877 protein-coding genes, 11 tRNA genes, 3 pseudogenes and 1 riboswitch (1 of these 892 cut by a window edge) are annotated in these 862915 nt (G+C 61.9%); of the genes and pseudogenes, 441 read left to right on the top strand and 450 right to left on the bottom strand.

Translation table 11 applies throughout. The annotated features are described in order from the left end of the window. Nucleotides 1-1284 carry the 3' portion of a Do family serine endopeptidase gene (locus GRI34_RS08760; RefSeq protein ID WP_160596463.1) on the top strand. The gene continues 267 nt to the left of window position 1, outside the view, so 1284 of the gene's 1551 nt are visible here — the last part of the coding sequence; its start codon lies off the left edge, out of view; it ends in the stop codon at nucleotides 1282-1284. A gap of 79 nt (nucleotides 1285-1363) precedes the next feature. Here the strand turns inward: GRI34_RS08760 and GRI34_RS08765 are convergent, their stop codons facing one another. Both GRI34_RS08765 and msrB (GRI34_RS08770) read right to left on the bottom strand, forming a co-directional pair. Beyond that, nucleotides 1364-3568 (bottom strand): transglycosylase domain-containing protein, encoded by a 2205-nt coding sequence (locus GRI34_RS08765; RefSeq protein ID WP_160595598.1) that lies wholly within the window; start codon nucleotides 3566-3568, stop codon nucleotides 1364-1366. A 107-nt stretch (nucleotides 3569-3675) separates the two neighbouring features. Next, nucleotides 3676-4074, bottom strand: a complete 399-nt coding sequence (gene msrB / locus GRI34_RS08770; RefSeq protein ID WP_160595599.1) for a peptide-methionine (R)-S-oxide reductase MsrB — start codon at nucleotides 4072-4074, stop codon at nucleotides 3676-3678. A gap of 223 nt (nucleotides 4075-4297) precedes the next feature. Here msrB (GRI34_RS08770) and rpsT point away from each other — a divergent pair, with 223 nt between their 5' ends. The 5 genes from rpsT to GRI34_RS08795 all read left to right on the top strand — a co-directional run bounded on the left by rpsT (nucleotide 4298) and on the right by GRI34_RS08795 (nucleotide 9186). Further along, complete coding sequence (rpsT, locus tag GRI34_RS08775; protein WP_090476377.1) at nucleotides 4298-4558, top strand: 30S ribosomal protein S20; 261 nt, start codon at nucleotides 4298-4300, stop codon at nucleotides 4556-4558. Nucleotides 4559-5013: 455 nt separating this feature from the next. Continuing rightward, nucleotides 5014-6471 (top strand): chromosomal replication initiator protein DnaA, encoded by a 1458-nt coding sequence (gene dnaA / locus GRI34_RS08780; protein WP_160595600.1) that lies wholly within the window; start codon nucleotides 5014-5016, stop codon nucleotides 6469-6471. A gap of 112 nt (nucleotides 6472-6583) precedes the next feature. Continuing rightward, the gene (locus GRI34_RS08785; protein WP_160595601.1) at nucleotides 6584-7015 is read left to right on the top strand and encodes a DUF983 domain-containing protein; all 432 of its coding nucleotides are present in this window, start codon (nucleotides 6584-6586) and stop codon (nucleotides 7013-7015) included. Beyond that, nucleotides 7012-7776 (top strand): HesA/MoeB/ThiF family protein, encoded by a 765-nt coding sequence (locus tag GRI34_RS08790; protein ID WP_160595602.1) that lies wholly within the window; start codon nucleotides 7012-7014, stop codon nucleotides 7774-7776. Before GRI34_RS08785 ends, GRI34_RS08790 begins: the two co-directional genes overlap by 4 nt. Nucleotides 7777-7851: 75 nt before the next feature. Next, complete coding sequence (locus tag GRI34_RS08795) at nucleotides 7852-9186, top strand: amidohydrolase family protein (protein WP_160595603.1); 1335 nt, start codon at nucleotides 7852-7854, stop codon at nucleotides 9184-9186. On the opposite strand, the gene GRI34_RS08800 is transcribed toward GRI34_RS08795, so the two are convergent. Next, the gene (locus GRI34_RS08800) at nucleotides 9183-9884 is read right to left on the bottom strand and encodes an NAD-dependent deacylase (RefSeq protein ID WP_160595604.1); all 702 of its coding nucleotides are present in this window, start codon (nucleotides 9882-9884) and stop codon (nucleotides 9183-9185) included. The two genes, GRI34_RS08795 and GRI34_RS08800, sit on opposite strands and share 4 nt — an antisense overlap. Nucleotides 9885-9919: 35 nt before the next feature. Between GRI34_RS08800 and dapB the strand changes: the two genes are divergently transcribed. The 4 genes from dapB to GRI34_RS08820 all read left to right on the top strand — a co-directional run bounded on the left by dapB (nucleotide 9920) and on the right by GRI34_RS08820 (nucleotide 12648). Next, entirely contained in the window at nucleotides 9920-10648 is a 729-nt protein-coding gene (gene dapB, locus GRI34_RS08805; RefSeq protein ID WP_160595605.1) for a 4-hydroxy-tetrahydrodipicolinate reductase, read from the top strand. A gap of 4 nt (nucleotides 10649-10652) precedes the next feature. Continuing rightward, nucleotides 10653-11477 (top strand): ion transporter, encoded by an 825-nt coding sequence (locus GRI34_RS08810; RefSeq protein WP_160595606.1) that lies wholly within the window; start codon nucleotides 10653-10655, stop codon nucleotides 11475-11477. Next, nucleotides 11474-12136: an endonuclease III gene (gene nth / locus GRI34_RS08815; protein ID WP_160595607.1), complete on the top strand. Its 663-nt coding sequence runs from the start codon at nucleotides 11474-11476 to the stop codon at nucleotides 12134-12136. Before GRI34_RS08810 ends, nth begins: the two co-directional genes overlap by 4 nt. Before the next feature lie 68 nt (nucleotides 12137-12204). Next, nucleotides 12205-12648: a hypothetical protein gene (locus GRI34_RS08820; protein WP_160595608.1), complete on the top strand. Its 444-nt coding sequence runs from the start codon at nucleotides 12205-12207 to the stop codon at nucleotides 12646-12648. Between the two features lie 4 nt (nucleotides 12649-12652). Here GRI34_RS08820 and GRI34_RS08825 read toward each other — a convergent pair whose 3' ends face one another. Further along, nucleotides 12653-13891 carry a dicarboxylate/amino acid:cation symporter gene (locus GRI34_RS08825; RefSeq protein WP_160595609.1) on the bottom strand — a complete coding sequence of 413 codons (1239 nt, stop codon included), beginning with the start codon at nucleotides 13889-13891 and terminating at the stop codon, nucleotides 12653-12655. 38 nt (nucleotides 13892-13929) lie between these two features. Beyond that, nucleotides 13930-15063 (bottom strand): succinyl-diaminopimelate desuccinylase, encoded by a 1134-nt coding sequence (dapE, locus tag GRI34_RS08830; protein ID WP_160595610.1) that lies wholly within the window; start codon nucleotides 15061-15063, stop codon nucleotides 13930-13932. A gap of 29 nt (nucleotides 15064-15092) precedes the next feature. Between dapE and GRI34_RS08835 the strand changes: the two genes are divergently transcribed. Beyond that, complete coding sequence (locus GRI34_RS08835; RefSeq protein WP_160595611.1) at nucleotides 15093-15560, top strand: cupin domain-containing protein; 468 nt, start codon at nucleotides 15093-15095, stop codon at nucleotides 15558-15560. On the opposite strand, the gene GRI34_RS08840 is transcribed toward GRI34_RS08835, so the two are convergent. Then, nucleotides 15557-16450, bottom strand: a complete 894-nt coding sequence (locus GRI34_RS08840) for a S1/P1 nuclease (protein WP_160595612.1) — start codon at nucleotides 16448-16450, stop codon at nucleotides 15557-15559. The genes GRI34_RS08835 and GRI34_RS08840 overlap by 4 nt on opposite strands. Next, entirely contained in the window at nucleotides 16417-17076 is a 660-nt protein-coding gene (locus GRI34_RS08845; protein WP_160595613.1) for a glutathione S-transferase family protein, read from the bottom strand. The genes GRI34_RS08840 and GRI34_RS08845 overlap by 34 nt, the downstream gene beginning before the upstream one ends. A gap of 281 nt (nucleotides 17077-17357) precedes the next feature. Here GRI34_RS08845 and GRI34_RS08850 point away from each other — a divergent pair, with 281 nt between their 5' ends. The 3 genes from GRI34_RS08850 (at nucleotide 17358) to GRI34_RS13435 (ending at nucleotide 19848) form a co-directional block, all read left to right on the top strand. Further along, entirely contained in the window at nucleotides 17358-17774 is a 417-nt protein-coding gene (locus GRI34_RS08850; protein ID WP_160595614.1) for a VOC family protein, read from the top strand. Between the two features lie 55 nt (nucleotides 17775-17829). After that, nucleotides 17830-18771: a cupin-like domain-containing protein gene (locus GRI34_RS08855; protein WP_160595615.1), complete on the top strand. Its 942-nt coding sequence runs from the start codon at nucleotides 17830-17832 to the stop codon at nucleotides 18769-18771. 204 nt (nucleotides 18772-18975) lie between these two features. Next, nucleotides 18976-19848 (top strand): helix-turn-helix domain-containing protein, encoded by an 873-nt coding sequence (locus GRI34_RS13435; protein ID WP_160595616.1) that lies wholly within the window; start codon nucleotides 18976-18978, stop codon nucleotides 19846-19848. A 22-nt stretch (nucleotides 19849-19870) separates the two neighbouring features. Here the strand turns inward: GRI34_RS13435 and yihA are convergent, their stop codons facing one another. From yihA to GRI34_RS08890, 6 genes are all read right to left on the bottom strand, one after another. Then, nucleotides 19871-20524 carry a ribosome biogenesis GTP-binding protein YihA/YsxC gene (gene yihA, locus GRI34_RS08865; protein ID WP_160595617.1) on the bottom strand — a complete coding sequence of 218 codons (654 nt, stop codon included), beginning with the start codon at nucleotides 20522-20524 and terminating at the stop codon, nucleotides 19871-19873. Between the two features lie 11 nt (nucleotides 20525-20535). After that, entirely contained in the window at nucleotides 20536-22293 is a 1758-nt protein-coding gene (gene yidC, locus GRI34_RS08870; RefSeq protein WP_160595618.1) for a membrane protein insertase YidC, read from the bottom strand. A gap of 70 nt (nucleotides 22294-22363) precedes the next feature. Next, nucleotides 22364-22573 carry a membrane protein insertion efficiency factor YidD gene (yidD, locus tag GRI34_RS08875; protein ID WP_160595619.1) on the bottom strand — a complete coding sequence of 70 codons (210 nt, stop codon included), beginning with the start codon at nucleotides 22571-22573 and terminating at the stop codon, nucleotides 22364-22366. Then, nucleotides 22570-22953, bottom strand: a complete 384-nt coding sequence (gene rnpA / locus GRI34_RS08880) for a ribonuclease P protein component (protein ID WP_160596464.1) — start codon at nucleotides 22951-22953, stop codon at nucleotides 22570-22572. The genes yidD and rnpA overlap by 4 nt, the downstream gene beginning before the upstream one ends. A 277-nt stretch (nucleotides 22954-23230) precedes the next feature. Then, nucleotides 23231-23365 (bottom strand): 50S ribosomal protein L34, encoded by a 135-nt coding sequence (rpmH, locus tag GRI34_RS08885; RefSeq protein WP_090478272.1) that lies wholly within the window; start codon nucleotides 23363-23365, stop codon nucleotides 23231-23233. Between the two features lie 148 nt (nucleotides 23366-23513). Further along, a complete protein-coding gene (locus tag GRI34_RS08890) occupies nucleotides 23514-24314 on the bottom strand; it encodes an alpha/beta hydrolase (protein ID WP_160595620.1) in 801 nt (266 codons plus the stop codon). 241 nt (nucleotides 24315-24555) lie between these two features. Between GRI34_RS08890 and GRI34_RS08895 the strand changes: the two genes are divergently transcribed. Together GRI34_RS08895 and GRI34_RS08900 are read left to right on the top strand one after the other, a co-directional pair. Further along, nucleotides 24556-26064 carry a YifB family Mg chelatase-like AAA ATPase gene (locus GRI34_RS08895; protein ID WP_160595621.1) on the top strand — a complete coding sequence of 503 codons (1509 nt, stop codon included), beginning with the start codon at nucleotides 24556-24558 and terminating at the stop codon, nucleotides 26062-26064. A 34-nt stretch (nucleotides 26065-26098) separates the two neighbouring features. Further along, nucleotides 26099-27322: a serpin family protein gene (locus GRI34_RS08900; RefSeq protein ID WP_160595622.1), complete on the top strand. Its 1224-nt coding sequence runs from the start codon at nucleotides 26099-26101 to the stop codon at nucleotides 27320-27322. A 3-nt stretch (nucleotides 27323-27325) separates the two neighbouring features. Here the strand turns inward: GRI34_RS08900 and GRI34_RS13290 are convergent, their stop codons facing one another. From GRI34_RS13290 to GRI34_RS08915, 3 genes are all read right to left on the bottom strand, one after another. After that, a complete protein-coding gene (locus GRI34_RS13290) occupies nucleotides 27326-27673 on the bottom strand; it encodes a hypothetical protein (protein ID WP_234028189.1) in 348 nt (115 codons plus the stop codon). Nucleotides 27674-27784: 111 nt separating this feature from the next. Next, the gene (locus GRI34_RS08910) at nucleotides 27785-28045 is read right to left on the bottom strand and encodes a hypothetical protein (RefSeq protein WP_325065206.1); all 261 of its coding nucleotides are present in this window, start codon (nucleotides 28043-28045) and stop codon (nucleotides 27785-27787) included. Between the two features lie 41 nt (nucleotides 28046-28086). Further along, entirely contained in the window at nucleotides 28087-28641 is a 555-nt protein-coding gene (locus tag GRI34_RS08915; protein ID WP_090476423.1) for a winged helix-turn-helix transcriptional regulator, read from the bottom strand. A 187-nt stretch (nucleotides 28642-28828) separates the two neighbouring features. Here GRI34_RS08915 and GRI34_RS08920 point away from each other — a divergent pair, with 187 nt between their 5' ends. Continuing rightward, a complete protein-coding gene (locus GRI34_RS08920) occupies nucleotides 28829-29170 on the top strand; it encodes a CC_3452 family protein (protein WP_160595623.1) in 342 nt (113 codons plus the stop codon). An 84-nt stretch (nucleotides 29171-29254) separates the two neighbouring features. On the opposite strand, the gene GRI34_RS08925 is transcribed toward GRI34_RS08920, so the two are convergent. From GRI34_RS08925 to galE, 3 genes are all read right to left on the bottom strand, one after another. Further along, a complete protein-coding gene (locus tag GRI34_RS08925; protein ID WP_160595624.1) occupies nucleotides 29255-29869 on the bottom strand; it encodes an HAD family hydrolase in 615 nt (204 codons plus the stop codon). Between the two features lie 91 nt (nucleotides 29870-29960). Further along, nucleotides 29961-30086 carry a type B 50S ribosomal protein L36 gene (gene ykgO, locus GRI34_RS08930; protein WP_007165381.1) on the bottom strand — a complete coding sequence of 42 codons (126 nt, stop codon included), beginning with the start codon at nucleotides 30084-30086 and terminating at the stop codon, nucleotides 29961-29963. A 93-nt stretch (nucleotides 30087-30179) separates the two neighbouring features. After that, the gene (galE, locus tag GRI34_RS08935) at nucleotides 30180-31193 is read right to left on the bottom strand and encodes a UDP-glucose 4-epimerase GalE (protein ID WP_160595625.1); all 1014 of its coding nucleotides are present in this window, start codon (nucleotides 31191-31193) and stop codon (nucleotides 30180-30182) included. Between the two features lie 103 nt (nucleotides 31194-31296). Between galE and GRI34_RS08940 the strand changes: the two genes are divergently transcribed. Genes GRI34_RS08940 through GRI34_RS08950 form a run of 3 tightly spaced genes read left to right on the top strand, consistent with a single transcriptional unit; the run spans nucleotide 31297 to nucleotide 33457 of the window. Next, on the top strand, nucleotides 31297-31911 hold the full coding sequence (locus GRI34_RS08940; protein WP_160595626.1) for a DUF4136 domain-containing protein: 615 nt from the start codon (nucleotides 31297-31299) through the stop codon (nucleotides 31909-31911). Next, nucleotides 31912-33051 (top strand): M14 family metallopeptidase, encoded by a 1140-nt coding sequence (locus GRI34_RS08945; protein ID WP_160595627.1) that lies wholly within the window; start codon nucleotides 31912-31914, stop codon nucleotides 33049-33051. Nucleotides 33052-33097: 46 nt separating this feature from the next. Beyond that, nucleotides 33098-33457 carry a hypothetical protein gene (locus GRI34_RS08950; protein ID WP_160595628.1) on the top strand — a complete coding sequence of 120 codons (360 nt, stop codon included), beginning with the start codon at nucleotides 33098-33100 and terminating at the stop codon, nucleotides 33455-33457. Nucleotides 33458-33467: 10 nt separating this feature from the next. On the opposite strand, the gene GRI34_RS08955 is transcribed toward GRI34_RS08950, so the two are convergent. Genes GRI34_RS08955 through GRI34_RS08970 form a run of 4 tightly spaced genes read right to left on the bottom strand, consistent with a single transcriptional unit; the run spans nucleotide 33468 to nucleotide 36099 of the window. Further along, entirely contained in the window at nucleotides 33468-34442 is a 975-nt protein-coding gene (locus tag GRI34_RS08955) for a S66 peptidase family protein (RefSeq protein WP_234028190.1), read from the bottom strand. 17 nt (nucleotides 34443-34459) lie between these two features. Beyond that, nucleotides 34460-34864 carry a cytidine deaminase gene (locus GRI34_RS08960; RefSeq protein WP_160595630.1) on the bottom strand — a complete coding sequence of 135 codons (405 nt, stop codon included), beginning with the start codon at nucleotides 34862-34864 and terminating at the stop codon, nucleotides 34460-34462. A gap of 19 nt (nucleotides 34865-34883) precedes the next feature. Then, nucleotides 34884-35591: a glycoside hydrolase family 25 protein gene (locus GRI34_RS08965; protein WP_160595631.1), complete on the bottom strand. Its 708-nt coding sequence runs from the start codon at nucleotides 35589-35591 to the stop codon at nucleotides 34884-34886. A gap of 4 nt (nucleotides 35592-35595) precedes the next feature. Further along, complete coding sequence (locus tag GRI34_RS08970; protein WP_160595632.1) at nucleotides 35596-36099, bottom strand: UPF0262 family protein; 504 nt, start codon at nucleotides 36097-36099, stop codon at nucleotides 35596-35598. A 140-nt stretch (nucleotides 36100-36239) separates the two neighbouring features. On the opposite strand from GRI34_RS08970, the gene GRI34_RS08975 reads away from it, so the two are divergent. Next, the gene (locus tag GRI34_RS08975) at nucleotides 36240-37763 is read left to right on the top strand and encodes a replicative DNA helicase (protein ID WP_199800140.1); all 1524 of its coding nucleotides are present in this window, start codon (nucleotides 36240-36242) and stop codon (nucleotides 37761-37763) included. 3 nt (nucleotides 37764-37766) lie between these two features. On the opposite strand, the gene GRI34_RS08980 is transcribed toward GRI34_RS08975, so the two are convergent. Then, on the bottom strand, nucleotides 37767-38948 hold the full coding sequence (locus GRI34_RS08980; RefSeq protein WP_160595633.1) for a phospholipase D-like domain-containing protein: 1182 nt from the start codon (nucleotides 38946-38948) through the stop codon (nucleotides 37767-37769). 109 nt (nucleotides 38949-39057) lie between these two features. Here GRI34_RS08980 and rpoZ point away from each other — a divergent pair, with 109 nt between their 5' ends. Both rpoZ and GRI34_RS08990 read left to right on the top strand, forming a co-directional pair. Continuing rightward, the gene (rpoZ, locus tag GRI34_RS08985) at nucleotides 39058-39402 is read left to right on the top strand and encodes a DNA-directed RNA polymerase subunit omega (protein ID WP_100259777.1); all 345 of its coding nucleotides are present in this window, start codon (nucleotides 39058-39060) and stop codon (nucleotides 39400-39402) included. Between the two features lie 108 nt (nucleotides 39403-39510). Beyond that, on the top strand, nucleotides 39511-40662 hold the full coding sequence (locus GRI34_RS08990) for a DUF3667 domain-containing protein (RefSeq protein WP_160595634.1): 1152 nt from the start codon (nucleotides 39511-39513) through the stop codon (nucleotides 40660-40662). A gap of 6 nt (nucleotides 40663-40668) precedes the next feature. On the opposite strand, the gene GRI34_RS08995 is transcribed toward GRI34_RS08990, so the two are convergent. The 4 genes from GRI34_RS08995 to GRI34_RS09010 all read right to left on the bottom strand — a co-directional run bounded on the left by GRI34_RS08995 (nucleotide 40669) and on the right by GRI34_RS09010 (nucleotide 44190). After that, nucleotides 40669-40968, bottom strand: a complete 300-nt coding sequence (locus GRI34_RS08995; RefSeq protein ID WP_160595635.1) for an entericidin EcnAB — start codon at nucleotides 40966-40968, stop codon at nucleotides 40669-40671. Between the two features lie 74 nt (nucleotides 40969-41042). Further along, the gene (locus GRI34_RS09000) at nucleotides 41043-41426 is read right to left on the bottom strand and encodes a hypothetical protein (protein ID WP_160595636.1); all 384 of its coding nucleotides are present in this window, start codon (nucleotides 41424-41426) and stop codon (nucleotides 41043-41045) included. 74 nt (nucleotides 41427-41500) lie between these two features. Then, on the bottom strand, nucleotides 41501-43465 hold the full coding sequence (gene ftsH / locus GRI34_RS09005; RefSeq protein ID WP_160595637.1) for an ATP-dependent zinc metalloprotease FtsH: 1965 nt from the start codon (nucleotides 43463-43465) through the stop codon (nucleotides 41501-41503). Between the two features lie 80 nt (nucleotides 43466-43545). Then, nucleotides 43546-44190 carry a TetR/AcrR family transcriptional regulator gene (locus tag GRI34_RS09010; RefSeq protein ID WP_160595638.1) on the bottom strand — a complete coding sequence of 215 codons (645 nt, stop codon included), beginning with the start codon at nucleotides 44188-44190 and terminating at the stop codon, nucleotides 43546-43548. Nucleotides 44191-44264: 74 nt separating this feature from the next. On the opposite strand from GRI34_RS09010, the gene GRI34_RS09015 reads away from it, so the two are divergent. Genes GRI34_RS09015 through GRI34_RS09030 form a run of 4 tightly spaced genes read left to right on the top strand, consistent with a single transcriptional unit; the run spans nucleotide 44265 to nucleotide 48520 of the window. Beyond that, nucleotides 44265-45398: an ABC transporter permease gene (locus tag GRI34_RS09015; RefSeq protein WP_160595639.1), complete on the top strand. Its 1134-nt coding sequence runs from the start codon at nucleotides 44265-44267 to the stop codon at nucleotides 45396-45398. After that, entirely contained in the window at nucleotides 45395-46102 is a 708-nt protein-coding gene (locus GRI34_RS09020; RefSeq protein ID WP_160595640.1) for an ABC transporter ATP-binding protein, read from the top strand. The genes GRI34_RS09015 and GRI34_RS09020 overlap by 4 nt, the downstream gene beginning before the upstream one ends. A 1-nt stretch (nucleotide 46103) precedes the next feature. Then, complete coding sequence (locus GRI34_RS09025; protein WP_160595641.1) at nucleotides 46104-47096, top strand: efflux RND transporter periplasmic adaptor subunit; 993 nt, start codon at nucleotides 46104-46106, stop codon at nucleotides 47094-47096. Next, nucleotides 47093-48520, top strand: coding sequence for an efflux transporter outer membrane subunit (locus tag GRI34_RS09030; protein WP_160595642.1), 1428 nt, complete (start codon nucleotides 47093-47095; stop codon nucleotides 48518-48520). Before GRI34_RS09025 ends, GRI34_RS09030 begins: the two co-directional genes overlap by 4 nt. On the opposite strand, the gene GRI34_RS09035 is transcribed toward GRI34_RS09030, so the two are convergent. The 9 genes from GRI34_RS09035 to GRI34_RS09075 form a co-directional block, all read right to left on the bottom strand. Continuing rightward, entirely contained in the window at nucleotides 48490-49461 is a 972-nt protein-coding gene (locus GRI34_RS09035; protein WP_160595643.1) for a HupE/UreJ family protein, read from the bottom strand. The two genes, GRI34_RS09030 and GRI34_RS09035, sit on opposite strands and share 31 nt — an antisense overlap. After that, nucleotides 49458-50240 (bottom strand): peptidyl-prolyl cis-trans isomerase, encoded by a 783-nt coding sequence (locus tag GRI34_RS09040; RefSeq protein WP_160595644.1) that lies wholly within the window; start codon nucleotides 50238-50240, stop codon nucleotides 49458-49460. Before GRI34_RS09040 ends, GRI34_RS09035 begins: the two co-directional genes overlap by 4 nt. Further along, entirely contained in the window at nucleotides 50237-52165 is a 1929-nt protein-coding gene (locus GRI34_RS09045) for a DUF3604 domain-containing protein (RefSeq protein WP_160595645.1), read from the bottom strand. Before GRI34_RS09045 ends, GRI34_RS09040 begins: the two co-directional genes overlap by 4 nt. A 50-nt stretch (nucleotides 52166-52215) precedes the next feature. After that, on the bottom strand, nucleotides 52216-52884 hold the full coding sequence (locus tag GRI34_RS09050) for an exopolysaccharide biosynthesis protein (protein WP_160595646.1): 669 nt from the start codon (nucleotides 52882-52884) through the stop codon (nucleotides 52216-52218). A gap of 55 nt (nucleotides 52885-52939) precedes the next feature. Then, nucleotides 52940-53389: a MaoC family dehydratase gene (locus GRI34_RS09055; RefSeq protein WP_090476474.1), complete on the bottom strand. Its 450-nt coding sequence runs from the start codon at nucleotides 53387-53389 to the stop codon at nucleotides 52940-52942. Further along, entirely contained in the window at nucleotides 53389-54810 is a 1422-nt protein-coding gene (locus tag GRI34_RS09060) for an aldehyde dehydrogenase family protein (RefSeq protein WP_160595647.1), read from the bottom strand. The genes GRI34_RS09055 and GRI34_RS09060 overlap by 1 nt, the downstream gene beginning before the upstream one ends. A 28-nt stretch (nucleotides 54811-54838) precedes the next feature. Continuing rightward, nucleotides 54839-55927 carry a CaiB/BaiF CoA transferase family protein gene (locus GRI34_RS09065; RefSeq protein ID WP_160595648.1) on the bottom strand — a complete coding sequence of 363 codons (1089 nt, stop codon included), beginning with the start codon at nucleotides 55925-55927 and terminating at the stop codon, nucleotides 54839-54841. 79 nt (nucleotides 55928-56006) lie between these two features. Beyond that, on the bottom strand, nucleotides 56007-57002 hold the full coding sequence (moaA, locus tag GRI34_RS09070; RefSeq protein ID WP_160595649.1) for a GTP 3',8-cyclase MoaA: 996 nt from the start codon (nucleotides 57000-57002) through the stop codon (nucleotides 56007-56009). A gap of 23 nt (nucleotides 57003-57025) precedes the next feature. Further along, nucleotides 57026-58207, bottom strand: a complete 1182-nt coding sequence (locus tag GRI34_RS09075; protein ID WP_160595650.1) for a molybdopterin molybdotransferase MoeA — start codon at nucleotides 58205-58207, stop codon at nucleotides 57026-57028. Between the two features lie 196 nt (nucleotides 58208-58403). Between GRI34_RS09075 and GRI34_RS09080 the strand changes: the two genes are divergently transcribed. Then, nucleotides 58404-59723 carry a phosphotransferase family protein gene (locus tag GRI34_RS09080; RefSeq protein ID WP_234028191.1) on the top strand — a complete coding sequence of 440 codons (1320 nt, stop codon included), beginning with the start codon at nucleotides 58404-58406 and terminating at the stop codon, nucleotides 59721-59723. Further along, nucleotides 59723-61003, top strand: coding sequence for an acyl-CoA dehydrogenase family protein (locus tag GRI34_RS09085; RefSeq protein ID WP_160595652.1), 1281 nt, complete (start codon nucleotides 59723-59725; stop codon nucleotides 61001-61003). The genes GRI34_RS09080 and GRI34_RS09085 overlap by 1 nt, the downstream gene beginning before the upstream one ends. Before the next feature lie 73 nt (nucleotides 61004-61076). Here GRI34_RS09085 and GRI34_RS09090 read toward each other — a convergent pair whose 3' ends face one another. Next, nucleotides 61077-63734, bottom strand: coding sequence for a TonB-dependent receptor (locus tag GRI34_RS09090; RefSeq protein WP_234028192.1), 2658 nt, complete (start codon nucleotides 63732-63734; stop codon nucleotides 61077-61079). 405 nt (nucleotides 63735-64139) lie between these two features. On the opposite strand from GRI34_RS09090, the gene GRI34_RS09095 reads away from it, so the two are divergent. Next, a complete protein-coding gene (locus GRI34_RS09095) occupies nucleotides 64140-65360 on the top strand; it encodes an FAD-dependent oxidoreductase (protein ID WP_160595653.1) in 1221 nt (406 codons plus the stop codon). Here the strand turns inward: GRI34_RS09095 and GRI34_RS09100 are convergent. The 4 genes from GRI34_RS09100 to GRI34_RS09115 all read right to left on the bottom strand — a co-directional run bounded on the left by GRI34_RS09100 (nucleotide 65357) and on the right by GRI34_RS09115 (nucleotide 72356). Continuing rightward, a complete protein-coding gene (locus GRI34_RS09100) occupies nucleotides 65357-66967 on the bottom strand; it encodes an N-acyl-D-amino-acid deacylase family protein (protein ID WP_160595654.1) in 1611 nt (536 codons plus the stop codon). The two genes, GRI34_RS09095 and GRI34_RS09100, sit on opposite strands and share 4 nt — an antisense overlap. Beyond that, nucleotides 66964-68181, bottom strand: coding sequence for a M14 family metallopeptidase (locus GRI34_RS09105; protein ID WP_160595655.1), 1218 nt, complete (start codon nucleotides 68179-68181; stop codon nucleotides 66964-66966). The genes GRI34_RS09100 and GRI34_RS09105 overlap by 4 nt, the downstream gene beginning before the upstream one ends. Nucleotides 68182-68204: 23 nt before the next feature. Beyond that, on the bottom strand, nucleotides 68205-71336 hold the full coding sequence (locus GRI34_RS09110; protein WP_160595656.1) for a TonB-dependent receptor domain-containing protein: 3132 nt from the start codon (nucleotides 71334-71336) through the stop codon (nucleotides 68205-68207). A gap of 102 nt (nucleotides 71337-71438) precedes the next feature. Beyond that, nucleotides 71439-72356 carry a LysR family transcriptional regulator gene (locus GRI34_RS09115; RefSeq protein ID WP_160595657.1) on the bottom strand — a complete coding sequence of 306 codons (918 nt, stop codon included), beginning with the start codon at nucleotides 72354-72356 and terminating at the stop codon, nucleotides 71439-71441. Between the two features lie 139 nt (nucleotides 72357-72495). Here GRI34_RS09115 and GRI34_RS09120 point away from each other — a divergent pair, with 139 nt between their 5' ends. Both GRI34_RS09120 and GRI34_RS09125 read left to right on the top strand, forming a co-directional pair. Beyond that, nucleotides 72496-73341, top strand: coding sequence for a DUF4886 domain-containing protein (locus GRI34_RS09120; protein ID WP_160595658.1), 846 nt, complete (start codon nucleotides 72496-72498; stop codon nucleotides 73339-73341). Beyond that, entirely contained in the window at nucleotides 73328-74800 is a 1473-nt protein-coding gene (locus GRI34_RS09125) for an SLC13 family permease (RefSeq protein WP_160595659.1), read from the top strand. Before GRI34_RS09120 ends, GRI34_RS09125 begins: the two co-directional genes overlap by 14 nt. Before the next feature lie 19 nt (nucleotides 74801-74819). Here GRI34_RS09125 and GRI34_RS09130 read toward each other — a convergent pair whose 3' ends face one another. Further along, nucleotides 74820-75386 carry a helix-turn-helix domain-containing protein gene (locus GRI34_RS09130; RefSeq protein WP_160595660.1) on the bottom strand — a complete coding sequence of 189 codons (567 nt, stop codon included), beginning with the start codon at nucleotides 75384-75386 and terminating at the stop codon, nucleotides 74820-74822. 74 nt (nucleotides 75387-75460) lie between these two features. Between GRI34_RS09130 and tdh the strand changes: the two genes are divergently transcribed. After that, complete coding sequence (tdh, locus tag GRI34_RS09135) at nucleotides 75461-76489, top strand: L-threonine 3-dehydrogenase (RefSeq protein WP_160595661.1); 1029 nt, start codon at nucleotides 75461-75463, stop codon at nucleotides 76487-76489. Between the two features lie 9 nt (nucleotides 76490-76498). Continuing rightward, nucleotides 76499-77683, top strand: coding sequence for a glycine C-acetyltransferase (locus tag GRI34_RS09140; protein ID WP_160595662.1), 1185 nt, complete (start codon nucleotides 76499-76501; stop codon nucleotides 77681-77683). A 51-nt stretch (nucleotides 77684-77734) separates the two neighbouring features. On the opposite strand, the gene GRI34_RS09145 is transcribed toward GRI34_RS09140, so the two are convergent. From GRI34_RS09145 to GRI34_RS09185, 9 genes are all read right to left on the bottom strand, one after another. Then, nucleotides 77735-77863 carry a DUF2474 domain-containing protein gene (locus GRI34_RS09145; protein ID WP_160595663.1) on the bottom strand — a complete coding sequence of 43 codons (129 nt, stop codon included), beginning with the start codon at nucleotides 77861-77863 and terminating at the stop codon, nucleotides 77735-77737. Continuing rightward, nucleotides 77863-78858 (bottom strand): cytochrome d ubiquinol oxidase subunit II, encoded by a 996-nt coding sequence (gene cydB / locus GRI34_RS09150; protein WP_160595664.1) that lies wholly within the window; start codon nucleotides 78856-78858, stop codon nucleotides 77863-77865. The genes GRI34_RS09145 and cydB overlap by 1 nt, the downstream gene beginning before the upstream one ends. Beyond that, complete coding sequence (locus GRI34_RS09155) at nucleotides 78858-80300, bottom strand: cytochrome ubiquinol oxidase subunit I (protein ID WP_160595665.1); 1443 nt, start codon at nucleotides 80298-80300, stop codon at nucleotides 78858-78860. The genes cydB and GRI34_RS09155 overlap by 1 nt, the downstream gene beginning before the upstream one ends. Before the next feature lie 74 nt (nucleotides 80301-80374). Continuing rightward, the gene (locus tag GRI34_RS09160; protein ID WP_199800142.1) at nucleotides 80375-82132 is read right to left on the bottom strand and encodes a SulP family inorganic anion transporter; all 1758 of its coding nucleotides are present in this window, start codon (nucleotides 82130-82132) and stop codon (nucleotides 80375-80377) included. Between the two features lie 15 nt (nucleotides 82133-82147). Next, entirely contained in the window at nucleotides 82148-83371 is a 1224-nt protein-coding gene (locus GRI34_RS09165; RefSeq protein ID WP_160595666.1) for an NAD(P)/FAD-dependent oxidoreductase, read from the bottom strand. Beyond that, entirely contained in the window at nucleotides 83368-83778 is a 411-nt protein-coding gene (locus GRI34_RS09170) for a TIGR01244 family sulfur transferase (RefSeq protein WP_160595667.1), read from the bottom strand. Before GRI34_RS09170 ends, GRI34_RS09165 begins: the two co-directional genes overlap by 4 nt. After that, nucleotides 83778-84197 carry a DUF6691 family protein gene (locus GRI34_RS09175; protein ID WP_160595668.1) on the bottom strand — a complete coding sequence of 140 codons (420 nt, stop codon included), beginning with the start codon at nucleotides 84195-84197 and terminating at the stop codon, nucleotides 83778-83780. The genes GRI34_RS09170 and GRI34_RS09175 overlap by 1 nt, the downstream gene beginning before the upstream one ends. Then, nucleotides 84194-84655 (bottom strand): YeeE/YedE family protein, encoded by a 462-nt coding sequence (locus GRI34_RS09180; RefSeq protein ID WP_160595669.1) that lies wholly within the window; start codon nucleotides 84653-84655, stop codon nucleotides 84194-84196. The genes GRI34_RS09175 and GRI34_RS09180 overlap by 4 nt, the downstream gene beginning before the upstream one ends. Beyond that, on the bottom strand, nucleotides 84652-85584 hold the full coding sequence (locus tag GRI34_RS09185; protein WP_160595670.1) for an MBL fold metallo-hydrolase: 933 nt from the start codon (nucleotides 85582-85584) through the stop codon (nucleotides 84652-84654). Before GRI34_RS09185 ends, GRI34_RS09180 begins: the two co-directional genes overlap by 4 nt. Nucleotides 85585-85656: 72 nt before the next feature. Here GRI34_RS09185 and GRI34_RS09190 point away from each other — a divergent pair, with 72 nt between their 5' ends. From GRI34_RS09190 to GRI34_RS09205, 4 genes are all read left to right on the top strand, one after another. After that, on the top strand, nucleotides 85657-86313 hold the full coding sequence (locus GRI34_RS09190) for a peroxiredoxin (protein ID WP_160595671.1): 657 nt from the start codon (nucleotides 85657-85659) through the stop codon (nucleotides 86311-86313). Continuing rightward, nucleotides 86310-86648 (top strand): ArsR/SmtB family transcription factor, encoded by a 339-nt coding sequence (locus tag GRI34_RS09195; protein ID WP_160595672.1) that lies wholly within the window; start codon nucleotides 86310-86312, stop codon nucleotides 86646-86648. Before GRI34_RS09190 ends, GRI34_RS09195 begins: the two co-directional genes overlap by 4 nt. A 133-nt stretch (nucleotides 86649-86781) precedes the next feature. Further along, nucleotides 86782-88029, top strand: coding sequence for an alpha/beta fold hydrolase (locus GRI34_RS09200; RefSeq protein ID WP_199800143.1), 1248 nt, complete (start codon nucleotides 86782-86784; stop codon nucleotides 88027-88029). 17 nt (nucleotides 88030-88046) lie between these two features. Then, entirely contained in the window at nucleotides 88047-89585 is a 1539-nt protein-coding gene (locus tag GRI34_RS09205) for an acetyl-CoA acetyltransferase (protein WP_160595673.1), read from the top strand. A 59-nt stretch (nucleotides 89586-89644) separates the two neighbouring features. Here GRI34_RS09205 and GRI34_RS09210 read toward each other — a convergent pair. Next, a tRNA-Leu gene (locus GRI34_RS09210) sits at nucleotides 89645-89731 on the bottom strand. A gap of 172 nt (nucleotides 89732-89903) precedes the next feature. Here GRI34_RS09210 and GRI34_RS09215 point away from each other — a divergent pair. Further along, nucleotides 89904-90854 (top strand): complex I NDUFA9 subunit family protein, encoded by a 951-nt coding sequence (locus tag GRI34_RS09215; protein WP_160595674.1) that lies wholly within the window; start codon nucleotides 89904-89906, stop codon nucleotides 90852-90854. Nucleotide 90855: 1 nt separating this feature from the next. On the opposite strand, the gene GRI34_RS09220 is transcribed toward GRI34_RS09215, so the two are convergent. After that, a complete protein-coding gene (locus GRI34_RS09220; RefSeq protein ID WP_160595675.1) occupies nucleotides 90856-91722 on the bottom strand; it encodes a dienelactone hydrolase family protein in 867 nt (288 codons plus the stop codon). Between the two features lie 129 nt (nucleotides 91723-91851). Here GRI34_RS09220 and GRI34_RS09225 point away from each other — a divergent pair, with 129 nt between their 5' ends. Further along, on the top strand, nucleotides 91852-93999 hold the full coding sequence (locus GRI34_RS09225; RefSeq protein ID WP_234028193.1) for a PQQ-dependent dehydrogenase, methanol/ethanol family: 2148 nt from the start codon (nucleotides 91852-91854) through the stop codon (nucleotides 93997-93999). On the opposite strand, the gene purU is transcribed toward GRI34_RS09225, so the two are convergent. Beyond that, nucleotides 94000-94854: a formyltetrahydrofolate deformylase gene (gene purU / locus GRI34_RS09230; RefSeq protein WP_160595677.1), complete on the bottom strand. Its 855-nt coding sequence runs from the start codon at nucleotides 94852-94854 to the stop codon at nucleotides 94000-94002. 142 nt (nucleotides 94855-94996) lie between these two features. Then, entirely contained in the window at nucleotides 94997-96652 is a 1656-nt protein-coding gene (locus GRI34_RS09235; RefSeq protein ID WP_160595678.1) for a YadA-like family protein, read from the bottom strand. A 175-nt stretch (nucleotides 96653-96827) separates the two neighbouring features. On the opposite strand from GRI34_RS09235, the gene GRI34_RS09240 reads away from it, so the two are divergent. Next, on the top strand, nucleotides 96828-97208 hold the full coding sequence (locus GRI34_RS09240; protein WP_234028194.1) for a MarR family winged helix-turn-helix transcriptional regulator: 381 nt from the start codon (nucleotides 96828-96830) through the stop codon (nucleotides 97206-97208). Nucleotides 97209-97269: 61 nt separating this feature from the next. Here GRI34_RS09240 and GRI34_RS09245 read toward each other — a convergent pair whose 3' ends face one another. The 4 genes from GRI34_RS09245 to GRI34_RS09260 all read right to left on the bottom strand — a co-directional run bounded on the left by GRI34_RS09245 (nucleotide 97270) and on the right by GRI34_RS09260 (nucleotide 101084). Next, a complete protein-coding gene (locus GRI34_RS09245) occupies nucleotides 97270-98286 on the bottom strand; it encodes an NAD(P)H-dependent flavin oxidoreductase (RefSeq protein WP_160595680.1) in 1017 nt (338 codons plus the stop codon). Nucleotides 98287-98351: 65 nt separating this feature from the next. After that, on the bottom strand, nucleotides 98352-99524 hold the full coding sequence (purT, locus tag GRI34_RS09250) for a formate-dependent phosphoribosylglycinamide formyltransferase (protein WP_160595681.1): 1173 nt from the start codon (nucleotides 99522-99524) through the stop codon (nucleotides 98352-98354). A gap of 7 nt (nucleotides 99525-99531) precedes the next feature. After that, nucleotides 99532-99807 carry a hypothetical protein gene (locus tag GRI34_RS09255; protein ID WP_160595682.1) on the bottom strand — a complete coding sequence of 92 codons (276 nt, stop codon included), beginning with the start codon at nucleotides 99805-99807 and terminating at the stop codon, nucleotides 99532-99534. Beyond that, a complete protein-coding gene (locus GRI34_RS09260; RefSeq protein ID WP_160595683.1) occupies nucleotides 99804-101084 on the bottom strand; it encodes an aspartate kinase in 1281 nt (426 codons plus the stop codon). Before GRI34_RS09260 ends, GRI34_RS09255 begins: the two co-directional genes overlap by 4 nt. 53 nt (nucleotides 101085-101137) lie before the next feature. Between GRI34_RS09260 and ubiG the strand changes: the two genes are divergently transcribed. Continuing rightward, nucleotides 101138-101896 carry a bifunctional 2-polyprenyl-6-hydroxyphenol methylase/3-demethylubiquinol 3-O-methyltransferase UbiG gene (ubiG, locus tag GRI34_RS09265; protein ID WP_160595684.1) on the top strand — a complete coding sequence of 253 codons (759 nt, stop codon included), beginning with the start codon at nucleotides 101138-101140 and terminating at the stop codon, nucleotides 101894-101896. 50 nt (nucleotides 101897-101946) lie between these two features. After that, nucleotides 101947-102114 (top strand): hypothetical protein, encoded by a 168-nt coding sequence (locus GRI34_RS09270; RefSeq protein ID WP_160595685.1) that lies wholly within the window; start codon nucleotides 101947-101949, stop codon nucleotides 102112-102114. Here GRI34_RS09270 and GRI34_RS09275 read toward each other — a convergent pair. The 3 genes from GRI34_RS09275 to GRI34_RS09285 all read right to left on the bottom strand — a co-directional run bounded on the left by GRI34_RS09275 (nucleotide 102108) and on the right by GRI34_RS09285 (nucleotide 103911). Continuing rightward, nucleotides 102108-102455 carry an ArsC family reductase gene (locus GRI34_RS09275; protein WP_160595686.1) on the bottom strand — a complete coding sequence of 116 codons (348 nt, stop codon included), beginning with the start codon at nucleotides 102453-102455 and terminating at the stop codon, nucleotides 102108-102110. The genes GRI34_RS09270 and GRI34_RS09275 overlap by 7 nt on opposite strands. A 118-nt stretch (nucleotides 102456-102573) precedes the next feature. After that, the gene (gene ruvC, locus GRI34_RS09280; protein ID WP_160595687.1) at nucleotides 102574-103056 is read right to left on the bottom strand and encodes a crossover junction endodeoxyribonuclease RuvC; all 483 of its coding nucleotides are present in this window, start codon (nucleotides 103054-103056) and stop codon (nucleotides 102574-102576) included. Between the two features lie 108 nt (nucleotides 103057-103164). Next, complete coding sequence (locus tag GRI34_RS09285) at nucleotides 103165-103911, bottom strand: YebC/PmpR family DNA-binding transcriptional regulator (RefSeq protein WP_090476550.1); 747 nt, start codon at nucleotides 103909-103911, stop codon at nucleotides 103165-103167. A gap of 239 nt (nucleotides 103912-104150) precedes the next feature. Between GRI34_RS09285 and GRI34_RS09290 the strand changes: the two genes are divergently transcribed. Next, the gene (locus GRI34_RS09290) at nucleotides 104151-104861 is read left to right on the top strand and encodes a DUF4136 domain-containing protein (RefSeq protein WP_234028195.1); all 711 of its coding nucleotides are present in this window, start codon (nucleotides 104151-104153) and stop codon (nucleotides 104859-104861) included. A 99-nt stretch (nucleotides 104862-104960) separates the two neighbouring features. Here GRI34_RS09290 and dut read toward each other — a convergent pair whose 3' ends face one another. Continuing rightward, nucleotides 104961-105419, bottom strand: coding sequence for a dUTP diphosphatase (gene dut / locus GRI34_RS09295; RefSeq protein WP_160595688.1), 459 nt, complete (start codon nucleotides 105417-105419; stop codon nucleotides 104961-104963). After that, nucleotides 105412-107193 carry a bifunctional phosphopantothenoylcysteine decarboxylase/phosphopantothenate synthase gene (locus GRI34_RS09300; RefSeq protein ID WP_234028196.1) on the bottom strand — a complete coding sequence of 594 codons (1782 nt, stop codon included), beginning with the start codon at nucleotides 107191-107193 and terminating at the stop codon, nucleotides 105412-105414. Before GRI34_RS09300 ends, dut begins: the two co-directional genes overlap by 8 nt. Nucleotides 107194-107322: 129 nt before the next feature. On the opposite strand from GRI34_RS09300, the gene GRI34_RS09305 reads away from it, so the two are divergent. Continuing rightward, entirely contained in the window at nucleotides 107323-107706 is a 384-nt protein-coding gene (locus tag GRI34_RS09305; protein ID WP_160595690.1) for a hypothetical protein, read from the top strand. A gap of 1 nt (nucleotide 107707) precedes the next feature. Here GRI34_RS09305 and ubiB read toward each other — a convergent pair whose 3' ends face one another. Together ubiB and GRI34_RS09315 are read right to left on the bottom strand one after the other, a co-directional pair. After that, a complete protein-coding gene (ubiB, locus tag GRI34_RS09310) occupies nucleotides 107708-109270 on the bottom strand; it encodes a 2-polyprenylphenol 6-hydroxylase (protein ID WP_160595691.1) in 1563 nt (520 codons plus the stop codon). Nucleotides 109271-109272: 2 nt separating this feature from the next. Then, complete coding sequence (locus tag GRI34_RS09315; RefSeq protein WP_160595692.1) at nucleotides 109273-110004, bottom strand: class I SAM-dependent methyltransferase; 732 nt, start codon at nucleotides 110002-110004, stop codon at nucleotides 109273-109275. A gap of 198 nt (nucleotides 110005-110202) precedes the next feature. Here GRI34_RS09315 and mutM point away from each other — a divergent pair, with 198 nt between their 5' ends. From mutM to GRI34_RS09330, 3 genes and pseudogenes are all read left to right on the top strand, one after another. Continuing rightward, on the top strand, nucleotides 110203-111018 hold the full coding sequence (mutM, locus tag GRI34_RS09320; protein WP_160595693.1) for a bifunctional DNA-formamidopyrimidine glycosylase/DNA-(apurinic or apyrimidinic site) lyase: 816 nt from the start codon (nucleotides 110203-110205) through the stop codon (nucleotides 111016-111018). A 5-nt stretch (nucleotides 111019-111023) separates the two neighbouring features. Beyond that, nucleotides 111024-111335: a hypothetical protein gene (locus GRI34_RS09325; RefSeq protein ID WP_160595694.1), complete on the top strand. Its 312-nt coding sequence runs from the start codon at nucleotides 111024-111026 to the stop codon at nucleotides 111333-111335. Between the two features lie 23 nt (nucleotides 111336-111358). Next, nucleotides 111359-111505: pseudogene (locus GRI34_RS09330) on the top strand (zinc finger domain-containing protein); the annotation flags it as partial. 14 nt (nucleotides 111506-111519) lie between these two features. On the opposite strand, the gene GRI34_RS13220 reads toward GRI34_RS09330, so the two are convergent. The 4 genes from GRI34_RS13220 to GRI34_RS09345 form a co-directional block, all read right to left on the bottom strand. Further along, nucleotides 111520-112026 carry a hypothetical protein gene (locus GRI34_RS13220; RefSeq protein WP_199800309.1) on the bottom strand — a complete coding sequence of 169 codons (507 nt, stop codon included), beginning with the start codon at nucleotides 112024-112026 and terminating at the stop codon, nucleotides 111520-111522. A 34-nt stretch (nucleotides 112027-112060) separates the two neighbouring features. Next, on the bottom strand, nucleotides 112061-112732 hold the full coding sequence (locus GRI34_RS09335; RefSeq protein WP_090476564.1) for a glutathione S-transferase family protein: 672 nt from the start codon (nucleotides 112730-112732) through the stop codon (nucleotides 112061-112063). A gap of 74 nt (nucleotides 112733-112806) precedes the next feature. Then, a complete protein-coding gene (locus tag GRI34_RS09340) occupies nucleotides 112807-113253 on the bottom strand; it encodes a hypothetical protein (RefSeq protein WP_160595695.1) in 447 nt (148 codons plus the stop codon). 70 nt (nucleotides 113254-113323) lie between these two features. Then, nucleotides 113324-113728, bottom strand: coding sequence for a hypothetical protein (locus GRI34_RS09345; protein WP_160595696.1), 405 nt, complete (start codon nucleotides 113726-113728; stop codon nucleotides 113324-113326). Between the two features lie 99 nt (nucleotides 113729-113827). Between GRI34_RS09345 and GRI34_RS09350 the strand changes: the two genes are divergently transcribed. The 6 genes from GRI34_RS09350 (at nucleotide 113828) to GRI34_RS09375 (ending at nucleotide 117708) form a co-directional block, all read left to right on the top strand. Continuing rightward, entirely contained in the window at nucleotides 113828-114934 is a 1107-nt protein-coding gene (locus tag GRI34_RS09350) for an S-(hydroxymethyl)glutathione dehydrogenase/class III alcohol dehydrogenase (protein ID WP_160595697.1), read from the top strand. Then, on the top strand, nucleotides 114934-115290 hold the full coding sequence (locus tag GRI34_RS09355) for a cupin domain-containing protein (protein WP_160595698.1): 357 nt from the start codon (nucleotides 114934-114936) through the stop codon (nucleotides 115288-115290). Before GRI34_RS09350 ends, GRI34_RS09355 begins: the two co-directional genes overlap by 1 nt. 61 nt (nucleotides 115291-115351) lie before the next feature. Next, nucleotides 115352-115732, top strand: a complete 381-nt coding sequence (locus tag GRI34_RS09360; protein ID WP_090476571.1) for a VOC family protein — start codon at nucleotides 115352-115354, stop codon at nucleotides 115730-115732. Between the two features lie 28 nt (nucleotides 115733-115760). Further along, on the top strand, nucleotides 115761-116246 hold the full coding sequence (locus tag GRI34_RS09365) for a prolyl-tRNA synthetase associated domain-containing protein (protein ID WP_234028197.1): 486 nt from the start codon (nucleotides 115761-115763) through the stop codon (nucleotides 116244-116246). Beyond that, nucleotides 116243-117088, top strand: coding sequence for an S-formylglutathione hydrolase (gene fghA / locus GRI34_RS09370; RefSeq protein WP_160595700.1), 846 nt, complete (start codon nucleotides 116243-116245; stop codon nucleotides 117086-117088). The genes GRI34_RS09365 and fghA overlap by 4 nt, the downstream gene beginning before the upstream one ends. A 59-nt stretch (nucleotides 117089-117147) precedes the next feature. Further along, nucleotides 117148-117708, top strand: coding sequence for a hypothetical protein (locus tag GRI34_RS09375; protein ID WP_160595701.1), 561 nt, complete (start codon nucleotides 117148-117150; stop codon nucleotides 117706-117708). Nucleotides 117709-117717: 9 nt separating this feature from the next. Here the strand turns inward: GRI34_RS09375 and GRI34_RS09380 are convergent, their stop codons facing one another. After that, nucleotides 117718-118089, bottom strand: coding sequence for a SpoIIAA family protein (locus GRI34_RS09380; protein WP_160595702.1), 372 nt, complete (start codon nucleotides 118087-118089; stop codon nucleotides 117718-117720). Between the two features lie 75 nt (nucleotides 118090-118164). Then, complete coding sequence (locus GRI34_RS09385; protein ID WP_160595703.1) at nucleotides 118165-119397, bottom strand: polyhydroxyalkanoate depolymerase; 1233 nt, start codon at nucleotides 119395-119397, stop codon at nucleotides 118165-118167. A 165-nt stretch (nucleotides 119398-119562) separates the two neighbouring features. On the opposite strand from GRI34_RS09385, the gene GRI34_RS09390 reads away from it, so the two are divergent. The 5 genes from GRI34_RS09390 (at nucleotide 119563) to GRI34_RS09410 (ending at nucleotide 125221) form a co-directional block, all read left to right on the top strand. Beyond that, nucleotides 119563-121395 (top strand): ABC transporter transmembrane domain-containing protein, encoded by a 1833-nt coding sequence (locus tag GRI34_RS09390; RefSeq protein WP_160595704.1) that lies wholly within the window; start codon nucleotides 119563-119565, stop codon nucleotides 121393-121395. A gap of 137 nt (nucleotides 121396-121532) precedes the next feature. Next, a complete protein-coding gene (locus GRI34_RS09395; protein WP_160595705.1) occupies nucleotides 121533-123647 on the top strand; it encodes a M13 family metallopeptidase in 2115 nt (704 codons plus the stop codon). A gap of 95 nt (nucleotides 123648-123742) precedes the next feature. Continuing rightward, nucleotides 123743-124537, top strand: coding sequence for an undecaprenyl-diphosphate phosphatase (locus tag GRI34_RS09400; RefSeq protein ID WP_160595706.1), 795 nt, complete (start codon nucleotides 123743-123745; stop codon nucleotides 124535-124537). Nucleotides 124538-124633: 96 nt separating this feature from the next. Further along, nucleotides 124634-124888 carry a GlsB/YeaQ/YmgE family stress response membrane protein gene (locus tag GRI34_RS09405; protein ID WP_160595707.1) on the top strand — a complete coding sequence of 85 codons (255 nt, stop codon included), beginning with the start codon at nucleotides 124634-124636 and terminating at the stop codon, nucleotides 124886-124888. Between the two features lie 81 nt (nucleotides 124889-124969). Beyond that, nucleotides 124970-125221: a hypothetical protein gene (locus GRI34_RS09410; protein ID WP_090476589.1), complete on the top strand. Its 252-nt coding sequence runs from the start codon at nucleotides 124970-124972 to the stop codon at nucleotides 125219-125221. A gap of 69 nt (nucleotides 125222-125290) precedes the next feature. On the opposite strand, the gene phhA is transcribed toward GRI34_RS09410, so the two are convergent. Then, nucleotides 125291-126232 carry a phenylalanine 4-monooxygenase gene (gene phhA / locus GRI34_RS09415; RefSeq protein WP_160595708.1) on the bottom strand — a complete coding sequence of 314 codons (942 nt, stop codon included), beginning with the start codon at nucleotides 126230-126232 and terminating at the stop codon, nucleotides 125291-125293. A gap of 56 nt (nucleotides 126233-126288) precedes the next feature. On the opposite strand from phhA, the gene ppk2 reads away from it, so the two are divergent. Continuing rightward, complete coding sequence (ppk2, locus tag GRI34_RS09420) at nucleotides 126289-127059, top strand: polyphosphate kinase 2 (protein ID WP_325065207.1); 771 nt, start codon at nucleotides 126289-126291, stop codon at nucleotides 127057-127059. Here ppk2 and GRI34_RS09425 read toward each other — a convergent pair. The 6 genes from GRI34_RS09425 to GRI34_RS09450 form a co-directional block, all read right to left on the bottom strand. After that, a complete protein-coding gene (locus GRI34_RS09425) occupies nucleotides 127056-127910 on the bottom strand; it encodes an FAS1-like dehydratase domain-containing protein (protein WP_160595709.1) in 855 nt (284 codons plus the stop codon). The two genes, ppk2 and GRI34_RS09425, sit on opposite strands and share 4 nt — an antisense overlap. Continuing rightward, the gene (locus GRI34_RS09430; protein WP_160595710.1) at nucleotides 127910-129142 is read right to left on the bottom strand and encodes an acetyl-CoA C-acetyltransferase; all 1233 of its coding nucleotides are present in this window, start codon (nucleotides 129140-129142) and stop codon (nucleotides 127910-127912) included. Before GRI34_RS09430 ends, GRI34_RS09425 begins: the two co-directional genes overlap by 1 nt. Nucleotides 129143-129145: 3 nt before the next feature. Beyond that, complete coding sequence (locus tag GRI34_RS09435) at nucleotides 129146-130372, bottom strand: CoA transferase (RefSeq protein WP_160595711.1); 1227 nt, start codon at nucleotides 130370-130372, stop codon at nucleotides 129146-129148. A 3-nt stretch (nucleotides 130373-130375) separates the two neighbouring features. Beyond that, complete coding sequence (locus GRI34_RS09440) at nucleotides 130376-131557, bottom strand: acyl-CoA dehydrogenase family protein (protein WP_234028198.1); 1182 nt, start codon at nucleotides 131555-131557, stop codon at nucleotides 130376-130378. Between the two features lie 3 nt (nucleotides 131558-131560). After that, a complete protein-coding gene (locus GRI34_RS09445; RefSeq protein ID WP_160595712.1) occupies nucleotides 131561-131761 on the bottom strand; it encodes a hypothetical protein in 201 nt (66 codons plus the stop codon). 103 nt (nucleotides 131762-131864) lie between these two features. Then, nucleotides 131865-132155, bottom strand: a complete 291-nt coding sequence (locus GRI34_RS09450; protein WP_090476605.1) for a hypothetical protein — start codon at nucleotides 132153-132155, stop codon at nucleotides 131865-131867. Between the two features lie 130 nt (nucleotides 132156-132285). Between GRI34_RS09450 and recQ the strand changes: the two genes are divergently transcribed. The 7 genes from recQ to asd all read left to right on the top strand — a co-directional run bounded on the left by recQ (nucleotide 132286) and on the right by asd (nucleotide 137785). After that, a complete protein-coding gene (recQ, locus tag GRI34_RS09455) occupies nucleotides 132286-134070 on the top strand; it encodes a DNA helicase RecQ (protein ID WP_160595713.1) in 1785 nt (594 codons plus the stop codon). 71 nt (nucleotides 134071-134141) lie between these two features. Continuing rightward, nucleotides 134142-135053 (top strand): SPFH domain-containing protein, encoded by a 912-nt coding sequence (locus tag GRI34_RS09460; RefSeq protein WP_234028199.1) that lies wholly within the window; start codon nucleotides 134142-134144, stop codon nucleotides 135051-135053. Nucleotides 135054-135078: 25 nt separating this feature from the next. After that, entirely contained in the window at nucleotides 135079-135282 is a 204-nt protein-coding gene (locus GRI34_RS09465) for a toxin-antitoxin system HicB family antitoxin (RefSeq protein WP_160595714.1), read from the top strand. Nucleotide 135283: 1 nt separating this feature from the next. Then, nucleotides 135284-135541 (top strand): hypothetical protein, encoded by a 258-nt coding sequence (locus GRI34_RS09470; RefSeq protein ID WP_160595715.1) that lies wholly within the window; start codon nucleotides 135284-135286, stop codon nucleotides 135539-135541. Between the two features lie 33 nt (nucleotides 135542-135574). Continuing rightward, entirely contained in the window at nucleotides 135575-136588 is a 1014-nt protein-coding gene (locus GRI34_RS09475) for a right-handed parallel beta-helix repeat-containing protein (RefSeq protein ID WP_325065208.1), read from the top strand. Nucleotides 136589-136634: 46 nt separating this feature from the next. Next, complete coding sequence (locus GRI34_RS09480; protein ID WP_090476616.1) at nucleotides 136635-136898, top strand: DksA/TraR family C4-type zinc finger protein; 264 nt, start codon at nucleotides 136635-136637, stop codon at nucleotides 136896-136898. A gap of 26 nt (nucleotides 136899-136924) precedes the next feature. Continuing rightward, a complete protein-coding gene (asd, locus tag GRI34_RS09485) occupies nucleotides 136925-137785 on the top strand; it encodes an archaetidylserine decarboxylase (RefSeq protein ID WP_160595716.1) in 861 nt (286 codons plus the stop codon). On the opposite strand, the gene GRI34_RS09490 is transcribed toward asd, so the two are convergent. The 8 genes from GRI34_RS09490 to pabB all read right to left on the bottom strand — a co-directional run bounded on the left by GRI34_RS09490 (nucleotide 137764) and on the right by pabB (nucleotide 144307). After that, nucleotides 137764-138264: a GNAT family N-acetyltransferase gene (locus GRI34_RS09490; protein ID WP_160595717.1), complete on the bottom strand. Its 501-nt coding sequence runs from the start codon at nucleotides 138262-138264 to the stop codon at nucleotides 137764-137766. The two genes, asd and GRI34_RS09490, sit on opposite strands and share 22 nt — an antisense overlap. Then, entirely contained in the window at nucleotides 138261-139370 is a 1110-nt protein-coding gene (ribA, locus tag GRI34_RS09495; protein WP_160596475.1) for a GTP cyclohydrolase II, read from the bottom strand. Before ribA ends, GRI34_RS09490 begins: the two co-directional genes overlap by 4 nt. Further along, nucleotides 139319-140116: an exodeoxyribonuclease III gene (xth, locus tag GRI34_RS09500; RefSeq protein ID WP_160595718.1), complete on the bottom strand. Its 798-nt coding sequence runs from the start codon at nucleotides 140114-140116 to the stop codon at nucleotides 139319-139321. The genes ribA and xth (GRI34_RS09500) overlap by 52 nt, the downstream gene beginning before the upstream one ends. Before the next feature lie 264 nt (nucleotides 140117-140380). Next, a complete protein-coding gene (locus GRI34_RS09505; protein ID WP_160595719.1) occupies nucleotides 140381-141043 on the bottom strand; it encodes a LolA family protein in 663 nt (220 codons plus the stop codon). A gap of 77 nt (nucleotides 141044-141120) precedes the next feature. Next, nucleotides 141121-141288, bottom strand: coding sequence for a 50S ribosomal protein L33 (rpmG, locus tag GRI34_RS09510; RefSeq protein ID WP_090476625.1), 168 nt, complete (start codon nucleotides 141286-141288; stop codon nucleotides 141121-141123). 143 nt (nucleotides 141289-141431) lie between these two features. Beyond that, entirely contained in the window at nucleotides 141432-141836 is a 405-nt protein-coding gene (arfB, locus tag GRI34_RS09515; RefSeq protein ID WP_160595720.1) for an alternative ribosome rescue aminoacyl-tRNA hydrolase ArfB, read from the bottom strand. Further along, complete coding sequence (locus GRI34_RS09520) at nucleotides 141836-142498, bottom strand: RluA family pseudouridine synthase (RefSeq protein ID WP_160595721.1); 663 nt, start codon at nucleotides 142496-142498, stop codon at nucleotides 141836-141838. The genes arfB and GRI34_RS09520 overlap by 1 nt, the downstream gene beginning before the upstream one ends. Then, nucleotides 142499-144307 carry an aminodeoxychorismate synthase component I gene (pabB, locus tag GRI34_RS09525; protein ID WP_160595722.1) on the bottom strand — a complete coding sequence of 603 codons (1809 nt, stop codon included), beginning with the start codon at nucleotides 144305-144307 and terminating at the stop codon, nucleotides 142499-142501. A 108-nt stretch (nucleotides 144308-144415) separates the two neighbouring features. Here pabB and GRI34_RS09530 point away from each other — a divergent pair, with 108 nt between their 5' ends. Continuing rightward, complete coding sequence (locus tag GRI34_RS09530; protein WP_160595723.1) at nucleotides 144416-145942, top strand: helicase HerA-like domain-containing protein; 1527 nt, start codon at nucleotides 144416-144418, stop codon at nucleotides 145940-145942. Here the strand turns inward: GRI34_RS09530 and GRI34_RS09535 are convergent. From GRI34_RS09535 to GRI34_RS09560, 6 genes are all read right to left on the bottom strand, one after another. Next, nucleotides 145939-147339 carry a sensor histidine kinase gene (locus GRI34_RS09535; protein WP_160595724.1) on the bottom strand — a complete coding sequence of 467 codons (1401 nt, stop codon included), beginning with the start codon at nucleotides 147337-147339 and terminating at the stop codon, nucleotides 145939-145941. The two genes, GRI34_RS09530 and GRI34_RS09535, sit on opposite strands and share 4 nt — an antisense overlap. Beyond that, entirely contained in the window at nucleotides 147339-148073 is a 735-nt protein-coding gene (locus GRI34_RS09540; RefSeq protein ID WP_160595725.1) for a response regulator, read from the bottom strand. Before GRI34_RS09540 ends, GRI34_RS09535 begins: the two co-directional genes overlap by 1 nt. A gap of 46 nt (nucleotides 148074-148119) precedes the next feature. After that, nucleotides 148120-148725, bottom strand: coding sequence for an EF-hand domain-containing protein (locus GRI34_RS09545; protein WP_160595726.1), 606 nt, complete (start codon nucleotides 148723-148725; stop codon nucleotides 148120-148122). A 182-nt stretch (nucleotides 148726-148907) separates the two neighbouring features. After that, complete coding sequence (locus GRI34_RS09550; RefSeq protein ID WP_160596476.1) at nucleotides 148908-149309, bottom strand: cupin; 402 nt, start codon at nucleotides 149307-149309, stop codon at nucleotides 148908-148910. Next, complete coding sequence (locus tag GRI34_RS09555) at nucleotides 149309-149704, bottom strand: VOC family protein (protein ID WP_090476643.1); 396 nt, start codon at nucleotides 149702-149704, stop codon at nucleotides 149309-149311. Before GRI34_RS09555 ends, GRI34_RS09550 begins: the two co-directional genes overlap by 1 nt. Before the next feature lie 62 nt (nucleotides 149705-149766). After that, nucleotides 149767-151572: an aminopeptidase P family protein gene (locus GRI34_RS09560; protein WP_160595727.1), complete on the bottom strand. Its 1806-nt coding sequence runs from the start codon at nucleotides 151570-151572 to the stop codon at nucleotides 149767-149769. 153 nt (nucleotides 151573-151725) lie between these two features. On the opposite strand from GRI34_RS09560, the gene GRI34_RS09565 reads away from it, so the two are divergent. Both GRI34_RS09565 and GRI34_RS09570 read left to right on the top strand, forming a co-directional pair. Then, entirely contained in the window at nucleotides 151726-153879 is a 2154-nt protein-coding gene (locus GRI34_RS09565; protein WP_160596477.1) for a S9 family peptidase, read from the top strand. After that, a complete protein-coding gene (locus GRI34_RS09570) occupies nucleotides 153876-154280 on the top strand; it encodes an acyl-CoA thioesterase (protein ID WP_160595728.1) in 405 nt (134 codons plus the stop codon). Before GRI34_RS09565 ends, GRI34_RS09570 begins: the two co-directional genes overlap by 4 nt. On the opposite strand, the gene ald is transcribed toward GRI34_RS09570, so the two are convergent. From ald to GRI34_RS09595, 5 genes are all read right to left on the bottom strand, one after another. Further along, on the bottom strand, nucleotides 154277-155392 hold the full coding sequence (gene ald, locus GRI34_RS09575; RefSeq protein ID WP_160595729.1) for an alanine dehydrogenase: 1116 nt from the start codon (nucleotides 155390-155392) through the stop codon (nucleotides 154277-154279). The two genes, GRI34_RS09570 and ald, sit on opposite strands and share 4 nt — an antisense overlap. A 78-nt stretch (nucleotides 155393-155470) precedes the next feature. Then, entirely contained in the window at nucleotides 155471-157024 is a 1554-nt protein-coding gene (locus tag GRI34_RS09580) for a DUF389 domain-containing protein (RefSeq protein WP_160595730.1), read from the bottom strand. A gap of 74 nt (nucleotides 157025-157098) precedes the next feature. After that, nucleotides 157099-157941: a formylglycine-generating enzyme family protein gene (locus GRI34_RS09585; RefSeq protein ID WP_160595731.1), complete on the bottom strand. Its 843-nt coding sequence runs from the start codon at nucleotides 157939-157941 to the stop codon at nucleotides 157099-157101. A 124-nt stretch (nucleotides 157942-158065) separates the two neighbouring features. After that, complete coding sequence (locus GRI34_RS09590) at nucleotides 158066-160405, bottom strand: FtsK/SpoIIIE family DNA translocase (RefSeq protein WP_160595732.1); 2340 nt, start codon at nucleotides 160403-160405, stop codon at nucleotides 158066-158068. A 56-nt stretch (nucleotides 160406-160461) separates the two neighbouring features. Continuing rightward, nucleotides 160462-161013 (bottom strand): thiamine phosphate synthase, encoded by a 552-nt coding sequence (locus GRI34_RS09595; protein WP_160595733.1) that lies wholly within the window; start codon nucleotides 161011-161013, stop codon nucleotides 160462-160464. Between GRI34_RS09595 and GRI34_RS09600 the strand changes: the two genes are divergently transcribed. Next, nucleotides 161012-161674, top strand: a complete 663-nt coding sequence (locus GRI34_RS09600; RefSeq protein WP_160595734.1) for a YggS family pyridoxal phosphate-dependent enzyme — start codon at nucleotides 161012-161014, stop codon at nucleotides 161672-161674. The genes GRI34_RS09595 and GRI34_RS09600 overlap by 2 nt on opposite strands. Nucleotides 161675-161713: 39 nt before the next feature. Here the strand turns inward: GRI34_RS09600 and GRI34_RS09605 are convergent, their stop codons facing one another. The 3 genes from GRI34_RS09605 to GRI34_RS09615 form a co-directional block, all read right to left on the bottom strand. Further along, nucleotides 161714-164068: a TonB-dependent receptor gene (locus GRI34_RS09605; RefSeq protein WP_160595735.1), complete on the bottom strand. Its 2355-nt coding sequence runs from the start codon at nucleotides 164066-164068 to the stop codon at nucleotides 161714-161716. 90 nt (nucleotides 164069-164158) lie between these two features. Then, nucleotides 164159-166918: a [protein-PII] uridylyltransferase gene (locus tag GRI34_RS09610; RefSeq protein ID WP_160595736.1), complete on the bottom strand. Its 2760-nt coding sequence runs from the start codon at nucleotides 166916-166918 to the stop codon at nucleotides 164159-164161. Next, on the bottom strand, nucleotides 166915-168609 hold the full coding sequence (locus tag GRI34_RS09615) for a class I adenylate-forming enzyme family protein (protein ID WP_160595737.1): 1695 nt from the start codon (nucleotides 168607-168609) through the stop codon (nucleotides 166915-166917). Before GRI34_RS09615 ends, GRI34_RS09610 begins: the two co-directional genes overlap by 4 nt. Nucleotides 168610-168785: 176 nt before the next feature. Here GRI34_RS09615 and lgt point away from each other — a divergent pair, with 176 nt between their 5' ends. From lgt to GRI34_RS09630, 3 genes are read left to right on the top strand one after another with little or no spacing between them, the layout of a single operon-like run. After that, nucleotides 168786-169661: a prolipoprotein diacylglyceryl transferase gene (gene lgt, locus GRI34_RS09620; protein WP_160595738.1), complete on the top strand. Its 876-nt coding sequence runs from the start codon at nucleotides 168786-168788 to the stop codon at nucleotides 169659-169661. Next, nucleotides 169658-170713 (top strand): class I SAM-dependent methyltransferase, encoded by a 1056-nt coding sequence (locus GRI34_RS09625; protein ID WP_234028200.1) that lies wholly within the window; start codon nucleotides 169658-169660, stop codon nucleotides 170711-170713. The genes lgt and GRI34_RS09625 overlap by 4 nt, the downstream gene beginning before the upstream one ends. A gap of 55 nt (nucleotides 170714-170768) precedes the next feature. After that, entirely contained in the window at nucleotides 170769-171194 is a 426-nt protein-coding gene (locus GRI34_RS09630) for a DUF2147 domain-containing protein (RefSeq protein WP_160595739.1), read from the top strand. Nucleotide 171195: 1 nt separating this feature from the next. Here the strand turns inward: GRI34_RS09630 and GRI34_RS09635 are convergent, their stop codons facing one another. The 4 genes from GRI34_RS09635 to GRI34_RS09650 are packed head-to-tail and all read right to left on the bottom strand — an operon-like array spanning nucleotide 171196 to nucleotide 175469. Beyond that, nucleotides 171196-172731 (bottom strand): ABC transporter permease/substrate-binding protein, encoded by a 1536-nt coding sequence (locus GRI34_RS09635; protein ID WP_160595740.1) that lies wholly within the window; start codon nucleotides 172729-172731, stop codon nucleotides 171196-171198. Beyond that, nucleotides 172728-173495 carry an ATP-binding cassette domain-containing protein gene (locus tag GRI34_RS09640; protein ID WP_160595741.1) on the bottom strand — a complete coding sequence of 256 codons (768 nt, stop codon included), beginning with the start codon at nucleotides 173493-173495 and terminating at the stop codon, nucleotides 172728-172730. The genes GRI34_RS09635 and GRI34_RS09640 overlap by 4 nt, the downstream gene beginning before the upstream one ends. Beyond that, on the bottom strand, nucleotides 173492-173977 hold the full coding sequence (locus GRI34_RS09645; protein WP_160595742.1) for a hypothetical protein: 486 nt from the start codon (nucleotides 173975-173977) through the stop codon (nucleotides 173492-173494). The genes GRI34_RS09640 and GRI34_RS09645 overlap by 4 nt, the downstream gene beginning before the upstream one ends. A gap of 49 nt (nucleotides 173978-174026) precedes the next feature. Continuing rightward, a complete protein-coding gene (locus GRI34_RS09650; RefSeq protein ID WP_234028201.1) occupies nucleotides 174027-175469 on the bottom strand; it encodes a sensor histidine kinase in 1443 nt (480 codons plus the stop codon). Nucleotides 175470-175701: 232 nt separating this feature from the next. Here GRI34_RS09650 and GRI34_RS09655 point away from each other — a divergent pair, with 232 nt between their 5' ends. The 8 genes from GRI34_RS09655 to GRI34_RS09690 all read left to right on the top strand — a co-directional run bounded on the left by GRI34_RS09655 (nucleotide 175702) and on the right by GRI34_RS09690 (nucleotide 183095). Then, nucleotides 175702-176871: an isovaleryl-CoA dehydrogenase gene (locus GRI34_RS09655; protein ID WP_160595744.1), complete on the top strand. Its 1170-nt coding sequence runs from the start codon at nucleotides 175702-175704 to the stop codon at nucleotides 176869-176871. Continuing rightward, entirely contained in the window at nucleotides 176868-177239 is a 372-nt protein-coding gene (locus tag GRI34_RS09660; protein WP_234028202.1) for a hypothetical protein, read from the top strand. Before GRI34_RS09655 ends, GRI34_RS09660 begins: the two co-directional genes overlap by 4 nt. After that, nucleotides 177236-178846: a carboxyl transferase domain-containing protein gene (locus GRI34_RS09665; RefSeq protein WP_160595746.1), complete on the top strand. Its 1611-nt coding sequence runs from the start codon at nucleotides 177236-177238 to the stop codon at nucleotides 178844-178846. Before GRI34_RS09660 ends, GRI34_RS09665 begins: the two co-directional genes overlap by 4 nt. Nucleotides 178847-178899: 53 nt before the next feature. After that, nucleotides 178900-179670: a hypothetical protein gene (locus tag GRI34_RS09670; protein WP_160595747.1), complete on the top strand. Its 771-nt coding sequence runs from the start codon at nucleotides 178900-178902 to the stop codon at nucleotides 179668-179670. 64 nt (nucleotides 179671-179734) lie between these two features. After that, nucleotides 179735-180364 carry a 1-acyl-sn-glycerol-3-phosphate acyltransferase gene (locus GRI34_RS09675; RefSeq protein WP_160595748.1) on the top strand — a complete coding sequence of 210 codons (630 nt, stop codon included), beginning with the start codon at nucleotides 179735-179737 and terminating at the stop codon, nucleotides 180362-180364. After that, on the top strand, nucleotides 180357-181154 hold the full coding sequence (locus GRI34_RS09680; RefSeq protein ID WP_160595749.1) for a DUF1295 domain-containing protein: 798 nt from the start codon (nucleotides 180357-180359) through the stop codon (nucleotides 181152-181154). The genes GRI34_RS09675 and GRI34_RS09680 overlap by 8 nt, the downstream gene beginning before the upstream one ends. 133 nt (nucleotides 181155-181287) lie before the next feature. Then, nucleotides 181288-181869: a TetR/AcrR family transcriptional regulator gene (locus tag GRI34_RS09685; protein ID WP_234028203.1), complete on the top strand. Its 582-nt coding sequence runs from the start codon at nucleotides 181288-181290 to the stop codon at nucleotides 181867-181869. Nucleotides 181870-181877: 8 nt separating this feature from the next. After that, nucleotides 181878-183095, top strand: a complete 1218-nt coding sequence (locus tag GRI34_RS09690; protein ID WP_160595750.1) for a WcaI family glycosyltransferase — start codon at nucleotides 181878-181880, stop codon at nucleotides 183093-183095. Here the strand turns inward: GRI34_RS09690 and GRI34_RS09695 are convergent. Then, on the bottom strand, nucleotides 183092-184333 hold the full coding sequence (locus GRI34_RS09695) for a glycosyltransferase family 4 protein (RefSeq protein ID WP_160595751.1): 1242 nt from the start codon (nucleotides 184331-184333) through the stop codon (nucleotides 183092-183094). The genes GRI34_RS09690 and GRI34_RS09695 overlap by 4 nt on opposite strands. A gap of 105 nt (nucleotides 184334-184438) precedes the next feature. On the opposite strand from GRI34_RS09695, the gene GRI34_RS09700 reads away from it, so the two are divergent. The 4 genes from GRI34_RS09700 to GRI34_RS09715 all read left to right on the top strand — a co-directional run bounded on the left by GRI34_RS09700 (nucleotide 184439) and on the right by GRI34_RS09715 (nucleotide 188705). Beyond that, nucleotides 184439-184753, top strand: a complete 315-nt coding sequence (locus GRI34_RS09700) for a hypothetical protein (RefSeq protein WP_160595752.1) — start codon at nucleotides 184439-184441, stop codon at nucleotides 184751-184753. A gap of 113 nt (nucleotides 184754-184866) precedes the next feature. Further along, nucleotides 184867-186819 carry a hypothetical protein gene (locus GRI34_RS09705; RefSeq protein WP_160595753.1) on the top strand — a complete coding sequence of 651 codons (1953 nt, stop codon included), beginning with the start codon at nucleotides 184867-184869 and terminating at the stop codon, nucleotides 186817-186819. A 79-nt stretch (nucleotides 186820-186898) separates the two neighbouring features. After that, on the top strand, nucleotides 186899-187453 hold the full coding sequence (gene dcd / locus GRI34_RS09710) for a dCTP deaminase (protein WP_090476695.1): 555 nt from the start codon (nucleotides 186899-186901) through the stop codon (nucleotides 187451-187453). Nucleotides 187454-187529: 76 nt separating this feature from the next. Beyond that, the gene (locus GRI34_RS09715) at nucleotides 187530-188705 is read left to right on the top strand and encodes a saccharopine dehydrogenase family protein (protein ID WP_160595754.1); all 1176 of its coding nucleotides are present in this window, start codon (nucleotides 187530-187532) and stop codon (nucleotides 188703-188705) included. A gap of 8 nt (nucleotides 188706-188713) precedes the next feature. Here the strand turns inward: GRI34_RS09715 and GRI34_RS09720 are convergent, their stop codons facing one another. Continuing rightward, entirely contained in the window at nucleotides 188714-190894 is a 2181-nt protein-coding gene (locus tag GRI34_RS09720; RefSeq protein WP_160595755.1) for a TonB-dependent receptor, read from the bottom strand. A gap of 111 nt (nucleotides 190895-191005) precedes the next feature. Further along, nucleotides 191006-191080, bottom strand: a tRNA-Gly gene (locus GRI34_RS09725). Between the two features lie 197 nt (nucleotides 191081-191277). Between GRI34_RS09725 and GRI34_RS09730 the strand changes: the two genes are divergently transcribed. Further along, on the top strand, nucleotides 191278-192201 hold the full coding sequence (locus GRI34_RS09730) for a tetratricopeptide repeat protein (protein ID WP_160596480.1): 924 nt from the start codon (nucleotides 191278-191280) through the stop codon (nucleotides 192199-192201). 4 nt (nucleotides 192202-192205) lie between these two features. After that, complete coding sequence (locus tag GRI34_RS09735; RefSeq protein ID WP_160595756.1) at nucleotides 192206-192817, top strand: LON peptidase substrate-binding domain-containing protein; 612 nt, start codon at nucleotides 192206-192208, stop codon at nucleotides 192815-192817. A gap of 2 nt (nucleotides 192818-192819) precedes the next feature. Here the strand turns inward: GRI34_RS09735 and GRI34_RS09740 are convergent, their stop codons facing one another. The 6 genes from GRI34_RS09740 to GRI34_RS09765 form a co-directional block, all read right to left on the bottom strand. Then, a complete protein-coding gene (locus GRI34_RS09740) occupies nucleotides 192820-193443 on the bottom strand; it encodes a MarC family protein (protein WP_160595757.1) in 624 nt (207 codons plus the stop codon). Then, the gene (locus GRI34_RS09745) at nucleotides 193440-194120 is read right to left on the bottom strand and encodes a Cif family virulence factor (RefSeq protein ID WP_160595758.1); all 681 of its coding nucleotides are present in this window, start codon (nucleotides 194118-194120) and stop codon (nucleotides 193440-193442) included. The genes GRI34_RS09740 and GRI34_RS09745 overlap by 4 nt, the downstream gene beginning before the upstream one ends. Continuing rightward, complete coding sequence (gene folD / locus GRI34_RS09750) at nucleotides 194117-195010, bottom strand: bifunctional methylenetetrahydrofolate dehydrogenase/methenyltetrahydrofolate cyclohydrolase FolD (protein WP_090476708.1); 894 nt, start codon at nucleotides 195008-195010, stop codon at nucleotides 194117-194119. Before folD ends, GRI34_RS09745 begins: the two co-directional genes overlap by 4 nt. After that, on the bottom strand, nucleotides 195007-195291 hold the full coding sequence (locus GRI34_RS09755) for a YggT family protein (protein WP_325065209.1): 285 nt from the start codon (nucleotides 195289-195291) through the stop codon (nucleotides 195007-195009). Before GRI34_RS09755 ends, folD begins: the two co-directional genes overlap by 4 nt. 77 nt (nucleotides 195292-195368) lie before the next feature. Then, nucleotides 195369-196253: an acetylglutamate kinase gene (gene argB, locus GRI34_RS09760; RefSeq protein ID WP_090478317.1), complete on the bottom strand. Its 885-nt coding sequence runs from the start codon at nucleotides 196251-196253 to the stop codon at nucleotides 195369-195371. 117 nt (nucleotides 196254-196370) lie between these two features. Beyond that, nucleotides 196371-196646: a hypothetical protein gene (locus GRI34_RS09765; protein WP_090476710.1), complete on the bottom strand. Its 276-nt coding sequence runs from the start codon at nucleotides 196644-196646 to the stop codon at nucleotides 196371-196373. Between the two features lie 101 nt (nucleotides 196647-196747). Between GRI34_RS09765 and GRI34_RS09770 the strand changes: the two genes are divergently transcribed. Further along, entirely contained in the window at nucleotides 196748-197383 is a 636-nt protein-coding gene (locus GRI34_RS09770; protein ID WP_160595759.1) for a hypothetical protein, read from the top strand. Nucleotides 197384-197573: 190 nt separating this feature from the next. Here the strand turns inward: GRI34_RS09770 and GRI34_RS09775 are convergent, their stop codons facing one another. Beyond that, nucleotides 197574-197870, bottom strand: a complete 297-nt coding sequence (locus GRI34_RS09775; protein ID WP_160595760.1) for a DUF1294 domain-containing protein — start codon at nucleotides 197868-197870, stop codon at nucleotides 197574-197576. Nucleotides 197871-198129: 259 nt separating this feature from the next. Next, nucleotides 198130-198381 (bottom strand): YdcH family protein, encoded by a 252-nt coding sequence (locus GRI34_RS09780; RefSeq protein ID WP_160595761.1) that lies wholly within the window; start codon nucleotides 198379-198381, stop codon nucleotides 198130-198132. A gap of 316 nt (nucleotides 198382-198697) precedes the next feature. Between GRI34_RS09780 and GRI34_RS09785 the strand changes: the two genes are divergently transcribed. From GRI34_RS09785 to GRI34_RS13295, 3 genes are all read left to right on the top strand, one after another. Continuing rightward, nucleotides 198698-199099 carry a hypothetical protein gene (locus GRI34_RS09785; protein WP_160595762.1) on the top strand — a complete coding sequence of 134 codons (402 nt, stop codon included), beginning with the start codon at nucleotides 198698-198700 and terminating at the stop codon, nucleotides 199097-199099. A gap of 9 nt (nucleotides 199100-199108) precedes the next feature. After that, nucleotides 199109-199324, top strand: a complete 216-nt coding sequence (locus GRI34_RS13460; RefSeq protein ID WP_160595763.1) for an SEC-C metal-binding domain-containing protein — start codon at nucleotides 199109-199111, stop codon at nucleotides 199322-199324. Nucleotides 199325-199446: 122 nt separating this feature from the next. Further along, the gene (locus GRI34_RS13295; RefSeq protein ID WP_160595764.1) at nucleotides 199447-199920 is read left to right on the top strand and encodes a thermonuclease family protein; all 474 of its coding nucleotides are present in this window, start codon (nucleotides 199447-199449) and stop codon (nucleotides 199918-199920) included. A gap of 16 nt (nucleotides 199921-199936) precedes the next feature. Here GRI34_RS13295 and GRI34_RS09800 read toward each other — a convergent pair whose 3' ends face one another. The 3 genes from GRI34_RS09800 to GRI34_RS09810 all read right to left on the bottom strand — a co-directional run bounded on the left by GRI34_RS09800 (nucleotide 199937) and on the right by GRI34_RS09810 (nucleotide 203104). Next, the gene (locus GRI34_RS09800; RefSeq protein WP_160595765.1) at nucleotides 199937-200854 is read right to left on the bottom strand and encodes a sulfotransferase domain-containing protein; all 918 of its coding nucleotides are present in this window, start codon (nucleotides 200852-200854) and stop codon (nucleotides 199937-199939) included. Nucleotides 200855-201386: 532 nt separating this feature from the next. After that, on the bottom strand, nucleotides 201387-201893 hold the full coding sequence (locus GRI34_RS13300) for a DUF4145 domain-containing protein (RefSeq protein ID WP_160595766.1): 507 nt from the start codon (nucleotides 201891-201893) through the stop codon (nucleotides 201387-201389). A 146-nt stretch (nucleotides 201894-202039) separates the two neighbouring features. After that, nucleotides 202040-203104 carry a ribonucleotide-diphosphate reductase subunit beta gene (locus GRI34_RS09810; protein ID WP_160595767.1) on the bottom strand — a complete coding sequence of 355 codons (1065 nt, stop codon included), beginning with the start codon at nucleotides 203102-203104 and terminating at the stop codon, nucleotides 202040-202042. A 195-nt stretch (nucleotides 203105-203299) separates the two neighbouring features. Between GRI34_RS09810 and GRI34_RS09815 the strand changes: the two genes are divergently transcribed. The 3 genes from GRI34_RS09815 (at nucleotide 203300) to GRI34_RS09825 (ending at nucleotide 205456) form a co-directional block, all read left to right on the top strand. Next, entirely contained in the window at nucleotides 203300-203611 is a 312-nt protein-coding gene (locus GRI34_RS09815) for a hypothetical protein (RefSeq protein WP_160595768.1), read from the top strand. A 285-nt stretch (nucleotides 203612-203896) separates the two neighbouring features. Then, nucleotides 203897-204142, top strand: a complete 246-nt coding sequence (locus GRI34_RS09820) for a DUF2171 domain-containing protein (RefSeq protein ID WP_160595769.1) — start codon at nucleotides 203897-203899, stop codon at nucleotides 204140-204142. A gap of 132 nt (nucleotides 204143-204274) precedes the next feature. Beyond that, complete coding sequence (locus GRI34_RS09825) at nucleotides 204275-205456, top strand: GGDEF domain-containing protein (RefSeq protein WP_160595770.1); 1182 nt, start codon at nucleotides 204275-204277, stop codon at nucleotides 205454-205456. Here GRI34_RS09825 and GRI34_RS09830 read toward each other — a convergent pair. From GRI34_RS09830 to GRI34_RS09845, 4 genes are all read right to left on the bottom strand, one after another. Further along, a complete protein-coding gene (locus GRI34_RS09830) occupies nucleotides 205453-206718 on the bottom strand; it encodes a glycosyltransferase family 4 protein (RefSeq protein WP_160595771.1) in 1266 nt (421 codons plus the stop codon). The genes GRI34_RS09825 and GRI34_RS09830 overlap by 4 nt on opposite strands. Before the next feature lie 37 nt (nucleotides 206719-206755). Then, nucleotides 206756-207064, bottom strand: coding sequence for a hypothetical protein (locus tag GRI34_RS09835; protein WP_160595772.1), 309 nt, complete (start codon nucleotides 207062-207064; stop codon nucleotides 206756-206758). An 8-nt stretch (nucleotides 207065-207072) separates the two neighbouring features. Then, nucleotides 207073-209127, bottom strand: a complete 2055-nt coding sequence (locus GRI34_RS09840) for a ribonucleoside-diphosphate reductase subunit alpha (RefSeq protein ID WP_160595773.1) — start codon at nucleotides 209125-209127, stop codon at nucleotides 207073-207075. 582 nt (nucleotides 209128-209709) lie between these two features. Further along, nucleotides 209710-210210, bottom strand: a complete 501-nt coding sequence (locus tag GRI34_RS09845) for an energy transducer TonB (RefSeq protein WP_160595774.1) — start codon at nucleotides 210208-210210, stop codon at nucleotides 209710-209712. Nucleotides 210211-210558: 348 nt separating this feature from the next. Between GRI34_RS09845 and GRI34_RS09850 the strand changes: the two genes are divergently transcribed. The 7 genes from GRI34_RS09850 (at nucleotide 210559) to GRI34_RS09880 (ending at nucleotide 219031) form a co-directional block, all read left to right on the top strand. Next, complete coding sequence (locus tag GRI34_RS09850; protein ID WP_160595775.1) at nucleotides 210559-212115, top strand: class I adenylate-forming enzyme family protein; 1557 nt, start codon at nucleotides 210559-210561, stop codon at nucleotides 212113-212115. A gap of 443 nt (nucleotides 212116-212558) precedes the next feature. Next, on the top strand, nucleotides 212559-214598 hold the full coding sequence (locus GRI34_RS09855; protein ID WP_160595776.1) for a TIR domain-containing protein: 2040 nt from the start codon (nucleotides 212559-212561) through the stop codon (nucleotides 214596-214598). A gap of 15 nt (nucleotides 214599-214613) precedes the next feature. Beyond that, nucleotides 214614-215105, top strand: coding sequence for a hypothetical protein (locus GRI34_RS09860; protein ID WP_160595777.1), 492 nt, complete (start codon nucleotides 214614-214616; stop codon nucleotides 215103-215105). Between the two features lie 88 nt (nucleotides 215106-215193). Continuing rightward, a complete protein-coding gene (gene guaA, locus GRI34_RS09865) occupies nucleotides 215194-216768 on the top strand; it encodes a glutamine-hydrolyzing GMP synthase (RefSeq protein WP_160595778.1) in 1575 nt (524 codons plus the stop codon). A 71-nt stretch (nucleotides 216769-216839) separates the two neighbouring features. Then, nucleotides 216840-217622, top strand: a complete 783-nt coding sequence (locus tag GRI34_RS09870; RefSeq protein WP_160595779.1) for a class I SAM-dependent methyltransferase — start codon at nucleotides 216840-216842, stop codon at nucleotides 217620-217622. Between the two features lie 41 nt (nucleotides 217623-217663). Then, on the top strand, nucleotides 217664-218377 hold the full coding sequence (locus tag GRI34_RS09875; protein ID WP_160595780.1) for an endonuclease III domain-containing protein: 714 nt from the start codon (nucleotides 217664-217666) through the stop codon (nucleotides 218375-218377). Nucleotides 218378-218383: 6 nt separating this feature from the next. Further along, a complete protein-coding gene (locus GRI34_RS09880) occupies nucleotides 218384-219031 on the top strand; it encodes an endonuclease III domain-containing protein (protein ID WP_160595781.1) in 648 nt (215 codons plus the stop codon). Here the strand turns inward: GRI34_RS09880 and GRI34_RS09885 are convergent. From GRI34_RS09885 to GRI34_RS09900, 4 genes are all read right to left on the bottom strand, one after another. Next, entirely contained in the window at nucleotides 219021-219572 is a 552-nt protein-coding gene (locus tag GRI34_RS09885; protein WP_325065210.1) for a DUF924 family protein, read from the bottom strand. The genes GRI34_RS09880 and GRI34_RS09885 overlap by 11 nt on opposite strands. Continuing rightward, nucleotides 219569-219979, bottom strand: a complete 411-nt coding sequence (locus tag GRI34_RS09890; RefSeq protein ID WP_234028204.1) for a hypothetical protein — start codon at nucleotides 219977-219979, stop codon at nucleotides 219569-219571. Before GRI34_RS09890 ends, GRI34_RS09885 begins: the two co-directional genes overlap by 4 nt. Before the next feature lie 63 nt (nucleotides 219980-220042). Further along, a complete protein-coding gene (gene tldD / locus GRI34_RS09895; protein ID WP_160595782.1) occupies nucleotides 220043-221467 on the bottom strand; it encodes a metalloprotease TldD in 1425 nt (474 codons plus the stop codon). A gap of 54 nt (nucleotides 221468-221521) precedes the next feature. Continuing rightward, nucleotides 221522-221782: a zinc-finger domain-containing protein gene (locus GRI34_RS09900; RefSeq protein WP_090476750.1), complete on the bottom strand. Its 261-nt coding sequence runs from the start codon at nucleotides 221780-221782 to the stop codon at nucleotides 221522-221524. Between the two features lie 55 nt (nucleotides 221783-221837). On the opposite strand from GRI34_RS09900, the gene GRI34_RS09905 reads away from it, so the two are divergent. After that, nucleotides 221838-222776, top strand: a complete 939-nt coding sequence (locus tag GRI34_RS09905; protein WP_160595783.1) for an ABC transporter ATP-binding protein — start codon at nucleotides 221838-221840, stop codon at nucleotides 222774-222776. 4 nt (nucleotides 222777-222780) lie between these two features. On the opposite strand, the gene GRI34_RS09910 is transcribed toward GRI34_RS09905, so the two are convergent. Beyond that, nucleotides 222781-222969 carry a hypothetical protein gene (locus tag GRI34_RS09910; RefSeq protein WP_090476753.1) on the bottom strand — a complete coding sequence of 63 codons (189 nt, stop codon included), beginning with the start codon at nucleotides 222967-222969 and terminating at the stop codon, nucleotides 222781-222783. A 128-nt stretch (nucleotides 222970-223097) separates the two neighbouring features. On the opposite strand from GRI34_RS09910, the gene nadB reads away from it, so the two are divergent. Further along, a complete protein-coding gene (gene nadB / locus GRI34_RS09915) occupies nucleotides 223098-224675 on the top strand; it encodes an L-aspartate oxidase (protein ID WP_160595784.1) in 1578 nt (525 codons plus the stop codon). Between the two features lie 9 nt (nucleotides 224676-224684). Here the strand turns inward: nadB and GRI34_RS09920 are convergent, their stop codons facing one another. Further along, nucleotides 224685-225071, bottom strand: coding sequence for a PilZ domain-containing protein (locus GRI34_RS09920; RefSeq protein WP_160595785.1), 387 nt, complete (start codon nucleotides 225069-225071; stop codon nucleotides 224685-224687). A gap of 166 nt (nucleotides 225072-225237) precedes the next feature. On the opposite strand from GRI34_RS09920, the gene GRI34_RS09925 reads away from it, so the two are divergent. Beyond that, nucleotides 225238-226134 carry an alpha/beta fold hydrolase gene (locus GRI34_RS09925; RefSeq protein ID WP_160595786.1) on the top strand — a complete coding sequence of 299 codons (897 nt, stop codon included), beginning with the start codon at nucleotides 225238-225240 and terminating at the stop codon, nucleotides 226132-226134. Between the two features lies 1 nt (nucleotide 226135). Here GRI34_RS09925 and GRI34_RS09930 read toward each other — a convergent pair whose 3' ends face one another. After that, a complete protein-coding gene (locus GRI34_RS09930) occupies nucleotides 226136-227521 on the bottom strand; it encodes an L-serine ammonia-lyase (RefSeq protein WP_160595787.1) in 1386 nt (461 codons plus the stop codon). A gap of 128 nt (nucleotides 227522-227649) precedes the next feature. Here GRI34_RS09930 and gyrB point away from each other — a divergent pair, with 128 nt between their 5' ends. Together gyrB and GRI34_RS09940 are read left to right on the top strand one after the other, a co-directional pair. Continuing rightward, entirely contained in the window at nucleotides 227650-230190 is a 2541-nt protein-coding gene (gene gyrB, locus GRI34_RS09935) for a DNA topoisomerase (ATP-hydrolyzing) subunit B (RefSeq protein WP_160595788.1), read from the top strand. Nucleotides 230191-230209: 19 nt separating this feature from the next. Further along, a complete protein-coding gene (locus tag GRI34_RS09940; RefSeq protein ID WP_160595789.1) occupies nucleotides 230210-231289 on the top strand; it encodes an AI-2E family transporter in 1080 nt (359 codons plus the stop codon). Here GRI34_RS09940 and GRI34_RS09945 read toward each other — a convergent pair. The 4 genes from GRI34_RS09945 to mtnP form a co-directional block, all read right to left on the bottom strand. Continuing rightward, nucleotides 231286-231813, bottom strand: coding sequence for a hypothetical protein (locus GRI34_RS09945; protein ID WP_160595790.1), 528 nt, complete (start codon nucleotides 231811-231813; stop codon nucleotides 231286-231288). The two genes, GRI34_RS09940 and GRI34_RS09945, sit on opposite strands and share 4 nt — an antisense overlap. A gap of 47 nt (nucleotides 231814-231860) precedes the next feature. After that, on the bottom strand, nucleotides 231861-234998 hold the full coding sequence (gene putA, locus GRI34_RS09950) for a bifunctional proline dehydrogenase/L-glutamate gamma-semialdehyde dehydrogenase PutA (protein WP_160595791.1): 3138 nt from the start codon (nucleotides 234996-234998) through the stop codon (nucleotides 231861-231863). An 87-nt stretch (nucleotides 234999-235085) separates the two neighbouring features. Continuing rightward, nucleotides 235086-236573, bottom strand: coding sequence for a glycerol-3-phosphate dehydrogenase (glpD, locus tag GRI34_RS09955; protein ID WP_160595792.1), 1488 nt, complete (start codon nucleotides 236571-236573; stop codon nucleotides 235086-235088). Beyond that, nucleotides 236570-237442, bottom strand: coding sequence for an S-methyl-5'-thioadenosine phosphorylase (mtnP, locus tag GRI34_RS09960; RefSeq protein ID WP_160595793.1), 873 nt, complete (start codon nucleotides 237440-237442; stop codon nucleotides 236570-236572). The genes glpD and mtnP overlap by 4 nt, the downstream gene beginning before the upstream one ends. 267 nt (nucleotides 237443-237709) lie before the next feature. Here mtnP and GRI34_RS09965 point away from each other — a divergent pair, with 267 nt between their 5' ends. Continuing rightward, nucleotides 237710-240475 carry a phosphoenolpyruvate carboxylase gene (locus tag GRI34_RS09965; protein WP_160596484.1) on the top strand — a complete coding sequence of 922 codons (2766 nt, stop codon included), beginning with the start codon at nucleotides 237710-237712 and terminating at the stop codon, nucleotides 240473-240475. Between the two features lie 3 nt (nucleotides 240476-240478). Here the strand turns inward: GRI34_RS09965 and GRI34_RS09970 are convergent, their stop codons facing one another. Then, a complete protein-coding gene (locus tag GRI34_RS09970; protein ID WP_160595794.1) occupies nucleotides 240479-242074 on the bottom strand; it encodes an FAD-binding oxidoreductase in 1596 nt (531 codons plus the stop codon). Nucleotides 242075-242170: 96 nt separating this feature from the next. Between GRI34_RS09970 and GRI34_RS09975 the strand changes: the two genes are divergently transcribed. Together GRI34_RS09975 and GRI34_RS09980 are read left to right on the top strand one after the other, a co-directional pair. Then, nucleotides 242171-243589, top strand: a complete 1419-nt coding sequence (locus GRI34_RS09975) for a patatin-like phospholipase family protein (RefSeq protein ID WP_160595795.1) — start codon at nucleotides 242171-242173, stop codon at nucleotides 243587-243589. 88 nt (nucleotides 243590-243677) lie between these two features. Next, nucleotides 243678-244055: a response regulator gene (locus GRI34_RS09980; RefSeq protein ID WP_160595796.1), complete on the top strand. Its 378-nt coding sequence runs from the start codon at nucleotides 243678-243680 to the stop codon at nucleotides 244053-244055. Here the strand turns inward: GRI34_RS09980 and GRI34_RS09985 are convergent. The 4 genes from GRI34_RS09985 to GRI34_RS10000 form a co-directional block, all read right to left on the bottom strand. Beyond that, nucleotides 244015-247449: a chemotaxis protein CheB gene (locus tag GRI34_RS09985; protein ID WP_325065211.1), complete on the bottom strand. Its 3435-nt coding sequence runs from the start codon at nucleotides 247447-247449 to the stop codon at nucleotides 244015-244017. The genes GRI34_RS09980 and GRI34_RS09985 overlap by 41 nt on opposite strands. After that, nucleotides 247446-248006, bottom strand: a complete 561-nt coding sequence (locus GRI34_RS09990; protein WP_160595797.1) for a PAS domain-containing protein — start codon at nucleotides 248004-248006, stop codon at nucleotides 247446-247448. Before GRI34_RS09990 ends, GRI34_RS09985 begins: the two co-directional genes overlap by 4 nt. 128 nt (nucleotides 248007-248134) lie before the next feature. Then, nucleotides 248135-248221 (bottom strand) — tRNA-Leu (locus GRI34_RS09995). A 114-nt stretch (nucleotides 248222-248335) separates the two neighbouring features. Next, complete coding sequence (locus GRI34_RS10000; RefSeq protein WP_160595798.1) at nucleotides 248336-249187, bottom strand: zinc-ribbon domain-containing protein; 852 nt, start codon at nucleotides 249185-249187, stop codon at nucleotides 248336-248338. A 159-nt stretch (nucleotides 249188-249346) separates the two neighbouring features. Between GRI34_RS10000 and ftsE the strand changes: the two genes are divergently transcribed. The 4 genes from ftsE to GRI34_RS10020 are packed head-to-tail and all read left to right on the top strand — an operon-like array spanning nucleotide 249347 to nucleotide 252222. Continuing rightward, nucleotides 249347-250078 carry a cell division ATP-binding protein FtsE gene (gene ftsE, locus GRI34_RS10005; RefSeq protein ID WP_090478338.1) on the top strand — a complete coding sequence of 244 codons (732 nt, stop codon included), beginning with the start codon at nucleotides 249347-249349 and terminating at the stop codon, nucleotides 250076-250078. After that, complete coding sequence (locus GRI34_RS10010; protein ID WP_160595799.1) at nucleotides 250075-251010, top strand: cell division protein FtsX; 936 nt, start codon at nucleotides 250075-250077, stop codon at nucleotides 251008-251010. The genes ftsE and GRI34_RS10010 overlap by 4 nt, the downstream gene beginning before the upstream one ends. After that, nucleotides 251007-251537, top strand: a complete 531-nt coding sequence (locus GRI34_RS10015; RefSeq protein ID WP_160595800.1) for a YdcF family protein — start codon at nucleotides 251007-251009, stop codon at nucleotides 251535-251537. Before GRI34_RS10010 ends, GRI34_RS10015 begins: the two co-directional genes overlap by 4 nt. A gap of 4 nt (nucleotides 251538-251541) precedes the next feature. Then, entirely contained in the window at nucleotides 251542-252222 is a 681-nt protein-coding gene (locus tag GRI34_RS10020) for a lysophospholipid acyltransferase family protein (RefSeq protein WP_160595801.1), read from the top strand. Here GRI34_RS10020 and GRI34_RS10025 read toward each other — a convergent pair whose 3' ends face one another. Both GRI34_RS10025 and GRI34_RS10030 read right to left on the bottom strand, forming a co-directional pair. Continuing rightward, nucleotides 252223-253128 carry a prephenate/arogenate dehydrogenase family protein gene (locus GRI34_RS10025; RefSeq protein ID WP_160595802.1) on the bottom strand — a complete coding sequence of 302 codons (906 nt, stop codon included), beginning with the start codon at nucleotides 253126-253128 and terminating at the stop codon, nucleotides 252223-252225. Further along, complete coding sequence (locus tag GRI34_RS10030; protein ID WP_160595803.1) at nucleotides 253125-254243, bottom strand: pyridoxal phosphate-dependent aminotransferase; 1119 nt, start codon at nucleotides 254241-254243, stop codon at nucleotides 253125-253127. Before GRI34_RS10030 ends, GRI34_RS10025 begins: the two co-directional genes overlap by 4 nt. 69 nt (nucleotides 254244-254312) lie before the next feature. Here GRI34_RS10030 and metX point away from each other — a divergent pair, with 69 nt between their 5' ends. Together metX and metW are read left to right on the top strand one after the other, a co-directional pair. Then, complete coding sequence (gene metX / locus GRI34_RS10035) at nucleotides 254313-255404, top strand: homoserine O-acetyltransferase MetX (protein WP_160595804.1); 1092 nt, start codon at nucleotides 254313-254315, stop codon at nucleotides 255402-255404. After that, nucleotides 255401-255988 carry a methionine biosynthesis protein MetW gene (gene metW / locus GRI34_RS10040; RefSeq protein WP_160595805.1) on the top strand — a complete coding sequence of 196 codons (588 nt, stop codon included), beginning with the start codon at nucleotides 255401-255403 and terminating at the stop codon, nucleotides 255986-255988. The genes metX and metW overlap by 4 nt, the downstream gene beginning before the upstream one ends. On the opposite strand, the gene GRI34_RS10045 is transcribed toward metW, so the two are convergent. Continuing rightward, nucleotides 255978-256586, bottom strand: coding sequence for a DUF4126 domain-containing protein (locus GRI34_RS10045; RefSeq protein WP_160596486.1), 609 nt, complete (start codon nucleotides 256584-256586; stop codon nucleotides 255978-255980). The two genes, metW and GRI34_RS10045, sit on opposite strands and share 11 nt — an antisense overlap. A 128-nt stretch (nucleotides 256587-256714) precedes the next feature. On the opposite strand from GRI34_RS10045, the gene GRI34_RS10050 reads away from it, so the two are divergent. Further along, nucleotides 256715-257485 (top strand): head GIN domain-containing protein, encoded by a 771-nt coding sequence (locus GRI34_RS10050; protein ID WP_160595806.1) that lies wholly within the window; start codon nucleotides 256715-256717, stop codon nucleotides 257483-257485. A 79-nt stretch (nucleotides 257486-257564) separates the two neighbouring features. Here GRI34_RS10050 and GRI34_RS10055 read toward each other — a convergent pair whose 3' ends face one another. The 4 genes from GRI34_RS10055 to GRI34_RS13225 form a co-directional block, all read right to left on the bottom strand. Next, nucleotides 257565-258743, bottom strand: a complete 1179-nt coding sequence (locus GRI34_RS10055) for an acetyl-CoA C-acyltransferase (RefSeq protein ID WP_090478344.1) — start codon at nucleotides 258741-258743, stop codon at nucleotides 257565-257567. Between the two features lie 61 nt (nucleotides 258744-258804). After that, nucleotides 258805-259254, bottom strand: coding sequence for a MaoC family dehydratase (locus GRI34_RS10060; protein ID WP_090476800.1), 450 nt, complete (start codon nucleotides 259252-259254; stop codon nucleotides 258805-258807). A 159-nt stretch (nucleotides 259255-259413) separates the two neighbouring features. Then, nucleotides 259414-260796: a putative O-glycosylation ligase, exosortase A system-associated gene (locus tag GRI34_RS10065; RefSeq protein WP_160595807.1), complete on the bottom strand. Its 1383-nt coding sequence runs from the start codon at nucleotides 260794-260796 to the stop codon at nucleotides 259414-259416. After that, nucleotides 260789-260962 carry a hypothetical protein gene (locus GRI34_RS13225; protein ID WP_199800310.1) on the bottom strand — a complete coding sequence of 58 codons (174 nt, stop codon included), beginning with the start codon at nucleotides 260960-260962 and terminating at the stop codon, nucleotides 260789-260791. Before GRI34_RS13225 ends, GRI34_RS10065 begins: the two co-directional genes overlap by 8 nt. A gap of 101 nt (nucleotides 260963-261063) precedes the next feature. Between GRI34_RS13225 and GRI34_RS10070 the strand changes: the two genes are divergently transcribed. The 5 genes from GRI34_RS10070 (at nucleotide 261064) to GRI34_RS10090 (ending at nucleotide 270713) form a co-directional block, all read left to right on the top strand. Then, nucleotides 261064-262296 carry a TIGR04063 family PEP-CTERM/XrtA system glycosyltransferase gene (locus tag GRI34_RS10070; protein ID WP_160595808.1) on the top strand — a complete coding sequence of 411 codons (1233 nt, stop codon included), beginning with the start codon at nucleotides 261064-261066 and terminating at the stop codon, nucleotides 262294-262296. Then, entirely contained in the window at nucleotides 262293-263054 is a 762-nt protein-coding gene (locus GRI34_RS10075) for a hypothetical protein (RefSeq protein ID WP_160595809.1), read from the top strand. Before GRI34_RS10070 ends, GRI34_RS10075 begins: the two co-directional genes overlap by 4 nt. 264 nt (nucleotides 263055-263318) lie before the next feature. Beyond that, nucleotides 263319-267980 (top strand): glutamate synthase large subunit, encoded by a 4662-nt coding sequence (gltB, locus tag GRI34_RS10080; RefSeq protein ID WP_160595810.1) that lies wholly within the window; start codon nucleotides 263319-263321, stop codon nucleotides 267978-267980. Further along, nucleotides 267980-269416 carry a glutamate synthase subunit beta gene (locus GRI34_RS10085; protein ID WP_160595811.1) on the top strand — a complete coding sequence of 479 codons (1437 nt, stop codon included), beginning with the start codon at nucleotides 267980-267982 and terminating at the stop codon, nucleotides 269414-269416. The genes gltB and GRI34_RS10085 overlap by 1 nt, the downstream gene beginning before the upstream one ends. A gap of 106 nt (nucleotides 269417-269522) precedes the next feature. Beyond that, complete coding sequence (locus tag GRI34_RS10090; RefSeq protein WP_160595812.1) at nucleotides 269523-270713, top strand: S8 family serine peptidase; 1191 nt, start codon at nucleotides 269523-269525, stop codon at nucleotides 270711-270713. A 9-nt stretch (nucleotides 270714-270722) separates the two neighbouring features. Here the strand turns inward: GRI34_RS10090 and GRI34_RS10095 are convergent, their stop codons facing one another. Together GRI34_RS10095 and GRI34_RS10100 are read right to left on the bottom strand one after the other, a co-directional pair. Next, entirely contained in the window at nucleotides 270723-271046 is a 324-nt protein-coding gene (locus tag GRI34_RS10095) for a TraR/DksA C4-type zinc finger protein (protein ID WP_160595813.1), read from the bottom strand. Between the two features lie 163 nt (nucleotides 271047-271209). Next, entirely contained in the window at nucleotides 271210-271896 is a 687-nt protein-coding gene (locus GRI34_RS10100) for a uracil-DNA glycosylase (protein WP_160596487.1), read from the bottom strand. Nucleotides 271897-271976: 80 nt separating this feature from the next. On the opposite strand from GRI34_RS10100, the gene GRI34_RS10105 reads away from it, so the two are divergent. The 4 genes from GRI34_RS10105 to GRI34_RS10120 are packed head-to-tail and all read left to right on the top strand — an operon-like array spanning nucleotide 271977 to nucleotide 274983. Continuing rightward, the gene (locus GRI34_RS10105) at nucleotides 271977-272594 is read left to right on the top strand and encodes a ribonuclease D (protein ID WP_160595814.1); all 618 of its coding nucleotides are present in this window, start codon (nucleotides 271977-271979) and stop codon (nucleotides 272592-272594) included. 24 nt (nucleotides 272595-272618) lie between these two features. Then, a complete protein-coding gene (gene lptC, locus GRI34_RS10110) occupies nucleotides 272619-273290 on the top strand; it encodes an LPS export ABC transporter periplasmic protein LptC (RefSeq protein WP_160595815.1) in 672 nt (223 codons plus the stop codon). After that, complete coding sequence (locus GRI34_RS10115) at nucleotides 273290-273841, top strand: LptA/OstA family protein (protein WP_160595816.1); 552 nt, start codon at nucleotides 273290-273292, stop codon at nucleotides 273839-273841. The genes lptC and GRI34_RS10115 overlap by 1 nt, the downstream gene beginning before the upstream one ends. Then, nucleotides 273841-274983: a nucleotidyltransferase domain-containing protein gene (locus tag GRI34_RS10120; protein ID WP_160595817.1), complete on the top strand. Its 1143-nt coding sequence runs from the start codon at nucleotides 273841-273843 to the stop codon at nucleotides 274981-274983. The genes GRI34_RS10115 and GRI34_RS10120 overlap by 1 nt, the downstream gene beginning before the upstream one ends. Here GRI34_RS10120 and holA read toward each other — a convergent pair. Genes holA through leuS form a run of 3 tightly spaced genes read right to left on the bottom strand, consistent with a single transcriptional unit; the run spans nucleotide 274980 to nucleotide 279029 of the window. Then, nucleotides 274980-276017: a DNA polymerase III subunit delta gene (gene holA, locus GRI34_RS10125; RefSeq protein ID WP_160595818.1), complete on the bottom strand. Its 1038-nt coding sequence runs from the start codon at nucleotides 276015-276017 to the stop codon at nucleotides 274980-274982. The genes GRI34_RS10120 and holA overlap by 4 nt on opposite strands. Nucleotides 276018-276030: 13 nt before the next feature. Beyond that, nucleotides 276031-276516, bottom strand: a complete 486-nt coding sequence (gene lptE, locus GRI34_RS10130; RefSeq protein ID WP_090476824.1) for an LPS assembly lipoprotein LptE — start codon at nucleotides 276514-276516, stop codon at nucleotides 276031-276033. Beyond that, on the bottom strand, nucleotides 276516-279029 hold the full coding sequence (leuS, locus tag GRI34_RS10135; RefSeq protein ID WP_160595819.1) for a leucine--tRNA ligase: 2514 nt from the start codon (nucleotides 279027-279029) through the stop codon (nucleotides 276516-276518). Before leuS ends, lptE begins: the two co-directional genes overlap by 1 nt. 150 nt (nucleotides 279030-279179) lie before the next feature. Here leuS and GRI34_RS10140 point away from each other — a divergent pair, with 150 nt between their 5' ends. After that, entirely contained in the window at nucleotides 279180-279362 is a 183-nt protein-coding gene (locus GRI34_RS10140) for a hypothetical protein (protein ID WP_160595820.1), read from the top strand. A 10-nt stretch (nucleotides 279363-279372) separates the two neighbouring features. On the opposite strand, the gene GRI34_RS10145 is transcribed toward GRI34_RS10140, so the two are convergent. Next, a complete protein-coding gene (locus tag GRI34_RS10145) occupies nucleotides 279373-279822 on the bottom strand; it encodes a DUF3576 domain-containing protein (RefSeq protein ID WP_160595821.1) in 450 nt (149 codons plus the stop codon). Nucleotides 279823-280134: 312 nt separating this feature from the next. Here GRI34_RS10145 and GRI34_RS10150 point away from each other — a divergent pair, with 312 nt between their 5' ends. From GRI34_RS10150 to GRI34_RS10160, 3 genes are all read left to right on the top strand, one after another. Beyond that, nucleotides 280135-280893 (top strand): hypothetical protein, encoded by a 759-nt coding sequence (locus tag GRI34_RS10150; RefSeq protein WP_160595822.1) that lies wholly within the window; start codon nucleotides 280135-280137, stop codon nucleotides 280891-280893. A 129-nt stretch (nucleotides 280894-281022) separates the two neighbouring features. Continuing rightward, nucleotides 281023-281748 carry an acetoacetyl-CoA reductase gene (gene phbB, locus GRI34_RS10155; RefSeq protein ID WP_160595823.1) on the top strand — a complete coding sequence of 242 codons (726 nt, stop codon included), beginning with the start codon at nucleotides 281023-281025 and terminating at the stop codon, nucleotides 281746-281748. Between the two features lie 30 nt (nucleotides 281749-281778). Next, nucleotides 281779-282132 (top strand): ribbon-helix-helix domain-containing protein, encoded by a 354-nt coding sequence (locus tag GRI34_RS10160; RefSeq protein ID WP_407692131.1) that lies wholly within the window; start codon nucleotides 281779-281781, stop codon nucleotides 282130-282132. Here GRI34_RS10160 and GRI34_RS10165 read toward each other — a convergent pair whose 3' ends face one another. Both GRI34_RS10165 and murA read right to left on the bottom strand, forming a co-directional pair. Beyond that, nucleotides 282133-282360: a hypothetical protein gene (locus tag GRI34_RS10165; protein ID WP_199800146.1), complete on the bottom strand. Its 228-nt coding sequence runs from the start codon at nucleotides 282358-282360 to the stop codon at nucleotides 282133-282135. Nucleotides 282361-282431: 71 nt separating this feature from the next. Then, nucleotides 282432-283715, bottom strand: a complete 1284-nt coding sequence (gene murA / locus GRI34_RS10170; RefSeq protein ID WP_160595824.1) for a UDP-N-acetylglucosamine 1-carboxyvinyltransferase — start codon at nucleotides 283713-283715, stop codon at nucleotides 282432-282434. Nucleotides 283716-283839: 124 nt separating this feature from the next. Here murA and galU point away from each other — a divergent pair, with 124 nt between their 5' ends. Continuing rightward, nucleotides 283840-284718, top strand: a complete 879-nt coding sequence (galU, locus tag GRI34_RS10175) for a UTP--glucose-1-phosphate uridylyltransferase GalU (protein ID WP_160595825.1) — start codon at nucleotides 283840-283842, stop codon at nucleotides 284716-284718. 76 nt (nucleotides 284719-284794) lie between these two features. On the opposite strand, the gene GRI34_RS10180 is transcribed toward galU, so the two are convergent. After that, nucleotides 284795-286483, bottom strand: a complete 1689-nt coding sequence (locus GRI34_RS10180; RefSeq protein WP_160595826.1) for a M28 family metallopeptidase — start codon at nucleotides 286481-286483, stop codon at nucleotides 284795-284797. 101 nt (nucleotides 286484-286584) lie between these two features. On the opposite strand from GRI34_RS10180, the gene glnE reads away from it, so the two are divergent. The 10 genes from glnE to GRI34_RS13375 all read left to right on the top strand — a co-directional run bounded on the left by glnE (nucleotide 286585) and on the right by GRI34_RS13375 (nucleotide 298222). Continuing rightward, entirely contained in the window at nucleotides 286585-289269 is a 2685-nt protein-coding gene (gene glnE, locus GRI34_RS10185; protein WP_160595827.1) for a bifunctional [glutamate--ammonia ligase]-adenylyl-L-tyrosine phosphorylase/[glutamate--ammonia-ligase] adenylyltransferase, read from the top strand. Then, nucleotides 289266-289736, top strand: coding sequence for a peroxiredoxin (locus GRI34_RS10190; protein ID WP_160595828.1), 471 nt, complete (start codon nucleotides 289266-289268; stop codon nucleotides 289734-289736). Before glnE ends, GRI34_RS10190 begins: the two co-directional genes overlap by 4 nt. Further along, complete coding sequence (locus GRI34_RS10195) at nucleotides 289733-290533, top strand: ferritin-like domain-containing protein (protein ID WP_160595829.1); 801 nt, start codon at nucleotides 289733-289735, stop codon at nucleotides 290531-290533. Before GRI34_RS10190 ends, GRI34_RS10195 begins: the two co-directional genes overlap by 4 nt. A 141-nt stretch (nucleotides 290534-290674) precedes the next feature. Then, complete coding sequence (locus tag GRI34_RS10200) at nucleotides 290675-291364, top strand: M23 family metallopeptidase (RefSeq protein ID WP_234028205.1); 690 nt, start codon at nucleotides 290675-290677, stop codon at nucleotides 291362-291364. A gap of 161 nt (nucleotides 291365-291525) precedes the next feature. Next, a complete protein-coding gene (locus GRI34_RS10205) occupies nucleotides 291526-293073 on the top strand; it encodes an acyl-CoA synthetase (protein ID WP_160595830.1) in 1548 nt (515 codons plus the stop codon). Next, entirely contained in the window at nucleotides 293073-294371 is a 1299-nt protein-coding gene (locus GRI34_RS10210) for a cytochrome P450 (RefSeq protein ID WP_160595831.1), read from the top strand. The genes GRI34_RS10205 and GRI34_RS10210 overlap by 1 nt, the downstream gene beginning before the upstream one ends. Before the next feature lie 188 nt (nucleotides 294372-294559). Then, entirely contained in the window at nucleotides 294560-295198 is a 639-nt protein-coding gene (locus GRI34_RS10215) for a YqiJ family protein (RefSeq protein WP_160595832.1), read from the top strand. 39 nt (nucleotides 295199-295237) lie between these two features. Beyond that, complete coding sequence (locus tag GRI34_RS10220; RefSeq protein WP_407692142.1) at nucleotides 295238-296968, top strand: flotillin family protein; 1731 nt, start codon at nucleotides 295238-295240, stop codon at nucleotides 296966-296968. An 86-nt stretch (nucleotides 296969-297054) separates the two neighbouring features. Next, a complete protein-coding gene (locus GRI34_RS10225) occupies nucleotides 297055-298059 on the top strand; it encodes an agmatine deiminase family protein (RefSeq protein ID WP_160595834.1) in 1005 nt (334 codons plus the stop codon). Nucleotides 298060-298093: 34 nt separating this feature from the next. Further along, nucleotides 298094-298222, top strand: a complete 129-nt coding sequence (locus GRI34_RS13375; RefSeq protein ID WP_263617854.1) for a hypothetical protein — start codon at nucleotides 298094-298096, stop codon at nucleotides 298220-298222. On the opposite strand, the gene GRI34_RS10230 is transcribed toward GRI34_RS13375, so the two are convergent. The 4 genes from GRI34_RS10230 to GRI34_RS10245 all read right to left on the bottom strand — a co-directional run bounded on the left by GRI34_RS10230 (nucleotide 298211) and on the right by GRI34_RS10245 (nucleotide 303651). Further along, nucleotides 298211-298951: a sulfite exporter TauE/SafE family protein gene (locus tag GRI34_RS10230; RefSeq protein WP_160595835.1), complete on the bottom strand. Its 741-nt coding sequence runs from the start codon at nucleotides 298949-298951 to the stop codon at nucleotides 298211-298213. The two genes, GRI34_RS13375 and GRI34_RS10230, sit on opposite strands and share 12 nt — an antisense overlap. Then, entirely contained in the window at nucleotides 298952-299698 is a 747-nt protein-coding gene (locus GRI34_RS10235) for a sulfite exporter TauE/SafE family protein (protein ID WP_160595836.1), read from the bottom strand. A gap of 9 nt (nucleotides 299699-299707) precedes the next feature. Then, complete coding sequence (gene thrS, locus GRI34_RS10240; RefSeq protein WP_160595837.1) at nucleotides 299708-301726, bottom strand: threonine--tRNA ligase; 2019 nt, start codon at nucleotides 301724-301726, stop codon at nucleotides 299708-299710. Nucleotides 301727-301986: 260 nt separating this feature from the next. Next, the gene (locus tag GRI34_RS10245; protein ID WP_160595838.1) at nucleotides 301987-303651 is read right to left on the bottom strand and encodes an alkaline phosphatase D family protein; all 1665 of its coding nucleotides are present in this window, start codon (nucleotides 303649-303651) and stop codon (nucleotides 301987-301989) included. A gap of 161 nt (nucleotides 303652-303812) precedes the next feature. Here GRI34_RS10245 and GRI34_RS10250 point away from each other — a divergent pair, with 161 nt between their 5' ends. From GRI34_RS10250 to GRI34_RS10295, 10 genes are all read left to right on the top strand, one after another. Further along, nucleotides 303813-303998 carry a hypothetical protein gene (locus GRI34_RS10250; protein WP_160595839.1) on the top strand — a complete coding sequence of 62 codons (186 nt, stop codon included), beginning with the start codon at nucleotides 303813-303815 and terminating at the stop codon, nucleotides 303996-303998. After that, entirely contained in the window at nucleotides 303995-304573 is a 579-nt protein-coding gene (locus tag GRI34_RS10255; protein ID WP_160595840.1) for a hypothetical protein, read from the top strand. The genes GRI34_RS10250 and GRI34_RS10255 overlap by 4 nt, the downstream gene beginning before the upstream one ends. Next, complete coding sequence (locus GRI34_RS10260; protein ID WP_160595841.1) at nucleotides 304570-304761, top strand: helix-turn-helix transcriptional regulator; 192 nt, start codon at nucleotides 304570-304572, stop codon at nucleotides 304759-304761. Before GRI34_RS10255 ends, GRI34_RS10260 begins: the two co-directional genes overlap by 4 nt. Before the next feature lie 93 nt (nucleotides 304762-304854). Further along, nucleotides 304855-305940 carry a YjgN family protein gene (locus GRI34_RS10265; protein WP_160595842.1) on the top strand — a complete coding sequence of 362 codons (1086 nt, stop codon included), beginning with the start codon at nucleotides 304855-304857 and terminating at the stop codon, nucleotides 305938-305940. Nucleotide 305941: 1 nt separating this feature from the next. Beyond that, entirely contained in the window at nucleotides 305942-307015 is a 1074-nt protein-coding gene (locus GRI34_RS10270; RefSeq protein WP_160595843.1) for a M48 family metallopeptidase, read from the top strand. Between the two features lie 38 nt (nucleotides 307016-307053). Beyond that, nucleotides 307054-307803, top strand: coding sequence for an alpha/beta fold hydrolase (locus tag GRI34_RS10275; protein ID WP_160595844.1), 750 nt, complete (start codon nucleotides 307054-307056; stop codon nucleotides 307801-307803). Next, nucleotides 307800-308636: a tetratricopeptide repeat protein gene (locus GRI34_RS10280; protein ID WP_160595845.1), complete on the top strand. Its 837-nt coding sequence runs from the start codon at nucleotides 307800-307802 to the stop codon at nucleotides 308634-308636. Before GRI34_RS10275 ends, GRI34_RS10280 begins: the two co-directional genes overlap by 4 nt. Beyond that, on the top strand, nucleotides 308633-309607 hold the full coding sequence (locus tag GRI34_RS10285) for an LLM class flavin-dependent oxidoreductase (protein WP_160595846.1): 975 nt from the start codon (nucleotides 308633-308635) through the stop codon (nucleotides 309605-309607). The genes GRI34_RS10280 and GRI34_RS10285 overlap by 4 nt, the downstream gene beginning before the upstream one ends. A gap of 174 nt (nucleotides 309608-309781) precedes the next feature. Continuing rightward, on the top strand, nucleotides 309782-314479 hold the full coding sequence (locus GRI34_RS10290) for an NAD-glutamate dehydrogenase (RefSeq protein ID WP_160595847.1): 4698 nt from the start codon (nucleotides 309782-309784) through the stop codon (nucleotides 314477-314479). 53 nt (nucleotides 314480-314532) lie between these two features. Then, a complete protein-coding gene (locus tag GRI34_RS10295) occupies nucleotides 314533-315759 on the top strand; it encodes an NAD(P)/FAD-dependent oxidoreductase (protein ID WP_160595848.1) in 1227 nt (408 codons plus the stop codon). On the opposite strand, the gene queG is transcribed toward GRI34_RS10295, so the two are convergent. Beyond that, a complete protein-coding gene (gene queG / locus GRI34_RS10300) occupies nucleotides 315743-316786 on the bottom strand; it encodes a tRNA epoxyqueuosine(34) reductase QueG (protein WP_160595849.1) in 1044 nt (347 codons plus the stop codon). The two genes, GRI34_RS10295 and queG, sit on opposite strands and share 17 nt — an antisense overlap. A gap of 62 nt (nucleotides 316787-316848) precedes the next feature. Here queG and GRI34_RS10305 point away from each other — a divergent pair, with 62 nt between their 5' ends. From GRI34_RS10305 to msrB (GRI34_RS10320), 4 genes are all read left to right on the top strand, one after another. Then, entirely contained in the window at nucleotides 316849-317847 is a 999-nt protein-coding gene (locus GRI34_RS10305; protein ID WP_160595850.1) for an ABC transporter ATP-binding protein, read from the top strand. Continuing rightward, nucleotides 317844-319064 (top strand): ABC transporter permease, encoded by a 1221-nt coding sequence (locus GRI34_RS10310; RefSeq protein ID WP_160595851.1) that lies wholly within the window; start codon nucleotides 317844-317846, stop codon nucleotides 319062-319064. The genes GRI34_RS10305 and GRI34_RS10310 overlap by 4 nt, the downstream gene beginning before the upstream one ends. Nucleotides 319065-319214: 150 nt before the next feature. After that, nucleotides 319215-320552, top strand: a complete 1338-nt coding sequence (locus GRI34_RS10315; RefSeq protein ID WP_160595852.1) for a cytochrome P450 — start codon at nucleotides 319215-319217, stop codon at nucleotides 320550-320552. Between the two features lie 96 nt (nucleotides 320553-320648). Further along, on the top strand, nucleotides 320649-321143 hold the full coding sequence (gene msrB, locus GRI34_RS10320) for a peptide-methionine (R)-S-oxide reductase MsrB (protein ID WP_160595853.1): 495 nt from the start codon (nucleotides 320649-320651) through the stop codon (nucleotides 321141-321143). A gap of 3 nt (nucleotides 321144-321146) precedes the next feature. On the opposite strand, the gene GRI34_RS10325 is transcribed toward msrB (GRI34_RS10320), so the two are convergent. The 8 genes from GRI34_RS10325 to GRI34_RS10360 form a co-directional block, all read right to left on the bottom strand. Then, nucleotides 321147-322919 (bottom strand): hypothetical protein, encoded by a 1773-nt coding sequence (locus GRI34_RS10325; protein ID WP_234028206.1) that lies wholly within the window; start codon nucleotides 322917-322919, stop codon nucleotides 321147-321149. Between the two features lie 23 nt (nucleotides 322920-322942). Then, complete coding sequence (locus GRI34_RS10330) at nucleotides 322943-323368, bottom strand: GtrA family protein (protein ID WP_160596491.1); 426 nt, start codon at nucleotides 323366-323368, stop codon at nucleotides 322943-322945. A 103-nt stretch (nucleotides 323369-323471) separates the two neighbouring features. Further along, complete coding sequence (locus tag GRI34_RS10335) at nucleotides 323472-323879, bottom strand: GtrA family protein (RefSeq protein WP_234028207.1); 408 nt, start codon at nucleotides 323877-323879, stop codon at nucleotides 323472-323474. A 7-nt stretch (nucleotides 323880-323886) separates the two neighbouring features. Beyond that, nucleotides 323887-325449: an NAD(P)/FAD-dependent oxidoreductase gene (locus GRI34_RS10340; protein WP_160595856.1), complete on the bottom strand. Its 1563-nt coding sequence runs from the start codon at nucleotides 325447-325449 to the stop codon at nucleotides 323887-323889. A gap of 97 nt (nucleotides 325450-325546) precedes the next feature. Beyond that, nucleotides 325547-326176, bottom strand: a complete 630-nt coding sequence (locus tag GRI34_RS10345) for a PilZ domain-containing protein (protein ID WP_160595857.1) — start codon at nucleotides 326174-326176, stop codon at nucleotides 325547-325549. A gap of 162 nt (nucleotides 326177-326338) precedes the next feature. Beyond that, nucleotides 326339-326423, bottom strand: a tRNA-Leu gene (locus GRI34_RS10350). Nucleotides 326424-326490: 67 nt separating this feature from the next. Then, nucleotides 326491-326772 carry an integration host factor subunit beta gene (locus GRI34_RS10355; protein ID WP_160595858.1) on the bottom strand — a complete coding sequence of 94 codons (282 nt, stop codon included), beginning with the start codon at nucleotides 326770-326772 and terminating at the stop codon, nucleotides 326491-326493. 158 nt (nucleotides 326773-326930) lie between these two features. After that, complete coding sequence (locus tag GRI34_RS10360) at nucleotides 326931-327272, bottom strand: GntR family transcriptional regulator (protein ID WP_160595859.1); 342 nt, start codon at nucleotides 327270-327272, stop codon at nucleotides 326931-326933. Nucleotides 327273-327481: 209 nt separating this feature from the next. Here GRI34_RS10360 and GRI34_RS10365 point away from each other — a divergent pair, with 209 nt between their 5' ends. The 5 genes from GRI34_RS10365 (at nucleotide 327482) to GRI34_RS10385 (ending at nucleotide 333234) form a co-directional block, all read left to right on the top strand. After that, complete coding sequence (locus GRI34_RS10365) at nucleotides 327482-329146, top strand: peptide MFS transporter (protein WP_160595860.1); 1665 nt, start codon at nucleotides 327482-327484, stop codon at nucleotides 329144-329146. A gap of 103 nt (nucleotides 329147-329249) precedes the next feature. Further along, nucleotides 329250-330620, top strand: coding sequence for an amidohydrolase (locus GRI34_RS10370; protein ID WP_160595861.1), 1371 nt, complete (start codon nucleotides 329250-329252; stop codon nucleotides 330618-330620). Then, complete coding sequence (locus GRI34_RS10375; protein WP_160595862.1) at nucleotides 330617-331996, top strand: amidohydrolase family protein; 1380 nt, start codon at nucleotides 330617-330619, stop codon at nucleotides 331994-331996. The genes GRI34_RS10370 and GRI34_RS10375 overlap by 4 nt, the downstream gene beginning before the upstream one ends. Continuing rightward, nucleotides 331993-332502, top strand: a complete 510-nt coding sequence (locus GRI34_RS10380) for an FKBP-type peptidyl-prolyl cis-trans isomerase (protein WP_325065212.1) — start codon at nucleotides 331993-331995, stop codon at nucleotides 332500-332502. Before GRI34_RS10375 ends, GRI34_RS10380 begins: the two co-directional genes overlap by 4 nt. A gap of 54 nt (nucleotides 332503-332556) precedes the next feature. Further along, a complete protein-coding gene (locus GRI34_RS10385; protein WP_160595863.1) occupies nucleotides 332557-333234 on the top strand; it encodes an NnrU family protein in 678 nt (225 codons plus the stop codon). 1 nt (nucleotide 333235) lies between these two features. On the opposite strand, the gene GRI34_RS10390 is transcribed toward GRI34_RS10385, so the two are convergent. The 8 genes from GRI34_RS10390 to rpe form a co-directional block, all read right to left on the bottom strand. Further along, a complete protein-coding gene (locus GRI34_RS10390; RefSeq protein ID WP_160595864.1) occupies nucleotides 333236-334033 on the bottom strand; it encodes a crotonase/enoyl-CoA hydratase family protein in 798 nt (265 codons plus the stop codon). Further along, nucleotides 334030-334848, bottom strand: coding sequence for an alpha/beta hydrolase (locus GRI34_RS10395; protein WP_160595865.1), 819 nt, complete (start codon nucleotides 334846-334848; stop codon nucleotides 334030-334032). Before GRI34_RS10395 ends, GRI34_RS10390 begins: the two co-directional genes overlap by 4 nt. Further along, on the bottom strand, nucleotides 334845-336782 hold the full coding sequence (gene dxs / locus GRI34_RS10400; protein ID WP_160595866.1) for a 1-deoxy-D-xylulose-5-phosphate synthase: 1938 nt from the start codon (nucleotides 336780-336782) through the stop codon (nucleotides 334845-334847). The genes GRI34_RS10395 and dxs overlap by 4 nt, the downstream gene beginning before the upstream one ends. 81 nt (nucleotides 336783-336863) lie before the next feature. Then, a complete protein-coding gene (locus GRI34_RS10405; protein WP_090476914.1) occupies nucleotides 336864-337331 on the bottom strand; it encodes a Fur family transcriptional regulator in 468 nt (155 codons plus the stop codon). A gap of 36 nt (nucleotides 337332-337367) precedes the next feature. Then, a complete protein-coding gene (gene msrA, locus GRI34_RS10410) occupies nucleotides 337368-338048 on the bottom strand; it encodes a peptide-methionine (S)-S-oxide reductase MsrA (protein WP_160595867.1) in 681 nt (226 codons plus the stop codon). A 219-nt stretch (nucleotides 338049-338267) separates the two neighbouring features. Next, nucleotides 338268-339854, bottom strand: coding sequence for a bifunctional phosphoribosylaminoimidazolecarboxamide formyltransferase/IMP cyclohydrolase (gene purH, locus GRI34_RS10415; RefSeq protein WP_160595868.1), 1587 nt, complete (start codon nucleotides 339852-339854; stop codon nucleotides 338268-338270). A gap of 5 nt (nucleotides 339855-339859) precedes the next feature. Continuing rightward, nucleotides 339860-341719 (bottom strand): heparinase II/III family protein, encoded by a 1860-nt coding sequence (locus tag GRI34_RS10420; protein WP_199800148.1) that lies wholly within the window; start codon nucleotides 341717-341719, stop codon nucleotides 339860-339862. After that, a complete protein-coding gene (rpe, locus tag GRI34_RS10425; RefSeq protein ID WP_160595870.1) occupies nucleotides 341719-342381 on the bottom strand; it encodes a ribulose-phosphate 3-epimerase in 663 nt (220 codons plus the stop codon). The genes GRI34_RS10420 and rpe overlap by 1 nt, the downstream gene beginning before the upstream one ends. Before the next feature lie 135 nt (nucleotides 342382-342516). Here rpe and GRI34_RS10430 point away from each other — a divergent pair, with 135 nt between their 5' ends. The 5 genes from GRI34_RS10430 (at nucleotide 342517) to GRI34_RS10445 (ending at nucleotide 347219) form a co-directional block, all read left to right on the top strand. Further along, on the top strand, nucleotides 342517-342786 hold the full coding sequence (locus tag GRI34_RS10430) for a PqqD family protein (RefSeq protein WP_160595871.1): 270 nt from the start codon (nucleotides 342517-342519) through the stop codon (nucleotides 342784-342786). A 60-nt stretch (nucleotides 342787-342846) separates the two neighbouring features. Further along, complete coding sequence (locus GRI34_RS13380; RefSeq protein WP_267903953.1) at nucleotides 342847-342981, top strand: hypothetical protein; 135 nt, start codon at nucleotides 342847-342849, stop codon at nucleotides 342979-342981. 170 nt (nucleotides 342982-343151) lie between these two features. Next, nucleotides 343152-344882, top strand: a complete 1731-nt coding sequence (locus GRI34_RS13385) for an asparagine synthase-related protein (protein ID WP_160595872.1) — start codon at nucleotides 343152-343154, stop codon at nucleotides 344880-344882. A 15-nt stretch (nucleotides 344883-344897) separates the two neighbouring features. Then, the gene (locus tag GRI34_RS10440; RefSeq protein ID WP_160595873.1) at nucleotides 344898-346604 is read left to right on the top strand and encodes an ABC transporter ATP-binding protein; all 1707 of its coding nucleotides are present in this window, start codon (nucleotides 344898-344900) and stop codon (nucleotides 346602-346604) included. 120 nt (nucleotides 346605-346724) lie between these two features. Next, on the top strand, nucleotides 346725-347219 hold the full coding sequence (locus GRI34_RS10445; RefSeq protein ID WP_160595874.1) for a DUF2141 domain-containing protein: 495 nt from the start codon (nucleotides 346725-346727) through the stop codon (nucleotides 347217-347219). Here the strand turns inward: GRI34_RS10445 and GRI34_RS10450 are convergent. The 3 genes from GRI34_RS10450 to GRI34_RS10460 form a co-directional block, all read right to left on the bottom strand. Continuing rightward, nucleotides 347210-348106 (bottom strand): hypothetical protein, encoded by an 897-nt coding sequence (locus GRI34_RS10450; protein WP_160595875.1) that lies wholly within the window; start codon nucleotides 348104-348106, stop codon nucleotides 347210-347212. The genes GRI34_RS10445 and GRI34_RS10450 overlap by 10 nt on opposite strands. Next, entirely contained in the window at nucleotides 348103-349206 is a 1104-nt protein-coding gene (locus GRI34_RS10455; protein WP_160595876.1) for a diacylglycerol/lipid kinase family protein, read from the bottom strand. Before GRI34_RS10455 ends, GRI34_RS10450 begins: the two co-directional genes overlap by 4 nt. A 6-nt stretch (nucleotides 349207-349212) precedes the next feature. After that, a tRNA-Arg gene (locus tag GRI34_RS10460) sits at nucleotides 349213-349289 on the bottom strand. Between the two features lie 127 nt (nucleotides 349290-349416). On the opposite strand from GRI34_RS10460, the gene GRI34_RS10465 reads away from it, so the two are divergent. The 9 genes from GRI34_RS10465 (at nucleotide 349417) to GRI34_RS10505 (ending at nucleotide 357884) form a co-directional block, all read left to right on the top strand. Continuing rightward, nucleotides 349417-349815 carry a hypothetical protein gene (locus GRI34_RS10465; protein ID WP_160595877.1) on the top strand — a complete coding sequence of 133 codons (399 nt, stop codon included), beginning with the start codon at nucleotides 349417-349419 and terminating at the stop codon, nucleotides 349813-349815. A 48-nt stretch (nucleotides 349816-349863) separates the two neighbouring features. Further along, nucleotides 349864-350367 (top strand): MmcB family DNA repair protein, encoded by a 504-nt coding sequence (locus GRI34_RS10470; protein ID WP_160595878.1) that lies wholly within the window; start codon nucleotides 349864-349866, stop codon nucleotides 350365-350367. A 49-nt stretch (nucleotides 350368-350416) separates the two neighbouring features. Then, nucleotides 350417-351133, top strand: a complete 717-nt coding sequence (locus GRI34_RS10475) for a sterol desaturase family protein (protein ID WP_160595879.1) — start codon at nucleotides 350417-350419, stop codon at nucleotides 351131-351133. After that, nucleotides 351130-351585, top strand: a complete 456-nt coding sequence (locus tag GRI34_RS10480) for a DUF2141 domain-containing protein (protein ID WP_160595880.1) — start codon at nucleotides 351130-351132, stop codon at nucleotides 351583-351585. The genes GRI34_RS10475 and GRI34_RS10480 overlap by 4 nt, the downstream gene beginning before the upstream one ends. 104 nt (nucleotides 351586-351689) lie before the next feature. Continuing rightward, the gene (locus GRI34_RS13465) at nucleotides 351690-353705 is read left to right on the top strand and encodes a PAS domain-containing protein (protein ID WP_160595881.1); all 2016 of its coding nucleotides are present in this window, start codon (nucleotides 351690-351692) and stop codon (nucleotides 353703-353705) included. Nucleotides 353706-353761: 56 nt separating this feature from the next. Continuing rightward, nucleotides 353762-354865 (top strand): App1 family protein, encoded by a 1104-nt coding sequence (locus GRI34_RS10490; RefSeq protein ID WP_160595882.1) that lies wholly within the window; start codon nucleotides 353762-353764, stop codon nucleotides 354863-354865. Then, complete coding sequence (locus tag GRI34_RS10495) at nucleotides 354862-355785, top strand: alpha/beta hydrolase (RefSeq protein ID WP_160595883.1); 924 nt, start codon at nucleotides 354862-354864, stop codon at nucleotides 355783-355785. The genes GRI34_RS10490 and GRI34_RS10495 overlap by 4 nt, the downstream gene beginning before the upstream one ends. Before the next feature lie 10 nt (nucleotides 355786-355795). Then, the gene (locus GRI34_RS10500) at nucleotides 355796-357178 is read left to right on the top strand and encodes a M48 family metalloprotease (RefSeq protein ID WP_160595884.1); all 1383 of its coding nucleotides are present in this window, start codon (nucleotides 355796-355798) and stop codon (nucleotides 357176-357178) included. A 25-nt stretch (nucleotides 357179-357203) separates the two neighbouring features. Continuing rightward, complete coding sequence (locus tag GRI34_RS10505; protein WP_160595885.1) at nucleotides 357204-357884, top strand: DsbA family protein; 681 nt, start codon at nucleotides 357204-357206, stop codon at nucleotides 357882-357884. Nucleotides 357885-357887: 3 nt separating this feature from the next. Here the strand turns inward: GRI34_RS10505 and GRI34_RS10510 are convergent, their stop codons facing one another. Next, nucleotides 357888-358496 (bottom strand): HD domain-containing protein, encoded by a 609-nt coding sequence (locus tag GRI34_RS10510; protein WP_090476949.1) that lies wholly within the window; start codon nucleotides 358494-358496, stop codon nucleotides 357888-357890. A gap of 81 nt (nucleotides 358497-358577) precedes the next feature. Between GRI34_RS10510 and GRI34_RS10515 the strand changes: the two genes are divergently transcribed. The 5 genes from GRI34_RS10515 to GRI34_RS10535 all read left to right on the top strand — a co-directional run bounded on the left by GRI34_RS10515 (nucleotide 358578) and on the right by GRI34_RS10535 (nucleotide 362607). Continuing rightward, nucleotides 358578-359795 (top strand): sensor histidine kinase, encoded by a 1218-nt coding sequence (locus GRI34_RS10515; protein WP_160595886.1) that lies wholly within the window; start codon nucleotides 358578-358580, stop codon nucleotides 359793-359795. Next, nucleotides 359792-360586 carry a LytR/AlgR family response regulator transcription factor gene (locus tag GRI34_RS10520; RefSeq protein ID WP_090476953.1) on the top strand — a complete coding sequence of 265 codons (795 nt, stop codon included), beginning with the start codon at nucleotides 359792-359794 and terminating at the stop codon, nucleotides 360584-360586. Before GRI34_RS10515 ends, GRI34_RS10520 begins: the two co-directional genes overlap by 4 nt. After that, a complete protein-coding gene (gene nadC, locus GRI34_RS10525) occupies nucleotides 360586-361446 on the top strand; it encodes a carboxylating nicotinate-nucleotide diphosphorylase (RefSeq protein ID WP_160595887.1) in 861 nt (286 codons plus the stop codon). Before GRI34_RS10520 ends, nadC begins: the two co-directional genes overlap by 1 nt. A gap of 38 nt (nucleotides 361447-361484) precedes the next feature. Then, nucleotides 361485-361907 carry a hypothetical protein gene (locus GRI34_RS10530; protein ID WP_160595888.1) on the top strand — a complete coding sequence of 141 codons (423 nt, stop codon included), beginning with the start codon at nucleotides 361485-361487 and terminating at the stop codon, nucleotides 361905-361907. Between the two features lie 133 nt (nucleotides 361908-362040). Beyond that, nucleotides 362041-362607 (top strand): ribonuclease T2 family protein, encoded by a 567-nt coding sequence (locus GRI34_RS10535; RefSeq protein WP_325065229.1) that lies wholly within the window; start codon nucleotides 362041-362043, stop codon nucleotides 362605-362607. A gap of 22 nt (nucleotides 362608-362629) precedes the next feature. Here GRI34_RS10535 and GRI34_RS10540 read toward each other — a convergent pair whose 3' ends face one another. Next, on the bottom strand, nucleotides 362630-363067 hold the full coding sequence (locus GRI34_RS10540; RefSeq protein ID WP_160595889.1) for a TPM domain-containing protein: 438 nt from the start codon (nucleotides 363065-363067) through the stop codon (nucleotides 362630-362632). 98 nt (nucleotides 363068-363165) lie between these two features. Further along, the gene (locus GRI34_RS10545) at nucleotides 363166-363621 is read right to left on the bottom strand and encodes a nucleoside deaminase (protein WP_160595890.1); all 456 of its coding nucleotides are present in this window, start codon (nucleotides 363619-363621) and stop codon (nucleotides 363166-363168) included. Between the two features lie 157 nt (nucleotides 363622-363778). Between GRI34_RS10545 and rpmB the strand changes: the two genes are divergently transcribed. Then, a complete protein-coding gene (rpmB, locus tag GRI34_RS10550; RefSeq protein ID WP_090476962.1) occupies nucleotides 363779-364069 on the top strand; it encodes a 50S ribosomal protein L28 in 291 nt (96 codons plus the stop codon). Between the two features lie 89 nt (nucleotides 364070-364158). On the opposite strand, the gene GRI34_RS10555 is transcribed toward rpmB, so the two are convergent. The 4 genes from GRI34_RS10555 to xseA are packed head-to-tail and all read right to left on the bottom strand — an operon-like array spanning nucleotide 364159 to nucleotide 367734. Beyond that, nucleotides 364159-365127, bottom strand: a complete 969-nt coding sequence (locus GRI34_RS10555) for an esterase-like activity of phytase family protein (protein ID WP_160595891.1) — start codon at nucleotides 365125-365127, stop codon at nucleotides 364159-364161. A gap of 46 nt (nucleotides 365128-365173) precedes the next feature. Then, nucleotides 365174-366091, bottom strand: a complete 918-nt coding sequence (locus GRI34_RS10560; protein ID WP_160596494.1) for a M23 family metallopeptidase — start codon at nucleotides 366089-366091, stop codon at nucleotides 365174-365176. After that, the gene (locus GRI34_RS10565) at nucleotides 366091-366300 is read right to left on the bottom strand and encodes a DUF2093 domain-containing protein (RefSeq protein WP_160595892.1); all 210 of its coding nucleotides are present in this window, start codon (nucleotides 366298-366300) and stop codon (nucleotides 366091-366093) included. Before GRI34_RS10565 ends, GRI34_RS10560 begins: the two co-directional genes overlap by 1 nt. Nucleotides 366301-366324: 24 nt before the next feature. Further along, nucleotides 366325-367734 (bottom strand): exodeoxyribonuclease VII large subunit, encoded by a 1410-nt coding sequence (xseA, locus tag GRI34_RS10570; RefSeq protein ID WP_160595893.1) that lies wholly within the window; start codon nucleotides 367732-367734, stop codon nucleotides 366325-366327. Between xseA and purD the strand changes: the two genes are divergently transcribed. Genes purD through GRI34_RS10585 form a run of 3 tightly spaced genes read left to right on the top strand, consistent with a single transcriptional unit; the run spans nucleotide 367733 to nucleotide 370391 of the window. Then, complete coding sequence (purD, locus tag GRI34_RS10575) at nucleotides 367733-369007, top strand: phosphoribosylamine--glycine ligase (protein ID WP_160595894.1); 1275 nt, start codon at nucleotides 367733-367735, stop codon at nucleotides 369005-369007. The genes xseA and purD overlap by 2 nt on opposite strands. 9 nt (nucleotides 369008-369016) lie before the next feature. Continuing rightward, nucleotides 369017-369934, top strand: coding sequence for a M23 family metallopeptidase (locus tag GRI34_RS10580; protein WP_160595895.1), 918 nt, complete (start codon nucleotides 369017-369019; stop codon nucleotides 369932-369934). 58 nt (nucleotides 369935-369992) lie between these two features. Next, nucleotides 369993-370391 (top strand): cytochrome c, encoded by a 399-nt coding sequence (locus tag GRI34_RS10585; RefSeq protein ID WP_160595896.1) that lies wholly within the window; start codon nucleotides 369993-369995, stop codon nucleotides 370389-370391. Between the two features lie 7 nt (nucleotides 370392-370398). On the opposite strand, the gene GRI34_RS10590 is transcribed toward GRI34_RS10585, so the two are convergent. Then, a complete protein-coding gene (locus tag GRI34_RS10590) occupies nucleotides 370399-371394 on the bottom strand; it encodes an adenosine kinase (protein ID WP_090476978.1) in 996 nt (331 codons plus the stop codon). Between the two features lie 113 nt (nucleotides 371395-371507). Here GRI34_RS10590 and GRI34_RS10595 point away from each other — a divergent pair, with 113 nt between their 5' ends. From GRI34_RS10595 to GRI34_RS10605, 3 genes are read left to right on the top strand one after another with little or no spacing between them, the layout of a single operon-like run. Then, nucleotides 371508-372191, top strand: coding sequence for an EI24 domain-containing protein (locus tag GRI34_RS10595; protein ID WP_160595897.1), 684 nt, complete (start codon nucleotides 371508-371510; stop codon nucleotides 372189-372191). Further along, a complete protein-coding gene (locus tag GRI34_RS10600) occupies nucleotides 372184-372609 on the top strand; it encodes a hypothetical protein (protein WP_160595898.1) in 426 nt (141 codons plus the stop codon). Before GRI34_RS10595 ends, GRI34_RS10600 begins: the two co-directional genes overlap by 8 nt. A 58-nt stretch (nucleotides 372610-372667) precedes the next feature. Further along, nucleotides 372668-373597 (top strand): hypothetical protein, encoded by a 930-nt coding sequence (locus tag GRI34_RS10605; RefSeq protein ID WP_160595899.1) that lies wholly within the window; start codon nucleotides 372668-372670, stop codon nucleotides 373595-373597. Between the two features lie 24 nt (nucleotides 373598-373621). On the opposite strand, the gene GRI34_RS10610 is transcribed toward GRI34_RS10605, so the two are convergent. From GRI34_RS10610 to GRI34_RS10660, 11 genes are all read right to left on the bottom strand, one after another. After that, nucleotides 373622-373981: a HesB/IscA family protein gene (locus GRI34_RS10610; RefSeq protein WP_160595900.1), complete on the bottom strand. Its 360-nt coding sequence runs from the start codon at nucleotides 373979-373981 to the stop codon at nucleotides 373622-373624. Then, entirely contained in the window at nucleotides 373981-374466 is a 486-nt protein-coding gene (locus GRI34_RS10615) for a GNAT family N-acetyltransferase (protein WP_160595901.1), read from the bottom strand. Before GRI34_RS10615 ends, GRI34_RS10610 begins: the two co-directional genes overlap by 1 nt. Next, on the bottom strand, nucleotides 374466-374969 hold the full coding sequence (locus tag GRI34_RS10620; protein WP_407692132.1) for an SUF system Fe-S cluster assembly protein: 504 nt from the start codon (nucleotides 374967-374969) through the stop codon (nucleotides 374466-374468). The genes GRI34_RS10615 and GRI34_RS10620 overlap by 1 nt, the downstream gene beginning before the upstream one ends. Continuing rightward, complete coding sequence (locus GRI34_RS10625; RefSeq protein WP_160595902.1) at nucleotides 374966-376183, bottom strand: aminotransferase class V-fold PLP-dependent enzyme; 1218 nt, start codon at nucleotides 376181-376183, stop codon at nucleotides 374966-374968. Before GRI34_RS10625 ends, GRI34_RS10620 begins: the two co-directional genes overlap by 4 nt. Further along, on the bottom strand, nucleotides 376180-376950 hold the full coding sequence (locus GRI34_RS10630) for a SufD family Fe-S cluster assembly protein (protein WP_160595903.1): 771 nt from the start codon (nucleotides 376948-376950) through the stop codon (nucleotides 376180-376182). Before GRI34_RS10630 ends, GRI34_RS10625 begins: the two co-directional genes overlap by 4 nt. Next, complete coding sequence (sufC, locus tag GRI34_RS10635) at nucleotides 376947-377699, bottom strand: Fe-S cluster assembly ATPase SufC (protein ID WP_160595904.1); 753 nt, start codon at nucleotides 377697-377699, stop codon at nucleotides 376947-376949. Before sufC ends, GRI34_RS10630 begins: the two co-directional genes overlap by 4 nt. A 22-nt stretch (nucleotides 377700-377721) precedes the next feature. Next, complete coding sequence (locus GRI34_RS10640; RefSeq protein ID WP_160595905.1) at nucleotides 377722-378396, bottom strand: hypothetical protein; 675 nt, start codon at nucleotides 378394-378396, stop codon at nucleotides 377722-377724. Continuing rightward, nucleotides 378393-378878, bottom strand: coding sequence for an endonuclease domain-containing protein (locus GRI34_RS10645; protein ID WP_160595906.1), 486 nt, complete (start codon nucleotides 378876-378878; stop codon nucleotides 378393-378395). The genes GRI34_RS10640 and GRI34_RS10645 overlap by 4 nt, the downstream gene beginning before the upstream one ends. Next, entirely contained in the window at nucleotides 378875-380359 is a 1485-nt protein-coding gene (gene sufB / locus GRI34_RS10650; protein WP_199800288.1) for a Fe-S cluster assembly protein SufB, read from the bottom strand. The genes GRI34_RS10645 and sufB overlap by 4 nt, the downstream gene beginning before the upstream one ends. Nucleotides 380360-380367: 8 nt before the next feature. After that, complete coding sequence (locus GRI34_RS10655; RefSeq protein ID WP_100260061.1) at nucleotides 380368-380778, bottom strand: SUF system Fe-S cluster assembly regulator; 411 nt, start codon at nucleotides 380776-380778, stop codon at nucleotides 380368-380370. Between the two features lie 99 nt (nucleotides 380779-380877). Continuing rightward, the gene (locus tag GRI34_RS10660) at nucleotides 380878-381795 is read right to left on the bottom strand and encodes an AraC family transcriptional regulator (protein ID WP_160595908.1); all 918 of its coding nucleotides are present in this window, start codon (nucleotides 381793-381795) and stop codon (nucleotides 380878-380880) included. A 350-nt stretch (nucleotides 381796-382145) separates the two neighbouring features. Here GRI34_RS10660 and GRI34_RS10665 point away from each other — a divergent pair, with 350 nt between their 5' ends. The 3 genes from GRI34_RS10665 to GRI34_RS10675 all read left to right on the top strand — a co-directional run bounded on the left by GRI34_RS10665 (nucleotide 382146) and on the right by GRI34_RS10675 (nucleotide 386812). Then, nucleotides 382146-383174 (top strand): quinone-dependent dihydroorotate dehydrogenase, encoded by a 1029-nt coding sequence (locus tag GRI34_RS10665; RefSeq protein WP_160595909.1) that lies wholly within the window; start codon nucleotides 382146-382148, stop codon nucleotides 383172-383174. A gap of 11 nt (nucleotides 383175-383185) precedes the next feature. Then, nucleotides 383186-384898, top strand: coding sequence for a gamma-glutamyltransferase (ggt, locus tag GRI34_RS10670; RefSeq protein ID WP_160595910.1), 1713 nt, complete (start codon nucleotides 383186-383188; stop codon nucleotides 384896-384898). Nucleotides 384899-385009: 111 nt separating this feature from the next. Beyond that, on the top strand, nucleotides 385010-386812 hold the full coding sequence (locus tag GRI34_RS10675) for an AMP-dependent synthetase/ligase (protein WP_407692133.1): 1803 nt from the start codon (nucleotides 385010-385012) through the stop codon (nucleotides 386810-386812). Here GRI34_RS10675 and GRI34_RS10680 read toward each other — a convergent pair. From GRI34_RS10680 to GRI34_RS10695, 4 genes are all read right to left on the bottom strand, one after another. Continuing rightward, nucleotides 386809-387315, bottom strand: coding sequence for a hypothetical protein (locus tag GRI34_RS10680; protein WP_160595911.1), 507 nt, complete (start codon nucleotides 387313-387315; stop codon nucleotides 386809-386811). The two genes, GRI34_RS10675 and GRI34_RS10680, sit on opposite strands and share 4 nt — an antisense overlap. A 41-nt stretch (nucleotides 387316-387356) precedes the next feature. Continuing rightward, complete coding sequence (locus GRI34_RS10685; RefSeq protein WP_090478392.1) at nucleotides 387357-387884, bottom strand: hypothetical protein; 528 nt, start codon at nucleotides 387882-387884, stop codon at nucleotides 387357-387359. Nucleotides 387885-387971: 87 nt separating this feature from the next. Further along, nucleotides 387972-388943, bottom strand: coding sequence for a sulfur carrier protein ThiS (thiS, locus tag GRI34_RS10690; protein ID WP_090477008.1), 972 nt, complete (start codon nucleotides 388941-388943; stop codon nucleotides 387972-387974). 9 nt (nucleotides 388944-388952) lie between these two features. Beyond that, a complete protein-coding gene (locus GRI34_RS10695; RefSeq protein ID WP_090477010.1) occupies nucleotides 388953-389357 on the bottom strand; it encodes a MerC domain-containing protein in 405 nt (134 codons plus the stop codon). Nucleotides 389358-389498: 141 nt separating this feature from the next. Here GRI34_RS10695 and GRI34_RS10700 point away from each other — a divergent pair, with 141 nt between their 5' ends. The 5 genes from GRI34_RS10700 (at nucleotide 389499) to rpsI (ending at nucleotide 392721) form a co-directional block, all read left to right on the top strand. Then, on the top strand, nucleotides 389499-390524 hold the full coding sequence (locus GRI34_RS10700) for a COX15/CtaA family protein (protein WP_160595912.1): 1026 nt from the start codon (nucleotides 389499-389501) through the stop codon (nucleotides 390522-390524). Next, complete coding sequence (cutA, locus tag GRI34_RS10705) at nucleotides 390521-390841, top strand: divalent-cation tolerance protein CutA (RefSeq protein ID WP_160595913.1); 321 nt, start codon at nucleotides 390521-390523, stop codon at nucleotides 390839-390841. The genes GRI34_RS10700 and cutA overlap by 4 nt, the downstream gene beginning before the upstream one ends. After that, on the top strand, nucleotides 390834-391550 hold the full coding sequence (locus GRI34_RS10710; RefSeq protein WP_160595914.1) for a hypothetical protein: 717 nt from the start codon (nucleotides 390834-390836) through the stop codon (nucleotides 391548-391550). Before cutA ends, GRI34_RS10710 begins: the two co-directional genes overlap by 8 nt. Nucleotides 391551-391717: 167 nt before the next feature. After that, entirely contained in the window at nucleotides 391718-392197 is a 480-nt protein-coding gene (gene rplM, locus GRI34_RS10715) for a 50S ribosomal protein L13 (protein WP_090477018.1), read from the top strand. Next, nucleotides 392197-392721 carry a 30S ribosomal protein S9 gene (gene rpsI, locus GRI34_RS10720; RefSeq protein ID WP_090477020.1) on the top strand — a complete coding sequence of 175 codons (525 nt, stop codon included), beginning with the start codon at nucleotides 392197-392199 and terminating at the stop codon, nucleotides 392719-392721. Before rplM ends, rpsI begins: the two co-directional genes overlap by 1 nt. Nucleotides 392722-392828: 107 nt before the next feature. On the opposite strand, the gene GRI34_RS10725 is transcribed toward rpsI, so the two are convergent. From GRI34_RS10725 to GRI34_RS10740, 4 genes are all read right to left on the bottom strand, one after another. Further along, nucleotides 392829-393026, bottom strand: coding sequence for a hypothetical protein (locus tag GRI34_RS10725; protein WP_160595915.1), 198 nt, complete (start codon nucleotides 393024-393026; stop codon nucleotides 392829-392831). A 64-nt stretch (nucleotides 393027-393090) separates the two neighbouring features. Next, nucleotides 393091-393951, bottom strand: coding sequence for a metallophosphoesterase family protein (locus tag GRI34_RS10730; protein WP_160595916.1), 861 nt, complete (start codon nucleotides 393949-393951; stop codon nucleotides 393091-393093). Further along, a complete protein-coding gene (locus GRI34_RS10735) occupies nucleotides 393941-394798 on the bottom strand; it encodes a diacylglycerol kinase family protein (RefSeq protein ID WP_160595917.1) in 858 nt (285 codons plus the stop codon). The genes GRI34_RS10730 and GRI34_RS10735 overlap by 11 nt, the downstream gene beginning before the upstream one ends. A 38-nt stretch (nucleotides 394799-394836) precedes the next feature. Beyond that, nucleotides 394837-395103: a hypothetical protein gene (locus GRI34_RS10740; RefSeq protein WP_160595918.1), complete on the bottom strand. Its 267-nt coding sequence runs from the start codon at nucleotides 395101-395103 to the stop codon at nucleotides 394837-394839. A 203-nt stretch (nucleotides 395104-395306) separates the two neighbouring features. Here GRI34_RS10740 and GRI34_RS10745 point away from each other — a divergent pair, with 203 nt between their 5' ends. After that, nucleotides 395307-395612 (top strand): UrcA family protein, encoded by a 306-nt coding sequence (locus tag GRI34_RS10745; RefSeq protein ID WP_160595919.1) that lies wholly within the window; start codon nucleotides 395307-395309, stop codon nucleotides 395610-395612. A gap of 90 nt (nucleotides 395613-395702) precedes the next feature. Here the strand turns inward: GRI34_RS10745 and GRI34_RS10750 are convergent, their stop codons facing one another. From GRI34_RS10750 to GRI34_RS10760, 3 genes are all read right to left on the bottom strand, one after another. Further along, nucleotides 395703-396440: a LytR/AlgR family response regulator transcription factor gene (locus GRI34_RS10750; protein ID WP_160595920.1), complete on the bottom strand. Its 738-nt coding sequence runs from the start codon at nucleotides 396438-396440 to the stop codon at nucleotides 395703-395705. Continuing rightward, complete coding sequence (locus GRI34_RS10755; RefSeq protein WP_090477032.1) at nucleotides 396433-397659, bottom strand: sensor histidine kinase; 1227 nt, start codon at nucleotides 397657-397659, stop codon at nucleotides 396433-396435. Before GRI34_RS10755 ends, GRI34_RS10750 begins: the two co-directional genes overlap by 8 nt. Before the next feature lie 99 nt (nucleotides 397660-397758). Further along, nucleotides 397759-399276, bottom strand: coding sequence for a fumarate hydratase (locus GRI34_RS10760; RefSeq protein ID WP_160596497.1), 1518 nt, complete (start codon nucleotides 399274-399276; stop codon nucleotides 397759-397761). 159 nt (nucleotides 399277-399435) lie between these two features. Here GRI34_RS10760 and GRI34_RS10765 point away from each other — a divergent pair, with 159 nt between their 5' ends. From GRI34_RS10765 to GRI34_RS10785, 5 genes are read left to right on the top strand one after another with little or no spacing between them, the layout of a single operon-like run. After that, nucleotides 399436-400035, top strand: a complete 600-nt coding sequence (locus GRI34_RS10765; RefSeq protein WP_160595921.1) for a protein-L-isoaspartate O-methyltransferase family protein — start codon at nucleotides 399436-399438, stop codon at nucleotides 400033-400035. After that, complete coding sequence (locus GRI34_RS10770) at nucleotides 400036-401538, top strand: TolC family outer membrane protein (protein ID WP_160595922.1); 1503 nt, start codon at nucleotides 400036-400038, stop codon at nucleotides 401536-401538. It begins immediately after the preceding gene. 56 nt (nucleotides 401539-401594) lie between these two features. Beyond that, the gene (locus tag GRI34_RS10775; protein ID WP_160595923.1) at nucleotides 401595-402101 is read left to right on the top strand and encodes a DUF2497 domain-containing protein; all 507 of its coding nucleotides are present in this window, start codon (nucleotides 401595-401597) and stop codon (nucleotides 402099-402101) included. A 42-nt stretch (nucleotides 402102-402143) separates the two neighbouring features. Continuing rightward, nucleotides 402144-404264: a dipeptidyl-peptidase 5 gene (locus tag GRI34_RS10780; protein ID WP_160595924.1), complete on the top strand. Its 2121-nt coding sequence runs from the start codon at nucleotides 402144-402146 to the stop codon at nucleotides 404262-404264. Next, a complete protein-coding gene (locus GRI34_RS10785; RefSeq protein ID WP_407692134.1) occupies nucleotides 404257-404622 on the top strand; it encodes a (2Fe-2S) ferredoxin domain-containing protein in 366 nt (121 codons plus the stop codon). The genes GRI34_RS10780 and GRI34_RS10785 overlap by 8 nt, the downstream gene beginning before the upstream one ends. Nucleotides 404623-404631: 9 nt before the next feature. Here the strand turns inward: GRI34_RS10785 and GRI34_RS10790 are convergent, their stop codons facing one another. Continuing rightward, nucleotides 404632-404931 (bottom strand): hypothetical protein, encoded by a 300-nt coding sequence (locus GRI34_RS10790; RefSeq protein WP_160595925.1) that lies wholly within the window; start codon nucleotides 404929-404931, stop codon nucleotides 404632-404634. 110 nt (nucleotides 404932-405041) lie between these two features. Here GRI34_RS10790 and GRI34_RS10795 point away from each other — a divergent pair, with 110 nt between their 5' ends. From GRI34_RS10795 to xth (GRI34_RS10805), 3 genes are read left to right on the top strand one after another with little or no spacing between them, the layout of a single operon-like run. Continuing rightward, nucleotides 405042-405473 (top strand): CBS domain-containing protein, encoded by a 432-nt coding sequence (locus GRI34_RS10795; RefSeq protein ID WP_160595926.1) that lies wholly within the window; start codon nucleotides 405042-405044, stop codon nucleotides 405471-405473. 31 nt (nucleotides 405474-405504) lie between these two features. Further along, nucleotides 405505-405834 carry a HesB/IscA family protein gene (locus tag GRI34_RS10800; protein ID WP_160595927.1) on the top strand — a complete coding sequence of 110 codons (330 nt, stop codon included), beginning with the start codon at nucleotides 405505-405507 and terminating at the stop codon, nucleotides 405832-405834. Nucleotides 405835-405872: 38 nt separating this feature from the next. Beyond that, nucleotides 405873-406658, top strand: coding sequence for an exodeoxyribonuclease III (gene xth / locus GRI34_RS10805; protein WP_160595928.1), 786 nt, complete (start codon nucleotides 405873-405875; stop codon nucleotides 406656-406658). A gap of 64 nt (nucleotides 406659-406722) precedes the next feature. Here xth (GRI34_RS10805) and GRI34_RS10810 read toward each other — a convergent pair whose 3' ends face one another. From GRI34_RS10810 to GRI34_RS10850, 9 genes are all read right to left on the bottom strand, one after another. Next, the gene (locus GRI34_RS10810; protein ID WP_160595929.1) at nucleotides 406723-407376 is read right to left on the bottom strand and encodes a cell wall hydrolase; all 654 of its coding nucleotides are present in this window, start codon (nucleotides 407374-407376) and stop codon (nucleotides 406723-406725) included. 202 nt (nucleotides 407377-407578) lie between these two features. Beyond that, on the bottom strand, nucleotides 407579-407929 hold the full coding sequence (locus tag GRI34_RS10815; RefSeq protein WP_160595930.1) for a DUF1491 family protein: 351 nt from the start codon (nucleotides 407927-407929) through the stop codon (nucleotides 407579-407581). Then, entirely contained in the window at nucleotides 407926-408384 is a 459-nt protein-coding gene (locus GRI34_RS10820; protein ID WP_090477053.1) for a PaaI family thioesterase, read from the bottom strand. The genes GRI34_RS10815 and GRI34_RS10820 overlap by 4 nt, the downstream gene beginning before the upstream one ends. Nucleotides 408385-408396: 12 nt before the next feature. Continuing rightward, nucleotides 408397-408966: a ribosome hibernation-promoting factor, HPF/YfiA family gene (hpf, locus tag GRI34_RS10825; RefSeq protein ID WP_160595931.1), complete on the bottom strand. Its 570-nt coding sequence runs from the start codon at nucleotides 408964-408966 to the stop codon at nucleotides 408397-408399. Nucleotides 408967-409033: 67 nt separating this feature from the next. Next, entirely contained in the window at nucleotides 409034-409723 is a 690-nt protein-coding gene (dnaQ, locus tag GRI34_RS10830; protein WP_160595932.1) for a DNA polymerase III subunit epsilon, read from the bottom strand. Between the two features lie 41 nt (nucleotides 409724-409764). Next, a complete protein-coding gene (gene coaE / locus GRI34_RS10835; RefSeq protein WP_160595933.1) occupies nucleotides 409765-410367 on the bottom strand; it encodes a dephospho-CoA kinase in 603 nt (200 codons plus the stop codon). Continuing rightward, nucleotides 410364-411215: a shikimate dehydrogenase gene (gene aroE / locus GRI34_RS10840; RefSeq protein ID WP_325065213.1), complete on the bottom strand. Its 852-nt coding sequence runs from the start codon at nucleotides 411213-411215 to the stop codon at nucleotides 410364-410366. The genes coaE and aroE overlap by 4 nt, the downstream gene beginning before the upstream one ends. After that, complete coding sequence (locus GRI34_RS13310) at nucleotides 411212-411808, bottom strand: Maf family protein (protein WP_160595935.1); 597 nt, start codon at nucleotides 411806-411808, stop codon at nucleotides 411212-411214. The genes aroE and GRI34_RS13310 overlap by 4 nt, the downstream gene beginning before the upstream one ends. Beyond that, nucleotides 411805-412695, bottom strand: a complete 891-nt coding sequence (locus tag GRI34_RS10850) for a pyruvate, water dikinase regulatory protein (protein ID WP_407692135.1) — start codon at nucleotides 412693-412695, stop codon at nucleotides 411805-411807. The genes GRI34_RS13310 and GRI34_RS10850 overlap by 4 nt, the downstream gene beginning before the upstream one ends. Nucleotides 412696-412974: 279 nt before the next feature. On the opposite strand from GRI34_RS10850, the gene hemE reads away from it, so the two are divergent. The 3 genes from hemE (at nucleotide 412975) to rho (ending at nucleotide 415904) form a co-directional block, all read left to right on the top strand. Continuing rightward, a complete protein-coding gene (gene hemE, locus GRI34_RS10855; RefSeq protein ID WP_160595936.1) occupies nucleotides 412975-414000 on the top strand; it encodes a uroporphyrinogen decarboxylase in 1026 nt (341 codons plus the stop codon). Nucleotides 414001-414031: 31 nt separating this feature from the next. Continuing rightward, nucleotides 414032-414475 (top strand): CopD family protein, encoded by a 444-nt coding sequence (locus GRI34_RS10860; RefSeq protein ID WP_160595937.1) that lies wholly within the window; start codon nucleotides 414032-414034, stop codon nucleotides 414473-414475. Between the two features lie 163 nt (nucleotides 414476-414638). Further along, nucleotides 414639-415904, top strand: a complete 1266-nt coding sequence (gene rho / locus GRI34_RS10865) for a transcription termination factor Rho (RefSeq protein WP_090477067.1) — start codon at nucleotides 414639-414641, stop codon at nucleotides 415902-415904. A gap of 88 nt (nucleotides 415905-415992) precedes the next feature. Here the strand turns inward: rho and GRI34_RS10870 are convergent, their stop codons facing one another. Next, a complete protein-coding gene (locus tag GRI34_RS10870) occupies nucleotides 415993-416157 on the bottom strand; it encodes a YegP family protein (RefSeq protein WP_160595938.1) in 165 nt (54 codons plus the stop codon). 167 nt (nucleotides 416158-416324) lie between these two features. Between GRI34_RS10870 and GRI34_RS10875 the strand changes: the two genes are divergently transcribed. Then, complete coding sequence (locus GRI34_RS10875) at nucleotides 416325-416792, top strand: MerR family transcriptional regulator (RefSeq protein WP_160595939.1); 468 nt, start codon at nucleotides 416325-416327, stop codon at nucleotides 416790-416792. On the opposite strand, the gene GRI34_RS10880 is transcribed toward GRI34_RS10875, so the two are convergent. From GRI34_RS10880 to GRI34_RS10890, 3 genes are read right to left on the bottom strand one after another with little or no spacing between them, the layout of a single operon-like run. Beyond that, complete coding sequence (locus GRI34_RS10880) at nucleotides 416789-417187, bottom strand: nuclear transport factor 2 family protein (RefSeq protein WP_160595940.1); 399 nt, start codon at nucleotides 417185-417187, stop codon at nucleotides 416789-416791. The genes GRI34_RS10875 and GRI34_RS10880 overlap by 4 nt on opposite strands. Then, complete coding sequence (locus GRI34_RS10885) at nucleotides 417184-418773, bottom strand: FMN-binding glutamate synthase family protein (protein ID WP_199800150.1); 1590 nt, start codon at nucleotides 418771-418773, stop codon at nucleotides 417184-417186. The genes GRI34_RS10880 and GRI34_RS10885 overlap by 4 nt, the downstream gene beginning before the upstream one ends. A gap of 14 nt (nucleotides 418774-418787) precedes the next feature. Next, nucleotides 418788-419483, bottom strand: a complete 696-nt coding sequence (locus GRI34_RS10890; protein WP_160595941.1) for a dienelactone hydrolase family protein — start codon at nucleotides 419481-419483, stop codon at nucleotides 418788-418790. A 110-nt stretch (nucleotides 419484-419593) separates the two neighbouring features. Between GRI34_RS10890 and GRI34_RS10895 the strand changes: the two genes are divergently transcribed. The 6 genes from GRI34_RS10895 to GRI34_RS10920 all read left to right on the top strand — a co-directional run bounded on the left by GRI34_RS10895 (nucleotide 419594) and on the right by GRI34_RS10920 (nucleotide 425420). Then, nucleotides 419594-419857, top strand: coding sequence for a DUF6489 family protein (locus GRI34_RS10895; RefSeq protein WP_090477074.1), 264 nt, complete (start codon nucleotides 419594-419596; stop codon nucleotides 419855-419857). Nucleotides 419858-419871: 14 nt separating this feature from the next. Further along, nucleotides 419872-421146, top strand: coding sequence for a tRNA uridine-5-carboxymethylaminomethyl(34) synthesis GTPase MnmE (gene mnmE, locus GRI34_RS10900; protein WP_160595942.1), 1275 nt, complete (start codon nucleotides 419872-419874; stop codon nucleotides 421144-421146). A gap of 65 nt (nucleotides 421147-421211) precedes the next feature. Next, a complete protein-coding gene (gene mnmG, locus GRI34_RS10905) occupies nucleotides 421212-423068 on the top strand; it encodes a tRNA uridine-5-carboxymethylaminomethyl(34) synthesis enzyme MnmG (RefSeq protein ID WP_160595943.1) in 1857 nt (618 codons plus the stop codon). Continuing rightward, on the top strand, nucleotides 423065-423697 hold the full coding sequence (gene rsmG, locus GRI34_RS10910) for a 16S rRNA (guanine(527)-N(7))-methyltransferase RsmG (RefSeq protein ID WP_160595944.1): 633 nt from the start codon (nucleotides 423065-423067) through the stop codon (nucleotides 423695-423697). Before mnmG ends, rsmG begins: the two co-directional genes overlap by 4 nt. Further along, on the top strand, nucleotides 423694-424485 hold the full coding sequence (locus GRI34_RS10915; RefSeq protein WP_160595945.1) for a ParA family protein: 792 nt from the start codon (nucleotides 423694-423696) through the stop codon (nucleotides 424483-424485). Before rsmG ends, GRI34_RS10915 begins: the two co-directional genes overlap by 4 nt. Continuing rightward, nucleotides 424482-425420 (top strand): ParB/RepB/Spo0J family partition protein, encoded by a 939-nt coding sequence (locus GRI34_RS10920; RefSeq protein ID WP_160595946.1) that lies wholly within the window; start codon nucleotides 424482-424484, stop codon nucleotides 425418-425420. The genes GRI34_RS10915 and GRI34_RS10920 overlap by 4 nt, the downstream gene beginning before the upstream one ends. A gap of 44 nt (nucleotides 425421-425464) precedes the next feature. Here GRI34_RS10920 and GRI34_RS10925 read toward each other — a convergent pair whose 3' ends face one another. After that, nucleotides 425465-425977, bottom strand: coding sequence for a glycine zipper domain-containing protein (locus tag GRI34_RS10925; RefSeq protein ID WP_160595947.1), 513 nt, complete (start codon nucleotides 425975-425977; stop codon nucleotides 425465-425467). A gap of 354 nt (nucleotides 425978-426331) precedes the next feature. Further along, nucleotides 426332-426814, bottom strand: a complete 483-nt coding sequence (locus tag GRI34_RS10930) for a GAF domain-containing protein (RefSeq protein WP_160595948.1) — start codon at nucleotides 426812-426814, stop codon at nucleotides 426332-426334. A gap of 77 nt (nucleotides 426815-426891) precedes the next feature. Here GRI34_RS10930 and GRI34_RS10935 point away from each other — a divergent pair, with 77 nt between their 5' ends. Further along, entirely contained in the window at nucleotides 426892-428343 is a 1452-nt protein-coding gene (locus GRI34_RS10935; protein ID WP_160595949.1) for a PQQ-dependent sugar dehydrogenase, read from the top strand. A gap of 20 nt (nucleotides 428344-428363) precedes the next feature. On the opposite strand, the gene GRI34_RS10940 is transcribed toward GRI34_RS10935, so the two are convergent. Continuing rightward, nucleotides 428364-430103 carry an acyl-CoA dehydrogenase gene (locus tag GRI34_RS10940; protein ID WP_160595950.1) on the bottom strand — a complete coding sequence of 580 codons (1740 nt, stop codon included), beginning with the start codon at nucleotides 430101-430103 and terminating at the stop codon, nucleotides 428364-428366. Nucleotides 430104-430151: 48 nt separating this feature from the next. Between GRI34_RS10940 and GRI34_RS10945 the strand changes: the two genes are divergently transcribed. After that, on the top strand, nucleotides 430152-431087 hold the full coding sequence (locus GRI34_RS10945) for an L-threonylcarbamoyladenylate synthase (RefSeq protein WP_160595951.1): 936 nt from the start codon (nucleotides 430152-430154) through the stop codon (nucleotides 431085-431087). On the opposite strand, the gene GRI34_RS10950 is transcribed toward GRI34_RS10945, so the two are convergent. From GRI34_RS10950 to GRI34_RS10980, 7 genes are all read right to left on the bottom strand, one after another. Then, nucleotides 431084-431413, bottom strand: a complete 330-nt coding sequence (locus tag GRI34_RS10950; protein WP_160595952.1) for a hypothetical protein — start codon at nucleotides 431411-431413, stop codon at nucleotides 431084-431086. The genes GRI34_RS10945 and GRI34_RS10950 overlap by 4 nt on opposite strands. A 53-nt stretch (nucleotides 431414-431466) precedes the next feature. Further along, nucleotides 431467-432246 (bottom strand): head GIN domain-containing protein, encoded by a 780-nt coding sequence (locus GRI34_RS10955; RefSeq protein ID WP_160595953.1) that lies wholly within the window; start codon nucleotides 432244-432246, stop codon nucleotides 431467-431469. A gap of 133 nt (nucleotides 432247-432379) precedes the next feature. After that, entirely contained in the window at nucleotides 432380-432913 is a 534-nt protein-coding gene (locus GRI34_RS10960) for a CarD family transcriptional regulator (protein WP_160595954.1), read from the bottom strand. 184 nt (nucleotides 432914-433097) lie between these two features. Beyond that, nucleotides 433098-433916 carry a YihY/virulence factor BrkB family protein gene (locus GRI34_RS10965; protein ID WP_199800151.1) on the bottom strand — a complete coding sequence of 273 codons (819 nt, stop codon included), beginning with the start codon at nucleotides 433914-433916 and terminating at the stop codon, nucleotides 433098-433100. A 13-nt stretch (nucleotides 433917-433929) separates the two neighbouring features. After that, nucleotides 433930-434268: a ferredoxin FdxA gene (gene fdxA, locus GRI34_RS10970; RefSeq protein ID WP_040964444.1), complete on the bottom strand. Its 339-nt coding sequence runs from the start codon at nucleotides 434266-434268 to the stop codon at nucleotides 433930-433932. After that, nucleotides 434265-434684: an RNA-binding S4 domain-containing protein gene (locus tag GRI34_RS10975; protein WP_199800152.1), complete on the bottom strand. Its 420-nt coding sequence runs from the start codon at nucleotides 434682-434684 to the stop codon at nucleotides 434265-434267. The genes fdxA and GRI34_RS10975 overlap by 4 nt, the downstream gene beginning before the upstream one ends. Continuing rightward, the gene (locus tag GRI34_RS10980; protein WP_160595957.1) at nucleotides 434579-437086 is read right to left on the bottom strand and encodes a helicase-related protein; all 2508 of its coding nucleotides are present in this window, start codon (nucleotides 437084-437086) and stop codon (nucleotides 434579-434581) included. Before GRI34_RS10980 ends, GRI34_RS10975 begins: the two co-directional genes overlap by 106 nt. Before the next feature lie 205 nt (nucleotides 437087-437291). On the opposite strand from GRI34_RS10980, the gene GRI34_RS10985 reads away from it, so the two are divergent. The 7 genes from GRI34_RS10985 to GRI34_RS11015 are packed head-to-tail and all read left to right on the top strand — an operon-like array spanning nucleotide 437292 to nucleotide 443896. Then, nucleotides 437292-438887 (top strand): M23 family metallopeptidase, encoded by a 1596-nt coding sequence (locus tag GRI34_RS10985; RefSeq protein WP_199800153.1) that lies wholly within the window; start codon nucleotides 437292-437294, stop codon nucleotides 438885-438887. Between the two features lie 40 nt (nucleotides 438888-438927). After that, nucleotides 438928-439926, top strand: a complete 999-nt coding sequence (gene hemB, locus GRI34_RS10990) for a porphobilinogen synthase (protein ID WP_160596502.1) — start codon at nucleotides 438928-438930, stop codon at nucleotides 439924-439926. Then, a complete protein-coding gene (locus tag GRI34_RS10995; protein WP_160595958.1) occupies nucleotides 439919-441964 on the top strand; it encodes a spermidine synthase in 2046 nt (681 codons plus the stop codon). Before hemB ends, GRI34_RS10995 begins: the two co-directional genes overlap by 8 nt. After that, the gene (locus GRI34_RS11000; protein WP_160595959.1) at nucleotides 441961-442515 is read left to right on the top strand and encodes a GNAT family N-acetyltransferase; all 555 of its coding nucleotides are present in this window, start codon (nucleotides 441961-441963) and stop codon (nucleotides 442513-442515) included. Before GRI34_RS10995 ends, GRI34_RS11000 begins: the two co-directional genes overlap by 4 nt. Beyond that, the gene (locus GRI34_RS11005; protein WP_160595960.1) at nucleotides 442508-443065 is read left to right on the top strand and encodes a GNAT family N-acetyltransferase; all 558 of its coding nucleotides are present in this window, start codon (nucleotides 442508-442510) and stop codon (nucleotides 443063-443065) included. Before GRI34_RS11000 ends, GRI34_RS11005 begins: the two co-directional genes overlap by 8 nt. Further along, entirely contained in the window at nucleotides 443062-443628 is a 567-nt protein-coding gene (locus tag GRI34_RS11010) for a gamma carbonic anhydrase family protein (protein ID WP_160595961.1), read from the top strand. Before GRI34_RS11005 ends, GRI34_RS11010 begins: the two co-directional genes overlap by 4 nt. Continuing rightward, entirely contained in the window at nucleotides 443609-443896 is a 288-nt protein-coding gene (locus tag GRI34_RS11015; RefSeq protein WP_160595962.1) for a DUF167 domain-containing protein, read from the top strand. Before GRI34_RS11010 ends, GRI34_RS11015 begins: the two co-directional genes overlap by 20 nt. On the opposite strand, the gene GRI34_RS11020 is transcribed toward GRI34_RS11015, so the two are convergent. The 5 genes from GRI34_RS11020 to GRI34_RS11040 all read right to left on the bottom strand — a co-directional run bounded on the left by GRI34_RS11020 (nucleotide 443880) and on the right by GRI34_RS11040 (nucleotide 449839). Further along, nucleotides 443880-444389, bottom strand: coding sequence for a DUF1993 domain-containing protein (locus GRI34_RS11020; RefSeq protein WP_160595963.1), 510 nt, complete (start codon nucleotides 444387-444389; stop codon nucleotides 443880-443882). The genes GRI34_RS11015 and GRI34_RS11020 overlap by 17 nt on opposite strands. A gap of 47 nt (nucleotides 444390-444436) precedes the next feature. Further along, complete coding sequence (locus GRI34_RS11025) at nucleotides 444437-446029, bottom strand: cisplatin damage response ATP-dependent DNA ligase (protein WP_160595964.1); 1593 nt, start codon at nucleotides 446027-446029, stop codon at nucleotides 444437-444439. A gap of 2 nt (nucleotides 446030-446031) precedes the next feature. Continuing rightward, entirely contained in the window at nucleotides 446032-447036 is a 1005-nt protein-coding gene (locus GRI34_RS11030; RefSeq protein WP_160595965.1) for a ligase-associated DNA damage response exonuclease, read from the bottom strand. 69 nt (nucleotides 447037-447105) lie between these two features. After that, complete coding sequence (gene clpA, locus GRI34_RS11035; RefSeq protein ID WP_160595966.1) at nucleotides 447106-449496, bottom strand: ATP-dependent Clp protease ATP-binding subunit ClpA; 2391 nt, start codon at nucleotides 449494-449496, stop codon at nucleotides 447106-447108. A 142-nt stretch (nucleotides 449497-449638) separates the two neighbouring features. Then, complete coding sequence (locus GRI34_RS11040) at nucleotides 449639-449839, bottom strand: DUF1192 domain-containing protein (RefSeq protein WP_090478415.1); 201 nt, start codon at nucleotides 449837-449839, stop codon at nucleotides 449639-449641. A gap of 100 nt (nucleotides 449840-449939) precedes the next feature. Between GRI34_RS11040 and GRI34_RS11045 the strand changes: the two genes are divergently transcribed. From GRI34_RS11045 to GRI34_RS11065, 5 genes are all read left to right on the top strand, one after another. Beyond that, nucleotides 449940-450953 carry an NAD(P)H-quinone oxidoreductase gene (locus GRI34_RS11045; RefSeq protein WP_234028209.1) on the top strand — a complete coding sequence of 338 codons (1014 nt, stop codon included), beginning with the start codon at nucleotides 449940-449942 and terminating at the stop codon, nucleotides 450951-450953. 96 nt (nucleotides 450954-451049) lie between these two features. Then, a complete protein-coding gene (locus tag GRI34_RS11050) occupies nucleotides 451050-451949 on the top strand; it encodes a UDP-2,3-diacylglucosamine diphosphatase (RefSeq protein ID WP_160595967.1) in 900 nt (299 codons plus the stop codon). Next, entirely contained in the window at nucleotides 451946-453037 is a 1092-nt protein-coding gene (locus GRI34_RS11055; protein ID WP_160595968.1) for a glycosyltransferase family 4 protein, read from the top strand. The genes GRI34_RS11050 and GRI34_RS11055 overlap by 4 nt, the downstream gene beginning before the upstream one ends. Before the next feature lie 101 nt (nucleotides 453038-453138). Then, nucleotides 453139-453876 (top strand): DUF1013 domain-containing protein, encoded by a 738-nt coding sequence (locus tag GRI34_RS11060; RefSeq protein WP_160595969.1) that lies wholly within the window; start codon nucleotides 453139-453141, stop codon nucleotides 453874-453876. 97 nt (nucleotides 453877-453973) lie between these two features. Further along, nucleotides 453974-455644, top strand: coding sequence for a long-chain-fatty-acid--CoA ligase (locus GRI34_RS11065; RefSeq protein WP_160595970.1), 1671 nt, complete (start codon nucleotides 453974-453976; stop codon nucleotides 455642-455644). Nucleotides 455645-455731: 87 nt separating this feature from the next. Here the strand turns inward: GRI34_RS11065 and GRI34_RS11070 are convergent, their stop codons facing one another. Both GRI34_RS11070 and GRI34_RS11075 read right to left on the bottom strand, forming a co-directional pair. Further along, nucleotides 455732-456121 (bottom strand): bactofilin family protein, encoded by a 390-nt coding sequence (locus GRI34_RS11070; RefSeq protein WP_160595971.1) that lies wholly within the window; start codon nucleotides 456119-456121, stop codon nucleotides 455732-455734. 19 nt (nucleotides 456122-456140) lie between these two features. Next, on the bottom strand, nucleotides 456141-457226 hold the full coding sequence (locus GRI34_RS11075; protein ID WP_160596504.1) for a M23 family metallopeptidase: 1086 nt from the start codon (nucleotides 457224-457226) through the stop codon (nucleotides 456141-456143). A 315-nt stretch (nucleotides 457227-457541) separates the two neighbouring features. Here GRI34_RS11075 and GRI34_RS11080 point away from each other — a divergent pair, with 315 nt between their 5' ends. The 10 genes from GRI34_RS11080 (at nucleotide 457542) to wecC (ending at nucleotide 466179) form a co-directional block, all read left to right on the top strand. Further along, complete coding sequence (locus GRI34_RS11080) at nucleotides 457542-458213, top strand: nicotinate-nucleotide adenylyltransferase (RefSeq protein ID WP_160595972.1); 672 nt, start codon at nucleotides 457542-457544, stop codon at nucleotides 458211-458213. Between the two features lie 69 nt (nucleotides 458214-458282). Then, entirely contained in the window at nucleotides 458283-458702 is a 420-nt protein-coding gene (gene rsfS / locus GRI34_RS11085) for a ribosome silencing factor (RefSeq protein ID WP_199800155.1), read from the top strand. Between the two features lie 133 nt (nucleotides 458703-458835). Next, a complete protein-coding gene (locus GRI34_RS11090) occupies nucleotides 458836-459258 on the top strand; it encodes a 23S rRNA (pseudouridine(1915)-N(3))-methyltransferase RlmH (protein ID WP_160595973.1) in 423 nt (140 codons plus the stop codon). Nucleotides 459259-459276: 18 nt separating this feature from the next. Next, nucleotides 459277-460512: a murein hydrolase activator EnvC family protein gene (locus tag GRI34_RS11095; RefSeq protein ID WP_160595974.1), complete on the top strand. Its 1236-nt coding sequence runs from the start codon at nucleotides 459277-459279 to the stop codon at nucleotides 460510-460512. A 103-nt stretch (nucleotides 460513-460615) separates the two neighbouring features. Further along, nucleotides 460616-461956, top strand: coding sequence for a S41 family peptidase (locus tag GRI34_RS11100; RefSeq protein WP_160595975.1), 1341 nt, complete (start codon nucleotides 460616-460618; stop codon nucleotides 461954-461956). 18 nt (nucleotides 461957-461974) lie between these two features. Beyond that, nucleotides 461975-462454 (top strand): disulfide bond formation protein B, encoded by a 480-nt coding sequence (locus GRI34_RS11105; protein ID WP_160595976.1) that lies wholly within the window; start codon nucleotides 461975-461977, stop codon nucleotides 462452-462454. Beyond that, a complete protein-coding gene (locus GRI34_RS11110) occupies nucleotides 462451-462978 on the top strand; it encodes a demethoxyubiquinone hydroxylase family protein (RefSeq protein ID WP_160595977.1) in 528 nt (175 codons plus the stop codon). Before GRI34_RS11105 ends, GRI34_RS11110 begins: the two co-directional genes overlap by 4 nt. Before the next feature lie 90 nt (nucleotides 462979-463068). Then, the gene (locus GRI34_RS11115; RefSeq protein ID WP_160595978.1) at nucleotides 463069-463674 is read left to right on the top strand and encodes a hypothetical protein; all 606 of its coding nucleotides are present in this window, start codon (nucleotides 463069-463071) and stop codon (nucleotides 463672-463674) included. 42 nt (nucleotides 463675-463716) lie between these two features. Next, nucleotides 463717-464841 (top strand): non-hydrolyzing UDP-N-acetylglucosamine 2-epimerase, encoded by a 1125-nt coding sequence (gene wecB, locus GRI34_RS11120; RefSeq protein WP_160595979.1) that lies wholly within the window; start codon nucleotides 463717-463719, stop codon nucleotides 464839-464841. Between the two features lie 72 nt (nucleotides 464842-464913). After that, complete coding sequence (wecC, locus tag GRI34_RS11125) at nucleotides 464914-466179, top strand: UDP-N-acetyl-D-mannosamine dehydrogenase (RefSeq protein WP_160595980.1); 1266 nt, start codon at nucleotides 464914-464916, stop codon at nucleotides 466177-466179. 1 nt (nucleotide 466180) lies between these two features. Here wecC and fabI read toward each other — a convergent pair whose 3' ends face one another. The 3 genes from fabI to GRI34_RS11140 form a co-directional block, all read right to left on the bottom strand. Continuing rightward, nucleotides 466181-466987 (bottom strand): enoyl-ACP reductase FabI, encoded by an 807-nt coding sequence (gene fabI / locus GRI34_RS11130; protein ID WP_160595981.1) that lies wholly within the window; start codon nucleotides 466985-466987, stop codon nucleotides 466181-466183. A 23-nt stretch (nucleotides 466988-467010) separates the two neighbouring features. Then, on the bottom strand, nucleotides 467011-467904 hold the full coding sequence (locus GRI34_RS11135; protein ID WP_325065215.1) for a YihY/virulence factor BrkB family protein: 894 nt from the start codon (nucleotides 467902-467904) through the stop codon (nucleotides 467011-467013). A 101-nt stretch (nucleotides 467905-468005) separates the two neighbouring features. Then, on the bottom strand, nucleotides 468006-468953 hold the full coding sequence (locus GRI34_RS11140) for a DnaJ C-terminal domain-containing protein (protein ID WP_160595983.1): 948 nt from the start codon (nucleotides 468951-468953) through the stop codon (nucleotides 468006-468008). Between the two features lie 201 nt (nucleotides 468954-469154). On the opposite strand from GRI34_RS11140, the gene pdxH reads away from it, so the two are divergent. Genes pdxH through GRI34_RS11155 form a run of 3 tightly spaced genes read left to right on the top strand, consistent with a single transcriptional unit; the run spans nucleotide 469155 to nucleotide 471510 of the window. Beyond that, complete coding sequence (gene pdxH / locus GRI34_RS11145; protein ID WP_160595984.1) at nucleotides 469155-469778, top strand: pyridoxamine 5'-phosphate oxidase; 624 nt, start codon at nucleotides 469155-469157, stop codon at nucleotides 469776-469778. Then, a complete protein-coding gene (locus GRI34_RS11150; protein ID WP_160595985.1) occupies nucleotides 469775-470710 on the top strand; it encodes a cation diffusion facilitator family transporter in 936 nt (311 codons plus the stop codon). The genes pdxH and GRI34_RS11150 overlap by 4 nt, the downstream gene beginning before the upstream one ends. Further along, the gene (locus tag GRI34_RS11155; protein WP_160595986.1) at nucleotides 470707-471510 is read left to right on the top strand and encodes a PhzF family phenazine biosynthesis protein; all 804 of its coding nucleotides are present in this window, start codon (nucleotides 470707-470709) and stop codon (nucleotides 471508-471510) included. The genes GRI34_RS11150 and GRI34_RS11155 overlap by 4 nt, the downstream gene beginning before the upstream one ends. Here the strand turns inward: GRI34_RS11155 and GRI34_RS11160 are convergent. Then, a complete protein-coding gene (locus GRI34_RS11160) occupies nucleotides 471489-472622 on the bottom strand; it encodes a serine hydrolase domain-containing protein (protein ID WP_160595987.1) in 1134 nt (377 codons plus the stop codon). The two genes, GRI34_RS11155 and GRI34_RS11160, sit on opposite strands and share 22 nt — an antisense overlap. A 34-nt stretch (nucleotides 472623-472656) precedes the next feature. Between GRI34_RS11160 and GRI34_RS11165 the strand changes: the two genes are divergently transcribed. Beyond that, nucleotides 472657-472995 (top strand): hypothetical protein, encoded by a 339-nt coding sequence (locus GRI34_RS11165; protein ID WP_160595988.1) that lies wholly within the window; start codon nucleotides 472657-472659, stop codon nucleotides 472993-472995. Here the strand turns inward: GRI34_RS11165 and mnmA are convergent, their stop codons facing one another. After that, on the bottom strand, nucleotides 472996-474150 hold the full coding sequence (gene mnmA, locus GRI34_RS11170) for a tRNA 2-thiouridine(34) synthase MnmA (protein WP_160595989.1): 1155 nt from the start codon (nucleotides 474148-474150) through the stop codon (nucleotides 472996-472998). It abuts the gene before it with no gap. 105 nt (nucleotides 474151-474255) lie between these two features. Between mnmA and GRI34_RS11175 the strand changes: the two genes are divergently transcribed. The 6 genes from GRI34_RS11175 (at nucleotide 474256) to GRI34_RS11200 (ending at nucleotide 481433) form a co-directional block, all read left to right on the top strand. Next, entirely contained in the window at nucleotides 474256-474549 is a 294-nt protein-coding gene (locus GRI34_RS11175) for a hypothetical protein (RefSeq protein ID WP_160595990.1), read from the top strand. After that, nucleotides 474550-474849, top strand: coding sequence for a CtrA inhibitor SciP (gene sciP / locus GRI34_RS11180; protein ID WP_090477161.1), 300 nt, complete (start codon nucleotides 474550-474552; stop codon nucleotides 474847-474849). It abuts the gene before it with no gap. A gap of 136 nt (nucleotides 474850-474985) precedes the next feature. Continuing rightward, a complete protein-coding gene (locus GRI34_RS11185; RefSeq protein WP_160595991.1) occupies nucleotides 474986-475252 on the top strand; it encodes a GlsB/YeaQ/YmgE family stress response membrane protein in 267 nt (88 codons plus the stop codon). Nucleotides 475253-475467: 215 nt separating this feature from the next. Further along, on the top strand, nucleotides 475468-476664 hold the full coding sequence (locus tag GRI34_RS11190) for an efflux RND transporter periplasmic adaptor subunit (protein WP_160595992.1): 1197 nt from the start codon (nucleotides 475468-475470) through the stop codon (nucleotides 476662-476664). Nucleotides 476665-476668: 4 nt separating this feature from the next. Then, a complete protein-coding gene (locus GRI34_RS11195; protein ID WP_160595993.1) occupies nucleotides 476669-480139 on the top strand; it encodes an efflux RND transporter permease subunit in 3471 nt (1156 codons plus the stop codon). Between the two features lie 82 nt (nucleotides 480140-480221). After that, the gene (locus tag GRI34_RS11200; RefSeq protein WP_160595994.1) at nucleotides 480222-481433 is read left to right on the top strand and encodes a DUF445 domain-containing protein; all 1212 of its coding nucleotides are present in this window, start codon (nucleotides 480222-480224) and stop codon (nucleotides 481431-481433) included. A gap of 16 nt (nucleotides 481434-481449) precedes the next feature. On the opposite strand, the gene GRI34_RS11205 is transcribed toward GRI34_RS11200, so the two are convergent. The 4 genes from GRI34_RS11205 to GRI34_RS11220 form a co-directional block, all read right to left on the bottom strand. Beyond that, nucleotides 481450-482352: an energy transducer TonB gene (locus GRI34_RS11205; protein WP_325065216.1), complete on the bottom strand. Its 903-nt coding sequence runs from the start codon at nucleotides 482350-482352 to the stop codon at nucleotides 481450-481452. 131 nt (nucleotides 482353-482483) lie between these two features. Next, nucleotides 482484-483320, bottom strand: coding sequence for an energy transducer TonB (locus GRI34_RS11210; RefSeq protein ID WP_160595996.1), 837 nt, complete (start codon nucleotides 483318-483320; stop codon nucleotides 482484-482486). 155 nt (nucleotides 483321-483475) lie between these two features. After that, a complete protein-coding gene (locus GRI34_RS11215) occupies nucleotides 483476-484405 on the bottom strand; it encodes an electron transfer flavoprotein subunit alpha/FixB family protein (RefSeq protein WP_160595997.1) in 930 nt (309 codons plus the stop codon). Between the two features lie 28 nt (nucleotides 484406-484433). Further along, entirely contained in the window at nucleotides 484434-485180 is a 747-nt protein-coding gene (locus tag GRI34_RS11220) for an electron transfer flavoprotein subunit beta/FixA family protein (protein ID WP_160595998.1), read from the bottom strand. Between the two features lie 202 nt (nucleotides 485181-485382). Between GRI34_RS11220 and GRI34_RS11225 the strand changes: the two genes are divergently transcribed. Next, the gene (locus GRI34_RS11225) at nucleotides 485383-485892 is read left to right on the top strand and encodes a DUF6265 family protein (protein WP_160595999.1); all 510 of its coding nucleotides are present in this window, start codon (nucleotides 485383-485385) and stop codon (nucleotides 485890-485892) included. A gap of 12 nt (nucleotides 485893-485904) precedes the next feature. Here GRI34_RS11225 and sucC read toward each other — a convergent pair whose 3' ends face one another. Next, on the bottom strand, nucleotides 485905-487104 hold the full coding sequence (sucC, locus tag GRI34_RS11230; protein ID WP_160596000.1) for an ADP-forming succinate--CoA ligase subunit beta: 1200 nt from the start codon (nucleotides 487102-487104) through the stop codon (nucleotides 485905-485907). A 120-nt stretch (nucleotides 487105-487224) separates the two neighbouring features. On the opposite strand from sucC, the gene GRI34_RS11235 reads away from it, so the two are divergent. Further along, entirely contained in the window at nucleotides 487225-488007 is a 783-nt protein-coding gene (locus tag GRI34_RS11235; protein WP_160596001.1) for a 3'(2'),5'-bisphosphate nucleotidase CysQ, read from the top strand. 69 nt (nucleotides 488008-488076) lie between these two features. Here GRI34_RS11235 and GRI34_RS11240 read toward each other — a convergent pair whose 3' ends face one another. Further along, nucleotides 488077-488769, bottom strand: coding sequence for an OmpA family protein (locus GRI34_RS11240; RefSeq protein WP_090477182.1), 693 nt, complete (start codon nucleotides 488767-488769; stop codon nucleotides 488077-488079). 168 nt (nucleotides 488770-488937) lie between these two features. Between GRI34_RS11240 and GRI34_RS11245 the strand changes: the two genes are divergently transcribed. Then, entirely contained in the window at nucleotides 488938-490263 is a 1326-nt protein-coding gene (locus tag GRI34_RS11245) for a hemolysin family protein (protein WP_160596002.1), read from the top strand. Nucleotides 490264-490287: 24 nt separating this feature from the next. On the opposite strand, the gene GRI34_RS11250 is transcribed toward GRI34_RS11245, so the two are convergent. The 11 genes from GRI34_RS11250 to GRI34_RS13230 are packed head-to-tail and all read right to left on the bottom strand — an operon-like array spanning nucleotide 490288 to nucleotide 500199. Then, nucleotides 490288-490698 (bottom strand): DUF3035 domain-containing protein, encoded by a 411-nt coding sequence (locus GRI34_RS11250; RefSeq protein WP_160596003.1) that lies wholly within the window; start codon nucleotides 490696-490698, stop codon nucleotides 490288-490290. Next, on the bottom strand, nucleotides 490695-491237 hold the full coding sequence (gene lspA / locus GRI34_RS11255) for a signal peptidase II (protein WP_199800156.1): 543 nt from the start codon (nucleotides 491235-491237) through the stop codon (nucleotides 490695-490697). The genes GRI34_RS11250 and lspA overlap by 4 nt, the downstream gene beginning before the upstream one ends. Next, nucleotides 491234-494137, bottom strand: a complete 2904-nt coding sequence (gene ileS, locus GRI34_RS11260) for an isoleucine--tRNA ligase (protein ID WP_160596004.1) — start codon at nucleotides 494135-494137, stop codon at nucleotides 491234-491236. The genes lspA and ileS overlap by 4 nt, the downstream gene beginning before the upstream one ends. A 41-nt stretch (nucleotides 494138-494178) precedes the next feature. Continuing rightward, on the bottom strand, nucleotides 494179-495201 hold the full coding sequence (locus GRI34_RS11265; protein WP_160596005.1) for a glycerophosphodiester phosphodiesterase family protein: 1023 nt from the start codon (nucleotides 495199-495201) through the stop codon (nucleotides 494179-494181). Nucleotides 495202-495230: 29 nt separating this feature from the next. Continuing rightward, a complete protein-coding gene (locus GRI34_RS11270) occupies nucleotides 495231-496157 on the bottom strand; it encodes a bifunctional riboflavin kinase/FAD synthetase (protein ID WP_160596006.1) in 927 nt (308 codons plus the stop codon). Further along, a complete protein-coding gene (locus GRI34_RS11275) occupies nucleotides 496154-497323 on the bottom strand; it encodes a dipeptidase (protein WP_160596007.1) in 1170 nt (389 codons plus the stop codon). The genes GRI34_RS11270 and GRI34_RS11275 overlap by 4 nt, the downstream gene beginning before the upstream one ends. Continuing rightward, on the bottom strand, nucleotides 497320-497796 hold the full coding sequence (locus tag GRI34_RS11280; RefSeq protein ID WP_160596008.1) for a dihydrofolate reductase: 477 nt from the start codon (nucleotides 497794-497796) through the stop codon (nucleotides 497320-497322). The genes GRI34_RS11275 and GRI34_RS11280 overlap by 4 nt, the downstream gene beginning before the upstream one ends. Beyond that, the gene (locus tag GRI34_RS11285; RefSeq protein ID WP_160596009.1) at nucleotides 497793-498851 is read right to left on the bottom strand and encodes a 5-(carboxyamino)imidazole ribonucleotide synthase; all 1059 of its coding nucleotides are present in this window, start codon (nucleotides 498849-498851) and stop codon (nucleotides 497793-497795) included. Before GRI34_RS11285 ends, GRI34_RS11280 begins: the two co-directional genes overlap by 4 nt. Continuing rightward, nucleotides 498851-499333, bottom strand: a complete 483-nt coding sequence (gene purE / locus GRI34_RS11290) for a 5-(carboxyamino)imidazole ribonucleotide mutase (protein WP_160596010.1) — start codon at nucleotides 499331-499333, stop codon at nucleotides 498851-498853. Before purE ends, GRI34_RS11285 begins: the two co-directional genes overlap by 1 nt. 2 nt (nucleotides 499334-499335) lie before the next feature. Next, nucleotides 499336-500022, bottom strand: coding sequence for a 2,3-diphosphoglycerate-dependent phosphoglycerate mutase (gene gpmA / locus GRI34_RS11295; RefSeq protein WP_160596011.1), 687 nt, complete (start codon nucleotides 500020-500022; stop codon nucleotides 499336-499338). A 33-nt stretch (nucleotides 500023-500055) separates the two neighbouring features. Further along, the gene (locus GRI34_RS13230; RefSeq protein WP_199800157.1) at nucleotides 500056-500199 is read right to left on the bottom strand and encodes a hypothetical protein; all 144 of its coding nucleotides are present in this window, start codon (nucleotides 500197-500199) and stop codon (nucleotides 500056-500058) included. Between the two features lie 113 nt (nucleotides 500200-500312). Between GRI34_RS13230 and GRI34_RS11300 the strand changes: the two genes are divergently transcribed. The 4 genes from GRI34_RS11300 to GRI34_RS11315 all read left to right on the top strand — a co-directional run bounded on the left by GRI34_RS11300 (nucleotide 500313) and on the right by GRI34_RS11315 (nucleotide 503762). After that, nucleotides 500313-500387 (top strand) — tRNA-Thr (locus GRI34_RS11300). A 188-nt stretch (nucleotides 500388-500575) separates the two neighbouring features. After that, nucleotides 500576-501745, top strand: a complete 1170-nt coding sequence (locus GRI34_RS11305) for an acyl-CoA dehydrogenase family protein (RefSeq protein WP_160596012.1) — start codon at nucleotides 500576-500578, stop codon at nucleotides 501743-501745. Nucleotides 501746-501777: 32 nt separating this feature from the next. Continuing rightward, nucleotides 501778-502245, top strand: a complete 468-nt coding sequence (locus GRI34_RS11310; RefSeq protein WP_160596013.1) for a PH domain-containing protein — start codon at nucleotides 501778-501780, stop codon at nucleotides 502243-502245. After that, the gene (locus tag GRI34_RS11315; RefSeq protein WP_160596014.1) at nucleotides 502242-503762 is read left to right on the top strand and encodes a PH domain-containing protein; all 1521 of its coding nucleotides are present in this window, start codon (nucleotides 502242-502244) and stop codon (nucleotides 503760-503762) included. The genes GRI34_RS11310 and GRI34_RS11315 overlap by 4 nt, the downstream gene beginning before the upstream one ends. On the opposite strand, the gene GRI34_RS11320 is transcribed toward GRI34_RS11315, so the two are convergent. Continuing rightward, nucleotides 503759-504052, bottom strand: a complete 294-nt coding sequence (locus tag GRI34_RS11320; protein ID WP_325065217.1) for a GNAT family N-acetyltransferase — start codon at nucleotides 504050-504052, stop codon at nucleotides 503759-503761. The genes GRI34_RS11315 and GRI34_RS11320 overlap by 4 nt on opposite strands. Before the next feature lie 52 nt (nucleotides 504053-504104). Between GRI34_RS11320 and GRI34_RS11325 the strand changes: the two genes are divergently transcribed. Then, nucleotides 504105-505112, top strand: a complete 1008-nt coding sequence (locus GRI34_RS11325) for a threonine aldolase family protein (RefSeq protein ID WP_160596015.1) — start codon at nucleotides 504105-504107, stop codon at nucleotides 505110-505112. Continuing rightward, nucleotides 505109-506047, top strand: coding sequence for a DMT family transporter (locus GRI34_RS11330; RefSeq protein ID WP_160596016.1), 939 nt, complete (start codon nucleotides 505109-505111; stop codon nucleotides 506045-506047). Before GRI34_RS11325 ends, GRI34_RS11330 begins: the two co-directional genes overlap by 4 nt. Here GRI34_RS11330 and GRI34_RS11335 read toward each other — a convergent pair. Beyond that, on the bottom strand, nucleotides 506030-506806 hold the full coding sequence (locus tag GRI34_RS11335; protein WP_160596017.1) for a Rossmann-fold NAD(P)-binding domain-containing protein: 777 nt from the start codon (nucleotides 506804-506806) through the stop codon (nucleotides 506030-506032). The genes GRI34_RS11330 and GRI34_RS11335 overlap by 18 nt on opposite strands. A 42-nt stretch (nucleotides 506807-506848) precedes the next feature. On the opposite strand from GRI34_RS11335, the gene pepN reads away from it, so the two are divergent. The 9 genes from pepN to GRI34_RS11380 all read left to right on the top strand — a co-directional run bounded on the left by pepN (nucleotide 506849) and on the right by GRI34_RS11380 (nucleotide 516517). Continuing rightward, complete coding sequence (gene pepN, locus GRI34_RS11340) at nucleotides 506849-509503, top strand: aminopeptidase N (protein WP_160596018.1); 2655 nt, start codon at nucleotides 506849-506851, stop codon at nucleotides 509501-509503. 10 nt (nucleotides 509504-509513) lie between these two features. Further along, on the top strand, nucleotides 509514-510197 hold the full coding sequence (pgeF, locus tag GRI34_RS11345; protein ID WP_160596019.1) for a peptidoglycan editing factor PgeF: 684 nt from the start codon (nucleotides 509514-509516) through the stop codon (nucleotides 510195-510197). Between the two features lie 217 nt (nucleotides 510198-510414). Continuing rightward, nucleotides 510415-510987, top strand: a complete 573-nt coding sequence (petA, locus tag GRI34_RS11350) for a ubiquinol-cytochrome c reductase iron-sulfur subunit (RefSeq protein ID WP_160596020.1) — start codon at nucleotides 510415-510417, stop codon at nucleotides 510985-510987. 23 nt (nucleotides 510988-511010) lie between these two features. Beyond that, nucleotides 511011-512303 carry a cytochrome b gene (locus GRI34_RS11355; RefSeq protein WP_160596021.1) on the top strand — a complete coding sequence of 431 codons (1293 nt, stop codon included), beginning with the start codon at nucleotides 511011-511013 and terminating at the stop codon, nucleotides 512301-512303. A gap of 25 nt (nucleotides 512304-512328) precedes the next feature. Beyond that, nucleotides 512329-513180, top strand: a complete 852-nt coding sequence (locus tag GRI34_RS11360; RefSeq protein ID WP_160596022.1) for a cytochrome c1 — start codon at nucleotides 512329-512331, stop codon at nucleotides 513178-513180. A gap of 94 nt (nucleotides 513181-513274) precedes the next feature. After that, the gene (locus tag GRI34_RS11365) at nucleotides 513275-513811 is read left to right on the top strand and encodes an adenine phosphoribosyltransferase (RefSeq protein ID WP_160596023.1); all 537 of its coding nucleotides are present in this window, start codon (nucleotides 513275-513277) and stop codon (nucleotides 513809-513811) included. Nucleotides 513812-513903: 92 nt separating this feature from the next. Next, nucleotides 513904-515757, top strand: a complete 1854-nt coding sequence (locus GRI34_RS11370; RefSeq protein WP_160596024.1) for a cation:proton antiporter — start codon at nucleotides 513904-513906, stop codon at nucleotides 515755-515757. Continuing rightward, on the top strand, nucleotides 515754-516386 hold the full coding sequence (locus tag GRI34_RS11375; protein ID WP_160596025.1) for an OmpA family protein: 633 nt from the start codon (nucleotides 515754-515756) through the stop codon (nucleotides 516384-516386). Before GRI34_RS11370 ends, GRI34_RS11375 begins: the two co-directional genes overlap by 4 nt. 57 nt (nucleotides 516387-516443) lie before the next feature. Beyond that, nucleotides 516444-516517: transfer RNA gene (locus GRI34_RS11380), tRNA-Gly, on the top strand. Between the two features lie 29 nt (nucleotides 516518-516546). On the opposite strand, the gene panC is transcribed toward GRI34_RS11380, so the two are convergent. Further along, nucleotides 516547-517398: a pantoate--beta-alanine ligase gene (panC, locus tag GRI34_RS11385; protein ID WP_160596508.1), complete on the bottom strand. Its 852-nt coding sequence runs from the start codon at nucleotides 517396-517398 to the stop codon at nucleotides 516547-516549. Nucleotides 517399-517487: 89 nt separating this feature from the next. Here panC and GRI34_RS11390 point away from each other — a divergent pair, with 89 nt between their 5' ends. Genes GRI34_RS11390 through GRI34_RS11410 form a run of 5 tightly spaced genes read left to right on the top strand, consistent with a single transcriptional unit; the run spans nucleotide 517488 to nucleotide 523356 of the window. After that, on the top strand, nucleotides 517488-518300 hold the full coding sequence (locus GRI34_RS11390; RefSeq protein WP_160596026.1) for a division plane positioning ATPase MipZ: 813 nt from the start codon (nucleotides 517488-517490) through the stop codon (nucleotides 518298-518300). Further along, a complete protein-coding gene (locus tag GRI34_RS11395; RefSeq protein WP_160596027.1) occupies nucleotides 518297-518599 on the top strand; it encodes a J domain-containing protein in 303 nt (100 codons plus the stop codon). The genes GRI34_RS11390 and GRI34_RS11395 overlap by 4 nt, the downstream gene beginning before the upstream one ends. Next, on the top strand, nucleotides 518596-519999 hold the full coding sequence (gene pgmG / locus GRI34_RS11400; protein ID WP_160596028.1) for a phosphoglucomutase/phosphomannomutase PgmG: 1404 nt from the start codon (nucleotides 518596-518598) through the stop codon (nucleotides 519997-519999). Before GRI34_RS11395 ends, pgmG begins: the two co-directional genes overlap by 4 nt. A 23-nt stretch (nucleotides 520000-520022) precedes the next feature. Continuing rightward, the gene (locus tag GRI34_RS11405; protein ID WP_160596029.1) at nucleotides 520023-520841 is read left to right on the top strand and encodes a DUF2059 domain-containing protein; all 819 of its coding nucleotides are present in this window, start codon (nucleotides 520023-520025) and stop codon (nucleotides 520839-520841) included. 46 nt (nucleotides 520842-520887) lie between these two features. Beyond that, on the top strand, nucleotides 520888-523356 hold the full coding sequence (locus GRI34_RS11410) for a ligase-associated DNA damage response DEXH box helicase (protein WP_160596030.1): 2469 nt from the start codon (nucleotides 520888-520890) through the stop codon (nucleotides 523354-523356). 3 nt (nucleotides 523357-523359) lie between these two features. Here the strand turns inward: GRI34_RS11410 and GRI34_RS11415 are convergent, their stop codons facing one another. From GRI34_RS11415 to GRI34_RS11435, 5 genes are all read right to left on the bottom strand, one after another. Then, nucleotides 523360-523791, bottom strand: a complete 432-nt coding sequence (locus GRI34_RS11415; protein WP_160596031.1) for an ExbD/TolR family protein — start codon at nucleotides 523789-523791, stop codon at nucleotides 523360-523362. A gap of 140 nt (nucleotides 523792-523931) precedes the next feature. Beyond that, nucleotides 523932-524363: an ExbD/TolR family protein gene (locus GRI34_RS11420; RefSeq protein WP_160596032.1), complete on the bottom strand. Its 432-nt coding sequence runs from the start codon at nucleotides 524361-524363 to the stop codon at nucleotides 523932-523934. 36 nt (nucleotides 524364-524399) lie between these two features. Next, a complete protein-coding gene (locus GRI34_RS11425; RefSeq protein WP_199800161.1) occupies nucleotides 524400-524930 on the bottom strand; it encodes an ExbD/TolR family protein in 531 nt (176 codons plus the stop codon). Nucleotides 524931-525005: 75 nt separating this feature from the next. After that, entirely contained in the window at nucleotides 525006-525794 is a 789-nt protein-coding gene (locus GRI34_RS11430; protein WP_160596033.1) for a MotA/TolQ/ExbB proton channel family protein, read from the bottom strand. Between the two features lie 50 nt (nucleotides 525795-525844). After that, entirely contained in the window at nucleotides 525845-526516 is a 672-nt protein-coding gene (locus GRI34_RS11435; RefSeq protein ID WP_160596034.1) for an energy transducer TonB, read from the bottom strand. Between the two features lie 371 nt (nucleotides 526517-526887). Here GRI34_RS11435 and GRI34_RS11440 point away from each other — a divergent pair, with 371 nt between their 5' ends. The 3 genes from GRI34_RS11440 (at nucleotide 526888) to GRI34_RS11450 (ending at nucleotide 529495) form a co-directional block, all read left to right on the top strand. After that, a complete protein-coding gene (locus GRI34_RS11440) occupies nucleotides 526888-527709 on the top strand; it encodes a hypothetical protein (protein ID WP_160596035.1) in 822 nt (273 codons plus the stop codon). A 69-nt stretch (nucleotides 527710-527778) separates the two neighbouring features. Further along, on the top strand, nucleotides 527779-528195 hold the full coding sequence (locus GRI34_RS11445; RefSeq protein ID WP_160596036.1) for an acyl-CoA thioesterase: 417 nt from the start codon (nucleotides 527779-527781) through the stop codon (nucleotides 528193-528195). After that, nucleotides 528188-529495 (top strand): homoserine dehydrogenase, encoded by a 1308-nt coding sequence (locus GRI34_RS11450; protein ID WP_160596037.1) that lies wholly within the window; start codon nucleotides 528188-528190, stop codon nucleotides 529493-529495. Before GRI34_RS11445 ends, GRI34_RS11450 begins: the two co-directional genes overlap by 8 nt. Here the strand turns inward: GRI34_RS11450 and GRI34_RS13235 are convergent. Then, nucleotides 529449-530081, bottom strand: coding sequence for a hypothetical protein (locus GRI34_RS13235; RefSeq protein ID WP_199800311.1), 633 nt, complete (start codon nucleotides 530079-530081; stop codon nucleotides 529449-529451). The two genes, GRI34_RS11450 and GRI34_RS13235, sit on opposite strands and share 47 nt — an antisense overlap. Nucleotides 530082-530171: 90 nt before the next feature. On the opposite strand from GRI34_RS13235, the gene glpX reads away from it, so the two are divergent. Together glpX and GRI34_RS11460 are read left to right on the top strand one after the other, a co-directional pair. Continuing rightward, complete coding sequence (gene glpX, locus GRI34_RS11455) at nucleotides 530172-531146, top strand: class II fructose-bisphosphatase (protein WP_090477254.1); 975 nt, start codon at nucleotides 530172-530174, stop codon at nucleotides 531144-531146. Between the two features lie 94 nt (nucleotides 531147-531240). After that, complete coding sequence (locus tag GRI34_RS11460; protein ID WP_090477256.1) at nucleotides 531241-532176, top strand: ribose-phosphate pyrophosphokinase; 936 nt, start codon at nucleotides 531241-531243, stop codon at nucleotides 532174-532176. Between the two features lie 3 nt (nucleotides 532177-532179). On the opposite strand, the gene GRI34_RS11465 is transcribed toward GRI34_RS11460, so the two are convergent. Then, complete coding sequence (locus GRI34_RS11465) at nucleotides 532180-533091, bottom strand: helix-turn-helix domain-containing protein (RefSeq protein WP_160596038.1); 912 nt, start codon at nucleotides 533089-533091, stop codon at nucleotides 532180-532182. 183 nt (nucleotides 533092-533274) lie between these two features. Here GRI34_RS11465 and hisN point away from each other — a divergent pair, with 183 nt between their 5' ends. The 9 genes from hisN (at nucleotide 533275) to GRI34_RS11510 (ending at nucleotide 541853) form a co-directional block, all read left to right on the top strand. Then, nucleotides 533275-534057, top strand: a complete 783-nt coding sequence (gene hisN, locus GRI34_RS11470; protein WP_160596039.1) for a histidinol-phosphatase — start codon at nucleotides 533275-533277, stop codon at nucleotides 534055-534057. A 27-nt stretch (nucleotides 534058-534084) separates the two neighbouring features. After that, nucleotides 534085-534834, top strand: a complete 750-nt coding sequence (locus GRI34_RS11475; protein ID WP_160596040.1) for an SDR family oxidoreductase — start codon at nucleotides 534085-534087, stop codon at nucleotides 534832-534834. A 119-nt stretch (nucleotides 534835-534953) separates the two neighbouring features. Further along, nucleotides 534954-535157: a 50S ribosomal protein L35 gene (gene rpmI, locus GRI34_RS11480; protein WP_040964345.1), complete on the top strand. Its 204-nt coding sequence runs from the start codon at nucleotides 534954-534956 to the stop codon at nucleotides 535155-535157. Between the two features lie 25 nt (nucleotides 535158-535182). Then, nucleotides 535183-535542, top strand: a complete 360-nt coding sequence (rplT, locus tag GRI34_RS11485) for a 50S ribosomal protein L20 (RefSeq protein ID WP_090477261.1) — start codon at nucleotides 535183-535185, stop codon at nucleotides 535540-535542. A gap of 114 nt (nucleotides 535543-535656) precedes the next feature. Then, a complete protein-coding gene (locus GRI34_RS11490; protein WP_160596041.1) occupies nucleotides 535657-536589 on the top strand; it encodes a helix-turn-helix transcriptional regulator in 933 nt (310 codons plus the stop codon). Next, nucleotides 536586-537491, top strand: a complete 906-nt coding sequence (locus GRI34_RS11495) for a helix-turn-helix domain-containing protein (protein ID WP_234028210.1) — start codon at nucleotides 536586-536588, stop codon at nucleotides 537489-537491. Before GRI34_RS11490 ends, GRI34_RS11495 begins: the two co-directional genes overlap by 4 nt. Nucleotides 537492-537601: 110 nt before the next feature. Beyond that, nucleotides 537602-538702: a phenylalanine--tRNA ligase subunit alpha gene (pheS, locus tag GRI34_RS11500; protein ID WP_160596042.1), complete on the top strand. Its 1101-nt coding sequence runs from the start codon at nucleotides 537602-537604 to the stop codon at nucleotides 538700-538702. Then, complete coding sequence (gene pheT, locus GRI34_RS11505) at nucleotides 538699-541107, top strand: phenylalanine--tRNA ligase subunit beta (RefSeq protein WP_160596043.1); 2409 nt, start codon at nucleotides 538699-538701, stop codon at nucleotides 541105-541107. The genes pheS and pheT overlap by 4 nt, the downstream gene beginning before the upstream one ends. Continuing rightward, nucleotides 541104-541853: an SDR family NAD(P)-dependent oxidoreductase gene (locus tag GRI34_RS11510; protein WP_160596044.1), complete on the top strand. Its 750-nt coding sequence runs from the start codon at nucleotides 541104-541106 to the stop codon at nucleotides 541851-541853. Before pheT ends, GRI34_RS11510 begins: the two co-directional genes overlap by 4 nt. Before the next feature lie 12 nt (nucleotides 541854-541865). Here GRI34_RS11510 and GRI34_RS11515 read toward each other — a convergent pair whose 3' ends face one another. Next, the gene (locus GRI34_RS11515; RefSeq protein ID WP_160596045.1) at nucleotides 541866-542456 is read right to left on the bottom strand and encodes a hypothetical protein; all 591 of its coding nucleotides are present in this window, start codon (nucleotides 542454-542456) and stop codon (nucleotides 541866-541868) included. Nucleotides 542457-542599: 143 nt separating this feature from the next. On the opposite strand from GRI34_RS11515, the gene GRI34_RS11520 reads away from it, so the two are divergent. The 8 genes from GRI34_RS11520 (at nucleotide 542600) to GRI34_RS11555 (ending at nucleotide 551776) form a co-directional block, all read left to right on the top strand. Next, nucleotides 542600-544144 carry a peptide chain release factor 3 gene (locus GRI34_RS11520; RefSeq protein WP_160596046.1) on the top strand — a complete coding sequence of 515 codons (1545 nt, stop codon included), beginning with the start codon at nucleotides 542600-542602 and terminating at the stop codon, nucleotides 544142-544144. Between the two features lie 37 nt (nucleotides 544145-544181). Then, the gene (locus GRI34_RS11525; protein WP_160596047.1) at nucleotides 544182-545051 is read left to right on the top strand and encodes an alpha/beta fold hydrolase; all 870 of its coding nucleotides are present in this window, start codon (nucleotides 544182-544184) and stop codon (nucleotides 545049-545051) included. Next, the gene (locus tag GRI34_RS11530; protein WP_160596048.1) at nucleotides 545051-545608 is read left to right on the top strand and encodes a pyridoxamine 5'-phosphate oxidase family protein; all 558 of its coding nucleotides are present in this window, start codon (nucleotides 545051-545053) and stop codon (nucleotides 545606-545608) included. The genes GRI34_RS11525 and GRI34_RS11530 overlap by 1 nt, the downstream gene beginning before the upstream one ends. A gap of 7 nt (nucleotides 545609-545615) precedes the next feature. After that, nucleotides 545616-546317 carry an endonuclease/exonuclease/phosphatase family protein gene (locus GRI34_RS11535; RefSeq protein WP_160596049.1) on the top strand — a complete coding sequence of 234 codons (702 nt, stop codon included), beginning with the start codon at nucleotides 545616-545618 and terminating at the stop codon, nucleotides 546315-546317. A gap of 142 nt (nucleotides 546318-546459) precedes the next feature. Next, on the top strand, nucleotides 546460-546798 hold the full coding sequence (locus tag GRI34_RS11540; RefSeq protein WP_090478450.1) for a P-II family nitrogen regulator: 339 nt from the start codon (nucleotides 546460-546462) through the stop codon (nucleotides 546796-546798). Nucleotides 546799-546815: 17 nt separating this feature from the next. After that, nucleotides 546816-548156, top strand: a complete 1341-nt coding sequence (locus tag GRI34_RS11545; RefSeq protein WP_160596050.1) for an ammonium transporter — start codon at nucleotides 546816-546818, stop codon at nucleotides 548154-548156. Between the two features lie 333 nt (nucleotides 548157-548489). Beyond that, nucleotides 548490-551174, top strand: a complete 2685-nt coding sequence (locus GRI34_RS11550) for a TonB-dependent receptor plug domain-containing protein (RefSeq protein WP_160596051.1) — start codon at nucleotides 548490-548492, stop codon at nucleotides 551172-551174. A gap of 68 nt (nucleotides 551175-551242) precedes the next feature. Beyond that, complete coding sequence (locus GRI34_RS11555; RefSeq protein WP_160596052.1) at nucleotides 551243-551776, top strand: GNAT family N-acetyltransferase; 534 nt, start codon at nucleotides 551243-551245, stop codon at nucleotides 551774-551776. Here the strand turns inward: GRI34_RS11555 and GRI34_RS11560 are convergent. The 3 genes from GRI34_RS11560 to GRI34_RS11570 are packed head-to-tail and all read right to left on the bottom strand — an operon-like array spanning nucleotide 551773 to nucleotide 554734. After that, the gene (locus tag GRI34_RS11560) at nucleotides 551773-553359 is read right to left on the bottom strand and encodes a GMC family oxidoreductase (RefSeq protein ID WP_160596053.1); all 1587 of its coding nucleotides are present in this window, start codon (nucleotides 553357-553359) and stop codon (nucleotides 551773-551775) included. The two genes, GRI34_RS11555 and GRI34_RS11560, sit on opposite strands and share 4 nt — an antisense overlap. 58 nt (nucleotides 553360-553417) lie before the next feature. Beyond that, entirely contained in the window at nucleotides 553418-554323 is a 906-nt protein-coding gene (locus tag GRI34_RS11565; RefSeq protein WP_160596054.1) for a sterol desaturase family protein, read from the bottom strand. A gap of 9 nt (nucleotides 554324-554332) precedes the next feature. Continuing rightward, a complete protein-coding gene (locus GRI34_RS11570; protein WP_199800162.1) occupies nucleotides 554333-554734 on the bottom strand; it encodes a hypothetical protein in 402 nt (133 codons plus the stop codon). Nucleotides 554735-554796: 62 nt separating this feature from the next. On the opposite strand from GRI34_RS11570, the gene GRI34_RS11575 reads away from it, so the two are divergent. Further along, a complete protein-coding gene (locus GRI34_RS11575) occupies nucleotides 554797-556215 on the top strand; it encodes an amidohydrolase (protein WP_160596055.1) in 1419 nt (472 codons plus the stop codon). Here the strand turns inward: GRI34_RS11575 and GRI34_RS11580 are convergent, their stop codons facing one another. Both GRI34_RS11580 and GRI34_RS11585 read right to left on the bottom strand, forming a co-directional pair. Further along, nucleotides 556216-556656, bottom strand: coding sequence for a TIGR01244 family sulfur transferase (locus tag GRI34_RS11580; RefSeq protein ID WP_160596056.1), 441 nt, complete (start codon nucleotides 556654-556656; stop codon nucleotides 556216-556218). Next, nucleotides 556653-557471: a TerC family protein gene (locus tag GRI34_RS11585; protein WP_160596057.1), complete on the bottom strand. Its 819-nt coding sequence runs from the start codon at nucleotides 557469-557471 to the stop codon at nucleotides 556653-556655. The genes GRI34_RS11580 and GRI34_RS11585 overlap by 4 nt, the downstream gene beginning before the upstream one ends. A gap of 256 nt (nucleotides 557472-557727) precedes the next feature. Between GRI34_RS11585 and GRI34_RS13440 the strand changes: the two genes are divergently transcribed. The 7 genes from GRI34_RS13440 (at nucleotide 557728) to GRI34_RS11620 (ending at nucleotide 564647) form a co-directional block, all read left to right on the top strand. Further along, entirely contained in the window at nucleotides 557728-558495 is a 768-nt protein-coding gene (locus GRI34_RS13440; protein ID WP_160596058.1) for a cold-shock protein, read from the top strand. A gap of 133 nt (nucleotides 558496-558628) precedes the next feature. Further along, nucleotides 558629-559816, top strand: coding sequence for an aspartate aminotransferase family protein (locus tag GRI34_RS11595; protein WP_160596059.1), 1188 nt, complete (start codon nucleotides 558629-558631; stop codon nucleotides 559814-559816). Nucleotides 559817-559821: 5 nt separating this feature from the next. Next, complete coding sequence (argF, locus tag GRI34_RS11600) at nucleotides 559822-560754, top strand: ornithine carbamoyltransferase (RefSeq protein ID WP_160596060.1); 933 nt, start codon at nucleotides 559822-559824, stop codon at nucleotides 560752-560754. 47 nt (nucleotides 560755-560801) lie between these two features. Further along, the gene (gene hslO, locus GRI34_RS11605; RefSeq protein ID WP_160596061.1) at nucleotides 560802-561707 is read left to right on the top strand and encodes an Hsp33 family molecular chaperone HslO; all 906 of its coding nucleotides are present in this window, start codon (nucleotides 560802-560804) and stop codon (nucleotides 561705-561707) included. 125 nt (nucleotides 561708-561832) lie between these two features. Further along, nucleotides 561833-562243 (top strand): hypothetical protein, encoded by a 411-nt coding sequence (locus GRI34_RS11610; RefSeq protein ID WP_245755740.1) that lies wholly within the window; start codon nucleotides 561833-561835, stop codon nucleotides 562241-562243. Nucleotides 562244-562282: 39 nt separating this feature from the next. Beyond that, nucleotides 562283-562999 carry a 7-cyano-7-deazaguanine synthase QueC gene (gene queC / locus GRI34_RS11615; protein WP_090477303.1) on the top strand — a complete coding sequence of 239 codons (717 nt, stop codon included), beginning with the start codon at nucleotides 562283-562285 and terminating at the stop codon, nucleotides 562997-562999. 4 nt (nucleotides 563000-563003) lie between these two features. Next, a complete protein-coding gene (locus GRI34_RS11620; protein ID WP_199800163.1) occupies nucleotides 563004-564647 on the top strand; it encodes an MFS transporter in 1644 nt (547 codons plus the stop codon). A 10-nt stretch (nucleotides 564648-564657) separates the two neighbouring features. Here the strand turns inward: GRI34_RS11620 and GRI34_RS11625 are convergent, their stop codons facing one another. From GRI34_RS11625 to GRI34_RS11645, 5 genes and pseudogenes are all read right to left on the bottom strand, one after another. Beyond that, complete coding sequence (locus GRI34_RS11625; protein ID WP_160596062.1) at nucleotides 564658-565191, bottom strand: superoxide dismutase family protein; 534 nt, start codon at nucleotides 565189-565191, stop codon at nucleotides 564658-564660. A 95-nt stretch (nucleotides 565192-565286) separates the two neighbouring features. Beyond that, the gene (locus GRI34_RS11630) at nucleotides 565287-566423 is read right to left on the bottom strand and encodes an OmpA family protein (RefSeq protein WP_199800164.1); all 1137 of its coding nucleotides are present in this window, start codon (nucleotides 566421-566423) and stop codon (nucleotides 565287-565289) included. Nucleotides 566424-566620: 197 nt separating this feature from the next. After that, nucleotides 566621-566959, bottom strand: a complete 339-nt coding sequence (locus GRI34_RS11635; protein ID WP_160596063.1) for a DUF2793 domain-containing protein — start codon at nucleotides 566957-566959, stop codon at nucleotides 566621-566623. Between the two features lie 58 nt (nucleotides 566960-567017). After that, a pseudogene (locus tag GRI34_RS11640) lies at nucleotides 567018-567473 on the bottom strand (terminase large subunit domain-containing protein); the annotation flags it as partial. Further along, nucleotides 567470-568099, bottom strand: a complete 630-nt coding sequence (locus tag GRI34_RS11645) for a hypothetical protein (RefSeq protein ID WP_199800165.1) — start codon at nucleotides 568097-568099, stop codon at nucleotides 567470-567472. The pseudogene GRI34_RS11640 and the gene GRI34_RS11645, both read right to left, overlap by 4 nt. Before the next feature lie 213 nt (nucleotides 568100-568312). Here GRI34_RS11645 and GRI34_RS11650 point away from each other — a divergent pair, with 213 nt between their 5' ends. Continuing rightward, nucleotides 568313-568951: a YqaA family protein gene (locus GRI34_RS11650; RefSeq protein ID WP_160596064.1), complete on the top strand. Its 639-nt coding sequence runs from the start codon at nucleotides 568313-568315 to the stop codon at nucleotides 568949-568951. 1 nt (nucleotide 568952) lies between these two features. On the opposite strand, the gene GRI34_RS11655 is transcribed toward GRI34_RS11650, so the two are convergent. Then, entirely contained in the window at nucleotides 568953-569588 is a 636-nt protein-coding gene (locus GRI34_RS11655; RefSeq protein WP_160596065.1) for a Crp/Fnr family transcriptional regulator, read from the bottom strand. A 100-nt stretch (nucleotides 569589-569688) separates the two neighbouring features. Between GRI34_RS11655 and GRI34_RS11660 the strand changes: the two genes are divergently transcribed. Next, nucleotides 569689-570534, top strand: coding sequence for a sterol desaturase family protein (locus GRI34_RS11660; protein ID WP_160596066.1), 846 nt, complete (start codon nucleotides 569689-569691; stop codon nucleotides 570532-570534). Between the two features lie 57 nt (nucleotides 570535-570591). Here GRI34_RS11660 and GRI34_RS11665 read toward each other — a convergent pair whose 3' ends face one another. The 4 genes from GRI34_RS11665 to GRI34_RS11680 all read right to left on the bottom strand — a co-directional run bounded on the left by GRI34_RS11665 (nucleotide 570592) and on the right by GRI34_RS11680 (nucleotide 573067). Further along, nucleotides 570592-571023 (bottom strand): OsmC family protein, encoded by a 432-nt coding sequence (locus GRI34_RS11665; RefSeq protein WP_160596067.1) that lies wholly within the window; start codon nucleotides 571021-571023, stop codon nucleotides 570592-570594. Between the two features lie 58 nt (nucleotides 571024-571081). Continuing rightward, entirely contained in the window at nucleotides 571082-572338 is a 1257-nt protein-coding gene (spt, locus tag GRI34_RS11670) for a serine palmitoyltransferase (RefSeq protein ID WP_160596068.1), read from the bottom strand. After that, on the bottom strand, nucleotides 572338-572580 hold the full coding sequence (locus GRI34_RS11675) for an acyl carrier protein (RefSeq protein WP_160596069.1): 243 nt from the start codon (nucleotides 572578-572580) through the stop codon (nucleotides 572338-572340). Before GRI34_RS11675 ends, spt begins: the two co-directional genes overlap by 1 nt. A gap of 118 nt (nucleotides 572581-572698) precedes the next feature. Beyond that, nucleotides 572699-573067, bottom strand: a complete 369-nt coding sequence (locus GRI34_RS11680) for a response regulator (protein ID WP_090478469.1) — start codon at nucleotides 573065-573067, stop codon at nucleotides 572699-572701. Between the two features lie 131 nt (nucleotides 573068-573198). On the opposite strand from GRI34_RS11680, the gene GRI34_RS11685 reads away from it, so the two are divergent. From GRI34_RS11685 to GRI34_RS11705, 5 genes are read left to right on the top strand one after another with little or no spacing between them, the layout of a single operon-like run. Further along, entirely contained in the window at nucleotides 573199-573405 is a 207-nt protein-coding gene (locus GRI34_RS11685) for a DUF3572 family protein (RefSeq protein WP_407692143.1), read from the top strand. Further along, nucleotides 573402-574031 carry an HAD family hydrolase gene (locus GRI34_RS11690; protein ID WP_160596070.1) on the top strand — a complete coding sequence of 210 codons (630 nt, stop codon included), beginning with the start codon at nucleotides 573402-573404 and terminating at the stop codon, nucleotides 574029-574031. Before GRI34_RS11685 ends, GRI34_RS11690 begins: the two co-directional genes overlap by 4 nt. Continuing rightward, complete coding sequence (locus GRI34_RS11695) at nucleotides 574028-574486, top strand: RidA family protein (protein WP_160596071.1); 459 nt, start codon at nucleotides 574028-574030, stop codon at nucleotides 574484-574486. Before GRI34_RS11690 ends, GRI34_RS11695 begins: the two co-directional genes overlap by 4 nt. Continuing rightward, nucleotides 574464-575231, top strand: coding sequence for a glycerophosphodiester phosphodiesterase family protein (locus GRI34_RS11700; RefSeq protein WP_160596072.1), 768 nt, complete (start codon nucleotides 574464-574466; stop codon nucleotides 575229-575231). The genes GRI34_RS11695 and GRI34_RS11700 overlap by 23 nt, the downstream gene beginning before the upstream one ends. After that, nucleotides 575228-576361, top strand: coding sequence for a GNAT family N-acetyltransferase (locus GRI34_RS11705; protein ID WP_160596073.1), 1134 nt, complete (start codon nucleotides 575228-575230; stop codon nucleotides 576359-576361). The genes GRI34_RS11700 and GRI34_RS11705 overlap by 4 nt, the downstream gene beginning before the upstream one ends. A 6-nt stretch (nucleotides 576362-576367) precedes the next feature. Here GRI34_RS11705 and GRI34_RS11710 read toward each other — a convergent pair whose 3' ends face one another. After that, a complete protein-coding gene (locus tag GRI34_RS11710; protein WP_160596074.1) occupies nucleotides 576368-576700 on the bottom strand; it encodes a sel1 repeat family protein in 333 nt (110 codons plus the stop codon). A gap of 271 nt (nucleotides 576701-576971) precedes the next feature. On the opposite strand from GRI34_RS11710, the gene dksA reads away from it, so the two are divergent. The 7 genes from dksA (at nucleotide 576972) to kynU (ending at nucleotide 582609) form a co-directional block, all read left to right on the top strand. Next, the gene (gene dksA / locus GRI34_RS11715; protein WP_160596075.1) at nucleotides 576972-577430 is read left to right on the top strand and encodes an RNA polymerase-binding protein DksA; all 459 of its coding nucleotides are present in this window, start codon (nucleotides 576972-576974) and stop codon (nucleotides 577428-577430) included. A gap of 119 nt (nucleotides 577431-577549) precedes the next feature. After that, on the top strand, nucleotides 577550-577915 hold the full coding sequence (locus GRI34_RS11720) for a PilZ domain-containing protein (RefSeq protein ID WP_160596076.1): 366 nt from the start codon (nucleotides 577550-577552) through the stop codon (nucleotides 577913-577915). Nucleotides 577916-577954: 39 nt separating this feature from the next. Further along, nucleotides 577955-579415, top strand: a complete 1461-nt coding sequence (locus GRI34_RS11725; RefSeq protein WP_160596077.1) for an ABC transporter substrate-binding protein — start codon at nucleotides 577955-577957, stop codon at nucleotides 579413-579415. Nucleotides 579416-579420: 5 nt separating this feature from the next. Further along, the gene (locus GRI34_RS11730) at nucleotides 579421-579891 is read left to right on the top strand and encodes a DUF4112 domain-containing protein (RefSeq protein ID WP_160596078.1); all 471 of its coding nucleotides are present in this window, start codon (nucleotides 579421-579423) and stop codon (nucleotides 579889-579891) included. 51 nt (nucleotides 579892-579942) lie between these two features. Next, entirely contained in the window at nucleotides 579943-580734 is a 792-nt protein-coding gene (locus GRI34_RS11735; protein WP_160596079.1) for a tryptophan 2,3-dioxygenase, read from the top strand. Further along, the gene (kynB, locus tag GRI34_RS11740) at nucleotides 580731-581378 is read left to right on the top strand and encodes an arylformamidase (protein WP_160596080.1); all 648 of its coding nucleotides are present in this window, start codon (nucleotides 580731-580733) and stop codon (nucleotides 581376-581378) included. The genes GRI34_RS11735 and kynB overlap by 4 nt, the downstream gene beginning before the upstream one ends. Then, nucleotides 581371-582609: a kynureninase gene (gene kynU / locus GRI34_RS11745; RefSeq protein WP_160596081.1), complete on the top strand. Its 1239-nt coding sequence runs from the start codon at nucleotides 581371-581373 to the stop codon at nucleotides 582607-582609. Before kynB ends, kynU begins: the two co-directional genes overlap by 8 nt. A 27-nt stretch (nucleotides 582610-582636) precedes the next feature. On the opposite strand, the gene GRI34_RS11750 is transcribed toward kynU, so the two are convergent. The 3 genes from GRI34_RS11750 to GRI34_RS11760 form a co-directional block, all read right to left on the bottom strand. Then, nucleotides 582637-584190, bottom strand: coding sequence for a phytoene desaturase family protein (locus GRI34_RS11750; RefSeq protein WP_160596082.1), 1554 nt, complete (start codon nucleotides 584188-584190; stop codon nucleotides 582637-582639). Nucleotides 584191-584478: 288 nt separating this feature from the next. Then, nucleotides 584479-585507 (bottom strand): S41 family peptidase, encoded by a 1029-nt coding sequence (locus GRI34_RS11755; protein WP_160596083.1) that lies wholly within the window; start codon nucleotides 585505-585507, stop codon nucleotides 584479-584481. Further along, nucleotides 585504-586112 (bottom strand): HNH endonuclease, encoded by a 609-nt coding sequence (locus tag GRI34_RS11760; RefSeq protein ID WP_090477349.1) that lies wholly within the window; start codon nucleotides 586110-586112, stop codon nucleotides 585504-585506. The genes GRI34_RS11755 and GRI34_RS11760 overlap by 4 nt, the downstream gene beginning before the upstream one ends. A gap of 116 nt (nucleotides 586113-586228) precedes the next feature. On the opposite strand from GRI34_RS11760, the gene gluQRS reads away from it, so the two are divergent. From gluQRS to GRI34_RS11785, 5 genes are all read left to right on the top strand, one after another. Beyond that, entirely contained in the window at nucleotides 586229-587059 is an 831-nt protein-coding gene (gene gluQRS / locus GRI34_RS11765; RefSeq protein ID WP_160596084.1) for a tRNA glutamyl-Q(34) synthetase GluQRS, read from the top strand. A gap of 9 nt (nucleotides 587060-587068) precedes the next feature. Beyond that, nucleotides 587069-587299 carry an HIG1 domain-containing protein gene (locus GRI34_RS11770; RefSeq protein WP_160596085.1) on the top strand — a complete coding sequence of 77 codons (231 nt, stop codon included), beginning with the start codon at nucleotides 587069-587071 and terminating at the stop codon, nucleotides 587297-587299. Between the two features lie 21 nt (nucleotides 587300-587320). Next, the gene (locus GRI34_RS11775) at nucleotides 587321-587899 is read left to right on the top strand and encodes a cob(I)yrinic acid a,c-diamide adenosyltransferase (RefSeq protein ID WP_160596086.1); all 579 of its coding nucleotides are present in this window, start codon (nucleotides 587321-587323) and stop codon (nucleotides 587897-587899) included. Between the two features lie 71 nt (nucleotides 587900-587970). Beyond that, nucleotides 587971-588843: a 3-hydroxyacyl-CoA dehydrogenase NAD-binding domain-containing protein gene (locus GRI34_RS11780; protein ID WP_160596087.1), complete on the top strand. Its 873-nt coding sequence runs from the start codon at nucleotides 587971-587973 to the stop codon at nucleotides 588841-588843. A 47-nt stretch (nucleotides 588844-588890) separates the two neighbouring features. Beyond that, nucleotides 588891-589235: a hypothetical protein gene (locus tag GRI34_RS11785; RefSeq protein WP_160596088.1), complete on the top strand. Its 345-nt coding sequence runs from the start codon at nucleotides 588891-588893 to the stop codon at nucleotides 589233-589235. Here the strand turns inward: GRI34_RS11785 and GRI34_RS11790 are convergent. From GRI34_RS11790 to mutS, 3 genes are read right to left on the bottom strand one after another with little or no spacing between them, the layout of a single operon-like run. Continuing rightward, entirely contained in the window at nucleotides 589232-589642 is a 411-nt protein-coding gene (locus GRI34_RS11790; RefSeq protein ID WP_160596089.1) for a YidH family protein, read from the bottom strand. The genes GRI34_RS11785 and GRI34_RS11790 overlap by 4 nt on opposite strands. A gap of 41 nt (nucleotides 589643-589683) precedes the next feature. Continuing rightward, on the bottom strand, nucleotides 589684-590028 hold the full coding sequence (locus GRI34_RS11795; protein ID WP_160596090.1) for a hypothetical protein: 345 nt from the start codon (nucleotides 590026-590028) through the stop codon (nucleotides 589684-589686). A 26-nt stretch (nucleotides 590029-590054) separates the two neighbouring features. Further along, entirely contained in the window at nucleotides 590055-592679 is a 2625-nt protein-coding gene (gene mutS / locus GRI34_RS11800) for a DNA mismatch repair protein MutS (protein WP_160596091.1), read from the bottom strand. A gap of 117 nt (nucleotides 592680-592796) precedes the next feature. On the opposite strand from mutS, the gene GRI34_RS11805 reads away from it, so the two are divergent. From GRI34_RS11805 to GRI34_RS11815, 3 genes are all read left to right on the top strand, one after another. Then, nucleotides 592797-595061 carry an NADP-dependent malic enzyme gene (locus tag GRI34_RS11805; RefSeq protein WP_160596092.1) on the top strand — a complete coding sequence of 755 codons (2265 nt, stop codon included), beginning with the start codon at nucleotides 592797-592799 and terminating at the stop codon, nucleotides 595059-595061. Between the two features lie 4 nt (nucleotides 595062-595065). Then, a complete protein-coding gene (locus GRI34_RS11810) occupies nucleotides 595066-596202 on the top strand; it encodes an aminotransferase class V-fold PLP-dependent enzyme (RefSeq protein WP_325065218.1) in 1137 nt (378 codons plus the stop codon). 114 nt (nucleotides 596203-596316) lie between these two features. After that, nucleotides 596317-596925 (top strand): outer membrane protein, encoded by a 609-nt coding sequence (locus GRI34_RS11815; RefSeq protein WP_160596093.1) that lies wholly within the window; start codon nucleotides 596317-596319, stop codon nucleotides 596923-596925. A gap of 3 nt (nucleotides 596926-596928) precedes the next feature. Here the strand turns inward: GRI34_RS11815 and GRI34_RS11820 are convergent, their stop codons facing one another. The 3 genes from GRI34_RS11820 to trmB are packed head-to-tail and all read right to left on the bottom strand — an operon-like array spanning nucleotide 596929 to nucleotide 599726. Next, nucleotides 596929-597585, bottom strand: a complete 657-nt coding sequence (locus tag GRI34_RS11820) for an SDR family NAD(P)-dependent oxidoreductase (RefSeq protein ID WP_160596094.1) — start codon at nucleotides 597583-597585, stop codon at nucleotides 596929-596931. 5 nt (nucleotides 597586-597590) lie between these two features. Then, on the bottom strand, nucleotides 597591-598964 hold the full coding sequence (locus tag GRI34_RS11825) for an NAD-dependent succinate-semialdehyde dehydrogenase (RefSeq protein ID WP_160596095.1): 1374 nt from the start codon (nucleotides 598962-598964) through the stop codon (nucleotides 597591-597593). A gap of 60 nt (nucleotides 598965-599024) precedes the next feature. Then, nucleotides 599025-599726, bottom strand: coding sequence for a tRNA (guanine(46)-N(7))-methyltransferase TrmB (gene trmB, locus GRI34_RS11830; protein WP_160596096.1), 702 nt, complete (start codon nucleotides 599724-599726; stop codon nucleotides 599025-599027). A 151-nt stretch (nucleotides 599727-599877) separates the two neighbouring features. Between trmB and GRI34_RS11835 the strand changes: the two genes are divergently transcribed. Beyond that, a complete protein-coding gene (locus tag GRI34_RS11835; protein ID WP_160596097.1) occupies nucleotides 599878-600717 on the top strand; it encodes a glycosyltransferase family 2 protein in 840 nt (279 codons plus the stop codon). A 63-nt stretch (nucleotides 600718-600780) separates the two neighbouring features. Here GRI34_RS11835 and ctrA read toward each other — a convergent pair whose 3' ends face one another. The 3 genes from ctrA to lptB all read right to left on the bottom strand — a co-directional run bounded on the left by ctrA (nucleotide 600781) and on the right by lptB (nucleotide 603867). After that, nucleotides 600781-601476 carry a response regulator transcription factor CtrA gene (gene ctrA / locus GRI34_RS11840; RefSeq protein ID WP_160596098.1) on the bottom strand — a complete coding sequence of 232 codons (696 nt, stop codon included), beginning with the start codon at nucleotides 601474-601476 and terminating at the stop codon, nucleotides 600781-600783. A 139-nt stretch (nucleotides 601477-601615) separates the two neighbouring features. Continuing rightward, entirely contained in the window at nucleotides 601616-603070 is a 1455-nt protein-coding gene (gene rpoN / locus GRI34_RS11845) for an RNA polymerase factor sigma-54 (RefSeq protein WP_160596099.1), read from the bottom strand. A 26-nt stretch (nucleotides 603071-603096) separates the two neighbouring features. Continuing rightward, a complete protein-coding gene (lptB, locus tag GRI34_RS11850; RefSeq protein ID WP_407692144.1) occupies nucleotides 603097-603867 on the bottom strand; it encodes an LPS export ABC transporter ATP-binding protein in 771 nt (256 codons plus the stop codon). Between the two features lie 230 nt (nucleotides 603868-604097). On the opposite strand from lptB, the gene GRI34_RS11855 reads away from it, so the two are divergent. From GRI34_RS11855 to GRI34_RS11865, 3 genes are all read left to right on the top strand, one after another. Beyond that, complete coding sequence (locus tag GRI34_RS11855; RefSeq protein WP_160596100.1) at nucleotides 604098-604472, top strand: hypothetical protein; 375 nt, start codon at nucleotides 604098-604100, stop codon at nucleotides 604470-604472. 64 nt (nucleotides 604473-604536) lie between these two features. Further along, on the top strand, nucleotides 604537-605883 hold the full coding sequence (locus GRI34_RS11860) for a TldD/PmbA family protein (RefSeq protein ID WP_160596101.1): 1347 nt from the start codon (nucleotides 604537-604539) through the stop codon (nucleotides 605881-605883). Further along, nucleotides 605883-607268, top strand: coding sequence for a mechanosensitive ion channel family protein (locus tag GRI34_RS11865; protein WP_160596102.1), 1386 nt, complete (start codon nucleotides 605883-605885; stop codon nucleotides 607266-607268). The genes GRI34_RS11860 and GRI34_RS11865 overlap by 1 nt, the downstream gene beginning before the upstream one ends. A gap of 1 nt (nucleotide 607269) precedes the next feature. Here the strand turns inward: GRI34_RS11865 and ppa are convergent, their stop codons facing one another. After that, nucleotides 607270-607803: an inorganic diphosphatase gene (ppa, locus tag GRI34_RS11870; protein ID WP_090477388.1), complete on the bottom strand. Its 534-nt coding sequence runs from the start codon at nucleotides 607801-607803 to the stop codon at nucleotides 607270-607272. A 114-nt stretch (nucleotides 607804-607917) separates the two neighbouring features. Between ppa and hisS the strand changes: the two genes are divergently transcribed. The 6 genes from hisS to metK all read left to right on the top strand — a co-directional run bounded on the left by hisS (nucleotide 607918) and on the right by metK (nucleotide 614910). Beyond that, nucleotides 607918-609198, top strand: coding sequence for a histidine--tRNA ligase (gene hisS, locus GRI34_RS11875; RefSeq protein ID WP_234028212.1), 1281 nt, complete (start codon nucleotides 607918-607920; stop codon nucleotides 609196-609198). Then, a complete protein-coding gene (prfA, locus tag GRI34_RS11880) occupies nucleotides 609195-610262 on the top strand; it encodes a peptide chain release factor 1 (protein WP_160596103.1) in 1068 nt (355 codons plus the stop codon). The genes hisS and prfA overlap by 4 nt, the downstream gene beginning before the upstream one ends. Before the next feature lie 9 nt (nucleotides 610263-610271). After that, entirely contained in the window at nucleotides 610272-611093 is an 822-nt protein-coding gene (prmC, locus tag GRI34_RS11885) for a peptide chain release factor N(5)-glutamine methyltransferase (protein ID WP_160596104.1), read from the top strand. A gap of 234 nt (nucleotides 611094-611327) precedes the next feature. Then, a complete protein-coding gene (locus tag GRI34_RS11890; RefSeq protein WP_090477396.1) occupies nucleotides 611328-611978 on the top strand; it encodes a DUF4167 domain-containing protein in 651 nt (216 codons plus the stop codon). A gap of 64 nt (nucleotides 611979-612042) precedes the next feature. Beyond that, a complete protein-coding gene (lnt, locus tag GRI34_RS11895) occupies nucleotides 612043-613638 on the top strand; it encodes an apolipoprotein N-acyltransferase (RefSeq protein WP_160596105.1) in 1596 nt (531 codons plus the stop codon). A gap of 33 nt (nucleotides 613639-613671) precedes the next feature. Continuing rightward, the gene (gene metK, locus GRI34_RS11900) at nucleotides 613672-614910 is read left to right on the top strand and encodes a methionine adenosyltransferase (RefSeq protein WP_160596106.1); all 1239 of its coding nucleotides are present in this window, start codon (nucleotides 613672-613674) and stop codon (nucleotides 614908-614910) included. Between the two features lie 60 nt (nucleotides 614911-614970). Here metK and GRI34_RS11905 read toward each other — a convergent pair whose 3' ends face one another. The 7 genes from GRI34_RS11905 to GRI34_RS11935 all read right to left on the bottom strand — a co-directional run bounded on the left by GRI34_RS11905 (nucleotide 614971) and on the right by GRI34_RS11935 (nucleotide 619949). Further along, nucleotides 614971-615378, bottom strand: a complete 408-nt coding sequence (locus GRI34_RS11905) for a hypothetical protein (RefSeq protein ID WP_160596107.1) — start codon at nucleotides 615376-615378, stop codon at nucleotides 614971-614973. 82 nt (nucleotides 615379-615460) lie between these two features. After that, a complete protein-coding gene (locus GRI34_RS11910; RefSeq protein WP_160596517.1) occupies nucleotides 615461-615997 on the bottom strand; it encodes a GbsR/MarR family transcriptional regulator in 537 nt (178 codons plus the stop codon). 87 nt (nucleotides 615998-616084) lie between these two features. Continuing rightward, nucleotides 616085-617227, bottom strand: a complete 1143-nt coding sequence (locus tag GRI34_RS11915; RefSeq protein WP_160596108.1) for a CaiB/BaiF CoA transferase family protein — start codon at nucleotides 617225-617227, stop codon at nucleotides 616085-616087. A gap of 2 nt (nucleotides 617228-617229) precedes the next feature. Further along, nucleotides 617230-617679 carry a hypothetical protein gene (locus tag GRI34_RS11920; RefSeq protein ID WP_160596109.1) on the bottom strand — a complete coding sequence of 150 codons (450 nt, stop codon included), beginning with the start codon at nucleotides 617677-617679 and terminating at the stop codon, nucleotides 617230-617232. Beyond that, a complete protein-coding gene (locus GRI34_RS11925; protein ID WP_199800167.1) occupies nucleotides 617676-618338 on the bottom strand; it encodes a CoA transferase subunit B in 663 nt (220 codons plus the stop codon). Before GRI34_RS11925 ends, GRI34_RS11920 begins: the two co-directional genes overlap by 4 nt. Before the next feature lies 1 nt (nucleotide 618339). Next, complete coding sequence (locus GRI34_RS11930) at nucleotides 618340-619245, bottom strand: 5'-nucleotidase, lipoprotein e(P4) family (RefSeq protein WP_160596110.1); 906 nt, start codon at nucleotides 619243-619245, stop codon at nucleotides 618340-618342. Next, a complete protein-coding gene (locus GRI34_RS11935; RefSeq protein ID WP_160596111.1) occupies nucleotides 619242-619949 on the bottom strand; it encodes a CoA transferase subunit A in 708 nt (235 codons plus the stop codon). The genes GRI34_RS11930 and GRI34_RS11935 overlap by 4 nt, the downstream gene beginning before the upstream one ends. Before the next feature lie 419 nt (nucleotides 619950-620368). Between GRI34_RS11935 and GRI34_RS11940 the strand changes: the two genes are divergently transcribed. Further along, on the top strand, nucleotides 620369-622696 hold the full coding sequence (locus GRI34_RS11940; RefSeq protein ID WP_160596112.1) for a CDC48 family AAA ATPase: 2328 nt from the start codon (nucleotides 620369-620371) through the stop codon (nucleotides 622694-622696). On the opposite strand, the gene GRI34_RS11945 is transcribed toward GRI34_RS11940, so the two are convergent. The 4 genes from GRI34_RS11945 to polA are packed head-to-tail and all read right to left on the bottom strand — an operon-like array spanning nucleotide 622693 to nucleotide 629122. Then, nucleotides 622693-623832, bottom strand: a complete 1140-nt coding sequence (locus tag GRI34_RS11945; protein WP_160596113.1) for an aspartyl protease family protein — start codon at nucleotides 623830-623832, stop codon at nucleotides 622693-622695. The genes GRI34_RS11940 and GRI34_RS11945 overlap by 4 nt on opposite strands. Before the next feature lie 59 nt (nucleotides 623833-623891). Continuing rightward, nucleotides 623892-624968 (bottom strand): mechanosensitive ion channel family protein, encoded by a 1077-nt coding sequence (locus tag GRI34_RS11950; protein ID WP_160596114.1) that lies wholly within the window; start codon nucleotides 624966-624968, stop codon nucleotides 623892-623894. Between the two features lie 12 nt (nucleotides 624969-624980). Then, nucleotides 624981-626291 carry a sensor histidine kinase gene (locus tag GRI34_RS11955; protein WP_160596115.1) on the bottom strand — a complete coding sequence of 437 codons (1311 nt, stop codon included), beginning with the start codon at nucleotides 626289-626291 and terminating at the stop codon, nucleotides 624981-624983. Further along, nucleotides 626288-629122 (bottom strand): DNA polymerase I, encoded by a 2835-nt coding sequence (gene polA, locus GRI34_RS11960; protein WP_160596116.1) that lies wholly within the window; start codon nucleotides 629120-629122, stop codon nucleotides 626288-626290. The genes GRI34_RS11955 and polA overlap by 4 nt, the downstream gene beginning before the upstream one ends. A 243-nt stretch (nucleotides 629123-629365) precedes the next feature. Between polA and GRI34_RS11965 the strand changes: the two genes are divergently transcribed. After that, entirely contained in the window at nucleotides 629366-629617 is a 252-nt protein-coding gene (locus tag GRI34_RS11965) for a hypothetical protein (protein WP_160596117.1), read from the top strand. A 100-nt stretch (nucleotides 629618-629717) separates the two neighbouring features. On the opposite strand, the gene GRI34_RS11970 is transcribed toward GRI34_RS11965, so the two are convergent. Both GRI34_RS11970 and GRI34_RS11975 read right to left on the bottom strand, forming a co-directional pair. Beyond that, a complete protein-coding gene (locus GRI34_RS11970) occupies nucleotides 629718-630734 on the bottom strand; it encodes a serine hydrolase (RefSeq protein WP_407692136.1) in 1017 nt (338 codons plus the stop codon). Between the two features lie 132 nt (nucleotides 630735-630866). Continuing rightward, the gene (locus GRI34_RS11975) at nucleotides 630867-631274 is read right to left on the bottom strand and encodes a baeRF12 domain-containing protein (protein ID WP_160596119.1); all 408 of its coding nucleotides are present in this window, start codon (nucleotides 631272-631274) and stop codon (nucleotides 630867-630869) included. 206 nt (nucleotides 631275-631480) lie between these two features. Between GRI34_RS11975 and GRI34_RS11980 the strand changes: the two genes are divergently transcribed. Further along, complete coding sequence (locus GRI34_RS11980) at nucleotides 631481-633670, top strand: DUF305 domain-containing protein (RefSeq protein ID WP_160596120.1); 2190 nt, start codon at nucleotides 631481-631483, stop codon at nucleotides 633668-633670. Nucleotides 633671-633748: 78 nt separating this feature from the next. Continuing rightward, nucleotides 633749-634774 (top strand): endonuclease/exonuclease/phosphatase family protein, encoded by a 1026-nt coding sequence (locus tag GRI34_RS11985; protein WP_160596121.1) that lies wholly within the window; start codon nucleotides 633749-633751, stop codon nucleotides 634772-634774. 102 nt (nucleotides 634775-634876) lie between these two features. Here the strand turns inward: GRI34_RS11985 and groL are convergent, their stop codons facing one another. From groL to GRI34_RS12005, 4 genes are all read right to left on the bottom strand, one after another. Continuing rightward, on the bottom strand, nucleotides 634877-636526 hold the full coding sequence (gene groL, locus GRI34_RS11990) for a chaperonin GroEL (protein ID WP_160596122.1): 1650 nt from the start codon (nucleotides 636524-636526) through the stop codon (nucleotides 634877-634879). Nucleotides 636527-636579: 53 nt separating this feature from the next. Next, nucleotides 636580-636867, bottom strand: coding sequence for a co-chaperone GroES (gene groES / locus GRI34_RS11995; protein ID WP_090477425.1), 288 nt, complete (start codon nucleotides 636865-636867; stop codon nucleotides 636580-636582). 194 nt (nucleotides 636868-637061) lie between these two features. Further along, nucleotides 637062-638375 (bottom strand): amidohydrolase family protein, encoded by a 1314-nt coding sequence (locus tag GRI34_RS12000; RefSeq protein ID WP_160596123.1) that lies wholly within the window; start codon nucleotides 638373-638375, stop codon nucleotides 637062-637064. A 38-nt stretch (nucleotides 638376-638413) separates the two neighbouring features. Beyond that, nucleotides 638414-639820, bottom strand: coding sequence for an MATE family efflux transporter (locus GRI34_RS12005; RefSeq protein WP_160596124.1), 1407 nt, complete (start codon nucleotides 639818-639820; stop codon nucleotides 638414-638416). Nucleotides 639821-639963: 143 nt separating this feature from the next. On the opposite strand from GRI34_RS12005, the gene GRI34_RS12010 reads away from it, so the two are divergent. Continuing rightward, nucleotides 639964-640653: a helix-turn-helix domain-containing protein gene (locus tag GRI34_RS12010; protein ID WP_160596125.1), complete on the top strand. Its 690-nt coding sequence runs from the start codon at nucleotides 639964-639966 to the stop codon at nucleotides 640651-640653. Between the two features lie 6 nt (nucleotides 640654-640659). Here GRI34_RS12010 and GRI34_RS12015 read toward each other — a convergent pair whose 3' ends face one another. From GRI34_RS12015 to GRI34_RS12080, 14 genes are all read right to left on the bottom strand, one after another. Continuing rightward, nucleotides 640660-641310, bottom strand: a complete 651-nt coding sequence (locus GRI34_RS12015; RefSeq protein WP_160596126.1) for a hypothetical protein — start codon at nucleotides 641308-641310, stop codon at nucleotides 640660-640662. Nucleotides 641311-641312: 2 nt separating this feature from the next. Further along, nucleotides 641313-641777 (bottom strand): A24 family peptidase, encoded by a 465-nt coding sequence (locus GRI34_RS12020; protein ID WP_160596127.1) that lies wholly within the window; start codon nucleotides 641775-641777, stop codon nucleotides 641313-641315. Nucleotides 641778-641786: 9 nt separating this feature from the next. Continuing rightward, nucleotides 641787-642617, bottom strand: coding sequence for a tetratricopeptide repeat protein (locus GRI34_RS12025; protein WP_160596128.1), 831 nt, complete (start codon nucleotides 642615-642617; stop codon nucleotides 641787-641789). A gap of 1 nt (nucleotide 642618) precedes the next feature. Continuing rightward, on the bottom strand, nucleotides 642619-643593 hold the full coding sequence (locus tag GRI34_RS12030) for a type II secretion system F family protein (RefSeq protein WP_160596129.1): 975 nt from the start codon (nucleotides 643591-643593) through the stop codon (nucleotides 642619-642621). Between the two features lies 1 nt (nucleotide 643594). Further along, on the bottom strand, nucleotides 643595-644596 hold the full coding sequence (locus GRI34_RS12035; protein ID WP_160596130.1) for a type II secretion system F family protein: 1002 nt from the start codon (nucleotides 644594-644596) through the stop codon (nucleotides 643595-643597). Further along, nucleotides 644596-645990 carry a CpaF family protein gene (locus tag GRI34_RS12040; protein ID WP_160596131.1) on the bottom strand — a complete coding sequence of 465 codons (1395 nt, stop codon included), beginning with the start codon at nucleotides 645988-645990 and terminating at the stop codon, nucleotides 644596-644598. Before GRI34_RS12040 ends, GRI34_RS12035 begins: the two co-directional genes overlap by 1 nt. Before the next feature lies 1 nt (nucleotide 645991). After that, nucleotides 645992-647173, bottom strand: a complete 1182-nt coding sequence (locus GRI34_RS12045; RefSeq protein WP_160596132.1) for an AAA family ATPase — start codon at nucleotides 647171-647173, stop codon at nucleotides 645992-645994. 7 nt (nucleotides 647174-647180) lie between these two features. Then, nucleotides 647181-647780, bottom strand: a complete 600-nt coding sequence (locus GRI34_RS12050) for a TadE/TadG family type IV pilus assembly protein (protein WP_160596133.1) — start codon at nucleotides 647778-647780, stop codon at nucleotides 647181-647183. Beyond that, a complete protein-coding gene (locus GRI34_RS12055) occupies nucleotides 647777-648301 on the bottom strand; it encodes a TadE/TadG family type IV pilus assembly protein (RefSeq protein ID WP_160596134.1) in 525 nt (174 codons plus the stop codon). The genes GRI34_RS12050 and GRI34_RS12055 overlap by 4 nt, the downstream gene beginning before the upstream one ends. Beyond that, on the bottom strand, nucleotides 648298-649860 hold the full coding sequence (locus tag GRI34_RS12060) for a TadE/TadG family type IV pilus assembly protein (RefSeq protein WP_160596135.1): 1563 nt from the start codon (nucleotides 649858-649860) through the stop codon (nucleotides 648298-648300). Before GRI34_RS12060 ends, GRI34_RS12055 begins: the two co-directional genes overlap by 4 nt. Before the next feature lie 15 nt (nucleotides 649861-649875). After that, a complete protein-coding gene (locus tag GRI34_RS12065) occupies nucleotides 649876-650157 on the bottom strand; it encodes a hypothetical protein (RefSeq protein WP_160596136.1) in 282 nt (93 codons plus the stop codon). Then, nucleotides 650141-651607, bottom strand: coding sequence for a type II and III secretion system protein family protein (locus tag GRI34_RS12070; RefSeq protein WP_325065219.1), 1467 nt, complete (start codon nucleotides 651605-651607; stop codon nucleotides 650141-650143). The genes GRI34_RS12065 and GRI34_RS12070 overlap by 17 nt, the downstream gene beginning before the upstream one ends. Then, a complete protein-coding gene (gene cpaB / locus GRI34_RS12075; protein ID WP_160596138.1) occupies nucleotides 651597-652520 on the bottom strand; it encodes a Flp pilus assembly protein CpaB in 924 nt (307 codons plus the stop codon). The genes GRI34_RS12070 and cpaB overlap by 11 nt, the downstream gene beginning before the upstream one ends. Nucleotides 652521-652590: 70 nt before the next feature. After that, on the bottom strand, nucleotides 652591-652782 hold the full coding sequence (locus GRI34_RS12080; protein ID WP_160596139.1) for a Flp family type IVb pilin: 192 nt from the start codon (nucleotides 652780-652782) through the stop codon (nucleotides 652591-652593). Nucleotides 652783-653257: 475 nt separating this feature from the next. Between GRI34_RS12080 and GRI34_RS13390 the strand changes: the two genes are divergently transcribed. From GRI34_RS13390 to GRI34_RS12115, 7 genes are all read left to right on the top strand, one after another. After that, on the top strand, nucleotides 653258-653995 hold the full coding sequence (locus tag GRI34_RS13390; RefSeq protein WP_325065220.1) for a DUF2569 family protein: 738 nt from the start codon (nucleotides 653258-653260) through the stop codon (nucleotides 653993-653995). Between the two features lie 315 nt (nucleotides 653996-654310). Next, a complete protein-coding gene (locus GRI34_RS12090; protein WP_160596141.1) occupies nucleotides 654311-663193 on the top strand; it encodes an Ig-like domain-containing protein in 8883 nt (2960 codons plus the stop codon). 34 nt (nucleotides 663194-663227) lie between these two features. Beyond that, entirely contained in the window at nucleotides 663228-663938 is a 711-nt protein-coding gene (locus GRI34_RS12095) for an OmpA family protein (protein ID WP_234028214.1), read from the top strand. Between the two features lie 15 nt (nucleotides 663939-663953). Then, nucleotides 663954-665357 (top strand): TolC family protein, encoded by a 1404-nt coding sequence (locus GRI34_RS12100; protein ID WP_234028215.1) that lies wholly within the window; start codon nucleotides 663954-663956, stop codon nucleotides 665355-665357. A gap of 23 nt (nucleotides 665358-665380) precedes the next feature. Beyond that, a complete protein-coding gene (locus tag GRI34_RS12105; RefSeq protein ID WP_160596143.1) occupies nucleotides 665381-667525 on the top strand; it encodes a type I secretion system permease/ATPase in 2145 nt (714 codons plus the stop codon). Further along, nucleotides 667522-668538 (top strand): cell wall hydrolase, encoded by a 1017-nt coding sequence (locus tag GRI34_RS12110; RefSeq protein ID WP_160596144.1) that lies wholly within the window; start codon nucleotides 667522-667524, stop codon nucleotides 668536-668538. Before GRI34_RS12105 ends, GRI34_RS12110 begins: the two co-directional genes overlap by 4 nt. Next, nucleotides 668535-669800, top strand: a complete 1266-nt coding sequence (locus tag GRI34_RS12115) for an HlyD family type I secretion periplasmic adaptor subunit (protein WP_160596145.1) — start codon at nucleotides 668535-668537, stop codon at nucleotides 669798-669800. The genes GRI34_RS12110 and GRI34_RS12115 overlap by 4 nt, the downstream gene beginning before the upstream one ends. Nucleotides 669801-669818: 18 nt before the next feature. Here GRI34_RS12115 and GRI34_RS12120 read toward each other — a convergent pair whose 3' ends face one another. Beyond that, nucleotides 669819-670814, bottom strand: a complete 996-nt coding sequence (locus GRI34_RS12120; RefSeq protein WP_160596146.1) for a transglutaminase-like cysteine peptidase — start codon at nucleotides 670812-670814, stop codon at nucleotides 669819-669821. 138 nt (nucleotides 670815-670952) lie between these two features. Between GRI34_RS12120 and GRI34_RS12125 the strand changes: the two genes are divergently transcribed. Then, entirely contained in the window at nucleotides 670953-671495 is a 543-nt protein-coding gene (locus GRI34_RS12125; protein ID WP_160596147.1) for an acyloxyacyl hydrolase, read from the top strand. Nucleotides 671496-671507: 12 nt separating this feature from the next. Here the strand turns inward: GRI34_RS12125 and GRI34_RS12130 are convergent, their stop codons facing one another. From GRI34_RS12130 to GRI34_RS13395, 6 genes are all read right to left on the bottom strand, one after another. Then, nucleotides 671508-671813 carry a hypothetical protein gene (locus GRI34_RS12130; RefSeq protein ID WP_160596148.1) on the bottom strand — a complete coding sequence of 102 codons (306 nt, stop codon included), beginning with the start codon at nucleotides 671811-671813 and terminating at the stop codon, nucleotides 671508-671510. Between the two features lie 209 nt (nucleotides 671814-672022). After that, nucleotides 672023-672400, bottom strand: coding sequence for a 50S ribosomal protein L7/L12 (rplL, locus tag GRI34_RS12135; RefSeq protein WP_090477479.1), 378 nt, complete (start codon nucleotides 672398-672400; stop codon nucleotides 672023-672025). A 78-nt stretch (nucleotides 672401-672478) separates the two neighbouring features. Then, nucleotides 672479-672994 carry a 50S ribosomal protein L10 gene (rplJ, locus tag GRI34_RS12140; protein WP_090477480.1) on the bottom strand — a complete coding sequence of 172 codons (516 nt, stop codon included), beginning with the start codon at nucleotides 672992-672994 and terminating at the stop codon, nucleotides 672479-672481. Between the two features lie 278 nt (nucleotides 672995-673272). Continuing rightward, nucleotides 673273-673500 (bottom strand): helix-turn-helix domain-containing protein, encoded by a 228-nt coding sequence (locus GRI34_RS12145; protein WP_090477482.1) that lies wholly within the window; start codon nucleotides 673498-673500, stop codon nucleotides 673273-673275. Next, a complete protein-coding gene (locus tag GRI34_RS12150; protein WP_160596149.1) occupies nucleotides 673500-674030 on the bottom strand; it encodes a DUF2975 domain-containing protein in 531 nt (176 codons plus the stop codon). The genes GRI34_RS12145 and GRI34_RS12150 overlap by 1 nt, the downstream gene beginning before the upstream one ends. A gap of 23 nt (nucleotides 674031-674053) precedes the next feature. Beyond that, nucleotides 674054-674182, bottom strand: coding sequence for a hypothetical protein (locus GRI34_RS13395; protein WP_267903956.1), 129 nt, complete (start codon nucleotides 674180-674182; stop codon nucleotides 674054-674056). A 408-nt stretch (nucleotides 674183-674590) separates the two neighbouring features. On the opposite strand from GRI34_RS13395, the gene rpoB reads away from it, so the two are divergent. From rpoB to gltX, 4 genes are all read left to right on the top strand, one after another. Beyond that, nucleotides 674591-678772 (top strand): DNA-directed RNA polymerase subunit beta, encoded by a 4182-nt coding sequence (gene rpoB, locus GRI34_RS12155; RefSeq protein ID WP_160596150.1) that lies wholly within the window; start codon nucleotides 674591-674593, stop codon nucleotides 678770-678772. A 58-nt stretch (nucleotides 678773-678830) separates the two neighbouring features. Further along, on the top strand, nucleotides 678831-683159 hold the full coding sequence (gene rpoC, locus GRI34_RS12160; RefSeq protein ID WP_160596151.1) for a DNA-directed RNA polymerase subunit beta': 4329 nt from the start codon (nucleotides 678831-678833) through the stop codon (nucleotides 683157-683159). A gap of 162 nt (nucleotides 683160-683321) precedes the next feature. Continuing rightward, complete coding sequence (locus GRI34_RS12165) at nucleotides 683322-685664, top strand: putative bifunctional diguanylate cyclase/phosphodiesterase (protein ID WP_160596152.1); 2343 nt, start codon at nucleotides 683322-683324, stop codon at nucleotides 685662-685664. 79 nt (nucleotides 685665-685743) lie between these two features. Continuing rightward, a complete protein-coding gene (gene gltX / locus GRI34_RS12170) occupies nucleotides 685744-687090 on the top strand; it encodes a glutamate--tRNA ligase (RefSeq protein ID WP_160596153.1) in 1347 nt (448 codons plus the stop codon). Here the strand turns inward: gltX and pyk are convergent. Beyond that, entirely contained in the window at nucleotides 687087-688571 is a 1485-nt protein-coding gene (gene pyk, locus GRI34_RS12175; protein ID WP_160596154.1) for a pyruvate kinase, read from the bottom strand. The genes gltX and pyk overlap by 4 nt on opposite strands. 46 nt (nucleotides 688572-688617) lie before the next feature. Between pyk and GRI34_RS12180 the strand changes: the two genes are divergently transcribed. The 3 genes from GRI34_RS12180 to GRI34_RS12190 all read left to right on the top strand — a co-directional run bounded on the left by GRI34_RS12180 (nucleotide 688618) and on the right by GRI34_RS12190 (nucleotide 689657). Further along, entirely contained in the window at nucleotides 688618-688932 is a 315-nt protein-coding gene (locus GRI34_RS12180; protein WP_160596520.1) for a DUF1244 domain-containing protein, read from the top strand. Between the two features lie 83 nt (nucleotides 688933-689015). After that, nucleotides 689016-689252: a DUF2312 domain-containing protein gene (locus GRI34_RS12185; RefSeq protein WP_090477501.1), complete on the top strand. Its 237-nt coding sequence runs from the start codon at nucleotides 689016-689018 to the stop codon at nucleotides 689250-689252. A gap of 57 nt (nucleotides 689253-689309) precedes the next feature. Then, nucleotides 689310-689657, top strand: coding sequence for a heavy metal-binding domain-containing protein (locus GRI34_RS12190; RefSeq protein WP_160596155.1), 348 nt, complete (start codon nucleotides 689310-689312; stop codon nucleotides 689655-689657). A 1-nt stretch (nucleotide 689658) separates the two neighbouring features. Here the strand turns inward: GRI34_RS12190 and GRI34_RS12195 are convergent, their stop codons facing one another. The 4 genes from GRI34_RS12195 to secB all read right to left on the bottom strand — a co-directional run bounded on the left by GRI34_RS12195 (nucleotide 689659) and on the right by secB (nucleotide 693537). Next, entirely contained in the window at nucleotides 689659-690288 is a 630-nt protein-coding gene (locus GRI34_RS12195) for a CPBP family glutamic-type intramembrane protease (RefSeq protein WP_160596156.1), read from the bottom strand. 94 nt (nucleotides 690289-690382) lie between these two features. Then, complete coding sequence (trpS, locus tag GRI34_RS12200; RefSeq protein WP_160596157.1) at nucleotides 690383-691399, bottom strand: tryptophan--tRNA ligase; 1017 nt, start codon at nucleotides 691397-691399, stop codon at nucleotides 690383-690385. Between the two features lie 6 nt (nucleotides 691400-691405). Beyond that, nucleotides 691406-692977, bottom strand: a complete 1572-nt coding sequence (gene murJ, locus GRI34_RS12205) for a murein biosynthesis integral membrane protein MurJ (protein WP_160596158.1) — start codon at nucleotides 692975-692977, stop codon at nucleotides 691406-691408. A 29-nt stretch (nucleotides 692978-693006) separates the two neighbouring features. Further along, nucleotides 693007-693537: a protein-export chaperone SecB gene (gene secB / locus GRI34_RS12210; protein WP_160596159.1), complete on the bottom strand. Its 531-nt coding sequence runs from the start codon at nucleotides 693535-693537 to the stop codon at nucleotides 693007-693009. 270 nt (nucleotides 693538-693807) lie between these two features. Here secB and GRI34_RS12215 point away from each other — a divergent pair, with 270 nt between their 5' ends. From GRI34_RS12215 to GRI34_RS12225, 3 genes are read left to right on the top strand one after another with little or no spacing between them, the layout of a single operon-like run. After that, nucleotides 693808-694482, top strand: a complete 675-nt coding sequence (locus GRI34_RS12215; protein WP_160596160.1) for a Tim44/TimA family putative adaptor protein — start codon at nucleotides 693808-693810, stop codon at nucleotides 694480-694482. Between the two features lie 26 nt (nucleotides 694483-694508). Continuing rightward, entirely contained in the window at nucleotides 694509-695693 is a 1185-nt protein-coding gene (gene mltA / locus GRI34_RS12220; protein WP_234028216.1) for a murein transglycosylase A, read from the top strand. Beyond that, entirely contained in the window at nucleotides 695690-696238 is a 549-nt protein-coding gene (locus GRI34_RS12225; protein WP_160596161.1) for a Smr/MutS family protein, read from the top strand. Before mltA ends, GRI34_RS12225 begins: the two co-directional genes overlap by 4 nt. On the opposite strand, the gene GRI34_RS12230 is transcribed toward GRI34_RS12225, so the two are convergent. From GRI34_RS12230 to ahpC, 4 genes are all read right to left on the bottom strand, one after another. Continuing rightward, a complete protein-coding gene (locus GRI34_RS12230) occupies nucleotides 696222-696836 on the bottom strand; it encodes a Pr6Pr family membrane protein (protein ID WP_160596162.1) in 615 nt (204 codons plus the stop codon). The genes GRI34_RS12225 and GRI34_RS12230 overlap by 17 nt on opposite strands. A 104-nt stretch (nucleotides 696837-696940) precedes the next feature. Further along, a complete protein-coding gene (gene katG / locus GRI34_RS12235) occupies nucleotides 696941-699157 on the bottom strand; it encodes a catalase/peroxidase HPI (RefSeq protein ID WP_160596163.1) in 2217 nt (738 codons plus the stop codon). Nucleotides 699158-699359: 202 nt separating this feature from the next. Beyond that, complete coding sequence (gene ahpF / locus GRI34_RS12240) at nucleotides 699360-700949, bottom strand: alkyl hydroperoxide reductase subunit F (RefSeq protein WP_160596164.1); 1590 nt, start codon at nucleotides 700947-700949, stop codon at nucleotides 699360-699362. A gap of 143 nt (nucleotides 700950-701092) precedes the next feature. Beyond that, nucleotides 701093-701659, bottom strand: a complete 567-nt coding sequence (gene ahpC, locus GRI34_RS12245; RefSeq protein ID WP_160596165.1) for an alkyl hydroperoxide reductase subunit C — start codon at nucleotides 701657-701659, stop codon at nucleotides 701093-701095. Nucleotides 701660-701913: 254 nt separating this feature from the next. Here ahpC and GRI34_RS12250 point away from each other — a divergent pair, with 254 nt between their 5' ends. After that, the gene (locus tag GRI34_RS12250) at nucleotides 701914-702417 is read left to right on the top strand and encodes a helix-hairpin-helix domain-containing protein (protein WP_160596166.1); all 504 of its coding nucleotides are present in this window, start codon (nucleotides 701914-701916) and stop codon (nucleotides 702415-702417) included. On the opposite strand, the gene GRI34_RS12255 is transcribed toward GRI34_RS12250, so the two are convergent. Continuing rightward, entirely contained in the window at nucleotides 702402-702986 is a 585-nt protein-coding gene (locus GRI34_RS12255) for a protein-methionine-sulfoxide reductase heme-binding subunit MsrQ (RefSeq protein ID WP_234028217.1), read from the bottom strand. The genes GRI34_RS12250 and GRI34_RS12255 overlap by 16 nt on opposite strands. Before the next feature lie 28 nt (nucleotides 702987-703014). After that, nucleotides 703015-704082 carry a chorismate synthase gene (aroC, locus tag GRI34_RS12260; protein ID WP_160596167.1) on the bottom strand — a complete coding sequence of 356 codons (1068 nt, stop codon included), beginning with the start codon at nucleotides 704080-704082 and terminating at the stop codon, nucleotides 703015-703017. A 78-nt stretch (nucleotides 704083-704160) separates the two neighbouring features. Here aroC and ruvA point away from each other — a divergent pair, with 78 nt between their 5' ends. From ruvA to ruvB, 4 genes are read left to right on the top strand one after another with little or no spacing between them, the layout of a single operon-like run. Next, complete coding sequence (gene ruvA / locus GRI34_RS12265; protein ID WP_160596168.1) at nucleotides 704161-704766, top strand: Holliday junction branch migration protein RuvA; 606 nt, start codon at nucleotides 704161-704163, stop codon at nucleotides 704764-704766. Then, on the top strand, nucleotides 704763-705158 hold the full coding sequence (locus tag GRI34_RS12270; RefSeq protein ID WP_160596169.1) for a hypothetical protein: 396 nt from the start codon (nucleotides 704763-704765) through the stop codon (nucleotides 705156-705158). The genes ruvA and GRI34_RS12270 overlap by 4 nt, the downstream gene beginning before the upstream one ends. After that, the gene (locus GRI34_RS12275; protein ID WP_160596170.1) at nucleotides 705148-705672 is read left to right on the top strand and encodes a DsrE family protein; all 525 of its coding nucleotides are present in this window, start codon (nucleotides 705148-705150) and stop codon (nucleotides 705670-705672) included. Before GRI34_RS12270 ends, GRI34_RS12275 begins: the two co-directional genes overlap by 11 nt. A gap of 1 nt (nucleotide 705673) precedes the next feature. Then, on the top strand, nucleotides 705674-706702 hold the full coding sequence (gene ruvB / locus GRI34_RS12280; RefSeq protein WP_160596171.1) for a Holliday junction branch migration DNA helicase RuvB: 1029 nt from the start codon (nucleotides 705674-705676) through the stop codon (nucleotides 706700-706702). Nucleotides 706703-707117: 415 nt separating this feature from the next. Here the strand turns inward: ruvB and GRI34_RS12285 are convergent, their stop codons facing one another. The 3 genes from GRI34_RS12285 to acnA all read right to left on the bottom strand — a co-directional run bounded on the left by GRI34_RS12285 (nucleotide 707118) and on the right by acnA (nucleotide 711548). Beyond that, nucleotides 707118-708047, bottom strand: coding sequence for a hypothetical protein (locus tag GRI34_RS12285; RefSeq protein WP_160596172.1), 930 nt, complete (start codon nucleotides 708045-708047; stop codon nucleotides 707118-707120). A gap of 67 nt (nucleotides 708048-708114) precedes the next feature. Continuing rightward, entirely contained in the window at nucleotides 708115-708831 is a 717-nt protein-coding gene (locus tag GRI34_RS12290; RefSeq protein ID WP_160596173.1) for a prolyl hydroxylase family protein, read from the bottom strand. A 41-nt stretch (nucleotides 708832-708872) separates the two neighbouring features. Further along, the gene (gene acnA / locus GRI34_RS12295) at nucleotides 708873-711548 is read right to left on the bottom strand and encodes an aconitate hydratase AcnA (RefSeq protein ID WP_160596174.1); all 2676 of its coding nucleotides are present in this window, start codon (nucleotides 711546-711548) and stop codon (nucleotides 708873-708875) included. 228 nt (nucleotides 711549-711776) lie between these two features. Here acnA and GRI34_RS12300 point away from each other — a divergent pair, with 228 nt between their 5' ends. After that, nucleotides 711777-711944, top strand: coding sequence for a hypothetical protein (locus tag GRI34_RS12300; protein ID WP_160596175.1), 168 nt, complete (start codon nucleotides 711777-711779; stop codon nucleotides 711942-711944). On the opposite strand, the gene GRI34_RS12305 is transcribed toward GRI34_RS12300, so the two are convergent. After that, nucleotides 711941-712870 (bottom strand): DMT family transporter, encoded by a 930-nt coding sequence (locus GRI34_RS12305; protein WP_234028218.1) that lies wholly within the window; start codon nucleotides 712868-712870, stop codon nucleotides 711941-711943. The genes GRI34_RS12300 and GRI34_RS12305 overlap by 4 nt on opposite strands. A gap of 102 nt (nucleotides 712871-712972) precedes the next feature. Between GRI34_RS12305 and GRI34_RS12310 the strand changes: the two genes are divergently transcribed. Continuing rightward, complete coding sequence (locus tag GRI34_RS12310; protein ID WP_160596176.1) at nucleotides 712973-714379, top strand: L,D-transpeptidase family protein; 1407 nt, start codon at nucleotides 712973-712975, stop codon at nucleotides 714377-714379. A 6-nt stretch (nucleotides 714380-714385) separates the two neighbouring features. Here GRI34_RS12310 and GRI34_RS12315 read toward each other — a convergent pair whose 3' ends face one another. From GRI34_RS12315 to ispG, 6 genes are read right to left on the bottom strand one after another with little or no spacing between them, the layout of a single operon-like run. Continuing rightward, nucleotides 714386-715093, bottom strand: a complete 708-nt coding sequence (locus tag GRI34_RS12315; protein WP_160596177.1) for a murein L,D-transpeptidase catalytic domain-containing protein — start codon at nucleotides 715091-715093, stop codon at nucleotides 714386-714388. Continuing rightward, entirely contained in the window at nucleotides 715090-716010 is a 921-nt protein-coding gene (locus GRI34_RS12320; protein WP_199800169.1) for a histone deacetylase family protein, read from the bottom strand. Before GRI34_RS12320 ends, GRI34_RS12315 begins: the two co-directional genes overlap by 4 nt. A gap of 36 nt (nucleotides 716011-716046) precedes the next feature. Further along, the gene (locus tag GRI34_RS12325) at nucleotides 716047-717465 is read right to left on the bottom strand and encodes an NAD(P)-binding protein (protein WP_160596178.1); all 1419 of its coding nucleotides are present in this window, start codon (nucleotides 717463-717465) and stop codon (nucleotides 716047-716049) included. A gap of 22 nt (nucleotides 717466-717487) precedes the next feature. After that, nucleotides 717488-718024: a thioredoxin family protein gene (locus GRI34_RS12330; RefSeq protein ID WP_160596179.1), complete on the bottom strand. Its 537-nt coding sequence runs from the start codon at nucleotides 718022-718024 to the stop codon at nucleotides 717488-717490. A 10-nt stretch (nucleotides 718025-718034) separates the two neighbouring features. Then, nucleotides 718035-718781, bottom strand: coding sequence for an SMI1/KNR4 family protein (locus GRI34_RS12335; RefSeq protein ID WP_160596180.1), 747 nt, complete (start codon nucleotides 718779-718781; stop codon nucleotides 718035-718037). Next, entirely contained in the window at nucleotides 718778-719917 is a 1140-nt protein-coding gene (gene ispG, locus GRI34_RS12340; RefSeq protein WP_160596181.1) for a flavodoxin-dependent (E)-4-hydroxy-3-methylbut-2-enyl-diphosphate synthase, read from the bottom strand. The genes GRI34_RS12335 and ispG overlap by 4 nt, the downstream gene beginning before the upstream one ends. A 70-nt stretch (nucleotides 719918-719987) precedes the next feature. On the opposite strand from ispG, the gene GRI34_RS12345 reads away from it, so the two are divergent. After that, nucleotides 719988-720989, top strand: a complete 1002-nt coding sequence (locus tag GRI34_RS12345; protein WP_160596182.1) for a zinc transporter ZntB — start codon at nucleotides 719988-719990, stop codon at nucleotides 720987-720989. A gap of 149 nt (nucleotides 720990-721138) precedes the next feature. Here the strand turns inward: GRI34_RS12345 and GRI34_RS12350 are convergent, their stop codons facing one another. From GRI34_RS12350 to GRI34_RS12370, 5 genes are all read right to left on the bottom strand, one after another. After that, entirely contained in the window at nucleotides 721139-722920 is a 1782-nt protein-coding gene (locus GRI34_RS12350; RefSeq protein WP_160596183.1) for a DUF885 domain-containing protein, read from the bottom strand. A gap of 74 nt (nucleotides 722921-722994) precedes the next feature. Next, nucleotides 722995-723636, bottom strand: coding sequence for a DUF1109 domain-containing protein (locus tag GRI34_RS12355; RefSeq protein ID WP_160596184.1), 642 nt, complete (start codon nucleotides 723634-723636; stop codon nucleotides 722995-722997). Nucleotides 723637-723638: 2 nt separating this feature from the next. After that, entirely contained in the window at nucleotides 723639-724169 is a 531-nt protein-coding gene (locus GRI34_RS12360; RefSeq protein ID WP_160596185.1) for a sigma-70 family RNA polymerase sigma factor, read from the bottom strand. A 25-nt stretch (nucleotides 724170-724194) separates the two neighbouring features. Then, nucleotides 724195-724653: a DoxX family protein gene (locus GRI34_RS12365; protein WP_160596186.1), complete on the bottom strand. Its 459-nt coding sequence runs from the start codon at nucleotides 724651-724653 to the stop codon at nucleotides 724195-724197. Between the two features lie 47 nt (nucleotides 724654-724700). Continuing rightward, nucleotides 724701-724988: a BufA1 family periplasmic bufferin-type metallophore gene (locus GRI34_RS12370; RefSeq protein WP_160596187.1), complete on the bottom strand. Its 288-nt coding sequence runs from the start codon at nucleotides 724986-724988 to the stop codon at nucleotides 724701-724703. 181 nt (nucleotides 724989-725169) lie between these two features. Between GRI34_RS12370 and bufA2 the strand changes: the two genes are divergently transcribed. The 3 genes from bufA2 (at nucleotide 725170) to GRI34_RS12385 (ending at nucleotide 727170) form a co-directional block, all read left to right on the top strand. Next, nucleotides 725170-725457, top strand: coding sequence for a BufA2 family periplasmic bufferin-type metallophore (bufA2, locus tag GRI34_RS12375; RefSeq protein WP_160596525.1), 288 nt, complete (start codon nucleotides 725170-725172; stop codon nucleotides 725455-725457). Nucleotides 725458-725554: 97 nt separating this feature from the next. Next, on the top strand, nucleotides 725555-726403 hold the full coding sequence (gene bufB, locus GRI34_RS12380) for an MNIO family bufferin maturase (RefSeq protein WP_160596188.1): 849 nt from the start codon (nucleotides 725555-725557) through the stop codon (nucleotides 726401-726403). Then, complete coding sequence (locus GRI34_RS12385; RefSeq protein ID WP_160596189.1) at nucleotides 726400-727170, top strand: HvfC/BufC N-terminal domain-containing protein; 771 nt, start codon at nucleotides 726400-726402, stop codon at nucleotides 727168-727170. The genes bufB and GRI34_RS12385 overlap by 4 nt, the downstream gene beginning before the upstream one ends. Here GRI34_RS12385 and GRI34_RS12390 read toward each other — a convergent pair. Together GRI34_RS12390 and GRI34_RS12395 are read right to left on the bottom strand one after the other, a co-directional pair. Continuing rightward, nucleotides 727167-728129, bottom strand: a complete 963-nt coding sequence (locus tag GRI34_RS12390) for an SDR family NAD(P)-dependent oxidoreductase (RefSeq protein WP_160596190.1) — start codon at nucleotides 728127-728129, stop codon at nucleotides 727167-727169. The two genes, GRI34_RS12385 and GRI34_RS12390, sit on opposite strands and share 4 nt — an antisense overlap. 110 nt (nucleotides 728130-728239) lie before the next feature. Continuing rightward, a complete protein-coding gene (locus GRI34_RS12395; protein ID WP_325065221.1) occupies nucleotides 728240-729487 on the bottom strand; it encodes a mechanosensitive ion channel in 1248 nt (415 codons plus the stop codon). 111 nt (nucleotides 729488-729598) lie between these two features. Here GRI34_RS12395 and GRI34_RS12400 point away from each other — a divergent pair, with 111 nt between their 5' ends. Both GRI34_RS12400 and GRI34_RS12405 read left to right on the top strand, forming a co-directional pair. After that, nucleotides 729599-730702, top strand: coding sequence for an isoaspartyl peptidase/L-asparaginase family protein (locus tag GRI34_RS12400; RefSeq protein WP_160596192.1), 1104 nt, complete (start codon nucleotides 729599-729601; stop codon nucleotides 730700-730702). A gap of 198 nt (nucleotides 730703-730900) precedes the next feature. Then, a complete protein-coding gene (locus GRI34_RS12405) occupies nucleotides 730901-731350 on the top strand; it encodes a hypothetical protein (protein ID WP_160596193.1) in 450 nt (149 codons plus the stop codon). A gap of 57 nt (nucleotides 731351-731407) precedes the next feature. Here the strand turns inward: GRI34_RS12405 and GRI34_RS12410 are convergent, their stop codons facing one another. Further along, nucleotides 731408-732301 (bottom strand): prephenate dehydratase, encoded by an 894-nt coding sequence (locus GRI34_RS12410; protein WP_160596194.1) that lies wholly within the window; start codon nucleotides 732299-732301, stop codon nucleotides 731408-731410. A 133-nt stretch (nucleotides 732302-732434) separates the two neighbouring features. Between GRI34_RS12410 and GRI34_RS12415 the strand changes: the two genes are divergently transcribed. Further along, nucleotides 732435-733139 (top strand): c-type cytochrome, encoded by a 705-nt coding sequence (locus tag GRI34_RS12415; protein ID WP_160596195.1) that lies wholly within the window; start codon nucleotides 732435-732437, stop codon nucleotides 733137-733139. 71 nt (nucleotides 733140-733210) lie between these two features. Here the strand turns inward: GRI34_RS12415 and GRI34_RS12420 are convergent, their stop codons facing one another. Further along, entirely contained in the window at nucleotides 733211-733873 is a 663-nt protein-coding gene (locus GRI34_RS12420; RefSeq protein ID WP_160596196.1) for an RlmE family RNA methyltransferase, read from the bottom strand. After that, entirely contained in the window at nucleotides 733870-735102 is a 1233-nt protein-coding gene (locus GRI34_RS12425; protein ID WP_160596197.1) for a Ppx/GppA phosphatase family protein, read from the bottom strand. Before GRI34_RS12425 ends, GRI34_RS12420 begins: the two co-directional genes overlap by 4 nt. 177 nt (nucleotides 735103-735279) lie before the next feature. On the opposite strand from GRI34_RS12425, the gene GRI34_RS12430 reads away from it, so the two are divergent. After that, nucleotides 735280-735353 (top strand) — tRNA-Gln (locus GRI34_RS12430). Nucleotides 735354-735530: 177 nt separating this feature from the next. Here the strand turns inward: GRI34_RS12430 and GRI34_RS12435 are convergent. The 8 genes from GRI34_RS12435 to GRI34_RS12470 form a co-directional block, all read right to left on the bottom strand. Beyond that, nucleotides 735531-735857: a hypothetical protein gene (locus GRI34_RS12435; protein WP_160596198.1), complete on the bottom strand. Its 327-nt coding sequence runs from the start codon at nucleotides 735855-735857 to the stop codon at nucleotides 735531-735533. After that, a complete protein-coding gene (locus tag GRI34_RS12440; RefSeq protein WP_160596199.1) occupies nucleotides 735850-737313 on the bottom strand; it encodes a type I restriction-modification system subunit M in 1464 nt (487 codons plus the stop codon). The genes GRI34_RS12435 and GRI34_RS12440 overlap by 8 nt, the downstream gene beginning before the upstream one ends. Continuing rightward, nucleotides 737313-738227 (bottom strand): DUF5655 domain-containing protein, encoded by a 915-nt coding sequence (locus GRI34_RS12445; RefSeq protein WP_160596200.1) that lies wholly within the window; start codon nucleotides 738225-738227, stop codon nucleotides 737313-737315. The genes GRI34_RS12440 and GRI34_RS12445 overlap by 1 nt, the downstream gene beginning before the upstream one ends. Further along, nucleotides 738224-738688, bottom strand: a complete 465-nt coding sequence (locus GRI34_RS12450; protein ID WP_160596201.1) for a hypothetical protein — start codon at nucleotides 738686-738688, stop codon at nucleotides 738224-738226. Before GRI34_RS12450 ends, GRI34_RS12445 begins: the two co-directional genes overlap by 4 nt. Then, complete coding sequence (locus GRI34_RS12455) at nucleotides 738685-740115, bottom strand: restriction endonuclease subunit S (RefSeq protein ID WP_160596202.1); 1431 nt, start codon at nucleotides 740113-740115, stop codon at nucleotides 738685-738687. The genes GRI34_RS12450 and GRI34_RS12455 overlap by 4 nt, the downstream gene beginning before the upstream one ends. Further along, on the bottom strand, nucleotides 740115-742871 hold the full coding sequence (locus GRI34_RS12460; protein WP_234028316.1) for a type I restriction endonuclease subunit R: 2757 nt from the start codon (nucleotides 742869-742871) through the stop codon (nucleotides 740115-740117). The genes GRI34_RS12455 and GRI34_RS12460 overlap by 1 nt, the downstream gene beginning before the upstream one ends. A 325-nt stretch (nucleotides 742872-743196) precedes the next feature. After that, nucleotides 743197-743472, bottom strand: a complete 276-nt coding sequence (locus GRI34_RS12465; RefSeq protein ID WP_160596204.1) for a hypothetical protein — start codon at nucleotides 743470-743472, stop codon at nucleotides 743197-743199. A gap of 1437 nt (nucleotides 743473-744909) precedes the next feature. Then, nucleotides 744910-745191 (bottom strand): helix-turn-helix domain-containing protein, encoded by a 282-nt coding sequence (locus GRI34_RS12470; RefSeq protein ID WP_234028219.1) that lies wholly within the window; start codon nucleotides 745189-745191, stop codon nucleotides 744910-744912. 74 nt (nucleotides 745192-745265) lie between these two features. Between GRI34_RS12470 and GRI34_RS12475 the strand changes: the two genes are divergently transcribed. The 9 genes from GRI34_RS12475 to GRI34_RS12515 all read left to right on the top strand — a co-directional run bounded on the left by GRI34_RS12475 (nucleotide 745266) and on the right by GRI34_RS12515 (nucleotide 757084). Next, nucleotides 745266-745913 carry a hypothetical protein gene (locus GRI34_RS12475; protein WP_160596205.1) on the top strand — a complete coding sequence of 216 codons (648 nt, stop codon included), beginning with the start codon at nucleotides 745266-745268 and terminating at the stop codon, nucleotides 745911-745913. Then, nucleotides 745897-747054: a site-specific integrase gene (locus tag GRI34_RS12480; protein ID WP_160596206.1), complete on the top strand. Its 1158-nt coding sequence runs from the start codon at nucleotides 745897-745899 to the stop codon at nucleotides 747052-747054. Before GRI34_RS12475 ends, GRI34_RS12480 begins: the two co-directional genes overlap by 17 nt. Nucleotides 747055-747183: 129 nt before the next feature. Then, a complete protein-coding gene (locus tag GRI34_RS12485) occupies nucleotides 747184-749685 on the top strand; it encodes an N-6 DNA methylase (RefSeq protein ID WP_234028317.1) in 2502 nt (833 codons plus the stop codon). Nucleotides 749686-749689: 4 nt separating this feature from the next. Then, the gene (locus GRI34_RS12490; RefSeq protein WP_160596208.1) at nucleotides 749690-750445 is read left to right on the top strand and encodes a hypothetical protein; all 756 of its coding nucleotides are present in this window, start codon (nucleotides 749690-749692) and stop codon (nucleotides 750443-750445) included. Nucleotides 750446-750759: 314 nt separating this feature from the next. Beyond that, nucleotides 750760-752133 (top strand): MFS transporter, encoded by a 1374-nt coding sequence (locus GRI34_RS12495; RefSeq protein WP_160596209.1) that lies wholly within the window; start codon nucleotides 750760-750762, stop codon nucleotides 752131-752133. 50 nt (nucleotides 752134-752183) lie between these two features. Then, nucleotides 752184-753050, top strand: coding sequence for a helix-turn-helix domain-containing protein (locus tag GRI34_RS12500; protein WP_160596210.1), 867 nt, complete (start codon nucleotides 752184-752186; stop codon nucleotides 753048-753050). 97 nt (nucleotides 753051-753147) lie between these two features. Beyond that, nucleotides 753148-753253, top strand: a riboswitch (TPP riboswitch). 34 nt (nucleotides 753254-753287) lie between these two features. Further along, nucleotides 753288-755204, top strand: coding sequence for a phosphomethylpyrimidine synthase ThiC (gene thiC / locus GRI34_RS12505; protein WP_160596211.1), 1917 nt, complete (start codon nucleotides 753288-753290; stop codon nucleotides 755202-755204). Further along, a complete protein-coding gene (locus GRI34_RS13445) occupies nucleotides 755201-756466 on the top strand; it encodes a HEPN domain-containing protein (protein WP_160596212.1) in 1266 nt (421 codons plus the stop codon). The genes thiC and GRI34_RS13445 overlap by 4 nt, the downstream gene beginning before the upstream one ends. A gap of 408 nt (nucleotides 756467-756874) precedes the next feature. Beyond that, nucleotides 756875-757084 (top strand): cold-shock protein, encoded by a 210-nt coding sequence (locus tag GRI34_RS12515; protein WP_160596213.1) that lies wholly within the window; start codon nucleotides 756875-756877, stop codon nucleotides 757082-757084. A gap of 135 nt (nucleotides 757085-757219) precedes the next feature. Here GRI34_RS12515 and GRI34_RS13405 read toward each other — a convergent pair whose 3' ends face one another. Continuing rightward, nucleotides 757220-757351, bottom strand: coding sequence for a hypothetical protein (locus GRI34_RS13405; RefSeq protein WP_267903957.1), 132 nt, complete (start codon nucleotides 757349-757351; stop codon nucleotides 757220-757222). Between the two features lie 96 nt (nucleotides 757352-757447). Continuing rightward, nucleotides 757448-757588, bottom strand: a complete 141-nt coding sequence (locus GRI34_RS13470) for a hypothetical protein (protein WP_407692138.1) — start codon at nucleotides 757586-757588, stop codon at nucleotides 757448-757450. A gap of 116 nt (nucleotides 757589-757704) precedes the next feature. On the opposite strand from GRI34_RS13470, the gene GRI34_RS12520 reads away from it, so the two are divergent. After that, nucleotides 757705-758421 (top strand): hypothetical protein, encoded by a 717-nt coding sequence (locus GRI34_RS12520; protein ID WP_160596214.1) that lies wholly within the window; start codon nucleotides 757705-757707, stop codon nucleotides 758419-758421. A 222-nt stretch (nucleotides 758422-758643) separates the two neighbouring features. Here GRI34_RS12520 and GRI34_RS12525 read toward each other — a convergent pair whose 3' ends face one another. Next, nucleotides 758644-759105 (bottom strand): YaiI/YqxD family protein, encoded by a 462-nt coding sequence (locus GRI34_RS12525; RefSeq protein ID WP_160596215.1) that lies wholly within the window; start codon nucleotides 759103-759105, stop codon nucleotides 758644-758646. Nucleotides 759106-759186: 81 nt separating this feature from the next. Here GRI34_RS12525 and GRI34_RS12530 point away from each other — a divergent pair, with 81 nt between their 5' ends. Both GRI34_RS12530 and GRI34_RS12535 read left to right on the top strand, forming a co-directional pair. Next, nucleotides 759187-759591 carry a nuclear transport factor 2 family protein gene (locus GRI34_RS12530; protein WP_160596216.1) on the top strand — a complete coding sequence of 135 codons (405 nt, stop codon included), beginning with the start codon at nucleotides 759187-759189 and terminating at the stop codon, nucleotides 759589-759591. Nucleotides 759592-759678: 87 nt separating this feature from the next. Beyond that, nucleotides 759679-761178 carry a serine hydrolase domain-containing protein gene (locus GRI34_RS12535; protein ID WP_160596217.1) on the top strand — a complete coding sequence of 500 codons (1500 nt, stop codon included), beginning with the start codon at nucleotides 759679-759681 and terminating at the stop codon, nucleotides 761176-761178. A gap of 3 nt (nucleotides 761179-761181) precedes the next feature. On the opposite strand, the gene GRI34_RS12540 is transcribed toward GRI34_RS12535, so the two are convergent. After that, nucleotides 761182-761751 (bottom strand): lipocalin family protein, encoded by a 570-nt coding sequence (locus tag GRI34_RS12540; protein ID WP_160596218.1) that lies wholly within the window; start codon nucleotides 761749-761751, stop codon nucleotides 761182-761184. A 56-nt stretch (nucleotides 761752-761807) separates the two neighbouring features. On the opposite strand from GRI34_RS12540, the gene GRI34_RS13240 reads away from it, so the two are divergent. Continuing rightward, entirely contained in the window at nucleotides 761808-761963 is a 156-nt protein-coding gene (locus GRI34_RS13240) for a hypothetical protein (RefSeq protein WP_198507639.1), read from the top strand. A 33-nt stretch (nucleotides 761964-761996) separates the two neighbouring features. Here GRI34_RS13240 and GRI34_RS12545 read toward each other — a convergent pair whose 3' ends face one another. Further along, the gene (locus GRI34_RS12545; protein WP_160596219.1) at nucleotides 761997-762416 is read right to left on the bottom strand and encodes a pyridoxamine 5'-phosphate oxidase family protein; all 420 of its coding nucleotides are present in this window, start codon (nucleotides 762414-762416) and stop codon (nucleotides 761997-761999) included. Between the two features lie 334 nt (nucleotides 762417-762750). Between GRI34_RS12545 and GRI34_RS12550 the strand changes: the two genes are divergently transcribed. From GRI34_RS12550 to GRI34_RS12565, 4 genes are all read left to right on the top strand, one after another. After that, entirely contained in the window at nucleotides 762751-763095 is a 345-nt protein-coding gene (locus GRI34_RS12550) for an HPF/RaiA family ribosome-associated protein (RefSeq protein WP_160596220.1), read from the top strand. A gap of 210 nt (nucleotides 763096-763305) precedes the next feature. Beyond that, a complete protein-coding gene (locus GRI34_RS12555; protein ID WP_160596221.1) occupies nucleotides 763306-763518 on the top strand; it encodes a cold-shock protein in 213 nt (70 codons plus the stop codon). Nucleotides 763519-763604: 86 nt separating this feature from the next. Next, on the top strand, nucleotides 763605-763814 hold the full coding sequence (locus tag GRI34_RS12560) for a hypothetical protein (RefSeq protein WP_160596222.1): 210 nt from the start codon (nucleotides 763605-763607) through the stop codon (nucleotides 763812-763814). Nucleotides 763815-763979: 165 nt separating this feature from the next. Then, the gene (locus tag GRI34_RS12565; protein ID WP_160596223.1) at nucleotides 763980-764558 is read left to right on the top strand and encodes a fasciclin domain-containing protein; all 579 of its coding nucleotides are present in this window, start codon (nucleotides 763980-763982) and stop codon (nucleotides 764556-764558) included. Nucleotides 764559-764637: 79 nt separating this feature from the next. Here GRI34_RS12565 and GRI34_RS12570 read toward each other — a convergent pair whose 3' ends face one another. After that, on the bottom strand, nucleotides 764638-765189 hold the full coding sequence (locus GRI34_RS12570) for a hypothetical protein (protein WP_160596224.1): 552 nt from the start codon (nucleotides 765187-765189) through the stop codon (nucleotides 764638-764640). 193 nt (nucleotides 765190-765382) lie between these two features. On the opposite strand from GRI34_RS12570, the gene GRI34_RS12575 reads away from it, so the two are divergent. From GRI34_RS12575 to GRI34_RS12585, 3 genes are read left to right on the top strand one after another with little or no spacing between them, the layout of a single operon-like run. After that, complete coding sequence (locus tag GRI34_RS12575) at nucleotides 765383-766228, top strand: alpha/beta hydrolase fold domain-containing protein (protein ID WP_234028220.1); 846 nt, start codon at nucleotides 765383-765385, stop codon at nucleotides 766226-766228. After that, the gene (locus GRI34_RS12580) at nucleotides 766225-766644 is read left to right on the top strand and encodes a COG3650 family protein (RefSeq protein WP_160596226.1); all 420 of its coding nucleotides are present in this window, start codon (nucleotides 766225-766227) and stop codon (nucleotides 766642-766644) included. Before GRI34_RS12575 ends, GRI34_RS12580 begins: the two co-directional genes overlap by 4 nt. Nucleotides 766645-766702: 58 nt before the next feature. Next, on the top strand, nucleotides 766703-767155 hold the full coding sequence (locus GRI34_RS12585) for a DUF3429 domain-containing protein (protein ID WP_160596227.1): 453 nt from the start codon (nucleotides 766703-766705) through the stop codon (nucleotides 767153-767155). Nucleotides 767156-767163: 8 nt separating this feature from the next. Here the strand turns inward: GRI34_RS12585 and GRI34_RS12590 are convergent, their stop codons facing one another. Further along, nucleotides 767164-768564, bottom strand: a complete 1401-nt coding sequence (locus GRI34_RS12590) for a S41 family peptidase (RefSeq protein WP_234028221.1) — start codon at nucleotides 768562-768564, stop codon at nucleotides 767164-767166. Nucleotides 768565-768804: 240 nt separating this feature from the next. Here GRI34_RS12590 and GRI34_RS12595 point away from each other — a divergent pair, with 240 nt between their 5' ends. Together GRI34_RS12595 and GRI34_RS12600 are read left to right on the top strand one after the other, a co-directional pair. Next, a complete protein-coding gene (locus GRI34_RS12595) occupies nucleotides 768805-769386 on the top strand; it encodes a YbhB/YbcL family Raf kinase inhibitor-like protein (protein ID WP_160596229.1) in 582 nt (193 codons plus the stop codon). 35 nt (nucleotides 769387-769421) lie between these two features. Next, nucleotides 769422-769673 (top strand): SWIB/MDM2 domain-containing protein, encoded by a 252-nt coding sequence (locus GRI34_RS12600; RefSeq protein ID WP_006833160.1) that lies wholly within the window; start codon nucleotides 769422-769424, stop codon nucleotides 769671-769673. Here GRI34_RS12600 and GRI34_RS12605 read toward each other — a convergent pair whose 3' ends face one another. Continuing rightward, entirely contained in the window at nucleotides 769674-770078 is a 405-nt protein-coding gene (locus tag GRI34_RS12605; protein WP_160596230.1) for a DoxX family protein, read from the bottom strand. Beyond that, nucleotides 770075-770365: a DUF427 domain-containing protein gene (locus tag GRI34_RS12610; RefSeq protein WP_160596231.1), complete on the bottom strand. Its 291-nt coding sequence runs from the start codon at nucleotides 770363-770365 to the stop codon at nucleotides 770075-770077. The genes GRI34_RS12605 and GRI34_RS12610 overlap by 4 nt, the downstream gene beginning before the upstream one ends. Before the next feature lie 78 nt (nucleotides 770366-770443). Between GRI34_RS12610 and GRI34_RS12615 the strand changes: the two genes are divergently transcribed. Further along, complete coding sequence (locus GRI34_RS12615) at nucleotides 770444-771718, top strand: dipeptidase (RefSeq protein ID WP_160596232.1); 1275 nt, start codon at nucleotides 770444-770446, stop codon at nucleotides 771716-771718. Between the two features lie 3 nt (nucleotides 771719-771721). Here the strand turns inward: GRI34_RS12615 and GRI34_RS12620 are convergent, their stop codons facing one another. From GRI34_RS12620 to GRI34_RS12665, 10 genes are all read right to left on the bottom strand, one after another. Then, nucleotides 771722-772051, bottom strand: coding sequence for a DUF3140 domain-containing protein (locus GRI34_RS12620; protein ID WP_160596233.1), 330 nt, complete (start codon nucleotides 772049-772051; stop codon nucleotides 771722-771724). Next, nucleotides 772051-772242 (bottom strand): DUF3008 family protein, encoded by a 192-nt coding sequence (locus tag GRI34_RS12625; RefSeq protein ID WP_090477633.1) that lies wholly within the window; start codon nucleotides 772240-772242, stop codon nucleotides 772051-772053. The genes GRI34_RS12620 and GRI34_RS12625 overlap by 1 nt, the downstream gene beginning before the upstream one ends. 4 nt (nucleotides 772243-772246) lie before the next feature. After that, complete coding sequence (locus GRI34_RS12630) at nucleotides 772247-772474, bottom strand: hypervirulence associated TUDOR domain-containing protein (RefSeq protein WP_090477636.1); 228 nt, start codon at nucleotides 772472-772474, stop codon at nucleotides 772247-772249. 17 nt (nucleotides 772475-772491) lie between these two features. Beyond that, nucleotides 772492-772791: a hypothetical protein gene (locus GRI34_RS12635; RefSeq protein ID WP_199800170.1), complete on the bottom strand. Its 300-nt coding sequence runs from the start codon at nucleotides 772789-772791 to the stop codon at nucleotides 772492-772494. 76 nt (nucleotides 772792-772867) lie between these two features. Continuing rightward, nucleotides 772868-773692, bottom strand: a complete 825-nt coding sequence (dapD, locus tag GRI34_RS12640) for a 2,3,4,5-tetrahydropyridine-2,6-dicarboxylate N-succinyltransferase (protein ID WP_160596234.1) — start codon at nucleotides 773690-773692, stop codon at nucleotides 772868-772870. A 48-nt stretch (nucleotides 773693-773740) separates the two neighbouring features. Further along, nucleotides 773741-774826 (bottom strand): phosphotransferase family protein, encoded by a 1086-nt coding sequence (locus tag GRI34_RS12645; RefSeq protein WP_234028222.1) that lies wholly within the window; start codon nucleotides 774824-774826, stop codon nucleotides 773741-773743. Continuing rightward, nucleotides 774826-775914 carry a Zn-dependent alcohol dehydrogenase gene (locus GRI34_RS12650; protein WP_160596235.1) on the bottom strand — a complete coding sequence of 363 codons (1089 nt, stop codon included), beginning with the start codon at nucleotides 775912-775914 and terminating at the stop codon, nucleotides 774826-774828. The genes GRI34_RS12645 and GRI34_RS12650 overlap by 1 nt, the downstream gene beginning before the upstream one ends. After that, nucleotides 775914-777260, bottom strand: coding sequence for an acyl-CoA dehydrogenase family protein (locus GRI34_RS12655; protein ID WP_160596236.1), 1347 nt, complete (start codon nucleotides 777258-777260; stop codon nucleotides 775914-775916). The genes GRI34_RS12650 and GRI34_RS12655 overlap by 1 nt, the downstream gene beginning before the upstream one ends. A gap of 72 nt (nucleotides 777261-777332) precedes the next feature. After that, nucleotides 777333-778769 (bottom strand): MFS transporter, encoded by a 1437-nt coding sequence (locus GRI34_RS12660; protein WP_160596237.1) that lies wholly within the window; start codon nucleotides 778767-778769, stop codon nucleotides 777333-777335. After that, nucleotides 778769-779629: an SDR family NAD(P)-dependent oxidoreductase gene (locus tag GRI34_RS12665; RefSeq protein WP_160596238.1), complete on the bottom strand. Its 861-nt coding sequence runs from the start codon at nucleotides 779627-779629 to the stop codon at nucleotides 778769-778771. Before GRI34_RS12665 ends, GRI34_RS12660 begins: the two co-directional genes overlap by 1 nt. Before the next feature lie 179 nt (nucleotides 779630-779808). On the opposite strand from GRI34_RS12665, the gene GRI34_RS12670 reads away from it, so the two are divergent. Genes GRI34_RS12670 through GRI34_RS12680 form a run of 3 tightly spaced genes read left to right on the top strand, consistent with a single transcriptional unit; the run spans nucleotide 779809 to nucleotide 782954 of the window. Then, nucleotides 779809-780990 carry an acyl-CoA dehydrogenase family protein gene (locus GRI34_RS12670; protein ID WP_160596239.1) on the top strand — a complete coding sequence of 394 codons (1182 nt, stop codon included), beginning with the start codon at nucleotides 779809-779811 and terminating at the stop codon, nucleotides 780988-780990. A 3-nt stretch (nucleotides 780991-780993) separates the two neighbouring features. Then, a complete protein-coding gene (locus GRI34_RS12675) occupies nucleotides 780994-782133 on the top strand; it encodes an acyl-CoA dehydrogenase family protein (RefSeq protein ID WP_160596240.1) in 1140 nt (379 codons plus the stop codon). A gap of 14 nt (nucleotides 782134-782147) precedes the next feature. Next, nucleotides 782148-782954: an SDR family oxidoreductase gene (locus GRI34_RS12680; RefSeq protein WP_160596241.1), complete on the top strand. Its 807-nt coding sequence runs from the start codon at nucleotides 782148-782150 to the stop codon at nucleotides 782952-782954. Between the two features lie 82 nt (nucleotides 782955-783036). Here the strand turns inward: GRI34_RS12680 and GRI34_RS12685 are convergent, their stop codons facing one another. The 8 genes from GRI34_RS12685 to GRI34_RS12720 all read right to left on the bottom strand — a co-directional run bounded on the left by GRI34_RS12685 (nucleotide 783037) and on the right by GRI34_RS12720 (nucleotide 787521). Further along, on the bottom strand, nucleotides 783037-783621 hold the full coding sequence (locus GRI34_RS12685; RefSeq protein WP_160596242.1) for a JAB domain-containing protein: 585 nt from the start codon (nucleotides 783619-783621) through the stop codon (nucleotides 783037-783039). A gap of 5 nt (nucleotides 783622-783626) precedes the next feature. Then, nucleotides 783627-784058, bottom strand: coding sequence for a hypothetical protein (locus GRI34_RS12690; RefSeq protein WP_160596243.1), 432 nt, complete (start codon nucleotides 784056-784058; stop codon nucleotides 783627-783629). A 35-nt stretch (nucleotides 784059-784093) separates the two neighbouring features. Then, a complete protein-coding gene (locus GRI34_RS12695) occupies nucleotides 784094-784420 on the bottom strand; it encodes a hypothetical protein (RefSeq protein WP_160596244.1) in 327 nt (108 codons plus the stop codon). Between the two features lie 44 nt (nucleotides 784421-784464). Continuing rightward, nucleotides 784465-784971 (bottom strand): response regulator transcription factor, encoded by a 507-nt coding sequence (locus tag GRI34_RS12700; RefSeq protein ID WP_160596245.1) that lies wholly within the window; start codon nucleotides 784969-784971, stop codon nucleotides 784465-784467. A 111-nt stretch (nucleotides 784972-785082) separates the two neighbouring features. After that, on the bottom strand, nucleotides 785083-785841 hold the full coding sequence (locus GRI34_RS12705; RefSeq protein ID WP_160596246.1) for a helix-turn-helix domain-containing protein: 759 nt from the start codon (nucleotides 785839-785841) through the stop codon (nucleotides 785083-785085). A 2-nt stretch (nucleotides 785842-785843) separates the two neighbouring features. Continuing rightward, a complete protein-coding gene (gene gmk / locus GRI34_RS12710; RefSeq protein ID WP_160596247.1) occupies nucleotides 785844-786491 on the bottom strand; it encodes a guanylate kinase in 648 nt (215 codons plus the stop codon). Nucleotides 786492-786542: 51 nt separating this feature from the next. Then, nucleotides 786543-786983, bottom strand: coding sequence for a hypothetical protein (locus GRI34_RS12715; RefSeq protein WP_160596248.1), 441 nt, complete (start codon nucleotides 786981-786983; stop codon nucleotides 786543-786545). A 37-nt stretch (nucleotides 786984-787020) separates the two neighbouring features. Beyond that, nucleotides 787021-787521 carry an SspB family protein gene (locus GRI34_RS12720; RefSeq protein ID WP_160596249.1) on the bottom strand — a complete coding sequence of 167 codons (501 nt, stop codon included), beginning with the start codon at nucleotides 787519-787521 and terminating at the stop codon, nucleotides 787021-787023. A 113-nt stretch (nucleotides 787522-787634) separates the two neighbouring features. Between GRI34_RS12720 and hisB the strand changes: the two genes are divergently transcribed. The 14 genes from hisB to GRI34_RS12790 all read left to right on the top strand — a co-directional run bounded on the left by hisB (nucleotide 787635) and on the right by GRI34_RS12790 (nucleotide 796656). Next, nucleotides 787635-788228, top strand: coding sequence for an imidazoleglycerol-phosphate dehydratase HisB (gene hisB, locus GRI34_RS12725; RefSeq protein WP_090477685.1), 594 nt, complete (start codon nucleotides 787635-787637; stop codon nucleotides 788226-788228). Continuing rightward, nucleotides 788221-788847 carry an imidazole glycerol phosphate synthase subunit HisH gene (hisH, locus tag GRI34_RS12730; protein ID WP_160596250.1) on the top strand — a complete coding sequence of 209 codons (627 nt, stop codon included), beginning with the start codon at nucleotides 788221-788223 and terminating at the stop codon, nucleotides 788845-788847. Before hisB ends, hisH begins: the two co-directional genes overlap by 8 nt. Then, nucleotides 788844-789572: a 1-(5-phosphoribosyl)-5-[(5-phosphoribosylamino)methylideneamino]imidazole-4-carboxamide isomerase gene (hisA, locus tag GRI34_RS12735; protein ID WP_160596251.1), complete on the top strand. Its 729-nt coding sequence runs from the start codon at nucleotides 788844-788846 to the stop codon at nucleotides 789570-789572. The genes hisH and hisA overlap by 4 nt, the downstream gene beginning before the upstream one ends. Continuing rightward, nucleotides 789569-790342: an imidazole glycerol phosphate synthase subunit HisF gene (gene hisF, locus GRI34_RS12740; protein ID WP_160596252.1), complete on the top strand. Its 774-nt coding sequence runs from the start codon at nucleotides 789569-789571 to the stop codon at nucleotides 790340-790342. The genes hisA and hisF overlap by 4 nt, the downstream gene beginning before the upstream one ends. An 18-nt stretch (nucleotides 790343-790360) precedes the next feature. After that, nucleotides 790361-790675, top strand: coding sequence for a phosphoribosyl-ATP diphosphatase (locus GRI34_RS12745; RefSeq protein ID WP_160596253.1), 315 nt, complete (start codon nucleotides 790361-790363; stop codon nucleotides 790673-790675). Next, nucleotides 790675-791052 carry a histidine triad nucleotide-binding protein gene (locus GRI34_RS12750; protein ID WP_160596254.1) on the top strand — a complete coding sequence of 126 codons (378 nt, stop codon included), beginning with the start codon at nucleotides 790675-790677 and terminating at the stop codon, nucleotides 791050-791052. Before GRI34_RS12745 ends, GRI34_RS12750 begins: the two co-directional genes overlap by 1 nt. A 98-nt stretch (nucleotides 791053-791150) precedes the next feature. After that, nucleotides 791151-791606 (top strand): YbgC/FadM family acyl-CoA thioesterase, encoded by a 456-nt coding sequence (locus GRI34_RS12755; protein ID WP_160596255.1) that lies wholly within the window; start codon nucleotides 791151-791153, stop codon nucleotides 791604-791606. After that, nucleotides 791603-792301: a protein TolQ gene (gene tolQ, locus GRI34_RS12760; protein WP_160596256.1), complete on the top strand. Its 699-nt coding sequence runs from the start codon at nucleotides 791603-791605 to the stop codon at nucleotides 792299-792301. The genes GRI34_RS12755 and tolQ overlap by 4 nt, the downstream gene beginning before the upstream one ends. A 1-nt stretch (nucleotide 792302) precedes the next feature. Continuing rightward, nucleotides 792303-792779 (top strand): ExbD/TolR family protein, encoded by a 477-nt coding sequence (locus tag GRI34_RS12765; RefSeq protein ID WP_160596257.1) that lies wholly within the window; start codon nucleotides 792303-792305, stop codon nucleotides 792777-792779. A 9-nt stretch (nucleotides 792780-792788) separates the two neighbouring features. Further along, entirely contained in the window at nucleotides 792789-793601 is an 813-nt protein-coding gene (locus GRI34_RS12770; RefSeq protein ID WP_160596258.1) for an energy transducer TonB, read from the top strand. Then, a complete protein-coding gene (tolB, locus tag GRI34_RS12775) occupies nucleotides 793598-794983 on the top strand; it encodes a Tol-Pal system beta propeller repeat protein TolB (protein WP_160596259.1) in 1386 nt (461 codons plus the stop codon). The genes GRI34_RS12770 and tolB overlap by 4 nt, the downstream gene beginning before the upstream one ends. 81 nt (nucleotides 794984-795064) lie before the next feature. After that, nucleotides 795065-795580, top strand: a complete 516-nt coding sequence (pal, locus tag GRI34_RS12780; RefSeq protein WP_160596260.1) for a peptidoglycan-associated lipoprotein Pal — start codon at nucleotides 795065-795067, stop codon at nucleotides 795578-795580. 165 nt (nucleotides 795581-795745) lie between these two features. Further along, on the top strand, nucleotides 795746-796279 hold the full coding sequence (locus GRI34_RS12785; protein WP_160596261.1) for a J domain-containing protein: 534 nt from the start codon (nucleotides 795746-795748) through the stop codon (nucleotides 796277-796279). 95 nt (nucleotides 796280-796374) lie between these two features. After that, the gene (locus GRI34_RS12790; RefSeq protein ID WP_160596262.1) at nucleotides 796375-796656 is read left to right on the top strand and encodes a PilZ domain-containing protein; all 282 of its coding nucleotides are present in this window, start codon (nucleotides 796375-796377) and stop codon (nucleotides 796654-796656) included. A gap of 8 nt (nucleotides 796657-796664) precedes the next feature. On the opposite strand, the gene GRI34_RS12795 is transcribed toward GRI34_RS12790, so the two are convergent. The 6 genes from GRI34_RS12795 to pdeM all read right to left on the bottom strand — a co-directional run bounded on the left by GRI34_RS12795 (nucleotide 796665) and on the right by pdeM (nucleotide 803243). Next, nucleotides 796665-797555: an ATP-grasp domain-containing protein gene (locus GRI34_RS12795; RefSeq protein WP_234028223.1), complete on the bottom strand. Its 891-nt coding sequence runs from the start codon at nucleotides 797553-797555 to the stop codon at nucleotides 796665-796667. Nucleotide 797556: 1 nt separating this feature from the next. Next, a complete protein-coding gene (locus tag GRI34_RS12800) occupies nucleotides 797557-798870 on the bottom strand; it encodes a cystathionine gamma-synthase family protein (RefSeq protein WP_160596263.1) in 1314 nt (437 codons plus the stop codon). A gap of 145 nt (nucleotides 798871-799015) precedes the next feature. Continuing rightward, entirely contained in the window at nucleotides 799016-800380 is a 1365-nt protein-coding gene (locus tag GRI34_RS12805) for an SLC13 family permease (RefSeq protein WP_160596529.1), read from the bottom strand. Nucleotides 800381-800495: 115 nt separating this feature from the next. Then, nucleotides 800496-801560 carry a DUF547 domain-containing protein gene (locus GRI34_RS12810; protein WP_160596264.1) on the bottom strand — a complete coding sequence of 355 codons (1065 nt, stop codon included), beginning with the start codon at nucleotides 801558-801560 and terminating at the stop codon, nucleotides 800496-800498. A gap of 362 nt (nucleotides 801561-801922) precedes the next feature. Continuing rightward, entirely contained in the window at nucleotides 801923-802441 is a 519-nt protein-coding gene (gene infC / locus GRI34_RS12815) for a translation initiation factor IF-3 (protein ID WP_090477735.1), read from the bottom strand. 100 nt (nucleotides 802442-802541) lie between these two features. Next, on the bottom strand, nucleotides 802542-803243 hold the full coding sequence (pdeM, locus tag GRI34_RS12820; protein ID WP_160596265.1) for a ligase-associated DNA damage response endonuclease PdeM: 702 nt from the start codon (nucleotides 803241-803243) through the stop codon (nucleotides 802542-802544). A 45-nt stretch (nucleotides 803244-803288) separates the two neighbouring features. Between pdeM and hemF the strand changes: the two genes are divergently transcribed. Further along, nucleotides 803289-804146: an oxygen-dependent coproporphyrinogen oxidase gene (hemF, locus tag GRI34_RS12825; protein WP_160596266.1), complete on the top strand. Its 858-nt coding sequence runs from the start codon at nucleotides 803289-803291 to the stop codon at nucleotides 804144-804146. On the opposite strand, the gene GRI34_RS12830 is transcribed toward hemF, so the two are convergent. After that, a complete protein-coding gene (locus tag GRI34_RS12830; protein WP_160596267.1) occupies nucleotides 804147-805046 on the bottom strand; it encodes a glycoside hydrolase family 16 protein in 900 nt (299 codons plus the stop codon). 178 nt (nucleotides 805047-805224) lie between these two features. Here GRI34_RS12830 and GRI34_RS12835 point away from each other — a divergent pair, with 178 nt between their 5' ends. From GRI34_RS12835 to GRI34_RS12850, 4 genes are all read left to right on the top strand, one after another. Beyond that, a complete protein-coding gene (locus GRI34_RS12835) occupies nucleotides 805225-807123 on the top strand; it encodes a M1 family metallopeptidase (RefSeq protein WP_160596268.1) in 1899 nt (632 codons plus the stop codon). 87 nt (nucleotides 807124-807210) lie between these two features. After that, entirely contained in the window at nucleotides 807211-808194 is a 984-nt protein-coding gene (locus GRI34_RS12840) for a hypothetical protein (protein ID WP_160596269.1), read from the top strand. 50 nt (nucleotides 808195-808244) lie between these two features. Next, nucleotides 808245-810338, top strand: coding sequence for a RelA/SpoT family protein (locus GRI34_RS12845; RefSeq protein WP_160596270.1), 2094 nt, complete (start codon nucleotides 808245-808247; stop codon nucleotides 810336-810338). Beyond that, on the top strand, nucleotides 810335-810700 hold the full coding sequence (locus tag GRI34_RS12850; protein WP_090477756.1) for a VOC family protein: 366 nt from the start codon (nucleotides 810335-810337) through the stop codon (nucleotides 810698-810700). The genes GRI34_RS12845 and GRI34_RS12850 overlap by 4 nt, the downstream gene beginning before the upstream one ends. Here the strand turns inward: GRI34_RS12850 and GRI34_RS12855 are convergent. From GRI34_RS12855 to hspQ, 5 genes are all read right to left on the bottom strand, one after another. Then, the gene (locus GRI34_RS12855; protein WP_160596271.1) at nucleotides 810697-811149 is read right to left on the bottom strand and encodes a hypothetical protein; all 453 of its coding nucleotides are present in this window, start codon (nucleotides 811147-811149) and stop codon (nucleotides 810697-810699) included. The two genes, GRI34_RS12850 and GRI34_RS12855, sit on opposite strands and share 4 nt — an antisense overlap. After that, complete coding sequence (locus tag GRI34_RS12860; RefSeq protein ID WP_160596272.1) at nucleotides 811146-811463, bottom strand: DUF1905 domain-containing protein; 318 nt, start codon at nucleotides 811461-811463, stop codon at nucleotides 811146-811148. The genes GRI34_RS12855 and GRI34_RS12860 overlap by 4 nt, the downstream gene beginning before the upstream one ends. After that, nucleotides 811460-812581: a peptidylprolyl isomerase gene (locus tag GRI34_RS12865; RefSeq protein WP_160596273.1), complete on the bottom strand. Its 1122-nt coding sequence runs from the start codon at nucleotides 812579-812581 to the stop codon at nucleotides 811460-811462. Before GRI34_RS12865 ends, GRI34_RS12860 begins: the two co-directional genes overlap by 4 nt. A 200-nt stretch (nucleotides 812582-812781) precedes the next feature. Beyond that, nucleotides 812782-812872, bottom strand: a tRNA-Ser gene (locus GRI34_RS12870). A gap of 124 nt (nucleotides 812873-812996) precedes the next feature. Beyond that, nucleotides 812997-813377 carry a heat shock protein HspQ gene (gene hspQ / locus GRI34_RS12875; protein WP_160596274.1) on the bottom strand — a complete coding sequence of 127 codons (381 nt, stop codon included), beginning with the start codon at nucleotides 813375-813377 and terminating at the stop codon, nucleotides 812997-812999. Nucleotides 813378-813538: 161 nt separating this feature from the next. On the opposite strand from hspQ, the gene GRI34_RS12880 reads away from it, so the two are divergent. Next, nucleotides 813539-813628, top strand: a tRNA-Ser gene (locus GRI34_RS12880). Between the two features lie 400 nt (nucleotides 813629-814028). Here GRI34_RS12880 and GRI34_RS12885 read toward each other — a convergent pair. The 3 genes from GRI34_RS12885 to GRI34_RS12895 are packed head-to-tail and all read right to left on the bottom strand — an operon-like array spanning nucleotide 814029 to nucleotide 816204. Next, nucleotides 814029-815606: a recombinase family protein gene (locus tag GRI34_RS12885; protein WP_160596275.1), complete on the bottom strand. Its 1578-nt coding sequence runs from the start codon at nucleotides 815604-815606 to the stop codon at nucleotides 814029-814031. Then, nucleotides 815606-816010: a DUF2924 domain-containing protein gene (locus GRI34_RS12890; protein WP_160596276.1), complete on the bottom strand. Its 405-nt coding sequence runs from the start codon at nucleotides 816008-816010 to the stop codon at nucleotides 815606-815608. The genes GRI34_RS12885 and GRI34_RS12890 overlap by 1 nt, the downstream gene beginning before the upstream one ends. Continuing rightward, nucleotides 816007-816204, bottom strand: a complete 198-nt coding sequence (locus GRI34_RS12895; protein ID WP_199800173.1) for a DUF3489 domain-containing protein — start codon at nucleotides 816202-816204, stop codon at nucleotides 816007-816009. Before GRI34_RS12895 ends, GRI34_RS12890 begins: the two co-directional genes overlap by 4 nt. Nucleotides 816205-816408: 204 nt before the next feature. Between GRI34_RS12895 and GRI34_RS12900 the strand changes: the two genes are divergently transcribed. Genes GRI34_RS12900 through GRI34_RS12910 form a run of 3 tightly spaced genes read left to right on the top strand, consistent with a single transcriptional unit; the run spans nucleotide 816409 to nucleotide 818785 of the window. After that, a complete protein-coding gene (locus GRI34_RS12900; protein WP_160596278.1) occupies nucleotides 816409-817716 on the top strand; it encodes a site-specific DNA-methyltransferase in 1308 nt (435 codons plus the stop codon). After that, nucleotides 817713-818237 carry a DUF5681 domain-containing protein gene (locus tag GRI34_RS12905; protein ID WP_160596279.1) on the top strand — a complete coding sequence of 175 codons (525 nt, stop codon included), beginning with the start codon at nucleotides 817713-817715 and terminating at the stop codon, nucleotides 818235-818237. Before GRI34_RS12900 ends, GRI34_RS12905 begins: the two co-directional genes overlap by 4 nt. Then, complete coding sequence (locus tag GRI34_RS12910) at nucleotides 818234-818785, top strand: DUF5681 domain-containing protein (RefSeq protein ID WP_160596280.1); 552 nt, start codon at nucleotides 818234-818236, stop codon at nucleotides 818783-818785. The genes GRI34_RS12905 and GRI34_RS12910 overlap by 4 nt, the downstream gene beginning before the upstream one ends. 146 nt (nucleotides 818786-818931) lie before the next feature. Here the strand turns inward: GRI34_RS12910 and GRI34_RS12915 are convergent, their stop codons facing one another. Together GRI34_RS12915 and GRI34_RS12920 are read right to left on the bottom strand one after the other, a co-directional pair. Further along, nucleotides 818932-819972, bottom strand: coding sequence for a LacI family DNA-binding transcriptional regulator (locus tag GRI34_RS12915; RefSeq protein ID WP_199800174.1), 1041 nt, complete (start codon nucleotides 819970-819972; stop codon nucleotides 818932-818934). Between the two features lie 6 nt (nucleotides 819973-819978). Beyond that, entirely contained in the window at nucleotides 819979-821313 is a 1335-nt protein-coding gene (locus tag GRI34_RS12920) for an MFS transporter (RefSeq protein WP_160596281.1), read from the bottom strand. Nucleotides 821314-821475: 162 nt separating this feature from the next. Here GRI34_RS12920 and GRI34_RS12925 point away from each other — a divergent pair, with 162 nt between their 5' ends. The 3 genes from GRI34_RS12925 to GRI34_RS12935 all read left to right on the top strand — a co-directional run bounded on the left by GRI34_RS12925 (nucleotide 821476) and on the right by GRI34_RS12935 (nucleotide 826024). Beyond that, nucleotides 821476-823950, top strand: coding sequence for a TonB-dependent receptor domain-containing protein (locus tag GRI34_RS12925; RefSeq protein WP_160596282.1), 2475 nt, complete (start codon nucleotides 821476-821478; stop codon nucleotides 823948-823950). An 83-nt stretch (nucleotides 823951-824033) separates the two neighbouring features. Next, complete coding sequence (locus tag GRI34_RS12930) at nucleotides 824034-825149, top strand: glycoside hydrolase family 68 protein (protein ID WP_160596283.1); 1116 nt, start codon at nucleotides 824034-824036, stop codon at nucleotides 825147-825149. A gap of 14 nt (nucleotides 825150-825163) precedes the next feature. Continuing rightward, complete coding sequence (locus GRI34_RS12935; RefSeq protein WP_234028225.1) at nucleotides 825164-826024, top strand: ROK family protein; 861 nt, start codon at nucleotides 825164-825166, stop codon at nucleotides 826022-826024. A 307-nt stretch (nucleotides 826025-826331) separates the two neighbouring features. On the opposite strand, the gene GRI34_RS13450 is transcribed toward GRI34_RS12935, so the two are convergent. The 5 genes from GRI34_RS13450 to GRI34_RS12960 form a co-directional block, all read right to left on the bottom strand. Beyond that, nucleotides 826332-827882, bottom strand: a complete 1551-nt coding sequence (locus GRI34_RS13450; RefSeq protein ID WP_160596285.1) for a ricin-type beta-trefoil lectin domain protein — start codon at nucleotides 827880-827882, stop codon at nucleotides 826332-826334. Next, nucleotides 827869-828699, bottom strand: a complete 831-nt coding sequence (locus tag GRI34_RS12945; RefSeq protein WP_160596286.1) for a hypothetical protein — start codon at nucleotides 828697-828699, stop codon at nucleotides 827869-827871. The genes GRI34_RS13450 and GRI34_RS12945 overlap by 14 nt, the downstream gene beginning before the upstream one ends. Nucleotide 828700: 1 nt before the next feature. After that, nucleotides 828701-829240 (bottom strand): hypothetical protein, encoded by a 540-nt coding sequence (locus GRI34_RS12950; protein ID WP_160596287.1) that lies wholly within the window; start codon nucleotides 829238-829240, stop codon nucleotides 828701-828703. Nucleotides 829241-829254: 14 nt separating this feature from the next. Further along, on the bottom strand, nucleotides 829255-830382 hold the full coding sequence (locus GRI34_RS12955) for a hypothetical protein (protein ID WP_160596288.1): 1128 nt from the start codon (nucleotides 830380-830382) through the stop codon (nucleotides 829255-829257). A gap of 251 nt (nucleotides 830383-830633) precedes the next feature. Then, entirely contained in the window at nucleotides 830634-832070 is a 1437-nt protein-coding gene (locus tag GRI34_RS12960; RefSeq protein WP_160596289.1) for an alpha/beta hydrolase, read from the bottom strand. Nucleotides 832071-832547: 477 nt separating this feature from the next. Between GRI34_RS12960 and GRI34_RS12965 the strand changes: the two genes are divergently transcribed. Next, the gene (locus GRI34_RS12965; RefSeq protein ID WP_160596290.1) at nucleotides 832548-833633 is read left to right on the top strand and encodes a sensor histidine kinase; all 1086 of its coding nucleotides are present in this window, start codon (nucleotides 832548-832550) and stop codon (nucleotides 833631-833633) included. A 202-nt stretch (nucleotides 833634-833835) separates the two neighbouring features. On the opposite strand, the gene GRI34_RS12970 is transcribed toward GRI34_RS12965, so the two are convergent. Next, nucleotides 833836-834699, bottom strand: a complete 864-nt coding sequence (locus GRI34_RS12970; RefSeq protein ID WP_160596291.1) for an alpha/beta fold hydrolase — start codon at nucleotides 834697-834699, stop codon at nucleotides 833836-833838. 58 nt (nucleotides 834700-834757) lie between these two features. On the opposite strand from GRI34_RS12970, the gene GRI34_RS12975 reads away from it, so the two are divergent. Beyond that, the gene (locus tag GRI34_RS12975) at nucleotides 834758-835351 is read left to right on the top strand and encodes a TetR/AcrR family transcriptional regulator (protein WP_160596292.1); all 594 of its coding nucleotides are present in this window, start codon (nucleotides 834758-834760) and stop codon (nucleotides 835349-835351) included. 157 nt (nucleotides 835352-835508) lie between these two features. Here GRI34_RS12975 and GRI34_RS12980 read toward each other — a convergent pair whose 3' ends face one another. Then, on the bottom strand, nucleotides 835509-836141 hold the full coding sequence (locus GRI34_RS12980) for a tyrosine-type recombinase/integrase (protein WP_160596293.1): 633 nt from the start codon (nucleotides 836139-836141) through the stop codon (nucleotides 835509-835511). 343 nt (nucleotides 836142-836484) lie between these two features. Beyond that, nucleotides 836485-837834, bottom strand: coding sequence for a Y-family DNA polymerase (locus GRI34_RS12985; protein ID WP_160596294.1), 1350 nt, complete (start codon nucleotides 837832-837834; stop codon nucleotides 836485-836487). Between the two features lie 181 nt (nucleotides 837835-838015). Here GRI34_RS12985 and GRI34_RS12990 point away from each other — a divergent pair, with 181 nt between their 5' ends. The 5 genes from GRI34_RS12990 (at nucleotide 838016) to GRI34_RS13010 (ending at nucleotide 841738) form a co-directional block, all read left to right on the top strand. Next, entirely contained in the window at nucleotides 838016-839470 is a 1455-nt protein-coding gene (locus GRI34_RS12990; protein WP_160596295.1) for an FAD-binding domain-containing protein, read from the top strand. 208 nt (nucleotides 839471-839678) lie between these two features. Next, a complete protein-coding gene (locus tag GRI34_RS12995; protein ID WP_160596296.1) occupies nucleotides 839679-839918 on the top strand; it encodes a hypothetical protein in 240 nt (79 codons plus the stop codon). Further along, the gene (gene gntA, locus GRI34_RS13000; protein ID WP_160596297.1) at nucleotides 839915-840616 is read left to right on the top strand and encodes a guanitoxin biosynthesis heme-dependent pre-guanitoxin N-hydroxylase GntA; all 702 of its coding nucleotides are present in this window, start codon (nucleotides 839915-839917) and stop codon (nucleotides 840614-840616) included. Before GRI34_RS12995 ends, gntA begins: the two co-directional genes overlap by 4 nt. After that, a complete protein-coding gene (locus tag GRI34_RS13005) occupies nucleotides 840613-841191 on the top strand; it encodes a DUF1989 domain-containing protein (protein WP_160596298.1) in 579 nt (192 codons plus the stop codon). Before gntA ends, GRI34_RS13005 begins: the two co-directional genes overlap by 4 nt. A 1-nt stretch (nucleotide 841192) precedes the next feature. Further along, nucleotides 841193-841738, top strand: coding sequence for a DUF421 domain-containing protein (locus GRI34_RS13010; protein ID WP_160596299.1), 546 nt, complete (start codon nucleotides 841193-841195; stop codon nucleotides 841736-841738). Here GRI34_RS13010 and GRI34_RS13015 read toward each other — a convergent pair. Genes GRI34_RS13015 through GRI34_RS13025 form a run of 3 tightly spaced genes read right to left on the bottom strand, consistent with a single transcriptional unit; the run spans nucleotide 841735 to nucleotide 844073 of the window. Beyond that, the gene (locus GRI34_RS13015; protein WP_160596300.1) at nucleotides 841735-842508 is read right to left on the bottom strand and encodes a Crp/Fnr family transcriptional regulator; all 774 of its coding nucleotides are present in this window, start codon (nucleotides 842506-842508) and stop codon (nucleotides 841735-841737) included. The genes GRI34_RS13010 and GRI34_RS13015 overlap by 4 nt on opposite strands. A 33-nt stretch (nucleotides 842509-842541) precedes the next feature. Continuing rightward, the gene (locus tag GRI34_RS13020; protein ID WP_325065222.1) at nucleotides 842542-843357 is read right to left on the bottom strand and encodes a sulfotransferase family protein; all 816 of its coding nucleotides are present in this window, start codon (nucleotides 843355-843357) and stop codon (nucleotides 842542-842544) included. Nucleotides 843358-843383: 26 nt separating this feature from the next. Next, the gene (locus GRI34_RS13025; protein WP_234028226.1) at nucleotides 843384-844073 is read right to left on the bottom strand and encodes a Crp/Fnr family transcriptional regulator; all 690 of its coding nucleotides are present in this window, start codon (nucleotides 844071-844073) and stop codon (nucleotides 843384-843386) included. Here GRI34_RS13025 and GRI34_RS13030 point away from each other — a divergent pair. Further along, nucleotides 844005-845399: a glycosyltransferase gene (locus GRI34_RS13030; RefSeq protein ID WP_234028227.1), complete on the top strand. Its 1395-nt coding sequence runs from the start codon at nucleotides 844005-844007 to the stop codon at nucleotides 845397-845399. The two genes, GRI34_RS13025 and GRI34_RS13030, sit on opposite strands and share 69 nt — an antisense overlap. Here the strand turns inward: GRI34_RS13030 and GRI34_RS13035 are convergent. The 4 genes from GRI34_RS13035 to GRI34_RS13050 form a co-directional block, all read right to left on the bottom strand. After that, nucleotides 845306-846247, bottom strand: coding sequence for a glycosyltransferase family 2 protein (locus GRI34_RS13035; protein WP_160596304.1), 942 nt, complete (start codon nucleotides 846245-846247; stop codon nucleotides 845306-845308). The two genes, GRI34_RS13030 and GRI34_RS13035, sit on opposite strands and share 94 nt — an antisense overlap. After that, nucleotides 846244-847281, bottom strand: a complete 1038-nt coding sequence (locus tag GRI34_RS13040) for a hypothetical protein (protein WP_325065223.1) — start codon at nucleotides 847279-847281, stop codon at nucleotides 846244-846246. The genes GRI34_RS13035 and GRI34_RS13040 overlap by 4 nt, the downstream gene beginning before the upstream one ends. Before the next feature lie 98 nt (nucleotides 847282-847379). After that, the gene (locus GRI34_RS13045) at nucleotides 847380-849446 is read right to left on the bottom strand and encodes an HAD-IIB family hydrolase (RefSeq protein ID WP_160596306.1); all 2067 of its coding nucleotides are present in this window, start codon (nucleotides 849444-849446) and stop codon (nucleotides 847380-847382) included. A gap of 134 nt (nucleotides 849447-849580) precedes the next feature. Further along, nucleotides 849581-849754 carry a hypothetical protein gene (locus GRI34_RS13050; RefSeq protein WP_234028228.1) on the bottom strand — a complete coding sequence of 58 codons (174 nt, stop codon included), beginning with the start codon at nucleotides 849752-849754 and terminating at the stop codon, nucleotides 849581-849583. Nucleotides 849755-850172: 418 nt separating this feature from the next. Here GRI34_RS13050 and GRI34_RS13055 point away from each other — a divergent pair, with 418 nt between their 5' ends. Together GRI34_RS13055 and GRI34_RS13060 are read left to right on the top strand one after the other, a co-directional pair. Further along, entirely contained in the window at nucleotides 850173-850889 is a 717-nt protein-coding gene (locus GRI34_RS13055) for an IS6 family transposase (protein WP_160596308.1), read from the top strand. Nucleotides 850890-850954: 65 nt separating this feature from the next. Continuing rightward, nucleotides 850955-851119: pseudogene (locus GRI34_RS13060) on the top strand (tyrosine-type recombinase/integrase); the annotation flags it as partial. 92 nt (nucleotides 851120-851211) lie between these two features. Here GRI34_RS13060 and GRI34_RS13065 read toward each other — a convergent pair. Both GRI34_RS13065 and GRI34_RS13070 read right to left on the bottom strand, forming a co-directional pair. Then, entirely contained in the window at nucleotides 851212-851529 is a 318-nt protein-coding gene (locus GRI34_RS13065) for a hypothetical protein (RefSeq protein ID WP_160596309.1), read from the bottom strand. 106 nt (nucleotides 851530-851635) lie between these two features. After that, nucleotides 851636-852046: a hypothetical protein gene (locus tag GRI34_RS13070; RefSeq protein WP_234028229.1), complete on the bottom strand. Its 411-nt coding sequence runs from the start codon at nucleotides 852044-852046 to the stop codon at nucleotides 851636-851638. 717 nt (nucleotides 852047-852763) lie between these two features. Between GRI34_RS13070 and GRI34_RS13075 the strand changes: the two genes are divergently transcribed. Continuing rightward, the gene (locus tag GRI34_RS13075) at nucleotides 852764-853240 is read left to right on the top strand and encodes a hypothetical protein (protein WP_160596310.1); all 477 of its coding nucleotides are present in this window, start codon (nucleotides 852764-852766) and stop codon (nucleotides 853238-853240) included. A gap of 119 nt (nucleotides 853241-853359) precedes the next feature. Next, nucleotides 853360-853728, top strand: a complete 369-nt coding sequence (locus GRI34_RS13080) for a hypothetical protein (protein ID WP_160596311.1) — start codon at nucleotides 853360-853362, stop codon at nucleotides 853726-853728. 66 nt (nucleotides 853729-853794) lie between these two features. Here GRI34_RS13080 and GRI34_RS13345 read toward each other — a convergent pair whose 3' ends face one another. The 5 genes from GRI34_RS13345 to GRI34_RS13100 all read right to left on the bottom strand — a co-directional run bounded on the left by GRI34_RS13345 (nucleotide 853795) and on the right by GRI34_RS13100 (nucleotide 855749). Then, complete coding sequence (locus GRI34_RS13345; protein WP_234028230.1) at nucleotides 853795-854115, bottom strand: hypothetical protein; 321 nt, start codon at nucleotides 854113-854115, stop codon at nucleotides 853795-853797. A gap of 153 nt (nucleotides 854116-854268) precedes the next feature. Continuing rightward, a tRNA-OTHER gene (locus GRI34_RS13085) sits at nucleotides 854269-854385 on the bottom strand. Between the two features lie 94 nt (nucleotides 854386-854479). Continuing rightward, entirely contained in the window at nucleotides 854480-854848 is a 369-nt protein-coding gene (locus GRI34_RS13090) for a hypothetical protein (RefSeq protein WP_160596312.1), read from the bottom strand. Nucleotides 854849-854961: 113 nt separating this feature from the next. Beyond that, complete coding sequence (locus GRI34_RS13095; RefSeq protein WP_160596313.1) at nucleotides 854962-855180, bottom strand: hypothetical protein; 219 nt, start codon at nucleotides 855178-855180, stop codon at nucleotides 854962-854964. 131 nt (nucleotides 855181-855311) lie between these two features. Then, complete coding sequence (locus tag GRI34_RS13100; protein WP_160595530.1) at nucleotides 855312-855749, bottom strand: hypothetical protein; 438 nt, start codon at nucleotides 855747-855749, stop codon at nucleotides 855312-855314. A gap of 235 nt (nucleotides 855750-855984) precedes the next feature. Here GRI34_RS13100 and GRI34_RS13105 point away from each other — a divergent pair, with 235 nt between their 5' ends. Continuing rightward, a complete protein-coding gene (locus GRI34_RS13105; RefSeq protein WP_160596314.1) occupies nucleotides 855985-856713 on the top strand; it encodes a hypothetical protein in 729 nt (242 codons plus the stop codon). A 168-nt stretch (nucleotides 856714-856881) separates the two neighbouring features. Here GRI34_RS13105 and GRI34_RS13110 read toward each other — a convergent pair whose 3' ends face one another. Next, nucleotides 856882-857301, bottom strand: a complete 420-nt coding sequence (locus GRI34_RS13110) for a DUF7674 family protein (protein ID WP_160596315.1) — start codon at nucleotides 857299-857301, stop codon at nucleotides 856882-856884. A gap of 144 nt (nucleotides 857302-857445) precedes the next feature. On the opposite strand from GRI34_RS13110, the gene GRI34_RS13115 reads away from it, so the two are divergent. After that, the gene (locus tag GRI34_RS13115) at nucleotides 857446-857721 is read left to right on the top strand and encodes a hypothetical protein (protein ID WP_160596316.1); all 276 of its coding nucleotides are present in this window, start codon (nucleotides 857446-857448) and stop codon (nucleotides 857719-857721) included. Nucleotides 857722-857895: 174 nt separating this feature from the next. Further along, the gene (locus GRI34_RS13120) at nucleotides 857896-858522 is read left to right on the top strand and encodes a hypothetical protein (RefSeq protein ID WP_160596317.1); all 627 of its coding nucleotides are present in this window, start codon (nucleotides 857896-857898) and stop codon (nucleotides 858520-858522) included. A gap of 459 nt (nucleotides 858523-858981) precedes the next feature. Here the strand turns inward: GRI34_RS13120 and GRI34_RS13125 are convergent, their stop codons facing one another. Then, entirely contained in the window at nucleotides 858982-859416 is a 435-nt protein-coding gene (locus tag GRI34_RS13125) for a hypothetical protein (protein ID WP_160596318.1), read from the bottom strand. Between the two features lie 196 nt (nucleotides 859417-859612). Between GRI34_RS13125 and GRI34_RS13130 the strand changes: the two genes are divergently transcribed. Continuing rightward, nucleotides 859613-859918 carry a barstar family protein gene (locus GRI34_RS13130; protein ID WP_160596319.1) on the top strand — a complete coding sequence of 102 codons (306 nt, stop codon included), beginning with the start codon at nucleotides 859613-859615 and terminating at the stop codon, nucleotides 859916-859918. Between the two features lie 147 nt (nucleotides 859919-860065). After that, entirely contained in the window at nucleotides 860066-860653 is a 588-nt protein-coding gene (locus GRI34_RS13135; RefSeq protein WP_160596320.1) for a hypothetical protein, read from the top strand. Between the two features lie 129 nt (nucleotides 860654-860782). Here GRI34_RS13135 and GRI34_RS13140 read toward each other — a convergent pair whose 3' ends face one another. Continuing rightward, nucleotides 860783-861220 (bottom strand): hypothetical protein, encoded by a 438-nt coding sequence (locus GRI34_RS13140; RefSeq protein ID WP_160596321.1) that lies wholly within the window; start codon nucleotides 861218-861220, stop codon nucleotides 860783-860785. 184 nt (nucleotides 861221-861404) lie between these two features. Between GRI34_RS13140 and GRI34_RS13145 the strand changes: the two genes are divergently transcribed. Both GRI34_RS13145 and GRI34_RS13150 read left to right on the top strand, forming a co-directional pair. Then, the gene (locus tag GRI34_RS13145) at nucleotides 861405-861731 is read left to right on the top strand and encodes a hypothetical protein (RefSeq protein ID WP_160595272.1); all 327 of its coding nucleotides are present in this window, start codon (nucleotides 861405-861407) and stop codon (nucleotides 861729-861731) included. A 143-nt stretch (nucleotides 861732-861874) separates the two neighbouring features. Next, complete coding sequence (locus tag GRI34_RS13150; protein WP_160596322.1) at nucleotides 861875-862270, top strand: hypothetical protein; 396 nt, start codon at nucleotides 861875-861877, stop codon at nucleotides 862268-862270. 94 nt (nucleotides 862271-862364) lie between these two features. Here the strand turns inward: GRI34_RS13150 and GRI34_RS13155 are convergent, their stop codons facing one another. Then, nucleotides 862365-862733: a hypothetical protein gene (locus GRI34_RS13155; RefSeq protein WP_160596323.1), complete on the bottom strand. Its 369-nt coding sequence runs from the start codon at nucleotides 862731-862733 to the stop codon at nucleotides 862365-862367. Between the last annotated feature and the right edge of the window lie 182 nt (nucleotides 862734-862915).

Genomic DNA, 862915 nt, shown 5'->3' on the forward strand with positions numbered 1-862915 from the left:
CCGTTCGAAGACCTGTTCAACCGCCGCAACGGTGGCCAGCAACGCGAACCGCAGTATCGTGAAGGCCAGTCGCTGGGTTCGGGCTTCTTCATCTCGGCAGACGGCTATGTCGTCACCAACAACCACGTCGTCAGCCCCTCGGGCCGCGGCACGGTGGAAGAGATCACGGTGACGCTGCCCGACGGCAGCGAATACGAAGCCGAACTGGTCGGCACCGACGCGCAATCGGACCTCGCCGTCCTGAAGGTGAACCGCCGCGAAGATTTCCCGTTCGTCCGCTTCGGCGATTCCAGCCAGGCCCGAGTGGGTGACTGGGTGGTCGCGATCGGCAACCCCTTCGGTCTTGGCGGCACCGTGACCAGCGGCATCGTCTCCAGCGTGCTTCGCAACACCGGCGCGGGCGCTTACGATCGCTATATCCAGACCGACGCCGCCATCAATCGCGGTAACTCGGGCGGTCCGCTGTTCGACATGCAGGGCAATGTAATCGGCATCAACAATGCCATCTATTCGCCCTCCGGCGGCAGCGTGGGGATCGGCTTCGCCATCCCGGCAGAAACGGCTGCTCCCATCGTCGCCAAGCTGCGCGAAGGCGTGGAGATCGAGCGTGGCTACCTGGGCATCCAGATCCAGCCGGTCACCGAAGACGTGGCCGCATCGCTTGGCCTGCAGCGCAATCGCGGCGAATTTGTCCAGTCGGTCCAGCCGGGACAGCCTGCCGAAGAGGCCGGACTGGAACCGGGCGATATCGTCCTGTCGGTCAACAACCGTGCGGTGACGCCTGACCAGACGCTGTCCTATCTCGTGGCGAATATCGCACCGGGCACGACCATCCCGCTCGATATCTTCCGTGAGGGTGAACGTCGTCGCCTCAACGTGACGGTCGGCAAGCGCCCCAGCGAAGAAGAGCTTCGCCAGAGCCAGATGTTCGATCCCGACGCAGAGCCCGAAGAAGACATGGGCCCTGCCGACAGCGAGATCATCGAAGATCGCCTGGGTCTCCAGGTGCTCGAGATCACGCCGCAGATCGCCCGCCAGCTGGGTGCAAGCTCGGACACGGATGGCCTCGTTATCGCGGCCGTGAACCAGAACTCCGACGCAGCCCGCAAGGGCCTGCAGCGAGGAGACATCATCCTGAGCGCAAATTATCGCGCGGTGACAGCCGTCGAGGACCTGGAGAGTGCCGTCCGCACCGCACAGGCGGAGGACCGCGAAGCCGTTCTCCTGCGTGTGCAGCGTCGCGGTCGTCCGGCCCAGTATGTAGCGGTCCGTCTCAGCCGCTAAGGCAAAGGCACAAGCTAAAGAAAAGGCCCTTCCGGTTCGCACCGGGAGGGCCTTTTTCTATGTGGCCTTTGCTTGACTGTTACTGCTGAGGCCTGTCGCCTTGCCGGCGCGGCTCCTGCCTGCCGGTGGCCCGGTCGAGGAAGTCGTCGCCGATGGCCTGAGGTGCCCCGTCGGCACCGCGCCCGGTGGCGGGCTGTTCGCGAAGCGGGGGCCGCGTCGGGTCGGTGGGCTGCGGGCGCGGCTGGGGCTGCATCTGCGGTTGCTGCTGAGGCATGCCTTCGCCATCTACCGGGAAGGGTAGCTGCCCCTCGGGGCCCGGCTGCTGGCGGCCCGGCTCGATCAGATTGCCCTGCTCGTCGATGTAATAATAGTCGTCCGGATCACCGAAGAAGTATTCGTCATCCTCCTCGATCTGCCAGTCGGGCAGCTTGAGGTCGGTGTCGAACTCTTCGACCGGGCGGTCCTTCACGGCATAACGCATATACGCCGAGAAGGCCTGGGCGGGTGCCCGGCCACCTTGCAGGCCGCCGACTCGCCGGTTGTCGTCCCGGCCCATCCACACGCCGGTCGTGATGCCGGAGGAGAAGCCGACGAAATAGCCGTCCTTGTTGGAACTGGTCGTGCCGGTCTTGCCCGCGACGGGCCGCCCGATCTGCGCGGCGCGACCGGTACCGGTCTGGACGGCGGCCTGAAGCAGGTCGGTAATCCCGGCCGCGACATGGTCGGGCACGAGCTGCGAGCTGCGGGCCGGCTTGTGTTCGTAGAGCGTCTCGCCATCCGCCGTCGTCACCTTGACGATACCATAGGGTTCAACCGAGGCGCCCTTCGCCGAAATGGCCGCAAAGGAGCGCGTCATGTCGAGCAGGCGCACCTCGTTCGACCCCAGCACCATGGCGGGATAGGTGTTGATCGGCGTGGTGATGCCGAAACGGCGGGCCATGGAGGCGACCGATCCGAAACCGACCTCGTTGCCGAGCTGTGCCGCAACCGTGTTCACCGAATAGGCGAAGGCAGTGCGCAAGTCGGTTTCGCCGATATTGCGCCCGTTGGAATTGCGCGGGCTCCAGTCGCCGATCCTTACCGGCGTATCCACCACGCGGTCGTCGGGCGTATAACCTGCTTCCAATGCTGCGAGGTAGACGAACAGCTTCCAGCTCGATCCAGGCTGGCGCAGCGCATTGGTCGCGCGATTGTAATTGGTCTCGACGTAATCGGTGCCGCCGACCAGCGCCAGGATGGCACCGTCACGGTCGAGGCTTACCAGCGCGCCCTGAGTGCCCTCGGGCACGTTCGCCTGCACTGCCGCGGTCGCGGCGCGCTGCATCCCGACATCGAGCGTAGTCCAGACTTCGATCGGCTCGAAGGTTTCCGGGAGCAGCAGGTCGAGCTGCGGCAGTGCCCAGTCGGTGAAATAGCGGACAGAGTTCTGCCCCACCTCTTCCTTCAGGTTGACGGCCGAGACGTCCACCCGCGCCTGGTCAGCCGTGATACGGCCTTGCTCGCGCATCAGGCGCAAAACCACGCTGGCACGGCCGACTGCTGCATCGACGTCTGCAGTGGGCGAATAGCGGCTTGGGGCTTTTACGAGACCGGCGATGATCGCGGCCTCGGCCACCGACAATTCGCTTGCCGGGTGGCTGAAGAATTTCCGGCTGGCGGAATCGATGCCGTAGGCGCCGCCGCCGAAATAGACCTTGTTGAGGTATAGCTCGAGGATCTGATCCTTCGAGAATTTCCATTCCAGCGCCATCGCCAGGACCGCTTCACGCAGTTTGCGGTCGATCGTGCGATTGGAATTGAGGAAGACGTTGCGGGCCAGCTGCTGCGTGATGGTCGAGGTCGCACCCAGCCGGTTCTGCCCGGTCGCCCAGACATAGACTGCACGTGTCAGGCCGTAGGGGTCGACGCCGGGATGCGAATAGAAACGCCGGTCCTCGACCGAAATCATCGCATCTTTCATCACCTGCGGAATTTCTTCGGACGACAGCCACTTGCCGTAGCTGGGCCCGAGCTCGACGATCTCCGTGCCGTCGCGTGCGCGCACGACGATCGTCTGGGCGTTCTGGGTCGCCTTCAGCTGGTAGTAGCTAGGCAGGGATCGCGCGGCGAAGCCGACGGCGATGGCGAGGAATACCTCGCCGAGGACAGCGGCGACGGCACCCCATAGGAACAGCCGCTTGGTCCAGCGCCAGAACCGGCTCGGCGGATTGCGGCCATCGGCCTCGGCACGTTTCGCCCGCTCTGCGCGCGTTGCCTTCTTGCGCCGGCTGCCTCGTTTATCCATCCGTCGAAAATTCCCTCATGCGGCAAGCCGTGCCTTATAGATGCCGCAATTTTCCATGGCGACCCTCAACCCCGGCTGAACGCACGGTTCTCTGCACGAATCTACGATCAGTCTTCCGGTTCGAAGTCCAGCGCTGCCGAGTTGATGCAATAGCGCAAGCCTGTTTCGCCGGGGCCGTCGGGGAATACGTGTCCAAGGTGGCCTTCGCATTTCGAACAGACGACTTCGGTGCGAATCATGCCGTGGCTGGTATCGCGATGCTCTTCCACGGCAGTCCCGTCCGCAGGCGCCGTGAACGCCGGCCAGCCGCAGCCGCTGTCGTATTTCTCGTCGCTTTCGAACAATAGCTGTCCGCATGCCGCGCAGTGGTACTCGCCTTCCTGGGCGTTCTTGTCGTACTTGCCCGTAAAGGCGCGCTCCGTGCCCTTCTCTCTAAGGATGTGGAATTGCTCGGGTGTGAGCTCTTGGCGCCATTCGGCATCGCTCTTGATCAGCTTGTCGGTCACATATTGTCCTTTCGCATTTCCAACCCATATAGGTGCAACAGGAGGCGGTGCACGCGGTTCCTCACTTGCGAGCGAAGGCTGTATCGCGCGGGGCCGGACGATATGCTTGACGATTCGGACGCCCGCCGCTAAGTGCGCCGCTTTCCGGCGGGGCATCCGCCTCTTTCGACACGACCAAACAGATTTCCGCCGCAAGATTCATGCGGCCCGACCGAGGACAGACATGGCCAACACGCCGCAAGCCAAAAAGCGCATCCGCCGCAACGAACGCCGCGCCGAAATTAACGGTGCGCGCATGAGCCGCATCCGCAACTTCGTGAAGAAGGTCGAAACGGCCTGCGAAGCTGGCGACAAGGATGCCGCCAAGACCGCCCTCCAGGCAGCCCAGCCCGAAATGGCTCGCGGTGTTGCTCGCGGCGTTCTGCACAAGAACACGGCCTCGCGTAAGCTGAGCCGTCTTTCGAAGCGCGTCGCTGCGCTCTGATTCGCGGCTCCGGCGGTGACGCCGGGCACGAAATTGACAAAGGGGTCGACGCCACAGGTGTCGGCCCCTTTGACATATTGGAGCTCCTCCTGCGGATTTGCGTAGGACGTCGTTAAGAGGCTTCAATCAAAAGTGAGCGTTTCCAACGATTCGCGTTCCCGATCCGCCCACACCGACGGAAAAACAGGGGGTTGAACGGCAGCCTGCGGCCTTGCGCGAGTCAACAAGTTTATTTCAGATTTTTTGCAGTTATCCCCCTTGCGACTCATCCCGTCTGGGACCTATCAAATGGTTCTGCCTGGGGGGGACAGCCCAGGCCTTTTACATCGACGGTCAAGTGGGGGGGATTCCCGTGAATCATGCGATTCCGGGCAATGGCGGAGCCGTGCCGCCCCCAAGACAAGAACAGAATATACCGACCTTGGACGGGTCGGATACCGGGGGGTTGAATTCACATGGTCAAATCGGGTGACCTCGCCAATAAGCGGAAAGCGAAAGACGATATGGAGGATCTGGAGGCAGTAAACCTGGCAGCCGATTGGGCTGACATCAGTCAGGGGCTGCGCAAGGATCTCGGTCATCAATTGCACAGCCAGTGGATCAAGCCGATCCAGGTCGGGAAAATCGATGCCGAAACAGGCACGCTCGACCTTTTCCTGCCGACGGAATTCAGCGCCAACTGGGTGAAGGACCGGTTCGCCGACCGCCTCAGCTTGGCTTGGAAGATCGCCCGCAGCGAAGTGCGCAAGGTGAACATCTCCGTTCACCCCGGCCGCCGCCAGGTCGCCGACCTGCGCCTCCATGGCAATGGCCGCCGCCCGGCCAACGACAGCGACACATCGATGATGGCGATCGGCGCCGACACGCTCGGCGACCAGGGCTTCACCTCAAGCGTCGGCCTCGACGCATCGCTCAGCTTTGCCGCTTTCGTGACCGGCGAAGCGAACATCCTCGCTTTCAACGCCGCACAGCGCATGGCCGCGACCGAAAAGCCGCAGTTCAGCCCGCTCTACCTCAAGGCCGCGACCGGCCAGGGCAAGACGCACCTCCTGCACGCCATCGGCCACACCTTCCTGAAGACCCACACCCGCAGCCGCATCTTCTACTGCAGCGCGGAACGCTTCATGGTGGAATTCGTCCAGGCCCTTAAGGCCAACCGGATGATCGAATTCAAGGCCCGCCTGCGCAGCTTCGACCTGCTGCTGGTGGACGATATCCAGTTCATCATCGGCAAGGCTTCCGCTCAGGAAGAATTGCTCTACACGATCGATGCGCTGCTGAACGAAGGCAAGCGCCTGGTCTTTGCAGCCGACCGCGCACCGCAGGCGCTCGACGGTGTCGAGCCCCGCCTACTCTCGCGCCTGTCGATGGGCCTGGTGGCCGACATCCAGCCCGCCGACATCGAGCTTCGCAAGAAGATCCTGCACTCCAAGTTGAGCAAGTTCGCGCCGCTGGCCGTGCCGGAAGACGTCATCGAGTTCCTCGCCCGCACCATCACGCGCAACGTGCGCGAGCTGGTCGGCGGCCTCAACAAGCTGATCGCCTATGCCCAGCTGACGGGCCAGGAAGTCTCGCTGCAGCTTGCCGAAGAGCAGCTGACCGATATCCTGTCGGCCAACCGCCGCCGGATCACCATCGACGAAATCCAGCGCACGGTCTGCCAGTTCTACCGGATCGACCGCTCGGAAATGAGCAGCAAGCGCCGTGCACGTGCCGTTGTGCGCCCGCGCCAGGTGGCGATGTACCTCTCGAAGGTTCTGACCCCGCGCAGCTATCCCGAAATCGGGCGCAAGTTCGGTGGCCGCGATCACTCGACGGTGATCCACGCCGTGCGTCTGATCGAAGACCTGCGCGAACGCGATGCCGACATGGACGGCGACGTTCGCAGCCTGCTCAGACAACTGGAAAGCTGACGGCGGGACACCGCCGCGGCCCTTCGGATCGCTCCACAACCAGCATACCGCTTGTCGACACCCTGTTCACAGGGTTGTCGACAGCGCGCGTCTTAGGGGGCAAAGGCTCCGCATGCCCCTCGACGATCCATCGACCAAGCGCCCCGACCTGCCAGCCACGATCTGGGAAACCCTGCTCCGCGGAGCGCGCTGCCGCTGCCCGCGATGCGGCGAAGGAAGGATATTCCGTCGCTGGCTGAAGCCGGTCGACAACTGCCTGTCATGCCAGCTGGATATCTCGGGCCAGCGCGCGGACGATTTTCCCGCTTACATCGCAATCTTCGTCACCGGCCACCTCCTCGCACCCGTTATCATTGCGCTCGGTTCGAGCGAGACCCTTTCTGCATGGGTCGTGCTGGCCATCATCATCCCCCTGGCGGTCGCAATGATGTTGCTGATGCTCCAGCCCTCCAAGGGCGCCGTAATCGGCCTGCAATGGTGGAACGGGATGCATGGGTTCCGCAAGGAACGCTTGCCTGAAATCGACGAGGACACGACACCGTGACCCTCGACGAACAGCGCCTCGATCGCTTCGCCCGCCACATCGTACTGCCCGAGATCGGCGGCGCGGGACAGGTCGCGCTGGCGGACAAGCATCTCGTCCTGGTCGGCCTCGGCGGGATCGGCTCTCCCGCACTGCAGTATCTCGCCGCCGCCGGGATCGGCCGGCTGACACTGGTCGACGACGACAAGGTCGATGCAAGCAATCTGCAACGCCAGACGCTCTATAACGAGCGTGATATCGGCTACGGGAAAGCGACCTGCGCCAAGCGCTGGGTGAAGCTGTTCGACCCCGCGCTCGAGGTCGAAATCAGCGACCGCCGTATTGACGCTGAGCGGGCCGCAACGCTGGTCCAAGGCGCGGACCTCGTGCTCGACGGCACCGACAATTTCGCCACCCGCCTCGCCGTCTCGGATGCCTGCGTGAAGGCGGGCGTGCCGCTGCTGTCTGCCGCAGTGGGACGCTTCCAGGGTCAGGTGGGGGCCTTCGCGGGGCACTTGCCCGACGAGGCCTGCTATCGCTGCTTCGTCGGCGATGCCTTCGATGCCGACGATTGCGACACCTGTGCCGAGGACGGCATGCTCGGCGCCATGGCCGGCTGGGTCGCCACTTTCGCCGCACTCCACGCCATCCGCGTGCTGCTCGATGGGTCAAGCGCCTACGGCGACCCGCAATGGAGCCGGGTCAACCTCCTCGACGGGATGAAACCCGGCATGCGGCAGTTCACGATTGCCAAGGACCCGGAATGCAAGGGGTGTGGCTGATAACTTGAGTTTCTGACGACCACTGTCATAATCCCTGCGGGACTGGCGTGCTGGGGTCGTCGGAGGAATCAAGTAATGTTCAAGACGATGGTTTACGCGGTCGTGGTCGGTTGGTTCGCGGCTTGGAGTTGTATTGCTCAGGCGCAAACAACTGTCATCAGCGGGGCGATTACAATTGATCCGGTCGCAGGCGAAAGCCCCGGCCCTGTCGACATTGTCATCACGAATGGACTGATTAGCAGCATCACGCCGCAGGGTACGGTCGAGTTTCCCGGCGAGGCAACTATCGTCGATGCGGATGGTCTTTTCGCTATTCCAGGCCTGATCGATGTCCACACGCACATGTCGATGGCGCTTGGATCAGACGAGGTGAGCGACCCCAGCGAAGACTTTCTCGGGCAGATGTCGCGTTATGGAGTAACCACGGCATTGAATACGGCATGGTCGATTGAGCAGATCAAGGGGTTTCGCGATGGTATCCCGCATCGAAGTACACCTCTGACCGAATTGCTCGTTGTTGGACAGTCGATAGGTCATCCCGATGGGTGGGGAGGCAAGATGCCCATTGCGGGCTTGGGCCCCGCATCCCCGGCAGAAGCGCGCAGAATGGTCGCCCAGCAGGCCGACTTCGGTGTCGATATGATCAAGATTGTTTACGATGACATGACCGCGTTCGGAATGAACCCTCCCCTTCCCCAACTGCCCCGGCAGATCCTCTCCGCAGCAATCGACGAAGCCCACGCGCATGGCCTGAAAGCGATTGTCCACGCGCCGGAACTCGAAGACGCCCGGGCCGCATTGGAGGAAGGGGCCGACGCGCTGATCCACGGCATTATCGACGAGCCAGTCGATGTCGAATTTCTGGATCTGATGCGCTCGAGTGGCGCATTCTACTCACCGACGCACGTCTTGTACGAGCGCGGCGCCAATGGCGCGGCGATCAGCCATCGCTACGAGGCGCTTGATCGGCGCGGCGTAATCGATCCTCAGGTCTTCAAAGGAATGTTTGAGGCGAAACGGCGACATGATGTCACTGGTCCGAACATCTATAATTTGCGCTCGAACCTCATCGCCATCCATCGAGCGGGCATCCCCGTTGCGCTGGGCACCGATACGGGCGTGGTAGGCGTATTTCCCGGACTCGCCTCGCAGATGGAATTGGTGCTTTACGTCGAGTCGGTCATGACCCCATTGGAGGCTTTGCGTTCGGCAACCGTCATTCCGGCCACACTGCTCGGGGCCGATAAAAGGTTAGGAAGGCTCGCCGCGGGCTACGAAGCGGACCTTGTGCTTCTGCGTTCCAACCTGCTCCAAGATATCCGGGCAATCGCCGACATCCGTGCGGTCATAATCGACGGTGTTGTTGTGCAAATGGACGAAGCCATTCCGGGCTGCGCCCCGCAACGTTAGGAGCGCAATACCTCGTCGACCCATGCGGGGACCAGTTCACCTGCCCTTCCCTGCTGCGATTCGTCGAACCAGTAGGATCCCTCGCCGCGCTCCAGATTGAGCTCCAGCGTGCGCGCGCCATACTCCCGCGCATCGCGCACGAAGCCTGCCGCCGGATATACCGCGCCCGAGGTGCCGATGCTCACGAACAGGTCCGCGCGGCGCAGGGCAGCATAGATGCGGTCCATCTGGTAAGGCATCTCGCCGAACCAGACGACATCGGGCCTGAGCGAGCGCGCCTCGCAACTGGGGCATTCCGGGCGTTCGATCAGCGGACCGGTCCAGCGATGGCGACGCTCGCAGATCGGGCACAGCGCGCTGAGTAATTCACCGTGCATATGAACCACGCGGCTTGCCCCGGCGCGCTCGTGCAAATCGTCGACATTCTGAGTGACGATCAGCAACCCGCCTTCCCATTCCCGGTCGAGCCGCGCCAGCGCCTCGTGCGCGGGATTGGGAGATACCTTCTGCACTGCCTCCCGCCGCGCATCGTAGAAGCGCTGAACCAGCGCCGGATCACGCTCGTAGCCCTGCGGCGTTGCCACATCTTCGACCCGGTGCTTCTCCCACAAACCGCCTGCGTCGCGGAAGGTGTCGATCCCGCTTTCGGCGGAAATGCCGGCCCCGGTCAGGACGACAATGTTGCGTAGCTCGGCCATAGGTTCCATGAACCACACAAGTGCAAGGAGGGGCAATGGCAAGTTTCGGCGTAATCGGCAGCAAGGGTGTGATGGGCGAGGCGCTTAGGCGCGTCATCGAGGCATCGGGCCACAACTATGCGGGCGGGATCGGCAAGGGCGGCGATCCGGCGGCGCTTGCCGATGCGTGCGATGCGCTGATCGACTTTTCCGCACCCGGCGCGCTTGCCGCCAATCTCCACGCCGCCGTTGGCGCAGGCGTGCCCATCGTGATCGGCACCACCGGCCTCGAACAGTCGCATCACGATGCGATCGACGAGGCCGCCCGCGCGACAGCGGTCTTGCAGACCGGCAACACCTCGCTCGGCGTCACCCTGCTGGCACACCTGGTGCGCGAGGCGGCAGAGCGCCTTGGCGACGACTGGGATATCGAGATCGTCGAGATGCACCACCGCCGCAAGGTGGATGCACCTTCCGGCACTGCCCTGCTGCTGGGCGAAGCTGCGGCCACGGGACGCGGGATCGATCTTGCCGACAACCGCGAAAGCGGGCGCGACGGACAGACCGGCGCACGCGCTCGCGGTGCCATCGGCTTTGCCGCCCTGCGCGGAGGGACCGTTGCCGGCGAACACAGCGTCATCCTTGCCGGAGAGCAGGAGCGCCTGACGCTGTCGCACAGCGCCGAGAACCGCGAGATATTCGCGCGCGGCGCGGTGAAGGCCGCCGAATGGCTGCTGTCGCGCGAGGCCGGGCGTTACACGATGGAGGAGGTCCTCGGCCTCTGACACCATGAACCTGCGGCAGTTCCTCTACCACCAGCTTCACATCGGCGCGAAGACCGATGGCCGCCTGACGCTGCTGAACATCGTGCTGGTCTGGGTGATCATCGCCGCCGTCGTCACCGCGATCATGTCCACCGAAGTCGAGTTCGACCGCCAGTGGCACGACGAAATCCTGATGGCAGAGCTTGTTTTCGGGACCGTCTTTCTCGCCGAATATGCGGCGCGTATCTATGCCGCGCCGGAACATCCCGGCCCCGGTTCGGCCCTGTCCAAACGGCTGCGCTTCATGCTCTCGCCGCTCGGCGTGATCGACCTTTTGGTCATCCTCGTGACCTTCGCCCCATTCTTTATCGCCAACGCCGCAGCCCTGCGCGTCGTGCGCCTGCTCAGGGTCATCTCGATCATGAAGTTCGGCCGCTTTACCGCTGCGACGAAGGAAATGGCGATGGCCATCCGCGAGCGCAGCTATGACCTGCTCGTCTGCATCGCTTTCGCTTTCGTGTTCCTGCTTGCCGGGGCCAGCGCGCTCTACTGGATCGAAGGCGAATTGCAGCCCGAAGCTTTCGGCAGCATCCCGCGCGCGCTGTGGTGGGCGGTCATCACCTTCACGACCGTCGGCTATGGCGATGCCTATCCCATAACCTCGGCGGGGCGTGTCGTCGGATCGATGGTGGCGATTACCGGCGTCCTGCTGGTGGCATTACCGACCGGTATCGTCGCTGCAGCCTTTAGCGACGCTATGCAGCACCGCCGTGAAGAGATCGAAAAGGCGATCGAGGAAGCCCGTGAAAAGGGCGAGCTCGACGACAAAGACACCCGCGAGGATACGTGACCAAGGACCAGATTTTCGAATTCTTCCGCCGCCTGGCGGAAGACAATCCCTCGCCCGAGACCGAGCTTGAATACGGCAATTGCTACCAGCTGGTGGTGGCCGTGGCCCTGTCTGCGCAGGCGACCGATGTCGGCGTGAACAAGGCCACCCGCGCCCTGTTTCGCGAGGTCGAGACGCCGCAGCAGATGCTGGAGCTGGGCGAAGAAGGCCTGAAAGAGCACATCAAGACGATCGGCCTGTTCAATTCCAAGGCGAAGAACGTCATCCTGCTCTCGCAATTGCTGGTCGACGAATATGGCTGCGAGGTGCCGGACACGCGCGATGACCTCGTCCGGCTACCCGGCGTGGGCCGCAAGACCGCGAACGTCGTGCTCAATTGCTGGTTCGGGCAGGAAACCTTCGCGGTCGACACGCACATCCTGCGCGTTGGCAACCGCACCGGGCTGGCAAAAGGCAAGACACCCGAACAGGTCGAGGCCAAACTTGAAAAGCGCGTGCCACAACCCTTCCGCCTCGGCGCGCATCACTGGCTGATCCTGCACGGACGCTATGTCTGCAAGGCGCGCACTCCGGAGTGCTGGCGGTGCAAGGTGGCGGATCTGTGCAGCTACCGGAAGAAGGTTCTGGAGAAGCCGAAGGGGCGTTCGGCGAAGGCCTAACCGCCCGGCGATTTGCCATAATCCCGTTTGAAGCGCATCATCGGCAGCCTCGACAGGGAGGTTTCCGCATGAACAAGCAAGCCACGTCAGCAATGCTCGCTCTATTTGTCGGGGCTGGCCTGAGCACGCCCGCCGCAGCACAGGTTGCGGCCGAAGAGGCCATGATTCTGTCGGGCGCCTCCGGGCAGGGTTCCGCGCAACGAGCCTTGAGCGATTCCATTACCGGAAGCGTGAACTCCGCTGCCCAAGCCCTGCGCGCGGCCAATTCGGCAAGCTCTGCCGGGACTGGCCCAAGCTCGGGCAGCAATAGCGCCGGCTACGCAGGTTCGATCCCTGAAGGCGATCCGCTCGAAAATACCGATGCCAAGGCCTATCAGGTGCAGGGCGGCGCACGCATCAAGGTCAGCGGAAGCTTCCGCCCGTCGCAATCCACCAGTTGCGAGCAAAATTGCGATCCCGAAGCGGCTGAGACCCAAACGACGCCCGACGCAGCAGCCGAGCAGCCTGAATAAAACCTCAGACGTCGTCCGCCGAGACCATCTCGGCCTTGTCGATCTCGCCCGTCATCACTGCCACGGTCGTCGCCACGGCAGCATCGCCGCTGACGTTGGTCGTGGTGCGCATCATGTCCATGATCCGGTCAACACCGGCCACGAAGGCGATGGTTTCCAACGGCACGCCGACAGCGCCGAAGACCAGCGCCATCATGATGAGGCCTGCGCCCGGGATACCCGCCGCGCCGACTGCGCCGAGCGTCGCCAGGATCGAGATCAGGAAATAGTCGCCCCATGACAGGTCGACCCCGAAGATCTGTGCGCCGAACAGCGTGGCAAGGCCCAGATACATCGCAGTGCCGTTCATGTTGATTGTCGCGCCGAGGCTGATCACGAAGGCGGCGACCGAGTTCGATACGCCCAGATTGCGCTCTGCACAGCGCAGCGTCACCGGCAGCGTGGCGTTGGAGGAAGCGGTCGAATAGCTCACCGCCATCGCGTCCACGATGCCGCGGAAGAAGTCGCGCACCGGCAGCTTGGCGAGGAATTTGATCATGCTGCCGTAGATCAGGCCGATGATCAGCAGGCAGCCGAGGTAGTTGAGACCCACCAGCTTGGCGAGGCTGACCAGCGCATCGAGGCCGAGCGTGCCCGCCACCCAGGCCATCAGCGCGAAAACGCCGAAGGGGGTCAGTTCCATCACGATCATCGTGACCTTCTGCATGACCACTGCGCCGCTATCGAAGATTTTCTGGACCGGCTCGCCGTCTTTGCCCGCCATCAATATGCCGATGCCGATCAGGAGCGAGAAGACGATCAGCGGGAGCACCGCGACGTCGGCCATGACCTGCACCGGGCTTTCGGGCACGATGGACAGGATCATGTCGACCGCCGTCGTCACGTTCGGCACCGGCGTCTCGCCGCGCGCGATGGCACTGGTGTCAACGCCCGCACCGGGCTTTATCAAAGTGCCCAGCGCCAGGCCGAGCCAGACCGCGATCTGGCCGGTCACGACGAAGAGCAGCATGGCCCTGCCGCCGACTGCGCCCAGTTTCCTGAGGTCGCCGATGGCAGCGACACCGGCCACCAGGCTGAAGAAGATCAGCGGCACGACCAGCATCTTGATCGACTTGATGAAGAAGTCGCCGATCCACTTGATGCTTTCCGCATCCGGACCCCAGCTATAGCCGGTCAGCACGCCCAGGATCAGGGCGGTCAGCACGCGCTGCCAAAGCGGAATTTCGAACCAGACCTTCAGCATTCTTATCCCCTCTCGTCCCGGTCTTCGTGCCGGTGTGTCTAACCCAGCGCGTCTTTCGCAATCGCTGTATAGATGCGGCTTAGCGTGGAAAGGTCCTCAATGGCCACAGCCTCATTACTCTTGTGCATGGTCGCGTTGACGAGGCCGAACTCGATCACCGGGCAAACCGCCCGCAGGAAGCGGGCATCCGAAGTGCCGCCCGTCGTCGAAGGTTCGGGGTCGATCCCCGTCTCCGCCTTGACGGCACGGGCGATCACGTCGCTGAACTCGCCGGGCGGGGTCAGGAAGGGTTCGCCCGAAATGATGGGCTTCGCCACGCCCCCGTGCTTTTCCGCAATCGCGCCGACAAGTTCAGACAGCGAAGCTCCGGAATGTTCGTCGTTAAAGCGGATCGAGATACGCGCCTCGGCTTTGGCCGGAATGACGTTGTGCGCCATGTTTCCGACTTCGAGATCGGTGATTTCCAGGTTCGACGCCTGGAACCAGTCGTTCCCTTGATCGAGGACGAGCGCGTCCAATTCCGCCAGCATGGCGACCAGCTTGGGGATCGGGTTATCCGCCAGGTGCGGATAGGCGACGTGGCCCTGCGTGCCCTCGACCTCGAGCCAGATATTGACCGAGCCGCGCCGTCCGATCTTCATCATGTCGCCCAGGCGATTGACGCTGGTTGGCTCTCCGACGAGGCACAGGTCGGGCTGGTGTCCGTGTTCGCCCATATATTCGATCAGCGCGCGGGTGCCGTGAAGGGCCGGGCCCTCTTCGTCACCGGTGATGATGAAGCTGATCGTGCCGGCATCGGCCGGAACATGGGCGACCGCGTCCACCATGCAGGCGATAGCGCCCTTCATGTCGACCGCGCCGCGGCCATAAAGCAGCTCTCCGCGCACTTCCGGCTCGAAGGCTTCCGAGTGCCAGCCGCCGCCCGGCGGGACCACGTCGAGGTGCCCGGCAAAGGCGAAATGCTTTGAACCCTCGGGCCCGCGGCGAATGGCGAACAGATTCTCGACCGGCGCTTCGGGACTGCCTGGCGCGCCATCGCCGCGGGTGAAGCGGTGCACGGCAAAACCCAGCGGGTCGAGCATGGCCTCGAGCCGGTCGAAGACGGAGCCCGTGGCGGGAGTGACGCTTGCAGCGGCCATCAACCGCTTGGCGAGTTCGAGGACTTCGGTCATGCTGTGTCCGCTAGCAGGAGTGAGTGCCAATGCCCAAGCTCGATCTCGACGCCATCCCCCAGACCAATGCTACCGGCTATCCGCCGCCCTTCGATGCCGACGTGGCGGGGCGCAACTACCGCCGCCTCGCGCCGGTCGCCGGCCTTACCAAGCTGGGCGCAAGTCACGTCGTACTGGACCCGGGCGCCTATTCCTCCCAGCGGCACTGGCACGAGGGGCAGGACGAACTGGTCATCATGCTTCAGGGCGAGGCCGTCCTGCTCGAGGACGAGGGCGAAATTCCCGTCGGCCCGGGCGATATCCTTGCCTGGCCCGCAGGAGAGCCGAACGGTCACCGGCTCCACAATCGCGGCGACATCCCTTGCGTTTTCATCGCCATCAGCGGCGGTGACAGGGATGCCGACCGGGGCGAATATCCCGACATCGACATGGTCTTCACCCCCGATGGCTATTTCAGGAAAGACGGCACGCCCTACCCGACTAGCCGCGTGCCCTAGTCCTGCTCCGGTTCCGGCAGCGGGCCGGGGGCGAAGGCGCTTTCGAGATATTCGGCGATGCGCACTCCCGCCTGCTGCACCCGGCGTTGCGAGATCGGGATCGCACGTTCGATATCTTCTTGTGTCAGCGCTGTTTCGTCTTCGAGGTCAGCCCCTTCGCAGGCCGGCCTGTCGAATGCCGTCGGATAAACGAAATCGCGGCTGATCTGCCAGCTTTCGCGTCCCCACTCCGCAGCATCCCCGCCGCCAAGGTCTGCGCGCTCTGCTACCGTGTATTGGCGCACTAGCGGCACTTCGGCAGATGTGATCGCACGCTCTGCAAGCGGGCCGTCCCAGATCCAGTGCAAATTTAACCCAGGCGCAATGCCGTAGGCCGCCTCGACGCTATTGCCGCCGCGATCCTCGTGATCGCCGGAATGAAGCGGCATGTGCACATCGCCAATGAAATGAACGAGGAAAGCCAGCGCTTCCAACCGGATGTGCGCAGGCAGGCTCTCGTCGGCAAGCAGGCGATGGCTACGCTCGATCTGCGCGGTCACGCAATTGCCGCCGGAGCAGTTGCGCCGGGCATTGTAATCCTCGCAAACGGGTGCGGTGCGATAATGCCATGCGGCCGTATAGCCCCAGCGCCAGCGCGTCCGTCGCACGCAATCGGGCCAGGTGCTCGCATCTTCGATCGAACGCAGCCTGCACCCGGGCGCCGCCAGCAAAGGCTCGGCGCGGAACAGCGCATCGATCTTCGCGCGCGTTTCAGGCGTGATGTTCTCCCACGCGATCTTGCCCGTCGTCTCGTGGGCATAAAAGCCCCACGCGCTCGCTTGTGCCGGAAGCAGCGCGGCCAGCGCCGCCAATGCGGTCAGGAGACCGTGTCGTATTGCTCGATAGCCCATTCTTCGCTTTCCGATGCCGATATCCATGCCTGCATCCACTCGTGCTCCCACAGCGCCTGCATATAAGACGCCGCGAAGCCGGGGACCGCTATCTGGTAGCTGATGAAGCGGCTGACAACGGGCGCGAAGAAGATGTCCGCCGCCCCGAAAGTGCCGAACAGGAACGGCCCGCCGCTGCCGAAGCGGCTGCGCGCTTCCGCCCACAGGCCGAGGATGCGTAGGATGTCGTCCTTGCAGGCTTCGCTCGGCTCGAATCCGTCGAAGCGCTTGCGCACGTTCATCGGGCATTCGCTGCGCAATGCGGCGAAGGAGGAATGCATTTCGGCGACCATCGAACGCGCCATGGCGCGCGCGGCGTCATCCTTGGGCCAGAAGCGGTCGCGCCCGACCTTGTCCGAAAGGTATTCGAGGATGGCGAGGCTGTCCCACACGACCACGTCGTCGTCCCACAGGATCGGCACCTTGCCGCTGGAGGGGCGGATCTCACCGCCCTGCTTGGTGGCTTCCCAGTTTTCGCCGAAAAGGGGCACGACGATCTCTTCGAAGGACAGGCCCGATTGCTTTGCGGCCAGCCAGCCGCGCAGCGACCAGCTCGAATAATTCTTGTTACCGACGATGATCTTCATGCGGGCTCCACCATTGCCATGCGTCATGCGGGGTAGGCGTTCAGCAACCTGCTGTCGAGCCTGAATGAGTGAAGCGAAGGCGGGTGACGAAGGCGACACACTGTCACCCTGGGTTTGCGGTGTATTCCGATTGTAATTCATGGCCTTACGCAATTGACGACGGGGTGACACTCTTCCCGCCGCACCGTGCACCAGCCGGGGCTTCCGGTAACCGGCCATGCACAGCCATTGCCGCGTAGGAAAACCTTTATTGCACGCGGCCGGTCCATTATCCTTCGGCCATGAGCCTGCGCCCCTTCCACCTCGCCTTTCCCGTCCGCGACCTTGCGGAAGCACGCGCCTTTTACGGCGGGTTGATGGGCTGCGCCGAGGGGCGTTCCAGCGAAGAATGGATCGACTTTGATTTCTACGGCCACCAGATCGTGGCCCATACCGGCGGCGAAGCGGGTGATCGCACAAGCAATCCGGTCGACGGGCATGACGTGCCAGTGCCGCATTTCGGCGTGGTGCTGACGATGGAGGACTGGCAGGCGCTGGCCGACCGGCTGGTTGCGGCAGGCGTCGAATTCGCCATCGAGCCGACGATCCGTTTCAAGGGGCAGCCCGGCGAACAGGCGACCATGTTCTTCCGCGATCCCAGCGGCAATGCGCTGGAGATGAAGGCCTTTGCCGACGATGCGATGCTGTTCGCGACATGACCGCACGCCCGCAGCTTTTCCCTTCCGCGTAATTCTAAGCTAGGCATGCCCGGCAATGCCCGAACTACGCGAATACGATCGCCCGAGCGCCCAGACCTTCAGGGACGAGATTTACCCCGCAGCGCGCCCTGCGATCCTGCGACAGGTGGCCGCAAACCTCGCGCCCGTGCAAATGGCGAAACGCGGCACGGGCGAACTGGCCGACTATCTAAAGCAGGCGATCGGCGAACAGGCGATCAGCGTGCTGGTCTCCAATCCCAATGCAGGCCCGACCTTCTTCTTCGACGGGGACGTCTCGCGCCTCAATTTCCAGCGCGGCAATATGCCGTTCTCGCGATTTATCGATCGCGTCCTCTCGCCCGAGAGAGGCGAGCAAATGCTCTACCTGGAATCGACCAAGGTTGCCGATCTCAGCGCAGAGCTTTCAAACGCGCTGCACCTGCCGATCCTGTCGACGCAGGTCCAGCCGCGCGTCTGGATGGGCAACAATACCGGCACGCATACCCATTTCGACGTGATGCAGAACGTCGCCTACGTCCTCAGCGGCAAGCGACGCTTCACCCTGTTCCCGCCCGACCAGACGCCCAATCTCTACATGGCCCCGTTCGAGGCTTCGCCCTCCAATGCGCCGGTGTCGATGGTCAAGCTGGAAGACCCCGATTTCGAGCGCTTCCCGCGTTTTCGCGAGGCGCAGGAACGGGCTCTGGTCGCCGACCTCGAGCCGGGCGACGGCATCTTCATTCCCTATATGTGGTGGCACCATGTGAAGGCCGAGGGCGATCTCAACGTGCTCGTCAATTACTGGTGGAACGAGCACGAGGGTCTGGGCACCCCGCTCGATGCGATGCTCCATTCGATCCTCGCCGTGCGCGACTTGCCCGAGCCCATGCGCAATGCCTGGCAGACCATGTTCGAGACCTTCGTCTTCAAGCAACATGGTGAGCCGATGGACCATGTTGAGCCGCACCTAAGGGGCGGTCTCGGCCCGCATACCTAGCAGTCGCGCGTGCAAATGTGGCAATCGCTGGGGGCGGGCCTGTCGAAGACGATGGAGAAGGTCTTCAACCCGCGATTCAGGCGCTAGGTCATCCCGCGACAAGCCGCTGGAGTTGTCCGGCCCTCTTCGGTAGATGTACCGGTCAAGTGAACCGCCATCGGAGAGTTCGCAGTACTAGATCGAGCCGCAAGTCTGGATACGGGTGTGACTGTCAGCTACGCGCTGCCTGCCCCCGCCTTGCGCCCTTACGTCTCTACCTATTCGCTCACGGTCGTCGATCCCGGCACGCCCACGGTGTTCGACCAGGTATATCCCGAATGGCCAAATATCCGCATGTCGGTGGGCGGCGATATGGCAGCCTGCACCGGTCCCGGCCCATTGGTGGACTGCAATCCGATCTGCGCGATCGGTCCGACAACACATGCGACGCATTTCTCGCTTGCGCCGGGCCGGTATTGGTCGATCAGCCTGCTGCCGCTCGGCTGGGCGCGGTTCCTGGATCTGCGCGCAAACGAGTTCGCCGACTATTGGGAGGTGATCGGCGAAGACAGTCCGTTCAAGGATTTCGTCCCCCTGCTCGAATGCGACCGGCGCCATCGGAGCCTTCCCGATGTGGCCGCGCGAATCGACAAACACCTGCTTGCGATGCTGGATCGCCCGGCGCGCAGGGAAGAGGTGATCTACAAGGCCCATCGCGCGCTGCTCGATCCAGAGGTCAATTCGGTCAGCGCCCTTGCCGCGCAGACCGGGATCGGGGTCCGGGCGCTGGAACGCCTCTCGCTTTCAGTATTCGGTTTTAGCCCGCGATTACTGCTGCGCCGCCAGCGCTTCCTGCGCAGCCTCGCCCAGTTCATGCTGGATCCCTCGCTGGCGTGGATCGACACGCTCGACAGCCAGTATGTCGACCAGGCACATTTCATCCGCGACTTCCGCCGGTTCATGGATACGACGCCAAGCGCCTATGCCGCCCAGCCCCATCCGGTGCTGTGGGCTGCAGCCAAGGCGCGCACGGAAATCGCCGGCAAGCCGATGCAGGTGCTCCAGCCGCCGAGCGGCTTCATTTCCGAAGAGGAATAACGACCGGCGGTAATGCCGGGTCTTAGATACCGGCGTCCTGAAGCAGGGCGGCGCGCAATTCGCCGATGCCCATGCCTTTTTCGCTGCTGGTCACGTGGATCTGCGGAAAAGCGGCGACGTGGGTCTTCGCCTCGGCCTCGACCGCAGCCACGGTCTTGGCCAGTTCGCTCGCCTTGATCTTGTCCGCCTTGGTCAGCACCACGCGGTAGCCCACGGCCGCCTCGTCGAGCATTTTCATCATCTCGCGGTCGACGTCCTTCAGCCCGTGGCGGGCATCGACCAGCACGAGATTGCGCACCAGCACCTGGCGGCCGCGCAGATAGGTGCGTACCAGGTTCTTCCATTTCTCGACGACCTTCACAGGCGCCTTGGCAAAGCCGTAGCCGGGCATGTCGACAAGGCGGAACTGGGTCGGTTCGCCCACTTCGAAGAAGTTGAGTTCCTGCGTGCGCCCCGGCGTCACCGAAGCGCGCGCGATCGAGCGGCGACCGGTGATCGCATTGAGCAGCGAACTCTTGCCCACGTTCGAACGGCCCGCGAAGGCGATTTCGGGCACGGTCGGCTCGGGCAGGAATTTAAGCTGCGGAGCCGAAAGGAGGAACTCCACCCGGCCCGAAAACAGCTTGTTTGCACGCCGTTCCAGAATGGCCAGTTCGGCGGCTTCTTCATCGGTCATCTTTTGCCCAATCAACCCTTGGCCTTGGCCGCCGCGGCGGCTTTCTCGGCCTTTTCCTTCTCAGCCGCGGCTTTCAGCTGCGGATGTTTGGAATAGAGGTATTTCTGCTGCGCCAGCGTGAGGATGTTCGAGGTTACCCAGTAAAGCAGCAGGCCTGCCGCAAACGGCGCCATGATGAACATCAGCACCCACGGCATGATCGCAAACACCTGTTGCTGGATCGGGTCCATCGCCGACGGGTTCAGCTTGAACGTCAGCCACATGGTGACACCGAGCAGCACGGCCAGCACGCCGATGGCGAGGAAGCTGGGCGGCGTGAACGGCAGCAGGCCGAACAGGTTGAGGATGGTCGCCGGATCGGGCGCGGAAAGGTCGTCGATCCACAGGAAGTCGCGGTGACGCATCTCGATCGCGAGGTAGAGCACCTTGTAGAGCGCGAAGAAGATCGGGATCTGCAGCAGCAAGGGCAGGCAGCCGGCCAGCGGGTTGACCTTCTCTTCCTTGAACAGCTTCTGCATTTCCTGCTGCTGCTTGACGCGGTCTTCCTTGTACTTTTCCTGCAGCGCTTTCATTTTCGGCTGGATGGCCTTCATCGCGGCCATTGACGCGAACTGCTTCTGCGCGATGGGGAACATCACGCCGCGCACCACGATGGTGAGGCAGATGATCGCCACGCCGAAATTGCCGACCAAGTCGTAAAGGTTCTTGAGCAGCCACAGCAGCGGCTTTTCGAACCAGCGGAACCAGCCCCAGTCGATGGCAAGGCCGAACTTTTCGAGGCCGGCATCTTCGTAAGCATCGAGGATGGTGGAATCCTTGGCGCCCGCATAGAGGCGCGAATCCGTCGTGTACTTGCGGCCGGCCGGAATGGTCACCGGATCGTAGATCATGTCGGCGCGATAGGTATCGTTGCCGAGCGCACGGAAGGTCGCGTCCGGTGCGGCGCCGTCTTGCGGTACGAGGGCCGAAAGCCAATAGATGTCGGTGAAGCCGATCCATTCGGCACGGCCTTCCGGACTGGCCGGGCCGTCATCGTCGAGATCGCTGTAGTCGAAGTCGTAATTCGCGCTGTCGCCGAACACGCCGATGGGGCCGGAATGTGCGATGAAGAAGTCGGCGCTGGCCGTATCCGACGTGCGGCTGACGAGGCCATAGGGCTGCGCCACGATGGGCACGCCCGATCGGTTGGCGATGCCCTGCTCGACCGAGATCATGTAGTTCTCGTCGATCGAATAGCGCAGCTGCAACTCCAGCCCGTTGCCTGCATCATGCGTGAGCGTGACGGGCGTATCGACCGACAACCGCTCGCCGTCGGCGGTCCACACGGTTTCGTCGGGCACCTTCTGGCCGTTCACGAGGAAACCGTATTGCGCGAAATGCTGCGCCGGGGTGCCGCGCGGCGAATAGAGGCGCACGGGGCCGCTATCCTTGTCAGTCGTCTCGGCGTAATCCTTGAGCACGAGGTCGTCGACCACCGCGCCCACGAGGTTGATCGACCCTGCGACCTTGGGCGAATCGATGGCAACGCGGTTGCCCGACGAAAGCGCCGTGTCGAGATCGGCCACTTCCTGCGCAATCGCGGCGGGATCGGTCAGCCCGCCGGTGCGCGAATGCACGACTTCGCCGCCTTCGACCGGAGTCGTGGCCGTCTCTGCCGCCACCACGGGTTCGTCCGGCTGCGGGTAGAAGTAGTTCATCGCAGCGTCCCAGCCCAACAGCAGGGCCATCGAGAGCACGACTACGAAGATGATATTGCGCGAGTTTTCCAAGGTCGATCCCGGGTTTGATTTCGGTTCAGATGGGAATGGTGTGTTATCTAGTCAAGACAGCAGGCGGTGCTTACGGTACTGGGTCGTGCCCGCAGCCCCCCCACGGCTGGCAGCGCAATAGCCGCTTGAACGCCAACCATCCACCCTTGATCGCCCCATATTTTTGCAGCGCCTCGATCGCATACTGGCTGCACGAGGGGGTGAAGCGGCACGTGGGCGGGAGGATGCGGCTGGGGCCGAGCTGCCAGAGGCGCGCGATCCAGATCAGCGGATACTTCATGCGCGCGGGCTCCGGCGTTTGCGAGGACCACGAGCGCGGTCGCCCTTGCCCTCGCCTGCCCGCTCCAGCGCCGCCTCGAGCTCCTGCGTCATCGCGGCGAAATCGCGCTCGATCGAACCGTCGCGGCCGATCAGGATGTGGTCGTGATCGGCAAGGCCGTGTTCCGGCAGCGCGGCCCAGAGCAGTTCGCGAAACCGGCGCTTGATGCGATTGCGGACCACCGCATTGCCGACCTTCTTGGTCACGGTGATGCCATAGCGCTTGCCATTACCCTCGTTCGGCCGCGTCAGCAGCACGAAACCGGGCTTGGCATTGCGCAGCCCACGGTTGGCAGCAAGGAAGTCGCTGCGCTTGCGGATGACGGAAAAACCGTGGGGCATGTGTAGCAGATACGCAAAACGGGCCGAGGAGTCTTTGTTTTCCGCACTCGCATCCGCAAGCGCGATATCCTCGCTCAAGCGACCTGAAGGTCGCGTCGCTGCGGGCGGCCGGTCGGCCTTGCCTTCGCTGCGCTCCGGTTGATTGCGCTTTTCCATGAGGCTCAAACCAGAACGGGCTCCCGCCTGGGAGCCCGCAAGGGCGACTGCCCGTCGCGGCTATTGCCGCGAAGCCAAGGAGCGCGGATGCGCGCCGCCCGGCGTCTGAGGGTCTAAAGAATTAAGCGCAGAGGTTCTTGCGGCCGCGGTTGCGGCGAGCGCGAAGCACCTTGCGGCCACCCGGGGTAGCCTTGCGCGCAAAGAAACCGTGGCGACGGGCGCGCACGAGGTTCGAGGGCTGGAAAGTCCGCTTCATCGGATGGTCCTTCAAAAAATTCGTTGTTCGTCGGGCAACACGCGAAGAGGCGAATCGCGCCAACAAAAAGGGCCGCCGCTTCCGGCGACCGCATTGGTGGAGGGGCGCTTAGGCCAAAGCTTGGTGTCGGTCAAGTCCTTCAAGGCGCTCAAAACGCGGCATGGGCAATCTGCGCCGGACGCGGTGCGCCACCGATCCAGCGCCGCATTTCGCGCGCGCCCAGCCAGCGCGCTTCGCGATGCGGCACCGAGTTGGTGAAGCTGTAAAATGCGCGCGCGTCACGCTCGCTCATGCCCATCTCGCGATAATAGCTCAGATAGCGACGGTTCTGCGGCGAATCCATGGCAAATTCGTGCGCTTCGCGGCCCTGTTCGTCCATCCAGCTATGGACTGCGAATTCGGCGCCTTCCGCGATTTCGCGCACCGCGCCTGCCAGGAACAGCTCGACCGCGCCCGAGCGCACCGAACCGCGCCGCGGAACGTAGGTGGATAGGCGAGCGGAACGGATCATCCGGCCAAGCTGCAGGTTGGCGATATCGTCCCGCGTCCCTGGGCATTCGACCATGTCGATCTGCGAAAGGCCGGGATGGTTGCGCAGCATGACGCGGAACCAGCGCGGGCTCTCGCGGTCGGTTTCGCCCATCAGCGCGACGCGGTTCTCGTCGATCACCCGGAAGGGGCCATATTGCGCGATACCCCCCGCATAGCTGCGCGCGCTGGTGTCGATCGATGGCAGGCGATGTGCGACGGCGGAATAGGGTTTTGCCGTGATCGCCTCTGGCTGCGGCACGGGACGCGGCACGAAGCGCGTCGTGGCGGCAGGAGGCGGCGGTGCGAGGACAAGCGTGTCTGCGCTGACCGGGGCCTTGTGCGGTGCGACCTGCGCAATGGCGCTGACCGACTCTGGTTGCGCGGGCGGCTGCCCTACGAAAGCAGCAGGCAGCTTCACGAGGCCCAACGATTGCGCCACAACAGGGGAGGCAAATCCAGAGGCAAGCATGGCTAGCAGAAGGAGGGCCGCGCGAAGCATGGACCACCCAATGCGCCCGCCTCCCTTTCCGACCTGCCAAGGGTCATGGTCAACACCGGGTTAACCGCAGATCTTCCCCACGCCTTTTCGCGTGCAAGCCTCGACAATCAAAGGCTTTCTTGCCAGTGCCTGCGGACGAATACTCAGGTGGGGGTTAAGCGTGGTCGCATTGGTCCGGACGGTGGCCTATCTCGGGCTGGAGGCGCGCAGCGTGGAGGTGCAATGCTCCCTCGCGCCGGGCCTGCCGAACTTCAATATCGTGGGCCTGGCCGACAAGGCGGTCGGCGAAAGCAAGGAGCGCGTGCGCGCGGCGCTTGCCTCGATGGGCCTCGCCTTGCCGCCCAAGCGGATCACCATCAATCTCTCGCCGGCCGACCTGCCCAAGGAAGGCTCGCATTATGACCTGCCCGTGGCGCTCGCCGTGCTGGCAGCGATGGGCATTACCGATGCCGAGCAGCTGGAGGACTGGGTCGTGGTGGGCGAATTGGCCCTCGACGGGCGCGTGGCACCTTCGCCCGGCGTCCTCCTCGCCGCTCTCCATGCGAGCGAAGCGGAAAAGGGCCTCATCTGCCCCGCCGCGCAAGGGGCGGAGGCGAAATGGGCGAGCGATGTGCCGGTCCTTGCCGCACCCGACCTCGTCAGCCTGCTGAACCACCTCAAGGGCACGGCCCAATTGGCCGAACCCGATCGCGGCCTGATCGAAGAGCCCGCGCCTTTCACCGATCTCAAGCAGGTGAAGGGTCAAGAAACCGCCAAGCGCGCCCTGGAGATCGCGGCGGCGGGCGGGCACAATCTACTGATGCTCGGCCCGCCCGGAGCCGGCAAATCGCTGATGGCGAGCTGCCTTCCCGGCATATTGCCCGAACTGACCCCGGCAGAGGCGCTGGAAGTCAGCATGGTGCAATCGGTCGCCGGCATCCTCGAAGAAGGGCGCATCAGCCGGGCGCGCCCGTTCCGCGCGCCGCACCATTCGGCGAGCATGGCGGCGCTGACCGGCGGCGGATTGCGGGTGAAGCCGGGCGAGGTGAGCCTGGCGCATCTCGGCGTCCTCTTCCTCGACGAACTGCCGGAATTCCAGCGGGCCGTGCTCGATTCGCTGCGCCAGCCGCTGGAGACGAACAAGGTCGATGTCGCGCGCGCCAATGCGCACGTCACTTTCCCCGCCAATGTCCAGCTGATCGCGGCGATGAACCCGTGCCGCTGCGGACACTTGGGCGACCCGGCCCTTGCCTGTTCGCGCGCGCCCAAATGCGCCGCCGATTACCAGAGCAAGGTTTCGGGCCCCATGCTCGACCGTATCGATCTCCATGTCGAGGTCGATCCCGTCAGCGCGGCCGATCTCGCCCTGCCGCCTCCCGCAGAAGGCAGCGCCGAAGTGGCAGCGCGGGTGGCAGCCGCCCGCCAGCGACAGACCGCGCGCAAGGAGGAGACGGGCGTGCGCACCAATGCGGAATTGCAGGGCGACGCGCTCGACCGTTTTGCCGCGCCGGACGAGGACGGAAGGGCGCTGTTGTTACAGGCCGCCACGGCCATGCGCCTGTCCGCACGCGCCTATACGCGCATGCTCCGCGTCGCGCGCACGATTGCGGACCTCGCAGGTTCAGAGCAGGTCGGGCGGATCCATGTGGCGGAGGCATTGAGCTACCGGCGGCAACCTCCGCGCGCCTGATGCGTTATCTCCTTCTATCGGAAGGAGAAATGCAATGCTTGCTGCCGGGTCGAAGACGCTTCTTTCTACAGCCATCGTCGTCTTGATGGCGGGCTGCACAACGCCGCCAGCGGATAATACTGCCGGAGAGGAGCCCGCAGCCGTCACAGAGCAACGCGATGGCGCCATGGCGCTCCTGCCGGTACTGGACGCCGAGGCCGGGCCGGAAGAGAACGTGGTCTTCTCTCCTGCCAGCATAAACCTTGCATTCGGTCTGCTTTACGAAGGTTCCGGCGGCGACACCCGCGCCCAGATCGGCCGCATCCTGCCGCCGCCTGCCGATCCGCTCGGCTATGCGAGCGATGAGAAGGACGTTGAGGTCAGCGTGGCGAACGCCCTGTTCCTGGACAGGGACTTCCGGTTTCGCGACAGCTATGTCGATCGCACCCGGCGAGCCTATGATGCGGCGGCGATCGCGGTCGATTATTCCGATGCGGCGGGCTCTGCCAAGACGATCAACGACTGGGCGGACAAGGCGACGCGGGGGCTGATCCCCAATGTGATCTCTCCTCCGGCGATCGACGAATCCATGATCGCGGTGCTTGCCAATGCCCTGTATTTCGAGGGACTGTGGAAGACGAAGCTGCTCTATCGCAAACAGCATCCCTTCCTGTTCGGCAATGGCGCACAAGAGCCCTTCACCTTCGTCGGACAGACGTTCGACGTGGCCTATGCCAGCAGGGGCGACTGGGAAGCGATCCGCCTGCCCTATCGCAACGAACGCTATGCCATGGACATCGTGATGCCGCGCAATCGCAAGGTGATGGAGCGGGCCGCATCGGCGCAATTGCTCGAAAGCTTTGCCGGGGACCTCGCAAAGGCAAAGCCAGACCTCGTCGAAGTCGAGATACCCCAGTTCGAAACCGATTATTCGCAAAGCCTGGTCGCACCGCTCAAGGCGATTGGCCTCACATTACCTTTCACGAAAGGCGAGGCCGATTTCTCGGCCATGGTAGAACCGGGCCAGCCGCCCGTGGTGGTGAGCGACGTTCGCCACCTCACCAAGCTGCAGGTCTATGACGCGGGCACCAAGGCAGCGGCAGTGACGACCATATCGATCATCACGACCAGCGCGCGCATCCTGCCCAAGGAGCCGCGACGGTTCCGCGCCGACCGGCCTTTCATGATCGTGCTGCGAGACCTCGAGCGCGATGCGATCCTGTTCGTCGGCCGGATCGCAGACCCGCAGCCGTTCGAACCCGAAGTCGAGGAACCCTGATCCTCAGCTGTCGGACATATCGAGGTTGAGCCTGGTCGGCTCGTGCTCTGCATCGCCTTCGAATTTCTTCAGGAAATCCTCGATCGGAACGGCCTGCGCCTTGTCGACCATGGGGTTAGACTTGGCCATTTCCACCGCTTTCAGTTCGTCCGGCGTCATGCGGACGTGGATGTAGGGCATCCAGACCTCGCCGAAATCGGCCTGCTGGTACCATACGTCGAGGATATCGTAGGACGCCCACGATCCGCCTGGCTCGCGCAGCCGGATGCCCTCGCCGATGCGCGGCACCGCCACGGTCTTGATCCGGAAGACCGACTGGTGGGTCTCGTTCTGAACTTCGATTTCGATCACATTATGGCCCGGCTTGTTGGGGAGTGAATCCCGTGTGCAGCCACCGCGATGACAGCAAGGCGTTGAGATCGTTTTAACGATGACGTCACGGAGCCACCTTGGAAAGTGACGTCACTTTTGCGCGTAGGGCGTGTTCTTCACCAGGTGGCGATTGTAATCGGGCGCGCCATCGTCCCACCATACGGGCCCGCGTTCGCCCAGCGCCACCTTGGCTTCATGCACCTGCTTGCGGGCGGCTCGCTCAGCCACCGCGTCTTTATCGCGCAGCGCCGCACCGACTGCACGGCGCGCATCCATCAGCTGCGCGACGAGACGCGCTCGCTCGCTTTCCCGCAGATGGGGATTGGAGGCGCGCCACAGCCGGCCACGCACGATAATGTAGCGACCGTCGTCGGTGCGTTCAACGGAATCGCTCAGGCGGCGTCCTTGGCCTTGCGTGCAGTGGCGATATCCACCACCGAGCCGTTCTTGAGCGTCATAACCGGGCTGGCGGTCGAACCGTCGGCACGCACGCCGAGGTTCTTGCGCTCAACGAGGGCAAGATCGGCCGGGCCAAGGATACGTCCGTCATGGCTGAGGATCGAGGTCGGACCGATCGGCAGGCGGTCGATTTCGTCCACCAGGACGGGGTTTTCAACGATCTCACCGCCGTATTTCTGGCCCCACTGGCGCAGCGCTACCATTGCCGGCAGCAGGTCGAACCCCTTGTCGGTCAGGCGATATTCGATCTTGCGGCGATCATCCGGGCACGGATCGCGCTTGAGGATGCCGTGTTCCACCAGCTTGGCGAGGCGGTTCGACAGGATGTTGCGCGCAATGCCCAGCTCACTGAGGAATTCCTCGAAGTGATGCAGGCCGTTGAAGCTGGCGCGCAGGATCATGAAACTCCAGCGTTCGCCCATGACCTCGAGTGCCTGCGGCAGGCCGCATTCTGTCAGTTCGCGTAGTGGTTCGCGGATATCGCCCATAAAATCAGTCCTTCCGGTGCAACCTATTTACCGGTTTTCCCGACAAAGCCAAATTCTTTGAAAAATGGGTTGCATCACGCAACCTAATTATCTAGGTAGTGATTCGCAACTGGTTGCAAATTGAAACTTACATTGCGTTTTTCGCACGGCCAGTTGAGAAAAACGCAATGCACTGAAGGAATGTACGATGACCCTCTCCCTCGATCGTAGCGCCAAGATCAGCGTGTTCGTGTCGGCTTTCGCCTACACCGCTCTCACCTTCGGCGCCCTTACCGCCCCGACCGCTGCCGAAGCACGCAGCACCGTCCCTTACTACACTGCCGAACTCGCCCAGCCTGCCGCAGAGCGCACCACGGTTGCAGGCGGCGTTGCCTGGATCTGCTCGGACACGAGCTGCGTCGCGCGCAAGGGCACTTCGCGCCCGATGCGCATCTGCCGCGAGCTCAAGCGCGATCTTGGTGAAGTGAAATCGTTCACTGCCAAGGGCAAGGCACTCGATGCCGACAAGCTGGCGAAGTGCAACGGCTGATCCCGCACGCGACCATATCCCCCACCCCCTCTCCATCAGGGTGGAACTCAAGGGCCCCGGCATTCGTGTCGGGGCCTTTTTTGTTCAGATAAGCCCGCGCCCGGCGAGGTCGTCCTCGAGCAGGGGCGCTTCGGTGAAGTGATGCACCTGCCAGCCGCAGTTGCGCGCCGCCTCGATATTGGCGGGGTTGTCGTCGATGAAGAGCATGGAGGCGGCAGGCAAGCCGAAACGGCGCTCTGCCAAGGTGAAGATTGCAGGATCCGGCTTCGCAATCCGCTCTTCGCCCGAGACTACGATATCGCGGAAGCGATCGAAGATACGTTCCTGCGGACGGAAGCCGGCCCAGAACTCGGCGCCGAAATTGGTAATCGCGAACAAAGGCATTCCTGCTTCATCGAGCCGTTCGACCAGCGCATGGCTGCCGGGCACAGGCCCCGGAATGGTCTCGTTAAAGCGTGTGGCATAAGCGCGGATTTCCTCCGCAAAGTCCGGATAGAGCGCGATACGCTCCGGCACCATCTGCGCAAGCGGACGACCGGCATCGTGGAGGAAATGCCATTCCTCGGTGACGACCTCGCCCAGCACCTTTTCCAGTCGCTCCGGATCGTCGACGATCTTTTCAAACAGGGCGCTGAGCTGCCACTGGTAAAGGACCCGGCCGACGTCGAATACGACTGCCTCGATTGAATTATCGCTCATCATCCGCCTTCCATACACGAACGGCCCGCACTCCCTTGCGGGAGCCGGGCCGGTTCATGACGCTTGCGGGGCAGATGCCCCACATCGCTGCTTAGCCCTGGCGGGCCTTGAAGCGGCGGTTGGTCTTGTTGATGACGTAAGTCCGCCCGCGACGACGGATCACGCGGCAGTCGCGATGCCGGTTCTTGAGCGACTTGAGGCTGTTGCGGATCTTCATGATAAGTCTCGTTTCACAAATAAATACGCGCCGGAGATGGTGCCCCGACGCGCCAATTTCAAGCGCGCCCGTTAGCGGGGGTGGTGATTCCCGTCAAGCTTCGCGGCGAATTTCCGCAAGCTTGCGCTCCCATTGCACTGCATGGGTGATGATCTCGTCCAGATCGGCATGGCGCGGCTTCCACGGCAGGGTTGCGCGGATGCGCGACGGGTCGGACACCAGCTCGCCCGGATCGCCCGCGCGGCGCGGTTCCATCCGACGCTCGATCGTGACGTTCGTCACCCGGTCGACCGCATCGAGAACTTCCAGAACCGAGAACCCGCGCCCGTAGCCGCAATTCATCGTCAGCGAACGGTCCGGCCGTTCGATCAGCGCTTCCAGCGCCAGCACATGGGCGGCAGCGAGATCGCTGACATGGATATAGTCGCGCACGCCCGTGCCGTCCGGCGTGTCGAAATCGGTCCCGAAAACCGACACCCCGTCCCGCTTGCCGGTGGCCGCCTCGCAGGCGACCTTGATGAGGTGCGTGGCGCCCGCGGTCGACTGGCCCGTGCGCCCCTGGGGATCGGCACCGGCAACGTTGAAATAACGCAGCGCGCAGTGATTGAACCCGTGGGCGGCGCTGGCATCGGTCAGCATCTGCTCCGTCATCAGCTTCGACCAGCCATAGGGGTTGATTGGCTGTTTGGGCGTATCTTCGGTGACCGGCGATGTCTCGGGCGTGCCATAAGTCGCCGCGGTCGAGGAGAAGATGAAATGATCCACACCGCCGCGCACGGCAGCCTCGATCAACGCCCGGCTCTTCACCGTGTTGTTTTCGTAATAGCCGAGCGGGTTTTCTACCGAATCGGGGACGACCACCGAACCGGCGAAGTGCATGATCGCCTTTGTGCCCTGTTCGAGGAAAATCTGTTCCAGCAGGACCGCATCGGCAATATCGCCTTCGTACAGCGGCACATCGTCAGGCACGGCAAACGCGAAGCCGGTCGACAGATTGTCGATGACCGCCACGGGCCAGCCCGCATCGCGCAGCGCCAAGACTGCGTGGCTTCCAATATATCCTGCACCGCCGGTGACGAGCACCGGTACTTTCGCGTCCCTATCCATGGCCGCGGCCACTAGCAGAAATCTCGCGAGGGGCAATCTCGGAGCCTTGGCGGTTCTGGCGCGTTCTTCTTTCTTTAACGCCCATATCGGAAAGACCCCGCCCATGAGTCGCACCACCCGCCGCATTGCGCCAACGCTGGCCCTGTTTTCGGCCCTCGCCCTGTCCGCCTGCGCCACCACGCCGGGCCCGGTCGAGGTGACACGCTTCGTCGCGTCGGAGGCCGCCTCGCAGCTTGGCCAGGGGACGATCTTCGTCGCCAGCGCGGAAGATGGGGAGGACAACAGCCTTGCCCTGATGCCGTATAAATCGGCCGTCGCCGAAGAACTTCGCAGCCTCGGCTATGTCGAGACCGACCGTGCATCGGCAGACCAGATCGCCACCGTGCGGATAGAACGCTATGTCCTCACCGCGCAGGGTCGCCGCTCTCCGGTCAGCGTCGGCGTCGGCGGTCGCACCGGCTCCTATGGCTCGGGCGTGGGTGTCGGCATCGGCATCAATCTTGGCGGCGGAGAGCGCGACAAGGTCGGCAGCGAACTGTCGGTCACGATCCGCAGTGCCGCTTCGCAAGCAAACCTGTGGGAAGGCCGCGCGGACCTGCGCGTTCCCGACAATTCAGAGCTTGCACAGGCGCAAGCAAACGCACAAACCCTCGCCGCCGCGCTGTTCAGCGACTTTCCCGGCAATAATGGCGAAACGATAGAAATCGAGGTTCCCTAAGTGAGCGATATCCGGATCGATGCGGCTTTCGACAGCGGCAATATCGAAGTCCTTTCCATCGACGGCGCAAGCGCGAAGCTAGCCATCCCGCTCGATACCAGCAGCGAATTCAAGCAGTGGTTCCACTTCCGCGTCAGCGGGGCGCAGGGCCGCGAACTGGTGCTCAGGATCACCGATCTGGAATCAAGCGCCTATCCCGGCGGCTGGCCCGGCTACGACGCCTGCGTTTCGGAAGACCGCGACTACTGGGGCCGCGCCGCATCGTCCTATGACAAGAACGAAGACGGCGGCACGCTGACGATCCGTTACACGCCTGCCAGCGACATCGCCTGGTTCGCCTATTTCGCGCCCTATTCGATGGAGCGTCATCACGACCTCGTGTCCGAAGCCGCAGCCTCGGAAGGGGTCGATCACCTGCACCTTGGCACCACGCTCGACGGCCAGCCGATCGACTGCCTCGAAATGGGCGAAGGCGAATTCAAGGTCTGGCTCTATGCCCGCCAGCATCCCGGCGAAACGCAGGCCGAATGGTGGATGGAAGGCGCTCTCGAAGTCCTCACCGACCCGAGCGATAGCGTCGGCCGCCTCCTGCGCGAGAAATGCCGCCTCCATATCGTGCCCAACTGCAATCCCGACGGGTCGAAGCGCGGCAACCTGCGCGTCAATGCGGCAGGCACCAACCTCAACCGCGAATGGGACAATCCCAGCGCCGAGAAGAGCCCTGAAGTCCTCGCCATCCGCAACCGCATGGATGAAACGGGCGTCGATTTCGCAATGGACGTCCACGGCGACGAAGCCATTCCGGTGAGCTTCCTTGCAGGCTTCGAAGGCATCCCTAGCTGGACCGATGAGCAGGGCGACAGCTACTACGGCTACGAGGCGATCCTCGACCGCCGGACCCCCGATTTCCAGACCGAACAGGGCTATACCAAGGCCGCTCCCGGCAAGGCGAACCTGTCGATGAGCACCAACCAGGTCGCGGAGCGTTTCGGTGCCACCGCGATGACGCTGGAAATGCCCTACAAGGACAACCCCGCGAGCCCCGAGCCCGAACAGGGCTGGTCGCCCGAACGCTGCAAGATGCTGGCACGCGATTGCCTTGCGAGCCTGCTCGAATGGCTGGAAGCGCGCGAGGCGTAAGCTACCGGAAATGCTGGGTTAAGCGAGCGCAGGGTAGGCGATACCCATGCGCCTGCCCCTCGCCCTTCTCGGCCTGATCGGCCTTTGCGCCATCGCCGCCCCCGCGCAGGCGACGGGCGGGTTCCTGTGCAAGACCGCCACCGGTCCGCAAATCGAGATCGCGCTCGGCTTCGGCCATGTGCCGGGCGCGCCGCTGGTCGGGCACCGGCTGCGCGTGGACGGCAAGCTGATCGCCTCCCACGCACCGCAATGGTGGCTCGACGATAAGGACATGCGGCTCCAGCTCACCTCGCCCGATGCGATGAAATCGTTGCTCGTGATGCGCACGAAGCGGGTCGGATATCATTACGAAGGGCAGGTCGAATATGACGGCCGGACCCGGTGGATCCGCTGCAAGGAAAGCTGATCCGGCGCGGTTAGGCGGTGACCGGCTCCAGCGGCGTCAGCGTCCCGCCATCCGCATCGAAAGCGACGCGTGCGCCATGCGGCAGGCAGAGCTGGCCGCGAATATGGCCGATATTTGCGCCGGTCACGACGGGGCAGTCCAACGTGCCGAGATGCTGGTCCAGCACGTCGTCGAGCGTGAAGCTTTCGCCGTCCGGATCGTCGACACTGCACGCCCGGCAACGCCCGAAGATCACGCCCGCAGCACTATCGAGTACGCCCGCCAGTTTCAGCTGCTGGAGCATCCGGTCGATCCGGTACGGCTCCTCGTTCACGTCCTCAAGGAATAGCACCGCACCCTCCATTTCAGGCAGGCGGCCCGTGCCCATCAGGGTGGAGAGGATAGTGAGATTACCGCCCAGCAGCCGCCCCTCGCCCTTGCCGGGTTTCAGGACGCGGTCAGTCGCGAGGTCGAGCGCGGGCATTTCGCCCGTGAAGGCTAGCCGCCACAGGCTTTCCCAACTCGCCGCCTCGCTCCACGGGCTCGCCGCATTGGGCGCGTGGAGCGTTGCAAAGCCCGCCTCGCGCGCGATGGCGAGATGAAGTGCGGTATTGTCGCTATACCCGACGAAGAGCTTCGGATTGGCGCGAATGGTCGGCCAATCGAGTAAAGGCAGGATGCGCGCCGCGCCATAGCCCCCGCGAATGGCGAAGATGCCGCGGATGTCGCCATCGGCAAAGGCCGCATTGAGGTCCGCTGCGCGCTGCGCATCGGTACCTGCCAGATATCCGAACTTCGCCTCGGAATTCGCTCCGAATTGCGGGACGAGTCCCATGCTGGACACCCAGTGCCGCGCACGATCGATCTCGGCAGCGGACACGGCGCTGGCCGGCGCGACCAGTGCCACCTTGCCCCCTGCCTGCAAGCGCGGAGGCCGGACACGCTTGGGCGCAGCGACAAGCCGAGAAGCGGTCAGCGCGGCGCAGGCGGCGGCAAATCCGCCCATCGCGCTGCGCCGCGTAATCAAACGAGGCTCGCCGGGCCGAAAGCTTCGGGCAAGAGCGCGCTCAGCGTGGTGCGGCGCACGTCATCGGGGCCGACGCACAGGATCACAGGATCGGTCCCGCCAAGCTGCGCCAGTTCGTTGAGCACCTGGCGGCAGCGTCCGCATGGCGTGATCGGCATGTCGCCCGGCCCGGTAACCGCGACCGCTTCCAGCCCGCCGCGCACGCCGTCGGCCATGGCTTTCGATACGGCCACCGTCTCCGCGCACAGCGCAAGACCGTAGCTTGCATTCTCGATATTGGTGCCGGTCACGACGCTGCCGTCGGCAAAGCGCAGCGCGGCCCCGACCGCGAAACTGGAATAGGGCGAATAGGAGTTTGCGGCAGCCTCTCGGGCGGCGGCGATCAGGTCGTCATCGGTCATTCGTCACCACCTAGCCGGATCAGGGCCGCACGACCAGCCAGCGCAGCGGCGTATCGGCAGCCTGCGTCATATGCGACGCATTCGCTGTCCAGACCGTCCACGGCCTTCCCGCATAGCCCGGCTCGTCCATATCGCCTTCGAGCCACAGCGCCCGCTCCAGCCGCGCGGCGGGGCGATAGCGTTCCTCGAAATCGCGGCTGGGCGCCAGCACCACCGGCGCACCCGCGTGGGCTTCGATCTGGTTGACCAGCGTCAGCAATTCGCTCTGCACTGCGGCGTCGGAAACCCGCGTCGGGCAATCGTCGGCGGTTCGCGCCAGCCGGATCGCGGGCGGAAGCAGTTGTTCGTCGCGCGGCACGATGGTGACGTAATTGGCCGATTGTCCGTCCGCCCGCTCGCACGGATCGAACTCATGCACCGTGCCGACTTCCAGGCCCGCTTCGCGCGCTGCAATGAGATTGTCCGAAAAGCCTGAGTCCTTGTCGCGGGCACCCTTGCTGGTTTCGAGATAAACAAAGCTTGCGCCAAGTCCCGCGAGCACTTCGAAGTCGACGTTCTCGTCCTCCTCGCCGATCAGCGCGCCCTGGTCGGGATAGGTGTCCTCGTCGGGCCGCCAGTTGCGTTTCTCGTTCCACAGCCAGATCACCGCGACGCCTGCGATGACCGCTGCGAGCAACACCAGCTTCAGCAACCAGCCCGATCCGGGCTTCTTCTTGCGCCGCGCCATGCCTTCAGCCCTTGATGTGCAGGACGCAGATCAGCGTGAACAGCCGGCGTGCGGTAGCGAAGTCGGTCTCGATCTTGCCTTCCAGCCGTTCCAGCAGCAGCTCGGCCGCCTGGTTGTGCACCCCGCGCCGGGCCATGTCGATCGTCTCGATCTCGTTCGCGGTCGCCTTGCGGATCGCCTGGTAATAGCTGTCGCAGATGGCGAAATATTCACGGATCGGGCGGCGGAAACGCGCCAGGCCCAGCAGCAATTCCTCGACCATCTCGCCCTCGGTGTTGGCGATGGTCATCAGCAAGCGCCCGTCGCGCACCGCCAGCGTCAGGTGATAGGGGCCGTCCGCCCCGCGCTCCACCGCGCGCAGCGGCTTGAAGGTGTTCTCCTCGATCAGGTCGAAGATCGCGATCCGGCGTTCCTGCTCGATGTCCGCGTTGCGCCAGATGATCGTCTCTTCATCGAGATCGATATGCGCGATGCGGTGATCGGGGTCGGAGAATGCGGATTCGGTCATGGTCGTGAGTGACGCTTTCGCAACTGGCGCAGATGCATTCAAGGGGTTGCGCGATAATCCCCGCTATCCACAAGCGACAGGGCCAATTTGGCCACATGCTTTGCTTGTGGACCAGCAGAGCCTCGACCATGGTGCCGCGCATGGCCGACACCGATCTCCTCTTCCCCGCCGATGATTCGACTTCCACCCCCGACAAGCAGGGCCAGACCCTGCCGAGCAACATCGAGGCGGAGGCCGCATTCCTTGGCGCGGTGCTGATCGACAACCAGGTTGTGCAGGAGCTCAACACCCCGCTTCAGCCGCATCATTTCTACGAACCGGTACACCAGCGCATCTACGAGCGTGTCCACAAGCTACTCGACCGCAATTCGATCGCGACGCCGGTGACGCTGAAGCCCTATTTCGAAAGCGACGAGGCACTGAAACAGCTGGGCGGTGTCACCTATCTCGCCAAGCTGACGCAGGACGGACAGGGCCTGCTGGCGACCGGCAAGCTGGCCGAACAGATCTACGACCTCGCCCTGCTGCGCGAACTGGTCCACGTGGGCCGCAACCTCGTCGAAGGGGCGCTCGACACCTCGGATGAAGTCGCGCCGATGGACCGCATCAGCCAGGCCGAAGCCGATCTCTACAAGGTCGCGGAAGGCGCGACCTCCGGCAACGAAGCTCAGGATTTCCGCACCGCGGCGCTGGGCGCGTTGAAGATGGTCGAAGCGGCGATCAATTCGGGCGGGCGGTTTTCAGGCAAGACCACCGGCCTCGACACGGTCAACGACAAGACCTCGGGCCTGCACAATTCCGACCTTATCATCCTCGCCGGGCGTCCCGGCATGGGCAAGACCTCGCTTGCCACGAACATCGCCTTCAATGCCGCACGGCGCCTGATGGACGACGAAAAGATCGGTATCGACCGCAGCGAATCCCCGGGTGCGGGCACGGCCTTCTTCAGCCTGGAAATGAGCGCCGACCAGCTGGCCACGCGTATCCTTGCCGAGACGGCCGAGATCTCCAGCGAGAAGCTGCGTTCGGGCAAGCTGAGCCGCGAAGAATTCCAGCGCCTGTCCTTTGCCAGCCAGGAATTGAACGAACTCCCGCTCTATATCGACGACACCCCCGGCCTCACCATCGGCGCGCTGCGCACCCGCGCCCGCCGACTGAAGCGCCGTCACGATATCGGCCTTGTCATCGTCGACTATCTGCAGCTGCTGCAGGGTTCGGGCCGCGCAAACGACAACCGCGTGAACGAAATCTCGGAAATCAGCCGCGGCCTGAAGACGCTGGCCAAGGAACTGAACGTACCCGTGATCGCGCTGTCCCAGCTCAGCCGTGCGGTGGAGCAGCGCGAGGACAAGCGCCCGCAGCTGTCCGACCTTCGCGAATCCGGCTCGATCGAGCAGGACGCCGACATGGTGTGGTTCATTTTCCGCGGCGAATATTACCACAACGCCTTAAAGCCCGACACGCCGGACGAAACCAGCAGCGAGGACGTGCGCCAGAAATATGCCGACTGGGAAGCGCGGCACCTCGAACTCGTCAATCGCGCCACGCTGATCGTCGCCAAGCAGCGCCACGGTTCGACCGGCAACGTGCCGCTCCTGTTCCAGAGCGAATTCACGAAGTTCACCTCGCCCGAACTGCGCGGCGGTTACGACGATTACGAATAGGGTTCAGATACCGAGGTTGAGCCTGCGCGTAACGGTGTAGTCGACCACGGAGACAAGCAGCCAGCTCAGGTTCCAGCGGATCCGGTTCCACAAGGTCGCGCGCTTCTTGTGCAACGGGATCGTAACCTGCTGCGATGCCGAGATGTGATCGGTGACGAACTGCCGCATCCGGTCGGCCAGCGCGGCATCGTCGATTTTCAGCACCAGCTCCAGATTGATGTAGAGGCTGCGCATGTCGAAATTGGCACTGCCGATATAGACGGAATCGTCGAGCACGATCAGCTTGGTGTGCAGCTTGCACGGCACGAATTCCCAGATCTTGGCCCGCTTCGACAGCAGGAAATCATAAAGCGACCGGCTCGCCCCGATGGTGGCGCCATTGTCCGATTTGCCCGCCATCACCAGCCGCGTCTCGCCCTTTTGCGCGATCCGGCCCATGTGCTTCAGCAGTTTCTTCGGCGGGCTGAAATAGGCCATGAACATGTCGAGGCGATCGCCTTCGACGAGGTCGTCCGACACGCAGCGCGCCCAGCTCGACAAGCCGCGCGTCGGCCCGCCGACAAGCCAGGTGGCGTTCGGCTCCTTCCATTCCCAGTCACGCACGGTGCGCGCGATTTCGCGGGCGTGCTGTTCCTCGCGCTCTGTCCAGGATCGCAGCTTGGCATACCAGTCTTTCAGCCCCTCGACCGCCGACCCTTCGATCACGATGCCAAGGTCGTTCCAACCGTTCTCTTCGGGCGGGGCGAAATAATCGTCGGCGATATTGAATCCGCCGAACATCGCCCTCTTGCAGTCGGCGACGACCAGCTTCTGGTGGTTGCGGATGAGATAGCGCCGCGTTTTCTTGGCGGAGAAGACCAGGAAGGTGCCGCCTGCATCGATAAGCGGGCGCAGGAAAAGATCGGATGCATCTGCCCCGAACCGGTCGACGATGAGCGTGACGTCCACCCCGCGCTTCGCCGCCGCCACCAGCGCATCGCGAAACTCGGTACTCACCGTGTCCTCGGCAAAGATATAGAAGCACACGTCGAGCTTTTCTTTTGCGCTTTCGACCAGTTCGAACAGCGCGGCGCGGCGATCGGCACCGGCCGGATAAAACGTCAGGTGCTGGCCGGCAGCATCGAATTCGAACGGCTCCGGATCGCGGAATTGAGTGGCCTCGCCCTGCATTTCGCTTGCTCCCATCGCTTCTGCCTTAGCGGCTGGCGCGAAAGGCGCAAATTCTTGACCTTTTGCCCCTGTGCACCTATTTGGCCCTCTTTCCCGGATTCTCTAGAATATATCGGAGTGCCCAATGGCGCGCGTTACCGTCGAAGACTGCGTAGACAAGATCCCCAACCGTTTCGATCTCGTGTTGCTGGCTGCCCAGCGCGCACGTGAAATCTCGGGCGGTGCGGAAATAACTCTCGAGCGTGACCGTGACAAGAACCCGGTCGTCGCCCTGCGCGAAATCGCCGAACAGACGGTCAAGCCCAAAGACCTCAAGGAAGCTGCGGTCACCAACCTGCAGAAGATCCTCCCCGACGACGACGACGAGATGGACGAAATCGGTTCGCTCAGCCAGTCGGCAGAGGCGCTGCGGATCACCGCTTCGGCTCCGACCCGTTCGACCTCGATCGGTGCCGATTACGAAGGCTGAGCGCCTTTCCAGTTTCGGCACACAGGTAAAAGGCCGTCCTTCGGGGCGGCCTTTTGCGTTGCAGCCCGCGCAATCCACGCATAGATTCGCGTGCGACAGGAGGATCGGTTGAGCGATATCGGGGAAGGTCTGGGTACGGCCGTCGAAGGGGGGCTTTTCGCCAGGGCCGTGAGCGGCGGGGCCGCGCGCGGTGGGAATACACCTCTCGAAAAGGGCCACTTCGCCGAAAATGCCTGCCTCAATTGCGGGACCGAATTGATCGGGGCGCATTGCCATTCCTGCGGGCAACAGGCGCATCTCCATCGCACGATGGGCGCATTCCTGCATGACCTGATGCACGGCGCGCTGCATTTCGACGGCAAGACCTGGCGCACCCTGCCCAAGCTGTTCTTCAAGCCCGGCGAGCTTACCCGCCGCTATATCGACGGGGAGCGCATGCGCTTCGTGTCGCCTATGGCGCTGTTCCTGTTCTCGATCTTCCTGATGTTCGCCGTCTTCCAGCTGGCCGGGATCAGCGCACCGACAGATATCCAGGGCGATGCAAGCGAGGAACTGGCCGGGTTCGCGGCTACCGAACTCGATCGTATCGAGCGCAGGTTGCAGAGCACCGAAAACGAGCTGGCCCAGCCGGAACTCGACGATGACCGCAGGCAGGTCCTCGAGACCCGGCAGAAAGAGCTGTCGGAACAAGCGTCTGCGCTACGCCAGGCCCAGGAAAATATACCCTTCCTGCAGCAAGAGGACACGAGAGACGAATTGATGCAGGACGGAGACGTGGTCATCCCGCTCGAAGAGGTGGACGGCGCGACCATGCGGTTCAGCGGATCGAGCGTGGACTGGATCGAGGGCGCGATGGACAAATGGCGCAAGAACCCAGGGCTCATGCTCTACAAATTGCAGACGAATTTCTACAAGTTCAGCTGGCTGCTGATCCCGCTATCCATTCCCTTCGTATGGCTGATGTTCGCGTGGAAGCGGCAGTACAAGGCGTATGATCACGCCATTTTCGTGACCTATTCGCTCAGCTTCATGACCTTGCTGACGCTGGGCATCACTCTGGTAGGCCTGTTGGGTGCGCCGACCGCGCTGGTCGCCTTGGCGAGCATTTTCATCCCGCCGATCCATATCTACAAGCACCTGAGGGGGACCTATGGTCTCTCGCGGCTCTCCGCCCTCTGGCGGCTCGCGATCATGTCTTTTTTCATTATCGTGATCCTGGCGCTGTTCCTGCAGCTGCTTCTGGTGCTTGGCGCGTTCTGAGGCCGCTCAGCCCGCCGGATCTTCCTGCTCCTGGTTGAGATTGTCGCCCAGGATGGGGGCGGTGTCTGGCGTTTCCATGTCGCCTTGCTCGATGTGGCGTTCCACATCGGCTGCGCCTTCGCTAACCGCGCCGGCCGCGTTCTTCGCGCCTTCCTCGATGACTTCGCCGACGACTGCAGCGTTCGCTTCGATATCGTCTCCGGCCAGCTCGGCTGTGCGCGCTGCATCCTCCTGCGTCTGGTCGGAGCAGGCAGAAGCTCCCGCAAGGGCAAGGGCTGACAGGCTGGCAATGGCAAGACGGTTCATGTGCGGCATCCTAGCAATTGTGACGGTTCGACCTTCATAACGCCCGATGTGCCCTCCACGTTTCCGCCAGCGGTTCAGCGGCAGGGGTATTCGCGGATCAATCCGGCACGCCAGGCCTGTGCAAGGGTCATGTTGCGGCGATCGTTTTCGGGCACTGCGCCGAGGATCCTGACCGCCTTTTTCGCATCAATGCCTTTCTTGCGCTCCGCTTCGCTCACACAATAGACCGGCTTGCCCTTGGCTTTCCCGGCCTCGTTCTCGTCCCTCGCCAGCTGGCCTGCCGCCTTCAGCTGCGCCATGCGCGGCTTGGTGCGCTTGTCGAAGAGGGCGCCTATACCCTTGCCCACGAGGTCCACCGCATCGACATAGAACGCCTGCGCGTTCACATCGGCCGGGCCAGCGATGGCGGCAGTTGCGAATGTCAGCGCACCGATGCCGCCAAGGATCTGTTTATACATGAAAAAAGCTCCGCTCCCTTTGTAGGGGAACGGAGCTTTCGAATAGCAGCGCTGAACGCCAGCAGAACGAGGGGTTATCCCGGCTGCGGCGCGGTGCCTCCGCCGAATTTCTTGCCTGACTTGGGAACGGCGCTTCCGGTGGTCGGCTTGACCGCGATCGGGCCGCTCGGCTGGTCAGGACGGTCGATCTTGCCGTCCTTCATCAGCTGGTCGATCTCTTCACCGGTCAGCGTTTCGTATTCGAGCAGCGCCTGGGCGAGCAGGTGGAGCTTGTCCTCCTGCTCGGTCAGCACGTCGGTCGCACGCTTCAGTCCGCCTTCGACCAGTTCCTTGATCTCGGCGTCGATGAGCTTGTTGGTTTCCGCGCCGCCCATGGTACGCGCGGTCTGGCCCATGCCGAGATAGCCTTCCTGGCTCTGCTCGTATTGCAGAGGTCCGAGCTTGTCGCTCATGCCCCACTTGGTCACCATGTTGCGTGCAAGGTCGGTGGCATACTGGATATCGCCCGACGCCCCGCTCGACACCTTGTCGTGACCGAAAATGATTTCTTCCGCCACGCGGCCGCCCATGGCAACGGCGAGGTTCGCGTGCATCTTGTCGCGGTGGTACGAGTAATTGTCGCGTTCCGGCAGGCGCATCACCATACCCAGCGCACGACCGCGCGGGATGATGGTCGCCTTGTGGATCGGGTCGGATGCCGGTTCATTGATGGAGACGAGCGCATGGCCTGCCTCGTGATAAGCGGTCATCTTCTTCTCGTCTTCGGTCATGACCATGGAGCGGCGTTCCGCACCCATCATGACCTTGTCCTTGGCGTCCTCGAATTCCTGCATGGCGACGAGACGCTTGTTGCGGCGTGCGGCCAGCAGGGCGGCCTCGTTGCACAGGTTCGCAAGGTCGGCACCTGAGAAGCCCGGGGTGCCGCGCGCGATTGTGCGCGGGTTCACGTCGGGCGCCAGCGGCAGCTTGCGCATGTGAACGGCAAGGATCTTCTCGCGCCCGTCGATATCGGGGACCGGCACCACGACCTGGCGGTCGAAACGGCCCGGACGCAGCAGAGCGGGATCGAGCACGTCGGGACGGTTGGTCGCCGCGATGATGATGATGCCTTCGTTGGCTTCGAAGCCGTCCATCTCGACCAGCAGCTGGTTCAGCGTCTGCTCGCGCTCGTCGTTCGAATTGCCGAGGCCATGGCCGCGGCTGCGACCGACCGCGTCGATCTCGTCGATGAAGACGATGCAGGGCGCGTTTTTCTTCGCCTGCTCAAACATGTCGCGCACGCGGCTTGCACCGACGCCGACAAACATTTCGACGAAGTCCGAACCCGAAATGGTGAAGAACGGCACGCCCGCCTCGCCCGCGATGGCGCGAGCGAGCAGCGTCTTACCGGTACCGGGCGAGCCGACCAGCAGCGCACCCTTGGGGATCTGACCACCGAGCTTGGAAAAGCGGCTCGGGTCCTTGAGGAATTCGACGATCTCTTCCAGTTCCTCGCGCGCTTCGTCGATGCCGGCGACATCTTCGAAAGTCACGCGGCCCTGCTTTTCGGTGAGCATCTTGGCCTTGGACTTGCCAAAGCCCATTGCGCCGCCGGCGCCCCCGCCCTTCTGCACCTGCCGCAGCGCGAAGATCGCGATGCCGAGGATCAGAATGAAGGGGAGCATGTTGATGAGCGCGTAAAGCAGAATGTTCTGGCTGCCCGCTTCCTTGCCGGAATACTGGACGCCATTGTCCTCCAGCAGCTTAGGCAGCGAGGTGTCGTTACCTACCGGGACCGTGCTGAAAGCTTCGCCTTCCTTGGTCGTGCCGGTGATCTGCTCGTCGGAAATCTCGACCGACTTCACATCGCCCGCGGCAACGCGTTCCTTGAAGTCGGAATAAAGCAGCGGCGTTCCGCCACCACCCGAGGAGTTGCCGAACATCGAAACGACCAGCAAGAGGCCGAGAAACACCCCGCCCCAGACGAGCAGGCTCTTCAGCCAGGGGTTAGGGCCGTTGCCCTCGGGATCGGGCTGCTGGTCCTGATTCTGATCGCGCATGAGCGGACATTCCTTTCAATCTCACCAGAATGTAGGATCGCGCAGGTGAATGGCAAGTTTAGACGGCTCGCCAATTCGTCCTATTTCCGATCACACTCTTCGACGGCATAGGCGCGGCAGAAGACATCGACGGCGCCATCGATGCGCTTGCGCTCCAGTTCAGCGTCTACCGGACGGCCGAAGCGGCGCTCCAGATCGCCCATTCCCTTGCACATGGAAACAAACTGTTCGACCGCGAGCGCAGTGTCGTTGATCGCTAGTTCACCGCTTGCGACCATGGTGTCAAGCAGGCCCGCAAAGGCGGTGCGCATACGGTAGGGGCCTGCCTGCAGGAATGCCTCGCCGATGGTCGGGTCGCGCTCGGTTTCTGCGGCGATCCGCCGGTCGAATTGGACCATCTCATCGCGCGACAGGAAAGCCACCATCGCTTCCCCGATCGCGGTGAGCCGCTGGCGCAAGGTCCCCGTCGGCAGCGATTTGAGTTCCAGACTGGAACGCATAGTCGAGCATTCGCGATCGACGGAGGCTGCGAACAACGCCTGCTTGTCGCCGAAATGATTGTAGATCGTCACCTTCGACACGCCTGCATCCGCAGCAACCTGCTCGATGGAGGTGGCGGCAAAGCCCTTCTCGAAAAAGGAATGGGCGGCCGCGGCGAGAATCGCTTCCCGCTTGGCCTGGTCCGCCGGCCTTCCGATCGATCGCTTTTCACTAACAGTTGACAAAGTGAACGGTCCCGTTCAGTTGAACGCCTCCGTTCAATAATGGACGAGTCGCACAGCAAAGGCAACCGAGCGCCGTGATCTGGATCGCAATCAGAATGCTGACCGGGGATGCCCAGAAGTTCTACGGGCTGGTCTTCGGCATCGCGTTCTCGACGCTCCTCATCACCCAGCAGCTGACGATTTTCGTCAACCTGCTCGAACGCGGGGCGAGCGGCGTCTACAACGTCTCCAGCGCCGATGTCTGGGTCATGGACCCGGTCAGCCGCACGACCGACGTATCTTATGCCCTGCCCTCCACCGCGCTCGACAAGGTGCGCGGCGTGCCCGGTGTCGAATGGGCCGTCCCCCACATCCGCGCCCAGGCCAGCGTGCGCACCAAGAGCGGCGACTTGGAAGGCGTGGCGGTTATCGGGGTGGACGACGCGACGCTGATCGGCCTGCCCAAGAACATGATCGAAGGCTCGCCAGACGTCCTCTCCCAGCCCGACAGCGTGATCATCGACGATGTCGGCATGACCCGCATGTTCCCCGGGCAATCGCCTATCGGGGAGCGGTTGGAGCTGAACGACCAGCGCGCCGTGATCCGCGGCATTGCCGATGCGACGCCCAGCTTCACCAGCACCGTCGTGCTGTATACCAAATACAGCCAGGCGCTGAATTACGTGCCCGGCACCCGCAACCGCCTGTCCTTCGTGCTGGTCGGCGCGGAAGACCCCTCGCAGGCCAAGGCCTTGTCGGAAAAGATCGAGCGCGAGACGGGACTGAAAGCCCAGACGCGCGACGAATTCGCCCGGGACGGGGTCGATTTCATCATCGAGAATACCGGTATCCCGCTCAATTTCGGGATCACGGTCGCGCTCGGCTTCATCGTCGGGGTCGCCATCGTCGGCCTGACTTTCAGCCTCTTCATCCGCGACAATATCAAGCAATTCGGGGCACTGAAGGCGATCGGCGTCACCAATGGCAAGATCCGCAAAATGGTGGCTGCACAGGCCGCGCTGGTCGGCTTCGTCGGCTACGGCCTCGGCGTCCTGGGCACGCTGGCCTTCATCTGGAGCTTTTCGGCCAATCCCACCTTCAAGGGCTTCTACATCCCCTGGCAGATACCGATCATCAGCCTCGTCGCGGTCACGCTGATCCTGGCGCTAACCGGTTGGCTGGCCCTGCGCAACGTCCTCAAGACCGAACCTGCGGCGGTGTTCCGGTGAGCCAGGCCCCCGCCATCTGCACGCGCGGCGTCACGCGCGACTTCACGGCTGGCCAGCAGACCATCACGGTCCTGCACGGTATCGACCTCGACATCCGCGCGGGCGAGCTGACGTATCTCGTGGGGGAAAGCGGTTCGGGCAAGACCACCATGATCTCGATTATGTGCGGCATCCTGTGGCCGACCGAGGGCGAGGTGAAGGTTTTCGGCACCGACATATACGAATTGAGCGACACCGAACTGGTCGAGTTCCGCCTCAACAACATCGGTTTCATCTTCCAGCAGTACAATCTGATCCCCGCCATCGACGCGGCCAGCAATGCCGCCGTGCCGCTGATCGCACAGGGAATGGACCGTCACGAGGCCCGCGAACGTGCGGTCGAAATGATGGCCAAGCTTAATATCGCTGACCAGGCGGACAAACTGCCCAACCAGCTTTCGGGCGGCCAGCAGCAGCGCGTCGCCATCGCCCGCGCGCTGGTGCACGAACCGCGATTGGTGGTGTGCGACGAACCCACTGCCGCGCTCGACGCATCATCCGGCAGGCGGGTGATGGACCTCTTGCGCGAAGTCGCCGTCGCCGAAGACCGCGCCTGCATCATCGTCACCCATGACAACCGCGTTTTCGATCTCGCCGACCGCATCCTCGTGCTCGAGGACGGCAAGATCATCCATGACGGCACCGAAATGCCCGAGGAACACTGATATGGCTTTCAATCTCCGCAATCTCAGCTTTTCCCGGCAGGTGCTGCCCGCCATCGCCGGCCTGGCGCTGCTGCTCGCCATTTTCTTCATCGTCGGCGGCCTGCCCGACCGCGAGCTGTCCGAGCCGGAGAACGAACCGCCCCGCGCCCCGGAGCAACTGGCCGATGCGCCGCGCGTTGCTGGATCGGGCGTGGTCGAACCGTCGAGCGAAGTGGTGCAGATCGGCTCGGCTCTATCGGGCCTCGTCACCGGCCTGTTCGTCCAGCCGGGCGACCGCGTGAGCGAAGGCCAGACGCTGTTCACCGTGGACGACCGCGTCGCGCGCTCTGCCCTGCGCGAGGCGGAAGCCGCAATCGGCGAAGCGCGCGCCGCGATTGCCGAGGCAGAGACCGCGCGCGCAACGGCATCCCGGCAGCTGGCGCTCTATCGCAATGTCGATGATCCCGCCGCCGTCAGCCGGTCCGAAGTCATCCGCGCCGAGGGAGAGGCGACCGCCGCCTCGCAGCGCCTCGCACTTGCCCAAGCTCGCTTGCAGGCCGCCCAGGCGCGTGCCGCCAGCGCACGGACCGAAATCGGCCGCCTGACTGTGCGCGCGCCCATCGCAGGCGAAATTCTGGCGGTGAATATCCGCAAGGGCGAATATGTCAGCACCATGGGCGGCGGCGGATCGCAGCCCTTCATCGAGATGGGCCAGACGCAGCCGCTCTATGTCCGGATCGATATCGACGAGGAGCAGGCACCGCGCCTCGACATGGGCGCAGCGGCAACGGTCAGCCCGCGCGGCGCATCCGACCAGCAAGTAAAGGCGACATTCGTGCGCGCCGAACCGCTTGTGGTGCCCAAGCGTTCGCTGACCAATTCCGCGGCAGAGCGCGTCGACGTGCGCGTCCTGCAAGTGCTCTACGAACTGCCCGAAGCTGCATCGACAAGCGAAACGCTGTTCCGCGTGGGCCAGCAGGTCGATGCCTATATCCCGGCCAAGGGCGGCGAATGATGCGCCTGCTACTCGCCTCCTCGTGTGCGCTGGCGCTGGCCGGGTGCGTTGCCGGGCCGCCGCCCGAAATCTCCACGCCCACACCGGTCCTGCCGCCGGAATATCTGTTCGCTCCCGATGCCGCCTCGGCGACCGGCCTCGCCGCGCTGCTTCCGGCTGACGATCCTGCCTATGACACGCTGGCCGCGCAGGCTCTCGCCAGTTCGCCGACGCTGGGCGAAGCGCTGGCGCGGATCGACCAAGCGCGTGCAGGCGCAGACCTGCGCGGCGCGAACCGCCTGCCCTCCATAGGCGCGAATGCAACGGTCGAGGGGCGCCGCAGCAACCCGGCGCAATTTGGCGGCGACCTGCCGTCGGCAATTGCTTTCGACACCGAACAACTGTCCTATGCGGCCAATGTTACCGCGCGCTGGGACCCGGACATCTTTGGCAGCCTGCGCGCGCAGGAACGCGCAGCGCTCGCCCGGATCGATGCGGCTTCGTCCAGCGCCCGCGGCGTACGCAACGCCCTGCTCGCCGAGATCGCTGCCAGCGTGATCGACTGGCGCACGCTCGATGCGAGGGCCAGCGCCATCAAGGACGACCTAGCTGCAGCCGAAGACCTCGCCCGTCTTTCCAGGGTGCGCGAAGATGCGGGCATCGCGCCCGGCTTCGACCGCGTGAGAGCGGAAAGTGCGGCAGACGCCTCGCGCAGCCGCCTCGCAGCGCTGGAAAGCGAGCGCGCCCGCCTGATCGGCCGCCTCGTCACCCTCACCGCACAGGGCGGCGCGCAGGTGCGCTCTGCCCTGGCTATGGCACCTCGCGAAAGCGGACTGCCAGCTACCCCCGCCACCCTGCCGAGCGCCCTGCTTGCCAACCGTCCCGATGTCCTTGCCGCCGCAGCAACGCTCGCCGCGGAAGATGCGGAACTGGCCGCGGCCGCCCGCCGCCGCTTCCCGGTGTTCGACCTGTCGGCCGCCATCGGCCTGCTGGCCTTCAGCCCGGGCGACCTGTTCGACAGCGATTCCATCATCGGCAGCCTCGCCGCGTCCGTCGCCGCGCCGCTGCTCGATTTCGGGCGGACCGAGGCCGAGATCGACGGTGCCGCTGCCGAAAAACGCGCTGCGTTCGAAGCCTATCGCGGTGCCGTCTACACCGCCCTCGGCGATGCGGAAGAGGCCTATGGTCTCGTCGCCGCCGCCGACCGCGAGGCCGCAGCCGCCGCACAAGAGGCGGCCAGCCTGCAACGCGCCGCCTCGCTCGCCGAGGTGCGGCAACGCGCAGGTCTGGCGGATTTCCTGACCGTTCTCGAAGCGCGCCGTGCGGCCGAGGCCAGCGGCGAGCGCGCGGCAGCGGCCCTTGGGCGGGCGGAGCGCGCACGGGTCATTTTGTGGCAGGCGCTCGGCGGCGACACTCAGCCGATCACGCGGTCCACCAGCCAGTAGGCCCCGGTAATCCCGATGGCGTAGGAGGCGATACGCAAGGCGGGCGCTTCGGCCCCCGCCCGCACGCGTCGGATCACTTCCAGACCCGCGAGGACGGCGGCAATCACCAGCAATTGCCCTGCCTCCACACCGAGATTGAAGCTTACGAGCGCTGCGGGCACCTCGCCTTCCGGCAAGCCTATCTCGCGCAGGGCTCCTGCAAAACCGAAACCGTGGAGAAGGCCGAAAGCGAAGGCGACCAGCCACGGCAGGCGTCGCGTGATCGTATCCTTCGTGCCGCGCGCGATTTCGACCGCGAGGAACACGATCGACAGTGCGATCAGGGCCTCGACCGGGCGCTGCGGCAATCCGGTGACCCCCAGCGTCGTCGCTGCGAGCGTGATCGAATGCGCCACGGTGAAGGCCGTCGCCGCCTTGACGACCGGCCAGGTCCGCCCGACCAGCAGGACGAGCGCAATCACGAAGAGCAGATGGTCCCATCCCGCCAGGATATGCTCGACCCCGATCACGAAATAGCCGCGCCAGACCTGCATGCTCGATGGCCGCGCTTCGACCTCGGCGTAGGGTTCCTGTGCGGTCAGGCGGTAGACCTGGACGGGTCGATCCAGAGGGGCCACGCGCAGGATTGCATCGCCTTGTCCGGAGAGGGCGGGCCAGCCGATGCGGCTCCCGGCAATATCGCCCTCGCAGGTGACTTGCGCGCGTCCGACCACCGCAAGCGCGGAATTATCGAGCACCGGCTCGCCTGAAACCTCGCAGATTTCGGGCAAGTCCGGGCGCGCGGTCCGGTCGGCCTGCGGCGAGGAGAGCGGTTGCCTCCAACCAAGGTTCCAGCGCTCCTCGTCGACCTGCTCCAACTGGATCGAGACGGGCCGCAACTCATCCGCCAAGGCGGGGCTTGCGATAAAGAGGACGGCGAGCGCCAACAGCCAGCGGATCATTCGACCTCGATCCGGTAAGCTTCGCGAAGGAGCTCGAATGCCTTTGCGCGCCGCGCGGCAGCCGTCGAACTGCGCCAGTCGGCCTCCACCCTGTCGCGGATTTCCGACAGGGGCTGTTGCCTTCCCTCGACACGCTCTTCGACGTCGACGAGATGGTAGCCATAGCCTGACGTCACCTGCGCACCGGAGGTCTCCTGCATCCGCGCGATCTGCGACGCGAATTGCGAGCCGAAGACCGCCTTGATGTCCGCATAACTCGCATCGGTCATGCGTTCCGGCAGCGAAATAGCATCCCCGTCTGCATCACCCGCTGCGTCGAGCGCTTCGTGCAGTGCATCTTCGCTACGGAAATATTTCTGCGAGAAGGTGAGCCGCTCGCCTTGCGCGAACCGGCCGGGATGGTCGCGCAGCCACGCCGCCAGCGTCTCCTCGCTCGGCCGGGCGGTTTCCACCTCGGCCCCTGCCAGATCGTCCATCTTGGTCGACAATCGCCGCCGCACGACCGGATCGCCCGCATCGAGCCCAAGCCGCAACGCCTCGCGGTAGAGCACCTCTTCGCGCACCCAGCTTTCGATCTGCGCATCCAGCTCCGCATCGGTGGGCGGGCGGCCCATCGTGCGCTCGAAGCCAAGCGCGAGGTTCGCCTGCGCCTCTTTTGTGAGCGCAATGGTCCGCTCGGCCGGATCGACCGGCTCGCCCGCAAAGGACAGCGCGGCCCAGATAGCAGCCCCCGCCACCAGGAAATGCGCGAGCGGATCGCGCAGCAGCCGGCGCATCATCGCATGATCGGCGGCGCATCGCCCGGGGTGCCGCGGGGACGCAGCCAGACGGGCGAGGAATAGGCGCGCTGCTGGATGACGTTGGCCTCCACGACTTCCTTCGGCAGCGTCAGGCCGAAGCGCTTGGCATCGTAGAGGACCCAGCTCGGCGTCGGGATTTCGAGCACGCGCACATAGTAGAATGCGCGCTGGCCGCGGCGATATTCGGGATCGGTCCAGGTGGCGCGCAATTCGGCCGCCCCGATCGAATTCTCATAGGTCGCCGCGGACCGGTTGACCGTATCGCCCACCGGCGGCACCGGCGCATTGGAGGCGGCATCCATGGGTCGCGCGCTCCACGCGACGTCGAACACCTTTTCCTGCTCCGCCCCACTGGCATCGACCCAGCCCTTCACGATCTGCACCCGGTCCAGATTGGCCCCGTCGGGGTCTTTCAGCGCGCTGACGAGGAAGGTCGGCGCCCTGCCGTCGTCCACCAGGTCGCCGCCCATGGGGACACCGCGCGAATAGCCTGCGCGCACCCAGTCGCCTTCCCAATCGCTTTCGCCGAAATCAAATCCTGCGAAGAGGCGCACCACCATGCGCGGCCCGGTCGTTGCATAGACTTCACGCCGCATGAAGGCATCGAAGATTTCCGCCCGCGTATTGCCGCGCGCCCAGGCGGCCGCATAGCCGCTGGCGAGGTAGTGCCAGCCGAAGCGTCCTTCGCGCGTGCCGAGATTCTGCGGCGCCATAGCGCGGTCGGCACGCGGTTCGTTGCCGGTATGCTTGCCGAAGAATTGGTCGTCGTCTGCCGTGGCCAACGCCGTGTGACTGTCGGTAGACCCGATCAGGCCGAAGGCATAAGGGTTCTCGCCCATCTGCTGTTCCAGCGTCAACCCGCGCAACAGGGCGGAGCGGATATAGCTTCCCGCGAACATGTCCGGCGTGCTCTTGGCCGTCAGCGGCAGATTGCCAAGCTCCCATCCGGCCACGCCGAAGCTGGCATATTCGTCATTGGGTGACAGGAAGGGGTGCGTTTCGCTGTCGCCCTTGATCTGCGTTGCCTCGACCACCGGTTCGTGCCGTGCCCGGCGGCGCGCGTAATCGGCATCCATCGGTCCGCCGTCGGGGCCTGAAAATTCAAACATCTTGCCGTTCGACAAGTTCGAATTGTGCGGGATCGCCAGCACCTTGCCGCCGGTGCTCTGTTCGTAGGAATCCATGTAGTCCCACAGGCCGGTGACATCGCCGTCCAATCCTGGATAGGGCAGGACCTGCGCGGTCCGCGCGCTGCCGTCGCGAAACATCACGACGCGGTGGAGGTTGTTCCCGCCCGGCATCAGCGTCCACTCGAACCCGGCGAAAGCCGTAAAAGTGCCCGGCTCGTTATAGCGGTCGAGCAGGCCCAGGTGCCGGTCCCATAATTCGCGCGTAGCCTTCGCCTGGCGTTCGGGGTCGCGTAACGCCTCGGGTATCTCGTCGTTTGCGGCGGCCGTGATGAGTTCCGCTACAGCGCGCGTCGACTGATCTGGGCTTTCGTGCATCATGTCGCGCCAGCGGCGCAGCGTGGGATCGCGCACCATCATGCGCGGCGCATCGTAGAGCCGGCGGGTCGCGCCCATTGCATCGGAGTGATCGGCAATGACGAGGAAATCGAGCGGCCGGTCGAGCTGCGCGCTCATGCCGGTGGTCGCAGTGACCTCTTCCCCGCGCGCGAACTTCAGCGCGTCTTCCGGGCCGAGCCGGACGCCGAAGCCGAATGCATCGACCGAAACGTCGGTGTGAAGGTGGGTGTCGCCCCAGTACGGACGGTCGGGAAACTCCGCCAACTCAATCGTATTGGTGCCGTCACCGCGCTGCTCTTCGCTAACGCGCCCCCCGCCGAACAGGTCGCAACCTGCCAGAACCAGGGCGCCCGCAATTACGCCGATACGATAGTCCATGTCTCATCCCCTCATCCGCGAGGGAATGTGCAGGAGCAATCGTGTTTACGTCAAGCAGGTATGCGATATGCAACGGGTTCGGCGATGGCCATGCCGCCGCCCGAGCCCTCTTCATCCGAGGTGTAGTAATAATAGGTGCCGCCGCCGATCGCCGCGATGGCGAGCGCCAGTGCCGCGAGCATGATGACCCCGTCGCGGACCGTCAGCGCCAGGCCGATAGCGGCGATGGCAAGCATGGGCGCGCTGCTGGCGAATGGCAGGACTTCGAGCGGTGGGACGGTAGCGCAGAGCAGCAGGATGACCACCGCCGCGATCTTGATCCACATGCCCTCGGTCAGCCCTTCGAGGCGGCCGTGACTGTGCTCGTCCAGCCAGTGCGCGATGCCGCGCAGCTTGGCGATACCCTTGTGCAGCTTCTTGCTCTCGACTGCGCGTTCCTGGAGCCATTGCGGCATCCAGATATGCTCCTTGCCGAAAAGGAGCTGGACGGCGATCAGTGCGATTACTGCGGCAAGGAAGCTCGGCACACCGGGAATCCCGCCAAGCGGCGTGATCTCCAGCAAGGCCGGTATCATGATGAAAGGGCCGAAGCTGCGCCCACCGAAATCGTCCAGCACATCGCCCACCCGGACCTTGTCGTTCTTGGTGGTCAGGTCGTCGAGTTCGCCGAGTACGCTCTCGACGCCATCGGGTTCGGACTGGGACTTACCTTCGGTCATTGCACTCCCCTTCGCCCCTCAACGCGCGAAGGGCGAAAAGGGGTGCAGGCGACCGTCAGCCCTTCTTTTTGAGGAGTGCCGAACGTTCGCAGCGGCAGACCACTTCGCCGCGCTGGTTCACCGCTTCGTGCAGGAAGGTGACGATGCCGGTGTCGGGCCGCGACTTGCTTTCGCGCAGGGCGATGACCTCGCTGGTGGCGTGAAGCGTGTCGCCGATGAACACCGGCTTGGGCATCACCAGCTTGTCGTAACCCAGGTTCGCCACCAGCGTGCCGAGCGTGGTGTCGCCCACACTCAGGCCTACCATCAGCGAGAAGGTGTAAGTCCCGTTGACGAGGATTTGCCCGAACTCGCTTTCCTTGGCCGCTTCCACGTCGAGGTGGAGCGGCTGCGGATTGTGGGTCATCACGGTGAAGAAGAGGTTGTCCGCTTCGGTCACCGTGCGGCGGATTTCGTGGGTCAGCTTGTCGCCGACTTGCCATTCGTCGAAGTGCCGGCCCGCCATTACGCGTCGTACCCCATAACGGCTTTCACCTCGAGGAAGTCATGGAAGCCCCACTCCCCCCATTCGCGGCCATTGCCCGACTTCTTGTATCCGCCGAACGCCGCATTCATGTCATAACCGCCGTTGATGGCGACACGACCTGCGCGGATGCGCTTGGCGAGCTTCTTGGCGGTCTCGATATCCTCGCCCATGATGTGGCTGGCGAGGCCGTATTCGGTGTCGTTCGAAATGCGGATGGCATCGTCGTAATCGTCATAGCCGATCATGGCGAGGACGGGTCCGAAGATCTCTTCGCGCGCGATTGTCATGTCATTGGTGACATCGGCGAATACGGTGGGCTTCACATAATGACCGGTTTCGAGACCTTCGGGCTTGCCGGGGCCGCCCGCGACCAGCGTTGCACCTTCCTCGATGCCCTTTTCGATCAGGCCCTGGATCTTGTCCCACTGGGCCTTGGAGACGACCGGGCCGATGGTGGCGTTGCCCTTGGGATCGCCCGGGATCACGCCCTCGGCCGCTTCCTTCGCCGCAGCCTTGGCTTCTTCCATGCGCTTGTGCGGGACAAGCATGCGGCTGGGCGCAGTGCAGGTCTGGCCCGAATTGCCCATCATGGCGGTGGTGCCGCGCATGACCGACTGGGTAAACGCGCTGTCGTCGAGGATGATGTTGGGGCTTTTCCCGCCCAATTCCTGCGCCACCCGCTTGACCGTGTCGGCAGCGTTCTTGGCAATGAGCACGCCTGCGCGGGTCGAGCCTGTAAAACTGATCATGTCGATGTCGGGATGGCCGCTCATTGCTTCGCCCACGCCCGGACCGTCACCGTTGACGAGGTTGAATACGCCGGCGGGCACGCCTGCCGCATCCATGATCTCGGCAAAGATATAGGCATCGAACGGCGCGATTTCCGACGGTTTGAGGATCATCGTGTTGCCGGTCGCCAGCGCGGGGAAGACCTTGCAGGCGATCTGGTTCAGCGGCCAGTTCCACGGAGTGATCATGCCGACCACACCGATCGGCTCCCAGATGTGGAGTGTCGGGCCGTCCTGGCGTTCGAATTCGAACTTCTCGAGCACTTCGATCGCGGTCTGGCAGTGACCGGCCAGCAGGCCGGTATGCGGACCGTTGGCGAGGCTCATCGGTGCGCCCATTTCATCCGACACGGCGAGCGCGAGATCGTCCTTGCGATTGGCGATTTCGGCCTGGATCGCGCGCAGCAGGGTGAGGCGCTCTTCCTTGCTCGTCTGGCTGAAGCTCTCGAACGCGCGGCGCGCGGCCTTGACCGCCTTGTCGACGTCTGCAGCACTGCCGAAGCTGATGTGGCCGATGGTTTCTTCGGTCGCGGGATTCTCGACCGGCTGCGTGTTTTCGGTGACCGGGTCGACCCACTGGCCGTCGATGTAGAACTTGGTGCAATCGCGCATGGGAATTTCTCTCCTTACGCGCGGTCCATTAGCTCCCTTGCGACCAGCGCGCCACCACCTCTTCGCCGTCCTGTGCACTGTCGCGGATCGTGCCCGGCGTGCGGTCGAAGCGCGGAGCGGGCGCCGTGTGCGAGCGACCGCCATGTTCGACGAAAGCACCGCGCGCCTTCATGTGCGGATGGTCCTTCGCCTCGTCGAGCGGGACGACCGGGGCAAAACAGGCATCGGTGCCTTCGAGCAGTTTCACCCATTCCGCCTGCGGCTTCGTCTTGAATAGCGCGGCGAGTTTTTCGGTGTAATCGTCCCAGTTCGCCGGGTTCATCTGGCCTTCGCGCAATTCTTCAGTAGCGTCTGCGCGCTGAAGCAGTTCGGCATAGAATTGCGGTTCGATAGCGCCGACGCTCACTTCCTTGCCATCCGCACAGGTATAGCAACGATAGAAATGCGCCGCCCCGCCAAGCAGGCCTGCGCCGCGTTCCGTTGTGCGCAGCGCGCTATGCGGCTGGCCGTAGAAGAAGCTCATCAGGCTGGTCACGCCATCGACGATCGCGGCATCGACGACCTGCCCTTTGCCGCTGCGTTCACGTTCATAAAGCGCGGCGAGAATACCCATGGCGCAATACATCGACCCGCCGCCGAAATCGCCGACGAGGTTCTGGGGCGGAATCGGCAGTTCGCCCTTCGCCCCGATGGAATCGAGCGCGCCGGTGATGGCGATATAGTTGAGGTCGTGCCCGGCAGCCTGCGCCAGCGGACCGTCCTGCCCCCAGCCGGTCATGCGCGCATAGACGAGACGCGGATTGGCTTCGAGCAGCACGTCGGGTCCGAGGCCCAGCCGCTCCATCACGCCGGGACGAAAGCCTTCGACCAGAACGTCCGCATGTTTCAGCGCCTCATGGACGAAACGCTGGCCTTCCTCGCTCTTGAGGTCGACGGCGGCACGATGGCGGGCCCGTTCTACGACGGGGTTCATCGGCTGGTGTCCCGGACGCTCGATCCGCACGACTTCCGCGCCGAGATCCGCCAGCATCATGGCCACGTGCGGTCCAGGGCCGATTCCCTGGAACTCCACCACCTTCAATCCGGTCAGCGGTCCATGCGCGGCGTGTTCGGCCATTCTTCTCTCTCCACGATCTCGATTTCTCTCTGACCCGGAGACAAGTCGAAACGGTTCGCAATTGCAACGCTTTTCGCGTCTAGCCTCCGGTAACGCTCATATGGCGGGAGGTCGCAGGCGTATCGGCTGCGATATCGAAGTCGTGCCGCCGGGGCTTGCCTGCCAGCAGCGCGTCCATCGCCGCATCGAGCGCGCCCTCGCCGCCTTCACGCATGATATCGCGCAGTTCGACCTTCTGGTCATGGCCGAGACAACCATAGACCGTGCCGGTGGCCGCGATCCTGATGCGGTTGCAGGAAGAGCAGAAATTCTCGCTCAGCGGCGTGATGAAGCCGATCCGGCGCCCGGTCCCTGCCACCTCGAAATAGCGCGACGGTCCGCCAGTCTGGTAAGTCGTCGGCACGAGGGCGAGTTCGCGTTCAAGGGCGGCCCGCGCATGCGAGAGCGGGAGATAGGTGTCGGAGCGCTCCCCCTCCACTTCGCCAAGCGGCATCGTCTCGATCAGCGAGAGGTCGCATCCGCGCGCGCCGCACCACTTGGCCATGGACACGAATTCGGTGTCGTTCACGCCGCGCATCGCCACCATGTTGATCTTGACCGCGATGCCCGCCGCGCGGGCTGCATCGATCCCCTCGATTACGCGCGCCACGTCCCCGCCCCGCGTAATCGCGGCAAAGCGCGAAGGGGCCAGCGTGTCTAGGCTGACATTGATCCGCTCTATCCCAGCATCGAAAAGCTGTTCGGCCATCTGCGAAAGCAGCACGCCGTTCGTGGTCAGTGTCAGTTCTTCAAGACCGGATGCGCGTAGGGAGCCGAGCTCCTTTGCAAGGTCGACAATGCCGCGCCTTACCAGCGGCTCTCCCCCGGTCAGCCGGATGCGCTTCACGCCGCGGGCCACGAGATGGCGCGCAAGGTCGGCAAGCTCTTCCAGCGTCAACAGGTCGCGCCGCGGAAGGAACTGCATGTCTTCGGCCATGCAATAGGTGCAGCGCAAATTGCACCGGTCGGTGACCGACATCCTCACGTAGTCGATCCTTCGACCGAAGCCGTCGATCAGGGGCGCTGCATCATGCATGGCAGGAGAGTAGCTGCGCCCGGTCAGAAGTCGAGCGCCTGAATGGCCTGCCCTGCCGAAAGTCCGCCCGACCCTCCGGTCTGACGCAGGAGCAGATCGGCCTTTGCCAGCAAGGCCTGCGCCCCCGATTGCTGGTTGGCGAAGGGCAGTGCGTTCCCCTTGCTGAGAGCGCCCCGCCCGAAATGTTCGCGAGGACCGGGGGCAGGCAGGTCTTCCGCCAGTTCGAGCTCTCGCCAGCCCAGCACCTCGTCATAGTCCCCTCCGGCAAGCGCGGTGACGAGAGGCGCGAGGAAAAGCCGTGCGGTGACGAGCGCAGACGTCGGGTTGCCCGGCAGGCCGAGAACGAAGCGCTCACCATCACCCTTCGCGCACCAGACAGGCTTGCCCGGGCGCATGGCGATCCTGGAAAAGAGAGTGCGAAAGTTCCCTCCTTCTATCGAACGACTGGCAAAATCGCGCTCTCCCACCGATGCGCCGCCAATCGTTACCAGGACATCGCACCGGTCAAGCAATCGGGCGGCCAGTTCCTCGATGCGGTCGGGATCGTCCGGTGCGACCGCGCTGTCGACGATCGTCGCACCATACTGACGGGCCATTTCGGCAAGGGCCGGCGTGATGCTGTCGGGCAAGGCGCCGGGACGGTCGCTAGCTGTGCCGGGCGCGACAAGTTCATCCCCGGTAGCAAGGATCGCTATCCGCGGTGCCCGCCACGCCCAAACCTCTGCGCAATCGGCGGCGGCGGCAGCGACCAGTTGCCGTGGCCCCAACCGTGTCCCCGCATCCAGCAAGGTCTCGCCTTCGCGAAAGTCCGAACCCCGGGCGCGGATGTGCCGCGCCTCGCCATATTCGCCGACGGTCTCGAGTTGCTCGCCCCGCGTCTCGACGATCTCCTGCACCAGCACGCGGTCGGCCCCCTCGGGAACCGGCGCACCGGTGAAAATGCGGACCGCTTCGCCCTGCGATATTCCCGCCGGCGCCTGCGAACCGGCATAGGATTTACCGACGATGCGCAAAGGGCCCGGCAGGTCGGTATCACGCACGGCATACCCATCCATCGCGGAGACATCGAAACGCGGCGCATCGATGCGGGCTTCGACGGAGCGCGAAAGACGCAGTCCAGCAGCCTCCCCGATGGCGACCCGCACCTCTTCCAGGGGCCCTGCCGCTTCGCGCAGGATCGCGCTGGCTTCGTCGAACGATATCAAGATATTGGCCCGACCGCGACAGGGGCAGCGTTTTTCACCTGGCGATCGGTCATTCGCTTTCTCTTCATCCCGCTTGGTTAACGCCCCACCCCTAGCGAAGAGGCAGGCCCATGCAACCTCGCGAGACCATCCTTGAGGGCGCGGCAGTCATGGGGCACATACACCTACCATGGACCAAGGGGGAAAATCGGACGCAATGCAGACAGGACTTGAACGCGCGTGCGCACGCCTCGGCCTTGGGCAGCCCGACGACGCGAAACGCCTGACCGGCGGCGCCACAATGGAGAGCTGGCGCTTTCACGCGGAAGGCAAGGACTACGTCTTGCGCCGCGCACCGAGCATGGCGTTCATGACCGAGCGCCCGTTCGGCCACGCCACCGAAGCGGCGATCATCGAGGCGGCGCAGAAGAAGGGCGTAACCGCGCCCCGCATTGCCGGTGTGCTGGAGGAAAGCGACGGCCTTGGCTCCGGCTTCATCATGGAAGCATTGCCCGGCACGCCCGATCCGCGCGCAATCCAGTCGATGGAGACGCCGCTACAAATACTCGTCGAGGCTGCCGGAGATCTGGCCCGCATCCATTCGCTCGGCGCGTGCGATCTTCCGGGCGACGTCCCCGTCATGGAATATGCCGAAGCGGTGGCGAACCTGCGCCAGCAATTCGAGGATGCAGGCGGCGACAGGCCGATCATCGCCCTTGGCCTGCGCTGGCTGATGGACAATTTGCCCGACCCGGTCGAACCTGTTCTCAACCATGGCGACTTCCGCCTTGGCAATATCCTCGCCGAGGACAGCCATCTGACCGGCGTGCTCGACTGGGAGCTGGCTCATTTCGGTGACTGGCACGAAGACCTCGCGTTTGGCTGCATGGCAGTGTGGCGTTTTGGGGGGTATGACAAACCGGCGCTCGGCCTCGGCTCGCTGGAAGAATATTTCGCGGCCTACGAAGAGGCAGGCGGCAGGCCGGTAGACCCTGCACGCTTCCGCTTCTGGACGGTCTATCGCACCGTTTGGTGGGCGCTGGGCTGCCTCAAGATGGCAAGTTACTGGCGCAGCGGGGAAGACCGCATGCTGGAACGCGTCGTCATCTCGCGCCGCACGAGCGAGCAGGAACTGGACCTCCTGCTGTTGCTCGAAGAAGACGCGCCGGATGAGGAACGCAACCAGTCGATTGCTCCTCCAGAAGCGCCCGAAACGCATGGCGAGGCGACAAGCGGCGAAGTTGCGACCGCGATTTCCGAATGGCTGGAGACGATCAAGGACCGGATGGAAGGGCACGACCGCTTCCAGCTTGCCGTGGCCCGCAACGCTTTGGGCATGATCGCACGGGACGATGCGCTGATGCCGGTCGAAGGCGACGCCGAACTCGCCGAGGCGCTGCTGGAAGGTGAGATCGATCTCGCGTCCCCTGGCCTGCTAGCCGAATTACGCGAAACCGCTTTCGCCAAGCTTTCGGCGGATGTGCCCAAATACCCCTCGCTCGCGGTGGCGCGGCGTCAATGGATCGGAGACGATTGATGGATTTCAGCATTCCGCAGGATCTCGAGGACTACTACGCCGAACTCGTTTCCTTCATCGAGGCAGAGATCGAACCGCTGGTCGCAAGGGATGATAACATCCGGTTCTTCGACCATCGCCGCGAGAATGCGCGCACCGATTGGGAGCGCGGCGGCTTGCCCAATCACGAGTGGGAGGACCTGCTGCGCCAGGCCCGCAAGGTCGCCGACGAGGCCGGCCACTGGCGCTTCTCCGCGCCGAAGAAATATGGCGGGAAAGACGGTTCGAACCTCTGGATGGCGGTGATCCGCGACCGTTTTGCGCAGCGTGGGCTCGGCCTGCACAACGACCTGCAGAACGAACACAGCATTGTCGGGAATTTCCCCTTCGTCGCCATGTTCGAGACCTTCGGGACGCAGGAGCAGAAGGAGGATTTCATCCTCGGCGGTTTCGAAGGCACGCGCCGCGTCGCCTTCGGCCTGACCGAGCCCGACCACGGTTCGGATGCCACCCACATGGAGACCCGCGCGGTGCGCGAAACGCGTGACGGTGTCGACGGCTGGCGGATCAACGGCGAGAAGATGTGGATCACCGGCATGCATGTCGCCACGCACTGCGCGCTGTTCGCCCGCACGGACGGGGAAGACGGCGCGGCACGCGGGATCACCTGTTTCCTCGTCCCCAATCCGACCGAGGGGCTGGAGATCGAAGAGTGGATGTGGACCTTCAACATGCCCACCGACCACCCGCGCTTAAGCTTCACCGATGTCTGGGTGCCCGATAGCGCGATCCTTGGCAAAGAAGGTCGCGGTCTCGCGCTTGCGCAGAGCTTCGTCCACCAGAACCGCATCCGGCAGGCCGCATCCTCGCTTGGCGCGGCGCAATTCTGCGTCGAGGAGAGCGTGAAATACGCGCGTGAACGCAAACCCTTCGGCGAGGAATTGGCGCGCAACCAGGCGATCCAGTTCCCCTTGGTCGAGCTGGCGACACAATGCGAAATGCTCCGCCTGCTGATCTACAAGACCGCCTGCGAAATGGACAATATGCCGCACGAGGAGATCGAGCGGACGATCTCCGACAAGGTGTCCATGTGCAATTACTGGGCGAACCGCCTGGTCTGCGAAGCCGCCGACCGCGCTATGCAGGTGCATGGCGGCATCGGCTATTCACGCCACAAGCCGTTCGAGCACATTTATCGCCATCACCGCCGCTACCGGATCACCGAAGGTGCGGAGGAAATCCAGATGCGCAAGGTTGCCGCCTACCTATTCGGCTATCTGGGGCCAAGACGGCAGGGCTAGAACGCCGGCCGCTACCCGCAACGAAAAAGGGGCGACCCGAAGGCCGCCCCCAATTCATCGACATGTCCCGCGATCAGAACTTGCCGCGTACCGTCACACCGTACATCCGCGGTTCCTGCGTGAAGGCAGAACGCGAACCCGACCGCAGGGTCGTGTTGAAGGTCACTCCGCGCGTAACGACGTTGGTGAGGTTGGTGACCCAAGCTTCGATACCCCAGCTCTCGTCGATACCGCCGACACCTGCGCGCATGTTGATCTTGATGTTGCCATCCTGGTAATCGAACGGCAGCAGCGGCGTGTTGCCGAGATCGGCTGCGGTTGTCGGCACTTCGCGCGGCTGCGTCGAAGTACGACGATCGCTCTCCGCACGGATCTGGCCGTTGAGGAAGAAGCTCAGGCTGTTGCTGATATCGCCGCGATAGGTCGTGCCGACGATCGAGACGAATTCCGGAGCGTTCGTCAACGGAGCACCGCACAGGTTGCGGACACGCAGCGGGTCGGCATCGGTCGCACAGTCATCCGGGTAGGACGCATCGGTGTAGGTGAGGCCGGCATTGACGGTGAGACCGCCGGTCGGCCGGATCTGCGCTTCGAATTCCATGCCCTTCGACAGCGCCTTTGGCACGTTGAAGGTCTGGAACTGGGCTCCGGTGAACTCCAGGACCTGGAAGTCGCTGAATTCCTGATAGAAGATAGCTATATTGGTTGTCAGGTCTCCATCGAGGAAACGGCCCTTGAGACCAAGTTCATACGCATCGACTTCTTCACTATCGAAGCGCGGATCAGCGCCGCCAACCGCAGCAGTGGAATCGAGGTTGAAACCGCCTGCCTTATAGCCGTGCGTGAAGCTGCCGTACGCATTCACATCGCCGAAGTCATAGCCAAGCTTGACCGTGTAGATCAGCTCTTCATCGTTGAACTCGCCAGCGAATTCACGCGGCAGCGGTAGCGGGATCGCATCCGTACCGATGGCCGGGGCCACGAAGGGGAAGCAGCTCAGGACGAAGGCCGTGGGTGCCAAGGCCCCTACGGTTGCCGGGATCGCTGCCGCAGGAACGCCCGCAGCACCTGCAGCCTGCCCAAGGCGCGTTGTACCGCCGTTGAGGAAGCCGAGGCAGGTCGGATTGTTGACCGCCAGCTGGTCGAAGCTGCCGTCCTTGCTTTCATCCGACCAGCGCGCACCAAGCGTAAGGCTGAGCCTGTCGGTGACGTCGAACGTGTTGTGCGTGAAGATCGACCAGCTGGTGCTGTCCTGTTCGAACAAATTGGTGCTCGTCGTGCCTGCCGGATCGACACCGCCACTCAGGAATGTGAGCGGGTTGGCCGGATCGAGCGCAAGCCCGTTGGCAGCGGCGGCATAGAAAATGCCCAGCGGCGGGGTGATCGGCGCACTGCCGCCGGCCAGCAACGCTCCGGACAGTTCGCCGTAGTCTGCGCCGAGTCCAGCGACGACGGTCTGGTCGATTTTCTCGTTGGAGTAGTACCCGCCCAGCATCCACTGCAGTCGGCCGGCATCGCCCTGGAAGCGAAGCTCGTGCGTCATGGTCTTGATTGTGGTGCCGCCACCGGGAAGGATGTTGAACACATCGAGGCCCGAGAAGTCGGAATCGTAGCTCTCGTCATTCTCGTACTTGCGGTACGAACCGATGTAGATTGCATCGATGCTATCGCTCAGCGGTAGCTCGAATTCGCCGAGGATGCCCCACTGATTGCTCGAGGCCAGGTGTTCGACATCGGCCGATGCAATCTGGTTCTCGGTCGCTTCTTCGGCAGTCGTCTGGTCGAAGGGATTGGTGGCAACGACCGGAGCCGACATGCCGCCTCGCGGACCGACACCGACAATGCCGAACAGGCCGCCGGTTTCAACCGGGGATTGCAGCAATTCGACCGGACCGCAGCAGTCGCCGCTCGATTCCGAATAGTCGCCGATAATCCGGCCGCGGAAACCGCTGTCGGTTTCCCATCCAAGCTGTCCACGGACGAGGAACTGGTCGACGCTGTTGGTGTCTTCGAGGAAATTGCCGTTCGCGTCGTTGACGGTGATGAAGCCGTCACGTTCGCGCCAGGCGCCGGTCAGGCGGACGGCAACCTTGTCCTGCACGATCGGCATGTTGACCGCGCCCTGCACACTCAGATGGTCGTAATTGCCATAGGTGGCGTTCACGAAACCGCCGAATTCGAACAGGTCGGGCCGCTTGTTGATGATGTTGAGCGCACCGGCAGAGGTATTGCGTCCGAAGAGCGTGCCCTGCGGACCGCGCAGAACCTCGACGCGTTCCACGTCGACGAATTCGGAAAGCGCAATGCCCGGGCGCGACTGGTAAGCGCCATCGACGAAAATGCCGACCGCGCTTTCGAAGCCGATGTTGTTCGATGTCGTACCGACACCGCGAATACGCAACACGACCGTGCCGGAAGAGTTCTGGGCTTGCGAGGTCGAGAAGCTAGGTGAAACCTGAGTGATGTTCTGGACGTTCACGACGCCCTGCTGTTCCAGCTGAGCCGGACTGACTGCTGTCACCGCCAGCGGGATTTGCTGCACATCCTGCGCGCGCTTGGTCGCCGTCACGATGATGACGTCCGTGTCGCCGCCGAGAAGTTCGCTGTCGCCGTCGATCTGCCCGTCTGTCGACGCGCTGGAATCCATCGGTTCGGCGTTTTGCGCAAAGGCTGGCGTGGACAACACGGTCCCGCACAATGCAGCGGCTACGATCTTGGTTCGATAATTCATGGCTCTCTCCCAACTTGTCCGGATTTTCCCGGATCTAGCTCTCTTCCCAACAACCCTCAGCGAATTCACCACGTTCGGGCCATCTTTGTCAAAACTCTATTTGTGTTAATCGACAAAGCCCTTCGGCCAGCCCACCGTGCCAAGGGTTTGGCATTCTGGGTGACGCTACGGAAGCTGGGCCTCTGCATGAAGCGCACTTGCAGACCGGTTAAGAAATCGATGGCCAGGAAAATATGGACCCGCGTTGCCGAGCCTGGCGCGAAAGCAACGTGCATTGCAGTCCAGCAACATTGTGTCCTTGGCGGCGCGCCGTCAGATGCCGCCAGCCAAGCCATAGATAGGGGCTATGCCAAGCATCACGTCTCGCTCTGGCGCGCTGTTTCCCAAGAGCGCAAATTATCTCTCATGGGTTCGACGGGGACTGCCATTGTCATCGGAGCCGGGGTTGTCGGCGTTACCAGCGCCTATGCTCTCGCACGGAGGGGATGGAAGGTGGAACTGGTCGACGCCGCCCCTGATGTGGCCGCCGGTGCTTCCCGGGGGAATGGCCGTCAGCTGAGTTATTCGCACACGGGCGCTCTTGCCTCGCCGAGCCTTATGCCAAAGCTGCCGAAGCTTGCCCTTGGATGCGATCCTGCCTTCCGGCTGTCGCTCAAGCCCGACCTTGTTTACGCTAGATGGCTGACAGCGTTTCTTTGGCAGTGCCGCCGACCTGCCTTCGCGCGCAACACGCTGGAATGCAGCAAGCTGGCAAGCGAATCCCGCCGCGCCATGGACAGGCTCCTGGACGATCACGCCCTTTCCTTCGGCCTGCGCGATGCCGGCAAGCTGGTCTTGCTGCCCGATGCACGTGCGGTTGACGATGCCCGCGCCACATTGCGGTTGACTGCGCAGTTCGGCCAGCCGCAGGACATCCTTTCACGCTTGGCTGCGATAGAGATCGAACCAGCGCTCGAAGGCTTCGCCGCGCAATTCGCCGGTGCCGTCTATGCGCCGCAAGACCAGACGGCAGATTGCGCCCTGTTCTGCAAACGCCTGCTCGCGACAATCACCGCCGAATACGGTGTCGTCTTCCGGGGTGGGATGAGGGCCGTCAGGATTGAGGACGGGAAAGCGGAAAGCGTTGTCCGTTTCGCCAATGGCGACGCGCGAGCTGCGCCGCTCGTCATCGTGGCAGGCGGGCATGAGGCGAACAGGCTGCTTGCACCTCTCGGTCACAGGCAAGCGATCGCCCCGATGAAAGGCTATTCTTTTACCGCGCCCGCCGGACGAAAGGCACCCCAGGTCTCCATAACCGACAGTGCGAACAGGCTGGTTTTCACGCGGCTCGAAGACCGGATCCTCGTCGCCGGGCGCGCCGAGCTCGGAGAGACTTCGGCCGAGGTCGACGTCGACCGCCTTCAAGCCATGACCCGGCAGGCCCAGGCAGTCATGCCCGACGCTGCCGATTATTCCGCAAGCGACGAAGGGTGGGCGGGCATTCGTCCGATGACCCCGAATTCGCTACCCGTCATACGCAAACTCTCTTCCTCGCTGGCGATCAACGTGGGTCACGGCATGCTGGGATGGACGCTGGCGATGGGTTCTTCCAACCGGCTAGCACAGATCGTCGGCTCCCCCGCTTAGCTGTCGCCATCGGTTGGTGCGCAAGCGGTGCGTTTCAGCAAGGAGAGGCCAGGCAGGCTGCCGGTATACGCGCCTTCTGAAATCACCGCCTCGCCATTGACGAACAGGTGTCGCACGCCAACCGACAAGTCACGCGGCGACTGATAGGTCGCGAGCGGGGCGAAGCTAGCCGGATCGAAGACGACGACGTCAGCGGCCATCCCCGGCGCGAGAAAGCCGCGATCCTGCAAGCCAATTAGCTTCGCTGTCTGCCCGCTGCTTCGCTCGATGAACCGCGCCAGATCCATGCCTGGCTCGCTAAGGACGAGATCGCGATAGGCTTTCGGGAAACTGCCGTATTTGCGCGGATGACCGCTCGATCCATCGGAACCGGTGACTACCCAGTCACGCACCGAAAACGCCGCGATATCGTCCGTGCTCATATTGAAGGAAGCGATGCGGGCATCGCCTTGCAACAGGATTGCAATCGCCGCATCGACCGGCTCGATATTTGCAGCTTCTGCATATTCCTCGAGCGTCTGGCCGGTTTCGATGTCCGCTTCGCCCAACCGGCCGGTAATCAGGAGCTTGCTTGCTCCGCCCCGTCTCGCAATCCCGTCGATCATCGCAGCGCGGATGGCGGCCCGGGTTTCGGGCTCTCTCAAGCGCTCCCTCAAAGCATCCAGACCACCCTCAAGGGCCGATCGCGGGACTAGAGCTGCGCTGATCCGGGTGCCGGACGCTTCCCACGGATATTGATCCGCGGTCACACGCTGTCCGGCTGCACGGGCGTCCTCGATCGCCTCGATCATCTTCGTGCTGTGCCCCCAGACTGCAGGTCCCAGGGCCTTGATATGCGCGATGTGTACGGGGATATCGGCCAGACGTCCTATCTCCAGCGTTTCGGCCAGTGCGCCGGTGACGGTCACGTTATACGTGCTCTCGTCGCGCATATGCGTATCGTAATAGCCGTCTAGAGCGCTCGCCACGCTGGCCAGGGCGACAACCTCGTCGGTCTGGGAATAGGCTTGGGGCACATAATACAGACCCGCGGAAAAACCCCATGCCCCTTCGCACATGGCGCCGCGCAGGCGCGCCTTCATGACAGACATTTCATCCGCGTCGGGCGCGCGATCCTCCTTGCCAAGCACTTCCTCGCGAATGGGGCCGAAGCCCGCCAGATATGCCACATTCGTGCCGATGCCTTGCGCCCTGGCCAATTCCGCCTGCGCGGCGACGTCAAGGCTTCCGCCCCCGTCGTTCCCCACCACCACCGTCGTAACGCCCTGAAAAGCGAAAGGCAGGTTCGCACGGCGGACCGCTTGATCGGAGGACAGATCGCTGGCCGCATGAGTGTGTGGGTCGATAAACCCGGGGGCCACGACCAAGCCAGTCGCATCGATCTCGCGCGCCGGGAGAAATTTGGTCCGTGCGTCGGGGCCAAGGTAGGCGACGCGACCGTCGGAAATTACCAGGTCGTCTGCCGTCGCCGGGCTTCCAGTCCCGTCGTAAACTGTTCCGCCGCTTATGACGAGGTCGACAGGAGCAAGCGGCGCATCGTTCGGCAGCGACTGGCACCCCGCCAAGATCGCGACCAGAGCTGGAAAGGCGGCTTTACGAAGGCTCATGGGCGCTCGGTTGCGAGCAATTCTTCCATCATCGCTATGGCCGCTTCGCGCCCGATGCGACGGATGAGCGTCCGATCGGTTTCATCACCAAGTTCGAATGTCACCGCAGGCACCCCGTAAGTATCGAAGGCGTGTGCTTTCGAGATCGGGCGACCGACCTCGTGGCGCGCATCGCGCGTCACTTCATACCCGCTCATCCGGTCCTGATAGCGGGCCAGCCAGTCACGCGTGAACAGCGGCGGATCGGTCGGCAGTTCATCGGGGATCGTATAAAAGATATCGCGGCCGGTGGAATGAAAGTCCAAGAGCAGGCGCAGGCGCCTGTCCGGATCATTGTCGATAGCGACAAGCACATCCCGCATAAGCTGTGTTTCGGGCTGGGTGAAAGGGCCCCAGTCGCGATTTAGGTCGACCCCGCCGGTGTTATGCCGCCAATGGCCTTTCACTACACCGTCGGGATTGAGGAGCGGAACCGCCGACACGCGGAAACGTTCGCGGAAGCGGCGGGCCAATTCGGTGTGTTCGAGCAAGGTTTCCACGAAGGGGAACATTGCCAGTGCACCGGTCACTTCCGGCGGATGCTGGCGACCGACCAGGACCACCTGCTCCCGTGCTGCCGGATTGCCGAGATACATGATCTCGATGGCGCGACCTTCTGCCGAATGTCCTAGCGTTTCGCGCTCGACCATTCCGGTTTCTTCGAGCCCGTCGAGCCATGCATCGTAAGTCGCAGGAACAATGATTTCCTGCGCAGAGACGAATATGGGGCGTCCGTCGGTGCGGATGGACAGGCGCGCCATCCTGGTCCCTTCGACCTCCATAACCTCGACCTTGGCCGGGTCGAGATACGTCCATTCCACCCCATCGTAACTGACCTTGGGTTCGTACCGGTGGCCACAGGCGGTGTAATTGAGGTCGATACCAACCACGCGCGGCGCATTGCTGTGCAGGCGAAACGCATACCAGGCGCTGCAATTTATCGGCGGCGCGTCTTCGGGGGACAGGGTGATGGAGATGCGTCCATCATCCCCCACCGTGCACGAAGCAAGCGCGCCGGCATCGAATGCCGTGTCGATCGCAACCGAGCCGTCGCTGCAACGCGCGTCGGCAACCGCAAGCGGCTCCGCTGCACGATCAAGTGATGCCGCCCCCGGCGCCACACAGCCGCTAAGCCATATCGCGCCGGCGAGGCATGCAGAAATTCCGCGTTTCATCGCTGTCTCCCGGGTGTCGGGCCTCAGAATTCCTTGCGCAGGTCGATCGAGAACTGACGTCCCCGAGCGCTGTGCAAGCTGCCATAGAACCCGTAGCTTTCATCGGCAATCGGCGGCGCTTCGTTCGTGATGTTATTGATACCGAAGCGCAGGCGCGTTCCATCGAGAGCGTTGTCGGCCTCGATCTCGTAGCTGATCGATGCGTTCATGGTGAACCAGTCGTCCACTTCGAACAGCTCCGCCGTCGCATCGTTTTGCGCGCTGGGATCGAAGACCCTGCCGACATAGCGACCGAACAGGTTCACCCGGACCGGACCATCGCTCCAGGTGATCGAACCGGAGTACCGCCATTTCGGGCGGCCATCGATTTCCAGCAGCTCGCCGAAGCCGGTCGGCTGGAGAGCCGCGACATCGCTGATCGAAAGTTCCGGAATTGCCTCCAGCAGCGGTGTTAGCTCGGTGAACAGCGGTTCGGCTTCCGGGCCCGCTTCCTGCTCGAAACCGAGCAGGCGCGCTGCGTTGACCTGGATGTCGAAGTCGCCAAAGCCGGTACCGAATTCATAGAACAGGCCAAAATCGAGGCCTTCCGACGTCCGTTGGTCGAGGTTGCGATAGGGGTTGAGTATCTGCTGCACATCACCGGCAGGCAGGATCCCCGTTCCCTCATACAGTGCGATCTGCCCGGCATCAGGGTCGTCGCGGACGACATTCGGGTTGAAGCTGCCCTGCAGGCGCAGGACGAGATCGAGCAAGAGCGCATTGCGATTGCCGAAGATGCCGATGATGCCATCCTGCTTGACGCGCCAGTAGTCGGCAGTGAGCGTAAGGCCCGGAATAAAGCTCGGCTCGAACACTGCGCCTAAGTTTATGCTCTCGGTATCTTCCGGCTCCAGGGTTTTGGCTCCGGACCGGAAATCGATGGTGCCACGCGTGCCACAATCCGGCACATCGTCTTCGATGCCCTTGATGATCTCGGCAACGCATTCGACTGCCTGCACGACTGAATTCGATCGCGTCGTCCCCTCGTCATTGATCTGGATGAGGTTCGGCGCGCGGAAGCCTTGCGAATAAGCGCCGCGCAGTAGCAGGTCGGAGAAGGGACGCCAGGCCACTGCAGCCCTCGGCACGAAGGCGCTGGTCGAATCCGAGAAATCCTCGAAGCGGGCAGCGAGCTGGACTTCCAGCTCGTTCACCAGCGGAATGCCCATGTCGGGCGACACGACCGGGATCAGCGCTTCGGCAAAGGCGGAATAGACCTCGCGACTGCCGCTCGTGTCGGGCGATGGGCTGGACCCGAGGACGTCGCTGCCAAAAAAGTCACCGTTCACGGCATTGGTGAATGTGATCGTCCCATCGAGACGCGGGTCACGGTCGTCCTCGAAGGTTTCGCGGCGGAATTCCACGCCGGTCGCAAGACCGACACCGCCAGCAGGCAATTCGAAGATATTCGCCTTCGAAACCTTAAAATCAGCCAGCGCGAGCGTGGTTTCACCCTTGCGGAACACGTCGATGGTAATGGTGTCGATGACCGACTGCGGATTGGGCGTGCAGTCGGCAGTATTCGCGCCGAGCTCGCCGGGGAAGCACCCGCCATTGAAGGGGTTGTAGGCGGACGGATCGGTACGGTTGATCGCAGCCTGAGCAAGGCTGCTCGAAATGCGGTTTTCGGTAAGGTCGGTGGTATTTGCCTGTGAATAGAGGAAGCCGGTGTCGAAGTCCCAGCCCCACAGGTCGCCGCGCAGGCCAACCACGATGCGATAAGTGTCCTTGTCGACATAGCCGCGCCGCGGCCCTGCATCGATGAAGCGATAATCCTCCATCAGGAGTGCGCGCCCTTCGTCCGTCACTCCCGAACCCAGCCCGTTGTCGGCACGGTTGGGATTGGGCGAGCCGTCCGCCAGCAGGGTAGGTCCGAGCGGGTTCCAGTAGGCGCTCGCCTCGACGCCAAGCGGGACCGCGCTCAGCATGGTGCTCTGTTCACGCTCGCGGAAGGATTCAGAGCGATAGTAGGAGCCTTCGAGATAGGCCTCTACCGAAGGGCTGATCTCGTAGCTGAAGAGCGCCTGCGCCGCGTAACGATCCTTCTCCGAGAAGAGGAAGCGGTTGGCGCCAAGGTCATGCCGCAGGTTGCGATCGATGGTCCCGCCATTGTCGGCGCACAGACCGTTGCCGAGGTCGATAACGCGGCCATCGCTGTCTGCGGCGCCGTTCGGGCCGAAATTGATACACGGCTGGATATGGAAGTCATCGTCGCGCAGCGCCGTGGTTCTGGACGACGTGGCGCGCGAGCCCTGGATGTCGAAAGCACCGAAGGGAGAATTGATCGAGCGGTTGTCGAACTGCGTATCGCCTTCGAAAGGTGTGCCGACCAGGAAGGGGCGCAGATCGCTAGAGGCGGAATAGTCGCGTGCCGTCGCGCGCAGGCCGTTTTCGTGGAAGTAGTAGCCGTTAAGGGTCAGATTGCCGCGACCGTCCGCGAAATCGAACCCATAACCGCCACGCAGCGAATAGCTATAGAGGCTGGTGCCTTCCGAGGCGCGCCAGTTGCCCTGGATGAACCCGCCCGTGCGATTGCCCCGCAGGATGGTGTTCACGACGCCCGCAACGGCATCGGCGCCGTATACGGCCGAGGCACCGTCGCGCAGCACTTCGACGCGGCGGATGCTGCCGGGCACGATGGTGTTGGTGTCGGGCGATACGACCGGAACGAAAAGCTCGGTTTGGAAGCCGGGATTGAGCACCATGCGGCGCCCGTTGATCAGCAACAAGGTGTTGCCCGTGCCGAGCCCGCGCAGGTTGATCGACGCGATGTCACCGCGCGCGCCGTTCACGCCGCCCGATGTATTCTGTTCGTTGAACTCCACACTGCCGGCCTGGGGAATTGCGCGGAATAGCTCGTCGCCCGATGCGGGGTCGATCGCCTCGATCAGTTCCTCACCCACAACGGTGACCGGCAAGACGTCATCGACCTGGGCACCGCGGATCTGGGTGCCCGTGACGACGATAGTGTTATCATCCGCAATCGCAGCTTCTTCCGCGGCGCGGGCCGCTGCATCGTCGGTTGTGGTAGACTGCGCAAATGCAGGTTGTGCTGCGATAAGGGTAAGTGCCGTGCCGCAGAACAGCGCCGACGTAGTCTTGCCACCGAATTTCATGAAATCTCTCCCCAATGAGCGTCCCGACGCAAAGTTGGAGGAATTTCGCCAGAACGGCAATTCCTTTCAGCTAATTTCTCACAAGGTTGGTATAGCGAAAGGTTATGACTTTCGCGGCTGTAGACTTAGAATACCCTCGGCGACCGTTGCGACGACGTCGCGCAACGCGTCGACGGCGAGCGCAACCTTGCCCTCATCGGGGTGGTCGGCCAGCGTGATTGCGTAGATCGAATAGCCGGGGAAATTCGATAGAAGATATCGCTGCAAGCCGACACCGAGGTGGGAATACGCAGTAAATTGATCGGTAAGTGCTAGCCCTACTTGCTTGCGCACCAGGGACAGAGCGACGTGGTATGTATGGGCGGTAGCGACTTCTTGCGGGACGATGCCGCGATCGTCGAGCTGTTGCCTGATCATCGTTCCCAGCGGACCGCTTTCGCTGATGCCGATCATTTCGGCACCGTGGAGGACATGTTCCGTCACCTCTGCAGGCGAGCCCGCGAGGGGTTGTCCGGAGACAATGACCATGCGGCCGTCGCCAACGTGGTGATTCTGGATCCGCGGATCATCGACCGGCTCGAAACCGATACACATGTCGACGCGCTTTTCGCGAAGTGCTGCTTCGATTTCGACCGAATGCAGGGTCGTTAGCTCGAAGCTGAGATTTGGGTCGTGGTCCCGCAAGCGTGCGACCAGTTCAGGCCCCACGGACAGGCTGAGCGAGGGCAGAACACCCAGCCGCAGGTGGCCGCCCTTCCTGCTGCGAATATTTTCCAGCGAGCGGTTGAAGGTGGATAGCCGGGCGTAAATGTCCTCGGCTTCGACGAAGAGCTCATCTGCAGCAGCTGTCGGGATCAGGCGCCCCTTGCGGCGCATGAACAGCGCAAAGCCCAGCCGGTCTTCCGCATGTCGCAGCACTTTGCTCACCGATGGCTGGGACACGTTGAGATCACGGGCGGCCGCACTGATCGAGCCGGTCCGATACACGTGATAAAAGATTTCGATCTGGCGCAGGCGCATTCAATCTAATGGCTACGCCCGGAGCGGCTTGGCAAGCTCCATTTCGTCACGTCGGTGCAGGACAGCTTGCAGATTCGCCAGTCTACCTGCATCACTCGCTCGACGCCGTCGGGAAGAGGTCGGCGATTGGGGGAGTGCGATGGCGTTCTTACGTGCAGGCTTGCTGATGCTGTCGGCTGTCACAGCGATGCCGCTCGCCACAGGGTGCGCCCCGCTTGCCGCGCAATCGGCGACCGAGGCATTGCCAGCACCCGCAGTCAGGCAGATCGACGGGGCATCTCCGAAGACAATCCTCTTCGTCGGCAACAGCTACTTTTATTACAACGACAGCCTGCACAACCACGTCCAGCGGATGGTTGTTGCCTCCGGAGCGCTGGGAGACGCTGAGCCCTCCTACAAGTCCGCGACAATCGGCGGTGCCGCGCTACGCGACCATGCCGTGGCGCACCTGGTCGATCATGCCAAACTCAGGGTCGACGAACCCTTCGATCTGGTGATCCTGCAAGGGATCAGCTCCGCCGCCCTCACCGAAGAAAGTCGAAAGCGTTTCAACGAGGCGGCCACGAGGCACGCGGCGACCATCCGCGCAGCCGGTGCGAAACCGGTTTTCTACATGACGCCAGCCTATGCGCCTGCGCATCGCCGCTATTCGCCAGATATGACCGCGCAGACCGCGCGGCTCTATATCGACACTGCAAACCGGCTCGATGGCATGGTCATCCCCGTCGGATTGGCGTTCGAAGAGGCATTGCGGCGGCGGCCCGACATCGTCCTGCACAAGCCATTCGATTCCTCTCACCCGAGCATGATCGGCACTTACCTTGCCGCGGCGACGGTGTTCGCGACCCTCTACGGGCAATCGCCGGTCGGCAACCCCTACGACTATTTCGGCGCGGTGAGCGCTGAGGACGCGCTCTTCCTGCAGCAGGTCGCGCAGGATACCGTATCAAGCTTCTTCGGACGGACAGCGAATGACCCAGACTAACCCGGCCGCCAGCGCCGACCAGCCGCGCGGGTTCAATCCGATCGGCCTCATCGCAGGCCTTGTCGCCTTTGCCGTCTTCTTTTTCGCGTTCAGTCCGGACGAACTGGATCGCCCCGCGCAGATCGCCGCCGCGATCGGGGTACTGATGGCGATCTGGTGGGCCACCGAAGCGGTGCCGTTGCCGGTCACGGCCCTCATCCCGATCATCGCGTTCCCGCTGGCAGGGATTGCCACGGTCGACGAAGCTGCAGCGCCCTACGCAAATCCCATCATCTACCTTTTCCTGGGCGGCTTCCTCGTCGCCTTGGCGGTAGAACGAAGCCAGCTTCACCGCCGCCTGGCCCTCGCGATCTTCCGCCACATGGGCAGCACCGGGAAGGGTCTTGTCGCAGGTTTCATGCTGGCTGCAGCAATCCTCAGCATGTGGATTTCGAACACCTCGACCACGCTGATGCTGTTTCCGATCGCGGTATCGCTGGCGCTGGTGGTAGGCGAAACGTCCCCGGGACTGGGCGAAAAGGGAAAGCGCGATTTCACGCTCGCCCTGCTGCTGGGCCTTGCTTACGGCGCCTCGATCGGCGGTGTCGCCACGCTGGTCGGCACCCCGCCCAATGCCTTCATGGCCGGGTTCCTGCAAAGCGAATACCAGGTGGAGATCCCGTTCGCCCAGTGGATGATGATCGGCGTACCGGTCTCGGTCGTCCTGCTTCCGATCGGCTGGCTGCTGCTTACGCGCTTCCTGTTCCCGGTCGAATTCGTGTCTTCTGCGGAGACGATTGCCGAAATGGATCGACGCCACGATGCGCTCGGCAAGATGACAGTTGCCGAGAAACGCACGGCTGCGCTTTTTGCGCTGCTGGTTTTCGGCTGGATCATGCGCAAGCCGCTTTCTTCATTGCTCGGCATAGAGGGGTTGTCCGACGCGGGCATCGCGATGACCGTTGCCCTGCTCGCATTCCTGGTCCCGAGCGGCGTCGATCGCCACGCGCTCGTCACTTGGGAAGACACCAAGCGCCTGCCCTGGGGCGTCCTGATCCTGTTTGGCGGGGGCCTCTCTCTTGCGGCGGCGCTGTCCTCCACCGGCCTCACGCTATGGATGGGCCAACAGCTCGCCCCATTGGGAGAGATCAACCACATCCTGCTCGTGATTGCGCTGACCACACTGGTGATCTTCCTGACCGAGCTGACCAGCAATGTTGCGACAACCGCCACTCTTCTTCCGGTTGTCGCTGCGCTGGCAATCGAGCTGGGGATCGACCCACTGATCCTGGTCGTCCCGGTGACCATCGCGGCAAGCTGCGCCTACATGCTGCCTGTCGCCACACCGCCGAATGCGATCGTCTTCAGTAGCGGCGACGTCGCGATCAAGGACATGATGCGCGCAGGGCTATGGCTCAATATCGTCGCGATCATCCTGGTTTCGATCATCGCGGTCTGGCTGGTTCCGGCAGTCCTCTGACGAAGGCTGCGCCTGCCGGTCAGGCGTAGGACACGACGAGGTAGCAGACCGCGTCTTCGCTGCCGCGGTTGGCGATCTTGTGCTTGCGGTCGGCGGGGTAATGCGCGGTATCGCCCTGCCCAAGCGATGTGGGCGGTTCTACCCCGACTGCGACTTCGACAGAACCCTTGGCCACGCTCAGCATCTCGCGCGTTCCGGCAAAATGGGCATCGCTGTCGAGCTCACCCCCCGGCGCGAAGGTGAGCTCGTAGAACTCGACGTTCTTTTCCATGTGGAGCGGCGTCAGCGTGCGCAGGCGGCAGCCATTCTTCTCGCTGAACAGGGCCTGCTCGTCGTCCGCGTCGATGACTTCGACCAGCGACGGGCGGATTTCCTCTTCGATCAGGTGCACGATCGACAGGCCGAAGGCATCGGCGATCCGCGCCGCCACCGCGAGCGTCGGATTGGCCTTCCCGCGCTCGATCTGGGAGAGCATCGAACGGCTTACACCGGAGCGTTCGGCCAGTTGGTCGAGAGTGATCTTGTGCGTGCGCCGCATGACCCCCACACGGCGGCCGAATTCCTGGCTGATGGCATTATCCGACATGCTGGGACCCTTGTTGCGTCGATGCGCTTTTCCAGTATAGAGGCGCCATTCTGATATAGTGACGGAGACGGTTTGTGAAGGCATTGGTCAAGGCGAAGGCGGAAAAGGGGCTCTGGCTCCAGGACGTGCCCGAGCCCGAGGTCGGCTCGAACGACGTGAAGGTGAAGATCCGCAGGACTGCTATCTGCGGCACCGACATGCATATCTGGAACTGGGACGAATGGGCCCAGCGCACGATCCCCGTCCCCATGACGGTCGGTCACGAATTCGTCGGCGAGATCGTGGAATTCGGCAACAATGTCTCCGGTTTCGAAGTCGGCCAGATCGTCTCGGGCGAAGGACACGTCGTGTGCGGACGGTGCCGCAATTGCATGGCCGGGCGCCGCCACGTGTGTGCCGACAGCCAGGGCATCGGCGTGAACCGCCCGGGCGCTTTTGCCGAATATCTCGTGCTCCCGGCAGCGAACCTGTGGGTGCACCAGCAGGGCATTGACCTCGATGTCGCATCCATCTTCGATCCTTTCGGCAATGCCGTGCACACCGCGCTGCAATTCGACGTGCTGGGTGAAGACGTACTGATCGTCGGGGCTGGCCCCATCGGCATCATGGCCGCCGCCGTCTGCCGTCACGCAGGCGCGCGTCACGTCGTCGTCAGCGATCTCAACGAAGACCGCCTCGCTCTCGCGCTCAAGATGGGGGCCACCGCGATGGTCAATCCCACCAAGCGCACGATCGAGGACATGCAGCGCGAACTCGGCATGGCCGAAGGCTTTGACGTCGGCCTCGAAATGTCGGGATCGCCGGCGGGATTCGCCTCGCTCATCGACAACATGGCGCATGGCGGCAAGGTCGCGATCCTCGGCCTGCCTGCAGAAGCGCCGAAGGTCGACATGGACAAGGTCATCTTCAACATGCTGACGCTGAAGGGCGTCTATGGCCGCGAGATATTCGAGACCTGGTACAAGATGTCGGTCTTCATCCAATCGGGCCTCGACCTCTCGCCGATCATCACCCACCGACTGCCGGTCGACCGCTTCGAGGAAGGCTTCGCCGCCATGGCCTCGGGCGAGGCCTGCAAGGTCGTGCTGAACTGGGATAATTGAGGAAATACGATGAGCCAGCGCTTTTACGAACATCTCGCCCAGGAACTGGAAAGCATAGAGGAACAGGGCCTGTTCAAATCCGAACAGGAAATCACCTCGCCGCAAAGCGGAACCGTCGACCTCGGATCGCGCAAGGTCGTAAACCTGTGCGCGAACAATTACCTCGGCCTCGCTGATAACGAAGAAATCCGCGCCGCATCGCGCGAAGGGCTCGACACCCACGGTTTCGGCATGGCATCGGTCCGCTTCATTTGCGGCACGCAGGACATTCACAAGGAACTGGAACGGAGCATTTCCGATTTCGTCGGCTTCGACGAGACGATCCTCTATCCCTCGTGCTTCGACGCCAATGCGGGATTGTTCGAAACGCTGCTGACAGCCGAAGATGCAGTCATTTCCGACGCGCTCAATCACGCCAGCATCATCGACGGTGTGCGCCTCTGCAAGGCGCAGCGCTATCGCTATGCCAATAACGACATGGGCGAACTGGAAGAGCGCCTGAAGGAAGCCGATGCCGCCGGTGCCCGATTCAAGCTGATCACGACCGACGGCGTATTTTCCATGGACGGCTTCATCGCCCGCCTCGACGAGATCTGCGATCTTGCCGAGAAATACGATGCGCTGGTCCATTTCGACGATTGCCACGCGACCGGCTTCCTCGGCGAGAATGGCCGCGGCACGCACGAATATCGCAATTGCATGGACCGCGTGGACATCACCACCGGAACTTTGGGCAAGGCACTGGGCGGAGCCAGTGGCGGTTATACCAGCGCGCGGCCGGAGATTGTGTCGATGCTTCGCCAGCGCTCGCGTCCCTACCTGTTCTCGAATTCGGTCGCACCGCCTGTAGTGGCCGGTTCGATCAAGGCGCTCGAACTCGCCCGCCGCGGCGAACAGCGCGCCAAACTGTGGGACAACACGCGATACTTCCGCGACAAGCTGGAAGCGGAAGGGTTCGACATCCTGCCGGGCGAGCATCCGATCATCCCCATCATGCTCTACGATGCGAAAGATGCTGCCAATTTCGCAGCCCACGCCCGCGCAAACGGGATTTACGTGACCGCCTTCTCTTTCCCGGTCGTGCCGAAGGGCAAGGCCCGCATCCGGACCCAGATGTCCTCCGCGATCACCCGAGACGATATCGACCATGCGGTCGAGGTCTTCACGCAGGCGCGTGCCAGCCTCGGCAAGTAAGGCCGCTGCGTCACCTTGGAGTACCCCGGCTCCATCAGGCGCCGGGGTAACTCACACCTTGAGCCAAAAGCGGATCAGCATCGCCACCGCGCCCAGAACCGCGATGCTGGCCAGCCAGATACCAGCCATCCACAGTAACCGCTTCCAAAGGGGCGACTGCGGATCGGTGGGATCTTCCATCAGTGGTAGCCTTCGTCCGACACCTTGCCGCGGAATACCCAATAGGCCCAGGCGGTATAGGCGATGATCAGCGGCATGGTGATTGCGACACCGACGAGCATGAATATCTGGCTTCGCTCGGGCGCCGCAGCGTCCCAGATAGTGAGACCCGGCGGCACGACATAGGGCCACATGGTCACGCCGAGCCCCAGCATACCGAACAGGAACAGCGCGATCGAGAGCCAGAACGGCTTGCTGTTCCGGTCGGTGCCGATCGCCCGCAGCATCGAAACCGCGATGATCGCCGTGATGATCGGCACCGGCGCGGCAAAGTAGATTTCCGGCGCGGTCAGCCAGCGTTCGGCATATTCGGCGTTGAGGAAGATGTTGTAGAGGCTCACCGCGCCCATCAGCACGATCGTGGCGATTGCGGCGCGCAGAGCGAGCCAGCGGGCATGCTTCTGCGCGCCGCCATCGAGCTTCCAGATGAGCCATGTGCTACCGAGCAAGGCATAGCCTGCGACCACGCCCAGCCCGCAAAGCAGCGTGTACGGCGTCAACCAGTCGAACCAGCTCCCGGCATAGGCCCTCTCGACCACTTCGACACCCTGCAACAGCGCGCCGAGCGTCATGCCCTGTGCCATCGCGGCCACCAGCGATCCGCCGAAAAATGCGGCATCCCAAAACGGCCGGTGTGCCGGATCGCGCCAGCGGTACTCGAAGGCGACCCCGCGAAAGACGAGGCCGAGCAGCATGGCGATGATAAGCGGATAGGTGGCAGGCAACACGACCGCATAAGCCAGCGGGAAGGCGGCGAAGAGGCCGCCTCCGCCGAGCACCAGCCAGGTCTCGTTTCCGTCCCACACGGGGGCGATCGAGTTCATCGCTCGGTCGCGGCCCTGCCCCACTCTCAAGGTGGGAAACAGGATTCCGATGCCGAGGTCGAAGCCGTCCATCACCACATAGGCGAAGACGGCGAAGGCGATGATGAAGGCCCAGATGACGGTAAGGTCCATCACACGTCCCCCTTGTCGGCTGGAAGAGTCTCGTCATGCCCGGGGTTCTGGGTCGGACCGGGAGTGATGCCGGCGGTACGGATCGGTCCGGTGTCGCCGCGCTTGACACCGACCTCTCCGACGTGCGGAACCTTGCCCATCAGTCGAAGGATGTACCAGACGCCTACGCCGAAGACGGCGAAATAGACTATGATGAAAGCCAGCAGCGATGCAGCCACTGCCGGCGCATCCAGCGGGCTCGCGGCATCGGCGGTGCGCAGCAATCCGTAGATCACATATGGCTGGCGGCCGACCTCGGTGGTGATCCACCCTGCCAGCACGGCAACGAAGCCGGATGGTGCCATGACGAGCGCAGCCCTGTGCAGCCAGGGCCAGTCGTAGAGCTTGCGGCGCCACCGCGCGAACAGGCTCCACATGCCGATCCCCAGCATGGCGAAGCCGATGCCAACCATTACGCGAAAGGACCAGAACACTACGCCAACCGGCGGTTCTTCATTGTCCGGGATCGTATCCAGCCCTGCCATCGGCGCATCGAGATCGTGTTTCAGGATCAGCGAGGACAGCTTTGGAATCTGGATCGCGTATCTGACCGTCTTGGCCTCGCTGTCGGGAATGCCGAACAGGATCAGCGGCGCACCGTCCGGATGGCTATCGAAATGCCCTTCCATCGCCATCACTTTTTGCGGCTGGTGCTCGAGCGTGTTGAGGCCGTGCATGTCACCCGCGAAGATCTGCAGGGGGGTCACGATCGCCGCCATCCACATTGCCATCGAGAACATCTTGCGCGCGTGCAGGTTGGTGCTGTCCTTGAGCAGGTGCCACGCCCCGACCCCGCCCACCACGAACGCGGTCGTCAGGTAAGCGGCCATGACGGTATGCACGAGGCGATACGGAAAACTGGGATTGAATACGATGTCCCACCAGCTCGGCCCAGGCAGGAACTGTCCGTTGGCAGCGATCTCGTATCCGGTGGGCGTCTGCATCCAGCTGTTCACCGAAAGGATCCAGAACGCCGAGACGAATGTGCCGAGCGCTACCATGCAGGTCGCCGCGAAATGCAGCTTCTTGCCGACCTTGTTCATGCCGAAAAGCATGACACCGAGGAAGCCTGCTTCGAGGAAGAATGCCGTCAAAACCTCGTAAGCCATGAGCGGCCCGATCACGGGCCCTGCCACATCGGAGAACACCGACCAGTTCGTGCCGAACTGGTAGCTCATCACAATCCCTGAAACGACGCCCATCGCAAAGGCAATCGCGAAAATCTTCAACCAGTATTTGAACAGGTCGAGATAGATCTGCCGCCCGGTTTTCAGCCACAAGCCTTCGAGCACCATGAGGTAGCTCGCCAGGCCGATCGAAAACGCCGGGAAGAAGAAATGGAAACTCACCGTGAAGGCGAACTGGATGCGCGCAAGCATCAGAGCATCGAGAAAATCGAGCATGAAACGGCCTTACATCATTCGGGGCGCCGGGAGCAGTCGAACAAACACAACGGAACTTGCTCCGGGTGCAACAATCAGATCATTCCGCGGGCGAGATAATGGTCTACCGGAGGCGGCGGTTCGCCATTGTCTTTCGAGACTTCGGCAAATGCCCGGTCCTGCGACAGGAAAACCTTGCCGTTCAATTCATCGAGAAAATGCGTGCGCTTCAGCCGGTCCATCACGGGGCCCTTCACCTCGGACAGGTGCAAGCCGATCCCGCCATCACCGAGGCGATGGTTGATCGCTTCGAGGCTTTCGAGGCCCGAAGCATCGATCTCGTTCACCGCACTGCACATCAGGATCACGTGCCTGAGCTCCGGCCGCTCCGCGACACGTTCGAGCACATATTCTTCCAGCCAGCGCGCGTTGAGATAGGTCAGCGCCTCGTCGATGCGGATTGAAAGGACATGCGGCACGGTGAAGACGGAATGCCGCTCGACATTGCGGAAGTGTTCGGTCTCCGGCACGCGCCCGACAATGGCGGCGTGCGGACGGCTGGCCCGGTAGAGATAGAGGAGGAGGCCGACCGCCACGCCCGTAATCACGCCAAGCTCGACCCCGGCGATCAGGGTGACGGCGATGGTGGCGACATGCGCGGCAAAGTCGGCTTTGGAATAGCGCCAGAGCTGCCCGGGCGTCTTCATGTCGACCAGGCTCAGCACCGCCACGATGATCGTCGCGGCCAGTGTCGCGATCGGCAGGCTGAATAGCAGCGGCGTCAGGAACAGCGTCGCCAGTGCGATGCCGACGGCAGTGAACGCTCCGGCCGCTGGTGTCTCCGCCCCGGCGTCGAAGTTCACCGCCGAGCGGGCAAACCCGCCGGTAACCGGATAGCCACCCGAAAATGCGCTGGCGATATTGGCAGCGCCGAGCCCCACGAGCTCCTGGTCCGGCTCGATGCGTTGGCGGCGCTTGGCGGCCAGCGTCTGGGCGACGGACACGCTCTCCACGAAGCCGATGATCGAAATGAGCAACGCCGGGACCCACAATTGCTGGATCAGCGACAGGTCGGTCGACGGCAGGGCAAACGGCGGCAGGTCCTGCGGGATAGCGCCGACCAGCTTCACCCCCTTGTCGCCAAGATCGAGCGCGATTGCGGCCATGATCGTCAGCGCCACAGCGACGACCGGCCCTGCCTTGGCCGTCATGTCGGCGGCGCGTGCGGGAAGGCCCAAGCGTTGCAATGCTGGCTTGGCGCCCTTGCGGACCCAGAACAGAAAGATCGTCGCCGGGATGCCGATGGCCAGTGTCCAGGTATTGGTTTCGGTGATCGAGCTCGCCAGAGACCCGAGCATGCTTGGCCAGTTGTCGCCGCCAGCGGTAATGCCGAGGATGTGCTTCAGCTGGCTGGTTGCGATCAGGATGCCGCTGGCGGTGATGAAGCCGCTGATGACCGGATGCGACAGCAAATTCGCCAGAAAACCTGCGCGCAGCAGGCCGAGAATGGCCAGCATGACACCGGACAGCATCGCCAGCGTGATCGCTGCCTCGAGATATTCCGCCGTGCCCTGCGCTGCCACCGCGCCCGCCGCGCTCGCCGTCATCAATGAAACGACCGCCACAGGCCCCACCGCCAGGGTCCGGCTGGTGCCGAAAATGGCATAAAGGACCAGCGGCAGGATAGAGGCATAGAGGCCCACGACCGGCGGCAATCCCGCCAGCAAGGCATAGGCGAGGCTCTGCGGAATAAGCATGATGGTTACGATAACCGCGGCCATCATGTCGTTCGTCAGGATCGACCGGTTATATGTCCGACCCCATTCGAGGATCGGCAGGTAACGCGAGAGCATCAGGAAGGCCCCTCGTTATTGGGCGATAAGCCCGCCGGGTCCGGCAAGCCATTCACGCCCCTTGAGCATGCCGTTCCAGTAGATCCACGGCAAGACGTCCGCCTTGAGCATCCAGGAAAGGCGTTGCGGCTTGATGCCGTCGATGAGCCATATGGGGAAGCTGGGCGCGAGCTTCCCGCCGTAGCCGAATTCGGCCAGCACGATCTTGCCGCGTTCGACCGTAAGCGGACACGATCCATAGCCGTCATATCCTGCGGTCGGACCCTTGCCGTCCAGCTGTCGCAGGGCGTTCACAGCCACGACGGGTGCCTGCTTACGGGCGGCAGCGGCGGTCTTGGCATTGGGGGCAGAACATCCGTCTCCCAATCCGAAGACGTTGGGATAGCGCACGTGCTGCAGCGTGTGCTGGTCGACATCGACGAAGCCGCTATCCGCAGCGAGTGGACTGTCGGCGACGAACTGCGGCGCGACCTGGGGCGGAACGACATGCATCATGTCGAAGTCGCGCGTCACTTCGCCTTCGTCCGTTGCGAATGTCGCGATCTGGTCGTCGCCATCCACGGCAACGAGGTTGTTGCCCAGCTTTAGCGCGATGTCGTATTTCTCGACATAGCTCATCAGCGCGGGGACATAATCCTGCACGCCGAACAGCACGCCGCCTGCATTGCAGAACTCGACCTCGATATCGCGAAGGTTGCCGCTGCGGTTCCAGTGGTCGCACGAAAGGTACATCGCCTTCTGCGGGGCGCCTGCGCATTTGATCGGCATGGGCGGCTGCGTGAAGAGCGCCTTGCCCGATTTCATCCGCTGCACCAGCTCCCATGTGTAGGGAGCAAGGTCATAGCGATAGTTGGAAGTGACGCCGTTCTTGCCGAGAGTTACTTCAAGACCCTCGATCTTTTCCCAGGCGAGACGAATGCCCGGCGCCATGATCAGGACATCGTAGCCGATCTCGCTGCCATCCTCGAGTTTCACGAGATTGTCCTCAGGCTCGAAAGACGCGGCGCGTGCCTTAGTCCAGTTCACGCCCTTCGGCAGCACGCTCGCGGTCGAGCGGCGGGTCTGTTCGGGTTGGAAAACGCCGCCGCCGACCATGGTCCAGCCGGGTTGATAGGCATGAAAGTCGGACGGCTCGACGATGGCGATGTCGAGATTCGATTGCCGCCGCAGCATGGATGCAGCCGTAGCGATCCCCGCAGAACCCCCGCCTATCACGACAACCTGGTGGGATTGTTTCATGTCAGCTGCCCTTCGATGGCGGATAGATCGTAGCCGGCGGCTTTCGCCCGCTGGATGCGTTCGACAGGGCTAACGCCATCCGGGTTGGCGAGAGTATCGAGCGTGATCGAGCGAGTGCCGGTCCGGCAGTAAGCGAGGATAGCGCCCTCCGTGCCGCGTCTTACCGCGCGGAAAGCCGCCACCGCACCGTCGGGGAAATTGCCGCCGGAGACGGGGATATGGTGGAAGGCCATGCCCTGCTCTTCGGCAGCGCGCCTGATGGCCGCCACTTCGGGCTGGCCTTCTTCCTCGCCGTCGGGCCGGTTGCAGATCAGGGCTACGATCCCCCGATCGTGCAGCGCGGCGACGTCTTCGGGCTTGATTTGCGGCGCGACAGCAAGTTCGGGGGTCACCTCGGAAATTTCCATTATGCGCTCCCTTCGACCAGCCGCACGAGGAACATGCCCGCCAGCATCGAGACGACGAAGATGGCCGCGCTTGCCGGTTCGATTACCAGCGCCGCAATGCCCGGCCCCGGACACAGTCCGGCTATTCCCCAGCCGACCCCGAAGAGGGCAGACCCGCCGATCAGGCGTCCGGTGAGGTCGCTACGGTCTGGAAGGGAGAACTTCTCCGCAAACAGCGGGTGCGCCATGTGCTCGCGAAAGCGCCAGGCGATCGCCATGACGAGGACAGCTCCGCCCATGACGAAGGCCAGCGTCGGGTCCCAGTCGCCGAAAATGTCGAGGAAGCCGCGCACGCGTGCCGGATCGGTCATGCCGCCCAGCGCGAGACCCGCACCGAACAGCGAACCGGACACAAGCGGGGGAAGGAGACGGCGCATCATGGCAGTACCTCCAGGCCGGCGGCATTCATGAATGCGACGGTCGCGATACCGGCGGCCATGAATGTCAGCGTTGCAACGATGGACCGCTGCGAAAGGCGGCTGACACCGCAAACGCCATGCCCGCTCGTGCAACCGCTGCCGAGTCGCGTTCCCACTCCGACGAGCAGACCGGCGACGATCAGGTAGACCGGGCTGGCAAAGCTGGGCTTCAGGCCGCCCGAGGCGATAGCGACGATAGCGGCCCCGACCGGCAAGCCGATCAGGAACATCCAGGCGCTCGATGTGGACATACCGCTGTCGCTTATGCCCGTGGCGCGTGCCGCGATGCCGGAAACGCCCGCAATCCGGCCGGCGCCGAGCAACATCAGCGCCGCCGCCAGGCCGATCAGGATGCCGCCGAACAGGCCGCTCATCGGTGCCGCATCGGGGAATGCGGAAAGTGTGAAACCCGAAATCATACCGCGTTCACCGGAATCTTGATGTAGCTGACGCCATTCTCTTCGGGCTCGGGCAACCGGCCACCGCGGATATTCACCTGCACCGAAGGCATGATCAGCGTCGGCATCGCCAGTGTCTTGTCGCGCGAGGTCCGCATCTCGACGAACTCGTCCTCGCTCACGCCGTCCTTCACATGGACATTCTCCGTGCGCTGCTGGCCGACGGTGGTCTCCCACGCATATTCGTCACGTCCCGGTGCCTTATAGTCGTGGCACAGGAACAGACGCGCGTCGTCAGGCAGCGAAAGCAGGCGGCGGATAGACTGGAAGAGTTGCCGCGCATCGCCGCCCGGGAAGTCGGCCCTCGCGGTTCCGAAGTCCGGCATGAAAATCGTATCGCCCACGAATGCCGCGTCACCGATAATGAACGCCATGTCGGCAGGGGTGTGACCGGGCACGTGCAGCGCAATGCCTTCGATTTCGCCCAGCTTGAACGTCTCGCCATCGGTGAACAGGTGATCGAACTGCGATCCGTCGCGCTCGAAGTCGGTGCCGGCGTTGAACAGCTTGCCGAAAACTTCCTGCACGCGGACGATCTCAGCGCCGATGGCCAGTTTGCCACCGAGCTTTTCCTGCAAATACGGCGCTGCCGAAATGTGGTCGGCATGCGCATGCGTTTCAATCAGCCAAGTCACTTTCAAATTATTCGAAGTGACATATTCGATAATACGGTCGGCAGAGCCGTAGGAGGTGCGTCCGGCAGCAGCCTCGTAATCCAGGACCGAGTCGATGATCGCTGCCTCGCAGCTCACCGGGTCATGCACTACATAGCTCACCGTATACGTAGCCTCGTCGAAAAAGCCCGCAATCGTCGGACGAAGCATCTTTTCAGCTCCGGCGCGATTGATCTGGTCGGTTGCAGCCTGAAGGGCCGTGTCGTTGCCAGCCATAGCCAAACTCCTTTATTTACGTTAAATGTGTATATGTATTGCTTTTGCAGAGTCAAGTGGTAAGAAAGGGCCATGAGCACCGAGCACCCCACATCGCAGCAGGCCGCCGGCCTACGCATTGGCGACCTCGCACCTGACTTCGAGGCGCGCAGCACCGTCGGGCCGGTGCGCCTGAAGGATTTCCGCGAGCGGTGGCTTATCCTTTTCTCGCATCCTGCCGACTTCACACCCGTCTGTACGACCGAGTTCGTGGAGCTCGCGCGGGAAGCTCAGGAATTCGAGCGTCGCGATTGCGCGCTCATGGCACTTTCGGTCGACAGCCTGTTCTCGCATTTCGCGTGGCTGCGCCTGATCCGCGACCGCTTCGATGTCGAAGTGCGCTTCCCGATCGTTGAGGATCCGACCCTCGTGATCGGGCGCGCGTTCGGCATGGTGGCCCCGCAGGATAGTGACAGTGCTACCGTCCGCTCGACCTTCTTCATCGACCCCGAAGGCGTGGTCCGGGCGATGACCTGTTACCCGGCGAATATGGGCCGATCGATCCCGGAAATGCTGCGCATGCTCGATGCCTTGCAGGCGATCGACGAACAGAACGGATTGGCGCCTGCCAACTGGACGCCCGGCACGCCTCTTCTCCAACCCCCAAGCCAGACACTCGACGACGTCTTTGCCGCACAGAGGGAAACAGATTGGTTCCTGCGAGAAGCGGGCAATGGAGACGGTGCATGAGCGAGAACGCGCCGATCGCCGAGCTCAAGGCGCTCGCCCACCCCTTGCGTTTCCAGATACTCCAGGTCTTGAAATCGAGAGAGCTCAACGTCGGTGAGATCGAGCAGGCTACGGGCATCGGGCAACCGGCCCTTTCGCAGCAATTGAGCGTGCTCAGGAAAGCCGAGCTCGTCGAGACCCGCAAGGAAGCGAAGCTGGTCTACTACAGCCTCGCCGCCGAACGCCTCTCCAAGCTGGCAGCGCTGATCGGCAACCCCGACGCAGGACAGGACGCGCCAGCCCGCCAGACCCGGCAGCCAGCACCCGGTGTCGCGAACTTCGCGCGCCTTTCGTGAAGTTTCGAGTTCGACCTGATGGACTGATTTCGCCGAGCAATCTGCGATGAAGCACCCGCTAACCTTCACCAACGCTTGGCACCGAGCGGGAAAGACTTCACAACGACTGCAGCAATAGTCCCGGAGGAACTGCATGACGCGAATGTTAGCTGCCCTCGCCCTGAGCTCGATTGTCCTGACGGGGTGCGCAAGTTCTTCCTATGAGGCGCCCCAGACCGCAGCCGATGACCGCTATACGGTGGGGGACAGTCACCTCTCCGATTTCTACGTTTTCGACCAGAGTGGGCCGAGGGCTCCGGGCAAACTGCTGCGGCAGGAGGAATTGGGAGAGCAGCAGGCCCTGAAGAATGCCGGCACCAATGTGCGGCTCCTCTACAGTTCCACCGACGGTTTGACTGGCAGCGGTATGTTGCCGGTCTCGGGCGTGCTGTTCCTACCCAAGGGCACTCCCCCCGAAGGCGGTTGGCCACTGATGGCGTGGACCCACGGCACCGTAGGCGTAGCCGATATATGTGCCCCCTCTTGGAATGGCAGGCAGGCGCAGGACGAGGAATATCTCAATCGTTTCCTGGCACGCGGCTATGCTGTGGTTGCGTCGGACTACCAGGGCCTCGGCACCAGGGGTACGCACCCCTATCTGCACACCCGCGCAGCCGCTTTCAGCAATCTCGACATCATCCGCGCGGTTCAGAACACCGGTTTTCCGATCGCGGACCAAACCGTGCTTTTTGGCCAATCCCAAGGCGCGGGCGCGGCCATCGCCACAGCCGGCTATGCCCCGGACTATGCCCCTGAACTAAAGCTTTCGGGGGTCGTCGCGACAGGCGCGCCCTACTTCACGCCCGCCGCGCTCGAAGCACTCGACCGGATTCGCAAACCCGAGGATGTCGATCCCATGCTGGGCTACACCTTCCTGGCGATGACATTAGCACAGCAGGTCGACCCGGCGTTCTCGATGCGCGACTATATCACGGACACCGCATGGCCGATCGCCGAGCGCGTGAGCGACACGTGCTATGCCGGGATAAAAGAGCGCGTGACGCAGGCGCGGCTATCGCGCGCCAATAGCTTCAAGCTCAATCCTCGCGAGGGCCTTCGCAAGGCATTCGCCGCCATGGGCTATCCCGATCTCAAACTGTCCATTCCGGTCTTTTTCGGAACTGGTGGCAAGGACAAGGACACCCCGCCTCGCATGCAGGCCGGCCTTGTGATGGCCCTTTGCCGTGCCGGAACCTCGGTCCAATCGGAACTTTATCCCGAGCTCGATCATCGCGGCGTGGTATTGCCTTCAACCGCCGATTCCGTTCCCTTTATCGAAGCGGCATTTGCTGGCGAGGTCATCGTCGGCAATTGTGACAACCTTCCCTTCAAAACCGATTGACCGCAGAGAATTCGACAATGCGCGAAAAGGACAATCTTCCCGTCATCGTCGGCGTGGGCCAGTCGGTCGACCACTGGGATGGACAGGATGCCGAAAAAGCGCCGCATCCGCTCGCGATGATCCGGGCTGCGATGACCTTGGCGATCGAGGACACGGGCAGCAGCAGTGTCGGCCCTGCGATCGACTGCGCAGCGTTTATTCGTACGTTTCCGGATTCGCTCAGGGAACCGGTTATCCCCTTCGGTACGATCAGCGATTTGCCGCAGGCCGTGTTGGCGAAGACCGATCTCGCGCCCCGCCAAGTGATCTATTCAGCGGTTGGCGGTGACCAGCCACAGGCAATGGTCAATGAACTGGCAGCATCGCTGGCCTCGGGCGAATGCGAGGTCGCAATTATCGCAGGCGGAGAAGTCACAGGCGCCATGAAGGCGGCAATGAAGCACGGGCACCGGCTGGATTGGTCGGATGATACCGACGGTCCGGTCGAAGATCGTGGTCGAGGCGAACCGCTCCTTTCCCGTTACGAGCTGACCAATGGGCTTGGGATGCCGCCCCAGACCTATGCCGCACAAGAGCAGGCATGGCGGGCGCGAAACGGCCTTTCAACCGGCGAGTGGCGCGAGCTTGCGGGCAAGGTATTTTCCAAGTTCTCGGAGGTGGCAGCCGACAACGAATACGCGCAATTTCCCACGGCATTGAGCGCGGAATTCCTCGCCACCCCGTCGAAAGCGAATTATCCGATGTGCGACCCGTTGCTGAAATGGCATGTCGCACAGGACGCCGTGAACCAGTCGGCCGCGGTGGTCGTGACCACGGTAGGCAAGGCACGCGCACTGGGCATCCCGGAAGACAAGCAGATTTTCCTGCACGGCCATGCCGACATCAAGGATGCGCTGGTCTCCCAGCGGCCCGACCTGTCTCGTTCGGCGGCGATCGAACTGGCGCTCGAACAGGCACTGACGGCATCGGACCTCGAAAGCTCCGACATCGCGCACCGCGACCTCTACAGCTGCTTCCCGATCGTGCCCATGCTTGCAGCGGAAGCTCTCGGGCTCGATCCGCTGAATGACCAGCTGACTGTCACCGGCGGGCTGCCGTTCTTCGGCGGACCGGGAAACAATTATTCGATGCACGCCATCGCCAGCATGGTCGAGACACTGCGAAAGGATCGTGACGCCTACGGCCTCGTCCTCGCCAACGGTGGTTTCATCAGCAAGGAGTCTGTCGGCATCTATTCGGCCGCTGCACCCAAGGCCTGGGCTCCTGTCTCTTGTGAAGCGCGACAGGCAAGAATTGCCGACCGGCCTGAAATTGCGCTAATCAACGAGGACTGCGAGGCCGAGGTTGAGGCCTATACCGTCATTCACGGCAGGGATGGCCCGGCTAGTGCTTACGTCATTGCACGAAACGAGATTGGACGCGTCATCGCACGGATCGACACGCAGGACGCCAACTCCAGATCAGTCCTGGCAGAAAGCGAAGATCTGGTCGGGAAGAAGGTTTCGGTGGTCCATCGAGACGGCGTGAACTTTGTCTCAGGCCTTGCGAGAGCTTGAGCACAAATAGAGGCGATACCCTGCCAGGTTCGCGCTTCCGCTTTCGAAGCCGATGGAAATGGTGCCCAGAAGAGGACTCGAACCTCCACGCCCTTGCGAGCGCCGCCACCTGAAGACGGTGCGTCTACCAATTCCGCCATCTGGGCACACTTTGCACGACCGATCATCCTTCGCCGGTCCGCAGGTAGGAGCGGGCCACTAGCGAAGGGGGGCGATTCTTGTCAACTGCAATCGCGTTCCTTGGAACGCTTGCAGGCACGCGCAGGTTGTGGCTAGGGGCGCAACACGAATTCTAGACCGGAAAAGACAGGCATCGAAATGGCAAAAGACAGCGCATTGAACGGCAAGCTGGTAGTGCTGATGGGCGGAAGCGGCTTCATCGGCAATTACGTGGCGCAGGCGCTGCTGGAGCGGGGCGCTCGTGTGCGGATCGCCAGCCGCAATCCCGAAAAAGCATTCAAGCTCAAGCCTCTCGCCAACCTCGGCCAGATGCAATTCGCCCGCTGCGACGCGACCAATCGCCGCAGTGTCGAACAGTGCATCGAAGGCGCCGATGCAGTGGTCAACCTGGTCGGTTCGTTCGAAGGCAATCTTCGCACGCTCATGGGCGAAGCGCCGGGCTGGATGGCCGAGGCTGCAACCAAGGAAGGCGCAAGCGCGTTCGTCCACATCAGCGCGATCGCGGCAGAGCCCGACGAGGACACTTCGAACGATTATGCAGCGGCGAAATGCCTCGGCGAAAAGCGCGTGTTCGAAGCCTTCCCCAATGCAACCGTGCTGCGCCCGTCGATCCTGTTCGGCAAGGACGACAATTTCCTGAACATGTTCGGGCAGCTGATCTCCACCCTGCCCATCCTTCCCGTCTTCGGACCGGATTCAGAACTTCAGCTGGTCTATGTCGACGATGTAGCCGAAGCCGTCGCGCGGACCCTCGAAGACCCCGGAAAGTTCGGCGGCAAGACCTTTGAGCTGGGCGGCCCGGAAAAGCTGACCATGCTGGAAATCAATCGCCGGATTGCCGAAGCCCAGCGCCGCAGGCGCACTTTCCTGCCGATGCCCGATCCGCTTTCGGCAACCTTCGCCGCGCTGCCCGGCACGCCGATGAGCAGCGACCAGTGGAATTTGCTGGCGCAAGGCAACACGGTTTCAGGCGACTTTCCCGGCTTCTCCAAGCTCGGCATCGAGCCCAAGCCTCTCGGCCTGTTCCTCGACAAGTGGATGACGCGCTATCGCAAGCACGGCCGCTTTGCCGAACGCCTGAGCGCGTAAGCTATAGCGCCTCCTTGTAGAGGACCAGCAAGCGCGCCCACGCACGCTCGGCCTGCTCCTGGTCGTAGGCAGGCGAATCCGGCACGCACCAGCCGTGATCGGCGGGATAGACTTCTATCTCGGTCCGGTTGTTTACATCCTGAGCGGCAGTACGCAGCGCTGTTTTCGCTTCCGGCTGCTTCGCATCGTCATCCTGCGAAATTGCGATGAGATAATGGCCATCGTCCTGCAACAGGCGATGGGGGCTGTAGTCGCCGTCCCGCACTAGACCTCCGCCGTGGAAGCTTGCCCCGGCTGAGATCATGTCTTCCGACCATGGGCCCAGCACGGCAAAGCTGCCGGTCATGCAATAGCCCTGGACGCCCACACCCCGGTTGGGTTCGACCGCGGCCTGTTCCTGTAGCCAGGCAGCGCAGGACGCATTGTCGCGCTGGATGGTTTCATGGTCGAAGCGGGCGCGCCAAGGCTTCACCCTGTCCCATCCGCCATTCCCGGCAAAATCCGCGAAATCTTCGAACTGCTGGCCGGATACATCCCGATAATAGGGGTTGGCGAGAAGAACGGCATGACCAGCCTCCGCAAGTCGGATTGCCATGAGGCGCTTGGCCGGTCTGATGCCCGCAATGTCGGGCCAGAAGATCACCGAAGGGTGTGTCCCGTCGGAGGGATGAAAGAACTCGCCGTCCATGGTCCCGTCAGGGGTGGCGAAACTGACCGTGCTGCGCATGATGATGTTCTCGGCCGCGTCTTCGCTTGTCGGCTCCATCGAGGTGCAGGCAGCTGCCGTGCCGGCAAGGGCCCCTGCACCGAACGTCCGCCGAGAAATTCCGCTCCGCGCCCAATTGGCCAGGCGTTCCTGATCACACATTGCAGTCTCTCCTCTACCCCGTCCGCACACCAACCTAGACCAGTCCTCGCGATGGACAAGGCCCGAGATCGAAGGCAGGATGCAATCGGGTTGAGCGGTCCGGGTAGACCGATGAGGGAGACATTAGCGATGAAATACGGTTTGGCGGCTGCTGCCGCGCTGCTGCTTGCGTCGTGCAATTCGGCGGAGAGCGAGGGCGGCATCGACGCGATGCGCCTGGTCAATGCGGACCAGGACAGCGCGAACTGGATAAGTCACGGCCGCACCTATTCCGAACAGCGCTTCTCCCCGCTGGACCAGGTCAATCGCGAAACCGTCTCGGATCTCGGTCTTGCCTGGTTCGTGGATATGGATACCGCACGCGGGCAGGAAGCCACGCCCCTCGTGATGGACGGCAAGCTTTATGTGACGACCGCCTGGAGCAAGGTCTTCGCTTTCGATGCTGCCACCGGAGAGCCACTGTGGAGCTATGATCCGCAGATCCCCGGCGAAACCGGCGTGAAGGCCTGCTGCGATGTCGTGAACCGCGGCCTCGCTGCATGGGGCGACAATCTCTATCTCGGCACACTCGACGGGCGCCTGGTCGCGCTCGACCGCGAAACCGGCGAGGTCACTTGGGAAAAAGTGACTGTCGACCAGTCGAAGAGCTACACCATTACCGGAGCGCCGCGCGTCATCGATGGCAAGGTGCTTATCGGCAATGGCGGGGCGGAATTCGGCGTGCGCGGCTACATTGCCGCTTATGACGCAGAGGATGGCGACGAGCTCTGGCGCTTCTACACTGTGCCCGGCGGCGAAGACGAGAATGAGCCCGAATATCTGAAGGCGGCCGCCGAAACCTGGAGCGGCGATGTACTCGGCAGCGAGGACAGCATCGGCGGCGGCGGAACGGTGTGGGATTCGATGGCCTACGATCCGGAACACGACCTGCTCTATTTCGGCGTCGGCAACGGTAGCCCGTGGAACCGCGCCTATCGCAGCCCCGGCCCCGACGGCAAAGGCGAGGGAGACAACCTTTACCTCTCCAGCATTGTCGCCATCCGGCCCGATACTGGCGACTATGTCTGGCACTACCAAACAACGCCGGGCGAGACCTGGGATTACACAGCGACGCAGCACATTATCCTCGCCGACATGGAGATCGACGGGCGCGAGCGGCAAGTGCTGATGCAGGCCCCAAAGAACGGCTATTTCTACGTCTTGGACCGCGCGACGGGCGAATTCTTGTCCGCTAAGCCCTATATTCCGCAGAACTGGTCCACCGGTATGTCCGAGGACGGCCGACCTATCATGAACCCCGAAACGCGGGTCGATATCACCGGCGAGCCAGCGCTGGTCATGCCCGGTCCGCTCGGGGGACATAACTGGCACCCGATGGCATATCATCCGGACGAAAACCTCGTGTATATTCCGGCATTCGAAGCCGCGATGCTCTATTCGCCCGAAGCGAACTGGAAGCCCGACCGGGCACGCGGCTTCAATGTCGGTTTCGATCTCGGTGCAGGCGACCTGCCGCCCGACCTTGGCATCCGGCGCGAAGTCCAAGGCACGATCAGCGGCAAGCTGCTGGCCTGGGACCCGGTGGCGCAAGAAGTGCGCTGGGAGGTCGAACATCCCGGACCGTGGAACGGCGGGCTCCTGGCGACCGGCGGTGGGCTGGTGTTCCAGGGCAATTCCGGCAGCGAATTTGCGGCCTACAATTCTGCCACAGGCGACAAGCTCTGGTCGTTCGCTGCGCAGACCGGCGTAGTCGCACCGCCGATGACCTACACCGTCAACGGCGAGCAATATATCGCCGTCCTGGCAGGCTGGGGCGGCGCTTTCGCTCTTTCGGTGGACGGCGAACTCATCGACCAGATGAAGCCGGTACGAAACATCAGCCGACTGCTGGTCTTCAAACTGGGCGGAGAAGCGCAGCTTCCGGCCGAGCCCGATTTCGCGCTCGCACCGCTCGATCCACCGCTTTCACGGGCGAGCGCCGAGACGATCGATGTGGGGCGTGCCAAATACGCGCGATACTGCGCCGTTTGCCACGCGCCTGCAGCAGTCGGATCGACGGAATTGCCCGATCTGCGCCGCTCCGGCGCGCTCGAGAACCCGGCCGCCTGGCTTCAGATCGTCCATGGCGGCGCACTGCAGGATAACGGCATGGCCAGCTTTGCCGGTTCGCTATCCGAGAACGAGATCGAGGCCATCCGCCAATACGTCATCAAGCGCGCCAACGAAGACAAGGCGATGGAAGCCGAGCGCGCGAAGACGCGGGTTGCGAAACGCTGATCAGCTGCGGAAGACTACCGTTCGCTTGCCATTGAGGAGTACTCTCTCTTCAAGGTGCAAGCGGACAGCTTCGGCCAGCACACGGCTCTCGATCTCGCGGCCCTTCCTGACAAGCTCGTCGGGGCTGTCGGCATGGCTGATCGGTTCTGCCGACTGGTGGATGATCGGGCCTTCGTCGAGATCGGCAGTGACGTAGTGCGCGCTCGCGCCGATCATCTTGACCCCGCGCTCGTACGCCTGGTGATAGGGCTTTGCGCCCTTGAAACCCGGCAGGAAAGAGTGGTGGATGTTGATGCACCGCCCCGCGAAGTGCGCTGCCTGCTCGTCGGAAAGGATCTGCATATAGCGCGCCAGGACCACCAGCTCCGCGTCGCATTCATCGGCGATCCTGCGGACCTCGGCTTCCTGCGCCGCTTTCGTTTCGCGGGTTATGGGTAGATGGTGGAAAGGTACCGAGCCGATGTCAGTATGGCCGATAGCATCGCGCGGATGGTTCGAGACGATCGCCACCGGCTCCGTCGGCAACTCGCCGATCCGCCACCGGTAAAGCAGGTCGGCGAGGCAATGATCGAATTTGCTGACCATCAGCAGCACCCGCCGCGGCCGATCCCGCAAGGCTAGCTTCCACTCCATCGCGAACTCGTTGGCGATAGACGCGAAGTCACTGCGGAGTCGCTCGCGCCCTGTCGAGCCGGGATCGAACTCGACTCTCATAAAGAAGGCATCCGAGCCCCGGTCGTTGAATTGCTGGGCTTCGAGGATATTCCCCCCTCGTTCGAACAGGAACGAGGTCACGCGCGCGGTAATCCCGGGACGATCCGCGCATGAGAGGGTCAGGACAAGTGGTTCGGACATGAAATGTACATGATCGCGCGCTTCGCACGGCACAAGCTGAAGTTCCTGAGCGTCTTCAAAGCCACGCTTTGGCAAACGAGAACGGCCCGGAGATCGCTCTCCGGGCCGCCTCGGTGTTGCCAGTCAAAACGACTGTCAGGAGTTACCAGCCGAAGATAATTCCGACACGGCCACCGACCTTGCCGTTCTTGTTCAGGCCGCCGCCGATACCGGCAGTGATCGCGACCTTGTCGCTCACGCGGATGCCGGCGTTGGCTGCGATTGCGTTGGCACCTTCGTAAAAGCCGCCTGCAACCGACAGGTTGAAGCGCGTATCGGGCAGGAAGCCCATGCCGCCCAGTGCGATCGCGGTAGCGGTCGAGCTAGCGATACGGTCATCGAGCTGGTCGATGCGTGCTTCGACGAGATCGACGCGACCGCCAATACCGTCGATCTGGCTCTGCAGGGCAGCGTCGCCAGCGATACGGGCGTTCTCTTCCGCGGTCAGCTGATCGAGCAGCTGAGCGTCGGCAGCGGCACGCGCTTCCGATTCAGCGACGATGGCGTCTGCGTTGGCCGTGATGCGCGTGTCGTATTCGACCAGCGTTTCTTCGACGACGGTGATGCGAGCCGAGTTGTCGGCGATGTTCGCAGCGTTGGTCGCGATGTCGGCGGTGTTGGTCGTGATACGCTCTTCGTGATCGACCAGAGCAGCGATCACTTCGACTTCGGCATTGGTCTCGTCGGCGCGCGGATCGCCGAGAAGAGCCTGCGAAGCAGCAGCGATTGCAGCGTTCTGATTTTCGGCAGCCGGGACGAGAACGTCCCGAGCACGTGCGTAGGTGTTGGTCGCATCATCGAGAGCATCGAACTGCGCCTGCTCGATGACTGCCTGGTCGGCAGCAGCGGTTGCATCGTTGCTGAGGGTGTTAAGGCCATTTGCATCGGCAGCGTAGCCGCCGCCAGCAGCGGTGATCGCGTCAACAAAATCATCGTTCGAAGCGAGCGAGGTGTCGAGTGCCGTGAGAGCATCCGAGAAGTCGTCGTTTGCAGCAACAGTCGCGTCAGCGGCGTCGTTGAACGCGGTCTGTGCGGCGGTCAGGTCTGCAGCGGCATCATTGGCAACGGCCAGAGCATCAGCGCGGTCGGCCTCGGCAGCGTCCAGGGCGAGCTGTGCGTCGGCGCGGTCGGCCAGAGCGTCGTTCAGAGCTGCAAGGTTCGCAGTGGTCTGGTTGGCGTCATAATTGGCCTGAGCGGTGTCGACAGCATCCTGAGCGTCCGACAGATCGGTCTGGGCAGCGCCGAGAGCGACGTTGGCATCGGTCAGGTCATCGGCAGCCGCATCGAAAACGGTCTGCGCATCGGCCTGAGCAGCCAGAGCTTCCGCTTCGGCAGCCTGGGCAGCTGCAAGCGCAGCTTCGGTCGCCGCAACGTCTTCGAACGCAGCGAGGTTATCGTCGGTCAGCGTAGCTTCGACTGTAGCCAGGTCTGTTGCGAGTGTATCAGCCGCATCATTGGCTGCATCGAGTTCTGCCTGGGCAGTCTCGACTTCTGCCTCGCTAGGAGCGGTCTGCTCGATCTTGGTGTCGAGATTGTCATAAGCACCATCACCCTGACCCGCGACGTCGAAAGAGCCAGGTCCGTACTGATAGTCAAAGTCGCCGGGTTCGAAACACTGAACGGTGCCATTGGAGAAACGGACGCAAGTCTCATCCGAAGCCTGTGCGGCCGCGGGCGAAGCAACAAGAAGCGCGCCCCCTGCGACGCTCGTCATCAGGCCGGCAACAGCTGCACGACCCGCAATATTCATAGTACGCATAAAGTAACCCCTCAAAAGGTATTTAACATTTATCAAACCAGGCGATCCGAGGACCCAGTTGACGTGGAGCTACGCGATTTGTAGGGGCATTCATATCGCTTTTGAGGTCTTATATTATATATACAAGATATACTTGTAGGCGTTTTATTCATATAATACTTGATGCAAATAATGATTGGCATTTCTTTTTTCGGCGAATGCTTGGGGCTATTTACAGATTTTGTTCGATTTTCGGGTGTATTTCCCGCGAATCGGAACGGGCGGGCAAGTGCAGAAACTATTAGAGAATTTTTCGAACGAGTTCGGTTGTTCGGGGGTCGAAGTGTTCACTATTGAGGGAAGGATTATTATCCATCTTCTCAATAATGGCAGTTCGCGCATCAAGGAATTGCTGCACGCCTCGGGCTCTTCCTATCGCGGCTTCTACCTCGCGATCGAACGCCTCAAGGCGAAGGGCCTGGTAACGGCGGATATCGACCCGAACGACAGGCGCGCGCGGCTCATCCGGCTGAACGAAATACCCGAACAGCTGCTGATGATGGAAGCCGAATGCTGACTGCGCGGGGCCTCACCTTAGGGAGGCCTCCACACGAATTACCAGAAGGATCGAGCCTGAGTTAGCGGCGCGACAAGGCCTCTTCGCTCTGGGCCATCAGCTTCTGGATGATGTCCGCGACAGGCTCTTCCGCTTTCAGCATCCCGACGGACTGCCCTGCCATCAGGCTGCCGTTCTCGACATCACCATCGATCACCGCACGGCGCAGGGCACCGGCCCAATAGTGTTCGATTTGAAGCTGCGCTTCTTCCATCGCGATTTCTTCGCGGTCTAAAGTGCCGGCGACTTCGCGCTGCTTGGCAGTGAACTCTTCCGTACCCTTGTTCTTCAGCGCCCTCACCGGGATGACGGGCAGGCGCGCGTCGACCTGCACACTTGCAACGGCGTCGCGCGCATTGGCGCGGAAGAACGCTTTCTTGAAATCGGGATGGGCGATGCTTTCACTCGCGCAGGCGAAGCGTGTGCCGAGCTGTACCCCTGCAGCGCCCATTTCGAGATAGCCTGCAATCGCCTGGCCGCGTCCGATGCCGCCCGCGACGAAGATGATGTGGTCCTCGGCCAGTTCGGGCAGCATTTCCTGCGCCAGCACGCTGGTCGATACCGGGCCGATATGGCCGCCCGCTTCCATTCCCTCGATCACGAGTGCGTCCGCGCCCGAGCGCAGGAGCTTCTTCGCCAGGGCAAGCGTGGGGGCAAAGCAGATCACCTTGGCGGGATTTGCGCCGCCCTTGATGGCTTCGACGCTGCCCTTGGGCGGAATGCCACCGGCTAGCACGATATGGCTGACACCCGCCTTGTCGCATACTTCGATGAGGTCGAAGAGCTGCGGATGCATGGTGATGAGATTTACGCCGAACCGCTTGTCTGTCAGCTTTTGCGTCTCGGCAATCTCGGTTTCGAGCAATTCGGGCGTCATCGCACCGCATGCAATTACGCCGAAGCCACCGGCGTTCGAAATGGCGGAGACGAGGTTTCGCTCCGACACCCAGCTCATTGCACCGCACAAGATGGCGGTTTCGGATCCAAGGAAGTCGGCGCCGCGCTGCATGAGGCGGTCGGTCTTGGGATAGCTGCTCATGGCAAAAGCGCTTACGGCGCAAGTGCCCTTACGGCAAGCAGATGGCCGCGCCTTTGCGCAATGTTTTAACCGGCGGTGTCGCCGTAATGGACCCTGACCTTTGCAGCAGCATCGCGAGCTTTCCGCCGCGCCGCATCGGTATCGCCTGCCGTCGCCAGCGCAACACCCATCCGGCGAAAGGGACGACTGGTCGGCTTGGAGAATATGCGCAGGTCCGTGCCGGGCTGCGAGAGGGCTTCTGCAAGGCCGCTGTACGTAAGCGCATCGCTGTTCTGGCTCGCGAGAATGACCGCGCTCGCCGAAGGACGCGCGCGCAGTTGGTCGGGCACCGGCAGACCAAGGATGGCACGCGCGTGAAGATCGAATTCGGTCAGGTTCTGGCTGACCAACGTCACCATACCCGTGTCATGCGGGCGGGGACTGAGTTCGGAGAGGATCACTTCCTCGCCTTTGACGAAGAATTCCACCCCGAACAGGCCGTGACCACCCAGTTCATCAACCACCGTTCGCGCCATGTCCTGGGCTTTCGCGATCGCCGCGTCGCTCATCGGCGTAGGTTGCCAGCTTTCCTGGTAATCCCCGCGCTCTTGCCGGTGACCGATCGGCGGGCAAAAGCTCACGCCGTCCTTGTGCCGGATGGTCAGGAGAGTGATCTCGTAGTCGAAGTCGACGAACTGCTCGACGATGACGCGGCTGCGGTCGCCGCGCATATTGGCGCAGGCGTAATCCCAGGCCGGTTCGAGCCCGTCGTCGTCACGGACCGTGCTCTGGCCCTTGCCGGACGAGGACATCACTGGCTTGATGACACAGGGAATGCCCGTGTGCTTTGCCGCTGCGCGCACCTCGTCGAGGTTCTTCGCATAGCGGTATTTCGAGGTCACGAGACCGAGATCGTGCGCCGCCAGGTCACGGATCGCATCGCGGTTCATGGTCAGCTGCGCCGCCTTGGCGGAAGGCACGACGTTGAAACCCTCTTCCTCCAGCTCGGCGAGGGCCGAAGTGCGAATGGCCTCGATCTCCGGAACGATGTAGTCCGGCCGGTGCCTTTCGGCCGCGTTTCGCAGCTTTTCGCCATCCAGCATCGAGAAGACCTCGCGCGCATCGGCCACCTGCATTGCGGGTGCATCGTCATAGGCGTCGCAGGCCACGACAAGGGCCCCGAGGCGCTTCGCGGAGATGACGAATTCTCGGCCCAGTTCCCCGGAGCCGAGAAGGAGGATCTTTGCGATATGGCTCATTTCACAGTCACCTGTTGCGGCGCCCTCCCCCACCGGGCCAGCGCGAATTACGGCGCAGTTGGTAATGGAAGACGAGCGCGGTGACAAAGGCTGCGACGAACATGAGAATTGCGGCCACGCCGATCTCTTCCATCACCTCCCGATTGCTCGCCTCCGCATACTCCCCGGCTCGAAACCGGAGCAGGACGGCAATCACTCCCGCTCCGCAAAATACCGCATAAGCGCGCCAGGTGCTTCGGACGATGGCACTCCATCCGTCCGCCACCTTGCGAATTCTGCTCACGCAGCCTCGTCGTCGGCGTCGAGGCCATAGGCGGTGTGCAGCACGCGAACGGCCAGTTCGGTCTCGTCCTCGTCGATAAGCACGCTGACCTTGATCTCCGAAGTCGTGATCGCCTGGATGTTGATCCCGCGATCCGCGAGCGCCTTGAACATGGTGCTGGCGACGCCCGCGTGGCTCTTCATGCCGACACCCACGACGCTGATCTTGGCGATCTTGCTGTCGGTGATGAGGCGATTGAACCCGATGTCGTCGCGCTTGTCTTCCAGCAGCGCCTGAGCCCTTGCAAGGTCGGCCTGCGGGACGGTGAAGGTCACGTCGGTCTCGCCTTTGTCGCGGCCCACGTTCTGGATGATCATGTCGACATTGATCGCCGCCTTGGCAAGCGGATCGAAGATATGCGCCACTGCGCCCGGCTTGTCGGGAACGCGGGTGAGGATGATCTTGGCCTCGTTCTTGTCATGCGCGATGCCGGTTACGTGCTGGCGTTCCATTTCGCCCTTCTCCACCAAGATATTCATTTCCTCTTCCGACACGATCATCGTGCCGGGGAGTTCGTCTGCCGGAATGGCGTCGTCGCCTACGAAGCTGGAGAGAACCTGCACACGCACGCCCTCCTTCATCGCCAGGCCGACGCTGCGGGTCTGGAGGACCTTGGCCCCCACGCTCGCCAGCTCGAGCATTTCTTCATAGGTCACGGCCTTGAGCTTGCGGGCCTTGGCCACGATCCTCGGGTCGGTCGTGTAGACGCCGTCAACATCGGTGTAGATATCGCACCGGTCCGCTTTCACAGCAGCGGCGACTGCGACCGCGCTGGTATCCGACCCGCCGCGGCCCATGGTCGTGATACGGCCGTCTTCCGAAACCCCCTGGAAACCCGGGATGACGGCAATCTGTCCGGCCTCCATCGCCGAGGTGAGAGCTTCGGCATCGATGGCTTCAACCCTTGCCTTCGCATGCGCTTCGACGGTGCGGACCGGAAGCTGCCAGCCGAGCCAGCTGCGGGCGTCGCAGCCGAGCGATTGCAGGGTGAGAGCGAGCAGACCGCTCGTCACCTGTTCGCCGCTGGCTACGACGACGTCGTATTCGGCAGGGTCGTAGAGGGGGTTCGCTTCACGGCAGAAGTTGACGAGACGGTCGGTCTCGCCCGCCATCGCGCTGACCACCACGGCGACCTGATTGCCGCCGGCAGCCTGCTTGCGCACGAGGTTGGCCACGCGTCTAATGCGCTCCGTCCCCGCCATCGAGGTGCCGCCGAATTTCATCACGATACGGGCCAAGCGGATGTCTCTCCGAGCTGGAATGCGTGGGCTATGGCTGCTAGCCACCCCTTATGAGTGATGCAACAACCGACACGCCAAGCAATACTTCAGGCGGCCAAACGATCCGGCCCGAAGAAGCGGCCCATTTCGGCAAGCTGGCCCGGGACTGGTGGGATCCCAAGGGTTCGTCTGCCATGCTGCACAAGCTCAATCCGGTGCGCCTGCAATTCCTGCGCGATGCGATCGACGTGCACTGGGCCGGAGATGTCCGCAACGCTCGCCCGCTGGCCGGCAAGAGCGCGCTCGACGTCGGCTGCGGCGCGGGCCTCCTGTGCGAACCGCTGGCGCGCATGGGTGCGCAGGTTACGGGTGTCGATGCGGCTCCCGAAAACGTGGCCGCCGCAAGCGTCCATGCCGAGGGCATAGGCCTCGACATCCGGTACATGGCGGGCGAGATCGGATCGCTCGACATCGGGACGTTCGATCTTGTCACCGCGATGGAAGTGATCGAGCACGTTGCCGACAAAGCGGCGTTCGTGCGCGAGCTGGCAGCGCGACTTGCCGATGACGGTCTCATGGTCCTCTCAACCCCCAACCGCACACCGCAATCGCGCCTGCTGATGATCGGGGCGGCGGAAGGTCTGGGCATGATCCCCAAGGGCACTCACCACTGGGACGACTTCATCACGCCCGGCGAGCTCGGCGACCTGCTGTCCGAGGCGGGTCTTTCAATGGGCGAACCGCGCGGCATCGGCTTTTCCCCGATGAAAGGCCTCCATCTCGGCGACGACACAGCGCTCAATTACATCGTCACCGCACGCAAGGCCTGAGGCCCGCCATTAACTCGATCTTTAGGATAGGCGGGTAGCCTCGCCTGATCATGATCAAGAAACTCCTCCTCGGCGGCGCGATCGTGCTTGGCCTGATTTACGGATCGGGCAGCAACCTCGGCGCGGTCAAGCGCCAGATCACCGGCACGGCGAACGACAATGCGCGCTCTGTGACGCAGAACGACAATGGCGGCTGGAGCAATTCCAGCGGCTATTGAAGCGCTGCCGCCCAATCCTCTTCCTTGAAGCCGACCAGTATGCCGCCCGCGTGTTCGACGACGGGCCGTTTGATCATGCTCGGGTGCTCCGCCATCAGCGCGATCGCCTTTTCGCGGTCGATATCGGCCTTGGCTTCATCGTCCAGCTTGCGAAAGGTGGTACCCCGCTTGTTGAGCAGCACTTCCCAGCCCACCGCGTCCGACCATGAGGCGAGCCTGGCCGGATCGGCGCCTTCCTTCTTGTAATCGTGAAAGGCGTAATCGATCGACTGCGCGTCGAGCCACTTGCGGGCTTTCTTGACTGTGTCGCAGTTGGGGATGCCGTAGAGCTGGATGGTCACGATAGCTGTCCTACAGAGTGGAACACATGGAACACGGTTCAGGCGGAAAATTCGCCGGAGGCGTAAAGCGCCCGTTTCGGGCGGATACAACGGGTTCGGGCGCGCTCATGCCAAGGGCCTAGCGCGAGGGCGGCGTGTAGGACAGGTGCGCATCGGCAATGGCGACTGCCAGCGCATCGGCAGCATCGGCGCCCGCCAGTTTCGCGCCGGGCAGGAGCACTTTCAGCATGGCCTGCACCTGCGTCTTGTCGGCCCCGCCCGTCCCGACGACCGCCTTTTTCACCAGCCGCGCGGCATGTTCGTTCACGTCCAGCCCGGCCCCGCCGCAGGCCGTCAGCACGGCGCCGCGTGCCTGCGCAAGCTTGAGAGTCGACTGCGCATTCTTGTTCGCGAAAACTTCTTCCGCCGCCGCGCGATCGGGCGCGTATTCGGCAATGACGGCCTGGATCGAGGTGTGCAGCAGCGACAGCCGCCGCACCATCGGCGCCTTGGCATCGGTCGGGATCTGGCCGTTCGCGATATGCGTGATCCGGCTGCCGTCGACACGGATCACGCCCCAGCCCGTGCAGGACAGCGAGGGGTCGAGGCCGAGGATCAGCATGGCTTCACAACCCGATCATCCAGCCGAGCCGCCAGGCAATCGCCAGCAGGAATGCGCTGCCCAATACGATCGCGAGGATCCATTCGCGCAGCTTCACCGGATAACCGATCAGGCGTCCAGCTTGGCCATGACCTCGTCGGAGATTTCGTAATTGCCCCAGACGGTCTGGACATCGTCATCATCGTCCAGCGTGTCGATCAGCTTGAGCAGGGTCGATGCACCCTTCTCGTCCATTTCGACCGTGATGTTCGGCTTCCACGCCAGCTTGACGTTTTCCGCTTCGCCCAGCGACTTTTCGAGATCGCCCGCGACTTGGTGGAGATCGTCGGCGGCGGTCCAGATGGTGTGACCGTCGGCGGTGCTTTCGATGTCTTCCGCACCCGCTTCCATCGCGGCTTCGAGGACCTTGTCCTCGTCACCCGCGCTGGCAGGATATTCGATCAGGCCGAGGCGTTCGAAGCCGTGCTGGACGCTGCCCTCGGTGCCGAGGTTGCCGCCGTTCTTGCTGAACGCGGTGCGCACGGCGGTGGCGGTGCGATTGCGGTTGTCGGTCAGCGCTTCGACGATGATCGCGCTGCCGCCTGGGCCATAGCCTTCGTAGCGCACTTCTTCGTAGTTCTCGCCGTCGGTGGCCGATGCCTTGTCGATCGCGCGCTGGATATTGTCCTTCGGCATCGACTGGCTCTTGGCGGCGTTCACCGCCAGGCGCAGGCGCGGGTTCATGTCCGGATCGGGCATGCCCATCTTGGCGGCCACAGTGATTTCGCGGCTCAGCTTGGAAAACAGGTTGGAGCGCTTTTTATCCTGCGCGCCCTTGCGGTGCATGATGTTCTTGAATTTGGAATGGCCAGCCATGGCTCGTCTCTGCCTTAAGCAAAATGGGATTAATCGCGGCGACCCTTAGCCGCCTTGTGGGCACTGCGACAACCCTTCTGCCGGATGCAACATAAGTGAATCCGATCATTCAAAGCCGGTTCATGGCGTTTGGTATAGAAGTTGCTCTATTCACTGGCAGATTGTCTTGGGGAAAGGCGGGCTGCCCCATGTTTCCCGTTTGGTGTATATGATCCGCCAACACGTGAAAGGACCAAGCTATGACTACCCGTAAACAGGGAATGGGGCGTAAGCTGAAGCTGGCCTCCGTACCGATGATCCTCGCAGGCCTAGCAGCCTGCGCCACGCCTGCCTTCAAGGCCGACGTGACCCGTTTCGAAACCAAGATGCCCGCCCCGACCGGCGAAAGCTACTTCGTGGTTGCAGACGATCCGGCCCTTGCCGGCGGCCTGGAATTCTCGATGTATGCCGACCAGGTCGAAGCGCAGATGGAACGCCTGGGCTATGCGCAGGCCGCATCGCCCGAAGATGCGACCCTGCTGGTCCGCTTCGACTACGGCGTCGACAACGGGCGCGAGCGTGTTCGCACCACCGGATTCCACGATCCGTTCTATTCTCCGTGGTACGGTTATCGCGGACATCTGGGCTATGTCCGTCCGCGCTATTACCGTACCCGCGACGGGCGCATCTTCCGCACGAGCTATTACGGCAGCCGCTGGGGCTTCGGCTTCAACGATCCGTGGTTCGGAAGCCCGGAAATACGCAGCTACACCGTTTACACCAGCGGCATCGACATGAAGATCGACCGCGCGGCAACCGGTGAGCGACTGTTCGAAGGCAAGGCGCAAGCCCTGTCGACTTCGAACCGCCTGCAGTACCTGGTGCCGAACCTGGTCGAAGCGATGTTCACCGACTTCCCGGGCAATTCGGGTGAGACCGTGCGCATTTCGGTCAAGCCGGAAGACCGGTAAGCACCTCATCGCCCGCAGGCGACAGGACAATCGATTTGAAGGGGCGGCTCGGCGACGGGCCGCCCTTTTCGTGTCGGCAGCTAAACTTGTGTCAAGAGATCACAGCTTGGCATGACCCCCGGTCGAACCGAAGCCGCCTTCGCCGCGGCTGGTATCGTCGAGTTCGTCGACCTCTTCCCATGCCGCCTGTGTGACAGGTGCCAGCACCAGCTGCGCGATCCGGTCGCCGCGCTCGATCGCGAAAGTCTCGTCGCCGTGATTGATCAGCAGGACCTTCAGTTCACCGCGATAATCGCTGTCGATCGTGCCCGGCGTGTTCGGCACCGTGATGCCGTGCTTGAAAGCAAGGCCGGAACGCGGACGCACCTGGATTTCGTACCCGTCGGGAATAGCGACGGCAAAGCCGGTGGCGACCGCGTGGCGCTGCCCCGGCTTGAGGCTCACCGCCTCGGCTGAAAGGACATCCATGCCCGCAGCGCCGTCGGTGGCATAGCGGGGGAGATCGAGGCCGTGGCCATGGGGCAGGCGTTTCAGCCTAACGCCGACCGGATCAGTCATGTTCGTCGTCATCCTGGGGTTCGACCAGCGCTTCAGCGGCGCGGCGCACGAGTTCGCGGGCCACTTCTTCCTTGGGCATTTCCGGCAGGCTTTCGACACCCTTGGGGGTGACGATATGCACCTGGTTGATGTCGCCGCCCATCACGCTTTCGCCGACGGCCCCGGCAACGTCATTCGCGATGATCCAGTCGGCACCCTTGCGCTTGCGCTTGGTCTTTGCGTTTTCGACCACGTTTTCCGTCTCGGCAGCAAAGCCGATGAGGAGGTGCGGACGCTTGCGCCCGGCAGCCACCGCGGCGAGGATATCGGGGTTTTCGGCAAGAATGAGCGCGGGCGGCGCACTACCGCGCTTCTTCATCTTTTCGCCGGCGACGTGCTTGCTCTTCCAGTCGGAGACGGCGGCAACCATGAAGGCGGCATCGGCGGGCAGCGCGTTGCGCACTTCCTCGGCCATGTCATCGGCGGTCTCGACGTCGATCCGGTCCACGCCATGCGGAGTGGGCAGGTGTACAGGGCCAGCGATCAGCGTCACGCGTGCGCCAGCGGCAGCGGCCATTGCGGCAATCGCGAAGCCCTGCTTCCCGCTCGACCGGTTGGCGATATAGCGCACCGGATCGATCGGCTCGCGAGTCGGGCCGGCAGTGACCAGCACGTGCTTGCCGTAGAGCGGGCGGTGTTCCGGATCGGGATCGAATTCGGGCTGCCCGGCAAGCGGCGAATCCTCGAAGGCGACTTCCTGCGTCTGCACGTCTTCTTCGACCGGTTGCGGCTTGGCGCGTTCGTCCTTGCGGGCGACCGTGTGGTTGAGCGCTTCGGGATCGATCGGCGGTGCGGCTGCGGCCCCGCCCTTCTTCGCCAGCAGCGGGCCTGCGGCGTCGGGATCGAACTCGGTATTTTCGACCAGCGCCTCGGCATCGAGCATTTCGGGCTCGGGGAGGTCCTCGAGCTCTTCGTACTCTTCCTCGATCTCTTCGTGCGAGCGTTTCGCAGTCGAGCGCGGGATGATCATCGACAGCAAGCCGCCAAGGCCGCCGCCGCTCTTTTCAATCTCTTCCTCGTCTTCCGGTTCGAGCGCCTCGATTTCGGGCGCTTCGACTTCGGCATCGCCAGCGTCTGCCTCTTCCACCGGCGCTGCGAGCTGCGGGGCAGGCGCGGCCAGTTCGGGCAGATCGATGTCGATTTCGAGTTCTTCGGCGATCTTCGACAGGATCGCTACCGGCTCGGGAAGGCGACCGGGGCCGAATTCGCCGCAGGCCATCGGGCCTTCGTCGGGATCCATGACCTTCACGCCTGCCTGCCGCAGCCAGTCGGCATTGCGCTGGGTGGCGGAATGCTCCCACATCTTCACGTTCATCGCCGGAACCGTCAGCACCGGCTTGTCGGTGGCGAGGATCAGCGTGGTCGCCAGGTCGTCGGCAATACCGGCAGCCATCTTGGCGAGGAGGTCCGCCGTCGCCGGGCACACGACCACCAGATCCGCATCGCGGCTGAGCTGGATATGTCCCATCTCGACCTCATCCTTGAGGTCGAAGAGCGAGGTGTAGACTTTCTTTCCCGACAGGGCCGCCAGCGCCATCGGCGTGACGAATTGCTGTCCGCCTTCTGTGAGGACGCAGGTAACCTCGCCCCCGGCCCTGCGGATGAGGCGCACGAGTTCGCACGACTTGTAGGCAGCGATACCGCCGCCGATGACGAGCAGGATCTTCGGCCCGCTCACTTCGCGGTCCCGCTCGAATTCTTCACTGGCGCTGTCCGCGCCGATCGGCTGGTGCATTCCCATTGCGTCATCGTTGCGCTTGCTAGCGCCCCCTGTCCGTCATTGCCAGCACGCAAAACGCGCGCGATTGCCCAAATACCCTTGCCACCCTATGGTTTAAAAAAAGGAAACGGAGGGGTTTCGCATATGAATTTCGTTCTTGCCGCGCTGATTGCGCTGGGTGCTCTGCTCGATCTGGTCCTCGGAGTGAGCTTTTTCGTCGATCCTGCGCTTGCAGGGGCAGACTTCGGCCTGACGGCCACGGGAGCCATGGGACTTTCGGCCATGCGGGGCGATTTCACCGCCTTCTTCCTGGTCGCAGCCTTCTTCATGGCCTGGGGCGCATGGAAGCGGCGCGGCGATGTCCTGCTGCCCGCGCTACTGCTGTTCGCGACCGCCTTTACCGGACGGCTGGTGAACCTGTTCGCGGTCGAGACTTACGAAGGCTGGTGGATGCCGATGCTGGTGGAAGCGGCGCACGTCTTCGTGCTGACCTTCGCCATGCTGCGCTGGCGCGGACGGACAAGCTGACCTAGCCGAGCCAGCCCTGCATGGCGGCGGCCCAACCGGCGAGGCCCGCTCCTGCTGCAACGAGCAGGTAGCCGAGCACGCCGCGTCGCTCCTGCTTTCGCGCACGGCGCTCCCACACCAGTTCCACATCCGGTAGCGGCGGCGGCTCGGGCGCGCCGCCCTTGGGCGGGAAGCGGTCTTCGATCCGGCGCACGAGATCGGGTATGCGCAGCAGCGTTTCGGTATCCGTCCGGATACGATCCGCAATCGCGGCCTCCGGACCAAGCTCGTCGCGGATCCAGCTGCGCACATAGGGCGCGGAGGTGTCCCACATATTGATCTGCCGATTGAGCTGAGTGGCGATGCCTTCGACCATGACCATGGTCTTCTGCAGCAGCAGGAGATGCGGCTGCGTCTGCATGTCGAAATCGCGGGTGATGGCGAACAGCCCGTCGAGCATCTGGCCAACCGACAGTTCGCTGACCGGCTTGCCGCGCATGGGTTCGCCCACGGCTCTCAGCGCCGTCGCGAACTCGTCGACATTGTGATAGCTCGGCACGTATTGCGCCTCGAAATGGATTTCGGCGACGCGTTTGTAATTCCCCGTCGTCAGGCCGTAGAGGATTTCCGCCAGCCACATGCGCGCCTGCCGGTCGATCCGCCCCATGATGCCGAAATCGATGGCGGCAATGGTCCCGTCCGCTTTCACGAACAGATTTCCCTGGTGCATGTCGGCATGGAAGAAGCCGGCGGCAATCGCCTGTTTCAGGAAGGCGAGGACAAGGCGGTTCGCCAGTTCCGCAGTATCGTGACCCGCAGCCTTCAGGGCTTCGGTATTGCTGATCTTGATGCCGTCGATCCAGTCGATGGTCATCACGCGCCCATTCGTGCGATCCCAGTCGATGCCCGGTATCTCGTACCCCGGCGTACCGACCATGTGTTCGGCCAGTTCGGATGCCGAGGCGGCTTCGCGTCGCAAGTCCAGCTCGCGAGCGGTCCAGCGCTTGAAATTGGCGATGACGAGCCGCGGACGAAGCCGCGCGGCCTCTCCGCCCATCGCCTCGACATGGGCGGCTGCCCATTCATAGGTGTCGATATCGCGAGCAAACTGCTCTCGAACTCCGGGCCGAAGAACTTTCACCGCGACCTCACGGCCTTCGGTGGTCACCGCACGGTGGACCTGTGCGATCGAGGCTGCGCCGATCGGTTCCGGATCGAACTCGGAATACAGTGCTTCCAGCGGCTGTTCGAAACTGGCCTCGATGCTCTGCCTGATTTGCCCGAAACCGACTGGCGGCAGATCGTCCTGCAGCTTGAGAAGGTTACGCGCTGCGTCTTCGCCTACGAGGTCGGGCCGTGTCGCCAGCGTCTGTCCCAGCTTGATGGCCGCCGGGCCGATATCGCGGAAGGCGCCGGCATAATCGGGTTCACGCGATTTGATCGTGCCAATGCTGAACAGGCCGATCAGGCGCTTGACCGGGGCCGGAGTGTTGGGGTCGTTCTGGATACCGCGCAGGGCACCATGCCGCGCCAGAATGCGCGCCCAACGACCAAGTCGCCAGATATGCGTTGCGGGGCGTGTCACGCCTAGACCTTCCACCCCGAATGGATATTGACCGCACCGCCGAGGATCTTTTCGACCCGCGTGTTCTCAAAGCCCGCAGCGCGGATCATCGCCTCGAATTCGGGCGGCTTGGGGAAGCGGCGGATCGATTCGGCGAGGTAGCGATAGCTGTCCTCGTCATTGGCGATCGCCTTGCCGATCTTGGGCATGAGCTGGTGCGAATAGAGGTCGTAGACTTCCTTGAAGCCCGGCCAGTCGGTCTGGCTGAATTCCATGCAGTAGAAGCGTCCGCCGTACTTCAGCACGCGGTGCGCCTCTTTCAGGGCCTTGTCGATGAAGGTGACGTTCCGGATGCCGAACACGATGGTGTAGGCGTCGAAGGTGCGGCTGCTGAAGGCCAGCTCCTCGGCGTTCTGGCGGCTCCAGACGAGGCCGTCGATGCCGCGATCCATCGCACGTTCGATGCCGACGTCGAGCATGTCCTGGTTGATATCCGACACGGTGACGCTGGCACCCTTCGCCGCCATGCGGAAAGCGATGTCGCCAGTGCCGCCCGCCATGTCGAGGATCTGTTCGCCCGGCTGCGGTTTGACCCGGCGCACGAAGCGGTCCTTCCACAGCCGGTGCATCCCGCCGCTCATGGCGTCGTTCATGATGTCGTACTTGGCGGCGACGTTGGAAAACACCTCGCCCACGCGGCCGGTTTTCTCGTTTGCGTCGATGTCTTCGTAGCCGAAGGAAACTGTATCGTTCATGGCGAGGTGCCTTAGGGGTTGTTTTTGGTGGCGTCTATCCGCTCCCTGCGGTCGCTGCGCCCGGCTCCGGCCCTCTCCCCCACCCGGCCACCCACGGCACGATACTGTTTGGGTGGCCGGGTGGGGGAGAGGGCTGGCACCGCATCCGGCGATCTGCCATCTGCAAACATCGATACGTCTCCAATCGCCGGAAAGAAAATGCCTGAGCTTCCCGAAGTCGAAACAACGGTGCGCGGTCTTGCGCGGTTCCTCGAGGGCGAGACGATCACGCTTGTCCAGGTCAACCGCCCGGATATGCGCCGCCCCTTTCCGCCCGATCTTGTGCAGGCGCTGACGGGGGCGAGCGTGACGCATCTCTCGCGCAGGGCCAAATACGGTCTGGTCCATACCAGCCGCGATCATGCGATGGTGTTCCACCTCGGCATGAGCGGGCGCTGGCGGATCGACCCGGAGGAAGACGACAAGCACGACCATCTCGTGCTGGAAACGGCGAGCCACCGCTTCGCGCTCAACGATCCACGCCGCTTCGGTTCGGTAGATCTGATGACGAGTGGCGAACTGGTGACTTGGAAACCCCTCGCCGCGCTGGGGCCGGAGCCGCTGGGCGACGATCTCACGCCCGAACACCTGCGCGAAGCGACGCGCGGGCGCAAACAGGCGATCAAGCTGCTGCTGCTCGACCAGCGGATCGTGGCGGGCCTCGGCAATATCTATGTCTGCGAGGCGCTGTGGCATGCGGGCATTCATCCGCGAAAGGCCGGTGGCAAGGTGACCATGCCGCAGCTGCGCCGCCTCGTCCCCGCGATCAAGGATGTGCTGGAGCGATCCATCCGCGATGGCGGCAGCACATTGCGCGATTTCGCCCAGCCCGACGGAAACTTGGGCTATTTCGCCACCCGTTTCCACGTCTACGGCCGCGAGGGCAAGCCCTGCCACCACGAGGACGGCGGCACGATCCGCCGCATCGTGCAGGGCGGGCGCAGCACGTGGTTTTGTCCGGTTTGTCAGAGGTGAGAGGGATGGGAGACAAGAAGCGTCGGGAACGAGCCTTCCAATTCAAATTATCAATGGCGATCGGCGTTACCTTCGCACTTTCTCTGTTTCTGATCATTGCGATCGGCGACTGCTGGGCAAGCTACAACACGCCAGAGCTAATTCGCGGATGCGAGCAAGAGAAACGCTTCGAGGGTCGCTTCTATTGGGTGGTCGTCGGAGCCTTCTGGATCGCCGCAATCGCCCTTCGTGCAAAGAATATTTCGATTTCGAAACTGCTCGCGATAGGCGGCGGCCCGTTCGCATTTACACCAGTTCTGATGATGTGGCATTTTTAGCGTAGCTGATCGCCTCACAAATGCAGCCCGACACAAACCTCGGCTATTTCGCCACCCGCTTCCACGTCTACGGCCGCGAGAGCGAGCCCTGCCACCACGAGGACGGCGGCACCATCCGCCGCATCGTGCAGGGCGGGCGGAGCACATGGTTCTGCACGCTTTGCCAGAGGCAATGGGAACTGACCTATTCTGCTGAGAACGGGCGAACATGTTCTCGCAAGAGGTCGGCACAAATGAACTTCTCGTTGAAGACCTCCATCACCCAGTGCTGATTGTGAATGCCTGGATAGACCAGCGTGTAGTCCGCTAGATATGCCGCCTCGAGCAACGTTTCTCTGGCAGCTTCGAACGGTAGCCCACGTACTCGTTCGACACCTTCGATAAGGCTTTTCAACTCGTCGATGCGTTCGAGGGACTCGGCATACAGAATGCCGAAGACTGCTGCTTCCGCGTACCAGTCCAACCGATAGAGCTCTTTTTTGTCGATTTCGCCGTCGAGGTATCTCTCGGCGTTTCTCACTGCATCCCGAGAATTCTTGTCGACAAGGAGGTCTTCGTTCTTCCAGCAACAGGCGACAAGGAACTGCTGCAGTTCCCGCAATTGAGATCTAAAAAATCTGGGTCTCTCCTCACGCAGAAACGAGAGCATTTCCTTGGCGCTTCTGGATTCTTTCCACTCTTCTTCTGTCATACAACAAGACCGCACTCTGCGGCCGACCAAGTGATTACAAATCCAGCGCAGCGTATTCCCGCGGTGGGGGCAGGCCTTCCATCTTCTCGCTCAGCAGCGGGCGGAAACTCGGGCGGCTTTTCATAACCATGTACCAGTCGCGCGCCTGGTCGTGGCCTTTCCATTCGATCCCGCCGAGGTAATCGACCACCGATAGCTGCGCCGCGCAGGCGAGGTCCGCAAGGCTGAGCGTCGGCCCGGCGAGCCAGCTGCGCGTGTCGACCAGCCAGTCGATATAATCGAGGTGGCCGTGCAGCAGCCGTCCCATCTCGCGCAGCACCCGTCCGTCGGGCGACTGGCGCAGGATCAGGCGCTTCTTCATCTTTTCGTGCAGGGCAGGTGCGGTGACATCGCCATAGAGGCTCTCGTCGAACAGGCGCGTCAGGCGGCGGATTTCGGCGCGCTGCATGGCATTGCCCGAAATCATCGGGTTGCGGTCCACCGTCTCTTCGAAGAATTCGCAGATCGCCTGGCTGTCGCACAGCGTGACCTTGCGCGCCGGGTCATGCAGGACCGGGGTGCGCCCGGCCGGATTGAGCTGCCACAGGCTGTCACGCCCTTCCCAGGGGTTTTCGCGCACGAGTTCGTACGCAACCGACTTTTCGCCCATCAGCAAGCGCAGCTTGCGGCTGAAGGGGCACAGGGGGAATTGGTGGAGCTGCCACATGGCCCCTGCCTATGCGGCAGGCGCGTCCACGCGTCCACTGGCGCGCGCGATTTTGGCGAAAATTTCCTGTGAAGTCAGTCGCGCTGCGGCAGCGTGTCCGAGAAGCGTTCGGCCATGGCGCGCAGCTGCGGCAGCATGACTTCCATCGTTTCGGCAAGCGTGCCTGCGGCTTCCATGGCGCGCGGCAGGTTCTTCTCGATCTCTTCCGGCACGCGGCTCGCCTCCGGAGCGATCGAGCGCAGCGTCGCGCCATCAACCACACGCGGCATTTCCTCGCCCGCGATTTCGGCCACGGCGTCGGTCAGCGGGGCGATCGGCAGGTCGAGCAGGACCTCGCTCATCGCGCGCAGCATCATGGCGAGTTCGCGCTGGCGTTCGGGATCGGACAGCGTGTCCGCCATCTCGGTCAGCCCCGCGCCGTCGCGTTCGTCAAAAGCAGCCTCATCGGCATCCTGCGCCAGTGCGGGCACGGGCGCTGCGAATGCGGCAAGGGTGGCTGCGGCAAGCAGGTGACGACGCATGGGACTTCCTTCGGTTGTTCCGGGAAGCATGGACATGGCAGATGCGCGCTGAAAGCTTGCTGAACGGGTCTTAGAAGCCCGAGGCCTGCATCATCAGCAGGCAAGCGGGCATCACTGCATCGAGCCGGCCATCTTGCGCCAGGTCTTCGGCCTCTTTCCTGCCGCGAACGGCAATGCCTTCGCGAGCAATGCCGGTGTCGTCCATCAGCTTGGCCATGGTCCGCACGAAGTATTCGCGGCCGCGTTCGTTCTCCAGCAGGTCGGGCCAGTCCTTGCCATCGGCATTGCCCGCACGCTGCGCCTCGGTGGCGATGGCCACGGCAACCCCGCAGCGCAGCGCTGTCTGCTGTTCGATCGGCAGGTCCACCAGCTCCATGGTGATGACCGGAGCGGGCGTGTCCGCCTGTGCGCTGTCCTGTGCGATTGCGGGGGCAGCGAGCATCGCAGCGACGATAGCGGGGAGGAAGAACTTCATGGCCGCTTACCTATCGCGCCGCGCCTGAACCGCAAGCAACTTGGCTTGCGGGGCCAGCGCTGCGCCCCTACCCGTCGCATCAAAGAGGAGAATCGCATCATGAAAACCCGCGCCGCCGTTGCCTTCGAAGCTAAGAAACCGCTCGAGATCGTCGAGCTTGATCTCGAAGGCCCCAAGGCGGGTGAAGTGCTGGTCGAGATCATGGCGACGGGCATCTGCCACACAGACGCCTATACTCTCGACGGGCTGGACAGCGAGGGGCTCTTTCCCTCCATCCTCGGGCACGAAGGTTGCGGCGTGGTGCGCGAAGTAGGCGCAGGCGTGACCAGCGTGACCGCAGGCGATCACGTGATCCCGCTCTACACGCCCGAATGCCGCCAGTGTAAGATGTGCGTGTCGGGCAAGACCAATTTGTGCAGCGCCATCCGCGAAACGCAGGGCAAGGGCCTGATGCCAGACGGGACCACGCGCTTCTCCTACAACGGCAAGCCGATCTACCATTACATGGGCTGTTCGACCTTCTCGAACTTCACCGTCCTGCCCGAAATCGCGGTCGCCAAGATCCGCGAAGACGCGCCCTTCGACACCACATGCTATGTCGGCTGCGGCGTGACCACAGGCGTCGGCGCGGTGACCAATACCGCCAAGGTCCAGCCGGGCGACAATGTCGTGGTCTTCGGCCTCGGCGGGATCGGTCTCAATGTGATCCAGGGCGCGAAGCTCGCCGGTGCAGACCGGATCGTGGGCGTCGACATCAACCCGTCCAAAGAAGAGTGGGGCCGCAAGTTCGGCATGACCGACTTCGTCAATCCGAAGGATGTCGGCAATGTCGTCGAAACGCTGGTCAACATGCTCGACGGCGGGGCGGATTACAGCTTCGATTGCACCGGCAACACCGCAGTCATGCGCGATGCGCTGGAATGCTGCCACAAGGGCTGGGGCACCAGCATCATCATCGGCGTTGCCGAAGCGGGCAAGACGATCGAGACGCGTCCCTTCCAGCTCGTCACGGGCCGCAACTGGCGCGGCACGGCATTCGGCGGGGCCAAGGGGCGCACCGACGTGCCCAAGATCGTCGACTGGTATATGAACGGCAAGATCGAGATCGACCCGATGATCACCCACCGCCTCAGCCTGGAAGAAATCAACAAGGGCTTTGACCTGATGCACTCGGGCGAAAGCATCCGCGCGGTCGTGGTCTATTGATGGCCTCCAAGGTCAATCTGTACGAGAAGTTCGCGCAGTTTTCCGACCACTGGGCGCCGCGCATCGTCGGGCGGTACAACGATAACGAGATCCGCCTCGTGAAGGTCGAGGGCGAGTTCATCTGGCACTGCCACGAGGACACGGACGAGCTCTTCCTGATCCTCGACGGCACGCTCGACATGGAGTTCCGGGATCGCACCGAAGTGCTTGAAGCGGGCGAGATGATCATCGTCCCGCGCGGGGTCGAACACCGTCCCTGCGCGCGCCACGGCGAGGTCCGCCTCCTGCTGATCGATCCCAAGGACATGCCCAATACCGGCGACCAGAAGACCGCCACGCTCGCCATCGACATCTGATCGCTTGCGCGGGCCGCAGGCGCGCTTAAGGTAGCGAATCGAAACCTAAGGAGAGAGTTCAATGTTCAGCCACGTCATGCTGGGTGCCGACGATATCGAGGCATCGAAGAAGTTCTACGACGCCTGCTTCAAGGCGCTCGGCGGCCGCGAAGGCACCGTCGATCCCAAGGGCCGCGTCATCTACATGCACAATGGCGGCATTTTCCTCATCACCAAGCCGATCGACGGCCAGCCGGCGAGTTGCGGCAATGGCTCGACCATCGGCTTTGCGGCCGACAGCGAGGCCATGGCCGATGCGTGGCACGAAGCCGGCGCGGCCAATGGCGGCACCCCGATCGAAGACCCGCCGGGCCTGCGCGAAGGTGCGGGCATGAAGCTCTACCTCGCCTATCTGCGCGATCCGGCAGGCAACAAGGTCTGCGCGATGTATCGTCCGGGCTGACGCCTTGACGCCAATCGATGAAAAGGGATTGCGAGCCGACATAGACGCGCTCGCGATCCCTTTTTCACATCACGAGCATGAGGCCGTCTTCACCGTCGAGGAAAGCCGCGACATCAAGGCCAGCATTCCCGGCGAGCATACAAAGAACCTCTTCCTGAAAGATGCCAAGGGCGCCTTCTGGCTGGTGACCGTCCCTGCAGAAGCGCGGGTGAACCTGAAGGCCCTGCCCGAGGCCATCGGCTGCAAGCGCGTGAGCTTCGGCAAGCCGGACGACATGCAGCGTCTGATCGGCATTGCGCCCGGCTCGGTGACGCCGCTCGCCATGATCCATGCATCGCCGGGCAGCGTGACCTGCGTCCTCAAAGCGGGCTTGGCGCACGCAGAGCAGGTAAATGTCCACCCGCTTCGCAATACCGCGACAATCGGGCTTTCCGGCGCGCATATCTTGCAGCTTCTGGAACATTGGGGTCATGCGCCCGTCGTCGCAGAAATCCCGGTTCAGGAGACCGCATGAAGCTCGATTACCTTTCGCAGAACAAGGCCTTCGGTGGTGACCAGTTCGTCTGTTCGCACCAGTCGGAAGCGACCGGCACCGAAATGACCTTTTCGGTCTATGTCCCCCCGCACGAAGCGGGCGCGAAACTGCCGGTGCTGTGGTACCTGTCGGGCCTCACCTGCACGCACGCGAATGTCACCGAGAAAGGCGAATATCGCGCCGCCTGCGCGGAACATGGGATAATCCTCGTCGCTCCGGACACCAGCCCGCGCGGCGAAAACGTGCCCGACGCGGCGGACGAATACGACTTCGGCAAGGGTGCCGGCTTCTATGTCGATGCGACGCAGGACCCGTGGAGCGAGCATTTCCGGATGCGCAGCTATATCGAGATAGAGCTGCCCTCCATCGTCGCAGGCGAATTTCCCGTCGACCTGTCGCGTCAGTCGATCACGGGCCATTCGATGGGCGGACACGGCGCACTGACCATCGGCCTGCGCGATCCCGCCCGCTTCCGCTCGATAAGCGCCTTTTCGCCGATCGTCGCGCCTTCGCGCGTGCCGTGGGGCGAGAAAGCCCTGTCCCGCTATCTTGGCGAAGACCGCGATGCATGGCGCGCCTATGACGCCGTGGCCCTTATCGAGGACGGCGCACGCCACGATCACATCTTGGTCGACCAGGGCACTGCCGACCAGTTCCTCGAGGAACAGCTGAAAACCGGCGCGCTTACCATGGCCTGCGCCAAGGCAGGCATGAACCCCGAGATCCGGATGCAGGAAGGCTACGACCACTCTTATTACTTTATCTCTACTTTCATGGCCGAGCACGTTGCTTGGCATGCGGAGCGCCTCAACATTACTTAAGTACTTGATTCTGAGAATTCTCTGGCGCAGACTTCGTTTTTTCTTACAGAGGGCCGCCAATGATCGATCTAATGCTCGCCGCCATTCTCACCGCGTCTGCTTCCTCATCGGTTGCCGCATGCCCCGCTGATGGCGAGACTGGATCCGATCACCTGTTCGATGTGTGCCATCCAGCGGCGCAGGATGGGCCGGCCTATTCGGCGACCTTCAGCGCCAGCCTGTCGCCGCAGCCCTCGCACCAGCAGGTGACCCTGTTCAGGGCTGATGGCACATGGACCGTTCGCGCCGCAGGTTACAAATGGACGCCGGGCGGTGCCTTCGAGACGCGGCGCAACGAGTTCTCTATCTCGGATGATGATGCGCGAGCTCTGGTCGGACGGCTCGACGACGAAACGCGGGAGCGGTTGTCCAATCTCGCCTATTACGGCGCGCCAACAGTTATTTGCACCGATGGCGCGCGCACCGAGATTGCCATGGCATCGGGCGGCCAGCGGCACTCCTTCGCCCAGCACAGCTGCGCCGGAAAGACCGAACTGCATGAGGTGGCCGAAGCTTTCCGCACGGTCGTTCTCAAATATGATCCGCTCTTCGACGGGATGCTCGACGGGCTGACAGCCTAACCGAGCGGTTCAATCCGCCAGGTCGAGCCATTCCTCGGCGACGTCCTGCTGGCCGAGACCGAAGCTCTTGATCTCGATGCCCGGGAACAGTGCGCCCTCGATTTCAGCCGCTTTCCTGAGCCAGTCGGAATCGCTCAGCACAGCGCATTTGTCGAACGCGCCGAGCAGGCCGAACAGTTTTGGCAGGCGGGTAAATTCGACCGCAATCGCGCTGAGGGTGGGGAGTTCGAAATTGGTGATGCGGTACAGCATCTTGCCGCCCTTCACTCCGTCCGATTTCGCAATCAGATCGTCGAGCGCGGTGCGCATGATGTCGGCATCGATCTTGCCGTCGAGCGTGATATCCACCCGATCGGCCGAGGGCTTGGTAATGGTGAGCATGGGCTACCTCCTCGTGCTGGCGCGGCATGAAGCTGCCGCAGAGGCAGTATAGCACACCCGCGTCCGGCCCGGACCTTACCCGTGCGCGGCGATGAACCCCTCGACCACCGGGGCAATCTTGCCGCGCCATTTGCTGCCGTTGAAAATGCCGTAATGCCCGGCTCCTTCGGCCATGTAGTAGCGCTTTTTCGACACATCCAGATTGGGCGTCAGCTCCAGTGCGGCGCGGGTCTGGCCGAGGCCCGAGATATCGTCGCGCTCGCCTTCGATGGCGAGCAGGGCGGTCTCGGTGATATCGCCGAGGTCGATACGCTTGCCGCGGTGCATGAAGGTGCCGTTCGGGATGGCGTGGGTCTGGAACACCTCTTCTACCGTCTGCAGGTAGAATTCGGCGGTCATGTCGCACACGCTGCGGTATTCGTCGTAGAAATCCTTGGTCGCCTGCGCGCTCGCCTCGTCGCCCACGGTGAGGTGTTTGAACATCTCGTAATGGCTCATCATGTGATTGCCGAGGTTCATGCTCATGAAGCCGGCGAGCTGCATGAAGCCGGGATAGACGCGGCGGCCGCCGCCGCGATACTGCATCGGCACGGTGGCGATGACATTGTGCTGGAACCACTCGATCGGGCGCTCCATCGCGAGGTCGTTGACACTGGTCGGCGAACAGCGCGTGTCGATCGGGCCGCCCATCATGGTGAGCGTCCTGGGCGCACAGTCATGGCCGTCTCGGTTCATGATCGCGGTCGCGGCGAAGACCGGGACCGAAGGCTGGCACACGGCCATCGCGTGGGCTCCGGGACCGATGTGTTCGAGGAATTCGATCACGTAATCCATGTAATCGTCGAGATCGAAATGCCCCTCGTGCAAGGGCACATTGCGCGCATCCGCCCAATCGGTGACGAATACGGTGTAATTCTCCAGCATCCGTTCGACGGTGCCGCGCAGCAGCGTTGCGTAGTGCCCGCTCATCGGGGCGACGATCAGGAGGCGCGGCGCATCTTCGGCAAGGCCTTCGCGGCGGAAGCGCTTGAGATCGCCGAACGGCCGGTTGACCACGGTGGCTTCCACGACGGGCCAGTGCCTGCCTTCCGCCTCGACGCTTTCGATACCCCAGGCGGGCTTGCCATAAGTGGCGGTGGCATGGGCGAAGACTTCGAGCGCGCTGGCAGCGATCGGGCCCAGCCCCAGATATCCGCCCATGTAATTCTGCGGCAGGGCCGGGTTGGACAGCATCTCCGCCCCGATGGAGGCCCAGGCGCTCGCGCTCGATAGCCAGCTGCGCTGGAGTTCATAGGCTTGATAAAGCATTCGCGTCCCCTGCTACCCGCGCTGTTATGGTCTCGCTGCGGGCCCTTTTTACAAACCGGCAGTCTGACGAGTGATTCGTCATTGTGCAATGCACAAATGGTGTAAAAGTGCCTCAAACGCGCCTCCCCTGTGGATTTTGCCGCGCGCGCTGCCTAGGTGGGGCGCATGGACGAGACGGGCGACACTCCTGAAGCCGAAAGCACGCCGCAGCGCGGCTTCTTCGGACGCAAGCGCAAGAATGGCGAGACCCGCTCGCTCGGCGCGCTGGCGATGGTCTGGCAGGCAGCCAAAGCCTATCCGCTGCAGCTGACCCTGGCGGCAATCGCCTTGCTGGCTACGGCCCTTATCACCTCGCTTGCCCTGCCCAGCGCGCTCAAGCTGATCATCGACCGCGGTTTCGGCAGCGATGGGACGGGCGATATCGGCCGCTGGTTCCGTTATCTCCTCGCGCTGGTGGCGACGCTGGGCGTGTTCACCGCCTTGAGGTTCTATTTCGTGAGCTGGCTCGGAGAACGGGTCGTCGCCGACATCCGCCGCAACGTGCACGAGAACCTGTTGCGCCTGTCGCCATCGTTCTTCGAGGAGAACAGTCCCAAAGAGATCTCTAGCCGGATGACCTCGGATACGGCTGTCATCGAACAGGTCGTCGGCACCACGATCTCGGTTGCCCTGCGCAATGCCATCATGGCGGTCGCCGCGGCCGGATACCTGTTCTGGCTCGCTCCGCAGCTGGCGGTCTACATTTTCATCGGCATTCCGATCGTCATCCTGCCGATCGCCATATTCGGTGCGCGCCTGCGCAACATCAGCCGGTCGAGCCAGGATCGTATCGCCGATGTGGGCGCGATGGTCACCGAGGTCCTGTCCGCCATGAAGGTGGTCCAGGCTTTCGGCCAGCAGGATCGCGAAAGCGCGCGCTTTTCCGACGCGGTCGAGCGGACCTTCGATACGGCACGCAAGCGCGTGTTGCTTCGCGCCCTGATGACCGCCACGGCCATCACCCTGATCTTTGGCGCTATCGTCCTGCTCCTGTGGCGCGGCGCAGTGCTGGTCGAGGCAGGCGAGCTGACCGGCGGAACGATCATGGCGTTCGTCTTCGCCGGCATGATCGTGGGCGGCAGTTTCGGCGCCCTTACCGAAGTCGTCGGCGACCTGTTGCGCGCGGCAGGCGCTGCGGGACGATTGAGCGAGTTGCTGGCGGAAAAGCCCGGGATCGCCGCACCTGCACGTCCCGAGGCCTTGCCGAGCCCGGCGCGCGGCAGCCTGTCGTTCCGCAATGTCACCTTCCGTTACCCGACCCGGCTGGAAGCTGCAGCGATTACAGACTTCAGCCTCGAGGTGGAGCCGGGTGAAACGGTTGCGATCGTGGGGCCGTCGGGCGCCGGCAAATCGACGATCTTCCAGCTGGCGGAGCGCTTTTACGACCCGCAGGCCGGCACAGTACGGCTCGACGGCATCCCCCTGACCAGCGCCGATCCTGCCGAAATCCGTCGCCGGATCGCTTTCGTGCCGCAGGAAGGTGTCCTGTTCTCCGCCAGCGCGAGGGACAACTTGCGTTATGGCAATTGGGAGGCAAGCGAAGAGGATATCTGGGCCGCAGCACGCGCGGCAAATGCCGCGGAATTCCTCGAAAAACTGCCCGACGGCCTCGACACTTATCTCGGTGAGAACGGAACCCAGCTCTCGGGCGGCCAGCGGCAGCGGATCGCGATTGCCCGGGCCCTGCTGCGCGACGCGCCCATCCTGTTGCTGGACGAGGCGACCAGCGCACTCGACGCGGAAAGCGAGCGCTTGGTGCAGGATGCGCTCGAACGCCTGATGGACAACCGCACGACCCTGGTCATCGCGCACCGGCTCGCCACCGTGCGCGCGGCAGACCGCATTGTCGTGATGGACGATGGGCGCATTGCCGAACAGGGCACTCATTCGCAGCTGGCCGATAATGGCGGGCTATATGCGCGGCTTGCCTCGCTCCAGTTCGGCCTTCACAGCGCTTGATTTCCGCGATTCTTCGACCAAGGCGATGACTGGGCCGACGAGCGGCGACCGCTGCTTGCTCGCTTTCGCTAGCTAGCATCCACTCGAATCCGCGCGCGGGGGGCGCGCGTACAAGATTTCCTTCGGAGACTTCGCACATGACCAAGAACTTCCTTGCCGCAGGGGCGTCTGCCATCGCCCTGATGCTCGGCATGCCCGCAGCTGCCGAAGAAGCAGCCAGCCCGACGATGGACTTCGGCACCTGGGGTGTCGGCACCGATCTGATCGATGACAGCGTCGATCCGGGCGACGATTTCAACGCCTATGTGAACGGCAAGTGGATTGCCGAAAACGAGATCCCTGCCGACCGCCAGCGTTTCGGCGCGTTCGATATGCTGCGTGAAGGCGCGATCCACGACGTGCAGACGCTGGTGAACGACCTTGTCGCGTCCAACCCCGAGCCCGGCACGGCGGCTCGCCGCATTGTCGATGCCTACAACGCCTATCTCGACATCGAGGCGATCGACGCCAGCGGCCTTGCACCCGCGCAGCCTTACCTTGGCAAGATTTACGCTGCACCGGACCTCGCGGCGCTGGTTTCGCTGTTTGGAGAGCCGGGCTTCCCGTCAATGGTCGTTGCCAACGTGACCATCGATGCGCGCAATCCGACCGACCATGCGGTGGGTATCGGTTTTGATGGAATGGGCTTGCCCGACCGCGATTACTACCTCGTGGATTCCGAGAGCAATCTTAAGGTGCGCGAAGCCTATATGGACTACCTCGCCACCATGCTGGGCGCTGCAGGATATGCCGATCCGGTATCGGCCGCCAATGCGGTCTATGCGTTCGAACACAAGGTCGCGGAACTCGAATGGGCGCGCCAGGTGCTGCGCATGCCGCAGCTTACCTACAATGAACTCACCCCCGAAGAACTGACCGCGATGGCCGGGGACTTCCCGATCGCCGCATTGCTGGAATCCTCCAGGCTCGGCGGGCAGGATCGCTACCTCGCGCGCCAACTGCCGCCCACCCCCGAGGAAATCGAAGAGCTGGAGCTGACACAGGCGCAACTCGACATGATCGGCGGCGGTTTGCCGGCGATGATGCAGCTGTTGACCGAAACTCCGCTTGCGACCCTCAAGGCCTACATGGCGAAAAACTTCCTGCAGGGTAATGCGGCGGTCCTTTCGAGCGAACTCGATGATGCGAACTTCGCCTTCTACGGCAAGACGATCAATGGCCAGGAAGAACAGCAAGAGCGCTGGAAGCGCGCCATCGATTCCGCCGAAGGTGCCTTGGGCGAGCAGCTGGGCGCGCTTTACGTCGCCCGCTACTTCCCGCCCGAAAGCAAAGCGCGCATGGACGAGCTGGTTGCAAACCTGTCGCGTTCGATGAGCATGGCGCTTGATGCCAATGACTGGATGACGCCGGATACCATCGCCGAAGCACGCACCAAGCTGGATGGCTTCGTTCCGATGATCGGATATCCGGACGAATTCGAGACCTACGAAGGTCTTGAAATCGATCCGAACGATCCGCTCGAAAACCTGATGAATACCCGCCGGTGGAACGATGCCGACAATCGCGCGCGCCTCGGCACGAAGGTCGATCCGACCGAGTGGGGCATGTTCCCGCAAACGGTGAATGCCTATTATTCGCCGCTCACCAACCGGATCGTCTTTCCCGCAGCCATCCTCCAGCCGCCGTTCTTCAATGCCGAGGCTGACGAGGCAGTGAACTATGGCGGGATCGGTGCCGTGATCGGTCACGAGATCGGCCATGGCTATGACGACCAAGGCAGCCAGTTCGATGCTACCGGAACCCTGCGCAACTGGTGGCAGGATGCAGATCGAAAGGGCTTTGAAAACTACACCAAGCGCATGGCCGAATTTATCGAGGCCTATTGCCCGGTCGATAGCCCCGAAGGTCCTGTCTGCCTGCGCGGCAACCAGTCGATGGGCGAAACGCTGGGCGATGTGGTCGGCCTGCAGATGGCCTACCGCGCCTATCGCCTTTCGCTCAATGGCGAGGAAGCACCGGTGATCGACGGGCTGACCGGCGACCAGCGCTTCTTCCTCGGTTTCGCGCAGATCTGGCGCGGCATGGAGCGCGAGGAAAGCCTGCGCAATCGCGTGATGACCGCCAACCACCCGCCGGGTGAATTCCGCCTCAACAACGCGGTGCGCCATCTCGATGCGTGGTACGATGCGTTCAACGTATCGGCGGAAGACGATCTCTACTTGCCGCCGGAAGAGCGCATCAGGATCTGGTAACCGGATCGCCTCACATTCAATTCGAACCCCGTCGGCCATGTGTCGGCGGGGTTTTTGTTTGACTTGTCCAAACCTTGTGCCAATTCCACCGCCCCATGACCTTCCTCCAAGAATTGCTGATCGCACTGGTCCAGGGAATCACCGAATTCCTGCCGATTTCCTCCTCCGGCCACCTGATCCTCATCCCCAAGCTGACGGATTTTCCCGACCAGGGTCCGCTGATCGACGTCGCCGTCCATGTGGGATCGCTGCTCGCGATCATCCTCTATTTCCGCAAGGACGTGATGGGCCTCGCGAGAGGTGGCTTTGCGAGCGTGGGCCTTGCCAAGGACGACGCACAGCGCCGCCTGTTCTGGTTCGTGGTGATCGGGACCATTCCCGCGGTGGTGCTCGGCCTGTTCCTCAAGATGGGTGGATATCTCGAAGGCTTCCGGTCGACCCAGCTGGTCGCCACCAACCTGATTGTCTTCGGCATATTGCTGGGCCTTGCGGACCGCTTCGGCAAGGAAACCAAGGTTTATGAGGACATGACCTTGCGCGATGCCATCCTCGTAGGGCTGGCACAGGCCATGGCCCTGATCCCCGGCACGAGCCGTTCGGGCGCCACCATGACCGCGGCACGCGCACTCGGTTACCAGCGTGTGGAATCTGCGCGCTTTTCATTCCTGCTGGCCATTCCTGCCGTTGCAGGAGCGGGCCTGCTTGCCGCCTTCGACCTGGCCGACGCAACGGCCCAGATGCAGCAGGACGCGATCGTTGCTGGCATCCTGACCTTCTTCACCGCTCTGGCGACGATGGTTTTCCTGATGAATTTCCTCAAGAAAGCGTCGATGATGGTCTTCGTGATCTACCGGGTTGCCCTCGGCGCGGCGCTGCTCGCCTTCCTCTGAAAATAGCCGCAGACCTGCCACCGTTCCGTCACATTTGTGGAACCAATCGCCGCAAGCGGCTTTTTATTGGGCACGAGTAAACCGCAAGGACTGACTATGGGTCTGATTATCCTGATCGTTACGGGCGCCCTGATGGGGTGGCTTGGATCGATCGCACTCAAGATCGAAGATGGCCGGACCATTCTTCGCAACGTGCTGGCCGGCATTGCCGGTTCGCTGGTTGTGGGAATTGCTACTTCCGGCGGCGTTTTCCTCGGAGCAATCCGGGCGGGCACGCTGCTATGGGCCACCATCGGCGCGATTGTGATGGTCGGACTCTACAATATCGTCCGAGAGCGGGTCCTGCGCTGAGCAGCGCATTTCTGAATATCGATTGACGATCACCGGATGGCTCAATCCTGATGCCAGCCGATTACCAAGGGGAAGACTACAATGAAATTCACCAAAGCAACTCTCGTCGCTTCTGCCGCAGCTATGAGCCTCGGCCTTGCCGCTTGCGACAGCGCCGCAGAAAACGAAGCTGAAGCCAACATCGAAGAGATGGAAGACGCTCGCGACGCGCAGGTCAATGAAATGGAAGCCGCCGGCGAAATCACCGACGAGCAGGCCGATGCCATGGACGACCAGACCGACGCCATGGAAGAGTCGATGGAAGAACAGGCTGACGAAATCGACGAGATGTAATCTCGAAGCTTTCCAAGCTTAGAAAACGAAGCGGCCCCGGAGCGATCCGGGGCCGTTTTCGTTTAGCGATCAGACCGGCTTCGCGCCCGATCCGCGCCCGCCGCGCAAAGTGTATTCCAGCGTGCCGCGGTTCACGACGTAATCGACATCGATCACCGCCGTATTGGCATAGGTAAAACCCGGGCCGAGGCTCTTGTAGAGCTTGTCGAAATCCCTCTCCACCGTCTGGCGGTAGAGATCCTCGAAGCTGGGAATGACGAAATAGGTCGGCTGCAGATCGCTGATCACGTAATCGGTGCGCATGACCCGGTCGACATTGAGCATGATGCGATTGGGGCTTTCCGCCTCCACCGAATACACGACTTCCGTCGGGCCTGACAGTATACCGGCACCATAGGCGCGGATGTCGCCCGGCTTCTCCTCGATCAGGCCGAACTCGACCGTATACCAGTAAAGCGAACCGAGCGCCTTCAATCGGTTGTAGCGCATCGCCTTCCACCCGGCGCGGCCATATTCCTGCATGTAATCGGCATAGACCGGGTCGGTCAGCATCGGCACGTGGCCGAACACGTCGTGGAATACGTCGGGCTCCTGGATGTAGTCGAACGTCTCCCGCGTGCGGATGAAATTGCCCGCAGGAAAACGGCGATTGGCCAGGTGCCAGAAAAAGACGTGATCTGGGATCAGCATGGGCACGGGCACCACGCTCCATCCGGTCAGCTTGTCGAGTTCTTCCGAAAGCTTGCCGAATTCCGGAACGCCGCCGCGCCCGAGGTCCAGCTTTTCGGTGCCTTCCATGAACGCAGTCGCCGCACGGCCGGGAAGCACTTCCATCTGGCGCGCGAAAAGGTCGTTCCAGATCGCGTCGTCTTCGCTGTCGTATTCGGTCTGCTTCGGCTCCAGCCAATCATCGCCCACATGCTCCGGCTTTTTCAGCGGAGCGGTGAAGACATCGTCCGGCAAGTCCGGAAGCTGCGAAAAATCGTGTTCGGGTTTTGCAAGTGTAGCCATATCGTTGCCATTGATACTAGCATACGCTGCCGGACACAAACGGATCGGAGCAGAGCGTGAAGAAGAGCGATTACGAAGACGCGATCGAACCCATGCAGGAAGAGCTTGTCGGCATGGCCCGCTGGGCGATGGCGACCGGGCAGCGGATCGTCGTGCTGTTCGAGGGGCGCGATACCGCCGGTAAGGGCGGTGCGATCAAGGCGGTTCGCGAACGCCTCAATCCGCGCCAGTGCCGCATCGTCGCCCTGTCGAAACCGAGCGAGGAAGAGCGCAGCCAATGGTATTTCCAGCGCTACGCCAAGCATCTCCCTTCTGCAGGCGAAATCGTGCTGTTCGATCGCAGCTGGTACAATCGCGCGGGGGTGGAGCGGGTCATGGGCTTTGCCGATGAAGGCCAGGTCGAGGATTTCCTGCGCCAGGCCCCGGCGTTCGAGAAGCTGCTGGTCGATGACGGAATACTGCTCTTCAAATACTGGCTCGGCACCGATCAGGAAAAGCAGGAAGAGCGTCTGCGCGAACGGCTGGAAGACCCGCTGAAGCGTTGGAAACTCTCTCCGATCGATCTCGCCGCGCGCAGCAAGTACGATAAGTATACCCGCGCCCGCGAGGACATGCTGGCAGCGACCCACACCGAATGGGCGCCGTGGACGCTGGTCGATTTCAACGACCAGAAGCGGGGGCGATTGACGCTGGTACGCAATCTACTGGATCGCCTGCCCGACACGCGGGTGGAACCGCCTTCCATCGATTTCCCGGAGTTGGGGCACGAGCCGGTCGAGGAGACCTATGGTTTCCTCGAGCCGATCGCTGATTACCCGGTCGATTAGGCGAGAGTTGCGGCAGCCTTCACGGCCTGCCGGCCATCTGCAGCAAAGGCCCCGAGTTCGATACCGCCCTCACCCTCGCGCATTGCGAGGAGGAGCGGCTCACCTGCAATGGCCGGGCTGACCCCGCGAAAGGTGAAAGTGGCGAGCGCATTCTCGCCGTACTTCCCGGACGCGAGCTGCAGCAGCAGGCTGGCGCTCAGGGGGCCGTGGACGACCAGACCGCGGTAACGCTCGATCTCGCGCGCATAGGGCGCATCGTAGTGGATGCGGTGGGTGTTGAAGGTGAGCGCCGAAAACCGGAAGAGCAGCCGTTCGTCCGGGACGAGTTCGCGGTGCACGTCCCATTGCGAGGTGTCGAAACTTCCCTCGCCAGCAGGCGGCGGAGCCAGGGGAGCATCCTTGGCGAGCGCTTCGAGGTAGACGACGCTTTGCCTCTCACTGACCGCCAACTGGCCATCGGCGCTGGTCTCGTGGTCGATCTCGACAAAGACCATCTCGCCCCTGCTGCCCGACTTGGGTGTGACGGATGCTATGCGACTGGTGCGCCCGATTGCCGCGCCGACAGCGATGGGCGCGTGAAACTGCATCGCGCTAGACGCCCACATGCGGCGCGGGAGCGGAATGGGCGGCAGGAAGCTGGCGTCGTCCTGGTCGCGGGTCGGATGGCCGTCTTCGCCAAGTTGTGCGGTGCGCGCTTCGGGCGTGCAGAGGCACAGGTGGATACCCTGCGGCATCTCAGCCTGCATCGGCGCATCTTGATCGAAAGTCGCGCACCAGCGCCCGGCAAGGCCCGGTTCGAGGCGGTCCGCGCTACGCTGTTCGCGCCCGACCCATGCCTGCCAGTCGCTCATTACACGGCGCGCTCGAACACCGCAGCCATGCCCTGACCGCCGCCGATGCACATCGTCTCGAGGCCGTAGCGCACTTCGCGGCGCTGCATTTCATGCGCCATGTCGGCAAGGATGCGGATACCCGTCGCACCGATCGGGTGGCCGAGCGAGATGCCCGAGCCGTTGACGTTGACGATGTCGCGGCGGCTATCGTCCTCGGCAAAGCCCCAGCCCTTCAGTACGGCGAGCGCCTGCGGGGCGAAGGCTTCATTGAGTTCGATAAGGCAGATATCGTCCCAGCCGAGGCCATTCCGCGCGAACAACCGCTCGACCGCAGGGACCGGGCCGATGCCCATGCGGCTGGGATCGCAGCCTGCCGCGCTCCACGAATGGAACCACAGAATGGGTTCGAGGCCGAGTTCCTCGACCTTGTCTTCCGCGACGACGAGGCAGGCGGCGGCGGCATCGTTCTGCTGGCTGGCATTGCCCGCAGTGACGATGGCATCCGGATCGCGCTTGCCATCGATCGGGCGCAGCTTCGACAGGCCTTCCATGTCGGCATCCGCGCGGAAACCCTCGTCCTTGGCGAAGACAACGGGATCGCCGCGGCGCTGGGGAATTTCGACGGGCACGAGCTGGTCGTCGAACTTGCCCTCTTCCCATGCCTTTGCCGCGTTCTGGTGGCTGCGGACGGCGAATTCGTCCGATTCCTCGCGGCTGATGTCATAATCCTTGGCGAGATTTTCCGCCGTCTCGATCATGCCGGTGATGACACCGAAGCGCTCGATCGGCTGGCTCATCAGGCGGCCGCGTGTGAGGCGGTCCCACAGTACCATGTCGCCCAGCCGAGCGCCGTGGCGGGCCTTGGTCGTGTAATGTTCGACATTGCTCATGCTCTCGACGCCGCCTGCCAGCACGCAATCGGCCATGCCGGTCTGCACCATCATGGCGGCCGTAGCGACGGCCTGGAGACCTGAGCCGCAACGCCGGTCCATCTGCATCCCGGGGACTTCGATCGGGTAACCCGCTGCCAGCCAGCTCCAGCGACCGATCGCGGGTGCTTCCCCGCTGCCATACCCTTGCGAGAAGACCACGTCGTCGACGCGCATCGGGTCGACGCCCGAACGCTCGACCAGCGCCTTGATGATCACCGCCCCCAAAACACCCGCTTCGAGCGGGGCGAGGCTGCCTAGAAATTTGCCGACAGGGGTACGCAGGGGTTTGCAGATGGCGACGCGGCGGAGCTGGGTCATGGGTTAGTCCTTATCGGAAAGACGGGCGATATCGCGATCGACAAGCGCGCCGATGGCGCCCGAAGACAGGCCAAGGCGTTCCGCGAGCACTTCTTCGGTATGCTGGCCCAGGTACGGGGCCGGTGCAGGCTCGCCAGCATCGCGCCCCGGGATATTGGCGAAGCTGCGAGTGGCGGGATATTCGAAGCCGGAGGGGTTCGCACCGGTCCGCGTGAACAGCGGATTGTCGTCGACGAGCACCGGATCGTTCGCCGCTTCGTGCATGGTGCGATACCGTTCGAACGTGCAGCCTTCTGCCGCCATCCGGCGCTCCAGCTCGGGCCAGTCCATCGTGCCGGCGCGCGACTGGAAGAGATCGAACAGCGCGTGGCGATGCTTGAAACGCGGGTCGTCGCCATCGGCGAAGCGCACTCCGCATTGCTTCTCCAGCGCGGCGATTTCTTCCTCGACGCCGAACGCCTTCACCAGCCCCGCCCACTGCTTCGCGGTCAGCGCGGCGACCATGAAACGCGTGTTGTCGAGACTGCGGAAGTCGCGGCCGAATGCCCCCCAGATCGCGTTGCCGAGCCGTTCGCGGTCGGCCCCGCGATAGAGCATCTCGGCTATCGCACCGCTGTTGGCGACCGTGCCGATCGCGACATCGCCCAAGGGCACGCGCAATTGGCTGCCTTCGCCGGTGTGATCACGGTGGCGGATCGCGGCGATGAGTGCGAAGGCGCAATAGGCGCCGGTGATGAAATCCCACGCGGGCAGGACCTGGTTTACCGGCGGCGCGGTTGCCTCGTCCCAGTCCTCCGGACCGCACATCAGCGGATACCCGCTGGCCGCATTGACGGTGAAGTCCATCGCCTGGCGTCCGTCATGCCAGCCCATGATGCGCACGCTGACGAGGTCGGGGCGGTTCGCCGCGACCGCATCGTGCGAAAGGAAGCTCTTCTCGGGCAGGTTGGTGATGAGATTGCCGGTCTTCGCCGACAGTTCGACCAGCAGTTCGCGCCCCTCGCCGCTGCGCAGGTCGAGTGCGACCGATTTCTTCGCCCGGTTGAGGTTTTCCCAGCTTAAGGAGCGGCCCTCTTTCGTGAGCATGTAGCGGTCGTAGTCGAGCCCGCCCTCCTTGTGATCGACGCGGATCACCTCCGCTCCCATCTGCGCGCAGTAGAGCCCTGCAGTGGGAGAGGCGACGAAGCTCGACGCCTCGATGATGCTCAGGTCATTGAGAAGGCCGTACACGCCTCAGACGCTCGCCGCATATTCGCGCAGCATCCGCTTCGCGATCTGCAGCTGAAGTATCTGAGTGGTCCCTTCGTAAATGCGGTAGATGCGTGCATCGCGGAAGAAGCGTTCTGCATCGTATTCGGCGAGATAGCCCGCGCCGCCATAGATCTGCACGACGCGGTCGACCACGCGGCCGCACATTTCCGAAGCGAAGACCTTGAAGGCGGCGGCGTGCTTCACCGTATCCTCACCCCGATCGACGCGGGCGGTGACATCCGCCATCATGGCTTCGGCGGCGTAGATCTCGGTCCAGCTTTCGGCCAGCATCTGCTGGATCAGCTGGAAGTTGGCGATCGGTTCGCCGAAAGCCTGACGCTCGTTCGCATATTTGATCGCGCTGTCGAGCGCGCGGCGCGCATAGCCCGCACTTGCCGCGCCGACCGAAATCCGGCCGTTGTCGAGGCTCATCATGGCAAAGCGGAAGCCTTGGCCGGTCTCTCCGCCAAGCAAGGCATCGCCCGGCACATGCACGTCGTCGAGCATGACGTCGGAGATATGGCTGCCTGCTTGGCCCATCTTCTTGTCGGGGCTGGAGGTGGACATGCCCGGCGTGTCCATCGGCACGATGAATGCCGATACATGGGCGTTCTTGGGCAGCGCATCCTTCTCCGTGCGTGCCATGATCAGCGCGACATCGGCGTGCGGTGCGTTGGTGATGTAACGCTTGGTACCGTTGAGGATCCAGCCGTTGCCGTCGGGATCGGGCTTCGCCATCGTCTGCATCGCGGCGCTGTCGCTGCCGCTTCCCGGCTCGGTCAGGCCGAAGCAGGCGATCTCGCCGGCAGCGATGCGCGGCCACCATTCGGCCTGCTGTTCCGGTGTGCCGCCGTTCTTGATCGCGGAATTGAACATGCCGACATTGATCGAGAAGATCGAGCGATAGGCCGGTGCGGCATAGGCCATCGTCTGGACGACCTTGGCATATTGCGTGATGTTGAGACCCGCGCCCCCGAAGTCTTCCGGCACGGTCAGTCCGAACAGGCCCATGTCTTTCATCTCGGCCAGGATATCGTCGGGCACCTTGTCCTGTTCGATGACGTCCTTTTCCGCCGGGATCAGCCGTTCGCGGACATAGCGTTCAAGCTGGTCCAGGAACTGGTCGAAGGTTTCGGCATCCATTCCGGGATTGGGTGTCGACATGTCCTATTCCTCTCCTGCCTCGGTATCGCTTTGCAGGACCGCTTCGGGTCCGGTTTCGAGACGCGCTTCGTCCAGCATGCTGGCCGCATCTTCGAGCGCCTGCGCCTCGTCCGCGGTCATTTCGGGAGGCGCGGCGGGAGGCTCCTCGCTGCATCCGGCGAGTCCGATTGCGGCAAGTGCCGCAAGAGTTTCGAGTCGTCTCATCGAAGACAGACTAATCCCGCGCATCGGCGGGGCAAAATCCGCTACGGCAAGCAAAGGGACAGACGCACCATGCGCGCCCGTCCCCTGCCCGCGTAATCTACGCTTACTGGTTTTCTTCGGCCATCGCGTCGAGCGCAGCTTCGGCAGTAGCGGCGGCATTATCGCCGGCCTCTTCGATCGAGGCCGTTTCAGCAGCCTCTGCAGCCGAATTGTCGACTTCGACCGGTTCGCTGGCAGCGGCATCTTCGACCGGCTCTTCGGTCACCGGCTCAAGCGCCTCGTCCGCAGCAACTTCAACGGTGTCGGCCTCTGCTTCGGTCGAGGCGTCGTCGGCACTGCCACAGGCGGCCAACGCCAGCGAAGCGGTTGCAGCGGCAAGAATACGGAACTTCATGTGTCTCTCCTGATCTGAGCGCCGATCGGCGCTGTCGGGAGGGGTGGTTAATATGCACTGGGCCCAAGGTCCAAGGGGAAAATGCACTCGCGCCGCTTGCGCCGCCAGCCTGGTACGCCGACAGGGAGGCATGCCCCCGCTCGATGGAGACAATCTGGACCGCGCACGCGAGGCCTTGCGTTCGACCTTCGGGTTCGACGGTTTTCGTGGTCGGCAGGAAGATGTCGTCGAGCGTGTCCTGGATGGCAAGTCCACCCTTGCGGTGATGCCCACCGGGGCTGGAAAGTCGCTGACCTACCAGCTTCCGGCGGTGATGATGCCTGGCACCTGCATCGTCATCAGCCCGCTTATCGCGCTGATGCACGACCAGCTGCGCAGCGCCCGGGCGAACGGGATTCGCGCAGCCACCCTGACCAGCGCCGACGCCGACTGGCGCGAAACGCAGGATGCCTTCCGTGCGGGCGAGCTGGACCTGCTTTACGTCGCGCCCGAACGCGCCAGCCAGCAAGGCTTCCGCGATATGCTGGGCGCCACGCCGCTTGCCCTGTTCGCGGTCGACGAAGCGCATTGCGTTTCGGAATGGGGCCACGATTTCCGCCCCGACTATCGCCAGCTGCGCCCGTTGATGGATGCCTTCCCGGACGTGCCGCGCCTGGCGCTGACAGCGACCGCAGACCGGCAGACCCGCGCCGACGTAATGACGCAGTTAGGCGTTCCCGAGGACGGGCTGGTGCTCGCTGGCTTCGATCGGCCCAATATCCGCTATGCGATCACACCGCGCGACAATCCTGTGCGACAGATCGCTGACCTGATGGCCCGCCAGCCCGGCCCCGGCATCGTATACGCGCAGACCCGCCGCAAGGTGGAGGAGCTGGCCGAAAAGCTCGCCGCTGCAACCGGCCGATCGGTGCGCCCCTATCATGCAGGGCTTCCGGCAGAGACGCGCGCCGCCAACCAGGCCGCCTTCGTCGAGAGCGAGGACATGGTGATCGTCGCCACGATCGCTTTCGGCATGGGGATCGACAAGCCGGACGTGCGCTTCGTCGCCCATGTCGGCGTGCCCAAGTCGATCGAGGGTTACTACCAGGAAACAGGCCGTGCCGGGCGCGACGGCGACCCGAGCCTTGCGACGATGTTCTGGGGCGCAGCCGATTTCGCCACGGCTCGCCAACGCCTGATGGAGTTACCGGAAGGGCGACGCAGCGCAGAACGGGCGCGCCTCGATGCGCTGGCCGGACTGGTCGAAACGCCGCATTGCCGCCGCGCGGTTCTCCTGCGCCATTTCGGGGAGGACCCTGACGAAACTTGCGGCAATTGCGACAATTGCCTCGATCCGCCCAAGGTCACGGACACCACCGAACTCGCGCGCAAGCTGCTCTCGGCGGTCTACCGCACGGGCCAGAGCTTCGGCATGGGCCATCTGCAGAAAGTGCTTGTCGGCGCCGAGGACGAGCGCGTCCGCCAGCGCGGGCACGACCGGTTGAGCGTATTCGGTATCGTCGAGGGTGAAGATGCAAGCCTATTACAACCGCTCGGACGTGCGCTCCAGGCGCGCGGCGATCTAGTGCCGACCGAACACGGTGGACTGTCGTTGGGGGGCGCGGCACGCGAGATCATCAAAGGCGAACGCAAGGTCGAGATCATCGTCCCGCCCAAGCGTGCCCGCAGGCGGCGAGGCGAATCGACCGCCAACCCGGTCGGCGATCCACTGTTCGAGGCATTGCGCGATTTGCGCCGCGATCTCGCCAAGGAGGCCGGCGTCCCGCCCTATGTCGTGTTCCACGATTCGACGCTGCGTGAAATGGCCGCAAGCCGACCCTCGACCCTGCCTGAACTGGGTCGCCTCGGCGGAGTGGGAACCCGCAAGCTCGACGCCTATGGCGAACGCTTCCTTGCGGAGATTGCCCGCCACTGACCGGATTTTCTTGACCCACCACTCCTACTGATATATTTATGATATCATAATTATATAACAGGAGGCAGGTTATGTCGGTGGAATTGTCCGGAATGAAGACCAGCCGCGAAAGCGCGGCGACGAGTTACAATGGCTACATCATGTTGCTGGTGCTGGTCGGCCTGATCGCCGTCCTGGCTCTTGTCCTGCCCGGCCTGGCACCGGAAGACGGCGCAGCATCGGGGGCGAAAATCCTCTTCCTGGTGGCTCTGTCCACGTCGGTCATCGGAGTGGTGATCGTGGGCCTCGGCTTCTTCATGATCCAGCCCAACCAGGCGGCGGTCATCACGCTGTTCGGCGAATACAAGGGCAGCGAACGTACAGAGGGGCTGCGCTGGGTCTGGCCGTGGATGGGCAAGACCAAGATCTCGGCCCGCGCGCACAACATCCATTCCGAACGGGTCAAGATCAACGACTTGCGGGGCAACCCGATCGAGATCGCCTGCAACGTTGTCTGGCGCGTGCGCGACACTGCCCAGGCGAGCTTCGATGTCGACGATTACAAGGAGTTCGTGAACATCCAGATCGAGGCGGGCCTGCGCACCGTCGGCTCGCGGCATCCCTATGACGATTTCGAAGGCGAGGAAGTCACGCTTCGCGGCGGCGGCGACGTGGTCAACCGCGAACTCCTGGAAGAGCTCAACGACCGCCTCAAGGTCGCCGGCATAGTCGTCGATGAGGCAGGCCTGACGCACCTCGCCTATGCGAGCGAAATCGCCAGCGCCATGCTCAAGCGCCAGCAGGCCGACGCCATCATCGCGGCGCGCACCAAGATCGTGCTGGGTGCGGTCGGAATGGTCGAGGATGCCCTCACCAAGCTGAGCGAAGACAATATCGTCGAGCTCGACGACGAGCGGCGCGCGGCCATGGTGTCAAACCTGATGGTCGTACTGTGCGGCGAAAAGGACGCGCACCCGGTGGTCAACGCCGGCTCGCTGTACTGATCCAAAGGACTAGCGGAGAGGCCTCATGGCCAAACCACCAGCCAAGAAAGCCTTCGCCCTGCGTCTCGACCCGGCTGTCCATGCCGCGGTCGAGCGCCTGGCGGCGGACGAATTGCGCAGCGCCAATGCGCAGATCGAAATGTTGTTGCGCGAAGCGCTGAAAAAGCGCGGTATCGACGTCGCAATCTCCAAAAAGCCCAAACGCGGGCGCCCGAAGACGGAGGACTGACATGAAGGACGACAAACCCTGGTTCGCGCCCAAGCGCTTCGGTTACGGCGCGGGGCTGCCGATCGCCTGGCAGGGCTGGGCGCTGCTGGCCGCCTATACGCTGGTCATGCTCGCCCCGGCACCTGTGCTGGAGTGGGATCCGGCCATCGGGCTCGGCTTTGCGATCGTGGTCTGGCTTCTCGCCACTCTGGCCGTGGTCTTCATCGCGAAGCACAAGACGCGTGGCGGCTGGCGCTGGCGTCATGGCGAGAAGGATTGACATCCGTATCCGCGCGATCATCCTGTTTGCGCAATGTTAACCATTAAATCCTATGCAATTGCGATGGTTTCGCCCTTCGCCTCCGCTGCCGATCGCCTCCCGCGATGGATCGTGGCCGGTGTCGCGGCCCTCGCAGTCGGCGCGATCCCGCTTGCTGCCGTCATGGCCCAGCCTGCACGCGGAAACTTCACCATCGCAGAAACAGGCCGCGGGTTTGCGCTTCTGCAAGACGCGGTCGACGCGATTGGCGACACGCAAGGCACCATCCTCGCAGCTCCCGGCATTTACGACCAGTGCGCAGTCCAGAAAGCAGGCGTAATCGAATATCGCGCTGCCGAGGCCGGCAAAGCGATTTTCGATGGCGGAATTTGTGAAGGCAAGGCGGCGCTTGTCCTTCGCGGCGAAAGCGCGGCCATTCGGGGGCTGACCTTTGCCAACATGCATGTGCGGGAAAAGAACGGTGCCGGCATCCGCCTCGAAAACGGCGAACTTTCCATCGTCCAGAGCTGGTTCCGCGATAGCGACCAGGGTTTGCTGACGGTCAACGGCAAGTCGAACCGGATCACCATCGACAAATCCACTTTCACCCGTCTCGGCACCTGCGAAGGAAGCGGCGGGTGCGCCCATTCGATCTATGTCGGTGACTATGGCGAACTCGAAGTGACCCGCAGCCGCTTCGAACAGGGGCGCGGCGGGCACTATGTGAAATCGCGCGCCAGTCGCAACCGCATCGCCAACAACAGTTTCGACGACACCGGCGGGCGCGGCACGAATTACATGATCGACCTGCCAGAAGGTGGCTCGGGCATGATCAGCGGAAACTGGTTCGTCCAAGGCAAGGACAAGGAAAACTGGTCCGCCCTGATCGCGATCGGCGCGGAAGGCGGGAAATATTCGTCCGACGGCCTGGTCATCCGCGACAACGATGCGCGCCTTGCGCCCGGCATCACGCGCAAACCCGCATTCGTTGCCGACTGGACGGGTGACGCCCTTGCCATCGGCGAGAACTCGCTGGGCACGAACCTCAAACCTTTCGAAAGCCGCTGAGGAACGCCCTCGCCCCCCGCATCGTTGATCGGGAAAGGAGCGAAACATGGCAGGTGGATGGGCGCGAGACGGCGCCGTTCAGGACCAGATTGACGACACGGTAAGCGATGCGGTCAGCGCGGCGCGCGCTCGCATGCCGCGTGGCGACAGCGCCGAATATTGCGATGAGTGCGGAGAGCCGATCCCGCAGAAGCGCCGCGATGCCCTGCCCGGCGTACGCACCTGCGTCGCCTGCCAGTCGGCCCGCGATGCCACCACCCGCCAGTCCGGCATCAATCGCCGCGGCAGCAAGGACAGCCAGTTGCGCTAGGGCGTAATTCGGTTCACGGCCCCGGAATGGCATCACCCTTCATCTGGCTCCAGCACATGCTGCCGCACCACGCTGTCTCCCGCATGGCGGGCTATCTCGCCTCGAGCGAGGCGGGCGCGGTCAAGAACCTGCTCATTCGCCGTTTCATCGACGCATACGACGTCGACATGAGCGAAGCGGCGCGCGGTATCGATGAATACCGCAGTTTCAACGACTTCTTCACCCGCGAACTGAGGCCGGGCGCCAGGCCGCTGGCCGATGCCGGCGAGTATGTCCTTTCCCCCGCCGACGGCGCGATCAGCCAGATCGGCCGCATCGAAGATGGCAAGATTTTCCAGGCCAAGGGACGGCATTTCACCGCGAGCCAGCTGCTCGGCGGTGACGAGGATGCCGCAAGCCGGTTCGAAGGCGGCACTTTCGCCACCGTCTACCTCAGTCCGCGCGACTATCACCGCGTCCACATGCCGGCAGCAGGCCAGCTCACCAGCGCCACTTATGTCCCCGGAGACCTGTTCTCGGTAAACCAGGTCACGGCAGAGAATGTCGACGGACTGTTCGCCCGCAACGAACGGCTCGCCTGCCTGTTCGAGGGCTCCGACGGCTGCTTCGCCAGCGTCATGGTCGGCGCAATGATCGTTGCGGGGATCGAGACGGTTTGGTCGGGACTGGAAGAAACCCATTCGCCCAAGCTGAAGCGGACCGACTTCTCCGGCGGCGCACATTCCTTTCAGGCAGGCGATGAAATGGGGCGCTTCATCCTTGGATCGACCGTCGTGCTGCTGTTTGAGCCCGGCCGGGTCGAATGGCTCAACCGGTTCAAGGCGGGCGACAGCGTCCGGATGGGCGAAGCGCTTGGTCGGCGGCTTCAGCCGAAAGCCGGGGCGTAGCTCACGACACCTGTCGGCGCGTCTCCGGTAAGGACCAGCCGCTGGAAATATTCGGGCGGGGGTCCAGGATATTCAAGGCGCGGATCATGCTCGAAACCGAAGCGCGAATAATAGGCCGGATTGCCCAGTAGGATGATGCCCGCGGCCCCAATTGCCCGCATATCCGCAAGGGCTCGCTGCATCAGGCGCGAGCCGATCCCTTTGTGTTGCAAGGCAGGCAGGACGGAAATTGGCCCAAGGCCATACCAATTGCCGGCATTCCCATCGATGGTGACCGGCGATACCGCGACATGTCCGACGATGCGTTCGGCATCCTCCGCCACCAGGGAAAGCGTCAGGTCGCCATCCTTTCGAAGCCGGTCGACGATTGCAACTTCGGAACCGTCGCTGTGCTTTTGACCCCTGAAAGCGGCTTCGGTCACGACGGCGATAGCCGCGTGGTCCGATGGCCCTTCAGGTCTGATCGCCACTGCATTCATGGCAGCAGGTGCCCCGCGCGGTCACGCTTTGTTGCAAGATAGCGGGCGTTGTGCGGATTGTCCGGCAGGGCGTGCGGCACACGCTCGTCGATTTTGACGCCATGCGCGCCAAGTGCGTCCACCTTGGCCGGGTTATTCGTCATCAGGCGGATGCTGCGCACACCAAGCAGGTCGAGCATCCTTGCGGCAGTGGGAAAGTCACGCGCCTCGTCCGGCAGGCCCAGCCGCGTGTTTGCATCGACCGTGTCGAAGCCCTGGTCCTGCAGGCGATAGGCCCGCAGCTTGTTGATGAGGCCGATGCCGCGCCCTTCCTGCCGCATGTAGAGGAGGACGCCCCAGCCGCCTTCCTGCGCCTCACGCGCCATTGCGTGAAGAGCCGCGTCGAGTTGGGGCCCGCAATCGCATTTCAGGCTGCCGAGAACGTCGCCGGTCAGGCACTCGGAGTGCAGGCGCACCAGCGGCGCCTTGTCCGACCGTTCCTTGCCGATGACCAGCGCCACGTGCTCGCGGGTATCGTCGGGATGGCGGAAAGCAACGATCCGCGCATCGGGCGCTGCATCCACCGGCAGGGAGGCGCGTGATGCGATACGCATGGTGTCGGCTTGCGAAAAAGCGTCCAGGTCCGACGCTTCGAGATGCACGGCCTCTCCGGCACCATCCGGAGCGACGAGAAAAGCGGGCAATATCCCGGCGATCCGCGCCAGTTCGAGCGCCGCGGCGGCCTGTTCTTCCCATTCCAGCGCCAGCGCCTTGAACGGCCCTTTCATGGGCTTGGTCAGATCCAGCGCGGGATCGGCAATTGCCAACGCGGCGGACAGGTCGAACGTCTCGGCCCCGCGCAGCAGGACGGGCTGGCGCGGTGCAGCCGCTTCGCGCTGGTTCGCCAGTTTCAATGTGACCGCGCGGGTTGCCGAAATCAGCATTTCGCCGGCCGTCACTTCGCCGAATGCCGTCTCGACCGGCTGCAGCAGCGGTGCACCGGCGATCGCCAGCGGCCAGCCATGCCTCAGCGCATCGACGGCCTGCGCCGCCCGGCGGGAAGGCGACGGCTCGCTCAGAGAGAAAACTCCGTGACCAGCGGCACGTGGTCGGAGGGCTTTTCCCAGTCGCGCGCATATTCGTGGACCGAATGGCCGGTTGCCTGTTTCGCAAGTTCGGGACTGGCCCACATGTGATCGAGCCTGCGACCGCGGTCGTTGGCCTTCCAGTCCTTCGCGCGGTAGCTCCACCAGCTGTAATAGCGTTCGGGCGCAGGGATGTGTTCGCGCCCGATATCGGCCCAGCCATGAGCGTCCATGAAACGTTGCAGCGCGTCGACCTCGACCGGCGTATGGCTGACGACCTTGAGCAATTGCTTGTGGTTCCACACATCGCTTTCGAGCGGCGCGATGTTGAAATCGCCCACGATCAGCGTCGGCCGGTCGATTTTGTCTGCCCAGCGCGTCATGCGTTCGAGAAAATCGAGCTTCTGGCCGAATTTGTGGTTCTTTTCGCGGTCGGGTTCGTCACCGCCTGCCGGGACGTAGACGTTCTCGACGATAATGCCCTGGTGTGCCGGATCGGTCAGTTCCACGCCGACATGGCGCGCTTCGCCATTGTCCTGCCAGTCGTGCTTCGAAAAATCGCGGAACGGGACTTTCCCGACCGTCGCCACGCCGTGATAGCCCTTCTGGCCGTGGATCGCGAAATGTTCGTAACCGAGTTCGCGGAAGGCCTCGAAAGGGAACTGGTGCTCCTGGCACTTGATCTCCTGCAGACACAGGACATCGGGCCCCTGCTCTTCGAGGAAGCGGGCGACTATCGGCATACGCAGGCGAACGGAATTGATATTCCAGGATGCAACAGAAACCATGGCCGCCGAGATAGGGCGGCGAGGCGCGGCGGTCCACCCTGCCGCGCACAACAAAAAACCCTCGAGCCGGGGGCAAATGGCTCGAGGGTTCCTTGTGAGCGTTCGTCACGCTTGGAACGAAGCGGTTTGAGGGGTGGCAATCAACAGGGGGGAAATTGCCGTCCGCCGCTTCGTAGACTTATAAATAGGACCTATCGTCTTGCTGCTCAATGAACATTGAGTCGCCAAAAGTCGTATAAGACGAACGGTTCGTCGCCGGTCCGTTTATCCCGGACGACGGGACGTTCTGCGCGGGTCCTTGAAAGTGAATGCGCTGTCGGCAACCGACACGCCATAACGGTGATTGCGCAGGCGCACGGTGGTGCGGTGATTCTGTGCATCGAGCGCAACCCAGTGAGTGAGGCGCAGGCCCCCGGGGGCGCTGCCATCACGCGCGAAGATGAGGGTGATGGCGCCGAATTCGGGCCGCTTGGGATCCCGCACTTCGATGCTGACAACATCGCTGTGTCCGGTCGGGACCAGCTTGCCGTACCGCTTCACGTCGCGGCTCGGGTCGAGCAGCGCGCCGAGAGGCGAATTCTTGATCGGCCAACGCTGGACCTGGTTCACCTCGTAATCGACCATATACATCGATTTGCCGTTCGAAACGACGAGCAGGGGCACGCCCTTTTCGTATTCGAAACGAATCTTGCCGGGGCGCTTCAGCGTCATGACGCCGGAGACGGACTGGCCATTGCGGTCGGTCTGTACGAAGTCGGCCTTCATCGTGGCGATGCCGCGCAGGGCGTCGACCGCGCGGTCGAGATCGCCTGCTGCAGCCTCTACCGGGGCGGGGGCTGCCAGAAAGCTTGCCGGAATCGCAGTGGCCACCGCGAATGCGATGGCCGAGGCGAAGGGTCGATTCTTGAAAAGGGTCAAGGTGTTCATGCTCCACGATTTAGCGTCGGAGCATTGAACTGTCACTGAACTGCGTGCGTTCCCGCCGTTCAGCTTGCCGGATCAAATTACTTGATCTTGGCTTCCTTGAACTCGACGTGCTTGCGCACGACCGGATCGTACTTCTTGAAGACGAACTTCTCGGTGTGATTCCGGGGGTTCTTCTTGGTCACGTAGTAGAAGCCCGTGTCGGCAGTCGAGACGAGCTTGATCTTGACGGTTGCGGGCTTCGCCATGGCGTGTTCCTAAAGATCTCGTTGCAAGGGCCGTCCCGTGGGGGAAACCGGCCGAAAAAATAAGGGCGGCGCAGGTCGCACCGCCGTCCGGCGCGCCCTTTGTGTGATTCCCGGTGAAAAGTCAAGCATTGGCGCGCGCCGCGTCAAAGCTGGACCTTGCCCCGATTGGCCTTCACCTCGCCGCGCGCCTTCTTGGCCTTGAGGCGTTTCACCTTGCCGACCCGGTTCACGCGGCTCTTCTTGCGCTTCTTGGGCGGGGTCAGCGCTTCCGTCAGGATCGCCGCAAGCCGGGCGCGAGCCGCTTCGCGATTGCGTTCCTGCGTGCGATGCTCGTTCGCGGTGAGGACGATTTCGCCGTCCTGCGTCAGCTTGCTGCCCGCGACATCCTTCAGGCGGTTGAATGCATCGGGCGGCATGCCGAGCTGGAAGACATCGACCCGCAGCTGCACCGCGGTCGCCACCTTGTTGACGTTCTGCCCGCCGGGCCCGGAAGAGGCGATGAACTTCTCCTCGGCAATTTCATTCGCCTTGTCGACGATGCGGCCCATTATTTCGCGTCGTCGGCAAAACCGAGGGCTGCGAAATCTCGCGGCATCGGCGCGCTCGCTTCGATGGTCGGTTTCCTTTCGCGTGGCACGACCAGCCCTGCCGCGTGCAGCATCGTGCGCGGCGCGCCCTTGCCCGACCCGTAAACCGGATCGCCGAGCAGCGGCATGCCGAGCCCAGCCTCGCAATGGATGCGTATCTGGTGCGTGCGCCCGGTTTCAGGCCGGAACTCGACCAGCGCATGGCCGCCGCTTTCGCCAATGACCTCCCAGTGCGTGACGGACGGCTTGCCCTTCTTCGCCGCAATCATCCGCCAGCCTTTTTCCGCGCTGCTGATCTTGGAGAGCGACAGCTCGACCGTGCCCTCGGTTTCCGACGGGACACCCGTCAGGATGCCAAGATAGCGCTTCTCGACCGCGCGGTCTTCAAAGGCCTTGGAAAAGCGTTTGAGCGACTTGGGATTGCGGGCCAGGAGCAGGCAGCCGCTGGTGTCGGTGTCGAGCCGGTGGACGGGCGAGGGATCACGCTGGAAGCCCAGGCGCAGCTGCTCGAAGTGATCCTCCAGGCACCGCCCGCCCTTTTTCGGCCGGTCGACCGGCAGGCCGGCGGGCTTGTTGATGACGAGCGCTTCGCCGTCTTCGAACAGGATCGGGATATCGGTCATTCAGTCCTTCAGTTCCGCTCGCACCATCTGGCGCAGCGCATTGCCGAGGAAGAAACCGTCCTCGAGATCGGAAATCGTAAGCTCCGCTTCCTTCGCCCTCCCCTCTGCGAGCAGGCTCTGGCGCAACACGCCGGGAAGGAGGCCAAGGTTGGCAGGCGGCGTCAGGAGGACACCGTCACGCTCGACGAAGATATTGGTGACGCAGCCTTCGGTGACAAGGCCGTCCTCGCGCACCAGCAGGCATTCCTGCGCGCCATGGTGCCGGGCTACTGCTTGTGCGTCCTCGTAGAAACTGCGGTCGGTGGTCTTGTTACGAAGCCGCCAGTCGCCCGGATCGACCGGCAAGGGCATGACGATGCACTTCGCCGGTTCTGGCCACGGCGCGGGCATATCCTGCACTTCGAGAGCGAGAGCTCCCGAGCGCGATGCCAGGAGGCGGATCCGGCTGGGTTTCTCGACCACGAAGCACAGCGCGTGCAACTGGTTGCGCGCCTCGTGCCGGTCGAAGGAGAAGCCCAGCTCGCCCGCACTTTCCTTCATGCGCAGGAGATGTTCCTCGAGGTATGCGATCCCCTCTTCGGGCGAAAAACGCATCGTCTCGATGAGGTCGAACTGCGCCGCGCGGTGATCGGGCGAGGATGCCCGGGCGAACGCGCCCTTGAGGATCGCCTCGCGCCATTCGGTACGCGCCTCGCTGTCGGCCACGATCGCGCCGCCGACGCCCAGCACGGCCTTCCCGCGTCCGTTCTCTATCTCGGTCAGGCGTAACGTGCGGATGGCCACATTGAACGCGGCATCACCATCCGCACCGATCCGTCCGATGGCCCCGCAATAGGGCCCGCGGGGATCGCGCTCTACCTCGTCGATCAATTCCATAGCGCGGATTTTCGGCGCGCCGGTGATCGACCCGCACGGGAAAAGCGCCTTCACGAGGTCGATCGCTCCCGCATCCGGCTTGAGCCGCGCGCGAACCACACTCACCATCTGGTGGACCGTCGGATAGCTTTCGATCGCGAAGGGTTCGTCGACCCGCACGCTTCCCGCCTCGGCGACCCGGCTCAGATCGTTGCGCATCAGGTCGACGATCATCAGGTTTTCGGCCTTGTCCTTGACCGAATGTGCCAGTTCTTCGGCCAGCGCCGCATCCTGCTGCGGGTCCGCCGCGCGAGGGCGCGTGCCCTTCATTGGCTTGGCCTTGGCTTCCCGATCCTTGAGCGACACGAAAAGCTCGGGGCTGAGGCTGAGCAGCCAGTGCGAGCCGTCGAAGATGACCCCGCCGTAACCGGCTTGGGCGGCAGGCCTCAGGGCAGAGTACAGGCCCAGCGGATCGCCGGTGAAATTTCCAGCCAGCTGGAATGTGAGGTTGGCCTGGTAGATGTCGCCTGCGCTGATCGCTTCCTGTAGTCGATCGAACGCCTCGGCGTATCCGCCTGGCGAAACTTGCGGCTCAAGCGGTCCGACGCTTCCGTTTCCGGAAGAGCGTTCGTGGAGCCATGCTGGTACGTCCTCGGCCGCGATCCGCGACGGCGCATCGAACAGCCCCAGCCAGACCAGCGGACCGGAAGCGCCCGCCCTTGATGCCGCACGATGTTCAAGCCTGCTTTCGAGCGCAAGCCCCGCCTCGTAGGCGATGAAGCCTGCCAGTTCGCCGCCCTCGCGCCGCGCCTGTTCCGCCGCATCGAGAGTAGCCGAGACATCTTCGGGCCGCGAGGCGACGAAGACCGCGCGCGGCCGTTCGAACAGCAACGCGTCCGCCGCACCATCGCTGCGTGCATCGTCGAGTAGAACGAAAGGGTCGCGCCGCGCCATATGCCCTGCCTTTACCGCAGCGGCAGGCTATGTCGAGGGATAGCTTGACCCTGCCGCCTCCACTGCGCCAAACCGCCTGCAACACATAGCAAGAGGGACACGGGCCGGATGAACGATATTTTCCTAGGATTGGGCGGCAATGGTGAGAACCAGTATCTCAGACTTGCACAGGCCAATCGCCACGGATTGATCGCCGGAGCCACCGGTACAGGCAAGACCGTCACGCTTCAGGGCCTTGCGGAAAGCTTCTCCGCGCGCGGCGTCCCGGTTTTCGTGGCCGACGTGAAAGGCGATTTGTCGGGCATCTCCATGGCCGGATCCCCCCAGTTCAAGCATGCCGACAAGCTGGAAGGCCGGGCCAAGGAACTGGGCATGGACGACTATGCCTATGCCGACAATGCGGCGGTGTTCTGGGATCTCTACGGCGAAAAGGGCTTCCCGATCCGCACGACCATTTCGGAAATGGGCCCACTGCTGCTGGCACGATTGCTCGACCTCAACGATACGCAGGAAGGCGTGCTCAACATCGTCTTTCGCTATGCCGACGAGAACAATTTGCTGCTGCTCGATCTTGGCGACCTGCAGGCCATGCTGACCTTCGCCTATGAGAACGCCGCGGACCTGTCCGGCAAGTACGGCAATGTCTCCAAGGCAAGCGTCGGCGCGATCCAGCGCCAGCTCCTGAGCTTCGAGAGCCAAGGAGCGGATGAATTTTTCGGCGAGCCTGCGCTGGAGATCGACGATTTCCTCGCCACCGACGAAAAGGGTCGGGGCGTGATCAACGTGCTTGCCGCCGACAAGCTGATGCGCAGCCCCAAGCTTTACGCCACCTTCCTGCTCTGGCTGCTGGCCGAATTGTTCGAAACGCTTCCCGAGGTCGGCGATCCGGACAAGCCGAAGCTGGTGTTCTTCTTCGACGAGGCACACCTGCTCTTCGACGATGCGCCCGAAGCACTGGAAGAAAAGGTCGAGCAGGTCGTCCGCCTCATCCGGTCAAAGGGCGTTGGCGTCTATTTCGTGACGCAGAACCCGATCGACATTCCGGAAAAGATCGCGGGCCAGCTGGGCAACCGCGTCCAGCACGCGCTGCGCGCCTTCACCCCGCGTGACCAGCGCGCGATCAAGGCCGCTGCAGAGACATTCCGGATCAATCCGGACCTCGACGTCGAGCAAGCGATCACTGAGCTCAAGGTGGGCGAGGCGCTGGTTTCCACGCTGGACGAGGACGGCGCACCATCGGTCGTGCAGCGCACCCTGATCAAGCCGCCGCAGTCGCGCCTTGGCCCGGTGACGGAAAAAGAACGCAAGATCGTGAACTCGGTCAGCGAGCTCGACGGGAAATACGACGAAGCCATCGATCGCGAGAGCGCGGAAGAAGTGCTCGCCGCCAAGACGCTCGACGCGGCCGAAACCGCCAAGGAGGTCGAAGAAAAAGGCGAGGAAGAGGTGCGCAAGCGCGAACGCAAGACCCCATCCATGTGGACCAAGGCCGGCAAGGCTGCGGCGACCGCTGCAGCAGGTTCGCTTTCGTCGGTGGCCGTGGCAGCAGTGCTCGGCAAGAAATCGCGCGCCGATCCCGTACGCACGGGCCTCAATGCCTTCGTGCGCAACATCGTCGGCGGGTTGATGCGTTAGATCGGAAGGCGCAATTCGGCGCGCAGGCCACCCTGCTGCCGGTTTTCCAGTACCAGCGAACCGCCATGCTGCTCTGCAACGGCGCGCGTAATGGTCAGTCCGAGACCGGCGCCGCCTGTGGCGCGATTGCGGCTTGCCTCACCGCGGGTGAAAGGTTCGAGCATCTCCGCGATGCGATCCTCGGGAATGCCGGGTCCGTCATCCTCGACGCGGATCACCGCCTCGTCGCCTTCACGCAACAGTGCGATCTCTGCCGTCCCGCCATAGCGAAGGGCATTGGATATGAGATTGCGCACGCCCCGTTTCAGCCAGGTGAGGTGCACAGGCGCGGGCACCCGCTGGCCTTCGAGCAGCGCAACCGGCTGGTTCATATCCTCGAATTCCTCGACCACCGACACCAGCAAGGCATAGAGGTCGGTACGCTCAGCAGGGCGATCGGCGCGGCCGATGCGTGCCAGCAGGAGGATCTCGTCGAGCGTTTGCGTGATCTCTTCGATCGACTGCGCCATTTTCGCCCGCAGGCCGTCGTCGCGGATAGCCTCGATCCGTACCCTCAGCGCGGCCAGCGGCGTCTTCAGGTCATGGCCGATGGCACCCAGCATGACGTCTTTCTCATCCAGCATGGCAGCGATGCGCGCTTCCATCGCATTATGCGCCGCGATCAGGCTACGAATATCGTCGGGCCCGCTCGGCTCGATCGGGGTAATGCTGCCCGGATTGGACGAAAACCGTTCCGTCTGTCGCGTCAGCCTCGCCAAGGGCCGGGTGATCCGGCGCAGGAGGACGAACAGGACCGTCATGACCAGGATGAAGATCACCAGCGTTTGGGCCGCAGTAACCAGGAAAACCCTCCGGTCGTCGCGCGGGAACGGTACCCGGGCGACGTGCCATGCGCCGCCTTCTTCCCACTGGACCGCAGCGACGAAGACCTTCCGGTAACCTCGGACCATTTTGCGCGATGCCGGGTTCCAGTCGCGAACCCGCTGCATCACCACTGGATCGTCGTCGGTGGAGCGAATGGTCGCAAGGACGGCATGGGGTTCGCGAACGAAACCGGTCAGACGCGCTGCAATGGCCGTCGCGAGCGCATCGTCCGAAGTCTCGCCCGGCAAGAGGGGATACGCCTCGGTCACCTCGCCCCGCATCCAGCGGCCACCCAGTTCGCGCCGGTCTGCCCGGAAACGTCGGCGATCCCCTTCGAGCACCGCTTCGCCGCGAGCCTGGCGAAACACCGGCGCGCCCCACAAGGAGAGCTGGGCGGCGCTGATCAGCGCTTCCTCGCGCCGCTCTTCGGCAATGCGATAGAGAAGTCCGGTCGTCACCAATTGCGCCAGCAGGAGCGCTCCGGCCACCGCCAGCAATGTCTGGCCCAGCAGGCTCTTGGGAAGAAACCGCATCAGGCCTTGTCCGCCGCCTTGCGCGTGACATCTGCGCCGAACCGGTAGCCACCGCCGCGGACCGTCTGGATGAAATGAGGATTGCGGCTGTCGGCCTCGATCTTGCGGCGCAGGCGGCTGACCTGGTTGTCGACTGCACGGTCGAACAATTGCGCCTCGCGTCCCTGGACCATGTCCAGCAGCCGGTCCCGGTCGAGCACCTGGCGCGGGTGGTCGCAGAATGCGCGCAGCATCCGGAATTCTGCGGTCGAGATCGGCACCAGCGTCCCTTCGGGGTCGGTCAGCCGGCGCTTGAGCGGGTCGAGTGTCCATCCCTCGAAAACGTAAGCGAGATCGTCCGCAGGCTCCACGCCGCTGCGGTCTGCCCGGCGAAGGACGGAGCGTATGCGCGCCACCAGTTCGCGCGGCTCGAACGGCTTGGTGACATAATCGTCAGCCCCGATTTCGAGGCCGATGATCCGGTCCATCGCCTCGCCCTTGGCCGTCAGCAGGATGACGGGGAGCTGGCGGCTTTCGACGAGGTGACGGCAGAGCGACAGGCCGTCCTCGCCAGGCATCATGATGTCGAGCAGGACCAGGTCGGGCCGATCGGTCTCAAGCCGCGAACGCGCCTGCGCAGCGCTCTCGGCCTCCAGCACGACGAACCCCTGGCCGGAAAGATATTCCGCCAGGGGTTCGCGTAGACTGGCTTCATCGTCGACCAGCAGCAGGGTGATGGGCGCGGCATCGTTCATGCGTGACCTATGCACTCGCTTGGCGGTGAACGAAACAGAAAGCCGGTTACTGGCTGCGACGCTCGGCGCGGCGTTCCTGCCGTGCCTGCTTCATGGCTTCGCGCTCTGCAGCCGAGATCTCGCCATTGCCGTCGGCATCGGCCCGGGCGAAGCGCGCATCGACTGCCGCCTGGAATTCAGCGCGGGAGATCGACTTGTCGCCATCGGTGTCGGCGCGCTGCAGCATGGCCATGGGGCCGCCGCGCTTGCCGCCGCGACGCGCCTTGCGACCTTCGCCGCCGCGTTCACCACGCATTTCCTTCATGGCCTGCAGTTCGGTCTGCGAAAGACCGCCCGAATTGTCGGTGTCGAGCTGGGCGAAACGCTGCTCCATGCGCGCTGCACGGCGCTCCGAGCGATCGGCCCGGCGTGCTTCGCGATGCTGCTTGCGCGCTTCGTGCATCGCCTTCATCTCGGCCTGCGAAAGCTCGCCGTCGCCATTGGCGTCCATCCGCGCGAACATCGCGTCGGCATGGGCAGTGTGTTCGGCGCTGGTGACAACGCCGTTGCCGTCCGCATCGGGGTTCGTCTTGCCCATGTGCTGGTGCGCGATCGCGGCAGTCCCGGTCAGCGCGAGCGCTGCGGCGGACAAGGTCAAAGTGATCTTCTTCATCTTGAATTCTCCTGATTTGGGAGAACTGCGGCGCGCCTGGATTGGGGGGAGGGATTGAGGGACAGCGCCGCAGTTCGTGTCACCGTTATAGGCCCGCCTTGTCGCAGCAATGTGCCGGATCGGTGGAGAATTGTAACGGAATGTAACGCGTCGGGCAGGCCGTTCACCCAGGTGTCAGCATCTCAGCGCGGGCGGTGCTGTGTGCCCTCACCGGCAGTTATGAAGATCGCGGTCGCATGAGCTTCGACATCGGCGATATGCCAGACGCCCGCCGGATTGATCGCATATTCGCCCGCTTCCAGGGTTAGAGTTTCGCGGCGCCCGTCGGGAAATTCCTGCGTCAGCACCATGCTGCCCGCCGTGCAGATCACGACCTCTTCGCCCAGCGGGTGCATTTCCCAGCTGTCCCAGTCTTCGCAAAAGCTGTGCTGGCTGACCAGCCTTCCTTCGCGCCCGTCACTGCCGTGACGCTGCCCATAGCCTTCATACCATTCCATCCCGCCCTCGAAGGGTGGCTGGGGTACGGCCGTCGCCCCCAGCCCGAGGTGCAGGAAACTGTCCGAAAGGCGGCGCTTGCCCTCCATCACTCGACCTTGTCCATGAGATAGGCGTTGAGCTTGTTGCCGTCGGGATCGCGGAAATAGGCGGCATAGAAGAGCATGCCGTTCTCGTCCGGCTCGCCCCTCGGTCCGGGCTCACCCTCGTCGCTGCCGCCATTGGCGAGCGCGATGTCGTAAAGTCGCTTCACCTGATCGCGGTCCTTGGCCTCGAGCGCGACCATCGTGCCATTGCCGACCGTCGCCTTTTCGCCATCGAACGGCATGGTCGCCGCGATGCCCGCGCCGCCATCCCATTTGCCCCAGGCGATGAAGGTTTCGAATTCCATCATCCGCCCCACGCCCATTTCGGCCGCGATGGCATCGTAGAATTTGGCCGCCCTCGTAAGGTCGTTGGTGCCCAGCGTAACGTAACCGATCATGCAAACTCTCCTAGTTGGAAACGACTCGCGACCAGCGGAACATTACGTGAACATAGCTACTCCTACAAGGGTGCGCATTCGCGTTCGAGCCAGGCGAGGTCGTCACCCTCCAGCTGCGGAGCGAGGATCTCACGGGTCCTGGCGTGATATTCGTTCCACCAGGCGATCTCGCGTTCGCTGAGCAAGCTCTTGTCGACCAGCTTGCGGTCGAGCGGGACGTGGGTCAGCGTCTCGAAGCCGAGGTACTTGCCCTCCGATCCATCGATATCGGCGTCCACGACGAGAACGAGGTTCTCGATCCGGATGCCGTATTCGCCCGCCTTGTAATAGCCCGGTTCGTTGGAAAGGATCATGCCTTCGCGAAGCGGGGTCTCGGTCCCGGGAAAGGCGCCGCCGGGCTTCGAGATACGCTGAGGGCCTTCATGGACCGACAGATAGCTGCCGACGCCGTGACCGGTGCCGTGACCATAATCCACGCCAGCCTGCCACAGGTGCATACGTGCCAGCGCGTCGAGCGCGCCGCCGCTGGTCGCATCGGGGAACTTGGCAAGGTCCAACTCGATATGGCCCTTCAGCACGCGCGTGTTGCGATCGATCATTTCCGCCGTCGGTTCGCCCGGCCCCACCCAGACGGTGCGGGTGATGTCGGTAGTCCCGTCGGGATACTGGCCGCCCGAATCGCACAGGTAGATGCTGGACGGCGGGATCGGGATATTGCTGTCCTCGTCGACCTTGTAATGCGGCAGGGCGGCATGGCCGGCAGCGGCACTGATCGTGTCGAAGCTGGTATCCTTGAGATCCGGGCTGAGGCCGCGGAATTCGCGCAACTTGGCCGCTGCCGTCAATTCGTCGATCTCGCCCGAGGGAGCGTTCTCCTCGATCCAGCGCAGGTATTTCACCACGGCAGCCCCGTCGCGCGCCTGGGCATCGCGGTGGCCCTGCTGTTCGGCCTCGTTCTTGATTGCCTTGGGCAGCACGGCCGGATCGTCGTCGCGAACGACCTTCGCTCCGCCCGCTTCAAGCGCGTGGAAGATGCCAGCGACCGCGTGGCGCGGATCGACCGCCACGGTCTTGCCTTGCAGCTTCGCCAGCGCAGGCTCGAATTCGGCGCGGTCATTGATGCGCACCGCGTTGCCGAGGTGCTGCGTGAGTTCGGGCGTGACCTTCTCGGGCGCAATGAAAAGATCGGCGGTGCCGTCCGCATGGGCGACAACATAGGACAGGGCGACAGGCGTGTTGTCGACGTCCTTGCCGCGCATGTTGAGCACCCACGCCACGGAATCGAGCGCGGTGACCACGGTGGCGTCATAACCTTCCCGCTTCAGCCAGTCGGCGATCTCGGCGCGCTTGTCGGCGCTCGACCGGCCGGCAAGGCGGTCTTCGTGCGGCACGGCGGCAGCCTTGCTGGGTTCGGGACGGTCGGCCCAGACCGCGTCGATCGGATTGCCGTCGACAGGGACGAGTTCGATACCCTTCTTAGCAAACAGCTTTTCCGCCTCTTCCGCCCAGCCGATGCCGTGCAGCCAGGCATCGTAGCCGATCCGCGCGCCTTCGGGCGCATTGGCAGCGATCCATTTCGCAGGCGAGGTCGCAGGCACGTCTTCGTAATCGTAGAGCTTGCCGTCGACCTGCTCGCGCACCTGCACGGTATAGCGGCCGTCGGTGAACATGGCCGCCTTGTCCTTCAGCACCACCGCGCTGCCCGCGCTGCCGCCGAAGCCGGTCAGCCAGTGGAGCCGCTGGGCATAGGAGCCGACATATTCGCTCATATGCTCGTCCGAAATGGGTACGACGAAGCCATGGAGGCCGCGCTTTTCGAGTTCGGTCCTGAGCGCATCGAGGCGCGCTTCGTGGGTCTGCATCAACATGCGAGTAAATCCTTTCGTCGGCTGCCGTCCCGCATCGGTGGAGACGGCGCTTGCGGCATTGCATCTTGCCGCATAGTCACGCCTGCAACTTAGACACTTGCGGCCCTGCTTTCCAGCTTTGTGCCGCCATCGGGGAGATCATTCATGGCTTACATGCGACTGGCTGCGTGCCTATCTGCCGTATCGCTCGTTCTGGCTGCACCTGGCGCGGCCCAAGAAACCGAAGGGACTTCAGTGACTGCACCTACCTCTCCGCCCCAAGCCGAGAAGCGCGACCATTCCTATACCCATCACGGGATCACGATCTCCGATCCGTATCACTGGCTCAAGGACCAGAGCTATCCGACGATCGATGACGAGGACATCCTCGACTACGTGAAGGCGGAAAACGCCTGGTACGAAGCGCGCATGGCGCCGCAGAAAGAACTCGTCGACACGCTGTTCGGAGAGATGAAGGCGCGGATCAAGGAAGACGATTCCACAGTCCCGCAAAAGGATGGCGACTGGCTCTACTGGTCAGAATTCGAAGAGGGCGCGCAATATCGCAAGCATTACCGCAAGCCGGTTTCGGGAGGCGATGCGGTGCTGATCCTCGACGAGAACGAACTGGCACAAGGCCTGGAATACTTCCGGCTGGGTGCAGCGTCGGTCAGCAAGAACGGGCGCTATCTCGCCTATTCGACCGACAGCAACGGGTCCGAGCGCTACACCGCGCGGATCAAGGACCTTCAGACCGGCGAATTGCTGCCGGACGAACTGACGAACCTGCGCGGCGGGCTTACCTGGGTCGCCGACGATACGGCGCTGGTTTACGGCCCCTCGACCGAAGAATGGCGCTCGCTCGAAGCGAAGCTGCACGTGCTCGGCACGCCGGTCGAAAGCGACGTCACGCTCTATGAAGAGACGGACCAGAGCTTCGGTGTGGGCGCAGGCCTGTCCGCGCAGGACGACTGGCTGATAATCGCCACGGGCGACAACGAAACCAGCGAAGTGCGCCTCGTGCGCGCAGACGATCCGACCGGCGAACAGATCCTCGTCAGGCCGCGCCAGAAGGGTGTCGAATATTCGGTCGATGTCCGCACCGACGAAACAGGCACGAACCTGTTCGTGTGGACCAATGACGATCACATCAACTTCCGCCTCGCCAAGGCTTCGATCGAAGCGCCCGGCGAATGGGAGACCGTGATCGCCGGATCGGACGAATTTTACCTCACCGGCTTCGACCTGTTCCAGGATTTCTTCGTGACGGAGGGCCGCCTCGACGGCCTCGACCAGATCCAGCTGCGCACCTACGATGCGCCGCTCCAGGCACGTGCCATCAGCTTCCCCGAAGCGAGCTACAATGCGGGACTGTCGAACAATCCCGAATATGCCGTCACCAAGCTGCGCCTCGACTATGAGAGCATGATCACGCCGGATTCGGTCTATGATTACGACGTCGCCAGCGGCGGGCTCGAACTGCTCAAGCAGCAGGAAATCCCGAGTGGCTACGACGCCTCGCTCTACACCACCGAACGGCTGAGCGTGCAGTCGCGCGACGGCACGATGATCCCGGTCAGCGTGGTCTATCGCAAGGATCGCAAGGACGGCGCCATGCCGCTCCACCTCTATGCCTACGGCGCCTATGGCTATGCCATGCCGCCCGGTTTTTCGACCACGCGCCTCAGCCTGATCGATCGCGGCTTCGCCTATGCCATCGCGCATATCCGCGGCGGCGACGACCTCGGCCGGCGCTGGTATCTGCAAGGCAAGATGTTCGAGCGGGCCAACACCTTCAATGACTTCGTCGATGTCGGCCGCGGCCTGATCGAGAAGGGCTACACCGCCGAGGGCAAGATTACCGCCAGCGGCGGGTCCGCAGGCGGCGAGCTGATGGGCGCGATCGTCAACCAGGACCCGGAGCAATACGGCGCCGTCGTGGCCCACGTGCCCTTTGTCGACGTGCTCAACACCATGCTGGACGAAAGCCTCCCACTGACGCCGGGCGAGTGGCAGGAATGGGGCAATCCCATCACCGACAAGGCCGCGTTTGCCTATATCCTCAGCTACTCGCCCTACGACCAGGTCAAGGCGCAGGATTACCCGCCCATGCTGGTGACTGCCGGCCTCAACGACCCGCGCGTAACCTATTGGGAGCCTGCCAAGTGGGTTGCCAAGCTGCGCGAGGTGAAGACCGACGACAACGAACTGCTGCTCAAGACCAATATGGGTGCAGGCCATGGCGGCAAGTCGGGCCGCTGGAACTCGGTCTACGAAGTGGCCGAGGAATACGCCTTCATCCTGTGGCAGCTCGGGATGACCGAGTGACGGCGAAGTTCACGAAGACATATGTTGCCGGGGCCGAGCACATCGACGAGCTCGGCCACGTCAACAATGCGATCTGGGTCCAGTGGATCCAGGACATGTCGACCAGCCATTGGGAAGCCGCCGCGCGGCCCGAAGACCGGGCGACATACTTCTGGGTCGTGACCCGGCACGAGATCGATTATCGCGGCAATGTCGCCGAAGGCGAAAGCGTGACCGGCACGACCTGGATCGAAGGCAGCGCGCGCGGGGCGACATCGGTTCGCCGGGTCGAATTCCGCGATGCTAACGACAAGGTTATAGTGTCCGCAGCCACGACCTGGGCCATGCTGGAACGCGCGTCGAACAGGCTGGCGAGGGTTCGGCCCGAAATGCTCGATGCCCTCACCAAAGAGCCCGATTAGCCGAGCAGGTCGGCAACCGGCCGGTAATTGTAACCCAGCTCGCTTGCCACCGCTTCATAAGTGACTTCGCCCGCGTGGACGTTCAGCCCTTCGGCAAGGTGAGGATCGTTGCGCATGGCATCCTTCCAGCCCATCCGCGCAATACGCAGGGCATGGGGGAGCGTCACATTGTTCAGCGCATAGGTGCTGGTGCGCGCGACGGCGCCCGGCATATTCGCAACGCAATAGTGCACGATGTCGTCGACCACATAGGTCGGATCGGCGTGGGTCGTGGGCTTCGAAGTCTCGAAACAGCCACCCTGGTCGATAGCGACGTCGACGAGGACCGCGCCCTTCTGCATATTGCCCAGCATCTCGCGGGTGACGAGCTTAGGGGCTGCTGCGCCGGGGATCAGCACCGCACCGATAACGAGGTCCGCGCCGCACACGGCATCATAGAGGTTGGCCTTGTTCGAGAAGCGCGTGCTGGCGCGGCTTTCGAAATGGGTACCGACTTTCTCGAGCACTTCAGGGTCGCGATCGAGGATGGTGACGTCCGCACCAAGGCCCGCAGCCATCTGCGCCGCGTTGAAACCGACGACGCCGCCGCCGATCACAACGACCTTGCCCGGCATCACGCCCGGCACGCCGCCAAGCAGCACACCGCGCCCGCCATGCGCCTTCTCAAGCGCGGTCGCACCTGCCTGCACACTCATGCGGCCGGCCACCTGGCTCATCGGCTTCAGGAGCGGCAACTGGCCGCGCGGGCCGGTTACGGTTTCATAGGCGATTGCGGTCACGCCGCTATCGACGAGATCCTTCGTCTGGTCCGGATCGGGCGCGAGGTGGAGATAGGTATAGAGGATCTGGTCCGCGCGCAGCTTCTTGCGTTCGATCGCCTGCGGCTCCTTCACCTTCACGACCATTTCGCATTCCGCGAAGATCGGATCGGGTCCATGGACGATCTTTGCACCCGCTGCGACATATTGTTCGTCCGTCGCATCGATGCCGCAACCGGCCTGCGTCTCGATCCACACTTCGTGGCCCTGCGCGACGAGTTCGTTCGCACTCTCGGGCGTCAGGCCGACGCGGTATTCGTGGTTCTTGATTTCTTTCGGACAGCCGATGCGCATGGGTGCGGACTCCTTCTCTGGGAATCGCCGCTACTCGTGAAAACCCTTCGCTGCAAGCGCGCTTGCCGTAGCGTATTTTTATTCCGGCAAAGCCTGCCAGCGCGCTTCGATACGATCGGGCGAGCCGCCATTCGTTTGCGTTAATGTCACGCCGCGTTCGCGCAATTGGGCAGCGACCGCATCGAAGGTTTCGCCCTCGCGCCCGGCAAGGTTGATGCCGAGTCTCTGCCGCGTTGCAGCCCAGGCGATGACGTCTAGTGCTTGTTGCCCGGCAGCATCCGGCTCGCCCTCGGCCAGGGTGATCGAAGGCAGGGCGAGTAGCGGCGGCCGCAGCTCGACAGACCAGCCGGGCATGCCTGCATCGACACGGCCTTCCAGCACGCGCCAGCCCTCGACTGTGAGTCCGGGAAGATGCGTCGCCTGAACGATGGCACGGCGATTGTCGCGGTCCACCGTAACTTCGGATTTCTCGACCCCGGCGACCAGCGCAAGCTCGCCGACCATCTCCGCAATCTGGCGTTCGGTCGCCTGCGCGCGCTGTTCGTCCTTGGCCCGGGCGAGTTCGGCGGCTTCGGCAGCGCCAGGATCGGTACCCACCCGGTACTGTTCGACCGCAATCACGACCTCGCGCTCGAAACGAGCCTCGAAGCGGCGCTTGATCTCGGCATTGGCCTTGCTGTTGAACTGCGGCGTATCGACAGTCCCGCTGACGACGACCGGCTCTGCGTCCCAGTCGATACCGGTGACATTGACTCGCGCCTTGTCAGGGAAGCTTTCTGCAATGACATCCTGCACCACGCGCTGCGCATTGGCCTCGAAGGCGATGTCCCGCAGCGAGAAGCCGAGCGGGATGGCAAGCGCCACGAACACCACGAAGATACCGAAGTTCTGGAACCAGCCCTGCCGCGCCGAAAGATCGGTTCGGAAACCGTAGAGGCGCGCCATGATCGTTGCCGAAAGGGCGATGGTCAGGAAGTTGGTGATGTAGAGGGCCAGCGCACCGCCGAAGACCGTCCAGTTCAGTGTCGCGAGCCCGTATCCCACGGCGGCCAGCGGCGGCATGAGGGCGGTTGCGATGGCAACCCCGACGATCGTGCCCTCGCGACCGCGGATCAACGCGTAGGAGCCTGCCAGCGAGGAAAACAGCGCGACCAGCAGGTCGAACAGATTCGGTTGCGTCCGTGCGGCGATTTCCGAAGTGACGGTCTGCAACGGCGATACGAGCACGATGAGCGCGGTAAAAAGGATCGCGGCAATCGTCCCGATCGCGAGCGCCCGGATACTAATCCGCAGCCACTTAAGTTTGCCCGAGGCGAGCGCGAAACCCGCCCCGATGATCGGGCTCATTAGCGGCGATAGGAGCATGGCCCCGATGACGACAGCCGGCGAGGACAGCAGCATTCCGAGGATTGCGATGCCGGCCGACATCATCGTCATGAAGATATAGCGCGGACTGGCGTCGCTCTCGCCCGCGATCTTGGCGATCACGGCGGTGTGATCGACATCGGCCACCACATGGTCGAGCCACCAGCGACGGATCGGGACCAATGCGCGCCCGACGGGGCTGTGCACCCAGCCGGGTGTTGGCGGCCTGCGCTTGGAAGCGTAATTGGGCGTGACTACTCGTGCCATCGACATGGCCTTAAAGCGCAATCTGGCATCAGTCGCGAGAAAATTTGCAGCCGCAGCGTGTAAGCGCCTTTGATTTACGGTCGCTTATCCGCCGCCACCCGAAATCCGAGATTGGAAAAAGCCTGCGATCCGTCCCAGGCACCACGATAGGCGGTCCGCAGATAGAAGGGTCCGAAATCCCATGCGCCGCCCCGCAGGACGCGTTTCTCGCAATCCGGCAATTCGACCGCTACGCCGTCGCGCGGCGCGTCGGAATGCGTGTCCGTGTAGCAGTCGGCCGTCCACTCCCAGACGTTGCCGATCAAATCCTCGGCGCCGAAGGCATTGCGCTTTCCATACGTGCCAACGGGCGCTGTATAGGCAAATCCGTCGTCGCAATTGCCCGCGCGCTCCCATTCCGGATAGAGAGCTTGCGCGGTTGCATCGGCGCCATTGGTGAAGGCACAGAATCGGTCCTCATCCTCCCCCCACCAGTATGGCGAGTTGCCTCCCGCCTTGGCAACATACTCCCATTCGGCTTCGCTCGGCAGGCGGATCACCGTTCCCTCTGTTCGTTCACTGAGCCAAGCGGCATAAGCTCTTGCATCGGACCATGAAACGCAGACGACCGGATGATCGTCGCTCTGTTCGAAACCGGGGTTTTCCCATGTCGCATCGGGATCATGGAACCAGCGGCCATTCTCCCCCATGACGAGACAGGGCGTATCGGGCGCATAGCTGCTCGCCTCGACGAATGCGCGATACTGGCCCACGGTGACCTCGAACCTGGAAATTCGGAAAGCCGGGATTGTCACAGCGACTTGCGGCCCCTCGTCCGCTTGGTGACCTTCTTGCGAAGAAGGCGAGCCGAGCAGGAATTTTCCCGCCGCTATTGGGATCATCTGCGGTTCGATCGGGTCGGCAGATTGCGCTTGCATCGAAGCACAGGAACCTAGAAAACCTGCCAGCGCCGCGGACGCCAGTGAAATGCGCAAACCCATAAACCCCCCTTGCGATTACATTTGTAATCATACAGAGAGTTTCGACGCGGTCAAGCCGCAATCAGATCGGATTGCCGTCCTGGTCGCGGTAAATTTCGCGGCGGCCGACGTGGTTGGCTGGGCCGACCAGGCCTTCGCTTTCCATCCGCTCGATCCACTTGGCGGCCGTGTTGTAGCCGACGCCCATCTGGCGCTGGAGCCAGCTTCCGCTCGCCTTCTGGTTCTCGATCACGATCTGGCAGGCTTGGCGATACTTTCGCTCGTCCGGATTGTCGGAGGCGGTAAACTCGTCCTCGAAATTGAACCCGCCGTCCTCGGGCTCTTCGGTGACGGCATCGACATAGTCGGGCTTGCCCTGCGCGCGCCAATGGTCGGCGACCTTCTCGACTTCCTCGTCGGACACGAAGGGGCCGTGGACGCGGATCATCGCTCCGGTATTGGGCTTGTAGAGCATGTCGCCCTTGCCCAGCAGCTGCTCTGCGCCCTGCTCGCCAAGGATAGTGCGGCTGTCGATGCGGCTCGTCACCTTGAAGCTGATACGGGTCGGCAGGTTGGCCTTGATGACGCCGGTGATGACGTCGACCGACGGGCGCTGCGTCGCCATGATCAGGTGAATGCCCGCAGCACGCGATTTCTGGCTGAGACGCTGGATCAGCACTTCGATTTCCTTGCCGACCGTGACCATGAGGTCGGCCAGTTCGTCGACGATCAGCACGATCAGCGGCAGCGGTTCGTAATCGAGCTGCTCTTCTTCATAGAGTTCTTCGCCCGTCTCCGGATCGAAGCCGGTCTGCACGCGGCGGCCCAGCGGCTTGCCCTTGGCAGCGGCCGCTTTCACCTTCTCGTTGAAGCCCGCGATATTGCGCGAGTTCACGCTGGACATCATGCGATAGCGCTTCTCCATCTCCTCGACCGCCCATTTCAATGCACGGACGGACTTGGCCGGCTCGGTCACGACCGGGCTGAGGAGATGCGGGATATCGTCATAGGTCTTCAGCTCGAGGACCTTGGGATCGATCAGGATCAGGCGGCACTCGTCCGGCGTGAAGCGATAGAGCAGCGACAGCAGGATGGCGTTGAGGCCGACCGATTTACCCGAGCCCGTCGTACCCGCGACCAGCAAGTGCGGCATGGCGGCAAGGTCGGCGATGATCGGTTCGCCGCCGATGTCCTTGCCCAGGATCATTGGTAGGCTGCCCCTGGAATCGACGAAAGCAGCGGACGTCGAAAGCTCCTTGTAGCTGACCATCTGGCGGTCGGCGTTGGGCAGTTCGATACCGATGACAGTCTTGCCCGGAATGGGCGACACGCGCGCGCTGATCGCGCTCATGTTGCGGGCGATGTCTTCGGCAAGGCCGACCACGCGGCTCGCCTTAATGCCCGGTGCAGGCTCCAGCTCGTACATGGTCACGACGGGACCCGCGCGCACGGCGGTGATCTCGCCCTTCACGTTGAAATCGTCGAGAACGTTTTCGAGCAGGCGGGCATTGCGCTCCAGCGCGATCTTGTCGAGCTTCTGCACCGCGTGTTCGGGCGGATCGTCGAGCAAATCGTGGCTCGGCAGCTGGTAATTCGCGAACATGTCGCGCTGCTTGGCCTTTGCCGGCTGCGAGCGGACAGGAGCAGGCTTCGGGTCGGCGATTTCGGGCGAGCGACGCGGGGCGCGCGGCGCCTCTTCGTCCTCCTCGTCATCGATATCATCGGCCTTGCGGCGTGCGCGCTTCGTCTTCTTCGGCACCAGCGGCAGGTCGATATCGGATTCGACCTCCTTGCGTTCGAAGAGCTTCGGGAGCGTGAAGAACTGCGCCCAATCGAGGGCGAAGACCTTCGTCACGAGGGCGAGACCACCGCCCAGCGCCACAAGGCCCAGCGCGCCGGTAATCCAGCCGGAAAAGTCCCCGCCAAAGCGGGTCGCCACCGCATCGATGCCGCCTGCGCCAAGGAGTCCAGCAAGACCGCCCCCGCCCGCCGGGAACGGCCCGGGGCTGCTTTCGAACAGCAGGCTGACGACCGTACCGAGAAGCAGCATCGCGACCAGCAGCAGGCCGAACGGCCCCCACCATCGGCCCGGAGTCTCTTCCTCGTCCGCATCCTCGACCCCGGTCCACAACCGGCGTGCGGAAATCCAGATCAATGGCAGCAGCAGGAGCGCCGGCAAGCCGAAGAAGAAATAGGCGCGTTCTGCCGCCCAGGCGCCGCTCGCACCCATCCAGTTGGAAATGGTCGTGCCCGATGCGGCCGTCGAGGCGCTGGGATCGGTCTGCGTGTAGCTGGCGAGCGCCAGCGTCAGGAACACGAGCAGGACCAGCAGCAGTCCCGCCCCCGTCATATGCGTCGCACGGCGGAGGGAACGGCGAAACGCCGCCCGCCAATCGGGTTTTGCGCCAGCGCGCGTGGCCATTGTCATTCCTTCCGTCCGACGTATGGCGCCACTATGAATCCTCGGCGAGTCCGAGGTCAAGCGCTCTTCGTCGAGGCGAGTCCGTCGATCGCGCCCCAGCGCGGCCAGTCGAGCTCGCGTGCCCGCGCCGCATTCATACCGCCCAGCGCGATAACCGGCACCGGCGATTGCTGCGCCAGCACGCGAAAGCCGAATACGCCGAGGGTTTTCGCGCCGGGATGGGAATTGGTCGGGAAAACCGGCGACAGGAAAATGCCGTCGACGCCCGCGGCGATCGCCTGCTGCAATTCATCACCGTCATGCGCTGTGGCGAGGCGCAGACCGCTGCCAAGCGTGCCAGCCGCTCCGTAATGGCCGTCTGCCCCCCAGTCCTCATCGCCGGACAGGATCACGAGATGACCACGCGACCGGGCCAGCGCTGCCAAGGCGTCGAAGCGCGCGCGGCGTTCTTCGGGAGCCAAGTGATAATGCCTGAACACGAAGCCCGAGCCCTTGGGCAAAGCCCGCAAGGCCTGCTCCAGCCCGGCATCGTTGCGGGCATCGGAAAGCAGCCAAAGCAAGGGCAGGGACTGGCGCGTATGCATAGGGACGCTATAGCGCGCCCTCATGGAAAAGGCAGACACTCCTCTTCAGACCGTCCGATCGCAAATCGCCGCGACCTGCAAGCGCGCGCGACGCGAACCCGGCGAGGTTACCCTGATCGCGATCAGCAAGACCCATCCCGCCGACCGGATCGAGCCGCTGCTCGAACAGGGCCAGCGCCATTTCGGCGAAAACCGGGTGCAGGAAGCGCAGGACAAATGGCCTGCGCTGAAAGAGACCTATCCCGACACGGTGCTGCACCTGGTGGGACAGCTCCAGTCCAACAAGGCGGAAGATGCCGCCGAACTCTTCGACGTCATCCATTCGCTCGACCGCCCGAGCCTGGTCAAGGCGCTCGCCAAGACGAAGGAGAAGACGGGACGCTGCCCGGATTGTTTCATCCAGGTCGATATCGGCGAGGAAGAGCAGAAGGGCGGCTGCGCGATCGCCGACCTGCCCGTCCTGATCGCCCAGGCGCGCGAGGCGGGCATCCCGCTTGCGGGGCTCATGTGCATCCCACCTGCCGATATCGAACCTGCGCCGTTCTTTGCGCTGCTCGACAAGCTGGCGCGCGACAACGGGCTGGAGGGACGATCGATGGGCATGAGCGGCGATTACGAGACCGCCATCATGCTGGGCGCGACGCATATCCGCGTCGGGACGGCGCTGTTCGGCGCACGCGGATAGGAAAGAGCGGGGAGAGTTACCCCTCCCCGCCCCGGATGCTCAGAATTCGAAGCTGATTTCGGCGCCGAGCTGGCGGCCCTTCATCAGCGGCGAGAAGGTGCCGACCGCCGGACGCGGGTCGAACGGACGATTGACGCCGTTGGAGAAGCCCCCCGCGCCGAACGGCAGCTGCGTGTCGCCGCCCGCCTGCACTTCGTCGAGCAGATTCTTGCCGTAGACCGACAGGCTCAGGCCATCGACCGGCGTGTTCCAGCTAACGTTCGCGTCGAGCATCCCGGCATCCTGGATGTAGCCGAAGTTATTGTCGGTATAGGCGAATTCGTCGCGGTACTGGAAGTTGACCCGGCTCACGATCTCGCTCGTGCCGAGGTCGAGTTCGTGGATCGCGCCGACGCCCCAGGTCACTTCGGGTACGCGCGGCAGGCGTAGCGCAAGGTCGGCATCGTCGATTTCGCCATCGCCCGAGATATCGAACAGGATCGCATCGTATTCATCGTCCATAACGCCGATGTTGGCCGTGAACAGGAGGTCGCGCGAGACGCGCATGCGCGCTTCGGCCTCGAAACCGGTGATCGAGGCATCGGCCGTGTTGAAGATCGACTGGGCGACCCCTGCACTTTGCGACGACTGGTTCACCTCGCGCTGCATATTGGCGATGTCGGTGTAATAGGCTGCCAGGTTCAGCGTGAAATCGCCGTTGTCGGTCTGGAACTTGCCGCCGATTTCGTAGCTGTCGACCTGCTCTTCATCGAAATAGAACGCGCCATTGTCGTCCGCGATCGCTTCGAAGGCGTTGGCCGCCGTGATGCGGAAATTGTAGCCCCCGCTGCGATATCCGCGCGTCCAGTGGGCGTAGATCTGCCCGCGTCCCATGTCGTACTGGAGGCCAAGCTTGGGCGACCAGTTCGACCAGCTGTTGGCGTCGGTGAAGCCGTTGTTCTCCTCGCCTCCCGGATAGACCGCGGCAAAGGCCGGATCCACGCTCCACGGGTTGACGCCGCCGACCGGGCACGTGCCCTCGATGACCGAGCAGGCTTCGCGCGGACGGACATAGGTAACCGCCACGTCCTTTTCTTCGCGGCTCCAGCGGATACCGGCGATGATGGACAGTGCATCGGTGAGATGCAGTTCACCGGCTGCAAAGGCGCCGAGAACTTCGTGGTCCTGCGTCCCGCCGCCATGGAAAGCGAGCGGAGCGATGGAAACGATGTTGCGTTCTTCGGTGTAGGCGATCGACTGCTCGAACCAGAAACCGCCCAACGTCAGGTCGAACGCATCGGTCGAAACAGCATAGCGCAATTCGTTGGAGAACTGCTCCTGCGCGGTGTCGGTGGGTGAGTTGAAGATAAAGACCGGAAAGGAGTCGATGTCCCCAAACGTGTACGCATCGTATTTACGCCAGCCGAAGATGTTGGTGAGCGTACCGGGGCCGATATCGGCATCCGCCGTCAGCGAGGCGGTCCAGATCTCGTTGTCGTAGGCGCCCGGATTGTCGATCGCAAAATCGAAGCTTTCACGGTCGAACTGGCCGCGATTCTGGCCCGAGGGGCCGTCGCCTTCGCTGGCGAAATAGTCGAGCTTGCCGGTCAGCGTAAGCGCACCGAGCCGTCCTTCGAGCGCCCCTCGCAGGATCGTGGTTTCCGCTGCGCCATGGTTGGACCCGTCGGCGAGGTTGCGGAAATAGCCCTCGTCCTTGTTGTAATAGCCGCCCAGCTTGAACAGCAGCGCGTCTTCGACCAGCGGGCCGGAGACCACGCCCGATACGGTGTAGTTCGCTCCGCCGCGGCCGCCATCCAGGGGCGGACCGTCGACCGAGGCACGCACCTTGCCGGTGAGGTAATCGGTCGGGTTGCCGGTGTTCACCAGCACCGCGCCGCCGGTCACATTGCGACCGAACAGGATGCCCTGCGGTCCGCGCAGGATTTCGACCGATTCAAGGTCGAACAGGTCGAAGACCACGCCCGCATTGATGCCGAGATAGACGCCATCGACGAACACGCCGACGGTGGGGTCGATCGAGGGGATCGAGCTGTTGATGCCAAGACCGCGGATTGAGAAATTGGCCTGGCCGCGGCTGGTCCCCACCTGGTCGAGATTGACGTTGGGTGCCGAGTGGCTGAGCGACTGGAGGTCGCGCACGTTGAGCGCATCGAGGCTTTCGGCGTTGAATGCGGTGACTGCCAGCGCGACGTCCTGCACGTCTTCCGCGTTCTGGGTCTTGGTGCCCGTCACGACGATCATGTTGAAGGCATCGGCCGCGCTGCCGCTAGCGGCTGGCGTAGCGGTCGCTTGCGTCGCTTCTTCCGAAGCCTGTGCGAAGGAAGTTTGCGGAGTCAGAACGAGACCGGCGCCGAGCACGCACAGCGCGCGCAGCGAAACAGAACTGTATTTCATTTTTAGGGGGTTACTCTCTCTCGGGGGAAATTCGCGGCCCCGATGGCGAATTGGGAATCGCGACGCAACCGCAAGTTTTCCCCGATTTGTTCAGGCGTCCTCGAGCCGGGCCTGCATCGCATCACCCGCCGCTTCGACCAGCCGCGCTTCGACGCGGTTCTGCCGCTCTCCTTCGACCAGCTTCCCGCCGGTGAGGTCGGTCACGTAAAAAGTGTCGACGGCACGCTCGCCATAGTGGGTGATGTGCGCGGAGTAGACGACGAGCCGGCTTTCGAACAACACGCGAGCCAGACGGTTGAGCAATGCAGGACGATCGCGCGCGTTGACCTCGATGACCGTGAACCGATTCGACGCCTTGTTGTCGAATTGCACGCGCGGGCTGACGTCGAACGCCTTGGAGCGGCTGTGCGGCAGCGGGCGCTGTGCCAGTTTCGGTGCGAGATCGACGCGGTTTGCCAGCGCATCGGCAATCGAGGTCTTGAGCCGCTCGAGCTGCCCCTCCTCGCGGAACGGGGCGCCGTGCGGGTCCTGCACGAGGAAATTGTCCAATGCCCAGCCGGTGCGCGTCGTATGAATGCGCGCGTCGATGATGTTGCCGCCCGCCAGGTGGATGCCGCCCGCAATTCGGTAGAACAGGCCGGGGTGGTCGGCTGCGATGACCGTGACCAGCGTAGCCCCGCGCGCTTCGTAGAATTCGCAATGCACCGACAACGCGTGGTCGAGATCGCGCGCTGCCGCATAGTGGACGAGGTTGAGTGCCACGATGTCGAGCGGTTCGGCGATCCAGTAGGAATCGTCGAAAGTATCGCCGAGTTCGGCGACCAGGTGCCTCTTCTCGCCAAGCATTTCGGCCACTTCTGCCTTCTTGGCAGCGACCTTTTCCTTGCGGCCGTGGCGCATGTGGCCGAGCCGCAAACGCTCCGAGGCTGAATCGTACAATTCGCCCAGCAATTGCCCCTTCCAGCTGTTCCACGTGCCCGGACCGACCGCACGGATATCCACCGCAGTCAGGATCGCGAGGTGACGGAGGCGCTCGATGCTCTGCACCTCGCCTACGTAATCCTCGATCGTCTTGGGATCGGTCAGGTCGCGCTTCTGTGCGGTGTGGCTCATCAGCAAATGGTGCAGGACCAGCCAGGCCACCAGCTCGGTCTCGCTCTCGCTGAGGCCGAAGCGGGGGCACAATTCACGGGCCACTTCCGCACCGAGAACCGAATGGTCGCCGCCGCGTCCCTTCGCGATATCGTGGAGGAGCGCGGCGACATAGGCGACCCTGCGCGACGCGACCTTGTGGATCAGGCGGGTGGCGCGCGGATGATCTTGCTTCAGCTCGCCCTTCTCGATCTGGCTGAGCAGTCCGATGGCGCGGATCGTGTGCTCGTCGACAGTATAGTGATGATACATGTCGAATTGCATCTGGGCGTTGACCTTGCCGAAATCCGGCACGAAGCGGCCGAATACGCCCGCCTCGTTCATCCAGCGCAGGACCGTTTCGGGATCGTTGCGCCCGGACAAAAGGTCCAAGAACAGCGCGTTGGCGCGTTTGTCCTCGCGCACGGCATGGTCGATCAGCTTCGCATCGCGGGCAGCCTGGCGCATGGTTTCCGGGTGGATTTCCAGCCCCTCTGCCTCGGCGATCTGGAAAATCTCGACGAGGCGCACCGGGTCCTTGCGAAAATAATCGTCCGATGGCGCGGCGATCCGTCCGCCGAACACGCGGTAGCCTTTGAGCTCGCGCGGCTTCTGGCGGAAGGTGGCAAAGAAGCCGCTGCGCGCAGCGCGGGTGGCGAGATCGTCCTCGATGTGGGCCAGGAAAACTCCGGTCAGGCTGCCGACGTGTTTCGCCTGGAGGAAATAGAACTGCATGAAACGCTCGACCGCGGACTTGCCCGGACGGTCGGCGAAATTCATCCGCTCTGCCACGCGCCGCTGCAGGTCGAAGGTCAGGCGATCCTCTGCCCGGCCCGTGATCGCGTGCATGTGGCAGCGCACTGCGAGGAGGAAGCGCTCGGCGCGGCGGAAAGTACGATATTCGTTTCGGGTCAGCAGCCCGCTGTCGACCAGTTCCGACGCGCTGCGTACGCGGTGGATGAACTTGCCGATCCAATAGAGCGTCTGGAGATCGCGCAAGCCGCCCTTGCCGTCCTTCACATTGGGTTCGACGACATAGCGGCTGTCACCCATGCGCTTGTGGCGCGCGTTGCGCTCCTGAAGCTTCTGCGTGAGGAAAGCGCGCTCGTTACCTTTGACCACTTCGAGCGTGAAGCGCCGCTCGCCTTCGGAATAAAGGTCGCGGTCACCCCAGACATAGCGGCCTTCGAGCAGCGCGGTGCGGATCGTAAGATCGTCCTTCGCCAGCCTGATCGCCTCGTCCAGAGTGCGGGTGGAATGGCCGACCTTGAGGCCGAGATCCCACAGGAGGTAGAGCATTGCCTCCACCACCTGTTCGCACCAGGCATTGCGCCGTTCGCCAACGAGGAAGGCGATATCGACATCGGAATGCGGGGCCATTTCCGCGCGGCCGTATCCCCCAACCGCCATGACCGCGAGCCGCTCGCCCGAGGACCGGTTGGCTGCGGGATAGACATAATGGGTGACGTACTCGTGGATGATCCGCACGAGCTGGTCGACGAGGAAGGAATAGCCGCCCGCGATGGCATGGCCGTCGGAGGGGCGTGCTTCCAGCCGCCGCTCCATTTCAGAACGACCGGCTTCCAGTGCCTCTTTCAGTGCGCCGATGACCTGGGGGCGCGCCTTCGCGCCCTGCTCCCCGGCCAGCGCCTCTATGCGAGAGGCGAGCGCCTTGCGATCGATGATCGCGCGCCGGTCGGGGATCTGCGGTTCGCTCAACTGGAGACGAGGTCCTTGGCGAAGGTCGCCTTGACGGTGCGCTTGTCGACCTTCTGCGTGCCCAGGCGCGGCAGGTGGTCGTCCGAACGGAAGACGTAATGCGGCACCTTGAACTTGGCGATATGCTCGGCGAGGAAGGCCTGGAGCTCTTCCGGGCTCAGATCCTTGCCGGGGTGGGTGAAATATACCGCCGCCGGAATTTCTCCGAAGCGTTCGTCGGGCACGCCGAAGACGCTGCACTCGGCCACCGCGTCATGCGCATAGATCGCTTCTTCCACCTCGATGCAGGAGATGTTCTCGCCGCCGCGGATGATGATGTCCTTCTTGCGGTCGACGATGAAGAGATAATCGTCCGCATCGAGATAGCCCAAATCGCCGGTGCGGAAATAGGCATCGTCCGTATAAGCCGACGCGGTCGCATCCTCGTTCTTCCAATAGCCGAGGAAGTTCGCGACCGAGCGGATGCAGACCTCGCCCACGGCGCCCTGTTCCAGCTTGTTGCCGTCATCGTCGAGGATGGCCATGTCGACCAGCGGTTTCGACGGCATGCCGGTGGAGCCGGGCTTTTCCATGTAGTTTTCGTTGAGGTTGCCGCAGCCCACCGCATTGGTTTCGGTGAGGCCATAGCCCAAGAGCGGGAAGCCTTCGGGGAAGGCGTCCTTGATCTTCTTCACGTGCTCGGGCGGGCGAGCGGAGCCGCCGGCGGCGAAGCTCTTGCAGCTCGACAGGTCGAACTGGTCGCGCTCCGGATGGGTGGCCATTTCATAGCTCATCAGCGGCACGCCGACGAAATAGGTGACTTTCTCTTCGTCAAGCAGGCGCAGCGCCTCGCGCGCGTCCCATTTCGGCATGAGCACCAGCTTGCGGCCGAGCGCGAAGCTCTGGAGGAACAGCGGCACTTCGCCGGTGACGTGGAACAGCGGCACGGCGACCAGCGCGGAGGGCTGGACGGTCGGCGCATCACCGCGTTCGGTCAGGATTTGCAGGATCATCGCGGTCTGCGCGACGTAGTTCATCACGCCCGACACAACGCCGAGGTGGTCGGAATAGGCACCCTTGGGATGACCGGTCGAACCCGAGGTATAAAGGATGGTGGCAAGATCGTCCGAGCCGATTTCGCCCAGCATCTTCATCGCCGTGTCGCCCGCTTCCCATACCCGGGCGAGGCCTTCGGCAGGCACGCCGTGATCGAACACCACGACCTTCGACTTGATGTCCTGGCCTTCGAACCGCGCGGCGCGCTGTGCGTCGGCGAGAACCAGCGAACAATCGCACAGGTCGATGCCGTAAGCCATTTCCTCGCCCGTCCACCAGCCGTTGAGCAGGGTGGCGCAGCCGCCCGACATCAGGATGCCCATGTAGGCGATCATCCAGTTGGCCGAATTGCGCGCGGCGATACCGACGCGGTCGCCTTTCTTCACGCCATGCTTCGTCGCGAGGCCATGTGCGACGTGAGTCGCGGCGGCATAGACTTCACCGAAGGTCAGCCTCAGATCGCCATCGACGAGGAAAAGCTCGTCCTTCTTCTCGTTGCAGAAGTGCGCGAAATAATGCGCGAGGCTGGGCGGCGCGTTCTTGAAGGCCGGCATCATCACGCCGCGCCGTTCGATATCGTGGGTTTCGAACATCTGACCCGGGGCGGTCACGGCGGCGGTAAAGCGATGGATATCCTTGTCGAGTTCGGTCGGCATGGTGTGTTTTTGTCCTCTCTCAAAATGCACGCGCACGATGGCGAATCGCCCCTATCCCCCTTTCGGGATGGATAGAGATGCGACGCAGGCTTTCCCCAAAACCCCTGCTATGCCAAAAGCCGCCCCGCAACGGGTCGCGCATGCGGCTTTCGACACGTCTCTAAGGGGATAAAACCTTGCTGTCACTATTGGCCGCCACTGCGGCAGTTTCCGAACCCATCCAGTGGGCGGAATTGGGCCTTCGTCCCTACCTGTTCGAGATCGGCGGATTCCAGCTGCGCTATTATTCGCTCGCCTACCTGTTCGGCATCCTGCTGGGCTATTGGCACCTGTCCAAGATGATCAAGTCGCACGGCAGCCCGATGGCGCAGCGCCACGCCGACGACCTCTTCTTCTACTGCACGCTGGGCGTAATCCTCGGCGGCAGGCTCGGTTACGCAGCGTTCTACAAAGCCGACCTTTTGACCAGCATCGAGCTGTTCAAGCTGTGGGGCGGCGGGATGAGCTTCCACGGCGGCGTGATCGGCGTGCTGGTCGCGATCACCTGGGTCGCGCGGCGCGGCAATCTCAACTGGCTGCGCGTGTGCGACTACATCGCCGTCAACGTGCCGCTCGCCTATATGCTCGGCCGGATCGCCAACTTCATCAATGGCGAGCTTTACGGCCGCCCGGTCGAAAGCGACGTCGCCTGGGCGATGGTCTTCCCGGGAGGCGGCGATGTCGCCCGCCACCCGAGCCAGCTCTACCAGGCCGGCCTCGAAGGGCTGCTGCTCGGCGTCGTGCTGATCGCGCTCTTCTGGCTGACCCGCGCGCGTTATCGCCCCGGCCTGCTGGTCGGACTGTTCACCGTCGGCATGGGCGTGGGCCGTTTCGTCAACGAGTTCTTCCGCGAACCCGATGCACACCTTGCCTATGTGGTGGCCGAAACCGGCTTGTCGCGCGGCCAGTGGCTGAGCCTGCCGATGATCGCGGTGGGCCTTGCCGTCATGGTCTATGCCATCGCGAAGAAGCCCATCGGCACGACCAAGGCGCCCGCCGCGCAAACGGCATGACGGCCAAGCGCGAGGACACCGACCTCGCCAGCCGCTTCAGGCGTCTGATAGAGCGGCACGGGCCCATGCCCGTGTCGCGCTACATGGGCGAAAGCAACGCGCGCTATTACACCAGCCGCGATCCGCTGGGCGCCTCCGGCGACTTCACAACCGCGCCTGAAATCAGCCAGATGTTCGGCGAGATGATCGGCCTGTGGCTGACCGACCTGTGGGCGCGCGCCGGCAAGCCCGATTGCGCCTATGTAGAGCTGGGTCCGGGCCGGGGCACGCTTGCCACTGACGCGCTGCGCGCCATGGCGAGCCAGGGTTTGAAACCCGCAGTCCACCTCGTCGAAGGATCCGAGGCGCTGCGCGATGTGCAGGCGGGCGCGCTTGGCGGCGCGACGTTCCACGACACGATCGACACCTTGCCCGAAGATCTGCCGCTGCTGGCCGTCGGCAACGAGTTCCTCGATGCGCTGCCGATCCGGCAACTGGTCATGACCGAAAAAGGCTGGCGCGAACGCATGGTCGCGCTGGACGAGGACGCATTCGTCTTTGCCGCAGGGCCAAGTCCGATGGACGACGCCGTCCCCGATGCGATGAAGGATCAAGCGGTCGGCACTGTCATCGAAGCCTGCCCCGCCGCAGCCGCCCTTGCCCAAACATTGGCCGACCGGTTGAAGCGCCAGGGCGGCGCCGCCCTGCTGATCGATTATGGCCATCTCCAGCCGCGAACCGGCGAAACGTTGCAGGCGATCAAGGCGCACCGCAAAGTGGGCGTGTTCGATGCACCGGGCGATATGGACCTCACCGCTCACGTCGATTTCGCGATCCTGTCGCAGATTGCTTCGGGCAAGGGATTGAACCACGCCTCGACCACGCAGGGCCAATGGCTTGGCGCTCTGGGCATGGGCGCCCGCGCACAGGCACTCGTCACCAAAACGCCCGAAGGCGCACCCCAGATCGCGCAGGCGTTCGAGCGATTGACGGGCGCAGACGAGATGGGCGAGCTGTTCAAGGTCTTCGCCATGACCCCGCCCGATTGGCCCGAAGGTGCAGGCTTCGGCTGAGGTTCATCGGAACCTGTGCAGGACTTCCGCGTCGAGGAAGCTGGAAGGATTGCCCATGAAATACCTGCCGATCAAACGCCTTGTTGCCATTGCCGCCCTCGTGTCGGCCACACCGCTCCTCGCCGCCCAACCGATCGAGGGTCGCTGGGTCACGGCGGAAAAGGATGCCGTCATCCAGATCGGCAAGTGCGGCAGTGCTCTATGCGGGAAGATCGCGCGTTTCCTCGTCGCCCCGCCACAGGGCCTCGACCAGCGGGACGTGAACAACAAGGAACCGCGCCTGCGCAGCCGCAAGCTGCTGGGCATGCCCGTGCTGACCAAATTCACCGAGGACAGCGACCTGTGGCGCGGCGAGATCTACGATCCGAAAAGCGGCAAGACCTATCGCTCGGTCGTGCGCCGCAAGGACGCCAACCGGCTTGAAGTGAAGGGATGCATCGGGCCGTTCTGCCAGACGCAGGTCTGGACCCGCGCCCGCTGAGTTACAGCCCGGCGCGCTCTGCCAGAAGGCGTGCGGCCTCGTCGAAGCTGAGCTTGTCCTCTTCGCGATCGACCGAATAGTTCGCCTCGCGCATCGCCTCGACGTCAATGGCGTCAATCAGCGGCATCAACGCGGCTTTCAGCGCCTCGTCCCGTGAAGCTTGCGGGCTTAGCAGCAGCACCGCATCGTAATTTGGAAAAGCCCCCAGCGGGTCGTCGAGGATGACGAGCTTGTCGGCAACGATCCTGCCATCCGAAGTATAGGCGCCGATGATGTCCGCCTCGCCCGATCGCAGTGCATTGTACATGAAGGTCGGTGAAAAATTTCGCTGACCGGCAAAACGCAGGCCGTAGGCATCGCGAACCGCGATCCATTCGGGCCGCTCGAAGAACTCGGGATCGCCGCCGATCACCATTCCCTGTCCGCGCTGCGCGACGTCCACGATGGAGTTGAACTCGCCGAAGGTCGCGGTTTCGCGCTGCATGGCGAGGCCATAGGCATTTTCGAATCCTAGCCGCCCGAGCACTTCCATCCCGGTATTCGCGTCTTCCCATTCGGCGATCTCGCGATACATCTGCTCGCGCGGCGGGTTCTCGGTACGCTTCATCTGGTTGGTCCAGATGGTGCCGGTGTAATCGACATAGATGTCGATCTCGCCGCTGGCCGCCGCACTGTGCGCAACCGCCGAGCCGAGCCCGTCGCGGTATTCGACTTCGAAGCCTTCCGCCTCCAGCCGCTGCCCGATCAGGCGCGCGAGGATGTATTGCTCGGAAAAGCCCTTGGCGCCGATGACGACACGATCCTCGTCGTCCCCGCCGAATTGCGCGAAGAAAGCCGCGCCGACGCCCAGCAGTACTGCCGCAAGGCCGCCGAGCCACAGGGGCCGCCGGCGTTCGCGAAAGCCGCGCTCGATCGTGCCGAGGAGGCTGTCGGCAAGGATTGCGAGGCCCGCACTGGCAATGCAGCCCGCCAGCACCAGCACCCAGTTCTGGGTCTGCAGTCCGGCGAAGATCGGATCGCCCAGGCTCTTCTGCCCGATGGTCGTGGCGAGGGTGGCCGCGCCGATTGTCCACACCGCCGCGGTCCGGATACCGGCCATGATGAAGGGGGCGGACAGCGGCGCTTCGACCAGCAACAGGCGCTGGCGGAAACTCATGCCGACGCCGTGCGCCGCCTCGATCACGCCGGGGTCGAGGTTGGCCTGCGCCGTCACCGCATTGCGCAGGATCGGCAGCAGCGCATAGAGCGCCAGCGCCAAGAGGGCAGGCAGGAAGCCGAGCGTCGGCAGGCCCTCGCCGAAGACCGCGCGCAGGCTCAGAAGGATGGGAAAGAACAGCGCCAGCAGCGCCAGGGCCGGGATCGTCTGCACCAGGCTGGCGAAGGAGAGGCTGGCGCGCGAAACCGCAGGCGAGCGGCTGGCCCAGACCGCCAATGGTAGGGCCACGATAATTCCGAGGGCGATTGCCGATGCCGACAGGAGCACATGCGCGGCCAACTGGTCGCCAAGGCCCAGGATCGCATCCCAAAGCCCGTTCATCGCGACAACTCGGCCAGCCGCTCGGCCTGGTGGCGGGGCACGGCGACAAGCGCCTGCGCGATCTCTCCGCCTTCGCCCGCTACCAGCGCCGCTGGCGTCTCGTCTGCAACGATCCTGCCAGCGTCCATCACCAGCACACGTTCGGCAAGCAGTAACGCCTCGGCCATGTCATGGGTGACCATCACTGTCGTGAGGCCGAATTCGCGGTGGAGCGCCAGCACCCTCTCGCCAAGCGCATCGCGGGTCACCGGGTCGAGCGCGCCGAAAGGTTCGTCCATAAGGAGCAGCTCGGGATCGTTGGCCAATGCCCTTGCCACGCCGACCCGCTGCCTCTGCCCGCCGCTCAATTCGTCAGGCATCCGGCTTGTCATATCAGGTTCCAACTCGACCAGCGAAAGCAGCTCGCCAATCCGGTCGGGCGACAGGCTCGTGCCGGACAGTCGCGGGCCGATGGCAATATTCTGGCCGACATTCATGTGCGGGAACAGGCCGATGGACTGGAACACGTACCCGATCCGCCTGCGCAGTGCAGAAACCTCTATATCCTCTACATTTTGGCGACCGAGGTCTACGTTTCCGCCGCTGGGGTCTATCAGACGATTGACCATTTTCAGCAACGTCGACTTGCCCGATCCGGAGGCTCCGACAAGGGCGACGAACTCCCCCTTGGCAATGCCGAGCGAGACGCCATCGACAGCCGTTACGGCGCCGAACCTCCGGGAAACATTATCGAAGGATAGATAAGAGCCGTTGCGTTGCGTCACTCTTCCGCTTCGGCCCCTTCGGGCGCAAGGTAGGCAACCTTCTCCAGCGCAACACGGCGCCCTCCGCCCGAGGTAACGACCAGCTCATCATCGAGCAGCCTTCCCGGCTCCCAGCATCTTTCGCTGCCGTCTTCCGCTTCAGGCATGAAGCAGAGCAAATCGACGCCATCCCCGCTTTCCTCGGCAGGGTCGAATTTCCAGCTGCCCTCCTGCCACGGCTCGCCATTGCGGAAGTCGCGATAGGTTCCGTCGGCGTCGATATAGGTGACATAGCGCGCCCCGTCCTCGGCCATGACGCGCCATGCGGTATCGGAGAATTCGCTATGCGAAGGCGGCGCAGAGTCTGCCTCGCCGGAGGCCTCCTGGGCACCCTCTTCCTCAGCGACTGCAGCAGGTTCTTCCGGTGCATCCTCCTGCGGAGCGCAGGCGAGAACAGGCAGGGCGAGCGCCAGGGCGGCGAACGTAGCTATATTTCGGGTCATGCGCACAGGCATATCGCGGTCAGTCCAATCTGGCGACCCTTGCTCAAGGTCATTGGGTAATCGAGGTTCTGGGGATCACCAGTTCCACGCGCAGGCCCTCGTCCGAATATTCGCGGGTGAATTGACCGGACAGCTGGCCTTCGATCGCCATGCGCAGGAGACGCGATCCGAACCCTTCCGCTTCATCCTGCGCAGGCGGCGTAAATCCGTCCATGTCCTCGTGCCAGCTGATGCATACGTTATCGTCACTGTCGCAATCATCCACGACGTTGATTTTCACATTGCCGACACCGTTCGACAACGCACCATATTTTGCGGAATTCGTAGCGAGCTCGTGGAAGATCAGCGCCAATGGCGTGGCCGCGCGCGAACCCAGTCCGATATGGTCGCCATCGACCTGGATCCGCTCCCGGTCCTGCGACGCATATGGTTCGAGCAGCCCCTCGAGCAGCCCGCCCAGATTATCGCTGGAGCGACCATCGTCCGGCCTTACGTAGTCATGCGCTGTGGCCAGCGACCGAATGGCCGCTCCGATCTTGTCGACGAACGGCTTCACTTCCGGCTGTCCGCGGGAATGCATGGCGATCAGCCCTGAAACCACCGCGAAAATATTCTTGATCCTGTGCGACAATTCGCGCGCGAGCAGGTCGCGGCTTTCGGACAGTTTGTGTGTTTCGTCGATGTCGATCCCGGCTCCGAACCAGGTTTCGATCTCGCCCTTGGAGTCGCGCATCGGCCATGCCCTCAGGACCATCCAACGATATTCGCCATCCGACCGGCGGACGCGCGCTTCTGCATCCCATCGGCCGCCTTGTTCGCGGGATTTCTTGCGGAGACGCTCCACCTCTTCGCTGTCGGAGGGATGGATCATGTCGCTGAGATCGATTCTGGAAAGGTCTTCCGTGCCGAAATATTCGTAGAGCGCGGAGTTTCCGAATTCGAGAGAGCCGTCGGGCCGTGCGGCCCATGCCAGCACCGGAATATGCTCCGCCATCTTGCGCAGGCGCATGCTCTCGCGGACGAGCTGTTCCTGCACCGCGAGATATTCGCGCCGCGCGTTGAGGCGACGCATGACCGATGCGGCCAGCACTTCCAGGCCCTCGCGCTGCAGATCGGTCAGGCCGCCCGGACGCGGTTCGGTGTCGATGACGCAGAGCGAGCCGAGCGGCGCGCCTTCCGCCGAAAGCAGCGGCGCACCGGCATAGAAGCGGATCTTGGGCTCACCCGTGACGAGCGGATTTCGTTCGAAGCGCGGATCGAGCAGAGCGTCGGGCACGATCATCGGCTCGCGTTCCATCATCGCATGGGCGCAGAAACTGGTCGGCCGTGGAGTCTCGGTCGTCAGCAGTCCGGCACGCGCGAGGAAACGCTGTCGCTGCTCCTCGACCAGACTGACCAGAGATATCGGCGCGCCGCAGAGTTTCGCAGCGAATTGAACGATTTGGGAGAGCTCCTGATCGTCCATCAGCTCGTCCAGGCCGTAGGAAGCCATCACGGTCAGACGCTCATCCTCGCTGCAAAACGCAGGATTTGGGCCCCTTCCCTGAGGCCAGTCTATTGCATCGTCCCTTTTCATGCGCCGCTGGTTTAGAGCTATCCGTCTGATTTTCAAGAATTTAGCGTGATCGCCATTGAGTTTACCCGCTTGGGTTTGCCCGGACAACAAAGCTTCGCTATCGCGCCGAGCAGAGAGAGACTGCCTTTAAGGGCAACCAGGAGATACCATGCGCGCCACCCCCGACTTCGATTTCCAGCTTGGCGAGAGCGCAGAGATGATCCGCGAAAGCGTGGGTCGCTTCGCCGACGAACAGATCGCCCCGCTCGCCGAGAAAGTGGACCGCGAAGACTGGTTCCCCAAGGCGGAACTGTGGCCCGCGATGGGCGAGCTCGGCCTCCACGGCATCACCGTGCCGGAAGCGGATGGCGGCCTGGGCCTCGGTTATCTGGAACATGTGATCGCGGTCGAGGAAGTCAGCCGTGCCAGCGCCAGCATCGGCCTTAGCTATGGCGCGCACTCGAACCTGTGCGTCAACCAGATCGCGCGCTGGGGCAATGAGGCGCAGAAGGCCAAGTATCTCCCGAAGCTGATCAGCGGCGAACATGTCGGAAGCCTGGCCATGAGCGAGGCGAGCGCCGGGTCGGACGTCGTATCTATGAAAGCCAAGGCCGAGAAGGTCGATGGCGGCTATGTCCTCAACGGCACCAAGTTCTGGATCACCAACGCGCCCTATGCGGACACGCTGGTGGTCTACGCCAAGACTGCGCCCGAGGCCGCCAGTCGCGGCATCACGACCTTCCTGATCGAGAAGGATTTCGACGGTTTCTCGATCGGCCAGAAGATCGAGAAGGTCGGCATGCGGGGTTCGCCCACGGCAGAGCTGGTGTTCGACGATTGCTTCGTTCCCGAAGAGAACGTCATGGGCCCCGAAAACGGCGGCGTCGGCGTTCTGATGAGCGGCCTCGATTACGAGCGTGTCGTGCTTGCCGGATTGCAGCTGGGCGTGATGCAGGCCTGCCTCGACACGGTCATCCCCTACCTTCGCGAGCGTACCCAGTTCGGCAAGCCCATCGGCAGCTTCCAGCTCATGCAGGCCAAGGTCGCGGACATGTATGTCGCGCTGCAATCTGCGCGTGCATACACCTATGCTGTGGCCAAGAGCTGCGATGCGGAAAAAACGACCCGGTTCGATGCGGCAGGCGCGATCTTGCTGGCATCGGAAAACGCCTTCCGCGTGGCCGCCGAAAGCGTCCAGGCGCTGGGCGGCGCCGGCTACACGCTTGACTGGCCGGTAGAACGCTACATGCGCGACGCCAAGCTGCTCGACATCGGCGCGGGCACGAACGAAATCCGCCGCATGCTGATCGGGCGTGAACTTATCGGGGCGGCGGGGTGAGGCTCGGCCTACTTCGCTTTCTCGGCGCAGGGCTGGCGCTCTCGCTAATGATTGGTGAAGTGATCCGAAGTTGGGGCGTCGGACGGCCGTTAATGTTCGTTCTCGACGACTTCTTTATGGGCGGGCTGCTGCTCTTGGGCGCTATCCTCATGGCGAAACCGACGCTGACTCGCTGGGCGATCTTCGTTGCAGGATGGGGGGCTTGCGCTGGAATGCTTTATGGCAGTTTCTTCGGGAAAGTGTTCGATCCCGCCTCCTCCAATTCCGGCAATTTCGACCTAGGAGTGCTGACCGCGCTGATCGGAATTGCATTTGTCGTCTCGCTCGTCGGCCTTGCCACGAGCATCATGTGGAAACCAACTGAATGACCGCACCTGTACTCACGTCCACGCTCGACCGCGAGGCACCCGATGCCAAGGCGCGTTTCGAGCATAACAAGTCGCTCGCGGCAGACCTGCGATCCACCGTCGCCGCCGCCGCGCTCGGCGGTTCGGAGGGCAGCCGGGAACGCCATGTCGGTCGCGGTAAATTGCTCCCGCGCGAGCGGGTGGAACGCCTGCTCGATCCGGGCAGTCCCTTCCTCGAAATCGGCCAGCTCGCTGCCAATGGCATGTATGGTAAGGACGAGATCAACGGCGCGGGGATGATCGCGGGTATCGGCCGCGTTTCGGGGCGGCAGGTGATGATCGTGTGCAACGATGCCACGGTGAAAGGCGGCACCTATTACCCGATGACGGTCAAGAAGCACCTGCGCGCGCAGGAGATCGCGCAGGAGAACCGACTTCCCTGCATCTACCTCGTCGACAGCGGCGGGGCGAACCTGCCGCACCAGGCCGAGGTTTTTCCCGACCGCGACCACTTCGGGCGCATCTTCTTCAACCAGGCGAACATGAGTGCACTCGGAATTCCGCAGATCGCCTGCGTCATGGGCAGCTGCACTGCGGGCGGCGCCTATGTGCCCGCCATGTCGGACGAGACGGTGATCGTGCGCAACCAGGGCACGATCTTCCTTGCCGGACCGCCGCTGGTGAAGGCCGCGACGGGCGAGGAAATCAGCGCCGAGGACCTTGGCGGCGGCGATCTCCATGCGAAGAAATCGGGTGTGGTCGATCATCTTGCCGAGAACGACGAGCACGCACTCACCATCGTGCGCGACATCGTGTCACATCTCGGCGACAACCATGCTGCGGCGAAGGCAATCGAACTGAAAGAGCCGCGTGCGCCCAAGTTCGATGCGGAAGATCTCTACGCCATCGTCCCCGACGATGTGCGCGCGCCCTATGATGTACACGAAGTCATCGCCCGCCTGGTCGACGGGAGCGAATTCCACGAGTTCAAGCAGCATTACGGCAGCACGCTGGTCTGCGGCTTCGCCCACATCTGGGGCATGCCGGTGGCGATCCTCGCCAATAACGGCGTGCTGTTTTCGGAAAGCGCGCAGAAGGGTGCGCATTTCATCGAGCTTGCGCAGCAACGCCGCATCCCGCTGCTGTTCCTGCAGAACATCTCCGGCTTCATGGTTGGCGGCAAATACGAGGCGGAAGGCATTGCCAAGCATGGCGCGAAACTGGTGACCGCCGTCGCCACCGCGACCGTCCCCAAGGTCACCGTGGTCATTGGCGGCAGCTTCGGCGCAGGAAATTACGGCATGTGTGGCCGCGCCTATAGCCCGCGCTTCCTCTTCACTTGGCCCAATGCGCGCATTTCGGTCATGGGCGGCGAGCAGGCCGCCAGCGTCCTCGCCACAGTTCACCGCGACGCCGACAGCTGGACCGAGGAACAGGCCGAGGATTTCAAGGCCCCGATCCGCCAGAAATACGAGGACGAGGGCAACCCCTATTACGCCACCGCGCGCCTGTGGGACGACGGCGTGATCGACCCTGCCCAGACCCGCGATGTATTGGGTCTCGCATTTGCGGCGACGCTGGAGGCGCCGATCCCCGAGAAGCCGCAATTCGGCGTCTTCAGGATGTAAGACCGGCATAGCGTACGGTGTCAGTTCGCTTTGTGATCCGGTCGGCCACGAATGTGGCCGAGACACGCCAACGAATACGGGCGCTGCTGCAACCATGGTTCGATCCAAAGCCGGGCCCCAGAGGCTTCGTTCTCGGTCGGCTGGTCTGTATCTGGTCCGGCTTGTCTCTCTATCACACTTTCGAACTGGTGGCCCTGATCCGGCGTGACGGATGGGCGGCTCGCATCAGTGGCATCACCATTCTCATTCAGGCTGCCCTGGCGCTTCTCCTTGTCCCGGCGGTCGCCGCCATTTGGGCAGCTGTCGGGATGGTGACGGGCGAACTCTATGCGATGGGCGCGGTCCCGATCCTTCTGGTCTCGATCCTGGCCCTCGCGCTGGCCGCCTGGCTCCTGAGACGGAACAACAACGAGCATAATGCGATTGTCAGTCTGCTGCGGATGGAATTCGAACCGCAGGAGAGCCCCGAGCCCCTGACGCTTGCGCGGCCCACTGGCGAGCCCAGGCGAATGGCCATGGAGGTGTCTGGGACGCGCACTATCGAGAACGTGACTATCGAAGAGCTGACCGCTGCCCTCGATGCGATGCACGATGGGCATGAGACCCACGTAATCCTGAGCAGAAGCGAGACAGAGTTCCTGCAAACGGCTGCGTCCGCATTCGGCTATTCGATCGAATGGCGCAATGTCGGCGACGATTGGCCGCGCAATGCTCGAAGGATTGGTTCTCGATCCGATGCGACGTTCCAGATCGAAGAGGTCAAACAGCTATTCTGTGCCTACCTATACGGAGCGCGAAAATTCCCGGAACTGGAATGGCAGTGAGTCGCGTGCCCAATCGCTATCGCAATCTGCCTAACATCTGTTAGGCAGGCTCGCAGGAGAGAACATGTCGGAAAGAACGAGCCGCAAGCGCTCGATCCTGTCGCGCATCGTGCGCCGGATCATCATGGCGCTATACCGCTTCAAGGGCTGGGAGCTCGACGGGCACCTGCCGAATATCGAGAAGTTCGTCATCGCGGGCGCTCCGCACACCTCGAACTGGGACTTCGTGTTCTTTGTCGGAGCCACCGCCGAAGAGGGTGTTGAGCCCAACTTTATGGGGAAACATACCCTGTTCCAGGGAATCATGCGCAACTTCATGTTCGACATGGGCGGCATTCCCATCGACCGGACGAAACGCAGCAATGTAGTCGAGCAGGTCGCCGCCGAATTCGAACAGCGCGATCATCTTGCGCTCGTGATTGCCGCAGAAGGCACGCGTAGCTCGAACGGCGAGTGGAAATCGGGCTTCTACAACATCGCGCGCGCTGCCAACGTACCCATCGTGCCGGCATGGGTTTGCAATGAGGACATGGTGCTGGGCTTCGGGCCGGCTATCGTCCCGACTGATAGCTATGGCGAAACCTTGCTCGAAATCGCACGTTTCATGCGTTCCAAACGCCCCGATTACGAGCGTTACAAGGTACTGGAGGCCCAGGCCCTGCGCCTGATCGAGGAGGAGAAAACCAATGCTTGACGCACTGCTGGCCAATGCAGCGATTTTGATCGGCGTGGTCCTGATTCTTTGGGTCATCTCGGTCCAGATCGACGATGTGTCCTTCATCGATGCGTTCTGGGGTGCCGGCATGGCACTGATGGCACTGACCAGCTGGCTCCAACTTGCCGAATCCGGCGATCTGGCAACCCTCCTTCTGGTGATGGTCGCTGCATGGGGATTGCGGCTCGGCATCTACCTCTTCCGGCGCTGGCGCGCGGAAGGGCAGGACAAGCGGTATGAGCGGATGCTGCGGAAGGACCGCGAGAAAGGGCGTTTTGCAATCGCCGCGCTCACCAAGATCTGGCTTGGGCAGGCGGTACTCCTGTTTCTCGTCTGCTCGCCCGCTCAGCTCGGTATCCTGACCAACAGCGAACCCGCTCCGATTGCCGGTCTCGCATGGGTCGGACTGGCACTGTATCTCGTAGGGATATTCTTCGAGTGGGTTGGCGACTGGCAGCTGGCGAAATTCAAATCCGATCCCGCCAACAAGGGCGAGGTCATGGACCAGGGCCTGTGGCGCTATACTCGCCATCCCAACTATTTTGGCGACGCCTGTGCATGGTGGGGGATCTGGCTTGTGACCGCGAGCGCAAGCTGGGAAATCGCACTCTGGACGATTGCGGGGCCGCTTTTCCTCACCTTCACGCTCATCAAATGGTCGGGTGCCGCGCTGCTTGAAAAGGGCATGAAGCATTCGCGGCCCGGCTATAAGGAATACAAGCGCCGGACCTCTTCATTCATTCCGCTCCCTCCCAAATCGAGCGGGTGACGAGGCGGAAAAATCCAGATTCTGCTCTGGAATAGCTTGTGGAGCATCCCTAATCTCCTTCCATGAGTAGCGTTGATTGGTCCTGAGCGTGTCTTCTTCTACGCATCCGTCCGAGCGAAGGAAGTTCGCCTTGATGGCTTTGGACCTCACGGTCCGACGCGGCACCGAAATCTCCGTCGCTCAGTTGGCGGCAGAGGCAGGCATTTCGGTTGCAAGGGTGGAGGCCGTTTTTCCGACGGACGCCGACCTGTTCGACGCGGTCACGGAACTCTGGTTCGAACCTCACGTCGAGATCATGGAAGAGGTCTTGGGAAGCGACCTTCCCATCAATCGCAAGTTTCACGAATTCTATGCCCGGCGGTTCCGGCGCAATCGCGAGGAGTTTCGGCGTGATCCGGCGGCATTCGCAGTTCTATGCGATCTCGGCGCCCGCCGTTTCGAGCAAGTGAGATCCTACGTGGATCTGGCGGATCATTACCTTTGCGAACTTATCGCCGAAGCACAGGCAGACGGCTTTTTCCCGGGCCTTGAGATCGACCGCGCGCTCACGCTGATAAACCAGATGCTGATGTGCTACACGATGCCTGACCTGCTGATCACCATCAATGACCGGCTGGCCGAAGACAAGCTCGCGGCAATCGTGGACACGATGTTCGCCGGTCTTTCCGCAACGGATGGCGGGGCGTCAGGCTTGAAAGCGCTCCGGCCGGCGTGAACCCCGGCATGGTCCAGAGACGCATCCTCTTTATCGGTCTGAATTACGCGCCTGAACCAATTGGGATCGGGCCATACAGCACAGGCCTGATGAACGCACTTGCCGCTCGGGGACATCGGGTTCACGCTGTGGTCGGCCAACCCTATTACCCCGAATGGAAGATGCATTCCTTCTTTCGTGGCCGCTGGAAGAATTCGGTAGAAGCAGGCGTGACGGTCACTCGCTGCCCACATTACATCCCCGGAAATCCTACGGGCAAGCGCAGGCTTGCGCACCATCTGAGCTTCGCAAGCAGCTTCTATCCCGCCGCTCGCATGGCGCGCAGGCAATTGCAGCCCGATCTGATCTTTACGGTCGCGCCTTCGCTTGTTGCGGTTCCGGTTGCAGCACGAATTGCGAAACGCTCGAACGCGCCTTTGTGGCTTCATGTCCAGGATTTCGAAGTTGGCGCTGCGATTGCCACCGGACTGCTTGGCAAGGGGGCAGTCGGTGACGCTGCTCTGAAGTTTGAAAAACGAACCCTGGTCTCGGCCGATGTCGTGTCCACCATCAGCGGGCCGATGCAGCAGCTACTGGTCGACAAGGGTGTGCAGCCGGATCGGGTGCGCGAGCTAAGAAACTGGGCCAACCATGGCAACGCGAACGGTCGGAGAGATTTTCGGAACGAGTGGGACTTGGAGGGGAAGTTCCTCGCGCTCTATTCCGGAAACATTGCGAATAAGCAGGGCCTCGACATCGTCATAGAGGCTGCGCAGCGCTCGTCCGAAAGGCCGGACATCCAGTTCGTGATCTGCGGAGACGGCCCCAATCGCCAAAGACTGGAAGGTCTTGCGGAGGGCCTGCCGAACGTCACCTTCCATTCCCTCCAGCCAAGCGAAGATGTCGGCGACCTCTTGCGGCTTGCCGACTTGCACATCCTTCCGCAGGTCAGCGGAGCGAAAGATCTCATGCTCCCTTCCAAGCTTGGCAATATTCTCGCCTCAGGCAGGCCGACCGTTGCCACAACCACGCGAGATTCCGGCCTCGCGCTCGAGCTCGACGGGGCCGGAGCTATCGTCCCACCCGGCGATGCGCGGGCTTTGGGCTGGGCGATCGAACGCCTTGCGGACGATCCCGATGCGTGCGCAGCGATGGGCGAACGCGCAGTTGAAATTGCGCGGTTGAGATGGTCCCAGGAGGGTGTAGTCGACGCCTTCGAAGCGGTTATGGAAGAGCTTCTGGCCTAACCGACCATGCCGTTGAGCAGCGCCTCGATATTCGAGCGGTAGGCCACACTATCGTAGCGTTGGGCCTCCATCTGTGCAGCCCGCCGCATTTCCAGCAGCCTCTCTTTGTCCTGTGCAATGTCGATCATTGCTGCGGCCAGAAGTTCGCTGTCCGGCCGATCAATGCAGATGCCGCTCCTGGCAGTCGGGCCCAGGCCGGCTTGCGGGGTCGCAATGACGGCGAGGCCCGCGGCCATCGCTTCCAATAGGACGATGGCCGACCCTTCAAAATAGCTCGGCAGGACTAGGACATCGTGCTGGACCATGATGGCGGGCATCTCTGCGCGGGGCACGGCGCCAAGAAAACGCACCCGATCAGAAAATCCGCTCAACAGCGCATTGGGCACAAGGTTAGGGCCCACACAGGTGAGACTTGCCAATTCGGGAGGCAGCGCGCTTACCGCTTCAAGGACGTGCTGTATTCCTTTTCGCGCGGAAAGCTGGCCAGCGAACAGGAAGCGGACGGGCTTGTCGGCTACAGGCGGCATGGGGCTTGGAAGCGAACCGTACATTCGAGAATCGAAGCAGTATGGAAGGTGGCGGATCTTGTCCTCGATGCGCTCGGCAGATGAGTGACGCTTTATCGTTTCGCTCACGAATTCACTCGCGCACAGGATATAATCCGCGGCCTCGAACTCCTCTTCGCCGCGCCGGATGAGCCAATCGGGTGCCCGTCGGAGCGAAGGGTGGAGCCAATCGCCATGCGTGTCTTCGATTTTGGCGACCTGTTGGTTCCATTCCCGCCAATCGGCAATCGTGCGGTCGAGGATCTTCGTCGCTGACGCGCTTCGAGCATCTCGGAAAGCCGTTAGTGAAGAATTGTCATAGCCCCACAGCACGCGCGCTCCTTCGTCTTGGGCGAGGCGGGCGACAACTTTCCCGAAACGATCATTGGCAATCCGGTCGAACAACTGGGCCATGGCATCGAGGCCTATCCGCGACAGCATCCGCTCAGGCAGCTCGTATTGCGGGAATGCTCGTACAAGCGACGGATCGAGGCCCGGTGTCGAAAAGCGGCCGAACTCCGCATCGATGCGCCGCCGCAAAGCGGCAGGTGGATACGATCCCGCTCGCCGCCACGCGCTTGCTTCATGGTCGAAGACGCCGGTGGCCAAGAAAGCCAGCCTGCCGAGTTGCTGCAGCGCAAGCGCTGTCTGCCTGCTGTGCTGCATGCCCGGATGAAACACGGCTACTGTCATGAGTGCGTGCTTGAAGCCAAAGCCCTTCCGGAAAAACCGTTTTCCTACATCCCGCCCCAATTATAACCGATATGGTTTCTACAATCACTTGGAGAAACCATAATCATGAGCCAGCCTCCCCCTATCCAGGCACCGGGCGGTTTCGCCCCGGTCGTCGCGTTCGGTATCGAAGACGAAGACGGTAATTGCTCAGTCGTTTCAGGCATTCGTCCGCTGCCGACACGCGTTGCTCCCGCCGATGTCCCTGCTGCCTTTGTCGGAACGACCTCGATATCGACAATTGTCGGCCCGTTCGAGCCTGCGCTGAATGCAGTGGTTTATTGTACGCTCTCGGGCGACTTCGAAGGCTCGGTGCAGGTCGCGCGTTCAACAGACGGCGGCGAGACCCTCCATCCGCTGACGGTCGCAGGTTCGCCGTGAGGAGCCTTCTTCGGCCCGGCATGCGAACCGGTTTGGCAGGAAAGTGAAGAGGGTGCCTCCCTCTGGCTGGATTGCATGATCAGTTCAGGATCGCTGGAATACCGGGTGTCGCAATGAGCGCGCTCTCGATGGTCCCGTTGGGCCTTGCAAATCGCGCGTCGCAGTGTCTTCCCGGCCTTTTCACTGATCTCGAAAAGCGGTCTGTCCCGCTTGATGTCGATCGGGTTGAAACGAGCGGCTACGCAGAGGCCGGAAAGGGCGCTGCTACCTATATTTCCGACGACCTCTGCACCCCGGCGTTTCATTCCATACATCCCGCATGCACTGCGCGCACCTTCAATGGGCGGATCTTTCGTATTCTCCCTGCCTCAGCCGAGATTGCCGTCGAGCAGGCAGGCGCCTTGGGAGACGGGACTACCAACGACCAGCAAGCGATCCAGGCGGCGCTAGACTATGCGGCAGCTGTAGAGGCGGCCACAGTAGCATTCTATTCGTCCCGCTACAGGATCGACTGTCCGCTACGCGTATCGCCCGCAACCGAAACGCGGGCAGAGGACGGGCACCCTCTCGTAGTTCGCCGCTCCGTCGCCTTGAAAGGGAAAGCGGCCGATCGCTCGGTGCTCGAATTTCGCGGTCTCGACGGCGAGGACCCGGAGACCGGCTGGCAGCTCGTACCGACGGCGTCCGACGATCCCGCGCTTGCCGTCTGGCGCGGCGGCGGCCTCTTCCTTCAGGGCGATGTCGAGGACCCGGTCTCCGGAGAAAAAACGATCGGCCGCCTCGAACTGGACCGTCTGGTCCTCGAGGGTGGCCGCCACCATACGAGAGCCTATGCGTGGCCAGCCGACATCCTGACCGGAGACGGCTGGGACATCACCGACAAGGCGCTGTGGGTGCAAGACTGCTTTGTGGGCGAGATCGTCTGCACGGACACCGATATGATCGGCTGGAAGGGCGAGATATTCTATCTCGGCGGCGCGCTCGATATGGCCGACAAGGTGGTCCTCGAAAGGTGCCGCTTCGCCACCACCAATGGCAGCGCCTTCAATCCCGGATGCAATGTCGACATCGTCGCATCCGATTGCAGTTTCGGTGACTGCTTTCAGGCACAGGAAGACGTCGGGAAATCTCGCGCGATCTATCGCAACTGTATCTGGCACGATTGCGACCACATGGGCCTGGGAAGCGGAGCAACCGATACCCTCGAGCATAATTTCCTCTGGCCCACCCGCGACGACCAATTGCCTCCCCCGCTCACCCGTCTCGATCAATGTGAATTCAGGAATATCGGCTGGCTGCGCTTCTTCAGCTGGGTTGGAGGCAGTATCCGCGCAGTGGACTCGCCGATCGGGCTGCCCGGCTGGGCAGGCCAGGCCCTGCGTGATGTGGACCTGGACATAGAGGCCGTTCTCGACCGCAAGCAATCGATCCACGCTCTGACCATCGACGGTGTGGCGTCCCTGACCGAGCAAGTCAGCGGCGCACCGGCCGGAACTTACCAATTGCCGCCGGCAAACCTGGCCATCACTTTGAAGCAACGCCGGACGCGCGAAGCGCAATTCGCACAACGCCAGTGGCTCGGTGTCCTCTGGAACGGTTACATCGACCACTCCTGCGCGATCCATGCCGAAGGAGAATTCGCTTCGGGGCGCGTACCCAATGGCGGGGACACCCCGCTTTCCATGCCACTCGTCACGATGGCAAAGGAAACTGCGAGTTCGAGCTATTGGGCAAGGGGCTGGTATCGTCCGGCAACCTTCAGCGGTTCGGGAGAGATCCTCGTCACCGCCCCGCTCATGTCGATCGGGCTGGAAAGCGCGATCATCGCCGACATGACCCTCGCCCGCACCCCACTAGGCGGTGCGCAGCACGGCTATGCCGACGGGCAACGTATCCGCATCACCAAGGATGGCGCGACAGGCACATTGCGCTTCGAAAAAGGTGCCTCACCAGCCTTCGCGGTCCGCGCGACGCGCAACCTGGCAGACGCCTACGACTGGATCGAGTTCGTCTACAATCGCGAGCTCCAGCGCTGGGAAGAGAACGGGTTCTTCTCCGCCGCCTAGGCTTGGCCGAAATCAGACGGGAGGGGATTATTTCCCTCCCGTGCTTGCTCGCAAGAGCCGCTTGGGGAATCACAGACGCATGGCGATTCTCTCCGACAAATGGATCCGCGAAAAGGCTAATTCGGAAGGCATGATCGAGCCTTTCGTCGAGAGCCAGCGGCGCGACGGCACTATCAGCTACGGCCTGTCGTCCTATGGTTATGACGCGCGCGTGGCGGACGAGTTCAAGATCTTTACGAACATCGACAGCGCGATCGTCGATCCGAAGGACTTCGCAGCCAACAGCTTCGTCGACAAGAAAACCGATTGCTGCATCATCCCGCCCAACAGCTTCGCCCTTGCACGCACGGTCGAATACTTCCGTGTGCCGGAAGACGTGCTGGTAATCTGCCTCGGCAAGAGCACCTATGCGCGCTGCGGGATCATCGTGAACGTCACCCCGCTGGAGCCGGGCTGGGAAGGCCACGTCACGCTGGAGTTCTCCAACACGACCCCGTTGCCTGCAAAGATCTACGCAAACGAAGGCGCGTGCCAGTTCCTTTTCCTGCAAGGGAACGAGCGCTGCGAAACGAGCTACCGGGACCGGGCAGGCAAATACATGGGCCAGCGCGGCGTGACCCTTCCGCGCCTGTAATCACGCGGCTCTGACGCTGCGTCTTTGACTCTGGCCTCCGTCCGGCCCACATCTTCTCCGCAAAGAGGAGACTGACATGGCCGATCGCGAATTCGACATCATCGTATATGGCGCCACGGGTTACACCGGGCGGCTGGTCGCAGAGCATTTCGTCCGCGAATACGGCGATAGCGATGGCGCACCGAAATGGGCGATGGCAGGGCGCAGCGAAGACAAGCTAACCGCAGTGCGCGACGAGATCGGCGCGCCGGCGACCACGCCGATGATCGTGGCCGATGCATCCGATCCCGCCAGCCTCGAAGCCATGTGCAAGCGAACGAAAGTCGTGCTCACCACAGTGGGGCCGTACCAGCTCTATGGCGATGCTCTTGTCGAAGCCTGCGTCAAGACCGGCACCGATTACGCCGACCTGTGCGGCGAGCCCGCCTGGATGGCGGAGCAGATCGCCAAGCACCATGATGCAGCAAAAGCCAGCGGCGCGCGCATCTGTTTCTCATCCGGCTTCGATTCGATCCCGTTCGATCTGGGTGTGCTGATGCTCCAGAAGGAAGCCAAGGCCGCCCACGGAGCGCCTGCACCGCGCGTCAAAGGGCGTGTCCGCGCGATGCAGGGCACCTTCTCCGGTGGCACTGCAGCCAGCCTCGGCGCCACGATGAAGGCCGCCATGAAGAACCCCAAGGTCATCAGTGTGCTGCGCGATCCCTTTGCGTTGACGCCCGGCTTCGATGGGCCTGACCAGCCTTCGGGCATGGTGCCGCGTTACGAAGATGAGATCGGCAAATGGGCCGCTCCGTTCGTTATGGCGCCGATCAATACGAAGAATGTCCACCGCACCAATTTCCTGCGCGGCCACCCCTATGGTGAAGACTTCCGGTACGACGAAATGGTTCTCACGAGCCCGGGCGATGCCGGCAAAGCGGCGGCAAACGCCATGGTCGAACTGGCCAAGAACCCGTTCGGCGCCAAGCCGCCGAAGCCGGGCGAAGGCCCGAGTGCGGAAGAGCGCGAAAACGGCTTTTACGACGTCTTGTTCGTGGGGGAATACCCGGACGGCAAGCGCATCAAATACGGTGTGAAAGGCAAGTACGATCCGGGATATGGTTCGACCAGCCGCATGCTCGGCGAAACCGGCATGGCCCTGCTCGAAAGCAAGGCCGAAGGCGGCGTGGGCACTCCGGGATCATTCTTGGGCGAGGATCTGGTGGAGCGGCTGCGCGAACATGCCGCTCTCACCTTCTCCCTGGAGGAGTAATCCTTCGCTCAGTAGCTCAGCCGCAGGCTGGCGCTGAAGTTGCGGCCCGCCATCGGCACGAAGTCCTTCGTGAAGCTGGCGTGGCGGCGACCGGTCACATCGAAGATATTTTCGGCCTTCACGATGACGCTGACTGACGGGTCTGCGGCGATCGGGCGCCACGTCGCGATAGCATTCACAAAGGTGAACCCGTCGGTCGGGGTTTCGAAGGCAGCGATTTCGTCCTGGCTATCGACCCATTCGACTTCGCCGCGCAGATCGAGCGATCCGGTCGACGCTTCGAGCGCGCCCATCAGGCTGAGCGGCGGGATGCGCGGCACGTTCGACCCATCGGACAATTCCGCGTCCACCAGTTCGCCCCGCAGGTCCGCGGTGAGGGCGAAATTACCCGTATCGAGGAAGCGCCAGATCAGCTCGCCTTCGATGCCCTGGTATGTTGCATCCTGCTGCAGGTATTCGAACACCGGCAGTTCGTCTTCCTCCTCGCCGGTCTCGGACAGATAGATATAATCGTCGAACCAGTTCTTGAACGCAGCGACGCTGAACTCGACATCGCCGAGCCGGCCACGCGCAAAGATTTCCGCGCCCCACGCACGCTCGATCCCGAGGTCCACATCGCCGATCTCGAATTGCTGGGTCGCGATGTGTGGTCCGTTCGAAAAGAGTTCTTCGGCACTCGGCGCGCGTGCCACACGGGACACGTTCACGCCGGCACGGAAAGCCTGCGGACCATCATACGCGAGGCCGATCGCGCCGGAGAATGCGTCGAAGTCGCGTTCTACGCCTAGCGGCACCGAGTCGACGTTCGTCGCTTCATAACGAAGCGCACCTTCGAGCTGGATCGGGCCGTCGCCATATTCCTGCAGCGCGAACAACGAGATCTGTTCGGTGCGGTTCGGGGCGACATAAGCCTCTTCACCCTCGGCGAAGAAGTCGCGGAAATAATATTGCAGCCCGAGCGAACCGCGCCAGCGACCGTCCGGGTTCTGGATCAGCTCTGCGCGCGCTTCCATGCCCTGCACGTCGAAGACCGTGCCGACTTCATCACCCTCGAACTCTGTATGCGTATAGTCGGAATAACCTGCCCGTACGCGCAAGCGCTCGAACAAGCCATCGCCAAGCGCGATTTCTCCGCGCAGATCGGCGCGGTACTGACGAAGGCCGATATTGACGGTCTCGGGGCCCTCTTCCTCTAGTTCAGCTTCGCCGCCCTCTTCCTCTTCGCCATGATGATGCCCGGCTCCGGGGCGGATCGGCACGCCATAGAAGGTGTCGTAAACGCCGACCGACACGCCGAGATGCGAATTGTCGCGGAAGAAAGCGAAGCCGCCGTTGGCTGACCAGGTTTCAGTCGCGCTGTTGAAGAGTGTTCCACTCGCCATGGCAGCTTCACGCAATTCTTCGGCTTCTTCGAATTCGCCCTCTTCCTCTTCTTCCGCAGCTTCTTCGAGAAGCTCGGAGCGCAGACTGTCGGAAAGGACGAAGCCCGGCACTTCCAGATCATTCGTGGTGCGATAGGAACCGTCGATATGTGTCACGAAGCCGCCGCCCAACGGAACGTCGATCGATGCGCCGGCTTCGCGCAGGTCGCTCGCCGTATCGGCGCGCACGATGGCATCGATATGTATCGCTTCATTCGGGACGCGACGTGGGATGCGCTTGTCGATCACATTGACTGCGCCGCCGATCGCCTGGCTCCCGTAGAGAAGGACTGCCGGTCCGCGTAGCACTTCGATACTTTCGGCAGTCAGCGGATCGATCGAAACCGCGTGATCGGCAGAGGTATTGGAAACGTCGATAGCGCCGATCCCGTCGACCAGCACCTTCACGCGCTCGCCGGAAAACCCGCGCAGGATCGGCCGCGATGCACCCGGGGCAAAGCCGGTGGCAGTGACGCCCGGCACATCGGCGAGAACCTCGCCCAGCTGCCCGTCGAGATTGGCATCGAGAGTTGCCCCCTCGATAACGCTGGTCCCGGCAAGCAGGTCAAACTGGCGAAGGCCTGCGGCGGTGACGATGATGACGCTGCGCGAATCCATCCGGCGGTCATGGACATCGTCGATCACATCTTCCGATTCCGCAGGCTGCGTATCGGTGTCCTGCGCAGCGGCCGGGGCTGTAGCCACCAGCGCCAAGGTGGAAAGGGAGGCGAAAAGAGCGCGCTTGGCGACTTTGGTTTGATACAACATATCGCGCACATAGCAGCGGAAACGCGTCATTCAAGCGTTATCCGCCGAATGTGCATGCGACACGACAAACGACAGCAAGGTCGCCGATCGAAGTCCGGATTTTTGGAGAAATGGAGCGGGCGAGGCGATTCGAACGCCCGACCCCAACCTTGGCAAGGTTGTGCTCTACCCCTGAGCTACGCCCGCTCACTGACGCTCTACCGAGCCGCATGGCCCGGTGGGGAGGCGCGCAGTTAGCAACGCCGCATGAGTCCCGCAAGAGAAAAAATGCACCTTTTGTCCCGCCCTTGTGCAGCGCCTCCCGGTACTTCACATTTGCAAGCGAAGGCCCACATGGGTGGCCTGACAGTTTATAGCATCGAAAGGCGGTACACGTGGCGAGCATGGGGTTGAACATCGACGAGCAGAAGGCGGTCGAGCGATTCAAGAAAGACGTAGTCGAGCCTTCGATGACCAGCCTGGTCATCCTGGATTTCTACGCCGACTGGTGTGGCCCCTGCAAAGCCCTGGCACCCATGCTGGAAAAGGTCGCGGCGGACTATGCCGACAAGGGCGTGGTCCTGAAGAAGATCGACGTCGACAAGGAACAGTTCATCGCCTCGCAGTTCCAGGTGCAATCGATCCCGATCGTCTACGCTATGTTCCAGGGCCAGCCTGTTGCCGACCTTACCAACGCGCGCAGCGAATCGCAGCTGAAGCAGACGCTCGACCAGATCCTCGCCCAAGTCCCCGTCCAGGCAGGCGCAGGCGCCGACCCGCAAGCGCAAGCCGCGCAGCAGGTGGAACAGTTCGTGGCGATGGGCGAGCAGGTCCTGGCCGAAGGCGATGCGCCGCGCGCTGCGGGCATTTTCGCGCAGGTGACGGAAATGGCTCCCGACAATGCGGAAGCGCACGCGGGCCTGATCCGCGCGCTCACGCAGGCGGATCAGATCGAGGAAGCGAAGAAGGTGCTCGATGCCGCGAAAGGCAATGCTGCCCTTGCTGAGCATCCCGCGATCGAAGTCGCGGCAAGCGCCCTGGAGCTTGCCGGAAACAAGGTGGACGACAGCGAACTTGCGGGCCTCAGGGACAAGGCCAAGTCCGACCCTGCCGACATGGATGCGCGCCTCGCCTACGCCGAAGCCGCCTTCGCGGCCGGACAGCGCGACGCTGCGGCCGAGGAACTGCTCGCAATGGTCCAAGCCGACCGCGATTGGAACGAAGGCGCCGCACGCGCCAAGCTGGTGGAGATCTTCGGCGCGGTCGGGCTGGAAGACCCTTGGGTCGTCGAAACCCGCCGCAAGCTTTCACGTCTCTTGTTCGGATAATTTATTGGCCCGCAAACTCTCCATATTCCCTTTGCCCGGCGCGATCCTGTTTCCCGGGCTGCAGTTGCCGCTCCACATTTTCGAGCCGCGCTATCGCGAGCTGGTCGGCAGTGCGCTGGCGAAGGATCGCCTCATCGCGATGATCCAGCCGCAAAATTCGGGCGAGAACTCTCCGCTGTACGAGGTCGGCTGCGTAGGCCGCATCGGCGATGTCGAAGCGCTGGAGGATGGCCGCTACAACATCGTGCTCGAAGGCGAGGCGCGCTTCAGGGTCCTGCGCGAACTCGACGTGACGACCGCATTCCGGCAGGTCGAGGCGGAATTCATCGAAGACCCCCAAAACGAAGTGCTGTCCAGCGTCGAGCGTGCTGCCTTCGAATTCGAGGCCAAGCGCTTCGCACTCATGCAGGGTTATACGGTCGATTGGGATTCGGTCGAACGGCTGGATGACGAAACCCTGATCAACGGGGTTGCGCAGATCATCCCCTTCGATTCAGCGGCCAAGCAGGCCCTTCTCGAAGCATCCAATCTTGCTGAACGCTGCGAATTGATGATCCAGCTGATGCAGTTCTTCGCTCTGCGCGATGACGATGACGAAATCGTCACCCTGCAATAGGCTCAGATTCCGAAACTGCCCTTCAGTCCGTCGATCACATATTGCGCCGCCAATGCCGCGAGCAGCACGCCGAGCAGGCGCGTGATCACCGCTTCGACGCGGTCGCCGAAGAATTTCATCAGCGGGCCTGCCGCCACCAGCGCGAGCATGGTGATGAACAGCACCGCGCCCAGAGCACCGAGTACCACGAGCGACTGCTCCAGCCCCGTCGCTTCGTTCATCAGCAGCATGATCGCCGCGATCGCGCCGGGACCGGCCAGCATCGGCATGGCCATGGGAAATACCGAAACGTCTTCGACCTCGGGCGTTGCAGCGACTTTCTGCGCACGGTCTTCGCGCCGCTGCGTACGCTTCTCGAACACCATCTCGAACGCGATCCAGAACAACATGAAGCCGCCTGCGATGCGGAAACTGTCGAGTTCGATATGCAAGGCGCTCAGCAGGTCCTCGCCGAACAGGGCGAAGATCAAGAGGATGATGGCCGCGATGAAACAGGCACGGATAGCCATGTTCCGTCGCTGGGCCGGGGTCGCCCCCTTGGTGAGACCTGCATAAATCGGCGCACAACCCGGCGGGTCGATAACGACGAACAGCGTGATGAAGGCCGAGATGAACAGCTGGGTCATTGTGCGGCGTCCGGTGCCAGAGCGTTATTCACGACCTGCTCCCATCCGTCTTCACCGGCCAGCCAGACGACATAGTGGCGCTCTCCCTGGCCGACGGACTGGAAGCCCCAGGCCAGGGTCCCGTCACGCGAAACGCGAAGCGGAATGGCGCTGTCCGGCTCGCCGGTTTCGACCTTGGCGTCGCACACGGCGACCGCGCTCGAGATCATGTCGGGCGCAACGGGCGCTTCGTCCTGCGGAAAGCCGAAGTCGAACACATAGCGATAATCGCCATTGCGCTGTCTCTGCCAGACCGTGTTGAATGTCCCGACCGAGCCGTCCGGATCGGTGAAACCACCCTGCGTCACGGCGAGCGAGCCATCGCAGCTCGACCAGACGCGATGCGGTTCCCAGCTGACCGCTTCGGGCGGGTTTTCCTGCGACCTGAGCCAGGGCTTGGCTTCTATCGCACCGTTGGGGCCAAAGATCAGTGCGCCGTCAGCTGCGTATTCGTCGAAGGCAGTCCACTGACCGTCCTCACGCGCGGCGCGGGCGAAGGCGAGTTCGGTAGCGATTACCTTGCTCACCTCTGCTGTCGGGGTCAGAAACCGGGTATAGCGATCGCGCTGGTTCGGCAGCGGAGCGCAGGCCGCGACGCTCGCCAGCGCACAGGCAGCCAAGGCGAGGCGCATACTCACAGGCTTTGCGGCACTTCCAGCCCGGCATTGCGGTGGGCGGCAACAAGGGTGTTGCGCAGGAGGACCGCGATCGTCATCGGACCCACACCGCCCGGAACAGGCGTGATCGCTGCGGCGATGCCTTCGGCGCCCGCATAATCGACATCGCCGACCAGTCGGCCCTTCTCCTCGCCTTCGGCAGGGGGCAGGCGGTTGATACCGACGTCGATCACCGTCGCGCCTTCCTTGAGCCATTCCGCCTTGACCATTTCCGCGCGGCCGACTGCGGCCACGACGATATCGGCGCGCTTGACCACCGACGGCAGGTCCTTCGTCCGGCTGTGCGCGATTGTCACGGTGGCGTTGGCGTCGAGCAGGAGCTGCGCCATCGGCTTGCCGACGATGTTCGAACGGCCGATCACGACCGCTTCGAGGCCGGACAGGTCACCCAGCCGGTCGGTCAGCAGCATCATGCAGCCAAGCGGTGTGCAGGGCACGAAGCCGTTCTGCCCCACGGCAAGCCGTCCGGCGTTGGTCACGTGGAAACCGTCCACGTCCTTGTCCGGGCTGATCGATGCGATCACCGACTGCTCGTCGAGATGATCAGGCAACGGCAGCTGCACCAGGATGCCATCGACCGCATCGTCTGCATTTAGCTGTTCGACAAGCGCCAGCAAATCCGCCTCGCTGGTGTCGACCGGCAGGCGGTGCTCGAAACTTTCCATGCCCGCGGCCACCGTCGCCTTGTGCTTCGAGCGCACATAGACCTGGCTGGCAGGATCCTCGCCCACCAGCACAACTGCGAGACCGGCCTTGCGGCCTGCCTTCTGTTCGAACTGCCCGGCAAGCGCGCCGACACGCTCCCTCAGGAGGGCGGCGAAGGCTTTTCCGTCGATACGTTCAGCGGTCATAGCGAGTAGATGATGTTCCCGAGGACGATGAGGATGACGTTCATCAGGATGATGAGCACCAGGGGCGAGAAGTCGATCATCCCTGTCTGCGGCAGCAGGTTGCGGATCGGGCGGAGCACCGGATCGAGCAGGCGGTTGATGCCTTCGTAGAAGCTCATCAGGAATTCGTTGCGGCCCACCACGTTGAAGGCGAACAGCAGCCCGATGATGAACTGGATGATGATCAGCATCACGAACACGCTCGTGAGCATTTCGAGTATCTGGTAGAGTGTGATGAGCACTAGGGTCTATCCCGCTGGTGTGTGTGCAATCCCGATGGCGATGCGTCTTACACGCGCAAGACGCCCCGCGCCAAGCCCTATCGGGCGCTTATCAAGGTGCCTGCGCCCCTTGCGGTGAAGAATTCGAGCAGCATGGCGTGCGGCACGCGCCCGTCGAGGACGACTGCCGCTTCGCATCCCGCCTCAACCGCGCTCACGCAGGTTTCCAGCTTGGGGATCATGCCGCCGCTGATCGTCCCGTCTTCGCGCAGCGCAGCAATGTCCGCAGGCGTCAGGTCCGTAAGGAGTGCGCCGCTCTTGTCGAGTACGCCCGGAACGTCGGTCAGCAGCAGCAATCGCGCAGCGCCAAGAGCCGAGGCGAGAGCGCCCGCCATGGTGTCGGCATTGATGTTGTAGGTGTGTCCGTCCTCGCCTGTACCGATAGGGGCAATGATCGGGATCATGCCTGCGGCCGTAGCGGTTTCGATGATCGTAGTGTCGACCGCGCTCGGCTCGCCCACGAAACCGAGGTCGAGCGCGCGTTCGATATTGCTTTCGGGATCCTTGGTCGTGCGTTCGACCTTGCGCGCGGTGACGAGCCCTCCGTCCTTGCCGGAAAGGCCCACTGCCTTGCCGCCTGCCCGCGCGATCGAGGATACCAGCGCCTTGTTGATTGCGCCCGACAGGACCATCTCGGCGACTTCTGCCGTCGCCTTGTCGGTTACGCGCAAGCCGTCGACGAAGGTGCTTTCGACACCCAGCTTCTTGAGCATCGCGCCGATCTGCGGACCACCGCCATGCACGACCACGGGATTGATGCCGACGGCCTTGAGCAGGACGATGTCTTCGGCAAATTCACGCGCCGCCTCTTCGTCGCCCATGGCGTTGCCGCCGTATTTCACGACGAAACTTCGACCGGCGTAGCGCTGGAAGTAGGGCAGCGCCTCGATCAGCGTCTGCGCCTTGGTGCTTGCCTCGTGCATCGCCTGGCCGGTGTCCTCGCTCAAACTCGTGCTCCATCCATACGCAAAGCCCGCGCATCCCCGTGACTGGGGAGCGCAGGCGTTAGCGTGCCCGAGGTGCGGGCGAAAGGGGGCGCGTTATTCCTGCGCCGGCATCTGCTCGATTTCAACATCGGGATCGAGGTCTTCGCCATTGACCGGCGCTTCACCGAATTCGCCTTCGGGCGAGACCGGGACCGAGGTCGTCGTCGGCAGCGGATCGGGCACTTCACCGGTGGTCTCGCCGACCGGGACCGGCTCTTCGCCGCCATCGGTGTTGAAGATGTAGAACAGGAACACCAGCGTCATCAGGACGATCAGCGCCACCCACAGCCAGCGGGTACCGGGTTTGCTATCGGGAACGGGGTCGGTCATCGGGAACTCCTTCTTGCTTTCCTGTCCAATGCCTTGCCCCCGCCACCCGTTCCGAAACGGCCATGCTTGAGCGCGAGCGCAGGGAGTGGCACAGCTGCCGCATGAACCACGCCAACCTCCTCGCCATCGCCCCCATCGTCGCCCTTGCCGCTTGCGCGAGCATGCCCGACGCTCCGCGCCTCGCCCCTTCGCAGGAGCGGTTCTGGGATGCGCTCTCCAGCCATTGCGGCAACGCCTACGAAGGCGGTCTCGCCAGCAGCGACGAACGCGACGCCGATTGGTCGGGCAAGCGCATGATCGCGCACTGGGCCGATTGCTCCGATACGCGCGTCGCCATCGCCTTCCACGTCGAGGATGCCGAGGCACCGGGCGGCTGGAACCGCTCGCGCACCTGGCTCGTCAGCCGCACCGCCGACGGCCTTCGCCTGAAGCACGACCACCGCCACGAGGACGGGAGCGAGGATACGGTGACCCAGTACGGCGGCGACACGCTGTCGAGCGGAACCGCGCGCATCCAGGACTTCCCGGTCGACGCCTTCTCCATCGCCCTGTTCGAACGCGAAGGGCTGGACGCGTCGCTCACCAATGTGTGGCGCATCGAGGTCGACGATGCCCAAGCAGGCGGCGCACGCTTCGCCTATCAGCTGACCCGCCGCAACGACCCCACCCGCCTGTTCCGGGTGGAGTTCGACGCGAGCGATCCGGTCGCCCCGCCCCCGCCCGCCTGGGGCTGGTAAGCCCGGGCTGCAAAGTTGGAGTGGCCCGAGCGCAGCTCCGACAGAGTGGAACGGGTGGAACACGGTCCTGGCGGTAAAAACTTCGGTTACGCAAAGCGGCCCCGCATCCAGCAGGGATACGGGCCGTGAAAGGGCGATTGGGCATCTCCTCAGGAGAGCAGGTCGCCCAGCAGTAGGAAAGCGCCAGTAGTCACCGCGTCGTGAACCACAGCATAAGCGTGGCGAATAGGATTACCTGGATGCAGGCGATTGCGTGCAGCCGGTTGGAGAACGGCTCCTTGCGCGTCTTGTGGCGCAGCATGGCGCGCGCAGCATAAGCGCCCAGCGTGCCGCCTGCGAAGGCCCAGCCCAAAAGGCTCGCTTCGCTCAGCCGCCAACCGCCGCTTTCGGCCAGCACCTTGTCCGCCATGAACGCAAAGAACGCGACCAGATTGATCGCGATCAGGTAATAGACGAACCATTCCAGCAGGGTGAATTCGACAGGCATGACACGCTCCGCTCTCGGGCTTTCAAACTCGGGATCAGCGACGCCGTCTGTTGTGCTTGTGCGAAAGGAAATACCCGGCCTTCGCAGATGCGGTATTGTCGATTTACGACATTTGTTTGTTTCGCCTCAAACGCCGGCGGGGGCGTTCGCCCCTTTGGCTATCCTCGCTCGTGCGACCTTAAGGTCGCGTCGCTGCGGGCGCGCGGTCGCGCTTGCGGGCCGCTGGCCCGTTTGGTGCAGGGCGCGAAGCGGTGGTGCGTCAGGCGGCCCTGACCTTGGTGACGATCGCGGTGATTTCGTCGAGGAGGCCGAGGCGTTTTCTCTTCAGCTGCTCGGTGCGCTCGTCGCTGGCGGCTTCTGTTTCCGCCTCGATGCGGTGCACTTCGCGGTTCACCTCGTGATATTCGTCCGCCAGCCGCGCGTAATGAGCATCCTCCTGCTTCAACCGCGTGATGAGGTCCCGGTCGCGGGCGAAGATCTTGGTCAGTTCATTGGGTGTGTGCTGCGACATGATTGCATCCTTTGGCTGTGTGCGTTGAGCCAGACCTAGACCGCACGGCCCGTCCCTTCTTTGCGGCAGATCAAATTTTTGCGGAGATTTGCGCAATGCGGCCCTTGACTTGCCAATTCGCACCCGCGCCCCTACCAGCCTGCCCTGCTTGCGGAGAGGCCGCAGGTGACGCTGCGCTGATGAAGAGGAGGCAGCCCATGTTTGCATTGCTGCACCCACCCCACGCGCCGCCGCGCCCGAAGGCGCGCGTCACCGCCTGACCTGCCTCGCATACGAGGGGGCCGGGCTTGGCTCTCCTCCTGCGAGGAAATTCCAAATGTACGTAAGGTTCACCGTGCCGGTCGAGCACGGCGGGACGGTCACGCGCATGAACATTGCGCCGGGGCCATTCCGGATTGCCAGCGGCCTCCTGTGGAAGGGGGACCGCGACAGCGACCCTGTCCTGATTGCCCTGAGAAGGGAACTGGACTGGTTCAACGACAAGCTCCCGGTGCCCCGGCGTTTTCACGTCCGGGCGCGCCGGGTCTGGTGGAGCGACGGCGTCTGCTGGTTCCGCGACGATGCCCGCGAGATGCTTGCCCATATGCATGCGCTCGTCAGTCTCGTGGAAGAAGTCGGCGTTCCCGTCACACGCAGCTGGACCCGCGATCCGGGCCAGCTGCTTTATCGCGACCGCTGGCAGGTGGTCGCAATGCCCGAGAAGAGGAGGTTGCAATGACCGAATACTATGAAGACACGCCCAACTTTCGAGCGGACTTCCAAACGCCGCAAGGGCTTCCTCAGCGAAACGCGGGTCAAGCGTGGGCATCGGACCATAAAGGGCGGTGCGGTCGAGCTGCTTGAAAAGCTCGGCCGCAACGATCCCTGCCCGTGTGGTTCGGGAAAGAGATTTCAAGCGGTGCTGCCTGAAGAGCAAACGCTTCGACGGGTCGCAGCGGCGTGACTACTGGCGGTGAGCTTCGCCGTTGAAGCTGCGGGGCACGGCGCTATCGTGAGGGCGTGGGCAAGATCCTTCCCTTCAGGCGCAGGCCGGACAGGCGCGTGCCCCGCTTTCACCGCAAGCCGGTGAGGCGCAGGTCTCGCAAGGGCGGCTGGCGAGCAGCCGTGACTGTCATTCTCACGCTGGCGCTGGTGGCTGCCTGGGTCCTGTTCGAGGACCGCATCGGGCCGCGTCCCGAGATGACCGAGGTGGCCTCGAGCTTCGGGCTGTGCGGCGAAGGCTGGGGTGCCTGCGTGGTCGACGGGGACACGGTGCGGATCGGCGAGCGGCGCATCCGGCTCACCGGCTTCGACGCGCCGGAGATGGACGGGGCGTGCGAGGCCGAGCGGGTCAAGGCGCGCGATGCCCGCACGGCCCTCCACCAATGGCTATCGCAAGGCCGCTTCAGCTGGACCGGCGGCCAGGACCCACCCCGCGACCGCTACGGCCGCGAACTGCGCGCCGCCTACCGAGGCGGAGAGAAGCTGGCGGACCACATGATCGACGCTGGCCTCGCCGAGGGAGATGGCTGGATGGGGAACGTCAACTGGTGCCGATGACGCGCAATGACGCTTCCTAGGAAAAACGCGCGTCTATCTCCTCTTTGAGCGATGCAAAATTCGCATGGCCGGTCACCGGCGCAACGCGCTCTGCCCACATGGCATCGATTTCTTGCGCGATCGAGGCCGGGAGAACCTTTGCATCGCTTCCGCTGGCCTGCACCTTGGTGGAATCGCTATTTGCGGGAATGCCGAGATGCTTGTCCATCACGGCACACACCAGCGCGTCGTCGAACCGGTCCTTGTGGCGGTGCATGAATTCGCGGTCGGTGGCATCGACCACCATTTCGACCAGGTCGTCTCTTGCATCGATGCCAAGGAACGAGGCCATTTCGCGGATCATCCGCCGCTTGTTTTCGACGACCCATCGATAGGTGACGAGCAGCGTGTCCGGCTCGTCCCGCCGCGCATACCAGCTCAGCAGGTGAGTGAAATAGTCGCAGCCGCCCGGGCCGCCGCCAAGCCATAGCGGCATGAATTTTTCGAGCGAGAGTGCGCCCTTTTCCAGATGCCACCCGTCGAAGAAGCGGTACATCGAAACATAGGTCTCGTGCGGATCGCGCAGCGTCACGACATAGCGCGACCCTTCCGGAAGCCGTTCGTACTCGCGATGGGACTTGAAGCCGCGCGGCGCCGCCTTTTGCGGCGCATGCATGTCGAAATCGATCATGGTCGCGGTGTCTTCCCACGGCACCACGCCGCTGATGTCCGTGAAGTCCATGTCGATGGCACCGGTGAGGTGCGCCATGCGAAGCTGGTGGAACATCTGCTGGGAGAGCGTCGTCCCGCTCTTGGCCCAGCTGGTGATGTAGACATCGTCCGGTTGCGGCACGATGGAATGGCGCGCCTCAGGCTGCGTGAGCCCCGCCAAGGCCCCCATGTTCGCCCCGAATTCCTCGATACTGCGGGCGCGTCGCCCTACTCCGACAGGCATAATCGGCCCTCCCCGGTTCCGGCGACCCGAGACCGAGGAATATGTCACGAAGTGCGGGGAGTGTGAAGCCCGCTTACCCGGGCGAGTAGCGACGCCGGACCATATGATCGACGCCGGGCTCTCCGAGGGGGATGGCGGGGGTTGGAGGAGTCTGTGGTGTTGAGGAGTTTTGGCCTTTCGCACCGACCTCCGTCGGTGCGTCCTCGCTAGACGTGCGGCAAACCGCACCCGCTGCGGGCGGGCAGTCGCCCTTGCGATCGGCTAGTCGCCGACCGGGTCAGCGCCCGAGAGTTAGACCGGTTCTTGGTCGTGCCAACCAAAGCGCGAACGCGCTCCACACGGCGTTTCTGAGCGAAAACAAATCACTGGATCGATTACAGCCTCGATCACGGCCTGTTCCATCCCACTCCCCCGACATCGGGCAATGTACAATGGCTCAAAACTCCAGAGTGGCAAACTTTTGGTTGCCCCGCCAAAAAACGGGCGGTCCAACCAGAAGCCTGCGAACCGAAACTCGGTGACCTAGAGCGTATCAACCGTCCTGTTCGATACGTTTTGCACGATTCTGAGCAACCAGGCTTGGTAAGCTGAAAGAATAGCGGACGAATGCTTCCGTGAACTTTTGGATGGCCACCCCATCCTCTTGAGTTTCGGGCTCTTCGTCGTGGACCGCATCATTTCCGTCGAGCCGAATTTCATGCGACCATTCCCCCATGGCCTCTGTCAATAAGCCCGAAGCGACCAAACCCTCGATACGTCGAAAGAGGTTCTTTTTCTTATTCTCAGGATCCAGAAGTTTCGTCGCTACATCGAGGGTTTTTCGGAACATCGCCCCAGCCGCATCCCAGCGTTGGCCAGCTAGATTCTCTAGGCCTTGGAGATAGAACCTCTCAATATTTGGTGGCAAATCTTCAGGAATAGCCATCTGCGGCTCGGGCCATACATTCACGATCCGATAGTCTATAGACGGGAAATCGTAAGTCCGCGCCGCGAAATCCTTTGGGAAGGGACCGCTCTGACTAACTACGGTGAGCGTCACTCCGAGGTTGCAAACCGCACATATAGCCAACAAATTCGACCGAGAGGGGCTGGTTCTATGCGCCCACTGCAGAGTAACCACAAAACCAGCGGCTGTGGTCAAACAGTGGGGGCAATCAAGCCGAAATTGGGTGCCCGCCAACCCTCCTACTCCGCCGCCACGGCCCCTTCGCCAGCCTCGTCGCCGAACAGGCCCGGGCCGTCGTCGGTGGTTTCTTCCTCGTTCGCGGCCTTGGCGCTCTGGCGCTTGTCGAAGCTCGACCAGACGGTGTTCCAGTCGCCCTTGGTTGCGCCCTTGGAGTATTCGGTGGCGCGCTGTTCGAAGAAGTTGGCGTGCTCCACACCGTTGATCAGCGGGGCGAGCCAGGGCAGCGGGTGATCGTCGACCATGTAGATCGGCTGCATGCCCAGCTGGCCCAGGCGCCAGTCGGCGATGTAGCGGATGTACTTCTTGATGTCCTTGGGCGTCATGCCCGACACCGGACCCATTTCGAAGGCGAGGTCGATGAAGTTGTCTTCCAGGCGCACGGTCTTCTGGCAGATGTCGACGATGTCTTCCTTGACCGCCTTGGTCAGGCAGTCCCGCTCGCGCACGAATTCGTGGAACATGCGGATGATGCCTTCGCAGTGAAGGCTCTCGTCGCGGATCGACCAGCTGACGATCTGGCCCATGCCCTTCATCTTGTTGAAGCGCGGGAAGTTCATCAGCATCGCGAAGCTGGCGAACAGCTGCATGCCTTCGGTGAAGGCGCCGAACATGGCCAGCGTGCGGGCGATGTCTTCATCGTTGTCGACGCCGAACTGCTGCATGTAATTGTGCTTGTCGGCCATTTCCTCATACTCGAGGAAGGCGGAGTATTCGCTTTCCGGCATGCCGATCGTGTCGAGCAGGTGGCTGTATGCTGCGATGTGTACCGTCTCCATGTTGGAGAAGGCGGTCAGCATCATCTTGATCTCGGTCGGCTTGAACACGCGGCCGTATTTGTCGTGGTAGCAATCCTGCACCTCGACGTCGGCCTGGGTGAAGAAACGGAAGATCTGCGTGAGCAGGTTGCGCTCGTGCTCGGACAGCTTCTGCGCCCAGTCGCGGCAGTCTTCGCCCAGCGGAACTTCTTCCGGCATCCAGTGGATCTGCTGCTGGCGTTTCCAGAAGTCGTAGGCCCACGGATATTCGAAGGGTTTGTAGGTCTTGCGGGCTTCGAGCAACGACATCTTGTGCTTCTCCGGTTGGCAGCTGAGCGTCCTATATAAGGAATCATGCCTGTGATTCGATAGCAAGGGTAAAGAATTACGCGGGGATAAGACGGCAAAATCTGTGCACGGTTTGCGACAAACCGCCGGAACACGAGGGGGCGTGGCGGGTTGGTTGAGTGAAGACAGACAAAGACAGATTTTTGGAGAGACCCCATGGGCCAGTATGAACCCAACGACAGCCGCGACGTGACGCTCAACCAGGGGCACGAACCCTTCGGCCTCGAACGCACCGGACCCCGCGAAGGCGAAACGCGCCAGCAGGAACAGTCCGAGGATGCACAGGCGCAGCGCGGCTATGGCAATGCGCGCAATGAAGACGGCACGATGGAACAGGATGTCGCCACCGCCGACCTCGGCAACCAGCCGCTCGCGCAGGGCAGCGCCGATGCCCAGCCGGGCGAGATTTCCGGCCAGCCGGACGAGCGCGCCAAGGCCGACGCCAACCGCCCGCTCGGCGAGAGCTGAGCTTACCAGTTCGGGGACTGGCGGACCTTAGTCCGGTTTTTCCCCTTTTGCGGGCTTCGGCTCCGCATCCCCGACGCCCCGCCTCGCAAGAGGTTGGGGCGTCAACTTTTTTGCGCCCTAGCGCTGCGCTGCTTGAGGGCTCGGCGTGTCCCCGATGCTGCCGTCGCGTGACTATCCTCTGAGCCGTGCACGAGCCTCGACGAAGCGTGGACCGTATCTCGTTGCCGCCCGTTAATAGGGTATAACCAACTCAAAACGCTCGGTTATCCGGGCAGAAAGTACACTATGTTCGAGAAGATCCGCATCAAGGAACACATGGAAGTCGCCAACTACGAAGGCCAGCACGTCGGTACGGTCGACGCGGTCCAGGACGACGCCATCAAGCTGACGAAGTCGGACAGTGCAGATGACATGCACCACTTCCTCTCGCTGGATGACGTCGAGAAGATCGACGACAACCGTATCTACCTCAAGGAAAGCGCACGCATTCCCGAAGGTCTGGGCAATAAGGCAGTCATGCAGGACGCCTGAACCCGCCCTACCCGGTGGTAAATGACCGGGTAAGAAATCAACGAAATCGAAAGGCTCCGGCTGCTACACGCGGTCGGAGCCTTTCGTTCGTCATATCAGGAAGAATAGCGGGTCGAACCCGCAAGATATAATATGAGTTTGTCGCAAATCCTTCCCGCCTCGCTGCGCCAGCCCGTTTTCGGGCGTGCTCGCGCAATGGCCGCGAAGGAGGGGATCGACCTGCGCAACTGGGACACGCTCGATCGGCACATCGATTCACAAATGCGTTTCCAGACGTTGCTCGGCATGGTCATCGTCGCCGCATCCACGGCGGTCTTCGCGATCATCGCACCCGGGAAGCTCGCGCTCGATACGCTATTGGAGGTTTCCTGCGTCGTCGCGCTGCAGGTCATCACGCTGGCACTACCGACGCGCCTGCGCCGCCTGCGCCTTGCGCTCGAAGGACTGCAGATTATCGCTTTTGCTTCGGTGATCCTGCTCATGGCCGGCAAGCTGCAGCCTGACGAGCGGATCTTCCATGTTTTCGCGACATACCTGCTGCTTGGTATTGCGACACCCGCCCTACCTTACCGGCCGGCCTACTCGGCTTTGTTCGTTGCAGGCTTTATCGCGATGCTTGCACTCGTCCTGCCGCTGCGCCTTCCGAATGGAATTCCGTTCCTTTCGATGCTGTTGCTCTCGGTCATCATCGGTATCGGGAGCTGGGTGCTTGCCTATCGCACGTGGCAGCTGACCATAGAAAACCTGCTTTTGGCGGAAAGCCACCGGCGCAGGCTCGATGAGCTTGAGCAGGCGAATGGCAGGCTGAAGATCCTGGCCAGCCACGATCCGCTGACCGGGCTCGCCAATCGCCGCCATGCTACGCAAATGTTCGAAGACCGGTTCGTGAAGGCCGCCGATACGGGAGTGGGCGTGTTCCTGCTCGATATCGATCACTTCAAGGCTTTCAACGATCGCTACGGGCACCAGGCAGGCGACGATTGCCTACGCTCGGTCGCGGAAACGCTTGGCTATTTTGCGCGTCAGTATCACGGGATTGCGGCGCGCTATGGCGGCGAGGAATTCGTATTGGTGGCCAAGTCCGACGGGGCGCGTCATGCGGCTCGGATTGCCGAGGAACTGAGGCTCGCCATCGAGCGCATCGAAGTCCCGGTGGGAGAAGCAGAAGCCGCCGCCACCTGTTCTGCCAGCATCGGGGTTGCCCTTCATAGCGGCGCGGAAAATCCCACATTGAGCCATCTGCTCTCGCTGGCAGACGAGGCCCTCTACGAAGCGAAAAACGCCGGTCGCAACCGCGTCAAGCTGGCCGCCTAACGGCCCATCACTTGCTCGATCAACTCGTCAATTACGACGAAGGACTTGTCGCGCGTGTAGGCATGGGCGGGCCCTTCCGGTAAATCCGGAATACGCCCCCCGCCAGCGTCCTTGAGGGCAAGCCAAGACCGTAATTGTTCTGCGATCCTCGAAGGGTCCTGCGTCGCTATTCCGAAATTTCCGTCACGCACAATCTGCACTGCTTCCCCGCTCTCCAGACCAGTGGCCAAGATCGGTCGGCGCGCACCGATGTACTCGAACAACTTGCCGGGGATGACATGATCCTCTGCCGGATCGGGCCAGCGGCACATCAGCAGCACGTCTGCCGCCCGCTCCACCGCCAGGACCTCGCTGCGGGGCAGGAAATCATGAACTTCGACGCTGTCTGACACGCCGTATTCCGCGATCCGCTGGTCGAGAAACCCGTATTCGTCATGGTAAAAAATGGCGCGGACCTTGCGCCGGTCTTCGCCCAGCATGGCGATCGCTTCGAACAGGGCCTTGGGATCGCGCCGTTCGGCATAGATCAAGCCGGCGTGAATGATGGTCAACCGACCGGGATCGAGCGGCTCGGGTAACGGTGTCAAGCCTTCGAAATCGCTTTCGACCCAGCCGTTGCGGGCGAGTTCCACCCGCTTGCCGGTTTGCCGCGCCAACGTCTGCCGCGCGCCATCGGTCACGGCGACGAAAGCATCGGCGCGGCGTTGCACCCGTCGCCCCTGCCATTCGTAATAGCGGGTGAGGAAGGGGTGACGCTCGATATAGGGGTTATCGACCCACAGGTCCCGCTGTTCGCAGATCCAGGGCAGGCCTGTCGCCGAGGCGATCTGTCCGGCAGCGATATGGACGGAATGTGGCGGCCCGGAAGAATACACGAGATCGAAGGCTTCATCGCCGCCCAGCTCGATCACCTTCTGCACCGCCCGCGGCACCCAATTTGCGCGAAACCGGTCGGGCATCTGGCGTGCTAGCCACAGCCATCGCTTCAGCTTGCCGGGCTTGCTACCGGGTGTGGCCTTGGTATCGGCGCCGCTTTGCGATCCCTGCGGCTCCGACTTGTCGATCGGCAGCATGTGGGTGGCGAGATTGGGGTGGTCGAGTTCGGTATGGATGCCACTCGCCGTGCCTATGCGAGCACCGATGACGGTGACCTTGTGCCCCTGTCGCGCCCAATGCAGGGCAAGCGCACCGGTGCGCGCCGCACCAGCCTGGGCATAGGGCGGAAAGTTCGGCGTGATGAAAAGGATGCGCTGCGGACCCATCGCCCCCTAGGTGCCCCGCATGGGCGAAAAGGGCAAGCTAGCTTCGCTTGCGCGCCAGCATCTCTTTGAAGAGAGCCCTTAGCCAAACCAGCGTGATGGCCGGGAAAGAAGCGAGAAAGCCGAGAAACAGCCAGCCTCTCGTCCCCGCCTTAAGCGAGCAGGTGACCAGCTCGGCAAGGCGGGCCGTGCGTTGGTAGCTACCCCCAAGGCATTGCGCGTCGATCCCCGCCGAAGCCTGGAGCACGGGAATGAGCCATAGCCAGAGGGCCAATAGGATCAGGCCCAAAAGAAGAGCGCGCCAGGTCACCACAATGGTGCCCCGGCGCGCTTCGTCTTTCCCGTCCAAGGGTTCTCTTACTGGCAGGCGAGGCATTCCTCGTAGTCGGTCTGCTCGGCGCCGGCAGCCAGTTCGTACTTCGCCGCATCGGCGGTGTTGTCCGCTTCCACGCCGCCGGCAAAGCCTGCGCGCTGCACGCTCTTCGAGCGGAGGTAGTAGAGCGACTTGATGCCCTTCTCCCAGGCCTGGAAGTGCAGCATCATGAGGTCCCACTTGTCGACGTCTGCCGGGATGAACAGGTTCAGCGACTGGGCCTGGTCGATATAGGGGGCGCGGTCGGCAGCGAATTCGAGCAGCCAGCGCTGGTCGATTTCAAAGCTGGTCTTGAACGCGGCCTTTTCTTCCGGCGTCAGGAAGTCGAGATGCTGGACGCTGCCGCCCTGCTCAAGGATCGAGTTCCAGACTGCAGTGCTGTCCTTGCTCTTCTTCTTGAGCAGCTTTTCCAGGTACGGGTTCTTGACCACGAAGGACCCGGACAGGGTCTTGTGGGTGTAGATGTTCGCCGGGATCGGCTCGATGCAGGCGCTGGTGCCGCCGCAGATGATGCTGATCGACGCGGTCGGTGCGATCGCCATCTTGCAGCTGAAACGCTCCATCGCGCCCATTTCTTCCGCGTCCGGACATGCGCCGCGTTCCTGTGCGAGCAGCATGGAAGCTTCCGAAGCCTTGCCCTGGATGTGCTTGAACATCTTCAGGTTCCAGACCTTGGCCATCGGGCTTTCGAAGCCGATGCCCTTCTGCTGGAGGAAGGAGTGGAAGCCCATCACGCCGAGACCGACCGAGCGTTCGCGCATCGCGGAATACTTGGCGCGGGCCATCTCTTCCGGCGCACGATCGATGTAGTTCTGCAGGACGTTGTCGAGGAAGCGCATGACGTCTTCGATGAACTGCTTGTCTTCGTTCCACTCGTCCCACTTCTCGATGTTGAGCGAGGACAGGCAGCAGACGGCCGTGCGATCGTTGCCGAGGTGGTCGATGCCGGTCGGCAGGGTGATTTCGGCGCACAGGTTCGAGGTCGAGACCTTGAGGCCGAGTTCGCGGTGATGCTTGGGCATCATGCGGTTCACCGTGTCCGAGAAGACGATGTAGGGTTCGCCCGTGGCAAGGCGGGTTTCAACGAGCTTCTGGAACAGGCTGCGTGCGTCGACGGTCTTGCGGACCGATCCATCCTTCGGGCTGAGGAGGTCGAATTCCTCGCCATTGCGGACCGCTTCCATGAAGGCGTCGGTGACCAGCACGCCGTGGTGCAGGTTCAGCGCCTTGCGGTTGAAGTCGCCCGAAGGCTTACGGATTTCGAGGAATTCCTCGATCTCCGGGTGGGTGATGTCGATATAGCAGGCGGCCGAACCACGGCGCAGCGAGCCTTGCGAAATCGCCAGCGTCAGGCTGTCCATGACGCGCACGAAGGGGATGATGCCGCTGGTCTTGCCGTTGAGGCCCACCGGCTCGCCAATGCCGCGGACATTGCCCCAGTAAGTGCCGATGCCGCCGCCCTTGGAGGCGAGCCACACATTCTCGTTCCAGGTGTTCACGATGCCGTCGAGACTGTCGGAAACCGAGTTGAGATAGCACGAGATGGGCAGGCCGCGCTGCGTACCGCCGTTCGACAGGACGGGCGTTGCGGGCATGAACCACAGGCGCGAGATATAGTCGTACAGACGCTGCGCGTGGTCGGCATCGTCGGCAAAGGCATCGGCGACGCGCGCGAACAGGTCCTGGTAGCTTTCGCCGGGAAGGAGGTAACGGTCTTCGAGCGTTTCCTTGCCGAACACGGTCAGCAGATCGTCGCGAGAGCTGTCGGTCTTCACGTTGAACCGGCGGTCGAGAACCTTCTTGGAATCCTCTTTCACCGCGGCGGCCTTGGCGACTTCGGCCATGGCACCAGCCATTGCTTCACCGGCGGCTTCGGCGACCAGTTCTTCGCTGCCCTTGTCCTGCTTGTCCATTTTCACTGCCTTTTCCGCCGCGTCCTTTTTCGGGGCCGGCTTCTTGGCGGGTGCGGTGTCTTCGTCGCTGTCCTGAGTGTCCAGATCCAGTCCCATCGCCGCTTCGTCCCCGCTCTTGAAATCCATGTCGTGCCCCACTCTCGTTTTGTTACGCAGCGGGCCGTTACCCGCTTGCCATCCGGCTCTTGTTCGAGTCGCCAAGCGGTGTGTGCCTGCCTAGCAATTTCGTCGGTCGTCGGGTTGAAAACTTATCCCCTTTTTCCCCACAGGCCCGACCGGAAAACGGCACTCAACCCATATGGGGACGAATGCCGAAATCTCTAGGTCTTGTGGGTACCCCCCGGTGACCGACCACTAGATAGTGAATCAGAGCGGACTCGCGTGCAAGAGGGTAAAGGCGGAATTAATTCGTAATCACGCAGCTGCGGTCGGGTGTATCATCATGATGCAACGCAGCGACGCGTGGACCAAGCTGGACTTTGGCGCTGCGCAAGCCCCAAAATGAAATTGCGAAAAAATTTTTGCGGGCAAATTTCACGCAGCGGGATTGCGCACGGTCCGAATCCGGCCGCGCAATTTTAGAATCGAGATGAGAAAAAGGGCCCCGCTCGATGCGAGGCCCTTTCCATGTGGCAGACCCGACGCGAGGCGGCACCCCGCAGACAGATACCGCCTCGACACCGAGCCGGCTCCTGCCCTGGGGGAGGGTCAGGAACTCGGTGATGGTGCCATGTTGAGAGCCAGTACCGCACGCTCAGCGGGATCGTTCGATGCAAGACGGCGAGCCTCCGATTCTGCAAGCTCGCGCTCAAGGGATTCGCGCGAACGGCGGCCGGCGGCGACAATCACATTTGCCTGGATTATCGGATCGCGACCTGCACTTGCGGGAAGCGGCAGCAGCGAGTCGATACGACCCACAGCGTCCTGGACCCGGCGGTCGAGCCGCTTGCTTCCCGACGATTCATACGTCTCCATTGCCACCGGGCGCCCGTCGGGGCCCGCCTGGAAACGCACCTTCACGATGCCACTGGGCGTCCAGCGGTCGTCGATCCGCATCCGGCGAAGCTGGGAATTCAGGTCCTTGGACACGTCTTGCACGAAGGCCTGGTCGCTACGCGCGGAAACGACGATTTCCTGCGAGGACAGCGGCACGGCAAGCATGGTTGCCGCTGCCGCGGTGGCGAATAAGGCTACTGTAAATTTAGTCATGGTGATCATCCTTTCATAAGACGGGATGATCGGCCGCAGAGAGTATCACACGATGTGCGACTGTGTGTTGTTGCGATGACGGTCTATGGTCGATCCGATCCGAGAAGGTCTGCGGAACTCCCCGGATCGGCGACACGATACTCCTGTCCCGGTCCGTTTCCAAATTTCACGACACGTTTTTGAGCTTAACATGGCAAATTGATCGATCGCGTCTCTTGCCCGCATCACTGTGTCGAAGGAAAGTGCGAAAACTTCGCTCACCGGGAATGATCGCATCGCTGGAGGGTCGCGACTCGACTGCCGGATCGGTGTGCTGGACAGATCAATTGCGTGCGCTATCAAAACCGCATGGGAGACACAGCGGCAGCAGCCACACTTTCCGAACCCTTCGGCAATTTTCCGCAGGTCCTGGCTCATTGGGCCAAGCGACAGCCTCAGGTCCCGGCGCTGCTCGACGATACCGGTGCGTTGACGTGGGCGGCCCTGGCTGACCGGATAGAGCGCATTGCAGCACGGCTTCTCGATGAAGGGTTGGAAAGAGGTCAGTCGGTCGCCATCCTCGGCGTTTCGTCGATACCTTACGCGCTTGTTTTTCTAGGCGCGATACGGGCGGGAGGAGTCGCGGCTCCCCTAACCACAAGCGCCAGTGCAGAGCAGCTGGAAGCCATGGCAAGGGACAGCGGCGCCCGGCACCTTTTCGTCACAAGGGCCAAGCTGGACGAGGTCGGCGAAGCGCGGTTTGCGGGGCTCGATCTCGTGGTTCTCGACGAGGCGCTCGACGATTGGATGGCACCGGCAGGTATCGAGGCACCTGCGTCAAACCCTGCTCCGGCAGATCCGTTCAACATCATCTATTCCTCCGGCACCACCGGCACCCCGAAGGGCATCGTCCATTCACACCAGATGCGTTGGCGCCAGTTCGCGGCCACTGCATCCAGTTGGCTCGAGGCCGGCATTCCGGTCCGCACGCTCGCGTCTACCCCGCTCTATTCGAACACCACCATGGTTGCCTTCCTGCCTGCCCTGCTTGCTGGCGGCACGGTCAGGATCATGGGCAAGTTCGATACGATCGGCTGGCTGACCCATGCTGCAGAAGACAAGACGGCGGTCACGATGCTGGTGCCGGTCCAGTACCAACGGCTCATGGACGAGCCGCGCTTCGACGAGTTCGACCTTTCCTCGCTGCTACTGAAATATTGCACTTCGGCACCTTTCCCTGCGGATTTGAAGCGCGAGGTGCTGGCCCGGATGCCCGGTGCCCTCATCGAGATTTACTCAATGACCGAAGGCGGCGTGGTCTGCCTTCTCGAAGCGCACAAATTTCCGGACAAGCTGCATACGGTGGGCCGTCCGGCGCCCGGCAGCGAACTCAAGGTGCTCGACGATGAGGATCGTGAAGTACCGGCCGGGACGCCCGGCAATCTCGTGGGCCGCAGCCAAACAATGATGAGCGGCTACAAGAACCGCCCCGACCAGACGCAGGAGGGCTACTGGACCGATCCTGCTACCGGGGAAACCTGGCAGCGCATGGGCGACATCGGACGCGTGGATGCTGCAGGCTTCGTCGAACTGGTGGGCCGCGCGAAAGACATGATTATTTCCGGCGGGTTCAACATCTATCCGGTCGATCTCGAAAACGAGCTGATGAAGGAAGCCGATGTGGTCGAAGCGGCCGTGATCGGGATGCCATCGCGCAGATGGGGCGAAAGCCCTGTCGGCTTCGTGAAGCTGGGGGACAATGCCCGCGAGACCGAGGCGATCCGCGAAGCGGTGAACGGACGGCTGGGCAAGACGCAGAGGCTGGCCCAGTTGCATGCGATTAACGAAATGCCGCGAAGCCATATCGGCAAGCTGCTGAAGACAGAACTTCGCGACCTTGCCGCGCAGCACGGCGCTCCCGAATAGGGCAGTCGAGGTCGGCAGGCGCGTTCGAGACGCGGCGCCGACACTTGGGGGGAGGGGGAGAGGAGGTGTGGGCGGCCGCGTCTCTACTCGCTGCCATATCACCTCGCGCCGGAAGGGCTGAGCGTTAGGAGTACGCATGGGCCAAAAAGGCCAGCGGTTCCGCGCGAGGAAGGCGACGACAGGTTCTTTAGGGGAGAGCCTGACGCCATCTCTGTGCCGGTCGGAAGGACTTGGGAGACTGTTCCGTTCCCGGCTGTGAGGCCTGTAATAATATTGCGAGGTCACGAACGAAAGTGAGAAAAGGTCAGGACTTGTTGCGTTTTGCGCAACATAATCTGATCATTTTCATCGGATCACATTGCAAAGCATGCAATTTTGCTGCAACTTATTGAAAAAATTGGGGGTTGCCGAGTCGTATCCGGGGTCGCATCCGGAGGTGAAGCTTGGCCGAACGTCGTTACAAGGCATTCATCAGTTATTCGCACCGCGACAAGCGGGTTGCGAACTGGCTGCATCACGCGTTGGAGACCTATCGGCTGCCGAACGGAGGCGGCGAATCGAAGGACCGCTACGGGCTCCGTCCGATCTTCAAGGATCGCGACGAACTCCCCGCCGCAGACAACCTTGGCGAGGCGATCGAACAGGCGATCCGCGCCAGCGATGCCCTGATCGTCCTGTGTTCACCCAGCGCTGCCCAGTCTCCCTGGATTGCACGCGAGATCGATCTCTACAAAAGGTTGAACGGCGATCGCGGGATCTTCCCTGTCATCGTCGACGGTGAGCCGCCCGAGAATTTCCCGCCGCCCCTGCTCGTCCACTACGAAAACGGCGAGCCTACCGAGGCACAGTCTGAGCCGATCGCCGCCGATCTCAGGCCCGAAGGCGACGGCAGGAAACTCGCCAAACTGAAGCTGATTGCCGGTCTCGCAAATCTCGATCTCGATAGCCTCGTGCAACGCGATGCCGCGCGGCGCCAGAAGAAGCTCGCCATAGTCGCGGCCGCTTCGCTCGTCGGCATGGTAGGGACGTCCGGGCTTGCCCTCTATGCCGTCGACCAGCGCAACGAGGCACGAGACCAGCGCGCCGAGGCGGACGGGCTAATCGAATACATGCTGACCGATTTGCGCAAACAGCTTGAGCCGGTCGGGCGACTGGAGGTGCTCGACGGCGTCGGCAAGCGCGCGATGGATTATTACGCCAGGCAGAAGCTCGCCGATCTATCGGACGACGAGTTAGGCCGTAGGTCGCGCGCCACGATGCTCGTGGCAGAAGTTGCCATGGCACGAGGCGACAACCAGTCTGCCCTACCTGCTTTTCGACAGGCGGCGCGAACCACCCAGGCAATTCTCGATCGCAACCCAAATGACCCGCAAGCGATGTTCAACCACGGCCAAAGCCTTTTCTGGGTGGGTTACATCGCCTGGCAACATGGCGATTTGGACGCGGCTCGGCAGGGAATGGAAGGTTATTCGGAAATCTCTCGACGCCTGGCGGCCAAGGATCGATCCAATTTCGATTGGCAGATGGAGGAATCCTACTCCTACACCAACCTAGCCCAATTGAATCATGATGAGGGCAACTACGCCAAAGCGTTGGCGTTCGCGAAAAAGGGAGCTGCGATCAACGATCAGGTTTCCGAGGCCGAAGGGCGCGATGATGCCCGGCAATTGGAGCTCGCCGACGCGCTATCGTTTGTCCACTCGCTTCAACGACGCGTGAAAGACGTCGAGAGTTCACGCGGGACGGTAGAGCGCGAACTGGCGATCTACGCCGACGTACTCGCCCGTGACCCGCAAAACCAGGTCGCGCGCCGATCGATGGGCAATGCACGATCTCGCCACGCAGCAGTTCTCTCGACACTGGGCCGCCATGAAGAGTCCTTATCCGAATACGACAATGCGATATCCCTGCTGGAGGAGGTCCACGAAAACGAGCCGGACGATACCGAGACAGCCGACTTCCTCGTCATTGCGCTCAGGGGCAAGGCTTCAGAGTTGTGGCGCGGATCGCAAGGACCCAAAGCCACTGAGGCCTTTGATAAAGCCGATCGGCTCCTAGCTGCCACCCAGCGAAAAAATCCCGAAGAGCGCACGCGAAATCTGGTCTGGCGGGCCGAAATGGACCTTATTCGCTTCTTGACCGATCGATCCTTGGTCCCGGCGTCCGACAGGCTGGCCACGGCAAGGATGTGGCAAGCGCGTCTCCAAAGTGAGCGCGATACCGATCAAACCGCACTCGTACTATCTCACTTTGTTGCCGCGCAGGCACTTTCGGACCTGAATGGGGCGACTGAACGCACAAAGGAATTCCGCCAGCTTCTTGCAGGCATTCCGGCTGATCCCGCGAACATGCGTAGCGATAATGCGATCGCGCTTGCGGCGCTTGCGGCAAAGCTCTCCGGAAGGACGCAGATCGCGAAGAACTACGGCAGTTTTCTGGATGAACGGGGGCTGGATCCAGCTCTTGATGATCGGCTCAACTGAAGAAGGAGTATTGCAATGACCATCCAAGTATCGGTGAACGTGTTCGTGTCGAATACGAAGAGTAGTTCAAAGGGTTACAAGGGCGATTTCGTCTACCAGCAGACGTCTCCGACCGACAAGCTCTACGTCCAGGAAGATGGTTCGATGGACCTCAGCGACGTCAGCGACGAGGTGCAGATTGCCTTTGTTTGGAGCTCTCCATGGGTTTTGGTCGACGATCGCATCCTCAATGCCATGTGGGGCGGGCCGCTGAATGCCAATATCTGGATATCGGAAGGCGAAAATTCGACACCCACTTCGGGCGATGCTCCTCCCGTGGATCCTGGTTCGGGAGACTTCTATGCCCCCACGCCACCGGCTAACCAGCCGCAAAACCTCACGGTTGTCGACAAGAACGACGATGGAAAGAAGTACAAGTACACCCTGCACTGCTGGGTAAATGACGGAACTTCCGACGGGACCGCAATTTTCGACGATCCGAAGGTCGTGAATCGCTCGCTGGACTAAGGGCAGGGACTCACCGGATTCACCCGAAAGGGGCGAATCCGGCCACTGCCCTATGGACACGGGTCGCGCCCCTGCTTAACCGCCCCACATGGACGCATCCCACCTTCCCGATTCCATCCTTATCGTCGATTTCGGCAGCCAGGTTACCCAGCTGATTGCACGCCGCGTGCGCGAGGCAGGGGTCTATTCCGAAATCGCGCCTTTCACGCAGGCCGAAGAGGCGTTCCATCGCCTCAAACCCAAGGGCATCATCCTGTCGGGCTCTCCCGCAGGCGTGCCGGAAGAAGGAAGTCCGCGGGCACCCGAAATGCTGTTCGAGGCGGGCATCCCGATCCTCGGCATCTGCTACGGCCAACAGGTGATGAGCCACCAGCTCGGCGGCGAAGTGCGCCCGGGCCATGAAACCGGCGAAGGCGGCGAATTCGGCCGCGCCTTCCTGACCGTCACCAAGGAGTGCGCCTTGTTCGACGGTCTCTGGAAAGAGGGCGAGCGGCACCAGGTCTGGATGAGCCACGGCGACAAGGTGACCAAATTCGCCCCCGGCTTTGAAATCGTCGCCATTTCCGACGGCGCGCCTTTTGCGGTCATCGCGGACGAAAAACGCAAGTACTACGGCACCCAGTTCCACCCCGAGGTTGTCCACACACCCGATGGCGGCAAGCTGATCGCCAACTTCGTACGCCACGTCTGCGGGCTTGCCGGCGACTGGACCATGGCCGCCTATCGCGAAACCAAGGTCCGCGAAATCCGCGAGCAGGTGGGCGACGGCAAGGTAATCTGCGGCCTGTCGGGCGGCGTCGACAGTTCGGTCGCGGCGATTCTTATCCACGAGGCGATCGGCGACCAGCTGACCTGCGTCTTCGTGGACCATGGCCTGCTGCGCCTCAACGAGCGCGAACAGGTCGAGACCATGTTCCGCGATCATTACAATATCCCGCTGGTCGTCGTGGATGCCGAAGACATGTTCATGGACGGCCTTGCCGGAGTCACCGACCCGGAAGCCAAGCGTAAGTTCATCGGCAAGACCTTCATCGACGTCTTCGAAGCCGAAGCGAAGAATGTGGGCGGCGCGGATTTCCTCGCCCAGGGCACGCTCTATCCCGACGTCATCGAAAGCGTCAGCTTCACCGGCGGACCTTCGGTCACGATCAAGAGCCACCACAATGTCGGCGGCCTACCCGAACGCATGAACATGAAACTGGTCGAGCCGCTGCGCGAACTCTTCAAGGACGAGGTGCGCGAACTTGGCCGAGAACTTGGCCTGCCCGACATGTTTGTCGGCCGCCATCCCTTCCCCGGACCGGGTCTTGCGATCCGCATCCCGGGCGAGGTCACGAAGGAACGCTGCGACATCCTGCGCAAGGCCGATGCGATCTATCTCGACGAGATCCGCAAGGCGGGACTTTACGATGCAATCTGGCAGGCATTCGCTGTGCTGCTACCGGTCAAGACCGTGGGCGTGATGGGCGATTATCGCACTTACGACAGCGTCTGCGGCCTGCGTGCAGTGACCAGCACCGACGGGATGACCGCCGATGTCTATCCTTTCGACGCGGCCTTCCTGACCGGATGCGCCACGCGGATCGTGAACGAGGTGCAAGGCATCAATCGCGTGGTGTACGACTATACGAGCAAGCCGCCCGGCACGATCGAGTGGGAATAAGATCGGCGAAGAGGTTCTGAAGCTTACGGCAATCGCTTAGGTTGCCGGCAAACTGTCGTAAAGGGTCGTCGATGATCGTCGAAAAGCTGAAATGGAAGTACCGCAAGGACGGGCTGCTGCCCACCATCCGTGCACTCGTCAAATATCCGTTCTGGATTGCGTATCGCACCATCTCCGAAGCGCCCATGCGCCGCAAATACGCCCAGATGCTGCAACGCGGCACCGCCCAGGAACGCTTCACGCAAATCTACGAAGAAAACCTCTGGACCAGCGGCGAATCCGGCAGCGGGGGAGGATCGGAGCTTTCGCATACCGAGCAGGTCCGCGCGAGGCTGCCCAAGTTTGTCGAAAAGTATCGGATCGAACGGATCGTCGATGCGCCATGTGGCGATCTCAACTGGATGAAGCTGATCCTGCCGGAGATGGATGTCGACTACATCGGTCTCGACATTGTCCCCTCGGTAATCGAACGTAACCGGCAGGCATTCCAATCCGATCGCATACGTTTCGAAGTCGCAGATCTCAGCAAGGATCCGATCCCTTCGTGCGATCTGGTGGTGGCGCGCGATTTCCTGTTTCATCTGTCCTTTGCGGATATCGACGCATACCTGCGCAACCTGGCCAAGACGGAATATCGCTACGTGCTCACGACGACGCACATAGTGGAACCGGGCTTTGAAAATTCGGATATCGTGACCGGCGATTTCCGGCGCATCGATCTCACCAAGGCTCCATTTGGCATAGACGGTGGAGCGCCGGTCGAGTCCTTCCAAGATCACCCCGAAGGGCATAGCGTCCCTCGCAAGATGATCCTTGTGCGCAAGGAAGACATGCCGACCGCCCTGACATCCTAGCGCGTTGCGATGCGGTCGAGCGAAGCTTACAGGTCGCAGGGATGCAGCTCCCCCTCGGCCCCGACCCGCGCACCGAAACGCTGCGTCGCCTTCAGTCTCTGCTGATCCAGCGCTTCGGGCGGATCGAGAGGGCGGCGGCTGAATGGCGGGAGCCGGAGTGGGTGCTGGTGCAAGGTGTCATCGGCGCGCGGACCAAGTCAGAAATCTCCAATGCTGCGACCGATCGCCTGCTCAAACGCTATGGCTCGTGGGAGGAAGTGGCCGACGCGCCGCTGGAGGAATTGCAGGCGGAACTGGCGACGCAGACCTATCCCAATATCGCCGCCGGGCGCCTGAAGGGCAGCCTTTCTGCGCTGGTCGAGCGGCGCGGCGCAGTCGATCTGGCCCACCTCGCGGAAATGGAAACCCTGCCCGCCATGCGCTGGCTGGAGCAACTACCCGGCATCGGACGCAAGATCGCGGCAGGTGTGATGAATGCGAGCACGCTGGACCGGCGTGCCATCGTCCTCGACGGCCACCACACGCGCATCCTCCAGCGCATGGGGCTGGTCCCGCCCAAGGCCACGACCGACCGCGCATTCGAAGCGATCATGCCGGCGATGCCAGAGGAATGGGACGGCGCGACCTTCGACGAGCATCACCTTCTCATGAAGAAGCTTGGCCAGACCTGGTGCCGGCCCGCCATGCCCGATTGCGCAACCTGCCTGGCCTTATCGCTGTGCAAGACCGGAACCGAGCGCGTCGGCAATCGCTGATCGTCCATGCTGGACGAGCGCCAAGTCGAGGAAGTCTACCGCATCCTTTCGGAAGAGATGCCCGGTCGCACGCCCGACGCGAAAGGCCCGAAGGGCCAGCCCGACGCTTTCCGGTCCTGCATCTCCTGCATGCTCTCCGCGCAATCGCTCGATCGCAATACGGCCAAGGCGGCCCGCCAGCTATTCGCGCTTGCGCAAACGCCGCAGGAGATGCTGGCGCTGGATGACGAGCAAATCACCGCCGCGATAAAGCCATGCGGGCTCTACAACATGAAAACGCGCAACATCCGCGCCTTCTGCACCAGCCTGTTGGGGGATCACGGCGGGCGTGTGCCGGACACGCGCGAGGGCCTTCTCTCCTTGCCGGGCATCGGGCGCAAATGTGCGGACATCGTGCTGAGCTTTACGTTCGGTAAGGACGTGATTGCCGTCGACACCCACGTCCATCGGGTCTGCAATCGCATCGGCCTGACCGAGGCAAAGACGGCGGACAAGACCGCGGCCCAATTGGAAGAGCGCAGCCCCGCATGGGCCATGGCAGACGGTCATTTCTGGCTGATCCAGTTCGGCAAGCGGGTATGCACCGCACGCGCACCGAAATGTCCGCGTTGTCCGGTCTCGCAGCTGTGCGAATTCTACGCCGCTACCAGCTGAACCCGGCCTCGATCGCCGCTTTTTCTTCTGCAGTGGTTTCTCTCCCCAGCACTTCGTTCCGGTGCGGGAAGCGGTCGAAACGCGCGATCATTTCTCGATGCGAGGTCGCGAATTCCAGCGCGCCGGGCACATGCTTTTCGAAAAGGGTGACGCAAAGGTCCTGATCCGAGATATCCTCGCTGTGCATCAGCGGCATCAGGACGAATTGCTTTTGTGCAGTCTCCAGGTCTGCAAGCCAGCCGCGCTCCAGCACACCATGCGTGAGTTCCCGCGCCAAAGGGTCCCACGCAAAGGCCTTTGCCGTGTCGCGATGGATGTTGCGCGGTATCTGGTCGAACAGGAGGATTGCCGCGCGCGCCGTATCGAGTTCGCCGAGGAAGCTGGCAGCGGGCTTGACGCCTTCGCGCTCCAGATCATCGCCGAAGCGGTCGCGCAGCATCGCATCGACTTCGGGAGAGGATGCATACCAGTCGGAGCTGTCGAGCTCCTCGAACCAGGTGCGCAGAAGTGCACGCACCCAGTCTTCGTTATTGTCGCTCACCCTTCTTCGGGCAGGCGATAGGGAATGAAGTCGTCGAGGAAGATGACGCCGCTGAACATGTTGGAGGCGCGGTCGCGCGTGGTGACCTGGTCTGTTCGGCAGAGCTGCGATCCGCTAAACTTGCGGATCACGAGATAATCGCCGTCATCGATGGATTCGGGTGTCTTGGTGTAGTTCACCCAGATCGTCTTGCCGGACTTATAGACCAGCGCCGTGTCATCGATGCGCTGCATGGAGCGCGAACCGATGGTCGTGATGCAGCTTTCAGGCTCGCCGGCTACGCGGCCTTCGAGCATCTTTGCGAGCTTCGCCCCGCCCTTCGTCATTTCCTTGTGGTCGTCCGCCTGGACGGCGGGTGCGGCCAGCAGGCCGAGGGTGGCGGTGGCAAGTGCAAGGCGTTTGATCATGACGAGTCTCCTGATGCTTGGGACTATGTAACACACTACGCCTGAACCGCGCATGAGTTGCGGTCAGCCGGTTCCGCCGACCGTGATCCCGTCGATCAAAAGTGTCGGCTGGCCCACGCCGGCAGGCACGCTTTGCCCGCCCTTGCCGCAGATGCCGATGCCTTCGTCCAGGGCCATGTCGTTGCCGATGCCCTTGACCCGCGTAAGGACGCTGGGCCCATCGCCGATCAGGGTCGCGCCCTTGATCGGGGCAACGATCTTGCCCTTCTCGACCTTGTAGGCCTCGGTGCAGGCGAAGACGAACTTGCCGCTCGTGATATCGACCTGCCCGCCGCCGAAGCTGGTGGCGTAAATGCCGTCGTCTAGGCGGCTGAGCAATTCATCCGGATCGTCGGTCCCGCTTTGCATGAAAGTGTTGGTCATGCGCGGCATGGGTGCATGCTGGTAGCTTTCGCGGCGGCCGTTGCCCGTCGCTTCCACTCCCATCAGGCGCGCATTGAGGCGATCCTGCATATAGCCCTTGAGAATGCCGTCCTCGATCAGCACGGTCTCGCGCGTCGGCGTACCTTCGTCATCGATGCTGAGCGATCCGCGGCGCTCCGCCATGCTGCCATCGTCGATTACCGTCACGCCCGGCGCGGCGACGCGTTCGCCAATACGGCCGGAAAAGGCGCTGGTGCCCTTGCGGTTGAAATCGCCTTCGAGGCCATGCCCCACCGCCTCGTGAAGCAGGACGCCCGGCCAGCCGGCGCCGAGCAGGACGGTCTGTTCGCCCGCCGGAGCCGCCACGCTGTCGAGATTGACCAGCGCCTGCCGTACCGCTTCGTCGATCGCGCGCATCCAGGCGCCCTCGTTGAACAGGCGGTCGTAGAGATAGCGACCGCCAAGGCCGAAAAAGCCGGTTTCCCGGCGGCCGTTCTGCTCTGCCACAACCTGTATATTGAGCCGCACCAACGGGCGGATGTCGCGGGCGGTGTAGCCATCGGGCCGAACGATCTCGACCACGCTCCAATTGGCGAGAAGGCTGGCGGAAACCTGCGCCACGCGCGGATCCTTGGCCCGTGCGACCGCATCGATCTTCTCGAGCAGCGCGACCTTTTCCTCGAAGGGGACGAGGTCCAGCGGGCACAGATCGGTGTAGAGGTGCCGGTTGGTCCTTTCCGGTGCCGCCGCCAGCGGACTCTTCGCCGGATCGAGCAATTGCAGCGTCTCGCCGGCCCGCGCGATGGCGGCTGCGCTGATGTCGTTGGCGTGGGCGAAGCCGGTGGTCTCGCCGGAAACGCCCCTCAGGCCGAAGCCCGAATCGCGGCTGTAATCTGCTGTCTTCAGGCGACCATCGTCGAAGCCGAAAGCCTCGGACGCGATAAACTGCATATACAGCTCGCCATCGTCGCAGGACGACAGCAGGCGCCGCGTCAGCGATTGCGCTTCTTCAGGGGTGAGCTTGTTGCCGTAAATGAGGGCGTGCGGGTCGGAGGCAATGGTCATGCCGCCAATGTAGGCACGCAGGGAACGCTTGGCGAGGGGTGTTGGCGGGAGGGCCTAGCGGTGGCCCGGATCGCCGCCTTCGGAAATATCCATCAGGGTCGACTGGTCGACACCGTCGGCAGGTCCGCCTTCCAGCACGAAGCGCCGGTCGCAATAGCCGCAATCGACATAGCCGTGCTCGTCGATCTCGAGATAGACCTTGGGATGGCCCAGCGCGATCGGCTTGTAATTCTCGCCGCTGCGGATGTCGGTTGCACCGTCGCACCACACCCGGCGGGTGGTGACCTTGGACACTTCGGGAGGAGGCAGGCTCATGGCGGGTGCCGATAATGGGTTTTTATGCGCGCCTCAAGCGCCTAGAGGCACTGGCATGACAACTCCGCCTGCAATCCGCATCGACAACCTCGTCAAACGCTATGCCCCGAGCGGGCCGGGCGAAGAGGGTAAGCTGGCCCTGAAAGGCGTGAGTTTCGATGTCCCGCAAGGCGGCGTGTTCGGCCTGTTGGGCCCCAATGGCGCGGGCAAGTCTACCATCATCAACATCCTTGCCGGCCTTGTCCGCAAGACTTCCGGCAATGCCGAAATCTGGGGTTTCGATATCGACGAAAGCCCGCGCAATGCGAAGCGTTCGATCGGAATCGTGCCGCAGGAGATCGTGTTCGACCCCTTTTTCACGCCGTTCGAGGTGCTGGAAAACCAGGGCGGGTTCTACGGGATCGGCAAGAGCGACCGGCGCAGCGAAGAACTGCTAGCCGCCGTCCACCTGGCCGACAAGCGCAACGCCTATGCGCGCTCGCTTTCGGGCGGGATGAAACGCCGCCTGCTGATCGCCAAGGCGATGGTCCATTCGCCGCCGATCCTCGTGCTGGACGAGCCCACCGCAGGGGTGGACGTCGAGCTGAGGCGGCAATTGTGGGAACTGGTGGGCGAGATGAACGCGGAAGGCGTCACCGTGGTGCTCACCACGCACTATCTCGAAGAGGCGGAGCAGCTGTGCGACCAGATCGCGATCATCAACCACGGTGAACTGATCGCCAACAAGCCGACGAAGGAACTGATCGGCATGGCGCGCGAGAAGATCGTGTCGGTCACCGTCGACAAGGATCTGGGCGGCCCGATCGTCGAGCATGCTTTCCTGAAATCCGAAGTGGTCGAGCCGCGCCGTCTCGACATCACCTTCGACCGCGACAAGGCGAGCGCGGGCCAGGTGCTCGCGCTCGTCCAGTCACACGGCTATACGATCGAGGACGTCACCACGCGCGAGGCCGACCTGGAAGACGTCTTTGTCCAGCTGACCGGCGCGGGCTGATCGTTCAGACGAAGTTGCGCGGCCCCAGTCCGGCGTCCTTCACCCGCAGCTTTTCCCATACGTGCGGTTCCACCTCTTCCATCGGCGTGCTGCAGCAACGGCACCTGCCGACATGCATTCCACCGGCCTTGCGCATATTTGCGTAATCGACCGTGTGTCGCCCGAATGCGCAGGCGAGCAATCCCATTTTCATTATCGCGACCCTCCAAAGTCCTGCCCCTGTCGATTCGGGCCATAACGCGCTGTTAGCCATGGTTAACCCGGTTTTCGCCGAATCGTTCTCTGCTTGCCGCATGGCGATTGCATGGGCATGACGCGGGCATGACACACGACGTTCTCGTCATCGGTTCCGGTGCTGCCGGACTGACCGCCGCACTCGAACTGGCAGAGCACAAAAAGGTGCTCGTCCTCGCCAAGGGCAAGCTGACCAGCGGGTCGACCGCCTGGGCCCAAGGCGGCATCGCGGCCGTGCTGGATGCGGGCGACACCTTCGACGACCACATCCGCGACACGATGGTCGCGGGCGGCGGCCTGAATGACCAAGAGACGGTGGAATTCGTGATCGAGCGGGCGCCAAAGGCGATCGACCGCCTGTGCGAACTGGGCGTGCCCTTTAATCGCGAGGAAGGCGATCTGCACCTCACTCGCGAGGGAGGGCATTCGCATCGCCGCATCGTCCATGTAAACGATGCGACCGGCTGGGCCGTCCAGGCCGCCCTTCTCAAGGCGGCGGAAGAAAATCCCAACATCACCCTTCTGCCGAACCAGAGCTGCGTCGACCTGGTGACCGGCCGCAACCAGAAGGACTATTCCGGATCGGGCCGGGTCTGGGGCGCCTATGCGCTGGACGAGGAAAGCGGCAAGGTCGTCACCCACCTCGCGCGGGCAACCGTTCTTGCAGCAGGTGGCGCAGGCCGCGTCTACCTGTTCTCGACCGCTCCGCGCGGTGCGACGGGGGACGGGATCGCCATGGCATGGCGAGCCGGAGCGCGGGTCTCCAACATGGAGATGATGCAATTTCACCCGACCTGCCTTTACAATCTGGACGTGAAGAACTTCCTCATCACTGAGGCTGTGCGCGGCGAAGGCGGACGCCTGTTCAACCCGGTCACGGGTGAGCGCTACATGAAAAAATACGACGCCCAGCGCATGGAGCTGGCGCCGCGCGATATCGTGGCGCGCGCAAACGACGACCAGATCAAGCGCTATGGTCTCGACTACGTCCATCTCGACATCAGCCACCAGCCGCCGGAATTCGTGAAAGAACATTTCCCGACGATCCATGAAAAGCTGCTCGGGCTAGGCATCGACATGACGAAGGGGCCGATCCCCGTCGTCCCGGCGCAGCATTACACCTGCGGCGGCGTGAAGGTCGATCTCGATGCACGCACAGACTTGCCCGGCCTCTGGGCGGCGGGCGAATGCACCGAGAGCGGGCTCCACGGCGCCAATCGCCTCGCCTCGAACAGCCTGCTCGAATGCTTCGTTTTCGGCGAAGCCGCGGCGAAGGATATCCTGTTGTGCTGGGACAAGCTGGACGATCCGCCAGAAATCCTGCCGTGGGATGAAAGCCGTGTGACGGATTCGGACGAAGAAGTCGTGATCAAGCAGAACTGGACCGAAATCCGCCGGTTCATGTGGAACTACGTCGGGATCGTGCGCACTACGAAACGGCTCGAACGTGCGGCCCATCGCATTCGCCTGCTGCGCGACGAGGTGGAGGATTATTACGGCCACTTCCGCGTGACCACCGACCTCATCGAGCTGCGCAACCTGCTCGAATGCGCGAATTTGATCGTGACGAGCGCGCTGAAGCGGCAGGAAAGCCGCGGCCTGCATTTCACGCTGGATTATCCGGAAACCGACCCGATTGCGCGGGACACCGTTCTCGTTCCCTGAGGTCTGCTCTTATTCGGGCGGTGCAACCGTGCGTGGATCCAGCGGCGGAAGCACCCTGCCGAACCCGTCGACATTGGTGTCTTCCGGGACATCTATGCCTTCTGCAAAGCGGAAATAGGCGAGCGTCGCCATTGCGATAGGAGCGTCGAACCTGACGCCTGCGCTGCGCCCCTTTGCCCAGCAGACGATGCCTGATGCCTCCATGTTGTCCATCAGGGAGAGCGTGATGCTTTGCCCGCTTTCGAGACGACCAGGCTCTATATCCTTGAGGCGACATCCGGCGAGGGAGAGGTCGGAGATGCGGCCCTGGCCTTCGAAGCCAGGCGCGCGAAGGGGTATCGTGGAAGACGCATCATAGCGTTCCGCGGCACGCCGCTCCATTAGATTGACCCCCATTTCACAAGCGCAAACCTAGCAAAACGCAGAGAAAAGGCTTGTATGAATACGACTGCGCCGGCCAAAGCGTCCGGCGGCCCGCGGGCGCACGATAGGTTGCAATGGACAACTGCGTCGGGAATGAGGCAGATAGTTGCCAGATTGCACAACGCCGGGAGAGCGCCTGATGCCCAAGACCACTGCAAACGGGATCGAAATCCATTACGAAGAGCACGGTAGGTCGGAAGACCCGGCAATGCTGCTGATCATGGGTTTCGGTGCGCAGTTGACGCTCTGGCCCGACGAGCTGGTCGAAGAGCTGGTCGGTCATGGTTTCCGGGTAATCCGCTACGACAACCGCGACATCGGCCTCAGCCAGAAGTTCGACGGGGTGAAGGCGCCGGGCCTCGTCAAGATGACGCTGATGAGCAAGATCGGCCTTACCCCGCGCGTTCCCTACACGCTGGCCGACATGGCAGCCGACGGAATCGGCCTGCTCGATGCCCTCGGGATCGAGCGTGCGCATATAGTGGGCGCGAGCATGGGCGGGATGATCGCCCAGCACGTCGCGGCCAAATACCCCGACCGCTGCCTGTCATTCACGCAGGTCTTCTCGACGACCGGGAATCCCAAGCTGCCTCCGGCACAGAAGGAAGCGCTGCAGGCGCTGGTGACCCGCCCGAAGAGCGATGCGGAAGAGGAGTTGGTTTCGCACGGCATCATGCTGGCGAGGACGATCGGTTCACCCGGCTATCCCTCGCCCGAAGAGCGGCTGCGCGAGCGGACTCTCACCAGCGTGCGCCGCAGTTTCTATCCGGAAGGACCGACGCGCCACCTGTCCGCCATTGTCGCAGATGGCGACCGCAGCTCCATGCTTGGCGACATCACGGTGCCGACCCTTGTCCTGCATGGGGAGGACGATCCGCTTGTCCCGTGCGAGGGCGGCAAGCATACGGCGGAATGTATTCCTGACGCGCGCCTCAGGACGATACCCGGTTGGGGCCATGACTTGCCGCTTGAACTGGTCGACGAGCTCGCTGGCGAAATCGCCGGTCACGCGAAAGCAGTGGCCGGCGCGGCCTAGATCAGCATTCGATGACGTTGACCGCCAGCCCGCCCTGGCTGGTTTCCTTGTACTTGCTCGACATGTCGAGGCCCGTCTGGCGCATCGTCTCGATCACCTGGTCGAGGCTGACGCAGCCCTCCGCACCGGTCCGGTGAAGGGCGAGGCGCGCAGCATTGACCGCCTTTACCGCGCCGATCGCATTGCGTTCGATACACGGCACCTGCACCAATCCGCCAACAGGATCGCAGGTGAGGCCGAGATTGTGCTCCATCCCGATTTCGGCAGCGCTCGCGACTTGCGGCGGGGTTGCGCCCCATAGCCCGGCCAGCCCCCCGGCCGCCATGGAACAGGCGACACCCACTTCGCCCTGGCAGCCCATTTCAGCACCGGAGATACTGGCGCGCTGCTTGTAGAGGAGGCCGATTGCGCCTGCCGTCAGCAGGAATGTCCTGCGGCTCTCGGTACAGGGCATCTCGTCTGCGGTCTGGCAGTAGAAGCGGATTACCGCAGGGATGATCCCGGCCGCGCCATTGGTCGGCGCGGTGACGACGCGGCCACCCGCAGCATTTTCCTCGTTCACTGCCATGGCATAGCAGTTGAGCCAGTCGAACAACTGTTCGCGCTCGTTCGATTGCGGGTTGGCGGACAGCTTGTCCCACAGGTCGGGCGCGCGTCGTTCTACCTTGAGGCCGCCCGGCAATATCCCGCGCTGCGACAGGCCGCGGTCGATGCACTGATCCATCGCCTGCGCGATCCGGTCGATCCCGGCGAGCGTCTTCTCCCGCGGGCGGAAGGCGTCCTCGTTAGCCAGCACCAGTTCGGCAACGCTCATGCCCGTTGCCTCGCAACTTTCGAGCAGCTCCTTCGCCGATCCGAAATCGAACGGGGCCAGCGTGCCGGTGCTGATCCGGTCGTTCTTGGGCTTGCGCTTCAATTGCGCTTCGCTGGCAACGAAGCCGCCACCGGTCGAATAATAGGTCCGTTCCAGCAGGACCGAGCCGTCGGCGCCCAGCGCTGCCAGCTTCATGCCATTGGGGTGCAGGTCCGGAATGATGTGACCGGCAAGGTCGATGTCCTCGTCGGGATCGAATGCGATCTCGCGCTTTCCGGCAAAGCAAAGGCGCTTGTCCTCGCGCACGGTTTTGAGCGTCGCCTGCGCCTCGTCCGGACAGGTGCGGTCGGGCTTGAAACCGGCGAGACCCAAGATGCTGGCATCGACGGTGCCGTGGCCGACCCCTGTGAGCGCCAGCGATCCCTGCAATTCGACGCTGACATTCGCCACCTCGTCGAGCTTGCCCGATTTGGCGAGCGCACGTGCGAACAGCGCACCGATCCGCATCGGTCCCACCGTGTGGGAGGAAGAGGGACCGATCCCGATCCGGAAGATGTCGAGTACCGAAAGCATGGCGCATGGATGCGCCCAAACTGGTGCAGAATCAACCGGTTTCACTTGAAACCTTCGCTGGCCACGCCTGTGGGTAAATTGGGCTCGAATCCTTTGGTTTTTGCCCCTCCAGAGCCTATATAATGGGCATGGACGAAAACACTCAGGACGCCTCCGGCGCGAAGGGCGAAAAAGCCCGCAATTCCAACGAATATGGCGCAGACTCGATCAAGGTCCTCAAGGGCCTGGACGCGGTGCGCAAACGCCCCGGCATGTACATCGGCGATACCGATGACGGATCGGGCCTGCACCACATGGTTTTCGAGGTGTCGGACAACGCCATCGACGAAGCTCTGGCCGGGCATTGCGACCTGGTGCTGATCGAACTCAACGCCGACGGATCCGTCAGTGTGGAAGACAACGGCCGCGGCATCCCCGTCGGCATGCACAAGGAAGAGGGTGTTTCGGCGGCAGAAGTCATCATGACCCAGCTGCACGCAGGCGGTAAGTTCGAGAACACCTCGGACGACAACGCCTACAAGGTGTCGGGCGGCCTTCACGGCGTGGGCGTATCGGTGGTGAACGCCCTGTCGGAATGGCTGGAACTGGCTATCTGGCGCGACGGCAAGGAACACTGGATGCGCTTCGAACATGGCGAAGCCGTGGAATCGCTGCGTGTCGTGGGCGATGCCCCGCCGGTTGCCAGCAATGGCGACGACGATGGCCTCAAGAAGGGCACCCGCGTCACGTTCAAGGCGTCGGAAGATACCTTCAAGAACGTCATCGAATTCGATTTCGACAAGCTAGAACATCGCTACCGCGAACTCGCCTTCCTTAACTCCGGCGTGCGCATCCTGCTGCGCGACAAGCGGAGCGAGGAAGTCCAGGAACACGACCTGTTCTACGAAGGCGGCATCGCGGCCTTCGTCAAATGGCTCGACCGCAACAAGCAGGCGCTGGTCGCCGAACCGATTTCCGTCAGCGCGGAAAAGGACGGCATCGGCATCGACGTCGCGCTGGAGTGGAACGACAGCTATTACGAAAACGTCCTGTGCTTCACCAACAACATCCCGCAGCGTGACGGCGGCACCCACCTCGCCGCCTTCCGCGCCGCGCTGACGCGTACGCTCAACAATTACGCGCAGGCATCGGGCCTCATGAAGAAGGAAAAGGTCAGCCTGTCCGGCGAGGATATGCGCGAAGGTTTGACCGCGATCGTTTCGGTCAAGCTGCCCGACCCCAAGTTCGGTTCGCAGACCAAGGACAAGCTGGTTTCCTCCGAAGTGCGCCAGCCACTCGAAAGCCTGATGGGCGAAAAGATGACCGAGTGGTTGGAGGAAAATCCCAATGACGCGAAGGCCATCGTCCAGAAGGTGATCGATGCTGCCGCCGCACGCGAAGCCGCGCGCCGCGCCCGCGAAATGAGCCGCAAGGGCGCGATGAGCGTGGCCTCGCTGCCCGGCAAGCTGGCCGACTGCCAAGATCGCAACCCCGAAAACTGCGAACTCTTCCTGGTCGAGGGTGACTCCGCAGGTGGATCGGCCAAGCAGGGCCGCGACCGCAAGACGCAGGCGATCCTTCCGCTGAAGGGCAAGATCCTCAATGTCGAGCGCGCCCGTTTCGACCGGATCATTTCGTCCAAGGAAGTGGGCACGCTGATCCAGGCGATGGGCACGGGCCTGCGCGATGAATTCAACCTGGAGAAGCTGCGCTATCACAAGATCGTGATCATGACCGACGCCGACGTCGACGGTGCGCACATCCGCACGCTGCTGCTTACCTTCTTCCATCGCCAGATGCCGGAAATCGTGAAGGCGGGGCACCTCTTCATCGCCCAGCCGCCGCTCTACAAGGTCGCGCGTGGCAAGAGCGAGGTCTATCTGAAGGACCAGGCCGCCTACGACCGCTACCTGATCGACCAGGGCCTGGCCGGGCACCATCTCGACACCAAGGAAGGTTCGATCCCCGCTGCCGGTATGGGCCAGCTGGTCGAGCACGGCCTGCGCATGCGCAATTTGCTCGCCTTCGTGCCGCGCAAGTACAAGCTCGACCTGATCGAGGCGATGGCGCTGGCTGGCGCGCTCGACCCCGACGGCGATCGCGGGGCCGGTCTCGACCGCGCCGCCGCACACCTCCAGATGGGCGATCCCGAAGCGAAATGGTCGGCGGAAACGGGTGAGGACGGCATGGTGCGTTTCTTCCGCCTGTGGCGCGGCGTCACCGATGTGCGCGAGATCGAGCCCGCCTTCATGGAAAGCGCAGAGGCCCGCAAGCTTCACCGCGTCGCCGGAGAGCACGCTGAAGTTTACGGTGCGCCCGTTCGCCTCGTTAAGGGCGACAGCGGCGAGGCCGAGCCGGTCGATCCGGAAAGCGCCGACGAGACGGACGCCGATGCGCCCGCCTTCATCGACGACAGTGCGATCACTCTGCCCACGCAATTGCTCGACGCCGTCATGGCCGCGGGCCGAAAGGGCCAGAAGATCCAGCGCTACAAGGGCCTTGGCGAAATGAACGCCGAGCAGCTGTGGGAAACCACGCTCGATCCGGACAACCGCGCGTTGCTGCAGGTCAAGGTCGAGGATGCGGACGTGACCGACGAGATCTTCACGCGCCTGATGGGCGATGTGGTCGAGCCGCGCCGCGAATTCATCCAGGCGAACGCGCTCAACGTCGCCAACCTCGACGTCTGACGACAAGGGGCAGGACGGGATGGAGGCGCAACGCGGCAAGGCAATCGAACAGGGCGGGTTCCTGCTGTTCCTCGGCCTGATCACACTGGCCTTGCTGGTCGTCGTCCTGCCGTTCCTCCAGCCCATGCTCTGGGCTGCGCTGGCGGCAATCATGTTCCAGCCCTTGTTACGCTGGTTCCTTGCGCGCCTGCCAGGCCGCGACAGCCTGGCGGCGTCCTTGACCCTGCTGGTCATTTTCGTCGCCGTCATCCTGCCCGCATTCTGGATCGGCAGCGAGGTGGTCGACGAGGCGGCAGGCCTGGTGGTCGCTTTCCAGCAAGGCCGTATCGACGTGGCCGACTGGTTCGAACAGGTCTTCGGCGCGCTTCCCGCAAACATCCAGGCATCGCTAAGCGAATCCGGCTTCGGCGACCTCACTGCCCTGCAAGAGCGGGCGCAGGAGTTCGCGCAGGACAGTCTCGGACTGATCGCGCAGCAGGCGATCGCATTCGGCGGGAGCGTGTTCGGTTACGTGCTTGCCTTCGCAGTAGGCCTCTACGTCAGTTTCTTCCTGCTGCGCGATGGCAAGGAAATCAGCAGGACTATCCTGCGCGCCCTGCCCTTCGATCAGTCCATTTCAGAGCGCCTGGCCGAAAGGTTTCTCGGCATCGTACGGGCCACGATCAAGGGCTCCATCGTCGTGGGGCTGGTGCAGGGTGCGCTGGGTGCGATCACCTTCTGGGTCGTCGGCATGCCGTCGGTCCTGCTGTTCGGGGTAATCATGGCCATCGCCTCGCTGCTCCCGGCGGTCGGCCCGGCAATCGTCTGGGTTCCGGCTGCGATCTACCTGCTGGCAACCGGAGCGATCTGGGAAGGCGTGGTCGTGATCATATCGGGCGTCGCGCTGATCGGTATGATCGACAATATCCTGCGCCCCATCCTCGTCGGGCGCGACACGGGCATTCCGGACTGGCTGATCCTTGTTTCGACGCTGGGCGGCATCGCCCTCGCGGGGCTGTCCGGGATTGTCATCGGGCCACTCGTCGTCGGCCTATTCCTTGCCGGATGGGGCATCCTGAGCGAGCAACGTGCGGCTGCGGCGGCTACCGCGACATCCTAGTCGATAGTTGCGGCGCCAAGCTTAGGATTAAGCGCGCTGATGTGGTTCAGCCATTTCTTCGGGCGGCGTAGCATCTTGTCGGGATATTCTATCGTCAGCCCCAGAATGCGGCCGATCTCCCCTACGAAATGGATGCAATTACGCGTGTCCAGATCATAGAATTTGCCCGGGGCATCGCGCCACTCGGAAACCAGCCTCTTCACTTTCCGGTACTGTGCATCGGTCATCTGAAGAGTGAAATGGCGGTTCGTCTTGGTCAGCCATTTCTCTTTTTCCGTCATCACGATGTGTTCGACTGGACCGCGCAATACCGCGGGCGTCGCGCGCTTGGCGGAAAACCCGAAATTCTCCTTCACGGTCGTGCCGTCTTCCAGCGTCCCCGACATGGACACGAATGTGTGCGGGTAGCGCCCGGCGAAGACCGAGCCGTTGAAGGAGTGGAACGTGATCTCGACCGCCGCCGCGGCCATCGATGACCAGGCGAGCGCGAAGAGGACGATGAAATTCCGGAGGGTGCGAACCATGGCGCGCTTCTAACGCGGCACGCCATGGGTTCGCAAGCACCCCTGCGTCAGCTCGCCAGCAGCGTGGCGTTGCCTCCGGCTGCAGTAGTGTCGATGCACACGACGCGCTCGGTCGCAAAGCGCGCGACATAGTGCGGGCCGCCTGCCTTCGGGCCGGTGCCCGACAAGCCCTCGCCCCCGAACGGCTGGCTTTCCACCACGGCGCCGATCTGGTTGCGATTGACGTAGAAATTGCCGACCTTCGCGCGCGCCTCGACGAAGGCGCGGGTGTCGTCATTGCGGCTGTGCAGGCCCATGGTTAGGCCGAAGCCGGTGGCATTGATCTCTTCGACCACGCGTCCGAGATCGCTCGATTTGTAGCGAACGACATGCAGGACTGGGCCGAAGTTCTCGCGTTTGAGGTCGAGGATCGAATCGATCTCGATAATCGTCGGGGCGACGAAGCACCCGGCATTGGCCCCGCGATGCAACCGGCGGCGCCAGACTGGCATTCCGCCTTTCTTGCGCCGTGCGACGTGGCGCTCGAGCGCGGCCTTGGCATCGGGATCGATGACCGGGCCGACATCGGTCGACAGATTCTCCGGATTGCCGATGGTCAGCGCTTCGAAGGCGCCGCGGATCATTGCCAGCATCTCGTCGTAGACCTCGTCCTGAATGTGCAGGACACGCAGGGCGGAGCAGCGCTGGCCCGCGCTCTGGAAGGCTGAGGCTACGACATCGCGGGTGACCTGTTCGGGCAGCGCGGTGGAATCGACGATCATCGCGTTCTGGCCGCCGGTCTCGGCAATGAAAGTGGCGATCGGTCCGTCGCGCGCGGCGAGGCTGCGGTTGATGGCCTGTGCGGTCTGGGTCGAGCCGGTAAAGGCAACGCCTGCGATACGCGGATCGGAAGTGATGAATTCACCAACGTCGCCTGCACCTGGCAGCAACTGGAAGGCTTCTTCGGGAATGCCCGCTTCGTGGCACAGCCTGACGGCAAGCGCTGCAATCAGCGGGGTCTGTTCCGCCGGCTTGGCGACCACCGTATTGCCGGCGGCAAGAGCAGCGGCGGCGGGGCCGATGAAGATAGCCAGCGGGAAGTTCCACGGGCTGATCGTGGCAAAGACGCCGCGACCGGCCAGCGTCAGGCGATTCTCCTCGCCTGTTGGCCCGGGCAGCGGCATCGAGCTTTCGAAAAGGCGCCGCGCCTCCCCTGCGTAATAGCGCAGGAAGTCAACCGCTTCGCGCAGTTCGAGAATGGCGTCCTGCAGGGTCTTGCCGGCCTCGCGCTGGCACAGTGATAGGAATTCGTCCGTGTGCTCCTCGAACAGGTCGGCTGCTTCCTCCAGCAGTAGGGCCCTGCGTTCACCGCCCAGCGCATTCCAGCCATGCTGGATCCGCTCGGCACGCGTGATAGCTTCCTCCACTTCGAAATCGAGCGTATCGCGTCGCGTACCGACCTCTGCCGTGAGGTCGTGCGGCTTGTTGATCGGGGCGATTTCCGCATCCGCACCCGAAGCAAAGGTCGGCTCTGCATGCCAGTGCCGCGATTCCAGTTCGTGCAGCCGGTCGAGCAGCGGTTCGCGCTCCAGCGGGTCGGACAGGTCGATCCCTGCCGAATTCCTGCGGTTGGGAAAGATGTCTGCCGGAAGCGGGATCGCCGGATTGCGATACGGCTCGAGCTCGAGCAGGTCCGCGCAGGGATCGGTGACCAGTTCGGACACCGGCACCTCGGCATCGGCCATGCGGTTCACGAAGGACGAATTCGCACCGTTTTCAAGGAGGCGGCGCACCAGATAGGCGAGCAGATCCTTATGCGTTCCCGTAGGCGCATAGATCCGGACATTCGTCTTCCGATTGCCCTCGACCTGGGCCAGCGCGCCGTAGACGTCTTCGCCCATGCCGTGCAGCCGCTGGAATTCAAACCTTTTGGGTCCGGCGAGCGCTTTCACGGCACCGATGGTATAGGCGTTGTGCGTGGCGAAAGCCGGATAGATGACGTCGTCTGCCGCCAGCAGCTTGTCGGCACAGGCAAGATAGCTGACGTCGGTCGCCAGCTTGCGGGTGAAAACCGGAAAGTCGGTAAATCCGCCGACGTGGCTGAGCTTGATTTCCGTGTCCCAATACGCGCCCTTCACCAGCCTGACGAAGAAACGGCGGTCGTACTTGCGGGCGAGGCGCGCAACCCATGCGCACATCGGCACGCCGCGCTTCTGGTAGGCCTGGATGGCAAGGCCGAAGCCCTCGTAGCGCGAGCCGTCTGGGCGCGTGAACAGGTCATCGTCGCGCACAAGGGCTTCGATGATATCCATCGACAGCTCCAGACGGTCCGCCTCTTCGGCATCGATGGTGAAATGGATATTGGCATCGCGCGCCTTGACGATCAGCGAGCGCAGCATCGGCAGCAGGCCGCTGATGGCGAGGTCCGCATGCAGGAAGGTATATTTCGGATGCAGCGCCGACAGCTTGACCGAAATGCCGGGCGAAGTGGCAAGATCGCCTGTCGCCTCGCGGGCCAGCCGGTCGATCGCGCGCTCGTAGCTGGCGCGATAGCGTTCCGCATCGGCATAGGTCATCGCCGCTTCGCCGAGCATGTCGAAGCTGTGGGTCAGGCCCTTGGCGCGTTCGGGTGCAGCGCGCTTGAGCGATTCCTCGATCGTGCGGCCGTAAACGAACTGGCCGCCAAGGATTTTCATTGCCTGCAGCGTCGCCTTGCGGATGACCGGTTCACCCAGCCGCGTAACCGCCCCCTTGAGCGTGCGGCGCATGCCCTTTTGCGCTTCCTCGGGCCGTTCCAGCACTTCGCCGGTCAGCATCAACGAAAAGGTCGCTGCGTTGACGAATGTCGACGAGCTTTCACCGAGATGTTCCGACCAGTCGATATCGCCGATCTTGTCGCGGATCAGCGCATCCGCCGTCGGCGCATCGGGTACGCGCAGGAGCGCTTCGGCAAGGCACATCAGCGCCACACCCTCTTCGGTGGCCAGCCCGTACTGGTGCAGGAACGCGTCGATCCCGCTCGCCTTCTGGCGCCGGGCGCCTTCGATCAGCCGTGCAGCTAATTCCGCAGCCTCGTCATGCTTCGCGCTGGCGGGAGCGGCCTGGGTCAGGCGTTCGGCGACACAGGCGTTCTCTTCTGCGCGATAGGCCTCGCGCAGCGACTGGCGGGAAATGGACTGGGGGCGGATTGGATCGTGCAGGGCCATGCGACTCCGAAAGTGACAAAGGGATTTAACCCCCGCCACTTGGACCCGAGCACCCGCGCTTTCAAGCTTTGTGAACCGCAGGGCGCCTCAGGAGCGCGACGAGAACCATTCCCTTACGGATTCTTGCGTTTCGTCGGACAAATGCAGGCCAAGCTTGCTCCGGCGCCACAAGACGTCCTCGGCAGAGCGGGCATATTCGCAGTCGACGAGATAGCGCATTTCCGCCTCGTAGAGATCGCCACCCAAATGCGCGCCAAGCTCCTCGAGGCTTAGTGCATCGCAGAGGACGCGATCGATCCGGGTCCCGTAGGCCCGTGCCAGCCGCAAGAGCATTTCCGGCGGGACCCAGCTGAAGCGGTCGCTCGCTTTCCAGAGGAACCTGGCAAAGTCACCTTTTTCGATGTCGCCGCCAGGAAGGGGCGCGTGTGCGGTCCAGCCCTGCGAAGGGATTTCGGCGTGGTCGGCAAGCTTTTCGAGCGCGTGTTCTGCCAGCTTGCGATAGGTCGTGATCTTGCCGCCATAGACCGACAGGATTGGCGCCCCGCCCTCGGCGTCGATCTCGAAGACATAGTCGCGCGTCACCGTGGAATTGGACTTGGCATTGTCCTCATAGAGCGGCCGAACGCCCGAATAGGTGTGCACGATATCCTCTTCGGTGATCCCGCTCCTGAGATAGCGGGTCGCCGCCTCACGCAGATATTCGCGTTCTTCCGCGAAGATCTCGACATGATCTAGGTCGCCTTCGTACAGCAGGTCCGTCGTCCCGATCAGTGTGAAATCGCGTTCGTAAGGAATGGCGAAGACGATCCGGTCATCGGCCTGCTGGAATATATAAGCATGGTCGCCGGAGTAGGCGCGGGGCACTATGATGTGGCTCCCTTTCACCAGCCGCAGGTGCGCCGGCGTTCCTTCGCCAAGCGCGGACTTGGCAACCTTGTCCACGAAGGGACCGGCGGCGTTCACTACCGCCTTGGCCTCCACCACACGCTCGCCGTCGGACCCGCCCAAAGTGGCGACCCAATGGTCGGCCTTGCGATCCAGTGCGGTGCATTCGGTTCGCGTCCACACCTTCGCGCCGCGCTCTTCCGCATCCATTGCGGTAAGGACGACAAGGCGGGAATCCTCCACCCAGCAATCCGAATATTCGAAGCCGCTGGTCAGGTGATCCTGCAGGATCGCGCGATGCGGCGGATCGCGCAGGTCCACCTTGTGCGAGCCCGGCAGCGTCTTTCGCCCGCCAAGGCGGTCGTAAAGGAACAGGCCCGCACGCAGCATCCACTTCGGCCGCATACCGGGCTCGTGCGGCAGGACGAAACGCAGCGGCCAGATGATATGTGGTGCATTCGCGAGCAGCACTTCGCGTTCACGCAGGCTTTCGGCCACCAGCCTGAATTCGTAATGTTCGAGATAGCGCAGGCCGCCATGGACGAGCTTGGTGCTGGCCGACGACGTGTGCGAGGCCAGGTCGTCCTTCTCGACCAGCGCGACCGACAGGCCGCGCCCTGCGGCATCGCGGGCGATACCGGCCCCGTTGATGCCGCCGCCGATTACAAGGAGGTCGAAGCGTTCGCTCATCGTGCGCGGAAAAGCCGTCCTGCCACCGCGTCGAGCTTGGCCATCAATTCCCTGTCGTGCTGGTCGGGCGACGTAATCACCGCATCGTCGAGCGCGCGGTCGATCGGCGAGGGACTGCGCTTTTTCGGCAGGCCCTTGCAGAATGCCACCAGCGCCTTCTTGGCCAATTCCGAATTCTTCTGCATCTGGGCGACGATTTCCGCGACGTCGACAGTCGCCTCGTCATCGCGCCAGCTATCCCAGTCTGTCACCATCGCGAGCAGCGCATAGGGCAGCTCTGCTTCGCGCGCGAGTTTGGCCTCGGGCATGCCGGTCATGCCGATCACCTCTGCCCCCCAATGGCGGTAGAGCTTGCTTTCCGCGCGGGTGGAGAATTGCGGGCCTTCCATCGCGAGATATGTCGCGCCGGTGGTGACGTCGCCGCCCGATTTCTCGACCGCCTTGCCGATATGTTTCGACAGGCGGCTGCAGACCGGATCGCCGAACGGCACATGCGCGACGAAGCCGTTGTCGAAAAAGGTCGAGGCACGTCCCTTGGTGTTGTCGATGAACTGGTCGACCGTCACGAAGCGGCCCGGAGGCAGCTCTTCCGACAGCGAACCGACCGCGCTGATGGCGAGAATGTCGGTGCAACCCGCCCGCTTCAGCGCGTCGATATTGGCGCGCGCATCGATCCGTCCGGGAATGATCGGGTGGCCGCGTCCGTGGCGCGGCAGGAAGCGGACGCGGACATGGCCGATAGTGCCGCACAGGATCTGGTCGGACGGCTCACCCCATGGCGAGTTGATCTCGATCCATTGTGCGTCTTCAAGCTCGTCGATCGCATAGAGGCCCGACCCGCCGATGATGCCGATGGTCCAATCGCTCATGTATCCATATCCTGTTTCGTGCCCTTCACCGCAAAGCCGGCCCTTGCGGACCTAGCGCGTGAGTGTGCGCGAGCTGTTAACGCCTGGCGATTGGGTGACGAAGGAAAGCGCAGGTGTAAAGGGAGAAGGGCGGAACACCCGCGGACAGTGCGCCGTTACCGATGCGCAAACCTATTCATGGCGCCGCCGGGACCCCGCCCTTGACTCACCGCCCCCTTTTCCCGGCATTTACGCGCCGAAACTCATGTGGAGCGCGCCTTGACCGATCTGTCCCCCCTATCCTTCGACACCCTGGCCGAACGACTGCGCGAACTGCACGCAAGGACGCAGGAAACCCCGCTCTTCAATCCGGTGTTCCAGCTTGCCCATGATCTGTCGCGCAATCTGGAAGCGGGAGAGCTGTCGCTCGAGGATCTGGCGGGACTGATCGAGGAACTGGAAGGACAGGCACTCGAAGTCAGGTCCGATCATTTACGCGACCTCGTGTCGCCCGACAATGCGCCGCAGCGGCTGGATACCTTTTGCAAGGACGCCGAGGATTTCGATGCATTTGCAGCGCATTGGGCCCATCCGCAGCTGCATGTCGTCTTTACCGCGCACCCGACCTTCCTGCTTCCGCCGGGACAGACCGCCGCCGTCGCCAAGGCCGCCGGCGAAGGCTTGAAGGTGGGCCACCCGGATGGCGAACGTGCGCAGATCACGCTCGATTACGAACATGGCGAGGCGATGTCCGCGCTGGCACACGCCCAGGAAGCCCGCGACCGGATCGTGACTTCGCTTTACGCCTGCGCGGCCAAGAAATGGCCCAAGCGCTGGCGCGAATTGCAGCCGCTGCCATACCATTTCGCCAGCTGGGTCGGCTATGACATGGACGGGCGCACGGATATCAAGTGGTACACCTCGATCCGCTTCCGCCTGTCCGAAAAGGCACAGCGATTGGGCCGCTATGCCGACCAGCTCGCCGCAATCGATTCCGATCATTCGCTCGTCGCCACCCTGCGTGCGGCACAGGCCCACACGCTGCGCAGCGCGGAAGACTTCGCGGGCGACCTGACCGACCCGAAAGACCTGTCGGAGGCTGCCAATCGCCTGACCGCCGACCATGACGACAAGCTCTTGTCGCTGACCCCGATCATCGAACAGCTGGAGAGCGAAGCGGCAGACGAGGCGACCGAGGAAGCAATCGCCTTCAAGACGCTGGCCGCCGCCATGCGCGCCGATGGCCTCGGCATGGGCCACATCCACTTCCGCGTGAATGCAAAGCAGCTTCATAACGCCATTCGCACGCGGATCGACAATGGCGAGGAACTGGACCTCGGCAGCCAGGGCGCGCTGGGCGCTCTGCGCGACCTGCTCGCCAAGGCCAAGCCGCTCTCGGCCAATTTCGCCTCACTCGCGATCGAAAGTTCGACCGCGGTACGCCAGTTCCTCGCCATGGCGCAGATCCTCAAGCACGTGGACGCCGATGCGCCGATCCGCATGCTGGTGGCGGAATGCGAACAGCCCGCGACCGTGCTCTCGGCGCTCTATTTTGCACGCCTCTTCGGCATCGAGAACAAGGTCGATGTATCGCCCCTGTTCGAGACCGAAAGTGCGCTGGAACATGGCGGCCGTTTCCTCGACGCCCTGCTCGCGGAGGAAGCCTATCGAGACTATGCGCGCCTGCGCGGCAGGGTCGCGATCCAGACCGGCTTTTCCGATGCGGGCCGTTTCGTCGGGCAGATCCCTGCCAGCCTCGCAATCGAACGCCTGCAGGGCCGCCTTGCCGAAGCGATGGCCGCCAATGGCCTGACCGATGTCGCCGCGCTCGTCTTCAACACCCATGGCGAAGGCATGGGGCGCGGCGCGCATCCGGCCAGCTTCAAGGACCGCCTCGAATGGCCAATGAGCCCCTGGGCGCGCCGCCGGTTTGCGCGCGCGAATATCCGGCTCGAGCCCGAGGCAAGCTTCCAGGGCGGTGACGGCTACCTGTTCTTCTCGACCCCCGAACTGGCGCTGGCGACGCTTTCCGAAATTGCCGAGCGGGCGCCGGCCACGGCGGACCTGGAAGCGCCGACCGACCCCTTCTATCGCCGGACCGACCTCAGCCTCGACTTCTACCGGGCGGTGAAGGACCACCAGCAGGAGCACCTGGAAAGCCGGACCTACAGCCGGGCGATCACCGCTTTCGGCCTGGGTCTGCTCAATTCAACCGGCAGCCGCGTGTCGCGCCGCCAGAGCGATCTCAACGCCGACCGAGAGATGAGCCTGCGGCAGATCCGCGCGATCCCGCACAACGCCATTCTCCAGCAATTAGGCTATCCGGTGAATATCATTGCCGGTGTCGGTAGCGCGGCCGAAAGCAATTACGAGGACATCGCAGAGTTGCTGCGCGAAAGTCCGCGCGGCCGCCAGATCATGCGCCTCGTGCGCGCCTCCAACGCGCTGGCCAGCATCAAGACGGTGGCGGCATATGGCGAGCTGTTCAATTCCGCCTACTGGGCGAGCCGCCCCTATCGCGGGACGGAAGACCATCTCTCGCGCGCATGCGAGTCCCTGGCGGAGTACCTCATCCAGGACGATCGCAACGGCGTTTTCAGGCGTCTTGCCTCGCGCCTGCGGGTCGATGCGCTCAAGCTTCATCGCCTGTTCGATCTCGTGCCGGACGAAGAGCCGCATCCCGAGCGTGAGCACACGCGCCGCATGATCGGCGTGCTCCAGGCAGTTCGGCTCGCGCTCATGCAGCACATGTTCCTCAAGATCGTCTCGGTCCCGGTATTCAGCCGCGCAAACGACATCAGCCGGACCGACGTACTGGAGATGGTCTTCACCTTGCGCGTCGACGAAGCGCTGGCTCAGCTGCGCCGCGCCTATCCGACCAGCTTCCCGCGCAAGACCGATTTCGCGATGGACGAAGGCGGTGAATACCCGCGCGGAACCGGCGAGGGGTATGACGCAATCAGGGCCAATTACATCGACCCGATCGAAGATGCGCACAATCTATCGCTGCGCATCTCGACCGCGATCGCAAACCTGTTCGGCGCTCACGGATAAGAGTCAGGCGAGGCCCCAGCGTTCGAGGGCGGGCGAGATGAAAACCTCGTCCCGCTCCCCCAGCAAGGCCTTGCGTGCCGCGCGATAGGCTTCGACCGCCGCCCCGTACTGGTCGCGGATATCTGCCGCATCCATCTGCGCATCCTTGCCCCAATGCATGGTGAAGGGAATGCCCGCCTTCTTGAAAAGGTATTGCAGGCGCCGCGCAGCCACATGCGCGTCGGTGCCGAGCAGGAAATTCTTCGGCAATCCGTCGATATTGATGATCGCGTTGTTGTCGAACTTCAGGAAACCCATGGTGGCTGGGCTCCTCTTCGCGAAGCGCACCGTGTATACGAAATCCTTACTGAAGGTCCGGATGTTGTCTTCGGTCCCCGCCGCCATCTCGCGAGCGATGCGCAAGGCTTCGAGCAGTCGCTCCAGCGGTACCGCGAACGCTGCATTGTAGACATCGACCCGCAATCCGAAGAGCCGGTGCGGCTCCCACTCTGCCGTTAGCTGCGAAAGCGTGCGTGGCACATCGCGTTCATCGCACGCATGCTCCTTGAAGTCGCCGAAGATCATCCCCGGAACATCGATCAGGTCGCGCAGGCGCGCCTCGATCATTTCCGGGGCAAGCGGGTTCTCGGTGATCTGTTTTACGCCCTTGGCGGCCTGCTCACCCAGTGCTTCGAACGAGGTCCGGCTCACTGGGGTTGCATCGAGGGCGAGCTTGGCTGTCGTCTCGATATCGAGCCAGATTGTCTCGAGCACCTCTTCGTCATCCGCCGCAAAGGGATCGAACGTAAGCTCGTAATAATGCGGCGAGCGACCTTGGGTGATATCGCCCATCGCCTCGGCAAAGCGACCTTGTGCAACCAGGTCGCCCCAGTCGGCGGGGAGCACACGGGCGCGTTTCACCAGGCCGCAGTAGAATTCCTCCACCGCCTCGATGAGGTAGGCCGAAACGTAACCCATGCCGCCGAGATGGACCCGCGCAGCCGCGAAGTGAGCAGGATCGCCCGGGGTCGCAAAGCGTGCGATCCAGTCATCCTTCAGGATGGGATTATCCGGATCACCGAGCCATACTGCCTCGCCCTTGCCGGTCGATATGACCATGCCCCTCACATGCGTTTCGCAGCCCGTTTCATCCAGCGTCGAACCATGCGATCCGGTAGCGACCATGCCCGCCAGACTCTGGCCCTTGTGCGAACCGGCAGTACGCAGCGAAAGGTCGCGGCCCGGTTTGCCGAGCCAGTCCATCAACCGGTGTATCTTCGTCCCTCCGGTCACCAGGACATAGCGTTGGCGGTTCTCGACCCCGTCGAGGAAAGCGTCGTCGGGGACCGGCCAGATGCCTTCGTCATCGTCGGTCGTCACATGGCTGGAGAGGCCGTGGAAGAGCTTGCTTTGCGACCAGCCGGACCCGGTCACGCACAGCTCCCGGTCGCGCTTGGCCTCATAGTCGATGAGGTCGCCCATCGTGTCCCGCCGCTGTGCGAGAACGCTCGCCACGTCACCGCCCGCATCCGCATGGACCTCGATCGTCCGCCGCATGAATTTGAAGATCGAGCGGTGCTCGTTCACCCACGGCCCGCCGCGCTTGCGTTCGATGCGCATCAATTGTTCCCCCGATGTCGTCCCTCTCCAATAGGCTTGGACGCGCAAACACTATAGGCAAAATCCGACTGGTGGCTGTCGAGGGGGCAAGCGACAATGCTGGAAAACCTGATTTACCTCGTAGTGGGCTTCTGCCTGCCGTTCCTGTTCTTCTTCATCGGGCGCAAGCTTTTCAACTGGGGGCCGCATGAGGTTCCCTGCAGCCATTTCCACGATCACGTGCACGAGGCAGCGCCCAACCGCTTCATCCGCGACATCCAGCGCGATGCGCCCCCTCCGCACAGCCAGTCGGCAATCGCCAAGGCCGGGCACGGCCATCACGCTGGTCATGACAGCGACCCGCTCGGCGACGATCTCGAAAAGCTGGTCGAAGAATGCGCATTGCACGGCCACGACGAACACGGCCGCAAGCTCGCGCATGATCCGGACGAGCCTCACAACGCGCCGGGCGCAAAGGTGCTAATGCTTTCGGGTGGAGGCCAATGGGGCGCCTATGGCGCGGGTCTTTTCCGCACCATGCACGATGCCAGCGGTCGCGACCTAGCGATGCGCGACGTGAAGATCATCACCGGCATTTCCACCGGATCGCTTCAGACCCTGCTGCTCATGGTGGCGCTGGACGAGACCCAGCCGGTGCAAACAAGGCGCTATGCGATGGACCGGCTGGTATGGGGCTATTCCCCGCGTACCGAGCGCGACGTGGTGCGCAACACCGGCCTTGAAATGCTGCCCTTGCGGGGCGCCCAGGCGGGCACTGCTCCGCTGCGCAAGCGCATCCGCAATGCGATCTTCGAAAACGGAGACTCAACGCTTCTCGACGCACTGCGCCAGTCGAAGATCGCCGGCTATATCGGCTTCGTCGAGGCGAATTGCGGCCTGTTCCATTATGTCGACGTGCGCGGCCTAGTGCGGGACGAACCCGACAACGAAAAGGCGGTCGACGCTTTGAGCGCTGCGGCGATGGCATCTTCCGCCATGCCGGTATTCCACCAGCAGTTGCGCGTGACCGGCTCCAGCAAAGGATCCCGTGCGCTATACGATGGCGGCGTCAGGCGCTCTGTCTTCTTTGAAAAGTCGATGGAGCGGATGCACCAAAGCGTGTGTCGCCACGCCGGCCTGCCGGAGGATGAACATCCCAACGGCGCCGAACGGAGGGCGGTCACCCCCGCTTTCTTCGTCGTGCGCAACGGGCCGACAACGCGCGTGGCGGATCCCGGCCTCGACACGAAGGACGGCCCGATCCTCAACGGGAAGCGCGGATACGACCTGCTGGTCAACGAAAGCGAAGTCGGCGCCATCGCCGGCTTGCGCCTGCTGAACCCCTATGGCGACATCTATCTCACGACTGCAGACCAATGGGACACCTTCGACTGCCAGTGCGAAGAGGCGGACTGCTCGAAGGGCACCGAGATGTTCAAGCCCGGCTTCATGGCCTGCCTGCGCGATCTGGGTCGCCACAAGGTCCAGCGCAATGGCGGCGCCTGGTGGGCCATGAGCCCGATCGACAATCGCTGACAGTCGTCCCCCGATGAAACAAAAGATATGAATTGCGAAACCTTTTGCCCGCGAAGGTATTCTGACCCGCAAAAGGGGAAGATTTTTCGTGTCGCTATCCAGCCGGATCCTTATCGTCGATGACGAGGCCTTGATCGCTTTCGATTTCGAGATGACCCTTGTGGATGCCGGTTACGACGTCCTTGGTCCGGCGACCTCGCTCGACGAGGCGCTCGACATGGTGAGCGAGGAAACACCGCGTGCTGCGGTGCTGGACATCGATCTCAACGCCCGACCCGTCTGGCCCCTGGCGCGCAAGCTTCGCGAAGCCGGCACGCATATCGTCTTCGTCAGCGCAAACCTGCGGCACGACGAGTTGGCGACCGAATTCAAGAATGAACCCCAACTCGACAAGCCGGTTTGCGAAAGTGACCTGTTGGAGGCTCTCAGGCTGGGTTTGAAGGAGCAGGCGACGCACTGTCACTGAGCGGGAAGACCAAGCGGCGAGTATAGCCGTTTTCAGCCTTTTCGCCCTCAACCCTACCGGACAATTGCCGGGCAGTGACCTCGAGCAGACGGGTTCCGAAACCCTTACCGGTGCCGTCTTCTCCCGTACTGCCGTTTTCGATCCAGTCGAGGCGCAAGTCGCCTCCGTCCAGGTCCCAATTGACTGTCACGGACCCGCTCTCATCGCCCAAAGCCCCGTATTTCGAGGCATTGGTGGCCCATTCGTGCAGGATTAACGCCACCGAGGTCAGCTTGGCATTGGGCACTTCGACGTCAGGCCCATCGAAATCGAGCCTCTGGTTCTCATGCGCCGGAGCCAGCACCGTGTCGAGCAACTCGCGCAAGTGAACAGAACCGCCATCCGCATGACGCGTAGTCAATGCGTGTGATCGTCCAAGGGCGTGGATGCGATTGCGCAGGTCTTCCGCGAAATCGTCGAGATTGTCGGCCTCGCGCCGCGAAATGGCGACCATGGCGGCAATCACCGCAAACAGGTTTTTCACGCGGTGGTTCATCTCGCGCAGCATGATCTCGCGCTCGGCAAGCATCTCGCGCTCGGGGGTGATGTCGTAGGTAACGCCGATGAACTTGGCACCCTCGCTACCCATGATGCGTCGACCAAGACCGTGGAGCCACCGTGTGCCGCCATTGTCCAATGGCAAGGAGAAGACCTCGTCGAAGTCCTTTCCACCATCCATCGCCCGGCGTAGCGCGGTGTTGACGCGGTCTCGATCCGGCCCAGGTAGCTTGGCGAGGATCGGTTCCATGGTGTCACCTTCGTCGTCGCCCAATTCAAGCAGGCGCCGCTCCATCTTGTCGAGCACCGTGCGATCGGTCGCCGGCTCGTATTCCCAGACCCCAATCTTGGCCACTTCAAGCGCCAGCCGCAGCCGTTCACGTTCTTCGCGCAGGTCACGTTCCATCGCCAGGGCGTCGGTCACATCCGTGAAAACGATTGTCGCACCGTCGATCTCCCCGTCCATCTGTCGATAGGGGATCACGCGGCCGATGTACTCGCGCGAACCGTCTGACAGCGAAGTATGGTAATCTTCGGAGCGCCCCTGAGCGGCCGCAGCCTTGGCCATGCGCAGATAGCTCTGATCCTTCAACTCCGAAGGCAAGACGTCGATATGCCGACCGATGTCGCGTTCGTTAATGGGGAAAATCCGCGTGGCCGCTTCGGTAAAGCTGCGCAGGTTCAGATCTCCATCCACGACGAGCACCATCAGTTCTGTCGTGGCGAAGAAGTTCTTCAGATCCGCATTGGCGACGGTCACCTGGTCGACTTTTGTCTTCAATTCGTCATTGACCGTGGTCAGCTCCTCGTTGGTGGACTGGAGCTCCTCGTTCATCGACATCATTTCTTCGTTGCTGCTCTTGAGCTCCTCGTTCGTGGTTTCGAGCTCTTCCACCGTGGATCGCAGCCGGTGGCGCGTGTTCTGCAGCTCTTCCTCGAGGAACTGGAGCTGGCCGTCGCCGATTTCGAATTCCTCGAAATCTTCTTCGTCGAACGGGCGTAGTGCTCCCGTTTCGCGAATGACGATGAGATAGCCGCCCGGCGCGATCGGTTCGCACAGAACCGAGGTGCTTATCCGGCCGAATTCGGTCGTGATTTCCTGATCGCGCGCAATCAGGCGGGTTTGTCCCTCGACCACCTTGCGCAAAAGCGGACCGATGACCTCACGCAGCCCCGGGCGTGCCAGTGTCGGAACGTGTACCGTCCGCTCGAGGCGGTCTGGAAATTCCAGGTAACGGCCGGCGGCCCCCCATTTCTGCAGCAGGGCCCCTTCCTGGTCCACCAGGAAGCTGACTGGCGAGTATTTTTCCGCAAGACGACGCAGCGCCGCAACCTCGGTCGAACCGGAAGATCGCTGTTCCGACGGGGCATCGCTACGTTCGCGCCTTCGCACGTAGGTGGGAGCATTCGTTCTGGCGAGTTGCAGATTATAATTGCTCTTCACGTTGCGGCGTTTGAAAATGCGCGCACGCTGGTCGACCGTTTCGAAGAGATCTTCGAACCGTCCGATGCCTTCGGAAGTGCCGAGGAAAAGGAACCCACTGTCGCGCAGCGCGAAGTGGAACAATGGCAGGACGATCCTCTGCAATTCCTCGTCGAAATAGATCAGCAGGTTTCGGCACGAAACCAGGTCGATCTTGGAGAATGGCGGATCGCGCACGACATTGTGCAGGCTGAAACGGACCATGTCCCTGATCTGGGGGACCATCGAGAACGTATCTGTCCCGCCGATTACGTAGTGATGCTGGAATTCCGCGGGAATGTCGGGCAGCGCGGAGACAGGGTAGGTCGCGCTGCGCGCAATATCGAGCATCTTGTCGTCGATGTCGGTTGCGAAGATCTGGACGTAGGGCCGCTTATCCTCGCGTCGCATCGATTCCGCAAAAAGCATGGCGATGGTGTAGGCTTCCTCGCCGCTCGAGCAGCCGGGAGCCCAGATCCGCACTTCCTGCCCATCGCGGGCATTGCGCACGATGGTGTCGATGACGCCCTCGTGCAGCGTTCTGAAGTCTTCTCCATCGCGGAAGAATTGCGTGACGTTGATAAGGAGGTCCTGGAACAACGCCTGGCACTCGTCCTCGTCGGAACGCATCCGCCGCACGTACCGCCCGGCATCTTCTATCGACAGGACCTGCATCCTTCGGGCGACGCGGCGCACAAGCGTCGAACGTTTGTAACGCGAGAAATCGTGCCCCACGGCATCGCGCAGAACTTCACACAGCTCGTCGATGCGGTCGGCGACCTCGCGGGCCTCATCTTCGAGCTTTTCGGAAGGTGCCCGCTGGAAGAAATCGCTGACCACGTCGATGATTTCGGCAGGCTTGGCGACAACGTCGACAAGGCCGGTGGCGATGGCCGATACGGGCATTCCGTCGTAGCGGGCCGTGTCCGGGTCCTGGGCTACTGCCAAGCCGCCCATTTCCTTGATCGCGCGCAATCCCCGGCTCCCGTCCGCGCCCGTTCCGGAAAGGATGACACAGGCAGCGAGGTGATTGCGATCATTGGCAAGGCTGTCGAAGAAGTCGTCGATCGGGCGACGCTGGCCGCGCGGATCGGAAAATTCGGTGAGTTCGAGAACGCCATTGGTAACCGCCAGGCCGTGAGCGGGCGGGATCACATAGATGTGATCGGCCTCGAGGACCTCTCCGCCTTCCGCTTGCCTCACCTTCATCGAGGTGTACCGCTCGATCAGCTGCGCCATGAGGGATTCGTGGGTAGGGTCGAGATGCTGGATGACCACGAAGGCGAGGCCCGTGTCATCGTCTTGTGCGCCGAAAACCTCTCGCAAGGCCTCCAGTCCTCCCGCCGAAGCCCCGATGGCCACGACGGGCACGCCCTTTTTCAAACCCTCGCTCACAAGTACCCCCTGTAATCGGACAACCGCATTTCCGCGATAATCGAATGGCTGGATGCGAGCTGTTCATATGTGCCCAGCATCACCATCCCCAATTCCCCCGCTACCCCGCGCAGATTTCGAACGTCCTGCTTCAGCGCGGTCTCGTACATTTCCAACGCGACGCCGCCGTGCTGCGCAACTTCGAACTGAGAGCCCATTATGTACACGATTTCATTACGCAAATTGAGCTTTGACAGATAAACGAGGTTGAGAAAAGGCGCGCCGTCGGCCTTCACATTCGGCACGAGAAATTTGCCTTCGCTCAAATTTGCATCGGCTATGAAATCGCGCATCCTCTGGCGAACGGGGCCTGCACCGCCCGCAGGTTGCAAGAAGCGGCAATTTCTGCCGAGCGCTTCCTTGGCCGAATAGCCGGTCATGGTGGTGAAGGCAGCGTTGACGCCCACAAGCGGAGCATCTTCCAAACGCACATCGGCGAGCGAGAGCGAAACCTTGCTCCTGTCGAGCACGGTCCCAAGAGCTTGCGGAAGCTCGCCGTCCTTATCCAGCCATTGCATCGATCACGCTCTCCGGCCGCCCGAATCCTTCCGGTGCGGCAAGAAAGGTCTAAGCCCGCTATGCGGCAGCGACAAGCAATGATGCCGATGCCTGCCTGCAGCTTCATGATCGGGAGATAGGGGACTGTTGGTGCGGTCGAGAAGACTCGAACTTCCACGGCCTTGCGGCCACAACGACCTCAACGTTGCGCGTCTACCAGTTCCGCCACGACCGCACACAGTCAAATCCGGTAGCGAATCCCGCATGTGCAGGAGGCGTGCTACCGCCGGTAGGAGCGCGCCACTAGCAGCGAGATTGCGCCCCCGCAAGCACCTTGTTCATGCAAACTCTAAAGCGGCGCCCAACCCACGTCGGCATAGACCGCATTGCGCGGCACCTGCGTGCTCGCCTCGTCGATCGTCACCGTTTCGCCCGGCGCCAGGGTCGGCTGCGGCGGCTGGACTATCCAGGTGAAGACCTGGTCCTCGCGCTCGTTCAGCATGACGATCTGGATCGGCGGAAGGTCACGGCTTTCGCGGGAGGTGTTTTCAACCTCGATCCGGGCGGAAAACAGGTAGGTCTTGTTTTCCAGCTCACGCCAGCTTTGCGCCTCGGGTGGGAAGCGCAATTCGAGATCCGGCTGCGCCTGACCGAAAGTCGGCTTATCGACCGGCCACCAGGACGGCGTACCGAATTGCGTGATGGCGACCACCGCGCCAAGCGCCAGGACTGCGAATATCGCTGCCGCCCAGGTCCACAGCTTCATCATGTTGCGGCGCGGACGGAAGGGCGGTGAATGATCGAAGCGCGACACGAAATCGCCTTCGTCATCATCGGTATAGACGGGTGGTGTCGGCTCTGCATCTTCGTAGGAAGGCGGATGCGTCTCGTCGAAATCCGGAGCGACCTCGCCGTCATCGGTCGCAACTTCCCCACTGTCTCTGCCGACGTCACCTTCATTGAAACTGAAGCCGGGCCGGGCTTGCGCGTCTCCATCCTCGACCCGCGGCGGAGGGGGTGGAGGAGGCGGAGGTGGGGGTGGCGGCGCAACGGCCTCGCTCGCCTGAACGCCCGCTACATCGGCGCCATCCTGGAACCAGGAGTGCTTGCATTTGGCGCAGCGAACGGTCCGACCGTCCACACCGATGGCGTTGTCCGGAACGACATAACGCGTGCTACAGGCGGGACAGGCGATAATCATGGTGGATGAAAGCCTTACGCATTGGGGCGAATCGCGACAAGCTGCGCATCTGTGCGTGAAAGCCCCAAGCGGCTTTTTTCCACATCGAAGGGCGGTTATAGGCTCCAATTGGACGATGTCGGCCCTATTTCACCTCTTTTTCTCGGCGAAACCAGGCCGATGAGCGCAAAGGAAAGCGCGATCGTGCAGTTCGACAACGTCGGATTGCGCTACGGCACCGAGCGCGAGGTGCTGTCGAATATTTCCTTCACCCTGTTTCCGGGCCGGTTTTATTTCCTCACCGGCGCCAGCGGGGCCGGCAAGACTTCGCTCCTGAAACTGCTTTATCTCGCCCAGCGCCCTTCGCGCGGCGGGATGCGCATGTTCGGCACCGACGTGATCACCATGCCGCGAGACGAATTGCCAGGCTTCCGCCGCCGGATGGGCGTGGTGTTCCAGGATTTCCGGCTGGTCGACCACTTGTCCGCATTTGACAATGTCGCCCTGCCGCTACGCGTATCGGGAGTGAGGGAGCGTGACCTGGCAGGGCCCGTCAACGACATGCTCGACTGGGTCGGACTGGGACACCGTGCCGATGCACGGCCCGCGACCCTTTCCGGCGGCGAACAGCAGCGCGTTGCCATTGCGCGCGCAGTCATCGCCCGCCCGGAAATCCTCGTCGCCGACGAACCGACCGGCAACGTCGATCCCGAAATGGCGCTCAAACTGATCCGCCTGTTCGAGGCGCTCAACCGGCTGGGTACAACCGTGGTGGTCGCGACCCATGACTACCAGCTGATCAGGAAAGTGCCCGAAAGCCTCATCATGCGGCTCGACAAAGGTACGCTTTCCGATCCGACCGGCGCGCTGCGCTATCCACCTAAACGCGCGCCGAGCGGGGTAGAGGCATGACCGGCAAACCCCCGACCCTGGGCCGAGCGGTCGATCGTGGCCTCGCTCCATTCCGCGGGCGCAGGGCGGCAAGCCTCCTCCCGCGAACGCGGCTTGGAGGACCGGTGCCGTGGGTCATCGCGATCATGGTCGCGCTCTGCGTCCTTGCCGCAGGTGGCGCGCTGGCCCTTTCCAACCTCGCAGCCAGTGCCCGCGGCGAACTGGCCGGTAGCGCCACGGTCCAGATAATCGAAGCCGACAACGATTTGCGGGCCGAACAGGCACGCCGCATAGCTGGCCTGTTGCGCGAGGATCCGGCCGTAACGGGCCTGCGAATGGTGCCCGGGAGCGAGGTCGCCGCGCTACTGGAGCCCTGGCTGGGATCGGGCGAAGCGGTCGATGCTGTCCCGCTGCCCGCGCTTATCGATCTGGAACTGGCCGCGGAAGTGGACGACGCCGCGCTTGCCGAACTGGAAAACAGGATCGCGGCCTACGCCCCTTCCGCCCGGATCGACAGCCAGGAAACGTGGCTCGCCCCGGTGCTGGACGCATTGCGCACCCTGCAAATCATGGCCTTGTCCCTGATCGGGCTGCTTGCCTTTGCAGGCGCGGCAGCAGTCTGGCTGGCTGCGCGCAATGCCCTCGGGGGTAATCGAGACACGATCGAGATCGTCCACCTGCTCGGCGGTAGCGACGCCCAGATCGCCAGCGTTTTCCAGCGCTCTATCCTGTTCGATGCGATTGCGGGCGGGCTGCTTGGACTGGTTCTGGGGGCAGGTGCAATGACACTTCTGGCGAACAGATTTGCCGCGCTTGATTCGGGGATGGTTGCAGGCGGGTCACTGTCCGCGATCGATTGGGTCATCTTGGCCACGGTCCCGCTTTTCGCCGTCGTCATTGCAGTCTACACGGCTCGCATGACCGTCCTCGCATCCTTGCGGAAACTGCTGTGATCCTTCGCTTCGTCGCCGCCCTCGTGCTGCTCTACACCTTTGCTTTCGTCGCCTTTTCGGTGACCCTGCCCTCGCCTGCCAAGGAGGTGGAGACCGATGCCGTCATCGTGCTGACCGGCGGACCTGGCCGTATCTCTCGCGGGCTGGAAGTCGTCGCCGAAGGCCAGGCGCAGGAGATGTTCGTTTCCGGCGTCGACCCGGAGGTCAAGGAGGGCGAGTTTGCCGCGGAATTCGATGTCTCGCGCAGGATGATGAATTGCTGCGTCACACTCGGGTATCTGGCAGTCGACACGCGCAGCAACGCAGGCGAAGTCGCCCAGTGGATGAAGGAGAAGGAATTCACCTCCGCCCGCCTCGTGACGACCGACTGGCACATGGCGCGCGCCTATTCGGAAGTGGCCGGCGTGCTTCCGGCAGAGACCGAGCTGGTGAAGGACGCGGTGCCTTCCCATCCCGACCTGCAGACGCTGTTCCTGGAATACAACAAGCTGCTGGCCTCCGAGATTTCGCAGGGGCTGCCGGTCTGATCCGATGATAGTCCTGCGCAATATCGCGTTCTACCTGGCGTTCTATTTCGGCTCGATTTTCATCACTGCCGCAGCGCTGGCCTGCGTGCCTTTCTCGAAACCCGCCTTCCGCCGGCGCGTCGAGAATTGGAGCGGGTGGCAACGCTGGTGCATGCGCACTTTCCTCGGCATCGAGCTCGTGATCGAAGGCGGTCCGGTAGAAGGGCCTGCACTCTACGCGGTAAAGCATGAAAGCTTCTTCGAAGCGATCGACGCGCCGACATTGTTCGACAGCCCGGCCGTGTTCGCCAAGAAGGAGCTCCACGGAATACCCGGTTGGGGCCGCGCGGCGGCCGCCTATGGCCTTATCTTCGTCGCGCGCGAACAGGGCGCGAAAGCCCTGATGACGATGATCCGCTCTGCGAAATCGCGTTCTGCGGAAGGCCGTCCGCTGGTCATCTTTCCGGAAGGCACGCGCGTCCCGCATGGCGAGCGGAGACAACTTCAGTCGGGCTTTGCCGGGATCTACAAGATGATTGGCCTGCCGGTTGTGCCCGTCGCGGTGAACAGCGGTCCGCTGTATCATCGCGGCCTTAAGAAGAAGGGCACGATTATCTACCGCTTCGGCGAAACGATCCCTGCAGGGTTGCCGCGCGACGAAGTGGAAGCGCGGGTCCTCGACGCGATCAACGCGCTCAACGACTGATCAGTGATCCGACCGGCCGAAGTCCGGCCGCGCATCGTCCTGGCCCTCCTCGATGATCGACCGGCGGATCGTCCGCGTGCGATCGAAGAGGTCGTGCAGCGTATCGCCATCGCCGTTGCGGATCGCGCGCTGGAGCGCAGTGAGGTCCTCGGTGAAACGCCCCAGCACTTCGAGCACCGCCTCGCGGTTCGACAGGAACACGTCGCGCCACATGACGGGATTTGAGGCGGCGATGCGGGTGAAATCGCGGAAACCGCCTGCGGAGTATTTGATGACCTCGCCCCGGGTCACATCCTCGAGGTCAGACGCGGTGCCCACGATGGTGTAGGCAATGAGGTGAGGAATGTGGCTCGTCACGGCGAGCACCAGGTCATGGTGCGCGGCATCCATGATTTCGACTTTGGCACCGAGGCCTTCCCAGAAAGCCGCAAGGTCGGCGACAGCGTCTTCGGGCGCATTTTCGGGCGGCGTGACGATGCACCAGCGATGACGGAAGAGTTCGGCGAAGCCTGCTTCCGGTCCGCTCTTCTCCGTCCCGGCGACGGGATGTGCAGGGATGACCGTCGCATCCGGAAGCGCCTTTGCGAGTGCCGCCGCAACGCTCGCCTTGGACGAACCCACGTCGCTGACGATCGCGCCCGGTTTGAGCGAGGCAGAGATTGCGCGCGCCGCCTCTTCCATCGCACCGACGGGCACGCACAGCACCACCAGATCCGCATCCGCGACCGCATCGCTGGCGGTTTCGCATATTATCCCGACAAGACCTCGCTCCGCGGCGCGTGCACGCACATCGGGATCGGCATCCCAACCCGTGGTGGCGATATGCGGAGCCATCTTGCCCGCAGCTAGCCCGATCGACCCGCCGATAAGGCCGAGACCGATGATGGCGACACGGTCGATGGTCACGCCGCAGCCTCGCAGGCTTTGCCGAGGATAGCGGCGATCTCGCCCATCTGCTCGCGCGTGCCGATAGTGATCCTCAGCGCATGGGGAAGGCCCTGTGAGGGCAAGTGCCGCACGGCATAACCACCTTCGGCCAAAGCCTCCAATGCAGCATCCGCGCTCAGCGTGCCCTCGAAAAGGACGAGCACGAAATTCGCCTCACTCGGCTTGGCCCTGAGGCCGTGATTGCCGAGCTCCGCGATCTGCCGCTCGAAAGCATCGCGCGCGGCCAAGTTTTCTTCGCAGGACTTGCGGACGAAGGCCATGTCGCCGACTGCCGCCAGAGCCGCGCGTTGCCCTGCCGCCGTGACGTTGAAAGCGCCGCGCAGGCGGTTGAGCGCGCCCACGATCTCCGCAGCCCCGGTGGCCCAGCCGATCCGCTCACCTGCAAGGCCGAACGCCTTGGAGAATGTCCGCGTGACGAGGACGTTGTCGTGCTGCGCCGCCAGCTCCATCCCGCCATCGTCGAGGCCGAGCGCAAGGTATTCGACATAGGCGTGGTCGATCACCAGCAGCACATCGCGCGGCAGGCCATCGTGAAGGCGCGCGACCTCGTCCCGGTCGAGCCATGTGCCGACCGGATTGTTCGGATTGTCGAGCAGGACCACGCGGGTCTTGTCGGTCACCGCCGCCAGCAAGGCATCGACGTTCGGGGCGTGATCGTCATCGTCCGCGTAAACAACCTTTGCGCCGACCTTTGCCGCGAGCAGCGGGTAGAGCGAGAAGGAGTAGCGCGCGCAGACGACCTCGTCGCCCGCCCCCGCATAGGCCTGCACCGCGCCATGCAGCAGCTCGCCTGATCCCGCCCCGCACACAATGCGCGACGGATCGATCCCGTGGGCCTCGCCCAGTGCCTCGCGCAGGGCCGTGCTGTCGGGATCGGGGTAAAGCGCCGGGTTGGCGAGATCGGCCAGCGCTTCCGTCGCAAGCGGGCTGCAGCCGTGCGGGTTCTCGTTGGCCGAAAGCTTGACCAATTCGCGCCCGTCGCTGCCCTTCGACTTGCCCGGCACATAGGCATGGATCGCCTCGATCCAGGGCTTCATTGTCGGGCGGGCGGCGCTGTCGGCTGTGTCTGTCATCGCGGCTTGTTCGCATGAAAGAAAAACGGCCCTTCGACAAGCACCTGCCTTGGCTGTAGAGGCCAAGGAATGGCCGGGGCGTCACAAGTTTTGCAATTGACCGATCCGCTGCCGCTCGACGGCGGGGGCGAGTTGCATGGCGCCGAGATCGCTTTCGAGACCTATGGCACGCTCAATGACGACCGCTCGAATGCTATCCTGTTGTGCCACGCGCTGACCGGCGACCAATATGTCGCCTCACCCCACCCGGTGACCGGTAAGCCCGGCTGGTGGGAGCGCATGGTCGGACCCGGAAAGCCCATCGACACGGATCGCTATTTCGTGGTCTGCGCCAATGTGGTCGGCAGCTGCATGGGCTCGACCGGCCCTGCAAGCGAGGCGCCCGACGGCAAGCCTTATGCCATGCGCTTCCCCGTGATCACCATTCGCGACATGGTGCGCGGCCTCGTCGCGCTGCTCGACGGTCTCGGCATCGAAAAGCTGCACGCGGTAGTCGGCGGGTCGATGGGCGGGATGCAGGCACTGAGCCTTGCCGCCAATTGGCCGGACCGCGCCGAACGTGTCCTGGTGATCGCATCGACCAGCCGCCATTCGGCGCAGAACATCGCCTTCCACGAGCTCGGCAGGCAGGCCGTCATGGCCGATCCCAATTGGCACCAGGGCGATTATTATGCGCAGGAGAGCCAGCCCGACAGCGGATTGGCCGTCGCCCGCATGGCCGCGCATATCACTTATCTTTCCGAAGAGGCGCTCACCGGCAAGTTCGGGCGCAATCTGCAGGATCGCGACACCAAGAGCTTCGGCTTCGATGCCGATTTCCAGGTCGAAAGCTATCTGCGTTACCAGGGCAGCGGCTTCACGCGCCGGTTCGACGCCAACTCCTATCTCTATATCACGCGCGCGATGGATTACTTCGACCTGGCGGAAGAGCATGGCGGCAAGCTCGCCAATGCCTTTGCGGGGACCGAGGCGCGCTTCTGCCTCGTCAGCTTCGACAGCGACTGGCTCTATCCGACGGCAGAAAGCCGCCACGTGGTGCATGCTTTGAATGCAGCAGGTGCGGCGGTGAGCTTCGTCGAACTGTCCGCGCCCCACGGGCACGACAGCTTCCTGCTCGACGTCCCCGCACTCGACCGCGTGGTGAAAGGCTTCATTGAATGAGCGACCTTCGCCCCGACCTTGCCGCCATCGCCTCCGCGATTGAACCGGGCACCCGCGTGCTCGATATCGGCTGCGGCGACGGCGCCCTCTTGGCCGAGCTTCGCGCGTCAAAGCGGGTGGATGCGCGCGGTATCGAAATCGACGGAGGCTGCGTCGAACGCTGCGTAGCGCAGGGGCTTTCGGTCGTGCAGGGCGATGCCGACAGCGCGCTCGCGGATTATCCGGACAAGGGCTTCGACTACACGGTGCTCAGCCAGACGCTACAGACCGCGCGGCGGCCCGATCTCATGCTCGACCAGCTGCTGCGCGTGGGCAAGCAGGCCTTTGTTTCCTTTCCGAATTTCGCCCACTGGCGCACGCGCGGCGCGCTGATGCTCGGCGGGCGCATGCCGGTCACCCGCTCCATCCCGGTCAGCTGGTACGAGACGCAGAACATCCACCACGTGACGGTGAAGGACTTTCGCGAACTGGCGCGCGAGAAAAACGCACGAATCGAGCGCGAGTGGTTTTTCGCCAATGAGAAACCGGTTTCGGGCGCGGCGAATTTGCGCGCCGAATTCGCGGTCTTTCTGCTCAGCCACTAGGCGGATCGACGGGTTTGCCCGCGCCGAAGAAGGAGCGGATCAGCCTGCGGGCAGTCAGGATCAGCCAGACCGTGAGGCCCAGTAACACCAGCGCGATTGCACCTGCCGCATAGGAAAATTCGTAAGCGAGGTAGAGCAGGCCGACCGTTGCCACGTCCTCTACCGTGGAAACCGCGACATTGCTGACCGGTTCGGGGCTGGCATTGACCACGCCGCGCGCGCCCGCCTTGCCGGCATGCGCCGTCAGGGCAGCTCCGCCGCCGAGGAGGAAGGCGACAACCTGCGTGGCGGGATCGGAGGGATCGACGATGGCAAGCGCCAGCAGCGCACCACCGATGGGCCGGACGAAGGTATGGACGGCATCCCATGCGCTATCGAGCCACATGACCTTGTCGGCGAAGAATTCGGCCACGGCGGCAATCGCGGCGATCCCCATGATCCACGGGTTCGCCAGCACGTCGAGGCTTTGCAAATGTTCGGGCAGCGGGATCGCGTCCAGCCGCATGGCGAGTCCGGTCGCAAAAATGCTCAGGTAGAGCCGCCATCCCGCCAGCAGGCTGACGCTTCCGGCTATCCCGATGATTTCCATCACTCCCATAAGTGCCAGTATGCCTTCAATTTCCCATTCGTCCAACGACCAAGTGCAAACGACGAGCGGGAATTGACCCGAACGGCGATGCGGGCCTATCGTTTACAAATGTCAACGCAACCCATCGGGAGGACAGGATGACACGGAAATTCACCATCGCCGCCACCCTTGCGGCCACTTCGCTCGCCGCTTGCAACAGCGCGAATGCGGGGTCGCAAACGCATACCACCACCTCGCACAACACATCGGTCTCAGTCTATCGGAGCGGCGAGACGCAGATCGTGGGATCGGGCGTCGTGGTCGAAGAGAACAGGCGTATTCCGGCCTTCGGTGCCCTGGCCATCGACGGCCCCGTGGACGTCGTGATCCGGCAGGGTGCGCCTTCACTGCGCCTCGTCGCGGAAGACAATATCATCGGCCTGATCGACACGAAGAAGGACGGCGACACGCTGTCGCTGACGACAGAGGGCAGCTTCGGCACGAAGAAACCGATCCTTGCCTACCTTTCGGTCCCCGACTTGCGGGAAGTGACGATCAACGCCAGCGGCGACGTGCGGCTTGAGGGCTGGGATGCCCCCGCACTCTCGCTGTCGATCCGTGGTTCGGGAGATATCGAGATCGATGGTTCGGTCGACGATATTCGTGCACGCATCGGCGGTTCGGGCGATATCGACCTGGCCCCCGTCCGCGTGGCGCGGGTCGACGCGGCAATCAACGGGTCCGGCGATGTTGCGATCGGGTCGGTCGACCGGCTGGTCGCCTCGATCAACGGATCGGGCGATATCCGCGCAGGCGATGTCGGAGAGCTATCGGCAGACGTCAATGGATCGGGCGACATCAGCTATCGCAGCGCGCGCGTCATCACCCGGCGCGAGGTCAGTGGCAGCGGCGATATCCGCGCCCGCTAATTCGCCGGTTACCGGCAAAGAAAAAAGGGCGGCACCGTTTGCGCGGCGCCGCCCTTTCTTTTGTCTATAGTAAGACGGATCAGAAGATTTCGAAGAGACCCGCTGCGCCCATACCGCCACCGACACACATGGTGACGACGCCATATTTCGCCTTGCGGCGCTGGCCTTCGCGCAGGATGTGGCCGACGCAGCGCGCGCCGGTCATGCCGTAGGGGTGGCCGATCGAGATCGAGCCGCCGTTGACGTTGAGCTTGTCGTTGTCGATGCCCAGCTTGTCGCGGCAATACAGGACCTGCACGGCGAAGGCTTCGTTCAACTCCCACAGGTCGATGTCCTCGACCTTCATGTCGAAGCGTTCGAGCAGCTTGGGGATCGCGAAGATCGGGCCGATGCCCATTTCGTCGGGCTCGGTGCCTGCAACCGCCATGCCGATGTAACGGCCGAGCGGGTTGAGGCCGCGCTTTTCGGCTTCCTTGGCTTCCATGACGACGACTGCCGCCGAACCGTCGGACAGCTGGCTGGCGTTACCGGCCGTGATCGTGGTGCCCGGACCCATGACCGGCTGCAGCGAGGCGAGGCCTTCGAGCGTGGTCGAGGGGCGGTTGCCTTCATCCTTGGCGATCGTCACGTCTTCGTCCGAAACCTCGCCGGTCTCCTTGTTCATCACCTTGTGCGTGGTGCTGACCGAGACGATTTCGTCGTCGAAGATACCGGCTTCCTGAGCCGCGGCGGTGCGCTGCTGGCTCTGGAGCGAATACTCGTCCTGCGCTTCGCGGCTGATGCCATAACGCTGGGCGACGGTTTCAGCCGTCTGCAGCATGGGCATATAGATCGCGCCGTGCATGTTCACCAGTTCGGGGTCGGGCATGACCCGCATTTCCTTGGTCTGCACGAGGCTGATCGATTCCTGGCCGCCCGCCGCGACGATCTGCATGCGGTCGGTGATGACCTGCTTGGCAGCCGTGGCGATGGTCATCAGGCCCGAGGAGCACTGGCGGTCGATGGTCATGCCCGAAACGCCGATCGGGCAACCGGCGCGCAGAGCGACCTGGCGAGCGAGGTTGCCGGCCTGTGCACCCTGCTGGAGCGCTGCGCCCCACAGCACGTCGTCGACTTCGCCGGCATCGATGCCGGCGCGCTCGATCGCGGGCTTCAGCGCATAGGAGCCGAGCGTTGCGCCGGGCGTCGAGTTGAAAGCGCCCTTGTAGGCCTTGCCCATACCGGTACGGGCGGTGGAAACGATGACTGCGTCACGCATGGTCATTCCTTAAATCTATCTGGTCGTTGAACGTCTGTTTCTCCCGGGGAGGGGAAAGAAATCAGACGAAGTACATCGTCATCCATTCGCAGATCAGGGCGGGCTTGTCCTCGCCTTCGATCTCGATGGTGATTTCCATTGTCTGCTGCCACTGGCCGGGACGCTTCTCGGTCATTTCGAGCAGCTTCCAGTGGCCACGGATCTTCTTGCCCGAGCGAACGGGATTGATGAAGCGGGTTTTGTTGCCGCCGTAATTGACGGCCATTTTGATCCCGTCGACGCGCGGCACATCGCTGTTCGCGGTGAGGTAGGGGATCATCGAAAGCGTCAGGAAGCCGTGGGCGATCGTGCCGCCGAACGGCGTCATCTTGGCCGCTTCCTCGTTGACGTGGATGAACTGGTGGTCACCGGTCGCATCGGCGAACTGGTTGATGCGCTCCTGGCTCATTTCGACCCATTCGCTGGTGCCGACCTGTTCGCCGACCTTGGCTGCTACGTCCTGGGGGGTCATTGCTCGCTCTCCTCGAAAACTTGCTGAATTACGCGACTCCGCATCGCATTTGCGCGCGGACTCATGGCGCATGGAGAAGGGCTGTGCAACTGCCGCAAAGCTGCCGTTACGGCATTGGGGGACTGCGGGCCGGACCGCGATGCGGCGCGCAGGGATGCGCTAGGAAGACGCCACTTCGCGTCCGCGTTCGCGGCGCGCGGCGAGGCGCTTCTTGCGCTCGCGCTGATTCTCGCGCCGGTCGCCCTGCACCACCAGGCCGGTCAGCGCCATCTGCATGGCCAGAACGGTCATGATGAAGGGCTGGTAGGCGACGCCGACGAAGAGCGCTCCGAACAGATAGACCAGTTGCACCTGCTGGAGGGCATTGGCGAGCGTGCCCCAGCGTTGCAGTTCCGGATCGTCCGATTCCCGCCCGCGCCTGCGCAGCCGCTCCATCGCGACGAGGCCCGTGCCGTGAAGGAGGGTCCACAGCAAGAAGCCGAAAACGCCCTGTTCGCCCAGCACTTCGAAATAGCTGGAGTGGAAGGCGCGCCGTGATTCGGTAACCTCCGTCCTCTCCGTACGCTCGACATTGCCCTCGCGGATCGTTTCCACCGTTTCATAAGTGAAGGAATTTGCGAGATAGACGTCGAAGCCGCCGCCAATGGGGTTCTCAGCCACATAGTCGAGCGTCCAGTCCCAGACCTGGAGGCGCGTCGAAGCGGACTGGTCGGCCTGATAGTTGCTGATCGTCCCCATGCGTTCCTGGAACGACTGCGGCAGGAACGGAATCGAGAGCAATACGAGCAGGCCCGCAGCGGCGCCGAAAGCGAACTTGTTCGGCACAGAGCGCAGCAGGAGCAGGCCCAGAAAGGCGACGCACAACAGCCCGGTCCGCGCCTGCGTGCCGATCGGGATCAGCAGCGATGCACCGGTCAGGGCGACCGCAAGGAAAATGGCGCTTTTCGTGCGGGCGGGAAGGATCGTCCCGTGCATGGCAAGCCACCAGACCAGCGGGATGCATGCGATGGTGACGGTGGACAGCGTGCTGCCTTCGTAAATGCCCGAGTTGCTCGCCGAAAGAGTAACCAGCACGCCGTAGCCGCCGCCCGTCAGCAGGGTCTTGATGCCGCCCGAAATGACGATTGTCGCCAGCGACAACACGCTGACGTAGACGGCCGCTTCCAGACGGAGCCGCGTGCGCAGGACCAGCGGCAGGAACAGGGCGAAGAGCATCGACTTCCAGACCCAGGCCCATTTCAAAGCCGCGCTTTCGGGAAATTCCGCAATCGCCGTCGTGAAGCCGCACCAGATAAGGAAGGCGAGCAGGATACCCTGCCTGATCGAGACCTGCGTCCCCTTCTTGTTGTCGAACATGATCCACCCGGCGAACGCTAGGATGAAGGTAATGAGAGACACCTTCAGATCGGGAAGGAAGACGTAACCCACCTGCTGCGGCACGACGATGTCGACGTACAGATAGGTCAGGACCCAGATGAAGGGTCGACGAAGGCCCAGCACGACGAGCACGGCGAGAAACGCGAGGATAACGAAGTCAAACATCGCCGCCGCGTCCCTTGTCCCGGCCGCGACGCTTGCGCGTGACCGACTTGCCCGGCGCAGGCGGCGGTGCTGCCAGCGGATCGTCCAGATCCTCGCGCGCAAGCAATCGCCAGCACACGAGCACGATCAGCCCGTGGGTCAGAAAAATGGCGAAATAATCGATCACGCTAGGTTGTGGCCCGCCCGTTGCCCGAAAAACGGCTCATCCCTTGGTAACAGCACAGGGTTGACGCGTCGTTAAGCCTGTTGTGTCACAAGAAAGCGATAATGACACGGGTCCTTCACATCCTCGACCACTCACTGCCCCTCCATTCGGGCTACACCTTCCGCACGCGCGCCATCCTGAAGAGCCTGCAAGCGACTGGGTGCGAGGTGCAGGCAGTGACAGGGCAGCGCCATTCGGCGGACGGGCCGCAGGTCGAGGAAGTGGACGGGCTGGTCTTCCATCGCACGCCGGGCATCGCGTCGGGCCCGCCCGTAGTACGCGAAATGCGCGAAGTGGCGGCGCTGAAGGAAACGATCGAAAGCGTCGCGTCGCAATGGCGTCCTGACGTCATCCATGCTCACTCGCCTGCGCTATGCGGCATGGCCGCGCTAAAAGTCGCCAGAAGCTTGGGACTACCGATGGTCTACGAGATCCGCGCCTTCTGGGAGGATGCCGCCGTCGGGAATGGCACGGGGCGCGAGGGCTCGGCCAAGTATCGCCTGACCCGCGCGCTCGAAAACCGGGTCGTCAAACGCGCCGATGCAGTCTTCACGATCTGCGAGGGCCTGCGCCGCGACCTCGCCGAACGGGGGCACGACACGGCCAAGATCCGCCTTTCGCCCAATGGCGTCGACCTGTCACTGTTCGGAGAGCCGCGCCAGCGCGACGATGCGCTCGGGACACAGCTGGGCCTTGGCAATGGTCCGGTGATTGGCTTCATCGGCAGCTTCTACGATTACGAAGGGCTGGACGACCTGATCGCCGGCATGCCCGCCTTGCGCGACCATCATCCCGAAGCGCGCCTCTTGCTGGTCGGCGGTGGGCCGCGCGAAGGCGCGTTGCGGGCGCAGGCCGCCGCCTCCCCGGCGTCCGATGCAATCGTCTTCACCGGGCGCGTGCCGCATGACGAGGTGGATCGCTATTATTCGCTGACCGACGTGCTCGCCTATCCGCGCAAGAAATCGCGCCTGACCGATCTGGTCACGCCGCTCAAACCGCTCGAAGCCATGGCTCAGCGCCGGATCGTCGCGGCGAGCGATGTGGGCGGGCACCGCGAATTGATCGAGGACGGGGTGACCGGCGCTCTGTTCGCGCCCGACGATCCGCAGGCAATCGGAGCGGCTCTTTCGGACCTGATCAACCGCCACGAAGAATGGGATGCCATGCGCGAGGCGGGCCGCGAACATGTCGCTGCACATCACGACTGGGGACGCAATGTCTCGCGTTATCGCGAGATTTACCAGGCGCTGGTACAAGCGGCTTCGCCGAAGCGAACGGGATTGGGGCAGGCATGAGCTATACGGAAGAATCCAGCATGACGCAGCGCGCATGGTTCCGCCCCGTGGTAGGGCTGTGGTTCGCCCTCCTCCTCGGCGCAGGGACGCTAGGCGTGCTTTACGTGATGGCTCCCGCAACGCGCGACTATTACTTCGCGCGCACCGGACTGGCCGGCCTGCATCCCTACTTTGAAGCGCCTGTCGGCATGGCAGGGTTTGCGGCAGTCGCCGTCGTGGCCGCGCTTGTCGGCCTGGTGTTCGGCCTAATCGTCGCGGCGCGGCTCGCCAAAAGGGACGATGCAGATCTCGAGGAGGTCTGGGCCGACGAAGATGCCCCCGAGCAGGTCGTAGAAGAAGAAGAACCGGCACGAAACCGCGTTTTCTCGGCCCGAGAGGACATCGACGGAGACGGGATCGCCATCACGGAGACCGCGGAGTTCGTCGAGATCGATGACCGTGTCCAGAACGAGGTCAATGTCGAGGTTCTCGAAGAGAGGATACCTGTCGCCCCCCCTCACGAAGAGGCCGATCCAGCAACTGCCCCCGTGCGCGCAGCACAGGACCTTTCCCTCGACCAGCTGACACAGCGGCTCGCTGCGGCGCTCGAAGCGCACAAGGCCGCTGCAGCCGCGCCCAAGCAGGACGAAGACACCGAGCAGGTGATCTCCTTCCTGCGCCGCGAGGCAGACCGCGACAGCGGCGAATCGGCACAGGACCCGCAAGCCGCCTTGCGCAGCGCGCTCGACAAGCTGGGCCGCGTCGGGAAGGCCGACTGACCCCCCACCCGTTCCTGCCGCTACGTCCGCCGTGCGCGGATACGAATTCCTCCATGCTGCAATGCGGTAAAACGCCCTAAAACTTGGGCCGCGTGAAATTTTGCTACCCTGCGGGGCCATTGCAAAAGCGATTTCGTGCCTGCAAAGGGATGGTTCGCGAAATTTTGGCAGTGCGCATCTGTGGCATTGCAGCATTTTCACTCGCCTCTGTCCTTCCCTTCGGTCGGCAATGGAGACGGGTCCGGTTGGAGGACGCCTCGGCGCATGCAGGTTCCGCATTCTTCTTTTCCCGCCCCCCAGGGCTTGTACACACCGGCCAATGAGCACGACGCCTGCGGCGTCGGCATGGTCGCGCACATCAAGGGCGAGAAGAGCCACGACATCATTACGCAGGCGCTGACCATCCTCGCCAATCTCGACCATCGCGGCGCGGTGGGCGCGGACCCGCTGCTCGGCGATGGCGCGGGCATCCTGATCCAGACCCCCGACCCGCTGATCCGCAAATGGGCGAAAGCAAAAGGATACGACCTGCCTGAAGAAGGCGATTACGCCGTCGCCATGTGCTTCCTGCCGCAACAGGACGAAGCACGCGAATTCGTCGAAAAGCAGCTCGAACGATTCGCCGAAAAGGAAGGCCAGCGCGTGGTCGGCTGGCGCGATGTGCCCGTCACGCTCGACGGGTTGGGCAAAGCAGTTGTCGATTCCATGCCGGTCATTCGCCAGTGCGTGATCGCGCGCGGCCAGAACTGCGTCGATCGCAACGCCTTCGAACGCAAGCTCGTGGTGATCCGCAAGCAGACGCTGAACCCGCTCGCCGCGCTGGAAGACAAGCACGGCATTCCTGGCCTCCGCAAGGCCTACATCCCGAGCTTCTCCAGCCGCACCGTGGTCTACAAGGGCCTGCTGCTCGCCAACCAGGTCGGCACTTTCTACGACGACCTGCGCGACCCGGATTGCGTCAGCGCGCTCGGCCTCGTCCACCAGCGTTTCAGCACGAACACTTTCCCGAGCTGGCGACTTGCCCACCCCTATCGTTTCATGGCGCATAACGGGGAAATCAACACGGTTCGCGGCAATGTGAACTGGATGGAAGCGCGCCGCCGCACGATGGAAAGCGAACTGCTGGGCGCGGACCTCGACAAGATGTGGCCGCTGATCCCGCATGGCCAGTCCGACACAGCCTGCCTCGACAATGCGCTCGAGCTGCTGCTGACCGGCGGATACGACCTTGCGCACGCGATGATGATGCTCATGCCCGAAGCCTGGGCGAAGAACGAGCAGATGGACCCGGCGCGCCGTGCGTTTTACGAATATCACGCGGCCCTGATGGAGCCGTGGGACGGCCCTGCCGCCGTGTGCTTCACCGACGGCCGCCAGATCGGCGCATGCCTCGATCGCAACGGCCTGCGCCCTGCGCGCTATTGCACCACCAAGGACGACCTCGTCGTGCTCGCTTCGGAAAGCGGCGTGCTGCCGTTCGCCGAAGAGGACATCACCCGCAAGTGGCGCCTGCAGCCCGGCAAGATGCTGCTCATCGATCTCGAACAGGGCCGCATCGTCGAGGACGAAGAACTGAAAGCCGGCCTCGCCGCTGCCGAACCCTATGAGGCGTGGCTCGAAAAGGCGCAGTACAAGCTCGAGGACCTCGACCATATCGAGCCCGACCTGTCCGAAATCCCGCAAAGCGAGATTGAGCTGCTGAACCGCCAGCAGGCGTTCGGTTACACGCAGGAAGACATCCAGCGCTTCCTCGAGCCGATGGCCGCGAATGGCGAGGATCCAATTGGTTCGATGGGGACCGATACGCCCATTGCCGTGCTGAGCCAGAAGAGCCGCCTGCTCTACGATTACTTCAAGCAGAACTTCGCGCAGGTCACCAACCCGCCGATCGACCCGATCCGCGAGGAACTGGTCATGAGCCTCTTGTCCATGATCGGCCCGCGCCCGAACCTGCTGGGCCGCGATGGCGGAACGCACAAGCGCCTGGAGGTCAAGCAGCCGATCCTCACCAATGACGACCTGGCGAAAATCCGCTCGGTCGAAGTGGCGCTCGACGGGGCCTTCCGCACCGCGACCATCGACATCACCTGGGATGCCAGCACCGGCGCGGACGGCCTCGCCATGGCGCTTAAGGAAATGTGCTGGGCCGCGACCGAGGCAGTGCTCGGCGATGCCAATATCCTCATCCTGTCGGACCGGGGCCAGGGGCCCGACCGTATCGCGATGCCCGCGCTGCTCGCGACTGCGGCCGTCCATCACCAGCTCGTGCGGCAGGGGCTGCGCATGCAGACCGGCCTCGTCATCGAGACCGGCGAAGCGCGCGAAGTCCATCATTTCTGCGCACTGGCAGGCTATGGTGCGGAAGGGATCAATCCCTATCTCGCCTTCGAAACACTGGAAGATTTGCGTGCGCGCAAAATGCCCGAACTCGACGCGGGCGAGGTCCAGAAGAACTTCGTGAAGGCCGTCGGCAAGGGCATTCTCAAGGTCATGTCCAAGATGGGCATCTCGACCTACCAGTCCTATTGCGGCGCGCAGATCTTCGACGCCGTCGGCCTGTCGAGCGATTTCATCGACACCTATTTCAAGGGCACCGCGACCACGATCGAAGGCATCGGCCTTGCCGAGGTGGCGGAAGAAACCGTGCGCCGTCACGCGCAGGCGTTCGGAGACAGCCCGCTCTACAAGGGCATGCTCGATGTGGGCGGTATCTACCAGTACCGCATCCGCGGCGAAGACCACGCGTGGACCCCGCAGAACATCGCCAATTTGCAGCACGCCGTTCGCGGGAGCGATCCGAAGAATTACGACGAATTCGCCAAGAGCGTGAACGAGCAGTCCGAACGGCTGCTGACCATTCGCGGGCTGATGGAACTGAAGAAGGCCGAGCGTCCGCTCGACCTGTCCGAAGTCGAACCGGCGGCCGACATCGTCAAGCGGTTCAGCACCGGCGCGATGAGCTTCGGCTCGATCAGCCACGAAGCGCATTCGACCCTCGCCATCGCGATGAACCGCCTCGGCGGGCGTTCGAACACCGGCGAAGGCGGCGAGGAGCCGGAGCGTTTCCGTCCCCTGCCCAACGGCGATTCCATGCGCAGTCGCATCAAGCAGGTCGCATCGGGCCGTTTCGGCGTGACGACGGAATATCTCGTCAATTCGGACGACATCCAGATCAAGATGGCGCAGGGCGCAAAGCCCGGCGAAGGCGGGCAGCTGCCCGGTCACAAGGTCGACAAGCGTATCGGCAAGGTGCGCCATTCGACCCCGGGCGTCGGCCTGATCTCGCCCCCGCCGCACCACGACATCTATTCCATCGAGGATTTGGCGCAGCTGATCCACGATCTGAAGAACGTGCAGCCCGAAGCGCGCATCTCGGTGAAGCTGGTTTCGGAAGTGGGCGTCGGCACGGTTGCCGCAGGCGTTTCCAAGTCGAAGGCCGACCACCTCACAATCTCGGGCTATGAAGGCGGCACGGGCGCAAGCCCGCTGACCAGCCTCACCCATGCCGGATCTCCGTGGGAAATCGGCCTTGCCGAAACACAGCAGACGCTCCTCCTCAACGATTTGCGCAGCCGTATCGCGGTGCAGGTCGACGGCGGCCTGCGCACAGGCCGCGACGTTGCCATCGGCGCGCTGCTGGGCGCGGACGAGTTCGGCTTCGCCACCGCCCCGCTGATCGCCGCGGGCTGCATCATGATGAGGAAGTGCCACCTCAACACCTGCCCGGTCGGCGTCGCCACTCAGGACCCGGTGCTGCGCAAGCGCTTCACCGGCACGCCCGAGCACGTCATCAATTACTTCTTCTTCGTTGCCGAAGAGCTTCGCCAGATCATGGCGGAAATGGGCTTCCGCACGGTCGAGGAAATGGTCGGCCGCGTGGACCGCGTCGACATGCGCCGGGTGCGCCGCCACTGGAAGGCGCATGGCGTCGACCTCAAGCGCATCCTCCACGAGGTTCCGCTCGAAGAAGGCAAGTCGCTGCATCACACAGAAACGCAGGACCACGGGCTCGGCGCGGCGATGGATGTCGAACTGATCAAGGCGTGCAAGCCTGCCATCGAGAGCGGGCAGGCCGTCCAGGTGTCTCGGGAAATCCGCAATGTAAACCGCACCGTCGGCACGATGCTGTCTGGCCGCATCGCGGAAGCATACGGCCATGCCGGACTGCCGCAGGACACGATCCGTATCGATTTAAGGGGCGTTGCGGGACAGAGCTTCGGCGCATGGCTCGCGCACGGCGTCACCATGAGCCTGACCGGCGATGCCAACGATTATGTCGGCAAGGGCCTGTCCGGCGGACGCATTGTCGTCAGGCCGCCCGAGGGCGTCTCGCGCGATCCGACGGACAATATCATCGTCGGCAACACCGTCCTCTACGGCGCGATCGCGGGTGAAGCCTATTTCGCAGGCGTCGCAGGCGAACGCTTCGCCGTGCGCAATTCGGGTGCGGTTGCAGTGGTCGAAGGTACGGGCGACCATGCGCTGGAATACATGACCGGCGGCGTGGTCTGCGTGCTCGGCAAGACCGGCCGCAATGTCGCAGCCGGGATGAGCGGCGGCATCGCCTATGTCTACGACCCGGACGGCGCGTTCGAAGCGCTGGTCAACCATGCGCAGGTCGATGTCCTCGACGTGATGCCGGGCGACGGCGAAGGGGCGGAGAAGAGCTGGGGTCACCCGCAGCAACGCGCCCAGACGGTCGACGATGCCGGCATGGGCGATCCGCTCTACCACGATGCAGAGCGACTCAAGATCCTGGTCGAAAGGCATCATCTTCACACCGGTTCGGCACGCGCCAAGGCGCTGCTCGACGACTGGTCGAACGAACTGAAAAACTTCCGCAAGGTAATGCCGCGCGATTACGCGCGCGCGCTCAAGTCGCTCGAGGAAGAGCGCGAGCAGGCGGCAATGGAGGCTGCAGAATAATGGGCAAGGAAACAGGTTTCCTCGAGTACAATCGCGAAGAGCGTGAATACGTCGCACCCGAAGAGCGGCTGAAGACCTACAAGGAATTCACCCTCCCGCAGAGCCCCGATGCGCTCAAGCGGCAGGCGGCGCGCTGCATGAATTGCGGCATTCCCTACTGTCACAACGGCTGTCCGGTGAACAACATTATCCCGGACTGGAACCATCTCGTGTACGAAGACGACTGGAAGAACGCGCTCGAAGTGCTGCATTCGACCAACAACTTCCCCGAATTCACCGGCCGCATCTGCCCCGCCCCGTGCGAGGCGGCCTGCACGCTCAACATCGTCGACAGCCCGGTGACCATCAAGTCGATCGAATGCGCGATCGTCGACAAGGGTTGGCAGGAAGGCTGGATCAAGCCGCAGGTGCCCGAAAAGCAGACCGGCAAGTCCGTCGCGGTGATCGGGTCCGGACCCGCGGGCCTTGCCGCCGCGCAGCAATTGGCGCGCGCCGGCCATGCGGTGACCGTCTTCGAGAAGTCCGACCGGATCGGCGGCCTGCTTCGTTACGGCATTCCCGACTTCAAGATGGAAAAGCACCTCATCAACCGCCGCGCGGTGCAGATGGAAGCCGAGGGCGTCCAGTTCCGCACCTCCAGCGAAGTCGGCGTGGAAGTCAGCTTCGAAGCGCTGAAGGAGAATTTCGACGCTGTCGTTCTCGCGGGCGGCGCGGAAGAAGCGCGCATGCTCGATATTCCGGGCGCGGAATTGTCCGGCGTGCGCTTCGCGATGGAATTCCTCACCCAGCAGAACAAGCGCAACGCAGGCGACGACGAAGTACGCGCCGCCCCGCGCGGAAGCCTGACGGCGACCGGCAAGCACGTCATCGTGATCGGCGGTGGCGACACCGGTTCGGACTGCGTGGGCACGAGCAATCGCCAGGGCGCAGCCAGCGTTACGCAGCTGGAAATCATGCCCAAGCCGCCGGAAAAGGAAGACAAGGCCATGACCTGGCCCGACTGGCCGCTGAAGCTGCGCACCTCTTCCAGCCATGAAGAAGGCGCGGAACGCGACTGGGCGGTGTTCACCAAGCGCGTGATCGAGGAAGGCGGCGATGTCGCTGGCCTCGAATGCGTGCGAGTGGAATGGAAAGACGGCCGCATGGTCGAAGTCGAGGGCAGCGAGTTCACGCTGAAAGCCGACCTCATCCTCCTCGCCATGGGCTTCACCGGCCCCAAGCGCCGGGGCCTTCTGGACCGGGCGGGCGTGGAACTGGATGCGCGCGGCAATGTGAAGGCCGACACCAACCGCTATGCCACGAGCGAACCCCACGTCTTCACTTGCGGCGACATGCGCCGCGGCCAGAGCCTGGTCGTCTGGGCCATCCGCGAAGGCCGCCAGTGCGCCCGCGCCGTGGACGAGGAACTGATGGGGGTCAGCGAACTGCCGAGGTAAGCCGTCTTTCGCCGATTCGACGCGGGAGCCGGAATGGAGTAAGTTGACCGCTCGCTAGAACAGAATAACGCACGCATCGCGGGTCGCTTGGAGAAGGGGATCTTCGATGAGCACACGCATATGCGCAGCCTTTTTGGGCGCATCGTTCCTGATGGCACCAGCGGCCCTGGCGCAATCGGTCGGCGACCCGGTACCCGACACTTTCATCTGCACTCTTGTGAATGGACCGGTAAGCGCGACTTACGAAGCCAACCGCGCGGCAAACGAGGCCGACGGACGTGTGCTTCACACCTATTCCCGCATTTTCAACGGTTTCGCCCTGCGGGTATCCGACAAGGCTATAGACACGCTCGTCGAACGCAACCCGACGATCACGGGGTGTTCGCAGGCGGTCTATGTCGGCCTGCCCGACGCCGGAGCAGCCGCCCGCGGCGCGCCCAAGCCCGATGGCGGCGGTGGGAAACCCGATAAAGGCGGGGGCGGGGGCGGGAAGCCCGGCGGTAGCGGCGGCAGCGACCAGACCGTTCCATGGGGCGTGGCCCGAGTCGGCACCGGCACGCCCAACGGCAATGTCGCGTGGGTCGTCGACACGGGAGTGGACGTCGACAATCCCGATCTCAACCTTGTCGGCAGCGCCGAATTCCTCACCGCAGAAACCTTCGGCGGCAATGCAAATTCCGTCGACGACCTCAATGGGCATGGCACCCATGTCGCCGGCACGATCGCCGCGATCGACAACACGATCGGCGTCGTGGGCGTGGCGCCAGGAGCGCCGGTTTATTCCGTTCGCGTGCTCGATTCCCTTGGCGTGGCACCGGATAGCGATGTCGCTGCGGGCCTCGATTTCGTGGCCGCAAACGCATCGGCTGGCGATGTCGTCAACCTGAGCCTCACGGCGGACCAGGGATCGACCATTCTCGATGCCGGGGTACAGGCCCTGGCCGACGGGGGCGTGTTCGTTGTGATGGCCGCGGGAAACAGCGGCGTGAACGTCGACACCGGCTCAGTATCGCCTGCCTATAACAACGGACCGAACCTCTTCACCGTGTCCTCCATCGACAAGCGCAGCAACCTTGCGTCCTTCTCGAATTACGGAGCGTCGGTTGATTACGCAGAGCCGGGAGTGCGGATACTCTCCCTCGCTCCGGGCGGCGGAACGACCAATAAGGACGGCACATCCATGGCCGCTCCCCACCTCAGCGGCATCCTGCTGGTGACCGGTGGCAGTGTCGGGGCAGACGGTCAGGTCAAGCGAGACAAGGACGGCACCGCCGAAGACGTCGGCGTTCTGCCCTGACCGCCTGCTTCAGGCACATTCGACACAGCGCGCGACACTGGGGTCGTGCGCCAGTCGCTTTTCCGCGATTTCATTGCCGCAGGCAGTGCACCAGCCCCATTCGCCTTCGTCCAGCCGCTCGAGGGCAGCTGCGATCCGGGCACGCTCGGCAACCCGGCGCCGCGCGGTTGCCTGCGCCATCGCCTGCTGCTGCATCGCATCCATCCGGCTCAACCGGCCCACGCTGTCCTGTTGCAGTTCGACCGTATCGCGCGAATCCGTATTGGCCGCATCCTGCGCGTCCAGCGCCTCGCGGCGTGCAATCAGTTTTATGCGTGCCTCGGCCTCGGTCATTTCCTACTCCCATTGCGCAGGGTAAGCGTAGCGGCGAGGTCTTTCAAATCGTCGATCAGGGCGGATTCTTTCCGTCGCGCTGTCAACCGGGCTTTCGGCTCGTTTGTCTTTGATTATCAGTGGCTAGCGTGGAAATTCATTGGGCGACACAGTGTCAACTTCGTCACCCGCCGAGCCGCCAGTCCACAGCTCCGCGGCCGTGCTCTTCCAGGAAGGCATTCGTCCGGCTGAAGGGTTTCGAGCCGAAGAACCCGCGATAGGCGGACAACGGACTGGGATGCGGGCTGGCGATGACGTGATGCGGCCCGCCATTCAGCGCGCCGACGCGCTTCGCCTTGGCCTGCGCGTGGCTGCCCCACAGGATGAAGACCGAAGGCTCGTCGCGCGCGGCGACGGCCGCCACGCAGGCATCGGTGACAGCGTCCCAGCCTCGTCCGGCATGGCTACCCGCCTGCCCCGCTTCGACCGTCAGCGTGTTGTTGAGCAGCAGCACGCCCTGCCGCGCCCACGGCGTCAGGTCGCCATGGCCCGGCGGCGCGATGCCGCAATCGGCCTCCAGCTCCTTGTAGATATTGGCTAGGCTGGGCGGGACCTTCACGCCTTCGGGCACGGAGAAACTGAGGCCCATCGCCTGCCCCGGCCCGTGATAGGGATCCTGCCCGAGGATCACGACCTTCACGGCATCCAGCGGGGTGAGTTCGAGTGCCTTCAACCGGCTGCCGCGCGGCGGGTAGACGGTCTTGCCGGCATCCTCCTCTGCCCGCAGCCAGCCGCCGAGACGGCGCGCCTCCTCGCTGCCCAGCACAGGGTCGAGGACCGGCTTCCAGCTATCGGGCACGCTCTCGCTCATCCGCGGCACTCTGGCCCCGCTTCGGTTGGCAAACCAGTGACCCCTTCCCTACAATCCCCAATCGGCCTAAGGCGCGGGGCATGGCAGTTCACTTTCACGAAGAAGACCTCCCCGAAGGCGTGCTCGCAGATGGCCCGGTGGCCGTCGATACCGAGACCATGGGGCTCATCACCATCCGCGACCGGTTGTGCGTCGTCCAGATCAGCGACGGCAAGGGCGACGAGCACCTCGTGCGCTTTGGCCCCGATAGCACATACGATGCGCCGAACCTGAAGGCTGTCCTTGCAGACCCGGACCGCCTCAAGCTGTTCCACTTCGCGCGCTTCGACCTCGCCGCGATCGAATACTATCTCGGGGTCACCGCAGCGCCCTGCTATTGCACCAAGATCGCCAGCAAGCTGGTGCGCACCTATACCGATCGCCACGGCCTGAAGAACCTGGTCGAGGAACTGCTTGGCGAAAACATTTCCAAGGCGCAGCAGAGCAGCGACTGGGGCGGGCCCGTCCTCAACGATGCTCAGCGCGAATACGCCGCCAGCGACGTGCGCTTCCTCCACCGCATGCGTGAGGAACTGAACAAGCGCCTCGAACGCGAAGGCCGGATGGAACTGGCACAGGCCTGTTTCGATTTCCTTCCTGCACGCGCCCATCTCGACATTCTCGGCTGGGCCGACCACGACATCTTCAGCCACGCGTAAGGGCTAGGCAGGCAGCAGGACCCCATGATACGTCGCCGCAAGCGCAGGATCGAAACGCCAGAAGCGCAGCAGCTCCGCTCGCGCCGCCAGCATTTCGCCGCGCCCGGGGGCAGTCACGACAAGCTGGTCCACTTCCTCGCACGCGCCCTGCCGATGGGCGTCGGCGTCCTCGCGGCACTGATGGTCATCACCCCGCTCAGCCCACGCGGCGAAATCAGCTTCCTGCTCGATCGCAACGAGGTCGCAGTGATCCAAGAACGCCTGCGCGTCGACAATGCCCTTTATCGCGGCACTGATGCCCAGGGGCGCCCGTTCTCGCTGACGGCAGATGAAGCCGTCCAGCGCTCGAGCGCGGAAGGTATCGTGCGGATGCGCGATATCGTCGCCCGCCTGCTGATGACGGAAGGCCCCGCGCGGATCAGCGCGGAAGGCGGCCAGTACGATATCGATGCCGAGCGGATCGATGTGACCGGGACCATGCGCATGGAGGCCGCCGACGGCTATCGCATGCGCGCCAGCGGCGTCTCCGTCGAACTCGACACCAAGACGGTGACCGGCGCGGGCGGCGTCGAAGGCGCAGTGCCTGCCGGCACATTCAGCGCCAACCGCCTCGATGCCGATCTAGCGGCAAGGACTGTAACCCTATCGGGCGAAGCGCGCTTGCGCATGGAACCCGGAAAGCTGAGAATGCCATGATGAAGCAGCACCTGCCCGCCATGACCAAATCGCTCCTCGCCGGATTCGCGCTTACCTGCGCCGCGCTGGGCGGGATGCAGCTTAACGCGCAGGCCATCGCCAGCCACAATTCGAACGCGCCGGTGTCCTTCGATGCCGGGCGGATCGAATTGCAGGACCGGCAGGACCGCGTGGTCCTTTCAGGTGCAGTGCGCATCACGCAAGCCGGCTTGACGCTGAACGCAGCGCGCACCGTCGTCGATTACAGCGATGCCGGAACGCTGGAGATCCAGCGCATCCTGGCCACCGGCGGCGTGACCGTGTCGCGCGGCAATGAGCGCGCGAGCGGTGATACGGCGGTTTATGATTTCAACCGCCGGATCATCACCATGGCCGGCAATGTCAGCCTCAATCGCGGGACCGATCGCCTGAATGGCGGACGTCTGGTGATCGATTTGGCGAGCGGCGTGTCGAGCGTCGATGGCCGTGCAAGCGGGTCTTCCTCGGTGACGGGGGACACCCAGCAATCGGGCGGCCGCGTCACGGGCACTTTCTCCGTCCCGCAAGACTGATGCGCCGCGCCCTGCTGGCGCTGACAGGACATCGCTCCGGCGAAATAGGAGCGCTGAGCGAGAGGCAGTGGCACTCGCTCGACCGGCTCGCATCGGGCCATCGCTTGCAGCCGCATTTGCACGGCAAGCTGGTGCGCAAGGAAATCGAGGCGGAGGTGCCCGCCGCCGTCGCGCAAGGCTGGCAGGAGGCGCATCGCTTCAACGCACTCGACCAGCTCGTGCAAAGGCGGGCGCTGGCGCAGGTCGCTGAGACGTTGGGCGAACGCGGCATCGCGGCCGTCGCGCTCAAGGGGGCGGCGCTCGCGTGGAGCGTCTGGCCCTCACCTGCAGAGCGGGTCATGCGCGATATCGATTTGCTGGTCCCGCAAGCTCAGGCGACGCAGGCCTATCGGGCGCTTCGCGAGGCAGGATGGCAGGCACCGCAGGCGGACGGCGGATTGCTGGACCAAATGGCCCGCGAGGAAACGCACTTGCCCCCGCTGCTCTCTCCGGACGGGGTGATGTGCGAAGTGCACGCCCACGCCTGGGCCAGCGCGCCGCTTGGCAGTGTGACGATGCCGCCTTGCGATGACGCTGGTATCCTCGCGCGTGCCGTTTGGGACGATACGCTCGGCATGCTGTTGCCCGGCGACGAGGACATGCTCGTCCACCTGGTGGTCCACTGCGCAGTGTCCCACCTGTTCAATGTCGGGCCGCTCGGACTGATAGATATCGACCTTTTCGTTGGCGAACGGGAGATCGACTGGGCTGCGTTCTGGCAGCGCGCGCAAGGTGAGGGATTCGCGCGGCCGGCAGCGCTGGTCTTTGCCCTGATAGACCGGTGGGTGCGACCTGGCTTTCAGGAGAACGCCAGCTGTCCGATCCGCGCCGACGCCGCGCTGCTCGACCAGGTCGAGGACCTGCTTGTCCAAGATCCCGATGCGCGGAAGGACATCAACGCGATTGCCGGGCTGGCAAACGGAGAACGAGGTACGCGCCTGAAGGAAGCACCGCTCGACCAGGCGGAGGGCTCGACAGGATTCCGGCGTCTCGGGCGCCTCGCAACTCGCGGCGCATCATTGGCAGGCACCCTGGTGAACAGGCAGAGCAGGAACGACGGGCTCGCGACGGCCGAACTGGCCCGCTGGCTGTCCTCAGACTAGCGCCGCGCGGCGAGCCGGGCGAGGTTCGTGAGGCCCTGGGCGAGCAACAGCTCCGCCGCCTGGCTGTTGGACAGGAGGTCGCGGTGCAGCTTGGTCAGGCCGTTGGTCAGGCGGTCGAGCTTGGGCCCGCGCCAACGATTGACCTGGTCGGCGATATCGCGCTCTTCCTTCCAGAAGATGCCGAGCCTCGCCTTCTGGCCCTTGTCGAGATCCTGGTACCGGCGATTGCCGAGCGCCGCCGAAATGCGTGCGAGTTGTGCGGCGCGGCGTTCGATGGCGAGCAAGGTGCCGACCGGATTGAGGCCGACCTGCTTCATCCGCGCGATCTCGCCGCCCACCTTGCCGGTCTGGCCGCCGAGAACCGCATTGACGAGGCTGGCGAAGCCGTCCTCCTCGCTGGCCGCGCCGATGGCGTCGAGATGCTCCATCGTGCCCGGCCGCGGCGATTGCGCGGTGGCATCGAGATAGGTCGCCAGCTTGGTGACCTCGCTCTGCGCGAGCCGCACGTCGAGATTGGCCCCGCGCGCAATCCGCTCGGCCACCGCCTGGTCGAGGCGCACGCCCGCAGCATCTCCCATGGCCCGCACGGACTGCGTGACCGAGCGCAAATCGGGCGGATAGAACATCGCGACGACCGCATCCTTGCGCTTCTCGAGCAGCTTCGCCGTGCGCGATTTATCTGTGGCCGAAGTCGCGACGACGATGACCGGGCACGCTTCGCCCGCGCCCATCTCGCCCGTCTTGATCAGCGTTTCGAGCGCGGCATGCGCTTCGTCGCCGGCGACCCGGGACCAGATATGCCGCGTGTCTCCGAAGAGGGAGGAAGAGCGCGCCTCGTCGCCCAGTCTGGCGGGATCGGCGCGAAGCTCCGCGCCGGGGATCTCCACCCGCTCTCCGGCATCGGGCAGGGCTGCAACAAGCTCACGCGCAGCGGCGCTGGCACCCGCTTCATCCTGGCCGCAGAAGAAGAAGATGGAGCAGTCCTTCGCGAGGCCCTGCAGCTTCGCAGCGAATTCGTTGCCCCTGACCTTCACGCCTCGCTCGCCCTCACTGCTCGCGCAGCGTCAGCGCCACGCGGGTCACGATCCTGTCCGCGATTTCACGGGCGAGGTTTTCCAGCGCCGTCTGCTCCGCCGCGATGGTGGCGTATTCGCTGGACACGACATCGATCCCGGCATCGGCGCCTTCCGTGGCATCGAGCAGGATCTCGCCGGTCGACGCATCCACCAGTTGGTAGCGAGCACGCAGGGTCCGCCGCTCCCGGCTGACCGTGTCGTCGGCCAGAATGCCGAGCGCTTCGAGATTGTCGTCGAGACGAACGTCGAGACGATATTGCGGTGCTGAATTGCCCGCCGCACCAAGCCGGTCGTTCAACTCGCCGCGAACCAGCCATCCGGCCCGCCCGGCGATCGGCGGAACGTCCACGGCCGCCAGTCCCTGCGCGACCGCCCCGCTGCCACCGCCTGCATACATGGGCGACAGGTTGCAGGCCGCGAGCGCGAAACAGGCGAGAAGGCTGAAGACGAAACGCATCACGTAACGATATTCACCAATCTGTCGGGCACGACAATGACCTTGCGCACTTCTGCACCGTCGAGCGAGCGCTGGACCCTTTCGGATGCCAGCGCCATCGCTTCGAGGTCTTCCTTCGAGGTACCCTTGGGCGCGGTCAGCGTATCGCGCAGCTTGCCCTTGTGCTGGACGGCGATGGTTACCTCGTCTTCGACCAGCAATGCCGGATCGACTTCGGGCCACGCAGCGTCTGCCACCATTCCGCTCTCGCCGAGACCGGCCCATGCCTCTTCCGCCAAGTGCGGCATCATCGGCGCGACCAGCTGCACAAGGGAGCGGATCGCATGGCTGCGGCTTGCCGAGGGAGCGGCTTTCTCGACCGCTCCGGTCAGCTCGTAAATGCGGGCCACGGCCTTGTTGAAGCCGAGCGCCTCGATGTCTTCGGCAACAGCGGCGATAGTCTGGTGCGTCTTGCGGGCAAGCGCCTTGTCCTCGCCGTCGGCGCCTGCGTCATAGGCAGCGAACAGGCGCCACAACCGGTGAACGAAGCGGCTGCAGCCCTCGATGCCCGCTTCGGACCACGGCAGGTCGCGTTCGGGCGGGCTGTCGGACAGCATGAACCAGCGCACCGCGTCGGCACCGTAAGTGTCGATGATCGTGTCGGGGTCGACGACGTTCTTCTTCGACTTAGACATCTTGATGACGCGGCCGATCTCGACCTCGCCGCCATCCTCGAGCAAGAGCGCACGCTCGGCTTCGCGGCTGATCTCGTCGGGCGCATAATAGACCGTCTTGCCGCCGGACTTGCGGCTGTAGGTTTCGTGCGTGACCATGCCTTGCGTGAAGAGCGAGGCGAACGGCTCCTTCACGTCGATCTGGCCCATGTGTGCCAGCGCGCGGGTCCAGAAGCGGGCGTAGAGCAAGTGCAGGATCGCGTGCTCGATGCCGCCGATATACTGTTCGACCGGCAGCCACTTGGCGACCTCCTCGGGGTCGAAGGGCCGGTCGTTGGGCTGGCTCGCGAAGCGCAGGAAATACCAGGAGCTATCGACGAAAGTGTCGAGCGTGTCGGTCTCCCGCTCCGCCTTGCCGCCGCACTTGGGGCAGTCGACATGTTTCCACGTCGCGTGGCGCAACAGCGGATTGCCGGGCGTCTGGAAATCGACGTCCTCCGGCAGCGTGATCGGCAGGCTGTCCTTGGGCGCAGGGACCACGCCGCAGCTCTCGCAGTGGATGAAGGGAATGGGGGTGCCCCAGTAGCGCTGGCGCGAAACGCCCCAGTCGCGCAGGCGCCAGACGGTCTTGCCCTGGCCACGGCCCTGTTCTTCGATGCGACGGATGATTTCGCGCTTGGCTGTCTCCACATCCATGCCGTCGAGGAAATCCGAATTGACGATCACGCCGTCGCCCGCCTCGGCCTCACCGTCGAAACCCTTGCCCGCCTCTTCCACGCTCGAAGCGACGACGCGCGGGATCGGCAGGCCGTATTTGGTCGCGAATTCGAAGTCGCGCTGGTCGTGGCCCGGCACAGCCATGATGGCGCCGGTGCCATAGTCCATCAGCACGAAGTTCGCGATGAAAACCGGCAGGTCCGCGCCGGTGAACGGATGCTTCGCGGTGATGCCGGTGTCGAAGCCGAGCTTCTCAGCGGTTTCGAGTTCGGCAGCGGTGGTGCCGCCCTTTTTGCACTCGGCGATGAAGGCACGCGCCTCGTCACTGTCGATAGCCTGCGCGACCGGATGATCGGCGGCAACCGCAACGAAGCTCGCCCCGAAGATCGTGTCGGGACGCGTCGTGTAGACCGGCAGCTTCTCGCCATTCGACAGGTCGAAGCTGAATTCGAGGCCCTTCGATTTGCCGATCCAGTTTTCCTGCATCAGCCGGACCTTGTCGGGCCAGTTCTCGAGACTGCCGAGACCTTCGAGCAATTCCTCGGCGAAGTCGGTAATCTTGAGGAACCACTGGTTGAGCTTGCGCTTCTCGACTTCCGCGCCGCTGCGCCAGCCCTTGCCGTCGATCACCTGCTCGTTGGCCAGCACGGTCATGTCGACCGGGTCCCAGTTGACTTCGCTTTCCTTGCGATAGACGAGGCCCGCTTCGTACAGGTCGATGAAGAGCGCCTGTTCGTGGCCGTAATAATCGGGCTCGCAGGTCGCCAGCTCGCGGCTCCAGTCGAGCGCGAAGCCGAGGCGCTTCAACTGCGCCTTCATGTGTTCGATGTTGTCGCGGGTCCAGCCGCCCGGATGGACGCCCTTCTCCATCGCGGCGTTTTCCGCCGGCATGCCGAAGGCGTCCCAGCCCATCGGGTGGAGGACTTCGTGCCCTGTCGCCTTCTTGTAGCGCGCCAGCACGTCGCCCATCGTATAATTGCGCACGTGGCCGATGTGGATGCGCCCGCTGGGATAGGGGAACATCTCGAGCACGTAGCTCTTGGGCTTGTCGGAATTGCTATCCGCGCGGAAGGTCTGCGCGTCTTCCCATGCTGCTTGCCAGCGCGGGTCGGCGGACGAAGGATCGAAACGGGTATCGCTCATGCCGGACCTGTTAGGGAAATTGGTCGCGAATGGAAGAGGGGGAGTGCTTCGGCGCACCGCATCAACCACGCATTCTTACGCAGGGCGCGTGGAAGACGCTGGAACGATTGCGTCACTATCGATCGGGGTCCTTCAGAAAGGACCGAAACGATGAAGAAGACAGCAATGCTCCTTACGAGCCTCGCCCTCTTGCAAAGCCAGCCAGTTTTCGCAGGGAGACCCGACTTTCCCGCCTATCACGACCAGAAAGATTCACCCTTCGATTGGTGCGCGTGGTTTACTGTGCAGGGACTGAACACGCCCTACCGTATTTTCTGCGTCGAAAGGGCCTGATCGGCCGAAGTTAGTCGGCGATAGCCTGGCGGCGCAGTTCGCGCGCCTTGGTGAGGATGATATCTTCCAGCTTCTGGACCGTGGCGGCCTGAACCGGAGCATCGACCCAGCCACCCGACTGGGCGACCTGGCGGCTGGCAGCGACGCGCAGAGCATCGGCACGCAGGTCACGATCAAGGATGGTCACGGTCATCTTGACGCGCTCGCCGGGATTGTTCGGGTTGGCGTACCAGTCGGTGACGATCACGCCGCCGCTGCTGTCGGCCTGGAGCAGCGGGGCAAAGCTGACCGCTTCGAGCGATGCGCGCCACAGATACGAGTTGACGCCGATGGTCGACACCTGCGCGGCGGCGAGGTCGGCACGAGGACGTTCACCCTTGCTGCAAGCGCCCAGCGCCAGTGTGGCGACCGCGAGGCCGGCAATGGCTGCGGGACGACGGATGGAGCGGGTGAAAGTCATGAACGATCCTTGGGTCAAAAAAGTTAGTCCGGCTCTATAGTGCCTGCTCGCGCTCGGGCAAGCGCCAGCTTGGCCGCATAGACGTCGAAGGCGCGTGAATACCGTCTGAATTGAATGGTATTTGTGGAGGCTATGCAACACTCCAGCATCATGTCGGGACGCCCTTGTGGAAAAGCTGGCCTTGGCCATGGGCTAGGCGTAGTCTCATTCATCCGGGCCGAGTCGCATTGCGGCGATATTGCGTTCGGGAACAGTTAAGCGGGTCTCGTCTTTAAAGACTGACACACCCGCAACGGAGAGGACATCGGCCTGATGGGCACGCAACGAAACAGCAAAGGCAAGGATCGGTTCGCGCCGGTCGTGCTGGCGGCTGCCGTTTGCGCACTTGCCCTTCCCGGTGCTGGCCTCGCCGTCGTGTCGAGCGCGCCCGAAGCCGCTCCGGAAACGATGGAATTCCTGCCATTTACACCTGCAGGCGTCGATCCGGAACTGGCGGCTCGCGTTGCTGCAGTGATCGGTGAAGACGCGCTGAGGTTCACTCCGGCAACCAAGCCTCGCCTGGCGAGCCAGCGCACAGTGAATTTCGCGGTTCGGGTCGACAAGGATATCGCGGCATCCATTTCCGGCCGCGCACCGGGCGACAAGCTCGCCAGTGCCAACCCGATCGAAAGCGTGCTGCCCGTGACGCCGACTCGCTACAATCTCGGCGTAGCGCGCGGTTACCAAAGCTTTGCCCAGCCGACGCGCTCTGCAGCTGCCGTGCCGTCTGGTATTCGTGACATCGCAATGCCTGATCTTTCGTCCTATCGCGAAAACACGGATCGCGATGAACCGAGCCGGTTCCAGTCACGTATCGAGCTTGGCCAGAATGATCGTGCAGGCTCTTCGCCATTGACTATCGAAGGCTCCGGGTCGCAGCAACTTGATCTCGGCGGTTCCTACAGCCTGAGCCGCAACCTCGACGTGACCGCCGGTGTCCGCCTCAAGCAGGAGCGTGACCGCCTTGCTCCGCTTACCAATGGCGTAGAAGACGACCAGGCCGTCTACGTGGGCACGCAAATCCGCTTCTAGGCGGACAAAACACCTCATTATCCAACGAATACGATTTCGGCCTTCCCCGAAGGTCTGATTGCCTTTGCGCCGTAATGTATCCATGCCTAGGAATAGGCAAAACGCTACGGAATGCTTGGGAGAATCACTATGGGACGAGTTGCAATCGTAACTGGCGGCACGCGCGGTATCGGTCGGGCTATCTGCGAAAGACTGCGCGACGAACGTGATTGTACCGTCATCGCCAATTACGCCGGCAATGACGAGGCGGCTCGGAAATTCACCGAAGAAACCGCTATCCCCACCGCAAAGTTCGACGTCGGCAATTTCGACGCAGTGCAGGAAGCTTGCGGGAAAGTCGCCGAAGAGCACGGCCCCATCGACATCGTGGTCAACAATGCGGGCATCACGCGCGACGGCACGCTGCTGAAAATGAGCTATGACGATTGGGACGCCGTTATGCGCACCAACCTGGGCGGCTGCTTCAATATGGCAAAGGCTGCATTCCCGGGCATGAAGGAACGCGGCTGGGGCCGCATCGTCAACATCGGCTCGATCAACGGCCAGGCCGGACAGTATGGTCAGGTCAATTACGCTGCGGCCAAGAGCGGCATTCACGGCTTTACCAAGGCTCTCGCCCAAGAAGGCGCGCGCTTCGGCATCACCGTCAATGCGATCGCACCGGGCTATATCGATACCGATATGGTCGCCGCCGTACCCGAACCTGTGCTTGAGAAGATCGTCGCGAAGATTCCGGTCGGGCGGCTTGGCAAGGCCAGCGAAATCGCCCGGGGCGTAAGCTTCCTATGCTCTGAACACGCCGAATTCGTTACCGGCTCGACCATGAGCATCAATGGCGGCCAGCATATGTACTGATTGCGATCCGGATAAAGGCCGCACACCTGCATGATCGGTCCAGTTCGAAAGAACTGGCACCAATGCCGTCTGCTGTTATATCAGCGACTTATGCAAACCCCCTACCATCCGCCAAAGAAGTACTCGATCCGGATTGAAGGGCATCGAACCTCGGTCAGCCTGGAACCGGTGTTCTGGGATTTGCTACGCCATGCAGCTGCAAGACGCGGTCTTGCAGTGAACACTCTCGTTGCCAGTATCGATGCGGAGCGGATCCGCAGTGAAACGCCACCTGGCCTGGCCGGAGCCATAAGAATCTGGCTCGCCACCCACGAATTGAGCGTCCAAACGAGCGAGGGCGGCGGGATGTCTCCCACCGCCCTGCAAAGCGATCAATCTGGCTGATCAGTATTTCGCGGTAGCGTCACTGGCCGGGTAGGTTTCGTCGAGCGCTTCATCGGTCGAACTCATCGTATCGCCCTTCGAAGCAGTCGCTTCCGAACCGGCATTGCGAAACGCGCCTTCGGGCTGACCGTCCGCAAATGCGACGCCGTTGCTGTCGCGCTGGCTCTTTTCGTAATATTTGTACCCGGCATAGCCGAGCGCACCGAGTGCTGCGAGCTTGAGGATCATAATGCTTCCCTTTCGAAAATACCTTCACCCGATCAACGGATGAAATCGCCGAAAGGTCCGCGATCAGGTCCTCAATCGTCGCCGACCCGTTCGATATCCGCGCCGACCAGCTGAAGCTTTTCCTCGAGTCGTTCGTAACCGCGGTCGAGGTGGTAGAGGCGCCGCACCGTGGTCTCGCCCTTCGCGGCCAGGCCTGCAATCACCAGACTCATCGAAGCGCGCAGGTCCGTCGCCATAACTTCGGCGCCGGTCAGCTCTACCGGACCGCGAACGATCGCAGTACGCCCGGTGGTCTCGATATCGGCGCCCATGCGGATGAGTTCGGGAACGTGCATAAAGCGGTTCTCGAAGATCGTTTCCTTGAGCACGCTGGTGCCCTCGGCCTTGCATAGCAGGCTCATCAACTGGGCTTGCATATCGGTCGCGAGGCCGGGGAACGGCGCAGTCGTGAGATTGTGCGCTTTAAGGGGCTGGCTTGCGGCAACGCGCACGCCCTTCTTGTCGGTCTCGATCTCGACACCGATGTTGCGCAGGGCATGGATCGTCGATGCCATATCATCGGCATCGGCGCCTTCGAGAAATACCTCGCCACCGGTGATCGCTGCAGCGCAGGCATAAGACCCCGCCTCGATGCGGTCGGGCATCACGCGATAGGTCGCGCCGTGCAGCTTCTTCACGCCGTGGATGGTCAATTCCGAACTGCCGATACCTTCGATTTCGGCGCCCATGGCGGTGAGCAGGTTGCACAGGTCGACGATTTCCGGCTCGCGCGCGGCATTGATCAGCTTGCTGGTGCCATTGCACAGCACCGCCGTCATCAAGGCGTTTTCCGTGGCGCCCACAGATACGACCGGGAAATCAAACTCGCCACCGGGCAGCCCGCCGTCCGGAGCGACTGCCTTCACATACCCTTGCGCCAATTCGATCTGCGCGCCGAAAGCCTCGAGGGCCTTGAGGTGGAGATCGATCGGGCGGTTACCGATCGCGCAGCCGCCAGGGAGCGACACCGTGGCTTCGCCGGTTCGGGCAAGCAGCGGACCGAGAACGAGGATCGACGCGCGCATCTTGCGAACGAGATCGTAGGGCGCGACCGAGCTGGTGATCCGCATGGCTTCGAGCGTGACGTTGCGGCCGAATTCCTCGGGCCGCTTGCCCGGAATGGTGTGACTGACGCCGAATTGGGTCATCAGATGCTGGAAGCCGTCGATATCGGCAAGCCGCGGCAAATTGCGCAGCGTCACGGCCTCTTCGGTCAGTAGTGCGCAAGGTATCAGGGTAAGCGCAGCATTCTTGGCGCCCGAAATGGGGATAGTCCCCGAAAGGCGATTACCGCCGCGAATGATAAGTTTGTCCATGAGCCCCTGCCATAATCCTCTCGGGGGCTGTGGCAAGCGCCATGCGCTTGGTGCAACCCCCGGATCCTGCTCGCTCAACCGCCGAGCGATTGACCTGTTCCGACCACCAACCTAACTCCGGCGCATGACCCAGCACAAACCCATCAAGAAAGCCGTCTTCCCCGTTGCGGGGCTTGGCACGCGATTTTTGCCCGCCACCAAGGCGATCCCGAAGGAATTGCTCCCGATCGTCGACCGGCCATTGATCCAGTATGCCGTGGACGAAGCGCGGGAGGCCGGGATCGAACAGATCATCTTTGTGACCGGCCGCGGCAAGACGGCGATCGTCGAGCATTTCGACGTGGCCTATGAACTCGAAAGCACGATGGAAGAGCGTGGCAAGGATATGAGCGTGCTCGATCCGACCCGGGCAACGCCGGGCGACATCATCACGGTGCGCCAGCAGGTGCCGCTGGGACTGGGTCACGCGATCTGGTGCGCGCGTGCAATCGTCGGTGACGATCCGTTTGCGATCCTGCTTCCGGACGAACTCATGGTCGGCGAGCCGGGCTGCATGAAGCAGATGGTCGAAGCCTATAACGAGGTTGGCGGCAACCTGATCTCGGTGCTCGAAGTCCCGCAGGACGAGGTGTCGAGTTACGGCGTCATCGCCCCCGGCGCTCAAGTCTCCGATACGCTGACCGAGGTGACGGGACTGGTCGAAAAGCCACCGGTTGCAGAAGCGCCTTCGAACAAGATCATCTCCGGACGCTATATCCTCCAGCCTGAGGTGATGCGGACGCTCGAAAACCAAGGCAAGGGCGCGGGCGGCGAAATCCAGTTGACCGATGCCATGGCGCGCATGATCGGCAACCAACCGTTCCACGCTGTAACCTTCGCCGGCAACCGCTACGATTGCGGAAGCAAGACCGGTTTCGTCGAGGCGACCCTCGCGCTCGCGCTTGAACGCGAAGACATGGGAAGCGAAGTCCGCGCCATCGCCGAGCGCCTGCTCGCGAAGTAGAAAGCGCGCAGTCCAAAAGGAAAGGGCCGGTCCGCCGCTGTGGCAGACCGGCCCTTCCTGTTTGAAGCAACCTTGATCAGCAGCCGGTTTCAGCTGCCGTGCAGGTTTCGTCACGCGTAGCCTTGAACTCGTCGCCCTCGTTCCAGTTCGGCCAGCTCGTGCTCATGCCGAGCATACGGCCAAGGCGGTAGAACAGCTGGAGATCGGCCATCACGCCGGACCAGTCCCAGTTCGGATCGTATTCGTCCTTGGGACCGTGGTAGCGGTTCTCGCGATAGTCGAGCGCCACTGCCGCGCCCGCTTCCGTTCCGCCGTCGACAAGGTCCTCGCCGCCATCGACATAAAGCATCGGCACGCCGCGCTTTGCGAAGGCGAAATGATCGGACCGGTAGTAATAGCCCGCTTCCGGATTGGGGTTGGGCGTCGACACACGGCCATCGGCTTCAAGCGCCGCTTCGAGGAACTGGTCGAGCTGCGATTTGCCCGGCCCGACCACCGTCACGTCCTTGCTCGGTCCGGCAATCAGGAAGGCATCCATATTGATGCCGCCGACCGTCTGGTCGAGCGGGAAGACCGGGTTCGCCGCGTAGTAATCGGCGCCGAGAAGGCCCGATTCCTCTGCCGTAACGGCGAGGAACACCAGCGTGCGGCGCGCAGGTCCGACCTTGGCGTGCGCTTCGGCCAGAGCGACCAGCGCCGCCGTGCCCGTGGCGTTGTCGACTGCGCCATTGCAGATGTCGTCACCGTCGGGCGCTGCGGTACACCGGCCCAGGTGGTCCCAGTGCGCGGTGTGGATGACGTATTCGTCCGGCGCTTCCGTACCGGGAAGGATACCGATCACATTCTGCGATTCGAAAGTGCGGATGTCGTTCGAAAAGCTGGTCGATGCTTCGAGACCCAACGGCACCGCCTTAAAGCCCTCCTTCTTGGCAGCGGCGAACAGCTTGTCGGCATCCTGTCCTGCAGCTTCGAGGATCTGGCGACCCGCCTCGTTCTGCACCCAGCCGTTCATGACGGTGAGCGCAGGCGCATTCTCGCCGCGCTGGGCATAGGCCTGCGGCCCCGACCAGCTGCTTTCGACCACGTTCCAACCATACGAAGCAGGCTCGGTATCGTGGATGATGATCGCTCCGGCAGCGCCCTGGCGGGCAGCTTCTTCATATTTATAGGTCCAGCGGCCGTAATAGGTCATAGCCTTGCCGTTGAAGGGACCCTCCAGGCTTTCGGTACCGAAATCTGGATCGTTGACGAGGATCACGGCGGTCTTGCCGGTCATGTCGACGCCTTCGTAATCGTTCCAGCCACGCTCGGGCGCGTTGACGCCATAGCCCACGAAGACCAGCTCGCTGTCTTCGAGCGTGGTCTGCGCATCTTCGCGATAGGTCACACCGACCCAGTCACTGCCGTACTCAAGCGCGATATCGGTGCCTTCGCCAGAAATCGTCAGCGGCGCGAAGTCCTTGCCGGTAATCTCGACCAGCGGCACTTCTTGCACCCACGAGCCATTGTTGCCCGGCTCCAGACCTGCCGCTGCGAACCGTTCGGTCAGCAGGGCGACGGTCTTTTCCTCGCCAATCGTGCCGGGCATGCGGCCTTCGAATTCGTCGGAGGACAATTGCTCGGTAATGTCCTTCATCGTTTGCTCGGAAATGTCGGTCGCGGCGATATCCGGGATATCGAGCCCTGCGGAAGCCCCTTCTTCGGTGCCGGCGGTACAGGCCGCAAGTAGCAGCGCACCTGCTGCGGTCAGGCTTGTGCGGATCATGGTAATGCACCCTCTCATTGGTTTGCGTGGCGCGCTTGTTGCAGCAGTGGACAAAGAGGGCAAGCTTGCACCGGACGTCCAAGGGAGGCAGACCGCCCGCAATGACCGCCGACTGGACCGACGCGCTGAAAAGAGCGCGGGCTCACGCCCCCTACCTGGCGCGTGGGCTGGAACTGTATCCGGAGATTGCGGACCTGCTGGCGCAGGGCGATGGCGAGGCGGCTCTCGAAGAAGCAAAGCGCGCAGCGGCAGGTGTCGATGATGTCGGCCTCGCCCTGCGGCGGGAGAAGCGTGCACTGGCCACGGCGCTCGCGATAGGAGACCTCGCCGGAGCTTTCGATCTCGACAAGGTAATGCGCGAGCTTTCGCTGTTTGCCGATCGAGCAATGCACCGGGCTATCGAAGCGGCTATCGCTCGCCGGGTCGAAGGCGCGCCCAGCGATGGCATGATCGCGCTGGCATTGGGCAAGCACGGTTCGGGAGAGCTGAACTACAGCTCCGACATCGATCCCATCCTGCTGTATGATCCCGAGACGCTGGCCCGCCGCGAGAGGGACGAACCGGGTGAGGCGGCACAGCGCTATGCCCGCGAGATGGTGCGCATGCTGTCTGACGTAACCAGCGAAGGCTATGTCTTCAGGGTCGACTTGCGCCTACGCCCGGCATCCGAGGTAAGCCCGCTGGCGATCCCCCTCGATGCCGCGATCACACATTACGAAAGCTCGGCCCTGGCGTGGGAGCGCGCCGCCTTCATCCGCGCACGCTCCTGTGCGGGTGATATCGCCGCGGGCGAGAAATTCCTCGACCAGATCCGTCCCTTCGTCTGGCGCCGCAGCCTCGATTTCGGAGCGATCGATGCGGTCCGCCAGTTGACCCGGAGGATCAGGGAGCAGCAGACCGGACCCACCGCTCCTGCCCCGGACTACAATGTGAAGCTCGGTCGCGGAGGTATTCGCGAGATTGAGTTCTTCGCCCAAACGCACCAGCTCATCCATGGCGGGCGCAATCCGGAGCTGCGTGACAAGCGCACGCGCGCCGCGCTCGATGCACTGGCCGATGCCGGACATATCGACAAAGAGGACGCCGCTTCGCTTGGCGCTGCTTACGACGGATTACGGCGGATCGAACACCGCCTGCAGATGGTGGGAGACCGCCAGACCCACACGCTTCCCGAAGCCGAGGCGTTGGACAATGTCGCCCGGCTGGACGGCTTTGCCGACGGGGCCGCGTGGCTGGAACACATTGCCTCGCTGACCGCCCCGGTCGCCCGGAGCTACGATGCCCTGCTGGCGGAAGATGAGGTGTCCGTCCCTTCCGACAGTCCGCACGTGGAGCCAGTGCCCGCACGAAAGGAACTCGACGCAGGCCTCGTGGAACGGGTCGCAGGCTGGACCGACGGCCGCTATCCGCCCCTGCGCAGCACCGCAGCCCTGTCAGCCTTCGAAGCGATCCGTGCGCCGCTGCTCGATTCCCTCGCATCGGCAAAGGAACCGGAACGCGCCGCCGCGCGCTGGGAGAGCCTGCTTTCCAAGCTGTCGAGCGCGATCAACCTTTTCCGCCTGCTTGAGGCGAGGCCCGGCCTGTTCCAGCTACTCGCCGATTGCCTGACACTGGCCCCGCCGCTGGCCGACGCGATTGCCCTGCGCCCAGAACTCGTCGACGCTCTGATCGACCGGACCGCGCTCGATTTGCCGGGCGAGCGTGGCGAATTGGCCGCCGAGATGCGACGCGGTGAACGCGGCGACACTTACGAAGACAAGCTCGACCGTATTCGCATCGTCACCGGGGAAGCACGCTTCGCTCTCGGTGTGCAGGTGATCGAGACCGCGCATGATCCGCTCGATATTGCAGCCGCCCTGTCGCGCGTGGCCGAAGCAGCGATCGAGTTTGCGCAGGAAGCCGCAGAAGCCGAGTTTGCAGAACGCCACGGCAGGATCGCAGACAGCGAATTGGTGGTGCTGGGGCTCGGCAGGCTTGGCGGGGGAATGCTGACGCACGCCTCGGACCTCGACGTCGTCTATCTTTTCACCGGCAGTCTTGAAGGCGAATCCGATGGCGAGCGTCCGCTCGGCGCAACACTCTATTATAACCGGCTCGCGCAGCGGGTAAGCGCGGCACTGTCCGTGCCGACTGCCGAAGGCGCACTCTACGAGGTCGACACCCGGCTCCGCCCCCAAGGCGCGCAGGGACCGCTTGCCGTCAGTCTGGAAAGCTTTCTCAGGTACCAGAGCGAAGACGCCTGGACGTGGGAACACATGGCGCTGACCCGAGCGCGCGCGCTAACGGGGAGCGCGGAGGCACGACGCCAGGTCGACAAGGCCTTGCGCGAAGTCTTGTGCCGCAAGCGGTCCAGAGAGGTGCTGATCGACGACGTCAGGACGATGCGCGCCGACATGGCAACGCACAAACCTGCGCGCGGTCCGCTCGACATCAAGCTGCTGCGCGGCGGGCTCGTCGATCTCGAATTCCTCGTACACTACCTGCAATTGCGCGAAGGCGAGGCGCTGACGCCGCGACTGGACGATGCGATCGCCCAGCTTGCCGCGCGCGACCTCATTCCCTCTTCGCTGGGTCAGGCCCACGACTTGATGACGCGGCTGCTGGTGGGTACGCGGCTGCTCGCACCCGACCTGGCGATCCCGGAGAAACCGCAAAAGGCGATTCTGTCGCGCCTGTGCCGGGTCGAGAAATTCCGCCACTTGAGAAACGCGCTCGACGAGGCGCGCGAACAAGTGGCAGAGCAATGGAGCCGCTTGCTGGAAGAGCAATTGGAGATCGAACGATGACGAGCTTTGAACAGGGCGATGCCTTTCCCGATTTCGAAATGGAGACACCCGATGGTGGCACGATCACCAAGGGCGACCTTGCCGGCAAGAAAGCCGTGATCTTCTTCTATCCCAAGGACAACACGCCGGGCTGCACCACCGAAGCGAAGGATTTCAGCGCCCTTAAGCCGGAGTTCGAGAAGGCCGGGGTGCGGCTGCTTGGCGTCAGCAAGGATAGCGCGAAGAAGCACCAGAATTTCATCGCCAAGCACGACCTGACGGTCGAACTCGCGACCGATGTGGAAGAAGACGGCCTTTCGGATAGGCTCGGGGTGTGGGGCGAAAAGAAGAATTACGGGCGCACCTATATGGGCATGATCCGCTCGACCTTTCTTATCGGCGAAGACGGCAAGATTCTGCGGGTCTGGCCGAAGGTCAGGGTCAAGGGGCACGCCGACGAGGTACTCGAAGCAGCACGCTCCGCGTGACGTCACGACGCCGCAGTGTATCGGGCGCCATCAGGGACGCCCTGCTCACGGGCGACAAGTCCGCCAAGGTCTTCGCCGCCCGACAAGTCGCCCGCGATTGGCGGCTGGGGCGACTGGCGTTCGATTTCGAATGTCCGATGCCCGACCGGCCGGCCTGGCCAGAAAAGCTGGAATTGCTGGCTCCGGGCAAGATGCCGCGGCGCTCGCGCGGGGGATCTCTGGCGGGTCGGATCGCGCTATGGCACTCTTTGGCCCACATCGAATTCGTCGCGATCGACCTTGCGCTCGATATGGCCGGGCGGTTCGGTGAATCGATGGGTGAGCAGTTCGTCAGCGATTTCCTATCAGTGGCCGCGGACGAAGCGATGCATTTCGCGCTGATCGAGCGCAAGCTTGCAACGATGGGGTCGTACTACGGCGCGCTGCCGGCGCATGACGGGCTGTGGGGCGCTGCGCAGGATACGGCGCATGACGTCACTGCACGACTCGCGATCGTTCCGATGGTGCTCGAGGCTCGCGGCCTCGACGTCACGCCAGCCATGCTGGAGCGCGTACGGTCCCAGGGAGATGAAAACGGGGCGCGAATCCTCGAACGAATCCTTGACGACGAGATTCGGCATGTCGCTTTCGGGGCCAAGCACTTTCGTGAGCTGTGCATTACGCGCGACGAAAAGCCACCGGAATCATGGCAAAAATTGGTCGAAATGCATTTTTCAGGGGGGCTGAAGCCGCCATTCAACGACTCGGCGCGTGCGGCAGCCGGTTTATCGCGCGACTTCTACGCAGCTATTGCTTGATTAACCTTTGCAGCCATAACCCATACTCACGAGATGCCGGGGGGTTCCGGCGGTTTTGAAAAAACACGATCCGAAAGGCACGGGACGCCTGAGGGTCGCAAGGACACGATACCGATAAGGTATCGACAGGACGGGTTAGCAATGATTTCCAAGCGCAGCACGATTGCCGTGACGATGCTTGCCGCAGGCATGAGCATCGCAGCCGCTCCGGCGCACGCGGAAACCAACGCAGCGGCAGCTGCGGTCGGTGCCATCGACGTGTCGAAGGTCACCGCAGACAGCGCCGGCGAAGCGGACGAGCAGTTCACCGAACTTTTCGCACGCTGGGAAGCACCCAACCAAGCTTCGCTCATTACCGCAGGTCCGCAAGTTGCCATCCCATCGCGTATGCCGCTCGAAGACGCCAAACTGACGAGTGACTATGGCATGCGCACCCACCCGGTGCTGCGCCGTCGCATGGGTCACAAGGGCGTCGATCTCGCCGCACCGACCGGTACGCCGATCTACGCGACAGCCGACGGCGTTGTCTCCAAGGCGGAGCGCTTCTCCAGCTACGGCAAGTTTGTCAGCATCGAACACGGCGCTCGCATTCAGACGCGTTATGCGCACATGTCGCGGATTGCAGTGTCCGATGGTGCCCGCGTCAAGAAGGGCGACCTGATCGGCTACGTCGGCTCGACCGGCCGTTCCACCGGCCCGCACCTTCACTATGAAGTCCGCATCGACGGCGAAGCGGTCAATCCGGTTCCCTACATGGTCGAATCGTCCGCTCAGCGCGCTTTCGCTCTCGCGATCGGCGAAGGCGGCCAGGGTGGTGGCGACGAAGACTGAGTTTTTATTCGAAAGGCCAACGAGCCCTTCGGGTCAGCAGAATAAGGCGTCGGAGCGATCCGGCGCCTTTTTTCTTGCCCGCGCGCGGCAGGTAGGTAGGTTTCTTTGAGCAACCGGACGAGTCCGCCAACAGGACCGACGGCAGTGAGAGAGAGGACCCTATGCACCCCATCACCCATGCGCAGGCGCGCCCCGACCATCCCGCGATCATCATGGCCGGGAGCGGCGAGACGGTGACATACGGGGAGATGGACGCCTACGCCAATCGGTTCGCCGAATTGCTACGCGCGCACGGCCTGAAGCGCGGGGACCACGTCGCGATACTGATGGAAAACACCGTCGATTACCTGCAGCTGGTCTGGGGATCGCAGCGTGCGGGCACGATGATGGTGCCGATCTCGACCCGCCTGACCGCTCCGGAAATCTGTTACATCCTGAAGGATGCGGGGGCGAAGCTGCTGATCACCTCGCGCTATTTCGACGAGGTGATGGACGACATCCGTGCCGACTGTTCGGACATGGAAATCCTCGCCAAGGACGGAGATGGCGAGGAAAATCTTGCGGCGGCGCTGGCGACATATCCCGCCGAACCGATCGCGGACCAGGCTCCGGGCCAGTACATGCTCTATTCCAGCGGCACGACCGGCAGGCCCAAGGGTATCCGCCCGGCGCCGCCCGCCGATGACGATATCCTCGCGGTGAACCCGCTCGTCGGGCTCGCCGTGATGGGCGTCGGCTGGCCGGCGGATGGCAGCATGATCTATCTTTCGCCCGCGCCGCTTTATCACGCGGCACCGCTGGGCTGGTGCACCACGGCGCATCGCCTCGGCGCGACGATTGTGGTGATGGAAAAGTTCGATCCCGAAACCGCTCTCGAAGCGATCGAGAAATACCGCGTGACCGACAGCCAGTGGGTGCCGACCCATTTCGTAAGAATGCTGAAGCTCGATCCCGAAGTGCGCACGCGATACGACCTCTCCACCCACACCCGCGCGATCCATGCGGCAGCTCCGTGTCCCGTGCCGGTCAAACGCGAGATGATCGAATGGTGGGGCCCGATCATAATCGAATATTACGCCGGATCGGAAGGCATCGGCATGACGCTGGTGAAGAGCGAAGACTGGCTCACGCATCCCGGCACTGTCGGCAAGCCGATCCACGGGCAACTGCATGTCTGCGGTCCCGATGGAGATGAGGTGCCCGCGGGGACCGACGGCCTGCTGTATTTCGAAAACGAGAACATTCCGACCTATCACAACGATCCGGAAAAGACCGCCGACGCCATGCACCCGAAAGGCTGGATGACGCTGGGCGATATCGGCCACGTCGACGAGGACGGGTTCCTCTTCCTGACCGACCGCAAGAGCCACATGATTATTTCGGGCGGCGTCAACATCTACCCGCAAGAGATCGAGAACCTGCTCGTCACGCACGACAAGGTCATGGACGCCGCAGTCATCGGCGCGCCCTGCCCCGATTTCGGCGAGAAAGTCGTTGCCGTCGTCCAGCCCATCGACATGGGCGAGGCTGGCGAAACGCTGGAAGCGGAACTGCGCGATTTCCTCGCCCCGCAGCTTGCCAAGATCAAGATGCCCAAGCTGTTCGATTTCCGCGAGCAATTGCCGCGCGAGGCGAACGGCAAGCTCTACAAGCGCGAATTGCGCGACGAGTACGCGAAGAAGGCAGAGATAGAAGCGGAGCAGGCGTGATGGCGAGCACAGCGAAACCCCGCCTCGATCCGCAAGCCGCCTACGAGGTCATTTCTCCGGAAAGCTACGCCGGTTGGGACCCGCTGCTCGACACCTTCGATCGCCTGCGGGAGGAAAGCCCGGTGGCCTGGGTCGAGGACCCAGAAGATCGTCATCCGCCCTTCTGGCTGGTCAGCCGCTATGACGACGTGATGCGCGTATCGAAGGACAATGCGACCTTCCTTAACAATCCGCAGACGGTCGTCTTCAGCCTCACCGAAGGGATCGAGTTCGCCAAGAACCTGACCGGCGGCAGCCCGCATATGGTCTCCAGCCTCGTCACCTTCGACGCGCCGATCCATATGAAATACCGCAAGCTCACGCAGGAATGGTTCATGCCCAAGAACCTGCGCACGCTGGAGGACGAAATCCGTGAACTGGCGCACAAGACGGTCGACCGGCTGATCGACGCGGGGCCGCAGGCAGATTTCTGCAAGCTCGTCTCCCAGCCGTATCCGCTGCACGTAGTCATGCAGATCCTCGGCGTGCCCGAAGAGGACGAGCCCCGCATGCTCATGCTGACCCAGCAGATGTTCGGCGGGCAGGACGAGGACCTCAACCAGTCCGGCATGAAGGACCTGCCGCCCGAAGCCATCACCCAGCTGGTTGCCGGTGCGGTGAAGGATTTCGAGGCCTATTTCGCAGGCCTGACCGCCGAAAAGCGCGCCAATCCGACTGACGATGTCGCCAGCACCATCGCCAATGCCACGGTCGACGGAGAGCCGCTGAACGACCGCGACATGATGGGCTATTACATCATCGTCGCCGCCGCCGGGCATGACACCACCAGCGCCAGCACGGCAGGCGCGATGCTCGCCCTGGCGCAGGACTCCGAGCAATGGGCGAAGGTGAAAGCCGACCGCTCGCTCCTCCCCGGCATCGTGGAAGAAGCGATCCGCTGGACCAGCCCGGTACAGCATTTCATGCGCACGGCGGCCGAAGACACCGAGCTTGGCGGCCAGCACATCGCCAAAGGCGACTGGCTGATGATCAATTACGTCGCCGCCAATCACGATCCGGCGCAGTTCGAAAACCCGCGCAAGTTCGATGCCAGCCGCAGCCCCAACCGGCACCTCGCCTTCGGAGCCGGGGCGCACCAGTGCCTTGGCCTCCACCTCGCACGGCTGGAGATGCGCATCCTGTTCGAAACGCTGCTGGACAGGATAGCCAGCGTCGAACTCGCCGGAGAACCGAAGCGCGCGAAGTCGACCTTCGTCGGCGGGCTCAAGACCTTGCCGCTTCGTATTACACCCGCCTGAAGTCGAAATTCGACCAGCCCAAGTCAAACCCGCGCAATTGTGGGGAAAATCGAACTCGGTTCATCGCATATTTCTACGGTTCACCGCACATTTCTGCTAGGTGAATGACATGGATACAACAGTAGGGGGATCCACTTTCGGCCAAGGCCGGAGGCGGGACTTCCTGCGCATAAGAAAGGGGGGGAACCATGACATTGCTGGAGCCGCACAACATGCCGTTTGCGGCCGCGCTCGTCATCATGCTGATCCTCGCGCTTGTCCAGTTGATCGGGGTTGCCGATTTCGGCGATGCCGATGTCGACCTGGATGTGGATGCCGATGGTTTGCCGGATTCGGGAATGTTCGACGGGCTGCTCACGCTGCTCGGGATCGGACGGATCCCGCTTACGATCTGGCTCGCGCTGTTCCTGTTCTTATTCGCAGGGATCGGTCTTTCGATCCAGGAGCTTGCCGCCAGCCTGACCGGCGGTCCGCTTTACAGCTGGCTCGCCGCGCTGATCGCCGGTGTCGCCGCCCTGCCGGTCACGGGTATTTTTGCACGGCCTCTGGGCCGGATTATGCCCAAGGATCACACCACCGCGGTGAGCACGGACAGCCTTGTCGGTCGCCGCGCCCGGATCACGGACGGCATTGCTCGCCAGGCATCGCCTGCGCGTGCCCGGGTCAAGGACGTGCACGGCCAATCGCATTACGTGATGGTCGAGCCGCACGAGGCAAAATCCGAACTCCACGCAGGAGACGAGGTCCTTCTCGTCCGCCGCGAGGGCAATCAATTCTACGCGACCGCGCTCGCCGAGCGTCGCCTGTCGCCGACAGTCAATCAATAAGGAGGAGCAATGGACAGTCTATTTGGAACATCACTGGTAATGGTCGGGGGTGCCACTCTACTCGGCATCATCATTATTACTTTCTTGCTGAAGATGTATCGCCGTGCGTCGAAGGAAATCGCCTTCGTGCGGACCGGTGTCGGCGGTGAGAAGGTCGTCATGAACGGGGGCGCGCTGGTGCTGCCGGTCTTCCACGAAACCATGCCGGTCAACATGAACACGCTGGTGCTTTCGGTCATTCGCCGCGATGGCGAAGCGCTTATCACGCTCGACCGCCTGCGGATCGACGTGAAGGCGGAATTCTACGTCCGCGTGAAGCCCGATGCCGATGCAATCGCCATGGCGGCGCAGACGCTCGGCCAGCGCACGATGCAGCCGGAAATGCTCAAGGACCTCGTCGAAGGCAAGTTCGTCGACGCGCTGCGTAGCGTGGCGGCCGGTATGACGATGAACGAGCTGCACGAACAGCGTGCCGACTTCGTCCAGAAGGTGCAGCAGGTGTCGTCGAACGACCTTGCTATGAACGGCCTGGAGCTGGAATCGGTCTCTCTGACCGGTCTCGACCAGACGAGCATCGAGCACTTCAACGCCAACAACGCCTTCGACGCCGAAGGTCTGACCAAGCTGACCGAGCAGATCGAGGCGCGCAAGAAACTGCGCAACGACATCGAGCAGGACACGCGCGTGCAGATGGAGACGAAGAACCTTGAGGCGGACGCCAAGAGTTTTGAGATCGGGCGCGACAAGGAATACGCCCGCCTCCAGCAGGAGCGCGAGGTGGAAATCCGCCGCGCCGCGCAGGCTTCGGAAATTGCCCGCGAACAGGCAGAACGCAGCCGTGAGGCCGATGCTGCCCGGATCGAGGCGAAGAAGCAGGTCGACGCGCAGCAGATCGAAGCCGACCGACTCGTCGAAGAGGCGCGGATCGACCAGCAGCGCGCGCTCGAAATCGCCCGGCAGGAGCAGCAGATCGCGGTCCAGAACAAGAGCCGCGAGGAAAGCCAGGCCAAGGCGGAAGCCGATGAAGCCCGCGCCAAGGCAGTTGCTGCCGAAGAGCAGGTTGCCACCAGCCGTGAAAGCGAGATCGCCGAGAGGCAGAAGAAGATCGAGCTGATCGAGGCATCGAAGCAGGCAGAGCGCGAAGCTATCAGCGTTCGTGTCGAAGCGGAGGCCGAAAAGGACGCCGCATCGAACCGCGCCGAAGCGCTACGCCTGGAAGCGCAGGGTGAAGCCGAGGCCGAGAAGCTACGTGCAGAAGCTGCGCGCGTCCGCTTCGAAGTCGAGGCGGCCGGTCAGAAGGCGATCAACGAGGCGGCGAACATTCTGTCGTCCGACCAGATCAGCCTGCAGACGAAGATGGCCTTGCTCAAGGTCCTGCCCGAACTGGTCAAGGAAAGCGCCAAGCCGATGGAAGCGATCGAGAGCATCAAGATCGTCCAGGTCGACGGGCTTACCAATGGCGGCGGCAAGTCGTCGGGCGGTGCAGCCGGTGTCGGCGGCGGGTCGGGCAACCTCGCGACCGATGCGGTCAGCGCAGCGCTTGCCTACCGCGCGCAGGCTCCGGTGCTCGACGGGCTGATGAAAGAACTGGGCCTCGACGGCTCCAGCCTCAACAGCCTGGTCAAGGGCCCGGCCGAACAGACCGGCGGCTTCGAAGTGGAAGATGCGCCCGAGCCGAAGAAGGAAGACGCCCCCAAGGCGCTTCCCGCCAATGGCAAGGACGCAGGCAAGAGCAAGGACAGCGGCGAAAGCCCCAAGGCGGACGCCTGAGCCACTCTGTCACCGAATGGAAAGGGGGCGCTACGGCGTCCCCTTTTTTATTGCGCGAGGCGATCACCTCGTCCTAACCGCCGCGCATGAGCACGACGCCCGAATGGATGATGCCGCCCGAATGGGCCCCGCAGGACTGGCTGTGGATCGGCTTTCCGCACGATCCGCAGGAATGGCCCGAAGTCCTGCCAAGGGCACAGGAGCAGATCGCGGCCTTCGCCAATGCTGTGGCCGACAGCGGGCAGGAAGTCCGCCTGCTGGTGCGCGACGATGCTAACGAGGCACGCGCGCGGCAGTTGGTCGGCGGGAACGTCACGCTGGAGCGACGTCACTATGGCGATGCCTGGCTGCGCGACACCGGGCCGCTGGTCGTTTCAAACCGCGATGGCGAGCGTGCGGCCCGCCGCTTCGGTTTCAACGGCTGGGGCGGCAAGTACCTGATGGACGGCGACCAGACAGTGGGCGCGCAGCTGGCCGAAGACGAAGGCCTCCCGCTGCAAACGGCGGACTGGATCCTCGAAGGCGGCGCGGTGGATGGCGACGGGACCGGCCTCGTCGCGACGACCGAGCAATGCCTGCTCAACCCCAATCGCAATCCGCAGCTCTCGCGCGAGGACATCGAGCAGCGTCTCGAACGCGATCTTGGCTTTACCCGCGTGCTGTGGCTCGGCGACGGGTTGATCAACGATCACACCGACGGCCATGTCGACAATCTCGCCCGCTTCGTGGCGGCCAACACGCTCGTCATCCCGCGCGCCACGGGCAGCGCCGATCCCAATGCTCAGATCTATGCCGATGCGCGCCGCCGGGCAGAAGCGGCAGGCGTATCGGTGGTCGAAATCCCCTCGCCCGGCCTCGTGACCAGCGGCGACCATGTCGAGCCGGCGAGCTACGTCAACTTCGCCATCACCAGCCACCTCGTCGTGGTGCCCACCTTCGGCAGCCCCTACGACGAAGAAGGCGTGGCGGCGATCGGCGCGCTGTTCCCGGATCGCGCCACCATCGGCCTGCTGGGCGATGCCGTGCTTGCGGGCGGTGGCGGGTTCCACTGCGCCAGCCAGCAAATGCCCTCTGCCGGATGGAAGCCTTAACGCTTCGTTAGGGTTTGGCCGCGAGAATGGGGGCATGGCAAAGGCTATCGCTCTCGCACGCACCCACGTTCCGGCATTTCCGCTGGCAGAGGCTGCGCGCGCGCTTATCGTGAGCGGATGCGGCTTTGCCCTGGTCCTCGCCGGACCGGCGCTACCCTTCTAACAGTTTCCAGACCGCACCGGCTGCCGCGCCGCCCAGCACGAGGGCGACGCTCACCTGCCATTGACGCGGCGTAACGCGCCCGAAGGCCGCGTGGCCCATGAGATCGCCGACCAGCACTGCCGGGAAGAGCAGCAGGGCGAGCAGGACCTCGCGCATCCCGCCGACGCCGAGTGCAATGAACAACGCCGAGGATAGCGGCGTCAGCACCAGGAAAATCGCCATCATGGACGCCCGCGCCTCGCGCGGGGGCAACCGGCCGCGCAGGTAGAAGGGCGCCATGCCCGGCCCTGGCATTCCGGCGAAGCCTCCGAAGAAGCCCGTGAAAAAGCCCGACAGTCCCATCGCAGGCTTGCGCGGCATGGCGATCTTGCCGAGCGGCACGACGACCAGCACGAATGCGCCAAGCGAGACGAGCGCAATCAGGAGCCGCGCCCAGTCCGCGCTCAGCGTGACCAGCGCCCACAGGCCAAGCGGCATGCAGGCCAGCGCCAGCACGGTTATCGGGATGGCCGAACGGTCGGCCTCCCGCCGGATGCGGCCGATGTCGGTCAGGCCGATCAGGAACAGCGAGATATTGCCTACCAGCACCGCTTCACGCGGAGCGATGGTCAGCGCGAGGACGGGCACGATCACGACCGACAGCCCGAACCCGGCAAGGCCGCGCACGAAACCCGCCACCAGCGCGGTCAGCAAGGCGATACCGATCGCTTCGAGAGGCAGGCCGAGCATCTAGGAGAGCGCCTTCCACAAGGCAGCAAGCGCCGCTCCGCCGAGCACGAGACCGACGCAGATGCGCCAGGTCCTATCCTCGATCCTGCCCGACGCCTTGTTGCCCAGCCAGTTGCCCGCCAGCACAGCCGGGAACAGCAGCACGGCGAACAGGAGCAGCGACCAGTCGAGCACGCCGATAGCCGCCCCGCTGATCAGGCCCGTGCTCGATGCGCAGGTGAAGATCAGCAGCATCGACGCCTTGGCGGTCTCGCGCGGAATGTCGCGCCCGACATAATAGGGGACGACCGGCGGTCCGGGCATGCCGGCATATCCGGTCATCAGGCCGCTCAATATGCCTACCCCGCCGGTCGTCGCCGGATGATGGTCCAGCGCACCGCGACGCGGCAGCAGGATGGCGATGAAGGCGGAAAGTGCGATGAAGGCGATGACCACCCGCGCCAGGGCAGGCGTGGTCACGCTGAGCAGGTACAGCCCGATAGGCGTGGTCAGCGCGACAAGCGCGATTATGACCCATGCCGACTTTTCCGCACCGCGCAGCAGGCGGCGAATCTCCGACAGACCGATGAAGACCGAAAGGAAATTGGTCAGCAGCACGGCATCGACCGGCGACAGCGCCAGCGCCAGCACGGGAACGATCAGGATCGCCATCCCGAACCCGGTCAGCCCGCGCACGAAAGCCGAGCCGAACGCAGTCACCAGCGCGGCGGCGATCGCTACCGCAGAGTAGCCGCCGAACAGGTCCATCGCGCGCGCTTAGCCTTCGCGCAGGTCCGGCGGCGTGGCTTCGGCCTTGAGCATCGCAATCGCTTCTTCGAGCGGCATCACCTTCTGGTGCTGCTGGCCGAGTGTGCGGACAGCGACCGTGCCCTCCTCCGCCTCGCGCATGCCCACCACCAGGAGGTGCGGGACCTTGGCGACCGAGTGTTCGCGGACCTTGTAATTGATCTTCTCGTTACGAAGGTCGCTGTCGACGCGGATGCCCGCCGCCTTGAGCTTGGCGACGGCTTCCTTGGCATAACCATCGGCGTCCGAGACAATCGTCGCGACGACGGCCTGCGTCGGGGCGAGCCAGACCGGCAGTCGCCCGGCGAAGTGTTCGATCAGAATGCCGATGAACCGCTCGTACGAACCGAAGATCGCGCGGTGCAGCATGACCGGGCGGTGTTTCTCGCCGTCTTCGCCGATGAAGCTTGCATCGAGGCGCTCGGGCAGCACGCGGTCGCCCTGGATCGTGCCGACCTGCCAGGTGCGGCCGATGGCATCGGTAAGGTGCCATTCGAGCTTGGGCGCATAGAAAGCGCCTTCGCCCGGCAGTTCTTCCCAGCCGTATTCCTCGTTCGCCATGCCCGCTTCGGCCACGGCGTCGCGCAGTTCCTGCTCGGCCTTGTCCCAGTCCGCTTCGCTGCCGAAGCGCTTTTCCGGGCGCAGGGCGAGCTTGACGTGATAGGTGAAACCGAAGTCGCGATAGACGCTGTCGGCCAGCTTGCAGAAGGCGCGCACTTCTTCGACCACCTGGTCTTCGGTGCAGAAGATATGCGCATCGTCCTGCGTGAACTGGCGCACGCGCATTAGGCCATGCAGCGCGCCATGCGGTTCGTTGCGGTGGCAGCAGCCCATTTCGCCAAGGCGGATGGGCAGTTCGCGGTACGACGTAATGCCCTGCTTGAAGACCAGCACATGGGCCGGGCAGTTCATCGGCTTGATCGCCATCCAGTCCGCATCGGGCGCGACCGAGGGGTTGGCCGGGCCATCACCCAGCTCGTCCACTTCGGGCACCATGTCGGGCACGGCGAACATGTTCTCGGCGTATTTGCCCCAGTGTCCGGACTGCTCCCACTGGCGCACGTCCATCAGCTGCGGCGTCTTGATTTCCTGGTAGCCCGCACCGTCCATCTTGCGGCGCATATAGGCTTCGAGCTCGCGCCAGATCATGTAGCCGTTGGGGTGCCAGAAGACGCTGCCGTGCGCTTCTTCCTGCAGGTGGAACAGGTCCATCTCGCGGCCCAGCTTGCGGTGGTCGCGCTTTGCCGCTTCTTCCAGCCGCGTGAGGTGGGCGTTCAGCTGCTTCTTGTTGAGCCAGCCCGTGCCGTAGATGCGCGTGAGCTGCGGATTGTTCTGGTCGCCGCGCCAATAGGCACCGGCAACGCGCGTCAGCTTGAACGCCTGCGGATCGAGCTTACCGGTCGAAGCAAGGTGCGGACCACGGCACATGTCGAGCCAGTCTTCGCCCGACCAGTAAACCGTCAGTTCCTCGTTTTCGGGAAGTTCCTTGGCCCATTCGGCCTTGAAGACCTCGCCTTCCGCTTCCCACTTGTCGATCAGCTGCTGGCGGCTCCAGACCTCGCGCTTGAGCGGCTTGTCGGCCTTGATGATGCGGCGCATTTCTTCCTCGATCGCGGGAAGGTCGTCCATCGAGAACGGCTCGCGCGTATCGGGCGCTTTCACATCGTAATAGAAGCCATCGTCCGTTGCCGGACCGAAGGTGATCTGCGTTCCGGGGAAGAGCGACTGCACCGCTTCTGCAAGGACGTGCGCGAAATCGTGGCGCGCCAGTTCCAGCGCGTCTTCCTCGTCGCGGCTCGTGACCAGCGCCAATTCCGCATCGCCTTCGAAGGGGCGGTTGATGTCGCGCAGCTCCCCATCGACGCGCGCGGCAATGGCGGCCTTGGCAAGGCCCGGACCGATCGCGGCGGCGACATCGGCAGGCGTGCTGCCGGGTTCCATCTCGCGCACCGAACCATCGGGCAGGCTGATCTTGAGCAGTTCCGTCATTCTATCCGTCCGTTATCCTGGCGCGGCCTTCCGTGACCCGCCTCGGTATGTCGAGGCCCATGGCACAGCTAGGCGCGCGCTTGAAGCGGCGTTTATGAGAAATTTGATTTCGGGAGGAAACGCCGACCGCCCGAAACCGGGCGGCGGAGCGCTACGTCAGGACGCGCGCACCCGCCCCCGGTCGCCCGGGGTGGTGGTAGTGGTTGTCGTGATGCGCTGATGCGTCATGCGCCAGGAGATAGCGACGACAGGTTAAAATCTCAACTGAGATCGAGCGCGCGCGCTCCGGCAAGGGTTGAGAGGCGCTTCGTCGCGACGACTTCGGCCCCCTTCTCACGCACCGAGGACAGCAAGCGATATTCGCTCGTCGCACGCGTCGGCGTGAGTTCGACCGCCATGTAGCCGCGGCGCGAGGCGTCCATCCATTTGAGCTCGGGATTGCGGGCGACCATGGCCGCGCTGACATCGCCCGGCGCCAATTGCGGCAAGTATCCCTCGAAGCCGGGCGAGGTGACCGACTGGCCGCCGAATTCGACGCCGACCTTCTCGCCCTCGTGGGCAAGGTCGAAAGCCCATGCGTTGTGGGTATCGCCCGCGAGGCTGACGAGATTTGCGTCCGCTGCAAGAGCCGCTTCGTAAAAACGGGCGCGGGCTGCGGGATAGCCGTCCCAAGCATCCATGTTGAGCGGCAGACCGGCGCGCGAGGCGATGGCGCCTGCGACCACGCGGCGCATGATGTAGTCGGGCAGTCCTTGCGGCAGGGCGTCGGTCAGCGAGGTAGCGGAGGCGGTCTTGCCCATCAGGACCTGCTGGACGAGCACCTGCCACGTCTTGCCGCCCTTGGCCGAGCGCATGAGACCATTGCCGAGCCAGGCCTGCTGTGCGGCGCCGAGCACTTCGCGCGTGGGGTCGCGATAGCTCTCCTCACGGAACGCGGTGAGCGCGGCGACGCCCTGTTCGGGAGATGTCATTCCGCGCAGCAGCGTGCCGTAATCGAATTGCTGCGCGCGCGCCGACAGGCGGGTCTCTAGGCGGAACAGGGTTGCAAGATCGCCGATCTCGTATTCGGCCCAAGGCTCTTCGGAGACGGGCATCCATTCGCGATAGGCTTTCATGGCGGCGGCCTTGCGCACGCTCCATTCGCCTTCGGTCTCGCTCTGGTGGTTCTGCGCACCGCCTTCCCAGCTGTCGTTTGCGCTCTCGTGGTCGTCCCACCCGGCAATCATCGGATAGATCTGGTGGATGCGGCGCAGGTCCGGATCGCTGCGATACTGGGCATAGCGCGCGCGGTACTGCGCAAGGGCCACCGTTTCGGATTGCGGGTCGAGCGGAGCGCGGGTGCCGAGCCACTCGCTCTCCGAAGGGTAGGTGCCTTGGCCGTATTCGTAGAAATAGTCGCCGAGGTGCAGCGTGCAGTCGAACTCGTTCGCCGCGGCTGCGTGGGCATAGGCATTGAACCAGCCGAAGCCGATGTTGGAGCAGGAGAAGACTGCCATCTTCCAGCGCGCAGTCGGCCCTTCGGGAAGGGTGCGCGTGCGACCGATGTCGGAGTGGCTGCCGTCGGGCGCAGTGAAACGGAAGTAATACCAGCGACCCGGCGCGAGCCCGTCGGCCCACGGCTTGGCGCATCCGTCATTGGCGGGGCTCGCCATGACGGAGCCCGAAGCGACGGGGGAAGCAAAGGAGGCCGTCTCGCTCAATTCCCAGGTCAGCGGGACGTCCTGATCGGCTGCGTACCGGGTCCATAAAAGGACGCGCGAGGACCCCGGCTCTCCGCTGGCCACGCCATGCGTGAAACCGCGCGCGCGGCCGGCGGCGGTCAGGGGCGCCGCAGCGAGACCTGCACCCAGCACCCCGCCCTTGAGCAATTGCCTGCGATCAAGCGGCAGGATCGGTGCAGCAACGGGCGGTTCGGTCTTGATCATCGAATAGGTCCTCTCTCCTCCTTCCATGACTGCGACGGATGGCAGGCAGATGACAAGCAGAAAGAGCCGATGGAAAGGTTGCCATCTATTTTGTCAAGTAACCTTGACTCTTGGGCGGCAATATGACAAATACACTTTACATCGAGAAAAGGAGCCTTGTCATGAAATCGCTACTGCCTTCCATTTTTCTGGCTTTATCATTGCTCGGCGTGGCCTTGCTGGGGAATGCTGGTGTCCTGCCAAGCAAGGTCGCACAGCTACTCCCTTTCCTGCTGCTCACTCTCTTCGCCCGGGTCTGGCTGCGCGACGATCGGTCCTGCAAACTTTCGACAGGGGCGGCCCGATGACTACTCAAACGCAAAGGAAGGGGCGCCCGGGCCTTTGGGTCGGCCTGTTCTTCGCCTGCGCCGGCGTCATCATCGCGCTGCGCCTTAGCGGAGCTATCAAAGAGCCCGTGGGCTTCATCCTGCTCGCACTGTCGATGGGCCTGATGATTCCGTTCAACAAGGCCATGAAAAACAGCTCTTGCACCTACAGCGCGGCAATGGACATCTACAATCGGCGCATGATGGTGTGCAGTATAGGCTACGTTCTGGGCCTAGGGATCGCCATTGTGTTGTGGCGGAACTACGAACTGGCCGACTGGACGGTCTTCGCACTCACCTTACTCCCGATCCTGCCGACCTTCGGCATGATCTGGGCGATGGCACGATACCTTAAGGAAGAGAGCGACGAATACCTGCGGCACAAGTCCATGATGGCATCGCTCGCAGCGCTCGCGTTCGTGCTGGCACTGGGAATCTTCTGGGGCTTCCTCGAGATGTTCGGTCTCGTCCCGCATATCTGGGCGTGGTGGGTCCTGCCAGCCTGGGCGATCGGGCTTGCGGGGGCGCAGCTGTGGCAGAAGGTCAGGGGCGCATGAAGAACCGCCTCAAGGTGCTGCGCGCAGAGCGCGACTGGAGCCAGCAGGACCTCGCCGATCGTCTCGAAGTCAGCCGCCAGTCGGTCAATGCCATCGAGACGGGGCGCTACGACCCCTCGCTCCCGCTGGCATTCAAGATAGCCGATGTATTCGAGACACAAATCGAAGATATATTTCTGCGCGACTGACCCTTTGCCTTGACTTGGGCGCCCCTGCTTTGAAAAACCGGACGCAGACGGGTTTTCGATTACGATTTTTACAAGCGGGGGGTCGCTCAAAATATGGAACAGGCACCGATCGAGGCGGAAAGCGCCTTCGGTTTCGACGGCAATTGGCAGGACTTCGCGAAAATTGCGTTCCCGAACCTGTTGCTGACTATCGTTACACTGGGGATTTACCGCTTCTGGGCGACCACGCGAGAGCGGCAATATCTTTGGGCGCATAGCCGCTTCGTCGACGAACGGCTGGAATGGACCGGCACAGGCAAGGAATTGTTCGTCGGTTTCGTGCTGGTATTCGTGCTTTTCATTCTCCCGCTTTCGCTCTTCAGCTTCGTCCAGCAGGGCCTGATCGCCCGCGGTTACGAAGTGGTGGCGATGGTTTTGACCTTCATGATCTTCTTCGGTTTCTTCTACCTCACCGGCGTTGCGAGATTCCGCGCGCTGCGCTATCGCCTTTCGCGCACTCGCTGGCGCGGCATCCGCGGGGGCAGCAACCACCAAGGCTTCCGTTACGGCTTGTCCTACATGTGGAAGACGATTGTCGGTTACATCCCCCTCGGCCTGCTCGTGCCTTGGTCGATGACTAGCCTGTGGAACGAGCGCATGCGCAAGATGAGCTTCGGCCCTCACGAGTTCGATGCCCATGCCGACAGCTCGAATGTCTTCGCGCGCTACCTCCTGTTCTATCTTGCCCCGATCATCTTCTTCATCGGCGGAATCGCGGCAGGCGCGATGGGCATGATTGCCGGGCAAAGCCTTGGCGGCGATCAAGGAGCCGGCATCGGGATGGTCGGCGCGGTGATATTCCTTGTCCTGTTCTTCTACCTCGGTCTCGGCCTGATCGCCGTTGCGTTCTTCGCGAAATTCTATCGCGAAGTCGTCGGCAGCACGACTTGGGGCAACCTCAATTTCAGCTTCGAGGCGTCCACCATGGACTGGGTCAAGCTGCTGATCGTGGATGCGCTGCTGGTGGTTTTCACCCTCGGCATCGGCTTCATCTTCCTGAGCTATCGCCACTGGAAGTTCTTCATGGTGCATCTTGAAGCCAATGGCGAAATCCTGCTCGACGAACTCACCCAGTCGACCACGACCACCGCCAAGCATGGCGAGGGACTGCTGGACGCGTTCGACATCGGTGCGATCTGACATGACCGACGCGTCCTTTCGCACGCCAGCACAATGGTATGACGGCCACAACGCCATCCGCCACGACGGCGAAGCCATCTGGAGCGAGGAGGAAACGCTCCTCCTCGCCGGCGCGACTGGGACGATGGAAGTCCCCTTCGCCGATCTCGAATGGGGCGAAAATCGCGGCGGAGAAAATGTGTATCGCCGCCAGAGCGAACCCGACTTCCGCCTCATGGTGCCGGAGGATCTGCCGCCCGGCCTGGCCTCGCGAATGCCTGCGAAGGCGACATACGGCGCGTGGGTCGACAAGCTCGGTCTGCCCAAGGCGGCCGCCCTGTTCGCAATCTTCAGCGCCGCTGCCGTAACCTTGTTCATGACCGCTCCCGAATGGCTGGGCCCCCGCGTTCCCGAAAGTTGGGAGCGGCAGATGGGCGATGGGATGATCGGCGACTTCGGTGGACGTCTGTGCAGCACGCCGGAAGGCGATGCAGCCATGGCGAAACTGCTCGATGCGGTCGATCCGGAACGCGAGCAGGTGCGTGCCAATGTGGCGAATATCGACATGGTCAACGCTGTCGCGCTGCCTGGCGGCCGGGTCCTCCTGTTCGATGGACTAGTGCAGGACGCCGAAACACCCGAGGAGCTTGCAGGCGTGCTCGGGCACGAAGTCGGCCATGTCCGCGAACGCCACGTCATGACCGCGCTGCTTAGGCAGTTCGGCCTGTCCATCCTGCTTGCCGGTGCCGATAGCGGTTTCGGCGATACGCTCTTCGGCGTCGCCCAGATGGGCTATTCGCGCGACGCGGAGCGCGAGGCTGACGCCTATTCGAGAGCCCGCATGGCCGAAAGCAATGTCTCCCCGCTAGGCGCGGCAAAGTTCTTCGAGAGGCTCGGCGGCGATCATGAAGAAGGCGAGAGCCTGGGGATTTCCGGATGGATCGCCAGCCACCCCGCACCGGGAGAAAGGGCGCGCGCCTATCGCGAAGCGGCCAAGGGCAAGACCTTCGCCCCCGTGCTCTCACCGGCAGAATTCGAAGCCATCAAGTCGATGTGCGAACAGGACCCCGACGTCGAGGAGTTCGAATTCTTCTAGGCTTGCAATGCCGCGCGCGCAGGCCGACATCGTGACGCATGAACGATATCCAGTTTCATGCCATGCCGGACGGACGCCGGATCGCATTCCGCCACACGCCGGGTAACGGACCCACGCTGGTATTCCTGCCGGGCTACATGTCGGACATGGACGGCGGCAAGGCGACCGCACTCTATGAATGGGCGAAGGCGCGCTGCCATGGCTGCCTGCTGCTCGATTACTCGGGCTGCGGTCGCAGCGACGGCGATTTTGCAGATGGCACGCTGTCCAGATGGCGCGACGAAGTGGTCGCCCTGATCGAAGCCGTGGTCGAGGACCGGTTCGTCGTCATCGGATCGTCCATGGGCGGGTGGCTCATGCTCCTCGTCGGTCTCGCGCTCGACGAACGCCTTGCCGGTATCGTCGGCATCGCCTCCGCACCCGATTTCACCGACTGGGGCAGGGACGCGGCCGAGAAGGCGAGGCTGCAGGCGGGCGAAACCGTCTTCGACGAAAACCCCTATGGCCCCGAGCCGACACCGATGCACGGCGCCTTCTGGGCCGACGGGCAAGCACAGCGCCAGCTGACAGGGACCATCGCGATCGATGTGCCGGTGCGCCTGCTTCACGGCCAGCGCGATGCCGACGTGCCGTGGGAAATCAGCGCGCGGCTCGCCGAGGCCCTGCGTTCGGACGACGTTCAAGTCACTTACATCAAGGACGGCGACCACCGCTTGTCGAGGCCGCAGGATATCGCCTTGCTGCTGCGCACGATTGGCGGACTACTCGACGATCTGGAAGCCGAATGACCCTTAGCCTTGCCCCTCTCGCCCTCCTTTTCATGCAGGTCGGCCCGAACCCTTCCGCAGGCGCCATGCCGGGCATCCCGGACGAATTGGCGAACCGGCCGCCGCGAGCCGAAAGCACCGAGCCGCAGGTACAGCCGCGTCTTGCGACCTGCCTGCGCCAAGCGGCGAATACTCCCGATGCGGCTCTCGACTATGCGCAGGGCTGGCGCGAGACGGCAACGACCGACCTCGAAATGGCGCAATCGGCTCATTGCCTCGGCCTTGCGCTCGTCCAGCTTGATCGCATGGGGGAAGCGCGCGAGATCTTCGAACTCGCGAGCGCGGAAGCGCCTGCAGACAATCTCGCCTATGCCGCCCGGCTGAATGCGATGGCAGGCAATGCGGCCCTGGCTGAAGGTGACATGGAGAATGCGCTTGTCCTGCTTGACCGGGCAGGAGGACAGGCGCTTGCCGCACCCGACGGCGCACTTGCCGCCGACCTTCGCGTCGATCTCGCCCGCGTGCTCGTGCGCATGGGCCGTCAGGAAGACGCGGCGGAAGCTTTGTCCGAAGCGCGGGAAGCCGATGGTGACGATGCGCAGGCATGGCTGCTTTCGGCGACCTTGTCCCGTCGGCTGTCGCGCCTCGGCGAAGCGCAGCAGCAGATCGAAAGGGCCGCTCTCCTTGCTCCCCGCAACCCGCAGGTCGGGCTGGAAGCAGGCGTCATAGCCGCGCTGTCCGGCCGCGAGGAGGCTGCGCGAAAGAGCTTCCAGTCCGTGCTCGACGTCGCGCCGGACAGTCCGCAGGCCGATCAGGCGCGCGAATATCTCGCGCAGATCGCACCGGCAGAATGACTGCTTTCTCGGTCCTCGATCTCGTTCCGGTCCGTGAAGGCGGGACCCTTGCGGAAGCCTTCGAAGCCGCGACCCGGTTGGCGCAGGCCGCCGAACGCCTCGGCTGCGCGCGATATTGGGTGGCCGAGCACCATGCGATGGAAGGCATTGCCGGGGGCGCCACGTCCGTTGTCCTTGCGCATATCGGCAATGCGACGGACACGATCCGGATCGGCTCCGGCGGCATCATGCTGCCCAATCATACCCCGTTCCAGATTGCCGAGCAGTTCGGCACGCTCGACGCGCTGTTTCCGGGGCGGATCGACCTGGGGCTGGGCCGGGCACCTGGAGCGGGTCCGGAGCTACAGCGCGCCTTGCGCAAGGACCTGAACCGGGCCGCGGAAATGTTTCCGCAGGATGTGGTGGAATTGCAGGCCCTGATGCGCGGCGACACCACTATCCATCCGACACCGGGTCTTGGTGCGAACCCTCAATTTTGGATGCTCGGGTCCAGCCTGTTCGGGGCGCAACTGGCCGCCAGGCTGGGGCTGCCCTATGCGTTCGCGAGCCATTTCGCCCCCGATCACCTCGACGCGGCGCTCGAAATCTACCGCCGCGATTTCGAGCCTTCGGACCAGCTCGACACGCCCTATGTGATGGCGGCAATGAACCTCTTCTGCGCAGAGACGGAAGAAGAGGCGGAGACGCTCTCGACGTCGCAATTGCAGGCCTTCGTCGCCCTGCGGACCGGGTCACCCGCAAAACTCAAGCCGCCTGTAGCCAGTTATCGCGAGAGCCTTCCGGCCCCTGCGCAAGCCATGCTCGCCCACATCGGTCAAGCCAGCGCGGTCGGGACGCCCGGTCAATGCGCGGATAAGATCCGCTCGTTCATTGCACGCACCGGAGCGGACGAGATCATCTTCGCCGGACCGACCTTCGACCCGCAGGAACGCGTCACCTCGCTCTCCCGCGCGCTTTCTGCACTCCACTGACAAGTCCGCTTCGACGCTACGGAACCTAGGAACGCATACGATTGCGCCTTTTCCTTTTGGTTAGCCTTGCGAGCCTGCGACAACGGGCCTAATCGCGAGCCAGCGCGTCGCCGAAGACGACTCGGAAATTACACGGGTGCGAAAGTATCGTACGCCGCAAGCGAGAGGCCTTTCATGGGTTCCAAAGCCGCCAAGGCAAGCCAGAGCATGTCCCCCCAAGCCAAGACGATCGCGCAGCACATGCGCGAGTCCCTGCTTCCGGGCGACACTCCGATCGATGACGAACACCTGTCAGAGGCAGCAGCTTTCCTCGCCGAAACCGCCGAAAAGCGCGCGGCAGGAGAACCCGCGATCGCCATCCAGTCGATCAGCGATGAGCGCCGCTACACGCGAATTGCGATCATCAACGACGACATGCCTTTCCTTGTCGACTCTACTGCCGCCGCCGTTGCCGCGATGGGACTGGCCATCGATCGCCTCATTCACCCCGTGGTGCCAGTCGAACGCGGAAGCGACGGCACGCTCGACAAGGTGATCAAGGGAGAGCCGGAAGACGCTTTCTGGGAATCGATGATCTACCTTGAAGCCCCACGGGTCGATGCCAAGCGAAGGCACGCGATCGAGGAAAAACTCCTCGAAACACTCGCCGATGTCCGCGCTGCAGTGTGCGATTGGCCAAAGCTGCAGGAAGCGATGGCCGGCGACGTCGAGCGAGTGGAAAACGAAGAAGGCGCAGCCCTGCTCGAATGGCTGAATTCTGGAATGCTCACGCAATTGGGCCATGTCGTTCGCATGCGGGATGGCTCGCAGGAAAACGAGCTCGGCATTTGCCGCACTTCATCGCGCGAGCTGCTGGTCGATGCGAGCTACGAGCGCGCCTTCGCCTGGTTCGAGGGAAAGGGCGAAGCACGCACGCCGCTGATCATCAAGGCGAACCATATGGCGCGGGTGCACCGCCGCGTGCCGCTCGACCTGTTCATCGTCCCGATCCGTGATGGGAAGAAGGTCAAGGCTCTCTCCGTCCATGCCGGTGTCTGGACGAGCGCCGCGATCGCCTCTCCGCCTCGCAGCGTTCCGATCCTGTGCCAGCGGCTGGATGCCATCCGTGACGAACTCAATTTCGACGATACAGGCCATGCCGGTAAGGCGCTGGTCCACGCGCTGACTGCGCTGCCCCACGATCTCGTCATCGGATTTTCGGAAGAAGATACCGCACGCATCGCTACGACGATGATGAGCCTTGTCGACCGACCCCGGCCTCGATTGGCATTGGTCGAAGCGCCGCTGGCCCGCCATCTTTTCGCATTCGTCTGGCTTCCGCGCGACATGCTCGCCACCCAGGTTCGCCTCCAGATCCTGGCTCTGCTGGAAGAGGGAGCCAAAGCGCGCCTGCTCGACTGGAGCCTCGAGGTTGAAGGGGGCAATCTGGCAATGCTGCGGTTCGTTCTCGATATTCGCGAAGGCGCACAGAAACCCGACGAAGCCGCACTCGAGCAACAGTTGCAAACGCTGCTGCGCGGCTGGAGTGAAGCGGTCGAGAACGAATTGCTTGCGTTCGAGGAAAAGGGCCGTGCCGCAGCCCTCGCCATGCGTTTCGCAGAGGCATTCCCCACCGCATATCGCGCCCGTTTCGGGCCTCGCGAAGCAGCTGAGGATATCGCCCGCCTGCGCGCGCTCGGCCATCATGCCGACGACGAGGACGAGGCGCCGCACCGCGGAGCGCGGCTTTATTTGTGCGAGCGCGACGACGAACGCTGCCTGCGCCTGAAACTCTACCAGGCCGAGGGTAGCCTGCCGCTATCCGACGCGGTCCCCGCATTGGAGAACTTCGGCTTCCACGTGCGTTCGGAAATGCCGACAGTCCTCGAAGAGGGTCGCCTTGGCACGATCCACGATTTCGCGCTGCAGCTTGCCCCCGGCCTCAATGCCGAAGACTTGATCGAACGGGCGGAAGGTATCGAAGACGCAATCGGCGCAGTGCTCAACGAACAGGCTGAAAACGACGTTTTCAACCGCCTCGTTGTCGAAGCCGCGCTCGACGCCCACCAGACCGAATGGCTGCGCGCGTTCTATCGCTACCTTCGCCAGATCGGAATGGGGTTCACGATCTATACGGTGGTCGATGCGCTGGCGAAATCGGCCGATATCACGCGCGCGCTCATCGACCTGTTCAGCGCTCGGCACGATCCCGACTTCGACGGCAATCGCGAGGAAGCGTCCAAGGAAGCGAGCGAGGCCATCCGCCGCGCCCTGACTCGGGTCAAGGCGATCAACGACGACCGCCTGCTGCGCCTCTACAAGGCGTTGATCGATGCCATCCTGCGGACCAATGTCTTTGCGCCTGCAGCGAATGAGGCGCTGGCATTCAAGATCGACAGTTCAATGGTACCGGGACTTCCCAAGCCCGTGCCATGGCGCGAAATCTTCGTTTATTCGCGCCGCGTCGAGGGCATCCACCTGCGCTCCGGCCCGGTTGCGCGCGGGGGCCTGCGCTGGTCCGATCGCCGGGACGACTTCCGGACCGAAATTCTCGGCCTGATGAAGGCGCAGCGCGTGAAGAACGCCGTGATCGTACCGGCGGGCGCGAAGGGCGGATTCTATCCCAAGCAATTACCCGACCCGTCCATCGATCGCGATGCCTGGGCGGAGGAAGGCAAGGCCAGTTACGAGGTCTTCATCCGCAGTCTGCTGTCGGTCACCGATAACATCGTCGACGACAAGGTTGTGCACCCTGAAGATGTCGTCATCACCGACGGCGAGGATCCCTATTTCGTCGTTGCCGCCGACAAGGGCACAGCCAGTTTCTCCGACGTCGCCAATGCGATCGCCGAAAGCCGCGACTTTTGGCTCGACGACGCTTTCGCCAGCGGCGGCTCGAAGGGCTATGACCACAAGGCCATGGGCATTACCGCGAAAGGCGGATGGGTCAGCGTCCAGCGCCACTTCCTCGAAATGGGCATCGACGTGCAGACCGATTTCATCGAAGTGGTCGGATGCGGGGACATGTCTGGCGACGTCTTCGGCAATGGTATGCTGCTGTCCAAGGCCATCAAGCTGGTCGCAGCCTTCGATCACCGTCACATCTTCCTCGATCCCAATCCCGATCCGGCAAAGAGCTGGAAGGAACGGAAGCGCCTCTTCGAAATGACCCGTTCGAGTTGGGCGGATTACGACGAAGACCTGATTTCGCGTGGCGGCGGTGTCTATCCGCGCGACGCCAAGACCATCAAGCTATCGAAAACGATGCAGGGCGTGCTCGGCATCGAACAGGACGAAATCGAGCCCGAAGCGCTGATCTCGGCGATCCTCAAGGCTCCGGTCGACCTGATCTGGTTCGGCGGCATCGGCACCTACATCAAGGCCAGCAGCGAAAATAACGTCCAAGTCGGCGACCCGGCGAACGACGCGCTGCGCGTCGACGGGAAGGACCTGCGCGCCAAGGTTATAGGCGAAGGCGCAAACCTGGGCACGACGCAGGCCGGACGCATCGAATATTCGCTTGGCGGCGGGCGCTGCAACACCGACTTCATCGACAATTCCGCCGGGGTCGACTGTTCGGACAACGAGGTGAACATCAAGATTGCCCTCGCCGCTGCCAAGCGCGCAGGACGCTTGTCCGAACCCAAACGCGTCGAACTGCTGGAAGAGATGACCGACGAAGTTTCGGACCTCGTCCTGGAAGACAATCGCTTGCAGGCGCTGGCCCTGTCGATCGCCGAAAAGGGCGGTGCGCGGGCCATGGCATCGCAGCTCCATCTGATCGAGACACTGGAAGACGCCGGAAACCTCGATCGAAAGACAGAAGGCCTCGCCGACAATCAGACGCTCCAGCGCCGTGCGGCCGAAGGAATGGGTCTCACCCGTCCCGAATTGGCAGTGCTGCTGTCGTCGGCCAAGCTGGTCCTCCAGGACGCGATCCAGAACAGCGACCTGCCGGACGATCCAATCCTGCATGACCTGCTCATGCGCAGTTTTCCGGAACCGATGCGCGGCAAGTTCCGCAAGCAAATCGAAAACCATCGCCTGCGCCGCGAGATTATCGCGACCAAGCTCGCCAACGCGATGGTGAACCGCATCGGGATCATCCACCCATTCGAACTGGCCGAAGAGGAAGGCGTCGAACTTTCCGAAGTCGCCGGTGCGTTCGTGGCGGCCGCGCACCTGTTCGACCTGCGCAACATCTGGACCGAACTAGACAATGCCAAGATCGACGAAACCGCGCGTCTCCTGCTATTCGATCGCCTTGCGGCGGCCGTCGGCAACCTTATGTCGGACGTCCTGCGCACGGCAGCAGGCCGGGTGCGCCCTGCGGAAATGGTCGACGAGCTCGGCAAGAACGTTGCTCTGCTGGTCAAATCTACCGACCAGCTGCTCGGCTCGCAGCTCAAGAATCAGTCGCAGGACCTGCACGAGACGTTCACTGACGCGGGGGCCAACGATGCGGTCGCTTCGCGTATCACGCATATCTACAATCTTGACGGGTCGGTCGGCCTGGCCAAGCTGGCAGCCGATACGGGCCTCGATCCGGAACCACTGACACTGGGCTTCACCGACATCGGTGCGAGCCTCGGCATCGACTGGGCGCAAGGCACCGCCGCACTGATGAACCCGTCGGACGTGTGGGAGCGACTATTGGTGTCCGGCATTGCCCGGGATTTCCAGCAGATGCGGCTGGACCTCTTGCGCCGTCTCTCGCGCCGCAAGGATGCGAAGGAAGACATGCGGGGCGTCGTCAACGCCTGGGCAGCGGACCACCAGTCGGCCATGCAACAGTTCCGCTCCATGATTGAGCGTGCCCAGTCGCAAACGCCGGTTGCACCGGCGATGCTGGCCCAGATCGCCAGCATGGCTCGCAACCTGCTGGCGCGCTGACCCGACGCGGGAATGCTTGACCGCGTGAGAGTTTAGCGCCAGCCCTGCGCGTCATGGAGCATTACGACGTCGTCATCGTGGGTTCGGGCCATGGCGGAGCGCAGGCTGCAATCGCGCTACGCCAGGCAGGGCATGAGGATACGATCCTCATGGTTAGCCGTGACCGCAACCCGCCTTATGAGCGCCCACCATTGTCGAAGGATTATCTGGCGGGCGAAAAGCCCTTCGAGAAAATCCTGATCCGGCCGGAACAGTTTTGGGCCGATCGCAACGTGACGCTGCGCCTTGGCGCAAACGCGAACGAGATCGATCCGCGTTCGCACACCATTGCATTGTCCGACGATACCAAGGTGACGTATCGCAAGCTCATCTGGGCCGGTGGCGGTGATGCCCGGCGCCTGTCGTGCCCGGGTGCGGATCTGGCTGGCGTCCATACTATCCGCGGACGCCGTGACACCGATGCACTCAAGGCAGAATTGGAAGGCGGTGCCAAGCGAGCGGTCATCGTGGGCGCGGGCTACATCGGGCTCGAGGCTGCTGCCGTTTTGCGAAAGCTCGGCTGCGACGTTGCCGTAATCGAGATGCAGGACCGCGTCCTCGCGCGGGTTGCAGGAGCGGAATTGTCGGGCTTTTACGCCGCCGAACATCGCGCCCACGGGGTCGACCTCCGGCTCGAGACGGGTTTGGAACGCATCGAAGGCGACGACGGACGCGTTACCGGTGTGACCCTGACCACGGGAGAGACCCTTACCTGCGACATCGTGATTGCAGGGATCGGCATCGTGCCATCGGTCGGGCCGCTGATCGCGGCAGGCGCGGCAGGCAGCAACGGGGTCGACGTCGATACATATTGCCGCACGTCGCTCGACGACATCTACGCGATCGGCGACTGCGCAGCCCATCCTAATCCCTATGCCGATAACGCGGTTATAAGGCTTGAGTCGGTCCAGAACGCCAACGACATGGCAACCGTCGCGGCCAAGGCGATCATGGGCGACAAGCAGGATTACGACGCCGTCCCCTGGTTCTGGTCGAACCAGTACGACCTGCGCTTGCAGACCGTTGGCATTTCCACCGGCCACGATGCCTGCGTCCTGCGAGGCGATCCTGCCGACCGGAAGTTCGCCATGATCTATTTGAAAGAAGGCTGCGTCATCGCGCTCGATTGCGTCAACAATACCCGCGATTACGCGCAAGGCCGCAAGCTGGTGGAAGCAAGGGCGGAGGTCGATGCTGACCTGCTCGCCGACACCAAAGTCCCGCTCAAGGAGATGCGCTGAGCCGCGCGGCCGCCCAATCGGCCGCATCACTTACCGCGGGATCGGGGTCATTGCGCAAGGCCTGCACCAGGGGAGCCAGCGACGCATTCCCGCTGTTTCCTGCGGCATAAAGGCAATTGCGCACGAAGCGGTCACGCCCGATCCGCTTGATCGGCGAGCCCGAGAAGAATTGGCGAAACCCTGCATCGTCAAACGCAAGGAAGTGCGCGAGGTCGGGGGCTTGCAATTCCTCGCGCGGCGCAAGCTTCAGATGCCGGTGCGCGGTGTCCGCAAACTTGTTCCATGGACAAACCGCGAGGCAATCGTCGCAGCCGTAAATCCGATTGCCCAGTGCTTCGCGAAATTCACCGGGAATCTGGCCCTTGTGCTCGATGGTCAGATAGGAAATGCACCGACGCGCATCGAGCCGGTAGGGTGACGGGAAGGCAACGGTAGGGCAGGCATCCTGACAGGCGCGGCACGACCCGCACATATCCCTGCCCGGCGCATCGGGCTCGAACGGCAGTGTCGAGTAAATCGCACCGAGGAACAGCCAGCTGCCATGCTCGCGGCTGACAAGATTGGTATGCTTGCCCTGCCAACCGATGCCGGCTGCTTCTCCGAGGGGCTTTTCCATCACCGGAGCCGTATCGACGAATACCTTGAGCTCGCTGTCCGGCTCCCTTTCGATGAGCCAGCGCGCCAAGGCCTTGAGCGCCTTCTTCACAACGTCATGATAGTCGCGTCCCTGCGCGTAGACCGAAATCCGCGCCTTATCGGGATCGCCCTCAAGCGCCAGGGGGTCGACATCGGGAGCATAGCTCATGCCTAGCGCAATCACGCTGCGCGCTTCCGGCCACAGGCCCTGCGGATAGGCGCGCTGCTCCTTTCGGGCCTCCATCCACTGCATCGAGCCGTGCTTGCCCTCGCCCAACCACTCTTCGAGCCTTTCGGTGCGCGTGCGGTCCTCGCCCGCAGAGGTGAAGCCGCAAGCCGCGAAGCCCAGCGACTGTGCTTCCCTGCGGAGATCGTCCTGGAGGGACTTCAAAGAGGGGTCCTTAACCAAACTTGCTGTTGCTCCCGTTCACTCGGCGCGGTTAACGCTGGTGCATGCTTACCGAGCCGAACGCCAAGCCGCGACCCCTGAACGACACGTCGCCCTCACTTGCCATCGAAGCGAGAGGACTGGTGAAGCGGTTCGATGACACGCTCGCAGTCGATGGTGTGGATATAAGCGTGCCGGAAGGAGCGATCTACGGCATCCTCGGACCGAATGGAGCAGGCAAGACGACCACTCTTCGAATGCTGCTGGGCATTATCGATCCGGATGAGGGAACGCGCCGCGTTTTCGGGCACGAGCGTCCACACGAGATTGCGCGCCTAATCGGCTACCTTCCGGAAGAGCGCGGGCTTTACCCGGCGATGAAATGCGATGAAGCCATCGGTTTCCTCGGTGCCTTGCGTGGCCTCCCTGTCGAAGAAGGCAAGCTGCGCGGGCGCGAGATGATGGAGGCCCATGGCCTGGGCCACGCCATTGATCGCCAGATCCGCCAGTTGTCGAAGGGCATGGCGCAGACGGTGCAATTGCTCGGAAGCCTGGTCCACAAGCCGAAACTGGTTGTGCTCGACGAACCCTTCAGCGGTCTCGATGCCATCAACCAGGGCAAGCTCGAAGGCATGATCCGCGAATTGGCGAACGACGGGACGACCGTGATCTTTTCGACTCACGTCATCCACCACGCTGAAAGGCTTTGCGACGACGTGGCGATCATCGCAGGCGGCAAGGTACCCTATGCCGGATCGGTCGACACGGCACGCGATCGCATTCCCGCTCAGGTGCGACTTGAGACGGCCAATGGCGGCGGGGAATGGCGCTCTGCTCTTCCCGACGACGCTCGCCACGATGCGAAAGCGCATGGTGGCCACTTCTGGTATTTCCCCGTGCCCGAGAGCGGAATCGAAGAGCTGCTGAAACGGCTCATAGAGGGAGGCGCAGGCATTCTCTCGCTTTCGATTGAACGGGCCGGACTTCACGATGCCTTCGTGGAGATCGCCGGTGAGGCGGCAGCGCGCGCACTCGATGAAGACGCGGCAGGAGATGTGGCATGAGCGACAATGCAAGCAGGCTCCCGCTCTGGCGCGCGGCGCTGGTCATGGCGCGGCGGGATTTCAGGGCAATCCTGTTCTCCAAGGCATTCCTCTTCTTCCTGCTCGGCCCGATTTTCTTCGGAGCGATCAGCGCAACGGCAGGCGCGCTCGGCGCCAAGGCTGCAGAGAGTTCCGATCCGCCGAAGCTCGCGGTGGCACTGTCCGATGCCGAGAACGCCGCCTTCGCAAGGGCGCACGAGCATCTGGCACAAGCGGTGGGCCTGCCAGCGATTGTGACAGTGCCGGACAGCGACCAGAGAGACGCGGCCGAATTGCTTGCCGACAAATCGGACAATTTCGGCGCGGTCCTGACAGGGTCGCTAGAGAACCCGCAACTGACGGGTACCGAGGAACGGATCGCACGTTGGCAGGGGGAGGTCTCATTGCTCTCGGCGCAGGCGCTAGGCGGTTCGAGTGCAGAATTGCCGGAAGTGAACCTCTCGCCGACGCAAACGAGCGTCGCGACAATCCGTAGCGCCCAGACGGCAACCGCCACCGGGGCGATCACGCTCCTGTTCCTCCTGACGATGCTTCTGGCCGGCATGGTCCTTTCCAACCTCGTCGAGGAGAAGGCCAACAAGATCATCGAAATCCTTGCTGCGGCCATTCCGATGGAAGCTGTTTTCTATGGCAAGCTTTTCGCAATGCTGGCGGTCAGTTTCGTCGGCATCGCGGTTTGGGGCGGCATTGCGCTGCTGGTCCTGACCCTCGGCAGCGCCGCGCTCGGCCCGATACCGGAGCCTGCCGTCGGCTGGCCGCTGTTCGTGGTCCTGTTCGTGACCTATTTCGCCACGGCCTATCTTTTGATCGGCTCGATCTTCCTCACGATCGGATCGATGGCTCCAACCGTGCGCGATGTGCAGACGCTGTCGATGCCAGCCACAATCCTGCAACTGGCCGTATTCTTCCTCGCCACCTATTCGCTCAGCGATCCCGGCTCGGCGGCGGAAATCTTCGCGGTGCTTTTCCCGGTATCATCGCCTTATGCGATGGTTGCCCGCGCAGCACAGTCGCCCGTTCTCTGGACCCACGCCGCAGCACTTGCCTGGCAGCTGCTTTGGGTCGCGATCTTCGTGAAAACGGGCTCTGGCCTGTTCCGCAAGCTGGTTATGAAATCGGGTACCGGCGGCGGCAAGGCGAAGCCTCGCTTTTCGCTGCGCAAGGCAGCTCGCCCGTAATTGCGTCGCATTGATGCAATCTTGCGAAAGGGGGGGCGACTTAAGTTCCGTTTTGCAACGCACTATTGACACATATGTCAGTTAGTTCAGGATGCGCCGCAGAGTATAACGGCAGAGACTCGCAAAGAGTACGCCAAAACGGAGAGAGATATGGCCACCATCGCCCCGCAGCGACCCGAAGTCCGTTCGAGCCCGACCGCCTACGAAGCGCTGACCAAGCACTTCGAAGAGCATCCCGAACAGCGGCTCCAGCATACGCACAAGTGGGACGTCAGCCGGAGCGATATCTATTACGAGAACACCTGGCAGCCGATCTTCAAGGAGATGCGCGAAGCCGGGCCTCTGCACTACATCGAGGACAGTCCGTTCGGCCCATACTGGGCAGTCGTGCAGCACAAGGCGATCCAGCATATCGAAGCCTTGCCCGAGATCTTCTCGTCCAGCTGGGAATATGGCGGCATCACGATCCTCAACCGCCTTACCGAAGAAGAGCTGGCCGAAAGCGGTGTCGACCGGCGCGAATTGCCGATGTTCATCGCCATGGACCGGCCGCAGCACACGGGCCAACGGCGCACCGTCGCTCCCAAGTTCACGCCGAGCGGCATGGCCGAAATGGAAGGCGAAATCCGCCAGCGCACCGGCGAATTGCTCGACTCACTACCGCGCGGGGAAGTCTTCGACTGGGTCGACAAGGTCTCGATCGAACTGACCACCGGCATGCTTGCGATCCTTTTCGGCTTCCCTTGGGAAGACCGTCGCCTGTTGACCTTCTGGTCCGACTGGTCGGGTGATACCGAACTTGCCAGCGTGCGCGAACTTGACGAGATGCGCTGGGGCTTCCTCCACGAGATGGGGGCTTACTTTCAGTCGCTCTGGGTCGAACGCACGATGGACAAGGAGCCGGGCGACGACCTCATCTCCATGATGATCCACTCCGAAGCGATGAACCAGATGCGGCCGGAGGAATTCATGGGCAATCTGGTGCTGCTGATCGTGGGCGGCAACGACACGACCCGCAATTCGATGAGCGGGATTATCTACCAGCTCGACAAGAACCCCGACCAGCGCAAGAAATTCGAACAGAACCCCGACCTCATCCCCAACGCAGTGCAGGAAATCCTGCGCATGCAGACCCCGCTTGCGCATATGCGCCGCACCTGCACCGAAGACACCGAAGTCTTCGGCAAGCAGATCAAGAAGGGTGACAAGGTGGTGTTGTGGTATCTGAGCGCCAACCGCGACGAGCAGGTGTTCGAAAACCCCGACAAGCTGGACATCGAACGCGAGAACGCCCGTCGCCACATCGCTTTCGGCTACGGTATCCACCGCTGCGTCGGTGCCCGCCTGGCCGAACTGCAGCTGCGTGTCCTGCTCGAAGAACTGCACAAGCGCCGCATGCGGGTCCACGTGGCTGGCGACATCGAGCGCGTGCGGGCGAACTTCGTCCATGGGTTCCGCAAGCTCGAGGTCGAAATCACCGAATTCTGACGGTGATGCGCCGCAGCGCTTCGTAACCTTTCTGCCGTTTCAAGCGTAAGTTCAGGTGCGCAGGTCTATCGTGCGCGCATGAAACGGAACTACGCCATGACCAACCTACCTTCGCGCCGGGGCTTTCTCGGCTGGATCGGTGCATCAGCCAGCTTTGCAGCTCTCGCGGCCTGCGGGTCCGGCCGGGCCGAGGCCAAGAGCTTCCCCGTCTCGCTGAGTGAGGCCCAATGGCGCGGCAAGCTGACCAAGAGCGAATTCTACGTCCTGCGGCAGGAAGGTACCGAACGGCCCTATTCATCCCCCCTCAACGCGGAAAAGCGCGCCGGGGTCTTCGTATGCGCAGGCTGTGGCAATGCGCTCTACAGTTCCAAGACCAAGTATGATTCCGGAACCGGCTGGCCGAGTTTCTGGGCGCCGATCGACAAGGGTGCCGTCGGCACCAGCCGGGATTTCAAGCTCGGTTACCCCCGCACGGAAGTGCATTGCGCCGACTGCGGCGGACACTTGGGCCATATCTTCAGCGATGGTCCGCGCCCGACGGGTAAGCGTCATTGCATCAATGGCGTGGCGATGGATTTTCGTCCGGCCTGATCCTCAGGGCTGGCGATTTACACGCCAGACCTGAAGGGCGTCAGGCGTTCCGAGGTCGACTCGCTCAAGCCAGGCGGGTGGCCTGTCACTCAGAAGCCGCGCAGCCAGGCTCTCGTCGCCACCCACGCTGGCGAGGACATGAGGTTCGGCAATGTCGGTGCAAATAATGACATAGTCGGCGCGATGGCGCTCCACCAACCGGCGCGATTCATCCGGTTTCGAGATCAGGCCAGCAATCACGTCACGCATTGCCAGATTGGCTCGATGATGGCCGCTCGCCACGACCGAATGCGGCGTGTTGAGTAGGATGAACGGACCTACATCGAGTGGGGCAAAGATGGTGGCAGGAGGAAGCGCTGCAAGTCCGCTAGTGCTGCGACCCAGATCGCATGCGGATTCTCTTAATTGCAGGATATCGTCCTCCGCTGAAGCCAGCGACTGGCTATCCTCACTCCCGAAAACCTCGGCGCCGATCGTCACGATCCCGCCCGGCAGCAAGATATAGTAAGCCAGCAGCGGTGCTGCCGCGCGAATGGGCAAGGAACTTCCATTGCGGATCAAGCCAATCGCGCGACTCGCGGCCCATCCGGTGGGAACAGCCGCGATCACCGCCACGAAATAGAGCGAACGGAATGTCGCAACACAGGCGAGGCAGGCGATCAGGAGGAGAAGGAAGTATTCGATCCACCAGCTGCGGAGCCAATCTCGCTTTCGCAGGATCAGGGCCAGGCACGAGCCCAATCCGACAAGCATCTGCATCCCGCCCCTCAGTGCCTCAGCAGTCTCCTGTCTCCAGATCGGCATTCCTTCCATGACATTGGAATACCAGTGGTCGCGCACTAACGGATCGAGCACACCGAAGGGTGCGGTGAAACATTGGGTCTCGGTAAAAGCGACAAAGCCGACGCCCAGCGCACCGACGATTGCGAAGAGCAACGCAAGCATGATCAAAGGAAGGCGCGGAAGTGTGGCAATCGCCCCAGTGCCAAGCGCCGCGATCACGAAGAAACCGACGTGCGGAATGGAAATCGTGTCGCAGAATAGCGAAGGTCCTGGCAACCCCCTCGTCCCGGCAAAGGCAATGAAGATAGTTAGCGCCAGTGCCTGCATGTAACTGGTCAGCCACATCCGATTGCGATGGTCCTTCATCCAGCGCAGCGCGAGTATGAGCCCGAAACCTGCGACCAGGGGCAAGACTTCGAGGGAGATCATCACCCCAAGTCCCATGGAAAAGCCTGCCACTGCCCCGCCGCTGACCGGTTTCCGCCACGAAATGGCCCATACGGCGACTGCAACGCTGAGGATCTGCCATGAGTGATGGTCGATCCTGAGAGGCTGCATCTGCATCAGGAAACTTGACCATAGGATGAGCACGATGGCGGCCATGACCGCCTCGTTCCTGCCCAGAAGGCGCCAGGCCAGGCGCGAAACGACCATCAGGATGGCAAGGAGGATGAAAAGAGGCACCAAGAGAGCGACGATCCACTCCGCCATTCCAACCCCGACCAGTGGCGTCAGCGCGAGGATGGCCAGCGCCAGCGGGATGTCGACCAATCTCGACCAGTGCATGGCTACGCCGTCGGGAGGATTTATTCGATATTGCTGCAGATCGAACCAATTCTGCCCACCTATCAGATCGCGCACCTGAACAAGTCGAAGTACATCGTCGGGACCGGGGAAACGTCGTTCGACAATGTAGGAGAAAGCGAGGGCGGTGAGGAGCGCGATCCCTAGCGCCCAGATCAATAGCACCCAGCCGACCGGATGCTTATCCACTCGCAAACGGCGGTCGGTCGTCATCAGCGGAGCGCGCGGCCGAATACGACCGATTTGCGCAGCAGATAGGTTACCGTAAAGCTCACCAGAATCGCGATGATCTTGGCTATGCGGGGATCGACCCTGCCAAATTCGCCAAGCCAGACAATGAGAGTCGTCAGTGCCAGTCCGATCAGGGCCGAGGCAACAAACAGTGCCTTTTGACGCCCGCGACCTTCTCCGCGACTTGCAACACCGTCATGAAAGACCGTGCGGCTTGAGAGCACCCAATGGACGAGAATTCCTATGGTATAGCCGGCAGCAGCAGCGACAGGAGAGGCCAATCCTGCGGCAAGGAGGAGCAGGAAGCACGCCATATCGATTGCGAGCGCACCGATGCTCGCCAATCCATAGCGGACCAGACGGACATCCCTCAGCCGTGCCAGCAATTCGATCAATCTGCCCCCCATCGCGATCGGCGCCGCACGTTCGTGTAGCAAGCCTGTTTCGCAAATCATGGTAAATAAAACGCAAATTCGGCACGGGCGCCAGACATTTGACGTAATACCAGGATCAATTGGGGCGAAACACGAACAGCAGCCTGATAGTCCAGACGGCAAGGAAGCTTGCGCCCATCGCCACCAGTTTTCCAATCCGGGGATCGACATCGACCTCGCCGGCGAACCAGACAATGCCTGCCGTGATTGCAAGACCGGCGAGGGCCGATAGCACGAAGAGCAATTGCTGGGTGCCCCGCGCCATGCCCGGCCTTGCGAGCCGATCGGCAAACACGAAGCGGCTCGATACGATCCAGTGGATCGCTACACCCAGAATGTAGCTTGCGGTCGCAGCGCCGACCGGCGCCACGCCCTTCGCATACAGCAAGAGGAAGCCGCCGAGATCGACAATGGTGCCGGCAAGGCTCGCCACCATGTAGCGGGCCAGCCGCCACCGGAAAATGCGATGGAAAAGCCCGCTCAATTGATGGTCAGGCGGATTTCTTGACCCGCTCCGGCACATCGCGGACCGAGGCCAGTGCCGCAGCCTGATCGGCGCTTAGCGAACGGTTTGGCAGAGATGTTTCCGCACCTTCGTCGCCCGCCTCGTGGTATTCCGCGTCTTCGTTGACGCACCAGGTGTCGTAGATCCGTTCGCCCGCCAGGATGTTCTCGACGGTGAGCATGGCCGTCATCATCGCGTGATCCTGATTGTTGTAGCGGTGCATTCCATTGCGCCCGACGAGATGGAGAGTGGGGTGCTTCGCTTCCAGCTCGGCCCGCATCGCCTCGACATTACGGGCGTAATCTTCGTCATAAACGGGATAAGCCTTTTCCTGGCGGACGACTGCACCGCTCTTGACCTTGTCTCGATCCACCAGCCCAAGCGTCTCCATTTCATCGGTTGCCAAGGCAATCAGGTCCGCATCGTCCATCGACCAGAGCCCGTCGCCCTCGAAGCAGAAGTATTCGAGACCGACGCACGCCATGTCCGCATCGGGGATCATTTCCGGCGACCAGCTACGGAAGTTCTGGACGCGGCCGACCTGGACCTTGCTGTCGTGAATGTAGATCCAGTTGTCGGGGAAGAGGTCCTCGCCCTCGACCATGAGCGCGACGGTGAGGAAGTCGCGATACTTGAGGTCGTTGGCCTGGATCGTACTTTCCGGCAGCGGGTGAAGACGCTTTGCCAGCTGCCGCATCGGGGCGGAACTGATTGCATGGTCCGCTTCGATAACGACCTCGCCGCCATCGCCCCGCGCGCTCATGCGCCAGCCCCCTTTGCCATTGGCCGAGAGCTGCGAGAGTTCGTGACCCATGAAGAGATGGCCGTGGCCGCTCGCCAGGACCTTGTCGCGCGCGGCCTCCCACATCATGCCGGGGCCAAGGCGCGGGTAACGGAAGGTTTCCAGCAGCGTCTTGGTCGCCATACCGTCATTGGGTTTCTTGTTGAGGCCGAGACTGCGCTTGAGACCATCGACAACAGCGCTCCAGAGCGACAGGCCCTTGATACGCTGCGCCGCCCAGTCTGCGCTCATCTCGTCACACGGCATGCCCCACACTTTCTCGGTGTAGGTCTTGAAGAAGATCGAATAGAGGCGCTTGCCGAACTGGTTGGTGGTCCAGTCCTCGAAGCTTCTCACCTCCTTGATCGGGAAGAGCTTGTAGCGAAGGTAGGAGACCATGCAGGCCGTCGAGCGCAGGACGCCGAGGTTGGACAAAGCCTCAAAAGCCCTAAGGGGATAGCTGTAGAACTTGCCCTCGTAATAGATGCGGCTCATCCGAGGGCGCTGGATGAAATCGTCCTCGCCGAGGATCTCGTTCCACATGTCGACGACTTGCGAGCTCTTGGAAAAGAAGCGGTGCCCGCCGATGTCGAAGCGATAGCCCTCGTGCTCCACGGTCCGGCTGATCCCGCCGACATAAGTCGGATCCTTTTCGATCATGGCAACGGACTTGCCTTGCTTGGTCAGCAGATACGCTGCGGTCAGGCCGGCAGGCCCCGCCCCGATAATCGCTACGTCGACTTTGAGCGGCGTGTTGACACTATTCATTGAAACCCCCGGCATCTCTATAGCCGGAAGTGAATGAGAATGGTTAGCTATTCGTTAAAATAGTTCTTTCGGACCGTGCATTCGCTCGGCTGAAAAGCTATTGCGCCTGCAGCATGGTCGGGCATTGGACCGACGCGGCCATCAGCGCAAATTCGCGCAGCGAGAAGGTGTTCTCGAACACGAGACCATAGTTGGAATCCCTGCGCCACCGGATCTTCGCCTGCGTTTCGGGGAAGCCTTCACCTTCCACGCGCACAGTCTGGTCCAGCGCAAAGACGCTGTCGCATTCGATCCGTGCGCCCTGCTGCGAGATGTTGAGAGTGACCGCCTCAGCCTTCTGGGTAAGGGAAGAAATCGTCAGCGGGATCGTGATGTTGAGGCGCAGTTGCCGCTTGGGGAAATTCCAGGTCTCATGGACGAGGCGTTCCACCACCACCGGCTTGTCGAACCGGTAACTGCCTTCAAGGCCGGTAGAACGGACCTGCTTGATCTCGAAAGACTCGCCGTTCTGCAATTCGAGCGCGAGGGTCGGGTCGGTCGGCAGGTTATGGAACGCGCGGAGGGAGATGCCCGTAGATGACACGTCCCGCACGACACAGAGGAATTCTCCCTGCCCGCAAACCAGCTTGGCAGACCTGATGAGCGATGTGTATCGCGGCGCACCCCGCTGCTCACTATCGACATAGCCAGTCTCGGCACGCGTACCGATGCCCGATGTGTAATCCATGCTCAGAAATTCTCCCAAGAACCCGGCAGTCCCCTGTTAGCCGGAATGAGTCTTGGCTTAGCGCCCCTTTGAAGTGCTCTATTAGGGCCATAGGTATTAACACCTGGATAAAGGCGTTGCGCAAATGGCAGCCACTATGCGTATGCAGCGATGTCAGGGATCTGGTGCGGGTGGTGGGACTCGAACCCACACGTCCAGAGGACAGGGGATTTTAAGTCCCCGGCGTCTACCATTCCGCCACACCCGCACGTCTGGCGAGGGTGCCTAGAACGAAGCATCGGCCCCCGCAATCGCGAAGGCAACGCCAGCCCCGGTTAGTTCTTGTTGAGTTTCTCGCGCATGTCCTTGCCCGGCTTGAAGTAGGGCACCCGCTTGGCGGGAACATCGACCATCTCGCCTGTTCGCGGGTTACGTCCTTGTCGCGCCTGGCGCTCACGGGTGGAGAAGGCGCCGAAGCCACGCAGTTCGACGCGGCCACCTTCGGAAAGGCGCTGTGCGAGTTCTTCGAAGAAGATATCGACTACCTGTTCGACCTCTTCAGGGCGCAGGTCCGGATTGTCGTCTGCCAGCGCAGCAAGAAGTTCGGATCGAATCATTTTTCAGGCTCCCTCGATCGCGCCCCCGCGCGATGCAGATTGTTCTATGCGCCCTTGCGTCATGCCTGACCCCCTGCACAACAAGGCAAACCCTGCCAGAACCCTGATAAGATAGCAATTGTTAATACCCGCCCGTAGCTTAGCGGGACATTCGGACCTCAAACTGCGGCCAGCAGCTCGTCCGGTTTGAGGCCGAGGCGCCTGATACGCGCGGTGATTTCCGGCCACTCTTCAGCAAGGAAGGACTCTTTCTCGCGCTTGCGCAGCTTCTCTGCGGCACCGCGCGCCACGTACATTCCGACGCCGCGCTGGACTTCCACCAGTCCGTCGGCCTGGAATTGCTGGTACGCTTTGGCGACCGTAAGCGGATTGGCGCCCTGTTCGGCTGCAAGAGCACGGACCGATGGAAGCATTTCCTCTTCCCGATAGCGCCCGTCGATGATTGCAGCCGCGATCTGATCACGCAGCTTGAGATAAACGGGCTTGCTCTGGTTGCTCATGGCCGGTCCCCGGTTGGCGAATAGTGCTTCAGTGCCATAATACAGCGCGGCGCGCAAGGTTCCCGGATTTCTTCCCTCAGGCCGCGGCAAGCTGGTAGCGTTTGTAACTAAGGCTTCACATGAGCGCAGATGGCGCTAGTGTGCCCGCTTCTTCGGGGAGGGGTCTGCGCAACGGCGCGTCCCCCAGGGACAATAAGGATTTCACACCAATGATCGAAGGTCTCTTCTTCACTTTCGACTCCATGTTCGAAATGTGGGCTTTCTGGATCGCCGTCATTGCCTTGGCGGCGTTCCTAATCGGGGGCAGCGTGCTGGTTACGCGTCCTCAGGCAGAGGTACTGGGACACCCCAAGGGTCTGTTCTTGCTGTTCATGGCCGAAATGTGGGAGCGCTTCTCCTACTACGGCATGCGCGCCCTGCTCATCTTCTACCTCATCCAGCACTGGATGTTCGCGGAAGACAAGGCTTACGTCATCTACGGCGCCTACACAGCGCTGGTCTATATTGCCCCCGTGGTCGGCGGCTATCTGGCCGACCAATATATCGGTCAGCGCAAGGCGGTCCTGTTCGGCGCAGTCCTCCTCACCTTCGGCCACTTCTTTATGGCCTTCGAAGGTTCGGGGGGACAGGCTGACCCGATGATCAACGTCTTTTGGCTGGCGCTTGCCCTCATCATCGTGGGTTCGGGCTTTCTCAAAGCGAACATCTCGGTGATCGTCGGTCAGCTTTACCCGCGTACTGACGTGCGCCGCGATCCGGCCTACACCATTTTCTACATGGGCATTAACGTCGGTGCGGCGACCGCATCGATCATCTGCGGCTATCTCGGCCAGACCTATGGCTGGGAATACGGCTTCGGTCTCGCCGGTATCGGGATGCTCATCGGCCTCATCTTCTTCGTGCTCGGCAAGCCGCTGTTGCTTGGGCAGGGCGAACCGAAGGATCCGGCCAAGATCAAGGGCGGCAAGGAATTCGCCATCTACGGAGCAGGCCTTGCAATGGTCGCGCTTTGCTGGGCTGCCATCCAGTATCAGGAACTCGTCGGCACCGTGCTCGGCGTGTTCGGCGGCGGCCTTGTGGCTTACGTCCTGTTTACCGCAGTGACCAAGCTCGCACCCGAAGAGCGTGATCGGATCTTCGCGGCGATGTTCCTCATTCTGACCTCGATCGTCTTCTGGGCGCTGTTCGAGCAGGCAGGGTCCTCGCTCAACGTCTTTACCGATCGCCATGTCGATACCCAGGGCGTCAACGCATCGATGTTCCAGTCGATCAACGCGATCTACATCGTGCTTCTCGCACCGTTCTTCGCGATGCTGTGGCAGGGCCTCGCTCGCAAGGGCGCGGAACCAAGCACGCCGATGAAGTTCGGCCTTGCGGTGATCCAGGTCGGCCTCGGCTTCCTGGTCCTCGTCTGGGGCGCCGAGAGCGCTGGCATCAATGTACCGACGCCGGTGATCTTCATCTTCCTCATCTACCTGCTGCACACCACTGGCGAGCTTTGCCTTTCACCGGTCGGCCTTTCGGCAATGAACCGCCTGAGCCCGGCCCATATGGCTTCGCTCATCATGGGCACCTGGTTCTTCGCTTCGGCCACCGGTAACTTTGCCGCCGGCCTGATCGCCGCTGCAACCGGCGGCGAGGGTGTGGGCGAAGAGGCTGGCAAGCAGGTCGTCCTAGACGTCTACTCGACCGTTGGCTGGTATGCGGTCGGTATCGGCGTTGCGGTGATGGTCCTCAGCCCGCTGATCAAGAAGCTGATGCATCTCGATACGATCAAGGACGATTCGATCGACGACGATCTGGAAGGCCAGTCGGAATTCCCGGCCGAGCCGCAGGCCGCAGGCATCCACCCGGCGACCCGCAACGACGCTTGATGGTTCGCTTGCAACACTCAAGAAAAGGGCGCGGCGAAATCCGCGCCCTTTTTCTTTGCGCGCCATATTTGCAAATCCGAAGTCTCACGGCATGAAGGTAGCCATGAAAACAAAGCTCAAGACCATCGCCGCAGGTACGCTTGCCATCGCGCTCGCCGCCTGTTCCACCACCGGGACCGCAGAAGCCGAGAGCGCCAGTGCGTCGCAGGCGACCACCGACACGCCGTTCCCGTCGACGTATGAGCCCTATCCGGGTGCGCCCACGGCACTGGTCGGCGCGACGATCTACGACGGCAAGGGCGGCCGGATCGACAACGGTACGGTCTTCTTCAGCGGCGGAAAGATCGTCTCGATCGGCGGCCCCGACACACCGGTCCCGGCCGACATCGCGGTGTTCGACGGAACGGGCAAGTTCGTGACGCCGGGTATTATCGACATCCATTCCCACCTCGGCGACTATCCGACGCCCAGCGTCGATGCGCATTCCGACGGTAACGAGGCCACCAGCCCAACCACCCCGGAAGTCTGGGCGGAACATTCCGTCTGGCCGCAGGACCCCGGCTTTGCTCGCGCTTTGGCGAACGGCGGCGTGACCAGCCTGCAGGTCCTGCCCGGCTCGGCCAATCTCATGGGCGGACGCAGTGCGACGCTCAAGAACGTACCGTCGCGCACTGTGCAAGGCATGAAATTCCCCGGCGCGCCCTATGGCTTCAAGATGGCCTGCGGCGAGAACCCGAAACGCGTCTACGGAAACCGCGGCCGGATGCCATCGACCCGCATGGGCAATTTCGCGGTGAACCGGCAGACCTGGCTCGATGCGAAGGCCTATGACGGCAAGAAGCGCGATCTCGCTAAGGAAACATTGAAGGGCGTTCTCGACGGCGAAATCCTCGTCCACAACCACTGCTACCGCGCGGACGAGATGGCGCTGGTCATGGATATGGCCAAGGAGATGGGATACAAGGTGAGCGCGTTTCACCACGCTGTCGAAGCCTACAAGATCGGCGATCTCCTGCGCGAAAACGACGTGTGCAGCGCGATCTGGGCCGATTGGTACGGCTTCAAGATGGAAGCCTATGATGGCATTCTCGAAAACGCGGCCTACCTCCAGCGCGAAGATGCCTGCGTTGTGATCCACTCCGACGATGCGAACGGCATCCAGCGATTGAACCAGGAAGCGGCGAAAGCCCAGGCGGCAGGCGCACGGGTGGGCATCGATATCTCCGACGCGCAGGTCATCCGCTGGATCACTCTCAACCCCGCCAAGGCAATGGGCATCGACGCGATGACCGGCAGCCTCGAGCCGGGCAAGATGGCCGATGTGGTCCTGTGGAACGGCGACCCCCTCAGCGTCTATTCGCGGCCGGAAAAGGTCTGGGTGGACGGCGCATTGCTTTTCGATGCCATGGACCGCAAACGACGGCCGGTGAGCGATTTCGAGCTCGGCCAGCCGGGTGAAGGAGACGTGAAATGAAGCGCGCGCTGACATTCGCAGCGAGCCTCGCAGCGCTCGCTTCCGCTCTTCCCTTGGCAGCACAGGACGTAACCATCACCGGCGTGACCGTTGCGACCGGTGACGGCACCGAACCGGTCGAAAACGGTGCGGTGGTCCTGCAAGGCGGAAAGGTCGTCTACGCAGGAAGCGCTGCGAATATGCCTACCGCCCCGCAGTCCGTAATTATCGACGGGGAAGGTCGCTGGGTTACGCCGGGACTTTTCGCGACGGTCACCAACCTCGGATTGTGGGACGTCGGGGCGGTAAGCGAATCCAACGATATTCGCGCTGGCGGCTCGCCCTTCAGCGCTGCGCTCGACGTGGCACCGGTGATCAATCCTGCCTCGCAGCACATCCTCATCCATCGTGCGGCGGGCATTACCCGCGCCGCAGTGGTCGGCTCGGCCAGCGGGTCGATCTTCGCAGGCCAAGGCGCGATCATCGACCTGGGTTCGGACGCCGATGCCGTTACGCAGCCACGCGCCTTCCAGGTCGTCGAGCTGGGAGAGGGTGGTGCACGCCTCTCGGGCGGTAGCAGGACCTCGGCGCAAGCCCTCTTCCGCAATGCCCTCCTCGAAGCGGGCGAGTTCGAACGCGGCGGCACGATCCGTAGTACCGGAGGCGGAGGCACTTCGCGCCAGGGCGACGATATCGGCATCGACAGCCGCATGGCACGCACGTCGCGCGATCGCGCTTCGGACGTCCTCCTCACGCGGTTCGACGCGGCCGCACTGGTGCCCGTCGCGCGCGGCGAGCAACCGCTCTACGTCATGGTGGAGCGGGCCGCCGATATCCGCAGCGCGCTTGCCCTGAAGAAGGAATTCCCGCGCCTCGACATGGTCCTGGTCGGGGCAAGCGAAGGCTGGCTGGTGGCCAGCGAGATCGCCGCCTCGGGGGTTCCGGTCATTGCCGACGGCCTCGACGATTTGCCGCAGGGCTTCGACCAGCTGGCGAGCACCCAATCGAATATCGGGCGTATGGTGAAGGCGGGCGTGAAAGTCGCGATCAACGCCTCAGCCATGGAGAACCCGCGCAATCTCAACCAGTATGCGGGCAATCTCGTCGCGCTGACACGCATGCCGGGTGCCGATGGGCTTAGCTGGGGTCAGGCATTCGCCGCGATCACCTCGGTCCCCGCCGAAATCAGCGGAATGGGCGGCAAGGCCGGCGTCCTTGCGCCTGGCGCCAATGGCGACCTGGTGATCTGGGACGGCGATCCGCTCGAAGTTGGGTCATCGGTGGTGCGGGTCTATATCGACGGGATCGAGCAGCCGCTCGAGAACCATCAGAGCCGCCTGCGCGATCGGTACCGCGAGCTCGATGAAAGCACCCTGCCGGAGGCCTACGACTGGTGAGCATACCCAAAGAAATGCGCGGCATGGTCTTTGCCGTGGCGGCAGCCTTCGCCGCAGTCGGAACATACACGGCGGTTGCGCAGGGTAGCCCGCCCGACCGTTCGCAGGATATCGCCTGGATGAACGCGCAGCAGGCCTATCTTGCCAAGCTCGCGCCGGAAGATGGCTGGCGCTACATGGATGGTGGTCTCTACTGGCGCTATCTCGAATATGCGGGCAGCGGCGCCAAGCCGACTGTCGCCGACCGGGTCACTGTCCATTATGCGGGCATGTTCATCGACGGGGAAACCTTCGATTCCAGCTATGACCGGGGAGAACCCGTAACCTTCCCCTTGGGACGCCTCATCAAGGCATGGCAAATGGCCATTCCCGAGATGCGCGTCGGCGATGCGATCGAGATCGCGGCCCCCGCCGACCTGGCCTACGGAGCAAAGGGAAAGGGCCCGATCCCCGGAGGCGCGACACTCGTCTTCAAGGTGGAATTGCTGGGCATCGAAAGCCAGTAATTGCCAGATAGGTTTTTATTTGCTACCTAACTGGCTCCGGCTGGGGAGATAGCCATGGATACCGCTCTCGTTTCGCTGATCGCCGCATCGACTGCTTTCGTCGGCACACATTTCGCCTTGTCACACCCGCTGCGCAGCACGCTCATGCGCGTGCTTGGCTCGGGGGGCTTCCTTGCGCTCTACAGCGTTGTCGCAGCGGCGTGCATGGTCTGGATGTACTTCGCTTTCACAAGTGTCACCGCTGGTGGCCTCGGCGGTAGCGGCGAAATCGGCTGGATCATCTCGACGGCACTGACGCTGCCCGCACTGGTGTTGTTCCTCGGCTCGCTGAGGGGCAATCCTGCCTCCCCGGCTCCCGGTGCCGAGAAGTTTGCAGAGAGGGACCCCGGCGGCGTCTACCTCGTAACCCGTCATCCGATGATGTGGGGCTTCGCCCTCTGGGCGGTGAGCCATATTGTCCTGTGGTGGAGTTGGCGCACGAATATAGTCGCCCTTTCCATCCTCGTCCTGGCCCTCGTCGGCGCGCGGATGCAGGATCGCAAGAAGGAAGTCCTGATGGGCGAAGCCTGGCAACACTGGGAGGCCCGCACGAGCTACTGGCCGCGTTGGAGCAATCTGCCGAAGGCGGGCGTCGGGCTCTGGCTAGCAGGTATCGCAGTCTGGCTTCTGATCAGCTGGAGCCACATCCACGCGGGCGGGATACCCGCAGGGATATGGCGCTGGATCGGCTGACCTAGTCTCCGGTGAACTTCGGCGGGCGCTTTTCCATCAGAGCGTCGACCCCTTCCATGTGATCGCGCGTCGAATGCATCAGCGCCTGCGCATTGGCCGCCATCTCGAGGGCCGCGTCGTAAGTCGTCGACCGCCCTTGTCGCATGAGGTTCTTAGCCTGGCGTAGAGCATGTGGGGGCATTGCGGCGACCTTGGCGGCAAGCGCCCTGGCCTCATCGAGCAACGCGTCATGATCGACCACTCGGCTGATGAGGCCCCAGTCGAGAGCCGTCCCGGCATCGATCACGTCGCCGGTGTAAAACAGTTCCGCCGCGCGCGCTTCGCCAATGATCCGGGGCAGGATCCAGGTGCCGCCATCGCCCGGAATGATGCCGAGCTTCAGGAACGTCACACCGAACTTCGCCTTCTCGCTCGCAATCCGCATATCGGCGAGGCAGGCAAGATCGCAGCCCAATCCGATGGCCGGGCCATTGACGGCGGCAATCAGCGGCACACGCAGCGAATAGAGCGCACGAAGGATCTTGTGGATGTTGTTGCGATAGCCATCGGCAATTTCGGGTGCGGTCCCGCCGAAATTGCCGGTCTTCTCCTTCATCGCCTTGATATCGCCACCCGCAGAGAAGGCGCGCCCCGCGCCGGTCAGGATGACGCAGCGCACGTCCATGTCGGCATTGATGGCATCGCAGGCTGCGGCGAAGGCGTCACCATCGCCCGCAGCGCCAAGCGGATTCATGCTGTCCGGTCGGTTCAAAGTCAGAGTGGCAATATGGTCCGCCTTGACGATTTGGAGCAGGCTCATTGCGCGTTTCCTCGCTTATCGAGAGTTTGGAGAAAGGACAGCACGGCCTCTTCGGCTTCGTCGTGCCACGCAAGGTCGTGTCCCTTGCCTTCGAAAATGACCAGCGTCGCATCATCGCGCAACCTTTCAAGCTGCCGCGAATGCGTATCGGGGATCAGCGTGTCGGCATTGCCATGCAACAGCAATAGCGGCGCGTCGATACTCACGATCTTCTCGGCATTCTCGTAGCGGTCGCGAAGCAACAGGCCGGTCGGTGCCCAGCGCATTTTCTCGCCGACGAGCTGACGCAGGCTAGCGAAGGGCGAGATTAGCACGAGCGCCTGTGGCGCCTGCTCGCTGGCCATCTGGACCGCGACGCCGGAGCCGATCGAATTGCCGATGATGACTACATCCCCTGCGGCTATGCCGCGGGTCGCCAGGAAGGCGAGAGCCGCGCGTCCGTCGCGGTAGAGGCCGTCCTCATGTGGCGTTCCGGGATTGCCACGATAGCCGCGGTATTCAGCTGCCAGAACGCCATAGCCCATCGGTACGAGCCGGTCGGTCGCATTAACGCTCGACACCCAATCTGCGCCATTGCCGTGGAAGTAGATGATGGTGGGTTTACCGCGCTCGCCCGCGCGGTATCCTGCGGCAAGGTCGAGCCCGTCACTGGTGCGATAGGTGACATGCTCGAACCCGCCCGTCAGCGGGTTCAGCTTTGTCGGCGCGGGATAAATCAGGCTTTGCTGCTGGCTCCAAAGGAGCGTCAGCACCATCAGGTAGGCTGTGATTGCGAGGCCGACGATCCACAAAAGGACGCGGACCGGTCGCCTCAAGCTCGCGCCTCTTCGACACCTGCGGAATTGTGCCGAAGCGCGCCGAGCACGGTGTCGACAATTTGCGGCGCATTGAGACCGGCCTCGTCATATTGCTTGGCCGGATCGTCCTGGTCCTGGAAGATATCGGGCAGGCGCATGGTGCGGACCTTGAGGCCCCCCGCAGAACCATCAGCGTCCGTCAGGCCTTCGTCCGAGGCGAAGGTCAGCACATGTGCGCCCAGGCCGCCGATCGCGCCCTCTTCGACGGTGACAACCACTTCGTGACTGCGCATCAGTTTCTCGATCAGCGCAGTGTCGAGCGGCTTGGCAAAACGCATATCGGCCACCGTGGTCGAAAGACCCTTTGCCTCCAGCTGGTCGGCAGCCTTCTTCGCCTCTTCGAGACGCGCGCCGAGCGAGAGGATGGCGACCTTCGTGCCTTCACGCACGATGCGGCCCTTGCCGATCTCCAGCTTTTCGAGCTTCTCCGGGATTTCCACGCCCACACCCGCGCCGCGCGGATAGCGGAAGGCGATGGGACCGTCGTCATACTCGGCCGCCGTATAGGTCATGTGCGCCAGTTCCGCTTCATCAGCGGCGGCCATCACGACCATGTTGGGAAGCGTGGCGAGATAGGTGATGTCGAAGCTGCCGGCATGCGTGCAGCCATCGGCGCCAACGAGGCCGGCGCGGTCGATGGCGAAACGCACGGGCAGGTTCTGGATCGCCACATCATGCACGACCTGGTCGTAGGCGCGCTGGAGGAAGGTCGAATAGATTGCCGCGAAGGGACGCATGCCTTCTGCCGCAAGACCCGCTGCAAAAGTTACGCCGTGCTGTTCGGCAATGCCGACATCGAATGCCTTGTCGGGATGCGCCTTGGCGAATTTGTCGACGCCCGTGCCGCTCGGCATGGCGGCGGTAATCGCGCAGATGCGCGGGTCGTCATTAGCGAGCTTCGCCAGAGTTTCACCAAAGACATTCTGGTAGGCAGGCGGACCGCCCGACGATTTCTTCTGCTCGCCAGTCACGACATCGAACTTGGCAACACCGTGGTACTTGTCGGCGCTGTTCTCGGCCGGCGCATAGCCCTTGCCCTTTTGCGTCACGACATGGATCAGGACAGGGCCCTGCTCGCTGTCGCGCACATTTTCCAGCACCGGGATCAGGTGGTCGAGATTGTGCCCGTCGATGGGGCCCACGTAATAGAAGCCGAGTTCTTCGAACATCGTCCCGCCGGTCACCATGCCACGGGCATACTCTTCCGCCTTTTCGAGCCCGCCCCACACGCGGCGGCCCATCTTGCGGGCGATCTTCGATGCCATCGAGCGAAGCCCGAGGTACTCGCTGCTCGACACCATGCGCGCGAGATAGGCAGAGAGGCCGCCGACCGGCAGAGCGATCGACATGTCGTTGTCGTTGAGGATCACGACCAGGCGATTGCCGGCCTGTTCGGCATTGTTCATCGCCTCGTAGGCCATGCCCGCGCTCATAGCGCCATCGCCGATCACCGCGATGCCGCGACCGGGGCGCCCTTGCATCTTGTTGGCCATGGCAAAGCCGAGTGCCGCGCTGATCGAGGTCGAGGAGTGCGCTGCGCCGAAAGGATCGTATTCGCTTTCCGCGCGCTTGGTGAAGCCCGAAAGGCCGCCACCTTGGCGCAGGGTGCGGATCCGGTCGCGGCGACCGGTCAGAATCTTGTGCGGATAGCACTGGTGCCCGACGTCCCAGACGAGCTTGTCGGTCGGCGTGTCGAAAACATAATGGATGGCCGCCGTAAGCTCGACCACGCCAAGGCCTGAGCCAAGGTGTCCACCGGTCGTGCCTACAGCATCGATCATCTCTGCGCGTAGCTCGTCGGAAAGCTGGCGGAGCTGGGACTTTTCAAGTTTGCGGAGATCAGCCGGAGTATCGACTGTATCCAGCAGCGGCGTTTCGGGTCGCGTCGTCATAGCGAGTGCCTTACACCGCGTTTTCACAACTGTCGATGAACGGCTTGTCGCAAGTCATGCACGGTCTGGCGTCGACAGTCTCTAGGCGCCGCACTCGTCGCACAGGCCGCGCAATTCGACCACCGGGCGGACGTCGACGAAACCGGCGTCCTTGCCTGCTTCGCGAAGCGCACCGGTCACCCGGTCGTCGTCGATATGCAGGGCTTTGCCGCAATCGTCGCAGATCAGGAAAATGCAATCGTGGCGACAGCCCGGATGCGTATTTACGAGATAGGCGTTGGCGCTTTCGATCCTGTTCGCCAGATTGTTGCGCACAAACAGGTCGAGGATGCGATAGACGCTGTTCGGTGCCACCCGCTTGCCCCGCGCGGCCGAGAGGTTGTCGGCGATGTCATAAGCGCTCGCCGGTTTTTCGTGGCGGGAAAGCTCTTCGAACACCGATTGGCGCATACCCGTCCACTGCTCGCCCGCATCGGTGAGCGTGTGACGAGCGGCATCGACCAGGTCTTCGCCGGAATGTTCCTTATGGGAATGTGCGTGCTGGGCCATGGGAGGGAGGTAAGCTCCCACCCGCCAAGGTGCAAGTTAGTTGCGCCTGAACTCAGCCCGGTAGAGCGAGGGGTAAAGCCGCTTCAGCGCGGACACTTTGGGCGCATCCCAGCGCACGATATACGGGTGTCGCGGGTTTTTCGCTGCGAAATCCTGATGGTAGGTCTCAGCAGGATAGAAGGTTTTCGCAGGTTCTATCGAAGTTACGATCGGACGCGACCAGAGACCGCTTTTCTTCAGTTTGGCCAGATAGGCCGAGGCGACAGCCCGCTGTTCGGCGGAAAGCGGAATAAGCTCTGCGTTGTAATGTGCGCCGCGATCCGGACCTTGGCGATCCTTCAGCGTCGGGTCGGCGATGACGGAGAAGAATATCCGCAGCAATTCGTCGTAACGCACAACGCTCGGGTCGTACGTAACCTTCACCGCTTCGACGTGATCGGTGACGCCTGAAGATACCAGCTTGTAATCCGCCTGGCGCCTGGTGCCGCCGTGATAGCCGGAAACGGCGCTTGTTACGCCCTTTGTATGGCTGAAGACCGCTTCCACGCCCCAGAAGCACCCGCCAGCAAAAATCGCGGTTTTCAGGCCAGCACCCTCTTTTGCAATACGCGAAGCTGCGGGCGCCTCGACAACACGCTCTGCGGCGAATGCGGGTTGCTGGCATGCGCTCGCCCCAAAAAGGGCGGCTGTGGCGAACAGGGTGCCAAACTTGCGCATCAGAACAGCGCCGGAATAGCTGCGAGCAGCGCCTCTCCGTTCGAAGCGGCGATGACGAGCGCACCGGCAATGAAGCCGATGCCGAAATTGCGATAGAGGTCAGGGGTAAACAGGTTCATGCGATGTCTTTCGGTGTGCCTGGCCATCTGGTTACAGGCACACCGATTGCAACATAGTTAATGCGATGGTTGTAATTCGTTCAGGCGATCAGCCCGCGCGTCAGTGCCGGAAGTGACGCATTCCCGTGAACACCATCGCAAGACCCTTCTCGTCGGCGGCTGCGATAACCTCGTCATCGCGGATCGATCCGCCCGGCTGGATGATCGCAGTCGCGCCCGCTTCCGCCGCGGCCAGCAGGCCATCGGCGAAGGGGAAGAATGCATCCGATGCCACTGCACTGCCGACCGTGCGCGGCTGGGACCACTCGTATTTCTCTGCGGCCTCGGCAGCCTTCATCGCCGCAATGCGCGACGAATCTCGGCGGTTCATCTGCCCGGCCCCGATGCCGGCAGTCGCGCCATCCTTGGCATAGACAATTGCATTGGACTTGACGTGACGCGCCACGGTCCAGGCGAAGAAGCAGTCCTTCAGCTCCTGTTCCGTCGGCTGGCGCTGCGTGACGACCTTGAGATCGGCTTCGCTGATTGCACCGTTGTCGCGCGTCTGGACCAGGAGACCGCCAGTGATCGGTTTGACCATCAAGCCACCGCGGCGCGGGTCGGGCAGGTCGCCCGTGACGAGCAGACGCAGGTTCTTCTTCTTCGCAAAAGCCTCACGCGCTTCATCGCTCACGGAAGGGGCAATGACGACCTCGGTGAATATCTCGCAGATCGCTGCGGCAGTCTGGCCATCGAGTTCCGTGTTGACCGCAACAATGCCGCCGAAGGCCGAAACGCTGTCGCACGCGAGCGCGTCGTTCCACGCTTCGATCAGGGTCGATGCCTGCGCCACTCCGCAAGGGTTGGCGTGCTTGACGATGACGACTGCCGGATCGCCGCCCGCAAACTCCGCGCATAGTTCGAGCGCGGCGTCGGCGTCGTTGTAATTGTTGTAGCTGAGCTCCTTGCCCTGCAGCTGCTCGGCCTGGGCGATGCCTTTGGCGTGCGGTCCGACAGGTGTGTAAAGCGCCGCCTTCTGGTGCGGATTTTCGCCATATCGCAATTCGACCGGGGCCTTGCCGTTGACGGCCAGCATGCCGGGAAAGGTCTCCCCCTGGTCGGCGAAGGCGAACCACTGGCTGATCATGCTGTCGTAAGCTGCCGTGGCCGCAAAGGCCTTCGCGGCGCATTTCCGGCGGAATTCAAGCGAGGTACTGCCACCTTGTTCAAGCTCGCCGATCAGCGTTGCGTAGTCGGCGGGATCGGTGACGATCGTCACATACTGGTGGTTCTTGGCGGCGCTGCGCACCATCGACGGGCCGCCGATATCGATGTTCTCGATGATCTCGTCACGCTCCGCTCCCTTGGCCACGGTCGCCTCGAAGGGATAGAGATTGACTACGACGAGATCGATCGCCCCGATCGCGTGCTCTTCCATGGCGGCGGCGTGTTCGGGATTGTCCCGCACGGCGAGCAGACCGCCATGGACCATGGGATGCAGCGTCTTGACCCGGCCATCCATCATTTCCGGAAAACCGGTCAGATCGGAGACCTCCTTCACTTCAAGGCCAGCCTCGCGCAGCGCCCTGGCCGTGCCGCCGGTCGAGACCAGTTCCACGCCCTTGCCAGCCAGCGCAGTGCCCAGTTCCACCAATCCGCTCTTGTCGGACACCGAAAGCAGTGCCCGTTTGATTGCCACATCAGCCAAGTGAATTACCCCATTCGTTTGAGCAGCCAGGGGAAGCGTCCCCCGCTGCGGGCGGTCAGCCCTTCGACTACGATCTGCTTCGTTGCATGCGGACGTCCGTGGCCATCGACCCACAGCGAATCCTCGACGCTGCAACCGGCCTCGCCGCTATCGCCACCGAGGCGGAATTGCCAGTAGCTTGCATCGGGCATGACCAAGTGTACGCCGCGGCCGTCTTCGGTCGGCTTGGCCTCAATCCCGCGCCCGAGATGGAAGCGCATGGCATAGCCGATCTTGCCGCGCTTGCCCTTGCGTCCCGATGGTTCGAGCACGTCTTCACCGCGCAGTTCCTCGCCTTCGTCCGACAGGATCAGGATGCGGCGATGGACGAGGCCGAAGCGCGCGGCATAGCCGTTATGCGCGGCTTCCAGTCTGGTGCCCGACTTCTTGCCCTGCGACAGGGTCTCGCGCGTGAAATCGACTTCTTCGACGCCCTTGCCGATCTGGCCGTGCAAGAGGATCGCAGTGGAATTGGCATCGTCCAGCACCATGGTCGAGTGGGCCGAAGTGCCGCGCAATCCCTGTTCGATCCGCGCGGGGACCAATGCGCCCGCCAGCGCCGCCCCGCCGCAATTGACGATGATACGTTGCGGCCCGTGCGAGAATTCGAACGCCAGCGTCGATGCACATGCATGGCGCGCATTGCGAGGCTTTGGCGGCGGGGCAGCGTCCAATACCAGCACCGCCTCCTTGGCCTTCACCCTTTGGAAGCCCCACTGGCCGGCTTCTGCCAAGGGGCGGGTCCTCACGCCGCTGGCAGCGACAAGGGCGTCGAGATCGCTCTCGCCCATAGCCGCGCCGCCCTGCCAACTGCCAAGGCCACGATCGCCCATGCGCACACCGAGCAAGGCGGGAACAAGCAGAGCCAGCATCGTGTCGAGAGCTGCCGGTGCTTCTTCGCCGACGGTATCGTAGCAGGCACGGACCTCGACAAGCAGGGCGATCGCATCGGCCTGAGCAGAAGGACAGCGCGACAGGACACCTCCGTCGTCGCTGACCATCTCGCCCAGAGTGCGCAGTAGCCCTGCTTCCGCGTAGAGTTTCCGTGCCTTGCCATCGGGCAGCAGCAGACCTGCAGCGAGCATTCCAGACCAGCCGGACGCTTGCGCCAGGCGGTCGTCTTCGCGCGTCACATTGCGATCGAGCCAGCGGGCCGTTGCCTCAAGTGCCTCGAGGAACCTGGGTTTGTGCTTCTCACCCTCGCCGGTCAGCACGATCGGCGCATGGACCAGCCAGTTGAGCAGCCGGATACCGGCAAGCTCGACAGTCCAGGCAGGGCCCTTCCCCGGCTGCGGGTTCGCCTTGAGCCAGGCAGCGAACATGTCGCCAGCCGTACCAGCACATTGTGCCCGCGGAGCGCTCGACGCGAGATCACGCATCCACGTAAAACCGTGCACTGCGCGAACGAACGGCGGCGTCATCTTCGACGGCGAGCGGTAGTCTATCTTGGCAAGCGGGTGCTTGAGGCCGCCCGCGAAGAACTGTCCGGCGCGCAAGGCAACGCCGGCAGTCCGGTTGCCTGCAAGCGGACTATCGACGGTCCCCAGAAGCCGAGGCCTTGCAGGCTTGCGCAAGGGAGAGGACAGGATCTGCCCCGGGACCCCCAGCTTGTAAGCCAGTCGGAGCGCGGAGTGGAGCGGCCCGCTACGAGGCGGCTGGAAATCCGCAAGCACGAGCGCTCGTGCCGGTTCGATTTCCGCTTCCGGTTCATTCACAGGCGCCGCCGTGACGAGTGGTTCGGGCGTATCTCCGAGGGGCAGTGCGACCTGCTCTTCGTCCGACGCATCTTCGCGCGCAACGCTCAGCAGGTCGGCATGCCCTTCCATCACCCAAGCCCCTTCAGAGCAGCGATATTGGATGCGTATTTGTCCGGCCCACCCCTGAAGGTAGCAGACCCTGCCACGAGCACGTCCGCACCCGCATCGACACAGAGTGGCGCAGTAGTGGGATCGACACCGCCATCGACTTCGAGGCGGATATCCTTGCCCAGCGCGTCGATCCGTTTGCGGATGGCCTCGATCTTGCGCAACTGGGAATGAATGAAACTCTGGCCGCCGAAACCGGGATTGACGCTCATCACCAGGACCAGGTCGACGTCTTCAAGCAGATAGTCGAGCGCATCGACGCTCGTACCCGGATTGAGGACCACGCCCGCTTTCTTGCCCAGGCCGTTGATGGCTTGCAGCGTACGGTGGATATGCGGGCCTGCTTCGGGATGGACCGTGATGATATCCGCGCCCGCATCCGCGAATGCCTCGAGATACGGGTCGATCGGAGCGATCATCAAATGGACGTCGAACGGCTTGTCCGAATGAGGGCGCAACGCCTTCACGACGGCCGGACCGATGGTGATATTGGGGACGTAATGCCCGTCCATTACATCAATATGGATCCAGTCGGCACCGGCTTCGTCGACTGCACGCACTTCCTCGCCCAGCCGGGCAAAATCGGCGGACAGGATGGAGGGGGAAATCAACGGGGCAGTCATGGGCGCTTTCCGGCGGTTCGCGATGAGCCTGCCTTTCGCCTACGCGCGCGAGCACTCGTCTCACAAGTCGCTGCGTGGCGCTTTTCCACCGCAGCGGGGGTGGAACCCCTTCGAATGCGGGATTATGCCCCACCCATGGCAGCCATTCACAAGCTCAACGCAAACTTCGTGGCAACGCAGGTAGATGATGAAATCCTTCTGATCGATCTCAAAGGCGGTGAGCTCTTCTCGCTGAGCGGAACCGCGAAAGCCGTTTGGGAAATGATCGACGGCAAGCGCGATATCCATGAAATCGCGAGCGCTCTCTGTTCGGCATTTGAGGCTCCTGTCGAGACGATTGAAGATGACGTTCGCTCTCTGGTGAGATCCCTCTCCGAGCTTCACCTTGTCGGCACCGAGCTTTGAATTCATCCTTTTGACCCGCAACAGCTCGGTGGTATGGTCGCTATTGAAAGGTTTTCCAGCATGACCAAGACGAACAAAGGCAAGGCAGACAAGGCGCGGTGGCAGTGCCCCGAAGTCGTGCGCCTCGGTACTATCCGCGACATTGCCGGGCCCAGTGGTTTCGGCTCACAGGGCGGTCCGAACTCCAAGTCCTGACGCTCGCACGCAGCACTAACGAAATGATCGCTGCGGCGTTTCCTCCAGAAATCCTGGATCATCGCGCCATATCTCGTGTCTTGCACACGGAATCGCGTGATCTCGACCGCCGTGCACACTCCTTCGTGGACGTGTCCGGCGTTGGCCTCTGGCCTACGGCGCAAGAGGCTGTGGATCGCCAAAGCAGCGGCCGATCCCGATTGTTCGGCCGGATCGATAACCGGACGGAAATCTGCGATTACCTTGGCCTTGACCCTTCGATCGAAGACGGAGTCCTTTACGACTTTGCTTTGGACCGCTGGGGCGACGATACCGATGGCCGCCTGGTCGGCCATTATTGCGTTATTACGGTCCTCGGCCCGGGTCGACTGCGCCTGGTCCGGTCGCCTTGGACCGCGCCGCCACTTCACTTTGTTGCCGAAGGCGGCCGCATTATTGCATCGCCCATTCTTTCCGTGATTTTTGCCGGAGGCCATCCGCGTGAGGTAGACTATAACTACCTTCGCGATCAGCTGGCCTTTGATCACCACGATTGCGAATCGTCCGGCTGGTATCGAGGAATATCGCGCGTTCCGATCGGGTGCAGGGCTCATTGTTCGCCAAGCGGGTTCGAGCTGGAACGGTACTATGACCCGACAGCGATATCCCCCGTCCGCCTCGCCAATGACGATCAATATGTCGAGCGCGCTGCCGAGCTGATCCAGGAAGCCGCTGCGGTGGCGCTCGCCGGATCGACCAAAGCCGGCATCATGATCTCGGGTGGGCTCGACAGCCCGATCATTGCCGCTGCATGCCTCAACTGCAGTGGCCCAAGCGCCACTTTGGAAGGCTACACCGCAGGCACGGTATCCCATTGGGATGGCCGCGTTCCAAGCGGCACTTTCGGCGATGAGCGGGAGCGGGTGCGACGATTTGCTTGCCAGCATCCCAGGCTGAAGCTGAATTTCCCCGACCCAAACAAAGGTGGGCATGACTACCGTTTGCGCGAACTGTTGGGCGTGACCGAGACGCCAACCGCGAATGTCGCGAACATCGGCATCTTCCATGGCTTGTTTGAAGCAGCGGCCAAGGACGGTTGCGACAGGCTTATGAACGCCATGTTGGGCAATTTCAGCTTCAGCCTCGACGGCCATTGGGCTGCAGCGTCGCATTTGCGAAACGGGAACTGGCGAAAACTAGCAGCGGTCTTGAGACGGCCATTGGCGACTGACAAACGACCCTGGTTACGTCGCTTCTTGGCGCAGGCCCTGCTCCCGAACCTGCCGTCAGCATGGCAAAGGCACATACGATCCGCTGCGCACCCCGATCGGTTTGGCTTTGCTCTCCCGGCTTCGCCACTAAGCCGTTCTGCGATCGAAAGCTGGCGCGCGGATCGTACGGATCAGTCGGTGTTCGAACAGCCCTCGCTGGACAGCAGTCAGGCCGACGCCATCCGCAGGATGTGGGCGAGCGCCGACAGCGGCGAAGATCTCGATCTTGGCCTCGAGCGACTGCACGGCATCCAGCTGCGTGACGTCACGGCCTATCGTCCCCTGATCGAATTTTGCCAAGGCCTGCCGGTCGAACAATTGCGCCGGGGCGGGGTTGATCGCTACCTCGCGCGGCGTTTGGCGAGAGGCATCATGCCTGAGGCGCAAAGGCTCGAACAGCGGCAAGGAAGACACAATCCGGACTGGCACGCCCGCATCGGCAGCCGTCGAAAGGAGTTGTCCGAGAGGCTGGAAAATATCTCAATGCACCCGCAGTTAGGGGGCATGATCGATACCGAGATGCTGAAAGGTCATCTCGACGATTGGGGTGAACATACGCCTACGGAACCGGCGCAGCTATGGCCCCGATACTTCGCCCTGACCCGCGCACTGACAGCTGCGACCTTTGTCTCACGCAGAACGACGAAATGACTTCTAGATCGCCGATTGATCTTCATCCAGGCGCTGCAGCATAAGGGCGCGGCGATGGTGATGCGGCAAGTCCTGGATGAATTGAGACAACCGGCAATGCGCCGCGGTTCTGTAAGAATGCTGTGCGCCTCGCTGCTTGCGGCGTCGACGGAAGGCATCGGTTTCGTATTGCTGGTTCCGCTTCTGGCCTCGCTTGATGCTGAAGCCTCCAATTTACCCCTGGCCGGATTCGCTTCAGGCCTGCCGTTGTCCGTTCTTCTTGCCCTGTTTGTTGCGCTTGTTGGCCTGCGCGCTGGAGCGGAAGTGTGGCGCGTCCTGAGCGTGCAGGATGTCTCGCGCGCGTTGGTTGACAGCTTGCGCATGAACGCCGTGCAAAACATGCTCGGCGCCCGCTGGCGATGGCTTTCGGGGTTGCGCGAAGGCGAGGCGGAGGCCCTCCTGGTCAGTGATATCGACCGCTGCGCCTATGCAGTGGAAATGCTCGCCACTCTAGTGCGGCTGGCACTTGCACTTGCCGCCCTGTTGGCAGCGGCGATCGTCGTGTCCCCTCCAGCCGCTCTTGTCGCGATCGCAGGGGGGCTCTTCGCCTATCTGCTGTTTGCCCCGGTCCGCCGTAAGGCGCGTATGATCGGTGAAGAACTCTCCGCAAGGCATGACACGGTCCATACGCAGCTTTCCAGGACGATGCGTGGCTTGCGCGTCATCAAGAGCTTCGGAAAGGAAAGCGAGCACGCAAGAATGCTCGAAAACGGATTCTCTGCCTTGCGTAGAACCGAGCGTGCCTATGTGGGATCGAGCGCCATCGCACAGGCAATCCTGCAAGTCGGAGGCGGCGCAGTGACTGCACTGGCGATTTGGGTGGCAGTGACGACGCTGTCCATTCCGCTTCCGACAGTACTTGTCCTGACAGCCATATTCGTGCGCGCGCTGCCGCTGATCGGTCAGGTGCAGGCCCACGCGCAAGGCTGGGCACATGCTTCACCGGCTTTCGAAAGTGCGCGAAAGTTCATTGGGGCCTCGAAGGCTCACGCTGACGCAGTCGCTTCCGCTCCAGCGCCGGAATTCAAATCAGTCCTCAGCTTGCGAGATGTCGGTGTGCGATTTGCGGGGCGGCAAGGAGCACTGAGTGGGATTGATCTCGACATTGCGTCAAACCGCCTGGTGGTGATCTGTGGTCCGTCCGGGTCGGGCAAGAGCACACTGGCCGATATTTGTTCAGGCCTGACGTTCCCCGACAGCGGGACTGTAGCGATAAATGGCATTCGCCTTGAGTTGTCTATGTTGTGCAGTTGGCGCAGTCGGACAGCCTACGTGCAACAAGAGGCCGTGATTTTCGGAGGCACAGTCCGTGACAACCTTCGTTTTGCCGATGCCCATGCCACCGAAGATCAAATGTGGGCCGCGTTGGAAGAAGCGCACGCTGGCTTCGTCAGGGATCTGCCCGATGGCCTCGATTGCCCGGTAGGAGCGACCGGGCGAGAGCTTTCGGGTGGCGAAAAGCAGCGGATCGCCTTGGCGCGCGCCCTTCTTCGTTCACCCGACCTGATAATTCTCGATGAAGCGACAAGTGCTCTCGACAGTGCCAGCGAAAAAGCGATCGCAGAGGCACTGCGCAGCATGACCGAAAAAACGACCGTCATAGCGATCGCCCATCGGGGCATCCTGCCCAAGCTTGCCGATCAGGTCATTCGGCTGGAGCGCGGCGGTGTGGTTGCACCTTAACAGGTCGCCGAGAGCCAATTCAGGCGCAATTCAGCGCGTTTTGCTATTTGTCTTCCAAATCTGTGGGAGATGCGCGTGCGCCGCATCCTCTATTCTATTCAGCAATTCACGGGACTTTTCATGACTATCAAACCTTTTGCACTCGCAGGCTGTGCCGCGATCGCAATGGCTGCGATCGCCCCGTCCGCCGTGGCACAAGCAACATACGGCCAGAAACTCGACCATGACCCCGCCCGCTGCCAGAGCGGTAAGCCGGGAGTCTGGGTGAGCGTCACCGACATCAAGGAAAGCAAAGGTACGCTACGCATCCAGTCTTATCGCGCGACCAAAGCCGACTGGCTTGAGAAGGGGCGCTGGCTCACTCGCATGGAAGTCCCAGCCAAGGCAGGAACGATGCGTTTCTGCATGCCGATTGCCACCCCGGGGACGTATGGCATCGCAGTGCGTCACGACATCAATGGGAATGGCAAGACCGATATTTTCGCCGATGGCGGTGCCATGTCGAACAACCCCAGCCTCAACATTTTCAACCTCGGCAAGCCGAGCTACAAGAAGGTCGGCTTCTCGGTCGGCCAAGGTGTGGAAACGATTTCGATCCGGATGCGCTATCGCTGATTGCGCTTTGCGCGCCATAGCTCCCAAGCTGCACCCGGCATGGCCAGTAAGGGGTGCTTTTCCCGGAATGGGGTAACTTCAAGCTGTATGCCGGTGTGGCGTTCGAGCTTCCACGCACCATAGCGCGCAGCCCCGTCGAAGGTGGTAGTGGCCTTGGCAAGGCGCAGGATGTTGAGCGCCTTCCCGACTCTTTCCCGCCGTCGCCATTGGCGAAGGATTTCCTGGCGCTTTTTCACAGCCAGCTGCGGTTCGAGCCGTTCACCGTCGCGGTCGAATTCCAAGCTTTGTGCTAACCATGCCAAAGGCAGCAAGCCGTCGAAATGCGCGCTGTTGACCGACAGAATCGAGTCCTCGCGGCCCGGCTTCTCGACGCGGAACTCCGCCCGATACGTAGCCTGGAACAGGGCGCGCCAGAATTCTTCCGCCTTTCCTGCAATGGGTCCAAGTGCGGCTGCGAACTTCGAAGCCGTTTTCGCGGCAGCCTGCACCGCTTCCACCACGTCGATGCGAGCGGCAGCATCTTGCGCGAACACAAGCGCGCTGGGCTGGACGAACCGAGTCCAGATAGTGGTGTCGCGGCTCTCGCCGCTGGCAGCTGAAATGAATTGCTGAAGCGACATGGTGGCGATCTTCGCACGCAGCATCTGGTCGCCGCGCTGCCATTCCCGGTAGCTCACGCGGGGCCAGACCCGTTCCGCCTGCGGGCCCGGTAGAAGGACATAAAAGTCCAGCACCCCCTCGAGCGACCCCGTTCGCAAGTTCGAACCATAAAACAGCACAGCCCGCGCGCCCGCCTCCTTGGCGAGCATATCGGCATATTCGGACACCTCGGCGCGCACTTCGGCGTCCAGCGAGGTTGCGATGCGCTGTTCGAATGTCTCGCTCACGCGGTCACGAACGTCAGTTCGGGGCCTTGGTCGATATGATACCGGCCCGCCGGAAAGTGCTCGCCGTCCAGGATAAAAGGCGCTTCCAGATCTATCGAGAAAGCTTCGGCACTGATCTGGTGCAAGCCCGCCGACGAAAGCCAATCGGGATGCCAGCCAGACAGAATGGCCGGAAGGGAGGCAAAAATCCGCCTGCGCGGCCTGTCGAGGATGGCCAGCCGGATCGGAGCTTGGCTCTTCCCGAACAACTGGATGCCCATCGGCATGCGCTGAAGCGTTGTGGCCAAGATGATATGCCTGCGTGCGGGATCGCCATGAGGAGAATGCGGCATCGGTTCTCCGGATGGCTCGTAGGCGAGGCGCATAGCAGTACCGCGGCGCCACCGATTAGCATTGGTGCCGAAGAGGACCTGCAGCACGCCCCAGGCTGCAGTGGCCCCTACGGCAAGGGAATCGAAAAACCCGATCCGGTGCGCATCCTGTCCGGCCTCGATGCCGAGCGTGAATGCGCCTGCGCCGAGGATGAAACCGAGCATCGGGAGTTCGTCGCTGCCTTCGCGGGCGACGGTGAGCGCGCGCCGTTGCACGCGCTTGCTCGAACGAAACGCTTCGACTGCCGCAGAAAGGCTCCAGTCCGATGGAGCGCCCAAATCGACATTGAGCGCGTTGGTCTTGCCGCGTGGCAGGACTGCTAGTGTCGGCCAGTTCTCGCCGAAAACAACCTGGCCCATGGTCAGCACATCGCGAATTGTGCCGTCGCCGCCATTGATGATGAGAAATTCCACACCGTCGTCGCGAAGCTGCGCCAGTGCTTCGGCCAACTCATCCTTGGTGCGCGGCTGAACGATTGTGATGTCGACGCCGTCCACCCGCTCCGCCTGCCTGCCCTTGTTGCGGTGCGAGCGGGGGTTGTGGACCATCGCGATGCGCTGGCTCGCGGCCACGAACGGAGGCTCGCTGCCGGGCAACTGCGTCCCTGCCTCACGCGCTGTCCGTTGGTTGTGAATGGTGCGCTCCATCGCGGTTCGCCGTGAATTAGGAAAGCTCTCGATAGTGCAGCGCTGTCCGGCCTGCAATGCGAGGGTGGGAGAAACGCCCATGGCAAGTGGCGCACCCGACAGGATTCGAACCTGTGGCCTCTGCCTTCGGAGGGCAGCGCTCTATCCAGCTGAGCTACGGGTGCCTGGCCTTGCCGCCTGGGCGAAGCGGGCGCTTAGCAAGGCCGTTGGCGCCCTGCCAGAGAAATTTCGGCGAGCGCATCGCGGCGCGTTAGCGATTTGGCAATTGCCGACGCCCTAAACATCCGTTCCATGAACGCGCTACGCCACGAATTCGACCTGTCGAACGCGACTATCCTTCCGCCGCGGGACCGGCGCGCCCCTAATTCGCGCGACCAGGCCAATCTCGCGGCTCAATGGAATGCGGTTCACGAAGCAGCCGCAGCCATCGGCGTGCTGGCCCAATTGGGCCGCCCCGAAGAAAACGAAGCCGTTACCGGACTGCCCGCACGTGCTGCCGCGAATGGCGGCTATGAGTACGAGATGGTGCTGCGCGGCGTCGACGATCTTGCTGCCGTCATGCAACCGGGCCTGAGGGCACTTTTGTCGCTGAGCGCCTCCGGTCAGGACACGACCAGCGCGGCGCTCACCCTGTGGCGGGAATTCCATGCCTCGCGCGATGCGATCATAGCGCTGGCACCTGAAAACTGACCACTCCCGGCGCTTGACCGCGTTCCCATTCTGTTCCATTTCGGGGACATGAGTGATTCCCCCGTCATCGAAACTGCCGGACAAGAGACCGGCGGCGAAACCGCAGTCGACGTGGCGCGCGGCATTGCCCGCCTGTTTGCGCGAAACGATGTCTGGCTGATTCCCGAAGTGCCGCTGCGCAACGGGCGCAGGGCCGATCTCATGGGACTCGACAACAAGGGCCGCGTCGTCATCGTTGAGATCAAGGTGCAACGCGGCGACCTGCTCGGCGATGGCAAATGGCCAGATTACCTCGATTTTTGCGACCGCTTCTACTGGGGCCTCCCGCCCGGCCTCGACCGGTCCGTGCTGGAAAGCGAAGACTATCGCCCGGATTGCTGCGGCATCATCGTGGCCGACGGCTATGACGGTGAAATCGTTCGGCCGGCCCCGCTCCATCCGCTCGCAGCCGCGCGCCGCAAGGTGGAAGTCGAGCGCCTGGCACGGGCCGCAATGCGGCGCATGACCGTTGCCGGCGATCCACACTGCGCGCCCTGGGGCAACGCAGAGTAAGTTCTCGGCTTCTTTTTAACGTATCCTGGGGCATAATGCGCGCGGGATCATGTTGGACGCCATTCTCTTTTCGGCACTGGCCATGACGGCCATCATTGCCTTGCGGTACTTCGCGTCGAGCGGAGCGTTCGCGCTCGCCACGCGATTCAGGCGGCCAGGCTACCACGACCGTCTCGGCCCCCAGATCAGGCGCGAGATTTCCTGGTCGCTGGTTTCGGCGGCAATCTATGGCATCCCGGCGGGGATAGTGGCCTGGGGCTGGCAGGAACGCGGGTGGACGCAGATCTACATGGAATGGGATACGATGCCCCTGTGGTACCTGCCCATCGCACCGCTGGCCTATCTCGCGCTTCACGACACTTGGTTCTACTGGACGCATCGCTGGATGCATCGCCCTCGCCCGTTTCGCGTCATGCATGCTGTGCATCACGCCAGCCGCCCGCCCACCGCCTGGGCTGCCATGAGCTTCCATCCTTGGGAGGCACTCACCGGCGCCGTGGTCATCCCTGCGCTGGTCTTCGTCATTCCGATCCATATCGCCATGCTGGGCCTGGTTCTGGCCGTGATGACGATCATGGGCGTGACCAATCACATGGGGTGGGAGATGTTTCCCCGCCGTCTCGTTCATTCGCGGTTGGGGGACTGGTTGATAACCGCCAGCCACCATCAGCGTCATCATGAAGAGTATCGATGCAATTACGGCCTCTATTTCCGGTTCTGGGACCGGCTGTGCAAGACCGATCGCGGTCTGAGCGAACGCGTATGAACGCCCGGTTCGCCCTGCTGCCGCTTTGCGCGCTGGCGCTGGGCGCGGGTGTGCCTCTGCCAGCGAAGGACGCTGGCGTGAGTATTACCGTCAAGGTCACCGACCTGCGTAACGACAAGGGTCTACTGCGCGCCTGCATGACGACTGCACAAAGCGATTTTCCCGATTGCAAGGACACCGCCAGCATCCACGCTACGAGTGTGAACGCTCGCGAGAGCGGAGTGACCTTCACATTCGATGGAGTGAAACCCGGCCGCTATGCAATCGCCCTGCTCCACGACGAAAATTCCAACGGCAAGGCCGACCGTGTCCTGGGCATGATGCCAAAGGAAGGCTTCGGTTTTTCGCGCGATGCGCCGGTTCGTATGGGTCCGCCCAAGTTTCGCGACGCCGCATTCGACATGGGAACAAGCGACCGCGAGCTGACTATCAGGATGCGCTATCTGCTCTGACGGTGCGCGCAGCCTAACCGGCATTAACCTTAACCCTATTTTTACTACACCTGCCTCATAGCCTGTCTCGAATACCGCAACTCGCATTCGGGGGCTTTTAAGCGATGGACAGGTTTGGCGGCGCATTTGACGCGCAGGACGCACAGGACCATCTCGACGATTTCGTCGAGGAGGACGGCGTCGATCTCGATCCGCCGCCGTCGCCAGTCGGCCAGGACGAGCGCCGCATGCAGGTGCGCGCCTACAATCATTGGGCAAGCCTGCTCGGCGACGCGAACTATCCCGATATCGAAGACCTCGAACCGGAATTGCTCGACGATTTCGGGCCTTACTCTGTGCTGCTCGACTTCACGAGCGGGGTTGAGAACCCTGCCGTGCGCTTCGTCGGTGACGAGTTGCGCCAGGAATGCGACGTCGATGGCGAATTGACACATCTCGAAGATGTGCCGCCACGCTCGCTGCTGAGCCGGATTACCGATCATTACATGCAGATCATCGCCAACGAGGCGCCGATCGGCTTCGAAGCGGAATTCGTGAACCAGCGCGGCGTAACGATCCTGTATCGCGGCATCCTGCTTCCGTATTCCAGCAATAACGAAAGCATCGACTTCATCTTCGGTGTGATCAACTGGAAGGAATTGGCCGACGCCAAGACTGCCGACGAATTGCTGCTGCAAATTGACCAGGCGCTGGCTGGCGAAGACGATCTCGAAGAGAGCGACGACAGCGATTTCGACGATGTCCTCGACCTGACGCAGCCGGCTGAAAACCTGTCCGCCGAAGATGATGGCGACTGGGACCAGGAAGACGATGTCTTCGATCTCGGCACCGCCGAAGTCGTCGAAGAGGATATCGAAGAGGCGCTGCCTGCTCCGAGCTTCGGCGAGACCGGCACGGAGGACCTGCCGGCCCGCAAGGAACGCGGCGTCGATGCCTTGGGCAATCCACTCGGAAGCCTTGCCCCTGATCCGGGTAGCGAAGAAGCCGAGATGGACGACGGCGAATTCGATAGCGGCATGAAGACTGCGGCCGACTACGGACTGCCGGACTGGGACGACGAAGAGATTGAAGACGAAGACGTCGAAGACGTCGTGGACCCGCTTGCCGACGAGGACGCTGGTAGCAGCCTCATGTCGCTGGTCAGCCGCGGCGAACGTGAAAAGAAGACTGTCAATCTCAGCGGGTTCAGTGCAGCGAGCGGACCGGTTTCATCACCCATTCCGCAGGCATACGAGCCAGAAGAACCGGCAGAACCCTTCGAAATCGCGGCGCATGATATCCTAGAAGCGCCCGATACCGGGGAAGAAACGGTCGACGCGCCGATGGAGTCCGTTGACGATTCGCAACATGATTCCGCGCCGCTCGACCTGGATGAGACACTCGAGGAAGCGCCGGCCACTATTGCGGGTGAGGACGTCGAGGAGCTGCCCGTTCCGACCGATGATGACCCCATCGTTGCAGAAGCGGCAGAAGACGCCGCCGTCATCGCTGCGGCCGAAGAGGTGGCGCCCGAAGGCCTGTACGATTGCCTGGCCGCGGCACGTGAGCTGGCGCAGGCTGCGCAGAGCACCGAAGACCGCAGCCGCAAGGCACTGTATGCAGCGGTCGGCCTCGCCTACGATTTCAGCCTCGAGGCGCAGAACTCGCCCGAGGACTTTGGTGAAATCATCGCCGACAACGGCCTGACCGTGCAGGATCGCGCGCCGATGACGCCGATTGTGAAGCTCGTCTTCGGCGCCGACTACGACAAGACGCGCCTGACCGAATATGCCGCCGTGCTGACCCATGCGCACCGCGTCGGCATCGAACGCGGCCATCTGGCCGAATTCCTGCGCGAGGCAGAAGGCGGCCTCAAGGGCGTCGTCCAGGCAGAACGCCGTGCCCGCAAGGAAGAACAGGGCAGGCCGGTCGAAGACGATGGCACGGGCATCCGCGAAACGCTGGCGAAGAAGCTGCGCGCGATCGAGCCTGCTCAGCTTGAAGATATCGACGCGGAAGGCCCCGAATTCGCTCTCGTCATGGTGCGACGCACCGAAATGGGTGAACTGGTCGTCGTCGGCGAACTGGAAGAAGATCGTGTGCTGCTCGAAAAGGCGGCTCGCAAACTGCTGGCCAAGTGAACCTTCCCGAATAAGTGCTTGAGATGGATGGGCCGCACGCGCTAGCGCTGCGGCCCATGCCATTTTTCCCTACCGCACCCGTCCGGATTCAGCCCTATTTCGGCTATCGCAACGAGGAGCGGCTGTTCATCACCGCCCGCGCCCTGCGCTCGCGCGACAGTAGCTTTGCGAAGTCGGGAAAGTGGCGGGCGATGCGCACCATGATGGGTCAGTTTGCCAGCCATGAAGTGGAGGGCCTGCCGGTCGAGCTCGAAATCGCCGCTCCAGGCCAACAATCGCAGCGGCACCAGGGCGTGACCGACAAGGAAGGCTTCGTCCATTTCGACATCAGGCTGGAGGGCGAGTGGCCCTATGGCGAGGAGCCGGAATGGGAAACCGTGAGCTTCCACTGGTCCAATGGCGAAGGCGAACACTGCCTCGACGGACACGTGCTTGCGCCGGGCAAAAGCACGTCGCTCGGTTTCATCTCGGATATCGACGATACGATCATCGAGACGGGGATCACCGGGAATTTCCGCGCGGTGATGCGCAACTGGCGACGTGTGCTCATGCAGATGCCGGAAGAACGCATCCTCGTTCCCGGCGCCGACGTTTTCTACAATGCACTTGGCGGCGGGCAGGACCATCACGGACAGAATGGCCACGCCGGCGATCACCAACGGGCATCGCGGCGCCCCTTCTTCTATGTGTCGTCGAGCCCGTGGAACCTGTTTTCCTATCTCGTCACCTACATGAAAGGCCGCGGGTTGCCGCTTGGACCGATCATGTTGCGCGACTGGGGTCTCAATCGCGCGACATTCGGATCTTCCAGCCACGGCGCTCACAAGCGCGCCGCGATCGACGGCATCCTGGCGACCTATCCGGACATGAAGTTCGCGCTCATCGGCGACGACAGCCAGGGTGACCTGACCGCTTTTGCCGATGTCGCTGCGAGCAATCCGGGCAGGGTCAGGGCCGTCTTCATCCGCAAGGTAGGCGAGGCAATGAGCCCGGAAGAGCTTGCTGCCAAACAATCGTTGAAGTCCGCGAATATCCCCCTCTGGCTTGGCGAAGGTTACGAGGAAGGCCGCAAGTTTCTCGCCTCGATCGGATTGCTCGAGGATGATGAAGCACAAAATATCGTCAAGTCGGTCGGCAAGGGCGACACGGAGGCTGCGTGAAGACATTAATGCTCATACTGGCCGTGATCGTGGGCCTAGCCCTGATCGCCGGCGGCGCGATATTGATCGCGATCAACCGGAACGGCCCGGCGGTGCTCGACACGGTCGACCGGATTTCCGGCGGCAAGAACAATACCGAGCTGTTGCACAAGCAAAGCCTTGGCGTAGATCCGCGTCAGAAATTGCTGGTATACGGCGAACGGTCTCCAGATGAGGCCCTTCCCGTTTTCATTTTCATTCACGGCGGCAGTTGGCGTAGCGGCAACCCGGACGATTACGGCTTCATCGCCCGCAGTATCGCGCCCGAAGGCTATATCGTCGTGCTAGGCGGGTACTGCTTGCGCGAAAATGGCCGCTATCCCGCAATGCTCCAGGACACTGCGGCAGTGACCGCGTGGGTCCACGAAAACATCACAGATTTCGGCGGCGATCCGGAGCGCATCGTGCTCGCCGGACATTCGGCCGGAGCATACAATGTGGCACAAGTCGCGCTGGAACAGCGCTGGCTCGAGCAAGCGCGCGTCCCGGCGCAGGCGATCCGGGGTGTGGTCGGACTGGCCGGGCCATACGACTTCTACCCCTACGACAGTGATTCCACCCGCGCCGCATTCGGTTCTGTCGGAGTCGGCGCAGAGAGCCAGCCGGTGAACCACACCAGCAGCGATGCGCCGCCCATGCTACTGGTGCATGGAGAGCAGGATTCACTTGTAAAACCGCGCAATACGCGCGCTTTGGCTGCTGCGCTGGAAGATAGTGGGGCCGACGTAGAAACGCTGTTCCTACCTGCCATGACGCATAACGACCCGCTGCTCGCCCTCGCCAACCCATGGCGGCGCGATCCGCGGATCTTCGATGCAGTTACGAGCTTCCTTGGCCAGCACACCGCGCTTTCAGTTCCGGTTCAGGCCGAAACACCCTAAGAAGGGGCCGATGCGCCTGCTATCCCACCTCTTCGCCCTCCTGGCGCTGCTTGTCCTGGCGGCCCAGCCGCTGGCAGCGCAATCGGTCCTGCGTGACGCCGAGACCGAGGCTTTCCTCGACGAAATCACTGCCCCGCTGGTGGAAGCTGCCGGACTGGAGCCGGGCAATGTCGAAATGGTGCTCATCAATGATCCCAGCCTCAACGCTTTTGTCGCAGGCGGGCAGGCGATCTACCTCCACAGCGGCCTGATCGATGCTGCCGACAGCGCAAACGAAGTGCAGGGCGTGATCGCGCACGAACTCGGCCATATTACCGGCGGCCACATCAATCGCATCGGTGAAGGTTACGCCAAGGCGGGCAATATCTCGCTGCTTTCCATGCTTGCCGGCATCGGCGCTGCGCTTGCCGGTTCGACCGACGCTGCGATGGGCCTGATGATGGCCGGGCAGAGCGCTGCGATCAGCTCCGTTCTCTCGTTCACCCGCACCCAGGAAGCGAGCGCCGATGCGGCGGGTGCCGAATACCTTTCGCGCGCAGGCATTTCCGGTCGCGGCTCCTTGTCCTTCTTCGGCAAGCTGCTGAACATGGAGATGCGCCGGGGTTTCAGCCAGGACGAAGAAGCAGGCTTCTGGCGCACGCACCCCCTTTCCGGCGATCGCATCTCGACCCTGCGCGGCACCTATGAAAAGGATCCCGCCTGGAACAAGCCGAGTGACCCGGCGCTCGAGGCGCGTTTCCAGCGGGTGAAGGCCAAGCTCATGGGCTATGTCGCGAAACCCGAGCACACCCTACGCGACTATCCGGAAAGCGACACATCCACACCCGCGCTCGTCGCGCGCGCCTATGCCTATCACAAGCAGGCCAAGATGGAGCTTGCGCTTGGCACGGCCGACATGCTGATCGAGCGCGCACCTGCCGACCCCTATTTCCTCGAGTTGAAAGGACAGGTCCTGCTGGAATCGGGTCGTCCGGACGAAGCGTTGGATTACCTGCGCAAGGCGACCGATCTGAGCCGTTCGGAGCCGCTTATCGCATCACTTTTCGGCCATGCGCTGATCGCCACCGAGGACGAGACGAATTACGAGGAAGCCGAGCGCGTCCTGCGCGCGTCGGTCGGGCGCGACCGTTACAATCCTTTCGCTTGGTACCAACTGGGCGTGGTCTATGCTGCACGCGGCGATATGCCCCGCGCCCGACTGGCCAGTGCGGAGCAACAAGTCATGAAGCGCGAATACGCGCTCGCCATGCGCAGCGCGCAGGCGGCAGAGGCTGGACTGCCAGTCGGCTCGCCGGACTGGCTGCGGGCCCAGGACATCGGGATGCAGGCACGGGCATTGCTCGAACAGCAGTGCGAAGTGAGCAAGGATCGTAGCTGCCGCAGGCGGCGATAGGGCAGCAGGAACGGGGAATAGGACGATGGCACGGCATTTTGTAACAGCGCTGATCGCGCTGGTGTTCGGGTTCGCGGGCGCGGCGGTCTTCTCGTTCAGCGGGTGGGGCAATTCGCAGACCCGCGAGTATCTCGTCGCAAACCCCGACATCCTGCCCGCGATGGCGAATGCCTATCAGGAACAACAATCGCGCGAATCGCTGGCGTCGGTCTCCAGCGAAGTGACGACGCCATTCCCCGGCGCCGTCCTCGGCAATCCCGAAGGCTCGCGCACGCTGGTGAAATTTACAGACTATGCCTGCGGCTATTGCAGGATCAGCACCGAGGATATCGACCGCCTCGTGGCCAACGATCCGGAGCTGCGCGTGGTCATTCGCGAACTGCCGCTGTTCCAGGGCAGCGATGTGCCTGCACGCATGGCGCTTGCCGCAGCGCAACAGGGCAAGTTCGACGCGTTCTATCACGCCATGTTCGCAATGGGATCGACCGCGCCCGAAAACGTGATGGCGGCGGCGCGCGAAGCCGGTCTCGACCTCGAGGCGGCACAGGAATACGGCGCATCGGAAGAGGTCACGGCAGAGCTGGCGCGCAACCAGGTGCTAGCCCAGCAGCTTGGCTTTTCCGGAACACCCAGCTGGGTGACCGGCGACAAGGCATTCGAAGGCGCGGTCGGCTACGACCAGCTGGCGAAAGCGATCGGCAGCTAGGCCCTATTCCTCGATCGCCTTGGCATACATCGAGGCAAGCGGCTTCGCCATTACGCGGCGCACCATGGGCTCGAAGAACTCCAGCGGCTCGCTCTCGTAATCGGGATCGAAGGCCGCCTGATCGTACTTTTCGCAGAATTCCGCACAGGCCTGGTAATGGGGGCTGTCCTGGAACTTGTCGCGCACATTGCGATCCATGCCGAGGTGGTGGAAATAGTAATAGCCCTGGAAGGCACCGTGGTTCTGGCAGATCCAGTGAATCTCCTCGGTCACGAAGGGCTTGATGATCGAAGCTGCAACTTCCGGGTGGTTATAGCTGCCCAGCGTGTCCCCAATGTCGTGCAGCAGGGCCATCACGACATATTGCTCGTCACGTCCGTCGCGATGCGCGCGAGTCGCGGTTTGCAGCGAATGTTCGAGGCGGCAGACCGGAAATCCGCCGAAATCGCCGTCGAGCAGCTTCAAATGGTCGAGGACGCGGTCGGGCAAGTCCTTGGCAAACGCCATGTATTCCGCGCCGATAATCGCCCAGTCTTCCTGCGTGCCTTCCTTCATTTCGCGAAACTTGGCTCGCTCCTCGATCGAGTGGGTCAGGTTTTCCGGTTTGTTCATCGGCTCTCTCCCAAGTGCTTTCTTGCCTTATATCCTAGCGACTGGCGCAGGGCGCGGCAATTGCGCTAGGGAAGCCTCACGATGGCCGTACTGCCCTTTAGCCCGACGCCGTTCTTCGCAAACAAGAACCAAGCGTTCTGGAATCTCCAGCTGCTGGGCTGGGGCGGGGCGACGATGCTGCGCGTTATGTCGGCGGTGGCGAACGACCAGCCAGCCGAGCGCCTCGTCATTATCCTGATCGCCACGATCACCGGCTTCTCGCTCAGCCTGATCCTTTCCGTCGTGTACAATTACCTGATTGCCCAAAGGCCGCTGGTGACATGGGGCAGCACGGCCGTAGTGCTGGTTTTCGCGACAGGCGTTTACGCCTTCATCGACAGCTGGGTGCTGGAAGTAGCGGGCACTTCTTCGAGCGGCAGCTTCGTCAGCCTGTTTGTCGGTATCTATTTCTTCGACCTCACCCTGCTCGGGGCATGGTCGGCGCTTTACTACGCGATCAATTTCTTCCTTCAGGTGGAAGAGCAATCCGACCGCCTCGAGCGCCTAGAGGCGCAAGCCACCAGCGCACAATTGGCCATGCTGCGGTATCAGCTCAATCCGCACTTCCTCTTCAACACGCTTAATTCCATTAGCACGCTGGTCCTGCTCAAGCAGACGGAGCCGGCCAATGCGATGCTGACCCGTCTTTCCAGCTTCCTGCGCCACACGCTTGTCACCCAGCCGGGCGGCAAGGTGAGCGTGGCACAGGAGGCGGAGACGCTGCAGCTCTATCTCAGCATCGAGAAGATGCGGTTCGAGGACCGCCTGCGCACCAATTTCAGGATCGAAGACAGGGCGGCCAAGGCTCAGGTTCCATCCATGCTGCTCCAGCCGCTGATTGAAAATGCGATCAAATACGGTGTCAGCCCGAAGGAAGAGGGTGCAGAGATCTCGCTGCTCGCGCAGATTGTCGGACCGCGCCTTAGGATTACGGTGTCTGACACGGGACCCGGCGTAGATGTGGGCGGGGTGGCATACGACCTTCCCGCGGTAATGGCCACGCACAAGCGCCGCGATTCGACTGGTGTGGGTCTCGCCAATATTCGCGATCGCCTGGCGCAAGCCTATGGCGACGACCACCGTTTCGAAATCCGCTCGCCCGAATCGGGCGGATTCACCGTGCTGATCGAAATTCCGCACGAACTCGCCGACGAGGAAGTGCCGCCTGCCGCAGCGCAGGGGACATTGGCCGAGAAACAAGCCACTGCCTTGACCGTTAATCCCCCGTCTGCCCCCCAGAAGGTAAGTACCAAGCCATGACTATTCGCACGATCCTCGTCGATGACGAGAAGCTCGCAATCCAGGGGCTGCAGCTACGCCTCGAACCGTTCGATGACGTTGAGATCATCGAAACCTGCCAAAACGGGCGTGAGGCGATCCGCGCCATCAAAACGCTGAAACCGGACCTGGTCTTCCTCGACATCCAGATGCCGGGCTTCGACGGCTTTTCCGTCGTCCAGGGCGTCATGGAAATAGAACCGCCGTTGTTCGTGTTCGTCACCGCTTTCCAGGAACATGCCATCCGCGCCTTCGAGGCGAACGCGGTCAACTACCTGATGAAGCCTGTCGACGAGGACAAGCTTGCCGATACCATAGAGCGCGTCCGCCAGCGCCTGGCCGAAAAGAAGTCTTCCGACGAAGCCGATCGCCTGCGCGGCGTCCTTTCAGAAGTCGCACCGGAAGCGGTCGAGACGAGCGAGGAAGATGCCGAGGCTGCCGGCCGCTACGAGAAGCTTATCAACGTGAAAGACCGCGGCCAGATATTCCGTGTCGAAGTCGAGACGATCGAGCATATCGAGGCTGCCGGCGACTACATGTGCATCTATACCGGCGATAATTCGCTCATCCTGCGTGAGACGATGAAGGACCTCGAACGCCGCCTGGATCCGCGAAAGTTCCAGCGCGTGCACCGCTCGACTATCGTCAATCTCGATCAGGTGCGTCAGGTGAAGCCGCATACGAACGGCGAATGCTTTCTGGTGCTGGATAGCGGCGCGGAAGTGAAGGTTTCGCGTTCCTATCGCGACGTCGTGGCACGCTTCGTCCACTGATGGGCTTCACTCTCAACGGATTCGACCTCGCTGCCTTCGTGCGCGAGACGCTCGCAGAGGATTTGGGCCAGGGCCTTCCGGGCGGCGGGCATGACGTAACCAGCGAAAGCGTAATTCCCGCAGACGCGCGCTTCTCCGGCGTAATGGACACGCGCGACGACATCCGCGTCGCGGGCCTTCCGGTGGCGGAAGCTTTCTTCCGCGCGCTCGATAAGGACATGACGATCGAGTTGCTGGTCGAAGAAGGCGCCAGCGTTCCGGCCGGGACCGACCTGATGCGCCTTGAAGGCGATGCGCGCGCCATGCTGACGGCAGAGCGCAGTGCACTCAACACAGTTCAGCACCTGTCGGGCATTGCCACCATGGTCGCGCAATATGTCGCGGCGATGGACAATCCCGACTGCACCCTGCTCGACACCCGCAAGACCATTCCCGGCCTGCGCCATCTCGAAAAATACGCGGTCCGCATGGGCGGGGGTGCGAACCACCGCATGGGCCTGTGGGACGCGGCAATGATCAAGGACAACCACGTCCTCGTCGCGGGCAGCGTCGGCGAGGCGGTTCGCCGCGCAGTCGAAGCAGGGGTCGAGGACATCATCTGCGAAGTCGACCGCATCGACCAGATCGAGCCAGCGCTCAAAGCAGGGGCCACCCGCCTCTTGCTCGACAATATGGAACCGCCGACTTTGCGCGAAGCCGTCGAACTGGTGGCGGGCCGGGTCCCGACCGAGGCCAGTGGCGGCATCAATCTTGCCACGATCAAGGCGAAGGCTGCCACCGGGGTCGACTATGTATCCGTCGGCAGGCTCACCCAGAGCGCGCCTGCAGCCGATATCGGTCTGGACTTTACCCCGCTGTAATTCGGGTGCATTCCCCTGATGAACGTGAGGGGAATGCAATGAAGCCTGCAGCAATCAAGAAGTTCGATTTCCTTTATATCGGCTCCATGGTGGTAAGCGTGCTCGGCGCAGTGCTGAGTTTCGATGATCTGGTGGCAATATCCGACGACCAGCTGGCGACAGAAGGCCTGCCCGCCATGGGCAGCGGCGTGTTGTTGATCGGCCTTGCCTTCACCATCGTGATAACTCTCGCGCTTTGGTTCCTTGTATCCAAGCTCCGGATCGAATTCGTGAAATACATTCTCGCGCTGTTCGCCGCTTACAGCATCTTCTCGGTGGCGATGGGCAGCAGTGCAGAAGTGCCCATGACGAACCTGCTGATCGGCTGGGTCAGCACGATAATGTCGGTGGCTGCCGTGTATTTCCTGTTCACTCCGGAAGCGAAGGCCTGGTTCGCTGAGAAGCGAGGTTCGGGCGATTAAGGCCGCTTTACTGGCAGCTTCGGGCATCGTTTCGCTGGGCCTCTCCAGCGTTGCCCAGGCGCAAGCGTACCAGTGCCGCATACCCAACAACATAGAGATACCGCAGCTTCGCGACGAGGGGCGGGCGCGGAACCTGCCTGTCACGGGCTACACCCTCGCGCTAAGCTGGAGTCCGGAGTTTTGCCGCTTTCGCGAGGATGACAGGCGGCACGCCCGGCAATGCTCGGGCAGGCAAGGCCGGTTCGGTTTCACCGTTCACGGGCTTTGGCCGAACAGCGGGCGCATCTGGCCCCAATGGTGCGCGCGGACACCGGTCAGTACCGATGTCCTGAAGCCAAACCTTTGCATGAGTCCCGATGCGTCGCTCCTTGCCCGCCAGTGGCAAAAGCACGGCAGTTGCATGACTCGGCGCCCGGCGACCTATTTCAAGGTGACGCGCATACTCTACGATGGTCTGCGGTGGCCGGATTTCGTCCGCATCAGCCGCGAGGACGACCTCACCGCCGGCACCATTCGCACTCGCTTTGCAGACGCCAATCCGGGCTGGTTTCCCGAGGCTGTGGGCGTGCACCTCGACCGCAAGGGATGGCTCGAGGAATTGCGGCTTTGTTACAACAGGCGCTTCATGCCCGAAGCCTGCGATGCGCGGCGTTACGGTGCCAAGGACAAGCAGGCTGCGAAGATTTGGCGGGGTCTGTAAGGAACCAGAAGAAGACGCTTGGTCAGCCCTGATCCCTCAGCCTTCCTATTAACTGATCGGTGCCTGCCGCGATGCCCGAAAAGTAATCATCTTGCCTGAAATGAGGCAGGATCGAGTTTTGAATCACGGCTGAGCAGAACTCGTCCGGCAACACCTCCTCAAGACCATAGCCGACGGCGATCCTCACCCTGCGCTCGTTGGGAGCAACCAGGAGGATGACGCCATTATCGACACCTGCGCGACCGATCCCCCAGGCACCGCCCAGATCGGTCGTGTAGTCCGCAATCTCGCGCCCCATGAGACTGCCGACGGTAACAACCACCATCTGGTGTCCGGTGGCCTTCTCCAGGTCGATGAGCTTCTGAGCAATCGCCTGCTCTGCTGCCGGCGCAAGAATACTGGCATGATCCGAAACCGGCCCAAGCAGTTCCACCGATGGAGCCGGACGGGATTCTTCCACTGGAACCGCGGCTGGATCGCCCTGCGATTGATCCAGGCATCCGGCCAGTGCTGCGCCGAAAACGAGCGGACCACAGACTATATGGGAGAGGCGCCTCCTCAACGGCGGACCATGAAGAATTCGCGCAGCATCTGGGCGGCCCTGGCTTCCCCAATCCCAGAATAAACCTCCGGGCGGTGCAGGCATTGTTCTTGCTCGAAAACACGAGCGCCGTGTTCGACCGCGCCGCCCTTGGGGTCGCTCGCCCCGTAGTAAACCTTGCCCAGCCTTGCGTGCACGATCGCACCTGCGCACATGGCGCACGGTTCCAGCGTGACCCATAATTCGCAGTCGGTAAGGCGTTCCTGCCCAAGTGATTCTGCAGCACGGCGAATCGCCAGGATTTCGGCGTGGGCAGTCGGATCGCAAGTCTCGCGCGGCGTGTTGTGCGCCTCAGCAACCACCTCGCCGTCGCGTGTGATGACTGCACCCACCGGTACTTCGCCCGCTGCTGCGCTGGCCTCTGCCAGTTCGAGCGCGCGCTTCATCGGTTGCGGAAGGGTCCAGCCTGTCATACCAGCGCCTCGCTAGCCCGCAGGCTTCGGGGGCGCAACGTGCTTGACGATTCGCACCCTCGCCGCTATGCGCGCCGCTTTCCGGGATTTATGAGCCCCTCACCCGCAAATGCGGTCAAGGGAACTCGCCCGTCCATTCGAACGAAGAGACTGAACCATGTCGCGTATTTGCGAACTCACCGGCAAAGGCCGCCAGGTCGGCAACAATGTGAGCCACGCCAACAACAAGACCAAGCGCGTCTTCCTGCCGAACCTGCAGAACGTCACGCTGCTGAGCGAAAAGCTCGATCGCAGCTTCAAGTTCCGCGTGTCGACCCAGGGCCTGCGTTCGGTCGAGCACAACGGCGGTCTCGACAACTGGCTGCTGAAGACCAAGGACGAAAAGCTTTCGGCCAACGCGCTCAAGGTAAAGCGCGAGCTCAAGAAGGCTGTAGCCGAAGCCGCTTAAGGCGATGGCGCTTCGGCGCCGATCCAAGGCTTGAATTCTGAAAAGGCGCGCGGGTCTTGCCTGCGCGCCTTTTGCTGTTTGCTGCTGGGTTATCGAGCGTCTTTGGGCCAGTTTAATCGCATCAGCAGGGTTCTTTGGAACTTGCTGAAGTTATCGTCCGAGATAAGCCAGATAGCCCAATCGCCACCCGGCTCTTGCGTAACAAGAGCTCCTTCGAAGTTCTCTTGCGGGAAGGGGCGTCCAAGATCACTCAGGGGCTCCAGGGCGATCCCTTCTCCGCCCCTAATGTCCTCTGGGTCGAAGGTCGCGAGCTTCACGGAGAAGTAGGGCGGCAAACCGAGTTCGAATGCGCGAAGGAGCACAAGGATTCTCCCATCGGGTAGAAGTGCGGCCTCCGAAGGGTTGTATCCCTCTTCGCCTATCAGGGTGAAGCTGACAGGATTTGCGCCGCGAACGGGATCGTCGTCGAAAACCAGCGCCTCGTGCCGAGCCTCGCCGCGATCCTCCTCAGCGATCACGATGATCTTGCCGTCGGCAAGGCGAACCATGGCTTCCGCGCCTGAATTGTTCGCCCAGTCCTGCATGGCCGGCGGTTTCAAAGCCGCCGACCAGGTACGGTCTCGGTTGAACCTGACAACGTGGTTCGACCCCTCGATGCCTGACCAGAAGCGACCTGTTTCGGGGTCGCGCACAATGGATTCTAGGTCGATCCGGATCCAGCCATCATTCGAGAACCCCGTGAAACCGGAAACTTCCGGTGCAGGCCCCTCCCGGTCCGGTCGGGTAAGCAACAGAACGCGTCCTGCATCGCTGCCTGCGAGAAACATATCCCCGCCAAGGGCAACCAATGCGGAATAACCACCGAACCCGTCGTTCTCGCTTGTCAGGTGCCAAAGCCCGCCAAGTGACAGGGGGCCATTCGTCACAGCATCGAACGTGAGCGCGCGTATCTCAACTGAACCTGTCAGGTCCGGCGGAGCGACATCGCTGCGCACGAACACCCCGGGCGAGAGGCCCAGGGCGAGAAGCGCAACAAGGAAAATTCGGCCTATCCGCATCGGGTAAACGCATGCCGTGGCGCGACCTGCGGGTATGCTCCCAACCTCATGGCATGGGAGGCAGGAACAAGAGCGGATCGAGCCGCTTCTCGCGCCACATCAGGCTCCAGTGGAGGTGTGGCCCGGTAGCGCGGCCGGAGGCACCGACATTGCCAAGCAGCTGGCCCTGTTCGACCCGGTCACCCTCCGCCACTCTCAGCCGCGAGAGGTGGATGAAGGCGCTATTCAGGCCTGCACCATGATCCAGGATGATGATACCGCCCTCAAGGCTGAACCCTGTCCGCGCGAGCACGACGACGCCGCCAGCAGGCGCCACGAAAGGAGCGCCATTGCCCGGAGCGATGTCGATACCGGAGTGATAGCTGCCCGGCTCGCCGCGATAGATTCGCTGGCGTCCGAAACGACCAGAAATGCGTCCGGTAACCGGCCAGATAAATTCCTGCATCCAACCTTCGGCCCCGGTTTCCTTCGCCCGGGCATCGCGGATCGCCAGCCATTCCGGCTCGCGCTTCGCCCACCAGGCCGCGCCGCCGCCACCCGTGCCCTTGGCAACATTGACGCGCTCGATATCCCACTCGCGCGGATCGACGGTGATGGTCTCCCGGGCATAGACCAGATTGCCACTCGTCGCCTTGAACTCGATCTTCGCGGGGCTGTCCCTGTCGAATGCGGCAAAGAAGCGGCCTTCGTCATCGACGGCGATTTCCTGATCGCCCAACTGCGCGGTCCATCGCCCGGGACCGAGGTCGCCGCGCATCCAGCCGCCTTGGGTCAGTTCGCCGGTGAAGGTGAAATCGATCGGTCTTGCGGGTTCGGGCCTTGGTTCTTCGACAACAGTCGGCGCGGGCGCCGGAGCAAGCTCGTTCACGACCACCTCTTCCGGTGCGGGCGCGGGCGTGCCCTGCGCAGGAGCGACGCAAGCGGCACTGAGGAGAGAAAGTAACGGCGCGACCCTTTGGCGCATCACGGTTTGAGACGCTCCGTGGCGAGTTGCGGGGTCGCGTAGGCTTCCTGGTGCTCTACCGACCAGTAACGCAATTCGTCGAGCGGGATCGCCTCGCCCGAAGCGGCGCAGAAAACGTGCTGGCCTGCGCGCAGCACGCGGAAGCCGTTCGGGCCGTATTGCAGCTTTGCCTCGCCCGAAGCGGGGCCGGAATTCTTGTTCATCAGCATGGTGATCGTCCTAGCACTTCGCGCCTATCCGAACAAATCATCCTGCGCTGGTGGCGTTCCCTTCGCCGGGCGCTTCGCGCGCGGTTCCGGGGCCTTGGGCGCCTGCAGTGCCTTGCCGGTCGTGACGACCAGGTCTCCATCGCGGAATTTCAGCGTCAGGGCAGCCTCCTTCGCCGCGGTCGCATGGGTAGTCACGGTCTTGCCCTCCGGCCCGATGACCCGCACGTACCCGCGCTTCACGACATTGTCCGGATCGAGCGAGACCATCAGGCGAGATACCGCAGTCAGGCGCTGCTGCGCCTGCTCTACGCGGATTCTCAGAAGGGGTGCATTGAGCCTCGCCCGGTCGGATTGCAGCCGGTCACGCGCGCGGGCTGCGCGGTCGCGTAGCCCGTTAGCGAGCCGCGTCGCGGCATCGTCTAGCCGCTGCGCCTGGGGCTGCAGCAGCACCTCCAGCTTGGGCATGCGCTGGACCCGAGCCTCCAGCCGCTCGCGACCGAGCTGCACGGGGCGCAGTATGGCGCGCTGCTGCCGTGCACCGAAGTCGGAAAGCGCCGCGGCAAGTTCCTGGCGGACAGGCACGGCCATCTCGGCAGCAGCGGTAGGTGTCGGGGCGCGCCTGTCGGCAGCATGATCAGCCAGAGTGGTGTCTGTTTCGTGTCCGACCGCGCTTATCGTCGGGATGGAGCAGTCCGCGATCGCGCGCACGACCACCTCTTCGTTGAAGTTCCACAAATCCTCGATAGAGCCGCCCCCACGAGCGACAATGACGAGGTCCGGCCGGTCGGGATGACCTTCGGGCAGCGCCGAAAATCCGCGCACCGCGCCTACAACCTGGTCCGCTGCGCCCTGCCCCTGAACGAGGACGGGCCACACGATGACCCGGCTGGGGAAGCGGTCGGCAAGCCGGTGGAGAATGTCGCGGATGACCGCCCCGGTGGGCGAGGTCACCACGCCGATGGTACGGGGCAGGAACGGAAGCGCCCGCTTGCGTCCTTCGTCGAAGAGACCCTCCGCAGCAAGGCGCGCGCGCGTCTTTTCGAGCAAGGCCAACAAGGCCCCTTCCCCTGCCAGCTCCATCCGCTCGATCACGATCTGATATTTCGAGCGGCCGGGATAGGTCGTCAGCTTGCCGCTGGCGACGACTTCGAGGCCATCTTCGGGCTGGAACGCAAGGCGCTGGGTATTGCCGCGCCACATCACCCCGTCGACGACCGCCTTCTCGTCCTTGAGCGCGCAATACATGTGTCCGCTAGCCGCGCGTTTGACGCCGGAAAGCTCGCCGCGCAGACGCACAAAGCCGAAGCTCTCCTCCACCGTCCGCTTAAGCAGGCCCGAAATCTCGCTGATCGAGAGCGGGGCAGCGTTGTCCCCGGCGCGACCCTTCGCTACCAGACTGTCATCTTGGGAATCTGACGGGAAATCGGCGGGCATGAATATCCTTTTGCTGGGCGGCGGTGGTCGCGAACATGCGCTTGGCTGGAAACTGGCGCAATCGCCGCAATGCGACAAGCTGTGGGCTAGTCCCGGCAACCCTGGAATGGCCGAATGCTCGGAATGCATCGCTCTCGATGCGAGTGATCACGGCGCGGTGGAGCAGTTTTGCCGCGACAAGTCCATCGGACTGGTCGTGATCGGTCCCGAAGCCCCGTTGGTTGACGGATTGGCAGACGATCTGCGTGCAGCGGGCGTGGCGGTTTTCGGTCCCTCCAAGGCAGCCGCGCAACTGGAAGGCAGCAAGAGCTTTACCAAGGAGCTCTGCCAGCGCGCCCGCATCCCGACCGCGCGGTTCGAACGGTGCACCTCGCTCGAGGCGGCCTGGGGAGCGCTGAAGAAATTTGACCCGCCCTTCGTTCTCAAGGCGGACGGGCTGGCGGCGGGCAAGGGGGTCGTCATCGCCGAGACTCGCGAAGATGCGCAACACGCCCTTTCCGAAATGTTCGACGGCAAGTTCGGCAGCGCCGGCAGTGAAGTCGTCATCGAGGAATTCCTGCAGGGCGAGGAGGCGAGCTATTTCGCTCTCACCGATGGCGAGACCATCGTCCCGATCGGCAGCGCACAGGACCACAAGCGCGTAGGTGAAGGCGACACCGGACCCAATACCGGCGGCATGGGCGCTTATTCGCCTGCGCCGGTCCTGACCGACGCCCTGAAAGACCAGGTCATGCGCGAGATCATCGAGCCGACGGTCCGGACCATGCGCGAAGAAGGCCACCCCTATTCAGGCGTCCTTTACGCGGGTCTCATGCTGACGAAGACGGGTCCGCAACTGATCGAATACAACGTGCGCTTCGGCGATCCGGAATGCCAGGTGCTGATGATGCGGCTTGATAGCGATTTGGTCGAGATCATGCACGCCTGCGCGGAAGCGCGGCTCGGACAAATCGAGGCGCCGCGCATGGCGGACGAGTTCGCGCTGACGGTCGTCATGGCTGCAGAAGGCTATCCCGATACTCCGAAGAAGGGCGGCGCCATTCATCTCGGCAATGCGGAGGCGGAAGGGGCCAAGGTCTTTCATGCAGGCACGAAGATGGATGGCGGCCAGCTCGTCGCGAACGGCGGCAGGGTGCTCAACGTTACTGCAAAAGGCGCGAGCGCGACCGAGGCCCAGCGCAATGCCTATGCCGCGGTCGACGCCATCCACTTCGCAGAAGGTTTCTGTCGCCGTGACATCGGCCAGCGAGAGGTCAGGCGCGAGCGGGGGTAAGGCAGTCCCATGCTGCTTTACGGGCTTGTCTTCCAGAACCTGGCGCTGATTGCGCTAATCCTTGGCCTGTTCTTCGCACGACCCGCGCCGTTTGGACGGAAGCTGTGGGTGGTCGGCGGGGCATCCGCTTTCGTAGCCGGGATCCTCTTGCTGGGTTTGTGGATATACCCGCCCCCGCTGGGCGCGGTTTTCTATCTCGCCCTGTTCGTAGCGGCCTGCATTAGATGGCTCCGTCAACCCGCGCCCGACAATGCCGCAGGTCGCGCCAGCCTCTTCGCGGCAGTTGGCCTGGCCGCCTTGGGGGCAGCCATGATCTGGCAGGGAGTGACGGGGCGGATCGCCCCCGACGAACCTTATCTGTCACTGGCCAGCCCCCTGCCTGAGGGCGTCGGATATTGCGTCCTGTCAGGAGGAGCCTCCGTCGGCCTGAACCTGCATTACGTCGTGAGCGCAAGCACGGCGGCGGACTTCGAAAAGCATTCCGTCGACCTGATTGCGACCAACGCAAACGGGTTCAGGACTAAGCCCGGACTATCCCTTCATCCCAAGCCGCTTTCGCCGGAAGATTACGCGGTGTTCGGAACCCCGGTAACCGCACCGTGCACGGGAGAGGTCGTCGAGACGGAGAATGACAAGCCGGATGTCCTGGCGGGGCACAAGTACCGCTCTCGCGACGGAGCGAACCTCGTCCTGCTGAGATGCGACGGGCGCGAAGTGCTGATGGCCCATTTCAAGCAGGGTTCCGTAAGGGTTTCGGAAGGCGATACCGTTTCGGCGGGAAGCGTTCTCGGCCTGGTGGGCAATTCCGGCAATACGGAAGAACCGCACCTGCATATTCACGCGCAGGAGGAGGGCGCCGATGGAAGCCTTGTCCCGGTGCCGATCCGATTCGAAGGGCGTTATCTCGCGCGCGGCGACTGCCTCTGAGATACAGCCCAGCGCTTTGCACTTGCCTTTTCGCCAATCGGAGCGGCAAACTCGGAGCATGGAAAGAACCGGATCGCTCGCTCGCCTCGTCCTGCCTGCTATTGGCGTCCTTGCCCTTTGCGGCTGCCAGACAGCTTATGCCGATGAACAGGGAGCAAGTGCCGGCCCTGCGCCCTCGAATATGGCGCACGACAATCCGCTCGCCTTCGCACAGGGCGCCTGCGGCGGATGTCACGCGGTCGAGAAACCGTGGCTATCGCCCAATCCCGACGCGCCGACCTTTGCCGATATTGCCAATCGTGAGGGCGTGACCGAGGAAACGCTGCAAACCTATCTCACCGACGCGCACAATTACCCGCTGGTGATGGATTTCGATCTCGATCCCGAGCAGGCGGCAGAACTTGCCCACTACATCCTCAGCCTGGAGGACGAGGACTACCACAAGCCCCCGTCCTGACAGGGTCTCAGCCGAGCTTTTCGGCGACGAGCGCCTTCAGGTCCTTCTCGCTGCGCGCGCCGATGTGGCTGATGATCTCGGCTGCACAGATCGCGCCCATCCGCAGGCAGGTCTCGAGGCTTTCGCCGCGTGCATGGCCGGTAAGGAAGCCTGCTGCGAAGAGGTCGCCCGCACCCGTCGTATCGACCACCTGCTCGATCGGTTCGGCTTCGATTGCCACACGTTCGCCATTGGCGATGCCGACGGCGCCCTTGGCGCTGCGCGTTGCGACGAGGACCGGGACCTTGTCGGTCAGCGCAGCGAGGCCGGCGTCGAAGTCGTCTTCACCGGTCAGCGTCGCCAGTTCGTGCTCGTTGACGAAGAGGATGTCGATCTTGCCCTCTTCGATCAGGGCGCGGAAATCGTCGCCATGGCGTTCGATCACAAAGCTTTCGCTGGCGGTGAAAGCGACCTTGCGGCCGGCTTCGCGGGCGACGTCGATCGCACGGCGCATGGCGCTGCGCGGTTCTTCAGGATCCCAGAGATAGCCTTCGAGATAGAGGATCCCGGCGCTGGCAATCAGCTCGTCGTCGAGGGCTGCGGGAGGCAGGAACTGGCTGGCACCGAGGAAGGTGTTCATCGTGCGCTCGCCATCGGGCGTGACGAAAATGAGGCAGCGCGCGGTGGGCGGATCGCCGTCGCGCGGCGCGGTGTCGAAGTCGATACCAACGGCGCGGATGTCGTGGCTGAAGATCTCGCCCAGCTGGTCCTTGGCGACCTGGCCGACGAAGGCGCACTGTGCGCCAAGCGAGGACATGCCCGCCAGCGTATTGGCTGCCGAACCGCCGGAGATCTCCGTCGCGCGGCCCATTGCGTCGTAAAGTTCCTTGGCGCGCGGCGTATCGACCAGGGTCATGCCGCCTTTCGCCAATCCGAGCTCTTCGATCAGATCGTCTTCACAGGGGGCCATGACATCGACGATTGCGTTGCCGATGGCGATGACGTCGTAACGGGGCTGGGACATTGGTACTCCGGAGGATGTGTGAACGGTGTGTCGGGCGCCGTTAGCGCTTCGTCGGGCATTGGCCAAGGGCGGCGTTGACTTGCGCCGCCCATCTGCGCAATCGCTGGCAGGAGATGATATCGCTTCCCCGCGCCCTTACCCTGTCACTCGGCCAGTTGGGCGATCCTGCGATCGTGAAGGTGCTGGTGAAGAGTATAGCGGTTACGATCGCGATATTTCTCGTGATAGGTTCTGTAGTACTCTCGGCGCTTTACAAAGCACTTGTAGCCTATGGCGTAGGCTTGAGTGCAGAGATCAGCGCCATTGCCGCCGTCCTGCTTACGGTCGTGGCCGGCTGGCTGCTGTTCCGCTTCGTGGCGCTGTTTGTCCTACAATTCTTCGCTGACGAGATCGTTCGGGCAGTAGAGGCTCGACATTATCCCCACGCTGCAAGCGTCGCCAATCTGCCCTTCCGGCAAGAGCTGGCGAACAGCGTGCGATCGACCGTGCGCGCTTTGCTGGTGAACCTGGCGGCATTGCCCTTCGCCCTGATCCTGCTGGTCACCGGCGCCGGGACAGCAATCCTGTTCTGGGCGGTCAACGGCTGGCTGCTGGGCCGCGAATTGCAGGACATGGTGTGGCTGCGTCATCGCGGCCATGCGCAGGAGATTGCACCGATTTCGGCCGCGCAAAGGTTCCTCCTCGGGGGCACGGTGGCGGGGATCCTCCTCGTGCCCTTCGCCAATTTGCTCGCCCCGGTCATCGGCGCGGCGAGCGCTACTCACATGGTGCATCGCGGGAGACAAACCGATGCGTAACTTCGCTCCGCTGCTCCTAGTCGCCACCGGGCTGTCCGCCTGTGTCAGCGCGCCGCCCGCACCTTCGGCCCCGCCGCCGCGAGCGCCGGTCACGGCGCCGCCGCCCCAGCAACCGGTCGAGGTCGCCCCGTCTTCGGGAGGCTTCATCGCCCCGCGGGTCATGAACGTCCCCGGCCTCGAAGGGGTGATCGGCAAGAACGCAACCGCGCTCGCCATTATCTTCGGGCCGCCGCGGCTGGAGGTGAAGGAGGGCGATGCGCTGAAGCTGCAGTTCACCGGGCCGGCCTGCGTGCTCGATATCTACCTCTACCCCCTGTCGCCCGGGGCACAGCCCAGCGCGACCTATGTATCGGCGCGCAGGGCCAGCGATTCCCTCGACGTCGACCGCGCAGCTTGCGTCGCGGCGCTGCGTCGGTAAGATGAAATTAATAGCGTAATACTAGGGAAATCGGGTCCATTCAGGGGGACTTGGAACAATGAGTACGCAATTCGACCAAATCGCCGAACATGCTGCGGCAGACGGCAAGGTCACGCCCGACGAAGTTCTGCAGCTGCGCCGCGAATGCTGGCCCGATGGTATCATCACCAGGGCAGAGGCGGACGCGATCTTCGCGCTCAACGACAAATTGACCGAGCGCGGCCCCGAATGGACCGAGTTTTTCGTCGAGGCGCTGAGCGTCTTCACGGTCATGCAGCTGGAGCCCAAGGGCTATGTCAGCCAGGAAAACGCCGACTGGCTGGTCGCACGGATCGACCATGACGGCGAATTCGGTTCGATGGCCGAATGCGAACTCGTCGTGAAGATTTTCGAGCGTGCGAAGAACGTCCCACAAAGCCTGAAGGACTGGGTGATCGAACGCATGGAAGATGCCGTCCTGAACGGTACCGGGCCGACTCATCGCGGCGGCCAGATGGAAAAGGGCAATGTCACAGCCGCCGAAGCGCAGATCCTGCGCCGCGCGATCTTTGCTCCCTCCAGCGCCCGTCCCGGTGGGGTTGGGCGGTCGGAAGCCGACCTCTTGTTCCGCATAAAGGACGCTACGCTCCACGCCGACAACGATCCGGAATGGAAGCGCCTCTTCGTGCAGGGGATCGCCAGCTATTTGCAGGGATTTCACCTGCCCAACGCCCAGATCAGCCGCGAACGCGCTGCCGAACTGGACATTTTCATGGCCGATACCTCGCGCAGCGTCGGGCGGTTCGTCGGGCGCATGGCCAAGGCTTCGCCCAATGTCTTCGGACAGGTCTTCGGCAAGCGTGGCACTGCCCCGTCGATGGAAAATCGCATCGTCGAAGCCGAGAAGGTCACCACGACCGAGCAGGCCTGGCTGGACGGCAAGATCCACGCCGACGGCGAAGTCGACGACTACGAACAGGCCTTGCTGGATTTCCTCGCGGAAGGGTGAGTCGGAGGAGCCGGGTGGACCGGCTCAGACCATGAAGCTCTCGCCGCAGCCACACGCGCCCTTGGCATTGGGGTTGTCGAAAACGAAACCGGCAGAGAAATCGTCCTCCACCCAGTCCATCATGCTGCCCACGAGGTAGAGCACGCTGGCGCCGTCGATGTAGAAGACGCCGCCGGGGGTTTCGATCTTCTCGTCGAACTTGGCCTCTTCGGTCACGTAATCGACCGAATAGGCGAGGCCCGAACAGCCGCGACGCGGAGTCGACAGCTTCACACCGATGGCATCGTCTGGCGCCTTGGCCATGAGATCGGCAACGCGCTGCTCGGCACGCGGCGTCAGGTTGACGGCGGCCTTGGGGGCGGGGCGGGTGCTTGTCTCGGTCATTACAGTCTCTTCTGCCAGAATAGCGCGTGGCCCTTGTCCGGGTCCAGTTCATAGTCGCCATAGCCCTGGGCGGTGTACAGGCCCTTGGCCGGATGGTTGCCGCTGAGGACTTCGAGCGTCACCTTGCAGGCGCCCATGCGACGGGCCTCGTCGTGGATGGCATCGAACATCGCCTTGCCCACGCCCTTGCCGCGCTGGCCATCGCGGACCACCATGTCGTGAATGTTGACCAGCGGCTTTGCAGCGAATGTCGAATAGCCGGTGAAGCAGTTCGACAGGCCAACCGCCCGATCACCGTCGAAGGCGAGGATCGAGAAGGCGCCGGGCGTATTCGCAAGACCCGGGACGAGGTTTTCGCGAACCTCGTCGCTCAGCGCTTCGCCACCACCCATCGGATCGCGCGCGTAGCAGTCGAGCAATTCGACCACCGTGTTCGCATCACTTTCGTCGCCATAATCGGCAATCCGGGTGGTGATTTCGGTCATCAAAGCATGCCCAGTTCGAGCCGTGCCTCGTCCGTCATCTTGTCCGGACCCCAAGGCGGATCCCAGACGAGATTCACCTCGGCATCGCGCACGCCGGGCACGCTGGCGGCGCGCAATTCGACTTCGCCCGGCATGGTTTCGGCAACCGGGCAATGCGGCGTCGTCAGCGTCATGGTGACGATCACGTCCGCCTCGTCCGACACCTCTACGCCGTAGATCAGGCCGAGGTCGTAGATGTTCACCGGTATTTCCGGATCGTAGATTTCCTTCAATGCATCGACGACAGCCTGTTGCAGCTTGCCGCCGGTGCCCGTCACGCTTTCGGCTTCGGGTTTCTTCTGCAGGAAGCCTTCGAGGTAGTCGCGCTTGCGCTCCAGCTTCTCTCCTGCAGTCTCGTCGGGGTCGATCGCGTCCGACACGCGGGCGCGCGGAGGCTTTCCAACCACCATGTCTGCCGGCGATGGTGCGGCAATGAAATCCTTGTCGTCAGACGGCTTGTTCATCCGAAGATCCTCCGGGTCCTTTCGATGCCCCGCATGAGGGCGGCAATGTCGTTTTCGTCGCTGTAGAGGCCGAAACTGGCGCGCGCGGTTGCCGGCACGCCGAGATGCTCCATCAGGGGCTGCGCGCAGTGATGGCCTGCGCGTATCGCCACGTTCTCTTCATCCAATATGGTGCCGAGATCGTGCGGATGAACCCCTTGGAGCGCGAAGGAGACGATCCCCGCGCTCTCTTCGGGGCCGAACAGGGTCACGGCATTGGTGCGGCGCAATTCCTCGCGCAGCTTCCGCGCAAGGCCGTTTTCGTGCTCGTACAGCTTGTCGGGATCGTGCGCGGCCACGTAGTCGATCGCTGCGTGGAGCGCGATCGCTTCGGTGATCATCGGGGTTCCCGCCTCGAAACGCTGCGGCGGCGGGGCGTAGGTGGTGCCTTCGAACGAGACCTTGTCGATCATCGCACCGCCACCTTGCCAGGGCGGCATAGCGTCGAGAATGTCCTCACGCGCCCACAGCACGCCGATACCGGTCGGCCCGTAGAGTTTGTGGCCCGAGAAGGCATAGAAGTCGCAATCCAGCGCCTTCATGTCGAGCGTCATGCGCGGAGCTGCCTGGCAGCCGTCGAGCAGGATTTTCGCGCCGACCGAATGCGCAAGGTCGGCGGCCTTGCGCGCGTCCAGCACGCTGCCGAGGACGTTTGAAACATGGGCCAGCGCCACCAGCTTGGTGCGCGGGCCGATCAGCGCCTCCAGCGCGCCAAGGTCGATGCAGCCGTCTTCGGTCAGCGGACACACGTCGATCTGCGCGCCCGTGCGTTCAGCTACCATCTGCCAGGGCACGATGTTGGAGTGGTGCTCGAGCGTCGACAGCACGATGCGGTCGCCCTCGGTCAGCCGGGTCATGCCCCAGCTTGCCGCGACAAGGTTGATCGCTTCGGTCGCGCCGCGCACGAATACGATCTCGTTTTCCGACTGCGCTCCGATGAAGTCCGCAACGCGCCTGCGAGCGGCCTCATAGCCCTGCGTCATCATCGCGCTGCGCGAATAGACGCCGCGGTGGACGGTCGCATAATCCTCGCCCATGGCGCGCGACATGGCGTCGATCACTGCCTGCGGTTTCTGCGCCGTGGCGGCCGTGTCGAGGTAATGCCAAGGCGCGCCCTCGGGCGTCAGGAGGCCCGGGAAATCGGCCTTGCGGGTGAGGGTGGCCGTGTCGTTCACAGGTGCTTGTCCAGCTTGTCGAGCGCGATGCGCAGCAGTCGTTCCTGCTCGGCCTCGTCGTCCAGCTCCACCAGCGCATCGCCGATGAAGGCCTGCACCAGCAGGCGACGCGACGCTTCGGGGGAAAGCCCGCGCGCAGCCATGTAGAAACGGGCGTTCTCGTCCATCTGGCCGACGCTGGCGCCGTGTTCGCACTTTACGTCGTCCGCAAAGATTTCCAGCTGCGGCACGGCATTCACGCTCGCGCCTTTTTCAAGGAGCAGGCCCTTGAAGCTTTGCGCAGCATCAGTCTTCTGTGCGTCGCGGACCACGTCGATCCGGCCGAGGAAGTTGCCCGTGCCCTTGCCCCAGTGGACGCTGCGCACGATCTGGTTGCTGGTAGCATTCGGCTCTTCGTGGGCCACCCGCGTCACGAATTCGCGGACGGTCGAGCGACCGCCCACCGTTATCCCGCCCATTTCGAAATGCGCGCCCTCGGCAAGGGTGAGCACCACCTCGACCCGGCCCAGCTGCGCACCGGCAATGACGCCGAACAGTTCGAAACGCGCGCCCTTGCCGATCTTCACCCGCAGGCGCCGCAGTTCGACGCCGTCGGGATCGGAATTCTCGTCGGAGATAACCAGCGTTTCGCGCACAGTTTCGCCGGCGGGGACTTCGATGTCCTGCCAACGGTCGAATGCGCCGAGGTCCATGCCGGCCAGCGCATCCGTGTCGGAATAGCGCCAGGCCTCGTCCTTGCGTGTGGGAAAAGCAACGTCCTGGGTCATGCAGGCTCCGCCATCACCGCGTCATAGCCTTCGCTCTCGAGCCGCAGCGCAAGCTCCGGGCCGCCGGTCTTGACGATGCGACCCTTGCTCAGGATGGAAACCTTGTCTGGCTTCACCACGTCGAGCAGGCGCTGGTAGTGCGTGATCAGCAGGACGCCCTTGCCGCTATTTCGCATGATCGTATTGATGCCGTCGCCCACGACGCGCAGCGCATCGATATCGAGGCCGCTGTCGGTTTCATCGAGCACGGCAAATGCCGGATCGAGAATGCCCATCTGGACCATCTCGGCGCGCTTCTTCTCGCCGCCGGAAAAGCCGACGTTCACATTGCGCTTGAGCATATCCATGTCGAGCTTCAGCAGGGCGGCCTTTTCCTTCGCCACCTTCAGGAACTCGCCGCCCGAGAGCGGTTCTTCACCGCGGCCCTTGCGCTGTGCATTGAGCGCCTCGCGCAGGAACTGGACGTTCGAGACACCGGGAATTTCGACCGGGTACTGGAAGCCGAGGAATAGCCCCGACGCAGCGCGCTCGTGCGGTTCCATGTCGAGCAGGTCCTGGCCGCGGAAGATGACCGAGCCGCCCGTCACTTCGTAGCCCGGCCGACCGCCGAGCACGTAGGACAGCGTCGATTTGCCCGCGCCATTGGGCCCCATGATTGCATGGATTTCGCCCGCAGCCACCTCTAGGCTGAGGCCGTTGAGAATGGTCTTGCCGTCGATTTCGGCGGTGAGGTTTTCGATTTTCAGCATCGGTATGTCCTGTTCGTGCCGCTTAGCTATTGGGCACCTGGTCCTGCGCCGTATTGTCCGCGATTTCTGATCCCGGGCAGCGGCGCATCTCGAACTGCATCATGCGCGTGAGGCGCAGCAGCTCGGTTGAATAATTCATCAAGGCGAGGCGATCTTCAGCCGTATATTCATCCTTGTCGTGGATGCGCTCCAGCTTCGGGCCTTCCGTGGCTGCGAAGTCCTCGCGCTGATTGCGAAGCTCGGTGACGCGCGCCACGCAGGCGGTGTCGACCGTCGTTTCCTGCTCCTCGCGATACCGACGATGGTTGGAAAGGCCGGCGGCGATCAAGGCGTCCAGATCGGTGCCGCGCGCCACATGAATGCGGCGGACCGTCTCGAAGATTTCAGCGACCTGTTCGGGGCTGGCTTCATCAGTGCGCCCGCGCTGGGACAAGCGGTCGTTAGCACCCTTCTCAAGCTTGACTGCCTGCTTGGCGCAGCGCTGGATATCGCCGCGATACTGGTCGGCAAAACCGCTGCCATCGCCGACGATGTAGTTACCGCTCTTGAGGCAGCTATAATAGTCGTCGACGAATGCGCCGATCAGGCTGGGATATTCAAGCGCCCAGGTCTCCGAATTCTCGGGATACTCGGCAGACACGGCTTCAGAGGCTTGCTGGGTGACCAGCAACAGGGATGCGGCGGTGGCAAGGATCATCGGTTGGCTCCTTCGTGATCGGCGCGGCGCTGGCGCTTGTCGGCAATACGGCTGCGCATGCCGAGCGTAATGCGTTCGAGCACGGCATCCATGTTTTCGAGGATGTCCTTGGCGGCGATGCGCATCACGCGGATGCCGACCGCCTCGAGGCTCTTGTCGCGGCGCTTGGCCAGCGTGTCGTTCTGGCCTTCCTCGTCGATGGCGATCGCCATGCCGAGTTTGTGGCAGTTGAAATCGACGATCGCGCTGCCGACCACGGCATGGCGCTTGAAGATGAAGGGGCCGAGATTGGCCTTGGCAAACTTATCGGCGAGCGCCTTGTGTGCCTCGGACGAGTGCCGCCGCATCTCGCGTGCCTGTTCATGCAGCGCATCGAGGCGCTTCTCGGAAATCTCCCATCCGCGGCCCTTCTTCTTGATCGAAGGGGCCTCGTCACCGGTTTCGGACGGATCGCGGAGTTGGAGGGTCTTGCGGTCAGTCATCCAACGCTTCCTTCAAGCGAAATAGCCAACAGCTTCTGCGCTTCGACAGCAAACTCCATCGGCAGCTCTTTCAGCACATCCTTGGCAAAGCCGTTGACGATCAGGGCCACGGCCTCTTCCTCGTCCAGCCCGCGCTGCATGGCGTAGAACAGCTGGTCGTCCGAAATCTTGGACGTCGTCGCTTCGTGTTCGATCGTGGCCGAGGGGTTCTTCACCTCGATATAGGGCACGGTGTGGGCGCCGCATTTGTCGCCCAGCAAAAGGCTGTCGCATTGGGTGAAATTGCGCACGTTGTCGGCATTTGCCGCCACGGCCACACGCCCGCGATAGGTGTTGTTCGACTTGCCTGCAGAAATACCCTTGGAGATGATCGTCGAACGGCTGCCCTTCCCGTTGTGGATCATCTTGGTGCCGGTGTCGGCCTGCTGGAAGTTATTGGTCACCGCGACCGAGTAGAACTCGCCCACGCTGTCTTCGCCGTTGAGCACGCAGGAAGGGTACTTCCACGTCACCGCGCTGCCGGTTTCGACCTGCGTCCAGCTGATCTTCGAGCGCGCGCCCTGGCACAGGCCGCGCTTGGTGACGAAATTGTAGATTCCGCCGACGCCTTCTGAATTGCCCGGATACCAGTTCTGGACGGTCGAGTACTTGATCTCGGCATCTTCCATGGCGACCAGTTCGACCACTGCGGCATGGAGCTGGTTTTCATCGCGCATCGGCGCCGTGCAGCCTTCGAGATAGCTGACGTAGCTGCCCTTTTCGGCAACGATCAGCGTGCGTTCGAACTGGCCGGTGTTTTCGGCATTGATGCGGAAATAGGTGGACAGCTCCATCGGGCAGCGCACCCCTTCGGGCACGTAAACGAAGGTGCCGTCCGAAAAGACCGCGCAATTCAGTGTCGCGAAGTAGTTGTCCTTCATCGGCACGACCTTGCCGAGCCACTTCTTCACCAGCTCGGGATATTCACGGATCGCCTCGCTGATCGAGAGGAAGATGACGCCTGCGCGCTTCAATTCCTCGCGGAAGCTGGTGGCCACGCTGACGCTGTCGAACACGGCATCCACCGCGACCTTCTTCGCACCCTTAACCCCGGCAAGCACTTCCTGCTCGCCCAGCGGAATGCCGAGCTTGTCGTAGACGCGCTTGATCTCGGGATCGAGGTCGTCGAGCGAGTCGAGTTCGACCTTCTTCTTGGGCGCGGCGTAATAATAGGCGTCCTGGTAATCGATTTCCGGATAGCCGAGCTTGGCCCAGTTAGGCTCTTCCATGTCCTGCCACAGGCGGAAGGCCTTCAGGCGCCAGTCTAGCATCCATTCCGGCTCGTTCTTCTTGGCCGAAATGAAGCGGACCGTGTCTTCGGTCAGGCCTTTCTCGGCAAATTCGGTCTCGATGTCGGAGGACCAGCCGTGCTCGTACTCGGCCGCCTTTTCGGCAGCTTCACGCGCATCCTTGTCCATTTCCGCGCGGTCCTGGATGTCCATGTCTTCGCTCACGCGAGTTCCTTTTCCTGCGCAAGCTGCACCAGGCTGATATCAGCCAGCGCCTTGCGCAAAGTTTCGTTCACCAGCGGCCAGTGCGGCCTGACCCGGCATTCATGATCGACCGAACAATCGGTTCCCTCGACGCAGGCGGTGAGAGCGATGGGGCCTTCGACGGCCTCCACGATATCAGCAAGGCTGATCGCCGCAGCCGGCCGTGCCAGCTGCAAGCCCCCGCCCGCGCCGCGTACCGAGCGAAGCAACCCCGCGCCCACCAGCTTGCTGACCAGCTTCTGCACGGTCGGCGCGGGCAGGCCCGTTTCCGCAGCCAGTTCGGACGCGCTCACCCTGCCCCCGCCGCAATGGCGGGCCGCCTGGCTCATCGTGACGACAGCGTAATCTGCAAGGTTCGAAAGGCGCATATCTTAAATCGGACGAATCTGTTCCGATTAGCCACGTATGGGCGCAAACCCGCGGTTTCAACGCATTTCCGCTTGTTGCGAGTCGTTAGCAGTTTTGGCTTAGCTGGGGGTGCGGCCGAGCTGGCGGTCCTGGCTGCCGCCGAACAGGTCGACCGAGGAATAGCCGTCCGGGCCAAGCATATCGCGGACCGGGGTTTCCTTGTTCACCTCGAGGCGGCGCGGAGTGCGCCCGGTAAACTCGCGGATTTCCTTGATCATGTGTGCCTGGTCGTAAAACGCATCACGGATTTCCGCTTCGAGTTCGGGGTCAAGCTGCGGCAGCGACAGGATCGTGGCGGCGCGAACCGCACGATAGCGGCGAATCAGGCGAACCGGGGGCTGACCGAAGAAGCGTGTGACGAGGCGCTGCATCTGTCGTTCCGAATAGGGCAACTTGTCCTGCAATTCCTCGATGTCCGGCTTGAACGAGGAAGACAGCCATCGAAGCGTGGTGTCGATCACCTGGATATGACGCTCGGACAGCTCTCTCAGGCCGCACCGAACGATGTCTGCGAGTTCTTCAAGGCCGGCCTTTTCGTCCATGCTGCCCTCGCGCACGGCAAGGGGGAGCGCCTCCAGCCGGTCTTGAAGATCTGGAGCAAAAGCTTTTTCGATCGGGACGAAACAATCATGGTATTCGTTCACGGGCAGGCCCGTCAGCGCAGCCCAGCCGCGAAAGTTCAGCGAGAAGCCCAGCATCAGCATGGGGCCGTGAATATGGAATTCACGCGCCTTCAGCAGCGCGCCTTGCATCACGACATTGCCTGTTCGCGATGGCTTGCCCTTCTCGAAGAATACGTCCGCCGAACCCCGAGGCACTACGGCGAGCTGTCCGGAATAGGCGGGCAGGCAGTCCTCGAACCCCGGGGCTTGCGCCCGGAAGATGTAAAGCGAATTGCAATAGGGCTTCAGGTCCGCCGGGGCTTCGATAAATTCGAAGCTGTACGGAAGGCCGTCTGCCCCGTTCGGATTTTCCAAGCTCTGTCCCCTGCGACCCGAGCGTTTATTCGTGCGCAGTAACTAGCGCTACGCGATTAAACAGGCAATTGTCCTATGTTTATGTCCGGAATGTGACGAGGTAAAAGAAGTGCAGCATTCCAGCCGGACAAAAAAAGGGCGGCCCGTTGAGAGCCGCCCTCTAAAGTTGAGAACTCGTTGCAAAGCTGCTCCGAGCCCTTCGGGTCGCAGGTGCTGAATAGAACGAGTCGGCCAATTTTTGATTGTATGCATGCGACACTCGTTTCAAATCAGGCAACTTTGGCGGAATTTTACAATGACTTGAGGCGCTCGCTCGACAGCCGATTGCGGCTGCGTCATAGCGCCCGTCCATGATCTTCCATCTTGCCCGTCCAGCCCTGTTTGCACTCGACCCCGAGCGCGCGCACCGCCTTACGATCGCCGGACTGAAAGCAATGCCGCTGGCAACAAGGTCGCGCCCCGGCAAGCTCGCTGTGAATGTGGCCGGACTCGAGTTCCCCAATCCCGTTGGCATGGCGGCAGGGTTCGACAAGGACGCGGAAGTGCCCGACCAATTGCTGGGCCTCGGTTTCGGTTTCACCGAGGTCGGCTCGATCACGCCGCGCCCGCAGTCGGGCAATCCGAAGCCGCGCCTGTTCCGGCTGGTGGAAGACCGCGCAGTCATCAACCGCATGGGCTTCAACAATGGCGGCGGAGAAGCGGCCCGCCAGCGCCTCGAGGCGAGAGCGCGCCGTGGCGGGATCGTCGGGATAAACATCGGCGCCAACAAGGACAGCGAAGACAGGGTTGCCGATTACGTAGAAATGACGCGCATGATGGCGCCTCTGGCCAGCTATCTCGCGGTCAACATCTCCAGCCCCAACACTCCGGGCCTGCGCGCCTTGCAGGACGAGAGCGCCCTTACCGGGCTGCTCGAAGCGGTTTTCGATGCGCGCGGCAATGAAGGTCCACCGGTTTTTCTCAAGGTCGCACCGGATCTCGAACCGGCAGACATCGATGCGATCTCGCGCATCGCGCTCGACAAGAAGCTGGGCGCGCTCATCGTCTCGAACACGACCATCACGCGGCCCGGCCTGGCGTCGCGACAGCGCGACGAGGCAGGCGGCCTTTCGGGCAAACCACTGCGCGACCTAGCACAGCAGCGGCTCGAGGATTTCCGCAGCGCGACGGGCGGGGGCATACCGCTGGTCGGCGTCGGCGGAATTGCGACTGCGGAAGATGCCTGGGCACGCATCCGGGCAGGTGCGAGCCTGGTCCAGCTATATAGCGCCATGGTCTACGAGGGACCGGGCCTGCCGCGCGCCATTACCCGCGGGCTGGAGCGCCTGATGAAGCGTGACGGCTTTTCCTCGATTGCAGAGGCTGTCGGAACGGCATAGCGTCGCGGACCATGAGAAACATCTTCGTCACCTCGCTCGCATCGCTCGCCCTCGCCGGGTGCGCGACCTATACCGCACCCGCGTCGCAGGAGACGGTCGCCGCCCTGCCCGCAGGAGCGGTAAGCGCCGCTGATCCGCGCGCGCAGGAAGCGGGCGAGACGATCCTCGCCAAGGGTGGCAGCGCCACCGATGCAGCGATCGCAGTGATGCTGGCCCTCACTGTTGTCGAACCGCAGAGCTCCGGCATAGGGGGCGGCGGCTTCCTGGTGCGGGGCGAAGTCGATGGTGAGGTCACGACATTTGACGGGCGCGAGACGGCGCCCGCCGGTGCAACGCCCGAGTGGTTCCTTGACGAGGAAGGAAATACACCGCCATTCATGCAATCGGTCCGCAGTGGCCTGAGCGTCGGCGTTCCGGGCAACATCGCGCTGGCCGCCAAGGCCCACGCCGCGCATGGCAAACTGGCGTGGTCGGAGCTGTTCGGCCCGGCCATCGAGCTGGCACGCGAAGGCTTCCAGATTAATCCGCGGATGCACGATGCGCTTGGCCGGTCCAAGGATCGCGCCGCACACAGCGCCGAAGCGCGGGCTCTCTATTACGACACCTCCGGAGAGCCACTGCCGGTCGGCACGCTGGTGCAGAACGAGGCGCTGGCGCTCACGTTCGAATCGCTTGCCAGTGGCGGCCGCGAAGCATTCTATTCCGGCACCCGCGCACTTGCGATCGCTACGGCCGTGGCGGCAGACACGCCGAAAGCGGGCGCAATGACCTATGAGGATATCGCCGGCTACGAAGCGAAAGAACGCGAGGCGGTCTGCAGCAGCTATCGCGCTTATCGGATCTGCTCGATGGGCCCGCCGACATCGGGCGGCGTCGCAGTCCAGCAGATGCTGCTTCAGCTTGAACGGTTCGACCTCGCTGCATTGGGCGCGGACAATCCGGTCAGCTGGCACCTGTTCCTCGAATCGCAGCGGCTCGCCTATGCCGACCGCGAAATCTACCTCGCCGACACCGACTTCGTGAGCGTTCCGGTCGAAGGGCTGCTCGACCGCACCTATCTTGCCGGAAGGAGCGCGCTGATTTCGCCGCAGGGTTCGATGGCAGAGGCATTGCCCGGCACGCCGCCCGGTGCCACCACTGCAATGGCCGATGGCGACGAGCCGGAAGAACACGGCACTTCGCACTTCGCCGTCGTCGACAGCGACAATACGATGGTGAGCTATACCTCGACGATCGAAGGTGCGTTCGGCTCTGGCCTGATGGTCGGTGGTTTCTATCTCAACAACGAGCTGACCGATTTCAGCCGCTCGCCTCTCGTGGACGGACGCGAGGTGGCCAACCGGGTCGAGGGCGGAAAAAGGCCGCGCTCGTCCATGTCACCGACCGTGATCTACGATTCCCAAGGGCGTCCGTTCATGGCCGTCGGAGCTGCGGGCGGCAGCACGATCCCGGTGACAACAGCACGCGCCATCATTGGAGCGATCGACTTCGGTTTGTCGGCCGAAGAAGCGCTGCGTCTGCCATTCACGATGGCCTTTGGCGAGCGTGTTCTCCTGGAGGAAGGCACATGGCTTGAGGAACAGGCGGAGGCCTTCCGCGCGCTCGGTCACGAAGAGCTGGTTGTACGCCAGGCGCCGATCAAGGCGGGCGCACTGCTGATGCGCGGCGAGACATGGCAGAGTGCACGCGACCCGCGGCTGGAAGGCTATGTCGACATGCCTTGAGGCGTTAGATCCGCCTCTCTTGCCGTAAAGGCAGCGTGGGCCTAAGCCCCTGCCCGTGAGTAAACTCATAAGATAACAGAACAGAATATACGTTTTTCGAGGAGCCTGCCTGTGCTGTCGGATATCGATTCCGCGAACAATCTGGTCGAACTTTTCCTGAAGCGCGCCGATGCCAGGCCGGACAAGCCGTTTCTCGGCTGGAAAGCGGATGGCAGCTGGCAAACGATGAGTTGGGGCGAAGCGGCTAACCGCGTCTGCCTGCTCGCAGAAGCCCTGCGCGGGCTCGGCCTCAAGGACGGCGACCGCGTGTGCCTCGTTTCCGAGAACCGCCCGGAGTGGTGCATCGCCGATCTCGCGATCATGGCGGCAGGGTGCATCACGGTTCCCGCCTACGTTACCAACACCGAGCGCGATCACGCTCATATTCTCGACAATTCGGGCTCGCGCGCCGTCATCGTCTCGACCGAAAAACTGCTCAAGCCGCTGCACGGCGCGCTGCAATCGACCGGCATTGCCGAACACGTCATCGGTATCGAGGACCTGCATCGCCAGCAGTCGGGCAGCTTCACCTATCATGACTGGTCGACCATGATCGAAGTCGACGCCGTGGCCGCTCGTGCCGCAGTCGAAAAGCGCATTGCCGAGATCGGCCGGGGCGACACAGCTTGTATCATCTATACCAGCGGCACCGGCGGTGCCCCGCGCGGAGTTAAACAGCATCACGGCGCGATCCTGTGCAATTCTGCAGGTGCGGCGGAAATCCTGATTGAGGATTTCGGGCTTGGCGACGAAGAACGCTTCCTTTCCTTCCTCCCGCTGTCGCACGCCTATGAGCATACCGGCGGCCAATTCCTGCCGATCAGCGTTGGGGCGCAGATCTTTTATTCCGAAGGGCTGGAAAAGCTCGCGAGCAATATCGAGGAAACTCGCCCCACCATCATGGTCGTCGTGCCGCGCCTGTTCGAAGTGCTGCGCACGCGGATCATGAAGCAGGTCCAGAAGCAGGGCGGCCTTGCCGAAAAGCTGATGAACACCGCACTCGAAGTCGGTGCGCGTCGGGCAGAAGGCAAGCGCCAGTTCGGCGACGGGTTGAAGGATGCGATGGTCGGGCGGCTCTTGAAGCCGAAGATCCGCCAGCGCTTCGGCGGCCGGATGAAGGCGATGGTATCGGGCGGCGCACCGCTCAACCCCGAAGTCGGCATCTTCTTCGATTCGATGGGTCTGACCATGCTGCAAGGCTATGGCCAAACGGAAGCGGGCCCTGTGATCGCGTGTAATCGCCCCAAGGCGGGCATCGCAATGCATTCCGTCGGTCCGGCCATGCGCGGGGTCGATGTGAAGATCGCCGAGGATGGCGAAATCCTGTGCCGCGGCGAGCTTGTCATGCACGGCTATTGGCAGAACGAATCAGAGACCGAGCGCACGATCAAGGACGGATGGCTGCACACGGGCGATATCGGCCATTTGGACGAGAAAGACCGGATCGTGATCACCGATCGCAAGAAGGACATGATCGTCAACGACAAGGGCGACAATGTCGCGCCCCAGAAGATCGAAGGCATGCTCACCCTGCAGCCTGAAATCGGCCAGGCCATGGTCGCGGGGGACAAGCGCCCTTACATCGTCGGCCTGCTGGTGCCGGACGCCGAATGGGCGGTCGACTGGTCGCGGGCCAACGGCAAGAAGTTCGATCTCAAGGCGCTTCAGGACGATCCGGAATTCCGCAGTGCCGTGCGCAAGGCGGTCGACCGCGTGAACAAGGACCTCTCGGTCATCGAGAAGGTCCGTCAATTCGCCTTTGCAGACGAAGCCTTCAGCATCGAGAACGAGGAAATGACGCCCTCGATGAAAATCCGCCGCCACAAGATCAAGGACCGCTATGGCGACCGGCTGGACGGGCTCTACCGGGGTTAAGCTGCCTCCGCCCTGCCGAAAGCGCGGATTTGGGCGAGTTGGCTGGAAATGCGGTTAGCCCCCATCTCTAAGTCAGAAAGAAGATCCCTCATATCGCCGCGTGAATATCTGCGGGGCGGGTGATCGCTTCGCCCGCCTTTGACGTATTCGGAAAGGAGAATTACGACCTCATCCTCTCCAATCTCAAAAATCCCGTGTGCAAGGTAGGGTCTGTGAAGCGACAGCTCTTGCCATTCATGCAAGATTTTCTGCGCCACTCGCTGATGCCCAGCGAATGAGTGATTGTGCAGAACCGCCAAAAGGGAACGAAGGCGCGCTGCGGCTCCCGGATGCACACTTTCCTCACCGAGTTTGTAACTTTTGGCTCGCAGATCTTCGATGCAATCGGAGACGGTCTTTTCGGCCTTGGAGAAGACATCAAGACAAGCCCCACGCCAATACATTGCTGCGAGGTCGAAATTCGGCGCAGTTACTGGCTCACGGCACGAGATAATTGCTTTCATTCCTCGTTCTTGGCGAGAAATGTTTGATTTTTGGTGACTGCTTAAGCAGCCGCTTCCTCGATAAACTCGGGATAGAAACTCGGCGCGCGGTCGGACCAGCCCGGGGCGGTCGCGGCGGCTTCGCTCAGCGATTGTAGCAGCATCTTGCGCCGGTCGGGCCGAATCTGCGGCAGGGCGGCTGCGGCGCAGAAGGCGCTCGGCAGCCATGGCCGTGCGTCGGCGCCGAGCAGGCGTTCGTAGAGGAACCGGAATGCCGAGAAGCTGTCGATCCGCTCCTGTGCCAGGTCGAAGGCGGCAACGCGGGTCAGCTTGCCCACGAAACCCTCGATCCGGTCGAGGCTCGAATCCACGGGGATCGAACCGCGCAGGGCCTTGAGCTCCTGATAGGTCACATACTGGCTGCGAATGGCGGCGTTCTCGCCCGCATTGCGCCCCCAGATCCGGAACGCATCGCAGCGACCGAGGCCGATATCGAGGCTACGCCGGATGTATCGCTGTTCCGCCGCAGTAAAGCTGGCGAACTCGCGCATCTCCGCGATGGTCATCGAAGCTGTATTTGCAACGGCCATGATCGGCACCCCCCTGTTACAGGTCCCCCTGTTTCAGGCAAAGTGTCCGCGAATATGGTTAACGTCCGGTAAGCGCCCCGAGCGGCATCAAATCAGGCCGGCAAGCGGGCTCGACGGATCGGCATATTTGCGGGTCGCCATGCGTCCGGCGAGATAGGCATCGCGCCCGGCCTCGACTGCCCGCTTCATCGCACGGGCCATGCGGATCGGGTCTTTCGCTTCCGCGATCGCAGTGTTCATCAGCACGCCGTCACACCCCAGTTCCATGGCCACCGCCGCATCGCTGGCTGTGCCGACGCCGGCATCGACCAACACGGGGACATTTGCCCCCTCCTTGATCAACCGGATGGTCACGCGGTTCTGGATGCCGAGGCCCGAGCCTATAGGTGCGCCGAGAGGCATTACCGCGACCGCGCCCGCATCCTCGAGCTGCTTGGCTGCGATCGGATCATCCACGCAATAGACCATGGGCAGGAAGCCCTCCTTGGCGAGCGTTTCCGTCGCAGTGAGTGTTTCGCGCATGTTCGGATAGAGCGTGCGCGCCTCGCCCAGCACCTCCAGCTTGACGAGGTCCCAGCCGCCTGCCTCGCGCGCCAGCCGCAAGGTGCGAATGGCGTCTTCGGACGTGAAGCAGCCCGCGGTGTTCGGCAGGTAGGTGACCTTCTTGGGGTCGATATAATCGGTCAACATCGGCGCCTTGGGGTCGCTGACGTTGACCCGGCGTACCGCCACAGTGACGATTTCCGCCCCGCTCGCTTCGAGCGCGGCAGCGTTCTGTTCGAAATCCTTGTATTTGCCAGTGCCCACGATGAGGCGGCTCTTGAAAGTCCTGCCGGCAACGCTCCAGCTGTCGTCGCCCTGGCCGCCGCCTACGAAATGGACGATCTCGAGCGTATCTCCATCCGCGATCGCGTGCGAATCGAGTTCGCTGCGCGGAGCAATCACGCCATTGTGCTCGACAGCGACCTTGGCCGGATCGAGTTCGAGCTCACGCACGAGTTCGGCGATGGTCGAGGCAGCGGTGCGGCGGGTTTCGCCATTTACAGTCAGCGCAATCATGCGCCCGACTTAGTCTCCGCAGCGCTCCTTGCAAGCGGCGGAGTGGCAATGGCGCATATTCAATATGTGCCCAAGCGAAACGAGGGCGACCCCGATAATCGTCAGGACCGCTTCCTTCATGCCGTGCGGCACGGCCAGCGCACCGCCCATGAAGGTCAGGCCGGTCATGGCGATAACGAAAGGCGCGGCCATCCGGTGGCGCAGTGCGCCCCAGCCGATCGCAACTGCCGCGATCAGCGTGGCGACAACGAGCCCCCAGCGATGCAGTTCGGGTGCAAGAAAGAATTCCCCGCCGATGCCCAGGCCGGAAACGAGCACGATCGAAAGCAGGCAATGAAGCGCGCACAGGCCCGAAAGGCCGATACCGACACGGTCGAGACGCCGACGAATCGGAGAAATGGCGCGTTGCAACATGTCATGCGAGATATGTGATAGTATCACGTGATACAAGGGTCTCGCGTTAAAACCTTTCTTTTTCCGGACTTGCAGGCGGCGAACCTGCCGTTGAGCGATTCTCACTTGCGCTCGCGTCCTGCGGCGGCAAACAGGCGCGTCATGATTTCCCATCCTGCGCAGCTTCGCCCGATTGCCCTTGCAAACTGGCTCTTCTTCGTCGCCGCCATGGTTATCGTGATGGTCGCCGTGGGCGGCATCACGCGTCTCACCGAAAGCGGCCTGTCGATTACCGAATGGAAACCGATAACGGGCGCGATCCCGCCTTTGAGCGAAGCGGCATGGCAGGCGGAGTTCGACCTCTACAAGGCGACCGGGGAATACAAGAATGTGACCGGACCTGCCGGAATGGATCTGGCTGCCTTCAAGTTCATCTATTTCTGGGAGTGGTTCCATAGGCTCTGGGGCCGGCTGATCGGCCTTGCTTTCGCCTTGCCACTCGCCTGGTTCTGGGTCCGCAAGGCAATCCCGCAAGGCTACAAGCTTCGCCTGGTCGCGCTGCTGGCACTCGGCGGCCTCCAAGGTGTCTTCGGCTGGTTCATGGTGAAGAGCGGCCTCAACGAGACCATGACCGACGTCAGCCACTTCATGCTGTCGCTCCATTTCCTCACCGCCATGCTGACGCTTGGCGCGCTGGTCTGGGTCGCGCTCGATCTCAGGCAATTCGCACGCGGCAACAAGCGCATGGCGCACTGGACTGTTACGGCGAGCTGGGTCGGCGCCGTGCTGTTCATCCAATTGCTATTGGCTGCCTGGGTGGCGGGCCTCAATGCCGGGCTCGCCAGTGACAGCTGGCCGCTGATGCAGGGGCGCTTCATCCCCGAATATGATAGCTCGCGCGGCCTGCTCTACGCGATGACGCACGATCCCTACCTCATCCACTGGATGCACCGCTGGTGGGCGTGGGTGGCCGTCGCCGCACTGATCGTGATGGCCCGGAGGGTGCGCACAATCGAGCGCAAGGCTTCGGTTGCGATCCATTCGGCATTCGGGACGCAAATCGTCCTGGGTATAGCCACCGTGATGACCGGCGTTTCGCTCTGGATAGCGGTTTCGCACCAAGTGGTCGGCGCGCTGCTGGTGGCAGCCTTCGTTTGGGCCGCACATCTCCTTGGACGCAGGGTGTGACCGCCCTGATCTATTGTCCGTTCCCCGACGAGGATAGCGCGAAGGAAACTGGTCGCGTCCTGATCGAGGAAGGGCTGATAGGCTGCATCAATGTCGGGGCATCAATCTATTCGCTTTTCGTCTGGAATTCCGAGATCGGGGAAGGCGAAGAGATCCCGGTCCTTATAAAGACGGACAAGTCCTTGCTTGAGCGGGCGATTTCCCGGCTGGAAGACTTGCACCCTTACGACACTCCGGCAATACTCGGATGGCCCTGCATCGCCGGAACGGCCACGACCGATTGGCTGGGGCATTTGGGGAGCGGGGTCGATGACTGACAGCAAACGGCGAAGTGTTCTTCACGCCATAGGTGCGCTGGCGCTCCTGCCACTGGCCGGAACGCGAGCAGTTGCAGCATCGCGGGCAGCGGTGTCATTCCCGCAGGGCCCCATCCGGTTGAGGCGCAAGCTCGTCCGCAGCCTGAAAGACGGGGCCTCGATCGACGTGGTCCGCGAATGGTCCTGTCGGTTCGAAAAATTGGGTGCCGGTGCGCGGATGCAAGGTCACCAGGTCGCTGTCGAGGTTGCAGCGCCACCACCACTAAAGGCGATGGCCGCGATCGAAGAGGCGCGCGACGCCAGCGGGTTTCTCCCGCTTGAACTGGATCGGACCGGCCTGATCGTGGACTGGTCTCGAGCGACAGGGTCGGGCGTGGACCAAGCTGTCAGGCGGGCGCTCGATATGGTGGAGGAAACGGTCGCCAAGGCGGACGAAAAGCAAACTTCGAAGGAATTCGTCACGAGCGTCGGTAGCATGGCTGCCGAACTCGTCAGCCAGATCCCGCGCGATCTCCTCTTTCCCACGCCCGGAGGGCATGTCGAAGCACGGCCGGTCGAACTCGCCGACGGATTGGCAGGCTCTTTCGAAGTGGCGATCGCGGCGCAAATCCACGCCGAAAGCGGCCTTCTGCGCAGCTTCGAGCGCACCGTGACCACAAGGGTCGGCGACAGCGTGCGCCTTTCCAGCGAGACCTGGGAAATCCTCTGATAGGCTGACGGCGTATTATTTTACCTCCTCTGAGACGCGCGGAAAAGCTTGACGAATCGAGGTTCAAACGCCATTTGGCGCGCGCTCAGCAGGTCTGATTCAAGGCTTGCGATGTGATTTCGTGTCGGCTTACGGCACGTTGAACTCGAGAAAACGGACATCAAGCCATGAAGGCTCTCACCAAGGTGACCCAGTCGGCCAAGCCGGCAGAGGTCGAAAAGGACTGGCACATCATCGACGGGGAAAACCTCGTCGTCGGCCGTCTTGCGGCGATCATCGCCAACATCCTGCGCGGCAAGCACAAGCCGAGCTACACTCCGCACGTCGATTGCGGCGATCACGTCATTGTCATCAATGCCGACAAGGTGAAGTTCACCGGCAAGAAGATGACCGACAAGATCTATTACAAGCACACCGGCCACCCCGGCGGCATCAAGGAAACGACCCCGGCCAAGGTGCTGGAAGGCCGCTTCCCCGAGCGCGTCCTGGAAAAGGCCGTGCAGCGCATGATCCCGCGTGGCCCGCTTGGCCGTGCGCAGATGAAGGCGCTCCACCTCTACAACGGCACCGAGCATCCGCATGAGGGCCAGAAGCCCAAGACGCTCGACGTCGCTTCGATGAACCGCAAGAACAAGGCTGTTGCATAATGGCTGACGAAACCAAGAACGAAACCGTCTCGGATCTCGCAGATCTGAAGGACATCGCCGGCGACGCACCCGAGGGTGATTCGGCAGAGATCGCTGCCAAGGCCGACGTTCCCCTGCGCGAGCAGGAACTCGACGCCCAGGGCCGTGCCTATGCTACTGGCCGCCGTAAGGACGCCACTGCGCGCGTCTGGCTCGTTCCGGGCAGCGGCAAGGTCACCGTCAACGGCCGCGACCAGGAAGTGTACTTCGCACGTCCGACGCTCCGCCTCGTGATCGACCAGCCGTTCGCCATCACCGAGCGCCAGGGTCAGTACGACGTGGTCGCCACCGTCAAGGGCGGCGGTCTTTCGGGCCAGGCAGGCGCCGTGAAGCACGGTATCTCGCAGGCTCTCGCCAAGTACGAGCCGGCCCTGCGTTCGACGGTCAAGGCCGCCGGCTTCCTCACCCGCGACAGCCGCGTGGTCGAGCGTAAGAAGTACGGCCGCGCCAAGGCACGTCGTAGCTTCCAGTTCTCGAAGCGTTAATTCGCTTCCCAAGGTTCTTTACGAACACCGAGGAAGGGCGGCTCCGGATGGGGTCGCCCTTTTCGTTTGAACTTATGAGAATTGCTGCGGGACCGATCGCCGAGCGGTCAGCGCTGGATGAGCATGATCATCCAGGCAAGGCCGGTACCTGCGAAAAACAGAGGCCAGCTCCACCAAAATTCGTACTGCATCATGTCGGCGCGAAAGATCGACAGGAAGCCGCCGCGCGACCCCTGCGATCCGATGATCAGTGCGACCACGAAGGTCAGGATGCCCCCAAGGGGCATAGCTTTGACAAATTCCATCGCCAGTTTCCCTTTGTAGAAAACCGACATCGCAGAAACTGGTTAAAATCTGCTTAGGCGACGATCAGTGAACCGGCGGGTCTACGCGAGGGATCTGCCTCACAGGGGCCACCGGCTCGCCGGGCGTTCTGGGCGGCAGCGCATTTTCCGGGACGTCGTCGATCTGCATGTCGCCGGTCTGCACGTCCTCCAGATTGCGCACTCTGACAGAAAGCCGCTCACCGTCCCACGCAATCTCGTTGAAGCTTGGCGGTGTGGACCGCGTCCTCTTCGACAGCGTACCGGCACCGATCATCCGGACCGGACCCTCTACGGTGTCTTCGAGAATGTCGAAGGCGTCATGCACGTGACCCGATAAGACGGCCGCGACCGGGCGTTTTGCCAGCTCGCGCAGTGCCTTGTCGCCGTTCTTCGTCAGCGCCGTGCCCTGGGTGCCGACTTCGCGAAGCGGGTGGTGCACCGTAACCAGAGCTTTCTCGCCAGCCGGCAGGTTGTCGATCATGCGCAAGCATTTTTCGAGAGCAGCATCGGTAACCCATCCCTTCGACCAGTTCAGTCGCGGTTGCGCGCGGACAGCTGTTTTCAAAGGGATGATCGCCAGGCAACCGAGGTCGATCTCGCGTTCCACCTTCTCGCTCATTCCACGGAAGCGGCGATAAGGATCAAAGAAGCGTTCGATCGGGTTGAAATACGGCATGTCGTGATTGCCGACTTCGACAGTCACCGGTGCGTCCAGCGAGTTGATCCAGCTTGTCGCAGCCGCAAATTCACGATGCCGCGCCCGCATGGTCAAGTCGCCGGTAATCGCCACGGCGTCTGGACGCTTCTCTGAGATTTCCTGCTTCACCCAGTCGAGCGCGCGATTATTCTCGAGCCCGAAATGGATGTCCGAAAGGTGGAAGATGCGCCGTGCGTCAGTAGCCATGATGCGTCGCTAGCAGATCGACATCGCATACAGCCACCGTGAATGCGGATCCGGCACTTACTTCGCCCTTCTCCCCGTCGACGAGGACAGGGATATCGCGTTTTTGCTGACTTTCGAACACCACCTCGTCGACGAGGCCCAGGCGCTCATGCGGGCCTTCGCGAAACCTGCGGCGCATCAGGGAGAGGCCGTGGCGGAGGTAATCGGTCGTTGTGTCGGCATAATAACCGTCGAGTTGCATGCCGCGATGGGAGGGCGTGATCTCTATCAGCGGATAGCCGCCCTTTCGCCCCAAAACGGGCTGGAGGCAGTGGATCTTGTCGCCTCCGGCTGTCTGGGCGACCGCATCGCCCGCCTCTTCCGACAAGGCGGCAACATCCATGTCACGCATGGCCTCGCGCACCTCGCCCCATGAGGTTGCCGGCCCCACAAGCAGTCCTGCAAGCGCATCCCCTGCTTCGCAGCGTGCGACATTGGGCCGCACCCCGCGCGAAGCCCCCCTCGCAACTCGCGCAACGATCGTCTGAAGATCGGCATCGCCCCCATGTAGCCGCTTGCACAAGAGGTTCATCGTGCCGCCCGGCAGGACGAGGATTTCACCAGACCAGCCATAGAGATTGGTTATGGCCGCGTTCAACGTGCCGTCCCCCGTGAAGATGGCCAGGCGTCCGATCCCGGCATCCTCGAGGTCTTTTGCGTTCGGTAGCTCCTCGTCCGGGAAGCGGATTCGCCGCGAGATGTTGAAACCATGGTCGCAGCAGTAGCTATCGAGCGCCTCAAGCGCCGCATCGCTATTGCTCCCGCTTTCGGCATTGCACAAAAGCCAGATGGTTTCCTCAGTCGGCATAAGGGTTTAGCGCGCCAGTGCCAAAGCAGTTCCCCCCACTAGATGCGGCCTGACAGTACGAGCCATGCCGTGCCCAGGTTGAGAAGGCTGTAGATGCCATAGGCGGTCACTGCTCCCGGCCACCCATTACCTGCAAGCAACATTGCCGCGAGCAGCACCAGGAACTCGAAAGCGAGCGACATGCGCCCGCCCGCACTGCGATAAAAGCCTGGCAAGGCATCAAGCATGGGGTGTCCGCTATCCAGGACTGCCCGATGGACGGCGAAATTCGCGACCCCGAGAACGAAAAGAACAACCAGAAGCATAGTGGCGAAAAGATAGGCCTGTCGTTCGCAGATTGCGAATCGCGCTTCGTCGGAGATGGAACGCAAATCGTCCAAACGCCGTCGCCGCCGGTCGATATAGACGTGCGACTACAGTTGTAGATGAGTAATACGGTGGTCAGCGGCAGGCCCTGACCCAACAGTCCCCCTAGACACCCGGGCCTGCCGCCAACTGGAGAGACGACATGAAAACCCCCCTTATCATGATCAGCGCCCTCGCCCTCGCCGTACCCGCCACGGCATCGGCACAAAGGGCAGAAGAACAATCGATCTCGGTCGAGTACCGCGACCTGAACCTAAGTTCACCGGAAGGTCGCAAACGGCTGGAGAATCGCATCGAAGCAGCCGCCCGTCAGGTATGCGACCTCGATGAGACACGCCTCGGATCGCGCATTCGCAGTCGTGACGCCCAGCGGTGTTACGTTGACGCCAAGAAAACCATCGATGCCCAGTTTGCTGCCGTCGTAGAACGGCACGCAAGAGGCGGCTGATACCCCCAGTCCGTCTAATCCTCTGGACCCCGATCGGAATGCAGTCCCCCGGTCGGGGTCCTCCCTTTTCCCAGGTAACTCGCCAGACTATTAACGGCCCGCCATCGCCTTGACCTTGGGCAGGTAAGTCCGCCCGATGCGCAGTGCCTCACCGTCATCCATTTCCACCGACCACACGCCAAGCCCATCGTGGCGCAGGCCCTTGATGTGTTCCTTCTTGAGGATGGTCGAACGATGGATGCGAATGAACTTCGCCGGGTCCAGCCGCTTTTCCAGCCCCGCGATCGTCTGCAGCAGGAGATACGACCTGTCTCCCACGTGCAGGCGCACGTAATCGCGTTCGGCATCGATGCGGCTTACTTCATCGGTTTCGATCCGAATGAGCTCGCTGCGATGCGGAATCCACAATTCTTCAAGCCATTTGCTCTCGCTGCGTTCGGTGTCGGTGCGCCGTGACAGGGCGCGCTGGATTGCGCGCTCCAGCCTTTCCGGTTTGACCGGCTTGAGCACATAATCGACTGCGTCCAGGTCGAAGGCCTCGACCGCATAGTTATCGTGCGCGGTGACGAATACGACCGCCGGTCGTTCATCCTGGCCGGCCAGTTCCCGGGCGACCGAAAGGCCATCCACCTCGGGCATGGTCATGTCGAGCAGGATCAGGTCCGGGCCCAAGGCCTCGATCAAGCGCAGAGCCTGCGCACCGTCGCTGGCAGTGCCCACGACCGAAAGGTCTTCCATTTTCGCGCAGATCACCTGCATGCGCTCAACCGCGAGCGGCTCGTCATCGACGATCAAGGTCTTGAGTTTTTCGCCGTTCTCGTCAGCCATGCTTCACCATCGGTAGTCGGAGTTCTGTTTCATAGCCGTCGAGCGACGCGCCGGATGTGATCGACGCCTCGTTCCCGAACCGCGCCTCCAGACGATCGCGTACATTGGCGAGGCCGATCCCGAAGCCGCCCTTGTGCCCGCTTGGCATTCCCGGACCGTCGTCACTCACACGGAGCACCAGCCGGCCATATTCCTCGCGCGCGACGATCCTGATGGTCACCGGCTTGTTGCTGGCCGAAACACCGTACTTGACCGAGTTTTCGACCAGCGGCTGCAAGATCATGCCGGGTACTTTCAGCTGGGCGAGGTCTCGGGGAAGGTCGACATCGACTTTAAGGCGCTCGGGGAAACGAACGGACTCGATCTCGAGGTAGTGTTCCTGCAGATCGATTTCGTCTTCAAGCGTTACATCGCCGGTGGAATCGTCGGCGAGCGAGTGGCGATAGAAGCGCGAGATCGACTGGATCATCTGTTCGGCGCGATCTTCCTTGCCGGTCATCACCAAGGCAGAAAGGGAATTGAGCGTGTTGAACAGGAAGTGCGGATTGACCTGGTAACGCAAGCTGCGCAGCTCGGCCGCCTTCGCGGCACTCCTGAACCGCTCGCCCCTGCGCTCTGCGGCCCTGGCCTGAACCCCGGCGAACATTGCCAGATAGAGCGCGGCCCACGCGAGCAGCAGGAAATAGCGGCTGAGCGCGAGGTCGGTCAGTCGGCGCCAGGTGTCGGCAGCAGTCGGTGCCGGTTCGATTACGATGGATGCTGTGACGGTCTGGCTATCGGCGTCGGGTGATCCGTCGCCGGCCCCTCCGTTATCGGGAATGGGCGCGGGTACGTCGAGCAGGAGATTACCCGATTCGTCGCGGCGGATATTGAGGCCCCTCTTGGCGCCGATTTCCTGCCGGACCTGGTCTTCTATGGGCGAGAAAACCATGGTGTTGATCTGCGCAATCAACAGCGAGGCAGGCGCGGCCATGACGATGGCAACCCACATCTTGACCGCCAGCGTGTGGCGCATGAAGAGCCGGATGCAGAGCCACAGCAGGACCGTAACTCCCGCTCCTGCGACACAGACCAGGAAACGCCGCCAAAGCAGCGCGTCCTGCATCTCCAGACCGACAACCGCACCGCGGGCTGTGATCAGCAGGAAATAGGCCAGCCACAGCCCCGCGATCGAGACGAGGACCGTCCTGACCGGGACATTTGCGACTTCCGAATTCATCTGGCGTTCAGCGTTCAAAACAGGCCCTATGTGCCCTTCCACCGGTCACAAGGGAAGTCCGGCGGTCGAACGGCTCATGCCGTTGGTCGATGACGAATGCTATTCGGCGGGTTCGAGATCGTTTTCCGCAATACGCCTACGCCATTCGGCTGGTGCGAGCGTGTGGACGTTCTTGCCTTCGCTATCCACGGCAACGGTGACAGGCATGTCCTGAACTTCGAATTCGTAGATCGCCTCCATGCCGAGATCCTCGAAAGCGACGACCTCGGCGCCCTTGATCGCACGGCTGACGAGATAGGCCGCTCCGCCCGTAGCCATGAGGTAGGCGACCTTGAACCTGCTGATGACCTCGACCGCGTCATGGCCGCGTTCGGCCTTGCCGATCATGGCGAGAAGGCCGAGATCGAGCATCATCTCGGTGAACTTGTCCATGCGCGTGGCAGTGGTCGGACCCGCGGGACCGACGACCTCGCCCATGACCGGATCGACCGGGCCAACATAGTAGATCGCCCTGCCCTTGAATTCGACGGGAAGCTCTTCACCGGCCTCCAGCATGTCCTTGATGCGCTTGTGCGCGGCATCGCGCCCCGTCAGCATCTTGCCGGACAAGAGCAGGCGATCGCCATGCTTCCAGCTGGCGACCTCTTCCTGCGTCAGCGAGTTGAGGTCCACGCGCCGCGCGGCCGAATCCGGCTTCCAGGTGACCTGAGGATATTCGTCGATATTCGGCGGGTCGAGATAGGCGGGGCCCGATCCGTCGAGCGTGAAATGTGCGTGGCGCGTTGCAGCGCAATTGGGAATCATCGCCACGGGCTTTCCCGCCGCATGGCAGGGCGCATCCATGATCTTGACGTCGAGCACGGTGGACAGTCCACCAAGCCCCTGCGCACCGATGCCCTGCGCATTGACCGCATCGAAGATATCGATCCGCAACTGCTCGAGATCGGTCTGCGCACCGCGCTGCTTGAGCTGCCCCATGTCGATCGGGTCCATCAGCGAAAGCTTGGCCAGCTTCATGCAATGCTCGGCCGTGCCGCCGATGCCGATGCCAAGCATGCCCGGAGGGCACCAGCCGGCGCCCATCGAGGGAAGCTGTTCTACCACCCAGTCGACGATATTGTCGGACGGGTTCATCATCTTGAACTTGGACTTGTTCTCGCTGCCGCCGCCCTTGGCTGCGACGTCTATTTCGACAGTATCGCCGGGGACCATTTCGACCGAGAGTACGCTGGGCGTGTTGTCGCGCGTGTTGCGGCGGGTGAAGGCGGGGTCGGTCAGGATCGAGGCGCGCAGCTTGTTGTCCGGGTGGTTGTATGCCTGGCGCACGCCCTCATCGACGACTTCCTGGAGGGAGCGCTTCGAATCGAGGCGGCAATTCATGCCCCATTTCACGAAGACATTGACGATGCCCGTGTCCTGGCAAATCGGACGATGACCTTCCGCGCACATGCGGCTGTTCGTCAGGATCTGCGCGATCGCGTCCTTGGCCGCCGGCCCCTTCTCCGCCTCATACGCCTCGCCCAGGGCGCGGATGTAATCCATCGGGTGATAATAGGAGATGTATTGCAGAGCGTCGGCGACGCTCTCGATCAGGTCCTGTTCCTTGATGGTTGTCATGTCGCTCATCGCCGCGCGTTCCCATGTTGCAGATTTGCGCTCCCCGATAGGCGCGATTGAGGCCATCGGTCAAAGCGCTTGGAAGCAACGGGTCTTGCGCCTAAGGCAACGGGAGCTTGCATAAGCGTGTTATTACTGTAATACAGCTCGCGGATAGCCATGAACACTACAACGACCACTCGCCCCGATTTCTCCGTCGCCCGCAAGGCGATGATCGACAGCCAGTTGCGCACCAGCGGTGTCAACGAGGCTTTCGTCATCGAACGCATGGGCACCGTGCCGCGCGAAGACTTCGTACCCGACAACGCCAAGGGCACGGCCTATATGGACCGCGCCATCCGGCTTGCCGATGGCGGCTTCCTGCCTGCACCGCTGTTTCACGGTGCGATGCTGGCCGAAGCACGCCCTTCGAGCGAGGACAGGGTTCTCGTGATCGATGGCGGCAGCGGATATCTGCCAGCACTGGTCGAACCGCTGGTCGGCTCGGTCGAGGTGCTCGGCGCGGACAAGGCTGCGGCAACGAAGAAAAAAGGCGATTACACGCTCGTCCTGATCGACGGTGCCGTAGAACACGTCCCCGCCAATGTGGCCAAGCTGGTGGCCGAAGAAGGGCGCATCGTAACCGGCTTGGTCGAGCGCGGCGTGACCCGTCTCGCCACCGGACGCAAATCGGGCAAGGCGCTGGCGCTCTTGCCGCTCGCCGAAATGGGCGTTCCCCGCCTCGGCGCATTCGACAAACCGGAAAGCTGGAGTTTCTGAATGAATTCGGGAGGGGTCCGTACAGTTCTGGCGCTTTCGGCAGCCGTCGCAGCGCTAGCCGTACCGCAGGGTGTCGCACAGGCAGACACGCTTCAGGAAGCACTGACGGACGCCTATCTGAATAACCCGACGCTCGAGGCTGCGCGGGCCCAGCTAAGGGCGACCGACGCTGGCGTGCCGCTGGAACGCGCAGCTGGACTGCCGTCGGTCGATGCCAGCTCGACCTTTACCGAAGTCCTCAAGCAGAATTCGACCAGTTTCTTCGCTCCCGGCCGTTCGCTGACAGCCGGGGTCGATCTCGGCGTCCCGATCTATTCCGGCGGAGCGGTCAAGAATGCCGTTCGATCCGCCAAGGAACGTGTCGATGCCGGCCGGGCCGACCTGCGCGCCACCGAAAGCGCAATCTTCAGCCAGGTCGTCGCCGCCTACATGGACGTGCTGCGCGGCCAGGCACTGGTCGCCCTTTCGGCCAACCAGGTGAACGTGCTTTCGATCAATGTCGATGCAACGAGCGACAGGTTCGAGATCGGTGACCTGACGCGCACCGACGTTGCCCAATCGCAGGCGCGCCTTGCTGTCGCCCAAGGCGATCTTCGTAGCGCGCAAGCCAACCTCATTGCCGCGCGCGAGACCTACGTCGCGCTCGTAGGCGATGCCCCGGAAGATCTGGCCCCCCCTCCCCCGCTTCCGGGCTTCCCCGAGAATGTATCCACGGCGGTCGATATCGCGCTGGAATCGAATCCCGACCTGATCGCCGCACGCGAACGGGCGGCAGCCGCCGGTTACGACATCGAGGTGGCCGGTTCCGGTCGCCTCCCGCGGGTTTCCGTGTTCGCCGGTTACGACTACCAGAACTTCCTTGGCAGTGTGGCCGACGGGCGCCTCGACCCGACCGATCCGGATAGCCCGATCGTGCCCAGCGACCAGACGGCAGCCGGCGCATCGATGGGTGTTTCCCTCCGCCTCCCGATCTTCCAGGGTGGCCGGACAGCAGCCCTCCAGCGGCAGGCGCAAGCCCGTGCTTCCGCTGCGCTCGAAAACGTCATCGCCGCAGAACGCGACGTGATTGCGCAGGTCAGGGCCTCTTGGTCGAGCTGGCAGGCCAGCCTCGCCATCATCGAAAGTTCGCAATCGGCCGTTTCCGCCGCCGAACTGAGCCTCGAAGGCGTGCGTGCGGAAAACTCGATCGGGAACCGGACGATCCTCGACGTGCTCAATGCGGAACAGGAATTGCTGCAAAGCCGCGTCCAGCTCGTGACCGCGCGCCGCAATGCCTATGTCGCAGGCTTCAGCCTTCTCGCCGCAATGGGCCGTGCCGAAGCGCGCGATCTGGGCCTTGCGGACGAAGGTGTCCTTTACGATCCGGTCGTCAATTACGACCGCGTGAGCGGCAATATCTTCGACTGGGCGCGGGATCCCGACCCGGTTGCGCAGTCTCCGAGGACGGTGGATGTCCCTGCTGCGACTGCAGAAATTCCCGAAACTGCTGACTCGGCCGACTAGGCTGGTCTATACCAAGCGTCCCGATTCGGGATTCGTTGGAGGCAACAGGGACAGGCATGGGACAGCAGGGCGAACCTTCGGTCGAGGAAATCCTCGACTCGATCAAGAAAGTCATCGCACGCGATAGCGAAGAGCGCAGCGAGATGATCGCCGAGCGTCGCAGCCGCCGTGCAGCGCCAGCCGACACCAGCGAACCCGTCGACGAGCAGGAAGCGGAAGACGTGCTCGAGCTGGGCAACGATCTCGGCGAAGAGATCGCTGTCGATGGTGCGGCTTCCAGCAATGCGGACGCTTACGCATCTGACGAGGATGATGACGACGCGGACGGCCTGACCCGCGGCGATACCCGTCAGGCCATGCGCGATAACTTTGCCGCGCTCGCCATGCTTTCGCAGCCCGGCAAGCAGCCGCAGATCGTGCGTCAGGGCGAAACTTCGCTCGAGGGCCTGGTGCGCGATATGCTGCGCCCGATGCTGGCGGAATGGCTCGACAACAACCTGCCCGGGATGGTCGAAGACCTCGTGAAGGCAGAGATCGCCCGCATCGCCGGCAAGAAGAGCTAATCCCCCTACCCTTGGCCACTTGCGCGCGCTACACCGCGCGCCATGACAAAGAACATCCGGGCCGCACTCCCGCTCGCTAGCGCACTCGCGCTCCTCGCCACGCCGCTCGCTGCGCAGGACGCAGCTGCACCGATGAGCGCGCAGGATCTCGTGACCATGCCGCGCCTCGGAAGTCCGGCGGTGAATCCCGAAGGGACGCACGCGGTCTACGCGGTGACGACCACCGACCCGGAAAGCTACAAACGAACCAGCACGCTTTACCTGCGCTCGCTTGCAGAGCCGGAGAGCGCCCCTATCGCACTCGACATCGATGGCGGATCGGCGTCCTTCGCCGACGACAATTGGCTGTATTTCATGGCCGACGGTGAGGGAGACGATGCGACGAGCCAGGTCTGGCGCGCACGGATCGCCGCGGACGGAACGGTTACCGGTAAGTCCCAGGTCACCGCCCTGCCCCGCGCAGTTCACGGATACCGCGTCTCACCCAACGGCGAGCATATCGCGATCTGGACCGACATTGCGCGCACCTGCACCGCCATCGATTGCGATGACAGCGCGAAGGCGCACCTCCCGGGGCCCGGTGACGGTCGGCTCTACGAAGGCGACGGCGGATTTTACCGGCATTGGGATAGCTGGGAAACGCCCGGCACGCTCAGCCGCGTTTTTACCTTCCCGATCGAAAACGGTGTCGCCGCAGGCACGGGTACGCCCGTCGACGGCCCGCTGGGTGCGGGCGGCCCGAACGGCGACACCCCGACGATGCCCTTCGGCGGCGGAGAAGACGTCGCTTGGGCGAGCGATGGCAAGGGCGTGTTCTTCACCGCGCGCGAAACCGGCGCGGGCGAACCTTACTCCACCAATCTCGACATCTGGTTTTCGGACCTGTCCGGCAATGCGCCGGTCAACCTGACCGCCGCGAACGAAGCGCTCGATGCGCTTCCCACCCCCTCGCCCGACGGTCAGTATCTGGCCTATGTCGCCATGGCGCGCCCCACCTACGAGGCCGACCGCCAGGTGGTCATGCTGCGCGATCTCAAGACCGGCGTGACGACCGCCCTTACTTCAGCTTTCGACCGCAGCTTCCAGAGCCTCGCCTGGACGCCGGATTCGCGCTGGCTGGTTGCCGGGGCGCAGGACGTGCTCGATACGCCCGCATACCGCATCGATCCGCGCGACGGGTCGGTCGAACGGCTCGATCTGATGGCCGGGAACGAGGCGCGGATTTCCGACATCACGCCGCTGCACGGCGGTGATCTCGTCTTCACGCGCAATTCGATCGGCGCACCGTCCGAAATGTACCTGTCGCGTGACTGGGGCCAGGCCAAACCGATGACGCAGGTCGCGGCCGACGTGATGGAGCGGCTCGCTCCTGTCGTGGTCGAACGCTTCAGTTTCACTGGCGCCGGCGGCGATACTGTATGGGGCCAGATTACCAAGCTCGACGGTCACGAAGGGCCCATGCCCGCCATCCTTTATGTGCACGGAGGCCCCCAAGGCTCGTTCAACGACGGCTGGTCCAGCCGGTGGAACCCCCGTGTCGTCGCCAGCCAGGGTTATGCCGTCATCTCCGTCGATTTCCATGGCTCGACGGGCTACGGGCAGGCCTTCACCGATAGCATCCGCAATGATTGGGGCGGAAAGCCCCTCGAAGACCTGCAATTGGGCCTCGCCGCAGCGCTGGAGAAGGACAGCCAGATCGATGGCACCCGCGCTTGCGCAATGGGTGCAAGTTACGGCGGCTACATGATGAACTGGATCGCCGGACAATGGCCCGACCGGTTCGACTGCCTCGTCCAGCACGACGGCCTCTTCGATATGCGAAGCTTCTATTACACCACGGAAGAGCTGTGGTTTCCCAAGTGGGAATTCGGTGGTTCCTATGCTGAAAACAGCGAAGCCTATGAGCGCTGGAACCCGGTGAACTACGTCGAAAACTGGCAGACACCCATGCTCGTCATTGCCGGCGAACAGGATTTCCGCGTGCCTTACACGCAAGGCCTTGCGAGCTTCACTGCCCTGCAGGAGCGTCAGATCCCGAGCCAGCTGCTCGTCTTCCCGACCGAAAACCACTGGGTTCTCGGCGCGAAGAACTCGCTACAGTGGCATAAGACCGTATTCGCCTGGCTCGACCGCTGGCTGAAGCCGGAAAGCGATAGTGAATAAGTCGCTGGAGAAAGCCCGGCGCGCCTTTGCCAAAATCGGAGGGGGCAGTGTCGAGCGGCAGATTTTCCTGTGCGCCGTCAGCGAGAAGCAGAAATGCTGCTCGCGCGAGGACGGCAAGGCGGCCTGGAACTATCTCAAGAAGAGGATGAAGGAACTCGGCCTCGTCGGCCGGGAAGCGACAGTCCAGCGTAGCAAGGCGGATTGCCTCCAGATTTGCGCGAAAGGTCCCATCGCCGTCGTGTGGCCGGAGAACGTCTGGTACCACTCCTGCAACGAGGAAGTCCTCGAGGCCATCATCCAGCGCCACCTCATCGGCGGCGTCCCGGTCGAAGAATACCGGTTGCGAGCGCCCGATTAGGCCCCGGCCCTAGTCCTTGTCCTGCCAGCTGTCGCGCGTCGGATCTTCGACGGATTCGTCGTGGCCGGTGCCGGAGGAGAGGAACATCAGGCCCATCAGGGCGCCTGTCAGCAACATCGTGAAGCCGATGCCGAGCGCGATCGCGATGTAGTAATGCGCCGATGCGGCGCTGCCCTGCTTGTACAGCAGCGCCATGGCGATGGCGACAATGCCAACGGTCAGCAAGAACAGGAACCGCATGAGGCGCCGGAAACGCGCCCAAGCGTAGGCTGCCTGTTCAGGATCATCGAGTGGCGAATTGCTGGTCATATCCCCCTCATGGCGATTGCAGCACGGCTCTTCAACAAGCGCGACGCGCCCGACTCGCCAAGATGCATAAAAAATGGCATCGTACCGGCAGGCGGAAAATGGAGGCGCGCATGAATATCGGCACACTAATCGAGGGTCGGGCAAGTTCGGACATCATCTCGGTGGAAGTGGGTCAAACCGTGCGCGACGCTGTTCGGATACTGGCCGATAAGCGGATCGGTGCCCTTCCCGTCCTTGAACAAGGGCGTGTCGCGGGAATTTTCTCGGAGCGCGATGTCATTCATCGGCTGGCCGAAGAAGGGCAGAGCTGCCTCGATAGTAGGGTCGGCGATGTGATGACTTCGCCCGCCATTACCGTGGAACGAACAACGCTCATCGATGACGCTCTCGCTCTGATGACCCGGCGTCGAATTCGTCACCTTCCGGTCATCGAGAGCGAAGCGATGTGCGGCTTCATCTCGATCGGAGATCTCGTGAAGTCCCGCTTCGACGAGGTCCAGCACGAGGCCGAAGCTTTGCGGGATTACATCACACACGCTTGAGGAGGGCCAACCGGCTCCCTACATAGCCGCTATGGCCGATATGCTCACCCTCACTCCCTCGGCAGCTGCGCGAGTCGCGGCCATTGCAGAAAAGCAGGCGAAACCTGCCATCCTGCGCCTTTCCGTGGAAGGCGGCGGATGCTCCGGCTTCCAGTACAAGTTCGATCTCTCGGACGGTGCGGATGCCGACGATAGCGTGAGCGAAACCGATGGAGTGCGCCTTGTGGTCGATCCTGTCAGCCTCGATCTGGTCGCGGGAAGCACGGTGGACTTCGTGGAATCTCTCGGCGGCGCGGCATTCAAGGTTGAAAATCCCCAAGCTGCGGCCGGGTGCGGCTGCGGTTCGAGCTTCGGGATTTAGGTTAGACCCGCGCGACGCTTTCGGGCATCAGTTCGCCCATGCGTATCGCCACTTTCAATATTAACGGGATCAAGGCCCGCCTGCCACGCCTCAAGGAGTGGCTTGAAGAAACTCGCCCGTCGGTCGCCTGCCTGCAGGAAATCAAGACGATGGACGAAGGCTTTCCGGCCGAAGAATTCGAAAGCATCGGCTATCATGCCATCTGGCATGGGCAGAAAAGCTTCAACGGCGTCGCGATCCTGGCCGATGGTGTAAAGCCGGTCGAAATCCAGCGCGGGTTGGGCATCGATGGGCCCAAGGACGGCGAGGGGGAACAGGCCCGCTATCTCGAGGCCGAGGTGTACGGGGTGCGCATTTGCAATCTCTACCTGCCGAACGGCAACCCGCATCCGGGCCCGAAATTCGATTACAAGCTGGCCTGGATGGAGAAGCTTCGCGCGCGGATGAAGGCCGTTTGGGAAGAAGAAGTGCCTACGGTCGTGCTGGGCGACTTCAACGTCATTCCGGAAGACAAGGACGTATGGTCGCCCAAGGCGATGGCGTCCGATGCGTTGATGCAACCGGAATCGCGCGACGCCTATTTCCGCCTGCTTGGCGATGGCTGGACCGATGCGATCGATACGCTCAATCCGCGCGGCGGCGTGTGGACTTATTGGGACTACCAGGCAGGCGCCTGGCAGCGCGACCATGGCTTCAGGATCGACCACCTGTTGCTCTCGCCCGAACTCGCCGACCGGATGACGGCAGCGGGCGTAGACAAGGAATATCGCGGTCGCGAGAAGTCCAGCGACCACACGCCGGTCTGGGTTGAGATCGCCGACTGACAACCCGAAAGCAAAAGGCCGCCACGCCTGAGCGCAGCGGCCTCGTATTCCCGTCCAAAGAATTTTATCGGTAAAAGATGTGCGTCTTGATGGTGGCGCGAGCGACCTTGCGCTTTGCCCAGCTAGGGCGGACGTAATTCGCGTGGAAATAGAGCGAATCGTCGGCTTCGCTGTCCCACAGGCCTTGGTGCGCAATGCGCGCAACAGCCTTGGCGCGTTTCCATGCAGCAGAGCCCTGCTTGATGCGCGGCATTTTGCCGCCGCGAACGAAGCTGAACTGGGCGCGCTGGTAGACCACGCCGCAATAGCTGGAGGGGAACTGGCGCGATTCGCTGCGGTTGATGACGACCTGCGCAACAGCCAGCTGGCCTTCGAGCGGCTCACCGCGCGATTCGAAATAGACGGCACCTGCAAGGCAGCGCATCTCTTCCGACAGCTGTCCGGCTGCAGGCATGGCGGAAACCAGCGCGTGCAGGCTCTCGGCCTTTGGCGCTTCCGCGGGAATTTCTTGGGTGGCTTCCGTTTCTTCAGGAAGTTCTTGGACGACTTCGCCTTCGACGAATACCGGCACGACCTCATCGGTCAGTTCGGTTTCGGAGACGATCGTCTCGCTATCCGCTTCAGCAGCGAAGGCGATGGAGCCGGTTTCTTCCGCACCGGCGAAACTTGCAACAAGCGTAACCGCGCTCGCCGCGAGGGCTAGGTAAGTCTTTCGCATTATTCCGAGTGACTAAGCGGTGAACTCGCAGTCGCAGGCCGGGATCAGAGGCACGTTACTTGTGCCATACTATTCAGATCCGTTTTTCGAGCCTGCCGGTCGTTCCCCGTCTGCGTGCTAGCTTGCCGACCCCATTGTCGTCCAAAGCCGCCTACGCATCGAAGCTGGGCAGCCAAATAGTCACAATTGAAACCGTGTCAAGTTAACGGGGGTCGGAATCGATGAGCCGTTCCATTTCGGGGCCATCCAGCTCCAAAATCCAAAGATCGGGGTCCTGGTCCATGCGGCGACGGATATAATCGTCAAATTCGCGCGCATTTTCAATGTCTTGAGTTCTTGTTGCTTGAAAGCGGCGTGTCCCATCCAACTGCGGCATCCGCTCCCAAAACATTGTATTTTTGCCACTGTGTGTGGTTAATATGCCCAGCGTTCCTGCATCGCGCTCGCCCGATTGAAGGACGGTAGCAAAGCCTCCGGCGGCCTGGGCCTGGCGTATCAGGCCGCTCACCTCGATATGTGTCGGCAGGCGCGCGTCTTCGAAGCCGTGGCTCAAGCGGCATATCCCGGTAGGCCGGAGAGTGAGATGCGCGATTTCATGAAGGTGCCCGTGCCGCGGCCTATTTCGTCACCTTCGGCATCGACCAACCGTGATTCGGCCACGAAAACGCGCCGCTTGCCGCTGACCCAGCGCCCTTCCGCAGTAACGCGCCCTTCGCGGACCGGCTTGGTGAAATGGAGGTTGAAGGACGTGGTCAGCAGGAAACGGTCCGTAACCAGCGTATTCGCCGCATAGAATGCCGCATCGTCGAGCATCTTGAAGTAGATCGTCCCGTGCGCTGCGCCGGCGGCATGATAGGCAGCCTCGGTCACATCGAAAGTGATGCGCGCGCTGCCTTCCCCCGTGATCTCGAGCGAGGAATCGAACAGGCCGTTTACGGGTGCAGAGGCGTACAATCCCTCAAGAGCGCGCCAGTGACCCTCCGCGCCGCTATTGCCAGACATTGCCATCGAAATGTCCCGTCAGCGCGGCTCGACCCAGCCGATCGAACCATCGGGCCGGCGGTAAACCATGTTATGCGCTTCCGTAGCGCCATTCTTGAAGAGCAGCGCGTTCGTATTCTGCAGGTCGAGCATCATGACCGCATCGGCCACCGAGCATTCGGGGATCATCGCACTCGTCTCGGCAACGATCGGCGGGCTGTCCGAAGTGATCTCATCGTCGTTCTCGGGCTCGGGCGCGGCGAAGATCGTATAGGCGGCCTCTTCTTCGCGCATGGCATACTGCGCCTGCTCGTGCCGGTCCTGGATTCGCCTCTTGTAGCGGCGGAGCTGCTTTTCGATCTTGGTTGCCGCCTTGTCGAACGCCTGGTGGATATCGTGGGCCTCCGCATGACCCTTGAGGATGAGGCCTTGCATGACGTGGGTGACGATGTCCGAAGAGAACGCGCCGCCAGCCGCCTTGCCGAAGGTGACGTGCGAGGAAATCGCGCGGTTGAAATACTTGTCGACGATGCCTTGCATGCGGTCTTCGACATGGGTCTGCAGCGCAGCGCCGGTATCGATCTGATGACCCGAGACGCGAATATCCATATTTCTCTCCTTTACCGCAGCATGCCGGTCGGGAACGTGGCGACACGCGCCGCGCCCTCCAACGAAACTAACCCCAAAGCGGGTTTTCGATCCCGCTCATGAATTTCCTGTGGCGCGCAAGCTCTTCCTCGCTGGGCGCATGGGCTCGCGGCTCGCGGCGCGGACGGTCCGGCGCCTGGCGAACGGCAACCACTTTGTCCTGCTCGACGACCTGCACGCGCTCTGCCGCGAGTTCCAGGCCGATCTGGCGACCACCCTTGAGTTCCACATAGACCTGGGCGAGCAATTCCGCGTCGAGCAGGGCGCCGTGCTTGACGCGATGGCTGCGATCGATGCCGTAGCGCGAACACAGCGCATCCAGCGACAATTTCGCGCCCGGGTGCCTTTTCTTGGCCATGGCGACGGTGTCCACCATCCTGCTCATGCAGATGGCTTCGCGCTCGCACAGGGTCAATTCGGCATTCAAAAAGGCGAAATCGAACCCGGCATTGTGAGCGATGAGAGGCGCGTCACCGATAAAATCGAGCAATTCATGCGCGGTATCGCGGAATAGCGGCTTGTCCGACAAGAACGCCGCAGACAATCCGTGCACAGCCTCTGCCCCTGCGGGCATATCGCGTTCCGGGTTGTAATAAGCGTGGAACACCTCGCCCGTCGGGACAAGATTGACCATTTCCACGCAACCGATTTCGACCATCCGGTCGCCTGTCTTGGGATCGAGGCCGGTGGTCTCAGTATCGAAAACGATCTCGCGCATTGCAGGGACTATCGGACTCGTGCTGGCGGATTACAAGGTTTTTAGATTCGCGACTGGCTACGCAAATCGTCGATGAGGCTGTGCACCGCCTGTTCGGTTTGCGAAAGCGTCGTTCCAGTGTCGATGATGTGGTCGGCGCGAGCGCGCTTCTCTGCGTCGGGAACCTGAAGTGACAGTATGTGCGCAAATTTCTCGGGCGTCATCGCAGGGCGGGCCAGCACGCGCTCGCGCTGGACCTCGGCCGGGGCAGAGACGACCACCACCACATCTACCGCCTCGGAGCCGCCTTTCTCGAACAGGAGTGGGATGTCGAATACCACCATGTCCTGACCGGCGTGTTCGATCAGGAAGGCGCCCCGTTCTTCGGCGACTGCCGGGTGAACGATGGCCTCGAGACGGGCGAGGGCGGGTTTGTCGCCGAACACCAGCTTGCCTAGCTTGTCCCTCAGGACACCGGTTTCGTCGGTGCTGCCCGGAAATTCAGCTTCGATAGCAGCGAGGAGCCTCCCGCCGGGGCCCTGCATCCGGCGGACTTCCCTGTCGGCATCGAAGACCGGCACGCCCGCACGCTCGAACATCTCGGCGACCGTGGATTTACCCATCCCGATCGAGCCGGTGAGCCCGATGATAATCGGCCGAGTCATGAAGTAAGCCTTTCGCGCAGCTCACCATCATGCTCTCGCGGTGCCTCGACACCGAAGAAAAATCGAAAGGCGGCCGAAGCCTGACCGATCAGCATGGAAAGACCATCGATAGTCCGCAGCCCCGCATCGCGCGCCGACGTCAGGAAAGCTGTCTCGAGCGGGTCGGTGACGATATCATAGGCTATCGATCCCGGCGGGGCGTGGCTCCAGTCAAAGGGCAATGACGGCTGGCCGCGCATTCCAAGGGGGCTGGCATTGATGACCAAATCGCAGCAGCCGTCCCGGTCGTCGAAGGCAAAGTCCGTCACTTCGGCAAAATGCGACAGCGGCGCGACATGGTGTTCTCCCTCGGCCAGTTCATCAAGAAGAGCGCGCGCTTTGTCGGTATCGCGTCCCGCAAGGACGAGGGTGAACCCTTCCTTCGCAAGTCCCGCCACGATGGCACGCGCTGCACCTCCCGTGCCCAGAATGCGTGCCATCCGGAAATAATGCGTGCCCGACAGTTCCGATCGCAAGGGTTCGAGAAAGCCCGCGACATCCGTGTTGCGCCCTACCAGCGCTCCGTCCGGAGCCTTCACGACCGTATTTACCGCTCCCACACGCTTGGCCAGGGGCTCCATCCGGTCGAGGTAAGGGATGATCGCCTGCTTATGCGGCATGGTGACATTGCACCCGCGCCAGTCGGGGTCTCCCCGCCGTTCGGCAAGATAGTTTTCGAGACCGGATGATGCGACATGGTGCGCGCGATATTCCGCCTCGATCCCGAGCTTTTCGATCCAGAAGCCGTGGATCGCAGGAGACTTGGACTGCGCGATCGGGTCGCCGATGACCTCTGCGTAAGGCTTCACGAGGGAAGGGCGCCTCCATCGCGCAGCGCGTCGAGAACCTGGAGCAACGGCATTCCCAGTACGGTAAACTGGTCGCCGATGATGCTTTCGAACAGTTGCACGCCCGGACCCTCGATCCGGAAAACGCCGACACAGTAAGAAACTTCCGGCCATTCGGCATCGAGGTATGCTTCGATGAATTCCTCGGACAGCTCCCGAACTTTGAGGCGCGCGAAATCCGATCCCATCCAGACGATCTTCCCGTCTCGTGCCAGCGCAGCAGCACTGTGCAAGGTCATTACCTTGCCGGAAAAGAAACGCAGGTGCTCTGCCGCCTGGTCGCGGGTTGCAGGCTTGTCGAACCTGCGCCCATCGACTTCGACAAGTGAATCGCTGCCCAGGACCAGACCGTGCGATTTCACGCCGGTCGCCTTTGCTGCAGCCAGAGCCTGCGCGATCTCTGCGGGATCGGCGCCCTCCATCTCGGCTTCCAAAGCACGCTCGTCGACATCGGCGGGCTCTGCCGAATAGGAAACGCCGGCCGCATCCAGCATCGCCTTGCGCGAGGCGGAATTCGAGGCGAGCACGATGCCTGTGCCCGAAATGCCGCTCATATCGCCTTCACCCCTTCGAAATCGCCGCCCGTTTTGTGGCTGCGCTCGCTACACAGCCGAATGACCGCAGCAGCAGTTTCCTCGATTGAGCGGCGCGTCACATCGATAACCGGCCATCCATTATCAGCGAACATCCGGCGTGCGAACGCCACTTCCGATTTGACCCGCTCGTTATCGATATAGGCAGTCTGAGACTGCTCGTTCAGCGTGAGGAGGCGATTGCGGCGGATCTGGACGAGGCGTTCCGGCGCGGTTGTAAGGCCGACGACAAGGGGCTTGCGCAGCTCGAAGAGTTTAGGGGGCGGGGGACTTTCGACCACCAGCGGGATATTCGCGACCTTATATCCGCGATTGGCTAGATAGATGCTCGTCGGCGTCTTCGAGCTGCGCGAGACGCCTGCCAGGATGATGTCGGCCTCTTCCCAGTTTTCCCAGCCGATACCGTCATCATGGGCGATGGTGAACTGGATCGCCTCGACGCGTTCGAAGTAAGCCTTGTCCATCTGGTGCTGGCGGCCAGGACGTCCATGAGCTTCCTGCCCCAGCGCTTTTTCCAGCGCCTCCGTCACACGATCGAGAATCGGCACGGCAGGCAGCCCGTTCTGGGCGCACACCTCTTCAAGGCGCGCACGCGCCTCGGGATTGACGAGGGTGAAGAGGACCAGGCCGGGATTTGCCTTGAGTTCCGGCACGATCCGGTCGAGATGTTGGCGCGAGCGGACCATGGGCCAGAAATGGCGCACGACATCGGCATCGTCGAACTGCGCGAGTGCGGCCTTGGCCAGCATTTCAAGCGTTTCGCCGGTGGAATCGGACAGCAGGTGGAGATGAATACGGTCGGCGATGTTGGTCACTTTCGGCCTGTGGAGAAGCACCGGATAAACCACGGCACAAGTCTGCCGACAAGTTCGGGGATCAATTCCCTCCCCATTGCGAGTCATCTCCGGGGGCGATTCCCGCACAGCAAATGGAACTTGTGCGCAGGCTGGGGAGAAGCGGGATAAGTTTGACTCGACTCAAGACAGAGCACGAGTCGCAATCCCGTATCCGGCCTTTTCCTTGCGGGAGAAATGGGGCAGGGGGCGGCTATGCCCGATATCCACAGGGCCAACAGACTCCTTCAACTCTTATAATAATACTTATTTATTGGATTGGACTCTCTCTCGATGCCCGGCCTTCTGCTCGACACTCTGAACGGTAAGCGCTCTGACAAGGTGCCGCTCTGGCTCATGCGCCAGGCTGGCCGGTACCTTCCCGAATATCGCGAATTGCGCGCCGAGAAGGGCGGATTCCTCGCGATGGCTTACGACAGCGAGGCGGCTTGCGAGATTACGCTGCAGCCAATCGACCGTTTCGGTTTTGATGGGGCGATCCTGTTTTCGGATATCCTGATCGTGCCGCATGCCCTTGGGCAACACCTGGAATTTCTGGCGGGTGAGGGGCCCAAGCTTTCTCCTCCGCTCGTCGAAGCCGAACTCGATGGATTGAGTCCGGATCGCTCCCGCTACGATCCGATTTACGAAACGGTTCGCCTTTGTCGCCAGCGCCTGTCGGAAAATGTGACAATGCTCGGCTTTGCGGGCAGCCCGTGGACGGTTGCGACCTACATGGTTGCTGGCGAGGGTAGCCGTGACCAGCACGATGCGCGGGCCATGGCTTATCGCGACCCAGGCAAATTGCAGGCGATCATCGATGCGATTGCCCATGAAACTATCGAGTATCTTTCCGGCCAGATCGAAGCCGGTGCAGAGGCCGTGCAGCTCTTCGACAGCTGGGCCGGCAGCCTTGCGCCCGACGAGTTCGAACGCTGGGTTATCGCTCCGAACGCGAAGATCGTAGCGGCCTTATCGCAGCGGTATCCTGCAACTCCGATCATTGGCTTTCCCAAGGGAGCTGGAGAAAAGCTTCCGGCCTATGCTCGCGAAACAGGCGTGAAGGCGGTTGGCGTAGATGAAACGCTCGATCCGGTGTGGGTCGCACGCGAATTACCCGCTGGGATGGCCGTACAAGGCAATCTGGACCCGCTTCTGCTGCTTTCGGGTAGTCCGGCCCTCGAAACGCGCATCGAGACAATCCTCGAGGCTTTTTCCGACCGGCCCCATGTCTTCAATCTGGGTCATGGCATTGATCGCCGCACCCCGATTGCGAATGTGGAGCGCCTGATTGCAACTGTCCGGGGCTGGCAGGGGTGACGAAGCTGTCTGCTGTCCCTACATCGACTGCATGCAGGATATTCTTGCGATGACCTATCTTTGGCTCAAGGCCGGCCACATCATTTTCATGGTGTTCTGGATGGCAGGTCTGTTCATGCTCCCGCGCCAGATGATCTACTGCCACGAGGCCGCGGCGGGATCCGAAGAGGAAGCGACCTGGGCCAAGCGCATGGGCCTGCTGCGCAAGATTATCCTAACGCCGAGCCTGATCGTCGTCTGGGTCCTTGGTCTCGCCCTTGCGATGAGTATCGGGGCGTTCGATCAAGGCTGGTTCCATGCGAAATTGCTGTTCGTGCTGCTCCTGACCGGTTTTCACGGATTCATGGTCGCCAAGTCGAAGGCCATGTCGAGAGGCGACCGCCCGCTTAGCGAAAAGCAGTTGCGGCTGTACGGCGAAGTGCCCGGCATCCTGCTTGCGGTGATTGTAGTCCTGGTGATCGTCAAACCGTTCTGACGCTGGCCGCGACCATCGTTTGCCGATTGACGGCAGGCGGGGCGACATTTATCTGCATTCCACCAACCGGCAAGAGGCCCCCGCGATTCAACAGGGTGCCGGGTCTGCTTTCTCCAAGCCCATACCGACCCGCCGGCCATTCCATATACCTGAGTAAAAACACATGCATCTCAAAGATTTGAAAGCAAAAGCGCCCGCAGACCTCGTGGCAATGGCCGAGGAACTGGGCGTCGAAGGCGCATCCACCATGCGCCGCCAAGACCTCATGTTCTGCATTCTCCGCGAACTGGCGGAAGATGAAGAATATGACGAAAAGATCATGGGCATCGGCACGATCGAAGTGCTGCAGGACGGTTTCGGCTTCCTGCGCAGCCCCGAAGCGAATTATCTCGCCGGTCCCGACGATATCTACGTCTCGCCCAACCAGGTCCGCAAATGGGGCCTGCGCACGGGTGACACTGTCGAAGGTGAAATCCGCGCGCCTAAGGAAGGCGAGCGCTATTTCGCGCTGACGAAGCTGACTAGCGTCAATTTCGAAGATCCCGACCAGGTCCGCCACCGCACCAATTTCGACAACCTGACCCCGCTTTACCCGGAACAGAAGCTGTCGCTCGATACGCTCGATCCGACGGTCCAGGACAAGTCGGCGCGCGTGATCGATATCATCTCGCCGCAGGGCAAGGGTCAGCGCGCGCTGATTGTCGCTCCGCCGCGTACCGGTAAGACCGTCCTGCTGCAGAACATCGCCAAGGCGATCACCGACAACCATCCGGAAGTCTTCCTCCTGGTCCTGCTCGTCGACGAGCGTCCGGAAGAAGTCACCGACATGCAGCGCAGCGTGAAGGGCGAGGTTATTTCGTCGACCTTCGACGAACCCGCAAACCGCCACGTCCAGGTCGCCGAAATGGTGATCGAGAAGGCGAAGCGTCTTGTCGAACACAAGCGCGACGTCGTCATCCTCCTCGACTCCATCACCCGTCTCGGCCGCGCCTACAACACCGTCGTGCCCAGCTCGGGCAAGGTGCTCACCGGCGGTGTCGATGCCAACGCGCTCCAGCGCCCCAAGCGCTTCTTCGGTGCTGCGCGTAACATTGAGGAAGGCGGCTCTCTCTCGATTATCGCGACCGCGCTGATCGATACCGGCAGCCGCATGGACGAGGTCATCTTCGAAGAATTCAAGGGCACGGGTAACAGCGAAATCGTCCTCGACCGCAAGGTTGCCGACAAGCGCATCTTCCCGGCTCTCGACGTCGGCAAGTCCGGTACCCGCAAGGAAGAACTGCTGGTCGAGAAGGACAAGCTGTCGAAGATGTGGGTCCTGCGCCGTATCCTCATGCAGATGGGCACGGTCGACGCGATGGAATTCCTCCTCGACAAGATGAAGGACTCCAAGACCAACGAAGACTTCTTCGCCAATATGAACCAGTAGGCGAAAGGGCCGCTTCCCAAACCGGGGAGCGGCCCTTTCCAGTTAGACCTTGCAGTTCTTGTTGATCCGAAATTGAAGAAGTGTACCCTTAGCGGCGGTACACTGGCGTTTGGCCATTTGTGCCCTTCACGAGATTAATCGCGTGGTCGCAGTCGCGCTCGTATACGTAGGCTTCGCCCGACGCGATAATCTCGTGATTGGCTGCCTTAAGGCGCCACCGCCAGCCACCTGACTGGTATTTCTCAAAATACATATCTTACCTCCTTTCTGGCACCGCTCGTGATGCCGTATGGATGGTGGACGCAAGATGTTGTGCATACAAGCTATAGAAAGACACTAATTATTGTGTTGAGAGAAAGTGAGTGCAGGATTAACGGTTTTCTGCGATAAATATAAAAAGTTCTGAGCAGGACTTTGTATATGACTTCTGTTGATAAGATACGTGCCAAAGCCGTGAAGGAGATTTGCGGCTTCGGGTCGGTCGCGATGATCGACTACTTGGAGCGTAGTGGCGTCTTCATACCACAAATAAGGCGCCGCAAGCGCAGGGGTGTTCCGCGACTCTATACATTCCGCGATGTCCTTATACTGAAGACAATTGCGACTTTGCTAGAGAACGGCGCCTCCGTCGCTGCCATTAAAGACGCGCTGGAAAAGCTACAGGCCTATCGCTGGAAGGCCGATCCGGCTGTCTTGGAGCATAGTCCCGGCGCTATCAGGCATTTGGTTTTTAGCGGAGGGAACTTCTATTTTCCGAGAAGTCGGGATGAGTTGGTTGACCTTACATTTGACGGTCAGCTGACGTTCGCTTTCGTATTAGACTTGGACCGCCTTCATACGGTTGTGCAGTCAGAGTGGGGGCAAGAAAGAATTAGGTTGTTGGGCTAAGCCTTCATGCGCTCCAGCATTCCAGCCATTTCTTCCCAGGCCTTGTTCACCGCCTTGAGTGGTCTCACCATCACCTTGAAATCCACGATCATACCGGCTTCATCAAATTCGATCAGGTCGATGCCGTTGACGTGTATCCCGCCCATTTCCGTAGTGAATTCCAGCATGGCGTTCGGGCCGTCGACCAGTTCGCGCACATAGGTGAAACTGTCGTTCCCAAGGGTCTTGCCTGCAGCGGAGAGGTAACCCACCACTAGGTCGCGGCCCTTTTGCGGCGTATGCACGACGGGTGAGTGGAACTGGGCATCTTCCCGGATGATTGCGGCGAGGTCCGCTGGCCGCGACCCGGCATCGATTACCTCATGCCATCGCTTCAAACCCATTTTAGCGCTCATGCGTGCCTCCGGAAACTATCGGCTCTCGCTGCCTCCCAATGGCGGGCGAGAGGAGTGGAGGACGGCTTGTCGAGCAGCACACCCGGTTCGGCAAAATAGTATATCTTGTCGAAGGCATCGGATCGCGCGCCATTGATCCGCTCTCGCATATCGAGCGGTTTCATGTCCCAGGGGTTGTCGAGACCCATGGCGATCGTGATTTCTCGCAAGGAATGCAGCGTTTGGCGCTGGAAGCGGGCTACGCGCGGGGCCTTGTCCTCGACGATGAGGCCGCGCTGACGCCACTCTTCCTGTGTGGCGATGCCTGTTGGGCAGGTGCCCTTGTGGCAATTCATCGACTGCACGCAGCCGAGCGAGAACATGAAAGGCCGCGCCGCGTTGCACCAGTCGGCACCGAGGGCGAAGCTCTTGGCCATTTGCGCGCCCGAATGAATCTTGCCTGACGTGGCAATCTTTACTTTGTCGCGAAGGCCGGTGCCCACAAGCATGTTGCGTACGAAGATCTGCCCTTCACGCAGCGGCATTCCGACAGAGTTGGAAAGCTCGAGAGGTGCGGCGCCCGTCCCGCCTTCGGCGCCATCGACGGTGATGAAGTCCGGATGCAATCCGGTTTCCAGCATCGCCTTCCCGACCGCGAAGATCTCGTGAGGAAGGCCCACGCACAGCTTGATGCCGACAGGCTTGCCGCCCGATAATTCGCGCAACCTTGTCACGAACTCGAGCATTTCGATCGGGGTGTCGAATTCCGGGTGTGCTGCCGGCGAGGTGACGGTTTCGCCAATCGGCACACCGCGGGCTTCTGCAATTTCCTTCGTCACCTTCGCGCCGGGCAGGACGCCGCCATGACCGGGCTTGGCGCCCTGGCTCAGTTTGAGTTCGATCATCTTGACCTGGTCGGAGGTGGCGTTTTCCTTGAATTGGTCCGGATCGAAGCGGCCATCCTTGGCCCTTGCGCCGAAATACCCACTTCCCAATTCCCAGATCAGGTCGCCACCGGGCTTGCGGTGATACTTGCTGATCGAGCCTTCGCCGGTGTTGTGCGCGAAGTTGCCCTCTTTAGCGCCGGCGTTAAGCGCTTCGATCGCACGGCCGGAAAGCGACCCGAAGCTCATGGCGGAGATATTGAGGAGGGACGACGAGTACGGCTTGGCGCAAGTGGTTTCGCCGACCGTCACGCGCCATTCCTCGGGCGCGGTGGAGGAGGGGGCAATCGAGTGGCCGACCCACTCATATTCATCGGAATAGACGTCGAGCTCGGTCCCCATCGGGTGCGAGTCGAGGTCGCCCTTGGCTCGTGCATAAACAAGCGCGCGAGCCTGGTGGCTGAACGGCCTGCCCTCGAGATCCCCTTCGACCACGTAGGACTGGGCGAAGGGGCGCAGGTCTTCCATGATCCACCTGATCCGGGCGATGAGCGGGTAATTTCTTCTAAGAGTATGTTTTTCCTGTGAAAAATCCCAGACTGCAACGAGCAGAGCGGGAACCAGGATCCACAGCAACCACCTTGCCGGCTCCCATAGTCCGGCAATCGCCACAAGCGCGTAGAGAAGGACCGGGATAATGTACCGGAAGGGGAGCTTTTCCATCGCAATCGACGCCTTCAGGCTAGGTGTTCGGCAAAAAACTCGCTCGTGCGGCGGTCGGCTAGATTCGCAGCTTCATCACTGCGACGATTGCCAAACTCCGTCGCGAAGCCGTGATCGAGACCCTCGTAGTCGTGAAGGGTTACCTTGGGGTGGTCGTCGAGGCCGGCATGCATGGCTGCCTGAATTTCCTTGTCCACGAAACCGTCCTCGGTCGGGATGTGGAGCATGAGTGGATTCGCGATGGCGTGCTTTTCGCCCAGAAGATTGTCGACGCCGACGGCGTAATATCCGACCGTAGCATCGCTATCCGTCCGTGCCGCAGTCATGTAGGCGAGGCGTCCGCCAAGGCAGTAGCCGACCGCGCCGACCTTGGAGCACCCTTCGCCGCGAGCGTATTTGATCGCCGCCTCGATGTCCCGGACGCCTTGGTCCTGGTCGAACTTTCCGAATAAATCCAACGCTTTATTCATTTCCGGCTCGATATCGGGGTCGAGTTCGATGCCATCCTCGAATTGCCAGAACAGGTCCGGGGCCACCGCCAGGTATCCGTCTTCCGCGAGCTTGTCGCACTTGCGGCGAATTCCGGCGTTGATACCGAATATCTCCTGGATGACTATGATCGCGGCTTTCGGCTTGTCGGCCGGCCTCGCGACATAGGCGTTGAATGTGTTTGCGCCATCGAGTGTGGAGATGGTGACCAGTTCGCTCATGCGTGTATTCTCCCTAGATAGTTGCAGGCCTAGCGCTTGTGGCGCGGGGCTGGCAAACCCAGATATGGAAAGACCCAGATGTCTTCTGGGCATTCAACGGAGGAAACGCGATGAAGGTCCAAATCGAAATCGACTGTACGCCAGAGGAGGCGCGGACCTTCATGGGCCTGCCCGACGTAGGAAAGGCGAACGACGTTTACGTCGACATGATGTCGAAAGCGATGAAGGGTGTTTCCAGTCCGGACCAGCTGCAGGAATACGCGCGACAGCTCGCGCCCATGGGGCAGGCCGGTTTCAAGCTGTTCCAGAGCTTCATGGAGGGCGCCAATGCTGCGCGCACTTCCGGCAAGACCACCAAGTCTTCGGACGACTAGGATAGCTCTTCCTCATGAGTGATACGATCTTCGCTCTTTCGAGCGGATCGCCTCCTGCCGCTATCGGGATCATCAGGATCAGCGGTGGAAGTGCGCGGGAGGCTTTGGAGCGGCTGGCAGGAAGGGTGCCGGAGCCTCGCCGGGCAACGTTGCGGACCCTGAGGGACGGGGCAGGGGGCGTTCTGGACAGTGCGCTCGTCCTCTGGTTCGATGGCCCGCAAACAGCCACGGGCGAGGAGCTGGCGGAAATCCATTGCCATGGTGGGCGCGCCGTTGTCGCTGCGATCGAGGTTGCACTGGGTTCGATCCCGGGGTTGCGTAGAGCGGAGCCCGGCGAATTCACCAGAAGGGCTTTCGCGAATGGTGTGCTGGATCTCGCCGAGGCGGAAGGTCTGGCGGACCTGTTGGCTGCAGAAACCGAATTGCAGAGGCTTGCAGCCCAGGCCTCTGCCGATGGCGCGATTTCGACCCAGGTCGATGCGTGGCGATCGCAGGTTCTCGGCTTGTCCGCCTATGTCGAGGCGGCACTCGATTTTTCTGACGAGGATGATGTCGAAGCGTTGCCGCCCGCCTTTCAGGATGGGTTGGCAGCAGTCGTGGCAGATATTCGCGCCGCGCTGCAGTCTCCGCGTGCAGAGCGACTGCGCGATGGCATCAGGGTTGTTCTTGCCGGTCCGCCGAACGCCGGAAAATCCTCTCTATTCAATGCTCTTCTTAACGAAGGTGCTGCGATCGTCACCGATGAAGCGGGGACTACCCGTGATGTTATCGAGAGGCCGGTGGCGTTCGAGGGCATGCCATTCGTATTGATCGATACCGCCGGCCTCAGGGACGATGGCGCGGCCCTGGTTGAAGCCATCGGTATCGACCGCGCGCGCAAAGAGCTCGAGAAGGCCGACATTGTGCTTTGGCTCGGCGCAGAAGGAGAAGGCCCGGAAGGTGCATTGGAGATTGCGGCCAAATGCGATCTCGAAGGCGCTGGAAAGAAGAACGCTGATCACACACTCTCGGCCGCCAGCGGTGTCGGGCTGGAGGGCTTGGTGGAGGATTTGGTGGCGAGAGCGAGGGGCTTGGTTCCCAAGCGCGGCATGGCTGCCTTCAATCAACGCCAGGCAGAAGCGCTTAGTCACGCATTTGATGCTCTCGAGGGGATTAAAGAGGGTGATGACCTCCTTCTCATAGCGGAGCGCTTGAGGCTCGCCCGCAGGGCATTTGACAGGCTGCTTGGCCGCCAATCCACCGAGGAAGTTCTAGATGCCTTGTTCGGGCGCTTCTGCATCGGGAAGTGAGATTGTTTCACGTGGAACACCGCGAGGCTTTGACCCGATAGGCAAACACATTTATCGGGCGCTTTATGCAAAGATTTGACACCATAGTGATCGGCGGCGGGCACGCTGGCGTTGAGGCGGCCTGCGCGTCTGCGCGGATGGGCGCACATACGGCTCTCGTCAGTTTCGATCTGTCGAAGATCGGTGCGATGAGCTGCAATCCCGCAATCGGCGGCCTCGGCAAGGGTCATTTGGTGAGGGAGGTGGATGCTCTCGACGGGGTGATCGGCCGTGCTGCCGACGCGGCGGCAATCCATTACCGGATGCTCAATCGGTCAAAAGGCAGTGCCGTATGGGGACCGCGTGTGCAAGCGGATCGCGCGCTATTCCATGCGGCGGTGCAGGGCATCGTAGATTCTCAGTCGAATCTGACACTGGTTGAGGGGGAAGCGGCGGCGCTGAGGCTCGCAGATGGCACCGTTACGGGTATTGAGCTTGCCGACGGTAGTTCTATCGAGGCGCGCTCGGTCATTCTGTGTACCGGAACCTTCCTCGGGGGCACGCTCTTCCGCGGCGAGGAGCGTTTCGAGGGCGGGCGCATCGGAGAGAATGCCGCACATCGTCTGGCAGAGCAGCTGCGTGCTGCTGATTTGCCGATGGCGCGACTCAAGACGGGAACTCCGCCTCGCCTCGATGGGAGGACAATCGATTGGGCGCGGTTGGATGTTCAGCCTTCGGACGAAGAGCAGTGGACTATGTCCTCCCTTTCGAGTGGGCGGGCAAACCCTCAGGTCTTTTGCGCAATCACGCGCACGAATGAGGCGTCTCACGACATCATCCGCAACAATCTCGAGCGATCACCGCTATTCTCCGGCGCGATTGGCGCCGCCGGGCCGCGTTATTGCCCTTCGATCGAGGACAAGATCCATCGTTTCGGAGACCGGGACGGGCACCAGATCTTCCTCGAGCCGGAAGGTCTATCGACACGTGCGGTCTACCCCAACGGCATCAGTACTTCGCTTCCGGTCGACGTGCAGCTGGACATGCTCCGCGCGATAGAAGGCTTGGAGAAAGTATCGATGGAGGTGCCGGGCTATGCCGTCGAGTATGACCACATCGATCCGCGCGCCCTCCGTTCAACTCTCGAGGTGCGAGCCATTCCGGGCTTGTATTGCGCGGGTCAGATCAATGGCACGACCGGTTACGAGGAGGCCGCAGCACAGGGGCTTGTCGCGGGAATGCATGCGGCGGCGAGAGCGCTTGGGACCGAGGGTGCACAGCTCGACCGGGCAAATTCATACATCGCGGTAATGATCGACGATCTTACTCTACAGGGTGTGACGGAACCATATCGCATGCTCACCTCGCGTGCGGAATATCGTTTGCGGCTACGCGCAGCCAATGCCGACACCCGTCTCACACCCTTGGGGATCGATGTAGGACTGATTGGCGAGGGGCGCCGCCGGTGGTTTGAGGAGCGTGAAGGCAGGCGCGACGTGATCGATGCGTTTCTCTCGCAGACGATTTCTGCCAGGGATCTGCAGTCCAGCGCCCGCTCGGTGAAGCCGGATGCGCGCGGTCGAAGCGCCCGCGATTGGCTGAAGGGCGGTCACGTCACACTACAAGACCTTGCCTCTCAACTTGATGGTTTCGATGCCTCGGACTCCCTGGCTGTCGAGATGGCGGAGGATGCATTCTATTCGCCTTATCTGGAGCGACAGGATGCTGAGCTGCGCGAACTTCGTGCTGGCGAGCACCTGAGGATATCGGAGCAGTTCGTTTTTGCTGACGTACCTGGCTTGTCCAACGAAATGGTTGAACGTTTGACTGCGGCAAAGCCGCCAACCTTATCTGCGGCTGGACGAATACCCGGAGTTACTCCGTCTGCGCTTGCGGCGCTGATGGTGCACGTAAAGCGCGCAGAAGAGGTTCAGGCGCTGTGATAGAGCAAGAAAAAGAAGCGCGAGACTACATTCAAGAGAAGGGCGGGGCGCCCGCTCTTCGGTCGCTATCAGTGCTTTCCGAGCGGCTAAAAGACGAGAATCAGCGCCAAAACCTTGTTGCCAACGGGTCGCTGGACCACATCTGGATCCGGCATTTCGCAGACTCGGCGCAACTTCTGGACCATGTTCCACGTGAAACAAGGGGCCCCTGGCTCGATTTGGGGAGTGGTGCCGGCTTTCCAGGGCTGGTCCTCGCGATATTGCGGCCCGACATCGAGTTTGTGTTGATCGAATCGCGCCGTTTAAGGGTGGAGTGGCTCGAAAGAATGAGCTCCGAGCTGGGCCTTGAAAATTGCCGCATCAAGGGATGTCGTTTGGAGCAAGTCACTACTGTCGAGGCGGGAGTCATTTCGGCTCGCGCGTTTGCTCCGCTTGCCAAACTGCTGCTTTTATCCGCACGCTTCTCCACAGACGACACACGCTGGGTGTTGCCGAAAGGGCGTTCTGCGGCTCATGAAGTGCAGGAGCTACCCGGACGGGAGTCGAAAATGTTCCACGTGGAACAGTCACTCACGGATCAGGAGGCGGGAATTGTCGTTGGTCGGGGCAAAGTGAGGGAAAAAGCGTGATTACCGTCGCAATTGCCAATCAGAAGGGTGGCGTGGGCAAAACGACCACCGCCATCAATATCGCAACGGCGATGGCCGCCACCGGTTGGAAAACCCTCCTCATCGATCTTGACCCCCAAGGCAACGCGTCAACCGGCATGGGGATTGAGGCCGTCGATCGGAAGTATTCCAGCTACGACATTCTGCTTGAGCAAGGTACCTTGGCTCAATGCGCGCAGCCGACTGAAATCCCTGGCCTCGACATTGTCCCTGCGACCCAGGACCTTTCAGGCGCGGAAGTGGAACTGGTCGCCGTCGATGACCGCACTGCGCGCCTGTCGAAAGCGCTCTCACAGTCAGGTGCAACCGGTTTCGCAAGTTACGATATTTGCTTCATCGATTGCCCGCCGTCTCTGGGGCTTCTGACCCTGAACGCCCTCGGCGCGGCCGATACGCTCCTGGTGCCCTTGCAATGCGAATTCTTTGCGCTGGAGGGGCTGAGCCAACTTCTCCAGACGGTTGAACGGGTCCAGCAACGTTTCAATCCGGACCTGGGTATCGTCGGAATAGCTCTCACCATGTTCGATCGCCGCAACCGTTTGACCGACCAGGTTGCGGACGATGTTCGCGATTGCCTCGGGAATCTTGTTTTTGAGAACGTAATCCCGCGCAATGTACGACTGTCCGAAGCGCCCAGCCACGGCATGCCGGCGCTCGTATACGACCACAATTGTCCCGGTAGTCGCGCCTACATCGGATTGGCGCGCGAATTAATCGGAAGACTGCCCGAGAGGAGGAAGGCCGCATGAGCCAGGCAATCGATCGCAAGAAGAAGCTTGGCCGCGGGCTCGGCGCGCTGCTTGGAGAAGTCCAGCGCGAGGAGCCGTTGGTCAATTCCGGTAACGAAAGCAACGAGTTGGCTAGTGCAGCTGCCCCTTCTGTCACCTCGGGGCTCAGCTCGATCCCCGTTGCCGATATCGAACCATTGCCCGGGCAGCCAAGAACGCATTTCGACGACGAGGCGCTCGACGAACTGGCCGCATCCATCGCCCAGCGAGGCGTGATTCAGCCCGTCATCGTCACTGCGAGGGCGAGCGGAAAATATCGGCTGGTGGCCGGTGAACGCCGCTGGCGCGCTGCACAGCGGGCGCGACTTCACCAGATCCCCGCGATCGTTCGCGATCTGGAAGAGCGCGAAGTCCTCGCTCTGGCGCTTATCGAGAATCTCCAGCGTGAGGATCTCAATCCTTTGGAAGAGGCGCGCGCATATCAGAAACTCGCGGAAGACGAGGGCATGACCCAGGCCGAAATCGCAGGCCTGGTCGACAAATCCCGTAGCCACATCGCCAATTTGCAGCGCTTGCTGGCCCTGCCCGACGATGTCCAGGATCTCCTGGCTAACTCCAAGCTTTCAATGGGCCATGCGCGCGCCCTGATCGGCAATGACGACGCGTCTGCCATTGCGGCACGTGCTGCGAAGGAAGGACTTTCGGTCCGCGAGGTCGAGAAACTCGTACGCAAGGCATCTCGCCCGGCAGCCTCAGGTCGCGTCAAACCCCAGATCCCCGAAGCCGAAACGGACGCGGATATCGCGGCTGTCCAAGGGCATCTTGAGGAATTTCTCGGCTTGCCGGTGAAGATCAGGACGGATGAGACGCCAAGTACCGGTACGGTCACCATTCGCTACCATACGCTCGACCAGCTTGATCTGATTTGTCAGCGCCTCACGGGTGGCGACATCTGAGCCTGACAAAGTGACAAGAAATCAATATCTTGACGACTGAAAGCTCACTTTGACGGAGTGACCTCTCGATATACCGCCTTCTGTGGCTCGGAAATTGTTACGGGCACCAGCATGTATTCCTGGCCATAATAGCTTGGCACGCGGCGGAATTCGCCGCTGAGGGCGCTTTCCATGTAATCGTCCAGGTAGGCCTCGCATTCCCCGTAAGGCGAAGCCGGCACGTCTCGCGCATCATCAATGGCATCCCCGATCACACTGCCGGCCGCTGCGCCCAATCCGGTTCCTACCACCGTGCCAAGCAAGCGATTGCCATCGCCGGCTATCCGATTTCCGGTCACTCCTCCGATTGCTCCGCCTACCAGGGCGCCAAGTATTCTGCCGCGATCGGTCTCGTCGTAGGTGGCCAGCCGGTTGCGGCACTCCGCTAGCCATGCTTCGCGGTCGAACTGGACTACCCGCGCGCCAGCGGGGAGATCGATGACCTCTACCCGCTCACCACTACTACCCTGAGTGTAAATCCGCTGCTTAGTCACCGAGCTGGTGGGGGCCGCGGTCATTGATGGGGACTGGGTAAAGTCTGCGCCCGCACGGACAGGAACGTCCACGATCTCGACTCTTTCGATGACAACCGGAGGCTGGCGGGTCGGAATAACCCTCTGTGCGGGGAAGACGGTTTCCACGACTTCGGCCTCAATCCCAGGGGCATTTTGACCCTCGACTGCAAGGGTCGTGTCTCCATCAACTGCCTGAGCGAGCGCTGGAGTGTATGAACACAAGCATGCGCCAGACAGAACCATAGCGAAATATTTCATCCCGGACACTCCATGAGACAAGGGCTGTAAGCTTGGAGTTACCAAGCCAAGCCGGTTATCGCAAAGTACCACTGGAGACCGTCTTATTGCGGGGCAGAATCAGATCCGACCGGATAGGATCGACGCCAATCTCTCAACGCCGGCACGGTCGTCATGATCGAAACGAGCCTCATTAGGGCTGTCCAGATCGATGACAGCCACGACGCGGCCATCGCGGATAACAGGAACGACCAGCTCCGATTTCGTATCGGCATCGCAGGCGATATGTCCCGGAAAGGCATGGACATTCTCGACCAGCTGCGTTTCGCTGCTAGCAGCAGCGACACCGCAAACTCCACTTCCAAGTGGAATTCGGATGCAGGCTGGCCGGCCCACGAACGGCCCGAGTACGAGCCCACCTTCGACAAGGCGGTAAAAGCCCGTCCAATTCACGTCAGGCAGGAATTCCCACAACAAAGCGGCGGTATTCGCCATATTGGCCACGGAATCTGTTTCGCCCGACGTCAGGGCGTCCGCAGCCTCGCATAGTTGCCTGTAGGCTTCGGGCTTGGGGCAATCGGGATCTGGACGAAAATCAAACATGAAGGCGATCTAGGCTGCGCCGCGTGCGATGCAAGGGGCGTTGCGGGTAATGCGATGCTGGCGTAACGCTGGTTCGCATGAGCATCCTCAAGAAGCTGGGCATCGCCCTTCTCGTCATAATCGTGATCCTCGGGATCGTCTTCTTCTTCGTCTCGCGCGGGGATACGGCTGATATTCCCTTCGACGAGGTGGTGGGCGCTGATCCGCGACTGGATGAACCAAATGCCGAAACTTTCCCGACCATCGCAATTGCCGAACCCATCGGCTGGGCGGAAGGCGAAGTTCCGACTGCAGCCGAAGGCCTTCAGGTACAGCGTTTTGCAGAAGGGCTGGAACATCCGCGGACACTGCAGGCACTGCCGAATGGCGATATTCTCGTTTCCCTGACACGCGCTCCGGCCAAAGACGAGGGGGGCCTGACCGCTTGGATTGCCGACTTGCTAATGAGCAGGGCTGGCGCAGGTGGCGACTCGCCAAATCAGGTCGTGCTGCTTCGCGATGAGGACGGCGATGGGAACGCAGAAACGCGTCGGGTCCTGATCGAAGGGCTCGATTCCCCTTCGGGACTCGCTTGGAACGACGGCACTCTCTATGTCGCAAATCACGACGAAGTGCTTGCATTTCCCTACGAACTCGGCGGGGAAACTATAGCCACCGAAGGGGCGAAGATTGCCGACCTGGCGCCTGCTGGCGGCCATTGGATGCGCAACCTGGCCCTCCACCCAGACGGCGACAGGCTCTATGTCGCGGTCGGTTCGGATAGCAATATCGGCGACAAGGGGATGGAGGCGGAAGAGGGCCGCGCCCTGATCTGGGAAATCGATCTCGCTTCCGGAACCCAGCGCATATTCGCCGGGGGCCTTCGCAATGCAAACGGCCTCGACTTCAGCCCCTGGTCGGGCGAGCTGTGGACGACGGTAAACGAGCGGGACATGCTCGGCTCGGACCTCGTCCCGGATTACCTCACCAATGTTCCCGTAGGCGCACAATACGGGTGGCCGTGGGTTTATTGGGGCGACAACTTCGATCGCCGCGTCAAATACCCCTATCCTTCGTATATCAATTACATCCGCACGCCCGAGTATGCGCTTGGCCCGCACGTAGCGGCTCTCGGACTGGTCTTCAGCCGTGAAGGGGCCGCCCTGGGCGAGGACTTTTCGAGCGGTGCGTTTATTGCGCGCCACGGGTCCTGGAACCGGAAGCCGCCGTCGGGATACGACGTGGTCTACGTTCCCTTCGATGAACGCGGCAACCCGACCGGGCAACCGATCGAGGTGCTGGGCGGCTTCTTGACAGGCGACGGAAAAACCCGCGGGCGGCCGACCTGGGTCGAATGGGCCGGAGACGGCTCCCTTCTCGTCAGCGACGATACAGCAGGGATCATCTGGCGCGTGAGTTCTCCGGGTGCCACGCCGCAAGGTGGTATCGAGCGGGTCACAGGACGCAGCCTCCCACCTCAGCGTGAGCTTAGGGGGCAGGCTGCGACGTTCTCCGGAGAGGACTTCGCCCGGGAAGTGACGGTCGACTAAGTCGCGCGGCGCGACTTGCGTCAGCCCAAAAGCGCTTCGGTATCGATTGCGTAGAGGCCGTGCGAACCCGCGGTAGCTGCTGCGCGCAGGCCAGCTGCCTCAGGCACGATGCGGTCCAGGAAGAAGCGAACGCTTGCTTGCTTTGTCTTGGCTAGCGCCGGTGCGTTACCCGCTTCTACAGCCCTCATCTGGCGCAGGAGTTGCCATCCGGCGACTGCTACCGACAGCATCGTCGTGAACGGGACGCTGCCCGAAAGGCGATCATCGAGGCTGGCCTCTTCGCGCATCCATTTGGCAACAGCCGCGCAATCCCCCGCGAGCGCAAATAGCGCCGGTTCGTCGGCGCAGTCGCGCGCGATGTCTTCTGTAAGCGATATCAGCGCCTGTCCGTCGTCCATGCCCAGCTTTCGAGTGACGAGGTCGGCCGCCTGGATACCGTTCGTACCTTCGTAGATCGGTGCGATTCGCGAATCGCGCCAGTGCTGGGCCGCGCCGGTTTCCTCGACGAATCCCATCCCGCCATGGACCTGGATGCCCAGGCTTGCGACTTCGATCCCGATATCGGTACCCCAGGCCTTGATCAGCGGCGTCAGGACTTCGCCACGCGCACGAGCCGCATCGTCGCCCAGCGTTCCGCGGTCGACCTGACCGGCGGTGTAATAGAGGAGGGCACGCGATCCTTCCGTCAGCGCTTTCATTCTCAGCAACATCCGGCGCACATCGGGGTGCTCGATAATCGACACGGGATTGCGATCCGGAGAACCGGCGCGTGCCGACTGCACTCGTTCCTTCGCATAGTCCATTGCTTGCTGGGTGGCGCGCTCGCCGATCTGGACACCCTGGTTGCCGACATTGATGCGAGCGTTGTTCATCATCGTGAACATGGCCATCAGGCCGCGGTGCTGGGCTCCGACCAGTTCCCCGATGCATTCGTCGTTATCGCCATAGCTCATCACGCAGGTGGGCGAGGCATTGATACCGAGCTTATGTTCCAGGCTGACGCACCGCACGTCGTTCCGTGAACCGAGGTTGCCCTCTGCATCCACGTGGTATTTCGGCACAACGAAGAGCGAAATACCCCGGCTGCCTTCAGGCGCATCGGGTAGGCGTGCCAGTACGAGGTGGATGATATTCTTGGAAAGCTCGTGCTCGCCCCAGGTGATGTAAATTTTCTGACCCTTGATCCGGTATTTTCCGGCATGTTCGCCATCCTCGATCGGGATTGCGGTTGCCCTCAGCGCGCCAACGTCGCTGCCGGCCTGCGGCTCGGTCAGGTTCATCGTCCCGGACCATTCACCACTAACCAGTTTGGGAAGATACTTCTGCTGCAGTTCACCGGAACCGTGATGTTCTAACGCCTCAATCGCGCCAACGCTCAACATCGGCAGCAGGTTGAAGGCCATGTTTGCCGTGCCGAGGTTCTCCAGCACATTGCATGCAAGCGTGAAGGGCAGGCCCTGGCCGCCGAATTCGGCCGGGGACGCGATCGCATTCCAACCCTGTTCGACATAGGCCTCGTAGGCAGAGTCGAACCCGTCCGGCAGGCGCACGACCCCATTCTCGAGTTTTGCGCCCTCAAGGTCACCGATTCGGTTGAGGGGGGCGAACTCTCCTGCCGCGAATTGGCCCACGCCCTCGACAATAGCCTCGACCATGTCGGGCTCGGCGGCGGCGAACTTTTCGCTTGCTGCAAGCTCTTCGATTCCGGCGTTTACCCGAATGGCGAGCAGCTGATCCTGGGTGGCGGGAGTGTAAGTCACGAATGCATTCCTCTTGGCTTTCTCGAGCGTCAGATATAGCGCGCGGGCATGGGCGGCAAATACGCTACGGAAACGCTTCAGGCGAATGAAGGTGGCATTGCGCGTGCTGCAGCGATCTTGCGCGCCGGCGGGCTCGTGGCGGTGCCGACCGAAACGGTATACGGCCTTGCGGCCAGGGCTGACAGCGAAGAGGCAGTGGGTCGCATTTACGAAGCGAAGGGAAGACCAAGCTTCAATCCACTCATCGTCCACGTGCCTACGATCGAGCAGGCAGAACGCCTCGCTGTGTTCAGCGCAAGATCTCGGGAACTGGCGCAGGATAATTGGCCCGGACCCCTGACGCTTGTGCTGCCCAGGCGAGAAGATGCAGAATTGGCAGCGAGGGTCACGGCCGACCTGCCGACCTTGGCGCTGCGTATGCCCGATCATCCTGTGATGGCGGCGTTGCTCGAAGCGGTCGACTTTCCTTTGGCCGCCCCGTCCGCCAATCGCAGCGGGTTCATCAGCCCGACGAGCGCGAAGCACGTGCTTGCATCCCTCGACGGCCGGATCGATGCCGTGATCGATGGTGGGGCCTCGCGGTCTGGGCTCGAATCGACGATCGTCGCGGTGCGGGAGGACGACACCGTAGAGCAGCTTCGCCCGGGTCCGATTGAAGTTGCGCGGCGCAACTCCGGGTCCGGCACGGGATCTATCGAGGCACCCGGCCAACTCGCTAGCCACTATGCTCCCGGCAAACCCCTGCGCCTTAGGGCCGACGACCGTGCCGATGATGAGTTCATGATCGGCTTCGGAGAGATCGCTGGAGATTGCACGCTCTCCGAGGCGGGCAATCTGGAGGAAGCGGCGTCACGCCTTTATGCTTGCCTCCACGAAGGCGCACGGTCGGACAAGCCGCGAATTGCGGTCGCGTCCATTCCCGATCGAGGAATAGGCGCGGCGATCAACGATCGCCTGCGCCGTGCGGCAACACCGCCCGATTAGTCGTCTTCAGGTTCAACAGGGATGGTCGGCAGGATTTGCTGCATCTCGGCGTAAGTATCGCGTGCTTCGCTGCAGGATCGGCGATTTCCTTCCTCGCATTCATCCAGCTGCTTTTCATATTGCCGTTCCAGCTTGGCGAGACGCTCCTCGCGCCGGCGGATCTCGCGCCCGCGCTTTTCATCGGCTTCCGACTGGCTGGTAGTCGCCAAGTCTACACCTTTGCTGACAACCTTTACAGGAGCGGTCGCAACATCGACGAGCGTACTTACGCAGCCGCTTGCGGCTAGGGCGGCAAAGGGGAGGGTGAGAGTAGCTAGGCGGCGCATGCGAAATCCTTTCGCTGTGCCGCCTAGCTCAATTTCCCTTACTGGGCGATGACTTAGGCCTCGGAATCTTCGGTCTGGACATCCTGTGCCGGCTTGGCGCCTGCCCGGCACACGAGCTTGCCCGATCCCATCGACGATACTTCGCAGGTCGCGCTGCCGTTGACCGTCACCGTTCCAGATCCGACAATGCTGGCCTCTACAGTGCCGTCGGAAGAAAACTCCGCATCACCCGAGCCGGCGACAGTGACCTCTGCAGTCTCCACCTGCAGATCGGCCATTGCACCCTTGCCGGTTCCGGCAATGGTCATTTCGAGCGACTTGGCGTTGCCGGATGCTTCGAAATCGCCTGATCCCGCGATGGTTACTTCCAGCTTTTCGGCATCGATATTGCCGACCTTGGCCGATCCGGAGCCCGCGATGGTAGCTTCGGCGGGGCCGCTCATTTCGTCCGCCTCGATCGAGCCGGATCCAGCCAGGACCATGGCTGTCAGGCTCGGCATCGTAACCCGCACAGTGGCTGAGCCCAGGTCCTTGCCGCTGTCCTTTTCCCGGCTCACGGCGAGCGAATCGCTGTCGAGATGGAAGCGCAGCGCGTCGACCGCCGCCTGATCGCCGGAAACCTCGATATCGAGTGCGTCACCCTTGCTGATGATGACCGTGTCGGGCGAGGCCAGTACGAATTCCGAAGGATTCGCGCCCGCCATGTCGACTTCTGCCAGCGGTACGCCTTCGCTATCTCCGATAGTGACGTTCACGCCATCGCAGCCAGCAATCAGCGTGCTGGCGGCCAAAGCGGCGACGGGCGCGAGGCCCTTGAGTATTCTGGTCAGCATTGGTGGTTTCCCTCTATTACCCGCGTTTCCGTATTGCTTACGTAATACACCAATGCCACCAGTTCAAGGCAAACGAAAAGGGCCGCCCCTTGCGGAGCGGCCCCTTCGTCGATTTCCCGATGGCGTTCGCCGATCAGGCTTCTTCGGTGTTCTCGTAATACTGCGGCGCATGCTCGCGCAGCACACCGAGGATCTTTTCCAGCGCAGTTGCTTCGTCCGTTTCTTCCATCGCCGCGAGTTCGCGTGCGAGACGGCTCGATGCCGCTTCGAAGATCTGGCGTTCAGAATAGCTTTGCTCCGGCTGGTCGTCCGGACGGAAGAGGTCGCGCGTAACTTCGGCGATCAGGACGATTTCGCCCGAATTGATCTTCGCTTCATATTCCTGTGCGCGGCGCGACCACATGGTCCGCTTGACCTTGGGCTTGCCCTTCAGGGTTTCCATCGCTTCCTTGAGCGTCTTGTCCGAAGACAGCTTGCGCATTCCGATCGATTCGACCTTGTTGACCGGCACGCGCAGGGTCATGCGCTCTTTTTCGAAGCGAAGAACATAGAGGTCGAGCTGCATCCCGGCGATTTCTTCGCTCTGCAGTTCGATCACACGGCCCACGCCGTGCTTGGGGTAAACGACGTAGTCGCCAACGTCGAAGGCATCAGCCTTGCTCGCCATGCATCAATCCTTTCAACGGGCCGATCAAGATTTTCGCGCTGCGAAAGACCCTGTCCGCAATCCTCGGCGGAGTGCGGTCAAACGGTCAAATTGCAGAGTGAATGCTCTTCCGGCCCTTTCGATTCTCACATCTGGCCGGGAGCACACCGGCGCAGTTGTTGCATTATATAGCACAGAAAGTGGATTATTGCGAGTCTGAGACGCTTTCGGTCGATCCGGATCGCTTTCCCTGCGAGCGTTGCGCTACTAACTCGGCGCCGAGCAAGAGAAAGAAGCCGCTCGCATAGAACCAGGTGATCAGGACGATTACCGCACCTAACGAGCCGTAGGTGGCATTATAATTGCCGAAATTCGCGGCATAGTAGGCAAAGGCCGCCGTCGCTGCGATCCAGGTTGCCGCGAAAAGAATAGCACCGGGCCAGATCGCGCCCCACTCGGGTGCGGGCTTGTTCGGTGCGAAACGGTAAAGCAATGCGGCTGCTCCGCTCGCCACGACCAGGAGGCTCGCAAACCCCGCGATATCGCCGACCGGACCGGACAGTGCGGCAATCGCGGTAACCACGCCACCGGATGCAGCCAATCCCACGACGCCGGCAATCGTAATCAGGAGCGCGACCAGGTTGGCTCTGACGAAGCCGCGCTCTTCCTCCGCGCCAAATGCTACATTCAAACCTGTCATCAGGGCGCGCGCCCCGTTGCGGGCACCGACGAGGGCGATACCGAGCGACAACAGCAGGCCGAAGCCCTTCGCGCCGGCAGCCCCTTCGCTAACGTTTTCCAGTTGGTCGCCGATGAGCTCTGCGGCCGAATCGGGTAAATTGCGCGACAGTGTCGCGATATGGCCAGCGACCGTCTCCGGATCGGCGAAAAGGCCATAGCCGAGGACCAGCGCGCCGAGCGCCGGGACCAGCGCGAGCAGCGCGTAGTGCGCCACACCCGCAGCAATGATGCCGATGTTATTGTCGCTGCCCTTGGACCAGGCGGCCTTCAGGTCGTCCAGCAAGTCGATGTCTGGATCAGTCGCCTTCGCCGGGCTCGGGCGAGAAGTATTTGTCGAACTTGCCCTCTTCGCCCTTGTGCTCGTCGGCATCTGCAGGCGGTTCTTTCTGGCTGGTGATGTTCGGCCATTCGGCGGAGAACTTGGTGTTCAGCTCGAGCCATTTTTCCAGATTGTCTTCGGTGTCCGGCAGGATGGCTTCGGCCGGGCATTCCGGTTCGCACACGCCGCAATCGATGCATTCCGACGGGTTGATGACGAGCATGTTCTCGCCTTCGTAGAAGCAGTCGACGGGGCAGACCTCGACGCAATCTGTGTATTTGCATTTGATACAGGCGTCGGTGACGACATAGGTCATGGTGCGATATTTCCCTGTCTCGCAGTGGTCGTGCCGCTGCTATTTCCATTTTGTCCGTCCGGGTCAAGCTCGCGGTAACAAGCCTGGGCTTCTCTTGGGGGTCCGCGGCGATCGGGTAGGGAGAGAACTTCGATTAGCCGGACTGTGTTCCCAAGGGGCAGGGTGAGCACATCGCCAGGCTGGATATCCCGGCTGGATCGGGTGACGCGCTCGCCATTGCGCCGAATGTGACCCTTGCCGACCAGCTTGTTCGCTGCGCTGCGGGTTCGCACGAAGCGCAGCAAGCAGAGCAAACGGTCGATACGCACGCTCAGCCTTGCTTGATGAGATCGGCAAGCCCTGCAAATGCGCTGCCTTCGCGCGGTTTGCTCGCCGCAGGAGCACTGCGCTGCTGCTTGCGGCGGGATGGACGCCATTCCCAGCTGTCGGCACGGGGAGGGCCAAATGCGCCTTCTGCCAGGGGCTTCGCGCGCTGGACCCGGAAGCCAGCCTGTCCAAGCAGGCGCTCGGCGTTCTTTTCTTCCAGGCCGATCGAGATCGGAAGCGCGAGATTGAGGCGGAACTTGCGGGTTTTGTCCGCCTTGGCCCGCGCTTCGTGGGCGGAGCGAAAGATCTTTTCTGCAAGGTCGAGCCGGATGGCCTGCGACCCGGCATGGCGATAGCCCGACGGGAGCTTCTTCGCGTCCGGAATAACCGGCAGCATCGCCTCCTGCAGCGGACGCCGATCAATGCCCATAGCGCTGAGCAGTTGCCGCGGCGCAGGTTTGAGCAGCATCGGCGAATAAATGTCCAACGCGCCGAACGTCACGCCGATCTTGCGCAAGAAGGGTCGCATTTCTTTCGGCAGGTGCTCAATCCCTGCTTTCTCGCGCGTGACGAAACCGTGGCCCGAAATGAGATTCAGCAACAGGGCGCGGGCCTGCGATCCCGCATCCGGGTTGGTTGCCGCGATATGCATCTTGCGCAGCGGTTCGAGCGGTTCGAGCTGCTTATCGAGCCACTTGTCCAATGCGGCCATCAAGTTGGCCCGCGATGCGTCCGGAAGGCTTGCCAGCTCACGCGCAGGTTCGAGCTCCGGCTTCACCTGGCCGGCGCGCGTACGCAGTTTCGCCAGCATGTGCCCTCTCCACCGGATAGCACCGCGTCCCAGTTCGATATCTTCCAGATCAGAAGCGGCGAGGGCATCGGCACGTTCGCCCAGCAGGCGCGGAAGGGCCTTTTCAGCCGCGGCGAGCAGCATCTTGCGGTCCGCATGATTGGCTGCGGCATCGACTACGAAGCGAAACCCCTCGACGTGGCCCAAGGGTTCGTCCTCGACCTTCAGGATATTGTCGTCGGTCAGGGTGATGGGGAGCATGGATGCGTCCTGTCCCAGCGATTTCATCAGGATAGCCGTCCTTCGGTTTACGAATCTTTCGGTCAGCCGCGCATGGAGCGCGTCCGATAGTTTTGCTTCGACTGCGCGGGCGCGCGACGCGATTTCGTCACGCGCCAAGACCCAGTCCGGGCGCTGGCAGATATAGGCCCAGGAGCGAATCGCGGCGATCCGCCCTTGCAGCGTATCGATGTCGCCACTCGTATTGTCGAGTTCGGAGATCCGCGCCGCGACGAAGTCGGCCCCGATATAGCCCTGTTGGAGATCTTGCCATAACCGCGCCACAAAGCGGGCATGTACGTCCGGCCCGCGCTGGCGAAAGTCGGGAAGCGAGCAGGCCTCCCAGAACCGGCGAACCTGCCCGTGGCCGCGGATGTTGGCGGCGAAAGGCTCTTCGGCAAGGCGCTTGAGGGTGGCCAGGTCGATCGCTTCTGGCGCAAGGCGGAGCGCCTCGTGCCGGGGCGGCGTCTCCAGGTCGCCGATCAGCGTGGCGATACTGTCGAAACGCGGTTCCGCCTCTCTGCAGAACAGCCTCGTGATCGGGGCGAAGCGGTGCTCCTCGATCGCATACACTTCTTCCTCGGTAAACTCGGGGGCGGGCCCCATCTTCTCGCCTGCACCGGCGAGCGTTCCGAAGGTCCCGTCTCGCTGATGACGGCCTGCGCGCCCGGCAATCTGGGCCATTTCGGCCGGATGAAGCCTGCGCATCCGCACTCCGTCGAATTTGGTCAGCCCTGCGAAAGCCACGTGGTTCACATCGAGGTTGAGCCCCATCCCGATGGCATCGGTCGCGACGATGTAATCGACTTCACCATTCTGGAACAATTCGACCTGTTTGTTGCGCGTTTCCGGTGATAGCGCTCCCATGACAACAGCTGCACCGCCGCGAAACCTGCGGAGCATCTCGGCGACGGCGTAGACTGCTTCGGAGCTGAACGCGACAATCGCGCTGCGCGGCGGCAGGCGCGACAGTTTTCTCGGTCCGATGTGCGCAAGCGTCGAAAAGCGCGGCCGGTCGGATATCTCGGCGTCGGGAACGAGCGCCTTGACCATCGGCTCCAGGGTCGCGGCACCCAGCAGCATCGTTTCCTCACGCCCGCGCGCATTGAGCAGGCGATCGGTAAAGACGTGTCCCCGTTCGCGGTCGGCGGAGAGTTGTGCTTCATCGAGTGCGACGAAGGCTGCATCGGGAGACCGAGGCATGGCCTCCACCGTGCAGCACAGGTATCGCGCTCCGGCGGGCTCGATCCGCTGCTCACCGGTAATGAGCGCGACCGCCTTATCGCCCTTGATCGCGACCAGTCGATCATAGACCTCGCGCGCAAGCAGGCGCAGCGGAAAGCCGATAACACCGCTCGAATGCGCGCACATTCGTTCGATGGCGAGGTGGGTCTTGCCGGTATTGGTGGGCCCGAGGACCGCCTTGATCGAGGCGTCTTTCACGTAGCCTAGGTGGCAGCGCGATGCGGGCTTCGCAACCGCTCGCCACGCAATACCCGCAACTCGGCGCAATTCGGGTCCGAGCAGGCCTGAGTTAAGCGTGTCTTTACCTTGAATCCTGCATAGACTACTCCGCAAACATAGATCGGCGGGCGCGCGGGATCGCGCCATCTGTCGTGACGGAGGAATTCAGGTGCAGGTGTCCGATTTGGACAAGCCAGATCAGATTTCAGAGGAGCAGGCCGCTAATGAGCGCGCTCCTGATGCTGATCCTGTGGTCGATGCATTCCACCACGCCGGGAGCGCTGGCAAGTTCTCTCTCGGCGCTCTTAAATCGCAGGTCTTCGCTCGCATCGAAACACTCGACATCGCGCCCGATCTGGGGGCCGATATCGGCTCGAAGCGCTGGTTCAGGGGGCTGGGTACCTTTGTTGGCCTGTCTGTCGTAGCACTGGCATTCTGGCCTGATTTTGCACCGCTGGAAGCCGCTTCGCCGCTGCCTGACGATGGCGAGATCCTTGGCGAATACCATAGCCAGGCGATCCTTCCACTAGCGCTCGGAGCCGATACCGGGCGCCGGATGGGGCCGAGCAACCTCGTGAGACCGCTGGCCGAGGCGCCTGAACGTCCGCAATTACAGATGCTGGCAACGCTGGGGTCGGGAGACAGCTTCGAGCGAACCCTCCTGCGATCCGGCGTCGGCAGATCGGAAGCGCAAGACATCCTGTCGCTCGTGGAACGGGCCATGCCGCTGAGTGAGCTTGAGCCGGGCACCCAGATCGACATCACCTTGGGCCGGCGACCGGCTCCCGGGGCTTCGCGGCCTTTGGAAGAACTGAAGTTCCGCGCACGCTTCGATCTCGAATTGGCTGTTTCCAGGTTTGACCCCGGGGCGGACCTGACCCTGACGCGCAAGATCATCCGGGTCGATGAAACGCCGCTTCGCATCCGCGGAACCGTAGGCGAGAGCCTGTATCGATCCGCTCGCGCAGCCGGAGCGCCGGCAAGCGCGATCCAGGCGTATCTCAAGGCCCTCTCCGCGCAGGTCAGCCTCGACAGCGAAGTCCGCGAGACGGACACTTTCGATATGATCATCTCGCATCGCCGTGCGGCGACGGGGGAGCGTCAGGCGGGCCAGCTGCTGTTCGCCGGACTCGAGCGCGGTTCGCGCCAGCCGATCCAGCTGATGCGTTGGGGTAAGGACGGGCAGTTCTACGAAGCTTCGGGCGTGGGGGAAGAGCGCGGTGGTCTGATGGCTCCGGTCCCGGGCCGGATGAGCTCGAGTTACGGTATGCGTCGCCACCCCATCCTTGGCTACCGGCGAATGCATGCCGGGGTCGATTTCAAGGCGCGGCATGGCACGCCGATCGTCGCCGTAACCGACGGCCGGGTAACCGGCGCAGGTCGAATGGGCGGGTGCGGCAATGCGGTGCGCCTGCGTCACGGGAACGGCATCGACACGCGCTATTGCCACATGAGCCGGATCGCGGTGCGCGGCGGCCAGTCGGTCAAGCGCGGTCAGGTCATCGGCTACGTCGGATCGACCGGCCTTTCGACGGGACCGCACCTTCATTACGAAATGTATCGCGGTGGGCGCGCGGTGAATCCCGCTTCGGTGAAGTTCGTCACCCGCGCTCAGCTTTCAGGCGACGAGTTACAGAAATTTCGCGAGGCACTTCGCAAGATCAGAACCGTCGAAGCAGGTGCCGCGCTGGAGGATCTTGCCCCGACCGCCGACGAAGCGGCGGAAGACGGGCCGAAGCGCGAGATCGACAAGCTCAACATGCCTCAGCAGGTATCCTGAGATTGAACCGCCACAGCGATTGCGACACAGGGGCCACATGATGAGCAACGCATCCTACCCAGCCACGCGCATGCGGCGGACGCGCGCGTACGACTGGAGCCGCCGCATGCAGCGCGAAACCGTGCTGACCGCGTCCGATCTGATCTGGCCGCTTTTCGTGACTGACGGCGAAGGTGTGGAGGATCCGGTACGGAGCTTGCCCGGGGTGTCGCGCTGGTCGGTCGACGGGATCGTCAAGCGGGCGAGGGAAGCTGTTGACCTGGGTATCCCTTGCATCGCTCTTTTCCCGAACACGCCGGCAAGCGCGCGCAGCGAGGATGGTGCAGAGGCGCTCAACCCTGACAATCTGATGTGCCGAGCCATCAAGGCCGTTCGCGACGCTTGCGGAAGCGATATCGGCATCCTCACCGATGTGGCGCTCGACCCTTATACAAGTCACGGACAGGACGGGCTGGTCGATGAGGACGGCTATGTCCTGAATGACGATACCGTCGCAGTTCTAGTCGACCAGGCGCTGGTCCAGGCCGACGCCGGGGCGGATATCGTCGCGCCATCGGATATGATGGACGGCCGCGTGAAGGCCATTCGCATGGCGCTCGAAATGAACGGACATCCTAATGTCCAGATCATGAGCTACGCCGCGAAATACGCCTCGGCTTTCTATGGCCCGTTTCGTGACGCCGTGGGGTCTGGCGGTTTGCTGAAGGGTGACAAGAAGAGCTACCAGATGGACCCGGCCAACGGTGATGAGGCCTTGCGCGAAATCGCGCTCGACATAGCCGAAGGTGCGGATAGCGTCATGGTAAAGCCCGGCCTCGCCTACCTCGACGTTGTCTGGCGGGCGAAACAGCAATTCGGCGTTCCGATCTATGCCTACCAGGTTAGCGGCGAATATGCGCTGATCGAGGCAGGCGCTGCAGCAGGCATCGGGGACCGCGATGCCTTGCTTATGGAAAAGCTCGTCGCATTCAAGCGCGCTGGCTGTTCGGGCGTGCTAACCTATCACGCACCTGTGGCGGCAAGGCTGCTCAATGGCTGAAGCGGGTAGCGCAGCTTCGCGCCGCTGGCTTTTCACTCTCACGATCTTCGTGGGAAGCTTTCTGCTGTTCATGGTCCAGCCGATGGTCGCGCGCATGGCATTGCCGCGGCTCGGCGGCGCGCCCAATGTCTGGAACAGCGCGATGCTGGTTTACCAGGCGCTGCTTCTCGGCGGATATGCTTACGCACATTTCATCGGCAGGTTCACGATCAAGCGTCAGGCGATGGTCCACGTCGCCTTGCTCGCCCTCGCCGGTCTGACCCTGCCGCTCGCTTTGAAGGCAGGCGGCGCTGCGGCCCCGGGCTGGGAAGTCGTCTGGGTGCCCTGGCTCTTCCTCCTGACCGTGGGCCCGGTCTTCTTCGCCGTTTCGGCCCAGGCACCGCTGATGCAGAGCTGGTACGCCGCGGGCGACGGGGCGGGCGATCCCTATCCGCTTTATGCCGCCAGCAACCTCGGAAGCTTCGGCGGCCTGCTTGCCTATCCTCTCCTCGTCGAGCCCATCCTTCCTCTCGGTGAGCAAAGCCAGCTCTGGACGATCGGCTACGGCGCCTTGGTCCTGCTGGTCGCGAGCGTTGCCTTCGCGCGGCGCAAGGCGGTTGCGGTCACTCATGTCGCCGAAGAGGCGCATTCCAAGATCAAGGGCTCCACTATCGCGCTGTGGTTGATCCTGTCGGCCGTGCCTTCCGGGCTGATGCTTTCCACGACCACCTTCCTAACGACCGACATCATGGCGATGCCGCTGCTGTGGGTGATCCCGCTCGGTCTTTACCTGCTCTCCTTCTCGATTGCCTTTGCCGAGAACCGCACGCTCGCCCGGCTGTTCGTGTTGTCCGCGCCGGTATTGGTGCCCTTGTGTGCAGCGCTGTCGATCGGCGAGAAAGCGGACCTTGGGGTAACCGCCGGGATAGCCACGATTGCGCTGCTCTTCATCGGAGCGATTGCGCTTCACGCGCGCCTTTATTCACTGCGCCCGCCGGCGAGCGAGCTTACGCGCTTCTATCTCTTCATGTCGCTTGGCGGCGTGATCGGCGGGGCTTTCACCGCCCTGTTTGCACCGGTCCTGTTTGATTGGACTTGGGAGCATCCTATCCTGATCATCGCGTTGGTAGCGCTCTTGCCGCTGGACGGCTGGAAGCACCTGCTCGAGCGGATTCGCATCCGGGAAATCCTGTTTCGTGCCGGACTGGTATTCGCAGTTTTCTTCGTGATGATGCTTACGGGCCTGACGACACAAATTGCCCTGAGCACTGTGGGCGACCGGACCCGAAGCTATTTCGGGATCTACACGGTGGCGGAACAGAACGACGGATCGCGCTGGCTCATCCACGGCACCACAACCCACGGAATGCAGATGGAGGGAAGTACCGAGCCGACGACATATTATGGCCGCGATTCCGGTGTCGGTCGGGTGCTGGCACAGACGCCGCGGCTGTTTGGTGACGAGGCGCGGATCGGCGTAGTCGGCCTGGGGGTCGGAACGCTCGCCTGCTATCGCCAGCCGGGCCAGGAGTGGACCTATTTCGAGATCGACCCCGCCGTTCTCGACTATTCGACCCGGGGGCAATTCACCTATCTTTCGGAATGTACCCCCGAAGCGCAAACAATAATCGGTGATGCGCGTCTGGAGCTGGCAGCCTTGCCCAGCGATGCTTTCGATGTACTCGTGATCGATGCTTTCTCGTCTGATTCCATTCCGCTGCACTTGCTGACCCGCGAGGCGATCGCCGTGTACCGGCGGGTGATGCAGCCCGATGGCGTGTTGCTGATCCACATCAGCAATCGCTTTATCAGACTGGAGCCGGTCATCGAAGCTCTGGCGCGTGATGCCGGGCTAACCGCCACCATCCGCAACGATATGGAAAACAAGGAAGCGCGGACGTTCACGTCCGGCTGGATCGCGCTGAGCGCTGACGGATCCAAGCTCGAGAGCATTACCGAGCAGGACGGCTGGGAGCCATTGGGCGAGCCTGCCGAAAGGCTCTGGACGGACGACTACGCTTCGGTCCTTCCGCATCTGAAGGTGAACCTGAGCGAATGAACGGCATTCCCTTCCGGCATGAGACTGAGAGACTGGTCCTGCGGGACTGGAGGGACGAGGACTGGCCTCTTTTCTGGGAAGCGACCAATACCCCCTCCGTCATGCGCTGGCTGGGCGGGGTCTGCGATGATGAAAAGCGCACCGCAGCGCAAAACCGCCTCCTCTCGTACAAAAAGGAACACGGTCACACCTTCTGGGCGGTCGAGCGTAAGGACGATAGCGCCATTCTCGGCTTCTGCGGATTGAAACGGTGCAACCAGGCCGGCGGACCGGTCGGGATGATGGAGGTCGGCTGGCGCCTGCGCGAAGATGCCTGGGGCAAGGGCTACGCAAAAGAGGCAGCCATAGCTTCGCTGGATCTCGCTTTCGCCCGTTTCGGGGCGGAAGAGGTGATCGCCCTGACCGTCCACGGCAATTCCCCCAGCTGGGGCCTCATGGAGCGGCTCGGTATGAAGCGGCGCGAGGACCTGGACTTCGCCAATGACGAGTTTGACGAGGAGAGCCCTGTAATCATCGTGTACTCCATCGACGCGGATAGCTGGAATGGCTGACATTATCGCCGAAACCGGCCGTCTCGTCCTGCGGACAATCGAAGAGAGCGACGCTGCAGAGCAGATGCGCGTTCTCAACACGCCAACGGTGATGGCAAGGCTCGGAGGTGTAAAGGAACTGCACGAAATCGAGGCAAAGCATGCGAAGGCCCAGGCGCTGTATTCCCGTCACGGCTTCAGCTTCCTGATGATGATCGAAAAGACGACCGGCGATCTCGTGGGTCATTGCGGGATCAAGCAGGTCGACAACCCGCTTGCTCCGAACCAGGGCGATCACGAAGTCGGCTGGCTGGTCCGCGAAGACCGGTGGAGGCGCGGTTATGCGCGAGAGGCGATGGAGGCGGTGCTCGCATGGGCGTTTGGCCGGGTGGATGCGCCGCACGTCGTCGCCTTGACCAGCGAGGCGAATGTGGGAAGCTGGAAACTGATGGAAAAGCTCGGCATGACGCGGCGTACCGATCTTGATTTCGACGATCCCGATTACCCGCCCGAAGACACACGGGTCATCCAGTACAGCCTGACCCGCGAGGAATGGGAGAAGTACCAATGAACCGCCCCGGTGTGAACATCGTGCCGATCCACGGCAAGACTCCGAAGATCGACGACAGCGCATTCATTGCACCCGGCTGCACTATCGTTGGCGATGTCACGATCGGGGCCGAGAGTTCGATCTGGTACAACTGCGTCCTGCGCGCGGATGTCAGCCGTATCGTCATCGGGGAGCGGACCAATGTGCAGGATGGTAGCGTGCTCCATTGCGATCCGCCGCGTCCGGGCGATCCCGATGGATCGCCGCTCATCATCGGCGATGACGTATTGATCGGTCACATGGCCATGATCCACGGTTGCGTGATCGAAAACCGCGGATTCGTCGGTCTTGGCGCAATCGCGATGAACAAGGCCGTGATCGGCAGCGATGCCATGCTCGCCGCCGGCGCCATGCTCACCGAAGGCAAGGTGACGGGAGAGCGGGAGTTGTGGGGCGGTCGCCCCGCGCGCAAGATGCGTGACCTCGACGAAGCGGCGGTGATGGGCATGCGGATGGGTACCGCGCATTACGCGGAAAACGCGCGGCACCATGCGGCGGCAGTGGATGAAGCGCTCAAGAGCTGACCTAGCCGAACCCGGTGCGCTTACGCATTTGATCGATTCCGAGGGCCGTCTTGCGATCCGGGTCACTCCGGGCGCCCGGACACAAGCAATTCTGATCGAGAACAAAAGGGTGTCGGTCAAAGTCCGCGCCAAACCCCAGGATGGCGCGGCAAACGAGGCGGTGCGTGTCCTGCTTGCTCAGGCTTTGCGCGTTGCGCCGTCCCAGGTCGAATTGTTGCGCGGCGCAACTTCGCGCGAGAAGCTCTTCAGGATTATCCGGCAGCTTTGACGTAAGCGCCCATGTGCGGGACCAGGTCCGCCTTGCCGAGATCGACGCCGTTCATGCGCATGATCGCGTAGGCCGTGCTGGTGTGGAAATAGAAATTCGGCAGCGCCCAATCGCGCGCATATTCCTGCGCCGAAAGGTGGAAGGTCATGCCGATAGGCAATGTCATGTCGAATTTTTCTTCAGCGCCAAGAAAGTCGTCCGGACGAACCCGGTCGAGCATGGCCAAAGCTTCGCTGATCCGCTCCTTGGCTTCCGCGAAGGTGGTGGGGTCTTCGTCTCTAGAGGTGAAGTCGAGGCCTGCCAGCCTGGTCAGGCCTTCACCGGGCAGATTGGTCACGAAGCGATATTGGGTGGAGAGCGGAAGCATGTCGTCCGCCAGCTTCTCGGCCAGCAATGCATCGCCCTTTTCGTGCTTGGCAGCCTTGTCGGTCATACCCGAAAGGGCGCGCAGCATGTTGCGCCAGGTCGGTATCAGCAAATCGTGAGGTGTCATCGAATTCTCCCGGACAGGCGCTTGGCCTAGCCGGAGCAGCCGCGGCGTCAATCCCTCACGAGCGAGCGCAGCGCCTCGATCCGGTCCGCTTCGTGCGGAGGCTTGTCCCAGCGGATGCGGTGGATGCGCGGAAAGCGCATGGCGAGGCCGGACTTGTGCCGCTTGCTCTCGTGCACGCTGTCGAAAGCCACCTCGAAGACGAGGCTCTTGTCGGTTTCGCGCACCGGTCCGAACCGGTTGACGGTATTGCTGCGCACGTGCCGGTCGAGCTTCTTCAGTTCCTCGTCGGTAAAACCGGAATAGGCTTTCCCGACAGGTAGCAGGTCGGCTCCCTGGTCGGGATCGCCGTCCCAGCAACCGAAGGTGTAGTCGGAAAAGAAGCTGGATCGCTTTCCGCTGCCGCGCTGCGCATACATCAGCACGCAGTCGACCAGCAGCGGATCGCGTTTCCATTTGTACCAGTAGCCGACGCGTCTCCCCGCGATATAGGGGCTGTCCTTGCGCTTGAGCATAAGGCCCTCGATCGCATCGTCGCGGCTGCCTTCGCGGATTTCTGCGAGGTGCTCGAAATCGCGGGCCTCGACCAGGCTCGAAAGATCGAAATGGCTTTCCGGTAACCGGGCCATCAGCCGCTCCAGCGCCGCGCGGCGACGGGTCCAGTCCTTTTCCCGCAGGTCGTTCCCCTCGGCGATGAGGACGTCATAGAGGCGTACGAAAGCGGGCGCTTCGGCAAGCATCTTCTTGCTCACGGTCTTGCGGCCGAGGCGCTGCTGGAGCGCGTTGAAGCTGGCGGCGCCGCCCGCCTCTCCGCCCTGGACATTGCCTCGCACCAGCAATTCCCCGTCGAGCACGGCGTTGAACGGAAGCACATCGAGAAGTTCGGGGAACGTCGCAGAGATATCGTCGCCACTGCGCGAATAGAGCCGGGTTTCACCGCCTGCCCGTACCAGTTGCACGCGGATGCCGTCCCATTTCCACTCGGCGGCATATTCCGTCAGGTCGACGACCGTTTCTTCCAATGGGTGCGCGAGCATGAACGGCCGGAAGGTGGGCAGGTTCTCGATATCGGGCGGGTCCTTGCCGTGCGCCGCCCAGTTGAACAGTTCGGGGTAGGGCGCGGCGAGGCCGTGCCAGTACTCCTCGACCTCGTCGACCGACACGTCGAACGCCTGTGCGAAGGCGGTCTTCGCCAGACGGCTCGAGACACCGATGCGCATTCCGCCGGTCGCCAGTTTGAGCAGGGCATAACGACCAGAAGCGTCGAGCCGGTCGAGCAGGCGCGGCAGTTCGGTGACCACGCTCTTGCGGTTCATCGAGGACAGGAGCTCGACCGCCTCGCTCACAGAGGGCGGGGAGGGTGGCTCCTCCGGTGCCGGCCAGAGTAGGCTGGCGGTTTCTGCCGTATCGCCGACGAAATCGCGGCTGAGTGTCCACAGGACCGGATCGACGCGGTCCTTCATCAGATTGCGGATAGTCGAACTCTTCACGGCTGGAAAATCCAGACCGTCAGCAAGTGCAGCCAGCGCCCAGCCACGGTCGGGATCGGCTGTGGCCCTCAAATATTCCGCGATCAGGCGCAACTTTTCGTTGCGCGAACGCGTATAGACCAGGGCATCGACGAGTGCGGCAAACTCTTCCACGCTCAATCGTCCTCGTCTTCATAGCCGACGAGAGCCAGCGCGCGGGCGCGCCTTTGATGCAACTGGCACCAGCGCAGCAGCGCATCCTCGCGTCCGTGGGTAATCCAGTTCTCCTGCGCATCGACTTCGCGGATCGTGCGGGTGAGCTCGCCCCAGTCCGCGTGGTCCGAAATGACCAGCGGCAATTCGACGTTTCGCTGACGAGCACGCTGGCGCACACGCATCCAGCCGCTTGCCATGGCAGTGATCGGATCGGGCAGGCGGCGGCTCCAGCGATCGTTCAGCGCAGATGGCGGACATACGACGATGGCCCCTCGCATTTCTTCTTTTGTGTGGTCGGCGACCAGCCGAAGCTCGCCAAGATCCACGCCGTGCTCCTCGTAGAGACGGCACATCTTCTCCATCGCGCCGTGCAGGTAGATCGGGTCCGTGTGCCCCGCTTTCCGCAATTCCGCGATGACGCGCTGCGCCTTGCCCAGGGCATAGGCACCGACAAGCACGCAGCGATCCGGATGGGCGGCGAGCCGGTCCAGCAGCTTTCGCATCTCCTCCTCGATCGGGGGATGGCAGAATACGGGCAGGCCGAAGGTCGCCTCGGTGATGAAGATGTCGCAAGCCGTGACCTTAAAGGGCGGGCAGGTGGGGTCGGCGCGTCGCTTGTAGTCGCCTGTAACGATCACTCGTTCGCCCGCATGTTCCAGCAGTATCTGCGCGCTGCCGAGAACATGGCCTGCCGGGATATAGGTCGCATCGACTCCGCCGGGCAGGCGGATCGTTTCGCCGTATTCGACCGGGGTAGCGCCGTCGGAAGTCGCGTAGCGCAACTTCATGATCGCCAGCGTTTCGGGGGTGGCGACGGTCTGCCCATGACCTCCGCGCGCGTGGTCGGCGTGGCCATGTGTCACCAGCGCCTTGTCGACGGCCCGTGAAGGATCGACCCAGCAATCGGCCGGCTCGATGTAGATCCCGTGCGGTTCGGGTTTGATCCAGGAAAAAGGCGCGGCCATCGCCGACTCAAGCGAAAGGGGCGCGAACCGTTCCCGATCCGCGCCCCTTCGATTGCTTATGGCAGGATGTCAGTCCTTACCCTTATCGCCCTTGCTGCCGCCTTCGCTGGCATCTGCGTCGGGCTTTTTCTTGGGCGCCGCCTTCTTCTTCGCCGCGGGCTTGCGCTTCGGCTTGGTCTTGGGCGGGGCGGGAGTGAGTTCGAACGACGGCTTGCCATCCTTCATCGTCACTGCGACTTCGCCGCCATCGGCCAGCTTGCCGAACAACAGCTCTTCAGCGAGCGGCTGCTTGATCTTTTCCTGGATCAGGCGACCCATCGGGCGTGCGCCGTAGAGCTTGTCATAGCCCTTGTCCGCCATCCATGCGCGCGATTCCGCGTCGAACTGGATATCGACATTCTGTTCGGCCAGCTGCAGTTCGAGCTGGAGGATGAACTTGTCGACAACGCGGGCCACGGTTGCCTTGTTGAGGTAACCGAAGGGAACGATCGCATCGAGACGGTTGCGGAATTCCGGCGTGAACATGCGCTTCACCGCTTCCTCGCTCGCATCTTCCTTGGATACGTCGCCGAAACCGATGCCCTGCTTGGCCATGTCGGATGCACCCGCATTGGTCGTCATGATGAGGACCACGTTGCGGAAATCGACCGTCTTGCCGTGATGGTCGGTCAGGCGGCCGTTATCCATCACCTGCAACAGGATGTTGAAGAGGTCCGGGTGGGCCTTCTCGATTTCGTCGAGCAGCAGCACGCAATGCGGGTTCTGATCAACCGCATCGGTTAAAAGACCGCCCTGGTCGTAACCAACATAGCCCGGAGGCGCACCGATCAGGCGGCTGATCGAATGACGCTCCATATACTCGGACATGTCGAAGCGCTTGAGCTCGATACCCATGATCGAGGCGAGCTGGCGCGCGACTTCGGTCTTGCCGACGCCGGTCGGGCCGCTGAACAGGAACGAACCGATGGGCTTGTCCGGATCGCGCAGGCCTGCGCGGGACAGCTTCATGGCCGTCGACAGCTTCTCGACTGCCGGATCCTGGCCGAAGACGACGTGCTTGAGGTCGCGCTCGAGGTTCTCGAGAGCCTTCTTGTCGTCGCTCGACACCGATTTCGGCGGGATGCGCGCCATTGTCGCAATGACGGCCTCGATCTCGCGTGCGGTTATCTTCTTCTTGCGGCGGCTGGGCGGCACCAGCATCTGCATCGCGCCCACTTCGTCGATCACGTCGATCGCCTTGTCGGGCAGCTTGCGGTCGTTGATGTAACGCGCCGACAGCTCGACGGCGGTCTTGAGCGCATCGGGGGTGTACTTGACCTTGTGATGCTCTTCAAAGGCACTGCGCAGACCTTTGAGGATCTTGATCGTGTCCTCGATCGTGGGTTCGTTCACGTCGATCTTCTGGAACCGGCGCAGCAGGGCGCGGTCCTTTTCGAAGTGATTGCGGAATTCCTTGTAGGTGGTCGAGCCGATGCAGCGGATCGAACCGCTGGAAAGCGCGGGCTTCAAGAGGTTCGACGCATCCATCGCGCCGCCGCTGGTCGCGCCGGCACCGATCACTGTGTGGATCTCGTCGATGAAGAGCACGGCTTCGGGCATGCTCTCGAGCTCGTTCACGACCTGCTTCAGCCGCTCCTCGAAATCGCCACGATAGCGTGTGCCTGCCAGCAGTGCGCCCATGTCGAGCGAATAGATCACCGCATCCTGCAGTACTTCGGGCACGTCGCCTTCGACGATCTTGCGCGCGAGACCTTCTGCGATGGCGGTCTTGCCGACGCCCGGATCGCCCACGTAGAGCGGGTTGTTCTTCGAGCGGCGGCACAGGATCTGGACCGTGCGGTCCACTTCCGGACCGCGGCCGATCAGCGGATCGATACGACCGTCCTCGGCCTTCTGGTTCAAATTGACGGTGAACTGGTCGAGCGCGGTTTCCTTCTTGTCTCCGCCCTTCGCCTGTTCGGGTGCGTCGGGACTTTGCGCTTCTTCCGCGCCTTGCGGTGGACGGCCTTCGACCTGTTTGCCGCCCTTGCCGATGCCGTGGCTGATAAAGCTGACCGCATCGAGACGGCTCATGTCCTGCTGCTGCAGGAAATAGACCGCATAGCTGTCGCGTTCGGAGAACAGGGCCACCAGCACATTTGCACCGGTCACCGTGTCCTTGCCGGAAGACTGGACGTGCAGGATCGCGCGCTGGATCACGCGCTGGAAACCGGCTGTCGGCTGCGGATCGGCCCCGTCGTCCGATTTCAGCGACTGGTATTCCTGTTCGAGATACTGCGTGACGACCGTCGTCAGTTCGCCGAGATCGACACCGCAAGCGGTCATGACCTGGGCGGCGTCCTCATCGCCGATTAGCGCGAGCAGCAAATGCTCCAGCGTCGCATATTCATGACGACGCTCGCCCGCATCGGTGAGGGCTGCGTGAAGGGTCTTTTCGAGGTTCGCGGCGAAGCTTGGCATTCGGATCCTACTTTCGAGGGACTCGCAGAACGGCGAGACAGGGAGAGCCTAAGGGGTCAAGCTTGACGAAAGCTGACCACGCGGCGGCGTGTTTCGTGCATATGGGAAGCGGGCTGCGGAATTTCAGCCCCCCGACCACCGCCTAGTCCTTTCGCCCGAAAAGGGCGTCGGCCGCGTCGCGGTGTGCGGCGGCTTTCAGGCGGTGCTTTTCGACGCGCGCGATCTCGTCTTCGAGAAGACGGATGCGGTCGGCCAGTTCGTCGATGGAATAGGGTGCCAGGTCTTCTCCGGCGAGGAGGCTGGCGGCATCGCCTTTGGGGCGTGGACGGGCGTCGTCATCCATGGCGATCATGCTCTGCCTTTGCGCGGTTGCTGTCAACACGGCTGCGCGTTAATGCACCGCTTCGTGGCCGCCGGGCCGCACATTTGAAAAGGGGGAAGGTTTGGCCAGCAATCTGCCGGAAACGATGACCGCGATGGGCTTCGATGCACCGGGTGGTCCGGATGTTTTTCGTGCCGAAACCCTGCCCGTCCCGGTGCCCACCGGCAAGCAGGTCCTGATCAAGGTCGACCACGCCGGCGTGAACCGGCCCGATGTAATTCAGCGCCAGGGCTTCTATCCGCCCCCGCCGGGTGCCTCGCACATTCCGGGGCTGGAGGTTTCGGGGACGATCGTGGCAGTTGGTGACGAAGCCGCGCCGGAGATGCTCAACCGCCGCGTTTGCGCGCTGGTGTCGGGTGGCGGCTATGCCGAATACTGCCTCGCCCATGCGGAACATTGCCTTTCGGTCCCGCAGGGCATGGACATGGCAACCGCTGCGGCAATTCCCGAAACACTGTTCACCGTGTGGCACAATGTGTTCGAGCGGGGCTGGGCGCGCGACGGGGAAACCTTCCTCGTTCACGGCGGCACGAGCGGGATCGGCACCATGGCGATCCAGCTGGCCAAGGAATTCGGCCTCAAGGTCTTGACCACGGCCGGAAGCGACGAAAAGTGCGAGGCTGCGCGCGGCGTCGGCGCGGATCTCGCGATCAACTACAAGACCGATGACTTCGTCGAGAAGGTGAACGAATTCACCGCAGGCCAGGGAGCGGACGTGATCCTCGACATGGTGTCGGGCGATTACGTTCAGCGAAACCTGGACTGCCTCGCAGTCGACGGGCGTCATGTGACGATTGCCGTTCTCGGCGGGCTGAAGGCGGAAATCAACATGGCGAAGCTGATGAGCAAGCGGCAGACGCTGACCGGCTCGACGCTGCGCCCGCGCTCGGACGAGTTCAAGGCCTTGCTGGCAGACGAAATCTATAACCACGCGTGGCCCCTGTTCGAGGACGGCACGGTCGCACCGGTCATGGACGAGGTGTTCCCGCTGACCGAGGTCGGCGCTGCTCATGCGCGCATGGAAGCAGGCGATCACATCGGCAAAATCGTGCTCAAGGTGTCCGGCGAGGACTGACTCCGAACCGTAGCAAAGACGCGCTTGTGTAATGCGCCTGCGATGCTGACGTAACAATTGTCTGCCATGCACGCCCCAGATTCAGGGGGAATGTGCATGACCAATCTCACGCCCGACCTTACCGCTTTCGCCAATGTTTCCAGCTTCCTTCCGGTCAGGCCGAAGGTGCCCGAGCGCACCAGTCTGGAGGAGCGCCGCCGTTTCCGCACGATCTGGATCAGCGACATCCATCTCGGCACCAAGGGTTGCAACGCAGAGCTGCTGATCGACTTCCTCGACCACACCGACAGCGACACGATGTACCTGGTCGGCGACATCATCGACGGCTGGCGGCTGAAGAAGAAGTTCTACTGGCCCGCCGAACACAACGACATCGTCTGGCGCATCCTGAAGCGCGCGCATCGCGGTACGCGCATCGTCTACATTCCCGGTAATCACGACGAGATGGTGCGACCCTTCTCGGGCATGAATTTCGGCGGGGTGGAGATCGCTCGCGCGGCCTTCCATGATACTGCCGACGGGCGCCGGTTGATGGTCCTCCATGGCGATGAATTCGATACCGTCATGCTCGCCCACCGCTGGCTCGCTTTCGTGGGCGACGCGCTTTACCACGCCATGATGAAGCTGAACGGCTGGGTCGCCTCGGTACGCAAGCTGCTGGGGCTGCCGTACTGGTCGATTTCGAAAGCGGCCAAGCACAAGGTGAAGAATGCCGTCGAGTTCATCTCGAAGTACGAATCGGTAGTCGCACGGGCCGCGGGCGAACGTGGTGTCGACGGCGTGGTCTGCGGCCATATCCACACCGCGGAAATGCGCGACTTCAAGCACGGCGAGGGCGAGGTCGCCTATTACAACGACGGCGACTGGGTCGAAGGCTGCACCGCGCTGGTCGAGCATTTCGACGGCACCATGGAAATCCTTCACTGGCCCTACGAAATCAGCAAGCGCGAGGCCGAAAAGGCCGCGCAGGCGGCACCGGCCATGCAGGCTGCATGAACGCGCAGCGCCTGTCGCTCGAATTCGAGGGGTCTGCCATTACCCCCCAGCGGATTGCCATCGTCACCGACGCGTGGCTCCCGCAGATGAACGGCGTGGTCCGCACGCTCACCACGACGTGCGACCATCTGCGCAGATTGGGCCATGATGTGATGGTCGTCTCGCCCGATGCCTTTCGCAGCGTGCCGTGCCCGACATATCCCGAAATCAGGCTCGCACTGACGAGCCCGGCGACAATCTCCGCGCGCCTGCGTGCTTTCGCCCCGGATGCCATCCATATCGCGACCGAAGGCCCGCTGGGGCTAGCGGCGCGCCATCACTGTGTGAAGCATGGCATCGAATTCACCACCGCCTACCACACCCAGTTTCCCGACTATCTGGCCAAGCGCACCCGTCTGCCAAGCGACTGGTTCTGGCGCTACATCGGCTGGTTTCATCGACCCGCTAGCCGGATCCTGGTGGCAACGCCGAGCATCCGCACGGAGCTGAGGCAGCATGGCCTGGACCGGCTCCATCATTGGAGCAGGGGTGTCGACCTTGAGTGCTTCACCCCAGACGCGCCGCCGCCAACGGAGTTCGAGAACCTCCAGTGGCCGATTCAGCTTTACGTCGGGAGAGTAGCGGTAGAGAAGAATCTCGAAGCCTTCCTCGACTCCTCGCGTCCCGGCAGCAAGGTCGTGGTCGGCGACGGCCCGGCGCTCGAGCAATTGCGCAGAGCTTATCCCGATGCCTTCTTCCTTGGCCGCAGGACCGGCAGCGAGCTTGCCGGTTGCTATGCCGGGGCGGACGTCTTTGTCTTTCCCAGCCTCACCGACACCTTCGGCCTCGTCATGATAGAGGCATTGGCTTGCGGGACGCCGGTGGCCGCGTTTCCTGTTGCCGGGCCTCGCGACATCGTGTCCGACGCGGTCGGGGCGCTTTCCTTTCAGCTCGACCGGGCGATCGATGCCGCGCTTTATTGCGACCGCAAGGCCTGCGCCCGTTTCGCGCGGCAGTATTCTTGGGAAGCGGCCAGCGCGCAATTTCTCGACGGACTTGCGCCGCTCTCGCACCGGGAACCAATCGCGCCTGAGCGGGCGGCGGGCTGATCGCGCTTGCCGAATCCGCACCTGTCGCCTACATGCGAAGGGCAACGGCCGCTCCGCGAGGGGCGGCCCTTCTATTTTCAGACTCGAGAAAAGGCATATTGATGGCCGACCAACCCACTCCGCTGATGCCGCATGCGACCGCCACCTGGCTGGTCGACAACACCGGTCTTTCGTTCGAACAGATCGCCGAGTTCTGCGGCCTCCACATCCTGGAAGTCCAGGCCATGGCCGACGATCTCGCCAGCAGCAAGTACACAGGTCGCGACCCGCTCCATTCCGGCGAGCTGACGCAGGAAGAAATCGAGAAGGGCCAGGCCGATCCGGAATACCGGCTCAAGATGCAGCGCGCGCCCGTAGCGGTCAGCCGCACCAAGGGCCCGCGCTACACGCCGGTTTCGAAGCGGCAGGACAAGCCCGACGGTATTGCATGGTTGCTGCGTAGCCATCCGGAAGTGTCGGACGCCCAGATTTCCAAGCTTATCGGCACCACGCGCAACACGATTACCGCGATCCGCGAGCGCAGCCACTGGAATATTCAGAATATCCAGCCGAAGGACCCGGTCACTCTGGGCCTGTGTTCGCAGCGCGAGCTCGACGCGGTGGTCGCCAAGGCAGCCAAGAACAAGCCTGCTCCCGAAGAAGGTGAAGAGGCAGCGCCTGCGCCCAGCGGCGTCAGCGATCGCGAAAAGCTGATCGAAGAATTGCGCGCCGAGCGCGACGCCAATGAAAAGGCCGCCGCCGAAGCTGCGCAGGAAGCCGAAGCCGAGGAGTGGCTGCGCGCCAAGCGTGCCGCCGAAGAAGCGGGCGAAGCACCTGCAGCCCCTTCCGACGAGGGCTGAATTCCTCCGATATACGATACGCAAAGGGCGGGCGAGGCACAGAGCTTCGCCCGCCCTTTTTGCTTGCGTTTAGCGCGAGATAGGCCATGTTATTGACATGGATGTAAGCAAGCTGCCGAACCACCATCCCACCCCATGGGACACGCAATTCGAAGCAATGGCGCTTCCGGCAATGTTTGCCCGAACGACCGCAAGGGCGCCGGATGCGCCCCTGCTGCATTTTCTCGGCCGCACTTATAGCTACGCTGAACTGCTCCGCGACGCGGAAGCATTCGCCCATGCTCTAAAGGGCCGGGGCATCGAAAAGGGTGACCGGGTCGGTCTCTTCCTTCCCAATGTCCCAAGCTATGTCGCCGCCTATTACGGGGCGATGATGGCAGGCGCCGTGGTCGTGAATTTCTCGCCGCTCTATTCGGTCGACGAGCTCGCGCAGCAGGTTGCCGATTCCGGAACGCGCGTCCTTGTGACCGTGGACGTGCCCGAGCTTTACGGCACCGCGGAAGAAGTGCTGAAAAATTCCGCGCTCGAGACACTCGTCGTCAGCAGGCTTTCGGCCATGCTTCCCAAGTTGAAGGGAATTGCCCTGCGCCTGTTCGCGCGCAGCAAGGTTGCGAAGGTTTCGCATGGCGAGACGGTTCTCTACTGGAGCACGCTCCTGGCAGAGGGTGCCCGGGGCGGCAGCCTGCCGGAAGTCGCACCCGACGATCTCGCCCTGTTGCAGTATACCGGGGGGACCACCGGAACACCCAAGGGGGCGATGCTCACCCACTCGAACCTGTCTATCAATGCGCAGCAGACCGCAGGCCTCAATCCTTTCGGCGATCCGTCATCGGAAGTCTTCATGGGCGCGCTCCCGTTCTTCCACGTGTTCGCCAACACGGCGCTGCTCAACCATGCGGTGGTGAGCGGTGGCTCGATCGCCATGGTTCCGCGCTTCGAGACGAAGCAGGTGCTCGAGACGATCCAGAAGCACGGAGCGACCGGCTTTCCCGGCGTGCCGACCATGTTCCAGGCCATGCTCGATCATCCCGACCTGCCGAAAACCAATATGTCGTCGCTAAAGGTGTGCATTTCCGGCGGTGCGCCGCTGCCTGCGCCCCTGCGTGACAAGTTTGAAGCCGCAACCGGCGTCAGACTGGTGGAGGGCTATGGCCTGACCGAAAGTTCGGGCGTTGTCTCGGTCAACCCATACGAGGGTACACGAAAACCGGGCACAATCGGGCAGGTCGTGATGCGCACGGAAGTGCTCTTGCTGGACAAGGAAGATCCGACCGTTATTGCGCCCGATGGCGAGCCCGGAGAGCTGGCCATCCACGGACCGCAAATCATGCAGGGCTACTGGAACCGGCCAGAGGCATCGAAAGAAGTCTTCATTGAGCATTACGGCAAGAAGTGGCTGCGCACCGGCGATGTTGCCATGGTGGACGAAGACGGTTTTCTCGCCATCGTCGATCGTATCAAGGACATGATTGCCGTGGGCGGGTTCAAGGTCTTCCCCAGCCAGGTCGAAGACGTCCTGCTCGAAAACGCTGCGGTCAAGGAAGCGCTCGTGATCGGAATTCCGGACGATTACCTCGGCGAATGCCCCAAAGCCTATGTGACGCTGAACGCCGATGCCGATACGGACGACGACGCTCTCCGCGAATGGCTCAACGCCCGCATCGGCAAGCACGAACGCGTGTGCGGCGTCGAAGTACGCGAAGAACTGCCCAAGACCATGATCGGCAAGCTCGACCGCAAGGCTTTGCGCGCCGAAGTGCTCGATTGAGGCCCTACTGGCCTAGCCCATAAAAGAAGAAGGTCGCCCTGCGTCGTGCGCAGAGCGACCTTCATCCCCTCCAAACTGTATGTGGTGTCAACTGGCGACCTGGAGGTCCGGCTTGCTCGCCTGCTGCTGCGGTGCTGCTGCTGCGGGCTTCGCATCGCGGTGTGCGAAGCGGCCTTCTACCTGCGCGCCCTGCTCGATGGTCAGCGCATCGTAGAACACGTCGCCATTGATCTTGGCGGTTTTCAGGATGACCAGTTCACGAGCAGTGATCGATCCGTTGACCGTTCCTGCCAGCCGTGCACTTTCGGCCTTGATGGCGCCGGTCACCGTGCTGGTTTCGCCCTGCACCAGGCTGGAGCAGGAAATGTCGCCTTCGACGTTGCCGTCGATGTGCAAGTCTGCCGAAGCCTTGATGTCGCCCTTGATGGCAAGGTCCGAACCGAGGACCGAAAACGTGGAATTGCTCTTGCTGGCCATGGGTACGCTGCGTCCGGAATTATTGGGCGAGGGCGAGCTCGGGTGCTCGGCGGATTTCTTCGAGAACATGGGGGGCTGTCTCCAGGAAGGTGCGCGGGTTGACCGCCTTGTTGTTGATCCGGACCTCGAAATGGAGGTGGGGACCGGTGGAGCGACCCGTGCTGCCGATCGCGCCGATGGTTTCGCCTGCGCCGACCTGCTGGCCGACCTTGGCGTTGAAGCGCGACATGTGCGCATAGCGCGTCATCAGGCCATTGCCGTGAGTGATTTCGACCGTGTTGCCATAACCGCCCTTGCGACCGACGAATGTGACGCGGCCTTTGGCGGCGGCATAGATCGGCGTTCCGGTTGCGCCCTTGAAGTCGAGGCCATTGTGCATGGCTGCGCGGCCATTGAAGGGATCGCGGCGATAGCCGAAGCCCGACGAGATCAGGTCCTTGCGGGCCGGGGCGAATTGGGGGACGCCTTCAAGCGCCTGTTCGAGAGCGGCCATGCGCTCCATCGAGAGGCCGAGGCGTTCGAAGCGCGGATCGATCGAGCCGTCGGCGGCAGTAGCCAATCCGTCGAGCGGACCACCCATCGCCTGGTTTCGGCTGGTGCGGATCACCTGTGCCGGGTTGAGGTCGAGCTTCTTGAGCGCTTCAGCTGCGCGCTGCGCACGCCAGTCGGCGTAGCGGGTCAGCCCTTCGACCACGGCAAGCTGTCGCGCTTCGATGCGGGCGAGCTTGGCGGCTTCGGGGAACGCGGCGGACACCTTCTCGACCGTGGCAGCGGCTTCGCCCGAAGAATCGGAAACGGCCGTGTCCACCTTGAGGTCTTCGGGAAGCAGCTCTGCGACGCCTTCGATGAATTCCATCCGGCGGTCGAGATCGTCGCTTACCGCGTCGAGGTCTTCGCTATAGGCGGCGAACCGCTCTTCCTGCGTGGCGACCTTGGCTTCGCGATCGAGCAGGAGGTCGCGATCGGCGGATGCGCGGTACTGCGCCCAGCCAGCGATCGCCATCGAGAGCGCCCATACGAGCAGGACCGTGACGGCAACTGCTGCTGCGGTCATCTGTACGCGCGATGAAATGGTGATGAAGCGAACCTGGCCTTCGGAGCGCATGAAAAATTCGCGATCCGGAAACCAGCTCTTGATACGGGCAATGCGCCCGCCGCTTGCGTTGTCTATATCCAAAACGACCCGTCCCTTGGTCTTTGACCCTTGTTTGAGATCGCTAACAAAGGTTCCCGCGAAAATCGAATAAACCCTTACCGGAATCCACGAGTTGAAGATTTGGCGGGACGAGTCGTTTCATCGAGGCGAAATTTCCGATCAAAGCCGGGAACCAAAGATTAAGTCGGTGTTTACCACGCCGCGCCTGATTCGGTCCGATTCTGGCACGCTGACAAGCATTTACCGCAGTGCTAGGCGGTGGGAATGACGAACCGCGCGAATGGACGCCGAATCGGCCTGTTGGGCGGGAGCTTCAATCCCGCGCACGGCGGTCACAGGCGCATATCCCTGTTCGCGCGAGAGGCGTTGGGGCTCGACCAGGTCTGGTGGCTTGTATCGCCCGGTAATCCACTCAAACCGAAGGAAGGAATGGCACCGCTCGCGGCGCGCCTGTCCTCGGCGATGGAGCAGGCCCGCCGCGCGCCGATCCGCGCGACCGCAATCGAGCGCGAGCTGGGGACGCGCTATACTGTCGATACGCTGGGCGCGATCCAGCGGCGTTATCCCAAGCATGACTTCGTCTGGCTCATGGGCTCCGACAATCTCGCCCAATTCCATCGCTGGCGCGACTGGCGGGGGATCGCGCGAAGGATGCCGATTGCGGTAATCGCGCGCCCCGGCTATGATGGTGCCGCTATCGCAAGCCCCGCGATGGCCTGGCTGAGGCGCTACCGCGTTCCTCTCGCCAGCTTTGCTAATGGGGGCGAATGGAGCGCACCGGCACTGGTGACATTGCGTTTCGATCCCGACCCGCGTTCGGCCACGGCAATCCGCCGCGCCGATCCCGACTGGGCATCGCGCCACGCCGGCAAAACCCTTCGAGACCAGGTGACTCATCGTCCAATCCCGTCACGGGAGGAAACAACTGCGCCATGATGCGCGTTGTCTTTCCCATGATACCCACGGTCTCTTCGACCCCCGCATTCAGGAGTACAATGCACGCCTATGACACAGGCGCATACCAATCCGGCCAGTTCCGGAACCGACACGGCGAAGGTGTTTCGCATGGCTGATGCCAAGGACGATCCGCTGCTTTCGCTCGTGCTCAAGCAACTCGACGACGACCAGGCACAGGAGATCGTAACCATCGATCTCGAGGGAAAGACCTCGATTGCCGATCACATGGTGATCGCATCGGGCCGTTCGACCCGCCAGGTGGCTTCGATGGCTCAAAAGCTTGCCGAAACGGTCAAGAAAGAGGGTTTTGGTCCGGTGAAACTGGAAGGCCTTCCGGCAGCAGACTGGGTCCTGATCGACGCCGGTGACGTCGTGGTGCACCTATTCCGCCCGGAAGTCCGCAGCTTCTACAATCTGGAGCGCATGTGGGCCTTCGGTGACGCACCGCCGGTGGCCGGCACGGCTTGATTGCTTTGCGCAGCCGCCTACGCGGCTGCGTCCTCGGCGCTGTTCCTCCGCTGCGCTTCGGGCGCCTGCGGGCGGGCGGTCGCCCTTGCCGGGCCCTCGGCCCGGCCTGAGATTGTCTGTCGAGGTTGGCGCTTTGCTTCTCCATATTATCGCTCGTGGAAAGATTGCCCGCTCGCCAGAGGCGGAGCTTGTGGCGCGATATGAGAAACGGCTGACATGGCCGGTAAAGTTTACCGAATTGCCCGAAACCGGCGGGCGGATCCCGGAGCCGCAATCGCCCTATAAGACCGTGCTCCTTGACGAGCGCGGCAAGGATATTTCTTCCGAGAAGCTGGCCGCAACTCTCGAGCGCTGGCGCGATGAAGGCATGCGTGAATGTCGCTTTGTTCTAGGCGCGGCAGACGGGCATTCGGAGCAAGAGCGACGCGATGCGGATCTCCTGCTCGCCTTCGGCAAGGCGACCTGGCCGCACCTTCTGGCGCGTGCGATGCTCGCCGAACAATTGTACCGCGCGACGACGATCATCGCCGGTCACCCCTATCATCGCAGTGGGTGATGGGGCAGTAATGGCGTCATGATCCGCGCCGCAGCCATTTCCACGGCCCTGTTGATTGCCCTTGTCCTCGCCTTGCCGGGGACCGCATCGCCCGGTGGCGCAAGTGCTGCGGCCGCCCTTAGTGCGAGCGGCGCGCGTGAGGCGCTCGAGGCAGCGCGCCAGCAGCAGCGCAATGCCCGTGCGCGGGCAGAGCGGCTCGAGCAGAGAGCGAGCCGTTTGCAGGAAAGTGCCGGCAAGGCTCAGAGCGAGGCGGCCGCGCTTGCCGCACGCGTCCAGCAATCCGAAGCTGCCATTGCCGCGTCGGAGGCGGAACTGGCCCTGCTCAATATCCAGAAACAGAACCTCGACCGCCAGCTCTCAAGGAAGCGGGAGCCGCTCATGCGGCTCACCGCGGCTCTGCAGACAATGGCACGCCGCCCCCTGGCTCTGGCAGCGCTCCAGCCGGGCTCGCTGGAAGATCTGGTGCACACTAGGGCTGCGTTGTCAGCTGCAATCCCGATCGTGAAAGAGCGGACATCCGGCCTACGCTCGGAACTCGATCTCGCGCGCGATGTCGAGACGCGCCAGTTGCAAACGCTCGAAAGCCTGCGCGCGGCTGAATCCAGCCTCGATTCGCGCAGGCGCAATATGCTCGCCCTTGCGGAGAAAGAGCGGTTGCAGGCCCAGCGCGCTGCTGGCGGCGCTTCGCGAGAGGCGGAACGGGCCCTGTTCCTTGCCGAAGAAGCCCGGGACCTCGACAGCCTTGTGGGGGACCTTGAGGCGGCTGCCGCGATGCGAAGCCGCCTGGCTGTACTGCCCGGGCCGGTGCTGCGGCCGGGAAGCGCGCCTGCGTCCTCCTCGTCGCCCATTGCTGCGGACATACCCCGTCCCTCACCGAGTTCAACCGCTGCTCCGGATCGCTACATCCTGCCTGTCGGCGGCCGCGTCGTGACCGGCTTCGGTGATCCCGATGCGAGCGGCGAGCGCAGTTCGGGCCTGGTGATGACAGCGCGGCCCCGTGCGCAGGTTGTCGCTCCCGGCGAGGGGCGCGTCGTGTTCGCCGGACCATACCGGGGTTTCGGCGCAATCGCGATTATCGAACACGCCAATGGCTGGACCAGCCTCATTACGGGGATGTCACTCGTATCGGTGGCGGTCGGGCAGCCGGTCACGGCAGGCTCTCCGCTTGGACAAGCCGGCCCCGCCGGATCGCAAGTCGCGCTCGAGGTCCGCAGGGATGGCGAACCGGTTAATCCGCTCGACCTACTAAGCTAGGCGGTCGGTCGAAAAACCGTTCCCTTGCGGGACAGCTTGCGGCTCATCTTTCATTCACGACGCGTGCGCTATACAATGCGCATTCGCTTGAAGGATATTGCCGATGAAATTCGCCGTTTTGGCCCGTTCCGCAGCTCTTGTGACCGCAGTTGCGCTGGTCCCCGCGACGACGGCCGGCCTAGCCCGCGTCGAAGGCAGCGCCGGGCCCGAGTTCGGCAAGCTGTTCTCGGTCTACCAGCGGATCAAGGCGAGCTATGTCGAGCCGGTCGAAGACGATGTCCTTATCAACGGCGCGATCGACGGCATGCTGGCCGCGCTCGACCCGCATTCCGGCTATCTCGACGGATCGGACCTCCAGCGGCTCGAAACCATGATCGATGGCAACTATTCCGGCCTCGGCCTTTCGGTCGTCGGCGAAGACGGTGCGGTAAAGGTCATCTCGCCTTTCCGGGGTAGCCCGGCTGACGAGGCGGGCGTCAAGGCGGGCGATTATATCACGCATCTCGACGGCGAACTGATCTACGGACTCGAGCTGGACGAAGCCGTCGCGCGCATGCGCGGCAAGGCGGGCACCTCGATCCGCCTGACCGTGTTCCGCCCCGGCCGTGACGAGCCTTTCGAAGTCGACGTGACGCGCGGCCTGATCGAACTGGAACCGGTGACCTGGAAGCTTGAAAACAATTCCATCGGTCACATCATGATCAACGAATTCTCCCGCGATGTCGGCAGTGATGTCTTCGCCGCATGGAAGGATCTGCAAAAGCAGGCCACGGGCCGCCTGACTGGCCTCGTGCTCGACCTGCGATCCAACCCGGGCGGATCGCTCGATGAAGCCGTCGCGCTGTCCGACCTGTTCCTCACCGACGGACAGATCGTTTCCCAGCGCGGCAGGGCGCGCGGCGAATCGATCAGCTACGAAGCCGAGACCGTGTTCCGCGGGGATATTGCAGAAGGACTCCCGATCGTCGTCCTGATCGATGCAGGCTCGGCTTCCGCCAGCGAAATCGTGGCAGGCGCGCTGCAGGACCATCGCCGTGCAGTGGTCATGGGCGAGCGCAGCTTCGGCAAGGGCAGCGTGCAGTCGCTCCTGCCGCTGGGCCGCGATGCCGCTCTGAAGCTCACGACGGCGCGCTATTACACGCCGTCCGGCCATTCGGTGCAGGAGGGCGGTATCAAGCCCGACATCACCGTGCCGCAGCTGTCCGATCCGGACCTTGCAAAGCGCAACCGCTTCCTGATGCGCGAGAGCGATCTGCGCGGCCATCTCGTCAATGAGCTTGGCCTCAAGGACGAGGACATGGAGGCGGACAAGCGCCAAGATCCGCGCTTCCAGATGACGGCTGCGGAGCTTGAGGAGCAGGGCATCGAGGATTTCCAGCTCCACTATGCGCTGCAAACGCTCAGCCGCACGTCTCCGAGCTCGGTTGCCGCGCGCCGCAAGTAGGGCTAGCACCCGCCCGCTATGACCGAGACCCCCTCGATGCAGCTGGCCCAGCGGCTGGCCCTTGCACTTCCTGCCGCGCTCCTGGCGGGCGCGTATATCTCGCAATACGGTTTCGGCCTCTATCCGTGCGAAATGTGCTGGTGGCAGCGCTGGCCCCACTTCGCCGCCCTCGCTTTCGCGCTGCTCTCGTTCTTCGTGCCGAACAGGAAACTGCTTCTCGCGCTGGCGGCCGGCGGTATCCTGACCTCCGGCGCGATCGGGTTCTTCCATGCGGGCGTGGAATACGGCTTGTGGGAGGGAATTACTTCCTGTGCCGCAGCCCCGCTGCCCGATGACGGGCAAAGCGCACTCGATGCGATCATGAACGCCCCTCTGGTGCGCTGTGACGAAGCGCCTTGGACCCTGTTTGGCGTCAGCCTCGCGGGCTTCAACTTCCTCTTGTCCACCGTGGGCGGGCTCACCATCTTCCGCCTGTTGGCAAAGGACAAGGCAGTATGACCAAGACCCCCGACCACATCGCCCGCATGATCCGCGTGGACCAGGCAGGAGAATTCGGCGCGACGCGGATCTACGCCGGACAGCTTGCCGTCATGGGCGATCGCGGCCCGCATTCGGCGGAGATTGCGGGGATGGCGGAACAGGAAGCCGACCACAGGGCACAGTTCGATGCGCTTATGGCGCGCCGCGGCGTTCGACCGACAGCCCTGCAGCCGTTCTGGGATCGCGCCGGCTTCGCATTGGGCGCAGTCACGGCGATGATCGGGCCGGAAGCCGCCATGGCCTGCACTGCTGCAGTCGAAACCGAGATCGACAAGCACTATTCCGACCAGCTCGACCAGCTGGAGGAGACCGGCGAGGATCCCGAACTTGCCGCGATGATCGAGCAGTTCCGCGAGGATGAACGGGAACACCGCGATGCCGCGCTTGCCGCGGGGGCCGAGCGTGCACCCGCCTATCCCGTCCTATCGGGCCTCATCCGCCTCGGATGCCGCGCAGCGATCCGTATTTCCGAACGCATCTAGCGGGAACCGGGCCACGCGCCCGTTCGCTTCATTGACAGTTCACGCGCGCGCGCGCTTAGTCGTGGGCGTACACAATTCACGAGGTTGACCATGTCCAAGCCGCTTCTCGCTTTTGCCGCCATCGCTGGCGCAACGCTCGGCGCTCCGGCGATCGCTCAGGTGCCGGTGGACACGGGTGACGACCGCTACAACATGGTGATCGTCTACGGCGAAGACGAATGCCCGCCGAGCGAGGGCGACGTAATCGTTGTCTGTGCGCGCAAGGCAGAGGCGGAACGCTATCGCATCCCCGAAGCGCTGCGTTATTCGAAGAGCCCGGCCAACCAGAGCTGGGCGGACCGCGTCGAAAGCTTCGAAATGGTCGGTGCCTCGGGCATCATGTCCTGCACCCCGACCGGCCCGGCAAACTTCACCGGCTGTACCGAGCAATTCATCGACAAAGCCTACGAAGAAAAGCGCGAAGGCTCTGCTGTACGTTTTTCGGAAATTATCGCGGCCCAGCGGGCGGAACGGCTTTCGACCATCGATGAGGATGCGGAATTGCAGCAGCGCGATGTCGAGATGATCGAGCGCGAATATATGGAGCGTCTGGCACGCGAACGCGGCGAGCCGCTTCCGGGCGATGAAGAGGCGCTGCCCCAGCCCGAGGCCACCGTGGTTGCCGGCGACGCCGAGACCGACGAACAACCCGAATAAGGTCTATGGCCCGTTAACCAATTGCGGGTACAGCGCACGCCTATGACCGCGCGCCCCAAGATTCTCACCGTCTTCGGCACCAGGCCCGAAGCGATCAAGCTCTTCCCGCTCGTACATGCCTTGCAGGCGGACGAGCGGTTCGAGAGTCGCGTTTGCGTTTCTGCGCAGCATCGCGGGATGCTCGACCAGGTGCTCGATATCGCGGGGGTGTCGCCCGACCACGATCTCGACCTGATGACGCCGGGCCAGACGCTCGACGAGCTCACCGCTCGTGCGCTTACGGGCATCGGCAAGGTGCTCGACGAAGAACAGCCCGACTGGGTGGTGGTGCAAGGCGATACGACGACTGTCATGGCAGGCGCGATCGCTGCCTACTACCGCAAGATACCGGTCTGCCACGTCGAGGCGGGGCTCAGGAGCGGGAACATCCATCATCCGTGGCCCGAAGAGGTCAATCGCAGGGTCGTGGGCACCTTCGCCGCGCTACACTGCGCGCCGACCGAAACCAGCGCGGCGGCGCTGCTCAAGGAGAACGTCGATCCTGCCAGCGTCCACGTCACGGGCAATACGGTGATCGACGCGCTCAAATGGGTGACCGCGCGCATCGAAGAGGAGCCTTCGCTTGCCTCGGGCCTCGCCGATCTCGAGACGCGTTTCGCAGGCAAGCGCATCATCGGCATGACAAGCCACCGACGCGAGAACTTCGGCGATGGCATGGAAAATATTGCCAATGCGGTTAAGGAGATTGCACAACGTGATGACATTGCGGTTATCTTTCCCGTGCATCTCAACCCCAACGTTCGCGCCGTGATGAATGAACAGCTCGCGGGGCTCGACAATGTCGCGCTGATCGAACCGCTGGATTATCCGCATTTCGCGCGCCTCCTCGACATCAGCCATCTCATGCTCACCGATAGCGGCGGCGTGCAGGAAGAAGCGCCCGCCCTCGGCAAGCCGGTGCTGGTCATGCGCGAGACGACCGAACGGCCCGAGGGCGTGGAGGCGGGTACGGCAAAACTGGTGGGGACCGATGCCGACACCATCGTGCGCGAGACCTTGCGCCTGCTCGACAACGATGATGCCTATGCCGCCATGGCGCGGGCACACAATCCGTTCGGGGATGGCCACTCTTCACAACGCATCTGCGACCTGCTGGCGAAAGCCTGACACAGCGTCACTGGTAAATTTACCCTCGTCGGCTAGGCAGGCGGGGAAATTGGGACGGGAATCACAGTTACAATGCGCGGCGACATCAAACCGGAAGTCTGTGTCATCGGACTTGGCTATATCGGCCTGCCCACGGCGGCGATCATCGCGAGGGCGGGGTGCCCCGTTCATGGCGTGGACGTGACGCAGAATGTCGTCGACACGATCAATCGCGGCGAAATCCATATCGAGGAAGTCGATCTGGACGGTCTCGTCCAGGCGGTAGTTCAGCGCGGCCTGCTCAAGGCCTCCACCGAAGTCGCCCCGGCCGACGTCTTCGTCATCGCCGTGCCCACGCCCTTCGCCAAGGATGGCAACCACACGCCGGATACGTCCTATGTCATGGCTGCGGCGAAAAACGTCGCGAAGGTCCTCAAGAAGGGTGACGTGGTGATCCTCGAATCCACCTCGCCCGTCGGTACGACTGAGGCCATGCGCGATGCGATGGCGGCCGAGCGGCCCGATCTCGCCATGCCCGGCCTAACGGACGGACAGCCCGACGTCAGCCTCGCCTATTGCCCGGAGCGCGTGCTGCCGGGCAAGATCCTGGAGGAGTTGACGCATAACGATCGCTCGATCGGCGGCATCACCCCGCGCTGTGCTCGCAAGGCGCTGGCCTTTTACAAGCGCTTTGTGAAGGGCGAATGCGTCACTACCGATGCGCGCAGCGCGGAAATGACCAAGCTGGTCGAAAACAGCTTCCGCGACGTGAATATCGCCTTCGCCAACGAGCTTTCCATGATCGCCGACAAGCAAGGGCTCGACGTGTGGGAAGTGATCCGCCTCGCCAACCGGCACCCGCGCGTGAACATCCTCACCCCCGGCCCCGGTGTTGGCGGGCACTGCATCGCGGTCGATCCGTGGTTCATCGTCCATGGGGCGCCCGAAGAAGCGAAGATCATTCGCCAGGCGCGCGAGACCAATGACGCGAAAATGCATCACGTCCTCGCCCGCGCGAAGTCACTGGTAGAGGCGAACCCGGGAGCGAAAATCGCCTGTCTCGGTCTCGCCTTCAAGGCGAATATCGACGATTTCCGCGAAAGCCCGGCGCGCTATGTCGCAGCCAGCCTCGCGCGAGAATTCGGCGAGCGCGTACAGGTGGTCGAGCCCTATGCGGGCGAGCTGCCGAAGGAATTCGACGGGACGGGTGCCGAGCTGGTCGATATCGACACGGCGCTCGAGGAAAGCGATGTCCTCATCACGCTGGTCGACCACGATGTCTTCAAGGTGATCCCGCCCGAAGAGCGGCAAGGCAAGGCCGTCTACGACACGCGCGGCATCTGGCCCGACGTCACCTGACCTATTTGTCGAGCGCGATATCCGGCGCGTCTTCCTGCTTCATGCCGACGACGTGATAGCCGGCATCGACATGGTGCGTCTCGCCGGTCACGCCCGATGACAGGTCGGACAGGAAATAGAGGCCCGATCCGCCCACGTCCTCGATCGTGACGTTGCGACGCAGGGGCGAATTGTATTCGTTCCACTTCAGGATGTAGCGGAAGTCGCCGATGCCGCTGGCCGCCAGCGTCTTGATCGGTCCGGCGCTGATTGCGTTCACGCGGATGTTTTCCGGGCCGAGGTCGTTGGCGAGATACTGCACGCTGGTTTCGAGCGCCGCCTTGGCCACGCCCATCACGTTGTAATGCGGGATGACCTTTTCCGCGCCGTAATAGGTCAGCGTCAGGATGCTGCCGCCGTTCGGCATCATCTCGCGCGCGCGCTTGGCAACCGCGACCAGCGAATAGGCGGAGATGTTCATAGTCATCAGGAAATTGTCGAGGCTGGTGTCGACATATTTGCCTCGCAGTTCGCTCTTGTCCGAAAATCCGATCGCATGGACGACGAAATCGATCGTGTCCCAACGCTCTTTCAGCGTGTCGAAGGCGCTATCGAGCGCATCCATATCCGAAACGTCGCATTCGAAGGTGAAGTCGCTTCCCAGCTGTTCCGCGAGCGGGCCGACGCGCTTCTTCAAAGCCTCGCCCTGATAGGAAAACGCCAGTTCCGCGCCTTCTTCGCGCAGCTTCTTGGCGATGCCCCATGCCAGCGACTTGTCGTTGGCGAGACCCATGATCAGTCCGCGCTTGCCCCGCATCAGTGAGCCCATAGCTACCTTCCTTCCTTCGATCTTCAATCCGTCTGTGCTGCGGTTTCTGCCTCGCCTTCTTCGCCCAGTTCTTCTTCCTCGGGCGTTTCGGCAAGCGCCGCATTCAATTCCGCGCCGATAACCACACCAAGCCCGACAAGCCAGAAAAAGAACAGCGCGATCATGATCCCGGCAAGGCTGCCGTAGGTCAGGTTGTAGGTGAAGAAGCTGCGCAGCACGATCGGCATCAGCGTGGTGACTAGGATCCACCACAAGGTAGTGAACAGCACACCCGGCCATTTCGGATAGCGACGGTGGCGATAATGCGACGGGGTGAGCGAATAGAAGATCATGTAAAGCGAGCCGAACAGGCCGATCGCAGGCAGGATGCGCGAAATCCTGAGGTCGGTGATGTAGCTGACGAGCTGCGGGAAATAGGCCTCGATCACTTGCTGCGCCGCGCCGATGACGACCTGTGCGAGCAGCGAGAGCATCAGCAGCAGGACGGCGCCGATGATGACGCCGGTCGAGAATATCCGGTATTTCCAGAATGCCTTGGTCATCTTGGTCCCATAGGCCCGGCGCAGGATGTCGCGGATAGTTTCGACGAGACTGCCGACGGTCCACAGGGCGACCAGGGCACCGGCCCATAGCAGCCAGCCGCTGCGCGCCTCGATCACGTCGCGCGCAACCGGTTCGATCACATTGCCGACCATCGGGGGAAGGGCGACAAGGACAGCGTTGATCGTTGCCGCCCGCTCCGCCTCCTCGCCGAACAGCGAAAATATCGCTGCGCCCAGGATGAAGAAGGGGAAGATCGACAGCATCGCCAGGTAGGCGAGATTGCCCGCATGGATGAAGCCATCGTTGAACGTGCCGACGGCGGTGCGCTTCAGGACCTGGAAGAATTGCGTGCCGGGACCGACTCGCTTGGCCACACGGCCGCGCAATGTGGCCGCCTCCTGCCGCCTCGCCTCCGGAGAGAGCGACCGTACCTCGCGCTCTTCAGGCTGCGGAAGCGGATGATGTACCAAAGGCCCTATACCCCGAGTTTGCTCCGTGGGTCGCTTTCGTCCTTCCACCCATCGAGACGCTTGGCAAGTTCGCCGAGGTCGCCGGGAAGCTGGATTTCGAGCGTCACGAGCTGGTCGCCGCGGCTGCCGTCCTTCTTGGAAAAACCTTTGCCCTTCAGGCGCAGGACCGATCCGCCGCTGGTGCCGGCCTTGATGGTCATCATGACCGGACCATCGACCGTGGGCACGCGGACCTTGGCTCCGTTCACCGCTTCATCGAGCGTGATCGGCAGGTCGAAGCGCACATCGTCGCCCTCGCGCTTGTAGAGCTTGTGCCGGTCGATACGGATCGTGACGAGCCCGTCACCCGCGCCGCCCGGACCCTGTTCACCCTTGCCCTTGAGACGCATCTGCGTGCCGTCCTCGACACCCTTGGGAAGCTTCAGGTCGATGGTCTTGCCGTCGGCCAGCGTGATGCGCTGGTCCTTGAGCGAGGCCGCATCGGTGAAGGGGACGCGCAGGGTATAGGCTATGTCGGCGCCCTTGGGCGGTGGCGCACGGCGCCCGCCGAACGGATCGCCGCGACCGCGCGAGCTTGTACGCCCGCCGCCGAACAAGCCTTCGAAAATATCGCCCAGATCGACGTTTTCTTGGCTGAAGCCCTGGAAGTCCTCGGCCCGGAAGCCGCGCTGGCCGCCTGGGTGGCCGCCGCCGCCGAATCCGCCACCCATGCCGCCGAACGGATTGGTCGGATTGCCCTCGGCATCGATCTCGCCCCGGTCGAACTGGGCCCGCTTGTCCTTGTCCGACAGCAGGTCGTAGGCGTTGGTCACTTCGCTGAAGCGCTCGGCCGCCTTGGGGTTGTCCTTGTTGCGATCGGGATGAAGCTCCTTGGCGAGCTTGCGATATGCGCTCTTGATATCCTTTTCGGATGCAGAGCGCGGGACGCCAAGGGTGGAATAGGGATCGGCCATAGCGTGTTAGCTAGGTGCAACACGTTGTCCGCGCAAGCGGAGAGGCTTTCCTACGGACGAAGCGGGATATAGGGAACGCGTCATGCACCGCTTCAACCATCCTCATCCCCGCGAAGTTCCGCCATTCTGCGGCCAAACGCGCGGGCGAGGTTTTTTGCCCCAGGACTGTGTTCCACCCGTTCCACTCTGTAGGACTGCCCGATGAGCGACAGCGAAAGCGCGATTCCCGTCACCGATCCGTTCACCCTGTTCGAAGAATGGTTCGGAGAGGCGAAGGCGAGCGAGCCGAACGATCCCAATGCCATGGCGCTCGCCACGGCCAGCGAAAGCGGCATGCCCTCGGTACGCATGGTGCTGCTGAAAGGACATGGCACGCATTGGGGTGAGGGCGGCGGGTTCGTGTTCTACACCAATGCCCAAAGCCGCAAGGGCGAGGAAATCCGTGCCAATATGCAGGCGTCGCTCCTCTTCCACTGGAAAAGCCTGCGCCGCCAGATCCGTATCGAGGGACCGTTACGGGAAGTGAGCAGCGAACAGGCCGATGCCTACTTCCATTCGCGTCCGCGCGTGTCGCAGATCGGTTCGGCGGCCTCCGACCAGTCGCGGCCGCTGCCCGACCGGCAGGTCTATCTCGACCGTGTGGCCGCGCTCGAGGAGCGCTATCCGGAGGGCGACATCCCGCGTCCGCCGCATTGGACCGGCTTCCTGCTGACGCCGACCGCGATCGAGTTCTGGCAGGACCGCCAGTACCGCCTGCATGACCGCCGCCGCTTCACGCGGCCAGCGCCGACCGATGGCTGGTCCAACACATTGCTCTATCCATGAGCACCGATCGCGCCCGCCTCGCACGCTCCGCCGCGCTCGCTTCGATCAGCGTTGCCGTCATCCTCGTGGCGCTCAAGACCTGGGCGACCTGGAAAACCGGTTCGACGGCCATGCTCGGCAGTCTTGCCGATTCCGCGCTCGACCTTATCGCCAGCCTCGCCACGCTGACCGGCGTGTGGATCGCCTCGCAGCCGGCGGACGAAGACCATCGCTTCGGCCACGGCAAGGCAGAGGCGCTCGCGGCGATTTTCCAGGTCATGCTTATCTCCCTGTCGGCGTTCGGCATCGCCACTCGTGCCATCCTTCAATTCGCCGAAGGCCAGCCGACGCAGGCCGCGGCAGAGGGGATCGGAGTCTCGCTGATCGCGATCGCCCTGACCTTCGCGCTCCTGTGGTGGCAACGCTACGTGATGAGCCGGACGCGCAGCCTGGCGATCCAGACCGACCACCTGCATTATAAGTCCGATCTCTTCCTCAACCTCGCGGTGATTGCGGCCTTGGTGCTCGACCAGTTCGTGGGGCTGAGCGGCGCGGACCCGGCCTTCGGTCTCGCCATCGCGGCGTGGCTGGCCTGGGGCGCCTTCAACGCCGCGCGCGATGCGGTGGACGATCTGATGGACCGCGAATGGCCCGAGGAAAAGCGCCTTGCTTTCGTTGAAGCGGCGGCGAAGCATCCCGAATTGTCGAACCTGCACGACCTGCGCACGCGTACCAGCGGGCACCGTGATTTCGTGCAGTTCCACGTGGACCTGCCCGGCACCATGACGGTCGAAGAGGCGCACGACATCATCGAGCGAGTCGAAACGGATCTGTGCCGCCAGTTCCCTGACATGGAACTGCTGATCCACATCGATCCCGAAGGCCATATCGACGAACCGGGCAATCCGCTGGTCGAGGAGAACGAATTCGATCGTCTGGGAGGCGAAAAGTGACAGCACTCGAATACTGGCATGTGGATGCGTTTGCGGACGCGCCGTTCAAGGGGAACCAGGCGGCTGTGATGCCGCTGGAGGCGTGGCTGCGCGATGATGTCCTGCAGGCCATCGGGGAAGAGAACAACTTCGCCGAGACCGCCTTCGTCATTCCCGATGCGAGCGGGCAGGCGGATTACGAGTTGCGCTGGTTCACACCGACGGAGGAAGTGCGCCTGTGCGGTCATGCGACGCTGGCGAGCGGTCATGTGCTGCTGTCGAAGAGCGGCGAGGACCGCGTTACCTTCCGCACGCGCAAGGCCGGGTTGCTGGAGGTACGCAAAAGCAGTCCTGGCTACGAGCTCGGCCTGCCGCTGATCCCGACAGAACGCGGGTCATGGGATGATGCCGTGTCGCTGCTGGGTGCACAGCCGCAGGAAGTCTGGCTCAATCCCGAAGGCTACGGCGTCTATCTTTACGATAGCGAAGCGGCAGTGCGCGCGATCGAGCCGGATATGCGCGGGCTCAAGGCGCTCGGGAACGACCAGTTCATCTGTACGGCACGCGGGAGCGATACCGATGTCGTGAGCCGTGTCTTCGTTCCAGGCGGCGGCGTCGACGAGGACAGTTTCACAGGCTCGGCCCATGCCGCGCTGACATGGTTCTGGACCGAGAAGCTCGGCCGCGACAGCTTCACCGCCTTCCAGGCTTCGCAGCGCGGCGGCCATGCGACCTGCCGCCGCGAGGGGGAGCAGGCATGGCTCTCGGGCGATTGCGTCACGGTGGTGAAGGGAGAGTTCTACCTGCCCTCGGCGGGATAGAGCTCGATAATATCGGCCAGTTGCTGCAGCATCGCCTTGCGCTCTGCCGCGTCGGAATGGCCAAGGCGAACCACGGTCAGCCCCTGCTCGGGCGAGACGAAGACGTACTGTCCCATGTGCCCGATCATCGAGAACGCGCTTTGCGGAGCGCGATTTGGGAATAGCGGGTGCTCGCCCGCGCCATTGGGCCGGTTGAGCCAGGTTTGCAGACCATAATGCGGCGAGACGGGGCTGGACTTCACCATCTCGTCCACCCAGCTGCGTGGCACCAGTTGCTCGCCGCGATGCGAGCCTTTGCGGCGCAGGAGCTCGCCCAGCTTCGCCCAGTCGCGGGCGTCGGCATGCATCAGGCTACCCCCGATCAGCGTGCCGGCGCGGTCGAATTCGAGGAGCATGGAATCCATGCCCAGCGGATCGAACAGGCGGGCGTGGAGATAGTCCCTTACGGCGCGGCGTCGCTCGTCGGGATCGGCGCTTTCGGTAAGTGCACGCGCAGCAATGTCGGCAAGGATGACCGTCGTGTTCGAGGAGTATTCGAACCTTTCGCCCGGCTCCGCTTCCGGCGGCTGGGCCGTCGCGAAACCCGCCATGTCGTCGCGTTCTTCGAGGAAGAGCATACGCACTTCGCTGCTCTCGTAGGGCGGGTCGCCCGCCTCTGTGTGCTCGAGGCCCGAGCGCATCTGGAGCAGGTGACGCAGCGTGATGTCGGCGCGCGGATCGCCGCTCCGTTGCCAGCGTGGCACCGGCGCCGGGGCGTCTAGACGAAGCAGTCCGTCACCGACCAACTGGCCGATCAGCATCGCGGTTACGGTCTTCGCCATGGACCAGCTGACGAAACGCGTATCCGCATCGTAGTCTTCGCCATAGCGTTCCGCCGCGATCTTGCCGTCGTGCATGACGATGAGCGCACGGGTATCGCCAAGTCCTTCCATCTCGAACAAATCGTCGATTTCGCGCGCCAGAGCCTTGCGCGGAGCGCCTGCTTTGTCCGTCACCGCCGCAAGCGCTTCCTCGCTCAGCGGCGGCTCCTCGGCCGGTCCCGGGCCGCCGCAGGACGCGAGGCTTGTAGTGGCAAGGACAAGGGCGATAAGGGAGCGCGACCGCAGAATCATACGCACGCACTCGCACGGGGAAACCGCTCTCGCAATGGCGAAAAATCGCTCACTTCTATCCAGCCGCTGGCTATGGCTACTGATCCTCGTCGCGCTGCTGGCAGGCGGACTATGGCTCGCTTGGGGCGACAGCGTGAGGCGAACGGCCGAAGCAGGCACTGCTTACGGTGCTCGCGTTGCATGCTCTTGCAGGTTTGTCGCTGGACGCAGCCTTTCGGACTGCGCGAAGGACAAGCTCGAGGGCATGGAATTCGTGATGCTGAGCGAAAATACGGACTCGATGACCGTGACCGCCAGCGTCCCCTTGATCGCTTCCGATACGGCGACTTACCGTGAAGGCTACGGCTGCATCCTCAAGGAATGGGACCGCTGATCAGGCGGTCAGGCGCTCGGTCTCGTCGATCCAGCCGCCGCCGATGACTCGCTCGCCGACATAGATGACGGCCGCCTGTCCGGGTGCCACACCAAATTCCGGCTGCGCGAAACGTATCGTGGTCGACACTCCGTCGCCGAACGACCCTTCGAGCGTCACCGGAACCGGCTTTGCCATACTGCGCACCTTGGCCGTTAGACCTGCATCCGGAACCGGTCCGATCCGGTTCGTCTCGATGATCGTGGCGCTCGACACCGCCAGCATTCGCTTCGGGCCGACGAGGACGCGGGCCGCTTCGGCATCGATACCCACTACGTAGAGCGGCTCCGGCTGGCCGCCGATATCGAGGCCTCGCCGCTGGCCGACGGTGTAATGGATGACGCCCTGATGCTTGCCGAGCACTTCGCCTGTCGCAGCGTGCACGATCTCTCCGGGAGCTGCGCCTTCTGGCCGCATCTTCTTCACGATCTTGGCATAATCGCCGTCCGGCACGAAGCAGATGTCCTGGCTGTCGGGCTTGGCCGCATTGCGCAGGCCAGCCGCTTCGGCCAGCTCGCGCACTTCCGCCTTCGGCAATCCGCCGAGCGGGAAGCGCAGGTAGGCCAGCTGATCCTGTGTAGTCGCATACAGGAAGTACGACTGGTCGCGGGCGGGATCCACCGCGCGGTGCAACTCGCTGCCTGCCGGCCCCATGACGCGGCGGACGTAATGCCCGGTGGCGAGGCAGTCAGCGCCGAGCTCGCGCGCCATGGCAAACAGATCGGTGAACTTGGGCCCCATGTTGCAACGGATGCAGGGCACCGGCGTGCGCCCGGCCAGGTATTCGTCCGCAAACGCCTCGACCACATCTTCGCGAAAGGCGCTTTCATGGTCGTAGACATAATGGGCAATGCCGAGGCGATCGGCGACGGCGCGCGCATCGGCGATGTCGTCGCCCGCGCAGCATGCGCCCTTCCGCCCTGTGGCGGCGCCATAATCGTAAAGCTGGAGGGTAATCCCGATGACCTCGGCCCCGCTCTTTGCAGCGAGGGCGGCCACGACAGATGAATCGACGCCGCCCGACATCGCCACGACGATGCGGCATTCGTTTGCAGGACGAGGCAGGTCGAAAAGATCGGCCGCAGCGGCCGGTTCGAGGAGGCGGGATTCGGGCATGGCGCGCCCCATACACGCCCTCGCGCTGCATCTCCACCATTTACGGTTTTGCGCCGGAGCCGATGCTTCACAGTCTCTTTACCATAGCGCGCTATTCAGGATGGCATGTTTGAGGGGCACATCAACAGGAAGACTTTCGTCGAGGGACGCGAAAGCGAGGTTTTGCAGCGGTTTCGCTGGACCGAGCTCGTCGCGCGCCTGGAGGCGACTCGCGAACTGCGGGCTGAACTTGCCAAGGGTTCGGTCGGCGGCTTCGAAGCCTTCGGCGAAGTTCGGCGCGAAAACTGCGAAAATGGTAAAAGCGCCATTAACCACGCTGATTTAGTGCATGGCAAAGTAGCTGGGCTAAACCCTTCTCGAGCCGCAAATGGTGCGGTGCATGGCGACAAAGAGAAATAGATGATCGAGAACCAGGACATCCGCCCTGCACAGGTAATCGGCCCGCTCGGCGAGCCGCTGACCTTGAAGGACCTTCCGTCGCCCAAGACGAAGCGCTGGGTCGTGCGCCGCAAGGCCGAGGTGGTGGCTGCCGTTAACGGCGGGCTGCTGACCATCGACGAGGTGCTCGAACGCTACGGGCTCACGCTGGAAGAGTTCGCCTCTTGGCAGCGGGCGGTCGATCGCTCCGGTATGCAGGGCCTGCGCGTCACCCGCATCCAGCACTATCGCGATCTCTACGAGCGCCAATTCAAGTACTGAGCGGTTCCGACCGCGGGAACCAATCCCGAATCCATTCGCTTTCCGAATATCCCCTCTCCGCCATGCGTTGTGGGGTTCTTCCGTCATTTTGCCTCTTTCGAGGGGAGGGCGACGGCAAATAACAGGAGGAAATTCAATGGGTTGGATTATCGCACTTATCGTCGGTGGTATTGCCGGCTGGCTCGCAAGTCTCGTGATGAACCGTGATGCCTCGATGGGCATTTTCTGGAACATCGTGGTCGGCTGCGTGGGTTCGGTCCTCGGAAACCTGATCGCTGGCCCGCTGCTCGGCGTTACGGGAAGCGTCCAGGAATTCTCGCTCACTGGCCTCATCATCGCAGTTGTCGGCGCAGTCGTACTGCTCGGCATTGCAAACCTAGTGCAGCGTGGCCGGGTCCGGTAACACCTGCATCGATACCAAAGTTTCTTGAGGGCGGCGGGGCAACTCGCCGCCCTTTTGTCTGTCCGTTCGTCAGGCAGGGTCGCCTATTCATAGAGAGCGGCATTGCCCTGATCGATGCGCGCTCCTAGTGCGGAAACGCGCAGTCTTGCGCATTGTGATTTACTCGACTAATACAGTGGCCGAGTGAAGAGGTTGCGACCGACCGGGGCGAGCGAATGAATTACGAAACCGAAATCAAATCCGACCTTGGTGATGCCTCGGATGCAAAGTTCGAAGAGCAGGGCGGTTTCGCACGCTTCACGACCGGCAAAGCCCGCTGGGTGATCGCTGCGATCCTTATCCTGGCTGCAGTTATCGGCGGATACATGCTGATGTCCGGCGGCGAAACGGCGGCCGACGACAATCGCGAAGCGCAGGCGCCGTCGATAAGCGTCATTGCGCCTGGCCGCACCACCGTCACAGGAGAAATAACGGCGACGGGCACGCTCGCTGCGCGCCGGGAAATGCCGGTGGGTGTCGTAGGCGAGGGTGGCCGGGTTGTTTCTGTGCCGGTCGAGCAGGGGAGCTGGGTGCGCCAAGGCCAGGTCCTTGCCGTCATCGACCGCTCCGTCCAGACACAGCAGGCGCAGAGCGCTGCCGCTCAAATCCAGGTTGCCCAGGCCGATGCCAATCTGGCCCAGGCCAATCTCGACCGTGCGTTGCAACTGGTCGAGCGCGGCTTCGTTTCCAAGGCCGATGTCGATCGCCTGACTGCGACGCGTGATGCGGCTGTCGCCCGTGTCCGTGTAGCGCAGGCATCCTTGCGTGAGCTGCAAGCGCGTAATGCGCGCCTTAATATTGTCGCCCCCAGTGCAGGACTGATACTCGAACGCAATGTCGAGCCTGGCCAGACGGTCAGTGGTGGATCGCAGCCGCTTTTCCGCATCGCCAAGGGTGGTGAAATGGAAATGCTCGCACGTCTTAGCGAAGACGATTTGGCCCGCCTTTCGCCGGGCGAGACTGCCGAGGTTACCCCGGCCGGCTCCGACAAGACATTTTCGGGCCAGATCTGGCAGCTTGCGCCGACTATCGATGCGCAGGACCGCCAGGGTACCGCCCGCATTGCGCTTCCTTACGCACCCGAATTGCGTCCCGGCGGCTTCGCTACCGCAACGATTTCAAGCGGGACGCTCGTCGCGCCCATCCTACCCGAAAGCGCCGTCCTGTCCGATCGCGAGGGCGACTATGTCTTCGTCATCGATGGCGATAACAAGGCCGTGCGCCGCAGCGTCACCACCGGTGAAGTTACCTCACGGGGCATCGTCATCTCGCAAGGTCTGACAGGTTCGGAAAAGGTCGTTCTGCGAGCTGGGGGCTTCCTCACTGAAGGCGAGACCGTGGTTCCCGAGCTGGTCAAGCAAGGCGGAGAATAAGCGCGTGAATTTCCGCAATATTTCCGCTTGGTCAATTCGCAATCCAGTCATTCCGCTGGTTGCTTTCACGGCTCTCCTGCTGGCGGGTCTGATCAGCTTTGCCCGCATGGATGTGGTGAACAATCCGGATATCGAATTTCCTGCGGTCAACGTGACGATTTCGCAGCCCGGTGCCGCGCCGACAGAGATCGAGAACCAGATTACGCAGCGTGTGGAATCCGCGGTGCGCTCCATCAACGGGGTGGCTTCGCTCAACTCGACGGCGCGCGAGGGTAGCTCGAATACCTTTATCGAATTCGAGATCGGCACCGATCCGAACGATGCGGTCGCAGAAGTAAAGAACGCGGTCGACCAGGTCCGCGGCAGCCTGCCCGACGGCATTCTAGAGCCCAGGATCACCAAGGAAGAGATCTCCGGCGGGTTCCTCGCAATTTATGCTGTCGAAGCCGACGACATGACCATCGAGGGTCTAAGTTGGTTCATCGACGACACCGTCGCGAAGCGATTGCTCGGCATCGAAGGCATGGCGGAGGTCAATCGTTTCGGCGGCGTCAATCGCGAGATTGAGGTCATTCTCGATCTTCCGCGTATGCAAGCGCTTGGCGTAACGGCCAGCCAGATCAACAGTGTACTGCGTCAGAATAATCTCGATGCAGCAGGCGGCATGGCCGAGGTGGGGGGGACGCGTCAGTCCGTCCGTGTTCTCGGCAATAATGCCAGCGCATTCGAGCTTGGCGAGCGGCAAATCCAGCTCGGCGGTGGCCGCACGGTGAAGCTTTCCGATGTGGCAACGGTGCGCGACGGCTTTTCCGAACGCACTTCGATCAGCAGGGTGCGCGACAAGGAAGTCGTCAATTTCGCAATGTCCCGTGCCAAAGGGGCGTCGGACGTCACCGTGTTCGAAGAAGCTCTCGTCCAGATCAAAGAGATTGAGGCCGCCAATCCGGGCGTGAAATTCATCCCGCTCTTCAACACCGTCAAATACACGAAAGATCAATACGACAGCGCCATGGCAGCCATGATCGAAGGCGCTATCCTGGCAGTTGTCGTCGTCTTCTTCTTCCTGCGCGACTGGCGCGCGACGGCGATTTCCGCGGTTGCGATCCCGCTTTCCGCCATTCCCACGTTCTGGTTCATGGACCTGCTCGGGTTCAACCTGAACCAATTGTCATTGCTTGCCTTGGCGCTCGTGGCCGGGGTCTTGGTCGACGACGCTATCGTCGAGATCGAAAATATCGTGCGCCATATGCGCATGGGTAAGAGCGCGTACCAAGCATCTATCGACGCAGCAGACGAAATCGGCCTGCCGGTCGTCGCAACCAGTTTCTGTATTGTCGCGGTCTTTTTCCCGGTCGGCGCGATGCCCGGTATCTCGGGACAGTTCTTCAAGAATTTCGGCTTCACCGTCGTGGTCGCTGTGCTGATGTCCCTGGCCGTGGCGCGCATGATCACGCCGATGCTCGCGGCCTACTTCCTCAAAGCGAAGGGCCAGCAGTCGCATGGCGAAGGCCCCATGATGGACCGGTATATGGACGTGCTTCGCTGGTCTCTCGACCGGGGCAAGATGTATGCGGCCCGTGATGGCATTGAGAGCCCCCGTCGCAGGTGGCTCTATGCGATTGGCTTGCTAGGGGTCGTCCTCCTGACCTTGGCGCTATCTGCTTTCGCGACCTTCTCGGTATCCGGCATGCTTTCCGGTCTGGATCTGGTCGATGCGGTGGTCGGTTCGGACGACGGCTTCTTTGCCGGGCTTGTGTCGCGCCTCATTGAGCTATTGCAGCTTGTGGCATCGCTAGGTGCCGGCTTCCTCGCGATACTTGCCCTGTTCGCAGTTCTCGGGCTGGTCGTGCGCTTCTGTGGCCAGAAAATCAGGGACGGCTGGCAGTATATGCGCGCGCGCTTCCTCGATCATCGCGTCTGGATGCTGGGCGTCGGTTACTTCTCGCTGCTGCTGACCATCCTGCTCTTTTCGATCACTCCAGCCCAATTCCAGCCGGTGATCGATGATGAGAACAGCCGCGTCGAGATCGAGATGGTGCCTGGCACCACGCTCGAAACGACAGAGCGGGTCGTCGATCAGGTAGCGGACATTCTCTACGAGCAGCAGGAAGTCGAACTCGCTCTTGAGCGCGTGCGCGAAGGGCAGGCGACGCTTTACGTGACGCTTCGTCCGGACCGTGAACGGACTTCGATCGAATTCGAGCGCGCAATTGCCCCGGTCTTTGCGCAGATCCCCGATGCCCGCGTTCGATTCGCATCGCAATCGGGCGGCTTCGGTTCCGGCCGCGACATGACCGTCATGCTCGCCGGCTCGGATCCGGAATTGCTGAACGAGACGGCCGCCACCCTCGTCGAGCAAATGAAAGGCATTGATTCGCTGATTGCGCCCCGGATCAGCGCCGACATCAACCGGCCTGAAATCCTGGTCACGCCACGTGAGAATATTGCCGCAGAGCTGGGCGTTTCTACCATCGCGCTCAGTCAGGCGATCCGCATTGCGACCATGGGTGAAATCGAGCAGAATGCAGCGAAGTTCTCGCTGTCCGATCGCCAGATCCCGATCAGGGTTAAGTTGCCCGAGCAATCGCGCGAGAACCTCGACACGATCAAGAACCTCCCGGTGCCGACGGCGTCGGGCGGCTCCGTGCCCTTGTCGCGCGTCGCCGAAATCTCCTTTGGATCGGGTCCCACGGCTATCCAGCGCTATAACCAGAACCGCCGTGTGCTGGTCGGCGCCGATCTCGCCCAGGGCGTCGTCAAGGGTGAGGCGCAGCAGGAAATCGACCAGTTGCCGATCCTGCAGGACTTGCCGCAAGGCGTCATTCGCGACGTGGTGGGCGAGGACGAATGGCAGCAGGAGCTGATTTCCAGCCTGCTCATCGCGATCATGTCCGGCGTGCTGCTGGTCTTCGCCGTGCTCGTCCTGCTGTACAAGCGCCTGATGAGCCCGCTGGTGAACATGACGTCTCTTGCGCTGGCTCCGCTCGGCGGCATCCTGCTCGTCTGGATGTTTGGCCAGCCGCAGTCCATGCCGGTCTACATCGGCATCCTTCTGTTACTGGGCATCGTGTCGAAGAACTCCATCCTGCTGATCGACTTCGCTATCGAAGAAATGGATCGCGGCACTCGCAAGCTGCACGCCATCATCGATGCCGGCCACAAACGCGCCCAGCCCATTGTGATGACCACTGTCGCCATGACCGCGGGCATGGTCCCCACGGCGCTTTCGGGCGTGCTTGGCTCGGGTGATGGCGCCTGGCGTGCCCCGATGGGCACTATGGTCATCGGCGGCCTCATCCTGTCCACCCTACTGACGCTGCTAATCGTCCCGGCAGGCTTCAGTCTCGCCGACGGTTTCGAGAAGCGCGCGGGACCATGGATGCGCAGGCGCTTCCTGACCTATCGCCCGGGCGATGACGGCAAGCCCGTCTCCGGTAACGCCCACGGAGAAGCCGGGATCGATCCGGCCGAGTGATCGTCGCCTGATTATGGCGGATGGACTAACTCCCCTTTCCGGAGCAACGGCGGGACAGATACCACCGGACCGTGCGCGCGCGATGCGGCGTGCCGCGACCGGCATGCTCGTCCTGATGGCCGCGATATTCATCCTCTCCGGCCGTTATCTGGCTGTGCACCCTGCATGGGGTTATGTGCACGCCTTTGCCGAGGCGGCAATGGTTGGCGGCCTCGCTGACTGGTTCGCGGTTACCGCGCTTTTTCGGCGTCCCCTGGGGCTTCCGATCCCGCACACCGCAATCATCCCGGAGAACAAGGATCGCATCGCCGATACCATGGCGGATTTCCTGCGCAGCAACTTCCTGACGCCGCAGGTGGTGGCGAGACGCATGGGCACCATGAATTTTGCCGGTGCCGTCGGCTCCTACCTCGCGGACCCAAAGGCTGCGCAGGATGTCCGTATACGCGCTGGCGCCGGGGACCTGGCCGTGGAAGTCCTCGAATCCCTCGATCCCGACCGGCTTGGCACTCAGGTGCGAAGCGGCATCGCTGCGCAGATCGAGAAGCTCGAGATCGCTCCGCTGCTCGGCGGAATGCTGGATGCGATGATCGCAGATGGCCGGCACAAACCGCTTATCGACAAGATCATTCGCTGGGCCGGCCTGGTCCTGGAAGACAATGAAGCGCTGGTCCGCGACATGGTGCACAAGCGCGCCAACGCCGTCCTGCGCTTTACCGGCCTGGACGAGCGGCTCGCGAATTCGGTCATCGATGGCCTTTACAAGCTCCTTGCAGAAGTGCTCGTCGATCCGGAACACCCGCTTCGCGACAAGATCGAGGAAGGGCTGGAAGAACTCGCCAAGGGCCTGCGCGAGGACCCGGAAATGCAGGAGCGGGTCGAGCGGTTGAAGGGCGAGCTCCTCACCAATCCCGCGATTGCGGATTGGTGGCAGGGCGTCTGGGAGCGGATCAGGGCAAGGTTGATCCGCTCGATCAAGGAGTCCGGCGGTGTCGGACCTTCCTATCTCGGCGAAACCCTGGGCGAGCTTGGCGCTGCTTTGCGCGATGACCACCGGCTCCAGCTACAGGTCAATCGCTTTGCACGCCGCACTGCCGTGGGAATCTCGACGCGTTACGGCGACCAGATCGTGCAGCTGGTGTCCGAAACCGTCCGCCGCTGGGATGCCACGACCCTGACCGACCGTGTAGAAGGCGCAGTCGGCCGCGATCTCCAGTTCATCCGGATTAACGGGACGCTCGTGGGCGGGCTCGTCGGCCTGACGATCCACGGGCTTTCGACGGTCCTGTTCTAAGCCACTGGCCCTGGCCTTAGTCGTGACGGATCTGGAAGCCGTGTGCGTCTGATGAAAACCCGCGGCCTGACATGCGATATACCACAGTTGTCCAGTAGTAATCGGTGACCGGCTGGCCATCCCTGCCGGTTGCGGGATTGAAGCGCGCATGCTTGACCAAGAGATCGCAAGCGGTCTGCCGCAAGACGAGGGCTGTCAGGTAGTTCGTCACATCGCAACGGGTCACGCGACCCGACCCGTCGACGATGAGCCGCACCGGCACTGGACCCTGCAATCCGCCGCGCAAAGCGTCGTTCGGATAGTCACGTTGTAGCTTTCGCGCCCAATCCTTGATGTCCTTGGGCGTTGCATGTGTCTCGAAAGTCTTGTGCGCTTCCAGGTCCAAACCGGACTTTACCAGATGATCGGTTACGCACTGATCCAGCGCGCTGACAGCTTTGTCGATTGCCCGTGTACGTAGGGTAATCTGGGTTTCCAGCGGATCGATGGCGACGAAATCGGTGGTCTGCTTGGCTAGATCGTCGCTTTCATCCCAATCCGCACTCCCGAACAGTGGGCCGGCAAAAACCAGGCCCTCGCGATCGCCAATGGATGCCGTCGCTATACGCCGATAATCGGTGAGTTCGCGCTCGACTGAGAAACCCGCCTTCAGCGATCCGCTTCGCTGTGAAAGGGGGCCGCCGATAATCGCGAATTGCACATCGGACGCGGGATGGATGCGTTTGAAGGACAGGGTGACCCGATCATTCTTGCGGACAAAATCGCGGGAAACAGAGCACCCGTCATCTAGCGAAGACAGGCGCCATTGGCCGTCTGGCTGGAAGGGCAGCTCATTCTCCCCCTGTGCTGCACTGGCCTCGCCGTTCGACCCTGCTTCAGCAAGAGCCGGTGCGCCAATGGTAAGTGCGATAGCAAACACTGACGTTTTGAAAGCTTTCATGCGATAATTCTCATTGTGATTGGAGCAGGGGCAGCCTGGCGAACTTCGAGGATGCTCCAAGGTGCGGAGCGCGCGTTGAACTCGAATTCGCGAGTATGCGCGCGAGTGCATTACGGAGCATTGCCGCGCATGCGATAGACGATGCGCGTGTTGAAGAACGTGCGGACAGGAGTTCCGTCGGCCATTCGCGCCGGTTCGGCTTCAGCGATCGTCTTGAAGGTGGTGCATGGATGGCGGGTCATGTCGAAGTCCTTGGCGATCGTCTGATTGATCAGGAAGCACTCCTCCACACTGCCATCCGTCCCCACTGTCAGGCGCAAGTGAAAGTCGGCTTGTGCGCGGTTGCGTAACGCATCGCGCGGGTAGCTCTGCTGCACGCGTCCCGCGACCTTCTCCAGGTTCAGGATCCGGGCCGGTGTAGCCACTGCTTTCTGTTCTTCCAGATCGAAGCCCCAGAACTCGACCAGATTTTCCATACAGGCGTTGAACGCCGTCAACGGCTTTTCCATCGGGCCGAGCCGCAAGGAAAAGGGGTGGGCCCCCTTCTGGCTGATCATGAGCGTCTCGATCGAGGCGGCGTTCGAAGTGTTGAGTGAGAGAATGCCGCGTGGACTTGCGCCCCAATCGTAGTCACTCTCTCCCGGCAGCGGATGGGAGTGGGCCGTTACTGTCGACCTGTCGCCGATGACATCTCCGTAGCTATTCAGCTTGCCGGGGGTGAAGCGAAATTCTTCCGCGTCTCCATCCGGCCCGAATGCGAAAGAAGCCTCGCGGCTGGACCTGATCCTGCGCACCGGCGGGCCTGCTACTGCCCACTGCGCTGAAACAGCCGGGTTCCATTGGTCGAGGATGAATATTGTCTGCGCTTCATCGGTGCCGAAGAGACGCGCCAAGCGACATTTGTGTTCGCCCATATCGAGCTGCCACGGGCCGAGCGGCATGAGCAATTCAGGCTCCCGCTCCTTAGCCGAGATGCCCGACGGAAATCCCGCGAGCAAAGCTATTATGGCAAGAGAAAGTAATGATGTGCGACCGAACATATAAAAACCCCTCCGCTACGATCATGTAGCGGAGGGGTTTTGAATTCAAGTCGAAGTTTGACTTAAAGCTTTTCGGTAAGCTCCGGCACCGCCTTGAACAGATCCGCCACGAGGCCGATGTCGGCGACCTGGAAGATCGGTGCGTCCTCGTCCTTGTTGATGGCGATGATGGTCTTGGAATCCTTCATGCCTGCAAGGTGCTGGATCGCGCCGGAGATGCCGATCGCGATATAGACTTCCGGAGCGACGATCTTGCCGGTCTGGCCGACCTGGTAGTCGTTGGGGACGTAGCCGGCATCGACCGCGGCGCGCGATGCGCCGATGCCTGCACCGAGCTTGTCCGCCAGCGGCGTGATGATCTGTTCGAAGGTCTCGCCGTCCTTGAGCGCACGACCACCCGATACGATTACCTTGGCACTGGTGAGCTCCGGGCGGTCACTCTCGGCAATCTCGGCGCTTACGAAGCTGGACAGGCCAGCATCGGCAGGGCCGGAGATTTCCTCGATCGTGCCGCTGCCGCCTTCGGTCGCTGCCTTGTCGAAGGCAGTACCGCGGACGGTAATGACCAGCTTTGCGTCGGACGATTCGACGGTCGCAATCGCGTTGCCGGCGTAGATTGGGCGGGTGAAGGTCTTCTCGCCTTCGACCGAAAGGATGTCCGAAATCTGCATTACGTCGAGCAGTGCTGCAACGCGCGGTGCGATGTTCTTGCCGGTGGTGGTGGCGGGTGCGACGAAAGCGTCGTGGTGGCCCATCTGATCGGCGATCAGGGGCGCGACATTCTCAGCCAGCACATGCTCGTAAGCCGCATCATCGGCGAGGTGGACCTTGCCCACTCCGGCGACCTTGGCAGCCTGTTCGGCAACGGCCCGGCAGCCCGAGCCTGCTACGATAAGGTGGACCTCACCCAGCTTGCTTGCGGCGGTGACCGCAGCAAGGGTGGCGTCCTTCATCTCGGCATTGTCGTGTTCGACCCAGACGAGAGTTTTCATAATTTACGTTCCTTTCCTGTCCGGGTTCTTACGCGATGCCGAGCGCTTTGATCTTGGCGACCAGCGCGTCGACGTCCTCGACCTTTTCACCTGCCTGGCGAACCGGCGGTTCGGAGACATTGGTGGTCTTCAGGCGCGGCGCAGTATCGACGCCGTAATCGGACGGGCTCTTGGTATCGAGCGGCTTCTTTTTCGCCTTCATGATGTTCGGCAGCGAAGCGTAACGCGGCTCGTTCAGGCGAAGGTCGGTGGTGACGATGGCCGGAAGCGTAAGCTTAACGGTTTCGAGACCGCCATCGACTTCGCGCTTCACGGTGACGCTGTCGCCATCGACTTCGACGGTGTTGGCGAAGGTGCCCTGCGGACGGCCCATGAGGGCTGCGAGCATCTGGCCGGTCTGGTTCGAATCGTCGTCGATCGCCTGCTTGCCCAGCATCACGATGCCCGCGGTCTCTTCCTCGGCAATGGCCTTGAGGATCTTCGCGACGGCGAGCGGTTCGACTTCATCGTCGGTTTCGACGAGGATCGCGCGGTCGACGCCCATGGCGAGCGCAGTGCGCAGCGTTTCCTGGGCCTTTGCCGGGCCGATGGAAACGGCGATAATCTCTTCCGCCTTGCCGGCTTCCTTAATGCGGATCGCCTCTTCGACGGCGATTTCGTCGAACGGGTTCATGCTCATCTTGACGTTCGCCAGATCCACGCCCGAGCCATCGGCCTTCACGCGGGGTTTGACGTTGTAATCGATCACCCGCTTGACGGGGACGAGGATTTTCATGGGTGTTACCTTCCTCTCGATAGAAACTGTGCCGCCCGCCTAGCTTGCGTTTACGTAAACGTCAAGTTGAGCGGCGCGGATATTCGAAACCAGTGCAACAGCCTCTTGCCCGCGGAAATCCTAAGGTCAAGCGCTGCAGGGCGCTTCCCTTTACTATGGATGGCGGGGCGAATAGTTTCCTTGGAAAGGCAGGAGGTTTGTGATGCGCGACTGGATGATGATGGCAGCGGCTCTAACCCTCGCAACCTCGCCGGTCGCGGCGCAGGAAGTGCGAAACACGCCCGAGGATCACACTCCGCCTCCCGCTACGCTAGAGCAAGTGGATTGGCTGGTAGGTCAATGGAGCGGAACGGGAATAGGTGGCGCTCCCGCACACGAGAGTTGGCTACCTCCCACTGGCAACACGATGGTCGGCACCTTCATCCAGATGAAGGATGAAACCGAGATCATGTTTACCGAGCATATCTACCTGATGGAGGAAGAAGGCTCGCTGGTCATGCGTCTCAAGCACTTCAACGCCGACTTGAGCGCGTGGGAAGACAAGGAAGGCATGGTAACCTTCAACCTCATCGCTCTCGAGCACTGCGCCGCTTATTTCCGGGCGCTGACCCTGCGATGCGATGGCGACAACGGCCTCGTCGCCGCCGTGCGCATGAAGAGCGCAGGCGGCGAGATAAGCGAGCTCGTTTTCCGGTTCGAACGGGTCGAGTAAATCGGGCGGCGCTCAGGCCGCCTTTTTCACCTCTGCCACGATCTTGCGAGCGGCATCGCCCAGATCGTCTGCAGGAACGATCGGCAGGCCCGAATTGGCGAGGATTTCCTTGCCCTTCTCGACATTGGTGCCTTCGAGGCGGACGACCAGCGGCACGTCCAGTTCGACTTCCTTGGCCGCCACGACAATGCCTTCTGCAATCGTGTCGCAGCGCATGATGCCGCCGAAGATGTTCACAAGGATACCCTCGACCGCCGGGTCCTTGAGGATGATCTTGAACGCTGCGGTGACCTTCTCGGTCGTCGCGCCGCCGCCCACGTCGAGGAAGTTCGCCGGGAAAGCGCCGTTCAGCTTGATGATGTCCATCGTCGCCATGGCGAGGCCTGCGCCATTGACCATGCAGCCGATGTTACCGTCGAGCTTGATGTAGGCGAGATCGTACTCCGATGCTTCGACTTCGGCCGGGTCTTCTTCGGTCTCGTCGCGCATCGCTTCCACGTCCTTGTGACGGTAGAGCGCGTTGCCGTCGAAGCTCATCTTGGTGTCGAGGACGAGCAGGTTACCGTCCTTGTCTTCCACCAGCGGATTGATCTCGAGCATTTCCATGTCGAGGTCCATGAAGGCGGTGTAGAGCTGCTTGGCCAGCTTCTGGCACTGCTTGTTGGTGTCGCCCGTCAGCTTCAGGGCGAAGGCCACCGCGCGGCCATGGTGGGGCATGAAGCCCTGTGCCGGGTCGATGGTGATCGTGGTGATCTTCTCGGGCGTCTCGTGCGCGACGTCCTCGATGTCCATGCCGCCTTCGGTCGAAGCGATCATGGCGACCTGGCCGGTGGCGCGGTCGACCAGCATCGAGAGATAGTATTCATGCGCGATATCGACCCCGTCGGTCACGTAAAGGCGGTTGACCTGCTTGCCTTCATCGCCCGTCTGGATCGTCACCAGCGTGTTGCCGAGCATTTCCTTGGCGTTCGCCTCGACTTCCTCGATGCTCTTCGACAGGCGGACGCCGCCCTTCGCATCGGGGCCGAGTTCCTTGAACTTGCCCTTGCCGCGGCCACCGGCGTGGATCTGTGCTTTCACGACGTAAAGCGGCCCGGGGAGCTGTTTCGCGCCTGCGACCGCTTCTTCGACGGTCATCGCTGCGTGTCCTGCGGGAACGGCGATGCCGTATTTAGCGAGGAGTTCCTTGGCCTGGTATTCGTGGATGTTCATTTCGGGCTTTCGTCCTTCGCGTATTGCGCGGCTGGAGGGAATCGTGTTGCGCGGGTCGCATAAGCATGTCTGGCCCCGCTTGAAAAGTGCGACTTTCGGGTGCAGGGGCGCTTCCCATCCATGATCGACGCAAAGCGACTCGAATCGATCGTCTCCGAAGCGGGACGCATCGCGCTGGACCTCTGGCCCGGCGCGGGCAAAGACGTGCGCACTTGGGAGAAGACCCCGGGCAGCCCGGTGTGCGAAGCCGACCTGGCCGTCGACGCCTTCCTCAAGCGAGAATTGGGCGCTCTGTTGCCTGCAGCCGGCTGGCTTTCGGAAGAGACGGTGGACGATCCGGCGCGTCTCGACCGCGATCTTATCTGGCTCGTCGATCCCATCGACGGCACACGGGATTTCATCCGTGGCCGCCCGGGCTGGGCGGTGTCGGTGGCCTTGATAAGTGCGGGGCGGCCCCTGATCGGCTCGCTCTGTGCGCCCGCCCGCAAGGAAGTCTGGCAGGCAACTGCGGGACAAGGCTCCTGGAGAAACGGCGAGAAGCTCGTTTCATCGAAGCGCGAGGAGTTCACCGGCGCCCGCGTCCCTGCAGCGGACCTGATGAAACAGGACCGGATGCTCGAGAAAGTCTACCAGCCCAACTCGATTGCGCTGCGCATGGCGATGGTTGCAGCGGATGAGGCCGATTTGGTCGCGACACTGCGTTGGGGATTCGAGTGGGACATCGCGGCAGCGGCACTTATCGCGCGCGAAGCGGGAGCCGCAGTCTCGGACGCCTTCGGCCGTAAGCTGAATTACAACAAGCGCGACCCGCGCGAGTTTGGGATGGTCGTGAGCGCCCCCGGCATCCATTCCGCAACGGTTGCGCATCTTGCCGACCGGGCGGCGACCCTGGCTTCCAAATAGCAACCCCAACAAAAAAGGGACCGGGTTTTGGCCCGGCCCCTTTCCTGCGACTTTTCCGAAAGGCTCGGATCAGTTGCCCTGCTGGGCTGCTTCGACATCGTCTTGGTCGAAGGGGATAATCTTGATCTCGACGCGGCGGTTGAGCGGTTCGGCAACGCCGTCCGCAGTCTGGACCGCGAGATTGGTTTCACCAAAGCCCATCCAGCGGATGCGCGAAGAGCTCACGCCGCGGCTGGTCAGATAGTTTGCGACTGCCTGCGCACGCTGTTCCGAGAGGCGCTGGTTGAAGTCCGAGGCGCCAACGGTGTCGGTGTAGCCGTACACGTCGATCAGGCTGTTCGGATACTGGACGAGGTTCTGCGCAACCCGGTCGAGTGTCTGGCGGAATGCGCTGTTGATCGTGGCGCTGCCCGTGGCGAACGTCACGCCGTCCGGCAGGTTCACGAGGATAGCCTCGCCGCCATCAACTTCGCTGACGTCTACGCCTGAACCGGCAGTCTGCTCTTCGAGCTCCTTGATCTGCTGGTCCATCTTGTAGCCGACATAGCCGCCGGCAGCGGCGCCGCCTGCAGCACCGATGATGCGGCCGGTCTTGCCGCCGATGACGCCGCCAAGCAGGCCGCCGGCGACTGCACCGCCGACGCCGCCGAGAACGGTGCGCGAAATCTTCTTTTCACCCGTATTCGGGTCGGTGACGCAGGCCGAGGTGCCCATGAGGGCGACAGCCGAGAAGCCTGCGAGGAAAATCCGTGATTTTTGCATAAATATATCCCCTTCTAGAGTTATGACGGCCAGCGGCTCCTTACGAGCCGGTTCCGACACGCCATGTGGGACGCGCCCACCAGCGCCTCTGAAGGTTCCAAACAAGTGAAACGGCCTAGTGTTCCGCGAAGCACTGGCATGCGCGATAATTTGTGCTAGCGCAGGAATGTGACACCCTTTCCCTGGACAGACCTGCTCATCATCGCCGGGCTCATCATGCTCAACGGCGTTTTCGCCATGAGCGAACTCGCCATCGTTTCCGCGCGCACCGGACGGCTGCAAGGCGCAGCCCAGCAGGGCAGTGCCGGAGCGAAATCGGCCATCGCGCTCGCGGCGGATCCGGGCAAGTTCCTTTCGACCGTACAGATCGGGATCACTCTCGTCGGCATCGTCGCGGGTGCATACTCCGGTGCCAGCCTCGGCGGTCCGGTCGGAGAACGTCTTGCCGCCATTGGCCTGCCCGCGGACTGGGCGCCCCAGGTCGGCTTTGCCCTGGTCATTGCGCTCACGACCTATTTCAGCCTCGTGATCGGCGAACTGGTTCCGAAACAGATTGCGCTGCGCGCCGCCGTACCGATCGCTACTGCGATGGCGTTGCCAATGGCATTTATCGCAAAGGTCGCCGCGCCGCTGGTCTGGCTGCTCGATACCTCTTCCAGCCTCATCATCCGCCTGCTCGGCGTGCGCCCCGCGGGCCAGAGCGCGGTGACGGCGGAAGAACTGCACATGCTTTTCGCCGAGGCCACGCGTAGCGGCGTGATCGAGCACGAGCAGCACCAGATGCTGTCGGGCGTGGTCCGCCTGGCGGAGCGACCCGTCCGCGAAGTCATGACCCCGCGAACCGAAATCGACTGGATCGATATCGCTGCGGACGAAGACGCGATTACGGCCTTGTTGGCGGAAAGCCCGCATTCGGTATGGCCGGTCGCCGATGGTTCGCCGGACAAGGTTCTGGGGCTCGTGAGGGTGCGGGAAATCCTAGCGTCGCAGGTGGCAGGTGGTCCGGTCGTCCTGCAGGATCTTCTCCGTAAAGCGGAGGTCGTTCCCGACCAGCTCGATGCGGTGGACGCGCTGCGCGTGTTGCAGCAAGCCGATATCGCGATGGCAATGGTACATGACGAATACGGCCATCTCGACGGGATCGTAACGCCCGTCGACCTGTTGACCGCCATCGTCGGCGATTTCGCCAGTGACCAGGATCCGGGCGATTCGCCGGGTATCGTTGAACGTGCCGATGGCTCGTTGCTGGTGTCTGGCTCGCTGAGCGCCGATGCGCTTGCTGACCGGTTGGGCCTCGAATACGGCGAAGATCGCGAATTTGCGACCGTTGCGGGCTACGTCCTCGCAGTACTGAAGAAGCTACCCGCAGAGGGCGAGTGGTTCGAAGAACAGGGCTGGCGCTTCGAAGTCGTCGACCTCGACGAACGCCGGATCGACAAGCTCCTAGTCAGCGCACTCGACGCAGCGAAGCCCTCGGACGAGGACGACGGCTGAGATTTCCCGAACCGGGAAGCCTGATTAGCCCGGGATTACGGCCTGTGCGGTCGCGCCGTCGCCTTCGGGTGCAGCCACGATATCGCGAGTGACACTGCCCTTGGCGACCGTATTGGTGCCTTCGCTGCCGACGAGGCTGCGAATGCCCGGCTCCGAAGAGCCGGCGCGGTCCAGCACCGAAGTTTCGACCGAGCTGCGTGCAGCCGGACCACCGAACAGGGCTTCGAGAGCCTGTTCTGCGGCGGTGCCTTCAGCCGGGCGCGGTGCGCCGGGTGCCGGCGGGACAAGATTGAAGTCCGGCGGAACGACCAGCGGAGCCTGGCGCTGCACGGCAAATTCGTCGGGACGTTCGCGATTGAGGAAACCGCCGCTGCCACAGGCTGCGAGCGTGCTTGCGGCGGCGCTCACCAGGGCGATGCGAGTGAAGGTATTCATGTATTGCTCTCCGCGGCGTCTGCCGTCTTGCCGTCCATCATGTCGTCGACTTCCTTGTCGCTCATGAAGAACGCGCGGGCAAGGATGATTACGACGCCGATGGTGATAGCGGCATCTGCGATGTTGAAAATAAGGAAGGGGCGAAAATCCCCGATATGGAAATCGGCATAATCGAGGACATAGCCGAGTTCGTAGCGATCCTTGATGTTCCCCAGCGCGCCGCCGAGGATTAGCGACAGGCCAAGGATGTCGCCAAGCAGCTTTTCACGGAACATCCAGACCGTGACGAGCAGGGCGATCAGCGCTGTGACACCGACGAGGAGCCAGCGCGTTTCCGGACTGGTCGCCTCGAACATGCCGAGAGACACGCCGTAATTATGGATGCGGTAAAGGTCGAAGAACGGCAGCAGGTCCATCTTGTCGTGCTGGCTTTTCAGGCCGAGCGGGCCGTCGACCCACCACTTCACGACCTGGTCGACCGCATAGATCGCAAAGGCGATTGCCACGCCGATGAGGCGATTGCGCAGGACCGGGGTCATTCTCCCGCACTCCCGGCAGCGTCCATCTGCTCGATGACGTCGTCACAGCGATCGCACAGCGCGCCGTCCTCGGAAACCGAGGGCAGCAGGCGCCAGCAACGGCCGCATTTGGATTCGCCGGTTCGAGTGACAGTCACCGTGTCGCTATCGCCGCGCGTCACTGACGCGGTGATGAACAGTTCGGCGAGATCTTCGTCGGTGAAGCCTTCGGGCACCGCGCTCGCAGGCACGACGACATCGGCTTCGAGGCTGGAGCGGATCGTCTTGTCACGGCGCAGCGGCTCGATCGCTTCGGTCACGCGCTCGCGCAATTCGCGCAAGCTTTCCCAGCGAGCGCCATCGGAAGTCACGCCCGGTACTGCGGGCCAGTCTAGGAGATGTACGCTGCCGCCATCAGGGTAGCGCGTCGTCCAGGCCTCTTCCGCAGTGAACACCAGCACCGGCGCGGCGTAGCGGACAAGTGCATGGAACAGGAGATCGAGCACGGTGCGATAGGCATTGCGCTTCACGCTGTCCGGCCCGTCGCAATAGAGGCAGTCCTTGCGGATATCGAAATAGAACGCGGACAGGTCCTCGTTGCAGAAATCGACCAGCAGGCGCGTGTAGGTGTTGTAGTCGTAGCTTTCGAGCGCAGCCTTCAGCTTGCCGTCGAGATCGGCCAGCAGCGCAAGGACATAAACTTCCAGCTCGGGGATTTCGCCCGCATCGCCCATGTCGCCGACGAAACCGTCGAGCGCGCCGAGCAAATAGCGGAAGGTGTTGCGCAGGCGGCGGTACTGGTCGCCCACGCCTTTCAGGATTTCATCGCCGATGCGGTGGTCTTCGGTGAAGTCGACGGAGAGCGCCCAGAGGCGGATGATGTCGGCGCCGTACTGTTCCATGACCTTCAGCGGGTCGATGGTGTTGCCGAGGCTCTTCGACATCTTCTTGCCCTGCTTGTCCATGGTGAAGCCATGGGTCAGCACCGCGTCATAAGGCGCGCGGCCGCGGGTCGCGGAGCTTTCGAGCAGGCTCGACTGGAACCAGCCGCGATGCTGGTCGCTGCCTTCGAGATAAAGATCGGCGGGCCAGCGCTGGTCGGGCCAGCGGTCGCCTTCCAATGTGAAGGCATGGGTGCAGCCCGAATCGAACCAGACGTCGAGAATGTCGGTGACCATCTCGAACTCAGCCGGATCGTGGTCCGCGCCAAGATACTCTGCCTTGCGGCTTTCGTCCCAGGCATCGACGCCCTTTTCGCGCACGGCTGCGACCACGCGAGCGTTGACTGCCGGGTCCTGAAGGTAAGAGCCGTCGCTACGCACGAAGAGCGTGATCGGCACACCCCATGCGCGCTGGCGGGAAAGGACCCAGTCGGGGCGGCCTTCGACCATCGAACCGATGCGGCGGCGGCCCTTTTCGGGATAGAACTTTACCCGCTCGATCTCGCGCATGGCGATTTCGCGCAATGTCGAGTGGTCCTTGCTCGTGAACATCGCGACGGCGGCGCCGAAGCCTTCGGGCGCGGCGACGTCGAAGTCGCCCGTGTCGAGCGGCTTGTCCATCGGCACGAACCACTGCGGCGTGCAGCGGTAGATGACCTTGGCCTTCGAACGCCACGAATGCGGATAGGAATGCGCGTAATCGTCGCTGGCCGAAAGCAGCGCGCCGGCTTCGCGCAGGTCCGAACAGATCGGCCCGTCGGGCGCGTTGAAGGCCTTGTTGATCACCGCGCGTCGGCGGTCGTCGCTGCCGCCGAGCCATTCCCAGTCGTCGCGATAGCGCCCGTCGCCCATGACCGCGAAGACCGGCTCGATGCCGTGCTCGCGGCAGAGCAGGAAGTCGTCCTCGCCATGGTCGGGCGACATGTGGACGAGGCCCGTGCCGCTGTCGGTGGTGACGAAATCGCCTGCGAGCAGCGGTCGCGGCTTGGCGTAGAAGCCGCCGAGATGGTGCATCGGGTGGCGAGCCACAGTACCGGCGAGATCGGAGCCTTTGACGAGCTTTTTGTTCTCGGTGGCGGCGGGCTTGTGTCCCTCCCAATCGCGCGAGACCTGCTGGGGATTGGCCGCTGCGAGCCGTTGAAGAAAGTCGCCAACAAGTTGCTCGGCCACCAACCAGTTCGTGCCATCGACCGAGATGAGTTGATACTCAACCTCCGGCCCATAGGCCAAGGCTTGGTTCACCGGTATCGTCCACGGTGTGGTGGTCCAGATCACCGCATGCGCGCCGACCAGTTCCGGAATCGGCGATTCCACGATCTCGAACGCCACGTCGATCTGGGTCGAGGTGATGTCTTCGTATTCGACCTCGGCTTCGGCCAGCGCGGTTTCCTCGACCGGCGACCACATCACCGGCTTCGATCCGCGATAGAGGTTTCCAGCCTCGGCGAACTTCATCAGCTCGGCAACGATGGTCGCTTCGCTTTCGAACTGCATGGTGAGGTACGGATTGTCGAAATCCGCCATCAGGCCGAGGCGCTGCAATTGTTCGCGCTGAACATCGACCCATTTCTGCGCGTAGGCGCGGCATTCGGCGCGGAATTCGCTTGCGGGAATGGCGTTCTTGTCGCGCTTCTTCTTGCGGAACTGTTCCTCGACTTTCCACTCGATCGGCAGGCCGTGGCAGTCCCAGCCGGGCACGAAGGGCGCATCCTTGCCGAGCAGCGTCTGGCTGCGCACCACCATGTCCTTCAGGATACGGTTCAGCGCATGGCCGATATGCATGTCGCCATTGGCGTAGGGCGGGCCGTCGTGGAGGATGAACTTCTCGCGGTCCTTGCGGCTCTCGCGCAGCTCTTCGTAGAGGTTTTCTTCCTGCCAGCGCGCAAGGATCTTCGGCTCCTTCTGGGGGAGGCCGGCCTTCATGGGAAAATCGGTCTTGGGAAGGAAGACCGTGTCTTTATAGTCGCGCTGTTCAGTCATTGCCGCTCGCCGTTAGGGGATTTGCGCCGAGCTTTAAAGCGTCAATCGCCACGCCCTGCACGGCGCCGGTCGAGGGCGGCTTCGCTTGCCTCCCATTCCTGCACTGTGCGGTCGTCGAAACTGGGATAGAGGGCAGAGGCAATGGTGAAGGCATCTTCCACCCACACATAGCCGTTGAAGCTCTCGGGTAGCTCGGTCAGCTGCTCTGGCAGGGTGAGCCCGCGCGGCAGATTTTCGCCAATCGGCCCAATTACGATGACCTTACCGCCGTATTTTTCCATGCGAGCAATCAGGCGGTTCGGCCAGCCCGGGAACACCCATTGGTAATTGAGCGGAACAAGCAGCGTTTCGCCACGGCAACTCTGGGGGACATACCCGGACCAGCCAAGCGCGACGTAATCTTTCGAGCATTGCTTTGCGGCTTGCGGGTCCCAGGCCCATGCTTCGGGATATAATTCGCGGATGCGGTGGATCGGTCCGGCGTGACCGTAAAACCCATCGCCGGAGGCAACCGGATCCCGGCCAACTGCCTTTAGTTTCTGCGCCACGAGATTGGCCTCGGCAGGGTCCTTCGATTTGAAGTTGATCATTAACCTGCCGCGTGGAGGAAGCGCGCGGGCAAGCTCTTCGAAGGTCGGCATTGCCCCCACAAAGTCGCCCCGGAACGGATAGGTGTCGCCTCCGTCCGCAGTGTATCCATAGCCGATATCGAGAGCCTTGAGCTCTGCAAGAGACGCGTCGCGCACCGGACCAGCACCATCGGTCCGGCAATCGAGCGTCCAGTCGTGAAATACCACGAGCTCGCCATCGCGGGTGGCTGCGATATCGATCTCGACCATCCAAGCGCCCAATTTCTGTGCGCGCAGTGCACTCTCGACCGTGTTCTCAAGGTAAGGGTGATAGGGTTGGGCGATACGGTCAGCGGTGCAGGTATCGCGGCCCACGCCTGTTTTGTCGTACATCTGGTAGAGGCCACGATGGGCGATCAGCTTGGGGGCTCCCACCGGCTCGGGCGCGAGCCAGCTGGCATTAACGACACTCAGTACCAAGAGGGCGAGGGCCAATGCCATCCCCGCCCACCGCAACCATCTTCTCATCCCAAGAGGGCCTTCGCTCTTTCACAGTCGCGATCCATCTGGTCGACCAGGTCATCGAGCGCATCGAATTTCGCCTCGCCGCGCAGGAAGTGATGGAAGGCCACTTCGATTTCCTGACCATAAAGATCACCCGAGAAATCGAAGAAATATGGTTCGAGCAACTCCTTGGGCGGCTCGAACTGGGGGCGGACCCCGATATTCGCCGCGCCGAGAAGTTTCTGGCCAGTCGAAAGGATACGGCCGGTCACGGCATAGATGCCGTATTTGGGTCGCAGATAATGCTCGATAGACAGGTTTGCGGTGGGATAGCCGATCGTGCGCCCACGCTTGTCGCCATGCTCGACAATCCCGCGGATCGCGAAAGGCCGGGTAAGCAGGCGTGCGGCTTCCTGCGGATCGCCCTCGCGCAGCGCCTCGCGCACGCGGCTGGAAGAAACCGGCTTGCCGCCATCGAGAACCGGCTGCGCTGCGCGCGCCTCGATCCCGACTTCCTTGCCAAGCGAGACGAGCTTCTCGAAATTGCCACCGCGCGCCTTGCCGAAAGTGAAGTCCTCGCCGGTGACGACACCTGCCGCGCTGAGATGTTCGGCCAGCAAGACCTTCACGAAATCTTCTGCGGTCGTCCCCGCCAGCTCGCCGTCGAAGTGGAACACCAGCATGGCGGTGGCGCCGGCTGCAAGGTAAAGCTCCTGCCGCTGTTCCAGCGTGGTTAGCCGGAATGGTGGAGCGTCCGGCTTGAAATGACGAACCGGGTGCGGATCGAAGGTCGCGATGATCGACGGGCGTCCCTCTGCACGCGCCCAGTCGATCGCTTGCTTCGCGACGGCCTGGTGGCCGAGGTGGAACCCGTCGAAATTGCCCAGCGCGATGATCGCGCCGCGCAGGCTCTCGGGCAGCGGGTCGCGGTGGTCCAGAAACCTCATTGCGGCACCAGCCCTTCACCGATCACGCGCAGCGCATTGCCGCCCATCGCCGCGCGAATTTCTTCCTCGGAAAAGCCTTCGTCGAGCAGGGCCTGCGTGACCTGTGTCAGCTCTGAAGTGTCGAAGCGTACGGTGACCGCGCCGTCATAGTCGCTGCCCAGCGCGACGTGCTCGATCCCGACGAGATCGCGAATATGTTTCATCGCTTTCGCAGTGGCACGAGGGGAGGTGTCGCAGACGGCGCCTTCCCAATAGCCGACGCCGATGATCCCGCCGGTCGCCGCGACACCGCGAATTTCCTCGTCGGTGAGGTTGCGATTTACCTCGCAGGTGGCCTGCACACCGCCATGGCTGGAGACCACGGGGCGGGTCGCCATGGCGAGGATTTCCGAAACGCACTGGTGGCTGCAATGCGCGATATCGACGATCATGCCCATCGCTTCCATCCGCTTGACGGTCTCGCGGCCCATGTCGGTCAGCCCGCCCTTCTCAAGGCCATGCATCGAACCGGCCAGTTCATTGTCGAAGAAATGCGTGAGCCCCGCCATGCGCATTCCAGCAGCGTATAGAGTGTCGAGATTGGCGATGTCGCCCTCGAGGCTTTGCAGGCCTTCGGCACTGAAGAGGACGCCGGTTCCATTGTTCTTGACCGCGCGGCGGCCCAGCAGCCCGGTTACGTCATCCCGGCCGCGGATCGACACGAGCTGATTGCCGGAGCCTTCGACCGCCCGATCAAGCTTTTGCACATGATAAAGCGAGCGCTCCAGCAAGCTTCCCCATGTCCGCACCGGTTGAAGCTGCGCGATGACCAGCGGGGTGATGTTGTCGGTGTCCGCGCCATTCGCATCGTAATTCTGCCCGCGCGGCGTCTTTGTAACGCTGGAGAAGACCTGCAACGCGACGTTGCCTTGCTGGAGGCGCGGCAGGTCGACATGCCCACGGTCACTGCCGTCCAGAAGATCGCGGTCCCACAAGAGCGTATCCGAATGCAGGTCGACGATAGCGAGGCTGTCATGAAGCGCTCTTGCTTCGTCGGAGACAGCGATCAACGGCTTCCCGTCAATCTTGTTCATGCCCCGCTCGACTATCGCCGGCCCAAAAGCGAAGAAGCCGGCAACTGCCAGCAGGACTACTGCTCCAAAGCCAAAGAAGATGCGCCGCTTCATTCCGACCGCTCGTAGGTCAGGAAGGAATAGGCAGGAGCGTCTTGCCGAGCGTCGAAATCCTTGCGACCGGCGATCTCCCATTCAGGACCGAGCGGAGGCATGAAGACATCGCCATCGAAATCCTGGTGAATCTCCGTCAATTCTACCCGGTCCGACAGAGGCAGGAAGACGTCGAAGATCGCGGCGCCGCCAATGACGGCAGCACTCTCGCCTGCGATCGCAATCGCCTCCTCGGCAGAGCGGACCACTTCGGCGCCCGTGGAATCCCATCGTTCTTTCCGGGTGAGGACGATGTGGCGCCGTCCGGGCAGGAGCCCGGGAAGGCTCTCGAAAGTCTTGCGGCCCATGATCATCGGCTGGCCCATGGTAAGCGCCTTGAAGCGCTTCAGGTCGGCAGGCAGGTGCCAAGGCAGCTGGCCATTCTTGCCGATCGCGCCATTGGCGGCGCGTGCATAGATACAGAACAGGCTCATGCGCGGGTCAGGCGGGTGAGATGGCCCATCTTGCGCCCTTCGCGGACTTCCGATTTGCCGTAATCGTGCAGATGGGCGTCGGCGTCAGCGAGGAAAGCGTGCGCACCTTGAATATCGCAGCCGAGGATGTTGCGCATCTCGACCGCCTCTGCTGTGGTGCGCGTATCGCCAAGCGGCAAACCTGCGACCGCCCTGATGTGGTTTTCGAACTGGCTGGTTGCCGCGCCCTCGATGGTCCAGTGGCCAGAATTGTGAACCCGGGGCGCCATCTCATTGAAGATGGGACCTTCGTGGGTCGCAAAGAATTCGAGCGTCAGGACGCCGACATAACCCAAGGCGTCGGCAACCTGTCCGGCGAGCTTGCGCGCCTCGTCCACCTGGGGTTCGACCGCTTCACCGGCAGGCAGGTAGGAGGCCGACAGGACTCCGCCTTCGTGGACGTTGCGCGAACTGTCCCAATAGCGGATTTCACCATCCTGAGCCCGCACGAGGACAACCGAGAACTCGGCATAAAATTCCACGAAGCCTTCATAGATCGCGGGGACATCGGGCAGCTTGAGTGCCGAGGCATCGCGCCCCGACATGATGCGCCACTGGCCCTTGCCATCATAGCCGTCGCGCCGCGTCTTTACGATCCCTGGTGCCCCGAGCCGATCGGTTGCCGCTTCGAGATCGCTCTGGGAATCGATCTTCGCATATGCCGCCGGCCTGCCGCCCAGCCCTTCGACGAAACGTTTTTCGTTAAGCCGGTCCTGCGCCGTTTCCAGCGCCTTGGGGTCGGGGAATATCTTGTCGGAAGGAAATGCCCGGGCGGTCGCGACCGGCACGTTCTCGAATTCCCAGGTGATGACGTTGCAACGTGCGGCGAATGCCGCCAGAGCAGCCTGGTCGTCCCAGCGATTGGTGAAGAAGTCCTCGCAAACCTCGGCAGCGACGTTATCGCCTTCCGGCGAGTAGCCGATGCAGCGATATCCGAGCTGGGTCGCGGCGACGGCCATCATCCGGCCGAGTTGGCCTCCTCCCAGGATGCCGATCGTCGAGCCCCGCTTCAGCATCAGTCTTCCGGTCGCTCTGTGACGGCATCGCTGCGCGCCTGTCGCCACGCCTTGAGACGTGCTGCGAGCGCGGTGTCCCCGTTGGCCAGGATTGCCGCAGCCAAAAGGCCGGCATTGGTGGCTCCCGCTTCGCCAATTGCGAGTGTGCCGACCGGGACGCCTGCCGGCATTTGCACGATGGAGAGCAGGCTGTCCTCTCCGGACAACGCCCTGGACTGGACCGGAACGCCGAGGACGGGAATGTGGGTCAGGGCCGCGATCATGCCGGGGAGGTGAGCCGCGCCGCCTGCCCCTGCGATGATGACATGAAAGCCATCGGCTTCGGCCGCCTTGGCGAAATCGTACATCCGGTCCGGTGTCCGGTGGGCGGAGACAATCCGCACATCGGTCTCTACACCCAGTTCCTCCAGCACTTCGGCTGCGCAGGTCATGGTCTTCCAGTCCGACTGGCTACCCATGACGATTGCGACCTTTGCCCCCATGATCAGCTGTCCTTCAGATAATAGCGTTCGCCCGACACCTGCGTCCCGTCGAATTCATAGATGATCGGCTGGCCGGTCGGTATTTCCAGCCCGGTTATCTCGTCGTCGGAAATGCCGGACAGGTGCTTGACCAGGGCGCGCAGGCTGTTGCCATGGGCCGAGATGATGACCGTCTCGCCCTTGCCCAGCTGCGGGAGAATGGCTTCTTTCCAATAAGGGAGCACACGCTCGATCGTCAGCTTGAGGCTTTCGGTACGCGGCACGTCGATACCGGCGTAACGCGGATCATCGGAGAGGTCGAATTTGCTGCCCGGCTCGAGTTCGGGAGGCGGAACGTCGAAGCTGCGGCGCCAGATATGCACCTGCTCGTCACCGTGCTTCTCGCGCGTTTCCTGCTTGTCGAGGCCGGTTAGCCCGCCATAATGCCGTTCGTTGAGGCGCCAGTCGCGCGTCACCGGGATCCAGAGGCGGTCGCACGCTTCGAGCGCGATATTGAGCGTCTTGATGGCGCGTTTCTGGACCGAAGTGAAAGCGGTCGTGGGCAGTACGCCCTTCGCTTTCATCAGCTCACCGGCTTCGCGCGCTTCCGTTTCGCCCTTTTCGGTTAGGTCGACATCCCACCAGCCGGTAAACCGGTTGGCGAGGTTCCACTCGCTCTGGCCGTGACGGACGAGGATCAGCTTGGACATGGGCGCTCCCTGTTTCCCTAGGAGCACTGCGCGTTAGCGGTCTGTGTCGGGCTTGGAAACCCCGTCTGCATCCGATTCGCGGATTTCCCGCGCCTGTCCCTTGCGGCGGCGCAGATTCTCGCGAAGTTTCGCTGCAAGCCGCTCTTCGCGGGTCATCTTGTCGTTTGGCTGGCTCATCGCGCAATCCTTTTGCGAAATTCGGTTCGGCTCGCAAGCTAAGGTTGACTTATCCGCCGTGTCTGCCAATAGCGCGCGCCTCCACCCCGCAAGCATTCTTGCGGAGGATCCGTGCTGCTGTAGCTCAGTGGTAGAGCGCACCCTTGGTAAGGGTGAGGCCGGGAGTTCAATCCTCCCCAGCAGCACCATTTTCTTTCGAAAATGAATCTTGGTTTTTCGCTCGCACCTCCGTGCGAGCGTCCTCGGCGCAGTCTCGCCGCGTTCCGCGTCGAGCGCCTGCGGGCGGGCGGTCGCCCTTGCCGGGCCTCCGCCGGCCCGGATTTTCGGTTGCACCAGCCCACTCCCGGCGGCAGTCCTTTCGCAGAGGGAGAATTTCATGGATTTCCGCCTGACCGAACAACAGCGCGAACTTCAGGACGCGGCGCGCATCTTTGCACGCAAGGAACTGCCCGACCTAGCACGCGAGATGGAGGAAAAGGACTTCTCCGTTCCGGCCGACATGATGCGTCGGTATGGCGAGATGGGCTTTCTGGGCGTCAACCTGCCGGAAGAATATGGCGGTCTGGGGCTGGGTCACCTCGAGGCGCTGCTGGTGCTCGAACAATTCGCAATGATCTCCAATGCCGTCGCCTTCCCGGTATTCGAAGCGTTGGTCGGCCCCGTTCGCACGCTGGAGCGATTTGGGAGCGATGCAATCAAGGCGAAAGTGATCCCGCAGGTCGTTTCAGGCGAGGCGACGGTGGCCGTTTCCATGTCAGAACCCGATGCCGGAACGGCGCTCACAGACCTCACCACCCGCGCTAGGTACGAGGGCACCCACTACCTTCTCGACGGCAACAAGCGATGGACCAGCGGCGCAGGGCATGCGCACTATTACGTCGTCTACACGCGGCTTTCCGACGCCCCGGGGGCAAAGGGTATCGGCGCATTGCTGGTCGACAAGGAAATGGAAGGCGTGAGCTTCGGCAAGCGCGAGCAGTTGATGGGCTTTCGGGGGATCGAAACGCGGGACATCACTTTCGACAGCGTCAAGGTGCCCAAGGAAAACGAGATCGTCCCCGCCGGCGGTTTCGGGAAATTGATGAGCGCTTTCGGGCTGGAACGCTGCGGCAATGCCACGCAGTCGCTTGGGCTTGCTGCGGCCGCGCTGGAGCAGGCGACCGCATATGTGCAGGAGCGCGAGGCGTTCGGGAAACCGATCGTCGATTTCCAGGCGGTGCAGATGCGGCTGGCGGAAATGGCGATGCAGGTCGAAGCGTCGCGCCTGCTGATCTATCGCGCGGCTGCCAATGCGGTGCACAATCCCGATGGGCTGCCGAGCGTCTACGAAAGCTCGACCGCGAAGTGTTTTGCCAACGATATCGTGCGTAGCGTGACCGCCAATGGAATGCAGGTCATGGGCGGCTATGGCTACCACAAGGAATACGGCATGGAGCAGCGCGTGCGGGACGGGTTCGCCTGGGGCATCGCTGGCGGCACCACCGATGTGCAGAAAACCAATATCGCCGCAGCCATCGTTGGGCGGCGCTTCGATCAAAGGCGTTGATAGCCGGCGCTGTATTGCCTAGGTATAACGGCATGGAAGACACGACGGGGCTGACCGAACTCGATCCGCGCTACAAAACGATGATGCGCCTCGTTGCAGCGATTTTTGCGGTCGTCTTGCTCGCCGGGGCCAGCATTGCGGAATTCGTCATACCGGGCTGGACCGGTGTGGTCTGGGGTCCGGTCCTGCTGGTCGTATTGTACCTCGTCGTCTGGCTGCCGATGCGCCGCTATGCGACGCGCGGCTATTCCCTGGCGGAAGAAAGGCTGCGCGTGGTGCGCGGCGTGCTCTTCCGCTCGGATACGGTCGTGCCTTTCGGCCGCGTCCAACACATCGATGTCGATCAGGGGCCGCTCGAGCGGGCGTTCCATCTTGCGACCCTCACGGTTCACACGGCGGGCAGTCACAATTCTTCCGTATCGCTTCCCGGTCTCGCGCATGAAGATGCCATGACGATGCGGGAGCAAATCCGCGCCGCCATCCGCCGCGACACGCAATGACGGGCGACTTTCGCGAACCGAAGCGAACCGATCCACGCACCTTCTTGGTGGAGGCGGTCAGCTACATAATCCGTTTCATTCCGGCTGCGGCCGCGCTGTTCGTCGTCATGCGCGACGAAATGGACAGACTTTCGTTTGCCTTGCCGATACTCGGCCTGCTGTTCGTCGGCAATCTGGTGGCACAGTACCTACAGTGGACACGGCTGACCTACGCTACCGGTGATGCCGACATCCGGGTCGAGAAGGGTCTATTGTCCCGCGCCGCCAGATCGGTCCCTTATGAGCGCATCCAGGATGTGAGCATCGAACAGAAACTGCTTCCACGGCTCTTCGGTCTCGTGGCAGTGAAGTTCGAGACCGGGGCTGGCGGCAAGGAGGACCTCTCGCTTGCCTATCTTTCCGAAGCGGAAGGGGAGCGGCTGCGGGAAGTCGTGAGGGAGCGACGCGACGAGGATGCGGCGCAAGCCTTGTCCGAAGTTCCGCAAACCGTTCCCGAACAGAGCAGCGCGCCCCTTTTCCAGATGGGACCGAAGCGGGTCCTTACATTCGGGCTGTTCGAGTTTTCGCTGGCTGTGGTCGCGGTGATCGGCGGTCTTGCACAGCAATTCGAGTTCCTGCTCCCCTTTGATATCTGGGATCTCGACCTCTGGCAGGAAAGGTTGGCAGGGCCGGGCCAGCAATTGGCCGGGCTTGGCCCCCTGGCACAAGCAATCGGCGTCATGATCGGGGTAGCGACCCTCGCAGTTCTAGGTTTCGCGACCGGGATTGTGCGCACGGCGCTTCGCGAGTGGGATTTTCGCCTCGATCGCACACCGAAAGGTTTTCGCCGCCGCCGCGGATTGTTGACCCGCACCGATCTCGTCATGCCCGTGCACAGGGTTCAGGCGCTGAGGCTGGAAACGGGCTTCTTGCGCAGATTGTTCGGCTGGCACGGGCTCAAGGTTATAAGCCTTGCGAGCGACAGCGGCGCGGCCAATCACGAAGCTGCGCCATTCGCGCAGATGGACGAGATCGCGCCTATCGTCGCGGAGACCGGTTTTGCGCTACCGGGGAGCGACATCACCTGGCACCGCGCCATGGACCGGTATCGCCTCGACAAGATGATCCTCGCCAGCGTCGTGCTCTTGCCCGTCACTATTGCCGCGATCTTCATCACGCCATCCTGGCAATGGCTCATCCCCGCGATCGCGCTCGCATGGATCATCGCGCATCACTGGTGGCGTTGGCGCCATGATCGTCATGCGCTCGATAGAACCCAGATCTATTCAAGGCATGGCTGGTTCGCGCCCAGCCTCGCTATCGGATCGCGCACAAAGCTCCAGTCGGTCGAGATCCTGCAGGGGCCGATCGCCAGGCGCCGTGGTTACGCAAGCCTGCTCCTGGGGCTCGCTGGCGGGAAATTGCGCGTTCACGGAATGCCGTTGGAGGAAGCTAGCAAATGGCGGAGCGCAATCCTCGAGAGTATCGGTAAAACCGATTTCTCCGACTTGCTGGAGGCGCGGGTCGAAGCGGCCTAGGCACGCAAGTCCGAGAGTTCCGGATGCCTCCTGAAATATCCTTCCACGTATGAGCAATCCGGCGCGATACGAAAGTCCTGTTCCTTCGCATCTTCTATCATGGCCTTGACCAGCTTGGCGGCCAGGCCTTGCCCGCGTGCCTCGGTCGGGACGAAGGTATGGGTGGCGTGACGTACGTCGCCTTTGGCGCGCCAGGTCAGCTCGGCTTCCCGCGTAGCACCTTCGACTGAGGTGAAGTACCGCCCCTCTGTTTCGTTTCCTTCGTGCTGGATTTCGATAGTATCGCTCACGCAGATTTCCTTTCTGTGCAAGCAACGCCGTGCGCGCTAGAGGCGTTCCCCTATGACGAGCCAGGCCCAGTTTCTCTCCGACAATGCAGCCAGCGTCCACCCGGCAATCTGGGACGCCCTTCGCGCCGCCGATGCGAGCGATGCCCCGTATGACGGCGATGCACACAGCGCTTCGCTCGACGAAAAGTTTTCCGCGCTGTTCGGGCGCGAGTGCGAAGTCCTTTGGGTGGCGACGGGGACGGCCGCCAATTGCCTCGCGCTGGCGACCATGGTCCAGCCGCACGGCGGGGTCGTGTGCCACGAAGAGGCACATATCGAAATGGACGAGGGCGGCGCGCCGGGCTTCTATTTGCACGGAGCGAAATTGCTTCTGGGCGAGGGTGATGGCGCAAAGCTGTCGCCCAACAGCATTCGCGCGGTAATCGATCCGATCCGCGACGATGTGCACCAGGTCCAGCCGCACGCGATTTCCATTACCCAGGCGAGCGAGTACGGGCGCGTTTACCGGCCCGAGGAACTCGCCGCTATTTCCGCTCTCGCGAAGGAGCGCGGGCTTGGGCTTCACATGGATGGTGCGCGGTTCGCCAATGCGGTGGCGTTTCTCGATGTTTCGGCCGCGGAAGCCGCTGGCGATGTAGATGCACTCAGCTTCGGCTTCGTCAAGAACGGCGGAATGACCGCAGAGGCTATCGTCTTCTTCGATCGCGGACTGGCCGATGTCGCGCGGTATCGCCGCAAGCGGGCGGGCCATTTGCAGAGCAAGGGGCGCTATCTCGCGGCCCAGCTTCACGCCATGCTCGACGGTGATGTCTGGCTCCGCAACGCCCGCTCGGCAAATGCCGCCGCACAGGAAATTGCCGGAGCCTGCGGTGAGCGACTGATGCACGATGTCGAGGCGAACGAGGTTTTCGTGCGCTGCAGCGCTGCAGAGCGCGAGGCGCTGAGGGCCCGCGGGTTCGGCTTTTACGATTGGGGCGATGACGCGGCGCGGTTCGTCACTGCGTGGAATACCCGAGAAGAAGACGCGCGAGCGCTTGCAGCGGCGATTGCCGGCCTATGAGCGCTTCGGCGGGTGAGACGACGCTGCTGCGCTGGCGCATCGTCATCCCCTTCCTCCTCACCGGAATGATCTGGGGCTCGACCTGGTGGGTCATTACCGACCAGATCGACGGGGCCGCGCCCAGCTGGTCGGTGGCGGTACGTTTCGCAACTGCGACCCCTGCGATGTTCCTGCTGGCCCGCGTCATGGGACGGTCGCTGGCGATCGGCAGGAACGGCCAAATCCTCGCAATCGCCATCGGAATCGCCCAGTTCTGCGCCAACTTCAACTTCGTCTACCGGGCCGAACTTCACCTGACTTCCGGCATCGTCGCGGTCATGTTCACGATGCTGATCGTGAGCAATGCCGCATTCGGCTGGTGGCTACTTGGGCAAAGGATCACCCGGGGCTTTGTAGTCGGGACTATCGTCGCTCTGTCAGGCATCGCCCTGCTGCTTATCCACGAGGCGGGATTGAACCCGCTGGGCGGCAGCATCCCGCTCGGAATTCTGTGGGCCGTGTGCGGTATTCTTGCCGCAAGTATCGCGAATGTCGTACAGGCCAACGAGACCGGCCGCGCGCTACCGATGGTCTCATTGCTGGCATGGGCGATGCTCTACGGGACCTTGGCCGATTTTGCCCTTGCCTGGTTCACCGCCGGACCGCCGCAGCTTCCGGACCGGCAGAGCTTCTGGCTCGGTATCGGGTGGCTGGCACTGGCCGGTAGCGTCGTGACCTTTCCGCTCCACTATACCCTCGTACGCGAAATCGGGGCGGGCAGGGCAGCCTATAACGGTATCGTGACTGTCATCGTTGCGATGCTTTTGTCGACGCTGTTCGAAGATTACCGGTGGACCACGCAGACCGTGATCGGCGCGGTGCTGGCGCTGATCGGCCTCGTCATTGCCCTGCGCGCCCGGCAGACGCCGCCATCGGCGCTAAAGCAGGCTGCCTAGGCCCTCTCGATAAGTCGGATAACGGGGCTTCCAGTCCAGCAGCCGCTTCGCCTTTCCATTGGCGACCCGGCGGTTCTCGGCATAAAATCCGCGAGCCATGGGCGAGAGGTCGGCTTCCTCCATCGACACCAAGGGTGGCGGTTCGGATCCTAGTAAGCGGCACGCCTCCTCGATCACCGCATTCTGGCTCGTGGGCAGGTCGTCTGCGAGATTGTAGGCGCCCGCCGGCGCGCCGTTCTCGATGGCGGCGACGACACCCGAAACGATGTCTTCCACATGCACGCGGCTGAAAACCTGCCCGGGCAGATCGATGCGGTGGGCCTTGCCTTCGCGCACCCTCTCGAAAGCGCTGCGTCCGGGGCCGTAGATGCCGGGAAGCCGGAAAACGCGTGCATCCAGCTCCAGCCACCGCGCATCGCACTGCGCACGCGCCGTGCGCCGCCCACCGCCGGTCGGGCTGCCTTCATCGACCCAGGCACCCTTTGCATCTCCGTAGACTCCGGTGGAGGAGAGATAGCCAAGCCATTGGCCTTCCAGCGCGTGTCCGTATCGGTCCAGCACAGGATCCGTGCCGTCGGCGGGTGGCACCGAACTCAGGACATGGCTGGCCGAACCCAGGGCGCGGAGCACTGCGTCCATGTCGTCGAAAGCGATATTGCCAGCACTTCCGGTTGCATCGAGGTGCCAGCCGGAACCGCGCATCGCTTGCGCAATTCGTCCCGCCGTGTAGCCGAGACCGAAGATGAACAATCGAGCCATCGGCGCGTTCTAGCGTAAAGGTTTCAGATTCACAGGATGAACATGGATATAGCACGCACTCCCTCAAGCCCTGACGGCAACATCGAAATGGCGGATGCAGCCGTGGAGCCGCACGATCCGCCCGAGATCAGGCGCGAGGATTATCGTCCTTTCCCATGGATGGTGCCCGAGACCCGTCTCGAGTTCGACCTCGGCCTCGAGAGCACCCGCGTCAGATCGCGGCTAACCGTAGCGCGCAATGCCAAGGCCGATGCCTCGCCGACGATCAGGCTGAATGGCGACGGCCTCGTACCGACGAGCGTGAAGGTCGACGGCGAACCGACGCGAGCCTACACCATGGATGGCGACGATCTCGTGCTGACGCTTCCCGGCGAAGCGCACGAGATCGCGATCGAGACCGAGATCGATCCGTCCTCCAACACGCAGCTGATGGGCCTATACGCCTCGAACGGAATGCTCTGCACGCAGTGCGAATCGGAAGGCTTCCGGCGGATAACCTTCTTCCCCGACCGGCCCGATGTGCTCAGCACATTCACCGTACGGATGAGCGGTGCGAGGGACCAGTTCCCTATCCTGCTGTGCAACGGCAACCGGACCGACGAAGGAGAAGAGGGCGACACCCACTGGGCAGAGTGGCACGACCCCTGGCCCAAGCCGTCCTATCTTTTCGCGCTGGTGGCCGGCGACCTTGTCGCCCGCAGCGATAGCTTCACCACCATGAACGGCCGCGAGGTCGAACTGAATGTGTGGGTTCGCGACGGCGACCTGCCGCGGACGGAGCACGCGATGGAGAGCCTCAAGCGCTCGATGAAATGGGACGAGGAAGCCTTCGGGCGCGAATACGATCTCGACCTGTTCAACATCGTTGCGGTCTCGGACTTCAACATGGGTGCCATGGAGAACAAGGGCCTCAACGTCTTCAATACGAAATACGTGCTGGCCGATCCCGAAACCGCGACGGACGGCGACTTCGATGCGGTCGAAGGCGTTATCGGCCACGAGTATTTTCACAACTGGTCGGGCAACCGCATCACCTGCCGCGACTGGTTCCAGCTCTCGCTCAAGGAGGGCTTTACGGTTCTGCGCGACCAGCTCTTCAGCCAGGACATGGGCAGCGAGCCGGTGAAGCGGATCGAGGATGTCCGCATCCTCCGCCTCGCCCAGTTCCCTGAGGATTCCGGGCCTCTGGCGCATCCGATCCGCCCGGACAGCTATCGCGAAATCAGCAATTTCTACACGGCGACAGTCTACAACAAGGGCGCCGAGGTTATTCGCATGATGCGCACGATGGCCGGAGAAGAGGCCTTCCGCAAAGGCACGGACCTCTATTTCGACCGTCACGACGGCGAAGCGGCGACTTGCGAGGATTTCGTCCGCTCGATCGAGGATGGCGCGGGGCTCGACCTGGAACAGTTTCGCCTGTGGTATTCGCAGGCCGGAACGCCGAAAGTCTCGGTCGAGCTGACGCACGAAGGTAACGAGGCGGTGTTGAAACTTCGCCAGACCGTCCCGCCGACCCCGGGCCAGCCGGACAAGAAGCCGATGCCGATCCCGCTGAAGCTGGCTCTTTTTGACCAACAGAGCGCGTCGCACAGCGGCGAGCAGCTGGTCGTGCTCGACACCGAATCGGCAGAACACCGGTTCGACGGCTTTGCCAACAAGCCAGTCCTGTCGATCAATCGGGGATTTTCGGCGCCGGTCACGATCAACCGGGCGATCGATCGCGAGGACCTGGTGTTCCTTGCGGCCAGCGACGACGATCCGTTTGCGCGTTACGAGGCGATGCAGGATCTCATGGTCCGGCATCTCGTGGCCGGCGTCGGCGGCAAGCTTTCTGAAGAAGAGCGGAGCCGTGGCGGGCAGAGCATTGCCCAGGCCATGGGCGCTATCCTTGCCGATCCGGACATCGACGACCTGATGCGCGGCGAGCTGATGAGTATGCCGAGCCAGACTTATATCGCAGAGCAGATGGAGCTTTCCGATCCGGGGCTGATTCATGCCGAGCGCGAGCGGCTCAAGTCGCTTATCGGTAGCCAGCTTTCGGAGCAATTGCATCGGCTCTACGAGCGGGCCGAACAGGTCCCGTTTTCGCTCGATGCGGAAGCAAAAGGCGCGCGCAAGCTGAAAACCATGGTGCTCGCCTATGCGGCGGCAAGCGATCCCGAAAAGGCGGCTGAACTGGCGGCCCACCAGTATGACCGGGCAGACAACATGACCGACCGGCAGGGCGCTCTCATGGTGCTCACCGGCTTGGAAGGCGTGGAGCGGACCAACAAGCTGCTCGACTTCTACAACCGCTATGAGGGAAATGCCCTGGTGATCGACAAGTGGTTCGCACTGCAGGCCTCTTCGCTTCACCCGCAGGTTGTCGAACACGTGAAGGCTCTTGCCGACCATCCCGATTTCACGCTGCGCAATCCGAACCGCGTGCGTTCGCTCTACATGGCATTTGCCGGAAACCCGCAAGGCTTCCATGCGGCCAGCGGCGAGGGGTACAAGATGATCGGCGATCTTATTCTCGAGCTCGATCCTATCAACGCGCAAACGGCTGCGCGCTTCGTTCCGCCGCTCGGTCGGTGGCGGAAGGTCGAACCGCAAAGGGCAGCGCTCATGCGCGAGCAGCTGGAGCGGATCGCAAAGGCGGAGAAGCTGTCGCGCGATACGTACGAGCAGGTTTCCAGAAGCCTGGCCGACTGAGGAAAAGCGCGTGGCGGAAGGTCAAGACCTGTTGCGATCCGACCGTATCGGGATCGCCCATGGTTTCCTCACCGGGCCCCAATCGGACAGGCGAGAGCTGGATCGGATAGGGGGCGATGCACCGACCGCTTTGCTCAAGCAGGTGCATTCTGCAGACTGCATAGTTGTGGGAAGCGATTTCGATTTCGAGAGCCGGCCCGAGGCGGATGCGATGGTGACCAAAGTGCCGCAGCTTCGCCTGGCGATCGTGACCGCCGACTGTGCACCGGTATTGCTCCACGATGCCGACGCGGGGGTCATCGGTGCGGCCCACGCCGGCTGGCGCGGCGCGCATGGCGGCATCCTCGAGAACACCGTCGCGGCGATGGAAACACTCGGCGCCCGGCCAGATCGCATCTCCGCTGCGATCGGCCCGTGCATCGCCCGGGCCAGTTACGAGGTAGACGATGCTTTCCGGGAGAAGTTCGAAAGCGCCGCGCATCGATTTTTCGAGCCTGGTCGTGAAGGTCACTGGCAGTTTGATCTGGAGGGCTATGCGGCGTGGCGGCTGTCGCTCGCAGGGGTGGGAGAAATCGATCGCCTCTCGCTCGACACCTATGCGAACGAATCGCGGTTTTATTCCTATCGCCGGGCGACGCATCGCACAGAGCCGACCGACGGACGCCAGTTCAGCGCAATCTGCCTGACTGCATAGTTGCACAAAGCCGAACTCGTCTGGCCAAAATGGCGGTTGGCAAGGGGGCGCAATAAGGCTAGAGGCCCGGACCAAACCGGGACACCGGGGGCTTTCGCACAGGCTTTTTCGCCTCGGGCATTGCCCGCACCGGATTTCCGGGCAACGGATCGCAATTCTTTCACGTCGTCTGCCAACCCAGGCATTCGACCCGCAAGGCAGGCAAGGCAACGCGCTGATGGCAGACACAACTGCAACCGCTTCCACTGAAACCGTAGCACAGACCGATGACGGAATCCGTCGTCGTGACTTCCTCGACATCGCCGCAATCGGCGCTGCAGGCGTGGGCGGTGTCTTCATCGTCTACCCGCTGGTCAGCCAGATGGCTCCGTCGAAGGATGTTCTTGCAGCCAGCTCGACCGAAGTGGACGTATCAAGCATCGAGCCGGGGCAGGCCATCAAGGCAGTCTTCCGCAAGCAGCCGCTTTTCGTGAAGCGCCTGACGGACGCGGAAATCGCTGCGGCAAACGCCATTCCCACCGGGTCGCTCCGCGATCAGGAGAGCCTTGAGGACCGTACCAAGGAAGGGCACCGCGACATCCTGGTGACCATGGGCGTCTGCACCCACCTTGGTTGTGTGCCGCTTGGCGCGGCGGAAGGCGAAGTGAAGGGTGAGTATGGCGGCTATTTTTGTCCCTGCCACGGCTCGCACTACGACACCGCTGGCCGTATCATGAAGGGTCCGGCCCCGACGAACCTCGAAGTGCCGGAGTACGAGTTCATCTCGGACACGGTAATCCAGGTCGGTTGAGCTAGAAGACGAGAGACACAGACATGAGCTTTCCCTGGGCACGCGAATATCAGCCGAGCAACGGCTTCACCCGCTTCCTCGACGAGAAGCTGCCGCTTCCGCGCCTCGTCTACAATGCAGTCGGTGCCGGTTACCCGGTCCCGCGCAACCTTTCCTATTTCTGGAATTTCGGCGTCCTCGCCGGTTTCTTCCTCGTGCTGCAGATCGTCACCGGCGTCGTGCTGGCGATGCACTACGCTGCAAACGCCCAGGTCGCTTTCGCGACGACCGAGCACATCATGCGCAACGTCAACTGGGGTTGGATGATGCGCTATGCCCACGCGAACGGGGCGAGCTTCTTCTTCATCGTCGTCTACATGCACATCTTCCGCGGCCTGTTCTATTCGAGCTACAAGGCCCCGCGCGAGATGATCTGGCTGCTCGGCGTCGTCATCTTCTTGCTCATGATGGCAACCGCCTTCATGGGTTACGTCCTTCCCTGGGGCCAGATGAGCTTCTGGGGAGCGAAGGTCATCACCGGTCTCTTCGGCGCAATCCCGCTGGTAGGTGAGCCGATCCAGGTCTGGCTGCTCGGTGGTTTCGCCCCCGACAATGCCGCTTTGAACCGTTTCTTCTCGCTGCACTTCCTATTGCCTTTCGTCATCGCCGGTGTGGTCATCCTCCACATCTGGGCGCTGCACATCCCAGGCTCCTCGAACCCGACCGGCGTGGAAGTGAAGCAGGAAAGCGACACGGTTCCCTTCCATCCGTATTACACGGCAAAGGATGGCTTCGGCCTCGGCGTCGTGCTGCTGGCTTACTTCGCGATGGTCTTCTTCCTGCCCAACGCGCTCGGCCACCCGGACAACTATATCGAAGCCAACCCGCTTTCGACTCCGGCGCACATCGTTCCTGAATGGTATTTCTGGCCGTTCTACGCGATCCTGCGCGCTTTCACCGTCGACTTCATCCTCCCGGCAAAGCTGTGGGGCGTGATCGCGATGTTCGCTTCGATCCTGCTGTGGTTCTTCCTGCCCTGGCTGGACAAGTCGCCGGTTCGCAGCGGCCACTACCGTCCGCTGTTCCGCAAGTTCTTCTGGTTCGGCCTGATCCCGGCGATGATCGTCCTGTTCATCTGTGGTGGTGCTCCGGCTGAAGAGCCTTATGTGATGCTCAGCCAGATCGCCACGGCGTACTACTTCCTGCACTTCCTGGTGATCCTCCCGATCGTCAGCAGTGTCGAAAAGCCCGAACCTTTGCCTTACTCGATCACCGAGGCGGTGCTCGGTTCGGACAAGAAGGCCGTGCTCGGCGAAAACACGACGCCGGCCGTCTAAGCGATACGAGAAAGATCTTCAGGTCATGACCAAACTTCTCAGCGTCCGCCTCGTAGCCATCCTGGTTGGCCTCGGCTTCGCATTTGTAGCTCTCTTCGCTTTCGTAATCGGCGCCTATAACGCCGCAACGGAAGAGCCGGCGGGTCACCTGCCCTACGAAAAACCGATGGACCTCTCGTTCTCCTTCGACGGGCCATTGGGCAAGTGGGACAAGGCCCAGCTGCAGCGCGGCCTCAAGGTGTACGATGAAGTCTGTGCTGCGTGTCACAGCCTCAAGTTCGTGGCTTTCCGCAATCTGGAAGAGCTCGGCTATGACGAAGGCCAGGTAAAGGCCTACGCCGCATCGAAGCAGGTGCCAGGCATCGACCCGAACACAGGTGAAGCTGCCATGCGTCCGGGCCTGCCGACCGATTACTTCCCGTCGCCTTATCCCAACGCTGTGGCTGCGGCCGCTGCCAACAACAATGCGATCCCGCCGGATCTTTCGCTGATGACGAAGGCGCGCGGTGACGGCACAAATTATGTCGCGTCGCTACTCATGGGATATCAGGCTCCTTCGGAAGAGCTCCTTGCAGAGCATCCCGAAGCAGCTCCGGGACCGGGCCTGCACCACAACGTGTATTTCCCGAACCTCAACCTCGCGATGGCTGCGCCACTGACTACTGACGGCCAAGTCACATACGACGACGGTACGGAAGCAACGATCGAGCAGATGTCGAAAGACGTCGCCGCTTTCCTGACCTGGACGGCCGAGCCGACCCTGGTGAAGCGCAAGCAGACCGGTTGGCCGGTGCTCATCTTCCTCCTGTTCGCGACGATCCTCGCGTACATGTCGAAACAGCAGATCTGGGCCGCAGTGAAGCCCAAGAAAGACTGATCGAGATCTTCTCGCTCTTATTTGAACGCCCCTGCCATCGAAGCGATGGCGGGGGCGTTTTCATATGTGTCACCCTCCAGTCAAAAGGCGCACCATGTCACCTGAAGAACTGAAGTCGCTTGTCAGGACCATCCCGGACTTTCCAAAATCCGGGATCCAGTTCCGCGACATCACCACCTTGATCGGTCATGGCGAAGGCTTTCGGGCAAGTGTGGACTGGCTTTCGGCCCAAGTCTCCAAAGGACCAGCCGATGCGATCGCCGGCATGGAGGCCCGCGGCTTCATTTTCGGCGCCGCGGTCGCCGCTGCCCTCGGCAAGCCGTTCATTCCGATCCGCAAACCGGGAAAGCTGCCCATCGAGACCATCGGCGTCGACTATGCTCTGGAATATGGCAGCGACCGGCTCGAGATGGATCCGAAAGCCGTCAAAGATGGCTGCCACGTGGCAATCGTCGATGACTTGCTGGCCACTGGGGGCACAGCATGCGCGGCAACGGAGTTGCTGCGCAAGGCAGGCGCGAATGTCCAAGCGGCCAGCTTCATTATCGATTTGCCGGATCTTGGAGGCGCGCAGAAGCTGCGCAATTGCAGCGTTGAGGTGACCTCGCTCATGCAATTCGAGGGCGACTAGGCAAGAATTCCGACGAATTTGGAAATAGTTCGACTTTCGGGCATTGATGCACATAGGCCTTCTGGCGAAGGTCGAGTGGCGTTGCGAGGGGCATGGAACAAACATTAGTCATAGCGTTGGTGGGCATTCTGGGAATCGGCGCGCAATGGGTTGCGTGGCGGACCGGTTGGCCCGCGATCGTCCTCATGCTCGCGGCGGGTTTCCTGGCGGGGCCTGTGCTCGGCATTTTCGATCCCGAGCATGCCTTTGGCGAGTTGCTTGAACCGATGGTGGCGATCGGGGTCGCATTGATCCTTTTCGAAGGCGGCCTGAGCCTCGATTTCCGCGAACTTCGCCATACTGGCAGCGCCGTCATGCGCCTCGCTACGGTGGGCGTCGCGATCGGGTGGCTGCTGGGTGCGCTGGCGGGCATCTACATCGCGGGCCTGGCCCCCGAAGTGGCGATCCTTTTCGGTGGCATCCTGGTGGTGACAGGCCCGACAGTCGTCATTCCGTTACTCAGGCAAAGCTCGATCAAGTCGCGACCGGCCTCGATTCTGAAGTGGGAAGCCATCGTCAACGATCCGACGGGCGCGCTCTGCGCCGTGATCGCTTACGAATATTTCCGTAAAGTCGCAGAACAACCCAATGCTACGCTTTTCGAGGTAGTACCGCCGCTGATCATTGCCGCGATCATCGCCGGCCTTATCGGCTATATCGCTGCGCTTGCGATCGCCTGGGCCTTTCCGCGCGGCGCCGTTCCTGAATATCTCAAGGTACCCGTCCTACTCACCGCCGTAGTCGGCGTATTCGTGATTTCTAATCTCATAGAGCATGAGGCTGGTCTCGTAGCCGTAACGGTCATGGGGGTAGCCCTGGCGAACATGAATGTATCGAGCCTGCGCTCTATCCATCCGTTCAAGGAGAACATCGCGGTCTTGCTGGTGTCGGGGATTTTCATCCTCCTGTCGGCATCGCTCAGTATCGAGGACATTCGCTACATCAACTGGCCCATTGCGCTGTTCCTGCTTGCGCTGCTGTTCCTCGTGCGCCCCGCGACGATCCTGATAAGCCTGCTTGGCACCAATATTCCCTGGAACGAGCGCTTGTTTCTCGCCTGGATCGCACCGCGCGGTATCGTGCTGGTCGCGATTTCTGGCCTTTTTGCGCTTCGCCTCTCGGACCTCGGCTTTACCGACGGCAACCTGCTGATCGGATTGAGCTTCGCCGTGGTCGTCGTGACTATCGTGGCGCATGGTTTCACCGTCGACTTCGTGGCCAAGCTGCTCAAGGTGAAGGGCGCAACCCGCCCCGGCATCCTGATCGTCGGCAGCACGCCCTGGACCATCGCGCTGGCGGAGCAGGTCCAGGAGATGAAGGCTCCGGTCCTGATCGTAGATTCCAGCTGGCAACGCCTTGCGCTGGCCCGCCAAAAGGGCATTCCCTTCTATCACGGCGAAATCCTGAACGAGGCGACGGAGCATAATCTCGAATTGGCACCGTACCAGAACCTGGTCGCGGCGACGGAGAACGAGGCTTACAACGCGCTCGTCTGCAACGAATTCGCGCATGAGATCGGACGCGACGCGGTATTCCAGCTGGGCGAGGCAGCGCAATCCGACGACAAGCATTCGCTGCCGGAAAGCTTGCGCGGTCGCGCCCTGTTCGAATCCGGTTTCGGCGTTGAGGATGTTTCCGAGCGCCAGCGCCAGGGATGGGTGTTCCGCAAGACCAGGCTGTCCGATGAATTCGACTTCGAGGACGCGCAGGAGCGGCTGCCCGATGCAGCAAACATGCTGCTGCTGATCCGCAGGGGCGGGGTCATTCGTTTCTTCACCCATGCGTCGCGGCCCGAACCGCGCGCTGGCGACACCATCTTGAGCTTCCTTCCGCCCCAGCCTCGCACGGCTGAAGAAAACGCGGCGCGCAAGAAGTCTGGACGTAAACAGGGGATAGAGCCGGCATGACCCGGAATTGGAACAGCTGGGCCGCTGCGGCCCTCCTGACATGTGCAGCAGCCGGTCTGTCGGCTTGCGGCCGCGAGGAGGCACCTGAACCGGCACCTACGGAGAGCGATGGTCCGCGTTCGATCTTCGAGAAAGACGGTGAGGGTACTGCTGGAGGTCCCGCTGCTGACGCGCTTCCGCCGCTCGAAACGACGTTGGGTTTTCCTGATGGGACCAGCGATCTGACCGAGGCTGCGCGCGCAGAGCTCGCTACGATCCTGAAGTCGCCCCAGATGGGCGAAGGTGGCCGCATTCTCCTTGGCGGACATTCCGATACCGACGGAAGCGACGAGGCGAACGAGACTGCGTCGCAAGAACGCGCCGAGGCCGTGCGCGACTTCCTCGTCGAAAACGGCGTCGCGGAAGAACGCATCGAAATCATTGCATTCGGCGAACAGAACCCGGTCGAACCCAATGCCCTACCTGACGGCTCGCCCAATGAAGAGGGTCGCGCAGCGAATCGCCGTGTGGAAGTGAAGATCGAAACCAAGGCTATCGACGCCGAAGAGACCCGTGCGCCGACCCTGATCGAGACGATCACGCAGAGCGATGAGGCGGGCGGCGAAGAAAGCAGCACGAACGGCGAATGACCTGTTGACGCGGGGCCACTCCCGGTGGCATCTGCGCTCCCGCCCAAGCAGGTGTGGGCGGGTATAGCATAGTGGTAATGCTCCAGCCTTCCAAGCTGGCTAGAGGGGTTCGATTCCCCTTACCCGCTCCAACCTCCGCTCTCGCCAGCGTCTGTAGGGTCTATTCCACCGCCATATTGTCGATCAGCCGCGTGCCGCCGATACGTGCCGCCACGAAGAGGCGTGCATTGCCATTGTCCTTCGGCAAAGGCTCCAGGCTGTCTGCATCGCGCAATTCAGCGTAATCGACACTGTCGAACCCGCTGACATCCAGCACTTCGCGAAGATTGCCGAGCGGTCGGTCGGCTTGTCCGCCTTTCGACAGGACAGCAATTGCATCGCGCATGGCGCGGGGGAGGGCACCTGCCTGTTCGCGCTGCTCGCTGGAAAGATATGCGTTTCGGCTGCTCATCGCGAGCCCGTCATCTTCACGCACGATCGGCACGCCCTTGATCGCATCGACATGGGGCTGGGTCAGGTCGAGGTCGCGCGCCATCCGGCGGATGACGGCAAGTTGCTGCCAGTCCTTCTCGCCGAAAAAGGCGATGTCCGGCCTGACCTGATTGAACAATTTGCAGACAACCGTGGCGACGCCGTCGAAGTGGCCGGGCCGGTCGCCGCCGCACAGCCCTTCGCTGATGCCCGCAACCGAAATGTTGGTCGAATAGCCCGGCGGGTAGACTTCCTGCGGCTGCGGCGCCCACACCAGCGCCACGCCTTCTTTCTCGAGCAGTTCGGAATCGTGCGCAAGCTGGCGGGGATATGCGTCGAGGTCCTCGCCCTCTCCAAATTGGCGCGGATTGACGAAGATCGAGGCGACGACGTGATCCGCGGCGCGCCTGGCTTCGCGCATCAGGGTCAGATGTCCCTCGTGCAGGGCGCCCATCGTCGGCACCAGAGCAATGCTTGCGCCATCGCTTCGCAGCGCGTCGACCGCCTTCCTCAACACTTCCAGTTCACGGGCCGTTTGCACCAGTCTATCCCCTTGGATAAGGATCATTTCAGACGCCCTAGCGCCGAGCGCGGGCTTGCAGCAACAATTTGCGAGTATCTTTACTTACCGTGTCCCAGACCGCACCCCACTGGATTACCTTCGCCAATGAAAAAGGCGGCACCGGAAAATCGACCACGGCCGTTCACGTGGCCGTTGCCTTGGCCTATCGCGGTGCGGATGTGGTGGCATTCGACCTTGACCATCGCCAGCGCACCATGTGCCGCTATTTCGAGAACCGCGCCGATACCGCGCAGCGCCGGGACATCGAGCTGCCTACAGTGCGCTGTCATACGATCGAGGATCTGGCACCGGAGGAGTTCGCCGCCTTCGTTGAGGAGCACAGCGCTGGAGCCGATTTCATAATCGTCGACACGCCCGGGCGTGACGATTCGCTCGCCCGGTTCGCCGCGACGCAGGCTGATACGCTCGTGACCCCGATGAACGACAGCTTCGTCGACTTCGACCTCATCGGCCAGGTCGAGGGAGAGACGTTCAAGGTCAAGAAGCTCTCGTTCTATGCGGAACTCATCTGGGAGGCGCGGATCAAGCGTGGCCGCCAGCAGATCGACCAGCAGCGGGCACAAATGGACTGGGTCGTGGTGCGCAATCGCACGGGTCACACCGAGGCGCGCAACATGGCGCGCATCGAACAAGCGCTTGCGGAAATGTCCAAACGCGTCGGCTTTCGCACTGCGAAAGGCTTGTCGGAGCGCGTAATCTATCGCGAGCTTTTCCCTTCCGGCCTCACCCTCCTCGACAAGGGGCATCTGGGTGATCTGGGCACCAGCCACCTGGTCGCCCGGCAGGAGCTGCGCGGCCTCGTCGCTGCACTGAGGTTACGGGGAAGAACGTTTACGCCGGTTGAGGAGGCAGCCGAATGATCCGCTTCCTGATTATTGCCGCCCTGATCTCCGTCCTATGTCGCTGGGCACTTGGCAAATGGCCGTGGGATTACCTTCGCGCCACCCCGACGCGCGAGCAAGCGCTGTTCAAGGCGCGCAAGCTGCTCAATGTTTCGGCGCGCGCCGATCACCGCGAGATTCGCGAAGCGCACCGCCGGATGGCCAGCATGCTCCATCCCGACAAGGGCGGTGACAAGGCACAAATGCAGGAACTGAACGCCGCACGCGACCTGCTGATCAACGAACTCCCTTACGAATCTCCGGAGCCTCCCCGATGAGCCATACTTTCGACCCCACCATCCTGCGCGAATACGATATCCGCGGCATCATCGGCGAGACACTGGGCGCGGAAGATGCGCGCGCTATCGGCCGTACATTCGGGTCCATGCTGCGCAAAGCCGGGGGCGAGCGGGTTGCAGTGGGTTACGATGGACGGGTCAGCTCCCCGATGCTCGAACATGCTCTGATCGAAGGCCTGAACGCAGCAGGCTGCGATGCGGTTCGCGTGGGTCTCGGTCCGACACCGATGCTATACTATGCGGAAGCAAGCGACCGCGATATCGATGGCGGCATTCAAATAACCGGCAGCCACAATCCCCCCAATTACAATGGCTTCAAGATGGTCTTTCAGGGCCGTCCGTTTTTCGGGGAGGACATTCAGGAGCTTGGCAGGCGTTCGGCTGCCGGGGAATGGAGCGACGGTGCGGGTTCGGTCGAGGATCGCGATATCGTCGACGAATACGTCTCGCGCATGATCACCGCCCTCGACGGGATCGATGCCGAGGCGCTGGAGGGGATTCGCGTCGGTTGGGATGCCGGGAACGGGTCGGCCGGACCCGCTCTTGAGAAGCTGGTCGAGCGCCTGCCCGGAGAGCATCATCTTCTCTATACCGAAGTCGACGGCGAATTTCCCAATCATCATCCCGACCCTACTGTCGAGGAAAACCTTGCCGATTTGAAAAGGCTCGTCTCCGCAAAGTCCCTCGATTTCGGAGTCGCTTTCGATGGCGACGGGGACCGGATCGGGGCGATAGACGGCGAAGGCCGCGTGATCTGGGGTGATCAGTTGCTGATGATCTATGCCGAAGACCTCCTCGCGACCATGTCAGGCGCTACGATTATCGCCGATGTGAAGGCCAGCCGCGCGCTATTCGACCATGTCGAGAAGTGCGGCGGCGAACCGCTGATGTGGAAGACCGGCCACTCGCTGATTAAATCCAAAATGAAGGAAACAGGCTCGCCGCTGGCTGGCGAAATGAGCGGCCACGTCTTTTTCGCCGACGAATATTACGGTTTCGACGATGCGCTTTATGCGGGCGTACGGCTGCTGGCCGCATCGGCGCGTCTGGGCAAATCGTTGACCGATCTACGCGGCGCGATGCCCGATATGATCAACACGCCTGAAATGCGTTTCCAGGTGGACGAAAGCCGCAAGTTCGCAGCTATCGAGGAAGTGAAGGACCGCCTCGCCAATAGTGATGCGCAGGTGAACGGCACCGATGGCGTGCGCGTCAATACGGAGGACGGCTGGTGGCTGCTGCGCGCCTCGAACACGCAGGACGTGCTCGTAGCGCGGGCCGAAAGCGAAACGCAGGAAGGTCTCGCGCGCCTGATGGACCAGATTGACGAGCAACTGCGCCTTTCTGGCCTGGAACGCGGCGAGAGCGTCGGGCACTGAGAATTTTCGAGGAGGGTTGAGCAATGAAGAACTGGATCTTGGCGCTGGGCGCGCCGCTTGCGCTTTCGGCCCAGCCGGTCCTGGCGCAGGATGCCGATGCGGACAAGGCAGCCGAAGAGGCCGAAGTGATGGCCGCGCTTACCGAAGCTTTCGCCGTCGAACCGCTTACAACGGAAGAGGAAGCACGCCTTCCGATGGCACGCCAAGTCGTCGACAAGATGATGCCCGAAGGCTCAATGCAGAAGGTGATCGACTCGACATTCGGCGGAATGCTCGGCCCCTTCATGGACCTTGCCGCCCAAGCGGGCCCCGACCTGACCGAGACGATCGGTTGGGACAAGTCCGAGCTTGAGGTGACCGATGAGCAGGTGAAGGAAATCGCCGGGATCGTTGATCCAAATTGGGAGGAGCGTCAGCGCCGCGAAATGGCTTTCCTTCAGGAAGCCATGGGAGAAGTCATGGCGGCGATGGAGCCTGCCATGCGCAAGGGGATGAGCGAAGCCTACGCTGTCGCTTTCACAACGACCGAGCTGGCCGATCTCGACGCATTCTTTTCGACGCCCTCGGGCGCTTCTTTCGCCACCAAGTCGTTTGAACTGGCAAACGATCCCCGCATCATGAGCGCGGCGATGACTAGCATGCCCATGATGATGGAGCAGTTCGCCGAAATGGGCGAAAAGATGAAAGCGGCTATGGACGATCTCCCGGAGCGCAAAACCTTCGAGACGCTAACTGCCGAAAAAAAGGCGCGCCTGTTGGAGCTGTCGGGGCTGAGCGAAGCGGACCTGAAGCTGGGCATGGAGGTCGCGGCGGAGACGGCAGAATCGGATTCGCCTTTCTGACGTCCGGCCATCGGGAACGACGCCCCTTTCGATGCGCTGTGACTAGGTGAGCGAGCAGGCGGTTCCTTCCCAGATCAACGACTGGTTTGCCGGTCGGGGTTGGCGCATCCGCCGGCACCAGCGCCAGATGCTGCAGGCCAGCGATGCTTCGCGCCATGCCCTACTTGTTGCCGACACCGGCGCGGGCAAGACGCTTGCGGGTTTTCTGCCAACGCTATCCGATTTTGCCGAAGAGCGACTTGACGGGAAGGCTCCGTCAGATGGCCTGCACACGCTTTACGTCTCACCGCTGAAGGCGCTCGCGCATGACGTGCAGCGCAATCTCCTCACGCCGATCGAAGAGATGGGCCTGCCGATCACTGTTGAAACAAGGAGCGGTGATACCCCGTCGGATCGCAAGCGGCGCCAGCGACAGAAACCCCCGCATGTCCTGCTGACGACGCCTGAGAGTCTGTCGCTCCTGTTGTCCTTTCCGGACAGCTTCGAACTCTTCTCCGGGTTGAAGCGAATAGTTATCGACGAGGTGCATGCCTTCGCCACCGGCAAGCGGGGCGATCTCTTGGCGCTTGCCCTGTCGCGACTCCAGGCGATTGCGCCGGACATGCAGCGCGCTGCATTGTCGGCAACGGTTGCCAGTCCGGAAGCTTTCCGCGAGTGGCTCGCCCCGTGGGGCGAGCTCGACACGGTCGAGCTGGTCGAGGGCGAGCAGGGCGCGCCGTCGGAAGTCGAATTACTGCTACCGGACGAGGAGCGGGTGCCCTGGGGTGGGCATGCTGCGACATGGGCCATTCCCCAGCTTTACGACCGGATCAGCAGAAACGGCACGACGCTGGTGTTCACGAATACGCGTTTCCTTGCTGAATACATCTTCCAGCACTTGTGGGATGTGAACGAGGAAAACCTGCCGATCGGCATCCATCACGGTTCGCTGAGCAAAGAGGCGCGGCGCAAGGTGGAGGGCGCGATGGCGCGCGGCGAACTGCGTGCGCTCGTCGCGACGGCGAGCCTCGATCTCGGCGTCGACTGGGGCGATATCGACCTCGTCGTCCAGATGGGCGCTCCGAAGGGTTCGAGCCGCCTGCTGCAGCGCATCGGGCGTGCAAATCACCGGCTCGACCAGCCGAGCAGGGCGCTGCTGGTTCCGGGCAATCGCTTCGAATTCCTGGAGGCCACCGCGGCCAAGGAGGCGGTCGACGAAGGACGGCGTGACGGAGAGGATTTCCGTCCCGGAGGCCTCGATGTGCTCGCCCAGCATGTGATGGCCTGTGCCTGTGCCGCCCCCTTCGAGGAAGGCGAGCTGTTGGCGCAGGTCCGGTCCAGTCTCTCATATGCTTGGGTCGACGAGGAGATATGGCAGCGCGTGCTGACCTTCGTCGCCACCGGCGGTTATGCGCTCGAAGCCTATGACAAGTTCAAGCGTATCGTGCGCGACAGTGAGGGTGTCTGGCGCCTGAGCCATCCCGAACAGGCCCAGCGGCACAGAATGAATGCAGGGATCATCATCGACAGCGAGATGCTGGAGGTGAGGATCAACTCAGGTCGGGGGCGTGGTGGACGCAGCCTAGGCAAGATCGAGGAACGCTTCGCAGCCTCTCTCAGCCCCGGCGACACCTTTGCCTTTGCCGGAATGAGCCTGGAGGTCGTGAAGCTGCAGGACATGGAAGTGCTCGTGAAGGCCGCCAAGGCGAGCGCGATGATCCCAAGCTATGGCGGGGCGCGAATGCCGCTCACCACGCACCTGGCCGACCGCGTGCGAGGTATGCTGGTCGACCGGGCAGGGTGGGCGCGTTTCCCCGACGATGTGCGCGAATGGCTGGAGGTGCAGGACTGGCGCTCGCAGATGCCGGGGCCGGGCCAGCTATTGGTCGAGAGCTTCCCTCACGCGAAACGTCACTACAGCGTGTACTACACCTTCGAGGGTTGGAACGCGAACCAGAGCCTCGGCATGTTGATCACGCGCCGGATGGAGGACCGGGGCCTGATGCCGGGAGGATTTGTCGCCAATGACTATTCTCTGGCGGTCTGGGGTTTGAAGCCGGTGGAGGATCCTGCCCCGCTTCTGTCGCCGGACATCCTGCAGGACGAATTTATCGAGTGGGTTCAAAATTCGCACCTGTTGCGTCGAGCCTTCCGGGAAGTGGCAGTGATTGGTGGATTGGTCGAGCGGCAGCACCCCGGGAAGCGAAAGACTGGCAAGCAGGTCACGTTTTCGACAGACCTGATCTATGATGTCCTTCGGAAGTATGAGCCGGACCACGTGCTCCTGGAAGCCGCCTGGGCGGATGCGCGCACGCGCATGACGGACGTCGGCCGTTTGGGGAGCTTGCTCGACCGTGCGGCGGAAGAGCTGGTCCATGTCGAACTCGACCGGGTTAGCCCGCTGGCCGTTCCCGTAATGGTCATGATCGGCCGCGAAGCGACGCCGCAAGGCTCGGTCGACGACGAACTCCTGCTGGAAGCTGAAAGCCTCGCCGGCGCTGCCATGCGTATCGACGAGGCTCCCGAGCTCGATTGAACCTTACCGCGCGCGCGCGAAGTCTCGATAGCGCTCGTTCCCGACGAACGCGAAATTCTCGACCCCGGAATCCTTGATCAGGGCAAGGGTGCGGGCGGAAGTGGCATAGCTTGCTCTGCCATCCGGGTCGAAGCGCACAACGGCCTGACTGTCCATGGCCGCGACGCCTGCCAGCTGGTTGAGCAGATCTTGCCGGTCCATCTCGGCGCCGTTCCAGAACAGGCGGTCGGACGCGTCGATATGCACGACATTCGTCTCTTCGATAGGGTTGGAAGGCCCTCCGGTCGGCAGCGGCACCTGAAGGGCGTGGGCAGCGATCGGGATCGCTAAAATGAACATGATCAACAATACGAGCATTACATCGATAAGTGGAGTGATGTTGAGATCGCTCAACGGGCGGCCGGCATTTTGTCGGGCTCTTGCGGGATACGGCATGTCTTTCTCCCTCACTGGAATGTAACAGCATAACATAACAAAGGAGGAGCGCAATGTGCGCCTGGAGAAGCATCGGTTTCCGGGCACGAAAAAGGGGGCGGATCGCTCCGCCCCCCTCTCTCAATCTGTGGTTTCGAAGCCTACTTGCCGAAGCTGCGATATCGTTCGTTGCCCACAAAGCCGAACTTGGTCACACCGCTTGACTTGATGATCTGAAGCACGCGAGCCGAAGCTTCGTAGCTGGCGGTTGCTTCCGGCTCGAACTGCAGTTCGGGTTCCGGATTGATCGTCAGCGACTGCGCCAACAGGTTGACGAGGTCGCCTTCCTGGATGACTTCGCCGTTCCACAGCAGTTCGTCCTGCTGCGTGATGACCAGCTTGTTCTTGTCCGGCTCCACCGTCACGGGCGGCGGATTCGGGTTCGGTTGCGGAAGGTCGATATCGACCGAGTGGGTCGCTACCGGGATCGTGATGATGAACATGATGAGGAGAACGAGCAGGACGTCGATCAACGGCGTCATGTTCATTTCCATCATCGGCGAGCCATCATCCTTGCCGCCTGACATTGCCATGAGGGTATCTCCCTAGAAATTCTGGCTCGAAGCCGATCAGCCGTTCGGGTCGACCGGGTTCGAGATGAAGCCGACAGTCGGATAACCGGCCGCCTGCACGTTGTAGATCGCCCCCGCGACGCACGACCACGGTGCGTTCACGTCACCGCGGATGTGGACCTGCGGAATTGCTTCGGGGTCTTCCATGATCGCTTCCGGTCCGCCGTAGCGCTGAACGATCTGGTCCAGCCGTTCGAAGGCCTGGTCATAAAGCTCTTCCGAGGAAACCGGAGTGATGTTGTTGAAATACACCCGGCATTCGCCGTTGCGCGATGCGCCCTCGAAGCCAGGCTCGCCAGCACTGCGGCCCGATGCATCAGTGGTGCTGACCGTAAGGAGAAGGTTCTCGACCTTGTCCTTGGATTCCAGGGATTCGAAGATCGGGATCTCGAGCTTCTCGATCGTCTGGATCGCGACCGGGACCGCGATGAGGAAGATGATCAGAAGCACCAGCATCACGTCCACGAGGGGGGTGGTGTTGATGTCCGACATCGGCGTTTCCGCGCTGCCGCCTACTGAAACCGCCATCTTGTGTCCTGTCCGTAGCTAAAAGAAATCAATGTGTCCGAGGAGGCGGAGGCCAACGGCCCCCGCCGGTCCCTCTTACTTCTTGACCGCGCCGGTCGCAGTGCCGGTTGCGGGCTTGGCAGCTACCTTGCCTGCCTGCTGGGTCGACGTTGCCGTCATCGCAGCTGGGCGGATTTTGCCGTCCGAGCTGATGTTGGCGAGCAGGTCGGTGGTGAAACCGCTCATGAGTTCGGCGATGCGACGGTTACGGCTCTGCAGCCAGTTGTAGGCGAACACGGCCGGAACAGCGACCAGGAGGCCGATGGCGGTCATGATCAGTGCTTCACCAACCGGGCCTGCAACCTTGTCGATCGAAGCCGAACCGGCCGCACCGATGTTGATCAGGGCGCGGTAGATACCAATAACCGTACCGAGCAGACCGACAAACGGTGCGGTTGCACCGACGGTTGCGAGGAACGGCAGACCGCCGGCGAGCTTGGCGTTGATCGTCGCTTCCGAACGATCGAGCGAGCCGTGCAGCCAGTCATGAGCTTCGAGGCTGTCGCCCATTTTGTGGTGGCTGTCGCGCGCCTTGACGGCGTCGTCGACGAGCTGGCGCCATGCGCTGTTCTTCTCGAGCTTCTTGGCGCCTTCATCGAGCGAGTTGGAGCGCCAGAAGGTGTTCTTCACGCCCTTGTACTGGTTCATCACCTTCTGCTGTTCGAACAGCTTGGTGAAGAGAATGTAGAACGAACCGACCGACATGATGATCATGACGGAGAGAATGAACCAGGCGACGAAGCCGCCCTGTTCCATTGCTTCCCAGAAACCGAAAGAGGTCTGCGGAGCTGCATCGGCGGCAGCAGCAAGAAGTTCAAAGGTCATAGCGAGTAGTCCTCTCGAAAATTACGTTCCGCCTCATCGGCGGGAAAAGCTTAGTTGAGACGGTAGACGATCGTGGTCCGGTAGGTATCCGTGATCGGATTGCCTGCCGTATTGAGTGCGGGATCGAAACGCGCATAGCGGGTCATGCCATCGCACGCTGCGGTATCCAGGTCGCTCGAACCACTTGAACTTGTAACTGTACAGCCGGCCACACGACCATCGGTACCTACAGTCACGCTTACACCAACGTTACCTTCGATACCGTCGCGTTCTGCGCGGCGCGGATAGTTACGCTGGATCCGGCTGGCCCAGCTACGCTGGCCCTTGGGCGAGGCGCCACGTGCCTTGTTTACGGGCGGCGGTGCCGGCGGTGCCGGAGGGGCGGGCGGCGGAATCACGACCGCGGGCGGTGCCGGCGGCGGAATCGTCGTCTGGGTGCGGATGGGCGGTGGTGCCGGAGCGATATTGATCGGCGGCGGCGGTGCCACGGGCGGCGGGGGGGCCGTCTCCGGGATGTCTTCCGGCGGTGGCGGAGGTTCGTCCTCCGGCTCCGGCGGCGGCGGCTCTTCCACGTCGATTGTGGTCACGCGTTCGACGACCGACTTGGCCACATCGAGGGCAAGTCCGGTAATCAGTGCGTAACCGAGTCCTATGTGGATGAGGGCAACGATGATGATCGCAACGATGCGATTGCCACTCATCTCTTGGTCAGCATAAGCCATTCGGTTGCATCACTCCATCGTGTCTGCCCGATTCGCACCGGGCCGTTTTGGCGCCGTGGGGGGAGGTGTTTCTGACCGCAATCCCGACGCCGAATTCCATACTATGCAAGCAATATCCCCTAGGGGATAGAGCGCTGCGAACCAGGGGCTGTTCCCGAAAACTCCCGAAAACGGTCGTTTCAGGCAATATTGTATCATTCGCCCGGCTCAGGCCCATCCCTTAGCTGCGATGCTTTACAGGGGCAAACCCTTTTCCGGTTAAGGGGCAATTCACGGCTACGATGAGAGGAACCTTGGCAGCGTTGGATCGGTTGACCTACGAGATGGCGAAACCTTAATGGTCCCAGCATTCGAAAGGGCTTATGGCTCCCATGTTTTCAAAGACTTTCTTCGCGATATCGGCGGCAGTGGCGCTTGCCGTTCCGGCTGCCGCGCAGGACAATGCGCCGCGCCTTACCTATGCCGATCTGGTTGAGCTTTCCGACGGAACGCCGCTCGTCATCAGGGCCGAAATCCGAAAGCAGGCGCAGGTTTCACCCGAGCGTTCACCGGGACTCGCACCCGGATTTGCGCGTCTCTATGTCGAGGCGCGTACCGGCTCGCTGATCGCCGGGACCGTGCCGGTGGGCGAAGAACTGAAGTATCTCGTCGATGTCCCCCTCGATGCGAAAGGCAAGGTTCCCAAGCTGAAGAAGCAGGAAGTCATCCTGTTCGCGAGGCCGGTGGCTGGCCGTCCGGGAGAAATCCAGCTCATCGGCACCGATGCGCAGTTGCGCTATTCGCCAGAGCTGGAAAGCCGGTTGCGGCCGATCCTCGCCGATCTCGTATCTCCACAGGCTCCGCCCAAAATCACGCGTGTCTCCGATGCGCTTGCTGTCGAGGGAACGCTCGTGGGCGAGTCGGAAACGCAGCTGTTCCTCGATACGGAAGAAGACGGGCCGGTATCGATAACCGTGGTTCGCCGCCCCGGCCAGGCTCCGCGCTGGGGCGTGTCATGGACCGAAATTGTCGACCAGGCCGCGCGCCCGCCACAATCCGGGACCTTGCAATGGTATCGCCTCGCCTGCGCGTTGCCGCAGGACCTGCCGGGCACGGCGAATCTCGCTCAGGACCAGCGCGCACGCGAGCTCGCTGCTCGCGATTATGCCTTCGTGATCGACCAGCTAGGTCCTTGCGAGCGTACAACCGACTGAATGCCCGCTTAGGGCCGGCAAAGACAAACTGGTTCACGCGGGTGCATATGCTGCGCTAGGCGATTCCGCATGGATCTTTATCGTCATACATTCCGCGTGCGCTACGCAGAGGTCGACCCCCAAAGCGTCGTCTTCAATTCGCGGTACCTCGAATACGCCGACGTCCTGGTCAGCGAGTTTTTCCGAGAAGCGCGGGAGCGCGGAATGCCAAGTGACGTCGAGTTTCACGTGCGCCGCGCAGAGGTGGATTACCTTGCGCCAATCCGCCTCGAGGAGTTGATCGAGGGCCGCCTTACCGTGGTCCGGATCGGCAACTCGAGCATGGAGACGCTCATCACACTTCATGGTGCCGAAGAAGGCGACCTTCGCGCCGAGATCCGCCTGCATAATGTCCATGTCGACCTGCCCGAGGGCCGACCGACGCCGGTGCCAGACGCGGTGCGCGAGGCCTTCGGCTTCCCGGCACGGGAGGTTACCGATGTCTGATCCCTTGCGCATCGCGCTGGCCGGTCTCGGTACCGTCGGCACCGGCGTAATCCGCCTGATCGAGACCAATCGCGAAATGATTGCGGCTCGCGCCGGCAGGCCCATTGAGATTGTGGCGGTGTCGGCCCGCGAAAAGGGCAAGGAAAGAGGCGTCGATCTCTCCCCTTACGCCTGGGTCGACGACATGCAGGCGATGGCGGCCCGTGCAGATGTCGATATTGTGGTCGAACTGGTCGGGGGATCCGACGGTCCCGCGCTCACGCTTGCCCGGTCCGCACTCGACGCGGGCAAGGGGCTGGTCACGGCTAACAAGGCGATGGTGGCCCATCACGGGCTCGAATTGGCCGAACTGGCCGCGATCAAGAAATCGCCCTTCGCTTTCGAAGCTGCGGTGGCTGGCGGTATCCCGGTCGTGAAGGGATTGCGCGAAGGTACTGCCGCCAATGCGCTCAATCGTATCTACGGCATTCTCAATGGCACCTGTAACTACGTATTGTCTGAGATGGAGCGCACGGGCGCCGACTTCGACGAGATGCTTCAGGCCGCGCAGGAGAAGGGCTACGCCGAAGCCGATCCGGCTTTCGATATCGAAGGCGTGGACGCCGCGCACAAGCTGGCGATCCTTGCAGCCATCGGCTTCGGGACGCGGATCGATTTCGATGCGGTCCAGACCGAGGGCATCACACAGGTCCGTGCGAGCGATATCGCTCAGGCTGATGCCCTCGGTTATGTCGTGCGGCTAGTCGGTATCGCCACGCTGGAGGACAGCGGGGAAGGCCCGCGACTGCTCCAGCGGGTTCGCCCGTGCCTCGTGCCGTTCCGCCATCCGCTGGCAGCGGTTACCGGTCCGACGAATGCCGTGGTCGCGGAAGGCGATTTTTCGGGCAGGCTGCTTTTCCAGGGTGCAGGGGCAGGCGACAAGCCGACCGCCAGCGCCGTGGTGGCCGACCTCATCGAGATTGCGCGCGGCCAGAGCGGTGCACCGTTCTCCGTTCCTGTGACGGCACTGCAAAGCTGCGCTGCGGCCGACCCCGGCGACAGGATTGGGCGCGATTATTTGCGCTTTACAGTCGCGGACCGGCCCGGTGTGCTGGCCGAGATAACCGCCGCCATGCGCGACGCAGGTGTATCGATCGAAAGTATGATCCAGCGCAGCCGCGACCACGATGGTGGGGAAGTGCAGGTTGCCATGGTGACCCATGAAGGGCCGGAACGCTGCGTATCAGAAGCGCTGTCGCTCCTGGAAGGCTCGCCTAGCCTGACGGCTGCTCCTCTGGTGATGCCGATCCTGAAGGACTGACCTCCTCATCGTCGCGCAGGTCGGGCTTGGGCAGGGCGAGCTGGTCTGCGTTTTCCTGCATGCCAGCGCTGTGAACGACTTCTGCCTCGCTAGGGCCAGGCGCGACGAGACCGTCGTTTCCACGTGGCGCCAGACCGCGCGCGACTCTGTCTGCATCCGATCCCGGCGGGGCTTCGGGCAAGGCACGGACATCGATAAGGACGGGCATCGGGGGCGGGCACGGACCAATGAAACAGCCTCGTGCTGCCACAAATCCGTGATTTGGGATGCCGAAAGTATCTACGGGTTTCTGACCTTGCGAACGCGCAGCGATGCGTCGTTCGGTTTCGTCCTTGTCGTAATATTTCGCATTCTCTGTGTTGCGACGGCGGCAGACGATGATCTCGCGCGAGATTTCCGCTGCATCCTGTTCCTCGCTACAATCTTCGAGGCGTTGTTCGTCTTCTTCGTCCACTTCCTCGCGTATGAGGATGTCAATCCTTTCGGGCGGTGTGGCTGACTGGGCTTCCAGCCCGTCCTGGGCGAATGCGGAGTGCGAGGATGCAATCAAAAGAATGCAGACGCCTGCACCGCCAAGTCTCGACAACGTGTTGCTCCTGCGTATATCGGCGCGCGCATACGAATTCGCGGGCCACCCACCTTTTGGCCCACCCTCGCTTCAAGGACTGAACTCCCCATGAACTCGCCTGCTGAAAACTCTCTCGACCGCGTACTTGTGCTTGAAATGGTTCGCGTGACCGAAGCGGCCGCGGTCGCCGCTTCAAAGCTGATCGGTCGCGGCGATGAAAAGGCTGCCGATGCGGCTGCGGTAGAGGCGATGCGCAAGGCTTTCGACACGCTCTACATGGACGGCACGGTCGTCATCGGCGAAGGCGAGCGCGACGAGGCGCCGATGCTGTTCATCGGTGAAAAGGTCGGCGGCGCACCGGGCAAGGGGCCTAAGATCGATATCGCGCTGGACCCGCTGGAGGGCACCACCATCACCGCCAAGGCCGGACCCAACTCGCTGGCCGTGCTCGCCGCAGCGGAAGAAGGCTGCCTGCTCAACGCGCCTGATGTCTACATGGACAAGCTCGCAGTCGGACCGGGCTATCCCGAAGGCATTATCGATCTCGCCAAATCGCCGACCGAGAATGTGAAGGCAGTGGCCGAAGCAAAGGGCGTGGAGCCGGGCGACATCATCGTCTGCGTGCTCGACCGGCCCCGGCACGCCGACCTGATCGCCGAATTGCGTTCGCTGGGATGCGGCGTGGTCCTGATCGGCGATGGCGATGTTGCAGGCGTGATCGCGGTGACCGACGAGGAAACCACGATCGACATGTACATGGGGCAGGGCGGCGCACCCGAGGGCGTGCTGGCTGCAGCCGCGCTGCGCTGCGTGGGTGGCCAGTTCAACGGACGGCTGGTGTTCCGCAATGACGACGAAAAGGCGCGTGCTGCGAAATGGGGCATCACCGACCTCGACCGCATCTATACACGTGACGACCTGGTGAAGGGCGACTGCATCTTCGCTGCTACCGGCGTCACCTCGGGCAGCTTGCTAGAGGGCGTGAAGTATCTGCGCGGCGGCAAGATGACGACCGAAAGCGTGGTCATGCGCGCTTCCAGCGGCACCGTTCGCTGGATCAAGGGCGAACATCGCACGAAATAACCAGCGAAGCGGGGAATGCCCTGCTTGTCATGTTGCAATCCCATGACGTGTCGCTAGGCGGGAGTGACTGCCAGCCGACACGGGATTCGCTCACATGAAGATCATGGCCGCCAACTCGAACCTGCCGCTCGCACGCGCGATCGCAGGCTATCTCGAAATGCCTCTCGTCGATGCGCAGGTGCGCCGCTTCGCCGATGAAGAGATCTTCGTGGAAATCCACGAGAACGTGCGCGGCGAGGATGTCTTCGTCGTCCAGTCGACCAGCTACCCGGCTAACGACAATCTCATGGAGTTGCTGATCTGCATCGATGCGCTCAAGCGCGCATCGGCGCGGCGGATCACGGCCGTGGTGCCTTATTTCGGCTATGCCCGGCAGGACCGGAAACCGGGACCGCGTACGCCGATCTCGGCAAAGCTGGTAGCTAACCTCATCACCGAAGCGGGTGCCGACCGCGTCCTTTCGGTCGACCTGCACGCAGGCCAGATCCAGGGCTTCTTCGATATCCCGACCGACAACCTCTACGCGGCGCCGGTCATGGCTGCCGACATCCAGGCACGTTACGGCGACCAGGACCTAATGGTCGTTTCGCCCGACGTCGGCGGCGTTGTGCGCGCACGTGCGCTGGCGAAGCGGCTCGACAATGCCCCGCTCGCTATCGTGGACAAGCGCCGCGATCGTCCGGGCGAGAGCGAAGTCATGAACATCATCGGCGATGTGTCGGGCCGTCATTGCATCCTGATCGACGATATCATCGATTCGGGCGGCACGCTGTGCAACGCGGCCCAGGCGCTGCTCGACCAGGGGGCCGCTTCGGTAGCGGCCTATATTACCCACGGCGTCCTTTCCGGTGGTGCGGTCGCGCGCGTCGACGGGTCGGCTCTGAAGGAACTGGTCATCACCGATTCCATCAAGCCGACGGATGCGGCATCGGATTCCGAACGCATCCGCATCCTGACCATCGCCCCGCTGATCGGCGAGGCCGTACGACGCATCGCGGATGAAAGTTCGGTCAGCTCGCTCTTCGACTGAGGGCTAGTCGGAGCCAGGCTCGGCAGACGGATCGCGCCAAGATGGTCTTTCCGATCCCGCAAGCTTAGCAATGGCTTCGAGCCTGCGCGATTGGCGAATCTCCATTGTAATCCGCAGGAGCGGGCAATCGCCCGTCTGCAAGGCACCCGGCGTGTGGTCGAAGAAATGACGCATTTCCCGCGTCATATGCGATTGGTCGAAATAGCGCAGGCGTAGTTCGGGTTCTTCGGAGGTATCTGCAACTCCCAAGAGAGCCGCAGCCATGTCGAGCGCGCGGGCGCGCCGGAGCGCGAATTTGGGCGTCACTCCCCAATTTCGCGAGATTGTTCGCTCAAGCGTGCGCGGTGTGATGTCGCGGTCGGACGCAAATTCGGAAAGGCTGGCCGTGGGATTGGTAAGAGTCAGCCGCTCGAACTCATCCAGCAGATCATGGGGCCTGTCCGGCGATGCTGCGTGCAGAGAATCGCGCAATGCAGCTTCGCTCGCATCGAGCCAAGCATGGGGATCTTCTTGCGGGTGGTGGCCAGGCGCGATGCTCTGGAGACCGCTAAGGGGATCGAACGGAAAAATGCGGTCGAGCGTATCGCGGGGGTCCGGCAGTCCGAAATTCGTCGCGAATGCCGAGGTGCAGTTGATGGAAACCACGCGGAAGGATCCATCGACCTTGAGGTTCATCGCCTTTGTTTCGGGTGCGAAATAGAGCGCAAGCCCGTTATCGCCGGGTTCGAATTCGATCTTCCCGTCGGCGGTCCAGGCGGTCCACCTCGCACCGTAAATCATACGAATCACCGGATGCTCACAAAGCGACATGCACTCGATCGATGCGCCTTCGGGCATGTCGACCGATGTCACGCCGATGCGCATGATCCAGTCCTGAAGATCCGCACCCGGCGCGCGATTTAAGGCGAGCGGCATGCCTTGCCGTGTCGACCCGGTGTGAGACCGGATCGGCGGCACGTCAGCATCGGCCTTGTCGGAGGCCGGCAATTCTGGATCGTCTTTCGACGTCGTGACGAAATTCCCCTTCAGAACGACCCGAAGGCGGAGCAGTGGTTAAGCGAGCTTGACCGCAGACCACAAGAAAGCAAATGCAGGCTCATGCCAACAAGTTCCGACCTTACCTTCGCCAACCGCCTTGCCGATGCCGCGGGCGACGCCATTCGCCCCCTGTTTCGCGGCAACTGGGAACAGGAGAAGAAATCCGACTCCAGCTTCGTCACCGAAGCCGACCGCGCTGCCGAGGCCGCCATGCGCACGCTGATCGAGGCGGAATACCCGGATGATGGTATTGTCGGGGAAGAGTATGGCACCCGCAACGAGGGCGCAGGGCGGCAATGGGTGCTCGATCCGATCGACGGCACCACCAGCTTCATTGCCGGAAGGCCGATTTTCGGGACCCTTATCGCGTTGCTGCAGGACGGCTTTCCAGTCCTCGGCATCATCGACCAGCCGATCGGACGCGAGCGCTGGGCAGGGTTTTCGGGCAAGGAAACGACATTCAACGGCAAGCCCGTCCGCTCCGCGCCCTGCCGGTCGCTGTCCGACGCGGTCCTCGCCACCACGACTCCGCACCAGTTCAGCGACCAGGAGGCCGATCACTTCATGGGGCTCGCCAAGGCGGTGGCCGAACGCAAGATCATCTATGGCGGCGACTGCTACAATTACGGTCTGGTGGCGAGCGGCCATGTCGACATCGTGTGCGAAGCGGGATTGAAGCTGCACGATTTCGCCGCGCTGGCTCCAGTGGTTGAAGGGGCGGGCGGATTGATGTGCGACTGGAGCGGCGGGCCGCTGCATTCCGCGAGCGACGGTAATGTGCTGGCGATCGGCGATGCCGCCCGGCTCGAGGATGTACTGGAAGCGATGGACCTGGCGCTTTGACCTGCCGTCCGGACCGCAGAGACTGAGATGGACGCGGGCGTTTCGCTAAAGGGCCGGTCGGCCCTTGTGACGGGAGCATCGAGAGGCCTCGGATTCGCCATTTCCAAGCGTCTTGCGCAGCGTGGAGCTCAGGTTTGGCTCAATGGGAGGGACGCCGCGACGCTGGAGGCGGCCCGCTCTAGGATCGACGGCGATTGCCGCATCGTGCCGTTCGACATTTGCGACGATGATGCCACCGCAGCAGCGATCGAGGAGATGGCAGGCGCGGGCGGGATCGACATACTGGTGAACAATGTCGGCCAGAGAGACCGGCGCGACCTGAAAGAAGTGGCGCGGCAGGACATGGCGCGAATGCTCGACGTCAATCTCGTCGCCCCGTTCGATCTTGCGCGCAGGGCGGCGGCACATATGGCGCGCAACGGCCGTGGCCGCATCGTCAACATCACTTCCATTGCGGCGCGGATCGCTCGCGGAGACGTGCTCTACACAGCCAGCAAGGGCGGGCTTGATGCCCTGACCCGCGCCCTTGCCGCAGAACTCGGACCGGCAGGAATAACCGTCAACTCCGTGGCCCCGGGTTATTTCGCCACCGAGGCCAATAGCGAGATGGTCGCGGATAAGGACATCGCGGCCCACCTTTCGCGGCGAACGTCGCTGGGGCGTTGGGGGCAGCCGGAAGAAATCGCGGGGGCGGTGGCCTTCCTCGCATCGGACGAGGCGGGTTACATCACCGGGCAGACCCTGGCCGTGGACGGCGGCTACCTCAGCCACTTCTGACTTGCATTCGCAGGCAGAATCGCTATCTCGCGCGCCTTCACCGACACGTGATTCATGTGCCGGCCTGGCGACAAGGGCTGCCAGGGCTGGTTCGACGTGTCTCTGCAAAGGAGATGAAAATGCCCAAGCTGAAGACCAAGAGCGGTGTGAAGAAACGCTTCAAGATCACCGCCAACGGCAAGGTCAAGCACGGCGTCGCTGGCAAGCGTCACCGCCTGATCAGCCACAATGCGAAGTATATCCGCCAGAACCGCGGCACCACTGTCCTGTCGGAAGCCGACACCAAGACGGTGAAGAAGTGGGCGCCTTACGGCCTCGACTGATCGCGACACTCAAGGAGAATAAGATATGCCTCGCATTAAACGCGGCGTTACCACGCGCCAGAAGCACAAGCGGCTCCTAGACCAGGCCAAGGGCTATCGCGGTCGCCGCAAGAACACCATCCGCGTCGCTCGCCAGGCCGTCGAAAAGGCCGGCCAGTACGCTTACCGCGACCGTAAGATCAAGAAGCGCAACTTCCGCGCTCTGTGGATCCAGCGCATCAACGCTGCTGTTCGCGCCGAAGGCCTGACCTATTCGCAGTTCATGCACGGCACCAAGCTTGCCGGCATCGAGCTCGACCGCAAGGTCATGGCCGATCTCGCCATGAACGAAGCTGCGGCTTTCAAGGCGATCATCGAGCAGGCCAAGAAGGCTCTTCCGGCCTAACCGGCTCGAAGCTTCAAGCTCGAATTCAAGCAAGGGCGTCTCCTTTTGGGAGGCGCCCTTTCTTTTTGTGTCCATGGATTTGCGAATTTGCGTCCTTGGGATATCCTGTCCTGCATGGTCCACGACCAGCAACCCGAAACGAACTTCGACCTGACGGTGCGCTTCTTTCCGCCGCCCGAAGAGCTCGCGGCTTGCCTGACGACGATCTATCTTCTCGAAACCAGGATTAGTGGCGGCGCGAAAGTGACCGATTACCTGCAGCCAGAGTGGGGAAATCTGAGGTTCTTCTGCGATAACGCTCCCTATGCTCGTGTGGTGAACCCCGACGCATCGGAGCCGTCCTTCGTCGATGGAGCGCGCTTCCAAGCGACCGGCCCAAGCTCCAAGCCGGTCTATTTCGAGATGGGCCAGACGCGGATGTGGGGCATCGGGCTGAAGCCGCTGGGCTGGGCGCAATTGATAGCGAAACCTGCTCACGAATCGGCGAACATCATTTGCGATGGCGAAGAGCACCCGACCTTCCGCCACCTGGCGGGACTGTGCGACTTGCTGTGTGATTCATCGCAGGACGATGAGGACCAGTTTACAAAGCTGGTGGAGGTGTTGCGCGACAATTTGCAGCCGACGCGTGACGAGGCGCGGATCATCGCGATCCATGAAGCGATGGTGGATCCCTACCTGACTACGATCGACGACTTCGCGAATGCGGCTGCGATGCACAAGCGCACACTGGAGCGGCTCTGCAAAAGGCATTTCGGCTTTTCGCCACGCTTCCTGCTTCGGCGCCAGCGCATGATGCGCAGTCTGGCCGCGTTCATGCTTTCGGAAGGCAAGAACTGGTCGCGAACCATCGATCGCCACTATCACGACCAGCCCCATTTCGTGCGCGAGTTTCACGAATTCATGGGCATGAGTCCGACAGAGTATGCGACCATGGACCATCCCATCCTCGATGCCTTCATGACCGAACGCCAGCGTATCTGGGGGTCTCCCGTCCAGACGCTCGACAAGCCGCGACAGGATCTCGACAGCGGAAGCGCGCCTTGACCGGCACTGCACGCGGCGCGCTCGCCGTCGAACTCGAATTCTTCCTGCCTCCCGAGCAGCTGAGACCTTTCATCACGACCGTATACCGGTTCGATGTGGTCGAGCCTCAGCCCGGCAGCGCGGCCGAGCCGATCCGCGACTGGCTGCACCCGGAGTGGTTCAATCTTCGCATCGTGCTGGAAGGCGAGTTGTCTGCCAGTATCGGGCCAGGCGCCCCCGTGAACGTGCCACGTCTCGTGATGACCGGCCCCACGAGCCATGCTGCCGAGTTCGTCGCTCCACCATGCCACACTTGGGGCGTGGGCATTCTCCCCGCCGGCTGGGCAAGGCTATCCGGAAAGAGTGCTGCCGATTACGCGGACCGCATGTGCGACGTCGAAGCGGATCCGGACTTGAGGCATCTGACGCCGCTCATCGAGATATCCCGCGGCAACAGCACCGTCGCCCAAAGGGACGCGATTTTCACGCTCTTTGCCAAATTGCTCGCCAAACCCAGCAAGCGGGAAGCCGAGATCGTCGAGGCCCAGCGCGCCCTGCTCGACCCGTCCTGCGCAACTGTCGCCCACCTTGCCGAAAAACTCGCGATGACGACCCGCACGCTGGAGCGGTTCGCCCTCGATGTGTTCGGTTTTCCGCCCCAGCTCCTGATCCGGCGGCAACGCTTTCTGCGCAGCCTTGCGCAGTTCATGCTGGATCCGTCGATGCACTGGATCGAGACGCTCGATCGGCAATATTACGACCAGGCCCAGTTCACCCGGGACTTCAAGCGTTTCATGGGAATGGGGCCGCGCGAATATGCGAGATTGCCGCACCCTGTTCTCGGTGCGGCCGCCAAGGCCCGTCAGGCGGTGGCGGGGGAGGCGGTGCAGGTTCTTCACAGGCCGGCAAGACCCGCAAGCTGAAAGCGAAGTCGAGATTTGGAGTCTAACCCACGCTTGGACGCTGAAACTGGGCTTTAGCATTTCGGCCGATGCCGCTAGAGGCAGCCCCCTACAGGATTCCCGAGGAATAGATGACCGATTTGGCTACAATGCGTGAGAGCGCGCTGACGCGTATCGAAGAAGCACAGGATGCCGCCGCCCTGGAGAGCTTGCGCGTCGAACTGCTTGGTAAGCAGGGTTCGATTTCCGGACTGATGAAGACGCTGGGCAAGATGAGCCCGGAAGAACGCCAGAGCGAAGCGCCCAAGATCCAGGGCCTGCGCAGCGATGTCGCCGATGCGATCGCCGCCAAGAAGGATGCGCTCGATGCAGCCGAACTCGAACGCCGGCTCGCATCCGAAACGCTCGACCTTACCTTGCCTGCACCGCAGGCGCCGAAGGGCAGCGTCCACCCGGTCAGCCAGGTGATGGATGAGCTGGCGGAAATCTTTGCCGACCTTGGTTTCTCTGTCGCTACCGGTCCCGAAATCGAAGACGACTGGCACAACTTCACCGCGCTCAACATGGCCGAAACGCACCCTGCGCGCGCCATGCACGACACCTTCTATTTCCCCGACGTGGACAGTGAGGGGCGCCGCATGCTGCTGCGTACGCACACCTCGCCGGTGCAGATTCGCTCGATGGTGAAGCAGGGTGCGCCGATTCGCATCATCGCGCCGGGCCGCGTCTATCGCTCCGACAGCGACGCGACGCACACGCCGATGTTCCACCAGGTCGAAGGCCTCGTCATCGACAAGGATATCAATCTCGGTCACCTCAAGTGGACGCTGGAAACCTTCCTCAAGGCCTTCTTCGAGCGCGACGATATCGTGCTGCGCCTGCGCCCCTCCTACTTCCCCTTCACCGAACCTTCGGTCGAGGTCGATGTTGGCTGGCAGGACGTGAATGGCCGCCGTGTTCTCGGCGGTGACGGCGATGCGCCGGGCCACGGCTGGATGGAGCTTCTCGGCAGCGGCATGGTCAATCGCCGCGTGATCGAATTCGCCGGGCTGGACCCCGACGAATGGCAGGGTTTCGCATTCGGCGTCGGCGTCGATCGCCTCGCCATGCTCAAATACGGGATGGATGATTTGCGCGCCTTCTTTGACGGCGACCAGCGCTGGCTCGATCACTACGGCTTCTCGCCCTTCGACCAGCCGACCCTCTCCGCAGGCGTGGGAGCAAGCGCATGAAGTTCTCGCTCGAATGGCTGAAGTACTTCCTCGATACCGACGCGAGCGTCGCGGACATTGCTGCTGCGCTCAACCGTATCGGCCATGAGGTTGAGGGGATCGAGGACCCGGCAGAAAAGCTGGAAGGCTTCCGCGTTGCAAAGGTGCTGACCGCGGCCAAGCATCCAGATGCCGACAAGCTGCAGGTGCTGACCGTCGATACCGGTGAGGGCGATCCGCTGCAGGTCGTGTGCGGTGCGCCCAATGCGCGCGCCGGAATGAAGGGCGTGCTCGGCCTGCCCGGTGCGGTCGTCCCGGCCAACGGCATGGAGCTGCGCAAGAGCGCGATCCGCGGTGTCGAGTCGAACGGCATGATGTGCTCGGTGCGCGAGCTTGAACTCGGCGAAGAGCACGATGGCATCATCGAACTGCCCGAGGATGCGCCGGTCGGGCAGACCTTCGCCGAGTATCACGATGCCTCGCCCATTTTCGATGTGGCGATTACGCCGAATCGTCCCGATTGCATGGGCGTGCAGGGTATTGCGCGCGATCTCGCGGCGGCAGGCCTTGGCACGTACAAGCCGATCGACATCCCCGTTCTCGAAGGCGAGGGTGCTTGCCCGGTCGAAATCCGCACCGACGATCCCGAGGGTTGCCCGGCCTTCTATGGCCGCATCATTCGCGGGGTCGACAACACCAAGCCTTCGCCCGAGTGGATGCAGCGCCGTCTGATTGCGGCAGGCCAGCGCCCGATCTCGGCACTGGTCGACGCAACCAATTACCTGATGCTCGCCTTCGGTCGCCCGGCGCACGTTTATGACCTGGCCAAGCTGTCTGGCGCTGTCGTGGCGCGCCGCGCCAAGAACGGCGAAACGGTCGAGGCGCTGAACGAGAAGACCTATACGCTCGACGACAAGATGACCGTGATCGCCGACGACAACGGCGTACACGATATTGCCGGTATCATGGGCGGCGAGCATTCGGGTGCGACCGAGGGGACAACAGATGTCCTGCTCGAGATCGCCTATTTCGATCCAGAGCGCATCGGCGTGACGGGCCGCAAGCTGGGCCTTGCCTCGGATGCGCGCACGCGGTTCGAACGCGGTGTCGATCCTGAGTTCTTGGACGATGGACTCGCGTTGCTGACCGATCTCATCGTGAAAACCTGCGGCGGTACACCGACCGAAGTGGTGCGCGCGGGAGAGCCTCCCGCCAAGCCCAGAAAGGTCGAATTTGATCCTTCGCTTACGCGGCGTCTCGGCGGCGTCGATGTCGATGAGGAGGAGCAGTCGCGCATCCTTGATCGCCTCGGGTTCCTCAATCGCAAGGTCCTCGATAGCAATCTGCGGGAGGTGGCTGTTCCGCCGCGCCGCCACGATATCGAAGGTCCGGCCGACCTCGTCGAGGAAGTGGTCCGTATTCACGGTATCGACGAGGTGGAAAGCACCCCGCTTCCGCGCCGTCCCGGTGTCGCATTGCCGACGGCAACCCCGCTCCAGCAGGCGGAGCGCAAGCTGCGCCGTGCCGCGGCCGCACGCGGTCTCAACGAAGCGATCACATGGTCCTTCCTGCCGACCGCCGAAGCGGAGCATTTCGCGGACGGTGCCCAGCTGTGGGTGCTGGACAATCCGATCAGCGAGGACATGAAGGCCATGCGCCCCTCGCTCATTCCGGGGCTACTTTCGGCAGCCAAGCGCAATGCCGATCGCGGGTCCGACGGCGCGCGCCTGTTCGAGATCGGCCGTCGCTATTTCCGCGGGGCAAATGGCGCGAGTGACGAAAAGCCGACGCTCGGCGTCGTGCTTTCCGGAGAGAAAACCGCTCGCGGCTGGTCCAATGGCAAGGGCGCCAAGTTCGATGCCTATGACGCCAAGGCAGAAGCCGTTGCGCTGCTCGAAGCAGCCGGTGCCCCGGTCGGCAACCTGATGGTGATGGGCGAGGCTGGCGAGCAGTTCCACCCCGGCCAGTCCGCCACCTTGCGTCTCGGCCCGAAGAACGTGCTCGCCCGCTTCGGTGCGCTGCATCCCAACACGCTCAAGGCTTTCGACATCGATGGATCGGTCGTGGCAGTCGAAATCTTCCTCGACGCGATCCCGGCGAAGAAAGGCGGGGGCGGATTCGCGCGCGCGACCTATGCGCCACCGGCCTTGCAGGACGTGACCCGCGACTTCGCGTTCCTCGTCCCGGCGGAGCTGCCTGCAGGCGACCTCGTCAAAGCAGTGCGCGGAGCGGACAAGAAAGCGATAGTCGACGCTCGCGTCTTCGATGTCTTCGCCGGCCAGGGAGTGCCCGAGGGCCACAAGTCGGTTGCGGTTGAAGTTGTGCTGCGCCCCGGCGAGAAGACTTTCACCGACGAAGAGATCAAGGCGATCTCGGACAAGATCGTTGCAAATGCGGCCAAGCAGGGTGCGGAGCTGCGCGGATGAAGACTGCCCTCGTCACTGGCGCAACTTCGGGGATCGGCGAGGCGACGGTTCGTGCACTGGTTGCGAGCGGCTGGCGCTGTGTGGCGACGGGGCGGCGCAAGGAACGGCTGGACGCACTGGTCGCGGATCTGGGTGCGGATAAGGTCCATGCGGCCAGCTTCGACGTCCGCGACGAAGCGGCGCGCGATGCAGCTCTGGACGGCTTGCCGGAAACGTTTTCGAGTTTCGACCTGCTGGTGAACAATGCCGGCCTTGCGCTTGGCACGGCTCCTGCGCAAGAGGCCGCTCTCGACCAATGGAAGACGATGATCGAGACCAATGTCACGGCTCTGGCTTCGATCACGCACAAGCTCTTGCCTGCGCTGATCGAGTGCAAGGGCGCGATCATCAATATCTCAAGCGTGGCGGCCAATTACCCCTATCCGGGCGGCAATGCCTACGGCGGGACCAAGGCCTTCGTGCGCCAGTTCAGCCTCGGCCTGCGGGCCGACCTGCACGGGACGGGTGTGCGCGTATGCTCGATCGAGCCGGGCATGGTGGAGACCGAATTCACGCTTGTGCGAACGGGCGGCAATGAGGAAGCGCACGAAACGCTTTATGGCGGCGCCGATCCCATGACTGCAGGCGATATCGCCGAAACCGTGCGCTGGGTCGCCGAGCTGCCGCCGCACCTCAATATCAATACGCTGGAATTGATGCCGGTCAGCCAGAGTTTCGGCGGCTTCCGGATCGCCCGCGCCGACTGAGGGCGGCTACGCTCAATCCCCCCAGCCGTCGCCTGTGCTGGACCCGCTGTCGCCCCAATCATTGCCGTAGCTCTGGCTGAAATGCATCTGCTGCTCCTGTTTAGCCATATCGGATGCAGCTTTGTTGGCCTCCTCGATTTGCGCGCGCATTTCTGGGTTCATCTGCATAGCCACCTCGGCTTTTGGATTGCCGAGCGTCATGTCGAACGGGCGGCCCTCGATCGCCGCGACCACGTGTTCACGCGCGACGACGTGCATCAGGTTCATGGCATAGTTCGCCATCGGGTCCTTCGCCACGGCTTCGTCGAGCCGCTCCTTCACCCCTTCCGGGATCGCGATCTCGGTCGCAACGCGCGAGCCGGTGCCATCGGGCGTGACGGTCGTGACGAAGTGCATCATTTCGCGCCCGCCTTCGCCCAGCAGGGTCGTGACCACCGTGCCGGGAGCGGGCTGGCTGACGCGGCTGCGCTTGATCTGGCTGCCTAATACATGTGTGGGAAGGTGCGCGCGCTTGATAGCCTGCGTCACCTGTTCAGGTGTCTTCTCGTAATATTCGCCGGAATTTCCGCATGACGCCAAGAAAATAGCGCCAAATATAGTCATTATGCTGCGTAATATAGACATGATGCCCCCCAATTCATGGCCTCACGCTAAATAGCGAGTGTTTCCATTCGCTTAAGGCGGCAAGGCCTGTCCAACACGCTTAGCGGTGGACGCGGGGGCGCTGTCGGTCTAGCGCGCGGCGCATGGCGCAAGCGAATTCCGATACCACCCAGTCCCGCCGCACTTTCGCGATTATCTCGCATCCCGACGCGGGTAAGACGACGCTGACCGAGAAGCTGTTGCTGACCGGCGGCGCGATCCATCTCGCCGGTGAGGTGAAGGCGCGCGGCGCCGCCCGTCGTGCACGCTCGGACTGGATGAAGATCGAACAGCAGCGCGGGATCTCGGTGACCAGCTCTGTCATGACGTTCGAGCGCGATGGCATCACCTTCAACCTGCTCGACACGCCGGGGCACGAAGACTTCTCCGAAGACACTTATCGCACGCTGACTGCCGTCGATTCCGCCATCATGGTGATCGACGCCGCGAAGGGTATCGAGCCGCAGACGCGCAAGCTGTTCGAGGTCTGCCGCCTGCGCAGCGTGCCGATCATCACTTTCGTCAACAAGGTCGACCGCGAAGGCCGTCCGGTGTTCGAACTGCTCGACGAGATTGCGGACATGCTGGCACTCGACGTCAGCCCGCAAGCCTATCCGGTGGGCATGGGCGGCCAGTTCGAAGGCATCCTCGATTTCGAAACCGGCGAAGTCGCACGTCCCGAAGGTCCGTCCAAGGAATTCAAGGGCAAGCGCGACGACAACCCGGAGTTGCCCGAGCTCTTCGCCGAGGACATCGAACTGGCGCAGATCGGCTATCCCGAATTCGATCTCGAGGCCTATCGCAATGGCGACCTCACCCCGGTCTATTTCGGGTCGGCGCTCAAGAATTTCGGCGTGACTGAATTGATCGAGGCGATCGCGAAATACGCGCCGCCGCCGCGCCCCCAGCCGGCTGGTGACGAACAGATCGAGCCGACCCGCGACGAAGTCACCGGCTTCATCTTCAAGGTGCAGGCCAATATGGACCCCAACCACCGCGACCGCATCGCTTTCATGCGGCAGGTGTCCGGCACCTTCAAACGCGGCATGAAGCTGACCCCGTCGGGCCTCGGCAAGCCCATCTCGATCCATTCGCCGATCCTGTTCTTCGCACAGGATCGCGAAGTCGCGGATTTCGCCGAACCCGGCGACATCATCGGCATCCCCAACCACGGCACGCTGCGCGTGGGCGATACGCTGTCGGAAAAGAACGACATCCGGTTCACCGGCCTGCCGAATTTCGCACCGGAAATCCTGCGCCGCGTTCAGCTGAAGGACCCGACCAAGACCAAGCAATTGCGCAAGGCGCTCGACGATCTGTCGGAAGAGGGCGTAATCCAGGTCTTCTATCCCGAACTCGGTGCTCAGCACATCGTGGGCGTGGTCGGCCAGCTCCAGCTCGAGGTGCTGATCAGCCGTCTTTCGGCCGAATACAAGGTGGAGGCGGGCCTCGAAGCATCGCCCTTCGCGACCGCGCGGTGGCTCAAGGGCGACGAGAAGGCGCTCGACGAATTCGAGAAGTACAACCGCGCCAACCTCGCCCGGGACCGCGACGGCGACCTGGTCTTCATGGCGAAGAGCCCGTGGGACGTTTCCTACCAGCAGGAAAAGAATCCCGACCTGACCTTCTCGGCCACGAAGGAGCGGTAGGCTTGCGAGCGGCGCTGCTTCGCGGCATGGGAACGCCATGACGCTTACCGGCCCGACTTCCCAGACCTTCATTTCCCAACGCCTGCGCCTCAATTACCTCGATTGGGGCAATCGCGGAAAGCCGCCGCTCGTGCTGGTTCACGGCGGGCGCGACCATGCACGCAGCTGGGACTGGGTGGCCGAAGAATTGCGCGACGACTGGCACGTCGTGGCGATGGATCACCGCGGCCACGGCGACAGCGACTGGGTTTCGGATGGCAATTACCACGTCAACGACATGGTCTACGACCTGGCCCAATTGGTCCACCAGCTCGGCGTGGGGCCGGTCACCATCGTCAGCCATTCCATGGGCGGCAACGTCTCGCTGCGCTACGCGGGCACATTCCCTGAAATGGTGACCAAGATCGTCGCGATCGAGGGCCTCGGTCCCAGCCCGAAGCGGCAGGCCGAAATGCGCGAGGACCCGTATCCCGTGCGCATGAAGGAATGGATCGAGAAAAAGCGCGGGGCATCCGGACGGATGCCGCGCAAGTACGACAGCATCGAATCCGCTTTCGCGCGCATGATCGAGGAAAACAGCTACCTGACGGAAGAACAGGCGCGGCACCTCACCATCCACGGCGTGAACCGCAACGAGGACGGAACCTACAGCTGGAAATTCGATCCGCACCTCAATGTCTGGGCGGTCGAGGACATCGCCGATGAGTTCCTGCACCAGACATGGTCTGCGATCACTGCGCCCACCCTCCTGCTTTACGGGGCAGACAGCTGGGCCTCCAATCCCGAAGGCGACGGCAGGCTCGACCACTTCGACAATGCCAAGGTGATCGAATTCGAAAATGCAGGTCACTGGCTCCATCACGACCAGTTCGACCGGTTCATGAAGACGGTCAGGAATTTCCTCTAATGGCGGAATTCTTCGACGCGCTGGATGACAAGCATATCGCGATGATCGGCAAGCAGCCGGTTTTCTTTGTCGCCACAGCCGCCGAAGATGCCCGCATCAATCTCAGCCCCAAGGGCTATGATGCATTCCGTGTACTGGGGCCGAAGAGGGTCGCCTATCTGGACCTTGCCGGATCGGGCAACGAAACCCATGCGCATCTTTCGCGGGACGGGCGCATCACGCTGATGTTCTGCAATTTCGACCGTCCGGCGCTGATCCTGCGTATCTACGGGACCGGACGCGCGGTGCTGCCGCAGGACAAGGATTGGGCGGAACTCGCCGCACATTTCGACCTGCTGCCCGGCACGCGTCAGATTTTCGATATTGCCGTCGAAAGTGTCCAGACGAGCTGCGGCTGGGGCGTGCCTTTCATGGAATACCGCGACGAGCGTGCGACCTTGCAAAAGGCGCATAGGCAATCCGATCCGGAAGAATGGCTGACCAAGCAGCAGGGTCGCGACACAAGTATCGACGGCATTCCAGTGCGCACGACCGACCGCTATATCGGGGGCGAATAGCGCGCGCGTGAAGCTCACTTTCGCCAGCTACAACATTCACAAGGCGGTCGGGCTCGACCGCAAGCGCGATCCCGAGCGCATCCTTTCGGTCATCCACGAAATCGACGCAGACGTGATCGCGCTGCAAGAGGTGGATCGCAGGATCGGTGACCGGGCGACGACCATCCCGCGCGCCGAACTCGACGACACCCATTGGCGGCTGGTCGAAGTGGCCAAGCGCCCGCGCAGTATCGGCTGGCACGGCAATGCGATTCTCGTCAGGCGCGGGATGGATGTCCATGGCGGGGAGGCGCTCGACCTTCCTACGCTGGAACCGCGCGGCGCCGCCTGCGGCAATCTTATGGTCGAGGGGCATATGGTGCGGGTTATCGGCACGCATCTCGACCTGTCCGGCCTGCGCCGCCGCGACCAGATCCGCTCGCTGCTGGATTTCGTGGCGTCAGCCACGCAGCCGGTACCCACGGTGATCATGGGCGATTTCAACCAGTGGGGCCGCGCGACAGGGGCCATGCGCGAATTCGCCAGCGACTGGACCGTGGTCACGCCGGGGAAGAGCTATCCGAGCCGCCAGCCGGTTGCCACGCTCGACCGGATCGTCGCGAGCCGTCACTGGGCCTGCCATTCGGCGCATGTCCACCACACCGCGCTTTCCGCAGTGGCTTCAGACCATCTGCCCGTGGTTGCGACGCTGGAGCTGATGGAAAAATAGGCAGCAGCCTAATAATTGAGCACCTCATTGCGTGCGCCCCCTTGAAATAGCCTGAAAACACTCCCGATGCGCGTTTGGCACGCTTCGTGCTGCAGGTGCGAAAGCCGGTGCTTGGCCGGTGCGCAGCCAGAGGGGTGAAGGCGTGAAATACATCATCGCTGTCATCAAGCCATTCAAGCTCGACGAAGTGCGCGAAGCACTCGGGAGCATCGGTGTGGCCGGAATGACCGTGTCCGAGGTCAAGGGCTTCGGACGCCAGAAGGGGCAGACCGAGATTTATCGCGGTGCCGAATATTCGACCAACATGCTTCCCAAGGTGAAGCTGGAAATCGCAGTGGCGGGCGATCTCGCACCGCAAGTCATCGAGACCATCCAGCAAACCGCCAGCACCGAAGCAATCGGCGACGGGAAGATCTTCGTCTTCGACCTCGCCGACGCCACCCGCATCCGTACCGGCGAAACCGGCGAAACCGCGCTGTGAGCCGCAAGGAGAGCACCATGACCATGCGTAAGATTCTTACCGGGGCCGGCGTCCTTGCCGCCTCGTTCACCATTGCCACGGCAGCTTTCGCACAGGAGGCCGCCGAAGCGGCTGCCGCCGTGCCCAACCCCGGCAACAACGCCTGGATGATGACCGCCACCGTCCTGGTGATGCTGATGATCCTTCCGGGCCTGGCCCTGTTCTATGGCGGCCTGACCCGTTCCAAGAACATGCTTTCCACCATGACACAGATCGGCGCCACTGCCGCGCTCGCAATGCTGATCTGGGTGATGTGGGGCTACAGCCTTGCCTTCGGCGATACCACTTATGAAGGCACTCTCGGCCTCTTCATCAGCGGTGGCAGCTATTTCCTTGCCGGTACCGACGCGAGCAGCACGGCTGCGACCTTCACCGACGAGGTCATCAGCAAATATGTCTTCATCAGCTTCCAGATGACGTTTGCAGCCATCACCGCTGCCCTCATCCTGGGCGCCACGGCAGAGCGTATGAAGTTCAGTGCGGTCATGGCCTTCGTGCCGATCTGGCTGACCATCGTCTACTTCCCGATCGCACACATGGTGTGGGCCGGCGGAGGTCTGCTGTTCGAAGACGGCGCGCTCGACTTCGCTGGCGGTACGGTGGTGCACATCAACGCCGGTATCTCAGGCCTTGTCCTCGCATACCTTCTCGGCAAGCGTCGTGGCTGGCCGCAGGAACCGATGATGCCGCACAGCCTGACGCTGACCATGGTCGGCACGGGCCTGCTGTGGGTCGGCTGGTTCGGCTTCAACGCCGGTTCGGCTCTGGAAGCCGACGGTTCGGCCGGTCTTGCGATGATCAACACCTTCGTCGCCACTGCAGCCGGTGCGCTGACCTGGATGGTCATCGAGCGGGCGGCGGGCCACAAGGGCAGCGCGCTGGGCTTCTGCTCGGGCGTTATCGCAGGCCTCGTCGCCGTCACCCCGGCAGCTGGCAACAGCGGTCCGTTCGGCGCGATCCTGCTCGGCATCCTGAGCTCGGCCGTCTGCTACATCTTCGTCGCCAAGGTGAAGATGAAGTTCGGCTATGACGACAGCCTCGATGCATTCGGTATCCACGGCGTGGGCGGCATCGTCGGCGCCATCGGTACGGCAGTCGTCTACCAGCCGTTCCTCGGCGGACCCGGAGACGGATCGACCGCTCTCGGCGCCCAGCTCTGGATCCAGACCTACAGCGTACTCGTGACGATCGCCTGGGCCGGTATCGGCACCTTGATCGCCGGCCTTATCGTCAAGGCTCTGATCGGACTGCGGGTCACCGAAGACGCCGAAGTCGAAGGCCTCGATATCTCCGAACACGGAGAACGTGCCTACAACTGATCACCAACTTGGCGGGGCCGCCTACTAACTCTCTCCTCTCTCCTCACGGGCGGCCCCGCCCACCCATGTTCCTCCTGCGAACACAAGACTTTAACAGGCCGGTTCCCTAACGGGGCCGGCCTCTTTTTATGTTGCAAAGCTGTCACACTATTTTTCGCTAAACTCGTCATTGCACGAAATACTATTGCGCACGTTCCTTCCAAAGCGTCAGATTCAATCACTGAGCTTTGTTCTCGGGAGGAGAGAGTAATGACTAACAATCGCAATAGTCTTCTAGCAACGCGTGCGGCGCTTCTTTGCGGCGCGGCAGCGCTGGTCGCTTCCGCGCCTGCAATGGCACAGGATTCTCAGACGCGGATCGAAACCGATGCAGTCGCCGCCGAAGAGGCCGACCGCGCCATTATCGTCACGGGTACCCGCCAGGCCGACCGCTCGGCTGCAGATACCGTCGCACCAGTCGATATCGTTTCCACTGCAGAACTGAACAACCAGGCCGATAGCGATATCGGCAACGTCCTTCGCGTTTCGGTGCCCTCGTTCAACGTGGGGACGCAGCCGATTTCGGATGCTGCCACGCTGGTACGCCCTGCTAACCTTCGCGGGCTCTCGCCCGACAACACGCTCGTTCTCGTCAACGGCAAGCGTCAGCACCGCGCCGCGGTCATCGCCTTCCTTGGCGGCGGTATTTCCGACGGTTCGCAAGGCCCCGATATCTCGGTCATCCCGTCGATCGCGATCAAGCAACTCGAAGTGCTTCGCGACGGCGCATCCTCGCAATATGGTTCGGACGCCATTGCCGGCGTTCTCAACTTCATCCTCAAGGATAGCCCGGACGGCGGCACCGTGTCCGCACAATGGGGTGAAACCTACGAAGGTGACGGCGACAAATACACCATCGCTGCCAATGTCGGCATTCCGGTCACGGCAGCAGGTTTCCTCAACCTGTCGGCCGAATATGGCGAATCCGATGCAACTGTCCGCTCCGTACAGCGCGACGACGCTGCCGCGCTGATCGCCGCCGGCAATACCGCAGTTGCCGACCCGGCCCAGATCTGGGGCCAGCCGAACGTCAACGACGATATGAAGTTCTTTGCCAATTTCGGCCTCGAGCTTTCGCCCGCTATCGAACTCTACGCTTTCGGTAATTACGCCGAGCGCAACGTCGACGGCGGCTTCTTCTTCCGCAACCCGACCAATCGTGGCGGCGTCTATGCCGGACCCTTCGTCGATCCTGCGACGGGGGCTCCGCTCGCCGAGGAAGACGGCGGTGTCGCTTCGGTCCTCGTGGGTGACCTTTCGATCGATACGGCAGGCGATTGCCCGGCCGGTATCCCGCTGACGCAGGGTGGCCTGATTCCCGATCCCACCATCCTGGCGCAGGTCTCGGCGGACTCGAACTGCTTCTCGTTCGTCGAACTTTTCCCGGGCGGCTTCACCCCGCGTTTCGGCGGCGACATCGAGGATTACTCGGCTGCTGTGGGTATCCGTGGCCAGTTGTTCAATGCGCTCGATTTCGACCTCAGCTATCGCCACGGTCGCAACAAATCGAGCTTCTCGATCCGCAACACCGTGAACGCTTCGCTTGGTCCGAACACGCCGACCGAATTCAACCCCGGTGGCTATTCGCAGACGGAAAACGTGATCAATCTCGACCTCGGTTACAATCTCGAAGTCGGTGAAGGTAATGTCTACGTCGCAGCCGGTGCCGAATATCGCGACGAGGAATTCGGCATCACGGCTGGTGATCCGGCTTCGTTCGAACTTGGCCCGCTTGCCCAGCCGAGTGCTGCCTATCCGACCGGACAGGGCTTCTCGACCAGCTCGAACGGCTTCCCTGGCTTCGCCACCAACTCGGCCGGCACAAGCAAGGAAGATAACAAGGCGGCTTACATCGATATCGAAGCCGACCTGATCGACGCGCTCACCCTGCAGGGTGCGGTTCGTTACGAAGACACCAAGAGCTTCGGCGATACCGTAACCTGGAAACTGGGCGGCCTGTTCAAGCTGTCGGACGCATGGCGCCTTCGCGGTACCTATTCGACCGGTTTCCACGTCCCGACCGCAGGCCAGGCGAACGTGATCAACGTCACCACGCAGTTCTCCAACGGCGAACTACAGGACGAAGGCACCTTCCCGCTGTTCAGCCCTGCCGGCCTGATCGCTTCGGATTACATTGCGGACACGGTCGCCAATGGCGGCCTCGGCCTCGACCGTCCGACCCTCGGGCCCGAAAAAGCCGACAGCTTCACCCTCGGTGTCGCTGGCGACATGGGCGATTTCTCGGTCACGCTCGATTACTTCAACATCAAGCTGAAGGATCGCATCTCGCGTTCGTCGACGATCGATTTCCCGGCAGCGCTCTGCTATCTTGCCAATAGTGAAGGCGTGGCAAACAATTGCACCGATACCTTCACGCCGGCCCCGGCAGAACTGCTCACGCAGCTTGATGGTGCAGGGGTGATCGACCGCAACGACTTCACCGGGTTCGAAGACCTCGTGGCCTTCACCTTCTTCAACAACGACTTCGATACCCGCACGCAGGGTCTCGACTTCGTCGCGAATGCAAGGCTCTACCCGATCGAAGGCGGCACGACGCGTGCAACGCTGGCAATCAACTACACCGAAACGGAAGTGACCGATGTTGGCGAAACCATCTCGGCCACCCGCGTCCGCCAGCTGGAGGAAAGCCTGCCCAAGTGGAAGGGTTTCCTGAACATCACTCACGAACAGGGCCGTTTCCGCGGACTCCTGCGCGCCAACTACTTCGGCAGCTACTACGAAGCCCACCTCGAGGACTCGACCCTTCCGATCGATGCATCGGCAGAGCTAACCTTCGATGCGGAGCTTGGCTACGAAGTGATCGACGGCCTTGAACTGGCAGTCGGTGCGCAGAACATGTTCGACAACTATCCGACGTTGAACCCTTATTCGGGCATCGTCGGTGCGAAGTACGGCGAACGTTCGCCCTTCGGCTTCAACGGCGGCAGCTACTACCTGCGCGCCCGCTTCCAGTGGTAAGCCTGGGGTAGACACAGTGATTGAAAAGGGGCGGCCTTGATGGTCGCCCCTTTTTGTTTGAGGCCCTGATGATGCTCGAAATCAGAATTGCGACCGATCAGGACGAAGAGGACATCCGCCAGCTCATGGACCTTGCGATCGAGCAATTGCAGGTCGGATATCTGACGGACGAGCAGATCGAGGCGTCGAAGGCTGGAATGGGCCTTGATCGCTTGCTTATCGACGACGGGACCTATTTCTGCGTTGTCGAAGACGGCATCGTCGTCGGGTGCGGAGGATGGTCGCGCCGAGCGACCTTATATGGCGGCAATCATTCGGCGGGACGCGATCCGCGCCTCCTCGATCCCGCCACCGAGCGCGCCCGGATCAGGGCGATGTATACCCATCCGGATCATACGAAGAAGGGTATCGGTCGTCTCATTCTGGAGACAGCCGAGGCCGCTGCTGCGAAGGAAGGCTTCGCCGAAATCGAGATGGCAGCCACCATGGCCGGCAAGCCGTTCTACGAGCGCTGTGGCTATGTGGTGGAAAGCGAGTGGGAGGACACCAACGGCGCGGTGCCCGTCCCCCTTGCGACCATGGCCAAGCGGCTCGCGCGCTAGGCGCCCAGTTCCGCCTTCACGAAGTCGGCGCATCGTTCGCCGATCATGATGCTCGGCGCGTTGGTGTTGCCGCTGACGAGACGCGGCATGATCGATGCATCTGCGATCCACAGACCCTCGACGCCGCGCGCCTTGAGCGTGGGATCGACGACATCGCTCTCGTTCGGTCCCATCCGGCAGGTTCCGACCGGGTGATAAACGGTATCGGCGCGGTTGCGGATCAGCTCGTCGAGCTGGTCGTCGTCGTCCAGATCGATGGGATAGCGGTCCTGCGGATTGTACTTTGCAAGGCTCGGCGATTCCGCGATGCGATGCGAGAGGCGAACGCCCTTGCGCAGGACAGCGATGTCGCGGTCGTCGTCGAGGAAGTTGGGGTCGATCACCGGCGCATCGCTCGCCTCGCGGCTGGCGAGGCGGACCGTCCCGCGGCTTTCCGGGCGCAGCACGCAGGCATGGAGCGAGAAGCCATGACCCTTGACGTTCTCCCGGCCATGATCTTCCAGCATTGCGGGCACGAAGTGCCACTGGATGTCCGGGGCGGGGGCATCCTCCATGACCTTCCAGAAGCCACCAGCCTCGGCATAGGGCGTGGTCATGATCCCGGTCCGCTTGCGGCGATGTTCGATGATGGCTTTCGCCATCCGGGCGGTGCCGGCGAGGCTGCTGCCGATGAATTCCTTGCTCTCGGTTTCCCAGCTGGAAACATAGTCGATGTGATCCTGCAGGTCTGATCCGACGGCCGGCTTGTCGATCACGACATCGATGCCATGCTCCTTCAGATGCTCGGCCGGGCCGATGCCGGAAAGCATGAGCACCTGCGGTGAATTGAATGCACCGGCGCTCAGGACCACGCCGCCTCTGGCTGTAACGGTGCGGCGGCGCTTGCCGGCCGAATAGGTCACCCCGGTCACGCGGCCGTCCGCGATCTCGAGCTTCTGGACGGTGACCCCGATCCTGATATCGAGGTTCTTCGATCCCCGCTTGGGCTCGACATAGGCGCGCGCGGCGGACCAGCGTTCGCCATCCTTCTGGGTAACTTGGTAGAGGCCGAAGCCTTCCTGCTTTGCGCCGTTGAAATCGGCATTGCGCGGCAGCTGCAACTGGGCAGCTGCTTCGACGAAGGCGAGGCTGCCCGGGTTCGGCCATTTCTGGTCGCTCACCCACAGAGGGCCGTCGTCGCCATGGAATTCGTCTTCGCCGCGCACATTGTGTTCGGCCCGTTTGAAATAGGGCAGCACATCATCATAGGACCAGCCGGTGCAGCCGAGGCTTTCCCACTGGTCGTAATCGAAGGAATTGCCGCGGATGTAGACCATGGCGTTGATGGCCGAGGATCCGCCAAGGCCACGCCCGCGCGGCTGGTATCCAATACGCCCGTTGAGGCCCTTTTGCGGGACCGTGTCATAGCGATAGTTCGACGCGTTGCGCAGGAAGGGCATAAAGCCCGGCGTGCGCACCAGCATGCCATTGTTGCGCGGGCCTGCCTCGAGCAGGCAGACGCGCTTGCCCGCTTCTGCCAGACGCCCCGCGACTGCACTGCCTCCGCTGCCGCCACCGACAACGACTACATCGAATTCGTCCATGATTACTCCTCTCGATTCGAGAGGTTAGGCAGCCTCGGCGTCACCTGCAATCGGGTTTTCACTTGAAACCTGTTTTGGGGCCGCCCCCCTGCCGCTCGAGCCAGGCGGCGCGGATCTGGTCGCTCGTCTCGCGGCTACCGTCATGGGTCCAGCCGGGCTCGCGCAGCAGGTAGCCGAGCTTGCTGCCCCAAGGCGCGCGCCACATGTCCTGCGCTATGCCGATCCATTCATGGAAGACCGCCCACAGCAGGTTGAAACTGCCGAGCTGCTTGACGATCCCGTAGCGGATTTTCTCGTCCTTCACCTCCAGCTCGAAGGTCCCGAACATCTTGTCCCAGACGATGAACACGCCGGCATAGTTGCGGTCGAGATAGCGCGGGTTGGTGGCATGGTGGACGCGGTGATGGCTGGGCGTATTCATCACTGCCTCGAACCAGCGGGGCATCTTGTCGATCGCTTCGGTATGGATCCAGAACTGGTAGATGAGGTTGAACCCGCCCGCGAGCGCGATCATCCCGGGGTGGAAGCCGATCAGCACCAGCGGCAGCGCGAAAGCAAAGCCGAGCGTGAGGAATCCGGTCCAGGTCTGGCGGAGCGCGGTGGACAGGTTGTAGTGCTGGCTGGAATGGTGGTTCACGTGGCTCGCCCAGAACCACCGCACCCGGTGGCCGAAGCGATGCACCCAGTAATATTTGAGGTCGTCGAGCACGAAGCACAGCGCAAAGGCCCACCAGCTCCATTCGATGTCGAACAGGCGGAACTGCCAGACCCACAGGAACAGCGCGAAAAACAGGCCCCCGAACAGCAATCCGGCGACCGTACTGCCGAGGCCGAATGCAAGGCTGGTGAGCGTATCCTTCGGCTCGTAGCTTTCCGGTCGCTTGCGCCAGGCCCAGACCATCTCGATCAAGACGAGGGCGACGAAGCCTGGAACAGCCAGTTCGGTGGGTGAGAAATCGTGCATGGCTATGCGCTACTGTATCGCCTCGATCGCCTGCATCCAAGCTGAAGGATCGGGGATCTCAAGGCGCGCCGTACCATAGCGTTTCTCCGCCGTGTCGATCAGCAGGGCATTGCCGTCGCGAGAGACTTGCGCTGCGCCGGACAGCACGCGTCCTGCAAAATGGCTCCCGTGCTGCCGGAGCAGCAGGATGCGCCCTGCCGCATCGCGCATGAGTGCGCCGGCGCCGCCCCGATCGAGCGCGATGTCCACCGGATCGAAACCGCTGACCGCTTCGTCTGCGGCCGCGCGAGCCGCTTGCTCGTCCTTGAGGCGCGGCGCTGGCCCCAGCCGCAAGGCGAAGGCCAGGCCTGCCAGCGCAAGGATGGCAACCAGCGATCCGAGGAACTGAAGGAGGGCGGGTGGGATATCCATGGCGATACCGATTGGCACGCGCTTCGCTTTGCGGCAAGCTTGTCTAAACGGAGAGATGCACAATGAAAAACCTCGCCCTGATACCTCTGGTCGCCGCCTGCCTTTCCACGCCCCTTGCTGCACAAACTGCGGACCCGGTGGCGGAAGTCGAGGCGCAGGGTGACCGCACGGCGCGCGTTTCGCAGCAAATCTGGGACTGGGCCGAGCTCGGCTATCTTGAGAACCGCTCGAGCGGGCTGCTGCAGGATGAGTTGCAGAGCGAGGGTTTCCAGGTTGAGGCCGGCATTGCAGATATTCCCACCGCGTTCCTCGCCGAATGGGGCGAAGGCGGCCCGGTAATCGCGATCCTTGCCGAATACGACGCTTTGCCCGGCATCAGCCAGACCGCTGCGCCCACGCGCGAGCAATCGGAACATGGCGCTGGGCATGCCTGTGGCCACAATCTGTTTGCAGGCGGTTCGCTGACTGCGGCGATTGCGGTCAAACGTTGGCTGGAAAAGACCGGGACGCCCGGGCGCATCCGGCTCTATGGCACGCCGGCCGAAGAGGGCGGGTCTGGCAAGGTTTACATGACTCGCGCCGGGCTGTTCGACGATGTCGATATCGCGCTTCACTGGCACGCCGCCGATGAAAATAGTGCAGCGGCCCGGACCAGCCTCGCCAACCGCTCTGCAAAGTTCAGGTTCAGGGGCATCTCCGCCCATGCTGCCGGCGCTCCCGAACGCGGTCGCAGCGCGCTCGACGGGGTCGAGGCCATGAACATGATGGTCAACATGATGCGCGAGCACACCAGCATGGACACGCGCATCCACTACGTCATCACCGAGGGTGGATCGGCCCCGAACGTCATCCCCGATTTTGCCGAGGTCTTCTATTACGTGCGGCATTCGGATGCTGCCGAGGTCCAGGCGCTGTGGACCCGTCTGGAAGCGGCGGCAAAAGGCGCTGCAATGGGCACGGGCACGGAGGTCGAGTGGGAGGTGATCCATGGCAACAACCCGTTGCTCGTCAACGAGACGCTGGCCCGCGCGATGGATCGCAAGCTGCGTAGCCTTGGCGGGATCGAGTACACCGCGGAAGAACGTGCCTGGGCCGAGGAAATTTCGACGAGCTTCGGCGAGAATGCCGAACCGCTCGAAGAGGCGGGCAAGGTGCAGCCCTACGCAAAGACGCTTGGCTATGGCTCTACCGATGTAGGCGACGTGTCCTGGGCGACCCCGACTGTCGGCGTGCGCACCGCGACCTGGGTGCCCGGCACGAGCGCACACAGCTGGCAGGCAGTGGCAGCAAGCGGTCATTCGATCGGGCACAAGGGTGCCCAGCTGGCCGCCAAGGCGCTGACCCTGATGGCAGCGGAACTCTATACGAACGAGGAAATGCGCAACGCGGCGCGCGCGGAATTCGACGCTGCGCGGGGCGAAGACTACGAATACGTTTCGCTGCTAGGGGACCGCGATCCCCCGCTCGATTATCGCGAGTAATCAGTCGCGGGCGTTGGCGTACAGCGCATCCATGGCCGGTCGAATGGGCGAGACATCGTAGCCACCGCTGCGCGCTGCTGCGGCCACCGTGTCGGGTTCAGCACCATCGGCAGCCTGGGCAAGCGACCACAGGAAGGTCGAGCGGGTGCCGGACCGGCAGAAGCCCAGGACTTTGCCCTCAGCTTTGCCAAGGGCATCGCGCAAGGCTTCGACTTGCGGCTGGCTGAAGCCTGCCGAGCTGACCGGGATCGCAATGTAGTCCAGGCCGGCTTCGCGCGCGGCGGATTCGATCGCCGAACTTCCAGGCTGGCCGGCTTCCTCGCCATCGGGACGATTGTTTACGATCAGGGTGAAGGCCTGCGCCTTTGCTTCCGCTACTTGTGCGGGATCGATTTGCGGGCTGGCGTAGAATGTGTCGGTGATCCTGCGGAATTCGGTCATGCGGCGTCTCCCTTGGCGAGCGCGGCGGCTTTGGCCCGGCGTTGGCGTTGGACGATGTTGAGAATCTCCACCCCGACCGAGAAGCCCATGGCGGCGTAGATATAGCCTTTCGGCACATGGAAGCCGAAGCCGTCCGCGATCAGCACCAGGCCGATCATCACGAGGAAAGCAAGGGCAAGCATGACCAGCGTCGGGTTCTTCTCGATAAAGCTTGCCAGCGGATCTGCTGCCACCATCATGATGCCGACGGTGATAACGACTGCCGTGACCATGATAGGGATGTCGTCCGTCATGCCGACCGCGGTGAGGATCGAATCGACTGAGAACACGAGGTCGATGGCGACGATCTGCGCGATGACGGCGCCAAAGGTGGCAGTGGCAGCTGCGGCTACGCCCGGGGTCTTGTCGAGGAGGTCACCCGAATCGTCCTCCGGCTCCATCGAATGGTGGATTTCCTTGGTGGCCTTCCACAGCAGGAACAGGCCGCCTGCCAGGAGGATGAGGTCGCGACCGGAAAACGCCGTCTCGAAGCTCGCCTTATTGGTCCCCTCGACCGGAGGGCCCACGATCCCGAGATCGAACAGCGGGGTCTGCAATGTGACGAGCCAGCCGATCAAGAGCAGCATGCCGATCCGCATGATCAGCGCCAGTGCCAGTCCGATACGCCGCGCGCGCTGTTGCTGGTGTTCGGGCAGCTTGTTGGACAGGATCGCGATGAAGATGAGATTGTCGATACCGAGGACGACCTCGAGGGCGATTAGCGTGAGCAACGCAAGCCAGGCTGCCGGGTCGCTGAGGAGCTGCACAATTTCCATTCCGACCCGATGCCGAAGCCCGGTCGCCCATGCAAGTGAAGAAACCTGCGCGATTTCATGCGAAAATGTCACAATCGCTCGCGACACTTGGTGTAAATGCTAAATCATTCGCTTGACGCGCGGTTTTGCGCTATGCGTAATGGTTTGAGGGGTAGGTCTCGCGCATTTCGCTCGTGTCTGCCCGCGTCCGGCGCGTTTCAGCTCCCGCGCCGTTCGCAGTGAGTTTCGAGCTGAACGACAAGGTATTTGCAGGGTTATGGGTTACGACAGAGGGCGCCGCCGCGGACGGGACAAGCGGGACGGTTTCGGGGAAGACAGCTACGATCCCTTCGGTGGTCCGGGCGGCGGTTTCGACCAGCAGGGCGGCGGCTTCGGTGGCGGCGGTGACCGCTTCGGTGGCGGCAACGATCGTTTCGGCGGTGGAGGCGGTGGTGACCGCTTCGGCGGCGGCAATCGCGGCGGCGGTGGTGGCGGCTTCGGCGGCGGACCGCGCGGCGGCGGCGGCGGTGGTGGTGGCGGCGGTGGTAACCGCATGCCTGCCCAGGTTGTCGGCACCGGCGAGGGCAAGGTGAAGTTCTTCAATTCGCAGAAGGGCTTCGGATTCATCCAGCAGGACACTGGCGGGGAAGACATCTTCGTCCACATTAGCGCAGTCGAGCGTGCCGGTCTCGAAGGCCTGGCCGAAGGACAGGAACTGGAATTCAACCTCGTGGATCGCGGCGGCAAGGTGTCGGCGCAGGACCTGCAGGTTGTCGGCGATGTCATCGCAGTCGAGTCGCGCAGCGAAGCTCCGCGCCGCGAACTGACCGGCGAAAAGGCGACCGGGACGGTCAAGTTCTTCAACTCGATGAAGGGCTTCGGCTTCCTGACTCGCGACGACGGACAGCCCGACGCTTTCGTTCACATCAGCGCGGTCGAGCGTTCGGGTCTGTCGGCCATCAACGAGGGCGAACGCTACGAGTTCGATCTCGAGGTCGATCGACGAGGCAAGTATTCGGCGGTCAATCTCGTACCTGCGGAATAATTTCCGCCGGTTTCCGTAGCGCCGGTTTGACCCGGCGTTGCAGAAGCAATAGATCGTCGATCATTACGCAGATGGCGGTTCCCGTTCGGGGCCGCCATTTGTCGTTCCGCTTTTCAAGAATACCGGAGGTCCGATGTCGATTACCCCGCTGATGCCCGTATACCCGCGTTGCGGCGTTCGTCCCGTCGAAGGTGATCACTGTCACCTCATCGACGAAGATGGCACGCGCTATCTCGATTTCGCCAGCGGCATCGCGGTCAACCTGCTCGGCCATAGCCACAAGGGGCTGATCGGGGCGATCCAGCGCCAGGCCGAGAAGCTCATGCACGTCTCGAACCTCTACGGCAGTCCGCAGGGCGAAGAACTGGCTCAGCGGCTCGTAGACAAAACTTTCGCCGACACGGTGTTCTTCACTAACTCCGGTGCAGAGGCTGTCGAAACCGCGATCAAAACTGCGCGCGCATATCACCAGCATGGAGATGGCGACTCGAACCGCACCGAGCTCATCACCTTCACCAACGCTTTCCATGGCCGCACGATGGCGACCATCAGCGCCTCCAATCAGGAAAAGATGCACAAGGGCTTCCACCCCTTGCTCGCAGGCTTCCAGTATGCCGAGTTCGACAATCTGGAGAGTGCGAAGGCGCTCGTCAGCGACAAGACGGCAGGCTTCCTCGTCGAACCTATCCAGGGCGAAGGCGGTATCCGCCCGGCATCGGACGAATTCATCCACGGCCTCAAGGCCATGTGCGACGAACACGATCTCATGCTTGTTCTCGACGAAGTGCAGTGCGGCGTCGCCCGCACCGGCAAGCTCTATGCGTACGAACACTACGGCGTCGAACCCGATGTGATGGCCAGCGCCAAGGGCATCGGCGGCGGCTTCCCGCTCGGCGCCTGCCTCGCGACCGAAAAGGCTGCGCGCGGAATGGGCTTCGGCACGCACGGATCCACCTATGGCGGCAATCCCTTGGCGATGGCAGCAGGCATGGCCGTGATGGACGCTGTCGCGAATGACGAATTCCTCGCCGAAGTCACCGAAAAGGGCGAACGCCTGCGCAGCCGCCTCGAGCAATTCATCGGAAACTATCCCGACCTGTTCGATTTCGTGCGGGGCAAGGGCCTGATGCTCGGTATCCGCATGAAGGTCGAAAGCCGGCCGTTCTTCGTCCACCTGCGCGACAACCACCAGCTGCTATGCGTTGCTGCAGGCGACCAGACGCTGCGTGTCCTACCGCCGCTGGTGGCAGGCGATGCGGAATTCGACGAATTCCTCGACAAGCTTTCCGCAGGCGCGGCCAGCTTCGACCCGGAAAGCTGAGGAGAATGGCGGTGAAGCATTTCCTTGACCTGCCGGATGCGGGTGGGGATGCGATCGCCGCCATGCTCGCCGATGCGCAGGACCGCAAGGCGGCCCGCGCAAACTGGCCAAGGGGCAGGCCGGACGCGGACCAGCCGCTTGCGGGTCACGTACTCGGCATGATTTTCGAGAAGAATTCGACGCGCACCCGCGTGAGCTTCGACATGGCGATGCGCCAACTCGGTGGCACCAGCCTGATCCTCGATGCTGGCACCAGCCAGCTTGGCCGGGGTGAAAGCATCGCCGACACCGCCCGCGTGCTGAGCCGGATGGTCGATGCGATCATGATCCGCACAGACGACCATGCGAAAGCGCAGGAACTTGCCCATCACGCGAGCGTGCCGGTCGTCAATGGCCTCACGGACCGCTCGCATCCCTGCCAGATCGTGGCCGATCTTCTGACACTGGTCGAGCATGGCAAGGCCTTGCCCGGCCTCGAGCTTGCGTGGCTAGGGGATGGCAACAATGTGCTGCATTCCATTCTGGAGGCAGCCGCCCTGTTCAAGTTCAACGTTCGCGTAGGAACCCCCGGTGGCTATGAGCCGGATGCCGAATTCGTCGATATGGCGCGGTCGGCCGGTTGCGAAGTGACGCTGACCAACGATGCCGTCGAAGCGGCGCGCGGCGCGGATGTGGTCGTGACGGATACATGGGTTTCGATGGGGCAGGACCACGCTGAAGCCAAGCTTGCAGCGATGGCGCCTTTCCAAGTCGACGAATACTTGATGGCGCTGGCGAAAGCGGATGCTAAATTCCTGCACTGCCTGCCCGCCCATGTCGGCGAAGAAGTGAGCGAAGCAGTCTTCGAAGGTGCCCAGTCGGTCGTCTTCGACGAGGCCGAAAACCGCATTCACGCGCAGAAATCCATTCTGCTCTGGTGTCACGGATTGCTGGGCTAGCCATCGGGGGTCTGTAAATCCGGGCGCGCCGCACCATATTGCGCCGCATGACCGATAATCAGCCAGACCCGGGCGAAACTTTCGCCGGCAAGACCCTTTCATTCGCCATCCCGTCGCGGGATGCGCGCGGGCGCGTGGTGCGGCTGGATACGGCTCTCGACGAGATCCTCTCCGCTCACGATTACCCTGCGCCGATTACTCACCTCTTGGCCGAAGCGCTCGTGCTCATATCGCTCATGGGAGGGTTGCTGAAAGGCGAGGGGTCGCAGGTCACCATGCAGGCTCAGACCGAAGCCGGCGCCATCAACTTGCTCGTTTGCGATTACAAGGACGGCGCGCTTCGCGGCTACGTCGATTTCGACGCCGACAAGCTCATCGAACTTGGCGCGAACCCTTCGCTCTTTGCGCTGTTCGGGAAGGGCTACCTCGCCATTACCTTCGATATGACCGGCGGACGCGGACGCTATCAGGGTATCGTCCCTCTCGAAGGGGACTCCCTTGCCGAGGCTTGCGAGGCGTATTTCTTCCAGTCCGAGCAGGTCCCGACCCTGATCCGCACCGCGGTCAGATCGAACGCGGGCAGCTGCATGGCTGCGGGCATGCTGGTGCAGCATTTGCCTGATGGTGAAGAGGGGCGCGAACGTCTTCACGCGAGGCTCGACCACCCGGAGTGGGAGCATGTCTCGGTCCTGGCAGGTTCGCTCCGCCACGAGGAATTGCTCGACCCGAAACTGTCACTCGAAGCGATTGTCTGGCGACTCTTCCACGACGAAGACGAGATCAGAATTAGCAGCGGCCACACTATCGAGAAGGGCTGCAGGTGTTCGGTAGAGCACTACGAAAGCGTGCTCGCCAAGTTCGCGGAAGCGGATCGGGCCGAAATGCGTGACGAGAACGGAATTATCCAAGTCGATTGCGCGTTCTGTTCGCGCCAGTTCCCGATTGAGGCCTAGCCTGATACACTATGTGCCTGTCGATACTGGGAACCCGCTTGTTCTGCAGTGGTTCAGCGCAGAATGTTCATAATTTTGCACTAGATACGAAGTATCAGGCACGTAAATCGAGGTAATTGGCAAAAGTGACCGGAAAACAGAAACTTGGTGTGATCGGAGGCGCATTTGCATTGCTGTGCGCCGGTGCCGTTGCGTCGCCAACTCTCGCCCAGTCATCGCTCGCCATGCTCGATTCGCTCGATAAAGGCGAGTGGCAGCTGCGCTTTCGCGACGGTTCCCCGGCCCGCAAGGTCTGTGTCCGTTCCGGCCGTGAACTGATCCAGTTGCGTCACTCGGCGAGCGGATGCAATCGCTTCGTGGTCGAAGATGGCCGCAACGAAGTGACCGTCCAGTACACGTGCCCGGGCGACGGCTATGGCCGCACCAACGTGCGCAAGGAAGGGCCCGCTCTGGTGCAGATTGATAGCCAGGGTATTGTGGGTGGGCGTCCATTCCAGTTTTCAGCCGAGGCGCGCCGCATCGGTTCCTGCCAGTGAGCATTGCCCGCGCAGGGTGAAGGCTCTAGCTGGCGTTTCATGAATGAAGTGAACAATGCGGATTCGCCGCCGGCAGTCGTACTGCTGTCGGGCGGCTTGGACTCGATGGTCAGCGCAGCTCTCGCGCGGGAAGCGGGATATGCGGTTCACGCGCTAACCATCGACTACGGCCAGCGACATATTCGCGAACTCCAATCGGCGCGGAAGATTGCGAAACTTCTGGGCGTGTCGCGCCACGTCGAGCTCCCTCTTGATCTGCGCCGTTTCGGCGGATCGGCGCTGACCGACGATATCGACGTACCGAAGGAAGGCGTCGGAGACGACATTCCAGTCACATACGTTCCGGCCCGCAATCTCGTATTTCTCGCCCTCACGACTGCTTTTGCCGAAAGCGTGCATTCCCGCGATATCTTCATTGGCGTTAATGCGCTCGACTACTCGGGGTATCCTGACTGCCGGCCGGAGTTCATTGCCAGTTTTGCCGAAACCGCGAGGCTCGGTACCAAGCAGGGTGTCGAAGGCGAGCCGTTCTCGATCCACGCGCCGCTCCAGCACATGAGCAAGGCCGACATTGCGCGTGAATGCTATCGCCTCGATCTCGATCCGTCCTGGAGCTGGTCTTGCTACGATCCAACCGAAGACGGAACGGCCTGTGGCGCGTGTGATTCCTGCCGACTTCGTCGAAAGGGCTTTGACGAAGCTGGGCTAATCGATACGACTGCCTATGCGCCGGGAGCGCCGGATTTGAGGGAGTAGGAATTTGAGCGAGAGCGACGTGACAAGCGAGAAGCCGATCGGAGCGTCGCCTCAACCGGATGCCAAGGTCCCAGCCTATAGCTGGTATGCGCTGGGCGTTCTCGTCCTCGTATACGTTCTCAATTTCATCGACCGGCAAATCCTCTCGATCCTGGCGAATGACATCAAGGCCGACCTTGGTGTCGAAGACGATTATCTGGGCTTCCTCTACGGTACTGCGTTTGCAGTGTTCTATGCGCTGTTCGGAATTCCTCTCGGCAAACTGGCTGACAGCTGGAAACGTGTCCGCCTGATGACAATCGGCTTGGCGCTGTGGTCCACGATGACCGCATTGTCGGGTTTTGCCAAGAATGCCGGAGCACTCACAGCTGCACGCGTAGGTGTAGGTGTGGGTGAGGCGACGGCCAGTCCATCGGCCTATTCGCTGATCTCCGACTGGTTTCCGGCGCGGCTGCGTGCGACTGCGCTCGCGATCTATTCCAGTGGACTTTACATCGGCGGCGGTATCTCGCTGCTTATTGGCGGTCTCGTCGTCGAAAACTGGAACGAGGCATATCCCGACGGTGGCCCACTCGGTCTGGTCGGGTGGCAAGCCGCGTTCCTGTCGGTCGGTATTCCGGGGCTTCTGCTCGCGCTATGGGTCCTGACCCTGCGAGAGCCGGTGCGCGGAGAAATCGATGGCCTGCCCACTCCGGAGAATCCGCATCCGTTCCGCGGGTTCTTCCAGGAACTTTTCCAGGTCATTCCCCCCTTCACGCTGCTTGGCGCGTTTCAGCGCGGGATCGGCGCTTTCGCCATCAATGTCGCCGGGCTTGTCGCCTTCGCTGTTCTTGCGGTTTTCCTGACATCAATCACCCCCGGGGCTTCGGCCTATTTGTCCGACGCGGTAGGACTGACGGCAGCGGGCGTGCCGGTGAGCGATCAGTGGTTATTCCTTGGCGTAGGATATTATGCTGTCTTCAGTTGGGCGACTGCGCTGTACACCCGTGATCTCCCGACCTTCCGTCTGACATGGGGCTCACCAGCGTTTCTCAGCGTTGTGCTGGGCTACGGAACGGTTGCGTTCATGGCTTACGCGGCCTCCTATTGGGGGGCACCCTATGCAGAACGTGTCCTCGGGGCCGACAAGACCGACCTTGGCTGGTTCCTCGGTGCACCTTCTGCCGTCGCAGGTTTTCTTGGGGTTATCCTGGGGGGGCGAATGGCAGATTATCTACTAGAGAAATTCCAGAACGGCCGCGTGATGGTCATTCTCTTCGGTCTAGTCGCTTCGCTTCCGCCGATCATTGTCGCGTATACTACCGACAGCCTCACCGTTTTTTATGTTGCGAGTTTCTTTGCGCAAATGACCGGCGCTTCGGCACTCGGCGCAGCCGCAGCCAGTAGCCAGGCGCTCGTCCTTCCCCGCATGCGCGGGATGGCGACGGCGATCTTCTTCCTTTCGACCACCCTAATCGGACTGGGGATAGGGCCTTTCCTTGCAGGTTACGTATCGGCTGTGAGTCCGGGTGGGCTGAGCACGGGGATGCTGACCACCTTGGTGGCTGCACCATTCGGCTTCGTATTGCTGCTTGCCGCGCTAAAGCTGGTACCGGCCGCGGGCGCTTCCGTTCTGGAGCGCGCTCGCGCGGCCGGCGAGTCAGTCTAGCAACGCAACTTTAACTGGCCGCTTTGATCACTCCGCAGGCGATGCGTGAACCGGCATCGCCTGCTGGATCGCTGCGATAGTCGTCTGGTCCTGCGTGGATCATCACGGCAGTGCCATCTTCATCGAAAATATCGGCGAGTACTCCGTTGGCTGAACCAGCGAGTTCATATTGAGCGGTCGCGCGGCCCGCCTCGTTCACCACAAGATTGGGTAGGTCGCCGAGATGTTTGCCGGCCGGATTTTCACTGCCGTGCTCGCGTCCTGCAGGATTGAGATGCCCTCCGGCACTTTGGAAGCCAGGGCTTTCGCACTTGCCGGTTGTGTGAAGATGAAAGCCGTGTGGCCCAGGCTCGAGACCGGTGACCGCCACGCCCATGGTTACTGTGTCACCGTCCGAAAGAAGCTGGGCCGTCCCGGCTGGCAACCCATTGGCGAAAGTGAGTGTAGCGCTGGCCACCCGTTCGCTAGGGATGCTGCCGTAGGTCGAGCATGCTCCGAGCTGGAGTGCTGCAGACATCGCCACGAGAGCTTTTGCGTATTTCATTTGAAGATCCCTTGTTCGCTGGAATGACAAGGGACCAACGAAAAAGGGGCCGGATTGCTCCGGCCCCTAATCCTGTTTTCACTCGGTGAGTGAAATTACATGCCGGAACCCGGACCGTAGGTGACTTCCACACGACGGTTCTGGAGTTCGCGAACGCCGTCGGCGGTCGGAACGCGCAGCTGCGATTCGCCGAAGGCTTCGCTGCTGATGCGACCATCGGGAATGCCGCGTGCGGTCAGGTAATCACGGACCGACGAGTTACGACGCTCGGCGAGGCCCATGTTGTACTGAGCCGAACCCGACGTGTCGGTGTGACCCGCCAGCATGACCGAAGCCATACCGCAGTTGGCGTATGCCGAGACTGCGTTGTCGAGGATCGTTGCCGCTTCCGGAGTAATGTCCGACTCGTCCCAGTTGAAGAAGACGATGTACGGGCCCTGCTGGCAAACCGGAGCCGGCGGCGGGGGCGGCGGCGGCGGAGGCGGCGGGGGCGGAGGAGGCGGCGGCGGCGGCGGCGGAGGCGGAGGAGGCGGAGGAGTAGGCGCACCGAAGTTGTAGGTGAGCGTACCCATCAGCGAATGCGTGCGCAGCTTGCCGTCGAGAGCACGACCGCCGAGATCGACGACCTGCACGTCTTCAGCAGTGAACATGCGATAACGCAGGCCAACGTCCAGGTTGTCGGTCAGCGGAGCATTGATGCCAGCGAGAAGCTGCCATGCGATGTCGCTGCTCGAATCGTCGATCGAAGGACTTCCTGCGCTTGCAATACGTCCTTCGACACTAGTGCGAGCAACACCGATACCGCCACCAGCGTAGAGCTGGAGCCCATCATCGGGGCCGAAGTCGAACAGGCCGTTCAGCATGAAGCTGAGCGAGTTGATGCCACCGACAGCGGCGGTCTGACCAGCCGGGGCGATGGATCCCGAAGCATTTGCGAGGCCCGTAGTGCCCACATCGACGCTTTCGACATTCGCATCGCGATAGCTTACTTCAGCTTCGAGGCGGAACGCACCAAAGTCGTAGCCGACGTAGCCGCCGCCATCGTAGCCATTGTCGGTGTCGACAACCAGCGTATCCAGCGTTGCGCCGTCTTCATCAAGAAGGTTGAGATCGAGATCTTCAGCGATCATCGGACCGAATTCGGCGCCGATGTACCACGAATTGTCTCGTGCGAGGGCAGGCGATGCAAGGGCCGTAGAGGCCATCGCCATTCCTAGGACGAAATTCCGCATTATTTATTTCCCCTTTTTGCGAATTGGAGCCACCGAGTGGTGGTTATCTAACTTTCCCGTTCACACGTGGCAAGCAGGCATTGGACGGGAACTGTTGCAAGAATGTCGCGATTCCCGTCGAAATACAAAGCTGTCCGAGCGATATCTCACCCTCGGACACCACTCAAACGACATCCTGCGAAGACGGTTCCAAACAATCAAGGGAATACGCCGTGATGCCTCAATATCGCGACCAATTCCTCAATAGTGGCTCTTGCTTCGGTATCTATCGTAATGCCACCGGCAGGAAGCGTGGGTGTCTGATGACGCACCCACCCATCACGATACACAAGCGATCCTCCGGTTTGCCTGTCATAGACGATCAAACCGTTTTTCGGGAGGGCAAAGGTCCATTGACCATCGATCCAGCCGGCTATCGAACCCTCTTTACCGGTCCAATCGTCGCTCGATTGGTCGCCGACAATGTAGCAGGCTCCGGGTTCTGGCGAAGCCGGAGGTACCGATGCAGTTTCCTCGATCACCGGGTGCAGCAGCATATCGAGGCGCGAAAGTGACTCGTTTACATAGAATTCCTTCTGCGCTTGCCCGGCGAGCGTGGCTATGCTGCGGACCGCGCAAGGCCTCGGGCTCTGCGGCCGAATAGAGGGTGGCCATGGCCCCGTTGGGCCAGCTGATCCGCCGCAGCGAGGGCTCGAAGGTCGGCCTCTTGTCGGGCGCGCAGCACGCGATGATCCCGCTTTCGCCCTCGACCATGACGGCGCGCGCTTCGCCGAGACTTGCAGCGACCAGCGCTATGCGTGCCCGCGGATCGCTATCGGCGATGCTGCGTACCCATTCCGAACCCGCGCGCGTCTTGCCGAAACCGCGGCCAGCCATGACGAGCCAGATCTTCCAGTCGCCGTCCGGCGGCAGCTGGCCGTCATGCGCGTGGTTTTGGAAGTCATAGGCAAACTCGCCGAGCTCTCCCTCGCTCATGCCGTCCACATGGTCGGCCAGCTCCTGCTCCTTGAGCCTCGCCCAGACCTCGGGGCGCGACAGTGGGCGGTTCATCGGTGCGGACGCTCCGGCTGGATGTCGCGTCCGGCGACCCTCTTGCGAAGCTCGTCGACCTTGCGTTCGATGGAGGCGCGGACCTCGGCGGCGCTGACATTGGCGCGGGTGGCGCGTTCCTGCGCGATCGTCTCCTTGTGCGCGGCGAGCAGGCGCAGCGCTGCGGTAACATCCATCTTGTGATCAGGGGCCGGATCGCGAAGGTATCCGAGCACTTCCATTTCCAGATTGGTATACCCTTCGAAAAGCGCGGCACGCCAGTCGCTGGCAAAGTCGTCGCAGCTGCGACGGGTACGATAGGCCACGCGCGGGGCGATACCCGCCTGTCTTGCCGAGCCTGCGACATTGGAGGTTTCCGCAAGCGCATCGAGGAAGACGCGTTTCCACTGGCGAGGGGCGGGGCGCTCCTCGCTGTTGCGGATGCGCTTGCTTTTCCCGCTGTTGTAGGCGGCCAGCGCCTGTTTCCATTCCGCATCGAAAGATACACTGACCTTGCGCCGCTTATATGGCGGCCCGGTGGTTATTCCGGCAGCGTGCGCAGCCGCATTGACTTTGCCGTATTCACGCAAAGCCTCTAGGAACGCGGCTTCCCAGGCGTGGCGGGCAGAAGATCGTGATTTTCCCATGGCTCCCTCCCGATCCGGCGGACGCATGAAACGCGAAAGGGCGACCTGCCGGCCGCCCTTTCGAGTGAATCACACTATCGCGATGTTTCATTTGTCTAGCCAAATAGCGTCACGATGTCAAGAAAAAAGAACCAAATAGGTTATACGGTGACGCTTGCCTACGCAGTCCGGGTGCCTTAGGTCGCTGGCTTCGATTTCGAGGGTCACACGAACATGCTGCGCAGCCTCTACAACTGGACCATGGACAAGGCCGCGCATCCGCATGCGGTCTGGTGGCTGGCATTCTTCTGCTTCGTGGAATCGTCCTTTTTCCCGATCCCGCCGCATCCTCTGCTCGGCCTTATGTGCCTTGCCGAACCGAAGAAGGCGGTGAAGTTCGCTCTCGTCGCTACGCTGGCATCGGTCGCGGGTGCCTTGCTCGGCTATGCGATCGGGTGGGGCCTCTACGACACGGTCGGCGCCTGGCTTATCGGCGCGCTCGGCCTGACGGAGGCATTCCCCGTCGCGGCGTGCCATTTGCGCGAATACGACTTCGAAGCGATCCTGATCGCCGGAGCGACGCCGGTGCCGTTCAAGCTGCTGACCATCACGGCGGGCTTTGTCGGCATGAACCTCGTCACCTTCGTTCTGTCGAGCCTGTTCGCCCGGGCCCTCATTTTCATGACGGTGGGCATCCTGTTCCGCGTTTTCGGGGCGCCGATCAAGCAGGTGATCGACAAGTACCTCGGTCTTGTTACGACGGCCTTCGTCGTCCTGGTGGTAGGCGGCGTTCTGGTCCTCACGCAGCTCGGCGGCGGCGAGGACGAAGAAGGCGGCGTGTGCAGCAACCCGCCCGCCATCGACGCCCGCTGATCTAGTCCAGAGCGAACTGCATCAACCGGTCGCGGTCGCGCACGATAATCGTGCCGTACCCGCGCTCGATCAGCTTGGCCTGTTGCAGGATCCTTAGCGCGGCGTTGGCCGTGACGCGCGTGATACCGAGCAGCTCGGCAAGTTCCTGCTGAGTGATTTCGACCCGTGCCTCGTGCCGGACCTCCCCCGCCAGATTGACGAGCAGCTCGGCCATTCTCGCCGGATTGGTCCCGCGCCGCATCCCGGCCAGTAGCGACAGCGTGTCCTGCAACTGGTGCGAGAGGGCGCCCAAGAGCGCTCTCATCGAGGCGGGGTAATTGCCCAGCGCATCGAGGAAGCGGTGCGCCGATATGTGCCGCAACGTGCTCTGCCCGCGCGACACGGCATCGACGATGCGGGGGCGGTTGGAGAATACCGCGAGCTCGCCATAGGAATCGCCTTTGCCGAGAAGGGCGACCGCGCGAAAGTCGCCTTCGCGCAGGAACTGGCCGACCATGACCTCGCCCGCCTCGATCAGCCAGAAACCATCGGCCATCTCACCGCGCTGCTGGATGATCTGGTCGTCTTCGTAGCGCCGCTCCGCCGAACCGCGCAGCAGGTGGGCCTGCAAGGCCGGGTCAAGGCTGGAAAACAGCATGGGTGACACCAGCGAGCGCCGAGTCGGGTCAGAATGTAAAACATTTGACATTACTTCGCTTCGGTAAACGCTAGGCCGGGAATCGACAAGGGAGAGACCCATGCCTGCTTCGACCATTGCGATCATCTGCATCTACCTCGGCTTCGCCCTGCTGGAGCTGTGGCGGACCAATCTGTTCCGCAAGTCCGAACAGACCCGTGACGACGGAATCGTCGAAGCAGTCAGCATGATCATGCTGCTCGGGCTAACCCAGCCTGTCGTTCTTTTTACCTCGGCGACTCTCGCCGGAATGGTCGCCCCCCAATGGGAGGGCGCGCTGTCCGGCATCAATATCTTCCTCGCGATCGGCCTGTTCTTGATCCTCGACGACATGATGCAGTATTGGTGGCACCGCGCGAGCCACAGCTTTCACTGGCTCTACAACCTCCATCGCGCGCACCATAACGCGAAGTACATGAGCGTGCGGCTCGTGTACCGAAACAACCTATTTTACTATGCGATGATGCCGGGCATCTGGCTGTCGGGCATCCTGATCTACCTCGGCCTCGGCTGGGTATATGCCGGGTATATCGTGGTGAAGCTGCTGGTCATCACCGGCGCGCATTCCGATGTCGCCTGGGACAAGCCCCTCTACAAGATCAAGTGGCTCTCGCCCGTGATGTGGGTGGTCGAGCGGACCATTTCGACGCCTGCCACGCACCATGCGCACCACGGCCGCCATGCCGACGATCCGGCGGTTCAGTACAAGGGCAATTATGGAAACCTGCTGTTCTTCTGGGACGTGCTGTTCGGCACCGCGAAGATCACGCGCAGCTTCCCCAAGAGTTATGGCGTCGAGAACCTCGCGCCCGCGACTTTGGGCCAGCAGCTCATGTGGCCGATCTTTCCCGAGAACCGGGAGATGAAACCTTCGGTTGGAGAGGAGGCGACCGCCAAGGTCGCCTGACGGGAAAGGCCGGCCGGTTTGCAACCCCCGGCCGGCCTTTCTCGCGAAGAAATGGGATCAGCCTTCGAACTTGGTTTCGAGCGTGATGTCGCAGTTAAGCAATTTCGAGATAGGGCAGTTCGCCTTGGCATCGGCGGCCAGTTCCTCGAACTTGGCCTGATCCATCCCCTCGACCTTTCCCTTGGTCGACAACGCCGATTTCGTCACCGTAAATCCGCCGTCTTCCTTTTCAAGCGTGACTTTCGCGCTGGTGACGACGCTGCCATCGGTGAAGCCTGCCTCGGCCAGCTTGAATGACAGGGCCATGGTGAAACAGCTTGCATGGGCAGCGGCGACAAGCTCTTCTGGATTAGTTCCGGGGGCATCCTCGAAGCGGGTGTTGAAGCCATAAGGCTGAGCCGCAAGTGCGCCCGACCCGGTTGAGACATGGCCTTTGCCGTCCTTGCCAAGGCCTTCGTAAGTTGCGCTGCCGCTATTGGTCGTCTTCATCTGGTCGTTCTCCTTCACCGAAAGAGACGAGCAGGCGGGGACGCGCGTTCCCGCCGGATCAGATAATTCCGACCGCCTTACCCGATTTCTCGAAGATCTCGAGAATTTCGCCGACTTCCTCTTCGCTGTGTTCGGCGCAAAGCGAACACCGCAGAAGAGTCATGTTGGCAGGCGTTGCCGGCGGTCGGGCAAGGTTCACGTAAAGCCCGTTCTTGATCAGCGCTTCCCACATGGCCGCGCCCTGCTGGAGGTCGGGCATGATCACCGCGATAATCGCGCTTTGAGGTTCGTCGGTGCCGAGCTGGAAGCCCAGATCCTTGAGTCCCTTATGCAGGTTCTTGGAATTTTCCCATAGATGCGCGCGCTTGTTCGATCCGTGCATGAGCTTGCGGATCGAGGTGCAGGCGGTCGCCACCACGCTCGGCGGGAGCGAGGCGGTGAACACGTAGGGGCGGCAAACGAGACGCATGATATCGAACTTCGGGTGGTTCGAAACGCAGAAACCCCCGACGGTGCCGACGCTCTTCGAGAAGGTGCCGATGATGAAATCGACGTCGTCGATCACGTCGGCGCTCTCGACCACGCCGCGTCCGTGCTCGCCGATGAAGCCCATGGAGTGTGCCTCGTCGACCAGCACCATCGCGCCGTATTTCTTCGCGACGGCGACCATTTCCTTGAGCGGTGCGACATCGCCCAGCATCGAATATACGCCTTCGAGGATGACCAGCTTCCCTGCATCCTCAGGAATGCGCCTCAGGCGCTTTTCCATCGCTTCGATATCGTTGTGCTTGAAAGGCACCACTTCGGCATTGCCCATCGCGCAGCCGTCCCAGATGCTGGCATGGCTATCGATATCGAGGACGATGTAATCGCCCTTGCCGGCGATGGTGCTGATGATCCCCAGATTGGCCTGGTAGCCGGTGGAGAAGACCATCGCATGGTCCATGTCGTAGAAGTCCTTGAGCGCTTCCTCGACGTCCTTGTGCCCCTGGTAGGTGCCGTTCAGAACGCGGCTGCCGGTCGTGCCCGAACCGAAATCGGCCAGCGCCTGCTTGCCCGCTTCGACCACGTCCGGGTCGAAGGTCATGCCCATGTAATTATAGGTGCCAAGCAGGATCGTCTCGCGCCCGTTGCAGATGGCGCGGGTTGGCGAGAGAACCTTTTCCATGACGAGGTTGAACGGGTCCTCGACGCCGCTGTCGAGCAGGCCCTGGCGCATCGCGATGATGTCGTCGAACTTGGAGAAGAGATCCTTGTCGCCCGCGTGCCCCTCGAGCGTCTGCGGCTGGTCCGGCTGGGAGATGCCCTCGCTCATCAGTCGGCCTGCATCTTGGTCACGGCATCGACGAGCTGGCCGTATTTCTCGATCTCGGCCTGCTGGTTCATGCTGATGATGATGTCGAATTCGTCTTCGATCTCGGCGACGAAATCCATGACGGTCAGGCTGTCGAATTCCAGGTCGTTCTGGAAACTGGTGTCTTCGGTGATGGTGACGCCCTTCTTGTTGAAGGGTTCTGCGATTTCGCGGATTTTTGCGTCGACTTCGGCACGGTCCATGAAGGGTCCAGTCCTTGTAATGTTACAGCGGCAGGGGCGACCCGCGGCGCTTGCAGTAGATAATCAATGGGCGGCAAAGCGGTTTCCGGACCCGCTTGTCAAGCGTGGGCGCGCTATCTCACTCGCCGACAAGGCGCCGCACGGCGGCCATGAAAGGGCCGATCGATACCGGTTTGGCGAGGTAATCTTCCGCGCCCGCGCCGCGGATACGTTCCTCGTCACCCTTGCCCGCATAGGCGGTTACGGCGAGCACCGGCACTTTGGCGAGATCGCCGTTGTCCTTGAGCTCCGCGATCAAATCGACCCCGCTCACACCGGGAAGCTGGATGTCCATGATGACGAGATCGGGCGCAAACTTGCGGGCGGTGGCGATGACATTGTTGCCATCGGCGACGGGCACGACCTCGTGGCCGTTGGCTTTCAGCACGTCACAGAACAATTTCCGGTTGAGGTCGTTATCCTCGACAACGAGTATTCTCTTTGCCACGTGCTTGCCGTCTCCTGCGATCTGGCACCGGGGCATAGTGACAAGCGAAAGGGCTGACAATTCTATCCAACGACAAATCCGGCGAAACCCGCGCACCCGAAGTCCTGGCACTTGAGGCACTCGGCTGGGCGCTGGTCGACGACCGGCGTGCCGAGCGGTTGCTGTCCCTTACCGGCCTGACGCCCGAACGCCTGCGCCATGGTATTGGCGAGCGCGCAGTGCAGGCTGCCGTGCTTGAATTCCTCGCAAATCACGAACCCGATCTTATCTCGGCAGCCGATGCACTGGGCACGACGCCCGAAGCGCTAGTCGCTGCCCACAGGAGCCTGTCCGAATGAGCCGCCCCCTGATTATTTCTGACTGCGATGAAGTACTGCTCTACATGGTGTCGCCCTTCCGCGACTGGCTGGACGAGACGCAGGGTGTCGAGTTTCGCATGAACGGCAACGATTTTGCCCAAGCCCTTCGGTGGCAGGAAAGCGGCGAGGTCCTTGCGCCCGAGGAAATCTGGCGGATGCTCGGCAAGTTCTTCGACACCGAAATGCATCGCCAGTCGCCGATCCCCGGTGCGATCGAGGGCATCAACGAGCTGGGCGAGCGGGCGGACGTCGTCATCCTGACCAATCTCGTGGACAAGCGCCAACAGATGCGCACCGAACAGTTGGCCGACCATGGTCTCAATGCGCGGGTCTTCACGAACCAGGGCCCCAAGGGTCCGGCGCTCCAGCGCATTCTCGACGAATACAATCCGACCAAGGCGATCTTCATCGACGACCTTGCCCAGCATCACCGTTCGGCGCGCGAAACGATCGGCCAAATCACGACGCTGCACCTGTGCGGCGAGCCGATGCTGGCACCGCATATCGACTGCGCGCATACCTCCGGCCATGCCGATGCGCGGATCGACACCTGGGAACACGCCCTTCCGTGGCTGAAGGAAGAACTCGAAAAGGAAACCGCATGACCATCGAAGCAAGGCTGGAAGAACTGGGCATTACCTTGCCCGAAGCGGCCGCACCGGTAGCCAGCTACCAGCCGCTCGTCGTGTCCGGCCAGACCGCCTACATTTCCGGCCAGCTTCCCTTCGTCGAAGGCAGGCTTGTGACCGGCAAGCTCGGCGCGGATGTGTCGCTCGAACAGGGTCAGGCAGCGGCGCGCGCCTGCGGCCTGATGATCATGGCGCAGCTCAAGGCTGCCGGCTTGCTCGAGCGGGTCGAACAGGTCGTCAAGCTCGGCGGCTTCGTCGCGAGTACGCCGGACTTCACCGACCAGCCCAAAGTGGTGAACGGCACCAGCGACCTCATGTTCGAGGTTTTCGGTGACGCGGGTCGTCATGCGCGCAGCGCTGTCGGCGTCCCGGTTCTCCCGCTCGATGCCGCAGTAGAGGTCGACGCGATTGTCGCTCTTCGCCCCGCTTGATCGCCTGATCGTTCCGACGCCTGACCCGGCGCGGGTCGGTTGGCTGCGCGACTGGACCTATGCGCACCGGGGTATGCACCGCGATGGCGTGCCGGAAAATTCGCTCGCCGCTTTCGAGCTCGCTGTCGAAGCGGGCATGGGCATAGAGTGCGACATCCAGCGCAGCCGCGATAATGCACCCATGCTGGTCCATGATTGGGAGCTCGACCGGCTCACCGGCGTCTCCGGCCCCCTGTCGGACTATAGTGCCGACGAGCTTGCGCAGATCGCCTTCCTCGATAGCGAACACAAGCTGGCCCGGCTGAACGACCTGCTCGAACTGGTGGACACACGTGTGCCGATCTTGGTCGAGATCAAGTCCCGCCGCCGCTACGATATCGAGGAAAGCTGCCGCGCGGTGCGCGACGTGCTGGCGACTTATGATGGGCCCCACGCCGTCATGAGTTTCGATCCGCGGGTGAGCCGATGGTTCGCCGAACATTCGCCGCAAACCGTGCGCGGCCTCGTCATGCGCGAGGACGAGCACGGCATGACGCAGCAGGCCTGGCAGAGGCATCTGGCATTGTGGGTCGCGAAGCCGGAATTCATCGCCTATCACGTGGCGGCGCTCCCGAATTCCATGGTCGCCGCGCTGCAGGGGCGGGGCTTCCCGGTTCTGACGTGGACCGTAAATTCCGCCGCGACGCGTGCAACGGGCGAGCAGTATGCAGACGCCCTCATTGCCGAAGGGGACGGCCTGGCGTGAGCGACGGCGAACTTGCTGCAAGGGTCGCAGGCTCGGTCGGCTCGATCGACAAGGATGCCTGGAATGCGCTGGCGGGTGACAACCCGTTTATGCGGCACGAATTCCTGACGGCACTGGAAGATTCGGGAAGCGTCGGCGCAGGGACCGGGTGGCAGAGCGCGCCGCTGATCATTTCCTCCGACAACGGACAGCCGCTGGCGGCCCTGCCAGCCTATCTGAAAGGCCATAGCCAGGGCGAGTTCGTGTTCGATCATGCCTGGGCCGATGCGTACGAGCGCGCGGGGGGCGAATACTATCCCAAGCTCCAGATCACCGCACCCTTCACACCGGCCACGGGACCAAGGCTCCTGCTGTCCGACGAGAGCCTTGCGGCTCCACTACTGGCCGCGGCCGAGCAATTGTGCCTGCAAAACGGTTTTTCAGGTGCGCATGCGACCTTCATCGAGCCGGACCAGATCCGCTTCTTCGAGGCCGCCGGATGGTTGCCGCGCAAGGATATCCAGTTCCACTGGATGAACCGGGGTTACGGACATTTCGACGATTTCCTCGCGACGCTCACCTCTCGCAAGCGCAAGGATCTGCGCAAGGAACGCGCCGCCGCGCAGGCCGGCTTGGAAATCGTGCGGCTGAAAGGCGGCGATATCCGGCCCGAGCACTGGGATGCCTTCTGGATTTTTTACCAGGATACAGGGGCGCGGAAGTGGGGTCGCCCCTATCTGACCCGTGATGCATTCGACCTATTCGGCGAACGCATGGGCGAGCAACTGATGCTGGTTTTGGCGCTGGAAGATGGCAATCCTATCGCCGGCGCGCTGAATTTCATCGGCGGCGAAGCCCTGTACGGGCGGTATTGGGGATGCACGAAAGACGTCCGCTTCCTGCATTTCGAGCTGTGTTATTACCAGGCGATCGATGCGGCGATCGAACTGGGCCTGTCGCGGGTCGAGGCGGGCGCCCAGGGCGGTCACAAGCTGGCCCGGGGATACGAGCCGGTGGAAACCACTTCGGCCCACTGGATTGCCGATCCGGGATTTCGCGAAGCCATCGCCGATTTCCTCGAGCGTGAGCGCAAGGGTGTCGCCGCAGATCGCAATTACCTGGACCGCCGCACTCCGTTCAAGCGCGGCTGACCGGCCTTAGGCGACTTTGCGCTGTCCTTCGCTGAGCCACTGGCGGGCGCGGCGCTGGGCTTCGGAAATTTCACGGGCCGCCATCTCGTCGGACACGTCTGCACGGCACCAGGCAGCCTCTTCGTGGCCCTTGGATGCGGCGATGTTGAACCATTTGTGGGCTTCGATCATGTCGCAGACGACCCCGTGGCTTCCGGTCGAGAAAGCAACGCCCAGGTCATAAAGCGCGTCGATGCTGCCCTTGGCAAACTGTGCGAGGCATTCGGCAATCGTGGCTTCGCCTTCATTGGTCTGGTCGATACGGCCTGCGCCGCCTTCGATGCTCGTGAGTATGGTCATTTCGAACTTCCCCCATTGTCCCGGCCCCCCGCCGGGTGAGGACAGTCCTCGGCCTTTATGGTCAATAAAAGGTTAATGCGGATTCCTGCATCGGCGCATTCGATGCGTCGAATTTGCCACAGGGCTCTGGAAGTCTCCGGATTGCTCCTTGTGCGGCGCCAAGCTGCGACCTATAGGCCGCGCCATCTAGGAAGCAGCACGGGACCGGAAAAATTCGGCCCGGCGGGTAGGAGCAGCTTCGAGTACCTTGGGTAGAAGGAATACGGGATCAATGGCCACTTCGGCTTCGAGTGTCTCCGAAAAACTTGCAAAGGCGAAAGCCGCCGTCGACGACAATTATGTCCCGTCCGATGACGAAGAGTACATGAGCGAACGGCAGCTGGACTTCTTTCGTGTGCTGTTGCTCGACTGGAAGAAGTCCATCCACGACGCGGCAGGACAGACGCTGCAATCGCTTCAGGACGGCCCGATCCGCGAACCCGATCTCAACGATCGCGCATCGTCCGAAACCGATTGGGGCATCGAACTGCGCACCCGGGATCGCCAGCGCAAGCTGATCTCCAAGATCGATTCCGCGCTGCGCAGGATCGACGAGGGCGAGTACGGCTATTGCGAAAAGACGGGCGACCCCATTGGTTTGCGCCGCCTTATCGCCCGGCCGGTAGCCACCATGACCGTGGAAGCGCAGACCGCCCACGAGCGGCGAGAAAAGATTTCGCGCGACACCTGATTGCCACGCAAATCTTGCGCTTCAGGTAACCATTTCTTCACGGGCAATCTCTAGCTTGCGACGTTACGACGCATGGCTCTACGTCATGCTTGGAATGAGCAGCTTTGGAGCGATTGGCCTTGTCTTCGATCGACACGCGTAACCTCAACCGGGATAGCCTTTTCCTGACGGCGGAAATCCGTCTCGACAGCGCGAACGAGCTGTCGCGTGTGAAGGTGCGCAATCTGTCCGATGGCGGGATGATGGCCGAAGGTCTCCTCATGTTGTCCCGCGGCGACCGCGTCGTTGTCGAACTTCGTAACGTACGGCCAGTCCGCGGTACCGTCGCATGGGTGCAGGGCAATCGCATGGGCATCGCATTCGAGGAAGATATCGATTCGAAGGCTGCGCGCGCCCAGCCCGTGCAAGCGGAACGTGAAGCGCCTCGCTACACCCGCCCAGTCGGCAATTTCCCGCAATACGGTAGCGGACTGCGTAAAATCTGACCGGCTTGCGTGAAACCGTGTCGCTGCTAACCCAGCCTCATGCGTTTCCCGGCAGCCCTTATCGCAATTCTGGCATTGGCCGCTTGCGACAATCGCGAGGATGACGGTGTCGTCGATGTCGCATTTATCGGTGCGCCGTCCGATGCATTCGAGACCGGCCTGCGGATCGGGCCGGCAGCCCAGCACATCCGTGCCGCTACGCACCAGGGTCTGGTCAGGCTGAACTCCGACGGGCAGGTGGTGCCCGCCATTGCCGAACGCTGGATCGTCACCGACGATGGCAAAAGCTATATCTTCAGGATTACCGAGTTCGATTTGCCGGATGGCTCACGCCTCACCGCCAATAGCGTAAGGGATTCGCTGGTTCGCACGTTATCCCGGCTTGAGGGGACCAGCCTGGGACTGGACCTTGCCAAGGTTGCCGATGTGCGTGCGATGACCGGAAGGGTGGTCGAAATCCGCCTCAAGAGCGCGATGCCTGGCCTCTTGCAGCTGCTCGCGCAGCCCGAACTCGGGATTACCGGAGAATTCGCGCGCACGGGACCGCTGGTGGCGGCGAGATCGGACGATGCAGTCAACCTCGAAGTTATGCCGCCCGAACAACGCGGCCTGCCGCCGCAGCAGGACTGGGAAGAAGGCTTGCGCTCTATCCGCTTCCAATCCGTGAACGCTGAAGAGGCGGCACAGGGTTTCGCGCAGAACAGGTACGACCTCATGCTTGGCGGGCGGATGCAGGACCTGCCGCTAGCATCAACCAGCACCTTTGCCCGCGCCAGCGTAAGGCTCGACTCTGCGGTCGGATTGCTTGGCTTTGACGTCATCCGCCGCGAGGGTTTTCTCGCATCGAGCGAGAACCGGGAAGCAATCGCGCTCGCCATCGATCGCGGCGCGATTGCCAGTGCGCTGAGCATCGAGGGTTGGAATGCGTCGAACCGCATCGTGCCGGACGATTTGCCCGCGACTGTCGCCCGGGCCCCGGCGCGGTGGGACGGATTGTCGCTCGACCAGCGCCGCAGCAGGGCGGCTCAGCGCGCCTCGGCGTGGACCAATGCCAACGGCCGCGCGCCCAGCGTGTCCATTGCTCTACCGGACGGCCCGGGTTCCGACATCCTGTTCGAGCGTCTGAGCGCTGACCTCGGGCAGGTCGGGATCGTGGCCGAGCGTGCCGAGAACCGCCGTTCGGCAGACCTCGTCTTGCGAGACAGGTTCGCGCGGTTCGCCGGAACCCGCTGGTTCCTGAACCAGTTCAATTGCATGGTTTCGCCGCAGGTCTGCTCGGAAGATGTCGACTTCCTCGTTTCGCTATCGGTCGATGCCCAGAGCCCCGACGAGGAGGCCTCCTACCTCATCGAAGCAGAGCAAAGTCTGACCTCGCTAAACTACTATATTCCGCTCGGTGCGCCGATCCGTTGGGCGCAGGTGCGCTCGGATGTAGAAGGCTTCTCCGAGAACCCCTGGGCCTTCCATCCCTTGTTCCCGCTCACCCGCGCGCCCATCTAGGGGCAATGGAAGACAATCGCCTCACTCCGATAGAGCCCTATCAGGGCGGCCAGGATCGCACCGAAAATCGCGCATATGCGCAGGGCTTCGCCTTCGATCTGCCCACCGGCAGCGATCCGCAATCGATCCGGCGCAGGGTCGAAGCGCTCGAAATGATCCTCGAACGCAGCATGGTCTTGCCGGGCACGAACTACCGCATCGGTCTCGACACGATCGTAGGCCTCGTGCCGGTGGTGGGCGATATCATCACCGCCGCCATGGGCAGCTACATCGTGTGGGAAGCGCGCAATCTGGGCCTGCCCAAGTGGAAGCTGTGGCACATGCTCGGCAGGGTGGGGTTCGACACGGCAGTCGGTGCGGTGCCGCTGGTGGGTGACGCCTTCGACGTGCTCTACAGGTCCAATACCAAGAACCTGCGCACGATCCGCAAGCACCTCGACAAGCACCACCCTGAAACGCGGGTCATCGACCAGTAGTTTCGATTGCGACCATTGCGCCTTGTGCGTCCCAGCCATAAGGCATGACGCATGACGCAGGACGTAACGTATTCCAGCTATCTAGACCTCGATCGGATCCTTGCCGCGCAGCATCCTTCATCGGACGCGCATGACGAGATGCTGTTCATCATCGTCCACCAGGCCAGCGAATTGTGGCTCAAGCTGTGCCTGCACGAGCTCTTCGCGGCGCGCGATTGCATTGTCGAAGACCGCCTGAGGCCTTCGTTCAAGATGCTGGCGCGGGTGGCGCGGGCACAGGGCCAGCTGATCCAGAGCTGGGACGTGCTCAGCACCATGACGCCGCACGATTATTCGACCATCCGTCCGCATCTCGGCGGGTCGAGCGGCTTCCAGAGCGCGCAATACCGCATGATGGAATTCCTTCTCGGCGGGCGGAACCCGGACATGATCACCATGCATGAAGCGACGCCCGAAGTGGCGGCGGATTTGCGCGCGGAAATGGAGCGCAAGAGCATTTATGCCGAAGTCATTGCGCTCCTTGCCCGGCGCGGATTCGCTATTCCGGAAACTGTGCTTGAGCGGGATGTCGGAGCTGCGTGGGAGCATTCCTCCGAAGTCGAGAATGCTTGGGCCGAGATATACCGGTCACCCAAGGAACACTGGGACCTTTACGAACTGGCCGAAAAACTGGTCGACCTGGAGTACCATTTCCAGCGCTGGCGGTTCGGCCATCTCAAGACGGTTGAGCGGATCATCGGCTTCAAACGCGGCACTGGCGGCACGCCGGGGGTGCCCTATCTCGCCGGCGTGCTGAAAGCGGCTTTCTTCCCCGAATTGCTGAGCGTGAGGACGGCGATATGAGTTCCTGGCGCAGCTCGCTCCGCATCTGGGATATCAGCCAGGTCCTGCGCCCCGGACTGCCGGTCTGGCCGGGCGATACCGAATTCGGTTTCGAGCGGACATGGCGGATGGAGGACGGCTCGCCGGTCAATGTCGGCAAGATGACGATGACCACGCATTCCGGCACCCATGCCGATGCGCCGTTGCACTATTCCGCCGACGGAATGGATGCCGCGAGCATGGAGCTCGACCCCTTCATCGGGGAATGCCTTGTTGTGGATGCCCGCAGCGTTTCCGGCGAAATCGACGTCGCCGACCTTCCGCACCTCGACAGCGTGGACCGCGTGCTCTTCCGCACCTGGGACAGCTTCCCGCATGACGACTGGCGCAGCGACTGGACGCCGATTTCGGCAGAGGCGGTCGAATGGCTGGCGCTCCAGGGCGTCAAGCTGATCGGCACCGACGCGCCGAGCGTCGATCCGCAGGATTCCAAGACGATGGATGCCCACAAGGCGGTGGCGAAAAATGCCATGCGCATCCTCGAAGGTCTCGTCCTCGACGAGGTAGAGGCGGGGCGCTACGAACTCGTTGCCCTGCCGCTCAAGGTCGGAGGCGGGGATGCTGGCCTGACCCGTGCCATTTTACGAGAAATTACAGATGCTTGAACGTGCGCGCAGCCTCGATGCGGCCGATCCGCTGGCGCAATTCCGCGAGCGGTTCGATGTGCCCGAGGGTGTTGTCTATCTTGACGGCAATTCCCTAGGCTGCCTCCCGCGAGCCACGCCTGCTCGGCTGGAACAGGTCGTGCGAGAGGAATGGGGCCGCGACCTCATCCGCAGTTGGAACAGCGCCGACTGGATCCATCTCCCCCAGCGTGTCGGCGGCAAGATAGCGCCGCTGATTGGCGCGCAGCCGCACGAGGTCATCGTTTGCGACAGCGTTTCGGTGAACCTTTACAAGCTGATCTCTGCGGCGCTGGCTATGCGGCCTGGACGCAAGGTCGTTCTGAGCGAGCCGGGCAACTTCCCGACCGACGTCTACATGATCGAAGGTCTTGAAAAACAAGGTCTTGCCGAGCGCCGGCTGGTGGAGAGAGGCGGCCTCATGGACGCGCTGGACGAGGATGTAGCCCTGCTGCTGCTCACCCATGCACATTACAAGACCGGCGAACTGTTCGACATGGAGGCTCTCACCCGTGCGGCGCATGAAAAGGGCGCGCTGGTGCTGTGGGACCTGTCACATTCTGGCGGCGCGCTGCCAGTATATCTTGCTGATTGCAAAGCGGATTTCGCTGTCGGGTGCGGGTACAAATATCTGAACGGAGGGCCGGGCGCCCCCGCATATGCCTTCGTCGCTGAAAAACACCACATAGCCCATGGCGTAGACGACATAGCGCTCCGCCAGCCACTTTCGGGCTGGATGGGACATGCAAAGCCATTTGCGTTCAGCGACGATTACGTTCCCGCCTCCGGGGTCGACAGCCTGCTGTGCGGCACACCCGGAATTCTCGGCCTCGCGGCGCTGGAAGTAGGCGTGGATCTCATCGACGAGATCGGGATCGAGCCGCTTTACGCAAAATCGCAGAAGCTGTCGGAATTCTTCCGCCAGTGCCTGATCGAAAGTGGCGTGGAGTTGGAACTCGTCAGCCCGTCCGACCCGTCACAGCGCGGCAGCCAGCTCTCTTTCCGGCACGAGGAAGCCTACGCCATCTGCCAGGCCCTGATCGCGCGCGGCGTGATCGGCGATTTCCGCGATCCTGATATCCTGCGCTTCGGTTTCGCTCCGGCATATCTCCGCTTCGAGGACATCGCCGAAGCGGCACGGCATTTGTCGGAAGTGCTGGAAACCGGCGAATGGCAGCGCGCGGAATTCCAGGAGCGCGCGGCAGTTACCTGATATCCGAAACAGGGTGGTGAAGCGACACTACTTCCGGAACTGTTTGAACACTTTCGGATCGACACTCGCCGCCGCAAGGACGCCGCCCCACAGCGCGCCGGGGATCCCCGGGCTCGCGACGTCCTGCCCTGACAGGTAGAGGCCCGGTATCGGCGTCCTTGCCCTCAACGCATCAGACACGACCCTCTGCGGAGTCACATCGAGCCCGTAGAAGGCGCCATCGCGGTGGCCGGTGAAGGTTACTGTAGAGAGCGGGGTAGCCAACTCACGATAGACGACCAGCTTCGCGAGATCGGGGAAACGGCGCTCGAATTGCCTGAACAGCGTTTCTTCTGCCCGCCGCTTGAACTCGGCATAATCGTCGCCCCTCTCACCAAAAGGCATCCCCGACCAACGCTTGACGGGCTCCCAATCGGCCCAGGTCAAGATTTGTCCGGTGTGCTGCTGGCGTGGTCCCGGATCGTGGGCCGGATCCTTCAGCGAGCCAAAGGCAATCGCGACGAAAGGAGGGTCCTCATCAGGCGCGCCTGTCCAGATCACATCCGTTTCGCCCGTTGGATAAAACCAGTGATTACTCTTGGTAGCCCCGGCAGCTTCGATATCGCCTTCAAAGCCGAGGAAGAGTGTGTAGTGCGCGATGCTCGAAGGCAGCGCACGGATTTCGGCAATCCAGTCTTCGTGTCCCGCACTCGCCGGTACAAATGCGTCGACGGTCTCGCGGGCTCCGATATCCGAAATGACGGCCTTTGCCCGGATATCCTCACCGTCGGCTGTCCGCACGCCGACTACCGCGCTCCCTTCGAATACGAGTTCTGTAACTCGCACTCCGGTTCTGACATCGCCTCCTGCCTTGGTAATGGTGGGCAGGATATGGTCTGCGAAGGCTGCGCCACCGCCCTTCGGATACCACGACCCTGCCTTCAGGTAGGATGCAGCGATCAGGGCATGCATTGCAAAGCTGGCCTTGCTCGGGCGCCCCCCGTGATCGCCCCATTGCGCTGTCAGCACTGCAGCCAGTTCGCGATCTTCGACCAGTTCGTCGACAACTTCCCTGGTTGTTCGCTTGCACCACTTTTCGATTTCGTGGCTGTTCCACCAATCCAGGATGTCACCTGCGAATTCCGGCATCGCCCGGGTCGGGAATATCTTGAGCATGGCTTCACGGCCCTTACGCAGCGCCACGGTCCAGGCTTCTATCGCTGCGGCTTCGTGCGGGAATCGATCTTTCAGGTCCCTTTCCTGCGCTTCGTAGGGCCGGGATAAGGCCAGCGGCTCCGACGAGCCGATGTGAATGACGTCGTAAACCGCCCCCAACGACACCAGTTCGATGGGCGTGTCGCATAGCCAGTCGAGTATTACGCGCTCGCGCTCTCCCGGCGCCATGTAACTGAGGTAGTGAAGCCCGACATCCCAACTGAACCCGTCGCGCTCGAAGCTATGGGTGAGGCCGCCTGGGGTCCAATGCTGTTCCAGGATCAGCACCTTCTTCCCAACCCGGGCGAGGGCCGCACCGGCAGCCATCCCGCCAATACCGGAACCGATCACGATCGCGTCCCAATCGGCTTGTTGAATATCGGACATGATTGCCTCCTCGATGATCCGAGAAATCCCGATCCATACGACCAGGGCCGTCGCGCATGGCCGGCTCTCGCTCGACCAGTCAGGGTGCCGCGACATCATGACAACTTACACCGATACAATCGGGCGACATTGATCGAGATCAATTCCTTGGGAGGCGATCTCCCTGTGCCCTGTTCCTCGACACGGACGTGATTGCGGTGCTTCGCAATTAGATGATTGGCAGCCAATCGGGGAACCGGACCTTCTCGCGCGGGCCTGATTAGGCTTCGCAGATAGCTTAGCGGTCGGTCACTTCTCCGAAGCGCCCGACACCGCGCACTGGCCCTGTAGCCATTCCAGCGCCGCTTCGAGGGCATCGCCTTCGACCATCTCGTCGGGGACCAGCGGGCCTTCGATCAGTGTGCCGTCGCGATAGGCGACCTTGCTTGAGGTAACGCCGAGGACCGCTCCGTCGCTCAGTTCGAAGGGGCGGACCGCTGTGGTGTAATTGGCCGACCGCGCCCCGAAGCTACGGCTGCTTTCCCGTCCCGCGAAGGCGACGGCGACCATTTCTCCTGTACTGGCGGTGCGCGGACCGAACAGGACCGCAACCGGAGCCGTGGCATTGGCGAGCGCATATTGTGGTTCGCCCGAATCGACCTCGCCGCCGCCTTGGGAGGCTATTGCATCTTGCGTGCGCACCCACGCGGCCCGGCCTTCGATACCGACGAAAAAGCCGAAAGGCCCATCGCCCAATAGCGGGTCGAGCCCGTTGAGCATCGGCCACATATTGCCGCCGCCGTTTTTCCTGAGATCGATAACCCAGCCGCAGCGGGCCGAGGAGTCGAGCCCCTCCAAGGTCTGGACCAGCAGCTCGCGATATTGCGTGCCGACCTTCTCGTTTCCGCCAACAGTCGTGAGGCGGGGCAGCATGAGATAGCCGATGTCGCCGTCCAGCGCTTCGCCTTCAGGCATGGGCGGCGCGGCGGCTTCCTTGCCGGGTTGGCCGCTCGCTTGCTGGCGCGGGCGCGGGACATAGAGGTAGCCGTGATTGTCCCCCATCGCGACCACCGCTGCGCGCAAGGCGGAATGCGTGTCGCGCGGGGTTTGGGCATGTGCGGACAGTACCGTGACGGCATCGCGCATTGCATCCCAATCGACCTGCTCGCGGTTCATGTGGAATCGCTGGAGGAGATCCAGCGCGTGCTCGACATAGGCGGCGGGGGTTTCCGGCTCTGGTGGCGCAGCATCCTCCTGCGCCGCAACCGGCGTGGCGAGGGCAAGGGCGGCACAGGTCGCGGCCAGCGACAAGCAAGTCGACAGTTTGCGCAAGCTCACGCCTCCAGCTCGATGTCCCAATAGAGCCAGTCCCGCCATGTTTCGTGCAGGTAGTTGGGCGGGAACATCTTGCCGTGCTGCTGCAATTGCCAATGCGTCGGGCGGATCGGCTCGTGATAGAGCGTCATGCCCGCCTGCTTGGGCGTGCGGCCACCCTTCTTCATGTTGCAGGGCGCGCAGGCGGTGGCGATGTTTTCCCACGTCGTCTTCCCGCCCAGGCGACGCGGCACGACATGATCGAAGGTGAGATTGTTCATGTCGCCGCAGAACTGGCAGGAAAACCGGTCGCGCAGGAACAGGTTGAAGCGCGTGAAGGCCGGGAATTCGGACGGTTTCACATATTGCTTCAGCGCGATCACGCTGGGGATCTTCATGTCGAGATTGGGCGAATGGACCTCGCGCTCGTAGGTCTCGATTACGTCCACCCGGTCGAGGAAGATCGCCTTGATCGCGGTCTGCCAGGGCCACAGGCTCAGCGGATAATAGGACAGCGGCGTGTAATCCGCGTTGAGCACGAGCGAGGGACACGATTCCAGATTTCGTGTCGGATCTTCGTCGGCGCTGCGGAAGCGAGCCGCGCGTTCGAGTAACTCAGCCTTGAACATCAGTCGTAGACACGTGCGCGTCCCTCCCCGATGAGGTTGAGAATGCACTTGCAAACAAAAGGGTCAAGACTGTTACAGACAGGCTATCCACAAGCTTATCCAGCGAGTCCCGTCACTTGATCGTTTCCCGCTTCGCCCCAAGCCCCAATGGTTCGCTGCATCTGGGCCACGCCTACGCGGCTATCGTGGCGCACGATCTGGTGCGCGAGCGGGGCGGACGTTTCCTGCTGCGGATCGAGGATATCGACGGCGAACGCTCGCGCCACGAACTGGCCGACGAATTCCGCGCCGACCTCGAATGGCTGGGGCTGGAATGGGAAGAAGTGCCCGCGCAATCGACCCGGCTGGCGAGTTATGAAGAGACCGCGCGCGAGCTGCTGCATCGCGGCCTGCTTTACCCGTGCACCTGCACGCGTGCCGATATCCAGGCGGCCGAGCCGCGTTTCGGGCCGGAGGGCGCGATCTATCCCGGCACCTGCAAGGGCCGCCTGCTCGATCCCGAAAAGCCTGCCGCGCTGCGGCTGGACGTGGACCGCGCGATGGCCGAAGTGGGTGAGATTTTCTGGGAGGACGAGCTTGCCGGTCTCATCATGGCCGACCCGCGCCCCTTCGGCGATGTCGTACTGGTGAGGAAGGACGCACCCGCCAGCTACCATCTTGCCATGACGCTCGACGATGCGGCGGACGGGGTGACACTGGTCACACGCGGGCAGGACCTGTTTGCCCTCACCCATGTGCACCGGGTGCTGCAGGCGCTGCTCGACCTGCCGGTGCCCGACTGGCACCACCATCCGATCCTGGTCGACGAGACCGGGCAGAAGCTGGCCAAGCGGCGCGGATCGCCGAGCCTCGCCGATCGCCGCCTTGCGGGCGAGGACGGGCGGGAACTTGCCGACGCGCTGCGCGCTGAAGAGTTTCCAACTGGAATTTCGCTCGTCAGTACCTAGGTAGGGCCCATGAACACTGTCTTCGTCATCCTCATCCTCGCGGCCATGATCATGGTCGTCGTGTCCCTCGTTCGCGGCGTGGTGGCCTTCCTCCAATCGACCAAGATCGATCTGCAGAGCGGCGAGCAGGTGGATGCCACCGACATGCAGCTGAAGCAGAACAAGGCGATGATGGCACGCGTCAAATGGCAGGCGGTGGCCATCGTGATCATGGCGATCATGCTCGCCGTCGCCGCCTGATCCGGCCAGGCGGGCTCAGGGGTGGTCAAGCTCAACAAGATCTACACGCGGACCGGCGATGACGGTTCTACCGGCCTCGTCGACGGTTCACGTGTGGCGAAGCACGCTCCGCGCATGGATGCGATCGGGGTGGTGGACGAAGCGAACAGCGCGCTCGGCCATGCCGCCATCGCATTGACCGATAGCGAGCACGCACAGGCCCTGTTTCGCATCCAGAACGACATGTTCGATCTCGGCGCCGACCTTGCGACGCCTGCCGACGACGGTGACGACTTTGCGCCGTCCGAAATGGTCCTGCGGATCGTCGCGGCGCAAGTGGCGTGGCTGGAAGATGCGATCGACGCGGCGAACGAGCATCTCGAGCCGCTGACCAGTTTCATCCTGCCGGGCGGAAGCGAGGCTGCTTCGCGCCTTCACGTGGCACGTGCGGCGGTGCGCCGGGCAGAGCGCGCCTGCGTCGAACTGTCCTCCAATGAACCCGTCAATCCGCAGGCGCTGGCCTATATCAACCGGCTCTCCGACTATCTCTTTGTGCTTGCCCGCGTGGCCAATTCCAACGGCGCGGACGATGTGAAGTGGGTTCCCGGCGCAAATCGCTGAAGCCGCGCTAGCCAGCGGCGTTCCTTCTCGCTAGTGCATCGCCTTTGCTGCATCTGCGAAGGGAAAATCACGTGAGCAAGACGATCGCCATCATCGGTGCGGGCCAGATGGGCTCGGGCATTGCGCAGACCATTGCGCAGCACGGTATGCAGGTGCTGCTCGCCGACGTGAACCTGGACGTGGCAGAGGCTGCCGTCGGCAAGATCGACAAGGCTCTCGGCAAGCTGGTCGGGCGCGGCAAGATCGAAATCGCGGATGCCGAAGCGACCATGAGCCGCATTACGCCGGTCGGCGACTATGCGCGCATGGACGAAGCCGAGATGATCATCGAGGCCGCGACCGAGAAGGAAGAGATCAAGCAGGCGATCTTCGAAAAAGCGGGCCAGAAACTGCGCGCGGACGCGATCATGGCGTCGAACACCAGCTCGATCCCGATCACGCGCATGGCGAACTACTCACCCGATCCGGCGCGTTTCATCGGCCTGCATTTCTTCAATCCCGTCCCCGTCATGGGCCTGATCGAAGTCATCCCCGGCCTCGCCACGAGCGAAGAAACCACCGCGCGCACCCGCAGCTTCGCCGAAGCGCTGGGCAAGGAAGTGGTGCTCAGCCAGGACGAACCGGGTTTCGTCGTCAACCGCATCCTCTTGCCGATGATCAATGAAGCGATCTTTGTTCTCGGCCAGTCGACTGCGGGTATCGAGGACATCGACAAGGGCTGCCGTCTCGGTTTGAACCACCCGATGGGTCCGCTGCAGCTGGCCGATTTCGTCGGTCTCGACACCTGTCTCGACATCCTGATGGTACTTTATCGCACCACGCGCGACAGCAAGTATCGTCCTGCCCCGCTGCTGGTGAAATATGTCGAAGCAGGCTGGCTCGGCCGCAAGACCGGTCGCGGCTTCTACGACTATTCGGGCGAGGCCCCGGTCCCCACGCGCTAGGAACTTCCCAGCCTCGCCGCCCGTTGGTTGTGCAAAGGAGAATTTGCATGACCGATACCAAGCCGGAGAGCCAGGAAATGCGCCAGTCGGACCTCGCGCCCGAAACGCATAACGACGAACAGGACGATCACCGCAGCCAGGCCCAGGAAGTGGCAGAACAGGCGCGCCAGGTGACCACGCAAACCACCTCGCCGACCGAAAGCGCAAAAGACGACAACAAGTCGGGCCTGATGGGTGATTCCACGCAGGACACCATCGATCACATGCGCGACATGGAAAGCTCGGGCCGGATCGACATGGACGCCTATCGCGGGGAGCCGAACCACGACGACAATGTCGATAAATACGGCAAGGGTCACAACCCCGACGGGCTGCAGGGCGACGGCAGCTAACCCGTCAGATCGCCGTCATTGAGAATCCACAGGCCCGCGACCAATATCGCGGAGCCTGTGGCGACGGCATAGGCCATTACCTTGAAATTTGGCGTGCTGATCGCCTCAAACTCGTGCGGATCGAGCCGTGCGAGCGTTTTGCATGCGCGCCGTTCCGCCGTGACGGCGAGCCACGCGCCGCCCACGATGAACATCGTCGCGATAGCCTTGGCTAGCCAGGGCGGCTGGAATTCCCCGAACACGGCGCGGAAACCCAGCCCGATTCCAATCGCTGCGAATGCAGTGCGCATCCACCCCGCAAAAGTCCGTTCCATCGCCATGATGTTGCGGTCTTCGGCAAGGTCCGTGCGGAACTCCGCCCACTCGGTGCTCTTGTCGGTGCCTTTGGGGGGATCGTCCTGTGCCATTCAAGATTAGCGAATGGGGACGGCGCAGGTTCCCCGGAGCCTCAGCCGACGGGTTCGGTCGATACCAGCGGTTCGGTGTCGTTGATCAACCAGCTGTTGTCTTGCGGCGACGGCTCCATCGGCGCATTCAGCGTTCCCGCCTGAGCATACCAATCGTCGAGCGCAGGATCCTGGCGAACTTGCGGACGCGGGGCCGAAGCTCGCTGCTGCGTCGGTGCAGATGTCTGGGCGGCCGCCGGCGGTTGCGCCTGGTCATTGGTCTGTTCTGCAATTTGCTGGAGCATGCCTGGATCGTCTTCCCGCCCGACCATCAATACGACGGACAGCAGGAACAGCCCGATCATGACGAGCTTTTTGCGCTGTTTGGTAAAGACGCTGGTTTCCATGGGCAGCAACTATAGCGCTGCCCCGGTTAAACCTTTCTTTCCGCCGCTTTTGCCTTCAATTCGTACAGTTTTTCAAGGGCTTCGCGCGGGCTGAGCGCGTCGACGTCGATGGCATCGATCAGTGCGCCGAGGCCATCGTCCTGCTCTTCGGCCGCTTCCACGCTCGCCGCAAACAGGGGCAGGTCGCCAAGCCCTGCGGCAAGTCCGCCCGTTTCTGCGCGGCCCTTTTCCAGCTTGTCGAGCACGGTCTTTGCCCGCTTGATGACGGGGGCGGGGACGCCCGCCAGTTTCGCGACGGACAGGCCGTAGCTGCGATCCGCCGCGCCCTTTGCGAGTTCGTGGAGCAGGACGAGGTCGCCCTTCCATTCGCGCGCGCGAACGTGATGAAGGCTGAGTGCGTCGCAGGTATCGGCGAGGCGCGAAAGCTCGTGATAGTGCGTTGCGAAAAGGCAGCGGCAGGCGAGATGTTCGTGCACTGCCTCGACCACCGCCCATGCCAGAGCCATCCCGTCGTAGGTCGACGTGCCGCGCCCGACCTCGTCGAGGATGACGAAGCTTCGATCCGTCGCTTGGGAAAGGATCGCAGCGGTCTCGACCATTTCGACCATGAAGGTGGAACGACCGCGCGCCAAGTTGTCGCTCGCGCCGACGCGGCTGAACAGCCTGTCGGCAAGGCCGATCTTTGCAGAAGTCGCGGGGACGAAACTGCCCGCCTGTGCCAGCAACATGATAAGTGCGTTCTGCCGCAGGAAGGTCGATTTACCGCCCATGTTCGGGCCACCGATCAGCCATAATCGGTCGTCCGGCCCCAGCGAGCAGTCATTGGCGACGAAGCGTTCGCCTGCCTTCGCCAGCGCCTGCTCCACTACCGGATGCCGCCCGCCGGTCACTTCGAGGCAGGGCTCGTCCAGCATTTCGGGCCGCGACCAATCGCCTTCGACGGCGCGTTCGGCCAGCGCGGCGGACACGTCGATCCGAGCGAGCGCCGCAGCGGTCGCGGCGATGGCTTCGCGGTCGGTGCACACTTCGCCCACCAGCTGTTCGAAATGCGATTCTTCGGCGGCGATTGCGTGGGCGCCAGCTTCCGCGATGCGGCTAGCTTCCTCGTGCAGGCCGACCGAGTTGAAACGGACCGCGCCGGCCATCGTCTGGCGATGCGCAAAGCCGCTGTCGGGCGCCATCAGCTTGTCGCCGTGCTTTGCGGGCACTTCGATGAAATAGCCGAGCACCTTGTTGTGCTTGATCTTGAGCGAGGCGGTCTCGGTCTCTTCGCGGTACTTCGCTTCCAGCGCTGCAATCGCGCGCCGGGCATTGCCGCTGGTTTCGCGCAGCGCATCGAGCGCGTGGTCGTACCCTTCGGCGATAAAACCGCCCTGGCTTCGTTCCGTCGGCGGGGACGCGACAAGCGCGCGCGAAAAATGGTCGACCAGCGCGCCATGTCCGCCGAGCGCGCCGAGCATCCGGTCGAACAGCGGGGGCAGGTCCGCGCTTTGCGAAAGCATGTCGCGCACGCGGCGCGCCTCGGACAGGCCGTCGCGGATCTGGCCGAGATCGCGCGGGCTGCCGCGACCGGCGACGATGCGGCCCAGCGCGCGCCCTATGTCGGGTGCCTGCCGCAGGATTGCGCGCAGGTCCGCCCGCAGCAGCGGGTCGGCGTGGAAGTGATGGACGGCGGCGAGCCGCTCCTCGACCGCGCCGAGATCGGCCAGCGGTGCGGACAGGTCTTCGGCCAGTTGCCGCGCGCCTGCTCCGGTGGCGCAGCGATCGATACAGGCGATGAGGCTGCCGTCGCGCCCGCCATTCTGCGCGGCGAGAATTTCGAGGCTGGTCCGCGTCGCCGCATCCATCGCCATGTGCGCGCCCGATCCGCGCGCGACCGGCGGCAGCAGGAACGGCAGCTGGCCGCGCCCGGCATGGTCGAGATAGGCGATCAACCCACCGGCTGCCGCCAGCATGGGTCGCGTGAAGGTGCCGAGGCCGTCCAGCGTCGCGACGCCGTGGATTTGCTTGAGGCGAGCCTCGCCGTCTTCGCTGCGGAAGTCTGCGCGGGGCCGGGCGATCACCTCGTCGGTGTCGCCGTGCCAGTCGTCCGGAGCGACAATTTCGCTCGCCCCGAGTCGCGCAAGGGCTGCATCGAGCCTGTCGGGCGCGCATTCTTCCAGTTCCATGCGGCCGGTCGAAATGTCGCAGGAAGCGAGCCCGACTGCGTCGCGCACCGGGGCGATCGCGACCAGCAGGTTCGCGCGCCGCGGTTCCAGCAGCGCCTCTTCGGTCAGCGTGCCGGCAGTGACGAACCGCACGATGTCGCGCGCGACCAGCGTCTTTGACACTGGCTTGCCTTCGCGCTTAGCGCGTTCCTTCGCCTCGTCGGGGGTTTCCGTCTGCTCTGCAATGGCGACCCGGCACCCGCCCTTGATCAGGCGTGCAAGGTAGCCTTCCGCCGCATGGACCGGCACACCGCACATCGGCACCGGCTCCCCGCCATGTTCGCCGCGGCTGGTCAGCGCGATGTCGAGGACGCCTGCCGCGATCCGGGCATCGTCGAAGAACAGCTCGAAGAAATCGCCCATGCGATAGAACAAGAGCGCGTCGCCCGCTTCGCGTTTGAGCGCGAGGTATTGTTCCATCATCGGGGTGGGTTTGCCGGACATCCCCTACGCCGTAGCGGGGCGGCGCGCGATTCGGGAAGCGGTGCAAAGCGTCTTTCCCCCTATGACTTGTGACCAAATGCCCTTAGGGCGAGGGCAATAACCGACACAGGGACATTCATGGCCGACGAAAAACCGACCGCATTCACCACGCGCGAGGCGCTGTTCTATCACGAGACGATCCGTCCCGGTAAGATCGAGATCATTGCGTCGAAGCCCATGGCCAGCCAGCGCGATCTCAGCCTGGCCTATTCGCCGGGCGTGGCCGCTCCGGTCGAAGCGATCGCGGCAAACCCGCAGGATGCGGCGAAGTATACCGCGCGTTCCAACCTCGTCGCTGTGATTTCCAACGGCACGGCCATCCTCGGCCTCGGCAATCTAGGCGCGCTTGCGTCCAAGCCGGTGATGGAAGGCAAGGCGGTCCTGTTCAAACGCTTTGCCGACGTGGATTCGATCGACATCGAACTCGACACGGAAGACCCCGACAAGTTCATCGAGGCGGTCGCGCTGATGGAGCCGACGTTCGGCGGCATCAATCTTGAAGACATCGCCGCGCCGGAATGCTTCATCATCGAGCAGGCCCTGCGCGAACGGATGAACATCCCCGTCATGCACGACGACCAGCACGGCACCGCAATCATCGCGGCCGCTGGCCTCATCAACGCCTGCCATTTGAGCGGACGCGAGCTGAAGGACTGCAAGATGGTGGTCAATGGCGCAGGCGCCTCCGCGCTCGCCTGCACCGCGCTCATCAAGGCCATCGGCATCCCGCACGAAAACGTGATCGTATGCGATCGGTCCGGCCCGATCACTCCGGGTCGCGAGGGCGTCGACCAGTGGAAGAGCGCCCATGCGGTCGCGACTTCGGCAACCAGCCTGGAAGAAGCTCTCGACGGCGCGGACATCTTCCTCGGCCTGTCGGCCGCCGGTGCGCTGAAGCCGGAATGGGTGGAAAAGATGGCCCCCAAGCCGATCATCTTCGCCATGGCCAACCCGGTCCCGGAAATCATGCCCGAGGATGCCAAGGCGGTCCGCCCCGATGCGATCATCGCCACCGGACGCAGCGACTATCCCAACCAGGTCAATAATGTCCTCGGCTTCCCCTTCATCTTCCGCGGCGCGCTCGACGTACAGGCGACCGCGATCAACGAGGAAATGAAGGTCGCAGCCGCGCACGCGATTGCAGAACTCGCCCGCGAACGCGTGCCGGAAGAAGTCGCCGCCGCTTATGGCGTGACGCACCAGTTCGGCGAGGAATACATCATTCCCGCCCCCTTCGATCCGCGCCTCATGGAAGTCGTCTCCAGTGCAGTGGCACAGGCGGCGATGGATTCCGGCGTCGCCCAGGCCCCGATCGAGGACATGGACGAATACCGCCACAAGCTGAAAGCGCGCCTCAACCCGACCACGGCTGCGCTCACCAACATCTACGACCTTGCCAAGGCCAATCCCAAGCGCATGGTCTTTGCCGAAGCGGAAGAGGAAGTGGCCCTGCGCGCCGCGATCCAGTTCCGCGATTTCGGTTACGGAGAGCCTATCCTCGTGGGCCGGACCGACAAGGTCCGCGAAAAGCTGGTCGAGCTGGCGGTGGAGGATCCCGACGACTGGATCATCGAGAATTCCAAGGTGTCGGACAAGGTCCCGGCCATGGTGGACTATCTCTACAAGCGCCTGCAACGCCGCGGCTATACCCAGCGCGACGTCGCCCGCATGGTCAACCAGGAACGCAACGTCTTCGCCGCCCTGCTGGTGGCGCTGGGGCACGGTGACGGAATGATTTCCGGCCTCACCCGGACCTTCGCCCAGACCGCTCGCGAAGTGGGCAGGGTGCTGGATGAAAAGCCCGGCGCGGTGCCCTTCGGCATTCACATGATGATCGGCAAGAACCACACGACCTTCCTTGCCGACACCACCATCAACGAACGCCCATCGGCAGAGCAGCTGGCGCATATCGCGCGCGAGACCGCCGCGGTTGCGCGCCGCATGGGCCACGAGCCGCGCGTCGGCTTCATGTCCTATTCCACCTTCGGCAATCCTTCGGGCCAGTGGCTCGGCAATATCCGCGATGCGGTGGCGATCCTCGATGCTGACGATACGGTGAATTTCGAATACGAAGGCGAGATGGCGCCCGACGCCGCGCTCAACCCCAAGGTGATGGAGCTTTATCCCTTCAACCGCCTGTCGGGTCCTGCCAACGTGCTCATCATGCCCGGCCTGCAATCGGCGAACCTTTCGGCCAAGCTGCTGCGCGAACTGGGTGGGGAGACGACCGTCGGCCCGATGATGATCGGCATGGAAAAGCCGGTCCAGATCGCGCCCATGACGGCCATCGCGCCCGATATCCTGACGCTGGCGGTGCTGGCGAGCGCGGGCGTGCTGGGCTGATCCGGTGATCGCTTCGCAGCGGCACCTGTTCTCGATTCCCGAGGACGTCCACTATCTCAACTGCGCCTACATGGCGCCGCTGTCGCACGCGGTCAGCGCGGCGATGGTGGAGGGTGCCCGGCTGAAGGAGCAGCCGTGGACTTTCTTCCCGCAGGATTTTTTCTCGCTGGTCGAAACCTTCCGCGAAAAGGCAGGGCGGCTGGTAGGAACATCGCCCGACAATCTCGCCGTGGTTCCCTCGGTAAGTTACGGGCTAGCGGTCGCGGCGGCCAACCTGTCCTTGGGCGAGGGACGGCGCGTGGTGACGCTGGGCGAACAGTTCCCGTCCAACGTCTATCCCTGGCAGGAACTGGCCCAGCGCGAAGGCGGGGAAGTGATAGCGGTCCGGCGCGAGGCAGAGGCCTGCTGGACCGCAGCCGTGCTGGACGCGATCGACGCGGATACCGCCATCGTGGCCCTGCCGCATTGCCACTGGGCTGACGGGCGCGTGGTCGACCTGGTCACCGTGGGCGAAAAATGCCGCAATGTCGGCGCAGCACTGGTCCTCGACCTGACGCAATCGCTGGGCGCGATGCCGGTCGATTTCGATGCCGTGAAGCCCGATTTCGCGGTGGCGGCCTGCTACAAATGGCTGATGGGGCCCTATGGTATCGGCATTCTCTACGTCGATCCGAAGCATCACGGCGCACGGCCGATCGAGCAGAACTGGATCAATCGCGCCGGATCGCAGGATTTTACCCGTCTCGTCGACTATCGGAGCGACTACCAGCCGGGAGCGCGGCGGTTCGACATGGGCGAGAAATCCAACGCCCCCTCGATGATGGGGGCGGGCGCCGCGCTCGATTTCCTCTTGGATCACAGCGTCGGGCAGATTGCTGAAACCTTGGCTTACAAGACCACGCGCCTTGCCGAAAAGGCAGCGGAACTGGGCCTTACCTCCGCCCCTGTCGGAAAACGTGCACCGCATTTCCTATCCCTCGAATTTCCCGACGGCCTGCCGGACGGCCTCACCGAAAAGCTGGGCGAAGCGAAGGTCTTCGTTTCCGCGCGCGGCCAGTCGCTGAGAGTGACGCCGCACCTCTACAATACCGAGGCCGACGAAGAGGCGCTGCTGGCAACCTTGCACAAGGTCCTCGGCTAGCTGCGAGCACCGTTCGTCGAGCGATCTGCAATCCTGACTCTGCGGTTCACGCGCGCGCAAGCCGCGCGGCGACAGGGGGCGCAGCAACAGGGTTCGCAGAACAAGGAAATTCCCATGAAGAAGATATTCGCAATGGCTGCGCTTGGCGCAGGCATGATCGCCGCCCCGTCCGTTGCGCAGGCGCAGAACGCTGCTCCCGGCGGCCTGCACATCGGCGTGATCGGCGGCTATGAAGGCCTCGACGTGGACGCCGAAGACGGCAGCGCGACGGCCAGCGCCGACAATGCCGTCTACGGCATCACTGCCGGTTACGACCTTTCGCTCGGCAGCGCGTTCGTAGGCGTTGAAGGCGAACTTTCGACCAGCGATGGCACGACCAGCTTCCCCGACAGCTTCGGCGGTGCGCGCGAGGGCCTGGAAACGAACGGCCAGTATTACATCGGCGCGCGTGCCGGTTTCGCCGTGACGCCGGGCATCACCGCTTACGGCAAGGCCGGCTACACCGCGCTCGACACCACCGCCTTCACCGAAAGCGGATCGCTGTCCGATCTCGATGAAAACGCCGACGGTTTCCGCTTCGGCGGCGGCCTGCAGGTCCAGCTTCCCGGACCGTTCGAGGCACGCGTCGAATATCGCCGCTCCAACTACAACAACCTGGCCGATATCGATCAGGGCGATGCAACGACCGACCAGGTCGTCGCCGGGCTCGGCGTACGCTTCTAAGCCTTAATAGGGCAGGTCCTTGCCGGTGTAGTCGACATAGCGGAAGCCGCTCTTCCCCGCGGCCCCTTCGACCACATCGGCAAGGCCTTTCACGCTTTCATCGACGGTGATCTTGGCATTGGGGCCGCCCATGTCGGTCTGGACCCAGCCCGGATGCAGCGCGAGCGTGGCAATGCCGCGCGGACCCGCGTCCTGCTCCGAAACGCCCTTGGCCAGCATGTTGAGCGCCGCCTTGCTGGTGCGGTAGAGTTCGAAGCCGCCCGAGCTGTCCTCTATCGAACCCATGAGCGAGGTCATGAAGGCGAGCGTGCCGCCGTCCGCAATGTGCGGCAGCACGGTCTTGGCGAGATGCACCGGGCCGAAGGCGTTGGTCATCATCACTTCGGCCACCTCGTCCGCAGTCGCTTCGACGGCCGACTGGTGTTTCGCGCCGGTGATCCCGGCATTCACGATCACAGCATCGACCTTGGTATCGAAGCCTTCGAAGGTTTCGGGCTTGGTCACGTCCATCGTCTCGATGCGCACGTCGTCGAGCTTGTGAAGTTCGTCGCTGGTGGAGCGTTCGGTCGCGATGACGTCCCAGCCGCGGCTCTTGAATTCCTTGGCGAGGCCGAGGCCGATGCCGCGCGATGCGCCGACGATGAGGATTGTCTTGCTCATTTCGATTATCCTTTTGCCGGATAGACCAGCGTTTTCAGGTTCATGAATTCATGCAGGCCGTGGTGCGACAATTCGCGCCCGAAGCCCGATTTCTTGATGCCGCCGAAGGGTGCTTCGATCTTGGAGCCATTGACGGCGTTGAAGGTCGTCATGCCCGCCTCGATGTGGTTGGCGAATATCTCGCGCTCCTCGTCGTCATTGGTCCAGACCGCCGAGCCGAGGCCGAAGGGTATGGCGTTGGCGATAGTGATCGCCTCCTCAATGTCCTTCGCCTTGTAGATCTGGCCGACAGGGCCGAAGATTTCGTCGGTCCCGGTCTCGCTGGCGAGCGGGACGTCGGTCAGCAATCCGGCGGTCATCCATGCGCCGTCGCGGTCCAGCTTCTCGCCCCCGAACAGGAGGGAGCAGCCTTCATCCTTCGCCTTGGCGACCTGGTCGAGCACGGTATCGCGCTGACCCTCGCTCGAGAGCGGGCCGAGCTCGGTATCGTCATCCATCGGATCGCCGAGCTTCACGTCCTTGAGCGCGGCGATGAATTTTTCGGCGAAGGCATCGTGGATGTCGGCATGGACGATGGTGCGCTTGCCGCAGATACAGGACTGGCCGTTGTTTTGGATGCGCGCGAAGACCGCGTCCTCGACCGCCTGGTCGAGATCGGCCGAGGGCATGACTATGAAGGGATCGCTGCCGCCCAGTTCCAGCACGACCTTTTTCAGGTGCTTGCCCGCCTGCTGCGCAACCGCGCTGCCGGCGCCTTCGCTTCCGGTCAGTGTGGCGGCGACAATGCGGGTGTCGGCAATCACGTTGCCGATCGGGTCGGAGGAGACGCACAGGTTCTGGAACAAGCCTTCCGGCCCGCCTGCCTCGAGGACCAGCTTTTCCATTCGGTGCGCCACGCCTTGCACGATACTGGCGTGTTTCAGCACGCCGACATTGCCCGCAAGGATGGTCGGGGCAAGGAAACGCACGACCTGCCAGAAGGGGAAGTTCCACGGCATCACCGCGAGCACAGGGCCTTGCGGCAGCCAGCGCCCCTCGGCACGTCCGCCATCGGACAGGTCCCAGAATTCCGATTCCAGCATCGGCGGACCGGCCTCGGCGAAATAGTGGAACAGTCTGGCGCACTTCTCTACTTCGCCGCGCGCCTGCGTGATCGGCTTGCCCATCTCGGTGACAGCGAGGCGGGCCAGCTCTTCCTTGTTGCTTTCGTAAAGGTCGCCGAGGGCGGCAAGCAGTTCCACCCGCCGCTCGATCGGGCTGGTGCGCCATTCGCGGTAAGTGCGCGTCGCCGCCTCCAGCTTCGCGTCGATGCCGTTATCGTCGAGCGTTTCGTAAGTGGCGATGGTTTCGCCGGTGGCGGGATTGGTCGTGGTAATCAAGCGGGCGCTCCTTTGGGCGTATACCCGTTCAATCGCCGCGCCCTGCCATGCGTTCCGCGCTTATTTGCGGCGGAAGCGGAAGTACCAGACCTCGTGGCCGTAGGTGTTGCGCGCCTTGTGTTCGTAACGGGTCTCGCACCAGCCCGAGGGGCGGTTTTCCCAACTCTGGCGTCCGTCGACAAGCCATTCGAATTCATCGGTAAAGCGGCGCATGACCATCAGCGCATGACGCAAATAGACCGGGTGATCGGTGCCGAAGCGGAATTCGCCGCCGGGCTTCAGCTTGTCCGCGATCATGCGGACCGGCCCGTCGTTCATCATTCGGCGCTTGGCGTGCTTATTCTTGGGCCAGGGATCGGGATGGAGGAGGTAAAGCATGGTGAGGCCGCCATCGGGCACCCGTGCCAGGGCCTCCAGCGCATCGCCGTGCTGGATGCGGACATTGGCAAGGCCACCGTCGCGGATATGGGTCAGCGCCTGCGCCACGCCATTGAGGAAGGGCTCGGCCCCGATGAACCCGTGGTCCGGCAGCAGGTCGGCGCGATAGGCCAGATGCTCGCCCGCGCCGAAGCCGATCTCGAAATGCAGCGGGCGGTCGAAACCGAACAGGCGTTCGGCCGTGACGGGGCCTTCGGTGGGCACTGCGATCTGGGGCAGCAGCTTTTCGACCAGTTCCTGCTGGGCGGCGCGCAGGGGCTTGCCCTGGCTGCGGCCGTACAGCCGGTTGAGCGTGGTCGGATCGCCTTCCTTGAATGCTGACATGGGGCGCGGCGCTAAGCCGATTGCGGCCGACTTGTCCAGAGGCTGGCGAGGGCTTGCCGCTTGTAGCGGGCGCGAAACGAGGGCTAGGCGTGGAAACGAAATGGCCCACACTGCCTCCCATCAAACGCGCGGCTTGCGCATTGCGGTGCTCATGACCTGCCATAACCGGCGGGCGACGACACTTCAGTGCCTGACCGCGCTGGCCCGCCAGCAGGGGTTTCGCGAAGAGGATCTCTACCTTGTCGATGACGGGTCGCAGGACGGCACAGGTAAGGCTGTGCTCGCGCTGATGCCGCAAGCCCATGTCCTCGAGGGCGACGGCACGCTGTTCTGGAACGGCGGGATGCGGCTGGCGTGGGAGCAGGCCAGGGCGGTCGAAACGGATTACGATTGGTATTTCTGGCTCAACGACGATGTCGAGCTTTTGCCGGGTGCGCTGGACGGGATTCTGGCGGATGCCGAACGATCACGGGACCAGCACGGCGCGGTGATCTGCGCAGGCACGACGATTTCGCGCGGGTCGGAGGGTGAGGTTACTTATGGCGGACATCTGAGGCCTGATCCCCGTCGTCGACCTTTGCGAATGAGACTGGCCATACCCGACGGCACGCCGAAGAAGATCGACACGATCAGTGGCAATGCGGTGCTGGTTTCGGCAGCGGCTTTCGAGCGTCTCGGCTCGCTTGATCCGATGTTCGAGCATATTTACGGCGACCTCGACTACGGCCTGCGTGCCGGGGCTGCGGGCGTCCCGTGCATACTTGCGGGCAAGCCGGTCGGCTATTGCGATGCCAATCCTGTCGCGGGAAGTTCGCGCGACCCCGCTTTGTCCAGGTTCGCGAGAGTGCGCGCGCGCTGGCGCGAGGCGAGGGCAATCCATGGGCGGGACTGGCGGCGCTTCGTGGCGCGATACAGCCCATCGCCGATCACTCGGCTGGGCCATCGTCTTTCGCCCTATGCCCGTATCCTGCTGGACAAGCCCCGCAGATAGCAGAAGGCCCGGCATCCCTTGTGGGGGCCGGGCCTTCACTCGCTGTCCAAGCGGTTGATCGGATCAGGCGGCTTCCGCCTCTTCGTTCGGGTCGCGCAGGACATAGCCGCGGCCCCAGACGGTTTCGATGTAGTTGTCTCCGCCGCAAGCATGGCTCAATTTCTTGCGCAGCTTGCAGATGAAGACGTCGATGATCTTGAGTTCGGGTTCGTCCATGCCGCCGTAAAGGTGGTTGAGGAACATTTCCTTCGTCAGCGTGGTGCCCTTGCGGAGCGAAAGCAGCTCCAGCATGGCGTATTCCTTGCCGGTGAGGTGGACGCGGGCGCCGTCGACTTCGACGGTCTTCGCATCGAGGTTCACGGCCAGCTTGCCGGTGCGGATGATCGACTGGCTGTGGCCCTTCGAACGACGCACAACGGCGTGGATGCGGGCGATCAGCTCTTCGCGATGGAACGGCTTGGTGACGTAATCGTCGGCGCCGAAACCGAAGCTGCGGATCTTGCTATCCATTTCGGCAATGCCCGAAAGGATCAGGACCGGGGTCTGCACCTTGGCGACGCGCAGCTTCTTGAGCACGTCGTAGCCGTGCATGTCCGGCAGGTTGAGGTCGAGCAAGATGATATCGTAATCATACAGCTTGCCGAGATCCAAACCCTCTTCGCCCAGATCGGTCGAATAGACGTTGAACCCTTCGGTAGTCAGCATGAGCTCGATAGCCTTGGCGGTTGTCGGCTCGTCTTCGATCAGCAGTACACGCATGGGTCTGGTCCCCCCTTGCCCCTGTTTGCGGTAACCCCCTGTAAAGAGGTGTTGCCCGTTGTTAACCACAGCAGGTCTGAACGGAAAAGGTTAACGTGGAGTAAAAAGGGTTAACATTTTTCAGTGTTGCAGATGGGACTCACAATGATTTCAGCTTCTTCTCGCGGCGGCGCTGTGCGGAAGAGCCGATGCCGATGGCCTCGCGGTACTTCGCCACGGTGCGCCGGGCGAGGTCGAAACCCTCTTCGTTGAGGAGGTCGGCCAGCTTCTGGTCGGACAGGACCTTCTTCGGGTCCTCCCCTTCGCACAGCGCCTTGATGCGCGCCTTGATCGCTTCGCTGCTGGCGCCTTCGCCGTCGGCGGCCGCGACGCCGCTGGAGAAAAAGTACTTCATCTCGAACGTGCCGCGCGGGCAGTGGAGGTACTTGTTGCTCGTTACGCGGCTGACGGTGCTTTCGTGCATCTCGATTTCTTCCGCGACCTCTCGCAGCGTCAGCGGGCGCATTGCGGATACGCCTTCGCGAAAGAAACCCTCCTGCCGCTTAACGATTTCGCTGGCGGTCTTGAGGATGGTCTTCTGCCGCTGGTCCAAGGCGCGGATCAGCCAGTCGGCTTCGCCCAGCTGTTCGTTGAGCCATTTGCGCGATGCCTTGTCGCGCGCGCCCGATTCCAATTCCGTGTAATATTCGCGGTTCACCACCAGGCGCGGCAGGCTCGCCTCGTTGATGCGGATCGACCAGCCGGTCTTGCCTTTCGGTGTTACCAGAACGTCGGGTACGACCGCCGCCTCGCTCGCGCCGCCGTACTGGCAGCCCGGCTTGGGATCGTATCCTTTGAGTTCCGCCAGCATGTCGGCGAAATCTTCATCATCGACGTCGCACAACCGCTTCAACCGGGCAATATCGCCATTGGCCAGGAGGTCGAGATTGTCGATCAGCCGCGCCATGCAGGGATCGTAGCGGTCGGCCTCCTTGGCTTGTAGGGCAAGGCATTCGCTGATCGACCGCGCGCCGACGCCGGTGGGATCGAGTGACTGGACCAGCTCCAGTGCGCGCTCGACTTCCGCGAGAGGCGCGCCCAGTTCGTCCGACAGGTGGCGGAGTTCCGCCTGGAGATAACCGGCGTCGTCCAGCTCGTGGATGATGCGGGTCGCGATCAGCGCCTCGCGCGCATCGTGCGCCTGCGCGCCGACCTGTTCCATCAGGTGCTCGGCCAGCGTAACCCCGTCCGATGTGCGATTTTCGAAGTCGGGCATGTCTTCGCCCGAACCGCCGCCGCTGGCCGCCTGCCCCCAATCGCCCATGTCGCCCGGCGCAGCCTCCGGATCCAGCGCGTGCTGGGCAATGTCGAGCGCGCCTTCGCCGTCGGGACCCGGTGCGCTGTCATGTTCGTCGGGTGATGCCTCGGGGGCGTCCTCTCCGGCCTCGCGCCGCGTTTCCCCGATTTCGAGCAGCGGGTTGCTGTCCAGCGCTTCGGCGACGAAGGTTTCGATTTCCAGATTGGACAGAGTCAGCAGCTTGATCGCCTGCTGCAATTGCGGCGTCATGACCAGCGATTGCGTCTGCCGTAGGTCTAGCCTCGGACCGAGCGCCATAAGTCAGCTCCGGGCGCGCGCCGCGATCACAGCGTGAAGTTTTCGCCGAGGTAGAGGCGTTTGACGTTCTCGTCGGCCACCAGTGCCTCGGGCGTTCCGGCGAAAAGGACCTGTCCACCATAGATGATGCAGGCGCGGTCCACGATTTCCAGCGTCTCGCGCACGTTGTGATCGGTGATGAGCACGCCGATGCCGCGGGTCTTAAGGTCCTTCACGAGATCGCGGATGTCGCTGATCGAGAGCGGGTCGATACCTGCAAAAGGTTCGTCGAGCAGCATGATCGAAGGCTTCGCCGCCAGGGCGCGGGCGATTTCCGCGCGGCGGCGTTCACCGCCCGACAGCGCCATCGCTGGGCTGGAACGCAGGCGGGTGAGGCCGAATTCGTCCAGCAGACGCTCCAATTCCGCTTCTCGTGTCGCCGCGTCCGGTTCGACCATTTCCAGTACGCAGTTGATATTCTGCTCGACCGTCATCCCGCGAAAGATGCTGGTTTCCTGCGGCAAGTAGCCAAGTCCCAGGATCGCCCGGCGATACATCGGCAGCTTGGTCACGTCTTCGCCGTCCATCAGGATGCGGCCCGCATCCGGGCGAACGAGGCCCATGATCGAATAGAAACACGTCGTCTTGCCCGCGCCGTTGGGGCCCAGGAGGCCGAGCACTTCGCCCTTGCCGACCGACAGCGAAATATCGGTCAGGACCGCGCGCTTGTCATAGCTTTTCGCAATGGAAATGACTTCGAGGCCGCCCTGCGGAATGGGCGGGGCGGCATCGTGTACCGCATCGTTCTCAGGGCTCATGGTGAGATCTGCCATGGGCTGGCCATAGCATGCGTGACGTCTCTGGAAACCCCGCGCAGCTTGGGAATCGACGAACTGGCAGGATTTATGCATGGGCGACTTGGGGACGTCATGGGGACGCCATGAAACGCCCCGGACGAGACGGTCGGGTAATATATCGGAAGCCGCTTGCCAGAGTTTCGCAATTTTGAAACAATGCGAGTCGGAGAGAAAATACGGGGAGACGCCTGATGGGCAAGGCAATCGACGACGCAGCCGCAGCCGAGACGCACGACACGGGACACCACCGGGACCTGCGCCGGGCGATGAGCGACAATGTCGCCTACGCGCTGATCGTCTACACTGCCTTGCAGATTTTCATGACCGTCCACGCGATGAAGCAGGGCGTGTCTTCCATCCTGCCCTATCTTGCGCTCGTAGTGCTGGTCGCCGGTATCATTCCGGCATGCCGCTGGTTCGAGAAGCGCTGGGTCAATCTGTCCGACGCCGAAGCAGCCGATCCCGAACTAAAGGGCGCCTTCCGTCGAGACCAGATCATGCTGTGGGCCCTGGCAATCGGCCTCCCCGTCCTACTAACCGCGGCATTCAAGCTGGCCTTTGCCTGAGCTTGCAGGCGCAGCCCTCGCACTCTAGCCGGACCCCAACTGGGTTCAGCGGAGTTACTTCTACATGATCGATACCGACACTGCGCTGGCGCGCTGCGACGACCTCGTGGCGCTGGCCCGTTCCCTCGGAGCGGATGCGGCCGATGCCGTGGCGCGTGCGGATTCCTCGGAAAGCGTGACCGTCCGCCTGGGTGAACTCGAAGAGGTCGAGCGCACCGAGAGCGAAGAGATCGGCCTGCGCATTTTCGTTGGCAAGCGATCTGCCTCTATCCACACCAGCGACTTTGCACCTGAAGGTCTGAAGGCACTTGCCCAGCGGGCAGTCGAAATGGCGCGTCATGCACCCGAAGACCCCTATGCGGGGCTGGCGGGCCGGGATGACCTGTTTTCCGGCGACCTGCCCGATCTCGACCTGTTCGACGACACGCACATCGAACCTGCCGCCTTGCGCGAGGCTGCGCGTGCCACCGAAGAAGCGGCACGGGCAGTCGAAGGCGTCACCAACAGCAATGGCGGATCGGCCAGCGCCGGTCAGGCGGTGGTTGCACTCGTCACATCGCAAGGTTTCGCGCGCGGCTACTCCGGAACCGGATTTTCGCTGTCCGCCAACGTCATCGCGGGCGAGGGCAGTGACATGCAGACCGACTATGCTTCGCGCAGCGCCCGTCATTATGCTGACCTGCTTACGCCGGAAGAAATCGGCACGAAGGCGGGCGAGCGGACGGTGGCCAAGGTTAAGCCGGGGTCGGTGCCAAGCGGCAAGATGCCGGTCGTGTTCGATCCGCGGATCGGGGGTGGCCTGCTCGGCCATTTGATTGGCGCGATGGGTGCACCGGCAATCGCGCGCAAGGCGAGCTTCCTGCTCGGCCGCGAAGACGATGAATTGTTCGACAGCAGCATCCGGATCGTCGAAGATCCCTTGCGCGTGCGGGGCATGCGCTCGCGCCCGTTCGACGGCGAAGGCGTCGCCAGCACACCGCGCGCCTTGGTTGAGAACGGACGGATTTTCGGCTGGCTGAGCAATGTCGCCTCCGCCCGGCAGCTTGGCCTCGGACTGACGGGGCATGCGGCGCGTTCGGGCGGCGGCTCGCCCGGCGTCAGCGCCAGTAACGGCCATCTGGAGGCTGGCGATGTAACTCCGGAGGCACTGATGGCCGATATTGCCGACGGCCTCTATGTCACGGGCCTGTTCGGGCAGGGGGTCAATATGGTCACCGGCGATTACAGCCGCGGCGCAACCGGCTTCCGCATCCGCAATGGCGAGATCGCCGGACCGGTGGCGGAGATCACAATCGCTGGAAATCTGCTGGAGATGTTCCGTGCCATGACGCCTGCAAACGACCTCGAGATGCACAAATCGATCAACGTTCCGACAATCCGCGTCGACGGCATGACGGTGGCTGGCGACTGATGCGCTGGCTCGCCGCCCTTTCACTGGCATTCGCCACGCCTGCCTTCGCGATCCTCCCGTCCGCTCCAGAACCGGCCGCCGAGGAAGCGTCGCCCGAAGCGCCTGCGCAGGAAATCGACGCCACCGTCGATGAAGGGTCGGATGAACGCATTGCGGAGCGTATCGAGGGAATCTTCGCCGAGCTTCCTGCCTTCCGGCAGGTGGAAGTAGGTGTGAGCTCGGGCGTCGTGACCCTTTCTGGAGTTGTGCCCGACCAGGATGCCATCGCGCGCGCCGAGGCCATTGCGGGGCGCGTAAGCGGCGTCGTCACCGTCGAGAACGACCTTGAGCGCGACGTCTCGATCGCGGCGCAGGGCGAAGGCCTGAACGCGCTGGCCGATCGCTGGTCTCAATTTCTCGCCATGCTGCCGCTCATCGGGCTGGCGCTTGCCGTATGGGCGGGCATTGCTCTGGTCGGCTATCTGATCGCAGGCCTCGGCGCGCTGTGGCACAGGATCGCGCCGAACAGCTTCCTTGCGGAGCTTATTGCCAGCGCGATCCGCTTCGTTTTCGTCGTCGGCGGGCTGGTCGTGGCGCTGGACATGATCGGCGCGGCGGCCCTGCTTGGTGCGGTGCTCGGCGGGGCGGGCCTCATCGGTCTCGCTCTCGGTTTTGCGCTACGCGACACGATCGAGAATTACGTCGCCTCGCTCATGCTGAGCCTGCGCCAACCCTTCCGCGCCAATGACTGGGTCCTGATCGGCGACTTGGAAGGGCGCGTAATCCGCCTCACCAGCCGCGCGACCATCCTTATGACGCTCGATGGCAACCACCTTCGCATTCCCAACAGCCAGGTGTTCAAGGCGGTCATCACCAATTTCACGCGCAACCCACAGCGCCGCTTTCAGTTCGAGCTGGGCGTCGATGCGGATGACGATGCGCGCGCTGCCCGCAAGCTTGGCCGCGAAGTGCTGGAAGGGCTCGATTTCATCCTGCCCGAACCCGCGCCAGAGGCACGCATTATCGAGGTCGGCGATTCGAACGTGGTGATCCGTTTTCTCGGCTGGATCGACCAGAACGAGACCGATTGGTGGAAGGCGCAGAGCCAGGCCATCCCGGCGGTCAAGGAAGCGCTGGAAGAAGCAGGCTTCGGACTGCCCGAGCCGATCTATCGCCTGCGCTTCGATCCCCGCTCCGCCACCCTGCCGTTCGAGAACCGCGCGGAAGGAACGCGCGAGAAGGAACAGGAAGCCGCAAGCCAGAAGGCGCCCCAGATCACCGTCACGGAAGCCGACGAGGACGTGCGGCCTGTCGACGAAATCGTGGAGATGGTCGAGGAAGAACGGCGCCAGACCGGCGGCGAGCAGGACAAGGACCTGCTCGACCACTCACGGCCTGTGGAATGACTTACTTGTCCGCTTCGTAGCGTTCGATCGCTTCTTTCACGATCTTGCGGGCTTCGGCGGCATCGCCCCAGGCGCCCACACGAACCCACTTTTCGGCTTCGAGATCCTTGTAGTGGGTGAAGAAGTGCTCGATCTGCTGGAAGATGATGCTCGGCAGGTCCTTGGTTTCGCCCACATCCGAATAATACGGGAAGGTGGTGTCGACCGGCACGCAGATCAGCTTTTCATCGCCGCCATGCTCATCTTCGAGATTCAGGACACCGATCGGCCGCGCGCGCACGACGCAGCCGGCGATGAAGGGCGAGCGCGCGATGACCAGCGCATCGAGCGGGTCGCCATCGGGGCTGAGCGTGTGCGGGACGAAGCCGTAATTCGCCGGATAGCGCATCGGCGTGTGGAGGATGCGGTCGACGAACAGCGCGCCACTTTCCTTGTCGAATTCGTACTTCACCGGTTCGCCGCCGGTGGGCACTTCGATGATGACATTGAGGCTTTCGGGCGGATTGTCGCCAACGGGGATCATGTCGATGCGCATGGATACTCTTCTTCCGGTTTTCTGTTCGCCCCTCTCCCCAGAAAGACTTCGCGGGGCCGATAGCGGCTTGCGAAGCATTGCGGAAGGGGGACGATAGTCCTAATCGCGCCTCCCATGGCAAAAACACCCCAAGCTATCCGCGGAACGCAGGACATTTTCGGCGCCGATGCAGAAGCCTTCGCCTTCGTGGTCGAGACTTTCGAGCGCGTGCGCAGGCTTTATCGCTTCCGCCGCGTGGAAATGCCGGTCTTCGAGAAGACCGAGGTTTTCAGCCGCGCCATCGGCGAGACGACCGATGTGGTGTCGAAGGAAATGTATTCTTTCGAGGACCGCGGCGGCGATTCGCTGACACTGCGCCCGGAATTCACCGCCGGGATCGCGCGCGCCTTCCTGTCGAACGGTTGGCAGCAGCACGCCCCGCTCAAGGTCGCGACGCACGGGCCTCTGTTCCGTTACGAGCGGCCGCAGAAGGGGCGCTATCGCCAGTTCCACCAGATCGATGCGGAGATCATCGGCGCGGCAGAACCGCAGGCGGACGTGGAACTGCTGGCCATGGCCGACCAGCTGCTGAAGGAACTGGGCATCGAGGGCGTGACGCTGCACCTCAACACGCTGGGCGATGGCGACAGCCGCGAAGCCTGGCGCGCTGCGCTGGTCGAATACTTCCGCGCCGTGAAGGACGAATTGAGCGAAGATTCACAGGAGCGGCTGGAGAAGAACCCGCTGCGTATCCTCGACAGCAAGGACCGCCGCGACCAGAAGTTCGTCGCCGATGCGCCCAAGATCGACGATTTCCTGACCGAAGAGGCGAAGGCTTTCTTCGAAGCCGTCACCAGCGGCCTCGATGCGGCGGGCGTAAAATGGCAGCGCGCCGAAAGCCTCGTGCGCGGGCTCGACTATTACCGTCATACAGCCTTCGAATTCATTCCCGACGAGGGAAGCGAGGCCGCCGGCAAGCTCGGCAGCCAGAGCACCATCCTCGGCGGCGGTCGCTATGACGGATTGATGGAAAGCCTGGGTGGCACACCGACGCCTGCGGTGGGCTGGGCTGCGGGGATCGAGCGGCTGGCGATGCTGGTCGGTGACAAGACGCAGGACCGATTGGAAATCGCCATCGCTGCCGAGCATCGCGATAGAGAAGCGGAAGCGGCTCAAGCGATTGCAATGTTTAGACGTCTTGGTTTTCAAGCCGAGTTGTTTGCAAGTGGCAGCCCTAGAAAACGGTTCGATAAAGCTCGAAAGACCGAGCCAGGTATTCTTATTTCGATGGATGTGCGTGACGGAAAACCGTTTCAAAATTGGCAGGGCACTTACCCTGAAATAGATCGGGAAGCTGAAGCACACGCTGCTTTCACAGCCGTTTGGGAACTCCCTGACGACGACCACTACGGATGACTATTCCCGCCGAACGTCTTGACCAGATCGCCAATCGCTTCGCCGAGCTCGAGGCGCGCATGGCGTCGGGCCAGCTGGAGGGCGACGAGTTCGTCCAGGCGAGCCGCGACTATGCCGAGCTGGAGCCGGTCGCCAAGGTGGCGGCCGAAGTGAAGGCGGCTAGGGCCGAGATCGGCGAGCTGGAGGAAATGCTCGCCGATCCGGAAATGAAAGCGATGGCCGAAGAAGAGCTCGCCGCACTGCGCGAACGCCTTCCGCAAGCCGAACGGCAACTCGCCATCGCCATGCTCCCGCGCGACAGTGCGGACAACAAGCCCGCCATGCTCGAAATCCGGGCCGGGACGGGCGGCGACGAGGCGGCGCTGTTCGCTGGCGATCTCTACCGGATGTACGAACGCTTTGCGGCCGAGCAGGGCTGGAAGGTCGAGCCGGTCAGCCTCAGCGCGTCCGAAGTCGGCGGCTTCAAGGAAGTCGTCGCCAATGTCACCGGTACCGGCGTCTTCGCGAAACTGAAGTTCGAAAGCGGGGTCCACCGTGTGCAGCGCGTGCCCGAAACCGAAAGCGGCGGGCGGATCCATACATCGGCAGCCACCGTGGCGGTGCTGCCCGAACCCGACGAGGTCGATGTGCAGATCGACCCGACCGAACTCAAGATCGACACCTATCGTGCCAGCGGTGCGGGCGGCCAGCACGTCAACACCACCGACAGCGCCATCCGTATCACCCACTTGCCGACCGGAACGGTGGTCACTTGCCAGGACGGGCGCAGCCAGCACAAGAACAAGGAAAAGGCGCTGCAGGTCCTGCGCACGCGCCTCTACGATGCCCAGCGCGAGGCGACGCAGGGTGCCGAGGCGGAAGCGCGCAAGGCCATGGTCGGCAGCGGAGACCGGTCCGAACGCATCCGCACTTACAACTTCCCGCAAGGCCGCGTGACCGATCACCGCATCGGCCTGACCTTGCAGAAGCTGCCGCAGATCATCGCCGGGCCGGGCCTAGGCGAACTGATCGATGCGCTGATCGCGGAAGACGAAGCCAAGCGTCTCGCCGCCCTCAATGATTGAGCGCGCGCGATGACGGTCGCCGATGCGATCCGCCAGGCGGCGGGCCGGCTGTCCGCAACCAGCGATACCGCGCGTCTCGATGCCGAGTTGCTGATGGCTCATGCGCTCGGCGTCTCGCGCTCGCGCATGCTGGTGACCTTGATGCGCGAAGACGAGCCGCCCGCTTTCGAGGGCCTTGTCGCAAGGCGCGCCGCCCACGAACCGGTGGCCTATATTACCGGGGTGCAGGAGTTCCGCGGGCTGGATTTCCGCGTCACGCCGGATACGCTGATCCCGCGCGGCGATAGTGAAACCATCGTTGAAGCGGCCTTGGAAGTCGCCCCCGGCGCGCAGCGCGTGCTCGATATGGGCACCGGAACGGGCGCGCTACTGCTCGCCGTCCTCGACGAGCTACCTGAAGCTCGCGGGGTCGGTATCGATGCTTCGGACGCGGCAGTGGCAGTCGCGCAAGATAATGGGGAGCGTCTCGGCCTTTCCGCGCGTGCGGAGTTCCTCACCCGCAGCTGGCTCGACAGTGATTGGACCGAAGGACTGGGCCAGTTCGATCTCGTGGTGTGCAACCCGCCCTATGTCGAACAGGATGCGGCGCTCGATCCCGATGTGCGCGACTTCGAACCGGGGAGTGCCCTGTTTGCCGGTGCAGAAGGACTTGACGACTATCGCGCGATCATCCCGCAACTAGGCAAGCTTATTTTGCAGGGCGGGGCGGCAGTGCTGGAAATCGCCGCAAATCAGGCCGAGCAGGTTTCTGCTATCGCACGCGACTCGGGCTTCGAAACCGGGCTTCGCAGGGACCTCGCAGGCCGTGATCGGGCATTGATCCTGAGATAAGGCTTGGCAAAGGCGATTCGAGGCTCTAAATCTGGCCATAGGCCAGTGGTGTGCGGGTAACTTCGCCCCACCGGTTCTAGCTCCGACATTGCAGTTTTGGTGCGAGGCATTCGGCCCCGTATACCATGCACGAAAAGGGGCACGCACGACGTCACAAGGCGTCTTGTGCGTAAGGGGATTCGCGGCATTTGCGGGCTTTGCCACGTGCCGCGCCATTGATGAGGACGAGTATCCTTGAACAATAATCGTAATAACCGTCGTCGCGGTCGCGGCAATCGCAACCAAGGCGGTGCCAATTCGGCTAACCGGATCGACAGCCGCGCGCGCGGCAATGCTCCGCAGCTGCTCGACAAGTACAAGAAGCTTGCCCAGGACGCCCAGCACAACGGCGACCGTGTGCAGGCCGAACATTACCTGCAGTTTGCCGACCACTATTTCCGCGTGATCGCCGACAACAAGGCCCGCCAGGAAGAAGCCAAGGCAAAGCGCAATGAAGAGCGCGGCGGCAATTCCTCCGATGACGAGGATGATGACGACGACGGTGACGATCGCCGCCAGAACCGTCGCCAGCGCTCGCGTCGCGACGATGGCCAGGACCAGTCGGGTGGCCGCCAGCGCAAGTCGCGCGACAATTCCGGCGATGACGACGACGGTTCGGACAACTCGTTCCGCAGCGACGATGGCGAAGACAAGCCGAAGAAGCGCCGCGCCCCCCGCAAGGCTCCGAAGAGCATTGAGGGAGAGCAGGGCGTAGAAGGCGAAATCGACGCAGCGGCCCTCCCGCCTGCGATCGGCTCGAACGACGATGACGGTGACGACAAGCCCGCACCTCGTCGCCGCCGCCGCAAGGCCGAAGATACCGACGCGGAAAGCGCTGTCGGCTGAGGCTGGCCATTACGGCTAACGCTTTCGATTGCCATTGCCGCGCCCGTTGTTAACAGGCGTGGCAATGGATCGCTTTTCCGACTTCCTTGACCGGCATCCGTACTGGAGCGCGCTTTCGCTCGGGCTGGTGTCGGCACTTGGCTATCCGCCGCTCGGCCTATGGCCGCTTTCGCTTGCAGGGATGGCCGGTTTCGTCTGGCTGCTCCACCGTCTGACGAGCGCCAAGGGCGCGTTCTTAGCCGGATGGCTGTTCGGGGTCGCGCATTTCACCCTGACGAACAACTGGATCGCGACAGCGTTCACCTACCAGGCGGAGATGCCCGCCTGGCTCGGCTGGCTCGCAGTCCCGCTCCTCTCGCTCTACCTCGCGATCTGGCCTGCCTTGGCAAGCTGGGGCGCATGGATGCTCTCCGCCAAGCATAAACTACCTGTTTTCTCATTGGTCTTCGGGGCACTGTGGATCGCTGCGGAATGGTTCAAGAGCTGGGTCTTCACCGGCTATGCCTGGGGACCATTTTCGATGGCATTCCTGGGGGATTGGACGCGCCCCGGCCTGGCGCGCCTGCTGCCTGTTACCGGCACTTACGCACTGTCGGGATTGCTGGTCGCTCTTGCCGGAGTGCTCGCCTGGCTGGTTGCCGCACGGCACCGGAGGGCGCTTGGCATTGTGGGCGTTCTGTTCATCCTTGGGATGCTCTGGCCTGCGGGAACGGCTCGTGAAGGGACACTCGCTCTCACGCTCGTGCAGCCCAATCTCAAGCAGGAAGAGATTGACGATCCGACCAAGTTCGAGGACCAGTTCCAGCAGATAGCATCGCTTAGCCAAAAGCGGCGTGAAGTGGACAGGAGGCTGATCCTGTGGCCCGAAAGCGGTGTGCCCGACTACCTGCGCGAAGGCTATCCGCAGCGCTATTACGACCGCATGACTGCAGGCGGCGACCCGGCCTTCGCCCGCTTCCGCATCGGTCAGGCGATCGGCGATGGCGGGTTGCTACTGACAGGCGCAGTCGATCTGGAAATCGGTGAGGTCGACGGCTACCGCAGGGCGACCGGAGCCTACAACGCGATCACGCCGATCACAGCCGACGGGCTGATCGGACCGCGATACGCCAAGGCCCACCTCGTCCCCTATGGCGAATACCTCCCGATGCGCGCCCTGCTGGAGCCGCTCGGCCTGACCAGGCTGGTGGCGGGCAGCATCGATTTCATCCCCGGGCCCGGACCTCAGACGGTCGATCTGAAACAATACGGCAAGGCGGGCATGCAGATCTGCTACGAAATCGTCTTTTCCGGCGAGGTCGTCGATCGGGAAGAGCGCCCTGACTATATCTTCAATCCCTCGAATGACGGGTGGTTCGGAAGCTGGGGCCCGCCGCAACACCTCGCACAGGCACGGATGAGGGCGATAGAAGAAGGCCTCCCGGTGCTTCGCTCCACCACGACCGGGATCAGCGCCGTGATCGACGCGCGCGGCGTCGTGCGCAGCCATATCGGCAGGGGCGAGGCCGACCGGATCGACACCTTGGTGCCTCCGCCCTCGGGCGTGACCTTGTTCTCGCTCTTCGGCCACTGGCTTACACTTATCTGGGCAATGCTTCTTTTCGCCTGTTCTTTGGTTGCCATGCGCGTGCGAGACCGTTACGTGTCGGCTCACACATAAAGCTTTCTTTATATCTCTATTTCCGGGGTCTCAATGCGCACTGATTACCTGTTCACTTCCGAAAGCGTTTCGGAAGGCCATCCAGACAAGGTTTCCGACCAGATATCCGACGCCATCGTCGACCTTATGCTGGCCAAGGACCCGGAAGCTCGCGTGGCGTGCGAGACCATGACCACCACCCAGCGGGTCATCCTGTCGGGCGAAATCCGCTGCGCACCGATGTATGATGCGGCCAACCCCGAATGGGCAGAGAACGGCGGCTGGGCGCCGGGCGCGAAGGAAGAGATCGAAAAGGCCGTCCGCCGGACCGTACGCGAGATCGGATACGAGCAGGAAGGATTCCATTGGCAGTCGCTGACGTTTGAAAACCATCTTCACGGCCAGTCCTCGGAAATTGCCCAGGGCGTCGATGCAAGCGGCAACAAGGACGAGGGCGCTGGCGACCAGGGCATCATGTTCGGTTTTGCCTGCAACGAAACGCCCGATCTGATGCCGGCCACCCTCGACTACAGCCACAAGATCCTCGAGCGCCTTGCCGCAGACCGCAAGAGTGGGGCGGCACCGTTCCTCGAACCGGACGCGAAGAGCCAGGTCACCCTGCGTTACGAAAACGGCGTTCCCAAGGAATGCACAGCTGTCGTGGTCTCTTCCCAGCACGCGAAGGGCTATCACGAGGGCGAAAAGGAAGCCGAACTGAAGGCCTATGTCCGCGGCGTCGTTGCCGACATACTGCCCGAGGGTTGGCTGTCCGACGACACGCAATGGCATATCAACCCCACCGGCGCTTTCGAAATTGGCGGGCCCGATGGCGATGCCGGTCTCACTGGCCGCAAGATCATCGTCGACACTTACGGCGGCGCGGCTCCGCATGGCGGCGGCGCCTTCAGTGGCAAGGACCCGACCAAGGTCGACCGTTCCGCTGCCTATATCGCGCGCTACCTTGCCAAGAATATTGTCGCTGCCGGGCTGGCGCGTCGCTGCACGATCCAGCTTGCCTATGCGATCGGCGTGTCGAAGCCCCTTTCGCTCTACGTCGACACCCACGGCACCTGTGCCGATGGCGTCACCGACGAAGCGCTTGAAAAGGCGATTGCTTCCATCGGGAAGCTGGGCGGCCTGACCCCGCGTGGCATCCGCATGCATCTGGGCCTCAACAAGCCGATCTATCGCCAGAGCGCCGCCTACGGGCATTTCGGGCGGCAGGCTGACGGCGATACCTTCCCGTGGGAGCGCACCGATCTGATCGACGATCTGAAAGCCGCGCTGGCCTGAATTTGAAACGAGAAAGGGCGGCCCTCTAAAGGCCGCCCTTTTTTTTGCAGTCGAACCGCTTCAGCCGAGCTTGACGCCTTGGGGCTGCGGTTCGCGCTGGTTGCCATAGTCGTCTTCGCGCAGCCACTGGCCGACCTTGCGCCCGAACTTGGCGACGGCATTCATGTTGAAGAAGTGCATGAAGCCGAGCGCGACGACCACGATGCCTATTTTCGTCGAGAGAAACTCGAGTACCTCTGCCGCGCCTTGGGGCTCGCTACCGAAACGCAGCGTCAGCAAGATCCATCCCAGGTTGACGAGATAGAAGCCGACAACGAGCAGGTGGTTCGTCGAGTGCGCGAGATTATCGTCGTGTCCGAAGCATTCCTTCAGGAAGACGATCCCGTTCTTCGACAGCGTGCGCGCGACCCAGATCGTGAGGCCGATGCTGATAACGAGATAGGCGACATATGCTGGAACGAGGTACATGAGGTTTCTCCTCTAATTTCTAAAATTTGAGAAATCTGTATTTAAAGCACTTCGATGACGCTCCTTTTCGCTGGTTTCAGGATCAGGTCTTGGTCTTGCCGCCCGGCAGGAGACGCGCGACGCGGCTGCCGAGTTTCATCAAGGTCACAAGGGTCGATTTGGGCAGGCGCCGGACGTCGGCATACCAGCCTGCGAGATTGCCGATGAATTCGTGCATCCGCCCGACACGTTCGCGCAGGTGCTCGGGCACGTGCTCCCGCTTGGCCAGGCTTTCGGACAGCTCGCCCAGTAGCTGGATCGTCGGATCGATCTCGCGCCGCTTGCGCTCGGCCGTGATCTTCATGAGCATGTCCCACAGATCGCTTTCCGCGACAAAGTGGTCGCGCCGGTCACCTTCGACGTGGACGCGGCGCACGATCTGGTAGGATTGCAGTTCCTTCAGCCCATTCGAGACATTCGAACGGGCGAGCCCCAGCTTGTCGCAGATGTCCTCCGCATGGCGCGGGCGATCCGACAAATAGAGCAGGGCGTGGATCTGCGCGACCGAGCGGTTCACGCCCCATTCGCTGCCCATCTCACCCCAATGGAGGATGAATGCGCGCGCTTCGGGGATTTCCATGATCTCGGCCACGACTCGGCTCCTTTTGTAATTTCTGTAATTACAGAAATAACGGGAGACGTCAACACGGAGCGCGAGGTTTAGGGATCAGCTTCGGTTGTGCTCGCCCTTTGCAGGGGAGGGGCGATCGAGCGTCATCTCGGCATCTGAGAAGGAGAACGGACTGCGAAGGCCGGGTACGCCCTCTGGCGAAATCTGCATTCCGCGAGCCTCGACCTGAGGGTCTGCAAACACTTGGTCGAGCGTATTGATGGGGCCCGCAGGCACGCCCTTCTCGGCACAAGCGGCAAGCAGGTCTTCGCGTGACCACTTGGCGGTTTCGCCCGCGATGAGGCCATCGATTTCGGCGCGATTTGCGACCCGCCCTTCATTGGTCGCGAAACGCGTCTCTTCCAGTAGGTCTGGCCTATCGAGCAGGGCCAGAAGCTTGCGGAATAGGGCATCGTTGGCGGGAGCCAGCACGACGGATCCGTCCTTCGTCGGGAAAACGCCGTAGGCACTGACCTGTGCATGCGCATTGCCCATGCGCGGCGGATTTTCGCCGGTCGCGAAAAAGCTCATTGCCTGGTTCGCCAGGAGGCCAACCGAACAATCCAGCAGGCTCATGTCGATCCACTGCCCCTTGCCGGTGCGATGCCGCATCAGCAGCGCCGACTGCACTGCATTCGCGGACCAAAGCCCGCAGGCCAGATCGCTGATCGAGACGCCGTGCTTCATCGGATCGCCCTCCGGTTCGCCGGTAAGGGACATGAAGCCGCTCATCGCCTGGATAACGAAATCATATCCCGGCTCGTCGCGGCGCGGGCCATCCTGGCCGAAGCCCGTAATCGAACAATAGACCAGCGCCGGGTTCGCCTCCGCTAGCGAAGCATAGTCGAGGCCGAACTTGGCGAGCGCTCCGGGCTTGAAATTCTCGAGCACGACGTCCGCGCCAGCCGCCAGCGCCTTGATTGCGGTCAGGTCATCCGCGTCGCGGAAATTCGCCACGATCCCGCGCTTGCCGCGATTGCAGCCATGATAATAGGCCGCTGTCTTCTCGCCGCCGTGCTCGATCCAGGGCGGCCCCCAGATGCGCGTATTGTCGCCTTCCGGGCTCTCGACCTTGATGACGTCTGCACCCAGATCGGCAAGGATCTGTCCCGCCCACGGGCCCGCGAGCACACGCGCCAGCTCGAGCACCTTCAACCCCGCAAGCGGAGCGTTCTGGTTGCGGGGTTTCTTCAACCACATGGTCAATGCGCCTGCCTCGTTTCACGTAGCGAAGACCATGCGGCCCATGTCCCGTAAGCGTAAACGAGCCCAAAACCCAAGACGATCGCGGAAGACCAAATATCGAACGTCGAGCCGGGATAGGGCGCTCGTACGAGAGCAGGTAGGAGAATCGCCCCCCGCGCCAAATATATTGCCGAGATCGCGACCAGTCCCGTTCGTAGTAAGGGCAGGCGCGGCAATAGCCCCGCTCCCGATGCCGCAAATGCCGCCCAGATCGCCAGGATGATGGCGATACCGATAGTCATCCAGACGAGCTGCATGTCGCCTTGTTCATAAGCGGCGACCAATGGTTCGGGCGCGCCGAAAAAACGGAACCACTTCGCGCCCAAGACTATGCAAGCGAGGTGGATGATCGAAGCTGTCGCGCTGAGGGCAGCGCCGGCGAGAAGCCAGCGGCCGCCCGGATTCAAAGCGCTACCTCGTAATGAGCCGTAGTCTTCGCGGCGATGTCTTCCTCGCTTACACCCGGAGCAAGTTCGATTAGCCGGAACGGGCTCTCATGGTCGGACCGCTTGAACACGCCAAGATTGGTGATGATCATGTCGACCACGTTCTGGCCGGTCAGCGGCAAGGTGCATTCTGGGATAAACTTGGGATCGCCCGCCTTGCTGTTGTGATCCATGACTACGATGATCTTTTTCACGCCCGCGACGAGGTCCATCGCGCCGCCCATGCCCTTGATCATCTTGCCGGGAATCATCCAGTTGGCGATGTCGCCGTTTTCGGCCACTTCCATCGCGCCAAGCACGGTCAGGTCGATGTGACCGCCGCGGATCATCGCAAAGCTGGCCGCGCTGTCGAAATAGGCGCTGTGCGGCAGTTCGCTGATAGTCTGCTTGCCGGCGTTGATGAGGTCGGCGTCTTCCTCGCCCGCATAGGGGAAAGGCCCGATGCCGAGCATGCCGTTCTCGCTCTGCAGGGTGACGTGCATGCCATCGGGGATGTGGTTTGCCACCAGCGTCGGAATACCGATGCCGAGGTTCACGTAGTAGCCGTCTTCCAGCTCCTGCGCGGCGCGGGCAGCCATCTGGTCGCGGTCCCAGCCGATCTTTTCTGCCGTCTCGCTCATATCAATTGCCTTCATTCATGATTGCCGGGGCGTCGGAGGGCGCGGTTTCGGGCGTCCAGCGGGTGCCTTCGGGGAATACCTGCTCCACCGTGCCTTTCAGCGAATATCCGTAGACGGGGTTCGGCAGCACGAACCAGCCATTGCCCCACAGTTGCGCAAGGTCGCCACGTGCAGCAAGTTCGCGCCGCTCGAGCGGGGTGCGCGCATCGTCGTTGAAGACGTCGGCGAAGTCGCCGAGATTGTCCCCGGCAAGTGCCACGACGCAGAAGCGCTCTGCGATGAGGGCGCGGCGGCCGTCCTTGTCGCCGCTGTTCACGCCGTCGTCGCCGCGCAGGAACAGCGTGTCGCGGTGGACCGCCTCGCCCAGGCCTGCGGCCGCGATTGCGCGTGCGGCGCCTTCGGGGCTGAATTCACGGTTAGTGTTGAAGACCGGGGTGATGCCCGCTTCGCGAAGGCGGCGGATGCCGGTGACCGCGCCAGGGACGGGGCGGATGTAGCTGGCGCCTGTCTTCTCCCACTTTTCCCAGCTTTCCTTGGAGAAGGAATTGCCGGTGACGGTCGTCCAGTATTCGTACCCCTGGTTCAGGATGACGGTCTCGTCGACGTCGAAGACGACTGCCAGCGGCTTCCAGCTTTCGCCCAGCGCACAGCTTGCCGGTCCCGCGATCTCGCCGCCGATGCCCATGGTGACTGACTGCGGGATGCGGCGCTCGCGCGAGCGGGCGATCGCGTAGTCGGCGATATTGCGCCACGCCTGGATGGAGGCACCGGCTGCTTCGCCGGAGCCGTAGAGCCATTGCATCGTATCGGGCGCATCGGTCGAGGCGACCGGTGCTTGCGGAGCGGGGGTGGTGGCGCAACCGGCCAGCGCAAGCGCCGCAATCGAGGTCATGATTGTGCGCATCATGCTTCGGCCCTCTCACGCGTCGTCACGAATTCGATCTTCTTGTCGTAGGGTGCTCCCACGATCATGCGCTGGACGTAGACGCCAGGCAGGTGGATGCAGTCGGGATCGAGGCTGCCGGTCGGCACAATCTCTTCCACCTCGACCACGCAGGCCTTGCCGCAGGTCGCGGCGGGCAGGTTGAAATTGCGCGCGGTCTTGCGGAAAACGAGGTTGCCCGTTTCGTCCGCCTTCCATGCCTTGACGATGGCGAGGTCCGCGAAAATGCCGCGTTCCAGAATGTAGTCCTCGCCGTCGAAGTTCTTCACTTCCTTGCCTTCGGCCACCTGCGTCCCGACGCCTGTCTTGGTGTAGAAACCCGGGATGCCAGCGCCACCGGCGCGCATGCGCTCTGCCAGAGTTCCCTGGGGGCAGAACTCGACCTCGAGTTCGCCGGAAAGGAATTGACGCTCGAATTCCTTGTTCTCCCCCACATAGGAAGAGATCATTTTCTTCACCTGCTGCGTGCGCAGCAACATTCCGATGCCTTCGTTGTCGATCCCGGCATTATTGCTGGCGAAGGTGAGGCCCTTCACGCCGCTCTCGCGGATCGCCTCGAGCAAACGCTCCGGTATGCCGCAAAGGCCAAAACCGCCGCTGGCGATCAACATGTCATCTTTGAGAAGCCCGTCGAGGGCCGAGGCGGCATCTGGGTAGAGTTTCTTCATGCACCGCCATCTAACCTCTTCGCCCGACAGTGTCACGTCGCGCAATTCAGCGCTGTGGAATCGCCCATGCATTGCTGCACTGCAATACAGGCCGCAACCGCTCGGTCATGCGCATCCCTATGGAAACAAAGGGCTTTACTTTAGATCGCCCTCTCTTAGTTGCGTCCTGCGCAACAAACCTTGTTCTTTTCGCATTTGCACAAATCGTGGAACGAGAGCATACGCAGACCTGCCTTTCAGGCATCCTCTCCCAAGACTTTCAGGCCCGGTTGGTCATTCCTCGGAATACCAGCCGGGTTTTTTCTTGCCTGCGGTTGGCCCCTTTTCGGACCTCTCGGGCGCTTCGCTCATTGCAGTTTCGTGTCCTGTGCCCATTTCTGGCATGACGAATTCGAATTGATGCAAGGGAGAGTTTCCGGATGGCCGATGCCGATGCAGCGACTGCGGTGGATGAGAAGACGGTAAGACTCCAGGTCGCCGCAGCACGCCAGGAAGAAAGCGGCCAGGGTATCGCGCGCATGCCGCGCTCCGCTTTCCAGGCTCTTGGCATCACCGAAGGCGACACCGTGCAGATCACCGGCAAGCGCGACACCGTTGCGATAGCGATGGCCGCATATGACGAGGACCAGTCGCTCGATGTCATCCGCCTCGATGGCCTGCAGCGCGGCAACGCGGAAGTCGGTTCGGGCGAGCATGTCAAAGTGGTCGCCGCGGAATCCCGTCCCGCAACACGTGTCATCTTCGCGCCGGCCAACCGCGAGATGCGCCTCCAGGGGCCGGCTCAGGCGCTGAAGCGCAATTTTTTCCAGAAGCCCATCATGGCCGGCGATCTTGTCGCCACGACCGGACAGCAGCCGGTGCAGAACATGCCGCAGGAAGTGCGCCGCATGTTCAACGCGCCAGCCTATGCGCTGACCCAGATCAGGCTGTCGGTCGTCTCGACCAGCCCCAAGGGCATCGTCCATATCGACGAAAATACCGAGGTAGAACTGCGCGCGGAATTCGAAGAACCGCGTGATGCCAGGGCGATCATCAACTATGACGATGTCGGCGGCATGGGCGAGACCATCCAGCAATTGCGCGAGATGGTCGAACTGCCCCTGCGCTATCCCGAACTTTTCACCCGTCTCGGCGTCGATCCGCCCAAGGGCGTTCTGCTCCACGGTCCACCCGGGACCGGCAAGACCCGCCTTGCACAGGCCGTCGCCAATGAAAGCGATGCGAACTTCTTCACCATCAACGGCCCGGAAATCATGGGTTCCGGCTATGGCGAAAGCGAAAAGGCGCTCCGCCAGGTTTTCGAAGAGGCCACCAAGTCGGCGCCCGCGATCATCTTTATCGACGAGATCGATTCCATCGCTCCGAAACGCGACCGCGTCCCGGGTGAGGCGGAGAAGCGCCTTGTCGCCCAACTCCTCACGCTAATGGATGGGTTGGAGGCGCGCTCCAACCTTGTCGTGATAGCCGCCACCAACCGGCCAGACGCGATCGACGAAGCGCTGCGCCGTCCGGGTCGCTTCGATCGCGAGATCGTCATCGGCGTGCCGGACGAGAAGGGCCGCCGCGAGATCCTCGGCATCCACACGCGCGGTATGCCGCTCGGCGATCGGGTCGATCTGCAGGAACTGGCGAAGGCTACCTACGGCTTCGTTGGCGCGGACATCGCTGCGCTGGCACGCGAAGCGGCCATCGATGCCGTGCGCCGCATCATGCCCAAGATCGACCTCGACGAACGGACAATTCCGCCGGAGGTGCTCGACGAACTATGCGTTACGCGCGAGGATTTCCTCGAAGCCCTCAAGCGTATCCAGCCCTCGGCCATGCGCGAAGTCATGGTGCAGATGCCCAATGTCGGCTGGAGCGATATCGGCGGTGTGGGCGATGCCATCGAAAAGCTGAAAGAAGGCATCGAACTGCCGATGAAGAATCCCGACGCCTTCCATCGGCTCGGGATCAGGCCAGCCAAGGGCTTCCTGCTCTATGGCCCCCCGGGCACCGGCAAGACCTTGCTCGCGAAGGCCGTGGCGAAGGAAGCCAAGGCCAACTTCATCTCGATGAAGAGCTCTGACCTGCTGTCGAAATGGTACGGCGAAAGCGAACAACAGATCGCGCGCATGTTCAAGCGCGCCCGTGCCGTCGCGCCTTGCGTCGTCTTTATCGACGAGATCGACAGTCTCGTTCCGGCGCGCGGAAGCGGACAGGGCGAACCGCAGGTCACGGGCCGCGTGGTGAACACAATCCTCGCAGAGATGGACGGTCTGGAAGAGCTTCAGTCGGTCGTCGTCATCGGCGCCACGAACCGGCCGACGTTGGTCGACCCCGCGTTGCTCAGGCCGGGCCGTTTCGACGAGCTGGTCTATGTCGGTACGCCCGACAAGCCGGGCCGCGAACAGATTCTCGGCATCCACACGGCAAACATGCCGCTCGCCAAGGACGTTTCACTTGCCGATGTCGCGGGTAAGACGGCGCGCTTCACAGGTGCCGACCTCGAAGATGTCGTTCGCCGTGCAGGCCTGAACGCATTGCAGAGGGCTGGCGGCGATGTGCAGGAAGTTACGGCTACCGACTTCGAAGAAGCACTGAAAGACAGTCGCGCGACTGTGACTTCGAAGATGGAAGCGGAATATCGCAAAATGCGGGGCGAGTTGAAGAAGCGCGCCGCCGAAGTGCATCCGATCGGCTTCATTCACGAAGGCATGGTCGAAAGCACCCGCGACCAGAAGCACGGATCGGTAGGCGACAGCTAGAGAAAGTCCTCGAGAATCAGGTCGATCGTGCGGGTCCCGCTTTTCGACCTGACCTTGAGCGACACGATCGATCCGGCATCCTGGTGCATGGCGTCAATCGTCTCGTAGAAGTCGGCATCGATAAGCCGGTCTCCAGGGCGGATGCCCGCTTTTTCGGCGGGGCTTCCAGCCCCGACTACCGCAACCTCGAGATCGCTCCCCGCGCGATTAAGCCAAATGCCGGCGCGGTTGTAATTACGTGCCGGGTCGGGGAGAGTATTGCGTTTGAGAAACAGCGCGTCCTCTTGCGGCCGGGTGGCAATATGGAAGCGCCGCAGGATCGGCAGCCCGACAAGGCCGTTCTCGAAGTAGGGAAACTGGCTCTTGGGATTAAGGTTCGCGATCACACCTTCGAGCGTAGCGCCCCCGAGCGACAGACTGGAAAGGCGCACGATACGGCCTTGGCCGTCAGGGGCGCCGGGCGTCCAGCGGGGCGCATCCCACATCCCGCTGGCCTTCAAGGCATCTCCGGATAGGCGCAGCTCAGTCGGTGCACCGGTGTCCAGCCCGATAGGGAAGACACCATCGCCCACCTTGACTGGGGCGAATAGCCAGCTCGAACCATTCTCATTGCCCCCCTTCACGAGGGCGTTCTCAATCCGCTCCCACCCGTCGCGCGATGGGCCCTCGTCAGGATAGATCCTCCATTCCAAGGCCTCGAAATCGAGCTCGCTCTCGAGCGTGGTGAGGGTCCCTGCCGCCAGCGAACCGATCGCACCATCGTGGAAGGTCACATTGTCGGTGGCGGCAAACAGCGCGCCCTTCTGCTTGACGACACCGCCGAAGGAGAACGAGTCCACCAGCATCATGTCGTATTTGCGCCGCTGTCCGTGGATCCGGAGAGGGCTCTTGCCAACCGATTTCAGGCCAAGCACTTGGACGGCTTTTTCGTCGATAAGACCGACGGAGCCGCCAGTATCGAGTACAAAAGCAAACGGTCCGCGATCGTCGACAAAGCAATCTATGAGCACGCGTCGATCGGTAAGGCGGATCGGCACTGTGTAGCCTGCTTCCTGCGCTTTAAGCGCGGATGGAGAGAAGGCGAGAGCCGCTGTTCCTGCAGCGGAAACTACAAAAGTGCGACGGTCGATTTTCATGGTGCAACCCTTGAAAGAAGGACTGGCCTACCGTGAATAATCCAGCGTGAATAGTGACTTTACATGCTCACGCGCTGGTTTGCGGCCTGTACTTCCAGGCGGTGCCGGATCAGCGCATCAGGCTGGTGCTCGCGGAGCCATTCGATCATATGCTCGCGCACTGCGCAGCGCAGGTTAAACAGGTCGCCAATGGTCTCTGCGCTCATCGAGAGACGCAGTTCGATGCTTTCGGGATAGGCTTCCGTCATCAACAGGGCGACATTGCGTCCATCCCACAGTGGATGGGCCTTCACGAAGCGTTCGAATTCTTCGCGGATCGGTTCTACCTCGGTTGCAGGATCGAGGTGCAGCATGACGGGGCCGGTCAGCTTCTCGCTCACGCGTGACCAGTTTTCGAATGCATTCTCGAGGAAAACGGAAGTCGGGACGACAAGCACCCGTTCGTCCCATGTGCGCACGGTCACGAAACTCATGCGGATTTCCTCTACGCGCCCGGCCTGGCCTTCGACCTTGACGAGGTCGCCGATGCGCAAGGGCTGGGTCAGCGCCATCTGCAGGCCGGAGATGAGCGACTTCAAAGCCGGCTGTGCCGCGGCACCAATCGCGAGCGCGGCAAGACCGGCCGACGCGAGCAGAGTTGTGCCGACCTTTGCGACGCCGGGAATGCTGAGCATGACCAGCGATACGGTGATGATAACGATCGCGAAGGTCGCAGTGCGCGACAGGATCGAAATGCGGGTGCGCAGGGATCGCGTGGCGACCTCATCGCCTGTCAGTTCGACCTGTCGTGAATACCCGGCCGCAAAACCCTTCACCAGCGAATAGGCAACCCAGCCGAGCACGAAAGGCGTCAGGAACGAGCCGAAAACGTCCCAACCATCACCGACGAGATGATCGTTCTCTGCGGCGATGGAAATGGCGAAGCCGATAATCGCCCAGCGCAGCGGTTTGCGCACTCGTTCGACGATGACATCGTCGATCTGGCTGTCCGAAGTCTTGGTGAACCTGCGAAGTGCGGCGAAGACGAGGTAGTGCAGGACCAGCGCGAGAATTACCGCCGCCGTCAGAACAATACCCGTGTGCAGGAGGCCCTCGTACGAAATGGGCCAGTTTCGCGGATCGTAACGTTCGAGCATGCGAGAGAGCAACTAGGGGGCCTCCGGATCGCTTGCAAGCGAAGTCGCGCTCTGATCGACCGGCAAGTCTATCGTGACAATGAGGCCGTCCTTGGTAAAATCGCGTTCCACCGTTCCGCCGAATTGCCGCGCTGCACTGTTCATGAGCAGGCTGCCGAAGCCCTTGCGGTCCGGTTCACCGTCGAGCGGCACGCCGGTTTCACGCCAGACGAGGTTGATCCTGTCATCCTTGCGGGTCCAGCTTACGTCGATCGTTCCGCCATGGGCCCAAGCGCCGTATTTGACCGCATTCGTCGTCAGCTCATGGAAGACCAGTCCGAGCGGAGTGATCCGCTTGGCAGGAAGCAGGACTTCCGGCCCTGAGATGGTCGCCGTCTGGGTGGAGGATCGATAGGGCGCGAGCGAGGTATCGACCAAGGCCTCCAGCGATGCCAATTGGGTATCGAGCGCACCCTGGCTCACCTCGTGCGCGGTCAGCAGGGCGCGGATACGCTCGGCAATGCTATCCGTCACCGGCTTCGCTTCCGGCTTGTCGCGTGCACTCATCTGGACGATGGCAAGGACGACCGCGAACAGGTTCTTCACGCGGTGATTGAGTTCACGAGCGAGAAGGTCCGCCCGATCGCGGGCCTCACCAACCGCAGCAGCCTGCGCCGCCTCCGCTTCTGCACGCGCAGCCCGGGAAACGAGCCGTGTGCCGAGCAGGATGGCCACGAGGATCAGAACGATAAGGCCCCCGAGCAGCGGCAGAATGCGCGCTTCGAGGCGGGCCGTGTCGGCGGCCTGGCGGGCAAGTATCTCCCGTTCGATCACGCGCATTTCGTCTATGGCCCGGCGCAGGCGCTCCATTGCCTCCTGCCCTTCGTCGGAAAGGACGGCGCGTCTTGCATCGAGCAGGCGTCCGTCATCGATCAGCATGACGGACTGTTCCATTTCGGAAAATTTCGCCCGCGCAAGCGCATCGATCTGGTCGAGCAATTCGGCCTGGCGGACCGTGGTCTCATCGCCGAGCAGGCCGCGCAGACGGCGGAGGGCGGGTTCGATCTGTTCGCTACCCTGGGCGTAGGATGTCAGGTAGCGGCGATCGAGCGTTATCAGATATCCGCGCTGTCCCGTCTCGGCGTTGAGGGCAGCAAACTCGACTTCCTGCAATTCGGCCAAGACGTTGGCGGTCAGGCGTGATTGCTCGCGTTCGAGACGCTCCCCTTCCAGCGTCTGGTAGACGAGGAAAATCAGGGCGAACATCGCGCCGAAAATGATCAGCGAAAGGACCGCGTTGGGCCAGCGCTGCCCACGGCGCACAAGAGCTGCAAGGTCGCTCAATGTGCAGCGTCCCAGCTTGCGCCCGTACCGATTTCGACACCCAGCGGCACGTCGAGAGAGACGGCTGGCCGCGCTGCTCGGGACATCACCTCTGCGATGACTTCGGAGGCCTTGGCGACATCGCCTTCGGGCAATTCGAATACGAGTTCGTCATGCACTTGCAGCAGCATCTTTACCTCGTGCAGGCCGGCCTCGGCCAAGGCACCTTCCATGCGGACCATGGCGCGCTTGATGATATCGGCGCTGGTCCCTTGGATGGGGGCATTGATCGCCGCACGTTCGCTCCCCTGGCGCTCCGCCTGGTTCTTGGAGCCTATGCGCGGGAACCACGTCTTGCGGCCGAACAGCGTTTCGGAATAGCCGCGCTCCCGAACGGTCTCTAGCATTTCCAAGATGTAACGCTGGATGCCCGGGAAACGCTGGAAATAGGTGTCGATCATATCCTGCGCCTCGTCGGGTTCGACGCCGAGACGGCCTGCCAGTCCCCAGCGCGAGATGCCGTAAAGGATGGCGAAATTGATCGTCTTCGCACGCGCACGGGTATCGCGCGTCACTTCACCGAACATTTCGGTCGCGGTGCGCGCATGGATGTCTTCGCCATTGGCGAAAGCATCCTTGAGCGGTCCGACATCGGCCATGTGCGCAGCAAGGCGAAGTTCGATCTGCGAATAGTCGGCGGCGAGCAGGACGTTGCCTTCCTCGGCAACGAAAGCTTCGCGGATCTGGCGGCCAATGGCCGTGCGGATCGGGATGTTCTGCAGGTTCGGATCGGTCGATGACAGGCGCCCCGTCTGCGCGCCGACCAGGCTATAGCTGGTATGGACGCGGCCGGTCTTCGGATTGATCGCTTCCTGAAGAGCGTCGGTATAGGTGGACTTCAGCTTCGTAAGCTGGCGCCATTCGAGGACCTTGTCCGCGATTTCGGCACCTTCGCCCGACAGGCGTTCCAGGATCGACTGATCAGTGGAATACTGCCCGCTCTTGCCCTTCTTGCCGCCCTTGTAACCAAGCGTATCGAACAGCACGTCGCCCAATTGCTTAGGGCTGCCGACGGTGAACTCCTTGCCGGCAAGCTTGTGGATCTCGCCTTCCAGCCGCCCGGTTTCGGTCGCGAATTCCTGCGAGAGCCCAGCGAGCCGTGCGCGGTCCACCTTGATACCGCGCTGTTCCATGCGCGCCACCACGGGCACGAGAGGACGGTCGACCCGCTCGTAGATTGCCGTGCCGCCCTCTTGAGGCAGGCGGCGCTTGAGATGCTGGTAGAGGCGCCAAGTTACATCGGCATCCTCGGCCGCATATTCGGTCGCCTTGTCGAGCGGAACCTCGCCGAAGGGGATCGCTTTCTTGCCCGTGCCACAGAGTTCCTTGAAGGTGAGACAGGTGTGCGAAAGGTGGCGGTCTGCCAGCTCGTCCATGCCATGGCCGCCACCGATCCCGTCGAGCCCGCGGCCTGCATCGAGATCGAAGCTGATGACCATTGTGTCCTCGACCGGCGAAACAGCGACATCGTATCGCGACAGGACGTTGAGGTCGTACTTGCCGTTATGCATGACCTTGATGACCGCATCCGAGGCAAGCAGCGGGCGCAAGGCGTTCAGCGCTTCCTCGATACCGATCTGGTCCGGCTTCTCGGCAAACATGTCCGTTCCGCCATGGGCTAGCGGGATATAGCACGCGTCGTTCGGACCGATCGCGAGACTGATGCCGACAAGGTCGGCTGCCATGCTGTCGAGCGCGCTGGTCTCGGTGTCGACTGCCACGAGGCGGGCTTTCGCTGCCCGGTCGATCCAGTCCTTGAGCCTGTCGAGCGTCTGGACGCACTCATACGCCGACCTGTCTACGGCAGGCATTTCCGGCAGCGGCTGGACAGAACCTTCGGGAGCCGAAGCGGCTCCGGCGTTTTCCTGCTTGGCCGGGTTGAGATCGTTCGACTTGCCGGGACTTCCGCTACCCGCCTCGAGGCGGCGCAACAGGCTGGTGAAGCCATGTTTTTCAAGGAAGACGGCAAGCGGCTCGCTCGGCACACCGTCGAGCTTCATATCGTCAAGCTCGACTGGAAGGCCGCAGTCTTCCTTGAGCGTCACAAGCACGCGGCTGAGTTCGGCATCCGCGCGGTGCTCGATCAGGCGTTCCTTGAGCTTGCTCTTCTTCATGTCCTCGGCGGCATCGAGCGCCGAAGTCAGGTCGCCGTGTTCGGCGATCAGCTTACTGGCAGTCTTGGGGCCGACGCCGAAGATACCAGGGATATTGTCGACCGAGTCCCCCATCAGCGCGAGGACGTCGCCAACCTTTTCCGGTCGAACGCCGAATTTCTCTTCGACTTCCTCGATGTAAATGCGCGCGTTCTTCATCGTATCGAGCATGTCGATCCTTGCGCCGTTTTCTTCGCCGACAAGCTGCATGAGGTCCTTGTCCGACGAAACGATGGTGACGTCCCACCCCTGGGCCTGCGCGGCGCGGGCATAGGAAGCAATCATGTCGTCCGCCTCGACATCGGGCTCCTCGATACACGGTAGAGAGAAAGCGCGGGTCGCATCGCGAATCAGCGGGAACTGCGGTGCGAGGTCCTCAGGCGGATCGGGCCGGTTAGCCTTGTACTGGTCGTAAATTTCGTTGCGAAAGGAATGGCTCGACTTGTCGAGCACAACGGCGAGGTGGGTCGGACCGTCGGCCTTGTCGAGATCCTCGGCCAGCTTCCACAACATGGTCGTATAGCCGTAGACCGCGCCGACCGGCGTGCCTTCGGGATCGGTCAGGGGAGGCAAGCGGTGGTAGGCCCTGAAAATGTAGGCGGACCCGTCGACAAGGTAGAGGTGGTTTTTATCGGCCATCGCAAGGGTGACTAGCAGCGAGTCGACACTTTGGGGAGCGCAAAGGCCATGAAAAAATATGGCCGGGAAATGGCGGAAATCGGGCAAATCGATGGCAAATCGGGCATGAATGTGGCGAATTTGCTTGCAGCGCCATAATCCGGCCATTATTTAGACATGGTGAGGCCCGATTTCGGACCTTGCGTCGGGGGACGGATTACCGGCTCCCCGGCCCATAAACTCGCTGTTTAAGGAATTATCTTTATGCGTAAGATCGCTCTTGTTGCTGCTGCTTCGGCTGCTGCTCTCTCGCTCGCTGCTTGCTCGGAAGCTACCGAAGACGCAGCTTCGGACACCGCTGAATCGGCTGCTGCCGACGCAGAAGCCAACATGGAAGCCGCTGGCGAATCCATGGAAGCAGCTGGTGAAGAAGTTGCTGCTGAAGCTGACGCAGCTGCTGCTGAAGTCGAAGCTGAAGTCGAAGGCGAAACCGAAGCTGAAGCTGCTGCTGACTAATCCAGCACGCTTCGCCGGTTAACCGACGAAACAAGAAGGGCGGTGCCGTAAGGCGCCGCCCTTTTTCGTGTCCGCTCGATTTTCGATGCGAGTGAGGGGATTAGCCGCCGTTGTGTTCCGCGTTGGTCCAGACCCGCTTGCGCTGGCCGCTCTGGGCGGAATACCCATCATGTAGAGCACGGGCGATCTGTGCGATCTTGGCCTCGCGATTGAGGCGCGAGCCCTGTCCCGTCACGTAGATGGCGACCGCCACGGCGCGGCCATCCGGGGTTTCAAGAATTCCGACGTCGCTTGAAGTGTTGTTCAGCGAACCGGTCTTGTGGCTAACCTTCACGCTGGCCGGCATGAGGGCCGGAATGCGGCGCTTACCTGTTCGCGTCCGGCTCATGGCGCCAAGCAGCACGCGGCGGCTTTCAGCCGACAGGTACTTACCTTGATATAGGCCTGAAAGCAGTTCGAGAATAGCGTTCGGCGTCGCCGCATCGCGCGTGTCAATGTGCTGGGCCGGATCATATTCGCCGTCGTCGCGCACGAGGGTGGCAATGTCGCGGTCGATGCTGAATTCATCGATACCCTGCCTGCGCATCCAGTCATTGACCGCTTCGGGTCCGCCGACGACACGCAGCAGCGCGTCGGTTGCCGGGTTGCTGGAACGGGTGATCATGATTTCGATAAGGTCGATCGCCTTCATGTACTGGCCTTCATAGACCGGTGCACGCGGGCTGGAGAATTTCGCGGAACGGCGCGGAAGCAGCAGCGGAAACTCGCTGGTCAGGCTCCACTTGCCCTTCTCGACACCTTCGAGAAAAGTCGCCGCAACGGCGATCTTGCTGGTACTCGCCATCGGGAAAAGCTGGTCGCCCAGCACAGACACGGTCTTGCCGGTCGACAAATCGACTGCGGCAACACCAATGCGGCCCTTCGACCCGTCGGCGAGTTCCGCAATGGTCTGCTCGAGCGCGTTTTCGTAAATTGCCTCGAATGTCTGCGGGGCGCGCTCTTGCGTGCCGAGCATTTGGTCGAATTGCGCCTGGTAACTGGTGGTTTGCGCATTTGCGCCAGTCGTGACACCGACTGCCAGAGCCGCCGTAACAAGTATCTTGCCTAGTTTTCTCATCCGCATGTCCATCTGTGTAGCAAGTCCTTGGTTAGGCGTTGCTTAACGAAACCTCCGGCCGAAACGCAAGCGCCCGCGCGACAGAATGTGTCGCGCAGGCGCTCGTTGCTTTCGATCGGGTGGTTTTCGAGTCTATGAAGCCGCAATAACCTTCTCGATCTGCTCGGTCGTTTCGCCGGTCACGGTCTTGTTGATTTCGCCGACCAGGCGCTTTTCGAGCTCGCTGTGATAGTGGCGTCGCATTTCGCCCAGCGTCTTGGGATCGGCAATCACCAGCACGTCGGTGATCTCTCCGGAAATCGCCTTGGCATTGAGCCATTCCGCTGCGGCTGCGCCATGGGCCAGTTCATTGAGATCGGTAGCGCCGGTGCGCTGGCCCATATCGTCCTGGTGGCGCACTCCCGCGCTGAAATTGCTTGGGCTGAGGTCCGGCTTCGAGGCGTCGCCGAGCTTGGGCTCGAACGGCTTGCCGGTGTTCCTCATGATCGTAAAGCTTTCGCCGTCTACGATTGCGACATGCGCCTTGTGGGGCACTTTCATCGGTTTCTCCTCGGATGCTTTTTAAGGTCTCATCACACCAACGAGCCAGCGTCCGATTTGGTCCGCCGAGCACCGATCATTTGCGCACTTCGCCGGACTGCCGACGATGATCGACCAGCGACTTGTGCCCGCGGCCTTTGCGCTTGACCCGCCCGACGCGGTCGGGACTATGCGCGCCACGGGTTTGGGATTCGCAGAGGACTGACATGAAAACGACACTTCGCACCATGGTTGCGGGCATGCTGCTCACGACTTCGCACGCAGCACTGGCGCAGGAAGTGCCGATCGTTCTGCCCGGAGCGCCGGGCGAAGCACCGCGCGTAATCGACCGTGAAGAAGCGATTGCGCTTGCAGATACCTCCTACTCGCCTGGCGATGTCGTGTTCATGCAGGGCATGATCACCCACCACCGGCAAGCGGTCCAGATGGCGGAACTTGCACCGGATCGCACCAGCAACGACGCGGTGAGCAAGATCGCCGCCGGTATCCTCGCCACGCAGAAGGACGAAATCGCCTTCATGACCGAGTGGCTGGAAGCGCGCGGCGAAGCGGTTGCGATGGACCATTCCATGCACGCAGGTCACGCGGGTCATTCGATCATGAAGGGTATGGCAACGCCTGCCCAGATGGCCGAACTCGCGGCATCCAGCGGAACGGATTTCGACCGCCAGTTCCTGCGCCTGATGATCGAGCATCACAAAGGCGCGCTCACCATGGTCAAGACCCTGCATGAGGCCCCGGGCAGCGCCTATGAGCCGGTGATGTTCGAGTTCACCAATGACGTGGTCAGCGACCAGCAGGCCGAGATCGACCGCATGAACGCGCTGCTCGCCCAGCTGTCCAGCGATCCGCGAGCCACGCTGACTGCCGGCCTGCGCGACGCCGGCGAAGCGATTTCAGGCCTGCGCCTGGTCGCGGCCCAGCCCAAGCCTGCGGGTTTCTTCGACCCCAAGAATCCGGCGCAATTGCAGCCGCTGATCGAAAAGGACGAAGAAGAGAGCGAAGCCAAGAAGGACGACGACGAAGAGGACAAGCCCCAGTTCGGCAAGCGCGGGTCGCTGCTGGACTTCGCGAACACCGACATGGCCTTCTCAGGCGACCTCTTGGTGGCAGGCAGCTACCACGGCTTCAACGCATACCGCCTCGGCGATGACGGCGTGCCCCAGCTGGTCAGTTCCACGGTCTGTCCTGGTGGGCAGGGTGACGTTTCCTTCGTCGGCGATCTTCTGGTCATGAGCGTGCAGGATAGTCGCGCGCGCGTCGACTGCGGCCTTCAGGGCGTGGATGGAAAGGTCAGCGAAGACCGTTTCCGCGGCATCCGCATCTTCGACATTTCGGACATTACGCGGCCCCGCCAGGTCGGGCTGGTCCAGACTTGTCGCGGCAGTCACACACATTCAATCGTATCCGCAGACGACGAGACAATCGTCCTCTACAATTCGGGCACATCCTACGTCCGCGATGACGAAGAACTGGCCGGATGCTTCGATACCGCCGGTGACGAGACCGCGCTGTTCAGCATCGACGTGATCGAAATCCCGGTCGCCAATCCTTCGGCGGCCCGTATCGTCGACAGCCCGCGCGTCTTCGCGACCGATGGGCAAATTGCCGGCCTGTGGCGCGGGGGCGATCATGGCGAAGGCACGCAGGACACCCGAATTACGAACCAGTGTCACGACATCACGGTGTTCCCGGCCAAGAACCTCGCGGCCGGTGCCTGTTCAGGCAATGGCATCATCATGGACATTTCCGACCCGCGCAAACCGGTCCGGATTGCCGACGTGACCGACAAGGGCTTCGCCTATTGGCACTCCGCCACTTTCAGCAATGATGGCACCACGGTCCTCTTCACCGACGAGTGGGGCGGGGGCGGCCGTCCGCGCTGCCAGGCAGGCGATCCGATGGATTGGGGCGCCAACGCATTCTATGCGCTTGAGGAAGGCAAGCTGGAATATCGCGGCACGTACAAGCTGCCCGCACCGCAGAGCGACAAGGAAAACTGCGTCGCGCACAATGGCTCGATCATTCCGGTCCCCGGCCGCGACATCTTCGTCCAGGCCTGGTACCAGGGCGGCATCTCGGTGATCGATTTTACCGACGCGGCAAATCCGTTCGAGATCGCCTACTTCGACCGGGGACCGATCGATGAAGACCAGTTGGTCACCGGCGGCTACTGGTCGGCCTATTGGTATAACGGACGTATCTACGCGACCGAAATTACCCGCGGGCTCGACATCTTCGCGCTTGAGCCGAGCGAGTTCCTCACCGCAGAGGAGATCGCGGCGGCGGAAGCGGCGCAGTTCGAGGGCGGACTGTTCAACCCGCAAACCCAGACGCAGGTCACCTGGCCCGACGAGGTGGTTCGGGCCGTAGAAGAAAGCCGCAAGGGGGGCTGATTGCCCCCCAAAGCGGAACAATCGCGGAGCGCCGAGGTATAGATCCCGAGCCATTTTTGAGGCTGTGGGGGAATATCTTTGAAAAATCTGAGCCTTGCCGGGAAAGCAATCCTAGCATTTCTCGCGCTTTTCCTGATCCTGTCGCTGGTGTCGCTTTACGATACCAACCGCGGCGCTGTCCGCATGCTCGACTTCCTGCGTGAGCCGATGATGATGCTCGCCGGAGTCTTGGGGATTGCTGCGATATTCGTTGCGCGGCCCCGATGGATCACGGCCTTGGTGCTGGCTTTCCTGACCATCGGCATCAACCTGTGGCGGCTATGGCCCTACACGTTCCTCGCCTCGCCGCAGGTCGCTCTGCCGGACGAGGTAGACGGGATGAGCTGTGCCCGCGTGCTCGCTTTCAATGTGCTGCAATCGAACGATCAGTATGATCGCACGGCGCAACTGATCGATAGCGTCGACCCCGACATTCTCCTGCTGATGGAAACGAACGAGAAGTGGGTCGAAGAGCTCGCCCCGCAGCTGTCGCGCTATTCCTATCGCCTGGATATGCCGCTGGAGAACAAATACGGGATGGCATTCGCCACGAAATTGCGGACCGATCGGGCCGAAATGGTGGCGAATACCAGCTCCAACACGCCCACGCTCTATGCGACGCTTCGCATGGGCGACGGCGCGCGCTTCGAAGTGATCGGTCTGCATCCCAGGCCCCCGTTGCCGGGTGAATCTACCGCAACGCGCGATGCGAATATCGCCAGGGCGGGCGCGAAGACACCGGACGAGCTTGAGAATGTGTTGGCCATTGGTGATTTCAACGACGTGCCGTGGTCGGATACGACATCGCGCTTCGCCCGCGAGGGCGGCTATTTCGACCCTCGCGCCGGGCGCGGCAGCTACCCGACTTTCCCGGCCGACTATTCCTTCGTCGGTTGGCCGCTCGACCAGATTTTCGTGAAGAACGGCGTGAAGGTCGAAGAGCTGGAGATCGGCGAGGACGTGGGTTCCGATCACTTGCCGCTCATCGCCAAGGTCTGCGTCGACCCGAACTCGGCGGACGCCGATATCGAAGGAGCAACTGCCGCTGAGGCTGCCGAGAGCTGATAGCCCCCGGTCGCCGGGGTCTAAGGCACGAACAAAAGAAAAAGGCCCGGCAGGATCGCTCCCGCCGGGCCTCTTCTTTGCCTGTCGGCTGGTCGGTTAGGCTTAGAAGCCCATGCCGCCCATACCGCCCATTCCACCCATATCGGGCATTGCGGGCGCGCCGCTCTTGTCTTCCGGCTGGTCGACGATGGCAGCTTCCGTGGTGATCAGCAGGCCGGCAACCGAAGCTGCATCCTGCAGTGCGGTGCGCACGACCTTGGTCGGGTCGATGACACCGGCGGCCACCAGGTTTTCGTATGTGTCCGTCGCAGCGTTGAAGCCGAGCGACGTGTCGTTGGCGTCGGTCAGCTTGCCTGCGACAACCGCACCGTCATGACCGGCATTGGTCGCGATCTGGCGAACCGGAGCCTGCAGCGCACGACGGATAATGTCGATGCCGCGGGTCTGGTCGTCGTTTTCGCCTTCGAGACCATCGAGAGCCTTCGTCGCATAGAGCAGGGCAGTACCGCCGCCCGGGACGATGCCTTCTTCGACGGCTGCGCGGGTTGCGTGCAGCGCGTCGTCGACGCGGTCCTTGCGTTCCTTCACTTCGACTTCGGTAGCGCCGCCAACCTTGATGACCGCAACACCGCCAGCGAGCTTCGCCAGGCGTTCCTGCAGTTTCTCACGGTCGTAATCCGACGAGGTATTCTCGATCTGTGTGCGGATTTCGGAAACGCGGGCCTTGATGTCGTCTTCCGAGCCGGCACCGTCGACGATGGTCGTGTTGTCCTTGTCGATGGTGACGCGCTTGGCTTCACCCAGCATGCCGAGCGTGACGTTTTCCAGCTTGATGCCGAGGTCTTCGCTGATCATTTCGCCCTTGGTCAGGATCGAGATGTCCTGCAGCATCGCCTTGCGACGATCGCCGAAGCCCGGAGCCTTGACCGCTGCAACCTTGAGGCCGCCGCGCAGCTTGTTGACCACGAGGGTGGCCAGCGCTTCGCCTTCGATGTCTTCCGCGATGATCAGGAGCGGACGGCCCGACTGGACAGCCGCTTCCAGAACCGGAAGCATCGCCTGCAGGTTCGACAGCTTCTTCTCGTGGATCAGGATGTACGGGTTTTCGAGTTCGACCGTCATCTTTTCCGGGTTGGTGATGAAGTAGGGCGACAGGTAGCCGCGGTCGAACTGCATGCCTTCGACAGTTTCGAGCTCGAATTCGAGACCCTTGCTCTCGTCGACGGTGATCACGCCTTCCTTGCCGACCTTTTCCATGGCTTCGGCGATCTTTTCGCCGACTTCACGGTCGCCATTGGCCGAGATGATGCCGACCTGCGCGATTTCTTCGCTGCCCGAAACTTCCTTCGAACGACCGGCGAGGTCTTCGACGACCTTGCCGACCGCGAGGTCGATGCCGCGCTTGAGGTCCATCGGGTTCATGCCCGCTGCGACCGACTTCATGCCTTCGGTCACGATCGACTGGGCAAGAACGGTTGCAGTGGTGGTGCCGTCACCGGCGGCGTCGTTCGCCTTCGATGCGACTTCCTTGATCATCTGCGCACCCATGTTCTCGAACTTGTCTTTCAGTTCGATTTCCTTGGCGACGGAAACGCCGTCCTTGGTGATGCGGGGTGCGCCGAAGCTCTTGTCGATCACGACGTTGCGGCCTTTGGGGCCCAGCGTGACCTTCACGGCGTTGGCGAGGGTGTCGACGCCGCGCAGGATGCCTTCGCGCGCGTCACGGCCGAACTTTACGTCCTTGGCTGCCATTGGTGTTTCTCCTGGAATACTTGGGTGTGGTCAGAAAGCGGTGGGGTCGGCGATCAGCCGATGATTCCCATGATGTCGCTTTCCTTCATGATCAGCAGGTCTTCGCCGTCGAGCTTGACCTCGGTGCCGGACCACTTGCCGAAGAGAACGCGGTCGCCCGCCTTCACGTCGAGGGGGGTCACGGTGCCGTCTTCCGCCTTGGAGCCGTTGCCGACAGCGACGACTTCGCCTTCGCTCGGCTTTTCCTTGGCGCTGTCGGGAATGATGATCCCGCCGGCGGTCTTTTCTTCTGCTTCGATGCGGCGCACGAGAACTCGGTCGTGCAACGGACGAAATGCCATGGTGATGACCTTTCTACTGAGAGTGAATACCTGATTTGGCACTCCCACGTCGAGAGTGCCAGCGAGGCGCATTTGGGAGCGCCCGTGTGGAGAGTCAACGGGTCGGAAGCGAAATAATTTCCGGTCATTCAGTGAGGCCGTGCGCCACGTTGGGTGGCGCGAGGTCCGATCCCAAAAGCAGCGCGCTGTAAGCCCTATTCAGTAGTAGGCTCGGGATCAGGAAGGGGGGTCCCACGCTTTATCCGGCCGCTGATAGCTTCAAGCGCGGCGAGGTCCTCTAGAGGATTGCCGGACAAAATGAGGAAGCTCGCTTCACAGCCTGTATCGAGGCAGCCCACTGCGCGGTTCGGGAAGATGACGCGGGGCGTATCGATGCTCGCCATGCGTAAGAGTTCAAAGTTGGAGAAAAGCGACCTGTCCCCCTCTGCCACGAGGCCTGTCACAACGGGCGAGCCATAGGCGTTGGAGCCGATCACGAAGGTCGCACCGGCGTCCCTGAGCAGCTGGACATTGGCTTCGAGGCGGCGACGAACATCTTCGTCCTGCCCCTTGGCGAATTCTGATGCGATGAGCGTTACAGCCATGCCCGATGACGCGATGGCCTGTGCCTGTTCGGCGGATAGCAGGCAGTTCTCGTCGGTCGCCGGATAGCTATAGAAACTAGCATCCTTCGTATCCTGATAGCAGGGCAGATGCGTCAGAATATCGGCCTCTACCGCAATCGCTGCATCGACATCGGACAGGTCACTTGCCGCAATGGCAAGACGACGGCCGTATTGGCGAGTGCGTTCGGCGATGATGGGCAGCAAGTCCGGGTCGATCCCGCCAATGGCCCAATTGTCAGGCACGCGCTCGTCATATTGCGCGCTGTGGCGCAGGAAGACTTTCACGACATCGGGATTGGCGCGAAGCAGTTTGGTGACTGCAGAGCGCGCGCTGTCCTCATCGCTCACCTCGTAATAGGCATCGTCCTGATAGCGCGTGCCTTCGCGGATTTCGTCCTGGCGTGCTGTGCGCTGCTCCTCATCATAGATGCGCAGCGCCAGCGCCTCGTAAACTTCTGCCGGATGGCTTTCGGGCCCGGTTATGCCACCTAGCGAAGTGGCAATATCGACCGTGTCGACATCTTCGAACTGGTGGCGAATCTGAGCCACACCGCTGCCCGGTGCTGTCATGGTCATGGCGTAGAATGTACCCGCCGCGAGCTGGGCATCGCTCTGCGCCTGAAATGTCCAGGGCCCGTCGTATTCATGAGTGTGAGCATCGCCTAACGGCGGAACGATGAAGGCGCCTTGCAGGTCGACCACGCGATCGGGCTCGACACCTTCACCAACGAAGACGCCGCGTTGCACCACCCGGCGACCCGAAACGAAGATTTCGCCGTTAAACCATTGGCCATTTTCATAGGCTACGACCTCATCGTGGTCATCGGCGCGCAGGGGGTGTGAAACCAGCGACATTGCCAAAGCGGATAGACCCAGGAAGGCTTTCATGTGCAGCGATTTCATCGGTGCTCTCCCTCTTCTGCTCTCCCGTTCCATCTGTATTATTTGCTTAATACAGTCAAGCCCAGGTGATCGCGGCGATACCAGCGCCAGGTCAGCAGAACTGCCGCTACGGTGAGGCCCGTGGCGAGGCCGATCCACACGCCGACCCCTTTGAGTGGAGTGAAAAAGCCCAGCCAGAGGCTCAGCCCGATACCCGGCACCCAATAGGAGAATGCCGCGATCCACATCGGAACGCGGGTGTCCTGAAGGCCGCGTAGCGCACCGGCGGCCACGGCCTGCATCCCGTCGAAGAGCTGGAAAGCCGCCGCCACGACGATATATTTCAGCGCGAAGCTGACCAGCACGGCGTTGGCCGGATCCCAAGGATCGATGTAGATCGCCAGCAAGGGCTTTGGGATAAAGATCATTGCAAGCGCTGTCAGCCCCATAAAGCCGGTTCCGATCACAATGCTTGCCCAACCGGCGCGCTTCATGCCCTCGGTATTGCGCGCCCCGTAGAAGTAGCCGACGCGAATGGTTGCGGCCTGCCCGACGCCGAAAGGTATCTGGAAGGCCAGCGCCGCGATTTGCAGCGCAACCGTGTGGGCCGCCAGCTGCGTTGCGCCGATATTTCCCATCATGAAGGCCGCTGCACCGAAAATCCCGGCCTCGGCAGTAATGGTCAGTGCAATCGGCGTCCCGATCCGTGTGATGTGCCAGAAACGTTTCCAGTCAGGCGACCACAACCTGCCAAAAATCCGGTAACGATGCAGTTTGGGATCGAGCCGGATGGCGATCACATAGGCAAGCAGCGTGACCAGCGCAGTAATGATTGTCGCCACCGCAGCTCCACGCAACCCTAGCTCGGGCGCTCCGAGATTGCCGAAAATGAAGGCATAGTTCGCCAGCGCATTAACGAAGATGCCACCAGCGATAATCGCTGTCGCAAAGATGGGCCTGTCGAGTGTTGATACAAAGCTGCGCAGGACATTGTTGATCAGCATAGGCACCATCGAAAGGATCAGGATGGTGTTATACTCCAGAGCCATCGCGATAATCTCGCCGTCCTGCCCGGTTGCCCGCATGAGCGGCCCCAAGCCGAGACAGATTGCCATTCCGCCAATGCCTGAAAATACTGCCAGCCAAAGCGCCATGCGCACAGCTCGCCTGACAGGTCGCAGCGCGGGCGCTCGTTCGCCGAGTTCAGCTGCGGCCACTGGGGCTACGGCTCCGGTCAGACCCGATAGAGCCCACATGACCAGACCGAAGAGAGCGATCGCCAGTGCGGAGGCTGCCAGCTGCGCTTCGCCCAGCCGCGCGATGAAGATCACGTCGATGGCGTAGGTAAGCATTTGCAGCAGGTTTGCTGCTGCCAGGGGCCATCCCAGCTTCAAGGTCGCACGAAATTCGCCGCTCCAGCCTTCGACGTCCGATGACGTGGGCGCAATGGAACGCGCGTCCTGCATCGCTATCTGGTAAGATAAGTGAAAACTGGAACCAATGGCTGTGAGCGCTCGGTGATTACGCGGTGACAAACTGGCACTGCTTTGCCACACTACGGCTTTGGGTCGATCATGGGCTGGGTCCATGGATAATGCGGGAAGTTAGGGTGTCGGAAGAAGTCGAGACTGCGGAAAGTGTCGCGCAAGAAGGAGGCCCGCGTCGGCGGGCGCGACGTCTCGTCCTGCGGCTTCGCACCGGTGTGGGCCAATCGGGACGGGCATTCGACGCGGAAGTCCTCAACCTCTCCCCCAGCGGAATGCTGGTGAAGACAGCCGCGAGCCTTTCACTCGACGATCCGCTCGAAGTGGTTCTTCCGAAAATCGGACCTGTCGTCGCCAAGGTAGTTTGGTTCGACGACCAGCTATACGGCTGCAGTTTCGCAAAGCAGCTCTCCGACGAGGAAGTGGAAGCAGCGAATTTTGCATCCGGCCATTCGGATGAATTGCACGGGGTCGACAACGAAACGCTGGGCGAGCGCATCAAGCGCCTGCGCAAGAATCGCGGACTGTCCATGCGTGCACTTGCTGGCTTGGCCGGTGTGAGCAAACCGACCTTGTGGAAATGGGAAAGCGACCGCGTGCGCCCACGTCACACAACGATGCAACGGCTTGCGGTCGAGTTGGGCATTTCCGAGCTTGAGCTGGTCTATGGTTCCCCGGCTGTACGTTCCCCTGAAGATATCGAAACGGGATCGCTCGCGGACATAGTACGCGACGCGCGGCGCCGGATCGCGGACGCAGCTGGTGTCGATGAGAGCCGCATCGATGTCCGGATCGATTGGGGCGAAGAAGACTAGGGCGTCCTAAGGCCGGGCCTCTTCCGCTGCGCTCTTGAGAACGAGCGTGTCCCGGATGGCGTCATAAGCGAGATCCACGCCGGACGCCCTTACGTTTTCCAGCGTCAGGCGCTGTTGCTCGGGCAATGAGATGGCTTGCTGATCGAGGCCGAGCTTTGTCATCGCACTGGCCAAGGCTTCGCGCTCGATTTCGATACGTGTCCCGCCCATCAAGAAAATGGGTAGGCTCGTTTCGCCAGTCCCCTCACGGACAAGATTCTTCTGCACCTGAACCCCGTCAGGCCCGCCATCGAAAGCCGGCTCGAGCCGGTACGAAAGCTTCATCACGTCCTTGGGTAGAGCATTGTTCGCCAACTCGACTTCCGGCGCTTGGTCGGTCGGCGACTCCCCTCCGAGAGACTCTACCGCCGCTGGCACCGACTGGACGTCTGCTGCTTGACTATCTTGCGCAAGAGGCTGGATTGTCGGCAGCCGCGTTTTCATCTGGTTGGGCTGAAGAGCTACGCGAAATAATCCCGCTTTCTCTTGGGATGCGGACTGCCAATCGGATGCAGCCAGGATTGTGAACCCGGCGAGGGCCAGAAAAATTGCGACACCGAGGAAGGTGGCTTTTTGCCTTGCCCCCCTCGGTCGCGCATGTGCCGGATCCGCCTCCATGCTCATCCAAGCGTGGTAAGAGCGGCGTATCCGACGGAACCTACTGCGATTGCGACACCGTAGGGCAGCTTTGCAAAGTCATCTTTGCGGCGCTTCATGCCTTTGATGAAACGCTTCAAGGTAAACCAGAACAGGGCAAGGATCCCGCCTGCCAAGACTATGCAGAGAGCCAGGACAGGGGCGTCCATGAGCGGGAAGAAAGCGGCGGAGCCGGCATAGAACTTCCCATCACCTGCGCCGAAAATGTTCCAGACGAACATTAGATAGCCGATCAGGAATGCGACGATCACATGAAGCGCATGCCAGCCCAAGGCGGCCCAGCCCCCTATTGCCAAAGCGAAGCCCAGGCCGGTCAATGCCAGTACAAGCGAAAGGATATTGGGAAGCTTGCGGGTTATAATGTCGGTAATCGCACCGACAGAAGAAAGTGCGGCGAGAACGCCGAACGAGATAGTCGCCAGGGCCATGTCCGGTCGTTAGTCCTTACGCTCGGCAGTTTGGGGAGCCCTGAGGCTGACGCGCATGGGATAACCGTTCGCGACGGTTTTCTCATTAGGTCGATCGGTTCCGATACGGACGCGCATCGGGTAGTTCGCCGACGATTGAATATGCAATTCGGTCGGGCGCTTTGATGCTCGCGGTTTGACCGGCTGGCCACTGACGCGAACACGGACCGATGGGTTTGAGGCCGCGGGACTTTCGCTCGCCTGTGCGGTACGCACCCTTACACGGGCCTTGCTTGGATCCGCGCCGTCAAGAGCGATGCGGGCGGTCGCCGTGCCGCGCTCGAGAGTAATCTTGCGCTGCTTGCCGCCGCTCTGGACAAGGCGTTCCTCATTTATGGGCTGCGCTGCGATTGCGGCCTCGGACTGCGCAAATTCAGTATAGGCTTTGCGTGCTTCTTCACGTTGTGCGTGCAGAGTGCGCATGTCCTGCGCCAAATCGCTGGCATAGAAGCGCTCGAGATTGGCTGCAAACTTCGCATCCTGGGGTGCGAGCGTCACAGCCGCGCGGAAGTAGCGTTCCGCAAGATCGCCTCGACCGATACGCGCGTATGCTACGCCAAGCGCGTTGGCGGCATCAGGTGCGGTCTGGCGATTCAGAGCTGCACGCTGCAAAGCGGGGATGGCGTTGCCATATTGTCCTTCAGCGAGAAGCCGACGACCTTCTTCGAGGTCCGCCTGACCGAACAGGGGCTGGGTGGAGCGGGTGTGGTCACCGAAGTTGAAGGCATTGATGAAGCTCTGGCAGCCGGAAAGCGGCATGACGACCGCCAGCGCGGCCAGTGTTGCAGGAACCTTCTTCATTTTATCCTCCTCCAGACATAGCGGGACCGATATCGCGTACGAACATGATGACGGCCGGCAGGACCAGCACGCCGATCATGGTCGGCAACATGCAAGCGACAAGCGGAATGGAAATCAGAACAGGGATGCGGTGGGCTTTCTCTTCAGCCCGCATCCTGCGCGCTTCGCGCATCTCGTTGGCGTAGACGCGCAAAGTATTCGCGATGCTCGTGCCAAGCTTGTCCGACTGGATCAGCAGCGTAGCGAACGAGCGGATTTCATCTACCCCGGACGAATCTGCCAGTTGGCGCAGCGCAGTCTCGCGCGAAGCACCGGCGCGAGTCATCAGGACTGTTTCGATCATCAGGTGCGCGATAAGCGGGTGCGAACGCGTCATCTCCCGGCCGACCCGGTCGAGAGCGGATTCGAGGCCAAGACCCGCTTCCACGCACACCAGGACAAGGTCGAGCGCATCGGGGAAACCGTTGATGATCTCCGACTTGCGCCGGTCCGCCTTGGCGCGAATGAAGAGGTTTGGAATATAGAGACCCAAAGCGGCGAGGATCGAGCAATATAGGTAGATCGAAAGCAGGCCGGGCGGCTCGGTGCTGAAAGAGATCGCGAGCAGGAAAATGCCGGGCAGTAGGAACACCATGCCGATACGCACCATCGTATAGACGCGCGGTGCGCTGGGGCTGGAATAGCCCGCCATCTTGAGCTGCTTTTCAAGCTTGTGGTTTTTCGGGTCGGTAAGGCTCAGGCCGGTTCGTTCGATGCTGTCGGCAATTTTTGCCCAGCGGCTGTCGGAATCCGAGCGGACGAGGTTTGCCTTCTCGTTCACAGCGGCGTGGGAATCGAGCCGCGCGATCTGCTGGCTGGTCCGGCGCCGGGCTTCGATCCCGTTCACGACGATAAGGATAACACCGGTCACAACCGCGAAAATCAATGCGAGGACCAGAAGGCGTACAACGAGGCTTGTGGCAGCGAGTTCGAGCATGTCAGACCTTCAGATCGATAAGCTTGCGAATGGTGAAGACACCGACGAAATACAGGAGGACCAGAAAGATCGTTCCGAATATGAAAATCGGGTCGTCGGCCACGTCGAGATAGAATTCGGGTGCACCCAGGAACGTGGTCACGAATGCGAAGATTGGCAGGATACTGAGCATCCAGCCCGTCATTCGACCTTCCGAGCTCAGGGCGCGGACCTTCATGTACATGGCTGCGCGGTCGCGAATGACGCCCGCAAGGTTTTCGAGAATTTCCGCCAGATTGCCCCCGGTTTCGCTCTGGACCGAAAGCGAAACCACGAACATGCGCATGTCCTCCAGCTTCCAGCGATCGGCCATGGAATCGAGAGCGGTGGTCAAATCGGCACCATAGGTGATCTCGTCGCTGACGAGACCGAATTCCGAGCCGATCGGGTCTTCCATTTCCTGTGTCAGCAATTCAATTGCCGAAGCGACAGGGTGGCCTGACCGAAGCGCGCGGACGAAGATATCCAGTGCGACAGGGAATTGCTTCTCCATCGTCTTGCGCCTGCTGTTCGCGACTTGCTTGATGATGAAATAAGGGATGCCTGCACCTGCGGCCAAGGCGAACAAGAGGCACAGCTGCACCGCGCCGAAGCCGATTTCTGCACCAGCTCCGACTGCGATGCCCAGCGCGATGATAAACAGAAGGCCGATGCCCACTGCCATGGCGATCAGGACCTGCGAGATGCTCCAGCTAATGCCGGAGGTATAGATCATATGCTCAAAGCCGATCGCCATGCGTCGCAGAAGCGGCGGCAGGGCCTCATGTTCGCGCGGACGGTTCTTCAGCAATTCACCGTAGAGATCTTCGCGTGTCGTGCCTTTCTGGATGAGCGACATGCGGCGGTTGGCCGCCACCGTGTGAGCACGGCGGGCAGCAATCGTTCTACCGACTGTCTGGAATAGCAGGAACGCCGCTGCGAAAATCGCAAGCAGGAAGACGATGCGGATGATCTCGGTCGTCATCAGCCCAGCTTCATGTCCGGACGGAACAGTTCGGGCGAAAGATGCATGCCGTGAGATTCCGCTTCGTCGAGGAACTTGGGCCGGATACCGGTAGCCTCGAAGTGTCCGAGTACCGAGCCGTCGTCGGCTCGACCTGTCATGCGGAAACGGAAGATTTCCTGCATGGTGATGGTTTCCCCTTCCATGCCGGTGATTTCGGACAGGCTCTTGATCTTGCGTCGCCCGTCGGACAACCGCCCGACCTGGACGACTACGTTGATTGCCGATGCGATCTGGGCGCGGGCGCTCTTCGATGTGATATCGATGCCGCTCATGCCGATCATCTGCTCTACGCGGCTCAACGCGTCGCGCGGAGTGTTGGCGTGGACCGTGGTCATCGAGCCATCGTGGCCGGTGTTCATCGCCTGCAACATGTCGAAGGCTTCTCCGGCGCGGACCTCGCCGACGATGATGCGGTCGGGGCGCATACGAAGCGCGTTCTTGACCAGATCGCGCTGGGTTACCTCGCCTTTGCCTTCGATGTTCGCCGGTCGTGTTTCGAGGCGGGCGACGTGCGCCTGCTGCAGCTGGAGTTCGGCCGAGTCCTCGATGGTGACGATACGCTCCGCCTCGTCGATGTAGGACGACATGGCATTGAGCAGTGTCGTCTTACCCGAACCGGTACCACCGGAGATAAGCACGTTGCGCCGCGATTTGACGATCGCTTCGAACACCGGAGCCATCTGTTCGGGAACGCTGCCCAGATCGATCATCTTCGCAATGCTGATCGGGCTCTTGGCGAACTTACGAATGGAGACCAGCGAACCGTCGAGCGCAAGGGGCGCGACGATCGCGTTGACGCGAGAGCCGTCGGCGAGGCGCGCGTCTACGAAGGGCGAGCTTTCGTCGACCCGGCGGCCGACTGCGCTGACGATCTTCTGGATAACGCGCATCAGGTGCTTTTCGTCCTGGAACCTTGTCGGCACCGGCTGGAGCATCCCGCGCTTTTCTACGAAGACAGTCTCCGGCCCATTGACCAGAATGTCGGTAATCGTTTCGTCGGCAAGAAGCGGCTCGAGCGGGCCGAGACCCATCAGCTCGTCGACCAGTTCCTGCACCAGCTTTTCGCGCTCCTCGCGATTGAGCGGTTCGTCGAAATCTGCCAGCAATTCGGGTAGGATGCTGGAAATCTGCGCCTTGATCTGCTCGGTCGGCGTCTGATCGAGCATGGCCAGATTCAGGCGATCGAGCAGGCTGTGGTGGATCGACAGCTTCAGCTTGAGCATCTTTTCAGTATGCTCGTCCTTCTTGCCGAAGAGGATGCGCTCCTCATCCTCGGCAGAAATCAGGTCGGCGTCATTCTGCTGGGTGACCGGCGTCTCGTGCGACGTCTCGTCGAGTTTGGTCTTCCACATGTCAGTCTTCCTTCCCGATCTTCGCACTGATCGAAGTGGCCAGGTCGGCAATCTGGCGAGACAGGCGCGCACGCTTCTGAAGCGTCGAGATACTCACGCCCTGCAGCTGTGCCTCTTCGACCAACTGCGTATCTTCCTCTAGCGTCTGCGCAACATCATAACCGAGCAGTTCCTCCATTTGGGACACATCGGACCGCTTGAATAAACCGCCTGCGATCCGGTTGAGCACGACCGAAATGTTCTGACGCTCACGACCGAGCATCTGGAGAAGCGACAGCTTGCGTTTCACATGACGCAGCGCAGCAATGCGCCCCACGCCAACCAGCACGACTTCATCAGCCGAAAGCAGGATAGGCATCGCCCAGTTCGGCAAAGTCGAAGGCATGTCGAGTACGACGGCGCTGTATCGCTTGCGCGTTTCGCGTATCATCCTGGCGATGGCATCGGCCGACGCGCTCTCGATAGGATCGATATCGTCGGGAGCTGCAAACAGGTCGAGATCGTCACCACAGTCGACCGCTACCGACCGCATGAGTTCGTCATCGATCTTGTCGATGGCGTCGAACAGGTGACTGATCGTCATCCGCGGATTCTGGTCGAGATAAGCTCCGGCATCGCCGCTCTGGAGGGACAGGTCGACGAGGGCGGTGCGCGCGCCTTCTCCAAAACGCGAGCTCAGCATCGTGGCCAGCTGGGTTGCGACCGTAGTTGCGCCCACACCCCCAGCGGCACCGAGTACCGCGACCACAGGTGCAAGCTTGGCCGGGACCGCAGGCGAAGACGGCTTGGTATCGCGCGCAACGTCTACGATGGCAGCAATCAGTTCTTCGCTGGAAAAGGGAAGTTCCAGCACATCGGAAACGCCTTTGCGAAGCAGTGAGCGTACCGTTCTGACCGGGGCATCCTCCAGGCCAGCAATTACGGGAAGCCCCGGGCGCATGGCGCGCAGTCGTTCGAGGCGGGCCAGCGAAGCGGGATCGGCGGAATCGATCTCGACTACGGCAATGGCGGCCTTCTCGATCGCGGCGCCCGGCAGTTCGTCGGTCGGCTCGATGCGGTGCAAGGTGACTGAGTCTTCGAGGATCGCGACATTGCCGAGCGCTTCTTTACGCGCGAACACATGCACGCCTTCGGGAAGGGTCATTCCGTTATCCGTTTCGTAGATGTCAGAAAAATCGGTCATGGCGCTCTCAATTCGAGACATTGCCCGAACTGTCTTCAGCCGTCAGCGAGTAGGCAAAATCAGGAAGATCGACAGTTCCGAGAAGGAAAGAAAGGAGTGGGCGATGCTGCATGGATTCAAGCCGGACAGTCACGATTGGCGCAACCTCCGGACCATTGGGATCGCCCGCGTATCCGAGCCCTGACCAATCGTAATCTATCTTTACGTTGGCGTTTGTTATTTCACTTTTAAACAATCGCATGCGGTCCGCGATGGCGTTGAACGCGGTCCCGTCAAACCCTGGTGTAAAAGAGCAGGATGCCTTGCAGGTGCAGGCCGTCGACGTGCAAGCCACGCCGGGGAAAGCAGTCTGAGAGACCGCGGTGCCTTGTACGGTGCTGCCATCTAGCACGAAGCTATAGGTCTCCAGACCATTCGGCACCATCTCGGTCACGACAGCAAAGCGGGCGCCCATCTGCGTGGCCTTTTCAGCGCGATTGATCTGCCATGCGTAGAATCCGACATCGAGAATGCCGAGCAGGAATACGAGCATGATCGGCACGATCAGTGCAAATTCTGCAGCCGCTCCTCCGCGCTCGTTGCGGACGTATTTCTCTAGAATGCTCATATGCCATTCACCGGTGCTTGTGCGCTTGCCGTCACTTGGGCCGAGCCATCGATGAAACCGAGCTGGTTGAACAGCGAGAGATAGCTTGCGGTGGCGGTAACCCTTACCACGGGGCCGCCCGAAACTTGGGCGCTGTAAATACCGCCGGTGAAAGCAGAGTTGCATTGGTATTCGACAGTGACGTCAGTCAGTGCCCAGTTCCTGATCCGCGGGCTGCCCGTTGTATCGGTCGTGCCGTAGACTGTTACCGCCCGCGTATTCGACAGGGAAGGATTGCCGGCAGCTGTCCATGTAGTAGGTCCGCCGGCAGTCTGGCAGGAGTAGCCTGCCCCGGTGAAGCCGAGGCGACCGGCATAGCGCGCGCCCTCGCGCACAGCCTTGATGATCTTGTGCTCGGTGTAGAAGTAGTGACCGGCCTCGAACCCGCCGAACATGATCGCCAGGAGCAGCGGAAGGACCAAGGCCATTTCCGAAGCTGCGGCACCGCTCTGAGAGGGCAGGAAGGCGCGGGGATAGGTCATTCGATCAGATACGGCACGTCTTTGCGGATGGCCTGGGGCGTAGGATTGCCCGCACCGCCACCGACGGCCGCTTCCCTGATGACTTCCATGTAAACGCCGTCACGAATGCGGCCGTTTGCCACCTCGGTACTGTCGTCCACGATCGGCTCCACGAGGAACATGTCGACCCACTCGTCGACCTCGACGGCGGTGGACCCACCCCTGATAGCGGCGCAATTCTTCACCACTGCAATCGTCAGCACGCGCCGGTCGATGGTCGAAGTGCCCGGCAAGCAGATGGGCCGCCCGTATTGCCTGCCGCTGCCTGCTGCGATGTCGTGCGGGATGACGTTGTTATCGATTTCCCAGCGATAAACCTGATACCTGGTGGCATTCACACCGCCCGGAAGCGTCGCGGGAATGCCTGTCCCGTGGTTCTTCGTGAAGTACTCCGCAATCGCCCACTGCTTGCTGCCGAAGCGATTGCTCAATCCGCCGTTCTGCGATGAACAATTCACCCCATAGCTATTGTAATGGCAAAGGTCGCGCGAAAGGCCGATCGCATCGATAATGCCGTCTTCATCGAAAGACGCGGTCCGTGGCTCGGTGCCCGTGCCTGTGCCAGGCCGGAAACGGCGGCCCACAGCTGGCAATTCCCAGGCGTTGTTGTTCAGGCGGCAGGAATTCGGGTTTGTAGCAGAAGTCTGCTTCACGACGTCTTTCACGACATTACGAGCAGGCGGGCAAGCGCCCGTACTGCAAACGCTCAATTGGCCGCCGTTACCGTCACCGATGTCGAAACGGGTGTTGATTGCGCTGAACAAGATCTGCGCATTCCCGGTTTCCGGGTCCGTCCCACCGTCGATCGGCGCACATTTCAGCGCCCCGATATCTAGGGCGAGTGCGTCGACGAGATCCGAGAGCTGGCCCTGCCCGACTTCGAGGAATCCGAAATCGCCGGGCGCCCAGCTATTGCCGCCCTGGCCGGTCATTTGAACGCCCATGCCGCGTTTGCCCGCTGCATCGAACGGCTGGGTGGCGTCGGGGCTGCACATCATAAGCGGCGGAACGCGGCAGATCGCCGAACCCAGTCCTGCGAATGCAGTAGCATCGAGGGTATCGCCGGAAATCAGGCCAGTGACGGGCAGAAGGGCATAGTCGACAGTCTTCGCGTTCACGTCGACTTCCACATAGCGGGCGGTTGCGTCGCTGTTGGCTGGCTGGGTCTTGGCCTTGTCGCGGTAGAAGCGGACCTGCCCCGTGGCATCGCACGTTGTTTCGGACGGCACCGTAACCGCGCTGTTCCCGCTAGCCAGCAGCGAAAGGTTTGAAACCAGCGAAACAGCAGCCGTTGCGGCGCGGCTGCATGCGCCCGATTTGCCATCGAGCTGCGTCGCGGCGGCAAGGGCGGCCTGGTCGGCGCCGTTTTGCAATTCCGAATCCATGCCCATGAGCCGGGCATAATCCATGCCGACGCCAGCCATGGCGACGAGTGGGATAATGGCTAGCGCATAGGTCGCGGCGACTGCGCCGCGCTCGTCCTTACGGAACCTGTTTATGAGGTTTCTTGCGCTAACCATTGTTCCATGTCCGGCTTAATCCGGCGATGCAGTGGTGGAGACCTCGTCGGGCTCCTTGACCGCATCGTCGTAATAGCGATCGATTGCCGCGACCGCGTTCTGGGCGGTCGTGGGCGGGATCGCGGTTTCGTATACAGGATTGGGATCGATAACCTGGGCGGCCATCGTACGGCGATTTGCTTCGCCCCAGCTGGTATCCGCCATGAAGTCGTTTCCGCTGCCGGTCGCGCACCCTGCCGTGGCGATAACGCCTGCGGTCAGCAGCGCGGTGCGAAGAGCCTTAGTATTCGTAGCCATCGGCTGCCTCCTGCGCGTTGGTTTCTGTACCCTGCTGCGTATTGGCCGGAGTATCGCCGGCGATCGGCGGCAGGTCGTTGGTGCGATGCGCGTTGCCGTTCAGCAAGACATCCGCCTGGATCGGGTCCTTGACGCGGTCCGTTGGCAGCTGGACCTGTTCGGGCCGGAGCGGTGCCACAAGGCGCGGCGTCACGATGATCAGCAGTTCGGTCTCGCCCTTCTGGAAGCTGGTCGAGCGGAACAGCGATCCGATCAGCGGGATCGAACCAAGCAGCGGAACCTGATTTACCGTGGTCTGGAAGTCGCGCTGCAACAGCCCGGCAATTGCGAAGCTTTCGCCATCGCGAAGTTCCAGCACCGTGCTGGCACGCCGTGTCTGCAGGCCCGGAATGCGAATGCCGTTGAGCGTGATGGACGCGCTCTGGTCGATCGAGCTGACTTCCGGCTCGACGATCAGGTTGATGACCTTGTTCGACAGCACGGTCGGCGTGAAGCCAAGCCCGACGCCGAAGGATTTGAATTCGACGGTAATGCCTGCCTGTCCGCCGCCGATACCGCCGCTCTGGACGACCGGTACGGGGAATTCGCCACCGGCAAGGAACGAGGCCCGCTGCCCCGAAAGGGCGACGAGAGTAGGCTCGGCAAGCGTCTTGGCGAGACCTTTCTCTTCCAGCGCATCGAGCGCGACATCCACATCGAGACCGAGGATGTCAGTAAAGCTGCGGGTGATAACGCCGAAAGCGTTAGTGACCTCAGAGACCTGCAGGTCGCCATTGCCGAAATTGCTGGAACCACCGCCAGGCGTAAGCTGGGAACCGGGGCCGGTAACACCTGAAACCCTGTCGCCGTTGAAGAACGTACGGACGCCAAGATCCTTGCCGATGCTGCGGGAGACTTCGGCGAAACGGACTTCCAGCATCACCTGCTGGCTGCCGCCCAGGGTCATAAGGTTCACGACCTTGTCTTCGCCTGCATAGGCAGAGGCGAGCTGGACCGCGCGGTCAGCAACACCGACGTCGCTTACGGTGCCCGAAAGGACAATCGAGTCACCGGTCATGCGGGCATCGACGCCTTCGCCGGGCATCAGGTCGGCCATCTGTTCGCGAAGGCTCAGCACGTCCGGGCCGACAGCGATGTCCATGACCGCGATGACACGGTTCGAACGATCGTAAAGCGTCAGCGATGTGGTGCCGATTTCCTTCCCGAGCACGTAAACCGAACGGTCGGATACGGGCAGGATGTCCGCGATGGAGTCGTTTCCGATCATCGCGCGATCGATCGGCACGTCGGCGGTTACGACCTGGCTCTTGTTGACCGGGATTTCTACCGTACCGGCATGCATGGATTCGCTGGCATAACCCGATTGGGCGATGGCTGCGTGGGGAACGGTGGCCGCTCCGAGCGCGGTAGCGAAGGCGAGAGCCGAAAGGGCTGAGTGCTTAATTGCCACGGAGCGTCTCCACGGAATAGGTTTCAGCATTGGTGCCACGCACCACGCTCATGGTCGGACCGCGCGGGCGGGCCGGTGCACGTGCCTGTCGAGGCGCAGAAGTAGCGCCGCGGGGAGGCGAAGAATAGGACGGAGCCGCCAGAACCGTTGCCGGAGCACCCGTGCCGCGGTTGATGTAGCGCCCACCGCCGCCGAGATCGTTTGCCACGACTGTCTCCGTGGCACCGACTTCCTGGTTTTCGACGTTGCGCAGCGCCAGGCTGAGATTGCCGACTTCGCGGGCAAGCGTCAGTTTCTGCGCGCCGAACATATCGACCTGCAGGGTTGCGGTGGCAGTGACCACCGGCTCGGTCGCATTTTCGTCTGCGACCTGGTCCATGCCGAGGACAAGCACGTTCTCGAGCACGACTGTGGTCATCTTGTCCTGCTGCTGCTGGTTCTGGCCCGGGATCATGCGGGTCAACATGACGTCGACCACATCGCCGGGGCGCACGAAGCCGCCGACACCGGCTACCGCGTTAACGGGGATGGAGACCGCCCGCATATCTTCGGGCAGGTTGGATGCCAGGCTGGCGCGGCCGTTGTCGCCGCTGACCTTGGTGGCAAGGATGGGTTCGCCAGGGACGATCGGGCGAAGCGCGACGCGCCCGCCCATCATGGCTTGTTCGAGAGAGGTGAAGGCCCCTTCCGGAACCGATTCCGCGGGCCAATTCGCAAGCCGGACCGTGGTGTCGGTCAACGGCTGGCCGAAAGTCATGGGCTGGGTGGCGACCACGATGCGGGCGAGCTGCTGCTCTTCGGCAATCGCTTCCTGCCGTTCTTCCATTCCGGTAAAATAGGCATTCGCCAGGTACACGGCCAACAGGCCGAGGAATACGGCGATACCGGCAATGAGCAGATTCCTGCCACGCATGATCTTTACCCCCCCGAGTTGCAAACGAGAAAAGGTCCCGCCGACAGTGCCGGCGGGACCTTAATTTTATTTAGCCTGCGTCAGCCTCAGTGGTCGACTTGTTCGCAGTATTCACGTTGTTCTTCGCATTGTCGATCGCGGTGACGATTTCGCCGCGAAGCGCGATGGTTGCCGTAGCGATCACGGCGCCGACGATGGCGAGGATCAGAGCGTATTCAGCTGCCGATGCACCGGCTTCTTCAGTGATGTAGTTCTTGAACATAGTATTACCCCAAGTCTTCAAAGACATCCGCCAGGAGAGACGATCTGTCATTTCGATACACAGGACCTCCGGCATCTATTTCCGGATAAGTCCGCCCGAGGGGGGTAACGTGTTGGAACCGGCGCGACCTGTTGTTGTTTTGTAACCGGATGCACCGGCTCGTTTCACGCTGGCTCCCTCGGAGCACAATTAAGTTCACTCAAACGCTGCTTACGGTCAACTTCGGTGCAACGCTTTTATAATTTGTCTACTTTTTAGTAACTTAAATTATCCAAAAGTAAAGATCGTAGGTTAGCAAAAGCTAGAAGTGATGCATTTTTACCCGAATGCCGCGTGCGCCGCACGATTGTGATTCGGCTAGGAGATTGAAATGATTCGGAACTTCCTGGGGGTGGTGTCTCAGGAAGGGGGGCGATCCCCAAGGCCGATCGCTACTGCTTTCAGGGTCTATTCCGGAAGGCTCGCGCTCAGGAGTGTGGCAATTACCCGCTGGATTGAGGCGCATCTTACTCATTTGGCCATTGCATGGGTGAGCGTCATGGCTCTGCTTTCCTGTGCGAAGCTGGCGAAAGCTGCCGGGCTCGGGGCGACCATGGACTGGCTCGCTCTCGCCGCAATCCCATATCTGGCGATCATCATTGCGCCGCTGCTCGGCTTCTTGCTGGCCCGCAATGCCTTTCATTCGAGCAACGACGCCCCGGGTGTCCGGCTCGCCTTGTTCGGACGCTGGAGGAGCCTGCGCCGGCAGGAGGCGCATAGTCATCCGCTTTACGGGACCACCGGATTCCTGACCTCGCTTCTCGTTGGACTGTTGTTTGGCATTGTGATGCGGACTGGTGAGTTCTTCATGATCCAGCCCGCGCTCCTCGCGCACGCGCCTGCGTGGAGTCATATCCTTTATCTCGCGATGGCGGCCGAGCTGGCGATGATGACTTTCTTCTACATGATCTGCTTTGTCCTGGCGCTCCGCCGCATACCCCTCTTCCCAAAGATGCTCGCCTATGTCTGGATCCTCGACATTCTCGCCCAGATCGCGATCGCAGCTTCTCTTGCCGGCGTGGGCCTGCCGGTTGAAGTGGCCGAGCCTCTGGGCACTCTCCTCATGGCCAATATGAACACGGTCATGATCAGCATTCTGATCTGGATGCCGTATCTTCTCCTCTCGGAGCGTGTGAACGTTACCTTTCGTCAGAGGGTCTCCGCGACCGCCTGACATGCCCTGAATTCTTGTCTCCGCGTCCCAAAACCGGACAGCGGCAATGTATCTTTTCAAATCAGTGTCTTAACGGCCATTTTCGGCCGAAATTGGTGTGTTCTGGCCGATTTTCCGGCCGCGCCAAGTAGTTAACAACATTGAAAGATTGCCCCCAAACTGTTTCACATAATGCAACGACACGTCTCACCGGCAACTCGATTCGCCGAGTGGAGATGAAAAGTCGGGCCGCGAAAATTGCTGGACGGGTCTATGCCCGTATCTTGCTTGAAAGGATCTTGGGGGGTGGTTTCCCAGTCTTTTCCGGCTCGCACCATGTCCGGCAATTCTCGCGTTACGGAGGGGATTTCGCTCCTCCATCCGGCTGAGAAGAGGACCGAGATGATGGACAGTTTCGAGCAGAATGGCGAATTCGCCGACGCACAGGACAGCCAGGATATGGGCGGCGGCAACAGCCAGTCCCCAGCCGCGGCCACTCGTGCCAATGCGGATATCGTCCTTGTTCCTAATGAAGACGGCGTTGTCTTTCTTCCCGAAGGTGCATCGCTCGAGAACCTGACATCCTCGGGCCGCGACCTCGTGATCGTGCTCGACGACGGTACGCGTATCGTCATCCCCGAGGGTGCGATCATTGTCCCGCAGATCGTGGTCGACGGCGTTACGGTGCCTGCCGCCAACCTTGCGGCCCTGCTGACAGGCAACGAGCCGCAGCCGGCTGCCGGTGATCCGCAGAGCTCGGGCGGCAATTTCGAAGTCGATCCGGGCAACATCCAGGCCGCTTACGATATTGGCGACCTGCTTCCCTATACCCAGCTCCAGTTCCCCGAACCCGAAGAGCGCGAGATCATTCCTTATCTCGCAGACCAGGATCCGGAAATCGTGGTGGAAACGCCGGACAATCCGGCTGGCGTCATCAATGCGATTGCGACTGTCGACGAATCGGGCCTGCCGGAACGCAACATCGACGGCATCGATGAAAACGAGGGTACGCAGGACGAGACGGACGTCGAGACCTCGACCGGGACAATCGTCTTCGATGCACCCGATGGCGTGGCCTCGGTCGCGATCAACGGCGTGGCGATCACGGAAGTCGGCCAGACCTTCGTGGGCGACAAGGGCATCCTTACGATCACGAGCATCGACATCGAGGGCGGCGAGATCGGGTTCTCTTTCACGCTGACGGACAACCTCGTCGGCGAAACCGTCGACGGCTCGTTCTCGATGACGGTCACCGACACAGATGGTGACAGCGCCACCGCGACGCTCCAGATCAATGTTATCGACGATGCGCCGATTGCGCGCGATGACAGCAACGATGTACCGGGCGGTTCGCACGACACGATCTTCGGCAATGTCACCGACAACGACGAATCCGGCGCCGACGGTTATGCCGAAGCCGGTGCGGTCACGAGCTTCTCCAATGGCGGCGGCTCGGCTGCCCCTGGCGACACCCTGGTCGGTACTTATGGCGAACTTACGCTCAATGCCGACGGCAGCTATTCCTATGATCGCTTCGTCAACACGCCCGGCGGTGTCAGCGAGGAATTCACCTATACGATCACCGATGCGGACGGCAGCACCAGCACCGCGACGCTGACGATCAACATCGGCGATGCGCCGAACGTGATCACCAACGTTCCCGAAGGCGATGACGCGACAGTGGTCGAAGAGGGCCAGCTCCCGCCGACGACGGACACCCGCGACGACGAGCCCGAAGGCTCGAATTTCGACGGTGACGACGAAACCGCCACCGGCACGATTACCTTTACGTCGCCCGATGGCGTCGACACGATCACCATCGGCGGCACCGTCCTCGACCCTGACAACCTGCCTCAGGTTGTCGTTTCGGACGATACCGGCACCCTTACCGTTACTGGATACACCTTTGACCCGGAAACCGGCGTCGGCACGATCACCTATGATTACGAGCTGACGGACAACACCGGCGACACTGACGGCACCACGGTCACTTTCCCGATCGTAATCACCGATCTCGATGGAGACCAGGCTGAAGACGATCTCGACATTACGATCGTCGATGACGTTCCCGAGGCGGTCGACGATGCCGCTTCGCAGTCCGCGGAAAACGCTCCGATCACTGTCGACGTTCTCACCAATGATACGGTTGGTGCAGATGGTGTTGACCTTGCGACCGGCGTCGAAGCCGTAGACGGCTCGCTCAGCGGTACAGGCAGCCTTGCTTACAATGACGATGGCAGTTTCACTTACACCCCGGGTGCAGGTGAGACCGGGACCGTCACGTTCCAGTACGCGATTACCGATGGCGACGGAGACGTCTCGACCGCCACCGTAACGCTGACCCTTTCGCCCGATTCCACTCCGGAGATTGCGGTCGAAGGCGACAATGACGTCGACGAAGCCGCTCTGGGCGCTCGCGATGGCGAACCTGCCGGTTCGAACTCGGCAAGCGACGGGGAAATCGCAACCGGTGTCATCTCGATCACGACCGGCGGCGATACAATCGCCTCGCTCGTCATCAACGGTGTCAATGTGACCGGTGGCGGACAGGTTGCGACCGACAGCGGCGTACTGACGATCACCGAAAGCAATGGCGCCTACAGCTACAGCTTCGAATTGCTCGACAATACGCTCTCCGATCCGGACAGTGAGAGCTTCTCTCTCACCGTTACCGATAGCGATGGCGACACGGCCTCGACCACGCTGGTCATTGCAATCATCGACGATGCGCCCAGTGCCGAAAATGACGCCAATGCGATTGCTTCTGGCGAGTATGGTCCGGTTGGCGGCAATGTTCTTGCCAATGACACGGTTGGTGCGGACGATGCGGTTGTTACGGCCTTTACGGGCACGGGCGGTTCTGGTGCTGCTGGTGAGACGGTGCAGGGTACCTATGGTACGCTGACGATCGCTGCCGATGGAACCTATAGCTACACCCGCGATGCGGGCACGCCGGGCGATGTCGAAGACAGCTTCGATTACCTGATTACGGACGGCGACGGCGATACGGCCACGGCCACGCTGGTCATTGCGATCGGCGACAGCCCGGTTACGCTGGATCTTCCGGTTGCCGGCGAAGCGGGTACCGAAGTCGACGAGGCCGGTCTTGCGGCGGGTTCGGCTGCGGCGACCGATGGCGAGTTCACGAGCGGCACCTTCACCTACACCGCGCCCGATGGCCCGGCGGTGATCACCATCGGCGGCACTGCAGTGACCGCTGTCGGCCAGACCTTCACGGGTAGCTTCGGTACTCTGACCGTGACTTCGATCGCCGAAGGCGAGATCGGTTACACATACGAGCTGACCACCAATACCGACGGCGACGACACCTTCGACAGCTTCGAAGTGACCGTTACCGACCAGGATGGCGACACGACCTCCGGCGATCTTGACATCGACATCGTCGACGATGTGCCCACGGCACGTCCGGATACGGACAGCGTGACCGAAGACGGTCCGCTGAGCGCGAGCGGCAATGTCATCACCGATGCCGAAGCCAATGGCGACAATGGCGAAGACACGCAGGGTGCGGACGGCGCCGAAGTGTCGGCCTTCTCGTTCGGCACCGATGCGGGCACGGTGGGCGCTCCGCTTGCCGGTCTGTACGGTTCGCTGACGCTAAATGCGGATGGCAGCTACACTTACGAGCTCGATAACACGAACCCGCTGGTCCAGGGCCTGGACTCCGACGACAGCCTGACCGAGGTGTTCGATTACACGATCACCGATGGCGATGGCGACAGCTCGCCGACGACGCTGACGATCACGATCAACGGCGCGGACGACATCGTGACCATCAACGGTCTCGACCTGACGACGCCCGAAGAGGTGGTCGACGAAGACGATCTGCCGGAAGGCTCCTCGCCGGACGCGAACGCGCTGGTGCAGGACGGCAGCTTCACGGTCGACAGCCCCGACGGGCTGAGCGTGCTGACGGTTGGCGGTACTGCGGTCTGGGGCAATGGCGAGACCTATCCGGTCTCGATCACCGGCGAGTTCGGCACGGCCCGGATCACCGATGTGACGGTGACCACCGACGCCAATGGCGATGTGGTCTCGGCGACCGTGTCCTACGAATACGAGCTGAGCGACAACACGCTCGAGCATGACGCTGCCGGCGAAGACGATGTCACCGACAGCTTCGAAGTGGTGGCCACCGATACCGACGGCTCGCAGGACACTGCATCCCTCGACATCCAGGTCATCGACGATGTTCCCACCGCCGAAGATGATACGAATAGCGTCGTCGAAGGTCTTGGCAACTCGACTTCTGGCAATGTCTATGACGGCAACGGCGCGGGCGATAATGCCGACGAACTTGGCGCCGACACAGACGGCACTGCCGGTATCGAGGTCACCGGTGTACGCACCGGCGGCGAAGGCGATGCAGGTGCGCTGACGGCTGTTGGTACGCAGGTAACGATCTCGGGCACCTATGGGGACCTGACGATCGAGGACGACGGCAGCTACACCTATACGCTGAAGACTGATTCCATCCCCTCAAGCGTGACCAGCGAGACCTTCACCTACCAGATCACGGATGGTGACGGCGATACGGACCTGGCAGAACTGGTCATCACGCTGAACCAGGATCCCAACGCTCCCGACATCACCGGCGATGCGCTGCTGGTCTATGAAGACGGCCTTGCGGATGGCGTGCAGCATGGCGCCGACAGCGAAACGGCTGCAGGCAGCTTCGATGTCGTCACCAATGGCGAAGATGTCACTTTCACGCTCGAGGCGGACAACGGCAACACGCTGACCGATCCGTCGGTCGGTGACACGCTGACCACGAGCAAGGGTGTGGTCGAGATCACTTCGATCACCGATGATGGCAATGGCACCTTTACCTATGGCTACGAGTACACGCTTTCGGCGGCTCTGACCCATACGGGGCAGGGTGAGATCAACCCGCTGTCCGACACGATCGACATGAGCGTGACCGACGCAACGGGCGACAGCGATCTGACGCCGGGCCAGATCGTCATCTCGATCGTCGACGACATCCCTGTTGCAGAAGACAACGCCAACACGGTTTCGGAAGGTGCCAGCACCTCAGGAAACATCCTGACCGACGATGACGGTTTCGGTGTCGATGTGGCCGGTGCAGATGGCCTTGCAGGCATCCTCGGCGTAACCAGCGACGATACTGGCGACAGCGACAGCACGGGACCGTTCACGGTCACTTCTTCGCTTGGCACACTGACTATCCAGGCCAACGGGGACTACACTTACGATAGCTTCGCCAATTCGACGAACGCCGATACGACAGATACCTTCACGTATCAGATCATCGACAGTGACGGCGATGTGGCGGAAGCTCAGCTCGTTATCTCGATCGATAATGTAGCCGGAAACGTATCGGACAATGACGCGCTTGTTTTCGAGGCCGGCCTTGACGGGATCGGCAGTGCCGGCGGCACCGACAGCGAAACGGATGCAAACGGCCAAATCACTGTCACCGGTGCGAGCGGAACACTCACCTATTCCCTTACATCTAGCGCGACCGGTTCGTACGGCACGCTGACGCTCGACGCGGCAACCGGCGAGTATAGCTACACGCTGACCGCGCCGGCCGATGGCGACACGCTTTCGCCAGACCAGGGTGGTGATAATGGGGACAACACGGTCAACGCCAGCGTGGTCTCCGGCTTCGAAACCTTCACCTACCAGGTGGTCGACCAGGACAATAACGTCATCGGCACTGGCGAAATCCAAGTCAGCATCGTCGACGACGTTCCGACTGCGACCGATCAGACCTTGATCACCGTTGCCGAAGATGCGGCCGATATCGGCGGCAATGTCATGACCGACGGAGTTGCCGATACGGAAGGCGCAGACGGCGCAACCGTTACCGCGATCACGGTCGGCTCGGACACCGTCGCCGTCCCGCAGGACGGTAATGTGGCGACGCTGACCAATGGGAATGGCACCTACACCATCGATATGGACGGCAACTGGACGTTCGATCCGGCTACGGGTCTGGATCAAACCAGCGGAGCGATCCTTGCCGACTTCACCTATACGCTGACCGACGGCGATGGCGACATTGACACAGCGACACAGCCGATCCGCATCGAAGACGGTGCAGCACCGGGCGATCCTGCAGGCCTTGACCTCAGTGTCGACGACCAGAACCTTGCTGACGGCAGCACCCCGGGCGGCGACGATTTCGACCAGGGCACGATCAATTTCGTTCCCGGATCCGATCCTTTTGCGACCATCGTCTTTGGCGACGTGGGCGATCTCGGCGGCGACCTCGACTGGGTACGTACTGGCGATTTCGAAATCGTGGGTTCGGATGCCGACGGTCCGGTAGTTACCCTCACTCTGGTAGTGAACGGTAATGACGCGACCGTGACGGCGACGCTCAACGACAATTATCTGGGCCATGCAGATGCCGGAGACGAGCTCGACGCGCTTGGCTTCGTCAATGTCGTGGCGACGGATCTCGACGGCGATGTGGCCTTGGGACGCGTCGATGTCAGTGTCTCGGACGATGTTCCACTGGCTGTCGATGATAGCAACACTGTTGTCGAAGGTGCGGGCAATTCGGCCAGCGGCAACGTTTACGACGGCACGACCGGCGGCGACAATGCCGATGCCATCAATGCCGACATTCCGACGGATGGCACCGAAGTCACAGGCGTGCGCAGCGGCGGCGAAGGCGACGTGGGCGCTCTGACGGTTGTCGGCACCCAGGTTACGGTCTCGGGTACCTATGGTGACCTGACGATCGAGGACGACGGCAGCTATACCTATACTCTCACCGCTGCATCGGTCCCCAATGGCGCTAGCGAGACCTTTACCTACCAGATCACCGATGCCGATGGCGACACGGACTTGGCGGAGCTGGTCATCAGCATCAGCCAGGATCCCAACGCTCCGAACCTTATCGGTGATGTCCGCGAGGTGTTTGAAGACGGGCTTGCCGACGGCACCCAGCATGGTCCCGACAGCGAGACTGCTGCTGGCGCATTCTCCATCCAGACCAACGGCGAAGACGTGACCTTCACGCTCGAAGCGGACAACGGCAACACGTTGACCGATCCGGAGATCGGCGACACGCTGACGACGAGCAAGGGTGTGATCGAGATCACCGACATCATCGACAATGGTACCGGCGTTTTCTCCTACCAGTACACCTACACGCTATCGGCTGCGCTGACGCATACGGGCCAGGGCGAGGTGAACCCGATCCTCGACACGATCACGACCACGATCACGGACGCGACGGGCGACAGCGATCCCACTCCGGGTTCGATCGTCATCTCGATCGTCGACGATGTGCCAACTGCACTCGATCCTGATGCGGCTTTCGTAACCAACACCGGCGGTTCGTCATCGGCACCGACGACGCTCGACCTGAGCGATCTCGATGTCGACGACAATTTCGGGGCCGATGGCGCTGGAGCAGTCATCTTCACCGCTGCTTCGATCACCGCACTCGAAGGACAGGGCCTGACTTCGGGCTTGGCGCCGCTCGAGTACTCGATCTCGGCAGATGGCACGGTCCTGACCGCGACGAAGTCGACCGACGACAGCCCTGTGTTCACCATCGCCCTCGAACCTACCGGCAATGACGACAACTATGTTGTCACCATGAACCAGCCTCTGGATGCGGTCACCGATGTCGATTTCAACGACGGCGGTTACAACTTCGTGGGCGGTAACGGATCGTGGGCTGGCTTCAACCAGCCTGCGACCAACGACAGCCTCGACTTGCTCCTGACGCCGGTTAATGGCGGAACGGTCAACACAAACGCCAATGAAGGCGGCGTGGGCAGCGGTAACTCGGTCGGCGGCGGCGAAGCAATGCGCGTCGATTACGTGACCGATCTGTCTGGCGCTCCGGTGTCGGGTGGCGACTTCTACGCTGGCGACGATACGCAGAGCTTCGAAGGTCACCAGACCATCAACGGCGGCTCTGCATTCTTCACCAAGATCACGAGTTCGACGATCGTTACGATCGCGGCCTTCGATGATGATGATACCGGCACGCTCAAGGATGTCGGCGATGGTTCGCCGGATATCGTGACCAGCATCGCCATCAGCTACAACGGCGTCACGACAGTGATTGACAGCGACGGCACCTACGATGTCGGAGGTAACAACTACACCGTTACTTTCAACGGCGACGGGACTGTCAACGTTGCCAATGTAGTGACCGATACGCGGATCGCGGCCTTCACCAATGATGGCTATAACAGCATCGAATGGGGTCATGGAGGCGGCAATACCTTCAAGATCGGCGATTTCGGCGCAACGGTGACGACCGACGAGCCAGTCAACTTCACGGTGCCGATCTCGATCGAGGACGGTGATGGCGACATTGTCGATGCCGGCACGCTCGACATCACGGCGCAGCCTGCTGGGTCCGGCGCATCGTCGGCATCTTTCGCGACAACGGCCGAGTTCATGACCGAAGCCAGCCTGTTCGAAAGCGCCGAGAACGACAATGGCACCCTTACCGGCGGTAACGGTTTCGGATCCGGCGGTGCCAAAGGCGCCGAGTTGAAGACGCTTGAAATGGCCACGATGACGGCAATCGCCAGCGGCTTCATGCTCGGTGACTACGGATCGTTCGAGCCTCTAGTTCTCGAGACCGGTGCCGACGCCTCGTTCACCAGCTTTGTTACGGGTAGCTATGACCCTGCGCTCGACCTGGTGATCGGCACCAGCGAATTCGATGGTGCAATCGCACCCGAGCTCGAGTTCGCACTGGGCTCCGGTACCCTCGACTCATTCGACGCGAACATCCTGGGCAACGACTTGGCACTCAGCGATGCTGCCCCGGTCTTCCTCTTCGAAGGTTCGGAGATGGGTATCGACTACGCTGCATTCGGCGCACCTAATGAAGGAACTTTCGCTTCGAATGACGCATTCGACGGGCTCGACATGGCGACCGGCGATGCGAGCGCCGCGATGGAAGCCCTGCTGCTCATCGAGGCGCCGGAAATCGCCAATGCAAATGGCGCGCTGGATGCCAAGGTGGCAATCGGTGAAGCGATCGAAGACATCGCTGCAGAAGCCAGCGTTGACGCACTCGTTACGCATTTCGCGAGTGAAAGCGGCATAGAGGGCGACGGCTGGCAGTCGATCGTCCCGACCGAAGGGTTGCTCGACACGATGGTCCAGCCGGGCCTCGCTCAATCGCTGGCAAACGGCCTGACGGTCGACCAGCTCGATGATGCCGCCCTTGCCGGGACGGCAGCATGATAACTCAGGAAACTCTGCAACAGGGGAACTTGCAATGAAGAAAATAACAGCGGTATTCACGCTGGCAGGAGCTGCGGTAGGGCTGACGCCCTCCGCGGCTTTCGCGCAGGATGACCTGATGGCGCTCGGCATGGACGAGCTCCGCTTCGAAGTACAGCGGCGCTACGACGCAGGTTTGGCGATGACGAACGACGCTTCTGTCGTGGCCGCCAACGACCCGCGCTACATCTGGGCCAGCGAAACCAAGGCCCAGTGCGGCATTGCTCTCGGCTATCTCAAGTCCAGCACGCGCGACGAGGTAAGCCTGTCGCGATGCGCCCTGGCTTACGACATGATGCAGCGTGCCCCGCGCCCGCGCGTCGAACCGGCACCACTGCCGACGCCGCAGCCGGCGCCGGAAGTCTGCAATCGCGAAGCACCGGGCCTGATCTTCTTCGAGTTCGATTCCTCTACGCCGCAGCAGGATGCCGTCGAGACCGTCCAGTACGTCGTCGAGAATGCTCCCGCCTGCGACTGGAACAGCTTCACCGTGATCGGGCATACCGATCGCGCGGGTAGCAACGCCTACAACGAAGGTCTTTCGCAGCGACGCGCCGAAGCGGTGGCGAACCTGATGGCGAGCCGTGGTATCCCGGCTTCCAGCATCACGACCCAGGCACAGGGCGAGGAATCGCCGCGTGTGCCGACTGCCGATGGCGTGCGCGAGTTGCAGAACCGCCGCGTCGAAATCCAGGTCAGCGAATAAGAGGGGGGACGAATAATGCGTACGACAACCCTAGCAATGACCGCAGCGCTCCTGCTTGCAGGCGCAGCTCCGGCAGCCATGGCGCAGGATGCTGCGACCGAAGCCGTCACCATGCAGGAGGCGATCACGATTGCGATGCAATCGAACCCGCAAATCCTGCAGGCGCAATACAACAAGGAAGCGATCGAATTCGAACGCCGTCAGGCGCAGGGCCTGTTCCTGCCGCGTGTGAACATCGAGGCGAGTGCGGGTATCCGCCGGCTTGAGAACAACACACGTCGCACGCTGGGCATTTCCGACGAAGAGCTTTATCCGCTCGAAGCCGGGATCACCGGCGAATGGACCGTATTCGACTTCGGTCGGCGTCGCGGAGAGCTTCTGCGCCAGGCGGCCCGCGTCGATGGCGCCTCGCTGCGGGTGCTTGAACGGTCCGAGTTCATCGCCTTGCAGATCGCCCGCCAGTATCTCGACGTCCTGCTCCAGCAGCGCGTCGTTGCTGCGGCGCGTGACAATGCGTCGTTCCACCAGTCGCTGGTGACCGACCTGTCGCGTGGGGTTGACGAAGGTTCGATCTCTATTGCCGACCAGCAACAGGCTGAAGAACGTCTTCAGTCGGCCCTGGTCCGTAGCGAAGAGGCGAGCCTTGAGCTCGAGAACGCATATATCTCGCTGCGCCGCCTCACCGGCCTCGATGTGTCGTCGGCGACCCTGCCGCCGAACCTCGCCAGTGCTATGCCGCCGGATCTTCCCAGCGCAATCGGACTTGCGCGGATCAACAACCCGTTGGTGCGTGAAGCCCAGGCCGACGTGGATGCCGCCAACGCCCTTGTCGATTCGGCAGAGGGTGATTTGTGGCCGACCATCGGTCTCGAAGCGCGTGGCCGTGTCGGTGAAGACATCGACGGTTTCCGCGGCGAAACGAACGACATCCAGGCCCGCGTTGTGCTGCGCTGGGATGTCTTCGACGGCGGCATCAATCGTGCCAAGCTGCAGGAAAACGTGCGCCAGGCAAGCCTCGCCCGCTACGCCCTGCATGACCGTCAGCGCGAAGCGGAAGAAGACGTCCGCCTTGCATGGCAGCAGCTGTATACGCAGCGGCGCGTGACCGAACAGCTCGCACGCCAGAGCCAGGTGAGCGACGATCTGCTGCTGTCCTATCGTAGCCAGTTCAACATCGGCCGCCGTTCGCTGCTCGATGTGCTCGATGCGCAGAATACTAGGTTTAACACCCAGGTACGTCTCGAAACGGCACGCTTCTCGCAATTGTTTGCGCAGTACCAGACGTTAGCTGCTACAAACCAGTTCCTAGACGCGTTGAGCATTGCACCGGGTGCCGGTGCGATGGAGCAGGAACGCCAGCGGTTCGACTACGGTCCGCCGGTAGAGGCCGAGCTGCAAAGGCGCGTCGACGGAGATTGACACGCTAAAGGCTCGTGGAGGCCATGGAACAAACGGTTTCAGAACAGATCGACGGGCGGGTCCTTGATCCGCTCGTCGAGTGCGTTGCAGAAGGGTCCCGTCGTTACGGGCTTCCCTTCGCACGCGACCTGTTGGCGCAGCTGCCGCGCAACCGTGACGGTCTGCTTCCGCTCCACCAGGCTCCTGCCGCGCTCGAACTTGCAGGACTGAACTACGACATCGAGAAGCGGCGCAAGCTGCCATCCACGGCCAAGGACCTCCCGGCCATCGTCTCCTTGGGCGAGCGCCAGTATGTGCTCTTGCTGGACATGCAGGGCGACGAATTGCTTATCTGGCGTCCGGAATCGGGCAGTGAAATCTGGGAAGCGCGTGACAGCATCGCGGAGGCGTTCTCAGGTGCGCTGATCCCGATCCACGGCGATCCGGACAAGATGCGCACCGACGAAGCGCCGTGGTACGCTAAGGCGCGCCAGCACTGGTTCTGGGGCGAGCTGCGCCGCGAGCGCCGTTCGTTCACGCCGGTCCTGCTTGCCTCGCTCCTTATCAACCTGCTCGCCGTCGCACTGCCGATCTTCACGATGAACGTCTACGATCGCGTGATCCCGAACCAGGCGCAGGAGACGCTCTGGGTGCTTGGGACGGGCGTGGTCCTGGCCTTCGTCCTCGAATTCGCTCTGCGCCGCGCGCGCACCTCCATCGTCGATGAAATTGCCCAGCGACTGGATCTGAAGCTCAGCCAGAAGATCTTTTCCCGCCTGCTCGCCGTTCCGTTGTCGGAGCGGAAAGGTCACACTGGGTCGCTTGCAGCGCGTGTGGCGGAATACGCGGTGGTGCGCGACTTCTTCGCGTCGACTTCGGTCGTACTGGTCGTCGATGTCGCGTTTCTGCTGGTGTTCGTGGGCGTCATCGCAGTCATCGCCGGCTGGCTCGCATTGGTGCCGCTGACGATCATCTTCGCGATGATGATCGCCGGATATATTCTCCAGAAGAAGGTCGTCGAGGCGTCGCAGGACGCGCAGGCCGATTACGGGCTGCAACAGACTCTGCTGGTGGAATCCCTGACCGGTGCGGAAACGCTCAAGGCGATGGGCGGAGAGGGCGGCATGCTGTCGCGCTGGCATCAGCTGGCCGAGATCGGCGGACATTCCCAATTGCGCCTTCGGTCGATCAATTCGCTTGCGGTGGGCCTGGCTCAGGTATTCCAGCAGGTTTCGACCGTTTCCCTGATTATCGGCGGCTATTACCTGTTCGCTTCAGGGCAGATCACCATGGGCGCCATTATCGCCATCGTGATGCTGGCATCACGCTCGCTAGCGCCGGCCGGCCAGATCGCCTTCCTGCTGACGCGCGGGCGACAGGCGCAGGAAACGCTGGGCAGCATCGAGCGCCTGTTCGAGGGCGAGGACGAGCGTCGTCTTGGTGCTAGTGTGGCACCTGCAGCAATTCGCAATCCGCGCATCGAATTTCACAATGCCGAGTTTGCCTATGACGAGAATGCGCAGCCCGCGCTCTCCGGCCTCAACCTGACGATCGAACCGGGCGAGCGCGTGGCGCTGGTCGGACGGGTCGCATCGGGCAAATCCACTTTGGGCCGCCTGCTGTGCGGCCTCTACCGGCCGACCGGCGGCGCCATGCTGGTGAACGGTATCGACGTGCACCAGTATCGTCCGCAGCAATTGCGCGACGCGCTCGGCTTCGTAGGGCAGGACGCAGCACTGTTCTCCGGATCCGTGCGTGACAATCTGACGCTGGGCCGGATGGGAATTTCCGAAGAAGATCTGCAGGCAGCGATGCGCGCAACGGGCGCGGACTTCTTCCTGTCGCGCGACAGCGGCGGATTCGATCGTGCGGTCGGCGAAGATGGCAGGCAGCTTTCGGGCGGCCAGCGTAGTTTCCTTGCGCTTACCCGCGCCATGGTCGCTCCGCGCGAGCTGTTGTTCCTAGACGAGCCGACGGGCGCGATGGACAGCGATACGGAGAAGATGTTCGTCGACCGTCTCGGCAATTCGCTCGATGAGAAACAGACGCTCGTCATCGCGACCCATCGCCCGGCACTGTTTTCGATCTGCGACCGCCTGATCGTCCTGGATCGCGGCCGCGTGGCAGCAGACGGTCCGGTGGCCGAAGTCCTGGCCAAGGCTGGCGCAGCGAAGGGAGCAGCATCATGACCGCTGCAACCGTCACCCGCGCCCGCCGGTTTGGCGCGTTCGCTTTCCTGGCACTGGCCAGCCTGCTTGTTGGCACGTCGTCCCTGCTGGCGCCTGCAAATTCGGCCCAGGCGATGGCGAAGCTCGCCCCGTCGCTCCAGCGCGATATCTCGCAAATGACGACGGGCACGGTCGAGATCGACGAATTGGGCACGGCCCAGATCGTCGATGCGCAGAGCCGCAATCTCGCCATTCCAAAGATGAAGGCGCGGCTGGAAACTGCGCGTGGTTTCGCCGGCATTCCGCTGGGCTCCGCATCCTACAAGACTGCCAACCAGTGCCTCGCGCAGGCCGTCTATTACGAGGCCGCTCTCGAACCGGAAAAGGGCCAGCGTGCCGTTGCCCAGGTCGTGTTGAACCGCGTCCGGCATCCGGCCTATCCGAACACCGTCTGCGGTGTCGTCTACCAGGGCTACAACCGGCCCGTCTGCCAGTTCAGCTTCACTTGCGACGGTGCCTTGATGCGTACGCCGCAGGCAAATCTCTGGAAGCAGGCCAAGGCGGTGGCGAAAGACGCGCTCGCCGGACGCGTCGTGCCCGACGTGGGTACTGCAACGCATTACCATGCCGATTACGTAGTGCCCAAATGGGCCTACACCCTGGGCAAGATCACACAGATCGGACGCCATATCTTCTACCGCTTCCCGGGCTCGCCGGGCCGGGCCGCCAGCTTTTATCGCGGCTGGGGCGGAAGCGAGTACCTCCCGCAGGTCGACTTCGACCGCTTCCGGCTTGCAGCCCAGGCTGAAGAGCAGATCGTGATCGAAGAGACGTTTACCCCGGGGTTGACCGTCGCGCCCGACGTGAAGGACCGCCATGCCGCGGCCGATGTCGGCGGTCGCATCGACACGACGAAGACTTGGCGCCTTTCCATTCCCGATCCTGTCGCGGCAAGTTCGGGATATCGCTCCACGCTCACCGAGCAGGGTGAGACGATCCAATCTTCCTCAGAGAATATCGAGACACCGCAATGAGGATCGGAACAAGCTGGCGCACGATGCCGGCCGCGCAACGTTTGATCGTCATCGCCACCGTGGGGATAGCACTCTTGTTCGCATGGGCTGCATTTGCGCAGGTCGATCAGATCACGCGCGGTACCGGCAAGGTCATTCCATCGAGCAAGGCGCAGCTGGTCCAGCCGGCAGAGCCTGCGGTGGTTGCGGAAATTCTCGTTCGCAACGGGCAGAGCGTGAAAAAGGGCGATCTGCTCGTGCGGCTCGACGACACGCAGTCGTCTGCCGCCCTTGGCGAACTTGAGACCGAGAACGAGCGCCTGGCGGCCCGCGCTCAGCGCCTCGATTCCGAGGCTTCCGGCGGTCAGATCGGGTGCGAACCTGGCACGGCATGCGCGGAAGAGGCCCGGCTTGCACAGGCACGCCGTGCAACAGCGCGTGCGCGGGAAAGCTCGCTCGCTTCGGCGGTCGAACAGCGTCGTCGCGATTTGTCGGAAGCCCAAGCGACCGCGCAAAGCCTCGAAAGCAGCCTACGCCTTGCGCGCGAGCAGGTGGAGATGCTTCGCCCGCTTGCGGCCCAGAACATCGTTCCTCAAACCGACCTGCTGACCGCCCAGCGCGAGGTCATCGACCTGCAAGGCAGGCTCGCAGCGGCGCGGCAGGCGGCGGGCAGGGCATCAGCGGCTATCAGCCAGGCGCAGGCCGATCTTAGCCAGGCACGTGCCGATTTCCGGCAACAGGCGCTGGCGGAACGTAGCGAAGTTGCCACGCGAATGGCGGTCAATGAAGAGAGCATTCGTGGTGCTTCGGCACGGCGTGATCGCAACGAGTTGCGCGCGCCCTCGGACGGGATTGTCAACGATCTGCAGGTCACCACCCAAGGCGGCTTCGTGGGGGCGGGCGAACAGATCATGCAGATTGTGCCGGTTGGCGACAAACTGCTCATCGAAGCGCGGATTTCACCAAGCGACCGCGCGTTCGTGAAAGTCGGCGACGATGCGAACGTCAAGGTCACAGCCTATGACTTCTCGATTTACGGGGGCATCAAGGGGCGCGTTGCGCAGGTTAGCGCGGACAGTATCTTCGATGAGGTCGAGCGTGAGGCCTATTATGCGGTCGTGATCGAAACGGATCGCGCCTTTATCGAGAAGGGCGGCGTTCGCCTGCCGATCGTACCGGGCATGATTTGCGATGTCGAAATCCTGACGGCGCGCCGCAGCGTCTTGTCCTATCTGTTCAAGCCGGTGAACCGCGCTTTCGACAGGGCGATGACCGAGCGCTGAGCGCGCTCTGCCATGAACTCAATATCCGTGTAGCCAGCTTTGCTTGGCGCCGAGGCTCATGACCGGGCGATACCCGTGGTCGGCGCGGGCATCGAGCGGCGCGTCGCCAACATTATCGAGCATGAGATAGCCTGCATCGGTCTTGACCAGCAGCACGGCGTGATCGCGGCGACGAATGAGATCACGAGCCAGCGTCAGGATCATGTCGTCGCGCGAAATGCCGGCAGCGGCGAGCAATTCCATCTTGAGGAGCGCGAAATCCTCGCAATCACCCTTTCCAAGGCGCAGCGTGGTTCCGGCGTCGGCCCAATAGTCGGCGCGACCGAACAGGTCGCGGTCTTCGGCATGAGTAATGCTGCGATTGACCCAGCGGTTGACCGAGGCGACCAGCGCGTTCTGGTCGACACGCGGCGCGCCGATAGCGGCGAGCGTCGGGCCAAGATTGGTGCGCGCGCGGCTGACGCGGGCAAAGGCGCTGTCGAAGCTTGTCGAGCCGACCGGAACCAGCTTGCTACCGAGGATGCGATCTGCGCTGCCACCAACCACCGGGGCGGCGGCCATCGGCGGTTGGGCGGTGCGACGCGGAATGAAGGACAATGGCTGGACCGGATCGAACACGGCACGCGCGGCGAAGGGGCTCGACACGCCGCAGCCTGCCTGCCTCGCCGGTACTGGGCCGGCAGCCGGTTCGAGCGGCTTAGCCGGAGAGCCCGCAAACAACGGATGGTCTTCCTGGCCTTCCTGCTGTGCGCGAATAGCGTCGAGAGCGCTCGCCTGGCCGAGGATGGCCGCGGTCTTGCTCTGCCGCGAAAGTGTCGCGCCCGATCGTGCCGCGGCGCCTGGCTGGACCGCGTCGCAATCGGCTGCACCGGCGACGCCGGGAGCAGCTGCGAGGAGGACCTGCGGGCTGGCCGCCTGCGCAGGGATCGCCAGCACTGCCGCGAGGCCCGCGCCAGCGAGGGCGAGGGTTATGCCGGATCGTGAACGGCGGGGCAGGGTGGGCGCATTGACCATGCCCTCCCAGCTAAAGCGTCGCCGTCAAGACGAGGTTTCGCAGTCTGGTTAACGCCGCGCAAACGTTTCTGGCGCTTCAGCCAGCGGAAAGGCTTCACCTACTAGCCTCGTGCAATTCCTGACCATTGAGGACTTGCGATGCGCCTTCGAATAACGGCCCTGCTGGCCGCGACCCTTGCTTTCGGCCTTCCGGCAACTGCTCATGCCGACGAGGTTTATGGCGGCGTCTATGCTCATGGCGTCGATACGCCGTTCACATTCGACACGGGCGAGGGCGGGGCGGACCTGCAGGTCGGATATCGCTTCGATCCGATCGCGGGTTTGGAGAGCCTCGGCGGTCCGCAGCCCTATGTGTTCGGCTCGGTCAATTCAGGCGGCGACACGAATTTCGCCGGCGTTGGCGTCAGCTGGAAGGCGGAGATCGGCAAGCTATACCTGCGTCCCGGCGTGGGCCTCGTGATTCATGACGCACCCGATCTGCGGGTCGATCCCGCAACCGGGATGCGGACCGATCTCGGTAGCCGCGTCCTGTTCGAACCGGAGCTCGCGATCGGTGTGGACCTCGACCCGCGCTGGTCTCTCGAGGCCAGCTGGGTCCACATCAGCAATGCGCGCCTGTTCAATTCCGAACAGAACCCCGGCATCGACATGATGGGGCTGAGGCTGAATTACCGGATGTAGTTTCCTCGGCGATCAGGTCCTGCGACGACGCTGACGTGGTTGCGAGCCGTAGCTGAAATACATCGAGGATCGCGACCGCAGCTTGCGCCCGGAAAGGACTTCGAAAAGACGGCGTAGCCCGCGCACCGCAGCGGCGGAGAGACTTGCGGCGAGCGTGAAAGCGTCCACGACGAGCAGGACGGGGAGCGCCAGCATTGCCGGCAGCCTCTTGCGAATGATGCGCGCCGAAACCGAGTCGGGCGCAAACCTGACCAGAACCGCGGAGACGACAAAGCACAGCGCGCCATACAGCGCGAAAAAAACAATCAAATCTATCATGTAAACGACCCTTGTGGGAGGGCGCCATTAAGGGGGCAGTGGCCGCGGGGCAAGACCAATCGCTATCTTTTTCGGACCCTATTTTCGAGGGGTGAGGCAAGCGCCCCCGCAAGAGGGATTCCCGGCGATCAAGAATGGTGCCGGGCGCAAAAAAGGGCGGCGCCTTGCGGCACCGCCCTTCTTCAAAATCAGCGAAAGCTGAACGAAGCTTACTTGAGCTCGACGGTACCGCCGGCTGCTTCGATCTTGCCCTTGATTTCTTCGGCTTCAGCCTTGTTGACGCCTTCCTTGAGCGCCTTGGGAGCGCCTTCGACAAGAGCCTTGGCTTCGGTAAGGCCGAGACCGGTGATGGCGCGGACTTCCTTGATGACCTGGATCTTCTTGCCACCGTCGCCGGTGAGGACGACGTCGAATTCGTCCTTTTCTTCAGCAGCGGCACCTGCGTCACCGCCGCCGGCGGGGCCAGCAACAGCAACAGCAGCAGCGGCGCTTACGCCCCACTCTTCTTCAAGTGCCTTGGCAAGCTCAGCGGCTTCCATGACAGTCAGCTTCGACAGTTCTTCAACAAGCTTGGCGATATCAGCCATGATGTTTCACTCCAATAAATAGGCCGGGGCGGATGATTGGTTTGCCCCGATGAATAAGTCGCGTTTGCGAGAGGTCTCTTACGCCGCTTCCTTGGCGCCATAGGCACCGAAGACGCGTGCGAGCATCGAAACGGGTTCCTTGACCGTGCGGACAACCTTGGTTGCCGGCGCGTTGAGGAGGCCCACGATCGTGCCACGCAGTTCGTCGAGGCTCGGCATCGAGGCGAGTGCCTTGACCCCGGCTTCGTCGAGCGCAACCGCTCCCATGGAACCGCCGACGATTTCGAGCTTCTCGTTCGTCTTGGCGAAATCCACTGCCACCTTGGCAGCTGCAACCGGGTCTTCGCTGTAAGCGAGGGCGGTCGGGCCGGTCAGGTGGTCGGCGATACCGGTGTAATCGGTACCGTCGAGAGCGAGCTTGGCGAGACGGTTCTTCGCAACCTGGTAGGACGCACCGGCTTCACGCATCTTCGTACGCAATTCGGTCGACTGTGCGACCGTAAGGCCCAGGTTGCGGGTCACGACGACCACGCCAGCCTGGTTGAAGACTTCGTTGAGCTGGGCGACCGCATCGGCTTTCTGCGAACGATCCATGCCATACTCCTTCACTATGACCCCGCCGGATGGCTCCGCCGGGATCGGCTACGTTTGTCCATGCTGTCGAAACAACACGGGCGAGTCCGTTGATGGGGGAAGGAGTGCGCCATCTGGCGCGAAACGGCGGACATCAAGCCTGCCGGAAAATCTCTTTTCCCCGTCTAGGCTGGAAATTAAGACCGGCAAATCCCGGTCACCAACTGTCTCGGACGGATGAGGGCGAATACAAAGAGACCCGCCTTCGCGGCGGGCCTCTAAGGATTTCGTGGGCTGAGTCAAGCATTCTCGTAGGAAAGCAGGTCGCCCGGCTGGCAATCCAGTTCCCGGCAGATGGCCGCCAGCGTCGAGAAACGGATCGCCTTGGCCTTGCCGGTCTTGAGGATGGACAGGTTGGCGAGGGTGAGGCCGACGCGTTCCGCCAGTTCGGTCAGCGTCATGCGGCGTTCGTGCAGGAGGTCGTCGAGTTTGACCATGATGGTGGCTCCTTCGTCTTCGGCTGGCATCACACGGTCCCTTCGAGATCTTCGCGCATCGCGGCGCCGTGGCGGAATACGCGGGCAAGGATGAAGAGGACAATCGCAAGCAACACGCCGGTGAGCGAGAAGTCGATGTCGATCGACAGCTCCTCTGCCGGGAAGAACTTCTGAAGATAGACAGCCATGGCCGCGATCGGGAAAGACGCGATCTGGAAGATCAGCGCGATCCAGCCCATCCGGGTGAGGCGCTGCGCATTTTCGTTGGTGAAGGGGTCGCCCTGACTGACAGTATCGATCAGCCTTCCAAGCAATTGGAAGAAGTGAAACGCCATCATTACGACGCAAGCAATAGAGGCGAGCACGAGGATGGTCAGCATCAGGGCCGGCACATAGGAACCCCCGGCTGCTGCGACAGTCGCGGCGAAGTCGCCTTTATGAAACAGAAGAAATGGGACGAGGGTGACCAACAGCATCGCGACCAGGGCCGTGATCGCCATCAGCAATACGGTCATGATCTTGCCTGCGGTCAGAAGCGGATCGGACTTCCTGCTTGTCATGATTTGATCTCCAGACGTTAGGTTCAGGCGATGGCAGGCGTCTCGACCACAGCAAGTTGGGCGGTCGGGACCGAGACGATTGTCTGCATCGAAAGAACGGTGATGGTGACAGCTGCAAAGACAGCGACGATATGGTTGGCAAAACGGGGCATTTATCGAACTCCTTGATGATCGATATCGATAATCAATAGGGCGAGTCGCTTTTATTGTCAATCGATAATATTGAAAAACGATATATCTCATATCGAAAGCCATGAGGCACGCGATTCTGTCGTTTTTGCGCGCATCGCCTGTTTGACTTTCCCCTGCACGCTTCCTACATGCTCACCCGACCGCACGCTTCGAGCGAGTCCGATTCATGCGCGGGGATCGGAACCAGGATGGAAGCGGCGTTTCCATATCGCGACGTTCTCTAAGAGCTGCAGCCGCCGCCCGACCGGGCGTGCTTGTCCTGCGGCCTTTTTGCGTCTCGCGATACGGCTCTCACGCGCATGAGACATCTATTGGCAGCCCTGTCCGCGCGGGGTTGCAGGCACACGAAAAGAGGCACGAGCTCCTTTATGGCTACCAAGGCGAAGGCACCCCGCAATACATCGTCGGGCACCGCAAAGCGGCGTATCCGCAAGATTTTCGGCGACATCCACGAAGTCGTCGACATGCCGAACCTGATCGAGGTTCAGCGCGAGAGCTACGAACAGTTCCTGCGTTCGAACAAGGAGATCGATTACGTCTCCGGCCTCGAAAAGACGCTGCGTTCGGTCTTCCCGATCCGCGACTTCGCGGGCACTGCCGAACTCGACTTCGTGCATTACGAGCTCGAACAGCCGAAATACGACATCGTCGAATGCCGCCAGCGCGGCATCACCTACGCCGCGCCGATGAAGGTCACGCTGCGCCTGATCGTCTTTGAAGTCGACCAGGAAACAGAGACCCGCTCCGTCCTCGATATCAAGGAGCAGGACGTCTACATGGGCGACATGCCCCTGATGACGGACAACGGTACCTTCATCATCAACGGCACCGAGCGCGTTATCGTGTCGCAGATGCACCGTTCGCCGGGTGTGCTGTTCGACCATGACCGCGGCAAGACCCACTCCTCGGGCAAGCTGCTGTTCGCCGCCCGCATCATTCCGTACCGCGGTTCGTGGCTCGATTTCGAATTCGACGCCAAGGACGTGGTCAACGTGCGTATCGACCGCAAGCGCAAGCTGCCGGTCACTGCGCTGCTGTACGCCCTCGGCCTCGATAGCGAAGGCATCCTCGACCACTTCTACGACAAGGTTACCTGGAAGCGCGCCAAGGACGGCTGGGAACTGCCGTTCGTCGCGGAAAACTGGCGCGGCCAGAAGCCGGCTTTCCCGCTGGTGGATGCCAAGACCGGTGAAGAAGTCTTCCCGGCAGGCCAGAAGATCAGCCCGCGTGCCGCCAACAAGGCTGCCAAGGACGGTCTGGAAACCCTGCTGCTGCCGACCGAAGAAGTCTTCGGCCGTTACGCCAGCGAAGACCTGATCGACGAAAGCACCGGCCGCATCTACATCGAAGCGGGCGACGAAGTCTCGGCAGAGAACCTCGAAGTGCTCGACGCTGCCGGCGTCGACAGCCTCGACCTGCTCGACATCGACCACATCACCACCGGTCCCTGGATCCGCAACACGATGAAGGTCGACAAGGCCGAAAACCGTGATGAAGGCCTGGAAGCGATCTACAAGGTCATGCGTCCCGGCGAACCGCCGACCAAGGAAACCGCAGAAGCGCTGTTCGAAGGCCTGTTCTTCGACGGTGAGCGTTACGACCTGTCGGCCGTCGGCCGCGTCAAGCTCAACATGCGTCTCGACCTCGATGCCGAAGACACCGTCACCACGCTGCGCAAGGAAGACATCCTCGCCGTGGTCAAGGAACTGGTCGACCTGAAGGACGGCAAGGGCGAAGTCGACGACATCGACAACCTCGGCAACCGCCGTGTCCGCTCGGTCGGCGAACTGCTGGAAAACCAGTACCGCGTCGGCCTGCTGCGCATGGAGCGCGCGGTGAAGGAGCGCATGAGCAGCGTCGACGTGTCGACCGTCATGCCGAACGACCTGATCAACGCGAAGCCCGCTGTGGCTGCCGTGCGCGAGTTTTTCGGTTCCTCGCAGCTCTCGCAGTTCATGGACCAGACCAACCCGCTGTCGGAAGTCACCCACAAGCGCCGCGTTTCGGCGCTTGGCCCGGGCGGCCTCACGCGTGAGCGCGCAGGCTTCGAAGTCCGCGACGTTCACCCGACGCACTATGGCCGTATCTGCCCGATCGAAACGCCGGAAGGCCCGAACATCGGTCTGATCAACTCGCTCTCGACCTTCGCTCGCGTCAACAAGTACGGTTTCATCGAAACGCCGTATCGCAAGGTCAAGGACAACAAGGTCACCGACGAGGTCGTCTACCTTTCGGCGATGGAAGAGCAGAAGCACACCGTCGCACAGGCTTCGGCCGATCTCGACGACAAGGGTGGCTTCGTGGAAGAGCTGGTCTCGGCCCGTCAGGCCGGCGACAACCTCATGGCTCCGCGTGAAACGATCACGCTGATGGATGTCAGCCCCAAGCAGCTCGTCTCGGTCGGTGCATCGCTCATTCCGTTCCTGGAAAACGATGACGCCAACCGCGCACTGATGGGCGCCAACATGCAGCGCCAGGCCGTGCCGCTGGTCAAGGCGGAAGCGCCTTGGGTCGGCACCGGCATGGAAGAAACCGTGGCGCGCGATTCCGGCGCGGCGATCACCGCCAAGCGCGGCGGCATCGTCGACCAGGTCGACGCCACGCGTATCGTGATCCGCGCCATCGGCGATGTCGAACCCGGCCAGTCGGGCGTTGACATCTACACGCTCCAGAAGTTCCAGCGTTCGAACCAGAACACCTGCATCAACCAGCGTCCGCTGGTGAAGGTGGGCGAAACGGTCGCACCGGGCGACGTCATTGCCGACGGCCCCTCGACCGACCTCGGCGAACTGGCGGTGGGCCGCAACAGCCTCGTCGCCTTCATGCCCTGGAACGGCTACAACTACGAGGATAGTATCCTCATCTCCGAGCGTATCGTGAAGGACGACGTCTTCACCTCGATCCACATCGAGGAATTCGAAGTCATGGCCCGCGACACCAAGCTCGGACCGGAAGACATCACCCGCGACATCCCGAACGTCGGCGAGGAAGCCCTGCGCAACCTCGACGAGGCGGGCATCGTCTACATCGGCGCCGAAGTGCACCCGGGCGATATCCTGTGCGGCAAGATCACGCCAAAGGGCGAAAGCCCGATGACGCCGGAAGAAAAGCTCTTGCGCGCCATCTTCGGTGAAAAGGCCAGCGACGTGCGCGACACCTCGCTCCGCCTGCCGCCGGGCGTTGCCGGTACTGTCGTGGAAGTCCGCGTCTTCAACCGTCACGGTATCGAGATCGACGACCGTACGCGCGCCATCCAAAACGAGGAAATCGAACGCCTCCGCAAGGATGCCGCCGACGAACGCGCGATCCTGAACCGTGCGACCTACAACCGCCTGCGCGACATGCTGGTCGGCCAGACCGCTTCGGCAGCACCGAAGGGCGTCAAAAAGGGCAGCGAGATCACTCTCGACGTCCTCGAAGGCATCGACAAGCACGAGTGGTTCAAGTTCGCCGTTGCGGACGACAACCGCCAGCAGCAGCTCGAAGCGGTGAAGACCCAGTACGACGAGAGCGTGAAGGTCATCGACGAAAAGTTCGAAGACCGTAAGGAAAAGCTCGAGCGTGGTGACGAACTCGCACCGGGCGTGCTCAAGATGGTCAAGGTCTTCGTTGCCGTGAAGCGCAAGCTTCAGCCGGGCGACAAGATGGCCGGCCGTCACGGTAACAAGGGTGTCATTTCGCGCATCCTGCCGGTCGAGGACATGCCGTTCCTCGAAGACGGTACGCCGGTCGACATCGTGCTGAACCCGCTGGGCGTGCCTTCGCGCATGAACGTCGGACAGATCTTCGAAACGCACCTCGGCATGGCTGCCCGTAACCTGGGCATGGAGATCGGCCGTCAGCTCGAAGAGTGGAAGGCTGCCAACCCGAACGCCGCCGAAGACTATTCGAAGGTCAAGCCCCCGGAAGCGGTGATCGAGCGCCTGAAGGACACCTACGGCGAGCGTTACCACGATGCGATCGATAGCCGCTCGACCGAAGAAATCGTCGAACTCGCGAGCAACCTGCGTACAGGTGTGCCGATGGGTACGCCGGTCTTCGACGGTGCGCGCGAAGGCGATGTGACCGTGGAACTGGAAAAGGCCGGTCTCGACGCGGACGGTCAGTCGGTCCTCTACGACGGCCGCACCGGTGAAGCGTTCGACCGCAAGGTCACCGTGGGCATCATTTACATGCTCAAGCTGCACCACCTGGTCGACGACAAGATCCACGCCCGTTCGATCGGCCCCTACAGCCTCGTCACCCAGCAGCCGCTGGGCGGTAAGGCGCAGTTCGGCGGCCAGCGCTTTGGTGAGATGGAGGTCTGGGCACTCCAGGCCTACGGTGCAGCCTACACGCTGCAGGAAATCCTCACCGTGAAGTCGGACGACGTGATCGGCCGTACCAAGGTCTACGAAGCCATCGTCAAGGGTGACGACACCTTCGAGGCCGGCATTCCGGAGAGCTTCAACGTGCTCGTCAAGGAAATGCGCAGCCTGGGTCTCAACGTCGAATTGAAGTCGCTTGCCGACGACGAAGACGACGACGGCCTCGCGATCGCGGCGGAATAGGGGGCCAACGCCCCCTCCGCTTTCCGCCCATTAGAAATACCCCTTGGGAAATTAAGTCATGAACGAACTGACCAAATTCACCAACCAGCTCGCGAAGCCCGAAACCTTCGACGAGATCCAGATTGGCATCGCCAGCCCCGAGCGCATCCGTTCGTGGTCCTTCGGCGAAATCAAGAAGCCGGAAACGATCAATTACCGTACGTTCAAGCCCGAGCGTGACGGCCTCTTCTGCGCGCGCATCTTCGGTCCGGTGAAGGACTACGAATGCCTGTGCGGCAAGTACAAGCGCATGAAGTACAAGGGCGTCGTCTGCGAAAAGTGCGGCGTCGAAGTCACCGTGACCAAGGTCCGCCGCGAGCGCATGGGCCACATCGAGCTTGCCGCTCCGGTCGCGCACATCTGGTTCCTGAAGTCGCTGCCGTCGCGCATCGGCCTGCTGCTCGACATGCAGCTCAAGCAGCTTGAGCGCGTCCTCTACTTCGAAAGCTACATCGTCGTCGAACCCGGCCTCACGCCGCTGGAGAAGTTCCAGCTGCTGACCGAAGACGAAATGCTCGAAGCGCAGGACGAATACGGCGAAGACGCTTTCTCCGCATCGATCGGCGCCGAAGCCGTGAAGATGATGCTCATGGATCTCGATCTGGAGCAGGAAAAGGAAGATCTGCTGGAAGAGCTTGCGACCACCAAGTCGAAGCTCAAGCCCGCAAAGATCATCAAGCGCCTCAAGGTCGTCGAAAGCTTCATCGAATCCGGCAACCGTCCGGAATGGATGATCCTGGAAGTCGTGCCGGTCATTCCGCCGGAATTGCGCCCGCTCGTCCCGCTGGACGGTGGCCGGTTCGCAACGTCCGACCTCAACGACCTCTATCGCCGCGTCATCAACCGTAACAACCGCCTCAAGCGCCTCATGGAGCTGCGTGCGCCGGACATCATCGTGCGTAACGAAAAGCGCATGCTGCAGGAATCGGTCGATGCGCTGTTCGACAACGGCCGCCGCGGCCGCGTCATCACGGGTGCCAACAAGCGTCCGCTGAAGTCGCTATCCGACATGCTCAAGGGCAAGCAGGGCCGCTTCCGCCAGAACCTTCTGGGTAAGCGCGTCGACTATTCGGGCCGTTCGGTCATCGTGACCGGTCCGGAACTCAAGCTGCACCAGTGCGGCCTGCCCAAGAAGATGGCGCTCGAACTGTTCAAGCCGTTCATCTACGCCCGCCTCGATGCCAAGGGTCTTTCGATGACCCTCAAGCAGGCGAAGAAGTGGGTCGAAAAGGAACGCAAGGAAGTCTGGGACATCCTCGACGAAGTGATCCGCGAGCACCCGGTTCTGCTGAACCGCGCGCCCACGCTTCACCGTCTCGGCATCCAGGCTTTCGAACCGGTCCTGATCGAGGGTAAGGCAATCCAGCTTCACCCGCTGGTCTGCGCCGCCTTCAACGCCGACTTCGACGGCGACCAGATGGCCGTCCACGTCCCGCTGAGCCTCGAGGCGCAGCTGGAAGCGCGCGTCCTGATGATGTCGACCAACAACATCCTCTCGCCCGCCAACGGCAAGCCGATCATCGTGCCTTCGCAGGACATGGTCCTGGGCCTCTATTACCTGTCGATGGAACGCCAGGAGAAGACGCCCGAATTCATCGAAGGCGACGATGGCGAAAAGCACGAGCAGCTGCCGATGTTCAGCGACATGGCCGAAGTGCACCACGCCCTGGAAAACAAGGACGTGACCCTGCACTCCAAGATCATGGCCCGCGTCCCGCAGGCCGATGAGAAGGGCAAGGTCGAGATGAAGCGTTTCGTCACGACCCCGGGCCGTATGCTGATCGGCGAATGCCTGCCGAAGAACCACAAGGTTCCCTTCGACATCGTCAACCGCCTGCTGACGAAGAAGGACATCGCCGACGTGATCGACGAGGTTTATCGTCACACCGGCCAGAAGGACACGGTGTTGTTCGCCGACGCGATCATGTCGCTGGGCTTCCGCCACGCGTTCAAGGCCGGCATCTCGTTCGGCAAGGACGACATGATCATTCCGGAAAGCAAGGTGGGCATGGTCGAAGAGACCAAGGCGCTGGTTGCCGACTACGAGCAGCAGTACCAGGACGGCCTGATCACCCAGCAGGAAAAGTACAACAAGGTCATCGACGCGTGGAGCCAGTGCGGCGACCGCGTGGCCGACGCCATGATGGAAGAGATCAAGTCGCAGCCAGTCGACAAGGACGGCAAGGAAGCGCAGATCAACTCGATCTACATGATGAGCCACTCCGGTGCGCGTGGTAGCCCCGCGCAGATGAAGCAGCTCGCCGGTATGCGCGGCCTGATGGCGAAACCTTCGGGCGAGATCATCGAGAACCCGATTATCTCGAACTTCAAGGAAGGCCTGAACGTCCTTGAGTACTTCAACTCGACCCACGGTGCCCGTAAGGGTCTCGCGGATACGGCGCTCAAGACGGCGAACTCGGGTTACCTGACCCGTCGTCTGGTCGACGTGTCGCAGGACTGCGTCATCGTCGAGGAAGACTGCAAGACCGACAATGCGCTGGAAATGCGCGCCATCGTCCAGGGCGGTAGCGTTATCGCCTCGATCGGTGAGCGTATCCTGGGCCGTACGGTTGCCGAAGACATCGTGAACGCCGCCACCGGCGAAGTGATCGTCAAGGCAGGCACGCTCGTCGACGAGCCGATGGTCAAGGCCATCGAAGAAGCGGAAACGCAGGTCGCCAAGATCCGCAGCCCGCTGGTCTGCGAAGCCAAGCAGGGCGTATGCGCGACTTGCTACGGCCGTGACCTTGCCCGCGGTACCCCGGTAAACATCGGTGAAGCTGTCGGCGTTATCGCTGCACAGTCGATCGGTGAGCCGGGTACGCAGCTGACCATGCGTACCTTCCACATCGGTGGTGCCGCACAGCTCAACGAAACGAGCCACCTCGAAGCGATCTCGGACGGTAAGGTCGTTTATCGCGACATGCCGACCATCGTCGACAAGAAGGGTCGTATCCTGTCGCTCGCCCGCAACGGCGAACTGGCAGTCATCGACGCCGAAGGTCGTGAGCGCGAAATCCACAAGGTGCCTTACGGTACCGTGTTGATGCACAAGGATGGCGGCAAGGTGAAGGAAGGCGATCGCCTGGCGGAATGGGATCCGTTCTCGCTGCCGATCATCACCGAAACTTCGGGCGTGGTGAAGTTCCAGGACCTCATCGACGGTACTTCGATGGAAGAACGCGTCGACGATGCCACCGGTATCGCCCAGCGTGTTGTCACCGACATCCGCACCGGCGGTCGCAAGAAGAAAGAAGACCTGCGTCCGCGCCTGACTCTCTTCAACGATGCGGGCGACGAGAACGAAGCTGCACGCTACATGCTGGCGCCGGGTACCGCACTGTCGGTCGAAGATGGCCAGCAGGTCGAGGCAGGTGACATCCTTGCCCGTGCTTCGCGTGAAGCTGCCAAGACCCGTGACATCACCGGTGGTCTGCCGCGTGTTGCCGAACTGTTCGAGGCCCGCGTGCCGAAGGACAATGCGATCATCGCCAAGATTTCGGGCAAGATCGAATTCGTCCGCGAATACAAGGCGAAGCGCAAGATCGCGATCGTTCCGGAGGAAGGTGATGCAGTCGAGTACCTGATCCCCAAGACCAAGGTGATCGACGTTCAGGAAGGCGACTTCGTCAAGAAGGGCGATACGCTCATCTCTGGCTCGCCGAACCCGCACGACATCCTCGATGTTCTCGGGATCGAGGCGCTGGCCGAGTATCTCGTCAACGAGATCCAGGAAGTCTACCGACTGCAGGGCGTGAAGATCAACGACAAGCACATCGAGGTGATCGTTCGCCAGATGCTGCAGAAGGTCGAGATCACCAACGGCGGCGACACGGTGCTTCTGCCGGGCGAACAAGTCGATCTGGAAGAACTCAACGAGACCAATGCGAAGCTTGGCCGGAACAAGGAGCACGCCACCGGCACTCCGATCCTGCTCGGCATCACCAAGGCCTCGCTCCAGACGCGTTCGTTCATCTCGGCGGCATCGTTCCAGGAAACCACCCGCGTGCTTACCCAGGCTTCGGTCGAGGGCAAGAAGGACACGCTGGTCGGTCTCAAGGAAAACGTCATCGTGGGCCGTCTCATCCCTGCCGGTACCGGCGCGGGCATGAACCGGATGCGTGTGACCGCCTCCAGCCGCGACGCTGCGCTGCGTGCACAGTGGAAGAAGGCTCAGGAAGCGATCATTGCCGCCAATACCGCAAAAGAAGAGCACGAGGCGGAACTTGCCCAGGGCCCCGAAGCTGCGATCGGCGACGATCCGCTGGCAGTAATGGAAGGTGAAACCCACGGCACCGATGCCGATGCGGGCGATTACCTCAACGAAGAGGCCAAGGACGGCGAATAAGCCGGACTTTCGGACCTGAACTGAATTGGCCCCGCCGGAGCGATCCGGCGGGGCTTTTTCATGGATCAGCCAAGACGGCCTCCTTGCCGCTATACATTGGCTGGCTGTTTCGGTTACAATGCAGTGGGATACGCGCGGTGAGGCGCGAGAACCGGGGGCCGAATGGGAAAACCGACCGCTAACAGCGAAGAGGTGTGCCGGCTGCTACTGGTGCGCAGGATGCGTGCGGTCATCGCCGGCAATACGCTCGCGACCGCGTCGGCCCTTGCATCTGCCGCTGTCCTTATTGTCGGCTTCGACGAATCCAAGTGGCGCGCCCCGCTGCTGTCTTGGGCGATCGTTGCCGCCCTGGCATTCACCGTGCGCGCCTATTTCTTCGCGACGCTCGACCCTGACGAGCATGATGAAGAGGCGCTGACCCGCGATTACCGCAGGGTCACCGGCTGGATGATCGTGACAAGTTCGCTCTGGGCGGCGGGCTTCATCCTCTTCGCCCTGACTGCCCAGGGCCTGGAAATCGCCCTGCTTGGCGTGGTCGGCACTGCAATGCTCGTCGGCGTCCTGCTTATTCACCGGGCTGTCCCGCTTGCGGGCTACGTCCATATCTCGCTCCTGCTTGCGGCGCTCATTACCTCGGCGTGGCTGAGCGTGGGCGCGCAATCGCTGCCGATTGCCCTGGTCCTCGTGATTTACGCCATGGCGCTGTGGACCGCAGTCGGCCGGATGGATGCCGCTTTCCAGGCAGCAGTCACCGCAGATGTCGAGCGCGAAGAAGCCAGCGCGACTGTGGCGTTGCTGCTCAACGACTACGAAGAACAATCGACGGACTGGCTGTGGATCATCGACCGGCAGGGCAATCTTCGAGAGGTAAGCGAGCGTTTCGCCAGAGCTTGCGCCCGCGATCCCGAAGAACTCGAAGGGACATCCATTCTCGACCTGGTGCGGCCGGGCGAGGGCCGCGATTTGCTATCGCAGCATATCCTCAACGCGCATGCATTTCGCGATATAGCGGTGAGTGTCTCCATCGAGGGAGCGCCGCGCTTCTGGCAACTTTCCGCCCGCCCGCGCACCGATGGCAGCATGAGCGGCGTCGCGCGCGATGTGACAGCGGATCGCCTGATCGAAGAGCGCGTCACCTTGATGGCGCACTATGACAGCCTGACCAATCTGGCCAACCGCTACCTCTTCAATGAGCGCCTGCGCGAATTGCTCGGCGATAGCAGATCGAGCGGCGCCAACGTGGCTTTGTTCTATCTCGATCTGGACGACTTCAAGGCCATCAATGATACGCGCGGACATCTGGTCGGAGACCGCCTGCTGCGCGAAGTCGCCGAGCGCCTCGCCTGCGAGGTGCGTGACGAAGATACGGTCGCGCGCCTTGGCGGCGACGAGTTTGCCGTGCTTATCGAGACACGCGCCGGCGACGGCATGCTTATCGAACGGGCGCACCGTTTCCTGTCGGTGGTCAGGGCGCCATATGAAATCGACGGGCACAGCTACAAGGTGTCCACCAGCGTGGGCGTGGCGCGATGCCATGACGGCGATTGCGATGCGGAAGAGCTGATGCGCCGCGCCGACCTTGCGCTCTACGCTGCCAAGAACAAGGGACGCGACAACCTGGCGATTTTCGAGCATTCGCTGGATCAGCAGGCTCGCGAACGACGCTCGCTTGAAACGGACCTCGGCGAAGCGCTCGCACGGGACCAGTTCAGGCTGCATTTCCAACCGATCATCGAATTGGAAACCGGGCAGGCTACCGGATACGAGGCTCTGTTGAGGTGGTATCATCCAGAGCGCGGCGTTCTGGGCCCGAGCGAATTTCTCACCATCGCCGAAGAAACCGGGCTGATCATGCCCATCGGCGATTGGGTCATCCGCACGGCCTTGGCCGAAACGGTCGATTGGGCCGGTGATTTCCGCGTGGCCATCAACCTGTCGACCACGCAGGTTGCCGATTCCAGGATCGTGGCGACCTTGTCGCAGGCGCTGCGGGAAACGGATTATCCGGCCCACCGCGTCGAACTTGAAATCACCGAGCATGTGTTGATGGATCAAAGCGATGCCAATCGCGACACGCTCATGCGGATGCGCGAAATGGGTCTTAAAATCGCGCTCGATGATTTCGGCACCGGCTTTTCTTCGCTCGCCTATTTGCGGCGCTTCCCCTTCGACCGCATCAAGATCGACCGCACTTTCGTTCGCGACCTCAATTCCGACATCGGTAGCCAGGCCATCGTATCCACTATCACGCGATTGGCGGAAGCTATGGATATGGAAACGACGGCAGAAGGCGTCGAGGACAGACGCCAGCTCGATCTGCTGCGCAAGCTCGGCGTGAAAGAGGCACAGGGCTTCCTGATCAGCAAGCCGCTGCTGGCCGAGAAGATTTCCTCGGTGACGATCCAACCCGAAGAAGTGGCCGAGGCACCGGTGGAGAAGGCGGTGATCGATTACCGGCAGGCGCGCAAGGCGGCGCTGAAGCGTCGGGGCGGCCAGGCCGCCTGAGCCGGTCAACACTCGCTAACATAAGGGCAGGCACTACTCTTCTCGCCATAGGCGACCGGCTGCGCTATCGGCGCCTGTCATGACCACTATTACGCGTTTCGCCCCGTCACCGACGGGGAACCTCCATGTCGGCAATATCCGCACCGCCTTGCACAACTGGATGCTGGCGAGGAAATCGGGCGGGCGCTTCATCCTGCGCATCGATGATACCGATGCGGCGCGCAGTCGCGAGGAGTATGTCGAAGCGATCCGCGCCGATCTTGCATGGCTCGGGCTTGCGGCGGACGGCGAGGAGCGGCAGTCCGAACGGCTTGCGCTGTACCAGTCGGCATTCGACGCGCTCCTGGCTGCAGGACGCATCTATCCGGCGTACGAAACCGCGCAGGAGCTCGAACTCAAGCGAAAGATCCAGTTGGGCCGGGGCTTGCCGCCGATCTACGATCGTGCCGCTCTCCAGCTGAGCGATGCCGATCGTGCCGCAAAGGAAGCCGAGGGCGTTGCGCCGCACTGGCGTTTCCAGCTCGATCATGACGAACCGATCGAGTGGGACGATGGCGTGCGTGGCAAGCAGAAATTCGATCCTGCACAGCTATCGGACCCGGTTATTCGCAGGGCTGACGGAAGCTGGCTCTACATGCTACCCAGCGCGGTCGACGATCTCGATATGGGTGTTACACAGGTGCTGCGCGGCGAGGACCATGTGAGCAATACAGCCGTTCAAATTCAGATGTTTACCGCACTTGTTGCTGCACAATATCCTGCAGCAAAAATGCCCGACTTCGCACATGAAGCCTTGCTCGTCGGCAAGGAAGGCAAGCTGTCGAAACGCCTTGGCTCGCTCGGCTGCGACAGCTTCCGCGAGCGCGATATCGAACCCGAAGCGATTGTCGCCTTACTGGCGCGGCTCGGCACCTCGCAATCTGTCGAGCCGATCGCCGACCGGCAGGTTCTGGTCGACACGTTCGACCTAACGACATTCGGCCGTGCGCCGGCGAAGTTCGACGATACCGAACTCGACCGTCTCAATGCGGCGATCGTGCACCAGATGGATTATGAGACGGTCCGGCACCGCCTTCCCCAAGGCATGGACGAGGCCGGCTGGCATGCGGTCCGCCCGAACCTTTCGCATGTCAGCGAAGCAGCAAACTGGTGGAAGCTGGTGACCGGGCCGATCGAGCAACCGGAATTCTCCAACGAAGATCGCGCTTTCCTGTCGCAGGCCGCCGACTTGCTGGAGTGGGGCGATGATCCCTGGCGCTCCCTCACCGCTGCGCTGAAGGAAGCGAGTGGCCGCAAGGGCAAGCCGCTGTTCCTGCCGCTGCGCCAGGCGCTCACCGGCATGGATCACGGGCCGGACATGGGGGAGCTGCTCCCGCTGATCGGCGAAGAAGAGGCGAAGGCGCGACTGGTGCGCGCCTCGACCTAATTTTCGTGCTTGTCCAGCTCGTCACCGGCGATCGTCACCACGTGCATCAGGTTGGTCGATCCGGGAGTGCCGAAGGGCACACCGGCGAGGGCGATGAGCTTGTTGCCCGCAGCTGCGAACCGATGGCGCAGCGCCATGCGCTTGCCCTTGGCGATCATCTCTTCGAAGCTGCCGATATCCTTGGTGGCAACGGCATGCGCGCCCCATAGCAAGGCAAGGCGGCGCGCCGTCTTCATGCTCGGCGTCAGGACCATCATCGGCACGCTCGGTCGCTCGCGCGCGACGCGGCGGGCCGTGCTGCCGGAGCCGGTGAAGACCGTGATCGCGGAAATGGCGACCGTGTCGGCCACGGTCATGCAGGCATGCGCCAGCGCGTCGGCAGTGGTGCGGTCGGGCGGCGTGTCGAGAAAGCGCACGCGCGGCAGGTACGCCTCATCGCTTTCGACCTGCCGGGCGATGCGGTGCATGATGGTGACCGCCTCTTCAGGCCATTCGCCCGCTGCCGTTTCCGCAGAAAGCATGACCGCGTCCGCGCCGTCGTAGACCGCATTCGCCACGTCCGAGACTTCGGCGCGGGTCGGGGCGGGGCTTTCGATCATGCTTTCCAGCATCTGCGTCGCCACGATGACCGGCTTGCCGGCGGTGCGCGTCTTGTTGACGATCTGCTTCTGGAGCGGGGGGACTTCCTGCGGCTCCAGTTCCACACCAAGATCGCCGCGGGCGACCATGATGCCGTCGGACAGTTCGATAATCTCGTCGAGGCGCCTGACCGCCATCGGCTTTTCGATCTTGGCGCACAGCGCGCCATATCCGCCCATCAGCTTGCGCGCTTCGGCAAGATCTTCGGGACGCTGGACGAAGGAGAGGCCGATCCAGTCGACGCCCTGCTGGACCGCGAAAGCGAGGTCGCGGCGGTCCTTCTCGGTAAGCGCCGGAATGGGCACTTCGGCATCGGGCACGTTGACGCCCTTGCGGTCCGAGATCACGCCGCCGACTTCTGCCGAACACAGGATCTCGTTTTCGTCCGCGCGGATCACTTTGAGGCGTATCTTGCCGTCGTTGATCAGCAGGCGCTGGCCTTTTTCAAGCAGGCCGAAGAGTTCGGGATGCGGCAATTCGACGCGGGTGTGATCGCCCGGCTCGGGATTGCGGTCGAGCGTGAAATGGCCCGAGTGACGAATGACCGCCTCGCCGTTCTTGAACTTGCCGACGCGCAGCTTCGGGCCCTGGAGGTCGGCAAGGATGGCGATGGGGCGATGGAATTCCTTTTCCATCGCGCGGATCGCCTTGATCGTTTCGGCGTGGGTTTCGTGTTCGCCATGGCTCATGTTGACGCGGAAGGCGTCGACCCCGGCGCGGAACAGGCGGGCCAGCATTTCCGGAGACCGGCTCGCCGGGCCTACGGTCGCAAGAATCTTGACCTTGCGGCCACGCGGATCGAGCTTGGGCGCGCCGTCGCGCTCTTTGAGGGGCTTTGCCATGAGGCATCGCTATGGCACGGCGGTGCGACAATTCAAGGACGATGACATGGTTACGAATGCACCCGACGCGCTGGACGCGCTCCCCGATGACGTAGCGGCAGCCGCTTTCCGGCGATTGGTCCGACACCTGCGCCATCGCCACGATGCGCAGAATATCGACCTGATGGGGCTGTCCGGCTTCTGTCGCAATTGCCTGGCCGACTGGATCCGCGACGCCGGCTTCGAAGGCGACAAGGCAGCCGCGCGCGAGCTGATCCACGGCATGCCGATGGACCAATGGAAAGCCGCTCACCAGACGCCCGCCACCGAAGAGCAGCTGGCGCGGATGGAGGCGAGCGTTGCGAAAAATCGCGTGGAGTAGCGAGTCGGCACCTTCACCCCGGCGCGGGAGGTGGCTATCCGCAGCAGGCAACCGATTCTCAAAGACACTGGAGCTGATACCCAATGGCCGAAGCCACCGACGACCGCCTGCGCCTTCTCATCGAGCGCATCGAGCGCCTTGAAGAAGAGAAGAAGGGCATCGCCGACGACATTCGCGACGTTTACGCGGAAGCCAAGGCCGTGGGTTACGACACCAAGATCATGCGCCAGGTCATCCGCCTGCGTAAGATGAAGCCCGACGAGCGCAGCGAACAGGAAACCATCCTCGATACCTACAAGGCTGCGCTCGGCATGGGTTGATCCCACGCGAAAGCGTCCTATCTTGGTAACACACTTATCGAGACAGGAGGATTTGCGATGCCCGGACCCTGGAAAGACGCGCGCGGTGTTACCGTAACGACCACGCCGACGATCGAAGGCAAGCCGATCCAGGATTACCTCGGTATCGTTACCGGCGAGGTGATCGTCGGCGCGAACCTGTTCCGCGATCTGTTTGCCAATATCCGCGACATCGTTGGTGGCCGCTCCGGCAGCTACGAGCGCATCCTCGCGGACGCGCGCAACCAGGCGATCGAGGAATTGCAGGCCGAATGCGCCACGCGTGGCGGCAATGCGGTTGTGGGGGTCGATCTCGACTACGAGGTGATCGGCGATACGGGCTCGATGCTGATGGTGTCCGCCAGCGGCACTGCCGTAAAAATCTAGGTCAAAGCCAAGGGTCGAGCGCCGTAAACAGCGCGTTGAACAGCGCGTGCTGCAAGATCGCCGCGCCCAGGCCCAGCCGCGTGCGTGTGAAGGCGAGGATGAGGCCGCCGATCGTCTGCGGCAGCACCAGGAACACCGTGATGAATTGCAGTTCCGCGTAATTCGTCAGGTGGATCATCCCGAACACGAGAGAGCTTGCGTAGATGATCTTGCCGTAATGGCGGGAAAACCACTCGGGCACTGCACTGTGGGCCTTGCGCGTGGCGAGCCATCTTAGCCAGGCGACAATCACCCCCAGGATAAACACGGTTCCGATGGCCACCTCTCCTACCGCATCGAGGTAGGAGAGCCCGGTTGTAGCCAGGATCAATGCGACGAAGGTTGCCGCGAATTCGAGATCGGCGCGTCTCCCGCGCAACCATCCCCGGAATATAACCTCTTCCATGACCGGCGCTACGGCGATCGCGAAAATGGCCAAGGTTACCGGATCGAGATCGAAATCCTCGACTTGCGGAAAGGTGGCTCCGAACCCTTCGGCTACTGCCACGACCGCAACCATGAGCGCGGCAACGGCAATGTCCACGGCCAGTACGACCGAGAATACGCGGCGTCGCTCTTTGCCTCGCAGCATCGGTCCGCCGAGCGGGGTCGGTGCCTTCGCGAAGGCCAGCAGTTGCCGCAGTGTGTCGGCGGGACTGCTGCCGGAAGTTGCAGCGGGGTGGGCGTCAGCCCCTGACAAGGCCCAGTGCCTTGTAGGTCGCATCGAGCGTCGGGACGGCGATCTGGCGGGCCTGGGCTGCGCCGCGGGCGAGGATCGCGTCCAGCGCTTCGCGGTCTTCGAGAAGCCCGGTGAAGCGTTCCGAGATCGGGCGCAGCGTTTCGACCAGCACTTCCCCCAAGGCAGGCTTGAACTTGCCGAACCCTTCGCCCCCGAAATCGGCCAGCACGTCGTCGACGCTCTTGTCGGTGAGCGCGGCGTAGATCGTCACGAGGTTGAGCGCTTCGGGCCGGTCTTCCAGACCCTTTTCCTCGCTCGGCAGGGGTTCGGGGTCGGTCTTGGCCTTCTTGATCTTCTTCATCACCGTGTCGGGATCGTCGGCCAGTTCGATGCGGCTCATTTCCGACGGATCGGACTTGCTCATCTTCTTCGATCCGTCGCGCAGGCTCATGATCCGCGCCGCCTGGGGCGGGCTGATCGGTTCGGGCAGGGTGAAGACCGGAGCGTCCTCGGTTGCGAAGTCATTGTTGAACTTCTGCGCAATGTCGCGCGCCAGTTCGAGGTGCTGCTTCTGGTCCTCGCCCACGGGCACGTGGGTCGCCTGGTAAAGCAGCACGTCGGCGGCCTGAAGCACGGGATAGGTGAACAGCGCAACGCTGGCACCTTCGCGGTTCTTGCCGCTCTTGTCCTTGAACTGCGTCATGCGGTTGAGCCAGCCCATGCGCGCAGTCCCGTTGAGGAGCCACTGCAATTCGGCGTGCGCGTGGACCTGCGCCTGGTTGAACAGCACCGAACGCGCCGGGTCGATGCCGCAGGCGACCAGCGCCGCCGCCATTTCGAGCGTGGCGCGCCGCAGTTCCGCCGGATCGTGCGGCATCGAAATCGCGTGCAGGTCGGCAAGGAAGAACAGGCACTGTTCTCCTTCGCCAAGGTTATCCTGCATCCGCACCCAATTGCGGATCGCACCCAGGTAATTGCCGAGATGGAGATTGCCGGTGGGCTGGATGCCGGAAACAACACGCATGATGATTTACGGAGCTTTCTTCTTGGTCAGGGCAGCGATGCGCTGCCGGTCGATGGCGCCGACTGCGAAAGCGACGCCGAAATAGACGATGCCCGAGCACAGGACGAGCCCGAGGAGCGCGGCCAGCCGGGCAAGCAGGCCAGCGGAATACCAACCGGTTAGCAAATCACGGGCGAACCACAAGGCGGCACCCATGGCGGCCGCTGCGACGAGTTGGCGTGCGATGCGCCCGACCAACGCCAGGGGTACCGAATAATACCCCCGCTTGAGGAGGACGACGTAGAGGAAAGCCACGTTGATCCACGCCCCGATCACGCTGGCCAGCGCCACCCCCTCCACGCCGAACCGCTGGAGGAAGGCGATGTTGAACGCCACGAAAACGCCGAGGGAAATGAAGGCCGCATAGACCGGGGTCTTCGTGTCCGACCGGGCGTAGAAATTGGGCACCAGCACCTTCACCATCACGTAAGCCGGCAGGCCGAGCACCAGGATCGCCAGGACGCCGCCCGCGATGGCGGCATCCTCGACACTGAAGCGTCCGCCCTGGAAAATCATCGTGATGAAGGGCGTGGCGCAGATTGCCAGCGCAACTGCCGCCGGGATGGTCAGCAGCATCGAAAGCTCGATGGCATCGGACTGGATGCGATCCGCGCCTTCCTTGTTCTTGCTGCCGACGAATTTCGACAGGGTCGGCAGGATCGCGGTCGACAGAGCAATGCCGATAATCCCGAGCGGCAGCTGGTTGAGCCGGTCGGCATAGTTCATGTAGCTGACCGAACCGCTTTCGAGCTGGTTGAGGAAGTAGAGCTGGACCAGCGTGTTGATCTGGTAAGCGCCGCCACCGATCGCCGCGGGCAGCGCGATGATGGACAGGCGTTTCACCTCCGGCGTGATGCGGGGCCAGAGCAGCTTGGGCCGGAATCCCTCGACCCTTGTCCAGTAATACAGCCATCCCAGCTGCATGACGCCGCCCGCAGTCACGGCCCATGCGACGCCGTAAGCGACCTGCTCGATGCTCGCTCCCGTCGCCTCGATGAAATACTCCCCCGTCAGCAGCGCGGCGATGAGCACGAGGTTGAGGATGATCGGAAAGCTGGCCCCCGGCGCAAAGCGGGAGACCGAATTGAGCATGCCGGTGAACAAGGTCACCAGGCTGACCAGCAGGATGTAGGGGAACATGATCCGGGCGAAGTCGACTGCGAGGTCGAACTGGCCGGGTTCGACCGGCTTTTCCGCGAGGATCCAGATCACGCCCGGCATGGCGAGCTCGAATACGATGCACAGGGCGATCAGGACCGGCAGAAACACGCTCAGCACGTCGGCCGAGAAACTGCGGGCATCTTCGATCCCGCCTTCGCCGTTCAACCGCTTGGAGAACATCGGCACGAAGGCGGCGGAAAACGCGCCTTCCGCGAACAGGCGGCGGAAGACGTTGGGTATGATGAAGGCCTGGAACCAGGCGTCGGTAACCGCATTGGCGCCGAGCACGCGGCTGAAGATCATTTCGCGTGCCATGCCGGCGATGCGGCTCACCATGGTGAGCGAGCCGATCGTGCCGACGTTCTTGAGCAGGCTCATCGCGGAGCCTCCGTCCCGGTCCCGGTGCCTCAGGCGTTCCCGGTCGGAGCCGGGGCGCCTTCGCCCTGCTGGGCTGCGCGGGCCTGGAGCTGCTGCTGGTAGAGACCGGCGAAGTCCATCGGCTCGAGCATCATCGGCGCATAGCCGAGGTCACGGACGGCATCGGAGATGATAGCGCGCGCGAAGGGGAAGAGCAGGCGAGGCGCTTCTGCGAACATGAATGCGTGGGCGTGTTCTTCGGGAACGTTCCGAATGCCGACGAGGCCGCAATAGGCGAGCTCGACGATGTACTGTGCACCCTGGTCGGTGTCGGCGCGCACCGTGATCTTCAGTTCGACTTCGGTGATTTCGTCGGTCACCTTGTTCGATGCGATGTTGAGCTGCACATCGACGCGCGGCTGTTCCTGCCACTGATAGGCGGCGGGCGCGTTCGGGTTTTCGACCGAAAGGTCCTTCACATATTGGTTCAGGATGCCGACAGTCGGGCGATTGTCGGCACCGTTGGCACCAGCGGCCGGATCGGCATTGAGATCGGTCAGAACGTCGTTTTCATCGGCCATCGGGCAAGCTTTCTTTCGTATGTCTGTTTGAATAGGCGGGGACGGTCGCGATGTTGCGTCCCACCGGTCAGGGCGCGCGCCTAGCACCCCCCAAGGCGCGGGGCAATCCGCGAGTGGAGTGGGTTGGCCGAAGGAAAAGCAGGCCGAAAGGACCCTCAAGCGCCCATTGTGCGTTTGTAATTGATCCCTATCTAGGGCACTAAGGGAACCGTACCGGAAGGCATGGTTCTTCCACTAAGTGCCAGAATTGAAACGAACGGAATACCGCCAGTGATCACCGAGATCGTCATCCTTGCAGCCATCGCCGCATTTCTCGGCCTGCGTCTCTATTCGGTGCTGGGCCAGCGGTCGGAGCATGAAGAGGATCCGATCCGTCGCAGCTATGGTCCGCGCGAACAGAATCCGACGACGCCAACCGCGACCGGTGGGACACCGGATGCAGCCGCTCCTGCGCGGCCTGCGGTGACCCTGCGCAGCGTCGATAACGCATCCAACGCGAACGAAAGCGCCATCCGCTTCATCGCTAATGCCGATTCGCGGTTCGACCTCCTCTCCTTCCTCGAAGGCGCGAAGGCGGCCTACGGCATGATCCTCGAAGCGTTCTGGGCAGGCGACAAGGACACGCTGCGCGACCTGACGGACGACGATGTCTACGCCAGCTTTGCAGGAGCCATCGATGCGCGCGACGCTTCGGGCGAAACGCTCGACAACCGCTTGATCCGGATCGAGGATGCAACCGTGCACTCTGCCGAAATGGACGGTCGCACGGCCCGTATCGCCGTGCGTTTCGTGGCCGATATCGCCGCGGTAACCCGCGACAAGGATGGCACCGTCGTCGCCGGCTCGCTCGACGATGCCGTCGAAAGCCGCGACATCTGGACGTTTAGCCGTTCGGTCGACTCGATGGATCCGAACTGGGTCCTCGACGAAACCGACCAGGACTAATTCACATCCTTACAGGAGTAGGCTCCTTGCGAAGCGCGCTCATACTCGCTGCGGCTTCGCTGCTTTCGGCCTGCGCCGTCGTGCCAGAAGCGCGTCCGCCGATGGACACGGGCGCTGTCGAACAGCCGCCCGCGGAAGTCGCAGACAATGCCGCGTCGGCAGGTGTTCGCCCCGGGCCACCTATCGAGAGCTTCCCGTTCCTGCAGGCGGATGCGGAAGGCGCTCTGGCGGCATTCCGGCGCTCCTGCGACAAGATTTTGTACCGTGACGATACCAGCGGCCTGACCACCCGGCTCGACTGGCAGGGCCCGTGCCTTGCGGCGAGCAACTGGTCGAGCGATCCTGCGCTCTTCTTCACCAGCCAGTTCGAAACCGCGATTGTGGGCGAGGGCGAGGCCTTCGCGACAGGCTATTTCGAGCCCGAAATTCTCGGCAGCCGGACAAAGGCGCCCGGCTACGAAGTGCCGGTCTACGCCCTCCCGTCCGACTTGGAACGCGGCTGGCCCGCCGAAATCGCCGAGAGCGAGCGCACCGGTCGCCCGCCGCTTGGTCGTTACAATGAAGACGGCGAGTTCGTGCGCTATTACGAGCGGTCCGAGATCGTGGCAGGCGCGCTGGACGGCAAGGTCCCGACGATTGCCTGGGCTGCCGATCCGGTCGAATTCTTCTTCCTCCAGATCCAGGGCAGCGGCCTGCTGCGCCAGCCCGACGGCAGCGTGATGCGCATTGGCTATGCGGGCCAGAACGGCCGCGAATATGTCGCCATTGGAAGACCGATGCGCGAGCAGGGCCTGATCGGCGACGGGACGCAGTACCCGACCTCGATGCAGGGACTGATGGGCTGGCTGCGGGACAATCCGGACCGGGCGGACGAGATCATGAACCTCAATAAGAGCTGGATCTTCTTCCGTGAACTGGACACCGACGGTCCGCTCGGCTCGCTCGAAGTGCCGGTTTACGGGCGCGACAGCATCGCAGTCGATCCCAAGTTCGTGCCCTATGGCGCACCGGTCTGGCTCGACATGGAAAGCGATGTGGCGGACGGCCTCTGGGTCGCGCAGGACACGGGCGGGGCCATCAAGGGCGCCAACCGCTTCGACACCTTCTGGGGCAATGGCGCGCAGGCCCGCGAAATCGCCGGTGGAATGAGCAGCAGCGGCACGGCCTATATCTTCCTGCCCAAGGGCACGCTCGCCCGCCTCAAGCGATGAGCGCGCCGCGCGGCCTCAGCGCGCAAGAAGCGGAAGCCTGGGAAAAGGTCGCCGCGACGGTCGAACCGCTTCACCCGCGCGCGCATGTGCGCAAGGTTGATGCCCCGATCGCGCCGAAGGTGACAGTCCCCAAACCGTCGCCCAGAAAGCCCGCGCCCTTGTCAGCGCCCCGGCCCGTTGCCACTCCCATCAAATCCGCCAATTCCCTCGATTCTCACTGGGATCGCAGGCTCAAATCGGGCGCGGTCCAGCCGGATTTCACGCTCGACCTTCACGACCATGGCCTCGACGCGGCCTACAACCGCCTGATCAGCGGCGTGGCGCAGGCGCGCTCGATGGGCGCGCGCACGATCCTGCTGATCACCGGCAAGCCGCGTCCTGTCGATCCGGCCGATCGCGGGCACAGGCGCGGGGCAATCCGGGCCAAGGTGCTGGACTGGCTGGCCGCCTCCAGCCACCATTCGGCCATCGCGGCCGTACGCCGCGCGCACCAGCGTCATGGCGGAGACGGGGCGCTCTACATCGTCCTCAGGCGCGAGCGCTGACCAAGCGTCGCAAACCCAACAGGACCAAGCCGAAAAGCATGAATACAACGGCGAGGCCCAGTATGTTGGCCAGGACCTGCCCGTAACCGAATTGCGAGACGTCGAGGAAGAAGTAGGCGTAAAACCCGCTTGCCTCTCCGTAAACGAGCGCGAAGAGGGTATAGAGCACAGGCGCGACCATTACCGTCGGCGCGCTTTTCCAACTGTTGTCTGCAGCTGCCTTAAAGACCAGCCACCATCCGATCACGGCCAGCGGCACCAGAGTGTGGTGCATCTGGTTCGTGTACCAGTCGAGGCCCACTGGGTGGTGATCGGAGGCCAACAAGACATGGTAGACGATCGCGACGATCGCCAGCGCGGTCGCAAGCGCGAATGGCAGGGATGGGTGTATCGATCCTCTGAAGGCGATCCAGCCCATCAGGATGGCTGCCGCGAGATTGCTCCAGATCGTGAAGAACCGCATCAGTTGCGCGAAAGCGACAAGCGGACCGATGTCGGGGCCTGCTCCGATGAATGCCTGCGCAATAAGCGCGGCCCATGCCGCGACCGCGATGAGACCTGCGAACAAGCGCGCGCGCTTGGTGAATTGGGTGTTCATCGGAATTGCCTAGCCATCGTGCGAGCCGAGTAAAGAAAAGAAAAAGCCCCCGACATTGCTGCCGGGGGCTCCTTCTGCGGCCCAGGGGCTCAGTTCTGTTCTTTTTATTTGTGGTACTTTGCGTAGCTGAGGTCGAACCGGTCCGCGTCCATGACCTTGGTCCAGGCCTTGACGAAGTCGTTCACGAACTTCTGCTCATTGCCGTTTTCGGCATAGACTTCCGCCACCGCGCGCAGGCGCGAGTTGGAGCCGAAGACAAGGTCGGTGCGCGTTGCGCGCCACAGTTCCTTGCCGGTCTTGCGGCAGATGCCGACGAATTCCTCGTCGCCGCTGTCGTCGACCTCTTCCCAGATCACGCCCATGCCCAGCAGGTTCACGAACCAGCTGTTGTCGAGCTTGCCGGGGGTTTCGGTAAGGACGCCGATGCTGTTCCCGTGCTTGGCATGCTTGCTCACAGCGCCCATTGCGCGCAGCCCGCCGACCAGTGCAGTCATTTCCGGGATCGAAAGGCCCAAGAGGTGGGCGCGGTCGACCAGCATGTCCTCGGTCTTCACCGAAGCCTTGGTCTTGAGGTAGTTGCGGAAACCGTCGGCAAACGGCTCCAGCGGCTCCCAGCTTTCGGCGTCGAAGTCTTCGCGTTTCGCATCGCCGCGACCGGTGGTGACCGGAACGGAGATATCGAAGCCCGCATCCTTCGCAGCCTTTTCGACCGCAGCCGAACCGGCGATGACGATGGCGTCGGCCATCGAGATCGAGCCGCGGATCTCGTCGAGCTTGGCAAGGACCTTGCCCAGTTCTTCGGGATCGTTGACCGCCCAGTTCTTGATTTCATCGAAGCGGATGTGCGCACCGTTGGCGCCGCCGCGATGGTCGGAATTGCGGTAGGTCGAGGCCGAGGCCCATGCCGCCTTCACCAGTTCCGAAACGGACAGGCCGCTGTCCAGCACCTTCGATTTGAAGGACGACAGGTCGCTGTCGGAAACCTGCGTTCCGGCGGGGACGGGGTCCTGCCAGATCAGGTCTTCGCTCGGCACTTCGGGGCCGAGGTAGCGGACCTTGGGTCCCATGTCGCGGTGGCACAGCTTGAACCATGCGCGGGCGAAGGCATCGTCCAATGCAGCCTGGTCGTCGCGGAAGCGTTCGGAGATTTTTCGATATTCCGGATCGCGCTTCAGCGCCATGTCGGCGGTCGTCATCATGGTCGGGACCTTCTTGTTCGGGTCCCTGGCGTCGGGTGCCATGTCTTCCGGATCGGGATTGATCGGCTGCCACTGGTTCGCGCCTGCCGGGCTCTGGACGAGCTCGTAGTCGTATTTGAACAGCAGGCGGAAATAGTCGCCGCCCCACTGCGTCGGGTTCGGGGTCCACGCGCCTTCGATGCCCGAAGTCGTGATGTGACCCTTGCCGATTTCATCGGGGTCGGTCAGCCAGCCGAAGCCCATGCGGTGCAGGGTTTCGCCTTCCGGAGCGCTGCCGAAAGTGTCGGCAGGCTTCGCGCCGTGGGCCTTGCCGAAGGCGTGACCGCCGGCGGTAAGAGCGACAGTTTCCTCGTCGTTCATGGCCATGCGGGCGAAGGTTTCCCGCATGTCGCGGGCCATGCCTTCCGCATCGTGCGGATTGCCGCCCGGACCTTCGGGATTGACGTAGATGAGGCCCATCTGGATCGCTGCGAGCGGATTTTCGAGCGCCATGCCTTCATCCGGCTGAATGCGGGTTTCGGCGCCGGTATCGACCCACTTTTCTTCCGTGCCCCAGTAGACGGTTTCGGGATCGAAGACGTCCTTGCGACCGCCGCCGAAGCCGAACACGGGACCGCCCATGCTTTCGATGGCGACGTTACCGGTGAGGATGAAGAGGTCGGCCCAGCTGATGTGCTTGCCGTATTTCTGCTTGATCGGCCAAAGCAGGCGGCGCGCCTTGTCGAGGTTGCCGTTATCGGGCCAGCTGTTGAGCGGGGCGAAGCGCTGCTGGCCGCTGCCGCCACCGCCGCGACCATCGCCGGTGCGATAGGTGCCGGCTGCGTGCCATGCCATGCGGATGAAGAACGGGCCGTAATGGCCATAGTCCGCCGGCCACCAGTCCTGGCTGTCGGTCATAAGGTCGGTGAGGTCCTGCTTCAGCGCCTTGTAGTCGAGCGCATTGAAGGCTTCGCAATAATCGAAGTCCTCGCCCATCGGGTCGGCAGCGCGGCCGCCCTCGGTAAGGATTTCCAGATCGAGTTGGTCGGGCCACCAGTCACGGTTCCGGCGGCCGAATAGGTCCCGGGTTCCGGCATTGCCGTGGAAAGGACAACCGCTGATATCTCCGGTTTTGGCGTCCATGAATACTCTCTCCTAATAAAAAGACTCGGTCTCCCGTCCGAGAACCTGATGACGATGAACCTCGTCCGGTAATTCGTCCAATCGATTAAACGGTTCAAATTGATTGCTGGAAGCGATTGAGCGATGAAGCGTGGCGCACATGCGAAAAGCGCCGCCATCCGGTTGGAATGGCGGCGCTTTATTTATTGATCGAGAGCAAATATCAGGCCGCTTGCGCGATCTCGTCCAACGCTTCGGTACGGATGAGGAAATCGAAGGCGGAAAGGCCCGCTTTCGAACCTTCGCCCATCGCGACCACGATCTGCTTGTAGGGAACGTCGGTCACGTCGCCCGCACCGAAGACGCCGGGAAGGTTCGTGCGGCCTTCTTCGTCGGTTTCTATTTCGCCGAATTTGGTCAGCGCGAGACCGCTTTCCTTGAGCCACTCGGTGTTCGGCACAAGACCGATCTGGACGAACACGCCTTCCAATTCGATGCGGCGTTCGTCCCCGCTCTTGCGGTCTTTCAACACGAGGCCGTCGACCTTGCCGTCCTTGCCAGTGATCTCTGTCGTCTGGCCGCTGGTGACGATCTCCACATTCGCCATGCTGCGCAGCTTGGCCTGCAGGACTTCGTCAGCACGCAGCTTTTCGTCATATTCGATCAGCGTGACGTGGCCGACGATCTTGGCGAGGTCGATTGCCGCCTCGACGCCGGAATTGCCGCCGCCGATGACAGCAATGCGCTTGCCCTTGAACAGCGGACCGTCGCAGTGCGGGCAATAGGCTACGCCCTTGTTGCGATATTCGGCCTCGCCCGGAACGCCGAGGTTCCGCCAGCGTGCGCCCGTTGCAAGGATCAGGCTGCGGGCCTTAAGAAACGCGCCATTGCCGAGTTCCACCGTGTGGAGGCCACCTTCCTGCTTGGCAGGTACAAGCTTCACCGCCTTGGCGAGGTTCATCAGGTCGATGTCGTATTCGCCGACATGGCGTTCCAGCTCGCCGGCAAGCTTCGGGCCTTCGGTATAGGCCGTGCCCGGCAGGTTCTCGATACCCAGCGTGTCGTGCAGCTGTCCGCCGAAGCGTTCCGCAGCGATGCCGGTGCGGAAACCCTTGCGCGCGGTGTAGATGGCCGTTGCTGCGCCAGCCGGACCGCCGCCGATCACGAGGACTTCGAACGGGTCCTTGGCGGCGAGCTTTTCCGCTGCCTTGGCATCGGCGCCGGTGTCGATCTTGGCGAGGATTTCTGCCAGTTCCATCTTGCCGTTGTAAAAGGGTTCGCCATTCAGGAAGGTCGCGGGCACGGCCATGATGTCGCGTGCGTCGACTTCTTCCTGGTAGGTCCCGCCCTCGATCAGGGTCGCGGTGATGCGCGGGTTTTCGAGCGCCATCAGCGTCAGCGCCTGCACCACGTCGGGGCAATTATGGCAGCTCAGCGAGAAATACATCTCGAAATTGAAATCGCCTTCGATGCCGCGGACCTGTTCGATGAGGTCGGCATCGACCTTGGGCGGGTGCCCGCCGGCCCACAGCAGGGCGAGGACGAGCGAGGTAAATTCGTGCCCCATCGGAAGGCCGGCGAAACGCACCCACTTTTCCGCGTCGCTGGCGCGGCGGATGATGAAGCTGGGCTTGCGGTCGTCGGTGCCGTCGAGGCTGGCGGTAACCAGCTCGTGGAGCGCGGCAATCTCTTCCAGCAGTTCACGGGTCTGCGTGCTCTTGGCGTCGTCACCCAGCGAGGCGACGAGTTCGATCGGCTCGCGCAGGTTGGCGAGATAGGTCGAAAGCTGTTGCTTCATTGCGGTGTCGAGCATGCACGGTCTCCGGATAGGATGGGGGACGGAAAAGGTCCGGGGCGGGGGGGGGAGGCAATTGCCCCGGACCTTCCAGCGACCCGAGGTTCTCTCGGGCTCTCGGGCGGCGCCCCGGGGAAAGGTGCGCCGCCTGAACACTTCGCTTAGATCTTGCCAACCAGGTCGAGCGAGGGAGCCAGCGTTTCGCCGCCTTCTTCCCAGGCTGCCGGGCAAACCTGGCCGGGGTTGGCGCGAACGTACTGGGCAGCCTTGATCTTGCGGGCCAGTTCGTTGGCATTGCGGCCGACGCCTTCGCAGGTCTGTTCCATGATCTGGATCACGCCGTCGGGATCGACCACGAAGGTTGCACGGTCGGCAAGACCGACGCCTTCACGCAGTACGTCGAAGTTGCGTGCAAGAACGTGGTTCTGGTCACCGAGGAACGGGAACTGCAGCTTGCCGATCTTGTCGGAAGTGTCGTGCCATGCCTTGTGGCTGAAGTGCGTGTCGGTCGAGACGGCGTAGACTTCGACGTCCATCTTCTGGAGCATGGCGTACTGCTCGCCGAGGTCTTCCAGCTCCGTCGGGCAGACGAAGGTGAAGTCGGCCGGATAGAAGAAGAAGACAGACCACTTGCCCTTCACGTCTTCGTCGGTGACCTGGAAAAAGTCCTTGCCGGCCTGGAAGGCGGTGGCGTTGAACGGTTTGATTTCGCTTCCGATGATACCCATGGTTTTCTCCGTTATTCGGGTTGAAACTCGTGGGTGTCAGATAGGCGGTGTTGCGATGCACAAAAGCGATATGTTGCGATTGCGAGGATCGGAATAATCGATCAACTCGATGGAACTTTCCTAAAGTACAACATAAACGCAATTATCATGAGATTTTTGCAACCAACTCCTCAATATGCAGAAAGATACGAGAAATTGCTTCGCAGGCGGCAGTTATATGCTAATGCGAATTCTTCGCAATAAGAGGATTCGAAATGCGTAAGTTTGCTATCGCCGCCGCCTTCACCGCCAGCACCCTCGCTCTCGCTGCCTGTTCGGGCGCAGAGGAAGCTGCACCTGCTGCCGATGAGCCTGCGGCTACCGACACTGTTAACGCGGATGCCGAAACCGCCAGCGTCCTCGACGCCAGCACCGCCACCGCCGATCAGCTTGCCGGGATCGATGGCGTGTCCGCCGAACTCGCCGCCGCCATTGTCGCAGGTCAGCCCTATGCCGACGTGACGGCGTTCAACGCAAAGCTGCTCGAAACGCTGTCGGCAGAAGAAGCCGCCGCCGTGCTCGAAACCGTGTTCGTTCCGGTCAACCTCAACGAGGCTACCGAAGAGCAGATCCGTCTGATCCCCGGAATGACCGACAAGATGGTCCACGAATTCGAAGAATATCGTCCCTACGCCGACATGGGTGAATTCAACCGTGAAATCGGCAAGTATGTCGACGAGACCGAAGTCGCCCGTTTCCGCAACTACGTCACTCTCTGACGCATTTGCAGCACGACCCTGATCGCCTCGATCGCGACCAATATGCCAACGTGGATCCACGCGGTGGTCGGATCGAAGGCGGACAGGACCCAGTGGACGAAGACAACGATCGCCGCCGGATAGACCAGGCGGTGCAAGGTCTTCCATGACCGCTTGAGTGCCCTCGTCGCGATATCGTTCGATGTCGCGGCGAGCGGTACGAAAAGGCCCAGCGCCGCCCATCCCGCAAGCATGTACGGCTCGCCCGCTTCCGAAAGAATGACGGCCGGGTCGACTTTCTTGCCCAGGTAAATGCCGGTGTGAAACGCGGCATAGGCGAAACTCGCGACACCCAGATCGCGCCGCCTGCGCATCAGCCAGACCGCCCATTTCTGCTTGCGGAACGCGAGCCGTATCGGCGTCACCGCCAGCGTCACCAGCAGCAGCCAGGCCGCCCAGTCGCCGCTATCGGCGATCACATGGCCATAGCCATAGCTGTCGGGTGTCAAAACCCAGCGCCCCACCATCCAGAGCCCCGGCAAGGCGAGTAGCAGCCACAGCAGCGGGCGCGAATTGGCAAATGCTTTCATGAGTCTTCGGGAAATTCCGCCGCTTGGCTCAGCCGCATTGCGCGCGGTGGAGCAGTTTGTGATCGGCCAGCACCAGCGCCATCATCGCCTCGACGACCGGCGTGCCGCGAATGCCGACACAAGGATCGTGCCGCCCCTTGGTGCGCACCTCGGTCGCCTCGCCTTGTCGGTCTATGCTCGCAACGGGGGTGAGGATCGAGCTGGTCGGTTTGAAGGCAACGCGGCAGACCACCGGCTGGCCGGTAGAGATACCGCCTGCGATGCCGCCTGCATGGTTGGCCGCGAACTCCGGCCCGTTTTCGCCCGGTGACATGGCATCGGCGTTCTGTTCGCCGGTAAGGCGGGCGGCGTCGAAGCCGTCGCCGATCTCCACGCCCTTCACCGCATTGATGCTCATCATCCCTGCAGCCAGGTCGCTGTCGAGCTTGGCATAGACCGGCGCGCCCCATCCTGCGGGAACACCGGTTGCCACGCATTCCACCACCGCGCCGAGCGAGGAGCCTGCCTTGCGCGCTTCGTCGACCAGCGCTTCCCAGCGCTTGGCGGCCTCTGCGTCTGGGCACCAGAAGGGGTTGCTGGCGATTTCCTCGCGGTCGAAATTGGCGGGGTCGATCCGGTCGCCGCCGATCTCCGCGACATAGGCCAGTATTGCGACCTCGGGGATGGCCTTTCGCGCTACGGCGCCTGCTGCAACGCGCATCGCCGTTTCACGGGCACTGCTGCGCCCGCCGCCGCGATAATCGCGAAAGCCGTACTTTGCGTCATAGGCAAAATCGGCATGGCCCGGGCGGTAGGTATTCGCGATCTCGGAATAATCCTTGGATCGCTGGTCCTTGTTTTCGATCAGCAGCGAGAGCGAGGTGCCGGTGGTCTTACCTTCGAACACTCCAGACAGGATGCGGACCTCGTCCGGCTCCTTGCGCTGGGTGGTGAACTTGTTTTGTCCCGGCTTCCTCGCGTCGAGGAACGGCTGGATATCTGCCTCGCTCAGTTCCAGCCCAGGCGGGCACCCGTCAACTACTGCGCCGATGGCAGGGCCATGGCTTTCCCCCCAGGTGGTGAAGCGAAGCACGCGTCCGAAAGTGTTCCAGCTCATGCCCGCCTTCCTGTCTCAACTGTGGGGCCAAGTCCACTAGGGCTGGACCAAGCCATTCTTGTAGCGCAAGAACAAACCATGATTGCCAAGCTTAAAGGCCTGCTAGACGAAACCGGTTCCGACTGGGCGGTGATCGATGTCTCGGGCGTCGGGTATCTTGTTCATTGCTCGGCTCGCACACTCAGCCAGTTGGGCGAGACGGGCGAAGCCTGCACTGTCTATACTGATCTCCAGGTGTCGGAGAACGACATGCGATTGCTCGGGTTTGCCGAAGCTGCGGAGCGGGATTGGTTCCGGCTGCTGACCCAGGTTCAGGGCGTGGGAAGCAAGGTAGGCCTTGCAATTCTGTCTGCTCTGTCGACTGGCGAGGTACAACAGGCGTGCTCCAGCGGCGACGCCGCCATGATCGCGCGGGCGCAGGGCGTCGGGCCGAAGCTTGCCGGGCGCATCGTCAACGAATTGAAGGACAAGGCGGGCGCACTACCCGGTGGCAGTGCGGCTGGCGGAATGGCTGCGGCAGCTCCAGTGGGCGGTGCGAGCGCGGATGCGGTGAGCGCGCTGGAAAACCTCGGCTTCAAACCGGCGATTGCCGCGCGGGCAGTGGCTGCGGCGCAAGGCGAGTTGGGCGAAGGCGCGAGTGAGGGCGACCTCATCCGCGTCGCTTTGAAAAGGGCGGCTTCGTGAAAGCGGCCTGGCTTTGCCTCGGCATGGCGGCGTCCTTCGCCGCGACCTCTCCGGCTGCGGCTTGTCGCGGCGTCTTTTCGGAAACCCATGTATTCCTGCCCCAGCTTCCGGGCGACATTGCGCCGGATGCCATAGTGCTCAAGGTGAAGCCGCAGCCATCGGTCACAGCATCGAACAACGGTATGCAGGTTGCCGTGGCCGAAGTCGTGCAGGGGGATTGGCCGCGTGACACTGCGTGGATCGACTACGGCCTCTTCACTAGCTGCTCGCGGGTCCACCTGCCGGAAGAGGGCGCGCTGGTCGTCGGAATGCCGAGGGAATATTCGCCCAACACGCTGGTGGCCCGTCAGTATTATCGCAGGGATTGGGAAGGAACGAATAATGGGAACTAGGCTGTTTCGCGCGGTTTCAATGGCAGCGCTGGTATGCGCCGCGCCCGCTTCGGCGCAGGACATGAGCGCATTCAAACCCGGTCCCGTGTTCGCGCAATTTGGACCGCACGCGCCGGTCGAGGGGATCGGTAAAGTCCCCGGCGATACCGAATTCTCGATTGCCTTCGATGTCGCCAAACCGGCGGACGAGGGCGCGCGCAATCGCGGTTTCGAAAGCGCCGCGCGCTTCATCAACATGCACGTCGCGCACGGGGTGCCCGAAGATAACATCCGCATCGCAGTGGTCGTCCATGGCAAGGCGGTGAACGACTTGCTGGCGAAGCCCGACAACACCTCTGCCGACATGGTGCAGGTGATGCTTGGCGAGGGCGTGCGCTTCATCGTCTGCGGCCAGAGCGCGGCGGCCTATGGGGTGACGCAGGACGACCTCCTGCCGGGCGTCGAAATGGCGCTCTCCGCCATGACCGCCCACGCCCTGCTGCAACAGCGCGGCTACACGGTGAACCCGTTTTGATATGACCGAACCCGTCCCCCTCCATTCTCCTGACCGGCAGCCGGAAGACCCGGATGCGGCGCTGCGGCCGAAATCGCTTGCCGAATTCGTCGGGCAGAAGGCGGCGCGCGAGAATTTGCGCGTGTTTATCGAGGCGGCCAAGGGGCGCGGCGAGGCGATGGATCATGTGCTCTTTTTCGGTCCCCCCGGGCTCGGCAAGACTACGCTGGCGCAGATCGTGTCGAAGGAACTGGGCGTCGGCTTTCGAGCCACCTCCGGCCCGGTGATCGCCAAGGCGGGCGACCTTGCCGCGCTGCTCACCAATCTCGAGCCGAACGACGTCCTCTTCATCGACGAGATCCACCGGCTCAATCCGGTGGTCGAGGAAGTGCTCTATCCCGCGATGGAAGACCGCGCGCTCGACATCATTATCGGAGAGGGGCCCTCGGCACGCAGCGTGCGGATCGACCTGCCGCCTTTCACGCTCGTCGGCGCGACCACGCGTCAGGGGCTGCTGACCACGCCCTTGCGTGACCGTTTCGGCATTCCGGTGCGACTCAATTTCTATACCGAGGACGAACTGCTCAAGGTCGTCACCCGCGGGGCAGGACTGCTGGACATGGGTATCGACGAAGGCGGCGCGCGCGAAATTGCCCGTCGTTCGCGTGGCACCCCGCGTGTCGCAGGCCGGTTGATGCGCCGCGTGCGCGACTTCGCCAGCGTGCTGGGCGAGGCTGTCGTCACGACGAAGGTGGCCGACGAAGCACTGACGCGCCTAGAAGTCGACAGCCTTGGCCTCGATGCGATGGACCGCCGCTATCTCACCATGATCGCGACCACCTACAAAGGCGGGCCCGTGGGCGTGGAGACGCTGGCTGCAGGCCTCAGTGAACCGCGCGACACGGTGGAAGAGGTTATCGAGCCCTACCTCATCCAGCTCGGCCTCATCGCCCGCACCGCGCGCGGCCGCATGCTCAACGATGGCGGCTGGTCGCATCTCGGCATGACCCCGCCCGGGTCCGCCAGCCAGTCCGATATGTTCGACAAATAAACTGAATCCACGGGTAACAAAGGCCGGATTCGTGGTCCCAAAGCGGGACATGGCGCTCGCAACCCTCGCAGGATTGCGGAAAATTTAGTTTTGTAAGGGTAACAGGAAGTGTAAATTCGACCTTCGGGGATTCGCTAATTGCGCGTATCCGGTCGATGCGGGGCCTACCCGCACAACAGGAAGTGCAAGATATGTCGGTAAAAGCAGCACTTGCAAAATTGTCAGCCACCGCGGCGGGCGGCGCGCTCGTTGCGGGTGGCGCAGTGCATGTTGCCGAGCGGCCAATTACCGATTCTCCAAGCTACAAGAGCCAGTCGGTCAAGCAGATCAAAGCTCGCCCGATCAAGCGTGCGACACCGAAACCGCCGGTAAGGGCGGCTCGCGTCATTCCCAAGCGGGTGATCGAATGCGTGCCTTATGATTCGCCGGAAGCAGCGGTTGCGGATCCCGAAAACGTCTGCCCGCCGATCAGGCGCGTCGTCATGGCCCCTGTTCCCGTGCCGCCTCTTCCGCAAGCCGCGCCAGTCGCGGGCGGCGGAGGCTCGCGCTCGATCCCGAGCGGCGGATACGGCGGAGGATATGGCGGCGGCTTCGGTGGCGGCTTCTTCGGCGGTTTCTTCGGCGGCGGGTCCAGCGGCGGCAGTGTTGTCGTAAACTCGACCACGACCACTGGCGGCGAAATTCCGGATATCGACATCGACGTGTCGACCTCAACCAGCACCAGCAATGGCGGTAGCTCGTCCAGCTCGTCGACCGGTTCGGTAACCTCGACGACATCGACGGGGGAAGTCAGCAGTTCCACGGGCGAGGTTTCTACCTCCACCGGCCAGGTCAGCACTTCTTCCTCGACCTCGACCAGCACCGGAGAGGTATCGACTTCGACCGGCCAGGTATCGACATCGACGTCGACGAGCACGGGTTCGGTCTCCACCTCGACCGGACAGGTGAGTTCGACATCTACCTCCTCGTCTTCGGGCGATGTCAGCAGCTCGACTTCCACTTCGGGTGACGTGTCCAGTTCCACGTCCACTTCGACCTCGACGAGCGGCGATGTCTCCAGTTCCAGCTCGAGCTCCTCGTCGAGCTCCAGCTCTTCCTCGTCTTCCTCCAGTTCCAGTTCGAGCGGGGATGTCACCAGCACGTCCAGCTCATCGAGCGGGGATGTGTCGTCGAGCACCAGCAGTTCGAGCAGCTCCTCGACGAGTTCGTCCACAAGCTCCAGCACGTCGAGCTCGACTTCTTCGAGCAGCTCGACCAGCTCCAGCACCTCAAGCAGCACCAGCAGCGGCACTGAAGTCCCGGCACCATCGATGATGATCCTGTTCGGTATGGCCGCAGCGGCCATATTCGGTCGTCGCCGTTTCCGTGTACGTCGCGGCGCGAAGGGCGCGCAGGCCTGAGCCATTCCGCAATCAGCGGTAGTTGCGGCTCCATTCTTCCTGCCGATACCACTGGGTAATCACGTATTTTTCACCGGCCTCGACCGGTAGGGCGGCGTGTCGCGTGTTGCGATTGGGGCGGCCCTTTCGGGTCATATTGTCCCACGCGATCAGCAGCCCAGTTTCGGGGGTCACCAAAAGGTCCAGCTCGGGAAACTCCGTCTCCCCGCCCGCTTCGACTGTGTTGAGATAAACCATCGCGGTCCAGCTGCGCTGCCCGCCGCGGCGCCGCTCATTTTGCCAGTGCGGTCGTTCTTCGCGGAAATAGTCGCGGTGATGCAAATACTGCTCGCCCACGTGATAGCGCTGACCCTGGATCGTCTCCGCATGGGCGCAATCTATGCCGAGCGCCTCGTCGATTTTGCGCCCGAGCGCGATTGTCTCTGGCGCTTCATTGGAAAAGAAATGGGTCGAGCTCGTCCGCGCGCCCATCGTCTTGCGATCGGAAAACAGCTTCGATGGCTGAATGCGGCTTTCGATCGTGACGATCAGCCGAGCGCATTCCTGCGCCGTCAGGAAACCCGGCAGCAGATAGATATCCGCCTTGTCGCCGCCCTTGGCGATTGCGCGTGAATCCTGAGACAGGCGCTCACGAACGCTGTTGCCTATCGCGGCAAGGGTCGCGGGATCGGCCTTGGGGTCCGGTTGCTTGGTCCGGAAGATCCGGGCGAGGCGGGTCAGCAGGGGCACGGAGCGAGCAATCTCCTATCCGCGCCCCTGCGTAAACCGGCTTACGATGCGGCGAGCTTGCGCAGCACGTAGTGGAGGATGCCGCCGTTGCGGTAATACTCCATCTCGTTGGCCGTATCGATGCGGCAAAGTGCGGTGAAGGTGGCCTTCGAGCCGTCTTCATGCGTCACTTCGACTTCTACGTCCTGACGCGGGGTCAGGTCGGCCAGACCCTTGATCGTGAAGGTATCGTCCGCGCCGAGGCCTAGGCTCTGGCGGGTGTCGCCGTCCTTGAACTGCAGCGGGAGCACGCCCATGCCGATCAGGTTCGAGCGGTGGATACGCTCGTAGCTTTCGACGATCACGGCGCGTACGCCCAGCAGGATGGTGCCCTTTGCAGCCCAGTCGCGGCTGGAGCCGGTGCCGTATTCCTTGCCGGCTACGACCACCAGCGGCGTGCCGTCTTCCTTATGCTTCATCGCCGCGTCGTAAATCGGCATCTGCTCACCCTTGTAGGTGGTAATACCGCCTTCGACGCCCGGGACCATCTCGTTCTTGATGCGGATGTTGGCGAAGGTGCCGCGCATCATGACTTCGTGGTTGCCGCGGCGCGAGCCGTAGGAGTTGAAGTCCGACTTAGAAACCTGGTGGCTCTTCAGATATTCGCCAGCCGGGCTGTCTTCCTTGATCGAGCCTGCGGGCGAGATGTGGTCGGTCGTGGTCGAATCGCCGAGGATCGCCAGCGGCTTTGCATCGGTGATGTCGGTGACCGGCGCCGGTTCCATGTCCATGCCTTCGAAGAAAGGCGGGCTGGCGACATAGGTGCTGGTCGGGTTCCAGCGATAGGTGTCGGACGCCTCGACCTTGATCGCCTGCCAGTGCTCGTCGCCCTTGTAGACGTCGGCATAGCGGCTTTCGAACATCTGGCGGTCGATATTCGCTGCGCGGTGCTGCGCGATTTCCTCGTTGGTGGGCCACACGTCGGCCAGCATCACGTCGTTGCCGTCCTGGTCCTGGCCCAGCGGCGTTTCGGTGATGTCCTTCGTGACCGTGCCGAGGATCGAATAAGCGACCACCAGCGGGGGCGAGGCGAGGAAGTTTGCGCGCACGTCTGGCGACACGCGCCCTTCGAAGTTGCGGTTACCCGAGAGTACCGACGCGGCGACGATGTCGTTGCCGTTGATGGCCTTGCTGATCGGCGGAGCGAGCGGGCCCGAGTTGCCGATACAGGTGGTGCAGCCATAGCCGACGAGGTCGAAGCCCATGGCGTTGAGATCGTCCTGCAGGCTGGACTTCACGAGGTAGTCGGTGACGACCTGCGACCCCGGTGCAAGGCTGGTCTTGACCCAGGGCTTCGGCTTCAGGCCCTTTTCGTGCGCCTTCTTGGCGACGAGGCCGGCGGCGATCAGCACGTCGGGGTTCGAGGTGTTGGTGCAGCTGGTGATGGCCGCGATCACGACGTCGCCGTCGCCGACGTCATGGTCCTTGCCATCCACGTCCACGCGCAGCGGTGCATCCTTGGAGTAGATCGACTTGAGGTCGGTGTTGAACAGTTCGTCGACTTCCGGCAGCGCGACGCGGTCCTGCGGGCGCTTGGGGCCGGCGAGGCTGGGCACGACCTTGGACAGGTCGAGGTCGAGCGTCTTGGTGAAGACCGGCTCGTTCTCCGGCGTGAACCACATGCCCTGCGCCTTGGAATAGGCTTCGACGAGTGCGATGGTTTCTTCGTCGCGGCCGGTGAGGCGCATGTATTCCAGCGTCTTGTCGTCGATGCCGAAGAAGCCGCAAGTCGCGCCGTATTCGGGGGCCATGTTGGCGATCGTCGCACGGTCGGCGAGCGTAAGGTTGGCAACGCCTTCGCCGTAGAATTCGACGAAGCGGCCGACCACGCCGACTTCGCGCAGCATCTGCACGCAGGTCAGCACGAGGTCGGTGGCGGTCACGCCTTCGGCCATCGCGCCGGTCAGCTTGAAGCCGACGACTTCGGGGATGAGCATCGAGATCGGCTGGCCGAGCATGGCAGCTTCGGCTTCGATCCCGCCGACGCCCCAGCCGAGGACACCGAGGCCGTTGATCATCGTGGTGTGGCTGTCGGTGCCGACGCAGGTGTCGGGATAAGCGACGGTCGTGCCGTCAGGGTCTTGCGAGTTCCACACACCCTTGCCGATGTATTCCAGGTTCACCTGGTGGCAGATGCCGGTGCCCGGGGGCACCGCGGAGAAGTTCTCGAAGCTCTTCGAGCCCCACTTGAGGAAGTCGTAGCGCTCGGCATTGCGGGCGTATTCGAGTTCGACGTTCTTTTCGAATGCCTTGGGGTGGCCGAATTCATCGACCATGACCGAGTGGTCGATCACGAGGTTCACGGGGACCTGCGGGTTGATCTTGGCAGTGTCTCCGCCGAGTTTGCTGATCGCATCGCGCATGGCGGCAAGGTCGACCACGCAGGGAACGCCGGTGAAATCCTGCAGCAGTACGCGGGCCGGGCGATACTGGATTTCCTTGCCGGTCTTGGGATCCTTCTGCCAGTCGGCAATCGCCTGCACATCGTCGGTCGACACGGTGAAGCCGCCGTCCTCGAAACGCAGCATGTTTTCGAGCAGGACCTTCAGGCTGAACGGCAGTTTCGACACGTCGCCGATTTTCTCTGCCGCCTTCTCGAAGGAGTAATAGGCGTAATCCTTGCCATCGACGGTGAGGGTGGAGCGGGTTCCGAGCGTGTCCTTGCCGACCTGGGTCATGCGGGCATTCTTCCTTGTGTTAGAAATGGGCCTTTCCCGACCAATGGACGGACGGGCACAATGTGCCGCGCACCTGCGCCGAACACCGCAAAAAATCAAGGCCCAGAGCCTCGGCAAAACGTCTGATGGGGAACAAAGACGGTGCTTCAGGGCTTATTAAGGCAAAATTAGGGCAAAGTCGCTGCTCGGCAGCAAGGCAGGAGCGCGAGGCCCGATATGGAGTTTGAAATGAAGTCTTCGGACACGGCACCCACGGCGTCGCGCCGCACCCTGAAATTGGCCGTCATGGCCGCAGTACTTGGCGTGGCGGGATGTTTTACCGCCGCGTTTTCCTTTGCCGGGACCGAAGCACAGGCAACCGAACAGGCCGAAACCGCACTTGTCGCCACGCGCTAAAGCGCCGCTTGCGCCGGCTGCTTGGGCTTGCGCCGCGCCGCAATCAGGCAAGCACCCACGATGATGGCCGTGCCCAGAAGGGTCGTTGCGGTCACCTCTTCCTGAAAAAACAGCCAGCCGAAGAGCGAGGCCCACAGGAAGCCCGAATATTCCAGCGGTACGAGCGTCTGCGCCTCTTCTCGGGCATAGGCCCATGCCATGCCCATCGCGCCTGCGACGGTCAGCAGAGCCGCCATTGCCAGGTCGAACCAGATGGCCGCATCGGGCATATTGAAGGCGAAAGGCATCGCCAGCCCCAGCAGCACTACCGAGACCCCTGAGTGGAAGACCGCTATCTCGGCGGGACCGGCCATTTGCGACTGCCGCCGGATCAGGATGAAATTGTAGGCGTAGAGGAGGGCCGACACCAAGATGGAGGCTATCCCCAGTGCAGCATCGCTATCGAAATCGTTGCGACCGATCTTGCCGCCGACGATCACCAGCGTGCCTGCGAAACCGATGATCGAGGCGATGATTGCCGATTTTCGGATGACCTCGCCCAACAGGAGGCGGGCAAGGTACAGCGCAATCAGGGGCGCGATGAAGCTGATGGCGATTGCCTCTGCAATGGGCAGCTTTGTCAGCGCATAGAAGAACGTCAGCGCCATGAAGGTGGAGATCACACCTCGCCGGATATGCAGGCGCAGAACCTCCGGCCTTGGCCGCCTCCCGCCCCGGCCAAGCCACAACGGCAGGGCGATCGCGGTGCCGAGGGCCGAGCGCAGCCATGCCGCCGTAAGCGCGCCCAGCGCAAGCGCCGCGCTCTTCATGAATGCATCCATCAAGGACAGGCTGGCCACGGCAAGCATGGCCGCCAGGATGGGCAGGAAGGCATGGTGGCGTGTCATCGCGCCACGCATATGCGGCTGCGGCCCGCCCGTCATCATGGTTCAGCATAAGGCAAGCAGATAGCGTGGATAAGGATGCAAACATTTGCTAGAAACACGGCGGATGCAGCGCGTGACTGCAATCGCCAAATGGTGGGCTGAATGACACTTCGTAATCTTCTTCTGACTGGCGCGAGTAGCGCGCTTCTTCTTTCAGGCGCTGCACAGGCGCAGAATAGTGCGCCCGAAAGCCTGCTTCCTGCCGAGCGGGTGGAGCCGGCACAGCCGGACGCACCTGCAAATGCGCAAAGCGTCGAGGAAGCCTTCGGCGATATCCGCATGCAGAGCGGCGAAGTTGTGCAGGAAGTACCCTCGCTCGAAGGCGAATGGACGCTCGAACAGGTCGAAACCCTCCTCGCCTATATCCCGAACATTTCAGCCGAAGGCCTCAATCCCGCCGATTATCGCGCTGACGAATTGAGCGCGCTGCTTACGGCGAATGGTCCCGGTGCAGAAGTGAATGCGCTGGCCAGTCAAATCTTCGTCTGGCTGGTCGAAGACCTGCGCGATGGCCGCACGCCGATGGAATCGCGCCGCCAGTGGTTCGTCGTCGATCCGGACGCCGACCGCATGCCCACGTGGAAGCTCCTTGAAGACGCGCTGGCGAGCGGGGACATCGTCGGCACTCTTGATAGCCTCAACCCGGTGCATCCCGACTATGCGCGTTTGCGTGACGAACTTGCTTCGGAAACGGATGCCGGACGGATCAAGCTGATCCGGGCAAACATGGATCGCTGGCGCTGGCTTCCGCAGGACCTTGGCAAGCAATACCTGGTGACCAATGTGCCGGAATTCATGCTCCGCCTGACGGTCAATGGCCGCATCATCAAGAGCTATCGCACCGTGGTCGGCAAGCCCGGCCGCACGGCGACGCCGCAGCTTGCTGAAATGGTAGAGGCGGTGATCTACAATCCGACCTGGACCGTGCCGCAGTCGATCGTGAAGGGCGAAGGCCTTGGCGCGAAGGTCCTAAACAATCCCGGCTGGGCACGCAGCGCGGGCTACAAGGCGACCAAGGGCTCCAATGGCTGGGTGACCGTGGTCCAGCAGCCGGGCCCGCAGAACGCGCTCGGCCTGATGAAATTGGATATGCCGAACGAGCATGCCATCTTCCTCCACGACACGCCGAGCCGCCACCTGTTCGCTAATGAGAACCGCGCGCTCAGCCATGGCTGCATCCGTGTACAGGGTGCCCGCGAACTGGCCATGACCATGTCGCTGCTGGGCAATGCAAGTTCGAAGGACGAATTTCCCGCGATCATCGAGGAAGTGTCGGAAATCACCGGCAGCGGGGAATACACGCGCTACGCCATGAAGAAGCAGTGGCCGGTCTACATCACCTATTTCACGATGGCGACGGACGTCGACGGCAACCTCAAGACCTTCAAGGACCTCTACGATCGCGACGCGCCCGTGCTGGCAGCGCTGGATGCGCCGCGCCAGTCGGATCGTGCGCGCGAGACGAGTGAAGAAGCCGTCGAGATCATCGACGACATGCAGATCAGCTAAATCGGATCAGAAAAGGCCGGGGTTGGCGCGCTCGAAAGTGCCGCCGCCCGGCCTGCGGATCAGGTCGGTCTGCGCAATCGGTGGGGTACGGCGGCTGCCGTCGGCCTGGATGCCGAGACTTTCCGCATACAGCAGGCGTCCGCCGCTTAGGCTCAGCAGGACCTTGGCGAACTGGTCGGGCCCAAGGGCGAAACAGCCGTTGGAGCGGCCGAGCCTGCCCCACCGGGCGATGTGTTCCGGGCGCGCATATTCGGCCGGATGCATGACGATGGCACGCGGCAGGGCGTTGGAATTGGTCGGGTCGAGCCCGTCGAGCCTGATCGAGGTGCCATAGCGCCCGCGATACCAGCTGCGCGTCATGTAGGCGCCGCGACTGGTCGCCTCGCTCCCCTCGATATTGGAATAGCGCTTGAGCCAGCCGTCGTGCTCGCTGTCGGACCCGGTACCATGCGTCACGAAAAAGCTTTCGACGCGTTCGTTGTCGAGATCGACGAAATGGAAGCGCTGGTTGGCGGAATGGAGGCCGAAATCGGCAATGCCGACGATGTCCTTCTTCCAGATGCCTGCGCCAACACGGTCGAGCTGGTCGCGCGCGATGGCGATAAGCTGGCGATCCCTCGAGGCCGTCGGATTGACCTCGGCAAACACGCGTGCCGGCAGCGCCGCTGCGGCGCCTGCGGCAAGGGTGCCCTTGAGAAGATCGCGACGTTTCATCCTGCTCCATCCATATCACAGCCGAGGCTTACGGGAAATGAACGTTCGAAGCGTGCATTGGTGTCGGCGCAGGTGATCATCGAGCGGGCGTGGCGCTGCCCCACCTCGCGCGGATCCTTGCCGTATCCGCCGCCCAGCGCGCTGGCGATCGGCAAGCCGCGCCGCCGTGCCTGCTCGACCACGAAGCGGTCGCGCCGTTCGATGCCTGTGTCGGTAAGCGCCAGCCGACCGAGCCGGTCGTCGTCATGCACGTCCACGCCTGCCTGGTAGAGCACCATGTCGGGAGCGAAGCTCTCGAAGACGCGCGGCAAATGCCTGTCCAGCGCTTCGAGGAAGCCGTCGTCGTCGATCCCGTCGGCCAGCGGCACGTCGAGGCTGGAGCGGGCCTTGCGCACAGGGAAATTCTTCTCCGCATGGACCGAGAGGGTGAAGATATCGTCGCGCAGGGCGGTGAGGCTGGCGGTCCCGTCACCCTGGTGGACATCGAGGTCGATCACCAACACCCGCTGAGCATCGCCTTCCGCGATCAACCGGTTTGCGGCCACGGCAAGGTCGTTGAACACGCAATAGCCCGCCCCCGTGTCGTAGAGCGCGTGATGGCTTCCCGCAGCCGAGTTCGCCGCATATCCGTGCTTCTTCGCCAGTTGGGCGGCGAGCCATGTGCCGCCATTGGTGTGCTGCACGCGCTGGGAAATATGCGGCGTGACGGGAAAGCCGATGCGGCGTTCCTTCACCTGCGGCACGCTGGCGGTGAAGACTTCCTCGACGTAATCGGGACAGTGGATCGCTTCCAGCCAGCGGCGCGGCATTGGCGGCGGCGCGTGTTCGACCAGCGGATAGCCGCTTTGGCGCAGCGCCTCCATCACCGCCATGTACTTGTCGAAGCGGAATGTCCCGCGCGTGGGCGCGGGGGCCATGTAGTCTGCGTGGTGAACGACGTGGAGAATGGCTTGCTACCCGCGCTTCGCCTCGGCCTGCGCCACGAGCTTTTGCAGATTGGTGACGGCGGCCATCGTCGCGGCAGGCATTTCCGCGGCGACTGCCAGCCGTTCGGGTGCATTCTCTTTCAACCAGCGCACGGTCGGTGCGCCCGGATCGAGCCGCGATTGCGACAGGAAGGCGGAAACCTTGGGATTGCTCGCCCAGAGGAAGCGATTCATGCCCGTGCCGAGCAGGGTCCCGGCATAGCCATCGATATCGTCGACGAAGCTGACCGGCTTGCACAGCGCGTTCTTTTCTTCGTCGGTGTCGAAATTGGCCTCGACGAAAGCCGAAACTGCGGCGTTAAGCGTCACCAGCGGGACATGAAGCAGCTGGAGCGTGATCTTGCCTTCTTCCCACTGGGGGTAGACCGGCTTGGGACTGACGGCCGAAGCCGTGCAGTCGATGAACAGCGTATTTTCGGGGACCGCTTCCTCGCCCTCGGCGAGAACCATCTTGCCGGAATCGATCTCGTGGACCCGACCCTTGCGCACTACGTTCTTGATCAGGCGCAGCCGCTTGACCTCGCCCTCGGAGATCGTGGCGTAATGGAACATCTCCGGCTCGACATCGGTATCGATACGCAGCATGGCCCCGTCCCTTTCCAGCTGGTGGAAGAGCGCAGGCACGCTTTCGGCTGTCGCGGCCGCCTTCATCAGCTTGATCTGGCCGCCAACAGTGCTTTCGAAAAATTGTTCGCCCGGCTGGGTAATCGTCCGGTTGATCAGCCAGCTTTCGCGCGGCTTCACCCAGGTGATACGATCGGGTGCAATGCCCGCTTCGAGCAGCCAAACGCCGGCATCCATCGCGGTTTTTCCCGCGCCCAGGATGACGAAATGCTCCGGAACGCTTGCCGGGTCGCGCCATAGGTCCGGCAGCTTGCCGGGCACTTTGACCCGCACGCCCTCGCTCACCTCGAACTTGCGTTTGTGCGTGGTGGGCACCGAAGTGGCGAAATAGGTGGTGTCGACCAGCTTGCGCTTGACCGTCACGCCGGTCTCTTCCCCCGAAAGCACATTCCGGAAGCGGTGATCGCCAATGTACTCGCAATTGGGATAATAGCGGACGCGCCCGGTCGGCAGCAGGTGATCGCGCATGACTGACTGGAAATAGGCGACGACTTCGGGACCGCTCGCCTGTTCGAAAAAGCCCTTGTTGGGCCCGCTTTCATCGATCCGGTCGGTTCCCAGCGGCACCCCCTCGACCCCGTAGAGAGCGCTCGGCTGGTGCAGGGCGACGAAGGAATAGGCGTCGTTCCAGTGACCGCCGGGCGATGAATGCTTGTCGACCATGACGACATCGCAATCAGGGTCCTGCGCCAGCAGCGTGTCGACGAAGGACAGTGCGGTCGCACCCGCGCCAATGACCAGGTAGTCGGTTTCAAGGGTCATCGGCGTATTCCTTTGCAATTCGTCAGCTGGCGAGTCGGGCGAGCTCGGCGTAGATTTCGTCTTCGCTCCGGCTGGCGGCGTTACGCCAGGTGGTTGCCGTCTCGGGATTTACGAGGGCGCCAGACCCGTCGATCACCAGCACATTCGGCGTGCCGGGCAATTCATCGAGACCGAAGCGCTGCGCAATTTCGAGATTATGGCCATCGCCCGTCTGCGGCATCCCGACGTTCACGAAAACGAGTTCGTACTCGGACGCGATCAGGTCCTGGAACCGCGGCGTCTTCAGCCATCCGGCCAGAGCGCGGCTGTCGTGGCACCAATTCGCGCCCATTATGAGGAGGACGTGCTTGCCGCTGCTGTTTGCGCGGTCGAGAGCATGGCCCACATCCGCTGAAGCGTCGCTAGAGACCACGAAGGACCGCGCTTCTGGGTGATCGGCAGTCGAGAGAGGGGGTACGCTGGCGCAAGAGATGAGCAGCAGGGGCGCTCCAAGCGTAAGCGCAAAAGCCTTGAAGGCTGGCGAGAGCCTTGCTGCTTGCGAATCTTGTACCGGCTTCATTAGTGAGCGCTCAATTCCTGATATTGAAAAAGTACCGCTGCTCATCGCCTTCGTCAGGACCGATCCCGCGCTCCCCGACAGAATGCAGCAGTGCCGTCAGGCTAGGTGCGATAAGACGATATTCGCTTTCGTCCGGGCCAATCGCGATAATCTGTCCGACCGTTCCGCCTTCGGCGGGCGCCAAATCGATCGAAAGAGAATTGCCGCCGCCGTCTTTGGCCAGAGGTATCCATTCCGGACGATAGGAATAGGGTTGTATCGGATCACCCTCCCTGATTTCGGTCATGAAGTCATGGTCCAAAGACATCGCCTCGGAATTCCAATTTTCACTAATGAATGACCATTCTTGCCGTGCTTCCGCGAGCGACAGAAACTCGTAGGTGCCGAAAAAATTGCCTACATAGTCATCCTCGCCAAGTTCGACTGGATAGCCGAAACGGCGGCTGCCGTCCTCGCGAGGCACTGCGTCGTGAAACGGAGAAATTTGCCCGTTCGCAACCAGGTAGAGTGCTTTCACGTCGCCGGGAAGTTCCTGGCCGACGTCTGCTTCAAACGCGGCGATGGCTTCTGTCGTCGCGGGTGCATGCAGCTGCTCACGAATGCGAATTTTCCGCTCGTCGAAACGAGCGAGATAGGTCTCGAGACTGGCCTCGAAGCCTGCATCTCCGGTCATGGACGATCCTTCGGTATCACCGGGAGCCCCGGCACTCAAAATCGGCGAACATGCGAACAAAAAAGCGGCAGTGATACGCTTCATGCCGTAGCCACCTTGTGCGGGTCGAATGCCTCAGCTTCGCCAGCCTCGATCTTCGCGGCCTTCTCCTCGACGAGGCGGACGATGTGGTCGAGCATGTCTTCGCTCTCGATATGGTGATCCTTCACGCCCGAGAGGTAGACCATGTGCTTGCCCGAACCGCCGCCGGTCAGGCCGATATCGGTTTCGCGGGCTTCGCCGGGGCCGTTGACCACGCAGCCGAGGACCGAAAGGCTCATCGGCGTCTTGATGTGTTCGAGCCGCTTTTCGAGCGTCTCGACCGTGCGGATCACATCGAAACCCTGCCGCGAGCAGCTGGGGCAGGAAACGACGCGCACGCCGCGTGTACGCAGGCCGAGGGCCTTGAGCATTTCGAAGCCGACTTTCACTTCCTGCTCCGGCTCAGCCGAAAGCGAAACGCGGATAGTGTCGCCGATGCCCGCCCACAGCAGGCTGCCGATACCGATGGAGCTCTTGACCGTGCCGCCGATCAGGCCGCCAGCTTCGGTAATGCCGAGGTGGAGCGGGCAGTCCACGGCCTCTGCCAGCCCATGATAGGCCGCGACTGCGAGGAATACGTCGCTGGCCTTCACCGCGACCTTGTATTCGTGGAAGTCGTGGTCCTGCAGCAGTTTGATATGGTCGAGCGCGCTTTCGATCAGCGCTTCGGGGCAGGGCTCACCGTATTTTTCGAGCAAGTCCTTTTCCAGACTGCCGGCATTCACGCCGATACGGATGGCACAGCCATTTGCTTTCGCGGCGCGGACCACTTCGGCGACGCGATCTGACGAACCGATATTGCCCGGATTGATGCGCAGGCAGGCCGCGCCCTTGTCGGCCGCTTCGAGCGCGCGCTTGTAGTGGAAGTGGATGTCCGCGACGATCGGCACATTCGCCGCGCGGGTGATCTTGTCGAAATTCGCCGTCGATTCCTCGGTCGGGCAGGACACGCGGATAATGTCCGCGCCCACGTCCTCGCAGCGGCGGATCTGGTCGATCGTCGCAGCCACATCCTCTGTCGGGGTGTTGGTCATGGTCTGGACCGTAATCGGCGCATCGCCGCCGACGGCGACGTTACCGACCATGATTTGGCGGGACTTGCGGCGCTCTATATCGCGCCAGGGGCGTACGGAAGACATGGAGGGCGGTATAGAGACGCTTCGATGAAGGAGCAATGACAGGCAGCATGACTTACGGCATGAGAGCCACATGAGCGAAGCGACAGACGACGTAATGACCGATAGCGCGCTCCTGTTCGGGCGCGTGCTCGACGGGCAGGGCGGGGCGCGCCCGATCGAGTGGGAAGAGGCCATGGCCTGGCAACCGGCTGCGCCGGGAGAGGTGCTATGGCTGCATATCTGCCGCAACCGTCCGGGCGTGCAGCAATGGCTCCAGAACCAGCTGGGCGTTCCCGAACCCACGGCCGAACTGCTTACCAGCGACCAGACCCGTCCGCGCGCCTTCAGGGAGGGCGAGACGCTGGTCGGCACGCTGCGCGGGATCAACTTCAATCCGGGCGCGCAGCCGGAGGACATGATTTCCATGCAGCTATGGTGCGACGGCCGCCGGCTCATCACATTGCGTCGCCACCCGCTCCAGACCCCGCGCGAGGTCATGGCGCAGCTCGATCGCGGGGTCGGCCCACCGGACGCAGGCGCAACCATCACGCTGCTGGCAGAGCTGATGATTGCCCGCATGAGCCAGTCCATCGTCGACATGAACTACGTGCTCGACGAGCTGGAGGATGACGATCCGGAAGAACATGCGGAAGCCATGCTCTCCCGCATTTCGACGATCCGCCGCAATTGCCTTGGCCTCAAACGGCATATGGCTCCGCAGCACGAGGCGCTGGAGCAGATCAGCCGCGAGGCCCCTTACTGGTTCGAGGAGCACGACCGGCGCGAAATCGCCGAATCCATCGCGCGCCTGCGCCGCTATCTCGACGATATCGACATCAGCAAGGAAAGCGCACTGGTCCTGCAGGACGAATTGCGCGCTCGCAGCCTCGCCAGTAGCGAGCATGCGACCTACATGCTCACCATCGTGGCGGGCATCTTCCTGCCGCTGGGCTTTCTCACCGGCCTGCTCGGCATCAATGTCGGCGGGATGCCCGGCATGGACGATCCCGACGCATTCTGGGCCGTGGTCGCGCTATGCCTGTTCCTTTTTGTCGCGCTGATTGTCGTCTTCAGGCGCCTGCGCTGGCTCTAAGCCGCTTTCTACGCGGCTTTAGACGGCTGCAAATGCAGGATCGCCCCGCTTCCGGTGCTCACGTGCATTTTGCACGCTGCGCTCCGGGTCGTGGCGTTCCCACATTCTCGCTCGTCTATCGCCTGCGCAGAAACGCGGCTTAGAACTCCTTAGCCCCCGGCCATCTGCGAGGGGATGAATTCCTCGCGCACTGCCTTGGCGATCAGGTCCAGCGGAATGATGCCTTCGCTGAGCAGGAAGTCGTTGAAAGCCCTCTCGTTGAAGGCAGCGCCCAGTGCGAGTTCTGTTTCCACGCGCAGGTCGATCAGTTTGCGATAGCCGTAGTAATACGACCCTGCTTGGCCGGGCATGCGGAACTGGTAGCGATCGAGTTCCTGCTTGGTCATGCCGGGCGAGAACAGCGCTTCTTCGCGCAAGATCCGCTCTGCCTCTGCGCGCGACATCAGGCCGAGGTTGAGCGCCGGATCGAGGAAGGCGCGAGCCGCGCGCAGCAGTCGGAACTGCTGCGCGATGAACTGGCCCTCGATCGGCTCGTGCGGCATCATTTCGGCTTCCGCATAAAGCGCCCAGCCTTCGACGTTCACGCTGTTGAAGGCGTAAAGCATGCGCGCAAGGCTGACGCCCTGTGCGACGAGGGCTGCAAACTGCATTTCGTGACCGGGGCGCGCTTCGTGGGCGCTGAGCGTCCAGCTGGCGGCGGGGAAGTTGAAATCGTCATAGGCATCTTCCGCGCTCGCCGTCGGGTTGCCGACGGTGAGGACGAATGTGCCCTGTTCTCCGGTATTCCCGATCAGGCGCGGCGGCCGCATGTGCGGGGCCGGCTGCGCAGCGCTTTCCGCCTGGCTCGCAACGCGCATGTTCATCTCGTAATCGGGGAGCGAGACGATGTCGTGCGCGCGGATCTGGGCTTCAAGCTTGGCGTTCACATCGCGGTAGAAATCCTCGATCTCGTCATTGGGAATGGTCATAGCCTTGAGGCCGGCCATGACCGAAGCCATGTCCGTTTTTTCCCAGCCGTATTTCGCAGCGATCTGCGGTGCGAGCGCTTCCATCTGTGCACGCACTTCGTAGAAGCCGCGCCGTGCCTGGCTCATGGCTTCGCGCGGGTCCATTTCGATCCCGACCTCGCGCAGGCGCAGGGCATAGAGTTCTTCCGGCAGACGCGGATCGGTGCGTGCTGCAGGAACCACGGTTGCGGTGGTCCACTCTCCGTAATCGGTGAGCTGGGCCTCCATCGCATCCAGAGCCTCGTCCGCGCCTTCGATCTCGTACTTCGCAAACAGGTCGCGGATGCCGGCGACGAAGGTCGGGATCTTGCCGACCGATTCCTCCACCTCGACGCGGTAAGGGCCCATCTTGCCGTCGCCGCGGCTGGCTTCGAAGCGGGCCTTGGCCAGCTCGGTCATCGGCTGGGTATCGGGCCACAGCCCCGTGTAGCGCTGCAGCAGTTCCAGTGCCTTGGCGCGGCGATGTTCCGCAGTCTGGTCGGACAATAGCTGTCCGATATTGCCGAACATGGCCTGGCCGACTTCGGCGAATTCGAGCATTTCGCGATTGCTCAGCTCGATGCGCTCATTGTCCATTTCGAGCGAGTCGATCAGGATTTGGAGGTCCTGCAGGACGTAAGGGTTGGTTTCGACCTGCTTGGCCGTTTCGTATTCCGCGCTCAGCGCGCGCGCGGCGGCGACATAGCGTTCGTCCCGGTCGAGCGACATGTCGTTGACCAGCCCGTCATACTGCTCATAGCCCGCCGATGACGCGCCGGTCGGGAAGAAGCTCGCCTGAAGAGCAATCGCCTTTTGCGTATAGGCGTTGCTGGTTTCCACCCAGTCGGGCGTAGCGGGTGTCTCGGCAGCATCCTGGGCCAGCAGCGGGGCTGCGGGCAGGGCCGATGCGGCGGCAAGGGCGATGGCGGCGGCGAAAGTCTTCATGGGTAATCCCTCCTGTTGGCGGAGGACTGCCGAGCCGCGCGCCACTTGGCAAGCGCCGGCCCGACGAATGCGCTTTACCAGCGGACCAGCGGCGGAATTGCGAACCTGCCGACCAGCGCCATCAGGCCTACGGGCGCAATGTGCCACATGCCGAGGTGGTCGATCGTGTCGATCGGGCACGCAAGGCCATAGGCAAAGCTGCCGATCGCGCCTGCTGCAATGCCCGTGTATGTTCCTGCGGCATTGAGCGAAACCGGCGCACCGCGGCGCAGCCACAGCACCAGCGTTGTCGCAGTTACGAGGCCAAACGCCGCTCCGGCAAGAAAGCAATCGAGCCCGTAGGCGTCGTGCGACAATGCCGAGACCAGGCCGCCTGCACCCAGCATGAGTAGCGCGGTCAGCGGTAGCAGAGCGAGCATTGCCGACGACCAGCGCGCGCCATCATGGGTGTTGCCGACGCGCGGGCTGGCCATGCGCAGGACGGCCAAGGCCGCTGCTGCTCCAACCATGCCGAGCATTCCGTTGGCGATGAAGAAAACCCCCGACGCCTGTCCGGATACGATGCCGTGCCAAAGTCCATCGAGCAATTCGACGAGTACAACGGTGGCCACAGCCGACAACGCCACCAGTGCGATACCGTGTGTAAGCCGGATCGGTTTCACCGGGGCGAGATCGCCCGCCAGATCGTCGATCAGGGAATTAGGAACCCGGTTCATTGTCATTCGGCCTTTTCTACGAGCGCAGACAGTTTCTTCAGTCCGCGATGGATATTCACTTTGACCAGGCTTTCGCTCTGGCCGGTCTTGGCGGAAGCTTCGGAGATGGTCAGCCCTTCGATCTTGACCAGCTCGATAACCTCGGCCTGCTTGTCGGGGAGATGGACGAACAGCCGCTCCAGGCTCATGCGGGCCATGACGGCTTCTTCCTCGCTGTCCTCCGGCGCGTCGTGATCGCCAAGTTCGTCTTCGGCGCTGCGATAGACTTTGCGCAAATGGTCGATCCAGCGATAGCGTGCGATCGCGGCAAGCCAAGGATAGAAGGCCCGCGTCGGATCCCAGGTGGCGCGCTTGGTATGCACGGCCATCATGACCTCCTGCACCAGATCATCGAGCTGGGCGGGGGCCACGCGCTTCCTGAAATAGCGCTCGAGCCACAGCTGAACTTCGGACAGCAGCGCGCGGTAAATTGCGCGATCGCCTTTCTGCGAGGCGGCCATCATCTGTGCCATTGTGGCTTCATCGGCGATCATCGCGCGTCCTCCCCCGACCTTGCTATCACTTGGCCCGCCGCGAGGCGAGCGGCGCATCGAGCGAGATCGCTCCTGCCCCGCGCGACACCAGCACTGCCGCCATCGCGACCCACACGATGTGGGTGGTCCACCAGGCATCCGGGTAAACGAAGAACTGGATGACCAGCGTCATCACCAGCAGGGACAGTGCCGCAAAGCGTGTAAACAGGCCGAGCACCAGCAGGACCGGGAAAACGTGCTCGGCATAGGTTGCCATCGGCGCAGCTATATCGGCCGGTATGGGCAGGCCGGTATACTCGTATTCGAACAGGAAATTGGCGTTATCGCTGATCGATAGCGCACTTCCTTCCTCCACCTTGGTGCGGCCGGACCTCCAGAAAATCCCGGCCAGCGCGATGCGGGTCAGCAGTAGCGCCAGGCCTTCCGGCAGGCGCGAAGCCAGCCAGTCGGTCAAGCGGTCGTAGGGGGTCAACAATCTCTGCATGCGTCACCTGTCGGCTGGCCGGTAGGGGAGGAACGGCGAAGTAAGGCTCAGCGCTTGATCGCGGTCAGCGAGCCTTTGCCCTTGGGCGTCTGAATCGTTTCGCAGGTGCCCTTCTTGACCAGCTTCCAGGCATTGCCCTGGTAATCGCGGGTGGATGTACCGGCGCAGCTTGTGCCCGGTCCGGCGGCGCAGTCGTTTTCGCCGGCTTTGGCGACGCCGTAACACTTCTCCATAGCAGGGCGCTTCTGGGCCGCGGCCGGGCTGGCGACCATGGTGGTGGCAACGCCAGCGGTAAGGGCGAGCCCGGCAATACGGGCGATCGATTGGCTGTTCATGGCAAGTCTCTCTCGAATGATGCGTCCGGGCGATTGTCGCCGGAACTGGCCTGTCATTCGGGAGCGATCGCCGCACGGTTACCGGATCGGAAAATTTTTTCGGCTGTAACCGCTTCCGGGGCCGGCGCGAACGATCCTGTGTGCACCGATGCACGATCAAGATCACAAGGAACTGGATGCCATGACACTCGCAACCCGCAAGACTGCCACTGCTGCTGCGGCGGCAGCTTTCGCCCTCAGCTCGATGAGCGCATTTGCTGCGCCTGCCCCCGCTGGTAGCAGCGGCGCAGCCATCAATTCGGACGATGCGGTTCATTGTTATGGCGTGCACAGCTGTAAGGGCCAGGCCGACTGCGCGACCAGCGAAAACGCCTGCAAGGGCCAGAACGAATGCAAGGGCCACGGCTTCAAGGCGATGAAGGCCGGCGAATGCCTGACCAAGGGTGGCACCATCGGCGACATCGGCTGACGTCCAACCTGTTTGGCGGCCCGGCAGCGGCGGAAACCGACCCCTTCTTCCGCCACGTCCCTCGCCGGGCCGCCATCCTTTTACGGGAGCCTCCTTCATGAGCGTTATCGCGCCATTTCACGGATTCGGGCTGGCCCTGCGCCGCACGCATTATACCGACTTCCTCGAGACCCAAGTGCCGGTCGATTTCGTCGAGGTGATCTCGGAAAACTACATGGTGGAAGGCGGCAAGCCGCTGCGCATCCTTGAGGAAACTCGCGCCCGCCATCCGGTGATATTGCATGGCGTTTCGATGTCTGTCGGATCCGCGCAGGGACTGGACGAGGACTATCTCGAACGGCTTGCCGCGCTGGCGCAGAGGATCGACCCGCTATGGGTTTCCGACCACTTGTGCTGGACCCGGACGAGCGCCCACAATTCGCACGACCTCTTGCCGCTGCCGTTGACGGCGGAAGCATTGGACGTCGTGTGCGCGAACATCGATCGCGCGCAGGAAAAGCTTGGCCGGGCAATGCTGTTTGAAAACCCGTCAAGCTACCTCACCTTTCCCGAGGACGAGATGAGCGAATGGGCTTTCCTGTCGGAGATGGCCCGGCGCACCGGCTGCTATCTCCTGCTCGACGTCAACAACGTCTATGTCAGCGCACAGAACCACGGGTTCTCCGCGAGCGAGTATTTCGCGGGCCTTCCACTGGACCGGGTGCGGCAAATCCATCTTGCAGGTCACACACCTGCGACGGGAGAACGATCGCTCGTGATCGATACCCACGACCGTGAAGTCTGTGACGAGGTCTGGGATCTCTTTCGTGAAGTCGCAGCACTGACCGGACCCGTCGCGACCATGATCGAACGTGACGACGCGATCCCGCCGCTTTCTGAACTGCTGGACGAACTTGGTCGGGCGAGAAATATTGCTGTCAATGCCGAGCAGGCGAGGGCCGCATGAGCACGCTTGCCGAACGTCAGGCCGAGATTATGGCGAGCCTGCTCGACGAAGATCGACCGCTTCCAGCGAACCTTGGCCGGCGGCACGAAGCGGGACTGCAAATCTACCGCAACAATTATCGCACTGCCCTGGTCGAGGCGCTGCGGTCGACATTTGAAAGGACGGAGCGTCTGGTCGGCGAGGCGAGCTTTGCGCGCGCCGCGGCGCACCACCTCATCACCACTCCGCCCTCCAGCTGGACGCTGGACCTCGCGGGGTGCGGGTTTGCCGATACCTGCGCGGACCTGTTTCCGCACGATCGCGAAGTTGCGGAACTCGCCTGGCTTGAATGGGCGATGCACCTCAGTTTCGTCGCACGCGATTCCAGTCCGACGAACCTCGCCGGATTTGCGCAAGCGACCGCAGAATTCGGTCCCGCTGATTGGGAAGGCCTGGTCTTGCGGTTCGCGCCGGGCATTGACCTACGGACCGTGCACCACGACCTGAAGGCGCTCTGGTCCTCGCTAAATGAGGGAGAGGGGGAGGCGGACATCGTCCCGCTCGACACTCCCGCCACTGTCATCGTATGGCGCGAAGCCGAGAGACCCGTATTCCTGGCTGTCACCCAGGCCGAGGGCGACGCGCTCGCGTCGATGATTGCCGGAGCGAGCTACGGCCAAGCCTGCGCCGCGATGGCCGAGGCGCTCGGGCAGGAGCAGGCAGTCGAAACCGCCGGCGCGATGCTCGGCCGCTGGCTTGGCGAGGGACTTGTCGAGGGACTCGCCTAGTAGGCGAAGGTCTCGCCGACCATTTCCTCGCTCATCGACCAGAGGCGGTCGGCCTTGTCGGGATCGATCGCATAGCTGCGCACACCGCCACCGGTGCTTTCGTCGTCCTGATCGGCGACATGGCAGTTTTCGCAGTAAAGACCGCCATTGCCTTCCAGTTCCTCTGTCGTCGCGGCCCAGCACGTGGTTGCCGCGCCTTGCGGGATGGTCTTGAACGGCTCCGGCGTTTCGCCGCGCTCTTCTGCGTTCTTTCGGATCCGTTCCATGAGATCGGCCATGTCCTGATCGCTCATATGGCGGCCGAGGTTGGTCATGATGCCGCCCGGATGGAGCGAATAGGCGTGGATGCCCTTGTCGGAGAGCCGCTTTTCAAGGCCTACGGCAAACAGGACATTGGCCGTCTTCGATTGTCCGTAGCTGATCCACTTGTCGTACTCGCGCGTCTCGAAATTCGGATCGTCGAAGTCGACCGGCGCGATGTGGTGGCCGCGGCTCGACAGGTTGACGATGCGCGGGTGCTCGCCCTTATCCAGCAGGGGGACAAGCAGATTGGTCAGCAGGAAATGTCCGACATGGTTGGTGCCGAACTGCATTTCGAAACCGTCGGCGGTCTTCGCCTGGTCGCAGGCCATGACGCCGGCATTGTTGATCAGGAGGTCGATCTTCTCGAAGCGCTCGTTCGCTTCGGCGGCCGCCTTGCGGATGCTGTCGAGCGAGGCGAGGTCGCATTTGAGCGTATCGACCGTCGCGCCGGTCTGTTCCGCGATGGCATCGGCCGCCGCAGACAGCTTGGTTGCATCGCGGCCGGACAGGATGATGTGTGCGCCCTTCGCGGCCATTGCACGCGCGGTTTCCTGTCCCAGCCCGGAATAGCCGCCGGTCACCAGTGCGGTCCGTCCCGACAGGTCCTTGCCTTCAAGAACGTCGTCTGCCGTGCTTTCGAAACCGAATTCGCTCATCGCTGTCTTCTCCCTTGTGTAGGCCAGCGTAGCAGAAACGAAAAGGGGCGCGAGAGCTTTCGCCTCGCGCCCCGATCCTGCGTCCCCTTGGGGTCTCGTTATAGCTGTGCTTATGCGCCCGGAGGCAGCGGATCGTCGCTCTTGGGAGCAGCCGCTTTCCGGCGCTTGGGCTTGGGCGCAGAAGCGCTGCCGCCGGCCAGGTCATCGTCCATCTGGTCGAGCTTGCGCGCAGCCCAGTCCCGGCCGCCGAGGCCGAAGGCAAGCGCGCCTGCAACCGCGATGCCTGCGATCAGGATCGTCAGCGCATTGGCCGGGATCATGCCACCGATGCCGGTGAACTGCAGGCCCATGAAGACGAACAGGATGATCGTCGCCCAGCGCACGATGGTGGCTGCCGTCGAATTGCCTGCATCGCCCGCGATAAGCCGTGCGAGCATGTTGGCGATCAGGAAGCCGAAGGCGATAACCACCGCTCCGAAGATCACGCGTCCGCCCAGCTCTAGCAGCTGGTCGAGAATACCGGTCAGTTCCGGAAAGCCCAGGATGCGGGTGGCGGCAATAGCGAAGAACAATATGATCGCCACCTGCGCTATGCGCGCTATCACACCGCTGGCCGTCGTGCCTTCGGCAACGAGCCCGCTTTCCGAAAGCGCCCTGTCGACGCCGAGACCAGGCAGGACCTCCTTCACGATCTGGACCACGAACTTGCTGATGAGATAGCCGATGCCGAGCAGGATCGCCGCGGCGATAATGTTCGGGATGGCAGCGAAGATCATTCGCAGCATGTCCGATGCCGGATCGCTGATCGACTGGATTTCCAGCTGCTCCAGCGCCGCGATGGCGACCGGGATTGCGATCAGGACATAGACGATCGTGCCGATGGTCTTGCTGATGGCGGTATTGCCGGTGACATTGTCCACACCGCCGCGATTGGCCCATTTGTCGAAATCCACCGTCTGAAGTGTGGTGACAACCAGATCGCGTACGATCCGCGCCACCATCATGCCGATGAAGAAGATGAGGCCGGCCCACAGCAGGTTGGGCACGAAGTCGACCACGTTCTCAAGCAAGCTGTCGATTGGTCCCGCGACACCGCCGAGTTCCAGGATGTTCAGGATGATGAGCAAGCCGAACAGCCAGATAAGCAGTCCCACGATTTTGCCGAGAGATTCGCCGAGGCTGGCACCGTTGCCGGTCCCGCGATTGAAGAATGCGACATTGTCGACGAGCTTGGCGAAAGCCCATTTCGCCGCTCGCGCGGCAAGCCATGTGATGACCAGGGCGATGACTGCGTAAAGCAGCTTCTCACCCAGCTCCATCGCGACCTGTTGGTCGAATTTGTATCTGTCGAAAATCACGAAACCTCTCCCCTTATGGTTTCCGTAACGTCGCGCTCTACCACGATGACGCATTCATACAAAAAGCGCGTGGGGGGTGGAGTGGATAACTTTGCCTGCTATCACTCTCGCATGAGAGGATTTTTCACCCGCTTCGCCCTCGTTTTCTCGGCTCTCGCGCTCACCGGACAGATTCCTGCGACGGCCCAGGATAGTGAACCTGCCGAGACGCGCTGGTCCTTCGCCATCCATGGCGGCGCAGGCACTATTTCGCGCGAGGATATGACACCCGAAGAAGACGCGGCCCACCGCGCCGCCTTGCAGGCAGCGCTCGATGCGGGATCGAAAGTGCTGGACGAAGGCGGTACGGCGATGGACGCGGTCGAGGCCGCGATACTGCTGCTGGAAGACGAGCCGCGTTTCAATGCGGGCCGCGGCGCGGTTTATACCTGGGAAGGCAGCCACGAACTCGACGCCTCGGTCATGGACGGCGCGACCCGCGATGCGGGCGCGGTGGCGGGTGTCACCAACATCCGCAATCCGATCCTGCTGGCGCGCAAGGTCATGACCGATAGCCCGCATGTCATGCTGGCCGGCAAGGGCGCGGAGGACTTTGCTGTGGAGCAGGGCATCGAGATCGTCCCGCCGAGCTATTTCGACACCGAACGGCGGCGCGAGGCGCTGGAACGGATGAAAGCGCGGCAGCTGTCCTCGCTCGATGTGGACCTCAAGTTCGGGACGGTCGGTGCAGTGGCGCTCGACCGCAATGGCAATATGGCTGCGGGTACCTCCACCGGCGGGATGACCGGCAAGCGCTGGGGCCGCGTGGGAGATGCACCGATCATCGGCGCGGGCACCTATGCCGACAACCGGTCTTGCGCCGTCTCGGCGACCGGCTGGGGCGAATACTTCATCCGCGTCGGTGTGGCGCATGAAATCTGTGCTTTGCTTAGGGCCGATCGCCAAGCGGCACGCAGCGCCGCGGAGTGGGACGCTGCGCGGGCGGCGGGACCGGACGCGGTCGTATTTGTTTCCGGAGTTGAGATGCCAGTCCGATTTGCGCAGGATGTCGCCGACGATGTCATGGACGACGTCAAAGAGCTCGGCGGCGATGGCGGGATCATCTTGGTCACACCCGAGGGCCACGCGCTTTTCAGTTTCAACACTGCAGGCATGTACCGCGGCCGGGCGACGAGCGACGGGCTCAACGAGGTGGCGATCTACGGCGACGACTAGCGCCGAGTCGCAGCGACGCAGGGCAATGTAAGGCCAGCGCAAACAGGATTTTGAATCAGGCAATTAGTCTCCGCTTTTGACTCGGCTCGGGTTGAGGCGCACCTTGCCCCCAGCGTTGGGGGACATCCAGAAACTGTAGGGCCGCATGGTCCTGACGCCACTCACGGGTCGCAGCACTCGACTGAGAAGGAGTCAGGTATGAAGCACCTTATCAAGACCGCAGTATTGGCATCCACGCTGGCCTTTGCCGTCCCGCAGGCGGCGCATGCGCAGGACGAGTATCCGTTGACCGGCGCAGAATGGATCGAGATCACCGGGATCGATATCCATGACGGTGCCGGATACAAGTACGCCACCCACCTTGCCGATGCATGGCGCAAGAACATGGATTACTCGGTCGAACAGGGCTGGATCGAAAGCTACGAGATCTGGAGCAACACCCATGCCCGCAAGGGCGAGCCGGACCTGTGGCTGATCACCCGTTTCGACCAGTTCGCGACCAATGCGGAATACGAAGAACGCGGCCGGAAAGTACGCGCGATGATGCAGCGCACGATTACCCAGCTGAATTCGGAATCCGGCAACCGCGCCGAATATCGCACGATCCTTGGCGATGTCCTCGCCAAGCGGCTGGTCTGGCGCGACTGATGCAGTAATCCCCCCGGGAGGGCGGGCTGCCTGCGAGCGGCTCGCCCTTTCCCCGGCTCAACCGCGCTTGCGCGCGCGCTGGTAGCTGCCGAGCAGGCGTACCGAATTGCACTGGAAAGACAGTTCCTCCAGCGCCGTATCGACGCGGGGATTTCCGGGTGCGCCCTCGATATCGCAATAGAACATCGTGGCGGCAAAGCTCGCACCCTTCTGGTAGCTTTCCAGCTTGGTCATGTTGACGCCGTTCGTCGCGAAGCAGCCCAGCGCCTTGTAGAGCGCGGCGGGCACGTTCTTCACCTCGAAGATGAAAGTGGTCATGGCCTCTTCATCGGCCAGCTCGTCTGCCGAGCGCGCATCCTTGGCGAGAACCACGAAGCGCGTGGTGTTGTCCTGCGCGTCCTCGACCGCGCTTTCCACGATCTTGAGGCCATACAATTCCGCTGCCATCGGCGGGGCGAGGGCCGCAATGGTCGGATCCTGTTCCTCTGCCACGTAAGCTGCCGCGCCCGCGGTATCGGCGTGGCTCATCGGCACGATGCCGCGCTCGCGCAGGTAGATGCGCGACTGGCCCAGCGCCTGGGGGTGGCTGTAGGCCGCCTCGAAAGGACCTTCGCCGGTCGCCATCAGCGCATGGGTGATCGGCATGAAATGCTCTGCCACGATGGACAGGCCGCTTTCCGGCAACAGGAAGTGGATGTCGGCAACCCGTCCGTGCTGGCTGTTTTCGATCGGGATCATCGCGCAGCCTGCCGCACCGGTCTTCACTGCATCGAGCGCATCCTGGAAACCCAGAAAGGGCAGGGGCAGCGCTTCGGGCGCGAACTGCATCGCAGCCTGGTGCGAATTCGAACCGGGCGCTCCGCCGAACGCGATCGCGCGCTCCGGATGGGCTGCTGCGGCTTGGCGCATGGAATCGACCATGGCGAGTGCGGGCTTGGCGAAATTACGCATGGGGCCGTGCTGCTAAGCTGCGACTGTGCCTATCGCAAGCGCTATTGCGCAGCCTGCACTTGCGCGAGCGCGGAGAGGGCACTAGAGCGGCGCCCAACCACAGACCTTTCGGATTCTTGCAGGCTTTCAAGCAATGGACGATCGTTTCAATACCGCTTCCGGTTGGGTGCTCTTCGCCGGTATCGTCGCTCTCGGGGCGTCGATCGCATCGGGAATGTACTTCCACGCCGACGACAACAGCTATCCCGAAGGCGAAGACTTCGGCTACTTCGTCAAGGGCGAAGAAGTTGGCCCCGAAGAAGCAGGGCCGGATCTCGGCACGCTTCTGGCCAGCGCGGATGCAGCAGCCGGCGAAAAGGTTTTCGCCAAGTGCACGGCTTGCCACACGATCGACCAGGGCGGCGCGAACGGTATCGGCCCGAACCTCTACGGCGTGATGGGCGCTGCAATCGGCTCGCACGCTGCTGGCTTCGCCTACAGCTCGGCCCTTGCCGACAAGGGCGGTCAATGGTCGTGGGAAAACATGGACGCATGGCTCAAGAGCCCGCGCGGTTTTGCTGCCGGCACCAAGATGAGCTTCGCCGGTCTTTCCAAGCCGGAAGACCGGGCCAACGTCATGGAATTCATGGCCACCTATGGCGGCGCACCGGCCAAGCCGGAACCGGCTCCGGTCGAAGAAGCCGCTGCCGAGGGTGAAGATGCCCCCGGCGCAGGTCCCGGACCCGTCGAAGGTGCGGAAGCAGGTGCAGCCGAAGCAGCAGGCGCGATGAGCGCGGACCAGCCGGTCCCCGCTGCCAATGCGGCAGGCGACAACGAAGGCGCGACCAAGGTCGACTGAACCTTCGCTATTGCGATTTTAAGGAAAGCCCCGCTCCGGCGGGGTTTTTCGTATCTGGCGCAGGCGCCGCGTCAGTCGCCCTTGAAGCCCTGCGCGATCACGTACCACTCGCTCGAGCCTTTGCGGCTTGCAGGCGGCTTGGCGTGTTTCACAGTCTTGAAGTGCTTCTTGAGCAGGTCGAGCAGGTCCTTGTCGGTGCCGCCCGCAAGCACCTTGGCGAGGAAAGTGCCGCCCTTTTCCAGATTCTCGACGGCAAACCATGCGCCTGCCTCGACAAGGCCCATAGTGCGCAGGTGGTCGGTCTGCTTGTGGCCCACAGTGTTGGCGGCCATGTCGCTCATGACGAGGTCGGCCTTGCCGCCCAGCGCCTCTTCCAGCACGCGCGGCGCATCGTCGTCCATGAAATCCATCTGGAAGATGGTGACGCCTTCGATCGGCTCCACTTCGAGCAAATCGATGCCGACGATATCGGCCTTGGGGACGACCTTGCGTGCGACCTGGCTCCATCCGCCCGGAGCGATGCCAAGATCGACGATCCGCTTCGCTCCTTTCAGGATGCCGAATTTCTCGTCCATCTCGATCAGCTTGTAGGCGGCGCGGCTGCGATAGCCGTCGGCCTTCGCCTGTTTGACGTAAGGGTCGTTGAGCTGGCGCTGGAGCCAGCGTGTCGAGGACTCGCTGCGCTTCTTGGCGGTGCGCACCCGCGTATCGCGATCCTTGCCCGAACGGCTCATACGTCCTGCTCCCTCATGCGTTGCAGGGCGACGCGGCTGCGCTCCCCGTCGGCATCTGCGGCCATCAGGCTGCGCAGGATGCCCTCGCGAATGCCGCGATCGGCCACGCCCAGCGTTTCGGACGGCCAGATATCGAGGATCGATTCCAGGATCGCGCATCCAGCCACGACCAGATTGGCACGGTCGTCACCGATGCACGGCAGTTGCTGGCGCTCCTGCCCGCTCATCCGCGAAAGGCGGGTCGAGATATTGCGCATCGCCAGCGATTCCAGGATCAGCCCGTCGACTGCCCGTCGGTCGTACTGCGGCAGTTCGAGATGCAGGCTTGCAAGGGTTGTTACGGTGCCGCTCGTGCCGAGCAGGCGAATGGGGTGCTCGCCCCCGATATGGCTTTCGATACGCTTGGCGAAGTCGGCGAAGCTGTCGCGGACAGTCTGGCGCATCCGGTTATAGCGGTCGAGCCGTGTTTCGAGGCTTTCGTCCGACCCTGTGACCGTATCGGTAAGGGAGACGACGCCCCACGGCACACTCATCCAGTCGAGGATGCGCGGGACCGCGCCGCTCGGTTCGACGAGGACCAGTTCGGTCGACCCGCCGCCAATATCGAAAATCACCGCAGGCCCCGGCCCGTCTTCCAGCAGGATATGGCATCCAAGGACCGCGAGGCGCGCTTCTTCCTGCGCCGAGATGATGTCGAGCACGATGCCGGTTTCTTCGCGCACGCGCTCGATGAAGGCTTCGCCATTCGAGGCACGGCGGCAGGCTTCGGTGGCGACCGAGCGGGCGAGGTGGACATGGCGGCGGCGCAGCTTTTCCGCGCAGACGTGCAGTGCGGCAAGCGTGCGCTCCATCGAGGCATCGGACAACTTGCCGCTGGCCGCAAGACCTTCGCCCAGCCGCACCACGCGGCTGAAGGCGTCGATAACGGTGAAATTCTCGCCCGAAGGCCGCGCGATCAGCAGGCGGCAGTTATTGGTGCCGAGATCGAGCGCGGCATAGGCCTGCCGGCGCTGGTGCGGACGGGCTTGCGGCTGCTGTTGGGGTTTGTCGAAGGGATTTCGCGGCTTTTCCCCGGCACGCGGTTGCGCCGCGCGGGAGGCCGGCTTGCGGCCTTTCTTGCCATCGGGCCGGGAAGGGCGCTTGTAGCGAAAATCGGCTACCTTGCCGGACGTGCCGCCCCTTTTACTCCCATGCCCCCTTTTACTGTCCGGCGGAGATTGATCCGCCATGGGGTATCTTCTTTCTATCCTCCCGCACGAACCATCGCGCACGGGGACTTGGCCGTGATGCTAGCGACGAGAGGCCTTGGGGGCAAGCACAAGGGTTGACCTTGGGAATGAGCGAAACTAAGTGCGCCTCCTCTCCCGGCATCGCTTGCGATTCTCGCGCATGGCCGGTGATGATGATGCCCCGTCGTCTAATGGTAAGACTACGGACTCTGACTCCGTCAATTGAGGTTCGAATCCTCACGGGGCATCCAATTATTCTGATATATTTCAATAAGTTATGGTTTGTCCGGGGCGCCGATAAGGTTTACCGCCGATTTCCGCTGATTCCCGCCGGATTCCGCGGGTTCTCATAAACTTTCGGCGAGTCCGTGCGACACACATGCGACATGACGAATCATGTCGGGGTTTCTTTGGAGTTTTGCGCAGGATTAATTAGACACTTCCAACAAGGCGTCTCGTCGACCGTTCAGATAAGCTAAGCAGACCTCCATGACGTGGGAAAAGCTGCCGAGCTGCGGCCTCCCCTTGAGCTGAGCCCGAACTCGCTGAGGCCAATCTTCTGTATGTTTTGTGGCGCTCCTGCAAAGGTCAAGACGGGCTTCTTTCAGATCAGGCGCGGCCAGTCGTGCAATTGCAGACTCAACTGCAGAGGCAACCTCTGCATCCATCTCCTGCGGTTCTGTTTGCGAGATCGCCGGTGTTGCGGGCATCAAGCTCGCGGTCAAAAACAGTGAAGTAGCCAGCAATTTATTCATTCAGCGCTATCTCTTCCTTAGCGGCAGTCTCCAGTTCTTCGGTCATGCCTCTGAAGTGCTCCAGAGCAGCTTCCAAATTTTCCACGATCTCCCGTGCCAGCACATCGGGTTCGGGCAGGCTGTCGATGTCCTCTAGGCTGTCGTCCTTCAGCCAAAAGATATCGAGGTTCAGCTTGTCGCGTTCGATCAGCTCGTCATAGGTGAAGCGCCGGAAGCGTTCAGTCTCTTCACGAGCCTGATAGCATTGAACAAAATCATCGAGGTCGGAACTGGTCAGGCGCTTAGCCTTGAGCGTTTTGTGGACATTGGTGCGGTAGTCATAGACCCACAGCTCCTTCGTTTGCGCCTCCTTTGACGCAGGGCGCTTGTCGAAGAAGAGGACATTGGCCTTCACGCCGGGGCTATACCAAATGCCGGTAGGGAGGCGCAAAAGCGTGTGAAAGTTGAAGCCTTCCAGCAGACGTTTCCTGATCCCTTCTCCTACGCGATTGGCCTCAAACAGAACGTTATCAGGCAGCACCACCCCTGCGCGGCCATTCGCTTCCATGATCGTCATGATGTGTTGCAAGAAGTTCAGCTGCTTGTTCGAGGTGGTGAACTTGAAATCCTCACGCTCGTAGTTTTCGCGTTCACTAGTGACGGTGCCATCCTCACCGACGACCTTGTAGCTCGACTTCTTACCGAAGGGCGGATTGGCGATCACTACGTCAAAGCGCTCGCCGGGATCGCTTGCCAGTGTATCTGCCTGTTCGACCGGGCTGCCGCCATTGCCCACGCCGTGCAGGTAGAGATTCATGGCGCAGAGCCTCACAACCTCATCGACGATGTCGTAGCCCTTGAACGACTTATGTCGCAGATCGCGCAGCTTCTCGCGATCCTGGCTCTGCCCCTTCATGTGGTCGTAGGCGGCGAGAAGGAAACCCCCGGTGCCGCAGGCGGGGTCGCAGACCGTCTCGCCGATCTTGGGATCGACACATTTTACGATCGCCTCGATCACCGGCCTCGGGGTGAAGTATTGCCCCGCACCGGACTTCACCTCAGAGGCGTTGCGTTCGAGCAGCCCCTCGTAGATCTCGCCTTTCACATCGACGCTATGGCCGATCCAGGGCCCCTCCTTGTCGATTAGGCTGACGACCCGTTTCAGCTTGGCCGGGTCGGACAGCTTGTTTTGCGCCTTGCGGAAGATAGTGCCGATCAGGCCGTCGGCCGTGGCGAGAGCTTCAAGCGTGTGGCGATAATGTAGCTCAAGCGCGTCGCCGTCTTTCCCGGCTAGCGCGGGCCAACGCCATTCGGACGGAATCGACGACACTTCGTTCAGCAGTTCGTCTCGCTCGTGATCCATTTTGAGAAACAGGAGGAACGTGATCTGCTCGACATAGTCGCCGTAGGAGATGCCCTGATCGCGCAGGACATGTGCATAGTTCCAAACCTTAGAGACGAGTTGGTCGTTGCTCATCAGCTTTCCTCGTAGGAGCGGAGGACCAGAGGCTTCGCCCGCTCCAAATCCTCATGTGAACCGATCGTGAGTTCGAGATCGCCGGTCCCGAAGTGGCCGATCTTGCGCACATCGCGCGAGAAGCCTTCTTCCAGATCGACCGTATCGGGATCGATCTTCAGAAACATTTTTAACTGGTTAAGGGTAGGGCGCACCTCCAAGCAAGCGAAGTTCTTGATCCGGCGGTAGGCGAGGTAGAAGCGCGTGACCTTCTTCGTCACGTCGTCTCCGCGGCCAAGCAGGAAGGTCTCGACGTCCGAGAAGAGCTCAGCAAGCTGCGGCGAGATGTCATCCATATATTCGGAGACGGTCTTGTAGCTCGAGCTGCCGCCACCCGCCAGCTTGGTTGGCGAAGCCGCCTTGGTCGATACCGAGGCTGAAACGGCTGTCAGCAGTTCGAGCAGCAAGAGGTCATCGCCGAACTTTCGGTAGCGCACCAATTCGATGTTCCGGCCCATCTGTTTGACGGCATGTTCGTCATACCTCGTGAAGTCTGCCGCAATGCAGATCAGGCGCGGAGCGCTCCACTCGATCTGCTCGGCCGCTGCCTTACCGTAGCGATTGAGCACAAGCAGCTCGAAGTCGCCGCGGTGGTCCATCAGCCAGTCGAGATAGAACAGTCCCTGGTTGATGACGTTTTCGGACCGGTCCCGCTTGTATTCGATGATTACCGGGTAGCCGTTCTCGTCGATACCCAGCGTGTCCATGCGTCCGCCATGGGTGGTGACGTATTCGCTGGCGAGGAAGCGCACGCCGAGCAGTGTTTCGAGGTTCGTCTCAAACTGCGTCTGGAGGCCCTTCTCCAGCGGCGCTGATGAGCTTTCCAGCTCGCTCATGGTCCCCGCTTGGGTTTGGAATAGCTTCAGATCGCTCATCGACAATCTGCTCCTTTGTGAACTGCCAGGGTAGAAGTCACCGGGTCCAGTTCCCAAAGCTCGACATCGCTCGGGATCAGGTGCGCCTTCGTTCTGGCGAAGTAGCCCAGCAACGACTCTTCATATCCCTTCCGCAAGCTCCGCTCGACAACGAAAAGCTTGCGATAATCGGAAGGCGCCGTGTGGAAGTAGAACATTGCCTCCACCCAGGTCGTTAACTTGGCGCTTGGGATGTTCCCTCCCACCGTCCAGGTGTGGCTCTTGCACTCGACAATAACCTTCGGATCGTCAGAGCCGAGATCGAAGCTATGTAGTTTCCTGGTGATTTCCAGCCCGCAATGGACCCGGTGGTTGGCCTCCAGTTCCACCCCTTGATCGGCAAACAGCCTCTGGACGAGCAACTCGAAATCGCGCCCGACGTGCGCATTGCTGACTGAACCTTCGCGCTGAAAGTTGGTCATGCCGCCGCCTTCTTGCGTTTGGCTTTGGGCTTTTCAGCACGAGCCGTGCGGATGCGTTCGAGCAGTTTTTCGGCGGGTTGGTCGGAAGGATCTTGCGGGACGAGCTTGCCAGAGAATGCGTCCTTCAGGATCGACTGACGAAGGGCTGCGGACCGCTCCAGTTCTCGCTCCAGCCCTCGCTCGATGACCATGCTTGCGCCAACCAGCGTTGTCACCTTGTCAGCTATCTCCTTCTGCTCTTCCGCAGGGGGTAGTGGGACAGCGACGTTATTAAGCGTGTCCAAATTGATGTTCTTCTGCGCAGTCGCTGGCGCAAAGCGATCGAGGTCTGCTTTGGCCGTGCGGATGAACAGTTCGATGTAGGACCCCTCAATATCTTCATGCGGCACGAGCCCCACGACGCTGTCCGGGAAGCACGCGTCTATTTCGAGGATGCCAGACTCGGCGATGTTCGCTGCGATGGTGATGCAGACAGTTCCAGCTGGCCAGAGCTTCGACTGTGCAAGTCCGAAATCGCTGTAGAGCTTGTCGTATTCCGAGATGCGTCCAGAGCTGTTTCGAACTCGCCCTGTTTGGAGAAAGGGATATTTGCCACCTTTATATAGCTTGGGGTCACCCCGAGGGCGGTGTTTGGATTTACCGCGTCCAAACTCACCTAGCATTGGCATGGTTGCCCACACCCACCCTTCCGGCAATTCCGGCAGTCCAGCGGTGTCCGGCTCCGCCGGCTCCTTGTATTTGCCTCGGCCTTGCCAGGTTTCGCGGCGGATTTTCAGGATGCGGGCGAGCAGGTCTGCGCCGTTTTCCTGTGGCGGGCCGTTGGCGGCGCGCCAGTAGGCGGTGAGGGTTCCGGTGACGGCGGCTTTCAGGACCGACTGGCGGTAGCGCGCGAGCAGCTTCTGCACCTCGCGCAGCGCCTCCTCGCCCTTGTCGAGCTCGGCGAATAGAGTCTCGATCTTCTCGACGATGCGCTGCTGTTCGGGGAAGGGGGGGACATTTATTGGGTGAGCAAGAAACGGCTTCCGATTGATGTGCTTCATAGTGGAGCCGTGCAGATGCTCCGAGTTGATCAGTTCGGAGATCGCTTTTTTCAGCGCAAATTCCACGAACCGATCGTCGAGGTGTTCCGTTGGGAGGACCTTGAAGATGTGCTGGTTCACGTAAGCAAGCGGGCCACCCCATCGAAACACGTCGAGTGTCGCTGACCAGCTAACCAGAATGTCGCGCTTTCCGATGTGATATTTTGGATCGACCTCGCGCTGCGTCACATTCAACCGCTTATCAGGATCAGTGAGGTTTTGAATCCGCACGATGGGGGTGCCGGTGTCGTGCCAATCAGTCGGTTTGAAGGCGCAGCCATTTATGTATTCGCCTAGATCATCAACAGTTGCAGCGGCCCAACCAGCCGGAAGCTCATGGTCGTCCATTACGCCACCAATGCCGTCTGAAGCTCATCCATCGTCTCGATGAAGCGTGGGTCGAACAGCTGACGCGCTTTCAGTATGCCGCCCTTATCGGACAGGCTGGGCGCTTCCATGAAATCGGTCGGCGCAATTTCCGCATTGGCGGCCACGAAACTGGCGATCATGCGCAGCCATTCCTCTTGTTCAGGTGTGTAATGACGCCCCGCCTTCTTCTCGCGGCCGAGCCACAGGTTGAAGCGTTGCTCGACAACGTTGGAGAATGGATCCAGCGTATCCACCTGCCCTAGTGCAAAGCGCACCAGGCTGACCACCTCGGTCAGCTGTTCATCCACCGGCGCCCCGCGCACGCTCGCTGCATCCAGGCGCTTGTATGCCTGCCACACATTGGCGGTAGTGAGGTAGGGCGGCTTGTCGCTCATCGCTGTCACAAGCTCTCGGATCGCCGCATAGGTCAGTTTCTGTTTGCCGAGCGGCTGGTTGTATAGAATTTGCAGCGCGGTCAGCTCGTCGCGGTTGTCTTCGATGAACTGCTTGAAGCTGGTGATGGTCTCTTCAGACCGTTTCAGGTCGAAATCTGCGCTGATCACCTCGTCGGTGGTGATCTCGTCGATGACGATGTCGGTCTTTGCTTTGATGTCTTTCAGCAGGTTGCGAACGGCGGGCTTGTCGAAAGGCTGGCAGGCGGTGTTGGCGAGCTGTTCGATCACCGCGTCTTCCTGCTCCTTCGATGCCATGGGGCCATGTGCGGCGGTGATGGTCTCCTGCTGCTTGTCAGGATCGATGGCGTCGAGCAACGCGTTTGCCAGATCGCGCGGCGTGCTGCCGCCAGTTGCCTCGGCGATGCGCTGGCGGTCTTCATCACCGAGCTTGCGATCGAGCGCGGCCAGTCGTGCGGCGAGTGAGGACATGGCATCCTCATCGCGCCGCCCCATGGCGATCTGCTCCATCAGCGCCTCGAAGCTCACGCCCTTCTTGCGCTCCAAGGGCTGGCTGGCGTTTTTCTTCGTCTCGGACACGCCGACCGCGTCGATCAGGACGAAACGGGTCTTGGTCTTTGCGTCAGGGGTGACAGCCTTGAGGTCGGCATCAGGGATGGTGCGCACCCCGCGGCCCTTCATCTGCTCGTAATAACCTTCCGATTTCACATCGCGCATGAAGATCAGCACTTCGACCGGCTTGATGTCTGTGCCGGTAGCGATCATGTCCACGGTGACGGCGATGCGCGGGAAGGGATCGACGCGGAACGCCTTGATCAGCTCCTTCGGGCTTTCGCCGGTGTTGCGGTAGGTGATCTTCTTCGCGAAGTCGTTGCCCTCACCAAACACCTCGCGCACCTGGTGGACGATTTCCTCGGCGTGGGCGTCATCCTTGGCGAAGATCAGCGTCTTGGGTAGCCATTCGCCGGTGCGACCGGGGAACAGTTCAGTGAAGACCCGCTCCTTGTAGGTCTGGAGCACGGTTCGGATCTGGTTCGGGTTGACCACCGAACGGTCGAGATCCTTGCCCTCATATTCGAGATCGGCATCCAGCTCCTCATAGCGCACCTTGCGCGTGCGTTTGTCACGCACCGGGACAGGAAAGCCTGGCTGACCCTCTAGCGTCGCCCCTTGCTCGGTCACCTTGGTGCGAATGCGGTAGACCTCATAACCGACATTCACCCCGTCCGCGACGGAACGCTCGTAAGGGTATTCGGCCACGAGGTTCTGATTGAAGAAGCCCAGCGTGTGTTTGGATGGTGTGGCGGTGAGGCCGATGATGCTGGCGTCGAAATACTCCAGCACCTGCCGCCACAGGCCGTAGATCGAACGGTGGCATTCGTCGGTTACGATGAAGTCGAAGGTCTCGATGGGAATGTCGGGATTGTATTCGACCGGCGGATGCTCGGCGTCAGCCCTTTCCCACTTCTCGAAGGCGGACTCTTCCTCGTCCTCCGCATCTAGTTCCCTGCCGCGCAGCATTGAATAGAGCCGCTGGATCGTTGTGATGACGACCTTGGCATCAGGGTCGAGCCGGTGGGAATGCAGGTGCTGCACGATGTAGGTGTCTGTGAAGCGGTTCGCTGCACCTGGCGGGTGGAAGTTCTGAAACTCCTTCAGCGTCTGATCGCCGAGGTTGTTGCGATCGACCAGGAACAGGATGCGTTTGGCCCCCGCTTCCTTGATCAGCCGGTAGGAGAAGGAACACGCCGTGAAGGTCTTCCCCGCGCCGGTAGCGAGCTGGATCAGCGCACGCGGTTTGTCTTCGGCGAGCGACTTCTCCAGCCCCTCGATCGCCTCGATCTGGCAGTCGCGCAGCCCTGTCTTGATGAGTGGGGGCATGTTGCGCAGCCGGCCCCGTAGAGTATCCGGCTGGAGCAGCCATTCGCGCAAGGTTGCCGGCTGGTGGAACGCGAAGAGACGTCGCGACCGGGGCTTTGGGTCGCGCATGTTCCTGAAGAAGGTTTCGTCGCCGGTGCTCTCGTAATCATAAACGAGAATATCGTCCCACCGCGCGAGATGGTCCGGCAGCCTAGCCATGTATTTCTCGGACTGCTCGGCAACGCCGCTCAAGGTGACGCCGGTCTTCTTGGCCTCGATGACACCAGCCGCTTTGCCGTCGATGAAAAGTAGATAGTCACAGGGGCCAGCGGGAAGCTGAAATTCCCGCACTGCCACGCCGAGCGAGGCGTTGCGGTCGAACTGGTCCCGATCCTGCAAAACCCAACCAGCCGCTTCGAGCAGCTCGTCGATCTTCTTTCGCGCTACTGCTTCTGGCCACATCACGTAAGGTTTGTGCCGCGGCCCAGAGCAATAGGCAACCAATACAGAGCGATACTTCGATAAAAAGCTTTACACGAAGCGGTATTCCAGTTCGTGTAAAGCTCCTAAGGTTAGTTGACGATCATGCATTTTCGCCAAGCCCTCGTGGGCTGCAAGCGCAGCAGGAATGCCGGCAACGAGCGACTGGGCGCGATGCAATGCTTCGCGCGATTGAGGTTTACGGCAACTTGACTCGATGCAAGTGTCTGACCGTTTTGGGGTCAGGCGGATAGGCAGCATAGGGGTAAGCAGAAGAGGAAAAAGCTAGGACTTTCTCCTCCATGCATCATTCATCCGGCCATTCTTCATCGAAAGGACTTCGCTTCCACCCACTGCTCGACAGATTGGCGAATCCCGTCTGATCTTTTGCCATCAGAGCTTCCAGACTTTTCGTTTCAGGTAGAAGATCAGGATCGGTCTGGAACAATGCGAAGTTCATCGTAGGAAGATAACCGAAAGCACGAAGGATTGCGAAGTGGAACTCCGCGACGGCATCTTTCCGATTGTCCGTCATGATCAGGATGGGTTCGAGTTCGAGATCTTGGATTTGATAGATGTTCATTTGAAAACCTCTTGTTGCTGAGGTCTGCACAATGATCGATGCTTTGATGGATTGCGGGTGGGCAATACCTTTGGTTCATGGGAAATGAGTTTGCGGCACTTCTGGATGTGATCACCGGAGGTAAGAAAGGGGTGGGGGCGGAGTGGCGGAAGCCTTGAGCGTAGCGAAAGGCTGACAAAGCGAGGGTCTCCACCCCTTAGTGTCTCGCGCGTAGCGCGGGACACACAGCCAATCTATCGGACCAATCTATCGGACCGCTGACTATGAGGTTCCCATCGCTGCGCTCAGGGAACGACCTTCGTCAGACACCCCCGCTCCGCTCGCGTTGCTCGTTGCGCGCTGCCGTCTTCCTCGGTTTGGTCTTTACCTCGGCGTTCGCGAGGGTTGACTGAGAATAGATAAAGTTCGCTGCCACGAATTCCACGGGGTGTTTTGGGGTCCGCCACTATGCGATGCCGCGCATTCTACGGGGTCGTTCTCACGGGGTCTCGAATGACCACATCCCCCAAATCGGACCGTTGCCAAGATCTATCTCTAGTTTTGGCAGGCGGCTTCGCAGGTCCTCGCAAATACGGGCGTGTAGGGTAGTAATTCTGCTCCCACCGGCGCGCCCTTCCTTCGCCAGCAAAGATGCGATTTCTCGCCCGGAGGGTTGCTCCCCCGTTTGCTTCATGAGCTCGATTGCCCACCAGACGTTGGCGAGGCGCCTACAACTTTTCTCGGGAAGCTTCCTTATCCATGGCGGGGCCCCTTGCGCCTGACGGAGGCGATTGAGGTGTCTGGCGCGGCGTTCGCACTCATCGTTAAGAGCCTGGAAAAACGCGTCCGAGAGGCGGTCCCTACCGAAGTGTCGGTCAAGGTCAGCTTGTAATCTGTCAGCCGCCCGCCGTTCTCGCCGTTTGCGGTTAATCTCGTCCCTTTTGTTCAGATCGTCCAACCTGATCTGATCATCGTTAACCGTGGTCCATCCACCGTGATCTTCGATCGCAGAGAGAAATGCACGCCAAAGAATACCCCTAATGCCAACATACGATGCGTTGGTCCCGACGAAGCCTGTCGTCTTCTTGCATTTGACCCACCAAGCGTCGAGAGCAGCCATAGCCTCTGGGGCCGATCGAAGACGCTCGTCTGCTACGTCCATGCACGCATCGAAAAGGGGGCAGCGATCGCACCTCGTTTTCCCTCGCTTTGGCACACCGTATTCATTGATTGGTCCAAAAGGGCGACCACGCTCTAGACCGCCCCGCACCGCTCTTTCCGGTCGTCCGAAGCAATCTTTCCGGCGATATAGCGGGACAGCGAGAATGTTGCCCTCACCGTCAGTCTCTACATCGCTCGGCGTGAACGAAGCGGCGTTGGACAATTTGTAGGGGCTTCCGTCTTCGTTGCGGTAGGGCTTGTAGCCGCCCAACCTGCGCACTTCGGCGGTATAGGTCACTAGCACTTCCTCCGCTTGATGTAGCCCGTCGCACTGAAACCATTGAGCGACAGCTTTCGGGTGTGAGATTGCGAATGTTCCGATTTCGCGGTGAATGCGCGTTCCAGCTCGGACCGACGGAAATAGAGCCTCCGCCCCTTTCGAGTGTGGGGTATTCGTCCTTCGTCGACGAGACGGTAGATTTTCCGGCGAGTGAGACCGGTGAATTCCGCAGCGCTATCCGCGCCGTCCAATAGATCGTTTTGCAAAGCCTTCTCCAAAAAGTAACCTTCCTTTTCCAAAGTCCGCCCTAGACAAGTGAAGCAAAGTCTGTCAATCAGAAAAGGAATATTCCTTTTTATCTGGAGTCTACGGTATGCAGTTGGGCGCGCGCCAAGCCGAACAGGTCTTAGCCACAAGGTTTGGGATATCAGAGGACCGGCTGTTGCGATTTAGAGGGCGTATCGATCGGCTCCGGCAGCTCGATTGTCCTCAGGGGATCAAAACTGGGAAGGGCCGGCCTGCGATCTTTGAGTGGCAGCAACTGCTCGAGCTTGCGGTCGCCGTTTCCCTGCTCGATGTTGGAATTGCGCCAGAGCATGTCGCCGCGGTCGTAAATCGGCACGCTACTGACATTCACCTTGCAGTCGCGGAGTTTGTCGAGAACGCGCGGAAGGACGGCAATTTTGACGCGGCATATGGAGCAGAAGATTGGCCAACTGAGCGGTCGCTGGCTCTCGTGGGTTCAAGCTTTGCAATTGCAGGAATGAGATCGTCGGGTGATCTCGCTGAGCCTGTAATCGATTGCGTTGAGCAGTCTGATCTGGCTGCTTGGCTCCAGGATCTAGGAGATCCGCTCCGATCAATCTTCTTTGTGGATCTCGGCGCGACATTACTAGCTCTCATTTTCGGCCTTCAACGCATGGGCGCGGCGAATCTCGACCAAATCTTAGCGGCGATTGAAAAGACAGCTTTGACGTCGGTTGAAAGTGTTCTCGAGGGTCTTGATGACCTCAATCCGTAAACGTTCTTGGAAAAACTCTGCCGGTGCGTGCAAGTCTGCCTGGCAGGTAGATTATAAGGACCAAGCTGGGCGTCGTAGATCAAAGCAATTCGCCCGAAAGAAGGATGCTGAAGCTTGGGCGGTGAATGCACTCTCTGAAGTGCAGAAGGGAGTCCATACTCCAGACAGTGTGTCGATTACCGTCGCAATGGCTGCAGAGCTCTGGTTGGAGAGTGTTCGCAATAGCAATAGGGAGCCTACAACGATCGCTTCCTATGAACAGCACATCCGTCTGCACATTGTGCCACGATGTGGCGCGCTGAAACTCTCGCAGCTTACCGCGCCAAAGGTGCGGGCATTGCTGGATGGTTGGTTGGCCGATCTCTCCAGACCCATGGCTACCCGTGTGTTCAGGAGCTTCAAAGCCATCTTGACCGACGCGCAAGGGAGGGGCGCGATAGCCCAGAACGTTGCGCTGGCCGTGAAGGTGCCTAACGCTCCGCGCAAGAAGGGCCAAGTCACTCCACCGAGCAAAGCTGAAATTCGTGCCATTCTGAATGCTGCGCGCGCTGCGAACGACCTGATGGCACGAGCCCTTGTAGAACTCATCATTTACACAGGCATGCGAGCATCAGAACTGAGAGGTCTATCATGGCCAGCAGTCAATCTGGGAGCCTGCCATGTCACTGTAGAACAGCGCGCCGACGCTCGTGGAGTTCTGGGTCCTCCGAAGTCGGCCTCTGGGTTTCGTGTAATCCCACTTCCTAACAGTGTGGTTTCCACACTTCGCGAGTGGAAACTGGCATGCCCCCAGCATCCCTTGGCTCTAGTCTTTCCAAGTCCGAAGGGAAGGGTGCTTTCTCACGGCGTCATGGCCAAGAATTACCTCAATCCTATCCTGATTTCCGCTGGTGTGACAGCGGGTGGCGATGGCGAAGATAGCGCCGTGGCGAAATATACGGCGCATAGGTTCCGACACGCAGCTGCGTCGCTTTGGATCGACGCCGGACTGAATGCGAAGCGGATTCAGACTCTAGTTGGCCATGGCTCGATCCAAGTGACCTTCGATACCTACGGTCACCTTTTCGAGGAAACGCAAAGGGAGGCTGAACATCGTAATGCGATTGAGCAGGCGCTATTCGGAACGAGTTCTGGACTGTGACCTCCCTTCCCGAATTCTGGCGAGCAGGTGCAGCTTGAGCGGATGCTTGTAGTCCGATTCGACCTCTGATACGGGTTGCTTTTCAAGGGGCTCGCGGATGCGCGGGGGAGGCTTAAAGGCTCAACGGTGATGCAACGGCTGGCTGAAAATTTAGGTGCTTGGTTCGGACTTGCTCCTGTTACGATGTTCGCGAATGCTGAACGCGACGATGGTCGCCATCATATACTTCTTGATGGCGGTTTGGGCAGTTTCGCGTTGTCTGAAACGAATGAACGGATCTGGCGAGATCCCCGCGCAGCCAATTATGCCTGGTCGAGTGGTGTGCCACACCACGTGACCGTAACCGACAAGGAAGTGGCTGTCGTCCGGTGGGATAAGGTCAAGCCAGAAGAGTTTTCTCGGCGAAGCGTAGAGAATGACCGAAGCGCGTTTTATGCCTATTTGGTGGCAGATCGCGTTCGATCGACCCGTAGGGTCGTGGAGCATTTGGTAGATGTTTTCCGCCGGACCCGCTCTCTCGTGCAAAAAGATGTAGGGGACCATGCTTCGGTCCGAGCATATCTTGGCATACTCGCCACTGCGATCAATCGCGTATCTGATTGCGAAATAGCAATAGTTCCAGATCCTCAATTGATCGCTGATTTGCCAGATGCGACGGTCGAACTCTTGATAGAGGAGATTATTTCGTCATCCGGCCTTCCCACGGCGAAGGCAGGCATCAGCATGCTCCCAGACCTTGCAGTTCGCCATGCCGGATCAGAGATATTTCAGGAAGCGCACTTCGCCCTGACGTCGTCGGGGGACCGCGATTTATTCGATTGGATTTCGCCTGCGACGTCTACGGTGCGAACGAGAGGCACTAGCCATTTTACCCCGCCTGCATTGGCGCGGAGTCTAGTTGAGCAATCTTTTAAAGAAATTGGCGACCTTCCTTCCCTCGCAAGCTTAACTGTGCTCGATCCAGCCTGTGGGTCTGGTTCTTTCCTTTATGAGGCTATCAGAACGGCGCGACGGCTTGGCTTTAATGGGGAATTGAAGGTCGTCGGCCGCGACATCTCTATCGCCGCGGTTGATATGGCCAGGTTCACTCTCAAGTTCGCAGCGGGCGATTGGACGCCAGCAGGTGGTATCTTGATTGATATTCAAGCCGCTGACGCGCTTGACGCCCCACTTCCCAAAGCGGACGTCGTGCTGATGAATCCGCCTTTTATGGCTTGGACAGCCATGACCCGTGAGCAACGCGACAAGGTTAGGGAAGTCCTTCAAGGAATGACGAAAGGCAGAGTGGACCTATCCATGGCCTTTGTCTCACGTGCGCTCGACGCTGTTCGGCCTGGTGGAGCCATTGGAGCTGTCATGCCTGCAAGTGTGCTTGCATCGAGCGCCGCAGAAAGTTGGCGTTCCGAGATACGCGAGAAGGCAGACCTTCGGCTCATCGGTTCCTTGGGAGAGTATGGCCTGTTCGCTCACGCCACAGTAAATGTTGCGGTTGTCGTTGCGCGCCGTCGAGAAGAAAACCAGGAAGCTGATAAGCAGCAGGTCCTTGCAGTCGTTTCTGGGCGATCGTCAGAAGCTACCGGAGATGCACTACGAGCCATCCGAGGCGCTACCGATATTCCTGTGAGCGAGACGGCGGAGAGCCGCTGGCAGATTTTTCACATGTCACAATCGTTCTTGGATGCTGCTCCAAATTGGAGGCCTGTTGCTCCCGAAGTCGTTGAGGCGATCGAACGGACGGAAGCCCTTGGCCTTACTCGCCCGCTAGGTGACATTTTCGAGGTCTTGCAAGGTGCGCGCACCGGGTGGGTCAAGGGCTTTGTATTGAGTGAGGCAGAGATTGCCTCGCTTGGCGGACAAGATAGGCGGTTTTTCCGACCGGCGGCTATGGGCGACAATATCGTCGAAGGACACCTTAAGCCGGATCAAATGGTATTTTTCCCGTATTCCTCCGAAGGCCTGTTGCTTGGGTCGGAGGAAGAATTGGAGAAAAAAGCTCCGTCCTATTTCGAGCGTTACTTGCAGCCGAATAAAAAAGATCTCTCTAGTCGGACCACACATAAGGGCCGAGCGGATTGGTGGACTTTGGCTCGGCCGAGAGGTTGGAACTCGTCGTGCCGCCCCCGTATCGTGTCAAAATACTTTGGTAGCGTAGGAGGGTTCGCTCTCGATCCAGAGGGCGCATTCGTCGTTGTCCAAGGATTCGGATGGTTTCTACGTCGAACCGAGAAGCCGACCACACCTGAAACAGATTATGCTTTTCACGAGGATTCGTCCGAGGAAGAAGCAGCGGAATATTTAGAGGCAGAAGACGCTACCGCGACATCGGAAATGTCGGAGATCGATCTTTTGGCCGCGTATGTTGCGCTGTTCAACTCGACGGTCTTCGAGAAGCTGTTGGCTACTTTTTCATCTCATGTTGCCGGCGGGCAATATGATTTGAGCTGGCGATTTGTGCGCGCAATTCCTGTCCCGGATTTTGCTGGGATGTGGCGTAATGAGGGGAGGGCCTCGGAAATAGCACGCTTGGTTGAACTAGGCCGAGCCCCCGCGCCAGAAGATCGCGTCTGGGCCCGCCAAGTCGAGCGGTTACTGTATGGCTTCTATGGAGCCGACCTTCTCGACAGCTTGTAAGTCGATGTCAGATCTGAAGCCATTCCAAGTGCCAGAGAAGGCAATCGCTGCTCATTTCTCGTCGGTTGAGGAAATCTTGCGTGGTGCGCTCGATCCGTCAGTCCAAGTCGCGCTGGTTGTGGATCAGCTTGAGTCAAAACTGGTGGCTGGCTTATCTGGGGCCGGCTTGGAAATTACTAACCGAAACAGGGGTGGCCAAGTGGTTCGGACCGCGCCACTTCTACATCTTCGTGATGGGCTCTGGGCATTTCTTGGATACCAAGAAGAATGGTCACGTATGCCCGATCGCAGAAGCAAGGCTTTATTTTTCCGTTCCAGTTCGATCGGTATCCATTTTGGATATAGAAATATGGATCCGAAGCCGCAGATCTTTCGAGCGGAATGGGCTGGCTATGATTTTCGGGGTGGCCAGTATCGGTTCCAGGGAGGTCTGGCGGGCCATCCTCACTGGCAGTTTGATGCTTTGGAGAGTCTCCTTTCAGATGAGAAAGTCGATAAGGCAAGCGAACTAGCGGAACTGCTGCGGGAAGAAGCAGGAGGGCGACCGCCGCCTGACTTTTCTCCTCATGGCCTCGGTTTGCTCGATACTGATGTTCACGATGTGATTTCATCAAGGAAGATAGCTGCGATGCACTTCGCAAGCGCGGCGATGTGGTGGAATGAGGCCCAGCACGCGCATGCGCCGAAAAACACGATCAATATAAGAGATTGGCTGAAGCGATCACTAGCTTACATCGTTCAGGAACTTGACCGGGTCTAGGGTGGAGCGTCTATCCAAGTATAGCTGCGCCGGGGGTCAAATCCGGACAGCAGGAGAGCTTCATGCCGAATGTTTGCTGGATCGCGACCTGGGCGACTACGATCTCGTCGCAGCATGGATGCAGCACGGCTTCAACGAGTGACGCTTTTCTGCGACCTCTTCACGGACTCTGACTCCGTCAATTGAGGTTCGAATCCTCACGGGGCATCCAGTTTTTACGCCCGCACATCCAGACAGCGACTACATATTGTCGCTTTCTTTCAAGCGCGCTTGCTCGCCAGGCGCGATCAAGGCTCCGGGAAGGAGCTTGCCTGATGGGTGCAATCGTCGATGATCCGAAGCTGGTCTATCGCAGGACCCTGTGGTTCTACGCGCTGACCACGATCCCGCTCACAGCGATGGGCACCTTCTTCACAAATTTCTATTTCATCTACGCCACCGATGTCCTGTTGCTGGCCCCGGCGGTCGTGGGATCGCTGATCGCTTTTGCCCGCATCTATGACGGTATATCCGACATAGTGATCGCGACCTGGAGCGACCGCAGCGAAAGCAGGCACGGCCGGCGCCGGCCGTTTATCCTGGTCGGGGGCCTGATGTGTTCGATGCTCTGGGTGCTGTTCCTGCTCCCAGACGGCTTGAGCAACATGCAGAAGATCCTCTGGGTGTTCGTCGGGCATATCTGGTTGCAGACCGCCTTGACGCTGCGCAGCATCCCGATCCGTGCGCTGGGTATCGAATCCGGCAAGACTGCTCAGCAGCGCACCATGTTCGGGATTCTCATCCCGTTCCTGACCATCCCTGCCGTCGTTGCAGTCAACTTCGCCGGCCAGGGCGCGCTGCAGTCCGACGACCCTGCTGCGACGATCGCGCCCTGGGTCATCGCCGGAAGCCTGTTGCCAGCGATCCTGACGCTCATTGCCTTTCCGCTGCTCAAAGAACTCCCCACGCGCCATCGCAGCGTCGAACGCAATGTCTGGAAGATGATAAAGGAGGTGCTGGGCGTCGGATACCATCGCCAGCTTATCGCCGTGCAATTCGCCGAAAGTTTCGCCTTCACCAGCCTCGCTTTCAGCGTGCCCTACATGCTGCGCTATGTCCTCGATCGCCCGGACATGATCGCGGTAATTTTCGTGACCTATCTCGTCATCCAGCGGATTGTCGGGTTTGCGTGGTACAAGATGATCCCGCGCTGGGGCATGCGCGCGATCTGGAGCAAGGGGCTGTGGATGTGGTTGCTGGTGTTCGCCTGTATCCCGCTGGTCCCCTGGGGTGGCTTCCCGCTCTACTTCGCGCTCGCCGCGCTCGCAGGCATCGCCGGAGGGGCGGCAGCGGTGAACTACGCGATGCTCGGCGATATCGCCGACTATGACGCACGGGTTTCCGGGCGCCAACGCCAGGGTATCTATATGACGGTCTATCGCCTGGTCGGGAACATCGGCGGGGCGGCGACAGGCTTTGCGCTCGGATGGCTGCTCCAGCTCAGCGGCTACGTGCCGAACGGCGAACAGGGTGAAACGACCATTGCCGCTATCATCGCTTCATCCAGCCTCTTGCCGATCATCGGCGTGGCGATCGGCCTGCTTATCCTGTCACGCTACAAGCTGTACGAACGCGAAGGGATGAGCGACGGCAAGCGTGAAGAGGACGGCGCGCCAGGCGCGGGTTTCGGTAGCCGCGCACCGGCCTGAAAACCCATTGAGATTTGACTCAGGTGGTGCGGCGCGCATGATGCGGGCCAATGCAGATTCCCATTCGCATGCCCGACGAGCGTCTTGCCGCCTACGTCGATGTATACGGCCATTGGCCGGTACCGATGGAGAACATCTCCACCTTTTCGCCGGGCCTCATCGCATTCAACCTGTCCGGTGTGCACCTCGAAGTGAATGGCGAGGTCCGGACCGAGCCGGTCATCATGGGGATTTCGACCGAGCCGACCCATATTCGCTACACGATCGATGGCGGTGATCTCGTCTCGCTCCGGGTCCGGTCCAGTGCGTTCGACCTGTTGTTCGACATCGATCCCAGCGTCCAAAGCGGTCTCGTGGCCATGGATCCTGTACGCCATCCCCGTCTCTTGCAAATCTACGACGCGTTGAAAGCGGCCCCATCCAACGTCGAAGGATGGTTCGGTGCGCTCGACCGTGCCCTTCTGGACCTCCTGCCACTCGCCAAGCCATCGGGTCTTGTCGGCAGAATGATCGAGACCAGCATCGAGACGGAAGGCACTCTCGGCGTTTCCGAAATGGCTGACCGGCTTGGCTGCACTGTCCGCACGCTTGAAAGGGCCTGCAAGAAGCGTTTCGGTCGTTCACCGAAACGATTGCTGAGGGGCCATCGTCTCAGCCTCACCATGCAACGGGAGGCTCTGGCCAACGAGCGCGTCGAGCTGATGCCCGATTTCGCCTATGCCGACCTGCCGCATTACCTCAACGAGATGCGCAAGATGACCGGCCTCAACCGCAAGCAGATGAGCGATGCAAAGCTGCTCGGCAACGACTTTCCTTATGTCTACGTCTGGCCCGACGGATCAGTGGCCGAAACACCGGAGGACCAGGATCGATGGCACGCGGAGATGGGGCGTCGCTACCGCACCAATCCGGGTTGATCAGCCTCCCGGTCGACGCGATCGCCGAGTGGCAGGCGGCAAGCACGCATGGGTGACGTGACTGTGCTGGACTCGGCCTCGCCACAGTTCTAGAGAATTGCCATCCCCGGGGAGCCATGAGGCTGAGAGGGCGGTTGAAGTCCGCCGACCCGTCGAACCTGAACCGATTAGCATCGGCGGAGGGAGTGGAGCGGCGCCAGAATACCGCTCTTCCTCCGCCTTATGGAGAGAGCACGCATGGCCGACATCAACAGCAAATTCGACATCGGCGTCACCACCGGGCCCATTCGCGGTAGCCGCAAGGTCCATGTCGGCGCGAAGTCCGGCAGCGGCGTGCAGGTCGCCATGCGCGAGATCGATCTCGAGGGCGGCGAGCCCAGCGTGCGCGTCTACGACACTAGCGGTCCCTATACCGATCCCGATGCAACCATCGACATCCGGCAGGGCCTCGAGCAGAAGCGCCGCGAGTGGATCATGGCACGCGGCGATGTCGAGGAATATGATGCCCGCGAAGTGAAGCCCGAAGACAACGGCCAGCTCGGGCCTGATCGCTCCGGCGGCGTCCCCGGCTTCCCGAATGTGGCGAAGAAGGTGCTGCGGGCCAAGCCCGGCATGAACGTCAGCCAGATGCACTACGCCCGCCGCGGCATCATCACGCCCGAAATGGAATATGTCGCCGAGCGCGAGAACCTGGGCCGCGAAATGCTGCGCGAGGAAGCCGCCCGCCTGACCGCGCGCAACGATGGCCAGCCCTGGGGTGCCGAGCTGCCCGACTATGTCACGCCCGAATTCGTGCGTGACGAGATTGCCCGCGGCCGCGCGATCATCCCGAACAACATCAACCACCCCGAAACCGAGCCCATGGCGATCGGGCGCAACTTCCTCGTCAAGATCAACGCCAATATCGGCAACTCCGCCGTGGCATCCGATGTGGCGGCAGAGGTCGACAAGATGGTCTGGTCGATCCGCTGGGGCGCGGACACGGTCATGGACCTGTCGACTGGCCGCAACATCCACGACACCCGCGAATGGATCATCCGCAACTCGCCCGTCCCCATCGGCACCGTGCCGATCTACCAGGCGCTGGAGAAAGTCGGCGGCATTGCCGAGGACCTCAACTGGGAAATCTTCCGCGACACGTTGATCGAACAGGCCGAGCAGGGCGTCGACTATTTCACCATCCATGCCGGCGTGCGCCTGCCCTATGTCCCGATGACCGCCAAGCGCGTCACCGGCATCGTGTCGCGCGGCGGATCGATCATGGCGAAATGGTGCCTCGCGCATCACAAGGAGAGCTTCCTCTACGAGCGCTTCGACGAGATCACCGAGATCATGAAGGCCTATGACATCGCCTATTCGCTGGGCGACGGCCTGCGCCCCGGCAGTATCGCCGACGCCAATGACGAAGCCCAGTTCGCCGAGCTCTACACGCTGGGCGAGCTCACCAAGCGCGCCTGGGAACAGGACGTGCAAGTGATGATCGAAGGCCCCGGCCACGTGCCGATGCACAAGATCAAGGAGAACATGGACAAGCAGCTGGAAGCCTGCGGCGAAGCTCCCTTCTACACCCTCGGCCCCCTCGTCACCGATATCGCGCCGGGGTACGACCACATCACCAGCGGCATCGGCGCGGCGCAGATCGGCTGGTACGGCACGGCGATGCTCTGCTACGTCACGCCCAAGGAACACCTCGGCCTGCCCGACCGCGACGATGTGAAGGTGGGCGTGGTGACCTACAAGCTCGCCGCCCACGCCGCCGACCTTGCCAAGGGCCACCCGGCCGCCAAGGTCCGCGACGACGCCTTGAGCAAGGCCCGCTTCGAATTCCGCTGGCGCGACCAGTTCAACCTCAGCCTCGACCCCGACACGGCCGAGCAATATCACGACCAGACCCTCCCCGCAGAAGGCGCCAAGACCGCCCACTTCTGCTCCATGTGCGGCCCGAAATTCTGCTCGATGAAGATCACGCAGGAAGTGCGCGACTTCGCGGCAAAGCAGAACTCGGACAGCTACCTCGCGAGCGAGAACATCAAGCGCGAGACCTCAGCCGAAGAGGCCGAGGAAGCGGAGAAGGGCATGGAGGAGATGAGCGAGGTGTACCGCGAGAAGGGCGAGAAGTTGTATTTGCCGGAGGGAGGTTTAGCGACCGAGTGACGGTTTCCTACAAACCTAAATGGCAAAAGTCGGGAAACTTGAGTCGGCTTCTCAGGGAGCTGAATGAGGGCACCGAGCTAAATGAAAACGGAGGCATTACCTTCACAGCCTCCGATCATCAGGATCTGTTTTTCCTACTCGCGGATAGTGTCACCTCAACGAGCGATCTTACCCGACGCGACTTGTCGGGAATATCTTATCGCTCTTTCATCGAATTGAGGAAGCAGGGTGAGGTAAAGCTAAAGCCTCTTTTGGCCGAAATCTCGCGTCGCTCGAACGAGCTTCTCTCAAGTGAACGCATCCAGCATACGATGTGGTCGCACATGCGGCTAAAGCGAATGGCATTTCATCCAGGGTGTCGGTTTGAGTTCGATGGCGTCCGTATCAGAACGGTTGCGCGCTTGCCCAAATGGCTGCGACTCAGCGAATATTTCATCTCGGGCATTGGGCGAATAAATCCAAACGAACTTAGTTTTTTTGGATATGTCATAGCGACAACAGATGCTCGGAATGAGAACGAGGCATCAGAGAAGATATTTGCCGCTCTTGATGTCTTCTTTGCGGTAGCCAATACCCGCAACCGATCTTTGGAGATGTGGGTACAGCGGCGTCCGACGGCGAAATTTTGGCTAGGCCCGTACCAATTCTTTTTCGCGAAGAGAAAGTTTCTCGGGAATGATCGCCTTTGGAGTAACCCAAGTTTCGACAAGCGCGAGTGGGAGCTATTTCCCACAGATGCTCGCAAGTTTAACGAGAATGCTCCCGGGGTCAGGAGGGCGCTAAGCAAACTTGAAATTCACCCGCTTCGAAAGCCGTTGGAAGAGGCGCTCAGATTTGTCAGCGAAGGAATGGTCAGCGCTGATCTCGCGTTTCGCTTAATGCGCTTTTGGTCAGCGGCAGAGAGTTTGTACTCAATCCGCGACCAAAAAACCTCAATGTCTGTGATCATCGACCGAATGGTATTTGCGGACGGAGACGAGAAGTGGCTGACTAAATCGAAATTACAGCGCGCATATGAAATTCGAAATGAATACGTCCATCGGGGTTCTAGTGCTGGCGATGACTCTCCTCTAGTCCAGCACTTGCGCGAGGTCATACTTAGCTTCCTATACTATATTCTTTTCAATGGTGATGACATCGAAAGTCATGAGGAACTGCTAATGATGTTGGATTTGCCCAAAGATGTTGAAGCATTGACCCGTAGGGCGACAGCAATTGAGCGCCGACGACTCATTCAAGATACTGGTCGCCACCGCGCCTGAGCGCCAACACCTATCGACGGCATATCGTGATTGATCGCATTTGGCGCTACGGATGGATTACCTGTCGGCTATTCTGCCGGAACCAGCTTCTCCACCAGCGCCCTGAGTTCGCTCGGCGTGGTGTGGCCGGCGACGATCTCGTGATAGCCGATGCCCGCCTTGCGTGTCCTTGGCATCCTATCGCTCCGCTGCTTGAGGATAGGCTTCCTTGCTTACCGCGCTTCCTTCGAAACGCGCTTCTTTGCTTGTTTGAGAAGCCGCACTCCCCATCTTAGGGATAGCTACCTGTCGTTTCCGACGGTCCTCTTCCCGTTTCCACGGGAACCGCTCCCCCGCCAGCTTTCGCCACTTAGCCCGCGCATGAGCGGCCGCTCCTGGCTGCCCGCGTTTCTTTGAAAGGACCAACCGATGATTCACTATGGAAAAGTCGAGACCTACGACAGCGAAGCACAGCAAGGCACGATACAGCCCAATGCCGGAGGCCAACCGCTGTCGTTTCGCCGGGTCGACCTTCAGCAGCAGGCTGGAGAACCGCGATGCGAAACGTATTTCGGATATGAGACCTGGACAAAGGACGATGGCGAAACGGTTGCCGTCCACCTGCGCCAGCTTTCCTGAACAGATGCAGGAGACGCCCCGGGTCGATACGATCCGGGGTGCCCTCTTTCGCAGATTATCGCCACGGGAGGCCGGGAAGGCGCTCGATCCGGGTCAATCCGGCGCCGGTCGATGCGGGCGCGGAGGGCTAGCCCCTCAGGAGTTACGCATATTCTCCAGGCCCGCAATCGCACCGGGCTTGGTGCTGGGGTTGGAGGCGTTGGTCTTGACCTTTTCCTTCTTGGGCTTGCGCGCTTCGCGGCTCTTCTTCTGTTGGCCTTTGGCCATGGTCTTTTCCAATCGGGGCGGAATGCCCCAGTCCCTCTATGGGCCGATTGCAGGGAATAGATAGCGAAACCGGCGGGCGCAGCTGCCTCGCCGGGCTCATCCGCGCCCCAGCTTCACCAGCACCCGGTCCAGTGCCTGCAGGAAGTTCGACCGTGCGGGTGGCCTTTGGCCGTCTTCGCCTGCGGCTCCGACTCCCGCCTTGCTGAACGGCGGCGGGCCTCCGCCCACTCCGTCCATTCCGGCGCGCAGGTCTTCGATGATCGCGCGGGTGGCCCGAAGGAGTCGGGGGCCCTGCCGATGCTGACTGCGTCGAAGGGCTTGCCAACACATTCTCAGCGATTACACACGTCATCATGGACGGAAACACATCCCCGCTCGCCAGCCTTCTGAAGGTCGCCGCGCTGGCTTCGCTCGCCTCGGCGATCACCACCGCCACACTCATCTACGGGCCCGACGCTGCTCCTGCCGAGGGGCTGGAGGTGCAGGCGCGGTTATCGGGCGACTGGTCCTATCTCTACAAGCCATGGGTGCTGTTCTTCCATCCGCAATTCGCCTTCGTTGCGGCGCTGGGTGCGGCGGCGGTCTTGTGGCGGGCGCGGCCGGCGCTGGTGGCGATCGGCCTGTTCTACCTTGCCCTGTGGGCGACGACCGAGATGACGCAGCAGGCCTATATCATCGATGCGCTCAACCAGTTTTGGCGGCCCGGCTATCTCGGCGCCGAGAATGCGGCCGAGCGCGCGGGATACGAGACGCTGTTGACCGGCTTCCGGGCGATCTCGGACAGCCAGTATTTCGTGCTGCTGTTCGGCTTCGGCATGGGCTCGGTGCTGCTGGGCGCGGCATTCCTGTCGAGTGACGCGCTGGGCAAGGGCGTGGGCGTGGTCACGCTGTTCCTGGGGGTGGTGAGCCTTGCGGCGTTTGCGGGCTATTATTTCGGTCCGGCTGCGGGGGTAACCGGAGTTACAGGATGGATTTACGCCAACCTTTATGGCCCGCTGCAGACCGGCGTGCGGCTGGCGCTCGCGTGGTGGCTCTGGCGGCAGGCGATGCGGCATCGGGGCGCCAGCTAGCAGCGACCGCTTTCCTACTCCGCCCAAACCTGCCCAATCTTCGTGGATGAGCACACGGCGAAGCCTTGCCCTTTCGCTTCCCGCCACCGGTCACGATGGCCGGGCCGCCCGGGACGAGGGAGGTTTGCTCGCGCCATGTGTCAACTTCGCGCGAGAGACTTAAAAGCGCGCGATCATGCGGGTTTGCGGCGGGAAATATCGGGTGACACGGTGTCGCCTATGTCAACTTCGCCCCAGCTTCACCAGCACCCGGTCGAGCGCCTGCAGGAAGTTCGAGCGGTCCGCCTTGCTGAAAGGCGGTGGGCCTCCACCCATTCCGGCCATCCCGGCGCGCAGGTCCTCCATGATCGCGCGGGTGGCGATGGCGCTGCCGATGCTGGCGGCGTCGAAGCTCTTGCCGTCGTGGCGCAGAACGGCGGCGCCTGCCTTGAGGCAGCGTTCGGCCAGCAGGATATCGGCGGTGATGACCACGCTGTGCGGCCCCGCTTCTTGCGCAATCCAGTCGTCCGCCGCGTCGAACCCGTCCGAGACCACCACGCGCTTCACCCGCTCGCTCACCGGCACGCGAAAAGGACTGTTACTGACCACGCGGACGTGCGCCTTGTGACGGTCGGCGACGCGGTAGATCTCCTCCTTCACCGGGCAGGCATCGGCATCGACGAGGATTGTGACGGGCTTGGTCATGGCGCGTGCCTAGCGAGTGATCCGGCCGCGCACCAGCGCGCCCGACTTGACGGGGCGAGGGCGGAGGGGGAAACTCGAGCCATGACCCAGACCGAAACCAACCGCGCGCTCATCACCAAGGCTTACGACGGACTGGCGAAGGGCGATCCGACGCATTTCACCGCCCTGTTCGACGAGAATATCGAATGGCGGGTCATGGGCTCGTCCGCCTGGTCGAGACATTTGAAGGGCCTGGAAGCGGTGGAGCGCGACCTCGTCGGTCCGCTCTTCGCGCGGATCGACGGGCCCTATCTCACCACGGCCGAACTGATCCTCGCCGATGGCGACCGCGTGGCCGTGATCGCCAAGGGCAACGCCGCCACGGTCGACGGCGCGCGCTACGACAATGACTATTGCTTTGTCTTCCGCCTGGAGGACGGCAAGATCGTCGAAGTGCGCGAGTATATGGACACAATCCTGGCGGATGCGGCGCTGGGGGCTGGCTAGGGACGGATTTCGATTACAAGTGTAGACATGGCGCGGGCGTGACGCTACCCCGTGGGCAGTTTCGATTGCTTGCGAGGGGTTTGAGAAGTGCCGAAAACGATATTGGCCAGCGCGCTGCTTGCCTGTGCAGCGCTCGCCGTCGCACTTCCCCACACGGCATCGGCCCGGGCGGAGACTGATGGGGAAAACCGCTCGGTCGAAGCGGGGGGCGCCCATGACGACAAGATCGCGACGATAGAGCAGGGCCTGCGTCCGGCCCTCGGAGCAAAGGGCGAGCCGGGTCCGGTCTGGACGCTTGCGGAAAGGATGGCGCACCACCGCGTTCCCGCCATCAGCATAGCGGTGGCGATCGACGGCGAACTGGCCTGGGCGAAGGCTTACGGGGTTGCGCAAGCGGAGGGCAGCGAGGCAGTCGACACCGACACGCTGTTCCAGGCCGCATCCTTGTCGAAACCGGTCGCGGCGCTCGCGGCGCTGACGCTGGTCGACGAGGGCAGGGTCGATCTCGATGCGCCTGTGAACGACTATTTGTCCTCTTGGAAAATCCAGCAAAACGCCTTCACCGCGCAGCGCCCCGTCACCTTGCGCCACCTGCTGTCGCATCGCGCAGGCACGACCGTCCACGGCTTCCGGGGCTACGACATCGCCAAAGTCTATCCGTCGAGCGAACAGGTCCTGACGGGAGAGGCGCCGGCCAACACCCAGCCCATCGTGGTGGACAAGGTGCCGGGTGAGAGCCGCCGCTATTCGGGTGGCGGGTACCAGATCGTCCAGCTGCTGATCGAAGATGTCGCGACAACGCCGTTTGCGGATTACGTGACATCCCACGTCCTTGAGCCTTCCGGGTTGGCGCTGAGCAATTACGATTACGTCCAGAGCGGCAGCAATGTGGCGCGGGGCCATAGGGGCAAGGCTTCGCAGCCGATGGCGGAACACGGCTATTACGCCTACCCCGAGATGGCGGCGGCCGGTCTTTGGACGACGCCGAGCGAGCTCGTGCTGCTCGGCGGCAAGGTGGCCGATGCGCGAAGGAATTCCGCAGGGTTGGTCTCGACAGAGCTGGCCAACCAGCTGGTCCCGGACAGCGCGGATGATCCGGGTCTCGGCTTCGGGCTGAACGCGCCCGGCGACGGGATCGTCTTCGTCCATAACGGGCATAATCCCGGATACAGCGCCCGATGGTTCAACTATGCCGACGGCAGGGCGAGCGTGGCGATCCTCACCAATTCCGATACCGGAGGCGACCTGATCCGCGAGGTAGCGAGCGCGATCGGTCACGTCTACGGCTGGAGACAGGACGCGTTCGAGGAACGGGAAACGATCTCTTTGCCTGCGGAGTGGCAGGACGCGGTTTCCGGCGGATATGCCTTCGACAGAGAAGCGGCCTCCCCGATCGTCGAGATCGAGGTCGAAGACGGCAAGCTATGGATCGAGGGCGAGCTCGCCGAGCGTTCATCCTTCTACGCCACCTCGCGAACCGAATTCTTCATCGCCTCGGGCTTGAACTTCACCGTCGAGCTTGGTCACGATGGAGATGTCGAGGCGCTCGATATCGAAGGCGAGATACGCCTCGTGAAGCTGGACTGATCCTTACGGCAGATTCGCTGGTTGCTCGGTCTTGCGCACTAGGCTCCAGTCGTAGCCCAATTCCTTCACCCGCTGCTCCAGCAGTGTGCGGGTCGCGGCGTCGGGTTGCGCCTTGCGGGTAAGCATCCAAAGGTAGCGGCCACTCGGTTCGCCTACGATGGACCAAGGGTAGAGACCGTCCGGGCCTTGTTCGCCGCGGTCGAGCACCCAGTAATCGCCATAGAAGGGGCCGAAGAAGCTGACCTTCAGTTTCGCGCCCCCGCTGCCCTCCACGATCTTGGCCTTGCCGGTCGACTGGTCGAATTCGCCGTCGAGGCTGTCCTTGTAGCAGGAATTGACGACCTTGATCTTCCCGTCGTCGCGCAGGGAATATTCCGCCGTCACGCCTTCGCAGCCTTCCTGGAAGGGCGCTTCGTAGCGGGCGTATTCGTACCACTTGCCCAGATAGGCCTGCGTTTCCACCGGCTTTGCCGGTTGCGGGACGCTGGCATTGCCGACCGGGCCGGGCGTACCGACACAAGCGGCGGCAAGGGCGAGGACAGGGGCGAGGACCAGGGCGCGAAGGGTGTTCATGTCAGGCAAACCCCGTCCAAGCTGGTCAGGTTCCCCAATTGCCGCCATAGGGGCGCATGGCCGACCTATATCTCAAGAACCTCGAATCCGAACGCCGCCAGCTATGGGCGAAATGCCGCCTGCACGGGCTGGCCAAGGACACTCCCGAACGCCAGCGGATCGCCGCAATCGACGAGGCTATCGCGGCGCACAAGGCGAAGCAGAAGGGCTGACGCTCGCCAGACTAAGCGGCGGGCGTTGGCGGATCAGGGCGTCAGTTCGCCCTGTTCGCGACCTTCCCACCAGGCGATGCGTTTCGGGCTGACTTCGATCAGGACGAGGCCTTCAGTATCGAGGCCGTTCTCGAACCATTTCTCCAAATCCTTGACCCAGTGCTTTTCCAGCGTGGCGCGATCGCGGTGGAGTTTGCCTGTGCCTTGGACGGCGCAGTAGAACTCGCCGCTGGTGTAGGTGGCGCCGCATTCGTCGGAACGTTTGAGGTCGTCGTCGATGCGGCCGTCGTCAGTGGCGAAATGAAAAGTGGTGCCGTCGCTTTCGCTCACGTCCTTGTTGTTCGACATCGGGCGCGCGGCAATCGCGCCCTCTTCGCCCGTCTTGGTGACCAGCATGGCGACATCGATGGATTTGAGCTTTTCGGCGATCTGGGCAAGCGAACGGTCGGACATGGGCGTCTCCGGCTAGGCAGGGGGGTGCGCAGATAACGGGCAAGGCGTCCATCGGTGCCCGGCGGCCTTGCGTAAGTCTTTCCTACGAGGGCGAAATCTGCCTCTTTCGCCGGCCAAGCGTATTGCCCCGAACCCCTTTGCAATCGGAGCTGAACCGCTTTGCGCGATTGCGCAGGTTATCCTTCCGGGACGGTGTTCCACCCGTTCCACTCTGTCGGGAACTGCCTCGTGGAAAGCCTATCAGCGCGCTTTGGCCGATTATGCTGGAAAGCGCTGTACAAGGCCCCATATCGAGAATTGGGACGGGTTAGAGAGAACACAAAGGAGCAAACCCATGCAGGTCCAGTTCAATTCCGACAGTTCGGTCATGGGCACGGAAAACGTCGCAGAACGCATCGAAACGAGCGTGCGCGAGAAGCTTGCACGGTTCGAGGATCGGCTCACCCGGGTGGAAATCCACGTGCGTGACGAGAACGGACCAAAGCACGGTGCGGACGACAAGGCCTGTATGATCGAGGCGAGACCGAGGGGCGGCAAGCCGATCGGTGTCACCGAACATGCTTCCAAGGTCGATGATGCAGCAAGCAAGGCGGCGCGCACGCTTGCCCAGCGGCTCGAGCGGCATTTCGGAAAGGCTACGCGTCACGGTCATGATCCGCGCCCCGAAAAGGTTTTGTAATAAAATTAGGCGTTTCGGTGAGGGCGTGGTATCGCGCCCTCGCTGACGTCGAAATTTGCGACGGACTTCGGATTTTGACGACCGCCGCCTGCCCCTTTTAACGGGCCCCGGCGTAAACCAGACGACGTTTTCCTTTCATCGGACGATTTGACGCACGACCCCCGCGGCACCCTGCTGCGCGGGCAATTATGTTCTTGAAAGGGACACACCATGGCCAAGACTGGCACCGTAAAATTCTTCAACACCGACAAGGGCTACGGCTTTATCCAGCCCGACGACGGCTCGGCTGACAGCTTCGTTCACATCAGCGCCGTGCAGGCTGCAGGCATGCACTCGCTCGACAAGGACCAGCGCGTCAACTTCGAAGTCGAACAGGGCCGCAATGGCAAGGAAAGCGCCGTAAACCTCTCGGCTGCCGACTAAGCTCGACGACAATCTCGCGCGTCGCAATGGATCTATTCCGCTGTGACGCGCGACATCCTTTCAATTTGTCGTTGGAGCCAGAATAAATGAGCCAGACTTACGAATTTTACGCGGCGCGCGCGCGCGAAGCAGCCGCGGAAGCGAAAAAGGCCACGCTCGACAACGTGCGTGAACGTGCGCTCCGATCCGAAGCGACGTGGCTCGGACTGGCAAAGCAAGCGCGGGCTGTGGCGGCTCGCCGCGAAAAAATCGAACTTGAAAAAGCTGCCGAACGCGAGGCCTCTGCTTCGGCTTAGATTCATTATTTCTGATCGGTGTGAAACCATTCGCCGCAGCGATCGCACAGCTTGCCACATTCCCGACAAATTCGGAACAATTCAGCATTTCTCTTCGTTTGTTTTGCGAAGCGCCAGTCGGATGAACCGCTGCTTTTGCGCTACAAACATACGAAAAGGGACGAAATGAAAAAGCTGACAATTGCACTCGCATCTGCTGCCTCGCTGGCGATCGCCGCCTGCGCCGAAGAACCGGCTGAAAATGCGGGCTATGACGACAATGCTGCTGCCGACCAGATGGCCAATGATGACGCCGCGCCGGGCACGCTCGTCGAAGTCGCACAAGGTGACGAGACGTTCTCTACGCTCGTGAGCGCCGTGACGGCCGCCAACCTTGGTGAAACGCTGTCGGGCGAAGGACCTTTCACGGTATTCGCACCGACGAACGACGCGTTCGCCAAGATTCCGGAAGCAACGCTGACCGAGCTGACGACCAACGATACGGAAACGCTTGGCAGCATCCTGGCGTATCACGTCGTGGAAGGTAACGTCGACGCCGCTACGCTCACGCAGGCAATCACCGATGCAGGTGAAAGCGGCTACACCATCAACACCGTGAACGGCGGTACGCTGACGGCCAATGTGGTGGACGGCAATGTGGTGCTGACCGACGCTGCCGGAGGTACGTCGACCGTGACTTCAACCGATGTCGCCGCTTCGAACGGCGTGATCCACGTAATCGATACGGTCCTGATGCCCCAGTAAGCTGAGGCTTCAATTCCAACATGAAAAGGCGGCCCTGCGAAGGGCCGCCTTTTTCATCTTTGGTGGTGGGAAGAAGGGCCTAGGACCGGCCGTCTTCCAGGGCGGCCGCGACGTCGATCGACTTGGCATTCCCGATCCACACTTCACTGGATGCCGCTGAAGGTACGCCAGGATCCGCCTGAGGTAGAGGAGAAGACGGGGTCTGTTCGGAAGGCCGTTCAAGCCGGCTGTATTCAGCGGCCATCTGCCGCGATTGACCTGCGTTGAGGTCGCTATACGCCAGACGTTCGATCTCCTCATCGGAATAGTACTGCTCGACACTCGCAGGAGTAGCCTGCTCTTGATCCTTGGCCCGGAGCATGGAGCGTGCGTGAGCGGTGTCCCGATAACGGCCATGCAGAGCCAGTTCGGCAACCGGGATCGTCCCGTCGGCTGTCTGAAGCGGGTATTGGTTCGGTGGTCGCTCGGAGGCTTGGCGCGGTGTTTGAGGCGCGAATGCAATCTGCGCTTCGGGCAAGCTATCTTGCGAGGAGCGCGCAATGATCGGGCTGTCGCCGATAGCACTACCGCCGACTGCGCCACCGACGGCCACAAGCGCTGCGGCGACAAGGAGGTGGGGACTGATCTTCATGCCAAAACAACAAGACGCCCCCTTGTTGGGTTCCCGCCGGGCAGCTGTTGGCGTGCTGGTGTGTTTCCTCCACCTTCGCTAACGTCATTGCTGGATTGCGAGGGAACGATTGATGGTCAGTTTGCGTGCGCGTGCTTTCGAGTTTGTTTTGCCTTTGCTCGGAATCAAGCGCTTCTTTTCCGAGCCCGACAAGATGGACAAGAGGATCGCCAAGATGCGCCGGGCGAAATCACCGCGACCCTCAAAAAGTGCGCACAGCGACTTCGTGATTGGTGAGGACACAAGCAGAGGCTATCCGCTGGTCTCGCTGGAACCCCGCGAGACCGACGAAAAATCGGGTCTTCATCTCCTGTATTTTCATGGCGGTGGTTACGTCATGGATATTGCTGCGCTGCATTGGGAAGCGATTGCCAAGCTTTGCAGTCTTGCCGGGGCATCGGCGAGCATTCCGATCTATCCCCTGGCGCCGGAAGTGACCGTTCAGACGACGCTTCCCGCTATGCGGGCCTTGTATGACGAACTGGCGCAGAAATACGGTGCTGGGAATATCGCGATTGCAGGCGACAGCGCAGGCGGAGGCATGGCGCTGGCGCTGGCGCAGGATCTCGCCAAGGACGGCGAGACGCTGCCGAATTCCCTCACGCTGTTCTCGCCATGGGTGGATGCGAGCGCGTCTGGCGAAGGTATGGCTGCGATCGACCCCTACGACAAAATACTCTCGCCCCAGGGGCTGGAAGCGTGCGGCAGGCGGTATGCGGGCGGGCTGGACCTCGAAGACACAAGGCTTAGCCCCCTGTTCGGAAGCCTGGACGATTTGCCGCACACCAGCATTTTCGTCGGCACGCGCGACATTCTGCTGGTCGATGCCCGCCGCTTGCGCGAAAGGATGGAAGCAGCCGGAAGCCCACCTGCTCTCTATCGAGAAGCGGATCGCATGCAGCATGTCTGGATGATACTGCCGATACCCGAAGGCGCCGCAGCGCTTGAGGAGGCTGCGTCGTTCATGCGTGATGTGCACAAGAAAGGAGCTGCGCAGTGAAACCCATACCCCTCGTTTTATCGCTCGCATTTCTCGCCGGGTGCGGGGCTGGAAACAGCGAGATCGAAGACGCCGAGGCCTTCTCCGGGATTGCGGATGACGAGATCGTCAGCCTCGCAGGGACAGAACCTTTCTGGAGCGTCGAGATAAAGGGCAGTCAAGCTACCCTCAGCAGCCCCGAAAACCTTGAAGGGACCAGTTTTTCGGTCGAGCGTTTCGCGGGCCTCAACGGGATCAGTTTTTCGGGACGGCTGGACGGCGCGAGCTTCGATGCCATGGTGACACCGGGCGAATGTTCCGACGGGATGAGCGACCGCACTTATCCTTACACTGTCACAATCTCTTGGGGGCCGGATCAGCTGGTCGGGTGCGGCCACACGGATAGGCAGCAATTTTCCGGACCCGAAATGCCTTGATGGCGTGGAATAGAGAAAACGTTTTGGAACCGATCGCCCGATAGAAAGCTGACGAAGGATGCGTGAAATTCCAAGCTATCCCAAGTGGCTCGGCCTGGCCGGCCTGTTGCCGCAATTGGCCTGTGTAGCAATAGTCCTGTTTGGCCCCGAGGCATGGCACGAGGCGGCCCGCGGAGTTGCGGCTTTCTACGCCGCCCTGATCCTGAGCTTTCTTGGCGGCATGTGGTGGGGACTTGCCGCGGGTGCGCCCGCAGCGGAGCGGCGTAGCGCTTTGCGATGGGTCTGGATCGCAGCCGTTACGCCCAGCCTCGTGGCCCTTGCTTGCCTTGCTCCGATGGCCATCTGGGCCATTGCCACGGAGCCAGCCTTGGTCATGCTGGGCGCGGCCCTGCTGATAAGTCTGGGTGTGGATGCACGCCTTGGCCAGCTGGCGCCGCCATGGTGGATGCATCTGCGTGTGCCGTTATCCGTAATTCTGGGATCGGCTACGCTCGCTGTAGCGCTGGCGTAAATCCCGCATCAGTAGAGGCCGGGATTGGTTCTCTCGAACTCGGTAGGCCGGTCCTTGACCAGCAACCTGCGCTGGGGAGTGCTCGACTGGGCTCTCTGGACACCAGTGATCGATGTGCAAGTGCGTCCGGCCATAAAGTCGAGGGCGGCGCTGATCGAAGGTTCTGCAGGGTTGCCCAGCGGCTGGAAAATATTGTCTTGTGCCGCGCAGGTTTTTTGGACCACGCTGGCGAGGCCGTTGAAGTATTCCCCCTGATCGGCAGCATTGACCGTCTTGAAGGTGACAGCTCTAAGGCGGTCGTCACAGGCAGAGCGGTCAAAGGCCGACTGTCCCACGGGCTTCCCGAAAGTGTTGGATCCTACAAGCGCCAGATTTTCGCCAAGGTAGGGGATGAAGGAGTTGGTCACCAACTCGCTGGCGGATGCCGTGCTTCCCGTCGCAATTACCGCCAGCTTGGTGACTGCAATCTGCTCGGGCAGGTTCTGGAAGAATTCGGTTGAGTTTTGGGAGCTTTTCGAAGGACGCAGCACTGTCTTGGAGAAAACCTGGCCCTCCAGACCTTCCGCCATGAGATCGCCCAGCGTGTTGGCAGCAGATACCAGACCGCCACCATTATAACGCAAGTCGAGAATGACCTTGTCTATTCCTTGCGCTTTCAACTCCTGGAATGCAGTCCGTAATTGTGATGAGGCATCGTCGGAGAAGAAAGTCCTCAGGTTGATGTAGCCGACATTATCGGTGCCATCATTGAGAATGACCACGCCGTAGCGATCGGATATCGGATCGAGAGTGTACTCGGCCTTGGTCACAGTCACATTGCGCGTGACGCCGCTGGTGTCTCGGATCGAGAAGTCGCGCCGTACGCCTGGCTCAGTCGGTCCCAGTGCATTGAGAACGGCATTCGTACCGCCGCTGGCAAAGAGGGATTCAACCGACTGCCCGTTGATGGAGAGAATTTCCGTGCCGCGGTCGAAACCGGCGCCGAAGGCGGGGCCGGTCTCATACACTTCGGCTGCGAAAAGCCGGCTTACACCGTCTGACGTCAGGCGAACGCCAAGTCCGGCACGTGACCCCTGTAATGCCTGGTTCTCTTCCTGAATCGAGGTGAGAAACGTAAATCCGCGGTCCTTGTTCTGCGCGGCAGCCTGAGCGACCAAGGCGTCGATGTAGCTTTGCACGTCGTTGTATTGAGCCTTGTTGACATTGAGGTTCAACAAGTCGGGAAACAGATACCATTCATTGAGGACGTCGCGCGCCCAATCTTGCCTGGACGACAAAGAGCAGGTCGTATCGCCGCCCCCGCCGCTGCTCCCACCGCCTGTTACGGGGCCTGACGGGCTGCTGTCGCCTCCGCCCCCGCAAGCGGCGAGAGACAAGGCGAGCGTGGCTGTCAGAATGGTGCGACCCATCGGCATAGAATTTCCCTCCAGAACCCCGGCGATTACCGCCTCGGGAATGCCTAGTGATTGCGCAATTAACCGTCGGTGAGCAAGTGCCTCGGCTCAGTTATCGTCTTTCGGTGGAAAACCGGGCGTTTTTCGCCTCAAAACGGTGCAAATTCGCTCTCCTGTGGTGGCGTTTCCTCCGGCGCTGTGCCTAGTCTTGGCGGCTAATCGGCGCATTGCGCCCGAAATTACGGAGTTCAAGTGGTGAGTACGGTGGTTCCAGACTGGATCCAAAAGGCTGTCGGAGAAGGCGAGGTCAAAGCCGAATTGACTGCAGCCCGTGTCGCGGAAGAGAAGGCGCTGGCTCGGTCGGGCTTCTCGCTGACGAGCCCTGCGTTCAAGCATGGAGGCGAACTCGATCCCAGCTTCACCGCTTGCGAAGACGACGCGGTTGCCCCGCCGCTCGAATGGACAGCGCCGCCACCGGGCTCGCAGGAACTGGTGCTCGTAGTCGAAGATATCGAACGCGGCGACGTGCACTGGCTGGTCTGGGGTCTCAAGGCTCAGAAGGGCGCCCTGTTCGAAGGCGAAGTGCCGCCGCGCACCGGCAAGAATGCGAAGGGCAATTCCGAATGGCTGCTTCCCGATCCGCCGATTGGTGTAGAGCACCGCTATGCCTTCCAGCTGTTCGCGCTCGACCTGCCGCTGACACTGATGCCGGGCGCAAAGCACGAAGACCTGATCAAGACCATGGCGAACCACGTCACTGCGGTCGCGATCCTCACGGCCCGTTTCGAAGGCCATGAGGTCGAAGAATGGGATGCCGAAGATGAATTCGACATCTGATAATACCAAGAAAAGCCAACTGAAAGGAACCTGAAATGGCTGGCAAGAACAACGCACTGCAGAAGCCGGTGAATCTCTCGCCCGAGCTTGAGAATGTGGTCGGCAAGGGTCCGATGACCCGCGCTCAGGTCACGTCCAAGGTGTGGGATCACATCAAGGCGAACGACCTGCAGGATTCGAAGGATCGCCGCATGATCAATCCCGACGACAAGCTCGGAGCCGTCATCGGCAAGGAACAGATCTCGATGTTCAAGATGACCGGTGCTGTCTCCAAGCACATGAGCTGATCATCTGGTTCGGCGGCGTCGCGGCCAGTCCGTGACGCCGCCAACCCACAGGGCCAGCCAGATCAGGATCGGCTGGGCCACCATGCGGGGCACATGATAGGCAAGTCCCAGGCCGTTATCTTCGCGCGCCATATCCATCATGAAGTGATTGATGTTCGCCGGAAACACGCAAAGCGCGTAGAGCGCCAATCCTATCCCGCCCCACCGCCTAAGGTTGCGCGACCACGGCTGAACCAGCGCGATCGCGCCCGCGATTTCTGCGATACCCGTCCAGAATACCACCGCTTCGGGGGCCGGGACGGCATCAGGCATGATCGTCAGGAACGGGGCAGGATCTGCGATATGCGCCCACCCCGCCAGCGCATAGAGGGCGGCCAAAATCCAGCGCAGCGCGGCGCGGATCACTCTTCGATTACCTCAACGCCGTTACCGAAGGCGATGTGATTCTTGATCTTGGCTGCCGCATCCTTGGGATGAGGGTAATACCAAGCAGCGTCGGTATTGATGTCACCGCCTGCATTCACCGAGTGATACTGCGCCACGCCCTTCCAGGAACACACGGTAGTCTTTTCGCTCGGCACAAGTGCGCTGCGGGCGACCGAGGCCGGGGGGAAATAATGATTTCCTTCCACGACCAGTGTTTCGTCGCTGCGCGCGATTTCCTCGCCATTCCAACGTGCCGTCACAGTCATCCCTAGGTCCTTTCATTCGTGCTTCGTATCGCTACAAGAGCCAGCGGACGCGCTCATTGTTCCGAGGAGAAATATCAGATGATCCGTATTGCCGCAGCCTTCCTGGTCACCTCGGCCCTCGCGACGAGCCCGGCCATGGCTCAGGACGAAGCGGATGCAGTAGCTGCCGCCGCGCTTGAAGCGGCGCCGGTATGGGACGGACACAACGACGTGCCGATCCAGCTGCGGGCTCGGTTCGACAATCGGATCAACGATTTCGATTTTAACGATACGCTGGACACAGCCACGGATGGGCGCGCTGCCATGCATAGCGACCTCGTGCGTCTTCGCCGCGGCAAGGTCGGTGCGCAGTGGTGGTCCGTCTACGTGAGTGCATCGTTGCCCGAACCCGAAGCGGTGCAGGCAACGATCGAGCAGATCGACGTGACCAAGCGCCTCATCGCGGCCAATTCCGATGCCATGGCGCTCGCGCTGACGGCCGACGATGTCGTGGCTGCCATGGCCGATGGCAAGATCGCCTCGCTGATGGGGATGGAAGGCGGGCATTCGATCGGCAACAGCCTGGCCGTGCTGCGTCAGATGTATGCGATGGGCGCGCGCTACATGACGCTGACGCACGGGCGCACGCTAGACTGGGCGGACAGCGCCACCGATATTCCGCGTCACGGTGGACTTAACGAATTCGGCATGGACGTGGTGCGCGAAATGAACCGCATCGGCATGCTCGTCGATCTCAGCCACGTAAGCGAAGAGGCCATGCACGACGCGCTGGATGTGGCAGGGGCTCCGGTCATCTTCAGCCATTCGGGTGCGCGCGCGGTGACCGGTCACTTGCGCAACGTTCCCGACAGCGTACTGCAGCAGCTGCCGCAGAATGGCGGCATCGTGATGGTCGTTGCCTTGCCGTGGTTCATTACCGAGGACTTGCGCCAGCACGCGGCCAACCGCGCGGCCGAACGTGCCCGGCTCGAAGCGCTTTATCCCGGCCTGCCGGACACGGTCGCGGCGGAGCTTGCTCGGTGGGAGGCGAACAACCGTCAACCCGTGTCGACCATTTCGGACATGGCCGACCATATCGATCACGTGCGGGATGTCGCGGGGATCGACCATATCGGCATCGGCGGCGACTATGACGGCATGCCAACCGGCCCGGTCGGCATGGAAGACGTAACCGGCTATCCCGCGCTCTTCGCCGAACTGGCGCGCCGCGGATATTCGCAGGCCGATCTCGAGAAGATCTCCAGCAGCAACATGATGCGGGTGATGCGCGGGGCGGAAGCCTATGCGGCAAGCCGCTCGGGCGCGGCTCCGATCGAGTATGCGGTTGGTGCCCCGCGCGCGGCGGAAGACTGACCCCTATTTACAGGGGTCGTGACCCCAGTTCTTGAGTGAATAGCGCCAGTCGCTGTTCTCGATATCGCCGGACGGTTTCTGGGCCAGATGGCGGTGGATATAGCCGATCACCTTGTTCATGTGATCGTACTGATCGTCTGACAGGTCTTCCTTGTTCGTGCGCTTGATCTCGACGATCCTGCGCCCCGACTTGTGACCGGTACTTTCACCGCCTTCGCTATCGCCGACCGATCTGGATTCCTCGGTGTCGAGCCATTCTTCGAGTTCCTTTGGCTGCATGTTCACGCAGGCGTAAAACTCGTCGTAGACGTCGTCCTTCTTGTCCTGATCCATCAATCGTCGTCTGCAGTTTCGGGCAGGTCGGAACGGTCGGTGGAGGCCATTTCCTCCAGTTCGCTCTCGGACATGCTTTCGTACATTTCCACGGAAGCACCCTGTAGGTCCGACTTGTCGGTTTCGCCGCGCTTGGCCGCAAGGGCGGCGCCCGCAGCCTGCTGCTGCGCTTTGGATTTGGCTTTTGGCATTGTGTCAGTCCTGCGCTTCGAGCTCTGAACCGAGCTTCAGGACTTCGTCACCGTCTTCCTGCTTGATCAGGTAGGCGGGATTGTCTTCGCTTCCGTCACGGGTGACTTCGCTGCCCTGGAGGGTGCGAGTGACCTCACGTTCGAACCGGTCCTTGATCTGGCCCTTTGCAGTGCCATTACCCCAATCCCACTTAACGTACTGATCGGTCTGGAAACTGTTCGAATTGCTCATGAGGTCACCTCGATCACTTAGTTTTCAATAACTTCGATCCCGTCCTCTTGGGTAACTTCGCCGCCATCGTCGGGTTCCCCGTCGATGCCGACTATGCTGTCGGTGCTGTCGCCACCTTCCATGGAAGAAATCTCGCCGCTGACGGTTGCTTCTTCTTCGATATCGCCCTGCGTCATCGCCGGGATGATCCAGACGATCGACATCAGGAGGACGGCAAGGATCAGGCCGCCGGCAAGAACCCAGCGTACGACACCCTCTTTTGAGCCGCCGCTAACTTCTTCCTCATCGATATGGACTTCGTCACCTTCTTTGTACACGCGAATACTCCCTGTTTTGCGCGATCCCGCGTTTCAGGGGTTCCTACGGTCAAAGCGAGCTTATGTTCCGCTCGGATCAGTCGCGAAGGAGGTCGTTAATCCCGGTTTTCTCGCGCGTCTGGGCGTCCACGGTCTTTACGATAACCGCACAGGCGAGGCCTGGGCCGCCATCCTTGCCAGGCAGCGAACCGGGCACGACGACGGAGTAGGGCGGGATGTGGCCGCGAATGACCTCGCCAGTGTCGCGGTATACGATCTTGGTGGACTGGGTGATGAAAACGCCCATGGCGACGACGCTGCCTTCGCCCACGATCACGCCTTCCACGATTTCGCTACGCGCGCCGATGAAGCAGTTGTCGCCGATGATCGTCGGGTTAGCCTGCATGGGCTCGAGCACGCCGCCGATCCCTGCGCCTGCCGAGATGTGGCAGTTCTCGCCGATCTGCGCGCAGCTGCCAATGCTGGCCCAGGTGTCGACCATCGTGCCCTTGCCGACATAGGCGCCGATGTTGACGAAGCTCGGCATCAGGACGCAGCCCGGCGCAATGTAGGAGCCTTCGCGGGCGATGGCGCCCGGTACCACGCGGAAACCCGCCTCGCGGAAACGCGCATCGTCCCAGCCGGCGAATTTGCTCGGCACCTTGTCGAAGGCCGGATGACCGGCGCTGCCGCCTTCCATGACGACATTGTCGTTGAGGCGGAAGGACAGGAGGACGGCTTTCTTCAACCACTGGTTGACCGTCCAGCCACCTTTGCCGTCGGGTTCGGCCACGCGGCCTTCGCCGCTGTCCAGCAGGGCGAGACCCGCCTCCACCGCTTCGCGCACCTCGCTGCTCTGCGGGGTGACGTTGGCGCGGTCTTCCCACGCGGCTTCGATGCGGCTTTCGAGGTCGGCGCTCATGCTGGTCTCCGTATAGATTTCGGAGTGGTCGTTAGCAGCGTTGCCGCGCTAGTCCATCCCCGCGGCGACGGCGAAGTCATAGGCGCGGTCGACCAGCGGTCCGACCCTTTCGCTCATCGCCTTGGCGTGGGCGCTGGATGCAGTGCCGTCGATGACCCGCTTCTTGATGCCCTGCATGATGCCGGCGAGCCGGAATAGGTTGTAGGCGAAGTACCAGTCCATCGGCGGGACGGGATACCCAGTCCGCGCAACATAACGGTCCACCGCTTCCTGCTGCGAGGGAATGCCGAGTTCCTCGAGGTCGAGGCCCAGGACCCCTGCGCGGCCATCGGCAGGATTGTGCCAGTTCAGCATGAGGTAGCTGAAGTCCGCGATGGGATCGCCCAGTGTCGACAGTTCCCAGTCGAGCACGGCGAGGACCTTGTTCTCGTTCTTCTCGAAAATGACGTTGTCGAGCCGGTAGTCGCCATGAACTACGCTGCTCTCGTGCTGAGGAGGGATGGTCTGCGGCAGCCATTCGATCAGCCGCTCCATCTTGGGCATAAGCTCTGTTTCCGAGAGCTTGTACTGCTTCGACCAGCGGGCGATCTGGCGCGCGCAATAATCGGTCGGCTTGCCGTAATCGCCGAGGCCGATCTCGTCCGGCTTGCGAAGATGCAGGTCTGCCATCGTATCGATCATGGCATTATAGATTGCGCGCCTATCGGCAGGATCGACGCCGGGCAGGGCGCCGTTCCAGAGCGAGCGCCCGTCGGCCAGGCCCATGACGAAGAACTTCGATCCGATCACATCCGGGTCTTCGCAGAGGCCATAAGTCTTCGGCACCGGAAAGCCGGTCGGACCGAGTGCGTGCATGGCCTTGTATTCGCGGTCCACCGCATGTGCGCTCGGCAGCAATTTGCCGAAGGGCTGGCGGCGCAGGACGTAGGAGCGCCCAGGCGTATCAATCCGGTAAGTCGGATTCGACTGGCCGCCCTTGAACTTCGAATAGGAGATCGGTCCTTCAAAGCCTTCGACATTGGCTTCGAACCACGCGGTCAGCCTGTCCATGTCCAGCTGGTCGCGTTCGGGTACCTCGATGGTGCCGACCATTTCCTTGTCGAAATCGATTTCTGGCATGCCCGTGTCGCTCATCAGTCGAATACCACCACGCTGCGCGCCGAATGGCCGGCCTTCATCTTTTCGAAGCCGTCGTTGATCTTCTCCAGCGGGATACGCTCGGCGATGATCGTGTCGAGATCGAGCAGGCCGCGCATGTAGAAATCGACGAGGCGCGGCAGGTCGACCGGGAAATGGTTCATGCCCATGATCGCGCCTTGCAGCTTCTTGCCGGAGAGGAGATCCATTGCGCCGAGGCCGACCTTGCAGTCGAGCGGCATCATGCCGAGGATCGTCGCCGTACCGCCGCGGCGCAGCAGCTTTACAGTGAGGTCTGCCGAGGCCTGCCTGCCCACAGCCTCGATCGCGTGATGCACGCCGCCTCCGGTCAGTTTCATGACCTGTTCGACAGCATCATCCGCCATGGCATCGATTGCGTGGGTCGCGCCGAGCACCTTGGCCAGTTCGCGTTTTTCCGGAATGGGATCGAGCGCGATAACTCTGCCGGCACCTGCGATTTTCGCGGCGTTGATCGTCGCGAGGCCGACACCGCCGCAACCGACGACGGCGACAGCTTCGCCGGGCACGACCGAGCAGGCGTTGAAGATCGCACCGGCACCTGTCGTCACCGCGCAGCCGATGATGGCGGCCCGGTCCAGCGGCATGTCCTTGTCGATCGCGACGCAAGCATTCTCGTGGATCAGCATCTGTTCGCAAAATGCGGACAGGTTGAGCATCTGCGCCACCGGTCCGCTGCCGTCTGCCCGCATGATGCGCGGGTCAGCCGTCTGGCTGCGGCGCGTGTCCGCGCCCATGCACAGCGCCATGCGGCCGGTCACGCAGAACTCGCAGTGACCACAGAATGCCGACAGGCAAGACACGACATGATCGCCGGGCTTGACGGTCTTCACCTCACTGCCGACTGCGCGCACCACGCCCGCCGCCTCGTGGCCGGGAATGGCCGGGAGCGGGTGCGGGTAGGAGCCTTCGATGAAGTGCAGGTCCGAGTGGCACAGGCCGCAGGCCTTGGTATCGATCAGCACTTCATGCGGGGCCGGATCGGCGAGTTCTACCTCGCCGATCGTCAAGCCGCCGACCTGTTCGAGAATTGCCGCCTTTGCCATTAGCGCGTCGCTCCTACGTCGCCCGAGCTGAAGCCCGCAGCAGCGCTACCAGCACTTGCCGAATGCGGATTGCCGCCGCGCAGCGCGTTGGAGGTGGGGCCTTCCTTCGGCATGTGCTTGGCGAATTCCATGCGCGCGATCGAGCGGGCGTGAACCTCGTCGGGACCGTCTGCCAGACGCAGCGTGCGCTGGTGGGCATAGGCATTGGCAAGACCGTAATCGTCGGACACACCACCGCCGCCATGGGCCTGGATCGCATCGTCGATGATCTTGAGCGCCATGTTCGGTGCCTGCACCTTGATCATGGCGATTTCCTGCTTGGCCGACTTGTTGCCGACCTTGTCCATCATGTCGGCGGCCTTGAGGCACAGAAGGCGGGTCATGTCGATGTCGATGCGGGCACGCGCAACGCGTTCTTCCCAGACCGAATGCTTGTAGATCGGCTTGCCGAAAGCTTCGCGCTCCTGAAGGCGCTGGCACATCTTGGCCAGCGCTTCTTCGGCAACGCCGATGGTACGCATGCAGTGGTGGATGCGGCCCGGGCCTAGGCGTCCCTGAGCGATCTCGAAGCCGCGACCTTCGCCCAGCAGCATATTCGTGACCGGGACGCGTACGTCCGTGAGTTCGACTTCCATATGACCGTGCGGGGCATCGTCGTAGCCGAAGACGGGGAGGTGGCGCAGAATCTTCACACCCGGTGCGTCCATCGGCATCAGGATCATCGATTGCTGCGCGTGGCGCTTTGCCTCGAAATCGGTCTTGCCCATCACGATGGCGACCTTGCAGCGCGGATCGCCCACGCCAGACGACCACCATTTGCGCCCGTTGATGACGTATTCGTCGCCATCGCGCTCGATGCGGGTCTCGATGTTCGTCGCGTCGGAGCTGGCCGTGAACGGTTCCGTCATCAGGAAGGCGGAACGGATGCGGCCATTCATCAGCGGCTCGAGCCACTCTTCCTTCTGTTCGCGCGTACCGTAACGGAAGAACACTTCCATGTTGCCGGTGTCCGGCGCCGAGCAGTTGAACACCTCGGAGGCGAAACCGATGCGGCCCATTTCCTCGGCGCAGAGCGCATATTCGAGGTTGGTGAGGCCGGGACCTTCGAAATCGAAGGTCTCATCGACATGGTGGTGACTGTCATTGCGCGGTGGCATGAACAGGTTCCAGATGCCCTGGTCCTTGGCCTTGGCCTTCAGGTCCTCGACCACCTGGATGACTTTCCAGCGATCGCCTTCGGCGTCCTGTTCCTTGTAAGTCGGGACAGCGGGGCGGACATGGTCCTCGATGAAGTTCCTCACCCGGTCGCGCCAGTAGACTTGCCTTTCAGTGGGTTCGAAATCCATCGTAATGTCCTCTCATCAAATAAGTTGCGTTGCGAAACTGGCAGAGCGAGCCAGCCGCGCCAAGGGGGTAATTCACGGAACCGAAGTGCCCGCGTCGATATCTCCGCGAGCGACGGCATCGAGCGCGGCGATGCGCGCCTCATGCTGTGCACGGTCGATCGGGAAGCGGCCAAGCCAATAGGCTGCGACGAATGCCAGCACGACCATCGCACCGCCGTAAAGCAGTAGCATTTCGCTCAGCACCTCGAAGGGAACCGAGCCGGGGCGGGCGTTCTCCGGCATTTGTGCGGCGCTGATGATCTGACCGGTCAGCAGGATGCCGACACCGGTCGCGCATTTCTGGACGAACCAGTTGCCCGCGTAGAAGCTGCCTTCCGCGCGGCGACCCGTCCGTTCTTCGTAAGCCTCCACGATTTCGGCAATCATCGAGGATCCCGAGATCATGACGACGATGCCGAACAGGTTTGCGAACACGAGGAAGGCGAAAACCAGCGTGGTCGACAAGGCGGTTCCGGGTTCCGGCCAGATACCGAGCAGGAAAAGGGTGTAGGGCGTGAGCCCGAGAACCATCGAAGTGATTGAGCCGATGACCGCGCTTTTCGGCTTGCCCCAGTCGCGGTGCATGGGGCCGACAACGAAGAACATCATTACGACGCTGACGAACAGCACGATTGGATAGATGATGAGCTCGACCCGGTCGAACTGCCAGACGAACAGATTGACGTAGTTCGTGATCGAAAAGGTCATGCCCTGACTGACGTAGGCGGCTAGCCCGCCGGCTACGAAAATAAGGAAGGCGCGTTCGGAGAAAGCATCACGGATCTCGTCGAAACTGCCTTTGATGCTGAATGGCTCGGGGCGCTTTTCCGGTAGCTTGGCGACGAGATAGTGCTGGCCGAGGGCAGAGCCGACAACTGAAACGAAAATCAGCCCGGCCCCGAACAGGCCGAACATGCTGTATCCGCCTGCCTGCAACATCCCGTCCTGACCCGGCATGAAGACCGTGTAGGCGAGCAGCATCATAAGGATGCCTCCGATCCAGCCCGAGAGGTAGCGATAGCGGAACAGCGTGGTGCGCTCGTCGTAATCGGCGGTAATCTCGGGCACGAGGCTGACCGAGGGGACTTCGCAGGCGGACAAGAGCACGCGCACGACGACCGCGATACCGAGCAATTCCCAGAAGCTGGGCGTGCCGTCGATGACCGGGTTCCACAGCACGGCCCAGGCCAACGCCAATGGGAGCGCGGCAGTATAGAGCCAGGGCAGTCTCCTCCCCCAACGCGTATACGTGCGGTCGGACAGGTTGCCGAGGATCGGGTCGATCACGGCGTCGAACAGCAGCGCGGCGCCCAGCGCCAGGCTGACCATTCCGGCATCCATGCCGAGGACCTGGTTGTAGAAAATCAGCAGGAAGAAGCTGAACCCGCTGTCCTTCACGCCGAAGGCGACCGCGCCGAAGCCGTGAATGAACTTTAGCCGTTGGGGCAGGGGGCCGTCGACGAACGCCATCAGTTCGTGCGCCCCTCCGCTTCCATGGCTTCGAGTGCTTCAAACATGCCCGGCGTTTCCGGATCCCAGCTATGCCGCGGGCCGAGCGTTATCCCGCCATCGACCACGATGGATGCGCCGGTGATGAACTCGGCCGCCTCGCTCGCCAGGAATGCCACGGTGCCCGCGATATCGCGCGGCTGGCCGCCGCGCGCGACCGGCTGCGCATTGGAGGACATCTGCGCAATGACCTGCTTGGCCATAAGCTCTGCCTCTCCGGTGAATTCGAGCGAGCTGGTGAAGATATTCGTATTGATGAAGCCCGGCTGCACCGCGTTCACCCGGATGCCATATTGGGCAAGATCGGTGGCGGCGCACTTGGTCAGGTGAAGCACGCCTGCCTTGGCGACGGCATAGGCGGTCGGCGAATAGCCCGGACCCACTGCGGCAACGCTCGACACATTGACGATGTTGGCGCCCTTGCGGCCCTTCATATGCGGGACGGCATAGCGGATACCCATGGCGACCGATCGCATCAGGAGATCGAAGGTGCGGTCCCATTCGTCGGGCTCGATCTCGTCGATCGGCGCACGCGCGCCGCCGGCACCGGCATTATTGAACACGACATCGATCCCGCCGGTCTCCTTGGCGGCGTGGTCCATGAGCGCCTTGATATCGGACGGATCGCACACGTCGCAGCGCACGAAGCGAATGTCGTCAGGGCTGCCCGCGACAAGTTCGGCCCCGCCGTCCTCGTCGATATCGGATGCGAAAACGATCGCACCCTCGCTTGCGAACAGGCGCGCGGCGTCGGCCCCGATGCCCGATGCGGCGCCGGTAATGACAACGGTCTTGCCGGAGAATCGCCGGGACTCGGCCATGCTCTCTCTCCTCGTTTTCCTCGCCTTTCAGCTTAGGCGAGCCATGCCTGCCGTCAACGTAATCCGGCTGACGCTACGGCATGGCGCTTCACCGTGATCGCCCTTGCGGCGTGCCGCCGAATCACCCTAACGTAAACGTCAAGTCGCAAGACGAGAGAGAAGCAGAGAGGAGCCCCGATATGTCGGATCACGAAGCGTTCCGCGCCGAAGTGCGCGAATGGCTCGAAGCCAATTGTCCGCCCGAAATGCGCCAGCCCGTGAAGGACGAAGACGACGTCTACTGGGGTGGCCGCAATGCCGCTTTCAAGAATGACGCGCAGAAAGCGTGGTTCGAGGCCTGCCGCGACAAGGGCTACACCGTGGCCGAATGGCCGGAAGCCTATGGCGGTGCCGGTCTGACGCCGGCCGAAGGCAAGATCCTGCGCCAGGAAATGTCGCGCATCGGTGCTCGTCCCCCGCTGTCGAGCTTCGGTATCTGGATGCTCGGCCCGGCGCTGCTGAAATTCGGCACCGAAGGGCAGAAACAGAAATTCCTCAACGAAATCGCTCGCGGCGAAATCCGCTGGTGCCAGGGTTATTCCGAGCCCGGTAGCGGCTCCGACCTCGTGTCCATGCAGACATTCGGCGAGGACAAGGGCGATCACTGGATCGTCAACGGCCAGAAGATCTGGACCTCCTATGCCGACGAAGCCGACTGGATTTTCTGCCTCGTCCGCACGGACAAGGCAAACAAGTACCAGGGCATCACCTTCATGCTGTTCGACATGACCAGCGACGGTGTCTCGACCAAGCCGATCAAACTGATCAGCGGCAACAGCCCGTTCTGCGAAACCTTCATGGACGATGTGAAGGTGCCCAAATCCTATGGCGAGGACATCCCCGGTTACGTCGGCGAGATCAATCGCGGCTGGGACGTGGCGAAGTACCTGCTCGGCCACGAACGCGAGATGATCTCGGGCGCCGGCGGCGGCGATCGCACCGCGGCCATCGGTGCGGCGATGAAGCGCATGAGCGGTGAACTCGACGCAGTGCTGCGGGCAGAACTGGCCATGTTCGACGTCGACGCGCTGGCCTATTCGGCCATGGGCGAGAAATTCCTCGACGAGATGAAGGCCGGCAAGGGCCATCCCGCACAGCCCAACATGATGAAATATGTCGGGACGGAGCTGAACAAGACGCGCCACGAATTGATGATGGCGGCTGGCGGCAGCAGGGCCCTGGAATGGGAGAGCGAGGAAACGCGTGGCGGCAAGCCGGCGCGCAACTGGCTCCGCACCAAGGCGAATTCCATCGAAGGCGGCACGAGCGAAGTCATGCTCAACGTCATTTCCAAACGCATTCTCGATCTGCCGGGAGCCTGATCCATGCCACTTTATCATGACGACGACCAGGCGATGCTGGCCGAAACGGCAAGCCAGTTCATGGCCGAAGAAGGCGCCATCGCCAAACAGCTGCGCCACTGGCGCGACCGCGATTGCAAGGATGGCTTCGGCCACGGCCTGTGGAAGCAATTCGCCGAAATGGGCTTCACCGGCATGCTGGTGAGCGAAGACGACGGCGGGCTTGGGATGGGCAGCTACGAAGCTGGGATCGTGCTCGAGGAAATCGGCCGCAATCTCACGCCTTCGCCTTTCCTTGCCAGCTCGGTGCTGGCGGCGACCGCGCTCAAGCACGCTGACAGCAATGCGCGTGAGCGTTGGCTTCCCGGGCTTGTTTCCGGCGACCATGTCTACACGGTCGCCATCGACGAGGGTGCGAAGCATCGCCCCGAGATCATCAAGACCAAGGCTGAAAAGTCGGGCAATGGCTTCAAGTTGACCGGCCAGAAGGACTTTGTCCTCCACGGTGCAAGTTCGGACATGCTCGTCGTGGCTGCGCGCACCTCTGGCAGCGATGACGATGCAGACGGCATCACGCTTTTCGCAGTGCCCAGGGACGCCGCCAATATGAGCCACGATGCGGTGCGCCTCGTCGACAGCTCGATGGCCACCCACACGAAGTTCGATGGAGTCGAGCTGGATGGCGATGCCGTCATCGGGGAAGTCGATGGCGGACGCGAGATCCTCAACGCCATGCTTGCCGCGGGCCGTATCGGCGCCGCTGCAGAAGGCGTCGGTGTCGCCAGCGGGGCGATGGACATGACCGTCGATTACCTCAAGCAGCGCAAGCAATTCGGCAAGCTGATCGGCGAATTCCAGGCGTTGCAGCACCGTGCAGCGCATCTCTATTCCGAAGTGGAGATCGCCCGTGCGGTAACGATGAAAGCTGCCCAGCTGCTCGACGGCGGAAGCGAGAAAGCTGACCTGATGATATCGGTCGCCAAGGCCAAGGTCGCCAAGGCGGCAGGCCTCGCCGTGAAGGAAGGCGTCCAGATGCATGGCGGGATCGGCATGACCGACGAATATGACATCGGCCTCTACATGAAGCGTGATCGCGCGCTGCAGGAATTCCTTGGCGACATGTACTACCACGCAGGCCGCGTGGCCGAACTAAGCGGCTATTGAGCGGGAGAGAGACAATGACACTCGAAGATATGTTCAGCCTCAAGGGCCGCAATGCGCTGGTCACCGGCGGCAGCCGCGGCATCGGTCGCATGATCGTCGAAGGCTTTCTCGCTGCAGGATGCGAGAGGGTCTACATCACCGCGCGCAAGGGCGGTGAATTGCACGAAACCGCCGAGGAACTGGGCGAGCGGGTCGTTCCGATCCAGGGCGACATTTCGACCCTGGAAGGCATCGACGAACTGGTCGCGGAGATTTCCGGCCGCGAAACCAAGCTCGACATCCTCGTCAATAACGCCGGGGCCGCCTGGGGTGCCGATTACCTCGACTTTCCGGAAGAGGGCTGGGACAAGGTCATGGACCTCAATGTGAAGACACCGTTCTTCCTGACCCAGCGCCTGCACAAATTGCTGACGGCCGAGGCCAGCCAAGACAAGCCGGGCAAGGTTATCAATATCGCCAGCATCGACGGCCTGCGGATCAATCCGTGGGAGACCTATTCCTATCAGGCATCGAAGGCTGCGCTGATCCACCTGACGCGTCGTATGGCCGCGCGGCTGGTGAAGGATCACGTCTACGTCACCGGCATCGCTCCGGGCGCATTCCCGTCGAACATGAACAAAGTCGCGCGCGACCATGCCGAAGCGAGCGCTGCAGGAATCCCGAACAAGCGCGTCGGAGACAAGTTCGATATGGGCGGCAGCTGCGTCTACCTGGCCAGCCGCGCAGGAAACTACACGGTGGGCGAGACTATCGCAGTCGATGGCGGGATCGTGAACGCGCACCTGCCGACACATTTCGCCGATCCTGCGGGCGGTCGCTGACAACTTCTCTTTGACATGAGTGAGATAGGGGGCAGTCGAAGCGGTTCGACTGCCCCCGACTTTTTCTACGCCGCGGTGGGCCTCAGGCGAGCAGCCCCAGCGTGCGCATGCTGGTAATATCCGCCGCCCCGATAATCAGGTGATCCTCGAGCACGATACCCAGGCTGCGCGCATATTCATCCAGCCGTCTTGTGCTTGCCACATCGTTGTCGCTGGGGGTGGCACAACCCGAAGGGTGGTTGTGGGCGATAATCATGCGCTTGGCGTCTCTTTTGAGCGCCTTGGTGAAAAGTCGTCGCAAGGAAAGGCGCAGTTGCCCCTTGTCGCCTTCTGCCACCAGTTCCTGAGAGATTATCCGCCCCGCGGAATCGGCGAATACTGCCACCATGCGTTCGGTTTCCAGGCGGCTCATGGAATCGAACAGCCTCTGGCGCAGTTCGCGCGGCGTCTCGGTCAGCGGTTCGCTAGGGACTGGCTCCTCCCGTGTCAGACCCAGGCGCACCAACCAGCGGGCGAGTACCATTCCGAGTGTCCAACGCTGAGGGCATACCGGACCGATCGCTTCTCGGTCTTCGACTTGCGTGCCATAGAGCGAGACGACTGGGGTGAATTGGCTCAGTAGCTGCTCTGCTGCCATTCCCGGATCGGGATGGCGACCTTCCAGCATATTCGTCAGTCGTTCGAAACGGTTTTCGCTCGGCCTGCGTGCAAGTAGGTTCCCAAAGCCGTCAGGCCGATTGCCATCCAGTACGGCCAGCGATCCATGATGGCGTACACCAAGGGATGAAGATCGGCGTCTATCGCGCGCAACAGATGCGCGAGGACGGAGAGTAGCTGGACCCCACTTACCCATAGCGGCCACCAACGATCGGCACGCAAAGCGACGATAAGGATGAGGCCGAAACCGATGCAATCGAGTACAACCCGGTGCCAGGGTATCTGGTCATAGTCCGACCACCAACCGACGAGCAAACCATAGAGCGTATTCGCAGCCAGCATCGCGAAAAGGATCATCGCGATTTGCCGCTCCGGCCTGCCACCTTTTCGCATGGCGAAAAGTACGACGAGTATTACGAGCGCGACTTGCAGGAGGAACCGGGCCATCCATGCGCGCTGACCGATCTCGACCCAAAAAGCAATCAGTCGGCATTTGCGGCCAGGCCCGTTGTGAAGAATTCGCGGTCGGGACAAGTCGGCTCGTCGGGTCCGTTCACCTCGCGGGCGATGTCGGCGAGCTGGCCATGAACCCGCAGCGCGGCGGATCGAGCAGAAAGAAGTCCGTCGACCAGCTTGCCCATGCGCAGGAGGGCAGCCTGGCTATCGTGCGCATCTGTATCGATATCGCGCTGTGCCATGGCTGTGGTGTGCATCAGGTAAAGCGACTGAATGAGAGCATCGGAAACGGCGCTCTCTGTCGATTGCATCTGGCGTGTGAGCCGTGCGGTGGCGGAGTTACGGTCAAGCATTGCGATCCTCGTCTTGGCATTTGAATGCCGGGGATCGACGACCGTCAGCTGAGCAGGTCCCCCAGGACATTGCCTGCTGCCACCACCAGCACAAAGGCTGCCGCGGCAAGGAAAGCGGCCATCAGGACCAGCAGAAGTCTCCAGCCCACGCTCAGATCAGACGGTCTGATCCCCGACCGCAGCCGGCGAGCCTGGCTCTCCTGTGTTTCATGCGACCCGAGGACCAGAGCATCGCCAAAGACAAGCGTTTCACCTGTCGACTGCGTGCTTTCTTCTGGCCCTGCTTGCGGATGTTTTTCGACGGTGATCTGCTCACCGGTGATTGAATGACACCTTTCGTCCCATTCGCGGAACTCGCGCACCAGCCTCTGGCGAGGCATTGCATCGAGCTGAGAACGAACGGCGTCGATACGCTTGTCTACCGAGTGCGGAGAGATATCCAGCTGTCGCGCAATTTCCTTTGATGTGAAACCTTGCGCGGCAAGATCCAGCGCCTCGCGCTGCTTGTCCGTCAGGCGCCCGAATACATCATATGATCTTTGGAGATCCATTCGCCTCAACCTTAGCTTCTTCCCTGCTCCGCGCCAATACTCGGAGAGGGAAGAAGGGTCGGAAATGGGAGCATCCCTTGGAGATGTTTTCTTGGCCGACGGCCTGCCAGGCTACTTGATGAAATATCCGACCACGCCCCAGCGGCCCTCTTCCAGGCTCATCACGACAGTCTCCGTCGTACTGCTTGCTTCGGCGAAGTCGGTTGCGAATGTGATGATCATGAGTTGGCCGTCGGGCGCTCCGGGGAGAGCGGAATGGGCGGAAACAGTCTCGACCGTGCGCGAGACCAGCGCGCCTAACGGTTCACGAACAGGTGCGGCCTTTGCTGCCCAGGTCTCAGCGGTCACCGCAGACTTGAACGTGGGTCCGGCCTGCGCCCAGCTTTCTGCGTAATCGCCATCGTCGATCAGGCGCACCCAATTGCGCGCTGCGGTTTCGATGACCGCGTCCTGCGCGCTGGTTTCGGTGTCGGTCTGGACGGCTTCGGTCGTTCCGGTGGAAGAAAGGATAAGTACGGCTGCGATGGCTGCTGCGAACATGAGAATACCTCCGATAATCCAGGGGAGGTAGGACCTTCCGCCTGGCTGTTGCGATGGTGTCGGAGTATTCCCATTCGCAGACCCCTGTGGCATCCCTATTTGTTCGGCCCCAAGTCTGGAGGGGGCCTGTGCCTCCGTATCCCCCAAGATTCTTGCGGCCTCCCGGCTGGTCGAAACCCCCAGTTTCTTGCGGGCCTCGCGCAGGTAGTCGTTGACGGTATGCACCGACAGATCGAGCTCGATGGCGATGGTCTTGGCCGTGTGGCCAGCGAGCAGGAGGCGGAGGACTTCGCGTTCGCGATCGGTCAGGCTTGCCACTCCGTCAGACATGATCAGCTCATCAGTTCACGCACGAAGGGAATGAGGCCGGTCTGGCGCTGGCGCTTCATGCGCTCGGCGTCCAGGATTTCGCGAACCTTTGCAAAACATGCGTTCACGTTCTCGTTGATGACCACATAATCATATGCATCCCAGTGGCTGATTTCTGCCCTGGCGCGCTCCATGCGAGCGTCGATCACTTGCTTCTCGTCTTGTCCACGCGCTTCGAGGCGGCGGCGCAATTCATCGATGCTAGGTGGCAGGATAAAGACCCGCACGACGTCCTGCTGGTCCTTCTGGTACAATTGCTGCGTCCCCTGCCAGTCGATATCGAAGAGGAAGTCCTGACCGTCTTTAAGCGCCGCACGGATGCGGCCTTTCGGCGTGCCATAGCGATGACCAAATACCGTCGCCCATTCATAGAAATCGTCTTCGTCGACCATGCGGTCGAACTCAGCATCATCCACGAAGTAGTAGTGCACTCCGTCCTTTTCGCCGGGGCGCGGCGGACGGGTGGTAACACTCACCGACAATCTAATCTCGTTGTCGGCTTCCAGCAGCATACGGGAAATGGTCGTTTTTCCCGCACCGCTCGGGGAGGAAAGGATGAACATCAGCCCGCGTCGAGCGAGCGCTTCCTGTGCAGGAGTGGAATCGGCCATGCGCGCTGTTGGCGCATATCACGGGTATTGATCAAGCCCGCGAGCGAGAAATCACACGGCGCTGTCAGCGTCTGCCTGGTTACGAAGTACTTTCTGCCCGGACCTGCGCGCCTTCCGGCGCGACTGGCTACGGTCAAAGAGGATCTTGAGCGCAAGCGCCGAGGAAACTGCAATTGCACCGGGAACTGACTTTGTCGCGACCTTGGTCACGCCATATGCTGCAAGCGTGTGCACGATAGACCGGTTCTCGACCGCATCCTTGGCGAACTGGCTGCCGTACTGGCGGCCCAGAACCATCTTTTCGACTGTCTGTCGCGACAGGCGGCCCACGCTGCGCAGCAGGATATCGTTGATGATAAGGTTGGTCGATGGATTGGTGCTTGGCCCAGGAACCGGATCATCCTTGGCAGGATTGCTATCGGTCGCCTTCTCCAGCGCATCCGCCGCGCGATCGGTGATGTGGTTCGGTTTCTTCTTGCTGGAAAAGCCCATGTCCTGCCCCTTGCTGGCGCGGGAACTGGCCGCGCGTCTATTTCTTGCGGCCGAAATCGACCGTGACGACGTTCGAGCCGTCTTCCGCACCTTCAACGGGCGCACCGTCCGCCTGTTCCTCGTCATTGCCGGCCGGGTCGGTCGGGGCAGGGGCCATATCGGCCACGGTCGCCTGGAACTGAAGCCCGAAGTCCACTGCCGGATCAACGAACTGCGTGATGGCGGAATAGGGAATGTCGAGGGCGGCGGGGATCTGGTTGAAGGACAGGCCGACGCTGAAGCCGTCTTCGCGCACATTCAGGTCCCAGAACTTGTTCTGCAGAACGATGGTCATTTCATCGGGGAAGCGTTCGCGCAGGCTGTCGGGGACCGATACACCCGCAGCGTGGGTCTTGAAGGTGATGTAGAAGTGGTGGGCGCCCGGCAATTCGCTGCCGCCCGCTTCGATTTCGCCGAGCACACGACCGACTACGGCGCGCAGGGCTTCCTGTACGATCGTGTCGTAGGGAATAAGGCTGTCGGGCGTCTCGTCGCTCATGGGCCCCTAGGTGATACTCCAGAGGCTTTCGGTCAAGCGGTTTAAGCCTGTGTTTGCCGCCTGCGTAGCTGCATTTTCTTGCGCATAGCGTAGGCTCGCCTATAGCGCGGGCCATGCGAACAGGCCGTATCGAACGAAACACCGCCGAAACGAAAATCCTTGTCGAGGTCGATCTCGACGGGACCGGCTCCTACGATATTTCGACCGGGATCGGGTTCCTCGACCATATGGTCGAACAGTTTTCGAAGCATTCGCTTATCGATGTGACCATGAAGGTCGATGGCGACCTGCATGTCGACCAGCACCACACGACCGAAGACAGCGCGCTTGCGCTGGGGCAGGCGCTTGCCCAGGCACTTGGCGACAAGGGCGGGATCGCGCGATACGGCAGCGCCTATTCGCCGATGGACGAAACGCTGGCGCGCGTAGCGCTCGACATTTCCGGGCGTCCCTACTTCGTTTGGAAGGCCGGCTTCAGCCAGGAAAAGCTGGGTGAATGGGACACCGAGCTGATCGAGCACTGGTTCCACTCCGTCGCGCAAACCTGCGGCCTGACGCTGCATATCGAACTGCTCTACGGCACCAACAACCACCACATCTGCGAAAGCATCTACAAGGGCTTTGCCCGCGCAATGCGGATCGCCTGTGAAATCGACCCCCGCAAGGGTGGGGCAATCCCGAGCACGAAGGGGCAGTTGGGTGGCTGAGGTGATCGCCCTCGTCGATTACGGCGCGGGTAACTTGCATTCGGTCGAGAACGCGCTGCGCAAGGTCGGGGCACATGTCACGGTAACTGCCGATCCCGACGTGCTGCGCGCGGCCGACCGGATCGTCTTGCCGGGCGTCGGTAGTTTTGGCGCCTGTGCAGCCGGTCTTCGCGCCGAAGACGGAGTGATCGAGGCGATGCACGAACGGGTGTTCGTCGGCGGGGCGCCCTTTCTCGGTATTTGCGTCGGCATGCAATTGCTGGCGACGCGCGGTCTCGAGCACGGCGAGACGCCCGGTCTGGACTGGATTGGCGGCGAAGTGCGCCTGATCCAGCCGCGCGATGAAAGCGTGAAGGTCCCGCATATGGGCTGGAACGACGTCGCACTTACGCATCACGCCGAAGATCATGCAGTGGTCGAGGAAGGCGAGGCCTATTTCCTCCATTCCTATCACTTCCATGCCGACCGGGGCCGCGACGTGCTCGCGATGACCGACCACGGAGGCGGCCTCGTTGCGGCAGTCGGCCGGGACAACTTGCTTGGCGTGCAATTTCATCCCGAAAAGAGCCAGGGCTTTGGGCTCGGGCTGCTCACCCGTTTTCTCGAGTGGAAACCATGATCGTATTTCCCGCTATCGACCTGAAATCCGGCCAAGTCGTGCGCCTAGCCGAAGGCGACATGGACCGCGCCACCGTTTACGGTGACGATCCCGCTGCTCAGGCGAAGGTTTTCGCCGAAGCTGGCGCGGGCCACCTCCATGTGGTCGATCTCGACGGCTCTTTCGCCGGATCGGCGCAGAACCGTGCAGCGGTGGAACGCATCGTCGAAGCCTTTCCCGGCCATGTCCAGCTAGGCGGCGGGATCAGGCGGCGCGAGGATGTCGAAGGCTGGTTCGATGCCGGTGTTTCACGCATTGTCATGGGTTCGGCTGCGCTCAAGGACCCGGAATTCGTCAAGGACATGGCCCGCGAGTTCGAGAACGGCATCGTCGTCGCTGTGGACGCGAAAGACGGCATGGTCGCGACCGAAGGCTGGGCCGAAGTGTCCGATGTGCCCGTCGTGGACCTCGCGCGCCGGTTCGAGGATGCAGGCGTCGCCGCGCTGCTGTTCACCGACATAGGCCGGGACGGGCTGCTCAAGGGCGTTAATCTCGACGCGACGGTCGAACTCGCGCGTCGCGTGGACATTCCGGTCATCGCCAGCGGCGGCGTGAAAGGTATCGACGACATCCATGTCCTGAAGCTGCATGCGCACGAGGGGATCGAGGGTGTCATCACGGGCCGTGCGCTTTACGACGGACGGCTGGATCTGGCCGCAGCCCTGGCGGTGGCGGAGCAGCAATGACCGTCCGTATGCGCGTCATACCCTGCCTCGACGTGCGCGATGGGCGCGTGGTGAAGGGGGTCAACTTCGTCGATCTGAAGGACGCAGGCGATCCGGTCGAGCAGGCGCAGGCCTATGACCGCGCGGGCGCGGACGAACTTTGCTTCCTCGACATTTCTGCAAGCCATGAAGGGCGGGGAACGCTGCTCGACATGGTGCGGCGCACGGCTGCGGTATGTTTCATGCCGCTTACCGTCGGCGGAGGCGTTCGCAGCGTTGAGGACGCTCGCGCCCTCCTGCTTGCAGGCGCAGACAAGGTGGCGGTCAATTCCGCGGCTGTCTCTCGCCCCGAACTCGTGCGCGAGATTGCCGAAAAGTTCGGGAGCCAGTGCGTGGTCGCGTCGGTCGATGCGCGCGCTAAGACCGAAGGCGAGGGCTTCCGCGGCTGGGAAATCTATACCCACGGCGGGCGCAAGCCGACCGGCATCGACGCGGTGGAACATGCGCAGAAGCTCGCGGAACTGGGTGCAGGCGAATTGCTCGTGACCTCGATGGACGGGGACGGAACGAAGCAGGGCTACGATCTCGAACTCACGCGCGCGATAGCGGACAGCGTCTCGGTGCCGGTAATCGCCAGCGGCGGGGTCGGCACGCTCCAGCACCTGGTCGACGGGGTGACCGAAGGCCATGCAAGTGCGGTGCTGGCGGCGTCGATCTTCCATTTCGGACAACACACCGTCGCCGAAGCGCACAGCGCCTTGCGTGCTGCGGGCTTGCCTGCGCGCGGCTGATCGGTGCAGGAGGGCCTCATGGAAACCCTGACCCGTCTCGAAGCGACAATTGCAGAACGCCGCAAGGCCGATCCCAAGTCGAGCTATGTTGCGCAACTTTCGCACCGCGGAACGCCCGTCATGGCGCGCAAGCTTGGCGAAGAAGCAGTGGAAGCCTGCGTGGCAGCCCTCTCCGGCAGCCGCGAGGAGCTGGTCGGCGAAGCTGCCGACGTGATCTTTCACCTCATGGTGCTGCTCGCCGACAAGGGCGTCTCGCTCGAAGAGGTCATGGCCGAGCTCGACCGCCGCGAAGGCGTGTCCGGGCTCGACGAGAAAGCCAGCAGGAGTACGTGATGCCGATCGACCCGACCTTGCCCTATGACGACGACAATATCTTCGCGAAAATCCTGCGCGGCGAAATTCCGTCAACCAAGGTCTATGAAGACGAGTGGGCTTTCGCTTTCGAGGACATCAACCCCCAGGCCGAAGTGCACACGCTCGTCATCCCCAAGGGGCGTTATGTCAGCTGGGACGATTTCAGCGAGCGGGCGAGCGACGAAGAAATCGGCGGCTTCGTCCGCGCCGTCGGCAAGGTCGCCCGCGATAAGGGATTGGTGGAGCCGGGCTACCGGATGATGGCCAATATCGGCGCGCATGGCGGGCAGGAAGTGCCCCATCTCCACGTGCATATTTTCGGCGGGCAGCCGCTGGGGCCGATGATCGCGCGATAGATTTCGTCGCGCGGGAATCTCGTTTCACCCCCGTTCATGTAAAACAGACGAATTGCCGCTTTGCCGCGAATCCTCGCTGCGCTAGAGCGCCGTCATAAATGTCACTGCCCAATTTCCCCGACGGTGTAATTCAAGGCGACCGGCATCTTTATGCCGTGCGCGCCTATTACGAGGACACGGACCTCTCGGGCATCGTATATCACGCGAATTACCTGCGCTGGTTCGAGCGCGCGCGCTCCGATTTGCTGCGCCGCCTCGATATCGACCAGCGTGCCGCTATCGAGAGCGGCGAGGGCGCCTATGCCCTTTCTGAGGTAAATCTCAAATATCTCCGCCCGGCCAAGCTCGATGACGACGTCCTGATAGAGACGCGCTGCACCGAGCTCAAAGCCGCCTCGTGCCGGATGCACCAGAAGGCATTCAGGGGCGATGAACTTCTTGCCGAGGCACATTTGCGCGTCGGCTTCATTTCATTGGAAGGGCGGCCGAAACGCCAGCCCGAAGAATGGCGCGCGGCTTTCGCGCGTTTTACAGAATCACCAGAGGACCGATGACCACACTCGATACGCTTGCTGCGGCTGCCCCTACACGGCTCGACCCCATCCAGCTTTTCCTCGATGCCGACATCGTGGTGCAGCTTGTCATGCTGGGCTTGATCCTGGCCAGCATCTGGGTGTGGACGATTATCGTTTCGTTTTCGCTGCGAATGAAGAAGCTGCGCCGCCGTACCCGCAAGTACGAGGAAGAGTTCTGGCAGGCAGAGAATTTCGACCGGTTCATGTCGGACCGCGGCAACAAGGATGTCCCGTCCGCGCGCGTCGCCCAGGCGGCGGTCGGTGAATGGCGCAAGTCCACCAAAGGCGAAATCCGCGACCGGGAAGGCCTGCGCGGTCGCATCGCCACAGCGATGGAAAGCCAGATAGCGCTGGAAGCAGACGATATTGCCGAACGGCTGAACTTCCTTGCCACGGTCGGGGCCGTCGCACCTTTCGTCGGACTGTTCGGCACGGTGTGGGGCATCATGAACAGCTTCTTCCAGATCGGTGCGCAGGAAAGCTCCTCGCTCGCGGTGGTCGCTCCGGGTATCTCCGAAGCGCTCTTTGCTACGGCTATCGGCCTGTTCGCGGCCATTCCGGCCGTCATCGCGTACAACCGGTTCAGCCATTCGGTCGAGCGTTTCGAGGCTGGCCTGCATCGCTTCTCCGACCGCCTCTACGCCACTTTCAGCCGCCAGCTGGAGCAGCGCTGACATGGCGATGAGCCTCGCCTCCTCCAAGGGAACGCGGCGCGGGAGAGGGCGTTCGCGGCGACCGATGTCTGAAATCAACGTGACGCCGTTCGTCGACGTCATGCTGGTGCTGCTCATCATCTTCATGGTCACTGCCCCGCTGCTTACGGCAGGAGTCCCGATCGAGCTGCCCGACAGCCGTGCGAACGCTCTGCCACAGGAAGCGCAGCAGGTTTCGATCAGCATAGATTCCGACGGTTATGTCTATATCGACGATACGCAGATCGCCGTCGGCGGCCTGCCTAACGCGCTCGAAAACATCCCGCGCCAGGGAGAGGGTCCCGATATCACTCTGCGTGCGGACCGGTCGCTCGATTACGGAAGGGTGATGGCCGTGATGGGAGAATTGAATCGTGCGGGCCTCAACCGCATTTCGCTGGTCACAAACGGTGGCCAGGCGAGTGCTCCGGTCAATCCCGGTTCATCCAGCGAGGAATAGCCAGCGCTTATGGAGAGAGTAGGCATCAGGACCGAGGAACGCACCGGACTGCTTATTGCAGTCGGGCTCCACCTCGCCTTGCTGGCCGCGCTGCTTGTCCAGGCGTTGATGCCGGCAGCCGAAATTCCGCGCACCGAACGCATGACGGTCAGCCTGGCGGAGGACGTCGGCCTGGAAGCCACTGCGCCCGAACCCGTTGTTGAAAGCCGCGCGGCGATTGCGCCGGAGCTTTCGGATACTCCTGCTCCTGCTTCGGAAATGCTGGAAGCGCCCGACACGCCGCAGGTCGATCGACCGACCCCGCGTGTCCAGCCCAATCCCGCCCCGGCGCGCGATACCCGCCCCCAGCCACGTCGCGAACAAACCCGTGAACAGCCGCGCGAACAGGCCCAGCCCCGCCGGACGGAACGCACTGGCGGCTCGCGCGTGGGCGACAATTTCCTCGCCGGATCGGGCGACAGCACGACCACCAACGAAACCCGCGTTCCTGCATCGCAGATCGGCGCAAGCGCCAAGGCGTCGCTGGTCCAGCGTATCTCGCGCGAAATCAAGCCGCACTGGCAACCGCCAAGCGGACCCGAGGTCGAACAGATCACGACTTACCTCAGGTTCCAGCTCAACCCTGACGGCAGCCTTGCCGGCAGGCCGACCGTCGTCCGCCAGACCGGGGTAAACGACACCAATCGCGCGCAGGCCGGGCGACACGGCGAACAAGCCATTCGCGCCGTACAGCTAGCGGCGCCGTTCGAATTGCCAGAAGAATTCTATGAGGCCTGGAAGGTGGTTGGACCCTTCGGCTTCGACTGGAGACTTGCCCAATGAAATGCTTAGCTCTGATCCCGCTCGCACTCTTCGCTGCTCCCCTGGCAGCGCAAAACCAGGACCTCGGCGAACCGATGCAGGAAGGCCAGGCTGTCGAAACCATCGCCGAAGAAAGCGGGCTGACCGGATCGGTAAGTTTCGAAGGTAATCTCGATGACCTCGGTATCGCCATTCCCGCGTTCGCGACCGACCGTGATGTTGCAACGCCAGCCAATGCCAACGGTACGGCGGCGCTCGGTGTAGAGCTCGCTCGCGTAATCACCTCGAACCTGCGCAACAATGGTCTCTTCAAACCGACGGGCCCGGATTCGCTTCCGACCCCCGCATTTGCAAACATCACGTCGCCAAACTGGGCGACCTGGTCGACCCGCGGCGCGGAAATGCTGGTGCACGGTTATGTTCGAGCGCGCAGCGACAATCGCCTGACGGTGGGTTGTTATCTTTACGACATGGCCTTGCAGGACCGCTTGGTCGCTGAAGGCTGGGTGGTCGCGCCTGCAGACTGGCGCCGCGCTGCGCACAAATGCGCCGACCTCGTATACGCGCGCCTGACCGGTGAAAGCCCGTTCTTTGACAGCCGTATTGCCTACATCGCTGAGACGGGCCCCAAGGATAATCGCACCAAGCGTCTCGCCATCATGGATAGCGACGGGGCCAACCACCGGTTCATTACGACGGGCCGTTCGACCGCTCTTACGCCGCGCTATTCGCCGGATTATCGCCAGCTGGTCTATCTCAGCTATGTCGACGGCAATCCGCGTATCTACGTTTATGACATCGGTACCGGGCGGCAGACGCTCGTCACGCAGAGCGACAATCCGACCTTTGCACCGCGGTGGAGCCCGGATGGACGCTACATCCTCTATTCCATGGCGGTTGGCGGCAATACCGACATTTATCGTGTGTCGGCCAATGGCGGTCGCAGTGAACGGCTGACCGATGCGCCCGGCATCGATATCGGCGGATCGTTTTCGCCCGATGGCAGCAAGATCGTTTTCGAGAGCGACCGTTCGGGCAGCCAGCAGATCTACGTGATGGATGCAGACGGTTCCAACCAGCGCCGCCTGTCCTTCTTCGGAGGGCGCTCGGCAACGCCGGAATGGAGCCCGCGCGGAGACCAGATCGCGTTCACTCACATAGCCGGTGACTTCAACGTGGCGGTCATGAATCCGAGCGGGCGTGGCTTCCGCAAGCTGACCCGCGGCTGGCAGGACGAAGCGCCGACCTGGGCACCCAATGGCCGCATCATCCAGTTCTTCCGGACGGAGCGCAACAGCGGGCGCACCTCGCTGTGGCAGGTGGATCTTACGGGAGAAAACGAACGCAAGTTGCCGACTCCGGTGGATGCGTCCGATCCGGCTTGGGGACCGATCCTTCCTTAAGTGCATTTGAGTAAGCATGGGGGCGCCATTCAATCGGGGGCAAACCGATTGCAACAAGCTGTTTTATAAAGGGGACAGCCAATGAATACACGTATTGCCACTGCCGCCGTGTTGAGTTCTGCACTGGCCCTCGCTGCCTGCCAGAAGAAAGCACCCGAAGAGCTGCCGCCGCCGCCGGAAGATGTGACGGCGACCACGCCTACGACCACTACGCCCGCCGGCCCGACTGTCGGCAGCATGGAGCATTTCCTCGCTGCGGTCGGACAGATGAATACGGTCGTCTATTTCGACACCGACCGCTACAACATCGACGCGGAAGATTCTGCCAAGCTGCAGCGCCAGGCGCAGTATTTCAGCCAGTATCCGAGCGTCACCTTCACGATCGAGGGGCACACCGACGAACGCGGTACGCGTGAATACAACCTCGCTTTGGGCGAACGTCGCGCAAACGCGGCGAAGAACTATCTGGTTAGCGTTGGCATTCCTGCTAGTCGCATCCGGACGGTAAGCTACGGCAAGGAGCGCCCGGTCGCCCTCGGTTCAAATGAGTCTGCATGGGCTCAGAACCGTCGTGCCGCCACTGTGACGATCAACTGATACATGTGTGGCGGCGGGCTGGGAGAACACTTTTGCGAGCCCGCCGGCGCATCGCCGGGAGAACCCTTTGCGAAATGGTATTGCTGCGAGCCGTTGCGAAACCGGCCATCTCACCTAGATTGACCCGCATGTTTGCCCGCTCCACTTCACCTGTGCCCGTCGTCTATGCCTAAGGCGCGGCGATCCAACGACTGGGGATTTCCCAGGTGGCGCGGGTACGAAGCGAGCCGCGAAGCCGCCACGGTACGCCTGTGCGATCGCCATGGTTGCGAGGAGGTGGGCGATTGCCCCGCGCCCAAGGCACCGAACAGTCCGGAACGCTGGATGTTCTGCCAAGCCCATGCTGCCGAATACAATCGCAAGTGGGACTATTTCGAAGGTCTCGACAAAGAGGAAAAAGAGGCGCGGGCCAAGGCGGAAAAATCCGAAAATGCGGGCTATGCGGAGGCCCAGCATTATGGCTGGAGCGGCAGCGGCGACGGATCAAGATCGGCCGATGAAATGCGCGCGCTCGACGTACTTGAGCTCGAGGCCGATGCAGACTTTGCGGCTGTCAAAAAAGCTTTCAGGGCGAAGGCCAAGGAAGTTCATCCTGACGTGAAGCCAGGCGATGAGGAGGCCGCGGCGGAGTTCCAGAAATACTCCTTGGCCTATGAGATTCTCAAATCCGCTGAAGATAGGCGCGAGTGGAAGGGGTGATTGTCGGGTAAACCTTTGTATTTGCGGCTTTCGATAGTGAACCGCGCGTTTACCTTTTATTGCTCTTTGTTAATTACAAGGTCCTTGGAACGACCATGACCTTGCAACAGCGTACCTTTGACCGTGCGGCGAGCAACCTCGTCATCGACTGTATCGTGCTTCGCCGGCGCGAGCGTGCGATCCTGTGCGATATTTCAGCCAGCGGATGCCGGATGGAACTGTTCGATGGTTTCGTTCAGCTAGGTTCTACAATCATCTTCGAATTGGACGAACGCCTGGCATTTGCCGGGGAGGTTGTCTGGACGCGTGGCGGAGAAGCGGGCGTGCAGTTCACTAAGCCTCTTCCGGCCAGCATCATGACAGCTCTCGAAATGTAACTGTGCTCTCAGGATAGGCGGGCCAGGATAGCTTTTGCCATGCGCGATCCGAGTTCGGGTCCCTGTTCGGGATAGTAGTACGGCTCGATCATTTCCGCCTCCATTACCGCGAGTTTCCCGTCAGGAAGGCGTGCCATGTCGATCCTGCAATAGAGCGGGCGATCAAAGGGCAGGTTATCGACAACAGTGCTTGCAGTCGCCAAGTCTGCACGAGTGGGTGAGTAGTCGGACTCATACCCCCCATAGAGCGACTGGATGCGGTATTCTCCCTCCGCCGCGCGCTTGAGCACGCCGTGCGAGAACTCCCCGTCGATGAAAAAGAAGGTGTATTCTCCCTCTTCGACGACACTAGGAAGGAACGGTTGCACCATGCATGGCCGTCGCATCGCCCAATCCGCGTCGGGAGGATTGCTGCGTGAAAAGCTGAACTGGCCCAGTCCTCCTGCGCCGACCTGCCGCTTCACCACGACACGGTCGACGTCGAAATGATCCATCGCGTCCCTCACACCATTCGCATCGATCGATTCTTGCCAAAGCGTCGGAACGGTGGTCGCTCCCTTGGCGGCGAGCTCCCTCAGATACCCTTTGTCGGCATTCCAATGCACGATCGCAGGAGGATTGTGGACAGCAATGCCGGCTGCATCCAGTTGGTCGAGCTTGGCAAGAAAGTCCTCCGGATAGTCCTGATAATCCCACGCCGTCCCAAGAAGGACGAGTGGGATGTCGGCAAAATCTTCAAGCGGTGCCCGCCAGTCGATCTCAACCAGTTCCAGACCAGCCTTCTCGAAGGCCGGGCGCAGTGCAGCCGTCACGAGATCGTGCTCGAAAGCATCGCCTCGTCGTTCGCCCGCGCCCGGCATCGTGTCCGCACAGGCAAGGAAGCCGATGCGTGTCGGCATTCTAGACCGCTTCCAGTGCCTGTTCGAAGTCGGCAATCAGGTCGTCCGCATCCTCGATACCGATGGAAATGCGTACGAGATTGTCCGAAATGCCTAGTTCGGCACGGCGGCCCTCAGCAACCGAAAGATGCGTCATCGAGGCCGGGTGACTCGCCAGAGTCTCGGTCCCGCCAAGACTAACGGCGAGCTTGGCAATCTTCAGCGCGTCGAGGAAACGGAAACATTCCGCCTCGCCACCTTTCAGCAGCAGCGAGAAGGTGGAACCCGCGCCGAGGCAGTGCCGGTCGTAAATGTCCTGCTGGCGAGCATCCTTGATCATCCCGAGATAGCCGAGGCCTTCTACCTTCGGGTGCTTGGCAAGGAAATCGCACACCTTCTCGGCATTCTCGCCCGCCCGCTGCATCCGCAGTTCGACGGTTTCGAGGCTGCGGCAGAGCATCCACGCCGTGTTCGGATCGCAGATGCCGCCCATCGTGTTGCGCAGCATGCGGATGGCATCGATAAAACGCTTCTTGCCTGAGACGCTGCCGGCGACCAGATCGGAGTGGCCGCCGACATATTTCGTCAACGAGTAGACCACGAGGTCAGCACCGTGATCCAGCGGACGCTGCCACAGCGGACCGAGGAATGTATTGTCGATTGCGATCGAGCACTTGTCCGGATCGAAATGCGCATCGCGCGCTTCCCTAACCGCTTCGATGTCGACCAGTGCATTCGTCGGGTTGCCCGGGCTTTCGAGGTAAATCATAGGCACTTCGCCGCCCTGTTCCTCGGCCATGGCCTTGGCTTTAGTCATTACCTCGTCAATTTGCGCACGGTCGGCACCAGCCGGGAAATCGATGAACGTAACCCCATACTTTGCCATCGTCTTGGCAATGAAGCCCTCAGAAGCGGCATAAAGGGGACCCGAGTGGACAATTACGTCACCGGCCTTGCATGCTGCCAGCAGCAGCACGGCGATCGCGGTCATCCCGCTGGAGAAGCTGAGGGCTTCTTCGGCGCCGTCCCACACGGCGAGGCGATCTTCGAGGATTTCCTGATTGGGCGCGTTGAAGCGGGAATAGACCAGTCCATCCGCACCGCCCGGACGCTTGCCGGTGATGCCTTCGAAATGGCGCTTGCCGTCGGCCGCGCTCGGGAACGCAAAGGTCGAGGTAAGGAAAATCGGAGCCTTGAGGCTGCCTTCCGATAGGGTCGGGTCGAACCCGTGACCCATCATCAGCGTGCTGGGCTTGAGCGGGCGTCCGCCGACCTCGGGGATCTTGCGCTTTGGAGCCATGCGGGGGCTGACGGGATCGATATCGTTGTCGCTCATAGGGGAGCATCCTTCCTGCAACGTCGCTCCCAGGAAGGCGGGAGCTAAATTTGGGGTCAAGCGGCACCCGTTCCTAACCTCCGCAGGAACGCTTCTCCGCATGCCGTGGCAATGGGGCGTGGATTACGGAGCGTCAGGCCCCTTTTCAAGCGGCAAGCGAGGCCATTCCCCAAACCACGAATACGATCAGGAAAATGCCCACAAGATCGAGCAGGATCCCGGCCTTTACCATGCGCTCGATCTTTATCCGCCCAGTGGCCCAAGCGATCGCATTGGGCCCAGTCCCGGCAGGCAGCATGAAGCCCCAGCTGGCGGCGAGCGCTGCGGGCATTGCGAGCAATACCGGGTCGGCGCCAAGGGCCACCACCAGGCTCGCCACGACAGGAATGATCCCGCTGGCCGTCGCCACGTTGCTTGCAAACTCGGTGATGAGGACAACCATCCCAACTATCGCCAGCGCCACCAGAACAAGAGGCCAGTTTTCCAGCGGTAGCAGTGCATTGCCGAGCCAGTCGGCAAGTCCGCTGGCCGACATTCCCGCAGCGAGGGCGAGACCACCTCCGAACATCATGATGACACCCCATGGAGCCCTGTCGGCTTCGTCCCATTTCAGCATCGGTCGGCCCGTTCCGTCGGGAAGCAGGAACAGGAGCAGGCTCATGCCGATGGCGATCGTGCCATCGGTCAACGATCCTGCCGGCAGGAACGGCGCAATCCAGCGCTGTCCCATCCAGAGCAGGAATGTCAGGATGATCAGGGGGACAAGCCGCCGCTCCGCGCTGGACCACGCGCTGTGTGTGTCGATCGATGCTCGTGCGGCCTGCGTATCGAAGGGGTGTTCGGCGACCCGCTGGACCCGGGCAATCAACCAAGCGGCAATCGGGATGCCGACGACTACCACGGGCAGGCCGTAGAATGCCCAGTCTGCAAAGGTGATCCGTGTCCCGGTAAGCGTGTCGAGCAGCCCGACCGCAATGGCGTTCGTGGGGGATCCAACCAGCGTTCCCAGCCCGCCGATGCTGGCCGCGAATGCGATGCCCATGGGCAGGGCACCGGCCAGCCCTTCCTGTTCGCTATCGGCAAGACCTCCGCCGGCCAGCACTGCGACTGCCATCGGCATCATGATCAGGGCAGTCGACGTGTTGGAGATGAGCATTGAAAGAATCGCTGCCGTAATCATGAAAGCCAGCAAGACGCCTGTCTGGCTGCCAGTCCCGACCGCTCTCAGCAGAGCAAGCGCGAGGCGGCGATGGAGACCGGTCCGTTCGATCGCAAGGGCGATGAACGCACCGCCCAAGATCAGGAACAGGATGGGCGAATAGTAAGAACCGGCGGTCGCCTTCGCGTCCATCACGCCGGCGAAAGGGAGGACAAGGAAGGGCATCAAAGCGGTGGCGGTGAGGGGCATCGCCTCGGTCATCCACCATGCGGCCATGAGCACGACAAGGCCCGCGACGACGCCGGCCTCGCGGGACATGCCGGTAGGTAGCGGCGCGAAGATACCCGCCATCAGGCTCAATGCCCCGACGGTCAGCCCTATCTGTTTTGCGTTCAAATCATCCCTCCGCTCTCCGTGCTAACGGGGGCGGGGCAGCGGGCCAAGGGATTTGATGCGCGCGCTTGCGTTAGCCGGCGGACGGGGTCTCTGCAGGATCGGCAACAGGTTCCTGTTCCGGCGCTTCCTCATCCTCTGCACCGATCAGGTCGCTGCCGTCGCCCGGCATGATGAAGACGCGTCCGGTGCGGCCTTCCTTGCGCAGCTTCTCGTATTTCTTTGCGCGTTCGCCGAGATATCGAGCGACCGAGGGTGGAATGCGCGTCCCGTTGAGGCGACCGTCGCTATACGTGGCGTTGTAGCCCGGCTCACGCTGACCACCAGCGAGGTCGGCAATGGTTTCTTCGTACTGATTGACCTTCACGCCGGATTTCGAAGCGAGCAGCTCCGCGACCTCGTCTTCTGCAAATTTGGCGAGATGCGCTTTCAGATCATCGCCCATTTGCGGAAAATAGAAAGGTGCCGCTTCCTCATAGATCGCAGAAACCAGCAGGTTCTTGCCGAAACCCTCCACTCCGCGCAGCGAGTTCACGAATTCGGTCGCCCCTTCACGAAGAAGGCGCTCGGTGTTCTCGGCGGTATGGGCTTCCCGCTGGATGGAAGGGCTGCCCACGTCGCCACGGAAAAAGCCGTAGATTACCTTGGCGTCTTTCCAGTTCGGGTAAACAATGCGCGTGCGAATGTCCTTGGGGCTCATCGCTACGCCACCAACCGTGATGAAAGCTGTTTCATCAAGAGGGGTTTGGTTTGCGCCAAGCAGGAGGCGGGACGGTGCCTTGAGCGGGTAATTCAGCGCGATCTGCTCGATTATGGCGACGTTATGCAGGTTGATCCAGAAAGCCAGCTGCTCGGCCCGGGGCAGGGTCGCGATATCGATCTGCGTGCCAATCTGTTCGAGATCCTGTCGGTACTCGGTGAATGTCGCAATCGCTGCTTCATCCATGAGTGAAAACGGGATGCGGTTGCCTTCCATCCTGACACGGGATTTATGGCCCCAGACAAAACGCGTTCCCAGCGAGGGGTCAGGCCTACCTGCCCCGTCGCGCGTGGAAAGACCCATGCGCAGGACCATGTATTGCAAGGCGTCCTGCCAGATCGAATAATCCAGGGATGTCTGCTTTTCGGGCCGGGGCACGAATCTTTCGAAGCCGGCAACCGCTACCTCTGACGAGGCGGCGGTACCAACGGGCCGTTGTTGCGCTGAAGCAGAAGTGGATATTGCGCACGCCGCTAACAGGGCAACGGAAGCAAAAAGACGGTCTTTCACGATCAATCCCTGTCAAAGTAGCGATGACTGCATTTTATACGTAAAAATGCGTCGAAGGTGCCTGCGACAATACAAGACTCTGCAATAACAAGGCCATGTGGCCTGCCGATGAACCGATGCCATTCGTCGATGCATTGTCGGTATTCGAAGTCGTTGCATCGGCCTGAGCAAAAAAGGCGGAGTAGTCATCGAGTGACGCTCCGCCTCTTTAAACCGGTAATCGGGCTGGCTTACTTCGGAGCAAGCACCATCAGCATCTGGCGTCCTTCGAGGCGCGGGAAGCTTTCCACCTTGGCGATCTCTTCCACATCGTCGCGCACGCGGTTGAGCAGGTCCATACCCAGCTGCTGGTGCGCCATTTCACGGCCACGGAAGCGCAGAGTGCACTTCACCTTGTCTCCGTTTTCGATGAACTTCACGACGTTGCGCATCTTCACGTCATAGTCGTGCGTATCGATGTTCGGACGCATCTTGACCTCTTTGATATCCTGGGTCTTCTGCGTCTTGCGTGCGAGGTTCGCCTTCTTCTGCGCCTCGTAGCGATATTTGCCGACATCGAGGAACTTGCACACCGGCGGGTCCGCATTGGGGCTCACTTCGACGAGGTTGAGGCCCAGTTCGTTGGCCTGCTCGGTCGCTTCGCGGGTGTACATCACCCCCAGGTTTTCACCTTCGTGATCGATCACGCGGACCTTGGGGACATTGATCATGTTATCGTAACGCGGGCCGCTTTTCACGGGCATTTGCATGCTGCGCCGGGGTGGACGGGCTATGGGGCATTCTCCTGATTCTGCCGTTTTGTGTGGTGGCTATGTAGGGAGAAACACCGCAAACCGCTAGTGGTGATAGCTATGCGGCTTTCCATAGCGGGAAACGGGCCAGTTTGCCCTTCGCCGGAACCACGGCGTCGATGCGTTCGGCAGGTTGCAGCGCCTTCAGGATTGCCGGGTCTGCCGCGTTCATGCCGCCGGTGTAAGCTCCGAATGCCGGGAGTATCATTCGCCCGCTGGGTTTTCCGTCGGCGCCTTCATTGGCGCTGACAACGGCGCACGGCCGGCGGATCATCCGCTGGCGGATCTTGAGTTGGAGGCGAGGGTGGTAGTGACCCGACAGCTCCGGACGGTTCTCGCCCTTCTTGGCGCGGTGGCGCAGGATTGTGCCGTTGATCTCGATCTCTTCGACTAGCGTGCCGCCGCAACGCGCCTCCATGTCGGGATCGTGGTTTCCCGTGATCCAGACCCAGTCGACGGCCTTGGTAAGAGCTTCCAGCATGCCGCAGGCGTGCGGTTCGAGCCGGGCGGAGCCTTGCGAATCGTGAAAGTTGTCGCCCAGCGTGATGACCCGCCGCGCGCCGGTCTCGCGAATGGCGAGCGCCACCCGCTCGAGCGTCTCGCGGCTATCATAGGGCGGTATCATCTGGCCGTGCCCAGCGAAAAAGCTGCCCTTTTCGAGGTGAAGGTCGGCGACCAGCAGCGCACGTTCGCGCGGCCAATAGAGCGCACGGCCCTCCGTGAGGAGCCATTCCTCGCCAGCGAACGAAAGGGGAACCATGGCTCGCTATTGCCGTAGCTGCCTGCGAATGGCAAGGCCTCTCGCATGACCGACTGGACCGAGAATACCCAAGCAGCACGCAGCTGGTTCGAGACCCTGCGCGACCGCATCTGCGCCGAGTTCGAAGCGATCGAACGAGAAGCCGGATCGGATGCGCAGTTCCAGTACGATAGCTGGCAGCGTGAAGAGGAGGGCAATGCCGATCCCGGTGGCGGCACGCGCGGGTTGATGAAAGGCAAGGTCTTCGAGAAAGTCGGCGTGAACGTCTCCACCGTCCGGGGCAATTTCGCGCCCGAGTTCGCCGGTTCGATCAACGGCGCGACGGCCGAAAATCCCGGCTTCTCCGCGACCGGCATCAGCCTCGTCGCACATATGGCCAATCCCCATGTGCCGGCGGTCCACATGAACACCCGCTTCCTGACGACCAGCAAGGCCTGGTTCGGCGGCGGTGCGGACCTCAATCCTCCGTTGCCGTATGAAGAGGACACCGAGGACTTTCACGCCCGCTTCCGCGCTGCATGTGCGGCCCATAACCCGACCTATTACGACCGGTTCAAGAAATGGGCGGACGACTATTTCTACATTCCCCACCGCGGTGTGCATCGCGGGGTAGGGGGCATCTTCTACGATCACCTGGAATGCGAAGACGACGCCGCTTTCGAGCGCAATCTGGCTTTCACCAAGGATGTCGGTGAAGCCTTCCTCGACATTTTCCCGCAGCTGGTGCGCCGGCGCATGGGCAGCGAATTCGATGATGCGGACAAGCGCCAACAGCTCGAATGGCGCGGCCGCTATGCTGAATTCAATCTCGTCTATGACAGGGGCACACTCTTCGGCCTCAAGACGGGCGGCAATATCGATGCCATCCTGATGAGCCTGCCGCCCGAGGCGACGTGGAGCTGACTACTCGGCCGGTGAGTAAACGCGCACCCAGTCGACGAGCATTTCAACTTCGCCGCGCTTCACGGCTTCTACCGTTTCGGCGGGAATGCCCGGATAAGGTTTCTCGATACGGTTCGTCTTGAACGGATAGGCGCCGCCCATGGCGAAGTTCAGGATCAGGTACTTCTCGTTATCGAAGCGCCAGTCGCCATAGTTCTCGACCATCGGCTTGGTGACGCGGTAGAGGACGTGATCGTCGATCAGGAAGTCGATCTGCGTGTCGGTCCACTCTACGGCGTAGGTATGCCACTGGGTGACATCGACGCCATCGGGAAAGAAGAACTTGTTCACGATGGGCGTTTCGCCCGAGTAGCCGGGGCCGTGGAGGGCAACGCCGATCCAGTCCTTTTCTCCGACGTACTCCATAATGTCGATCTCGCCGGTGCCAGGCCACTTGTCGTTGCCCAGCAGCCAGAATGCTGGCCAAACGCCGACGTTGTCGGGCAGCTTGATGCGGGCTTCTGCCCGGCCATGCATGAAGTCGAACTTGCCCTGGCTCTCGATCCGGCCCGAAACGAACGGCGCATTGCGATCCGCCTTCGTGTCGGCGCCGGGCTTGAATACCGGGCGCAGGACCAGCGCGCCGCCTTCGGCACCTGCTGCATCACCCGTGAAGGCGATGACCGAAGGATCGTCGATGTAGGCCTGCTGCTCGTTGTTCACCCAGAAATCGGGGCCGATGACGATCCACTTGTCTCGGTCGAGCGCGCCGTCGTTGAATTCGTCCGCGAAGATCAGCTCGCGCTCCGGCGCAAATGCCTGGGCCAGTGCCTCGCCCGCGTCATGATTATGCGCGTGTGCCGCCGGCGCAGTGCCGAGCGTGAGGGCGCCTGCAAGTGCTAAGGTCAAATGGCGGGTCATAGTTGCCTCTCCGAAGTCGTCTGATAACGTTCACAATACGCGAACCAGCTTCTTTTGCGAGCCCCGTGCTTACGAATTCAACGCGCGGGGTGGAAAGCTGTGCCGCGATCGTGGATAGGGCGCAAGGATTTGAAATACGCGTCCAAACCGAAAGGGCGCATCCTTTTCGGAGAGTTCTATGTACCGCCTCGCATCCGGCATCGCCATCCTCCTCGCAACTGCGGCCTGCACCACGATGGAAGATCGTGACGGCATGCCTATCGTGACAGAACCGATGGTGGCACCCATCCTCACCACGCCGGAGGCGCAGGACAATCTCACCTATGCCGAGCCCGAAAAGGCTCGCGTCACGCATGTCGCGCTCGACCTCGCGCTCGATTTCGCGGCGAAGCGCGTCGGTGGGACTGCGGACCTTCGCGTGCTTGCCGATCCCGGTGATGAAAGGCTGGTGCTCGACACCAACGGCCTCGAAATCTCGCGCGTTACGGATCACGTTGGCCGCGATCTGACATTCGAAATCGGTGAGCAGGTCGAAGAGGGAGGCAAGGGCGCTCCGCTGACCGTGATGCTCAATGGCGTACGGAACGTTCGCATCCACTACATGGCGCCTGCGGATGCCGAGGCGCTGCAATGGCTTTCGCCCGAACAAACCGCCGGCGGTGAATATTTTTTCCTCTTCAGCCAAGGGCAGGCGATCCTCAATCGCACCTGGATCCCGACGCAGGACAGCCCCGGCATCCGCCAGACCTGGGAGGCCCGGATCACCGCGCCCAAGCCGCTCGACGTGGTGATGAGCGGGGTAGCGCAGGGCGAACCGGAAGACCTCGGTGATGGCCGCCGAGCATTCCGCTTCGTGATGGACAAGCCGGTGCCGCCCTACCTGATCGCGATTGCAGCAGGCGACATCGATTTTCGGGCGATCGGTCCGCGCACAGGCGTGTGGGCAGAGCCCTCGGTCCTCCCGCGCGCTTATGCAGAAGTCGGCGATACCGAGGAAATGGTGGTCGCTGCGGAAGAGCTTTACGGAGAGTATCGCTGGGGACGCTATGACATGATCGTCCTACCGCCTGCATTCCCTTACGGGGGTATGGAAAACCCGGTCATGACCTTCCTCACCCCTACCTTCATAGCCGGTGACCGCTCGAACAACGGCCTCGTCGCACATGAACTGGCGCATAGCTGGTCGGGCAATCTCGTGACCAATGCGGTCTGGGGCGACAGCTGGCTCAACGAAGGTGTCACCACCTATTTCGAGAACCGCATCGTCGAGGCGGTTTATGGAAAAAAGCGGGCCGAGCAGGAGGCCGCGCTGATGTACGCAAATATCCAGGAAGTGTTGTCCGAGGTCGGCAATGACGCTCCTGGCACGGCTCTCAGCACCGATGGCGGATACGAGCTTGGTAGTGCAATCGCCTATGACAAGGGCGCTTTCTTCCTGCGGACGGTCGAACGCATCGTCGGGCGCGAACGCTTCGATGCGTGGCTGCAGCAATGGTTCGACAACCACGCCTTCCAACCCGCCACCAGCGAGATGTTCTATGACGACATGATGCAGAACCTCGTCGCTTCCGAACAGGAGGCGAAGGCCATGATGCTGCGCGACTGGATTTTCGCGCCGGGCTTGCCGTCCAACGTGGCCAAGCCCGAACCCGCAGCCTTCGCCGCGGTCGATGCGGCGGTAGAGGCCTATGCCGCGAGCCGGGTTATCCCTGCTGCGTACTCCGGCTGGACGGCTGCCGAGCAAATGCGCTTTCTCGACAATTTGCCTGCTACTCTCTCGGCAGAGGAGCTGGCGCAACTGGATGCCAGCCTCGGTCTCTCCGGCACGGGCAACAACGAGATCCTGTTCCTCTGGCTCGAGATGGCGCTCGAAAATCGTTATGCGCCTGCCGTGCCCCTGGCCGAAGAGTTCCTTGCCCGGGTCGGACGCGCCAAGTTCGTTCGCCCGCTGTTCGGTGTTCTCTGGGACCAGGGCGATTGGGGGCGGCCTATCGCGCAGCGCATCTATGCAAAGACCCGCGACAGCTATCACGCGGTGACACGTGCGGGAGTGGACCGGGTAATGGCAGCGGACTGATTGCATCCGCTGCACGCGGCGGTGCAGCCAACGCCATTGAGCGGACCATCAGGAACGATTAGGCAGCAGGTAACAGGGAGAAGCGCAATGCCCTCAAGCCTTTCCGCCCGCCTTGCCCCGATCGCGATATTACTCGCTCCGCTGGTGGCCATTCTCGCTGCTCGCCTAGCTACCCATAGCGATCTTGCCGCGCGACATCCGCGCACCGCAGCGCTGTTGTTTCTCTGGATCGCTGCCGATGCGCTGACCCTTGCCGCGATTGCCAAGGCCTCCAAGAACCGTCCCGGGCTGAGGGTCCTCTTGGGTACGGTCGCAGCAGGCTGCATCGTCGCGACGGTGGCTGCTGCAGGCCCCGTGCGCGAGGCTTTGCTCGACATGCGGGCGGTGGTGGTCGCGATGACGCTGACGGTGATCGCTTATCTAGGCTGGAGCGCTGCCGTTGCGATGCGCTCTTATCGTAGAACCGGATCAGCCGAAATGGCGGCGTGCGAGGTATTGCCAGCCAATCTCGTCCGCTTCGCAATGTTCGAAAGCAGCATGATGCGCCTGGCACTCTTCAAGTGGGGCGCGCGGCCGCATGTGCCCGAAGGCGCGCAAGGCTTCGCCTATCATCGCGTGATTAACCCGATGATCGCGGCTTTTCTCGTCCTGCAACTGATCGAGATCGTCGTCGTCGATCTTCTTGTCAGCCACTGGAGCCGCCTTGCGGCGCTTGCACTGCTGGTGCTTGGCATATGGGGCGCGCTGTTCCTTATCGCGCTGATGAAAGGCTTCCGGCTCTATCCGATCCTCCTGGACCGGCAATTCCTACATGTTCGCGCAGGGCTGCTGATCGACCTACGTGTCCCGATCGATGCAATCGAAGCGCTGGACCCTTCTATCACCAAGGCAGAAGCCGATCGGGCTGACGTCCTGAACGCCGCGCTCTTATCTCATCCCAATGTAATCCTGCGTCTGCGCTCGCCCATTCTGCATGCAAACCTGTTCGGGAAGACCCGCATGCTGCGACGAGTAGCCTTCCGGCTGGACCAGCCTGCACCGTTCATCGAGGCACTCGAAGCCCGTTTGTAGGATTTTTGCGTTGCATTGCAGCACGCTTTAGCCACATCGTGTGAGCCGAGATGCTGCGACAGTACGAACTTGTTGAACGGGTCAAGGAATATGACCCCGACGCCGACGAGGCGATGCTCAATCGCGCCTATGTCTATACCGTGCAAAAGCACGGTACCCAAACCCGGGCGAGCGGGGACCCGTACTTCAGTCATCCGGTCGAAGTTGCCGGTCTGATGACCGACCTGCAGCTCGACCAGGAAACCATCGCTACCGCACTGCTGCACGATACCGTCGAGGATACGCTCGCGACGATTGACGACATCGAGGCCAATTTCGGCACCGATGTCGCGCGGCTGGTCGATGGCGTGACCAAGCTTTCCAAGATCGAGCAGATGCCCGAGAACGAGCGGGCCGCCGAAAACCTGCGCAAATTCCTGCTCGCCATGAGCGAGGATATCCGCGTGCTGCTCGTCAAGCTGGGCGACCGGCTGCACAACATGCGCACGCTGCATTTCATCAAGAAGCCTGAAAAGCGTCAGCGCATCGCACGCGAAACGATGGATATCTACGCGCCGCTGGCAGAGCGCGTGGGCATGTACGAATACATGCGCGAGATGCAGATGCTGGCGTTCGAACAGCTCGAGCCGGAAGCATTCGAAACGATCACCCAGCGGCTCGACCAGATCAGGCAGGAAGACGGCGGGCAGGTCGATGCCATCGCGCTCGACATGAAGCACGCGCTGGCGGAAGCAGGCCTCACCGTAGAGGTTTCGGGCCGCGAGAAGCATCCGTATTCGATCTGGCGCAAGATGGCCGAACGGCACGTGTCCTTCGAGCAGGTCACCGACATCATGGCGTTCCGCATCATCACGGACAACGTGACCGATTGCTACCGCGCGATGGGGGTGCTGCACACGACGTGGCAATTCCTGCCGGGCCGTTTCAAGGATTACATCTCGACGCCGAAGACCAACGGTTATCGCAGTCTCCATACCTCGCTGATCTACGGCAAGTCGATGCGTGTCGAAGTGCAAATCCGCACGCGAGAAATGCACCAGACGAACGAATTCGGCCTTGCCGCTCACTGGGCATACAAGCAGGGCGACAAGCCGGACGGCCAGGTCGGCTGGCTGCGCGACCTGATCGAGATCGTCGATGCCAGCCACGATCCGGAAGAGCTGCTCGAGCATACGCGCATGGCGATTTACCAGGATCGCATTTTCGCCTTCACCCCGAAGGGCGCATTGTTCCAGCTGCCCAAGGGTTCGACGGCGGTCGATTTCGCCTTCGCCGTTCACACCGATCTTGGCGCCCAGACGGTGGGGGCGAAAATCAATGGTCGCCACATGCCGCTGCGCACGCAGCTCAACAATGGCGACGTGGTCGAGATCCTCAAGGGCAAGAACGCCGAGCCGCAAATGAGCTGGCTCGGCTTCGTCGTCACGGGCAAGGCGCGCGCAGCGATCCGCCGCGCCGTGCGACTGAAGGAACGGGCCGAAGTCGCCGACATCGGCCAGAAACTTTACGACGAAATCGCCTCGCGCGTGCCGGCAAAGATCGGGAAGAAAGCCTTGCGCGCGGCGCTAACGCGTCTCGATATGGAGGAGGAGGACGACCTCTATTATGCCATCGGATCGGCAAAGATCGCCGATCGCGAAGTCATGGAGGCGCTCGTCCCCGGCTGCACCGAAGGTCTGGCCGATGACGATGCCGAATGGCTGCGCAGCGGAAAGTCGCTGTCCATTCGGGGCCTTACTCCCGGGGTCGGATACAAGCTGGCGGAATGCTGTCACCCTGTCCCCGGCGATCGCATTGTCGGCATTCGCAAACCCAATGAGGGGGTGGAGGTTCATGCAATCGATTGCCACGAGCTTGCCAGCGGGATCGACACCGATTGGCTCGATCTGTCCTGGGGCAAGCGTTCGCGGGGGGCAGTCGGTCGTCTCAGGGTTACATTGTACGACCGTCCGGGTACATTGGCCGAGATGGCGGGTATTTTTGCCAAGAATGTCGTGAACGTGAAAAGTCTCGAGCAGGTGCAGCTCGACCATCCTTTCACGACTTACGAAGTCGATCTGGAGGTGCAGGATCTCGCCCACCTCACCCGTATCCTGAGCGCACTGCGCGCCAGTGACTCCGTCGCACAGGCCGAGCGCGCATGAGCTTGCTAACCGGTATCGATCACGTCCAGCTCGCCATGCCCCATGGCGGCGAAGTTCACGCCCGCAAATTCTGGGGCGATCTGATGGGCCTGGAAGAAGTGGCGAAACCCGGCCACCTAGCCGTAAACGGCGGCTGCTGGTTCGAGGGCGAGGGCATCTCGATCCATTGCGGTGTGGAAGATGCATTCCTGCCAGCGCGGCGTGCGCATCCTGCATTGCTGGTCGAGAATCTCGGAGCCCTGGTGGCCAAGCTCCAGGCCGCAGGGATCAAGTTCAAGCCAGGCAAGGAACTGGAAGGATATCGCCGCGGAGACGTGGACGACCCCTTCGGCAATCGCATCGAATTGATGGAAAAGCTCTAGCGCGCGGGCGGACGGACCAGCACGGCGCGATGGCCGGGCAGGGTCAGGATCAGGCGATCGTTTTCGACCCGCATTTGCGGCGATCCAAAAGCAAAGCGCGCGAACAATACGTCGTTCGGTTTTTCCTCACACCACTGCAGCGTGCAGATCATGCTCCGATCCAGGGCGCCGCGAGGTTGATCCAGATCTTCGAAGCCGCAGGAATTGCACCCGTCGTGAAATCCGGAAATCTCGCCCCAGCGGACGCCCAGGGAATAACCACCATCACTCACGTCCACCCCGTCGATCTCGACGAATTTCCACCCTCCGTCCTCTTCCGGCGCGGCCACCATGTGCCACAGGGTCTCGCCCGGCGGCAGCGTAACGTCCACGATCACCGCAACCAGCGCAATGCCGAGCCCGCCCGCGGTGAGCCAGGCCAGGCGTTTGTGGTGCTGGCTCCGGCTCACAGGAGTTCGAGTTCCAGAGTGAGCTCATCACCCTCGACAAGGTCTTCCCGCTTCATCACCTTCTTCGACACAAGCAGCACCCATTCCGACTTCCGGTTCTGGGGAAACACCGAAGTCTTCCAATGGGTTCCGCCGATCCGGGCGATGACCTTTACCGACCCGAAACCCCGGCGGCTGCCGAATTCAAGGCGGGAGAGAGCTTCGTGCATGGCGATGGCTTCGGCCTGTTCGCCGGTTAGCGTCACGAGATGATAGGTCCCGCGCTCTCCCCGCCATTGGCGCAAGGGAAGGGTGCAGGTGAGGGTTTCGCTCACTCGCCCGCGCGGCGGATGGGGACAGGAATATTGCAAATATCCGCGCCGCCTGCCGGGACGATGAAAAACGGATCGCGGCGATTGGCGCGTGCTTCGATGTATCTGGCGAAGGTCTCTCCTTCGGTAGACAGGTACTCGAAAGCCGGGCGCTCTGCAGTTGGCAGGTCGCTCGCCACGCGCACGGTCACGATGGGTGTGCGCTTGGCCGCTTCCTCCTCGGTATAGAAACCGAGCGCTCCCGATCCGCGCGGCAGCGATGAGAGATGCTCCATCCCTTCGATAATCCGTCCGACGAGCGCGATGTTACGGTCGAGATGACGTGGAGCATGACCGATCACGGTATACAGTTCCGCCCCTGATCCCGTGTCCGGCGAATAATTACGTCCAACTCCGACCATGCCATAACAGTGTACCGGCCAGACCCCCGAGGACTTGCGCCCACCTTCAGCAAAATCCCGGGCAATCGGCCAACCGAGCACGATACTGGTCAATGGGGCGTAGGCATCACCGGTTTCGACTTTCTCGAACTTCACGCTCGATGCATCGCCCGACTTTAGCGCTTGCTCGAAGCCTTCCGGGACAGGAACCTCTCCATTGGCTGCAATAAGGGCGTTGCGCATCATCATGGCGCCAAGATGATAGTTCATTCGAGGGCGGCCCCGAGGGTCGGGGACGGACAGCAATCCGCTCGTGGTGTAGTCGCTCTCGTCCATCACCTTCAGGCCTTCGGGCAATAGCTTGGGCTCGCCATCGGCTTCGGGATTGTCGTAGTTGAGGTCGCCCCACTGGACGACGTAATTGTCCTGCACACGGTTCACGGTGATGTCATCGTACCAGCCCGTGCGGGCGAGAGTGCGGATGTTCTTCACCCAGCCTTGGCTGAAGGGAGCGGGCATGAGCTGGATCACAACCTCTCGTTCCGTCCCGTCGGACGCCGGCGCCAGGGTCATCACCAAAAGGTCTTCAGCGGGTATGGAAACCCAATCCTCGGCCTCGGCGCCCTCTACGATCTCGTTCGGCGACGGCGCTCCGGCAGGCTCGTCCTGCGCTGCGAGCGGAGAGGTCCATGAAGTGGTAAGAGCGAACGCTGCGGCGAGCGAAATCAAGGGTTTGTTCATGGGTTCGGAGCCTGCCACGCAATCGGACAAACAAAAAGCCCCTTTTCGCGCGTTTTGAGGGGCGAAAAGGGGCTCTGAAGCGATGGTCGCAGGGAATGCAATTCCGCGCACCATCGCGACTTGGGGGGTGGTAAAGTTGCAACGAGCGCCCCGCGCTCGGGTTCCAACGGTTCATCGCAAATTTTCACAGCTGGAGAAAATGGCGGAGCAGGAGGGATTCGAACCCTCGATACGGGGTTACCGTATACACACTTTCCAGGCGTGCGCCTTCGACCACTCGGCCACTGCTCCGCGATCTCGATCGGGCTTCCCTAAAGCGCGTGTGGCAAGGGAGCGGCGTCAAGAAGGCGCGCCTCTAGCGGTCTTAGCAGCGTGGTGCAAGCAGGCAAACGCCCATGCTTCACGCAGTCGCTCGTCAGTGGGTGAGTTTGCGACGCATACGGTAGCGCCCGTTTTCGAATTGCTCGAAATATTGGTGCACGTCAGGGTGCGAGACCGGACCGGTGAGTGCGTCAATCACCAGGTTCTGCTGGCTGACGTAGGCGACGTAATCGCTCTCGTCGCTCTCTGCCAGCAAGTGATAGAAAGGCTGGTTGCGATCCGGGCGAATTTCCTCGGGGATCGACGAATACCATTCTTCACTATTGGCGAAGACGGGATCGATGTCGAAAATGACGCCGCGGAAATCGAAGGTCTTGTGTTTGACGACATCGCCGATGGCGAAGCGTGTCTTGATTCGGCGTGGCGCCTCGAGAGTGCGACCTGCCTGGGCGGAGAAAAACAAAGTCCTGTCCATGTCACGAGAGGATATGGGAAGTTCCCGCCGACGAACAAGCCTCGTCCCGCCTCCGTCCCCCGTTTTCTGGTCCGAAAGGACTTGGCAAGCCTGACGCACACGGCTAATGGCCCCCTCGCTTCGACCGAGGCCCGAGGGCCCATCAGGCACACCCGACATGCGGAGAGGTGGCAGAGAGGTCGAATGCGCCGCACTCGAAATGCGGTATACGGGCAACCGTATCGTGGGTTCGAATCCCACCCTCTCCGCCAGTCACCCCCAGCACTCGTCTCTGTTTTCAGGGTAATCCCGCTTCGCCGCGGAACAGGCGGCTTTGCGCAGCCCATTCGCGACTCGCAGCATCGTCTCCGGCGTCTCTGTGCCGTTATCAGGGTAAGTTTCGCGGCCTGGTCTCTTGAGATATCGTTATCGGTGCGGTTTCCCTGCTTATCAGGCAATTAACAGGGAAAAATGCGCATTTCGGATCGAAAACAGGTAAATTGACGGCCGAAAGACGGCCGGGTTCGTAGAGAAGCTTCGCAATTTCAGCGCTTTACATGCCAAAAATGGCGGTTTCCCTGTTATTCGACCGAACAGGGACTTAATTCGACGTATCAGGGTGCGATATCGACCGGATCAGGTTGCAGTCTCGGCATAACAGGCAATTGTCGATCAGGTGTAGCCCAGTACCTTACGCTGCTTCGACCAGGCCAATGGCACCGCAATTGACTTGAATGACTGGAGGGTGAGAGAGGCTGGCTGTCGGCCATCCAGAATATCTCGCTGGATGTCGGGCGACAGGAAAGCGAGCCGCAGGATATTCGTGTCGTAGCGCGAGGGAGGACCCGCCTGCATGATGGGCATGCCGCGCTTCCACGTGACCATGGCACGGGCCTTGCGCAAAGCGGCTACGAGCACTGGATCGATGTTGCGAGCAGGTTTGCCTGCATTGACGGCGACCGCCTTGCCTCCGCGAAGCGGCAAAGCCAGTGGAAGGAATACGACGCAGCTCTTCTTTTGGGAGTGAATAAGCTCTTCGCCCGGCGCTAACCTCGCCGCAATCGCTATCGGATCGATAGAGGACAGTTCGATGACGAGCCCACGGTTCGTTAGGCGAACCTTCGAGATGAGCTTAAAGTTGGGCTCGCTTATGCCCATCCAGCGCATAGAGGCATCGCAAACGATGCGCTCTATCGTAGGTGCTGACAACCTTCTGATCATGTCGCCATCCTCAGGCGCGGCCCCTTGCTGAAGCGACGTTGAGACATAGTAGCGATAGGACTTGCCCATCTTGCCCCGCGAAAAGGTTGGGCTCATCGGTTCTCCGGTTGCATCGAACAGCTTTCCGGTAAGCGGCGCTCTGGCCATTTGCGTGCCAGCTCGCTGCGACCTACGCCTCGCATTGCTAGCTAGCCTTCGCTGAACGCGCTCGAACAGGTCCGGGTCGATAATAGCGTCATGCTGTCCTTCATAAGCGTGCTCCTTGTGGACGATCTGACCGAGGTAGATGCGGTTGCGCAGCAGGTGGAACAGCGCACCGCGACTGAACGGTAGGCCTCCGGTCTTCTTGCCCTTCCTGGTGACATGGACCTTGGAAAGAACGCCTTCGATCACGAGATCGCGCTGAAGCGCATGGACCGAACCTAACTTGAGATAGCGTGTGAAGATGCGCTGGACGATGGCAGCCTCGGCTTCGTTGACCTCAAGCTTGCGGCTTTCTTTCTTGGGGCGATCGTACCCCAGCGGCGGCAAGCCGCCCATCCACATGCCGCGCTTCTTTGAGGCCGCAATCTTGTCGCGGATGCGCTCGCCGGTCACCTCGCGTTCGAACTGCGCGAAGGAGAGCAGGACGTTGAGCATCAAACGACCCATGGAGTTTGTGGTGTTGAACGCTTGGGTGACCGAGACGAAACTGCAGTCGGCTTTCTCGAATATCTCGACGATCCTTGAGAAGTCGGTGAGCGAGCGCGTGAGGCGATCGATCTTGTAGACCACGACGACGTCGATCAGCCCTGTCGCGATATCCTCCAGAAGAGACTGGAGGCCCGGACGCTCCAGCGTGCCTCCTGAATACCCCCCGTCATCGTAAAGCCTGGAAAGCAGTGTCCAGCCTTCGCTCGCCTGGCTCATCACATAGGCTTCGCTGGCAGCGCGCTGGGCATCGAGGCTGTTGAAGTCTTGGTCGAGGCCTTCTTCCGAACTCTTGCGGGTATAGATCGCACAGCGAAGGGTCTTTGGCTTTTCTGGCATCAGCCGTCCCGCAGACCGAAAAAGCGCGGCCCGTTCCAACGTGATCCGGCGATGGCGCTCGCAGCTGCGGAGAGGCTTGGATAGAGCTCATCGTCCCAGCGAAAGCCGCCCTCTTCGACAACAACGGTTACCTCGAGCCCTTTCCAGTTGCGCGTGAGTGTAGCGCCAAGGCCAAGGTGCCGGCCTTCGGCCTCGATGGGTCCCGACCGTTCAAGGGTTCGCCTGGACTTGGCATCCAGTCCGCCAAGTTCCTCGGCCTGAATTCGCCAGGCAAGCATTTGGCGCATGATGAGCACGGAGCGAAGTTGGGGAGGGGCGCCGTAGCGGTCCCTCCAGTTTGCACGAAGCGCTTCCAGGTCCATCCGGTCGATCTTGGCCACGACGTGATCAAGGTCTTCAGTCATGTCTGTTCATCCGCCCGATAGCGACGCACGCCGTCGATCTTCTCAGAGGCAATGGCGAGCCCGCGCTTCTTGAGAGCCCCTGCCAGCGCGCCGCGCACCGAGTGCGATTGCCAACCGGTTGCCTTCATCATCTCGGCAATGCTGGCGCCGTTCTTTCGTCGGATCATCTTCTCCAGATGATCAAGCTTGGTCATTGCTCTTGCGGTCATATGTCTTCTCCGATCGCGCGGCGCAAAAATTGCCGCCGCTACCGGAGCAAGCCCGGGATCGCCGGGCGCAGGCCCACCAATGCTCCGATCGCCCCGACAGTCCAGTCCGAAGTGGACAAGTCCCAATTTCTTGGGGATTAGCAATCAGCGAACTAGCGCCTGGGGTTGTGTTCCCTTATTGTTCCAGTCATGGAAACCACCCAAGAGCTGGCATCTCCATCTGCCGACCAAGCGCTCCAGGTCACCTACAAGGACCTTTTCGAGCTTACGCCCGATCCCCGCAATGCGCGTACGCATCCCAAGCGCCAGATCGAACAGATCATCGCCTCGATAAACGCGTTCGGGTTCACCAATCCCATCCTTGCAGACCCTGAAGGCAATCTGATTGCCGGGCATGGGCGGCTGCGCGCTGCAAGGCAGATAGGGCTGAGCAAAGTCCCGGTCATCGAACTTGCCGGTTTGTCAGAAGCGCAGAAGAAGGCGCTGCGGCTTGCCGACAACAAGATCGCGCTCAATGCTGGCTGGGATACCGAGATCCTCAAACTCGAGCTTGCCGATCTGTCGTTGCCCGAGATCGATATCGATCTTTCACTCACCGGCTTCTCCGCCGGCGAGATCGACGTTGTGTTGTCCGAAAGCGAGGATCCCGACGACGAGGTCATTCCCGAAGTTCCGATCGAGCCGTGTGTCTTTGCCGGCGATATCTGGCAGCTTGGTGAGCATCGGATAGGCTGCGGCGATGGCCGTGATGTGGGCTTTCTTCGCCGCGTCGTAGGCGAGGGCGCGCAAGTGGACTGCGCGTTCCTCGATCCGCCCTACAATGTGAAGATCAATGGCCACGCCAATGCCAAGGGCCGTCACCGCGAGTTCGCCATGGCCTCGGGCGAGATGAGCGAGGCTGAGTTCCGAAGCTTCCTCACCGATACGCTCGGCGCTTGCGCCAAGGTCTCGCGCGATGGTGCTGTTCACTTCGTCTGCATGGACTGGCGGCACATGGACGACGTCACGACGTCAGTGGCGAGTATCTACGACACCCTGCTCAACATCTGCGCCTGGAACAAGAGCAATGCGGGCATGGGATCGCTCTATCGTTCCAAGCACGAGATGGTCTTCGTCTACCGCGTAGGCGATGCGCCGCACACAAATTGCGTAGAGCTGGGCAAGCATGGCCGCAATCGCACAAACGTCTGGGACTACCCTTCCGTCAACTCGATGCGTGGCTCGCGGCGCGAGGACCTGACGCTTCATCCCACCGTAAAGCCGGTGGCCATGGTCGCCGATGCAATTTGCGATGTGACGAAGCAGGGCGAGCTGGTGCTCGACATCTTCCTCGGCTCCGGGACCAGCCTTATTGCTGCCGAGCGTGTCGGACGCGCCTTTCGCGGCGTGGATATCGATCCCGCCTATGTCGATCTTGCCATGACCCGCTGGAGCGAGATCACCGGAAAACAGCCAAAGCTGATCAATCGCGACCAACAAATGGAGGCCGCAGAATGAGCCGGGCGGGCAATGGTCGCTTCCAGAAGGGTCAGTCGGGCAATCCCAACGGACGCCCAAAAGCTCGCCGACCGAACAACTCGGCCTTCGACATCATCTTGGACAAGTCACTCACCGTCACCCAGAACGGGGGCGCGCGTGAGCTGACGGTCGAAGAGGCCTTGGAGCTGCAGACCTACCAGGCTGCGCTGGGGGGAAGCCGCATGGCTATTCGCAAGGTTCTCAAGATGATCGAGAAGCGCGAGGCTGCTTTGGCCAAGAAGGCGCCAGTGCAATCTACTCCCATCAAGACGGAGTTCCACTACACCTCGGATAACGCCAACGAGGCCATGCGACTTCTCGATATCGCAGAGCCCGATCCGGGAATGGAAGGAAGGCGCTGGTTCGTAAACGCCTGGGCGACGCAGGCAGCGCTTAGCCGGCCAGGCCGCAAACGGTACGAAGGCAAGGAAGTCGACAATATCAAGTTCTTCACCAAGGACTGCAATACGCTTCGCTGGCCTCGCGGAAACTACCGATGACTGCCGAGCATCGCGGAGGATACGCTAACCCGCCGCAGGCGACACGCTTCAGCAAAGGTCAGTCCGGCAACCCTCGCGGGCGACCACGTAATCGTCATCGGGGCATTCCGCATGACGCCATTCTGGGTCAGATGGTCACCATTAGGGAGAATGGCAGAGAAAGACGGGTTACTGCGGCTGAAGCCTTTCTTCTGCAACTAACGCAAAAAGGTCTGGCAGGCGACAGCGCGGCGGCACGCGCCTCCCTTGAAGCGATCGAGAAGGCGCGATCATCGCGCTCCGACCAGGAGCAGACCATCAAGACAATTATTCTCCAGCCGATTGCTTCCGGTATGGATGCGATAATCGATACCCTCGGTATCGCTGTGTTGAAGTATCCGAAAGACGAGAGACGCGTTCGCTGGGAGCTGAATCCTTGGATCGTAGAGGCCGCGTTAGCGCGGCGTGCGGGCGAGCCGCTCTCAGCAAGCGAACAGCGCGAGGTCTGGGAAAATACCCGCACCCCGCAAAAGGTCACGTGGCCTCAATGGTGGAGCTACTTTGGCTGAATGGCAGCTATGCGCCCCAGATTCAGACATTCGGGTGAGAGGGCGGGGCGCCTTAAAGCGGACCGCCAAACTTGGCTGCTCAAATTAGCAGAGGCGCTGGTTTCAGATTAAAACCGATACTGGGCTCAGGGCCAATCGGCGCCACCTCAAGCTGTTTGGCGAGCGATCAGCTTTGGCGGCAGAACGAGGCTTTCAGTGCTTTCGCCATTCATGCGGCGTAGCAAAAGGTCGACGAGGCATCGGGCACCGGCGGCGATATCCTGTCTGACAGTTGTGAGCGGTGGCTGCGTCTGCGATGCGATAGGTAGATCGTCGAAGCCTATTAGTTTCACTTTTCCCGGCACGGCAATCTTCCTGCTTTGCATTTCCTTGAGACATGCGACCGCCAAAAGGTCCGTAGCGGCGAAAATTCCGTCGAAATCGCTATGCGAACTTGCGAAGTGTTCAGCAATCTCGTCTGCCGCCCGGTCCGGATTTAGATGAGTTGGGAGTACACTAATCGACACCCCCATCTTGTCGGCCACAGCCTTCGCCCCGGCAAAGCGTGCAGCGAATTCGATTGGGTCGGTCGAACCGAGAAACGCGATACTCTGGCAGTCGGAGGCGATCAGGCGCTCAGCTGCCAGCTTTCCGCCAAGTCGGTTGTCGGACCCCACCACACAGTGGCGCTGTCCCTCTTGGTGATTGCCCCAGACGACCATGGGCCGGTAGCCGTCAGCCACATCTTCGATGCGGTCAAACTGGTCTGACTGCCCGATCACGATGGTGCCTTCCACCATGCCTGAACCTATGAACCTGTCGAGCCAGTCTTCGTCTTTGTCGGGTATGACCCGGCGCAGCATAAGGTCGTAACCACGCTCGGTCAGTTCATCGGCCAAATAGCCTAGAAGGGTCATGAAGAAGGTATCAGATATCTGCTGGCGTCGATCGTGCCCCAAGGGGATCACAACTCCGATCACCCCGGTTTTCTGGCGCCGGAAACGGCTCGCCATCTGATTGAGGCGAAAGTCATGTTCGCGCGCCAGCGCCTCGATCTTCTCGCGGGTCTTTGCGTTGACGAGGCTCTTGCCTGCCAGAGCTCTCGACACGGTTCCCGGCGAGACCCCGGCCAGCTTCGCCAGGTCGGTAATCGTCCGGACACGCTTCGGCATCTCAACAGGCTTATCGTCGTTAGGCAGTTTGGGCATCTGCTCCTAGCTCGCTCGCGGTTGCATGACTTTCGGCACGGGCCTTCCCGCGTCGACAAACATCGTCGCGATGGCTCCTAGTATCATCAGGCCTCCGCCCAGCAACAGCACATTGCGCGGATCCCCGCCTAGGATCGGCTCATAGAATAGCGGCATGGTAAGCGTCTGGATGAGCATCGGTATGACGATGAACATATTGAAGATGCCCATGTAGATTCCATTGCGCTCCGGCGGAATTACGTCGGCGAGCATAACATAGGTATTGCCCATCATGCCGGCCCAACCGATCCCGATACCAAGCATGAGGACGAATAGCCCAGCCGTTGTCTCTACACCCGGGATCATGAGCATCGCCGCTCCCGAAGCGGTAAGGCAAATCGCATGCACCAGCCTTGCCCCTAGCTTCCGCACGATTGGGATCAGCAGCAGGGCTCCGAGAAAAGCGATGAAATTGTAAAGAGCGCCCGCCTGCTGCGTGGTGAGTGTGGCTTCCCGGAAGGCGGCGCTTGACGGATCTGACGTGTCGTAGAGCGACCTGCCGACAGCGAAGGTGATGTACTGCCAATAGGCGAACATTGCGTACCATTGGCAAAGCATGGCCAGAGAAAGCTGACGCATCGCTTTTGGCATATCGCGGATCGCGCTGACGATTTCCTCAGCGGTGGCGGCGACCGTCAACGGTTTCGTGTCGAGGTCTTCTTTTTCTTCCTCCGTCATTGGAAGCTCCGGAACGCGCCAAACCGACCAGACGATCGTGCTGATCGACAGGATCGCACCGATGATGAAGGCGATTTTCACGATTACGGGAATGCCGTTTTCATCCAGCACATCCTTCGCGACAAATGCCGTGAGCAATGTCGGTGCAAGGTATGACAGTGTCTGTGCGAGTCCGGTAAAAGCACTCTGGGTGAGGAAGCCTACAGACCGCTGATCGGGGACGAGGCGATCGGCCACATAGGCGCGATAGGGCTCCATCGTGATGTTGTTGCCGGCATCGAGGATCCAGAGGAGGCTCGCTGCCATCCACAGTGCACTCGAGTAGGGCATGAGGAGCAGGCTGATCGAGCAGATGATCGCACCAATCAGGAAGTAGGGCGTACGCCTCCCAAATCGCGAATTGGTTCGGTCACTCATTGCGCCGATTATCGGCTGAACGATCAAGCCGGTCATCGGACCGGCAAGCCAGAGGAGGGGCATGGTGGATTCTTCCGCGCCCAGGAATCCGTAGATCGGACCCATGTTGGCCTGCTGAAGACCGAAGCTGAACTGCAGGCCAAAAAAGCCGATGTTCATTTCGATGATTCGAAGCAGCGAAAGCCGCGGTTTTGTGGCGGTTAGCATCCTTTAGTCCCTCTCCAAGCCCCGCCATTCCGGCGATGTGCAACGCTTAGGTGTCACACAAATCGCCGAATTGCAAACGTTTGCATTTTTGTGTTGCAAACGTTTGTATCGAGCGTATGCCTAATGAGCGAATCATAAAGAATTCACATCGGGAGAGTACCAATGCAGTTTCGTCACGCCCTTGCCGCAGGCGTTGCCCTGTCGGCCATTTCCAGCCCCGCTTTCGCGCAGGATGATGCTCCTGCAGCTGATGGAGAGCCCGTACTTGAGAGCGACGTTATCGTTGTTACGGCGGTTGCTCGCGGCCAAAACCGCTTGGAAACTTCGGTTTCGGTCAGCACGGTCGATGCCGAATCAATCGCGGACCTGAACCCCAGCTCCTCGGCAGACCTTATTCGCCAGATCCCGGGCATCCGCTCGGAAGCCTCCGGCGGTGAAGGTAATGCCAACATTGCCGTCCGCGGCATCCCTGTTTCGACTGGTGGTGCTCGCTACATCCAGCTGCAGGAGGACGGCCTGCCGGTTCTTGAATTCGGCGACATCATCTTCGGTAATGCTGACAACTTCCTGCGCGCAGATCGCAATGTGGGCCGCGTGGAAGCAGTTCGCGGCGGTTCGGCATCGACGTTCGCTTCCAACTCGCCTGGCGGAATCGTGAACTTCATCTCTAAAGATGGGCAGGATGAGGGAGGTGCGATTGCCGGCACGATTGGCCTCGACCACGAAACCTATCGGGTCGATTTCGACTACGGTTCTGCTCTGGGCACCGATACATTTTTCCACGTCGGCGGCTTCTACCGTACTGGTGAGGGTGTCCGTGAGGTAGGTTACAACGGCTCGGACGGCGGCCAGATCAAAGCCAATCTGACGCAGCTTTTCGACAACGGAACGCTACGCTTCCATGCGAAATACCTCGACGACAAGACGCCGACGATCCTTCCTCAGCCGGTCTTCGTAAGCGGAACCGATGAAAATCCTAACTATTCGGCGATCCCGAATTTCGACCCTCGTACGGACTCGCTTTATAGCCGCTATATCGACAGCGCTGTTTCGCTCGATGGCGGCAACAATCCGACGACCTACGATATCCATGAAGGTTTGTCCGTGAAGGCGGTAACGCTTGGGTTCGAAGGTGATTTCGAAGTCGCGCCCGGTCTGACGCTAACCAACAAGTTCCGGTTTGCAGATAACTCTGGTGCCTTTGTGTCTCCCTTCCCCGCTAGCGCCGGTGATGCCCAGTCGATTGCAGACGGGATCGGCGGCGCCGGCTCTTCGATCCGGTTTGCTTCTGGACCAAACGCGGGTCAGTTAGCCGATCCGGCGACTATCGGCGGAAATGGTCTGCTGACGAACATTGTGTTGTTCAATGTGCGTCTCAACAGTCTCGATCACATCGCCAACGATTTTCGTATCGCGAAGGAAATGGACTTCGCAGGCGGATCGTTGACGCTTACCGGCGGCTTCTACGCTTCGTCGCAGGATGTGGACACCGACTGGGTGTGGACTTCCTATACCCAAACTGTCGAAGGCGACGGCAATTCGGTGCTGGTCGACATCCTCGATGCGGGCGGCAACACGGTTACGCAAAACGGGACCGTTGGGTTCGGCGCAAGCTTCTTCGGCAATTGTTGCCGTCGCAGCTACGACGTGAACTACGAAACCTACGCCCCTTTCGCGTCACTCTCGCTCGAATTGGATCGTCTGACGTTCGACGCAAGTGTCCGGTATGACTTCGGCAATGCCGAGGGCACGATCACCGGGTCGGATTCCGGCTTCGGCAATGGCGTCACTTCGTTCGACTTCAACGGCGATGGCTCGATCAGCCCAGCCGAAGCGCAGACCAGCATCCTTCCGTTCGATGCGACCCGCCCCGTAGATTACGATTACGATTACATCTCGTACTCGATCGGCGCCAACTATCTTCTCACCGACAATTTCTCGGCGTTTGCACGCTACAGCCACGGCGGTCGTCATACTGCCGATCGTAGCCTGTTTTCCCCGGCAGTCAGCACGGTGGACGGCGGTCTGCCCGGTGACGACGATAGCGGTGTCATCGCAGAGGTCGATCAGATCGAAGGCGGCTTTAAATACCAGGGCGCAGGACTTCGGGTTTATGCCACTGCCTTCTTCGCTGAGACGGCGGAAACCAACGTGGAGATCGCTCCGCTTCTTCTTACCGACAACCGCTACGAAGCGTACGGGGTCGAACTTGAAGGAAGCTACAGCGTGGGTCCCTTCTCGATCTCCGGCGGTGCAACTTGGACCGATGCCGAGATCAAGGAGTCTCTCAACGCTTCGGTCATTGGGAACACTCCCCGCCGTCAGGCTGATTTCGTCTACCAAGGTACCGCGCAGTTCGAGAACGATTTGCTCACGGTAGGTGTCAATGCGATCGGCACGACTGACAGCTACACGCAGGACAGCAATCAGCTGAAGCTGCCCGGCTACACGCAGGTCAACGCCTTCTTGGCAGTTCGTCCGATCGATAACGTCGAATTGGCGCTCAACGCCAGCAACCTCTTCGATGTCTTCGGCTACACCGAAGCGGAAGAGGGATCGATCCCCGGCAATGGTCTGGCCCGCGCCCGTTCAATTGCCGGCCGCGCAGTAACAGCGTCGGTTCGCCTCGACTTCTAATCTGGGAGCAAAAGACGGGGTCGGCCGGAACTTTCCTCCCCTGGCCGGCCCCACACTTTCAACTCTCAATCTTGGATCGTTCGATGACTAGCGTTTGGACTGCCCACGACGTCGACAAAATTGATCTCGATCGCGTTGATCGAGTTCCTGTGATCACTGAAGCCCAGCGCGACGGACTTCTTGACGATCGAGTATACTGGGATATGTGGCCTATTCAGGATCCGGACGGGCGCATCGCGGATTGCACGGGTCGCGAACTTTGGATGGCACTCTCCGCGCCCGACCGCGGTGACCCGTCGCTAAGACATTTCGAGGCGAAAATCCGCCTTTTGGAGCGCAAGAACCAATCATGGCTCGATATCGGTGATGTCCTGCCGGACCAGCCGGTTCCCTATGAACGCGAATGGGCGGGTTCGGCGTTGAAAACTGGCAATCGGGTCAGCCTCTACTTCACTGCTGCGGGGACGGTCGATCGGAGTGGAGGTTACCAGCAGAAGCTTTTCGAAGCTCACGGCACGCTCGATGACGATGGCTTGCCCAAGGATTGGACCCGACCGGCGCCCTCGATCTCTGCTCACTCGCCGCTTTATCATGCGGCAGACGCCCACGAGGGTGAAGCTGGCAAGATCAAGGCGTTTCGTGACCCGGCCTATTTTCGTGATCCAGCGGATGGTCAGGAATACCTCGTCTTCACTGCTTCGCTCGCAGACGCGCAATCCGAGTTCAATGGCGCTGTAGGCATTGCCCGGCGTCAGGGGAATGACTGGATCCTTTTGCCACCGATCATCCACGCCGATGGGGTGAATAACGAGCTTGAAAGAGCACATGTCGTCTTCCATGAAGGGCGATACTACGCGTTCTGGGCTACCCAAAGCGGAACTTTTAGCCCGGGATTGCGCAACGCGCCGAACGGTCTTTACGGCATGGTATCGGACAGCCTTCTTGGCGAATATCGACCGCTCAACGGTTCAGGACTGGTGCTCGCCAACCCGTCGGACGAACCGTTGCAGACATATAGCTGGTTCGTGTCGCGTGAATTGATCGTATCGAGCTTTGTCGATCACTGGGGGCTCACCACGATGTCCAAGCAGCAAAAACCGGAGGATCTGGCGAGGCGGTTTGGCGGCGTTCCGGCACCATTGCTTCGGCTACAGATCGACGTTGATCGTTGTGAGCTGGTGCAATTGGAGCCTGCATAATGGGAGCTCCGCGAATGTTTGGTGGGATAGAAGCAGGCGGAACCAAGTTCGTGCTCGCGGTCGCATCCTCGCCATCGGATATTATCGCGCGGCATGAGATGCCAACCCGCTCGCCCGATGAAACATTAGCAGAAGTTGAGGCGTGGTTCCGCACTCACCCTCCTCTGGACGCAATAGGGATTGCCTCGTTCGGCCCAGCCATCATCGATCTTGCCGACCAGAATTGGGGGCGGATCGGATCAACTCCAAAGCCTGGGTGGTCAGATTGCGATGTCGCTGGCTTTTTCCGGAACGCGTTTGGCTTGCCGGTTGGCTTCGACACGGATGTTAATGGAGCAGCTCTCGCCGAAGCGAGATACGGGGCTGGCCGCAGCGCAAGCTCACTCGTCTACGTGACAGTAGGGACAGGCATAGGCGGCGGCTTAGTCATCAACGGCAAACCGGTTCACGGAGCCGCGCACCCAGAAATGGGTCATATCTTTCCGAGGCGCCATGCTTCCGACACGAGCTTCAAAGGAATATGCCCTGCCCACGGGGACTGCCTCGAGGGATTGGCTTGCGGTCCGGCGATCATCGAACGTTGGGGCCACTCTTTGTCTGAGCTTCCCGATGATCACGAGGCACTGGATGTAATCGCCTCATACATCGCTCAACTTTGCCATTCGATCTTCGCCATAACCTCTGCAGAAATGATTGTTCTTGGCGGCGGCGTCATGAATACTCGCGGCCTGTTTGACCGCATCCACAGAGAGGCCGATCAACTCAACGCAAGCTATTTCCCTGGGACCAATCGACACACCATTGCGCGCCCCGGTTTGGAGGAAAACTCCGGGCTGATTGGTGCCCTACTGCTTGCAGAAAGAGCTGCCGGATAAGGCGGTTGGCCTAGCAATCCTGATGCGACCTCGACCAGATCGAATGGCCGCGTTTGCTGGCTCCGACACCGATACCAGACTGTCCGCAATCGGCCCAGTTTCAGTCATTCAGCGAGACTAGCCCTGAAGTCAGCTTTGGGGCCGAGAGCGGTCTGTCCGCTTTCAGACGCACGGATCTGGAAACCGGACATGCAAAGCAGCTGCCGTTTGAAAATCGCTCGGTTTCTGGGCAGGAGCAGTCTTCGCCTTGCCTGACAGAAGGTAAATGAAGCGTCCCACAAAATCATCTACCCGGCGCAATCACTTTCTATGGGCGTCTCACCGTCGGCTTGTAAAATTCCCATTGTTGGTTGACGGCTCCGTTGCAATCCCATGTGATAAGGTGGGTCGTGTTGTTCTGCGACCAGTCCAGGCATTTGCCGGTCTTTGCGTTGCGGAACTGAGTTCCGCGATGCTGCCAGATCTGATCCGATCCGCCATCGCATTGGGTCATGAACACCCGCGCTCCTTTGCCGCCCGCCTGAAGACAGGTCTGGTAGGCATCGTTGACGCGGCGGTTGCGGAACATGCCGTTGCGATCGAAATTGAAGGTGACCCCCGAGGTGCACAAGCCGACATTGAACCAGCCGTTGAAGGGGTTGATGTTACCGGTCACGCAATAGCGGGCGCCCGTCAGGAAACCTTTCTTTTTAGAACGCAGCTTCTGGCCTTTGAAATTGACGCGGCCATAAGGCCGGCCCCCGGCTTCGAGATGCGAAAGGAATCCCCCGTGGTCGTGTTGCGCCTTGAACCATGCCCAGCGATTGCCCGGTGATCCCGCCGTGTAAGGCGTTGCGGTATAGGTGATGCGAGCGCCGTTGGTTTCGGGCACCAGTTCGGCAACGCTATCGCCTTCGCGGCGAAGGTCCTTGCCCCTGCTGGTGCTGGTCGCCCGGGTGATTCTGCTCGTCAAAATCGAGCGAGTGGCGCTGGGAGAACTGAATGTCGTGTAAAGAGCGACTTTGCTCAAGGCTGCGAAAATCTGTGCCTGGAATCCGCCGAGCGAATGGCCCGTAACGGTCAGATGCTTGTCGGGGGTCGCACCGGGGTTGAGCGCATTCATGCGCGCAGCAACCTGTTGTGCCAGTGTCGTATAGAATGCCCGGTCAACAGGTGCAGAAATTGCAATTTTTACGTCCTCAATCAGGTCTTCGGACTTTCTCGTATTCGTGCCTGCAAAGGCCAGGATGAACTGATCGGTCTCCTTGTAATGATAAAGCCCAACCTGCATGCCATTTTTTGCCGTGAAGAAGTATTCGAGCTGGCCGTATTCGTCGTCCAATTTGTCATCCGTCCACACGCCTTGCGACGCGCAAGCCTCGAGCCTGTCGCCGCGATTGCAGCCGATCATGACGGGCGCAGCCGCCCCCCCGAAATCGCGCTGATCGTGGTGCGGCAGGTGATAGGCCGCTCGGGCAAAACGAAGCACGTCCACATCAGATATCGAATCTGCTCTGACCGGTCGGAATTGCCGCTCAGCTTCGGGCTCGATTTCTTCTTCGTCGGACACGCATTTGCCGAAAATCAGCCTCGTCATTTTGAGGCCCGCGTCACACGGATCGGATCTTTCGACGATCGTGCAGGCCCGCTGCCCTTCTGCGCCGCACGCCCCCAGGGTTTCGGTGATGGTGTCTTTCAACTGGCTCGATCCATTTGGCGCAGCGACCGCTGGCACGCTCCCCATCAATGCCGCAGCCGAAAGGCCGCTTGAAATGCCAAAGATTACGTTCGCCGATTTCTTTGCGTTCAACATGAACTTACCCCTTGATTTTCGGAACATATTTGCCGGTTTTCGGATGGCCCGATCACCGAAAGACACAGCTTTCCCCCGCCCACATGGCGCTGATCTCGCTGCGTCGATTGTGATTTTCGACGATGTAATGGACGCCGTCGCCGATCCGTTCATCGCCGAGCGTGCTGGCTTCATACCGGGTGGTGCCATATTGCAGCATGGTGGCCGGGCTTCCGATGGTCGCTCCGGCAGGGCCTGAGACCGCAACACTGCGCGCTGTGTCGCCTGCTGCCCTGCCGAGTGTCCAGCCCTTCCAGCGATCGTCCGCCAGATATAGCGTCACGTCTGCGAACCGGATGACTTCGCCCGGACAGGCGGTCTCTTCGTCATAGACCGCGCGGTCCGTCGGATCGCCGAGAAACCGGCCGAGGACAGCCACCAATTCGCCTGAGGACACTCCGAAGTCGTAGCGCGATGACCCAATGCCCGGCTGTCGCAACTCGAACCCGCTGCCGTCGAAATAAAGGCTGGGCAGCAGCGAGGCGGCTTCGGGTTCTTCTGCGATGATCTGGCAGAAATGTGTGTCGCCGCGAATCTCGAGCACCGCCTTGTCGCTGATGACGGCCAGCGAGCCTGCATCGCCTTGATAAAGCGCTGCGCCACCCTCCGGCAGGAATTGCAGGTCCGTGTCGGCGCGGTCGAGCATTGCGATGCCGACATCGTCAAGCCGGACCTGCGCGGGCGCCGCATCGCGCGCAGCGATCATCACCGTGAGCACGCCATCTTCGCCGCCGAGGCAATTGTACTGGTCCACGATCGAGGCGTAGGCCGGCGTGGCACCGGCCGCGAAGCACGCTGCCACCAGCAAGGCCGACCGGCGTAGGGTTTGGACGCGCCTCGCCATCCTATCGGCCCCCGAAATTGTAATAGAGTTGTCCAATCCCGTTCTTGTCGGTCAGGCTCTCCATGCCGGCACGAAATTCGTCCGAGCGGTTACACGGGTTCGCGACGATACGACCGTTTTCCACTTTTACGCTTGCGCTCACCCATAGCTTTTCGCGCGCGCGCTTCATGCAGCCGCGATGGTCGCTCCCTTCCCAGACTTTCTTGATCGCGCCGCCAAACAGGCCCTTCGTCTCGCCGTAGATGTGGAAGCTCCGCAGCACGTTCCGAGCGGCATCGGCGTATTTGAAGACCCGCTTCACTTCGCACTCGCCCGGATCGAGTGTGAACCACCCATGATACTCGTAGGCAAATGGCGGCATACCCGGCACCCTCCTCATCTTCGCCTCGTCATTGACCACTCCCAGCGCGAGGGCGGCATAAACGGTCTCATTGTGGTTGTTGCACAGCTTGATCTCCTGCCGATCGGTACCGCTTTGAGCGGATGCGGGCATCGCGATCAGAGCGGCGGGCAAGGCGAGGGCAGACAGGTATTTCATCATGGTAGGCTCCTGGTTTAACGGGTCCACAAACGGCTGACCGGGCGGTCTCGATCGAAATCCCACACGCCGAGCGCGCGGGCGGCAAAATCATGCTCGGAATAGCGGGCACGCACCCTTTCGAAGTCTGCGGCGAGATTTTCGCAGGACGAAGCGAGCGGAGAAAAGGCGTGTTGCCGCAGGTCTGCTGCCTCTGCGCTCGCCTGATCGGCCGTCCAGTGACTGCACCGTTCAAGCCGCCAGAGCATTTCTGGCAGGTCCATGCCGACGGTCACGGTGCTGCGGTAATCGCCTGCCGGTCGGTCAGAGACCTGGTCTGCAAGATGGCGATGAATATCGAGGCTGGCGCCCGATTGGGTGCGGCTGAGATAGGTCCAGCCGACCGTGTCTGCTCGCGTGCGCGAAACCACCATAGAAACCACCGCGCCATCATCGCCGACCGCCAGAAATGCGATCCGGGCCGATCGGTCAGCGACTTCTGTCTCGGCGATGGCCTGAACCTGCATCGACATAACCGCTCCCACGGCCCCGCCCTCCTCCCATTTACGCAGATAGATATTCGTATCGTCCGTCACCGCTCCACCCAGCAGCGTGGCCTGCGAGACGGTGGTGATGCCGTAGCCGCTGATCGCCAGAGCGCGCTGTTGCAGCGTGATATCGCAAGCATGTTCGGCCTTGTCGGGCCCGACCACCTGAGCAACCAGATCGAAATCTTCCAGCTCCGGGTTGTCCAGATTGCCCTTGTCGAGGATCGAGACCAGTCCGATGCTCTCCGCCTCACGGGGGGTCCGAGACAATAATCTGAGAACCGGATACCTTCTGGTCCCAGCGCCTCCGTCATTCTCGCCCAATTCAATCTGCGTCCGGCGGATATCGGGGCGATAGGGCTGGAAAAAGTCGTATTCAGTAAGCTCAAGATTGGCGGTGCCGCCGCCATCGCCGGGATCGCCCAGACTGGCGATGACCGCCGCATTCCCGGTTTCCGGAGCGGCACACAGGTAAACCAAAGCCGCATGCGGCGGCTCTTCGCTGCCTGACCGGCCCATGCTCGTATCGAACCGCCCCGCTGTCGATGCCGCTTTTGCAGTGGCCGACGGGGCGAAAAGAGCGACGCTCAGGGCGAGCAGCAGCCAATTCTTTTGCATGTTTGGGCTCCTCTAGCCGGATCGCCGCTGCGCAACTGCGGAGGACGAAACGATTGTCTTGTTCGGATGCGTTTATTGATCCGCTCGTATGAACACGTTCAAAAGCTGGCCTAGTTTGGTGTCATTGCCTGACAGCCGTTCGCAAACGATTGAAGCTAATGAGGAATTACTAATCGCGAGCGCCCTACGTGTCATACCCAAAAGTGGGTATGATCCATGCGCGGAATGCGGTTTTTCACAAAGGCCCGTGCCTAGCGGCGCACGATCGCGGCCATCTCAATAATGCGCTGAGCGATCAGCTTGGGTCGCTGATGCAGCAGCAATTCACCCGCACCCACCACGCGCTCGATTGTCAATTCACTGCTCGATTCTTCCAGTCGCTGGAAATATGGCGCATCGAACATCGGCTCACCTTCTCCAAGCAAGACATGGACAGAAACCGGAAGGTCGAGCAGCTGCTCTTCCTTGAATCGCCAGCGCTGGGACGCGCGCTCGCAGAATACCTTAGGCCCCATCATGAAGGACAATTCGCACCAATTGCGCATGAGCGGCACGAACTCGACATCGTCACAGCTGGCACGATCCACTGGCGACTGATGGTATCGGCGCTCTACATACCAATCGATGCCCTTCCGTCTAACATTGCGAAATCCAGCCGAGACGACAAGTTCCAGCGCCTTTGGCAATACGTTCGGCAGGCGCAGCATTGTGCGGAAGCTGAGAGGGGCATGCGAAAGGCGCTTGCGGGTGAGCGGTAAGCAGTCGGAAATGCCGAGAAGCGCGCCAAAGGTCTCAGGCCGCGCGCGCTCCAAAGCGAGGAGGTGAATGGCCCCGGTGGCCAGTCCAACACCGAGGCAGTTCTTCAATCCCAGTGCATCGGCTACTGCGCTGTAAGCAACGAGATCGTCTTGCTCGAGCGACAGTTTTGGGTTCTGTTCGCTGCCTCCCATACCGGGCCAGCAGGGCGCGATCAGCTTGATCCCGGCCTCTCGCAATCGTCGCTCTATCCGCTCACCCATCAAATAGCCCAGCGACAAGCCATGAAGCAGCAAAACAGGCTGGCCATCAGGCGCACCGGTCCAGCTATAGGCGACCTTATATCCATCAGGCCGCTCGATTCGCCGCAGATTACCCCACGGGTCGGCCCAGCGGACCCCGTTTAGAGTCGATTGTTCGGTGATGCGCGCACAGACCAGCGAGAGCAGGCGAACCAGATCGATCAGCGACTGTGCGCCAGCCTTTGCAACCATCGCCTTTATCTGCGTGCGCACGGTCTGGACACCCGTGCCGCGTTGCACCGCGACATCAGCGGGCGATTTACCTTCGACGAGCAACTTGGCGATCTGCAATTCTGCAAGCGTGAAACCGAACGCATCGGCAAGCACAACATCAACCGACGAGCCCCACGAGGAATTGAGGCTCCGCACGATCAGAAAGGTCTGTCGCGTCTTGCCCACAGAGAGCACAAACGCCTCAGCAAGCGTCGTGGAATCATCGCCGGTGAGCAAGCGGATCACCGCATGTTTTCGGTTACCTGATCCGCGCGCGCTGCGCTGCAAGGATTGGAGGTCAGACCTCGATTCCTCGGCAATCCAGTCCAGTTCGAAGGTGCGCCCCTGAGTCGCCCCAAAGAGCCGCTGTGCCGCTTCGTTCGACAGCGCAACCCCAAGGTCCGGAGAAAGGGCCATCGCTGCGCGTGCCACCTGGCTGACCTCGACCTCGAGCGGGTCTTCGGCGCGCATTGTGTCATGCTTGTCCAGAAGGGATATCGCGTTTTCGAGATATGGGATGAAGCGATCCGCGTCCGACACCGCCCCGGCCGAAAGGCGTGCATCCCAGGATGCCAGCATTCTGTCGAAAGCATCGACATCGGCCACCGATCGGAACGTCTCCACTATCGGGTCGATATCCAGGTCGCGGGGATCATTAGCCAATTAGTCGGGGCCTCAATTTGCCTGAAGTGCAGGTCTGCCAAAAATCGAGCGTCTTCAGCATGGCCGCAATACGAAACTTTCCAAGCTACAGCAAATGGGCCGATAGCTGTCAGTCCGCTTGCGGGTGCCACAACAGTAAAAGCCGACATTCAGCTTGCGACCCGAAAGCGGACAAAGCCTTGAAGGGAATTACTTTTCTATCTAGCGTCAATCCGAGAGAGGGGCGCGGAAATGCCATTTTCCCATTTAAAGGGTGTCGATGCGCCCACAATCGCCGATAATGACGATCTTTTGGCGTTTGTCCTAGATAACGGCCCGAACCTCATCTTCATCAAGGATGAGGAGAGTAAGCTAGTTTACGCCAATGCTGCGTTTCTGGGGCTGTACGCTCCCGATATGCGCTCGGGAGTTCTAGGCACCACCACGGTGGAAAGCTTCGAACCCGAAGAAGCGGAACTTTTCCTCAGCGAAGATCGACGCGCACTGCGCGAAGGGTTTTCGGAAATTGTCGAGGAGATCACCGATTGGAAAGCCGAGCGTCGCACATTCCTAACGCGAAAGATGGTCTTCCATACCGCCGATGGCGCCAAACGGCTTGTCTGCATCGCGACGGACATCACTGACCTCGCAGCCCGCGAGCGAAGGGTTGTCAGGCTCAATGCGCAGCTGAAACTGTATTCCCATTCGATTGCCCACGATCTCAAAAATCCGGTCTCCAGCTTCATCAGCGGGCTAAATCTTCTGCAGCGCGACAAGAACTCGCAATTGAGTGAGCGGAGCGAAATGGTCGTCTCGGCGCTTAAAGACAGCGCCAGCGGAATGGCAGGCATGATCAATTCGACCCTGAAAGCCGCAATCAGCGAAAGCGAAGATCTGCAGTTCCAGAAATACGACTTGAACCTTCTGTTGGAAGAAGTGCGGTTCAATCTTTCGGCGGCGATCCAGGAGGCCAATATGAGTCTCCACGTTACGCGGCTACCCGATGCGACAGTCGAACCGAATCTCTTTCGCCAACTGTTCCAGAACCTCATTGAGAATTCGATATGCCATGCGGGCGGCAAACGACCTGTGGTGACGATCCATCATCGTGAAGAGGAAGGAGAACATCTTTTTTTCGTTGGGGACAATGGCCCCGGTATTGCACCGGAAAGGCGAGATCAGATATTCAGCCAATTCTTCAAGGGCGAGGATGGTGGAAAGCTAGGCCTCGGGCTTACGATCAGTCAACGCATCGCAAACCTTCACGACGGCTACATCGAAGTGCACGACAAGGTAGAGGATGGCTGCTGCATGCTGGTTCGCATTCCGGCACGGTAGATCAAATTTAACGGCCGCTTTCCACCCATCTGATGACGCTTTCACCGAGCTTAGGATGTGCCTGGAGCGGACGGGCAGCTAACGACCCAATTGCGGACGTCTCACCTTATTGACTTGTCGGCCAGCATCAAAAGGTCGTCCCGCGGAGCGTTGGTGATCGCACCGTCAACCGCGAACGTTGATCTGACATCGGGCCGGAAGCTTAAATGACGCTAACCAAGGCCTTAAGAGCGTCAGCGTGGTACAAGATTCTGCGATGCCCTAGACCGCTAAGTTCAGTCAGTGCCGCTTGGTCGCCAAGCTCAAGGAAACGCCGCGATTCTTCGATGGATACTTCTTCGTCATCGATGCAATGGATGATGCTCAACGGATAGCCGATCGCTTCGTACATCCTGTTACCGTCCATCTCGCTTAGAGTAGTGCCGATGTTCCGGCACAGACGCTTTTCGAATGCTCTTTGTCCTGCAGTGCCCATGCCTAGAGCTTGTGAAAAGCCGTGTGTGACCGATGACAAGCGATTGGGTGATGCCAACAGGACAATATGGCCATTATCGCCGAGCGCTCCAGGGCTGAGCCGGCTAAGTGTGAAGGCAGTCACCGCGCCTCCGAAGCTGTGGGCGACAACCACATCAGCTCCGTCAAGCTTTGATAAGAGCGCCTCCAAAGCACTCGCACATTCCACAAGGTTGGTTCGCAAACCGGACGATGTCCCGTGTGCAGGCAAATCGATGCACACGACCTCATGCCCTAGTTCAATCAAGGGATCGACCATAGCGAGCATGTAACGCGCTGCGCTCATCCATCCGTGGACCAAGATGACACGTTTAGATACGGGCTGCTGCCTTGCACCGAACCGATATGCTGAAATACGCTTGCCGTCGTGCACGAAACCGATGTCTTGCGCCGTGGCCAGCTTCGCATCCGCGCGGGCCGCCAATCGCTTCTCAGCTGCCGAAAGACGCCTTGGCTTCAGCGGCGTAGTGAAGAGCACGTGGGCGGCGCATCCTGCCAGCCAGGGCGACACGCGGTTCAGAGCCGTAAAAATACGTTGGAGCGAAGAATGCATTCCGCGGACCTATCAGTGATAGGTTGACAGTCAATAGGGCTAGCGGCGATGGTTTCTCATGGCCAGAACGATCCGAAAACCAGCGCACGAACGGCGGGAGCAAATTCTCGCTGAAGCGTTACGACTGTTCGCACGGCAGGGGATGGCAAACGTTTCGACGCGGCAGATCGCCAAAGCCGTAGGTATAAGCCAACCTTCGCTCTACGCGCATTTTCGTAGCCGGGATGAAATCGCTATCGAAGTCGCACGTCGGGCATTTCTGAAACTTCGCAATCGGATGGAGGCTGTCAGCTCCAGCAACCATTCCGCACGCGAGCGGCTCCGGCTAATGGGCAAAGAATACGTGCGCTTCGGTTTGGAGGAGAGCGATGCCTATAGAATGGCCTTCATCCTCGAACGCCGTAACCTGACCGACGAAGATCGTATTGTTATCCATCAAGCAGGTATGCACGGCTTCTCTATCGTGCAGAACTTCTTTCAGGATGAGCTCGATGGAGACGACCGGACCACCGCTGCGGCAGCGCAGTCAGCATGGGCAAGCATGCATGGCCTCGTCTCGCTTTTACTTACTCGACCAGACTTTCCTTGGGTGGAGCAAGAAGCGCTGATCGAAACGCATCTTGATCGATTGTGCCGGGATTTTCTGGGATGACAGCCACGCTTAGCAAGAGCCAATGTCTGGTCGTGCACATAGCCAAAGCCAATGCCAAATCAGCCGGTCCGCTTCCCACCCAATCACGGACGATCCACGCTGATGTGAGACAACTTAGAAGCGGTCGATCAGGCCTGCCGAGCGACCGCTTCTCCAGTTAGATTTCAGTTCGCTCCGCGAGCAACAAGGCGTCTTCAACATCAACGCCCAGATAGCGGACCGTGTTCTCGATCTTCGTATGGCCAAGCAGGATCTGGATAGCTCGGATGTTGCCTGTCGCGCGATGAATCATCGCTGCCTTCGTCCGACGCAACGAATGCGTACCATATCCCGCTTTGCGAAGTCCGATGGCAGTCACCCATTCATCGACGAGGCGAGCATACTGCCTCGTGCTCATATGACCTGCTGGGTCGACCCGGCTCGGGAACAGGAAGTCGCTAATCGAGCCGCCTCGGCGTTCCAGCCACGCTAGCAAAGTAGATCGAACATCGGCGGTGAGTTCGAACTGCACTGGACGATTTGTCTTCTGCTGGATGACTGTTGCCCGATTACGGATATCCGCGCCTGCAACAACGTCGCCGATCTTGATCTTCACCAGGTCGCAACCGCGCAGCTTGCTGTCGATGGCAAGATCGAAGAGCGCCTTGTCTCTCAAACGTCCCTCGCGATCGAGATGAAACCGTATTGCCCAGATTTGCTTCTGTGTCAGTGGACGCTTTGTCCCAACGTTCTTGCCAGCGTTCCATGCTGGACGATGCCGCGTGGCTGTATCGAATCGTGAGTATCCCATTGTTTGTCTCCTCGGCCAGTATTGGCCGAGGAGGTAACGCTCGAGATGTCGCTGCTTGGGGCCGGTTTCAGACAGTCTCCTTTCGGCCGCATAGGCTGCGAAATCAGACCTATTGCTATCGACCCGAAATCTCGCCAATGCTTTCGAGCGACCGAGGGCCCTATCCGTAGATCAACAAGTAGTTCAACTTCTCCCAAAGAGACCATGCGCCTATCCCCCGCGGCAGTGAGTCTGCTTCTTCTCAGTCGTAGAACCCAATTGATCGGGAGCGCTCCGCCTCTAAGGGATCTTCCGTTCGGCGGGCCCCAAGGATACACCCTTTGGTCTGCAGTTGCCGTTGGGTTCAAACCGTGCAGAAATGAGTTTCGCCATCGACCGTCCGCATTTCTGAGAAATCAGCTTCGTCCGGGATCCTGCCGAAAGCGATCTTCGCGCCGAGGTACCCTCCAGGGAGCGACTCGTGAATTCCGAATGTCGCGGCTTTCGGGCCGTGCTCCGTGCGTAACTGGTCGAGCGTGGCGCTCAAGCGCTCGGATCGTTCGCGGCGTACTTCGGTCTCTGTCGTGCTGTTATGAAACAGGTCTTGCTGACCCACGGATCCGTCATCGATGCCGTGTAGCATGATCGATATCGAGCGCGGCACAAAACCGGCGCAGGCGCGATACCGCTGCGTCAGGCAACTAAGTTCCCTCAACAACGTCCGGTCGTCGGAGACCGCGTGGAAGACGATCTCTTGGCTCCACCGCTTATCATCTGATTTGCGTCGCGTCTGGCTGCGATAGCCGCCGCCTCGCGCCGACATCGTCATCTTAGTCGCGCGCACCTCGGCTCTGCGGAGACGTCGAGCGGCGCTCAACAGCAGTTGGCGGGCGCAGTCTTCGACCCGGTCAGGAGTGCGCCAGTCGAGCGGCAACATCCGGCTGTGACCAAACATGCGCTTCTTGGTTTCCGGGCGCTCATAAGGATAGCCGTGGAGCGCGTTCCAGAAACGCTCTCCCTCGATACTGCCCCACAAGGCGCGGCAGTGCTTTGCGTCGAGCTTCCAGAGCTTTGCGAAATTGGTAACGTTCGCGCCTGACAGCCGCCGCTCTATTCCTGCTGACACGCCCGGGATGTCGCGCAGCGGTATTGCCTCGAGCGCGTCAGGCAGCTGAGCTCGGTCCAGCGTAACCAACCCGTCGGGCTTCTGCATTTCTGCAGCGATCTTGGCGAGCAGTTCGGTTTGGGCCAGCCCGATGGAACAGGTCAGCGCCTCGCTGAAGTCTTCGCGCAGCCGCGCCTTGATCCGCTTGGCGAGAGCGACTGCCTCGCGAGATTCCGACGCGACAAGTTGGCAGGACAGCTCGTCTATCGATCTCACCGATGAAATAGGCAGACAGGTCTCAATCGAAGCGAGGATACGATGATGAAGCCGGACATACACATCGGGGCGCGCAACGACGAAGATCATCTCCGGCACGATCGCCCGCGCATCCACAATCGAAATGCTCGACGGAACGCCCCGCGCCTTTGCTTCGCGGCTGACAGCGATACAGCCCGTGCCCGGCACATCGAGCGGCACGACGCCTACCGGCTTCCCCCGCAAGTCGGCATTGAAATGCTGTTCGGCAGAGGCGAAGAAACTATCGAAATCCAAGAAGAGCGTCGACCGATCAGCATTTGCGACCCGGCCAGAATCATCGGTGAAAGACATGCGCGGAATTTAGAACAAACGCGGAACAGCGGCAAGCGTGCATGATAGTGGCCACGCCTTAGAATGAATCATGCCAATCCATTTCCTGGTTCCGCTTGGCAGGCTTATGCGTTGAGCAAACATGGCATCGCAGACAATAGAAGATTCGCACCTCCGAGCACGCACGCGCCACCTTAACAACTTGCCGCTACGCGAAGACGGCGCCGACTACGTGCTGGTTTGGCTCCAGCAGACTCTGCGCGGTCACGAACACCCTGCCATCGAAACCGCTCTGGAGCTCGCCAAAGCCCGCGGATTGCCCGTCCTTGTTTACCATGGACTGCGACCCGATTATCCGCATGCCTCGCAGCGGCTGTCGCGCTTTATTGTCGGAGCTTCGGCGGTAATGGGCCGGACCTTGCGAGACAGAGGTATCGCCTGCCGTCAGCTGGTTCAGCGTGATCGCAAGCATGGAAAAGGGATGGTCTACCGGCTAGCCGAGCGCGCTTTATGCGTAATCGTCGACGATCACCCGACCTCCGTCGCGCGCATACAGTCGGATAGTTTTGCTGCCAGCAATCACACCGCCACACTGGCGGTCGATTCCACCCGCCTGGTTACTCATTCGGTGCTCGGCGGAAAACTCGGGACCACGAAAGCCTTTCGCGCCGCGCATACCCCGAAGCGCGAAGAATGGTTGGGAGGATGTGGCAACGCAGAACCGGTCACAACACGGACCATTGCCGACTTGCCTCAAGAGCTCGTCGAGCTAGCCGACTTGAACGAGAGACAGCTCGATGCGCTCATCGCCGAACTGCCAATCGACCAGGAGCTGCCTTACACTCAGGACCACCCGGCCACGACCGAGGAGGCAACCGCCCGATTGGAGCGGATCGATGAGGAGTTCATTCGACGCTACAAATGGGAGCGCAACAATCCTTCGATGCAGCACGGCGCAACCGAACTTTCGCCCTATCTGCATTTCGGAATGGTTGCTCCGTGGGAAGTGGCGCAGCGCATCGAGGCGAGTGGCGCGCCCAAATCCTATGGCTACAAGCTGAAGGACGAACTGCTCACATGGCGCGAATGGACGCATTGGCGCGTGACCGAGCGTGCCGACCTCCTGCACTGGGAGACGCTTCCTTCGTTCGGGCGCGAGACATTGGAAGCGCACGCGGCGGATCGACGTGATCCCGAACTCCCGATCAAAGACGTCCTGCATGGCCGCACAGGCGATCCGGTCTTCGACGCTTCGGCGCGCTGCTGGTTGGCGACGGGCTGGCTACACAACAATCTTCGTATGTATTGGGCCAAACAGGTCATCCGCTTCATCGCAACGCCACGTGGCGCTTGGGCAGCCTGTTGCTACATCAATGACCGCTTATCGTATGATGGACGGGACCCTGCGACCTATGTTTCTATGCGTTGGGCATTCGGCGAGGCGCGGCCCGGCTATCGCGAGATACCGATCTATGGACGCATCATGCCCAAATCATCCGCCGCGATCCTCAAGCGCGAGGGAATGACAGAGTGGATCGAACAATGGGCGACAGCGCAGACGCCTGACATCGATTGCTCGGACTTTGCCGAGAAAGCGCGGCTTTATGGTGTATCCGCGAAAGACATAGTTCGGCAACGCCTCCGATTTCTCGATTAGACGGCTGAACGATCGCCCGGCACCTGCAGCGGCTACCAAGCCAGGGACCAATCTAAACTGACACTTGTCAGTTTCGGACCGATTGGCTTGCCAATGCGTCTAGCTACCAGCGAGGCGCAGCTGTCCAACGAATTGCGATCGCTGGCGCGAGAGCGAGAATCCAGATCTCGATCTCGCGCCCTTCACCCTTCGCCACGACGAGAGCCCAATGTTCACACAGCTAGACCCGCCTCTGCCGGTACTCGTGCTCGAAAAAGGGCAGGGACTGGCCTTTGCAGTTATCGATTACGGCGTGGAGCACAACCTTATCTGGGTGACGGCGCTCGATGATTCCGGTGAAATCTGGTGCGCACCGAACCCCAAGGTCCGCATGCAATCGAATTGGTCGATGGGCCGGGACAAGGACCCGGCTGTCCGCATCCTTCCTGAAGGGGCCGTCCCGCAATGAAGCCCGGCGTCCTCGCGGTAGCCGAACGTGTATCTGAGAAGCTCGACACGCAATTGCGTGAGAGTATCGCGGCCACTGATTTCCCCTGTGTAGGGGCGAAATCGGCCTTAGCTAAAGGTTTGCTGGATGTGCTCGTCGCGTTCGATATGCGGAGCAGTTGGGACGACCTTCGGATCCACGACAAGCTTCTCGATTGGGCGCACACCTATCGCGAAGATCCCGACGGCCTTCGAAGTCTCGCAGTTGTCTTTGCCCAGCCTACCGACCTGACTGAGAGCGAATTCGAGCGTCTTCTGTGGCAACGGCTCCAATCCTTCGCCGACAAGGACGAATTTTTCGGGCAACCCTACGATCAGGGTGTGAGCGCCGATCCCGAAGACCCGCATTTCTCGCTCAGTTTCGGAGGCGAGGCGTTCTTCGTGGTCGGCCTGCATCCTGCAGCCTCGCGGCCAGCGCGGCGGTTCTCGCACCCCACCATGGTCTTCAACCTCCACAACCAGTTTGAGCAATTGCGCGGCGATGGACGGTACGAACGGATGCGCGAAACAATCTTGAAGCGCGACATTAAACTGGCAGGTGACATCAATCCGATGCTTGCAAGGCATGGCGAGAGCAGCGAAGCGCGACAGTATAGCGGCCGCGCTGTAGGCGAAGACTGGACCTGCCCATTCCGCGACCCACGATTGGAGAAAAAATGAACCGCATCGAACCACGCAGCGGTGTCGCCCTCAAGCTGGCCAAGGGTCAAAAACTCACGGTCTGTGATCCAATGGGGCAGCAAGTTTCAGATCTTGTCGCCTATAACGCTGATGATGTCCGCGAGGTAATCTCCAACGGTCGTACCTTCGACTATGAAGAGACGATACAGCTAGGCTGGGGCAATCGCTTATGGTCGAACCGGTCCAATCCGATGCTGACCATTGTTACCGACACAGCGCAGCGGCACGACTTCTTGCTCACTCCCTGCTGCGAGGAAACCTTTCGGCATTTCTATCCCGACAAGCCAGTGCACCGCGGTTGTTTCGGCAATTTGGCCGAAGCTCTCGAACCCTACGGTATCGAACCGGAAAGCATTCCCACTGCTTTCAACATTTTCATGAATGTTCCGGTCGACGGCAAGAGCGGCTTGCTAGCCGTCAAACCTCCCACCTCGAAACCCGGCGACAAATTAGAACTGCGCGCAGAAATGGACCTCGTGATAGGTTTGACCGCCTGCTCCGCATACGACTCCAATGGCGGGTCGTTCAAACCCATCGACTATGAGGTGAGCTAGATTGCCCGATAATATCAATGTCTGGTCGAGCTGGCTGCGGCTGGCAGAAATCTCGTCCAACGCCCTGCTTTTCTATATCCTGATTATCGTCATCGTTCGGATCGTCGGTAAACGCACGACAAGCCAACTGAACAATTTCGACTGGATCATAAACGTGGCAGTCGGCAGCCTGGCGGCCAGCGGCATACTTTTGCGAAATGTGGCAAGCATCGATGCCGTCGTGGCAATCATCGTCCTTGCTACTTGCCAGTATGCCACGACCTACTTTGTCCAGCGGAGTAAGAAGATCGCTGCAGCCGTGAAGGCGGAGCCCACACTGCTTACCCATAAAGGCGAGTATCTGCGCGATGCGATGAAACGCACGCGCATTTCGGAAGAAGAAATCATGACCGCTCTTAGAAGCAACGGCCTGACAGAAAACGCAGGCGCAAACTGGGTCGTCCTTGAGCCTAACGGAGAGCTTTCGGTTATACCGCGTCAGGACGTGCGCTGGGAAGATGCTGAGGCCCTGGCCGACGTTGCCGCGCCGCCCAATCTAAAGGGCTAGTCCCAGTCGTCCTTCACCTTGAGCGGCCCGTCACCATACAGATAATCGGGATCGAACTGTGCGAACTCTTTTAGCGCCCGCCAGTCGTTCGTGTAGAGATCGCCTCGGCGTATCTCGGCAATGCCGAGTTCTCTCAATTTTCCAACGGCCCGATTGGCATGAATGGCGCTCACCCCGCACATGTCCGCCATGTCAAACTGGGTGAACGGTGTGCGAAGGGCGCGCGTCGCGGCGCGTCCGACCAGTTCGAGACGGGTGTGCAGTTCTGCGTAGAGATGCGCGATGCGTTTTGGGGCATCAAGCTGTTCCAACGTTTGGATCCATTTACGATGGATAGCCGCGTCCAGAAGAGTCGCGAACCACATGGCGCGCGCCACACCCGGCCGATCGCGCATCACGCGGCGCAATGTTTCGTGGCTCACACAGCCGACCCGAACCTTGCCGGCCGCAACGATGTTATGGTCCAGACGTTTCAGCGCGAACCCGTGCAGATCGACAAAGTCACCCGGAACGTGAACACCGGTGATGAAGCGCTTTTCGTCGCTTTCGATGGTACGGAAGATGTATCCGTCGATCAATATGGTGCTGCGATCGGTTTTCGCGCCCCTTTCGAGAATGCGCGTGCCGTCCTCGTGCTTCTTCACGGACTCAACGAGTTCTTCGATGTAGGTCAGGTCGTCGAGGCTGAGATTTTTTCGCAGTCTACCGGCCAGAAAATTGCCGGTAAGAGGGAAGCGATCAACCTCGATCTCTCCAGTCTTAGCGTCCATGTCGCGCGGTTAAGCAAAGCATTTGACCATCGTCTATTGACGGATGTTAGCTTTCTGTTCCTTTTCAGTCGAGAGGCCCGAAATCTCACGATTTTCAGTGCCAATATGGGCGAGCGCGACCTCCTGCACCGCGCGCAGGGGGTGGCGGCAAATTGACCCTACCGGCACCGTTATTCCGCCGGTTTGGTAACCCCATTCGTTCATCCGCGCGGCAAGTTCCGCGTCGAGAACGTCGGAGACTTCGTACTCTGAGTTGCCGTTGCGTAACGCGATGCCAGGAGCGTGATCGTCTAGCGACAGAAAGGCAAAGAGCGATCGCCGGACATCGTCCGCTCGTGCAATCAGATCTTCGTATCGCACCACATAGGCCGCGTGCAGATATCTAAGGTCTTCGCGAACAGTATCATATGCATCCAGAGCGTGGCGCACCAACGCAGCCGGGTCAGCGTCCACCCACTTCGCCAATGCCGCGGCCATGACTTGGGGATGGCGCAAGATCACCATAAACTGCGCGGTCGGGAAAAGCTGCTGATAAAGGCGTGTCCGCGTCAAGTTGACAGGTGACTTCTCAAGCCACCATGGCTTCGTGTCGTCGTACCACCTGGACCAGTCGCTCACCAGACGCTGCTGGGTTTCGAGGCTGTTGAAGCGCGAGCTTTCCGTATGATGCTGGGCTGGATCCGTCGCGTAATGGCCGGGCCGGCCGTGCAGGGCGGTATGAGGAATAGCGCCTTGCAAATAACAACCTTCGTTCTCTGGGACGGGCGCACCCTCGATCGAACTGATCGAGGGATGTGCGCCAAGTATTCGTGATAGGACACTCGTACCGGTTCGGTGCAGTCCCGCCACGAATAAAAAACGTGGTTGATGAACCATCAATCGTCGAGCCGAAACGAGAGCGCCCCGTCACCATAGAGGTGATCGGGAGTGAACCCTCCATAGCGTTCCAGCCGTTCCCGGTCGGGGATGCGCACCTCACCTCGTTGAAAATCGGCAATCCCTTTATTGCGAAGGTCGGCCAGCGCACGGTTGGTGTGAATGGAAGTCGCTCCGCACATATCAGCGAGATCAGCTTGGCGCAGCGGTGTCTCGAAACCGTCTGCGAAGCCGAGTTCAACCATTTCGAGCCGGCGCCATATCTCTGCAAAGATATGCGCGATTCGTTTTGGCGCAGTCAGCTGTTCCAGCTTCATGATCCATTCGCGATGCATCGCGGCGTCCAGCATCGTCGAGAACCAGAACAGCCGAGCGAGATGCGGTCGGTTCTTCATGATTTCGGCGATCGCTGAATGTGGCACTTGCGCTATCGTGGTCGGCCCTACGCAATCGATATTATGGTCCAGCCGTTTCAAGGCAAAACAGTGGAGGTCTACGAAGTCCCCCGGAACATGAAAGCTGACACCGTATCGGCGGTCCTCGCTTTCTAAGGTTCGCAGCATGAAACCCTCAACCAGCATTGTCGAACAATTGCACACGTCGCCTCGCGCGATGAGGCGATGGCCATCACCAAATGTTTGGATTTCACCAACCAAGCTTTCCAGCTCGGCTTTTTCACCCTCGCTCATGTCGTGCCGCAGGCGCCCTGCGAGAAACCGACCAGTCTTTGGGTACTGAACGATCTCATCACTACTTGTCATACACTCTCCTGCCCACAGAACCCAAGACGATACCGACCCGTTCCGGCACCATTATGCAACAATGTTAAGTTGTGGGAAGATCTGCCGTTTGTCGCGTTTTGTAGGCATGCTTGTTCAACTTTGTTTCCAGCCGTGAGAATCGCGGTACTAGCCCATATCCGCCACGCGATCGCCGAACCGTTCAGTGGGGGCATGGAAGCGCATTGCGACATGCTTTGCCACGGTCTTCGCGCAGAAGGTCATGAGGTCGATCTCTTTGCGGCCGATGGTTCGAGCGATCCCGGGCTCGTGCCAATATGCGAGGCGCCCTATGACGAGGTACTACCTTGGCGAATTTACCGGGGGACCGGAGAACTCGCAAAATACCAGAGGACGGCCTTCGAGCGCGCGCTCTTGCGCATCGGATCCGGTCATTACGATGTGGTACACAACAATTCCCTGTTCCCCGAGATCATCGACTGGTGCGCGAGCGCTGGCATCCCATGCGTTACGTCTCAGCACGTTCCGCCTTTCGGGGCCATGTTCGAGGCAGTGAAGCGAAACTGTGACCGTGCCAATATTGCGACCACAGTCACCTCGTCGGACCAGCAAGTGCTCTGGTCAGAGCGTGGCTGCGACGAAACCGAAGTCGTTCCAAACGGCATCGATACGGATCGTTGGACGTCAACGTCTGAGACCGGCGACTACTTTACGTGGATTGGCCGTATCGTACCAAACAAAGGCCTCGCCGAAGCTGTTCAAGCCGCAACGCTAGCTAAGGTTCGCCTCAAGATCTTCGGCCCAGTAGAAGACGCCGCCTACTTTGCTAAATCGGTCGAACCGTATTTGAGGGACGGTATCGAGTTTCATGGCCACCGATCCGCCAAGTATCTACAGCCAGAGGTTGCAAGGGCTCGCGGCGCGCTCGTCACTCCCTTGTGGGATGAACCGTTCGGCTTGGTCGCTGCCGAAGCTTTGGCTTGCGGTACCCCGGTGGCAGGCTTCGACCGAGGTGCCTTGCCGGAGGTTGTTGGCGATTGCGGATTGCTCGTTAAAGCAGGCAATATTAGCGGCCTGGCAAAAGCGATCGGCCGTATTGGCGTTATCAATCGGTCCCAATGCCGTGACCGCGCTCTGCGAAAACTGTCTATCGGCGCGATGATTGGAGGGTATGAGGCCTGCTACGCGAAGGTTGTGGCAGGCGCTCGGCTAGCTTCCTTGCCAAGACTGGCCTGGGCTTCCAGTTGTTCGAGGACGACCGAACTGCTCGCATAAGGTTGGTGCTCGTGCTGACGGGTCAGAGCCAGATGCTCTTCGCGCGGCTCCTGCAACTTGATCCAGCCCCCGCTGTCATCGCGCTCGATCAGTCCCATCAGACGGAACGCGCGCAGCCAGTGCTGCATGGTCGGTTCGCCCCACTTGTCCGCGAAAATTGTTGCGTTCGCGAGGACACTATCGAGATGATGCACCGGCGGCATGTGGTGCTTGTGATACTGGTGATAGGCTTTTGCTCCGCGCGCCCACCAAAGAGGAACGTTCTTTGAGACGATCGTACGTCCAAAATCTGTATCCTCGCCGCCATAGCCCACGTAGCGCGGATCGAAACCGCCCAACTGTTCGAAGGTATTTGCACGCAGCGCGAAATTCAGCGACCAGAAGCAGCGGTAGTCCCCGCATTTACCAACCATTCCCCTCGGCGGACCTGCTCTCTCGGAATGTTTCACCGCTACGCTCTCGAACTTGGCGAAGTCGATACCGGCGTTCGTCGCTCCCTTCGGCAGGTAGCCGACTTCACCCATCAAAACGCCATCATTGAAAGCCGACGCGGTCGCATAGTCTTCAAGCAGACCCGGCGAAGGAATGCAGTCGACATCCAGAAATACCAGCAAATCGCTGCGCGCCGATTGCGCCGCAAGATTTCTAGCTTCTGCCAGGCAAAAGCCCGAACTTCCGAGCATCACTTGGCGGATTGGGAAACTGGTCGCGGGAAGCTCGTAGCGGGTGTCCTGCATGACCGCCACGACCAGTTCGCACGGTGGCCTGTTCGAATGGTTTAGACCGTGAACGAGATTTGTCAGATGGGCATCGCGGCCATGCGCCAACGTGCAAACGGAGATGGTCACGCGACTACCTCCAGCGAAGGATGACTTTCAGTCCCCTGCCAAAGGTCTTGCGCGAGACTTTCGAGCCATTCCGCCGCCTTGCCCGCGGATTGAGGGTCTACGGCTCGACGTTGACGCTCTATGTCGATCAGTCGTGCTGCAGACCATAGCTTTTCCCACCCGGCCGCATGTGAAGGCCACTGTCGCGAGACAGCGGCAAGACCCTCACGATCCAGCACTTCACCTTTACAATACTGCTCGTCGAAATAGCGCCACTCCGGAATGACAATCCATGGCTTACCAGCGGCGAGGACCATGTGGACCGTCGTATTGCCGCACGAGGAAACCACGCGGTCGGCAGCCGCAACCCAATCGGAGGGGTTATCGACCCAGCCCATGTGCTGCAGATTGCCAGGCGGGGTTTCATGCCATTCGCTGCGAACCTTCCCGATGGTTATCCATTGCGACTGCGGCTCGGCGCGCGCACCAAGGGTCAGCGGCGTGGTCGGTGTCCCCTCACCACCCCCACCAGCTATGACCACAACGATTTCACGGTCGGCTTCGAGGGCGAGCTTCGCACGAGCCTGCTCCTTCGTAATCGAACTCTTGCAGTCGACGCCTACCGCTGCCGCGTAATGGGTTTTGGCGCGCAAGGCCGCGGGGCGATCATTCTGCTCGAGCTGTTCGGAATAGGGCGCAAGAATTCCGACGGAACTTTCATATGCCGAAATGTGCCCGGCATCCGATCGCTCGCCATGCTGGATTACTGCGACGTGTGGAATCGAGCAAAGGCGAGCCAACTGGGCTAGTTCGGCGGACACATCGGTGATGAAGAGCGCCGGTCGCTTAGTAGCAAACCATTCGGTTATCGCCGCACAGGCAGTAGTGATGGTGGGCCAGCCCAAAGGGGCGCAGTGCACTGTTTCGGGCATGGGAAGCGCAGCCATCGCCGGCGCCTCTCTTCCGGTTGGCTCGAACAGGGAAGGAAGCGCAACCACATCAATCCGCTTGTCAAGTTCCGGGAAGATTTCTGGTTTCGCGCAGAACACGGTCACCTTGCGCGATTTGCAAACCTCGTTTGCAATAGCGGCAGCGCGTTCTGCGTGACCGCGCCCCTGATGATGGACGAAATAGCCGATCGGTCCGTCGAGGCTCATGCTGAAAGTTCCAATTTCTGCCGAATGCGGGTCCGTCGCGCGCGCTGATGCGCGAGCAGTCCTTCGAGAGTTCCGGAAGCGTTGCTTCGTTTGGAAAGATAAACATTGGGTCGACTGGCGAGCCTCGCAATCTCGCTCGAGTGGTTGCCGACGAGAATTGCGTTCTCGCACACAGTAAGCATATCCGCATCGTTGCCGCTGTCGCCCGCTGCGAACACATTCTGCGCCGTGACCCCAAACATCCCCGCGACATGCCGCATGGCGGCGGCCTTTCCAGCCTTGATCGGCAGAATGTCGAGCAGACAGTCGTGACTGAAAATTACGCGCGCCCGTATCCCTTGTGATTGCAGCAGTTTTTCGATTTCGGCAGCTTGCTCTGCGTCCTTTGCGAAATAGCTACGTTTGAAAGATCGCTGCTCGTAGAATGCCTGCGGGACCAGGTCTGGTAGATCGGCTAGGAGGTCGTCGATCCGTTCCGGCTCCCAGTCTTCGGAGATTTGTTTTGCGAAGGTCTCGTCGAGTGTGGGATTTCCTGAACGCTCGAGATAAATTTCACTCCCTACGGACGTGATCCATCCCAGGGGAGACGGAAGGCCCCACTCACGGAGAAGCCGGCGAGCCTCCACAATCGAGCGGCCCGTTGCAACAACGAAGCCGAAATCGTGCCGGCGCTTGAGGAAACGGGCGAACCGGTCCACGCCATTGGAACAACCGGTAAGGGTGTTGTCGAGATCGCTGACAACCAAATGGCTCGGTCGGATAACGCTTCCAGATCGCCCTTCCAGAATATTGGCCGCAATATTCCTGAAACCGGCGGCATACCGGTCCCAGTTCATATCCAGGCTCTTTTTCCGCCCGCTGCAAGAGCATCGTTCCCAAAATGGCCGATCTGAAATCAGCCGTTCGATGGCGCCGGCAATGTCGGATGCATCGTTGGGGTCGACGAGCAAACCGTGCTCCAACTCTCCCACAATATCCTGAGGGCCGCCAACTTTGGTAGCGACAACTGGTAACCCATGGGCAGCCGCTTCGACGAGAGTTAGGCCGTAGGGTTCCATGAGAGCCGGATTTACGAATACTCCGCGCGTCCGTGCTGCCAAACTGTAGAGAGCTTGTACCTGCTCCCGAGTGTGCGATTTTGGATATGCCACCGAACCATAAAGATCGTGACAATCAATCGCATCAACTAAGTCGCGCATCACCTCTAGCTGTTCCTTCTCGCCCGAAGTCAAGGTCTCACGAAGCCCGGCGAGAATAACGAGATTAGACTGCTCACGAAGGTGCGGCGAAGTTCCGTAAGCCTCGACCAGCCGAGCAAGGTTCTTCTTGTGGACCGGGCGCGCCACGGCCAGCACGATGGGTTTAGTTGGGTCGCGAAGGAAAGGTGCGATAAGATCTATCGCCGTTGAAGGCCTGCTACTTTCGTGTCCGCGTTCGATCCCCGGAGCCAGCCGGTGAATTTTTTCGATACGAGCTGAAGGATAGGCGACCAATTGCCGTTCGCATTCGTCGCGCGACGAGCCAATGATGGCGCGTGCACCGCTGATAGCGCGATTTTCTTCAGCCAGCCGCGCATCTATTGCCTGGCATGGCGACGCCATAGCAGCGCGCTTATCCATCCCTAGTGAGTGAGCCGTATAAACGAACGGGATACCCAGCGCCCTTTCAATCTGAATGGCAACGTCGGCAGCATCAGCGAAGTGTGCGTGTATTAGGTCAGGAAGGGGTTCGCGCGATTGGAGTTCAGCGATCAAAGCCGTGGTGAACGCTTGGCGATCGCAGCGTAGAGCTTCTTTCGACAGATATGCCGGATTACCGCTGTCGATCCGCGTGATGGCAAGTTTCGAGCTAATCCATTCTTGGTGCTGGGCGTGCGCGGATCCCAGTTTCGGTTCGTCAAACCGTCGCGTGATGATCTCAGCAAAGCGAACATCGCTGCGACGGGCAAGAGCTTCCATCTCCCCCAGTACGTAAGTGATGTGTCCGCCTGTATCTTCGGTTATTCCATATCGAACCGGCTCGGCCTTGAGGCAGCCGCCTAGTGCGAGCGATACGATGTGCAAGATGCGTCCCCTTGATGGCTTCGAATCCCCAACGGAGCCTTCGCTGAAGCGGTACCGCTCCTAATAATTGTTTGTCGCAAGCTGGGCGAGGCGCAGCCCTTGCCTGCGCTGCCCGAATTAGGTTCAAAACCGTGTTATGGCTGTTCCTTGCGGATAAGGTATCGCCAGACGCCCCAACCATTGATCAGGAAAAGGACGGCGTTCATCGCCGCAATGGGCATCGCATCTTTCATCAGTCCGGAATAAATCCATAGAATGGAGACGATGGTAAAAAGGACGAAGCCCCAGCCCGTCGTACGTCTTCCCATATCGAGCGCGATCAATCCCGCGGCAATTATTGTGCCGATAGACGCAATCCATTCCAGAGGGCCCTCCATCTGCGATCCTTTCAAATAATACTAATTTCAGGTCTGGAATACATCAGAATCAGGGAATGACGCCCAACTGACTAAAGTTAGTTTTCGCGAAGATGTGCAGCAAAATTATTTGAATGGCACCGCGATGCAGCAAAAACTCCTAGCTGGTAGAAGTTAGCAACCGGGCTCCGGCGTGTAGGCGAAGGCATTTGTTTATAACGTTTGGGTACAAGTAAATCGTTCGCGCTCAACCTCATCTCGTGAATAACAGGTTCGCCGCTAATGTTACACTAAGATGGTAAAGCTGCCGGTCCGGTCTTGTCAGAGCAAATGCACCTGCTGGTAAGGTTTGAGCGGGCATGGCGGTGAGATGCCGCGCAAGAAGAAGCCAGCTAGCCCATTTCGGTATTTCAATTCATCGCCCGAGGTGATCCGCCTGGTCGTGATGATGTATGTCAGGTTCCCACTGAGTTTGCGCAATGTCGAGGATTTGCTGGCAGAGCGCGGGATCGATATCTGCCACGAGACCGTGCGTCATTGGTGGAACAGGTTTGGCCCGCTGTTCGCAGCCGATGTGCGGCGACAAAGGGTCAGCCGGATGCGGGGCTTCAGGCAGTGGAAGTGGCATCTCGATGAGGTCTACGTGAAGATCAATGGCGAGATGCATTACCTGTGGCGCGCGGTCGACCAAGAAGGCGAGATCCTCGAGAGCTACGTCACCAGGACGAGAGACAAGAAGGCCGCCATGCGCTTCATGAAGAAGGCGCTGAAGCGACATGGCTCGCCCGAGGCGATCACCACCGATGGACTACGCTCCTACAGGGCAGCGATGAGCGAACTCGGCAATGCCGATAAACAGGAGGTGGGACGCTGGGCGAACAACCGGGTGGAGAACAGCCATCTCTCGTTCCGAAGACGGGAGCGAACAATGCAGCGCTTCAGGAGGATGAAGAGCTTACAGAAGTTCGCCTCGGTGCATGCCAACGTCCACAACCACTTTAATCTCGAAAGACACCTCGTCGACAGACAGACTTACAAAGCTCGCCGCTCGGCCGCACTGGCCGAGTGGCAAACCCTCATGGCCTGAGCCAACCGCGGGGTAGGGATAACAGCGTCAATCGGAGACAAGTTGCGATTAGACTGACAGCACCGACACACTCGATGCGCCGAACCAAGGCTTCGATGATCTACAAGGCGACTGGGAACCTCCGAGCAATTCAAATCTTGCTCGGCCATTCAAAGATCGAGAATACAGTGAGATACCTCGGTGTCGATATTGAAGACGCCCTACTGCTCGCTGAGCGAACAGAAATCTGAATATGAGGCGGCCCTTCCTAAACCGGAAGGGCCGCTTTCCAGTCGACTATGAGGTCATGAATGACCGATTTTGGGTGGAAAGCCGCCTTTCGTCAGAGTTCGATGCCGCGACGTTTTCGCGCGATGTTCGAGACTTTGCAGTTCTCATCGGCAGTCAAAGTTAGGGTAAAGTCCGGGCTGCGCAACTGAACGAGATAATAGCGCTCATTTCCGGCGCAATCAGACCGTCGCACCGTCGACGAACTCGATAGCAGCGTCCATCCTTCGACTCGTAGTTGCTCAACAGCGACGTCTACGGCCATACCTTGTCTAGCGCCGCCGTATCCACCGAAACTCCGATCTGCAAAAATCAGATAATAGGTAACACCTGCCAGTATCAGCAGCGAGCCGATTGCGAATAACCACCTCATAAAAACGTGTTTGCCCAGTCTACCGGACTTCTGCAATCGGGTCATTCGCTGTCCGTCTGCTGCTAGCACTGCGCTAACTCGCTGAAAGCGTCATCAGATGGGGTGGTTAGCTGTCAGTCGGCTTTGGATATCGAAGCGCTAGAAAGTGGTCATTCATCCAATCTTGATAACCAAGCAGTTCGCCTTCCCTACGCTCTTGCTCAATCCCCCAAACCGGCGAGGCCATAAGTTCGATCATTTCGTCTATCCGCCATTCCTCCCCCGGCAATGCGAAAAGAATGCGGTGCAGCGTGTAGTTGCGATGATGATTGGGGGGCTCGAAATGGTCACGCCGAATTAGGTGTCCGGCTGTAACCTGACGGTCAAAGCAGCGGAGGTATCGCCTCACCGTTTCGAGGAATCTTCCTTCACCATCCGCAAAATGGGCAAGCGGCTTCTTGTTCGCCAGCATCAAACCTAATTCGCGGTTGGTGTGTAAGATGTAGGGCAATTCTTTGGCAAACGGAATGGGCATCATCACCTCATAAAGAATTGCAGCGGTCCTGCGCCAGTGTCGGGTCTCATGTTCGCAACCAACTTGGCTGGACGTCCGCAATCGGGTCGTTAGCCGCCCGTCCGCTCCTAGAAAGCGATATGCCTCGCAAATTGGTCACGAATTGGGTGAAAAGCGATCCTTCGATCAACACACCGGCAATTGCTTCCCGACCTTAAATTCGACCCCCCCATTGTGGCCGCCATCTGACATCCAAATAGAATATCGAACTCCCTCCGATAGCGGCTTTGGGGGCCGCTGCACCTCCCACCCCGCCATCTGCTGACCATAAGGAATAATCTTTCGAGGTATCCTCTTATCGAAGTTGCCATGCGAAAGGCTCGTGGCCCACACTACTGCCTCTTCGTAGGGTCGGCTGTCGGCAATCCTGACATGAAGTTCGTGGGGGCGAGGTTGATAGTCGCGAAGCCAGCCATCGATTGGAGCTATCTTAAAGCCAATGTCTTCGTCGAGCTGGCAAGCCTCGACCTCAAACCTCTCAAGCGTGCAACTGGTCAGCGATGCAGCCAAGAGCAAAGAAAGAAGTATAGAAGATAAGCGGACCACTTCTCAAACTTACATTAAAGCCGAACGGCAGCAATCGGGTCCTTTGCTGTCCGTCCACTCCTGGCACAACGTCAGCTCAGCAAATCGGTCTCGAACTGGGTGGAAAGCTGCCATTTTAAATGTAGATGTGGATGCATGAACAAGTTCCAACGCTTTCTATTCTTTCTCCCTGCAATCGCCTTGGTCGCATGTGAAAACGCCCAGCCCGAAACGAAAGAAGAGGTCGTGTTGGATGCCATCGCTTGCTGCGTACCGCCCAGCGAAGACGAAGTGAAAGAAATAATCGTATCTGCGGAGGCGGGCGACATCGATGCGATTAGAAGAGTGGCGTCCTTCTATACCCTCCGAGACGATCAGGACGCCGAGTCTGAAGCTTTGCGTTGGCTTGAGTTAGCTGCATCTAAGGGTGCATCTGCCGACGCGGACAAATTAGTGATGTTTCATTTGTCGCGTGGAGAATGTGAGGCTGCGCAAATATCGTATTCTCGGCTTACAGCTTCTGTAGACGATTACCCTATGCCAGGTGGGTCGAGAGATGAGTCGGTTGCCGACTGTTTCGAGCGGCCAATTGGCGAAGGAACGTGGAGCACAAGAAGGAAAGCGGCGTCATAGTGTGGTCGTCCGCAATCGGGTTGCTAAACTGACCGTCCGCTCCAGGGAAATCGCCAACTCGGTAAATCAGTCACAAGCTGGGGTGGAAAGCGGACGGATCCAATCTTAAGGTAATATTGATGGCGATGGACATGAAACGCTACGGGGAGAGGCCGCGCTACCGGATTGGTTCGGCAGCGCTTGTGGCAGTTATCTGTATTACTTTAGCGTCGGCGAGTATCGGCACTCCCGCGTGGCTTATTTTTCTCGTCGCGGTTGCTGTCACAGGTGGCCTGACCGCAATGACGTATCATCGCCTTCGCGATGCGAACCTTTCCACTGGGTGGTTGCTTTTGATGTTTCTCCAGTTTGGCATCGGGCCAACTTGGCACCTTTCGGATAATGTAACTTTCAATATCGGATCATCAATCACCAGCCTCGTGCCGGTCATATTAGGATGGCTAGTACCCCGAAAGGCCGATCAGACGATTGAGTATGAGGCTGTTTAGGGGTGTGAGCTGCCCGTCCGCTACTGGCACATCGCTAGCTCGGCCAATCAGTCACGAAGTGGGTGGTTAGCGGACATCGCATTTACCACCTGACAAGAGACCACTCTTCTCAATTTGATCAGCGGTAACGATGCGATCAAAACACTTCCAGAATGAGTCCGAATAATGTGCTTTGATCTCGGAATGTGGTGGGAACCGTCCGGTTCTGTGCATTGCGAGCAACTCCAACTTCAAAGAACGGAATGCTCGTTCACCCTCTGTGTCTTTGAAGTCGGATAGACCAGCGTCAAAATCTGGATAAAGCTCATCGGCCATCTGGTTCCAATAGCCTTCCATAAAGGTTTCGAACGCAGATTGATTATCATTTGGACTATTTTGCAAAGCCAATCACTCTCTCAGGTACTGGGCTGATTAGTGAGGCCCTGAAAATTCCGCAATCGGGTCGTTAGCTGCCGGTCCACTTTTGGCCCAGCGCTAACTCGGTGAGAATGGCTTTTGATGGGTGGGAAGCGGACCTTGGCTCACTCTAGCTCAAGGCGGACGAGACGACGGGATTCGAACCCGCGCCGGTCAACTTTGATAGCATCCCGGGAGTGCTCCTTTGAGGCGATTAGCCCTTCAGGCGGCACCCGCAATAAGCCGCTCTGCCACGTCTCTAAGTTACCCCTAATGGAAAGATCAGACTCTGTCATTTCTGCGCAATTTTGGATGCTGAGCCGTCGTGGCCTTTACATCGCTTCGCGCAAAGCACTTACCAAGTCCTCAGATCGCAGATTTCCGATGAGCCACCTATCGCTGAGATTGCCTCGCGATTCAACTCAACTTCATAGACCCGATTTAGCTCGCAGATATCCTTCTTGGCACGTTCAGCATCATACTCCGCAAATTTCACTGCGATCTTTAAAGCATCATCATACCGCTGCTTATTCAAATACCACAGGATCAGGGTCTCATAGCGCCTCGCGTCCCCCGAAGATGCTTGTTCGAGCATATCGCGCTCTTCAAGTTTAGAAATTTGCGGGCCGTCTAGTGCCTCTGCCTTGTCTTCCTCCTTAGGACTTTCGCAGCACGAAAGAACAACTGGAAAAGCAAAACAAAGAAAAATCCGCGATATATTCATCCGATCATGTTAATCTGTCGCAGATTAAGTGCAATCGGGTCGTTAGCGGCTGGTCCGCTTTTGGCACATCGCTAGCTCAGCAAATCGGGCACGAAGTAGGTGGAAAGCGGAAGCTAGAGGCGGTTCGGGTTTTTAGGATTGGAAGCACGGCGCTGCCAGACGCCGCGAACGGTCTGAACGACATTCACGACGAGCAGCGCTGTAAAGACAGGCCAAAGCCAAGTGTCGGAGATTCCCTCCAGCCAATCGAAGTGGAGGCAAGCCCAGAAAGCACCGAAGAACGCTAGCGTGCTCAACCAAAGATAAATCGAATCGCGTACACCTTCGCTCATTTAACTCGTCCTACTAAGCTTCAAGGATAGTGGCACGCATACCCAACGTCCGAAACCGGGTCGTTAGCTGCCGGTCCACTTTTGGCCCAGCGCTAACTCGGTGAGAATGGCTTTTGATGGGTGGAAAGCGGTCAACCCTGTTCGTTTTGAATAGCTGCGGACTCAACTTCTCCGGCGATCATCACATGCAATGTCCGATCAAGAGTCAGAACCACCAAGTGCTTCCAATCATGTTCGTCTATAGCACCATTGCGCGAAATCTTTTCGGCGACCCAAGATGAGTTTCGCACCTCCAGGAATGGCCATGTGTAGGTGGGCAATTTTGGATTGGCGAGACGCGGGAGTGGCGAGTCGATCGTGAGAAGCCAATCGGAAAACTCTTCACAAACTTCATGAGCTTCAACCGCTCCAAACTCAATTAAGACGCTGGTTCGCTCCGCACCATATGCAAACATCGCTTCTACTTTGAGGCGGTCGCCATCGAATGAACCGCTCACGAAACTCAGCGGCAGCTGCGGTAGATCGGGAAGTGGCTCCCATTTCAGAACTTGATTTTGCGGCCCGGACATTCGCAGAATGTGCCAAGGACTCGGCACGTCCGCAATCGGGTCGTTAGCCGCCTGTCCGCTCCTGGCACATAGCTAGCTCGATTAAAGCGTCGCCAGATGGGTGGGAAGCGGTCATTGAACTGGCGTGTTATCGCAGAGGCGCGAAGCGAAGCAATAAACAGCTGTTTGGCAAACAGAAACCTTTGTCCGTTACACAACTGGTTTCTTGAAGATGGGTTTAGCACAGGAGCGACGCTTGGCAGGGCGGGCGAGTACGATCGGATTGTTGCTGTGCATCGCTGCGCTCACTGGATGCGGCGACCGCTTTCCCGATTACAATTACAAGATGACGGTCTACGCGGGCGAGCAACAGTTTTCGAGTGTCCGCCACGTCAAGGTGACCGAGGGCGTGTCCATCGTCAGCCGTAAGGTCGAAGGCGAGGCGGTAGTCATAGATCGCAATGGCCGCACATATTACGCCTTGTTGTCGCGAGCAGACAATGCCGATTACGACGCCTTCGTGGCAGGCATGGCGCTCCGAGACCACGTCCCGCGCGACGATGTGCAACGCAGCGAAGTCCAGCAAGCGATCGACGAATGGTATGAAGAGCATTCGACGCAGGACAGTTTCGGCGATGCTGCCGAATTTCTGCAGGCGATGGTAAAGGTAGAAGGCGCACACGACCTTCCGCGCACACTACCGCCGCGTCGCAATCGCGAGCCGATGCAGGCCTGGCCGATGTTTGTCACGTTCAGTAACCCTTCCGACCCGCGCACTGTGCGTGAAGTGTCGCCCGAAGTCATCGGCATCGATCGCATCACCATCGAAATCACCGATGAGGACGTGACGACCGGGATCGAGGAAAGGTTGCCCTACGGCGGCAAGTACTCGGCTGCTTGGCGCGAATGGCGCTCGGCGATGCCACTCGAGAATTTTCGCAGTCGGCTAGCGAGAAACGACTTCGTCAAGCGACCGCGAGACTAACATCGGACCCCATCCCGAAAGGATCCATAGATCTTAGATCCTTGCTAGAAAAAGTCTTGCGAGATCCCGTCACAAAGAAAGGTCCGCAATCGGGTCGTTAGCTGCCCGTCCGCTTCTGGCGCATAGCTAGCTCGGTGAAAGTGTCGTCAGATGGGTGGAAAGCGGACGTTAGGTGTCAAACTGAAGAGCCGACGTGTCGCCGTCCCAAAAACGATAAAGTTTATCCCACCAGCGCCGCGTCTCCGGCCCAAAATACGGCTCGAAATCGGATCCCAACACACCTTCTGAGGATTTCCCCGACACTAGAATATTCTGGATGCCTTCTAGTAGGCCGATTGTAGCTGCTTCGCTGACGTATCGGTCCCCTTCGATGTGCCAGCGTTCTACGACATCAAACACCTTTTGAAGGGCGGCAGTGTTTCCTGCTCGTTGCATCTCGATAATGTGATGAGCCAATTCCCCTAGTGCGACATACAACGGCAAATCGTCAGGTTCATCTGACCACTCTGAAAGAAACTCACGCCACCTTGGCAAAAAGGTTGGATCGGCTTCCAAGAGCGGCGTAAACATGTCGTCACGAGCGAGCATCAAGCGAAATTAGTTCTTCCAGCCAATGTCCGCAATCGGGTCGTTAGCCGCCTGTCCGCTCCTGGCACACCGCTAGCTCGGCCAATCAGTCACGAAGTGGGGTGGGAAGCTGACATTCACAAAAGCGTCGCTATTGTTTCTCGAATGTCTGTTTGGCTCCTGCTTCCAATTCTTGCCTTCTTCGGCGCGCCTTTTGCCATATCTGGTTTTCGACGCTCGTGGCGTAGTGTCGGGCTCATCCTAATCGTTCTGGCGCTCTATACAGCCTACGTTTGGTTGCGTCCGGCACCGACCCTAGTCGCGGAAACCGACAGGATAGGCGGAGCCGCTTGGACGATGATTGTCACGTCCTTCTTCCTGATCACCTCGATGAGTTTCTTTGGCGGCGTTGCACTATCTTTCGTGCATCATCGAAAATGAAACTCTGTCCGCAATCGGGGCGTTATCCGCCGGTCCGCTTTTGGCACTGCGCTAACTCGGTGAAAGCGTCACGAAGTGGGTGGAAAGCGGTCATAGCTCTCCAAGCCAGCTCACTTAGCTGAAATTACCCACCCATTCACCTTCGCGACAACGTGGCACTGCTATCAAGGGAGCATGAAATTTCTCATTCTTTCCGTAGCACCACTGATGCTTCTATCTGACTCCGCTGTGGCCTCGGACCGTGGTGCCGATTGGCAAATCGGCCCGGAAATTCGAGGAAAAAATTACTCGGTTGGAGTGCCTGAGCTGATGGCCGCCACACCTGACGGACCAGCTTTTATCTTTCCCGCCAATCAGGGTGGGCAAGTGAAATATGTCACGAGAGAAACAGGCTCCCTTGCCGATGCACGACGCTTGACCATTCGATACCGTATCGATGCAGCTCCGGGCACACGTTTTGTCGCCAACGAGCGTCCAGATAGAACCGCGATGCTTAGCCTCTATTTTCAAAGGCTTGGCGACAATTGGACCGCCAAGGATCGATACGCCACATACAGATGGTATTCCGTGAGCGATAAGACCCTGCCGCTAACGCCAGGAGAACATACAATCACGGTCAATTTTCGGGATGAATGGGGCGGCGTTATGGGCGCACAATCCCGAGGCAATCGGGCATTCGAAGATGCGCTCCGGAATGCTGAACGTGTGGGGTTCGTCTTTGGGTGGTCAGGTGGTCGTGGCCATGGCGTTCGCGCTACCGGACCCGCTCGGTTCACCTTGCTCGAATTTGATATCCGATAGGTAAGATGCAGGCCGACTTGCGCTAGTTGTCAAAAAATTTGTTATCATTAGGGCAGCTTCGATGCGCAATTGGCTTACTCAATATTCCGAGACAAAATCAGCTGTCGGCGACTATCTAGGTGCCTCGGAAGCACTATTGCACCTTCACGCTGGGCTGCTGATTTTTTTCCTCAGTTCGCTTCTTTTTCGTCGCCGAATGCGCTCGGTGGTGCCAATCGGACTTGTCTACGCCTTTGCGATTGGCAACGAGCTTATCGATGTGCTGACGCCAAACTACGTCGCCAACGCTGTGGGAGCTTCGGTAGACATTCTCAATACAGTTGTGTGGCCTACTCTTCTCTTCTTGCTAGCTCGTCGCCGTCTTTTGAGGGCTTAGGAGCAGCAAAAATAGTAGTGCATACATATGGTGCACGTTCCATTCCATCGGCAGCAAAACGGCCGGAGCGAGAGATTTCTCAGTCAATCATTCTGACGACGAATGCGGGACCCTATTTCGAGACTGTCTGACTGGTTGTCGCAACGGGTGCCGACGCCATCGATTGATCTACGCAGTAGCCGCCTTTTCAAGTCGTCATCGGACTGTGATATCGCCTCGCAATCATCCTGTGCTTCAACGATATCTGCGATCTCCTCAATGAGATCCTCAGCAGCATCGAGGCGTTTGGCTTGAGCACTTTGCTGATTGAGTTCTTCCTGAACGCTCTCGACCAAGCGTTTTGCAGACCGCAGTTCTTCGGCGATGCGCCGATCAATCGGGTCATCCGATTTCTCGATCTCAGGCTTTTTATACAAAGAATCTCGAATGGCTTCGAACTGTGCTCGTGGAAGTTCACGCAGCTCATCGGCGCTGAGTTCGCGCCCTCCAAAGATCGCTTTACCATGCTGAAAACCCATGGCCTCTCGCTAAATGAGAGTAGTTAAACCTTAGTGAATTGCACAATTTCCAAACCTTGATCCTGCCAAACTTTTGGCCGTATCGGGTCGTTAGCTGCCCGTCTGCTCCTGGCGCACCGCCAACTCGGTGAAACCGTCACGAGATGGGTGGGAAGCGGACGTTGTAGTACCGTGCGCAATCGCGTAACTTGGAAACATGCATACTCTCAAACTCGATGGGAGCTGCTGGTCGTCGAAAGAAGATTTCTACGACGCACTTGCAGCCACACTAGGCAGTTTTTCTGGGCATGGCCGCAATGCCGATGCGTTCCTTGAGACGATGGTATATTACCTCCACCTCAACACCATCCAGCCACCTTATGTGGTCGTAGTCGAGGATGCTCCCAAAGCACTGCTACCGTTCTTGCACGACTTCGCTTCATGGGTGGCGGAAGCACGCCAAGATCGGATCGACGATCCTGACTGGGGTGAGGACATTGAGGTGGCGGTCAGAGTCGAATAATTACTCAATGACCGCAATCGGGTCGTTAGCCGACCGTCCGTTCCTGGCACATCGCTAGCTCGGTGAAACTGTCGTCAGATGGGTGGATTGCGGACATCTCTTGGTCAGCAAATTGCGTCGCTTTCAAGGATCGGTTAGCAACACGCGATGAGCAAATCAGGTCAATTTGAGCCGCTTCCGGAAGCCCGATTCAAGATTGAGTTCGTAGACGGGATTGAGGCGATTACTGTTCGGGCATCCCGAAACTGGTTCATAATCCCGTTCATTGGCGTTTGGTTGACGCTTTGGACCTTTGGAGGTGTGGCAGCATTTAGTCAGCTGTTCTCTGGTGAGGCTCAGCTTTTCCTAGCTGTCTGGCTCGTTGGCTGGGCAATTGGTTGGCTGTTCGCCGCTTCGTGGCTTGGTTGGCAGCTAGGCGGGAAGCTTCGCGTCGCGGTGCAGGAGCAAGCTATGATCTACCATTGGACCATGCCTTTTGTTTCAAAAACTAAACGTTACGATGCACGGCAAGTGAAGAAGCTCCGAGTGGGCCGATCAATGTGGCCTTGGGGAGGTGGCTTCATGAATGTGAGCTATCCTCCCTTCTTTCCAATGATGCCTGGCAGCGTTCAATTCGACTACGGCGGGCGGACCATGAACTTGATGCCTGGCCTCGACGAGGCGGAAGGCCAACAAATCGTTGATTGGCTCAGTCAAAGACTGCCACGAAGCACGATTGCAGCACGTAAGGACTAGCGTCCGCAACCGGGTCGTTAGCGGCTGGTCCGCTTTTGACACAGCGGCAACTCGGCAAATCAGTCATAAAATGGGTGGGGAGCTGTCTGTCTGCTATTGCAGCGAACTTGCAAAAAAGCGGACACGATCTCATCGTTTAGCCATTCGCTTCCATCTGCGTTGTCGATGAGCGTAGAAGGCTCTTGCGAAAAGAGCGACGAATGGTGTGAGCACGCCAGCCGAAACATCGACCCGATCAGTATAACGTGTTCCGTCCCCTTCGGGTTGGACGATGATCCAGTGGTCCCACTTCTTCGCCATGGTCCCATGCCCATTATCCCTTAGCGTCATAGGCGGAGCATCGGGGGGATACTCGATCCCAATTGTTTGATTGCCGATGGGAAGGACACCGAACAGGCGCATGCTGGCAGGATATTCTCCTTCTTTCCAAACTGCTGGAAAGGCAGGCGCTTTTGGCTTGAACCGGATAAGAGGGCCAGCCACGAAATCCAGGGTAGAAGACTGTTTTACACGCTCCCAAACCCACTCCGGTTTTTGTGGAAGCGAACAGCTTAATTCAACACGCATATCTCGCCTTTTGATCATATTAGACGGACAACTTTTGACCAGATTTAGTCGTGAGATCTAGGTCCGCAATCGGGTCGTTAGCTGCCCGTCCGCTCCTGGCACATCGCTAGCTCGGTAAAACTGTCATCAAGTGGGTGGAAAGCAGACATTGCGCCAGAGCGTTCTCGAAGGCATCCTGCTCCGCATGAAGCATCCTGAAGCGCAATACGTGGTCGAAGTAACAGTTGACGATGAGATTGTTTGTCGAGCGCCCAAGCAGGCTGAGCAGCGCATCAAGATGACGGACCTTGCTGCGGTTTATGTCGAGACAAACGGCGATGCCCCTTGGGGAGCAGACGTTTGGTGGCTTCTAAACGACAGCACCGGCCAAACGAAGGTCGCCTTTCCTCAGTTGGCGACCGGCGAAACGGAGGCACTCGCTCGACTGCAACAATTACCCGGCTTCGCAACACGGGGAATGAACTCGACCGACAATGCGCGTTTCGAATGCTGGCCATCACCCGTCGAGTGAATGGCAGCAATCGGGTCGTTAGCTGACCGTCCGCTCCTAGCAAAAAGCTAACTCGATAGAACAGTCACGAACTGGGTGGTAAGCGGCCATTGCTTCGCGACTTTAGGCTTTCAGAGGTCCAGACCCTGTGGCACTGCCTAAGCATGGATAACGGCTTTAATTACCTCCGCAAAAAAGCACTCATGTATTTTGGCGGTGGTAGCGTGGTCCTCTTGCTGATTGTCGTGACGTTCTTCGGACGCGAGCCCCCTACCTCTTCGATAGCTGTAGGCACCTACGCTAGCGAATGTTGCGGTTCGTTGAGGTTGGATGAGAACTCTGTTTTCGTGGACGGACTGGCCGTCCCTTATACTATGGGACAGAGCAACCAAGGGGTTCATGTGGTGCCAGCTGAAACGATCCTCATTCGGAATGGCAAGCTTACGGTAAGCCCTAATGACCACCTGCGCACCCTTCCGCTCAACGACAGAGAAGAGCCGAGCTCGTTGCAAGTGTTTGATATAGACACCCACGAACTGGTCGAATTCGTAAGGCGCTAATATCCGCAATCGGGTCGTTACCTGCCGGTCCGCTTTTGGCCCACGCCTAACTCGGCAAATCAGTCACGAACTGGGTGGGAAGCGGACAATCGAGCTAAGTCGATGGAACCGCTTTGGAGCTGCCGCCTCCCCAATTTCGTCGGGTCCAATCACTTTCGCGGAGTTCGTCTGGCAGTTGCGCGAGTGTCAATTTTGCGGCTGCCCTAATCTGTTCCCATCTAGGATCATCATGGAGTGCTTTCCGTTCCCAGAAAACCGCATCGGAGGGGACGCAAATTGAGCCGATCATGCGTTCTAATTCGGCGACCGTTTTGGCTTCTTTGGCGCTCAATTCTTGGTATTCCATCATGTGGTCACGAGCTATGGCAATGTCATTGAACTCCATCACTAGCTCGTCATTTCCATATGCTTCAGCGCTTTCGCCATCGGTCAATTGAGAGAAAATATTGTCGAGCCACTGCACCTGCTTGATGGCGGGCGATGCTAGCTAGCAGTTGAACAGCTTCTCTCAGGTTGGTGTATCTCGTCATTGCCACTTCATATTAGACAGCGCATGAATGTCCGCAATCGGGTCGTTACCTGCCGGTCCGCTTTTGGCCCACGCCTAACTCGGCAAATCAGTCACGAACTGGGTGGGAAGCGGAC

The sequence above is a fragment of the Qipengyuania aquimaris genome (assembly GCF_009827445.1).
In the GTDB taxonomy this organism is placed as follows: domain Bacteria; phylum Pseudomonadota; class Alphaproteobacteria; order Sphingomonadales; family Sphingomonadaceae; genus Qipengyuania; species Qipengyuania aquimaris.

Bases quoted from the DNA above. Each gene is read 5' to 3' on its own strand.
- GRI34_RS08765 (WP_160595598.1), bottom strand. From the start codon at position 3,568: ATGGATAAACGAGGCAGCCGGCGCAAGAAGGCAACGCGCGCAGAGCGG.
- rpsT (WP_090476377.1), top strand. From the start codon at position 4,298: ATGGCCAACACGCCGCAAGCCAAAAAGCGCATCCGCCGCAACGAACGC.
- dnaA (WP_160595600.1), top strand. From the start codon at position 5,014: ATGGTCAAATCGGGTGACCTCGCCAATAAGCGGAAAGCGAAAGACGAT.
- GRI34_RS08785 (WP_160595601.1), top strand. From the start codon at position 6,584: ATGCCCCTCGACGATCCATCGACCAAGCGCCCCGACCTGCCAGCCACG.
- GRI34_RS08795 (WP_160595603.1), top strand. From the start codon at position 7,852: ATGTTCAAGACGATGGTTTACGCGGTCGTGGTCGGTTGGTTCGCGGCT.
- GRI34_RS08800 (WP_160595604.1), bottom strand. From the start codon at position 9,884: ATGGCCGAGCTACGCAACATTGTCGTCCTGACCGGGGCCGGCATTTCC.
- dapB (WP_160595605.1), top strand. From the start codon at position 9,920: ATGGCAAGTTTCGGCGTAATCGGCAGCAAGGGTGTGATGGGCGAGGCG.
- GRI34_RS08810 (WP_160595606.1), top strand. From the start codon at position 10,653: ATGAACCTGCGGCAGTTCCTCTACCACCAGCTTCACATCGGCGCGAAG.
- GRI34_RS08820 (WP_160595608.1), top strand. From the start codon at position 12,205: ATGAACAAGCAAGCCACGTCAGCAATGCTCGCTCTATTTGTCGGGGCT.
- GRI34_RS08825 (WP_160595609.1), bottom strand. From the start codon at position 13,891: ATGCTGAAGGTCTGGTTCGAAATTCCGCTTTGGCAGCGCGTGCTGACC.
- dapE (WP_160595610.1), bottom strand. From the start codon at position 15,063: ATGACCGAAGTCCTCGAACTCGCCAAGCGGTTGATGGCCGCTGCAAGC.
- GRI34_RS08835 (WP_160595611.1), top strand. From the start codon at position 15,093: ATGCCCAAGCTCGATCTCGACGCCATCCCCCAGACCAATGCTACCGGC.
- GRI34_RS08840 (WP_160595612.1), bottom strand. From the start codon at position 16,450: ATGGGCTATCGAGCAATACGACACGGTCTCCTGACCGCATTGGCGGCG.
- GRI34_RS08845 (WP_160595613.1), bottom strand. From the start codon at position 17,076: ATGAAGATCATCGTCGGTAACAAGAATTATTCGAGCTGGTCGCTGCGC.
- GRI34_RS08850 (WP_160595614.1), top strand. From the start codon at position 17,358: ATGAGCCTGCGCCCCTTCCACCTCGCCTTTCCCGTCCGCGACCTTGCG.
- GRI34_RS08855 (WP_160595615.1), top strand. From the start codon at position 17,830: ATGCCCGAACTACGCGAATACGATCGCCCGAGCGCCCAGACCTTCAGG.
- yihA (WP_160595617.1), bottom strand. From the start codon at position 20,524: ATGACCGATGAAGAAGCCGCCGAACTGGCCATTCTGGAACGGCGTGCA.
- yidD (WP_160595619.1), bottom strand. From the start codon at position 22,573: ATGAAGTATCCGCTGATCTGGATCGCGCGCCTCTGGCAGCTCGGCCCC.
- rnpA (WP_160596464.1), bottom strand. From the start codon at position 22,953: ATGCCCCACGGTTTTTCCGTCATCCGCAAGCGCAGCGACTTCCTTGCT.
- rpmH (WP_090478272.1), bottom strand. From the start codon at position 23,365: ATGAAGCGGACTTTCCAGCCCTCGAACCTCGTGCGCGCCCGTCGCCAC.
- GRI34_RS08900 (WP_160595622.1), top strand. From the start codon at position 26,099: ATGCTTGCTGCCGGGTCGAAGACGCTTCTTTCTACAGCCATCGTCGTC.
- GRI34_RS08915 (WP_090476423.1), bottom strand. From the start codon at position 28,641: ATGGGCGATATCCGCGAACCACTACGCGAACTGACAGAATGCGGCCTG.
- GRI34_RS08920 (WP_160595623.1), top strand. From the start codon at position 28,829: ATGACCCTCTCCCTCGATCGTAGCGCCAAGATCAGCGTGTTCGTGTCG.
- GRI34_RS08925 (WP_160595624.1), bottom strand. From the start codon at position 29,869: ATGAGCGATAATTCAATCGAGGCAGTCGTATTCGACGTCGGCCGGGTC.
- ykgO (WP_007165381.1), bottom strand. From the start codon at position 30,086: ATGAAGATCCGCAACAGCCTCAAGTCGCTCAAGAACCGGCATCGCGAC.
- galE (WP_160595625.1), bottom strand. From the start codon at position 31,193: ATGGATAGGGACGCGAAAGTACCGGTGCTCGTCACCGGCGGTGCAGGA.
- GRI34_RS08940 (WP_160595626.1), top strand. From the start codon at position 31,297: ATGAGTCGCACCACCCGCCGCATTGCGCCAACGCTGGCCCTGTTTTCG.
- GRI34_RS08950 (WP_160595628.1), top strand. From the start codon at position 33,098: ATGCGCCTGCCCCTCGCCCTTCTCGGCCTGATCGGCCTTTGCGCCATC.
- GRI34_RS08955 (WP_234028190.1), bottom strand. From the start codon at position 34,442: ATGGGCGGATTTGCCGCCGCCTGCGCCGCGCTGACCGCTTCTCGGCTT.
- GRI34_RS08960 (WP_160595630.1), bottom strand. From the start codon at position 34,864: ATGACCGATGACGACCTGATCGCCGCCGCCCGAGAGGCTGCCGCAAAC.
- GRI34_RS08965 (WP_160595631.1), bottom strand. From the start codon at position 35,591: ATGGCGCGGCGCAAGAAGAAGCCCGGATCGGGCTGGTTGCTGAAGCTG.
- GRI34_RS08970 (WP_160595632.1), bottom strand. From the start codon at position 36,099: ATGACCGAATCCGCATTCTCCGACCCCGATCACCGCATCGCGCATATC.
- GRI34_RS08975 (WP_199800140.1), top strand. From the start codon at position 36,240: ATGGCCGACACCGATCTCCTCTTCCCCGCCGATGATTCGACTTCCACC.
- GRI34_RS08980 (WP_160595633.1), bottom strand. From the start codon at position 38,948: ATGGGAGCAAGCGAAATGCAGGGCGAGGCCACTCAATTCCGCGATCCG.
- rpoZ (WP_100259777.1), top strand. From the start codon at position 39,058: ATGGCGCGCGTTACCGTCGAAGACTGCGTAGACAAGATCCCCAACCGT.
- GRI34_RS08995 (WP_160595635.1), bottom strand. From the start codon at position 40,968: ATGAACCGTCTTGCCATTGCCAGCCTGTCAGCCCTTGCCCTTGCGGGA.
- GRI34_RS09000 (WP_160595636.1), bottom strand. From the start codon at position 41,426: ATGTATAAACAGATCCTTGGCGGCATCGGTGCGCTGACATTCGCAACT.
- ftsH (WP_160595637.1), bottom strand. From the start codon at position 43,465: ATGCGCGATCAGAATCAGGACCAGCAGCCCGATCCCGAGGGCAACGGC.
- GRI34_RS09025 (WP_160595641.1), top strand. From the start codon at position 46,104: ATGGCTTTCAATCTCCGCAATCTCAGCTTTTCCCGGCAGGTGCTGCCC.
- GRI34_RS09030 (WP_160595642.1), top strand. From the start codon at position 47,093: ATGATGCGCCTGCTACTCGCCTCCTCGTGTGCGCTGGCGCTGGCCGGG.
- GRI34_RS09035 (WP_160595643.1), bottom strand. From the start codon at position 49,461: ATGATCCGCTGGCTGTTGGCGCTCGCCGTCCTCTTTATCGCAAGCCCC.
- GRI34_RS09040 (WP_160595644.1), bottom strand. From the start codon at position 50,240: ATGATGCGCCGGCTGCTGCGCGATCCGCTCGCGCATTTCCTGGTGGCG.
- GRI34_RS09045 (WP_160595645.1), bottom strand. From the start codon at position 52,165: ATGGACTATCGTATCGGCGTAATTGCGGGCGCCCTGGTTCTGGCAGGT.
- GRI34_RS09050 (WP_160595646.1), bottom strand. From the start codon at position 52,884: ATGACCGAAGGTAAGTCCCAGTCCGAACCCGATGGCGTCGAGAGCGTA.
- GRI34_RS09055 (WP_090476474.1), bottom strand. From the start codon at position 53,389: ATGGCGGGCCGGCACTTCGACGAATGGCAAGTCGGCGACAAGCTGACC.
- GRI34_RS09060 (WP_160595647.1), bottom strand. From the start codon at position 54,810: ATGCGCGATTGCACCAAGTTCTACATCGACGGCCAGTGGGTCGACCCG.
- GRI34_RS09065 (WP_160595648.1), bottom strand. From the start codon at position 55,927: ATGGCCGAACACGCCGCGCATGGACCGCTGACCGGATTGAAGGTGGTG.
- moaA (WP_160595649.1), bottom strand. From the start codon at position 57,002: ATGCATGATGCAGCGCCCCTGATCGACGGCTTCGGTCGAAGGATCGAC.
- GRI34_RS09080 (WP_234028191.1), top strand. From the start codon at position 58,404: ATGCAGACAGGACTTGAACGCGCGTGCGCACGCCTCGGCCTTGGGCAG.
- GRI34_RS09085 (WP_160595652.1), top strand. From the start codon at position 59,723: ATGGATTTCAGCATTCCGCAGGATCTCGAGGACTACTACGCCGAACTC.
- GRI34_RS09090 (WP_234028192.1), bottom strand. From the start codon at position 63,734: ATGAATTATCGAACCAAGATCGTAGCCGCTGCATTGTGCGGGACCGTG.
- GRI34_RS09095 (WP_160595653.1), top strand. From the start codon at position 64,140: ATGGGTTCGACGGGGACTGCCATTGTCATCGGAGCCGGGGTTGTCGGC.
- GRI34_RS09100 (WP_160595654.1), bottom strand. From the start codon at position 66,967: ATGAGCCTTCGTAAAGCCGCCTTTCCAGCTCTGGTCGCGATCTTGGCG.
- GRI34_RS09105 (WP_160595655.1), bottom strand. From the start codon at position 68,181: ATGAAACGCGGAATTTCTGCATGCCTCGCCGGCGCGATATGGCTTAGC.
- GRI34_RS09110 (WP_160595656.1), bottom strand. From the start codon at position 71,336: ATGAAATTCGGTGGCAAGACTACGTCGGCGCTGTTCTGCGGCACGGCA.
- GRI34_RS09115 (WP_160595657.1), bottom strand. From the start codon at position 72,356: ATGCGCCTGCGCCAGATCGAAATCTTTTATCACGTGTATCGGACCGGC.
- GRI34_RS09120 (WP_160595658.1), top strand. From the start codon at position 72,496: ATGGCGTTCTTACGTGCAGGCTTGCTGATGCTGTCGGCTGTCACAGCG.
- GRI34_RS09125 (WP_160595659.1), top strand. From the start codon at position 73,328: ATGACCCAGACTAACCCGGCCGCCAGCGCCGACCAGCCGCGCGGGTTC.
- GRI34_RS09130 (WP_160595660.1), bottom strand. From the start codon at position 75,386: ATGTCGGATAATGCCATCAGCCAGGAATTCGGCCGCCGTGTGGGGGTC.
- GRI34_RS09140 (WP_160595662.1), top strand. From the start codon at position 76,499: ATGAGCCAGCGCTTTTACGAACATCTCGCCCAGGAACTGGAAAGCATA.
- GRI34_RS09145 (WP_160595663.1), bottom strand. From the start codon at position 77,863: ATGGAAGATCCCACCGATCCGCAGTCGCCCCTTTGGAAGCGGTTACTG.
- cydB (WP_160595664.1), bottom strand. From the start codon at position 78,858: ATGGACCTTACCGTCATCTGGGCCTTCATCATCGCCTTCGCCGTCTTC.
- GRI34_RS09155 (WP_160595665.1), bottom strand. From the start codon at position 80,300: ATGCTCGATTTTCTCGATGCTCTGATGCTTGCGCGCATCCAGTTCGCC.
- GRI34_RS09160 (WP_199800142.1), bottom strand. From the start codon at position 82,132: ATGCTCTCGCGTTACCTGCCGATCCTCGAATGGGGTCGGACATATAAC.
- GRI34_RS09165 (WP_160595666.1), bottom strand. From the start codon at position 83,371: ATGAAACAATCCCACCAGGTTGTCGTGATAGGCGGGGGTTCTGCGGGG.
- GRI34_RS09170 (WP_160595667.1), bottom strand. From the start codon at position 83,778: ATGGAAATTTCCGAGGTGACCCCCGAACTTGCTGTCGCGCCGCAAATC.
- GRI34_RS09175 (WP_160595668.1), bottom strand. From the start codon at position 84,197: ATGATGCGCCGTCTCCTTCCCCCGCTTGTGTCCGGTTCGCTGTTCGGT.
- GRI34_RS09180 (WP_160595669.1), bottom strand. From the start codon at position 84,655: ATGATTTCGGGTTTCACACTTTCCGCATTCCCCGATGCGGCACCGATG.
- GRI34_RS09185 (WP_160595670.1), bottom strand. From the start codon at position 85,584: ATGGCTGGCAACGACACGGCCCTTCAGGCTGCAACCGACCAGATCAAT.
- GRI34_RS09190 (WP_160595671.1), top strand. From the start codon at position 85,657: ATGAGCACCGAGCACCCCACATCGCAGCAGGCCGCCGGCCTACGCATT.
- GRI34_RS09195 (WP_160595672.1), top strand. From the start codon at position 86,310: ATGAGCGAGAACGCGCCGATCGCCGAGCTCAAGGCGCTCGCCCACCCC.
- GRI34_RS09200 (WP_199800143.1), top strand. From the start codon at position 86,782: ATGACGCGAATGTTAGCTGCCCTCGCCCTGAGCTCGATTGTCCTGACG.
- GRI34_RS09205 (WP_160595673.1), top strand. From the start codon at position 88,047: ATGCGCGAAAAGGACAATCTTCCCGTCATCGTCGGCGTGGGCCAGTCG.
- GRI34_RS09215 (WP_160595674.1), top strand. From the start codon at position 89,904: ATGGCAAAAGACAGCGCATTGAACGGCAAGCTGGTAGTGCTGATGGGC.
- GRI34_RS09220 (WP_160595675.1), bottom strand. From the start codon at position 91,722: ATGTGTGATCAGGAACGCCTGGCCAATTGGGCGCGGAGCGGAATTTCT.
- GRI34_RS09225 (WP_234028193.1), top strand. From the start codon at position 91,852: ATGAAATACGGTTTGGCGGCTGCTGCCGCGCTGCTGCTTGCGTCGTGC.
- purU (WP_160595677.1), bottom strand. From the start codon at position 94,854: ATGTCCGAACCACTTGTCCTGACCCTCTCATGCGCGGATCGTCCCGGG.
- GRI34_RS09235 (WP_160595678.1), bottom strand. From the start codon at position 96,652: ATGCGTACTATGAATATTGCGGGTCGTGCAGCTGTTGCCGGCCTGATG.
- GRI34_RS09245 (WP_160595680.1), bottom strand. From the start codon at position 98,286: ATGAGCAGCTATCCCAAGACCGACCGCCTCATGCAGCGCGGCGCCGAC.
- purT (WP_160595681.1), bottom strand. From the start codon at position 99,524: ATGAGCCATATCGCAAAGATCCTCCTTCTCGGCTCCGGGGAACTGGGC.
- ubiG (WP_160595684.1), top strand. From the start codon at position 101,138: ATGAGTGATGCAACAACCGACACGCCAAGCAATACTTCAGGCGGCCAA.
- GRI34_RS09270 (WP_160595685.1), top strand. From the start codon at position 101,947: ATGATCAAGAAACTCCTCCTCGGCGGCGCGATCGTGCTTGGCCTGATT.
- ruvC (WP_160595687.1), bottom strand. From the start codon at position 103,056: ATGCTGATCCTCGGCCTCGACCCCTCGCTGTCCTGCACGGGCTGGGGC.
- GRI34_RS09285 (WP_090476550.1), bottom strand. From the start codon at position 103,911: ATGGCTGGCCATTCCAAATTCAAGAACATCATGCACCGCAAGGGCGCG.
- GRI34_RS09290 (WP_234028195.1), top strand. From the start codon at position 104,151: ATGACTACCCGTAAACAGGGAATGGGGCGTAAGCTGAAGCTGGCCTCC.
- dut (WP_160595688.1), bottom strand. From the start codon at position 105,419: ATGACTGATCCGGTCGGCGTTAGGCTGAAACGCCTGCCCCATGGCCAC.
- GRI34_RS09300 (WP_234028196.1), bottom strand. From the start codon at position 107,193: ATGCACCAGCCGATCGGCGCGGACAGCGCCAGTGAAGAATTCGAGCGG.
- GRI34_RS09305 (WP_160595690.1), top strand. From the start codon at position 107,323: ATGAATTTCGTTCTTGCCGCGCTGATTGCGCTGGGTGCTCTGCTCGAT.
- GRI34_RS09315 (WP_160595692.1), bottom strand. From the start codon at position 110,004: ATGAACGATACAGTTTCCTTCGGCTACGAAGACATCGACGCAAACGAG.
- mutM (WP_160595693.1), top strand. From the start codon at position 110,203: ATGCCTGAGCTTCCCGAAGTCGAAACAACGGTGCGCGGTCTTGCGCGG.
- GRI34_RS09325 (WP_160595694.1), top strand. From the start codon at position 111,024: ATGGGAGACAAGAAGCGTCGGGAACGAGCCTTCCAATTCAAATTATCA.
- GRI34_RS13220 (WP_199800309.1), bottom strand. From the start codon at position 112,026: ATGACAGAAGAAGAGTGGAAAGAATCCAGAAGCGCCAAGGAAATGCTC.
- GRI34_RS09335 (WP_090476564.1), bottom strand. From the start codon at position 112,732: ATGTGGCAGCTCCACCAATTCCCCCTGTGCCCCTTCAGCCGCAAGCTG.
- GRI34_RS09340 (WP_160595695.1), bottom strand. From the start codon at position 113,253: ATGCGTCGTCACCTGCTTGCCGCAGCCACCCTTGCCGCATTCGCAGCG.
- GRI34_RS09345 (WP_160595696.1), bottom strand. From the start codon at position 113,728: ATGAAGTTCTTCCTCCCCGCTATCGTCGCTGCGATGCTCGCTGCCCCC.
- GRI34_RS09350 (WP_160595697.1), top strand. From the start codon at position 113,828: ATGAAAACCCGCGCCGCCGTTGCCTTCGAAGCTAAGAAACCGCTCGAG.
- GRI34_RS09355 (WP_160595698.1), top strand. From the start codon at position 114,934: ATGGCCTCCAAGGTCAATCTGTACGAGAAGTTCGCGCAGTTTTCCGAC.
- GRI34_RS09360 (WP_090476571.1), top strand. From the start codon at position 115,352: ATGTTCAGCCACGTCATGCTGGGTGCCGACGATATCGAGGCATCGAAG.
- fghA (WP_160595700.1), top strand. From the start codon at position 116,243: ATGAAGCTCGATTACCTTTCGCAGAACAAGGCCTTCGGTGGTGACCAG.
- GRI34_RS09375 (WP_160595701.1), top strand. From the start codon at position 117,148: ATGATCGATCTAATGCTCGCCGCCATTCTCACCGCGTCTGCTTCCTCA.
- GRI34_RS09380 (WP_160595702.1), bottom strand. From the start codon at position 118,089: ATGCTCACCATTACCAAGCCCTCGGCCGATCGGGTGGATATCACGCTC.
- GRI34_RS09385 (WP_160595703.1), bottom strand. From the start codon at position 119,397: ATGCTTTATCAAGCCTATGAACTCCAGCGCAGCTGGCTATCGAGCGCG.
- GRI34_RS09390 (WP_160595704.1), top strand. From the start codon at position 119,563: ATGGACGAGACGGGCGACACTCCTGAAGCCGAAAGCACGCCGCAGCGC.
- GRI34_RS09395 (WP_160595705.1), top strand. From the start codon at position 121,533: ATGACCAAGAACTTCCTTGCCGCAGGGGCGTCTGCCATCGCCCTGATG.
- GRI34_RS09400 (WP_160595706.1), top strand. From the start codon at position 123,743: ATGACCTTCCTCCAAGAATTGCTGATCGCACTGGTCCAGGGAATCACC.
- GRI34_RS09405 (WP_160595707.1), top strand. From the start codon at position 124,634: ATGGGTCTGATTATCCTGATCGTTACGGGCGCCCTGATGGGGTGGCTT.
- GRI34_RS09410 (WP_090476589.1), top strand. From the start codon at position 124,970: ATGAAATTCACCAAAGCAACTCTCGTCGCTTCTGCCGCAGCTATGAGC.
- phhA (WP_160595708.1), bottom strand. From the start codon at position 126,232: ATGGCTACACTTGCAAAACCCGAACACGATTTTTCGCAGCTTCCGGAC.
- GRI34_RS09425 (WP_160595709.1), bottom strand. From the start codon at position 127,910: ATGAGCGACTGGCAGGCATGGGTCGGGCGCGAACAGCGTAGCGCGGAC.
- GRI34_RS09430 (WP_160595710.1), bottom strand. From the start codon at position 129,142: ATGACCCAGCTCCGCCGCGTCGCCATCTGCAAACCCCTGCGTACCCCT.
- GRI34_RS09440 (WP_234028198.1), bottom strand. From the start codon at position 131,557: ATGTCGACACCCAATCCCGGAATGGATGCCGAAACCTTCGACCAGTTC.
- GRI34_RS09445 (WP_160595712.1), bottom strand. From the start codon at position 131,761: ATGAGACGACTCGAAACTCTTGCGGCACTTGCCGCAATCGGACTCGCC.
- GRI34_RS09450 (WP_090476605.1), bottom strand. From the start codon at position 132,155: ATGAAGTTCCGTATTCTTGCCGCTGCAACCGCTTCGCTGGCGTTGGCC.
- recQ (WP_160595713.1), top strand. From the start codon at position 132,286: ATGCCCCCGCTCGATGGAGACAATCTGGACCGCGCACGCGAGGCCTTG.
- GRI34_RS09460 (WP_234028199.1), top strand. From the start codon at position 134,142: ATGTCGGTGGAATTGTCCGGAATGAAGACCAGCCGCGAAAGCGCGGCG.
- GRI34_RS09465 (WP_160595714.1), top strand. From the start codon at position 135,079: ATGGCCAAACCACCAGCCAAGAAAGCCTTCGCCCTGCGTCTCGACCCG.
- GRI34_RS09470 (WP_160595715.1), top strand. From the start codon at position 135,284: ATGAAGGACGACAAACCCTGGTTCGCGCCCAAGCGCTTCGGTTACGGC.
- GRI34_RS09475 (WP_325065208.1), top strand. From the start codon at position 135,575: ATGTTAACCATTAAATCCTATGCAATTGCGATGGTTTCGCCCTTCGCC.
- GRI34_RS09480 (WP_090476616.1), top strand. From the start codon at position 136,635: ATGGCAGGTGGATGGGCGCGAGACGGCGCCGTTCAGGACCAGATTGAC.
- asd (WP_160595716.1), top strand. From the start codon at position 136,925: ATGGCATCACCCTTCATCTGGCTCCAGCACATGCTGCCGCACCACGCT.
- GRI34_RS09490 (WP_160595717.1), bottom strand. From the start codon at position 138,264: ATGAATGCAGTGGCGATCAGACCTGAAGGGCCATCGGACCACGCGGCT.
- xth (WP_160595718.1), bottom strand. From the start codon at position 140,116: ATGGTTTCTGTTGCATCCTGGAATATCAATTCCGTTCGCCTGCGTATG.
- GRI34_RS09505 (WP_160595719.1), bottom strand. From the start codon at position 141,043: ATGAACACCTTGACCCTTTTCAAGAATCGACCCTTCGCCTCGGCCATC.
- rpmG (WP_090476625.1), bottom strand. From the start codon at position 141,288: ATGGCGAAGCCCGCAACCGTCAAGATCAAGCTCGTCTCGACTGCCGAC.
- arfB (WP_160595720.1), bottom strand. From the start codon at position 141,836: ATGGGCCGCATCGTCGACAAGGCGAATGAAATTGCCGAGGAGAAGTTC.
- GRI34_RS09520 (WP_160595721.1), bottom strand. From the start codon at position 142,498: ATGACCGATATCCCGATCCTGTTCGAAGACGGCGAAGCGCTCGTCATC.
- pabB (WP_160595722.1), bottom strand. From the start codon at position 144,307: ATGGCGCGGCGCGACCCTTTCGTTCTACTCGACGATGCACGCAGCGAT.
- GRI34_RS09530 (WP_160595723.1), top strand. From the start codon at position 144,416: ATGAACGATATTTTCCTAGGATTGGGCGGCAATGGTGAGAACCAGTAT.
- GRI34_RS09535 (WP_160595724.1), bottom strand. From the start codon at position 147,339: ATGCGGTTTCTTCCCAAGAGCCTGCTGGGCCAGACATTGCTGGCGGTG.
- GRI34_RS09540 (WP_160595725.1), bottom strand. From the start codon at position 148,073: ATGAACGATGCCGCGCCCATCACCCTGCTGCTGGTCGACGATGAAGCC.
- GRI34_RS09545 (WP_160595726.1), bottom strand. From the start codon at position 148,725: ATGAAGAAGATCACTTTGACCTTGTCCGCCGCAGCGCTCGCGCTGACC.
- GRI34_RS09550 (WP_160596476.1), bottom strand. From the start codon at position 149,309: ATGGAGGGCAAGCGCCGCCTTTCGGACAGTTTCCTGCACCTCGGGCTG.
- GRI34_RS09555 (WP_090476643.1), bottom strand. From the start codon at position 149,704: ATGATCGGTTACGTTACGCTGGGCACCAACGACCTTACGAGGGCGGCC.
- GRI34_RS09560 (WP_160595727.1), bottom strand. From the start codon at position 151,572: ATGTTGATGCAGACCCACGAAGCGCGCCTCGATGCGCTCAGGACCGAA.
- GRI34_RS09565 (WP_160596477.1), top strand. From the start codon at position 151,726: ATGCGACTGGCTGCGTGCCTATCTGCCGTATCGCTCGTTCTGGCTGCA.
- ald (WP_160595729.1), bottom strand. From the start codon at position 155,392: ATGCGCATCGGCTGTCCGAAAGAAATCAAGAACCACGAATACCGCGTC.
- GRI34_RS09580 (WP_160595730.1), bottom strand. From the start codon at position 157,024: ATGGCACGAGTAGTCACGCCCAATTACGCTTCCAAGCGCAGGCCGCCA.
- GRI34_RS09585 (WP_160595731.1), bottom strand. From the start codon at position 157,941: ATGCAAGCGCAATCTGCCGACCCGATCGAACCGCAGATGATCCCAATA.
- GRI34_RS09590 (WP_160595732.1), bottom strand. From the start codon at position 160,405: ATGGCCACGCGCGCTGGCGCAAAACCCGATTGGCGGGCGGCGTTTCGC.
- GRI34_RS09600 (WP_160595734.1), top strand. From the start codon at position 161,012: ATGGAAAAGGCAGACACTCCTCTTCAGACCGTCCGATCGCAAATCGCC.
- GRI34_RS09595 (WP_160595733.1), bottom strand. From the start codon at position 161,013: ATGAGGGCGCGCTATAGCGTCCCTATGCATACGCGCCAGTCCCTGCCC.
- GRI34_RS09605 (WP_160595735.1), bottom strand. From the start codon at position 164,068: ATGAAATACAGTTCTGTTTCGCTGCGCGCGCTGTGCGTGCTCGGCGCC.
- GRI34_RS09615 (WP_160595737.1), bottom strand. From the start codon at position 168,609: ATGCCGACCGAACTCGACAAGGATATCCATCGCTTTACCGCCGCCGTG.
- GRI34_RS09625 (WP_234028200.1), top strand. From the start codon at position 169,658: ATGACGGCCAAGCGCGAGGACACCGACCTCGCCAGCCGCTTCAGGCGT.
- GRI34_RS09630 (WP_160595739.1), top strand. From the start codon at position 170,769: ATGAAATACCTGCCGATCAAACGCCTTGTTGCCATTGCCGCCCTCGTG.
- GRI34_RS09635 (WP_160595740.1), bottom strand. From the start codon at position 172,731: ATGAACGGGCTTTGGGATGCGATCCTGGGCCTTGGCGACCAGTTGGCC.
- GRI34_RS09645 (WP_160595742.1), bottom strand. From the start codon at position 173,977: ATGACCCGAAATATAGCTACGTTCGCCGCCCTGGCGCTCGCCCTGCCT.
- GRI34_RS09650 (WP_234028201.1), bottom strand. From the start codon at position 175,469: ATGGCTTCCTACGGCCTGGACGAGCTGATGGACGATCAGGAGCTCTCC.
- GRI34_RS09655 (WP_160595744.1), top strand. From the start codon at position 175,702: ATGCGCGCCACCCCCGACTTCGATTTCCAGCTTGGCGAGAGCGCAGAG.
- GRI34_RS09665 (WP_160595746.1), top strand. From the start codon at position 177,236: ATGACCGCACCTGTACTCACGTCCACGCTCGACCGCGAGGCACCCGAT.
- GRI34_RS09675 (WP_160595748.1), top strand. From the start codon at position 179,735: ATGTCGGAAAGAACGAGCCGCAAGCGCTCGATCCTGTCGCGCATCGTG.
- GRI34_RS09680 (WP_160595749.1), top strand. From the start codon at position 180,357: ATGCTTGACGCACTGCTGGCCAATGCAGCGATTTTGATCGGCGTGGTC.
- GRI34_RS09685 (WP_234028203.1), top strand. From the start codon at position 181,288: ATGGCTTTGGACCTCACGGTCCGACGCGGCACCGAAATCTCCGTCGCT.
- GRI34_RS09690 (WP_160595750.1), top strand. From the start codon at position 181,878: ATGGTCCAGAGACGCATCCTCTTTATCGGTCTGAATTACGCGCCTGAA.
- GRI34_RS09695 (WP_160595751.1), bottom strand. From the start codon at position 184,333: ATGACAGTAGCCGTGTTTCATCCGGGCATGCAGCACAGCAGGCAGACA.
- GRI34_RS09700 (WP_160595752.1), top strand. From the start codon at position 184,439: ATGAGCCAGCCTCCCCCTATCCAGGCACCGGGCGGTTTCGCCCCGGTC.
- GRI34_RS09705 (WP_160595753.1), top strand. From the start codon at position 184,867: ATGAGCGCGCTCTCGATGGTCCCGTTGGGCCTTGCAAATCGCGCGTCG.
- dcd (WP_090476695.1), top strand. From the start codon at position 186,899: ATGGCGATTCTCTCCGACAAATGGATCCGCGAAAAGGCTAATTCGGAA.
- GRI34_RS09715 (WP_160595754.1), top strand. From the start codon at position 187,530: ATGGCCGATCGCGAATTCGACATCATCGTATATGGCGCCACGGGTTAC.
- GRI34_RS09720 (WP_160595755.1), bottom strand. From the start codon at position 190,894: ATGTTGTATCAAACCAAAGTCGCCAAGCGCGCTCTTTTCGCCTCCCTT.
- GRI34_RS09730 (WP_160596480.1), top strand. From the start codon at position 191,278: ATGGGGTTGAACATCGACGAGCAGAAGGCGGTCGAGCGATTCAAGAAA.
- GRI34_RS09740 (WP_160595757.1), bottom strand. From the start codon at position 193,443: ATGACCCAGCTGTTCATCTCGGCCTTCATCACGCTGTTCGTCGTTATC.
- folD (WP_090476708.1), bottom strand. From the start codon at position 195,010: ATGACCGCTGAACGTATCGACGGAAAAGCCTTCGCCGCCCTCCTGAGG.
- argB (WP_090478317.1), bottom strand. From the start codon at position 196,253: ATGCACGAGGCAAGCACCAAGGCGCAGACGCTGATCGAGGCGCTGCCC.
- GRI34_RS09765 (WP_090476710.1), bottom strand. From the start codon at position 196,646: ATGACCGACCCCGTTCCCGATAGCAAACCCGGTACCCGCTGGCTGTGG.
- GRI34_RS09770 (WP_160595759.1), top strand. From the start codon at position 196,748: ATGAACCACGCCAACCTCCTCGCCATCGCCCCCATCGTCGCCCTTGCC.
- GRI34_RS09775 (WP_160595760.1), bottom strand. From the start codon at position 197,870: ATGCCTGTCGAATTCACCCTGCTGGAATGGTTCGTCTATTACCTGATC.
- GRI34_RS09780 (WP_160595761.1), bottom strand. From the start codon at position 198,381: ATGTCGCAGCACACACCCAATGAACTGACCAAGATCTTCGCCCGCGAC.
- GRI34_RS09785 (WP_160595762.1), top strand. From the start codon at position 198,698: ATGTACGTAAGGTTCACCGTGCCGGTCGAGCACGGCGGGACGGTCACG.
- GRI34_RS13460 (WP_160595763.1), top strand. From the start codon at position 199,109: ATGAAGACACGCCCAACTTTCGAGCGGACTTCCAAACGCCGCAAGGGC.
- GRI34_RS09800 (WP_160595765.1), bottom strand. From the start codon at position 200,854: ATGCCTGTCGGAGTAGGGCGACGCGCCCGCAGTATCGAGGAATTCGGG.
- GRI34_RS09810 (WP_160595767.1), bottom strand. From the start codon at position 203,104: ATGTCGTTGCTCGAAGCCCGCAAGACCTACAAACCCTTCGAATATCCG.
- GRI34_RS09815 (WP_160595768.1), top strand. From the start codon at position 203,300: ATGGGCCAGTATGAACCCAACGACAGCCGCGACGTGACGCTCAACCAG.
- GRI34_RS09820 (WP_160595769.1), top strand. From the start codon at position 203,897: ATGTTCGAGAAGATCCGCATCAAGGAACACATGGAAGTCGCCAACTAC.
- GRI34_RS09825 (WP_160595770.1), top strand. From the start codon at position 204,275: ATGAGTTTGTCGCAAATCCTTCCCGCCTCGCTGCGCCAGCCCGTTTTC.
- GRI34_RS09830 (WP_160595771.1), bottom strand. From the start codon at position 206,718: ATGGGTCCGCAGCGCATCCTTTTCATCACGCCGAACTTTCCGCCCTAT.
- GRI34_RS09840 (WP_160595773.1), bottom strand. From the start codon at position 209,127: ATGGATTTCAAGAGCGGGGACGAAGCGGCGATGGGACTGGATCTGGAC.
- GRI34_RS09845 (WP_160595774.1), bottom strand. From the start codon at position 210,210: ATGACTAAATTTACAGTAGCCTTATTCGCCACCGCGGCAGCGGCAACC.
- GRI34_RS09850 (WP_160595775.1), top strand. From the start codon at position 210,559: ATGGGAGACACAGCGGCAGCAGCCACACTTTCCGAACCCTTCGGCAAT.
- GRI34_RS09860 (WP_160595777.1), top strand. From the start codon at position 214,614: ATGACCATCCAAGTATCGGTGAACGTGTTCGTGTCGAATACGAAGAGT.
- guaA (WP_160595778.1), top strand. From the start codon at position 215,194: ATGGACGCATCCCACCTTCCCGATTCCATCCTTATCGTCGATTTCGGC.
- GRI34_RS09870 (WP_160595779.1), top strand. From the start codon at position 216,840: ATGATCGTCGAAAAGCTGAAATGGAAGTACCGCAAGGACGGGCTGCTG.
- GRI34_RS09875 (WP_160595780.1), top strand. From the start codon at position 217,664: ATGCAGCTCCCCCTCGGCCCCGACCCGCGCACCGAAACGCTGCGTCGC.
- GRI34_RS09880 (WP_160595781.1), top strand. From the start codon at position 218,384: ATGCTGGACGAGCGCCAAGTCGAGGAAGTCTACCGCATCCTTTCGGAA.
- GRI34_RS09890 (WP_234028204.1), bottom strand. From the start codon at position 219,979: ATGATCAAACGCCTTGCACTTGCCACCGCCACCCTCGGCCTGCTGGCC.
- tldD (WP_160595782.1), bottom strand. From the start codon at position 221,467: ATGACCATTGCCTCCGACCCGCACGCCCTCATTTACGGCAACAAGCTC.
- GRI34_RS09900 (WP_090476750.1), bottom strand. From the start codon at position 221,782: ATGAGCCTGCCTCCTCCCGAAGTGTCCAAGGTCACCACCCGCCGGGTG.
- GRI34_RS09905 (WP_160595783.1), top strand. From the start codon at position 221,838: ATGACAACTCCGCCTGCAATCCGCATCGACAACCTCGTCAAACGCTAT.
- GRI34_RS09910 (WP_090476753.1), bottom strand. From the start codon at position 222,969: ATGAAAATGGGATTGCTCGCCTGCGCATTCGGGCGACACACGGTCGAT.
- nadB (WP_160595784.1), top strand. From the start codon at position 223,098: ATGACACACGACGTTCTCGTCATCGGTTCCGGTGCTGCCGGACTGACC.
- GRI34_RS09920 (WP_160595785.1), bottom strand. From the start codon at position 225,071: ATGGGGGTCAATCTAATGGAGCGGCGTGCCGCGGAACGCTATGATGCG.
- GRI34_RS09925 (WP_160595786.1), top strand. From the start codon at position 225,238: ATGCCCAAGACCACTGCAAACGGGATCGAAATCCATTACGAAGAGCAC.
- GRI34_RS09930 (WP_160595787.1), bottom strand. From the start codon at position 227,521: ATGCTTTCGGTACTCGACATCTTCCGGATCGGGATCGGTCCCTCTTCC.
- gyrB (WP_160595788.1), top strand. From the start codon at position 227,650: ATGGACGAAAACACTCAGGACGCCTCCGGCGCGAAGGGCGAAAAAGCC.
- GRI34_RS09940 (WP_160595789.1), top strand. From the start codon at position 230,210: ATGGAGGCGCAACGCGGCAAGGCAATCGAACAGGGCGGGTTCCTGCTG.
- GRI34_RS09945 (WP_160595790.1), bottom strand. From the start codon at position 231,813: ATGGTTCGCACCCTCCGGAATTTCATCGTCCTCTTCGCGCTCGCCTGG.
- putA (WP_160595791.1), bottom strand. From the start codon at position 234,998: ATGGCCCTGCACGATCCAATCCGCCCCCAGTCCATTTCCCGCCAGTCG.
- glpD (WP_160595792.1), bottom strand. From the start codon at position 236,573: ATGAGCGAACGCTTCGACCTCCTTGTAATCGGCGGCGGCATCAACGGG.
- mtnP (WP_160595793.1), bottom strand. From the start codon at position 237,442: ATGAGCGATTGGACCATCGGCATCATCGGCGGGTCGGGCCTCTATGCG.
- GRI34_RS09970 (WP_160595794.1), bottom strand. From the start codon at position 242,074: ATGCGCATCGAACGCAAGCGCGGCGGGCCGTGGGTGAACGAGCACCGC.
- GRI34_RS09975 (WP_160595795.1), top strand. From the start codon at position 242,171: ATGCTGGAAAACCTGATTTACCTCGTAGTGGGCTTCTGCCTGCCGTTC.
- GRI34_RS09990 (WP_160595797.1), bottom strand. From the start codon at position 248,006: ATGCAATGGCTGGATAAGGACGGCGAGCTTCCGCAAGCTCTTGGGACC.
- GRI34_RS10000 (WP_160595798.1), bottom strand. From the start codon at position 249,187: ATGATTATCGCCTGTCCCGCCTGTAGCACGCGTTATGTCGTTCCGGAC.
- ftsE (WP_090478338.1), top strand. From the start codon at position 249,347: ATGAGCGCAAAGGAAAGCGCGATCGTGCAGTTCGACAACGTCGGATTG.
- GRI34_RS10010 (WP_160595799.1), top strand. From the start codon at position 250,075: ATGACCGGCAAACCCCCGACCCTGGGCCGAGCGGTCGATCGTGGCCTC.
- GRI34_RS10020 (WP_160595801.1), top strand. From the start codon at position 251,542: ATGATAGTCCTGCGCAATATCGCGTTCTACCTGGCGTTCTATTTCGGC.
- GRI34_RS10030 (WP_160595803.1), bottom strand. From the start codon at position 254,243: ATGACAGACACAGCCGACAGCGCCGCCCGCCCGACAATGAAGCCCTGG.
- metX (WP_160595804.1), top strand. From the start codon at position 254,313: ATGGCCGGGGCGTCACAAGTTTTGCAATTGACCGATCCGCTGCCGCTC.
- metW (WP_160595805.1), top strand. From the start codon at position 255,401: ATGAGCGACCTTCGCCCCGACCTTGCCGCCATCGCCTCCGCGATTGAA.
- GRI34_RS10045 (WP_160596486.1), bottom strand. From the start codon at position 256,586: ATGGGAGTGATGGAAATCATCGGGATAGCCGGAAGCGTCAGCCTGCTG.
- GRI34_RS10050 (WP_160595806.1), top strand. From the start codon at position 256,715: ATGACACGGAAATTCACCATCGCCGCCACCCTTGCGGCCACTTCGCTC.
- GRI34_RS10055 (WP_090478344.1), bottom strand. From the start codon at position 258,743: ATGCGTGACGCAGTCATCGTTTCCACCGCCCGTACCGGTATGGGCAAG.
- GRI34_RS10060 (WP_090476800.1), bottom strand. From the start codon at position 259,254: ATGACCCCCCAGGACGTAGCAGCCAAGGTCGGCGAACAGGTCGGCACC.
- GRI34_RS10065 (WP_160595807.1), bottom strand. From the start codon at position 260,796: ATGTTTGACTTCGTTATCCTCGCGTTTCTCGCCGTGCTCGTCGTGCTG.
- GRI34_RS10070 (WP_160595808.1), top strand. From the start codon at position 261,064: ATGACACGGGTCCTTCACATCCTCGACCACTCACTGCCCCTCCATTCG.
- GRI34_RS10075 (WP_160595809.1), top strand. From the start codon at position 262,293: ATGAGCTATACGGAAGAATCCAGCATGACGCAGCGCGCATGGTTCCGC.
- gltB (WP_160595810.1), top strand. From the start codon at position 263,319: ATGCAGGTTCCGCATTCTTCTTTTCCCGCCCCCCAGGGCTTGTACACA.
- GRI34_RS10085 (WP_160595811.1), top strand. From the start codon at position 267,980: ATGGGCAAGGAAACAGGTTTCCTCGAGTACAATCGCGAAGAGCGTGAA.
- GRI34_RS10090 (WP_160595812.1), top strand. From the start codon at position 269,523: ATGAGCACACGCATATGCGCAGCCTTTTTGGGCGCATCGTTCCTGATG.
- GRI34_RS10095 (WP_160595813.1), bottom strand. From the start codon at position 271,046: ATGACCGAGGCCGAGGCACGCATAAAACTGATTGCACGCCGCGAGGCG.
- GRI34_RS10100 (WP_160596487.1), bottom strand. From the start codon at position 271,896: ATGAGCGAGAGCGTGCCCGATAGCTGGAAGCCGGTCCTCGACCCTGTG.
- GRI34_RS10105 (WP_160595814.1), top strand. From the start codon at position 271,977: ATGGCAGTTCACTTTCACGAAGAAGACCTCCCCGAAGGCGTGCTCGCA.
- lptC (WP_160595815.1), top strand. From the start codon at position 272,619: ATGATACGTCGCCGCAAGCGCAGGATCGAAACGCCAGAAGCGCAGCAG.
- GRI34_RS10115 (WP_160595816.1), top strand. From the start codon at position 273,290: ATGAAGCAGCACCTGCCCGCCATGACCAAATCGCTCCTCGCCGGATTC.
- GRI34_RS10120 (WP_160595817.1), top strand. From the start codon at position 273,841: ATGCGCCGCGCCCTGCTGGCGCTGACAGGACATCGCTCCGGCGAAATA.
- lptE (WP_090476824.1), bottom strand. From the start codon at position 276,516: ATGCGTTTCGTCTTCAGCCTTCTCGCCTGTTTCGCGCTCGCGGCCTGC.
- leuS (WP_160595819.1), bottom strand. From the start codon at position 279,029: ATGAGCGATACCCGTTTCGATCCTTCGTCCGCCGACCCGCGCTGGCAA.
- GRI34_RS10140 (WP_160595820.1), top strand. From the start codon at position 279,180: ATGAAGAAGACAGCAATGCTCCTTACGAGCCTCGCCCTCTTGCAAAGC.
- GRI34_RS10145 (WP_160595821.1), bottom strand. From the start codon at position 279,822: ATGACTTTCACCCGCTCCATCCGTCGTCCCGCAGCCATTGCCGGCCTC.
- GRI34_RS10150 (WP_160595822.1), top strand. From the start codon at position 280,135: ATGGGCACGCAACGAAACAGCAAAGGCAAGGATCGGTTCGCGCCGGTC.
- phbB (WP_160595823.1), top strand. From the start codon at position 281,023: ATGGGACGAGTTGCAATCGTAACTGGCGGCACGCGCGGTATCGGTCGG.
- GRI34_RS10160 (WP_407692131.1), top strand. From the start codon at position 281,779: ATGATCGGTCCAGTTCGAAAGAACTGGCACCAATGCCGTCTGCTGTTA.
- GRI34_RS10165 (WP_199800146.1), bottom strand. From the start codon at position 282,360: ATGATCCTCAAGCTCGCAGCACTCGGTGCGCTCGGCTATGCCGGGTAC.
- murA (WP_160595824.1), bottom strand. From the start codon at position 283,715: ATGGACAAACTTATCATTCGCGGCGGTAATCGCCTTTCGGGGACTATC.
- galU (WP_160595825.1), top strand. From the start codon at position 283,840: ATGACCCAGCACAAACCCATCAAGAAAGCCGTCTTCCCCGTTGCGGGG.
- GRI34_RS10180 (WP_160595826.1), bottom strand. From the start codon at position 286,483: ATGATCCGCACAAGCCTGACCGCAGCAGGTGCGCTGCTACTTGCGGCC.
- glnE (WP_160595827.1), top strand. From the start codon at position 286,585: ATGACCGCCGACTGGACCGACGCGCTGAAAAGAGCGCGGGCTCACGCC.
- GRI34_RS10190 (WP_160595828.1), top strand. From the start codon at position 289,266: ATGACGAGCTTTGAACAGGGCGATGCCTTTCCCGATTTCGAAATGGAG.
- GRI34_RS10200 (WP_234028205.1), top strand. From the start codon at position 290,675: ATGATTTCCAAGCGCAGCACGATTGCCGTGACGATGCTTGCCGCAGGC.
- GRI34_RS10205 (WP_160595830.1), top strand. From the start codon at position 291,526: ATGCACCCCATCACCCATGCGCAGGCGCGCCCCGACCATCCCGCGATC.
- GRI34_RS10210 (WP_160595831.1), top strand. From the start codon at position 293,073: ATGGCGAGCACAGCGAAACCCCGCCTCGATCCGCAAGCCGCCTACGAG.
- GRI34_RS10215 (WP_160595832.1), top strand. From the start codon at position 294,560: ATGACATTGCTGGAGCCGCACAACATGCCGTTTGCGGCCGCGCTCGTC.
- GRI34_RS10220 (WP_407692142.1), top strand. From the start codon at position 295,238: ATGGTCGGGGGTGCCACTCTACTCGGCATCATCATTATTACTTTCTTG.
- GRI34_RS10225 (WP_160595834.1), top strand. From the start codon at position 297,055: ATGAGCACGACGCCCGAATGGATGATGCCGCCCGAATGGGCCCCGCAG.
- GRI34_RS13375 (WP_263617854.1), top strand. From the start codon at position 298,094: ATGGCAAAGGCTATCGCTCTCGCACGCACCCACGTTCCGGCATTTCCG.
- GRI34_RS10230 (WP_160595835.1), bottom strand. From the start codon at position 298,951: ATGCTCGGCCTGCCTCTCGAAGCGATCGGTATCGCCTTGCTGACCGCG.
- GRI34_RS10235 (WP_160595836.1), bottom strand. From the start codon at position 299,698: ATGGACCTGTTCGGCGGCTACTCTGCGGTAGCGATCGCCGCCGCGCTG.
- thrS (WP_160595837.1), bottom strand. From the start codon at position 301,726: ATGACGGAACTGCTCAAGATCAGCCTGCCCGATGGTTCGGTGCGCGAG.
- GRI34_RS10245 (WP_160595838.1), bottom strand. From the start codon at position 303,651: ATGATCAAGACCGAACCGCCCGTTGCTGCACCGATCCTGCCGCTTGAT.
- GRI34_RS10250 (WP_160595839.1), top strand. From the start codon at position 303,813: ATGAAATCGCTACTGCCTTCCATTTTTCTGGCTTTATCATTGCTCGGC.
- GRI34_RS10255 (WP_160595840.1), top strand. From the start codon at position 303,995: ATGACTACTCAAACGCAAAGGAAGGGGCGCCCGGGCCTTTGGGTCGGC.
- GRI34_RS10260 (WP_160595841.1), top strand. From the start codon at position 304,570: ATGAAGAACCGCCTCAAGGTGCTGCGCGCAGAGCGCGACTGGAGCCAG.
- GRI34_RS10265 (WP_160595842.1), top strand. From the start codon at position 304,855: ATGGAACAGGCACCGATCGAGGCGGAAAGCGCCTTCGGTTTCGACGGC.
- GRI34_RS10270 (WP_160595843.1), top strand. From the start codon at position 305,942: ATGACCGACGCGTCCTTTCGCACGCCAGCACAATGGTATGACGGCCAC.
- GRI34_RS10275 (WP_160595844.1), top strand. From the start codon at position 307,054: ATGAACGATATCCAGTTTCATGCCATGCCGGACGGACGCCGGATCGCA.
- GRI34_RS10280 (WP_160595845.1), top strand. From the start codon at position 307,800: ATGACCCTTAGCCTTGCCCCTCTCGCCCTCCTTTTCATGCAGGTCGGC.
- GRI34_RS10285 (WP_160595846.1), top strand. From the start codon at position 308,633: ATGACTGCTTTCTCGGTCCTCGATCTCGTTCCGGTCCGTGAAGGCGGG.
- GRI34_RS10290 (WP_160595847.1), top strand. From the start codon at position 309,782: ATGGGTTCCAAAGCCGCCAAGGCAAGCCAGAGCATGTCCCCCCAAGCC.
- GRI34_RS10295 (WP_160595848.1), top strand. From the start codon at position 314,533: ATGGAGCATTACGACGTCGTCATCGTGGGTTCGGGCCATGGCGGAGCG.
- GRI34_RS10305 (WP_160595850.1), top strand. From the start codon at position 316,849: ATGCTTACCGAGCCGAACGCCAAGCCGCGACCCCTGAACGACACGTCG.
- GRI34_RS10310 (WP_160595851.1), top strand. From the start codon at position 317,844: ATGAGCGACAATGCAAGCAGGCTCCCGCTCTGGCGCGCGGCGCTGGTC.
- GRI34_RS10315 (WP_160595852.1), top strand. From the start codon at position 319,215: ATGGCCACCATCGCCCCGCAGCGACCCGAAGTCCGTTCGAGCCCGACC.
- msrB (WP_160595853.1), top strand. From the start codon at position 320,649: ATGACCAACCTACCTTCGCGCCGGGGCTTTCTCGGCTGGATCGGTGCA.
- GRI34_RS10330 (WP_160596491.1), bottom strand. From the start codon at position 323,368: ATGGGGGGCAGATTGATCGAATTGCTGGCACGGCTGAGGGATGTCCGT.
- GRI34_RS10340 (WP_160595856.1), bottom strand. From the start codon at position 325,449: ATGAATAGTGTCAACACGCCGCTCAAAGTCGACGTAGCGATTATCGGG.
- GRI34_RS10345 (WP_160595857.1), bottom strand. From the start codon at position 326,176: ATGGATTACACATCGGGCATCGGTACGCGTGCCGAGACTGGCTATGTC.
- GRI34_RS10355 (WP_160595858.1), bottom strand. From the start codon at position 326,772: ATGATTCGATCCGAACTTCTTGCTGCGCTGGCAGACGACAATCCGGAC.
- GRI34_RS10360 (WP_160595859.1), bottom strand. From the start codon at position 327,272: ATGAGCAACCAGAGCAAGCCCGTTTATCTCAAGCTGCGTGATCAGATC.
- GRI34_RS10365 (WP_160595860.1), top strand. From the start codon at position 327,482: ATGATCGAAGGTCTCTTCTTCACTTTCGACTCCATGTTCGAAATGTGG.
- GRI34_RS10370 (WP_160595861.1), top strand. From the start codon at position 329,250: ATGAAAACAAAGCTCAAGACCATCGCCGCAGGTACGCTTGCCATCGCG.
- GRI34_RS10375 (WP_160595862.1), top strand. From the start codon at position 330,617: ATGAAGCGCGCGCTGACATTCGCAGCGAGCCTCGCAGCGCTCGCTTCC.
- GRI34_RS10385 (WP_160595863.1), top strand. From the start codon at position 332,557: ATGGATACCGCTCTCGTTTCGCTGATCGCCGCATCGACTGCTTTCGTC.
- GRI34_RS10390 (WP_160595864.1), bottom strand. From the start codon at position 334,033: ATGAGCCTGCTCCAAATCGTCAAGGCGGACCATATTGCCACTCTGACT.
- dxs (WP_160595866.1), bottom strand. From the start codon at position 336,782: ATGACGACGCGACCCGAAACGCCGCTGCTGGATACAGTCGATACTCCG.
- GRI34_RS10405 (WP_090476914.1), bottom strand. From the start codon at position 337,331: ATGGCCCAGCACGCACATTCCCATAAGGAACATTCCGGCGAAGACCTG.
- msrA (WP_160595867.1), bottom strand. From the start codon at position 338,048: ATGCGCAAGTTTGGCACCCTGTTCGCCACAGCCGCCCTTTTTGGGGCG.
- GRI34_RS10420 (WP_199800148.1), bottom strand. From the start codon at position 341,719: ATGGAAGGGCATGCCGACCTGCTGAGCGTTGCGCGCGAAGATGCGTCG.
- rpe (WP_160595870.1), bottom strand. From the start codon at position 342,381: ATGACTGCCCCGTTGATTTCCCCCTCCATCCTGTCCGCCGATTTTGCC.
- GRI34_RS10430 (WP_160595871.1), top strand. From the start codon at position 342,517: ATGGCAGCCATTCACAAGCTCAACGCAAACTTCGTGGCAACGCAGGTA.
- GRI34_RS13380 (WP_267903953.1), top strand. From the start codon at position 342,847: ATGACCAAGACGAACAAAGGCAAGGCAGACAAGGCGCGGTGGCAGTGC.
- GRI34_RS10445 (WP_160595874.1), top strand. From the start codon at position 346,725: ATGACTATCAAACCTTTTGCACTCGCAGGCTGTGCCGCGATCGCAATG.
- GRI34_RS10455 (WP_160595876.1), bottom strand. From the start codon at position 349,206: ATGGGCGTTTCTCCCACCCTCGCATTGCAGGCCGGACAGCGCTGCACT.
- GRI34_RS10465 (WP_160595877.1), top strand. From the start codon at position 349,417: ATGAACGCGCTACGCCACGAATTCGACCTGTCGAACGCGACTATCCTT.
- GRI34_RS10470 (WP_160595878.1), top strand. From the start codon at position 349,864: ATGAGTGATTCCCCCGTCATCGAAACTGCCGGACAAGAGACCGGCGGC.
- GRI34_RS10475 (WP_160595879.1), top strand. From the start codon at position 350,417: ATGTTGGACGCCATTCTCTTTTCGGCACTGGCCATGACGGCCATCATT.
- GRI34_RS10480 (WP_160595880.1), top strand. From the start codon at position 351,130: ATGAACGCCCGGTTCGCCCTGCTGCCGCTTTGCGCGCTGGCGCTGGGC.
- GRI34_RS13465 (WP_160595881.1), top strand. From the start codon at position 351,690: ATGGACAGGTTTGGCGGCGCATTTGACGCGCAGGACGCACAGGACCAT.
- GRI34_RS10490 (WP_160595882.1), top strand. From the start codon at position 353,762: ATGCCATTTTTCCCTACCGCACCCGTCCGGATTCAGCCCTATTTCGGC.
- GRI34_RS10500 (WP_160595884.1), top strand. From the start codon at position 355,796: ATGCGCCTGCTATCCCACCTCTTCGCCCTCCTGGCGCTGCTTGTCCTG.
- GRI34_RS10505 (WP_160595885.1), top strand. From the start codon at position 357,204: ATGGCACGGCATTTTGTAACAGCGCTGATCGCGCTGGTGTTCGGGTTC.
- GRI34_RS10510 (WP_090476949.1), bottom strand. From the start codon at position 358,496: ATGAACAAACCGGAAAACCTGACCCACTCGATCGAGGAGCGAGCCAAG.
- GRI34_RS10515 (WP_160595886.1), top strand. From the start codon at position 358,578: ATGGCCGTACTGCCCTTTAGCCCGACGCCGTTCTTCGCAAACAAGAAC.
- GRI34_RS10520 (WP_090476953.1), top strand. From the start codon at position 359,792: ATGACTATTCGCACGATCCTCGTCGATGACGAGAAGCTCGCAATCCAG.
- nadC (WP_160595887.1), top strand. From the start codon at position 360,586: ATGGGCTTCACTCTCAACGGATTCGACCTCGCTGCCTTCGTGCGCGAG.
- GRI34_RS10530 (WP_160595888.1), top strand. From the start codon at position 361,485: ATGAAGCCTGCAGCAATCAAGAAGTTCGATTTCCTTTATATCGGCTCC.
- GRI34_RS10545 (WP_160595890.1), bottom strand. From the start codon at position 363,621: ATGACAGGCTGGACCCTTCCGCAACCGATGAAGCGCGCGCTCGAACTG.
- rpmB (WP_090476962.1), top strand. From the start codon at position 363,779: ATGTCGCGTATTTGCGAACTCACCGGCAAAGGCCGCCAGGTCGGCAAC.
- GRI34_RS10555 (WP_160595891.1), bottom strand. From the start codon at position 365,127: ATGCGGATAGGCCGAATTTTCCTTGTTGCGCTTCTCGCCCTGGGCCTC.
- GRI34_RS10560 (WP_160596494.1), bottom strand. From the start codon at position 366,091: ATGCGCCAAAGGGTCGCGCCGTTACTTTCTCTCCTCAGTGCCGCTTGC.
- GRI34_RS10565 (WP_160595892.1), bottom strand. From the start codon at position 366,300: ATGCTGATGAACAAGAATTCCGGCCCCGCTTCGGGCGAGGCAAAGCTG.
- purD (WP_160595894.1), top strand. From the start codon at position 367,733: ATGAATATCCTTTTGCTGGGCGGCGGTGGTCGCGAACATGCGCTTGGC.
- xseA (WP_160595893.1), bottom strand. From the start codon at position 367,734: ATGCCCGCCGATTTCCCGTCAGATTCCCAAGATGACAGTCTGGTAGCG.
- GRI34_RS10580 (WP_160595895.1), top strand. From the start codon at position 369,017: ATGCTGCTTTACGGGCTTGTCTTCCAGAACCTGGCGCTGATTGCGCTA.
- GRI34_RS10585 (WP_160595896.1), top strand. From the start codon at position 369,993: ATGGAAAGAACCGGATCGCTCGCTCGCCTCGTCCTGCCTGCTATTGGC.
- GRI34_RS10590 (WP_090476978.1), bottom strand. From the start codon at position 371,394: ATGTCCCAGCCCCGTTACGACGTCATCGCCATCGGCAACGCAATCGTC.
- GRI34_RS10595 (WP_160595897.1), top strand. From the start codon at position 371,508: ATGATATCGCTTCCCCGCGCCCTTACCCTGTCACTCGGCCAGTTGGGC.
- GRI34_RS10600 (WP_160595898.1), top strand. From the start codon at position 372,184: ATGCGTAACTTCGCTCCGCTGCTCCTAGTCGCCACCGGGCTGTCCGCC.
- GRI34_RS10605 (WP_160595899.1), top strand. From the start codon at position 372,668: ATGAGTACGCAATTCGACCAAATCGCCGAACATGCTGCGGCAGACGGC.
- GRI34_RS10610 (WP_160595900.1), bottom strand. From the start codon at position 373,981: ATGACCGAGACAAGCACCCGCCCCGCCCCCAAGGCCGCCGTCAACCTG.
- GRI34_RS10615 (WP_160595901.1), bottom strand. From the start codon at position 374,466: ATGACCGAAATCACCACCCGGATTGCCGATTATGGCGACGAAAGTGAT.
- GRI34_RS10620 (WP_407692132.1), bottom strand. From the start codon at position 374,969: ATGAACAAGCCGTCTGACGACAAGGATTTCATTGCCGCACCATCGCCG.
- GRI34_RS10630 (WP_160595903.1), bottom strand. From the start codon at position 376,950: ATGACCCAGGACGTTGCTTTTCCCACACGCAAGGACGAGGCCTGGCGC.
- sufC (WP_160595904.1), bottom strand. From the start codon at position 377,699: ATGCTGAAAATCGAAAACCTCACCGCCGAAATCGACGGCAAGACCATT.
- GRI34_RS10640 (WP_160595905.1), bottom strand. From the start codon at position 378,396: ATGATCCTTGCCACCGCCGCATCCCTGTTGCTGGTCACCCAGCAAGCC.
- GRI34_RS10645 (WP_160595906.1), bottom strand. From the start codon at position 378,878: ATGACTGACCGCAAGACCCTCCAACTCCGCGATCCGTCCGAAACCGGT.
- sufB (WP_199800288.1), bottom strand. From the start codon at position 380,359: ATGGACATCCAGGACCGCGCGGAAATGGACAAGGATGCGCGTGAAGCT.
- GRI34_RS10655 (WP_100260061.1), bottom strand. From the start codon at position 380,778: ATGCGCCTTTCGAACCTTGCAGATTACGCTGTCGTCACGATGAGCCAG.
- GRI34_RS10665 (WP_160595909.1), top strand. From the start codon at position 382,146: ATGATCTTCCATCTTGCCCGTCCAGCCCTGTTTGCACTCGACCCCGAG.
- ggt (WP_160595910.1), top strand. From the start codon at position 383,186: ATGAGAAACATCTTCGTCACCTCGCTCGCATCGCTCGCCCTCGCCGGG.
- GRI34_RS10680 (WP_160595911.1), bottom strand. From the start codon at position 387,315: ATGAAAGCAATTATCTCGTGCCGTGAGCCAGTAACTGCGCCGAATTTC.
- GRI34_RS10685 (WP_090478392.1), bottom strand. From the start codon at position 387,884: ATGGCCGTTGCAAATACAGCTTCGATGACCATCGCGGAGATGCGCGAG.
- thiS (WP_090477008.1), bottom strand. From the start codon at position 388,943: ATGATTGCGCTGACTGTAAATGGCGAAACCCGCCGCACCGCTGCCTCG.
- GRI34_RS10695 (WP_090477010.1), bottom strand. From the start codon at position 389,357: ATGTTGCAACGCGCCATTTCTCCGATTCGTCGGCGTCTCGACCGTGTC.
- GRI34_RS10700 (WP_160595912.1), top strand. From the start codon at position 389,499: ATGATTTCCCATCCTGCGCAGCTTCGCCCGATTGCCCTTGCAAACTGG.
- GRI34_RS10710 (WP_160595914.1), top strand. From the start codon at position 390,834: ATGACTGACAGCAAACGGCGAAGTGTTCTTCACGCCATAGGTGCGCTG.
- rplM (WP_090477018.1), top strand. From the start codon at position 391,718: ATGAAGGCTCTCACCAAGGTGACCCAGTCGGCCAAGCCGGCAGAGGTC.
- rpsI (WP_090477020.1), top strand. From the start codon at position 392,197: ATGGCTGACGAAACCAAGAACGAAACCGTCTCGGATCTCGCAGATCTG.
- GRI34_RS10725 (WP_160595915.1), bottom strand. From the start codon at position 393,026: ATGGAATTTGTCAAAGCTATGCCCCTTGGGGGCATCCTGACCTTCGTG.
- GRI34_RS10730 (WP_160595916.1), bottom strand. From the start codon at position 393,951: ATGGCTACTGACGCACGGCGCATCTTCCACCTTTCGGACATCCATTTC.
- GRI34_RS10735 (WP_160595917.1), bottom strand. From the start codon at position 394,798: ATGCCGACTGAGGAAACCATCTGGCTTTTGTGCAATGCCGAAAGCGGG.
- GRI34_RS10740 (WP_160595918.1), bottom strand. From the start codon at position 395,103: ATGCTTCTGGTTGTTCTTTTCGTTCTCGGGGTCGCGAATTTCGCCGTC.
- GRI34_RS10745 (WP_160595919.1), top strand. From the start codon at position 395,307: ATGAAAACCCCCCTTATCATGATCAGCGCCCTCGCCCTCGCCGTACCC.
- GRI34_RS10750 (WP_160595920.1), bottom strand. From the start codon at position 396,440: ATGGCTGACGAGAACGGCGAAAAACTCAAGACCTTGATCGTCGATGAC.
- GRI34_RS10755 (WP_090477032.1), bottom strand. From the start codon at position 397,659: ATGAATTCGGAAGTCGCAAATGTCCCGGTCAGGACGGTCCTCGTCTCG.
- GRI34_RS10760 (WP_160596497.1), bottom strand. From the start codon at position 399,276: ATGACAACCATCAAGGAACAGGACCTGATCGAGAGCGTCGCCGACGCT.
- GRI34_RS10765 (WP_160595921.1), top strand. From the start codon at position 399,436: ATGAACACTACAACGACCACTCGCCCCGATTTCTCCGTCGCCCGCAAG.
- GRI34_RS10770 (WP_160595922.1), top strand. From the start codon at position 400,036: ATGAATTCGGGAGGGGTCCGTACAGTTCTGGCGCTTTCGGCAGCCGTC.
- GRI34_RS10775 (WP_160595923.1), top strand. From the start codon at position 401,595: ATGGGACAGCAGGGCGAACCTTCGGTCGAGGAAATCCTCGACTCGATC.
- GRI34_RS10780 (WP_160595924.1), top strand. From the start codon at position 402,144: ATGACAAAGAACATCCGGGCCGCACTCCCGCTCGCTAGCGCACTCGCG.
- GRI34_RS10790 (WP_160595925.1), bottom strand. From the start codon at position 404,931: ATGACCAGCAATTCGCCACTCGATGATCCTGAACAGGCAGCCTACGCT.
- GRI34_RS10795 (WP_160595926.1), top strand. From the start codon at position 405,042: ATGAATATCGGCACACTAATCGAGGGTCGGGCAAGTTCGGACATCATC.
- GRI34_RS10800 (WP_160595927.1), top strand. From the start codon at position 405,505: ATGGCCGATATGCTCACCCTCACTCCCTCGGCAGCTGCGCGAGTCGCG.
- xth (WP_160595928.1), top strand. From the start codon at position 405,873: ATGCGTATCGCCACTTTCAATATTAACGGGATCAAGGCCCGCCTGCCA.
- GRI34_RS10810 (WP_160595929.1), bottom strand. From the start codon at position 407,376: ATGCGAAAGACTTACCTAGCCCTCGCGGCGAGCGCGGTTACGCTTGTT.
- GRI34_RS10820 (WP_090477053.1), bottom strand. From the start codon at position 408,384: ATGGCAATGTCTGGCAATAGCGGCGCGGAGGGTCACTGGCGCGCTCTT.
- hpf (WP_160595931.1), bottom strand. From the start codon at position 408,966: ATGGATATTCGCGTCTCGGGTCATCAGATCGATACCGGCGCTGCGCTG.
- dnaQ (WP_160595932.1), bottom strand. From the start codon at position 409,723: ATGCGCGAGATCGTTTTCGATACTGAGACCACCGGCCTCGATCCCAAG.
- coaE (WP_160595933.1), bottom strand. From the start codon at position 410,367: ATGACTCGGCCGATTATCATCGGGCTCACCGGCTCGATCGGGATGGGT.
- GRI34_RS13310 (WP_160595935.1), bottom strand. From the start codon at position 411,808: ATGAGCGGCATTTCGGGCACAGGCATCGTGCTCGCCTCGAATTCCGCC.
- hemE (WP_160595936.1), top strand. From the start codon at position 412,975: ATGCCCGGCCTTCTGCTCGACACTCTGAACGGTAAGCGCTCTGACAAG.
- GRI34_RS10860 (WP_160595937.1), top strand. From the start codon at position 414,032: ATGCAGGATATTCTTGCGATGACCTATCTTTGGCTCAAGGCCGGCCAC.
- rho (WP_090477067.1), top strand. From the start codon at position 414,639: ATGCATCTCAAAGATTTGAAAGCAAAAGCGCCCGCAGACCTCGTGGCA.
- GRI34_RS10870 (WP_160595938.1), bottom strand. From the start codon at position 416,157: ATGTATTTTGAGAAATACCAGTCAGGTGGCTGGCGGTGGCGCCTTAAG.
- GRI34_RS10875 (WP_160595939.1), top strand. From the start codon at position 416,325: ATGACTTCTGTTGATAAGATACGTGCCAAAGCCGTGAAGGAGATTTGC.
- GRI34_RS10880 (WP_160595940.1), bottom strand. From the start codon at position 417,187: ATGAGCGCTAAAATGGGTTTGAAGCGATGGCATGAGGTAATCGATGCC.
- GRI34_RS10885 (WP_199800150.1), bottom strand. From the start codon at position 418,773: ATGGAAAAGCTCCCCTTCCGGTACATTATCCCGGTCCTTCTCTACGCG.
- GRI34_RS10890 (WP_160595941.1), bottom strand. From the start codon at position 419,483: ATGAGCGAACTGGTCACCATCTCCACACTCGATGGCGCAAACACATTC.
- GRI34_RS10895 (WP_090477074.1), top strand. From the start codon at position 419,594: ATGAAGGTCCAAATCGAAATCGACTGTACGCCAGAGGAGGCGCGGACC.
- mnmE (WP_160595942.1), top strand. From the start codon at position 419,872: ATGAGTGATACGATCTTCGCTCTTTCGAGCGGATCGCCTCCTGCCGCT.
- mnmG (WP_160595943.1), top strand. From the start codon at position 421,212: ATGCAAAGATTTGACACCATAGTGATCGGCGGCGGGCACGCTGGCGTT.
- GRI34_RS10920 (WP_160595946.1), top strand. From the start codon at position 424,482: ATGAGCCAGGCAATCGATCGCAAGAAGAAGCTTGGCCGCGGGCTCGGC.
- GRI34_RS10925 (WP_160595947.1), bottom strand. From the start codon at position 425,977: ATGACCGCGGCCCCCACCAGCTCGGTGACTAAGCAGCGGATTTACACT.
- GRI34_RS10930 (WP_160595948.1), bottom strand. From the start codon at position 426,814: ATGTTTGATTTTCGTCCAGATCCCGATTGCCCCAAGCCCGAAGCCTAC.
- GRI34_RS10935 (WP_160595949.1), top strand. From the start codon at position 426,892: ATGAGCATCCTCAAGAAGCTGGGCATCGCCCTTCTCGTCATAATCGTG.
- GRI34_RS10945 (WP_160595951.1), top strand. From the start codon at position 430,152: ATGGGCGGCAAATACGCTACGGAAACGCTTCAGGCGAATGAAGGTGGC.
- GRI34_RS10950 (WP_160595952.1), bottom strand. From the start codon at position 431,413: ATGCGCCGCCTAGCTACTCTCACCCTCCCCTTTGCCGCCCTAGCCGCA.
- GRI34_RS10955 (WP_160595953.1), bottom strand. From the start codon at position 432,246: ATGCTGACCAGAATACTCAAGGGCCTCGCGCCCGTCGCCGCTTTGGCC.
- GRI34_RS10960 (WP_160595954.1), bottom strand. From the start codon at position 432,913: ATGGCGAGCAAGGCTGATGCCTTCGACGTTGGCGACTACGTCGTTTAC.
- fdxA (WP_040964444.1), bottom strand. From the start codon at position 434,268: ATGACCTATGTCGTCACCGACGCCTGTATCAAATGCAAATACACAGAT.
- GRI34_RS10975 (WP_199800152.1), bottom strand. From the start codon at position 434,684: ATGGCGTCCATCCCGCCGCAAGCAGCAGCGCAGTGCTCCTGCGGCGAG.
- hemB (WP_160596502.1), top strand. From the start codon at position 438,928: ATGAGCAACGCATCCTACCCAGCCACGCGCATGCGGCGGACGCGCGCG.
- GRI34_RS10995 (WP_160595958.1), top strand. From the start codon at position 439,919: ATGGCTGAAGCGGGTAGCGCAGCTTCGCGCCGCTGGCTTTTCACTCTC.
- GRI34_RS11000 (WP_160595959.1), top strand. From the start codon at position 441,961: ATGAACGGCATTCCCTTCCGGCATGAGACTGAGAGACTGGTCCTGCGG.
- GRI34_RS11005 (WP_160595960.1), top strand. From the start codon at position 442,508: ATGGCTGACATTATCGCCGAAACCGGCCGTCTCGTCCTGCGGACAATC.
- GRI34_RS11010 (WP_160595961.1), top strand. From the start codon at position 443,062: ATGAACCGCCCCGGTGTGAACATCGTGCCGATCCACGGCAAGACTCCG.
- GRI34_RS11015 (WP_160595962.1), top strand. From the start codon at position 443,609: ATGAAGCGCTCAAGAGCTGACCTAGCCGAACCCGGTGCGCTTACGCAT.
- GRI34_RS11020 (WP_160595963.1), bottom strand. From the start codon at position 444,389: ATGACACCTCACGATTTGCTGATACCGACCTGGCGCAACATGCTGCGC.
- GRI34_RS11030 (WP_160595965.1), bottom strand. From the start codon at position 447,036: ATGGCCGCGCCTTTTTCCTGGATCAAACCCGAACCGCACGGGATCTAC.
- clpA (WP_160595966.1), bottom strand. From the start codon at position 449,496: ATGCCAAGCTTCGCCGCGAACCTCGAAAAGACCCTTCACGCAGCCCTC.
- GRI34_RS11040 (WP_090478415.1), bottom strand. From the start codon at position 449,839: ATGGATGACGACGCCCGTCCACGCCCCAAAGGCGATGCCGCCAGCCTC.
- GRI34_RS11050 (WP_160595967.1), top strand. From the start codon at position 451,050: ATGACCAATCTCACGCCCGACCTTACCGCTTTCGCCAATGTTTCCAGC.
- GRI34_RS11055 (WP_160595968.1), top strand. From the start codon at position 451,946: ATGAACGCGCAGCGCCTGTCGCTCGAATTCGAGGGGTCTGCCATTACC.
- GRI34_RS11060 (WP_160595969.1), top strand. From the start codon at position 453,139: ATGGCCGACCAACCCACTCCGCTGATGCCGCATGCGACCGCCACCTGG.
- GRI34_RS11065 (WP_160595970.1), top strand. From the start codon at position 453,974: ATGGATGTAAGCAAGCTGCCGAACCACCATCCCACCCCATGGGACACG.
- GRI34_RS11070 (WP_160595971.1), bottom strand. From the start codon at position 456,121: ATGGCCAGCAAGAGCAATTCCACGTTTTCGGTCCTCGGTTCGGACCTT.
- GRI34_RS11075 (WP_160596504.1), bottom strand. From the start codon at position 457,226: ATGCGCTCCGAAGGCCAGGTTCGCTTCATCACCATTTCATCGCGCGTA.
- GRI34_RS11080 (WP_160595972.1), top strand. From the start codon at position 457,542: ATGACGAACCGCGCGAATGGACGCCGAATCGGCCTGTTGGGCGGGAGC.
- rsfS (WP_199800155.1), top strand. From the start codon at position 458,283: ATGACACAGGCGCATACCAATCCGGCCAGTTCCGGAACCGACACGGCG.
- GRI34_RS11095 (WP_160595974.1), top strand. From the start codon at position 459,277: ATGATCCGCGCCGCAGCCATTTCCACGGCCCTGTTGATTGCCCTTGTC.
- GRI34_RS11100 (WP_160595975.1), top strand. From the start codon at position 460,616: ATGAAATTCGCCGTTTTGGCCCGTTCCGCAGCTCTTGTGACCGCAGTT.
- GRI34_RS11105 (WP_160595976.1), top strand. From the start codon at position 461,975: ATGACCGAGACCCCCTCGATGCAGCTGGCCCAGCGGCTGGCCCTTGCA.
- GRI34_RS11110 (WP_160595977.1), top strand. From the start codon at position 462,451: ATGACCAAGACCCCCGACCACATCGCCCGCATGATCCGCGTGGACCAG.
- GRI34_RS11115 (WP_160595978.1), top strand. From the start codon at position 463,069: ATGTCCAAGCCGCTTCTCGCTTTTGCCGCCATCGCTGGCGCAACGCTC.
- wecB (WP_160595979.1), top strand. From the start codon at position 463,717: ATGACCGCGCGCCCCAAGATTCTCACCGTCTTCGGCACCAGGCCCGAA.
- wecC (WP_160595980.1), top strand. From the start codon at position 464,914: ATGCGCGGCGACATCAAACCGGAAGTCTGTGTCATCGGACTTGGCTAT.
- fabI (WP_160595981.1), bottom strand. From the start codon at position 466,987: ATGGGCTCACTGATGCGGGGCAAGCGCGGACTGATCATGGGTCTCGCC.
- GRI34_RS11140 (WP_160595983.1), bottom strand. From the start codon at position 468,953: ATGGCCGATCCCTATTCCACCCTTGGCGTCCCGCGCTCTGCATCCGAA.
- pdxH (WP_160595984.1), top strand. From the start codon at position 469,155: ATGAGCGACAGCGAAAGCGCGATTCCCGTCACCGATCCGTTCACCCTG.
- GRI34_RS11150 (WP_160595985.1), top strand. From the start codon at position 469,775: ATGAGCACCGATCGCGCCCGCCTCGCACGCTCCGCCGCGCTCGCTTCG.
- GRI34_RS11160 (WP_160595987.1), bottom strand. From the start codon at position 472,622: ATGATTCTGCGGTCGCGCTCCCTTATCGCCCTTGTCCTTGCCACTACA.
- GRI34_RS11165 (WP_160595988.1), top strand. From the start codon at position 472,657: ATGGCGAAAAATCGCTCACTTCTATCCAGCCGCTGGCTATGGCTACTG.
- mnmA (WP_160595989.1), bottom strand. From the start codon at position 474,150: ATGCCCGAATCCCGCCTCCTCGAACCGGCCGCTGCGGCCGATCTTTTC.
- GRI34_RS11175 (WP_160595990.1), top strand. From the start codon at position 474,256: ATGTTTGAGGGGCACATCAACAGGAAGACTTTCGTCGAGGGACGCGAA.
- sciP (WP_090477161.1), top strand. From the start codon at position 474,550: ATGATCGAGAACCAGGACATCCGCCCTGCACAGGTAATCGGCCCGCTC.
- GRI34_RS11185 (WP_160595991.1), top strand. From the start codon at position 474,986: ATGGGTTGGATTATCGCACTTATCGTCGGTGGTATTGCCGGCTGGCTC.
- GRI34_RS11190 (WP_160595992.1), top strand. From the start codon at position 475,468: ATGAATTACGAAACCGAAATCAAATCCGACCTTGGTGATGCCTCGGAT.
- GRI34_RS11200 (WP_160595994.1), top strand. From the start codon at position 480,222: ATGCGGCGTGCCGCGACCGGCATGCTCGTCCTGATGGCCGCGATATTC.
- GRI34_RS11215 (WP_160595997.1), bottom strand. From the start codon at position 484,405: ATGAAAACTCTCGTCTGGGTCGAACACGACAATGCCGAGATGAAGGAC.
- GRI34_RS11220 (WP_160595998.1), bottom strand. From the start codon at position 485,180: ATGAAAATCCTCGTCCCCGTCAAGCGGGTGATCGATTACAACGTCAAA.
- GRI34_RS11225 (WP_160595999.1), top strand. From the start codon at position 485,383: ATGCGCGACTGGATGATGATGGCAGCGGCTCTAACCCTCGCAACCTCG.
- sucC (WP_160596000.1), bottom strand. From the start codon at position 487,104: ATGAACATCCACGAATACCAGGCCAAGGAACTCCTCGCTAAATACGGC.
- GRI34_RS11235 (WP_160596001.1), top strand. From the start codon at position 487,225: ATGATCGACGCAAAGCGACTCGAATCGATCGTCTCCGAAGCGGGACGC.
- GRI34_RS11240 (WP_090477182.1), bottom strand. From the start codon at position 488,769: ATGCAAAAATCACGGATTTTCCTCGCAGGCTTCTCGGCTGTCGCCCTC.
- GRI34_RS11250 (WP_160596003.1), bottom strand. From the start codon at position 490,698: ATGAATACCTTCACTCGCATCGCCCTGGTGAGCGCCGCCGCAAGCACG.
- lspA (WP_199800156.1), bottom strand. From the start codon at position 491,237: ATGACCCCGGTCCTGCGCAATCGCCTCATCGGCGTGGCAATCGCCTTT.
- ileS (WP_160596004.1), bottom strand. From the start codon at position 494,137: ATGACTGAACAGCGCGACTATAAAGACACGGTCTTCCTTCCCAAGACC.
- GRI34_RS11270 (WP_160596006.1), bottom strand. From the start codon at position 496,157: ATGAGGTTTCTGGACCACCGCGACCCGCTGCCCGAGAGCCTGCGCGGC.
- GRI34_RS11275 (WP_160596007.1), bottom strand. From the start codon at position 497,323: ATGAAGCGGCGCATCTTCTTTGGCTTTGGAGCAGTAGTCCTGCTGGCA.
- GRI34_RS11280 (WP_160596008.1), bottom strand. From the start codon at position 497,796: ATGAGCCTGTTCTGTATCTATGCACGCGCCGCCAATGGCGCGATCGGC.
- GRI34_RS11285 (WP_160596009.1), bottom strand. From the start codon at position 498,851: ATGCTGAAGCGGGGCTCGACGATCGGCATCCTGGGAGGAGGCCAACTC.
- purE (WP_160596010.1), bottom strand. From the start codon at position 499,333: ATGGGGGCAAAGGTCGCAATCGTCATGGGTAGCCAGTCGGACTGGAAG.
- gpmA (WP_160596011.1), bottom strand. From the start codon at position 500,022: ATGTCCAAGCTGATCCTCGTCCGTCACGGCCAGAGCGAGTGGAACCTC.
- GRI34_RS13230 (WP_199800157.1), bottom strand. From the start codon at position 500,199: ATGAGCCAGCCAAACGACAAGATGACCCGCGAAGAGCGGCTTGCAGCG.
- GRI34_RS11305 (WP_160596012.1), top strand. From the start codon at position 500,576: ATGGATTTCCGCCTGACCGAACAACAGCGCGAACTTCAGGACGCGGCG.
- GRI34_RS11310 (WP_160596013.1), top strand. From the start codon at position 501,778: ATGGAAGACACGACGGGGCTGACCGAACTCGATCCGCGCTACAAAACG.
- GRI34_RS11315 (WP_160596014.1), top strand. From the start codon at position 502,242: ATGACGGGCGACTTTCGCGAACCGAAGCGAACCGATCCACGCACCTTC.
- GRI34_RS11325 (WP_160596015.1), top strand. From the start codon at position 504,105: ATGACGAGCCAGGCCCAGTTTCTCTCCGACAATGCAGCCAGCGTCCAC.
- GRI34_RS11330 (WP_160596016.1), top strand. From the start codon at position 505,109: ATGAGCGCTTCGGCGGGTGAGACGACGCTGCTGCGCTGGCGCATCGTC.
- GRI34_RS11335 (WP_160596017.1), bottom strand. From the start codon at position 506,806: ATGGCTCGATTGTTCATCTTCGGTCTCGGCTACACGGCGGGACGAATT.
- pepN (WP_160596018.1), top strand. From the start codon at position 506,849: ATGGATATAGCACGCACTCCCTCAAGCCCTGACGGCAACATCGAAATG.
- petA (WP_160596020.1), top strand. From the start codon at position 510,415: ATGGCAGACACAACTGCAACCGCTTCCACTGAAACCGTAGCACAGACC.
- GRI34_RS11355 (WP_160596021.1), top strand. From the start codon at position 511,011: ATGAGCTTTCCCTGGGCACGCGAATATCAGCCGAGCAACGGCTTCACC.
- GRI34_RS11360 (WP_160596022.1), top strand. From the start codon at position 512,329: ATGACCAAACTTCTCAGCGTCCGCCTCGTAGCCATCCTGGTTGGCCTC.
- GRI34_RS11365 (WP_160596023.1), top strand. From the start codon at position 513,275: ATGTCACCTGAAGAACTGAAGTCGCTTGTCAGGACCATCCCGGACTTT.
- GRI34_RS11370 (WP_160596024.1), top strand. From the start codon at position 513,904: ATGGAACAAACATTAGTCATAGCGTTGGTGGGCATTCTGGGAATCGGC.
- GRI34_RS11375 (WP_160596025.1), top strand. From the start codon at position 515,754: ATGACCCGGAATTGGAACAGCTGGGCCGCTGCGGCCCTCCTGACATGT.
- GRI34_RS11395 (WP_160596027.1), top strand. From the start codon at position 518,297: ATGATCCGCTTCCTGATTATTGCCGCCCTGATCTCCGTCCTATGTCGC.
- pgmG (WP_160596028.1), top strand. From the start codon at position 518,596: ATGAGCCATACTTTCGACCCCACCATCCTGCGCGAATACGATATCCGC.
- GRI34_RS11405 (WP_160596029.1), top strand. From the start codon at position 520,023: ATGAAGAACTGGATCTTGGCGCTGGGCGCGCCGCTTGCGCTTTCGGCC.
- GRI34_RS11415 (WP_160596031.1), bottom strand. From the start codon at position 523,791: ATGCCGTATCCCGCAAGAGCCCGACAAAATGCCGGCCGCCCGTTGAGC.
- GRI34_RS11420 (WP_160596032.1), bottom strand. From the start codon at position 524,363: ATGGCAATGTCAGGCGGCAAGGATGATGGCTCGCCGATGATGGAAATG.
- GRI34_RS11425 (WP_199800161.1), bottom strand. From the start codon at position 524,930: ATGGCGGTTTCAGTAGGCGGCAGCGCGGAAACGCCGATGTCGGACATC.
- GRI34_RS11430 (WP_160596033.1), bottom strand. From the start codon at position 525,794: ATGACCTTTGAACTTCTTGCTGCTGCCGCCGATGCAGCTCCGCAGACC.
- GRI34_RS11435 (WP_160596034.1), bottom strand. From the start codon at position 526,516: ATGGCTTATGCTGACCAAGAGATGAGTGGCAATCGCATCGTTGCGATC.
- GRI34_RS11440 (WP_160596035.1), top strand. From the start codon at position 526,888: ATGTTTTCAAAGACTTTCTTCGCGATATCGGCGGCAGTGGCGCTTGCC.
- GRI34_RS11445 (WP_160596036.1), top strand. From the start codon at position 527,779: ATGGATCTTTATCGTCATACATTCCGCGTGCGCTACGCAGAGGTCGAC.
- GRI34_RS11450 (WP_160596037.1), top strand. From the start codon at position 528,188: ATGTCTGATCCCTTGCGCATCGCGCTGGCCGGTCTCGGTACCGTCGGC.
- glpX (WP_090477254.1), top strand. From the start codon at position 530,172: ATGAACTCGCCTGCTGAAAACTCTCTCGACCGCGTACTTGTGCTTGAA.
- GRI34_RS11460 (WP_090477256.1), top strand. From the start codon at position 531,241: ATGAAGATCATGGCCGCCAACTCGAACCTGCCGCTCGCACGCGCGATC.
- GRI34_RS11465 (WP_160596038.1), bottom strand. From the start codon at position 533,091: ATGCCGCTCGCCTTAAATCGCGCGCCGGGTGCGGATCTTCAGGACTGG.
- hisN (WP_160596039.1), top strand. From the start codon at position 533,275: ATGCCAACAAGTTCCGACCTTACCTTCGCCAACCGCCTTGCCGATGCC.
- GRI34_RS11475 (WP_160596040.1), top strand. From the start codon at position 534,085: ATGGACGCGGGCGTTTCGCTAAAGGGCCGGTCGGCCCTTGTGACGGGA.
- rpmI (WP_040964345.1), top strand. From the start codon at position 534,954: ATGCCCAAGCTGAAGACCAAGAGCGGTGTGAAGAAACGCTTCAAGATC.
- rplT (WP_090477261.1), top strand. From the start codon at position 535,183: ATGCCTCGCATTAAACGCGGCGTTACCACGCGCCAGAAGCACAAGCGG.
- GRI34_RS11490 (WP_160596041.1), top strand. From the start codon at position 535,657: ATGGTCCACGACCAGCAACCCGAAACGAACTTCGACCTGACGGTGCGC.
- pheS (WP_160596042.1), top strand. From the start codon at position 537,602: ATGACCGATTTGGCTACAATGCGTGAGAGCGCGCTGACGCGTATCGAA.
- pheT (WP_160596043.1), top strand. From the start codon at position 538,699: ATGAAGTTCTCGCTCGAATGGCTGAAGTACTTCCTCGATACCGACGCG.
- GRI34_RS11510 (WP_160596044.1), top strand. From the start codon at position 541,104: ATGAAGACTGCCCTCGTCACTGGCGCAACTTCGGGGATCGGCGAGGCG.
- GRI34_RS11515 (WP_160596045.1), bottom strand. From the start codon at position 542,456: ATGACTATATTTGGCGCTATTTTCTTGGCGTCATGCGGAAATTCCGGC.
- GRI34_RS11520 (WP_160596046.1), top strand. From the start codon at position 542,600: ATGGCGCAAGCGAATTCCGATACCACCCAGTCCCGCCGCACTTTCGCG.
- GRI34_RS11525 (WP_160596047.1), top strand. From the start codon at position 544,182: ATGACGCTTACCGGCCCGACTTCCCAGACCTTCATTTCCCAACGCCTG.
- GRI34_RS11530 (WP_160596048.1), top strand. From the start codon at position 545,051: ATGGCGGAATTCTTCGACGCGCTGGATGACAAGCATATCGCGATGATC.
- GRI34_RS11545 (WP_160596050.1), top strand. From the start codon at position 546,816: ATGACCATGCGTAAGATTCTTACCGGGGCCGGCGTCCTTGCCGCCTCG.
- GRI34_RS11550 (WP_160596051.1), top strand. From the start codon at position 548,490: ATGGCACAGGATTCTCAGACGCGGATCGAAACCGATGCAGTCGCCGCC.
- GRI34_RS11555 (WP_160596052.1), top strand. From the start codon at position 551,243: ATGATGCTCGAAATCAGAATTGCGACCGATCAGGACGAAGAGGACATC.
- GRI34_RS11560 (WP_160596053.1), bottom strand. From the start codon at position 553,359: ATGGACGAATTCGATGTAGTCGTTGTCGGTGGCGGCAGCGGAGGCAGT.
- GRI34_RS11565 (WP_160596054.1), bottom strand. From the start codon at position 554,323: ATGCACGATTTCTCACCCACCGAACTGGCTGTTCCAGGCTTCGTCGCC.
- GRI34_RS11570 (WP_199800162.1), bottom strand. From the start codon at position 554,734: ATGGATATCCCACCCGCCCTCCTTCAGTTCCTCGGATCGCTGGTTGCC.
- GRI34_RS11575 (WP_160596055.1), top strand. From the start codon at position 554,797: ATGAAAAACCTCGCCCTGATACCTCTGGTCGCCGCCTGCCTTTCCACG.
- GRI34_RS11580 (WP_160596056.1), bottom strand. From the start codon at position 556,656: ATGACCGAATTCCGCAGGATCACCGACACATTCTACGCCAGCCCGCAA.
- GRI34_RS11585 (WP_160596057.1), bottom strand. From the start codon at position 557,471: ATGGAAATTGTGCAGCTCCTCAGCGACCCGGCAGCCTGGCTTGCGTTG.
- GRI34_RS13440 (WP_160596058.1), top strand. From the start codon at position 557,728: ATGGGTTACGACAGAGGGCGCCGCCGCGGACGGGACAAGCGGGACGGT.
- GRI34_RS11595 (WP_160596059.1), top strand. From the start codon at position 558,629: ATGTCGATTACCCCGCTGATGCCCGTATACCCGCGTTGCGGCGTTCGT.
- argF (WP_160596060.1), top strand. From the start codon at position 559,822: ATGGCGGTGAAGCATTTCCTTGACCTGCCGGATGCGGGTGGGGATGCG.
- hslO (WP_160596061.1), top strand. From the start codon at position 560,802: ATGACCGATAATCAGCCAGACCCGGGCGAAACTTTCGCCGGCAAGACC.
- queC (WP_090477303.1), top strand. From the start codon at position 562,283: ATGAATGAAGTGAACAATGCGGATTCGCCGCCGGCAGTCGTACTGCTG.
- GRI34_RS11625 (WP_160596062.1), bottom strand. From the start codon at position 565,191: ATGAAATACGCAAAAGCTCTCGTGGCGATGTCTGCAGCACTCCAGCTC.
- GRI34_RS11630 (WP_199800164.1), bottom strand. From the start codon at position 566,423: ATGCGGAATTTCGTCCTAGGAATGGCGATGGCCTCTACGGCCCTTGCA.
- GRI34_RS11635 (WP_160596063.1), bottom strand. From the start codon at position 566,959: ATGCTGCTGCACCCGGTGATCGAGGAAACTGCATCGGTACCTCCGGCT.
- GRI34_RS11645 (WP_199800165.1), bottom strand. From the start codon at position 568,099: ATGGGAAAATCACGATCTTCTGCCCGCCACGCCTGGGAAGCCGCGTTC.
- GRI34_RS11650 (WP_160596064.1), top strand. From the start codon at position 568,313: ATGCTGCGCAGCCTCTACAACTGGACCATGGACAAGGCCGCGCATCCG.
- GRI34_RS11655 (WP_160596065.1), bottom strand. From the start codon at position 569,588: ATGCTGTTTTCCAGCCTTGACCCGGCCTTGCAGGCCCACCTGCTGCGC.
- GRI34_RS11660 (WP_160596066.1), top strand. From the start codon at position 569,689: ATGCCTGCTTCGACCATTGCGATCATCTGCATCTACCTCGGCTTCGCC.
- GRI34_RS11665 (WP_160596067.1), bottom strand. From the start codon at position 571,023: ATGAAGACGACCAATAGCGGCAGCGCAACTTACGAAGGCCTTGGCAAG.
- spt (WP_160596068.1), bottom strand. From the start codon at position 572,338: ATGAGCGAGGGCATCTCCCAGCCGGACCAGCCGCAGACGCTCGAGGGG.
- GRI34_RS11675 (WP_160596069.1), bottom strand. From the start codon at position 572,580: ATGGACCGTGCCGAAGTCGACGCAAAAATCCGCGAAATCGCAGAACCC.
- GRI34_RS11690 (WP_160596070.1), top strand. From the start codon at position 573,402: ATGAGCCGCCCCCTGATTATTTCTGACTGCGATGAAGTACTGCTCTAC.
- GRI34_RS11695 (WP_160596071.1), top strand. From the start codon at position 574,028: ATGACCATCGAAGCAAGGCTGGAAGAACTGGGCATTACCTTGCCCGAA.
- GRI34_RS11710 (WP_160596074.1), bottom strand. From the start codon at position 576,700: ATGACCATACTCACGAGCATCGAAGGCGGCGCAGGCCGTATCGACCAG.
- dksA (WP_160596075.1), top strand. From the start codon at position 576,972: ATGGCCACTTCGGCTTCGAGTGTCTCCGAAAAACTTGCAAAGGCGAAA.
- GRI34_RS11725 (WP_160596077.1), top strand. From the start codon at position 577,955: ATGCGTTTCCCGGCAGCCCTTATCGCAATTCTGGCATTGGCCGCTTGC.
- GRI34_RS11730 (WP_160596078.1), top strand. From the start codon at position 579,421: ATGGAAGACAATCGCCTCACTCCGATAGAGCCCTATCAGGGCGGCCAG.
- GRI34_RS11735 (WP_160596079.1), top strand. From the start codon at position 579,943: ATGACGCAGGACGTAACGTATTCCAGCTATCTAGACCTCGATCGGATC.
- kynB (WP_160596080.1), top strand. From the start codon at position 580,731: ATGAGTTCCTGGCGCAGCTCGCTCCGCATCTGGGATATCAGCCAGGTC.
- kynU (WP_160596081.1), top strand. From the start codon at position 581,371: ATGCTTGAACGTGCGCGCAGCCTCGATGCGGCCGATCCGCTGGCGCAA.
- GRI34_RS11750 (WP_160596082.1), bottom strand. From the start codon at position 584,190: ATGTCCGATATTCAACAAGCCGATTGGGACGCGATCGTGATCGGTTCC.
- GRI34_RS11760 (WP_090477349.1), bottom strand. From the start codon at position 586,112: ATGTTCAAGGCTGAGTTACTCGAACGCGCGGCTCGCTTCCGCAGCGCC.
- GRI34_RS11770 (WP_160596085.1), top strand. From the start codon at position 587,069: ATGAACACTGTCTTCGTCATCCTCATCCTCGCGGCCATGATCATGGTC.
- GRI34_RS11785 (WP_160596088.1), top strand. From the start codon at position 588,891: ATGACCGATACCAAGCCGGAGAGCCAGGAAATGCGCCAGTCGGACCTC.
- GRI34_RS11790 (WP_160596089.1), bottom strand. From the start codon at position 589,642: ATGGCACAGGACGATCCCCCCAAAGGCACCGACAAGAGCACCGAGTGG.
- GRI34_RS11795 (WP_160596090.1), bottom strand. From the start codon at position 590,028: ATGGAAACCAGCGTCTTTACCAAACAGCGCAAAAAGCTCGTCATGATC.
- mutS (WP_160596091.1), bottom strand. From the start codon at position 592,679: ATGTCCGGCAAACCCACCCCGATGATGGAACAATACCTCGCGCTCAAA.
- GRI34_RS11805 (WP_160596092.1), top strand. From the start codon at position 592,797: ATGGCCGACGAAAAACCGACCGCATTCACCACGCGCGAGGCGCTGTTC.
- GRI34_RS11815 (WP_160596093.1), top strand. From the start codon at position 596,317: ATGAAGAAGATATTCGCAATGGCTGCGCTTGGCGCAGGCATGATCGCC.
- GRI34_RS11820 (WP_160596094.1), bottom strand. From the start codon at position 597,585: ATGAGCAAGACAATCCTCATCGTCGGCGCATCGCGCGGCATCGGCCTC.
- trmB (WP_160596096.1), bottom strand. From the start codon at position 599,726: ATGTCAGCATTCAAGGAAGGCGATCCGACCACGCTCAACCGGCTGTAC.
- GRI34_RS11835 (WP_160596097.1), top strand. From the start codon at position 599,878: ATGACCTGCCATAACCGGCGGGCGACGACACTTCAGTGCCTGACCGCG.
- ctrA (WP_160596098.1), bottom strand. From the start codon at position 601,476: ATGCGTGTACTGCTGATCGAAGACGAGCCGACAACCGCCAAGGCTATC.
- rpoN (WP_160596099.1), bottom strand. From the start codon at position 603,070: ATGGCGCTCGGTCCGAGGCTAGACCTACGGCAGACGCAATCGCTGGTC.
- lptB (WP_407692144.1), bottom strand. From the start codon at position 603,867: ATGAGCCCTGAGAACGATGCGGTACACGATGCCGCCCCGCCCATTCCG.
- GRI34_RS11855 (WP_160596100.1), top strand. From the start codon at position 604,098: ATGGGCAAGGCAATCGACGACGCAGCCGCAGCCGAGACGCACGACACG.
- GRI34_RS11860 (WP_160596101.1), top strand. From the start codon at position 604,537: ATGATCGATACCGACACTGCGCTGGCGCGCTGCGACGACCTCGTGGCG.
- GRI34_RS11865 (WP_160596102.1), top strand. From the start codon at position 605,883: ATGCGCTGGCTCGCCGCCCTTTCACTGGCATTCGCCACGCCTGCCTTC.
- ppa (WP_090477388.1), bottom strand. From the start codon at position 607,803: ATGCGCATCGACATGATCCCCGTTGGCGACAATCCGCCCGAAAGCCTC.
- hisS (WP_234028212.1), top strand. From the start codon at position 607,918: ATGGCAAAAACACCCCAAGCTATCCGCGGAACGCAGGACATTTTCGGC.
- prfA (WP_160596103.1), top strand. From the start codon at position 609,195: ATGACTATTCCCGCCGAACGTCTTGACCAGATCGCCAATCGCTTCGCC.
- prmC (WP_160596104.1), top strand. From the start codon at position 610,272: ATGACGGTCGCCGATGCGATCCGCCAGGCGGCGGGCCGGCTGTCCGCA.
- lnt (WP_160596105.1), top strand. From the start codon at position 612,043: ATGGATCGCTTTTCCGACTTCCTTGACCGGCATCCGTACTGGAGCGCG.
- metK (WP_160596106.1), top strand. From the start codon at position 613,672: ATGCGCACTGATTACCTGTTCACTTCCGAAAGCGTTTCGGAAGGCCAT.
- GRI34_RS11905 (WP_160596107.1), bottom strand. From the start codon at position 615,378: ATGTACCTCGTTCCAGCATATGTCGCCTATCTCGTTATCAGCATCGGC.
- GRI34_RS11910 (WP_160596517.1), bottom strand. From the start codon at position 615,997: ATGGAAATCCCCGAAGCGCGCGCATTCATCCTCCATTGGGGTGAGATG.
- GRI34_RS11915 (WP_160596108.1), bottom strand. From the start codon at position 617,227: ATGTGGTTGAAGAAACCCCGCAACCAGAACGCTCCGCTTGCGGGGTTG.
- GRI34_RS11925 (WP_199800167.1), bottom strand. From the start codon at position 618,338: ATGAGCGAGACGGCAGAAAAGATCGGCTGGGACCGCGACCAGATGGCT.
- GRI34_RS11930 (WP_160596110.1), bottom strand. From the start codon at position 619,245: ATGATGCGCACAATCATGACCTCGATTGCGGCGCTTGCGCTGGCCGGT.
- GRI34_RS11935 (WP_160596111.1), bottom strand. From the start codon at position 619,949: ATGAAGAAACTCTACCCAGATGCCGCCTCGGCCCTCGACGGGCTTCTC.
- GRI34_RS11940 (WP_160596112.1), top strand. From the start codon at position 620,369: ATGGCCGATGCCGATGCAGCGACTGCGGTGGATGAGAAGACGGTAAGA.
- GRI34_RS11945 (WP_160596113.1), bottom strand. From the start codon at position 623,832: ATGAAAATCGACCGTCGCACTTTTGTAGTTTCCGCTGCAGGAACAGCG.
- GRI34_RS11950 (WP_160596114.1), bottom strand. From the start codon at position 624,968: ATGCTCGAACGTTACGATCCGCGAAACTGGCCCATTTCGTACGAGGGC.
- polA (WP_160596116.1), bottom strand. From the start codon at position 629,122: ATGGCCGATAAAAACCACCTCTACCTTGTCGACGGGTCCGCCTACATT.
- GRI34_RS11965 (WP_160596117.1), top strand. From the start codon at position 629,366: ATGCGTAAGATCGCTCTTGTTGCTGCTGCTTCGGCTGCTGCTCTCTCG.
- GRI34_RS11970 (WP_407692136.1), bottom strand. From the start codon at position 630,734: ATGAGAAAACTAGGCAAGATACTTGTTACGGCGGCTCTGGCAGTCGGT.
- GRI34_RS11975 (WP_160596119.1), bottom strand. From the start codon at position 631,274: ATGAAAGTGCCCCACAAGGCGCATGTCGCAATCGTAGACGGCGAAAGC.
- GRI34_RS11980 (WP_160596120.1), top strand. From the start codon at position 631,481: ATGAAAACGACACTTCGCACCATGGTTGCGGGCATGCTGCTCACGACT.
- groL (WP_160596122.1), bottom strand. From the start codon at position 636,526: ATGGCAGCCAAGGACGTAAAGTTCGGCCGTGACGCGCGCGAAGGCATC.
- groES (WP_090477425.1), bottom strand. From the start codon at position 636,867: ATGGCATTTCGTCCGTTGCACGACCGAGTTCTCGTGCGCCGCATCGAA.
- GRI34_RS12000 (WP_160596123.1), bottom strand. From the start codon at position 638,375: ATGAAATCGCTGCACATGAAAGCCTTCCTGGGTCTATCCGCTTTGGCA.
- GRI34_RS12005 (WP_160596124.1), bottom strand. From the start codon at position 639,820: ATGCAGGACGCGCGTTCCATTGCGCCCACGTCATCGGACGTCGAAGGC.
- GRI34_RS12015 (WP_160596126.1), bottom strand. From the start codon at position 641,310: ATGGAGGCGGATCCGGCACATGCGCGACCGAGGGGGGCAAGGCAAAAA.
- GRI34_RS12020 (WP_160596127.1), bottom strand. From the start codon at position 641,777: ATGGCCCTGGCGACTATCTCGTTCGGCGTTCTCGCCGCACTTTCTTCT.
- GRI34_RS12025 (WP_160596128.1), bottom strand. From the start codon at position 642,617: ATGAAGAAGGTTCCTGCAACACTGGCCGCGCTGGCGGTCGTCATGCCG.
- GRI34_RS12030 (WP_160596129.1), bottom strand. From the start codon at position 643,593: ATGCTCGAACTCGCTGCCACAAGCCTCGTTGTACGCCTTCTGGTCCTC.
- GRI34_RS12035 (WP_160596130.1), bottom strand. From the start codon at position 644,596: ATGACGACCGAGATCATCCGCATCGTCTTCCTGCTTGCGATTTTCGCA.
- GRI34_RS12040 (WP_160596131.1), bottom strand. From the start codon at position 645,990: ATGTGGAAGACCAAACTCGACGAGACGTCGCACGAGACGCCGGTCACC.
- GRI34_RS12045 (WP_160596132.1), bottom strand. From the start codon at position 647,173: ATGACCGATTTTTCTGACATCTACGAAACGGATAACGGAATGACCCTT.
- GRI34_RS12050 (WP_160596133.1), bottom strand. From the start codon at position 647,780: ATGAGCATTCTAGAGAAATACGTCCGCAACGAGCGCGGAGGAGCGGCT.
- GRI34_RS12055 (WP_160596134.1), bottom strand. From the start codon at position 648,301: ATGACCTATCCCCGCGCCTTCCTGCCCTCTCAGAGCGGTGCCGCAGCT.
- GRI34_RS12060 (WP_160596135.1), bottom strand. From the start codon at position 649,860: ATGGTTAGCGCAAGAAACCTCATAAACAGGTTCCGTAAGGACGAGCGC.
- GRI34_RS12065 (WP_160596136.1), bottom strand. From the start codon at position 650,157: ATGGCTACGAATACTAAGGCTCTTCGCACCGCGCTGCTGACCGCAGGC.
- cpaB (WP_160596138.1), bottom strand. From the start codon at position 652,520: ATGCGTGGCAGGAATCTGCTCATTGCCGGTATCGCCGTATTCCTCGGC.
- GRI34_RS12080 (WP_160596139.1), bottom strand. From the start codon at position 652,782: ATGTTCAAGAACTACATCACTGAAGAAGCCGGTGCATCGGCAGCTGAA.
- GRI34_RS12090 (WP_160596141.1), top strand. From the start codon at position 654,311: ATGTCCGGCAATTCTCGCGTTACGGAGGGGATTTCGCTCCTCCATCCG.
- GRI34_RS12095 (WP_234028214.1), top strand. From the start codon at position 663,228: ATGAAGAAAATAACAGCGGTATTCACGCTGGCAGGAGCTGCGGTAGGG.
- GRI34_RS12100 (WP_234028215.1), top strand. From the start codon at position 663,954: ATGCGTACGACAACCCTAGCAATGACCGCAGCGCTCCTGCTTGCAGGC.
- GRI34_RS12105 (WP_160596143.1), top strand. From the start codon at position 665,381: ATGGAACAAACGGTTTCAGAACAGATCGACGGGCGGGTCCTTGATCCG.
- GRI34_RS12110 (WP_160596144.1), top strand. From the start codon at position 667,522: ATGACCGCTGCAACCGTCACCCGCGCCCGCCGGTTTGGCGCGTTCGCT.
- GRI34_RS12115 (WP_160596145.1), top strand. From the start codon at position 668,535: ATGAGGATCGGAACAAGCTGGCGCACGATGCCGGCCGCGCAACGTTTG.
- GRI34_RS12120 (WP_160596146.1), bottom strand. From the start codon at position 670,814: ATGGTCAATGCGCCCACCCTGCCCCGCCGTTCACGATCCGGCATAACC.
- GRI34_RS12125 (WP_160596147.1), top strand. From the start codon at position 670,953: ATGCGCCTTCGAATAACGGCCCTGCTGGCCGCGACCCTTGCTTTCGGC.
- GRI34_RS12130 (WP_160596148.1), bottom strand. From the start codon at position 671,813: ATGATAGATTTGATTGTTTTTTTCGCGCTGTATGGCGCGCTGTGCTTT.
- rplL (WP_090477479.1), bottom strand. From the start codon at position 672,400: ATGGCTGATATCGCCAAGCTTGTTGAAGAACTGTCGAAGCTGACTGTC.
- rplJ (WP_090477480.1), bottom strand. From the start codon at position 672,994: ATGGATCGTTCGCAGAAAGCCGATGCGGTCGCCCAGCTCAACGAAGTC.
- GRI34_RS12145 (WP_090477482.1), bottom strand. From the start codon at position 673,500: ATGCCAGCCGAAGACGAAGGAGCCACCATCATGGTCAAACTCGACGAC.
- GRI34_RS12150 (WP_160596149.1), bottom strand. From the start codon at position 674,030: ATGACAAGCAGGAAGTCCGATCCGCTTCTGACCGCAGGCAAGATCATG.
- GRI34_RS13395 (WP_267903956.1), bottom strand. From the start codon at position 674,182: ATGCCCCGTTTTGCCAACCATATCGTCGCTGTCTTTGCAGCTGTCACC.
- rpoB (WP_160596150.1), top strand. From the start codon at position 674,591: ATGGCTACCAAGGCGAAGGCACCCCGCAATACATCGTCGGGCACCGCA.
- rpoC (WP_160596151.1), top strand. From the start codon at position 678,831: ATGAACGAACTGACCAAATTCACCAACCAGCTCGCGAAGCCCGAAACC.
- GRI34_RS12165 (WP_160596152.1), top strand. From the start codon at position 683,322: ATGGGAAAACCGACCGCTAACAGCGAAGAGGTGTGCCGGCTGCTACTG.
- gltX (WP_160596153.1), top strand. From the start codon at position 685,744: ATGACCACTATTACGCGTTTCGCCCCGTCACCGACGGGGAACCTCCAT.
- pyk (WP_160596154.1), bottom strand. From the start codon at position 688,571: ATGGCAAAGCCCCTCAAAGAGCGCGACGGCGCGCCCAAGCTCGATCCG.
- GRI34_RS12180 (WP_160596520.1), top strand. From the start codon at position 688,618: ATGGTTACGAATGCACCCGACGCGCTGGACGCGCTCCCCGATGACGTA.
- GRI34_RS12185 (WP_090477501.1), top strand. From the start codon at position 689,016: ATGGCCGAAGCCACCGACGACCGCCTGCGCCTTCTCATCGAGCGCATC.
- GRI34_RS12190 (WP_160596155.1), top strand. From the start codon at position 689,310: ATGCCCGGACCCTGGAAAGACGCGCGCGGTGTTACCGTAACGACCACG.
- GRI34_RS12195 (WP_160596156.1), bottom strand. From the start codon at position 690,288: ATGCTGCGAGGCAAAGAGCGACGCCGCGTATTCTCGGTCGTACTGGCC.
- trpS (WP_160596157.1), bottom strand. From the start codon at position 691,399: ATGCGTGTTGTTTCCGGCATCCAGCCCACCGGCAATCTCCATCTCGGC.
- murJ (WP_160596158.1), bottom strand. From the start codon at position 692,977: ATGAGCCTGCTCAAGAACGTCGGCACGATCGGCTCGCTCACCATGGTG.
- secB (WP_160596159.1), bottom strand. From the start codon at position 693,537: ATGGCCGATGAAAACGACGTTCTGACCGATCTCAATGCCGATCCGGCC.
- GRI34_RS12225 (WP_160596161.1), top strand. From the start codon at position 695,690: ATGAGCGCGCCGCGCGGCCTCAGCGCGCAAGAAGCGGAAGCCTGGGAA.
- GRI34_RS12230 (WP_160596162.1), bottom strand. From the start codon at position 696,836: ATGAACACCCAATTCACCAAGCGCGCGCGCTTGTTCGCAGGTCTCATC.
- katG (WP_160596163.1), bottom strand. From the start codon at position 699,157: ATGGACGCCAAAACCGGAGATATCAGCGGTTGTCCTTTCCACGGCAAT.
- ahpF (WP_160596164.1), bottom strand. From the start codon at position 700,949: ATGCTCGACACCGCAATGAAGCAACAGCTTTCGACCTATCTCGCCAAC.
- ahpC (WP_160596165.1), bottom strand. From the start codon at position 701,659: ATGGGTATCATCGGAAGCGAAATCAAACCGTTCAACGCCACCGCCTTC.
- GRI34_RS12250 (WP_160596166.1), top strand. From the start codon at position 701,914: ATGCGTAAGTTTGCTATCGCCGCCGCCTTCACCGCCAGCACCCTCGCT.
- GRI34_RS12255 (WP_234028217.1), bottom strand. From the start codon at position 702,986: ATGAAAGCATTTGCCAATTCGCGCCCGCTGCTGTGGCTGCTACTCGCC.
- aroC (WP_160596167.1), bottom strand. From the start codon at position 704,082: ATGAGCTGGAACACTTTCGGACGCGTGCTTCGCTTCACCACCTGGGGG.
- ruvA (WP_160596168.1), top strand. From the start codon at position 704,161: ATGATTGCCAAGCTTAAAGGCCTGCTAGACGAAACCGGTTCCGACTGG.
- GRI34_RS12275 (WP_160596170.1), top strand. From the start codon at position 705,148: ATGGGAACTAGGCTGTTTCGCGCGGTTTCAATGGCAGCGCTGGTATGC.
- ruvB (WP_160596171.1), top strand. From the start codon at position 705,674: ATGACCGAACCCGTCCCCCTCCATTCTCCTGACCGGCAGCCGGAAGAC.
- GRI34_RS12285 (WP_160596172.1), bottom strand. From the start codon at position 708,047: ATGGCCGCTGCGGCCATACCGAACAGGATCATCATCGATGGTGCCGGG.
- acnA (WP_160596174.1), bottom strand. From the start codon at position 711,548: ATGACCCAGGTCGGCAAGGACACGCTCGGAACCCGCTCCACCCTCACC.
- GRI34_RS12300 (WP_160596175.1), top strand. From the start codon at position 711,777: ATGAAGTCTTCGGACACGGCACCCACGGCGTCGCGCCGCACCCTGAAA.
- GRI34_RS12305 (WP_234028218.1), bottom strand. From the start codon at position 712,870: ATGATGACGGGCGGGCCGCAGCCGCATATGCGTGGCGCGATGACACGC.
- GRI34_RS12310 (WP_160596176.1), top strand. From the start codon at position 712,973: ATGACACTTCGTAATCTTCTTCTGACTGGCGCGAGTAGCGCGCTTCTT.
- GRI34_RS12315 (WP_160596177.1), bottom strand. From the start codon at position 715,093: ATGAAACGTCGCGATCTTCTCAAGGGCACCCTTGCCGCAGGCGCCGCA.
- GRI34_RS12320 (WP_199800169.1), bottom strand. From the start codon at position 716,010: ATGGCCCCCGCGCCCACGCGCGGGACATTCCGCTTCGACAAGTACATG.
- GRI34_RS12325 (WP_160596178.1), bottom strand. From the start codon at position 717,465: ATGACCCTTGAAACCGACTACCTGGTCATTGGCGCGGGTGCGACCGCA.
- GRI34_RS12330 (WP_160596179.1), bottom strand. From the start codon at position 718,024: ATGAAGCCGGTACAAGATTCGCAAGCAGCAAGGCTCTCGCCAGCCTTC.
- GRI34_RS12335 (WP_160596180.1), bottom strand. From the start codon at position 718,781: ATGAAGCGTATCACTGCCGCTTTTTTGTTCGCATGTTCGCCGATTTTG.
- ispG (WP_160596181.1), bottom strand. From the start codon at position 719,917: ATGTCTTCCGTACGCCCCTGGCGCGATATAGAGCGCCGCAAGTCCCGC.
- GRI34_RS12345 (WP_160596182.1), top strand. From the start codon at position 719,988: ATGAGCGAAGCGACAGACGACGTAATGACCGATAGCGCGCTCCTGTTC.
- GRI34_RS12350 (WP_160596183.1), bottom strand. From the start codon at position 722,920: ATGAAGACTTTCGCCGCCGCCATCGCCCTTGCCGCCGCATCGGCCCTG.
- GRI34_RS12355 (WP_160596184.1), bottom strand. From the start codon at position 723,636: ATGAACCGGGTTCCTAATTCCCTGATCGACGATCTGGCGGGCGATCTC.
- GRI34_RS12360 (WP_160596185.1), bottom strand. From the start codon at position 724,169: ATGATCGCCGATGAAGCCACAATGGCACAGATGATGGCCGCCTCGCAG.
- GRI34_RS12365 (WP_160596186.1), bottom strand. From the start codon at position 724,653: ATGCAGAGATTGTTGACCCCCTACGACCGCTTGACCGACTGGCTGGCT.
- GRI34_RS12370 (WP_160596187.1), bottom strand. From the start codon at position 724,988: ATGAACAGCCAATCGATCGCCCGTATTGCCGGGCTCGCCCTTACCGCT.
- bufA2 (WP_160596525.1), top strand. From the start codon at position 725,170: ATGACACTCGCAACCCGCAAGACTGCCACTGCTGCTGCGGCGGCAGCT.
- bufB (WP_160596188.1), top strand. From the start codon at position 725,555: ATGAGCGTTATCGCGCCATTTCACGGATTCGGGCTGGCCCTGCGCCGC.
- GRI34_RS12385 (WP_160596189.1), top strand. From the start codon at position 726,400: ATGAGCACGCTTGCCGAACGTCAGGCCGAGATTATGGCGAGCCTGCTC.
- GRI34_RS12390 (WP_160596190.1), bottom strand. From the start codon at position 728,129: ATGAGCGAATTCGGTTTCGAAAGCACGGCAGACGACGTTCTTGAAGGC.
- GRI34_RS12400 (WP_160596192.1), top strand. From the start codon at position 729,599: ATGAGAGGATTTTTCACCCGCTTCGCCCTCGTTTTCTCGGCTCTCGCG.
- GRI34_RS12405 (WP_160596193.1), top strand. From the start codon at position 730,901: ATGAAGCACCTTATCAAGACCGCAGTATTGGCATCCACGCTGGCCTTT.
- GRI34_RS12410 (WP_160596194.1), bottom strand. From the start codon at position 732,301: ATGCGTAATTTCGCCAAGCCCGCACTCGCCATGGTCGATTCCATGCGC.
- GRI34_RS12415 (WP_160596195.1), top strand. From the start codon at position 732,435: ATGGACGATCGTTTCAATACCGCTTCCGGTTGGGTGCTCTTCGCCGGT.
- GRI34_RS12420 (WP_160596196.1), bottom strand. From the start codon at position 733,873: ATGAGCCGTTCGGGCAAGGATCGCGATACGCGGGTGCGCACCGCCAAG.
- GRI34_RS12425 (WP_160596197.1), bottom strand. From the start codon at position 735,102: ATGGCGGATCAATCTCCGCCGGACAGTAAAAGGGGGCATGGGAGTAAA.
- GRI34_RS12435 (WP_160596198.1), bottom strand. From the start codon at position 735,857: ATGAATAAATTGCTGGCTACTTCACTGTTTTTGACCGCGAGCTTGATG.
- GRI34_RS12440 (WP_160596199.1), bottom strand. From the start codon at position 737,313: ATGAGCAACGACCAACTCGTCTCTAAGGTTTGGAACTATGCACATGTC.
- GRI34_RS12445 (WP_160596200.1), bottom strand. From the start codon at position 738,227: ATGAGCGATCTGAAGCTATTCCAAACCCAAGCGGGGACCATGAGCGAG.
- GRI34_RS12450 (WP_160596201.1), bottom strand. From the start codon at position 738,688: ATGACCAACTTTCAGCGCGAAGGTTCAGTCAGCAATGCGCACGTCGGG.
- GRI34_RS12455 (WP_160596202.1), bottom strand. From the start codon at position 740,115: ATGGACGACCATGAGCTTCCGGCTGGTTGGGCCGCTGCAACTGTTGAT.
- GRI34_RS12460 (WP_234028316.1), bottom strand. From the start codon at position 742,871: ATGTGGCCAGAAGCAGTAGCGCGAAAGAAGATCGACGAGCTGCTCGAA.
- GRI34_RS12465 (WP_160596204.1), bottom strand. From the start codon at position 743,472: ATGAACATCTATCAAATCCAAGATCTCGAACTCGAACCCATCCTGATC.
- GRI34_RS12475 (WP_160596205.1), top strand. From the start codon at position 745,266: ATGCAGTTGGGCGCGCGCCAAGCCGAACAGGTCTTAGCCACAAGGTTT.
- GRI34_RS12480 (WP_160596206.1), top strand. From the start codon at position 745,897: ATGACCTCAATCCGTAAACGTTCTTGGAAAAACTCTGCCGGTGCGTGC.
- GRI34_RS12485 (WP_234028317.1), top strand. From the start codon at position 747,184: ATGCAACGGCTGGCTGAAAATTTAGGTGCTTGGTTCGGACTTGCTCCT.
- GRI34_RS12490 (WP_160596208.1), top strand. From the start codon at position 749,690: ATGTCAGATCTGAAGCCATTCCAAGTGCCAGAGAAGGCAATCGCTGCT.
- GRI34_RS12495 (WP_160596209.1), top strand. From the start codon at position 750,760: ATGGGTGCAATCGTCGATGATCCGAAGCTGGTCTATCGCAGGACCCTG.
- GRI34_RS12500 (WP_160596210.1), top strand. From the start codon at position 752,184: ATGCAGATTCCCATTCGCATGCCCGACGAGCGTCTTGCCGCCTACGTC.
- thiC (WP_160596211.1), top strand. From the start codon at position 753,288: ATGGCCGACATCAACAGCAAATTCGACATCGGCGTCACCACCGGGCCC.
- GRI34_RS12515 (WP_160596213.1), top strand. From the start codon at position 756,875: ATGATTCACTATGGAAAAGTCGAGACCTACGACAGCGAAGCACAGCAA.
- GRI34_RS13405 (WP_267903957.1), bottom strand. From the start codon at position 757,351: ATGGCCAAAGGCCAACAGAAGAAGAGCCGCGAAGCGCGCAAGCCCAAG.
- GRI34_RS13470 (WP_407692138.1), bottom strand. From the start codon at position 757,588: ATGGACGGAGTGGGCGGAGGCCCGCCGCCGTTCAGCAAGGCGGGAGTC.
- GRI34_RS12520 (WP_160596214.1), top strand. From the start codon at position 757,705: ATGGACGGAAACACATCCCCGCTCGCCAGCCTTCTGAAGGTCGCCGCG.
- GRI34_RS12525 (WP_160596215.1), bottom strand. From the start codon at position 759,105: ATGACCAAGCCCGTCACAATCCTCGTCGATGCCGATGCCTGCCCGGTG.
- GRI34_RS12530 (WP_160596216.1), top strand. From the start codon at position 759,187: ATGACCCAGACCGAAACCAACCGCGCGCTCATCACCAAGGCTTACGAC.
- GRI34_RS12540 (WP_160596218.1), bottom strand. From the start codon at position 761,751: ATGAACACCCTTCGCGCCCTGGTCCTCGCCCCTGTCCTCGCCCTTGCC.
- GRI34_RS13240 (WP_198507639.1), top strand. From the start codon at position 761,808: ATGGCCGACCTATATCTCAAGAACCTCGAATCCGAACGCCGCCAGCTA.
- GRI34_RS12545 (WP_160596219.1), bottom strand. From the start codon at position 762,416: ATGTCCGACCGTTCGCTTGCCCAGATCGCCGAAAAGCTCAAATCCATC.
- GRI34_RS12550 (WP_160596220.1), top strand. From the start codon at position 762,751: ATGCAGGTCCAGTTCAATTCCGACAGTTCGGTCATGGGCACGGAAAAC.
- GRI34_RS12555 (WP_160596221.1), top strand. From the start codon at position 763,306: ATGGCCAAGACTGGCACCGTAAAATTCTTCAACACCGACAAGGGCTAC.
- GRI34_RS12560 (WP_160596222.1), top strand. From the start codon at position 763,605: ATGAGCCAGACTTACGAATTTTACGCGGCGCGCGCGCGCGAAGCAGCC.
- GRI34_RS12565 (WP_160596223.1), top strand. From the start codon at position 763,980: ATGAAAAAGCTGACAATTGCACTCGCATCTGCTGCCTCGCTGGCGATC.
- GRI34_RS12570 (WP_160596224.1), bottom strand. From the start codon at position 765,189: ATGAAGATCAGTCCCCACCTCCTTGTCGCCGCAGCGCTTGTGGCCGTC.
- GRI34_RS12575 (WP_234028220.1), top strand. From the start codon at position 765,383: ATGGACAAGAGGATCGCCAAGATGCGCCGGGCGAAATCACCGCGACCC.
- GRI34_RS12585 (WP_160596227.1), top strand. From the start codon at position 766,703: ATGCGTGAAATTCCAAGCTATCCCAAGTGGCTCGGCCTGGCCGGCCTG.
- GRI34_RS12590 (WP_234028221.1), bottom strand. From the start codon at position 768,564: ATGGGTCGCACCATTCTGACAGCCACGCTCGCCTTGTCTCTCGCCGCT.
- GRI34_RS12600 (WP_006833160.1), top strand. From the start codon at position 769,422: ATGGCTGGCAAGAACAACGCACTGCAGAAGCCGGTGAATCTCTCGCCC.
- GRI34_RS12610 (WP_160596231.1), bottom strand. From the start codon at position 770,365: ATGACTGTGACGGCACGTTGGAATGGCGAGGAAATCGCGCGCAGCGAC.
- GRI34_RS12615 (WP_160596232.1), top strand. From the start codon at position 770,444: ATGATCCGTATTGCCGCAGCCTTCCTGGTCACCTCGGCCCTCGCGACG.
- GRI34_RS12620 (WP_160596233.1), bottom strand. From the start codon at position 772,051: ATGGATCAGGACAAGAAGGACGACGTCTACGACGAGTTTTACGCCTGC.
- GRI34_RS12625 (WP_090477633.1), bottom strand. From the start codon at position 772,242: ATGCCAAAAGCCAAATCCAAAGCGCAGCAGCAGGCTGCGGGCGCCGCC.
- GRI34_RS12630 (WP_090477636.1), bottom strand. From the start codon at position 772,474: ATGAGCAATTCGAACAGTTTCCAGACCGATCAGTACGTTAAGTGGGAT.
- dapD (WP_160596234.1), bottom strand. From the start codon at position 773,692: ATGAGCGCCGACCTCGAAAGCCGCATCGAAGCCGCGTGGGAAGACCGC.
- GRI34_RS12645 (WP_234028222.1), bottom strand. From the start codon at position 774,826: ATGAGCGACACGGGCATGCCAGAAATCGATTTCGACAAGGAAATGGTC.
- GRI34_RS12650 (WP_160596235.1), bottom strand. From the start codon at position 775,914: ATGGCAAAGGCGGCAATTCTCGAACAGGTCGGCGGCTTGACGATCGGC.
- GRI34_RS12655 (WP_160596236.1), bottom strand. From the start codon at position 777,260: ATGGATTTCGAACCCACTGAAAGGCAAGTCTACTGGCGCGACCGGGTG.
- GRI34_RS12660 (WP_160596237.1), bottom strand. From the start codon at position 778,769: ATGGCGTTCGTCGACGGCCCCCTGCCCCAACGGCTAAAGTTCATTCAC.
- GRI34_RS12665 (WP_160596238.1), bottom strand. From the start codon at position 779,629: ATGGCCGAGTCCCGGCGATTCTCCGGCAAGACCGTTGTCATTACCGGC.
- GRI34_RS12670 (WP_160596239.1), top strand. From the start codon at position 779,809: ATGTCGGATCACGAAGCGTTCCGCGCCGAAGTGCGCGAATGGCTCGAA.
- GRI34_RS12675 (WP_160596240.1), top strand. From the start codon at position 780,994: ATGCCACTTTATCATGACGACGACCAGGCGATGCTGGCCGAAACGGCA.
- GRI34_RS12680 (WP_160596241.1), top strand. From the start codon at position 782,148: ATGACACTCGAAGATATGTTCAGCCTCAAGGGCCGCAATGCGCTGGTC.
- GRI34_RS12685 (WP_160596242.1), bottom strand. From the start codon at position 783,621: ATGCTGGAAGGTCGCCATCCCGATCCGGGAATGGCAGCAGAGCAGCTA.
- GRI34_RS12690 (WP_160596243.1), bottom strand. From the start codon at position 784,058: ATGGCCCGGTTCCTCCTGCAAGTCGCGCTCGTAATACTCGTCGTACTT.
- GRI34_RS12695 (WP_160596244.1), bottom strand. From the start codon at position 784,420: ATGCTTGACCGTAACTCCGCCACCGCACGGCTCACACGCCAGATGCAA.
- GRI34_RS12700 (WP_160596245.1), bottom strand. From the start codon at position 784,971: ATGGATCTCCAAAGATCATATGATGTATTCGGGCGCCTGACGGACAAG.
- GRI34_RS12705 (WP_160596246.1), bottom strand. From the start codon at position 785,841: ATGTCTGACGGAGTGGCAAGCCTGACCGATCGCGAACGCGAAGTCCTC.
- gmk (WP_160596247.1), bottom strand. From the start codon at position 786,491: ATGGCCGATTCCACTCCTGCACAGGAAGCGCTCGCTCGACGCGGGCTG.
- GRI34_RS12715 (WP_160596248.1), bottom strand. From the start codon at position 786,983: ATGGGCTTTTCCAGCAAGAAGAAACCGAACCACATCACCGATCGCGCG.
- GRI34_RS12720 (WP_160596249.1), bottom strand. From the start codon at position 787,521: ATGAGCGACGAGACGCCCGACAGCCTTATTCCCTACGACACGATCGTA.
- hisB (WP_090477685.1), top strand. From the start codon at position 787,635: ATGCGAACAGGCCGTATCGAACGAAACACCGCCGAAACGAAAATCCTT.
- hisA (WP_160596251.1), top strand. From the start codon at position 788,844: ATGATCGTATTTCCCGCTATCGACCTGAAATCCGGCCAAGTCGTGCGC.
- hisF (WP_160596252.1), top strand. From the start codon at position 789,569: ATGACCGTCCGTATGCGCGTCATACCCTGCCTCGACGTGCGCGATGGG.
- GRI34_RS12745 (WP_160596253.1), top strand. From the start codon at position 790,361: ATGGAAACCCTGACCCGTCTCGAAGCGACAATTGCAGAACGCCGCAAG.
- GRI34_RS12750 (WP_160596254.1), top strand. From the start codon at position 790,675: ATGCCGATCGACCCGACCTTGCCCTATGACGACGACAATATCTTCGCG.
- GRI34_RS12755 (WP_160596255.1), top strand. From the start codon at position 791,151: ATGTCACTGCCCAATTTCCCCGACGGTGTAATTCAAGGCGACCGGCAT.
- tolQ (WP_160596256.1), top strand. From the start codon at position 791,603: ATGACCACACTCGATACGCTTGCTGCGGCTGCCCCTACACGGCTCGAC.
- GRI34_RS12765 (WP_160596257.1), top strand. From the start codon at position 792,303: ATGGCGATGAGCCTCGCCTCCTCCAAGGGAACGCGGCGCGGGAGAGGG.
- GRI34_RS12770 (WP_160596258.1), top strand. From the start codon at position 792,789: ATGGAGAGAGTAGGCATCAGGACCGAGGAACGCACCGGACTGCTTATT.
- tolB (WP_160596259.1), top strand. From the start codon at position 793,598: ATGAAATGCTTAGCTCTGATCCCGCTCGCACTCTTCGCTGCTCCCCTG.
- pal (WP_160596260.1), top strand. From the start codon at position 795,065: ATGAATACACGTATTGCCACTGCCGCCGTGTTGAGTTCTGCACTGGCC.
- GRI34_RS12785 (WP_160596261.1), top strand. From the start codon at position 795,746: ATGCCTAAGGCGCGGCGATCCAACGACTGGGGATTTCCCAGGTGGCGC.
- GRI34_RS12790 (WP_160596262.1), top strand. From the start codon at position 796,375: ATGACCTTGCAACAGCGTACCTTTGACCGTGCGGCGAGCAACCTCGTC.
- GRI34_RS12795 (WP_234028223.1), bottom strand. From the start codon at position 797,555: ATGCCGACACGCATCGGCTTCCTTGCCTGTGCGGACACGATGCCGGGC.
- GRI34_RS12800 (WP_160596263.1), bottom strand. From the start codon at position 798,870: ATGAGCGACAACGATATCGATCCCGTCAGCCCCCGCATGGCTCCAAAG.
- GRI34_RS12805 (WP_160596529.1), bottom strand. From the start codon at position 800,380: ATGGCGGGTATCTTCGCGCCGCTACCTACCGGCATGTCCCGCGAGGCC.
- infC (WP_090477735.1), bottom strand. From the start codon at position 802,441: ATGCAAATGCCCGTGAAAAGCGGCCCGCGTTACGATAACATGATCAAT.
- pdeM (WP_160596265.1), bottom strand. From the start codon at position 803,243: ATGGTTCCCCTTTCGTTCGCTGGCGAGGAATGGCTCCTCACGGAGGGC.
- hemF (WP_160596266.1), top strand. From the start codon at position 803,289: ATGACCGACTGGACCGAGAATACCCAAGCAGCACGCAGCTGGTTCGAG.
- GRI34_RS12830 (WP_160596267.1), bottom strand. From the start codon at position 805,046: ATGACCCGCCATTTGACCTTAGCACTTGCAGGCGCCCTCACGCTCGGC.
- GRI34_RS12835 (WP_160596268.1), top strand. From the start codon at position 805,225: ATGTACCGCCTCGCATCCGGCATCGCCATCCTCCTCGCAACTGCGGCC.
- GRI34_RS12840 (WP_160596269.1), top strand. From the start codon at position 807,211: ATGCCCTCAAGCCTTTCCGCCCGCCTTGCCCCGATCGCGATATTACTC.
- GRI34_RS12845 (WP_160596270.1), top strand. From the start codon at position 808,245: ATGCTGCGACAGTACGAACTTGTTGAACGGGTCAAGGAATATGACCCC.
- GRI34_RS12850 (WP_090477756.1), top strand. From the start codon at position 810,335: ATGAGCTTGCTAACCGGTATCGATCACGTCCAGCTCGCCATGCCCCAT.
- GRI34_RS12865 (WP_160596273.1), bottom strand. From the start codon at position 812,581: ATGAACAAACCCTTGATTTCGCTCGCCGCAGCGTTCGCTCTTACCACT.
- hspQ (WP_160596274.1), bottom strand. From the start codon at position 813,377: ATGGACAGGACTTTGTTTTTCTCCGCCCAGGCAGGTCGCACTCTCGAG.
- GRI34_RS12885 (WP_160596275.1), bottom strand. From the start codon at position 815,606: ATGCCAGAAAAGCCAAAGACCCTTCGCTGTGCGATCTATACCCGCAAG.
- GRI34_RS12890 (WP_160596276.1), bottom strand. From the start codon at position 816,010: ATGACTGAAGACCTTGATCACGTCGTGGCCAAGATCGACCGGATGGAC.
- GRI34_RS12895 (WP_199800173.1), bottom strand. From the start codon at position 816,204: ATGACCAAGCTTGATCATCTGGAGAAGATGATCCGACGAAAGAACGGC.
- GRI34_RS12900 (WP_160596278.1), top strand. From the start codon at position 816,409: ATGGAAACCACCCAAGAGCTGGCATCTCCATCTGCCGACCAAGCGCTC.
- GRI34_RS12905 (WP_160596279.1), top strand. From the start codon at position 817,713: ATGAGCCGGGCGGGCAATGGTCGCTTCCAGAAGGGTCAGTCGGGCAAT.
- GRI34_RS12910 (WP_160596280.1), top strand. From the start codon at position 818,234: ATGACTGCCGAGCATCGCGGAGGATACGCTAACCCGCCGCAGGCGACA.
- GRI34_RS12915 (WP_199800174.1), bottom strand. From the start codon at position 819,972: ATGCCCAAACTGCCTAACGACGATAAGCCTGTTGAGATGCCGAAGCGT.
- GRI34_RS12920 (WP_160596281.1), bottom strand. From the start codon at position 821,313: ATGCTAACCGCCACAAAACCGCGGCTTTCGCTGCTTCGAATCATCGAA.
- GRI34_RS12925 (WP_160596282.1), top strand. From the start codon at position 821,476: ATGCAGTTTCGTCACGCCCTTGCCGCAGGCGTTGCCCTGTCGGCCATT.
- GRI34_RS12930 (WP_160596283.1), top strand. From the start codon at position 824,034: ATGACTAGCGTTTGGACTGCCCACGACGTCGACAAAATTGATCTCGAT.
- GRI34_RS12935 (WP_234028225.1), top strand. From the start codon at position 825,164: ATGTTTGGTGGGATAGAAGCAGGCGGAACCAAGTTCGTGCTCGCGGTC.
- GRI34_RS12945 (WP_160596286.1), bottom strand. From the start codon at position 828,699: ATGGCGAGGCGCGTCCAAACCCTACGCCGGTCGGCCTTGCTGGTGGCA.
- GRI34_RS12950 (WP_160596287.1), bottom strand. From the start codon at position 829,240: ATGATGAAATACCTGTCTGCCCTCGCCTTGCCCGCCGCTCTGATCGCG.
- GRI34_RS12955 (WP_160596288.1), bottom strand. From the start codon at position 830,382: ATGCAAAAGAATTGGCTGCTGCTCGCCCTGAGCGTCGCTCTTTTCGCC.
- GRI34_RS12960 (WP_160596289.1), bottom strand. From the start codon at position 832,070: ATGGCCCTTTCTCCGGACCTTGGGGTTGCGCTGTCGAACGAAGCGGCA.
- GRI34_RS12965 (WP_160596290.1), top strand. From the start codon at position 832,548: ATGCCATTTTCCCATTTAAAGGGTGTCGATGCGCCCACAATCGCCGAT.
- GRI34_RS12970 (WP_160596291.1), bottom strand. From the start codon at position 834,699: ATGCATTCTTCGCTCCAACGTATTTTTACGGCTCTGAACCGCGTGTCG.
- GRI34_RS12975 (WP_160596292.1), top strand. From the start codon at position 834,758: ATGGCCAGAACGATCCGAAAACCAGCGCACGAACGGCGGGAGCAAATT.
- GRI34_RS12980 (WP_160596293.1), bottom strand. From the start codon at position 836,141: ATGGGATACTCACGATTCGATACAGCCACGCGGCATCGTCCAGCATGG.
- GRI34_RS12985 (WP_160596294.1), bottom strand. From the start codon at position 837,834: ATGTCTTTCACCGATGATTCTGGCCGGGTCGCAAATGCTGATCGGTCG.
- GRI34_RS12995 (WP_160596296.1), top strand. From the start codon at position 839,679: ATGTTCACACAGCTAGACCCGCCTCTGCCGGTACTCGTGCTCGAAAAA.
- gntA (WP_160596297.1), top strand. From the start codon at position 839,915: ATGAAGCCCGGCGTCCTCGCGGTAGCCGAACGTGTATCTGAGAAGCTC.
- GRI34_RS13005 (WP_160596298.1), top strand. From the start codon at position 840,613: ATGAACCGCATCGAACCACGCAGCGGTGTCGCCCTCAAGCTGGCCAAG.
- GRI34_RS13015 (WP_160596300.1), bottom strand. From the start codon at position 842,508: ATGGACGCTAAGACTGGAGAGATCGAGGTTGATCGCTTCCCTCTTACC.
- GRI34_RS13030 (WP_234028227.1), top strand. From the start codon at position 844,005: ATGGCCATCACCAAATGTTTGGATTTCACCAACCAAGCTTTCCAGCTC.
- GRI34_RS13025 (WP_234028226.1), bottom strand. From the start codon at position 844,073: ATGAGCGAGGGTGAAAAAGCCGAGCTGGAAAGCTTGGTTGGTGAAATC.
- GRI34_RS13050 (WP_234028228.1), bottom strand. From the start codon at position 849,754: ATGGGAAGACGTACGACGGGCTGGGGCTTCGTCCTTTTTACCATCGTC.
- GRI34_RS13055 (WP_160596308.1), top strand. From the start codon at position 850,173: ATGCCGCGCAAGAAGAAGCCAGCTAGCCCATTTCGGTATTTCAATTCA.
- GRI34_RS13065 (WP_160596309.1), bottom strand. From the start codon at position 851,529: ATGAGGTGGTTATTCGCAATCGGCTCGCTGCTGATACTGGCAGGTGTT.
- GRI34_RS13070 (WP_234028229.1), bottom strand. From the start codon at position 852,046: ATGATGCCCATTCCGTTTGCCAAAGAATTGCCCTACATCTTACACACC.
- GRI34_RS13075 (WP_160596310.1), top strand. From the start codon at position 852,764: ATGAACAAGTTCCAACGCTTTCTATTCTTTCTCCCTGCAATCGCCTTG.
- GRI34_RS13080 (WP_160596311.1), top strand. From the start codon at position 853,360: ATGGCGATGGACATGAAACGCTACGGGGAGAGGCCGCGCTACCGGATT.
- GRI34_RS13090 (WP_160596312.1), bottom strand. From the start codon at position 854,848: ATGAATATATCGCGGATTTTTCTTTGTTTTGCTTTTCCAGTTGTTCTT.
- GRI34_RS13095 (WP_160596313.1), bottom strand. From the start codon at position 855,180: ATGAGCGAAGGTGTACGCGATTCGATTTATCTTTGGTTGAGCACGCTA.
- GRI34_RS13100 (WP_160595530.1), bottom strand. From the start codon at position 855,749: ATGTCCGGGCCGCAAAATCAAGTTCTGAAATGGGAGCCACTTCCCGAT.
- GRI34_RS13110 (WP_160596315.1), bottom strand. From the start codon at position 857,301: ATGCTCGCTCGTGACGACATGTTTACGCCGCTCTTGGAAGCCGATCCA.
- GRI34_RS13115 (WP_160596316.1), top strand. From the start codon at position 857,446: ATGTCTGTTTGGCTCCTGCTTCCAATTCTTGCCTTCTTCGGCGCGCCT.
- GRI34_RS13120 (WP_160596317.1), top strand. From the start codon at position 857,896: ATGAAATTTCTCATTCTTTCCGTAGCACCACTGATGCTTCTATCTGAC.
- GRI34_RS13125 (WP_160596318.1), bottom strand. From the start codon at position 859,416: ATGGGTTTTCAGCATGGTAAAGCGATCTTTGGAGGGCGCGAACTCAGC.
- GRI34_RS13130 (WP_160596319.1), top strand. From the start codon at position 859,613: ATGCATACTCTCAAACTCGATGGGAGCTGCTGGTCGTCGAAAGAAGAT.
- GRI34_RS13135 (WP_160596320.1), top strand. From the start codon at position 860,066: ATGAGCAAATCAGGTCAATTTGAGCCGCTTCCGGAAGCCCGATTCAAG.
- GRI34_RS13140 (WP_160596321.1), bottom strand. From the start codon at position 861,220: ATGCGTGTTGAATTAAGCTGTTCGCTTCCACAAAAACCGGAGTGGGTT.
- GRI34_RS13145 (WP_160595272.1), top strand. From the start codon at position 861,405: ATGAAGCATCCTGAAGCGCAATACGTGGTCGAAGTAACAGTTGACGAT.
- GRI34_RS13150 (WP_160596322.1), top strand. From the start codon at position 861,875: ATGGATAACGGCTTTAATTACCTCCGCAAAAAAGCACTCATGTATTTT.